The organism is Priestia abyssalis (assembly GCF_002019595.1).
In the GTDB taxonomy this organism is placed as follows: domain Bacteria; phylum Bacillota; class Bacilli; order Bacillales; family Bacillaceae_H; genus Bacillus_BA; species Bacillus_BA abyssalis.
In genome coordinates this window covers 3607907-4530652 of the sequence record NZ_KV917369.1, presented here as the reverse complement: position 1 = coordinate 4530652, position 922746 = coordinate 3607907, and the positions used below count along the sequence as shown (strand labels likewise).

Below are 922746 nucleotides of genomic sequence, written 5' to 3'. Positions count from 1 at the left end.
TTTGGACAGGTCGCTGCTGGAGAGTTTGTGAGTAAAAATGAGATGTTCCAGCAAAGCCTGGTTCATAATTTGAAGTATCTTGGTTTTATTTGGGTTTTAGGAATTTCAATCATTGGATTGCCTGTCGTATTGGTGTTATTGTTTTTAAAAGGGATGATGATTGGGTTTACAGTTGGGTTTCTAGTCAATCAAATGCAGCTTCATGGTTTCTTGCTTTCATTTGTTTCCGTATTGCCGCAAAATGTTTTTTTAATTCCAGCGTTCATTATTTTATCGACGATCTCTATTTCATTTTCGCTCAAAGTCATTCGTCAGCAGTTTGTAAAAGGAGTTCATGAACCTATATCCTCAGCTTTTTTGCGTTACAGCTTGTCTACCGTATGGATGACTTTGTTTGTCATGGCAGCTTCAGGTTTTGAAGCCTATATGTCCCCGTATTTAATGAAATCGATTTTAACTTTTATTAATAAGTAATAATTATTATAAAATAATCTATATTACTTCTAGATTATAATGATTTTATTTTGACACTTTCTCTACATCTGCTATAATAAAGTGAACATTCACTTGGCAAGTTTTTGATGCATAGAATATACTAAAGAAGACAATTCGACACGCTGTCGCATTGTTCGTATTTATTTGCTGACTTTGGATAATAATTGAATTTATCGATTTTTTATGGGCAGTGTCCTCCGCTTTGCAGGGGACTTACTGCCCGTTAGAGTGCTATGTATATAATGAAGTAAATGGCGAGGGAGGGGATTTTTTAATGGAAAGTCGAATTGAACGAATCAAGCAGCAGTTGCACTCAGCCAGCTATAAGCTTACACCACAAAGGGAGGCGACTGTGAGGGTGCTCCTTGAACATGAAGAGGATCATTTGAGTGCAGAAGATGTGTATCTCCTCGTCAAGGAAAAGTCGCCGGAAATTGGATTAGCGACTGTTTATCGTACGCTTGAACTACTGACGGAATTGAAAATCGTCGACAAAATTAATTTCGGTGACGGTGTATCCCGATACGATCTAAGGCAGGAAGGTGCTGCTCACTTTCATCATCATCTTGTGTGTATTGAGTGTGGAGCAGTTGATGAAATCCAAGAAGATTTACTCGAAGATGTAGAGGAAATCGTTGAACGTCAATGGAATTTTAAAATTAAAGATCATCGCCTGACATTTCATGGTATCTGTTATCGCTGCCAGGAAAAACAGAAGGATGATGAACAATGAAATTGGGGCCTTTTCCAACTAGGAGAAGGTTTTTATTTTAAATAGATGTATAAAACTTGTCCTGCATGGCATATCTTCTAATAGCATACAAATTGGAGGATATGAAAATGAAGGCTTTTATTCAATTGATGTATCAAACATTGAAAGTGTTCATTTTGTTTACGGGATTCACGTTTCTTTTTTACTACGGGATGATGTGGGTTCAGCAAGAGTATCAACAATATCAAAGATACGATGAACCACAAGGGGCAGCCGTTAAAGTAGCGAACATGCAGCCCTTAAACGAGCAGCCAAGCTGGATTGAAAGGTTGTTTCTTTTTTATCATAGCGGGGAGTAGAGGCCAGTGGAACTACATATTAAGGATTTTATGCATTATTTAATAGTGGAGCGCGGATTAGCGAAAAATACGATTGAATCCTATCAACGCGATTTAGTCAAATATGTTCAATATTTAAAGCATGTAGAGCAGCTAAGCGGCGTCAATGATGTGACGAGAGTGAATATTTTATCGTTTTTGAAACATTTACATGAACAAAATAAATCATCTAAAACGATTGCTCGCCATATTGCGTCCATCAGGGCCTTCCATCAATTTTTACTAAGGGAAAAAGCGGCGGAACAGGATCCTTCTGTTCATATTGAAACACCCCAGCTTGAAAGGAAATTGCCCAAAGTACTAAGTGCAGGGGAAGTAGAGGCGCTTTTAAGCATTCCCAATCTCAGTACACCTTTTGGGGTGAGGGATAAAGCGATGCTGGAGCTTTTATATGCAACGGGAATGCGTGTTTCAGAGTTGATGAATTTGAATTTGGATGATGTTCATTTAACGATGGGATTCATTCGCTGTTTTGGAAAAGGGAGTAAGGAGAGAATTGTTCCAATCGGGCGGATGGCTGCGGGAGCGGTGGAGGCTTATTTAACTCAAGCGCGACCGTTGCTGGTAAAAAAGCAAAAGGATGAAACGGCTCTTTTCGTGAATCATCACGGGAATCGTTTGACACGACAGGGTTTTTGGAAAATTTTAAAGAAATTGGCGTTAGAAGCAAAAATTGAGAAAGAATTGACCCCGCACACGCTGAGACATTCTTTTGCCACACATTTATTGGAGAATGGGGCAGATTTGCGTGCAGTACAAGAAATGCTGGGGCATGCGGATATTTCGACTACTCAAATTTATACACATGTTACAAAAACGAGACTTAAAGATGTTTATAATCAATTCCACCCTAGAGCCTAAAAAGACGTCAAGGAATCCACACCTTGGCGTTTTTTTAAGTCATGCCTTTTAGTTTGTCGAGATGGTATTTACCATCTCGACAAACTGCAAAAAAAGTTCTATACTTATGTTGTCAGACTTCTGACCAATTATGAGCAATAAGAAACCGCTTTCAAATAAATGGAAACTCATGGTTTACATGGTTAAATATATATATAAAGGGAAAGTTACAAGTAAGAAAAATTTATAAATGGAGGGAACAAGATGTCTTCACATACATATAAACGAGTATTTCTCATTGTAATGGATTCTGTTGGAATCGGCGAAGCTCCGGACGCAGATAAATATAACGATAAAGGGGCCGATACACTAGGGCATATTGCCGAGCATATGAACGGCTTAAAGATGCCGAACATGGGGAAATTAGGATTGAGCAACATCCGAGAAATTAAAGGGATTGCTAAAGCAGATCAGCCGTTGGGTTATTATACAAAAATGCAAGAGGCATCAGCTGGGAAAGACACGATGACAGGCCATTGGGAAATCATGGGACTTCATATTGATCAGCCTTTTCGTGTGTTTTCAGACGGGTTTCCAGATGAACTAATTCAAGAGCTTGAAGAAAAAACAGGCAGAAAAATTATTGGGAACAAACCTGCTTCCGGTACGGAAATTTTAGATGAACTTGGAAAAGAGCATATAGAAACAGGGGCCCTTATTGTATATACATCTGCGGACTCAGTATTGCAAATTGCGGCTCATGAAGAGATTGTTCCAATCGATGAGCTTTATAAAATTTGTGAAATGGCCCGTGAAATGACTTTAGATGAGAAGTATATGGTAGGGCGTGTTATTGCTCGACCGTTTCTAGGTGAACCGGGCAAGTTCACACGAACAGCGAACCGTCATGATTATGCCCTAAAACCGTTTGGGCGAACTGTAATGAATGAGATGAAGGACGCAGGGCTTGATGTCATTGCAATCGGAAAAATTTCTGATATTTATGATGGGGAAGGTGTGACCCAATCACTTCGAACGAAATCCAATATGGATGGTATGGATAAAATGGCTGATACAGTAAAGATGGATTTTACAGGCTTGAGCTTTGTGAATCTCGTGGATTTTGACGCATTATTTGGCCATCGGCGCGACCCGAAAGGATATGGTGAGGCATTGGAAGAATTCGATGCGCGCTTACCGGAAGTGCTGGATCATTTAAAAGAAGATGATCTATTGATCATCACTGCTGATCATGGGAACGACCCTGTTCACTACGGAACCGATCACACAAGAGAATATGTACCGCTAATTGTTTACAGCCCGCGTATGAAGGGTGGAAAAGAAATACCATTGCGCAGCACATTCGCAGATATCGGCGCAACGATTGCTGATAATTTCAATATCGAAATGCCGAAATACGGAAAAAGCTTTTTAGCTGAACTATCATAAAAGGGAATAGGAGAGTTGAATATGAATCGAGAATTAATTGAAACATCCGCACAATATATTAAAGGGAAATTTTCTTCCACTCCAACAATTGGTCTTATTTTAGGATCGGGACTGGGGGTTCTGGCGGATGAAATTGAAGATGCCATTAAAATTCCATACGAAGAAATTCCTGAATTTCCTGTTTCCACAGTGGAAGGACATGCAGGACAACTTGTTCTTGGTACGATTCATGGTGTAACCGTTGTAGCGATGCAAGGACGCTTTCATTATTATGAAGGCTACAGCATGGATAAAGTGACATTTCCGGTACGTGTCATGAAAGCGATCGGTGTTGAAACATTAATCGTGACCAATGCAGCAGGAGGAGTGAATGAAGCATTCCAGCCGGGAGATTTAATGATTATTTCTGATCATATTAATAATATGGGAAGCAATCCATTGATTGGGCCAAACGATTCTGAACTTGGTGTTCGTTTCCCGGATATGTCCGAAGCCTACTGCAAAGAGCTGAGACAGTTAGCTAAAAATGTTGCCGGAACACTGAATATTTCAGTTCAAGAAGGTGTATATGTAGGAAATACAGGACCTTGCTATGAAACACCGTCAGAAGTCCGTGCACTGCGTGTATTAGGCGGAGATGCAGTTGGTATGTCCACTGTGCCGGAAGTAATTGTTGCCCGCCATTCAGGGTTGAAAGTCTTGGGGATTTCTTGTATTTCCAATATGGCTGCGGGGATTTTGGACCAGCCATTAAATCATGAAGAAGTTATTGAAACGACGGAAAAAGTGAAAAAACAATTTTTATCACTAGTAAAAGGCATTGTAAAAGAATTAGCTTAAATTCTGAATAGAGAAGGTGTTTCATATGAGAATGGTTGATTTAATTGAGAAAAAGCGCGATGGACGAGAGCTTGAGACAGCAGAAATTCAATTCATCGTTCAGGGATTTACAGACGGTTCAATTCCTGATTATCAAATGAGCGCTTTTGGAATGGCAGTTTTTTTCAAGGGATGACAGAAAGAGAACGAGCGGATTTGACAATGGCTATGGTAGAGTCGGGCGATCAAATTGATTTATCCGATATTGAAGGCATTAAAGTGGATAAGCATAGTACAGGGGGCGTTGGCGATACGACGACGCTTGTACTGGCTCCTTTAGTAGCGGCAGTCGGAGTGCCGGTCGCCAAAATGTCCGGCCGCGGACTAGGCCATACAGGCGGAACGATTGATAAATTAGAATCGGTATCGGGTTTCCATGTAGAAATTGATAAACAGCAGTTCATTGATTTAGTGAACAAAAATAAAGTAGCCGTTATTGGACAGACGGGCAATTTAACACCAGCGGATAAAAAACTTTATGCACTTCGTGATGTAACAGCGACAGTCAACAGCATTCCCCTTATTGCAAGTTCTATTATGAGCAAGAAAATTGCCGCTGGAGCTGATGCTATTGTGTTGGACGTTAAGACTGGGGCAGGGGCGTTTATGAAGGATTTAGATGACGCGAAAGAATTGGCTCAGGCGATGGTGAACATCGGTAATAATGTTGGACGTCAAACGATGGCTGTCATTTCTGATATGAGTCAGCCTTTAGGATTTGCCATTGGAAACGCTTTGGAAGTTAAAGAAGCGATTGACACATTAAAGGGGCATGGTCCAAAAGATTTGGAAGAACTTTGCTTAATTCTTGGAAGTCACATGGTATACTTGGCGAAAAAAGCGAACAGCTTAGAAGAAGCTCGTCATATGCTTGAAGGAGTCATTCAAAACGGGAAGGCGCTTGAAACGTTAAAAGTGTTTTTAAGCGCACAGGGCGGTGATGGTTCAGTTGTGGATGATCCATCTAAATTACCGCAAGCAAAATATGTCCTAGATTTAGAAGCGAAAGAAGATGGATATGTTGCAGAAATCGTAGCTGATTCAATTGGGACAGCTGCTATGCTTTTAGGAGCAGGCCGTGCAACGAAAGAATCTGAAATCGACTTGGCCGTAGGACTTGTGCTTAAAAAGAAAATAGGTGACGAAGTGAAAAAAGGTGAGGCGCTTGTCACTATTTACAGCAACCAAGAAAATATTGAAGAGGTAAAGGAAAAAATTTATGAGAGCGTAAAAATTTCTTCAGAAAAAGTAGAAGCACCGCCTCTTGTATATGATAAAATCTCTCACTAACCAAAAAAAGAGAGCCGATAGAATTCTATCGGCTCTCTTTTTTTGGTTAGTGGTATGAAATAAGGTTTATTTGGTAAAAATAGGTTGTATAAAGAATGGAGGGTTATGGAGATGAAGCGATTTTTTTCATTTTCAATCGTGTTAACAGTTCTTTTTTCTTTTCATACAACAGCCGCATTTGCCAAGGAAACATCTACAGCGGAACTAGCTGAGAAGGCCAAATCAGCCGTTTTGATCGAGCGTGATACAGGCACCGTGTTATATGAAAAAAACAGCAACGAAAAGCTTCCACCTGCCAGTATGACTAAGATTATGACGATGATTTTAATTATGGAATCCATCGATGAAGGTAAAATCAAATGGAACGATAAAGTTCGAACAAGTGAATATGCTGCATCGATGGGTGGTTCGCAAATCTTCTTAGAGCCAGGTGAAGAAATGACGGTCGATGAAATGTTAAGAGGCATTGCCATCGGATCTGGAAACGATGCATCTGTCGCAATGGCAGAGCATATTGCAGGCTCGGAAGAAGAGTTTGTAGAGATGATGAACAAAAAGGCAAAAGAGTTAGGGGCGGAAAATACTCAATTCCAAAATCCGACTGGCCTGCCTGTTCCGGAACATTATAGTACAGCCTATGATATGGCCATTATGGCAAAAGAGCTGCTGAAATACGAAAAAATTACGAACTACACAGGTAAATATGAAGATTATCTGCGTGAAGACACAGACAAGAAGTTTTGGCTAGTCAATACAAACCGCCTAGTTAAATTTTACCCCGGTGTAGATGGAGTGAAAACGGGATTTACAAACGAGGCGAAGTACTGCTTAACTGCTACCGCCAAAAAAGGAAATATGAGAGTTATCGCCGTAGTGTTTGGGGCAGATACACCGAAAGATAGGAATGCACAAGTGACCAAGATGCTTGATTATGCGTTCAGCCAGTATCAAACAACCCCTCTTTATAAACGTGATGTAAAAGTTGCTTCTCTCAAAGTGAACAAGGGTGATAAAAAAGAGGTAAATGTCGTGACCTCTGAACCTATTTCCTTGTTAACGAAAAAAGGGACTTCGACAAAAGACATAAAAAAAGACATTAAATTACAAAAGACATTACAGGCCCCTGTTCAAAAAGGACAGGAGATAGGAATGTTGATTATTAAAAAAGACGGAAAAGTTTTAAGTGAATCTCCGCTGGTTGCAGGAGACGAGGTTAAAGAAGCATCCTGGTGGGATTTATTTAAACGCACATTTTCCATGTTTACACAAACATCATAACTAAAGTTGACGAAAAATAACTAGTTTTGTCACAGGGAAGGATTCGAGCGGAAAGCTATCGAAAGACTCTAAAGTGAAACTTTCAAGGGAGGTTTGAACTGTGAGTCTTTCGATAAATTTAGAAGTGAAACATCATGTGTTGCTTGTACGTTTAAGCGGTGAGCTTGATCATCACGCGGCAGATGAATTAAGAACGAAGATTACCAATCTTTTGGATAACGAACCTATTCATCACATTGTGCTAAACCTTCAGGATTTGAGTTTTATGGATAGTTCAGGACTTGGTGTCATTTTAGGAAGATACAAGCAAATCAAAAACAGTGGCGGAGAAATGGTCGTATGTGCGATCTCCCCTTCCGTCCAAAGATTATTTGAAATGTCAGGTTTGTTCAAAATTATTCGCTTAGAACAAACAGAACAAAACGCTTTGGCGACGTTGGGGGTGGCATGATGAAAAATGAAATGCATCTGCAATTTTCGGCGTTAAGCCAAAATGAATCGTTCGCCCGTGTAACAGTAGCGGCATTTGTAACCCAATTGAATCCTACGATGGATGAAGTAACAGAAATTAAAACGGTGGTATCAGAAGCTGTGACGAATGCCATTATTCACGGATATGACAACAATCCCAATGGAACTGTCTACATCTCTGTTTATTTAATTGATGAGGGAACTATTGAAATCGTCATCAAAGATGAAGGGATGGGAATTGAAGATGTCGAGGAAGCAAAGCAGCCGCTTTATACGACAAAGCCTGAATTAGAACGATCCGGAATGGGGTTTACCATTATGGAAAATTTCATGGATGAAATTTCAATTCAATCCTCTGTCTCAAAAGGAACCACGCTTTATTTAAAGAAGCACCTAACAAAAAGTAAAGCTTTATGCAATTAAGGAGATCAGCCTATGGATGTGGAGGTCAAAAACGAACAGAGCCGAGGTTATTTATCCGATTGTGAAGTAAAAGAATTAATAAAAAGAAGTCAGCAGGGAGATCAAGAATCCCGTGACCTTATTGCACAGAAAAACATGCGGCTAGTATGGTCGGTCGTTCAGCGGTTTTTAAATAGAGGGTATGAACCGGATGATTTATTTCAAATCGGTTGCATCGGTCTCTTAAAATCCGTTGACAAGTTTGACTTATCATATGATGTAAAGTTTTCGACGTATGCAGTTCCAATGATTATCGGTGAAATTCAGCGCTTCATCAGGGATGATGGAACGGTGAAAGTGAGTCGTTCTTTAAAGGAACTGAGCAACAAAATTCGTAAGGCAAAGGATGAGCTCTCTAAGACGTTAAATAGAGTACCGACTGTTTTAGAAGTAGCCGAGTATTTAGACATTACACCGGAAGATGTTGTAATGGCTCAAGAAGCTAATCGTGCTCCTACTTCGATTCATGAGACCGTGTATGAAAATGATGGGGATCCCATTACGTTATTAGATCAAATTGCCGACCAGAATGAAGGAAAGTGGTTTGATAAAATGGCGTTAAGGGAAGCCATCGAGGAATTGGACGAGAGAGAGAAACTCATTGTTTACCTGCGATACTATAAAGATCAAACACAATCAGAAGTGGCTTCTAGACTAGGCATCTCACAAGTACAAGTTTCTCGTTTGGAAAAGAAAATCTTACAGCAAATGAAAAACAGAATGGAAGGCTAGCAGGTGACCGAAAAGGGAAAAACAGCCCCTTTTCGGTCACCTGCCACAAAATGGGCCGTCATATAAATCCAGTAACATTAAGGATTTTAATTGACGGTCCATTTTGTGTAAAATCTTCAAAATTAATTGATTTTGAAGGATGGTTCAGCCATCCATGATGATTTGAAATTCATTTTTAGAAGAGTGAAGCGGAAAGCCTGCTTTTTTAGGCTTTCCGCTTCACTTTTTTGTGGTAATTAATGGATGTTTGATTTTTGAATTAGAAAATTTAAGAAATAACATACTACTCATACGAGGAGAACCATTTGCAAGGTGTGATATACGTGGAAAATACAGTTTATTTACGGATGCGTCATCGTGTGCAAGTTAATCCCAATGAGACGGTGAGGTTAGGACAGATTGCTTTAATCATTGCTAGATCTGAAACGAAAGAAAAGCTTCAAAAATTGCTCATTCATCAAGTAACGATGAGTGACCGTAATATCATTGTTGTTGATGTCATGAAGGTTATTGCTCAAATGAAAAAAGAGGATGCTGATCTGGACATCCAAAATATCGGTCCGGCACAAACCATTGTGGAAGTCATGTTTAAAAAGAAAAATTATTCAGGATTCTTTTTTGCGCTTGTATGGTTATTACTCTTTATCGGAGCGGCTCTAGCCATCATGAACTTCCACGAGGATGTAAGTATGAGGCAAGTTCACCAAAAACTATTTTACATGCTGACTGGAGTAAAGGATGAAAAGCCGTTGTTACTGCAAATACCGTACTCGTTCGGATTAGGCTTAGGGATGGTGCTGTTTTTTAACCATCTTTTTCGTAAGCGAATCAATGAGGAACCCAGCCCTTTAGAAGTAGAGATGTTTAATTATCAACAAGATTTAGATCAATATGTCATTATGCATGAAAACAAAGAGAGTATGAAAAACATTGATGAGTCTTAATGTGTTGTTCACCATCTTTATAGGTTTTGCCGGAGGGCTGGCTGTAGGAGCCGGATTTGTTGCTTTTTTGACCGTATTAGGCGTCATTCCAAGACTCATGCAGTTAACAAAGACAATGAAATATGTACAGGGTTATGAATGGGGCGTAATTATGGGAGCCATATGCGGAGGATGGATGAGCCTTCATGGATATGTATTGTATCTCCCTGGATTTATAGCGGTCATCGTCGGGACTGCAAGCGGTATTTTTAATGGAATGCTGGCGGCTGCACTGACAGAAGTAATGAATGTACTGCCGATTTTAGCTAAAAGAATCGGTGTGGCAGAAAAAATAATCGTTTTATTGATGGCTATTGTGTTAGGTAAGGTATTTGGTTCGTTATTCCATTGGATTTATTTTGTCGATCGATAAAATAGAGCGTATGCCAATGGGCGGCTTTGTGGCCCGATAGATTGAGATCATAACGAAGAGTAATGCTATCTATGACAAAGCATGTATTCAAAGTAGATAAAAATCGGAGGGAGTATAGGTGAGCAATCAACAAAAATTAAAGGATAATTATAAAAAAAATATCAAGCCTTATCAGCCGAAGCCTCCTTATTTTATGAATTGTCTAAAAGCGTTTGTCGTAGGGGGGCTCATTTGCGCTTTGGGGCAAGCCATTGAAAATTTTTACTTACATTATTTCGACTATACTAAGGAAGATGTTGGAAATCCAACAGTAGCGACTCTTATCTTGTTTTCAGCCCTTTTGACTGGTTTTGGAGTTTACGATAAGCTCGGTCAGTTCGCCGGGGCGGGTTCTGCTGTTCCAGTAACAGGGTTTGCCAATTCGATGACAAGTGCAGCGATGGAACATCGCAGCGAAGGGCTTGTTCTAGGGGTAGCGACAAACATGTTCAAGTTAGCGGGAAGCGTCATTACATTTGGGGTGGTCGCTGCTTACATCATGGGGATGCTGCGATATGCATTCAAAGCCTTTTTTTAATAGAAGGGAGAATGAATATGCGTCTTGCTGGAAAGCAAACATGGATGTTTGAGAATGACATTTATATTAATGCAACGGGAACAGCCGTGGGCCCTAAGGAGGCGGAAGGTCCTTTAGCGGAATCGTTTGATGTTACCCATACAGATTTACATTGCGGCGAAGACAATTGGGAGCTGGCCGAACGGCTGTTAATGAAAGAAGCCATTGATTCTTGTTTACAAAAAGGGAACTTGAGTTATTCAGATGTTGATTTCTTTTTGGCTGGGGATTTGCTTAATCAAAATGTAACGGCCAATTATGTAGCAAGGCAAAATCGAATCCCGTTTTTATGTATGTTTGGTGCCTGTTCCACTTCAATGGAAACATTGGCTGTAGGGGCTGCTTTAGTAGATGGGGGATTTGCGAGAAAAATAATGGCGGCAACGAGCAGCCATAATGCAACAGCTGAAAGGCAATTCCGTTATCCGACAGAGTATGGGGGACAAAAACCTGACACCGCTACTTTTACCGTGACGGGAGCGGGAGCAGCGCTCGTCTCACAAGAAAAGGGATTAGTAAAAATAACGTCGGCTACTATCGGAAAAGTAGCCGATTATGGAATAGCAGATCCATTTGATATGGGGTCGGCTATGGCTCCTGCAGCTGCTGATACGATACGGCAGCACTTTGTAGACACAAACCGTTCTCCATCGTATTACGATCTTATTGTAACGGGTGATTTATCGGGAGTGGGAAGCCCTATCTTAAAAAAACTGCTCCAAGAAGAGGGATATGATGTCTTTGATGTGCATAACGATTGCGGATTAATGATTTACAGGCCCGATCAAGAAGTTTTTGCAGGAGGGAGCGGATGCGGTTGTTCAGCAGTCGTTACATACGGCTATATTTTAAATGAATTAATAAAGGGCAATTTTAAAAGAGTCTTTGTTGTAGCGACAGGTGCGCTGCTAAGTCCGACCATGATTCAACAGAAAGAAACCATTCCTACTATTGCTCATGGGGTTGTCATTGAGGCGTCGGAGGGAGGCAATTAAATGGAATACGTCATTGCATTTTTAGTTGGAGGAGCGATTTGTGTCATTGGTCAATTGCTATTGGACATCGCTAAACTAACTCCCGCCCATGTAACAAGTTCTTTCGTAGTCGCCGGAGCCGTACTGGATGGCTTTGGGCTTTATGATAAGCTGATTGACTTTGCGGGAGCGGGGGCGACCGTTCCCATTACAAGCTTCGGCCATTCGCTGCTGCACGGAGCGATGGAACAAGCGGAAAAACACGGGTTCATCGGTATTGCAATGGGGATTTTCGAGCTGACGTCAGCAGGCATTGCCTCAGCCATTTTGTTTGCCTTTATTGTTGCTCTGATCTTTAAACCGAAAGGATAAAGAAACATATGGAGAAAAGAAGGGTTATTGTCGTTACAGATGGTGATGAATATGCTGAAAAGACCGTTGAACATGTAGCAAAGCAATATGGAGGCCGATGTATTTCTCAATCGCATGGAAATCCAACGAAATTAACGGGACCGGAAATCGTAAAGCTTATTATGAAAACCCCTTATGATCCCGTATTTGTCATGTTTGATGACAGTGGTTTTTTAGGTGAAGGGGCGGGAGAGCGGGCGTTAAAATATGTCGTCAATCATGAGAAAGTGGATGTGCTGGGCGTGATTGCTGTAGCCTCTAAAACACATCAAAATGAGTGGACAAGGGTGGATGTGAGTATTGACCGTTATGGGGAATTGACAGAATATGGAGTGGACAAAAGCGGTATTGCTGAATTTGAAATAGGCAGAATAAATGGCGACACCGTTTATTGTCTGGATAGTCTGCAAGTGCCGATTGTGGTAGGAATCGGTGATATTGGAAAGATGGCAAGAAAAGATGATATTCAATACGGTTCCCCCATCACAATGAAAGCCGTGGAAGTAATTTTAGAAAGGAGTGGGTACGGTGGCAGAACAAACAAAGCAAAAAACAGCGATTTACACGAAGGTCCATGAAAATGATAAATGGTTTATAGAAAACGGAAGCATGAATATAAGCTTCGATGTAGGTGTACGCAAGCTGCTTATCTTGGATCGTGAAGTGCACATGTACTATGTGACAGGACTTTGTGATAGCAACTACATCATTCAAATTGCCGATCAGCTTGTAGAAGTAAATGACCATGAAACAGAAAAGGCAAAAGCCAAAGCCATTATTGAGAATCGTCTCATTCATCAACAAGTTACTCCGATTGAATATTTAGAAGATGCACTTGATACGATCTTATCAGGGCTGATTGTCGTATTGATTGATGAAGAAGATACAGGTTATCAAGTGGATGTGCGGAGTTATCCGGGACGCGGCCCCGAAGAGCCCGACACGGAAAAAGTAGTTAGAGGGTCACGGGATGGATTTACCGAAAATATTATTATTAATACAGCATTAATGAGAAGGCGTATTCGAGATGGAAACCTTCGTTTTGAAATTATGAAAGTGGGAGAGCGTTCAAAAACAGACGTGGCAGTGGGCTATATAAAAGATATAGCGGATCCGGGATTAGTGGATGTGGTGAAAAAAGAACTTCAAATGATTAAAACGGATGGCCTTACGATGGCGGATAAAACGATTGAAGAGTTTCTTGTGAAACAAGGATACAACCCTTTTCCGCTTGTACGCTATACGGAACGGCCGGATGTGGCAGCCGAGCATCTATTGGAAGGACACGTAGTTATCATAACCGACACGTCTCCAAGCGTTATTATTACGCCGACAACATTATTTCACCATGTTCAACATGCGGAAGAATACCGGCAGTCGCCCGCTGTTGGAACATTTATTCGTTGGGTACGTTATATTGGTATTATGGCTTCTGTTTTTTTACTGCCGTTATGGTTTTTATTCGTGGTAGAACCTTCGTTATTGCCGCCTAACTTACAATTCATTGGACCAAATGAAAAGACAAATATTCCGATGATTGTTCAAATTTTTATGGCGGATATTGGAATTGAATTTTTAAGGCTCGCCGCCATTCATACTCCAACGCCATTATCAACAGCCATGGGCTTAATTGCCGCTGCGTTAATTGGACAAATTGCCATTGATGTAGGCTTGTTCGTTCCAGAAGTTATTTTATATGTGGCGGTTGCGGCGATTGGAAACTTTGCTACTCCGAGCTATGAGCTCAGTGTGGCGAATAAAATGGCACGACTCATATTGCTGTCGGCAGTCGCGGCTTTCCACGCTCCTGGTTTTGTTATTGGGGCAACTTTATATATTTTGCTGCTTGCAAGCACACGTTCATTAAATACACCATATTTATGGCCATTTATTCCTTTTAATCCAAGTGCTTTCAAAGGGATTGTGTTTCGAACTTCTAAGCCGGGAGATAATGTTAGACCAAGTGTTGTCCATCCCCAAAATAAATCAAAACAACCCGTTTAATCAAACGTTAATAAAGTTCTGATGTTCAAAATTTAACGGCAAAAAAAGATTATCCCGCATTAACGGGCAGCGAATCATGACGCAAAACTTCGCCAATCATGATGAAAATGAACAAAACCGTTTATTTTCATGGGAGTAAGACCTCCACTTGAAGATTTGAGAGAAATTGAAAAAGCTAAGCAGGGAATAACTGCCCTAATCTAGCTTTCTCGTGTAAAAGCCCGACAAAAGGAACACAGACTAATATCGCCGCGTCCTGCGGCAACGTGTGAGTGACCTGCATCGTGCAGGCCAAACTAACCATCAGTGGGGATGAAGGTAGGCCCCACTGATGGAAGTTTGCTTTATATTTTGCGTTGCAAGAATGTGGTTGCATGACCTTTATAGATGTGATAAGGTTGTTTTAATTAAGTAAAGTGATCAATTGGCGAGGCAGTTATCAGCTTAAGGGCTGACTAGCTGTCTCTTTGTCTACATTGATAAAATGAATGGTCCATCAGCCGAGCAAAGGGCTGTTCGATTAAGAGTCAATCCGTTAGGGTTACTTCCCGTTAGAGCGGGATAAATAATAAGGGGAATGAGGTAAGGATAATGGTGTTTTTGCATGGAACAAGTAAAGTGAATGAACATGGCCATTTAGAAATTGGGGGAGTGGACACCGTTAAATTAGCCAAGGAATTTGGAACTCCTCTTTATGTATATGATGTTGCGTTAATTCGTGAAAGAGCGCGCCAATTTAAGGATACGTTTGCGCAACATAATATAAAAGCCCAAGTGGCTTATGCAAGTAAAGCTTTTTCCACTATGGCGATGGTACAGCTTGTACACGAAGAAGGACTGTCACTGGATGTTGTATCAGGGGGGGAATTGTATACGGCGCTCGCTGCAGGATTTCCGCGTGAGAAAATTCATTTTCACGGCAACAATAAAAGCAGAGCTGAATTGGAAATGGCCATCGAGGAAAACATAGGCTGCATTGTGGTCGATAATTTTTATGAAATTGAATTATTGAAAGAGCTGGGAGATACACATCGAAAGAAGGTTCCCGTGTTACTGCGTATTACACCGGGAATTGAAGCCCATACGCATGATTATATTTTGACGGGTCAGGAGGATTCAAAGTTTGGATTTGACCTGCAAAACGGACAAGCGGAGCAGGCGGTGCGCGAAACTTATGAAGCGCCCCAATTTAACTTGCTTGGCTTGCATTGTCATATCGGTTCACAAATCTTTGAAACGACCGGTTTTGTCATGGCGACGAAAAAGATTTTTGAAAAGTTAAAAGAATGGAAAGAAAGCATGAAATTCTTCCCTCAGGTACTGAATTTAGGAGGAGGCTTCGGAATTCGATATACAAGTGAAGATGATCCGATTCCTGTAAGCGAGTATGTCAATGTCATCATCGAAGAAGTGAAAAAGCAAACAGAAGAGATGAAAGTGGCTATTCCTGAAATTTGGATTGAGCCGGGCCGTTCTTTAGTGGGAGATGCAGGAACAACGTTGTATGCAATTGGCTCTAGAAAACATGTACCGGACGTGCGTGAATATGTATCGGTAGACGGGGGGATGAATGACAATATTCGCCCTGCTTTGTATCAAGCCAAATATGAGGCAGCTCTTGCAAACCGCATGAAAGATGACATAGATGAGAAAGTCTCAATAGCTGGAAAATGCTGCGAGTCTGGAGACATGTTAATTTGGGATGTATCCTTACCGAAGGCACAGCCGAATGATTTGCTGGCTTTATTTTGTACAGGTGCTTACGGTTATTCTATGGCCAGCCACTATAACCGCATTCCAAAGCCTGCAGTTGTATTTGTAGAAGATGGAGAGGCACAGCTTGTTGTGAAACGTGAAACGTACGAGGATCTGGTTAAAAATGATTTACCCTTTAAATCAAAAGTAAAAAACTAACAAAGAGGGTGATTAAAAAGGGAGAACCCCCTTTTTAATCACCCTCATACATAAATAATGGGGCATGGGTTCTTTGAACCCATGCCCCATTATTTATGATTAGGCAAAAAGTGCACGAATGGCATCTAGTAAGCTATTTAAAAAATTTTGCAGCTTCTCTAAAAAAGTTTGGCCTTCTTCAGATTGTAAAAACGTAGAAATTTTTTCTTTCGTAATGTTTAATTGGTCCTTCACTTGGTTCCAGTCAATATCCATTTCTTTTAGTTTATTGAAGAAGTCCACCAGCGTATCGAGTTCGGCAGCTGTTAGCGTAATGCCGAGTTCCTGTGCCATCCGCTCGATTAAAGCGCGTAAATCAGCTTCTGTTTTGGGTTCATTTTTGGCGATTTCGTCCTTTACTTTCGCCATTAATGCAGCAGCATTTTCAGCCCCGATCGAATCGCCAAGCTGAGCTGTTTTGACCATCTCTTCATTCGCAACTTTTTTAATTTCTTCCGGAATTTTTTCATTGGTCGTTGTCTCATAAGCTTTCATAATCCCTGTTAAAGCGGCAGTACCGGACACTGAAAACGGCGCTGTAATTTGGATTTCAGCATCTTTGACTCCTGCTGTAATCAAGGCGTTTGTGTACATTTCATTTGTTACCCATGTAATATTATTCGTTTGAACGTTTAAGCCCGAATCTTTTGCACCAATTGTAATACTTGCCGATGAAATGGCACGTGAACCAATTTGTGCTTTTGGAATAAATTCTCCAAGGTAGTCATGCTCCTCTTTATTAGATACGGTAATAATTTGAGCATTTTCTGGTACGTTCAGCTCTGCTAATATATCCTCTTTTTGCTGATTTGTTAAATTCTCCCCTAATGTGACAATGACATCGCCTTCTGCTGCATCTGCCAGGCTGACTGAAGGTACAGCCAGCATCATTGTTATCGCCAAAAACATGGCTTGTAATTTTCGTTTCAAAAAAAGACCTCCTTTTAATACATGCAACCATTCATATTATAGTATGCTTTGGTGAAATATGATAGAAAATATGCGGATGACATTATATTAGACGAATGAAGGGAGGGAGAGGTTTCAAAAAGTTGAAAGGAGAAGACAAGGTGAAGATATTGGATTTGTCTCTTGAATTGTAGTAGAATGAATGAAGAATTTTATATTGGAGGTTACATAATGAAAAAAGCAAGCATTGAAATGCAAAATGGCGATAAAATCATGATTGAATTATTTCCAAACGAGGCCCCTGGTACAGTGGCGAACTTCGAAAAATTGGCAAATGAAGGTTTCTATAACGGATTGACGTTCCACCGTGTTATTCCTGGATTTGTATCTCAAGGCGGATGCCCGAGCGGAACAGGAACAGGAGGACCTGGTTACACGATTAAGTGTGAAACTCAAGGAAACCCTCATAAACATACAGCAGGTGCTTTATCAATGGCCCATGCAGGAAAAGATACGGGCGGAAGCCAATTCTTTATCGTCCATGAGCCGCAGCCGCATTTGAACGGTGTACATACAGTATTTGGACAAGTAACAGAAGGAATGGATGCTGTATTGAAAATGAAAAACGGCGATGTAATGAAAGAAGTTAAAGTTTGGGAAGAGTAAAGAAAGGAACGGCTCCGAAAATTCGGGGCCGTTTTTTTAAGGTTGTGTTAAACAATTATGTTGATTTTCGCCTGTTTTTGACTCATTCGTGAAAAAAGGCCATTTTTCACGCTTTCAGTGAACGCTGAAAGAGATGGAAACGAAAAGAAAACGTCGAGAAAATTTATTTTCTCTTTAGTTTTCTCTTCGTTTCCGTCAAATGAGTCAAAAATTAATAGTACTCTTTAACAGAGCTTTTTTAATGAAACGCTTTCATTTTCAGGTTGTCAGAAATTTGTTTTCGGTATAAAATTTCCAATAGGTGCAATCGAATAAATAGAGGTGTATGCTTTTGAATAAAAATAACTGGATTTTATTTTTTATGCTCATTGCAATCAGTGCAATGTGGGGAGTCATTTATTGGGTATATATTGTGTAATAAATGCCCATATGTATTGTATGTTGATAACACATTCTAAATTATGTATCATAAAATACAAATATGACTTTTTGATTAAAAAGATTACGATTTGTTTAAATCTGTCTCACGCATACAGGAAAAGTTAGATCGCGGCGGGTATTGATTCATGGTAAGAAAGTAAATGATAGTTTTCAACAATGAGGGAGAAATATATGCTTATTCGGTATAAGAAAAACTACGAAAAAATTGCAATGGGACTTTTATCGTTCATGCCAACGGAAAAAGACCTTAAAGCATTGCAGCAGACGATGAAGGAATATGAACAAAATGATCGATGGAAGCTTTTTTTATGGAAAGAAGAAGATGACATTATTGGAATTGCCGGAATTGCAATTGTTAGTGATGAAGAAATGGAAATTCAGCATCTTAGTGTTAACCCCTCCCATCGCCAACAAGGGATTGGCAAACAAATGATCAAAGCGCTTCAGTCTCTTCATCCGAACATGACGTTAAAACCAAATGCGTATGTAGCTCCGTTTTTTGTGAAATGTAATATACTTAAAGACGAATAAATAACAAAACACCAGGCAGAAGGAATGGATTATTGCCTGGTGTTTTGTTTATGCTTCAAATTCTTTTTTCGTTCAGCGACGATGGACGTACGATCGCGAAGCTTATGGCGATGCACTAATTCGGTATTCGTTACATCTGAACGACTCCACCACGTCAGCTCTTTTTCTTTGGCTTTTTGCTTGCATAATGTTGTAAGAGAAGGGTCTGAAATAGGTAAAAAAAGGCTTGTGTACTTAGTTTGGTGTTTCATTTCTTCCGTACGTCTATGTAGGGATAATATTAGTGCATCGTAATCAAGTCCAAGCGTTCTGACTTGATCCTCTTCCTCATGCAGAATGCGAAGCGCGCTTTTCATCATCCGATAGGCACCATTATAATTTTCACGCCTTTGATGATATAAAGAGACAGCTACTTGAATGAGTCCAACCCATACGGCTTGACGATTCCCGGGCAATTCTGATTTCCAGTGTTCTTCTAAAATTTCGTGGCATTCAAAATAATCGCGGTCAGAATGGAAATGTACAAGATAATCAATATAGGCTGCAGGGTAATTCATTGGAAAACTCCTTTCTGTTTTGTACTATGAGTTTAACACATACAGCTGGACAACAAGAAAAAAAGTGTTCAGCAGGAAGGCTGAACACTTTTACGTTATATTAAAACCAAGTGCAACCAACAATAATCAATAAGATAAATAGTACAACAATCAATGCAAATCCGTTTCCGTAACCGAAACCTTTGTCACCCATGAATAATTCCTCCTTAAAGTTAGGATATTTCGTTTGCAATGTCATCATATGTTGAAATCATTCAGATGTTTGGGCACATGACCTAATTTTCATATATAATTTCTTATTGGACATGTTCTCATAATGGACTATACTTAAGAAAGCGGAATAGAAAATGTAATGGCAAAATGTTGGTGGGATGATCGTGGAATACAATGTAAAAGTAGACGCATTTGAAGGGCCGTTAGACCTTCTTTTGCATTTAATCAATAGATTTGAGATCGATATTTATGATATACCGGTAGCTCAAATTACCGAACAATATATGGGTTATATCCATACGATGAACGAGCTTCATCTCGATTTAGCGAGCGAGTATTTAGTCATGGCTGCAACGTTACTGGCCATCAAAAGCAAGATGCTGCTGCCTAAGCATGAGGATGAGACGATTGATGATTTAGAACAGTTGGACGGAGCCGAAGATCCGCGTGAAGAACTTATGCAGCGATTGATTGAATATCGAAAATATAAAGAGGCTGCTCAAGAGCTGAAGCAGCTGGAAGAAGAGCGAGGGCAAATTTATACGAAATCGCCGAGTAACCTCAGTCACCTTGCATCAGAGATACAGTTGGAGAACAAAGAGTTGGATGTTACACTATACGACATGTTAAGCGCCTTTCAAAAAATGTTGAAACGGAAACAGATTCAAAAGCCTTTAAAAACTAAGATTACTCGTCAAGAAATTCCGATTGAACAACGGATGGAGGAAATTTTAAGCGAGTTAAAAACATTTCATGGAAAAAAACGTTTCTATGATTTGTTTCCGCATACGGAGCGTGAATATGTTGTCCTCACCTTCTTGGCCGTGTTAGAACTGATGAAGAGCAATCAAATAGCTGTCGAGCAGCAAGATAACTTCGACGAGTTGTACGTTTCGTATTATGAAAGGAATGAAGACGCGTGAATATGACAAACTATAAATCTGTCATTGAGAGTCTGCTGTTTGTAGCAGGGGATGAAGGTTTGTCGCTTGCTCAAATATGCGATGCCTTAGCCATTCAAAAGGAAGAGGCCAAACAGATTATCGGAGAGATGCATAAAGACTTTAAAGAAGAAAATAGAGGAATTGAAATTATAGAAATAGCAGGGACCTATCAACTGGCAACTAAAAAGGAAAATGTAGAATATGTTAAGCGTCTAGTAGATACTCCTTCGACTCAATCTCTCTCTCAGGCTGCGTTAGAAACATTGGCAATCGTAGCGTATCGCCAGCCGATTACAAGAGTAGAAATTGAGGAAGTTAGAGGAGTAAAAACGGAGAGGCCGATCCAAACACTTGTCGCTAAAGCTCTTATTAAAGAAGTGGGAAGGGCAGATGGGGCAGGCCGAGCGATTTTATATGGAACGACAAAAGAATTTTTATCGTATTTTGGCCTGAAAACCATTCAGGAGCTGCCGGTGTTATCCAATCCGCTGGAGACTGAGCCGAATGAACAAGAAGCAGACTTGTTTTTTGAAAAATTCCAAGAAGTGTTTGAGTAAAGAAACTATTATAATCTACCTGAGTTATATGGTAATATTATAAAAAAACAACGATTTTGCGAAAAATTCTCATTTGTTGCAAATGATGGCAGGGGGACGGACAATATGGCAAATATGGTGGTCAAATCACAAATTGAACTTGTAGAACAAAAGCTGGCATCTTCGGTTAAAGAATTGAACCAGTATTTAAATCATGTAACGATTTTAAGTTTAAAAGAAGAAATACAAGGAGAAGAAAGTGATTACGCTCTTTTATTGTCTAACTTGAGAAGACTTGCAGTTTTTTGCGAAGAAGGCTTGGATGCGTGCCGTGTCATTTCTGGAACGGAACCATTCAGGAAGGCAGCAGCGGAACGTACGCTTTATCGTATTTATCATCAATGCATTGAAGAGTTCTATAATCCGAAGCATGATTTGTGGTACGAAGACAGCCGTTCTGCTTACACAGGCCGGAACGCGATTAAATATCGCAAGGCAGCCCCTCAGTCAATTGAAAAGTTGATTTCATCTATGGAAAGTGATTTTCAGCTTATGAGAGAAGAACTGCAATTTTATGAAACGGATTATGTAACGAAGATGACACAGTCCCAATAATATTAAAGAGTCGAGCACGGGCAAAAAGCGCCCATGCTCGACTCTTTAATTATAAACGGTCGGCAAGCTCCCTTACGGGCTTTGCCGACCGTTTATATGAGAATCTTTGTCGGTTAATTCAAGATGTAAGAACAGGAAAACAGAATAAAAAGCTGTAATGATGTTAGAAGATGAAGATGAACTATATGGAAACACTCATATCAGATAAAGCCAATCGTCAAGAGAGAATCGGTAAAACCGAGATTTTTCTTGACGATTTATTTATATATGGATGATTGAACGATGCTTTCACATTTCTTCCCTCCCTGAATAGGATAGTGACGATGAGAGGGGAGGAGGGGCTTTATGGTGAGTATGCCAGAACAAATAAGACAGTATTTGTTTGAGGTAGAAGAGTGGTTAGAGGAAGCAGCGTTGCAGCTATGTGGACGTGAGCTGATAGAAGATGATTCGTTGCTTGAAACGCTGGAGAACTTTAAGAAAGAAGTTCAAAAGCAATTAGAGGCCCATATGTTAGATGAGAAAGTGTTAGAGGAAACAAGCGATCATTTGCATCAATTGAGTGAACGTGTCCAACCGTATTTTGCAGACGAAGAACGGGTAATGGAAAGTGTTCCGATTGGGCAGCATCGACTGCCGCCCCTGCCGTATGCATATAATGCGTTAGAGCCTTACATTGCCCAAGAAATCATGAAATTACATCATACAAAGCACCACCAAAGCTATGTTGATGGTTTAAACAAAGCTGAGAAAATGATGAAGGAAGCAAGAGAAACGAAAAACTATGAGTTAATCAAGCATTGGGAGCGGGAGGCGGCCTTTCATGGGTCCGGTCACTATCTTCATTCTATCTTTTGGGAAATTATGAATCCGAAGGGTGGAGGCAAGCCGTCGGGAGCATTGCTTCAGCAAATTGAAAAAGACTTTGGAACGTATGAACAATTCAAAAAGCATTTTTCCGAGGCGGCCAAAAAAGCGGAAGGTGTAGGCTGGGCTATATTAGTTTGGGCTCCTCGTTCCAGAAGGCTTGAAATTTTGCAGGCTGAACGTCATCAATTAATGACGCAATGGGATACGATTCCCTTGCTTGTATTGGACGTATGGGAACATGCCTATTATTTGCAATATAAAAATGAACGCGGTCAATATGTTGATAACTGGTGGAATATTGTTCATTGGCCGGCTGTGTCAAATAGATTTAACGAAGCAAAAAAAGTGAAGTGGCAGCCATATTAAAAAGTAGCTTTGTTAAAGAATGATGTTGATTTCGATTGTTTTCGTTTCAGTCACAAAAAACAACACTATATTTTAACATAGTCTAAAAATAAAGAAAGAAGCTGGCGGGGAAGCGTAAGCGTTAATGTATGCTTCTCCGCCAGCTGTATTTTGGTTCTTTTTTAAAGGATGCTTATTTTTTGCTTTTGAACTTGCACGTAAATCATGTAAACTAAAGAGATGAGTCAAAAGTATCATATCCTTTGACTTATAGTTTGCTTGTTGAACACGTGGTTTTCTTTCAGAGAAAGAGATTTCATTCATAACCGTTCAAGACAAGCATAAACTTGTACAAACAAGCAAAGGGACGGGATGATATGAATGAAACGAATTAAAAATAAAACATTAACCAAAATAGGCTTGTTTTTAATGGCCGTTCTTCTTAGTTTTCATATATTTGTACCTTCCGCAGCCGCAGGGAGTGTGAGCGCACAAAGTGCCGTTTTAATAGAACAGCACACAGGAAGGGTATTGTATGGAAAAGATGTTCATAAAAAGCTTCGGATTGCGAGCATCACGAAAATTATGACTGCGATTCTGGCGATTGAATCCGGCAAAATGGAGGATTACATAACGGTCAGCAACAGTGCCGTCGGTACGGAGGGATCTTCTCTTTATCTTGTGCCAAACGAAAAAATTAAACTTAAAGATCTTGTGTATGGATTGATGCTTCGATCAGGAAATGACGCGGCTGTCGCGATTGCAGAATATGTAGGCGGAAGCTTGGATGGGTTTGTGTACCTCATGAATCAAAAAGCACGAGAGATTGGTATGGTGAATACGGAGTTTGCCAATCCCCACGGCCTGGATGATCATGAAAATCATTACTCCACCGCATATGATATGGCTATTTTAATGAAATATGCGATGGACAATGAGCAGTTCCAGGAAATTTCTGGGACTAAATTGTATCGTTCCCCTCATCCGGAGGAAGAATGGGACCGTGTATGGAAAAATAAAAATAAATTGCTTACCAGTTTATACCCATATTGTACAGGCGGAAAAACAGGATATACAAAGAGAGCAAAGCGTACGCTTGTTACAACAGCATCAAAGGATGGGATGGATTTAATTGCAGTCACATTGAATGCCCCGAGTGACTGGAATGATCATATTTGGATGTATGAAATGGGTTTTGATAAGTTTGAGCCGACGAAAGTCGTCAAAAAAGGAAAAATCGATGATATTAATGATCCGTATTATGAAAAGAAAGTATATGTGAAGAGAGACTTTGTCTATCCGTTGGAAAAGGACGAAAAGGGTTCAATCAAGATTGAAGCGACTTTGATCAAGCCAAACAAGGAATTATGGAAAGATGAACAAAACATTCCGGATATTGTTGGGCGTCTCGATATTTATCAGGAAGACGAAGAGATTGGAAGGCTGCCCATCTATTATAAAAAAGGCTTAAGCATAGATGAAGATGAATCTTTTTTAGAGAAGATCAAAAATTTATTTCTATTTATTTTAGGAGTGCAATCGAATGGTTAATATCATTTGGATGTTACTGACTCTTATAGGTATCGTATTTGCTGTCGTAAACGATAAGATGGATGAAGTAAACAAAGCCATTTTTCAAGGTGCTTCTGAAGCGGTCACGATCAGTATCGGTTTAATCAGTGTATTGGTATTTTGGCTCGGGATGATGAGCATTGCCCAACAAGCTGGAATTTTAGATAAGCTTGCTGCTTTATTTCGTCCTATTGTGGCGAGGCTGTTTCCTGATATACCAAAAGACCACCCTGCTATAGGTTATATTTTATCGAATATGATCGCAAACATGTTTGGTTTAGGAAATGCCGCCACTCCATTAGGGCTTAAAGCGATGGAACAGCTTCAAAAGCTCAATGGAGACTCGGATGAAGCAAGCCGTTCCATGATCACCTTTCTTGCCATCAATACATCCAGCTTGACCCTTATCCCGACAACCGTCATTGCGATTAGAATTACATACGAGTCAGCAAATCCCGCCGAGATTATCGGGACAACGCTGTTAGCTACCATTTGTTCTGCAATTGGCGCGGTTTTGTTGGACCGTTACTTTTATTATAGAAGGGCAGGGAAAGGGGGAAGACGTTGATGGTCATGATTAATCAAATTTCGCTTTTTCTCATTCCGCTCATTATCGGCGGAATCTTGCTTTATGCAACATGGAAAAAAATTCCCACTTATGAAGCGTTCGTAGAAGGAGGGAAAGAAGGAATTCAGCTTGCATTTTCTCTTATTCCTTTCCTTGTAGGAATGATGGTCGCCATTTCCATCTTCCGAGCTTCAGGAGCTATGGAGTATTTCGTTTCCCTTATAAGCCCGGCTTTGCAGGCAATCGGTATTCCTCCAGAAATTGTTCCTCTCGCTTTGATCAGACCCATTTCAGGGACAGCGGCATTGGGGCTGACAACAGACCTCATTGCTACATATGGACCGGATTCGTTTATCGGACGGCTTGCTTCAACCATGCAAGGAAGCACGGATACGACTTTTTATGTACTGACCGTATACTTCGGAGCAGTCGGAATTAAGAAAATGGGAGATGCCTTAAAAGTGGGCTTGCTTGCCGATGTAGTAGGGTTTGCTGCTTCTATTATAATCGTTACACTTGTCTTTGGATGAATAAGTAAAAATTTTGCTGGAAAGGGCCTTCCCCATAAGTTCATACTTTTGTAAAATTCGGCATGGCCTTTCGGGGCCATGCCGAATTTTATGTCTAGAATGCTTGTTATATTGCAAAACTAATGAAATAGAAAGCTTGTACAATTAACGGCAAACAAGTAAGATGTTACAAGAGGTGAAAACAATATGGAACGATTGCAGAAAGTGATTGCACATGCAGGTGTTGCATCAAGAAGAAAAGCAGAAGAGCTTATTACAGAGGGAAAAGTGAAAGTAAACGGGAAAGTGGTCAAGGAGTTAGGCGTAAAAGTAGGGCCTAATGATCGAGTAGAAGTCAATGGAATTCCTCTTGAGCGACAAGTACCTGTTTATTTCTTATTTTATAAACCGCGCGGTGTCATTTCGAGTGTAAGTGATGAAAGAGGAAGAAAAACGGTTACGGATTATTTTCCGCATGCGGAAGCACGCATTTATCCTGTCGGCCGTTTAGATTACGATACGTCAGGTCTGTTATTGTTAACAAATGACGGCGAGTTTGCCAACCTGCTGATGCACCCGAAACATAAAATTGAAAAAGTATATATTGCCAAAGTAAAAGGCATTCCGTTTCGCGAGAAAATCAAACAGCTTGAGAAGGGGATTCGTCTAGAAGATGGCATGACCGCTCCAGCACGGGTGAAAGTCGTATCGGTCGATAAGCGAAAGCAGACAACCATTGTAGAATTGACTATCCATGAAGGAAGAAACCGTCAAGTACGACGAATGTTTGAAGCCATCGGCCATCCTGTTATGAAATTAAGACGGGAGCGCTATGCTTTCTTGGATTTAAAAGGGCTGAATGCGGGGGAATCTCGTGAATTAACGACTCACGAAGTAAAGCAGCTTTACGTATTAGCGAATTCGGCTCAATAAAGTTCTACCAGCGGCGCTCCTTTTAAAGAGGGGGTCGCCGGTTAGAGCGGTATGGAAAGTTGGTTAAAAAAACCTATATTTCTATAATGCGTCACATAACCTTCATAATCTTTTCAAGGTATTAAAGGTGAAAAATGTTATAATTTATACTGTATTTTCAGAAATATTTTAGAGGAGACTTGCCATGAAAAATCGTCGTTTAGTGATGAGAACGGTTATTTTGGCTGTACTCCTGGCTGCTTTAGGATATACGTTATATGTTCAATTTTTTACAAGTAAAGAAAAAGTGGCAGTAGGGGATACAGCGCCTGACTTCGTATTGTCAGACTTAGAGGGGAATGCCCACCGCTTGTCCGATTACAGAGGAAAAGGGGTATTTTTAAATTTTTGGGGTACATGGTGCAAGCCTTGTGAAAGAGAGATGCCCGCTATGGAAAGACAATATCAAGTTTACAAAGATCAAGGTGTAGAAATTTTGGCTGTAAACGTGGACGAAACGAATATAGCGGTTACAAAATTTGCGGAACGTTATCAATTGACGTTTCCTATCATGATTGATAAAGGTTCACAAGTGTTAAACGCTTACGGGGTTGATCCGTTACCGACGACGTTCTTAATTGATAAAGAAGGAAAGGTCGTAGATGTGTTTCTTGGTGGTTTGAATGAACAGAAAATAAATGAATACATGGAAATGATTAAACCGTAAGGAGTTTTCAGCAATGGAACATGTAAAATGTGAATGCGGGCATGTTAACCCTCATGGTACGGTTTTATGTGAATCATGTGGAAAGCCCGTTAGCGAAGAACAGTCAAAAAAGCTATTGGATATGCGATATGAGGGAAGTGCAAGACGCTCACAAACGTATAACAAAACGATCGTCGATAAGATTTGGAATTTCTTTTCGTCTGTCAAAGTGGGCGTTTGGCTCATTGTGATTACACTAATTGCCTCTGCTCTTGGGACCATTTATCCGCAGGAAATGTACATACCTCCAACAGTCACGCCTGCAGAGTATTATGCAAACCAGTACGGGTGGACCGGAAAATTATATTATGAACTAGGGTTTCATAACTTATACGGTTCATGGTGGTACCTCATTTTGGTCGCTTCCATAGGTATTTCTCTTGTTATATGCAGCTTAGATCGTGTGGTGCCGCTTTATCGCGCCTTGAAAAAGCAGGGGGTGACGCGCCATTCCAACTTTTTAAAGAGACAGCGTTTATTCGGTATCAATACAGAATGGACTGAACCAGACTATGAAACGTTGAAAAATCGGTTAAAACAGCGGCGCTATAAAATTCGTGAAGAAAACGGTAACATTTTAGCCGAAAAAGGCCGATTTTCAAGGTGGGGTCCCTACGTCAACCATATAGGGCTTATTATCTTTTTGGTTGGGGCCATGCTTCGGTTCTTCCCGGGAATGTACGTCGATGAGGTGCTTTGGATTCGCGAAGGGGAAACGAAGGTTATTCCGGGAACAGAAGGACGTTATTATTTAAAGAATGAGGCGTTTATTTTTGAGACATATGATAAGGAGAAAGAGGGAGAAGTATTTGATAATGCGATCAGCCGCGCAGGTGATGGAATGATTGCCAAGAACTATCAATCTAACGTTATGCTGTATGAACGGAAGGGCGAGATCATTCCAGGGGTTGAGCCTGAATTGGAAAAAATAAAAGAACATCAAATCCGTGTCAATGAGCCGCTGAAACATGACCAATACGCCTTATATCAAGTGGATTATAAGCTTGATGAATTAAGTACGATGTCGTTTAAGTTGACGGATAAACAGTCTGGACAGTCATATGGACAGTTGAAAGTCAATTTACATGATCCTCAATTAAAATATGATTTGGGAAATGGCTACCATGTCGAGCTGTTAAGCTATTTTCCTGATTTTTATTTTGATGATGATGGAAATCCGAATACAAAAACGAAAGTTCCGAACAACCCCGCTTTTGTTTTTAAAATGTTCACGCCTGACCGTCCAAAAGGAGAAGTGAGCTTTGTGGCCATTCGCCAAAATTTGGAGCCGCTCGGTGACAATAAATATAAAATGTCGTTTGCGGGAATTGAAACGAAAAATGTGGCTGGTCTCACGGTCCGTAAAGATTTAACATTATGGATTTTAGGAATTGGAGGAGCCATTTTCATGATTGGGGTCATCCAGGGGATGTATTGGAATCATCGACGCGTTTGGGTGCAGCGGGTAGGGCAGGAGCTTTGGATTGCCGGACATACGAACAAAAACTGGTACGGACTCAAAAATGAAATTAGTAACGTCTTGAAAGATACAGCTATTTTAGCCCCTGAAGATCAGGTGGATAAAGAGAAAAAAGTAAGCTAAGAGGAGGAACTGGAAGGTGGACCTGGCTAGTTTAAGCAGCAACCTGTTATATACAGCATTTATTCTATATCTCGTTGCAACGTTCTTCTTCGGAGGAGCCATTCGGGACAAGCGCAGCACAACTAACGTAAACCGTTGGTCAAAGCTTGGTTTTTTAGTGACGATCATCGGGTTTATTGCACAGCTTGGATATTTTATTACGAGGTGGGTAGCATCCGGGCATGCACCTGTCAGTAACTTGTTTGAATTTACGACTTTTTTCGGCATGATGCTTGTCGGAGCGTTTATCATTATTTACTTAATTTATAAAGTGAGCATGCTTGGTTTGTTTACGCTGCCAATTGCCATTTTGGTCATTGCATATGCCAGCATGTTCCCAAGAGATATTTCACCGCTCATTCCAGCTTTACAGAGTGATTGGCTTCACATTCATGTGACGACCGCTGCAGCCGGTGAGTCCATTCTTGCCATTAGCTTTGCAGTGGGATTGATTTACTTGATTAAAGTGCTGGATCAATCAAAAGCAAGTAAAAAGACGTTTTGGCTGGAATTTATTTTATTCTGTCTTATCAGTGTTATCGGCTTCGTCCTTGTGACAACTTCATTTAAAGCGATGGATTATGAAGCCTCGTTTCAATGGGTTGATAAAAATGAACGGCAAGTAGAAGAAACGTACAATATGCCGGCGCTGGTCGGATTACACGAAGGAGAACTTAAAACGCCGGGACGCTTTGAGCCTGTTGTGGACATGCCGGCCGTCATTAATGCTGAAAAGCTGAATACATTAATTTGGTCTTTAGCCAGCGGCCTTATTTTATACGGTGTTTTACGTCTTATTTTAAGAAAGCGAATTGGGGCTGCGCTTCAGCCGCTTGTCAAAAACACAAATTTGGATTTGCTCGATGAAATCGGTTATCGTTCTGTCGCGATTGGCTTTCCTGTCTTTACGTTGGGGGCTCTTATTTTCGCGATGATTTGGGCACAAATAGCGTGGACGCGGTTTTGGGGCTGGGATCCAAAAGAAGTATGGGCACTTATTACTTGGCTATTTTACGCGGCTTTCTTACATTTGCGCCTTTCAAAAGGCTGGCATGGTGAAAAGTCAGCGTGGCTGGCCGTAGTAGGGTTTGCCATCATTATGTTTAACTTGGTGGCGGTCAATCTCGTGATTGCCGGTTTACATTCATACGCATAACAAAGTGGAGATGGGTCTTTCCGTTTATTTCGTTGAGCAGCAGCGATATGGCGAAGGGCCCATTTCTTCTATATAAATTGATTTAGAATATTCGACATGACCAAAGGACGGGCATATCGAATGTATGTATATATTTATGAAGAGGATTTACTTCATACATCATGAATAGATATAGGGAAATTGACAATCAATCTAGATATCAAAAATCATTTTCTGTACACTAGAAGGAGGAGGAATAAATGATGCAAAATGAGATGAAAGTATTAATTGTTGATGATGAAGAGAGAATTAGACGTTTATTGAAAATGTATTTGGAAAGAGAAAACTATGTGATTGAAGAAGCGGAAGATGGAGAGGAAGCGTTGGAAAAAGCTTTAAACAATCACTATGATTTAATTTTGCTTGATTTAATGATGCCTGGTAAAGACGGTATTGAAGTATGTAAAGAATTGCGGGAGAAAAAAGCGACACCAATCATCATGTTAACGGCGAAAGGGGAAGAAATCAATCGGGTTCAAGGTTTTGAGGCCGGAACAGACGACTATATCGTAAAGCCTTTCAGTCCGCGTGAAGTAGTATTGCGGGTGAAAGCTTTGTTAAGAAGGTCTTCTCCTACTACATATTTACAAACCGAACCGAGTGCGAAAGATTTAATTGTATTTCCTCATTTAACGATAGATAATGATGCTCACCGTGTCACAGCTGACGGTCAGGAAGTAAGTTTGACTCCTAAGGAATACGAGCTTTTATGCTTCTTGGCTAAAACGCCTGATAAAGTATATGATCGAGAGCAATTGCTTAGAGAAGTATGGCACTACGATTTCTTCGGAGACTTGCGTACGGTTGATACTCATGTCAAGCGTCTGCGTGAAAAATTGAATCGCGTTTCCCCTGAAGCGGCTAAAATGATTGTCACGGTATGGGGAGTGGGCTATAAATTTGAGGTTGGCAATGAATGATGTTTTGGCGAAGCGTTGTTGTTAAATTATGGTTCACGATTTTATTATTAGTTTCTTTTGTTTTATTTACTTTGACTATTCTGCTACTGGAATTCTTTGAAAACTATCATATAGACGAAGCTGAGAAAGAACTGACAGGAAGGGCAATCAAGATTTCTCATATTTTAGAGCGAACAGATTCTGGAGAAATGGGATTGTCCATTGTCAGTGAACTGATGGATGACTCAAGTCTTGTCATTGTGAGAAATCAAAGCGAAGAACCTGATTTTATGAATGTAGGAGAGAAAGAGAAAGCTGAAATAGCAAATCTTTTCGAGAAAGATAAAACGCTAAAGAGTGTTATTCAAACAGGAAAGAAGGTTCAGAAAAAAACGTATTTTGGCAATGAAGAAGTTGAGGATGCCGATCATTTCATTTATGTAGTGGGTGTGCCTCTATCATTAGAGGGAGAGCAGGGGGCTATTTACTTATACCAATCGCTTTCTTCTATTACCGAACCCTCTAAACATACGACGAAATTCATTTTTCTTGCTGCCGGCGTCGCAATCATTTTGACGACGATTTTTGCCTTCTTCCTTTCAACTCGGATTACAGCACCATTGCGAAAAATGAGACAAGCTGCTTTTGAGGTAGCAAAAGGGAAATTTGATACGAAGGTACCGATTTTAACACATGATGAAATTGGTGAATTGGCAATTGCATTTAATCAAATGGGCCGTCAGCTCAAATATAATATTAATGCCCTCAGCCAAGAGAAAGAGCATTTAGCGAATATTTTAAGCAGTATGGCGGATGGGGTCATTACATTAAGCCGAGATGGTTCTATTTTGATTACAAACCCTCCGGCTGAACGCTTTTTACAGGCGGCAAATTATGAGCAGAATGACAAGCAGCAAAGCGAACTTCCTGTGAAAGTACAGCATTTATTTCAGCAGGTTGTGGCCTCGGAAGAGGAACAGAGCATTGAAATGAACATTCAAGGACGCAGTTGGGTCCTCTTAATGTCTCCTTTATACAATCAAACCACGATTCGAGGAGCCGTTGTGGTGGTCCGTGACATGACAGAAGAACGAAGACTGGATAAGTTACGGAAAGACTTTATCGCCAATGTCTCCCACGAATTGCGTACCCCTATCGCGATGCTTCAAGGGTACAGTGAGGCGATCGTTGATGACATTGCCAGTACAGACGAGGAAAAGAAGGAAATTGCTAAAGTTATTTATGATGAATCCCTTCGTATGGGACGCCTTGTTAATGAACTGCTGGATTTAGCCCGTATGGAAGCAGGGCATATTCAGCTGTATACGACTAATGTCTCCGTTGCTGATTTTTCGGAAAGAATTGTACGGAAATTTCAAGGACTGGCAAAAGAAAAACAAGTGACAGTTGAACTTGAACAGCACATGTTAACGGAAGATGAGGGAGTGTTTGACCCTGATCGGATGGAACAAGTGTTGACTAACTTAATTGATAATGCTATTCGTCATACGCAAGAAGGCGGGCAAGTGTTATTGCAAGTGGGCCGTCATAATGATGAACTGCTGTTCAAAGTCCGGGATAATGGAGCCGGTATTCCAGGGGATGATTTGCCGTTTGTATTTGAACGCTTCTACAAGGCGGACAAAGCGAGGACCCGAGGAAAATCTGGTACTGGTTTGGGGCTGGCCATTGCAAGAAATATTGTTGAAGCGCACGGAGGAACCATTTCTGTACACAGTAAACTTGGAGAAGGAACGACTTTTTCAATTAGTCTTCCATGTGAACTGGACAACATGGTATAAGAATGACTGCTCTGCTCTGCAATGGTGAGAACAATAAAGGAAACTTCCATCAGAGGAGGTCTTCCTGCCTGTTAAAGCGGGATAAATGAATAATTAAGAAGGTTAAGGTGTTTTATGACAAAGCTGAATTTTTTGTCATAAAGCTTAAAAGGGAATCTGGTGGAAGCCCAGAGCTGCCCCCGCAACTGTAATTGTGGACGAAATAAGCGAATACCACTGCATAAAAGAGCTATGCGGGAAGGGCTTAAAGTAGGAAGAAGCAAAAGCCAGTAGACCTGCCTTGCCTTTATATAGTTTCGCCTCTTCGGGGAGCAGGAAGTGGAAACGAAAAAATATGGAGGTGTCCTATTTTTTCGTGGTAAGCTTATCCTCTAAAAAGGATAGGCTTTTTTATTTGTTGATTAAAAGGAGTTAAGCAGTTTGAAAGAGATTAAAGAACCGCATCGTTTATTTATCGCTTATATGGTCAGCGCAGGGTTTGTTACAATCGCTCTATTATTGGGCATCAGCATTGGGGCGATTCATATTCCCATTTTGTCCATCCTTACCGTCCTTGGCGAGTTTTTATTTCAATCATCCATGCCGGCTGAGCATTTGGAACAAATGAGAACATTGATTATCTCCATTCGGCTGCCGCGTGTCCTGTTAAGTTTTTTGGTAGGAGCCGCTCTTGCTGTATCCGGGGCTGCGTTGCAGGGGTTATTAAAAAACCCTCTTGCTGACCCTTATACGCTTGGTGTTTCGTCGGGCGCGTCTCTCGGTGCTGTTATCGTATTGTTTTTTCATCTCCAGCTGCCGGTATTGGCAGGATATACTATGCCGTTTATTAGTGTATCTATGGCATTGCTGACATTAATTTTCATAATTTTTATCTCGACATCTGTCTTAAAAAGGATAACGGCAGAATCGATGATTTTAATTGGCATTATTTTAAGTTCCTTTTTAAGTGCGGTTATTTCACTTCTAATTGCTTTATCGGGAGAAGAGCTGCGCCAAATTGTGAATTGGCTGCTAGGAAGTGTGTCTATGCGCGGCTGGACCTATATAAAATTGTTTTTGCCCTTTTTTACAGCAGGAATGCTAATTCTGTTTTTATACTTAAGAGATTTGAATGTTTTAACATTTGGAGATGAAATAGCCCAGTCTCTCGGAGTAAATGTTTGGAGATCGAAAATCCTCATCTTATTCGGAGCTTCTTTATTGACGGGAGGAGCCGTAGCTGTGTCTGGTACGATCGGTTTTGTTGGATTAGTGGTTCCGCATGTCACTCGGCTTTATTTAGGCTCCAATTACCGTCATCTTTTACCTTTATCTTTTTTGAATGGCGGATCTTTTTTAGTACTGGCTGATTTAATTGCACGAACGATCATTACGCCCCGTGAGCTGCCGATTGGTGTCATTACTGCTCTAGTGGGAGCTCCGGCTTTTGCGGTTTTATTTATCCGTAAATATAGAAACTGATTTGTAACTTTTTATAGAGAAAAAACGACTAAAATAATGAGAGCGGGAGGGAAGGGCGGTGGAAGCGGTCTTTCAGCAGCTTTACGAAAAGTATCATCAAGACCTATTTCAATTTTTATTATATATGGTTCGGAACCGCGAGTTGGCAGAGGACCTTGTACAAGAAGTATATATTCGTGTCTTAAAATCCCACGAACGCTTTGAAGGGAAAAGTCATGAGAAAACTTGGTTGTTCGCCATTGCCAGAAATACAGCCATCGATCATTTTCGGAAACAAAAAAATTGGAAACAAAAAATACTGGATGTGTTTGATTGGAATAAAACTCCTTTAGTAGACAACATGCCATTACCGGAGGAAGTGGCTATGCAAAAGGAAGAAATTCAACGTATGTATGTATGCCTGGAGAAATGTACGGTGGATCAGCGAGCGGTCATCATTTTACGTTATATTCAATCATTATCGATTTCCGAGACGGCACAAGTACTGGGGTGGACAGAAAGTAAAGTAAAAACGACTCAACATCGTGCCATCCAAGTATTAAGGAGAAAGATGGAAAAGTGGTCATCAAGAGAAGGAGGCGGGGATAAACATGAGACAATGGGATAAAAAGCAAATTGAAGAGTTGCTTACCCGCATGCCGAAGCTGCAAGATGGGCGGTCTGCACAAGAAGTATATCGAAATGTACAGCAACGCATAGAGAAAAGTGATGGAAAGCCTAAAAGATTTTGGCTAATGCCCGGATTGGCGTCAGTGGCTGTGGCATTGCTTTTAGTTGTCTTAGCTCTCCCTCTTTTACCTATTCGGGAACAAGAGGTTCCAGTTCCCGGGCAAAATCAACTCACCATGGAAAAAGAAATAAACCCTGCTGTGAAAGAAGAGAAGCTGAATAGGAAAGTATCGATCCAACCCTCTCTTTTAAAGCCCGAAGGCAAAAAGTATATTACGGTGGCAGCACCTGATCGAAATATTCAGTTTGTTGTTCCTCTTACATATATGGTCAAACAGGAAGGTGACACGCTTGTTCAAACTTTGGAGGGAACAGCGGCGGCCATGAATGAGGAAAGACTGGGCCTTTCGAGAAATATCATTCAAGACCTACATGTTAGTGATGATCAAAATAAAGTGACTGTACAAGTGAAAGAAGACCATCCATTTGGGAACGGTTCAGCATCCGAAAACATGTTTATTGATTCCATTGAAGAAACATTTCGCTGGCTCCCATACGATAAGGTAGAATTTACAACGGATGATCATAAAGGGATAAGCTTAGGGAATATGGGCGAATTAGCCGAGCTTCCAATCAACCATTTTTTACGAAAAGCTTATTTGACTTATCAAGCGGATGAAGACTATCCAAAATTGCTTGTTCCGACAGTACAATCCTATGAATCGCTTCAAGCGGCCATGGAAGCGATGAAACGGGGCGATGAAATGTATGAACTTCGTGCTTCTATTCCAACTGATGTAGAGATTAAAGAGATTAAGGGAGATCATTCCCATTTAACTGTGAGATTCTCTGAGAATACGAAGCTCAGCAATGAAGAAAGTGATGTATATATGCTGCATGCTATCATGCTTGCGGCACGTGATTTTGGATACAAATCCGTTCAGTTCGAAGGTGGAATAGCAGAGAAAATAGGAGACATTACTTTGAAAAAGCGGCAGGTAGTTCCCCAGGCGCCGAATGTAGTGACGATACGAGAGAAACATGAATAAAAAGTGGAAAGTCTTTGGAATACTTTCCATTTTTTAGGTCTATAAAATGCGGGAAATGCGTAAAGTATATGTATGTACAAAACATACATAGGAGGAACATAATGGTTGACTTTGTAAGACGCATTTTAGTGGTAGTAATTATGGCATTATGCATCGGCTTGTTATTTGTCAGCGGGAAAATGGCAAAAGCCGAAAGCAAGGAAAGCTGGCAATGGCCTGTAGAAGGAAAAATTACCGATGTATTTGGATCGCGAAATGCACAACATCATGGAATCGATATCGCCGCACAGGTGGGGACGGATGTTGTTTCTGTTAATGAGGGGGTCGTATCGCGTTCCTATTTTTCGGATACATATGGACATGTGATTTTTATTCAACAGACCAACGGTTACGAAACCGTTTATGCTCATTTGCATAAACGGTTTGTTTTTGAAGGAGAAAAAGTACAAGCCCTTCAAAAAATAGGAGAAGTGGGAAATACGGGCCGCTCATCGGGAGCGCATCTGCATTTTGAGGTCCATAAAGATTCTTGGAATATTGATAAAACAAATGCGCTAAACCCGCTTTTAATGTTAGATAAAAAGCGTTTATATACGTATTTGGATGACCAGTATACAGGCCAAGAAGTATTTAATCAGATCGTGCAAGAATTCCCGACTGCAGATAAAGTGGAAAAAATTGTACAAAAAGGAGAAACACTGTGGGCGCTTGCCAATCAATATAAGGTAACAGTCGAACAGCTGAAAGAATGGAACACTTTACATAATGACCAAATTTATGAGGGGCAAATCCTCGTGATTTACTGAGTGAACAAGACGAAAAAGGCATGAATGAAAACATTCATGCCTTTTTCGTCTTGTTTATAGGTCGATTTTGTGGACTTTAACGATTTCTTCTACATTTTGCAACGTTGAGAGAATGGTATCATCAAGCTGCTTGTCGAATGAAAGCATCATAATTGCTTCTCCGCCTTTTTGTTTACGTCCCACTTGCATGGTTGCGATGTTGACATGATGGTCTCCGAGTACTTTACCAACCTTACCGATAACTCCTGGCTGATCGGTGTGAAGGATATAAAGAAGATATCCTTCTGGATAAAAATCAATATCAAATGATTGAATATTGACGATACGAGGGCCATAGCCTTCTACATATGTGCCTGTAATGGTAAACGAACTATGGTCACCCTTGACCGTCACTTCAATAATGTTTGCATATCCTTGTGTTTCATTAGATACTTTTTCACCAAACGTAATGCCTCTTTGTTTGGCAACCATTGAAGCGTTGACTTCATTGACCGGGTGATCGACACGAGTTTTTAAAAAGCCGGCCAACACGCCTCTCGTAATATAGTTTGTTTCTAAGTCAGCGACTGTTCCCGCATATGTTACAGAGATTTCTTGGACCGGTTCTCTCATACATTGGGAAATAATTGATCCCATTCGTTTAGTTAATGTTGTAAACGGGTAAATCTTTTCGAATACTTCTTTTGAGATAGCTGGTAAATTAATAGAAGAGCTGACAGGTTTTCCTTCAAGAAATTGAAGTATTTCAAAAGCTACATCTTCTGCAACATTTAATTGTGCTTCTTTTGTAGAAGCACCAAGATGCGGTGTCGTCACTACTTGTTCAAATTGGAGCAATTTATTATCAACAGGAGGTTCCACTTCAAATACATCAAGAGCAGCCCCTTTTACATGACCGCTTTCTAAATAATGGACAAGCGCTTCTTCGTCAATAATGCCCCCTCTTGCACAGTTAAGCAAGTAGACACCCTTTTTTGTTTTGGCAAGTGTTTCACGATTAAGTAAGCCTTTTGTCTCTTTTGTAAGGGGAGTGTGAACGGTAATGATGTCTGCTGAAACTAATAACTCATCCAATGAGACAGAGCTTACTCCAAGTTTCTCCGCTCTTGTTGCGGTTAGGAAAGGATCGAACACACAAACTTTCATTTCGAATGCCTTTGCCCGTTTCGCGATTTCTGAACCGATACGGCCAAAGCCGATAATTCCAAGCTGTTTATTATACAACTCTGTACCGACGAAAGCAGAACGATTCCATTCCCGTGATTTAACAGAAGTGTTAGCCTGAGGGATGTAGCGAACAAGGCTTGCCATCATAGCAAAAGTATGTTCCGCTGTGGAAATGGTATTGCCGTTTGGTGCGTTGATTACGACGATCCCGCGTTTTGTAGCCGCATCAGTATCAATATTATCGACACCAACGCCGGCCCGTCCAACGATTTTCAAGTTGGTCATTTTAGTTAACAGTTCCTCCGTTACTTGTGTTGCACTTCGAACAAGAAGAGCATCATAAACATGTAACGAACTTTCTACGTCCTTAACTTTTTGTTGAACAACTTCGATACCTTTTGCATTTAGCAATGGAGCTAAACCTTCCCTGCTGATGGCATCAGCAACAAGAATGCGATACATCATAACCTCTCCCTTTTGAGATTTAAATATTTGATAATTTAACATAATTAAAAAATTCTGTCAATTTAATTGTAAAACTTCCCCCATATCAATATTACGTTGAAGTAAAAGGCCGCTCACATAATGAATTTTCATTTACTTTTAATTCGAGATAAGTTATAATGAATCATAATAATATTATATGGTCTATCTTCGGGGCAGGGTGAAATTCCCGACCGGCGGTGATAAACATGATGTTTTAAGCCCGCGAGCGGCCTTTTGGCAGCAGGATTTGGTGAGATTCCAAAGCCGACAGTACAGTCTGGATGGGAGAAGATGGAGGTTCGGACATTCATAAAATGGCAGACATTGAATGTTTATTTGAGCATGCTTCTATTTCTCCCTCATCTATTTTTTAGATGCAGGGAGTTTTTAGTTTCAGGCATGTTTTTGAACCTATCCTCTTTTCGAAGGATGGATCGGGAAAAGGAGAGAGGAATATGAATGGAGTTAACAGTACGAAAAAATTAGTGACGTTAGGGATGCTAAGCAGTATTTCCTATTTGCTGATGATGTTGAACTTTCCGTTACCAGGTCTGCCGCCGTTTTTAAAGATTGATTTTAGTGAAGTACCGGCCCTTATTGCGGCCATTATTTATGGTCCTGTTGCTGGTATTGTTGTAGAGGCAATTAAGAATGTCCTGCACTATTTAATTCAAGGAAGCATGACAGGTGTGCCGGTAGGACAATTGGCTAACTTTGCAGCAGGTCTTTTATATATTCTGCCGGTTGCTTATCTGTTCCGCAAGTTCCGCACGACAAAAGGACTGACTTGGGGACTTGCAGCGGGAACGATTATCATGACTTTGTTGATGAGTGTGACGAATTACTATATATGGCTGCCGGCATACACGTTGTTTTTACAAGCACCGGCTTTATCTGGAGAGGATGCAAGACAATTGATTGTAATGGGCATTCTGCCGTTTAATATGATTAAAGGGATTCTAACAGGAATGATTTTCGCTTTGCTGTTTACAAAGATGAAGAAATGGATTACCCAACAAACAGCATATTGAAGAAAGGCGGAGGCGACTGTTCAGCTCGTGAAGGAAATAGGGATTGAACCATAAGGCGCTTTTTGCCTTATGAGGGCAATCATCATTTCCATAGCGAGCTAGGAGCCGTAGCTAGACAAAGAGAAAGGCGGAGGCGACTGTTCAATGAAGGCCGACTAAGGTCGCCGCGTCCTGCGGCAACGTCGGCATGATTCACATCCTGTGAGCCCAAGGAAATAGGGATTGAACCATAAGGCGCTTTTTGCCTTATGAGGGCAATCATCATTTCCACAGCGAGCTAGGAGCCGCAGCTCCATAAAAAAAGGGTCCTATGAATAGGATCCCTTTTTTATAGTATGATTATTCAAATTTCGTTGCGTCGCCATCGAATGCTTCATCAGCCACTTTAATGGAGTCAGTAGGGCAACCCTCTTGAGCATCCATCATGTCATCTAATAAAACATCAGGAACTTCAACGATTCCTTGGTTATCATCTAAAGTTACGAACGCGATGCCTTCATCGTCGTAATCGTAAATGTCTGGCGCAGCTGCTCCACATGCACCACATGCAATACAAGTTTCTTTGTCAACAATTGTGTACTTTGGCATAACAAGACCTCCCGTAAATTCCCTCATCTAATATTAATATATACCTTTTAGTGAAGTTTGTTCATTATATCTTCGTTACTATTTTAAAACTGTTTTTCCAACATTTCAATAGTAAAGTCACTGATAATGCTTATCAGACAAGGACTTTTCGATATATTGATACCCTTAATTCATCAGAAATAAACATGGAAAAACATACGCGGTACGTCTTTTGGTACAATAAGGTCAATCAGCCATTAGGAGAGAGTGACAAAGATGAACTATTTATCCACAATGATTTTATATGGATTAGAAGCCTTTAAAGGGGAAAGAACCGTCTATGCAGTCTATCATTTGTTAATGGGAAAAAAATCCGCTCAAACGATTCAAGATGGGAAATTGTATTGTCTTTCCCATTTGTTTCAAAGCTTTCCATATTTAAAAAAAGAATCCTTTTCCCAATATGTAAAACAATTGAAAGATCAAAAATATATAATAGAAAAACAGGAAGAAAAAGATAAATGGATCGTGACGGAGGAAGGGAAAACCTATTTGCACGAGCAGTTGCAGCATTTCCCATTATCTCCGTATATAAATGGCTGGAGGTATATGAATATAAGCGGATTATTTTTCATACGCCTGACCCTGCTCGTTCAGACTCTTTCTCATCTAGTTTATAACAAAAGCTATTTTCTTCCTGTATCACAGGACTTGAAAGTACAAAGCTGGTTGAAGCTGTTTCTGAAACGCCAGCATGCATCAAGGAATGAACTGGCCAAGCAATTATTTTCAGAGCTGCATGCATGTTTGGAAAGGTGTCTGCCTAAGGAAGCAGATATCTTTTTGCTTCAATTTTCCGGTTTTCAAAGGGTCGGCCTTACGAAAAAACAAGTAGGAGAAGGGTATGGAATAGATGAGCATCGGGTTCATTATATTCAATTGAGTGTCTTGCACTATTGTTTACAGCAAATAAAGGAAACTCCCTCATCTTATCCATTATTGAACAGTTTGATCCCCGAAGCGGACTCCTCTATTCCCCTAACAGTTTCCACGATGAAAACATGGGGGTTATTAAAACAAGGAAAAATGGTGGACGAGGTGATGGCAATTCGCCGCTTAAAAAGAAGTACGATTGAAGATCACCTTGTTGAACTTGCTTTATTTGTTCCTGGTTTTTCAATTGATGAATATGTACCGGAGCAAATGCAACACCGAATTGTTTCGGCTATAGAGACATTAAAGACAAATAAGCTCAAGGAGATTAAAGAAAATCTTGGTGAAGATGTCACCTATTTTCAAGTTCGCATCGTCATGGCGAAATATTTCAGCTAGAGTTTTCGTGTCCATCTCTATTCATTCTATAAAGTTGGAAGTATAATGAAATAAAAAACATGATGAATATCTATATATGGATGTAGAAAATTCGACATGATCAAAGAACGGCCATGTCAGAATGTATACAGAAAAGCGGTGATAGATTGAGCATCGAAGAAGTTTTAAGACGGAAATTTGGTCATAGCCACTTTCGTTTAGGACAACGTGAAGTTATAGAAACCATTTTACGGGAGGAGCATGTTGTAACGGTTTTGCCGACAGGAACAGGAAAGTCGTTATGTTATCAATTGCCGGCTTATGTGCAGGAGCGGCCTGTTTTAGTTGTCTCCCCTCTTCTTTCACTCATGGAAGATCAAGTACAGCAATTAAAGGCAAGCGGGGAAAAAAGAGTGATTGCGTTGAATAGTTTTTTATCCAGAAACGATAAACAACAAGCGCTGCAGCAGTTAGGGTCTTTCCGGTTCATTTATGTATCACCGGAAATTTTGCAAAATCCTTTTATTATCGAAGCGTTAAAAAAAGCGAACATCGGATTATTTGTAGTGGACGAAGCTCATTGCATTTCACAGTGGGGACATGATTTTCGTCTTGATTATTTACATTTGGGAGATGTATGGGTGTCTTTGGGCAAGCCCACATGTTTAGCACTAACAGCGACCGCTACAGAAGATGTGATTGAAGATATTATTACCCAATTGAAGCTTCCAAATGTTCACAAACTCATTTATTCCGTGGATCGTCCCAATATTGCGCTGCAGATTAAACAGGCTGATGATATTCCACATAAAAAAGAGTTGCTTTTAGAGTATGTAAAGACATTGAAAACACCTGGAATTATTTACTGTTCAAGCAGAATGTGGACAGAAGCGCTGGCCCTGCTTTTAAAGGAAAACGGCATTGAAAATGTTGCTTATTACCATGGCGGGATGGAACCGGATCAGCGCATGCTCATCCAGCATCAGTTTTTGCAAAATCAGCTCGATGTCATATGCTGTACAAGTGCATTTGGGATGGGTATCAATAAGTCCGATATCCGATTTGTCATTCATTTTCATTTACCGACGCAAATGGAAGCCTATTTACAAGAGACTGGACGAGCAGGACGGGATGGGAATGATAGTTTAGCTGTTTTGTTATACAATGAGGCCGATGATGAACTGGCTTATTCATTAATGGAGATGGAACTTCCTCATCCTGACGTCATTAAGGCTGCTTTGATGTATATCCAATTTTTTAAGGAAAAAAAACCGAAAATGATGGAGCTAACTTCCCTGGAAAAGTATCTTTTACAGGCAATCCGCCTGGATGAGGTTCATTGGAGGTTCATCCGTTATCATTTGGAAAAAAACGGCGTGATTAATGGTTCAATGATTAATGCTGATTTTGATGCAGATCAACTTTATCGCATTATTACTCGTGTAGCATTAGACAGGGTGAAAAGAAAGCAAGAGAAGTTTCAGGCGGTTAAGCAAGTGGTCGGGCAAAGCGGATGCCGGCGTGAAAGGATTCTATCCTATTTTAATCAAGAAATGGAGGGCCGGCCGGCCAATTGCTGTGATCAATGTGGAATCGAGCTATCTCATTACCAAAAAACGAAATACGAAAAAAATAAACAGGGATGGGAATTTAAAGGATGGAAGGAGGAACTTGCTTCACTTCTTCGTCAAAGTGAATAAGAAGATATGTTTAACAATCAGAAAGAACTTATAAAAGAGTTAACGGATCGCGAATTATTATTGAATTTATATGTCACACAGGCGATTTTGCTTAGCATCGCCTTTGTCATCGGCGTGTGGAAATATGATTCTTACGCATCTTTTGCAGGGTTGTGGCATTGGAACTCCTCTGATATATGGATTATAGGAGGAATTAGCGGAATTTTAGTGGTGGCTCTTGATTTAGCTTTAATGAAAATGCTGCCGCAGAAATGGTATGACGATGGTGGCATTAACGAACGGATATTTCGGCATCGTTCCCTGCTTCATTTGTTTTTTTTATGCCTGATGATTGCTTTTACCGAAGAGATATTATTCCGAGGAGTGCTGCAAGTCCATTTCGGGCTTTTTTGGGCAAGTGTTATTTTTGCTCTTGTACATGTGCGCTACTTATCGAAAGTATTTTTGCTGGTATCTGTTGTTGTCTTAAGTTTTTTTCTCGGTGTCCTTTTTTCATGGACCGACAATTTGGCTGTCACTGTCACAGCTCATTTTCTCATTGATTTTCTTTTAGCATTACATATTAATAAGGGTTCAAAAAGGAGGACAAAAAGAGCCGAGAAGTTCGAGGAACGATAGACTCGAGGACCGGAGCGCAAGCTCGTCGCTACGAAAGCAGCCTCTTCGCACGAAGAAAAAGTGTTCTTCTTTTTCGAGGATATGACTGCAATACGTGAGGACCGGAGAGGCAGAGTGACAAAGCCTGACTAAAAGCCGCCACGTCCTGTGGCGAACGTCGGATCACCACGTCCTGTGCAAGTAAATTCGACAGCGATTTTTCCCGGACTTTTTGAACATTCCCTATTAAGGGTTCAAGCCAAACAGAATCATAACATCAGAGGTGATGATGGTGGAGCATCGCATGGATCAGCCTGAGTCAGAGCTTTACGATACGTGGTCCAATGAAGACGGAACACAGCTTCCGCCCCGAAGTAAAGCTCGTCAAGAAAAGAAACGGAAAAAGAAAGAAAAATATAAACTGAAATATCCTCTTATTAGTGTATTATCTGTCTTTTTCATCTCATTGCCGGCGGTGGCCTATTTTTCTTATAAGCATTATGTGACAAAGCAGGAGACTTTTTTGATGCTTGAAGAAAAAGAAGAGGTGACCGGCTATGAGGTGGTCGATTTTGCCGAGCCGTCCGATACAACAGCCGTCCCTGAAGAAATAGAGAAGACGGTGGAAGAGAAACAAACGGAATCAAGTGACGTTAAGGAAGGAACGGAGGCGGCCCCAGCTGATGATTTAAATGAAAACACTCCCGTTTCATCAGAAGGGTCACCCAACGAGAAAGCAAACGTTGAAGAAAAGGGTGTGGACGGAGAATATCAAATTATTCAGCATACTGTTCGAGGCAATGACACATTATTTAGCATTGCCATTCAATATTATCATGATGTGAAAGGCACACAGCTTATTCGGGAATGGAATAAATTAGAGAATGGGAAAATCAAGGAAGGACAAGTGCTGAAAATTCCCCTTAAAACAGAGAAACTTCCAAATTAAGTTTAATAAATCCTAAGACAAACTCATATGTTGTACTGTAGATACGGGGGTGAGGGATGTGGACAGCCGGATTCAACAACTGAATGAGTTGACGGATGAAGTGGCCAAGAATATGCTGCAAAGCGTCATCGACAAAAAGAGGAAACTGGATAAGATTAATGAAAAAGAAAAAAAAGTTAGATGGTTGTTGTTAATTTGTTTAGCTCTTATATGCCTGTATATTTTTCTTTCTTTCCAGCAGCTGTCATTGATTACATATCATGCCTTTTTTTCGTTTGTGCTATCGAGTTTTTCCCATTTAGTAATGATACTGATCGTGTTTTCTTTATATTATTACTTGCTGGAAATTAGAAAAAAGAGCGAAAAAACGGAAAAAGAATTTCATGATCTCCGTTGTGAAGTGATTCAAAAAAGCCCGAATTTGTGGGGGGATGAAGAAAAGTGGGAAGCAAGACAGCATGTGTTCAGCATGATGAAAAAAGAATACGGTGTCAACCTTTACTATGAGAATAAGTAAGTGATGACATCCATACATGAAAACCTCTTTCTTTTCATAAACCTGTATAAAGAAAGGGGTTTTTTCTCATGCTCAAAAGACTTTTTCAATTGGTCGGAGGGGCCGTCAGCGGCTATGCTTTCATTCAATGGCTTCCTATCACAAAGCCAATATCAGCGACAAAAATCATTCTGGCGCTTGTCATGGATCCATGGCATTATTTTATTGCCATGGTGGCATTCTTCTTCTCGTTTTTACTTCATTCCATTTTGATTAAGTCTATAGTGGAAGAAACCTACTCGCTTCTAAAAAGGAAAACGGCACGCTTGTGGGAAGCGTTTATTTCTTGCGGCTCTTTAGGAAGCTTTTTCTTTTTGGCGCAGGAAGGTGAGTGGCAAGCGCTGCTTATATTATGTTTTTCCGTTGTTTATGGTATGATTTCAGTAGATTTGAGAAGAAAACATGCTATGGATACACATTATTAGGAGCAGTAAAAAGGAGACAGTATGCAATTTTTTATTTATGTGTTTTTTTTGTTTTTAATTCTTCTTGGGTATATGTTTGCCCAAGCTAAAAAAAACAGGGTAGTGGAACACCATTTTTCTTTTAAGCAATTTCCCTCCTCTTTTAAAGAGATTCGCTTATTCTTTATTTCTGATATCCATCGCCGCCTTATCTCTGAAAAGCTTATTGAGCAAGTGGAGGGAGGCGTTGATTTTGTCATCATCGGCGGAGATATCATGGAAAAAGGGGTCCCATTTGAAAGGGTTCGAGAAAATATACGGACGTTAAAAAAGTTAGGCCCTATCTACTTTGTTTGGGGAAATAACGATTATGAAGTGGATTTTCATCAATTAGACGCTTTGTTATTGGAAGAAAATGTGAAAATATTAGACAATACATCAGCTTTGTTTGAATCCGAAGAGGGGGATATGGTGGAACTTCTTGGAGTGGATGATGTGTCAAAGAAACGGTCTCACCTTCATTTAGCTTTGGCAGACAGCCGGCAAGAAAGTTTTAAGATTCTTATTTCCCATAATCCTTCCGTACATAAAAAGGTGAAAAAAGAAGATGGTATCTCGCTTGTGTTAAGCGGTCATACACACGGAGGGCAAATTCGTTTATTTGGTCTTGGTCCCTATGAAAAGGGAGGGATCAAATCGCTGGAACATACGACTTTGTTTGTGAGTAATGGGTATGGCACCACAGCGGTTCCTCTTCGGCTCGGTGCTCCTGCCGAGGCACATGTCATTGTAATAAACGGCAAACATACATAGACTAGCAAAGATCCTGCAGGATGTAAACTTTTTGTGGCTGTCCCATAAGTTGTAAACAGGCCGCAAAAATGATTTTTTCCTGAAAGGACCCGCCATTGAATCTTTGATTTTACTGGATTCTCATGGCGGGTTCTTTCAGGAGGATGGCTATGGTGTTTTTTATACCTTTTGAGCTATCCTCTTTTACATAAAAGTGGTATTAGCCTATAATTTTTTATAGCGAACAATATGTAATATAGTGCAGTTGGAGGTTACGCATGTCAGGGGAAGGTAAATACAATATTAAGGCGATCTCTAATTTAGTGGGAATTCAACCGGGGACACTTAGGGCCTGGGAAAGACGTTATCAAATATTGAGCCCTGTTCGAAATGAATCAGGGCATCGCTTATATACAGAGCAAGATTTAAAAATAGTAAAATGGCTGGCTGAAAAAGTTGAACAAGGCTTTACAATTAGTCAGGCTGTGTCGCTTCTGGAAAGTGAGACAACAACGATTCAACAGACTGCGGAGGAAGATAGTGCAGATTCTCCTAAAAAAATCAAAGAGGAACTGCTTCGTTTCTTATTATCTTTTCAAGAAGGGAAAGCTCAAGAGCTGCTGAATCAGGCGTTCAGTTTGTATTCTGTTGAAAAGGTCGCCATTGACATTTTAGGTTCTCTGCTTGTAACCATTGGTGATTTGTGGGAAAAGGGAAAGATTACAACTGCGCATGAGCATTATGCCACACAGCTTTTGCACACACGCATTAGCATGATCATGCATTCCCTTCCATCAAATAGCATGCTTCCTAGAGCAATTGCTGTATGCGGTTCTCAAGAAAATCATGAAGGCGGTCTGCTCATTTTCACCTTATTTTTAAGAAGAAAAGGATTTGAAGTCATTTATTTAGGGACAGGTATCGCGGAAGAAGATATTCAGCTTATTGTAGATGAAGTCAAGCCTGGATTTTTATTTATGTCTTGCTCACTTGTAGAAAATGCGGCGAAAACGGTGGAAATCGCGCAACATGTGCAAGAACTTCATCCGGCACTCAAGATCGGGCTGGGTGGGGCGGCTTTCTCCCATAGAGCATTTAAAGACAAGGAAGCGGTCAATCGATTTTTGTTGGGTGACACGAAGGAAAAATGGAATGAATGGCTAAATACTAAATTAAGAGAACTTGGAGGCGAATAGTTGTCTTTTAAAAAAGAAACAGGTAAACTCGTAGTAAATATGAGAACCATATTGCACTTTTTTCATACACTAAAGTATCTAGGTCAGCGCTGATGGTCGCAAGCGGGGAGGGTGAAAAATGAGGCTGGAACGTTTGAATTACAACAAAATTAAAATCTTTTTAACGTTCGATGATTTAACGGAACGAGGATTGACAAAAGAAGATTTATGGAGAAACTCATTTAAGGTGCAGCAGCTTTTTCGAGAAATGATTGAGCAGGCATCTGATGAGCTTGGATTTAAGCCTACCCACTCTTTATCTGTTGAAGTATTCTCCTTGCAAGCCCAGGGAATGGTCGTTATTTTAACGACAAAGAATGAGATAGTAGAAGAGTTAGATGAAGAATATATGGATGATTATATTGAAATGCAGGTTACGTTAGATGAGAGTGCAGATGTGTTCTTTGAGTTTTATTCGTTTGAACATATCATTCAATTGGCTCATCGACTTTCCCCGCTAAGCGTGAGCGGAGGTTCTTTGTATTCCTTCAATCATCGCTTTTACTTATTAATTGATGGCGGTATGGATGACTTTGAAAATATGGAAGACCTCATTGCGCTGCTCGCAGAATATGGGAGCCCTGCGACCATAACGAAATACCGTGTACACGAATACGGCAAGTTGTTGATGGAGTCTAACGCTTTGTCATTTATTAGACAAACATTTCCACTTTGAAAATTAGAGGTCGTACCATCAGTCTCAAATAAATCATAAAAAGGATGTTTTATAAAGGGGGCCTGCTCACTCAATCCTTTGATTTTTCTGGATTTTAGAACAGGTCCTTTCGGGAGGATGACCAAAAAGGTGTTTTTTTATACCTTTTTGGTCATCCTCTTTTCTTTTATTCAAGGCTGTTGTGAAATGCGGACCTCTTGTGCAAATTGTCCTGTGAATATAATGAAATGAACAGGGAAGAGTACAGTCATATATACGAACTGGCTCCCTCTTTTGGTAAACGATTTCAAAAACTTCAGGGGAAGAGAGTAAAACTGAAATTTTTCCTTTGCATAAATTATGGAAAGGTGTATACTATGTCATGAAAGAAGCACCATTCACCATATTAATTGAACGATTTTAGGAGGTTCACAGATGGTAGCCGACAACAATCAAAATCAGCAAAACACACATGAAGAAAAGCACGATGTTTTAAAAGCAACACAAACCGTTATACATAGAGCGTTAGAAAAATTGGGCTATCCAGAGGAAGTCTATGAGTTATTAAAAGAGCCGATTCGCATGATGACGGTAAAAATCCCTGTTCGGATGGACGATGGAGCTGTCAAAATTTTTACCGGATTCAGAGCGCAGCACAACGACGCGGTCGGACCGACAAAAGGTGGCATCCGCTTTCATCCTAACGTAACAGAACGTGAGGTTAAAGCGCTTTCAATATGGATGAGTTTGAAATGCGGCATTGTTGATTTACCGTACGGCGGGGGGAAAGGCGGAATCATATGTGACCCGCGCAATATGTCATTTGGTGAGTTAGAACGCTTGAGCCGTGGATATGTAAGGGCCATCAGCCAAATCGTTGGGCCTACAAAAGACATTCCGGCGCCGGATGTGTTTACGAATTCTCAAATTATGGCGTGGATGATGGATGAATATAGCCATATTGATGAATTTAATTCACCTGGATTCATTACAGGAAAGCCGCTTGTATTAGGCGGATCGCATGGCAGGGAAACAGCTACAGCCAAAGGGGTAACGATTTGTATTCGTGAAGCAGCTAAAAAAAGAGGCATCGAGCTTGAAGGCGCAAGAGTGGTTGTTCAAGGCTTCGGGAACGCAGGCAGCTTCTTAGCTAAATTTATGCATGATGCAGGAGCGAAAGTAGTTGGAATTTCGGATGCCTACGGTGCACTATATGATCCGAATGGTTTAGATATCGACTATCTGCTGGATCGCCGTGACAGCTTTGGTACGGTTACAAAATTATTCAATAACACTATCTCTAATAAAGAGTTATTGGAACTGGATTGTGACATTTTAGTACCTGCTGCCATCGAAAATCAAATTACCGAAGAAAATGCCCATAACATTCGTGCAAGCATTGTTGTCGAAGCGGCCAATGGTCCTACAACATTGGAGGCGACACAAATTTTAACCGAGCGCGGCATTTTACTTGTGCCGGATGTGCTTGCAAGTGCCGGCGGCGTAACGGTTTCTTATTTCGAGTGGGTGCAAAATAACCAAGGTTATTACTGGACGGAAGAAGAAGTGGAAGAAAAATTGGAAAAAGTGATGGTTAAATCTTTTAACAATATTTATGAAACGGCCCAAACGCGTAAAGTGGATATGCGATTGTCCGCTTACATGGTAGGGGTTCGTAAAATGGCGGAAGCATCCAGATTCAGAGGCTGGATCTAATCGTTAACATAATGTAAAGGGGCTGTTCTATAAGTCTCTGATAAATTACAAAAACTGATTTTTACTGAAAGGTCCCGTCACATAATCCCTTTGTTTTACAGGGGTTTCATGACGGGACCTTTCAGGAGGATAACCGAAAAGGGCTGTGTTTTGCCCTTTTCGGTTATCCTCCTTTTTTATTTAAGGATTCTGTTTAATAATAATGCTGATGTTTAGTATTTTGGGGACATTGGCGCAAAATAGTCGTTGTCAGAACCGCTTTTCTCTTTAAATAAATTAACTTACATATTTTTTTCATACGTTATAATACATCAGTAGTTATATTGCTTTGTTCTTCATGACATTTTATTCCGTATCGGAGTGTAATAAAGTGTTATGATAGTAAGGAAAGCGTGTTGTTCGTTTTAAAGGAGTGACATAATTAATGACAGAAGAACAAGTGATTATCGTAGGCGGAGGACCTTGTGGATTGGCCGCCGCCATTGCCTTGAAAAATATTGGAATAGAGGCTCTTGTGATTGAAAAGGGAAATATCGTAAATGCTATTTATCATTATCCGACTCATCAAACCTTTTTTAGTACGAGCGAAAAATTGGAAATTGGAGACGTGGCGTTCATTACAGAAAATAGAAAACCTGTAAGGAATCAAGCGTTATCGTACTACCGCGAAGTAGCAAAACGAAAAAAACTGCGTGTCCATGCGTTTGAGAAAGTGAACAAGGTCGAAAAAAAGGATGATGGACTGTTTGAAATCCATACATCTAAGGGACAGTACAAAGCAACCTTTGTGATTATTGCGACAGGATATTATGATCATCCTAATTATATGAATGTTCCGGGAGAAGATCTGTCGAAAGTTTCTCATTATTTTAAGGAAGCCCATCCTTATTTTGATAAAGATGTTGTGGTGATCGGCGGAAAGAATTCCAGTGTCGATGCGGCACTGGAACTTGTCAAGGCTGGAGCGCGAGTAACGGTGCTATATCGTGGAACCGAGTATTCAGCGAGTATTAAACCGTGGATTTTACCAGAATTTGAAGCTCTTGTACGGACGGGCGTTATCACTATGGAGTTTGCGTCAACAGTAAAAGAAATTACAGAGCATGCGGTAACCTATACAAAAAATGGGGAAGAAAAAACGATTCAAAACGATTTTGTCTTTGCCATGACAGGTTATCATCCCGATCATCAGTTTCTCCGAAAAGTGGGCATTGGGATTGACGAAGAAACTGGAAGGCCGCTTTATAATATTGAAACGATGGAAACGAATGTGGACGGCATTTTTATTGCCGGAGTCATCGCGGCGGGGAATAATGCCAATGAAATTTTTATCGAAAACGGCCGTTTTCACGGTGATATGATTGCTAAAAGAATCCAGTCTTTAATAAATCATCCATAATGCGGGCGAAAGACCCCCTCACTCAGGAGAGGGTCTTTCTAGCGTGCAAACATTTCCTGTAATTGGTTATAATCAGTCGTTACTTCCAATGCCACTAACAGTTTTAATCGCGCCTTCGGGCCATTTAAGCCATTGGAGAAAATGACACCCAATTCTTTTAATTGCTTTCCTCCTCCTTCATATCCATATACATCTTGGACAATGCCGTTGAAGCAGCGAGAAACAAGTACGATTGGAATCCCTTTGTAAATCAATTTTTGAAGAGCAGGCACTGTTTTGGGAGGAAGATTTCCTTGGCCCAATGCTTCAATAACAAGACCATTAAGCGGCATTTTGTCCAAAGCGTTGAATATATGTTCATCCATTCCAGCATACGCTTTTAAAAGCATGACCTGTTTTGAAAGCTGCTGAATCGGGTAGTTGTCACGAACAGTTGGCGTATGATGGAAGAAAACGCCTCGTTTAGTGACGAGTCCGATCGGCCCATATTGGGGACTTTGAAAGGTTGCGACATTACTTGTATGTGTTTTCGTCACGTTTTCGGCGGTATGGATTTCATCGTTCATTACAACGAGAACACCTTTTCCTTTTGCATCTTCACTTGAGGCCACTTTCAAGGCAGATATTAAGTTATATGGACCGTCCGAACCAATTTCATTACTTGAACGCATGGCTCCCGTTAAAACGATAGGGATATCCGTATTAATCGTTAAATCCAGAAAATACGCGGTTTCCTCCAATGTATCTGTGCCATGTGTAATTACGACCCCATCAATGGGAACCTCGTTTATTTTTTCGTTGATTGTGTTCATCAAAATCAACATTTCGTTTTGTGTCATATGGGGCGATGGAAGGTGGAAAACCTGCTCAGCAATGACATTGACCATTCGATTCAGCTGAAGAGGCTTAGAAATCAAAGGGTTAGTAGAATCCGGCTGCACTGCACCTGTTTTCTCGTCTTCTTTCATTGAAATGGTGCCGCCTGTATGAAATAGATAAACTGTTTTCATAAATTCCCTCCGTCATTATGAAATATTCAATAGGGTGCAATTATTTATATAGATTTATACAACAATAACATGATACGATTAGAAAAAAACAAAGGAAATGAGGCGCGATTATGCTGGCAATCATTTCTGCGGGAATCGCCCCCAGTCTTGCGCTGCTGAGTTATTTTTATTTAAAAGATGAATATGAGACAGAACCTATATCCATGGTATTAAAAACATTCATTTTCGGTGCGATGCTCGTGCTTCCGATTATGTTTATCCAATATGTATTAACAGAAGAGAAGGTATGGACGTCTCCGTTTGCGCAGGCGTTTTTCGCGTCCAGTCTACTGGAAGAGTTCTTTAAATGGTTTGTTTTGTTTTTTGCTGTCTACACGCATATGGAATTTGATGAACACTATGATGGGATTGTATATGGAGCGGCTGTATCGCTCGGATTTGCTACGCTCGAAAATATCTTTTACTTGTTTGCCAACGGTTTGCATACGGCTTTTGGAAGGGCTGTTCTCCCTGTCTCAAGTCATGCTCTCTTCGGTGTAATCATGGGCTATTACTTGGGAAAAGGAAAATTTTCAAGTGGAAATGAGAAAAAGAAATGGATTTTGTATTCCCTGACCGTTCCGTTCCTTTTACACGGTGTATATGATTATATTTTAATTAAGACGGACCATTGGACGTTTTTAATGGTCCCTTTCATGGTCTACCTATGGTGGCTTGGGTTACGGAAAGTAAAAAAGGCGAAAAAAATCATCATATAATGCATGAGTTAGGAAAAATATCTCCTTTCTCCTTGTTAAAAGGCTGATTCGAAAGTATGCTTTCGGATCAGCCTTTTTATTTTTAGTTTTATTTGTTAACTCGGGATGGGGCACAGAAAAAATCTTGGTTTTATGTATATAATCGGGTGCCCGATTCCGAGTCAGTGAAAGAAATAGAGGAAAACCCTCCATTTCTTTCACTGACATTGTATAAAATAACAGCCTTTACAAAAAATACTCTTATCATAATGACGAATAGTATAGGGGGTTTATTATATGCGATGGTTTAAAGGACAAAAATGTCTCTATGTACTATGCAGCTTTGTTATAGGCTTTGTTTGTTTCTTTTCTACTCTAGAGGAGAAGCATCATGCTCAAGCTTTTTCCAATCAAGTGATTCAACATGGCGCGGTAGGAGATGATGTCATTGAATTGCAGTCCCGGCTCCAATACATCGGCTTCTATAATGGAAAGATTGACGGTGTGTTTGGATGGAGCACGTACTGGGCCGTCCGAAATTTTCAATATGAATTTGGATTGGATATTGATGGGCTCGTCGGAGAAGACATGAAAAAAAAGCTTGTTGCCAAAACGAAATATAATGAGCAATATGTAAAAAAGCAAATCAATCAAGGAAACAAATTTACTCATTACGGCGGAACCCCACTGGACAAGCAGACTAAACCGACTCCTAAGCAAGGGACAACCGCCAAAACGGATCAAGGGGCAAAGGCACCGGCCGCACCGCCGCCAGCTAAAAAAACAGCTCCACAAGCAAGCGACAAAAAGGCGGAAGCACCGAAAAAGCCGACGGCTGTCAATGTGCCGAACGGATACTCTCAAAATGATTTGCAACTGATGGCAAATGCTGTTCACGGAGAGGCGCGAGGTGAACCTTATATCGGCCAAGTGGCGGTTGCTGCGGTGATTATTAACCGTGTGAATAGTGCATCGTTTCCCAATACTGTAGCCGGAGTCATCTTTGAGCCTGCTGCCTTTACGGCGGTAGCAGACGGGCAAATTTGGCTGACTCCAAATGAAACATCGAAAAAAGCTGTATTAGATGCCTTGAACGGGTGGGATCCAACAGGGCATGCTTTATACTATTTCAATCCTGATACAGCGACAAGTGCGTGGATTTGGTCAAGACCGCAGATTAAACAAATTGGAAAACATATTTTCTGTAAATAAATACAAAGAGGGGTGAAAACGAATGTTGCGAACAATCTTAATTGCTGTTTTAGCAGTAGCAGGAATAGGAGCAGGATACTGGGGATATCAAGAGCACCAGGAAAAAAACGCGGTTCTCCAGCATGCGGAAAACAATTATCAGCGAGCTTTCCATGATTTAGCGTATGAGATGGATTTATTGAATGACAAAATCGGGACGACGCTCGCCATGAATTCTCGTGACCAGCTGTCTCCCGCCCTTGCTGAAGTATGGAGACTTACGTCAGAAGCACACAGCAATGTCGGCCAACTGCCTTTAACATTGCTTCCATTCAATAAAACGGAAGAGTTCTTAGCGAATATGGGAAATTTCAGCTATCGTACAGCTATTCGAGATTTGAGTAAAGAGCCGTTGACGGATCAGGAGTATGATACGTTAAAGTCATTGTATAAAAAGTCAGGCGATATCCAAAATGAATTGAGAAAAGTCCAGCATTTAGTCATTGAAAACAACTTGCGCTGGATGGATGTGGAATTGGCGCTAGCCACAAATGAAAAACAAGCCGATAATACGATTATTGATGGTTTTAAAACGGTAGAGAAGAATGTCGAAAGCTACGCGGAAACAGATTTTGGGCCAACTTTTACAAGTGTTGAAAAACAAAATCGTAATTTCTCGCAGTTGAAAGGCAGAGAAATTAACGAAACCGTAGCGAAAGAAGTAGCTCGTTCATTTCTAAGTTTAAAAGGAAATGAAGATGTTCGCGTGACAGAGAGTGGAGAAGGATCAGATTACGGCTTTTATAGTTTAACGATAAAGAGTCCGGGAGAAAAGCAAGAAACTTATATGGATATTACGAAAAAGGGCGGTTATCCAATATGGGTAATCCAAAATAAAGAAGTAACGAAACAAAATATCAGTTTGAATGAAGCGACGTTAAAAGCACAGAATTTTCTTAAGAAACACCAATTTGAAAGTTTGGAACTGTACGAAAGTGCTCAGTATGATAACACAGGGGTTTTTACATTCGTAGGAACACAAGATGGAGTTCGTATCTACCCGGATTCGGTTAAAATGAAAATATCCCTGGAAGATGGAAAAGTGCTAGGTTTTTCAGCTCGTGATTTTTTGATGGCGCATAAATTGCGTAAAATACCTGAACCGGTTTTGTCGGAAGAAGACGCCAGAAGTAAAATCAATCCTAAAGTGAAAATCATGGAAAATCGCCTTGCGATTGTGACAAATGATTTAAAAGAGGAAGTATTGTGTTACGAGTTTTTAGGTATGATTAACAATGACACATACCGCATTTTTATCAACGCTGAAAATGGTTATGAAGAAAAAGTCGAAAAGCTCCAAAATGCAGAGCAAATTTACGAACAAGTATAGAGAAAAAGAGGATTGCAAGGGGACTTTACTCTTGTAAATCCTCTTTTTTTCTTGGAAAAATTACGGTAAAATAGCAATTGAGAAAATAGTACTAGTAATATGGTTTTAGGGAAAAAGACATAAATGGAAGAAGGGAAAGAATGATCAAAGAAGGGATGCTACTAAGGCTTGAGCCTTTTGCGGAAGAAACGGCAGAAAAGTTTAATTGTAAAGTGGTAGAGCGGGAACCGGATCGCTTGTTCGTCAGTTATCCCATTCATGAAGAAACGGGAAAAACGACGTTTATGTTAGATGGTACTCAACTCAGCGCTTCATTCATCGGAAAAGATAACGTTGTCTATTTTTTTCAATCAGAAATCATCGGCAGGACAAAAAAGACCTTTCCTGTCATTGCTTTGCGTTATCCCGGAGATCATCGTGTGCTTCGTATACAGAGACGACAATACGTGAGGGTGCCTGTTTCTGTGAGCGCAGCCATTCATCCCACTGGGGAGGATTTTAGTCCATTTGTGACAAGAACCGAGGATATAAGTGCCGGTGGTGTAGCTGTTTTTATCAATCAACATATCGAGGTTAAACACAACCAGATCGTAAAAATATGGCTGACGCTCCCCATGCAGTCAAATGAATTTTTTTATTTGGAGCTGCAGGCGAGAGTAGTGAGGGCCGTCAGTCCAGAAGAAGGAAAGCTTGGAAAGTTGTCTTTGCAATTTTTGGATATTAATGATCGCAAGAAAGAACAAGTCACTCGCTTTGTTTTTGAACAGCAGCTGGAATTGAAACGAAAAGGTTTATTATAAGCTTTTATTTTAAAGTCGACTACCTTAAAGTTTAGCATGTTTTTTTGACTCATTCGGGCAACATGCCCATGTTGCCCGAATGAGTCAAAAAATGTGGAAATCGACACCATGGTTTCATAAAGTCTTAGAATAAAACCTATCCTTTCTAAGCATACTGTTTAGTAAATGAAGGGTGAGGTTTGAGTTTAATGAAAAGCATTGAAAGAATTTTAATTAAGTTAGCAATCATGCAGTTTATCTTTTTATTGATTGCACAAAGTGTACTGCTGTACAGCGATTATGGGTCGTATTTTTCTAAGATTATTCAGTATGAAGGAGTTACAAAAAATAATTTTAGTAAAATCATTGAAACATTCGACCAGTAAAACGACGTATGCTAAAATAAAGTCAACTATAAAGTCTATGACAAAAAGACGCAGGATGAAACCTGCTCTTTTTTTCGTCGTAACCAAATTTTTAATGGTGATGTATTACAAGGAGGATTTATGAATAAGCAAATTTCTGTGGCCATTGATGGCCCTGCAGCGGCCGGGAAAAGCACGGTTGCTAAAATCATTGCAGAAAAACTTTCATATATTTATGTAGACACAGGGGCGATGTATCGCGCTCTTACGCATAAAGCGCAGAATCTTGGCATAGATTTACAAAATGAAGAAAAATTACTTCAACTTCTTCAAGAAACAGATTTGCAGCTTAAAACGTCTCAAAAGGGGCAGCTTGTGATCGTCGATGGACAAGATGTAACAGAAGCCATTCGTTCAAGTGAAGTAACGAACGCAGTTTCTATTACGGCAAAACATCGAAAAGTTCGTGAAGATATGGTAGCGCGTCAACGCCGCATTGCTGAAGGAAGAGGAGTAGTGATGGATGGACGGGATATCGGGACGCATGTGCTGCCTAATGCAGAAGTGAAGGTATTTTTGCGTGCATCAGTAGACGAGCGGGCTAAACGTCGCTATGAAGAGAATACAGCAAAAGGGTTCGAGTCCAATTTAGAAATATTAAAACAAGAAATTGCAGCACGAGACAAGCTGGATTCTGAACGTGAAGTGGCTCCGCTGAAAAAGGCAGATGATGCGGTTGAAATTGATACGACATCCTTGAACATTGAACAAGTAGTAGACAAAATTATTTCATTAGTAAACGAGAGGATATAATAAAATGGCTGTTATTTATACGATTGCAAAAAATGTATGTCGTGCTGTTCTTGGTCCCCTTTATCGAATAGAAGTGCATGGAACTGAACATATTCCAAAAGAAGGAGCGGTTCTCCTTTGTTCTAATCACATCAGTAATCTCGATCCCCCGGTTGTGGGGATGTTGTTTCCTAGACCGGTTGCTTTTATGGCGAAAGAGGAACTATTTAAAGCGCCTATTATCAAGCATCTTGTACCCCATTTAAAAGCATTTCCTGTGAAACGCGGAATGAGTGACCGGGACGCTCTTCGAAAAGCACTTGCTATTTTAAAAGAAGGGGAAGTTCTTGGCCTTTTTCCTGAGGGGACAAGAAGTAAAGATGGAACGCTTGGAGAAGGACTTGCAGGAGCTGGCTTTTTTGCGCTTCGTTCTAAGGCCGTCGTGATTCCGTGTGCCATTATCGGCCCATATCAACCATTCAAAAAATTAAAAGTGGTATACGGTCCTCCGTTGGACATGGAAAAATATCGTCAAGAAAAGGTATCGGCAGAGGAAGCTACAGCTGTCATTATGCGGGAAATCGGAAAGATAATCGAAAAATATCAATAGTTTGAAACCTTTTCGCTTGACAAAAGGGGTCTATTTATTAGAAGTTAATAGAAAGAATATTTTTTATACTACTCCTTGGATAAACAGAAAAACCCAGTAGGAAGAAGCATGAAAACATGCTTTATATATACATATTGTATGGGCTAATGAAGGAGGACTAGACAATGGTAGAAGACATGAATCAAGTAGAAGTAAAGACATTGCAAGTCGGGGATGTTGTAAGTGGTGTTGTCACAAAAGTAGAAGACAAACAGGTGCTTGTCGAGCTGGAGGGAAGCAAGTTAGATGGTATTTTACCAATCAGCGAGCTGTCCAGTTTGCATATTGAAAAAGCCGGAGACGCCATCGAAGAAGGGGCGAAAGTCGAAGTAAAAGTTTTGAAAGTAGAAGATGAAGCCCTTATTTTATCCAAGCGTGCCGTTGATGCAGAAAAAGCATGGGAAGATTTAGAAGCGAAGCTAGCTTCAGGAGAAATATTTGAAGCGGAAGTAAAAGACGTAGTCAAAGGCGGCTTAGTAGTGGATATTGGTCTGCGCGGTTTTATTCCTGCGTCGCTTGTTGAAGCGCATTATGTAGAAGATTTTACAGATTATAAAGGGAAGACATTAACCGTTAAAGTTGTAGAGCTTGATCGGGAAAAGAATCGCGTGATTTTATCCCATCGTGCGGTAGTAGAAGAAGAGGCTGCCAATCAAAAGAAACACGTTCTTCAATCGTTAGAAGCGGGACAGGTGCTTGAAGGGACGGTTCAGCGTCTAACTAACTTTGGTGTGTTTGTTGATATTGGCGGAGTCGATGGATTGGTCCACATTTCACAACTTTCCCATACACATGTCAATAAGCCGTCAGATGTAGTAGAAGAAGGGCAGCAAGTAAAAGTTAAAGTGCTATCAGTCGATAAGGAGAATGGACGTATTTCTCTTTCCATTAAAGATACGCTCGAAGGTCCGTGGTTCAATATTTCTTCTACGGTCAAGAAAGGGGACGTTTTAGAGGGAACGGTTCAGCGTCTTGTATCGTTTGGCGCGTTCATCGAAGTGGCACCGGGTGTTGAAGGGCTTGTTCACATTTCCCAAATTGCGAATAAACACATCAATACTCCTCATGAGGTATTAAGTGAGGGAGAGAAGGTAACAGTAAAAGTATTAGATGTAAATCAAGCCGAAAAACGCATCTCATTAAGTATGCGCGAGCTTGAAGAGCAGGAGCCTGAAGTGGATTACAGTGCGTATCAAAAACAAGCTGATTCTGGAGGCTTCCAGCTAGGTGAAATGATTGGAGATCAACTTAAAAAATTGAAATAATGGTGATGTTTCGTGAGTAGAGCACAGCGTAAAATTGATCACATCCATCACGCCATCCAAACAGGACAACATCGTCTGCATGGATTTGAAGACGTGGCATTTATTCATGACGGTCTTCCCGATTGTTCTGTAAACGAAGTTGATTTGCGAACAAAAATCGGCGAACTTACATTAAGTTCGCCGATTTTTGTCAACGCGATGACAGGGGGCGGCGGTCAGGAAACAGAAAGAATTAATCGTTTATTAGCGCAAGTAGCCAGTGAGTGCCAAATTGCAATGGCAGTGGGCTCACAAATGGCTGCAATTAAAGATCCGCTCGAGGCTCCTTCTTATAAAATTGTAAGAAAAGAAAATCGAAAGGGTATAGTATTTGCCAATCTAGGAAGTGAAGCTACTCTTGATCAAGCGGAACGAGCGGTTCATATGCTGGAAGCAAATGCCTTGCAAATCCACCTTAACGTCATTCAAGAGCTGGTGATGCCTGAAGGTGACCGGGACTTTACAGGAGCACTAAAGAGAATTGAGCAAATCAATAAGCATTTGTCGGTTCCTGTTATTGTCAAGGAAGTAGGGTTCGGCATGAGCCGCGAAACGGTTCAAAAGCTGAAAAACGCGGGTGTATCCATCGTGGATGTGGGTGGATATGGCGGTACAAACTTTTCAAAGATTGAAAATGAGCGAAGAGAAAAACAGTTCTCCTTTTTTAATGAATGGGGAATTACTACGGCTTCTTCCCTTGCTGAAGTATGCGCAGTAAATCCGGATCTCCATGTCATTGGATCAGGGGGCATTCAAACGTCAATGGATATTGCCAAGGCTATTGCTTTAGGAGCTTCTTCTGCTGCAATGGCAGGGCGCCTGCTATCAATCCTGCTGGATAGAGGTCAAGAGGCTTTGATTGAAGAAATCGAGATACTGCATAAAGAACTGACGTTTATTATGACGGCGCTTGGAGTAAAGAAGATTGAAGAGCTTAACCGTGCGCCGCTTGTCATTCGTGGTGAAACCTATCACTGGCTCCAGCAGCGCGGGATTGATACGACAGTTTATAGCCGGAGAAAATCCTGATTAGTTTTAGGGAAAGGTTGTTTTCGTAAACATGCTTGCCTCATAAGTTGTCAATAGGCTGCAAAAATGGTTTTTTACTGAAAGGACCTGGTCACTGAATCCTTGATTTTACAGGATTCTCATGACCGGTCCTTTCAGGAGGGTGACTCGAAAGGTCTGCTTTTTAGACCTTTCGAGTCACCCTCTTTTCTTATTTACTGATTGATTTCACGTGCCTCTTCGGGGCTTTGAAGTTTTGTTGCTCCAGGATAATGAAGTCCTTGATCGCGATCAGATTCCACCCGTTTTGATTGTTTAAGCTTTTTTTCTTGACGGTCTTTCCCCATTTCTTTACCCTCCTTTCCCTATTACAGGGAAATTTAACTTTCACCCTATATGTTCATACAAATGTTAATGATTTATACAGCGTAAAGACTAATTTACATGGATTTGATACATAATGAATTAGTGGGAGGTAAAAATATGGAAGGAATCTTTTTTTATTGGTTTGCCTGGATCGGTTGGGCAGCAGTGACTTTTTTAATGGAAAAACGAGTGCTGAGGACTTTTTATGCTTGTGCCCTATTGGTTTGTGTGCTGTTTTCAACAACAACTATACATATAGGGGCTTATGTGTTTAATGGCACTTTTATTTGTTTTCTTTTATTCGGTTTCATTTTTCTTGCTTGGCAAAGAACGTTATTTTCCAGTTATTTATTGCTTTCTTCCTTTATTACAATGATAGCCTATGCTGGCTTTTGCTTGTTTGAACTTTTTGACCCCGTGTGGATTTTCATCGACCGGAAATGGGCTATAGGCTTTCTCTTGTTATATATAGTATGCATGCTTGTAAAAAGCACCCAAGAGCGAATCTTATGCCTAATCCTTGGAATGTGTTACGGAGATCTTTTGTTTTCTGCAATTTTATATGATGTTCACATGTACTATACTATTGGAGCGTTGCCGTTCCTTGATATTGCGGCTATTTCATGTATGCTGCTGTTAGGATGGGCGTTGTTCGTTCAGTTCGCTCTTCATCTGGACTTATATTTATTGAAGTATGCAAGAAGCAGAGGCAGTAAGGTACGGTTATAAAGGAACTTCCGTCGGTGGGGGTTTCCTTTCATCCCTCACCGATGGTTATTTAGGCCTGCAAGAGATGGCTCAGCCCTAGATGGTAAGGGAGATGACACAACAGAATATGAACTTGTTCCATTCTTTCCGAAAGAAAGACATTGTTGTCAACTGCATTTTTTGATAAAATGGTAAGGTTAATGACCCTCTTTTTTTAGAAAGAAGGGTTTTTATTTGTCTCCACCAGTTAACCAATATGTAACTTTATGAAGATGAATGAAAAATGGGAATACAGTTTACATAAGAGAATCACATAAGAAGGAGAGAACGATTATGCCAAAACCAGTTGTGGCGATTGTAGGCCGCCCGAACGTCGGAAAGTCTACAATTTTTAACCGTATTGTTGGAGAAAGAGTATCCATAGTAGAAGACTTGCCAGGGGTGACACGTGACCGGATCTATAGTTCAGGAGAATGGTTGACCCATGATTTTAACATTATCGATACAGGTGGAATTGATATTGGAGATGAGCCGTTTTTGGAACAAATTCGTCAGCAGGCGGAAATTGCGATTGATGAAGCGGATGTTATCATTTTTCTTGTCAACGGAAGAGAAGGGGTTACCTCCGCTGATGAAGAAGTAGCTAAAATATTGTATCGTTCAAAAAAACCGATTGTGTTGGCTGTAAATAAAATTGATAATCCGGAAATGCGGGATATGATTTATGATTTTTATGCTTTAGGATTTGGTGAGCCGATTCCAATTTCGGGTTCACATGGACTTGGAATCGGAGATTTACTGGATGCAGCGGCTGAACATTTTCCGAAACAGGAGGATGACGAATACGATGAAGAAACAATTCGATTTTCTCTCATCGGCCGCCCTAATGTTGGGAAGTCGTCACTTGTAAATGCAATGTTGGGTGAAGAAAGAGTCATTGTCAGTGACATTGCTGGTACGACAAGGGATGCAATTGACTCGACATTCACGAAAGATGGACAAGATTACGTTATTATCGATACAGCCGGTATGCGAAAAAAAGGGAAAGTGTATGAGAGTACCGAAAAATATAGTGTACTTCGTGCTTTAAAAGCGATTGAACGATCCGATGTCGTTCTTGTCGTTCTAAATGCGGAAGAAGGGATTATCGAACAAGATAAACGCATTGCCGGATATGCTCATGAAGCGGGCAAGGCTGTTGTGATCGTTGTCAATAAGTGGGACGCCATAGAAAAAGACGAAAAAACAATGAAAGAGTTTGAACAAAACATCCGTGAACATTTCTTATTCCTTGATTACGCACCGGTCGTGTTTTTATCTGCCAAAACAAAGAAGCGTATTCATACACTGCTTCCGGTAATCAATAAGGCAAGTGAAAACCATGCGTTGCGTGTTCAAACAAATGTAATCAATGATGTGATCATGGATGCGGTGGCGATGAACCCGACTCCTACTCATAACGGCAATCGTTTGAAGATTTATTATACGACTCAAGTAGCGGTTAAACCGCCGACATTTGTCGTGTTTGTAAATGATCCAGAATTGATGCATTTCTCATATGAGCGCTTCTTAGAAAACAGACTTCGTGATGCATTCGGATTTGAAGGTACACCAATTAAGATTTTTGCTCGAACTCGAAAATAACGATAGGGATGTGAGGCGAGATGGAACATATAGCGGTGCTGGGTGCCGGCAGCTGGGGAACGGCTCTGGCGTTTGTATTGGCGGATAACGGTCATGATGTAAGGCTTTGGGGACATCGGCCGGAAGTGGTTCAAGAAATCAATGAACGACATACTAACTTCAAATATTTACCCGATGTTCAGCTGCCAAAAGGCATTAAAGGCTACGAATCTTTAGAAATGGCCATCAAAGACGTTCATATTATCGTGCTTGCCGTCCCGACAAAGGCCATTAGGGAAGTATGCCGCCAAATCAATGAAGTGAGTGATCATCCTCATATTGTTGTTCATGTCAGTAAGGGAATTGAACCTGATACGCTTATGAGAATTACTGAAATGATTGAAGAAGAAATGCTCTCTTCGGTTTTGGAAGACGTTGTGGTCTTATCTGGGCCTAGCCATGCCGAAGAAGTAAGCCGCCGTCAGCCGACGACGGTCACGGTTTCTTCGCAAAACATGAAAGCGGCTGAAAAAGTACAGGATTTATTTATTAATCAACAGTACTTTCGGGTGTACACAAATCCGGATCTGGTCGGTGTAGAGATAGGTGGGGCATTGAAAAACATCATTGCACTTGCTGCGGGTATCACCGATGGCCTCGGATACGGTGATAATGCAAAGGCTGCTTTAATTACAAGAGGGCTTGCAGAAATTGCGAGGGTCGGCAGTGCAATGGGAGCAAATCCGCTCACATTTTCAGGGCTCACGGGTATCGGTGATTTAATTGTAACGTGTACGAGTGTTCACTCTCGAAACTGGAGAGCTGGAAATCTTCTTGGAAAAGGCCATAAGCTGGATGAAGTGCTCGAAAACATGGGAATGGTTGTAGAAGGTGTCAGAACAACAAAAGCAGCATATCAGCTTGCAGAAAAGCTTCAAGTGAAAATGCCTATAACGTCTGTTTTGTATGACGTTTTATTTAATGAAATTCATCCAAAAGACGCGGTGGACAAATTGATGGCACGCGGCAAAACTCATGAAATGGAAGATTTGGTCAACATTTTAGGAGATCGGATGTGCTAGCCAAGACGTGGCGATTGACGTCGAGTTTTTAGACTTGGTTCTTTAGTCTTCGTTCTTTAGTCATTGAAGAAGTCTAAGTGGGAAATGAAGGCCCCCCTCCCCACTGATGGAAGTTTAAAAGCTTTCGTGAGTCTTATTCATGCGAGGAGAGAGCAAGAAGGCGTAAATACGGTGAAAAAACAAGATAAATACGAAAGAATTTATCTAAGCAGGATGCGAAAAAGCGTTGTGGTGCATACGATACAATGTACAACAACATGAGTAGAACTGTTGATGTATGGGATGTTTAGTTGATGCTGAAGCGAAGATGCCCCCTTTGCTTCAGTTTTTTTGATTTTAACATATATAAGGAACATTCCTATGATATAATGATTGTCGGAAAAGGAGATGAGAAGATGTCGCCGGCATTGATGAAAATGTGGATTTCTTTTGGATCCATGGGACTGATGTTTTTTTCAATCATTTTTATTTATTTAAGCCGATTTAAATTGAAAGGTATTTTAAAATTTGTAACCGCTCTTATTGCGTATTCTTGTATGATTGTTGCTGGAATCATCATCTTTTTTGTAGTGTTCAGCGGACCTGTCCAACAATAATTCGCATAAGGTGGGAGTAACAATATGAAAAAATGGATCATGCTTTTTGTCAGCTCCCTTATGATCTTCGTTTTATCGGGTTGTTTATATCCGGATGAAAAGCTAGTGAAAAATCAGGTGGCTTATAAAGATCAGCTAGCAGCTGCGCAAATAGCGGTTAATCAATACCAAGAGAATAACGGCGGCCTACTGCCGATTAAGACAAGAGATATGGATACGCCCATTTATCAAAAATACCCGATTGATTTTAATAAGCTGATTCCAAAATATATGCAAGAGCCTCCAGGAACTGCTTTTGAAAGTGGTGGAGTATTTACATATGTATTGATTGATGTGGAGACGAATCCAACTGTTAAGTTGATTGATTTACGCATAGCTGAACAAATTCGGGACATTAAAATCAGGATCAAAGCGTATAAATATCCTCCGTTTAAAGATATGCTTTCAAAAGGCATTTTTACGATTGATTATAAAAAACTGGGCTACGAAGATGAGCCGTATGTAGTGAGTCCTTTCAGCGGAAAGAATTTACCGTTGGTGATTAACCATGAGGGCGAAGTGTTCGTTGATTATTCTGCTGATTTATACGAAGTTCTTCAAAAGAAGGATTATTCGTATAAGCCGGGAGACGATATTTTACCTATCCTTATGGAAGAATCAGACTTCGCTCCGGCTTATGCTCTTCCGTATACCATCAATCCTAAAAATGGCGAACCAGTCTTTTTAGAAAAATAAGTCATGAACCCCTTCTTGCTGAAATACAATCAGAGAGAAGGGGTTTTTCTTATGATTTCAAACGTTTAACATCATAAATCATGAAATTTTATTCCAGAAGTCATATTTTAATAGGACAACATCATAAACATATAGTGTCCTAATCTATCATGGCAATGGATACTATAATCCCATGAACTCTTAGATCGGAGGGAATCTCGTGGAAAAAGTCGATATTTTTAAAGATATTGCAGAACGAACTGGGGGAGACATATATTTAGGTGTGGTAGGTGCTGTAAGAACAGGTAAATCTACCTTTATAAAAAAGTTTGTAGAGCTTGTGGTATTGCCGAACATTGCTAATGAGGCAGACCGTACAAGAACACAAGATGAATTGCCGCAAAGTGCAGCAGGACGAACTATTATGACAACGGAACCGAAATTTGTTCCGAATCAAGCGGTGAACGTACAAGTTGAAGATGGGTTAGAAGTCAATATTCGTTTGGTAGATTGTGTTGGCTATACTGTTCCAGGGGCAAAAGGGTATGAAGATGAAAATGGACCAAGGATGATTAGTACGCCTTGGTATGAAGAACCAATTCCGTTCCACGAAGCGGCGGAAATAGGCACGAGAAAAGTGATTCAAGAACACTCTACTATCGGTGTTGTCATTACGACAGATGGATCCATCGGTGAAATACCCCGCCAAGATTATGTGGAGGCAGAAGAGCGTGTAATCGCGGAGTTGAAAGAGGTAGGAAAGCCATTTATTATGGTCATTAATACAGTCCATCCTCAGAGTGCCGAAACAGATAAATTACGGGGGACATTAGCGGAAAAATATGATATTCCCGTACTTGCCATGAGTGTAGAGAGCATGCGTGAAAATGATGTGTATAATGTTTTGAGAGAAGCGTTATTTGAGTTCCCTGTATTAGAAGTGAATGTAAACTTACCGAGCTGGGTTATGGTGTTGAAAGACCAGCATTGGCTCAGAGAAAGCTATCAAGAAGCGGTTCAAGAAACGGTAAAAGACATTAAAAGATTACGCGATGTGGATCGCGTGGTCGAGCAATTTGGAGAATATGAATTTATTGATAATGCCCGATTAGCGGGAATGAATATGGGGCAAGGAATCGCGGAGATCGATCTTTATGCGCCAGATGATTTGTATGACCAAATCTTGAAAGAAGTAGTAGGTGTAGAAATTCGAGGCCGGGATCACTTGTTGCAGCTGATGCAGGACTTTGCTCATGCAAAGGCGGAATATGATCAGGTAGCTGATGCGCTTAGAATGGTGAAGCAGACTGGATATGGCGTAGCCGCTCCTTCTCTTGCTGATATGAGTTTGGAAGAACCGGAAATTATTCGTCAAGGTGCACGATTCGGTGTTCGCCTCAAAGCGGTCGCTCCTTCCATTCATATGATAAAAGTGGATGTGGAATCGGAATTTGCTCCGATTATCGGGACTGAGAAACAAAGTGAAGAGCTTGTGCGTTATTTAATGCAAGATTTTGAGGATGATCCGCTTTCTATTTGGAATTCAGATATTTTTGGCCGCTCCTTAAGCTCCATCGTGAGAGAAGGAATACAAGGGAAATTATCCCTTATGCCTGAAAATGCACGCTATAAATTAAAAGAAACGTTAGAGCGCATTATCAATGAAGGATCCGGAGGTTTAATTGCCATCATTTTATAGGAAGACTCCTTTTATAAGGAGTCTTTTTTTTAAGAGGACAGATGAAAAGGGCTGAAAGAAGCCCTTTTCATCTGTCCTACTGAAAGACCCCGTCATGGAAATCCAGTAAGATTAGGATTTTGTGACGGGGTCTTTCAGTGAAAAATCCATTTTTTTGTAAAGTGAACTATCATGTGAAATTGAGATAAATGAAGGAAAAGTTTGTGATTATGAAAAACTTAATGGGTTATAAAAGTAAAGTTTTAAAAAAATTGAAGTTTGTGAAGAAAAAGAAAGGGGAAAAAGTGCGTTAAAAGCGCGGTTTTACGCATATTTCACTTGATATGGGCGAGTGGTTATGTTACTCTTTTATCAGAAATTGATTGATATTAATAGTTTTTCCACTTTTGGATAGGTTTTCCCGTCAAAAGCATTGAATTCTCAGTCGGAATCGTTTATGATAAGGCATGTTAACAAAATCGTATGTATAAGAATGACATGTTTTGTGAAGAAATGAAAGTACGAAGAATTACTAGATTCCCTCTATAAAGGGGTTTCTAGCTATTATAATACGATTTCTCTTTGGGAGGAGGTGAATGGCATGAACAAAACAGATTTAATCAATGCAGTTGCTGAAGCAAGTGAACTTTCAAAAAAGGATGCTACAAAAGCAGTTGATGCTGTTTTTGATACAATTTTAGATGCTTTAAAAGATGGTGATAAGGTACAGCTTATCGGTTTCGGTAACTTCGAAGTACGCGAACGCGCTGCTCGCAAAGGACGTAATCCGCAAACTGGTGACGAAATCGAGATCCCAGCTAGCAAAGTTCCTGCATTCAAACCAGGTAAAGCATTAAAAGACGCTGTAAAATAATCTCTACATAAAATGAATCGGTGTATAATCGATTTTTAAAGAGAGGAGAAAGGTCGCACATTCAGCGGCCTTTCTTTTTTGCCTTTATATAGAGCATGTGCTAGAATTTTTTTGAGTTTAATTCATCATAAGGTTATGACTGGGGGACACGATAATGTCATCTGTAAATAAAGAGCAAATCGAACAAGCAATCAGACTTATATTAGAAGCTGTCGGAGAAGATCCGAATCGCGAAGGTTTATTGGATACACCAAAGCGCGTAGCGAAAATGTATGAGGAAGTTTTTTCAGGATTAAATGAAGATCCAAAAGAACACTTTCAAACCGTATTCGGCGAAGATCATGAAGAACTTGTGCTGGTAAAGGATATTCCTTTTTACTCCATGTGTGAACATCATTTAGTGCCGTTTTACGGAAAAGCCCATGTGGCGTATATTCCAAGAGGCGGCAAAGTAACAGGGTTAAGCAAGCTTGCCCGCGCTGTGGATGTTGTCGCACGCCGACCGCAGCTTCAAGAGAGAATTACATCCACAATTGCTGATTCTATTGTAGAAACATTGGATCCGCATGGTGTAATGGTAGTGGTGGAAGCAGAGCATATGTGCATGACGATGCGCGGGATAAAAAAACCTGGTGCAATGACAGTGACATCTGCAGTAAGGGGTGTGCTCGAAAAGGATCCAGCAGCACGTGCTGAAGTACTTTCTTTTATTAAAGGTTAAGGAGGCGGTTGTAATGGCATCAAACTCAACAAGTGATTTCATTGTAATTAAGGCAATTGAAGACGGAGTGAATGTAATTGGTTTAACGAGGGGTTCTGATACAAGATTTCATCATTCGGAGAAACTGGACAAAGGGGAAGTGATGATTGCTCAATTCACTGAACATACTTCTGCCATCAAGGTAAGGGGGAAAGCCCTTATTCAAACAGCTCATGGAGAAGTGGAGTCAGAGCCTAAAAAATAAAGAAAGCCTTCATCAACGGGGATGAAGGAAAAACCCTATTGATGGAAGTTTCCTTTATGGGATGAGCGGCTCCATAAGAGCGCCCAATGCAGGTTAAGGGCAGAAGAATCTGTGATTCACTGTCCTCCTCCACATGGAGCATGCGGTGATAAGGAATCTTTCTTTAGAGAGCGGAAACCTAGATGAAAGGACCTTGTTTTTTCGTTCAACACCCTTTTCTCTTTCGGAATGAAGGTCATTGCTGCACGTATAAAATTTCAAAAGGCTAGGCTAGAATAGAGAAAATAATAGTTTTTTTGAAACTCAGTTATGTTATAATTGACATTGTCTATTTGCGAGATGCAAATGGGTGTACTGTAAGATGAAAGGGAGACAAGGGTGATGATTGTGCAGAACATCATTGATACGGTAGCTGAAGTAAAAGAGCAGCTGCAACTGGAATTAAATCATCCATATGTGAAACGATTTGTCCATCATCCGATGATAGATGAAGATAAATTATTATACTTATGTTCCTTTCTGCAGCACACTTCAGTGGAAGAGGAACAGTTGAAGGATTACGTCGTTTCTGTTATGCTCGTTCAAATTGGACTTGATACCCATGATTTAGTCTCCATTAAGCCTGTAAAAAACGACCATCAATTGCTGCAAGAAAGACAGCTAACCGTATTGGCTGGGTTGTATTACAGCAGTTTGTACTATTATTATCTTTCCAAAAACGGTTCTCTTCAGTTGATGAATGAAACAGCTTCAGCTATTAAAAACATCAATGTGGAGAAAATGAAATATTATAAGCGGCAATACCATTCCGTAGATGATGTGATGCGCAGTTTGTTTGTAGTGGAAGCGGCGCTCATTGAATCCGTATGCTCCCATTTCAAAGAGGAAGAATGGAAGGTTTTATTAACCCATGCAGCATTCATAAAACGTCTCATTCATGAGAAGATGGCTTATATTAATTACGGAACATCTAAGTTATTTGACCAGTTAAAAAGCTGTTTGTCTATACATACAAATGATGAACATCAAAATGTGATGGAAACGGTAGAGAAGTATATTAACGATTCAAGAAAAATAATAGAACGTTTGAATAGTTCTTTGTATTTTAATAAAGAATTAAAAGTAAATCTTGATGAATTAATAAGGAGTACACGAGACGACTGAAAAAATAGTTGCGGAAGAAGGACGAAGCGATGCAGCAATCAAAAGAAGAACGTGTTCATGGAGTATTTGAAAAAATTTATGACAACTACGATAAAATGAACTCGGTGATCAGTTTTCAACGTCATGTAGCATGGAGAAATGATACCATGAAAAGAATGGACGTTCAAAAAGGGGCAAAAGCCCTTGATGTTTGCTGTGGTACGGCAGATTGGACGATTGCCCTTGCTGATGCTGTTGGAAAAGATGGAGAAGTAACAGGTCTTGACTTCAGTCAAAATATGTTGAAAATCGGTCATCAAAAGGTAGAGGCCCTCAAGCTTCCCAATGTAAAACTCATACATGGAAATGCGATGGAGCTGCCGTTTGCAGATCATACATTTGATTATGTAACCATTGGTTTCGGGCTGCGGAATGTTCCAGATTACATGCAAGTATTACGTGAAATGTATCGGGTGGCAAAGCCGGGAGGCAAAGTCGTTTGCCTTGAGACATCACAGCCTACCTTAATCGGATATCGACAGCTTTATTTGTTATATTTTAAATATTTCATGCCGCTGCTTGGGAAATTGTTGGCCAAAAGCTATAGTGAGTACTCATGGCTTCAAGAGTCAGCGCGTGATTTCCCTGGAAGTAAAGAATTAGCTGATATGTTCCGTCAAGCGGGTTTCAAAAGAGTAGAAGTGAAATCTTATACCGGCGGGGTAGCGGCGATGCATTTAGGATATAAAGAAAACTTCCATCAGTAGGGGTTCTTACTGCCCTGTTAATGCGGGAAAAAGAACGGCATGGTTCAAGTGAGTGTGCCGGATTCCTTTGGATGAATATTAGTCACAATATCGGTATAGTTGGGTGATTATGAAAGGTCATGTATGTTTACGGCCTTTCATCTTTTTATTCGGAACTAAGAATCACTAATGGAGAGCGAATATTAATAATTAAGGTGAATCTAATGAAATTAAAAATGATGTATGGCTTTTTAAATTCGGATATTGCGCTCATTGAGAAAGAGTTGGAACAGACAATCCAAACGGATTACTCGCTGATCAGCCAAACTTCTCTTCACTATTTGCAAGCAGGGGGAAAGCGAATTCGTCCTGTGTTTGTGCTGTTATCGGGGAAATTTGGTCATTATGACATTCAAGTTATTAAAAATGTAGCCGTTGCTTTGGAACTTATTCATATGTCTTCGCTTGTTCATGACGATGTGATAGATGATGCGGACACGAGAAGAGGGAAACCGACGGTTAAGGCCAAATGGGATAATCGCATTGCGATGTATACAGGAGATTACATTTTCGCTCGTTCCTTAGAATTAATGGCCAATATAAACGATGTAAAGGCACACGAAATTTTATCTAAAACGATAGTGGAAGTTTGTCTCGGAGAAATTGAACAAATCAAAGATAAATATAATTTAGATCAAGACCTTCGTACATATTTACGGCGTATCAAGCGAAAAACCGCTCTTCTTATCGCCGTGAGCTGTCAGCTGGGCGCCATTGCTTCTGGAGTACCTGAAGCTGTCCATAAGCGCTTATTCTGGTTCGGATATAATGTAGGGATGGCTTTTCAAATTACGGACGATATTTTGGATTTTACCGCTTCGGCTGCACAGCTTGGCAAGCCGGCCGGAAGCGATTTGCTTCAAGGGAATATTACGCTGCCGGTCCTGTATGCCATAAAAGACCCATCCATTTATGACAGAATTAGTCGGATGTTCGAATCAGACCATCCTGAACAAGAGATAGAGGAAGTCATTGGTCAGATCAAATCATCTGGTGCCATTGAGCAGTCTGCGGCCATAAGTCAGAATTATTTACGAAAAGCCCTGTCGATGCTGGAAGAGCTTCCGTCCAACAAAGCAAAAGATACTTTATACAAAATTGCGAAATTTGTCGGAAATCGTAAATTTTAAATGTATAAGTTGTCAAAATATAAAAACAATGTTAATATTTTTGTTGGACGTGATTGCGCTTCCAATATACATACTTCAGGGGTGGAGAGATAAAATGGAAAGAACATTTCTTATGGTCAAACCAGATGGGGTACAACGCAACGTTGTCGGGGAAATTGTTTCCCGATTTGAAAGAAAGGGCTTTCAATTAGTTGGAGCGAAGTTAATGCAAATTACACCAGAGTTAGCAGAACAGCACTATGGTGAGCATAAAGAAAAGCCGTTTTTCGGTGATCTCGTTAGCTTCATTACATCAGGTCCAGTATTCGCAATGGTATGGCAGGGAGAAAACGTCATTGCAACAGCGCGTCAAATGATGGGGAAAACGCATCCAAAAGAAGCACTTCCAGGCACAATTCGTGGAGATTATGGCTTAACGCTTGATAAGAATGTGATTCACGGTTCAGATGCACCGGAAAGTGCAACTCGTGAGATCGGCCTTTTCTTTAAAGAAGAAGAACTGATCAGCTACGAAAAGCTAATCAATAACTGGATTTATTAAAAAAATCTGTCCCGTATTTAAACGGGACAGATTTTTTTTAAGCCCAGACAGCTCGAATCTGCTGCAGGAGATCTAGAAAAGCTGATAAGGCCGTTCTTTGAACATATTGAACTTTCTCAATCAATGCCTATAAACATTTAAGAAATTTAGGCGATATACTAACAAAGGAAACTTCCATCATTGGGGGTCTTACTGCCCGTTAATAGGGGATAAACTTTAGCTTTGGATATCAAAACCTGCAGGGAGTTTGGAAAATGTCAAATGATTATCAAGAGTTTATTGAAAGAGTCAAAAGAAAAACAGGGATTGATTTATCTCTTTATAAAGAAGCGCAGATGAAAAGACGATTGACATCGTTGTACGAAAAAAAGGTTTCCGGTCGTTTTTGGGTTTCTTTGATGAAATGAACAGAGATTCGAATTTGTTGGCTGAATTTCTAGACAGGATGACGATCAATGTATCGGAATTTTATCGAAATGCGAAAAGATGGGAAGTTTTAGAGAAAAAAATATTGCCTGGTATGGTACGGCAAAAGAGGAAGCTGAAGGTATGGAGTGCGGCTTGCTCCACAGGAGAAGAGCCGTATACGCTGGCTATGATCCTTTCTGCGTTTTATCCTTTATCTCAAATCCAAATTTTAGCTACTGACATCGATGATCATGTTATTCAAAAAGCAAAAATCGGAATGTATGGCGAGAGAGCCTTGCAGGAAGTTCCTCTGCCGATAAAGGATAAATACTTTATAAAACAGGGGATGGTCTACAAGATTCATGATGACATCAAGCGTACGGTCACATTTCGAAAACATAATCTCCTTGCTGACTCGTTCGATCGGGATTTTGACCTTATTGTGTGCCGAAACGTATTAATCTATTTTACTGAAGAGGCTAAGCATTTGCTTTACCAAAAGTTTAGTCAAGCTCTAGCGCCTGAAGGAGTGTTCTTTGTCGGCAGCACGGAGCAAATTTTTAATCCTTCGTCATATGGCTTTGAAACGGAAGATACTTTTTTTTACCGGAAAGTTTAATCCACATAAAGAATGGACCATGGATAAAGAACATCCATGGTCCATTCTTTATGCATAAGCGGGTGACAAGCTCCCTTTCGGGTTCTTGTCACCCGCTTATACGAGAGCCTTTTCAGGTCTATTCAAGATGTAAAGACAGAGAAACACGGATATGATAAGAAAATGCCGGCCTATGTTGAGAGAATAAATGAGATTCATATAAAGCCATTCTAAATACGCTTTTTTATTTTTTTGTCTGTGGTACGGTACCACAGACAAAAAAAGTGTGCTATATTCATACATAAAAGTAAAAACATTCTGATTTAAATGAGTGTGGATTGAATGGAGGATAACGAATGAGATACTTAACAGCAGGGGAATCACATGGCCCCCAACTAACGACGATTTTAGAAGGAATTCCTGCAGGTTTGTCTCTAGTAGCGGAAGATATTAATACAGAACTGGCAAGAAGGCAAAAAGGGCATGGACGAGGAAGACGAATGCAAATCGAAAAAGATACGGTGGAAATTTTAAGCGGTGTACGCCACGGCTATACACTTGGCTCTCCCATTACCCTTGTTGTAGAGAATAATGATTGGAAACATTGGACGAAAATCATGGGAAGTGAGCCCATTGCCGATGACGAGCTGGAAGAAGTAAAGCGCAAGATTTCCCGTCCAAGACCGGGACATGCAGATTTAAACGGAGCCATCAAATATGGCCATCGTGATATGCGAAATGTATTGGAGCGTTCTTCAGCACGTGAAACGACGGTCCGGGTAGCCGCTGGAGCCGTAGCGAAAAAATTGTTGCAGCAACTTGGAATTAAAGTGGCAGGACATGTTTTGGAAATCGGAGGAATTCAAGCTAATAATCCGGTCTACAACTCACTGGAGGAGTTAGAAGTGGTTACAGAAGAATCCCCTGTCAGATGCTTTGATAAAGAAGCTGAACTAAAAATGATGCAAGCCATTGATGACGCAAAGAAAAACGGAGACTCGATTGGAGGAGTTGTAGAAGTTATTGTAGAAGGTATGCCGGTTGGAGTGGGAAGTTATGTGCAGTATGATCGTAAGCTGGATGCTAAAATTGCCGCTGCTGTTATGAGTGTCAATGCATTTAAGGGCGTCGAGTTCGGAATCGGATTTGAAGCCGCTAGACTTCCAGGCAGTCAGGTGCATGATGAAATTTTGTGGAATGAACAAGAGGGATATACAAGAAAAACGAATAATTTGGGCGGTCTTGAAGGCGGAATGAGCAATGGAATGCCGATTGTCGTCCGTGGTGTAATGAAGCCCATTCCTACTCTTTATAAACCGTTAAAGAGTGTGGATATTGAAACGAAAGAAGAATTCGAAGCGAGCATTGAACGATCAGATAGTTGTGCAGTTCCAGCTGCAAGCGTAGTAGCAGAAGCGGTAGTGGCATGGGAAATTGCTAATGCGATTGTCGAGCAATTTGGACAAGACCGTATGGATTTAATTGCGGATAATGTAGAAAAAATGCGCTCATATGCGAGGGAGTTTTAATGAGAACCATTGACATCCACACATCTTCAAAGACGTACCCTTTATTTCTTGGATCTCATATGATGGACGAGCTGCCTCGTGTTATATCGAATGTTCATCCAAATACAACAAAAATTATGGTCATCACGGATGAAGAGGTAAATCGTCTTCATGGAGAAAAGATGATTGACACTTTAGCTGAAACATTCTCGACTTGTCTTTTTGTTGTTCCAAGCGGTGAGAAGGCCAAGTCGTTTGATCAATTTTATCGGTGTCATACATATGCCTTAGAACAACAGCTGGACAGACATTCCTTGATCATTGCTTTTGGAGGAGGAGTCGTCGGTGATTTGGCAGGCTTTGTTGCATCAACATATATGAGGGGAATTCCGTTTATTCAAGTTCCGACGACATTATTGGCACATGATAGTGCTGTAGGCGGCAAGGTTGCTATCAATCATGAGCTTGGAAAAAATATGATTGGGGCTTTCTACCAACCGGAAGCGGTCTTTTATGATACCAGCCTTTTACAATCCCTTCCGCAAAAAGAGTGGCTGTCCGGCTTTGCTGAGGTCGTTAAACATGCATTAATTAGTGAACAAGATTTCTACGAGTGGCTGGTGGAACATATACATTCCATGGATGATTTGAAAGAGGATAAGCTTGCCTATGCCATTGAAAAAGGAATTTTAGTCAAGGCTGGAATTGTGGCGGAAGACGAAACGGAAAAGGGAGTACGCGCTTATTTGAATCTCGGCCATACGCTTGGACATGCGATTGAAGCGGCAATGGGATACGGTAAAATGACGCATGGCGAAGCGGTCGTCATCGGTATGGTGTTCGCCCTGAAGCTGAGTCGACACGTTTATCAGCTTGGTTTTGATCTGGAACGTTTTGGAGATTGGCTAAAGCAGTTGGGGTATGCAACGTCGATTCCGTCCTCTTTAACAGTGGATGAATTGTTGCAAAAGATGAAGAAAGACAAGAAAAATAAGGCTAACAGCATCCAAATGGTATTGTTGAAAGAAGTGGGTGAGCCGACTGTTACTGCAGTGGAAGATGAACTTCTGTGTGCTTTATTGGAAGCTGAGATAAAGTAAAACCATTATTAGCGAGTATTGTCCCTTAATGACGAAAAATGGTCTTTGTTCACTTTATCCTTGACAAATAATGAAAATTCATAATAAAATGAAAATAGTTTAGAATAGTTGAATAATTTATAGTTGAGTTTAGGGTAGATGAGAATGAGAGAGCTGAGAAGAGGTTAGTTGAGTTTATATTTAATTTGTCCATTTACCCAAAGGTACGATATTGCCTTTGGGTTTTTATGTCTTTATCTTTATTTATACCCCTACGGATAAAGACGTTTCATACCTAAAACCTCATTCTTTTCTCGTTCTCCATCCTTAAGGGATATGGAGGAGTGAGTAAAATGAACCATGTACAAAATGTTTCCTCGTTTTTAGAAGATTCTTTTCAATATTTAACAATTCCCATTACAAAAAAAATGTATGTCGATGCCGTCACACCGGTTGAGATGTTTGAACGGTTGAAGGAAGAAGCCGTGTATTTGCTTGAAAGCAATGATGCGGCATCCCCGTGGGCCAACTACTCTTTTATCGGATTAAATCCTTTTCTGTACCTTGACGAAAAGCAAGGAAAGTTCCGATTAAGTGATGCCAATCATCAGCCTGTTTGTGAAAAAGACAGTTTTAAAGATATTTTTGATGAATCTTTGAAGCTCCTAAAGTTGAAACAAGTAGATGTTCCTTTGCCGTTTAAAGGCGGGGCTGTCGGTTATATGGGATATGATGCGGTATCTATGATGGAAAACATTCCCCTTCCATCGAAGAACGACCTTTCCATGAAACGCTTTTATTTTGTTTATTGCGAGACCATCGTTGCATATCACCATCAACAGAAAGAGTTGACGATGATCCACTATGTACGGTTAACCGGACAAGAAACGGAACAGGAAAAGAGAGACGTTTATGAACAAGCCGTACAAAAAATAAATGGCTACATCAAAAGGCTGAGTGATTCGACAGCGAAAGCTGCTCCGCTTATGTTTGAATCAAAACAAGGAGAAGTAGATTTTACAGCTGTTAAATCTACTTATGAAAAAGAAAAGTTTTTACAGGATGTTGATACAATTAAAGATTATATTAGAAGCGGAGATATTTTCCAAGCAGTGTTATCCCAGCGATTTGAGCTGCCTGTCAAAGTATCCGGGTTTGAAATTTACCGTGTATTACGTCTTGTCAATCCATCGCCATATTTATTTTATATTAAAGTGGATGGAGCCGAATTGATCGGCAGTTCTCCGGAAAGGCTCATTCAAATTGAAAACGGCCATCTTGAAATTCATCCGATTGCCGGTACAAGACGAAGAGGGAGAACACAAGAAGAAGAAGAGAAGCTTCAGCAAGATTTACTGCATGATGAAAAAGAGCAGGCAGAACACTATATGCTCGTCGACTTAGCAAGAAACGACATTGGAAGAGTTGCTCAGTATGGGTCGGTGAAGACGCCTGTGTTAATGGAACTCGTCACCTTCTCTCATGTTATGCATCTTATTTCTAAGGTGACAGGACGTTTAGGGGAAAATGTTCATCCAATCGATGCCCTGTTTTCTTCTTTCCCTGCAGGTACCGTTTCGGGTGCTCCCAAAATAAGAGCGATGCAAATTTTAAGTGAACTGGAACCAACAGTAAGGAATGTGTATGCAGGAACGGTTGCGTATTTGGACTTTGATGGAAACATTGATTCTTGTATTGCCATCCGTACTATTTTGTTAAAGGATGAGTGCGCTTATGTTCAGGCGGGAGCCGGTATTGTCGCTGATTCAGTCCCTGAGCTTGAATGGAAAGAAACGCGAAACAAAGCCAGCGCTTTAATCCGTACCATTCAATTAGCTAATCAATTGTACGAAGAGAAGGGGGATCTTTATGTTTCAACATTTGCTTAAAAAGTGTATGAAAGGTGAAACGTTAACTGTTTCTGAAGCAGAACAGCTTATGGATGGAATCATGGAAGGGAAAACGACGCCGGCACAAATCGCCAGCTTGCTTACGCTGTTGACATACAGAGGTGAAACGGTCGAAGAAATTACAGGCTTTGTTCGCGGAATGCGAAAGAAAATGGTGCCGATTAACGTTGATATAGAGAATGTCGTTGATACATGCGGAACAGGTGGGGACGGAGCTTCAACTTTTAATATTTCAACGGCCAGTGCGATTGTCGCCTCGTCTCTTGGAGTGAAAATCACAAAGCACGGCAATCGGGCCGTTTCATCAAAAAGCGGGAGTGCGGATGTCTTAGAACGCCTTGGCATCCCCATTCAAGCGACAAATGAGCAAGCGGTTCGTTCTCTTCATGAAACAGGCATGACGTTCCTATTTGCTCCGATGTACCATCCGGCAATGAAATATGCGGCACAGCCCCGTAAAGAACTCGGTTTCCGGACTGTGTTTAATGCACTTGGGCCGCTTGCCAATCCGGCACGATGCAAGAGACAGGTCATCGGTGTATACTCGTTGGCTTTGGCAGAAAAGTTGGCGCAAACGCTGGTTAAACTGGACGCTGAACATGTCATGCTCGTAGCAGGCAGAGACGGGCTGGATGAAATAAGCGCCTCGGCTGAGACAGACGTGGTAGAAGTAAAGAATGGGAAAATTGTCCAATATGTTATTGAGCCAGACGACTTTGAATTAAAAAGGGGCGATATAGCACATATGGTTGTCCAAAATGCGGAAGAAAGTGCAGAGATGATTTTGCAAGTGCTTCAGAATAAAGGAAATAAAAGCGCGACGAATGCAGTGCTGCTAAATGCGGCAGCGGCCCTTTATGTAGCGGGAAAAGCGGACTCTTTACAGCAAGGCGTTCAATTAGCCCGATATGCACTCGACAGCGGAACGGCGTATCGCCAGCTTTTAGCTTTACGAAATGATGAGGTGGTTCAACATGCTTAATCAAATTATTGAGACAAAAAAAGAAGAAGTGAAACATTTAGTCCTTCCGGAGATGCAAGATGTACCGAAACACTCCTTTTATGAAGCGCTTGCCGCTTCTAAGCGGACCGTCGCACTCATTGCCGAAGTGAAAAAGGCGTCTCCGTCAAAAGGAATTATTCAGCCAAACTTTGACCCGCTTCAAGTTGCACTGCAATATGACCAGGCAGGGGCCGATGCTATTTCCGTTTTAACAGATCAGCAGTATTTTCAGGGAAGCTCGGATTATTTGACTTTGATTAAAAGAAATATCAGGCGTCCCGTATTGCGTAAAGATTTTATTATCGATTCACTTCAAATAGAAGAAAGTGCGAGAATGGGGGCGGATGCCATTCTATTAATTGGAGAAGTGCTAGAACCCGCTCAGCTGCAGGAATTTTACGAAGAGGCGCAAGAGAAAGGGATGGATTGTTTAGTCGAAGTTCACAGTGCTGAAACGCTGGAAGGAATTTTACGCTTATTCCAGCCAAACATCATTGGAGTAAATAATCGTGACTTACGCACATTCCATACAACCATACAACAAACGATTGACATTTCTTCCATTATTCCAAATGGAAGTCTGCTCGTTAGCGAAAGTGGAATTAATCATTACAAAGATATTGTCAGAGTGAAAGAAGCGGGAGCGGCAGCCATTCTTGTCGGCGAGTCATTAATGAGAAAAGAAAATCAAACGGAAGCTGTCATCGAGTTGTTTGGGGAACGTACACATGCAAATCCTTAAATATTGCGGTATGACGTGTGAAGAAGACTACAGGCTCGCATTAAGCAGCAAAGCCACTCATATTGGTTTCATTTTTGCAAAAAGCAGCAAGCGATATGTGGAGGCTGATAAAGTGAACCGATGGGTATCCGAATTTGGAAAGGGCGGTAAAAAGCTTGTTGGGATATTTGTTAATGAAGTGATGAGCGAAGTGCAAAAAGCTGCCTTGCAGGTGCCGCTTGATGTGATTCAGCTTCATGGGGAAGAAAAAGTTGAAGATATTAGAGAATTAAAAATGGGTGGTTCAACTGAAATATGGAAGGCCATTCCTCATGGCAATGAAGCGATTGGACAAATGAAGGAGTACGCTTCTGTCGCCCATGCATTTTTAATTGACAGCAAGGTGAAGGGGCAGTTTGGGGGGACGGGACATACATTTGATTGGGGATTTGTTCCGGTCTATCAAAAGTTTGCTCAGGAAGCGGGTATCCCTTGCATCATAGCTGGCGGCATCGATTCTGAAAATGCATCGAAACTATCGTCTTACAAAATAGATGGAATCGATGTATCGAGCGGAATTGAAACAAAGGGACGGAAAGACAGCGAAAAAATACAAGAGTTAGAAAGGGAGATATTTCATGACATATCAAGTTCCAGATGAATTTGGGAGATTTGGAGAGTTTGGTGGAAAATACGTACCAGAGACGCTCATGTACCCGTTAGAAGAAGTAGAAAAGGCATTGGATCAAGCAATGGCAGATCCTGAGTTTTTGAATGAATACATGCACATCTTAAAAGAGTATTCGGGTCGCCCAACTGCATTAACATATGCAGAAAATATGTCCAAGAAGTTAGGCGGGGCGAAAATTTATTTGAAGCGGGAAGATTTGAATCATACTGGGGCCCATAAAATCAATAATGCAATTGGACAGGCGCTTCTGGCTAAACGGATGGGCAAGACGAAGTTGATTGCAGAGACAGGAGCAGGACAGCACGGTGTCGCAACCGCTACAGTAGCAGCTAAGTTCGGGATGGAATGCAAGGTGTTCATGGGGGAGGAAGATATTGAACGCCAGGCATTGAATGTATTTCGAATGAAGCTGTTAGGAGCTGAAGTTATTCCGGTATATTCGGGAACGAAGACTCTAAAGGATGCAACCAATGAAGCGATTCGTTACTGGGTTCAGCATTGTGAAGATCATTTCTATTTAATTGGTTCAGCGATCGGCCCGCATCCTTATCCGAAGATGGTACGTGATTTCCAAAGAGTGATTGGCCAGGAAGCGAAACAACAGTTTATAAAAGCCGAAGGAACATTGCCATCCGTCGTTGTAGCTTGTGTAGGGGGCGGAAGCAACTCTATTGGAATGTTTTACGATTTTATCAAGGAAGATGTGAAGTTGATTGGAGTGGAAGCCAGCGGAAAAGGTTTGGAAACCAATTTCCACGCTGCTACAATGGCAAAAGGAACAAAGGGAGTCATTCACGGTACAATGACTTATTTACTTCAGGATGAAAATGGTCAAATTACGGAGCCCTATTCTATTTCAGCCGGTCTGGACTATCCTGGAATCGGTCCTGAACATTCGTATTTATCGAGTATTGGCCGAGTGAGCTATGAAGGTGTAACAGATGAAGAAGCGATTGAAGCACTTCAATTGCTTACAAGGGAAGAAGGAATTATCCCGGCAATCGAATCAGCGCATGCTCTTGCAAAGGCGTTTCAATTAGCCGCAAAGCTTTCTGGTGAACAGTCCATTTTAGTATGCTTATCAGGTCGCGGAGATAAAGACGTGCATTCTTTAATTTCATTACTTGAGGGGGAGAAGAAAGATGGCAACGACATTTCAGAAGCGCTTACCGCAGCAAAATAATTTATTTATTCCATTCATTACAGCGGGTGATCCGCATCCGGAGGTGACCGTAGACTTGGCGGTTACATTGCAAAATGCGGGCGCTTCAGTGCTGGAACTGGGAGTCCCTTATTCCGATCCTCTTGCAGATGGACCAGTCATCCAAGAAGCATCGAAACGGGCCCTAAATAATGGGATGTCAATCAAGAAGGCAATGCAGCTTGTGCCCAAAATGCGAAAAAAAGGGTTGCAAATTCCAGTCATCCTCTTTACCTATTTTAATCCTGTGTTACAATTAGGACTAGAACGCTTTTTCACTTTACTGCAAGAGAATGAAATAGATGGAGTGCTTATTCCGGACTTGCCGTATGAAGAAAGTGAAGGAATCCGCCGACTTGCTAATCAATTTGGGGTTGCATACATATCCATGGTGGCTCCTACATCTAAAGATCGTATTCGCAAAATTGCGAAAAGTGCAGAGGGTTTTTTGTATTGTGTCTCTTCATTAGGTGTGACTGGCATGAGATCAGAGCTGCCTGAAGGAATCTCCGATTTTCTTCAAGAAGTTAAATCTGCAGCCAATATTCCAATAGCGGTTGGATTTGGCATTTCTGCATCGGACCAAGTAGAATTGCTCAAGGGTGAATGCGACGGCATCGTGATTGGGAGTGCAATCGTGAATAAGATTGCCGGTTTAGAAACAGCCCTTCTCAATCAGGAGACGAGACAGCAAGCACTTCAAGATTTCGAAGAATATGTATCTTCCATCGTTTCGCCTATTATAACATGCGAGGTGTGACAAGGTTGAAGGTAAAAGAACAATTATTAACATTATCCCCGTACAAGCCGGGAAAGCCGATTGAGGAAGTAAAAAAAGAGTATGGTTTGCAGGAAATCATTAAGTTAGCGTCTAATGAAAATCCGCATGGCTGTTCACCGAATGTGAAGGCTGCCATTGAAGCAGAGCTGGAGAACATGGCTCTATATCCAGACGGTTATGCAGCCGCCTTGCGTGAAAAACTAGCGAAACATCTCAATGTAAATGAAAAACAATTGATTTTTGGAAATGGATCGGATGAAGTCATTCAAGTTCTTTGCCGTGCTCTTCTATCTCCTGATACGAATACGGTGATGGCTGCGCCTACGTTTCCTCAATATCGCCATAATGCAGTGATTGAAGGAGCGGAAATACGTGAAATACCGCTTATTGAAGGCGATCATGATTTAAACGCAATGCTTAAAGCAATCGATGAGCAAACACGTATCGTATGGGTGTGTACGCCAAACAACCCGACTGGTACATATGTAAATGAAAAGACGCTGATTCCATTCTTGGACGCTGTACCCGATTCCGTTCTTGTTGTTCTGGATGAAGCGTATTATGAATATGTAAGTGCAGCCGATTTTCCGGAAAGCACGCCTTTATTGCAAAAATATCCGAACTTAATGATTTTACGAACTTTCTCAAAAGCATACGGCTTAGCTTCGCTTCGCATCGGATACGGTATTGCCAATGAAGAGTTGTTACAAAGAATTGAACCGGCAAGAGAGCCGTTTAATACAAGCAGAATGGCACAAGCTGCTGCGTATGCCGCTTTAGAAGATCAATTTTTTATTGAGCATTGCAAGCAGTTAAATAATGAAGGACTGAAACAGTTTTATGATTTTTGCGATCAGCATCAATTGCACTATTATCCGTCTGAAACCAATTTCATTTTAATTGATTTTGGTCGTCAAGGAGACGAAGTGTTCCAATACTTACTGGAAAGAGGCATTATTGTCCGTTCGGGAAATGCTCTAGGATTTCCGACCTCTGTCCGGATCACAGTTGGTTCAAAGCAGCAAAACGAAAAAATTATTTCATTGCTGGAGCAGTTCGTTCAATAACGAATATGTGAGGTTATAGTGACTGATAGACGCCCGTTCTGCAGGGGTGGCTCAAAAGAGAAAGGATTTCTTTTGGACCACCCCCGTTTCCTATTTTTCTTATTTAAAGATAAGTTGTTTAAAATATGAGGTGCCAGCATGGAAAAGACTGTTTTTATCATTGGCCTAGGTTTAATCGGAGGATCAATCGCACTTGCTATTAAAGCGGAACATCCACAGACGACAATTATGGGATATGATGTCAGCGAAGAACAGATGAAGCTGGCAAAATCACTTAAAGTGGTGGATGCCAGCCCTCTGTCCCTGGAGGACGGCGTAAAGAGTGCGGATTTTATCATTATTGCCGTTCCCGTTACACAGGCTGAGCATGTCCTCAGTGAGTTAGCATCTTTGCCGTTGAAGCATGGAGTGATTGTGACAGATGTGGGCAGTACGAAGAAACAAATTGTTGAAAAAGGTGAATTACTAGCCAAAAAGGGAATTCGCTTCATCGGAGGGCATCCGATGGCAGGATCCCATAAAAGCGGGGTAATAGCTGCCAAAGCCCACTTGTTTGAGAATGCGTTTTACATTTTAACTCCATCGTCCAGCGTGTCAACCGAAGATATGAGTCTATTCACTTCTTTATTAAAGGGAACAAAGGCTCACTTTATTGTGCTGTCAGCTGCAGAGCATGATCAGATTGCAGGAGTGATTAGTCATTTTCCTCATATTATTGCAGCGAGCCTTGTTCATCAAACTGAAAAGTATCAGCAACAATATGAATTGGTAACGAAACTAGCAGCGGGAGGATTTAGGGATATTACCCGGATTGCTTCAAGCAGTCCTGCTATGTGGAGGGACATATTGCTTCATAATAAAGAGGCGCTGCTCTCGATGTTTGAACAATGGTTAGAGGAAATGCACGGGGTTCGTGCTATGATTGAAAAAGGAGATGGAGAGCGGATTTTTGAGTATTTTTCCAAAGCGAAGCAGTTTCGTGACGGCCTTCCGGTAAAAACGAAAGGTGCCATCCCATCTTTTTACGATTTGTATGTCGACGTTCCAGATTATCCTGGTATTATCTCTGAGGTGACAAGACATCTGGCAGAAGAAGAGATTAGTATTACGAATATTCGGATTCTTGAAACGAGAGAAGATATTTATGGGGTCTTGCGCTTAAGCTTTCAAACCGAAGAGGATCGTAAAAAAGCTAAAATATGTTTGGAACTTCATTCCTATGAAACGTTTCTTCCATTTTGATTGACATAGCCGATTGAGTGGGAGATAGATTAAGAAAAATAAAGAATGTTGACTAAAGGATGGTGTTTAATGATGCAGCAACGCACATTGCTTACAAATATTAATGGACTTCAAGGAGAGATTGCCGTTCCGGGAGACAAATCTGTATCCCATCGTGCAGTTATGTTCGGTGCCATTGCAGACGGAAAAACCACAATTCATAATTTTCTTCCTGGTGAAGATTGTTTAAGTACGATTGATTGTTTTCAAAAAATGGGCGTTTCCATCGTGCAAAAAGGCGAGTATGTTGAAGTCGAAGGAAAGGGCATAAGCGGACTGGAAGAACCTTCTGAGATTTTAAATGTCGGTAATTCCGGGACAACGACAAGGCTAATATTAGGGATTTTATCAGGGATTCCATTTCATACGTGCCTAATCGGGGATGATTCCATTGCCAAAAGACCTATGGGGCGCGTGACGGTTCCCTTGCGTTCAATGGGAGCGAAAATTGATGGGCGACAGGATGGGCAGTATACACCTCTTTCTACTAGAGGCGGGGCATTAAAGGGAATCCATTATCATTCTCCTGTGGCAAGCGCACAAGTTAAATCCGCCATTTTGTTAGCTGGATTGAGCGCTGAAGGAAAAACGACTGTGACGGAACCCGAAAAGTCACGTGATCATACTGAACGCATGCTTCAGGCTTTTGGGGTTCAAGTAGATGTAGATGGAAACACCGTCTCCATTGAAGGCGGACAGCAGCTTAAATCGGCAACGATTCATGTCCCGGGTGATATTTCATCGGCTGCCTTTTTTCTAGTGGCGGGAGCTATTGTTCCTAACAGTCGCATCGAGCTGAAAAATGTAGGCCTTAATCCGACGCGTACAGGTATTATCGATGTGTTGAAGGAGATGGGGGCTAATCTGGAGATCAAAAATGAGCAGATCAGAAACGGTGAGCCTGTAGGAGACTTAGTTATCTCGACTTCTCAACTTAAAGGTATCGAAATCAGCGGAGATATTATCCCGCGCTTAATTGATGAAATTCCGGTTATTGCCTTGTTGGCAACTCAAGCGGAAGGAAAGACCATCATTAAAGATGCCGCCGAATTAAAAGTAAAAGAAACAAACCGCATTGATACGGTTGCGACCGAATTGGAAAAGATGGGCGCCCGCATTACTCCGACTGAAGACGGAATGATCATTGAAGGGAGAAGCTCTTTACATGGGGCTGTCGTACATAGCCATGGAGATCATCGCATCGGAATGATGCTGGCTGTTGCAGCTTGTATTGCTAAAGGAGACATGTCCTTGCAAAACGAGCAAGCTATTGCGGTATCGTATCCATCATTCTTTGAGCATATGGAAAACTTAACTATAAAAAAATAACCTAGAAAATGATTCAACAGGATAAAACATTCCGTTGAATCATTTTCTCTGAAAGACCTGTCATGGAAATCCATTGAAACTAAAGGATGAAGTGACGGGTCTTTTTCATAAAAAGCCATTTTTAAATCTATTGGAAAAGTGTGAGACAAGTCTAGTTATTTTGTATGATTACGGTGTACTCAGAGTTAGATAGTTGAATAAATGCGGGTTGTCCTTTATCATAAGGGAACGAAAATGTTTTGCGAAGAGGATGTTCAAAAAGTCCGGGAAAAATGACTGTCGAATTTACTTGTACAGGAAGTACTGATCCGACGTTGGCGATTGACGTGGCGGTTCTTAGTCGGGCGGCGTCAGCTTGTCTCTCCGCTACTCACGTATTAATAACATACGCTCCGTGGCTCGAGACTTCGCTTCCTTGAACTTCTCGGTCCTTTTTGTCCTCCTTTTTGAACATAGGTAAGGGAGATCTAATGATGACGGAATTAGAAAAAGCGATTTCTTATATTGAAAACAATGAAGTGGAAAAGGGGCTTGAACTCCTTCATCAAGCAAAAAAGCTGGCTTCCCCCGAAGAAAAGTTTTTGATTGCTGAAAAACTATACAGCTGGGGGCTCGTTAATGATGCACTGGCAGTTATTGATGAACTATTGGAATTTTTCCCGTTAGAAGGTGAACTGCTCGTTTTAAAGGCAGAAATTTTGATTGATCAAGATGACGAAGAGAAGGCGATTGAGCTTTTAAATGATATTGAGAGTGATGATCCAATTTATGTGCAGTCGTTATTGCTGCTGGCGGATCTATATCAAATGCAGGGGTTGAATGAGGTAAGTGAAAGCAAACTTCTCGAAGCGAAAAAACGTCTGCCTGAGGAGCTTGTGATCGATTTTGGATTGGCGGAGTTTTACTCCAGCATCGGCCAATTCAACAAAGCGGTTCCTTATTATGAATTATTGCTTAAAAAAGGTGAACCATCATTTAATGGAGTAGACCTGCATCAACGTTTAGCGGAGTGTCTATGCGGGTTAGGACAGTTTGAGGAATCCATGCCTCATTTTGATCAAGCATTAAAGAACAAAGTAGAAATCAATACATTGTTTGAGTATGCATTTGCCGCATTGCAAGCAGGATATTACCAAACGGCTATTGAAAAATTCAATGAACTGAAAACAATTGATCCCGAATATCATTCTCTTTATCTACATCTTGCAAAATCTTATGAACACGAGGAAATGATTCAAGAAGCATATGAAACCGTCATAGAAGGAATTTCTCAAGATGAGTTTAATAAAGAATTATTCATGTATAAAGGCAAAATGGCGTTAAAGCTCGGCAAAGAAGAGGAAGCGGAAGATGCATTTAAACAAGCCATTGCCCTTGACCCGGGTTATATAGAAGCAATTTTGACATTGTCCAAGCTGTATTTCAGCAAGGAAAGGTATGAGGACGTCATTGATAATATTCAAACGTCTATGAGCTATAATGAATATGACCCTCATTTTGAATGGGATCTGGCTAAAGCATATCAACAAACCGAACAATATGGGGATGCATTAAAACACTATGAAACAGCATATAATTTATTTAAAGATCAATACGGCTTTTTGGAAGACTACGGTTACTTCTTGTTAGAAGAAGGTCAGCGCGGGAAGGCAAAAGAGATATTCAAGGAGTTGTTGGAAATGGATTCTACTTCAACGGAAATTCAAGACATACTTTTTCAATTAGAAGAATAAACAATAGTTCAAAGGATTTCTTTTCACGTATGTTGAATATGTATTTTTAAAAGATATTAAAAAACAGAGGAGGGAAGTAGAGATGGCCACCCCTGTTTCTGTCAACGAGAAAAAAGAATTTGTTCGCTGGTTTTTAACGAATTATCAATTAAAGCGTCGTGAATGTGTATGGATTTTAAACTATTTAATGAGTCATGACCAATTGATGAAAAAAGTGCATTTCGTTGAGCAAGCGCAATTTTGTCCAAGAGGAATGATTATGTCTACACATTGTGTAGATGACCCGCCGTTTCGTTTTTACAAGGAAAATATCATGACAACAGATGCAGAGAAATCGTTTCATGACATTCGCTTAAACAGAGATGAGGATATTTACATTCAATTGAATTTCCGCTCTTCTTACTTATCTCCTCAATATGTAGCGGTACTGGAAGAGAACCCGTATATGCCCAAAAATATGCAGACAAACGAAAAAGACCGCGTATTGGCAGAAAAGGTGCTTGAGGAATCCATCCTTTCTTTTCAGCGCTCCAAAATCATGGAACTTATTGATGAGGCTTTGGATAATCACGATGAGGAAGAATTTAAGCGGCTGACAGATTATTTGAATAAACATTATCATATGTCATGATTAAGGAGAGGCCTGAAAGGGTCTCTCCTTCTTTTTGGAGGAAATTTGTGGTATGGTACTTACGTACAACTTAAAATGAGGTGGCGCGTATGAAGTGGATGACAAAAGATGTGGATATGTTTTTAAAAGAAAGAGATTATGTTGATACGGCTTTGATTCCGATGATTCCTCTTAATTTCAAAGAGAATGTCAAATCAGCTGCTGCAATGGCTGAGTATATTTCCGCTCTTACGGGGGAGATGGAGCGCCAATTTAAGGGAAGACTTATGCTGCTTCCCCCTTTTGCATATTTACAAAACACGGATGTACAAGACTATAAAAATGAAGTTGTTAAATGGACAGGCCATTTGCGTGATCAAGGGTTCTCCCATGTTTTTCTAATGACAAGCGATAGTGAATGGAGAAAAGTAGAAGAGGAACTGAAAAGTACGCTATTATGGCTGCCTGCCCTTCCGCTGGAAAATTTGGACGACGAATATAAAAGACAAGTTGTTCAAGAGCAGGTGAAGCAGCTTATTCCTTTATTCATTGAAAAATGGCAAGTGTAAAATATTCAGAAATTGTAAATACTTTCATATGAATAAATGTAAAAAAATGATAAAAATAGAAAAATACACATGTTTGCCAAGTTTAAACCAAAGGACTGTATTGACCTTGGATAAATATTGATATATCATGAGGATGTCCTAGTTTTATATGTTCATGGTGTGTCCAGATGGACTCAACTTTTGATAGAGGGGGGAAAAGCATGAGCGAGAAAAAACATCGGGTATCAAGAAGACAATTTTTGAACTATACCCTAACTGGTGTTGGTGGATTCATGGCTGCAGGGATGCTAATGCCGATGGTTCGTTTTGCCTTAGACCCTGTGTTGCGCCCAACAGCAGAACAAGATTTGGTTGCGGTTACACAAGTCAAAGACATCACAAATGAGCCACAACGCTTCGACTTTAAAGTCGATCAGGTTGACGCTTGGTACGAGTCAGAAGAACCGAGATCTGCCTGGGTTTACAAGGATGACAAAGGGGAAATTGTTGCATTATCACCAGTATGTAAACACCTTGGCTGTACGGTGAACTGGAATGGCGACAAGGCTAATCAGAACAAGTTCTACTGTCCTTGCCATGGCGGTCTTTACGAAAAGAACGGTAAAAATGTTCCAGGTACACCACCAATCTCACCACTTGATGTTTATGTGCAAAAAGTAAAAGATGGTACTTTATATTTAGGCAAAGCGAAGCCAAAAGGAGGGGCGTAATTACATGTTAAATAAAATTTATGACTGGGTGGACGAGCGTCTAGATATTACGCCTTTGTGGCGCGATATTGCTGACCATGAAGTACCTGAACACGTTAACCCGGCCCACCATTTTTCGGCATTTGTTTACTGTTTCGGGGGATTAACGTTTTTCGTAACAGTAATTCAAATTTTATCAGGTATGTTCTTAACCATGTATTATGTACCAGATATTAAAAACGCCTGGGAGTCTGTTTATTACTTGCAAAATGAAGTCGCTTTCGGACAAATCGTACGTGGTATGCATCACTGGGGTGCAAGTTTAGTTATCGTTATGATGTTCCTACATACACTTCGCGTGTTTTTCCAAGGTGCATATAAGAAGCCGCGTGAATTAAACTGGGTCGTCGGTGTCCTTATTTTCTTCGTTATGCTAGGTTTAGGTTTCACTGGTTATCTTTTACCTTGGGATATGAAAGCGTTATTTGCAACAAAAGTAGGTTTGCAAATTGCAGAAGCTACACCATTAATCGGTGTGCAAGTGAAAACATTGTTAGCCGGTCATCCGGAAATCGTTGGTGCGCAAACATTGACGCGTTTCTTTGCGATTCATGTCTTCTTCTTGCCGGGTGCATTGCTTGGTTTAATGGGCGCCCACTTCCTAATGATTCGTAAACAAGGTATTTCTGGTCCGCTATAAAATTGAACCATTCTGAAATAGAGAATGATGAACGTAATACTCTACAATAAAAGGAGGGGGAAGAGGAATGCATCGTGGCAAAGGGATGAAATTTGTCGGAGATTCGCGTGTGCCAGTGGAAAGAAAACCGAATATTCCGAAAGACTACTCTGAATATCCTGGGAAGACAGAAGCTTTCTGGCCGAACTTCTTGTTGAAAGAATGGATGGTAGGTGCAGTATTCTTAGTTGGTTACTTATGTTTGACAGTAGCCCATCCATCACCGCTGGAGCGTATCGCTGATCCTACAGATACAGCATATATTCCATTACCAGACTGGTATTTCTTATTCTTGTACCAACTATTAAAATATTCATATGCATCTGGTCCATATAACGTAATCGGCGCATTCATTATGCCTGGTATCGCATTTGGTGCATTGCTGTTGGCTCCGTTCATCGACCGCGGTCCTGAACGCCGTCCTTCTAAGCGCCCGCTTGCGACAGGATTTATGCTTTTGGCAATCGCTTCTATTTTCTACTTAACTTGGGAGTCTGTTGTCAACCATGACTGGGAAGCAGCAAAAGCTCAAGGGAAAATTGTGAAAGAAGTAGCGATCGATAAAGAAGCTGATGGCTATAAAATCATGGAACAGCAAACATGTTTAACATGTCATGGCGAAAACCTTCAAGGAGGACCGGCAGCACCGGCTTTAACGGAAGTTGAGCTTTCAGCGGAAGAAATCGCCAATGTGGCTAAAAATGGTCAAGGAAGCATGCCAGCCGGTATCTTCAAAGGAACGGATGAAGAGCTAAAAACATTATCAGAATTTATTGCGAATGTTGGAAAACAAGAGTAAAGCGTATTCAAACCCTCTGCTTTTATTGGCAGGGGGTTTCGTTTATCCCGCATTAACGGGCAGTAAGACCCCCCTTCAAGGCTTGAGAGAAATCGAAGAACTGCCCGTAAAATCCCGATAAGATCAACTAACCATCAGTGGGAGGAAGGACCCCCCACTGATGGAAGTTTTCTTTATTGTACATTCTACCGTAAAAACCCTGGCAAAGCTGAAAAGAAGAGGGTTAAAGTGATGGATAATGGTGTATAACAATTGGAGAAAGTGAATGTAGACAATCGTTGTGAACGATTTCTTAACGAGTAGATATACCTTTAATAAAGAAAGATATGTGCTGAAAGTGAGGGATATACTTGTATTGGTTGAAATACATATTAATGGATAAGCGCTTTTTAGCTTTTATGCTCATTGTGAACGTATTAGGCACAATATATGGATACATTTGGTATGGGAGTCAGTTGGCTGATACCCCCTTTAAATTTTTGGCTTTTGTTCCGGATAGTCCAACGGCCAGCCTTTTCTTTGTTGTTGTGCTAATCGGATTTTTAGTAAAACGGAATTTCCCTTTATTTGAAGCGTTGGCTATCGTGACGTTATTTAAATACGGCATATGGGCTGTCGTTATGAATTTATTGGTATACGTCGTGACAGGGGTGTTAGACCCTATTGCCTTAATGTTGATTCTTTCTCACCTTGGAATGGCTGTTCAAGGTGTTCTTTATGCTCCGTTTTATAAAATTAAACCCATTCATCTTTTGTTGACAGGGATTTGGACGTTACATAATGATGTAATCGATTATGTCTTTTTTATGATGCCTCGTTATAGTATGCTGGATGATTATATGCCGCAAATTGGTTATTTTACATTTTGGCTTAGTGTTTTCTCCCTTCTTTTGGCTTATTTTTTATGTCTGCATAAAAATGGGCGCACACCTTCCCATTAATTGCCTACAATATAGTAGGCTAATGACATACGAGGTGAGTAGCGGTGGGAAAAACAAAAAAAGACCTGCATCCGTCCATTGCCCAATTTAAAGAGTTTGTCAAAAAGCACCCGAGACTCGTAAAAGAAGTTCGGGCAGAGCGAAAAACATGGCAGGAACTTTATGAGGACTGGTATTTGTTTGGAGAAGAGGATGAAGGCTGGAAGCAGTATCGGGACGCGGAAGAGGAGTCAAAGGAAGAGCAAAAGGAAGAAAAAAATGATTTTTTAACAAAACTCATGCAGTCACTAAAAAAGATGGATATGAATGAAATGCAACATCATATTTCCAATGTCAACTCGGCAATCGCCAACATTCAGCAAGTCATTCAGCAATTCCAGCCAAATAAGCCTTCGGGCGGGGCTGGCCCGTCAGCTCCTCAACATCCATTTGGATTTAGAAAAGATTAGGGCAGGCGGGAGAGTATGCGAAAAAACGTATATGAATATTTACAGTCTAAGCCGAAATTAATCCAGTTCTTGAGAGAACAACCAATCTGGTATCGTAAATTAACAAGAAACCCGGATGATTTGGAACAATTTGAGCTTGCTTCCATGAACTATTTTAAGCAAACAATTCCGCATAAGGTTGAAAAGTTTACAACCTCAGTGGAGATGGCCAATATGATGCTGCACATGTACCAGGCTATGAAAAATCAAGGTTAGCCCATCGTAAATGTTGGGCTGATAAAAAGAATGGAATTAGCAAACACTATGCCTAAAGGAGTGATGGTGTTTGCGTATTGCCGTTTCCATTTGTATTGCAGCACTTCTGACCGGAGGCTGCAACAACGATAAACCAAGACCTGAAACAAAAGTAGATGTTGTGCCTATGAATGTCGTAGAGGCGAGGGAAGAAGCGGTAGAAACGCTGAAAACGTCGTTAAAACGATCCATGGTTGTCCGTCAGCACGTAAAAAGGCGAAGTGTATACGTGGAGTGTATCATCAACGATTTTTCTTTTAGCGCTTCAGAGCAGAACGAACAAGATGGAAAAGGTTATATACAACTCTATGTAGATGGAAAGAAATTAAATGTCGTTTCACAAGCGGCTTTCATCATTAAAAATCTTCCGGCTGGTAAACATACCATTAAGCTGGAATTGATGAAAAATCAAAACGAAAGCTATGGTTTAAGCGAAACATTCGAAGTGAGTGTTTGAAAAAGGAACGGGGAGCAGTCTGAAGGCCGCTCTCCGTTTTTTTAGTGTACAGCAACTCGGTTGATGCGAGATGAATTTTCATCTTGATTTATTTCGTGGTAAAATGAAATAGGAGGTGAAGCATCTTTTATGCTCGCAACATTAGAAATGGTTCAATTGCTTGACGAAGCGGATATGATTGCTCAAATGGTTGTTCAATCAGAAGTCGCGGTTCATTATCGTCAAAGTTTAAATAGATTAAAACAAGATAAGGAAGCCCAAAGGTTGATTTCTCAATTCGTTCATATGAAAGAACGATATGAAGAGGTCCAGCGTTTCGGTAAGTATCATCCTGATTACAATACCGTGACAAAGGGAATCCGTCAGTTAAAACGTGAGGTAGACTTAAATGCGACAGTAGCGTTTTTTAAAAAGGCAGAAAACGAACTGCAAAAGCTGCTCGATGAAATAAGTGTACTAATTGGTAAATCGGTTTCGGAGTATGTTAAAGTACCTACTGGAAATCCATTTTTTGATTCGCTGTCGAGCTGTGGAGGGGGCTGTGGATCAGGTGGAAGCTGTGGATGCAGCACGAAGTAAGAAGGAGAGGCTTTCTTCTTCACTTGAACAAGATGCACTCTTGCTGTTTTTATTGCAGCAGCAAAACATCTTCTTCGGTATGTAAAAGCGCTGACGATAAACCAAAAGAGATAAGATAAAGTTCAACTAATCAGTGGGGGGAGGCCCCCGCTGATTAAAAAAATACTTTATCATGCATGTACATAGAATGGTCATTGCCATACATAAAATGGGTATGCTAGACTGTTATAAAGTGAGATTAAAGGGGAATATTTATGTTTGTGGAACGGCAAGGGTTAATTGTTTATATACATTCTGTAAAGCAAGCAAAAGGATTGAGAAGGTACGGGAATGTCCATTATGTATCAAGGGATTTAAAATATGCAGTATTATATGTGAATATGGATGATGCAGAGGCGGTCATGAAAAAGCTCCAATCCCTTCCTTTTGTAAAAGAGGTCAAGCCTTCTTATAAGCCATATTTAAAAACAGAGTATGAAAATTCTAAACCGGATAAGGCGAAAGAATATGATTATAAATTAGGCATATAAAAGACAAAGGGAACCGATTTATTCGGTTCCCTTTGTCTTTTACTGTCCAGCTGCGGCTCCTAGCTCCTCGAACGCTTCCAGAGCTTGTCGAAGCTGAACAGTCGCCTCCGCCTTTCCTTATTGCATGAAGGGAATGTATCGGTTCATGCGGAGAATTCCGATTAAGTGCTGATAGTAAAGCTCTCGTTCAGCATAAACAGTAGAGGGCTTTACATCAAGGGCAATAATTTTTTTATTTAATTCTTCCGCCAGCTGTTCGAACAGCTCCATTCGTTTGTTGGGTTTTTCGGGCGTGTATGTAATTCCTTCACGGCATATATATAATGGTTGGAAATCTCCTTCAGATGTCGGATGAAGCACGACGACAAATGAAGCAGCTGCCCGCTCTTCTTTTGTTGTGCGGAGCATTATTAAATGAGCGAGGCGGTGTTTATTGCTTTTGGCAAGTTCCAAAAGCTCATATATGTCAGAATAACCTTCTCCAAGCTCAATAAAACGCTGTATCATCAAAAATCCTCCTTCATCAATACATACTTCTCCATAACTCTATCATTGAAAAAGGAAGGAGTAAACAAGAAAAACGGAGGTGACTGTTCAACCTTGAGAGACGTTGGAACTTCTGTCCACGAAACCGCTTTTTGGTTTCATGGACAGAAGTGAAACGGCCGAAAGGTTAGGAGCCGCAGCTGGACAACAAGAAAAGCGAAACTAAAAAAACCCTGCAACCTATTATGGTGCAGGGCCCTTCCAACGTTGATTAACAACACAGCTAGGGGTTGTTAATCAAATTAAGAAGGCAAAGGGAGAGGAGAAACCGGAGGAAGAACTTATGGGGAAACGTAAGTCTTCTCCGCGGTTGGCAACAACATCTGTTTGGGATGTTGTTACTACTAAGTATGACCATTTCAAACGAGCGTATACATCGTCTTGAATTTTTTATTGAGTTTCATGTAAAGATACTATTAAAAACGGAATGAATCTTTGACGAAATTGACGATAAAAAAGATTTTGACTAGTCGAATAAAGGATTTTTATGTTAGGATAGGAAAGAATATGTAGTAAACATATGAGGTAGTGATAAGAATGAGAGTAGTATCAGGAACTTGTAAAGGACGTCCCTTAAAAGCGGTGCCAGGGGTAACGACGCGTCCTACAACAGATAAAGTAAAAGAAGCCATCTTTAATATGATTGGTCCATACTTCGATGGGGGCAAAGGCCTGGATTTGTTCGGAGGAAGCGGAGGTCTGGGAATTGAAGCTTTAAGCCGAGGCTTGGATCATATGATTTTCGTAGATCGTGATGGTAAGGCTATCCAAACGATTAAAACGAATTTAGCCGTTTGCGGGTTTGAAGATCGGGCGGAAGTATATCGCAATGATGCGGAAAGAGCGCTTAAGGCAGTTAAAAAGCGTGAAATGACTTTTGATTTAGTTTTTTTGGATCCGCCATATAAAGCCCAGAAGTTGAAAGCGCTTATTGAGGAGATTGGAGAACAGCAGTTGCTGTCTAAGTTGGGCACGATTGTTGCGGAACACGACAATGATGTAAAACTTCCCGATCAAATCGGAGGCTTTTCAAAGGAAAAGTTTGAAGTTTACGGGATAACAGCCATTTCCATTTATCGATATTCTGAGTAGAAGTGAAAAGGTTTTGTCATAAAAAGGGGGAAGTGACATGGGGAGCATTGCAGTTTGTCCAGGCAGTTTCGATCCGGTTACAAACGGTCATTTAGATATCATTAAGAGGGGTTCAAAGGTATTTGAGACAGTTTATGTTGCGGTGTTGAATAATGCCGTTAAAAATCCTTTATTTACAGTGGAAGAGCGTGTGGAATTATTAAAAGAAGTCACAAAGTCCATTCCGAATGTAAAAGTGGAATCGCATAGCGGATTACTAATGGAGTATGCCAAGAGTAAACAGGCCCACACCATTTTACGTGGATTGCGTGCTGTATCCGATTTCGAATATGAAATGCAAATTACGTCTGCTAATCGTGTCCTTGAAAAAAATATTGAGACGTTATTTATGATGACAAATAATCAGTATTCCTTTTTAAGTTCGAGTATCGTCAAAGAGTTGGCTAAATATGGAGGGGATGTATCAGAATTGGTTCCTCCCATTGTAAGAGAAGCAATGCTGGAAAAATTCAGCTTATAGCCATAGATTAAAAAGCTTGCCGGAATTGAACGGCAAGCTTTTTAATTAGAAAGGTTAATTTGTTTTCCATCTGTTCATCTGTAAGTAAATGTAAAAACATAAGAAGAAAATAGTCAACAATGGACCGTAGCTCAAACAAAGCTTAAGGTAATGGTGCAACAAATCGAATAAATACAACGCAGTGAACGGATCGGTTCCTTCCGGACTTGTGGCAGGCTGTGCTGCAAGTATGTAAGGACTGAGCGGCTTCCACAATAAAAGAGAAAGAATGACGGAAAATAGACCGTGAAAAAGGCGTGCAATAAAAAAAGGTGAGAAACGGATATCTGTCTCAGCTAAAATGCTTGCCACCTGAGCTTGTACAGAAAAGCCGCTGAAAGCTAAAATGAAACTTACAATAGCAATTTGCTGCCACAAGATTGAATCACTCACTTTGCTGGTCATCTGGCTGCCGAGAGTAATCTCAAATATTCCAGAGATGAGCGGCAGGCTTAATTCTTGTGAGAAACCGAACAAAAGTAAAAGGTAGGAAAAAAAATGACTGACTAAAGTCGTAATATCCATAAGGTAAAGCAAACGATTCAATACGGAAAATAAAATGATGAATCCTCCAATCATGAGCAATGTTTGAATGGAAGAGGTTACCGCATCGCCAAGCAGCTTGCCTATTGGCCTATTATCTTTCAGTCGGGTACGGTGCATTTCTTGGAGCGCGGTCTTAAAAGAATGCGGACGTTTATCTCGTTTGTCTGTTCGGTCATTGCTGCCGTGGAACCTCATCAAAAAGCCTACGCAAATGTTGCCTAAGTAATGAGAAAGAGCAAGGAGGATACCGATACTCGGATTTTTGAAGAATCCGACGGCGATAGCGCCGAAAATAAACAATGGATTGGATGAGTTTGTAAACGATACTAAACGTTCCGCTTCAGATGCTGTAATCTGCCCTTCTTGCCGAAGTCTTGCGGTTAGTTTGGCCCCTGCAGGAAAGCCTGAAGCCATTCCCATTGCAAGAACAAAACCACCAGATCCGGGAACCCGGAATAATGGACGCATGAATGGTTCGAGCAATACACCTATAAATCGGACCACGCCAAAGCCAATGAGCATTTCAGAAAAAATAAAAAAAGGCAGTAACGAGGGGAACACAACGGTCCACCACATGTTCAAGCCGCGAAGAGATGCTTCGAATGCTTCTTTCGGATAAATGATCAGTGCGCTCACCAGGATGAAGGCTGAAACTGCAAGGGCAAGCGTTTTAACGAATGACTTATTCAACCATGATTCCTCCTATTCTTTCTTCCATCATGCATTGTTTATAAAAAAATGATAAAATCACAACATAGGTTTGCTCGTACCTCAGTGGAAAGTTTGTACATATATTACTATACGAGTCTAGGGGAGCGATTTAGACCATAAGAATAACATGAGGGAGATATATCGATTTAGAAAATTCGGTATGACCAAAGAGCGGCCGTGTCGAGTTATTAAGTGGAATAGATATATAGGGAGGCATGCGGATTGGATCGCCCGAAAATTGGATTGGCGCTTGGTTCAGGGGGCGCAAGGGGGTTTGCCCATCTTGGGGTTATCAAGGTATTAAAAGAGGCTTCTATTCCTATTGATTACATCGCTGGAAGCAGCATGGGCGCATTGATTGCCGCTTTTTACGGCACTGGTTTGGATATGGAAAGATTATACAAGATTGCCCATGCATTCAAACGGAAATACTATTTAGACTTTACGGTCCCCAAAATGGGATTTATTGCAGGAAACCGGATTAAGGAACTGGTACGGGTATTTACACACGGAAAGAGAATTGAAGAGTTGAATTTGCCCATTGCCATTGTGACGACGGACTTAAAAACGGGAGAGAAGGTAGTGTTTCGTGATGGTCCGGTTGCAGATGCAGTAAGAGCGAGTATTTCCATTCCGGGAATTTTCGTTCCGGAAAAGGTAAATGGCCGCTTATTGGTGGATGGAGGCGTGGTTGATCGGATTCCGGTGTCTGTTGTCAAGGAAATGGGAGCGGACTTCATCATTGGGGTGGATGTTTCCCGTGTGAAGGTTAATGCTGACATTAGTTCGATTTTCGATGTTATTTTACAGAGCTTAGATATTTTACAAGACGAACTCGTGAAGCACCGTGAAATTGTCTCAGATGTCATGATCAGGCCTCACGTGGAAACATTCAGTTCGAGAGCCTTTACCAATATTCAAGAAATCATAGCCATTGGAGAACAGGAAACGCGGAGACAGTTACCGCGAATACAGATGTTGATTGATCAGTGGGAGGAGAACCAAGCCGATGAAATCTAAAATGTATATGGCTGCTTTATCATGCGGATTAATTCTTGCTCTTATCCTTTCTTTCTATCCTTTGCCATATTACATCACAAAGCCGGGCATGGCCCAAGAACTGTCTCCAATCATTGAAGTTGAAAGCGGATATGAGGAAAAGGGGAGCTTGATGCTGACTACAGTCAGAATGGGAAAGGCAACTCCTTTAGCTTATGCTTTGGCACATATACAGGATTTTCAAGAAATTTACTCTGTCGAGGATATCCGCCAAGAAGGAGAAAGTGATGCAGATTATACATACCGCCAATTACACATGATGGAAACGTCTAAGGAATCGGCGATTTTAGTGGCTTATCGACATGCAGGAAAAGAAGTGGTATTCAAAAATCATGGTGTATACGTCATGAGCATCATTCCCGGCATGCCTGCAGAGGAGATATTAAAGGTGGGAGACCGTGTATATAAAGTAGATGGAAAAGAAATGGAGACGAGTGAAGAGTTTGTAGCGTATGTAACAAACAAGAAGGTCGGAGATGCAGTAAACATAGAGTTTGAACGCGATGGAGAACATCAACAAGCTGCTATTACAATTGCTCCTTTCCCCAAAATGAAAGGAAAAGCAGGGTTGGGAATTACATTATTAACAGACCGGGAAATCGTTGTTGAACCGGATATTAAAATAGATACAGAGAAAATCGGCGGACCATCGGCTGGTTTAATGTTTTCTTTGGAAATTTATAATCAGCTCACGAGAGAAGACATAACAAAGGGATACGAAATTGCAGGGACAGGTACAATTGATGATGAAGGGCATGTGGGCCGCATTGGCGGCATTTCCCAAAAGGTGGTAGCGGCTGCTAACTCCGGTGCGGAGATTTTTCTTGCTCCCAATGAAGAAGGTGTCAAAGGTTCGAATTATCATGAAGCTTTAGCTGCAGCAAAAAAAATAGACACTAAGATGAAAATTGTACCAGTCGATACATTTGATGAAGCCGTTCAATATTTAAAAACTTTAAAGCCATAAAAAACGTTATGAAGTTATTCTATAGTTCTCTATGAGTGGATCCCTTGTTTTTAATTGAAATAACCCTTCATCTTCTCCCTTGATTTTAATGGATGTTCATGAAGGGGCCTTTCGAGAGGATGGATCAAAAAGGTTTCTTTTCTCCCCTTTTAACCCATCCTCTCTAATTTATATTTAATCAAAAAAAATGGGAGGAGTGCGATACTCCTGAAATAAAAACTCCGATCGAGCAGGTTCATTTAAAGCGAAACTATAAACATTTGTCGTTTTGATGTCTTGTTCTAATTGAGGGTGATGAAATTTTGATACCGTCGAAACGAGCGGGAGATGAAGCTTCTTTTTTTGCTCCTTTAAATAGACTTGTCCCTTTTTGCTCATTCCTAAAAGACGGATATAAGCTGCAGTTCGCTCTTTAAGGGCTGTTTCCATTTGATTTCTTGTTGTGTGCGTTAATATATGGACGCACATTCTCTGCAGGCGTGTCCACGTGTAACGCTTGTTTTTTATGAGTTGCATGAATTCAGAGAATGTTCGACTCTGCTTAATATAATGAAGAAGGCGGTATTCAATTCCTTCTTCTACTCCATAGATATCTTGCAACTGTTCAGGAGCGATGGAAAGCAGTGTATATTTCAAATAGGGGAAATAATGTTCCCACTGATGATAAAGGCCGTAAGTTGAGGCGTAATCATGCAAATATCTTTCTGTGCTTTCCGGCATATAGCGATTTACAGTTTGAAGGTCGGCATTTTCGGAAAAGAGAGCCTTCCTGATACTCGTTGCGCTTGTCACGGTAGAAGAGGAAAGTGTTTCATCATGATAGTGGGACTCAATCCGTGCAATGGTATAGGGTGACATCGTATAATGATGCTGCATCATAGCCTTTATATAGGCATAGCCTAAAATGTTGTTGGGTTGGGATAAATCAAGAAGCTGTTTGGATTCGCCCACTTTTTTCAATGCGAACGACATCGCTGTTGGATAGCTCATTCCTTGCTTCAAGGCATGTTGAACATGTGAGGATACTTGTTCTTCATGTATTCGGTAGAAATGTTCTGCTTCCAGGAATGTTTGAATATCTCCGTTTTCGCTGCCGAAGCAAAAACTGTCCACATTCAAAGCGGCCAAAATAGACATGGCACCGCTTGCGAATAAATCGGCTTGCTGAGCGGCAAAGGCAAATGGAAGTTCAATGACAAGATCAACTCCTCCTGCAAGAGCCATTTTTGTTCGTGCCCACTTTGACACGAGGGCCGGCTCCCCGCGCTGTAAAAAATGTCCGCTCATGACAGCGACGACACAATCAGCCCCCGTCTTTTTTTTTGATTGCTGGACATGATAAAAATGTCCGTTATGAAAAGGGTTATATTCCACAATGATTCCTACAGCCTGCATCGGTTTCTCCTTTTTGTTTAATAAAAATAAATGTTTTTTGGTAAAATGGTGAAAAACATGTTAAAGTAGTATTTAATGCTTGATATGCACTAATTATAGTGTAAAGAAAAAATATTGACAAATAATCCTGACAAAGCTATAATTACCTTTGTTGCCTAGAGGTGATGAAATTGAAATGGTCTGTGCATCAGTTATATAAGTTACAGCAAAAGGGCTTAAAACTAGATGAGTATGTAGACGTGAGTGATGTAAAAGAAGTAGATCCTCAAATTCGTGAAGTGAAACCTGTTCACGTAACAGGAAGAGCGGATATTAGTTCTGCGAAAGTAACATTTCATTTGAATATTTCCGGTGAGATGATCCTTCCTTGTTCACGGACATTGGTAGATGTTCCATATCCATTCCATGTCGAGACAACAGAAACATTTTTGTTGAAGCCAGTTGAGTATGAACTTGAAGAAGATGTACATTATGTCAAAGGGGAAGTAGTGGACCTTGATCCAATTATAAAGGAACACATCCTCGTTGAAGTCCCAATGCAAGTGTTTAGTGATAATCCACATGTTGAGGGAGCTGCACCGCAATCAGGTCGAGATTGGGAAGTTGTTGCGGAACAAGAAAAGACAAATCAAATTGATCCTCGTTTAGCGGCGCTGCAAGACTTTTTTAAAAAAGACGAAAAGAAATGAAATAGCGAAGAACCGGCGTTACCCGGCCTTCATATAATCAAATCCTGTTAAGGAGGTGGGAATAATGGCTGTACCTTTTAGAAGAACATCTAAAACGAGAAAAAGATTGCGTCGTACGCACTTCAAATTACAAGTTCCTGGTATGGTAGAATGCCCAAGTTGTGGGGAAATGAAACTATCACACCGTATCTGCAAAGCATGCGGAACTTATAAAGGAAAAGAAGTAGTTAGCAAATAATAATTGTTAACCTTCTATAAGCACAGGCTGATAAAGCCTGTGCTTTTCTTTTTGTTTCGGCTTATCCAACTTCATTTTGTTATAGTCCGTCAATCTTTTTGCTAGTTCACGCCTTTCTGTTCTTTCCAACATGGATAAGGCTGTAAAGATTGCGGGATTGAATGTATGAAAAGGATTTTGGAAAGAAAGGAGAGAATTAATCCGTGGAAAGGGGAGGAGAGTATGGCGAAAACAAGTTTTACTGTCCATGAGGAAGGATTGGCCGTTTTCAAAATTTTGCGTCCGGAGTGTAGAAATGCCATTGACTATGATGTAATGGAAAATTTACGTGCAGCGCTTATGAAAGTTAAGGAGGATTCTCGAATTAAACTATTCATGATAACGGGTGAAGGTAATCAAGCGTTTTGCAGCGGGGGCGATTTAAAGGCCTTCCATGAGTTAAAAACGGAAAAAGAAGCCTATGAAATGCTGAGTACGATGGGAACGCTTTTATATGAATTATTAATCTTGCCGAAGCCGACAGTTGCCTTGCTCAATGGGACAGCTATTGGCGGGGGATGTGAAGTGGCAATTGCCTGTGATATCCGCTTAGCTGCAGAGCATAGCAAACTTGGATTTGTGCAAGGGAATTTAGGGATTACAACAGGATGGGGAGGCGGCTCTATTTTAATGGAAAAAATTCTCCCTCAAGACGCGCTTTTTATGCTTTATACAGCTAAACTATTTACAGCTGAAGAAGCGAAGAGGCTCAATTATGTGCAAGCGGTATTTTCTGATGAGCACTTGATGGAACGAGCGGAAAATTATTGTCTTGATATACTTCGTAAGCCTTCAAATGTACTAGTCTCTTATAAACAAGCAATGTTGGAAAAGTGGGAATTGATGAATATGAAAGAACGAATGGAGAAAGAAATCAGGAGATGCGCGATTTTATGGGAAAGTGAGGAACACCATGAAGCGGTAGAAGCGTTTAAGAGCAGGAAATCGTAAGGTCCTTATGGATAATTTTTATCCATGCTAATTTAGTTACATAGTCTATCTTTTCTATCACTTGCATATTTATGTAATAAATCATTATAGGGGGGATAGAAAGATGACTTCTTCTCGTCAAGATGCATGGACACAAGATGAGGATTTATTGTTAGCGGAGGTAGTGCTGCGCCACATTCGTGAAGGGGGTACGCAGCTCGCTGCATTTGAAGAAGTAGGAAAAACGTTGTCACGTACAGCTGCTGCTTGTGGCTTTCGGTGGAATTCCTATGTTCGAAAACAATATAAAGCGGGGATTGAGCTTGCTAAAAAACAGCGCAAAGAATTAAAAGCGCAGTTAACGTTAAAAGAAGTATCGAAAGGTCAAGCGCAAAAGGTGAACTATGGAGAAAATACAGTAGTACATGAATATTTCACTTTAGGGAATATAATCCAGTTTCTGCAAAAATTGGAGCGTAGCCAATACGATTCCGGTAACTTGGTAGAGCAAAATCAAGACTTGCAACAGAAGATTGAGTTTTTGGAGAGTCAAGTGGAGCGTCTGGAAAGAGAAAAAAATATACTTGAAAACAATCTGCTTGTTGTAGAAGATGATTACAAAGCGTTAATAGAGATTATGGATCGTGCTAGAAAAATGGTGGTATTGAATGAGGGGGAAAAAGGAAAAAAGATGAACTTCCAAGTCGACAAAAGCAGTCAGTTGGAAAAAATAGAAAAATAAATCAAAACAGCTGATGGAGATCATCAGCTGTTTTGATTTATTATCCAGCTTCTCTTATGCTTCTGATAATCCTTGCGGATGCCAAATGAGCGGGTTTTCGCCTAAATCACGATCCATATCATATTTAACGGGAACAAACCCCATCTTGTTCCAAAATTCACTGGATTTGACACGGGGGCTCGTTTTAATTGGTAATTGGAACGATTTAGCAAACTCTACTAATGCTTGACCGAATCCTTTTCTTTGATAATTGCTCAGTACCTCCAGTTTCCAAAGCTCTAAGTAGTTTTGAGCGGGATCAAAGTATTTATCATGTTGTTTATCACGTTTATATAAACTCATACGTGCTACTAAACTGTCGCCATAGTAGATACCATAAAAAGGAGAGCTGATTTCGTTTTCGGATAAGTTGGCTTGAAGCTCTTCTAACATGGATAATTCTTGGATGCCGTATTCCTTGAATTTTTTGAATTCTTCTAATGTTTTATAGTTAATTTTCAGCCGTTTGACCTCTGTTGTTACCATGTATATCCCCCCTAAAAAATCCTTTTGTGAAACATATACCCCAATCTATCTTCATTATATAATAAAAATAAAAAAAATTCTGTATAAAATATCGTAAGCGTTTACAGAAGGAGGAGGGATTTTTAGAAAAAATGTAGAAGGTATACCGGGGGATAGGAGAAAAATGTGGAAGGGGATGCCGTTTTGCGAAAAATATTGATTGCGAACCGAGGGGAAATTGCGTTACGAATCATTAAAACGTGCCAAGTATTAGGAATTGAAACGGTTGCCATTTATTCTGATGCAGATGCGAGTATGCCTTATGTAAGAGAGGCGACAAAGGCTGTGCGAATCGGAGAGTCGCCTGTACAGAAGTCATATTTAAAAGGTGATGAGGTTTTAGCAGTAGCTAAAGCAGAAGGGGTAGATGCCATTCATCCGGGGTACGGATTCTTATCGGAGAATAGCGCTTTTGCTAAAGCGGCGGCAGAACAAGGAATTTCGTTTATCGGACCGTCACATGAAATAATCGCTTTGATGGGAGACAAGGTAGCTGCAAGGACAACTATGCAAAAGGCAAATGTTCCGGTTGTTCCTGGAAGTGAAAATGGAGTGGCGAGCGTAGAGGAGGCATGCGAATTCGCTGCATCCATTGGCTATCCGGTTATGTTAAAAGCAAGCGGCGGCGGAGGAGGAATCGGTATGCAACTTTGCTTTAAAGAAGAAGAGTTGAAAAAGGCATACACTTCCACTAAATCACGTGCGAAAGCCTATTTTGGGAATGATGAATTATTTATTGAAAAATATATTGCAAATGCGAGGCATATTGAAGTCCAAATTTTTGGTGATACAAAAGGGAATGTCATTCATTTATTTGAAAGGGATTGCTCTGTCCAGCGCAGAAATCAGAAGGTGATCGAAGAAACACCGTCTCCTTTTTTATCAGAGGAGGTCCGGGAGCAGATTTGCCAAACTGCGGTTGATGCCGCTAAAGCGGTCGGTTACTATAATGCGGGTACAGTGGAGTTCATTGTAGATGAGCAGGAACGATTTTATTTTTTGGAAATGAATACGCGACTGCAGGTGGAACATCCTGTGACAGAAGAAATGACAGGAATTGATTTAGTGAAGTGGCAAATTCTCGTTGCTGACGGCCAACCTTTGCCGTTAAAACAAGAAGAAATCAGACGTCAAAAGCATGCACTTGAATTTCGTATTTATGCGGAGGATCCAGTTACGTTCCTGCCTTCGCCTGGAATCATTAGCTCCATTGAATGGCATGAAGCAGATGGCGTTCGGATCGATAACGGCTATAGCGCTAATACAACTGTGACTCCGTACTATGATCCAATGATTGCGAAAGTCATTGTGAGCGGAAAAAATCGCATGGAAGCTATCAAAACGGCGCAGCAATTTTTTGAACGGTCTTCCATTGAAGGGATTAAAACGAACCTTCCATTGTTTAAACGAGTGTTGCAAGAGGAAGAGTTTAAAGCGGGGAATTATACGACAGCTTATTTGTCTACAGTTTTAACCAAAAATTAATAAAGGAGAGAAAACCGATGAAGGAGATTACAGCAAGTATGGCCGGTACGGTATTGAATATTCTTATAAAGGAAGGAGAGGAAATTACAGCTGGTCAAACAGTGGCAGTATTGGAATCCATGAAAATGGAAATACCAGTCGACAGCACTTTTTCCGGGAAAGTAGGAGAAGTGAAAGTGGCAGTAGGCGATTTTGTGAATGAAGGAGATTCTTTGCTTACAGTTGAATGATCATTTCTGTGGAATAAGGGGGATGGATATGATACATACAAACACGATGCAAGAACAATATAATCAAAAACGAAGAAAAGTAGAAGCTGGAGGGCAGCCCAAATACCACGAGAAGTTAAAAGAGCAAAATAAATTGTTTGTCCGAGATCGATTGGCGCTTTTATTTGATAGTGGAGAGTATGTAGAGGATGGGAAGTTCGCCAATAATATGGCAGATGATTTGCCGGCTGACGGGGTTGTTACAGCAATCGGAAAGATAAATGGGGAAACGGTTTGTGTAATGGCGAATGATTCGACCGTCAAAGCCGGATCGTGGGGAGCGCGGACGGTTGAAAAAATTATCCGCATTCAAGAAACGGCCGAAAAGCTGAAAGTACCGCTTCTTTACTTGGTAGACTCCGCGGGTGCGCGTATTACAGACCAACTTGAGATGTTTCCTAATCGCCGGGGAGCAGGTCGCATCTTTTACAATCAGGTGAAATTATCAGGGGTGATTCCGCAAATTTGCCTTCTCTTCGGGCCATCAGCAGCTGGCGGAGCTTATATTCCGGCATTTTGTGACATTGTAGTAATGGTAGAGGGGAACGCTTCTATGTATTTGGGTTCGCCCCGCATGGCAGAGAAAGTCATTGGTGAAAAGGTAACCCTTGAAGAGATGGGAGGGGCTAGAATGCACTGCAGCGTCAGCGGCTGCGGAGATGTACTTGTGCAGAAAGAAGAAGAGGCGATTGCTGAAGCCCGACGCTATTTGAAATATTTCCCGCAAAACTTCACTGAGCGGCCGAAAGAGTGTGACCCGGTTTTACCCAAAAAAGGGCGGCCTTTAGTGGACATTATCCCTGAGAACCAAAATGTTCCGTTTGATATGTATGAAGCGATTGATTCCCTGATTGATGAGGGGAGCTTTTTTGAAATCAAGAAGCTGTTTGCTTCCGAATTAGTGACAGGGTTAGCGAGAATGAACGGAAAAGCGGTGGGAATTATTGCTAATCAGCCAAAATCGAAAGGCGGCGTGCTTTTCGTGGATTCTGCCGATAAAGGGGCGAAATTCATCCAGCTTTGTGATGCATTCCATATCCCCCTCCTGTTTCTTTCTGATGTACCTGGATTCATGATTGGAACAAAGGTAGAGAGAGCGGGTATTATCCGTCACGGTGCAAAATTGATTGCAGCGATGAGTTCGGCAACCGTCCCCAAAATTTCGGTCATTGTGCGGAAAGCATATGGGGCAGGGCTTTATGCAATGGCTGGCCCGGCATTTGAACCAGACTGCTGCATTGCTCTTCCGACAGCTCAAATTGCGGTGATGGGCCCTGAGGCTGCAGTAAATGCGGTATATTCAAATAAAATCAATGCAATTGAAGATCCAAAAGAGCGCGCAGCGTTTGTACAAGAGAAACAAAAGGAGTATAAGGAACATATCGATATTTATAAATTGGCTTCCGAACTTATTGTAGATGACATTGTTCCCGCAAACGAGCTCCGAGCCGCTCTTATAGACCGTTTACACTATTACGATTCAAAAGAAGTGGTATTCAGTGTTCGAAAACACCCTGTGTATCCAGTGTAATCAAAAGGAATCGCCTTAAATGTTTAGGTTTATGTAAAAGGGACCGTCAGCGAAAAATCGTCGTATTAACGGATTTACGTGATGATCCATTTTGCAAGGGGGTGGCCGAAAAGGGATTATTTCCTCTTTCGGCCACCCCCTTCCTTTATAAACATCATATTTTTTGTTAAAATATTGAGAAGAAATTCGCATCAGAGGTAGAAAAAATGAAAAAAATTGGAATTATTGGCGGGGGATCCGTCGGCTTATTGTTTTCTTCCTATTTAGCGGAATGTTTTGATGTTACCCTCTATACAAGGACGGAAGAGCAAGCAGAAGCAGTGAGACGAGAAGGAGTAATAAGAGTCGTTGGAGAAATGAAACGAGAAACGCCGGTACAGGCACGAACTTTATCCGAAGGAATGGCCAACGAGGATTTGATTATTGTAGCCGTTAAACAATATCATCTTGAGAACATACTATCCATTTTTAAGAATGAAATCAAGGATGATATTCCCGTTTTATTTGTCCAAAATGGGATGGGACATATACATAAAATAGAAAAGTCTGCACATAAACATGTCTTTTTGGGAATTGTAGAGCATGGAGCTTTAAAAACTTCCCTCAATGAAATCCATCATACGGGGGCAGGCGTAACGAACATTGCATGTTATAGAGGAAACAGTTCTTCTATCAATAGATTGTTCGAGAAGCCGATCGAATCGTTTCCTTTTATGCAGCAGAACGACTGGTATGAGATGTTGATCAATAAGTTGATTGTCAACTCGTGCATTAATCCGCTTACGGCCCTTTATAGGGTAACTAACGGACAATTGATTCATAATCCTTTTTATCACGAGAATTTAAAGATAGTGTTTAGTGAAATCATAAAAGCTCTTCGTATAACAGATGGTTCAGCATATTGGGCAAAAGTCATTCACATATGCCGTCAAACTACTTTAAATCGCTCTTCTATGCTTCGGGATATTGAAGAGGGAAGAGAAACGGAAGTGGACGCCATTTTGGGATATGTCCTGCAAGAGGCTGAAACGAGCCTCACAGCGATGCCTTCTGTCCATTTTTTATATAAATCAATAAAGGGCCTGGAAAAAGCGGGAGAGGGGCAATTCAATGGGTAGTGTATTAGCGGGGATTACGGCTACGTTTGTTACGATACCCGTTCTGTCATTTTTGATCAGTTACATGATTTTGCGAAAGGTAACCAAAAATAAAAGAAAATCCTTTCATATTTCAACGGACATTATGACGTTATTTTTAATCTTGTCTGTAAACTACTTGGCTTTGGTCATCTGGGGAGAATCATTTTTATGGCTTATTGCCCTTTTGCTGCTTGTCATCGCTATGATAACAGTATTCCTTCAATGGAAGGTCCAGCAGGATGTTCAACTGAAGAAAGTGGTAAAAGGGTTTTGGCGTATAAGTTTTCTATTGTTTTTTATAGGGCATATTGGATTGACCATTTATGGTTTGGTTTTTCGGATTTATTCTTTGTAAGTCGTGTTACTAGACGGCAGGCAAATCAATATGGATAATGAAGCTATATGTTTTGGCTAATAAGGAAGTGGGGTTGTGCGTTCGGAACCGTATGAATGACTTATTAGTGGAGTCAGGAGTGTGCCGCTGCAAAGGCCAAATTTTAATTAATAAATAGAGTTGAAGAAAGGGAGTTCTTTCATGGAAATCAAGGATATCTCGTTTCCATCGGCAAATCCGCTGCTTGAAGGGTATAAGCGAGGAGAAGATGAGGTAATGTCATTTTTTCATTACAACATCCATGACAAAAAGATGTACCAACAGCGAGCTGACGATTTAGCCCAATTTAGTTATCCACGTGAGGAGCTTGCGGCCTACTTGGCTGCTTATAATGAAAAATATGATGCTGACGAGCGGACAATGAGCAACATCTCCAAGTTAAAAAATCATCGTTCTGTTGTTGTTGTGGGTGGACAGCAGGCGGGTATTTTGACGGGACCTATGTATACTGTCAACAAGGTGTTATCCATCTTGAAATTTGCCAAACAGCAAGAGGAAAAATTAAATGTTCCTGTCATACCTATTTTTTGGATAGCGGGAGAAGATCATGATTTTGCAGAGATTAATCATGTATTCGTAGAAAAAGAAGGAACGCTTGTCAAGCAGGCTGTTCCTCAAAAGGTACTGGAGAAAAAGATGGCCTCGGATATAGTGATTGATAAGCAGACCTGTCAAAAGTGGATTCAGGATGTTTTTCAAACTTTTGGGGAAACAGACCATTCCAAAGAGGTATTGGATTTTACTCTTGAAGGCCTGGAATCTTCGCATACATATGCAGACTTCTTTGCTAAATTGACAATGAAGCTTTTCGCCGGAACGGGCCTCGTTTTGATGGACTCTGCTTCACCCGAGCTTCGTAAAATTGAAGGATCTTTCTTTATGCAGCTGATTGAGGAAAATGAACAGCTCTCCCAAGCAGTTCTTGAGCAGCAGCGCATTGTGGAACAGTTGCACCCGCGTGCTATTCAAGTTGATGAACAAACAGCCCATTTGTTTTATTACGACAATAGTGAACGAATTTTGCTTGAAAGGCGAGCAGGCCGATTTGAGGGCAAAACCAATGAAGTGGTATTAACAAAGGAAGAATTGCTTCATATCGCAAGAACATCACCGGAGCTTTTGAGCAACAACGTAGTAACAAGACCGTTGATGCAGGAGTTTTTACTTCCGACTTTAGCGTTTATTGCGGGACCAGGGGAAGTGGCTTACTGGGCGGAGTTGAAACAGGCATTTGAATTGTTTAGATTTAAAATGCCGCCTATCGTGCCGCGTCTTTCATATGCCATTGTAGAACGCGATGTTCAGCGCAATATAAAAGATTTAGAATTAACGGTTGAGCATGTATTGCGAAAAGGTGTAAAAGAAGAGAAAGAAAAGTGGCTTCAGGAACATGTGAAGTATCCGTACGATGATTATTTTGAAAAGGCCAAACAAGAGCTGGAAACTATTCATCGAACTTTGCGTAATAATGTACTGAGTGAAGACGAAACGTTTAAAGAAGTTCTAGAAAAAAATCGCAATATCTTACAAAACCAATTGAATATTGTTAGAAAAATCGTCGAATCGAAACAGGTGACCAAACATAAAGTGACAATTAAGAAATTTGACGATATTGAACAGGCATTATTACCGATAGGTTCGCCTCAAGAGCGGATATGGAATATTTTTTATTTTCTGAATAAATACGGTGCAGATTTCGTCTCGCGGTTATCGAATCTCGACGTCGAATTCAATCATAATATAAAGGTCGTTTATCCATAGGAAGTCCTGCCTTTTGGCAGGACTTCTTTATATAGAGGGAGAATAGGAAAAAAATAGAAAACAATCAACTTTATTATTAGTAGTTGAATCCTGCATTTTCATCATCCTTTCTTCTCACACAATTCACACATTCCATTCCGCTTATGTCACCATCCAGCTATTCTAATCGGTCAACAAAAAACTGAAAAATAGATGCCTGTAAATGAGAAGCAATTTATGACAAAAAGTCGAGATTCTTTGTAGAAATTGCTGAAAAAATGTTGAAGTTTGATATATAATAAAAAGGCAGTCTATTTTGTTTGATTTACGGAAAAATTGACCGTTAGTATAAAAGCGATTTGCTATCACTCGAAAATGATTATTAACATTAACTATCTATATGGATTCGTGTAGGAGAAAGAAGTAGGTGCCAACATGTTTAAGCATACCACAGTGCTTTTAAAAGAAGCGGCAGAAGGATTGAATATTGGTCCAGATGGGATGTATGTCGATTGCACCCTAGGGGGAGCCGGCCATAGTGAATATATTGTACAAAAGCTCTCCTCAAAGGGGAGATTGATTGCATTTGATCAAGATGAAACAGCAATTGAAAACGCAAAAGTTAAACTAAGTCCCTATATGGAACGAATAACCATCATTAAAAGTAATTTTAAACATTTGAAAGAAAAACTTGCTGAGCATGGAATTGATTACGTAGACGGTGTTTTATTTGACTTGGGAGTTTCTTCTCCTCAATTGGATACCCCTGAAAGAGGATTCAGCTATCATCATGATGCGCCTCTTGACATGCGGATGGATCTTCATGCTCCATTAACGGCTTATGATGTAGTCAACGAATGGCCTTATGAGCAGCTAGTAAGGATTTTCTTTCAATACGGTGAAGAAAAGTTCTCCAAACAAATCGCACGTAAAATCGAAACATACCGGGAACAAAAGCCGATTGAAACAACGCTTGAGCTGGTCGATTTAATAAAAGATGCCATTCCGGCACCAGCAAGACGTACCGGCGGACATCCTGCCAAACGGGTGTTTCAAGCAATACGGATTGCGGTAAATGATGAGTTGCAAGTATTTGAGGATACGCTCGGTCAGGCAATGGAAGTCATTAAACCAGGCGGACGAGTAAGTGTGATCACTTTCCATTCACTCGAAGATCGCATATGTAAAGTGGCTTTTAAGAATGCGAGTACGCCGCCGCCGCTGCCTCCTGGAATTCCAATTATTCCGGATGAATTTAAACCGAAGTTTAAATTGATTACAAGAAAGCCAATTTTACCTTCTGATGAAGAGTTGGAAGAGAACAATCGTGCACGTTCGGCAAAGTTGCGGATTATAGAAAAATTGTAAAAGTATGAGTTCAACAAGGAGGACAAAAAGGACCGAGAAGTTCAAGGAAGCGCCGCTTTGAGCAACGGAGCGTATATTATGAATACGTGAGTAGCGGAAAAGCAAGCTGACGCCGAAATTCGATGGTCATTTTTCCCGGACTTGTTGAACATCATCTAAAAACGGGATAGTCGAAAAGGAGGAGAACTGTATGGGGAACTTAGCATATCAAGTAAGAGAGAAACAAAATGAACAACAAAAACAAGTTCAAAAGGTACGCAAGAAGAAAAAATTTCGCTTTTCCGTAGGAGAAAAAGTGTTATATGCAGGTTTTTTCATCGGGGTGGTTTTCGGTTCGGTTCAAATCGTTTCCAACCAGGTGAGTCTATATGATGTAAATGCAGACATTCAAGCGCTTGAATCTAAAATTAGTTCTCAAGAGCGAGCAAATAATGAACTTAAGCTGCAAGTAGTAGAATTGAGCACATATGAGCGTATTTGGGCAAAAGCAAAAGAGCTTGGATTGGATTTGAACGAAAATAACGTTAAAGTGGTTCAGGATTGAGTGTATGCTGGTAAATAAGAAAAACACAAGTAGAGGAGCAGCAGTATTAATTTTAATATTTGCTACCCTCTTTTTTACATTGACTGCCCGCTTTTTTTACATCCAAGCTACCGGAAAAGCGGAAGGACAGACATTAGCTGCTATTGCCCAAAAAAAACATACGCGGCAAACCGTGATAGAAGGAAAACGGGGATCGATATATGATCGCACGGGAGAGGCCATCGCTCATGATACAGGAGCCTATACCGTTGTAGCGATTTTGGATCCGTCTCAAACGAAAGATCCTAAAAAGCCGCTGCACGTTGCCAATCCTAGCAAAACAGCAAAAAAACTCGCGCCGCTGCTCAATATGGAAGAAAGTAAGCTTGAAGAGTTAATGTCTAAAAAAGGGCGTGTTCAAGTAGAGCTTGGTCCTGGGGGAAGGGATATCAGTAATACAACAAAAAGGAAAATTGAAGAGTTAAAACTTCCAGGCATCACCTTCATTCAAGATTCCAAACGCTTTTATCCAAATGGCGTATTCGCTTCTCACATTATCGGATATGCACAAAAAAATGATGAAGGAAAAACGATAGGGAAAATGGGAGTTGAAGAGCTCTTTAATAAAGAGTTGACAGAAACAGACGGCTATATGAAGTATCAGAGTGCACGAAACGGCTTGAAACTTCCAGATCCAAAAGAGTCGATCGTGCCTCCCAAAGATGGCGATGACGTTTATTTAACAATCGATAAGACGATTCAAACATTTTTAGAAGACGCTATGAACCGGGCAGTCAAGGAGTATAATCCGAAAAAAGTAATAGGGATTGTAGCCAATCCAAAAACAGGAGAAATCTTGGCAATGAGTAATCGGCCAAGTTTTAATCCTAACGTCCGAAATATTAATAACTTCGTAAATGATGCCATTGGCTATCGATTTGAGCCGGGTTCTACAATGAAGATTTTTACTTTAGCTGCTGCTATTGAAGAAGGGGTATATAACGGAAATGAATATTTTAAATCGGGTGCTTATAAAATAGCAGATCGCACAATTAGGGATCATAATAAATCCGGTTGGGGAACAATTACCTTTAATGAGGGGATTCAGCGTTCATCCAATGTAGCGATCGCTATATTAGCAAATGATAAATTAGGCCCGGATCGCTTATTGCAGTACTACAATCGTTTTGGTTTTAACCAGCCAACAGGTATCGATATCCCTGGAGAAACAACTAGTAATATTCTATATCAATATCCAGTAGAAAAAGTTACAACAGCATTTGGGCAAGGCTCGACGTTTACGCCAATCCAACAAGTGCAAGCGGCTACGGCTATCGCGAACAAAGGAAAGATGATGAAGCCTTACGTGATTAAAAAAGTGGTGGATTCAACGACAGGTAAAGCAAAGGTCGAGAAAAAGCCTGAAGTGGCAGGTGAGCCAATTTCACCAGAAACTGCGGATAAAGTACTGGATATTTTAGAAACAGTCGTCACTTCTCCCAATGGCACTGGTAAACCGTATGATATTGAGGGGTACCAAGTAGCCGGAAAAACAGGAACAGCACAAATTCCTAATCCAAAAGGGGGAGGGTATTTGTATGGACACGGCAATAATACGTTTTCTTTTTTAGGAATGGCGCCAAAGGATAATCCCTCTTTAATAGTTTACGTGGCGGTTCAACAACCAAAGCTGACGATGCAAGAAACAGGTTCCGCTCCTGTGTCGCTCATTTTCAATTCCGTCATGAAAAATAGCTTGCAATACTTGAACATTCAACCGGAAGAAGAAAAACCCCCTGTTGTGAAGAAAACAAAATACGGGGTAGAAATGGGATCATATGCAGGGAAATCGACCGAGTCGGCTGCAGCCAGCCTTAAAGAAAAAGGGTTCGTTCCAGTGATTGTCGGAAAAGGAGATAAGGTGGAAGCACAGTCTCCAGCCGCTGCAGAAAGAGTCATGAAAGGTGAGAGAGTATTCTTAAAAACGAATGGAGAAGCTGTCATTCCAGATTTGACGAATTGGTCTTATCGCGATGTTCTGCGTTTAAGTGAGTTTTTATCTCTTGAGCCAAGTGCTTTAGGGACGGGATATGTCGTAAAACAAAATATTGCTTCGGGATCGCCTATAAAAAAAGGGGATTATTTAATCGTTGAATTGAAGTCACCAAAACAATTGATTAAGAATCCGGAAGAGGAAGAAAAAAAGGAAAAGCTAAAGGAAAAAGAAGCGAAGGAGGCAGAAAAACGCCCGCTCGATCAGTAAGTTCTATCTCGATGGGTACAAGCATATATTGGAACGAGCCGTAATGAAGGGGGTTCGGAAAATATGCGTGTCTCAACGGTTACTGTTCGCAAGCGCCTAACGTTCGTTCTGCTTGCTGGGATACTGATTTTTTCTATTATTGATGTCAGACTTGGATATGTTCAATTTGTGCTTGGTGACATGTTAACAGAGAAGGCGAAAGGTTCATGGAGTCGGAATTTACCTTTCGAGCCGGAACGGGGCGAAATATTAGATCGTAACGGAGTGCCGCTTGCTACGAATAAAAGTGCCCCTACAGTGTGGGTTATGCCAAGGCAGATTGAAGATCCGGTTAAGACGGCAGAAAAGCTTGCCGCTATTTTGGATATGCCGAAAGAAAAGGCGTATAAGCATATAACAAAAAAAGTGTCAATCGAGCGTATTCCAGAAGGACGCAAAATTACGAATGAAAAAGCAAATGAGATTCATGCGCTTGGTTTAAAAGGGGTTTACATCGGTGAGGATTCCAAAAGACACTATCCTTTTGGAAGCTATTTATCCCATGTGTTAGGATTTACGGGCATCGATAACCAAGGTTTAATGGGACTAGAAGCCTATTATGATCAGCAGCTAAGCGGTGATAGAGGGTTCGTCAAGCTTTACTCAGATGCGAAAGGCAAGAAAATGCCCGATATTGCTGATGATTATACAGCCCCTGTAGACGGACTCAATTTGCAACTGACGATTGACTCTCGCGTTCAAACGATTGTAGAACGGGAATTGGATATTGCCCAAGCGACGTATAACCCGGATGGAATCATTGCAATTGCGATGAACCCAAACACTGGAGAAATATTGGCGATGTCAAGCCGTCCCGACTTCGATCCTGCTGATTACAAAAACGTCGATCCCATTGTCTATAATCGGAACTTGCCTGTTTGGAGCGCGTATGAGCCCGGATCGACATTTAAAATCATTACGCTTGCTGCCTCTTTAGAAGAAAAAAAGGTTGATTTATTAAAAGATCAATTTTATGATGATGGAGCGGCAGAAGTAGCAGGAGCGAGACTACGCTGCTGGAAAAAGGGAGGACATGGGCACCAAAACTTTTTGGAAGTTGTCCAAAACTCCTGTAACCCCGGTTTCGTTGAACTTGGGGAACGGTTAGGAAAAGATAAGCTTTTTCAATATATTCGTGACTTTGGCTTCGGTCAAAAAACGGGCATCGATTTGCAAGGTGAAGGAAAAGGGATTTTATTCTCATTAGATCGTGTAGGCCCTGTTGAACAAGCGACGACAGCGTTTGGGCAAGGGGTAGCGGTGACACCAATCCAACAAGTGGCGGCGGTTGCGGCAGCGGTCAATGGAGGAACGCTGTATCAGCCTTATATTGCCAAAGAATGGGTAGACCCTATAACCGGTGATGTGATAAGCAAACAAGCACCGATTGCAAAGAAAAAGGTCATTTCGGAAGAAACATCTAAACAAGTCCGCTTCGCACTCGAAAGTGTTGTTGCGCAAGGGTCTGGAAAAGGGGCATTCGTTGATGGCTATCGGGTTGGAGGAAAAACTGGTACCGCTCAAAAGGCGAAAGACGGAAGATATTTAGAAAACAATCATATTGTTTCATTTATTGGGTTTGCTCCTGCCGATAAGCCTGAACTTGTTGTCTATATTGCGGTTGATAACCCGAAGGGGACGGTTCAATTCGGTGGAGTTGTAGCTGCTCCAATAGTTGGGAAAATTATGGAAGACGCTTTGCCTGTTCTTGGAGTAAAGCCGAGGGAAGGACAAATTGAAAAAGAATTAACATGGCTTGATACTCCTCTTGTAAAAGTGCCTGATTTCACAGGTCTTTCCTCAAAGGAATTACAACAGCAATTGTTGAATTTAAAACTCGATCTCAGCGGAAATGGGGAAAAGGTCGTAAGTCAATCACCATCTCCTGGAACAAAAGTAAAAGAAGGTTCCACAATAAGGGTATACATGGGGGAGTCTTAGTCAGAGAATAATAAAGCAAAGGCTTCCACGAATATAGCGGGGTGTCTCTTACAGGACAAAAGTGCCTCTTGCCTTAATGCTAATGTTGTTTTAATATGAAGCTTTAGCTGAGTTAACCGGGCTCTGATGGGAGGAGTCTCGCTTGGAAAAGTGGGTCTTACCGCCTGTTATAGCGGGATAAAGCCTTGGGGGAATTCCCCCGTGGCTTCTTTTTCTGTAAAATGGAGTTTATATATGAATCCACGTAACGAATGGGACATGAGTAAAGAGCGTCTATGTTCCATTCGTTACGCATAAGCGGCCGGCAAGCTCCCTTGCGGGTTCTTGCCGGTCGCTTATAAGAGAGAACCCCGAAAGTCAATTCAAGATGAAAGAACAGAAAAGGAAGTAGGGGAAAAAGACAGTAACATTAAAAAATTAAAGTGGACTCATATAAAGGAAACTTCCATCAGTGGCGGTTTTCTTTCATCCCCTACTGATGGTTAGTCGAGCTTATCGGGCTTTTACGGGCAGTTATCCCCTGCTTAAGCTTCTCCGAGGTAAAGAACGAAGACTAAAAACGCGATGTCAATCTCCACGTCTTCGCTAGCACATCCTGTGCGTCGGAATTGGGGGCCTTACTGCCTGTTAATGCGGGATAAAGTAAACTAGAGAGGATCGATTTAAATATGGATTTACGAACATTATTGTCTTATTTGCACGACTTTACAGCGGTGCCGGAAGAAGATATATCTATTACTTCCATTGAAATGGATTCACGTGAAGTCAAACCGGGTTCTCTTTTTATTTGCGTTGAAGGATATACAGTGGATGGGCATGATTTTGCTGGAATGGCGGTTGAAAAAGGGGCGGTTGCTGTTTTGTCTCAAAAACCGCTTTCACTGGAAGTTCCTGTTATCATTGTTAAAGACACAAAAAGAGCCATGGCGGTATTAGCCGATGCTTTTTATGGCCAACCTACTCATAAGATGCACTTAATTGGGGTAACAGGCACAAACGGAAAAACGACCACGACACATTTGATGGAAAAAGTATTCCAGGCAGCCAACCAGAAGACAGGTTTAATCGGAACGATTCAAATCCGTATCGGCGATCAGACATTTGATGTGAAAAATACGACTCCTGAATCGTTGACGCTGCAAAAAACCTTTTATCAAATGGTAGAAGCAAATGTAGATACGGCTGTAATGGAAGTATCTTCCCATGCCCTTGATTTAGGGAGAGTTCATGGATGTGATTTTGATGTTGCTGTGTTCACAAACCTAACTCAAGACCATCTTGATTATCATCACACAATGGAAGATTATCGCAGAGCCAAAGGTCTGCTGTTCGCTCAGCTTGGCAACAGCTATCATCATCAAAAACCGAAATTTGCCGTATTAAATTCGGATGATGCCTCTACACGGGAATTCATCAAAAATACGGCAGCAACAGTCATTACATATGGAATCGATCAAGAAAGTGATGTTATGGCAAAGAACATTACAATGACGAACTCAGGTACGACTTTTGATTTGGTGACTCCAAATGAAACGAAAAAAGTAAAAATGAAACTAATTGGGAAGTTCAGTGTATATAATGTACTAGCCGCTACTGCCGCATGTTTAGTTTCTGGTATCCCTCTTTCGCTCATTGTCGAAGAAATGGCTCAAATTGAAGGAGTCGCCGGCCGTTTTGAAGTGGTAGACGAAGGGCAGGATTTTACGGTTATCGTTGATTATGCCCATACGCCAGATAGTTTGGAAAATGTCTTAAAAACGGTTAAACAATTTGCAAAAGGAAATATATATGTTATTGTTGGGTGCGGCGGAGACCGCGACCGTACAAAGCGGCCGATTATGGCACAAATTGCGGCAATGTACAGCACGACTGCCATCTTTACATCGGATAACCCGCGCAGTGAAGATCCAAATCAAATCTTAGAAGATATGACGAAAGACTTAAAGGCGGCCAATTACCTTTGCATCGTTGACCGGAAAGAAGCCATTGCACATGCCATAAAAGAAGCAAAAGCGGATGATGTCATTTTAATTGCCGGAAAAGGTCATGAAACGTATCAAATTATCGGAAGTGAAGTGCTGGATTTCGATGATCGTGAAACAGCACGTAATTTAATTAGGGAGCGTAATTCGTAATGCATACAAACAGACAGTTTATTCTTCTTCATATGGAGGGTACCTTTAACAAAGGCCGAAAGGAGGGAATAGTATGCTAGAGCAAGTAATTTTATTTACGATGGCGTTGGCGTTTTTGATTTCCGTCTTGCTTTCCCCTATTTTTATTCCCTTCTTAAGAAGATTAAAATTCGGTCAAAGCATTCGAGAAGAAGGTCCGAAATCCCATCAGAAAAAATCGGGAACACCGACGATGGGAGGAATCATGATTCTTCTTTCCATTATCGTTACTACACTGGTGATGACGAATAAGTATCTGGAACCGACCATTGAAACGTACCTTTTATTATTTGTGACTCTTGGTTTTGGTTTATTAGGATTTTTGGATGATTTTATTAAAGTGGTTTTAAAGCGTAACTTGGGCCTAACATCAAAACAAAAATTTCTTGGGCAAGTACTCATTTCCATCATCTTTTATTTAGTGGCACAGCAACATGAATTTTCAACAGTCGTTTCCATTCCCGGAACGGATTTTTCCATTGACTTGGGTTGGTCCTATGTCATCTTTTTGATTATTTGGCTGGTAGGATTTTCTAACGCCGTCAATTTGACGGATGGATTGGACGGACTTGTTTCGGGGACGAGTGCAGTCGCATTTGGGGCGTTTGCCGTATTGGCATGGAATTATTCACAATTTGATGTCGCCATTTTTTCTGTGGCAGTGGTCGGTGCGGTATTAGGGTTTTTAGTGTTTAATGCCCATCCGGCAAAAGTCTTTATGGGAGACACCGGTTCCCTTGCCTTGGGCGGTGCGATTGCTACAATTGCAGTTTTAATGAAGCTTGAAATTTTACTTATTTTAATTGGCGGTGTCTTCGTTATTGAGACCTTATCTGTTATCATCCAAGTCATTTCATTTAAAACAACAGGAAAACGTGTATTTAAAATGAGCCCGCTTCATCACCATTATGAGTTAAGCGGATGGTCTGAATGGCGAGTGGTCGTTACGTTTTGGGCAGTAGGATTATTATTTGCGATGCTTGGAATTTATGTTGAGGTGTGGATCTAATTGAAAACAGCAAACAGTTATCAAAATAAAAATGTATTGATTTTAGGATTGGCCAAAAGCGGTTCTGCTGCCGCGAAGCTTGTTCATGAATTGGGCGCTAACGTAATCGTGAACGATCAAAAGCCTTATGAAGAAAATGAAGCAGCGAGGGAATTAGAAAAGATCGGAATCAAAGTCGTATGTGGAAGTCACCCGTTAGAATTGCTGGAAGGCATTCATGTCATCATCAAAAATCCCGGAATTCCGTATTCGAATCCATTATTGGCAGCAGCTGCTAAACGCGGGTTGCCCATCATAACAGAAGTGGAGCTTGCTTACCAAATCAGTAAAGCACCTTTTATCGGTATTACGGGGAGTAACGGGAAAACGACGACAACTACCCTGGTCTTTAAAATGTTGGAGGAAAGCAGGAAGAATCCATTAATTGCAGGTAATATTGGCACGGTTGCCTGCGAAGTTGCCCAATCTGCAGAGGCTGACCAAGTGATTGTAACGGAACTGTCTTCTTTTCAGTTAATGGGAATTGAATCGTTTCGGCCTAAAATTGCAGCATTGTTGAATCTTTTTGAAGCGCATTTAGATTACCACGGGACAAAAGAAGAATACGCAAAAGCCAAAGCAAATATCTTCAAAAATCAAACAGAAGATGATTATGCAGTCGTCAACGCAGACGATGAACTCGTAATGAAACTGGCGGGACAATATAAAGGAAAGCTTATTCCATTTTCATCCACCAAGCAGTTATCGGCAGGAGCCTGCGTAAAAAATAACCATGTATGTTTTAATGATGAGCCTATCATGAAGGTGGAAGAAATCGTCCTTCCAGGTAAGCATAATTTAGAAAATATTCTAGCTGCTATTGCGATTGTAAAATTGTATGGGGCTTCAAATGAAGCTATTCATAAAGTACTGACTACTTTTACGGGTGTAAAGCACCGTGTGCAATTTGTTGGAGAAGTGAACGGTCGAAAATTTTATAATGACTCGAAAGCAACCAATATACTCGCCACGAAAGTAGCGCTTTCCGCTTTTTCTCAGCCGCTCATTTTGCTTGCAGGCGGATTGGATCGCGGTAATGAATTCGATGATTTAATATCGTCGCTCAAAGGTGTAAAAGCGGTTATCACCTTTGGACAAACCGCGGAGAAAATTGAAAGAGCAGCACGTGAGGCGGGAATACAATTCGTTAAACGTGTCGATAATGTTGAACAGGCAGTTCCTGCAGCGCATGAATTATCCAAAGCCGGAGACGTCATCTTGTTATCGCCGGCCTGCGCGAGCTGGGATCAATTCAAAACTTTTGAAGAACGTGGTGACATGTTTATTCAAGCGGTGCATAAGCTTAAGTAAGGGCTTGTCTGTTTGAACGAGGAGAGGAGTTAGATAAAGAGTTTGCACATTTTACGTCCAGCATATGTGTCATTCTTTTTCTAACTCTTTTTTCAAACACCCTAATTTATAGAAGCTAGAGGTGGATCACATTGTCGACAAAAAGGTCTGCTCCCGATTTTATCCTTGTATTGCTCACTCTTTCGTTGCTCACAATAGGCCTTATTATGGTTTACAGTGCAAGTGCGGTATGGGCTACATATAAGTTTGACGATTCGTTTTTCTTTGCCAAACGACAAATGTTATTTGCGGGACTCGGGATCATTGCGATGTTTGTTATTATGAATATCGATTATTGGACATGGAGAACATGGGCAAAAGTTATTCTTATTGTTTGTTTTGTATTGCTTGTTCTCGTGTTAATCCCTGGGGTAGGTCTTGTCCGAAACGGATCCCAAAGCTGGATTGGAGTCGGAGCTTTTTCCATCCAACCGTCAGAATTTATGAAATTTGCCATGATTGCATTTCTTGCTAAATTTTTGTCTGAGAATCAGAAAAAAATTACTTCCTTTAAACAAGGTCTTGTACCATCGTTATCCATTGTCTTTTTAGCATTTGGAATTATTATGCTGCAACCGGATCTAGGGACAGGAACGGTGATGGTCGGAACGTGTGTGGTCATGATTTTTGTAGCGGGAGCGCGGGTCAGTCATTTTATGTGGTTTGGAGTGGCGGGAGCGGCGGGATTTGTTGCCCTTGTATTATCTGCTCCATATCGTATAAAGCGAATTACGTCGTTTTTAAATCCGTGGGAAGATCCTTTGGGCAGCGGGTTTCAAATCATTCAATCCTTGTACGCAATCGGACCCGGCGGTTTATTGGGGCTAGGTCTGGGGCAAAGCCGGCAAAAGTTTTTTTATTTACCTGAGCCGCAGACAGATTTCATATTTGCCATTTTGGCAGAAGAGCTGGGCTTTATTGGAGGATCACTTGTTTTGCTGTTGTTTGGCTTATTGCTTTGGAGAGGCGTCAGGATTGCTCTTGGAGCCCCTGATTTATATGGAAGCTTTTTAGCGATTGGGATCATTTCTATGATTGCGATTCAAGTCATGATTAATATCGGGGTTGTCACAGGTCTTATGCCGGTTACGGGAATCACGCTTCCGTTTCTCAGCTACGGCGGATCCTCTTTAACCCTTATGCTGGCAGGTGTCGGGGTGTTATTAAATGTTAGCAGATATGCTCGCTATTAATGGATGAGGCATGTATAATAAAAAGTGATAAAAGAGGTTGTTAGAACTTCTTGGAGAGCAATCAAATAAACTGATCTGAAAAGAACGTTACATTAAAATTTTATGTTGTGTACAAACTCATCCAAACAGATCTTTTCAGGAGGATGTTCCGACAGTCTGCCTTTTAGACTGCCGGAACATCCTCTTTAAATGTAAACAAAATGTAACTTAAAGATGATTGAATGAATATGTATTTGTGATATGATGTGAGAAGTCGAATTGAACGAGGTGGATTATGATGAAAGTTTTAGTAAGCGGCGGCGGTACAGGGGGGCATATTTATCCAGCCCTTGCCCTTATTAATGAAATTAAAAAGTATCATAGAGAAGTAGAGTTTTTATATGTCGGTACGGAAAAAGGCTTGGAAAGTACCATTGTTAAAAGAGCGGATATCCCATTCAAATCGGTTGAAATTTCCGGGTTTAAACGTAAGCTTTCCATGGATAATGTGAAGACTATTATCAACTTTTTGAAAGCGGTCCAAATGAGTAAACAATATATCCGTGAGTTTAAACCTGATATAGTCATCGGAACGGGAGGATATGTATGCGGACCTGTCGTGTATGCGGCTCATAAAATGAAAATTCCTACCATTATCCATGAACAAAACAGCGTACCGGGGTTGACCAATAAATTTTTAAGCAAATATGTTGATAAGGTTGCCATTTGTTTTGAGCAGGCAGCTGCTTATTTTCCGGAGGAAAAGGTCGTTTTAACGGGTAACCCGAGAGCCTCTGAAGTTCTTTACCAAGACGGAAACAGAGGAAAGGAATCGGTTGGTTTGACGAAAGGAAAAAAGGCTGTGCTCATAGTGGGAGGTAGCCGGGGAGCCAAGCCGATTAATGAAGCTTTTTTGGAAATATTGGGAAAAGTTGGCGGGAAAGATTATGAGTTTTTATATATCACAGGAGACGTACATTATGATAAAGTGTTGGAGGAGGTCCGAAAGGTTGGCAACCCTGAGAATGTTATTATTAAACCTTTCGTCCACAACATGCCCGAAGTGTTGGCCGGCGTTGACTTAATTGTAGCCCGAGCAGGAGCGACAACCCTTGCGGAAATTACGGCGCTTGGTCTTCCAAGTATTTTAATTCCGAGCCCGTATGTTACAAATAACCATCAAGAAAAAAATGCTCGAGCACTGAGCGATAAAGATGCGGCTATCCTATGTTTAGAGCAGGAATTGAACGGGGAAGAGCTATTACATAACATCGATCGCATTTTAACCAATTCACAGTTATTGCAAGAAATGAAGCAGGCATCGAAACGCCTGGGAATTCCAGATGCTGCTAATCGTTTATATAAAGTGATGATCGACTTAGTGAAATAAAGTAGCACCTAAGCTAGGCTTTGGTTCATATGATAAAGAAACAACATCAAGAATAACGTACGAACATGTAGGAGGATGTCATGGAAGTTTTAGAGAAGGAATTGTTACAGGCAAGTGTCGGTAAAGTACTAAGAAATGAACCGCTCGCAAACCATACGACAATGAAAATCGGGGGACCGGCTGATTTGTTAGTCGAGCCGAGCAGCCTTGACAACTTGAAGAAGACGATGGCTATCATTACGGCTAATGGGGCAAAATGGCGTGCCATCGGCCGCGGTTCTAATTTATTGGTATCGGATAAAGGAATAGAAGGAGTAGTCGTAAAGCTTGGAAACGGCATCGATCACTTAGAAGTAGACGGAGAAAAGGTGTTAGTCGGCGGAGGATACTCCCTCATTAAACTAGCTACGGTCCTTAGTAAACAAGGATTGTCCGGACTGGAATTTGCCGGAGGCATTCCTGGATCGGTTGGCGGGGCAGTCTATATGAATGCAGGGGCACATGGCTCTGATATGTCATCCATTTTGGAAAGAGCTCTTATTTTATTTGAAGATGGAAGATTGGAATGGCTCACAAATGAGAAGCTTGAATTTTCTTATCGCCACTCCATTTTGCAAACGAAGCGTCCGGGAGTTTGTGTGGAAGCCGAGCTGCATTTGAAAGCGGGAGTGAGGGATGAGATTGTATCATCCATGCAAAAAAATAAAGACTATCGCCGCGAAACACAGCCTTGGAATTATCCATGTGCAGGCAGCATTTTCCGTAACCCTCTCCCGGATTATGCCGGGAACTTAATTGAAAAGGCAGGATTGAAGGGTTATTCAGTGGGAGGAGCGCAAATTAGTAATCAGCATGCCAACTTTATTGTCAATACCGGACAGGCGACAGCTGCGGATGTATTAAATTTAATTGAGCATGTAAAGACAACAATTCGTGAAAAATTTGGTGTAAATATGCAAACGGAAGTTGAAATTGTCGGCCGCTAGTTTAGATGTTCAAGCATTGGGGCGGAAGGATTGCGAAAAGGAAAGGGAATGTTGACTGATCAAAATTTTCTAATCTTGAAAAAATCCTTTCATTGCCTGTTTTTGCCATGTTACTTGTTATGCTATAATGGTCGTATCTAAATATATGGTCACTGACGAACAAACGGCATATTCATGCCGTTTGTCCGTCTAAATGATAAGGGTGAAGGGACTTATGGAAAAAGGAAAAATTATTTTATTAGAAGACCGTTTACCGAAATTGAAAGAACAGAGAAAACAGAAAGTAAATAGAAGGCTTATTTTTTATATCTCACTGTTTTTCATCCTTATTCTGTTGATTATTTACACACAATCATCGCTCAGTAATATTGCTAAGATTCAAGTAGTCGGGAACCGTCACGTACAAGAAAAAGAAATCATTTCCATGAGCGGGCTGTCTACTAATATAAGTTATTGGGATTTCAATGCAAAAGAAGTTGAAGAGAGAATTCAGCGGCATTCAGAAGTAAAAGAAGCGATTGTAAATAAAAAAATTCCTAATACGGTGGAAATCCATATTAAAGAATATGAACGGGTTGCTTATGTAGTGGAAAAGGGCAGGTATTTGCCGATTACTGAGAAGGGGAAGGTACTCAAAGCAGTAAAAGGTAATCCTTTATCGTCTGACGCTCCTCTTCTTATTAATTGGGACAAGCCTGAAGCCATTCAAGAAATGGTCGAAGAGCTGAATAAGCTGCCTAAAAGCATTGTTGGTTCAATTTCCGAAATTCACTATACGCCGGAAGAATCAGATTCCTTGCATGTCAATTTGTATATGAATGATGGAAGAGAAGTCAGTGCAACCATTCGGAATTTTTCAGAGCAAATGATTACTTATCCTTCCATTGTCAGCCAGCTTGACCCTGCAAGGCGGGGAGTAATTTACTTAGATCTGGAAGGACTTCGTTATTTTAGAGACTATGAAGGTATGGGTGCAGAAAAAGAGGAGGAGAAAAATGAGACTGAGAGGTAAATATGTCATCCTGTCACTCGTTTTTCTAGTGTTGGGTTTTATGATTTCATTTTCGTATCAGTTTACGAAAAGAGAGTCGGCCAATCAAATTTCAAGCCGTCAATGGACAAACGAATATCAATATCGGAAGATGCTCATTGAACAGGAACAGCTCAATCGCGAACTGCAAAAAGAACTATTTGAAAAGCAAAAAAAAGTTCGAGAAGTGGAAGAAGAATTTGCCAACGAAGAGAAAATTTTATTTAATCTCGTTGAGGATGTTGAAAAATTGCGTATGTATACAGGGAAAATCGCTGTCAAGGGAAACGGTGTAGAAGTCACGTTAGCCGATGCTTCATACATTCCAACAGAAGAGAACGCCAACAACTATATCGTTCATGAAAGCCATGTATTTAAAGTGGTGAACGAGCTGTACATTTCAGGTGCATCCGCTGTGGCCATTAATGGCCAGCGTTTATCGAAAGATTCTTATATTTCATGTAATGGCCCTGTTATTACTGTCGACGGCAAGCAATTTCCTGCCCCCTTTGTAATCTCGGCCATTGGCAATCCAGATGTTTTGTATCCTGCCTTAAATATTACAGGTGGAGTAAAAGATCAGCTCGTAGAAGATAATATTGTTGTGAAAATGGCCAAGAAAGATGAAATTGTGTTGGAGCCGATTATTCACTCTGAGCAAAATGTGTAGCATCCTTTCTTGGAGGCTAAAAAATGCAGTCGCCTCCGCTTTTCTTGTTGGCCGGAAAAGGGTAAATAAGAAGGAAGGGATTTGTGCTTGACCAGTAAAAAAAAGTTTCAATTCACGTTTATTACAATAGTGATCGGTTTTATGGTGGCAGTCATGTTTCAAACGACAAAGCAGCCTGTCGTCCGCGACACAAGGGATATGTGGCAGCTTCGAGAGGATCTGAAAAGAGAGCAGGAGTTACAGGCAGCCATCTTAAAAGAAATTCGTACGTACGAAGATCAGTTGCGCAATTATGAAGTTGAACAAAATAACAGCAAGAAGGCTGCTCTTCAACAAACCTTGGCAAAGCTGCAAAAAGAGGCGGGACTGACGGAAGTAAAGGGTCCTGGGATCATATTGACCGTTGAGCCTCTTTTCGATGAATCTCTTATTGGACAAGAAGTAAAAAGTGTTTCTCCCGAACTGCTAAAAAGGCTCGTTAACGAACTGAATTCATATGAGGCAGAGAATGTGGCAGTGGCCAACCAGCGTATCATTGCGACATCAGTAATCAGAGACATAAATGGGCGTACAAAAGTGAACGATTACTGGTTAACACAGCTGCCTTTTAAAATTAAAGTCATTGCCAAAGATGCGGAGAAACTGTATAACCGCATGCAAGTTTCCAATGCACCGGATGAGTTTGCTGTTGAGAATTTAAAACTGTCGATTTCACAGCCTTTAAGCGAAGTAACAGTGCCGGCTTACAATGACGCTATCCGCGTTAAAAACATTTTACCTGTAAATTCGAAATAGAAAGGAGAACCAATCGGCATGTGGCTTCCTTTGTTAGGTTTAATGCTCGGCATTGTACTTGGTTTGCTTTCGGAAATTCGCATCCCAGATGAATATACGAACTATTTGTCGATTGCCGTTCTTGCAGCTCTGGACACACTTTTTGGCGGAATCAGGGCTCATTTGCAAAATATTTACGATGAAAAGGTGTTTATTTCCGGTTTTTTCTTTAATATTATTTTAGCTGCAAGTTTAGCTTTTCTCGGTGTACATATTGGTGTAGACTTATACTTAGCAGCCGTTTTTGCCTTTGGCGTTCGTCTATTTCAAAACATTGCAGTCATTAGAAGAATTTTATTGACAAAATGGTCGGAGGCAAAAGAAAAAATCGAAAAAAACTGATTTTAAAAAGGGGAAACTGCTGTAGTTGTTGAATATTTTCATGTAATAGAGAAAATGATTGTTGTTCTTCTATTTAAAAGTATTGGATTGATGTCAAAGGAGGTGCCAAAGAATGAACAGCAATGAAATATATGTAAGTCTTGACATCGGTACATCCAGTGTGAAAGTAATCATTGGTGAGATGAATAATGACTCTTTGAATATAATTGGAGTTGGAAATGTAAAGTCTCAGGGGCTTAAAAAAGGTTCGATTGTTGACATAGATGAAACAGTTCAATCCATCAAAAAAGCTGTAGAGCAAGCAGAGAGAATGGTTGGAATTGATATCAAGCGAGTAGTAGTGGGAGTCAACGGCAATCACGTTCATCTGCAGCACTGTCATGGTGTCGTAGCTGTATCAAGTGAAAACCGTGAAATCAAAAACGAAGATGTGCAGCGTGTATTAGATGCGGCACAAGTAATGTCGATTCCACCAGATCGGGAAGTAATTGATGTGATTCCAACTCAATTTATCGTAGACGGGCTGGAAGGAATTACAGACCCTAGAGGAATGCTCGGTGTCCGCTTGGAAATGGAAGGTACCCTTATTACAGGGTCAAGAACGATTCTACATAACTTTCTACGCTGCGTAGAGCGTGTTGGCTTAGAGATTACAGACATTTGCTTGCAGCCTCTTGCAGCCGGCTCAATTGCCTTATCAAATGATGAAAAAAACTTGGGTGTCGCATTGGTGGATATTGGCGGCGGTTCGACAACCGTAGCGGTATTCAGTGAAGGAAGCTTACAGAATACGGTTGTATTGCCAGTTGGTGGAGAACATATTACAAAAGATTTATCAATTGTATTACGAACATCAACAGAGGACGCTGAAAAGGTAAAAGTAAAACATGGACATGCCTTTTATGATTATGCATCCGAAGAAGAAGTATTTAGTGTTCCCATTATCGGAAGCGACCAACATCAGCAGTTCAACCAGTTAGAAGTCTCGGAAATTATTGAAGCTAGATTGCAAGAAATCTTGGAACTTATCTCTCAGGAAACAAGAAGGTTAGGTTTTAAAGAATTGCCGGGGGGCTATGTACTAACTGGTGGAGTAGTGACTATGCCGGGTGTGCTTGATTTAGCTCAACTCGTCTTAAAGAATAATGTAAGAATTGCCATTCCGGATTACATTGGCGTTAGAGAGCCACAATATACAACGGGTGTCGGCTTAATTAAATTTGCTTATAAAAACGCAAAGATTCAAGGGCGGCAAATCAGTGCCCCGGTTCATCAACCGATAGAAGAAGTGGCTGTTGAGAAAGAAGAAATTCCTCAACAACCGCCAAAACCAAAGCAAAAGAAAAAGGACGAAAATTTTTCGAATAAGATGAAGAAGTTCTTCGGATATTTCTTTGAATAGAGAAGCAAAGTAATTTCGATGAATTAGGAGGAACTATAATGTTGGAGTTTGATACAAGTGTAGACCAATTAGCGACCATAAAAGTTATCGGTGTCGGCGGCGGTGGAAACAACGCCGTTAACCGCATGATTGAGCACGGAGTTCAAGGTGTAGAATTTATCGCTGTCAATACAGATGCACAAGCTCTTAATTTATCAAAAGCAGAGATTAAAATGCAAATCGGTGCTAAATTGACAAGAGGTCTGGGAGCAGGTGCAAACCCGGAAGTAGGTAAAAAGGCAGCGGAAGAAAGTAAAGAACAAATCCAAGAAGCGTTAAAAGGGGCGGACATGGTATTCGTAACAGCCGGAATGGGCGGAGGTACAGGTACTGGTGCAGCTCCGGTTATTGCACAAATTGCACGTGAACTTGGAGCTTTAACAGTTGGGGTTGTTACACGACCTTTCACATTTGAAGGAAGAAAGCGTGCAACACAAGCCGCAGGCGGTATTGCTGCGATGAAAGAAGCGGTTGATACATTAATCGTCATTCCGAATGACCGCTTACTTGAAATCGTCGATAAAAATACTCCGATGCTGGAAGCGTTCCGTGAAGCAGATAACGTATTGCGTCAAGGTGTACAAGGGATTTCAGACTTGATTGCCGTACCTGGTTTAATCAACCTAGATTTCGCGGATGTAAAAACCATTATGTCCAATAAAGGATCTGCTTTAATGGGAATCGGTATTGCAACAGGTGAAAATCGTGCAGCAGAAGCGGCCAAGAAAGCTATTTCCAGTCCATTGCTGGAGACTTCCATTGATGGAGCTCAAGGTGTGTTAATGAACATTACAGGCGGAACGAATTTAAGTTTATATGAGGTGCAAGAAGCGGCTGATATTGTGGCATCTGCTTCGGATCAAGAAGTAAACATGATTTTCGGTTCTGTTATTAATGAGAATTTAAAAGATGAAATTGTTGTTACGGTTATTGCTACAGGCTTTAATGACCAGGATGTTCCATCATTCAAAGGAGCTGCTCGTCCTTCAATGACAACAGCACCAAAGGCACAGCCTCAGCAACCTCAAATACCTAAACGCGAGCCGGTGAAACGTGAAGAACCGGTACAAGATTATGGCCGCCCAACGCAGCAGCCAGAAGAAGCGTTAGATATTCCGACATTTTTACGCAATCGCAATAGAAGACGATAATACGATAAAAAGAAGATGACCCAAAAGGACGAAACCGTCCTTTTGGGTCATCTTCATAAAAGGCCCTGTCATAAAAATCCAGGAGAATCAGGATTTGGTGACGGGGTCTTTTATTTGAAAATCCGTTTATTCCTCATTAATGGACAGCAAGACCCCGCCGATGAAAATTTCCTTTATATAATTCATTAGAGACTTTTAGAGCAGCTCCTTCCGAAAAGTTGTAAGCAGTGTAGTTGGGGAAAATAAGGCATCTTGCCAAAAAAAATACCTAATAAAAACGGGGAATGACAAAACTCGAATAAATACGGCAAAACTTCTACTCGTTTATCAACATGAACTGACAGACTTTAAAATAGGATGTACTATATACTAGATTTTAACAAGGGATTTTTAAAGAATGGAGTGGACTTAAGATTTGTCCATTTACTTAGATCTAATATGGCTGTTGAATGTTGGGTTAGATACAATGCTTTTGTTGTTGTGCAGTGTAGTATTAAAGAGAAATATTAAGTGGTGGAGGCTGATATGTGGCGGGGTTATAGGATCTCTTATTGTTCTTTTTATGTTTACCCCGTGGTCAGAATTCATGCTGCATCCTGTAATAAAATTTATGTTTTCTTTTGTAATGGTATGGGTAACATTTGGATTTCGGCGTCTTCGTTACTTTTTGGAAAATGTGCTTACCTTTTATTTTTCGACGTTCGTTGTAGGAGGGGGGCTTATGGGGCTCCATTTCATGTTTGATGAACAGTATTTAATCTTTGAAGGGACATCTGAGACAATCGGATATGAATATGGGGACCCTGTCAGCTGGTTGTTCATCATCATTTGTTTTCCTGTCTTGTTTTATTTTTCTAAAACAAGGATTGAAGATTTAAAGATGAAAAACATAACATTTGATCAGCTTGTTCCGGTCTGTATATCGATGAATGAAAGACAGTTTTTTTCAGTAAAAGGGCTGATTGATAGTGGAAACCAATTATATGATCCATTAAGTCAAACTCCTGTTGTCATTATTACGGCAGAGGCTATGAAAGATATTGTTCCAACCGAACTAATTGAAGCAACAAAAGATGTTCAGTCCATGACTTTTTATGAACATGTACCGGAAGAATGGCAGTCTAAATTAAGAGTTATTCCGTTTCGAACGGTTGGACATTCTCATCAATTTATGCTTGCTTTTAAACCTGACTCCATGACAATTCAATATAAAGAAGACTTGATCCGTATTCAAAAAGTCCTTATCGGTATTAGCCATACGGCCTTATCACCGGAAAATGCCTATCAATGTATCGTACATCCTAAACTGTTGGTGACGGGAAGCGTTTCATCTGCTTCATGATTATCCTTCGACGTACACAATCCTTAATAATATCATACTCACAAAATTCATAAATAGAAGGGGGATATGTAATGTCTACATATGCTATTCGCTTAAAATTGTTCTGGTATAAATGGTTGATTAAACTAGGGCTTAAAACAGATGAAGTACATTATATCGGAGGGAGCGAAGCTCTGCCGCCTCCTTTGACAAAGGAAGAAGAAGAAGTGCTGCTGAAAAAACTTCCGACAGGAGATCAGGCAACCCGCTCGTTGCTCATTGAAAGAAACTTAAGACTTGTAGTATACATTGCCCGTAAATTTGAAAACACAGGGATCAATATTGAAGATTTAATTAGCATTGGTACAATCGGTCTTATAAAAGCGGTCAATACGTTTAATCCCGAAAAGAAAATTAAGCTTGCTACGTATGCATCGAGATGTATTGAAAATGAAATTTTAATGTATTTGCGCCGTAATAATAAAATACGCTCTGAAGTTTCATTTGATGAGCCATTAAACATAGATTGGGATGGAAATGAATTGCTGTTGTCAGACGTATTGGGTACTGAAGAAGATATTATTACGAAAGATTTAGAGGCCAATGTTGATCGGAAGTTATTATTGAAGGCCCTGCACCAGCTTAACGACCGTGAAAAACAAATCATGGAACTGCGTTTTGGTCTCCAGGGAGGAGAAGAAAAAACGCAAAAGGATGTAGCTGATATGCTTGGAATCTCTCAATCTTATATTTCCCGTCTTGAAAAGCGCATCATCAAGCGACTCAGAAAAGAATTCAACAAAATGGTATAGGGAATCCACGCAACGAAACGGGCATGGGCAAAGAACGCCCATGCCCGTTTCGTTACGCATAAGCGGATGGCAAGCTCCCTTACGGGTTCTTGCCATCCGCTTATATGAGAACCTTTGAAGGTGTATTCAAGAAGGCAAAAACAAAAAGACTTAAAGAGAAGTATAGAGTGAAAGTTAAAAAATTAAGCGTGGTTCATATAAGTGCTTTTTAATTTCAGGGTATGTTAATATTCAGTGTTAATTTTTAACTCATTCGAATGAAAAGAAAACTAAAGATAAAATAATTTTTTTGTTAATTGTCTTGATTTTGAACAATAAACGAATGTTTTTAAGCCGTTTCATATCCATGAAACGGCTGTTAAGAAGAGGGGAGGGCTAGAAGCCCTCCCCTCTTCTTAACAATAGTCAGAATTGTTAAAGTGCATATTTTTTCCTGCCAGGGAGATACTGAACTCTGAACATCATCTCCTGTTAGGAGGGAAAGAATTGACAAGAAACAAAGTAGAAATTTGTGGCGTAGATACTTCAAAACTCCCTGTACTAAAGAATGATGAAATGCGTCTGTTGTTTAGACAAATGCAAAGCGGCGATCCCACGGCGAGAGAAAAACTTGTAAGTGGAAACTTAAGACTAGTATTAAGTGTAATACAACGCTTTAACAACCGCGGAGAATTCGTGGATGATTTGTTTCAAGTAGGTTGTATTGGACTAATGAAATCTATTGATAATTTTGATTTAAGCCAAAATGTAAAGTTCTCTACGTATGCAGTGCCTATGATTATTGGAGAAATCAGGCGATATTTAAGGGATAATAATCCCATCCGTGTATCCCGTTCTCTTCGTGATATTGCTTACAAAGCGCTGCAAGTGAGAGAGAAATTAATGAGTGAAACATCAAAAGAGCCAACTGCAGAAGAAATTTCGAGGGTACTGGATGTCCCTCACGAAGAGATTGTCTTTGCTTTGGATGCCATTCAAGATCCGGTTTCTCTATTTGAACCCATTTACAATGACGGAGGAGATCCGATTTATGTGATGGATCAATTAAGTGACGAACGGAACCGTGACTCTAATTGGATAGAGGAAATTGCGCTGAAGGAAGGCATGAGGCGTTTAAATGAACGTGAAAAATTAATCTTGCGTAAGCGTTTTTTCCAGGGGAAAACACAAATGGAAGTGGCCGAAGAAATCGGCATTTCCCAAGCGCAAGTGTCAAGGCTGGAGAAAGCCGCTATTAAGCAGATGAACAAGAATATCCAAAGTTAAAAAAACTTTTCCCCTTTGGGGAAAAGTTTTTTTACTGAGGAGGGGAGAGCGCCCTCCTCAGTAAGAAAAAGAAAAAGAATAAAGAGCAAATTTCTCATGAAGAGGAGGAGAGGAAAATATATATGTAGAGAGGAATGATGGAGAGGGGAGAATAGTATGATCAAGATTTCGGAGTTTCAGACGAAAGATGTCGTTAATGTGGCAGATGGGCGAAAGCTGGGGAATGTTGCCGATATTGATATTAACTTAAATACGGGAAAAATCGAGGCTGTTGTCATTCAACATATGGGAAGAGTGCTTGGTTTTTTTGGGAAAGATGATGATATTGTCATCCCGTGGCGAAATATCGTTAAAATAGGAACGGATGTTATTCTTGTGAGATATAAAGAAACAGCTGAATATGAAGATGAATAATTTATTTTTTGCAAACAGTTTTAATCAATATATGGTACAATAAGTGCAAGTAATGGAGAACACAAAAGGGAAGTGCACAATTTGAGGAATTTGGAGCCTTTTCAATTTCAACATGTCGAATCCCTGCTTTTTTTGCGTCCGTGGATGGAATTAAGCGACAAACTAGTAGTAGGTTTTACGACAAAAAACGGAGGATTCAGCAAAGAGGATTACGAAACGCTGAATTTAGGTTTGCACGTTCAAGATAAGCCGTCAACAGTAGTTGCCAATCGGCAAACAGTGGCTGATCAGCTAAAGATGCCTCTTTCAAAATGGGTATGTGCAGAGCAAGTACATAAAAACCTTATCGTAAAGGTCACAGAAGCAGATTCAGAAAAAGGGGTATACGATTATAAAGAAGGAGTTCCGCAAACGGACGGTATTTATACAAACAGAAAAGGGCTTCTTCTTACTTTATGCTTTGCTGATTGTGTTCCGCTCTATTTTCTTGCTCCGAAGCATGGCATGATTGGATTGGCCCATGCAGGCTGGAAGGGTACAGTTGAAGACATCGGAGGAGAAATGATTAAGAGGTGGACCGAAGAAGGCATTCCGTTGAATGACATTTATGCAGCCATTGGTCCGGCGATTGAAGGTTGTTGTTATATTGTGGATGACCGGGTCATCGATCTAGTCAAAAATGTACTGGGTGCTGACAATGGTGGTTCTCCTTTTTATACAGTTGTAAGTGAGGGTCAGTATTCACTCGATTTAAAAGAGGTAAATAAACATCTTTTGCAAAAAGCTGGAGTTCAAGAAGATCATTTGTTGGTATCAGATTTATGTACGAGCTGCAGAGAAGATGTCTTTTTTTCTCACCGTCGTGATGGAGGGAAAACTGGACGAATGTTAAGTTTTATTGGTTACAGGGAGGATTGAATTTATAGTGACAGTTCAAGACAATCTAGAACAAATCCAAGAACAGATTAAGGAAGCTTGTTTGCGGACCAATCGCAATCCTCAGGACATTCATATTGTAGCGGTAACGAAGTATGTATCCATTGAAAGGGCACAAGAAGCGGTCAAGGCAGGTATCAAGCATGTAGGCGAAAATCGTGATCAGGGATTTTCCGCCAAATACGATGCCATCGGTGACCGTGCTCAGTGGCACTTTATCGGGACGCTGCAATCACGAAAAGTAAAAAACATCATTGATAAAGTCGACTATATCCATTCATTGGACCGTCTTTCACTGGCGAAGGAAATTCATGGTCGTGCAGATGGGACGGTCAAGTGCTTTGTTCAAGTCAATGCTTCTGCCGAGGAGTCCAAACATGGTTTAAGTACGGAAGAGGTTATCTCTTTCATTAAGGAGCTTGAACCTTACTCTAATATTGAAGTAGTCGGCTTAATGACAATGGCCCCATTTACGGAAGATGAAGAGCTGATCCGGCTTTGTTTTAGAACCCTAAAAAAACTTCAACACGATGTACAAGCTTTAAATCTTACGTATGCACCTTGTACTGAACTTTCTATGGGCATGTCAAACGATTTTGAGATTGCAGTTGAAGAAGGCGCAACTTTTATTCGATTAGGAACGATTCTTGTGGGAAAAGAATTTTAAGGAGGCACCTTATTATGGGGTTGAAAAATAAATTTAAGACTTTCTTTGCCATGGACGATGAACAGGAGTACGAAGAAGAGGAACTGCCGATGAGGGAAGAGGAAACCGAGCCGCTCAAACAGCAAAAAACGTCAAAGGGGCAAAATGTGATTAGTTTGCAAAGCGTTCAAAAATCAACGAAAATGGTATTGTGCGAGCCGAGAGTATATGCAGAAGCACAGGAAATTACCGATCATTTAAAATCAAAAAAAGCGGTTGTAGTGAATTTGCATCGCGTCTCTCATGATCAAGCCGTTCGAATCATCGATTTCTTGACTGGTACCGTATATGCGTTGGGCGGAGATGCTCAAAAAATTGGTCCGAACATTTTCTTATGCACTCCTGATACGGTAGAAGTTTCAGGAAATATTTCGGATATTTTAACCGAGACCGAACAGACGATAAAGAGGTGGTAACCTTTTATGGGAACAGTAGCAGTTATATTAGTCAACTTGATTGAACTTTACTCATGGGCACTCATTATTTACATTTTAATGTCATGGGTACCGAATGTAAGAGAATCCAGATTCGGACAAATGCTGGCGAACATTTGTGAACCTTATTTAGAGCCCTTTCGAAAAATCATCCCTCCTTTAGCGATGATCGATTTTTCACCTATCGTAGCAATTTTCGTGCTGCGTTTTGCAAAAGAGGGCGTATACGCTTTATTTCATATGTTAAATCTTATTTAACGTAAAGTATGTATTCAAAAAGGAGGATATTCTCCTAAACTTTTTGAATAACCTGGCAAAGGAATCTCAACGGTTCCTTTTTTAGCTGGCAAAAGGATGAATACGGAGAGATCTTATGAGTATTTACCAGCATTTCCGTAAAGAAGAGCATGAGTTCATTGATGCTGTTCTGGAGTGGAAAGAAGATGTATTAACACAATATGCCCCGAAGCTGACGGACTTTCTTGATCCTCGCGAGCAGCAAATCATAGAAAGCATTGTTGGAAAGGAAGGGGACGTAAACGTTCAATTTGCAGGGGGAACGGAACGAAAGCGTGCGCTTTTATATCCTGATTATTATGAACCAGAAGATGAAGATTTCCAACTGGTTTATTATGACCTCATGTATGCGAGCAGGTTTTTATCGATTGAGCATCCTCAAGTATTGGGAGCGATGATGTCCCTTGGTTTAAGACGCTCAAAATTCGGGGATATTTTGGTCAATGGAGACCGGATTCAACTCATCGTCGCCAAAGAAGTGGCGTCATATGTAGAAATGAATTTGCAATCTGTAGGAAAGGCGAAAGTGATGTTAGAAAATATTTCTAAACAAGAGTTAATCCATTCAAAAGAAGAATGGATAGAACACTCCATCACTGTGTCGTCTTTGCGATTGGATGTCGTTCTCTCAAACGTTTATCGCTTATCGAGGCAAAAGGTACAGCCTTTTATTGAGCACGGTCATGTAAAAGTGAATTTTAAAGTGATCGAGCAGTCTTCGTTTGAGTGCAAAGAGGGAGATATTCTCTCTTTAAGAGGACACGGCAGAAGCAGAATCATGTCTATCGATGGAAAGACCAAAAAAGAAAAATGGCGAATTAATGTCGGAATGCAAAAATAAACTGTGTAAAAAGCAGGAAATAGATAAAAAACGTCGAAAATTTATGTTCAGAATTGGAGAATGAGACAACGTGGAGGTGGCTTGAAATGCCTTTAACACCTTTAGATATTCATAATAAGGAATTCAATAAGGGGTTTCGCGGATACGATGAAGACGAAGTAAATGAGTTTTTGGATCAAGTCATTAAAGACTATGAGCAATTAATCCGTGAAAAGAAAGAGCTGGAGACGAAAGTTCATGAATTAACGGAGAAAATCGGCCATTTTACTAATATTGAAGACGCTTTGAATAAATCGATACTGATTGCGCAGGAAGCTGGGGAAGAGGTAAAGCGGAATGCGCAAAAAGAAGCAAAGCTCATCATTAAAGAAGCAGAAAAAAACGCAGACCGCATTATCAATGAATCTTTGTCAAAGTCACGTAAAATCGCCATTGACATTGAAGAATTGAAAAAACAATCCAAAGTTTTCCGTACGAGATTCAAGATGCTTATTGAAGCGCAACTTGAAATGCTTGATAATGATGATTGGGATCATTTAATGGAATACGAAGTGTCTGCTTTTGATCCAAAATTAGAAGATTAAGAATGTTGTCTTGACTTCTTAATAAAAACTGTCATATAATTTTATCACGATTTCTTTGGAGTAAGTGTTCAAAAGTGGCGGATAAGTTCGACAGCGATTTTTCCCGGATTTTTTGAACAACCGAATATGATGATTGTAACGAGGAAAGGGACAGTAATTTCTTCAGTTGTTTTATTATAAGCGAATCGAGGACGGTGGGAGCTCGGTATAAAACGAAGAAATGAACATCGCCCTGGAGTTCCTTGTCGAACTAACAGTAGACAACGGCGTTTCATTCGCGTTAAGAATGTTAAAGAGGACTTTGCCTTATTGGTTATACATAAAGTCTACAAGGGTGGTACCGCGGGAGACCTTCTCGTCCCTTTTTGGGATGAGAAGGTCTTTTTTTATTTGTCTAGCTGCGCACGCTACATCCTACGGTCATTTCATTTCTTCCTGCAGAGTCAAAAAGCGACTCCTTCTCAGAAGTTACAATGTCCTATGGATGGCGAGGGTTACAGCGTTGGTCACAGGACGTGACCGTTCTTAGCTGGAACTGGGCTTGCTCCGCTTTTCTAATCATAAAAAATGGAGGTTCAAACATGGAATACAAAGACACATTACTCATGCCGCAAACGGAATTTCCGATGCGCGGAAACTTGCCGAAGCGCGAACCAGATATGCAGCAAAAATGGGAAGAAATGAATATTTATGAAAAAGTGCAAGAACGTACAAAAGGACGTCCTTTCTTCATTTTGCATGACGGCCCTCCGTATGCAAACGGTGATATTCATATGGGGCATGCCCTCAATAAAATTTTAAAAGATTTTATCGTCCGCTATAAATCAATGGCTGGTTTTTGCTCACCTTATGTGCCGGGCTGGGATACACACGGACTGCCAATTGAAACGGCACTGACTAAAAATAAAAAAGTGAACCGCAAAGAAATGAGCGTTGCAGAGTTCCGTAAATTATGTGAAGAATATGCATGGGAACAAATTGACCGTCAGCGCGAGCAATTTAAACGCTTAGGGGTCCGGGGTGACTGGGATAATCCATATGTTACACTGAAGCCTGAATATGAAGCGCAGCAAATTAAAGTGTTTGGTGAAATGGCGAAAAAAGGCTATATTTACAAAGGCTTAAAACCGGTTTACTGGTCTCCTTCTAGTGAATCTGCCTTAGCGGAAGCGGAGATTGAATATTACGATAAAAAATCACCTTCTATTTATGTAGCGTTCCCTGTAAAAGACGGAAAAGGTGTATTGAACAATGATGAGCAAATCGTCATCTGGACAACAACACCGTGGACAATGCCTGCTAACCTCGGTATTTCTGTACATCCAGACCTTGAATACAGTGTAGTTGCGGCGAATGGCGGAAAATACGTAATTGCGTCCGAATTATTAGAGTCTGTAGCAAAAGCGGTTGAATGGGAGACACATGAAGTTGTTCGTACTGTTAAAGGTGCAGAATTGGAACATGTTGTAGCGAAGCATCCTTTATATGAGCGCGATTCTCTTGTTATGCTTGGCGATCACGTAACGACAGATGCTGGTACGGGGTGTGTTCATACAGCTCCTGGTCACGGGGAAGATGACTTTATCATCGGACAAAAATACGGCTTAGATGTATTGTGTCCAGTTGATGAAAAAGGCTATATGACAAAAGAAGCTGGTGAATTTGCAGGTCTGTTCTATGATGAAGCAAATAAACCGATTACACAAAAACTTCAAGAAGCGGGTGCTCTTTTAAAATTAACATTCATTACGCACTCTTATCCGCATGACTGGCGTACAAAGAAGCCGACGATTTTCCGTGCAACAGCACAATGGTTCGCTTCTATTAAAGATTTCCGTCAAGATTTATTAAAAGCGATTGAAGAAACAGAGTGGGTGCCTGCATGGGGAGAAACTCGTCTGTACAACATGGTTCGTGACCGCGGTGATTGGTGTATTTCCCGTCAGCGTGCATGGGGTGTGCCAATTCCGGTGTTTTACGGTGAAGATGGAGAGCCAATCATTACGGATGAAACAATTGAACATGTATCGAATCTATTTAGAGAACATGGGTCAAATGTATGGTTTGAGCGTGAAGCAAAAGAATTATTGCCGGAAGGATTTACACATCCATCCAGCCCAAGCGGACGTTTCACAAAAGAAACAGACATTATGGACGTTTGGTTCGACTCTGGTTCTTCACATCAAGCTGTTTTGGAAGAGCGTGAAGACTTACAGCGTCCAGCGGATCTTTATTTAGAAGGTTCTGACCAATATCGCGGATGGTTTAACTCTTCTTTATCAACAGGTGTAGCGGTGACAGGCAAAGCCCCTTATAAAGGCGTATTAAGCCATGGCTTCGCGTTGGACGGAGAAGGCCGTAAAATGAGTAAATCGTTAGGAAACGTTGTTGTTCCTGCCAAAGTCATGGATCAACTTGGTGCCGATATTTTGCGTTTATGGGTAGCGTCGGTTGACTATCAAGCAGATGTACGTGTATCTGATAACATTTTAAAACAAGTAGCAGAAGTATACCGTAAAATTCGCAATACGTTCCGCTTCTTGCTTGGTAACTTGGCTGACTTTAATCCTGACACGGATGCGATTGCTTACGACAATCTGCGTGAAGTGGACCGTTACATGTTTGTAAAATTGAACAAATTGGTGGCGAAAGTAAGAAAATCATATGACACCTATGACTTTGCAGCAATTTACCATGCAGTCAATAACTTCTGTACGATTGATTTAAGTGCTTTCTATCTCGACTTTGCAAAAGATGTTCTTTACATCGAGGCATCGAATCATCATGAACGCCGCAGCATCCAAACGGTTCTTTATGATACTTTGATCGCTTTAACGAAACTTGTTGCACCAATTTTAGCGCATACAGCTGACGAGGTATGGGCGCATATCCCAAATGCAAAAGAAAAGAGTGTACAGCTTGTTGATATGCCGGAAACTCGTGACATGGCAGATGCAGCAGAACTTGAAGAGAAGTGGGATGCGTTCATGGCCCTTCGAGACGACGTCTTAAAGGCGCTTGAAACAGCTCGTAACGAAAAAGTGATTGGTAAATCGTTAACGGCAAAACTTGTGCTTTATCCAAATTCGGAAACGAAAGCATTGCTTGACTCTATTCAAGAAAATGTAAAACAGCTGTTTATCGTTTCTGGTCTGGAGATTGCAGGTGTGAAAGAGGACGCACCTGCCAACGCTCAAGTATTTGAACGTACAGCGATTGTCGTTGAAAAAGCAGAAGGGGAAACGTGTGACCGTTGCTGGGTCGTTACATCGACTGTCGGTGAAGATTCCGATCATCCGACGTTATGTACGCGTTGTGCAGATGTAGTAAAACAAAATTACGCTGAATAATCTAATCATAAAAGAAATGAAGCGCCGGAAAATCCAGGATTTTCCCGGCGCTTTTTTGATTGGGGTTTTTGGTACTCTAAAGCGGGATAACCATAACGAATTGGATATGAGAAATAAGAGATATGCTGTCATTGAACATATCCCTTAGAAATATTACAGTAAATTGGCAATTGCCATCGTTTAAACGGTTCTTGACAATAGGTAAAAGTTGTGAGTCAAAGATGAACCGAAGACGGATAAAATATAGATACTATTTTGAAGCAAGTAAGATTCCCAACCTGAATAGTTCTTTGTATAACCCATTTCAAAGGAGGCAGGATTATGCAGCATCATCCCTATTCAAGTATTAAAGTCGAGCTGGAAATGATGAGAAGAGAATTGGAGTCTTCTTTACAAAAGTACGAAACAGGAAATAATCAGTACGTACAAGAGAAACGTGAAAACTTAGTACAATATATAAAAGAAGATTTGGATGATGTGGAGAGAGCGCTGCTGAAAATTGATATCGGGGTATTTGGGATTGACGAACTGACAGGTGAGCCAATTCCATTAAAAAAATTGAAAGTGCTTCCGACTGCCAGAACAGAAAAAGACATATACTTTATCCATTAACGGCTGATTACTGAAACAATCCCTTTAAATCGAACGGGTATTTGTGCTAAAATGCATTAGGACATAGTCGTTCATTTCATATGAGGGGGAACTAGCGTGCTTTATTATTTAATTGCTGTTTTTGTTATCGCCCTTGATCAAGTAACCAAGTGGATGGTTGTGAAGCAAATGGAGATTGGCGAAAGCATCGAAATCATCCCTAACTTTCTTTATATTACTTCGCATCGCAATCGAGGAGCTGCCTGGGGAATTTTACAAGGGCAAATGTGGTTTTTTTATATTATCACGGCGATTGTCATCATCGCACTCGTTTTTTACATTCAACGGTTGAAACGAGAAGAGAGAATGCTTGGAATTGCATTAGGTCTCATGCTTGGCGGGGCCATCGGAAATTTTATCGATCGGGTTTGGCGTAAAGAAGTAGTCGACTTTATCAATACATACATTTTTACGTATGATTTTCCAATCTTTAATGTAGCCGATTCTGCCTTAGTGATTGGAGTAGGACTGATTTTTGTCTTAACTTTATTTGAAGGAAAAACAACAAAGGAGAACACTTAATGGAAGTAATTGAATTAACCATTAATGAGCAATATCAATCTGAGCGCCTTGACAAAGTGCTATCGACTATCAATTCGGAGTGGTCAAGAACGCAGGTTCAACAATGGATTAAAGATGAAGTGGTAAAAGTGAACGGAGCAGCAGTCAAAGGAAATTATAAATGTAAAGCTGCTGATCATGTAGTCATTGAAATTCCAGAGCCGGAAGCCTTGGATGTGTTGCCGGAAGAGATGAATTTAGACATTTATTATGAAGATCAAGATGTATTGGTCGTAAACAAGCCGAGAGGAATGGTTGTTCACCCGGCGCCTGGTCATTTGACGGGAACATTAGTGAATGGATTAATGGCCCATTGTACCGATTTATCTGGCATTAATGGCGTATTAAGACCGGGGATTGTCCACCGCATCGACAAAGATACATCGGGTTTATTAATGGTTGCCAAAAATGATATGGCTCATGAGTCACTTGTTAATCAGCTTGTCAATAAAACGGTGACGAGACGTTACAAGGCCATCGTGCATGGTGTGATTGCCCATGATCATGGAACCATTGATGCGCCGATCGGCCGTGACCGCCATGATCGTCAAAGCATGACAGTGACGGATGAAAACAGTAAAGAAGCTGTGACCCATTTTACCGTATTGAAACGTTTTAAAGATTTTACACTAGTTGAATGCCAATTAGAAACAGGACGTACGCATCAGATACGCGTTCACATGAAATATATTGGCTATCCCCTTGCCGGAGATCCTAAATACGGCCCGAAAAAAACACTGCCTATTAATGGACAAGCACTTCATGCCGGCATCTTAGGCTTTGTTCATCCACGCACCGGAGAGTATCAAGAGTTTGAAGCACCGTTGCCGCAAGAATTTCAAGAGATGCTTGAGCTATTAGAAAAAAGAAGTTGACACTCAATTAGAATCATGTAATAATGTGTTTAGTTAAATAAATGAACCTTTAAGAACAGTCCCGTGAGGCTGAGAAGGAAACGGTTAGTATATACGGAGGAGTATATACATTTGCAGGATAACTGTGCCCTCTCGCCTTTAAGGTGAGAGGGCTTTTTGATAGCCGAAGATAAGAACATAACAAGCAAAAAGAGGTGATGGCCATGAACTTAAAAGCAATGGTATTAGACGAACAAGCTGTTCGACGTGCATTAACACGTATCGCACACGAAATTATTGAGCGCAATAAAGGAATCGAAAATTGTGTGCTGGTTGGAATCAAAACGCGAGGCATTTATTTAGCGAAGCGATTGGCCGAGCGAATCGAACAGATTGAAGGGAAATCGATTGCCGTAGGCGAATTGGACATCACATTGTATCGGGATGATTTGACGAAAGTGACGAATAATGAAGAGCCGCTTGTAAAAGGTTCTGATATTCCAGTCGACATCAATAATAAAAAAGTGATTTTAGTTGATGATGTATTATATACGGGACGAACAGTTCGGGCAGCGCTTGATGCGTTGATGGATATCGGCAGACCGGGACAAATTCAGTTAGCCGTATTAGTAGACCGGGGGCACCGTGAATTACCGGTTCGTGCAGACTACGTCGGCAAAAATATTCCGACGGCGAGCAGTGAAAAAATAGTTGTCCAATTAGCAGAAGTGGATAAAACAGATCAAGTCAGCATTTATGAAAAAGAATAGAGAATCCTTTTAAAGGTGGTCCTGTGAGGCTGCAAAAGGAACGAAGCGGATGTCCGCTGCACTTATCTTGGAAGATGAAGTGCAGGGTCAGCCTGCTTGCGTTACCCTCTTTGTGCACTCATAGGCATAAAGAGGTTTTTTTATGGCTAAAAAAATCATGGAGAGGGGAAGCTACAGTGAATACAAACAAAAACATCGTCTTAGACGTCTTAGATAAACCGAAATCGACTCAATGGCTTATACTAAGCTTGCAGCATTTGTTTGCCATGTTTGGAGCAACAATTCTTGTTCCATACTTAACAAAACTGGATCCGGCCATCGCTTTGATTGCGAGCGGACTTGGAACATTGGCTTTCCTTTTGATTACGAAAGGAAGGGTGCCGGCTTATCTGGGTTCGTCATTCGCGTTCATCGCGCCGATTTTAGCGGCACAAGCATCCGGAGGACCGGGTGCGGCAATGATGGGAAGCTTTTTATCGGGTCTTGTTTATGGAATTATGGCTTTAATGATTAAAAAAACGGGAAGCAGCTGGTTAATGAAATTGCTTCCTCCGATTGTAGTAGGACCTATTATCATCGTTATCGGTCTTAGCCTGGCCAATGTAGCGGTAGGAATGGCCATGAACGATGCAGACGGAAATTATAGTACAGCGCATTTGTTGACAGCACTTGTAACATTAGGAATTGTGATTGTATGCTCCATCTACTTTAAAGGATTTATTGGATTAATTCCGGTTCTAATCGGAATTGTCGGCGGAAGCGTATTTGCCTACACACAAGGCATCATGGATTTATCGAAAGTGAAAGAAGCGGCATGGTTTGAAGTACCGAACTTTTATATACCTTTCGTCTCATACACACCTGAATGGTCTTGGAATATTGTACTGATTATGGTGCCGGTTGCGGTTGTGACATTATCAGAGCATATCGGACACTTGCTTGTACTCAATAAAATCGTGGATCGTGACTATATGGAAAACCCAGGGTTGCATCGTACGGTTTTAGGGGATGGGGTAGCGACGATGATTGCAGCGCTAATTGGAGGCCCGCCAAATACGACTTACGGTGAAAACATCGGCGTGTTAGCCATTACAAAAGTATTCAGCGTGTTCGTCATCGGAGGGGCTGCAGTGATTGCCATAACATTCGGCTTCATCGGCAAAATTACCGCACTCATCTCCAGCGTACCATCAGCAGTGATGGGCGGTGTCTCCATCCTGCTATTCGGAATCATCGCTTCTTCAGGATTACGCATGATGATTGAATCAAATAGTGATTTAGGAGATAAACGAAATCTGATCATCTCTTCGGTTATCCTTGTACTGGGAGTAGGAGGAGCAGCCATTCATATCTCTGATCAGCTTGAAATTCATGGAATGGCATTGGCAGCGATTGTGGGAGTCATTTTAAACTTAGTGCTTCCTCAGGAGAAAGCAAAGGAAATCAAAGCAGTTGAAACCATTCAGCCAAAAACATATGTATCATAAGAAATACCTTTTAACGAAGTCCCGAGAGGCTTGGAAAGGCGGCGAAAAGCGAGCTTGCATGTAAATATTCAGCATGCTCAGCTTTGTCAAACCCTTTCCGGTCCTGGAAAGGGTTTTTTCATGGTAAAAATTCAAAAGGGGGAACGAAAATGAATCACTTACTAACCGTTTCATCATTAACAGTAGATGAAATTATCCAATTATTAAATCAAGCGGAACATTATCGACAAGGGCGGATGATATGGGAGCCAAGTGAGAAAATATTTGTTGCCAACTTATTTTTCGAGCCGAGCACAAGAACGAAAAGCAGCTTTGAAATAGCTGAACGAAAACTTGGGTTGGACGTGATTCCTTTTGAAGTATCGACATCGAGTGTACAAAAAGGTGAAACGCTGTATGACACGATCGAAACACTTGCGGCAATAGGAGTAAATGCAGTTGTGATCCGTCATCCTCAAGATGCCTATTATGAAGAATTGTTGGGGAAGGTATCCATTCCAATTCTTAATGCAGGGGACGGGTGCGGTCAGCATCCCACTCAATGTTTGCTGGATCTGATGACGATCCGCCAAGAGTATGGAACTTTTAAAGGACTAAAAGTGGCAATCGTCGGAGATGTGCGTCACAGCCGGGTGGCTCGTTCTAACGCAGAAATGCTGACAAAGCTTGGTGCAGAGGTGTATTTATCCGGTCCGAAAGAATGGCATGATGAAACGCTCACTTTTGGAACATATGTCGATATCGATGAAGCTGTCCGTGAAGCTGATGTAGTGATGCTGTTAAGAATCCAGTTTGAGCGTCACGGCGAGCAATCAGAGGCAGCTGATAACTATCACTCACGATACGGATTAACGGTTGAGCGTGAAAAGCAAATGAAACCAGGCAGTATTATTCTTCATCCGGCTCCTGTTAATAGAGGAGTAGAAATAGCAGATGAATTAGTCGAGTGTGAGCGCTCGAGAATTTTCAAGCAAATGGAAAATGGTGTTTACGTTCGCATGGCTGTATTGGCAAGAGCACTACATACAAATGAAAGGGGAATGGACAATGGCAATTTTAATCAAAAATGGCATGTGGCTCAATAAACAAGGGGAACTTGAAAAAGTAGATATTAAATTAGCAGGTAAGGAAATATCAGAAATTGGTTCAAACTTATCCGCAAGCGAGTCAGATGAAATAATTGATGCAGCAGGGAAGTTCATTGCTCCTGGATTTATCGATGTGCATGTCCACTTAAGAGAGCCGGGCGGGGAACATAAAGAAACAATTGAAACAGGTACACTGGCGGCGGCAAAAGGCGGTTTTACGACACTCGCAGCGATGCCAAATACAAGGCCGGTGCCGGATACGAAAGAACAAATGGAATGGCTGCAAAAAAGAATAGCCGATACCGCTCATGTGCGTGTGCTGCCATATGCGTCCATCACCGTTAGACAAGCGGGGAAAGAACGAACAAATTTTGAACAGCTAAAAGAAGCGGGAGCATTCGCTTTTACGGATGACGGTGTGGGCGTACAATCTTCTGCGATGATGCTCGAAGCGATGAAGGAAGCTTCAAGGCTTGATATGGCGATTGTGGCTCACTGTGAAGATAATGAACTAATTAATAAAGGCTGTGTACATGATGGAGAATTTGCAAAGCAACACGGCGTAAGGGGTATCCCATCCATTTGCGAGTCCCTTCAAATTGCGAGAGATGTCTTGCTGGCCGAAGCGGCAGATTGCCATTATCATGTGTGCCATGTAAGCACGAAAGAATCTGTGCGCGTCATCCGTGATGCGAAAAAAGCAGGCATCCGCGTGACGGCGGAAGTGACACCGCACCACTTATTATTAAGCGAAGACGATATTCCGGGATTGGATCCTAATTTCAAAATGAATCCGCCTTTAAGAGCAAATGAAGATAAACAAGCATTAATTGAAGGGCTATTGGATGGTACGATCGATTTCATCGCGACAGACCATGCCCCTCATACGGCAGAGGAAAAAGCAGAAGGAATGGAACTAGCTCCGTTCGGGATTGTCGGATTGGAAACCGCATTTCCACTCATGTATACAAACTTCGTTCAAAAAGGTGTTTGCAGTCTGGCACAGCTTGTTGAGTGGATGACGATCAAACCTGCCAATACATTCGGGTTATCATCCGGGTCTTTAGAAATGGGAAGTCCTGCTGACATCACTGTTATTGATTTAGATCATGAAGAAAAAATTGATCCAGCAAACTTTGTATCAAAAGGAAAAAACACACCATTTACGAACTGGGCTTGCAAAGGCTGGCCGGTCATGACATTTGTAGATGGAAAATGCGTATGGGAGAAAGGAAGTGTAACGGTATGAAGCGTCAACTCATTTTAGAAGATGGTACCGTATTTGTAGGAAAAGGATTTGGAAGCGACACCGGGTTAACAGGAGAGGTCGTGTTTAATACGGGAATGACAGGCTATCAGGAGATTTTATCAGATCCTTCTTATTGCGGGCAAATCGTGACGTTAACATATCCGTTAATCGGCAACTACGGCATTAACCGCGATGATTTCGAATCAATTGAACCGGCAGTGAACGGTTTGATCGTCAAAGAATATTGCGAGGTTCCATCCAATTTCCGCAGTTCTATGACATTGGATGAGTTTTTAAAACAAAAGAACATTCCGGGATTAGCGGGAATCGATACAAGGAAGCTCACACGGAAAATTCGCGAGTACGGCACGCTGAAAGGAAAAATGTGCAGCATGGACGTAAATGTAGAGGAAGTGGTAGATTCCTTAAAGGCAACAGTTCTTCCTGTAAATCAGGTTCAGCAAGTGTCGACGAAACGGGCATATCCGAGCCCGGGTCGCGGACCTAAAGTTGTGCTGGTCGACTTCGGCATGAAGCACGGCATTTTACGGGAATTAACGGTGCGCAACTGCGACGTGCTCGTTGTTCCTTACAACACAACAGCTGAGGAGATTTTACGCTTGAATCCTGACGGTATCATGTTGAGCAACGGACCTGGGGATCCAAAGGATGTGCCTGAGGCAATCAACATGATTCAAGGAGTATTAGGGAAAGTTCCTTTATTCGGAATTTGCTTAGGTCACCAGCTTTTTGCCCTTGCTTGCGGAGCTGATACAGAAAAAATGAAGTTCGGTCACCGCGGATCGAATCACCCGGTAAAAGAATTAGCGACAAACCGAGTAGCACTGACAGCGCAAAACCATGGCTACACGGTGCGTGAGGAATCATTGGCAGGCACAGGCTTATCTGTTACTCATGTAGCATTAAACGACGGTACGGTAGAAGGATTGAAACATGATACACATGCGGCTTTCACGGTTCAGTATCACCCGGAAGCATCACCAGGACCGGAGGATGCAAACTACTTATTTGATCGCTTTATCGAATTGATGGAAACAAACAAGAAAGTGGGGAATGAGTTATGCCAAAACGCTTAGACATTAAAACCATTTTAGTAATCGGATCAGGACCAATCGTCATTGGACAGGCAGCAGAATTTGATTATGCGGGTACACAAGCGTGTATCGCCTTAAAAGAAGAAGGATATAAGGTCATTCTGGTGAATTCAAACCCTGCGACAATCATGACAGACTCTGAGATTGCAGATAAAGTGTATATCGAGCCGCTTACACCTGAATTTGTCACGTCCATTATTCGTAAAGAGCGTCCGGATGCACTTCTACCGACATTAGGAGGCCAAACGGGCTTGAACCTTGCAGTGGAATTAGCAAAATCAGGCGTACTGGATGAGCTTGGAGTTGAAATTTTAGGAACGAAATTGAGCGCGATTGAACAAGCAGAAGACCGTGATTTGTTCCGCACTTTAATGAATGAATTAAATGAGCCGGTGCCGCCAAGTGCAATTATCCATACATTAGAAGAAGCATACACCTTCGTTGAAGAGATTGGCTATCCGGTTATCGTTCGCCCAGCGTACACGCTTGGAGGAACAGGGGGCGGAATTTGTCAGAATGAAGCGGAATTGATTGAAATTGTAACAAGCGGATTAAAGCATAGTCCTGTGACTCAATGTTTATTGGAAAAAAGCATCGCAGGCTTCAAGGAAATTGAATATGAAGTGATGCGTGACAGCAATGACAGCGCGATTGTCGTATGTAACATGGAAAACATCGATCCGGTTGGAGTTCATACGGGAGACTCAATCGTTGTAGCACCAAGCCAAACGTTAAGTGACCGTGAGTACCAATTATTGCGCAATGCTTCATTAAAAATCATTCGTGCCTTAAAAATCGAAGGTGGCTGTAACGTACAGCTTGCGCTCGATCCATACAGCTTCAACTACTACATTATTGAAGTGAATCCGCGCGTTAGCCGTTCATCTGCGCTTGCATCTAAAGCGACAGGCTATCCGATTGCGAAACTCGCAGCAAAAATTGCGGTAGGATTAACACTTGATGAGATGATGAACCCTGTGACGGGCAAAACATATGCGTCGTTCGAACCGGCATTGGATTATGTAGTTAGCAAAATTCCGCGCTGGCCGTTTGATAAATTCGAAGCAGCTAACCGTAAATTAGGTACGCAAATGAAAGCAACAGGGGAAGTCATGGCAATCGGCCGCACATTGGAAGAATCATTGTTAAAAGCTGTTCGCTCGCTGGAGGCGAAAGTATATCACCTTGAATTAAAAGATGCTGACCAAATTGATAACGGATTACTTGAAAAACGCATTCGAGTGGCTGGAGATGAGCGCTTATTCTACCTAGGAGAAGCATTGAGACGGGGAATTAGCATTCAAACGCTGCATGAATGGAGCAAAATCGATCTTTTCTTCTTAGTGAAAATGGAAAATATCGTGAAGCTTGAAGAATCGTTAAAGCAGGCGGTCGGTGAAGTTGAAGTCTTACAAGAAGCGAAGAAAATGGGCTTCTCGGATAAAACAATCGCTAAGTTATGGAATATGAGTGAACGTGAAGTCTACGATTATCGTAAACAGCATGGTATCGTACCGGTTTATAAGACAGTTGATACATGTGCAGCGGAATTCGAATCAGAAACTCCTTATTTCTACGGCACATATGAAGAGGAAAACGAGTCGATCGTGACGGATAAACAAAGTGTGATTGTCCTAGGATCCGGCCCAATCCGCATCGGTCAGGGCGTCGAGTTCGACTACGCGACGGTTCACAGCGTTTGGGCAATTCGCGAAGCCGGATATGAAGCGATCATCATCAACAACAACCCTGAAACGGTATCAACGGACTTCAGTATTTCTGACAAATTGTACTTCGAGCCGTTAACAGTTGAAGATGTCATGCACATCATCGAACTAGAGAAACCATACGGTGTCGTTGTACAGTTCGGCGGTCAAACAGCGATCAATTTGGCAGAGGAATTGTCAAACCGCGGTGTCCGCATTCTTGGTACATCCCTTGAAAGCCTTGATACAGCGGAAAATCGTGATAAATTCGAGAAAATGCTCGTGGAGCTCGGTGTTCCGCAGCCACTGGGTAAGACGGCTACTTCTGTAGAACAAGCGGTAAAAATTGCTGAAAGCATCGGCTATCCGGTATTAGTGAGACCATCCTATGTATTGGGCGGCCGTGCGATGGAAATCGTCTATAAAACAGAGGAGCTTCTTCACTACATGGAGCATGCCGTAGAAGCGAATCCTGATCATCCGGTTTTAATTGACCGTTATTTAACTGGAAAAGAAATTGAGGTAGACGCGATTTCTGACGGTGAAAACGTGTATATCCCGGGCATCATGGAGCATATCGAGCGTGCGGGGGTTCACTCTGGAGACTCGATTGCAGTCTATCCGCCTCAAACATTATCAAATGACATTAAAGAAAAAATTGTTGATTATACAATTCGTCTTGCAAAAGGCTTAAAAATTGTCGGGTTGTTAAACATCCAGTTTGTCCTTTCTAAAGGTGAAGTATATGTGTTGGAAGTCAACCCACGATCAAGCCGTACAGTGCCGTTCTTAAGCAAAATTACACGAATTCCGATGGCTAATATTGCAACAAAAGTCATCTTAGGAGCAAAACTGCCGGACTTTGGCTATGAAACAGGCATCCATCCAGAAGAAGAAGGCGTGTATGTGAAAGCGCCGGTCTTCTCATTTGCGAAACTAAGAAGAGTGGATATTACATTAGGCCCTGAAATGAAATCTACAGGGGAAGTTATGGGGCAAGATACGACGCTTGAAAAAGCATTATATAAAGCGTTGATCGGTTCCGGCATCTCCATCAAGCCTTACGGTTCAGTTCTTATTACAGTGGCAGATAAAGATAAGGCTGAAGCGATCAAACTTGCAAAACGTTTCAACAATATCGGCTATCACATTTTAGCAACAGAAGGAACAGCAGCCGCGTTTGAAAAAGAGGGTGTTCCGACAAAAGTCGTGAACAAAATTGGAGAAGATGAAGAAAACTTGCTTCAAACTATTCGCAATGGGGAAGCACAGCTTGTCATCAATACCTTAACAAAAGGAAAGCAACCGGCACGAGATGGTTTCAAAATCAGACGTGAAGCAGTAGAAAACGGCATTCCATGCTTAACATCATTAGATACAGCAGTGGCGATTTTACAAGTGCTTGAAACGATGGGCTTCCATACAGCTCCAATGCGTAAAGCTGAAACAACACGTGAGGTGGTGCCTTCATGAAGAAAACAGAATTAATGGAGATTGTCGAGCAAAAAAACATCGCTCGCCATATTTACGAGTTGACCTTAACAGGTCAGCTCGTAAAGCAAATGGAACAGCCTGGACAATTTGTTCATTTGCGTGTAAACGATGATTATCTTCCAACATTAAGACGTCCCATCAGCATTTCTTCGATTGATCGTGAGAAGCAGCAATTCACGATGATTTACCGTGCTGAAGGAGCGGGCACGAAAAAGCTGGCCAATAAGAAGCCGGGTGATACGGTAGACGTGCTAGGTCCTTTAGGAAACGGATTTCCGATAAATGCGGCAGAGAAACATGAAACGGCCTTGCTTGTAGGCGGAGGAATTGGAGTGCCGCCCCTGTATGAGCTGTCTAAACAGTTGAAGGCAAAAGGCGTGAACGTCATTCATGTGTTAGGATTTCAATCAAGCGAAGATGCATTTTATGAAGAGAAGTTTTCAAAATTAGGAGAAACATATATCGCAACAGTTGATGGAACGTCGGGGACAAAAGGCTTTGTGACAGATGTCATCAACCAATATGGCCTTCAGTTCGACACGTTGTTTTCATGCGGGCCAACTCCAATGTTAAAGGCGCTCGAACAGGCGTATCCTCATAAAAAGGTGTATTTATCATTGGAAGAGCGTATGGGATGCGGTATTGGAGCGTGCTTCGCCTGTGTGTGCCGTGTCGATGAAAAAACGCCTGCCTATAAAAAAGTGTGCAGTGACGGACCAGTATTCAAAGCCGGGGAGGTATTATTATGAGTATGTTAGCGATGGAGTTGCCGGGATTATCGTTGAAAAATCCGGTTATGCCGGCATCTGGATGCTTCGGTTTCGGACGAGAGTACGCGCAGTTTTATTCCCTTGATGTACTTGGTGCCATCATGATTAAGGCAACGACACATGAAGCCCGCTTTGGAAATCCTACACCGCGGGTAGCCGAAACGCCTTCAGGCATGCTGAATGCTATCGGGCTGCAAAATCCTGGTTTGAATAAAGTGATGAATGAAGAACTGCCTTGGCTTGGACAATATGATGTGCCGATCATTGCGAATGTAGCAGGTTCATCTGTAGAAGAATATGTAAATGTGACAAAAGAAATCTCAACCATTGAGAATGTGAAAGCTATTGAATTGAACATTTCCTGCCCGAATGTGAAAAAAGGCGGCATTACTTTTGGGGTTGATCCCCAAATTGCGGCGGATTTAACGAAAAAAGTAAAAGAAGTGTCATCGGTTCCTGTATATGTCAAGTTGTCACCGAATGTCTCCAATATCGTCGAGATGGCCAAAGCGATTGAACAAGCGGGTGCGGATGGTTTGACGATGATTAATACATTGCTTGGCATGAGGCTGGATTTAAAAACAGCCAAGCCGATTTTGGCGAATGGGACAGGAGGATTGTCCGGACCTGCCATTAAACCCGTAGCGATTCGAATGATTCATGAAGTCAGTCAGCAAGTCAATATTCCGATTATTGGAATGGGCGGAATTGCGAGTGCAGAAGACGTACTCGAATTTTTCTATGCAGGAGCAAGTGCGGTAGCGGTTGGAACAGCTAACTTTGTTGATCCGTATGTATGCCCAAATATTATTGAAGAATTGCCTCGTGTACTGGAAACATACGGGTATGAACACATTTCAGAGTGCATCGGAAGGAGCTGGAAGCGACGTGAACAAGCCGTTAATCATTGCTCTTGATTTCCCAGGCATTCAAGAAGTCAAAGACTTCTTGAATGAGTTCGAGGGAGAGAAATTGTTTGTTAAAGTCGGAATGGAATTGTTTTACAAAGAGGGACCTGAAATCTTAACGTATTTAAAAGAGCAGCAGCACCAAATTTTCCTTGATTTAAAGCTTCATGATATCCCGAACACAGTGAAAAATGGAATGAAATCACTTGCATCATATGGAGTCGATATGGTCAATGTCCATGCACTTGGGGGAAAAGCGATGATGGAAGCGGCGTTAGAAGGATTGGAAGCGGGAACGCCGTCTGGTCAGAAACGTCCGGCATGTATAGCGGTGACGCAACTTACAAGTACATCGGAAGAGAGTATGCAGCAAGAGCAGCTGATCGCCCACCCGCTGCAGGAAGTCGTCCTTCACTATGCAGCGCTGGCGAAGAAAAGCGGATTGGACGGTGTCGTATGTTCAACGCTTGAGGTCCCGATGATTCGCCAAAGAGTAGGGGAAGAATTTTTGACAGTCACGCCGGGCATCCGTCTTGCCAACCAAGCGGTCGATGACCAGGTGCGGGTGGCGACACCGGAAACAGCGAGAATGAACGGCACGAGTGCCATTGTCGTGGGACGTGCCATTACGGGTGCACAGCAGCCGCTGCAAGCATATAAGCAAGTAAAACAAGAATGGGAAGGTGTGCAAGTATGAAAAAAGAAATTGCTAAACATTTAATTGACATCAAAGCTGTTTGTTTAAGTCCAAATGAACCGTTTACTTGGGCATCAGGCATTAAGTCTCCCATTTATTGCGATAATCGCCTTACGTTGTCTTATCCAGCTGTTAGAAAGGAAATTGCCAAAGGGCTTCAGCATTTAATTCGCACGTATTTTGGGGACGCGGATTTGATTGCGGGGACGGCGACAGCAGGGATCCCGCATGCTGCATGGGTGAGTGAAGCGCTTGAACTGCCGATGTGTTATGTACGAAGCAAGGCGAAAGAGCATGGACGCGGCAACCAAATCGAAGGAAGAGCGGAAAAAGGTCAAAAAGTTGTTGTGGTAGAAGACTTAATTTCTACAGGCGGAAGTGTGATGACAGCGGTAAATGCGCTAAAAGAAGCAGGATGTGAAGTAATTGGCGTCGTCTCTATTTTTACATATGAAATGGAACGGGCAACCGAATTGTTTAAGCAGGAAGGGATTAAAGCTTTTTCACTTACAGACTATTCTTCTTTAATCGAAAAAGCGATCGAGGAAGGCTATATTCAAGAAGAAGACTACACAAAATTGATGAAATGGCGTGAAAATCCGGCATCAGAGGATTGGATGATCTCTTAATAAAAAATACCGCCCGCTTCTAATGAAGCGGGCGGTATTTTTTATTAAGGAATCGGGAAAACCCGATTCCTGGGACACAAAGTTGAGAACCCTACCGTTTCTTAACTTGATGAGCATAAGGTATAGTGCACAAACAATTTAGCAAAGAGAAGCTGTCTTTGTCTTAATTTCTGCGAAGCTGCAATACGATTTCTTCGTCCGGGGTAACATATACCGTTTGCTGATTATCGTAAATGACAAAGCCGGGTTTTGAGCCGCTTGGCTTTTTTACGTGGCGGATTTTCGTGTAATCGACTGGAACGGCGCTTGAGTTTTTCGCTTTGCTAAAGTAGGCAGCTAAATGGGCAGCTTCTAAAATTGTTTCGTCCGAAGGTGTTTGGCTGCGGATGACCACATGAGAGCCGGGAATATCTTTCGTATGAAGCCAAATCTCATCCCTTGCCGCCAACCGGTTTGTCAAATACTCATTTTGTTTATTGTTTTTCCCGACTAAAATCTCAGTGCCGTCGCTTGATTTATACTGTTCCAACACTGGTTTTTGCGGTTTGTTTTTCTTTTGCTGTTTTCCTTTCCGGCTTCGCACATAACCTTCTTCCATAAGTTCTTCACGTATTTCTGCAATGTCTTTAGGTGAAGCGGATTCCATTTGTTGCATAAGTCCATCGAAATAGCTGATTTCTTCTCTCGCTTTTTCGATTTGTTCTTCAACGATTGCCACGGAATTTTTAGCCTTCTGATATTTTTGGAAGTAAGTTTGAGAATTTTGAGACGGAGATTTTTGAGGATCGAGCGAAATGACGATCGTACTTCCGTTTTCATCATAATAATTGATGACCTCAATTTCTTTGTCGCCTTGCTTAATGCTGTGCATGTTGGCGGTGAGCAGCTCGCCGTATAATTGATATTGCTGCGCTTTTTCCGCATCTTTTAATGTTTGCTCCAGTTTTTTTATTTTCTTTTCGTTCTTTTTCTTTTCGGTAGAGATAAACTGCAGCAAATCATTCGCTTGCTGTTTGACACGGTCGCGCTCTGCCTTTCCGTAATAAAAGCGATCGAGCAGTTCACTGATTGAACCGAATATTTGATTTTCTCCCTTTAAATGAGAGAGAGGAATCATATAGAAATAATCTTTTCCTTCGCTTGTAATAAGAGAAGGGGTGAATTGCCGGGCCCTAATGCGAGCCATCGTATCCAAGAACGCTTTAGGCAAAGAGCTGCGGTTGGCAATGCCTGCTTGATGCACCACTTCATTTGCCAAAAGCGGTGACAGTCCTTCAAAGGCTTGAACAAGCTGCCCCGCCAATTTTCCGCTGTTGAAATCCACCTTTTTTAAAACCGTTTCTTCCGTTGCCTCCAAAGGGTTGCTCTTTTTTTGTTCAGGCGGCAGCACATAAGGATGGCCCGGAAGGATAGTACGATGACGGTTCAGGGCCATCGGAATATGTTTAATGCTGTCAATAATGACATTTTTATCTTTATCGATAAGGATGATATTGCTGTGACGTCCCATAATCTCAATGATCAATTGTTTTTCGATAAGGTCGCCGATTTCGTTGCGGCCTTTCGTTTCAATGATTAAAATGCGGTCCAACTCGTGCTGGCTCACTTTTTCAATAATGCTTCCTTCGAGATGCTTGCGTAGAAGCATGCAAAACATTGGCGGTTCGGCCGGATTGCCATATGCTTCATTCGTAAAATGTACCCGTGCATAGCTCGGGTGTGCGGAAATCAATAACTTTCGGTTCACGCCGCTTGTACGAACCTGAAAAATCAACTCGTTTGAAAACGGCTGGTGAATCTTATTGATGCGACCCGTTTCAAGGTTCGTTTTTAATTCTTGCAGCATAGCATATGTAAACATTCCATCAAATGACATATCTTTTCCTTCCTTTCACAGGACAAGGTTGTCCCATAAGCCTTAAACAGACCACAAAAAATATTTTTTACTGAAAGAACCCATCACTGAATCCCCTTGTGAATGGATTTCCATGACAAGGCCTTTCTTCTAAGAAAAGTATAGCATGTTTTAGGACGAGTCTGAATAAGCTTACGATATAGAGAATGAAGGCAAAGGGTGTGGAAAAATGGCATGAAGTGGTATGAACTGAGTGAAAAAGCTGTCTTGCAAATGACAAAAACAACAAAAGAAACGGGGTTATCGACAAAGGAGGCAAAAGAAAAGCAAAAACAGGATGGAATGAATGAACTCGAGGAAGCTGAAAAACAATCAGCTTTACTTTTATTTCTGGAACAATTCAAAGATTTCATGGTGCTTGTCCTGCTCGCGGCAACATTGATTTCAGGATTGCTTGGGGAATACATTGATGCAATTGCCATTATTGCAATTGTTATTATAAACGGGTTTTTAGGTTTCTTCCAGGAAAGGCGGGCTGAAAAGTCACTTGATGCGCTAAAAGAGTTGTCTGCTCCTCAAGTGATGGGGTTAAGAGATGGAGAGTGGATACGGATTCCATCAAAAGAATTGGTAGTAGGGGATATCATTAAGTTTACGAGCGGAGATCGCATTGGGGCAGACATTCGTATTTTAGAAGCAAAAAGTCTGGAAATTGAAGAGTCCGCCTTAACAGGAGAATCGCTTCCAGTTGCAAAGCATACATCCCCGTTGACTGGACAAGAGGTTCCTCTTGGGGATCAAAGCAATATGGCCTTTATGGGAACGCTTGTGACAAGAGGAAACGGGATGGGAATCGTCGTGGGTACAGGTATGAACACTGCCATGGGACAAATTGCCAACCTTTTGCAAAGCGCTGAAACGATGATGACCCCGCTTCAGAGAAAGCTCGAGCAGTTAGGGAAAATTTTGATTGTAGTCGCTTTATTGTTAACGATGCTCGTCGTTGGTATTGGCGTGATTCAAGGACATGCATTATATGAAATGTTTTTAGCGGGTGTATCGTTGGCTGTTGCAGCGATTCCAGAAGGACTTCCGGCGATCGTGACCGTTGCGTTATCTCTTGGCGTACAGCGTATGATTAAGCAAAAGGCAATTGTAAGGAAGCTTCCTGCCGTAGAAACGCTTGGATGTGCGTCAGTCATTTGCTCGGATAAAACGGGCACGATGACACAAAACAAGATGACCGTCACCCATCTCTGGTCAGGAGGAAATACATGGAATGTCAGCGGCACAGGATATCATCCGGAAGGGAAATTTTATGCCAGCAAGAGGGAAGTTCAGCCGGCTCAGTCAAAACCATTACAGCAACTATTGTTATTTGGGGTACTTTGCAATCAAACGGGATTGATCAGACAAAAAGATGACTATGCCATCGATGGCGACCCAACGGAGGCAGCATTGCTTGTAGCTGCCATGAAAGCGGGTTTTGACCGGGCATCCGTTTTGCAGCAATTTGACATCATTCAGGAGTTCCCGTTCGATTCAACTCGAAAAATGATGAGTGTTGTAGTGAAAGATAAAAAAGAGGGTAAACGCTATGTCATAACAAAAGGGGCACCGGATGTTTTAGTGACAAACAGCTCCAAAATTTTATGGGATAATAAGTTGCAGCCTATGTCACCGTCCATGGAAAGCGAGGTCAAAGCGGCGATTGATCAGCTCGCGGGGCAGGCGCTTCGCACAATCGCGATTGCATATCGTCCCCTCATAAACGAGACATTCCATCATGAACATGAGGCAGAGCGGGACCTCGTTCTGATAGGGTTACAGGGCATGATTGACCCGCCAAGACCGGAAGTAAAAGAAGCGGTGAAGGAATGCCGCGATGCCGGTATTAAAACCGTCATGATTACAGGCGATCACGTTATAACAGCCAAAGCGATTGCTTCTCAGCTTGGTATTTTAAAGCCTGGAGGCAAAGTGTTGGATGGCTATACATTATCTAAAATGAGCGTCGATGAACTGGAAGAAGTCGTTGATGATGTATATGTTTATGCACGCGTCTCGCCCGAACATAAATTGAAAATTGTCAAAGCCCTGCAGGCAAAAGGGCATGTTGTGGCTATGACCGGGGATGGAGTGAACGATGCGCCCGCTATTAAAGCGGCTGACATCGGGATTGCGATGGGCATTACCGGAACAGACGTGGCGAAAGAAGCATCCGCACTGGTCTTGCTCGATGATAACTTTGCGACGATTAAGTCGGCCATTAAAGAAGGACGGAACATTTACGAAAATATCCGCAAATTTATTCGCTATTTATTGGCCTCTAACGTAGGAGAGATTTTAGTGATGTTGTTTGCCATGATTTTGGCTTTGCCTCTTCCTCTTGTACCCATTCAGATTTTATGGGTCAACCTAGTGACAGATGGTCTTCCAGCAATGGCATTGGGGCTCGATCAGCCGGAAGAAAACGTGATGAAGCGCAAACCTCGTCATCCAAAAGAAGGTGTATTTGCGAGAGGACTCGGCTGGAAAGTAGTCAGCCGTGGGTTTTTAATCGGAATCGCAACACTGGCAGCGTTTATAATCGTGTATGACAATACGCCGGAAAACCTTGAATATGCCCAAACGATTGCCTTCGCAACGCTTGTCATGGCCCAGTTGATCCACGTGTTCGATTGCCGCAGTGACAAGTCTGTCTTTGACCGGAATCCATTTGAAAATCTCTATTTAGTTGGAGCTGTCATATCGTCTATTTTGCTCATGCTCGTCGTTATTTATTACCCGCCGTTGCAGCCGATTTTCCATACGATGCCAATCATGCCGCGCGAGTGGCTCATCATTCTTGGTATGGCCAGTGTTCCAACTTTTTTACTGGCGGGCTCACTTTTGACAAGAAAATCATCCTGAACTATGATATAATGCAAAAGGTAATAGAACATGCTTCTATTACCTTTTCTTTTGTGAAAGAGGGAGTATACAATTCAGAGATGTCCAGCTTCAGCGCCTAACTTAGCACGGAAAAAGATGATTGCCCTCATAAGGCAAAAAGCGTATACGGGGTCAATCCCTATTTCCTTGGGGCCGCAGGACGCGGCGAGTTTAGTCGGCCTTCTTTGAACAAGGCGCTTGCGCTTTTCTTACTTTCTTTTCGGGAAAATTTTGTGTAAGATATGTACATAGTGGATGTGATAACATGGTTTACAGTATGACAGGCTTTGGCAGAGGAAAAGCGGAGTCTCCTGAGTATACGGTGACGGTTGAAATGAAATCGGTCAATCATCGTTTTTGCGAAATGGTGATTCGGATGCCAAGGCAATTGCTTGAAATGGAAGATAAAATAAAAAAACTCATTCAAACTTACATAGAGCGTGGACGAATCGAGGTTTTTGTTACCATATCAGGTGAAGGCATTGTAAAGAAAAAAGTCCAGATCGACCGCCAGCTGCTGCAGGAATATATCCATCACTTGCAGCAAGCGAAGAATGAATACGGATTGAAAGAGGAAATTCGAGTATATGATGTGTTGACAATGCCGGACGTGCTCGCAACGGTTGAAGAAGAGAGGCAATATTCACCGATATATGACCTTGTTCATCAGGCGTCTGAGCGGGCTGTTGAACAGTTAGTTGAGATGAGACGTTTAGAAGGAGCACAGCTTACCGTCGATGTTCTTGCTCAATTGGAGCATATTAAAAGCGCTCGTAAACAAATTGTTTTATTGGCCCCACAAGTGGTTGAGCAATACCGCCATCGATTGCAAAAACGGTTGGCAGACTTGGCAGGCGGCATAGTAGACGAACAACGATTATTGATAGAGGCTGCCATTTTTGCAGATAAAGCTGATATTAACGAAGAGTTGACAAGAATTGAAAGTCATTTGTCCCAGTTCGTTCAGACGCTTCAGAAAAAAGGAGCAGTTGGGCGAAAGCTGGATTTTCTCGTACAAGAGTTAAACCGTGAAATGAATACGATTGGCTCAAAAGCAAACAATGGGGAGATTGCTCAGTTTGTTGTGGAAATGAAAACCGCTTTGGAACGAATAAAAGAGCAAGTTCAAAATATCGAGTAATGTAAGCGGGGGTTAGGTTACCGTCAAGACGGTTACAATATAACCCATTAGGAGGCTTGTAGATGAGCGGCAAGTTGATTAATATAGGGTTTGGAAATTTTATTTCATCACATCGTATTATTTCTGTCGTCCATCCTGACTCAGCTCCGATTAAGCGTATGGTTCAAGATGCCAAAGAGCGCGGTACATTAATTGATGCAACGTTAGGAAGGAAAACGAGATCGGTTGTGATTATGGATAGCGATCATGTCATTTTGGCTCCTGTCCAGCCGGAAACGGTATCACATCGTATTGCGAATAAAGAGGAATTATTATCAGAAGGGTAGGTCATTTGTACACAATGAGAGAAAGAGGATTATTAATTGTTCTTTCAGGACCGTCAGGCGTAGGGAAAGGGACAGTGCGTAAAGCATTGTTTTCACAAGAAGATACACATTTTGAATACTCCATTTCCGCGACGACTAGACTGCCGCGTGAAGGAGAAGTGAACGGTGTCGACTATTTCTTTAAAAGCCGTGAAGAATTTGAAGCGATGATTAAAGAAAACCGATTGCTTGAATGGGCAGAATATGTAGGAAACTACTACGGGACACCTATCGATTATGTAGAGAAAACATTATCCGAAGGGAAAGATGTTTTCCTTGAGATTGAAGTGCAAGGAGCCATTCAAGTAAAACAGGCCTTTCCAGAGGGATTGTTCATTTTCCTGGCGCCGCCTAGCCTTTCAGAGCTGAAAAGCCGAATTGTGAACCGTGGGACAGAAAGTGAAGACTTAATCAATAATCGCATGAAAGTGGCGAAGGCAGAAATCGACATGATGGATGCTTACGACTATGTCGTTGAAAATGACAAAGTTGAAAATGCCTGCGACCGAATCAAAGCGATCGTCACGGCCGAACATTGCCGCCGCGATCGAGTGTCGGCGCGTTATAAAAGAATGCTGGAGGTAGAATAATTTATGCTTGATCCATCAATTGATTCATTAATGAGAAAACTTGACTCAAAATATACGCTTGTCACAGTGGCGGCAAAACGAGCTCGCCAGCTGCAAGTGCATGATGATTTAATGATTGCAAAGCCGATATCCCATAAATACGTCGGAAAGGCGTTGGAAGAAATCGATGCTGAGCTATTGCATTACAGAAAAGTCAACAAGCAAGATAGCGAAGATGGAGCTTCAGAGGAATAGTCGTTAAAAAAATAACAACCTGCAATAGGTTGTTATTTTTTTCAACATAAATAATGTGACATGAGCAAAGAGCGCTCATGTCACATTATTTACGCCTAAGGATTTGCCGAGCCCTGTCGGGCGGTGGCAAATCCTTAGGTGAGGAAATTTTTGGTTAATTCAAGAGGTAAGAGCAATGAAACCTCAAATTAGCATAAAAAGCGATAGCTGATGTTGAAAAATTAAATCAGGTCTACACATTGGAAGAGGTGGGAGAAGAAATGGTAAAGGGAAAGCGTATTTTGTTGTGTGTAACGGGAGGCATTGCTGTTTATAAAGCCGCGGCTTTGACGAGTAAACTTGTGCAGGCTGGTTTTGAAGTGAAAGTCATGATGACACAATCAGCGAGTGAGTTTGTCACACCACTTACGTTTCAATCGCTTTCAAGAAATCCTGTATACACTGATACGTTTGATGAAAAAAATCCGGCAGTCATTGCCCATATCGATTTGGCGGATTGGGCGGACCTTGTGTTAGTAGCGCCGGCGACTGCCAATATGATTGGTAAACTGGCGAACGGCATCGCTGATGATATGATTTCTACAACACTTCTTGCGACAACAGCCAGAGTTTGGATTGCTCCTGCTATGAATGTACATATGTATGATCATCCTGCGGTAAAACGTAACATTGAAACACTGGCTTCTTTTGGCTATGAGTTTGTCGAGCCTTCAGAGGGATATCTTGCATGCGGATATGTGGGAAAAGGAAGATTAGAAGAACCTGAAAAAATCGTCGAGCTTGTGCACGGCTTTTTTGAAACGTCTAACAATCAGCCTTTAAAAGGAAGAAATATTCTCATCACCGCAGGGCCTACAAGGGAGAAAATTGATCCCGTTCGTTTTATTACGAATCATTCGACGGGGAAAATGGGATATGCGATTGCTGCTGAAGCACAGAGGCTCGGAGCTGAAGTGACGCTCGTGACAGGGCCGACAAACATTTCCTATCCAAAAGGGGTCCGCGTCATCCCCGTTGAAAGTGCCCAGGAGATGTATGACGAAGTGATGAGGCATTATCCTGAAATGGATGTGGTCATAAAATCTGCAGCGGTGGCCGACTATCGTCCAAAGCTGGTGCATGAGCAAAAAATGAAAAAACAACCAGGGGATGCGGTCATTGAGCTTGAACGAACATTGGATATTTTAAAAGCACTGGGTGCGAAAAAAGAACATCAGCTTTTAATCGGATTTGCGGCTGAAACCGAAAAAGTGGAGGAATACGCCAAAAAGAAACTGCGTGAAAAGAATGCGGACATGATTATTGCAAACAACATCCGTGAAAAAGGAGCGGGCTTTGGCGGAGATACGAACATTGTTACCATGTATAAACGAACCGGTGAAGTAAAGGATTTTCCTTTATTATCCAAAGGGGAAGTCGCATATAAGATATTAATTGAAATACAGGATATGTTAGAAGGTTGACAAAAATGAAAATCGCTAGTGTTATTGTCGATGTAGCGGCAAAACAAACCGATCGTACATTTGATTACCTGATTCCTGACAAATGGGAGGACATACTGCAGCAAGGGATGCGTGTCGTGGTTCCTTTTGGGCCGCGTAAAGTCCAAGGATTTGTCGTGAATATAAAAAATCAATCCGAATTTAAAAAACTAAAGCCGATTGCCGACCTCCTTGATCCATATCCGGTATTGACCCAAGAACTGCTTCAAATTGGCCATTGGCTGACAGAAAAAACATTATGTTTTGCTATTTCCGCTTTTCAGGCAATGCTGCCAGCAGCGATGAAAGCGGCGTATGATAAAGAGGTAAAGCTCCTTGGTTCGACTGATTTTCACGCATTGCATGAAGATGTTCAGCCTTATTTGAAACAACGGAGCACTGTAAAATTGAGCGATGTAAAACAAGAACATCTTTCCGCTTTTTACCGGGACATTCAAAAGGGGTATTTAGAAGTCATTTATATTGTGAAAAACCGGGCCAATAAAAAGACGGTCAAAGGAATTAAACCGCTGTATGAGACTTCCAGGCTTCAAAATCTTCTTGAGCAGTTTTCCAAACAAGCTGAAAAGCAAAAACAGGTGGTATCCTTCTTTCTTGAACACCCGGACGAAATCGCATTAAAGGATTTATGCGAACAATTAAACGTCACTCAAGCCCCGGTGAAGGCGCTTGTTCAAAAAGGGGTGCTGATGGAAACCGATATTGAAATGTACCGGAATCCATATGATGATGCGGCGTTTCAACAAACGAGCGCTTTGCCTTTGACGGAAGAACAAGGACAGGCTATCGCGCCTATTTTGCAAACCATTGAAGAAAAGAAGCACGAGGTTTTCTTGATGTACGGCGTAACGGGGAGCGGAAAAACCGAAGTATATCTTCAATCCATCGATCAAGTGTTAAAAGATGGAAAAGAAGCCATTGTACTCGTTCCGGAAATATCCTTGACCCCCCAAATGGTAAAACGATTTAAGGGAAGGTTCGGCTCGAAAGTTGCTGTTCTTCACAGCGGATTATCAGCAGGAGAAAAATACGATGAATGGCGGAAAATCCAGCGAAAAGAAGTTTCGGTTGTGGTGGGGGCGAGGTCAGCGGTGTTTGCCCCGTTTCAAAACTTAGGAATCATCATTATTGATGAAGAGCATGAAACGAGTTATAAGCAAGAAGAGACGCCAAGGTACCATGCACGTGATGTCGCCATTTACCGGGGAGAATACCATGGTTGTCCAGTGGTGCTTGGAAGTGCGACTCCTACCCTTGAATCATTCGCAAGAGCGCAAAAAGGAGTATACCAGCTGCTGACATTAAGCAAAAGAATGAATGAGTCTGCTCTGCCAATTGTCGATATTATTGATATGAGGGAAGAGCTTCGAAGTGGGAATCGTTCCATGTTTTCAGGATTGCTGTTTGAAAAAATACAGGACCGCCTTGAAAAGGGAGAACAAATCGTGCTGCTTCTAAATAAGCGGGGGCATTCCTCTTTCGTCATGTGCCGGGATTGCGGTTTTGTCCATTCATGTCCGCATTGTGAAATATCGCTGACGTATCACCGCTATAATCATTTACTTAAATGCCATTATTGCGGCCACGAACAGAAGGCGGATGTGACTTGTCCTGAATGCAGCAGCGATCATATCCGTTATTTTGGAACAGGTACACAAAAAGTGGAAGAAGAATTGTTGAAATTGCTGCCGCAAGCGCAGGTGATCCGAATGGATGTGGATACAACAGGCCGAAAAGGAGCGCATGAACGGTTACTCAATCAATTTGGAGAACAAAAAGCGCAAATTTTGCTCGGGACGCAAATGATTGCAAAAGGCCTTGATTTTCCGAATGTTACGCTAGTAGGGGTATTGTCTGCTGATACGATGCTTCATCTTCCTGATTTTCGTTCGTCGGAAAAAACGTTTCAGCTTTTGACGCAAGTGAGCGGCCGTGCAGGAAGGCACCATTTGCCCGGAGAAGTGGTCATCCAAACTTATACACCGGAACACTACAGCATTCAGCTGGCTAGCAGGCATGACTATGATGGTTTTTATCAACAGGAAATGATGACTCGCAAACTGCATCAATATCCTCCGTTTTACTATACGGTATTAATTACGGTGTCCCATGAGGAGCTGACAAAAGTAGTTGCTGTTACGGATAAAATCGCGCAATTTTTGCGTCAAAAGCTATCGGACCAGACAATCGTTCTCGGTCCTGTCGCCTCGCCGATTGCGAGGGTAAAAGATAGATATCGATATCAATGCATGATAAAATACAAGCTGGAACCCGAACTGATTCCTGCGCTGAGGTTCATCATAGACCGCTATCAGCAGGAAATCCAGCAAAAATTAACGATTACGATCGACCTGCAGCCTTATTCAATGATGTAATCTAGTTTTAAAGGTTGTTCAAAACGTCCGGGAAAAATGACCGTCGAATTTCCGCGTCAGCTTGCTTTTCCGTTACTCACGTATTAACACGATACGTTCCGTTACTCAAAGCTGCGCTTCCTTGAACTTCTCGGTCCTTTTTGAACACATAGTTTTAAAGGTTGTTAAGTTGGAAAAAATGAATGATAACTTTCAGGAGGATATACATTGGCTAAGCTATCACTCGTTTACTATCCCGATCCGGTATTGGAACAGGAGTGTGAGCGTGTCACAGAATTTGATAATAAATTGGCAAAATTATTGAATGGGATGTACGATTTAATGTTAGAAGCAGACGGAGTCGGCTTGGCGGCTCCCCAAGTAGGAGTGGCGAAACAAGTCGCAATTGTTGATGTGGGCGACCGTAATGGCAAGATAGAATTGATTAATCCTGTCATTTTAGAACAGCGCGGTGAGCAAGTGGGTCCAGAAGGCTGTCTCAGTTTTCCGGACCTTTTTGGTGATGTAGCGCGTGCGCAATATGTGAAAGTGAAGGCGCAAAATCGCCGTGGAAAAGTGTATGTCCTTGAGGCAAAAGGATTTCTTGCACGAGCCATTCAACATGAAATCGATCACCTGCACGGTGTACTGTTTACATCAAAGGTTACACGTTATTACGAAGAAGGAGAATTGGAAGGATAGTGAATGACAACATGTTAAATATCGTATTTATGGGAACGCCTGATTTTTCTGTACCGGTGTTACAAACACTAATTAAGGATGGGTATCATATTTCCGCGGTGGTCACTCAGCCAGACCGGCCTGTGGGACGCAAAAGGGTGATGACCCCGCCGCCTGTAAAAGCAGAGGCGGTAAAACATGGTATTCCCGTACTTCAGCCGGAAAAGATTCGTTTTCAGGAAGAATACGAAAAAGTATTGGCCTACAATCCTGATTTGATTGTAACGGCTGCTTTCGGTCAAATTTTGCCTAAGGAAATTCTAGAGGCACCAAAGTTCGGGTGCATTAACGTCCATGCTTCTTTGTTGCCGGAACTTCGCGGAGGGGCGCCTATCCACTATTCCATTTTACAAGGAAAAGAAAAAACCGGTGTTACCATCATGTATATGGTAGAGAAGCTGGATGCGGGCGATATATTAACGCAAGTGGAAGTGCCAATCGAAGAAAAGGACAATGTTGGAACACTCCATGACAAATTAAGTGCTGCCGGTTCCAGGTTGCTGTCTGAAACAATTCCTTCATTGATTAAAGGAGAGTTAACTCCAATCAAGCAAAATGAGGAAGAAACAACATTCGCTTATAATATTAAACGTGAGCAGGAAAAAATTGATTGGAAGAATACAGGGGAAACAATTTATAATCACATAAGAGGATTAAACCCTTGGCCTGTTGCCTACACGACGCTTAACGGCCAAGTAATGAAAATTTGGCAGGGAGAGAAAGTGGCTTTCACTAAACAAGGCGAACCTGGTACGATCGTTGAGATTCAAGAGGATGGTTTTGTCGTAGCAACGGGAAATGACACGGCCATTAAAGTAACCGAACTGCAGCCGTCAGGAAAAAAACGAATGAGCGGAGAACAATTTTTAAGAGGTACCGCCGTTCAAACAGGCGTACGGTTAGGAGAAAGTGATGAGTAAGTATAACGTAAGGGACATCGCACTGGATATTTTACTGTCCATTGAAAAAAATCAGGCTTTCAGCAATTTATTATTGAATAAAAATATCGAAAAATATAAGCTGACAGGCAAGGATGCAGGATTATTAACGGAAATTGTATATGGAACGATTCAGCGGAAAATGACGCTGGATTACTATTTGCAGCCGTTTTTAAAAAACCCAAAGAAAATGCAAGAGTGGGTTCGCGTATTATTGCGACTATCTGTTTATCAGATGGTATACTTGGACCGTGTTCCAGAACATGCCGTTATTTATGAAGCGGTGGAGATTGCTAAAAAAAGGGGGCATAAAGGGATTGTCTCCATGGTGAATGGGGTACTTCGCAATCTGCAGCGTGAGGGATTGGCGTCATTTGATTCTATCACAGATCCAGTGGAGAAGTTGGCAATCGAAGCAAGTCATCCGTTATGGCTTGTAAAAAGATGGACAGCTCAATACGGGATTGAGAAAGCACGTCATATTTGTGAAACGAACTTGATGCCCCCTAAACAAACGCTTCGCGTGAATACATCAAGGTTTACGATTGATGAGGCGATTGCAAGACTTGCTGAGGAAGGCATCGAAGTGAAAAAAGGATCGGTGGCTCCGGAAGCGCTCGAAGTTCAAAAAGGAAATGCCGCCCATACGAAAGCCTTTAAAGAAGGGATGTTCACGGTTCAAGATGAAAGCTCAATGCTCGTTGCATATGCTGTGGGAGCAACTGAAGGTGACAGGGTACTGGACAGCTGTGCAGCCCCGGGAGGCAAGACGACTCATATTGCCGAGAAGCTTTACCATACCGGCTCTGTCGTATCACTGGACATCCATGATCATAAAGTAAAGCTCATCACCGAACAAGTTGAACGCTTACAGCTCTCGAATGTGACCGCTGTAGCGATGGATAGCCGCAAGGTGAGCGAGCGTTTTGAAAAAGAAAGTTTTGATAGAATACTCGTCGATGCACCTTGTTCAGGTTTTGGCGTCATGAGACGAAAGCCTGATTTAAAATATACAAAAACAGAGCAAGACATTATGCAGCTTGCACGCATTCAGCTGCAAATTCTACAAGCAGTCGAACCTTTGCTGAAGCAAGGCGGGACATTAGTATATAGTACATGTACAATTGATCAAGAAGAAAATAAAGACGTGGTAGATGAGTTTTTAAAGCAGCATCCAGACTTTGAATGGGATGATACGCTTGTAAAACGATTACCCAAATCGGTTTCAACAAAAGTGGAAAATGGACAGCTTCAACTGTTTCCGGATGATTTTCAAACGGACGGATTTTACATCGCGTGTCTACGAAAGAAGGTGCAATAATAGTGGAAAAAACATTAAACAATAAACAGACAGAAGAAACGAAACAAAAACCATCTATTTATTCATACGGACTGGCTGACCTTGAAGAGTGGGTTGTCCAAAACGGTGAAAAAAAATTCCGCGGCAAGCAAATTTATGAGTGGCTTTATAAAAAGAGAGCGACCGCTTTTGAAGAAATGAGCAATTTGTCCAAAAGTCTGCGTGAAAAGCTAGAGGAGCAGTTTGTTTTAACAACATTAAAAACAGCTGTTCAGCAAACGTCAGCCGATGGCACCATGAAATTTTTATTCGAGCTGCATGATGGATATACGATTGAAACAGTCTTAATGCGCCATGAATACGGAAACTCTATCTGTGTAACCACGCAGGTCGGCTGCCGAATCGGTTGTACGTTCTGTGCCTCAACGCTTGGCGGATTGAAGCGTAACCTTGAAGCTGGAGAAATCGTAGCCCAAGTCGTAAAAGTACAAAAGGCTTTGGATGAACAAGGAGAACGAGTGAGTCATGTCGTAATTATGGGAATAGGTGAGCCTTTCGACAATTATGATGCTATGTTACAATTTTTAAAAATCATCAATTCTGATGAAGGATTAAATATTGGAGCTCGTCATATTACGGTATCAACGAGTGGTATTATTCCGAAAATTTATCAGTTTGCCGATGAGCAGCTGCAAATTAATTTTGCGATTTCCTTGCATGCGCCAAATACGGAGCTGCGCTCCCGTTTAATGCCGATTAATCGTGCATATAAACTCCCTGATTTAATGAAAGCAGTAAAGTATTATATCGAAAAGACGGGCAGAAGGATCAGCTTTGAATACGGCTTGTTCGGGGGAGTGAATGACCAAGTCGAGCATGCTGAAGAATTGGCGAAGCTTGTAAAAGGTGTAAAGTGTCATATTAACTTAATCCCGGTTAACTATGTGCCGGAACGAGATTATGTTCGTACACCGAAAGAGCAAATCTTAAAGTTCGAACGTACATTAAAAGACCGCGGAGTGAATGTCACCATTCGCCGTGAACAAGGGCATGACATTGATGCAGCTTGCGGTCAGCTTCGTGCGAAGGAGCGAAAAGAAGAGACGAGGTGATAGCATGGGAGCTGTCTTTATGACAGATCGCGGAAAGGTCCGGCAACACAATGAGGACTCCGGAGGGGTATTTTATAATGGTCACGGCAGCAGGCTTGCTGTTGTAGCTGATGGTATGGGAGGTCATCGTGCGGGTGATGTAGCCAGCACGATGGCTATTAAACAGTTACAGGAATATTGGGAACGAAGCGAACAAATCGGGACTCCTGATGAGGCACAGAAGTGGATGATGGAGCAAGTAAGCAAAATTAATGAAAGATTGTACGAGCACTCCAACCATCATGAGGAGTGTAAGGGAATGGGAACAACGCTGGTGGCCGTTATTTGTACAGACACTTTTTGTACCATTGGACATATTGGAGATAGCAGATGCTATATTTTAAATGAAAATGGATTTTCTCAACTGACAGAGGATCATTCTCTTGTCAATGAATTAGTTCGAAGCGGACAAATTTCAAAAGAAGATGCCGAGCATCATCCGCGAAAGAATATTTTATTACGTGCTCTTGGAACAGCTGAACAAGTTGCCGTTGATGTAAAATCGATTGAAATTGAACAAGGAGATTTCTTACTATTATGCTCCGATGGATTATCAAATAAAGTATCAGATGAAAAATTAAAAGAAATCCTTCTAGCCGATTCCTCTTTGAATGAAAAGGGAGAACGTCTTATTCATTTAGCGAATGAGTTGGGCGGCGAGGATAACATTACAGTCATTATAGTGGACTTTGCGAATGAAAGTGGGTGATAGCGGTGCTAGTTGGCAGACGCTTGAATGACCGCTACAAAGTGTTAAAAGTCATCGGTGGTGGAGGGATGGCAAACGTCTACTTGGCAAGAGACATGATCTTGGACCGTGACGTAGCCATAAAAGTTCTTCGTCTGGATTTCGCAAATGACGAATCGTTTATTAAGCGTTTTCACCGAGAGGCGCAATCGGCGACAAGCATTGCACATCCAAATATCGTCAGTATTTATGATGTCGGTGAACAAGAAGAGATTTATTACATTGTCATGGAATATGTTCCGGGGCAAACATTAAAGCAATACATACAACAGCACGCACCCATTCCGGTTGAAAAAGCGGTAGATATTATGACCCAAATTACATCTGCCATTGCCCATGCCCACCAATTTGGAATCATTCACCGTGATTTGAAGCCTCAAAATATTTTAATTGATGACAATGGGACTGTAAAAGTAACCGATTTTGGAATTGCTGTTGCTCTTAGCTCCACAACCATTACACAAACCAATTCCGTATTGGGATCTGTTCATTATTTATCACCTGAGCAGGCAAGGGGAGGATTGGCGAATAAAAAGTCGGATATTTACTCTTTGGGCATCGTCTTGTTCGAGTTGTTGACAGGAAGGGTCCCTTTCTCAGGGGAGTCAGCTGTCTCGATTGCCTTAAAGCATTTGCAAACAGAAACCCCATCGCCGAAGAGGTGGAATCCATCCATTCCACAGAGTTTGGAAAATGTTGTGTTAAAGGCAACCGCCAAAGATTCTTTTTACCGGTATGATTCGGTAGAGGAGATGCAGAATGCCCTTGAAACATCCATGAATCCAGAGCGTTTGAATGAGAAAAAATTTGAGGTACCTGATGACGAGGAAGCTACAAAGGCCATTCCCGTCATAACGGATGATTACATAGACAGCCCGACGGATGAAACGATCGTGAGGTCCTTTTCAAAGCCGGTAGTGGTTCCTGATGAAGAGCCTGTCCAAAAGGCACAAAAGGCTCCTAAAAAGAAAAAACGCAAAAAGAATAAATGGATGGTGTCTTTACTCATATTATTTTTGGTGCTGGCAGGCGCAGGAGTCATCGCTGTTACCGTTCTGCCATCTTTCTTCTTGCCGAAAGATGTGACCATTCCGAACTTGCGGGATGAAGATTATGAAGAGGCTGTGACAAAGCTTGTTTCCTTGGGCTTTGTTGTCGATGACCCCGTTTTGAAATCGGATGAGGAAATTGAAGAAGGAAAGGTCATACAGACAGTACCTGGTTCTGGTGAGGTTGTAAAAGAAGGCACGGAAGTGAAGATTTACCAAAGTACGGGCAAAGAAAAAATTGCCTTTGAGGACTACACAGGAAAAGATGTGTCAACGGTTAAAAAAATGCTGGAGCAAAAGGGTTATCGCTTTGTAAATACCGTCAATGTGGACAGTGAAGAACCAGCAGGAACGATCATTAATCAAACCCCGATAGAGGGGGCAGAAAATGTTCCTGAGGAAACAGATGTCACTTTTTGGGTGAGTAAAGGTCCGCCTTCGGTTCAATTAAAAGATTTATCCGGATGGACGGAAAAAAGTGTTCGAGATTATGTTTCAGACTACGATATAGTGGTTAAAGTGAAAGAAGAGCATTCAGATACTGACAAAGGGTTTGTCATTAGGCAAGACCCGGCACCTGAAACGACAATCGAAAAAGGCAGTGAATTAACGATTACTCTTTCACTAGGTCCTGAACCAAAGCCGCCTAATAATGTGAACGTAGAGGTCACGATTCCATATGAGCCCGCTGAACCGGGCGTGCCGCAGCAAGTACAGATTTTTGTAGACGATTTAGGCCGTGACTACCCAGTTCCGATTGAGGACTTTACGTTAACAGAAACGATAAAAAGGCAAATTCAATTGATTATTCCCTATAATGAAACAGCTAAGTACAAAATCGTGAGGGATAATCAAGTCATAGAAGAGACAGAGGTACCATATTCACAACAATAGAGTGATACAAGGAGTGAGGTTATGCTTAAAGGCAGAATTATTAAAGCCTTAAGCGGTTTTTATTATGTTTTCAGTGACGGAACTGTTACCCAATGCCGGGGCAGAGGCGTGTTCCGTAAACAAAAAATCAGCCCGTTAGTAGGAGATTATGTTACATTTCAGGCGGAAAATGAGCTGGAAGGTTATATTTTAGACATTGAGGAACGGAAAAATGAGCTTATTCGTCCTCCGATTGCCAATGTCGATCAGGCAGTTCTCGTTTTTTCTGCCATTGAGCCGGAGTTCAGCCCTTTATTGCTGGACCGCTTTTTAGTACTAGTGGAGGCGAATGGCATTAAACCGCTTATTTGTATTTCCAAAATGGATTTGGTGACAGACGATAAAAAAGCGATTATTGAACAATACGCGAAGGATTATCGCGACATTGGCTACGATGTTTTGCTCACTTCAACCATTACAGAAAATGGTGTGGCAGATTTGCTTCCGTATTTAGATGACTGTGTTACCGTTGTAGCCGGTCAATCCGGTGTTGGCAAATCATCGTTGTTAAATGCTTTGAAACCGGAACTTGAACTTAAAACAAACGATATCTCCACTTCTCTTGGAAGGGGGAAACATACGACAAGGCATGTGGAGCTTATTTCGGTCGGAACGGGCCTTGTAGCCGACACACCGGGATTCAGTTCATTGGAGTTTATCAATATTGAACTTGAAGACCTTTCCACTTGTTTCCCAGAGATGGATCGTTTAAGTGAAAACTGTAAGTTTAGGGGATGCCTTCACCTTTCAGAGCCAAAATGCGCAGTAAAGTCAGCGTTGGATGAAGGTAGTATTCCAGCTTATCGATATGATCATTATACAAGCTTTATCGAAGAAATTAAGCAAAGAAAGCCGAGGTATTAAATATGGTGAAGATTGCACCTTCTATTTTAGCCGCTAATTTTTCAAAGTTAGCCGAGGAAATTCAAGAAGTGGATGCAGCGGGGGCGGATTACATTCACGTTGACGTCATGGATGGCCATTTCGTGCCAAATTTAACATTTGGTGCTCTCGCGGTGGAAGCGATTCGTCCAGTTACAACATTACCTTTGGATGTTCATCTGATGATTGAAAATCCAGATAAATATATTCCGGACTTCGCTCGTGCGGGTGCGGACATTATTACGGTGCATGTGGAGGCATGCCCTCATTTGCACCGTACCATTCAATTGATTAAGGAAAATGGAGTTAAAGCCGGTGTCGCTTTGAATCCAGCTACGCCTATCGATCAAGTGAAGCATATTCTAGAGGATTTGGACTTAATTTTATTGATGACGGTTAACCCGGGATTTGGTGGGCAAACGTTCATTCGAAGTGTTTTACCGAAAATTGAACAAATTTCACAACTCATTCAAATTCGTCAACTCTCAATTGATGTGGAGGTAGATGGCGGGATTAATACGGAAACGGCGAGACAATGCGTAGAAGCAGGGGCGAATGTATTAGTCGCTGGATCTGCCATCTATAATCAAGCAAATCGAAAAGCCGCTATTCAAGAGATTCGCGGTACTTATTAAGAGGCGGACTCAATGATTATTAATATTTTAGCTGGGGGACCGCCCGAGCTCTTGCCGTCTTTAACCGATAAAAAGTGGCAAGATAGTGTTTGGATCGGTGTAGACAGAGGCGTGCTAAGGTTGTTGGAGCAGAATATCCAGCCATTTAAAGCATTTGGCGATTTTGATTCCATTACAACAAGCGAGCTATTATGGGTGCAAGACCGCTTACAAGATATAGAAGTATTTCCAGCTGAGAAGGATGAAATAGATTTAGAGCTTGCGTTGAATTGGGCCATTGGGCAACGCCCTTCTCTTATTCGCGTTTTTGGAGCCACTGGCGGAAGAATGGATCACATGTTTGGAGCCGTACAACTTCTTTATAAAGGATTGAGTGCTTGTATATCCATTCAAATGATTGATCGACGAAATGCGGTATCCCTGCATATGCCTGGAAACTATGATATCGAAAGAGATGAGTCTTATCGTTATCTCTCCTTTGTTTCATTTTCACATGAGATACAAGGATTAACCTTAAGGGGAGTTAAATATCCACTTACTAATCATACAATTGAGTGGGGTTCCACGCTTTGTATCAGTAACGAACTTATTCAACAAAGAGGTACTTTTTCATTTGCGAAAGGCATATTAATGATGGTAAGAAGCAATGATTAACTCATTGCTTTAGATGGTACTTCTTTGATAAACAGTGAATATAATATACGGGACGCAAAGAAACGATTTCATGGATATGGAACGTGAAGAGATGGTTAGGAGGGGAAGTATGAAATTTTATACGATTAAACTCCCAAAATTTTTAGGCGGCATTGTACGAGCGATGCTCAATTCTTTCAAAAAAGAATAAAACAGGACGCCTCCCTTTCTGAGGGAGCGTCCTGTTTTTTACCTTGAAAATAAAAGAAGCACCATAAATATGGTGCTTTTCTCATGTATTAAACGCGCTCTACTTTACCAGATTTAAGAGCTCGAGCTGATACATATACACGTTTTGGTTTGCCGTTAACTAAAATACGAACTTTTTGAACGTTAGCACCCCATGTACGCTTCGTAGCGTTCATAGCGTGAGAACGTGCGTTACCTGAACGCGCTTTTTTGCCAGTAATTACACATTTACGTGCCATGCTCAATTTCCCTCCTAACTCAAACGAAACTACTCAACTTCTGTTTCCCAGAAATACTATATTAATTTATCACACGCGATGTCAGATTGCAATAGTTCTTCATAAAAGCTTTCAAGAAATTTTCCTTGACATATAAACTTAAACCATGTTGTATAATAAGAAGTATCAATAATAGGTCAAAAGGCGAATATCCTTTTAAAAAGAATGTACTTATAGTAAAATGTCTGTAGTCTATAAGAAAAGCTGAAACGGCCGAAAGGTTAGGAGTCACAGCCGGACAAGAAAAAAAGGTTTATATAATTTTTGATGCTGCGAAAAAGAAAGGGGTAGAAGTATGTCCATCGAAATGAAAACTCAGTACGGCCAAATCGATATTTCTACAGATGTAATTGCCACTATTGCAGGCGGAGCAGCCATTGACTGCTACGGAATCGTAGGAATGGCTTCTAAAAATCAAATTAAAGATGGAATTACAGAAATCCTTCGAAAAGAAAATTTCACGCGTGGTATTATTGTTCGTCAAGAAAATGACGACGTACATATTGATATGTATATTATTGTAAGTTACGGAACAAAAATATCTGAAATTGCACATAATGTTCAATCTAAAGTAAAGTATACTCTCGAGCAAACAGTTGGTTTAACGGTTGATTCTGTAAACATTTATGTGCAGGGAGTTCGTGTCACGAACGTGTAGTAAGGAGGAAAATGTGTGTCAGTTACAACTTTAGACGGAAAACGCTTTGCAGAGATGGTGATTCAGGGAGCACAGCACTTAACGAACAATGCCAAAATGGTGGATGCACTCAACGTTTTTCCCGTTCCAGACGGTGATACAGGAACAAACATGAACTTATCTATCACTTCTGGTGCAAAAGAAGTGAAAAACAATGTGTCTGGTCATATAGGGAAAGTCGGACAAGCGTTGGCCAAAGGGTTATTAATGGGTGCGCGCGGGAACTCCGGTGTTATTTTGTCACAGCTGTTCCGCGGGTTTGCGAAAGCGATTGAAAACAAAGACGTGATCAACACGGTTGAGTTTGCGCAAGCGCTTGAAGTGGGTGTCGAAACAGCTTATAAAGCAGTGATGAAACCTGTTGAAGGTACCATTTTAACCGTTGCAAAAGATGCTGCGAAAACAGCGACAGCGATTGCCAAAAAGCAATCAGATATCGTTTTGTTCATGGAGGAAGTAGTAGCAGAGGCAAACGCATCTTTAAATCGCACTCCGGATCTTTTACCTGTATTGAAAGAGGTGGGAGTGGTAGATAGCGGAGGCCAGGGCCTTGTTATTATTTATGAGGGGTTTTTAGCTGTGTTAAAAGGTGAAAAGCTTCCCGAAGTATCTGCAACGGCTCCTTCAATGGATGAGCTTGTGAGTGCAGAACACCATAAAAGCGTTCAAAGCCACATGAATACAGAAGATATCGAATTCGGCTATTGTACGGAATTTATGGTTCGTTTTGAAGAAAACAAATTGAAAGATCATCCATTCTCTGAAGAAGCATTCCGTAATGAATTAAGTAAGTGGGGAGACTCGCTGCTTGTTGTGTCTGACGATGAAATCGTAAAAGTGCACATCCATGCCGAACAGCCGGGTGAAGTGCTGAATTTGGGGCAAAAATACGGAAGCTTTATGAAAATTAAAGTGGACAATATGCGTGAACAGCATAGCAGTCTTGTGGCTGAAACGCATGTGCAGATGGCTCCTGTGCAGACTCAGGCTTCAGTAAAGAAGGAAGAGTACGGAATCGTGACGGTGGCGATGGGGGCTGGAATTGGCAAATTATTTAGAAGCATCGGTGCGAAAGCTGTCATTGAAGGCGGCCAAACGATGAACCCAAGCACGGAAGATATCGTTAAAGCCATTGAAGAAGTAAATGCGGAAAAAGTAATTATTTTGCCAAACAACGGCAATATTGTGATGGCAGCACGCCAAGCGGCATCTGTTGTGGGTCAAGAAGTCATCGTTATTCCGTCTAAAACCGTTCCTCAAGGGATGACGGCATTATTGGCGTTTAACCCGGGTGCAGATTTAGCGGAAAATGAAGCAGCTATGAATGAGGCGTTAAGCCATGTGAAAACAGGACAAATCACATATGCTGTACGTGATACAAACATTGATGGTTTAGAGCTTGAAGTAGGGGACTTCATGGGGATTGCAGATGGAAAGATCGTTGTAAAAGATCAAGATAAAATGGAGGCAGCGAAAAAGCTGTTAACCTCTATGATAGATGAAGACGCGGAAATTTTAACGATTCTGCAAGGTGAAGATGTAAGTGATGAAGATACAGCAGTTTTAACTGACTTTGTGGAATCGACATTTGAAGATGTAGAAGTGGAAGTGCATAAAGGTGACCAGCCTTTATATTCCTTCATCTTTGCAATTGAATAAAGCGTACAAAAAACTCTCTATCCTATAGGATAGAGAGTTTTTTTACGAATAGAAAAATATAAGTGGGGAGACATGCTTTTACTATTCGGTGCCTGTTCAGTAATTGATTGCTACTCTTTAGAAAATTTTAAAATATAAAAAAGAAAAGGATTTCAATAAATTCATTATATAATGATGGCACATCAATGAAACGTAGGTTTGTTAAAATTTTTTCTCGATTCCAGAAAGCGTTTCCAGTTTCGGGGAGTCGTAAATGACAAACCGATATTGATGTGGTTTTGAGATGGATGAACAGAGATAAGGGGGATAAGAGAGATCATGGAAATTATGAAAGGAACAGCATTACTCTTACTGGTATTAGGTCTTTTTACGCTTTTTAGCTATAAAGCGCCAAAAGGAATGAAAGCGATGGGGGCACTTGCTAATGCCGCATGTGCAGCCTTTTTAGTAGAAGCCTTTCAAAAATATGTAGGCGGAGATTTAATTGGCATCAAATTTTTAGGTGAAGTCGGTGAAGCGGCAGGAGGCATGGGAGGGGTCGCAGCGGCGGCACTAGTGGCCCTTGCTTTAGGTGTTTCACCCGTATATGCGTTGATGTTAGGTGTTTCATGTGCTGGTTTAGGGTTATTGCCGGGCTTTTTTGCAGGCTATGTAGTCGCATTTTTTGTTAAACAAATTGAAAAAAGAGTTCCAGCAGGTTTAGATTTAATCGTGACGATTTTAATTGCAGCACCACTTGTTCGCCTCATAGCAGTAGGTGTCACACCACTTGTGAATGCAACGCTGTTAAACATCGGCGGTATCATTACAGAAGTGACAAACAGCAGTCCAATTTTAATGGGAATCGTTCTTGGCGGTGTGATAACGGTCGTAGCGACAGCTCCATTAAGTTCTATGGCATTGACGGCAATGCTTGGTTTAACGGGCCTTCCAATGGCTATAGGAGCACTGGCGGTTATGGGCTCGTCATTCATGAACTATGTATTATTTGATCGAATGAAATTTGGAGATCGCCGAACGACCATTGCTGTGGCGATTGAACCATTGACTCAGGCGGATATCATTTCAGCAAATCCGATTCCGGTGTATGTAACCAACTTTATCGGGGGTGCGGCATCAGGTATCATCATCTCCATGTTTGGGTTGATTAACAATGCGACAGGTACGGCAACACCGATTGCGGGACTTGCTGTTATGTACGGATTCAATGATCCGCTGAAAGTAACGATTTGTGCTCTGTTATGTGCAACGGTAAGTGCTGTTATAGGATTTATCGGATCGTTGGTCTTTAAAAATTATAAGATTAAAAGAGTGGAAGAAATTAGAGGAGCAGAACAAACAGCTGCATAATATGTTGTACCGATGTAACGAAAGCGAATTTCTTAAAGTATTCCAGTAAAATGAACCATCAGCGGAGATGGAAAAAATTCCGCTGATGGAAGTTTCATTTTATAGTAGGAAATTGAAGAAAAATCGATTACACTGTTATTTGCTTGTAATTCAAGAACGGGGGAGATATCACCATGAAATATAAATCAGTATTTGATATTATCGGTCCCATTATGATTGGGCCTTCAAGTTCACACACAGCCGGAGCGGCACGAATTGGCAGGGTTGCCAGAACATTGTTTGGAAGGCAGCCCAAAAAAGTAATTGTTTCATTGTACGGATCTTTTGCACAAACGTATAAAGGACATGGGACGGATGTGGCGATTATTGGAGGGATTTTAGATTTTGACACGTATGATACACGCATTCCGTCTTCTCTTGATCTTGCCAAGAAAGCAGGTATCGAGGTCGAGTTCATTGAAGAAGATGCCATCGCTGACCATCCAAATACAGCAAGAATTCGAGTTTCGGATGAAAAAGAGACGATCGAAGTCGTTGGAATTTCGATTGGAGGCGGAAAGATTCAAATTACAGAGCTCAATGGATTCGATTTAAAGCTTTCAGGCATGCATCCTGCTATTCTTGTCGTTCATAATGACCGTTATGGAGCGATTGCGTCGGTGACGAATCTTTTAACTAAGTATTGCATTAATATCGGACATATGGAAGTGTCGCGTAAAGAGAAGGGCGAATTGGCTCTAATGGTCATCGAAACGGACCAAAACATCGATGAAGCGGTTATGGAAGAAATCAAAATGCTTCCAAACATTTCGCAAGTAACAAGAATGGTTGAATAAACAGCTAGGAGGAAAAACATATGTTTCGTAATGTGGCAGAATTGGTAGAGTTGGCAGAACGTAAAAATGTCAAAATTGCTGAAATCATGATTGAGCAAGAGGTAGAGGTAACGGGTCTTTCGAGGGAGCAAATTATCGCGAAGATGGATCAAAACTTAACAGTCATGGAACAGGCGGTTGAACGGGGCTTGAAAGGTGTTCAATCTTTTTCTGGTTTAACGGGCGGAGATGCTGTACTTTTACAAAAATATATTCAAAGCGGAAAATCTTTATCGGGAGATTTAATTTTAGATGCGGTCAGCAAAGCGGTAGCCACAAATGAAGTCAACGCGGCAATGGGGACGATTTGTGCAACGCCGACGGCAGGTTCAGCCGGTGTTGTGCCAGGTACATTATTTGCGGTTAAAAATAAATTAAACCCGACTCGTGAAGAGATGATTCAGTTTTTATTCACATCAGGTGCATTCGGATTTGTGGTCGCCAACAATGCTTCTATTTCAGGAGCTGCAGGAGGCTGTCAAGCAGAAGTCGGATCGGCCAGCGGAATGGCTGCGGCAGCAATTGTGGAGATGGCGGGCGGAACGCCGGCTCAGGCAGCCGAAGCAATGGCCATAACCCTTAAAAATATGTTAGGATTAGTATGTGACCCTGTAGCGGGTTTGGTAGAGGTGCCGTGCGTAAAGCGTAATGCGATGGGAGCAGCTAATGCAATGGTAGCTGCCGATATGGCGCTTGCAGGTATTACAAGCCGAATTCCGTGTGACGAGGTCATTGATGCCATGTTTAAAATCGGCCAAACGATGCCGGTGGCATTAAAAGAAACCGCACAAGGAGGTTTGGCGGCGACACCAACAGGTCGGAAGCTGGAGGCCAAGATCTTTGGTATACCGTTAATGGAAAGTGAATGATATAAAACAAATTTCGGTAACGTCCATAAAAGGGATTGGCGAAGAAACCGCGCAGTCTTTAGAGCAAGCTGGTATCCGTACGGTTTATGATTTGTTGGAATATTTTCCTTTTAGATATGAAGATTATCAATTGAAAGATTTGTCTGAAGTCAAACATGAAGAGAGAGCTACAGTGGAAGGGAAGGTGCATAGTCAGCCTTCTCTCACTTATTTTGGCAAGAAACGTTCAAGGCTGACGTTTCGTTTGCTGGTGGGCCGTTATTTAATTACGGTTATTTGTTTTAATCGCCCTTATTACAAAACAAAGCTGGAGATGGGGCAGACGATTACGGTAACAGGTAAATGGGATCAACATCGTCAAACGATTACCGTTCAGGAATTGCAGTTTACACCGTTTAAGCGCAATCAAGATATTGAACCTGTTTATTCAACGAAAGGCGATTTGACGGTGAAAGGGTTAAGGCGTTTTGTTTCACTTGCCTTAAAACAATATGGGGATGATGTGGGGGATATGCTTCCTCATCCAATAAGGATACGCTATAAGCTGCTGGAAAGAAAAGAGGCTTTGAAGGTGATGCATTTGCCCCAAAACCACGAGCAGTTGAAGCAAGCGCGCCGAAGGTTTGTGTACGAAGAATTTTTATTGTTTCAATTAAAGATGCAGGCGTTACGAAAAATAGAGCGGGAACAAGCACCTGGAATTGAACAGCGGTTTGATGATAAGCGGTTAGGGAAATTTGTTGAAACCCTCCCGTTCCCGCTGACCAATGCCCAAAAACGCGTTTTGGCAGAAATTACGTCTGATATGAAATCCCCACACCGCATGAATCGATTGCTTCAAGGAGATGTAGGATCAGGGAAAACGGTTGTGGCCGCGGTAGCTCTATATGCGTCCATTTTAGCCGGATACCAAGGTGCCCTTATGGTTCCGACTGAGATTTTAGCAGAGCAGCATGTTCAATCACTGCAAAGTATGCTTGGAAAAGCAGGGATAAGAGTTGAATTGTTAACAGGATCTGTCAAAGGGAAGGCACGCCGTTTATTGCTTGAACAAGTGCAGTCCGGTGACGTACAAGTGGTCGTTGGCACACATGCGTTAATACAAGATGAAGTTCACTTTCATAAGCTTGGACTTGTAATTACGGATGAGCAGCATCGCTTTGGAGTAGAACAGCGAAGAGTGCTGCGGGAAAAGGGAGAGAGTCCCGATGTACTATTTATGACAGCTACCCCAATTCCCAGGACGCTCGCGATTACTGTTTTTGGGGAAATGGATGTTTCCATTATTGACGAAATGCCTGCTGGCCGTAAAGTCATTGAGACTTACTGGGTAAAGCATGATATGCTTGAGAGGATTTTGGAATTCATTGATAAAGAGCTTTCGAAGGGAAGACAGGCATACGTTATTTGTCCTTTAATCGAGGAGTCAGAAAAAATCGATGTACAAAATGCGATTGACGTTCATGCGACGTTAACACAACATTATCGTGGTAAATGGCAGATAGGTCTTATGCATGGGCGTCTTTCTCCGGACGAAAAGGAAGCCGTCATGCAGCAATTCAGTGAAAATAAGGTTCAGGTACTTGTGTCTACTACCGTTGTTGAAGTTGGAGTCAACGTTCCAAATGCAACAGTGATGTTAATTTATGATGCGGAACGTTTCGGCTTATCGCAGCTTCACCAATTGCGCGGCCGCGTAGGGCGTGGAAGTGACCAGTCTTATTGTGTGCTCATGGCAGATCCAAAGTCAGAAACAGGAAAAGAACGAATGAAAATCATGACGGAAACCAATGATGGATTTGTTTTATCTGAAAAAGATCTTGAACTGCGCGGACCGGGTGATTTCTTTGGGAGAAAGCAAAGCGGAATGCCTGATTTCAAAGTAGCGGACATGGTTCATGATTATCGTGCTCTGGAAGTTGCACGTGCAGATGCGGTGCAGCTTGTGAATTCGGAATCATTTTGGAATGAAGACCAATATGCTCTGATGCGTTCGTATTTAGCAGAAACAGGAGTTCTTGACGGAGAAAAGTTAGATTGATAATAGGATAGGTATGTCTCTCAGTGGTGAATACAAGTCATAAAAAAAAGCCGGTGGTTGTCCGAGAAGTTCGAAAAGGCCGAAAAATGATTTTTTGACTGAAAGGTCCCATCCGCAAATCCATGATTTTATCGAATGTATATGACGGGGCCTTTCAGGAGGATGATTAAAAAGGTATAAAAATATACCTTTTTAATCATCCTCTTCTTATAAAAATATGGTTGCAAAATGGATTCAATGATTATATACTGCTATTAGTACCTAGTATTAAAAGTTCGGATGGTGAATATGAAACGGAATAAAAAAGAGAGACAACAGCTGTTAAAAGCTACGATTGAAGACAATCCTTTTATTACAGATGAAGAGTTGGCCGAACGGTTTACGGTAAGTGTTCAAACAATTCGATTAGACCGTCTTGAATTATCTATTCCTGAGCTTCGCGAACGCATTAAGCATGTGGCATCAAGGCAGATGGAAACAGAAGTACGCTCTTTGCCTTTAGAAGAAGTCATTGGTGAAGTCATTGATCTTGAATTGGACGAGTCGGCCATTTCCATCTTTGATGTGAAAGAAGAACATGTTTTCAAACGAAACCAAATTGCCCGCGGACATCATTTGTTCGCACAAGCGAATTCGCTGGCAGTTGCTCTTATTAATGATGAGCTGGCTTTAACGGCCGATGCGTCTATCCATTTTCATCGGCAAGTAAGGGTCGGTGAGAGAGTAGTGGCGAAGGCAAAGGTAAAAGGGACCGAAGGAGAAAACGGTAGAACTATTGTTGAAGTAAATAGCTTTGTCGGGCATGAATTGGTGTTTTCGGGACGATTTAAGATGTACCGTTCAAAAAATGTGAAAAAGGATGAGATACAGCATGAAAATCGCAATTGATGCAATGGGAGGCGACAATGCCCCACAAGCTCTTGTTGAAGGTGCAGAGAAAGCGATCGGTCATTTCCCTAACTTACACATTACGCTGATTGGAGACGAAGAGCAAATTCATAAGCACTTGAAATCATCGGAGCGAATCAGCATTATACATACAGATGAGGTCATTGAAGGAACCGATGAACCCGTCCGCGCTGTGCGCAGAAAGAAAAATGCATCGATGGTGCTGACAGCGAACGAGGTCAAGGAAGGCCGTGCTGATGCCTGTATTTCGGCAGGAAACACTGGAGCGTTAATGACGGCAGGCTTGTTTGTTGTCGGTCGAATTGATGGAATCGAACGGCCGGCACTGGCGCCAACCCTGCCCACTTTAGATGGGAAAGGTTTCTTAATGCTTGATGCGGGGGCGAATGTCGATGCCAAGCCCACTCAGTTGCTGCAATATGCGATTATGGGATCGATTTACGCTGAAAAAGTAAGAGGAATTCCCAATCCGCGTGTAGGACTTTTAAACATCGGAACCGAAGATAAAAAAGGAAACGAGTTAACGAGACAAACATTCGAGCTTTTAAAAGAAGCAAATGTAAATTTTATAGGGAATGTTGAATCACGTGAATTATTGAATGGTGCTGCGGACGTGGTGGTAACGGATGGATTTACGGGAAATATGACGTTGAAAACGATTGAAGGCACGGCTTTATCCATTTTTTCCATGCTGAAAGCTGAACTGATGAGCACGTTTAAAAGCAAAATGGCAGCGGCCGTGTTAAAACCGCAACTAAAAGGTTTAAAGGCTAAGATGGATTACAGCGAATACGGAGGAGCCGGTTTGTTTGGTTTGAAAGCACCCGTAATCAAGGCGCACGGTTCATCTGACTCGACAGCTGTTTTCAGTGCTGTGAAACAGGCGGTTAATATGGTCGGAAATCAAGTGCCTGCTACTATAAAAAAAGCGATTGAAGAAACATACACCGAATCCGTGTAAAGGAGCGAAAAAAAGATGGGGAAATTAGCGTTTGTGTTTCCGGGACAAGGTTCCCAAACAGTTGGAATGGGAAAAGAGTTTGCTGACAGCCATGAATGGGCTCAAAACATGTACAATCAGGTGGATGAGGCGCTTGGCTTTAAGTTGACGACAATTATTTTTGAAGGAACACAAGAGGAGTTAACACTTACGTATCATGCACAGCCGGCCCTTTTAGCGACGAGTATGGTCATGTTGCAAGGCTTGAAAACAGCCGGTTTGAATCCTGATTATACAGCGGGGCATAGTTTAGGTGAGTATAGTGCGCTGGTGGCGGCGGGTTCCATTTCTTTTGAAGATGCGGTAAAAGCTGTTTATCAGCGCGGAAGATTTATGGATGAAGCGGTGCCGGCAGGTGAAGGGACAATGGCTGCGATATTAGGGATGGATGCTGGAGCGTTAAAAGAAGTGACGGATGAAATTACAAATGAAGGCGATCCGGTTCAACTGGCGAACATCAATTGCCCTGGTCAAATTGTCATTTCAGGTACTGCTTCCGGTGTTGAGAAGGCTTCTGTTCTTGCTAAGGAAAAAGGAGCGAAGCGCGCGATTCCGTTAGTTGTAAGCGGGCCGTTTCATTCTAGTTTAATGAAACCGGCAGCACAAAAGCTGGATCAAGTGTTAAGCGACATCCACATTGAAGATGCGAAAGTACCTGTCATATCCAATGTGACGGCAGAACCAATGACAGATAAAGAAGAAATTAAACAGCGATTAGTTGAGCAGCTTTATTCACCGGTACGGTGGGAAGAATCCATTCAAACGCTGATGAATGGCGGGGTAGACACATTCATTGAAATTGGACCAGGAAAAGTGCTGGCCGGATTGATAAAAAAAATCAACCGACGCGCGACTGTTTTCTCGGTCTATGATACTCAGTCATTAAACGAAACTATTGCGGCCATAAAGGGGGAAGAGTAATGTTGACGGGAAAAACAGCTCTTGTAACAGGAGCGTCACGTGGAATTGGCAGAGCCATCGCGCTTGAGCTTGGAAGACTTGGAGTAAAGGTAGCAGTCAACTATGCCGGAAGCGAAGCCAAGGCATTAGAAGTAGTAGATGAAATCAAAGCTTTGGGCAGTGATGCCATTGCCATTCAAGCGAATGTATCAGATGCCGATTCTGTTCAGAATATGGTAAAACAGGTAGTTGAAACATTTGGTTCAATGGATATTTTAGTGAATAATGCCGGAATTACACGTGACAACCTATTGATGCGCATGAAAGAAGATGAGTGGGACGACGTTATTTCCACTAACTTAAAAGGTGTGTTCCTTTGTACGAAAGCAGTGACTCGACAAATGATGAAGCAGCGCAGCGGCCGCATTATCAACATTGCTTCAATCGTTGGAGTGAGCGGTAATGCCGGACAGGCCAATTATGTAGCTGCAAAAGCCGGTGTGATCGGGTTAACGAAAACAACAGCGAAAGAGCTGGCAAGCCGTAATATTACCGTTAATGCGGTTGCTCCAGGATTCATTACAACCGATATGACAGATAAACTGCCGGAAGACGTGAGACAAGAAATGTTAAAACAAATTCCGCTTGCAAGTTTCGGGGAGCCGGAAGATATTGCGCATGTTGTGGCATTCTTAGCGTCTGAAGGAAGCCGCTATATGACGGGCCAAACGCTGCATGTTGACGGCGGAATGGTTATGTAATAAAGTTTTCTTGTCGGGACAGCTGTCCTGGTGTTTTAAAAAAGATTCAATTATAATAGCTTGAGGGGAGGTGAAGTACAATGGCAGAAGTGTTAGAGCGTGTAACGAAAATCATCGTTGACCGTCTTGGCGTAGATGCAAGCGAAGTGAAGCTTGAGTCTTCATTCAAAGATGATCTTGGTGCAGATTCCCTTGATGTTGTTGAGCTTGTAATGGAACTTGAAGATGAGTTTGACATGGAAATCTCTGATGAAGATGCAGAAAAAATTGCAACAGTTGGAGATGCTGTTACTTACATACAGAGCAAATAATAAACTGTATATTCAGCTTTAAAGCCCCGTTACCTAACGGGGCTTTCTCTGCTTGTTAACATCCCTGGAGCATTCGGTTTCGTTTGTTGGCAGTATGCTTTAAAGATCCTGTTTAATAAATGCGGCTTGTCTGTGGCAACGGCTAGTTATTATATTTATAGCCCGAGTGCATACTGAAAAAGAAAAAAATCATTTATTTTGTCAACAAACCGTATCTTTTTTTCAAAGTCGTTTTATAATGGAATATGTCAAAGGAAAGCGGAGCTCTTCAGAAACAGTTGCTTAGGATGACGTGAAACAGTCCTACGGTTTAGTTTGTGCAACTGTCTCACTGAAGAAAAGCGTAGCCTTGAAAAGGTAATACTTTTTCAAATTTTTATTGCAGGATGAAAGTGGAGGTACTTATGCCTAAAAATTACATAAGCCGTGAACGGCGTTTAGGTGGGAAAATAAAACAAAATTTCAAGAAATTTCAAGAACGAATCGGTATTACGTTTGATAATGAGTTGTTACTTATTCAAGCTTTTACCCATTCATCCTATGTGAATGAGCATCGCAGAAGACCTTATGAAGATAATGAACGCTTGGAGTTTTTGGGAGATGCTGTATTGGAGCTGACCGTATCCCAATTTTTATTCAAAAAATACCCGACGATGAGTGAAGGAGAACTTACGAAGCTGCGGGCAGCGATCGTATGTGAACCATCACTTGTTACATTTGCTCACGAGTTGTTGTTTGGGCAGCTCGTACTTCTTGGAAAAGGAGAGGAAATGACAGGGGGCAGGGAACGTCCTGCATTATTGGCGGACGTATTTGAAGCGTTTATTGGTGCGCTGTATCTTGATAAAGGTCTGGAGACGGTCAATGAGTTTTTGGCGAAGGTCGTCTTTCCGAAAATTAATGAAGGTGCTTTTTCTCATGTGATGGATTATAAAAGCCAGTTGCAGGAAATGGTTCAAAGAGACGGCGCTGGTCAGTTGGAATATAAAGTCCTGCAAGAAAAAGGTCCTGCCCATAATCGGGAATTTGTATCGCGCGTTTCATTAAACGGCGAAGTAATGGGCACCGGTGTAGGACGCTCTAAAAAAGAAGCGGAACAAAAGGCTGCGCAGGAGGCCATCGGAAAACTAAAATCACTAAATGCTTAAAGAGGATGTTCAAAAAGTCCGGGAAAAATGACCGTCGAATTTACTTGTACAGGAAGTACTGATCCGACGTTCGCCACAGGACGTGGCGGTCTTTAGTCGGGCAGCGTCAGCTTGCTTTTCCGCTACTCACGTATTAAGAGCATACGCTCCGTTGCTCAAAGCGGCGCTTTCTTGAACTTCTTGGTCCTTTTTGTCCTCCTTTTTGAACACATGCTTAAACATAAGGAAGCCGCACTTTTCTTCATCATGGATGAAATAAAGAAAAAGGGCGGTTTCTTTTAGCCTGTTTCAAACAGTCCTTCTTTTGTCTGAAACGACTATATGACAAAGAAGCCTTCATTTGGCGGGAGAGGATAATCCGTTAATGCGGAATAAAGTGAAAATATGAGGGGGAATACATATGTTCCTCAAACGGTTGGACATTGTTGGTTTTAAATCGTTTGCAGAGAAGATTTCAGTTGATTTTGTAGAAGGTGTGACAGCGGTTGTCGGACCAAACGGAAGCGGCAAGAGCAATATTACAGATGCCATTCGCTGGGTACTCGGCGAGCAGTCTGCCAAATCGCTACGTGGCTCCAAGATGGAAGATATTATTTTTGCGGGCAGTGATACCCGTAAGCCGCTTAATATAGCGGAAGTCACCCTGACGCTCGAAAATGAAGACCAGTTTTTGCCGATTGATTATCATGAGGTGAGTGTCACTCGCCGTGTTTATCGATCGGGAGATAGTGAATTTTTCATTAATAAACAACCTTGCCGTTTAAAGGACATTGTGGATTTGTTTATGGATTCGGGTTTGGGGAAAGAAGCTTTCTCTATTATAAGCCAAGGAAAAGTAGAAGAAATATTAAGCAACAAGGCAGAAGATAGGAGAAGTATTTTTGAAGAAGCTGCCGGCGTTCTAAAATATAAAACCAGAAAGCGAAAAGCGGAAATCAAGTTAGTGGAAGCTCAGGAAAACTTAAATCGCGTGATGGATATTTTACATGAAATTGAGGGTCAGTTAGAGCCGCTGCAAATGCAAGCTTCCATTGCAAAAGACTATATAGAAAAAAAGGAGGAGCTTGAAAAAATCGATGTTGCCGTTACTGTTTCTGAAATAGAAGAACTCCATCAAAAATGGGAACGGTTAAAGGGACTTTTAAAAGAGCATCATTCTCTGGAAACTGTACTCTCTAATAAGATTCAAGAACGGGAATTGAAAATCGAAGAACTGCGAGATAAAATCGGAAGCATTGATGAAGATTTGCACCATTTGCAGCAAACGCTGCTATTGGCAAGTGAAGACCTTGAAAAGCTAGAGGGCCGCAAAGAGGTGTTGAAAGAGCGGAAAAAAAATGCTGCCCAAAATAGACAACAATTAGAGCAGTTGATTGGAGAGTACCAACGAAAGTCGGTTGAGTTGACAGAAGTGAAAGAAAGAGAGCATCATCTGCTTGGCAAGTATGAAACAGAAGTTAAAGAGATGAAACAAGCTCTTGCAGAAAAACAATCGCTGTTTGCTACATACAGCGAAAATTTAGAAGAAAAGCTTGAAACATTGAAAAGCGACTATTTTGAATTACTTAATGAGCAAACATCAGCCCGTAATGAAAAGACTTTTTTAGAACAGCAAGTTGCTCAAAACAATGTGAAACAGCAGCGATTGGGAGAGTCTAATCAAAAATTCCTTCAAGAGCGGCAGGAGCTGGCAGAGAAAAAAGAGAAATGGCTTTCAGAATTAACGGCTTGTACAACCGAATTGGAAGGATTCGTCCATTCATTCAAACAAAAACAGAAACAGCTTGAAGAACTCCGGGAGCAATATCGTAAAAAAGAGTCGCTGTTGTACCAAGCTTACCAATATGTTCAACAGACAAAGTCACGAAAAGAAATGCTGGAGGATATGCAAGAAGAATATGCCGGTTATTTTCAAGGAGTAAAAGAAATATTGAAGGCCCGTGAACATCCATTGGAAGGAATTGAAGGAGCGGTAGCAGAGCTTATTCAAGTTCCGAAAGAATATGAAACGGCCATTGAAGTTGCTCTTGGGGCGGCAACGCAGCATGTTGTGGTGAAAGATGAGCAAAGCGCGCGTTCGGCCATCCAGTTCTTAAAACGCCATTCCTACGGCAGAGCAACGTTTTTGCCCTTATCGACGGTGCGGGAGAAACAACTGTCTTCTTCCCATCTTCATTTACTTCAGCAACACGAAGCATTTGTAGGGGTTGCTTCCCGCTTGATTTCATTTGGAACCCAATATCAGCATATCATTGGCAATTTATTAGGAACGGTCGTCCTTGCAAAAGATTTGCAAGGAGCGAATGAGATGGCTAAATATGTTCAACATCGCTATCGTTTTGTCACCCTTGACGGGGATGTAGTCAATCCGGGCGGTTCCATGACGGGAGGAGCGGTTAAACAAAAGACGAACTCCCTATTAGGACGTCAGCGGGAACTAGAACAGATGGGTTCCAAATTGATAGAAATGGAAGAAAAAACGATTCAACTTGAAACTCAAGTGAAGGATATGAAGGGGCAGCTTGAGGAGCTGGAGCTTGGTATTCAAGCTTCCCAAACGGCTGGAGAGCAATTGCGGACAAAACAGCACGAGTTAAAGGGAGAAGTTCGCCAAGTCGAATTGGAAGAAAAAACATTAAATGATCGCCTTGCCTTATACGATCATGAAATGGAAAGCTTTTATTCGGACAGTCAGCGTATGAATGACCGTTTAAAGGAACTGCAGCATACGATTGAAGACAGTACCGCCAAGTTAAGTGATATCGAACGTGAAATAGAAGCGGTTACCGCGCAAAAAAGTGAGCAGCAATTATCGAAGGAAACGGTTCAAAATGAACTGACTGAATTAAAAGTGATTCTTGCAAGCAAGCAGCAAGTGTTGATGAATCAGCGTGAAAAATTTGAGCGTATTGAATTTGAATTGGATCAAACAGAAAAACGGTTAGTGGAAGTGCAAGAAGACTTAGAGCTGCTTACGCATGAAATGAACAATAACGACTCAGGAGAGTCGCAGCTTGAACAAGCAGCGCGGAAAAAGCTTCAAGAAAAAAATGAGTTGACCGAAAAGCTTGCCAACCGCCGTGAAGAGCGCGTCAAAATTCAAGAGCAGGTTGAAATACTTGATAATGATTTAAAAGAGCTAAAAAGACAGCATAAGCAGGTAGCCCAAGCGCTGCAGGATGAAGAAGTCCAGCGGAACCGATTGGAGGTCGAGCTTGATAACCGACTCGAACGATTGAATGCGGAATATCAATTGAGTTTTGAAGCTGCCAAGGAAGCATATACCCTTGACATCAGCCTTGAAGAAGCCTATAAGCGAATGAAGCTGATCAAGCGTGCCATTAATGAACTTGGTAACGTCAATATCGGTGCTATTGATGAATATGAGCGCATCTCAGAACGCTATGAATTTTTAAGCTCTCAGAAAGCGGATTTAGAAGAGGCAAAGGATACACTCTATCAAGTGATTGAAGAAATGGACCAGGAAATGAAGAAACGTTTCTCCCAAACGTTTTACAGCATTAAAGAACAATTTGACTTTGTATTTAAATCGCTGTTTGGCGGCGGGCGGGCAGATTTAATTTTGACAAACCCCCAAGATTTATTGAATACCGGTGTGGATATCGTTGCACAGCCGCCGGGTAAAAAGCTGCAAAATTTAAGTCTTCTTTCAGGAGGAGAGCGTTCATTAACGGCTATCGCATTATTATTTTCCATTTTGAAGGTGCGGCCGGTACCATTTTGTGTACTTGATGAAGTGGAAGCTGCTTTAGATGAAGCGAATGTCCAGCGTTTTTCTAAATATTTGAGGCATTTTAGCCATGAGACGCAATTCATTGTCATTACGCATCGAAAAGGGACAATGGAAGAAGCGGACGTATTATACGGGGTAACGATGCAGGAGTCGGGTGTCTCGAAGCTTGTATCTGTCCGATTTGAAGATTCTAAAGAATATGTTCAGTAAGAAAGGATGAATCATATGAGTTTTTTTAAGCGTTTAAAAGAGAAATTGACACAACAGACAGATTCTGTCACGGAAAAATTTAAAACTGGTCTAGAAAAAACAAGAAACTCGTTTACGGAAAAGGTAAATGATTTAGTAGCCCGTTACCGTAAAGTAGATGAAGAGTTTTTTGAGGAACTGGAAGAAATTCTGATCGGTGCCGACGTAGGTGTCTCAACAGTGATGGAGCTGATTGATGAGCTGAAAATGGAAGTGAAGCGCCGCAATATTCAAGATACGAAAGATGTACAGGTGGTCATTTCTGAGAAACTTGTTGAGCTTTATGAAGCAGGTGAAGAGGGTTTGTCTGAACTGAATATGCAGCAAGATGCATTGACGGTCATTTTATTCGTCGGCGTGAACGGAGTCGGAAAAACAACGACAATCGGCAAGCTTGCCCACAAATTCAAGCAAGAAGGCAAATCCGTTTTAATGGCAGCAGGTGATACATTTCGTGCAGGAGCTATCGAGCAGCTTGAAGTGTGGGGAGAACGGGTTGGAGTTGATGTGGTAAAGCAGTCTGCGGGTTCAGACCCAGCTGCGGTCATGTATGATGCAATCCAAGCAGCGAAGGCCCGTAAAGTGGATATTCTTCTTTGTGATACTGCAGGACGTCTTCAAAATAAAGTGAATTTAATGAAAGAGCTGGAAAAAGTAAAGCGTGTCATTGAACGTGAAGTCCCAGGTGCTCCTCATGAAGTGCTCCTTGTACTTGATGCGACCACTGGCCAAAATGCGATGAGCCAGGCAAAGACATTTTCTGAAGCGACAAATGTATCTGGAATCGTACTAACTAAATTGGACGGTACGGCAAAAGGAGGAATTGTCCTTGCTATTCGCAACGAGCTTCGCCTGCCTGTTAAATTTGTAGGTCTTGGAGAAAAAATGGATGATCTCCAACAATTCGATTCAGAGCAATACGTATACGGGTTATTTGCCAATATGGTAGACGAAGAGGACGTGAAAGAAGTATAGAGGAAACTTATTACATCAGCCGGGGGCCTTCATCCCTCACTGATGGTTAGTTAGGCCCGCACAATGCGGGATAAAGCGAACCTCAAACGGCAAGAAACCAAATGGATATATTTAACAGGTTATGAAGAGAGAGAAGTCTTCCTTCATAACCTGTTAAGAAAAAAACTTGACAAGATAAAAGGAAATAGGTAGACTAGTTACATGTAAAGGTAATTCACTTAACAAGGGGGATGGAAACATGCTTGAGAAAACGACGAGAATGAACTATCTGTATGATTTTTATCAATCGTTGTTAACACCGAAGCAGTCCAGCTATATGTCTCTTTATTATTTAGATGACTATTCTCTTGGTGAAATTGCCGAAGAATATGATGTGAGTCGTCAAGCTGTATATGACAACATCAAACGAACTGAGCAAATGCTTGAGCAATATGAGGAGAAACTGCTGTTATTTCAAAAGTTCGAGGCGCGTCAACGCATTTTGAAGCAGTTAAAGGAAATCTCTCAGGCAGATAAATGTAAAGACGATCAAGTGCTTTCCCTCATTGATTCGCTTGAGAAATTAGAGTAGGGGGCGGCATGAATGGCATTTGAAGGATTAGCCGACCGATTGCAAAGTACGATTCAAAAGTTACGAGGAAAAGGCGCAGTAACGGAAACAGACGTAAAAGAAATGATGCGTGAAGTTCGCCTTGCTTTATTGGAAGCGGATGTTAACTTCAAAGTTGTCAAAGACTTTGTCAAACGTGTCAGTGAGCGTGCTGTTGGGCAGGAAGTATTAAAAAGCTTGACGCCGGCTCAGCAAGTCGTAAAAGTAGTGCAAGAAGAGCTAACGGCACTCATGGGCGGAGAGCAAAGTAAAATTGCTGCTGCTACAAGACCGCCGACTGTTATTATGATGGTTGGTTTACAAGGTGCCGGCAAAACGACAACGACTGGGAAACTCGCGAATCTTTTGCGTAAAAAATATAACCGTAACCCTTTGCTTGTTGCAGCTGACATTTATCGTCCTGCTGCGATTAAGCAACTAGAAACATTAGGGAAACAGCTCAATATGTCTGTGTTTTCCTTGGGCGATCAAGTAAGTCCGGTAGAGATTGCCAAACAAGCTATTGTCCATGCAAAAGAACAGCATCATGATTATGTATTGATTGATACCGCTGGTCGTTTGCATGTTGATGAAAATTTAATGGAGGAGTTGCAGCAAATTAAAGAGCTGACAAACCCACATGAAATTTTCTTAGTCGTGGATGCCATGACCGGACAAGATGCTGTCAATGTAGCTGAAAGTTTTAATGATCAGCTTGGCTTAACAGGCGTTGTCCTGACGAAACTTGACGGAGATACCCGTGGGGGAGCAGCTTTATCGATTCGTTCTGTAACAAACACGCCAATCAAATTTGTAGGTCTTGGTGAAAAATTGGATGCATTAGAGCCATTTCATCCGGAACGTATGGCGTCCCGCATTTTAGGAATGGGCGACGTGCTGACTTTAATTGAAAAGGCACAGGCGTCGGTTGATGAAGAAAAGGCGAAAGAGCTTGAACAAAAGCTTCGAACACTTTCGTTTACGTTTGATGACTTTTTAGAACAATTATCACAGGTTCGAAGTATGGGGCCTCTTGATGAATTGCTTGGTATGTTGCCTGGAGCGAATAAAATCAAGGGACTTAAAAATCTTCAGGTAGATGAGAAACAAATCAACCACGTGGAGGCGATTATTCGCTCCATGACAAAAGAAGAGAAGTTGAATCCTGACATCATCAATGGCAGTCGGAAGAAACGGATTGCAAAAGGAAGCGGGAGACCTGTTCAAGAAGTCAACCGTCTATTGAAGCAGTTTGAAGACATGAAAAAGATGATGAAACAAATGACGAATATGACAAAAGGCAAGAAGAAAGGGTTTAAGTTTCCCTTCATGTCTTAATGTTCGCCTGTTATTTTGATTTTTAGAAACAGTTAATGGAAATTTATCCATTTAAAAAATAAACTGTTAAGAAAAAAACCTTTACAACTAATCAAGGTTTTTGCTATCATATTATCTTGTGTGAAATATATTCGGAGGTGCTTTTTAAAATGGCAGTAAAAATTCGCTTAAAACGTATGGGAGCTAAAAAATCTCCTTTCTATCGTATCGTAGTTGCTGATTCTCGTTCTCCACGTGATGGACGTTTCATCGAAACAGTTGGTACTTACAATCCTGTAGCTCAACCAGCTGAAGTGAAAATCGACGAAGAGTTAGCTCTTAAATGGTTACAAAATGGTGCAAAACCATCTGATACAGTTCGTAACCTTTTCTCTAAAAACGGCATCATGGAAAAATTCCATAACGCTAAATTAGGCAAGTAATCATACTCGGATGAAATCATTAATTGAGACGATTGCAAAGGCCCTCGTTGATTATCCTGATCATGTTCACGTCAGTGAAACAGTGGAAGAGCATAAAGTGACATATGTCCTAACCGTTCATCCCGATGATATGGGAAAAATGATTGGCAAACAAGGTCGCGTTGCAACTGCCATTCGAACGGTTGTCAACTCAGCAGCCTCTCAACATGATAAAAGAGTATACGTCAAAATTGGCGATTGAAAAAGGGAGAGGGAAACCTCCCCTTTTTTTATTATCACAAATTCATTGGACCACATATTGGCATTTTGAAATTTTCTCCACTATACTTGAAGTTATGGGGGGAGAAAAGATGAGATTGCTTCAGAAGGTTATTGTTAAACAAATATTGACGAAAAAAAGCAAGGAAGATCTATATCTTCGTTTTCAACAACAAAAAGAACAGCTGCAAAAAGAAATTGAACAATTGCGGTTTCAAATGAAGAAGATAGAGAAAAATAAAAAATGGTCTTCCTCTTTGCTGGAAGGGCGTTTTGAAAAAGAGCAGGAGAGCCGGCTTGAGAAAATTCGGATTTTAGATTTTCAAATAGATCAATTGGAGATGCTTCCTGTTGGCAGTGAGTTAATGGAAAGAGAAATGGAAGGCGTCGTGGAAGTGACCGTAGGAGACCGCTGGGAAGATGTCAGCCAAACGAAAACCATTCTTATAAAGGATGGAATCATTGTGAATATTCGTTAGAGGTGGATTATAGATGGAAAAATGGTTTAATGTAGGCAAAATCGTCAACACACACGGTGTGCGGGGGGAAGTTCGCGTTATTTCCAAAACCGACTTCGCTGATGAACGCTATATACCAGGAAATAAACTATACATATTCAAAGAACGAGATACGGAGCCTTTGGAGGTTACTGTAGCAAGCCATAGACAGCATAAATCATTCGACTTGTTAACGTTTGAGGGTTATCACAATATCAATGAGGTGGAGCAGTTCAAGGATAGCCTCATAAAAATTCCTGAGAGTCAGTTGGAGGAACTGGAAGAAGGGGAGTTTTACTATCATGAAATTATCGGCTGTTCTGTTGTCACTGAAGAAGGAGAAGCGGTGGGTAAAATCAAAGAGATTTTGTCACCTGGCGCCAACGATGTATGGGTTATCCAGCGAAAGAACGGAAAGGACTTGCTTATCCCATATATCGAACAAGTGGTAAAGGAAATCGATATAGAAAACAAACAAGTGAAAATCCATGTAATGGAAGGGTTATTGGACTGATGAAAATTGATGTACTATCTTTATTTCCTTCAATGTTTGCAGGGGTATTGGGAGAGTCCATTTTAAAAAAAGCGCAAGAAAAGGCGGCGGTGGAATTTAATGTCGTCAATTTCCGTGATTATGCAGATAATAAGCACAAGACAGTCGATGATTATCCTTATGGCGGTGGAGCCGGGATGGTCTTAAAACCGCAGCCCATTTTTGATGCAGTTGCTGATTTAAAAAAGAGCTCTAATGAAGCGAGAGTCATTTTACTTTGTCCTCAAGGAGAGCGATATACGCAGAAGAAAGCGGAAGAGTTGGCAGGAGAAGAACATCTTATTTTTATTTGCGGCCATTACGAAGGATACGACGAACGAATTCGCGAGCATGTAGTAACAGATGAGATATCAATCGGAGATTTCGTATTGACCGGAGGCGAGCTTGGAGCGATGGTCGTGATTGACAGTGTGGTCCGTCTGCTTCCAGATGTGTTGGGCAACAAATCTTCAGCTCTTCATGATTCCCACAGCACAGGCCTGCTCGAGCATCCTCAATACACAAGGCCGGCCGACTTTCGGGGAATGAAGGTGCCGGATATTTTGCTCTCAGGCGATCATAAAAAAGTGGACGAATGGCGAGAGCGGGAATCCTTGAAGCGCACGTTTACACGCCGTCCCGATATGTTGGAGTTGCTAGAACTGAACGATAAACAGCGCAAATGGCTTAAAGAATTCCAAAAAGAGGATGAGTAAAAAAGGTGGTTTTCCACCTTTTTTACTCATCCTCCCGAAAGAACTCGTCATGAAAATTCAATAAAGCCAAAGGATTTCTTTCGGTAAAGCGGGTTTTATTATCTGCTTTATACCAACAAGTAAACTCTATAAAGAGCCAACTCATATAGCGGCATACATAGAAAGAAACTATTAAAAATTTTATTCAGAAATATTGCATCCTGCTTTCGGTTATGATAAGATATTCCTTGTGACTCGGGCAAGATTTCTTCCTGATGTCGGTAAAACGATGTTCCGCTGTAATGACAAAGGTCTACATGAGCATCTGTGGGAGGAGTTGAATTAAACGATGCAACAATTAATTGCAGAAATCACAAAAGAACAATTAAGAACAGACCTTCCTGAGTTCCGTCCTGGTGACACTGTACGTGTACACGTAAAGGTTGTCGAGGGTACTCGCGAACGTATTCAGATCTTTGAAGGTGTTGTGATTAAGCGTCGTGGTGGTGGAATCAGCGAAACATTCACAGTTCGTAAGATTTCTTACGGTGTAGGTGTTGAGCGTACATTCCCAGTTCATACGCCAAAAATTGCGAAGTTAGAAGTAATTCGTCACGGTAAAGTACGTCGTGCGAAACTTTACTACTTACGTGAACTTCGTGGTAAAGCGGCACGTATTAAAGAGATTCGTCGATAATGATAAAAAAGGAGCTTGTTTAACACAAGCTCCTTTTTTCAAATTATAATGAATATAAGTTTAAAAAGTAATTTTCGTTGGTTACAATATAGCTAGACTTCACAATGGTTGGGGGATTAAGAATGGCCCGAGGAAAAAGCGAATTTTTTGAGTGGATTAAAGCAATAGTCATTGCCGTGTTATTGGCGACAGTTATTCGGTATTTTTTATTTGCGCCGATTGTGGTGGATGGCCTGTCGATGATGCCGACATTGCATGATCAAAACCGGATGATTGTAAACAAATTTTCTTATAAAATTGGCGGACCGGAACGCTTTGATATTGTAGTGTTCCATGCCGAGGTAGATAAAGATTACATAAAGCGAGTCATCGGACTCCCTGGCGACCATATTGAGTATAAAAATGATGTGTTGTATATTAACGGAAAAGCGTATGATGAGCCTTATTTAGATGAGTATAAACAACAAGTGATTGATGGGCCGCTTACGGAAGACTTTAAATTAGAGGATATTTCTGGGGGACAAACAACGGTTCCGGAAGGACATCTATTTGTAATGGGGGATAATCGCCGTTATAGTAAAGACAGCCGTCAAATTGGCTTTGTAAATATGCAGGAGGTATTAGGCGAGACTAGCCTTGTATACTGGCCAATTTCAGAAGCGCGTCTTGCGGAATGATGTGGGCTTGGCGACCTTAGTCGGCCTTCTTTGATCGAGGCGCTTGCGCTTTTCTTATTGTCTAGCTCCAGCGCCTAGCTCGCTGTGAAAAAGATGATTGCCCTCGTAAGGCAAAAAGCGCCTTACGGGTCAATCCCTATTTTCTTGGGCCCACAGGATGTGGGTCATGCCGACGTTGCCACAGGACGTGGCGTCTTTAGTCGGCCTTCCTTTTGATCAAGGCGCTTGCGCTTTTCTTGTGTAAAATTAAAGTAGGTGATGTGAAATGACGATCCAATGGTTTCCGGGACATATGGCCAAAGCAAGAAGGCAGGTAACGGAAAAACTTAAATTAATTGATATTGTATATGAACTAGTGGATGCAAGAATCCCGCAATCATCAAGAAACCCAATGATTGACGAGATTATCGCAAACAAACCGAGACTTGTTTTGTTGAACAAAGCGGACAAGGCAGATAAAGAGGCAACGGATAAATGGCTTCAATACTTTAAGTCAAAAGGCATCCCTGCACTGGCTATCAATTCCCAAGAAGGGCAGGGAATGAAAGAAATTGTATCCTCCTCTAAAATCATTTTAAAAGAGAAATTTGAACGCATGCAGGCGAAAGGTATTAAAAATCCTCGTGCGATCCGAGCCATGATTGTAGGGATTCCAAATGCGGGGAAATCAACTTTAATAAATCGATTAGCAAACAAAAACATTGCGAAAACAGGTGATCGCCCAGGGGTTACTCAAGCACAGCAATGGATTAAAGTAGGAAAAGAATTAGAGTTGCTCGATACCCCTGGTATCTTATGGCCGAAGTTTGAGGATGAGCTGGTCGGACTGAAGCTTGCAACGACGGGTGCAATTAAAGATACGATTTTAAATTTGCAAGATGTAGCGGTCTATGCCTTACGCTTTTTGACTGCCCATTACCCGGAAAATTTAAAAAATCGGTATGGTTTAACGGAAATTCCAGATGATATTGTAGAGCTTTTTGATGCAATCGGTTCAAAAAGGGGCTGTATCATGTCAGGAGGCATGATTGATTATGATAAGACGGCTGAGCTCGTATTAAGGGAAATTCGTTCAGAAAAGCTTGGGCGCCTATCATTTGAACATCCGGAAGATTATACAAAAGAAGAGGAGCCAGACGCCTGACGGGCTGAAGGTTTATCTTCACAAAAAGGACCTTTTACGTTAACTTGTTATTAGGACAAGGTGTTAACGGGAGGTCTTTTTTAAGTTGCGTTGAATCTGTCATGCCTTTCTTTTTTGTTTTCTAGTAAGGGCAAAAAAAAAACTCTTCAGGCTTTGCCAGAACAGACCGATATTGATCATAGGAAAGAGTGAAAAAGATGAAAAAATCGATTCAAGAAATTAAGCAGCAATTATTATATGTTGAAACACCGGAAGATCCATTTTTTAAAGAATGTGAACAAGATGAACGGAAGGGTGTACAGAAGCTTATAACCCAAAAGCTTAAATTTTTTGCAGAACAAGATAAATTAAAGCAACAGTTTTATGATATGCAAAAATATGAAGAAGCGCTTTACAATCAAGGCATTGAATATGTGGCCGGAGTGGATGAGGTAGGCAGAGGCCCTTTGGCGGGACCTGTTGTCGCTGCAGCTGTCATTTTACCGAAAGGCTTCTATTTGCCGGGTGTAACAGACTCAAAAAAACTAAGCGAATCAAAACGGGAACAATTTTATGAAATCATTCAGAATGAAGCCGTTTCTGTCGGCATTGGGATTGTGGAAGCAGCAATCATCGATGACATCAACATATATGAGGCGACGAAAAAAGCGATGATGACAGCCCTTACGAACCTTACGATCACTCCTGAACATGTGTTGATTGATGCCATGACACTTCCTATTGCCATTCCTCAACAATCCATCATTAAAGGAGATGCAAAGAGCATTTCTATTGCGGCAAGCTCCATCATTGCCAAAGTCACTCGTGATCGAATGATGAAAGAATTAGCAGAAAAGCATCCGGCATACGGTTTTGAAAAACACATGGGATATGGAACAAAGGTACATTTAGAAGCCATTGAAAAGCTTGGCGTATTGGCGGAACATCGAAAAACGTTCGCGCCAATTAAAAATATGATTCGTTGATTGCATAGCAGGGGGGAGATAGGCGTGAATATGGTAGTTTCTTCGATAGAAAAATTGTTTCATCATACGAACGTCCATCAAGGTAAAATATTAGAGTTTAATCCTGGAGATGTGATTAAGGGAAAAGTGATGAAGCTTTTCCCCCATCAAACAGCTCTTGTTCAATTTAATGGAGTGCCTTTAGTCGCACAGCTCCAAGCGTCTCTTACAGCGAATACAGCCTATTGGTTCGAAGTTCAAACAAAAGTGAACGGAAAATTACAATTAAAAGTTATGACAGGGCTGCAAGGAATGACGGAGCGTGGAGAAATGATGAATTCCCTTTTAAAAGAGCTGCATTTACCTCCTACGAAAATGAATGAAAAGCTCATTGCGTCTTTAATCGAAAAAAATCTTCCTCTGCCAAAAAATCATTTATCTTCCATCTCCAGTTGGTTGTCTTCTGGTACAGATATTGATATAGACATGCAGACGGTGGAGCAAATGATCAAATTAAACCTTCCTTTTACGCAGGAAACGTTTTTGTCGGCCCGGTCGCTGTATGATAGTTCTTCTTTTACAAAGCAGCTACAAATGCTTTTGTCCGTTTTGAAGGAGAACGGGACATTAACGACAGAAGGGGCACAGTTGAAAGAGGTAATTAGCGGCATATTACATCCGGTGCAGGATGAGAAAGGAACATCTGATGAAAAGGCTGCCATAGAACAGCGTGCTCTTTTAAAGGAGGATTCGTCCTTATTGCTAGAGAATCAGGTTAGACAATTGGCCAAGGGGCTTAAATTCATATTCCAGTCTCTTGGCTTGGAGTACGAACGGATGGTAAGTGAGTATTTCAAAAACGATGCCACCGCTTTATCAAAGGGGGATTTTCATACGCTTAAAGCCCTGCTGCTGCAATTTCACCAGCAAAGTTTAGGACAAGAACGAGACCTTGCCGGTCAGCTTATTCACAAAATTACCGGTTATCAATTGTTGGCACGTGAGGATGAACCTGTTACCAGTTTATATATGCAGCTGCCAATAGTATTAGGGAATGAGCCGCGCGATGTTATAATTCAATGGGAAGGGCGTCAAAAAAACACTGGTGGCATTGATCCAAACTATTGCCGTATTCTGTTTTGCTTACAATTGGAATACCTCAATGAGACGATAGTCGATGTCACTGTTCAAAACAGGGTTGTTAATATTGGAATCATCAATGATTTTCCGCAATTACAGATGTTGACGAAAAAGATGGGATCAAAGCTAAAAGAAAATTTGGCCGCCTTGAATTATCATTTATCCGATATAAAAGTAATCGCTTCAGTTCCCAATCAACAAGAACGGCCTTTTCTTTTGAAACGGGCAGCCGTTTATCTCCAGAGCGGCCCGTATGAAGGAGTGGACTTGAAAATATGAACACTAAACAAGAAAGAAAGCAGGCTGTCGCTTTATCTTATGAGTCGTCGACGGACGACGCCCCAAAGGTGCTGGCGAAAGGAAAAGGGTTTGTAGCTGATCAGATTATTGAAAAAGCTCGGGATCATCAAATTCCGATCCAAGAAGATGCGTCACTTGTTGAATTACTAGGGCAGCTGGCAATCAATGAGAAAATACCAGAGGAATTATATCAGGCGGTTGCCGAAATTTTTGCCTTCGTTTACAGGCTAGATCAACAGACAAAACAAAATAAAGTCAATCCAATAGAGAAAGAAGAGATATAGTGTGGTGTTGTTAGGAGCTTTTGTGAATGCTGCGTGCATTATTGGGGGAACGCTTTTAGGAAAATTGTTCAGCCGCATTCCCGAAAAAATGAAAGCGACCGTTATGCATGGTATCGGGCTTGCCGTCACGGTGCTGGGTATACAAATGGGGCTGAAAGCCAATCAGTTTTTAATTGTCATTTTCAGTCTGGTGTTTGGGGCGGTACTCGGTGAATTATGGAAAGTCGAAGATAAGCTGAATCAAGCAGGGGATTGGCTCGAAAGGAAAGTAGGTGCTTCTGAAGAAGGAGGAGTAGCCAAGGGGTTTGTCACGGGAACTTTGATTTTCGTCATTGGGGCCATGGCCATTATCGGTGCATTGGACAGCGGATTGCGCGGTGACCATAAGGTGCTTTATACAAAGTCCATTATTGATGGTTTTACCAGCTTAATATTAACGACAACGCTGGGCATCGGCGTTCTTTTTTCTGCTGTGCCAGTGTTTCTTTATGAAGGGATAATTGCCTTATTTGCAACTCAAATTAACCAATGGATCCCTGAGGCCTTAATAGATGCTTTTATTACAGAGATGACGGCAACAGGAGGGATTATGATTATTTCTATTGGCCTTAATTTACTCGGTATTACAGCTATTCGAGTCGCTAACCTTCTTCCGGGAATTTTGGTTACGGCTTTAATCGTCCCGCTCTTTTATTATTGGAATAGCATCATTCAATTTATTTCAATTTTTTCTTAAAGGAGAGACGGCTTTGATTGTACTGTTTATATCACACGTCACTTCCATTATTTAAATATTATTGGAGACTTTAACAGAATTCTGACTTCAAACGACATTTTTTTTGTTAAATTTCATAATTTTTTGTAGAATGGTAGACAATTAGCTAAGGATTCTTATACAATGAAAACGCAATATATAATTGTGGTTACATATGGTCAGGAGGATGGGAAATGAATATCCATGAGTATCAAGGGAAAGAACTCCTTAGAAAATATGGGGTAGCAGTTCCAAACGGTCGAGTGGCTTTTACAGTAGAAGAAGCAGTAGAAGCGGCAAAGGAACTAGGTTCTGAGGTATGCGTTGTCAAAGCGCAAATTCATGCAGGGGGCCGCGGTAAAGCCGGCGGTGTAAAAGTCGCAAAGAACTTAGAAGAAGTTCAGACATATGCTAACGAAATCTTAGGGAAGACGCTTGTGACTCACCAAACGGGTCCAGAAGGAAAAGAAGTTAAGCGTTTACTTATTGAAGAAGGCTGCGATATTCAAAAAGAATATTACATTGGTTTAGTATTGGATCGTGCCACGTCACGTGTTGTTATGATGGGATCAGAAGAAGGCGGTACAGAGATTGAAGAGGTAGCAGAAAAAACGCCTGAAAAAATCTTCAAAGAAGTCATCGATCCAGTTGTCGGATTACAAGGCTTCCAGGCTCGCAGACTGGCTTTCAATATTAACATTCCAAAAGAATTAGTGGGACAAGCCGTGAAATTCATGATGGGCTTATACCAAGCGTTTGTTGAAAAAGACTGCTCCATTGCAGAAATTAATCCGCTCGTGACAACGGGAGACGGAAAAGTCATGGCGCTTGACGCAAAATTAAACTTTGATTCCAATGCGTTATATCGTCAAAAAGATGTATTGGAATATCGCGATTTAGAAGAAGAAGATCCAAAAGAAATCGAAGCATCCAAATACGATTTAAGCTATATTTCATTAGATGGAAACATCGGTTGTATGGTCAATGGTGCCGGGCTTGCGATGTCTACCATGGACATTATTAAGCATTACGGCGGAGATCCTGCTAACTTCCTTGATGTAGGCGGCGGCGCGACAGCGGAAAAAGTAACAGAAGCGTTTAAAATCATTCTTTCAGACGAAAATGTAAAAGGGATGTTCGTCAACATCTTCGGTGGGATCATGAAGTGTGAGGTGATTGCTCAAGGTGTCGTAGAAGCAACGAAGCAAGTAGGCTTAAACCTACCTTTAGTCGTACGTTTAGAAGGTACGAATGTTGATTTAGGTAAGAAGATTCTAGAAGAGTCTGGCTTAAATATTACAGCAGCAACCTCTATGGCAGACGGTGCTGAAAAAATCGTTTCACTCGTAGGATAAGAAGGGCAGGGGACTATTGATGAGCGTTTTTATTAATAAAGATACGAAAGTTATTGTTCAAGGGATCACTGGTTCAACTGCTTTGTTCCATACAAAGCAAATGCTAGAATACGGTACGAAAATTGTCGGCGGTACTTCACCAGGAAAAGGCGGTACTGAAGTAGAAGGAGTGCCGGTTTTCAATACGGTTGCTGAGGCCGTTGAAAAAACGGGTGCAACGGCTTCTGTTATCTATGTTCCGGCTCCATTTGCCGCAGATGCGATTTTAGAAGCGGTAGACGCGGAGTTGGATTTAGCCATTTGTATTACAGAACATATCCCGGTGTTGGATATGGTAAAAGTGAAACGTTATATGGAAGGGAAAAAGACTCGCCTTGTAGGCCCTAACTGCCCGGGTGTGATTACACCGGAAGAATGTAAAATCGGCATCATGCCAGGTTACATTCATAAGAAAGGCCATGTAGGGGTTGTCTCACGCTCTGGTACGTTAACATATGAAGCCGTTCATCAATTATCAGAAGCGGGCGTTGGTCAATCAACAGCGGTTGGGATCGGGGGAGACCCTGTCAACGGCACCAACTTCATCGATGTATTAAAAGCATTTAACGAAGATGACGAAACCTATGCGGTCATCATGATTGGTGAAATCGGCGGAACAGCCGAAGAAGAAGCGGCTGAATGGGTGAAAGCGAACATGACGAAGCCGGTTGTCGGCTTTATCGGCGGCCAAACAGCCCCTCCAGGAAAACGGATGGGCCATGCGGGCGCGATCATCTCAGGCGGTAAAGGGACAGCTGCTGAAAAAATCAAAACGATGAACGAGTGCGGCATTAAAGTGGCTGAAACACCTTCAGTCATGGGTGAAACATTAATTTCCGTTTTAAAAGAGCAAGGTCTTTACGAAAAATGTAAAACTCATTAATTATAAGATAGGGACATGCCAATCATCTTAAATAGGTGATTGGCATGTCTCTATGCAATAAATCCTTCTTATTTCAATTAGTATCATAGTCCTGATGTTATGATAAGCTTCTATTCAACGTATTCTCTAAGGAAAGTTCTTATCTAAATGAGGAGGTATTCGTTCTATGAATGATGAATTTAAAGCAAAACTGATTCATTTGACGCATTGCAGGGGAGTCGGGTGGAAATCGATTCTGAGACTTCTGCAATCAGATCCTCTTTTACAACACCTCTATTCTTTATCCTCAGACCAACTTCAGCATATTCTCCAACTTCCCACTTATCATTTGAATGAATTCAAAAAGGATTTGCAAACGATTCCCATTCAAGATATCCTAAATAAATATAAAAGAGAACATGTTCATTGTATTTCTTATTTTGACGATGAGTATCCTCCTCTACTAAAAACCATTTATGATCCGCCATGGGTGCTTTATGCGAAAGGAAAAGTAGGTCTGTTAACATATGGAAAGAAAATCAGCGTAGTGGGAACAAGAGATCCGTCCCGATACGGATACAAGTCCTTAGAAAAGGTGCTACAGCCGCTTCTTTCTGAAAGATGGGTAGTCGTAAGCGGTTTAGCTCTTGGAATCGATACAGCCGCCCATAAACTGGCTTTGGAGTCACAGACGAAGACCATTGCGGTATTAGGGAGCGGATTTTATCATATTTATCCGAAGCAAAACGAAGCGCTGGCTGCAGAAATTGGCAATCATCATTTATTAATTTCTGAATATCCTCCTCCCCAAAGGCCAAACCGTTGGGCTTTTCCGATGAGGAACCGTATTATAAGCGGCTTGACGCGCGGTACGATCATTGTACAGGCAAAAGAACGAAGTGGTTCTCTTATCACTGCTGAACAGGCTCTTCAGCAAGGGAGAGAGGTATTCGCCATCCCTGGGCCAGTTTTGGATGAGCGTTCGACCGGTACCAATCGCTTAATCCAACAAGGTGCTAAGCTCGTCTTGACGGCAGAAGACATTTTATCCGAACTTTACGTGCACATGGAGCATGACTGTAACTAAATGGGTTGCCTAATGATTTCATTTAATGATAAGGTAATATACAAATCTACGTAGTAAAACAAAGTGTATAGAAAAAGGATTTTAACTTTATAATGAAGAAAAGATGAAATAAATGGATAATTACTGTATAAGGGGCTTAAAAATCCACCCTAGCAGCGAAACCGTTTTTTGGTAAAAAACCCCCTTTTGGAGGCTTTTTACCAAAAAATATTAATTGTTGTTTGACAAATTGTAGAGGAATATTTAATAATAATGAAGATTTTATTTTACCTCTTGAGGAGGAGCATTGATGTCTGACTACCTAGTAATAGTAGAGTCGCCAGCAAAGGCCAAAACGATTGAGCGATATTTAGGAAAAAAATATAAAGTTAAAGCCTCCATGGGACATGTTCGCGATTTGCCGAAAAGTCAAACGGGGATTGATGTTGAACATGACTACGAACCAAAATATATTACCATTCGGGGAAAAGGTCCTGTTTTAAAGGAATTAAAATCGGCTGCGAAAAAAGCAAAGAAAATTTATCTCGCAGCCGACCCGGATCGTGAAGGGGAAGCCATTGCCTGGCATCTTGCCCATGTATTGGATATTGATATTACATCTGATTGCCGTGTGGTTTTTAACGAAATTACGAAAGATGCCATTAAAGAGTCGTTTAAACATCCACGTGCTATTAACATGGATTTGGTGGATGCTCAGCAAGCCCGCCGCATTTTAGACCGCCTTGTAGGATACAACATTAGCCCGCTTCTGTGGAAAAAGGTTAAAAAAGGTTTGAGTGCAGGGCGCGTTCAATCTGTCGCGGTTCGTATGATCATTGAACGTGAAAACGAAATCAACTCATTTGAACCTGAAGAGTATTGGACAGTGAACGCGACGTTCCAAAAAGACAAGGAGCAGTTTGAAGCTAGTCTGATAGAGTACAATGGTCAAAAAGTAGAGCTTTCCAAAGAAGAAGATGTGAATGCTGTTTTAGCGAACTTGGCTGGCAATGAATTTGAAATTAAGGCAGTAAGCAAAAAGGAACGAAAACGAAATCCGGCCTTGCCGTTTACAACCTCTTCTTTACAGCAGGAAGCGGCAAGAAAGTTAAATTTCCGTGCAAAAAAGACCATGATGATTGCCCAGCAGCTATATGAGGGAATTGACCTTGGCAAAGAAGGAACCGTTGGTTTAATTACATACATGAGAACAGATTCAACACGTATTTCTGAAACAGCGCAAGCCGAAGCTCGCGACTATGTCCTCCAATCGTTTGGTGAGGAATATGCAAATCAGGAAAAGCGGAAAGAAAAGAAAAACGCGAAAGCTCAAGATGCCCATGAAGCAATTCGACCAACGTCTACACAGCGTAAACCGACTGAAATCAAAGAGTTTTTATCTCGAGATCAATATCGCTTGTATAAATTGATTTGGGAGCGCTTTTTAGCAAGTCAAATGGCTCCGGCCATCATGGATACAATGGCTGTTGATTTGGAGAATTCAGGTGTGGTATTCCGTGCTAATGGATCGAAGATAAAATTTCCGGGTTTTATGAAGGTGTACGTAGAGGGAAGCGATGACCAAGTAGAAGAAAAGGAAAATATGCTTCCAGAGATGCAAAAGGGAGAAACCGCTTACTCCAAGGATGTAGAACCAAAACAGCATTTTACACAGCCTCCGCCAAGATATACGGAAGCAAGATTAGTAAAAACGCTTGAGGAATTGGGCATAGGTCGGCCTTCTACATATGCACCTACTTTGGATACGATCCAAAAACGAGGGTATGTGGCATTGGAAAACAAGCGCTTTATTCCGACAGAACTGGGGGAAATTGTACTGGAGCTCATTTTAGAGTTTTTCCCTGAAATCATTGATGTAGAATTCACTGCGAAAATGGAAACAAGTCTTGATAATGTTGAAGATGGTGCAGTACAATGGGTGAAGGTTATCGATGAATTCTATAAAGGGTTCGAAGTAAACCTTAAAAAAGCGGAAGCTGAAATGAAAGAAGTTGAAATCAAAGATGAACCTGCCGGAGAAGACTGCGAAATTTGCGGATCGGAAATGGTTTATAAAATGGGGCGATACGGAAAATTCATGGCGTGTTCAAATTTCCCGGAATGCCGAAATACAAAACCGATTGTCAAGCAAATTGGCGTAGATTGTCCAAAGTGTAACGAAGGAAACATCGTAGAGCGTAAATCGAAAAAGAAACGCACGTTTTACGGCTGTGACCGTTTTCCTGAATGTGATTTCGTTTCTTGGGATAAACCGATTGCGAGAAAGTGTCCGAAATGTGAGCAGTTACTTGTCGAGAAAAAGCAGAAGAATGGGATGCAAGTTGTTTGTACAAACTGTGATTATAAAGAAGAAACTCAAGGTTAGGATACGCGGTGAGCACATATTTGCTCACCTCTTTATATGCCATTATATATAAGCGATCAGAAAGCTCCCTTGCGGGTTCTTCCCGATCGCTTATGAAAAAAACTTTGTGAGCTATTCAAGATGTAAGAACAAAAAATCATGAACAGTATAAAAAGTGATGATGGTAAGAAATTAACATGGATTCATATATACAAAGAGATAAAAAGTTGGAGGATTTTAAATGAGTGAACAAGTAGTCAATGTCATTGGAGCAGGTCTTGCAGGAAGTGAAGCGGCTTGGCAAATCGCGAAGCGCGGTATTAAGGTGCATTTATATGAAATGAGACCTGTTAAGCAAACACCTGCGCATCATACAGACAAATTCGCCGAACTTGTATGCAGTAACTCGCTGCGTGCGAATACATTAACAAATGCGGTAGGCGTGTTGAAAGAAGAGATGCGCCAACTGGATTCCGTCATCATTCGTTCGGCTGACGAGTGTGCGGTTCCGGCCGGAGGAGCTCTTGCGGTTGACCGTCATGAATTTGCAGCTCGAGTGACGGAATCGGTTAAAAATCATCCAAATGTAACGGTTTTTAATGAAGAAATAACGGAAATTCCAGAAGGGCCAACTGTTATTGCAACAGGTCCATTGACTTCAAAAGCGTTGTCAGAGCAGTTGAGAGGCTTAACCGGAGAAGACTATTTATATTTTTACGATGCAGCAGCGCCTATTCTTGAAAAAGAAAGCATTGATATGGATAAGGTATATTTAAAGTCCCGCTATGATAAAGGGGAAGCAGCCTACTTGAATTGCCCGATGACAGAAGAGGAATTTGATCGCTTCTATGAAGCCCTCATCGCAGCGGAAACCGTTCCTTTAAAAGAATTTGAAAAGGAAATCTATTTCGAAGGATGTATGCCGATTGAAGTAATGGCGAGTCGAGGGAAGAAGACCATGTTATTTGGACCGATGAAACCAGTCGGATTAGAGGATCCAAAAACAGGAAAACGTCCTTTTGCGGTTGTGCAGCTTCGCCAAGATGATGCAGCAGGCACTCTTTATAATATCGTTGGTTTTCAAACTCACTTGAAGTGGGGACCACAAAAAGAAGTCATCCGCTTAATACCGGGATTGGAGAATGCGGAAATTGTCCGCTATGGTGTGATGCACCGTAATACATTTATTAATTCGCCCCGTTTACTGAAGCCAACGTATCAGTACCGTGAACGCGACAATTTATTCTTTGCCGGACAAATGACAGGGGTGGAAGGATATGTAGAGTCGGCGGCCAGCGGATTAATGGCCGGAATGAATGCAGCTCGTCTTGTACGAGGAGAGGAATTAGTCGTTCTTCCGCAAGAAACGGCTATAGGAAGCATGGCTCACTATATTACGAACGCTAATCCGGATAATTTCCAGCCGATGAACGCAAATTTCGGGATTTTCAAAGAACTGGATGTTCGTATTAAAAACAAACAGGAACGTTATGCAAAGTATGCTGAACGGGCATTACAGACAATTCAGAATTTTATAAAAAAATAAGAGAAATCATTTGCATGGGCTACTGAATTGTGATAATATTTAGTAGCCTTTGTGAGGTGATGACAATTAAAAATGTTAAAACTTTTTTAAATTCCTTTCTAGAATATTTACAAATAGAAAAAAATTATTCAAAATATACAATTGTGTGTTATGAACAAGATATAAATCTGTTCGTAGAATTCTTAAAAGAAGAAAGCATTGAAGGCATACAAGATGTTACATACTCGGATGTTCGTCTCTTTTTAACGAAGCTTTATAGTATGAACTACTCGAAGCGATCGATTGCAAGAAAAATTTCTTCACTAAGGAGCTTTTACCGTTTTTTACTGCGTGAAAAGCTGGTGAAGGAAAATCCTTTCGCCCTGGTTTCTTCACCAAAAAAAGAACATAAGAACCCGAACTTTCTTTATAAGGAAGAGATGGAGAGACTATTTGAAGCGGCAGATTTATCCACATCGCTTGGACAGCGTGACCAAGCTATTTTAGAGTTATTATATGCAACAGGAATACGTGTCAGCGAATGTGCAAAGATTCACTTGCCAGATATTGACTTTTCTTTACAGGCCATACTTATTTATGGGAAAGGCAATAAACAACGCTATGTCCCATTCGGTACCTATGCCCAAAAAGCTCTCGAGACATATATAGAAGAAGGGCGTAAGGAATTGCTGCAAAAAGCATCTTCTGATTCAAGTACAAAAGCGCTCTTCCTCAATCATCGAGGAGGTCCTTTAACGACACGGGGAATTCGGCTTGTTATCGATCGTTTAGTCAAAAAAGCATCGGAGACAATTCAAATGAGCCCGCACACGTTAAGACATACATTTGCAACGCACTTGTTAAACGAGGGGGCTGATTTGAGAACGGTACAGGAGCTGCTGGGGCATGAGCATTTGTCTACCACTCAAATCTATACTCATGTTACAAAGGACCGATTGCGCACTATTTACATGAATCATCATCCACGTGCCTAAAGTGAAGGAGGAGTTTTATGTCAACTTTTCATGCGACAACGATATTTGCCATTCAGCATAATGGGAAGTGCGCTATGTCCGGGGATGGACAGGTAACGTTTGGAAACGCTGTAGTGATGAAACATACAGCGAAAAAAGTACGTCGTCTTTTTCAAGGAAAAGTGTTAGCGGGATTTGCAGGATCTGTAGCGGATGCCTTTACCTTATTTGAAATGTTTGAAGGTAAACTCGAAGAATATAATGGGAATTTGCAACGTGCTGCTGTAGAGTTAGCTAAAGAATGGCGGAGTGACAAAGTCCTTCGAAAACTGGAAGCGATGCTTATCGTGATGAATGAAGAGCATTTATTGCTCGTATCAGGAACAGGAGAAGTAATCGAACCGGATGACGGTATTTTAGCAATCGGATCGGGAGGCCACTATGCTTTGTCCGCAGGGCGGGCTTTAAAGCAATATGCGGCTGACCATTTATCAGCGAAAGATATCGCAAAGGCGGCATTGGAAATTGCAAGCCAAATTTGTGTGTACACAAACGAACACATTATTGTAGAGGAATTGTAAGGGGGGAGGATTTGCTGTGAAAACGAACTTGACTCCACGACAAATTGTTGAAAAGTTAGATCAGTACATTGTTGGCCAAACAAAAGCGAAAAAAGCGGTTGCGGTTGCGCTTCGTAATCGTTATCGCCGAAGCTTGCTTGCTGAGAACTTAAGAGATGAGGTCGTTCCGAAAAATATCTTGATGATTGGTCCTACAGGGGTAGGAAAAACGGAAATTGCCCGCCGCCTTGCTAAACTAGTCGGCGCTCCTTTCATTAAAGTAGAAGCGACGAAGTTTACGGAAGTCGGATACGTAGGAAGAGATGTTGAATCAATGATTCGGGATTTAGTTGAAACATCAGTCCGCCTCGTAAAAGAAGAGAGGATGCATTCTGTGCGAGACAAGGCGGAAGACAATGCAAATAAGCGTATTGTTGAACTGCTTGTTCCATCTAGCCGAAAACAGCAAAATTTTAAAAATCCGTTTGAAATGTTATTTGGACAAAATCAAACGACCCAACAAACACAAGAATCTACAAGTGAAGAAGCCAATGTTGAAATGAAAAGGAGACAAATGGCTCATCAGCTGGCACTGGGAGAATTAGAAGATCATTACGTTACGATTGAAGTAGAGGAACAGCAGCCTTCTATGTTTGATATGCTGCAAGGTTCGGGTATGGAACAAATGGGCATGAACATTCAAGATGCTTTAGGCAGCTTCATGCCAAAGAAACAAAAAAAGAGAAAAGTGACTGTGAGAGAAGCGCGCAAAATTTTAACGAATGAAGAAGCTCAGAAGCTAATTGATATGGATGAAGTAACGCAAGAAGCAGTGTATCGAGCTGAGCAGTACGGTATGATCTTCATTGATGAAATCGACAAAATTGCACGAAAAAATACACAATCTTCGTCGGCAGATGTATCACGTGAAGGTGTGCAGCGTGATATTTTACCAATTGTAGAGGGATCTACCATTGTAACGAAATATGGCTCGGTAAAAACCGATCACGTGTTGTTTGTGGCAGCGGGAGCTTTCCATTTATCTAAGCCGTCCGATCTTATTCCTGAGTTGCAAGGTCGTTTCCCAATTCGGGTAGAATTAACGAAATTAACTGTAGAAGATTTTATTCGTATTTTAATTGAACCTGATAACGCTCTTCTTAAGCAATATCAGGCATTATTGGAAACAGAAGGTATACAAATTGAATTTTCTGACGATGCTATACGTAAGATTGCCGAAGTGGCTTATCAAGTGAACCAAGATACGGATAATATTGGTGCGCGACGTTTGCATACAATCATGGAGCGTCTGTTAGAAGATTTATCATTTGAAGCGCCTGAGGTCACATTGGAGAAAATCGTCATCACTCCGCAATATGTAGAAGAAAAGCTTGGAACAATAGTAAAAAATAAAGACTTGAGTCAATTTATTTTATAGCGTTCAACTTACATTCGTGATACATAGTTGAACTAATCAGGCTCTTTGAGGCAATTAATCTCTTTATAAAACAGGGAGGCTTTTATTGCCTGCTGGAGCGGGATACAATGAATAATGGAAGAATTTCAGGAGGAACAAAGATGGATTTATTATCTAAAACAAGAAAAATTAATGCGATGCTGCAAAGAGCTGCGGGAAAACCGGTAAACTTTAAAGAAATGGCTGAAACTTTACGTGAAGTCATTGAATCTAACGTATTTGTGGTAAGTCGTCGCGGAAAATTGTTAGGCGTTGCGATCAAACAGCAAATTGAAAATGAGCGTATGAAAAAAATGTTGGAAGATCGTCAATTCCCGGAAGAATATACACAAAACTTATTCAACATTAATGAAACGTCTTCCAACTTGAATGTGGAAAGTGAATATACGGCATTTCCTGTTGAGAATAAGGAGTTATTCCAGTCTGGATTAACGACAATCGTCCCAATTATCGGGGGCGGTGAACGTCTTGGTACATTAATCTTAGCTCGTCTTGACCAAACGTTTGAAGACGATGATTTAATTTTAGCGGAGTATGGCGCAACGGTTGTAGGTATGGAAATTTTGAGAGAAAAGGCTGAAGAAATTGAAGTAGAAGCACGCAGCAAAGCTGTTGTGCAAATGGCGATTAGCTCCCTTTCCTATAGTGAATTAGAAGCAATTGAACATATTTTTGAAGAGTTGAACGGCAATGAAGGATTGCTTGTAGCAAGTAAAATTGCTGATCGTGTGGGTATTACCCGTTCTGTTATCGTAAATGCTCTTCGTAAGCTTGAGAGTGCTGGTGTTATCGAATCGCGTTCTTTAGGAATGAAAGGTACGTATATTAAAGTATTAAATGATAAATTTTTGGTTGAGCTTGCCAAATTAAAATCTAATTAACTAATAGTAAAAAAGGTAATTCTCACAGCTTGAGCAGCTGATGAGAATTACCTTTTTTTTACTCATATTAGTTCAACGAGGCTGTTAATTTTCAGCGCTTTTTACTTGTTTTATACAAAATAGTAATTTTGTATAAATTTAGAGAAAGCTGAAAGAGAAGGAGAAAAAGTTCCTCCAAATGGTGCTTTTTCTTGACGGAAAGTATACAGCGATGTGCTTTTATGCTCTTTTTGAGGTGTCTAATGCCCAAGTGCCTTTCGACAATTTTCTTTAATCGTTTTAAAATAAAAAAAGTTTTATTTCTTGTCAAACAATGATAGACACTGTGCGATATATCACGGTCACCTTAAAAGAATTTGATTATAATGATGGGATTATAATAAAAAAAATGGGGATTTGTTCAATAAGGAAAAAGGACTATTCCTAAAAAAAGCTTGTAAAATTAGTCCTGTGATTTGTAATCATATTGTAAAAAAAGATGAAAACGCATGGACAATTCCATCTATTTTCTTTACAATATGAGGTAATGACAAAAAGTCGAAATTTGTCAAAAATATACCAAAAATGGATATTAATGGGGAGATTTAATTGAAGATTTTTTCCGATACATTCCACACATTGGAACAAGGATTAAACTATGCATCCTTAAAGCAAAAGGCTATTTCCCAAAATATTGCGAATGTTGATACACCAAACTATAAAGCCAAAGATGTATCGTTCAAAAATGTATTTCAGGAAGCTGTACAGCATACATTTGAAGCGAATCGAACGGATTTCAGGCATTACGAATTTAAGTCGTCATCTTCTTCTGGTTTGATTATCAATCAAAAAAAACAATCTTATCAGCATAATGGGAATAGTGTTGATATGGATAGGGAAATGTCCGAATTAGCTCAAAATCAAATTTACTATCAAGCATTGACAGAACGTTTAGGCGGTAAATTTAACTCATTAAAAACAGTCATCCAAGGAGGAAGATAAAGATGTCCATTTTTCATAGTATGAATATTACTTCCTCTGCTTTAACTGCACAGCGATTAAGAATGGATATTGTTTCTTCAAATATGGCCAATGTCGATACGACGAGAGGAAAGCTGGTAAACGGGCAATGGGAACCCTATCGCCGTAAAATGGTGGTGGCTCAGCCAAATGAATCGTTTTCGAGTTCTCTTAGCCATGCCTTAAGCAAGGATTCTCACGCCGTGGGGAATGGAGTAAAAGTCACAAAAGTCGTGGAGGACGAGACGCCATTTAAACTTGTATATAACCCGGAGCATCCAGATGCAGATGATCAAGGGTATGTAAAAATGCCCAATGTCGATCCTTTAAAGGAGATGGTCGATTTAATCAGCTCTACTCGTTCATACGAAGCGAATGTCACCGTACTGAACGCGACAAAGGGGATGCTTATGAAAGCATTGGAAATTGGCAAATAGGAGAGAAGATAGATGATTCAGTCAGTCATTAATAATAGTCAGGCAGCCTCCCTTTCATCATCGATTGTGAAACCGGCAGCTACGGTAAATGAAACAACTCAATCATTTAGTTCCTTTTTAAAACAATCTATCAATGAATTAAATGAATCACAAGCCGCTGCAGATACGGCTACAGAAAAATTGGTGAAAGGCGAGCCGATTGATTTACACCAAGTAATGATTGCATCACAGAAGGCAAGCATCATGCTTCAAACTGCCATCGAAGTTCGAAACAAAGCGGTAGAGGCTTATCAAGAAACGATGAGAATGCAAGTATAATGAATGTTTTTTGCTTTGTTTTACAAAATAGCCTGTGAGCGGTTATTAGATAGAGAAAGAATAACCGGGGGATTACGATGAACGAAAAATTATTAGCTTATAAAGAAAAGACAAAAGAATATTGGAGCAGCCGATCGAAGCGGCAAAAAGGATTGCTAATAGGTGGTCCACTTGCCGTCTTCTTTTTTGCTGCCATCATTACTTATATGCTGTCAAAAGATACGTTTGTTCCTCTTTATAGTAATCTATCACCACAAGAAACCGGCCAAATCAAAGCGGAGTTGGATGGGAGAGGGATAAAATCCCAGTTGTCAGATGATGGAAAGACCATTTCTGTTCCCGAAGAGGTAGTCGATACGCTAAAAGTCGAGCTTGCGGCTGAAGGTATTCCAAAAAGCGGGAGTATCGATTACTCTTTTTTTAGTCAAAATGCCGGATTTGGTATGACGGATAATGAATTCAATGTACTAAAGGTAGACGCCATGCAAACGGAAATTGCAAACCTAATGAAAAACATTGACGGTGTAAACGATGCGAGCGTCATGATTACACTCCCGGAGAAAAGCATTTGGGTAAATGATCAAACCGAAGAGGCATCCGCCTCCATTGTATTAAACACAAAACCGGGATATGAATTTGATGAACAGCAAGTAAAGTCCTTATACCATCTTGTTTCTAAAAGTGTTCCGAACCTGCCTACTGATAATATCGTCATCATGAACCAATACTTTGAGTATTTTGACCTAAAAAGTAAAGAAAATTTTTTCGAGGGTAGTTCTTTTGTCGTTCAACATGAAATGAAGAAAGAAATAGAACGTGACATTCAACGTCAAGTGCAACAAATGCTAGGCACAATGATGGGATATGACAAAGTTGTCGTCTCCGTAACCGCGGATGTTGATTTTACAAAAGAAAATCGGGAAGAAAATATAATAGAGCCTGTTGATAAGGAAAATATGGAAGGGATTGCGGTCAGCGTTGAACGTATTACAGAAACGTATACAGGAGACGGTGCTCAGGCAGCCGGCGGTATTGAGGGAACAGGTGAAAATGATATTTCTAGTTATCAAGAATCGAATGCCGCAGGTTCCGATGGAGATTACGAACGAGTGGAAGAACGTATCAACAATGATGTAAATCGTATTCGAAAAGAAATTGTCGAGAGCCCGTATAAAGTTCGTGACCTAGGTATCCAAGTGATGGTGGAACCGCCAAATCCCGAAAATCCCGATTCGTTATCACAAGAGCGGGTAGATGATATTACTCAAATACTTGGTACGATTGTACGAACGACGGTACAGCAGCCAGAAACAGAAGCACAACTGACAAATGAAGAGATCTCGGATCGTGTTGTGGTATCCGTTCAGCCATTTAACGGCAAACCGCAGACGGAAGAAACAGAAACATCGGAAATCCCGATATGGATGTATGCTATAGGAGCCGGCTTAGTTATCGTCATTCTTGTTTTGCTGTTCCTGTTATTTAGAAGAAAACGCAAGGAAGAGTCAATTGATGAGTACGAAGATACGTTTGTGCCGCTGAAAGACGCTGAGATAGAAGAATTACCTTTAACAGAATCACAGCAACGCCGTCAAAAACTGGAACAGCTGGCAAAAGATCAACCGGAAGAATTCGCCAAACTGTTGCGTACTTGGATTGCTGAGGAGTAAGAGGGGGAAGTCAAATGGGAAAAGCAGATCAGAAAAGAGAGTTGACAGGGAAGCAAAAGGCCGCTGTCTTACTCATCTCACTTGGACCTGATGTGTCAGCACAAGTATATAAGCATCTATCGGAAGAAGAAATTGAACGCTTGACTCTAGAGATTTCAGCGATGAGAAAAGTTGATACAGGTGTAAAAGACTCTATTATGGAAGAGTTCGAGCAAATCACTCTTGCGCAAGACTATATTGCCCAAGGGGGAATTGGCTATGCTAAAACGATTCTTGATAAAGCCCTTGGCTCAGAACAGGCCGCAAGGATTATTAATCGTTTAACCTCTTCGTTACAAGTTTTACCATTTGATTTTGCTCGAAAAGCGGATCCGAAGCAAATATTAAATTTTATTAGAGATGAGCATCCTCAAACGATAGCTTTAATCTTGTCTTATTTAGAGCCCGCGCAGGCAGGACAAATTTTATCGTCTCTTGCCCAAGAACAACAAGCAGATATTGCAAGAAGGATAGCTTTAATGGATAGTACTTCACCTGACGTCATTAATGAAGTAGAACAAATCTTAGAGCGGAAATTATCAGCGACCGTAACTCAGGATTATACAAAAACAGGCGGGGTAGAGTCAGTAGTAGAAGTGCTCAATGGCGTGGATCGAGCAACGGAACGTACCATTTTGGAAGCTTTAGAAATTCAAGATCCAAAATTAGCGGAAGATATTAAGAAAAGAATGTTTGTATTTGAGGATATTGTCACACTCGATAATCGTTCGATTCAACGAGTTATTCGAGATGTAAATAATGAAGATTTATTGTTAAGTCTAAAAGTTGCCAGTGAAGAAGTGAAAGAAATTGTTTTCCGCAATATGTCAACGCGGATGGTCGAAACTTTTAAAGAAGAGATGGAGTTTACGGGTCCTGTGCGCTTAAAAGATGTGGAAGAGGCGCAGTCGAGAATTGTAGGAACGATCCGGAGATTGGAAGAAGTTGGAGAAATCATCATATCTCGAGGTGGAGGAGACGATATTATTGTCTAGTATCATAAAGTCTCAGTTTACTAACAACGACCATTGGAATAGGGGGAAAACCATACAAATTAAACGGTTCGCTTCGGCATCTTCAATTGAGCAAGAAGAAAATCTTCGAGAGAGGTTAGAGCAGGAAGCGGAAAATCTTATTTTGGAAGCTCAGGCGAAAGCGGAAGCTATTGAACAGCAGTCGCAAATGATGCTTTCACAAGCGAAGAGGCAAATTGAACATGATCAGCAGCAGTGGGAGGACGAACGACAAAGAATTGCCTGGGAAGCTAAGCAACAAGGGTATCAGGAAGGGCTTCGCCAAGGTAAACAAGAGGGAATGCAAGCTTATGAAACATTGCTGACTGAAGCAAGAGCAATGATTGAACTCACCAAACAAGATTACTATTCTTATATGGAATCTTCGGAAGAAATCATTTTACACCTCGGTCTTGAAATTGCAGAAAAAATTATAGGACAGCAGCTGGCGCAGGATCCGGAAAAGCTTTTGTCGCTTGTCAGAACTGCACTTAAAGAAGTAAGGGACCATAAGGAGATTCAGTTATTCGTCTCTGTTTCTTCTTATCCGTTCATTCAAGGATATAAAGAAGAGCTGATGGCTTTATTGAATGGCGAAGCAAGTTTATTCATTTACCCGGATGGAGAGCTGGCAGATACGTCCTGTATTATTGAGTCATCATTTGGACGCATTGATGCAAGTGTAGACAGCCAGCTTGATGAAATCAAGAAGCAATTAACAGAACTGCTGAAGGAAGATGTAAATGAAAGTTAAAGAATTGATTAAAGAAGTAAAGCATATTTCTTCTTTTAAGCGTTATGGCAAGGTAACGAGGGTCGTCGGCTTAATGATTGAATCAAAGGGACCTGCTACTTCTATCGGTGATGTGTGCTATATCTACATTGGACATTCGAATTCTCGTAAGCGAATCCAAGCAGAAGTGGTTGGATTTAAAGAAGAGCATGTAATTTTAATGCCATATACATCTGTACGAGATATTTCACCTGGCTGTATGGTAGAAACAACTGCAAAGCCCCTGCAAATTAAAGTGGGGGAAAGACTCATTGGAAAGGTGCTAAACCCCCTCGGAGATCCATTGGATGGAAGCGGGTTGCCACGAGGCTTGACCCCTGTGATAACTGAACAATTCCCTCCCAATCCACTGGAACGTCCCCCTATTGTAGAACCTATTGAAGTAGGTGTGAGGACAATTGATAGCTTATTAACCGTTGGAAACGGGCAGCGCATTGGCATATTTGCAGGAAGCGGCGTGGGGAAAAGTACAATGATGGGGATGATTGCCCGTAATACGAAAGCGGATTTGAACGTTATCGCTTTAATTGGAGAACGCGGGCGTGAGGTACGGGAATTTATTGAACGTGATTTAGGATCTGAAGGTTTAACCCGTTCAATTGTAATTGTCGCGACATCCGATCAGCCTCCGCTGATGAGAATAAAAGGGGCGTATACCGCAACAGCCATTGCGGAGTATTTTCGAGATCAAGGTTTGAATGTCATGTTTATGATGGATTCTGTTACTCGTGTGGCCATGGCTCAGCGTGAAATCGGACTGGCTGTTGGAGAACCGCCGACAACAAAAGGTTATACGCCTTCCGTTTTTGCTATTTTACCAAGCTTATTGGAAAGAACAGGGACGAATCAGCAAGGTTCTATCACAGCATTTTATACAGTGCTTGTGGATGGAGACGATATGAATGAGCCGATTGCAGATACAGTGCGAGGCATTGTGGACGGCCATATCGTGCTTGACCGGAGCTTGGCCAATAAGGGACAGTATCCGGCTATCAATGTGTTAAAAAGTGTTAGTCGTGTCATGAATAATATTGTTTCTTTGGAGCATCGAAAAGCGGCAGAGAAGTTAAGGGATTTATTGTCAACGTATATAGATTCTGAAGATCTCATTAGCATCGGTGCTTATAAACGGGGTTCTTCCCATGAAATAGATGAAGCTATTCACTATTACCCTAAAATCATTTCATTTTTGAAGCAAGGAACCGACCAAAAAATCTCGATTCATGAAAGCATTGAAATGCTCCATACTCTCATTGGGGAAGGTAAATGACCATTATGGCGTATCAATATAAATTCGAACGAGTAATGTCCATCAAGGAAAGCGAAAAAGACCGTTTAATGACAGAATACAATGAAGCTGTGCAGAGCTTTGAAAAAGTAGGGCAGCAACTGTACGAATATTTAAAACAAAAAGAACAATTAATAGATGAACACGCTGTTAAAATGAGAATGGGATTATCCATTACAGACGTGAAACAGTTCCAGCTTTTTATCGACCACCTGGAAAAAATGATTGCTGTATATCAGCAAAAAGTGATGTCGGCCCGTCAAACGATGCAATTGACAGAGTTGAAACTGCGCGATAAAAACATGGAAGTGAAGAAATTTGAAAAAATGAAAGTCAAAGATTTTCGAAGATATAAAGAGACTCAAAAAGAGCTGGAGTCAAAACAAATGGATGAGGTGTCGATCCAGCAATATATGCTTAAGGGGAATTAGGTGAAATTGTGGGTAAAGCACAAGGAATGTTAAAAGAAGAAAAGAAGCACAGTAAGCTGCAAGTGTTTTTCTTTGTGATTTTTATTCCACTCGTCTTTACGGCAGTGATAGTTTATGTTCTGCTAATGCTTTACGGTATGGATGTTAATGAAAAGGTGAAAGAAGCGGTCAAGGACATTCCATTTCTTTCTAAAGAAGAACAGGCAGTGGAAGAACAGAATATACAAAGAAATGAAGATATTACACAATTAGAAACAAGTTTACAAGAAAAAGAGAAGAAAATACATGATATGCAGGACAAACTTAACGAAAAGGATTTAGAGCTGGAGAGTTTGCAAATACAGGTTCAGCGCCTTAACGAACAATTGGCGGAAGCCGATAAGAAAAAAGAGGCAGAACAAACAGAGTTAAAAGAGATTGTGTCGGCATACGAAAAAATGACACCTAAAAAAGCAGCTCTCATTCTCTCGGAATTGGAAGAAGATAAGGCAGTGAGGCTGCTCACGCAATTTAAGTCAGACAAGCTTTCCAGTATATTGGAAAAAATGGACCCGGCTACAGCAGCTCAATATACGGGAATTTTATCTGAACGAACTTCTCAGGATGATTAGCAATTGAAAGGGGGTGAATAAAAATGTATACGGCCGCTATTACAAACAACGGGGTCGATCGAAAGCAATCTATAACGAATTCGGTGGTTAAAAAAGGTGACGAAGTAGAAGAAAAAACGGGGTTCGAGGCCGTTTTAGAAGAAATCAAAATTGAGATGGCAGCCGTACAGCCGACTAATCCCCCTAAAAGTATGTTGCTCACGGATAAGGAGAAGGGGGTGGCAGCGTTTGTAAAAGGTTGGCCGGACCCGGGTGCTGATTTGCCGGTTAAGAATGGACTCATTAAAAAACAAAATAGACTTGATTTTATTAAACTTAATTTGTCTTTAAAAGCATTGCTGACATCGAAAGAGACGACAGAGACCGCTATTTCGGAGGCTTCTAAAGCAGAACAACTTGTAAACAAAGGTGTTAGAGAGAATCACGCCAATTTGAGGCTGCTGACTGCCATGGGAATGGAGCAAGAAGCTTTGCCTAAAACGGGAAACGAACAGGATATGGTGCCTGTAATCAGGCTGGAGCAGCTGCTGCCAATGACGAAAGCAGAACAGTATGCGCTGCATATCGGATCAGCGGGTAAAGGAATAAATGAGGAAGGTTTTCTTCGGGAGTTTCAGCAACTTTTGGGACGCAGTTCATTCATGCAAAACGGTGACCATTCAAAATTAATGATTAAGTTATTTCCCGAACATTTAGGGGCGTTAAGAATTGAGATTGTTAAAAATGAACATGGGATGACTGCTAAAATGATCGCTTCTACGCAACAGGCACAGGAGTTGTTGGAGTCTCAATTATCATTATTGAAACAGGCTTTTACGAATCAGCAAATCCATGTGGACCGAGTGGAAATTCAGCAGCAATTCCAGCCTTTCGAAAAATTCATGAATCACGGCTTCCAAGAGCATGAACAGCCTGGGCAGGAGAGGAACGAAAAACAGATGGCTGAAGATGAACAAGAAGACGAAGAAAACGATTTTTCCATAACCTTTGGGGAAGCGTTATTTAATTTCAATGTTTAGGTGGTTTTTATGTCAACTAAAATAGATCAAAGCCTTTATTTATCAACTTATCAAAATCAAGGGCGTTCGGTTGGTAACAGCAATTTAGGGAAAGACGAATTTTTGAAAATTTTAATGACTCAATTGCAGCACCAAGACCCTACGAATCCAATGGAAGACAAAGATTTTGTTGCTCAAATGGCGACATTTTCTACATTGGAACAAATTACTAATATGGGAAAAGCTTTTGAAGATTTTGTTCAGCTGCAAAAACAGGGAAGTTTAATTGCCTATCAGCAAATGATTGGTAAGGAAGTCAGCTATAGTGTACCTGTTGTGGAAGAAGATGGAACAACAGTCAAAAAGGGCGAGGGAATCATCGAGAATATTCAATATATAGATGGAGAAGTCACTTTTACTTTAAGTGATGGCTCTGTTGTGTTGCCTGAAAATGTTTTTGAAGTCCAAACGACAACGGATGAGAATTTAATGATGCAAGCAAGCCAATTGATTGGTAAGTATATAACATGGATCAATGAGGACGGAGCGGAGCAGGAAGCTGTAGTACAATCGGTTCTGTTCAAAAACGGCAAGTCGATATTTTCTGTAGGCGGCGATGAAGGTGAAGCAAGCGTAACATCCAGTCAGATTGTGAAAATAAGAGCATAGAAAATCAGGAGGTGTGAGCTTGGATAAAAAAATTACTCATAGTCTTTACACACCTGTAACAACTAAACCAGCTTATCCCAAAAGCAAGTTGCTTTACGGTTCATCATTCAAACAGCAATTTGAATTGGCAAAGACTCAGCCAAGAGAGACCGAATTGAAAATCAGCAAACATGCTAAGCAGCGGATGGATGAACGAGATATTCAAATTGAGCAATCTCAATGGAGACAACTTGCACAAAAGGTAGTAGAGGCAAGAAGAATGGGCGTTAATGATTCCCTTGTATTGATGGAAAATGTTGCTTTAATTGTAAGTGCTAAAAATAATACGGTTGTAACAGCCATGAACAGAGAGGAAACCAAATCTCAAATCTTCACAAATATTAATGGGACAATCGTTATTGAATAAGCTGGACCTTATAAGAGGAGGCTTGGGCTGTTGACCGACTGATACAGCCAATAAACGAAGGGGGAAAATAGAATGTTACGATCTATGTATTCGGGAATTAGCGGGATGAAAAATTTCCAAGTAAAGCTTGACGTTATAGGTAATAACATTGCCAATGTCAATACATACGGCTTTAAAAAGGGGAGAACCACTTTTAAAGATATGGTGAGCCAGCAAATTTCAGGGGCTAGTGCACCTGGAAGTGGGAAAGGAGGAGTGAACCCAAAACAAGTAGGTTTAGGTTCGCAAATCGCAACAATTGATACGGTACATACGCAAGGAAGCTTGCAAACGACGGGGAGAATATTGGATTTATCTATTTCTGGAGATGGTTTTTTTGTTTTGGGAAATGGAGTAAACGGAACTGGTACAAATGCTACGATAACCAATCCAGTATTTACTCGAGCGGGAAATTTTTATCTTGACAAAAACGGGGATATAGTAAATGCGGATGGTTATTATTTAATAGGAGAAAGCTATACTCTTTCTGGTACTCCTCCAACTAGCACGCGTTCTAACGGTGTGGGGAAAATAAACATACCAACTTCCGCACAAAGTTTTAGTATTGGTTCAGACGGTACAGTAAATTATGTTGACAGTAATGGTGATTTAAGAACAGCTGGTGTTATTTCGATATCTAATTTCTCTAATAATGATGGTTTAGAGAAAATTGGCCAAAACTTATTTAAAAGCACAGCTAATTCTGGTTCTCCCGATAAAAATAGTGATGGATTAAAACTGGCAGAATTGAATACACCAGGAACAACAGGCGCAGGCACTATTGTAATGGGAACACTGGAAATGTCCAACGTCGATCTTTCAGAAGAGTTTACAGAGATGATTGTGGCACAGCGCGGCTTTCAAGCGAATACGCGTATCATTTCAACCTCAGATCAAATTTTAGAAGAACTGGCTAATTTAAAACGATAGTTTCATAGTTTAAAGGGGGGAGGAGCTTAGAGATAAAATTCTTTCTAAGTTCCTGTAAAGATGATTACATTGACACGCCTTAACGGCAAACCGTTTACACTGAACGCTTTTTATATTGAACAAGTAGAGGCTTTTCCTGATACAACCATTACGCTGACCAGCGGAAAGAAATTTATTGTACGTGAATCGACCGATGATGTTGTCAAACTTGTTACGGTGTTTTATCGAAAGACAAACATGCTTGGTTTTCAAGGAAACATGGAGGGATAATTCTTTGTTTAAAAATAAGCTAGTCAGTATCATGCTTATCATTCTAATGGTTCTCGCACTAGTTGGTGCTGTTGCTGCTATTGTCGTACTTAAACTTACAAACAACAATCAAGTAAAAGAGCCTAGTGCTAAAGAGGTCGTGGAAGCAACAGTCCAAATAGATGAAATTACAACTAACTTGTCAAACGATCAATTTATTCGCATTGCTTTTTCGATTCAAACAGATAGTAAAAAAGCAAAGGAAGAGTTAGAAATGCGAGATTTTCAAGTTCGCGATATTATTGTTAAAGATCTCTCGGATATGAAAGCAGAACAATTTAAAGGAAGACAAGGGCTTAGTGAACTTGAAGAGAGATTGAAGGTAAAAATCAATAAGCTCATGCAAGAAGGGAAAGTTGTAAAAGTATATACAACCTCCAAAATGTTACAGTGACATTGAATGATGCTTTTAGGGGGTGAAATACGATGTCAGATGAAGTATTGTCACAAAGCGAAATTGATGCATTATTGTCAGCTTTGTCAAATGATGAAATGAATACAGAGCAGTTGAAAAGCGAAGAGAAAGAGCGAAGAGTGAAAGTATATGATTTTAAAAGAGCTTTACGGTTTTCGAAAGATCAAATCAGGAGTTTAAATCGAATTCATAAAAATTTTGCACGAATCTTAACAACCTTTTTATCTGCTCGTTTACGTACACTTGTTCAAATTTCGATTGCTTCTATTGATCAAATACCATATGAAGTATTTATTCGTTCTATTCCTCAGATGACGGTTTTAAACATAATTGAAATGGAACCGCTGGAAGGGCGAATTATCATGGAAGTCAATCCAAATGTTGCCTATGCCATCCTTGACCGAATTCTTGGCGGGAAGGGTGACAGCATCAATAATATTGAGAACTTAACAGAAATAGATACAAGGCTGTTAAGTAATTTTTTCTCGCAAACGCTGGATAGCTTTCAACAAGCTTGGAGTGGAATTATCGATATTGAACCATTACTGGTAGATTTTGAGGTAAATCCCCAGTTTCTGCAGATGATTTCACCAAACGAAACCGTTGTGGTTGTTTCTTTAAATATTCAAATTGGTGAAACGACAGGAATGTTCAATATTTGTATTCCACACATGTTGTTAGTACCGATTATTCCTAAACTTTCAGTACATTATTGGATGCAGTCTACCAAAAAGGAACCATTACCTTATGAAATTAAAACGCTGGAAAAGAAAATCCATAGCACCCAGCTGCCGGTTATTGCTGAATTAGGGTCTGTTAATACGTCTATTAAAGAATTTTTAATGCTCAATGTAGGCGATGTGATTAGGCTTGATCAAACCATCGATCAGCCCTTAACCATAAAAGTAGGGGGAGTTCCGAAATTTTTTGCGCAACCGGGGAAAGTAAAGAAAAAACTAGCTGTTCAAATTCTAGAAGATTTTAAAGGGGGGGACAACAATGAGTAACGAAATGCTTTCGCAGGATGAAATTGATGCACTATTAAGAGGAAGCAGTCTTGATAATGAATTATCTTCCGAGGAAAATAAGCTTCCCCCGCTGGCTGACTATTTTTCAGAGATTGAAGAAGATACTCTTGGAGAGATCGGTAATATCTCGTTTGGCAGTTCTGCTACGGCACTTTCAGCATTATTGAATCAAAAAGTAGAGATTACGACACCACATGTTTCACTTATCTTTCATAAAGATTTGGCATCAGAATTTCCGAAGCCTTATGTAGCCATTGAGGTTAAATACACGGAAGGTTTTTCCGGAAGTAATCTTCTTGTTATTAAACAAAGCGATGCAGCTATTATTGCAGACTTGATGTTGGGGGGAGATGGAACAAGCACCTCTGAGCTAATGGATGAGATTCAATTAAGTGCAGTTCAAGAAGCAATGAATCAAATGATGGGCTCTGCAGCCACTTCTATGTCGACTATTTTCAGCAAAAAGGTCGATATTTCTCCGCCGAGCATAGAGTTATTGAATCTTGTAGAAGGTTCAGGAACACATGCTATTCCGTCAGATGATATTTTGGTAAAGAGTTCATTCAGGCTAAAAATTGGAGATTTGATTGATTCAAATATTATGCAATTATTGCAGTTGCCATTTGCGAAAAAACTAGTAGAAGATTTATTAAATCCTAGTGAAAATCCATCCGAACCTAGTTATACTAAAACAGCGAGTGATACAAGGGCATCCCAACAAGAAATACCGGTAATACCCCAACAGTCTTATCAGGAGGTCAAAGAACCTGTACAAGCAGTATCGCAGCAATATGCCAACTATCCACCGGTTAATCAGCCTGCTCAACAATCAATTGGTTCACAGCCTATTAATCAACCGGCCCATTCGGTTGATATACAGCCTGCTTCATTTTCGAGTTTTGAAGATAAACACCTTCTAGAAAAAGAAACAAGAAACTTAGATATGTTGCTTGATATTCCACTTCAAGTAACTGTGGAACTTGGGAGAACAAAACGGACTGTCAAAGAAGTGCTGGAACTTTCATCAGGATCTATTATTGAACTGGACAAGCTGGCGGGTGAACCAGTCGATATTTTACTGAATAATAAACTGATTGCTAAAGGGGAAGTAGTTGTTATTGAAGAAAATTTTGGTGTTCGTGTAACAGATATCGTCAGCCAAAAGGATCGCATTAGTAATTTAAACTGATATGTTTGAGAGAGGAGACATATAAATGTCAAAACGGATTTTAATTGTAGATGATGCAGCATTTATGCGTATGATGATTAAGGATATTTTATCAAAAAATGGTTACGAGGTTGTGGCAGAGGCGGCAGATGGGATGCAAGCCATTGAAAAATATAACGAACATCAACCGGATTTAGTTACCATGGATATTACGATGCCTGAGATGGATGGTATTACAGCTTTAAAGGAAATCAAAAAAATCAACCCAGCGGCTAAAGTTATTATGTGCTCAGCTATGGGACAACAAGCAATGGTTATTGATGCTATTCAAGCAGGAGCTAAAGATTTTATCGTAAAGCCATTCCAAGCAGATCGTGTAATTGAAGCTATTTCAAAAACGCTAGCATAAAGGAACCTTCTATCATTTAGGAGTTCCTTTATTTGGGCTTTTACGGGCAGTTATTCCCCGCTTAGACTTCTTCGATTCTTGAAGTGGGGATTTTACTGCTCGTTAATGCGGGATAAATTAAAAAGAAGAGAGTGACAGACATTTGCGACATCAAATTATTGCATACATCATCCTGTCATTCATTTTAGTGATTGCTCCGCAAACCAAGGTGTTAGCGGAGCAATCGCCGCTATCTGTCAAAGAATGTTTGGAACAACCTGAAAAATGCCAAGATGCAAACAAACAAGAGCCTGATGAGCAAAATTCGGACAACGATCAAGCAGCCAGCATCGTTTCAGCATGGGATTTTGTAAAAATGTTTTTGGCTTTTTTATTTGTTCTTGCTTTGTTATATGCCCTTTTAAAACTATTGAATAAACGCAATCGAGTATTCCAGGCAAATCGCGTTTTTCAAAATTTAGGGGGTATACCTTTAGGAGGGAATCGCTCCATCCAAATTGTAAAAGTAGGAGAACGCATCTTAGTTATCGGTGTAGGGGATTCTGTTCAACTGCTGACAGAAGTAAAGGATGAACAGGAGAAAGAGCGGCTTCTCCAGTCGTTAGATCAAGCAACTGGTTTACAAGATGAATTTAAAGTGATATTGCCAAGTTTGTTTGATAAGAGAAAGAATCGGACAGATGGTGTGCAAGCTGATTTTAGCAGTATGTTAAAAGAGAAGATGAATGAGATCTCCAATCAGAGAAAAAACGCGATGAAGGTATTGGAAAGGAACGACCGAGACAATGAATGAATTTATGGAAATTTTCAGTACGAGTAATCCGGCGAACGTATCCACTTCTGTTAAATTACTTTTATTACTAACCGTTCTTTCTCTTGCTCCCAGCATCTTAATTTTAACGACTTGTTTTACGCGCATCGTCATTGTCTTGTCATTCGTCCGTACCTCGTTAGGTACACAGCAAATGCCTCCAAATCAAGTCATCATTGGTCTTTCTTTATTTTTGACGTTTTTTATCATGGCCCCTGTATTCTCGCAAGTTCATAAGGAAGCACTGGAGCCGCTGTTTGACGAAAAAATCACATTAGAAGAGGCTTATGAAAAAGCGTCTGTTCCAATGAAAGAGTTTATGAGCAAGCAAACAAGGCAAAAGGATTTGGCGCTGTTTTTAGAATATACGAATGCACCGAGACCCGAATCCATTCAGGATATTCCGATGTCGGCACTTGTTCCGGCATTTGCCATCAGTGAAATGAAAACGGCTTTTCAAATTGGATTTATGGTATTTATTCCATTTTTAGTCATCGATATGATTGTAGCGAGCGTTTTAATGTCTATGGGGATGATGATGCTACCCCCTGTAATGATTGCGTTGCCGTTTAAAATATTATTGTTCGTATTGGTAGATGGATGGAATTTAGTCGTGAAATCCTTGTTGTTAAGCTTTCAGTAGGTGAGAGAAATGAGTAGCGAATTTATCATATCATTAGCAGAAAAAGGGATTTATACCATCTTAGTAGTTTGCGGGCCTCTTTTACTATTAGCGCTTGCGGTAGGTCTAATTGTCAGTGTTTTTCAAGCTACGACTCAAATTCAAGAACAAACCCTGGCTTTTGTTCCAAAGATTGTGGCTGTTTTTTTAGGTATTGTATTTTTCGGTCCATGGATGTTAGCGAGAATACTAACGTTTACACATGATATATTGGCTAATCTGCATCATTATATAGGATGACGATGAACGAACTGCTTTCCTATTTTCCTGCTTTTTTACTTATTTTAGTTCGAATCGCATCGTTTTTAGTGACAGTACCTGTATTCTCGTATCGCAACATCCCGACCTCTCATAAAATTGGCTTGTCCGTTTTATTATCGTTCACCCTTGTAACGACAATAGAATTGCCCGTAATAAAAATCGATGATGAATTTATTTTACTCGTATTAAAAGAAAGTATAGTCGGCTTGTCACTTGGTCTCATCGCTTACATTGCAATCATGTGCATTCAAATAGCAGGCGGTCTTATTGACTTTCAAATGGGATTTGCGATGGCAAATGTCATAGACCCTCAAACGGGAGGACAAAGTCCTTTATTCGGACAGTATTTGTATATTCTTTCGTTGTTGTTTCTACTTTCCATTGATGGCCATCACTTGTTAATTCAAGGTATTTATCATAGTTATCAAATTATTAAAATAGATGATTTATCTCTTTCGATGGGGCAGGAACCATTTGTCCAATTTATTGTCAAAACGTTTGCGACCATGTTTTTAACAGCCGTTCAAATGTCTCTTCCAATTGTAGGGTCTATTTTCTTAGTAGATCTGGCATTAGGAATTATGGCACGCACTGTTCCGCAATTAAACATTTTTGTAGTAGGCTTTCCGATTAAAATTATTATTTCATTTGTGCTGCTAATTGTGGTCATGGGAAGCATGTTCATGGTCATTCAGCGCATTTTTGAGCAAATACTTTATGCTATGAGAACGTTAATGAACATTTTGGGAGGATAAGTTTATCCATGTTACGCTTAAATCTGCAATTTTTCGCCGGTGAAAAAACCGAAAAAGCGACTCCGAAAAAACGGCAGGAATCTCGTAAAAAAGGACAAGTAGCTAAAAGTCAGGATGTCAATACGGCACTGGTTCTTCTGCTCATTTTTTTATATTTTGCGTTTGGAGCCAAAACGCTGCTAAAGCAATTTATGGATCTTATCACCCATAGTTATGAACAATATTTGCTGCTTGATTTAACAGAAAAAAATATTGTGTTCATCTTGTTTGACTTGCTTCCTGAAATCGCAGTTGCAATTGGACCTATTATGTTGGTTGCTTTAATAGGTGGAATTGCAACGAATTATATGCAAATCGGTTTTTTATTCTCAACCGAAACATTGAAACCCGATTTGAAAAAAATTAATCCAATCAGCGGAGCGAAACGAATTTTCTCCGTTCGGGCTCTTGTGGAATTATTGAAATCCATTTTAAAAATTACCCTCGTAGGGGCAGTCACATTCGCCATTCTTTGGTTGAACCGGGACGAGGTGCTCTTGCTCGCTCAAAAAGGATTGATGGAAGGCCTCATTGTACTGGCGAAGCTTGTCTTTCAAATGGGGGTGGCAGCATCCATCGTTCTGCTGTTCTTATCGCTTTTAGATTATTTTTATCAAAAATATGACTTTGAAAAGAGTATCAGAATGTCCAAGCAAGACATTAAGGATGAGCATAAAAACATCGAAGGCGATCCGCAAATTAAATCAAAAATTAAGCAAAAGCAACGTGAAATGGCCATGTCCCGCATGATGCAGGAAGTGCCACATGCAGATGTTGTCATCACTAACCCAACACATTATGCCATTGCCCTTAAATATGACGAGGAAAAAATGGATACGCCGTTTGTAGTAGCATGTGGAGTGGATTATATAGCACAAAAGATTAAAGGGATTGCCGGGAACCATGAGATTGTCATGGTAGAAAACCGTCCGCTTGCGAGAGCGTTATATGAACAAACCGATGTCGGAGATCCGATTCCAGAAGAGTTTTTCAAAGCGGTGGCCGAAATTTTGGCCTACGTATACCGAATTAAAAATAAAGTTTGAGAAAGACTTATCGTTTCATTGGCTAATTAGGGCGGATACAGATTCTAAAATCATCTATATACAGCCAATTTTTTTGACAGTAAGGAGAGAACAGTAAATGTCAGCAAGAGATTTTCCTGTTATTTTAGGTGTTGTCCTTATTATTGTTATGCTTGTTATTCCGCTGCCGACATGGCTGCTTAGTTTTTTAATCATGATTAATATCTCTCTTGCTCTTTTAGTATTATTGGTATCTATGAATATGAAAGAACCGCTGGAGCTTTCAGTTTTTCCTTCATTATTGTTAATTTTGACATTATTCCGTTTAGGGTTAAACGTCTCCACAACCCGTTCTATTTTAGGTACTGGTGAAGGCGGAGGGGTCGTCGAGACATTCGGGAATTTTGTTATTGGAGGAAAGCCGCTTGTCGGATTTGTCGTCTTTTTAATTTTAATTATCATTCAATTTATCGTTATTACGAAAGGGGCGGAACGTGTATCAGAAGTAGCGGCACGTTTTACGCTTGATGCAATGCCGGGGAAACAAATGAGCATTGACGCCGATTTGAATGCCGGTATGATTTCCGAACAGCAGGCTATTGAGCGAAGAGAGAAAATTCAGCGTGAGGCCGATTTTTATGGAGCTATGGACGGGGCCAGCAAGTTTGTTAAAGGAGACGCAATTGCAGGGATTATCATTACCATTATCAATATTATCTTTGGAATTATCATCGGAATGGCACAAATGGGCATGTCCATAGGTGAAGCTTCCCAAACATTCATGTTGTTAACAATTGGAGATGGATTAGTGAGTCAAATTCCTGCGCTTATGATATCGACGGCGACCGGGATTATCGTGACGAGGGCTGCCTCAAACGGAAACTTGAGTCAGGATATTACGGGACAATTATTTTCCTTTCCGACGATGTTATATGTGACGGGGGGAACAATTGCTGCCCTGGGTCTAATCACTCCTATTAACGATATTATTACGTTGCCGATTGCCGCTTTACTGGCGGGGGGAGGTTATTTTATTTCTCGTGCACGAATGGCGCCAATCCAGTCGCATGGACCACTTGAAGAAGAAGAATTACAGGCTGATGAGATGAAAAGTCCTGAAAGCGTCGTTAACTTATTAAGTGTGGACCCGATTGAATTCGAATTTGGATATGGTCTTATCCCATTGGCCGATACGAATCAAGGAGGGGATCTTTTAGATCGCATCGTCATGATTCGCCGTCAACTCGCTTTAGAACTCGGAATTGTTATCCCGGTTGTTCGCATACGGGACAATATTCAACTGCAACCAAACGAATATCGGTTGAAAATTAAAGGAAATGAAATGGCTCGAGGCGAGCTGCTTCTCGATCATTATTTGGCGATTAGCCCGGGAATTGAAGATGATTCATTAGACGGAATTGATACGATTGAACCTGCATTTGGTATGCCAGCGAAATGGATCAGTGAATCGGTTAAAGAGCAAGCTGAAATGTTTGGATATACGGTCGTTGATCCGCCTTCTGTTGTATCCACTCATATTACAGAAATCATTAAACTAAATGCCCATGAGCTTCTCGGGCGTCAAGAAACAAAACAGTTAATCGATCACTTAAAAGAATCGTACCCTATTTTGGTGGAAGAAGTGACGCCAAACCCGCTTTCAATCGGGGAGGTTCAGAAGGTATTGGCAAATTTATTAAAAGAAAAAGTATCAATCCGGAATTTACCGGTCATTTTTGAGACGCTTGCCGATTTTGGCAAGATGACGTCAGATACGGATTTGTTAACTGAATACGTTCGTCAAGGGCTTGCCCGTCAGATCACAAATCAATATACGATTGAGGGAGAACCATTAAAAGTAATGACATTGTCAGGGCGAATCGAAAAAGCATTGGCTGAAGGAGTCCAACAGGCAGAACACGGGAACTATCTATCATTAGATCCGCAAACATCTCAGTCTATTATTGAAAACATCGCTCAGCAGGCGGAGCAAATGTCGATGCTTGAACAAGCGCCCATTTTATTATGTTCTCCTGCTGTCCGGATATATGTAAAACAACTGATCGAACGCTATATGCCGCAAGTGCCGGTGTTATCTTATAACGAGTTGGAATCAAATGTTGAAGTACAAAGTGTAGGAGTGGTGAACATCGAATGAAGGTAAAAAAATATATGGCGTCTTCAATGCCTGAAGCCATGAATAAAATCCGAAAAGAGCTGGGCCATGATGCCGTTATTTTAAATTCGAGGGTGGTGCACACAGGGGGAGTATTCGGCTTTTTTCGCAAAAAGAGTATTGAAGTCATTGCTGCCATTGACTCACAGCCTGTCAGCCAAAAGAAAAAGTATCCAACAGAAGGAAAACAGGTTCTACCACCTTTTCCCGCTTCTTCGCCTAACCAAAGTGAGAATATTGTTCAGGAGATTAATGGCTTGAAAAGGATGCTCCAACAGCTGACCATTATGAACCATTCGGTGAATACACAGCTTCCTTCAGCGGTGGAGAGGATTGTCCAAAGATTGAAAGAGCAAGAAGTGAGTGGATCACTCATCGATCAGTTAGTTCCCTCTTTATTGGAGTTCTACTATTTAAATAAAGGGCAAGCAACAGAAAAGAAACTCGTGCACTGGACGAAAGCATGGCTGCTTGAGAAGCTGTCCGTGGTTAAGCCGCTTCAAGGAATTGATTTTGAGAAGAAATACATCAATGTAGTAGGGCCTACGGGAGTAGGAAAAACAACAACACTAGCGAAAATGGCAGCTCAATGTGTTCTCAAACATCAAAAAAAAGTCGCCTTTATCACAACTGATACGTATCGAATTTCTGCTATCGACCAGCTCAAAACGTATGCTAATATTCTAAATGTTCCGATTGAAGTGTGTTACAACAAGGAAGATGTGGAAAAAGCAAAAAATACCTTTGCTCATTTCGATATAATTCTCATTGATACGGCTGGAAGAAATTATCGTCAGCGCCAGTATGTAGATGATTTGATAGAGATGTTTTCCTTTAATGAAGAAATGCAAACCCATCTTGTTCTGTCATTAACAGGTAAAATAAAAGATATGGAGGATGTTTGTGATCAGTTTTCAAGTGTTCCTCTTGATTCTTTTATTTTTACAAAAATGGATGAAACATCCACATATGGTTCCATGCTGAACATGATATTGAAGTATGGGAAAAGTGTTAGTTATATAACAAACGGGCAAAATGTACCGGATGATTTGAAAAAAGCGTCACCAGAACATATCGTGAATTTGATGTTTGGAGAAATGTAAGATGACAATAAAAGATCAGGCTGAATCATTACGCATGCAGCTTCAACATATACAGCAATCGAAAGGGGCAAAGGCCATTTCCGTTTTAAGCGGAAAAGGAGGAGTCGGAAAATCGAATTTTTCGTTAAATTTTTCCTTACAATTATCTCAAAAGGGCTATAGCGTGTTGCTATGTGATATGGATATAGGAATGGGGAATATTGATATTTTAATGGGACTTTCGACACCTTATACACTTGTCGATATGTTTGAAAAACAGCTCTCCATTCATGAAATCGTTCAAAAAGGACCCGGAAATTTATCTTATATTGCGGGAGGTACAGGCATCACATCCATTTTTGAGCTGTCTTCACACAGAGTGGAACGGTTAATTTCTGAATTCAGCACTCTTTTGCAAACATATGATTATGTTATTTTTGATATGGGCGCAGGCATGACAGAAGGGATGATTCAATTTTTACGAGCGGTAAATGAAATTGTCATTGTCACAACACCCGAACCAACTTCTATTACGGATGCATATGCGACGATTAAATTTCTAAGCATAAATGACGTTTTAACAACATATTTGCTCGTCGTTAATAAGACAGATACTCATGCAGATGGTATGTCTGTTTATAATCGCCTAAATCGTGTTATGCAGCAATTTTTAAATAAGAAAGTTTATTTGCTCGGGTTAATACCGGATGATAAAGCAGTGGGCCGTGCGGTTATCAGACAAGTTCCTTTTACGTTATTCGATCCGAAAAGCACTGCAAGCCAAGCACTTGCGGCAATTGCTGATCGATATATATCGAATACATTCAACAGGCTGCCTGAAACAAAACCTTTAAGCTTCATTACAAAATTACGAAAACATTTCCTGGAAAGGTAGGATTCTGTTTTGGTGAAAAAGATAAAAATCCTCGTAGTGGACGATTCGGCGTTTATGCGCAAAGTAATTACGGATTTTTTTAAAGAAGATCCTCGTTTGCAAGTTGTTGGTACAGCGAGAAATGGTCAGGATGCGCTGCTTAAAATAGAAGAAGTTCAGCCGGATGTTATGACGTTAGATGTAGAGATGCCGATCTTGAATGGCCTTGAAACATTGAAACAAATCATGGAAACAAATCCTCTTCCGGTTGTCATGCTGTCCAGTACCACGTACGAGGGGGCATACAATACAGTATTGGCCATGCAATATGGTGCCATTGATTTTATCGCTAAGCCGTCAGGAGCCATCTCTCTTGATTTACATAAAATAAAAGAGCAGTTGATTGAAAAAGTAGTATTGGCTAGTAAAGCGAATTTACGTGCATTTAAAAAGAACGAGTATGATACTTTTGTTCTGAATACTAGTCTAACGTCTATAAAAAACAGTAGAATAGAACTAGAGGCGCCTTGGAAAATAGCTGGAGCAGTTGAAAAACAGGTTAAACGGGTTATATGTATTGGCACATCAACAGGAGGACCAAAGGCTCTTCAAGAGGTATTGTCTCACTTGCCGAGAGGGCTGAATGCCCCTGTCCTAGTGGTTCAGCATATGCCTCCAGGTTTTACAAAATCTTTGGCTAATCGTCTCAATACCTTATCGGATTTAACCGTAAAAGAGGCGGAAGATGGAGAGATTTTACAAAAAGATACCGTATATGTAGCACCGGGCGGCTATCATTTGACTGTAAGGAAAATGGGAACCGCATTAACGGCCCATCTTGATGAAACAGAATCAAGGAAAGGGCACCGTCCATCCGTTGATGTATTATTTGAATCTATCAGCCAATTGAAAGAGTACAAAAAAATTGCCGTTATCTTAACAGGGATGGGAACGGACGGTACAGAAGGCCTCAAAGCTTTAAAATTGGCGGGAAACACGTATGCAATCGCAGAGTCGGAAGAAACATCCATTGTATTTGGAATGCCCAAATCAGCGATTGGGACAAATCTAGTCGATAACATTCAGCCGCTTACATTTATTTCGGGTACAATTTCTCAATATTTACAGACATAATAGGGGGCAAGGCAAAATGGAAATGGCACAATATCTAGAAGTGTTCATTGAAGAAAGTAAAGAGCATCTCCAAAATATTAATGACCAGTTATTAGAGCTCGAGAAGAATCCAGAAGATTTAAATATCGTCAATGAAATCTTTCGTTCTGCCCATACATTAAAAGGAATGTCGGCGACGATGGGTTATGAAGATTTAGCCAATCTAACTCATCAGATGGAAAATGTGCTCGACGGAATTCGAAACAAACGAATTTCTGTAACGACGAAGGCACTTGATATTGTGTTCCAATCGGTAGATGACTTAGAAGCGATGGTGGAGTCCATTGCAAGCGGAGGTGACGGAAAGCGGGATGTAAAGGAAGTCGTCGCTCAACTGAAAATGATTGAGAGCGGTCACGAACCATCTATTTCAGTACCTGCCGTATCCGACGCGAATAGCGATAACAATCAAGAAGAGAAGCTGGAGGGGCAAACGATTGAATACGATGAATTTGAAGCCACCGTCTTAGCACAATCGAAAGAAAAAGGGTTTTCTCCGTATGAAGTAACAGTGACATTGAATGATAATTGTTTATTGAAGGCTGCTCGTGTTTATATGGTATTCGAAGTGATCGAACAAATTGGCGAAGTGATTAAATCCGTTCCAGATACACAACACCTTGAAGAAGAACAGTTCGATTCAGCTTTTACAGTGGTTGTTGTTACCCAAACGGATCGCGAAGAAGTCAAGCAGCGAATTTTAAAAGTTTCCGAGATTGCAAGTGTTGAAATCGAAGATGTGAAGTTGAACGTTTCACAAGCGAAAGAAGCAAACGAACCAGAAAAAGCGGAAGTCATTACTGCCAAGACCACTATATCGGAAGGGGATTCTGGCAAAAAAGAGGCTTCAAAATCTGATCAAGGGGGAAGTTCGAAACAGCATCATGCTCAAAAGACAATTCGCGTTAATATTGAGCGCCTGGATATTTTAATGAATTTGTTTGAAGAGCTCGTCATTGATAGAGGACGTTTAGAGCAAATTTCGAAAGAATTAAATAATAGCGAGCTTGATGAGACGGTTGAAAGAATGTCTCGCATATCAGGAGATTTGCAAAATATCATTTTAAATATGCGAATGGTTCCTGTCGAAACGGTCTTTAATCGTTTTCCTCGTATGGTTCGCCAGCTTGCCAGAGATTTAGGAAAACAAATTAATCTTGAAATCGTCGGGGCGGAAACGGAATTAGACCGAACGGTTATTGATGAAATCGGAGATCCACTTGTTCATTTATTGCGCAATGCAATCGATCATGGAATTGAAACACCTGACGTTCGCCGCAGTCAGGGGAAGAATGAAGAAGGAACCATTCGCCTCAAGGCATATCACAGCGGAAACCATGTCTTTATTGATCTTGAAGATGACGGTGCAGGAATCAGCCGTGAAAAAGTATTGAAGAAAGCGATCCAAAATGGAGTCATCTCCGAGCAGGCTGCAGCCTCTCTTACGAATAAGCAAGTATATGAATTAATTTTTTCATCCGGATTTTCAACAGCTGATAAAATATCAGATGTATCTGGACGCGGTGTAGGATTGGATGTCGTAAAAAATACGATTGAATCTCTTGGAGGATCAGTGTCTATTGATTCCATAGAAGGCAGCGGTTCGATTTTTTCTATTCAGCTTCCGTTAACCCTTTCGATTATTTCAGTCTTGCTGATCGAAGTGGGAGCTGAAAAATATGCGATTCCGCTTTCATCCATAATTGAAACGGCTATTGTGAAAAAAGAAGATATTTTACATGCCCATAATCAAAAGGTAATTGATTTCCGAGGAAAGATTGTACCCTTGGTGCGTTTGAAGGAGATCTTTGATGTTCCAGGTGTTTGTGACGAAGAAGAAGTTTATCATTCGGTTGTCATTGTCCGTAAGGGTGAAAAGATGGCGGGTCTTGTCGTTGATTCGTTCATTGGTCAGCAGGAAGTGGTATTGAAAGCGCTGGGGAACTATTTAAATAGTGTGTTTGCCATTTCAGGAGCAACGATTTTAGGAGATGGACAAGTAGCCCTCATTATTGATTGTAACGCTTTAATTAAATAGAAAAGCGAAAGGAAGAAAAAAGTATGGAGATAAAAGTAATCGTTTTTCAATTGAACGATGAAGAGTATTGTATTCCTGTCAATGAAGTCCGCTCTATTGAAAAGCTTCAGCATATTACACGGGTACCAAGGACCGCTCCTTATGTAAAGGGAGTCATCAACTTAAGGGGTGTTGTTACACCCATCATCGATTTGCGTATCCGTTTTCAATTAGGGCAGATGTCCTATAATGAAAATACCCGTATTATCATTGTTGCCATCGGAGACATGGAAGTAGGGTTAGTGGTGGATGCAGCAAATGACGTGATTGACATAGATTCTACCACGGTCGAACCCCCTCCCGAAGTGGTTGGAGGGATTGAGTCTGACTATCTGAAAGGTGTCATTAAAATTGACCGACGCTTGCTTATTTTGTTGAATTTGCCGCGAGTATTAGAGATGACCGAAGACAAAGAATAATAGATGATAGAAGGGATTAGAATGACGTTATTCCATCCTTTAAATTCAACCCATCTTGATGTGTTGAAAGAAGTAGGGAACATAGGGGCAGGGCATTCGGCTACCGCTCTTTCCCAGCTATTGAATCGGCGAATCGACATGAAAGTACCGGATGTCCAAATTATCAGCTTTAATGATATGATGGATATCGTTGGAGGAATCGAAAACATTGTAGTCAGTATTTTTTTACGGATAACCGGAGATGTGCCAGGCAGCATGTTTGTTTTTCTTCCACTGGAAGAAGCAGGAATGTTCGTTCAACAAATATTAAAAGACGACAGCATCTCTTTTTTAACCCCTCCTTTTTCCGATTTGTCTTTATCGGCATTAGGAGAAATAGGAAATATTTTAGCGGGTTCTTATTTATCGTCTCTTTCTGATTTCACAAAGCTGCAGATGATGCCTTCTGTTCCAAGTCTTTGTATTGATATGGCGGGTGCTGTCATTGGAAATGGCTTAGTGGAAGTCTCCCATTCAAGCGATTCGGCCATTATCATTGATACAGTCATGTATGATGACGACGGTCAGACTCCGGCATTCAAAGGGCATTTTTTGCTCATTCCGGATCCAGACTCGCTCTTTCCCCTATTTTATGCGCTGGGAGTGGCTGATTATGTATAGCGCTCAAGTCGTGAAAGTAGGAATTGCAGAGCTCGATATTGTAAAAGTCCCAAATCTTATTCGGACATCGGGGCTCGGTTCTTGCGTTGGAGCGGTCATATATGATTTGCAAAACGGTCTGGCTGGACTTGTGCATGTCATGCTTCCTGATTCAACTTTAGCCAAAACGGGTATGATAAATGAGGCAAAATACGCAGATACTGCAATCGTTGTTCTTATCGAGCAACTGCTGAAAAAAGGGGCCCAAAGGCGTCATTTAAAGGCTAAAATCGCGGGTGGGGCCCAAATGTTTCAGTTTGCATCATCTAATGATTTAATGAGAATAGGACCGCGAAATGTAGAAGCCGTCAAACATGAACTGAAAAAAAATGGTATTCCTCTCATAGCAGAAGATGTTGGCGGTAATAACGGGCGAACAATCGAGTTTAACCCTGAAACCGGTGTTCTCCAAATACGTACAGTCAACCGTGGAATAATGGAACTATAGTGTGATAAAGAATCGTTTGTTATAATTAAGTAAAGTCCAAGAGACCATTCGTCAGCATGAGGAAGGAGAGAGTTTATGTCACGTATGTCAACGGCTGATGAACAACAATATTGGCAAAACTGGATACACTCGCGTGATTCTCATGCAGGCAATGTGTTAGTACAAACCTATATGCCTCTTGTTCATTATCATGTCCAGCGAATTTCAGTCGGTTTGCCAAAGAATGTAAACCGGGATGATTTAATCAGCCTGGGTTTAGTGGGCTTATATGATGCGTTGGAAAAATTTGATTATGAACGGGAATTAAAATTTGATACATATGCTTCCTTTCGAATACGCGGTGCAATTTTAGATGGATTGCGAAAAGAAGATTGGCTGTCAAGAAGTGCAAGGGAAAAAGCGAAAAAAATTGAAGCTGCTTCTGAAAGGCTGGAGCAAAAGCATCTTCGAACTGTGACGCCGAAAGAAATTGCAGCGGAATTAGGGCTGTCGGAGGAAGAAGTCATTCAAACGATGAATGAAGGCTTCTTTGCAAACGTATTGTCTGTAGAGGAACAGCCCAAAGATTTGGAAGAACAGGAAAATCAATCATTTGCTTTAAAAGATGAAAAGACGCTGACACCTGAAGAAGATGTATTGAGAGAAGAACTTTACCTGGAGCTTCTGAATGGAATTGAGCAGCTGAATGAAAAGGAACAGCTTGTCGTTTCCTTATTTTATAAAGAAGAATTAACGTTCACAGAGATTGGGCAAGTCCTTAGTCTGTCTACTTCCCGCATCTCACAAATTCATTCTAAAGCACTGTTCAAGATGAGAAATATTTTAGGGAAAATTATGTAAGAAAGAATGAGTGTAAGAGCATGGTCGCATGGATACTGATCGTCAGTTTTTTGTTACACGGCTTAGCGTTGTTGTTTATCGTCCTTTTATACATGCGTTTTGTACGTTTAAAGGAAATAGAACAGACCCAATCAGTTATGATGAAGGAAATGGAAGAAGTGATCTCCGCTCATTTAATGGAGATGAAAGAACAAAATGATGAATTTATTCGAAAATTTGAACAGATGAAACAGGATAAGGGGAATGCAAGAAAGAAACAATCTCCTCCCCCGGATATACCGGTATTTGATAAGTTGAGTATCCCGTCAGAGCAAGATTTCCTTGAAATGATGGAGACGGAAACAGCGGATAATGGAAATATCCCAAAGCCGGCCCTCAAGCAAGAAGAGCAAGAAGTTCTGTCCAAATGGGACGGTAGGAAAGACATGACTCCGGAACAAATAAAAAAAATGGCCATTTCTTTGCAAAAAAAAGGTTTAACAATTGAAGAAATCGCTAAACATTTACATAGAGGGAAAACAGAAATTGAATTATTACTCATTTTCAATAAGAATCTGTAATTTTCGCTTGCTTGTGAAATGGGAGTATGCTATATTTGTTCATGGTGTTAATACACACGTTCATGGATTCAGACAACGGTGCTGCCATTACTGGCAGTCTTGCCTGAAAATGATATGAGCGGAGGATACTCAAAACCATTTTAGGAGGAAAAATCATGTCAGTAATTTCAATGAAACAATTGCTTGAAGCAGGTGTTCACTTCGGTCACCAAACACGCCGTTGGAACCCAAAAATGAAAAAATATATTTTCACAGAACGTAACGGTATCTACATCATCGACCTTCAAAAAACTGTGAAAAAAGTAGAAGAAGCATACAGCTTTGTAAAAGAGCTTGCTGCTAACGGCGGTACAATGCTTTTTGTTGGTACAAAAAAACAAGCTCAAGATTCTGTAAAAGAAGAAGCTGAGCGTTCAGGTATGTACTTCGTAAACCAACGCTGGTTAGGTGGTACATTAACAAACTTCGAAACAATTCAAAAGCGTATCAAACGTCTGAAAGACATTGAAAAAATGCAAGAAGACGGAACTTTTGAAGTGTTACCAAAGAAAGAAGTTATTCAACTTAAAAAAGAATTAGAGCGTCTTGAGAAGTTCTTAGGCGGTATTAAAGATATGAAACAACTTCCAGATGCATTATTCATCATCGACCCTCGCAAAGAGCGTATTGCAGTGGCTGAAGCGAAAAAATTACACATTCCTATCGTAGGTATCGTTGATACAAACTGTGATCCGGATGAAATCGACTACGTTATCCCTGCAAACGATGATGCAATCCGCGCTGTTAAACTTTTAACTGGTAAAATTGCTGATGCGATTCTAGAAGCAAAACAAGGTGAAGAAACAGCTGCAGTCGAAACTGAAACAACTACTGCTTAATGAGTGAAAGGTGATAAGAGGGGATAGCCTTTTATCACCTTTTTTTAAGAATGGTTCACCACTTTTTATATACATATTCCACTAAGGAGGAAGAAAAAATGGCAATTACTGCACAAATGGTAAAAGAATTACGTGAAAAAACAGGCGCTGGGATGATGGATTGCAAAAAAGCGTTAACTGAAACTGGCGGAGATATGGAAAAAGCAATTGATTTTCTTCGTGAAAAAGGAATTGCAAAAGCAGCTAAAAAGGCTGATCGCATTGCTGCCGAAGGTTTAGCTGTTATCGAGGTTTCTGGTAACGACGCTGTTATCTTAGAAGTAAACTCTGAAACAGATTTCGTTGCGAAAAACGAAGGTTTCATTCAATTAACAAAAGAATTAGGTGCACATCTTTTAGCTCATAAACCAGCTACAGTTGAAGAAGCGTTACAACAAAAAATGGACAACGGTGCTACTGTTGAAGAACATATCAACAACGCTATCGCTAAAATCGGGGAGAAATTATCTCTTCGCCGCTTTGAAGTTGTTTCAAAAACAGATGCTGATGCATTTGGCGCTTACTTACACATGGGCGGACGTATCGCGGTGTTAACTGTTTTAGAAGGTACAACTGATGAAGCTGCTGCTAAAGATGTGTCTATGCATATCGCAGCAATCAACCCTAAATATGTTTCTCGTGACCAAGTTTCTGCTGAAGAAACAGAGCGCGAACGTGAAGTATTAACTCAACAAGCTCTTAACGAAGGCAAACCTGAAAACATCGTTGCGAAAATGGTTGAAGGCCGCTTAAGCAAGTTCTTCGAAGACGTTTGCTTATTAGACCAATCTTTTGTTAAAAATCCAGATCAAAAAGTTCGTCAATTCGTTGAATCTAAAGGTGCAACTGTTAAAACTTTCATTCGTTACGGAGTAGGCGAAGGTATCGAGAAACGCCAAGACAACTTTGCTGAAGAAGTAATGAGCCAAGTTAAAAAATAAGACTAAAAGTATTTGTTTAAAGAGCATAAAAAGAGTCGGGTAAGTCAACCAGGAGATACGACGGCTATTTTTAGCGGACTTTTTAGACATTTTCTAAAATAGTTTAATAAAACAGGGAACACAATGTATGACCATGTGTTCCCTGTTTTTGAAAAAATGCGTTTTGCATTCATGACGATGGAGGTTTATTCATGAGTAATGCTAAATATCAACGAATTGTTTTAAAGCTAAGCGGAGAAGCGTTGGCAGGAACACAAGGATTTGGAATCAATCCGGAAGTTATTAAATCGATCGCAAAACAAGTGAAAGAAATTCAGGAGCTTGGTGTTGAAGTAGCGGTTGTTGTAGGCGGCGGCAATATTTGGCGTGGTAAAATCGGCAGTGAAATGGGTATGGATCGTGCCACGGCAGATTATATGGGAATGTTGGCGACTGTCATGAATTCATTAGCCCTTCAAGACAGCTTGGAGAATTTCGGGGTTGAATCCCGGGTACAAACATCGATTGAGATGCGCCAAGTAGCAGAACCGTACATAAGACGTAAAGCAATCCGTCATTTGGAGAAAAAACGCGTAGTGATTTTTGCAGCTGGAACAGGAAATCCATATTTCTCAACTGATACAACAGCAGCACTTCGTGCAGCTGAAATCGAAGCAGATGTTATTTTGATGGCTAAAAATAACGTTGACGGTGTTTATAACGCTGATCCGGCTAAAGTACCGGATGCAGTAAAATATGATACTTTATCCTATATTGACGTATTGAAAGAAGGATTGGCCGTTATGGATTCTACCGCTTCTTCATTATGTATGGATAACAACATTCCTTTAATTGTCTTCTCTATTATGGAAGAAGGAAACATCAAACGTGCTGTTTTAGGCGAAAATATCGGAACGATTGTAAGGGGGAAATAATGATGGCAAAGCAAGTATTACAAAGCACAAAGGAAAAAATGGATAAAGCGATCCAAGCATATACTCGCGAATTGGCATCAGTACGTGCAGGGCGTGCAAGTGCATCTTTGCTTGACAAGATAACAGTTGATTATTATGGTGCTCCAACTCCAATTAACCAATTAGCATCTGTTAGTGTGCCGGAAGCACGCTTACTGGTGATTCAACCTTATGATAAATCTCAAGTAAGCGAAGTAGAGAAAGCCATTTTAAAATCTGATTTAGGCTTAAATCCAACAAATGATGGTACAGTGATTCGTATTGCCATTCCGGCTTTGACAGAAGAGCGTCGTCGCGAGCTTGTTAAATTAGTGAAGAAATACTCTGAAGATGCAAAAGTCGCAGTTCGTAACGTTCGCCGTGATGCAAATGATGATCTTAAAAAGCTAGAGAAAAACGGTGAAATTACAGAAGATGATCTTAAAGGTTACAGTGAAGATGTGCAAAAGCTGACAGATGAGCATATTGCGAAAATCGACAGCATTACAAAAGATAAAGAAAAAGAAATCATGGAAGTTTGATTGTTTTCACTGTAAAATATGATGTAAAAGACCCTCTATTGTTTACAGGGGGTTTTTTTGTTAATAATGTAAAGAAGAGAAAAAAGACTAAGAAAGCGGCGGCTTGCGAGAATGTCTTCGTCAGTATGTTCCGTACTTCGGGGAACCCTTTTCTGTAAGATAAGAATTATATGTTTTTTCGGCGAGTCTGGTGTCATAATACAGATGTCGTCGGCTCTCGGGTCTAGCCAATCGCTTCTGAAGGCAAAAAGCTTATCAGCCAGCGCTCGTCTTATGCCAGTCGGCGGGCACTTGCGCTTTTCTTGATTTACGATAGTTGCATAACGGGGGACCTTTAGATGCTAAAAAAATTTCAACGTTGGAAAAAAGAGCAACAAACAGGTGAGAGACCTTTAAGCGACAGAAAGAATGAGTTGCTTAAGTATGAAGTTCCGCAGCATATTGCTATTATTATGGATGGCAATGGACGCTGGGCCCAAAAGCGGTCTTTGCCTCGAATGATAGGGCATCACGAAGGAATGAAAGTGGTTCGCACCATTACGAAGGCGGCCAACAATTTAGGGGTAAAAGTATTAACTTTATATGCGTTTTCCACTGAAAACTGGAAGAGACCTAAAATTGAAGTTGAATTTTTGATGAAACTGCCCGAAGAGTTTCTAGGAACGTTTTTACCTGAGCTAATTGAAGAAAATGTTCAAGTGCGGGTCATGGGACACTTGGAAGATTTACCTCCCCATACACTTCGTGCAGTAGAGAAGGCGATGAATGAAACAAAGCATAATACCGGATTAATCTTGAATTTTGCTTTGAATTACGGAAGTCGTGCCGAGATGGTGGAGGGGATCAAACGTTTGGCAGCTGATTATCAACAAAATCAACTAGAGATCGAGGATATTAATGAGGAATTAATTTCTTCTTATCTAATGAGCAAAGAGCTGCCGGATCCCGACCTTTTAATTCGCACAAGCGGTGAATTAAGGTTGAGCAATTTCATGCTTTGGCAGCTGGCCTATACGGAGTTTTGGTTTACTGATACTTTATGGCCGGATTTTACCGAAGAAGATTTTGTAGAAGCTATAGAAGATTTCCAGCACAGAGGTCGTCGCTTCGGCGGTGTATAAGGAGACTGTTTATTCAAAGCACAGGCCCGGCAATTGATGTTGTGAAGCAGTCCTTCAATGATGGTAATTATTAGAGATGCATAATGAAAAAGACGCTGCATTAAAAGCCTCATTTCTAAATGTATGGTTAGTTGACCTTAACGGGTGGTTGCTCCTCCAGTGCAATGCCGGGGTTGCCACCCGTTGAAGTCAAAGAAAGGAACACTTGAATCAGTAAGCCAATCGGTGCATTGATGACTAGTGGGAGCCAATCGGTTTCTAATGAGCGGTAATCCGTACTGATAAATAGCGGCAGCCGGATTTAGAGCGGAATAAAAGGATGTTGAGCAGAAGATGAAACAACGAATTATTACAGCTGTCATAGCGGCAGCCGTATTTTTACCAATTGTTTTTTACGGTGGTTTACCTTTTACTTTGCTTGTGTATCTCCTTGGTACAGTGGGAGTGCTCGAGCTGTTAAGAATGAAGAAAATTGAATTGTTTTCAGTTCCCAGCTTTTTAAGTATTCTTCTCTTATGGGTATTTTTGATTCCCAGAAGAGCAGATTCTGTTTTGACTATCTTCAGTAACTATAAAGTAGAAATAGCTTTGTTTGCTGTTCTTCTGTTGCTGACATATACAGTACTGATCAAAAATAAGTTTACGTTTGATGATGCAGCCTTTGTCATGTTAGCTACCATTTACGTGGGAATGGGTTTTTACTATTTCATTGAAATACGTGAAAACGGCTTAGCGTATGTGTTTTTTGCTTTGTTTATTATATGGGCAACAGATTCAGGGGCTTATTTTATTGGACGTGCCATGGGGAAAAATAAGCTTTGGCCGGAAATTAGCCCTAATAAAACAGTAGAAGGCTCTGTTGGCGGTGTAGTATGTGCCATTGTAGTGGCTGCTATTTTTCAAGTCATTGCCCCTGTGGAAGATTCCATTGTAAAGCTGCTCATAATAGCAGTTGTCTTATCCGTGTTTGGACAAGTCGGAGATTTAGTCGAATCGGCTTTTAAACGCCATTACGGTGTCAAAGATTCGGGGAACATTCTTCCGGGACATGGGGGGATTTTGGATCGTTTTGACAGCTTATTATTTGTATGGCCGATTTTACATTTCTTAACGATGTTGTAATGCTCGTTGAATGGTAATGGGAGTGAAAGAGATTGAAACATATCGCATTATTGGGTGCAACAGGTTCGATTGGCCAGCAAACACTGGACGTCATCCGTCTGCATCCTGAACGATTTCGGCTTGTATCGATGTCGGTCGGTCGAAACATCGAGGAAGCTAAAAAGATTATTCGGGAGTTCTCCCCTAAAATGGTATCGGTTTTAAAAAAAGAGGATCGGGATGCATTAAAGTTAGAGTTTGGCCATATTAGTTTTGTATATGGTGAAGAAGGACTTATCGAAACGGCTGTCCATCCTGATGCTGAAGTAGTGGTAACTGCAGTTGTTGGAAGTGTAGGATTGATTCCAACTCTTGAAGCGATTCGGCTTGGGAAAACAATTGCTTTGGCAAATAAAGAAACACTCGTTACTGCCGGGCATATTGTCATGGAAGAAGCCGCTAAATACGGTGTTTCCATTTTGCCAGTCGATAGCGAGCACTCAGCTATTTATCAATGTTTGCAAGGAGAAAAAGAGCAAACGATCGAACGCCTTATTTTGACTGCTTCAGGAGGAAGTTTTCGAGATAAACGAAGAGAAGAATTGGAAGGGGTAACCGTTTCTCAGGCATTGAACCATCCGAACTGGTCAATGGGGGCTAAAATTACAATTGATTCGGCTACAATGATGAATAAAGGGTTGGAAGTGATTGAAGCACACTGGCTATTTGATATGCCTTATGAGAAAATTGAGGTGGTATTACATAAGGAAAGTATCATTCATTCGATGGTAGAGTTTCAAGATACGAGCGTTATCGCCCAGCTCGGTACTCCTGATATGAGAGTACCCATTCAATATGCACTTACATATCCAGACCGTATTATGCTTCCACATACCAAACGCTTAAACTTGTGGGAAATAGGGACATTGCATTTTACCAAAATGGATTTTACTCGTTTTCGCTGCTTAGCATTTGCTTTTGAAGCGGGAAAACAAGGGGGAACAATGCCGACCGTTTTAAATGCTGCCAATGAAGAGGCGGTGGCTGCATTTCTAGATGGGAAATTGACTTTCTTACAAATAGAAGATGTATTACAGCAGGCAATGGAAACACATACAACTATTCAAAATCCTTGCTTAGATACGATTAAAGAGGTAGATTCAAAGACAAGAGATTTTGTGAAGTCTCTAATCTCAAAAAGGGGGTAACGCCCGTTGAACACAGTGATTGCTTTTATCGTCATCTTTGGTGCTCTCGTATTTTTCCATGAACTGGGGCATTTAGTCTTCGCTAAACGAGCCGGTATTTTGTGTCGGGAGTTTGCAATTGGATTTGGACCTAAAATTTTCTCGTTCCGCAAAAACGAAACGGTATACACCATTCGGCTTTTACCGCTTGGCGGGTTTGTACGAATGGCGGGCGAAGACCCGGAGATGATAGATGTAAAGCCGGGACAGATGGTAGGGCTCTTGTTTAATGATGAAGGACAAGTAAATAAAGTTATCATTAATCGAAAAGAACAGTACCCGCAAGCAAAAATAATTGAAGTCGAACATGCAGATTTAGAGCATCGAATGTCTATTTCAGGTTATGAAGATGAGGATGAGCGCTTGCAGCGTTTTGAGGTAAGTGGAGAATCTTTCTTCATTATGGATGGCGAAGAATCGCAAATCGCTCCTTATGAGCGTCAATTTGCTTCTAAAACATTGGGTCAGCGTACAATGGCCATTTTTGCAGGGCCTCTTATGAATTTTGTTCTCGCATTTTTCATCTTTTTGGCAATTGGTTTAATGCAAGGTTATACGGTAGATAAACCAGTCATCGGCGAGCTGACAAAAGATGGAGCAGCCATCGAGGCAGGTTTGAAGCAAGGTGATATCGTACAGGCAATTGACGGAGAATCCATCCGTTCATGGAAAGCTGTCGTCGAAACGATTCAAATGCATCCAAATGAAGAATTAACGTTTACCATCATGCGAAATAATGAAACATTTGATATTCCTGTGACTCCTGAAGAAAGAAAAGTGGGAGATCAAACGATCGGGCTGATTGGTGTTTATCCTCCGATGGAAAAGTCGTTTTTCGGGTCGGTGAAAAACGGTGCGCTTGAAACATACATGTGGTCGAAAGAAATTATTGTAGGCTTAGGAAAGTTAATTACCGGACAATTTTCCATCGATATGCTTTCAGGTCCTGTAGGTATTTATGTTTCAACCGAACAGGTAGCCCAATCGGGAATTTACTATTTAATGAAATGGGCAGCCGTCTTAAGCATTAATTTGGGAATCGTGAACCTATTGCCGATTCCGGCACTTGATGGCGGACGTTTAATGTTTTTTGCAGTTGAAGCAGTTCGCGGCAAACCGATTGATCGTCAAAAAGAAGGTATGGTTCACTTCATCGGTTTCGCTTTATTAATGCTCTTGATGCTTGTTGTCACATGGAATGATATCCAACGTTTCTTTTTATAAAGGAAACTTCCATCAGTGAGGGCCTTACTCCCGGTTAAGGCGGGTAAAAAGTTCGTTCAAATGAATCATTGTTTGTATATAAATTGAAAAGGGATATTGGGACTGATTCTTAGACGAGTTTCCCCAATAAAAAGGCTTGCTTTTTTGAGCCTATCATTCAAAATGAAAATAAATCTGTTAACTGATAAAACAGTGTGATAGAGAGACTTTTGGAGAGTTGAAGAGGTGCACATATGAGACAAAGTTCTAATCTAATTCCAACATTGCGTGAAGTACCAGCAGATGCTGAAATTAAAAGCCACCAGTTGTTGCTTCGTGCCGGTTTTATGCGTCAAAATGCGAGCGGCATTTACAGCTTCCTGCCGCTTGGCTATCGAGTTCTTCGTAAAGTGGAACAAATCGTGCGGGAAGAAATGGAGCGCGCGGGATCTGTGGAGTTATTAATGCCTGCCTTACAGCAAGCAGAATTATGGCAAGAGTCAGGACGTTGGTATTCATACGGTCCTGAATTAATGAGAATGAAGGATCGCCACAATCGTGATTTTGCATTAGGCCCGACACATGAGGAAGTCATTACGAGCTTAGTACGTGATGAAGTCAAATCATATAAGCGTCTTCCGTTAAATTTATATCAAATTCAAACAAAATTCCGTGATGAGAAACGTCCTCGTTTTGGATTATTGCGTGGACGTGAATTTATCATGAAGGATGCTTATTCATTTCATGCTTCAAAAGAAAGCTTAGATGACACATACAACAAAATGTATGAAGCGTACAGCCGCATTTTTGAACGCTGCGGGTTAAATTTCCGTGCCGTTATTGCTGATTCAGGAGCAATAGGCGGTAAGGATACACACGAATTTATGGTGCTTTCAGACGTAGGAGAAGATACGATTGCATATTCCGATACATCTTCATATGCAGCAAACATTGAAATGGCAACTGTTACAGCGGTATATGAGAAAGGGAATGAAACTGCTGAAGCATTGGAGAAAGTAGAAACACCGACACAAAAATCAATTGAAGAAGTATCTGCTTTCTTGAATGTAGAAGCGTCAAAATGCATTAAATCGCTTTTATTTAAAGTCGATGATCGATTTGTTCTTGTCCTTGTTCGTGGTGATCATGAAGTGAACGATATTAAAGTGAAAAACTATTTTGAAGCATCCGTTGTTGAACTGGCAAGCGCAGAAGAAACAAAAGAAATAATGGGCTGCGAAGTGGGCTTCTTGGGTCCTGTCTCTGTTTCAGAGAAAGTAGAGATTATTGCCGATAACGCGGTGCAGGCGATGACCAATGCGGTTTCAGGAGCTAACGAAGCTGGATATCATTTTAAAAATGTAAATCCTGAGCGCGACTTCAAAGCTGCTTACACCGACATTCGATTTATTCAAGAAGGGGACCCTTCTCCAGATGGACAAGGTGTAATCAAGTTTGCCAAAGGTATTGAAGTCGGTCACGTATTCAAACTTGGTATAAGATATAGTGAAGCGATGAATGCGACATATTTAGATGAAAACGGCCGTACACAGCCGATGATTATGGGTTGTTACGGGATTGGTGTTTCTCGTACGGTTGCAGCTGTTGCGGAGCAATTTAACGATGAAAATGGTCTTGTGTGGCCGGTTTCTGTAGCTCCTTATCAAGTTCATTTAATTCCGGTTAATATGAAAAATGAAGAACAAAAAGAGCTTGGAGAAAAGCTTTATAATGAATTGCTGGCTAAAGGCTATGAAGTGCTGATGGATGATCGTGCAGAGCGTCCGGGCGTTAAATTTGCTGATTCTGATTTGATTGGTATCCCGGTTCGTGTTACCATTGGAAAACGTGCCGCTGAAGGAATTATCGAATTGAAAGTACGAAGCACAGGAGAATCAATGGAAGTATCTGTTGATGAATTGCTAAATACATTAGCTGCTTTATTAAAATAAAACACAAATTCAAGGTACCCTGTTTTCCTAGGGTACCTTGAATTTGTGTTACAATCAAAGAGGAATTTTTGAAAGGGGGATTCGATGGAAGGTTTAACAAAAGAACAAAAAGAGCGATTTCAGCTCCTGCTTCAGCAGCTTGATTTAACAAGTGATGAGATTGTTCCTTATTTTGAACAAGCGGGGATTGAAAAGCTCGTTATTCATAAAGATCAAAAGCAATGGCATTTCCAATTTATCTTACAGCAAGTCTTGCCTTTTTCCGTTTATGAATTATTTTTAACAAGACTTCGAACTCAATTCTCCCATATTGCCAATGTGTCTTTTTCTATTAAAACACCTGTAAAAGAATGCTCACAGGATGATGTTCAGGCTTATTGGCCGCATTGTGTAGCGGAGCTGGAAGGCATTTCGCCAATGCTGCATGCTTTGTTAAAGGAGCAACTGCCTACTCTTAATGGTGTAAAGCTTCAATTGCAGACAAGAATCGATACAGAGGCACAAGCTCTTAAAAGGAAGTATGGGCAGCTCATTACAGATCAATACAGCGCATATGGATTTCCGGCTTTTCAGCTTGTGACAGAAGTCGTTCATTCAGAGGCAGATTATAATAAATTTGTGGAACGAAAAAAACAGGAAGACCAGGAAAAAGTACTGGCAGCCATTACTGAAATGCAGGCAAAAGAACAGGAAAAAGCGGCAGATGCAGCCGCTGAGCTGTCAGGGCCGCTTACAGTCGGCTATTTAATTAAAGATGAAGCAGTGCGCCTGGATTCCATTTTTGATGAAGAAAAGAAGATTACGATCCAAGGGTATGTATTTGCTTCAGAAACAAGAGAGCTGCGAAGCGGGAGAACTCTCTTAACTTTTAAAATCACCGATTATACGAATTCCATTATGGTGAAGATGTTCTCACGAGATAAAGAAGACATCCCGTTACTGAATGCGGTGAAAAAAGGAATGTGGCTGAAAGTTCGAGGCAGTGTGCAAAATGATACATTTGTCCGTGATCTGGTAATGATCGCCAATGACATTAATGAAGTTAAACCGGAAGGCCGTCAGGATACAGCTCCTGAAGGCGAAAAGCGTGTCGAGCTTCATTTACACACACCCATGAGTCAAATGGATGCAGTGACGCCTGTCAGTAAGCTTGTTGAACAAGCAAAAAAATGGGGGCATCCGGCTATCGCACTGACTGATCATGCGGTAGCTCAATCTTTTCCCGAAGCCTACTCGGCTGCTAAAAAAAACGGGATTAAGATGATATATGGGGTAGAGGCAAATTTAGTTGATGATGGCGTACCGATAGCCTACAACCTGACAAAACGAGAATTAGCGGATGCCACATATGTTGTTTTTGACGTGGAAACGACCGGCCTATCGGCAGTCTATGATACAATCATCGAGCTGGCGGCCGTAAAAGTGAAAGAAGGGGAAATTATTGATCGCTTTGAATCGTTCGCTAATCCCCACCGTCCTTTATCAGCAACCATTATCGAGCTCACTGGCATAACGGATGATATGGTACAGGATGCACCGGAAGTAGAAGAAGTGCTGCGCAAGTTTCACGAGTGGATCGGTGATGATGTGCTCGTAGCCCACAACGCAAGCTTTGATATGGGGTTTTTGAATACAGGTTTCCAAAAATTTGACTTTGGTAAAGCATCCAATCCTGTCATTGATACATTAGAGCTGGCACGTTTTCTATATCCGGAGATGAAAAATCACCGCCTCAACACGTTAGCGAAGAAACTTGATGTGGAATTAACACAGCATCACCGTGCCATATATGATGCGGAAGCAACCGGCTATATACTTGTTAAGATGTTAAAGGAAGCAATGGAAAGAGAGATTTCTTCTCATGACCAGTTAAATGATTACATGGGACAAGGCAACGCTTATCAAAGGGCAAGACCTTATCACGTAACCATCTTAGCTCAAAATGACATCGGTTTGAAAAATCTATTTAAATTGGTCTCGATTTCTCATCTGGAATACTTTTATCGGGTGCCGCGCATACCGAGATCAAAGCTTGAGAAGCATCGTGAAGGGTTGTTGATCGGAACGGCGTGCGACAGGGGCGAAGTGTTTGAGAACATGATGCAAAAGTCAGCGGAAGAGGCAGAAAAAGCCGCGGAGTTTTATGATTATATCGAGGTGCAGCCTCCTTCTAACTATGAACATTTAGTTGAAATGGAGTTTGTTCGTGATCAGAAAGCCTTACAGGAGATTATCTCCAATATCGTAAAGCTCGGAGAAAAAATGGACAAACCGGTTGTGGCCACGGGAAATGTACACTATTTGAATCCGGAAGATAAAATTTACCGCAAAATTTTAGTCAGTTCTCAAGGCGGTGCCAACCCGCTGAATCGTCACAAATTGCCGGATGTTCACTTTCGAACGACGAATGAAATGCTGGAGTGCTTTTCATTCTTAGCAGAAGAAAAAGCAAAAGAGATTGTTGTAACGAATACGCAAAAAGTAGCCGACCTCATCGGAGAAGTTAAACCGATTAAAGATGATTTATATACACCGAAAATTGAAGGTGCAGACGAGGAAATGCGTGAGATGAGCTATGCGATGGCTAGGAGCATTTACGGTGATCCGCTTCCGGAAATTGTAGAAGCCCGGCTTGAAAAAGAGTTAAAAAGCATCATCGGTCACGGGTTTGCCGTTATTTATTTGATTTCCCATAAGCTCGTAAAAAAATCATTGGATGACGGGTATCTTGTTGGTTCACGTGGATCAGTCGGATCGTCATTCGTTGCGACGATGACTGAAATCACAGAGGTCAATCCGCTCCCGCCGCATTACGTCTGTCCACAGTGCAAGCAATCCGAATTCTTTAATGACGGGTCAGTCGGTTCTGGCTTTGACCTGCCTGACAAAGATTGTCCAAACTGTAACGTGAGATATAAAAAAGACGGACATGATATCCCGTTTGAAACGTTCCTTGGATTTAAGGGAGATAAGGTACCGGACATCGATCTCAGTGCGACACGTTCTTAACTGAAAAGGTTAAGCATTAGCATCAGCTAGTAGAACTGCTATTCCGAAGTGTGGAATGATGGAGTAACGCCCTGAAACACACTCACTGAAGCTGCGGCAAGCGATCGCGATATTGCAAACATCAACATCGTTTGAAGCCCGTTAAAGTAGGCTGAAGTTCACCCTAACGTTTAGGACGAGGAAAGGGAGATACAAATCTTCTGTGAATGATAGGTCTGGTGTCTATAAAATTCCTATGGTTAGAATCAGTAGAATGACTGGGACGAACCCTCGACTGACTTTTCGTGAATGTCACGCAGCAGAAATGCTGCGGGGTCCAATGAGGACTTCTGAGTGTGGATGAGTAAGCGTTTGGTTATGAAAATCCATACTGTGTTACAGGCACAGTCAAGCTCAGCGGAATTTAGGGGGAACCTAAGGGAGTATATACAGATAGGAATAGTGGAACGTGTGAAGCTCTCGACATTAGAGGATGTTGCAGTCTAATGACGATGGTATGTGGAAAGGCAAAGTGCTATAACACATTTTACGAGAGTGGCAGTAGTGCCGTAGTACCGTTTACTGGAATGCCTGAGATGACTGAATAACGAATAAGTCGGAGGATAAAACATTTCAGAGGGAAGGGCACAAGTCGTTAACGTCGAAACAAAACCTACAAAAGTCAGATTCGTGTATGACTAAAGAGAAACGAAAACTTCATAAGGAAGTGATTAGTTGGCTGACTTAATGATTCAAAAATTAAGAAACAACGAATACTTCGGCTTACAGTCAACTTTTGATAATCTTTATGAAGAAAGCAAAAAGGGTCGATATTTTAAAAACATTTATGAGCTAATTATTTCTGAAGAAAACATTCAATTAGCCTTTCGAAACTTAAAAAGTAACACTGGCAGTAAAACGAAAGGTACCAACGGACACACAATCAAACATCTTAATAAAATGGATGCCAACAAGCTAATAAGATTAACGAAAAAGAGATTGGAAAACTACATGCCACATGCAGTAAGACGTGTACTTATCCCTAAATCCAACGGAAAAATGCGACCTTTAGGGATTCCAACGATTGAGGACCGATTAATTCAACAAATGTTCTTGCAAGTTTTGGAACCAATTGTTGAAGGGAAATTTCACCCGCAAAGCTATGGGTTTCGACCAAAACGAAGTACCCATGATGCTTTAGCAAGGTGTTATCATATGGTCAATCACAGTCATCAACACTTTGTAGTGGATGTAGACATTAAAGGTTTCTTTGATAACGTTAATCATAAAAAGCTTATGAGGCAGCTATGGACAATTGGAATAAGGGACAAAAAAGTGTTATCGATCATCAAAAAAATGCTAAAGACGGAAGTTGAGGGTGAAGGTATTCCTGTTAAAGGGACTCCTCAAGGCGGCATATTATCCCCATTACTAGCCAATGTTGTCTTAAATGAACTTGACTGGTGGGTGTCAAACCAATGGGAAACAAAGCCGACAAGAGTGCCTTATAAATTGAAACGCAATAAAACGGATGCACTTAAAAAGACAAAATTGAAACCAATGTATCTTGTAAGGTATGCAGATGACTTTAAAATCTTCACAAATTCCTACGACAATGCTAGAAAGATTAAAATAGCAGTAGAGAAGTGGCTCAAAGAAAGACTGGGGCTTGAAATTAGTGAAGAGAAAAGTAAAATCACAAACTTACGAAAAAACGGTACAGACTTTTTAGGAGTTCGATTTAGAGCTGTTCAAAAAGGAAATGCCAAAACAGGTTATATCGTAAACTCAAAGATGGACCCGAAAGCAAAAGAGAAGGTACTAGGCGTTATTCGCCACCAACTCGTTAAGATGAGGAAAAGTCCTACTCCAGAGAAAGTGATGAATTTTAATTCGAACATTCTTGGTTTACACAACTATTACAAAGTCGCAACGAGAATTTCTCAAGAATTTAATGAGATAAGGCATAAAGTTCATCCGAATATAAAATCATTGATGTTTAGAAACGTCTTTGTTCATACAAAGGAAACAAATAATGTCATTGATAAGTTCTATGGAGATTACAATTGTCCAAGATTTAAAAGCAATGGATTACTGGTCTATCCTATTGAAGCAATTCGACATGATATACGAGGTCAAAGAGACCCTAACTTCTCAATTTATAATAAAAAGGATAGGGCATCAATTCATAAAGAAATAAAGCATGTGTCTGTTCGTGAGATTGAAATGTTTCGTAAAGGAATATATAAAGCGAAAAGTGTTTTATATGAAAACAACCGCTTAAGCAAATATGTTGCTCAAAAAGGGTGCTGCGGCATTACAGGGGAACGATTGACTCCTCATAATGCTATATGCCACCATATTAAGCCAACAGCTCAAGGCGGTAATGATGGCTATGATAACTTGATTATTATTAATAAGAAATATCATATGTTCATTCATAATAAAGATCCACTTTCTAATAAAGACTACAAAAAAATGTTAGCCAAGTTTGAAAAGAAAGCATTAAACAAACTAAATAAGCTAAGAACGGAAGTAGGAAATCCAAAACTTAGCTTATAACATTCGACTAAGTTAACGATGGAACGCCGTGTGAGTGTGAAAGCCTCATGCACGGTGTGGAGTGGGGGAAAAGCTGGAGATAGCTTCAAAGGCTTACCTATCACTATATTTCTCGGGGGAATATCAGCCCCGCGCCCACCACTATACAAAGGTTCTGTTCGGAGAGGACAATGTATATCGGGCGGGTACAATCGGTACAGTAGCCGAGAAAACGGCATATGGATATGTAAAGGGATATGCGGGTGATCATAATCTTCACTTACGTGGAGCGGAAGTGGACCGTTTAGTAGCCGGATGTACCGGTGTAAAGAGAACAACCGGGCAGCATCCGGGCGGTATCATTGTTATTCCGGATTATATGGATGTTTTTGATTTTACACCGATTCAATATCCGGCCGATGCGACAGGAGCCGAGTGGAGAACGACGCATTTTGATTTCCATTCGATTCACGATAATGTATTAAAGCTTGATATACTCGGACACGATGATCCGACGGTGATTCGTATGCTGCAAGATTTAAGCGGCATTGACCCGAAAACCATTCCAACGGATGATCCTGAAGTCATGAAAATTTTTAGCGGTACAGAGTCGCTGGGCGTAACGGAAGAACAAATTATGTGTAAAACGGGAACACTTGGGATTCCGGAATTCGGGACACGTTTCGTCCGTCAAATGTTGGAGGATACAAAACCGACGACCTTCTCGGAGCTTGTGCAAATCTCGGGTCTTTCCCATGGAACCGACGTATGGTTAGGGAATGCGCAAGAGCTTATCCATAACGGTACATGTAATCTATCTGAAGTAATCGGATGCCGCGATGACATCATGGTTTATTTGATTTACCAAGGATTGGAACCGTCCCTTGCCTTTAAAATCATGGAGTCAGTGCGTAAAGGAAAAGGATTGAGTCCGGAGTTTGAAGAAGAAATGATCAAAAATGGGGTACCTGCGTGGTACATCGATTCTTGTAAGAAGATTAAGTACATGTTCCCTAAGGCGCATGCCGCTGCGTACGTATTAATGGCCGTAAGGATTGCTTACTTTAAAGTGCATCATCCCCTTCTTTATTATGCGGCGTATTTTACGGTACGTGCAGATGATTTTGATATTGATACAATGGTCAAGGGTTCAAGCCCGATTCGTGCCAAAATTGAAGAGATCAACGCAAAAGGTTTGGATGCTGCACCAAAAGAGAAAAGCTTGCTTACCGTTTTGGAACTCGCTCTTGAGATGTGTGAACGCGGTTTTTCTTTCGGGAAAGTTGATTTATACCGTTCGAGTGCAACGGAATTCATTATTGATGGAAATTCTTTAATCCCGCCGTTTAATTCCATTCCTGGACTCGGAACAAATGCGGCCTTGAACATTGTGAAAGCAAGGGGAGAAGGAGAATTCCTATCGAAGGAAGATTTACAGCAGCGTGGGAAAATCTCCAAGACCATTCTTGAGTATTTAGATAACCATGGATGTCTGGAATCGTTGCCAGACCAGAACCAGCTTTCATTATTCTAATTTGCATAAAAAATGTGATTATGTTATAGTAATGATGGAAATGCTAAGAATGACGAAGACAAAGAGTGGGGAAACCCACTCTTTCCTATTGTTATCATCTAATATGTTTCCCTGCTCATTCGGCAGGGAATTTTTATCAAAAAGACCATTATAGGGTGTCGTTAAAAGGAGGAATACAATGAGCAAGGTCACAGAGATTGTGGAAGGATTAGTGACACCTATTTTAAATGATATGAATTTGGAACTTGTAGACATTGAATACGTAAAAGAAGGGAAAGAATGGTTCTTGCGCGTATTTATTGATTCAGAAAAAGGAATTGATATTGACGAGTGTGCTGCTGTGAGCGAGCGTCTTAGCGAAAAAATGGATGAGCATGATCCGGTTCCGCACAATTACTTTTTAGAGGTATCCTCTCCTGGTGCTGAACGTCCATTAAAGAAAGTATCAGACTTCGAGCGTTCAATTGGCAAAAATGTATACATAAAAACGTATGAACCAATTGATGGAGAAAAAGAATTTGAAGGTGAGCTCACGTCGTTTGATGGGCAAACTATCACCATTACCGTCAAAATTAAAACAAGAAAGAAAACGATTGAAATTCCTTACGAGAAAGTGGCTCACGCACGACTCGCAATCGTTTTTTAAGTTTGACTGAGCAGATTAAGGGGGAATGAATATGAGCAGTGAATTACTAGATGCCCTGGATTTATTGGAAAGAGAAAAAGGCATTGGCAAAGAAGTCATTATTGAAGCAATTGAAGCAGCATTAATTTCTGCTTATAAACGAAACTTTAACCAGGCACAAAACGTGCGTGTAGATTTAAATTTAGAAAAAGGCTCAATGCGTGTGTTTGCCCGTAAAGATGTCGTGGATGAAGTATTTGATCCACGTTTGGAAATTTCCGTGGAAGAAGCACAAAGCATTAATCCGAACTACCAAGTAGACGACGTGGTAGAAATCGAAGTGACACCGAAAGACTTCGGCCGAATTGCAGCTCAAACAGCAAAACAGGTCGTCACTCAGCGTGTACGTGAAGCAGAGCGCGGCGTCATATATTCAGAATTCATCGACCGTGAAGAAGATATTATGACAGGTATTGTACAGCGCCAGGATTCCCGCTTCATTTATGTAAGCTTAGGAAAAATCGAGGCGCTTCTTCCGTTGAACGAGCAAATGCCAAACGAGCAATATAAGCCGCATGATCGTATAAAAGTTTACATTACAAAAGTAGAAAGAACAACAAAGGGTCCGCAAATCTATGTGTCTCGTACACATCCTGGTTTGCTGAAACGTTTGTTCGAAAAAGAAGTACCGGAAATTTATGATGGTACGGTGGAAATCAAGTCTGTTTCCCGTGAAGCTGGAGATCGTTCTAAGATTTCGGTTCATTCTGACTTAGCGGATGTCGATCCGGTAGGGTCTTGTGTCGGTCCTAAAGGTCAGCGTGTGCAGGCTGTTGTAAACGAACTGAAAGGCGAAAAGATTGACATCGTGCGCTGGTCAAAAGACCCGGTGGAATTCGTGGCAAATGCATTAAGTCCTTCCAAAGTGCTGGATGTCATGGTCGATGAGAACGAAAAAGCAACAACGGTCATCGTTCCTGATTATCAACTGTCTTTAGCGATTGGTAAAAAAGGGCAAAATGCTCGTTTAGCCGCTAAGCTAACAGGCTGGAAAATTGACATCAAGAGTGAATCAGAAGCCGAACAAGACGGCATTTATCCAAGAATGTTCGCGGTAAACGGTACACATGACGAAGAAGATAATGCAGAGAACGATACATTCGATGCAATAGAAAACGAAGTCGAATAAGAGGTGAAACCGGGTGAACAATCGTAAAAAAGTACCGATGCGCAAGTGTGTGGCTACACAAGAAATGAAGCCTAAAAAAGAGCTTGTACGAATCGTTCGCTCGAAGGAAGGCGAAGTATCAGTTGATTTAACAGGTAAAAAGTCTGGTCGCGGAGCTTATTTAAGCAAAGATAAAGATGCCATTCTACTTGCGAAAAAGCGCAATACATTAGCTAATCATTTAGATGCAGCGATTAGCGATGAGATTTATGAGGAGCTTTTGGAGCTTGTCGAAAAGGAGAAAAAGGCGGACTCATGAAACAAGAACAATGGCAATCTTTCTTAGGACTAGCAAATCGAGCGCGAAAAGTCATTTCAGGTGAAGAACTGGTCATTAATGACGTTCGGAAACAGAAAGCAAAAGTGGTTTTATTATCATCAGATGCCTCAGCCAATACGATTAAAAAAGTGTCGGACAAATGTTCGTTTTACAAAGTGCCCCTTAAGCATGTACCGGACCGCTATCAACTGGGACAGGCGATTGGCAAAGATGCACGAGTAGTCGTGGCGATTACGGACGAGGGATTTGCGAAGAAGCTGATGACAATGCTCGATTAATTTTTTTGGGGGTGAAAGTATGAGTAAAGTTCGTGTATACGAATATGCAAAAAAACATAATCTTTCAAGTAAAGATGTGATCAATAAATTAAAAGAACATGGTGTAGAAGTGTCTAATCACATGGCAACCATTGAAGGAGATTCTGTACAAAAATTGGATTCATTTTTCTTGAAAAACAATAAGGGCGGGGTATCAGTTTCTTCTGCTCCTGTTATTAAACAAACATTAAAGAGCTATGAAGAAGAAGATGCTCCTGCTGCGGGAGAAGAAAAATTCGGCAAAAAGAAACCGCAGGTAAAAGGACCGGGATCAAACGATAAGAAGCCGTTCAACCGAGGCAACAATAACCGCAATAATAAAAAAGGCAAAAGACCTCAGCAACAAAACACACCATACCAGCCTCAGCCAAGAAAAGAAAGACCGCTTCCAGAGAAAATCACTTTCTCAGAAAGCTTAACGGTGACAGAACTGGCGAAGAAATTAGGAAAAGAGCCGTCTGAGATCATCAAAAAACTTTTCCTTTTAGGTGTCATGGCTACGATCAACCAAGAGCTTGATAAAGATGCCATCGAATTAATCGCAGGCGAGTACGGTGTAGAAGTGGAAGAAGAAATTATCATCAATGAAAAAGAGTTCGAAACGATTGAAATCATTGATGATGAGAAAGATCTTCGCGAGCGTCCGCCGGTTGTAACGATCATGGGTCACGTTGACCATGGTAAAACAACGCTTCTTGATTCAATTCGTAATACAAAAGTAACAGCAGGTGAAGCAGGGGGAATTACCCAGCATATCGGTGCTTATCAAGTAGAAGTAAACGATAAGAAAATTACGTTCTTGGATACACCTGGTCACGCAGCGTTTACGACGATGCGCGCGCGCGGTGCACAAGTAACGGATATCACCATTCTTGTTGTAGCTGCAGATGATGGTGTTATGCCGCAAACAGTTGAGGCTATCAACCATGCTAAAGCAGCTGAAGTACCTCTTATCGTGGCGGTCAACAAAATCGATAAAGAAACAGCTAACCCTGATCGTGTGATGCAAGAATTGACAGAGCACGGCATCGTCGCAGAAGCATGGGGCGGAGATACAATCTTCTGTCCACTGTCCGCTTTAACAGGAGAAGGAATCGATAATTTACTTGAAATGATTCTTCTTGTAAGTGAGGTAGAAGAATATAAAGCAAATCCAAGCCGCCGTGCATTAGGTACGGTTATTGAAGCACAATTGGATAAAGGACGCGGATCTGTTGCTACATTATTGGTTCAAAATGGAACATTGCGTGTTGGTGATCCAATTGTTGTCGGTAATACATTCGGCCGTGTTCGTGCAATGGTCAATGACCTTGGCCGCCGCGTAAAAGAAGCAGGACCTTCTACACCTGTTGAAATTACAGGGTTGAATGAGGTTCCTCTTGCGGGAGATCGTTTCATGGTATTTGAAGATGAGAAAAAGGCTCGCCAAATCGGTGAAGCGCGTGCCCAAAAACAACTGCAAGAACAGCGCGGAGAGAAATCGCGTGTAAGTCTTGAGGACTTGTTCGAAAAAATTAAACAAGGTGAAATGAAAGACTTGAACGTCATCGTAAAAGCGGATGTTCAAGGTTCTGTTGAAGCGTTAGCAGCGTCTTTACGTAAAATTGAGGTAGAAGGCGTAAACGTTAAAATCATTCATACGGGTGTAGGGGCGATTACGGAATCCGATATTATTTTAGCAACGGCTTCAAATGCTATTGTCATCGGCTTCAACGTCCGTCCGGATGTCAATGCAAAACGGACAGCAGAAGCAGAAGAAGTAGATGTTCGTCTTCACCGCATCATCTATAACGTAATCGATGAAATCGAATCAGCGATGAAAGGGATGCTTGATCCTGAATTCGAAGAAAAAGTCATCGGTCAGGTGGAAGTGCGTACAACGTTTAAAGTATCTAAAATTGGTACGATTGCGGGAAGCTATGTAACGGACGGTAAAATTACGCGTGACAGCAGCATTCGCTTAATTCGTGACGGCATCGTTATTTTCGAAGGGGAAGTTGACGCGCTTAAGCGTTTCAAAGATGATGCAAAAGAAGTATCTCAAGGATATGAATGCGGTATTACCCTTAAAAATTTCAATGATATTAAAGAAGGAGACATCATTGAAGCATACGTCATGCAAGAAATCGAACGCAAATGATCGCATATGTTGAATGTGAGTGCCTCATCTACGATGCAGCATCTCTGAAGGAAAAGCGTGCTGTCCTTCAACGCATTATCATGAGATTGAAACAGCGTTATAATATATCTGTTTCGGAATTGGATTACCAAGATACTTGGCAGCGAACCAAGATTGGAATGGTGGCCATCTCATCAACACGCCAATCGACAGAAAAAGAGTTGCAGCAAGCTTTGAGCATGATCGATTCTTTTCCGGAAATTGAGCGTGCAGAGACATCGTTCGAGTGGTTATAAGTGAGGTGATACGGATGAAGATAAGACCAAACAGAGTTGGCGAACAGATGAAAAAAGAATTAGGTGAAATCATCAGTCGCAAAATTAAAGATCCTCGCATTGGCTTTGTTACGGTAACAGACGTACAGGTGACAGGAGATTTACAGCAGGCGAAAGTATTCATCTCGGTTTTAGGTGATGAAGAACAACGCCAAAATACGTTAAAAGGTTTAGCAAAAGCAAAAGGCTTTATTCGATCTGAAATCGGTCAGCGTATTCGTCTTCGTAAAACTCCTGAAATCATCTTTGAATTCGATGAGTCAATCGACTACGGAAACCGCATTGAATCATTGCTTCATGAAATTCAAAAAGAGCAAAACGAAGATCAAGACAATCAGTAACCTATCAATATAAGAAAGATGCTTCAACGTAAAATGAAAACGTTGAAGCGAAAATCTTAAAAACATGATGAACCGCCATCAGAAATCCATTGAATTTCAAGATTTCTGCGGCGGTTCATTTCAGTTAAAGAGATATAAAGGAGAGTTTATCCCGCATTAACGGGCATTAACCTTCCCGCTGATGGAAGATCCCTTTAGTCAATAAGGGTCCAGTAATCGTGAATAACGGATAAATATTAGATGGATGAAGCTGTATAAGAAAAGTACATTAGCAATGATGTGGAAAGACTATAGGTGTGCTCAAAAAGGACATGAAGTTCGAATGTCATTTTCCCCGGATTTTTTGAACAATCTCTATTACATAACATCATGTACAAAAGGAGTGTAACAGTGTGGAAGGCGTATTAGTGCTAAATAAACCAAAAGGGTTGACATCCCACGACTGCGTATTTAAAGTGCGTAAGCTATTAAGAACGAAAAAAGTGGGACATACAGGTACGCTCGATCCTGATGTAACAGGTGTATTACCAATTTGCATTGGGCGGGCGACGAAAATCGTTGAATATTTAACGGCTGCTACGAAAACGTATGAAGGAGAAGTAACACTCGGTTTTTCTACGACAACAGAAGATGCGTCTGGTGAAACGGTAGATGAGAAAGCAGTGTCCGCTCCTATCACTCGAAGTGAAATTTTACAGGTACTCGCCTCTCTTACGGGTACAATCGAGCAAACGCCTCCCATGTATTCGGCCGTAAAAGTGAATGGGAAAAAATTATACGAGTATGCGCGGGCCGGAATCGAAGTGGAGCGTCCAACAAGAACAATTACGATTCATGAGCTGGTACTCCTCGATGACCGCCAGTTGTTTGAGGGAGACACCGTTTCTTTTCGTTTTCGCGTGACAGGGAGTAAAGGGACTTACGTTCGGACACTTGCCGTTATGATTGGAGAGAAATTAGGCTATCCTGCGCATATGTCCGACTTAATCCGTACCGGCTCAGGAGCATTTACATTGGAAGATTGCATAACATTTGAAGAACTAGAGAATTATGTGGAGCAAGAAAAGGTTCAAGACCGCCTTTTATCGATTGAACAGGCACTTAATCATTTGCCGAAACTGCAAATAAATGATAAATTAGCAGAGAAAGTAAAAAATGGAGCGGTACTGCCCGAACCAGCAGATTTTAAAATGGATGAAGGCCCATTTTTAATGATGGATTCGAGCGGAACGTGTTTAGCAATTTATGAAAAGCATCCTCAAAAGGAAGGCTTAATTAAACCAACAAAAGTATTAGCCATTTAACTTGCACTGTTGGAAGAGGAAAGGTGACGGGAATTTTGGTGACGATTGAGATTCAGCATCCACATCATTTCAGCCGGGAAGCAATGGCTCCTTCTGTGATGGCATTGGGGTATTTTGACGGTGTTCATTTAGGGCATCAAGAGGTGATTTTGACAGCGAAAAAATTGGCAGATCAACAAGGTCTTTCGAGTGCCGTCATGACGTTTTCCCCGCATCCTTCCGTCATCCTTGGGAGAGACGTGCAGCGTGTAGACATGATTACTCCGCTGAAAGAAAAACTTAAGCAAATTGAAGAACTGGGAATCGATATTTTATATCTGGTTCATTTTGACAAAGAGTTCGCCGGATTGCTTCCTCAACAATTTGTTGATCAATATATTATCGGTTTAAACGTACAGCATGTTGTAGCTGGGTTTGATTATTCGTACGGTAAACTTGGAAAAGGAACGATGGAGACCCTGCCGTTTCATTCGCGGAATATGTTCACCCAGACAACGGTGGAAAAATTGGCCATTAATGATGAAAAGGTGAGTTCGACTACTATCCGGAAGTGTTTACAAGAAGGAGAAGTAGAGCGGATTCCGTCTTTATTGGGAAGGCATTATACGTTAAAGGGAAAAGTGGTGGACGGGGACAAACGGGGGAGAACGATCGGTTTTCCCACGGCCAATATTGAACCCAGTGACGCCTATCTCATTCCAAGGATTGGGGTATACGCCGTAGAGATGCTCGTTCATGGAAAGTGGTATGAGGGAGTCTGTAATATTGGATACAAACCGACTTTTCACGAGCGTCTTGACAAGCCTACAATTGAAGTTCATCTCTTTTCCTTTGATGAACAAATTTACGGAGAGCCGGTTGTCGTAAAGTGGCATAAAATGCTGCGGACTGAAAAGAAATTCAAAGGGATAGAAGAGTTAGTAGCACAGATTAGTGCAGATAAGCAGGAGGCGATGGCTTATTTTTCATCGCAGCCACGGTCATCATTGTTAAAAAGTGTACGAAATCACTAAAAGACTTGCATTTAGCAGCCAAACATAGTAAGATAACAAATGTATGTTAGATAACCGTTTCTTGGCATGACGATTCACCAACGTCTTGCTAGGTCATCGGGGTTAAAATGAAGGAGGTGAATAGGATGGCTATCACTAAAGAACGTAAAAACGAACTTATCAGCCAGTACAAAACTCATGAGAGCGACACTGGTTCACCAGAGGTTCAAATTGCTGTCCTAACAGAGGAAATCAATAACTTAAACGAGCATTTACGTACTCACAAGAAGGATCATCACTCTCGTCGTGGTCTTTTGAAAATGGTAGGTAAACGTCGTAACTTACTTACTTATTTACGTAATAAAGACGTAACACGTTACCGTGAATTGATCAACAAGCTTGGATTACGTCGATAATTGTAAAAAAGCGGGATTTTTCCCGCTTTTTTAGTATGTAGATTTTACATAATATGAAATAGATTTTCGATTTTGTCCATAATAACAAATAGTTATTTTAGAGTAGATACACATAGTAGAGAGGGGCACTCGTGAATATGGAACACGAAAAACAAGTTTTCTCCATAGAACTAGCAGGCCGTCAACTGACAGTTGAAGTTGGGCAGCTTGCACAACAAGCAAATGGTGCTGCACTAATCCGTTATGGAGATACTGCTGTATTAAGTACAGCAACGGCATCAAAAGAACCAAAAAATTTAGACTTTTTCCCATTAACTGTGAACTATGAAGAAAGATTATATGCGGTAGGGAAAATTCCAGGTGGATTTATTAAACGTGAGGGCCGTCCAAGTGAAAAAGCTATCTTGGCAAGCCGTCTAATCGACCGACCAATCCGTCCGTTATTTGCAGACGGTTTTCGTAATGAAGTTCAAGTCATTAGTATCGTGATGAGTGTTGAACAAAACTGCTCTTCTGAAGTAGCAGCGATGTTTGGCTCGTCCCTTGCCCTTTCGATTTCTGATATTCCATTTGAGGGACCGATTGCTGGTGTCATTGTCGGACGAATCGATAATGAGTTTGTGATCAACCCTTCTGTTGAACAAATGGAAAAAAGCGATATTCACCTTGTTGTAGCGGGTACAAAAGATGCTATTAACATGGTAGAAGCAGGCGCAGATGAAGTACCGGAAGAAGTGATGCTTGAAGCTATCATGTTTGGCCACGAAGAAATCAAGCGATTAATTGCCTTCCAAGAAACGATTGTGGCAGCAGTGGGCAAAGAGAAAACGGATGTGCAATTATATGAGGTCGATAAAGAGCTTGAAGCGCAAATCCGTGAAATGGCAGGATCTGATATTAATGTTGCCGTGCAAGTAGTAGAAAAACATGCTCGTGAAGAAGCTATCACTGCTGTCAAAAAAGCTGTCGTTGAAAAATACGAAACGGAAGAAGCAGACGAAGCTACGTTAAAGCAAGTTAAAGAAATTTTATCTAAATTAGTCAAAGAAGAAGTTCGCCGTTTAATTACCGTTGAAAAAATTCGTCCAGACGGCCGCAAAATCGATCAAATTCGTCCACTTGCATCAGAAGTTGATCTATTGCCGCGGACACACGGATCTGGATTATTCAAACGTGGACAAACCCAAGCACTCAGCATTTGTACACTTGGTGCATTAGGTGATGTGCAAATTTTAGACGGACTTGGGATTGAAGAGTCCAAGCGTTTTATGCACCATTATAATTTCCCTTCATTCAGCGTTGGGGAAACAGGACCAATAAGAGGACCAGGCCGCCGCGAAATTGGTCACGGTGCTTTAGGAGAGCGCGCACTTGAACCAGTTATTCCGTCTGAAAAGGATTTTCCTTATACAGTCCGTCTTGTTTCGGAAGTATTAGAATCAAACGGATCGACATCTCAGGCGAGTATTTGTGCCAGTACATTAGCGATGATGGATGCAGGGGTGCCAATTAAAGCACCAGTGGCAGGAATTGCGATGGGACTTGTAAAATCCGGAGAACATTACACGATTTTAACGGATATTCAAGGGATGGAAGACCATTTAGGTGATATGGACTTTAAAGTAGCTGGAACAGCAAAAGGTGTAACGGCACTTCAAATGGATATTAAAATCGAAGGCTTATCCCGTGAGATTTTAGAAGAAGCCCTGCAGCAGGCAAAAACAGGTCGTATGCATATTTTAGAACATATGTTAACGATTATTAGTGAGCCAAGAACTGAGCTTTCTGCTTATGCGCCAAAAATCTTAACCATGACAATCAACCCTGACAAAATCCGTGATGTTATTGGACCAAGTGGAAAACAAATCAACAAAATCATCGAAGAAACAGGCGTTAAGATTGATATTGAGCAAGATGGTACAATCTTTATTTCTTCAATCAATCAAGAGATGAACCAAAAAGCGAAGAAAATTATTGAAGATATTGTACGTGAAGTCGAAGTCGGCCAAATGTACTTAGGAAAAGTGAAACGAATTGAGAAATTCGGAGCATTCGTGGAACTGTTCAGTGGTAAGGACGGCCTTGTGCATATTTCTGAACTTGCAGAAGAGCGAGTAGGAAAAGTAGAGGATGTTGTCGCCATCGGTGATGAAATTCTTGTTAAAGTAATGGAAATTGATAAACAAGGACGCGTCAACCTATCTCGAAAAGTCGTATTAAAAGAACAAAGAGAGCAAAAAGAGGCTCAACAATAAAGCACTGAAAGGCTGGGTAAATCCCGGCTTTTTTTCGCATATTCAGCTTAACTGCCCTTATATCCTTGTCCGCAGGTCTATGTTCTACCTTGTCCCCTCTATACATATTTTTTAGTATAAGGGGGGAAGCATAAGTGAAGAGAATAACGATTCAACTAGTGGCCTTTAGTGTTGTATTAGTTGTGACATACGGAACGGTTCAAAATCCGTATACGTCTTTTTATATTGATTCTTTAAAAGAAGAAGCACTGCCTGCTGCCAAAGAAATGAATGACCTCTATGAAGAAGTCAAATTAAAAGCAAAAAACTATGAAGTTGCACCTGAAAATGCTAAAGTGGATAAAGTGTGGAAACTTATTCCTGGCTATAACGGATTAAAAGTGGACATTAAGGCTTCATATGAGAATATGAAGCAAACGGGAACATTTGATGAGACCAAGTTGATTTATCAACAAATCTCCCCGTCTGTCCACATACAAGATCTCCCGCCGACTCCGATTTACAGAGGGCATCCGGAAAAGCCCATGGTCTCACTGCTTATTAATGTGGCATGGGGAAATGAATACATCCCGCCCATGTTGGAGACGCTGAAAAAACATCATGTAAAGGCCACGTTCTTCCTTGAAGGGAGATGGGTTAAGAACAATCCTGATGCGGCAAAAATGATTGTCGATGCAGGACATGAAATCGGAAATCATTCCTTTTCGCATCCCAATATGAAAACGTTGAGTGAAAACCAAATAAAACAAGAGCTGGAAAAGACAAATGCCGTGATTCAATCGGTCACGGGGCAGACATGTCAGTGGTTTGCTCCTCCGAGCGGAAGCTATCGCCAGGAAGTAGTCGATCAGGCAGCGCAGATGAAACTGGGGACAATTATGTGGAGCGTTGATACAGTGGACTGGCAGAAGCCTCAGCCAGATGTGCTCATTCAGCGTGTCATGACCAAAATTCATCCTGGAGCCATGGTATTGATGCATCCGACAGAAGCCACATCCAAAGCACTAGATCAATTAATCACACAAATTAAACAAAAAGGATATAGTTTGGGGGATGTATCCGATTTGTTAAGTGAAGAGCGAATCATAAAAAAACAATCCGTTCAAAAAAGATAGGAGGCACTCGCTTGATAAAACGATATACTTGTCAAAATGGTGTAAGAATCGTATTAGAAAATATTCCAACTGTTCGCTCAGTGGCAATAGGCGTTTGGATTGGAACAGGATCCCGCAACGAAACGCCTGAACTCAATGGGGTTTCCCATTTTTTAGAGCATATGTTTTTTAAAGGAACCAAAACAAGATCAGCAAGGGAAATTGCCGAAAGCTTTGATCGCATCGGAGGTCAAGTGAATGCATTTACGTCTAAGGAATATACGTGTTATTATGCGAAAGTACTAGATGAGCATGCCGATCAGGCCCTGGATGTATTAGCTGATATGTTTTTCAACTCCACTTTTGATGAAGAAGAGTTAAAGAAAGAGAAAAATGTCGTATATGAAGAAATTAAAATGTATGAAGATACACCGGATGATATTGTTCACGATTTGTTAAGCAAGGCTGTGTATGAAAAACATCCGCTGGGGTATCCGATTTTAGGCACCGAAGAAACATTGGAAACGTTTAACGGAGACACGCTCCGACAATATATGAATGAAATGTACATACCGGAAAATGTCGTAATCTCTATTGCCGGAAATGTGGACGAAAGCTTTATTAAAAAAGCGGAGCAATATTTTGGAACGTATGAAACAGGTCATGAACCGACTGTATTTGTCACGCCTCAATTCCATGCCAATCATCTTGCACGCAAAAAAGAAACAGAGCAAGCCCATTTATGTCTCGGCTTTAAAGGAATGCAAATCGGTCATAAAGATGTATACAGCTTAATTGTATTGAACAATGTGTTAGGCGGAAGCATGAGCAGCCGATTGTTCCAGGAGGTTCGTGAACAGCGCGGATTGGCTTATTCCGTATTTTCCTATCATTCTGCTTACCGTGATACCGGAATGCTGACCGTTTATGGCGGTACAGGCAGCAATCAGCTGGATATGTTGTATGACACAATCCAGGAAACGCTTTATCAGCTGAAAGATCAAGGGATTACCGAGAAAGAGCTGCATAACAGCAAAGAACAATTAAAAGGGAACTTAATGTTAAGCCTTGAAAGCACAAACAGCCGAATGAGCAGAAATGGGAAGAATGAATTGCTGCTCAGCCAGCACCGTTCATTAGATGAAATTATTGATCTTGTGAACAATGTGACTAAGGAAAGTGTCGATAATCTGGCAAGGGATATTTTTGCAGATACTTTTGCTCTCTCATTGATCAGTCCAAGCGGAGAAATGCCAAAAGGCCTCCAAAAATAATAAACCTACGTAATGAAATGGACATGGGGAAAAGAAAGCCCATGTCTATTTCATTTTTGTTACGCAAAGCGGTCAGGAAGTTCCCATAAGGGCTCTATTCCTGACCGTTTTTATTCGAGAATTTTTGTGAGTTGATGTGAATGGTCGTTTTGTACGAATGAGTTAAAAATTAATGAAAATGAGCATGATTATTTAAAAGTGCCTATAAAATAAATAGTAAGGCCAACCTTTTAAAAAGAAATTTTTCATCAGCAATGGTTTTACCACCTGTCAGAGAGGGATAAAAGCGAAAAAGAGGTGTTTGACTATGCGCTTAAGTGAATTAAGCGGAAAAGAAATTGTAGATGTAAAAAAAGCGGAAAGGCTCGGCGTTCTAGGGCAGACTGATTTAGAAATCAATGAGCAAACGGGACAGATTACGACGTTGATCATTCCGACGGTGAAATGGTTTGGGTTCAAACGTCAAGGAGGCGATATCCGGGTTCCATGGAGCCGCATAAAAAAAATCGGCTCTGATATGATTATTATTGATGTTGAAGAATATATCGAACAGTAAAGGTGTGCCATACGTATTTAATAGACGGCAAAAGTGATTTTTTACTGGCAGGCTCCGGTCACGAAATCCTATGATTTTACTGGATTTTTACGACGGGGTCTTTCAAGAGGGTGACTCCAAAGGACCATATTTGGTCCTTTGGAGTCACCCTCTTTGTTATTTTTCCTGAATGGCTAGTCAACGTTTCACCGATTTTTTCTTTCATACATACAATGTGGAAGTAACAGAGGCAATTGGGCACTTAAGAATATTCACATATATAACAAAAGAAGGTGGATAACAAGATGTTGACGGATATGCACATCGCGGTAATTGGCGGTGATGCCAGACAGCTAGAGGTTATTCGAAAATTAATAGAACTAGATGCCAAAATCTCTCTCGTTGGATTTGACCAACTAGATCACGGTTTTGCTGGAGCCACTAAATATCAAATTCATGAAGTAGATTTCTCGCAAATGGATGCCATCATTCTGCCTGTCCGCGGCACAAACCATGAAGGACAAATTGATACTATTTTTTCGAATGAAAAAGTGTATTTGAAAGAAGAAATGTTAAAGGTCACACCGGCTCATTGTACCATCTTTTCGGGGATTACAAATGATTACTTAAATCAGCTTATTCAGAATACAAACCGGGAGCTTGTTCAATTATTCGAACGAGACGATGTTGCCATTTACAATTCAATCCCGACAGTAGAGGGAACCATTATGCTGGCTATTCAACATACAGATTTTACGATTCACGGCTCAACCGTTGCGATATTAGGATTAGGGAGAGTTGGCATGAGCGTTGCACGTACGTTTGCAGCACTTGGTGCCAAAGTGAAAGTGGGAGCCAGAAAATCGGAACATCTTGCTCGAATTACAGAGATGGGCTTAACGCCGTTTCACTTGTCACAATTAGCCAGTGAAGTTTCCAATACTGATATTTGTATCAACACCATTCCTTATCAAGTACTGACAGCCAGTGTCATTTCCAAGATGCCTTCTCACTCTCTTATTATTGATTTAGCGTCTAAGCCTGGGGGAACCGATTTTCGCTATGCTGAAAAACGGGGAATTAAGGCAATGCTTGCTCCAAGCCTACCGGGTATTGTAGCCCCAAAAACCGCCGGTCAAATTGTGGCAAATATTCTCTGTGAATTATTATATGAGAATTTAGAAAAAAGAAAGGGGAATCAACCATGACGTTAAAAGGAAGACGAATTGGCTTTGGATTGACAGGATCTCATTGTACGTATGCGGAGGTAATGCCAGAAATCGAAAAGCTTGTTGAACTTGGAGCGGAAGTATTGCCTGTTGTTTCTTACACGGTACAAACAACAGATACGCGTTTTGGAAACGGGGAAGATTGGATTAAACGGGTGGAAGAAATTACAGGGAACAAAGTCATCGACAGTATTGTGAAAGCAGAGCCTCTTGGACCGAAAATCCCGCTTGATTGCATGGTCGTTGCCCCAATGACAGGAAATTCATTAAGTAAACTTGCTAACGCCATGAACGAGTCGCCTGTGTTAATGGCTGTAAAAGCCACGATAAGAAATCATAAACCAGCAGTATTAGGGATTTCGACAAATGACGCTCTCGGTTTAAATGGCATAAACATTATGCGCTTAATGGCAGCCAAAAATATTTATTTCATTCCATTTGGGCAAGATGCGCCGGAGCAAAAACCGAATTCTATGGTGGCTCGTATGAGCTTGTTAACCGACACCGTCATGGCTGCTTTAGAAGGAAAACAGCTTCAACCGGTCATTATTGAAAAATTTCGTGATAGCGAAAGCTAAACGAGATTGTTAGAATAGTATATAGTAAACGTCATACATGCCTCCCATGCTGCATCCTTTGTAACGCGGGAGGCTTCCAATGTGTTAAAAGAAAGGGTTTTCTGGTAAAATAAGTATTTGACTTATTCTTGGGAAGCCAGCATTATTTAATAAAGAAATTTTATGAATTCTTCCTTTCTTTAACGCAATAGTATGATAAAATAATTCATATTATTTTAAAAACAAAATAATGCAGAATCAAGATGTTGTTGATTGAAAACGGTTGGAGGGGACTTAAATGACAAAACAATCTGGATTACATGTAGCGGTGGTAGGAGCAACAGGCGCGGTTGGGCAGCAAATGATCGCAACATTAGAGGATCGCAATCTTCCTATTAGTAAATTAACGCTGTTATCTTCAGCGCGTTCGGCGGGGAAAAAGGTGTTATTCAAAGGGGAAGAGGTTACGGTTCAAGAAGCAACACCAGAAAGCTTTGAAGGAGTTCAAATCGCTTTATTCAGCGCAGGAGGAAGCATTTCAAAAGAACTAGCTCCAGAAGCTGTAAAGCGCGGTGCTATTGTGGTAGATAATACAAGTGCGTTCCGTATGGATGAAAATACACCGCTTGTTGTACCAGAGGTCAATGAAGAGGACCTTAAAGCACACAACGGAATTATTGCTAATCCGAACTGCTCAACAATTCAAATGGTGGCAGCGTTAGAGCCGCTTCGCCAATCATTTGGACTGAAGCGAGTAATTGTTTCAACTTATCAAGCTGTGTCAGGAGCGGGTGCAGTAGCAATTAATGAATTAAAAGAACAAGCAAAAGCTATTTTAAACGATGAGCCGTTCACACCGGAAGTATTGCCTGTCAAGAGTGATGAAAAGCATTATCAAATTGCTTTCAACGCCATTCCGCAAATTGATAAATTCCAAGACAATGGTTTTACTTACGAAGAAATGAAAATGATCAACGAAACAAAAAAAATCATGAACATGCCTGAATTGGAAGTGGCAGCGACATGCGTTCGTCTACCTGTTGTAACAGGCCACTCCGAGTCTGTTTATATCGAACTGGAACAAGACGGGGTAACAGTGGATCAAGTGAAACAATTGCTTGCAGAAGCTCCTGGAATTGTTTTACAAGACGATCCGGAAAATCAAGTATATCCGATGCCGGCTGATTGCGTAGGTAAGCGCGATGTATTTGTAGGACGTATTAGAAAAGACCTAAATAAAGATAATGGCTTCCATATGTGGATCGTTTCTGATAACTTATTAAAGGGTGCTGCATGGAACTCTGTGCAGATTGCCGAATCATTAATCAAGCTCGAACTTGTATAATAGTGTGTGTTCAAAAAAGAGGAGAAAAGAGCCGGGAAGTTGCGAGGAACGTTTACTCGAGTACCAGAGAGGCGATTTGCCCAAGACATTTCCCGGTGACTTTTCTTGGATGTTTTGAACCTCCGGTAATAGATAAGGAAGCGGGCTAACGAGGTGTAAGCGAGTATGAAAATCATCGTTCAGAAGTTTGGTGGTACATCAGTTCGTGACGAGAATGGACGTGAGTTGGCCTACAAGCATATTCAAAATGCGCTTAGTGAAGGATATAAGGTCGTTGTTGTCGTCTCAGCTATGGGAAGGAAGGGCGAACCGTATGCGACAGATACGCTTCTTTCACTTGTAGGTGGAAATCAAGCGTTATTGAGCAAACGGGAACTTGACATGCTTATGTCATGCGGAGAATTGATTTCTTCCGTTGTGTTTACGAACCTGTTGAATAGTCATGGAATTCGAGCGGCAGCTTTGAATGGGGCACAGGCCGGCTTTTTAACAAACAGCGATTTCAATAGCGCCAAAATTATCGAGATGAGGTGCGACCGCTTAGTCGAAGAGTTAGAACGCCACGATGTGGTCGTGGTCGCCGGTTTTCAGGGAGCAACAGAACAGGGAGATACGACAACATTAGGGCGAGGCGGGAGTGATACATCCGCTTCAGCGCTTGGAGCGGCTTTGAATGCAGAGTTTATCGATATTTTTACGGATGTTGAGGGAGTCATGACAGCGGATCCGCGTATTGTGGAAGATGCAAGGCCTCTTTCTGTTGTGACATATAATGAAATTTGCAATATGGCTTATCAGGGAGCCAAAGTCATCCATCCTCGTGCAGTGGAGATTGCCATGCAGGCGAAAGTGCCGATTCGCGTGCGTTCCACTTATTCGGAATCGGAAGGAACACTTGTAACATCCCAAGCAAATGCTAAACAAAGAGGCAGTGATGTTCAAGAACGGCTGATTACAGGCATTGCTCATGTATCGGGTGTTACTCAAATTAAAGTGTTTGCCAAAGAAGGGCATTATGATTTGCAGGCTGAAGTGTTTAAAGCGATGGCCAATGAGCAAATCAGCGTAGATTTCATTAACATTTCCCCAAAAGGTGTCGTTTATACGGTTACGAATGATGTAACGGATAAAGCTGTTGGTGTGTTGCGAGAGCTGGGGTATGAACCGGTTGTGACAAGGGAATGTGCGAAAGTATCGACAGTGGGAGCAGGTATGACAGGAATGCCTGGGGTAGCTGCTAAAATTGTAGGGGCCTTATCAGAACAAGGCATTCAAATTTTACAATCTGCTGATAGCCATACAACGATTTGGGTACTAGTAAAAGAAGAAGACTTGAAAAAAGCAGTAAATGCCCTTCACGATGCTTTTGAGCTTTCAAAAGCAGGAAACGAATATTGAAGGAGTGGAAGTATGATTAATTTCGGGAAAGTGTCGACCGCTATGGTTACACCTTTTGATCATAAAGGAAACATTGATTTTGCCAAAACAACAAAACTTGTCAACTATTTAATCGAAAATGGTACGGATTCGTTGGTCGTTGCAGGAACGACAGGTGAATCTCCTACCTTATCAACAGAAGAAAAGTTAGCGTTGTTTCGGCATGTCGTAGAAGCAGCGGATGGCCGTGTACCTGTTGTCGCAGGTACCGGAAGCAACAACACCCATTCTTCTATCGAGCTGACCGAAAAAGCCGAAGAAACAGGTGTAGATGCGATCATGCTCGTTGCGCCATACTATAATAAACCAAATCAAGAGGGGCTTTATCAGCATTTTAAAGCAGTTGCAGAAAGCACCTCCCTCCCAGTCATGCTTTATAACGTTCCTGGCCGTGCAGTTGCCAAAATCGCTGCAGAGACCATTATTAAGCTGTCTAAACTGCCAAATGTGGTAGCTGTTAAAGAAGCAAGCGGCGACCTTGATGCCATGACAGAAATCATCGCCAACACAGATGAGGATTTTGCGTTGTACAGCGGAGATGATGCTCTGACATTGCCTGTATTGGCAATCGGAGGCACAGGGGTTGTATCGGTGGCCTCTCACGTCATTGGAAATGAAATACAGCAAATGATTGCTGATTTTGAGAAGGGTGACGTAGCACAAGCGGCAAAAGCCCATCAAAAATTGCTGCCGATTATGAACGCGATGTTTGCGGCACCTAGTCCTACACCTGTTAAAACGGCTCTTCAGCTGAAAGGGCTCGATGTAGGATCTGTTCGTTTACCGCTTGTTCCGCTATCAGAACAAGAGCGTACGGCTCTAACGAATGTGCTCCAATCTATTTAAATTGATAGAGTAGAGAAATCTTTAGTTTCTTAAACAGAATATCTGAATGCATATAGAAGATGGTTCAAAAGGTTGATATCAACCTTTTGAACCATCTTTTTTTACTGTATAGATAATAATCCCCCGTTTCATGAAACGGGGGATTATTATCTTGTATTCCGAATATTTCATCAGTTATAATGAAAACAAGTGATTTTGAACGGGTGATGTCAGTCTAGGAGGCAAGAATTCATGATGAAAGAGATAGAGAATATTAAAGTATACATACTAGGTGGAGTAGGGGAAATTGGCAAAAATATGTGCGGTATTGAAATAGACGGTGATATTTTTATTGTGGATGCAGGGTTAATGTTTCCAGAAGATGAAATGCTCGGCATTGATGTGGTTATTCCCGATATCAGTTATCTATTAGAACGGAAAGAGCGAGTGAAAGGCATTTTTCTTACTCATGGTCATGAGGATCATATCGGAGGTCTTCCATTTATCGTGAAGCGGCTGGAAGCGCCGATTTATGGGACGAAGCTAACTGTAGCTTTGGCAAAAGAGCAGCTGGCCGAATATGGTATTACAAAAAATGATTTGTTTCGAACGGTCAATCCCTCTGACACAGTAAGTTTTGATGGAGTGGAAGTATCATTTTTTCGAACGAATTACAGCATTCCTGATTCTATCGGAATTTGTATCCGTACCTCAGAGGGGGCAATCGTGCATACGGGAGATTTTAAATTTGACCAAACACCCGTCGGCTCTCAATTAGCGGATATTGGAAAGATGGCTCAGATTGGAAGGGAAGGCGTTCTCTTCTTGTTATCAGATAGCACCAACGCAGAACGTCCGGGTCATTCCAGTTCTGAAGCGATCGTTGGTCAGGAAATATCAGATGTTTTCTATAATGCGACAGGTCGTTTAATTGTAGCTACCCATGCCTCTCATGTTAATCGTATTCAGCAAGTGGTTGCGGCAGCCCAAAATCATGGAAGAAAAATCGCAGTCGTAGGGCGGAATATATGGAGGGTTATTGAGATTGCTGTCAGTCTTGGCCATATGACGGATGCAGAAGATGTTTTTATTCCCGTGCAGGAAATTGGTAAACATCCCAAAAATCAAGTCGCGATATTAACGACAGGCAGTCAGGGCGAACCAATTGCAGCGCTGGCGAGAATGGCTAAGCGTGCGCATAAATTAGTAAACGTTGAAGAAGGAGACACAGTACTGATTGCGGCAACCCCTGTCCCAGGAAATGAAACTTCTTTTTCGAAGACAATCGATTTGTTGTTTCGTGCCGGTGCTAATGTTGTATACAGCAAAAAGGTCGTACAGCATTCGGATCATGCACATCAGGAAGAACTTAAATTTATGTTGAATTTAATGCAGCCAAAATATTTCCTTCCTGTTCATGGGGAATACCGGATGCAAATGGCCCATGCCAAGCTGGCAGAATCTATTGGTATGGATTCTTCTCGTGTGTTTGTAGTAGAGAAAGGCGATGTGATTGAATTTAAGAATGACCAAGCACGATTGGGAGGAAGAGTCACAGCTGGAAACATACTAATTGATGGACTTGGGGTCGGAGATGTAGGAAATATCGTATTGAGGGACCGTCGCCTTCTTTCCCAAGATGGAATTTTAATTGTCGTTGTCACCATTGAGAAAAAGCGCAAACAAATTACGGCTGGCCCTGAAATTATTTCTCGCGGATTTGTATATGTTCGAGAATCGGAAAAGCTGCTGGAAGAAGCCGCTGGCATTGTCGAACAAATATTAAATAAATGTATGCAGGAACAAATGATTGAATGGTCGTCCTTAAAATCAAATATACGTGACAGCCTTAATCAATTTCTGTTTGAGAAAACGAGAAGAAAGCCAATGATTTTACCAATCATCATGGAAATATAAAGAATGGGACATGGGGAAAGAACCCCCATGTCCCATTCTTTATGTGAAAAAATTTTACCGGGGCCTATGAATGGAGAAAAGCTATGGATAGGATAGACAGTCAATATTAAAAATTAAGTGGAGGTTATAGAAAAAGAATTGTCAGGAGTATTATAATCCAAGGGTATCCATGCTAGTGCTTGTTTAGGGTTGATCGGTCTCCGTTTTCCAAAGGAACAGGGAGGTATGAAAATGGAAGCGGAGTTCATACTAACCATATCATTGATAATGGAAAGGGGAAAAAGTATGTTTGAACAACAAAATACTCAGGCAGAGCAAGAGAATCCGGATAAAAAAGAAGCAGATAAAAGCCAAATTGTTGAGAAATTACAGCAGTTAGGGCAGACAAATGTTCCTCAAATGTCGCAAGATTCCAAAATCCATTGTTTGACGATTGTTGGCCAAATTGAAGGGCATATGCAGCTGCCTCCGCAAAATAAGACAACAAAATATGAACACGTTATTCCTCAAATTGTAGCGATTGAGCAAAATCCTAATATTGAGGGGCTGCTTGTCATTTTAAATACGGTTGGCGGTGATGTAGAGGCAGGGTTAGCCATTTCAGAAATGCTCGCTTCTTTATCAAAGCCGACGGTTTCGATTGTACTGGGGGGAGGACATTCTATTGGTGTTCCAATTGCGGTTTCCACCGACTATTCGTTCATTGCAGGAACAGCAACAATGACGATTCACCCTGTACGCTTAACAGGTTTGGTCATCGGGGTTCCTCAAACATTTGAGTATTTGGATAAGATGCAAGAGCGGGTCGTAAAATTTGTTGTAGGGCACTCGAATATCACGGAAGAAAAATTTAAAGAACTCATGTTTTCAAAAGGAAACTTAACGAGAGATATCGGAACAAATGTGGTAGGGGCAGATGCAGTCGAATATGGTTTGATTGATGAAGTCGGAGGCGTGGGAGAAGCTATTCGCAAATTGAATGAACTGATCGAGCAACGAGGACAAATGACAGAAGGGAAGCCATTACTACAATGATTCTTTATACGATGATGCCTGAGGAACTCGTATTTCCAATCGACATGAGTGTATATGATAAGCAAAAGATTGTACAAATGAATGGGGTGTCCGTCGTCGTTTCTGAAAATGCCCAAAAACAGTATGAAGTCGTTCGGTTATTAAGTACAAATCCCCAAGACTTTTTGAATGAGCAATATTGCCCGGGACAAACTTTCCCGATATATTGAATATCCTCTAACGTTCGTCATATGTAATACAAGACAAACTATGTTATAATAATCTATAGACAGTCCAACTACGCAGCCTTGATTGGCTGTTTTTTTGACACTTACGGAAATAGCCTATTATTATCATAAGGCGGCCTCAAAAATGTGTTCATTTTTTGAGGCCGCCTTATGAGTTGAATTTTTCCGGTGTACCTTCAGTTTGTTGGAGTGTTCAGGCAGGTTCAGCCCATACATAACGAGAAAATAAAGAGAAAAGCTTTATCTTCGTAAATTCATTTTTATGGAGTGATTGGAGTGAAAGAATGGCAAAGCAAAAAAAGAGAAGTGAAGCCAAAAAAGAGGAATGGAAACGAATATTGAGCTTTGAATTAACCGGTCTGCTATTGTTTGCTGTTTCTTGTATTGCAATGGCAAATCTCGGAGTCGTTGGCCGTTCGCTCGCTTTGTTTTTCCGCTTGTTTACAGGTGAGTGGTACATGGTGAGCTTAGTTGCTTTACTCATTATATCGGTTTTTATTATTTTTAAGCTGCGGGGGCCAAAGCTTGTCACAAGACAGCTTTTGGGTATTTATATTTTATTTGCGGCTATTTTACTATTAAGTCATGTTAAATTATTTGAAAATTTATCAAGAGACGGTGCTTTTGCTCATCCGTCTGTCATTTTAAATACATGGGATCTGTTTTTATTGGAAGCAAAAGGCCAGTCTGTTCCCCGTGATCTTGGAGGAGGGATGATTGGAGCCGTTTTATTTGCGGCGTTTTATTATTTATTTGATTCACTTGGGACTCAATTTTTTGCATTCATTCTGATGATCATTGGCCTTATCCTTCTGACGGGAAGATCACTTCGGGAAACGCTGTATAAACTGTTAGCCCCTGTTTTTTCGTTCCTCATCAGTGAAACAAAAGAGGGGTTGCTGGATATAAAAGATTGGTTACACAGATGGAAACATCGACCGAAAAAAGCAAAACCGAAACGTAAAAAGAAAGCGCCTGCCCCTTCAAAAGAAGAGGAGGAAGAAGCACCTGAACATGTTCATGAACATATTGAAATGTCAGGACCTCCCATCATTGAGCATTTCGATAAAGGAGAAGAGGAACCTGCTTCTACTCCAGTTTTCCAAAAGCCTGCAGAGGTTGAACCGCCTTCCAAGTCCAAGACAGAAGAACCTTCAGAAGAAGAAAAGCCTCCAGTAATGACATTTGTCGAGGAGGAAAATACAAAATATCAGCTTCCACCGGTAAGTTTGTTAACAATGCCGAAAAAAAGCAATCAGGCAAAAGAGCATAAAAATATTTATGCCAATGCTCAAAAACTGGAGAAAACATTCCAAAGTTTCGGTGTTAAAGCAAAAGTGGCCAAAGTTCATTTGGGTCCCGCTGTAACAAAATATGAAGTGTACCCGGATGTCGGAGTGAAAGTAAGTAAAATTGTCAATTTAAGTGATGATTTAGCATTGGCGCTTGCTGCAAAAGATATTCGGATTGAAGCACCGATTCCTGGTAAATCGGCGGTAGGAATCGAAGTGCCGAATGAGGAAGTTGCGATGGTTTCATTGCGTGAAGTGCTGGAGGCGAAAGAAAACAATCGTCCCGATGCTAAGCTGCTTATCGGTTTCGGACGAGATATTTCGGGTGAAGCCGTTTTAGCGGAATTAAACAAAATGCCGCATTTGCTTGTAGCGGGGGCGACAGGAAGCGGTAAAAGTGTGTGTATTAACGGGATTATCATCAGTTTACTTATGCGTGCAAAACCTCATGAAGTGAAATTGATGATGATTGACCCGAAAATGGTTGAATTGAATATGTACAACGGCATTCCACATTTGCTGGCGCCTGTTGTAACGGACCCGAAAAAAGCGTCCCAAGCGTTGAAGCGGGTTGTAAGCGAGATGGAGAGACGTTATGAGTTATTTTCCCATACAGGTACGCGAAATATCGAGGGATACAATGAATATATTAAGCGGCATAACCAAGAAGAAGAAGCCAAACAGCCGGGCTTGCCTTATATTGTGGTCATTGTGGACGAGTTGGCAGATTTAATGATGGTCGCTTCTTCCGACGTAGAAGATGCCATCACCCGTTTGGCACAAATGGCGCGTGCAGCAGGCATTCATTTAATTATTGCGACACAGCGTCCATCGGTAGACGTTATTACAGGAGTCATTAAAGCGAACATTCCGTCTCGTATTGCCTTTAGTGTATCCTCTCAAACAGATTCACGTACCATTTTGGATATGGGGGGAGCGGAAAAGCTGCTTGGGCGAGGGGATATGCTGTTTCTGCCTGTAGGGGCGTCAAAGCCTGTTCGTGTGCAGGGAGCTTTCCTATCGGACGAAGAGGTGGAAGAAGTGGTAGATTTCGTCATCTCCCAGCAAAAAGCTCAATATCAAGAGGATATGATTCCTAAAGATATGCCAGAATCAGAAGATGATTTTGAGGACGATTTATATGACGAGGCAGTTGAGCTTGTCGTTGAAATGCAAACCGCATCTGTATCGATGCTTCAGCGCCGGTTCCGCATCGGGTATAACAGGGCAGCCAGACTTATTGATGCCATGGAAGTCCGAGGGGTCGTAGGCCCTTATGAAGGAAGTAAACCGCGTTCTGTATTGGTAAGCCAGTCAAATGAAGATGTAGGATCATAGAAGAAAGGAACATGGATTTTATCCATGTTCCTTTCTTCTGCTTATAACAAGCAATCATAAATAAATTATTATTTTAGAAAGTAAAGGCATATCATACGATAAAAATAGAGAAAACGTATCGTTAAATGTGTTATACTAATTGTCACATATTTTCCATATTTTTGATGTACGGACCTATTTTTTAGTGGAAATGAAGAAAAATGATATATTATAAAATCTTTTTTAGAAAAAGAAAACATCTTTTTTACAAAAGTGTAATATTGTTAAGGTTTTTTTAACAAAATGAATATAACCTATTTATTTATGTGTCGAAAAATGATATATTATTTTCGATTAAAAGAACTAGTCACACATCAGAGGTCTGATGACTAAAGTTCATAGTGGGGGAAGGATAATGTCAATTAAAGCAGATAGTCGACATTTGTATTTGCAAGTGATTGACAAAATTAAACAATTAATTGAAGAAGGCGTTTATAAGGAAAAAGAAAAGCTGCCTTCAGAATTTGATTTATCCAAGCAATTGGGGGTAAGTCGTGCGACATTAAGAGAAGCCCTTCGAATTTTAGAAGAAGAAAATGTCGTGATTCGAAGACACGGTGTTGGAACATTTGTGAATACCCGCCCTACTTTTACATCAGGTATCGAGCAATTGAATAGTGTAACACATATGATTGAGCAAGGCGGAAAAGTGCCGGGAACGGTATTTCATTCCTCTCATGTTCAGGGACCTACGGAAGATGATATGCGCCGCTTCCAATGTTCAGAAAATGATGAAATTTTATACGTAGAGCGCGTAAGAACGGCAGATGGAGAGCCGGTTGTATATTGTGTGGATAAAGTACTAAAAAAATATTTACCGGGTCAATTTTCCCATGAAAGAGAATCGTTGCTGGAAACTTTAAACGAACAGTCCGGCAAGTACATTTCTTATGCAGTAGCGCAAATTGAGCCTCTGGGATATCACGAAAGAATCTCTCCTATATTGGAGTGTGAACCGGAAACCGCTTTACTTGTGCTAAAACAAATGCATTATGATCAAAATGATGATCCAATTTTATATTCCTTGAACTATTTTAAAGCAGATAAATTCAGTTTCCATGTGTTGAGAAAAAGGGTTTAATTCTTTTTTTAGAGGGAACTGTCAGAAGATTAACACTTGGAATTGGAAACACTTTTAAGGAGGTGAATGTTACATAAGTAAATAAATGGTTTCATTTTTTTATGATTGTAACACATAATCCAAATATTTCAGGGGGTCTTACGAAATGGTAAAACGTAAAGCGGGTTTAGCGTTATCACTTGTATTAGCGGCAGGGACATTACTCAGCGCATGTGGATCGAGCGAAGAGGGGGCGAAATCCGGAGAGAACAAAGAAGCTGCCGACTTTAAAGTTGGAATGGTTACAGATACAGGCGGCGTAGATGATAAATCATTCAACCAATCTGCTTGGGAAGGTTTAACGAGATTCGGACAAGAAAATAACTTGGAAGAAGGAAAAGGATATAAATACCTCCAATCAGGCGAAGCCGCAGAATATGAGCCAAACTTAACAAAGTTCTCCGATGCCGGCTATAATTTAACATATGGGATCGGTTTCTTATTGGAAGATGCGGTTCAAAAAGTAGCAGAACAAAATAAAGATGCTCATTTTGCGTTAGTGGACAGCTTGTTGATGGATGAAAATTTCCAACCAGTGTTTTTAGATAACGTAACAAACATCACTTTCCGTGAAGAACAAGGTTCATTCCTTGTAGGGGTTGTAGCTGCTAAACACACAAAATCCAACAAAATTGGTTTTATTGGCGGGGTTGATTCTCCGTTAATCAAAAAGTTCGAAAACGGATTTAAAGCAGGGGTAAAAGCAGTGAACCCAGAAGCTGAAGTATTTGTTCAATATGCAGAAAACTTTAATGCACCTGAAAAAGGCGCAACAATTGCATCTGCAATGTATGACAAAGGTGCAGACATCATTTACCATGCTGCCGGAGGTACTGGTAATGGAGTATTCACAGAAGCGAAAAACCGTAAAAAATCAGGTAAAGAAGTATGGGTTATCGGAGTTGACCGTGATCAGCACGAAGAAGGTATGCCAGAAAACGTAACATTAACATCAATGGTTAAACGTGTAGACGTAGCGGTATATGATGTAACAAAACGCGCAATGGAAGGTGACTTCCCAGGCGGAAAAGAAGTTGTATTCGGTCTTGAAGAAGATGGAGTAGGTATTGCTCCGACAACTGAAAATGTCAGTGAAGAAGCGGTGAAATTAGTAGATGAGTGGGAACAAAAAATCTTAAAAGGTGAAGTGAAAGTTCCTGCAACAGACGAAGAGTTCGCAAGTTTCTCAGTTCAATAATAACTGATTGAGGGGAATGGACCTTTCTAGTGATTCGTTGATGTCACAGCGATTTGGTGAAGGGTCCATTTTGTCTGAATGGATAAGAACGTATAGAGTTTGGAGATGGACGGTGCCAGCCCAGCGTTTTTAGGGCATTGTGCTCTTCCTTAGATAATGTATATTGGCCATATTTTATACTAAATGGATAGCTCGCTTGTGTCGGAACCATAATAAGAATAGTTGATTTAGACTGAGCTTATCATATAGTTGAAAGTATAACTTAAGACTCAGCATTTGCTGGGTTTTTCTACTGTTAGAGGCTTTTTTCCTATTTTAGCCAAGTAACCTATGAGGAGTGAGTAGGTTGGAATATGTAATCGAAATGCTGAACATTCGCAAAGAATTTCCTGGAATTGTGGCGAATGACAATATTACTTTGCAAGTAAAAAAAGGTGAGATCCATGCGCTGTTGGGAGAAAACGGTGCGGGGAAATCGACACTAATGAATGTATTATTTGGTCTTTATCAACCTGAGAAAGGCCAAATTAAAGTTAAAGGACAAGAAGTGAAGATTACGGATCCAAATGTCGCCAATCGTTTTGGAATCGGAATGGTGCACCAGCACTTTATGTTAGTGCAAAACTTCACTGTTACAGAGAATATCATTTTAGGAAGTGAACCGACAAAAGGCGGTAAAATTAACATTGCCGAAGCGGCCAAAACGATTGAAGAGCTGTCAAAGCGTTACGGACTGTCGGTTGATCCATATGCTAAAATCGAAGATATTTCGGTTGGAATGCAGCAGCGCGTCGAAATTTTAAAAACGTTGTACCGCGGTGCGGACATTTTAATTTTTGATGAGCCGACTGCTGCTTTAACGCCTCAAGAAATTACAGAGCTCATTCAAATTTTGAAACGCCTAATTGAAGAAGGAAAGTCAATTATTCTTATTACCCATAAATTGAAAGAAATCATGGCGGTTTGCGATCGTTGTACTGTCATCCGAAAGGGTGTAGGAATCGGCACGGTTACAGTAGCTGACACAAATCCGGATGAACTTGCCGCATTGATGGTCGGACGTGAGGTTCATTTCAAAACAGAGAAGTCAGACGCCAGACCAGCAGAAAATGTATTGGTCGTTCAAAACCTCACAGTAGAAGATTCGCGCGGGGTTAAGGCTGTGAATGAATTGAATCTGACCGTTCGTGCAGGAGAGATTGTAGGAATTGCGGGTGTTGACGGAAACGGTCAAACCGAACTAATTGAAGCAATTACGGGATTACGAAAAATAAAATCCGGATCCATTCAATTAAAGGGAGAAGAACTAACAGCGATACCGACAAGAAAAATAACGGAATCGGGTGTTGGGCATATTCCGCAGGATCGACATAAACATGGACTTGTGTTGGATTATACAATCGGAGAGAATATTGCGCTGCAAACCTATTATCAGCAGCCATATGCAAAGTCCGGCATTTTAAATTATAAAAAGATTTATGAGAAAGCCAAAGCGTTAATTAAAGAATTCGACGTTCGTACTCCAAGCGAGTATACACCAGCTCGCGCGTTATCCGGGGGAAATCAGCAAAAAGCAATTATTGCCCGTGAAGTGGACCGCAGTCCGGATCTTCTCATTGCTGCACAACCAACGCGTGGTTTGGATGTAGGGGCTATCGAATTTATTCATTCCAAACTGGTCGAGGAACGCGATAAAGGAAAAGCAGTGCTGCTTGTATCGCTTGAACTGGATGAAGTGATGAATCTAAGCGATCGGATTGCAGTGATTTATGAAGGAAAGATTGTCGATATTGTTGATCCAAAAGAGACGAACGAACAAGAGTTAGGGCTGTTAATGGCTGGGGGAAAGCGTGAGAAAGTTGGTGGCATGTCATGAGTAAGTTTTTAAAAAACGAGCGTATCGTGAATATTACCATTCCTGTTTTAGCGGCAGTTTTAGGTTTGGTTGCAGGGGCAATCATTATGCTTCTTGGCGGATATGATCCTATGATCGGATATGGAGCGCTTTTGGATGGGATGATCGGAAGCTCAAAATCAATCGGAGAAGTCATTCGCGCCATGTCTCCGCTTATTTTAGCCGGTATAGCAGTCGCATTTGCTTTCAAAACGGGTTTGTTCAATATCGGGGTAGAAGGTCAATTGCTTGTGGGCTGGCTTGCTTCCGTGTGGGTAGGTTATGCCCTTGATTTACCGAAAGTCATTCACCTTCCTCTCGCAATTTTAGCGGCTGCTGTGGCAGGAGCGATTTGGGGATTTATTCCGGGCCTATTAAAGGCCCGTTTAAAGGTGCATGAAGTAATTGTAACCATCATGATGAACTATATTGCCTTATATGTGACAAGTGCTGTCATTAAAACCTTTTTATATGCAGGAAATGAAAAGTCATACAACATTAAAGAGTCTGCTTCATTGGCTTCGCCGTTTCTTGCGTCCATCACAGATAACTCGCGTCTTCACCTTGGTATCATTGTAGCGCTTCTTGCGGCTTTCATTATGTGGTTTTTATTAAACAAAACGGCAAAAGGATATGAGCTTCGTGCTGTTGGATTTAACCAGCATGCTTCCCAATATGCGGGTATGAGTGTAGCGCGAAACATTGCGCTATCCATGGCCATTTCAGGAGCATTTGCCGGATTGGCCGGCGCAATGGAGGGGCTTGGTACGTTTCAAAATATGAACAGCCTTTCTGCCTTTACGGGCACGGGCTTTGACGGTATCGCGGTAGCGTTGCTGGGAGGAAATACCGCTGTTGGGATCATTTTAGCATCAGCGTTATTCGGCGGGTTAAAAACAGCGGCCCCGGAAATGAATTTTATGGCAGACGTTCCTTCAGAGCTGATTGATATTGTCATCGCTTTAATTATTTTCTTCGTAGCGTCAAGCTATATTATTCGCTGGTTCTTTAACCGCTTAGGCAAGGAGGGGAAATAGATGAGCGTATTAGATATTTTTGCCACTATTATTCAGGCCACTTTATTAACGGCTGCCCCGCTGGTTTTTACGGCACTTGGCGGTGTATTTAGTGAACGTTCAGGTGTCGTTAACATTGGATTGGAAGGATTAATGTTATTTGGCGCATTTACGAGCATTCTTTCTACTTTAATGTTACAAGATACATTAGGTGCCGTTTCGCCGTGGGTATCCATTCTGGTTGCAGCAGTCGCTTGTGCCATCTTCTCGCTCATTCATGCGGTTGCTAGCATCACCTTAAAAGCAGATCAAACTGTAAGCGGTGTGGCGCTGAACTTTTTAGCTGCGGGTTTATCCGTCTTTTTAATCAAAAAGATTTTTGGGAAAGGCCAAACTGATTTTATTCAATTTCGTATCAATAAAGAGAGCATTCCGGTGTTGTCTGATATTCCGGTAATCGGCAAAATCTTTTTCTCATCAATCCCGCTAACATCGTATATTGCTATTATCGTTGCGTTCGTCGTATGGTACGTCATTTATAAAACGCCGTTTGGCTTACGCCTTCGATCTGTAGGGGAGCATCCGATGGCGGCTGACACCATGGGAATAAATGTGACGAGAATGCGTTATACGGGGGTTATGCTTTCAGGCCTTTTTGCTGGAATAGGGGGAGCGGTATATGCGACATCCATTTCTGGAAACTTTGCGGGCGGTACCATTTCGGGACAAGGTTTCCTTGCGCTTGCAGCTATGATATTCGGTAAATGGCATCCGCTTGGAGCGCTTGGAGCCGCGCTATTCTTTGGACTGGCCCAGTCATTAAGCCTTATCGGTGCACAAATTCCATTATTAAAGGATATTCCGACGATTATCTTAACAATTGCTCCTTACGTGTTAACGATTTTAGCACTGGCAGGATTCGTAGGACGTGCTGAAGCTCCAAAAGCATTGGGAACGCCTTACGAAAAAGGGAAACGTTAAAAACATTCCGCCTTCATGGCGGAATGTTTTTTTTAGGAGTGCATTTACTTTTTTTAACATAAAAAATAATAAAGGAATCTTTTTATTGAATGACGATTGGGATGTTAGCAAGGAAGAGGGTTTAAAAGTTGAAAATGTTTCCATATGTTCGATATAGTATAAGAAAGGTTAAAACTGCTCAAAGTGATGAAAACTAGGAACATGGCTTTAATAATAGTCATTACGACTGTTTTTTGAAAAAGGAGGTTTCCGAATGAAACTGCTAAAAGAAGAAAAGCACGAATTAAACGGTTTGACCGTTCACACCATTCAAACATCCAAATATAAAACAAACACCCTAATTTTAAAGATGAATGCTCCGCTGCGGGAAGATACGGTCACATTAAGGGCCCTGCTTCCGTATGTACTCCAAAGTGCGACTGCTTCATATCCATCAACGACCAAGCTTCGTACATACTTGGACGATTTATACGGGGCGACACTGCAGGTTGATTTAATGAAAAAGGGCGAGTGGCATGATATGACGTTTCGTATCGATGTAGCCAATGAAACATATTTGAAAGATACGACGCCTATTTTAAAGGATGCACTGCTGTTATTGGGAGATATTCTATTAAACCCCGAACTGGAAAACAGTTCCTTTTTGCCGGACATCGTGGAGCAAGAAAAGCGGTCAATGCGTCAGCGTATACAGGCCGTATTCGATGACAAAATGCGCTATTCTAATTTGCGCCTTGTAGAAGAGATGTGCAAGGAAGAACCGTATCATCTTCACGTGAACGGACGCGTAGAGGACATTGAAGCCATTACACCTGCTTCACTTTATGAGTATTACAAAAAAGTACTAGAAGAAGACGCGATTCATCTATATGTGATTGGCGATATTAAACAGGAGGAAGTACTGGAGAACGTTAAGCAAATTTTTGCGTTACCTGCAAAAACAACCCGTCAGCATCGAGGGGAAAATGAGAGCAAAAAGATTGAAAAAGTAAACGAAGTCGCTGAAAAGCAAGATATTAAGCAAGGTAAGCTCAACATCGGTTATCGTACAAATATTGTATACGGTGATCCTGGATACTTTGCGCTGCAAGTGTTTAACGGCATTTTTGGCGGCTTCTCCCACTCCAAGCTGTTCATCAATGTACGTGAAAAGGCAAGTCTCGCTTATTATGCCGCATCGCGGGTAGAGAGCCATAAAGGATTATTAATGGTCATGTCAGGTATTGATGCTAAAAATTACGATCAAGCCGTTCGAATCATCAATGAACAAATGGAGGCCATGAAGCAAGGGGACTTTACCCCGGAAGAGCTTAATCAAACAAAAGCGGTCATTCATAATCAAATTTTAGAGACAATCGATACGGCAAGAGGGCTCGTGGAAGTTTTGTATCATAATGAATTAGCGAATACAGACATTTCAGTGGAAGATTATTTAGAAGGAATTAAAGCTGTCACAAAAGAAGAAGTAATGGCAGCGGCAAAGCAAATCGAGCAAGACACGATTTATTTTTTACGAGGAATGGGCGGTGAAGAATGATGGAAAAAATCCCGTTTTCACAGTTGAAAGAAGATTTGTATCATGAAAAAATGGCAAATGGGCTTGAAGTCTATATTTTGCCGAAGCCGGAATTCAATAAAACATATGCTACCTTCACGACAAAATACGGTTCCATCGATAATCAATTTGTTCCGCTGAACCAAACGGAAATGACGAAAGTACCCGATGGAATCGCTCACTTTTTAGAACATAAATTGTTTGAAAAAGAGGATGGGGATGTGTTTCAACAGTTCAGTAAACAAGGGGCTTCCGCGAACGCGTTCACATCGTTTACAAGAACGGCTTACTTGTTTTCTTCTACGTCCGACTTCGAACGGAATTTTGAGACCTTAATCGATTTTGTGCAAGATCCTTATTTTTCCGATCAAACGGTCGAAAAAGAAAAAGGAATTATTGGGCAAGAGATTACGATGTATGATGACAATGCCGATTGGCGCTTGTACTTTGGCGTTATTCAAAATATGTATCATCATCATCCGGTTAAAATTGATATTGCCGGTACGATTGAGTCAATTTCCCATATTACAAAAGAATGGCTGTATACGTGCTATGAAACGTTCTATCACCCAAGCAACATGCTGCTTTTCGTTGTAGGGCCGGTCGATCCTGAAAAAGTGATGAATCAAGTTCGCGAAAATCAAGCGAAAAAAGATTATCACGATCAACCAGAAATTAAACGTCATTTCGAAGATGAGTCTGAAGGGGTAGCCAAAGCTAAACAAGTTATCCCAATGACGGTTCAGTCTTCAAAATGTCTTGTCGGTGTAAAAGCCAAAAATCCGCAGCGCTCAGGACGTGAGATGCTCGTTCATGAACTGGCAATGAACGTCATGCTGGATCATTTATTCGGCAAAAGCTCCGTGCATTATGAGAATTTGTATCGCGAGGGATTAATCGATGAAACGTTCTCTTATGATTACACGGAAGAAACAGGCTTTGGATTTGCCATCATTGGCGGTGATACGGAAAAACCGGATGAACTGGCCGATCGAATCAAAGGCATCCTTTTGCAAATAAAAGAAAATCCGATGACAGATGAACAGTTGGAGCGAGTTCGTAAGAAGAAAATTGGTTCGTTCCTTCGTTCCTTAAACTCTCCGGAATTTATTGCTAATCAGTTTACACGCTATGCATTCAATGACATGGATTTATTTGATGTAGTGGATGTGCTAGAAACGTTAAAGAAAGAAGATATCGAAAAAGTAACGAATGAATTGATGGACGAAAACAATATGACGGTTTGCCAAGTCGTGCCAAAATAAAAAGACATAAGGAAAAAGCATCCCTTTATGTGATAAAGGGGCTTTTTCTATTTTAGGTACATGTTCAAAAAGGAGCGTTTAGATTGGAAAAGTATGCACTAATTGTAGGAGCGAGCGGAGGAATCGGTTCAGCAGCGGCTAAAAGGCTGGCGATGGACGGATATTCGCTTGTTCTTCATTATAACAGAGGGGTAAAAGAGGTAGTGAAGTTGCAGCAAGAGCTTCCTGAAAAAGATGTAATCTTGATTGAGGCGGATTTGGCACAAGAAGATGGTGCCAAAACTTTATTAAAGCAGCTTGCAGTTCCGATTGATTTAGTTGTATATACGAGCGGAAACAGTTATGTAGGGCTTATAACAGACATGAAAGACGAAGAAGTACAAAAAATGATTCAATTGCATGTGACGAGCCCTTTTCAGCTTGCCAAAGAATTATTGCCGGCAATGATTGAGCGAAAACACGGTAATATGGTCATGATTTCTTCCATTTGGGGGGTGACAGGAGCTTCTTGTGAAGTGTTATATTCAATGGTGAAAGGAGCTCAAAATACATTTGTGAAAGCACTGGCAAAAGAAGTGGCGATGAGCGGTATCCGAGTCAATGCAGTGGCCCCGGGAGCGGTGGGCAGCAAGATGATGGATGAATTTACAGAAGAAGACAAGGCGCTGATTTGTGAAGACATACCAATGGGAAGATTTGGAACATGTGAAGAGATAGCGGATGCGATTGCTTTCTTGGCCTCTGACCAAGCGACCTATATTACAGGACAAATTCTTTCGGTCAATGGCGGTTGGCATACATAAAAAATCCGTAAGCGTGCAAACTAGGATATGAATAAACCTAAAGGAGGGTTCTTCATGTCAGTATTAGAAAATTGGGATTCATGGAAAGACTTTTTGGCGGATCGCCTGCATCACGCACAAAACGATGGAATGAGCAATGATGTCGTTAATAATCTTGCTTATCAAATCGGAGGCTATTTAGCTAACCAAGTAGAAGCAAAAAATCCACAGGAAAAGGTATTGGCGGATCTTTGGAGTGTTGCTTCTAAAGAAGAACAGCAGGCCATTGCGAGCATAATGGTGAAACTCGTTCAAAATAACGGTACAGTACAATAAGAGAGGATTTTGCCTCTCTTTTTCTTGTAGAAAGGCTCCATAACTGATGTTGACTCCTGGCTTACATGAGAATAATCCGTAAGCTGGGAGTTTTTAACGAATTTTTCATGGATGTCCTCCTATATGGATAACTCTTCATAAAAAAACAGGGTTTCCTTCGCTCTTCTACTTTATAAATTATACGAAATCATTTATATTTAATATAAGTAAAAAGGCAATAGGGGATATAACAACCATAAAAAATTAAATGATTGTCCGGGGAGAGAGTTTTATGTCAAAGATTGAGTGGTACTTAGAATATCAAATACAAAAAAACCGACCTGGTCTATTGGGAGATGTTTCTTCTTTATTGGGAATGTTATCCATCAATATCGTCACAATAAACGGGGTAGATGATCAACGACGCGGTTTGCTTTTACGCTGTGATTCGCATGAGCAAATCGAAAGACTTGAATCTATATTGAAGACGATGGATAATATAACTGTCACAAAGTTAAGAGAACCTAAGTTGCGGGATCGATTAGCAGTACGACATGGCCGTTACATACAACGAGATGCCGATGACAAAAAAACATTTCGTTTTGTACGGGATGAATTAGGTTTACTTGTCGATTTTATGGCAGAGCTCTTTAAACAAGAAGGACATAAGCTAATTGGAATTCGAGGGATGCCGCGTGTCGGCAAAACTGAATCGATCGTTGCAGCCAGTGTTTGTGCCAATAAGCGCTGGTTATTTGTATCTTCAACCTTGCTTAAACAAACGATTCGCAGTCAACTCATTGAAGAAGAATATAATGAAAATAATATTTTCATTATGGATGGGATTGTCTCTACGAGGAGAGCCAATGAAAAGCATTGGCAGTTAGTGCGGGAAATTATGCGTGTTCCGGCAACTAAAATTATTGAACATCCAGATATTTTTGTTCAAAATTCGGAGTACTCACTTGATGATTTTGATTACATTATTGAGCTGCGGAGCAATCCAGATGAGGAAATTACATATGAAGCGGTTGAAGGCCCATCCATGTTTTCAGACGGCGGTTTCTCGATGTTTGATTTTTAACATAATTGGAAGGTGTTATCATTGACAGAATTAGGGAAAAGACTGAGAGAAGCTCGAGAACAGCAAAATATGTCGCTGGAGGATTTGCAAAAACTGACGAAAATCCAGAAACGTTATTTAGTGGGAATCGAAGAAGGCAATTATGACTTGATGCCTGGAAAATTTTATGTTCGTGCGTTCATTAAACAATATTGTGAAGCCGTAGGACTGAATCCCGAGGAGATTTTTGAAGAATACAAATCTGATATCCCGGTGACACAGACGGAAGAACTCCCGGAACAATTATCACGTGTCCGAACTCGTAAAGAAACGCCTGTACAAGATTCCAAAGTATTCGATGCTCTTCCGAAAATCCTATTGACAATTGGAGCAATCGGAATTGCTGTACTCATTTGGGTATTCGCCCAAAATAGGGAAATGGCCAAGGAAGAAGTTTCTCCGGAAACGACAGCAGAAGTAGAACAATCCAAAGAAACACCGGTGCCAGAAGAACCGGTAAAAGATGAGGAAGAAAAAACGAATGAGCCGCAAAATGAAGAAGAGGATATAGAGAAACAAGCAGGAACAGAGGATTTGACAGAAGGAACGAACATCCAGAAAATTGTAGAATTGCAAAAGAGTGGTAAGTCAGCTGTTCTCCAACTTCAAAATGCAGATGAATTTCAAGTGGAAATTTCTTCAAAAGGAGAGACGTGGGTCGGAGTAAAAAACGGAAAAGGTAACTCTTTTTATCAGGGCATGTTGAAATCGGGTGAAGCGAAAACGTTTGATTTTACAAAAGAAACAGAAGTTCGTTTCAATATCGGAAATACGCTTGATACTGAGGTGAAAATTAACGGACAAACCGTTCCTTTCCCATCCAACCCGAGCGATCAAGTTCAGCAAATCATCACCATCCAATATTCACCGTCGGATGCCGTTGAAGCAAGTGAGTAATGCACCTCACCTTCTTCGCCATACATGATATTTGCTTGAAGAAGCGATTTGTTCCATTTAGGGTGGCTTGATAGGGAACGATCTTATCGAGTCACCCTGTTTTCTACATTTCATACTGTTTAATGCGATATTGGAGGAATCATAGTGAATTTACCTAACAAGATTACCATTTCAAGAATTTGTTTAATTCCATTATTTTTAATCATTATACTTGCACCTTTTTCTTGGGGAGATTGGCGGATTGGTACCGTATCGATTCCGGTCACGCATCTAGTGGGGGCCCTTATTTTTATCGTTGCTTCCACAACTGATTGGATTGATGGTTATTATGCTCGAAAATATAATATGGTCACGAATCTTGGAAAGTTTCTGGATCCGCTGGCTGACAAATTGCTTGTATCAGCGGCTCTTATTGCTTTAGTAGAACTTCAATTAGCTCCAGCCTGGGCTGCAATCGTTATTATTAGCCGTGAGTTTGCTGTAACGGGTTTACGTTTAGTGCTTGCAGGCGGAGGGGAAGTTGTTGCCGCCAATATGCTTGGTAAAATTAAAACGTGGGCACAGATTGTGGCCATTTCAGCTTTACTGTTACATAATTTGCCGTTTGAGCTTATCCCATTTCCGTTTGCAACTATCGCATTATGGGTTGCGGTTATTTTTACAATTGTATCCGGCTGGGATTATTTTGCGAAAAACAAGAGTGTGTTTGTGAATTCTAAATAAAAAGTGAGATGAAGAACATGAATACGGAGATTATCGCGGTTGGATCTGAATTATTACTGGGCCAAATTGCTAACACGAATGCCCAGTTCCTTTCAAAGCAGCTTGCTGAAATCGGTGTAAACGTCTTTTATCACACAGTAGTTGGGGATAATGCTGAGCGATTGAAAAAAACGATTGAGGTTGCACAGAAAAGGGCTGATTTAATTATTTTTACAGGCGGGCTGGGACCGACGAAGGATGATCTAACAAAAGAAACGATTGCAGCAATGCTTGGCAAGCGATTGGTCATCCATCAGGAGGCACTTGATAGCATCGAGGAGTACTTTCGTAAAACCAACCGGGTGATGACACCGAATAATCGGAAACAGGCGCTTGTGCTGGAAGAGTCAACCATTCTGTTCAATCATCACGGCATGGCTCCCGGAATGGCTCTTAAAATTGGAGATACCCACTATATGCTGCTTCCGGGACCTCCTAAAGAAATGCAGCCAATGTTCCAAACGTTTGGCAGGGATTATATTGCGAAACAGCTTGGAAAGGTAGAACGAATTGAATCACGCGTACTGCGTTTTTTCGGTATCGGGGAATCACAGTTGGAGACAGAAATTGAAGATTTGCTTGACCGTCAAACAAATCCAACGATTGCTCCGCTCGCTGGAGATGGCGAAGTGACGTTGCGCTTGACCGCGAAGCACTCGTCAAAAGAAGAAGCGATTAGTATGCTGGATGAGGTGGAGCGCCAAATTCAGGAACGTGTTCATGAATTTTTCTACGGTTATGAAGAGACTACTTTATATGAGGAAGTTCTTAATCTTTTAAAAGAGAAGGGATTAACGATTGCGAGTGCTGAAAGTTTAACAGGCGGCTTGTTCAGTGAACGTTTAGTCTCTCTTCCCGGTGCAGGAGATATTGTACAGGGGGGGATTATTTGTTATCAAAATGAAGTGAAGCAGCACGTTGTCGGCGTATCTGCTGATACTTTGCAAGATCATGGAGCGGTAAGTCAGCAGTGTGCTAAAGAAATGGCTGAAAATGTCCGACAGCTTTGCCGTTCTAATATTGGCATCAGTTTTACAGGTGTAGCGGGACCGAAAGTACAAGAAGGAAAAGAAGTCGGAACCGTATTCATGGGAATTGCGATTGAAAACGAACCGACAGAAGTGTATCATCTTCAGCTTTCCGGAGGACGCCAGTCCATCCGTACAAGAGCGGTCAAATATGGCTGCTATTACTTGCTTCGATTGTTAAAATGAATTCTAGTGTACTATTTTGTGCTCTCATATATTGGAAATATAGAAAGTAGCCATAAAAACAGCTGTGCAGTTCACTCTGGCACAGCTGTTTTTATGTTCTTTTATCGGCAAAAGTAGAAAATTCTTTTTCCAGTTGCGCTTTAGCGCAACTGGTTTATTCTGTAGGGAGGTAATCCTCCCTACAGAATAAAATCGAACGTTTATTCGTTTTTTACTTGGCAAATGATAAAAAAAAATGTATAGTATTAATAGAAAGTTGCTAGTAAGTTATGCGAAACAAATTTAGCATGTTTCGATTAAATGATATAAAAGAGGTAATATAAATGATAGGAAGTGAAACTTGCAAACCGCAAGTTTATATAAAGGAGGAAAATACGTGAACGATCGTCAAGCCGCATTAGATATGGCATTGAAACAAATCGAAAAACAATTTGGTAAAGGTTCCGTCATGAAGCTCGGGGAACAAACAGAACGAAAAATCTCCACTGTTCCAAGCGGATCGCTAGCTCTTGATGTAGCGTTAGGAGTAGGAGGATATCCACGCGGACGTATTGTTGAAATTTACGGACCTGAAAGTTCGGGTAAAACGACATTTGCCCTTCATGCGATTGCTGAAGTACAGCAAAACGGGGGAACAGCAGCATTCATCGATGCTGAACACGCTCTTGATCCTGTTTATGCTCAAAAACTTGGTGTAAATATCGATGAATTACTTCTTTCCCAGCCGGATACAGGAGAGCAAGCGTTAGAAATTGCTGAAGCTCTTGTACGAAGCGGAGCAGTTGATATTATCGTTGTTGACTCGGTAGCAGCCCTTGTTCCAAAAGCAGAGATTGAAGGAGAGATGGGTGACGCCCATGTAGGTTTACAAGCGCGTCTTATGTCACAGGCTCTTCGTAAACTATCAGGTGCGATCAACAAATCCAAAACGATTGCGGTATTCATCAACCAGATCCGTGAAAAAGTTGGGGTTATGTTTGGAAATCAACTCGTAGTTGCTTAATCAAAATGATTAAGGAGTTTACACTGGGTTTCCCTTGCTAGTGATAGTAAGTTAAAAAACCTTGTGAACCCTATTGCCTAGGGGTGTGGCTGGAAAGCTGCTAACGGTGAAGCCCTCCATAAATGGGTAATACCGTGCCGAGCCTTATAGAGTATAAGGAAGGTGTAGAGACTACCGAAAAGGGCTTAGAAAGCTAACTGAGTAGGGTACGGCAGGAGATAGGCTGCTGCTGGAAGTGCAAGGCTCTCTATTTTAGAGATGAAGAGATAGTCCGTGCTATAGAAATGGTAAATCTATAGATAGTGCCTGAAACAACTCCAGGGGGACGCGCGCTTAAGTTCTATTCGACGATACGTTTAGAAGTGCGCCGCGCCGAACAGTTAAAACAAGGAAATGATATTGTAGGTAATAAAACGAAAGTAAAAGTAGTCAAAAACAAAGTAGCGCCTCCATTCCGTGTAGCGGAAGTGGATATTATGTATGGTGAGGGCGTTTCAAAAGAAGGCGAAATTTTAGACATGGGTACTGAATTGGATATCGTTCAAAAGAGTGGTTCTTGGTATTCCTATAATGAAGAACGCTTAGGCCAGGGGCGCGAAAATGCGAAACAATTCTTGAAAGAGAATCCTGAAGTTCGTCTTGAGGTCGCTATGCAAATTCGTGAACATTACGGCTTAGATCAGGATGTTAAAGCTCCTTTATCAGTCGATGATGAGGACCAAGAGGAATTTGAAATTTAAATTCTAGTAAAGGCACACAACGAGTGTGCCTTTTTTATGGTATTTTCCAAATATTATATAGGAAAATACATGGCCATATATGATATCAGAAAGCGTTATCTTCATGAAAAGTGGCTGAAGTCTTTATTTTTCAGAGCTGACAAAGGCTGACAGGCTTGACAATAAAATTCACCACCTTTACAATTAAATTGTATATTTTCCATTTTTCAAGTATTGAGCATTGCTAAAAGCCTTTGTGTGTATGTTGAAACATGAAACAATATACATGCCGACAATTTTTAAAGTTACTAACCAGTTCATAGCAAGAGGAGGTGATATGATGGAACCTACAACTATCATCTTCATTTTGCTTGCCACGATCGTCGGTGCAGTTGTTGGCTTTTTTGGTCGTAAATCGATTGCGGAAGCTAAAATAGCGGGAGCAAAGTCCGTTGCTGAGCAAATCATTGATGAAGCGAACCGTGAGGCGGACGCCCTAAAGAAAGAAGCCCTGCTTGAAGCGAAAGATGAAATTCATACTATTCGTACAGAGGCGGAACAAGATATTCGTGATCGCAGAATTGAACTTCAAAAACAAGAAAATCGATTAATGCAAAAAGAAGAGAATCTTGACCGTAAGGATGAATCTTTAGATAAGCGAGAAGCGATGTTAGAGAAGAAAGAAGATTCTCTCGCTAGTAGACAACAGCAGATTGAAGAGATGGAAAGCAAAGTGGAAGAGATGGTGCGTAACCAACAAGTGGAGTTGGAGCGTATTTCAGGTTTAACACGAGAGGATGCACGTCAAATTATAATTGAGCGTGTCGAAAATGAACTTTCACATGAGCTTGCTCTAATGGTAAAAGAAACAGAAAACCGTGCAAAAGAAGAAGCGGATAAAAAAGCGAAAGAAATCCTTTCTCTTGCCATTCAGCGTTGTGCAGCTGACCATGTTGCAGAAACGACGGTATCGGTTGTTAACTTACCAAATGATGAAATGAAGGGTCGTATTATCGGCCGTGAAGGACGCAATATTCGTACGTTAGAAACATTGACAGGTATTGACTTAATTATTGACGATACACCAGAAGCCGTTATTCTATCTGGCTTTGATCCTATTCGTCGTGAGACTGCAAGAATCGCTCTTGATAAACTTGTTCAAGACGGACGTATTCACCCTGCTCGAATCGAGGAGATGGTGGAAAAGTCACGTCGAGAAGTGGACGAGTATATTCGCGAAGTGGGTGAACAAACAACCTTCGAAGTTGGTGTTCACGGTCTCCATCCGGATTTAATTAAAATTTTAGGTCGCTTGAAATTTAGAACAAGCTACGGCCAAAACGTGTTAAAGCACTCAATGGAAGTTTCTTTCCTGGCAGGCTTAATGGCAGCTGAGCTTGGCGAAGATGAAGTGCTGGCAAGACGTGCGGGCTTACTGCATGATATTGGAAAAGCGATTGATCATGAGGTAGAAGGAAGCCATGTTGAAATTGGTGTAGAATTAGCAACGAAGTATAAGGAACATCCGGTTGTTATAAATGCCATTGCCTCGCATCATGGTGATACTGAACCAACATCTGTTATTGCGGTTCTTGTAGCTGCGGCTGATGCTTTATCTGCAGCTCGTCCTGGAGCGCGAAGTGAGACGTTAGAAAACTACATTCGCCGCCTTGAAAAACTGGAAGAGATTTCAGAATCATACGAGGGTGTAGAGAAATCGTTTGCGATTCAAGCAGGACGTGAAGTGCGTATCATGGTAAAACCAGATACAATCGATGATTTAGAAGCGCATCGATTAGCACGGGATATCCGTAAACGCATTGAAGAAGAGCTTGATTATCCAGGTCACATTAAAGTAACTGTGATTCGGGAAACAAGAGCAGTCGAATATGCAAAATAATGAACTCTTCAAAACCGTAAGGAACTAAGCTAACCGCTCTTTATGGTAAGAAGAAACAAAAGAGGTCGGGAACGCCAAAACCATTTGTCGTTCTCGACCTCTTTTCGACTGCTTCGCCATCATATGGTACACTATGAGACAATGACAATGAACTAGATTACATAAAAGGGGCTTTATAATGAAAATTCTTTTTGTCGGAGACGTAGTTGGCTCTCCGGGTCGAGAAATGATTGAAACATATTTACCGAAACTAAAGCAAAAGTACTTGCCGTCCATGACCATTGTCAATGGAGAGAATGCAGCAAGCGGAAAAGGAATCACAGAAAAAATTTACCGCCGTTTTCTTGAGCTTGGAGCCAATGTTGTAACGCTCGGTAATCATGCATGGGATAAAAAAGACATTTTTGAATTCGTCGATGATGCTAAACAACTGGTTCGTCCTGCCAATTTCCCGGAAGGAACACCTGGAAAGGGGATTGTATATTTCACTTGCGATAAGCAAGAGGTTGCGGTCATCAATTTGCAAGGCCGTACGTTTATGCCTCCTCTTGATTGCCCATTTAAAAAAGCGGACGAATTGATTGATGAGGCGAAAAAACGGGCTTCCATCATTTTTGTTGATTTCCATGCAGAAGCCACAAGTGAAAAGCAGGCTCTTGGTTGGTATTTAGATGGAAGGGTAACAGCTGTCGTAGGGACACATACACATGTTCAAACAGCCGATAACCGCATTTTGCCGAATGGAACAGCTTATATCTCGGATGTGGGGATGACGGGACCGTATGATGGCATTTTAGGGGTAGATCGCGATGCGGTCATCAAAAGGTTTTTAACGAATCTTCCTGTCCGTTTTGAAGTGACGGAAGGCCGTACGCAGCTCAGCGCGGTCATTATTGATGTTGATAATAAGACGGGAAAAGCGAAAAAAATGGATCGGATTTTAATTAACGATGATTTCCCATTCTTTGAATAAATAGGGCGTTTCTTCTGTAAGGGAACAATACGAGATATAGTTGGTTAAAGTTAGAGAGCGTGAAAAGAATACAGTCAATGAGAGGCAGCCTGGAAGGTTGCCTCTTTTTTACAGACAAGAGCGATTGGCTGAATTTTTTGAAAAAAAAGGAAGGGGAAGCAGGAATACGTTCTAAATATCGTGAATATAGTATCAGTGAAATCAGTTATCCCATTGTTCTAATGAACACTCAGCATACATTGTAAAGAATAAGGAGGAGCTCGGAATGGAAATATTAAAAGTTTCAGCAAAATCTAACCCAAATTCTGTAGCCGGTGCACTTGCAGGGGTACTACGCGAAAGAGGGGCAGCAGAAATTCAAGCGATTGGAGCAGGGGCTTTAAATCAGGCTGTAAAGGCTGTAGCGATTGCCAGAGGGTTTGTGGCACCAAGTGGTGTTGACTTGATTTGTATTCCGGCATTTACGGACATTCAAATAGATGGTGAAGAAAGAACAGCCATTAAGTTAATTGTAGAGCCCCGATAATATAAACCTTCAAGAGAGGACAAGACTGCCGACAATAGTATGCCGCTCTTAGAGGTAGTTATCCTTTTGTGAAGCGATGAAATGATGCGCTGTTAGAAGAAGGATAAATATGGAGGGGAAATGAGGCGTCATGGGAAATCCTTTTTCTTACGGATTTCCCATGGCGTTTTATTTAGTTGAGTGGTTATGCAACTATTTTCTCTTAAAACATCGCGGAAAGGAGAGAGAAACATGAAAGTTTTTGATGCTCATTGTGATGTCCTTATGAAATTATGGATGAATCCAAACCTTTACTTTGAAAGAGACCATCGTCTGCATGTAACGCTTGAATTGTTGGAGAAAACACATGCAAAGGTGCAGTTGTTTGCCATTTATGTTTCTGAGAGCGTACCGTATGATCAGCGCTTTGATGCGGCACTAGAAATGATTGAGCTTTTTTATACTCGTATTTTATCCACCCCGCAAATGAAACTCGTCTGTACAAAGCGAGATATCGATCAGTTGAAAAAAGGGGAAATCGGGGCGATGCTGACGCTTGAAGGATGTGACGCAATCGGCCATAATATTGCTCGCCTGCAAACCTTATTACGCCTCGGAGTATCTTCTGTCGGTTTGACATGGAATTATAGTAATGCGGCAGCCGACGGTATTTTAGAAGAAAGGGGAGCGGGTCTTTCGTCTTTTGGCAAACAAGTCGTACAGGTAAATAATGAAGCGAAAGTGTGGACAGATGTCTCCCATCTATCTGTCAAAGGATTTTGGGATGTCATGGAGACAGCGGATTATCCTATTGCTTCTCACTCCAATGTGTATTCTTTATGCCCCCATCCGCGAAACTTAAAAGATGAGCAAATAAAAGCGCTTATAGACCGAAATGGAATTATGGGCATTACATTCGTTCCGGCATTTTTAACAGAGGGGCAGGAGGCAACAGTTGATGATGTTTTGCGCCATGTCGAATATGTATGCGAGTTAGGCGGCGAACATCATGTCGGATTCGGCTCAGACTTTGATGGAATTGTTGATACGGTAAAGGGATTACATAATTATCAGGGATACGATTTGTTAATCAATAAGCTGTTAAAATATTATTCTGATAAACAAGTAAATAACTTACTTTTCGATAATTTTTATAGAAAAATGCCAAAATAACAAAAAATCCAAAAATATTTATGTTTTCGTCACGAAATAGTTGGAAAGGGTTGCATTTTTACAGGGATAGGTCTAGAATTGTAAGCAATTAGTACATATCCAAACAATGATATAGATTTATATACAATTTTCATTCTAGGATTTGCTTGGAGAAGTGCCACACTAATACTTGTAGATCATCGTATTTAAAGGGGTGTAAGACATGGTAAAACAACTTTCATGGAAAGTTGGCGGACAACAAGGAGAAGGTATTGAAAGTACAGGGGAAATTTTCTCCATCGCATTAAATCGATTAGGATACTATTTATATGGGTATCGCCACTTTTCATCTCGTATTAAAGGTGGTCATACTAACAATAAAATTCGTGTAAGCACGACTCAAGTTCGCTCGATCTCTGACGACCTTGATATATTAGTAGCTTTTGACCAAGAAACCATTGACGTAAATTTCCATGAGCTTCGAGATGGCGGGATTGTCATTGCTGATGCAAAATTCAACCCGACCATTCCTGAAAGCACTACAATTACATTATACTCTGTTCCATTTACAGAGATTGCAACTGAACTAGGAACTTCGTTAATGAAAAACATGGTAGCAGTCGGAGCATCGAGTGCGGTTCTTGATTTAGATGTTGAAGTGTTCCAGGAAATGGTTCAAGAAATTTTTGGTCGAAAAGGCCAGCAAGTAGTAGATAAAAACCTTGAGGCCATTCGTCGCGGTGCCGAATTTGTTAAGCAACAGGTCGGCGACAATGTACAGACGATGAAGCTTGAAAAAGCGGACGGTCAAAAACGTATGTTCATGATCGGTAACGATGCTATCGCGTTAGGAGCAGTTGCGGCAGGGTCACGTTTTATGCCTGCATATCCTATTACTCCTGCGTCAGAGATTATGGAATATTTAATTAAAGAGCTTCCGAAGCTAGGCGGAACTGTTATTCAAACAGAAGATGAGATTGCCGCATGTACGATGGCCATCGGTGCAAACTACGCTGGTGTTCGTGCATTAACAGCATCTGCAGGACCTGGTCTTTCATTAATGATGGAAGCAATCGGTTTAGCTGGGATTACAGAAACGCCTGTCGTTATCATCGATACACAACGCGGAGGTCCAAGTACAGGTCTTCCTACAAAACAAGAACAATCTGACTTGATGGCGATGATTTATGGTACCCATGGTGAGATTCCAAAGATTGTTATGGCGCCAAGTACTGTAGAAGAGGCATTTTATGATACAGTGGAAGCGTTTAATCTTGCAGAGGAATATCAATGTCCGGTTATCCTTTTAACAGATTTACAGCTTTCTTTAGGAAAACAAACGGTAGAGCCGTTAAAATACGATCAAGTAGAAATTCGCCGCGGTAAGCTTGATTTAAACGCTCAATTGCCTGAAATAGAGAATAAAGGGTATTTCAAGCGCTATGAAGTAACAGAAGACGGTGTATCACCACGTGTGGTTCCTGGTATGCCAAATGGTATTCACCATGTAACAGGTGTAGAACATGATGAAACTGGTAAACCGTCTGAGGCGACTTCAAATCGTAGAGCACAGATGGACAAGCGCCTTCGTAAAACAGAAAACATCAACTTCAAAACACCGGTATACAAAGATGCTAAACATGAAGAAGCAGATCTTTTAATCGTCGGTTTTAATTCAACTCGAGGTGCGATTGAAGAGGCAATGGCTCGTTTAGAGAATGATGGCTTGAAAGTAAACCATGCCCATGTTCGTCTTATTCATCCGTTTCCGGCAGATGAAATCTTGCCTCTTGTTCAATCAGCTAAAAAAGTGGCTGTTGTAGAAAACAATGCAACAGGACAGCTTGCAAATATTATGAAAATGAATGTAGGACACGCTGAGAAGATTTCAAAAGTAGTAAAATACGATGGAAATCCGTTCTTACCACATGAAGTTTATACAAAATGCAAGGAGTTGTTCTAAAATGGCAACATTCAAAGATTTTCGTAATAACGTAAAACCAAACTGGTGTCCGGGTTGCGGTGACTTCTCCGTACAAGCAGCGATTCAGCGTGCAGCTGCTAATGTCGGTCTTGAACCGCAAGATTTAGCGGTTATTTCAGGTATCGGCTGTTCTGGGCGTATTTCCGGCTATATCAATTCTTACGGATTTCATGGAATTCATGGGCGTTCTTTACCGATTGCTCAAGGTGTTAAAATGGCAAACCGTGATTTGACAGTTATCGCTTCAGGCGGTGACGGCGACGGCTTTGCAATTGGTATGGGACACACAGTCCATGCCATTCGCCGTAACATCGACATCACGTATATCGTCATGGATAACCAAATCTATGGTTTAACAAAAGGCCAAACCTCTCCGCGGAGTGAGATGGGCTTTAAAACAAAGAGTACGCCGCAAGGATCGATTGAGTCAGCACTTTCCGTTATGGAACTGGCTTTAACGGCTGGTGCGACATTTGTTGCGCAAAGCTTCTCAACAGACCTTAAAGAGTTAACTTCTTTAATTGAACAAGGTATACAACATAAAGGCTTCTCGTTGATTAATGTATTTAGCCCTTGTGTAACATACAATAAAGTAAATACTTATGATTGGTTTAAAGAAAACTTAACAAGCTTAAGTACGATTGAAGGGTACGATCCAAGCAACCGCAACATGGCAATGCAAACTTTAATGGATAAAAACAGCTTAGTAACAGGGCTTATTTACCAAAATAAAGAGCAAAAATCATATCAAGAGCTGGCACATGGTTACAGTGAAACACCTCTTGTGCATGCAGACTTAGATTTACCTGAAGAACAATTCAAAAAATTAGTGGCTGAATTCATGTAACTACTAAAATCCCGGTTTAAGTGAGATGCTTAAGCCGGGATTTTTTAATATCACAATTTATCCCTCGCTTGTCACAACTAGATGATACTTGCGCTTTTCTGATTTTTTTAGGTAGATATCCTAACTTTTAGTACATGATTTGATCGAACAGAATATGATGTAAATAATAATCATCAGGCATATAACAGGTGGGAGAGTGTTGGCGATGAGAGAGCAAATGAAGGCCATCATGAAACATCATCGCGGGTTTGGTGCAAAATTGGAACTGGTTAACCGTCCTTTAATAAAAGAAGATGAGGTATTAGTAAAGGTGAAGGCGACATCCATTTGCGGAACAGATCTCCATATTTATAAGTGGGATGAATGGGCGCAAAGCCGTGTAAAACCGCCTTATATTTTTGGCCATGAATTTGCGGGAGAGATTGTGGATATCGGAAAGAGAGTGACTCATCTTCAAATAGGAGATCATGTATCCGGAGAAACTCACATAGTATGTGGAAGATGCCTTCAATGCTTAAGGGGAGAATATCATGTTTGTCGACAGACGAGCATCCTTGGTGTCGATATGCCAGGGTGTTTTGCGGAATACGTGAAGATACCAACTGGGAATATTTGGAAAAATCCAGTCGATATGCCTTTTGAACTTGCTTCTATTCAAGAGCCGATGGGTAACGCCGCTCATACTGTATTATCAGGAGAGATTGCGGGGAGAACCGTGGCAGTGATGGGGTGTGGTCCCATCGGGTTAATGGCCATTGGAATCGCTTCTGCAACGGGAGCAGCAAAAATATTGGCATTTGATATAAACGAGTACCGATTGAATTTAGCCATGCAAATGGGGGCAACAGCTGTATGTCATGCTGTAAAAGAGAACCCTGTTCAGCAAGCCTTAGAGTGGACGGATGGAAACGGAGTGGATGTCGTTTGTGAAATGTCAGGGAACCCAGCGGCGATCAGGCAAGGACTCAAGATGGTGACCAATGGCGGACGCATATCCATTTTGAGCTTACCTGCGAGGCCAGTCGAAGTGGATATAACGAATGACATCGTGTTTAAAGGAGTGACCATTCAGGGGATTACGGGGAGAAAAATGTTTGTGACTTGGCAGCAGGTATCACAGTTGCTGCAGTCGGGAAATGTTAAAGTAACACCTCTTATTACTCACCGTTTTCCTATTGAAAAATTTGAAGAGGGATTTGACTTAATGATGCAAGGAAACTGCGGGAAAATCATTTTGCATCCGTAGATAAAGGAATTGATAGTTGTTTCATATTTCAAGTTGAATGATGGGCAGAACTACAGCCATTGACTGGTAAAGGAAAGACCTAGGAATATGTTCATAAGTATGCTATGATAATGAATGGTTCAAAGAAAAAGAGAGGGATTTGTCCTCTCTTTTTCTTTGTATATGCAGCTGTCCTAAAAGTTCTGCACAGACCATAGGTATTATTTTTTATTGAAAGGACTGTCACTATGTCCTTGGTTTTACTGGATTTTCATAACGAGTCTTCTTCAGCTAAATTATTAGCTTCAATCTCATATCCGCTTATTGTTTGTTAGGTTAGGAACATATATACTAAAATAATGTGACGAGTTTTTTTATTGTTGAAAGGAGAAGAAACATGAACGAAAAACAACGTTTAGAAAACACACAAGTAAATCCTTCGGACAAAAAATCCGCCAAGGATTATAGCAAATATTTCGAAACGGTTTACATGCCTCCTTCATTAAAGGATGCAAAGAAACGCGGAAAAGAAGAAGTAAAGTACCATAGTGACTTCAAAATTGATGAGCAATTTAGAGGCATGGGAGACGGCCGCAAGTTTTACATCCGCACATATGGCTGTCAGATGAATGAGCATGACACGGAAGTTATGTCGGGAATTTTCATGGCACTTGGCTTTGAGCCGACAGACAGCGTGGAAGATGCCAATGTCATTCTTTTAAATACATGTGCGATCCGTGAAAATGCTGAAAATAAAGTGTTCGGGGAAATTGGACATTTAAAAGCATTAAAAAGAGAAAGACCGGACTTACTTATCGGTGTGTGTGGCTGTATGTCCCAGGAAGAGTCAGTTGTTAACAAAATTTTAAGCAAGCATCAACATGTAGACATGATTTTCGGTACACATAACATTCACCGCTTGCCATATATTTTACAGGAAGCTTATTTATCAAAAGCGATGGTCGTAGAAGTATGGTCTAAAGAAGGGGACGTTATTGAAAACCTGCCGAAAGTGCGTAAAGGAAACATTAAGGCATGGGTGAACATCATGTACGGCTGTGACAAGTTCTGTACGTATTGTATTGTTCCGTATACTCGCGGTAAAGAACGCAGCCGTCGTCCGGAAGAGATTATTCAAGAAGTGCGCCATTTAGCTGCACAAGGCTATCAAGAAATTACGTTATTAGGACAAAACGTAAACGCATATGGAAAAGACTTTGAAGACATCCAGTACGGATTAGGAGACTTAATGGATGAAATCCGTAAAATCGATGTCGCTCGCATTCGTTTCACAACAAGCCATCCGCGTGATTTTGATGATCATTTAATCGAGGTGTTAGCAAAAGGCGGCAACTTAGTTGACCATATTCACTTACCGGTTCAATCAGGAAGCACGGAAATTTTGAAAATTATGGCTCGTAAATATACACGTGAGCAATATTTAGAGCTTGTTCGTAAAGTTAAAGAAGCGATTCCAACTGTTTCATTGACAACAGATATCATTGTTGGCTATCCGAACGAGACAGAAGAACAGTTCGAAGAAACATTATCACTTTATCGTGAAGTTGGCTTCGACAGTGCTTATACTTTCATTTATTCACCGCGTGAAGGTACACCAGCGGCAAAAATGCAAGACAACGTTCCAATGGAAGTGAAAAAAGAACGCCTGCAGCGTTTAAATGCGGTTGTCAATGAACTTTCTGCTCAAAAATTAAAGGAATATGAGGGGAAAGTTGTCGAAGTATTAGTAGAGGGTGAAAGTAAAAATAATCCGGACGTATTAGCTGGTTACACTCGCAAAAGCAAGCTTGTCAACTTTAAAGCACCAAAATCAGCAATCGGTAAACTTGTTAAAGTGAAAATTATCGAAGCGAAAACTTGGTCTTTAAATGGAGAAATGATAGAAGAAGTCGCAGAGGTGAAATAAAAATGGCAGCATATACAAAAGACGAAATTGTACAACGCGCTCGAGAACTTGCAAAAATGATGGCAGCAACGGAAGAAGTAGAATTCTTTAAACGTGCGGAAGCACAGTTGAATGAAAATCAAAAGGTTCGCGAAATGATTGCCAGCATCAAAAGCTTGCAAAAGCAAGCGGTCAATTTCCAACACTATGGAAAAGTAGAGGCGTTAAAGCAAGTGGAAGCGAAAATTGATGCTATTCAAGAAGAATTAGATGAGCTTCCAATCATTCAAGAATTCAAAGAATCCCAAGTTGTAGTCAATGACTTAATGCAATTAATAGCAAGCACGATTTCCAAACAGGTTACAGACCAAATCATTGAATCAACAGGCGGAGATCTTCTTCGCGGTGAGACAGGCTCTAAAGTGCGTTCAACAAACGGAACCAGCTGTCACTAAAGAAAAGCGGAGGAGACTGTTTAATCTTGAGAGGCGTTGGAACTCTGGCTAGGAAACCGTTTTTTGGTTTCATGGACAGAAGTGAAACGACCGAAAGATTAGGAGCTGGAAGGAAGAAAAGCGGAACGAGCAGGATTAACCTGCTCGTTTTTTATGTTTAAGGCTTTTTTAAACAGTGATGCCAAAAGGTGTTACGTAAAAGAACTTTAATTAAATGAATCGGCAAGGAAATCAGTGGTTTTACTGGATTCTTCATGCCGTTTCATTTGATGGCGTATTCAAAAACGGTACGATCCTCACCGTTTTTGGATGCGCCCCTTTTGGAAAAGTGGTCATTCTTGGCACATGCGAGCATACAATGAAGTATAGCGGTTTTTATGTTTTTTTAGTTTTATTAAACAACCGGCAAACTGGCTATAAAACATGCATACAATGAAATGAAGATTGTTTGAGGAGGGTATGTTCGCATGTCAAATTATAGAGAAATTATTACAAAAGCCGTTGTTGGCAAAGGCAGAAAGTTTACGCAGTCGTCTCATACGATTACACCGCCTAATCGACCAACAAGCATTCTTGGCTGCTGGGTCATCAATCATCGTTATCACGCTAAAAAACATGGAAATGCAGTGGAAGTTGAAGGCACATATGATATTAATACATGGTATTCACACAAAGATAATACGAAAACAGAAGTGTGCACAGAGACGGTTTCTTATAAAGATGTCATTAAGCTTCGTTATAAAGATGAAGATGCGGTCAGTGATGATTGTGAAGTGATTGTCCGTGTTTTGCAGCAGCCCAATTGCTTAGAATGCACCATTTCACCTAATGGCAATAAAGTGCTGGTGCAAGTTGAAAGAGAACTGCTATCGGAAATTATTGGTGAGACAAAAGTGTGTGTGGCGGTCAATCCAGATGGTATAGGTGACGACACGGATGATTTTGATGTTGATGATGAGGAATTTGAGGACTTAAATCCCGACTTTATTTTAGGCGATGAAGAATGATTATCAATGACTTAGGCGGCAAACCCCCTTGATATAGAAGGGGGTTTGAAACCGCCTAAGTTTTTCTTATGTATCGGTTGTATTAAAGTTTAGTGTGGAAAATTGACATCATTCTTTAAAGTGAGTCTAACTATTAAAAAAATCTACCCATGAAGAGTAGATGTCTCTCATACTGCCAAGTGAAGCGATCATTATTCTAAGCAAGTTACTTGCACAGCTTGACCGTTTCGTAAATCTATTACTTCTGTAAGTTCATTGAATTGATTTCCGCATCCGATTCTCACTGTAATAGGCCCGGATTCATATTTAATATCTATAAACTGACCATTTGTTAAAATAACAGGGAAAGTATGGCGCGGAAGACCACAAGTGAAAGTCAATGTTTGGCCTAGGAGTCCAAGTTGCTTATTTCCTGTTACCCCATGTTCTGTCAACTCTTTTAAGTCGATAACTTGAAATGCTGAGTGTTTTTCCATTGTGACTGACTTCTCCTCCCATTAATAGGTTACTATTAGTAAATGATTGAGAAAGGAGATGTGTGTCGGCTTTTGTACAAGAACATAAAAAGTTGGTATAATACCATTATCCCGCATCGTGCGGGCCTAACCAACCATCAGTAGGGGATGAACGACCTCCCCCGCTAATGGAAGTTTCCTTTATTATTTCATGATGAAACTGAATGAAATTTACGATAGATAGCATGGAGGATTCACATGGCAGAATATACGCCGATGATACAACAATATTTGACGATAAAGGCAGATTATGAAGATGCCTTTTTATTTTTTCGCCTGGGCGATTTTTACGAAATGTTCTTTGAGGATGCCGTCAAAGCGGCACAGGAATTAGAAATAACGCTGACAAGCCGTGACGGAGGGCGCATTCCGATGTGCGGGGTGCCGTATCATTCCGCTCCAACGTATATTGACCGTTTAATTGAAAAAGGATATAAAGTGGCTATTTGTGAACAAGTGGAAGACCCGAAAAGCGCTAAAGGCGTCGTGAAACGTGAAGTGGTACAAGTCATTTCACCTGGAACCCTCATGGAGCAGGGCGGGTTAGAAGAAAAAGAAAATAATTACCTTTGTTCGGTTACACAGTTTGAAGATGACACATATGGTCTCGCTTTTTCTGATTTATCGACTGGAGAAAACAGCGTTACGTTGATCACGGGAAGCTGGGAGGAAGCCATTGCTGAAATTTATGCAAAAGAAGTAAAAGAAATTGTGGTAGATGCTAACTTTTCAGGTGAACAGCTCCAGAAGTTACGAGAACGCCAAACGATCACGGTGTCGTTCGAACAGCAAACTTCCAATCTTGAAAGCTTTCAATCTTTAATTGAAAATATTCAGCAGGAAAAGCTTGTTCAGACATTCTCTCGTCTCGTTCATTATTTAGTTCGTACCCAAAAGCGTTCATTAGACCATCTGCAGCCTGTGCAGTTTTATCAAATCAACGAATTTATGAAAATTGATTTATTTTCGAAACGAAACTTGGAATTAACGGAAACCATTCGTACAAAAGGCAAAAAGGGTTCGTTACTATGGCTTCTAGATCAAACGGTGACAGCGATGGGAGGACGTTTGTTAAAGCAATGGATTGATCGCCCATTATTGAATCAAGAGCATATTGAAAATCGTTTGAATATGGTAGAAACACTCATGACCCAATTCTTTGAGCGGGAAGAACTGCGTGAGTTGTTAAAAGAGGTGTACGACCTAGAGCGTTTGGCAGGGCGTGTAGCATTTGGAAACGTAAATGCCCGCGATTTAATTCAATTAAAAAAATCGTTGCAAAATATTCCTGGAATCCAGGAAGTAGTGTCTCGCCTTGGGCATCCTTATGCCCGTGAACTGGCCGAGAAGATTGACCGATGCGAGGAATTGGAAGCTTTATTGGAAAAAGGACTAAAGGACAATCCCCCTCTTTCCATCAAAGAAGGAGACATTATTAAAGACGGTTATCATGATCAGCTTGATCAATACCGCGATGCAAGTAAAAACGGTAAATCATGGATTGCTTCTCTTGAACAGCACGAACGTGAAAAGACGGGCATTAAATCGCTGAAAATCGGCTACAATCGCGTGTTCGGCTATTATATTGAGGTGACGAAATCAAACCTTTCTTCACTGCCTGAAGGAATGTATGAGCGTAAGCAAACGCTGGCCAATGCAGAACGTTTCATCACGCCGGAGTTGAAAGAAAAGGAAGCCCTTATACTGGAAGCAGAAGAACAAATCGTTCAACTTGAGTATGATTTGTTTTTGCATATTCGTGAAGAAGTCAAAGCGTTTATCCCTCGTTTGCAGTCACTGGCAAAAATCATAAGTGAACTGGATGTTCTTCAATGCTTCGCGAAAATCAGCGAAGAGCGCCATTATCGAAAGCCGTCATTCTCAGCTGATGGGAACATCGCTATCCGAAACGGACGCCATCCGGTGGTGGAAAAAGTGATGAATTCTCAGGAATACGTACCAAATGATTGCCACATGAACAGTGATCGCTCGATTTTACTGATTACAGGACCGAATATGTCGGGAAAAAGCACGTACATGCGTCAAGTTGCACTGACGGCTGTGTTAGCTCAAATCGGTTGTTTCGTTCCGGCTGATGAAGCGGTATTGCCGATTTTTGATCAAATTTTTACACGTATAGGAGCAGCCGATGATTTAGTGTCCGGTCAGAGTACATTCATGGTTGAAATGATCGAAACGAAAAATGCCGTAACCAATGCGACTCAATCGAGTTTAATTTTGCTCGATGAAATCGGCCGCGGTACATCTACTTATGATGGAATGGCGTTGGCTCAGGCCATTATTGAATATGTGCATGAGCATATTGGCTGTAAAACATTATTTTCTACTCACTATCATGAATTGACTGTCATGGAAGAAGAGCTAGCCAGCATCAAAAATGTTCATGTCAGCGCCGTTGAGAAAAATGGCAAAGTAGTGTTTCTTCATAAAATCAAAGAAGGGGCAGCTGATAAAAGTTACGGAATCCATGTAGCGGAATTGGCTGAACTGCCGACGCCTTTAATTGAACGGGCACGCATCATTTTGGACAAGCTTGAGAAGCAGGATGAAGCCGGAGCTGATTTGGAAGTCAAGTCAGAAGAAATCGTACAAGTTAAGGCCGAGCAAGAGAGTATTCCGCAAGAAGTGGTGGAAGAAAATCAGCTTTCCTTTTTTGATTTCAGTGAGCGTAAGCAGTCCCTGTCAAGGGAGCCGGAGCTGTCTAAAAAAGAAAAGAATGTGCTGCAGCAGTTGAAAGACTGTGACATTTTGGAAATGACGCCGCTTGAAGCGTTAAATAAAATGTATGAATTGCAAAAGTACCTCAAGAAAAAGTCAAAACCACCCGTGATAACGGGTGGTTTGCTCTACGGCTGGAAGCCTTTGTTACTGACCAAACCCTAAAGGGCTACTGAATGGTTCGCCAGTTGTACTACTTCTACTGGCCAGACCTCAAAGGCCTCCTCCTTACTTTCGTTTCTTTTTCTTTACCTCTTCACCTGTAAATGGATCGATGTATTCCATCATACTTAATTGTTCTGCGACTATATCATCTTGTATTTGATTGCGTATATATTCTTCTATCACCTTCTTATTTCTCCCAACGGTATCCACATAATATCCTGTACACCAAAATTTTCGGTTTCCGTATCTATATTTTAAATTTGCGTGACGATCAAAGATCATTAAACTGCTTTTTCCTTTTAAATATCCTACAAATGAAGAGACACTGATCTTAGGCGGAATACTTACCAACATATGTACGTGGTCTTTACACGCTGTTGCTTCGATAATCTCCACACCTTTTCTTTCGCACAAGGTACGTAGTATTTCTCCAATGTCTTTTTTAATTTTCCCATAAATCACTTGTCTTCTATACTTCGGTGCAAATACGATATGATACTTACAATTCCAAGTTGTATGTGCTAAACTATTAGTGTCTTTTTTAGACATAAAAACTCCTCCGTATGCTGATATTTTGGTTGGCGAACCAAAAATATTTTAGCACCACAGGGGAGTTTTTTTAATACCATGCTGTAAGCTTTTTAGAACCCTAGGCCTAGCCTAGGGTTTTCTTTTCGATAATAAACAGGGGAAACGAGAAGGGGGGGAGGTATTCCCTTTCTCGTTTCCCCTGGCGGAATGGACCGCTGCCTTAAATGGATTAAAACCTGTTATTTTTATTTGACGGTCCATTCTACTTCAATAGTTTTTAATGGTCCAAAAACAAAAAGCAACGATTTTTAAGAACAAGACTAAACAAAATGAAGAGGCGGAGGTGGAACGATGGGAAAGATTGTGCAGTTATCCGATGAGTTGTCTAATAAAATCGCGGCTGGAGAGGTGGTTGAGCGCCCTGCTTCGGTTGTGAAAGAACTGCTGGAAAATGCTATTGATGCCAATAGTACGGTTGTAGAAATTGAGCTGGAAGAAGCGGGACTCTCTAAAATCCGCATTGTCGATAATGGCGATGGAATTGAAAACGATGATTGTTTAACGGCGTTTCAGCGGCATGCTACGAGCAAGATTAAAACGGAAAATGATCTGTTTCGTATCCGTACACTAGGCTTTAGGGGAGAGGCACTTCCGAGTATTGCGTCCGTCTCCGTAATTGAACTGAAGACGAGTACAGGGGAAGGTCCAGGAACTTATTTGAAGCTAAAAGGCGGAGAAGTGATTGTGCATGAGCCCACATCAAGCCGAAAAGGGACAGATATGATCGTTAGTCACCTGTTTTATAATACACCTGCCCGGTTGAAATATATGAAAACGGTCAATACGGAGCTTGGAAATGTGACGGATGTGGTCAATCGCATTGCTATGGCTCACCCGGAAGTATCCATAAAATTGACTCATCAAGGAAGACAGTTACTTTATACAAATGGAAGCGGGGATGTCCGTCAAGTAATTGCCGCTATTTATGGAGTGGGTATCGCCAAAAAGATGAAACCCATCCATATTGATTCCCTCGATTATGAGATTGAAGGGTATGTGGCATTGCCGGAAATCACTCGGGCATCTCGAAATTATATGTCGACCATCATTAACGGTCGATACGTGAAAAATTATCCTTTGCTGAAAGCTGTTCAGCAAGGCTATCATACGCTCCTTCCGATAGGACGTTATCCAATTGTCTTTTTGACCATTAAGATGGATCCGCTTTTAGTTGATGTTAACGTTCATCCATCAAAGCTGGAAGTTCGGCTGAGTAAAGAAGCGGAATTGTTTTCTTTAATCGAAGAAAGCGTCCGTGCCGTTTTTAAGCGTCAACAGCTTATCCCGGAAGTCGCCCCGAAGAAGAAAACGGCCCCTGTGCAGGAAGAACAACAACGATTTAATTTTGAGCATGAGCGGAAGCGAGAAGAGGCAAAGATAGAGACACCCGTGTCTTTTCCATCCTTTTTCTCCATGATGCCAAAAGAGGAGATAGAAGAACCGGTTTCCCAAAAAGTGTATGAGGAGCCCGATACTTCGTACGAAAAGTTGCCTATAGGTGAGTTAGACGATGAGAGTGACTCCGTTGAACTGAAGGAGGAGATCTCCTTTGAAGAAGAGATGGAAGAACCGCGAGCAGCCACGATTATCGAGGATGGGGAGAAACAAGAAAGCCGGGTTCCGCCTATGTATCCAATCGGACAAATGCATGGTACGTATATATTGGCTCAAAATGAAAATGGGCTGTACATCGTGGATCAGCATGCAGCCCAGGAGCGCATTAAGTATGAATATTTCCGTGACAAGTTGGCGAATGTGAAGACGGAAGTTCAGGAATTATTGATGCCAATTACATTGGAGTATTCATTGAATGAAGCAATGGTGGTGGAGGAACATAAGGAAGAATTGGCGAAAGTTGGCGTGTTTTTGGAGGATTTCGGCCACAACAGCTATATCGTACGTTCCCATCCGCAGTGGTTTCCAAAAGGAGAAGAACAGGAAATCATCGAAGAAATGATTCAGCAAGTATTGACTATGAAAAAAGTAGATGTATTGAAATTGCGTGAAGAAGCGGCTATTATGATGAGCTGTAAGGCGTCTATTAAGGCAAATCAACATTTACGTACCGATGAAATTTTCGCTTTGTTGGAAACTCTGCGCCAATCAAGTGATCCTTTTACATGTCCGCACGGAAGGCCGATTATCGTTCATTACTCGACTTATGAAATGGAGAAGATGTTCAAACGGGTCATGTAAACAATTACCGCCAAAACCCTTGATATGATAAGGGTTTTGGCGTTTTTATTTATGTTCTGACCACATTCGTCTTATCCTTGCATCTTGAACGCTTCGGAAAAGCTTTTAATGGATTCACGCTGCATGTTATTCGTGACGTGACTGTATTTATTTAAAGTCATCGTGACATCCAGATGTTCGGAAACGATTCCCCTAATTGAAGCATCACCGTAGCGTGTGCATGCCTCAGATCATGGAATCTAATTCTTTTAAGAACGGCAGCAGCATTTGATTGCCGGCATGGAGCAATACATGACATAACTCATGGCCAAAATCCTCCCATTGAAGCTGGGCAGCAAGGCGCCGATCGATAATTAGGCTCTAAAATATTTCTTCATTAGAATCGATTATATCTGTGAATTCATATTGGGGTAAAGTGATTCTAAATGTTGTGCCGTTTGCATCGCTATGTATAATATTTAGATCACCGCGATGTTCAAAAATGATTTTTTTGCAAAAGGGTAAACCGAGCCCCATCCCGTCTTTCTTGGATGACATGAAAGGATCAAAAATACTTTCCCAATTACTCAAAGGTATTCCTTTACCTGTATCGTGAATGTCAATATGAATTAAGTCACCTGCAAGGTTCGTTTCGATGATAATTTTTTTTTCAATCCGTTCTTTAGGAATCGATTCTATTCCATTTTTTATTAGATTGATGATAACTTGGCTGAGATAGGATTTGTTTACATATGCTTTAAGATGATGATAATTTTTTGAGAACTCAATGGTCGTATCGCAATCATGAACGAGTTGTTGCGATAATTCAATAGAGTTTTTAATGATTGTATTCAAGTTTTCCATTTCCAACTCGATTGCTCGATGTTTAATGTATTCTCTGTAATTTGTAGATATTGTATCTAATTGATCAGCAGCTAAATCGATAAACGATAATAAGGATGGATCTTTCTTAATATCTACTTGGTTCGTTACAATCATTTTTGAGTAACCTTTGATAATGGTCGTGCAATTTTTCACTTCATGAACCAAGCTGGCAGCTAAATTTCCGGTATAATCCATTTTCTTTTGCATCTCAGTTATTTGATGCAGCTGAATAGCTTTATAATGATGGAGCCTAACGAATGCAAGCATGATTAGTGTTGAAAAGATAATAACACCTGCACTGCTAATTAAAATACCTGTATCAGGAAAGAAATTCAAAAGGCCAGGAATAAATACAAAAATAGAGCAAAGAGAGAAGGTACTTAAAAATTGACGCAAGTGAAGATTATGGATTCTTTTCGAAACCACGTATACCAAAAATAATAATAAACCGAGACTGCTGATATGTACTTTATATATGAAATTCAAGTTTCCGTAGACGGGGAAGTAAAAATCAAAGGGTGAATGATGAATATCTCTTACCCCTAAGTACTGAATACCGTAATCAGTCCAGCTAATTACATATACGAATGAACTCCAAATTAATAACCCAATCAATCCTGTTTTTGTAAATACCTTTAAAATGGTTTTATTAATCCAACTGTTTTCCTTTAAAGTAGCTTCTTGCTTATGGATAAGAGTATAGATGACGTAAAAAATAGCTGGGACTGCATAAATGGTAGCGGCCCTAAAAAGCTTAAATAAAAATAATGCAATGTTTTCCGAAAAAACGTCCTTTAAGTACAGAATGCTAATATCAATTTGCCAAAAGCTAATTAACGCCATGTAAATAAAAATAGGAAGAGTCATCTTGACCCCTCTATAAAGATGGAATAAACTTAATCCCAGCATAAGGGGAAGGATGCCTATAACAAAAATTAAAAAGGATACAAACATGCAATCAACCCACTTCAATTAATATTTCTTTATATAGGCGCAGGCATTATTGCCGCCTAATCCATGATTGGTAATGGCGACTTCATTGATGTCTCTATAAACTGTTTCCATCACAATGTTCATGTCTTCATAACCAGATTTATCGGTACGGATTGTCGGGGGAATGAAGCCGTAATTAATACTTAGTAAACTTGTAATAACTTGAAGTACCCCTGAAGCTCCGAAAGTGTGCCCAATCATTCCTTTAATAGATGTGAAAGGTACTTCATGCCCAAATAATTCTAGAGAACAAATTCTTTCGATCGAATCATTTGTCTGCAGGCCGAGTGCTTGGCTATTAATATAGTCCGGAATACGGCCTTTTACAGAATGCTTGAGTGCCTCAATCATTTGTCGGCCTGAAGGATCTGACGAATAAATATTGACACCATCATTATTTGAAATGATAGAATCAATTTCGCCTAAAATGGTTGCTTTTCTTTTTAATGCATCAGTTTCCCTCTCCAAAATTACAACTCCTGCTCCTTCGGCAATGGAAAAGCCTTTACTTTGTCTGGAAAAGGGAGCGGCTCCTTCTTCTAAACTTTGGTTCAAAGGGAGTTGACGCATTTTGGCAAAAGCATAAACGGTAGCATTACAAAGAGGAGCATCCACCCCACATACAACAGCAACATCAATGAGTCCATTCTTTAAGTATAGCATAGCTTCTTCCATCGCTTCCAAGCCGGCTGTACATCCTGTCGAAATGGTTCTTACTATTCCTTTTACTCCTATAAAGTGTGCAATAGCCGATGTAATGCTATGGAAGTTAGCGTGGTGTAAAAAAGTAAGGGGTACTTTATGTAATTCTTTTTCATTAGAATGCTGAATACCGGCTCGAAAATCCCCATCGGGTTCATCTCCAATAGAAGTTCCTAGAAAGAAACCCACTCGATTTACATACAAATCGGATTCAATGGATAGATTAGCCTGTGAGATGGCTTCTTTTGCAGCAGCTATTCCTAGAATAGTAGTTCTTGAATATCTTTTAAATTCTCTATTAGTTTCAAATTCTTCAATTCCTTCTGTTACCCTTCCGATAATAGTTGTATTATTGTTATTAAAAAATTCGGAACTTAATTCTAACCCATGTGTTCCTTCTTTTAAGCTTTTTAGAAATTGTTCAGAATCCCCTGAAGTTGGGGCTTTTACCCCGTATCCTGTTGTGACTATTTTATCCATAAATTCTGTTTCTCTCCACAAATAGTTATATTTAGATGCGCTTCCATTTTATAAAATTGAGGACTATTTTTCCATAGGTAAGTAGTGTTTTAGAAATATTAATAGATTATTAGTTATTTTATATATAAATCCACATAAATAATTTAACATGGGCAAAAAGCGCCCATATCATATTATTTACGCATAAGCGGCTGCCAAGCTCCCTTGCGGGTTCTTGCCAGCCGCTTATACGAGAACCTTTGAGAACCTATTCAAGATGCAGAGACCCCAAAATCCTAAAGAGGAATGCCTTTGAATAAAAAAGATTAATAGAATTATAGATATAAAAATAAATATCATTTATATAAATATTTAACTGGTAAAAGCAATGGGGCTGACCCAGAAGGCACATTGCGTACCTTCTGGGTCAGCCCCACAAAGTTTAGGTTAAAATTCATTTCTTTTCCTCGGTAACTCGGCTACCATTACAATTGCTTTAGGCCCGTGGCTTTGCGTCCCTATCTTTCGATAGGTTTGCCGTTATCATAGGATATTTACATTAAAATAAATATATTTATATTTTATCATAGAGATTGTGTAATTAATAGGTATTAAGAATTAGCAATTGATTCTAAAGACCTTGTATAAGAAGGGATTATTTTGGGTGAAACAATAAGGGTTACTTTACATGTATCTTACCAATTCATCATTTTTAGAAAGTATGTCTTTCAAAATGGAATATAACATGGCAGAAGTTTTGCTCCGCCGGGAGATAGTGATTTTTAAGGAAATCCACCTCTTTTATTTAGATTCCATAGTGCGATATTTTTTGTAAGCAATACTATTTTGAATACTTATAAAAAGCAAAAATAAGCCTGCAAGAATTAAAAAGAAAGTGGATATAAGACTTGAATCAGGATAACTTACATATGCGTTAAGAAGGGCCAAAAAGGCCATCAGGATTCCTATAGAAATCCTATAAAGGTATTGGTTATTTTTCATTATAAAGCTCCTTTGTTTATTTTAGCCAGGATGTTTTCTAACCAATGTTTTTTAACTTTTGATACTGAATGATAATTTGATCGAGTTTTGTTGTTGCCTCAATCGTTTTATCATGTTGAAACCCTTTTTCTATCCAAAGCTCCATGAGCTCTTCTTTTAATATATTAATTAACTTTAAGAGTTGTTCTTCGTAGTATGCTTTTAAAAGGGACTCTAATTTAATCGAAAGTTCCCTATATTCCGAACTGCTTGGTCCTTTTTGGACAAAAATTTTGCTTAAATCTATTCTAAGATTAAATATTTGCTGCATTAATAGTTTCATTTTCTCGCCTGGAACTTGTTCATGTGCTATCATCATTCACCTCATCAGGTAGTCGATTTTTATAAATAAAGGTTTTGGAGACATGATGATGTCAGCTGGAGAGTTTTATCCATTGATGGACAAAAAATCTCCATGGATGGAAGAATCTTTATGTAAATTATTTCTAGATATTCCAAAACCTCAACGATAATATCACGTGGATTTTTTTATGGGAACATAGAAAATAAAAGTAAAATAATTTCAAAAAGTCGTACAAAATATTGATATAAGAATTTTTCTTTAACATAATTAAATTATTAGATGTCAGACTTTGCAGATAACCATTTTTTATTTCGAAAGAAGTTTAAACGAGTAAGAAGAATTATATTACAGAAGTAATATTAATGAAAAAAAATATTTTGATAATTGTCCATTTGAGAAAGTTAAGAAGAAGTTAGCAGGGTAGGAATAACGGTTCACATGTACATGGGTGAAAATGAGAAGCGGTTGTAATTAAGCGGAGGCAACTGCAACCGATAAAAAGCCCTTTTCATCGGCTGCAGTCTGTATGTACGTTATTTTCTTTTTCTATCAATGGGGGGCTTACTGCCTGTTAATGCGGGATAAATGAAAATATGTGATAATAGAAAAGGTATGATGATTCTCATCTGTTCATAGGCATACGTCAAATAAGTATAAGACCGAATAAAGGGGCTATCCATTCTCTTAATGGAGGAGGCGTTATGCACCATTACAATTTTTTGATGAACAGGTTGAATAGCTTATTAAAAAATGGGCATGATGAGATGATGGAAACAAAAAAAGAAAGTAGTGTTGCATGTTGGGAGAGAAACAAAAGCTGGTGGTGTTGATTGGTCCAACGGCTGTTGGGAAAACAAAATTAAGCATTGAGCTGGCGAAGGTATTGAATGCAGAAATTATTTCCGGTGATTCCATGCAAATTTATCGGGGAATGAATATTGGTACAGCCAAAATTACGCAAGAAGAAATGGAGGGTGTGCCACATCATTTAATTGATATTAAAAATCCCGATGAATCATTTTCGACAGCTGATTTTCAACAGCTTGTCCGCGAAAAAATAGAAGAAATTGCAGCTAGGGGACGCTTGCCAATGATTGTAGGTGGAACAGGCCTGTACATTCAGTCTGTTATCTATGATTACGAATTTGCTGATCGAGAAAGCGAATCTCTCATCCGTGAGCGGTTAGAACATGAGGCGGAAGAAAAGGGGATGGATGTCCTCTATGAGCAATTGAGGCGAATTGATCCTGTCAGTGCCGAAAAAATACATATTAACAATAAACGCCGTGTCGTTAGAGCGCTTGAAGTATATAAAACAACCGGCAAGCCATTTAGTGAGCATATCGCCTCGCAACAGCAAACCCTTTTATATGATGTGGCGTTGGTAGGGTTAATGATGGAGCGCGGGCAATTGTATGCCCGTATCAACGAACGTGTTGATATTATGATGAAACAAGGATTGTTGGAGGAAGTAAAAGGATTATACGAAGAGGGGATTCGCGACACCCAGTCAATTCAAGCGATTGGGTATAAAGAGCTCTATCAATATTTAGAAAATCGTTTAACATTGGATGAAGCAATCGAACAATTAAAGCAAAATTCCAGGCGTTATGCGAAGCGGCAACTGACGTGGTTTCGCAATAAAATGCCTGTCCAATGGTTTGATGTAAGCGATGGTTTATCAGATGGAAAGTTCCATGAAATTTTTACATACATTGCAGGAAAGATTCGTCTAGAAGCGAATTAGTATGACGATAGAGAAAAAGAGGAGGCCGACCGATGAAACAATCTATTAACATTCAAGACCAATTTTTAAATCAATGTCGTAAGGATAATGTCTATGCAACAGTATTCTTACTTAACGGTTTTCAGTTAAGAGGATTAATTAAAGGATTTGACAATTTCACAGTGCTGTTAGAATCTGAAGGCAAACAGCAGTTAATTTATAAACATGCAATTTCTACATTCGTGCCGACGAAAAATATTACGGTCGAATTAGAATAGAAAGCGGTATAAAAAGGGTCCTGTCCAATGCGCGGGATCCTTTTTTGTGTCCTGGAACATTCTTATACATATCCGCGAATCCCTTTATCATACAATGTAAAGATAACCTATGGTTAAATTCCCCCGTTGATGTAGAAGAGTTCAATAGATTGACTAGTCATCCGCAGCCACTTTCACCTGACGCACAAAAGGATAGTGGAAGAATGAGAGGTGAATGCTTTTGGAACGGCCTATTAGGTTAAAAAATAACGGGCAAATCAATATCGTCCTCAATAATGAAAGTAAAAAGGAAAAAAAGATATCGACGACCATCGTTTCATCTTCAATAAAAAAGGAAGAGTCCGTACAGCATGAAGCCCTCAAGGAAATTGAAAAAGAGTTGAGTACACTCGTTGGACTAGAAGAAATGAAGAAGACGATACGGGAAATTTATGCCTGGCTGTATGTGAATAAAAAGCGTGAAGAGGAAGGGTTGAAAACAGGAAAGCAAGTGTTGCATATGATGTTCAAAGGAAATCCGGGGACTGGAAAAACAACGGTCGCAAGGTTGCTAGGCAAACTGTTTTTTAACATGAATGTCCTCTCAAAAGGCCATTTAATTGAAGCCGAGCGTGCAGACCTGGTGGGCGAATACATTGGCCATACCGCCCAAAAAACGAGAGACCTTATTAAAAAGGCATTAGGAGGCATTTTATTTATCGACGAAGCCTATTCGCTGGCAAGAGGCGGGGAAAAGGATTTCGGCAAAGAAGCGATTGATACACTCGTCAAGCATATGGAGGATAAAGGGAATGAATTTGTTTTAATATTAGCTGGTTACTCAAGGGAAATGGACCAATTTTTATCCTTGAATCCCGGTTTGCAGTCACGGTTTCCCCTTGTTATTGATTTCCCCGATTATACGGTCAATCAGCTGATGGAAATTTCAGAGCTTATGCTAAAAGAGAGAGAGTACACTTTGTCAAAAGAAGCGGAGTGGAAACTACGTGATCATCTTACAACGATTAAAAACCAAATGCCGTTTACATTCAGCAACGGGCGATATATCCGAAACATTATCGAGAAGGGTATTCGGACTCAGGCGATGCGTTTACTCATGAACGAATCGTACAGGAGAGAAGATTTGCTTATCATTAAAAGCATTGATTTAATCTTAGGCGAATCGTCGGGGAAAACGAATTAAAAAGCAGGGACATGTCGAATGGGAAACCTCCATCCGACATGTCCCTGCTTTTTTATAGAAAGTACTGGTGTCTAGCTCCAGCACCTAGCTTAGCACGGGAAAAGATGATTGCCCGCATAAGGCAAAAAGCGTATACGGGGTCAATCCCTATTTCCTTGGGTCCACAGGATGTGGATCATGCTGACGTTGCCGCAGGACGCGGCGTTCTTAGTCGGCCTTCTTTGAACGAGGTGCTTGCGCTTTTCTTTATAGAGAAGTATTTCTTTTATTAACACCGAGTGATTTAATTGGCAGACTCCAACTATACATATACGAGCACATGCGCAGCACCACAATGATGACGCAGAGAGAATACAGTTCAAACGGGGATTTTGCAATTCCTAGTCCTACTGCACCTCCTGCAATAATGGCCCATACAGCATAAATCTCTTCTTTTAACACGGTTGGTTTTCGCCCTGCCAGCAAATCGCGGATGATCCCGCCGCCGCTTCCTGTCAGAACAGCTGCAACAATAGATGCACTTAACGGATGGCCCATTTTAGCAGCGAACAATGCGCCTTGAATAGCAAAAGCGGCCAATCCGATGGCGTCGAAAAAATTCCCCCATTTGTTCCAATGCTTCAATAAATTATGTGGAAATAAAAAGACGGCTGTCATCGATAAAAGGGCAATCTGAAATAACATTCCCTGTTCCCAAAGAGCAGACATTGGTACTCCAAGTAATAAGTTACGAATGGCTCCTCCTCCGAATGCAGTGACAATACCCAATATATATACACCTAAAATGTCATATTCCTCTTCCATCGCAATAATGGCTCCGCTGACAGCAAAAGCAATCGTTCCAATGATGCTCAAAACGTCCCAAGTCATGGCTCATACCCCTTATGTCGAATAATATATGTAAACCATTTCAAATTTTAAAGAGATTATGCATGAATTTCAATCTTTTTTTTCAGGAAAAAAGCCCGCAACACTAAACGTTTCTGGAGAATTCATTTTCTTTTTGGTATGATAGGGATAGTTTGCCACTCTTAATAGTAAAGGAAGGAATTTTATTTGGTCATTGAACTGAAAAAAGAAAAAGAAACAGCCATTTTAGTAGGGTGTCAATTGAATCAGCTTGACGATCTGCGTTTTGAATATTCAATGGATGAACTAGCGTCTTTAACCGAAACGGCCCAGGCAGAAGTGCTTGTCAGGACGTCGCAAAAGCGTGACAGGGTTCATCCTTCTACATATATCGGAAAAGGAAAGGTAGAAGAGCTTATTCAATTGGAAGAAGAACTTGAACCTGACCTCATTATTTTTAATGATGAGCTATCACCGAGTCAGATTCGAAATCTATCGGAGAAATTGGAGGCGCGCATCATCGATCGCACCCAGCTCATACTGGACATTTTTGCACAGCGTGCCCAAACAAGAGAAGGGAAACTTCAAGTAGAGCTGGCTCAGCTGGAGTATTTGTTGCCGCGATTAGTTGGCCAAGGAACAGCGCTTTCACGTCTTGGAGCAGGAATTGGAACGAGAGGGCCGGGTGAAACGAAGCTGGAAAGCGACCGCCGCCATATCCGCCGCCGTGTGGATGAAATCAAAAATCAGTTAAAAACCATTGTGCAGCACCGTGAGCGCTATCGTGAGCGCCGAAAGCGAAATTACACGTTCCAGGTGGCGATTGTGGGATATACGAATGCAGGAAAATCGACGTTGTTTAATCGCTTGACGGCTGCCGGAATCTATGAGGAAGATCAGCTGTTTGCCACTCTTGATCCGACGACGAGAAAATATGTGCTGCCATGCGGCTATCACGTATTGCTGACAGACACGGTCGGTTTTATTCAAGATTTGCCGACCACTCTTGTCGCGGCATTCCGCTCGACTTTAGAAGAAGTAAGAGAAGCGGATTTTATTTTACACGTCGTTGATTCAGGGAATCAAGATTACTTCAATCACGAAAAAACGGTTCACAAGCTTTTGGATGAATTGGAAGTGTCGTCGACTCCAATGCTTACGGTTTACAATAAACAAGATATTCAACATGCCGACTTTGTGCCGACAACGAACCAGTCGATTTCCATGAGCGCGTTAAACAGTATGGATTTAAAGAAACTCGGAATGACGCTTGAACATTATATGAAACAAAATATGAAACGTTACGATTTACTCGTTCCAGCAGATGAGGGAAAATTGCTCGCCGCTTTAAAGGGTGAGACTATTATTGATTTTATTCAATTCAATGAAGAGAAAAATCTGTATATTTGCCAAGGGCATGTCGATGAGAACCATCCCATTTTTTCGCAGCTAAGAGAGTATGATAATTAAAGGAGATAGAACATGTTTGACCAGTTAAAAAACGGGGAAGCCATTGCAGCTGTAGCGAAAGAAGTACAAATACAAATTAAAGGCGTACATGATCAAATTGACGAGGTAATTGAAACCAATCAATTTCGTGTGCTCAAAAGTTTTCAGCAAAACAAGGTAAGCGATTCCCATTTTAATCCTTCCACGGGATACGGATATGATGATGCGGGGCGCGATACTCTTGAGAAGGTGTATGCTGATGTATTTGGAGCAGAGAGCTGCCTTGTTCGCCCCCAAATTATTTCAGGAACACATGCCATCGGAATTTCATTGTTTGGCGTGCTGCGTCCGGGTGATGAATTACTTTATATTACAGGGAAACCATATGACACATTAGAAGAAATTGTAGGGATTCGCGGATCGGGTGTAGGATCGCTTCGTGAGTTCAATATTAGTTACCGTGCAGTGGATTTAACGAACGAAGGACGAGTGGATTATGAGGCTGTAAGAGAAGCCATTCATGAACATACAAAAATGATTGGGATTCAACGTTCAAAGGGATATGGGGTCCGCCCTTCCTATACGGTAGAAGAAATTGCAGACATGATTCAATTCGTTAAATCAATTAAACACGATGTGATTGTATTTGTAGACAACTGCTACGGGGAGTTTGTGGAAATAAAGGAGCCTACTCATGTGGGAGCCGATTTGATGGCTGGCTCGCTTATTAAAAATCCGGGCGGCGGCTTAGCGAAAATCGGTGGATATATAGCGGGGAAGAAAGAGTTAGTGGACGCTTGTTCCTATCGCATGACGACTCCTGGAATTGGAGCTGAAGCAGGGGCTACTCTCTACAGTTTACAAGAAATGTACCAGGGATTTTTCTTGGCTCCCCATGTTGTCGGCCAGGCTCTAAAGGGTGCGGTCTTTACATCAGCCATGCTGGAGAGAATCGGCTTAAATACGGAGCCGAAATGGAATGATAAGCGAACAGACTTAATTCAATCCGTTCAGTTTGATGATCGTGACAAAATGGTCACATTTTGCCAGGCGATTCAATATGCTTCTCCTGTCAATTCACATGTGACGGCATACCCTGCCTATATGCCAGGATATGAAGATGATGTCATTATGGCGGCAGGAACTTTTATTCAAGGAGCCAGTCTTGAACTGACAGCCGACGGGCCTATTCGCCCGCCGTATGTAGCTTATGTTCAAGGAGGATTAACATACGCACATGTAAAAGTCGCCATTTGTTCAGCGATTGATCGTTTAATCGAAAACAGGTTGGTCGGCTTATAAAAAAAATCATATTTCCTATGTATAGAAAAATATGTAAGAAAACATAACATTTTATTGACAGAAAACCTAACATGGAATAAAATGAAAATAAGTTAAGCGAAGGAGGAACAGAGATGGGTGACAATATTAGACGTAATATGCCGTTATTTCCAATCGGTATTGTCATGCAATTAACGGAGTTATCCGCTCGTCAGATTCGCTACTACGAAGAAAATGAGTTGATTGCTCCCGCAAGAACAGAGAGCAACCGGCGCTTGTTTTCTTTCAATGATGTAGATAAACTATTAGAGATTAGAAATTTAATCGAACAAGGCGTAAACTTGGCAGGGATCAGGAAAATATTCCAAGTTAAAGAAGAAGAAGGTAATATTCTTCCGAATGAGCCTATAAAAGAAAATAACAAAGAACTTTCTGATGAAGAATTGCGTAAACTTCTTCGTGCAGAATTGATGCAAGCAGGACGCTTCAACCGCGCCGCTTTAAATCAAGGAGATATCTCTAGATTTTTTCATTAGGATATATGTATGCTTCAAATGGGAGTATACTAATCAATATATTTGAGTTGATTAAGGGGAGGACAAAACGATGGCAAAGTACACGAAAGACGATATTGTAAAAATCGTTCAAGAGGAGAATGTAAAATACATTCGTCTCCAATTTACGGACATTTTAGGTACAATTAAAAACGTAGAAATTCCAGTGAGTCAATTAGAAAAAGCGCTTGATAACAAAATGATGTTTGACGGCTCTTCTATTGAAGGTTTTGTACGTATTGAAGAGTCTGATATGTACTTGTTCCCTGATCTTGATACATTCGTTATTTTCCCTTGGACTTCTGAAAAAGGAAAAGTAGCCCGCTTTATTTGTGATATTTATAATGCGGATGGCACACCGTTTGAAGGGGATCCGCGCAACAACTTAAAACGCATGTTAAAAGAGATGGAAGCGTTAGGGTTCACGGACTTCAACTTAGGGCCTGAGCCGGAGTTCTTCTTGTTCAAGCTGGATGAAAAAGGCGAGCCAACATTGGAATTAAATGATAAAGGCGGTTACTTCGACTTGGCACCGACAGACTTAGGTGAAAACTGCCGTCGTGATATCGTATTAGAGCTTGAAGAAATGGGATTTGAAATCGAAGCGTCCCACCACGAAGTAGCACCTGGGCAACACGAAATCGACTTTAAGTATGCGAATGCATTAAAAGCTTGTGATGATATTCAAACATTCAAGCTTGTTGTTAAAACAATCGCTCGTAAGCACGGCTTGCATGCGACATTCATGCCAAAACCATTGTTCGGTGTAAACGGTTCTGGTATGCACTGCAACTTATCTTTATTCAAGAATGGTGAAAATGCATTTTATGATACAAAAGGCGATTTGGAGTTAAGTGAAACAGCTAAACACTTTATCGCAGGTATTTTAAAACATGCGACGAGCTTTACAGCTGTAACGAACCCGACAGTAAACTCTTATAAACGTTTAGTACCGGGTTATGAGGCTCCTTGTTATGTAGCATGGTCTGCACGTAACCGCAGCCCGTTAATCCGTATCCCGGCTTCCCGTGGATTGAGCACACGCGTTGAAGTGCGCAGTGTCGATCCGGCTGCTAACCCATATTTAGCATTAGCTGTATTATTAGCGGCAGGTCTTGACGGAGTCAAAAATAAATTAGCGGCTCCAAAACCAGTTGACCGCAACATTTATGTAATGACAAAGCCAGAGCGCGAAGCAGCCGGTATCGTTGATTTACCAGCAACTTTAGCAGAGGCATTAGACAACTTAAAATCAAATGAAGTCATTGTCTCTGCATTAGGTCAGCACATTTTTGAACACTTTGTAGAAGCGAAAGAAATCGAGTGGGATATGTTCCGCACACAAGTTCACCCTTGGGAGCGCGAGCAGTACATGTCGATGTATTAATAGCCAAACCCCTTGACACCATTGGTGTTGAGGGGTTTTCTTTATTTTGGTCACGGTCTTATCGTAATAAGCTTCGCTTTGAAATATTGCACGAAATATTAGTATAAAAAATTTTTATTGAAATGCGTTATCCAATTTTATAAGAAATCTTGTTAATAAACAGTTTTTATTTGTAAGAGAATTTGAAAAACCCAAAAGCTGTTATGGTGTAAAAATGAAAAACAACGAAGAAAAATAATTTTCAATATTATTGGTTGTTAAAAGACAACTTTGTTTATTAAAAAAGCATCCCTTATTAGGAATGCAAAGTGTTACTTTAGATTTTGTAGGACTGGGATTAAATTATCGAAATAAGGCTTAATAATAAAATCTTTAGCCCCGTATCTTAAGGCTTCCATAATTAAATGTTTTTGTCCTAATGCAGAACACATAATAACAATTGCGGATGGATTCATCTTTTTAATCTTTTGTAATGCAATCAGTCCATTTGTACCTGGCATGGTGATGTCCAATAAAACAACATCGGGGAAATATAGTTGATATTTCTCGACTGCTTCATTACCATTAGCAGCGTCCGCGATTACCTGGTAACCATTTTGAACTAATATTCTTCCTAACCAAGCTCTCATAAACATAGAATCATCGGCAATAAGTGCAGTTTTGCTCACTCTAAATAAGTCACCTTTCTAATAAAATAGGCAAATTTAGAAAGGAATAATTATTAAAACTATACAAAACCACTTTAACAACAAGTAGTTTTGGCAACCCGGCCACCATGGTAATTGCTATTACTTTAGGTCCGTGGCTTTGCGTCTCTCACTTTCGTGAAATTTGCCCTATGCTTATAATACTATAAATGATGATGAAAAATGTAGAAACCTGTATTGTTTAAGTAAAATAATTAATTAGTTTGGCAATCAAATAATAATTTCATAAGAAATTACAACGATAATCATAGCTCCTTGTTTCGAGATCTTTTAGAGTGACGATAGAGAAACGCTACAATGTTCGGAAAATTGAAATGGTTATCATCCAGTGAAGTGGCATTGGTAAATAAAACTGGGACAAAACAGTGGATTGTTCAAATATGATGCAAGGGGAGTTGTAGTTAAACCAGAGATTGCATAAAACCCCACTTTTTTAGGCAGCTATCAGGCTTCTTCAGAAGCCGAAAGCGTTGATGTATCAACAATTTATAAAAACGTGCATAAAGCGATAAAAACGGCCATTGTGAAACCTCTTGGGAGACACTAGGTTTCACAGTGGCCAATTTCCTGAACAGATGGTTATATTAACTAAATTTGTATATAGTATGCATAATTTTTAGGATGATGGAGAAGTATGCTTTACTTTTCGCATCAATAGATATCCGAAAAAGAGAACAGGGATGTAGACATAGTTTTGATAAAATGCAATTTTTCCATTCCAATCTCTTATGAGATCCCACTCTTGACTATCATCTATAATATTGGACATCACTACAATAATAATCATAAAGAAGATAAGTGGATATTTTTGTTTCACTTTAAACATGTTTTTTGTTAAACGGCTCGCACACCATAAATGCTGAATCACTGCTGGTGCAATCACGAGCACCCAGGTGGAAACAAATATTGTTTCAAGACGTTGGATGGTACTAAACTCTAGATTAGAAGCCATTGTTAAATATGGCCAAATAAGTGTAGTTAATTGCTTTTCGCTATAAAAGATGAAGCACATGAAGGCAGTAAGCAAATATAACAAGGTGGTGGCGGCGTTTCCTAGATAAGCATAACTCTTCGACTTTTGGCCTTCTTTAATAAACGGATAATACACTAAGATCGTTTCAAATCCAGCATAACTAAAAGACATGGATGTTGTAGCATCCCAAAGTTCTTTCATCGTATGAGTAGGAATCAACGAAAGATTTCCAAAGTGAGCATAACCGAGTGTAAAAAACATCGGAAGAATAATGGCAAAAGTAAACATCACTTTAAAGAAACTCATTCCAGCCATGACGCGAAAGCCTCCTGCAATGGTGTAATAAAGGAGGGCCAAAATTAAACACGTTGGAATCCATGTTGGGAGATCAGGAAATATCCATATTTGAAGCAGCCTCACATAATCACGTAAAATGGCTAAACCTGACCATGTAAATTCAATGATAAATAAAGATGTAAATAATCTTCCCAGCCATTTTCCGTAAACAAATTGATGAACTTGTGAGATATCCTGATGTTCATACTTCAACATCCTGAACATAAAAAAGAGGGAAAGGTGAGCCATCAGACCAGCTAATACTATACCAATCCAACTATCATAGCCTGCCTCTTTTACAATCGACCGTTGAAAGAGTAAAATACCTACCCCTACTTGAGAGGAATGAATCAGAAAAAACAACAAAAAAGAGTTCACTTGAAAGCTCGGTTTGACTTGATTTGACATGCTCTCTTAAAATCTCCCTTAAGCTGAGCTAGAATTTTTTATATCATGTAATGATTATTATTATCCTTTTAACGATAAGAACCTATACATAGCCCGCTATTGATTATGTGTTATGGCCCTCCTTTGGCCTCTTTTATTGTTAACGGCAATCTTACACATTGTTACGCTTATTCTTTCAATTAAGGAGAACGAAAAGAGACACGGCAGTATCTTAGGGATTGTTACTTCTGTACTCGCATGGATTCCTTTCCTGGGAATGGTCATGCACATCGCCAGTACAATTGTATTAATGATGGATGCGGCAAAAACCAAAAGTGATGTTCATTTTTTCGATCATGACGATTATCACGATCGTGGTTATAACTATGATTTTGGTGATTCTTCTGGCAGTGATTCAGGGGGAGGAAGTGATTAAAATCCAAAATGGTGCCTGTCACTACTCGGGTTTATTGAATGAACAGACATATGGGAAGTAGTAGGCTTTAAGTTATAGGCTATGATGTTGATTTTCAGTATTTTTTGACTTATTCATGCAAAATAACCATTTTGCAAGCTTTTAGTGGACACTGAAAGTGAATGAAAGGAAAAGTAAATATCCAGAAAATTCATTTTTCTTTTCCTTTCGTCCAAAGGGGTGGATCAAATGAGGTTTGATTTGCCAAGCATTACACGTATGGTCGCATTATGCACTATCTTTCGGGAATTCATTTTTAAAAAAATGTCTATAGTGTAAACGAGATATGTAATAAGTAATCCATATCGTGATAAAACTCCAGTGCCAATTCCATTTTTTATATGTAATCAGTTTAGTATATTTAACAGCAATCACTTCAAAAACAGTAATAAGTGAAATGTGGAAAAAGTAGTATAGAGCTTTTATGAACAAATTTCTTTTTTCAGGATAGTAAAGATTAAAGAGAACAGCTAGTGAGGGATAAACAAAATATTCAAAAGTGAAACTAGATTTATTTGATTTCCTAAATAAAAGTCGATAGGGATATTCAATCAATCCTTTCTCTACTACAAGCAATCCGAAAAACCAAGTTATCACCTGATTAAACAGAAAGGGTACTTGTGCGTGGCGAATTTTATCCTTAGGTACAAATCGAATTAATAATAAAGCGGTAATAATCCAAGAAGAGATTAAAATGGTTTTTTCTGCTTTGTGTGCCAATGTAAAGCACTCCTTCCTACGGTTTAAGCACAATGGATTCTTTAATACGTAATGGTATGACATTGCCAAGTGAAAGTTGAGTTGTCCAATTTAGACCTTTAATCTCTGCCTGAAAAGTGAAAAAATGATATGAAAATATGTACGTTATTAAGATAAGTTGACGTATTTATATATTTGTCGAATAGAGTCGAATTTATGCAAAAAATGGAATATTTACAAAAAGAGAAATGGATAAAAGAAAAAACTTCTTTATTTCATCAGGGAATCTTTTCATGGAAGGTATCTTTGGATTTCAGTGTTAATAGAGCTGATGTTTTAAATCCATCAGCGATATCGCTATATTAAAAAAAGAAGATGAGAAACCATCTTCCTAAAAAATCTTATATATCTATGGAAGGACTTTTACATTTTTCATCTCTCTTCGCCTTCTCGCTTTTTTAGAAATTCCTTTACAAGCTTAAACACCGCTCCAATTGCCATGGCAATGCCTAAAATGATTCCAGATACAGCGACAACCAAGGAAATATACTCAAATAATGAGTAATTGGCCAGTTTTGCCCAATCAATTTTTCCTTTCCAATCCTCAATGACGAGATTCATTCCATAGATTCCTGAGATAACGGTATAAATCGTTAAAATCAGAAGCAGATAATTATTTCGTTTGTCTGCCATTTTCTCTTGATTTTGATAAAGAGTAGACAATGTTTCTTTTACTTCTTTGTAAAGAGAGTTAATATGAAAAACTTCTTTAAAGGCTTGGGAAAATTCCTGACCTTCTGTTCGGGAGCTGATTTCTGAGAAAAGATATTTAGCTGAAAAAACTGAAATAGATTTAATCAGCTTTTCAACATTATCTTGATCTTTTTCAAAATTTAACGTGGAATACTCATATGTTAATTTTAATAAAACAATCTTATAAAAGAAATGAAGCAGTAAATTGTAATAATTTTGCCCAAACCATTCATTACCGATGGCTGTCGCTTTGACACAGGGTGAAAATGTAAGACAGCTGAAAGCATGATCACTTATAGTGTAATACGTTTCAGGCGCCCATCTTTTATGAACGTGCTTATCAACATAATTTTGGATATAATCCATGTTGTGGGCAGAGATGAATAAATGGCCTTCTTTATCGTAGCTGTTAAGCTGGCCTGTGCGAAATAAATTGACATCATCCATTTCGCATTGATTGTCCAATTCCATATAGCCGATGGCATACATTCTTTCATCCACAAAGTAAGGAAGGCTGCCAAAGTACGTGGATTGTTTTTTACCGCGATCCACAAACGGAACAATAAAGGAAAAGAGATGTGAAAAAATATACTTTTGAACGGTTTTAAACGTTTCCCCGCAGCAAATGATATTGGCTGCTCTTTGCTCTGCCAGCTTCGGTTCCAATACCCGGAAGTGATTCATGAAATCCAGCACATCCGAGTAGGATGATTCATCTTTATTTACTTCTGTTCGAATAGTCATGATCCCAATGTCAAAAGGACATAAAATAATATCGACAGAGTGTATGGAAAATGGAATGTCATGATGTTTCGTTTTGAGCACACAACTATGATTGAGGGATTTGGAAAAACGAAGCAGTCCCGGATCGTTTTTGGCTTGTGGGAACAGCATCTGCTCAATATACGGCAAAAAGTACTGGTCAAGGCTTGAATGAGAGACGTGAAATCCATCACCGTAAAAAGCATTCTCCAATTCCTCGTTTTCGAGTGTATAAAAGTGAAATCCTTCGTTTCCAAGCAGCTTTATTAAAGATTGCTTTTCTTTTTTTAGAATAGAAAAGGGAAAGAGAAATTGAGGCATTGCTTTATGGACACGAAGAGGCTGAATGTTTATAGAATGTTTTGTCATTTTTTTACCTCGCCTATATTATTCAATCATCTATCTATCCATCCCCTTTAATTTTGCCATCTAAACCTTTTTGTAAAAGGCTGTTTTCGCAAACTTTGTTGCTATTTAACAAGTAGTGGGGAGTGGTTGATTTCCGCCCCAGGTTGCTCGCTTTCCGCGGGGCGTGCGGTGAGCCTCCTCGGCTTACAGCTTGTGGGGTCTCTGTCCCGCTGCTCCCGTAGGAGTCTCGCACCTTCCGTTCCAACCAACATAAACGGTTATCTTTCAAGAAACCTATCTAAAAACAACAATCTTTTAGAACAGAGCTTTGTAAAAAAAGAGGCAATGGGAAAAGTGGATTTTCCCATTGCCTCTTTTTTTATTGTGCGAATGATAACAGATTATGGCGAGCACTTTCTTAGTGAATAGAACGGTATACGCCAATTACCTTCCCTAAAATGGAAACGTTCTGTAAAATGATTGGTTCCATTGTAGAGTTTTCAGGCTGAAGACGGATATAATGCGGTTCTTTAAAGAACCGTTTAACTGTCGCTTCGTCATCTTCTGTCATAGCAACTACAATGTCTCCATTGTTTGCCGTTTGTTGTTGACGGACAATGACATAATCACCATCCAAAATCCCTGCTTCTATCATACTGTCACCCATGATTTCAAGCATGAAGATATGATCTTCAGGAGCTGCGTATTTATCAGGGAGAGGGAAGTATTCCTCTACATTCTCAACAGCGGTGATAGGCTGGCCAGCGGTGACTTTTCCGATAATCGGCACGTTAATAACATTGGCTTTAGCAATATGGTTGGTTTCATCCGTGTCTAAAATCTCGATAGCACGCGGTTTGGTTGGGTCTCGGCGAATTAATCCTTTGCTTTCCAGACGGGCGAGATGACCGTGGACAGTAGAGCTTGATGCCAACCCGACTGCTTCTCCGATTTCACGCACAGAAGGCGGATAACCTTTTGATTTTACTTCCTCTTTAATGAAACTTAAAATCTCTTGTTGTCGTTTTGATAACTTTGTCATTCTCTCACCTCAAATCAACGACTTTGTTAAGTTCATTATAACATGGATAGATAACAGATACAAACATAAGTTCGAAAATGTGTTGACTAAAAACAAATGTTCGTATTAAAATAAGAACAGACATTCTAATAATGAGGTGATGAAGATGAATAAAACAGTAAAATCCTTTACATATTATGCGATGTTTTTTATGATTTTAGCAGTATTTACATACGCTGTAACATCTTTTGCGAAAGGTCCCGACCTCGAAAGCTATGCAACTATTACAATTAGTGCCGGAGATACGCTTTGGGAATTGGCACACGAATATAAAGAGCAGCACAAGTTATCAGCTGCCGAATTTGTGGAATGGGTAGAGGCGAAAAATAACATTCAATACAAACCGATTGTGCCTGGGGAATTGATCTACGTTCCCATTCTAAAGAAGGATTTTCAAGAGGGGTCGATGTTCGCTAGTAATGATGTTCGCCAGTAATTAGGAAAGCAGTGATATATATTGAAGGCCATCATTTATTGTCGGGTAAGTACGGAAAAAGATACACAAGAAACTTCTCTAACACGTCAAAAGGAAGAACTGCTGCAGCTTGCTGAGCGGTATTCGTTTGAAGTGGTTCATACAATAGAGGAAAAGGCAAGCGGATTTGATGTTGATCGTGACGGGATGATGGAAGTCATTGAAGTAGTCCAGCGGGAACAGATTGACATTCTGCTTGTCCAAGATGAAACAAGACTCGGGCGGGGGCATGCTAAAATTGCTTTATTGCATTTTTTCGTAAAAGAAGGCATTCAAGTATACACGATTAGTCATAATGGAAAGCTTCATCTGTCGGAGTCAGACTCCATGATGCTTGAGATAATTAGTATTGTAGAAGAATATCAGCGCAAGCTGCATAATGCCAAGATTCGCAGAGGGATGAAGCGTGCGGTCGAAAAAGGCTACCGACCTGAAAAAAATTTGAAAAATGTAGGGGAAAATGCAGGGAGAGACCGCAAAGACGTTCCGATAGAAGAAATTATTCGTTTACGTGGCAATGATTTAACGTTCGAAGAAATTGCAGCGACATTAAGGGGCTTTGGATATGATGTTTCAAAAGCAACTGTTCATCGTCGTTATCGAGAGCATATGGAGAAAGAAGACGAATCGCTTGCCTAGATGTCAACGGTTTAGTAAGATGACTACATATATTAAAATGTGTGTTCAAGATGGAGGATAAACAGAGTAGGGAAGTGAAAAGGAGCAAATCTTACGATGTTTATGCGTAACAAGCGCCAAAGCAGACCGCTGCAAAAATTCGGCTATCACTTTCTCCGTACTTTTTGAACAACCTCTTTAAGAACTATTATAAGGAGCTAGTTTCATGTTATCAGCAGAAAAAATTGCACGCATTAATTTTTTATCTAAAAAAGCAAAAGGGGAAGGATTGACAGAGGCAGAAGCGTCTGAGCAGCAAGCTCTTCGTCAGGAGTACTTAAAAGAGTTTCGAAAATCGATGACAAACCACCTTCACTCCATTAAAGTCGTCGATGAAAAAGGAACAGATGTTACTCCGCAAAAGCTTAAAGACAGTAAAAATAAGAAAAATTTACATTAAGTCATTCTGTTATTCCAATATGCATTATATATGAATAGCAAAAAGAGAGTGTGTTAAAAAGATGAAATCCATTCTTTAACACGCTCTCTTTTAATTTTAAGGCGAGTATATTTATACTCTATTCCACAAAAAATGTAAAAGTGGTAGCAATTTTGTGTGAATTGTTGTACAAAATAAGTAATCATTAGTATGATAGTGATTGAAGAACAGCTCTAATACTGAAAGGGTGGAACAAGATGGAACATCGTATTGAAGATTTATCGATTGCAACGATTCGTACTCTATCAATCGACGCAATTGAAAAAGCAAACTCAGGTCATCCAGGAATGCCGATGGGAGCGGCGCCAATGACTTACACATTATGGACACAGTTTATGAACCATAATCCGAAAAATCCAGAATGGTTTAACCGTGACCGTTTTGTATTATCAGCAGGACATGGTTCAGCTTTGTTATACAGCTTATTGCACCTTGCTGGCTATGACGTATCAATGGAAGACCTTAAAAACTTCCGTCAGTGGGGAAGTAAGACACCCGGACATCCGGAGTTCGGCCATACACCTGGGATAGAAGCGACAACAGGTCCATTAGGACAAGGAATTGCCATGGCTGTTGGAATGGCAATGGCAGAGCGCCATTTAGCTGCTACATACAATAAAGAAGAGTTAGAAATTGTGAACCATTTTACATATAGTGTATGCGGTGACGGTGATTTAATGGAAGGTGTTTCAGCAGAAGCGGCTTCATTGGCTGCTCACTTAAAATTAGGCCGTTTAGTTGTATTATACGATTCTAACGATATTTCTTTAGATGGTGAATTAAACCTTGCCTTCTCTGAAAATGTGGAAGAACGTTTCAAAGCGTATGGCTGGCAAGTCATTCGTGTAGAAGACGGCAACAATTTAGAGGAAATCGCCAAAGCACTAGAGGAAGCGCAATCTGATTTAGATCGTCCGACATTAATTGAAGTGAAAACCGTCATTGGTTACGGTTCGCCAAATATGGCCGGTACATCTGATGTTCATGGTGCACCTCTTGGAGCAGATGAGCTGAAGTTGACAAAAGAAGCCTATAAATGGACATTTGAAGAGGATTTCCATGTTCCACAAGAGGTATATGAGCATTTCCGTTCTGTCATTGTGGAAGCTGGAGAAAAGAAAGAGCAGGAATGGAATCAATTATTCGCTCAATATAAAGAGAAATATCCAGAATTAGCCAAGCAATTCGAAATGGCTGCAGCAGGTAAGCTTCCAGAAGGATGGGAGCAGCAATTGCCTTCATATGAAGTAGGTTCAAGCCTTGCATCACGCGCTTCTTCAGGTGAAGCATTGAACGCGGTAGCTAAAGCTGTTCCATTTTTCTTCGGGGGATCTGCGGATTTAGCAGGCTCCAATAAAACGACGATTAAAGGTGCAGAAGACTTCCAGGCGACTAATTACACCGGCCGAAATATCTGGTTTGGCGTTCGTGAATTTGCCATGGGTGCGGCTTTAAATGGCATGGCGTTACACGGCGGCTTAAAAGTATTCGGTGGAACATTCTTCGTATTTTCGGATTACTTGCGCCCAGCGATTCGTCTTGCAGCATTAATGAAGCTTCCGGTGACGTATGTATTCACACATGACAGCATCGCTGTTGGAGAAGACGGTCCAACACATGAGCCGGTTGAACAACTTCCATCTCTTCGCGTAATGCCGGATTTATCTGTCATTCGTCCAGCAGATGGTAACGAGACGGCTGCCGCTTGGCGTTTAGCGGTAGAATCGACAGATAAACCGACTGTTCTTGTCTTAACACGCCAAAATCTTCCAACTTTAGAGGGGACAAAAGAGCGCGCGTATGAAGGCGTATCAAAAGGTGCTTATGTTGTATCGTCTGCTGGTAAAGACCAAGCAGATGTGCTGCTTCTTGCAACAGGCTCTGAAGTAAGCTTAGCGGTGGAAGCACAAAAAGCATTGGCATCGGAAGGAATTCATGCTTCAGTTGTCAGCATGCCTTCATGGGATCGTTTTGAGGCCCAATCGGCAGAATACAAGGAAAGTGTTATCCCGAAATCAGTGAAAAAACGTGTAGCGATTGAAATGGCTTCTACACTTGGCTGGGAACGCTATACTGGTGATGAAGGAACAGTAATCGGCATCGACCGTTTCGGTGCTTCTGCTCCCGGTGAATTAGTGATGAAAGAGTACGGCTTTACAGTAGAAAATGTCGTAACAAATGTTAAACAATTATTAAATCAGTAAGAGTGAAAAGCGAGCCGCGGATTTTTTGCGGCTTGTTTTTTTGTTCTTATTCGACAAAAAGAGTGCTGCATTTTTCCGCGAATAGACAAGCGTTGCATCTCCTCCGTTATACAATGGGGATATAGAATATATAATGGAGGGAAGTCTATGAGGAAATATGATATTTACCTAATAGAAGATGAATTTGCACTTCATTATTTTCAAAAAGAGCATTTAATGTACCGGCTGTTTGCGGAGTATAAAACGTCCGGTGTTGATCGTGATAGATATGTAAAAAAACAAATTGAGTATATAACGAAAAAAATTCCCATCTTACAGCTGCGCTGGATGCTTGAAAAAAGATTAGGGAAAGATCCTAACTGGACGGCTTTATCCGACAAAGAGTATAAATATGAAAAAGAAAATAGTAAGGCAAGGTTAGAATTGGCGGGAGATTTTATATTCATGGAAGCGGAAGGAACAGTGGAAGCAGAAACCGTATTTTTTGAAGTGCTGCGAAAGCTTAACCCTTGTTTTTTGGCTATGAATTATGCTGATCATGTGTATGGATGGCTTAACCCTGTTAAACAGCGAAAATTTTGCATAAAATAAAGAGAAAATCACGTTCACATATTGTATAATGACTTTTGGTTTAGTACACTGTAATGTAGACAACACGAAGGAGGAAGTAGTACTATGTGGCAACTTATTCTAGTCGGTGTTCTAGCATTATTAGCTGGGATCGCACTAGGATTTTTCATCGCTCGTAAGTATATGATGAGCTATTTAAAGAAAAATCCGCCAATTAACGAGCAAATGCTGAAAATGATGATGGTGCAAATGGGAATGAAGCCGTCGCAAAAGAAAATCAATCAAATGATGTCAGCAATGAACAAACAAATGAAATAAAGATTGATATGACACTCTACTAACGGTATAGAGTGTCTTTTATTTTCCCAAGGGAGCAAAGCCCTCCCCAGGAGGGCTTTGCTCCCTTAAAAAAATTGCCATGTTTAATCCAGTAAAAAATGAGAGTTTTGTTGGGCGATTCATTTTATAAAAAACTTTTTCATATATCTTAAGGAGTTGTAACTATTTATCATTTTTTAAAGGATGATTCATTCCGAAAATATTTTGAAAATTAATTAAATTCATGCGGTTAATTGTAAGAGGTGAGTTAATAACATGAGCATTTTTAAAGATTTATGGTGGTTTTTTAAATTGGAGAAAAGGGCGTATATTGCTGGAGTCGGCTTGTTGTTGATTGTAGCATTATTGGAGCTCATTCCGCCAAAGGCAGTGGGTTATGTCGTGGATGGAATACAGAACGGCACCTTGACCCTATCGAAGCTCTGGAAAGTGCTGCTTTTTCTGAGTATAGGGGCTCTCTTGACATACACAGCCCGTTACATATGGCGTATCATGATTTTTGGGGCCTCCGTCCGTTTAGCGAGAAAACTTCGTAATCAGTTATTTGAGCATTTTACAAAGATGTCGCCTTCTTTTTACCAGCGTAAGCGTGTAGGAGACCTGATGGCACATGCGACTAATGATTTGCAGGCCGTTCAGCAAACAGCAGGGGCAGGTGTGTTAACCCTGATTGATTCCATTATTACAGGAGGATTTGTACTGCTGACGATGGGGATTACAATCAGTTGGAAATTGACACTTATCAGTTTGATTCCGATGCCGTTCATGGCTCTTTCAACGACCTATTACGGGAAAATTCTACATAAACGATTCCATAAAGCACAGGAAGCTTTTTCTGTCTTAAATAATAAAGTACAGGAAAATATCAGCGGGATTAAAGTCATTAAAACATTTGGGGAAGAGTCTAATGAAATAGAGGATTTTAATAACCAATCGAGAGACATTGTCACGAAAAATATCGCGGTAGCAAAAGTTGACTCCCTATTTGACCCTACTATTTCCCTTATTGTTGGGCTTTCCTTTTTCCTGTCTCTCGCATTTGGGTCCAGAATGGTCATTCAAAATGCAATGACTCTGGGAGATTTAATTTCGTTTACAACATACTTAGGCTTGCTTATCTGGCCGATGCTTGCTTTTGGCTGGTTGTTTAACATACTGGAGCGGGGAAGGGCTTCATATGACCGAGTTTCTTCTTTATTGGCGGAACAGCCGGACGTTGTCGAACAACAGGGAGCCATTGAAAGTTCTCCAAAAGGTAGTCTTGATGTAACCATTCAGTCATTTGGTTACACCGAACAGCAAATGGTGTTAAAGAATATTTCTTTTCATTTAGAAAAAGGAAGAACGATGGGGATCATCGGAAAAACGGGCTCAGGAAAAACAACACTATTGAAATTGCTTGTGCGGGAATTTGGAGGATATAGGGGAGAAATCCTTATAGCTGGACGTTTGATTGAGGAATACTCTTTTAATGCCCTTCGCTCATCAATCGGCTATGTGCCGCAAGAACATTTTTTATTTTCCGCTACCATTGCTGATAATATTGCCTTCGCTTTCCCGAAAGCCACATATGAGAACATCCGCAAAGCAGCTGAGACAGCTCAAATCCATCATGATATTCAAGAGTTTCCTTATCAATACGAAACGATGGTAGGGGAAAAGGGAGTGTCGTTATCAGGTGGACAAAAGCAGCGTGTTTCTATTGCCCGGGCTATATTGTTAGATCCTGAACTTCTTATTTTGGACGATTCGTTGTCTGCAGTCGATGCGAAAACAGAAGAGGCCATTTTACAATCGCTGAAGAAAAATCGACAAGGAAAAACAACAATTATTACTTCCCATCGTCTGAGTGCCATCCAACACGCCGACTTGATTATTGTCCTGAATGAAGGTGAAATCGTTCAAAGCGGGACACATAATGAATTAATGGAGAAGGAAGGTTGGTATCACGATATGTATGTTCGTCAGCAGCTCGAAAACCAAGTGGAGCTTGGAGGATAAATAATGAAAGATACGATTTCGAAAGAAGAGCAAAAATATGTATTGAAAAGGCTGCTCGAATTTGCCAAACCTTATCGGAGACCGTTTTTTCTTGCTTTCTTGCTGCTCTTGGCTGCGACCGTTGCCGACCTTTTAGGTCCCATTCTTATTAAGGTTTTTATTGATGACTATTTGACACCAAAAAAACTCGATGCTCCGCCCCTTATTTTATTGGGGGCTGCTTATTTAGGACTGCATATTTTAAAGGTCGTGGTCCAATATTTTCAGCATGTAAAATTTAATGAAATCGCGCTCCACATTATTCAAGACATTCGTGTAGATATCTTCTCAAAAGTGCAAAGAATGCCGATGAAATATTTTGATGAAACACCGGTAGGGAGCATTGTTTCGAGAGTTACAAATGATACAGAAACAATTAAAGAGATGTTTGTGGATGTAGCCGCTTCTTTTGTGCAAAACAGTTTCTTTTTGGTCGGTATTTTCATCGCCATGTTTTATTTGAACGTAAAACTGGCCATGTTTTGTTTACTGCTACTTCCTATCCTATATGGGTTGATGAAAATGTACCGCCATTTCAGTGCCATTTTTTATTACCGGATGCGTGAAAAACTTAGTCAATTGAATACAAAGCTGAATGAGTCGCTGCAAGGGATGAATATGATTCAAGTATTTCGCCAAGAAAAGCGTCTAATCCGGGAATTTGCGGCCATCAACGAAGAACATTATATGGCAGGATTGAAAAATATTAAGCTGGATGGTTTGCTGCTTCGTCCTGCGGTCGACCTGATCTATATATTCGCTTTAATGCTCGTTCTTGGCTTTTTTGGTTTTTCATCTCAAACAAGTCCCATTGAAATCGGTGTTCTCTATGCATTTGTTAACTATTTGGAACGGTTTTTTGAACCGGTCAATCAAATGATGATGCGTTTATCCATTTATCAGCAAGCAATCGTCTCAGCATCACGCGTTTTTGATTTATTGGATGAAGTAGAAACAGGTTTTGTTGGAGGGAAAAATGCCCCTGACTGTATTCATCGGGGTACGATCGCATTTAAAAACGTCACATTTTCCTATGATGGACAGCGGGATATTTTAAAAAATATTTCCTTTGAGGTAAAGGAAGGAGAGACGCTTGCTCTTGTGGGACATACGGGCAGCGGGAAGAGCTCAATCATCAATTTGCTGCTTCGGTTTTATCCGATTAAAGCGGGGGACATATTAATTGATGGCCATTCTATTTCGAGGATAACCAATGAAGAAATTCGCAGGAAAATCGGATTGGTGCTGCAAGATCCTTTTTTATTTGCCCGAACCTTAAAGGAAAACATCATTATGCATGATCAAACGATTCGGCAAGATGAGGTAGAAAAGTCAGCACAGCTTGTGCAAGCCCATTCATTCATTGAATCGCTTCCTAACAAATACGAAGAATATGCGGCAGAACGGGGAGCGAATTTTTCAAGCGGCCAGCGTCAATTAATTGCTTTTTCGCGAACCATTGTCCGAAGCCCTAAAATTTTAGTGCTGGATGAGGCGACAGCGCATATTGATACAGAAACGGAAGAAGCTATTCAAACAGCGATGGAGCGAATGAGAGAAGGAAGAACGACGATTATCATCGCTCATCGCCTATCCACCATTCAAAATGCCCACCAAATTATCGTTCTTCATAAAGGAGAAGTAGCAGAAAGGGGAACTCATCAAGAATTGCTGGAGAAACAAGGTTTGTATTATAAAATGTATTTGCTGCAAAATGGAACGGCAAGAACATAGAGAGGGTCAATAGAAAAACACAGCCTTCTCATTTTATGGAGAAGCTGTGTTTTTACGTAAGTATCGTTCATTATATAAGTTCAAAAGAGTATCTAACTCCTGGCTATGGCGAATAGTCTGACTGGAACTAAAACCGTTCAGTTGAACAATTCGGATGAGTTCTTCTCTTTTCTTTTCGATTTGCTGCAAAATCTCATGTTTGGACACAAACTCGATTCCCTTCTTTACTGGCTAACTTTTTCCTAATTATACAAGATAATGGTACTTATTAAAAGATTTTTCAATTCATGATCATATAAAAAGGGTAATGAGACTAAAAAAGTTTCAAACATTGTTAACACTTTTTTTGCAGATGGCCCTCGTTTCTGTCGTATATTTGGTAGAATAGAAGTTGGAATGTTAAAAAGGGGTGCGATTATGACTGACATTAACATATTTTTAGCTTTTGGCGCCGGTTTTCTTTCCTTTATTTCTCCATGTTGCCTGCCGTTATACCCTGCTTTTCTATCTTATATAACCGGTGTATCCGTCAGTGAAATTAAAGAAGAGAATGCCATGCTGCAACGAAAAAGTTTATTACATACTTTATTTTTTTTAATCGGTTTCTCTTTAATTTTTATTGCCATTGGATTTGGTACATCTTTTATTGGAAAGTGGTTCATGAACTACCAGGACCTTCTTCGTCAAGTAGGGGCCATCTTCATTATTTTCTTCGGGCTGGTTATCATCGGTGTTTTCCAACCGTCCTTTTTAATGAAAGATAAAAAGCTTTCGTTTACAAATAAACCTTCAGGCTATATCGGATCATCGGTCATCGGGATGGCTTTTGCTGCAGGCTGGACTCCTTGTACCGGTCCGATTTTAGTTTCTGTTATTGCTTTGGCAGCAACGAATCCTGGGTCAGGGGTTTTATACATGACAGCTTATTCTTTAGGATTTGCCATCCCGTTTTTCCTGCTGTCCTTCTTCATTGGAAAAATGAGCTGGATAAAAAAACACAATACTGCGATAGTAAAATTTGGAGGGTATTTGATGATTGCTATGGGAATCATCCTGTACTTTGATTGGATGACTAAAATTATTGTTTATACAAGCAGTGTATTCGGCGGGTTTACGGGTTTTTAATCATGCGAGAATTGTCAAATTATTTTTATTGAAAAAAAACCATTATACTGATAAATTGGAAATAGTTTCTTGTGATAAAAGTCCCGTTTGCAAAATAGAAAATGGTATAAATGGATTGTTTATATAAGGGTTGTTGTGAAATGGGGGAAAAAAATGGCAACAGTGGTAATCGTCGACGATGCCAAGTTTATGAGAAAAACATTAACAAGCATTTTACAAAACGCGCAATATGAAGTGATCGGAGAAGCGGAAAATGGCCAAGAAGCCGTTGAGCTTTACCGCTCTTTAAAACCAGATTTAATGACAATGGATATTACGATGCCTCAAATGAGTGGGATTGAGGCAGTCAAGAAAATAAAGGAAGAGTTTCCAGATGCGAAAATCGTGATGTGTTCTGCCATCGGCCAGCAAAAAATGGTTGTCGAATCCATTGAAGCAGGCGCGAAAGACTTCATTGTGAAGCCTTTTGATGAAATTCGTGTTCTTGATGCAATAAAAAGGGTGTTGGGGTAAAAATGGCATTGACCTCGAACATGTAATAAGCGGATAATGCCATGAAACGAATCGTCATGAAGAGCCTGTGAAAGAGATGCGCTCTAGTGGCGATTTTTTGTTTGATTGTTTGTACAAATAATGAATACGAGGATTTAAAGAAAGTCTAAGAAAAAGAATGACGATTTCATTTGAAAAAGGTAGCGTATGAAGAACGGTCAATGTTAAAATGGGAAGCAATGGTTAATAATCTTATGTTTTGAGGTGTCTTTATTGAAAGAAATTTTATTAATCTTATTACTGCAATTAATCTATGTTCCCATTTTAACGTTAAGGACTATTTTTCTTGTTAAAGGGATGAGCATGTATGCATCTGTTTTCGGCTTTTTAGAAGCGTTGATTTATGTATTTGGGCTATCTCTCGTTTTTTCCGGTGACCAAAGCACACTGGCAATGGTTGTCTACGCTGTAGGATTTGGATTAGGTATCATCATTGGCAGCTATGTTGAAAATCGTTTAGCTATCGGGTATACAACTTTAACGGTTAATTTAATGAACAAAAACGAGGACTTAATCAACCGTCTTCGCCAAGAAGGATTTGGAGTTACAGTGTTTCAGGGAGAAGGAAGGGACAGCGCGCGTTATAAACTTGACATTTTAGCAAAGCGGAATCGTGAACCGGAGCTTTGGGCTCTTATCGAACAATATGAACCTCGTGCCTTTATTATTTCCTATGAACCAAGAAGATTTAAAGGTGGTTTCCTGCTTAATTCTTTAAAGAGAACAAAACCAAAGCAAAAACGTGATGTAAAACCATCGTAATTGAGTTGCCGGCATTTTCTTTTTAAATAGTTTCTACTATAATTAAAACGAGTGTATTTTTGCGCAAAGGAAGGATTAACGTGATTGTTGTATCATCCTTAGTTGCCGTATTTATGGCATCATTAGCATTGTTTGTGAGAATGAAAGCCGCTTCTAAGCCGACAAATGCGAAAAAAATCGTCCTCCCGCCCATTTTCATGAGCACCGGCGCCCTTATGTTTGTATTTCCGGTTTTTCGTGTTACAATGGCGGAGTTTTTAGAAGCGCTGCTGCTTGGTATGTTTTTTTCTATCTTTTTAATTAAAACATCTAAATTTGAAATAAAAGAAGGTGCCATTTATTTAAAGCGTTCTAAAGCATTTGCTTTTATTTTAATAGGATTACTGCTGATTCGCATCGCTTTGAAGACTTATTTAAGTTCAACCATTGATGTAGGCGAATTAAGCGGAATGTTCTGGATTCTGGCATTTGGGATGATTGTCCCATGGCGCATTGCCATGTATATAAACTATAAAAAGCTTCATCGTGAAATGAATCGTGACCCGATTCACCCGATTATGTAAAAAACGGTCCCATCAAAGTTTTTGATGGGGCCGTTTTTTAATCGAATAAATGACGGTAGGGGGAAACATCGATTTGTTGCTCTTTTAACGTCTTAAGTAAAAATTTATGATCGCGTTTCGGTGTAGCAATAATATACCCTCTTACAATTAAATCTTCTGTAATAGCACGTGCTTTTTCTTTTAGTGCGAGCTCCCCGATTTTACCAGCGATTTTTTGGCGGGCTACATCCCGAAATAGTTCAGGGACCGGTTTAACAAGATCTTCTAAAAGAGCTTTTTCAGGTGCTGCCCATAAATGTTTCGTTTCCTTTAAATAATGGTCCTGCCAATCTAGTTCTGACATTCCATCATTTTTAGGTAACCGCTTTAAAAATTTCCGGAACATAAAAAAGCCGCCGATTGCAAACATAGAAATTAAAAAAATTACCCAAAACAAAATAAACCATAAAAACCAGCCGTCCAGCATTTTTTCACCTCTATACATGGTCTTTCATATTATCCATTAATCTATTTTTATTCTACACAAAGGTACCAGCAAATAAAAGAGAAAAAGAGAATGAATCACCAGGTATGAAAAACATACCCGGTGATTCATTCTCTTGAAAGGACCTGTCATGAAAATTCAGTGAAATTAAGGATTCAGTGGTCCTTTAGTAAGACATTATAATTGATTCGGGACAGCCTGCTGCGAAAATAAATTGTTAAACAACACTATTAATTAAGTGAGAAAAGTTTATCGGTTTTCAGTAAGGGTATTGTACGTATAACTTACTATCTTTCTTAAGGAGGAGTTATTTTATTATGACTAGTAAACAGTATCCCAATGATTTACCGGCACAAGAACAGGATCATCAACCGGGGATTGAACAAGAAATGAGGCCGCTTCCGAAAACGAATAATGCTGACTATGAAGGCAGTGGAAAACTGCAAGGAAGAACAGCGATTATTACTGGGGGAGACAGCGGAATTGGCCGTGCAGTCGCTATTGCCTACGCCAAGGAAGGGGCGGACGTGGCGATTGTATATTTGAGTGAGAGCAGTGATGCACAAGAAACGAAACAGCTTGTGGAAGAACAAGGAGTGCGCTGTCTTTTGCTGGAAGGGGATATAGGAGATGAATCATTTTGTAAACAGGTGGTTCAAGAAACGGTAGAAAAGCTTGGCGGACTTGATATTTTGGTCAATAATGCCGGGGAACAGCATCCACAGGAAAGTATTTTAGATATTAGCACCGAACAGTTGGAGAAAACATTCCGAACGAATATATTCTCCATGTTCCATCTAACGAAAGAGGCTTTACCGCATTTGAAAGAAGGAAGTGCCATCATTAATACGGCATCCATTACAGCATATGCAGGTCATAAAACGCTGTTAGATTATTCGGCGACAAAAGGAGCCATTACAACCTTTACGCGCTCACTTTCCCTGCAACTTGCTGATAAAGGGATTAGGGTAAATGGTGTAGCCCCAGGACCGATTTGGACACCGCTCATTCCTTCTACGTTTACGGCAGAACACGTGAGCAAGTTTGGACAAGATACTCCTATGCAGCGTCCCGGACAGCCGAAAGAGTTGGCGCCGGCTTATGTATACCTGGCATCCAACGCTGATTCCTCCTATGTATCGGGACAAATTCTTCACGTTAACGGCGGGAAAATAGTAAACGGGTAGTGAAAGTGCTGCCTATAAGTCTGCAATAGACCGTAAAAACTAATTTTTAATGGGTGCTGATATGTAAATCTTGAGTTTACTGGATCCCCAAGCAGGGACCTTTTCACGAGGATGACCCAAAAAGGCTGATTTTTGCTTTTTTGGGTCATTCTCATCATCCTCATCATCCTCTTCCTCTTTTCTTAAGCTGTGATAAAATCAAGGGGACAGCATGAGAAATGGAGGTCCAGAATGTTTTCATATATTGCCATATTCGGATTTTTAGGATTTATCGTATATGCGAGCAGCTTTGCATATGCAATTCTACAAAGAACAGGGGAACGAAAAAAGCCAGGAGTGCGCATGGTCATTAGTTTGATTATTATGTTGGCTGGCTTTATCGGTTTGCAGCTTACCTCTTAATAGTGGCTGGCCCCTAACTTCTGAACATACCGCAAAGATTAATTGTTTACTGAAAGACCCCGTCACTGAATCCGTGATTGTACCGGATGTTCATGACGGGGTTTTTAGTCATCCTCTTTGTTATTCTTTCGTTTTGTTTACGATAAATAGTGGTTTTCGCTATGATTGTAAGAGATATTTGGAGAAGGGTTTTGACAAGTAGCGCCATTTCTCATATAGTAGAACCTTAAGGGGAACGTATGTGTGTATTGTGATAGACCCTCTAGTTAAAATGATTATAAAGAAAGAAGGTGACAAAAATGAGGTATCACACGCATGTGGCTACATCGATAGCTGGCGGCGCTGCAGTAGCAGCCGCAACGGATGTACCGTTTACGATTACATATGTGCTTGGGGTTGCCTTGGGAAGCCTTATCCCTGATATTGATGAACCGAGTTCATATATTGGAAGAAGGACGTTCGGTTTATCGAAACTCATAAAACAGGCGTTTGGACATAGAGGATTTACTCATTCTTTACTTGCATGGATTGGTTTTTCTTTTTTGTATAAAGCATATCCGAATCCATTCGTCCTAGGGATGAGCATGGGTTATATCTTTCATATTGTCGGGGACTTTTTCTCGCGAAAAGGAGTACCATTATTGTCCCCCCTGTCTAAAAAACGCTTTAAATCTCCGCTCACTTATGAAACCGGGAGTTTTTCGGAGACGGTCATTTTTTACGCATCCATTTTTGCCAGCATTTATTTAGTCTATTCTAAAGAGTTGCTTTAATAAAGATTCTTTTCTTAAAGAATGTTGGGACGTGAGACTAGCGAATGTTTCAATTTTCACGCTGCAGCTTAATTCCTTTCGGTAAAATCGTGTTGAATGAAACAATTGTAAGCATCGTCCAGTTTTATAAGTAAACAGAAGACTGGAGAGATGTTCGTGGAGATAACGTTTGTGCGCCACGGTCCATCGTGTTGTAAAAGTCAAGGACACTGCAGTGCAAAGCAATTCAAAGAATGGGTTAAAAGTTATGATCGAATGGGTATCCTGCAAGAGCCTGTTGTACCGCTTGATACCATTCGTAAATGCCAGGAGTCCCCGGTTATCATCACAAGTTCGCTTGTACGCGCTATAGAGTCTACACGCTTGCTTTTATCAGGAATTGAAAAAAAGACAATTCAATCCAAAATGTTTCGGGAAGCCGAACTGCCTATGATAGAGGGAATACCTTCATTCATTCGCTTGCAGCCGCATAGTTGGACGGTTTTGTTTCGTTTTCTTTGGATGGCCGGGTATGGAGGGAAGAATGAAACTTTTCGCCAGGCAAGAAGGAGAGCTGAAAAAGCAAGCGACACATTGATGGAATACGCCAGAATACATGGGAAAGTGGTAGTAGTCGGGCATGGTATTTTTAATATGATGGTAGCAAAGGAGCTTATTAAAAAAGGGTGGCAAGGGGAATATCCACCGAGCTGGATCCATTTTTGTTGCACGACATATGTTCAGCCAGAAGAAAATCATTATCCCCTTCTCAATGGAAAGGGGCAGTGAAAAAATGGGACACGGTCACATCCGTGTCCCAACTGTATTTAGTAGGGGGGAAACTGCCTAATTTAACCGGGACGAATTCCTATTTTTGCACAGTTCGAATAGTGTATTCTGTACTGACAAACGGAAGGAGCCAACATAATGAGAAATGGTTATCAAGGCTGGATGAATCCTTATTATGGTCAAAGCCCATGCGGGTGTGGGCATTATGTCCATATGCAGGGAATGGGAATGCCTTATATGCCGCATCATGGCGGCTATTATGGAATGCAAATGCCTTATATGAATATGCCGTCGATGATGCAAGGCCAGCCGATGATGCAAGGCCAGCCGATGATGCAAGGCCAGCCGATGATGCAAGGCCAGCCGATGATGCAAGGCCAGCCGATGATGCAAGGCCAGCCGATGATGCAAGGTCAGCCGATGATGCAAGGTCAGCCGATGATGGATGATGACATGATGGACGATATGGACATGATGATGCAAGGCCAGCCAATGAACATGATGCCGAATATGATAAACCGCCGCCACATGCTCTAATATAATAAAGGTGACTCAAAAAGCATATGATCTCTGCTTTTTGAGTCTTTTTTTGATATTAGAGTAACTGGCTGAACATGTAAAGAGAAACTGCATGCTCACGGAGAGATAGCGGTGAGACAAGCATAAAAGCAGCAGGGGGGCATTCTTCTATGAAGGCTAGGGTATGAATACTATATAGAGAGACTTGCATCGCCTATTCCCGTTTTGTACAATGGGACAATGAATAATCGACATGTTAAGAGGAGGAGTAACTAATGAAAAAGTGGTTATTATGGCTGACGATGCTTGGGATTATCCAATTTTCGAATACTCCTCATTTGGTCGTATCCGATCCTTCAACATGGATCAATAAGCCGCAATATGAAGAGGGTGTAACTCTTGCCTTTTTACTGGACAAGGAAAGTGTCTTTTATTTTCCGTGGATGAATGTTGTCCAAAAAGATTTCATTCTCCATAAGCTGGGACATGTCGTTTTTTTTTCATTACTGACGATTTTTATGTTGATGAATATGAAAGAGACAAAAATGCGCTATGTCAATGCGTGGTTATGGACGACGTTTTTTGCTTTTACCGATGAAGTACACCAGTTTTTTGTGGTGGGAAGAAGCGGGCGATTTGTGGATGTGCTGCTTGATTCAGCCGTAAGTTTAACTTGTCTGATGGGTCTTTTTGTTTTCTTTACATGGAAAAAACGAAGGACAACATCGGAAACGATTTCGCTTCAGACGTTCTTTAAAAAAAGTTAAACGGGTGAAACAAATATTTTGAGAACGAAGAATCCAATGATTATAATAAAGTGAAGCTTCATTCAGTGGGGATTTGACTGCCAGTTAATGAAGTATAAAATTATAATCTGATAAACGGAGGGAAAACGATGAATCAAATTAAAGAAGAACAACAATATCGTGAGCAAATCGCTCAAGGTGAGTTAACAGTAGGTATTTTCACGACAACTTGGTGTCCGGATTGCAAGCGTCTGGATATGTTCATCGATGAAATCGTAGCTGAACATAAAGATAAACAATGGTTTAAAATTGACCGTGATGAGTTTCCGGAGATTTCCGAAGAGCAAAATGTCATGGGAATTCCATCTTTACTAGTATTCAAGAATGGTGAAAAGCTGGCTCATTTACATAGTGCAAATGCCAAAACAGCAGATGCGGTAAGAGAGTTTTTAAAACAGGTATAAGCAAAAATGATTGAGATCTTCTTTAGGAAACTTAAGGAAGGTCTTTTTTTGTTGGAAGGCTTTATTAAACAAAGGTGTTGACTTTCAGCTGTATTTAAGACAAAAGGCATGACCTAAAATCCGATTGAATATTTTAACAAAACGAGATTTAATGAATATAGTAAACGTTTGTTAGGGGAGAGGGCATTGTTTTTTATTTTATTGACGCTCATTTTAACGGTGATGATAATCGGCCTGATGGTACTGTCGACCAATATGGCGGCGGCAAAAAGAAGCCGGATTTTGACTGCGGCCCTGATTGTGATTGTACGCCGGACTGCAATCCTTAAGGAGATGTGACAATGAAGTAAACAGTGTTGGATGTATTGACATTACAATTCATGCCTTGCCATCGGCCAAGGGATGTTTATTGTCACAACATCCCTTTATGTGGTGCGGGAGATTCAATTATTCATATAAAAAGGCAGAGAAGATTGTTCAGAAGAGTAGGTCAAAAGGATGAAAAAAAATCCTTTTGACCTCTTTTTTTAACCTTTTAAACTTTTTTTCGAAGGATTGTATCTTCGGCTGTAATGAACAGAAAAGCCAATTATAAGCGGTACAAATAAAATGGTAGGCAGAAACCATAACAGCATATTTTGACTTTCAATGTCCAATAAACGGGGAGCACCGAATACTAAAAAAGCCGTAACGGTCGAGATGCAGCAAGTGAACATGCCGCTGAAATGCTCAAACAGCCAATGCATCTTACGAACGGGAGGCCGGAACCAGTACATCAGCTGGGTCAAAGCCACGAAGATTCCGATTAGGGGGAAGTATGTAATAAGGGCCAAGCCGTTAATCAAACCATAAAGAGAAATTCCTGCTCCCGAACATAATAATAACAAGGAAACGAATAAATCAAGCGGGTGGCGGTGACGTTCCGTTCGCTTTTTATGACGCAGGACACGTATGCCGTAATACGAAGAAGCGGCGCTTAATAAAGCGATAAAAATAAGAAACCATGAAAAGGAAATACGTTCAGGAGCGGGATTAGCGTCAAAGAAAATACGGTATATCCCCATATAAAAAGCAGAAAAAGAGACAAGAGCCATCGCCCATACGTAAACCCAACCGGATTGATTATGAAGTTTTCCCCCTTTTTTCGTGATAATAGGAATCCATAAAAGAAATAATGCGGCAAAACCAGCTGCAATATGAAGCACACGGAAGATGTTAAATGATAAATCCAATAGCTTTCCTCCCTTTTTTTACAAGGCTATTATAGCAGTTAAAAGTTAAAAAATGGTTAATGTTATGTAAAAATATTCATTTAACATTATTTCTTACGAGAAAGGCGGGAAGGTTGCTGTCGACTAATGCCATATAACAAATAGCATAGGGTGAAGAAAAGATTTGCAATCTGCCCCTTGTGCGCTATACTAATATGGTGAAATTGAATAGCTTGGCAATGAGGTCCTAACGAATGGAACCATTCTTAGGTTAAAAGGGAAGATTGGTGAAAATCCAACGCGGTCCCGCCACTGTGATCATTTATATCGCACCATATGCCACTGTCAGTCGAGGCTGATGGGAAGGGGAGCGAGGAAAAGGTGTAAGTCAGGAGACCTGCCTTGTTGTAGTAATCTGTAAAGCCTTCGAGGAAAGGGAGCAGGTATGCGGAGAGTCGTGCTTGGACTTATTGGGAGTCATTATACATATCGGGCGATGATCGCAACTGCTTTGCTTTTTTGAAAGCAAGGTTTTTTTATTTTAGAGGAGGGATTCATCTTGTTGAAACAGATGAGATTATTCATGCTGTTTGTAGCTCTGACGGTGTTTTTAGGAGCATGCGGTCCAGCGACAGAGAAGAGTGAAACGAAACAGGGACAAGAAACGAAACAGACAGAAGTGAACAGCGAGCAAGGCTTTCCGGTAACGATGAAAGATGCACGTGGTGAGGATATCACGATTGAAGAAAAGCCGAAGAAAATTGTATCACTTATACCGAGTAATACAGAAGTGTTGTTTGAATTAGGGTTGAACGATGAAATCGTAGGGGTCTCAAATTATGACAATTACCCGAAAGAGGCATTAGAAAAAGAAAAAGTGGGGGATATGGCCGTCAATGTGGAGAAAGTCGTTTCCCTCCAGCCTGATGTCGTATTTGCTCATGGATCGGCGATGGGAAGTTCTCCTGATGCATTTAAGCAACTGGAGGATGCAGGAGTTAAAGTGTTTGTTATTGAAGATGCTACTTCATTTGAACAAGTATACAATTCCATCACCACGATGGGAGCCTTGACAGGAAAGCAAGTAGAGGCGGAAAAAATGGTTGATGATATGAAAGCTGAAGTTGCTGAAATTGCGGAAAAAGCAAGTACCATCGAAGAAAAAGACCGAAAAGTCGTATGGGTTGAGGTTTCGGGAGAACCTGAGATTTATACGACAGGAAAAGGCACATTCATGGATGAAATGTTGACGATGATCGGCGCGAAAAATGCGGCGGGCAGTGAAACGGGATGGGTGATGATGTCAGAAGAAAAAGCGGTTCAATTAAATCCCGATGTCATCGTAACAACATACGGATATTACGATAAAGAGGCAGCGCAAAAAGTATTAAAACGCCCTGCATGGCAAAATGTCACAGCTGTGAAAGAGAAAAAGGTCGTGGATGTCGACTCCGATAAAGTCACTCGTTCCGGTCCGCGTTTAACAGAAGGATTGCAAGAGTTGGCGAAAGCCGTTTATCCAGAGGTGTACAATTAAGAAGCAACGGGGACAGCTTTCTCCTTTTATGAGCGAAGGGCTGTCCCCTTTTTCTACTGTTTCCGTTTTGGAAAGCTCTGACGTTCTTGTGATGAAAACATCATCATTGTACTATACATACAGCTCCGGCGTATTAGGAGATGGAGTAAGATGGGTGGATACTTATTACAACCGGTATGTGCATAAAGACTATGATTCTGAGGAACCGAAAAAGGAATTTACCGAATTTTTAAAAAGAAAAGAATTCAAAATAGAGGACATAGTTGGACTTATGACGGCTGTTCCATTGTATCGCCGTATCATTTTAACATGGCATGAAGATGATACGATCATAACATCTGTCGTTACGGCGGGGGTAGGAAATGCGGTTGATATTACGAGAAAACAGAATTTCGGGAATCCAATCCAGTCAGGAACAATCAACATGTTTTTCTTTATAGAAGGTACGCTGACCGAATCTGCTTTTTTGCAAACATTCATCAGTGCTACAGAGGCAAAGGCAAAAGCGCTTATGGAGCTTGGTGTCAAAGATCCGCATACACATACGAGTGCAACCGGCACATCCACTGACAGCATCTGTGTTGCTGCAAGTCAAAAGGGTCCTATGCATACATATGGCGGTTCGATTACACCACTGGGCAGAGCGGTGGCACAATTGGTTTATACAAGCTTGTGGAAGGCGTTAGGGGAAAGGTGAGGAAAACATGGAAGGTTTGGCTTTAATCATATTGACTCGAATCGTATCGATTACACTCGCTCTATTATTCGATCACCTATTGGGGGATCCGCATCATTGGCCTCATCCCGTTCGATGGTTCGGCCGATGGATTTCCTGGATGGATCAGCGATTGAATAAAGGGAAAAAGAAGAAAGTGAAAGGATCTTTACTTGTTATAAGCATGGCATTCTGGACAATAGGGGTGGCAGGAGCGCTTGTTTATGCTAACTATCAGCTTCATTTGTTTATTGGTATTTTAATAGAAGCTATATTAATTTATACAACAATTGCTCCAAGGTCTCTTGCTGAAGCAGCGATGAATGTAGCACGCCCGCTGGCTTTGGAAGATATGGAGACGGCACGAAAAGAAGTGGGAATGATCGTTGGCCGTGACACAGATCGCTTGACTCAACAGGAAATCGCAAGGGCAGCTGTCGAGACGGTAGCCGAGAATACGAGCGACGGGGTAACGGCACCTCTCTTTTTTGCGTTTATAGGCGGGGGCCCGCTTGCTTTATTTTATCGGGCAATCAATACATGTGATTCAATGGTAGGATATAAAAACGAACGATATGGAGAATTTGGCTATTTCAGTGCCAAATGCGATGATGTCTTGAATTATATACCAAGCCGGATGACTGCCCTCGTTATGGCTATGATGAACGTCATCAGAAGCCCCTTTTCCCTTACTCGTGTTTTTTCCATCATCAGACGTGATGCCCGGAAACACCCGAGCCCTAACAGCGGATATGGGGAAAGTGCCATGGCTGCTTTATTGGGAATCCAATTAGGAGGAACAAATACCTATCAAGGCATAGCTTCTCATCGTCCAAGAATCGGCGACCCGGTTAATGAGGTGTCAACCGGGACGATTGAGCAGTCTATTGAAATCATGAGACGCACCGTTTATGGGTTTGTGTTCTTTTTTGTTAGTTTAGGAGGTGTTATTATTGCTGCCCTCACATGGAGCTAATCCGCATGCATTACTGCAGCAATTGAAAGTAAGCGAGAAGGAGAGCTTGCTGGATTTTAGTGTAAATATTAATCCGCTTGGTACACCTGAGTCGATTGTTCGATCATGGCCGGAATGGAAAGAATCTGCATTTGCTTATCCATCTGTCAGAGCGGAATCGTTAACGAACGGGCTTGCGTCCCGATTGTTTGTTGAGCCGGATGAAATACTTGTGACAAATGGAGCGGCTGAAGCATTCTTTCTCATTGCAAGCTCGTTAGCAGGTAAAAAATCGGCAATTGTTGAACCGACATTTGTCGAGTATCGCCAGGCGTGTGAAGCGTTCGGGTGCCAGGTGATGTCGGTTCCGTTAGAGGAGAAAGAAGGATGGAAATGGTCTTTGAGCTTACTACTTGATGCCATTCCGCTAGTTGATGCATTATGGGTTTGCCATCCGAACAATCCGACGGGTGTCATGTATCCGAAAGAGCAATGGGAGTTATTGTTGGAGAAAGCAAAGATTTACAATACGACAATTATTGTTGATGAAGCATTTATTGATTTTGCTTATGAACCGATTGACTTTATCCCTTATCTGAAGCAGGGCTATCCCGTTATTCTTGTCAGATCGATGACGAAAATGTTTCATATTGCAGGTATTCGTCTTGGGTATGTAATTGCTTCTTCTTCGCTCATTGCATCATTGGCGAAGCGGCAGCCCCCGTGGAGTGTCAATGGTGTTGCCCAGCAAATCGGTCTGGCTTGTTTGGAGGAGTCATCTTTTGTTCGGCATACCGTTCAGTTTGTGCAAAAGGAGCGGCAGTGGCTAAAAAATGAGCTTGAGTTATTGGGGTTGAAAACGTCTCCTTCAGCGGCTAACTTCTTGCTCTGTTCGATACCAAAAGGCTGGCAATCCCGTGAATGGCTCACGAATTTGGCGAACGAAGGGATAATCGTGCGCCACACGGAAAACTTCCGTGGGTTGGATGGCCGCTTTATGCGAATCGCAGTCAGAACGAGAAAAGAAAACGAACAACTGCTGCGGGTCATTAGAAAAGCGGAGGCGACTGTTCAGCACGCGAAGGAAATAGGGATTGATCCATAAGGCGCTTTTTGCCTTATGAGAGCAATCGTCTTTTCCACAGCGAGCTAGGAGCCGCAGCTGGACACAAGAAAAGCGGAGCGAGCTCGTCCACACCCATAGGGCATTTATAGCTTCTGACAGAGAAACCGCTTTTTGGTTTCGGCGGAAGAGGCGAAATGACCGTAGGGTGTAGCTTGCGCAGCTGGACAAAGAAGAAAAGCGGAGGCGACTGTTCAATCTTGAAATGCAGTTGGACAAAAAGAAAAGAGGTGGCCAATCATGCTCATATTTGTTAGCGGTGGGGTACGGAGCCGGAAATCGACGATAGCGGAACATATGGTGGAGAAGTTAAAGAAAGGCCATTCAAGATGTATGTATATCGCAACGGGAAACATTACAGATGAAGAAATGAAAGAGCGCGTGAAACTTCATCAAGAAGAAAGGGAAAAATCCATCGTCCAGTGGGAGACGATGGAGATTCGGAGAGATTTGCAAGGAGAGGTCTCTTTCTTTCGCAAAGAAGACATTGTCCTGCTCGATTGTGCAACGAACTGGATGGCGAACGAACTATTTGCTTCCTATGATGGCTGGGAAGACACGGATTTCCAGCGAGAGATAATCGAAAATATGAAGGAAGCGGTTAAGGAAATTAATGAACGAGCAAGTCATCTCGTTATTGTTTCAAATGAGTTATTTGAAGGCGGAACACTTTATGGTGCGACATTTGTATATATGAAGCTGCTTGGAAGCTTTCATCAATGGCTTGTTCAAGAAGCGGATATTGCCATTGCGGCAGAGGCGGGAGCTATCGTCATGAAAAAAGGTGTATGGCAGAATGGGTGAGAATGAAAATGAAGGAATGGGTAAACACAGCAAGGATGGCGCTTCAGTTTTATACGATTTTCCCTGCGGCAAAAACGGTCGATTGGACAAGCAAAAGGGCGGCACGGACGCTCTTATGGCTTCCTGTTATCGGACTTGGAATAGCGGGATTTCTCTTTTTCTTTTTGCTTGTTTTTGAGAGTATATTTTCCTCGACGGCGGTTCTGGCTTTATGTATTGTATTGGTGGGAATCGGGTTGACGGGCGGGCTGCACCTTGACGGCTGGATGGATGTGAGTGATGCCTATTTTTCCAGACGTGAAAAAGAGAAGAAGCTGGAAATTTTGAGTGATCCTCATATCGGTTCCTTTGCCGTGCTGTCGCTTTTGTTTTTATTGAGCATACGATGGGCGGCGATTTATGAGCTTCTTTTGTTGGAAAGAATCTCTTGGTATACGATTGCTTTCATTTTAGTAATGCCCCGTATGATGGCAGGGCGGCTTTTAATGACGGAACAAACTGCAAAAGAAAAAGGACTGGCCTCTTACTTTCAACAAGGCGTCACTTCTTCACTAAAGAAAAGATATATGGCACAAAGCACATTATTTGTTGTCTTCTTTTTGATGATGGCCGAAAATAACATCATTGTACTATCCCTTCTTCTAGCAATGGGGATTTTTTATATTCTTTATCGCCATTTTATTCACAAGCAATTTGGCGGTATGACAGGAGATACAGTTGGGGCTGCAATTGAGGGGGGAGAAACATGGCTTTGGATGAGCAGTTGGTTATTACATGTATTCGTCACGGGGTAACCGAGGGGAATGAGAGGAAGGCTTATATCGGTTGGACGGATCAGCCCTTAGCCGAACAAGGGAAAGTCCAGTTGATGAATTGCCGGGAATATTATCCCCATTCTCCAGACTTGGTTGTTGGGAGTGATTTGCAGCGTTGTCGGGAAACCGCGGCCATTTTGTATCCAAACATACCGTATATTCCAATGAAAGAATGGCGGGAATTGCATTTTGGTGAATGGGAAGGGAAGACGCATGATGAGCTTCAAGAGCGGAGCACGTATCAGTCATGGTTAAATGACCCTTTTCAAATTCCCGTTGAAAATGGAGAACGATTTGACGAGTTTTCTGAACGAATTTGGCAGGCGTGGGACCTTTCGGTTGCCAAGCTGCTCGCGTGTAACGGTAAACATCTTGTCATCGTCAGTCATGGCGGTGTGTTAAAACGGTTGGCATCCGCTTTTTCGGCTGAGAAAAAGCAGTTTTGGGACTGGCATTTTTCTCCCGGTGAAGGAGGACAATGGATTCATACAATTCAAACGGCAAGGAGCAAAAAGCAATGCATTTCGTATTTGGCGGTGCCTTTAATGGAAAACGAAAATGGGTGAAGGATACATATAAAGAGCAAGGTGTCATATGGATATCCGCCTACGAACAGGCGGAAATTCCAAAAAGCGTGGAAGCAGGCAGAGTGACGGTATTTGAAGGAGTGGAAGTGTGGGTAAGAGAACTCATTGTTAAAGGATTTACGGTGAAAGAAGCATCTGCATTTTTGGAACAAGCCATTTCACGATGGGACAAACAGTGCGACCGGTTAGTGCTCATTGGAACAGAAATTGGAAAAGGAATTGTTCCGATGGAGGAAGAAGATAGAATGTGGCGTGATGCATGCGGATATGTGTATCAGCTTATCGTAAAAAAAGCGGATAGAGTCGATCAAATTTGGTATGGTATTCCGACTCGGCTGAAGGGAGAAGAAAGAAGATGAACATTTATACAAGAACAGGAGATAAAGGTAAAACGAGTTTAATCGGAGGGCGAGTCGATAAGGACGACCTTCGTGTAGAAGCGTATGGAACAATCGATGAGCTGAACAGCTTTGTCGGACAGGCGATTTACAAGCTGGAAGAAGAAGCGTTTCAAGATTTGCAGGAAGAACTGGTGAACATACAGCATGAGTTGTTTGACTGCGGAAGCGATCTCGCTTTTGCTAAACAAGGTCATCCGTATAAAGTGAATGAAAAGATGATTAGTCAGCTCGAAAGCCGAATTGATGTGTACATGAATGAGGCACCGCCGATTGAGCGCTTTATTTTACCGGGAGGGACACCTGCAGCTACGACGCTGCATATTTGCCGAACCATTGCCCGTCGTGCTGAACGTCTTGTTGTGACGGTTCAAAAAACGCATCCAATCAATGAAGCGGTCATGCAATATTTAAACCGCCTGTCTGATTATTTCTTTGCAGCGGCCAGAGTGGCGAATGCAAGAGCGAATGTGAAAGATGTCGAGTATGTCCGCAGCGCGAAAGTATTCCGTTCGAATACAAAAGGTGAAAACAAAAATGCGTGATGTGTTGTTTCTTCCTTTGGGTGAAAAGGAAGAGCTTGTCATTGCTGCTGATAATATCGGGGCAATTGGGGAAAAAGAGTGTGATAATGTATCCGTTTCGTATAAAGAGGTTGCCTATTACAGTTTGCGGGTTGCGATGATGGAAATACTCTCAATCGGTGCGCATCCGCTATCTGTTACGATATCGGACTTTAACGGAGAGTCTGCATGGCATCTTTATGAGCAAGGGATTGAATCTGTGTGCCATGAGTTGGGCTTGGAACCTATAACGATTGTTGGCAGCAGCGAAACGAATTTTTCATTGATGCAATCAGCAGTAGGTTTTACGCTGATTGGCAAAGTGAAAAAAGAAGAAAAAAGGATGGCACGAACGCCGAGGAATGCAAGCTTTGCCGTGATAGGGAGCCCTCTTGTTGGCGAGGAAGTGCTGGAACAGTCAGAAAAGATTCTTCCCTTATCTTTATTCCGAAAGCTGTTGAGTGAAGAAGGGGTTTATGAACTGATTCCTGTCGGTTCAAAAGGAATCGGGCATGAGCTTCATGTGTTAAGGCAATTAAATGGGCATGATTTTTCTCTGGGAAGTGTGGACCTTCCTCTGGACAAATCGGCGGGACCTGCTACGTGCGTAGTTATTTCCTACAAGGTGGAAAGGGAATCGGTAATTCGAGAGTTGTGCGGAGAACTTTTTCAACCATTGGCTAAAAAAGAAAAACTTAGCTCAAATAGAAAAGAAAATTGAATTGGCCTGTAGTGACCGTCTCATAAGTTCTAAACAGGCTGAAAAAATGATTTTTCCTGAAAGGACCCGTCACTGAATCCTTGATTTTACTGGATTCTTGTGACGGGTCCTTTACATTTGTTGCAAAATAGAATGTAAGTCATGTTTGAGCAACTGAACCTCTTCGCTTGTTAAAAAAATGGGCCATCCATCATTGATGGTCACCATCATGCCTTCATTTCCGCTTTGCTGTTCGATTCGACGATAAAGGGAGGTCACTTTTTGTTTGGATAGAGCGGATTCGGTCGGCACATGCTTCACTTCTGTAATCATAAACTCATCAGCGGCTGTATCAAGATTTCCACACAAAATAGATCCTTGCACATTATCTCCTCCTTTTTCTCTGAATCAGAAAGTATAAAATTAGCAACATTCGTGTCTAGTTCCAGCGCCTCCCCCTCGAGGTCACAAGTGTGGTTAGTTGCGGCTCCTAGGGACTCGAGGTCATAAGCCAATTCCTTACAGAAGGAAAGAACTCCTTCTTCCAGGCATCGTCTTATGCTTGTCGGGGGTGACCAAGGCGCTTACGCTTTTCTTATTATATTCTCGATTTTTGTCAAAAATATGTTTCGAAATCCGAAAGAAAATGATTGTAAAAACAAAGGGTCACCCACTATAATCAAAGATAGTGTCAGTTTGAAGGTAAAGGAGAGAGAATAGATTGCAGCAAAATCAAAAAACAGGAATATTTTATGCAAGCGGAGCTTATTTAATGTGGGGCTTTTTACCGCTTTATTGGAAACTGCTGGATCAAATACCATCTGGAGAAATTTTGGCGCATCGCGTATTTTGGTCATTTATCTTTATGCTTATCTTATTGGGAGCAGGAAGACGAACCGGAGAGTCTGTCCAAGTATTGAAAACGTTCATCCGTTCACCGAAAGCGTTCTTTTCACTCGCGGCCGCTTCACTGCTTATTAGCGTAAACTGGTTTGTTTACATATGGGCGGTCAATCACGGGCATGTCATTGAAGCAAGTCTTGGATACTACATCAATCCATTAGTAAGCATTTTGCTCGGAATTGCGGTACTGAAGGAAAAATTGAATTCATGGCAAGTCATTTCTGTGGTATTGGCCGCTGCCGGAGTGTTGTTTTTAACTTTTCAGTATGGGGAGTTTCCGTGGGTGTCTCTTACGCTCGCTTTCAGTTTCGGCTTGTACGGATTAGTTAAAAAAATGATCCCGATGGATGCAACGATCGGGTTGACGTTTGAAACACTCATGGTGACGCCGCTTGCTTTTGTCTATATCGTGCTTTTATTTGTAAAAGGAGAATCCAGTTTTTTGGCTGTATCGTTGGTGGATCATGTTTTATTGATTGGTGCTGGTGTGGCGACGGCTTTTCCGCTTTTATATTTTGCGAAAGGGGCTAAACTCATTCCGCTATATATGGTTGGCTTTTTGCAATACATTGCTCCGACCATTAGTCTTATCCTAGGGATATTTGTTTTCCGTGAACATTTTTCGAAAGTGCATATGGTCGCTTTTTCATTCATTTGGACCGGGTCACTCATCTTTTCATTGGCAAAGACAAAATTTATGCTGAACCATCAGCCGAAATTCAGAAAAAACCGATCGATTGGCGCGTAATCAGAGAAACGGTTGTCTGACTTGATTTGAAATGAAAGAAAAGTTGTGTTTAGGAAGCTGGCTCAAAAGCATGTATTTTAAGCATTTGAGCCGGATTCTTTGTTTTGTTCATTCCTATCTTCATCTGTAGGAGGGTCTTTCCACTTTGCTACTTTTCTTTTTATTTGTTCGTCGAGTTTTTTCATATCCTTTTTCCCGATTGTAAATGCATACAGAATTAATAAAATGGTAACGATTTGAAACAAGCTGGTTGATTTAGTGTGGGCATAATCTAAAATGCCAAGCAGTACGAGCCAGCCGTCGCTCAAAAGAAGCAAAATGATAAAGACGAAGCTTAAACGGTTCAATTGAAACCAATATCGAATAAGCAAAAAACAAGTGATGAATAAGGAAAAGAAAACCTCTCCCAAAATTAAAAACAGCCACTTCTGCTGTAAAATTGACTCAACCATCATTTTCTCCTTTCTAAGTATATATCCTGCTTATTTTACCATTAATCTAATTCCATTGAGCTCTGTTTCTATGAATCTATATTAATATTTTAATGGTATTATGATTTCTCAGTCTTTTTACGCCTTTTTGTTTTCCGTCTTGAGTAATCTGAAAAAGGTTCTCTTAAGCGGCTGCCAACGGCAGCCGCTTAAGAGAAAATCAAGAGACATGAGCTTCTGCTCATGTCTCTTGATTTTCTCATGAAATTTTAATGTAGTTCACAGAGAAATTTAAGATTAACCTTTTATAATGAAACCACATCAGCCAATAACAGAAGGAGCATATCCTTAAAGATGGGACATGATGAAGAACATAGGTTGCTCAATTCGTACACATTCCATCAACAGATTGTGCGAAAGGATTGTGAATTCCTGTATAGTGTTTACAAACATCGTAAAACACAGCTTATGTAATAAGATAGCCGGCAAGGCTGTTTGTTCAACACGACACCTTAAACCATTTAACCTAAACGGATGCTTAAAGGAACAGGAGAAGTGGAGAAAAGTCTAGAATCAAAATTCATTGTAAATCACTAGGGAGGGATCGATCATGATGTGGCTTCGTTTTGTACCACTTGCTTTTTTCTCGATAACTGCCCTATCATTGGCGGTTTTTCAATCCATCGAGATTACGCAAGCGTTTATCGATATGTTCTTTCACAGAGAATCCTGATTGTCAAATGAAATTTCAAGTGAGCATGATGTGTTCATGAAAAACTGACAAAGTAACGCCAAGCTTAAATGGAGATGCTTTCTGTATTGGGTATGGTACAGATTGTCTTTTCCTGCGAAATAGACCTTTCCGTTTAAAGTTCGTTATTCCGTGGACGACTTTTTGGGAAGGTCTATTTCGTATTATAAATGATTTGCCATGGTGCTCTGCACCATGGCAAATCATTTACATCTTAAGACGGAATCTTTTTGTTTATACCAGATGATAAATCTGATAAGTAATGAAAAAAATTGAAGGAGGATAGAAGCGGTTTTTTGGCCTGAAGTAAGCTTCCTGCGGATAGATAAGGAATTTGATTCTGTTTGTACATAAGAATAAGATGGGGAGAGGAGACTTGTCCACGGATAGGGGGAACATATGATGACAAAAATTTTATTAATTGAAGATGAGAAAAATTTGGCTCGTTTTATTGAATTGGAGCTGAAATATGAAGGGTATGAAGTGTCAGTCTCTTACGATGGACGAAGCGGTTTAGAGCTTGCATTGGGAGAAGAATGGGACTTGATTTTGCTCGATATTATGCTTCCCCAATTGAATGGGATTGAAGTGTGCCGTCGTATTCGAGCTATAAAGACGACTCCCATCATGATGCTGACGGCTCGCGATAGTGTAATGGATCGCGTATCCGGACTTGACAGCGGAGCGGACGATTATTTATCAAAACCTTTTGCCATTGAAGAACTGCTGGCGCGTATACGTGCACTTTTTCGAAGATTACCTTCTTTCTCATCGACACCGAATCCGGTTTTAGTGTTCAAGGATATTCGTTTGGAAGTAGAAGCGCGGGTTGCTAAAAAAGGGGATGAATTATTGAACTTAACAAAGCGAGAGTATGACTTACTGCTCACTTTCATGGAAAATGCGAATGTGGTCTTAACGCGGGAAGTATTGTTAAACAAAGTGTGGGGATATGAGAGCGAAGTGGAAACGAACGTGGTGGATGTGTACGTTCGCTATTTGCGAAATAAAATAGATACGCCAGGAGAGGAAAGTTACATAGAAACGGTGAGAGGCACGGGATATGTGATGAGACAATGAGAGTTTTTCGAAATGCATCGCTAAAGTGGAAATTTATGATTGTATCTTCTGTTATTATTTTTGTTTCTTTTTTCTTATTTACTTTTTTACAATATCATATCGTGTACAAATGGATGTTCAATCAAGAAGAAAAGATGGTCGAAAAGACGTTAGAAGAGCTTGTTGCCTTTTATGATGAAAAGGGCGCAAACTTATCAAAGGAATCTATTCAAAGCAGTCGTTCGTTAATTGAGGCATTGAATGAAAAATATCAAAGAATTACAGTTATGGGAGCGGATGAGGAAATTGTGGTCGACGTTTCCAATGGCGTATCTTCCGCTTTTGATATGAGAGGGAAAGCGGATGGGCATATGGAACGCGAGCACTATCAGGCAGGGGGCAGTCATGCCATCATCATGAGAGCCCCTGTAACAATCGAAGGAAAAAAAGGAACCATCCAAGTAATCCGCCAACTGGAGCGGTTTGATCAGATTACACATGCTTTTTTTATTGTTATGACATTTTTCGGAGTGAGTGCCGTTGTTATAAGCAGTTTATTGGGGTGGCTTATTTCAAAACGGTTTCTTGCCCCGATAAAAGAACTGACCGAAATGATGAAAAATATCAAAAGAAAAGGATTTCAACAGCGAATGGAAAAAATGGATTCACAAGATGAGTTAGCGGAACTTACCCATATGTTCAATGGAATGATGGATGAGATTGAAGGGGCCTTTGAACAGCAAAAGCAATTTGTCGAGGATGCATCTCATGAGTTCCGCACCCCCATTGCGGTGTTAGAAGGGCACCTTCGGCTTTTAAAAAGGTGGGGGAAACAAGATCCGGTTATTTTAGAAGAATCTCTGGATGCGGCCCTTTATGAAACGAATCGTTTAAAGCATCTAGTTCTTGAATTGTTGGAGTTGTCCAGAGCAGAAAACATTCGTACAGCGGCAGAAGAAGAAATTATAGAAGTGGATCCAATCGTGGAAAAAATCGTAAAAAATGTAGCGGCTGTCCATCCTGATTTTTCAATTGTGTTCCAGTCAAAAGCGGATTCTTCTAGTGTGAAAATAACAGAACACCATCTCAGTCAGCTTCTTATGATTGTATTGGATAATGCTATCAAATATTCTGTAACTGAAAAACGGATTGAAGTGGACATACAAGGAAATGGTAACCGTGTTGATGTGGAAGTGAAAGATTGGGGAATGGGCATTCCGGCAATTGAAGAAGAAAAAGTATTTCAACGTTTTTACCGAGTCGATAAAGCCCGAAGCAGGGAAAAAGGCGGAAATGGTTTAGGGCTGTCCATTGCAAGAAAAATCGTGGAAAAATATAACGGCCATATCGATTTGAAAGGGCATGAAGGAAAGGGAACGATTGTGACTCTCTCTTTTCCTGCCTGTAAAGTATTAACCTGAAGAGTTCTTTTGCAAATACGATTTTTTTATTGCGGGCGGTACGACGCTGCTCATTAGCTTTGTATTGTTTTTGATCATCATCTTCATATTTGGTAAAAGTTCGAAAAAATGAAAAGAGGTTCCGAGACATAATACATGGTCCCGGAATCTCTATTTTTTAAGTTTTAACGGCGGTAGAAAAACTGTTCCTTTCTTAAAGGGTGCAGCCGATACAACGTATTGAGCAAGGAAATCTCACTTCAATCATGATGATTGGTGAAGGCAGCTTGTTTTGCCATTTTCAGCAATGCGTCAAGTGATTACAGAACGTTAAAATTTGCGGGTATTAAAGTGAGCATTTAATTGACCTTTTAGCATTTTTTCGCGTACTTCTTTCGTTTTCAATTTTTTGTCCTGTTTTGCAAGCTCTGAGCGGATTTCATGGGTTTGAATTCCTTCTTCAATTTTATCGGCAATTTCCATTAGACGTTCTACATCGGAAAAGGAGTATTTGCGTATACCGGTAGTAGTCCGTTCAGGAAAAATGAGTTTTCGTTTTTCGTAGTAACGAATTTGGCGCTCTGACAGTCCTGTCAATTCTTTGACGATTCCGATAGACATCACTTTTTTGTCGCGATAGGAGAAATCATTGTCGGCCACCTGTGTTCACCTCTTCTACTCTTTTCCTTAATTATAAAGAAAATCATGGATAACGAGATTAATCGTGTTATAAAGGCTGACACAATTAATGCGATCTAGTTGGAATTTAATGTGAGGAAATGTCACATTTGTAGTGAAAAATGAAAAGGAGAGTGATAAATTGAATCTAATAAAGACGAAGGAGACGTGGAAATATGGAAGCTTCGAAAATCGATGTATCACAAATGTGGGAGTTAGCTAAACAAATTGTAGAGTTAGATGTGTTAAGAGATGAAAAGTGGGAGCATTTAAATCAGCTTGCGGGAGGGAATGCACATGAACTGCTAAGGAAGGTGCAAAATAGTTAAGAGCGTTCATTTTATAATGGACGCTCTTTTTTCATGCTGGATTAAAAACGCGTAAATCCATTTTTTGTTGATGTCTCATCTTACTTAGGAGCGAGCAGCCGACTGTTCTTCTAATTGTCTAAGTTGTTCCTTAATTTCGAGATGGTTCAAATTTTCCCCAATGAGCACAAGGTTCTTTGGAAGTTTCATCATTTCTTTCATATAAATCGGCATGCCGTAAGAGTACTGGAACATATATAAGTCATTGGAATGGGTAAAGGTCAAATAGCCTTTCATGCGATAAATCGTGTCCGGCATGTGGCGAAGCCAATTTTCAAATAATTCTAAATCAAAAGGTTGTTGTTGTTCATATACAAATGTTTTTAAATGAAGATGGTGATCGACATGCGCTTGCTCATGGTCTGTTTTTTTACCCATGGATCGTTTTTTTACCGTCTCGAGTGAGATGCGGGCATAGGTCGTTAATACGCAAGCAGCATGAGGGTTGATTGACTGAATTTCATAGGAAAGCGATGCCTGTTCAGACGGCGATAATGTGTCTACCTTATTAATTAACACGATGTCTGCATGGCGAACTTGTTCAACGAGCAGCTTTTGCAGCTGAATGTTCAGGTTTTTGCGATCTTTCCAGCGGTTTGCATCAACTAATGTCAAGATGCCTTTCATATCGATTTGATCAGCAAATGCAGGAGACATGCAAGCGTCCAGTACCTCTACAGGATGGGCAACGCCTGTTGTTTCAATATAAATGGCATCAAGTTCATACTCCTGCAGCATAGAGTGGATTTGTGTTTCGAGCTGTCCTTGAATCGTACAGCATACACACCCGTTCAACAATTCTTTAAGCGGTGTGCCGCCTGGAACGGCATGAGAATCGATGGACACTTGTCCCAGTTCGTTCATGACGACCGCAATCCGGCGGTTTTGTTCTTTTTCCTGTGTGAGGAGCTGTTGTAATAAGGTCGTTTTACCGCTCCCCAGGAAGCCTGATAAAATATAAATCTCTACTTTTTTCATATCGTTAATTCCTGCCTTTTTTATGTAAATGATTCTTATGGTTGTTTCATTATGAGAATCTGTACATTTTTTATTATAACAATGTCACAATAAATGTGAAGTAAACTGTAATTATATTGATTTATCTCGATTGAGCAGACAGTACAATCGGATGAATGAAGTCTCACCTTATGTGTTTTTAATAAAAGTTTGAAAAGAAAGAAAAATGGGAGGATTGTGATAAAATAGAAGCAAGAACATTAAGGGAGAGGATACAAGTATGAGAATATTAGTATTAGGTGCAGGGGGAGTCGGCGGATATTTTGGCGGACGCCTATTGGAAAAGGGAGAAGACGTAACATTTTTAGTTCGCGAAAAACGGCGCGAGCAATTAAACGAGACAGGCTTGGTCATTCATAGTATTCATGGAGATATGACGCTCCAGCCTAAAATGATCGTTGCCGGCGAATCGGCAGAACCGTTTGATCTTATCCTTGTTTCCACAAAAGCTTATCATTTACAGTCAGCCACCCAAGATTTGAGCCCGTATGTCGGGAAACAAACCGCTATTTTGCCATTGTTGAATGGAATGAAACATGTGGAAGTTCTTCAAGAGGCATTTGGACAAGAAAAAGTGCTGGGCGGCTTATGTTTTATCGAGACAACGTTAAATGAAAGGGGAGAAATTGTGCAAACGAGCCCGATTCATGAAGTGGTATTTGGTGAGTTTTCTGGTGAACAGACAGAACGCATTACATATATAAACGAAGCTTTTCAGCAAACAAAAGCTAGTTTTCGTTTAAGCGGGCAAATTTTGCAGGATATGTGGCAAAAATATTTGTTTATCACGACATTGTCAGGCGTCACAACATTGATGAGAGCACCGATTGGTCCTATTCGTGAAGTGGAAAATGGCCGAGCATTCATTGAGTCGTTATGCCAAGAAGCAGCGGCTATTATGAGAGCGGAAAAGGCACCCCTCCATGAGGAAATCGTGCAAAAGCATATGAACACGATGGAGAAGATGACATATGAAATGAAGTCATCGATGCAGCGGGATATGGAGAAAGGATATCAGGTTGAAGGGGATCATTTGCAAGGTTATTTACTGTCGCTTGCCCGTAAGCATGGTATACATACACCGCTTTTGGGAGTGGTGTATCAAAATCTGAAAATCTATGAAGCAATGATGGCGCGTTAGAGTGTGAGGGTAAGATGGATAAAAGAGTAATTGATCTTGCAGAAATGGGAATTTTGGACAATGTGTTTCACAAAAGGAATATGCATCAGCTAAGTCAGCAGGGAGGGATCGTTTTTCTATTCGACCGTTTCGGAGAGCTGCTTTACATTGAATGTGTAACAAGCAGGCTGGAAGCTTCTATTTATAAGTATCAGAAAGAAATGGAGTTCATTGGGATGATTCATTTAGAAGGTAGTGCCTCAAGTCTTGAAGCAATCAAAACGATGCTTACGCAAGCATATTACCCCAAAGCGAGCCATTCTCATCCAGTCATTCAAACCGTTCACAGCGGCTGCGTTGTAAGGGTCCCATCTGATGGGACAGACGGGAACGAAAAAGACATGTTAACGATTGAAGAGGAAGTTGTACATCGGATTTATGCACCTTTCATGGACAGTGATAGGGCGGCGCATAAGCTCAATATATCGGTGGATACACTCTTCTTCTATTGTCAGCATTTAATTTACAGCGGCTATTCATTCCGTAAGGATTTGCATAGAAGATACGTCTTCTTAGAAGAAGACCTGGATCTTTTGGAAGTGTTCATCAATTTACTTGAGCGAGAAGTCCCGTTGAAACGAGCGGCTAAAGAAGCGGTGAAGTTAACCAATAAATTTGGAGTGAAAGAAGCATTGCGGTTATCGAAGTTTAGTCCAGGCCACGCCCACTGAAGGAAGCAGGAATCTGCTTCTTTCAATTCAATCTGTTCCATCCGAGATGGGATGGATTTTTTTAGTTTAATCTCCCAATCGCTTCTACTTTTCTTCTTGGCTAGCTGCGGCTCCTAGCTCAGCACGGGAAAAGATGATTGCTCTCATAAGGCAAAAGGCGCCTTATGGATCAATCCCTATTTCCTTGGGCTCACAGGAAGTGAGTCATGCCGACGTTGCCGCAGGAAGCGGCGACCTTAGTTGGCTTTCTTTGAACAGTCGCCTCCGCTTTTCTTGATTAAATAAGTTCATTAATGAGGCGGGGAAGGAGAGCGATCGATAACACACAGATGGAGCTGATAACATGGTGCATTTCCAGAATGGCAATAATAAACAACATGATGGAAATATAAAGCTGCAACCCTTTTAAAAGCCATGGTTTTTGTTCGAAAAGCAAATCGCTTAAGACAAAGAGTCCGAAGATGAACAAGTTGGCTCCAATTATGATAGGAAATGGGAGAGTACTTACGTTTAATTGGAAGAAGACAAGCAGGCCGAGCAATAATAATGCTGCTGTTTTCATGGTTGAAATGATAAATCGTTTTTTCACATTTACACCTTCATTTTTAAGTCGTTGGTACACGTTTTTATTGAGTGATGATGACTTAAATGGACAAAAACAAGTCCGTTTAAGTCATCATTACGAAAGACTCTGTCGCCATCACCATTAATACTAGGGGATGTTTTGGAGGGTGCCTTTCGTTAAAAATCCATTTTGCTGGAAAATTAGAAACGTATCGGTTATTTTTTATTCGTTAATGGCATGTATTTGCAGTTAGTTTACCTTATTTTATATGAAAAATATTTTGTTCCAAAAGGTTTTCCTCACAAACTTAACAACAATTTTACATTTTCATTCCCAGAGAGTGACTGTCTTTAGTATTTTATATGTATGAATGAGCTGTCCTATAATCGGAATATGAAGACGATATCGAAGGACGGCATGCAGAGCGAAAAAGAAAAGCGCTCTGCATGAAGATTATATACGTTTCGCTAAATGCATACAATGCCTTTTGGGGCTATTTAAAAATGAGAAAACGCTTAGAGATTGAAAGGGAGAGGCGAGCATATATATGGAGATAGCATGAAGGGGCATCCAGGGGAGGGGAAGGACAGTGATTAATGTCTTATTTTTTGGCGATCCGGGAATTGATGATGCAGCCGCACTAATGTATGCTTTATCCCATCCAAACATCAATCTTGTCGGAGTGGTGGCGGGATACGGAAATGTCGATCAAGAAACTGCAGAGAAAAATACGGCTTATTTATTGAAGTTAGCAAACCGGGAAGATATCCCTTTAATAGGGGGGGCGAAAGGGCCTTTTTCGGGTGAGTTTGTGGAGTATTATCCTGAAATTCACGGGCCGAAAGGGCTGGGACCCATCAGTCCGCCACCGAATATAAAAGGTGAATATTTGAATTTTGATAAAGTGTTTGAAGTGATAGAGCAGTATGGGGATGATTTGATTATCGTAGATGTAGGACGGTCCACCAGCCTGGCGATTGCTTTTTTACTTGCCGGCAAAGAAGCGATGAACAAGGTGCAAGAATATTACATTATGGGAGGCGCGTTTCTCGTCCCGGGAAATGTGACGGAGTTGGCTGAAGCGAACTTTCATGGTGACCCAATTGCTTCCAGTCTCGTGATAGAACAAGCCCGCAATGTCAGCCTCTTTCCTTTAAATGTGACGAACAAGGCGATTGTAACGCGCGAGGTAATGAACTGGATTACAAAGGAGAGCCAAAATCCCTTCAGGAATGTATTGAAAAGTATTTTTGACTATTATTCAAATGCCTACGCAAAGCTGGTGCCTGGCATTAACGGAAGTCCGTTTCATGATGTGTTCGTATTAAGTGCGCTTGCCAACGAGGGAATGGTTCAATATTTACAGCGCAAAGTAGATATTAATATTGGTGGAGAAGCAAAAGGAGTGAGTGTCGCCGATTTTCGTCCTTCACTTTCTCCGCAAGATCCAAGACGGTTGGCAAAAATCGCAGTGGAGTTTGATTATGAACGATTCCTTCAAGATTTTATTAAAACAATGATAAGCAAAGGGAAGCCTTGATAACGCTTACAATCATCCATCTTGATGCCTGAAATAATCATTTGACTGGGTGAAAGCAGGGTGATATAGTTATATTAAGTGTTTGCTTCGTATATAAATTTGAATGTTACGTAGTCGTTTTCATGAAGTGATGAAGCAATTCTCACCTTGGACGTACTGGTTAGATTGAATTTATGTAAGTAGTAACATGTTATATTTTTTCATGTTTTTAGGAGGTTTATCTACTATGCAAGGTAAAGTAAAATGGTTTAATGGTGAAAAAGGTTTCGGTTTCATTTCTGTTGAAGGCGGAGACGATGTATTCGTACACTTCACAGCTATCCAAGGTGAAGGCTTCAAAACTTTAGAAGAAGGTCAAGACGTTTCTTTCGACATCGTTGAAGGTAACCGTGGACCTCAAGCAGCTAACGTTGTAAAATTATAATCAGACGAATAGAACATAATTCGAGCAGTCCAGACGATGGACTGCTTTTTCATTATTCAAAAGAGGATAGGGGTAAAGTATGAGTGAGACATTATTATTGATTGACGGTTTTAATTTACTGAGCCGCTGCTATTTTGCAACAGCTTACGGGCGGGATGAAGAAAGTCTTGCTAAAAACAGCACGGGATTATACATAAATGGACTGCGCGTCATGATGACGAAAATGGTTTCGTTCGTGGGTCTATATCAGCCGACCCATCTTGTTGTTGCATGGGACGTAAAGCGAAATGAAACGAATCGAAAAAGTCTGTTTGAGGGTTATAAAGAAACAAGAGCCGAATTACCGGCTCCACTTATCCAACAGTATGAAACGCTGACAACTGTGCTTGATGAACTGGGAGTTGCGCAAATGTCATTGGAAGGCCATGAAGCGGACGACATCATTGGGGCATTGGCTAAAAAATGGAGTAAGGAAAAAGAAAAGCCTTGCTTTATTTACAGCAATGACCGTGATTTGTTTCAATTGTTGGATGAATACGTGTCACAAATTGTTGCGGTGAAAAGTCAGGGAGATACGATTTATTCATTGAAGAATTTCCGTGATGAATTTGGAATCGAGCCGTCCCAGTGGATTGATGTAAAAGCGCTATTAGGTGATAAGTCGGACAATGTGCCGGGTGTTGCCGGAGTGGGAGATAAAGCAGCCATTCCTCTCATTCAGCAATACGGTTCTGTTGAAGAGCTTTATAACCAGTTAGAAGGGTTGGATCCTGTTTTCAAACGTTATAAGAAAAAACTGCAAGCCGGAGAAGAAATGGCCAAGCTTAGCAAGGTACTTGTAACGATAGAGACAGGGATGCCCGAAATACAAGAGCTTCCAATCGAAAAGATTCAGTTTTCTTACGAACAAGATATTTGGCAACAGCAGTGCAAACAGTTAGAATTAAACATTAAGATTATGTAATTTTCTTTTCTTCAAAAGGAGGGTAATGGCATGCAGCCAATTAATAAAGATGCTGTTCAAAAAAGATTGGAGAGCTTTTTTCAACAAACGGTATATGTCCATCTAGAAACAACAAACGGTGCATATGCGGCACATTTTAACGACCAGATTATCAATGTAGGTGCGTTCATTCGCAATGCGGCCGTAAACGTCAAGCAAGGAAAAATTACGGGTGAAGGTCCGTTTCGCGTTGGATTGGAACTGGAACTTGGATGGGTATATGCCGAAGGATTGACCGATTGGGAACTGGACGATAAAGGGCGCCTTTTGCTTGCAGGACATAATCGGGATGGCCAATTGGCCGTTGCTTTGCAAATAAGTGAAAAGCCGTTTGTATAAGAAAGGAGAATGATGATATGGAAATGAAAGGTCATATACTTGTTGTATTCCCTCATCCGGATGATGAAGCATTCGGTGTGGCTGGTACGGTCGCATTGGCTCGGAAAATCGGAACACCCGTTACATACGTGTGCGGGACATTGGGAGAAATGGGCCGCAATATGGGCCGCCCTTTGTTTGCCAATCGTGAAACATTGCCGCAAATTCGTAAGAATGAGTTGGAGGAAGTTGCTCGTGTACTTGACATCCAAGATTTGCGCATGCTCGGATTGCGGGATAAAACGCTGGAATTTCTAGACGAAGAAGAGTTCGCAGGCAAAATTAAAGCGATCATAGATGATGTGAAACCTACATACATTATTACGCATTACCCCGGTTATGCTGTTCATCCTGATCATAACGCGACAGGCGCGGCCGTTGTTCGTGCTGTTTCGAAGATGAAGGAAAGCGAACGCCCTGTCGTGCTGGCGCACGCGTTTTCCAATGGCTGCCGTGAAGTGTTGGGAGAACCCGATGTCGTGATTTCTATCGATGAAGTAAAAGACACGAAAATTGCTGCCTTGCAAGCGCATCGCTCTCAAATCGAGGGGATGATCGGCAGCATCAAAACAGAAGATTTATTGAACAGTCCGTTTGTAACAAGGCTTTTAGAAAAGGAAGAGTTTTGGACATATCGCTTTAAGTAATGAGAGGAATGAACAGATAGTATGAAAAAGCAACGAGTGTTATTCATCGGAGCAGGACGAATGGCAGAAGCCATTGCTGCAGGTCTGATGAAAACGGGGAGTTCCAAAATTGAAGAAATCATTATGTCGAATCAGCGTGATGACCAAAGGTTGAAACGCTTAAAGCAAAAGCTTGGTGTCACGACGACACATAACTGGCGCTTTGAAGTAGCAAATTCGGATGTGATCGTATTGGCTGCACCGCCTGTGGCCCATCAAGAGCTGCTTGCGGAGCTTTCAGGTTTTTTGACCGGGCAGTTTGTGGTCACAATCGCGGCTGGCATGGGTCCGTCTTTTCTTGAAGAGTCGTTGCCGCTGCATACCCCGGTGGCCTGGATTATGCCAAACACTGCAGCGACGATTGGACAATCTATTTCCCTTTATGCAATGGGAACATCGGCAACGGATGAACATAAAAAAGTATTGCATATGCTTTTAAAGGGCATGGGAGAATCACAAGAATGTACGGAAGAAGAAATCCATCATCTAACGGCCATTACAGGAAGCGCGCCGGCCTTCTTTTATCAATTTACTGAACATTTAATTGAGGCGGCCAAAGGGTATGGAGTGGAAGAAAAAGTCGCTTCTGATCTAGTCGTTCAAATGCTGTACGGATCTGCCTTGATGCTGAAAAAAGAAAAGCAGCCGGCAGCATTGCGGGAGCAAGTGACGACTCCAGGCGGTGCGACGGCGGAAGGCTTAAAGGTATTTGCCGAAAATCAGTTTGGCAGCATTGTGCAAAAAGCGGTTGAAGCAACCAATAAAAAGGCTCTTGGAAAATAAGAAGCCATTGAGGGCAACCTTTAACGTCTTTGAGAAGAAAAACGAATATATAGTGTATATAGAAGTACTTGCATATATTCCAGATTGCTGCTTTACTATAAAGATTGAAAAAAGGATGCTCTTAATACATAAAAGAGCGTCCTTTTTTCTTTGGGCTATTGGGGAAACGTACATAATAAATATACCCCGGCATACAAAAGTTAAACCATTCTCTATAAAGAAATTTTTTGAAATTGAAAGATAAATAGTTACATATTTCTGTTATAGTAGTAAGAGAGAAATTAAATGTAACGAAGGTGAAGAGGATGGAATTTTTCCAGGTGCTTTTGCCGATTTTCGGGATTTTCGCCCTCGGATTTATCGGACAAAAGAAGATTGGATTTGAAACGAAAACCATTTCAACGATGGCACTTTATTTAATGTCACCGGTACTTGTGTTCCGAACGTTTTATACGACGCAATTTGATTTGAATTATTTGTATATGACCATGTACACGTTTGCGCTTTGTTTTGTCATTATTATAATTGTGTATGTGATTGCATTTGTCCGGAAGTATTCGACCGTTGAAACATGCGGCATGATTCTAGCTTCCGCTTTTATGAACAACGGCAACTATGGAACGCCGGTCGTACTTTTGTTGTTTGGAGCGGCAGGATTGGATTATGCGATTGTATTGATGGTCATTCAATCGCTTGTGATGTGTACAGTAGGAGTGTATTATGCAGCAAAAGGCAGTCCGGAGGGGAATGGAGTACGATCCGCCATTCGTGCCGTCCAGCGTATGCCAATGGTGTATGGTGCTCTTCTCGGGGTTGTGTTCCAATTGTTCCATCTGCCCCTTGGCAGTTCTGTCCAGCAGGCTGTTGATTTAGTAGCGGACGCGGCCATTCCAACCATTATGATTGTGCTCGGAATGCAGCTTGCCAAAATCTCGATCGGCAATTTGGCGAAAGACAAAATATCGTTGTCGCTGCTTTTAAGGCTTGCGGTTTCTCCCATGATTGCGTACGTGTTGACATTATTTTTGCCAGTAGACGATATGATGAAGCAAATCATGATTATTATGGCGGCTATGCCGACAGCGGCAAATACGACAATGTATGCTTTGCAGTTCAATACAGAGCCAGATTTTGTTTCAAGTGCCACCCTTATCAGCACATCGCTGAGCTTGGCGACATTGCCTGTCATTTTTATGATTGTGCTTTAGGAAAAGCGGAGCAAGCTCGTTCGCATCCATAGGGTATTGGAACTCCTGACAAAGAAGCGCTTTTTGCTTCTGTAGGAAGGAGTGAAATGACCGTAGGATTGTAGCTTGCGCAGCTGGACAATAAAGAAAAGTGGAGGCGACTGTTCAGCTCGTGAGGGAAATAGGGATTGATTCATAAGGCGTTTTTTGCCTTATGAGAGCAATCATCTTTTCCCGTGCGGAGCTAGGAGCCGCAGCTGGACATGAAGAAAAGTGGAGGCGACTGTTCAGCTCGTGAGGGAAATAGGGATTGATTCATAAGGCGTTTTTTGCCTTATGAGAGCAATCATCTTTTCCCGTGCGGAGCTAGGAGCCGCAGCTGGACAATGAAGAAAAGTAGAGTTAATAAACCTTAAATACATAATCAAAATGTTTTTTGTTGAAAAGACCCGTCATGGAATCCTTCATTTTACTGGATTCTTATGACGGGTCCTTTCTTTTTTATTGCTGCACATGTAAACTCCGGTATAAAAAGGCGGCAAATTGGGCACGCGTCGTAGAGCTGTTCGGTTTAAACGTCCCATCAGTATAGCCGATGGCTACATGGTTAGAGGCAATGGCATCCACGTATTTTTTAGCCCAGAAAGAAGTTGGGATGTCCTTGAATTCTTTCGGTGAGGAGGCTTGCAATTGAAAGGCAAGCGTAAAGATTTTGGCCATTTGCGCACGCGTCAGTTCTTTTTCGGGATGGAACCTTTCTCCTTTTTGGAAAATGCCCATTTGCGTCAATTTGGCGATTGCATAATAGGCTTCATGCGTGTTGGGAACGTCCTTAAATCCAGGGTCCAACGGCATGGATTTATCCAAAATAATGGAACCGACAAGCATGCTGGCAGCATCAGCTCTTGTAATCGCATCGTTCGGAGCATATATGCCCGAATCGCTGCTTTTCAGGATGTCCTTATAAGCAAGATAATGAATTTCTTTGGCGGCCCAAAATTCATTCGGTACATCTTTAAAGAAGGCCGAAATGTTAGATTGCCTCAAAAATTCAGATGCCATGAACCCGTATCCATCCAGGGAAGGGTGAATATCTTTGACGTTCGGCAAGTAAGCAGCAGGATATGTATCAAATAAGTTTTCAAATGAAATATAATCTGTCCCATTTTTCCCTGACGTTAGCATGAGTGCATTGTTAATAAGAGAGTTTATCATGCGAAGGGTGCGTTCCTGCTCGGGGTTCTCCAAGTGGGGAAACGGATAGTAATACCCGAGCACATACACCTTCGCATATGGATTCATCACCAAAATATGCTGCAAGATGGTGCTCACATTTTCTGTCACTTGTTTGATAAGCGCAGGAACCTTGCCTGGATCAATGGTCACTTTTTCGTTTTCATAATCAAAGTTCGCTTCCCGTAAAAAATCATTTGCTCCGACATGGATGGTAATCATATCAGCATTTGTGATGGCTTCTTGAATGGTTGACGATTTTCCCTTTTTGTTCGTTTCGATATCATGCAGTAAATCACTGGACGTATAGCCGGAAACAGCAAATTCTTTCGTAAACGCGCCGAGATGGCCTTTTTTATCCAGGTAATCAGCGACAAAATCAGCGTAACCTTTATCCCATTGCCGGTATGGTGTCTGTCCGGCCGTCAGTGAATCACCCAGTGCCACATAATGAATGCCTTCTTTTGTACTGGCTGAAGCCGGGGACAATCCTCCGAGTACAAGAATGAATACCAGTAACATTTGACCCCATCTTCTTATATTTTTGTTCACTTTTTTATCCCCTCTCATTGTAAAGCTGTCTTTTTCTATGTTCCATCCCACTATGACAAAAATCTTTTTCGAACGTCAGGACTTGGAACCATGCACTCGTCTTTTTGGCCGAACCATTTATAGCGATTTTTCGCAATCAGGTCATATGCTATATCGCGTATCGGCTTAGGGATGAGGATAAGTACATATAACAATGGCCAGAACCCCTTTAATTCGCGGGCAATTTTTAGGGCAGCAGTTGACTTCATGTAGACGCGATTTTCTTTTACATAGACCATGCTATTGAATGTATCGGTTGGAAGTTCCCATTTTATAAGTAAATTTTGCCCGGGTTTCGATTGCAAGGAGGCGAATGAAAAATGCGCTTTCGGATCTCGCTTTATAATAAATTGAACGGCTCCGTCGCAAAAATTGCAAACACCGTCAAATAGGATAATTCGCTCTATTGGCTTCCTCCTCCAATCTAGGGAATTTTTTCACAATTCAATGATATCACATGTTGATTTTTATGGTGTAATGTATTTTTCCCTTAAATACCCAGTTGTATAATAATGAAAATAAAATGAGTTAATTTGGATACACTAATGATTACGGAGGTGGACGTGATGAAGGAAGAGTTATCTAATGCAGAAAGTGGAAGAGAACTATCAATGGATACGCCGCTCAATCCCGATTTTTCAATGAACTTTCAAGCAAAAAGCGAAAATCCATATGCAGCCCAGAGCTATTCTCCGGGAGGTTCAGTGGAGGAACACCATATGTTAGAGGAAGCCAACCAAATGATATCAGCGAAAGAATTGGGCCAGCAAAACAATAATTTCTAACTGAAAAAACCCGTCATGAAAATCCGATAAAACCAAGGGATTATGTGACGGGGCCTTTCAGTAAAATCAGTTTTTGTGGTCTATTAGAGATTTCTAGATGAGTTACTTTACGCTTTTTCATCTGCCGGTATTCGAATGTAAAAAGCAGGGCCGTCTTTTTCATTTGTTACCCAAATGTCGGCTTCGTGGAAAGAGACAATCCGTTTGACGATGCTAAGGCCGATGCCGAATTCTCCTTTGCTGCCTTTGGAAAATGGCTCGAATAGCCTGTCCAGTACGGCTCGTTCAATATGCGGTCCGTCGTTCCACACCTTCAACAGGATGAATGGTCGTTGTTGAAAGGTAGTCCTGTCAATGAAAATCCCAATGCGTGAGGCGGCATAACGCAATTGGTTTTCAAGCAGATTGTCAATGACGATATCCCACTGATCTTCATCTCCTTCAATGATGGCCGGAGAGAACATCGTGTGTATATCCCATTCAAGTTCAAGGCGTGTACCTCGGAAGCGGTCTGCTGCTTTGCAAACGAGCGTCATTAAATCAATCTTATTTCTGACCGGCTTTCGAGTTGATAAGTAATCGAGCTTTGTCATGTATAGGAGATTCTTGATTTTTTTTTCGAGTCGCTCCGCTTCGGCTTCAATTACTTTTACAGTCCCCAGTAAGTCCCCTTTAGGATAGATGCCGTCGTTGATTGATTGAGCGTAGCTGCGGATCACCATGACAGGTGTTTTTAAATCATGGGAGATATTTTGCAGAAGCGCTTGCTGTGCTTCGTCTTTGCGTACTAGTTTTTCCCGCATTTGTTCAATGGTAAGTCCTAGCTTTCCAATTTCATCGTTTCGATTAACCGATACAGACTCATGCCAATCTTGCTGTGCGATTTTTCGAACATGCTGTTCAAGCGTGACAAGTGGGCGCGTCAAGTATTTGGCAAGCCAGATGGAAGGAATCCAGCTGAATAAAAATACAATCGTCATAATAAGCAAAAGCTGTTTAAAGAGCGTATACACTAAATCATTGCGATAAGAATCCGATGTGTAAGAAAGCAAAAAAGCAGGCTGTCCGTTTACAGAAGCTTTTCGAATGACATAAAAGAATGTGCTTTCCCCTAAATCTTCCGAGTATCTTTCTACCACTTTCTTTTGATTGGCTGCGAGAATTTGGGTTTCTCTCAAAAATTCGGCTGGAAGAGAGCCGGAAATAAGCGAATAGCTCGAATATACAGGGAGAAGAAGATGATCAACTGTCCGACTATCAAAGGATGATGACTCATTAAGACCGAAAAATCTTTCCTCTGCTCGTCCCGAAAGAGCGTATTCCATTAAAGTGAGCTGCTCATTTTCGATTTTGGTGTAAATATCATCCGTAAAAAAGTTTCGGAGCGTGGTTGGAAATAATACGACCAATAATAAGGAAATAACCAGTAAGATACCTGAAATCACCAACCATATTTGCAGGGCTAATGGTTTGTTTTTCATAATTTTGTCATCCTGTATCCATAGCCGTAAATCGTTTCAACACGTAAATCCGGCAGTTTTTTACGCAGTCTCCTTACAAGATCGTCCACAACCCGGTCTGTACCATAGTAATCTTCTCCCCATATATGATTTAAAAGTTGTTCTCTTGAAAAAGCCTGGCCTTGATTTTGGGCTAATGTGACTAATAAGTCGAATTCCTTTGAAGTCAAATCGAGGCTTTTCCCATTCTTATAAACAAGGCGGACATTAAGATCAATTGTATACGGGGCTAACGGCAAAAGATTCGATTGTTGAGCCTGACTTCCATAAATGCGGCCAAGCAGCTTTTGAACACGAATGACAAGTTCGCGGGGAAGAAAAGGCTTGGCTAAATAATCATCGCTTCCCATTTCAAGGCCAAGAATGCGGTCAATATCTGCATCTCTTGCTGAAATGAAGATGACGGGAACATTAGGTGACGCCGCTTTTATTTCTCGAATTAACTGATAACCATCAATGTCTGGCAGCATAATATCCAATATCCATAGATGGGGCGGCGGTGAAATGAATTTCTGTGCGTCTTCCCCGGTGGAAAAGAATTTCACCGTCCATCCTTCCTTTTTCAAATAGGAAGCTAACACATGATTCAAGTTCTCCTCATCTTCCACAAGGTAAATCGTAAATGACATAATCCTCACTCCTATATATAATTGAACCCTCGAGGACGAAGATGTTCAGTTAAAACTTCTCAACCATCATTATATATGAATACATACAGAATTTTTAACTTTTATGATTGATTTCTCTTCTCTTTCAGCTCTTCTGTCTCGTGGCTGTTACATAATTCCTAAATAGTCTGCAAAAATTATTTTTTTGAAAGGACCCGTCATCAAATCCTTGATTTTACTGGATTCTCCTAACGGGTCTTTTCAAGAGGATGCATCAAAAGGTATGATTCATACCTTTTGATGCATCCTCTTTGACAATTTCCCATAATCTTCTCATTTTTATCCCAAACTTATGATTTACAGTAAAACCATCAATAAACGAGACAAAAAAGGTGGTTATGAACATGGAGATGAATGAAAAAATAGATGTAAAAGAAAATGAACAAACGAGAACGAAACGAAAATCGAAAGTATGGCTTTCTTCTTTGAGCGGGGCAGTTTTTGGAAGTATCCTTACCCTCTATGCCGGTTCTTCGCTCGGGGTGATCCATATCGCTTCCCAACCGCAAACAGAGAACGCGGCAGCAGCCGCAAGCAAGGAATCATCGAAGGGGGAAGTTCAAATTCAGCAAACATCATCCCCATCAGGCGGCATGATCGACACCATTGAACAAGTGTCCCCTGCTGTCGTCGGAGTTGTCAATTATCAACAAGCCTCCAATTTTTATTCAAATGATCAGCAGCAAACAGAAAGCGGGACAGGATCCGGCGTCATTTTTAAAAAGTCCGGTGGCCGTGCTTATATCGTCACAAATAATCATGTGGTGGAAGGGGCCGATAAGGTAGAAATTTCTCTTATAAGCGGAGAAAAGGTTCCCGCAAAAATTGTAGGGGTAGATTCACTGACAGATTTGGCCGTTTTGGAGATAGAAAGCAAGTATGCAACGAAGGTGGCGAATTTTGGAGATTCATCGAAGCTTCGACCGGGTGAACAAGTAGCGGCGATTGGAAATCCACTTGGACTGCAATTTTCCCGAACGGTTACTCAGGGCATCATAAGCGGAACGGAACGAACGATTTCTGTCTCTACTTCACAAGGTGAATGGGATTTGAATGTTATTCAAACAGATGCGGCCATTAATCCGGGAAACAGCGGTGGTGCCTTAATTAATAGTGCGGGACAAGTCGTGGGAATTAATAGCTTGAAAATTTCGCAAAGTGGAGTAGAAGGGCTCGGGTTTGCCATTCCGAGCAATGACGTTGTTCCGATTGTCAATGATTTAATGGAAGGCGGGGAAGTGAAGCGTCCGTACATTGGGGTAGGACTTCAAAATATCAATGAGCTTCCGGACTATGTTTTAAACGATCAGCTGCGTTTGCCCCAAGAAGTGCATCAAGGTGTGGTTATCACGGCAGTGGAGCCTTTTTCTCCTGGAGCAGAAGCAGGATTGAAAGAAAAAGATGTCATCGTGTCGATAGATGGAACGAAAGTGAACAACATAGGTGAACTAAGGAAATATCTTTATACGAAAACATCGATGGGAAAAAGTGTGGAAATGAAGCTTTACCGTGATGGACAGCAACGGACCGTTTCTTTGAAAATGAGGGAGAAAGGAATAAACCAATAGAAGTAGTATAGAAAATTGGATTGAGACAGCCTTTTGGAAAATAAAAAGCTCCCAAGATATATAATTATCAAGGGAGCTTTTTTTACCAGAAAAATGCAGCAGCCAATGCAATACCTACAATGGCTCCTAGTGCAACGCCATATGCTGCACCAAAGCCTCCGTATCCATAAAAGCCATAGCCAAAGCCCGTGCGTCGCAGCGGCTGAATAAATACTTTATTTCTTGTCACTCGGGCAATTCGCCCGTGGTGAACGTTCCCGAATCGGTCGTTTATCCGAACGACACGGCCTTGATAGCGGCAGCAAAGATTATAATAGTTTCCAACAGACATGATTTGGACCTCCTTTTCTTTAACACAATATGAAAGGAGAGACCAAGCTGTATGGACGAGTGTCATATATTTCAGCGAATACAGCGAAATACGCGAAAACCTAATGATGATTGGAATTTTTCCGTTAATCGCTCATGTGCATCAAGGAGGTCGTAAACAGTTGAAGGAATGCGGGCCGATAAATCAAATTCCGTACCAAAGTCGACCGGTTGATCATCTTGTTCCATCACGTGTTCATGTCCGCTTGTCACAATGGAAAAACCTGCTTGTTCCCACCGTTCCATCCACTGCTTTTCGGTGAGCATGGATTGAAAACGATAAAAATCAGTGAGGAGATGTTCATCCTGTTCGGATAAATGCGGCTCTTTTATCATTTCAATGGCCAATGCAACTCCGCCTTTTTTAAGGACTCGACAGCATTCTTTCAAGGAGCGGGAAAGATCGGTAAAAGCGGCGACTGATTCGAACAATACGATATCGAATGTTTCATCGGAAAATGAAAGCTGTTCGGCATGGCCGACTTGAGCTTTTAACGGTAAATTCATTCGCTTAAAACGCTTATTCGCTTTTTGAACCATCGTTTCATTTAGATCACATGCGCTCACCTTACAGCCATACTCCCAGAAAAGATAAGCGGCGGTTTGCCCTGTGCCGCAGCCAATATCCAGTATAGTAGTCACATTTGTGATGTCCTCTTTCACTAACACCTCCTTTGTCAAATGAAGTCCTCCTGGATGAGCACCGCCAACTCCTAATAACGCCAGCATGTCTGTATATTGAAGATTCATATACATCACCTCATATTCATGTATATGACAGTGGATGGTGAATGAGTCGAAAACGAACAAAGAGCGTTGCCGAAACAACGCTCTTTGTTCGTTTTCGACTGCACTTTCTTATCCCTCATTAACGGGCAGTAAGACCCCTGCTTCAAAATTTGGCGTAATCGCGGAAGTTTAAGTCGGGGATAACTGCCCGTAAAAGCCCGATAAGTCAACTAACCATCGGTGGAGGATGAAGGAAAATCCCCAACGATAGAAGTTTCCTTTATAGAATGTGCAGTCCATGTTGTTGAATCTTATTCGTGATTTGGTCGTGCGTCACTTGGTTCTCATCATATTCAATCTTTACTTCGCCGTCTTCTATATCCACAAATGCTCTCTCGATACCGTCCATTCGCACTAGAATGGATTCCAATGTTTGAATGGCTTGGTCCTTTGTGGCTTCTTTTATGTGAATCGTTGTATCTGCCATTTGTTTCTCATCCTTTCGGCTTGTTCGTTGTAGTTGGAATTTGAAGAAATAGACTTCTCCTGTTGTATATATCCCCCCCAGCAGCCAAAATATGCGGGTAGTTCAATGGAAGTGGTAATACGAGAAAAAGATCGTGTTAAGAAAGCATGGCAGCCATGTTTTCTTCGACATCGCCAATCAGTTTTAAATTGAACGTTTCTTGCAGCACTTGCATCACACTTGATAGGAGTTTTCTTTATCATTCAACTGCCATTTAAAAACTGGTATGATAAGTACATATGAATAAAAAGAGGGAACGAAATGAAAATTATCGGCATCGTACTTGCTGGAGGCATGTCGAGAAGATTCGGCCGACCAAAGGCGTTTGTTGTGTATAAAGAAAAATATTTTTATGAGTGGGCAAAGGAAGTGCTGAGGTCCAATACCGATGAGCTGGTCATTGTTAGTCACCCTGATTTGAAGAAGGAATTTGAACGGAACGGAGAGGAACACATTGAAGAGGATGCAGCCCCATTTCAAGGGAAAGGGCCTTTAGCCGGCATTTATACAGTAATGAAGGCATATGAAGGGGAATGGTATGGGGTACTTCCTTGTGATACTCCGAAAATGACTCCCCTTATCATAAAAAAAATGAAAGACTTTATAACAGAAGATGTGGAAGCGGTTGTTCCGATTATTAATGGAAAGTACCAACCGTTAATCGCCATGTACCATAAGCGGACCGAGTCCATCATCGGGGAACGGCTCGCTGAGGGGGATTACAGAGTAAGCTCGCTGCTGGATCGCTGTCGTGTTCGCTGGGTGACGGAGAAAGAGCTTGAAGTTGATGGAGAAGAGTTTGAAAACATTAATGATGAAACCGCATTTCAATCGTTGCTGGATGATGGGGAGAGGTGACATGTTTTTTCTATGGCTTTTTCTAAAGGGTTGTTTCCTTTACAATTAACATAAGCCTAATTGAATGGTTCTTTCTCTGGTCATAGTTTTCAGAGGCGCTATGATTGAAAATTCTAATTAGAGTATGGTACAATTTATTCCACTGATGCGGAAAAGAAAATTTCGTTATAGATCATGGATAAGTACAAAAGGGGCTCTTAATGAATTAAGGGCCTTTTGTGATGTTCATCGTAATTACTGATAAACCCCCATGAAAAAGGGGAGTATAAGATAATCCTGAATGGGGAGAGACAGTCATGAACAGTTTAACTTACGATCAACTGCAGCGTCCGCTGCGCGATTTGCGTATTTCTGTGACAGATCGCTGCAATTTCCGCTGTACATACTGTATGCCGGCGGAGATTTTTGACCAGGACTATGCCTTCATGTCGAGGGACCAACTACTTACATTTGAAGAAATTGAACGGTTAGCATCTATTTTTGCCAATCTTGGCGTGAAGAAAATTCGCTTAACAGGGGGAGAACCCTTAATGCGCAGAGATTTGCCCGTTTTAATTAAAAAGTTAATGGCTATTGACGGGATTGAAGACATTGGTTTAACGACAAACGGTGTTTATTTAGTGAAGTACTCAGCAGCTTTAAAAGCAGCGGGGTTACAACGGGTGAATGTCAGTCTTGATGCGATGGATGATGAGTTATTTAAGAAAATTAACGGCCGGGGTGTCAGCACGAAAGCGGTACTGGACGGGATAGATGCCGCCCTTAAAGCCGGTCTTGCCGTAAAAGTGAATATGGTTGTGAAAAAAGGAATGAATGATCAAGAAATCATTCCAATGGTTTCTTATTTCAAAGAAAAAGGCATTATTTTAAGGTTTATTGAATTCATGGATGTTGGCAGCACGAACGGCTGGAATTTTGAACAAGTCGTCTCCAAAAAAGAAATATATGAGAAGATTCATGCAGTGTACCCCCTTGAACCAGTAGACCCCAATTATTTTGGTGAAGTAGCCAAGCTTTACCGCTATAAGGGAACAAATACAGAAGTCGGATTTATTACGTCTGTCTCAGAATCATTTTGTTCAAGCTGTACAAGGGCACGCATTTCAGCAGAGGGTAAGCTGTACACATGCTTGTTTGCGACAAAAGGCTTTGATTTAAAAACGCTTGTACGTTCAGAGGCAACGGATGAAGAGATCAGCAAAACGGTGACAGAAATATGGAATAATCGAAAAGATCGTTATTCCGATGAACGGACCGAAGAAACGGCCAAAAACCGTGAGCGAATTGAAATGTCTTACATTGGCGGTTAACTATATAGATCGATGTAGAAAATTTGACATGACCAAAGAACGGCCATGTCAAATTTTCTAGACCTAAGCGGCTGTCCGATAAGTCTCTGATAAATAACGAAAACTGATTTTTACTGAAAGGCCCTGTCACATAATCCCTTGGCTTTACTGGGTTTTCATGGCAGGGTCTTCCAGGAGGATGACTTAAAAGGTATGCTTTTTATGCCTTTTGAGTCAGTCTCTTTTTAAGAAGGAATACACTACTTCAATTACATATCATTTTATATAATGAAGGAAGGGCATCAGTGTGAACGATCGATATTCCAGACAGGAACTCTTTTCACCAATTGGAAAAGAGGGACAGAAAAACATAGCGGACAAGCATGTCCTTATTGTCGGTGCGGGAGCATTGGGAACAGCCGGTGCGGAAGGGCTTGTACGGGCAGGAGTCGGCAAACTGACAATCGTGGACCGTGATTATGTCGAATGGAGCAATCTCCAACGCCAGCAGCTTTACGATGAAGAGGATGCCAATAAGAAAATGCCAAAAGCAGTTGCAGCGAAAGTCCGCTTGGTCAACGTGAATTCAAATGTGAAAATTGAAGCGCATGTCATGGATGGAACCGCAGCGAAGTTGGAACCGCTTTTACATGATGTTCATCTCATTTTAGATGCGACGGATAATTTTGATACAAGAATGGTCATCAATGATCTGTCCCAAAAGCATGATATTCCATGGATTTACGGGGCTTGTGTTGGCAGTTTCGGGATGAGTTACACTATTATTCCACAGAAAACGCCTTGTCTGCATTGTTTGCTGGAGCATGTCCCGATTGGCGGAATGACGTGTGACACAGCTGGCATCATCAGCCCCGCTGTTCAAATGGTTGTGGCGTATCAGTTATCTGAAGCACTGAAACTATTGGTGGAAGATGAAGAGGCGTTAAGGCAAACGCTTGTATCCTTTGATTTATGGAAAAACCAATATACAGCCATAAAGGTGGGAAAGGTGAAAAAAGAGACATGCCTTTCTTGCGGAAGCGACCGGACATATCCGTTTCTTGCGTTTGAGAATCAAACAAAAACAGAGGTGCTGTGCGGACGGGATACGGTACAGATTCGCCCGTCGAAACCGGTGCAGTACGATTTGAAGAAATTAGCCGGACAGCTGAGGCATGAAGGCATCGTAGAACAAAACCCCTACCTTCTGTCATTGACGCTTGAGACTTCGAGATTGGTCATTTTTCGGGATGGGCGTGTGTTCGTCCACGGAACGAAAGATATTGATGCGGCTAAAACGCTATACTACCGATACTTAGGTTGAATACATAGATGGTGAAAAATATAGAAAAAGAAGCATTGGAGTGAGAGAGATGGTAGAAAGAAGAAAGCCGATTGCTGTAGCTGAAGCAGTAGAGCATGTGATGAACTTCGCGAAAGAAGGAACGCTCGAGTGGGTTAAGCTCGAGGATAGTTATGGGCGTTTTTTAGGGGGAGATTTGACAGCCGATCACGATGTACCCCCGTTTGACCGCTCTCCGTACGATGGATTTGCCATTCGATCAGAAGATACCGTACATGCCAACCTCGAAAATCCGGTAGAATTTGAAGTTGTAGGCCATATAGGGGCGGGTACTGTATTCAACGGAACAGTCGGTCCCTTTCAAGCGGTGCGCATTATGACAGGGGCACAAATTCCAAGCGGAAGCGATGCGGTTGTCATGCTTGAAATCACTCAAGAAAGAGAAGAAAATGGCCGAAACTACATGTCCCTGAAACGGGTCGTAAAATGCGGTGAAAATTTGTCTCTTAAAGGAGAAGATGTAAAAGAAGGGGAAACGTTAGTTCCAAAAGGGACAAGGATTAACCCGGGAACAATGGCGCTGCTTGCGACATTTGGCTACGCTCATGTACCAGTAGCCAAAAAGCCAATTATTGGCGTGCTGGCGACCGGAACGGAACTGCTTGAAGTTCATGAGCCGCTTGAGCCTGGTAAAATTCGCAACAGCAACGCATATATGATTCTTTCTCAAATTGCCCGGTCAGGAGCTGCTTCCAAATATATCGGTAAAGTCACAGATGACTTTGAAGAGAGTTTTGCATCTGTTGAAATCGCACTTCAAGAGGTAGATATACTCATTACAACAGGGGGCGTATCTGTAGGGGATTATGACTATTTGCCGGCAATTTATGAGCGGTTGGGGGCAAATGTGCTGTTCAATAAAGTGGCCATGAGGCCGGGAAGTGTAACGACTGTTGCTGAGTTGAACGGAAAATTGCTATTTGGATTGTCAGGAAATCCATCTGCTTGTTATGTTGGGTTCGAGCTATTCGTTCGCCCGATTGTCCGTTCATTTTTATTTTCATCGAAGCCTCATTTAAAAATGGTAGAAGCCGATTTGGGGGCTGATTTTCCAAAGCCGAACCCCTTTACAAGATTTGTCCGAAGCAAGCTGTTCTATGAAGGAGGGAAGGTATTGGTTGTACCGTCAGGACTTGATAAATCAAATGTCGTCTCGTCTTTGGCTGATGCCAACGCGCTAATGGTACTGCCCGGCGGGACCAGAGGATACGAAAAGGGGATGAAGGTAAAAGCATTATTGCTGGAAGACCAGTTGGGATGTGAGTGGCCTTGGGGAGAAAACCTTCCATTTTCCAGATCGTAGGGTATCAAAATAGCGGTAAAACAACGCTTGCAGCGAAGCTCATCAAGAGGTTCACACAGGAAGGGCAGCGGGTCGCGACGATTAAACATCATGGCCATGGCGGAATGCCCGCTGCAGGTGATGAACAAAAGGATACGTTTTGTCATAGAGAAGCGGGAGCCCTGATTACAGGTGTGGAAGGAGCAGGCATGCTCCAAATTCATGCGAGAAAAGAAGAGTGGACTTTAAATGATATAATCCGCCTATACGAAGCGTTTTCGATGGATGTGATTTTAATAGAAGGCTATAAACAAGCCGAATATGAAAAAGTGGTCCTTATTCGCTCAGAGGAAGACCTTTCGCTGCTTCGCACATTAAAGAATATCATTTGCGTAATCAGCTGGGTCCCCCTTTCTCCTGAGATAAGTGAAGTGTATCCGACATTTCATATAAAAGATGAGAAAACTTATGTAGAATGGCTCATAGAAAGGATGGGAAAAAGCTGTGGATAAACCATTATTTGAAGTAATCGGCCAGCCAATCGATGTGCAGGAAGTCATTGACAAGGTGGTAAGAAGGGAAGCGGGAGCGGTCACGACGTTTATTGGGACCGTCAGAGAATTTACAAAAGGAAAGCGAACGTTGTATTTAGAGTATCAAGCATACGAAGCGATGGCAGTTAAAATGCTCGCCAAAATCGGAGCGGAAATTCAAGAGAAATGGCCGGATGCGAAGACGGCTATCACGCATCGGACCGGAAGATTGGACATCTCTGATGTCGCGGTTGTCATTGCCGTTTCCACTCCGCACCGAAAAGATGCGTACGATGCGAATGAATATGCCATTGAGCGCATTAAGCAAATTGTACCGATTTGGAAAAAAGAGCATTGGGAAGACGGAGACATGTGGATTGGTGATCAACTAGAGGAAACACCATATCCAACAGGGAAACCGGAAATGGAGGAGAACAAATGATTACTGTGTTATTATTTGCCCATCTTCAAGAACAATTCGGAACAGAGAAAATTATTGTTCATGAGACGGAATTAACAGTTGGAGAGCTGAAAGAAAGGTTAAAAGCAGAATACAACTGGGGTGATGGCCAGCAGGTAATGGTCGCCATCAATGAAGAGTATGCAGTGGACGAAGATATCATCAAGACAGAAGATGCGGTAGCATTGATTCCGCCGGTAAGCGGGGGATAATCTATTGCCTTAAGAAAATATTTCAATAGGGATTCGCATCTGTTCCATAAGTATTAAACAGACGGCAAAGGCTATTGTTTACTGAAAGGACCTGTCATGAAAATCCAGTAAAACCGATGATTTAATGACGAGCCCTTTCAGTAGGATGACCCGAAAGGTATGTGTACCTTTCGGGTCATCCTACTCGTCCAAAAAGTACGATAGCACTCGAGTGTAGAGTGATTAGGCTGCCAGTTTTTCAGACTCTCGGATGTCCACTGTTGTTTTAATTTTATAGTTTTTAAAGAAAAGAGAACCAAGAAAACCAGCGATGGCGCTTACTGCTGCACACAACAGAGCACATATAGTCACTTTTACTGGATCGTTAAAGCCGTACATAACAGCCAATCCAGCAATTGGTGTAGCTGTCCCCGGTGCATTATTAATTAAGCCGAACATGGAGATAATGACACCGGACGCTGCTCCCCCGATAAAGTTTGTGACATAAATCGGGATAGGGTTAGCGGAAATAATATCGGCTTGTGTAAGTGGTTCAATCGCAACAGCAATCGTTGTACGGCGATCACCGAATTTCATGCGGTCGAATAAGACGTAGTTCATAAAGGATGAACCCATAACAGCCAGGGCGCCTATTGCCATCGGAAGCCCTGTTAGGCCGAGCATTGCTGTAAGAGCCATAGAGCTTAGCGGCGCTGTGGCAACGACTGTTATCACCCCGCCAAGGACAATACCCATAATAATTGGGTTGCTGTTTGTTGTTTCAGTAATAATTCCCCCGATATTTAACAATGTCGCATCGACAACGGGCTTAATGCCGACACCAATTAAACGTACAAGAGGCGCCGCAAACAAAATGGTTACAATTAAATCTAATCCTGCAGGTACTCTTTTTTCAATTTGTTTAACAAGAAAAGCGACAATATAACCTGCAAAAAAGCCCGGTAATAACCCTAAGCCAGCGCAAGATACACCAAGCATCAGTGCATATACAGGCGAAACGCCCAGCGCAAGCGCCACTAATGCTGCGGCTGCTACGCCGCCCATGCTTCCGGCTGCTTCACCAACTTCACCTAAAAAGGAGATACCAATCAAATCTCCGCCTACAAATTTTTGAAAAGCTTCTACAAGAAAGGCTGCACAAGCGGCATTCGCCAGTGCCCCCATCGCTTTCATCCCTTTAGGTGCTTTATAGCTGAAAAATGTAAACAAGCTTAAGACCAATAAAAGTAAGGCGGTTCCCTTTATAATTTCCATGATGAATGCTCTCCTTTTGCTTATAATCAGTTTTCAACCAAAAAAGTGCGCACTATTTTGGAATGTTCGGATTTACACCTCTCGTTAAAAAACGGCACATGTGCTTTTAGGAAAAAGAAGAGGAATATGTTGATTATTATAGTACGAAAATTAGATATTTTAATATTTTTTATTTTATTAAAATTATCTGATAGTTTAAAATCGCACATTATCAACTTTTTTGGATTAAATGTTCGTTATTTGTGTTTGGTGTTTAAAGTGGAAAGGCAGCCGAAATATCATTTCGGCTGCCTTTAAGGCAATGGTATATGTAGTTAAATCATTTTTTACGTTCCTGCTTACTTACCTGTATGCGTTTCCATTTCTTCGACTGGAACGAAATAATGATTTTTTCGATAGACCAATGCTTCCATAGTGGCTAAAAGTTCCCCGTTACTTTCAACGCGGATTTTGTACCAGGCTGTTCGATGGTTTCGCTTCTCTTCTTCAGCTGTCGCTCTTAGAAGTGATCCTTTCATGCCGGGTGCCATAAAATTCATCGTTGTAGAAAGCCCTACGGACGTTTTCCCGTAAGAGTTGCTTGCAGCTGCGAACACATAATCAGCGAGTGAAAAGAGAATCGCTCCATGAACGGTTCCATGAGAATTCAGCATATGCTCTTTTACCTCAAGTTCGGCTGTAGCAGTTCCCTCGCCGATTTCAATCAATTTCATGCCAAGGAATTGGGCAAAAGGTTCTTGCTCAAGTATTTTAAAAATTTGTCTGTGGTACGTTCGATGAATGTCTTTTTCACTAGGATAGTTTTTCATAAAAATCCCCCTCTTATTTTCCGAAATTTTAGATAATTACTCCTGCATATTTATTATAGCGAAGAGTGCGATACAAATAAAGGAAAGAGGAGAACCCGTCATAAGAATCCAGTAAAATTAAGGATTCAGTGACGGGTCCTTTTAATAAAAATAATTTTGTGATCTGTTTAGAACTTATGATACAGCCACTCTTTCATGAAGAAGATTTTGTTTTTGAAGGTAACGTCTTGTAGCCGTTTTCCTCTTCGATAAGCTGTTTGTTGTTTTTTTCAAGCGGGGCCGTTTTGTGATAGCGTCCGAGTATATGGCTCATGACTAAGATGGCTATTATCGAATATGCGACTTTTTCTAAACCGACGATAAAAAATGCTGAACCGACAATGACCACATCTGTTGCCATCAAAGTTTTGCCGGGATTGATACCATAATGTTTATCTAGGTAAACACACAACATGTTGATACCTCCAAGCGAAGAACCGCAGCGGAATAAAAGAATAAGTCCAAACCCAATCAAGGCGCCTCCAGCCAGTGAGCTGATGAGAGGAAAAGGGATAGTGAATACAAAGAAATAATCGAGCATTTCCGACATGACGGAAAGAATTGTAACGCTAATAAAGCTTTTAATGGTAAAGGGAAGTCCAAGCTGAATAATAGCCAAAAAGTAAAATGGGATATTGAGGAAGAAAAATAAAGTACCGAATGATAGGGGCGTAATATGTTGAAGAATCATTCCCATCCCTGCTGTTCCGCCGATGACGAGCTCTACGGAAGTAAGCATTTTAATGCCCGATGCGACGAGAAAGCATCCGAGCACAATTAGTAAGGCTTGTTTTTTCATAAGGTCGCTCCTTTTTGTGTTTTTTTATTCGCATTTTTTTATAAATATGAATATCAATCTGTAAAACTATTATTCTATCCGAAATTTCACATAATATTATTAAATAACAATTCGGCTTTTTTTTCAACATTTTGTTGTTATTTAATGATAATAATGGATAAATGAGCGTCTATCAATTAATTTATCAGGTTTCTTGATATATTATTTTTTGATTTTTAAATAATTTTCAAATGAATAAAAAATGATTATCTTCTATAGGTATTCCATTGAGAATCTTCATGATTGATAATCCTGCTTACGTCTAAAAGATTTTGCTTGGCCGGTCTTTGTTCATGTCGAATGTTCTAAATCAATCTAAATTGCTGATTAAATTGAAAGTGTTCAATTATTTTATTACATGAGGCTTATATATATGGGAAATGAAAAAGGAAAACAGAAAGCAATCTTTAATTATTAAATGAGGAAGACCAAAATGTGAATGGAGAGGAAAATATGAGCTGGAATGAAAATGCATTTACGAAAAAGCTTAACTTGATCTATCCGATCATTCAAGCTGGGATGGCCGGAGGGATTACCACACCGGAACTGATTGCTGCCGTTTCAAATTATGGGGCGCTCGGGTCGATCGGCGCAGGTTATATGACAGCGAGTGAGATGTCGAAAGCCATTCGTGATACAAAACAAATAACAAATAACCCATTTAATGTAAATGTGTTTGTTCCGTCTGTTGAGGCTACGACTTTAAAAGATGAATATTATCAAAAAGCTTTGGAAGTATTAAAACCGTATTTTGAAAAATTAAAAGTAGAAGAAGAACCTGTTATAAAGAATTATTCGTCCATTTTTGATAATCAAATCGACGCAATACTTGAAGAGGGAGCGGCTGTTTGTTCCTTTACCTTTGGAGCTCCGGGGCGTGAAGTCGTTTCGCGTTTGAAGGAAAAAGGCGTCATACTTATTGGAACGGCTACAACGGCTGCGGAAGCAATTGTGCTGGAGGAAAGCGGGATGGATGCGATAGTGGTACAAGGAAGCGAAGCGGGAGGACATCGCGGGAATTTTCCGGATACGAAAGAAGAAGTGAGTGTGGGAACGATGGCGTTAGTTCCACAAATTGTGGATTGTGTCACCATTCCGGTCATTGCAGCCGGCGGGATCATGGATGGCCGAGGTATTAAGGCGGCTATGGCTATCGGGGCACAGGGAGTCCAGCTTGGAACCGTTTTTTTGGCGACAGAGGAAAGCGGGGCTCATCCTGTGTATAAAGAAAAAATCATTAGCAGTGATGAACAAAGTACGATGATGACGAAAGCATTTTCAGGAAAGTATGCTCGCGGTATTCGCAATACGTTTATGGAGGAAATGGAGAAACAAATCGAAAATATTTTACCTTATCCGATGCAGCATGATCTTACAAGTGTGATGAGAAAACAAGCTGCAGCCTGCCAAGATCCGAATTATATGTCTCTTTGGGCAGGGCAGGGAGTGGGAATGGTCAAACAATCACAAACCGCAACGCAAGTAATGGATGAGTTGATCAGAAAAATATATACAAGAGCGAAACGGTAAGAGAAGGCTGATTTATTTTTCATTTTGCACGAATGAATCAAAAATGGTGAAATCAACATCGTTATTTAACCGAGTCAAAATATAAAGGAAACTTCCATTAGCGGCTGTTTTATAAGTCTTGAACAGGTCGTAAAAATATTTTTTTCTGAAAGGACCCGCCACTAAATCCTTGATGCTGCTGGATTCTCATGACGGGTCCTTTCAGGAAGATGAGCCAAAAGATATGCTTTGCATATCTTTTGGCTCATCTTCTTTATTAAAAAATAAAGTTTGCCATCAATACGATAATAGGCAGTGTAATGAGTGTGCGTTGAATAAAGATAATAATCAATTCAAGGAATGATACAGGGATTTTTGATCCAAGCAGCAAGCCTCCGACCTCTGACATATAAATTAATTGAGTAACGGATACGCAAGCAATGATGAAGCGTGTCATATCATTTTCAATTTCCATTCCGATGACGGAAGGCAAGAACATATCAGCGAAGCCGATTACCATCGTTTGGGCAGCTTGAGCGGCTTCCGGCACTTGAAGCAGCGTTAAAATAGGAATGAAAGGAGCTCCAAGCCATTGGAAGACGGGTGTATATTCAGCAACCATTAATGCAAGCGTGCCAAGCGCCATAACAATTGGTACAACCCCTAGCCATAAATCCAGGACATTTTGAAATCCTTCTTTAAAAAAGGCATCGATGCTTTTTCCATTTCTCGCCGTTTCAACAGCTTGCCTTATACCCCAGCGAAACGGGGTGTAACCAGCCGGGATCGCTTCATCTAATGAAGGATTTTCGGCGTGTTCGTAAAATGTATCCGGTTTGCGCGACAGCGGCGGGATGCGCGGTGAAATGACTGCTGCAGCCAAGCCTGCCAATACAATTGTCAAATAATAAGGTAAAATAAGGTGTTCAAGCTTCATTTGGGCTAAAATGACAATGCTGAATGTAATCGATACAACGGAAAAGGTTGTCCCGATTACAGCTGCTTCACGTTTTGTATAATAGCCTTCTTCATACTGTTTACTTGTAAGCAGCACTCCGACGGTGCCGTCTCCTAACCATGATGCCAAACAGTCGATGGAAGATCTTCCAGGCAGCGTAAAAATCGGTCGCATAAATTTAATAAATAAGGCACCGCAAAATTCCAGAAGGCCAAAATTCATTAAAAGTGGCAGAAGAAGCCCGGCAAACAAAAATACGGAAAATAAAACTGGTATTAAGTCGTTCAGCAATAAGCCTCCGGTATTTTCTGACCAAATCATTTCAGGCCCGCTTTGTAATAATGCAATCACGGCAAAAACAGCTCCAAGTATGCGTGCCGCTGCCCAAATTGGAGAAACATGAAAAAGTGTTTGGATGTACCCTTTTTTTTGAACGAATGCAGGATTAGATATCTTTATCAAAAGGGTTGCTATCGCTGACAGGACCATGAGGATGGTCATAATGGTTGGCAATGAGCTGCCTAACACGTTTTGGACAATCTTGGCCATCATCGCTACCGGAATGGTTAATTCAGCTTTATACGTAACGGGAACGATGAATAAAAAAATTCCGATGAATGACGGAATGAGGAATTTTAAATAATCTTGCATAGAATATGCTGCTGTTTTTAGTTGTTGTTTTTCCATGTGCAGTGTTTCACCTCGAATGTATATTCTTGTTGGAAGAGAATGTATAAGTCTATTTGTTTTGTAAACTCTTACATTAAAAAATCATTTTTAAAACCAACTATTTTTCTATAATAGTATTTAAAAATCCCCGTATACAATACAAATTGAGTGGGAATTAAGGGGATACTTGCTTGTTCAAATACGTGGCATATATTAATTAAATAAATGCATGTTTAAAATCGAACATAAATAAAAATAACATATAAACGTATAAATTTAAAATAAAATTTTTGGATATGCAAAATATTTTTTTGGAAAATCATTTTTACTGATAGGCTACTACTTAGTATAATATCCTTCCCAATTTATTCATCCGATTGAATGTTAAACGTTCATCGTTCATTTTTTGATTTACAAGCTTGGAACGGTAATATGAATGGAAAGAAAAATAATTTAATAAATCCTTGTTCTAAATGAAAGACTATTAAAAAGGTTTATTAATCTATATTTAGTGTTATCTATTAATATAGAAGAAACAAGGCATACAAGATGAAATAAGAATGAATTTGCAGTATATTAGAAGGGATAGAATGATAAATCACGTATACTTATTAAATACAGTGCTGGAACTATTGATGAAAACCAGATACGTTATGACCTCAGATAAACCATATATTGAAGTGGTTGATTACTCTGATGCTGATATGAAACAAAAGACTGGATGAAGGGAAAGGGATGGTGACAATGGGAGAGAAAAGAAGTTCGAGCGGTTTTTTAGTTAAACAACGTGCTTTTTTAAAACTGTATATGATTACGATGACTGAACAAGAAAGATTATATGGATTAAAATTATTGGACGTTTTGCGAGATGAATTTCGCCCATATGGTTTTCGCCCAAATCATTCGGAAGTATATAAAGCTCTGCATGATTTAATAGAAGACGGAATTTTAAAGCAAGTCAAAAAGAAAAAAGAGGGAATGAAATTCCAAGAGGTAGTCTATTATAAATTTACCGATGGGGGCTATGAAAAAGCGCAGCGTTATAAACAGCAATTGAAAGTGGAATTGGAGCGATGTGAGGCGATGCTGAAGAAAGCGATTCGAGATAATTTCAGTCCGATACATAAATAATACATCATGGGCTAGTAGACCCCATGACACATTATTTATAACTTTAATTGGATAAAGACTCCCAATGTTTTAAATATACATACGGATTAATCGCTTCCCAGTTGGAATATTTCCTCGAAATTATGTACAGCGTTTCTCCAGCCTTTACATAATGGATACTGCCTACAGTGGACGTATTGTCATGTGAATGATGGTAATTCAATCCACATAAACATAAATAAGGGGAATAGGTAAAAAACACCGATTCCCTTTATTTACGTAAGTAGCCTGACGTTCTTCTGCCAACTGCTTATACGGAGACCTGATGAGTTAAGCGGAGATACATAAGCAAAAAGGCTATTAATAAAATAAAAACGCTAGTATTGTTAAGAGATTGAATAGAACTCTTTTATAGACAAAAACGGAAATAACATGAATCAGAGATCAGGCATTAGTTAAAAGATTTTTAAACAGCGGCGCTTTTCGAAGGTGAAAAAGAATGGAAGCAGATAGAACGGCTACGAGTATGTCCAACGGTAAATATAGAAGTATCCATGACCATATAAGCCGATAATTAAAACCTTCAGGTGCTTCGGTCCATAGTTGGAATGCAGCATACATATAATTTGTTCCAATCATATAATTGGTAAGAAGACCCAATAAACTAGCAAACATATAAGTAAGGAATGTAGGAACTTCCTGGCGTTCAATAACTTTTCCAGTAATATAGGCCACCAAGATAAATGACAGCACAAATCCAAAGGTAGAATTAAGGGAAGCATCAATTCCTCCTTTAAACTCAGCGAAAATGGGGGCGCCTGCCAAACCGATCAGGACGTAAAGATGCATTGTAATCATTCCTAACTTACTGCCGAGCATGCCACCCGCCAAAATGGCAAGTAACAGCTGCAACGTTACAGGAATTCCGCCAATTTTCAAATACGGGGTAATATTTGCGCTAATCCCCATTAATCCAATAAATAACAAACAGACCGTCCATAAGTATGTATTTTTATTTAGCATGAATGTTTCCTCTCCTCATACAAAAAAGTTAACCGCTTTTTTTAGAAGGGGTTAACCAAATGTATTTTAACAAAATATTACATTAAATGGAAGGGATTATTTTGCATTTCTGTGGGAATAAACAAATAAAGAGGCCCCGTCGTGAAAATCCAGGAAAATTAAATTTTCGCGACGGGGCTTTTATCCTTCATTAATGGGCAGGAAAATCCCACGGATGGGAGTTTCCTCTATAAAAAATGAGGGTCTATTATAGATTGATGAATCAGGTCTACGGCCTGTCTAGCGGCTAATTCCTTTAACCAGCAGATTTTTCAAGCGCTTCGTTCATTTGTTTAAAACGACGCTGAACGGAAATTAAACGATAAGAAAGTCCGCAGGCTCCTGCGGCGAGTCCTGTGATCAGTCCAATCCAATAGCCAAATGCTTCTAAATGGGTGTAGTTGGCCAATAGATATCCAAGCGGAAGTCCAATAACCCAGTAGGAAATGAGCGCCATAAGGAAGGTTACATTGACGTCTTTATATCCACGTAATGCTCCTTGAATAGGCGCCTGCAGCGCATCTGAAAGCTGGAAGAAAATCGCATAAACCAAGAAATGGGAGGTTAAAGCTAATACCTCTGTCTCTGTCGTATACATTCCGGCAATCGGTTCACGCAAATAGAATAAAAAGATGCCGCAAATAAAAGACATGAATACAGCCGTGGAGACGCCTAAACGGCTGTATTGACGGGCATCCTTATAACGTTTCGCTCCGACTTCAAACCCAACGACAATGGTTAAAGCCATTGATATGCTGAGCGGAATCATATATAAAAAGGAAGCGAAATTAATGGCAGCTTGGTGTGATGCGATCGTATTCGTGTCATATGCACTCATAAGAAGAGTTACAGCTGCAAAAATGCTCGTTTCGAAAAAGATGGCAAATCCAATTGGAATACCAATTTTCAGGAGTTCTTTCCAATTTTTCCAGGAAGGAGCATATAGTTTTCGAAAGAGGCGATAAGCAGAAAAGGGATTCATCCGGATTGTAATAAAAAGCGTAATCCCGAAAATGACCCAATAGGTGATAGCTGTTGCCACACCTGCACCCACGCCTCCAAGGGAAGGGAACCCAAATTTACCAAAAATGAGCACATAGTTAAATGCAACATTAATTGGTAACGATAAAAGAGTGATGACCATGGTGACTCTTGTTTTTCCAAGAGCATCTACAAAATTACGGAGAACCGTATAAATGAACAGAGGAATGATTCCAATCGCCAATGCCAGCAAGTATTGCTTAGCAATTCTTCGCACTTCCGATTCTAAATTCATATTCATTAAAATGGATTCTAAAAAGAGAACGCCAATTCCTAACACAAAAAGTGCCATCAAAATTGATACATAAAGAGCTTGAGTAACAGAGAAGGGCACTTTCTCCTTTTCATTAGCTCCAACAAGCTGAGCAACAAGCGGTGTGACGGCCATTAGAATGCCGCTTAACCCTGTAAAAACCGGAACCCACAAATTGGCTCCGATTGCCACACCCGCGAGGTCATTGGCACTTACACGCCCAGACATCATCGTATCAAAAAAGTTCATTGAAAACATGGCAAATTGCGTTATCAATATAGGGAATAAAATCGCCGCGAATTGTTTGATCTTCTCCTTTGTTGAAAATGTTTGATTCATATTAAAACCTCAACTTTTCCATTCTTTTTAACAAAAGAATTATAACATGAATCGATATAAATCCACATAAAGAATGGGGCATGAGCAAAAAACACTCATGCCCCATTCTTTATGCATAAGCGGCTGCCAAGCTTCCTTACGGGTTCTTGTCAGCCGCCTATTGAGAACCTTTGTGAACTTATTCGAGATGAAAGAACAGAAAAGCACGGATTGGGTAAGGATCTATAATAAATATTAGGAAAATAAGTAAGGTTTATGATAGAAAAGGAAAACGAAAAAATATTCGACTCTGAAAAAAATAGGAAAGATGATATGATAAAGACAAAAATGGAGTGAAACGACATGGATTTGCAGTTGAAGGGAAAAAAAGTATTGATCACAGGAGGGTCAAAAGGAATCGGGAAAGGAATAGCCCAAGCTTTTTTGGCTGAAGGAGCCATTGTTTCCATTGCAGCTCGAGGCAGGGAAGCATTGGAATCGGCACAATCAGAACTGGGAGAGGTATCGATTTATGAAACTGATTTAATGAAGGAAGAAGAACGAAAACGTTTGTTTCATACATATATAGAAGAAAACGGACATATTGATATCCTTATTAATAATGCAGGGGGAAGCAATGGCAGTTCTGCAGCGGAAACGGAGATGGAATTATTTTATAAAGCAATGGAACTTAATTATTTTTCTGCTGTTCATTTGAGTAAGATGGCTGTAAATGAAATGAAGAGACGCGGATGCGGAAGCATCGTGAATATCACCTCCATTTTTGGGCGCGAAAGCGGAGGGAAAGTGACTTATAACAATGCAAAGGCAGCGCTCATCAGCTTTACGAAATCATTGGCGGACGAAGTTATTTCACAGGGGATTCGAGTCAACAGCGTGGCGCCGGGAAGTATTTTGCATCCTACCGGTAACTGGCAGAAAAGGTTGGACGAACATCCTGAAAAAATCAAACAGTTTGTACAAAATGAGATTCCGGCGGGGCGCTTTGGAACCGTGGAAGAAATCGCGAATGTGGTAGTTTTTTTGGCCTCCGAAAGAGCTTCATGGGTCGTAGGAGCGAGCATCAATATAGACGGCGGCCAGTCACGTATGAATTTTTAAAAAAAAGAATGACTCAAAAGGTATAAAAAGTATGCCTTTTGAGTCATTTTCCTGAAAGGCCCGTTATGAAAATCTACTAAAGCCAAGGGGATATACAACGGGGCTTTTCAGGAAAAATCAGTTTTTGTGCTTTATTAGGGACTTATGGGACAGCCATCTTTTTTTTGTTTGTATTACCTTTCTGTATAGGCTTTAAATCGTAAAGAGAATAGTAGTTAGTATTTACAAATAGAATTTAAGAATTATAATAGAATCAGATGATATTGATAATCAATATCAGTTATGTAGAGGTCGAAAGTTTAGAGAGGACGATACATTATGCCAACAAAACCATGGAAAGTGCTGACAACGGCTGCTTTAGCTTCATCACTGCTTTTAGCAAGTGCTTGCTCAAATGAGAAAGCAACCAAAAAAGAAGAAACGAAAACAGAAGAGGCAAAAGCGGAGAAGAGCAATGTGGCTGTTCCCGTGAGCGATTATACATTTGATACGGCCGGCAATATGTTTGCTTACGCAGAATTTGAACTTTCAGGTGAGCCGTTAGTCGAAGGTTTAGGACTAGACTTAGATGTTCTCGATGTACGCAAGCTTGATCAACCGGCGAAATTCGACTATACGGCAGGCGTTGAATCATATGAGTATTCGGAAGAAGGAATGTATGAAGTAACAGAAAAATCGGGCCTTGGACTGCACCTGATCCACGGTCCTGCAGTAGCCGAACTGGCTAAAAAAGGTGAAAAAGATGCACCAACTGTCTTAGGTGAACGTTTTTATGAACTGGCAGACAGTGTAGGATACCCGAAAGACGAGCTATTTTTAAACATGTACCCGACGCTGATCGAGTACACATCAGGGGATCCACATTATACGCAAAAAGTCGATACAGGAATCTACGCGAAAAATGACGATGATTCGTATGTTCCGATGTATCAGGTCGATTTTAAGACATTGCGCTGGGACCGAAGCAAGATGGAAAAAACACTTAATCCATCCGCGTATGGAGCAACTTTCTTGAAACAAGCGCTTTGGGCTGGGGATTTCTTAGGAGGACTACATAAAGTGGACAGCGATGAGGAACTTGAAGTGTCATCTTCTAAAGATGATGATGACGAAAATATTGCTTTAGGAGTAAGTTCGGCTGATGGTATGCAAGGTGCTATTTTGACAGAGCAAATTTGGAATAAGCTCAATTATATTCGAAACGGCTTATTTTACGATGTAAATGGGAAGAAGCTGACAGCTGGAACTGGCAGCAAATATGATCCGAAGAACGGTTTTGTCTATTTACCGCATAAAATCGAAGTGGTGGAAGACGGAAATGAGGAAGCACCGAATGCGAAGCAGCTAACTGTAAAAGATGCGCGAAGCGTTTTGCAAGATCAGTGGCTTGTGTTATGGCCTGCATCTGAATTTTACGGCATGACGGATCAACGGCCTGAAAATAAGGCACAAAACCCGGCCTTTTTAGCGGTCTTTGACGGAAAACCGTTTCGGAGTGCTCCAAAAGAAAATGTAGACAGTACAACGGATAATGATGTAACATCTTCCGATCCGTATTCGGTCAACCGTGATGTATTGCTGCAAGTATTTAAAAACATCGACGAGATGCACTTTAATGAAGAAACAGGTGCGTTTGTAAACGAAAATGACGGAGCGGCACAGGGAGATTATGTGGATACATTCCAAGCAGGATATACGACGGAAGCACTTCGTTTATTCCAGCGTGCAATTGATGGCCTTCCGGTCGGCTACGCAAGCGGTGAGGCGGCAGAAGGGTTAGGAACGGCAGAAGGAAAACGTGCGTTGGAGATGATCCAAAAGCAAGCGGATTTCGTTTTAAAGGAATTGAAGCGTGAAGACGGTCTTGTTGCGAACGGTTACACAATTGGAAAAGGGAAAGATGAAAGCGAACCGACTTTGAATGCTCAATTAGGAGCCATCCGCGGGTTAACAGCCGCCTTTTTAGCGACAAAAGATACGAAATATCGAGATGCGGCACGTGAGTTTTATCAAACAATGGATGAAAAAATGTTAGATAAAGAAACGAATATCTATTACACAAGTAAAGATAAAATGGCCTATAATCCGATGACAGCAGGAGCGTTGTCTGCGGTGTTCCGAATTGGCCTCAATAACTTATATAATACTGATGCCGATGACAGAGCGTTGTCTGCGCTTGATCGGGAAACCATCATTTCTCGTTACACGGTGTTTTATGATACCGTCATCGATGGTCCATCATTAGAGGAAGGAATGCAGGCAAGCGAGTTTTGGGATACAGGAGATGCTTATATGGAAGGGGATAAGTCTGGGAATACCGATAAAGACCATGTTCCTCAAGTCCAAGCTGGCCATGGAGAAAATGGAATTGCTCCTGTATTAGTAGAGGTTGAGGTAAAGAAACAGTAAAGAAGGAATCGATATGAGCTGGAAGCGATGGATACAACTAAGTGTATTATCAGCAGCGGTTTTTACCGCTGCAAGCTGTCAGCATGAACAGGCGGTCACGAGCAAAGAAGTTGTTCGTGACTATTCTGTTCATAGCGACAATATGATTTTAAATGAAACAGGTGATACGTTATACGTTGCCAATATGGATATCAATACCGTATCGATTGTGGATGCCAAGACCAAAAAAGTGCTGGAGGAAATACCGGTTGGAAAAGAGCCGAGGCAGCTCGCCTTGAGTCCGGACGGAGAGAGTCTATACGTATCATGCTTATACGACAATCGGGTCGATATCATTTCAACAAAAAAGAAAAAAGTCATTGACTCTATTAAGACAGGCATTCAACCTTATGGGCTTGTGACGAGTCAAAACGGTGATACGCTGTATGTCGCCAATTATCAAACGGGCACGCTATCAGTTATTGATCCCGCTACAGGAAAAGCCAAAAAAGAGATAACTATCGGCGACCGGCCAAGAATCGTTGCCATTACAAAAGATGGAAAGAAGCTGTATGTTCCTCATTATTTAGATGGAGCTATCAGTGTCGTTGATACAGAGAAAGAAGAAGTAGTCAAAAGCATTACGTTAGCCCCGTCACCAGATAAGGCAGACCGCAAAAAAAGCCAAGGTGTGCCGAATACTGTTGAACAATTTGTCATCTCACCTGATGGAAAAAAAGCATTTGTTCCACATTTATTAACAAATATCGATACGCCTATCCAGTTTGAAGAGACGATTTTCCCGGCAGTATCAGTTATTGACCTAGAAAAAGATGAAGAGATTGTCGAGGAACGAAAAGAACTATTTGATGAAATTAACGTTCTTGATGTAAAAAATGAAACGATCATTGTATCTAATCCATATGATGTCATATTCCAGCCAGACGGAAGCAAAGCGTATGTGGTCATGTCCGGAAGTGAGGACCTTGTCGTTTTTGACTTGACTCGCGGCGGAAATGCGACACAAATTCTTCGCCGCATCAAGGGAGATAACCCACGCGGCATCGAAATGTCAAAAGATGGAGCGACTCTTTTTGTCCATAACGCGATGAGCCACGATTTGGCCGTTATTCAAACTGGAGGGGAAAGCCCTTACGCCCGTGCGAAAATGACAGGTCAACCGGTCAAGCTGATTGAAAAGGATTCTTTGCCAAAAGACGTTCGTGAAGGGAAAACGATGTTTTATAGCGCGAACAGTGATGAATTTGCGACGAGTATGACAGGGAACAATTGGATGAGCTGTGCTTCCTGTCACAGCGATGGTGATATGAACCGTCTGACGTTCATGACGGCAAAGGGACCGCGCAATGTTCCAAGCAATGTTGTGACAACGGAAACGGGCCTATTCATGTGGGATGGTACGCGAAACGATTTTACTGATTACATCCATACAGTCCAGGGAGAAATGGGAGGGATGATGGAAATTGATCCATCTAAGCCGATCCCTAAGGACGTTCAGCATATGTATAATAACATTTTTGCCTTTTTGCAAGATCCCGGGTCCTTTCCGCCTCCAAAAAGTCCTTATCGGGATGAAAAGGGAAATCTGACAGACACGGCCCGAAAAGGGGAAGAGCTTTTTAATGGAAAAGGAAATTGCTTAAGCTGCCACGGCGGTGAATTTTTCACTGACAGCGTCAAGGCGGTGAATGAAAAAGGCGAGTTAACAGAATCCAATACCAACTTTCTTCATGACATTGGTACAAAAAATGTTTTGGACGTTCCTTCAGATGGAGATGCCCGCGGCCAGTTTCAAAATAAGCGAGGCGGCCAAAAATTTGACACCCCAACATTGAGAGGTGTGTGGGCAACGAGTCCATATTTGCATGATGGAAGTGCAAAAACTATTGAAGAAGCCATCAATCGTCATGGAAACAATAGTAGTCCCGCTCTTTCCCAAGGAGAAACAGCAGCTATCGCTGAATATGTCAAATCAATAGAATAATCATAAAAGATACGGAATAACATGAAAAGAGCCTTACTATCTTGACTATCTTACTACATTAAACGATATAGGACCCAATATGCTGGACAACACGCCATCGACAATCTCTGGACTGTCGATGGCGTGTTATTTGATTAAGACGGAAAGCTTCGCACCATAATACTACGATACTAACCAGAAAAGGTTTCAGTTGTTTTTATTAATAGTTCTTAAGTTGTGTTCCTTATGACGCTTTCATGTCATGAGTTGACAAGTCCCAAAAAAGTCCGTATGATTTTATATTAAGTTCAAGTAAATGCCGTGTAAATTTCGTCTTTACAAATTTAAAAGAAGCGTGTAAGATGAGAAACCGAGCGACTCGAATAAGGAACTTACAAAATAATTGACATTTAAAATGAACGAGTTAAAATGTAACAGGACGCGATGTATACTCTCTTACGACTTTTGATGTAAGGGAGATTCTATTTTTTAGCTTATAAAATATAAATGAAAAACAGTTTGTAAAGGAGAGAGCTATCAACGTTCATCTCATAAAAGGAATCTTTCATCAGCCAAGTCCTGCCTGTCAAAGCGGGATAAAAATTTCTAATAGCTTTTAAGACATATAGAAATGTTTTTAGTAGCAAGAGGGGTGAATATATTGAATAAGGTATTAACAACTTCTAAAAATGTGTTGAACAAACCATTCGGATTGTTTTTCATCATTGTGTTAGTCTTTTGGATGAAATCTTATGCGATTTATTTGAATGAATTTACATTAGGCATCGATAACAAGATGCAAGAATTCTTATTATTTATCAACCCGATTAGTTCGACTGTGTTTTTCTTCGCTTTTGCTTTACTGTTTAAAGGAAAGGCAAGGAATCGGGCGTTTTTAACGATTCACTTTATTTTGTCGTTTATTTCTTTTGCCAATATCGTGTATTATCGTTTCTTTAATGACTTTATTACGGTTCCGGTATTGATGCAGACACAAAATTTCGGTCAGTTGGGCGGCAGTGCGATGGCATTGATCAAGCCTTCTGATGTACTGTATTTCTTGGATTTCATTTTATTGGCTGTGTTTGTTCTGTTTAAAGTAATTAAGCCGCAGGAAAAGTTATCTCGTAAAGCTATCACAACGGTATTTATGTCGGCCGTGCTGCTTTTCACGACGAACTTGGCCCTTGCAGAGTCAGATCGTCCACAATTATTAACGCGTACGTTTGACCGCAACTATTTAGTGAAATATTTAGGGATTCATAACTTTACGATTTATGATATCATCCAAAGTTCGAAGTCTTCGGCACAGCGTGCGTTGGCAGACAGCAGTGATATTACAGAAGTTCAAAACTATACAAGTGCGACTTATGCAAAACCAAATGAAAAGTACTTTGGGGCTGCAAAAAACATGAACGTCATTTACATTTCTTTGGAATCACTGCAAACCTTTATGATGGATTATAAATTAAATGGCCAAGAAGTTATGCCGTTCTTAAATTCATTAACACGTGATTCAAATACGTTATATTTCGATAACTTTTTCCATCAGACAGCACAAGGCAAAACGTCTGATGCCGAGTTTATGATGGAAAACTCGCTGTTCCCATTGCCGCAAGGCGCTGTGTTCACAACGAAAGCAACGAACACATATCAAGGCCTTCCGTCTATTTTAAAAAGCAACGGATTTAAATATACAGCGGCTCTTCACGGTAACTACAAAACATTCTGGAACCGTGAAGAAATGTATAAAACACTTGGTTATGATATGTTCTACGATGCAACATATTACAACATGACACAGGAAAATACGTTAAATTACGGGTTAGAAGATAAGCCGTTCTTTAAAGAATCTATTCCTTACTTGAAAGATATGCCGCAGCCGTTCTATACGAAATTTATTACGTTAACAAATCACTTTCCATATCCGTTGGATGAGGAAGACCAAACAATCGAACCGGCAGCAACAGGTGATAAATCTGTTGACCAATACTTCCAAACGGCTCGTTATTTAGATGAATCATTGAAACAATTCTTTGATGAATTAAAGGCATCTGGTTTGTATGACAATACGATGATTGTAATGTATGGTGACCATTACGGTATTTCTGAAAACCATCAGCCTGCTATGGGCAAAATTTTAGGGAAAGAAATTACGCCGTATGAGCAAACACAATTACAGCGTGTACCATTATTCATCCACGTTCCTGGCGGTAAAATTGACGGCGGCGTGAACCACACATACGGTGGTCAAGTAGATGTTCGCCCGACTGTGTTGCATTTGCTTGGAATTGATACGAAGAACTATATTGAATTCGGTTCTGATTTATTATCACCTGAACATCATCAAATCGTGCCATTCCGAAACGGTGACTTTGTAACAGCCGAATTTACGGAAGTGGACGGTAAATTATATAAGAACCCGACTGGTGAATTAGTGGAAGATCCAACTGTAGCAAAACAGTACAGCGATGCAGTGAAGAAAGAGCTTGAGCTTTCGGATAAAGTCGTTTATGGTGACTTACTGCGCTTCCATGAAGTAGAAGGTTTCACACCAGTTAAACGTTCAACATTAGATTACTCAAAAGCCAAGCATTATAATCAATAAAACAGAGAGTGCCCTGATAATTCGGGGCATTCTTTTTTGCAAGAATGATTAACCTATCATCGTTCTTTTTGGAAACGAAATTCGAGGTATGAAAGGGAGCAGCCGCAGCCGGCCTGCTGCTTGTGAATTCAGATGAAGGGATAACAGCGGTCAGTGTCATGCTAACAATTGTATCGCTCATTAGCATAAGTGTGATAGTTGGAACTCATACTATGAAAAGGGTGTAAAGTTGATCAAGACGGGTAATAAAATAATAAATTTTTTTTAATTGCCTATTCACATACATTAGGGGGGTATGGTAATATGAAATTAAGGAGGAATGAATATGGAAAACGAACTGAATGAAAGTTGCTGCCACTTACCAGATTCCGAACGTAAAAGTCATCATTCCGAGAAAACGAAGAAGAACCTGGTTACCCGTTTGAACCGAATCGAAGGGCAGATTAGAGGAGTAAAAGGGCTGATTGAAAAAGATACTTATTGTGATGATGTCATCACGCAAATTTCAGCTATACAATCTGCTTTAAATAGTGTAGCAAAAATACTGTTTGAAGGCCACTTAAAAAGCTGTGTCGTGGAACGGATTCAAGAAGGTGAAATGGAAGTTGTCGACGAACTGCTCGTGACGATGCAACGCATGATGAAAAAATAAGGTCATTTGAATAAACTCCTGTATACAGATAGTTCATTCAAATGACTCAACTCAGCAAAACGCCCTGAGTTGAGAAAATCAAAATCATAAAGGAGAGAATATAAATGGAAAATGTAACATTAACAGTTCAAGGGATGTCTTGCGGTCATTGTGTGAAAGCTATTGAAGGAAGCGTAGGAGAATTAAATGGCGTGAGTAAAGTAGCTGTCCATTTGTCGGAAGGAAAAGTGGATGTCGAATTTGACAAAAGCAAAGTATCACTGGAGCAAATTAAGGAAATGATCGATGATCAAGGCTATGATGTAGTATAAAAGGGGCTCTCCCTTTTACACTACATCATGAAATGGCCGATCACGTATAATGGAGCCGATGCAGTGTTAGACGTGATGGCCCATTTTATGAAACATATGAAGGGATACGTTGACAGAGCAATAAAGAAGCTCTTTTATTTTTTTAAAAATATATACCCCTTATAGGTATAGGAGGAATTGGGATGAGTGAGAATATGAAAGAAGCCAATCTCCAGATTGCGGGCATGACATGTGCCGCTTGTGCGAATCGCATCGAGAAAGGGCTCAAAAAAATGGAAGGTGTAGAGGATGCCAATGTTAATTTTGCATTGGAGAAATCTACGATTAAATACAACCCTGATATCGTAAAGATTGAGGATTTTCAGCAAAAGGTTCGAAACTTAGGATATGACATTATAAATGAAAAAGCAGAATTCAATATTACGGGCATGACATGCGCCGCTTGTGCAACCCGCATTGAAAAAGGGCTGAATAAGCTAGAGGGCGTCACAAAGGCAACGGTTAATTTGGCGCTTGAAAGTGCGACGGTCGAATATGATCCTGGTACAGTAAGCATTCAAGATATGATTGCACGTGTCGAAAAGCTTGGTTATGGGGCCAGTGTAAAAAGCGAGAAACAAGAAGACGTAGCAGAACTGCGGGCAAGAGAACTCGAAAATCAAAAAGGAAAATTCATCTTTTCCTTGATTTTATCTGTTCCGCTATTATGGGCGATGGTCAGCCACTTCAATTTTACCTCTTTCATTTGGCTTCCTGATATGTTCATGAATCCATGGGTCCAATTCGCTTTGGCTACACCTGTTCAATTCATGATCGGAAAACAGTTTTATGTAGGGGCATATAAAGCGCTTCGCAATAAAAGTGCCAACATGGATGTACTTGTTGCGCTCGGTACATCGGCGGCTTATTTCTACAGCCTCTATCTCTCCATTGCATCGATTGGTTCTGGTGCACATATGGTCGAGTTGTATTTCGAAACGAGTGCGGTTTTAATTACACTCATCATCCTTGGAAAACTGTTTGAAGCAAAAGCAAAAGGCCGTTCATCAGAAGCCATCAAAAAGCTCATGGGCTTGCAGGCGAAAACGGCAACTGTCGTCCGGGATGGCAAAGAAATGGAAATGCCGTTAGAAGAAGTGGTGACAGGAGACATCATATACGTAAAACCCGGAGAAAAAGTGCCGGTAGATGGTGAAATTATCGAAGGGCGCTCTGCATTGGATGAATCGATGCTGACAGGAGAAAGCGTTCCGGTCGATAAAACGGTCGGTGATGCGGTTATTGGCGCAACCATCAACAAGAATGGCTTCTTAAAAATAAAAGCAACAAAAGTAGGACGCGACACCGCATTGGCGCAAATCATTAAAGTAGTGGAAGAAGCGCAAGGGTCGAAAGCGCCGATCCAGCGTTTAGCCGATCAGATTTCGGGTATTTTCGTCCCGATTGTCGTGGGGATTGCTGTGGTGACATTCCTTGTTTGGTTTTTCATTGTTGATCCAGGAAACTTTGCCGAAGCGTTAGAAAAGTTAATTGCGGTACTTGTGATTGCATGCCCTTGTGCATTGGGCCTTGCGACACCTACCTCCATCATGGCGGGTTCGGGACGTTCCGCGGAATTCGGGATTTTATTCAAAGGCGGAGAGCATTTGGAAACGACACACAATATTACGACAGTCGTTTTAGATAAAACAGGAACCGTTACAAACGGTGAACCTGTTTTAACAGATGTAGCAGTCGCTTCCCGCGTGGACGAGAGAGAATTTTTACAGCTTGTCGGAACGGCGGAAAAACAATCAGAGCATCCATTAGCGGAAGCAATTACAGCAGGTATTCGTGAAAAAGGAATCGAGTTGACGGAAGCGGCAGCATTTGAGGCTATTCCTGGATATGGGATTAAAGCAATCGTAAATGGAAAAGAATTATTAATTGGTACACGGAAATTGATGAAGCAATATGATGTGGCCATTGACTCTGCGCTAAAAGCAATGGAGGAAATGGAACAGAACGGTAAAACGGCCATGCTTGTTGCCATCGACTATGTATATGCCGGAACGGTCGCAGTAGCCGATACCGTCAAAGATACGTCCAAAGAAGCGGTAAGACGATTGAAAGAAATGGGTCTTGAGGTTGTCATGATGACAGGGGACAATCAACGAACAGCTGAAGCAATTGCAAAACAAGTTGATATCGATTTTGTCATCGCTGAAGTACTGCCGGAAGGAAAAGCGAATGTCGTGAAAAAACTGCAGGAGGAAGGAAAGAAAGTAGCGATGGTTGGTGACGGTATCAATGATGCACCGGCATTAGCAGTAGCGGATATTGGAATGGCCATTGGTACAGGTACAGACGTAGCGATGGAAGCAGCAGACATTACTCTTATGCGCGGTGATTTAATGAGCATTGCCGATGCGATTTTCATGAGTAAAAAGACGATTGCGAACATTAAACAAAACTTATTTTGGGCTTTTGCTTACAATGCGCTCGGCATTCCGGTAGCAGCGCTCGGATTTTTGGCTCCATGGCTGGCGGGAGCGGCAATGGCATTCAGTTCCGTTTCGGTTGTGCTTAATGCCTTGCGTTTACAAAGAGTGAAATTATAAGACGAGGGATAGTCCCTCTTCTATGAAAGGGGAGAAAATGATGAAAAAGTGGGCGATTTCAGCGGTTGTTTATTTATTCATAGTGATAGTCGGATATAATGTGTATGTCAATTGGGCAGGTAAGGAAGCAGTACCTGCTCATGAGCAGGGGGCTGCCTATAACGGAGATAAAGTCGATACACATGAAGAAGAACCTCATGAGCAAGGCGGGCACGGGGCAGCACATGATGATCAACATGGAGACCATGGCGGGCATGGGACGGCAGAAAGTGAAGTAATCGCAAACATTGATGTTTCAAATAAAGAGATGAACATTTCCTTGCAGGATCAGCAAGGGAATGCAGTAGAAGAGCTCGAAGTGAACCATGAAAAACTGCTTCATTTAATCGTGGTAGATGATCACTTAGAGACATATGTCCACTTGCATCCGGAACAAATTGGACCAGGGGAGTTTAAAATCAATCATTCATTGCCGGACGGTTCTTATAAAGCGTTTATCGATATCAAGCCGAAAAGCTTATCATATGCTGTCACTCCCATTTCATTTGCCATTGGTGACCAGGAGAAGGAGCATGCACATCCGCAGCTGACGGCTGATGCCGTTTTCGAACAAAAGGTAGACGATTACAAAGTGACATTAAATTTATCTGAGCTGAAAGCAGGCCAAGATGTGACATTGACATTTGATTTGCATGGAAAACAACCTGAGCCATATTTAGGAGCACAGGGTCATGTCGTCATTTTGGATGAAAGCGGTGAAAAGTATCTTCATGTGCACCCGGCAAATAACAAAGACACCATTTTTGAAACTAGTTTTGACGAACCGGGACTTTATAAAATTTGGGCCGAGTTCAAACAAGACGGAGCCGTTAGAGCATTTCCGTTTGTGGTAGAGGTACAATGACAATGAAACAGCTGAATCATCCTTTTACGAAACAGCTGTTTCTTTGCAACGGCAAAAGCTGCAGCCGAAACGGGGCAGAAGACGTGACGAAAGCCATTCGCGATGAAATCCGCCAGGTGAACGCCGAACATGACATTCACACGACAAAGACATTGTGTAACGGAAAGTGCCAGGAAGGACCGATTGTCATCGTGTATCCGGAGGGTATCTGGTATGGAGGGATGACGGAAGAAGGAGGCAGGAAGCTGATTGAGAGGATAATAGGAAAAACTGAACAGTAACCTTAGGTGGCCTCAAAACTAATGAAAATGTTTTGAGGCTATTTTTGTCATCGATTGTTAAACAAGGGGATGATTACAGGCGTACTGACATGTACCATTCTAGAGCAAGCAGGTCTTCGAAATCCTAAACAATGAAACTGAATGAATGGAATATATTTCATTCTTTTCACCGGTTAAAAATGGGAAGAACGACACGTTTTTTTCTTCACATGACATGATAGATTTACAAAGTAATAGTGATTTGTTTGAGGGGGCTCATTTGTTGAAAAAAGCGTTTGTATTCTTATCTACCGTCGCGCTGACGGCTTCTCTGCTTATTCATCCTGCGAGTGGAAAAGCGGCGACTGCATTTACCGACGTATCCACATATAAAGAAGAAATTGGATACTTGACGAATCAAAATATTATAAAAGGATATCCAGATGGTACATTTAAGCCTGACCAGCCCATTAAGCGTCTTCAGGCAGTACAGATGATTTTGCGGGAAATGGGGCTTGGTGATACGAATGCATCCAATCCGAACTTTAAAGATGTACAGCCTGGTGATTACGGCTATACGGACATTGCAACAGCCGTTGATCTCGGAATCATTTCAGGAAAGCCGGATGGCACGTTCGATCCATGGGGAACGTTAACGCGTGCCCAGATGGCCAAGATTTTGGTCAATGCCTACGACCTGGGCGGTATCTATCCTTATGGCTTTAAGGATGTTGCCCCGGATTCCTGGGCGTTTGAATTTATTAGCCCATTAGCTGCCAATAACATTACAACCGGATACGGAGATGGTACGTTTAAGCCGAATCTGCCATTATCCCGTGCCCATTTTTCCGTGTTTATGGCACGGTTATTGAACCCTGATTTCCGTCCCGATAATCCGCTGGCAGCAGATTCCATGCTTGAAGGGTTGTTCGATTTAAAAATTCAGGACACTGACATTCATCCCGACGAGCCAATTATTTATGTGCTCGATTCCATCGACAATCAAGTTGTGGCCCTAAACTATGAAACGTATGAAATGGCGGCCGTTCCTTTGAAGCTGCCGGCGGAGCGAATGACATACAGAAATGGAAAAATCTATGTTGCATTATTGAAAGGACAGCACAGCTATACGTGGTGGACAGAGGACCAAGAAGGGGCCATCGCAATCATTGATGCGAATCAAATGAAACTGGAAAATCAATTTAATATTGATTTAGATCCGTTTGATATTGCAGCTGACGGAAAAGGCCATGTATTTGTCACGTCAGGATCGGGACAGCACACGAACATGCATAGTTACAATGAAGCAACGGGGGAAAAGCTGGGGGAAAGAAGATTATATATGCAAAGTTTTATGCAAATGCATCCTTCTTTAAATCGTATTTACACAATCGACACAAATGTGTCACCGCGGGACATGGAGTTATTTCAATTCGATGAAAACGGGCAGTTTACGTCATCATATGATTCCCCTTATCATGGAGACTATGATCTAGGCAAAGATTTGACGATTTCTCCTGATGGAAAATATATCTTCAACAGTGCAGGGAATGTTTTCCGCGCCACATTAATTAAAGATTCGGATATGAGTTATGTGGGCAAACTGGACAAAGCGTATAAGGCTATTGCATTTGATTTGGAAAAGGGCGAATTTTATACATCCAATAATCGTGATTATATTACCGCATACGATTATACGACATTCAAGCCGAAGTACCAGCTTGAAACATATGGAAAACCGGATTACATGTTTTATCAGAACAACAAGCTCCTTGTTTTCTCGACCATCCAAATGGAAGGTTCTAATGTACCTTATGTCGGTTTAGAGACAATCGAGTTTGAGACGGAGTGAACAAAAAACGAGGAACTCCTGTTGTTCCTCATTTTTTATGCTAGAAGTAGAGAAAAAACTTTCTTTTTCATGGGGTGTCCAAAACGAGTATCTTTGCTCGTTTTGGACACCCCATTTTTTAGTTCATATGATTTGTTTTTAAGGTGAAAAATAAGAACACGAAGGAAAATGAAAGGATTTGAATAATTTTGATCACTTTTGAAAGAAAATGATTGATTTTTGGAAAGGGTTACATTATGATATGAGTACAGAGAATCATTAAGGAGGTGAAAGTGATGTTAACACCTGAACGACATCGCTTAATCCTTGATTTATTAAAACAGCAAGAGATTGTTAAAATACAAGAGTTAACAGATATCACAAACTCCTCCGAATCAACGATTAGACGAGATTTGATTCAATTGGAGCAATCTAAATTCCTGAAACGTGTTCACGGAGGGGCAGCAAGGCTTCAAGGGAAATTATCAGAGCCGAGCATTATTGAAAAATCCTCCAAAAACCTTCAGGAGAAAATGGAAATCGCAGAATTTGCTGCAAGTTTTGTAGAAGACGGCGATTGTATTTATTTAGATGCAGGGACAACCGTGTATCAGATGATTCCATATTTAATTCAAAAAGAAATCGTCGTTGTAACAAATGGTCTTCATTATCTTGATTCTTTATTGGAACACGGAATTAAAACATATTTAGTCGGCGGAGAAATCAAATATAAAACAAAGGCGATGATAGGGAGGGGAGCTCTCATCAGTCTTGAAAACTACCGCTTTGACAAATGTTTTATGGGTGTAAACGGCATTCATATAACATATGGATATACGACTCCAGATCCGGAAGAGGCATTAATTAAACAAACAGCGATTCGATTATCCCGTGAAGCATATGTGCTGGCAGATCAATCGAAATTTAATGAGATCTCATTTGCGAAAATTGTCGATTTAAATGAAGCTACAATTTTGACAAGTAAGACAGAGGCAGACATCTTGAAATCTTTCGAGACAGAAACATCAATAAAGGTTGTGACACAATGATTTATACAATGACATTAAATCCATCTATCGATTATATTGTGGAACTTGATTCTTTTGAATTAGGCGGACTGAATAAGATTGGAAAAGAAGCGAAGTTTCCAGGAGGAAAAGGAATTAACGTTTCCCAAGTCCTTCATAGATTGGGAACAAGCAGCAAGGCATTAGGGTTTGTCGGCGGTTTTACAGGAAAATACATTTCCGATTCTTTAAAAGAGAAAGGAATTTCCGCTGATTTCGTTCCTGTTCAAGGAGACACTCGAATTAACATTAAATTAAAGACAGGACAAGAAACAGAAATTAATGGGCAGGGTCCCGCGATAAGCACAGAAGAGCTATCCCGTTTAATGCAAATGGTGGAAAAGCTGACTTCTGAAGATCTTCTTGTTTTAGCAGGGAGCATTCCGAAATCCGTTCCAGCCTCTATTTATGAAACGATGGCGAAAATTGCCGAAAAGAGAGAGGTAAAAGTGGTCGTAGATGCGACAGGAGAGGTACTTATGAACGTACTTCCACATCGTCCATTTCTCATCAAGCCGAACCATCATGAATTGGGAGAATTATTTGGGGTAACAATTGAAACGGTAGAAGAGGCAGTCCCTTATGGAAAACGTCTCGTTGAAATGGGGGCGCAGCACGTTATCGTATCCCTTGCAGGAGAAGGGGCCCTTTTATTCAGCAAAGAAACTTCACTCTATGCAAATGTCCCGAAAGGAACGGTCAAAAATTCGGTTGGAGCGGGAGATTCTGTGGTAGGTGGATTCCTAAGTTCATATGTGAAAACAGGCGATGTGAAAGAATCCTTTAAATATGGAGTGGCATCAGGAAGTGCAACTGCATTTTCACTTGAGTTATGTACAAAAGAGCAAGTAGAGGAACTGCTTCCACAAATTGAGCTTGCAGAAGTGTAAGGGGGAGAAATTATGAGAATTACAGAGCTTTTAAAGAAAGATACCATCATTTTAAACCTATCTTCTTCTTCAAAAGAAGCGGTAATTGATGAGTTAGTAAATAAATTAGATCAAGCCGGCAAATTGGCTGATAGAGAAGAATTCAAAAAAGCCATCTTAGCGCGTGAAGCACAAAGCACGACAGGAATCGGCGAAGGAATTGCCATTCCGCATGCGAAAACAAAGGCTGTTCAAACACCGGCGCTTGCGTTCGGGCGTTCGAAGACGGGTGTCGATTATGAATCATTAGACGGCCAGCCAAGTCATCTGTTTTTCATGATTGCAGCCCCTGAAGGAGCAAATAATGCCCATCTTGAAACGTTATCACGTCTTTCAACTTTATTAATGGATTCTTCTTTCAGAGAGAAGCTTTTGGCAGTTGAAACAGAAGAAGATGTATTGGCATTAATCGATAGTCAAGACAAAGGTGATGAAGAGGAAGAAGCGGCTGTTGAACAAAAGGAAGAAAAAAGCACGAAAGGAAAAGTGCTGGCAGTTACGGCTTGTCCAACAGGAATTGCTCATACGTATATGGCAGCAGATGCGTTAAAAGCCAAAGCGAAAGAAATGGGTGTGGATATTAAAGTCGAAACAAACGGTTCAACAGGCGTTAAAAACGCTTTAACGGCTGAGGATATCGAGAATGCTTCTACGATTATTGTTGCTGCTGATAAGCAGGTAGAAATGGAGCGCTTTAAAGGGAAGCATGTAATCCAAGTTCCGGTTGCAGATGGAATCCGCAAATCAAAAGAATTGATTGATCGCGCGGTAAAACAAGATGCTCCGATCTACCAGGGGTCAGAATCAGGCGGCCAGTCTTCAGGGCAGGAAAAAGAAAAGCGTTCAGGCTTTTACAAACATTTAATGAATGGTGTTTCCAATATGCTTCCGTTCGTTGTCGGCGGGGGGATTTTAATCGCCATTTCCTTCATGTTCGGTATTAAAGCATTCGATCCAAATGATCCATCATATCATCCGATTGCTGAAGCGTTAATGACTATTGGCGGTACGAATGCATTCGGATTAATGATTCCAGTGCTGGCAGGATTTATTGCAATGAGTATTGCAGATCGTCCGGGATTTGCACCAGGTATGGTCGGCGGATTTATGGCCGCAACAGGCGGAGCGGGATTCTTAGGCGGGCTAATCGCCGGTTTCCTTGCGGGTTATCTTGTAGTAGGATTGAAAAAAGTATTCAGCGGTCTTCCGCAATCATTTGAAGGAATTAAGCCGGTTCTTCTTTATCCGTTATTCGGTATTTTATTAACAGGTTTAATCATGTTGTTCATCGTTATTGATCCGGTTAAAGCGTTAAACGAAGGATTAACTTCATGGTTAAAAGGAATGGGTACAGGAAACTTAGTACTGTTAGGGTTAATCCTTGGCGGAATGATGTCTATCGACATGGGAGGACCAATCAACAAAGCGGCCTTTACATTCGGTATCGCGATGATCGATGCAGGCAATTTCGCTCCGCATGCGGCAATTATGGCCGGCGGTATGGTTCCTCCATTAGGGTTGGCGATTGCGACGACATTGTTCAAAAACAAGTTTACGAAAGCTGAAAAAGAGGCAGGAAAAACGTGTTACATTATGGGTGCATCGTTTATTACAGAAGGAGCGATTCCTTTTGCAGCGGCAGATCCAGGGCGTGTGATTCCAGCTACGGTTATCGGTTCAGCTGTAGCGGGTGCTTTAACGATGGTATTCGGAATTGGACTTCCGGCTCCTCATGGTGGATTATTCGTTATTCCGGTTGTAGATGGAAATCCGTTTTTATACGTTCTAGCTATCTTAATTGGTGCAATCGTAACGGCTCTTATAGTAGGCGTATTGAAAAAGCCAGTAAATGAATAAAGGGATTAAACAGCCCGTTGTCGGTGCAAGACCGACAACGGGCTGTTTCGTTTTGTTTGAAGGCGGATATTGTTAGCGTAATATAGAGAAAATGAGGAAAGGATTTCGGATGGATCCTGGAAAAGAAATCAAATCATAAACAATGGCGACTGTGAAAGTCGCCATTGTTTATGTGAAGCTTCAGCCTATCCGAATATAGATCGGATGAACTTTCAATTAGTGCAGGCGTCCGGTGCCGCCTAATTTTTGTTCTGCCATTTGAACTAAACGTTTCGTGATTTCGCCACCGACAGAACCATTGGCGCGTGATGTCGTGTCAGGCCCAAGCTGCACTCCAAACTCACGAGCGATTTCATACTTCATTTGTTGAAGAGCTGCTTCTGCACTTGATACTAATACTTCATTGCTGTTATTGCTTCTGCTTATGTTACGATTTACCATGTATGGCACCTCCTAGGTGATTTAATTATATTGTTTTGCCTATTTTATAAAATATACTTGGTAATAATAGGTAAATAAAAACGTGCTTGATTATGTTTTCAACCAACGATTTCCGTTTTAGCTTTAGCAGTGCTGATGAGGGAGAAGACAAATTGACCAGTTTGGCAGTGATTGTTTCATTCCTTGTCGGTTGAGCTTGAATTTTGTTAGGAATGATGACTTGAAATGGAGTAGATTGATAAACATAAAACATCCTTAGAACCAAAGGGTCTAAGGATGTTTTAATGTCCAGAAACGGTTGTTATGCAAGCTAAAATGTATAGAATATGCTCTGTTTTTTTGCATTATGAGTAAAGCTAAACCTGATAGATTACCTCTCTGTTATATCATCTTTCCAATCAAAGTTCTCTATAAAGTTTACGAATGCTTTCACAACATTCCATTCCAGCGATTCCTTATGATAATACATCCACGTTCTTCGCAATATCGGCTCCCCTTTTTGATCAGTTAAGGCGACTTTATGCAAACCTTCAATTTCGTTAAGGATTCTGCTCGATAAGATACCGTAGCCGAGACCGTTTATCACCATTTCCTTGCAAGTATCAACTTGGTCGACTTCTATACTAATAAAGGGGGGTTCTACATAGTTTTCAGTCCACCAATTATCAATTAATGACTTTAATAAGTAGTCGCCTCTATATTCGATTCTAGGAAGGCGGGGGAGCTCAGCGATATTGATTTCATCCTTTGACGCAATACAGATGGTTTCTTCAAATAACCGGTGCTTCGTTAATCCTCTCCAGCCATAATCTCCCCGAACGAAGCTGATATGAACATCCTTATTGTGGATCAGGTGAGTTACATCTTTGCTCCATCCTGTAATTACTTTGAACTCCACATGAGGATACTTCATTTTAAATAGTTTCAAAACATAAGGAAGTTCATAATTGGCAAAAAAATTCGATACTCCTAGTTTCAATGTCCCTACAACCTCATTGCCTACGTTATTGCTCATGTTGAAGACCGTCTCTTTTATTTTTTGATAATGGGCAAGGGCCTCTTCTGCACAGTGGACAAGATATTCTCCTTGGGGGGTAAAATGAATGCCTCTGCTTTCACGGGTTACAATTTGAACACCCAGCTCTTCTTGCATATGCTTTAAACGATTTGTTAGGGCTGGCTGCGTAATATACAAAAGCCGTGCTGCCTTCGTTAAATTTTTTTGAGTATAGAGAACCTTCAGTATTTCCCAATCACGATAATCCATTATTTCACCCAATCTAAGCCATATAAAAGTTTTTTATAGGTAATTATAATTTTTTAGCATTTTATTTATTTCAATTATTGCATTACTCTTAGTCATAGGCAATCAATAATTACTCAATTAAATGATGCGATAAAAATAGTGGAATAAAACACAAGCTTGGAGGCATTGTGAATGATAGTACAGAAAAATCAACAAAATCCATGGGAGAACTTTCATGGTCCAAACCTTGGCTATGTGATTGAACAATATGAGCGGTACATGAATGGTGCAGACGCTGTTGATCCAGCATTGAAAGAGCTTTTTATTCAATGGGGCTCACCTTTGACTTCGGAAACAAATTACACGCAAGAAGCCGTTAACTATGTGTCTGTTAACCCAGACCATTCGGTAAATATCGAAAAAGTGCTGAAAGTGGTAAAGCTGCTGGACAACATTCGTTCACATGGACATTTAGCGGCCAATATGAATCCATTAGAAGCGAAAGCACAAGAGCAGCACTTGTTTAATCCAGAAAAATACGGGTTAAGTGAGGATGATTTGAAAGCGATTTCGGCTAAGACGGTGTGGGAGGATGCACCAGAAGGCGTTCAAACGGCATTGGATGCTGTGAACCGATTAAAGGGTGTTTATGCTTCCTCTTTAGCTTACGAGTTTGACCACGTTCATCATATGGAAGAGCGAACTTGGTTAACTCAGATGGTGGAGACGGGTGCTCTGCATCGTTCATTATCAAAAGAAGAGCGCACAAGCCTTTTGAAAAGGCTGACAGAAGTCGAAGGCTTTGAACAATTTTTGCATAAAACCTTTGTCGGCCAAAAAAGATTCTCCATTGAAGGAGTAGACATGCTTGTACCGATGCTGGATGAAGCAGTTCGTGAAAGTGCCGAAGACGGAGCACGTAATATCGTGATTGGAATGGCGCACCGTGGACGCTTAAGTGTCTTAGCGCATGTGTTAGAAAAACCATACAGCCAGATGTTTGCTGAGTTTCAGCACTCTTCGGCCAAGCAGCAAGGCCCGTCGGAAGATTTATTTAACGTGAGTGAGGGCTGGACTGGAGATGTGAAATATCATTTAGGTAGAAATCGCTTTATAGAAGGGGCCGAGAGCGTTCGTACGCGCATTACTTTAGCGAATAATCCGAGTCATTTGGAATTCGTCGATCCAGTTGTCGAAGGGTTTGCAAGAGCGGCTCAGGAGGAACGACATAAAGCTGGTTATCCCGAGCAGGATACTTCGAAAGCATTTGCGATTTTGGTCCATGGCGATGCAGCGTTCCCTGGTCAGGGAATTGTATCAGAAACCTTGAATTTAGGGGGATTAAAAGGATATCAAACAGGAGGTACCCTCCATATCATTGCAAATAACATGGTCGGCTTTACGACAGACAGCCATGATTCCCGTTCAACGAGATATGCGAGTGACCTGGCGAAAGGGTTTGAGATTCCGATTGTTCATGTGAATGCAGACGATCCAGAAGCTTGCATTAAAGCCGTACACCTTGCGTATCAATACCGGGCTCGCTTCCAAAAAGATTTTTTGATTGACTTGGTCGGCTACCGACGCTTCGGTCATAATGAAATGGATGACCCAGCCGTCACCCAGCCGCAAGTCTACAAAAAAATCGCAAATCATCCAACTGTAAGAGCATTGTATGCTGATCAATTACAAGCAAAAGGAATCATCAGTCAAGAGGAAACAGAACAAATCAGCCGCAGTGTGCAAGAAACATTACAGGCTGAATATGCTCAAGTTTCAGAGAAGAAAAAGGATGGGCCTGCCGCAGAAGCAGAGGTGCCGATGGTCATCGCCAAAGGCATTCCAGTGATGGAAACAGGCGTTTCACTTGATACCCTTCGCGAATTAAACCGTGATTTACTGAAGTGGCCGGAAGGATTTCATGTATATCCAAAATTAAAACGCATTTTGGAGCGCCGTGAAAATGCCTTGGAGGAAAACGGTAAAGTAGAATGGGCGGTAGCAGAAGCATTGGCATTTGCCACTATGTTAAAAGAAGGCACGCCGATTCGTCTGACAGGGCAAGATTCAGAGCGCGGAACGTTTGCCCAGCGGCACATTGTACTGCATGATACGGAAACGAACGAGACCTTTTCACCGCTGCATCGTCTGCCGCAAGCCCGCGCTTCGTTTGCCGTTCATAATAGTCCGCTGTCAGAGGCAGCTGTTGTCGGTTTTGAATACGGCTATAATGTCTTCGCTCCTGAAACATTCGTGATGTGGGAAGCGCAATACGGAGACTTCGCCAATACGGCACAGCCTCTTTTCGATCAATTTGTTTCAGCAGCAAGAGCGAAATGGGGGCAAAAGTCAGGGCTTGTTCTCCTGCTGCCTCATGGGTATGAAGGGCAAGGACCAGAGCACTCCAGTGCCCGCCCGGAACGCTTTTTACAGCTGGCGGCGGAAAACAACTGGACGGTCGCGAACGTAACGAGTGCCGCTCAATATTTTCATATTTTACGTCGTCAAGCCGCCATTTTGGGAACAGAGTTTGTTCGTCCATTGGTCATGATGACACCGAAAAGTTTGCTGCGCCATCCTTTAGTCTCTTCTTCAGGCACAGAATTGAGTGAAGGACATTTCCAAACCGCAGTGGAACAGCCGGGACTTGGAAAAGAAACAGGTAAAGTGAAGAGATTAGTGTTAACTACAGGAAAAATGGCCATCGATTTGGCAGTGGAAATTGAATCAAGTCAAGAAAAACGAAATCTGGATGAGGTGCATATCGTTCGTATCGAACAATTGTATCCATTTCCTAAGGAAAAAGTGGAAGCTATTTTGCAGCGTTACCCGAACTTAGAGGAAATCGTATGGGTACAGGAAGAACCGAAAAATATGGGAGCCTGGCATTATATCGCTCCTACTCTTTATGAACTGGCATCTGACAGCTTGAAAGTAGGCTATATAGGACGTCCGGATCGCTCCAGCCCTTCAGGCGGCGACCCGCATGTTCATAAGAGAGAACAAGAACGCATTGTCCACCAAGCGTTGTACGACATTCAGGCATCAACACAGCAAAAACAAGAAGAAGTATTGCTCAAGAACTAACCACTGAACCAGAAGCAAAATACTTAGTAAAAAAACGAGTGTAATAGAACGTTTCATAAAACCAGGGAGGATATCCAACATGATTGAAATTAAAGTACCAGAGCTCGCAGAATCCATTTCAGAAGGAACCGTCTTACAATGGCTCATTAATGTAGGGGACAAAGTGAACAAAGGAGAAAGTGTAGTTGAACTAGAAACCGATAAAGTGAATATTGAAGTGAATACAGACTACACAGGTGTGGTAACGCAAGTATTAAAAGAACCGGGCGATACAGTAGAGGTAGGCGATGTCATTGCCATTTTAGAAGAGAATGTGGCAGAAGGCGCCGCTCCGGTTGTTCCAGCAGCCGCTCCAGAAACACCGAAAGAAGAAGCGGCCCCTGCTCCAGCAGTATCGGAAGTTTCAAAAGCAGCACGTCCAATCGCTTCACCGGCTGCAAGAAAACTGGCAAGAGAACGTGGAATTGATTTGAACGAAGTAAACAGCAGCGATCCGCTTGGCAGAATACGCCCGCATGATGTGAAAGCACATACACAGGCACCTGTTGTTAAAGAACAACCAAAAGCGGAAAAAGTTCAGCCAACGCCTAGCCCTATCCAAGTCCAAGCTGATCCTGATAAACCGGTAGAGCGTGTGAAAATGTCCCGCCGCCGTCAAACGATCGCCAAACGCCTGGTAGAGGTTCAGCATACAGCGGCGATGTTGACAACATTCAATGAAGTTGATATGACAGCTGTGATGAACTTACGTAAAAAACGAAAAGATGCATTTTTTGAAAAACATGATGTTCGTCTTGGATTCATGTCTTTCTTTACAAAAGCTGTAGTAGCAGCTTTAAAACAATTCCCGCTTTTAAATGCCGAAATTCAAGGGGATGAGCTGGTAGTTAAGAAATTTTATGATATCGGAATTGCAGTAGCAGCGCCAGAGGGATTAGTTGTGCCGGTTGTCCGTGATGCGAATCAGAAGAGCTTCGCTGATATTGAGCGGGAAATCAGTAACCTCGGCAAAAAAGCACGTGACAATGCCCTGACATTAAAAGAACTGCAAGGCGGAACATTCACCATTACAAACGGAGGGGTATTCGGTTCCTTAATGTCGACACCGATCTTAAACAGCCCTCAAGTGGGAATTCTCGGTATGCATAAGATTCAAACAAGACCGGTAGCCATCGATGCAGAACGAATGGAAAACCGCCCAATGATGTATATTGCTCTGTCGTACGATCACCGCATTGTCGATGGAAAAGAAGCAGTTAGCTTCCTGGCTACAGTAAAAGAGCTGTTGGAAGATCCAGAATCTTTATTATTAGAAGGATAAGAGATTGATTTAGAAAATTTGGCCTGGCCAAAGAGCAGCCATGTCAAATTTTCTAGACCTAAGCGGCTGACATCCCTCTTGCGGGGGTGGCGCCATCCGCATAGGTGAACCTTTGTGGGCAGATTCAAGTGGTCTGGATGACCGATTGTGAATACCTTTTGATGGAATAAAACATGTCGAGTTATTAAGTGGAATATATAGATAACAGATTGTGAACGTCTCTCGATAGGGTGAAGATGTATCGAGTCATTAAGTAACATTATATATGGAAATGATTTCCCTGTAAGAAGTGTTCTAGATTCTTACCGGGGAGGCATAGAGAATATGGACAAAATAAGCTCCTCCCATCTGATTGGGAGGAGCTTATTATTCTTCCATAAAGAAGGTTTTTCGCTCTGCGGTAATCCATTGTTCCAAATCATCTTGGCTGCGCCGCACAAGCCGATTTACTAATACATCATGCCATATATAATCCTCTAATAAGTAAATATGAACAGGGTCATCTGTGTAAAAGGCCATACTGCGTTCTTCTAATGAAGGGCCGTAAATCATTTCTTTCGCATCAATGGACAGAATAAACCAGTGCTCACTAGAAGGGGTTTCGGTAAAGTTCGTAATGCGATGAACGTCTACATGTTCAATGGGATTTTCAACATGAAGCGTGATGCCTTGCACTTTGACCCGAGCAGCCGTTTGCTCCAAATCCTCCTTCAACGCATCGTACATATCATCCCACATCGAAATAACAACACGCTTTTCGGCTTTTTTGAGTAATGCCTGACAGTAGCTAATAATCGTTTCACGATCCTTTAATGTCATCACACGATTGCCGGGCTTGTTCTCGGTTATTTCAAGATGCTTTAACGATTCACTTATCGCTTTATAATTAGATTCCCAATTTGATTGAGCCTTTTGTAGAAAGACATCAACAGGCAGCGGAGAATATTGAGCGCTATCATCTATTTCTTCTTTTAAGACAATTCCTTTTTCAACCAAACTGTTTAACACATCATAAATTCGTGCACGTGGAACTCCAGAATCCTTGCTAACTTGATAGGCCGTAACCGTTCCTTGTTTAACGAGAGAAACATAAGCTTTAGCTTCGTATTCGTTAAACTCTAGTTTTTTTAGCTGTTGTACCAAATTTTCCACTTTTCTTCCTCCCATAATCAACTATTCCTATCATACCAAATTTATAATGACTATTTACAATAATAAATATTTTAGGTACTATTTCAGTAGTTACTAAGAGAGAGGTTGATTATATGCTATTTGATTTAGATCCATCGTTATTAATTATTTTAATTATCTTTGGTTTTTTAGCAGCATTTATCGATTCCGTTGTTGGAGGCGGCGGGTTGATTGCCTTGCCAGCCTTGCTATTTACAGGCCTGACGCCAGCAGCAGCTGTTGCAACGAATAAACTGGCAGGGACAATAGGCTCTTTAACGAGTACGATTATGTTTTATCGTTCGGGCAAGCTTGATTTAACATCCGTTTATAAATTATTTCCACTCGTCTTTATTGGCTCGATGATTGGTGCGTGGACGGTCCATTTGATGAATCCTGAAGTCCTAAAGCCACTAATGCTTGTGATGCTTGCGGCTGTTGCAATTTATACGATTTTTAAGAAAGATTGGGGCAGTATTTCAACCTATAAAAAATTATCCATTCGCCATTTTATTATTTTTATGATTTTAATCTTTGCTATTGGTTTCTATGATGGATTTCTAGGTCCGGGAACAGGTTCATTTTTAATGTTTGCCTTTTTAATGATTGGATTTGATTTTTTAAAGGCGGCAGGGAATGCGAAGTTTTTAAACTTTGGCAGTAATATTGCTGCACTGTTAATGTTCATGTATTTAGGACAAATCAATTATGCCTATGGTTTACCAATGGGACTTGCACAAATAGCCGGTGCCATTTGCGGTTCAAAATTTGCCATTAAACAAGGAAGCGGCTATGTCCGTGTGCTGTTTATCGCAGTCACTTTTTTATTGTTGGCAAAAAATACTTATGATTATCTCCATTGATAAACACAAAAACTCCTTAGATTCATAGAGCCTAAGGAGTTTTTAATTGCTGAAGTTCATCCTTTTCTTTCTAATCATCAACCTTTTTAGGCAAAAGACTTTATTTTTATATTAAATCCAAATATAATTAAAACCAAAAGTAATCGGTTACCTTAAAAAGAATGGTTGTTTATTTATATTGTAAAAATCCAATAGGTATTGAGAGTGGGTTTAAAATGAAAATAACGATTTATGATGTAGCTAAAAAGGCTGGTGTTTCAACGGCGACTGTTTCTAAAATCATTAATAATACAGGCTCTATCAGTGAAAAAACGAAGCTGAAAGTTCAAAAAGTAATGGACGAATTACAATATCAGCCAAGCATGATTGCTTCTGCATTAAAAGGGAAAAGTACGTATACGATTGGATTACTCATTCCTGATCTTTCCAATCCAATATTTGCCGGATACGCCAAATATATAGAAGAGCGTGGGCAAGAACTAGGTTTTAGTGTAATGATGTGTAATACAGATGCCGATCCAGATAAAGAGCTTAAATATATATCGCTTTTAAAACAAAAACAAGTTGATGGAATAATCGTAGCGGCTAGATTTAAAAACATTAAACTTTTAAGAGAGTTAATTAAAGAAAAGTTCCCGCTTGCACTTATTGCACAAGATTTACCAGCTCTCCCCATCGACAGTGTTACAGTTGATGACTATTTAGGCGGTTATCAGGTGACGGAATACTTACTATCATTAGGTCATAGAAACATAGGAGTGGTTGCCGAGGGAGATAGAAGCAGCCAAGGTCGTATAAAAGGGTACCGTCAAGCGTTAATTGACGCAGGGGTAAAAACGGATGGAAATTTGATAGTGGTGTGTGATCAGTCCACAAGGGAATGCGCTAGAATAAACGCGGGACGATTACTCGATTTAGAGAAGCGTCCAACCGCTATTTTTGGCTGCAATGATTTGTTGGCAATTGGTGTTATGCAAGCTTCACAGGAACGTGGTTTAACGATTCCAAACGATTTATCCGTGATTGGATTTGACAATACGGAGTTATCCGAAGTTGTAGTTCCTCCCTTAACAACTGTACAACAGCCGCTTAGAGATATTGGTCATCATGTGGTAGATTTGTTAACTCAAAAAATTGAAGGAAAAAGTAAAACGACACATCGGGTAGTTCTGTTGCCGGACCTTGTTATTCGTCAATCAACTGCGCAGATAGAAAGTGTGAAAAACTAAATAGAAAATGGAATGAAAAAGAAGATGACTCAAAGGATTTTATTGCGAATCCGAGTCATCTTTTTTTATCCTGCATCAACAGGAAGTAAGACCCCACTGATGAAAGTTTCCGTTATGTTGAAATAGGTATTACTGGGGTGTAGAGAAAATATTGACCTTTCTAAATCATATAACACATGACCAATCCTATAAGAAAGGGAAACCAAAAAAATGAAATTAAAATATTTTCTGAATTCACTATTGAAAACGCTTCAATAATAATATAAACTCTTTTTAAGAGGTAATCGGTTACTTTATATCCATAAAAAATTACCTAAGTTAGGTGGTGTATTTACAATCACTTCAGTAGTTTTCTATATAGTATAAGGCTAATATTAATGATAAAACCTGTAATGTCACTTAAGATTCTTAATTAATCGGTTACCTAAAGGTGATGAGGTTGTGTGGTCTAAAAAATCAAAATCTATGAGGATGGGAGATACATATGAAATTCTCTATTTGCAGTTGGACTTTTGGAAATGCACCAATTGAAGAGGTCATGAAATTTGTAGCGAAAACCGGTTATGATGCCATTGAAATTCGTGCAGCAGTGGACCGCTATAATTGGACTGAACTATTACAGCTTTCTAAAGATTTATCCTTGGAAATCGGGGGATTGACTGGTGATACAGGATGGCCGAATGAGGAACAGGATTTAGCGAATCGAAATCCTCTTAATAGAAGAAAAGCTGTTGATTATTTCAAGCGGCAAATTGAAGCAGTAAAGCTAGTAGAAGGCAGATATATTGTCGTATGTCCTTCGGCTGTAGGAAAAACAGCACTGATGGGAAATCCAGGGGAAGATTGGAAGTGGGCGATGGAGTCCGTTCACCAATTAACCGATTTAGCAAGCGCATTGGATGTAACTCTTGTCATTGAACCTTTAAACCGTTACGAAAGTTGTATCGTAAATAGCGCCGAAGACGCTTTGCGATTTGTTCAAGAGGTGAATCATCCGAAGGTTAAGACACTGTTGGATACGTATCACATGAATATTGAAGATCAAGATATGGAAGCGCCATTTGAAAAATTGAAAGATCATCTAGAGATTATTCATGTTGCTGACAGCAATCGTCAAGCCTTGGGAAGAGGGCATATTAACTTTGAAAAAGTCGTTTCTGGTATTAAGAAATCCGGCTTTAATAAAACGATTGTTGTGGAGTGCTCTGCTCCGGGGGCCAATCCATTCCAAGCAGATAAAGGTCCTTTAGCAATGAAATCGATTAACACATATGCAGTTGAATCTCTTGCGTATCTAAAGAGGTCTTTTGAAGAAGTAGTTTCAAAGTAAAAGCGCAGCCTGCTTAATAAAGAAAAAATAAAATCATTGAGAGTAGGAAACTGTATGAGGGGGGATTTTTTATGAAAAAGATATTGAGTATTCCTTTCATTTTGCTTATTAGTTTCATCGCATTAGTTGGATGTGGAAGCAAAGAAACAGGATCGCAAGACGGCAATACCGGTTCGAATAGTGGAGAATTAGAAGTTGGGGTTATTTTAAAAGCGCTAAACAGTGATTACTGGAAATTCGTCGAAGCAGGTGCAAAAGCAGCCGGAGAGGAATATGGAGTGAAGGTGAATGTCCTTGGTCCGCCAGCTGAAACGCAGTTCATGGAACAAGTATCGATGATGGAAGATCAACTTACTCAAGGTGTAGATGCGCTTCTTGTAGCTCCAAGTCAGCCTGCTTCAGCAATGCCTGTTTTTGAACAAGCGAAAGCTTCAAATATTCCTGTCCTATTGCTTGATACGGACGCTGACTTTGAAGACAAAGTATCGTTTATTGGAACAGGTAATTATGACGCTGGCCGTTTAGGTGGAGAGTTTATTGCGAAGCAAGTGAAAAAAGGCGACACGGTAGCCATTATTCGCGGGGCAAAAGGAGATAACACTCACGATGACCGTACAAAGGGAGCGGAGGAAGTGTTAAAGGAGAAAGGAATTAAAGTGGTTGTTCAGCCTGCTGACTCCGACCGTGCGAAAGCCGCAAATGTAATGGAAAATATTTTGACAGCTCACCCGGATGTCACAGCTGTATATGCGACTAGTGAAGAAATGGCTCTAGGTGCATTGCGTACAGTTCAGGATAAAAATAAAGATGTTTTAGTCATTGGTTTTGATGGAACGCCTGAAGGTTTAGAATCGATTAAAAACGGTGGTTTAACTGCTACTGTTGCCCAAGATCCTTATATGATTGGCTATTTAGGTGTGGAGTCTGCTTATAAGAATACCAAAGGCGAGAAAGTTGAAAAACGTATCGATTCAGGAGCAGAGGTCATCACAAAAGAAACAGTCGAAGAGAAAATGGCTAAATTAAACGAATATTTAGGGAAACAGTAAATGGAAAGCATTTTGCAGATTTATCTCGCTATCAAAGGGGGAATCCCTGCTGATAACCTAAGGAATTTAAAAAACTTTTGTTCTAAATTATTTATGAAATTAACGACCCTTTTCTTTCAAAAGGAGGAAGGAATTCAGATTTAGGATAGGGTCAATCGTAAAATTACAATTTTATTTATAAACATAAAAAGTCTTTAGAATCTATATGGATCTAAGGACTTTTTGATTGCGGGGAACTAATTTTATATATTCCACTTAATAACTCGACACATCTTCATTCAATCGAGAGGCATCACAATCGGTGACTCGGACAACTTGAATTTGCTCTCAAGGGCTTTGAAAATTTGGTATAGCCATTCTTTGGTCATGTCGAACTTTTTAAATCGATCTATATAGATAAACTAACTTTCGATAGAAGCCATCCGCGTGCTGGAAAAACAAAAATTCACTAATAACAAGTGAAGTGTATTTATAAACTGTTTGAATTAATGATATAATATTACATTTCGTTCAGAAAGAAATTTCCGTTATTGCATTGACAACATTATGCATCCTGCTTAAAATTGAAAATGATTATCACCATCAAGTAGGAGGGAATAACACTTTGTTTAATGGAATAAAAAGTCGAAATATTTTAATAACAACCGTATTTATTTTAATTTTATCAACGCTATTACTTGGTTGTACAAATGCCAGCGATGATGATTCAGCATCAAAGGGCGATCATGACAACATGCTTACGATCGCTTGGCCGAGGGATGTAGGCGAAATGAATCCGCATGTTTATAATCCTTCACAATTATTTGCTCAGTCGATGGTGTATGAACCATTAGTAAGCTACCAGGATGGGGGCGAGCTAAAACCGCATCTAGCCGAGTCATGGGAAATCTCTGAAGACGGCAAAGTATATACGTTTCATCTACGGCAAGATGTGAAATTTTCTGACGGAACAAGCTTTAATGCAGAAATTGTGAAAAAAAACTTTGATACGATTTTGAAGAATGTTGAACTACATAGTTGGTTAGGTTTCTTAACGAAAATAGAACAAACGGATGTAATCGACGAAAATACGTTTCAACTGACATTAACCGAACCATATTATCCAACGATTCAGGAGTTAGCTGTTGTTCGACCAGTTCGTTTCTTGGGTGAAGCTGGATTCCCTGAAGATGGGGATACCTCAAAAGGTGTCGTTGAAGCGGTCGGTACAGGTCCATGGATGTTGGAAGAGTATAAAGCTGATGAATATGCTATTTACAAGCGTAATGAAAATTATTGGGGTGAGCTTCCAAAAGAAGAAAAAATCAAAGTGAAAATCATTCCTGATGCGGAAACGAGAGTACTTGCGTTTGAAAAAGGCGAGCTGGATTTGATTTACGGAGAAGGTGTCATTAGTTTAGATGCTTTCAAGCAATTAGAGTCTACTGGTAACTATGAAACTAGCATTTCGGAACCAGTCGCAACGAGACAACTTGTTATCAATTCAAAGAAAGAACAGCTTTCCGATGAACGCGTACGTCAAGCGTTACATTATGGTTTTAATAAAGAAGCAATGGTTGAAGGGATCACGTCTGGGTACGAAGAAAAAGCAGATCATATTTTACCGACAAATTTCCCTTACACGAAAGACATTGATGTTAATGTCATTGATTACGATGTAGAAAAAGCGAATTCGTTATTAGATGAAGCTGGATGGACGCTTTCTGAAGGGAAAACGGTTCGTGAAAAAGATGGACAGCCACTTGAAGTCGAGCTAATGTATGATTCAGCAGAATCGATTCAAAAAGCAATGGCAGAAACGCTCCAATCTGAGTGGGCAGCCATTGGTGTTAAATTAAACATTGTTGGGGTTGAACTAACAGAGCAAATTCAACGATTTAAAGCAAATGAATTTGACATTAATTTCTTTAGTAACTATGGTGCTCCTTATGATCCTCATACGTTCTTAAACATTGTTGCATCAGAAGGGTTTGGATTTAATGAGGCAATCTCAGCATATCCGAACAAAGACCAATTACTAAAACAAATAGCCGAGGTCCCTCAAACAACAGATGAGGAACAACGTCAACAGCTTTACTCGTCTATTTTGAAATCAATCCAAGACCAGGGAGCAATTGTTCCTATTTCTTATATTAAGAAAACAGCGATTTATCAAAAAGATGTTACGAATTTTACTTTCCCTGCTAATCGTGACGAACATCCATTCACAGGAATTAGCATCGAGTAGTAAGTAGCGGGAGGCTTTTATGGGCACCTATATATTGAAACGAATGATATCTATTATTCCGGTTTTTCTTTTGGCAACATTACTTACGACTGGAATGATTCACCTTTCACCGGTGGACCCGGCTGAGGCTTATTTAGCAGCTGCCCATATTCAACCGACAGATGAGATTTTGGCTCAGAAAAGACAAGAATTTGGTTTAGATCAACCATTCTTCATCCAATATGTAAACTCTATTATGAAGATATGCCAACTTGATTTTGGCATATCTTATGTTTCGAATAAACCAGTTTGGGATGAGGTTACATACCGAATCCCAGCGACCATTCAGTTGGCTCTAGGGAGTATCGTAATAGCGGTGCTCGTCAGTATCCCTCTAGGCTTTCTTGCTGGAGTAAAGAAAAATAGTGTAATCGACCACTTTAGCCGTATTCTCTCTTTTTTAGGGGCATCGATTCCCTCTTTTTGGCTGGGCTATATCTTGATTTTCTTCTTTTCTGTTAAACTTGACCTTTTTCCTGTTGAAGGAATTGGGACATGGCAACATCTTGTTCTACCTTCCGTTACACTGGCTCTTCCCTTAATTGCCATTTATACAAGATTGTTGCGTGCGAGTGTTCTGGAAAATTTACAAGAGCCGTATGTGTTATTTGCGCGGATAAGGGGATTGGAAGAAAAAACCATTATGACCAAGCATGTCTTACGGATTGCCATTTCCCCAATGATAACTGGACTTGGAATGAACCTTGGAAAACTGCTGACTGGAACGATTATCGTTGAAGCGGTTTTTTCTTGGCCAGGGTTTGGTCGTTATTTTATTGAAGCTATTTTTAATCGTGATATACCTGTCATTCAATGCTACGTACTGATTGCAGCTATTTTATTTATCGTTAGCAACTTACTTGTTGATCTTATTCAAATGTACATTGACCCGCGCATTTCCAGGAAAGAAGGATACCAGCAATGATAAAAAGGTTACGTAAACTATTTAGAAGTCAAAAAGTCATTCCAATATGTTCGTTCATATTAGGTCTTCTTTTTATCATCGCGGTATTTGCTCCCTGGATAGCGCCAAATGATCCGGTTGCTGTTAATTTAGCTTATAAACTGCAGCCTCCATCCTGGGAATTTCCATTAGGAACCGACCATTTAGGAAGATGTAACTTGTCACGCATTTTATATGGAGCACGCGTTTCATTAGGATTTGCCATGCTTATTTTCATTTCATCTTTAGCCATTGGTTTAATCGTTGGAACCTTTTCAGGGTATAAAGGCGGCTGGGTTGACCATGTTTTGATGAGATTTTGCGATGGGGTTATGGCTTTCCCGAGTCTTATCCTCATTCTTGGACTGGTTGGTATATTCGGACCTGGACTTCCGCAAGTCATCTTAGCGCTGATGCTTGTGCAATGGGTCTACTACGCGAGAATGTTCCGAGGAATGGTACTTAGTCTGAAAGAACAGAACTTTATTGCAGCTGCGAAAATAAGCGGTTCTTCTCAATGGAAGATTATCAAAAATCATATTGTCCCAAATGTGCTTCCTCCACTTGTCGTAATGGGTACATTAGAAATGGGCTGGGCCATCATGGATATATCTGCCATGTCGTTTCTTGGATTAGGAGTACAACCCCCAACACCTGAATGGGGAGCGATGATTCACGAAGGAAAATCGTATATTCGGACGAATCCAGAATTAATGCTTTATCCAGGATTGATCATTATGCTTGTTATTGTGACATTCAATTTATTGGGCGAAGCGTTATCAGAACGTTACGGTGTCAAACGTCGATTTTAAAAAGGAATGAGAATGTTGGGAACAGAACAGTCAAATGTGTTAGAAGTTAGAGATTTACATGTACAGGTAAAAACAAATACTGGTGCTGATACCCTCGTTCAAGATGTAAATTTTGAATTAAAGCGTGGGAGGGTACTTGGTCTTGTTGGAGAAAGTGGATGCGGTAAAACCGTTACAAGTATGTCCATTCTTCAGCTTTTTGATCGGAAAACGACAACGATTGAAGGTAGCATTACATTACAAGGACGGGAATTAAACGGTTTAGCAGATAAAGAAATGCGTAAAATTCGCGGCAAGGATATAGCCTTTATTATGCAAAATCCGATGAATGCTTTTACGCCTGTTTTTACGATTGGCCATCAATTTATTGAAACCATTCGCTCGCATACAGAGTGGAATAAAAAACAAGCAACGGAGCTTGCTGTTGAGGCGATGCAACATGTTAATTTACCAGACCCTGTTAAACTTTTAAACTACTATCCTTTTCAATTGAGTGGCGGTATGCTTCAACGGGTGATGATCGCTATGGCAGCATGCTTGCATCCGGCCGTTATTATTGCCGATGAACCAACAACCGCACTTGACGTAAATAATCAGAAGAAAGTGCTGCACCACTTAGATAAAATTCGCTCCGAATATGGTTCAGCCATTTTATTAATATCCCATGATCTCGGAGTCATTTCCGAAATGGCAGATGAAGTAGCCGTTATGCAGAATGGCAGAATAGTAGAAAAAGCGAATGTGTTTCAACTATTTGATGAGCCGCAGCATGAGTATACGAAGAAACTATTAAATGCGCGAACAATACTACATTTAGATGAATCTATCATTCATTTGGCTTGACTAATAAGAGGTGAAAAAATGAGTTTATTACAGGTAAATGATGTAACTCATAGCTACGGATCTCGAACGTTTTTCAACTGGAAAGACCGTTCTCCAAAAGTACTTTCCGGTATTTCCCTCTCTATTGAGGAAGGAACATGCCTAGGAATGCTTGGTACGAGCGGAGCCGGTAAAAGTACTTTAGGAAAAGTGATTCTTGGTTTGGAACGTCCCCAATATGGACAAGTTCTGTTTCAAGGGCATGATATTTATACTGCAGATAAGCTTACCCGCCAAAAAATCCGCCGTGACCTTCAAGTTGTCTTTCAGGATTCATATTCATCGGTTAACCCTCGAATGACAGCTGAACGTATTATTGCAGAGCCGCTGGAAAACTATGAAAAGTTGACAGTACTTGAACAAAAACGAACCGTTGTTGAATTATTGGAAAGGGTAGGGCTAAGTGAAGAGGATTTAAAAAAATACCCGCATCAATTCAGCGGTGGCCAATTGCAGAGAATTAATATTGCAAGAGCAATCTCACTCAAGCCCAAACTGATCGTCTTAGACGAATCTGTAAGCAGTCTAGATATGGTTAATCAAACCCTTATTTTAGAACTACTCAGGGAGCTGAAAGAAGACTTCGGGTTATCTTATCTCTTTATTACACATGATATTAAAGCTGCCTATACGATTAGTGATACATTAGGTGTACTAGAAAAAGGGGAACTAGTCGAACTTTACGAGTCAAAAAATCAGTTTTTTACTTCAGAACATCCTGTAGTAAAAAAGATGAGGGGTTCTATGCTTGCTGAGCACCCGCGTTTTCGTACGATTGGAACAAGGGTTAGCCATACTTAATTTAAAAGTAGTTACAGTTGCTCCGCATTAACGGGCCAATAAGACCTCCACCTCCGACGCACAGGATGTGCTAGCGAAGACGTGGAGATTGACGTCGAGTTTTTAGTCTTCGTTCTTTAGAATCATTGGAGAAGTTTAAGTCGGGGATAACTGCCCGTAAAAGCCCGATAAGATCAACTAACCATCAGTGGGAGATGAAAGAACCCTCACTGTTGAAAGTTTCCTTTATTCGAAGGCCTCGATTTCATTTACATAATCGGGGCTATTATTTTTATCTTAAAATTATAGAAAGGAGGTCTATCGGATGAATCATCGTGCGTATCTTGCTTTGGCGATTCCTCTAACGCTCTCAACCATGACGACGCCCTTATTAGGTGCTGTGGATACAGCCGTTGTCGGACAACTTCCCGATCCAGCTTATATTGGAGGCGTTGCAGTAGGGACCCTTATTTTTAATACTTTGTATTGGGTCTTCGGCTTTTTGCGGGTCAGCACATCTGCTTTTGCCGCACAAGCCAATGGGGCAAGCGACCCAGCTCAAGGAGTACTTGCTTTATCTCGTCCATTTTTATTGGCTGTAATTGTAGGTATGTGTTTTATTCTCTTACAATGGCCGATTGAATATGCAGCTCTCAAATTGATTGCTCCTGCTTCCGATGTAAGTCAGTTTGCAGTAGAATATTTTCGCATTCGAATATGGGGAGCACCCTTTACATTGATGAACTATGTTATTCTTGGCTGGTTAATGGGGATGGCTAAGATTAAACAATCTTTATGTTTACAAGTGTTAATGAATGTTTTAAATATGACTTTGGCCATTCTTTTTGTCCATGTCTTTTCTTTTGCTGTAAAAGGGGTCGCTGCGGCCACTTTGATTGCTGAGATTACAGCCTTCTTATTAGGGTTGTTTATTGTTTGGAAGGCATCACCGTTTGAATGGAAAATACCATCTATTCAAGCACTTATAGATACACAGTCTATGAAAAAGATGTTTAACGTTAACAAGGATTTGTTTATTCGAACGATTTGTTTATTAGTTGTTATTAATATGTTTACAGCAAAAGGTGCTTCGTTTGGTACAGAATTTCTAGCTGCCAACGCTGTATTATTTCAAATTCATTACATAATGGCTTATTTCTTTGATGGGTTCGCCAACGCCTCTAGTATTCTCGTCGGCAAGGCGGTAGGATCAAATGACAAAGAATTATATAAAAAAACGTTTACGTTATCAAGGCAATGGTCGGTGATCACTGCTTTTACCGTAGCTTGCGTATATGGATTATTTCAAGAACAAATTATTGGACTTTTTACAAAGTTACCTAGTGTTATCGAGCTTTCAACCAAATATGGAACATGGCTCATCATCTATCCGTTTGCTGCTTGTTTTGGCCTTGTCATTTACGGTGTCTTTACAGGAGCAACTGAAATTGCTCCGGTTCGAAACTCTATGATTTACGCAATGATTATTTATATCATTATACAAATCACAGTAACCCCTATCTGGCATAATCATGGTCTATGGCTTGCTTTTATCGTCTATACTATAGGGCGATCTGGATTCCTCGTCATGTATACTCCTAAATTAAATAAAAAACTGTTACAACTAAACGAAGGAATCTGAAAATTCCCTGACGAGAGAAAACACCGTTCAAGTACGAACGGTGTTTTAGTGTTAAAAGGGACTATGGAGAGTGAAATCGGTTAAAAATGGGATATATGAATTGGCATAAATCAATAAAGTTGATCCATACATACGAAACTTTTTGCTGTTGTCATTCGTATGAATAAATACAGGTTATGATTGGAATGTTGAAGAAAAATTCTTCCATAAAATACAAAAAGATAGAAAATATGATAACATTCTTTTATCAACAAAAATCGGAGTGAATGATAGATGAAAATTATTCGAAGCTTATTTCTATTCATGTTCAGCGGCCTTGTCGGTTTTGTTTCCATGCCCATTTCATTCTTTTGGCTGAATATCCCTTTTATCCAGTCGGTTCTAATCGGCATCGGAATTCCGGCTGTAACAGTCTTTTGGATGGGTGGACGTTTTTTATGGAAACGCATGAGGAATGTTGATCCATATAGGGAAGAACTGGCTTATGTAAAGTATCAACTGAAAGAAGCCAACAAAAAAGTGGCAGCAATTGGGGCATGCCGGTACAAAGTGCGATCTCTTACAGCCTGGATGAAAATCGCCAAGCTTCACAAGCTTGCAAAAGGAATTATTAAAGTTGTCGAAGAAGAGCCCGTCAGATACCGGGAAGTACAAGCCTTCTTTACACAGCATTTGCCCGCAACCGTCACGCTTGTCGACCGTTATACGTTTTTATTGAAACAGCCGGTCAGAAGCATTGAGTTAAAAGAGTCGCTTCGTGAAGCAGAGCTTTTACTCGATGAAATGGCAGAAAGCTCTCGGCAAGTGCTGCTCGATTCATTATCAAACGATATGATGAGCCTTGAGGTCGAACGGAAAATGTTGAAACAATCTTTTGAATATCAACCATCCGACTCGGCAGATTTGCCTGAGAATACGAATCAATAGGAAAAATAGAGGGAGAGAACATAGATGAGTGAACCCAAAAAAGATTATTTGGATGAACTGTTGGTAGATCCTTTCGCCAATACATCAACGCCGTCTTTCGCAGAGGAGGCTGCTCCAAAACCGAAAACGACATTTGAAATATTAACACCCGAGCATCGGGAAAAAGCGCGAAAAGTTGCCGAGCAAATCGATTATAAAAACCAGCAAGCCATTTTGCAGTACGGAGTGGCTGCCCAATCGGAGCTTTCCCAGTTTTCGCATTCCGTTTTGAATCATATTCAAAAGAAAGACACGGGACCCGTCGGAGAGGCCATTACGGAACTGATGCTGAAAATCAATCAAGTGAATCCCGAAGATTTCACGAAAAAACGAAAAGGTGTCGTTGGCCGCTTGTTTTCTTCTTTATCAAAGCCGATACATGGGATGTTTTCGAAATATCAAAGCATCAATGTCGAAATTGATAAAATCGCCGATAAGCTGGAAGGTGCCCGTCAAATGCTTATGCGCGATCTAATTATGCTTGATAACTTGTTTGAAAAAAATAAGCAGTTTTACGATGCGCTCAATATTTATATTGCAGCAGCCGAATACAAGTTAGAGTCTTTACAAAACGAAACACTGCCGACTCTGCAGCAAAAGGCTTCCAATACCAATGATTATTTGGCCATTCAGGAAGTGAATGATATCAATCATTTTATCAATCGTCTTGAAAAGCGGGTGCATGACTTGCAATTGAGCCGTCAAATCGCCATTCAAAGCGCTCCGCAAATTCGTCTCATTCAAGAAGTAAACCAGACGCTTGTGGAGAAAGTCCAAAGTTCTATTTTAACGGCCATTCCTTTATGGAAAAATCAAGTGGTCATCGCATTGACGCTGCTTAGACAGAAAACGGCGATGGAAGCACAGCGCCAAGTGTCCAAGACGACGAATGATTTGTTGACGAGAAATTCCGAACTGCTGAAACAAAACACGATCGATGTCGCAAAAGAAAATGAGCGGGGCATTGTCGATATCGAGACATTAAAGCGTACACAGGAGAACTTATTGAGTACGCTTGAAGAGGTACTGCAAATTCAGCAAGATGGACGGATAAAGCGGCAGGAAGCGGAACGTGAGCTTGCCGATATGGAGCAGGACTTAAAAACGAAATTACTCAATATCAATCCGCGTAATTAGTTTGATGGGGGAAATTCCCCCATCAAACTAATTATCCATAAGGAAGGGACCCATAACCAAAATGGGCCCCTTTTTTATGTGAAAAACTTTTTATTTTAACATGGATAAAATATAGCTAAACAGGAAGACGCTAAAGGGTTCTAGTGCAAGCAGATAATAGAATGCGATGAAGGACAAGCGTCAAAATCGATCAAACAAGCAATATACGTGAAAAGATCACCCGAACATGGTTACAATGAAAAGGGGAGGAATGATAAATGAATAACGTTATTGAAACATTGCTGCATCATCGTTCGATTCGAAAATATGAAGATAAGCCGCTCACACAGGAGGAAATACGCACGATTGTAGAATCGGCACAAGCTGCTTCTACTTCAAGCTATATTCAAGCCTATTCCATTATTGGTGTGAAGGATAAACAAAAGAAGAAAAAGCTCGCTGAACTCGCAGGAAATCAGCCTTATGTGGAAACGAACGGACATTTATTCATTTTTTGTGCCGATTTGTTTCGCCATGAAGTACTGGCGGAAATGGAAGGGAAAGATATTAAGGCTTCTATTGAAAGCACAGAAAAATTCATGGTTGCTGTCATTGATGCAGCGCTCGCCGCTCAAAATGCCGCCGTTGCAGCAGAATCAATGGGTCTTGGGATTTGCTATATTGGGGGCCTTCGGAACAATCTGGAAGAAGTATCAAAGCTATTGAATACCCCTGAACGGGTTGTACCGTTGTTTGGTATGACGGTCGGTCATCCTCTTCATGAATCGGGGAAAAAACCGAGGCTGCCATTTGAGCATGTGTATCATGAAGATGAATATAATCAAGACACACAGCGCCTCCATGAAGAACTTAAACAGTATAATCAAACGATTCAGGAATACTATCTAGAGCGAACTGGTGGAGAACGAAGTGATACGTGGACAGGGCAAATGGCGAACATGCTTTCAAATCCTACAAGAATGTATATGAAAGAGTTTGTTGAAAAACAAGGATTGAATAAAAAATAAATGAGAATAATAGGCCGTTTATGCTATCCGAAGAAAACAAGGATTTCGCATGCGGCCTATTGTGTTTCATTTCTATAGATGCGTTTTAATGAAAAAAAGGAGGGGTATGCTTGAGGGAATAATGCCGCTTGCATACATGGAGTTCTTTTCGTTTATTGATGGAAGCGAAAAACACATCGTTGAGGGAGAAAATGTGTTGTGTGTGGAGCTGCTGCATGACCCAGGATCGATCCAGTTGGAGAAACTCCAATACTTCCTCGTAAATGACACCTTCTACAACAAGGGGAAAAGCTGCTTCTACACCCTTTTTCGGGATTTGTAAATCTTCAATTTTTACATTTGTTTTCTCCGGCTTCTTCACAATCGAAAGCTTCCCGTTTCCTTCAATGATAGCAAGCTGGATGTCTTTTATGTCAAATATTTCTTTTTCACGAAGCAATCCCAACATATTATCAATGGAATATTGGATTTTCTTTAAATTATCCGGAAGAAACATCCCGTTTTCCATGACAATAGTCGGTTCAAACGTAACCATTTTTTCGATTTTTCGATGTTTGATTTTGCTCTTTGCAATTGTTTTTTGCAAAAAGGCAATTAAAATCATGGCCACAATGGTAGGTATGTGCTCAATCTTTGGATCAGCAATGTCCGCTCCTACAACGGCTCCCATTGTCAAAATGGCCAAAAAATCAAAAACAGGTAGTTCCCCGACAGAACGTTTCCCCATGTACAATGTTAAAAATAGAAGTAAGGGCAAAATCGTGACAATTCTGCCGGCAACAAGGAAAAGGTCTTTGATGAGCTCCATTTTTGAACATCCTCCTTCATTACCCCATTTTAGTATGAGTCAGGAAACTGTGAAGTATGTTTCCTTTTATTTATCAACATAAAATGCGTCAGCTATCGCAAAACTAAAACTGATTCGTTATTAAAATTTGAAGGAGGGGTATTATGGCTTTATTGCACAAATTAGTTTTAACAGCAGGTGCTCTTTCAATGATTGCACTAACTGGATGTAACAACGATAATGCAGCCGATGATCGAAATGGGATTAATAACAATACACGCGATGTCAGCTACGTGAATGACAACGATAATGTAGTGAATGATAATAATCGATACATTCGGGACAATAACGGCAGAAACGGAGTAGACGGTTCTTTACGGAATGTCCGAAATGTGAATGATAATGATATGGGATTAAACAATCCGCTCCGCAACGTTGGAAATGAAAATGATAGAAATGGCGAGGAGCCATTGATGAACGTAGCGGATGAGGCTGCGGATAGAGTGGCTGACTTACAAGGAGTACAAAGAGCGAGTGTGATTGTAACTGAGCGTAACGCTTATGTGGCAGCCCAGCTTGACGATAATGCTGAAGGAAAATTAACACGTCAGATGGAAAATAACATTGCGAATGCGGTCAGAAAAACGGATGCCGATATTCAAAATGTGTATGTTTCAACAAATCCTGACTTTATCGACCGAATGGATAACTATGTAAATGACATCGGTGAAGGAAGACCAGTTGGGGGATTATTCGACGAATTTACAGAAGTCGTACGTCGTGTCTTTCCGAATGCACGATAATAAATGAAGAGAATGATTCAAAGGTATAAAAAACATACCTTTGAATCATTCTCCTGAAAGGACCCGTCATGGAAATCCAGTAAAATCAAGGATTGAGTGACGGGTCCTTTCAGTGAAAAGTAATTTCTGTGATATGTTTAGGACCTATGGGACACCAACTTCATGAAATGGTCTTTTCTATTAATAGTTTGAACTATAATGAATGAACGAAAAAAGGTACCATATTCAAAATATGCTTGAAAAGTAAAAGGGGGAATAATATAATCACAGTGAATTTTGTTACAATCATGATAAAAAATGAGAAAAAGAATGGAACGTCCATGTTATAGACAATGCTTGGGAAGGAAGAAAAATGGATAACCAACAGATTTTAGACGTTATAAAAAAAGAGCTCGTCGTTGCATTGGGGTGTACTGAGCCTGTAGCAATTGCGCTTGCGGCGGCTACAGCAAAACAACAAGTATCGGGTCCTGTAACGAATATCCACGTAATTGCTAGCGGGAATATTATTAAAAATGCAAAAGCAGTCGGTATACCAGGGATGAAAGCGAGAGGAATCGATTTTGCAGCGGCGCTTGGTGCATTAGTTGGGAACCCCAAAAAGCAGCTTGAAGTACTCGAAGGAGTAACAGAAGAAGATGAACAACAAGCTTTGAAGCACGTGCAAAACGGCAAAGTGTCTGTTTCTATTGCTGACAATCCGAAAAAGCTTTACATTGAAGTCATCATCAAAACGGACAGAGAATCATCACGTGTCGTGATTGCTGACAATCATAACGATATTGTTCTCATTGAAAAAGACGGAAAATCTATTTTTCAAGGCGGTTGTGAAAACATTTATTTTCACTCCAATAAGCAAGCTCTTAAGGAGTTAACGATTGATCGTATATATGAATTTGTAACGACCATCGATATTAAAGAATTGGATATTGTGAAAAGAAGCATTCAACTCAATAAAACCATCGGATTGGAAGGGTTGGAACAGGAATATGGTTTGCAAGTAGGAAAAACAATTAAAGAAAACGTCAAAAAAGGTTTCCTGGCTGATGATCTCGCTACAAGGGCCATGTCTCTTGCAGCGGCAGGCTCAGATGCAAGAATGGCCGGTTCGCCGCTTCCGGTTATGGCTAATACTGGGAGCGGAAATCAAGGGATTGCGGTAACATTGCCAGTTGTAGCGGTAGGCGAAAAGCTCGGGGTGGACGAGAAGCTGTTAATACGTGCTGTTGCCCTTAGCCACCTTGTTACCATTCATATTAAATCGAAATTTGGCAGATTGTCCGCTCTTTGCGGTGTAACCGTTGCGGGAATGGGAGCTAGTGCTGCCATCACCTACTTGCTTGGAGGCGAACTCCATCAAATTAAAGCAGCCATTCAAAATACGATTGGAAACGTGTCGGGTATGGTTTGTGACGGGGCAAAGGCAGGATGTGCGATGAAGGTTTCGACTTGTTCGAATGTCGCCGTCCAATCCGCGTTACTTGCAGTAAGCAATCATGAAATCTCATCAACAGACGGATTCATCCATGATGATGTAGAGAAAACGATTGATAGCTTCTGCCGTTTGGGTAATGAAGGAACAAAGCAAACAGATGAATTGCTGCTTCAATTGATGTTGGAGAAATAAAAAGCGGAACGAGCCAAATTACAGCTAAGAACGGTCACGTCCTGTGACCAACGCTGTAATCTTCGCTATCCATGGCTCTCCTTCATAGGGCATTGCAGTTCCTGACAAAGAAGTGTTTTTTGATTCTTTTCGAATAGAGGGGGATACTTCCGTAAGATTAAAAAATTCATGTATAAACGCATCAACGGTCCCCTTTTTCGGAAAAGCTATAGCTTATAAAGGAGGGGCATCATGAAGAAAACAGAAACGCCGCAAACAGAGGATATGACACAGGTGCTTGAAATCATCAATGCAAAAGGCGATATGGGCGAGCTTCAGGAAATCGCCCATTATGGTGAAAAAATGACATGTAATGATGAACTGTTTTATAAAGAGCTTCGTACCATTGTAGAGGATGGGGCTAGAGATGATGACTAGTCTAACCGAGGTATTTGAGCATGCCGGGAACCATTCCTGTATGCTTTTTTTATTGGAAAAAGCAAATCAGTAGACGTTATAGGCAGAGAATATGTAAAATGATGGTAGATTAGAGAGGAAACGGGGGAGAAAATAAGATGGATAAACGATATCCAATCGGCTCATTTCAAATGCCGAAAGAAAAAAATAACAGACAATTTCAAAGTTTTATCGCAGACATTAACGAGCTTCCGGAAAAGCTGCGTGAGGCTGTACAAGGGTTGACAGAAGAACAGATAGACAGCTCTTATCGCGAGGGAGGATGGACGATTCGGCAGGTCGTGCATCATTTAGCGGATGCACATATGAATGCCTTCATTCGCACAAAGCTTGCATTGACAGAAGACACGCCGACAATTAATCCATTTGAAGAAAATGAGTGGGCAGTAACAGAGGAAGCGAAGGAAGCACCTGTTGAATTATCGCTTTCTTTATTGGATGGTTTGCAGAAACGCTGGGCTTTTTTGCTTGAACGGTTGGAGGAGCAAGACGTCAATAAAACGGTTTACCATCCCGGATTGGAAAAAGAACTGGATGTCTATACATTGGCAGCACTGTATGCATGGCATGGTAAGCACCACACAGCACATATTGTGAACGCTGAATAAGAGAATGACCCAAAAGGCCCGTATTTTGCCCTTTTGGGTCATTCTTTTTGTTAAAGTATTATTGTTCACTATCATTATTTCCATCAGAATCAATCATGATTTCTTGCGGCAGTCGATGTGATGCGCTTCGAACTTTCCGGGGAACATAATCAATGGAATCCGAGGAATAAACCGTAACGATTACACTGCCTGGATACGATTTAGCCCGAATCAGAATGGGCTGATTATACTCGTTTTTGAACCGAAAATCAGGACCATACCAGCTTACCGTTGCATCGCGTCCTGAAGGAACGTAAGGAACACGTCTGCTGTGGGAGTAACGCTGAACGATTTTTATGCCGGCATTGTCGATAGCATTAAACAGGGTAGACGAAACTTGACAAATGCCACCTCCAACTCCCTCTGATAATTCTCCCCTGACAATAATAGGAGCACGCATATATCCCTTGTCTTCTGTTCGCTTGCCGACCACTTCATTAAATGAAAAAGTCTCTCCGGGAAAAACCACGTGGTTATTGATAGCTTCTGCAGCAAGTGAAATATTATGGGAGCGTTTTTTATTATAGGCATTAAAATAAGTTACATATTGACCAATCCGTTTAGTTCGAATGTGCGCCAGCAGTTCCCCGTCGACTTTCGGATAAATGTCAATCGTCGGAACTTCCAATCTGGATGGCCCCTTACTGAAAAAGTAGGTATAAAACCTCTCTTGAAATCCCTGTTTATAAAGTTTATATCCCACTTTTCCGGCAATGATTTGTCCATGGCCATTGATGGTTGCATCGACAGGTTTTTTGTATACTTGTCGGTCGAGCGTTTTAATGAATTGATTGTATTTATTTTCATCTACCATTGGCACCCCGACTAAAGGAATGGTATAGTCATCGCGATTGATGACAGCGATTGTTTCTCCTTGATTGGTCAATGATAAAGTGTCAGACAGATTTATTTGTTGAGTGAATAGTAAAATTCCAGTAATCCATATGAGCTTCATGACAACACATACCTCCAAGACTTAGTATGGATAGAAAGATCTTATTTCATGTGGCTAGTACAGAGAAAAGCGTCTGCAAAGGACGTTCTAAAATGGGGAGAGTGTTGTCTGGTAAAACGGGATAAACTATGTAAATCCACATAATTTTTTAAGGATGGACCATATGAGTAGAAATCAAACAAAAATAAAGCGACGGGTAATGATACTGTTATTGGGTATTTTACCCATCATGCCGGTTCAGGTGAAAGATTCAGTGTCTGCACAAGCATCGAGTGATTATGCCGATTTGAAGAATCACATCAATGAAGTGTTAGCGGATGAACGTCTGAGAGGTGCGATAAGTGCTGTAAGTGTGCGCGATGCAGACAGCGGGAACGTGGTGTTCGAACAGTTTGGACAGGTACGATTGAAAATTGCTTCTAACATGAAGCTTTTGACAGGAGCCGCTGCCCTCGAGGTGCTTGGTCCCGATTATACATTTAAAACCGAGCTGCTCACAGACGGTAAAGTAAAAGGAAATACGCTTCGAGGAAATCTTTATTTAAAAGGAAAAGGCGATTCGACACTCTCCCCTGAAGATTTCGACGAGTTAGCCAAAGGGTTGAAGAAATTAGGGATAAAGAAGGTAGCCGGAAATCTTGCAGCAGACGACACCTGGTATGACGATGTAAGGCTGTCGGAAGATGTTGTCTGGAACGATGAGTCCTATTATTACGGCGCTCCGATATCCGCTTTGACGGTTTCTCCAAACAAGGATTATGATGCAGGAAGTGTCATAATAGAAGTACATCCTACGAAACCGGGAGAACATGCAAAAGTTACATTGACGCCAGAAACGGATGTGGTAAACATCGTTAATGACGCAACAACCGTTCAAAAAGATGGGGCCCGTGACATCACCGTTACGCGTAAGCATGGAACGAATACAATTCTTGTCCAAGGAACTATTCCGGATGGGGCTAAAAGGACATGTGAATGGATTGCGGTAAGAGAACCATCGATCTATGCGCTTGATCTATTCAGAGGTGCTTTAAAAAGAGAAGGGATTCGTATAAAAGAAAAGGATGATACATACAAAGCCGCTCCAGAAAACGCGTCTGTTCTTCTTACCAAGGAATCACCGCCGCTCTCTCACATTTTTGTTCCGTATATGAAATTAAGCAACAATGTTATTGCTGAAATGCTTGTGAAAGAAATGGGAAGAGTTGTTCATGGAGAAGGAAGCTGGGAAAAAGGGCTGGAGGTCGTTCAAAGTTATTTGCAAACAATTGGAGTGAACACTGATGCACTGTACCTTCGGGATGGCTCAGGAATTTCTCATGTTAGCAACGTACCAGCAAGCGAACTTTCTAAATTGCTTGCAGAAGTCCGAAAAGAAGATTGGTATCCCGTACTTTTACAATCCCTTCCTGTTGCCGGAGCAAGTGAACGTCTCATCGGCGGCACACTCCGCAAGCGCATGAAAGAGACGGCTGCGGCAGGAAACGTAAAAGCTAAAACAGGCACCATCACAGGAGCTACGTCGCTTGCAGGCTATGTGACCACAAAGGGGGGACAAGAGCTCGCATTTGCCGTTGTCTTAAATAATTTTGGGAGCGAGACTGTAAAAGACATTGAAGATCGGATAGCCGTTATTTTAGCGGAGTATAATGTACATAAATAAATGAAGCATGGACATTCTTTGTCCATGCTTCATTTATTTAAAGGCCATGACGGATTTCTTTGGAACGAAAAAGAGAGAGAACTGAAGATAGCGTCTAAATATAACAAAGTAATTGAGAGTTTAATGAAATTGTAATAAAATTTTAACAAAAAATAGTTTTCAAAATTATGAAAATAATGGTAGAATTGTTTTTGGAAGCGGTTCCAAATACAAGTTGATTAGGAGTGGGGATATGCAAAACGTAAGTACAAAAGGAATGGAATTAAGTCCTAGATTAGTAGAGTTTTTAAACGGCGTGAAAAAACTGTACATAAATGGAGAATGGGTAGACTCTATTTCCGGTAAGACGTTTGAAACAGTTAACCCTGCAACTGGTGAAAAGTTAGCGGACGTAGCGGAAGCTGGTCCGGAAGATATTGATTTGGCCGTAAAAGCAGCACGAGAAGCGTTTGATCATGGACCATGGTCAAGAATGGGAACGGCAAAGAAAAGCCGCCTTATTTATAAATTAGCAGATTTGATGGAAGAACATAAACTTGAATTAGCACAGCTTGAAACTTTAGATAACGGAAAACCGATTCGTGAAACATCCAATGCCGATGTTCCGCTGGCAATTGAGCATTTCCGCTATTTTGCCGGTTGGTCCACTAAAATTGTTGGACAAACCATTCCGGTTCAAGGAAACTATTTTAACTATACTCGCCATGAAGCAATCGGTGTCGTGGCGCAAATTATCCCATGGAACTTCCCGCTATTAATGGCAGCGTGGAAATTGGGCGCGGCTCTTGCGACAGGTTGTACAATCGTCTTGAAGCCGGCTGAACAAACGCCGCTTTCCGCTTTATATTTAGCGCAATTGATGGAGGAAGCAGGATTCCCAAAAGGTGTTATCAATGTTGTGCCGGGTTACGGAAAAACGGCTGGTGCGCCGCTTGTTGATCATCCGCTAGTCGATAAAGTAGCTTTTACTGGGTCGACGGCTGTTGGTAAGTATATTATGAGACAGGCGAGCGAATCGTTAAAACGCGTGACGCTTGAACTTGGAGGTAAATCACCGAATATCATTTTACCGGATGCAGACCTATCGAAAGCCGTACCGGGTGCATTAATGGGAATCATGTTCAACCAAGGGCAAGTATGCTGCGCAGGAAGCCGTTTATATGTTCAAAAGAGCATGTACGATAATGTGGTAGCAGATTTAGTCTCTTTGACAAAAACAATCAATCAAGGAAACGGTTTATTAGAAAATACGACAATGGGGCCATTAATTTCAGCTGAACAGCAAAAACGCGTGAAAAGCTATATCGATAAGGGTGTGGAAGAAGGCGCTGAAGTGTTGGCCGGAGGTACGATTCCGTATGACCAAGGATACTTCGTTGCTCCAACGGTATTTGCCGATGTAAATCACTCTATGACGATCGCGAAAGAAGAGATTTTCGGTCCGGTTGTAGCGGCCATGCCGTTTGATGATTTAGATGATCTTGTTAAAAAAGCTAATGATTCTGATTACGGTTTAGCAGCGGGTGTTTGGACGCAGGATATCAAAAAGGCCCATTACCTTGCACACAAAATCAAAGCGGGTACGGTCTGGGTGAACTGCTATAACGCATTTGACGCGGCAAGTCCGTTCGGTGGTTACAAGCAATCTGGTATCGGCCGTGAAATGGGAAGCTATGCTTTGGAAAACTATACAGAAGTGAAGAGTGTTTGGGTGAGCATGGACTAAGTTCTTTCTTTAAAAGTGTGTGTTCAAAAAGAAGAGACGTGTATAATGAAACGTATAGCAGCGTTTCAAGCACGTCTTTTTCTTTTGAGAATTAAAAACAATGAAAGGGGCCGAGGGATGACTATAACAAAGCCAAACCAGATTGTTTTACCTTTTACACCGGAACATTTAAAGATTTTGCTGCATGAAGTATGTGACGACCAAAATGAATTCACGCATCAGCAGCTTGTATACTGGTGTGAGAAATATGCCCTTTATAGTCAGGAATATATGTTGGATGAAAAAAAATGGCAGCAAGGTCTTCTCGATGAATCAGAAAAGGAAGAGGCAAAAGCTTTTGGCATTGCAGAAGACATAACAAGGCAGTGGTATGCTTATATGATGAAGCAATGCTCTTCTAAGGAATTCAATGTCGAGAGCGTTTCGTATTTGGAAATGCCCAAAGGGTTATTCGTTAAATGGTTGAACGATTTATACATAAGTTGATAGAAAAGGATGTTAGTCTTCATTCCTTATTTCGGTACGGGTTTGCAATAAAAATATGATAGAAATGAAGAAAATGTCTTAAACAAAAAACGAGCTCCTTATGATAAGGAGTTCGTTTTTTGTTTAAAGATAAGATTGTTAAATGGATATTTTCTTCAGTTAACAAATCTGGAAGTGATAGTCAATCTTCTTTTTGTTCATCCATGTTTATCCAATCCACTTTGCTGAATAGTGGATCTTTAGACCATTCGATTGGCATGTCAGCATTTGTAATCAAGCAATCAATTGAAGAAAATGAACCTATTTGGAAAAGCGCCTTTTGATTAATTTTAGAAGCATCAGCTACCACAAATACTTGTTTTGATCTCTTCATCATAATAGAAGATGCACTTGCTTCATCAACATCGAAATCATAAATTCCTTCTTGTCTAATACTGCCGCATGAAATAAAGACCTTATCAAAATAAAAATCTTCTAGCAGTTTATTGGTTAAAGTCCCGCTGATGGAACGCTGAAGAGGATTTGAATTCCCCCCAATCACAACTACTTGACCATCAAACAGGTGATTTTCTAACCTATCATTTAATATTTCTGCTGCTGCTAACGAATTAGTGACAATGGTGACATTTTTAACTTTTTTTAAAGATCTCGCAATATGAAGGGTTGTTGTACCTACATCAAGTGCAATGAAGTCTCCATCCATAATAAAGGTTGAGGCTGCCTCCCCTATTAATTGCTTTTGGTCGTGATGAATCCCGATTTTTTTATTGAAGTGCGGCTCTTTCATCAGCTGAAAGTAATGAATAGCTCCCCCATGGATTCTTCGTAATTTTTTGTTTTTCTCAAGCACTGTTAAATCTTTTCGAATCGTTTCAGGCGTTACCCTTAATTTTGAGGCTAATTCAATTACTCCAATTTTATTTTTGATTTCAAGTTCTTTGATTATCACTTTATACCTTTCTGAAGCTGAAGTCTTCTCCATCTCTTTATCCCCTGTAAATTCTTCATTTTTGTTTCGGTCTATTAATTCTAATAATAAAAAATAAGTATAAATAAGAATTAACAAAAATATTATTTTTTTGTAAATTAAGCAAAAGCTGATGACAACAATTTTTTTTAAACCCATATTTCATATCATTTTATCAACAAAAGACTCTAGCTGCTTACTTTGTTTAAGAAGAAATTAGTGGGGATTTAATTCTTAATTTTGTTTTCTTTACTTTTCTTTTATCTAAGATTAATAATCTATCAACATTTCTATCTTATGATGAAGTAGGAAATTGTAGAGAAAGTGCCAGCAACACACAGGTTTACAGCGTTGAAGTATTACCAGAAAAAGCTAGAAGAAAATGGGAGGTTTTTTTATGAGTAATCAAGATTCGCACAAAGGATTGGACAGACGGAGCTTTATCAAAATAGGAGGAATGAGTACACTTGCATTAACACTTGGATCTACCGGGATTCCAGTAGATTTATTCAGCAGTACAGCTCATGCCGAAAAAAACGACGATGTAAAGCTTCAATTTAATCCAGATGGAAAATTCAAAATTGTACAGTTTAACGATACACAAGATGATGAGCGTATTGACCGCCGGACTGTGGAGCTTATGGAGAAAGTGCTTGATGCAGAGAAGCCTGACTTTGTTGTGCTGAACGGGGACAATATTTCCGGTGGCTGTGATACACCTATGGAGATGAGACAAGCTATTAACAATGTTGCCCAGCCGATGGAACAGAGGGGGATAAAGTGGGCTGTTACTTTTGGAAATCATGATGAAGATTCCACGCCAAACAGCGGTCTTGACGAAGAAGATATGCTTCGAATCTATATGTCTTATAAATACAATGAAAACAGGCCTGGAGTAAAAGGTATTACAGGAACAGGTAATATGAATTTGCTTATTAAGGATTCCAAGGGCAAAAAAGCGGCGTTCAACCTCTGGCTGCTTGACAGCGGAAGGTATGCGCCGCAAACCATTGCCGGCCAAGATTTCAAAGGATATCCGACGTGGGATTGGCTTCGTTTTAATCAGGTAAGCTGGTATTATGAGACCTCCAAGAAGTTGGAGAAACAATGGGGATATAAAGTTCCTTCACTCGTGTTCATTCACATCCCTCTTTGGGAGCATAGATTTATGTGGTACGCAAGCGTAGATCAGAGAACAGATGCCAACCATGCCATTGCTGTGAAAAAGCACAATATTGTAGGAGAAAGAAATGAAGAAGAGTGTATGGGGCCGGTTAACAGTGGTTTGTTTTCGGCGATGCTGGAGAGAGGCGATGTCAAGGGAGTCTTTTGTGGCCATGACCACATAAATACCTATATGGGTAATTATTATGGGATATTACTTGGCTATGCCGGCAATACTGGATTCGGCACCTATGGTCTTCCGGGAGCTGAAAGGAATAGGCTGCGGGGCGCCAGAGTATTCAATCTAGATGAAAATCAAGATGGCGTTCTTACAGAAACCCACATGGTTTTCGCTAAGGATTATGGTATCGACTTGACAGCGAACGACCAGAGTATGGATCCTTTACCAATAGAAGAAAACAAGAAGAAGGAAAGATAATCAAAAGGAGGGAGCACTATGCTTCAAAATATCGGCATACCTGGGTTAATCCTGATTTTAGTCATAGCCCTCATCATATTTGGTCCATCTAAGCTGCCTGAAATTGGACGTGCTTTTGGCAGTACACTAAGAGAATTTAAAAACTCCGCTAAGGATTTAATGTCAGACGAGAAAGAAGAAAAGACGCAATCCAAGTAATGTTGAAGAAGATGTAAGCAATAAGCTTGCATCTTCCTCTTGCTTTTTAGTAAAGGAGGAGTTGTATGACTAATCAAGAAATGCTTTTGGTAGAACACCTTGGGGAACTCAGGAAACGGTTAATCTATACGTTGATCACCTTTATCTTGTTTTTACTTGGATCATTTATTTTTGTGCAGGAAATTTACGCATGGCTTATTCGGGATCTCGACCATCATTTAGCTGTATTGGGACCAAGTGAAATTCTCTGGGTGTATTTTATGATTTCAGGCGTAATCGCGATTGCTCTTACTATTCCCGTTGCGGCCTATCAAACGTGGCTATTTGTAAAACCGGCGCTTTCTGAAAAGGAACGAAAAACGACCCTATCTTACATTCCTGGGTTGTTTATTCTTTTTATTGCCGGGTTATCATTCGGTTATTTCGTCGTGTACCCGACCGTTCTTAGTTTTTTACTGTCCTTGTCTGAAGGACAATTTGAAACGATGTTTACGTCTGAAAAATATTTTAAATTCATGATTAACTTGACGTTGCCGTTTGGATTTTTATTCGAAATTCCGCTGGTCGTCATGTTTCTCACTTCTCTTGGCGTTATTAATCCTATGATTCTTTCAAAAGCGCGAAAGGTATCTTACTTTTTGCTTATCGTTGTGTCTATTTTAATTACACCGCCTGATTTGATATCTGATATATTAGTTATCGTACCGCTTTTGATTTTATACGAATTTAGCGTTACATTGTCCAAAGTTGTATACCGAAAAAAACTAAAAAAGCAATCCGATAATGTGATTAAAATGAAGAAAACGTCTTAAACAAAAACGAGCTCCTTATGAAAAGGAGTTCGTTTTTGTCTAAAAATAAGAAAGTTTAAAATTAAGAGATGTCCAGGCTAAAAAAAATCGGGCAGCAGCGCTACTATCTAATGTGAAGTGGATGAGATCACGGAAGTAACGAAGCTATTAAAAGTCTCAAATAGTTTACATTGAAAGGACGGTTCATTGACTCCATTGATTTTACTGGATCTTTATGACAGATTCTTTCATCCTTTGAGTCGTGTTTCTTCTACTATAATGTAAGCGTAAACAAACTGACTTGGTGAAGGGATGAAAAGGAAATCATTTCTTCGTCCTAATACTTTGAACTCATTGTAAATATGGTAAATAGAGGATAAGATGATTTAGGTAGAAAAGAAAGGACGTGGGAGAATGAAACAGAAATTTGGGCTTCTGATAATCTTAGCCGCCGTAACCGGTCTGCTTTATAGATGCAGTTCAGAACAAACAGCAGACACGAATAATAGTAGAAAGAAAGAAGAAAGTGTGGAGGATGAGAACAAAGAAGCAGCTGTTCCAAATGCCCCGCGAACGATAGAGGAAACGGTGAAACAGCAGCCAGGGAAGCTGGTCGACAAGCTCCTCGCTGATTACGAAGGGGAAAAAAACAGCGACTATGATTCGTATATGGAAGAAACGTTTCAACCGGAAATGGAAAAAACGGTGGCAGCATACATAAAAGATCATCCAAATGCATCTGCTGAAGACATCTATGATTATTTAGTATCGATGCTTGGAAGCGGAGCATATAAGAAAACAAGCGAAAATATGACAGGCTTTAAAGTGCAGTTTGAGGAGCCGCAGTTTCCAGAAGGAGAAGATAAGATAACGTCAGAAGGAAAGCAAGTGCAGAAAAAACAAAATGCCGTCATTTTGGTGGATGCGAGCGGAAGTATGAAGGGGCAGGTTACAGGCGGAGAAAAAATGGCGCTTGCGAAGGAAGCGGTTGCTGAATTTGCGGGTGAACTTTCAGAAGACGCAAATGTCGCATTAGCAGTTTACGGCCATGTTGGCAGCAACAAGGAAAGCGACAAGGAAAAATCATGCGGCAAGATTGAAACGGTATATGACTTGTCGCCCTTTAATGAAGGGGCATTCCAGCAAGCCCTTCTTCAGTTCGAGGCAACTGGATGGACACCATTGGGGGCGGGCATCGAACATGCGCGAACGTTACTTGAGCCGTTTCAAAATGAGAAGTATGCGAATACCGTCTACATAGTCAGTGACGGTATCGAAACATGTGGAGGAGATCCGGCAGCGGCAGCAAAAACGTTGGCGGAATCGAACATCAAGGCTAAAGTCAACATTATTGGATTTGATGTCGATGATGAAGGGCAAACGCAGCTAAAACAAGTGGCGGAAGCAGGCGGCGGCGAATATGCGACGGTCCGTTCAAAAGAAGAGCTGAAAGAAACCATTTTAAAGAAATGGCGTCCATCGATGGGAACGTTAGCCTGGATTCATACCGAAAAAGTCAATCCGTGGGACCACTTAACCGAAATGAAATGTTTTGATGAAGATTATGATCTATTTAATCAAGTAAGTTATCGGGAACGTGACCGGTTAAGTGCTGCTATTTCGTATTTGCGCAATGAAGAATTGATTGATCAGGAAAAGGCAGAGGAAGCCTCAAAAATAAAAGACGAAATGTATGAGTTGAGACGCCAGTATTCGAGTGATTTGCGAGAGACGAAATTCGCGGAAATGCAAGCGGAAATCGACCGAATCAGCCAAAAGGTTGATGAATGGAAAGCGCAACGGGAGCAGTAAGAGCGAAAGAATGAACATCTTTAAAAAAGTATAAGAATCATTCGTTTGGCAAAAAGTACGTAAGAAGGAGGGTTATGTATGCCAAACAATGATCGTGATTTTCGTGAAGTATCTCCCCATTTTGATGGAACAAAAGAGGGCGCTATTAATGATTTGACCTCAAGTGGAGGAGAGATGATGGGGGTCCGAGTAGACTCAGATCCATTAAGCCCGCACCAAGTTAAAAATCCATTTCATCTCACGCCGAAAGCCGATTCCGACATGAAGGAATTTCAAACGATCATGGAAGGGGAAAAGCCCTCTATATAGATCGATGTAGAACATTCGGCATGACCAAAGAACGGTCATGCCGAATGTTCTAGACCTATGCGGCTGCCACCCCCCCTTACGGAGTTGGCGCCATCCGCATAGGTAAATCCTTGAGGGCCAATCAAGCTGCCTGAATAATCGATTGTGACTGCCTCTCGTGGGAGGAGGATGTGTCGAATTATTAAGTGAAATATATAAATAAAAAGGTTGTCTCGAAAAAGGAACGAATCTCTTTTCGAGACAACCTTTCTTTATTGATATTGTTCAAGTACCGAGAAAAATTCTTTGACGTATCGATAAAACACTTTTTCTGATGGAGCCAGATCCCGTTTTTGGGGTATGATGATGCCAACTGTGCGATTGACTTGCGGTATTTCAATGGGAATTTTCACCGTGAAGCGAGGGGTTCTTTCGTAAAAGGTGCTTTCCGGCAAAAGCGTGACGCCCATTCCAGCTGAAACAAGACCTTTAATGGCATCCAAATCTTCACCTTCTGACGAAATGTTTGGTGTGAACCCCGCTTGTTTGCAGGCGTCGATTACAATTTTGTGAAGAATGAATCCTTCAGGAAACAAGACGAACGCGTCATTTCTTAAATCGTTGAGGCGGATGCTTTTTCGGTCCGCAAGCGGATGACTAGCCGGGATTAAAGCCGAAATGTTTTCAGTGAACAAAATATGCCCTTCGATGTCATCATCATTCGTGGGAACAGGTCCAAGAAAGGCCAAATCAATATCCCGGCTTTTGACGGCATCAATTAAAAACTTGTAAGAGCCTTGGCGCAACTGAAATGCCACATTCGGGTATTTATCTTTAAACCCGGAAATGACCGTTGGCAGTAGATGGCTGGCAAGACTTGTCGGAAAGCCGATTTTAATCGTTCCTCGCTCCGGATTCAAATATTCGTCGATTTGCTGTTTTGCATAGTCAATCGCTTTCAAAGCGGTTTCGGTATGAGTTAAAAAAAGTTTGCCGATTGGCGTTAGTTTGACGTTCCGCCCTTCCCGTTCAAATAAATCCACTCCAAGTTCTGCTTCTAGATTGGCAATTTGCCGGCTTATGGCTGACTGGGCTACGTGAAGATGGGCTGCTGCATCAGACACGTGTTCCCGTCTAGCCACTTCTATAAAATAGCGCAATTGACGTAATTCCATTCAGCTCCTCCATTCGCTTATCTCAATTTGAGATGGTTTTTATCTAAATTATATATTGTTTATATTAATTTTTAAATATAGAATAAGTTCATGTGATCTACATCGGATTGAAAATACAGAAAATTAATCTAATTGAAAATAAATAGAAATCGAAACGGGGGAGAAATGATGAAATATAACCAATTACCAAAAGCGCAAGGTCTCTACCGTCCTGAGTTTGAACACGATGCATGTGGAATCGGACTGTATGCACATTTAAATGGCCATGCATCTCATGATATCGTCAAAAAAGGACTTCATATGTTGGATCAACTAGAACATCGCGGCGGACAAGGGAGCGATCCTGAAACAAGCGACGGTGTTGGAATCATGGTTCAAATCCCTCATGGTTTTTTCAAAAAAGTATGCAGTGAGATGAACTTGCCAGAGCAAGGACGCTACGGTGTTGGGATGATTTTCTTTTCACAAAATGCCGAAGAACGCGAGCAATATGAGCGTGAAATAAATCGCCTTATTGAACAAGAGGGTCAAACGCTTCTTGGCTGGAGAACTGTTCCGGTAGACGGCGAGCATATCGGACCTACAGGTAAGAAAACGCAACCGTTTGTCCGCCAAGTATTTATTGGTGCAAGCGATGACCTTACAGAACAATTAGTATTTGAACGCAAATTATATATCATTCGTAAACAAGCTGAAAAATTCGGAGCTGCCAACGGAACAGGCTTTTACTTTGCAAGCTTATCAAGCAGCACGATTGTATATAAAGGATTAATGACTCCATCGAAAGTATCCAGCTTTTATATTGACTTGCAAGACGAGGATTTTGAATCAGGCTTTTCGCTTGTCCATTCTCGTTTCAGTACAAACACATTCCCAAGCTGGGAGCGCGCGCATCCAAACCGTTATTTAATCCATAATGGCGAGATTAACACGATTCGCGGCAATATCAACTGGATGAAAGCACGTGAACAACAGTTTGTTTCAGAGGTATTTGGTGATGACCTTGAAAAAGTGTTACCTCTTCTTGATACAGATGGCAGTGACTCTTCCATCCTGGACAATGCGTTTGAGTTTTTCACATTAGCAGGACGTACACCGGCACATACAGCCATGATGCTGATTCCTGAGCCATGGGCAAAAGATGAAAACATGGATGATACGAAAAAAGCATTTTATGAATATCATAGCACATTAATGGAGCCGTGGGATGGTCCAACGGCGGTCGTTTTCACGGACGGCAAACAAATTGGAGCCATTTTAGACCGCAATGGTCTTCGTCCAGCCCGTTATTATGTGACAAAAGATGACTACCTCATTTTATCATCTGAAGTAGGCGTTGTGGACGTTGATCCGGAAAATGTATTATACAAAGATCGTTTAAGTCCGGGTAAAATGCTGTTGCTCAACCTTGAAGAAGGCCGCATCATCTCAGACCGTGAGATTAAAGAGCAAATGGCTGAAGCGAAGCCTTACCGCGAGTGGCTAAATGACCAGCTTCTAACGGTTAATGAACTGCCGGAAGCAGAAGTTAGCGAGAAAATCAGTGATCTAGTAAAGCTTCAAAAAGCATTTGGCTATACGTATGAAGAAGTATCCAAAAACATTATCCCGATGGTAACAGAAGGAAAAGATCCGCTTGGTTCAATGGGTCTTGATACACCATTAGCTGTATTATCAGACCGAGCTCATCTTTTATATAACTATTTTAAACAATCATTCGCTCAAGTAACGAATCCTCCGATTGATGCGATTCGTGAAGAAGTAGTAACATCGACCATGTCATTTCTCGGTGCGGAAGGAAACATCCTTCACCCGACTGAAACAGCATGCCGACGCATTCAATTAAAAACGCCTTTCATCTCAAATGAAGAGCTTGCACGTATTAAAGCGAATAACTATCCGGAGTTCAAGAGCCGTACATTACCGATTTTGTTTACTGAAAATTTAGAACAGTCTGTGGGAAGTCTTTTGAAGTCAGTAGATGAAGCTATCGCAGAGGGTGTGTCACTTTTTGTTCTATCTGATAGAGGAGTGGATCGTGAGCATATCGCAATTCCATCATTGCTGGCAGGCAGCGCAGTACATCAACATTTACTTCGCCAAGGAACACGTACAAAAGTGAGTCTGATCATTGAATCCGGTGAAGCAAGAGAAGTTCATCACTTTGCTGTCTTACTTGGATATGGTGTCGATGCGATTAACCCTTATTTAGCGTACGCGACAGTGGAACATGCGGTTGCAGAAGGTGTCATTGCTGATTCATACGAAGAAGCTGTGGCTAAGTTCAATCAAACGGCAGCAGAAGGTGTCGTAAAAGTTATGTCGAAAATCGGGATTTCAACCGTTCAAAGTTACCGCGGCGCACAAATCTTTGAAGCGGTCGGTATCGGTAATGATGTCATCGAACGTTATTTCGAAGGCACGGCTTCCCAGCTTGGCGGCATCGGTTTGGATGTCATTGAACAGGAAGCGAAATTGCGTCACGAAGCAGCCTTTAACGGCAACTATGAAGATAACACATTAGAAGCTGGAAGTGAGCTTCAATGGAGACGCAATGGTGAACACCATGCATTTAACCCGCATACGATTCATACATTGCAGCGCGCTTGCCGTGAAGGGAATTATGAGCTATTCAAAAAGTATTCCAAAATGGCAGACGAAGAGCAGTTAACATTTATTCGTAATGCCTTTACTTTTAATGAAAGCAGAACACCAATTTCAATTGACGAAGTCGAGTCGGTAGAATCGATCGTTCGCCGCTTTAAAACTGGCGCGATGTCATTCGGTTCATTAAGTAAAGAAGCGCATGAAACATTGGCAATTGCGATGAACCGTTTAGGCGGAAGAAGCAACAGCGGGGAAGGCGGAGAGGATGCAAGCCGTTTCGTACCTGATGCAAATGGAGATCTTCGCCGAAGTGCGATTAAACAAGTAGCGTCCGGCCGTTTCGGAGTAAACATCAACTACCTCGTAAATGCTGATGAACTGCAAATCAAAATGGCGCAGGGAGCAAAACCTGGTGAAGGTGGCCAGCTTCCAGGAAATAAAGTATATCCATGGGTTGCGGAAGTTCGCGGTTCAACACCTGGTGTTGGCTTAATTTCACCGCCGCCGCATCATGATATCTACTCGATTGAAGACTTGGCACAATTGATTCATGACTTAAAAAATGCAAATCCGAAAGCTCGCATCAGCGTAAAGCTTGTATCGAAAGCGGGCGTTGGTACGATTGCAGCCGGTGTGGCAAAAGGTGCGGCTGATGTTATTGTCATCAGCGGTTACGACGGCGGTACAGGTGCATCGCCAAAAACGAGTATTAAGCACACTGGATTACCATGGGAGCTTGGTTTAGCTGAAGCACATCAAACATTAATGCTAAACGAATTACGTGACCGTGTTGTATTAGAGACAGATGGGAAGTTAATGACAGGCCGCGATGTGGTAATGGCTGCATTGCTTGGTGCAGAAGAGTTTGGTTTTGCAACGGCTCCGCTTGTTGTTATGGGTTGTATCATGATGCGTGCTTGCCACTTGGATACTTGCCCGGTTGGTGTCGCAACACAAAATCCAGAGTTACGCGCTAAATTCTTAGGTACGGCTGACCATGTCGTCAACTTTATGACATATATCGCACAAGAAGTACGCGAACTGATGGCACAATTAGGCTTTAGAACAGTGGAGGAAATGGTTGGAAGAACAGATATGTTAACGGTAAGTGAGCGCACAAAAGCACACTGGAAAGCAAAACATTTAGATTTATCTAAATTGTTATACCAAGCAGAAGGTGCTCGTACATTCAGCCGTCCGCAAAATCATAAGCTTGATCAATCACTTGATGTGACGGAAATCCTTCCGCAAGTCACTCCGGCATTAGAAAGTAAACAGCGAGTTGATCTTGACTTCAACGTGAAAAACATTCACCGTGTTGTCGGAACGATGGTCGGCAGTGAAGTGGCACAAAGATACGGTGCAAAAGGGTTGCCTGAAGATACAATCAATCTTCGTTTCACGGGTTCAGCGGGTCAAAGCTTTGGTGCTTTTATTCCGAAAGGTATGACGATGCACCTTGAGGGAGATGCGAATGATTATCTTGGTAAAGGCTTATCAGGCGGTAAAATTATCGTCCGTGCTCCTCAAAATATTTCGTTTGCACCCGAAGATAATGTTATTACGGGTAACGTAGCATTTATCGGAGCAACAGCCGGTGAAGCTTATATTCAGGGCAGTGCGGGTGAACGTTTCTGTGTACGTAACAGTGGTGTCCATGCGGTTGTAGAAGGAATCGGCGACCATGGATGTGAATACATGACGGGCGGACGTGTCGTTGTGTTGGGGAATGTCGGTAAAAACTTCGCGGCTGGAATGTCAGGTGGAATCGCGTATGTTCTGGCTGATGATCAAGATGCATTCCAAGCATTATGCAACCAAGAAATGGTGGAGTTTGAAACGCTTACTGATATAGTTGAGGTCAGAGAAGTAATGGAAATGATCATCAAACATGAGAAATACACAGGCAGTTCAAAAGCTGCGTATGTACTTGCTAACTGGCATGATTTAATGGCCAAATTCGTGAAAGTTATTCCAAAAGACTATAAACGAATGATGAATCGCATCCAAGAGCAAAAAGAAGCTGGATTAACGGACGACCAAGCGATTATGAGTGCGTTTGAAGCGAACGTTAAGCAGGAGAAACAACAAAAACAAACCTTTGCTGCATCAAAAAAACAAGAGGCAGTCGCACAATAAAAGGAGGAGGAGACTATGGGAAAAGCAACAGGATTTATGGAATATACACGTGAAGAGGCAATTGAACGGGACCCTCTTGAGCGTTTAAACGATTGGAAAGAACACTCGGCTCCTTTCTCCGATGAAGCATTGCAAAGACAAGGTGCCCGATGTATGGATTGTGGAACACCGTTTTGCCATATGGGTACTGAAATAAATGGTTTAACATCAGGATGTCCGATTGAAAACTTGATTCCTGAGTGGAATGACTTAGTTTATCGCGGAAGATGGAAAGAAGCGTTAGAACGTCTTTTGAAAACCAATAACTTCCCAGAATTCACAGGGCGCGTTTGTCCGGCGCCTTGTGAAGGATCCTGTACCGTATCAATTTATGATCCGGCTGTTGCGATTAAAAGCATCGAGCACACGATCATTGAAAAAGGCTTCCAAGAAGGCTGGATTACACCGCGTATTCCAAAAGTACGCACAGGAAAAAAAGTGGCGATTGTTGGTTCAGGTCCTGCAGGTCTTGCCGCAGCTGACCAATTAAATCAAGCCGGCCACAGTGTAACGGTTTTTGAGCGTGCTGATCGCATCGGCGGATTGATGATGTACGGAATTCCGAATGTGAAGCTGGAAAAAGAAGTGATTGAGCGTCGTATACGTCTGCTTGAAGAAGAAGGCGTCACATTCATCACAAATACAGAAATTGGTAAGGATATTTACGCTTCTGAGCTGCAAGCTGATTTTGATTCTGTCGTTCTTTGCACGGGTGCGCAAAAGCAGCGTGATCTTGTAATGGAAGGCCGCGAATTAGAAGGTATTCACTTTGCGATGGATTATTTGACAAAAGCAACAAAAAGCTTACTTGATTCCAATTTTCAAGACGGCCAGTTTATCAATGCAGCAGGAAAAGATGTCATCGTAATTGGCGGCGGTGATACAGGGGCTGACTGTATCGCAACGGCGCTTCGCCAAAACTGCAACAGCGTTGTGCAGTTCGGTAAGCATCCTGTTTTGCCGAATGATCGTTCACTAGACAATCCATGGCCACAGTACCCGCTTACGTTTGCGCTTGATTACGCCCACGAAGAAGCAAAAACAAAATTTGGTTCTGATGTACGTGAATATTTAATCCAAACGAAAAAAATCGTAGGCGATGAGAACGGACATGTAAAAGAGCTTCATACGATTGGCATGGAAAAAGTCGTAGAAAACGGCAAGTATGTGTTTAAAGAAGTTCCAGGAACAGAAAAAGTATGGCCGGCACAGCTTGTGTTGATTGCCATCGGTTTTGAAGGAACAGATCAGCCGCTTCTTCAGCAATTCGGTGTAGAAGCAGAAAACCGCAGAGTAAAAGCGGCATACGGCGAATACAAAACAAATGTTGATGGCGTATTTGCTGCAGGGGATGCAAGAAGGGGACAAAGTTTGATCGTTTGGGCAATCAATGAAGGTCGTGAAGTTGCCCGTGAAGTCGATCGCTATTTGATGGGGAGCTCGAATTTACCATAATGTTATATCGATCTTTGTAAGTTATACAAGGTAGAAGAACAGGGAGAAAACCACGGAGATGTTAGAGAATCGAATGGGGTTTATATAGTAAGAAAAAAGCCAAAAATCCATAAATGGATTTTTGGCTTTTTTCTGCTGTTCATACAAATATATAGTTGCTTCCTATGAAGAAAAACCCTATCGGTCTATGTTTTTAGATTTCTTTTTCTCTGCTCGCTGCAAGACTGTAAAGGCCAAATAACCAAAACAAAATCCATCGGTAAGTGATGTAACGAGGCTGAACCATATATTCCATTCTAGCTTTAATGCTACGGCGAATGAGAGTGAACCGCCAGCCGCTCCTGTCAGCACAGAAGCCTTCATTGTTTTTGTCCGATTCATTGTTCCATCCTTCTTTTTTGACATGAGGCTTTACGTACTATGGATTCCCCTGTCTGAACATACGATTATGAATATGATAAGTTTCATCAAGAGTGAATAGAACAAAAGAAAAGCGATTCTTGATTGAATCGCTTTTTATACTTTCGCTTGAATAATCTCGCGGTCAAGGACGCGATAGCCTTTTTTCTCCAGCAGGTAAGTAAGCGTCGTTACATCTTGAGGAGGAGTCGTTAACGGGATGGTAACGCCGATACGGCGGAACAAGCGTGTGCCGTTATCTAACGTAATGAGCCCTTCAATATTATAGTGCTTTAAAATATCGGTAATATGGTAAAGAGAACTCTTCGTGTGGGAGGCAGCAATCGTAAAGTGAATCCCGCCGGTTTTGACGCCTAAAGCATCTTCAAGCACTTCCATCACTGCATTATGGGTAAGAATCCCTTTTAAGCGCCGCTCTTCATCGACAACGGCTAAAAACGGAAGCCTTTTAATAGTAAAAAGCGCTTTGACGAACGAAGAGTTCTCTGTAATAACCGCATCGGTATCCATGGTGATCTCTTGAACGGACGCACCAGGAGAACCGTTTTGTTCATATATGTATTCCTTCGCATCAATTTTATAAACCAATCCTAAAAACACGTCGTCTTTAAGGACAGGTACACAGCGATAGCCCGTTTCCCGCAAAAAATCGATGGCCTCTTGAATCGTCATATCATCACGACAGTATTTCACTTTTGCTTTAGGGACATATAATGATCGTACTCTCATCGTCACACTCTCCTTCTATTGAAAATATATGACGGGAGAAGGGAAAGATGTTTGCTGTTTGAAAGAATTTGTTCAGGCTGTTTTAAGGAAAACAGATTATAAATAGATTATTTTTTGTTTTTATATTACAAAAATCCGGTTTAATTTAAGTGAAAATGGGGAAGTTATCGAACAAGAGGAAGGAAGCTGGTTTTCAAAGGTTCATTAGTCACAACTGCTTACTTTGCTGTGAATAGAAGGGCAGATGTAAAAAGAAGTTGCTGTAAAGACCAGTAACCATTAACTACTTATGGAACCCTCTCAGTACATAGAAGGTTTTTAAACGCACTATACAAGGAGGAAGCCAATGAAACAACCAAAGGAATCATTACATAATCATTTAGCAGTAAAAATCGGAGATAGGATCAAATGGGAGAGAGAGGTATTTAAACAGCGGCAAAAAGAAATCGTTGCATTAACAGGGGAAGTAATCAAAATTAATGAGAATTCAGTTATTGTCAAACTGTTAGATCCAGCTCTTACGAAATTATTAAGAATTGAGAGTGATCTTACGAATGTGCGTCATAATCGATATAATATTTTACCGTCATAAAACAGCCTGGTTATTGAACCAGGCTGTTTTATCGTGAGTGAGATAAGAAATTCATGAAATATACGCTTCTAATAGACGATTTTTCCGTCAGGGATGTTGGCGAGATTTCCCCTCTATCTCCCGCTTCGCCCTGATAAAGGCGACAAATTGCTGTGTTTCTTCTTGGGAGAGCGGAGTTCCATCGACAGCCAATGTAAATGTAGATGATTCCGTTAATTCGAGTTGTTTGGTGGACTCTCTTTTATCCCTCTGGGAGGGGAAGGTTGAATGGTCGACTCTGCCGAGCAAGTAATCAATGGATGTTTCAAATAAATCAGCCATTAGTTTGATTGCTTCCAATGAAGGCCGACGGTAACCTGATTCGTATCCTGCATAGGTGCTCTTTGCGATTCCAAGCTGATCAGCTGCATCTTGCAGGGACCAATCTTTACTCTTTCTTAATGTAGTTAATCTACTTAAAATCATCTTTCTACGCTCCTTTATCTAAATTTATTATATCATCTTCCTTTCATGAAATGTACGCGAAATGAATAATATTTTACTTGATTTCTCAATATATCATTACTATAATTACTTTGAGTGTACGCGAAAAGCGTATTATAGATGAATTCTTCTTAATTTTTAAACAATTATACTTATTGTCACTTTAGGATGAGGACAAGCTATTTTTAAAGGAGGGGAAGATATGAAAAAGTTATTATTGTTAACGACTGGCGGAACGATTGTTTCAGTACAAGGGGAAAATGGGCTGGTTCCTGGAGCAAAGACGGAAGAGCTTTTAAGTCATTTATCAGGATTAAATCAAAGCTACGAGATTGATCATATAGCTTTGATGAACATTGACAGCACGAATATGCAACCGGAATATTGGGTGAAAATGGCAGAAGCCATCTATGAAAATTACAATGACTATGACGGGTTTGTGATCACTCATGGAACAGATACGATGGCCTACACTTCAGCAGCTCTCTCTTATATGCTGCAAGATGTGGACAAGCCAATTATTGTGACAGGCTCTCAAATTCCAATCTCATACACGAAAACGGATGCAAGAAAAAATGTATCCGATGCCATTCGTTTTGCTTGCGAAGGCGTAGGGGGAGTATATGTTGTGTTTGATGGCAGGGTCATTCAAGGAACAAGAGCTATTAAGCTAAGAACAAAAAGCTATGATGCGTTCGAAAGTATTAACTACCCATATATTGCCTTTATCAAGGAAACTGCAATTGAGTATACTAATGAAATCCATGTACCAAAACAGAAGGAAGTCAAACTGAACACCGCTCTTTGCACAGATGTGTTTCTAATGAAGCTACACCCGGGGATCAAACCGGAAATATTTGATGCTTTAAAGAACGTATATAAAGGCATTGTTATAGAAAGCTATGGAAGCGGCGGGATTCCGTTTCAAGGAAGAGACATTTTGGCTAAATTGAATGAAATGACAGAATGCGGAATTTCAGTCGTTATTACGACACAATGCTTAGAAGAAGGCGAAGATATTAGTATTTATGAAGTAGGACGAAAAGTGGACCAAAGCGTCATCATTCGTTCCAGAAATATGAACACAGAAGCCATCGTCCCTAAATTAATGTGGGTGTTGGGTCAGACACAGAACCCTCAAGACGTCAAAACAATGATGGAAACACCAATTGCAGATGATATAACATTTTATAGCTATGAGGAAAGCAGGTAGAACATAGTGGAAAATACAATGGCATACCGACTTGAAAAGGATTTTCTTGGAGAAAAGGAAATCCCGGCAGATGTGTATTACGGAGTCCAAACTTTAAGGGCTGTAGAGAATTTTCCTATAACAGGATACAGAGTCCATGGAGAAATGATTAAAGCTTTGGCAATGGTTAAAAAGGCGGCCGCACTTGCCAATATGGATGTTAAGCGTCTGTATGAAGGATTAGGTGAGGCAATTGTTCAGGCAGCAGATGAAGTGATTGAAGGAAAATGGCACGAGTACTTTATCGTTGATCCCATCCAAGGCGGCGCGGGTACTTCAATGAACATGAATGCAAACGAAGTTATTGCCAATCGTGCGCTCGAGTTGCTTGGTCATAACAAAGGTGACTATGGCAAGCTAAGTCCAAACAGCCATGTGAACATGTCGCAATCAACAAACGATGTATTCCCGACAGCCATTCATATTTCTACACTTAATCTGTTAGAGAAGCTGTTAGATACGATGCAATATATGCTGGATACTTTTAAGCAAAAAGCACAGCAGTTTGACCATGTCATTAAGATGGGGCGCACTCATCTTCAGGATGCGGTACCCATTCGCCTCGGACAAGAGTTTGAAGCTTACAGCCGTGCCGTAGAACGGGATATGAAGCGCATTGGTCAAACACGCGAACATTTATATGAAATCAACATGGGTGCAACGGCAGTGGGAACAGGGTTAAATGCCGACCCTCGCTATATTCAAAATGTTGTTGCGCATCTTGCGGACATTAGCGGATTGCCGCTTGTGGGAGCTGATCATCTTGTGGATGCCACACAAAATACGGATGCCTATACGGAAGTATCAGCGGCATTGAAAGTGTGTATGATTAACATGTCAAAAATCGCGAATGACCTGCGTTTAATGGCATCAGGCCCTCGTGCAGGACTTGGAGAAATCGCATTGCCAGCGCGTCAACCTGGTTCTTCCATTATGCCTGGAAAGGTCAATCCTGTCATGCCGGAGCTCATTAATCAAGTGGCATTCCAAGTAATCGGGAACGATCATACGATTTGCCTGGCGTCAGAAGCAGGCCAGCTTGAGTTAAATGTAATGGAGCCCGTACTTGTCTTTAACTTACTTCAATCCATCAGCATTATGAATAATGCTTTCCGCAGCTTTACAGAGTATTGTTTGGCAGGCATTGAAGCGAATGAAGACAGGCTTAAAGAATACGTCGAAAAAAGCGTAGGCATCATTACGGCGGTTAATCCGCATCTCGGGTATGAGGTCGTGTCACGTATTGCACGCGAAGCCATCTTAAAAGGTAAATCGGTACGTGAGCTTTGTCTCCAGTATGACGTGTTGACAGAGGAAGAGCTTGACTTAATTTTAAATCCATATGAAATGACAAACCCTGGTATTGCCGGGAGTGCTCTTTTTGATCGCAAATAAATGGGAAGTCAAGTTTGGATTTTGAGGAGTGGTGAAAAGCCTATCAAGACGTAAAGCATTGATAGGCTCACAGATGCATACGAACGATTATGTTGCCCAATAAAAAAGAGTAGCTTGAGTGTTTGCAACAGGGTTGGATAAGGGAATTTTTTACAGGATTATAAGGGGAGAAATATAGTCTGTTTTTTACCAAATATTTGAAAGCGTTTTAGTTTGTTTATTTCAAGGGGGAATTGGGTTGAAAAATGTACGCTTGCCGTCCATGTTAGAAATTGTTTGCGTTCTCGGTTTGTTTTTGGCAATTGTCTTTTCGTTCACGGCGTTTTTTAACTTGCCGATACAACTTGCTTTGTTTATTTCGTGGTTTCTTGTTATATTGCTTGGAGTAAGGTTGGGGTATGGTTATCCAGATCTGCAAGAGATGATCACGAAGGGGATTTCAAAAGGCCTTGAGGCCATATTAATTCTAATCGCGGTTGGTGCTCTTATTGGGACATGGATTGCCGGCGGTGTTGTGCCAACACTTATTTATTATGGTTTGGAATTTATACATCCAAGCATTTTCTTGCTTGCAACACTTGCTATCTGCTCTATTACATCTGTGGCAACTGGTACGTCATGGGGAACAGTTGGGACAGCGGGAATTGCGATGATGGCAATCGGGGAAGGTCTTGGACTTCCACTTCCGCTTGTGGCGGGAGCCGTTCTTTCTGGTGCTTATTTTGGAGATAAACTATCACCATTATCTGATAGTACCGTGCTTGCAGCGTCCATGTCGAAAGTCGATGTAATTGCGCATGTACGCGCTATGTTGTATTTATCTCTTCCTGCATTTATTATTACCGGAATTCTTTTCACCATCGCAGGATTTGTGTACGGCGGAAAAAATGTCGATTTGGACAAGGTCGATTTTCTAAAGTCTTCATTACTTGACATGTTTGATATTCAAATTTGGATGCTGGTGCCTGCTGTGTTTGTTATTGTTCTACTTGCGTTGAAAAAGCCTTCCATGCCGACGATTACCGCTGGTGCCCTCCTTGGTGCTATTTGGGCTTCTTTGTTCCAGGGGATGAGTTTTGTTGATGCCATTGGTACTGCTTACGTTGGCTTTTCTGCTGATACGGGTATCGATTTTATGGACAAGCTCTTGAATCGCGGAGGAGTTGAAGGAATGCTCGGATCTGTCATGGTCATTATTTTCGGTCTGGGATTTGGCGGTCTACTAGAGCAGCTAGGCGTATTAAAAGTGATTGTTTCCAAGTTTCAGCATAAACTGACATCCGCAGGAAACGTAACCTTTTCCACGCTGATTGTGGCATTTTTAGCAAACGTATTTGGCTGCGCCATGTATGTATCATTAATTTTAACGCCTAAAATTATGGAAGAAAGCTATGACAAATTGCGAATTGACCGAAGAGTGCTGTCTCGGAATTCAGAGGTCGGCGGTACGATGACTTCGGGGATGGTACCATGGTCCGACAACGGTATTTTTATGGCAGGAATTCTAGGTGTATCTACATTATCTTATTTACCATTTATGTGGCTAAGTTTTGTTTCTCTTGGTATTGCTTTAATTTACGGATATACAGGAAAATGCATTTGGTATACAGGGGAAGTTAAAACGGAGCAACAAGCGCTGCATAAGCATGCTAATTAATTGAACACTGCATCATCAATGAAAATACAATGGACTTTCTTTATTCTTTTAATGGTTGATTTTAAATAATCAATATTTTGGAGCGGAGGAATTCCTTCGCTCTAATCCTGTATTTAAATGTATTCGGAGGTATTTAGCTATGATTAATAAAAACATCATTCGCACTTTACTTGTGCAAACCCCGTCCACTCCCGGAAATCTTGGAAAGGTAGCGACGGCAATCGGTCTTGCCGGGGGAGATATCGGAGAGATTGAAACTGTACATGTAGGGGCCAATTATACGAAGCGCAACATTACAGTACAAGTGGAGAATGAAGCAAAGCTCGAAGTATTATTGGACGCCATTCGCGAACTTGGAGGGGGCATTCTTCTACATACAGTTTCAGATGATGTTCTTCGTGCGCATGAAGGCGGCAAAATTCAGATGAAAAGCAAGATGCCGATTCAAACTCTTGCTGATTTGAGACGTGTCTACACGCCAGGTGTGGCAAACGTTTGCCGCGTGATTGAGAAGGAGCCGGAGAAAGCGAAAATTTATACGAACATCAGCAATACGGTTGCCATCGTCACGGACGGAACAGCGATTTTAGGACTCGGAGACATTGGCCCGGTTGCGGGAATGCCTGTAATGGAGGGGAAAGCTGCCCTTTTCGATCAGTTAGCCGGCATCAATGGCATTCCCATTCTTTTAGATACGAAAGATCCGGATAAAATCGTCCAGACAGTGAAGCATATTTCGCCTGGCTTTGGCGGGATCCTGTTAGAAGATATTGGTTCACCGCATTGTTTTGAAGTAGAAGAGCGATTGAAGAGGGATTTAGACATTCCGGTTATGCATGATGATCAGCACGGTACGGCTGTGGTTACCCTCGCCGCGGCGATTTCAGCTTGTAAAAGTGCTGGTGTAGATTTAGAAAAAGCGACAGTGGGACAAATTGGTCTTGGGGCAGCCGGCTTGGCAATCTGCCGTATGTTCATGGCCTTTGGCGTAAAGAATGTTTTCGGAGCGGACAAGTCTCCGGAAGCGAAAGAAAGATTGAAGGGCTATGGAGGAAATCCGGTTGAAAGCCTTGAAGAGTTGATGGAACAATCGGATATTGTCATCGCTACTACCGGTGTTCCAGGACTTATTAAAAAAGAGTGGGTGCGTCAAGGGCAAATTATTCTCGCTTTATCTAATCCGAAACCGGAAATTGAGCCGGAAGAGGCATTAGAAGCAGGAGCTGCTTATGCAGCGGACGGCCGCTCCGTGAACAATGTTCTTGGTTTTCCTGGCATTTTCCGCGGTGTGCTGAATGCCGGAGCTCGTGACATTACCCATGAAATGCTGGTTGCTGCAGCAGAAGCCATCGCGGCGGAAACAAAACCGGGTGATTTGGTTCCGCATCCGCTGGATCCAAAAGTCCATGAAATGGTAGCCGATGCGGTGGAAAGGGCAGCTTTTGCGTCCGATAAGAGCCCACAAGAAGTGCTGGGAAGGTAGTCTGCTGGACAGTAAAGCTTGTAAGGATGAATAAATGGGAAAAATACAAATATCAGCTGTAATTGTCAATCATTACTGTCTAACAAAGCTAAAATGAAAATGGAGTGAAGGTTTGCAGGCTCCTTCACCCCATGTCTGAAAGAATCACCCTGCTTTTTCAGGAGACATACCTGAAGAAGCAGGGTCTTTTTTGGGCATTGAAAATAATACAGCTGTCACAATAATCAAGAAGCTTCCGATGATTTGATAAAGCCCGAATGGCTCAAGCAGCCATGTTACAGAGACAATTGCTGCTATTAGCGGTTCAACGCTTGATAAAATACTAACTTCTGTTGGGCTTAAAAATTTCAGGCTTTCCACGAATAGGAAAAACGGTACACATGCCCAGAAAAGAGTAAGAAGGACAACGAGAATCAGCAAAAAGGAATCCCATTCCAGCATTTTCTCATAACTTTTCCATGAAGGTTGAATGAAGAACAGTAAAGCCCCGGCATCCAGTATTCCCCAGCCGCTGACAACAGAAGATTTCAAGCCTTTCAGACGAGAAGAGTAATCATATGTATTATACAATTTTTTGATAGGCAGTTAACTCAGTTATTTTCTATTTTTCCCCCTTTTGTTTCAAAAGTCCAAACCATTCTTTTGTGAATTCATATCATAAGAGCAAAGGGACAAATCATCAGTTCCTTTCCATTTTTAAAAGGGGAGTTGATATGAATGTCAGGAGGAAATAATAGCAGTTTTGCGTTAATCGTCGTATTGTTTATTTTATTAATCATCATCGGAGCAAGTGCTTTAGGCGGATACGGTTACTAATTAAAGAATGACCAAGAAATACAAAAAGGATATGTGCGGAGTATTTTTAATTCAATACTTTGTTCACTATCATTGGCTGCAACATTTGGTTGCAGCTGTATCTTTACTGACATTCATGGTGAGTGCGATAAAAGCCAAATCCTTTCCGCGATCGCTTGGAATCCTGATGCTGGGAACAGGAGTGACCCTTGAATTCAATAAAGATACAGGTTTGTAAGGCATCAGTCAAGGAATTTTATTGATTCTTTCACTTTATTTGCTAAATAAAAACTTTGTGCCGCCAGTATGTTTTGATATTCCACCAGAGCATACTGGCGGCATTTTTTGTACGTAAATAGCTATTGCCCCCCATTACGACTCCAGCTCGCTCCATTTGTTCACATTCGAGACAGGTGTATAGTTGCTTAATTTCTCCAATAAAGCGGCAGGATCGCTTTCACAAATGAGCAGCGGTGCATGGGAAGGGTGGATGAATCCGGCCTTTACCCCATTATTGACCATTTGCATGATTGGATCATAATAGCCGTCCACGTTCAGCAGGCCAATTGGCTTCCGATGAATGCCAATTGCTCCCCAGCTCACGACTTCGAACACTTCCTCCAATGTTCCGAATCCGCCTGGAAGAGCGATGAAGGCATCTGACAGTTCGCCCATTTTCCCCTTTCGCTCATGCATATCCATCACTTCATGAAGTTCGGTCAATTCGGTATGGACGATTTCACCGCGAAACAATCCCTTTGGCATGACGCCGATCGCGCATCCGCCATGCTGTAACACGGTGTTGGCCACACGTCCCATCAATCCCATTTTGGAGCCTCCGTACACTAAATCATAGCCGCCTTTTACAAGCTCGTTCCCGAGTGCTTCCGCCATTTGCGCAAATTCAGGGCTTACTCCAGGATTTGATCCTGCAAATACACATATTCGTTTGATCATCTTTGTATCCCCCTTATCTCTTCTCCTAAACGAATGGTATGATTTCATTTTACCGCATTCCGTTAATAATTAGGCTTTGGATGAACATGTTCTAAAAGACTTTTTTGAACGAATAAAGCAAAAATGTTAAAAATCCACATCGTTCTTTAACATAACTTAATAATTAGAGAAAACTTTCATGTTACCTCTAATTTTTTGAAATAACTCATCTTTCGTTTGCGGTATGGTACTGCTTGACGACAGAAGATTTTCTTGTATGAGAAATTGAAAGGTTTCCAAGACCCACGGTTTATCTAAATGGGCTTTCTTGATGAACTCATCTTGCTCAAAAACGGTGACAGGGTTTCCTTGACATAGTATTTCGCCGTCATGCATCACGATAATTTCATCAGCCCACCCGTAAGCGAGATTCACATCATGGGTAGATAAAATAATGGTTTTTTCCTGTTTTTGTATGTGGTCTAATACGTTCATGATTTGTTTAGAAAAATAAGAATCGAGTCCTGCTGTCGGTTCATCAAGAATAATAACTTCGGGGTCCATTGCTAATACCCCTGCAATAGCGACCCGTTTTTTTTGGCCCAAGCTTAGAAAATGAGTGGGTTTATCTTTAAATGTTGCCGTTTCTGTCTGTTCCATGGCCCATTCCACTTTACGTAGAACCTCTTCCTTTGATAATCCTAAATTTTGCGGACCAAATGAAATATCCTGGAGGACATTGGCTGAAAATAATTGAGAGTCTGGATCTTGAAAAACGATTCCCACCTGCTTGCGCAGTGAAAGCAGCGATTTTCGGTCATATGCCAATTCTTTTCCTTTAAAGCGAATAGTTCCGCTTGTTGGCTGCAAGATCCCGTTTAAGTGTAAAAATAACGTAGATTTTCCAGCGCCATTATTGCCTAACAAGGCTATTTTCTTTCCTTGTTTAATGGTAAGAGAGAGGTTTTTTAAAGCGATGGAACCATCGGCATAACAATGCGATAAGTGTTTAATGTCAAAAAGACTGGGCTGCATCTACAAACTTCCTCCAAACTGTATATATATGATGATCATTCCTGTAAATATTCCTGTAATGACGAACCAATTGACAGGCGAGAAGCGGTAAGATTGATCGAAAAACAAAATGTCATCTTCATAACATCTGGAATTCATGGCAATCGATAATTGCGCAGTGCGTTGAAACACTTTTAAAAATAGCATAGAAATCAGTAATCCAAGAGATTTTATTCCTTGTCGAATGGTTATATACCCGAGCCGGGAAGACTGTGCTTGATAAATGTTCACTGATTCTTCCAGGAATACGAAAATGAATCGGTATGTTAAGGAGATCAACTCGATCAATAATGACGGCAGTTTTAGTTTTCGCAATACATCAAGAATGGCTGTTAAAGGTGTTGTTAACGTTAAAAAGTATAAACAGCTTATGCTGCTTAGCACTACGAAGACAAGATTTACAGCTTGGTTTAGACTTTCTTTGCTTATATAAATCTGCCAATTGCCTATATGCGCAGACCAAATAACATTCGGAATGACAGCAGGTCTGTCGGTGAAAGAAATCAGGACGGTGACGATTCCAGAAAGTAGAAAAAAACCAGGCAATACAAGCAATTTCATATAGTATGAAATTGGAATTCTTGCTATTAAAACAATAAAAGCACTCATCACTATGAACGTGATGAGTGATACTAAGGAGTCTTTGGCAAGTAAAACGAACAACAGCAAGCAAAGAGATAGTGTCATCTTTTCCGCTGGATGAACGTTTTGCAGCCTATTGAAATAAGCGTATTTATCGATCAGCAGCATGGGACTGGGACACCTTTTTATTTTTTTCTTCAACCTGCTGATTCTTTCCTCTCATGAAGCCAATAAAATATCCGATAAATCCGGCGCCGATTGCTGCTTGCAAAGCAAATAACAAGCTTTCAATTTCCCCGCTCGGAGGCTCCCAAAGAGCCTGAAACCACGGCTGATAGTCAGGGGCAATTTCCCCGATTGCTTCTTCCGCTTGCCCATCAGCTCCCCCAAACTCCGCTCCTTTCTGGATGAAGAGAGGAACAATGGCAAGGATGATGACAATGAAAAGTAGTATCATATTCTTCTTCATATCAACGCCCCTCCTTAGCTAAGACACGCAGCAGTTTTAATTCTTTTATATTATATTTTGTTAACATATTCATAATAATGACTGTTAATAATCCTTCACTAATGGCCAAAGGAATTTGTGTAAAGGCAAAAATGCCGGAGAATTTAGCAAAAGAAGCCATTATGCCGCCAGTTTCAGCAGGGAAGGCTAAAGCCAGCTGGAAAGATGTCACCACATAAGTGCCCAAATCACCTAAAGCAGCGGCTAAAAAAACGGCAACAGAGAAGGACAGCCCCACTTTGGTTGCGCCTTTATAAACAAGATAAGCAATGATAGGGCCGGCAACCGCCATTGAAAAAGCGTTTGCTCCTAAAGTGGTTAATCCCCCGTGAGCAAGCAATAGTGATTGAAAAAGGAGAACGATAAATCCAACAACGCTCATTGCAGTCGGGCCGAAAAGAACGGTCCCTAACCCAACGCCGGTAGGGTGTGAACAACTTCCGGTAACAGAAGGGATTTTCAGTGCAGATAATACAAAAGCAAATGCCCCGGATAGACCGAGCATCATTTTTAATTCGGGGTGTTCTTTCACTTTCTTTTTGATCGAGCGCAGTCCTATGATTAAAGAGGGCAAGGTAATCCCCCACCAAAATAAGGCCCATTCAATCGGTAAAAAACCTTCCATGATATGCATGGCGAATGCTTGTTTAGGGATATAGAGCAATAGAACTGCAAAATAAATGATGATGAAGATTTTTTTCATTTTTATTCCTTTCATGTCGTTTCCTCCTTAAATGATATAATCTATGAAAATGGCTGCTTGTTCATGCTTCATTTGCCGTTCTATCACCTCCGAATGTATTCCCAACGCGAATGACAATGCTTTATTTGTAAGTCAGCCTTTTTGGGTAGGACGTTTCCTGCAATCATACAGCGGCTTCCATCACCAAAAAATAAAAAGCACTTCTCTCCGAAAGAAAGAAGTGCTTGACTTAACCGTAGTAAGTAACCAGATGAAGGGTTTGCTGTCCCATTTATCTGCCTGATTAGTGCAAACACTTTCCCATCCGCGTGGGTCAAAACAGTGTTATTCTTTATGGCAGGTCTCCTGGCTTTGGATCATCGTCTTATCGTATCCTTCCCATCATTAAGACAGTGGATTAACTATGGCGATAAGACTCTTCATTACAGTGGCGGGACCGCATCGGAGTTGCACCGATTTCCCTTTTAAGCTAAATGGTCGAATCAACACATTTGGCACCATAAAGTCCGGTATGTAGTTTTTATATACCAGAATATTCTAACATGAAGATGTCATCCAATCTATAAAAATGTGTAAAACATTTCTCAGCGTTCTTTTCCTTTTGATGTTCTATCCTTTAAAGCAAGAGTTGAAGAGTTTATCAAGAATACGGATGGCAATCCTTCAATATTTCCCGCGAAAAGGAGATTGAGGCATTAAAACGGATGAAAGAGTAGAAAGAGCCCGAAACCGGCGAAAAAGCATGCGGTTTTCGGGCTTTCTTTATCCAATCATTCCGCTTTTTACGATAACGACAACAAACAGGCTCAATCCAAAGCTGATAAAGACATTTTTGCTGAACTTCATCATCAATAAGCAAACCGCGCTGGCAAATAGGTATAGCGGTTCAAGTACGAGTGAGCCGTCTTTTAAAAATAATGACTCAAAAATGAGAGCGGCAAAGATGCCGAGAGGAATGAATGAGAGCCCGTTTTTTAAACGCTCTGAGAATAAATGGTCGGGAAGGCGCAAAAAGGCCCGCCTTGAGAAGTAAGTAACGACTGCCATACCGAGATAGAGAAGGAACATGTTCATGCTGTCACCTCTTTTCTTTGTTCAGACGTCGTTTCTTTTGCTGTTTCGTTATTGAAAAAATAACCGATAACAAAAGCGATGACCCCTGCCGCTAGAAGGTGCAGCCCGTAAGGCAACACAAATGCCAGCAATACAGCGGCAGTCCCGCATAATACAAACACCATTATTCGCAAAAGGGATGTAAATTGAAAATAGACCAATGAAAGAAACAGGGCGGTGAAGCTGAATCCTAATCCCAATTTTCCTGGGTCCGGAATGAGGCTTTGCGTTAATGTTCCAAGCCATGTGCCGCCTACCCATGTTGCGTACAATGTCAGGCTGACTGCGATAATATACGATTTTGTTGGACGGTGATGGCGAAAATGATTCATAGTAATGGCATATTGCTCATCAATTAGGAAAAAAGCCATTATGGCAGAAAACTTCTTCGAAAAAGGTTGATAGTATGGGGACATGGAGAGTCCCATCAATAAATGGCGCGAGTTGACAAAAAAGGTAACGAGTATAATCGTCCACATTCCTGTCTGGTCTGTTAAAAGGGATAAGGCGGTGAATTGGGCTGAACCGGCGAACACGATGAGCGACATGCCGACGCTTTCCAAGATGGATAATCCGGTTTGCACGGCAAGCATTCCAAAAATTCCACCAAACAAAATAAAGCTGAATGCAATCGGAAGTGCATCAAGGAAGCCTCTTTTCCAGTCATTTTGTTTCATGTTTCTCTTCTCCTTTAGACGTTATTGATTTAACTACTATGAAAGTAAGCAAAAAAAATTATTTATTGATTAAACTGCTTTCCTGTTACAACTCGATATAAATCAGGGCGGCTGCGCCAAAGAGTGTCGAGCTTTTCCGCTCCAAATTCTCTCGTGATTTCCTCAATCATGATGTCGTGGCGGATATATTCCGTTGCGACAAGGACCAAAGCCGGGTTCTTCGTTTTGACCGCCCACGGCATCGCATCATCAGTAAAGTTCGCAATGACCACTTCTTCTCCGTCACGTGCTGCAATCGTTAAGTGGCCGCCAATACGTTCTTGGACGACTTCAGGGGGCATATAGTTGTGATGGAACGTATGGCCGAGCGTTTCGTTTGCTGCCCCAAATACAATGGAAAAAACGGGAATTCCCCGGTTGACGGCCTGTTCTGTCGAGCTCTTTAAAAGAGATACTTGAGGCTCCCAAACAGACAGCCAAAGCTCTTTTTTTGCTTCTTTCATGATGTGGATCATCTCTTGCAGGACTTGATCGTGTCCATCGATATGGACGATGACATCGATGTCAGGCTTGCATTCTAATGACTGCAAAGTTGTTTCTAAATAATGGACGGTTTCTGAGAAGCTTTTTTGCATTCTCGCCAGCATATCTTTCGCCGGAACAGGGGCGTATTTGACCGGATCGGACGGTACGATGTATGTTGCGCCTTTATCAATCAGCTTGCCCAGTACTTCATAAATCATCGAACGGGGTACACCGGAACGTTTGCTGACTTCGTATCCTGTAATGGGAGAATGCTGAAGCAATGTCACGTATGCTTTACTTTCGTATTGAGAAAAGCCTAATTTTTGCAGGTAGGGATATAGTTCTTCGCTCATGATGGTCTCCTTTAGTAGTAGTTAGTTTCATTACCACTAATATTAAATTCAGAAAATTCTAATGTCAATCCTTTCCCTATATATTTAAGAAGAAAATTTGGCCAAATAAAAACCTGGAGAGCATGTGCTTCTCCAGGTTTTTATTTTAAGTCGGCTAAATAATACATTAACTCTTAACGTAAGGGTTATTCTCCTCGTCGCTTCCCGATTTCTTGGATTAAAATATGGTTTTCGATGGCACTTTTTGACATGTTTTTATATTGAAAAGGTTGCAGTTCGACAGAGTTCTTTTCTTGACTCTCATCAGATATGACGATATAGTCGCAAATAATTTTTTCAACTTGTTTATTAGACAAGGATTGATGAGAAAAGTGAATGTCAGTTAAAAGTACTTTCAACATGGTTATTCTCCTTTTTAAATGAACTTCTTGATGTTTCCGCTATTAATAAGCTGTTTTGGTTCCACACTTACTGGCTTCTTTTTCGTCACATCTGATTAACTTAATTAGGATAAAAAAAGACCATACAAAAGAGAAACTCTTTTTATGGTCTAGTTTACAGAAAAACAGAATTATTCACCAAAAGTCGTTTCTCCCAAAACGCTTACGAGGTTAGCTGTCGGATTAGGACTCTAGGAATAGCCCTTCCTTTTTCAAGGATTCACCCCATTCATAAAACGAGTGGTTCCCCCGCTCTTCATAAAAAGACTCAGCGATTTAAGACTTTATAATATTTTTGCTACTTATGATATATTAAGGCGATAATAAAGGTTTGTAAATAAGAAATAGTTGAATTCATAAAAAAAATTCTTAAAAGATATTTTAGAAAATTGATCACGTATGTTTCTCTTTTTTTATATGGGGTATACACACAACAAGAGGTGATCAAAAGTGAAGGAACAAACAGTGGAACGTCTTCCGCTTTTATTTTCCCTTTTGGGGCAACTGTTGGAAGAAAGAAATGCAGATGATGAAAAACTTTTAAAGATGACGGAATTATGTCATTTGCTGAAAGAGGATGTACAACTAGGTGAACGGACAACCCAGGTCGTGGCAGATATCGGCGAATTGGGACAAGAAGCGCTCGAACTAGAAGCAAACGAGCAGGAAGCGTTTATCCAAGCAAATGAAGAGCACTTAACCGAGTATTATGCTCACCTCAAACAAGTGATAGAACAATAAGAAAAATAAAAGAAAAGAGGAGGAATTTCTTATGAGACAAGCTATGCGATTAAAACCGATGATTTTAGCGGGGGCAGGTGCTTCAGCATTTTTATGGCTTTCCTCAAAAGAAAACAGGGTAAAGGCCAAGGATATGTTCAATCATTGGAAACAGAAATGGACAGGTTCGAAAACTGCGAGTAAGTTTGAATCTTTCCCATTAGAGAAGGCAGGCCATCCTGATCCTTATGATATCGAAGATAATAAAATGGTCAGTGAAGGCGCAATGTATGCCGTTCAATATTATAATGAGGAAAAAGAGAAGTGATCATCATCAATTAACGAAGAGGGCGGCTCAAAAGATATGCTTTTCATATCTTTTGAGCCGCCCTCTTGATAGGAACCGGCATGAAAATCCAGTGAAATCGAGGATTCAGTAAAAAATTATTTTTGTGGTCTGTTTAAAACTTATGAAACAGCCACTTGATGAAGAAGGGTGTTTACTTTACATACGCAAGCAGCTTAAGCTTGAACGAACGTAATTACCATGTAGATGGCTACTCCCCACATGAATAAGGCCGACACTTTGTTCAGGACATAAAGCATTTTCCCCGATTGATCAAGTCTGCTTGTCATTTTTCCCGCGAAGGCTAAGCTAAAAAACCAAAGCCAAGAAACAACAATGCAGGAAGCCGTGAAGACAACTTTTTCGATACCGCTGTATTGAAGAGAGCTCGTTCCAATCACTCCTACTGTATCCAAAATTGCATGCGGATTGAGCAAGGAAACGGATAGGGCAAATACGATTTGCTTTTTGGCGGAAAGCGGAGAAAACTCCTCATTTTTGGCAGGGCTTGGAGTGTTTTTCCATGAAACCCATCCCATATACAGCAAAAAGATGATACCAAAAATAAGCAGCATCGCTTTCAGCCAGGCGAACTGCAGCACAATGACCGAAACCCCTGTAATCGCAAGCAAAATCAAAGTTGTATCACATAAACAAGCGGTGAGGATAACTGGCAAGGCGTTGTAATAATGCTTTTGAAGGGCCCCTTGATTGAATACAAATACGTTTTGAACCCCGAGAGGCAGAATGAGGCCAAGGGCCAATAAAAAACCATGTGTAAGGGCAAGAATCATATTTTCACTCCTAAATCGGATAACTTCAATGAAAAGTATAGGCGATTCACTCTTACATGTCCTCAACCAATTGGTTTGTTTTTAACCCAACCAAGTTTTACAATAAAGAGCAATAAGACATTGGGAGGATACGATACAGATGGATTGGAGACCGGATCGCGGCTTAAAGGTGCCTTTATACTTGCAAATTAAACAGCATATCCAAATGAAAATAGAAAATGGGGAATGGACGGCCGGAACGAAAATTCCGACACAGAGGCAGCTTGCTCATATGTTTCACGTGAATCGAAGCACCATCATTTTAGCCTTAGAAGAACTGATAGCTGACGGTTTGATTGAAGGAAAGGCTGGTAAAGGAACGAGAGTCATCAACAACTCTTGGTCTTTAATGGGCAGCCAGGCTCCTCCAGACTGGAACAAATATGTAAAGTCTGGAATGTTTGTCCCGAATGCGCCTATTATTCAAGACATTAATCAAACGGAGTTTGTTCCTGAAATCATTAGGCTTGGAACAGGTGAGTTAGCTCTGGATTTGTTTCCGAAAGAAAAAATGAAGGCCATTTTAAATCGTCTCGCTATGAATGTTGAATCGATGGGATATGAAGAGCCTAAAGGATCCTTATTTCTTCGCAAGCAGTTAGCGGATCATCTGCATTCTAAAGGAATCGAGACATCATCTTCGAGCATTTTAATCACTTCTGGTTCCTTACAGGCTTTACAGCTTATTTCAATCGGAATTTTGCATCCTGGTTCTATTGTTCTGCATGAAGCACCATCTTATTTGCGTTCGCTTCAATTATTTCAATCTGCAGGTATGCGGTTAAAGGGGGTTCCGCTTGATGGAGATGGGATAGAAGTGAAAACGTTAAAAGAACGTCATTCTATCAACAAGTCTACCATTTTATACACGATTCCCACTTTTCATAATCCAACAGGGACGACCATGCCTGAAAAGAGGCGCTTGGAGCTGATGGAATTTGCCGAAAAAAAACAGCTTCCAATCATTGAAGACGATGCATACGGTGAATTATGGTTCGATTCTCCTCCGCCTAAACCATTAAAAGGTATGGATAAAGGCGGCCTTGTTCTATATTTAGGGAGTTTTTCTAAATCGTTAAGTCCTGGTTTAAGAATCGGCTGGGTAGTCGGTCCCGAGTCTGTCATTAACCGATTGGCCGATATAAAAATGCAAATCGATTACGGATCGAGTTCCCTTTCCCAAATGGCAGCGGCAGAATGGCTTGCCAGCGGTCTTTATGATGAGTATCTTCATTTTATAAGAAGCGAATTAAGAAAAAGGAGAAGACTAGCTTTGCAAGTCCTTGATGCATATATGTCAAAAATTGCGGAATGGACGATTCCTTCAGGCGGGTTTTATATTTGGATACGCATTCTTCCAGAAATTTCAATGCAAAAGTTATTCGAATGTGCCAAAAAAGCAGGAGTTTTGATTAACCCGGGAAGTCTATACGATCCATCTGCAAATCAATTCATTAGGCTTTCCTATTCCTATGCAAAGGAAGGGGAGCTGGAAGAGGGGATTGTAAGGCTGTCAAAATTGATTAACACATTGCAAAAAGGGTAGTTCATAATACGAAAACTAGAGAGTTCTTTTTTGTAAAAATGATCATTAAAAGCAGACTAAGGTCATCTTTACAAAGGGGATTTTTAGAAAACGATAAAACCGATATGAAGATGTAAAATAGCCCAAACTAAAAAGGCAAGACGCTGCTTACATAGCAGTGCCTTGCTTTCTGAATGGCTACAATTGAATTCTTTCGTACAAGGAAATTCTTGAAGAAGGAGGTAAATAGCTCTCTAAAAAATCACATCAAATTTAAGGCGTGTTCTGATGCTGTTCGAACACTTGTCTTACCTTGGGTACGACATAATGGCTGCCGCCGCGATTTTCCACGTGGTCGATCATCATCGCAATAAGGAGGTTTGGGTTGTTGGTATCAACAGCTACAAACCACCCTTTTTCTTCTCCCTTTTCTCCTTGTGTCTGTTTCAGTTCAGATGTCCCTGTTTTACCGGCAAGGCGCATTCCTGTAATTTTGGCCTCATGGGCTGTTCCGTTCGGATCTTCGATGATACCGATTAAACCGTTCTGAACAATTTGAGCTGTTTGTGGTGTCATCGCTTGTTTCTTCCAAATCTCACGTTCTGTATTTTCCTCTTTTATCAATCTTGGAGCGACGATATCTCCTTCATTGACAATGGATGAATATACGAGTGCTAAATGAAGGGGGTTCATTTGAATTTCGCCTTGACCGTAAGCGGAATTGGCCAATAAGATTTCAGATTCGATTTGGCCGCTATTGGAGATTTGGGATTTGGCAAATGGATAGTCAAGAGGAATACCTTCCCCAAATCCGAATGTTTGAACGCCTTTTTGAAATTTATCAATCCCAAGTTCAACGGCCGTTCTGGCGAAATAAATATTATCAGACGTTACAAGAGCATTATGCAGATTTACAGTAGGCAAACTTCCGACACGGTTGACGTAAAAACCGCCCCAGCTACTGTCTTTTTGCCACTTACCGCTAATTGGAATGGAAGTTTCCGGGGTGACGACATGATTGTCTAAAATAAGCCCTGCAGTGATCAGTTTAAAGGTTGAACCAGGTGAAAAGGTTTTCGTAAAACGGTTTAACAGCGGCTGATTTGGATTGTTCGCCAATGATTGGTATGTATTCGTATCGATGCCGAATGAAAAATCGTTTGGGTTAAAAGACGGTGAACTGACCAATCCAAGAACGTCTCCGTTTGCCGGATGGATCGCTGCTGCTGTACCGACCTCATTTTGGAGCTGTTCATAAAGGATGCGCTGTGTAAGGCTGTCGATTGTAAGCTGCATGTCTTGTCCATTGACGGCTTCTTTTTTTGCGATTTCTTTAACCGTGTTTCCTTCCGAGTCGCTAATATAAATAACGGCTCCGTCACGGGCCCTTAAGTCAGATTCGTATAAGCCTTCCAGTCCGATATGGCCAATGACCGATTGTGCGGTATACCCCCCATCTTTATGTTTATCCAATAAATCAGCAGTAATCGGGGCTACGTAACCGACTAAATGGGCACATGCTTCTTGGCATGGATACACGCGGGCGGGAATGTCGCTTACCTGAACCCCGGGGTATTGCAGTGCAGATTTGATGATCGTTTCATCACGAAGGCTGACCGTTTTGACCGGTACGAGCAAATCTTCTTTAACCCATGAGGCCCCGAGTTTTTTTTCGATGGTTTGGACAGATATATTCAGCAACTTGCTCAGCTTTTGCTTCGTATCGGCTGCTTTTTCGCCGAGTTTTCCGGGGACAATACCGATTTGCGCTGCAGTCCCGTTTTGGGCAAGAAAGTTTCCTCTGCGGTCCAAAATTTCTCCGCGGACCCCTTTTAATATGCTCACTTTTACTTTGTCATCTTCTTTTAAATCGGGAAAGACCATGCCGTGATTCCACTCGATAAACCAGTTTTTCTTATCTTGTTGTTTTTCTTTCACCCATGTTACTTCTTGTGTAAAATCAACTGGCCCAGCCATTGTCTCCATTTTTAAATCAAACGACAGCGGAAGCATTCCGTCTTTTTCTTTCAAGTCTTCTTTCAGCTTCAAAACATCAACCTTAAGATTTTTTACCTCAATTCCTTCATAAATCTTTTTATATCGTTCCGTAAATTCTTTTTTTGATATGTCTTTTTTAGCTTGTGCGGACAAATACTCATACATGGCGGAAAAATCTTGTTTGTTCCATAGATTCGCATATTCATTGAAACGTTCCTGTGCTTTTTCTTCATTTGAGCACCCTGATAGTGCTGTCAGCAAAAAGAGAGCGAATAACATCCACTTCCACGTTTTTTTCATATCCTCTTTCCTTTCTCACGATTGGTATAATATTCCTCATTCTCTATCATTGTAAGAAAGAGATAGTTGGAAAGCAAAGGTTTTATAACTTAAGAGAAGACTAGACCGAAGAGAACGAGACTGTCATAAAATGGACTATTTCTAATGTTTTAAGAAGGAACAGGACTTTGTGTTCGGGCAGTTCGATGTGGAAAATATAAAAACAATTAAATCCACAAAAAAGCAATGAAAACAAACTCTTAACATCACGTTAAAATTACTTTACATGAAATTAATATCTCCTTAATAATGTGGATTTATATTGAATTTGTAAATATCTTTTCTCGAAAAGGGGTAAAAACCATGAAAAACCACATTAAAAAGTCATTGCTTGTTTTATCAAGTGTTGCAGTATTAGCGGCTTGCGGCCAAGAGTCCAGCAACGAGGCAACTGCCAAAAATGGTGATTCTACTAAACTATCAGGAGAATTAACGGTTTACACAGCGATTGAAGAAGAGTTGATTCCAAAATATTTGGAAACATTTGAAGAAAAATATCCGGATGTAGATTTGAACATTGTACGTGATTCTACAGGAGTGATTACAGCGAAGCTATTGGCTGAAGGAAAAAACACAGAAGCAGATGTAGTATGGGGCACGGCGGCATCAAGTTTATTAGCATTAGAGAGTAAAGATATGATTGAAGGATATACACCGGAAGGCAGCGATAAAATACTGGCTCCATACAAAGACAGCGAGCAGCCTGAAAAATGGACAGGGAATACTGCTTTTATGACAGGAATTGTGATTAATAAAGAGGAGTTGAGAAAGCTGGGTCTGGACGTTCCGAAAACATACGAAGATCTATTAAAACCTGAATACAAAGGCCTTATCGTGATGCCTCATCCGGCTTCATCAGGAACAGGGTTTTTAACGGTATCAGCTTGGCTGCAAATGATGAACGAAGAAAAAGGCTGGGATTTCATGACGAAACTTCATGAAAATATTGGTACATATACTCACTCCGGTTCAAAACCGGCGAAATTAGCAGCGGCTGGTGAGTACCCAATCGGTATCTCACTAGTGTATAGCGGAGTGCAGCAAAAACAAGAAGGCGCACCGGTCGAAGTGGTATTGCCGGAAGAAGGGCTTGGCTGGGAAGTGGAAGCAAACGCTTTGATCAAAAAGGAGGACCATGAAAGCGACGAGCTGGCAAAAGCATTCTTGGATTGGGCCTTAACAGATGAAGTGATGAAGAAGTATTACGATGCGAACGGCTTTTCCACAATGGAAAATAATTTCGAAAAACCTGAAGGATTCCCTGAAGGTGTCGGAGAGAAAATGTACAAAGATAATGACTTGAAATGGGCCGCGGAAAATCGCGATTCCATCCTTGAAAAATGGGAACAAAACTACGGAAGTAAAGCAGAACCGAAAGAATAAATCTAAAGCCGATGGGGCGTAAAAGGTCTCTCCCCTCGGCCTGCCTCATCTTTTATTTTTATATCATTCCAAAAGGGGTTTTTACATTGAATAACAGCTATTTAACAATTGACGGAATTCATAAGGAGTTTGGTTCATTTACGGCGCTAAACGGCGTTTCCATCAATATTAAGAAAAATGAGTTTGTCTGCCTTCTCGGGCCGAGCGGCTGCGGGAAAACGACTCTTTTGCGCATTATTGCAGGACTCGAAGCACCGACGGCAGGAAGCATTATCATCAATGGAAAAGATATGACTAATATGCCCCCGGCCAAGCGAAATTTCGGCATCGTGTTTCAGTCATACGCCTTATTTCCGAATTTGACGGCTTTACAAAACATTGAATATGGATTGAAAGCGAGAAAAACGCCTAAAAAAGAAGTGAAGGAAAGAACGTTGGAAGCACTGGCTCTTGTTGATTTACTGCATGTAAAAGATAAATATCCTGCGCAGTTGTCAGGCGGTCAGCAGCAGCGGGTTGCGTTAGCGAGAGCCATTGCGTTATCACCTGATTTTTTGCTGCTTGATGAGCCGTTGTCGGCCCTTGATGCGAAAGTAAGAGAAAAACTGCGAAAGGAAATCCGTTCAATTCAGGAAAAGCTGAAAATTACCACCATCATGGTGACACATGACCAAGATGAAGCATTGACGATGGCAGACAAGATCGTCGTCATGAACAATGCGGAAGTGATGCAAATCGGGGCGCCGCAAGAGGTGTATCATAACCCGGCGAATCCGTTTGTCGCTGATTTTATCGGGTCGATCAACTTCTGGAAAGAAAATAAGAAGAGTTCAAATGGGGATAAAATGTTTGCCATCCGTCCAGAGCATATTCGCATTTCGGAGAAAGAGGGCATGCTTGCAGAAGTAGTAGATGTGGAATTCCGTGGTCCTTTTTACCGTTTGCAATTTAAAGTAAAAGATCCATCCTCACACCTTTATGAGCAAATCATTAAAGTGGATGTTTCCACGCATGAGGTGAACCACTTGCAGCTGAACAAAGGGATGGATATCCATATCACGCTGCCGGCAGAACGAACTCTTTCCTATAAAGAACAGGTGGTCAGTTAACATGGAAATCGTCAGTAAAATCAATAAGATTCAAAAAATGTCCAAAAGAGCAAGCGATTATGCGGGAAAAGAAGAATGCCTTCAGCGCGGGCTCATCATTTTCATGGTTTTATCGTTCTTGGCTGTTTTGATCTTGCCATTAGCTACGTTATTTGCGAAGGCCTTTCAAAATGAAGACGGGGCATTTATCGGTTTCGATAATTTCGTACAGTATTTTGACACATCGTCGTTAATGCAGTCATTCCAAAATACGCTGTTCGTCGCTTCGATGACAACCGCCATTTCCGTGACACTCGCTTTTGCGTACGCGTATTGCCTCGTGAGAACGAATATAAAAGGAAAAATCTTTTTTCGATATACGGCACTGCTCCCTTTATTTGCGCCGACGATGATGCATGGAATTGCCCTTATGTATTTGTTTGGAAATCAGGGTCTTATTACGAAAGGATTTTTCGGAGTTGTACCGGGAGTTGAAATTGATTTATATGGCCCTGTCGGCATCATTATTGCTGAAGTTGTCTATACGTTTCCACAGGCATTTTTAATCATGCTTGTAGCATTAAATGGTTCAGATAATCGCTTGTACGAAGCAGCTAACACATTGGGGGTTGGCAAAGCAAAACAATTTATGACCATTACCCTTTCCAGCGTAAAATACGGTTTGATCAGCTCGGTGTTCGTCGTATTCTCTCTTAGCTTCACCGATTACGGAGCACCGAAAGTAGTTGGAGGTCAATATAACGTTTTGGCAACCGATGTGTACAAACAAGTAATCGGCCAGCAAAAAATGGAGATGGGAGCAACGGTCGGCTTGATTTTAATGTTGCCTGCATTCATCGCGTTTATCGTCGATCAAATGACGCAGCGAAAACAGGTAAGCCATATTTCATCCAAATCCGTACCTTATCAAGTCCGCACAAACCGTAACCGGGATACGTTATCATTCGTGTTTTGTTCCATCATTTCCGCTTGCATGCTCATCTTGTTTGCGGCAGTCGTGCTGGCGGCGAGTGTGAAAGTGTGGCCGTATGATATGAGCTTTACATTGAAACATTTCGAGTTGAAAAGCTATACGGGAGACGGGATGACAGCGTATAAAAATAGTTTAATAGCGGCTGCTTTAACAGCGGTATTCGGAACAATTGCAACGTTTGTATACGCATATGCCATTGGAAAAATCAGGCTTATGGCAGGCGTGAGGAAGCTGGGTCACTTATTATCGATTATTCCGCTTGCAGTACCGGGATTGGTCATTGGCTTAAGTTATGTTTTCTTTTTCAGCCAGCCGGAAATTAGTGTGTTCGGCTGGGAGATTTCTAATCCGTTCAACGCTTTATACGGAACGATTGCGCTCATCGTAATCGCTAATATTCTTCATTTTTACTCTGTTGCGTATGTCACGGCGACGACGGCATTAAAGAAGCTGGACCGCGAGTTTGAGCTTGTATCAGAATCAATGGGCGTTCCGTTTTATAAAACGTTTTTTAAAATTACGTTACCGATGTGCTTACCGGCTGTATTGGAGATGGCCATGTACTTTTTTGTTAACGCGATGGTGACCGTATCAGCCGTCATTTTTCTTTACACAGCCGATTTTAAATTGGCAGCCGTTTCGATCGTGAACATGGATGATGCCGGCAACTTAGCATCGGCAGCTGCGATGAGTGTATTAATAATCCTTACAAATATTGTGGTTAGAGTGTTATATGAAATGGCAACGAAGATGATTCGCCAAAAAAATATGAAATGGCAAACTAAATAGATCGAGCTAGAACATTCGACATGACCAAAGAACGGCCATGCCGAATGTTCTAGCCCTAAGCGGCTGACGTCCCCCTTGCGGGGTTGGCGCCATCCGCTTAGGTGAACCTTTGAGGGGCTATTCGAGTTGTCTGGATGACCGATTATGAAAGTCTCTCGATGTGATGAAGATGTGTCGAGTTATTAAGTGGAATGTATATAAAGAAAACAGATAAAGAAAGGAAAGAAGAAAATGAGAAAAATAGATGCAGTTGTGTTTGATTGGGCAGGAACGATGATTGATTATGGATGTTTTGCACCGCTTGAAGCATTTTTGGAGATTTTCCGTAAACGTGGTGTCAACATTACGGTGGATGAAGCGCGAGAACCGATGGGAATGTTGAAAATCGAACATATTCGTACACTTTGTGAGATGCCTCGTATTCGACAGGAATGGATGAATGTACATGGAGCAGAGCCTGCCGAAGAAGATGTGGTGAACATGAACAATGACTTCGAATCCATTTTATTCGGTATTTTACCTGATTTTACAACGCCGATTCCTGGTGCTGTTGAACTTGCAGCACGCTTAAGAGAAAGAGGCATTAAAGTAGGTTCGACTACGGGCTACACGAAAGAAATGATGGAGATTATCATTCCGAAAGCAAAGGAAAAAGGCTACTCACCAGATTGCTATTTCACGGCAGATGATGTGAAAGCAGGACGCCCATATCCATGGATGTGCTACCGCAACGCGATGGAGCTTGATGTTTATCCGATGAACCGCATGCTAAAAGTCGGCGATACGGTAACGGACATGAAAGAAGGGAAAAATGCCGGCATGTGGACGGTGGGCGTCATTTTAGGAAGCAGCGAACTTGCTCTTTCTGAAGAAGAAGTGCAGCAAATGGATGAAACAGTATTAACGCAAAAAATGGAAATTGTGCGCCAACGCCTAATGGAGGCGGGGGCAGACTTTGTCATCGACCGCATTTCTGATCTTGATCAAGTGATTCATCAAATAGAAGAGAAATAGATTGATAAGGAGAATCATCATGAAAAATCCATACTTGCTTTTAACACCAGGTCCATTATCTACAACCCATTCCGTACGTCAGGCGATGCTGCGTGACTGGTGCACATGGGATGATGAATACAATCAACTTGTCCAGGAAATACGCAACCGTCTTGTGAAATTGGCGACAAAACAGAAAGATTTATATACCACAGTCTTGATGCAGGGAAGCGGGAGTTTTTCCGTAGAAGCGACGATCGGGACCGCCATCCCGAGACAAGGGGCGAAACTGCTTATCGCAGTTAATGGTGCCTATGGCCAGCGAATTAGTGAAATGAGTGAAACTTTAGGGATCGAAACAATCGTTGTTTCCGCAGATGAGCGTGAGCCCATTCAGCCTGAGGTGATTGAGCGCAGTCTTCAGGAAGATGAAGCTATTACTCATGTGGCTATCGTTCACTGTGAAACGACAACCGGCATGCTTAACCCGATCGAAGACGTATGCCGTATCGCCAAGCAGTACGATAAAGTGACGATTGTTGACGCGATGAGCAGCTTCGGTGGTATTCCAATGGATGTTCATGAGCTGCAAATCGATTTTCTCATCAGCAGTGCGAATAAATGCATTCAGGGCGTACCGGGTTTTGGTTTTGTCATTGCCAAACGCGATGAGCTCGCTAAATGTAAAGGACATGCCCGTTCACTTTCACTGGATTTATATGATCAGCACGAAACGATGGAACAGCATAAGGGGAAGTGGAGATTCACATCTCCGACACATGTTGTAAGAGCGTTTTATCAGGCACTGCTGGAGCTTGAGGCAGAAGGTGGTATTGAGGCACGCTTTCACCGATACGAACAAAATCAAAAGCGATTGGTTGACGGAATGGAAGAGATGGGTTTTCAAGCCCTTCTAGATCAAAATCAACAGTCACCAATCATTACATCATTTCTTTATCCGGATGATTCGACATTTACGTTCCAAGACTTTTATCAATCTCTTAAAAAATACGGTTTTGTCATTTATCCCGGTAAAATTTCTCAAGTCGATACGTTCCGGATCGGAAATATAGGTGAAGTGTATATAGAAGATATTGAAAGATTGTTGCAAGCTATTAAATTAACCATTCAATTAAAAGGAGAAACAACGGTATGAAAGTATTTTGTTTAGGCGGAGCAGGAAAAATTTGTCGTGAGGCGATTTTGGATTTAGTTCAATATTCAAGTTTCGAACGAATTACGGTAGCTGATTTTAACGAAGAGGAAGGAAGAAAAGTCGTCGAATGGCTTAATGATCCGCGCGTCGATTTTGTGCAAGTCAATGTGTTCAATCATGAAGAAACGGTAGAAAAAATGCGCGGTTATGACATCGTCATGGATGGAACAACTATTACGTTGAACGGGCTATCAACTGCATGCATTGCAGCAGCGGGATGCCATGGCATAAATTTAAATGGATTCGGTGAAGAAGATCGTTCCCATGATGTATTTGTTCAAAATGGAAAGACATGCTTGCCAGGCTTTGGGATGACACCCGGATTGACTCAAATGATGGCCATGCATGCAGCCAATCAATTGGATACGGTACAGTCGGTGCGGGTAAGCCATGGTTCTTTCCGACCAATCGCCTTTTCAAAATCAATTACGGAAACGACCACATATGAATATGATCCACAGTTGCCGACGCGCGTTATATATGAAAACGGGGAGTTCATTCAAGTGCCGCCGTTTGCCCGCCCGAGAGAGATTCAGCTGCCGGAGCCTTACGGAAAAACGGTTCAATACATCATTCCCCACTCTGAAACGAAGACATTAGCAAAGGTATTAAAGGATAAAAATGTAAATCTCATCGAAGTTCGCGGGACTTGGCCGAAAGAAAACATGGAGCTTGTGAAAGCACTATATAATTACGGTTTTTTACAAAATAAAAAAATTCGAATGAACGGCCAGGAGCTGGGGATTTTAGATTGCATCAGTGAGTATTTATATCAATCTGAAAAAGGCAATAAAACAGAATTATACGGCTATGCGCTTCATGTAGAAGTAACAGGCATGAAAGGCGGAAAATATTATCAATATACGTTAACACATACACATCCTGCTTCTGACGGTACAATTGAAGGATGGGAAGGCTTACGTGCTTATACGCGAAATGTTGGAATTCCAATGGCAATTGCTGCAGAGCTGATTGCAAAAGGAATTGTTGAAAAGAAAGGTGTCATCATTCCGGAAGAGGCATTTCTTGAGCCGGGTATTATTTTTAAAGAATTAGAAAAACGTGGTATATTTGTACATGAAGAAGTGAAAGAAATCGAATCTGCAGATTATGCCATTCTGGCTTAATATAGGGAGTAAGATACATGTCTTTATTAGCAGAAGAAAGAAAAAAGCGGATCATAGAACTGATTGAACAGCAAGGCAAAGTCAGGGTGAATGACTTAGCCCATGATTTTGATGTATCAACCGAGACAATTCGCCGCTATTTGGAAGAGCTGGAAAATGAAAAAAAATTGAAAAAAGTATACGGCGGTGCGGTGAAGGTCGAACCGGAAACCGCGGAACCATCTATGTTTGAACGTGAAATTTTGAGAATAGATGAGAAAAAGCAAATTGCTTTAAAGGCAGCTTCGTTCATTGAGGAAGGGGATGTCGTTTTCGTTGATGAAGGCAGCACCACCCTGCAGATGGTCCCAACGTTCATGGACATATCGGATGTGACCATCATTACGAATTCTTTTCCTTTTGCTGCGAGATTAATGGCACAGGAAAATAAGCAGCTTTTTAAAGGCGAACTTATTTTTCTTGGGGGCCATGTCCGAAGCAAACATTTCCGCGCTTCCGGTTCATTGGCGGAAAAAATGGCAAAAGAATTTTACACCAATAAAGCCTTTATCTCGGTAGATGGGATCCATCTAGAATCAGGCATCACCAGCTATGATTTAGAGAAATGCATGCTGTCGAAAATTTTCATTAAAAATGCAGAAAAAACGTTTGTGTTGGCCGATCAATCAAAAATTGGAGTGAAGGCGAATTATAAAATCGATTCATTGAAAAATATTGATCACATCATATCCGACAGTACCGCTCCAGAAGGTTGGAGCGAGGCTGAGGGAAAATGGATGAATGGTTAACTTAACTCAGCCGGGGTGTTTTGAAGGACTTTTCTACACGAAACGAAGATATCCAACAAGCCTCTATTACATGATAAAAACGGATTTTTAATGATATGCCCTGTCAAGAGACCCGTTTGTTTTACTGGGTTTTCATGACGGGGTTTTTCTAGAGACTGCCTATGGGCTCGATAGTTATTTTGTCAGCTTAAAATCTCTATGTCAGATTTCTTCACAATCAACTGGAGACGCACCATAAAATTAGGCTATAGTATACATAACGACAAACAGGTACATTCCCCATAAAGAAAAGGGATCTTTAAAAAAAAATATCATTGAAAGCGTTTTCAAATTTGGTAAAATATGATAAAATAAGGAAAATAATCAGGATATGGTGAGCAGAATAACTCATTTTTGGAGAATGGAAGTGTATAATGGAAGTTTTTCACGGATGGGTCAAATGACGCAATGGAATCAAACGTTATAAGGATGTGCCGTTGGCAAAAAATTTACGCAGGAGGGGTTAAGAATGGGAGAAAAAAACTTGAAAGATCAATATTCCTTTCTTGAGAAGCAAGTGAACGATTACATGCAGAGCCTGTTGGTAAAGACGCCAGAGCAGGTCATACATTATTTTGAAAAACGCTTAAAAACATATAGGGCTATGTTAGAGAAGCAGGAGGTTTATCCTGAAAGTATCATTCTATACGTACAGCACTTGATTAGCGAACATTCTTTACACCTGAAAAGAGTCGAGCAGTATATGAAATATCAAAAAGAGAATGCTTTATACTCTATATAGCACAATAGTCAGAAGCAGCCTTAAACATGGGGTTGCTTTTTTTGTGTGCCAGGTATGTTCATCAAATAGACGGTGAAAGTCCGTTATGGGCGTTGGGATATGCGAACCGTTAGAGGTGTCCATGGTGACATGAAATCAGAAGGAAACCCTCGGCAAATCCTCGGTCTTGAGGTACACGAATCACCTCTGAGGTTTCTATTTCAAGATGAGTTTACGAAACGAAACAAAACAAAGTACAAAATATCCCCGGGTGAAAATGGATAAAAATATATTGTTCCCTTTTCAAAAGTAGTATATAATTTAGTATAAATTGCCGTAAACAACGGATGATACGTATTTGCAAATTTCATAAAGCTTACAATTTCCTTATATAGAGAGGTGGAGGGACTGGCCCTGTGAAACCTCAGCAACCCCTGGTCATTTTGATTGGGAAGGTGCTAATTCCTGCGCGGCATAGCGCAAGATAAGGAGATGGACGGTATCCCAATATTACAAAGCCATCTCTTTTCATGATAAAGAGATGGCTTTTTTATTTCGTTCACTTTATGAACTTGTAGTAGAGGAGGAAAAAAGAATGAATCTGCAAGAGAAGTATGAAGGTGAAAAAATAGTAAAGGACCTTTTTCTAGGGGCAAGTATTCATGAAGTAGAATTCGAGATTTCCGCAGGTCATGCGAAGCTGGTTTTCTGGCCTGAAAATAAAAAGATAGAAGCGCAGGATGGAGTATATTTATACATACCATCGATCGTCCAGCTCAATGAATCATCTTTAAAGGAGAAAGGGATCGAAAAGGCGGATATTCCTATGCTTCAAACTTATCAAATATTGATTGATGTCATCCAGCAAAAAGTAGTAGAGGCAGAACTTGGAGAACGTTCGCCTCACCTTATCTTAACTTTTGAATCAGGGAACGTAGTATTCATAAAAGGTTATCATGACAGTAATGCAAGCTGGGAAGCGGGAAGGTGCGGTAAGAAACAGCAACCCATTATAGCCGCTCAGCCCGCAGGTGTATTGCATATTTATGAGGGCGCTTTTGAGCTGGCAGGAGCAGGCAGCTAACAAAATCGGACTTTGTGACAAGAAAAGCACTTCGCGCGAATGAGCTAAGTTTTTAACATGCAGGATACATTTGAAAGAAAATCTAAATAGACAGGATTTATATACATGCTACTTAATAGCTCGACACATCTTCATTAAATCGAGAAACATCACAATCGGTGACCCAGACAACTTGAATTTGCTCTCAAGAGTTTAGAAAATTTGGCATAGCCGTTCTATGGTCATGTCGAATTTTCTAAATCGATCTATATAGTTCTAAAATTTTTTTGCTAGACTATTATTTATTATATATGATAGCATGATAAACAAAACTGAATATCATCATGCAAGATGGTGCTAAAGCCGTTTGGGCCTTTAGTTTAAATGGGAAGTCCGGTGAAAATCCGGCACGGTTCCGCCACTGTAAATGGGGAGAGACTTTGCAAGATGTCACTGTTTCGAATGGAAATGGGAAGACGCAAAGAATCATTGATCCGCAAGTCAGGAGACCTGCCATGTTGCAGATGCCATAAACCTACGAGAATAGGGGGGTATCACGTTGGGAACGCAAGTATTCAAGATGGAGACTGCCATGCTGGCTCTTAATCTTGTTAATGGACTCATATTTGCAGTTATTCTTTCGTGTACAAAAGCACCCTTAGGCAAAGGGTGCTTTTCTTTTGCACAAAAACGGGAGCTCCCAGATATTTACTTACATATTTATGCTTGTCCTAAAAAAGAAGATGATTGAAATAAATAGAAGAGGTGAACGTCATGACAACTTGGAATTTAACGGGCACGAAACATCATGTCCTAATTTGTAACGGATCAAGCTGTATGCGAAAAGGCGGCGAAGAAGTAACTCAAGCGATTAGGGATGAAATCAAACGATTGAATCTCGACGACCGCATTCATACGACAAGAACGCGATGCAATGGAAGATGCAAAGATGCTTGTATCGTCATCGCCTATCCGGAAGGAACATGGTATAAAGCATCGACACCTGAGGAGGGAAGAAGAATTATCTCTCAACATCTCGCTGGTGGAAATACGATAGAGGACGCGGTTATTTACGAATTTGGGGATGAAGGTATGGTGGCAGCTTCCCGTGAAGGCTTCCATGAAGGAATCTCAAAATTGGAGAAGGCGGGAAAGTGAACAAGTGATGATGGAAATCATAAAAGGAGGATTATAAGATGGCTGGAAAATTACTTGTCATCGGCTTTGGCCCCGGAAGCTTTGAGCATATAACGAAAAGGGCCCAGGAAGCGATTCAAGAGAGCGATTGCGTCATTGGATACAAAACATACGTGGAATTAATTCAGAATTTGCTTTCAAATCAGGAAATTATCAGTACAGGAATGTCGGAAGAGGTTACTCGCGCGCAGGCGGCTGTTCGCTTGGCGGAAGAAGGGAAAAAAGTGGCCGTCATTTCGAGCGGGGATGCCGGTGTATACGGTATGGCAGGCCTGGTGTATGAAGTGCTCGTCGAGAAAGGCTGGGTAGAAGAAACAGGTGTGGAAGTGGAAGTCATTCCAGGAGTATCCGCAATTAACTCCTGTGCGGCCTTGCTGGGAGCACCTGTCATGCATGATGCGTGTACCATCAGCTTAAGTGATCATTTAACACCGTGGGACTTAATTGCCAAGCGCATTGAAGCGGCGGCACAGGCAGATTTCGTTATCGCCCTTTATAACCCGAAAAGCGGACGCAGGACGAGACAGATTGTAGAAGCACAGAAAATTTTGCTTAAATATCGTGCGCCGGACACACCGGTTGGGCTTGTCAAAAGTGCCTATCGCGAAAAACAGCATGTCGTCATGACTACGTTAAAAGAGATGCTTAATCATGATATCGGGATGCTGACAACGGTAATGATTGGAAATTCCTCTACTTTTTTATACGGAAGCAAGATGATCACACCAAGGGGATACCAGCGGAAGTACACGTTAAACGCAGATGTACAGCCATTGAAGCCGCACGAACGCTTGCGGCGGGAAAATGAACCGTGGGCCTTGCATGAAGGAAAAGAAGAGGAAACGCCTCTTGCTCTTGCCATGGAAGCATTACAAACCGTAAAAGCAGAAAAAGCGGCGGCATTAGAAAACGCCGTGGCTGCGCCTGTTTACAATCCGGTCGAATCGATTTTTGAGCTGGCTGTCAGTCCGGGGGTTGCGAATAAAAAGTTCACTCCGCAGCAACTGATCGCTTTGGCTGAAGTGACTGGAGAAAAAGGGACGATGGAGTATACTCCTCATCACCAAATCCTTCTTCGGATTCCGACGGCAAATCCTGAGGAGATTACACAAAAGTTAAGAAGTGTCAATTTGTCATTATCGCCGATTGGGGACGTACTTGTTGTGAAAGCATGCGATTTTTGTGACGGTGAAAAGAGTGACTCTATCCCTTATGCAGAAGAAATACAAAAGAAGTTGGGTGGAATCGATCTTCCGAAAGAGCTGATGCTTGGCTTTAATGGGTGCGGAATGGCCTGTTACGGCGCGGTGAAAGAAGACATCGGCATTGTCTTCCGAAAAGGGAAGTTCGATTTGTTTTTGGGAGCGAAAACCGTCGGAAGAACGGCGCATGCCGGCCAGCCTGTTGTGGAAGGGATTGAACCGGAAAATATCGTGAAGGTCATTGAAAATATCGTGAATGAGTATAAGGAGAAAGGGCATCCGAACGAGAGATTTTATAAATTTTTCAAGCGTGTCCGCGAGGTGCAAGGGTTCAAGCATCGGGATATTACACCTGTGATCGAGGTAGAGCCGGCACCATGCGGAGAGTAATCTATCGATCCAGACAATTTGACATGGCTAAAGAGCAGCCATGTTAAATTGTCTGGACCTAAGCGGATGGCACCCCCCTTGCGGGGTTGGCGCATCCGCTTAGGTAGATCTTTGAGGGAGGATTCAAGGTGTTGAAACCCCAACACGCTAAAGAAGAGCTCGGCCAGGGTTGATGTTAAAAGTTAACGTGGAGTTATATAGATAAAACGAGGAGGAAAAGTAATGAAAGCAGTGTTAATGGTAGGTCACGGAAGTCGTGATGCAGAGGGGAACGAGCAGGTCCGGCAATTTATTGAAAACTTAAAGCTGCAGTTGAATTCGTCGCTTTTAGTGGAAACCTGTTTTCTTGAATTCGAATCGCCAAACGTGAACCAGGGAATTGACGCTTGTGTTCAACAAGGGGCGAGCCATGTAGTCGTCATTCCGATCATGCTATTGCCGGCGGGGCATTCAAAAATCCATATTCCGGGTGCCATCGATGAGGCGAAGGAAAAGTATCCGCATGTCCAGTTTACATACGGAAGACCAATTGGAATCCACGAGGAAACATTGGAAATTTGTCAAGCGCGGTTGGAAGAAATCGGAGAGAATATCCATGAACCTGATCCGGATACGGCTATCGTATTTCTTGGACGGGGCGGAAGCGATCCAGACGCCAATAGTGATTTATATAAAATTACCCGCCTTTTATGGGAAAAACTTAATTATAAAATCATCGAGCCGGCCTTTATGGGCGTGACTGACCCGCTTGTCCGTGAAGGGGTCGAACGTTGTATCAAGCTTGGGGCGAAAAAAATCATCATTCTTCCTTACTTTTTGTTCACGGGAATTTTAATTAATCGCCTTGAAGATGTGGTTAAAGAACTGGAGCAGACATATCCGGAGCATGAGTTTAAGTTGGCAGGGTATTTCGGTTTCCATCCGGGACTTCAAACGGTGTTAAAGGATCGCATTGATGAAGCTCTTCAAGGAGAAGTGAAAATGAATTGCGATACATGTCAATATCGCATCAATGCGATGGAGTTCATCGATCATCACCATCATCATGACCATGACCATGATCACGGCCATGGCCATCATCACCACCATCATGATCACGATCACCACCATGATCACCACCATGATCATTCACATGGGAACGAGGTGCAGAAATTAAAATGATTTTGTTTTTGGCGGGTACGAGTGATGCAAGAGCTCTGGCGGTGGAAATCAGCCAGGCCGGCTTCGATTTATTAACAACGGTAGTGACAGAGAACGCGGCAAATGAGATGAGACAGCAAGGCTTGAAGGTGCATGTCGGCCGATTGACCGACCAGGATATTACTAGTTTCATTGAACGATATCAAGTAAAAGTCGTCATTGATGCAAGCCATCCCTTCGCGGAGGAGGCAAGCAAAAATGCGATAAAAGGGGCACAGCAGGCAAACGTCCCGTACATTCGCTACGAACGGGAGTCCCAGCAATTCGAAAATACAGGAGTTACGATGGTTGACAACTATGAAGAGGCGGCAGAAGCAGCAGCCGAAAAAAAAGGTGTCATCATGCTCACAACCGGGAGTAAAACATTGCACATCTTTTCCGAAAAGCTGCTTCATTTACCAGGCACGAAAGTGATTGCCCGTATGCTGCCAAGAAAAGATAACATGGAAAAATGTGAACAGCTCGGCTTTCCACAAAAAAACATTGTCGCTATCCAGGGACCTTTCACAAAAGAGTTTGATATGGCGCTATACAAACAATACGGCGTGACCGTCATGATTACAAAAGAAAGCGGCAAGGTGGGCTCCGTAGACGAAAAGCTAGAAGCGGCAAAGGAGCTAGGGATTGAAACCATTGTCATCAAGCGTCCGAAAATCGAATATGGAACAGCGTATTCAAACTTTACTGACGTCATTGCGCATTTACATAAGATCATATCGATCTAGAAATGTCGATATGGTCAAAGAGCAAAGATGCCGACATTTCACCTTTGAGGGCGAATTCAGGATGTCTAGGTAACCGTGGTGAACACGTCCCAATTAGATCGAGAAGCGTCGAATTATCAAGTAGAACTTATATAAAAACTGGAGGGAAAAGAATGGATTTTCGTACAGAATTTAAACCATTAACGGTACAACCGCAGGAGATTGAAGGAAGAAGCTTTGAAATGATTGATGAGGAAATCGGGGAACACCCATTTACTGCCGGACAATATCCGGTTGTGCAGCGTGTCATTCATGCATCAGCTGATTTTGAACTCGGGCGCAGCCTTGTTTTTCACCCTGACGCGATTCGCTCAGGGATTGAAGCGATTCGCAGCGGCAAAAAGGTCGTAGCGGATGTACAAATGGTTCAAGTCGGTATCAGCAAGCAGCGAATTGAAAAATACGGCGGGGAAATCAAGGTATACATTTCAGATCCCGACGTCATGGAAGAAGCAAAACGTCTCAACACAACAAGAGCCATTATTTCAATGAGAAAAGCAATCAAGGAAGCGGATGGCGGGATTTTTGCCATTGGGAATGCCCCGACTGCGCTGCTTGAACTAATCCGTTTGATTAAGGAAGGGGAAGCAAAACCGGGACTTGTTATCGGCTTGCCGGTTGGCTTCGTTTCAGCTGCTGAATCGAAAGAGGAACTGGCGAAATTGGATGTCCCATTCATTACAAACATCGGGAGAAAAGGTGGAAGTACCGTGACAGTTGCGGCATTAAATGCTCTTTCCATTCTTGCGGAGAAGGCGGAAGTCAACGATGAAAGCAGAGCCGAAAGATAAGAAGTCATTACGGCAAGGGTATACGACAGGTTCTTGTGCAACGGCAGCGACAAAAGCGGCGCTTACCGCATTAATTACGGGTGAGCCGCAAATGGAAGCAACCATTTATCTTCCCGTCGGCAAGTTTGCCACCTTTCAAATGGATAGCTGTGAGTTCACCGGGGACATAGCCGAGACAGGAACCATTAAAGATGCAGGCGATGATCCAGATGCGACCCATAAAGCATTAATCAAGGCAACTGTCACATGGTCGGATGATGAGGGGATTACGATTGACGGCGGTGTTGGTGTTGGCCGCGTAACGAAAGAGGGACTTCCGGTTCCTGTCGGGGAAGCGGCCATCAACCCTGTTCCAAGGAAGATGATTTACGAAACGGCAAAAGAAGTGCTGAAGGAATTCAAAATCCATAAAGGAATCAAGGTGGTCATTTCCGTACCGGATGGAGAGGAAATTGCCAAAAAGACATTGAACGGGCGTCTTGGCATTATTGGCGGCATTTCCATTTTGGGTACAAGGGGAATTGTCGTCCCGTTCTCCACCTCCGCCTATAAAGCGAGTATCGTACAGGCGATCAGTGTAGCGAAAGCGGGTGGCTGCGACCATGTCGTGATTACGACAGGCGGGCGCAGCGAAAAATTTGGCATGCAGCAATACCCAGATCTTCCTGAAGAAGCGTTTATTGAAATGGGAGACTTTGTTGGCTTTACATTGAAAGAGTGCAAGCGGCAAGGGATGAAGAAAGTATCAATGGTTGGCATGATGGGGAAATTTTCAAAAGTTGCACAAGGTGTCATGATGGTCCACTCGAAAAGCGCGCCGGTTGATTTCTCGTTTCTTGCTAATGTCGCACGAAGCGCCGGTGTCGAAGGAGAGCTGCTGCAACAAGTGCTTGATGCGAATACGGCATCCCAAGTCGGTGATTTAATGGTGGCAAATGATTATAAGAAATTTTTCCAAATTCTTTGCGATAATTGCTGCCTGAACGGTTTAAATGAAATAAAGGGCGGCCTTGAATTGGAAACAACCCTCTATACGCTAAAAGGGGCATTGTTAGGAAAGGCGGAACGAAATGGCTGAAACGATTAAGATGATTGGAATCGGGGATGAAGGAAAACAGAGCCTGCTCCCCCTGTATGAAAAATGGATTGAAGAGAGTGAGATGTTAGTAGGAGGAGAGCGGCAGCTAGCTTTTTTTCCTGACTACAAAGGTGAAAAAGTGGTGATCAAGGGAGGGCTGTCGTCTCTTGTGGAGCGTCTCCAACAGGAAGAAAAGCAAGTGGTCATCCTCGCATCGGGAGATCCCCTGTTTTATGGAATCGGCGGCTATTTATCAAAAAAAATGAAGGTCGACATCTATCCGTACGTAAGCTCGATTCAGCTTGCTTTTGCGAGAATGAAAGAGAGCTGGCAGGACGCTTATTTCACGAGTGTTCACGGACGGAGCATAAGGGGGCTGGCACAGCGTATTGACGGGAAATCGAAGGTAGCGCTCCTGACAGACGGAGAAAACACCCCTGCTAAAATAGCAGACTATTTATTGTCGTTTCAGTTTACAGAGTATAAGGCGTTTGTGGCGGAGAATCTTGGAGGGGAAGATGAGCGGTGCGGCTGGTACGACTTGCATGAAATGGCCGAAGCAGAATTTTCTCCGTTGAATGTCGTCATTTTGAAGAAGATGGAGGAAGGGCCGTCATGGCCCCTTGGTATTGATGATCAGGAGTTTTATCAGCGCAAACCGGACAAAGGGCTGATTACCAAAAAGGAAATCCGTACATTAAGCGTCAGTGCTCTTCAGTTAAAAGAAAATAGTATTATATGGGATATTGGTACTTGTACGGGATCTGTAGCGATAGAAGCAGCAAAAATTGCCCGTGAAGGAGCCGTTTATGCGATTGAAAAAAATGAGCAGGACCTCGAGAATGCCCAGCAAAATATGGTGAAGTTCCGGGTCGATGCCACACTCGTACACGGGAAAGCGCCTGACGGCTTAGCTGAGTTTCCGGAACCTGATGCCATCTTTATTGGTGGAACAGCTGGAGGGATGGAACAGATTTTGGATATTTGCTGTTCAAAGCTAAAGACAGACGGTCGAATCGTCTTAAATGCCGTCACAATTGAAAACCTTGTGCAGGCAGTCGAAGCGTTTAAGGCAAGGGAATTTGAAACGGACATCACGCTCGCGCAAATCTCAAGAAGCAAGCCGATTTTGAATTTAACAAGATTTGATGCCTTAAATCCTATTTACATCATTACGGCAGAACGAAAGAAGGTAGATTAAGATGATCGGAACATTATATGGGTTAGGGGTAGGACCGGGAGACCCGGAACTGATTACAGTCAAAGCATTTCGTAAGCTGAAGGAATCACCGGTTATTGCCTATCCGAAAAAAAGAAAAGGCAGTAAAAGCTATGCCCACCGCATTATTGATGTGTATGTAAAACCGGGAGAAAAAGAAATGCTCGGCCTTGTATTCCCAATGACAAAGGATCCGGTTATTTTGGAGCGTGAATGGACGAAAACGGTAGAAGCTGTCTGGGAGCAGCTGAAGGAAGGCAAGGATGTGGCTTTCGTAACAGAAGGAGACCCGCTTTTATACAGCACGTTCATTCATATGATGAACTTGATGAAGGAGCTTCATCCGGAAGTAGAAATTAAGACAGTTCCGGGCATTTCATCTATCAATGGAGCTGCGTCAAGGCTTGGCATCGCTCTCGCGGAAGGGGATGACCATGTTGCGATCATTCCGGCACGGGATGATTATGAAGCGATGAAAAAAGTGATTCAAGAAAATGATTGTGTCGTGTTCATTAAAGTGGCGAAAGTGATCGATCTCATGCTTGAGGTTTTACGGGAACTTGATTTGTTGGATAAGGCTTCTGTCGTTACGAAAGTAACATCTGATGAGGAAATCATTTGGGATGTTCGCGAGTTGGATAACGTGGAGCTCGAATATTTAACGTTAATGGTGGTGAGAAAATGATGAAAGTAACAATTATCGGAGCAGGTCCCGGCGATCCGGATTTAATTACGGTAAAAGGTTTGACGCTTCTTCAAGAAGCGGATGTTGTGATGTATGCCGATTCTCTCGTGAGCGAGGATTTGGTAAAAAAAGCGAAACCAGAAGCGGAAGTGGTGAAAACAGCTGGCATGCATCTGGAAGAAATGGTCGCATTGATGGTAGATCGTGTGCGTCAAGGAAAAAAAGTCGTGCGTGTCCATACGGGTGACCCGGCCGTTTACGGTGCAATCATGGAGCAAATCGTCTTGTTAAAGGAGGCAGGAATCGGCGTCGATATTATTCCGGGTGTAAGTTCTGTGTTTGCTTCGGCAGCAGCTCTTGGTGCTGAATTAACGATCCCGGATTTGACCCAGACCGTCATTTTAACAAGGGCAGAAGGGCGCACCCCTGTTCCGGAAACCGAAAAGCTGAAAGATTTGGCGAAACATCATTGCACGATTGCGTTATTTTTGAGCGCAACATTAACAAAGAAGGTCGTCAAGGAGTTCCTTGATGCCGGCTGGAGCAAAGATACACCGGTGGCCGTCGTGTATAAAGCAACATGGCCTGACCAAAAGATTTTGCGTACTACACTTGAACATTTAGACGCAGACATGCACAAAAATGGGATGAGAAAACAGGCGATGATTTTAGCGGGATGGGCATTGGATGAACACATTCATGAAAAAGACTATCGTTCTAAGCTTTACGATAAGGAATTTACACATGGCTTCAGACGGGGTGTGAAATCATGACAATCTTGTTGGAAGAAGGAATCAATCCGCCATTAAAGCAGCAAGGTACATACGCGATTGTAGCGATTACAAAGCACGGAGTGGAGCTAGCGCGCAATTTGAGCACATCCTTTGAGAACGCCGACCTTTACTATATGAAAAAGTTCGAAAAAGGTGATGAAGAGGAACAGAACATCCAAATGTTCGAAGGCAGCGTACGTCTTTTGCTGCCGTCTCTTTTTCAATCGTATAAAGGAATCATCATGATTATCTCACTTGGAGCGGTCGTCAGGATGATCGCTCCTCTTTTAAAAGATAAAAAAACCGATCCGGGTGTTGTCGTGATTGACGATAAAGGCGAACATGTGATCAGCGTTCTTTCCGGCCACTTAGGCGGAGCTAATGAACTGACAAGGGAAGTGGCGGCTACACTTGGGGCGCGCCCGATCATCACGACAGCTTCCGATGTGCAAAAAACGATTCCGGTTGACTTATTCGGAAAGCGTTTCGGCTGGGTATGGGATTCGGCGGAAAAGCTGACGCCTGTTAGTGCTTCTGTCGTAAACGAAGAACATGTAGCCGTCATCCAGGAATCGGGTGAAAAGGAATGGTGGGACTATGACCGACCGCTGCCTGACAATATCAAGACGTATACGTCCATTGAAGAAGCCTTGCAGGTTAAACCTGATGCCGCTCTTGTCATTACACACCGACAATTAACAGAAGAAGAACAGCCCATTTTGGCAAATGGAGTGCTGTACCGTCCGAAAGTGATTGTGCTTGGAATGGGCTGCAACCGCGGAACATCCAGTGATGAAATCGAGTCGGTCATAAAGGAAACGCTCGATGAATTGCGTTTTTCCATCAAAAGCGTAAAAGCCATCAGTACAATTGACTTGAAGAAGGACGAAGAGGGATTGATCGAGACGGCAAAGAAATACGGCTGGGAGTTTTCGTATTATTCGCCGGAACAGTTAAATTCCATTGAAATCGAACAGCCTTCTGATACAGTCTATAAATTTACGGGGGCCTACGGGGTAAGCGAGCCGGCAGCAAAGCTGTACAGTGGTGCAAGAACGCTTGAGCTTGTGAAAAAGAAATCAGGCAATGTCACGATTTCTGTAGCGGTCATTCCGCATGAGAGGGGGAAATAAGATGAGCGTACGACGAATCGTTATGGCCGGAACGGGGAGCGGAGTCGGAAAAACGACGCTGACAATCGGCTTAATGTCCGCGTTAAAGAAAAAAGGATATACGGTCCAGGGATTCAAATGCGGCCCGGATTATATCGATCCGTCTTACCATACGGCTGTGACCGGAAGAGCTTCTCGCAACTTGGACAGTTGGATGCTGCAAGAAGAAATCGTCCAGGAGATTCTGGTACGAGGCAGCGAAGGAGCCGACCTTTCCATCATTGAAGGGGTGATGGGATTTTTCGATGGGAAAAATCCCAAAACGAATGAAGGCAGCACTGCCCATATTAGCATGATTACAAAGAGTCCTGTACTGCTTGTTGTCAATTGTGCGAGCATGGCACGAAGCGCTGCGGCCATTGTCAAAGGGTTTCAATGTTTTGCAGAAGGTCCCCGAATCGTTGGCGTGATTGCTAATCGTGTCGGGAGCGAAGGGCATTTTAAAATCGTGAAAACGGCGATTGAACAAGAATGCGGCATTCCCGTCATCGGCTATTTAAAGCGGGACATGGAACTAGAAATTCCCGAGCGGCATCTTGGCTTGATTCCTTCCATCGAAAGAGGGGAGCTTGACTCGTTTTTTGACCAGCTAGGGGAGCTGGTCCTGGAAACGGTCGACGTTGATAAACTGATGGAGCTTTCGCAGGCTGAACCGCTGGCGGTAGACAAACCAACTTCTTTATTCGAAAAAAGAGCGGAGCCAACCGTTCGAATCGCAGTCGCCAAGGATTCGGCCTTTAACTTTTATTATCCAGAAAATCTTGAAATGCTCGAAGCAAATGGAGCGGAAATCGTGTATTTTTCCCCGTTGGCGGGAGAAGCACTTCCTGAACGCATTGACGGTCTTTATCTTGGCGGCGGCTTTCCGGAAGAATTTGCCGAAAAGCTCGCAAACGAAACAACCGTTAAACAATCCCTTCGCGCAGCCATTGAAAATGGGCTGCCTACCCTCGCAGAATGCGGCGGCTTCATGTATTTAACGGATGAGATTGAGGCAAATGACGGGCAGCGGTTTGAAATGGTTGGAATTATCCCGGGCAAAGTGAAGATGCAAAAGAAGCTTGCCGCTCTTGGCTACAGGGAAATTAGCGGCAAAAATGGAAACTTTCTGTTACCGGAAGGAAAACAGGCGAGAGGTCATGAATTTCATTACTCCACCTTCCATTCCGACGAGAAAAATATTCCGTATGCCTACGAAACGAAGGGAATGCGCGGTGTGAAGCCGGAAGGGTATGTGAAGGGCAATTTGGTTGCCGGCTATACCCATTTTCATTTTGCTTCCTGTCCGGAGATGGTGGCAGCGTGGATGATAAAATGCAAGGAGAGAAAAATAGATGCCTAAAGCACTTCCCCTCATGATTCAAGGAACGCACTCCGACGCAGGGAAAAGCGTATTGGTTACCGCTTTTTGCCGGATTTTTGCCCAGGATGGCTACCGCACTGCTCCGTTTAAATCACAAAATATGGCACTTAATTCTTACATTACGATTGATGGAAAAGAAATCGGACGTGCCCAGGGCGTACAGGCAGAAGCGGCCGGTGTCATAGCGACGACCGATATGAATCCGATTTTAATTAAGCCAAGCCGAGAAAATGACGCACAAATCGTCGTACATGGAAAACCGTATCAAAACATGAATGCGATGGATTATCGAAAAGATTTTTTTAAGCGGGGATTGAAATTGATTGAAGAGGCACTTGACTCTTTATCTCATACATATGAACGAATCGTCATTGAAGGAGCCGGGAGTCCGGCTGAAGTAAATTTAAATGATCGCGAGCTTGTGAACATGCGTGTGGCAAGAATCGCCAATGCTCCTGTCGTCTTGGTCGGAGACATCGAAAAAGGCGGTGTTTTTGCCAGTTTAGTCGGAACGCTCCAGCTTCTTTCGGAGGAAGACCGTGAACGTGTCATCGGTGTGATTATCAATAAATTCCGAGGAGATGTGAAGCTGTTAGAGCCAGGGCTGACGTGGTTTGAAGAGTATACAGGAAAACCGGTGCTCGGTGTTATTCCCCATTTGCAAGATTTAAATATCGAAGCAGAAGATTCGGTCATTTTAGATTCCTATAAACCGGATGAAGATAAGACGAAAGACATTGATATTGCCGTGATTCGCTACCCGAAAATTTCAAACTTTACGGATGTGGACCCATTTTTTGCAGAGCCCGACTGCCATGTGCGATTCGTGACGAAACCGGAGCAATTGAAACAGCCGGATCTCGTCATTTTGCCTGGCAGCAAAAATACGATTGAAGATTTGCTGTTTTTAAAGAAAAGCGGGCTTGCTGAAAAACTGCATTTACTAAATGAAAAAGGCAAAACCAGCATTGTTGGCATTTGCGGTGGATATCAAATGCTCGGCCTCTCCATTTCAGACCCCGATGGAATCGAGTCACCGCATTCATATGAGACCGGATTGGGCTTCCTTTCTTTACGAACGGCGATGACGACGGAAAAAACAACGGTCTTATCGGAAGGAACGCTGACTTTCGAACAAACAGCCATTCATGTGAAAGGCTATGAAATTCATATGGGGCAGTCCGTGTTTGAAGAAGAGTGCGATTCATTCATTGAAACAAAAAATGGCAGTGAAGGTTGCAAAAGTCCGGATGAACGGATACTGGGGACTTATTTTCACGGATTATTCCATAACGATTTGTTTAGAGAACGACTGTTAAATAAGATTCGGAAACAAAAAGGATTAGAGGAAATAACGGGACGTGTTTCGTTTAATCAATTGAGGGAAGAGGCGTTTGACCGGTTGGCCGATCATGTGAGAAAACATGTTAAATTAGATATAATTTATGATGAAATCGAAAGGTTTTATCAAGGAGGAGAGAAGTATGACGAAAACATTGCGATCCATAATGATTCCGGCACTTAACCATCAAACAGGCGAGCAAACGGCGCGATATATCGATACGTTAACGAAACCGCCAGGAAGCCTTGGGCGCTTGGAAGAGCTGGCGATTGAACTGGCCAAAATGACAGGGGATGCGTTTCCGAAAGTAACAAGACCGGGAGTGATCGTGTTTGCAGCTGACCATGGGGTGACGGCCGAAGGAGTTTCCGCTTTTCCGCAGGAAGTGACCGGTCAAATGGTTTATAACTTTTTAAATGGCGGTGCCGCCATTAATGTGTTCAGCCGACAAATCGATGCACATTTGCAAATTGTTGATATTGGTGTTGCTTCTGACATTGAAGGAGAAGGACTTATCAGTCGAAAAGTTCGATATGGAACCGCTAATTTCAGCAAAGAAGAGGCTATATCGAGAGACGAAGCAATCCAGGCGATTGAAATCGGATACGAGCAGGGAGAAGAGATGATTCGAAAAGGGGCAAAATGTCTCATTCTTGGTGAGATGGGGATTGGAAACACGACGACAAGCAGTGCCATATTAGCGGCCATTACCGGAAAAAACGTGGGTGATCTTATCGGAAGAGGAACGGGAATTTCTTCAGAGAAATTGCTTCATAAACAACAAATTATTGAAAAAGCTCTCCATGATCGTAAACCGGATGTCGGTGATCCAATTGATATCCTTTCAAAATTAGGGGGACTTGAAATTGCGGGAATGGCCGGCGCGATGCTGGCGGCAGCGAGTCATCGAATCCCGATTCTTGTGGACGGATTCATTTGTACAACCGCAGCAGTATTAGCGAAAATGATTTCAAATGCGGCGGCGGACTATATGATTGTCGGCCATAAATCGGTTGAACCCGGCCATGAAGCGGCCATTCAATGGTTAGGGAAAGAACCACTCCTTGATTTAGGCTTACGATTGGGAGAAGGAAGCGGAGCGGCTGTTGCCTTTCCGATTTTACAATCTGCGACGTTAATGCTCCGTGAAATGGCGACCTTTGAATCAGCCGGTATCTCGGATGAAGCATAAGAAAAGCGCAAGCGCCAAAAGAGATTATATACAGTTAGATGCGAGAGGCGGGGAATAAATGAATAAGGGAAAGGTGTTTCTTGTGGGAGCTGGTCCGGGAGATGCAAAGCTGATTACGGTGTACGGAATGGAATGTATTCAAAAAGCTGATGTCATTGCCTATGATCGGCTCGTAAATAAGGAATTGCTCAATTATGCAAAAAAAGATGCAGAGCTCATTTACTGCGGAAAGCTTCCTGGCAAGCATGAGCTCATTCAGGAGCAAATTCATGAACTGCTAGTGGAAAAAGCGCTGCAAGGAAAAGTTGTTACAAGACTAAAGGGCGGAGATCCGTGCGTGTTTGGCCGGGGGGGCGAAGAAGCGGAAGTGCTTGCGAATGAAGGCATTCCGTATGAAATTGTCCCAGGAGTTACATCGGGAATCGCCGCACCCGCATATGCCGGCATTCCGGTTACCCATCGTGATTATGCGTCCTCTTTTACGATTGTGACAGGACATGGACGCGAAGAAAAAGGGCAAGACCACGTTAACTGGGAGGCACTTGCAAAAGGAAGCGATACAATTGTTTTTTATATGGGAATCGGTAATTTGCATCACATTTGCAAGATGCTTATCGAGCATGGGAAAGCAAGAGACACAAAAGCGGCTGTCATTGAATGGGGAACGACGAGCCGCCAGCGTACAGTCATTGGCACGTTGACAACAATTGAAGAAGAAGTGAAAAAGCATAACATCGGCCATCCCGCCATCATTCTTGTGGGAGAAGTGGTACGGATGCGGGAGAAAATTAGCTGGTTTGAAGAAAACGAGCATCTATCTTCTATTCGAACATAAGAAAATGGCTGCTCAAAATCATCAATTTGGAAGAAAGGGAGAGACAGTATGACAGTTGTGGAAGCATTAAAAAAACGAAGAGCAATCAGGAATTACGAACCGCGGGAAGTAGAGCGGGAAAAAATCGAGAAGCTGTTAGAGGCTGCAGTGTGGGCACCGAACGACCGCATGAGAGAGCCGTGGAGTTTTTATGTCATGCAGGGAGAAGCGAAACGGAACTATGAACAGCTGTCGGAACAATACTTGCAAGAGCGCTTCCCGACTAAGCCGAATTTAGTCGAAAGCTCATTGAAAGTCGTAAAAAATACACCAGTGGTGATGGTCGTTACAGCTGACATCGTACCAGGCGATGAAGAAGCGTCAGAAGACAATGAGTATGCCGTATGCTGTGCGATTCATTCAATGTGGCTCGCCGCCAGGGAGCTTGGTCTCGGTTTTGTATGGAGAACAAGAGGAGTGGGCCTTGTTCGTGACGGTCGATTATGGGAGTTTATTGGTTCCCCTGAAAATAAAAAAATTATTGGAACGGTGTTTATCGGCTATCCAGATGGGGAGTCTGGGGAAAACGCCAAAGCTCCAAAACGCACGCCGTTTGCAGAAAAAACAACATGGCTGTAAGAAGGGAATGAGGAGAGTGGATAAAAAGAAAGGACTCTTACTCGTCTACACAGGTGATGGGAAAGGAAAAACGACAGCTGCACTGGGCTTGGCTTTAAGGGCAACGGGACGGGGAAAAAAAGTATTGATCATCCAATTCATCAAATCCCCCGATCGTACATACGGTGAAAAAATCATGTTCGATAAAATAGGTGTGGAAATTCATCAAACAGGAGTCGGGTTCACTTGGACAAAAACACCTCAAGAACATCGGGAAGCATTGCGAAAAGCCTGGTTGTTCACAAAAGAGAAAATCACATCCGGACACTATGATGTGGTGATTTTAGATGAATTAAACAATGCGTTGGCGATTGATAAATTTCCAATCGATGATGTGCTTCCATTTAACGAAGTACTCGATGTTATTCAGAATCGACCGCGAGCCATGCACATAGTTGTGACAGGGCGTTCGGCAAAGCAGGAAATAAAAGCATGTGCCGATTTGGTAACGGAGATGAACCCGGTCAAACATTATTATAATGAAGGAATTCCAGCCGTAAAAGGGATTGAATTTTAAGGTGATGGGATGAACGAACGGGAGAAAGCCAAAAGCTAAAATACAAAAGAGAACTTCACTTTTTACTAGTCGATAGTAGAAAGGAAAGTTCTCTTTTTATGTGGTGACCGCGTTTATACACATTGGAAGACGTTATGCTCCTTTAAAATGTTTTTTAGTTTAAACATGATCGTGTTGTATGCTTCGTGCTTGTAACTGTGCAGGAGAGCGTTTTTTAAATTGTAGGCTTTAAAGAAAAAATCGATTTGCTTTTCGGCATAGCGTACGATTTGTTCTTTATAAAACAATTTTTTCTGCTCAATTCTCTGGCGGATGTCGTCTGTTAAAGAAAAAATGAATTGGAGAATGGAAGACTCCATGTTGCCGCAATATTCAGCTACTGTCATAAAGTATACCTCCTTCATTTGTCAAGAATGTTGATGTAATCTTTACATTATCTTTACATTATTTTAATACATTCTTTACAAAAATCAACCATTCCGACAAAAGTAGTCAAAAAAAGATAGAACGCTAGTAAATTAGGTTTGCGTTTTTGGAACGGTTATTTTATGAACTCGTACTACAACCATGTCATAGTCTTTATACAGCCTTCAGAATATCCAACTTAATAAATGTATTCAATAATAATTAAAAGCTGAAGGTCGATTAACCTTCAGCTTTCCTAAAATAGGCACCTTAACATTGGCTGGATTTATTCATCTCAGTATCTTAATAATAATAAAAAACAGGGGGATGGGCGTAATAGAAATATTGAGGATTTACGTGATGATGTAGATGGGCCTGATGCCAGTATTTTTGAAGAAAATCCTGAAATGGATGAAAAGGGATAGTGGAATATCCGCCAATTTGGATTGGATAGCCTCCAGTTATAACAGGGGATGTATACCTCATTTTGCCACCTTCTTATCTTAATTTAATACACTATATGTCTTGCGATTTATTGAAGTGTTTATCTATATCATTGTAAAAAGTCTTGACATTTTCTTCACGATCCCTGTACTTCCCGTACTGTTTAAGTGGAACATTCTATAAAAAAACGAAAAAATGAAGGGAAATAAAAGATAACATACTGGGGTTTATTTAATCAATCAAACCACGCTTCTTTTAATCTCTTAATCCCTTCCTCGATTTGGGCGATGGGAATTTGGCTGAACCCGAGCAGAAGCAGCGGTTTTTCCTCTGTTTCAGGAAACAGCCGGTATTTGTCGATGGAATAGACATGGACGCCAAACTTCTCTGCTTTTTCGATCAGTTCTTTTTCGGTGAGAAGGGTATCCATTTTAATCAATAAATGCAGGCCGGCTTTATCCCCAATGATTTCTACATTTTCACCAAAATACCCAATCAACGAATCGACTAGAAGGCGATGTTTCTTTTGGTATAGGAGCCTCATTCTCCGAACATGCCGGTCCCATTCTCCGTCTTTCATAAAGAAATAAAGCGTGTACTGAATAACTCTCGGGACAGTCGAGATGTAAGCTTCAAACAGAGCATCGTGCGTTTGAACGAGACGCTGCGGCAAGACAATATAGCTAATTCGAAGCGAAGGAAGCAGCATTTTTGAGAATGTCCCCAAATAAATGATTGCTTCATGCTGGTCTAGTTCTTTCAAGGCGGGAATCGGTTTTCCTTCGTAACGAAATTCACCGTCATAATCGTCTTCGATAATATATCCATTTGTTTCTTCAGCCCATTGCAATAGTTCAAGGCGCCGGTTGAAGGGCATGACCATCCCTTGTGGATATTGATGGGAAGGAGTCACATAAACAATATTTGCCCTGCTGGTTCTTAGATGTTTGATAGAAAGACCGTCCTTATCAAGGGAAATAGGTGTAACACGGAAACCGTGGTTTTCAAACACATAGCGGGCGCGGTCATAGCCGGGATTTTCAATTGCAAAATGATCATAATTCTTAAACACAGTTTCACATAATAAATTGAGTGAATGCTGGGTGCCTGAAGTGATGATGATTTGTTCCGGCGAGCAATCAACCCCTCGTGCCTGATATAAATAGGCTGCGATTTCCTTCCGCAGCAAATATTCCCCTTTATGGTGACCGTAAGATGTCAATTCCTTCATTTCCTGTTTGTACGCCTGGTTGCTGTATTTTTTCCATAGATTCATAGGAAACGCACTCATATCGACGCTTCCATATTCAAAATCAATGAGATCAGGAGAGGGATTAGAACATGATGTTTCATGCAGGCTAGGCGAGGGAGGCGTTTTTTGCTGGATGATGTCCAAATCCAGCTCATTTACGTACATCCCGCTTTTCGGTTTGCTGACAATATATCCTTCTGCAAGCAGCTGCTGATAAGCGGTTTCGACCGTATTGCGGCTTATATGCAAATGATGGGCAAGATTGCGGATGGAAGGAAGCCTGATCCCAGTGTGTAAGGTTCCATTCATAATATCCCGCTTTATATGTTCATAGAGCTGAACGTATAAAGGATCGGGGTGTTGTTTGTCCAATGCTGGAGACAAAATATGCATGTAATCCTCCTTCTGACCCTATTTGAAAGATAAAAACTGTCACTTTTCGAAAGGTCAAAATGTTCTTACAATAATCATAACAAAATGACCGAAAGGGGTAAATACAGTGAAAGCAATGAGAAGAAGCATGAAAGAGTGTAAGGATTCGCAAAAAATCAATGAGTTTTTATCTTCTGCAAAAGTGGGGTGTCTAGGATTATGCGACGGGAACCTTCCCTATGTCATTCCATTGAATTTTGCCTGGGCAAACGAAGCTATCTATTTTCATGGTGCAGCCGCAGGGAGAAAATATGAAGTGATGAGAGCGAATGAACACGTTTGTTTTACCGTGAGTGAAGAACTTGGAACGATTGCCGACCCGGTTCCGGCCAATGTCGGTACCGCTTATTTCAGCGTCATGCTGTTTGGAAAGGTAAAGCTTGTCGAGGATTTAAGCGAAGCGACAGAAGCGTTGCAGCATTTATTGGATAAACATGTTCCTGGTTATTTTCAATCGCCATTGTCAATAAAGCATGTGGAAACATACCGCTCATCGATGGGCAGTAAAACCGCGGTTTTTAAGATTGAAGTGGAAGGGTTGACGGCTAAAGAAGATCCGGTTAATGAAGAGATGGCGTTTTACCCGGGGAGAACCATTATGGATGATGTAAAGGGGAGGAAGTAATGGTTAATGAAGCTCAGACTTGTTCACAGTCTGAGCTCTTGGTTTTTAATTCCTAATGATTTCATCAGCTTTATACGGTAAATGAAATGAATAGGATGGAATGGGCAAAGACCAAAAAATATATAAATGCTCTTATACCACCTCCTGTAGAATGCGATTCGAGGAGTTTTTTATGTTCCAGAGTTAGAATTTCATGATTTAAAGAAAAAGAGAGAACACTTATCGAAATAAACATATAACGGAATGTTTGTTAAATGACAAACAAAAATGAAATATGTTTGATTTTATATAAACGATATAATAAAATGTTTGTTATAAACCAAACGTAATAAGGAAGTGTTTGTGTCATGCGAATTTCAGATTTGTTTTGGAACGCATCGCTGGAAGAGCTTAAGCGAGGATATATTGAAGAGGAAAATGATTATACGTGCTTGCTTTGCGGTGAAAAAATCGAAAAAGGGATCATTTACCCTGAACGCGGCGTTCTCTATGAAGCCAAAAGGTATATGAGTATTCATATCGAGAATAGCCATCAATCGGTGTTTGAATACTTAATTGAGCTGGATAAAAAATTAACGGGTCTTACCGATCATCAAAGCCGACTTCTCCGTCTTTTTTATCAAGGAAAAAGCGATTCAGAAATTCAACAGGAAATGGGGATTGGCAGTGCTTCCACCATTCGAAATCATCGTTTTGTCTTAAAGGAGAAGGAACGGCAGGCAAAGATGTTTTTGACGATGATGGAACTTTTAAAGGAAAAGGATCAACATGCGCCGGCTCTTGTAGCCCCTCATAAAACAGCAAGAATGGTAGATGAACGGTATCACGTCACACAGGAAGAAAAAGAAGGAGTCGTCAAGAAGTATTTTCCGCGAGGCAGTGACGGTCCGTTAAAAGCCTTTCCGCCAAAGGAAAAGCACAGGCTGGTCGTTCTAAGGGAAATCGTACAGCGCCTAACAAGCGGGCGGATGTACGGAGAAAAGGAAATCAATGAGGTACTGCAAGCCGTTTATCATGATTATGTTTTGTTAAGAAGATATTTAATTGAGTACGGTTTTTTGGATCGAAAGCCTGATGGAAGCGAGTACTGGCTGAAGAAATAATATATAAATCGATTTAGAAGATTCAGCATGACAAAAGAACGATCATGCCAAATCTTCTAGACCTACGCGGCTGACACCGCCCTTGCAGGGTTGGCGCCATCGCATAGGTCGACCTTTGAGGGTGTATTCAAGTGGTCCGGGTAACCGATTGTGAATGCTTCTTGATGGAATGAAGATGTGTCAATTTATTAAATAGAATGTATATATAGAAAGGGGAAACAAACGATGGATCGTAAGAAGGAATTAAAGCAGCTTTACAAGGAAACAAAGACGGAAGCGGGGGTTTACCAAATTAAAAACATTCAAAACGGGAAAATTTTCGTTGGAAGCACAAGGAATTTGAAGACGTTAAGCGGAAAGCGGTTTGAGTTGGAAGTAGGGACGAATACAAACAAAATGCTCCAAAGTGAGTGGAAGGAATTCGGAAAAGAAGCCTTTGTTTTTGAAGTGTTAGAGGTTTTAAAGGAGAAAGAGGCCGGATATTTTGATGCAAAAAGTGAGTTGAAAAAGCTTGAAGAAGCATGGCTGGATAAACTTCAACCATATGGAAAGAGCGGATACAATCGGGAGAAACCCGCTGAAAAGGGGAAATAAAAGTTGGAAGCAATACAAGGTATAAATGACAAAAATCTGAATTCACAAGGTCAGGGAATGGGAAACAAACCGATATGTTCGTCTTATCGATTAAGACGGCTGGTTGTTTAACATCAAATCAGCGCTAAACTCTAATATAGCTAAAAAATTTTTATCTCGCCCGTATCTTTTTCTCCCTTACAGACGTTATAAGGGCAAGAGAGGTTCAAAAGGAGTGAACAGAATGATTGCCAGAAGAAGCTTTTCTGCCAATGAATGTGTAGAGTCAGATGATGAAAAAAGTCGGTTAAATGAGTTATATCCGAGTCTTCAAAAATACTCCCGTTTTCTTGCTCAAAACAAATGGGACGCGGAGGACCTTGTACAGGAAGCTTTCGTGAAGGCTCTCCAGTATTATCGTCCATCCGAAATAAGCGCAGCACTCTTGAATAAGATTGCTTACCATCACTGGATTGACATTATTAGAAAAAGAAAGCATGAAACTATCGGAGTTCTTGAGGATGTATTAGAAAGAGAACATGCATCCATTCCAGATGGGCTGTTGGATACTGTGGAGCTATTGATGAACAATTTAACTCCAAAACAAGCCGTCATTTTTGCGCTGAAAGAAGCATTCGGCTATCAAACGAGGGAAATTGCCGATTTATTAGAAACTACAGAAATGGCGGTCAAATCCTCACTTCACAGGGCAAAAAAACGATTCGAAAAGGAAACCCCGCTTCAAGTGGTGGATTCTTACTGGAGTGGAGAGGATAGGGAGCTGCTGCATGATCTGTTTTATATATCTCTTCAAGCCGAGGATCCGGCTATATTAATTGATAGCATATCAAAAATACCTTCACTGGCAGAAGTTCCTAAGCTGGCTAAACAAAAATATTCTGCTTTACCTCTTAACCTTTCCTGCATGGCAGCTTAAAAAGGGAGGAAGTTTAATGGCTACAATTCCATATGTAATTGAACAATCAAACCGGGGCGAACGCTCATATGATATTTATTCCCGTCTTTTGAAAGATCGTATTATCATTATCGGAGATGAAATTAACGATCAGTTGGCAAATAGTGTAATAGCCCAATTATTGTTCTTGGAAGCTGACAATCCTGAAAAGGACATTTCCCTTTACATCAATAGTCCAGGCGGATCTACAACGGCAGGATTTGCAATTTTTGATACGATGAAACATATTAAGCCGGAGATTAGTACGATTTGCATGGGGGTGGCGGCATCATTTGGAGCCATGCTGCTCCTCGCGGGAACAAAGGGAAAGAGATTTGCTCTTCCCAACAGTGAAATCATGATTCATCAGCCGCTTGGAGGAGCCAGGGGCCAGGCGACGGAAATTGAAATCTCGGCCCGGAGAATCTTGAAGCTGCGGCGCCATATTAATGAGATTATCGCCGAACATACAGGCCAGCCTGTTGAAAAAGTGGCAAAGGATACAGATCGCGATTACTTTATGAGTGCAGAAGAGGCAGTCGAATATGGAATCATCGACAAAGTCATTAACAAAAGAAACCTATAGTATATACGAACGAATAGAAAGGTGATAGGTTTATTCCTGTCACCTTTTGATTTTTAATGTTGGATAATAGATATTTATGCACTCACTGTTCCATAGACAACGATGTTCGAGGTCGGGCAGCTTTAAACCATTGAAAGCAAAATACCCAGATCAGGATGAGGTCAATGGCATCGCCCCCGTAGTACATAAGCATTCCTGCAATTTCAGCCTGTGCTGCGGGCACGTCGTCAGGGGGATGGGCATAGATGTACTTGGAAAGGATTCCGTGGCCCGCCAAGGAAATGACCAACACGATTGCCCGGTAGATGAAGCTGAACCGATGGGGTGTCGGATCAATATAAATCATGGACAAAGTGAAGAGATAACCTGCTAAGAATACATGGATGTGTATGACTATGTGCAGAAGGGCGTTCTGCTGCATCGCCGCGTACAAGTCGGTTGTGTAGAGAATCCATAACCCTCCAACATTGAGGAAAGACGTGACGATGGGATGAGTCAATATGCCCATCGGCCAGCTTTTCAGCACGCGTGAAAGACGTCGCGCCCAAAGTGTGCTAAGTGTTCGTAAGAGGAGAGTTATCGGGGCGGCGAGAATAGTAAAGAGTGGTGCGAGCATCCCAAGAAGCAAGTGACCCATCATATGCGCCGTGAAATCAACATGGGAACGTTCTGCCAGGGGACCGGCCACAGCAGCGGCAGCACAAACCACCCCGAAAACCCAGAAGGTATAACGGTAGAGCGGCCATCTTCTGTGTCGACGATTGGATAGAGCCGCAGCAAAAATATAAACAATTAATGCCAGTAAAAATGGTAATGCCAAGATAAGGTCAAAGGAAACACCGCTGCCGTGATGAAGGTGATTATTGTTCATTTATGGCAGCTCCTCCTGTTTGTTGTGAGTGGCGTCGTGTACGTATAGTAAGAACGATACCGGCTGCAAGCATGGCAGCAGCAAGGATGTTCCATATTAAATCGTAGGGAAGAATATCCACATTATAGCGAATCTGGTGTATCCGCATCAGCTTATGCTGAATAATCCCGTCGTATAACTGGAATCCACCTCCTCCGATCAGTATACCTCCCCACCATCTTGCAGGCCACCAGGCGTTCCGGCGGTTAAGGTCCGCCAGCATAAAGGATGATCCAATTGTCGCAAACCAACTAAAGGCGTGGAATAGGCCATCCGAGACGAGTCCCATATCCGTTGTGGATTTATCATAAAAGTGATGCCAGTGCAGCAGTTGATGAAAAAGGGTTTCATCTATAAAGGCAACGAAACCAAGCCCGAACAAGATGCCTGCCCATAAGTTGCGGGACGAGTAGGCAGATCGAGCCGTATAGCTTAAATATTTCGTTTCAGCAGCCATTAGGATTCTCCATTCCTTCATATTTTTCTCCGTATTTCTTTCCCTAGCTTACCCGATACTAATAGGTTATAAACGGGGAACCCCTTACGAATTTAGCATTCTTAAGGAAAATAAAAGATCGGTAATGATATAAATATCAGGTGTGGGAAATTTGAAAGTTCAAAAAATATCTTGTAAAGAGAAAATTTCTATGCTAGATTATTAACTAATCAATCACTAATTAAGCTTCATGAAATGGAAGCGCTTTAATTAGTGAACTTGTATCTTTAGTTAACAAGCTGAATAACCGTCATTTCTTTTAATACGTGTTACTGATTCGATCAGGCATGAGTGAAAGAGTGAAATGTCGATTGCGAAAAGGTGTTGTTGTCCTTTTTGCAATCGTATTATTTCATTTTTTGCTCATGCCTTTTTTGATTGTAAAAAAGAAAGCGCTTTAAAAGAGAGGTATGTATTCAGTCGTTTGTTAATTATTGCATAACAGAAATATAGGAGGTTATTTTATGTTTAAACAGCTTTTTGGCATATTACAAAAAGTCGGAAAAGCCTTAATGCTTCCGGTTGCGATTTTGCCGGCAGCGGGAATTTTACTAGGAGTGGGGACAGCTCTTCAAAATCCCACTTTATTGGCAGCTATTCCTTTCCTTGAAGCAGGGTGGATTCAGCTCGTATCCAACGTTTTGTCACAAGCAGGCGATATCATCTTTGGTAACTTATCGCTGTTGTTTGCAGTGGGGGTTGCCGTTGGTTTAGCTGGTGGTGATGGGGTTGCGGGGATTGCTGCTATCGTAGGTTATTTGATCATGAACAAAACGATGAGCACGATTTTAATCGCAACAGGCCAGTTAGATCCAGCTCAGGTTGGGACAAACCCGGCATTTGCAAGTATACTGGGAATTCCGACTTTAGCGACAGGAGTCTTTGGGGGTATCATTATTGGTATATTGGCAGCATCAATGTACAATCGCTATTTCAATATTGAATTGCCATCATACTTAGGATTCTTTGCAGGTAAACGTTTTGTGCCGATTATTACAGGTGTATCGGCCATTATCATCGGTGTTATCATGATTTTTGTTTGGCCGCCGGTTCAACATGGATTAAATGCATTCTCAAAAAATATGATTGACGCTAATCCTACCATGTCAGCCTTTATATTTGGAGTCGTTGAGCGTTCATTAATTCCATTCGGACTTCATCACATTTTCTATTCACCATTCTGGTTTGAATTTGGAGAGTATGTAAATAAAGCTGGTGAAGTCATTCGAGGCGATCAAAAAATCTTCTTTGCCCAACTGAAAGACGGTGTAGAGTTAACAGCCGGTACATTTATGACGGGGAAATTTGCGTTTATGATGTTCGGTCTACCGGCAGCTGCATTAGCCATGTATCATGAAGCGCGTCCTGAGCATAAAAAGTATGTAGCGGGAATTATGGGGTCAGCTGCATTAACATCATTTTTAACAGGTATTACGGAGCCGATTGAGTTCACATTTTTATTCGTGGCCCCAATCTTATTTGCCATCCATGCCGTATTCGCAGGGTTATCATTTATGATCATGCAAATTTTAAATGTCAAAATCGGCATGACGTTTTCGGGAGGGGTTATAGATTACGTCTTATTCGGTGTCATGCAAAACAGGACAGATTGGTGGTTAGTCATTCCAGTCGGTTTAGTACTTTCCGTGATTTATTACTTCGGTTTCCGTTTTGCCATTCGCAAGTTTGATTTGAAAACACCTGGACGTGAAGATCAGAAAGCTGAAACAGAAACAAGCAACGGCGAAACAAACGAACTGCCGTATCATATATTGGAAGCGCTTGGCGGACAAGAAAATATCGCCCATCTAGATGCGTGTATTACACGTTTAAGAGTATCCGTAAACGATGTCAAACATGTCGATAAAGAACGATTGAAAAATCTCGGTGCCGCTGGTGTGTTGGAGATAGGAAATAATATCCAAGCTATCTTTGGTCCTAAATCTGATCAATTAAAAGAACAAATTAAAAGAATCATTGATAAAGATTTGAGTTCCAAAAAGACAAGCTAAAAAAGAGTTCTAACGCAGAACTCTTATAGAGATTCTCATCATAAAAACAGATTTTTAACGAACGGCCCTGTCACGAAACCGTTGATTTTACTGAGGTTTCATGACGGGGCCGACCTCCTTTGTAAAACTCGTAGGGTGGAATGACGTCATCCAGGTTAAAACTGAATTGAAATTTCAACTTTGAAAATATATATTGAATGGTGAAATTTAGGTTTTTGAATCAGGAGTAGAGTCAAAGATACATAAATACTATATGACATACGGGAATATGGTCGTCTCTTATATTTTTTTCTTTTAGGGAATTTTATATATAGCAGATTAAATCGGAGGTATTTCTTATGGAAATAAGTCATGATCATATTAAATTAACATCGAGTGAACTATCGGCATTATTTGGTTCGTATTTGAATAATACATTGGCCAGTTGTATCACTTCTTACTTTTTAGAGCATGTAGAAGATCCGGATGTGAAATCCAGCCTGGAATATGCGTTAAAATTAGCCAAAGCACAGACTGCTATGATCACGGATATTTATAAGACTGAAGGACATCCTATTCCGGTCGGATTTACCGAACAAGATGTAAATGTAAAAGCTCCAAGGCTTTTTAGTGATGAATTCATGTTGTATTACGTTCAAGGTTTGGGTGCGGTCGGATTAAACACTCATAGTGTAGCTCTTCCAACCTCAACCCGCCATGACATTCGCGAATTTTACACATCTTGTTTGCAATCATCCGCTCAGTTGTTTAACCGTTCAACAAATGTATTGCTGGAAAAAGGGCTGTATATTCGTCCTCCCTACATTCCGTATCCAGAGCAGCCAGAGTTTGTTCATAAGCAGCACTTTTTAGCGGGATGGATGGGAGAACAACGAGCCCTCACATGCATTGAAATCTCCTTTTTGTTTACGAATTTATACCGAAATGCACTAGAAATCTCTATGCTGACGGGATTTTCTCAAGTGGCAAAATCAAAAGCCGTTCGCCAATACATGACAAGAGGGGCAGAGGTAGTCCGGCATCATAGTGACGTTTTCAGTAAGTTTTTAGAGGAAAGTAACGTGCCAGCGCCCGTTTCGTGGGGAATAATCCCGACAGCATCTCAAGAACCTGTGTTTTCCGATAAACTAATGATGTTTCAGGCAGCAGCATTGAATGCTGCGGGGGTCGGTTACTACGGGGCCAGTATGGGGGGGAGTCCAAGAAGAGACTTGGCAGCTGCTTATGGCCGCTTAATCATTGAGATTGGAGAATTAGCAGCAGACGGGGCAAATATTATGATTGAAAATGGTTGGCTGGAAAGGGCTCCTTCGGCTCCTGATCGAAGAGATTTAGCAAGGGGTTAAAATGGGATATTGTATATGCAAAAAGAACATGACTCTAGAGTACTGTACAAAAGTGTAGAGGTTAATTGAAACCTAACAGTGGCTATGTGCGTATATAGTAATGCTGTCATTTATGGATGACGGTATGGTCCAGCTTATATACTAAAACGTACTTTGTTGTAAAAGGAGAAGAACATTCAATTGAATCATTGACTGAAAAAGTGGTTATTTTTAGTCTACATTGTCGTCATATTAGAGAACTATTATTCAACATTATTGATGGACCCAAAGACGCCGCCCAGAATGCAAACAGCTCAAGCAAATGTTCATTCTGCAGGAGCGATGATGGGTTTACGGTAGCACTAATTAAATAAATCATCCTGAAAATTAAGGTTTGAGAATGGAACAGTATTTAATATGAGGAATGAAAAAGGTGAAAGAAACACAAAACAATGTGCTTCCTTCACCTTTTACCTTTTTAATAGGAAGCATTTCTATATAAAGGATGCTGCTGATTATGCACAGCTTCCAATATATCTTCTGCGATAGCCAGGGCAGCCTGTGTGCGGTGGATAGAATGGATACTTCGTTTCATGTTTTCTAAGACTTGGTCATTTTCTAGTAAATAAGAAGAAAAACGGTATATATCGTTCAGTCCACGGGCAATCAAGGCCCCATTTTGGCGTTCGAAGTATACGGCGTTTCCTTTTTCTTGTCCGGGAGTCGGCTTATATAAAATAACGGGAAGAGCGACAGCTGCCGCTTCTGTTAAAGTAATGCCTCCGGGTTTTGTAATCATGAAAGAGGCGAGGTGAAACCACTCATCGACGCGATCTACATAACCGAATACAAGCAGCTGACCAGGAAAGCGAACGGCCAATGATTCCAGGTCAGCTTTCAGTTTATCGTTTTTTCCGCAAATGACCACTAATTGACAGTCATTTTCCGTTAGGAGTGTTTCACATATTTTATCCATGTTTTTTAATACACCGAAAGCCCCCGCCATAAGGAGAATCCGCTTTTTATGGGGATTTAAACCATATTTTTGAAATAATTCCGACGAGATGACAGGTTGTTCAAAAGAAGGACGGATGGGAATGCCTGAGACTTTTACATTTGAAGGAGATATTCCGAGATGGCAGACCGCCTCCTTCATCGATTCAGTCGCAACAAAGTATCGATCGATTTCCGGAGATATCCATATTTTATGTAAACAATAATCGGTAATAATACTGAAAGTGGGAATGAAGCTCCCGGTTCGGCGGCGAAGTTCAGGAACGGCTAGTACAGGAAATGTATTAACAATGATATCAGGCTGTTCAGTGTCGACTAAATGGGTAAGACGTTTCCTTCCTAAATTTGCAAACCATTTAGCGATTTTTTTGTCATAAACTTTTGAAATTCCATGGTAAAAAAAAGAGTAAATTGGCTTGCCTACAGGTGTATAGCTTTTTAAATAGACGTTTTCAGAGATGGGAGTAAGCGTGGGATACGACTCAGCATAAATGCTCGAAATAATTACATCCGCTTGACTGCATTGAATGAATTGATCTTTTAATACGCTGGCGACCTGCATATGGCCGTTGCCATAAGCCGCCGTCAAAATCAAAATCTTTGGACGTTTTTTCATAAAGACCAACCTCACACTCGTAAATTATCTTGTTCGCTCTAATTTTAGCATGAGATAATGGTAAAGTTTGTAAGGGTTATGTAAAGATATCGTAAAGAGGAGGGAGGTGAATATGGATTGTTTATTTTTTATAGCCGGGTATGGAGAATAAGAAAGACAAACAGCCAAGCCTTTTGAAAAAGGGTTGGCCGTTTATCATGAACTTTTTAAAAGTATGGAGCCAACAGACCTTTAGGATCTACTGTCTACGTTGGTGAGTGAAAAAAAGTTTCCCTAAGATGACAGGCCAACTGGATTTTTAAGGAATCTTCAGGATCGTCCAAACTCACGTTTAATAACTTTTCAATTTTCTTTAATCGTTGATAGAGTGTATTAATATGTACATGGATTTGTTTTGCTGTTTCAGCTGCCGACTTATTATTTTTAATATAAATAAGAAGAGTTTTTTCTAAATCGTTATTTTCTCCTTTTTCAGTCTGTAATGGAGCAAATACTTCACTCAAAAATTTTTCGATATCATCAGAAGGCTGTTGTAAAAATAAACGATTTACTCCTATCTCTCCATAAGAGAAGAGTCCCGATTTGTTGCGGCTTTTTAGATAGGAGAGTGACTGATTTGCTTCTTCATAACTTTTTGCGATATTCTCAATACCTTTATACATAGTTCCTATCCCTGTACGTAAAGGTACGCCGCTATTGTCTTTCCATTCTTTTATTATTGCATGATACTTCGCAATAATAGTAGATAAAGAAGCTGGATCACATAAAGAAATGAGTATGATCACCTTATTGTGAAAACCATAAATAAGCAGACTGAATTGTTGCAGCCTTTTTTTTATCTGCGAGACTAAACGATGAATACTCATTTCCAATGACTGCAAATCGTTATATATTGTCATTTCAAATACAGTCACGAATAGAAAGGAATTCAGATTTAGATTAAATTCCTTTCCTTTATCTAAACATCCTTCCGGATCCGTATTTTGTAATAGCTCATTAAAAAACTCATGTGTCTTCGTATAGTAAAGCTCTGTCATAGTTAATTTTTTTACTAACTCCAGGGCCAGAACTGCACTGCCTTGTTCAATCGTAATTCGATCAAGCTGAGAAAGTGATTCAGAAGCAGGCACTACGAAGCATCCTAAAAAAATAGCTCCGTTGACAATAGGGTATAAGTAATAACATTCTTTCTTTCCGGCAGAAACATCAACGTACACCGGTTTTCGTCTTTTTAAAAATATTCTTTCCATTTCATCAGGGCTAAAGGCAGGAAACCGATTTGCATGTTTTGGATACCATGTATTTTCTGATAGATTAAAATATGAAATGGATTTACCAATCATCCGATTTAACTCTAAAACGATGGTTTCTGCGCCTTTATGTTGCAGGGAAAGCTGAGTTAACGTTTCATGGACGTCATTTCTCCTCGAAAGAAACAGATTTTTTTCCTTCAATTGTTCACTTAACTCAGTCACTTCATCTAATCTTACTTTCACTTCTGAATAAAGCTGGGCATTTTGAATGGCTACAGCTGCTTGGGAAGCAAAACCATTTAACAAATTTAAATGATAATCAGTTAATTTTTTATCTTTAGACCGTTGGTGTACGATCATGACCCCCAACCTCTTTTTTCCGATCGAAACAGGTACGCACATAGCAGATTTTGGGCTGTTAAAAGGGTGGGCGGCAGAGAGAATATGATGATAATTCTCTTTTGATACATGGTACTTGCTCATTGCCTCAAAAACTTCTTCTTCTGAATGATAAATTCTTGGTTTGCCATCCTCAAATACTTTCCCTGTTATCGATTCTCCAATTTGAACTTTAAACAGTGAAAGACGGTCATTAAAACCAACAAACGCTTTTGGAAGGAGTCTGTCTATAACAGGATCATATAACTGCAAAAAACCTGAATTTGCAGCTGGTATCACTTTTAAAGCATTCGTAACAATTTTTTTTAATACTTCATCTAAAACAAGGGATGAAGTGATGGAGCGAATTCCTTCGATCAGATTCTCCAATTCTAAGTCTTTTGTTTGGATGATTTTTTGCTGATATGAAAGCTTGTAAAGAAGATTTAAAAGCTCGAGCTCTTCATCTCTCATAAAATAGTCTTTCTCTGCGATAGCAATAATCACTTCATAGTCTTCCAAGTAACAAAAAGAAAGATATACGTAATGATTTTGCTGAATGGTTGTAAATGTCGGACTTTGAGGGATGGGAGGAGGAGAAATTTCTTCAATTTTTCTTTGGCTATTTACAACGTAATAATTTTCCCCCTGTGGGTTTCGAATCCAAACTTGAAAAGGAGTCTTTTTTAAATTTTTCCCCAAATAAGAAAGTATTAATTGTTCATTTTCCACTATGTCCACAACTCCTATGTAAAAACATACATTTAATTAAAGTTTAATAGGTAGAAACCTACATTGCAATAAATAGACAGAATTTTTATAATAATCGATAAATACATCAAGTGAGGCTAGTCTTTTAAAAATTCTGTCTTAATTGAAAAAAGAATAATGAAGGGGTGATGGGCAATGAAGATGATTCACTTTTTATCTGTACTTCCTTTTATTGGAATGCTTGGCTTTTTGCCATTGGTGAATCGAGTGGAACCATATGTGCTGGGAATGCCGTTTATCATGTTCTGGGTTGTTTTATGGGTCATTCTAACCTCTGTAACAATGGCGATTGTTTTTAAATTCGATCCGGCGAATCAGGAGGGTGATATAGAATGAATGCGTCACTTTTCGTCATATTTGGCTTTTTATTGCTAGTAATCTATCTCGGAATTCGGGCTAAAAAGGGGAAAGATATGGACCTCGAGCAATGGACGGTCGGGGGCCGTGGGTTTGGGACCATCTTTGTGTTTCTTTTAATGGCAGGTGAATCCTATACCACTTTTACATTCCTCGGTGCGAGCTCCTGGGCATACGGCAAAGGGGGACCGGCCCTTTATATCATCGCTTATTTGAGCCTTATCTATTGCTTGTTCTATTGGTTTTATCCAAGCGTGTGGAAGTATGCAAAAGAGCATAAATTAGTGTCCCAGTCTGACTTTTTTGCAAGTAAGTACAAGAGTCCATATTTAGGTGTTCTTGCAGCTCTGATTGGAGTCATTTCGATGATTCCTTACATTGTTCTTCAGTTAAAGGGATTAGGAATTATCGTTTCTGAAGCCTCCTATGGTTTGATTTCTCCTACTGTTGCCATTTGGATCGGGGTTGTGGCAGTTACAGCCTATGTGATGATTTCTGGTATACACGGATCCGCGTGGACAGCCGTAATCAAGGATATTATGATTTTTGGTATTGTCATATTTATCGGGATTTATATTCCGTTTCATTACTATGGCGGCATAGAGCCGATGTTTAGAGAAATTCAAGCAGCGAATCCTGATTTTCTTACGCTGCCTGACCAGGGGCTGGGTATTTCATGGTTTGTGTCTACCGTTATTATGACATGTGTCGGCGCTTTAATGTGGCCGCATCTGTTTGTGGCGACTTATTCGGCATCAAGCGCAAAAGCTATTCGCCAAAATGCCATTATTACCCCGCTTTATACCATTATGTTACTGTTCATCTTTTTTGTTGGTTTTGCTGCCATCGGGCAAGTGCCCGGATTAACAGGCACGGATACTGACCTTGCATTGCTGCGCCTTTCCATGCAAACTTTTGATCCTTGGTTTGTAGGAATGATTGGAGCCGCTGGCTTATTGACCGCTTTAGTTCCGGGATCAATGTTATTAATGACTGCATCAGCAACTTTGGCAAAGAACGTATATAAAGTGTTCACCCCATCAGCTACAGACAAACAAGTGTCAAGTTTTGCGAAAGCTTTAGTTCCTATTATATCGCTTATTTGTGTTTACTTTACGTTTAATGGAGGAAATTCCATTGTTACGCTGCTCTTAATGGCTTACAGTTTTGTCACCCAATTGTTCCCGGCGGTCGTTCTTAGCCTTCCGAAACATAATTTTGTTACAAAGCAGGGGGCTGCTGCAGGAATGCTAAGCGGCGTAATCACCGTTGCGTACATGACGCTTACTAATGCTACAATAGGTACTTTATTCTCCTCGCTGCCACAAGTGTTGAAAGATTTGAATATTGGGATTGTCGCTTTAATTGTAAACGTTTTCTTTATGGTGATTGTAAGCTTGTTTACTAAAAATTCACTTATACCTTTCGATGTTAAAGATTCTCAGGCAACGAAATCATGAAAAAATAGGAGTGAACATTTGTTATGGTAGAAAAATTGTTTACAAGATTACAAGAATTATATCCAGAGTTAGTCGCATTTCGGAGAGACCTTCACATGTATCCCGAACTTTCATTTCATGAGAAGGACACGCCTAGAAAAGTTGCTGACTTTTTAACTGGCTTAGGATTGGAAGTCCGGACAGGTGTCGGCGGCAGAGGGGTCGTTGGTTTCCTAAGAGGGGGGAAACCGGGAAAGACAGTGGCGTTCCGTGCTGATTTTGATGCGCTGCCCATTCAAGATGAAAAGGACGTGGATTATAAGTCTCGTATTCCCGGGGTTATGCATGCTTGCGGTCATGATATTCATACGGCAGCCTTACTTGGAGTGGCAAAGGTATTGAGTGAAGTAAAGGATCAGCTGGAAGGAAATGTTGTTTTTATTCACCAATTTGCTGAAGAAGTGATTCCGGGAGGAGCCAAGCCGATGATTGAAGACGGCTGCCTCGACGGAGTGGATGTGATTTATGGAGCTCACGTCGCTTCCCATCTTCCGTTTGGAACGGTTGGTGTAGGTGAAGGGTATTTAATGGCAGCTGGTGATACATTTGAAATAGACATATTTGGAAAAGGAGGTCATGGGGCTACACCGAATTTAACGGTAGATCCTCTTGTAGTAGGAAGCCAGCTCCTGCTGAATTTGCAGCAAATCGTAAGCAGGCGCGTTGATCCGCTTAAACCTGCGGTTGTGACAGTTGGTTCGTTTTATGGAGGAGAGGCTTATAATGTCATCCCTGATAAAGCTAAAATGAAAGGGACAGTTCGAACCTTTGACGAAGATATTCGAGATTTGATTGAAGAAGCTATTGGACAAATAGCGGCATCCACCTGTGAAAGTGCAGGTGCTTCAGTAAAGTATAGATATGAAAGGGGTTACCCGGCTGTTTGGAACCATCCAGAAGAAACAAGAAGGATTGAAGCACTGGCAAAAAATCTTCTTGGAGCTGAAAATGTCCAACATGCCACTCCTCATATGGGAATGGAGGATTTCGCCTACTATTTACAGAAGGTGCCGGGAACCTTTTTCTGGGTAGGGGGGGAAAACCCTGAAATGGGTGAAGCATATCCGCATCACCACCCGAAGTTTGATGTGGATGAACGATCTATATTAACCATTGGACAATTATTTGTTTCATCTTTTTTGAGTTACATATCAGGCGATGCTGCTAAACCCGAACGAATTCAAGAAGAAACGAGTGCATGAAGAATAAGGAGGGAGCCAAATTATGGAGAGAGTTTTAGAGAGCGCCTATAATTTGAAAGAAAGAATAAAAGAATCATTAAGAGACTTAACTGGATTGGTTGGTGTATCTGGATCAGAACAAGAAGTGGTTAAATATTTGAAGGAAAAACTGACTCCGTATGCAGATGAAGTGAAGGTGGATCGCAATGGAAATGTCATAGCGATTAAACATGGCTCTGCACCAGGCCCCAAGCTAATGATTTCGGCGCATTCCGATGAAGTTGGTTTTTGTGTCAAAAATATTTTGCCGAATGGTTTTATCATATTTGATAAAGTAGGCGGGGTTTCTGACCAGTTATTGCTGGGGAGAAAAGTTTGGGTAACGACTAAAAAAATACCAGGGATTATCGGGATAAAAGCCGGGCACATGCAAACGCCTGAAGAAAGCAGAAAAGTGAAAACGACTCGTGAATGTTACATCGATGTAGGCCTTTCATCTAGACAAGAAGTAGAAAATCTGGGAATTAGGATTGGCGATCCAATCGTTTTCCAGAGTGATTTTATGGAAATGGCTAATAAAGATCTTGTCTCAACAAAATCAGTAGATAATCGAATTCATTGTGCCATTTTAATTGAATTATTTAAGGAAATACAAGATTTAAAGTTTGCAGGAACTTTATATGGGGTGATAACCGTTCAGGAAGAAGTGGGGCTTCGCGGGGCAGTTACAGCTGGAAATGCGATAGAACCTGACTATGCAATCGTTTTGGATACAATACCGGCTGGAGATACACCGGATATCGATACGGAAAAATCACTTCCTGTTTACCTTGGAAGAGGCCCTGCTTGCCCTATTGCAGATAGTGTTAGCGGAACAATGATATTTAACTACATTCATCCGAAAGTAAGAGAAATGATTGAAGAACAGTCGAAAAAAGCGAATGTCCCATTACAAACTCTTACATTAATCGGAGACTTCTATACAACGGATGCTGCTAGCTTAGCTTTAACCAATAAAGGTGTACCGGTAGGAATCGTATCAACACCGCGCAGATACTCCCACTCTCCAGTAGAATTAGTGAATTTAAATGATGCAGAAGGTGTTTTAAAGATTGTAAAAGGGATCGTTCTCGATAATGGGAAAAAGGATTTAAGCTTTATATAAGGGAAACTTCCATCAGTAGAGTTTTCGTTTATTCACAACTTGAAATGCTTCCATTACGCTAAGTTGTAAAGTGGGGTCTGATGCCTGTTAAATATGGTCAAAAAGGAAGCTGAAAAAAGAGCGGGGGTGTTTTCCTCCGTTCTTTTTCGTTTTGTACAGATGATTCTAGTACCAAAGATATAATTTTGTCCAGCCCATAAGCAAAAGAGGACCGAGCGGCATAAAATGTACGGAAACGTTTACAAACGATGTGGGAGGTGGCATCATGAGATTTTTATCTGTTTTCACAAGCCTTTTGCTGATCCTCGGCGGGCTTAACTGGTTGTTTATGGCATTGGGCTTTAACCTGGTAACTCAGGTATTTGCATCTGTTCCATCTCTTATTAACCTTGTATACTGGCTTATTGGTTTATCTGCAATCTATCAGCTGTATGAGCGTTATTTGAGGGGACGATAATGATTTAACTCCCATTTTATTTGGGAAAGTGCCTGGGAAACCCGGCACTTTCTTGCCGTTTTTTAGACATTTCCCCAAAAATCGGGTAGATTAAAAATGAGATTTACGGGTACATACATTCTAGACCACTTTTTTAAGGAGTGAAGCACAATGGCAGTAAAAGAACTGGCGCTGCATGAGAAATTGGAAGTTCACGAAGTATTGATTTTTAAGACAGCGTGCGCAACAAAATCAAAGGCCATGCTGGAGCTGGCAGAAGACAAGAAATTGAAAAAAATGCTGGAAGAAGACATACGTTTATCAGCGAAGGCTATTAAAGAGTTGAGGGTCCATTTTGCATAAAAAGATAGACGTAGCCTGAGCCAATTAGTCAAACGTAATATAAATCGCCATTTTTTCGACTAAGTAGAGTATAATTTAAAGGGAAAAAACTCCTTTAGAAAAACTCAATAATAAGACAAAAGATGGTTGCTCCCCTCTTGAGTATATTGGTAAAATTTTACTTGATTAAAGAAAAGGCAAATTTGATGATAACATTGTGTTAAGAATATGTCAGAAGAGTGTGTTCAACGCTATTTTGTAAACGTTTTCTCCGTTGTCTTTTTTTAAGTAGGGAGGGGTAAAATTGTTTAAAAAGAGATTAATAGCTCTTACAGCAGCATCCGCTTTCATGTTGCCGGTCGCGGCTCCGAGTGTTCTGCAGCCGAGTGTACTGGCGGCTTATTCTCCAGTTATACAGGGGGCACATAACGTGATTGTAACGAAATTTGATGGAAAAGACGGGAACTGGCTGACAACGAAAAATCCCGCCCAATATGCAGCGGCAACTGTATTCGGCAATGCAGGATTGGCTCCCTATAAATGGGGAAGCGCTGAAGCTGGAACCGGCTGGCATCACTTATACAAGCCTGCAGAAGTGACGGGAGTACAAGTGAATGGAATGTTTGAAGATGCCAAGTTTGTGATTCGTGTACCTGATGATTGGAACGGAAAACTCGTCGTAGCAGGAATTCCCGCTACAAGAAATGAAACAGCCACCGATTTATTATTCAGCGATTTTGTGCTGGCTAAAGGGTTTGCCTATGCAGCAATCGATAAAGGAACACAAGGAGAGATCGATCCGAATGATCCTTTGGCGAAAGTGAAGAATGCACTTGTGTCAGAAGAAGACAGCTTAATGGAATGGAATGAACGGTTCAGGCAGGTGACAAGGGCAGCACAGAAGTATCTTGTCGAAAATTATAAGGGGCAGCTTATTCAAGCAAAGGATAAGAAAAATCATGCAAGCCATCTTGTAAACAAAAAACATCCGGTACCTACATATGCCATGGGAATCTCCAATGGCGGCTACGTTGTTCGTTATGCATTGGAACATGACGGTCCTGAGAAAACGGGAGAACCTGCTTTATTCGATGGAGGAGTGGACTGGGAAGGAGTTTTGTGGAGGGCGAATGAACCGAACTTGATCAGCTCTTTGACCCCTATTGTCAACAATGCCGAAAAAGCGCTTTACGGAAATGCTGACGAGAAGCGAAAAGCCATAGAGAAAATGTACAGAGCCGGGCTGCCGAAAGGGTCTGAACAGCTCTGGAGTTATCACGATCAAGTGTATTGGTTTGTATCGTTAAATATTTATCGCGATGAGTTTGACCCTAAGGCTCCGCGCCGTATCGGCTGGCGTGATTATTTAAACTTTACGGCTGAAGGGATTCGTGACCGTACGTATGATTCCATATTTAAGAATTATGATTATTTCAAACGCCCTGACAGTGTGAGAAAAAATGTCGGACAGATTGAAAATACGGGGGACATCAATGTTCCGCTCATTAGTATCACAGGCTCATGGGATGCCTTGATTTTCCCTTCTGTTCATGCTGATCCATATAAAGAGCTCGTGAAGAAGGCGGGGAAAGGCCATTTGCACCGCCTTTATACGATTGAAAAAGGTAATCATGTTGACAGCCTTGTATGGGATAAGGGTACAGATGCCAATCAAGAGCTCCAGCCGCTGCTTCCATATGCGCATCAAGCCTTTGAGTTGCTGATCGAGTGGGTGGAACAGGGCAAAAAAGCTCCAGAAAGCAAAAAAGTAGGTGTACCGGAAATCAATACGAACGTCATTGATTTGAAAACAGGAAAAGAAATTGCAGCGAAACCGATCAGCGAGAGCTGACATCGAAATTTGTATCATATAGAATGAACGATAGTCTGGCCTTGTGCAGTTACAAAACTGCACAAGGCCAGACTTTTTTTATTTCAGCATAAGAAAGCATTCCCACTTTTGACCTATGCCAGTACATGATCTAAAAGAAAATGAATTCACGGAAGGGCAACTAGCTTCCCTTATGTCCCAGATTTAGAGACTGCTGGCAAGGTGTTAGGAATAGAACCCGCTTTTACTTATAATTTTCATGTTTACGATGAATTGCGTATAATGAGATTGCGGAATGGTTACATAGATTTAAATGAATGAGGGGTAAAGGAAGTGTCATCACTCTATTTATGTAATTTTTGTATAAGTAATTAATTTATTAAAGGTGAAATGTTATGATAACTGGTCTTATGAAGTCTTGGACAATATGGATGAAGATTGGGATAATTTTAGTCGGAGTATTCTTACTATCATGGTTGGGGCCTAATGAAATTGGGCTTACTGATTTGCTTATTTCATTAAGGAAAGAGGAAGAAACCGGAAACGCGTTAATGCTGGCTGTTTTTTTATTAGTGTCGTTAAATACAGTTTTAGCCTTGTTTCATTATATTGGTGCACTGCTGTTAGGAGATGAAATCGGTGATCGTTTAAACCGTCCATGGTTAAAAATTATCATTCCTCTTATTATCATCCCTCTCGTCTATATCGTGATAAATGCTTATTATTCTTTAACATACTCATTTAGCAGCTATTCCTTGTTATTGTTGCTGGCAATCTTATTATTGCAAGCTTTTGGGCAGGATAGGCTAAAGCCAATTATTAAAACCATTATTTGTTCTCAATTAATCTTTGGAATTGAATGGCTGAATGAGATTCCTTCTTTGTCTAAATACGGGTTTGGCCAAGGAACGATTTCAAAGGAAGTAAAAGATATAGCCGTTCAAATGGGGTTTGAGCAATCTTTGACTTTGTATAGTTTAACATTGTGTTTAATTTTTGTTATTAACGCTGTTATTTTAGCTGTGTATTTTTCATTGGCTGAACAAAAGTGGAGGATCACACAAGAGCTTCATTATGCGCAGTTAGAAGCAATGCAGTCAAGATCAGGACGAGAAGCACTATATCTAGTTCATGATTTAAAAACGCCTATTACAGCCATTGAGGGATTAAATTCCTTAATTAGTTTGAAAGTGGACGATTCTAAAATTAAAGAGTATTGTCAAAAGATTTCATCATCGATTCATTCCGTCAGCGAGATGATTTCGGAAATTTTATATGATGACAAAAAACATTGGTGCCGTATAAAAGATTTAGTTGGATACGTGAAAGCAAGCAGACTGAGCGGGACAAACCTTAATCTGGAAATAGACTTTCAGGCAGATCCTGAAATTAAAATTTTAATTAATAAAATCCGAATGACAAGGGCATTAGTGAATTTAATTGATAATGCTTACGATGCAGTGAATGAAATGGAAGATGGCAAGATTTTGCTCAGGATAAAAACTTGCGAAAATGAACTTTGGCTGGGTGTATCAGATAATGGGAAAGGGATTGCACCTAAAGAGCAGGAGAAAATATGGAAAGCTGGGTTTAGTACAAAATCTCATCCAGGGATGGGGTTAGCTTTCGTACAACAAGTTGCTATGGGGCATGGTGCATCTGTAGAAATCGACAGCAAGCTTAGACAAGGGACAACCATTTGGATGAAACTAGCTGAGAGGAGTGTGTCAAGATGAACATTTTAGTTATTGATGATGATGCATCAATCCAATATATGCTTAGTGAAATTTGTGAATTTGCCGGCTGGAATGTAAATACTGCTAACAATGGCAAAGAAGGATTAAATGTGTTTGCGGAAAAAGGAGCAGATGTTGTGTTAGTGGATTATCATATGCCAGAAATGGATGGAATAAAAACAGTCCGTGAGCTTCGCAACCGTAATGCTGATGTTCCAATTCTTGTATTAACAGTCGATGAACGGCAAGAAATTGCTGATCGTTTTCTTGAAGAGGGTGCAACAGATTTTGCATTAAAGCCCGTAAAGGCGCCTGATATTATTTCAAGAATTCAGCTGCATGCCCGCCTTGCAACATTAACTCGGTCAGTTTCGCAGCAAACATCTATTGAAGAAGATGTATTTGTAACAAAGGGAATTAGTAAGAGAACACTTTATCATATCAGCGATTTTTTACAATCTAATCGTGAATCTTTTTCTGTTGATACCATTTCTAAAGAAGTTGGTTTAGCTTATCCGACCGTCTATCGTTATATTATGCATTTACTTGATGAAGGAAAAGTGGAAATGATTGTGAGTTATCAGAAAATGGGAAGACCGAAAAATTTATATCAATGGATCGCTGATTAAAGAACTGCCTTAATGCTGTTGTTTAAAAACACTCAAAGTGTTAATTTTATTACAGTTTATCGATTTCATATGGAATGTTACACATTATATGGCGTAAACGAAAAGGATAGATAAAAGCAGATATAATCAGCTTTATCTATCCTTTTTGCAATATCTATGGAGTATAAGGCTGGTTAAACCATCTTCCGCAATAGGGCGCACTTCTTAAGAAGGTGTTTTGTCTTATTGGGCCATATAATTAAACAAAATCTTTAAAGAAAATTGGATATTTATTTTAAATATAGATGAGATTGTGAAGGGTTGTACTTAAACGGATCTGGAGAATAGTTAAATAACGAAGGAGATATAATAAGGTAAATGATTCTGTTGGGGCAAGGAGGGATTAATATAATATGTCTTTGAAAAATCAGTGGTTACTTAATAGTGCAATGATATTACTCTCATGGCTAACATTGCCTTTGTTAGGTAGGCGGACAATAAAGAGATTTCTCCCTTCCTCTATCCTTGCGATACTATTATGTTTTATTGATGTTCCAATTGGTAAAAAGCGCAGATGGTGGTCTTTTTATAATAAACCGCGGTCCTTTATTCAAAATGAATTTCCTTTTCTCCTAGGTCCCATGTTGGCTGTGTCTTTGTGGACATTAAACTGGACATATGGAAATTTTAAAAAGTTTATTATATTAAATGCCTTGTTCGAAGCAACTTTTGTATCTCCAATTACGCAATTATTTACAAAATTGAAACTTTATAAATTAGTTAAATTAAACGAATTTCAATTCTTTTTATATTTCTTTTACAAAGCTTTTTTCTTATACGGCTTTCAATACCTTTTTGAAAAATACAAAAAAACTAATGCTTTTTAAACTAAAGAGGGCAAGAGTTTAATAACGAGGATTGCTGAGGCAATCCCTTTTTTATTGAGCTGACTGCAGGCACAGCAACAATTGTTAGTAATGATGGAAATAAAATTTAAAGATATTTTCATGTTTTTTAACGTAATTTTATTTAAGAAGGGATTCAAGAAATCAACATTGAATTACTTGTTGAGAGTAGGTGAAAAGGGAGTGGAAAAGTCTATGATTAGTAAAGTCGGTCAAATTATGTTGTATGTAAATAACCAAGATGAGGCCGTGGATTTTTGGACAGAAAAGGTAGGATTTAGTGTAATTTCTGAAGAAAATAACAGTCAAGGAATGAGATGGATTGAAATTGCTCCAACAAAGGGCGCACATACAAGCATCATTCTGCACAATAAAGAATTCGTTGCTAAAATGTCACCTGGATTAAATCTTGGTACACCTTCTTTAATGTTTTTTTCAGAAAATCTCGATGAATTACGTAGCGACTTATCAAATAAAAACATCAAAGTCGGAGAAATTGTAAATATGCCTTCGGGCAGAGTATTTAACTTTGCAGATAATGAAGAAAATTACTTTGCTGTAATGGAAAAAAGTAAATTGAAATAGATAGAATGACGATTAACTGTTGCTTATCGTACCTTTTGTCGAAATGAAAACTGGACCAATATTCATTTTAGGCGGCTGACTGAAATAGTCGGGCGCCTTTTGAGCTACGGAGTAGTGTTAGTTCAATAAAAATAAGCTGATTTGCATCCGTGTTTCTATTTTCTTTATTCCATTATAGTGCGCTATAAAGTAACTAAAGCCTAATTTCTTAGTTAAACGAGAAAATGGGCTTTTTTATATTCCAATTCCCCTATTATTGTAAATCTGTATTTATCACCCTGCTCCTATTTTTGTTTATTTAACAAAAATTCTCAATAGATCAAATCTCTTTTTGAAACTTTGATAGACTAACTAAGCTTATCATAAAACTGCATATCACCTTAAGAGAATACACTTCTGATAACTTTGGTTCAGTAGAAATAATAAAAGATCGATCAAGAGAAAGTCCCATACTGAAAAAATCTAGTAAGGGTAAAGAGGAATTTGTATTAGAAGACATCGTTATTAAATTAGAGAATTAAAGTACAACACTGAGAGGACTGGATTATTACAAAGGACCGTTATTTTAGTTTTGATAAATCAATTACTTTTACTAGTCCATGCTTTTTCCAGCTCAGGAATTTTTGCTTGGTATCCCAAACATGCCTTTGATTGGACATACGCTGTTTGTGATACAAGTATTAGCGGACATACAAGACTTTTTTTCTTTTTTTTCTGTATTTTTATATTTTCTGATAATATAAAATTATTTTTACAACAAATAAGATCATTTACAATCTATATGTTTGCATTGAGCGCCAATTATTTTTAGCAATAAGAAGTATTCATTTTGAGTTTGAGAGATTGATTGCACGAAAGTTTATTGTTATGAGTGCTAAACGCATGTGAGAAGTAAATGGACTAAGAAGGGCACTTTTCGCTGATGATGGACAAGTTCTATCTATTAACCTAGTTCTGGCGGGTACCTCCGATGTGATCAGCATACACACGAAAGACTTTTTGGGCTACAACAATGTAAGCGTTTTCTTAATATTCGATCATGGATTGAATAACATACGTGGCCATCATCGTATTAGGCGTAGATGGATCGAATGAATAATTTGTCTAATAAAATAAAAACCATGCAATTATTTTGTAAACTTAAACGATTGTTGTATGGTTTACTATTTAACTATCTTTAGGGGGACTTTATTATGCAAGCAATTGTAAAAAATGATGTTCAGCAATCAAAACAACCCAGGAAAAAGCATCCGCCTGGACTGTATATGCTGTTCGCGACTGAGGCATGGGAGCGTTTCAGCTATTATGGAATGAGAGCCATTCTAGTTCTCTACTTAACAGCAACTGCTGTAAACGGCGGACTTGGAGTCGACAAAACTACGGCTATGAGTATTTACGGATTCTTTACTGGTGCCGTCTATATTACGCCAATGATCGGCGGATACTTATCTGACCGTTTCCTTGGCAGAAGGTTGGCCGTCACCATCGGCGGTATTTTAATGGCACTTGGTAATTTCTCATTATTTGCAAGCCAAACCACAACTGCTTTATACATTGGTCTTGGTTTATTGATTATCGGGAATGGCTTCTTTAAACCAAATATCTCAACACTTGTTGGTGACCTTTACAGTGATAATGACCCTCGTCGTGATGGGGCATTTACCATCTTCTATATGGGTATTAACGTTGGTGCCTTCTTTGCACCATTAGTAGTTGGGCTTATGAGCTATAAATACGGGTTCTTAACAGCAGCAATCGGTATGATTGTCGGACAGTTAATTTTTAACTTATTAGGTGACCGCTATTTAGGTGATATCGGTAAAGAGCCTACTGGTAAACCGGAAGTTACAGCTGGTCAAAAATCAACTGCACCGTTAACGAAAAGAGAACAAAAACGTACAACGGCTATCGTTATTTTGGCAGTCTTCGTTATTGCGTTCTGGGCCGCTTTCGAGCAGGCAGGAAGTTCATTGACATTGTACGCTAATGACCAAATTGATCGCAATGTATTTGGTTTTGAGGTTCCAACTGCCTGGTTCCAATCATTGAATCCATTATTCATCGTGATTTTAGCGCCAATTATGTCTGCTTTATGGTACAAGCTTGGCAGCTCAAAACGCGGTGATTTAAAAACTCCAACGAAGATGGCTCTTGGTTTAGTCACTGTTGGGTTAGGTTTCTTAGTACTGCTTCCTGCCGTTATGTACACGGGAAACGATACAGCGTTGAAAGCAAATATTTTGTTCATGATTGTCACGTATTTCCTTCATACATTGGCTGAATTAATGATTTCACCAGTTGGTTTATCGATGGTAAGTAAGATTGCTCCAATTAAACTTGCTTCCCTCTTAATGGGTGTATGGCTGGCAAGTTCGGCTGTTGCCAACATGGTAGCCGGCCAATTAGCTGCATATACGCAGTCTTTAGGTTATCTGGAAATTTTCAGTGTAATCGGTTTTGTGACGATCGGTTTAGGTATTGTATTATTGCTTCTTTCAAAACCGGTAGCAAAGCTGATGGAATAATAAGAAAAGGGAGGATGGGTCAAAAGGGTGAAAAGAAACCCTTTTAACCCATCCTCCTTAAAGGCCCCGTCATGAAAACCCAGTAAAACCAAGGGATTTTTTGACGGTGCCTTTAAGGAAAAAACAGCTTTGTGATTTATTAGAGGCTTATGGGAGATCTTCTTTTTATTTATGGTAAAAAAATGAAAGAATCGATTCCAACTGGTGTAAGAGGGGTTTTTGCAACAGCCCAAACTTGAGAAAATCGATTCTCTTGTGAAACACAATGAGCTTTTTTAAGGATATACCATGAATTACTAAGAAATCCATCCAACTTGTTCACACTCATAAAGCAGTAATTTTTTCAACTTTATTTCATATGTGCAATAAATAAAATATACAAATCCAGTTAACATAGACCTGCTTCTTAACATTGAAAAAGCAGGTGTTGTAATTTATTTTAAATTACTGTACATTTAGAATTATGAAATGAATATACAAGATCTTTCCACTAGGGGTGCCTTGTGCTGAGAGGGATGTTCGCATCTCGACCCTTAGAACCTGATCTAGTTCATACTAGCGTAGGGAAGTGGTTTGTTATGATAAGCCTATTAATTGTTATTTATAGGGATAAATGTATCATGGCCACTCTCATACTTTGAAGAGTGGTCTTTTTTATGGACAAAAATAGGTGATGGAGAATGGAGTCTGGCTGTAATAGGCGATCTTAAATTAGGGAGAGTGGGAAAATGAAATTTTCAGAAGTCATTCGTAAAGAAGCAAATCACATTTGGGAAGCTAATTTTCAGCATCCGTTTATTCAAGAATTGCGTGATGGAACATTGCCTTTAGAGAAATTCAAATATTATGTGATGCAAGATTCATATTATTTAAGCCACTTTGCGAAGGTACAAGCATTAGCAGCTGCAAAGGCGACAGATCCTAAATTAACAGAGCAAATGGCTGTTCATACTCAAAATACAGTCAAGGCAGAAGGTTCATTGCATGAAAATTTCATGAAAGAATTAGGCATTACAGAAGAGGATAAAAAACAATTTCAACCAGCTCCGAGCGCTTATGCTTATACGTCTCATTTGTATCGTGCAGCTTTTGAAGGGCATGTAGGTGATATTATTGCCGCCTTATTGCCATGCTATTGGATCTATTACGAAATTGGCCATCTATTAAAAGGGGCAACACCTGGAGTAGGAATTTATCAACAATGGATTAACGCTTATCATAGTGAATGGTTTGAGACACTTGTGAAGGAACAAATCAACAATATAGATGAAATTGCAGCGCGTGATACAGAAGAAGGGCGCGAGCGCATGAAGAAGCATTTTATCATTAGCAGCGAGTATGAGTATGCATTTTGGCAAATGGCTTATTCCTTAGAAAAATGGCCGGCATCCAACCAATACAGTCCTCTGATTCACATTCCCAAACCTTTATTTGTTCTTTAGGCAATAGTTCTTTATTTTTTTACGATAATACATGACAACATCACTACTCCTTTCATCTATTATACCTTAACAAGCAAAAGACCATTAGTAATCTTCCTATTCTGTTAAATTGCTATTGGTTTTGTTAATCTGTTATAATGAAGGTAATTATTTTTGTTCGGTATAGGATGGATGGCAGAACTGTCTTAAAAAGAAGGTTTCGTCTTGAAATATTATGTTTGGGCAAGGGTAGTAATATAATTGTGGAGTATTCCACAACAGGAGGAAATATTATGACACAAGGTACAGTAAAATGGTTTAATGCAGACAAAGGTTTCGGTTTTATCGAAAGTGAAGGCGGAGAAGATGTATTCGTACATTTCAGTGCTATTCAAGGCGAAGGGTTCAAATCATTAGATGAAGGTCAAAAAGTTACTTTTGATCTTGAACAAGGTCAACGTGGAGCACAAGCTGCTAACGTTCGCAAAGCATAATTTAAAGGAATTAAAATAAGACTCCCAGATGTGGAGTCTTATTTTATAATTATTACTTTTAGTTATCAAAGTTGGTCTTATTAACCATTCATATAATCCTAATGCCACTTAGGATATTAACTTTGCGAACCACACGTTTGACTTTTATGCTTATACAGATATAAAAGCAGGAGAAGAAATACTAATCAACTATAACGGCGATGTTGATGATAAAGACCCACGATGGTTTAATAAGGACGAAATGGATAATGGCAAAGATGAAACTCATTGTAGGTAAAGGGGATAGCCTAATGAATAAAGATAAACTTTTAAAAAAGTTTCAGAGTGCCAGTCGACGTAATTTTTTTTCAATAGAAGTTCCTACGGCTACTAAAGAAGACGGAAATAAGATTGAAGAATTGGTTGCGGAATTAGAAAGGGAAGGAAAAATCAAATTAAGAGAGTGCGTACAACGAGAATACTCCGTTTATTTACATGGAATCATTAAGTATGCATCCGAATAATCAGGTGCTTTTTTATAGGGGCCAAACATATGAAGATCTCCGATTTGTTCAGTTATTTGCTCCGTTTGAATAAGAAAGTGTAGACTGACATAGTTATACTTCTTTTAAATCCGTTTAAAATACGGATTTTTTTATTTAAGGAGTGATTTTTAAGTTGTTCCTTGGAGGGATATTATGACTTTTATTTATTTTCTGATTCTGTTTGCCGTTCATATAATTATCGACTTAGTTTTGCGGAAAAAACTTAAAATAAAGATTCAAAAGGGGTTTTTTAGATCCTTTAAAAAACAAAATAAAATTTTTCTGATTATTGAGATAACAATAATAATTTCTTTTTTTATAAGTATTTTCTTTGTTATTCCCTCTGATTTTTTATCATTTTCACTATTTATCTTTTTCTTTATCATATGGACATTACGCGGATTAGAGGAATGGATATTTAAGCGACAAGAAAAGGAATACTATCATTCATGGGTAGGAGCGTCTTTATTTTTATTCAGTTCTATAATCATTTTTTGGGGAGAATTCTAGTTCCTCAATCGACTTTTATGTAACGTAATAAATATTTATTTGATAAACAAGTAGGGATAGGGGTAAATGAAAAAGAATTTTTCATTAATAGTTAAAAAAATATATTGATTAAATCATATGTATACGTTTACAATGATAATAAGTTATTAGTGAATTTAGAAAATATAAATAAAGAGGTTGCAGCATGCCAAAAGAGTTCGACAGAAGAATTGGACGCCAAGCCATCATGTACGCGTTTGCGGAAGAAGAGGAAGAGGTTTTATTAACAAGCGAGCTAACGCGAATGAATTGGCGTCATGGAAAAGGAAAAGTCGGTTCAATGGAGCTGCAAAAAATTGTGGCGGCCATTGAGACGTCTGCAAAAAGACAGGGGTTAGTCGACCCGGATATTTATCGTGAAATGCATGCGTTGTATCACGCAATTATCGAAGCGATGCACGGAGTAACACGCGGCCAAGTGGAACTTGGCGGTATGTTGAGGACAGCAGGGCTTCGCTTTGCGATTGTTCGAGGCAAGCCATTTGAAAATGAGAAAGAAGGCGAATGGATGGCTGTCGCCGTGTATGGAACAATTGGAGCACCGGTTCGGGGATTTGAGCACGAAGCGGTGGGTTTAGGAATTAACCATATTTAAATGAAGAAAAAAGCCTATAGTTATTAGTGAAATAGGGGGCTGTATTGACGACGGGACACGTCTGTCAATATGGCCTCCTTTTTGTTTGCCAAAAAAAGTGAGGAGTGTTGGAAATGGTTGTATTAACGGGTCAGTCTTTAACAATTGAAGAGGCAAAAAAAGTGTTATATGGAGATACATTTGTTACCGCCTCAGCTGATAGTGTAAAGAAAGTGGAAAAAAGTCGGGAAGCGGTTGAGAAGATCGTCATGCAAAAAAAAGTCGTCTATGGTATTACAACTGGTTTTGGAAAGTTCAGCGATGTGTTGATTGATGCAGAAGATGTAGAGGAACTGCAGTGGAACTTGATTCATTCCCATGCATGCGGAGTAGGAGAACCGTTTCCTGAAGTCGTGTCAAGAGCCATGGTTCTTCTCCGTGCCAATGCGTTATTAAAAGGATTTTCCGGTGTTCGTCCTGTCGTCATTGAACGTTTACTTGAGTTGTTAAATGCACATATCCATCCAATCATCCCTCAGCAAGGCTCTCTTGGAGCGAGCGGGGATTTAGCGCCGCTCTCTCATTTGGCGCTTGTGCTAATGGGAGAGGGTGAAGTGTTCTATAAGGGAGAGCGAATGGAAGCCATCACAGCTTTATCAAAAGAAGGCATCGTGCCGCTTACATTGAAAGCGAAAGAGGGGTTGGCGTTAATTAATGGTACGCAAGCGATGACGGCGATGGGTCTCGTCAATTATATTGAAGCCGAGCAGCTGGCCCATCAAACAGAGGCGATTGCTTCATTAACTTTAGAAGGGTTGCGCGGTATTGAAGATGCCTTTGATGCGGATGTGCACCATGCACGCGGATATCGTCAGCAATTGGAAGTAGCGGAACGAATTCGCCGAATGATCAATGGCAGCCAGCTCATCACCCGACAAGGAGACCTGCGGGTACAGGATGCCTATTCCCTCCGCTGCATCCCGCAAGTACACGGAGCATCATGGCAGGCGCTTGATTATGTGAAAGAGAAGCTTGAGATTGAAATGAATGCGGCTACAGATAATCCGCTTATTTTCGATGACGGTGAAAAGGTTATTTCAGGGGGTAATTTCCATGGACAGCCGATTGCATTGGCGATGGATTTCATGAAAATTGCCGTAGCTGAGCTTGCAAATATATCAGAGCGCCGTATTGAGCGTCTCGTCAATCCACAGCTGAATGATTTGCCGCCATTTTTAAGTCCGGAACCAGGGCTACAGTCGGGAGCGATGATTATGCAATATTGTGCGGCTTCGCTCGTTTCTGAAAACAAAACACTCGCGCATCCAGCAAGCGTGGATTCCATCCCGTCTTCAGCAAACCAGGAAGACCATGTAAGCATGGGGACAATTGGGTCCCGTCATGCCCATCAAATTATTCAAAACGTCCGCCGAGTATTGGCTATTGAACTCATTTGTGCCTTGCAGGCTGTTGAATATCGAGGAGTTGAAAAGATGGCTCCGTTTACAAAAGGGCTTTACACGGAAGCAAGAAAGCTCATTCCGAGCATTACGAAAGACCGTGTGTTCTCAAAGGATATTGAAGCAGCAGCGACCTGGCTATATGAAATCGATTGGAGTTCATTTGTTCACAAGAGCTTACCTGCCAATCAATATTAAGGGATAAAGGAAAATTCTATAAACAAGGATTAGTCACTCCGGAGCATCGTATGCTCCGGGGGCTGATTCGCAAAACGTTAGAAATCTAAAACTCTTACAAATAATCAAAGACCAAATGAAGCTGATATCTTATCTGTTCCTCTAAAGAGACCCGAAATAAGCCCAATAAAAGGACTTTACAGATGGTTGAAAAGTGCGGTCACCAACAATTTATTTATCCCTCAGTTCAAGATATCCGTACAATGTACCGTCATTTATTTACTCGTTCAGTGAGAAAACTCAAACCGTTATAGAGCAACTATGCATTTGTATACAAATATTCAATTTATCTTACATAGATAGTCATAAATAGCGGGATTTAAGTTTTTTAACTGAAACATAATTGGAAGCGTTTTCCTGATCGTTTCTCTATATATTTCAGTTTTATCCTGCATCGTGCGGGCCTAACTAACCATCAATGGGGGATGAAGGAAAACCCCACTGATGGAAGTTTCCTTTATAGATTTTGCAGAACATTCAAGGGGGGAGTTTTTATGGAAGGTTTTGTTAATGGATTAAATGCAGTGTTATGGAGTGCTCCTGTCATTTATACGTTATTAGGTGTTGGACTATTTTTTTCAATTTCAACACGTTTTGTGCAGGTCAGACAGATTAGGGAAATGTTGAGGATCATGTTTCAAGGAAAGAGTTCTGAAGCAGGGGTTTCATCTTTCCAAGCTTTATCAATAGCACTTTCGGGGCGAGTAGGAACTGGAAATATCGCCGGTGTAGCCACCGCCATTTTTTTTGGTGGTCCAGGCGCTGTTTTTTGGATGTGGGTCATAGCTTTTATTGGTGCATCCAGCGCTTATGTCGAATCTACGCTTGCACAGATATATAAAGTAAAACAGGATGGGCAATTTCGCGGTGGACCGGCTTATTATATTGAAAAGGGAATTGGTTGGAAATGGTTTGCGGTTACGTTTGCGTTTGCCATGCTTGTTGCACTTGCAGCGCTGATGCCGGGAGTTCAATCAAATTCGATTGCGATAGGTATCCATACTGCATTTGGGATTGATAAGAACATAACTGGAATCGTTATCGGTCTTTTATTAGCTGCTATAATATTTGGCGGGGTCAAAAGGATCGCCGCTGCTGCTACAATCATCGTTCCGTTTATGGCTTTAGGTTATATCCTGTTGGCTCTTGTTATCATAGTCATGAATATTACAGCAGTCCCGGCGATTTTTTCTCTTATTCTTAGAAGCGCTTTTGCCATCGATTCGATGTTTGGCGGAATGATCGGAATGGCGATTTTATGGGGAGTAAAACGTGGCCTCTATTCCAATGAAGCAGGTCAAGGAACGGGGGCGCATCCTGCGGCAGCCGCTGAAGTATCACATCCAGCGCAACAAGGATTAGTTCAAGCCTTTTCTGTTTATGTTGATACATTATTTGTGTGCTCTGCGACAGCATTTATGATCCTATTTACCGGGATGTACAACACAGAAACAGCGGATGGCACTCGTCTGGTAAATAACTTACCAGATATTGAAGTGGGTCCTGGTTTTACTCAAGCCGCTATTGACAGTGTGTTCCCTGGATTTGGTGCGGGATTTGTGGCTGTTGCTTTATTTTTTTTCGCTTTTACGACGATTATGGCTTACTACTATATAGCTGAAACAAATATCGCTTACTTAACCCGTGGTAAAGATAACAAGTGGGCAATATTAGTATTAAAATTTGTTGTTATAGCGGCATCTATCTATGGAGCTGCTAATGAAGCCACCTTAGCATGGGCATTAGGAGATGCCGGTTTAGGGATTACGGTATGGCTAAATATAATTGCAATTTTAATACTTGCCAAACCGGCATTGATTACTTTGAAAGACTATGAAAAACAGAAACAGCAAGGAATATTAGATCCTGTTTTTGACCCTAAAGCATTAGGAATTAAGAATGCCGATTACTGGGAGGAAGAATACAAAAGAGATAAGGAGTGCCCTTCATTAGAGAGAAAAGTTGAATAGTATATATCCAAGTTCCACTGTAAAAAGAATCATATAGTAAAATCAAGTTGAATAATTACTAATTCGAGTATGTAGCCAATTATGATAATATCCCTGATTAATATTACACCTATAAATTTGTAATGGAAATTATAAAAAAAATCAATAGAAACAAAATATATTGATATAATTTATAAATAAATCATTAATTTATAATAAAATTTTTAGAATTTTCATTATAAAATGAAAACAATTCAATTGGGAGGTATGAATAAAACGGTAACAAATGATAGCAGGGAAAAGGGGGATATTTATGTCATTGGCTACAGAAAAAGAGAGTGTTACGGAAATAGTGACGGATGCGAAACGGAAAACTCGCAAGGGTGTATTTTGGCCGGCTTTTCTCATTGTAGGAGGAGGGGCAGTTCTTGGAATCGTTAACAATAAACTGTTGACGGATATTTCCATGAATGGGTTTATAGCATCTTTGCGTGGACTTGGATGGTTGTATCAAATCATATCCATTGTGGCGTTAATACTTGTAATTATGGTGACGTTTTCAAAGGTAGGTAATGTCCGTTTGGGGGGAGAAAATGCTCGACCTAAATACAAGTTTTCTGTTTGGTTTGCGATGGCATTAACTGGTGGAATCGCAACAGGAGTCATAACATATGGAGTGAATGAACCAATTATTTACTATGGCAGCATCTATGGTGAAATGGAGAAAACCGGCGTGGAACCTGGTACGCCTCTCGCAGCCATTTATGCAATGGGACGCAGTTTTTACAATTGGTCGTTCATCCCGTACGCAATGTATTCGTTGAGCGGTTTAGTCGTTGCGTATATGTATTTTAATCGTGAGAAATCATTGTCTGTAACAGCAACGTTAACTCCATTGTTTGGGGATAAAGTAACGAAGGGAGTCTGGGCTAGCATAATCGACACATTGTCTGTGTTGGCTATCGCGCTCGGTTTGGCGTCTTCGCTAGGAGCAGGACTGTCACTGGTCGGGTCAGGAATCGAGGCGATATATGGCATTCCCCAAGGACCAGTCATGTGGCTCGGGCTGACCTTTGTCATTACGGCAACGTTTACTTTATCCAGCTTAAAAGGATTGGATAAGGGGATTCGCTGGCTGTCAGATATCAATGTAAAAGTCTTTTATATCCTTCTTTTTGCCCTCATTATTTTAGGACCAACGTTATTTAGCTTACGCACATCCACTGCTGGTTTAGCTTACTGGCTGCAGAACTTCTGGGGATGGGGACTTGATCCAGGTGATATAGGCGGAGAGCCCCTAGTGATGTGGTGGACATTGTATGATTGGGCGATTTGGATTGCTTATGCACCGCTAATGGGTATTTTTCTTGCTGTTATCTCACACGGCCGCACGATTCGTGAGTTTATGATCGTCAACTGGATTTTACCTTCTGTATTCAGCATTATTTGGTTTGGTGTTTGGGGTGGAACGGCCTTACATTGGCAACAGAACAATGTTGTTGATTTAGTGACAACCATTAAAGAAAGTGGAGCAGTGGCAGGTTTATGGGCATTTCTGGCCAATATGCCTTTAGGTTCAGTTATTATACCCATTGTGATGATTACATTGATTCTTTCCTTTGCGACGGCGGCTGATTCAATGGTTCGCACCATTGCTACGATGTGTACTGTAAACATTCGACACGACGAAGAGCCGGCAAACTGGAAAAAGCTTCTTTGGGCATTATCTATTGGAACCATTGCGTTTGTTATGGTAGCCTATGCAGGTGGAGCGCAAGGGGTTGACGGTGTTAAGTATCTAGCAGCACTTGGCGGCTCAGCCGTTCTGTTTGTTTTCGTATTGCAAGTCGTGTCTGCGATTAAAATGTTTTTCATTGATAAAGTAGAAAAGTGATGGGCGTAAGGGAAAGGGGCAGAAACATATGCAGGCCAACGATATAAAAAAAGTTATTCTCGGTGATCGGATCACTCTTGAAGAATTTATCGCTGTTGCACGTTTTGGTGCCATAGTGGAATTTTCTGATGGCTACCGTCAACGGGTAGAAGGTTCTAGGCAGCTCGTTGAAAAGTGGATAAAAGAAGGAAAGGTAATGTACGGAGTCAATACTGGTTTTGGCGCTCTTTCCACAGAGTTGATATCCCTGGAAAAAACGGCTGAATTACAAAGGAATATCCTTCTATCTCATGCTACGTCAGTAGGAGAACCGTTAGCCGAAGAAGAAGTACGAGCTACGATACTCATGGTTCTGCAAAACTTGGGACAAGGTTATTCAGGGGTTCGGCTCGAAATTTTGGAAATGTATCGACAGTTTTTAAATCTCGGCCTCACTCCTTTTGCTCCCCGGGAAGGTTCTGTCGGTTATTTATGTACGGAAGCCCATATGGCGCTTGTACTGATTGGTGAAGGGATGGCGTATGTAAACGGAGAGCTCTTGCCCGCGAAAGAAGCTTTGCTGCGTGTGGGAATGGAGCCGATTGTGCTTGCCGCTAAGGAAGGGTTGGCGCTTATTAGCGGAACAACAAGCCCGACAGGCATTGGAGCATTAGCATTGTATGATATGTTAAAGGCGGCTAAGATCGCCGATATTATCGGAGCCATGACTCTAGAAGTCTTAAAAGGAACCACGCGTGCTTTTGACGATCGGCTCATGAGTGTTCGTCCTCATGAAGATCAAAGAAATACCGCGTATAACATTCGGAAAATGTTAAGCGACTCTATGATTGCCAAGGAATCTGTGGATTATCGATTACAAGATGCATTGTCTTTGCGTGCCATCCCCCAGCTGCACGGAGCCGCAAAGAAAACGCTGCAGGATGCATTGGAAACGATTGAAATGGAGATGAATGCATGTTCTGATAATCCTATTTTATGGCCAGATGAGGAAGACGCTGGAGCAATATCGGGATGTAATTGTGATTCGTCGTATGTGGGAATCGAGTTAGATTCCGCTTGTATTGCTTCCACAGCCATTGCTAAGATGTCGGAAAGGCGGAATAATCGCCTTATCAATGGTCAGCTTTCCGGCTATCCGTCTTTTCTCATCCATAAAGCGGGGCTCAACTCTGGACTAATGATCCCACAGTACACACAAGCGGGGCTCTTAAATGATATGAAAATATTATCCCATCCGGCCACGGTGGATAGCATCCCGACCTGCGCTGACCAGGAAGATTATGTAGCAATGGGATACAATGCGGCTAAAAAAGCGCGTGAGGTGGCTAGTAAACTTGAATATGTATTAGCGATTGAATTGTTATCAATATATTGTGCCCATCAGTTCATGGAAAGCAATTTATTGCCTGGTTCTGCCTCAAGGGCTGTTTTAACCCAAATTGCCCGCTCTGTGCCAAAAATGGAGGAAGATATTTACCTTTATCCTCATTTACAAACGTTAAAGGAGATCATCCATTCTGGTGAAATCATCGATCTTGTAGAAGATACAATTGGAAAACTGCTTTAGGAGTCCTATTCAGCTGTTCTAAATAGTCATGTGTAAGCTCTAATGGATTTTGGACAACTTTACCTGCTGGTGAGGTTGTCCTTTTTTACTCATATACATGGTTTTAATTCATGTGACATCGGACAGTCAAATTCATCTGAATATGATGAAAGAGAGTCGTATAAACGAGCGGCAGCATCATAGAATAAAGCTTTTAAATTGCAAAGATGGACTGATACTTATTGAGGTAATCGTTAGACTGCAGGGTTAAAGCGTTGATTCAACCTTTCTAGACTCAGCTATACATCATACGTCCTCATTTGCTATGATGAAAGAAAAATGCAAGAGGAGAAGGTGTCACATCATGGAAATCCATTTGATAGCCAAGGACGGGTTAGAGGCTCAGGGAATACAGTGGGTGATAGAGTCGCAGTTTACCGGAGTCCGACTGATTGTGCGGGAGACAATGGAGGAATTTAAAAACGGTATAGAGAAGCAGCGGCCTGACCTCGTTATTTTGAATATGGACGGATGGAAGGAGGAAACTGCAAGATTTGGTGAATGGATGCAGCAGCACGGCATCCGCTGGATAGGTATTTCATCTGAGCGAATCTTTCAAACCGCTTATCGTGCGCTCCGTTTTCGTGCGGAAGATGTGTTATTTCGTCCGTTTTCTCCGACAGACTTAATTAAGCGTATCCAACAGCTGCGTTATCAATTGCGTAATGATCGGCGTTACTTTGCCAACAAGATAACGGAAGAAACGGATTCATTTAACATCGATTATCCCGACCTTTTCTTAACAGAACGGAAATACGACAGTCCAATAACAATGGTCGCATTTTTAACTCCTCATTCAGAAACGCTTCCTGTCGTATACGATGAACTACAACGTTATTCTTTTACTGGGAAGAATCGTATCTTTGCTTTATCTGATTTTATTTTATGTGTGCAGGAAACAAAGGAGACTGATGTATTTCAAGAGGAATACCATGCATTTCTTGCACGCTGGAAAGAGAAGATAGATGAACCTCTTGCCATTGTGATTAAAGCGGCATCTTCAGGCGATTCCTTAAATAGAACATATCAGCAAACACGCCAATTAATGAGTCGAATTTTTTTCGAGGGATATGATATTATTTTGGCGGAAAATGAACAAATGTCTCCTCAAGAAATGGACCCATTCCTCACTCCTTTGGAACAGCGTCAATGGATTGAAATGCTTGAAAAAAGAGATGCAAAAGCTATCCGGGGTTGGGTGGAACGTGAATTTCTAACTTTTCAGCAGCCATATCCAGATTCCGAAATCGTCCGCATTCGTCTTACGAGTGTGCTTGCACAAATCCGCCGTTATATGAAATCATACAATATCCAAACGGCTTCTTGGGAGGCGACTTACCATAGCGTGTTTCAGACAATTGTACATAAGCCGGTCATCTATGAAATTGTCCAAGAACTGCTGGAGTTTACATCCGGTTTGCTCCTGCAGAATCATGAGCAATTACAGAAAGGATCACGAAGCCTGGTCGAAAAAGCAAGGGAGTTGATCGAGTCCAATTATTGGGATTCCCAGTGGAATTTAGCGGCATGCGCGGATACACTTCGTATCAATAAAAGCACTCTCAGCCGTCGCTTCGCAGCAGAAGCCGGACAGTCGTTTCGCAATACGCTCCATCAAGTGCGCATTAGAGAGGCTAAGCGTCTGTTGCAGGAAACAGATTTATCATTGGAAGAAGTTGCACGATTAACGGGATATTCTCACCAAACCTATTTTAATGCTAAATTCAAACAGATTGAAGCATGTACTCCATCAGCTTATCGATCGGGATTATAAAAAGGCGGTTCAGTTTATACTGAATCGTCTTTTATTTTATTACAAATAGAAGTAGTTTGAGATTATTTATAAAAATAAAAACAGCAAAAAGAATTGTTGAAATAAATAATAAAAAAATCACTAAATTATAAATAAATTATCAGAATTTTTATCATAGAATGAATATAACAAAACATAGGAGGTAGAAATAAATGAAGACGATTACAGAAAATAAAGTAGTACAATATCGAGGAACAGATTTACATACAAAAGGGTGGCAGCAAGAGGCAGTGCTTCGCATGTTAATGAACAACTTAGACCCAGATGTGGCAGAACATCCAGAGGAACTGGTTGTATACGGCGGAATTGGGAAAGCAGCACGTAACTGGGATTGCTTTGATTCAATTGTTCAATCATTAAAAGAGTTGGAAGACGATGAAACGTTGCTTGTTCAATCAGGAAAACCAGTCGTTATTTTTAAAACTCATACGGATGCACCACGCGTACTGCTTGCGAATTCGAACATTGTACCGGCATATGCGAACTGGGATACATTCCATGAACTCGATAAAAAGGGATTAATGATGTATGGCCAAATGACCGCTGGAAGCTGGATTTACATTGGCTCTCAAGGAATCGTACAGGGGACATACGAAACATTTGCGGAGCTCGCGAAGCAGCATTTCAATGGTACATTAAGAGGTACGATTACTGTAACAGCGGGCCTTGGCGGTATGGGTGGAGCACAGCCGCTTGCGGTTACGATGAACGGAGGTGTCTGCATCGGAATTGATGTCGATGAAACGAGAATTGACCGACGAATCGAAACTCGCTATACAGATGTAAAAACGGATTCATTAGGCGAAGCGATTCGTTTGGCGGAAGAAGCAAAGAAAGAAGGAAAGGCATTATCAATTGGTTTACTGGGCAATGCCGCTGAAATCTTGCCGGAAATGATTGCGCGCAACTTTATCCCGGATGTATTGACAGATCAAACATCGGCGCACGATCCATTAAACGGATACACACCTTCAGGTTTGACATTTGAAGAAGCGTCAGAATTGCGACAATCCAACCCTGAAGAGTACGTGAAACGCTCGAAAGCTTCGATGGCAACGCATGTCAAAGCGATGCTTGAGATGATGGAAAAAGGAGCGGTGACGTTTGACTACGGTAATAATATCCGCCAGGTTGCAAAAGATGAAGGCGTAGAAAATGCCTTCGACTTCCCGGGGTTCGTTCCAGCCTATATCCGCCCGCAATTCTGTGAAGGAAAAGGGCCTTTCCGCTGGGTGGCATTGTCAGGGGATCCTGAAGATATTTATAAAACAGATCAGGCGATTTTACGCGAATTTGCTGATAATGAGCATTTATGCAATTGGATTCGTATGGCACAGGAGAAAATTCAATTCCAAGGCCTGCCTTCCCGTATTTGCTGGCTGGGCTATGGAGAGCGTGCACGCTTCGGAAAAATCTTGAATGATATGGTGGCGAGCGGAGAATTAAAAGCACCGATCGTGATTGGACGCGACCACTTGGATTCCGGTTCTGTTGCTTCACCAAATCGTGAAACAGAAGCGATGAAAGACGGATCAGATGTAGTGGCAGACTGGCCGATTTTAAATGCGATGGTGAATGCAGTTGGCGGCGCTACTTGGGTATCTGTCCATCACGGCGGCGGCGTTGGAATGGGTTACTCCTTACATGCAGGGGTGGTCATTGTGGCAGACGGCACGAAAGAAGCAGCAGCGCGCATTGAACGCGTATTGACAACAGATCCGGGCATGGGTGTAGTGCGTCATGCTGATGCTGGATATGAGCTGGCAAAGAAAACAGCACGTGAAAAAGGGATTAACATCCCAATGCTAAATAAGGGGAATGATCAGTAATGGCAAAACCGATTTGGATTAAACATGCAGCCCAGTTAGCTACACTTGCTTCCGAAGTAAAAGGTCCTCGTTCGAAAGAGGCTATGTCGGAACTTGGTTTAATTGAAGACGGCAGTTTGTGGATCGAGGATGGCCTTATCCAAGCGGTCGGTACGACCAAAGAAATAGAGGAACGTTATGCCGAAAAATTGCATACAGCAGACGTTGTAGATGCCTCTAATCATTTAGTCACGCCTGGACTTGTCGATCCTCATACGCATGTTGTATATGGCGGAAGCCGCGAGCGTGAGTTTGAAATGCGTCTTGAAGGCGCAACATATATGGATATTATGAACGCGGGTGGAGGGATTCATGCGACCACCCGCATGACACGAGAAGCCACGGAAGAAGAGTTAATTGAACAAACAACACGGCGCCTCGATTCGTTTCTCTCCCATGGGGTTACGACAGTGGAGGGCAAAAGCGGTTACGGTATGAATCTGGAAACCGAATTGAAACAATTGCGTGTCATGAAGAAATTACAGGAAACGCATATGATTGACATTGTTCCTACTTTTATGGGCGCCCATGCGGTACCGCCGGAATATAAAGGAAAAGAAGATGAGTTTGTTGATCATTTAATTAATGACATGCTGCCGGTAGTGGCTGAGGAAAAATTAGCGGAGTTTAATGATGTTTTTTGTGAAAAGGGTGTGTTTACGCCTGAACAATCGGAGCAGGTGTTGGAAGCAGGGAAACGCTTCGGGCTGATTCCCAAAATCCATGCCGATGAAATTGAGCCATACGGCGGAGCGGAATTGGCCGCGAAAATAGGAGCCATTTCAGCCGAACATTTATTAAAAGCATCAGACGAAGGCATACATGCTATGGCAAAAGCGGGAACGATCGCCTGCTTATTGCCAGCCACAGCGCTCTATTTACGTGAAGAAGCGGCGGCTGGGAGAAAGATGATCGATGCAGGGGTAGCTGTAGCGATTTCGACCGACTGCAACCCTGGGTCATCACCCACGACTTCGATGCCGCTCGTTATGAATCTAGCTTGTATTTCGATGAGACTTACTCCAGCGGAAGCATTAACCGCAGCAACGTATAATGCGGCCTGCGCCGTTAACCGTCAGGGAAAAGTAGGGTCGCTGGAAGTAGGAAAACAAGCAGATATCGTCTTGTGGAATATAAAAAATTATCAAGAATTACAATATTTATTCGGGGTGAATCACGTTAAGTCTGTATGGAAAAAAGGTGTACAGGTGGTGTTTTGAGATGAGGGAACAGTGGCTAAATGTACCTGAATGGTCCTGGAACCGATTAAAAGATGAGTCGGATTTTGTCCATCATTGGGTCCAACCATTAAACGAAGTAGAAGGCACGCCGAATCTCATTCTTTACGGAGCACCGATTTCCAGATCTTCTATTAGTGTGTCGGGAGCTTCCTTGTATCCATCAGAATTTCGGCGGATGTGGAAAAGCTTCGCCACCTACAACTTGGATGAGAAGGTCGATTTGTCGTCATTCCAAGTGGCAGATGCAGGAGATGTAGCGATGCACACGACCGATATTCTTTTGTCGCATCAGCGCATTCAAGAGACAACAGCGTATCTTGCAGAGCGCTATTCCCACTCTGTAACGTGCATGATTGGCGGTGACCATTCCACAACGGCCTGTGCGGTTCGGGGAATTAAAGAAGTTTGTAAGGAAGAGACGATTGGAATTCTGCAGCTTGATACACACCTTGACGTTCGGGATCCAGCCGAACTAGGGCCAGCAAACGGAACACCGATCCGGCAATTGATTGATGGCCATATTGTCAAAGGAGAGGATGTCATCAATATTGGTTTACATGGCTATTTTAACGCTAAGCCGCTTATTGATTATGCGGAGAAACATAACATTCAAATGGTCACGTTAAAACAAGCGCGCAGGCAGGGGCTTATCCAAACGGTCCAGGAAGCGCTTGAACGGCTGTCCGCAAAAGTGGACCGCGTTTATGTCACAGTTGATATGGATGTACTTGATATTTCCGTTGCGCCGGGTGTACCGGCGTCCACTCCCGGCGGCATGACAGCAACAGAGCTGTTTGATGTATTGCTGGAAATCGGACAGCATCCAATCGTTCGACATATTGATTTTGTTTGTCTGGATCCTAGCAAAGATTCTGGGGTCGCTGAGACAGTCAAGACTGGGGTGTATGCATGGCTGCAATTTATTACTGGTTGTGTTTTGCAGAATAAATAAAGTTACACTTCACTCAGAAGGCGCCTTACATGGCCCATAGTTCTATTAGAAAGGCATGTTGCTATACTGGAGTAAGGTTATATTCATCTAGCGAATAATATGTTAATAAAAAGGGGTTGGATATCTAAAAAAAAGATGTCCAACCTCTTTTTTGATCAGTAAGAAACGTTATGTAAGTTAAAAACACATCAGTTATACACAAAAGGAGGCGTTTTATGTGGGACCTAATTTATACAGCCCATCTCTATAATCATCATCAAGGAAAAGGCAGAAAATGAAAGGAATCTAGTTGAAATAGAGAATGTATGTTCTGTTTTTGGGGAATACATGGTATAATAGATTTAATACAATAGATTCGTAACCTTTAAGGTCGGCTGGTAACCCCTGCTTTAAAAAGCGGAAAGGGGGTGACGGTGACGTCTATGATGTCAATGAAAGATGCCATCGAATTAATGCTCGGCTTCGGCATGCTTATCATCGCCATTTTGGGATTTAACCAAAAAAAATAGACCTCCCTTGAAGAAACGCTAAATCCGAAAGGAAAGGTCTATCTGTGTATATGAGGCCGATTCCCGTGGGGACCGACTATTGTATGGCCGTAGATGTTGGCAGCATCTGCGGTCTTTTTTAGTGTATTCATGTCTATACTACTATAATACCATAAATGATTCATAAAATAAACTTGGTTTGTCAAATTGAGATGTATAAGGAGGGACGATAGCCATGAATCAAATGTACCCTCAAAATAAGAGATTCTCAATTTCTTTCATCTAAATCCATTGTAAAATCGCCTTCATGCTTAAATTGACCAACTGGATAACCTAAATTCATCATAAATTAAATTGACAAAGTTTACCGAAGTTGGTAATCTGTTATCATTAAATCGTAATGATTACGATTAAAGATAAAGCGAGGTGAATCAGATGAAAGACAAATTTAAATTATTGCTTTCTCTAAAGTTACTTGAGTGTGAGATACAAGAATTAACCATCTATTCAAAAGAGTGTCGTGAGTGTTTTGAGCTTCTCAGAAATAGGTTAGATTACCTTTGCCAATTTATAACTTGTGAAGAAAACGTAAACCAATGGAGTGTGTGGGGGGGACATCAAGAAATAAAGGAGTATTCCGACAGATTGAGAGAAGCATCCGTGAAGGCACTATGTGATATGGAGAAATATCAATCTGTTTGCACCTATAACAATGAATTAGATATAAGTGATTATATCAACATGCTGTCAAATTCCGTTAAACAGGAGCTTGAACAGTTGTGTATCAATAACCATTCCAGGGTGCTTTTTATTGGATCAGGTGCATTTCCAACTTCAGCACTTACCATCGCCAAAGAAACAGGAGCTGAGGTAATGGGTTTGGATATTGATATTGAAGCAGTAAATCTTGCAAAGAAGGTAGCCAAAGTTTCTGGGTTAGAATCAATGGTTGATTTTTCTAGTGAAGGTTTAGATGAACTAGCTTTTGTTAAAGAAGCTACACATATTATTATCGCTTCACTTGTCAAAAATAAGCTCGAGGTCTTAGACGGTTTAAAGGAAAGTATCAACACAAATGCTAAAGTCATTTTAAGATATGGAAATGGCTTAAAGTCCATTTTCAATTATCCCTTAGAGAAAGATCTATCAGCAGAGTGGAAACAACATAAAATCAGTCAAAGCAAAAACATCTACGACACCATTGTTTTGGAGAAGTCTAGATTACTTATTTAATATTACCCAACTACATATAATCGGTGTTTTCTAGTATTAAGCGCAAAAAAGGAATGTGATGTTAAAATGAACAGTTCTAATCATTCGAGTATGGGTAAAAATTTATTTCGTGATTTGCCTTTTGGTAATACATTGATTGTCGGTGCAGGTCCAGCTGCCATACATGTTGCCGTTAGTGTTTCCCGCAAGTGGAGTAATAATATAGGGTTGCTGAACAGAAAAGGTTCTCACACAGTTAGGCTTAGAGAAGAACTTGAAAAGAATCATGATCTTCTCGTTTCAAAGGTACAAGGTGAAAAGTATAGCTGCCTTTGTGGGGAGGCTAAATTAGATTACTTCTATGAAGGTTACGATGCCATCGATGATATTTGGCAAACCATTATCATATGTACACCGAGCGACAGTTATAGGGATGTAATTAATGCTTTAAACGTAGATTCATTGAAGAAGGTGAAGACAATTATTTTAATTTCACCAAGTATTGGATCTAATCTTCTTGTTACTAGTCAGCTTAAGAGTTCAAAAGACAGAATTGACGTGGTCAGTTTATCTACCTATTTCGCTGCTACAAAATTTGAACCAAAAAATCCAAGCATCTTGTCAGTTTTCACGAAAGCTTTAAAAAAGCGTATCTATATTGCCTCTAGCCAAAGCAACAGCGATGCTATTTGGGATGTTAAACGTTTTATTGAAAGTCTTGGTATACAATGCACAGTAGTTAGTAATGCGATTGAGGCTGAAAGTAAGAACATTACAACTTATGTACATCCACCTTTCTTTATCAATGAATTCTCATTAAATGAAATACTTAGCTCGGGGGGATCAAAAAAGTCTATGTATAAAATCTATCCAGAAGGGCCCATTACTCAACACTCGATAAGAGCAATGGTTTTACTGTGGAAGGAAGTTTCTGCGCTCACTCAATATTTTGGCGCCAACCCCCTTAACCTTCTAAAGTTTTTAAATGATGACAATTATCCTGTTCATGACATTACGCTTTCTCGTGAAGATATTGAGAACTTTATTGAGTTAGGGGAAATTCAACAGGAGTACCTTCTATATATAAGATACACATCCATTCTTATTGATCCTTTCTCCAAACCAGATGATAACGGAAAGTACTTCGATTTCTCTTCCGTTCCTTACAAGCAAGTTTATAAAGACAAAAATGGAAAGTGGGTACTTCCGAGAATTCCTTTTGAAGATTATAAAAAAATGAAACTTATTTATGGTTTAGCGCAAAAAGTGGATATTCCGATGCCGCAAACATTGGACTTAATCAATCACTTTGAGAGAAGATTAAATGAATTTATAAAAGAGAAGGGTGAAGACTCATTTTATCCAGAGGTTTTCGTTGATACTACACAGAGTGACGTAGATGCCATATTTAATGAAATGGGGAGGGGAAAATGAAAAACGGTGTTATTCTTGCCATTTTATCTTCCCTTATTTTTAGTATTATGAATGCGCTTGTAAAGGCGGTTAGTTTGTCCATCCCTTCGGCAGAAGTGGTGTTTTTTAGAAGCATAATCGGGACTGTCATCATCTATTTTATGATGAGACAGAGTAAAGTGGCATTCTCGACAAAAGGAGTTCCTATGCTTGCAGTCCGTGGTGTCCTTGGTGCTCTATACCTGCTTGCCTACTTTTATACGATTTCTAAAATACCGCTTGCTGATGCAAGTATACTGGCCCATTTATCACCCTTTTTCGCCATTATTCTCTCGACTCTATTTCTAAAGGAAAGAATGTCTCAAAAAGTGCTTTTTTTGCTTCCTCTTGTTATTTTAGGCGCCATTTTGCTTGTCAAACCATTTAATTATTCTACGTATTCTATATATGCATTCATAGGCATTCTTAGTGCGTTATTTGCTGCAGGTGCAGCGACGTCAATACGCTATTTAAGTAAAAAGCATCACTCGTACGAAATTGTCTTTTATTTCCTGGCGACAGCTGCTCTCGTATCAATTCCCCTTATGTGGAATAATTTCGTAATCCCCACACCATTGGAACTTTTCTTTCTTGTATGTATAGGAGTGGTATCATTGCTGGGCCAAATATTCCTAACGAAAGCTTTTACCCATGAAAATGTCATTGTCGTAGAAATAACTCGGTATATTGGAATAGTCTTTAATGCCATGTGGGGATTTTTATTCTGGCTAGAAGTGCCTGATATGCTAACGATTCTAGGAGGAGCTTGCATTATTACTGCTTGCATATCTTTATCGAGGAAGAAGCAAAGCTCTATTGAGAGAAAAGTGAGATTAGCGAAATAGTAATACAAAGAGCAGCCCTAACAATAGGCAACTATACAATGATAGGCACTTTATCCATGAAGGGTCATAAACGAGACCGCTTATTGCCGTCTTTCCCCCATTTACTTAGTATAAAGGAATTAATTTTTAGAATTATCTAAATTTTAATCAGTTTAAAGCAGGGGATTTTTTCTCTTTGGAAAATTACTATACTGAGGAGGGAAACTTTGATTAAAATGAAGCAAACCGAATCAGATCAAACAAAAATTGATGGGACAGTAGAAAAGACAGAGAGCTCAGAATATCGAAAGGAAGGGGATAGTGGAATGGTTGTGAGAGAACTAACACTGCAGCAGCTGGCTGAAGGACTTCCTAGAACTCTGTTAAGTGCCTCAGATAAAGATTTGGAGGATTTTCAAAAAATCATGCACGAATCTTTGAAGTTAAGAGAAGGACATAAACATCTGCAGAAAATGATTCAAGACTTTTCAAGGAAAAATGTGATTACCTCTTGAGTATAAATATCCAAGCATGTTCCTTAATGGATGAGAAGGCAGGAGAATGCGTCTTATTTTTACTCAATCATATAGACCGTAAATTGAATGATTTGTATAATCAAAAAGCTCCTCATGAAAGGGGCTTTTTACATACTTTTATTATGAAAAGAAACCGGGCGATTTGCCGGTTTTATTTTTTGGTATATTTAAAATTAAATTTCAAATATATAATATTATTGTTGAAATTTAATTTCAAAAAATCTATAATGAGGATGTAATGAAGCAAACTTTTTACAACAAGATAATTGGAGGGTACATCAATGGACCAAAAACTTACGTTATTGACGACAGAATCTCGTAATGATCAAACGATGCATATAGACACGGCGGATACAACGGAAATTTTAAGAATCATGAATGAAGAAGACCAAAAAATTGCTTTAGCTGTTCAACAAGTACTTCCAGATGTGGAAGTGGCCATTCAATTTGCTTATGAGTCATTAAAAAATGGAGGGCGCCTCATTTACATCGGCGCTGGTACGAGCGGAAGATTGGGTGTATTGGATGCAGTTGAATGCCCGCCGACTTTTAGTACGGCTCCTGATATGGTTCAAGGTATTATGGCTGGAGGAGAGAAGGCGTTTGTGAAAGCGGTTGAAGGTGCCGAAGATAAAGAAGAACTTGGTGCACAAGACTTAAAAGACATTCATCTTACAGTGAATGATACAGTGATTGGAATAGCGGCAAGCGGCCGCACGCCGTATGTAACGGGTGCGCTTCAATATGCCCGCAGTGTTGGGGCAAAAGCGGTCGCATTGTCTTGCAATAAAAATTCTTTAATCAGTCAGGCTGCTGACCACAGCATCGAAATAGTTGTTGGCCCGGAAGTTCTAACAGGGTCTACAAGGCTAAAAGCAGCAACTGCCCACAAAATGATCTTGAATATGATTTCCACAACAACGATGATTCATCTCGGGAAAGCATATGAAAATCTAATGGTTGATGTACATGTGAGTAACTATAAGTTAAAGGAACGCGCCATTAACATCATCTGCAAAATCACGGGAGTCCCATATGATCAAGCAAAAGATACGCTGGAAACAGCAAACAACGAAGTAAAGGCGGCCATTGTGATGTTGGAAGCCGACACGGGATACGAAGCCGCTAAGGAACTCCTTGAGCAGGCAAATGGATATGTAAGGAAAGCAGTTGAACTTAGTAAAAAGTAAAGGAGAAGAAGGATGGCAACAGGTGGATTAAATATGATCAAAAATATGCTTCCGCAGCTTCCCACATCTGAGAGGAAAATTGCAGAGTACATTTTAAAACATCCGCATGACGTCGTAAACAGCACCGCAGGAGAGTTAGGGGCATTAGCCAATGCCAGCAGTGCAGCAGTCATTCGGCTTTGTAAATCACTCGGGGTAAAAGGGTTCCAGGAATTGAAAGTAAGGGTTGCCGGAGATTTGGTGAAACCTGCCGAACAGGGGTATCGGGATATAGAGCCTGATGAATCAATACAATCCATTGTCCAAAAGACAACGAGCAACAGTATTCAGAGCTTGAGCGATACGGCCGAAATCATCAATTACGAGGAGCTTGAGCGTGCTGTAACAGCCATCCTTAAAGCAAATAATGTGCATCTGTTCGGAATAGGCGCTTCACATATTATTGCGATGGATGCCCAGCAAAAGTTTCTTCGGATCAATAAAGGTTCAACCGCTTTTACAGATGCTCATCTTGCAGCGACATTAATTGCGAATGCCAATCAAGATGATGTAGTATTCGGTATTTCCTTTTCAGGAGAAACACCGGAAGTGATCAAGGTCCTTTCATTGGCAAAAGAACGCGGTGTAAAGACTATCTCTTTAACGAAATACGGGCAATCTACCGTGTCTTCCTTAGCAGATATTCGTCTTTATACGTCTTATTCAACTGAAGCGCCGTTTCGAAGCGCGGCTACGTCTTCCCGTCTTGCCCAGCTCTATGTCATTGATATTTTGTTCTTATGCATGGCAACGAAACACTATGAGGAGACGGTTGCTTATATAGACAAGACGAGGGAAGCGATACAGTTCTTAAAAGAAAGCAAGTAACCCGCAAACGTATGCGGCTATCCAGGTGAGCCGGGCTTCCTATAGCATTTTCTAAAAGCGTTTTCAAACCGTATTATTTTCAAACTTTAAATAGAAAAGAGGGGGAACTGAAATGTCTGGGGAAAATCATATTTTAGCCAAAAAAATATTAGAACAGCTTGGCGGGGCGCAAAACATTGCAGCTTATACGCATTGTATGACCCGTCTGCGTGTAACACCGAAAGATGGGAACATGGTTAATAAACAAGCAATCAAAAAGATTGACGGCGTTTTAGGGCTGGTTGAAGAAGAGACGTTACAAATCATCCTGGGACCAGGCAAAGTGAATAAAGTGTCAGAAGAGTTTGACCAATTATTACAGGCTTCAGGGGACGTTAATTTAGAAGAGCTTGCTGCACAGAAAAAATCAGAGTTAAAAGCAAAGAATGCCACTCCATTTAAGTTATTTTTGCGCCAAATTGCAAGTATCTTTATCCCGCTTATTCCTGCTCTTGTTGCGTCAGGGTTGATTACGGGGATTACAAAGGCGGTTGTTCAAGCGGGTTGGCTGCCGGCAGAATCACAACTTGCCACCATCTTAACGGTTATTGGCGGAGGCTTGTTTGCCTATCTTGGCATTTTAGTCGGAATCAATGCTGCGAAGGAGTTTGGCGGTTCTCCAGCTTTAGGTGGATTGGCTGGTATTTTGATTATTAACCCGGCTGTTGCCGGCATAAGCCTTTTTGGTGAAGAATTATTGCCGGGACGAGGCGGTCTAATCGGCGTCTTATTTGCGGCTATTTTCATCGCGATGGTGGAAAAGCGTGTTCGCCGTTTTGTACCGCAGTCACTTGATATTATCATTACGCCAACGATCGCTTTACTCATTACAGGGGTTGTCACTTATCTTGTATTTATGCCAATCGGCGGATTTATTTCAGATGGAATTACAAAAGGTTTGCTGTCCATTTTAGATTTGGGAGGCGTCGTGGCAGGCTTTGTATTGGGGGCAGCTTTCCTGCCTCTTGTTGTAACGGGGCTGCACCAAGGTTTAACTCCGGTTCATCTTGAATTGATCAACTCAATCGGTGACGATCCGCTTCTTCCGATTTTAGCAATGGGCGGTGCGGGCCAAGTTGGTGCAGCATTTGCCATTTACATGAAAACGAAGAAAGCACGTTTAAAACGAGCCATTGGCGGTGCACTTCCTTCAGGACTGCTTGGAATTGGCGAACCGCTAATTTTCGGTGTTACCCTGCCTCTTGGCCGCCCGTTTTTAACGGCATGCCTCGGAGCAGGAATCGGCGGTGCGTTTCAAGCTTACTTTAAAATCGCCACGGTTGCGGTTGGTGTTTCCGGATTGCCGTTGACCTTCCTTGTTCATACCCAGCAAATTCTTTTATACTTGGCGGGTTTACTGATTGCGTATATAGCAGGGTTTATCTTTACGTATTTATTTGGGTTTAAAGATGAGATGGCGGGTGAATTTGAATGATCGGAATCTCCTTTTATTTAAATGATCCTCTGGCTGAACAACGAATTATTGAAGCGAGCCTAAAAGGTGTGAAGCGGGCATTTACCTCGCTTCACATTCCTGAAGAAACAGGCGACCTGGCAAGCTGTGCCAAAAAATTGCTGGAAACGGCAAAGCATCATGGAGTGGAAGTGTACGCAGATGTTTCGATGAAGACCCCGGGGCATTTAGGTATTGAAAAATTGGAAGACTTAACTTCTCTAGGTGTTGTGGGAGTTCGGCTGGATGACTTTTTTGATTACGATATGATTATTAACTTGTCAAAACAATTTCACATTGCCCTTAACGCAAGTATTATTTTAGAAGACGATTTGAAAAGGCTGCTTGCCAGCGGCATTGATTGCGAAAGGATAATCGCATGGCATAATTTTTACCCGCGTTGTGAAACCGGGTTGGATGAGCTTTTTTTTCTTGATCAAACAGCTTTATTCAAGCGTTTTAATATTCCAGTCTGTGCATATGTCCCGGGAAGAGGAGAGAAAAGGGGACCCATTTTTGCCGGCCTTCCGACTCTGGAATGCCACCGTGATATAGATTCCTTTGCAGCGGCAGTTGAACTGTATCGTTACGGTATGACAGATGTGTATATCGGTGATCCCGACCCTGGAGAGGGGCTTTTGGAGCAATTGGTCAAATATGATGCGGATAAGATTCTTCCAATCCGCATTCAATCCTCTATCTTGCAAGAAGGAGAGTATCGTCCTCGTCCCGATTTTGCACCAGATGTGCTCCGTTTAATGGATACAAGAAGCACGGAGTCTGTAGCGCCGAGCAACACGGTTGAACGTCTGCATGGAACAATTACGATGGACAATGACCTTTACGGGCGTTATCGCGGTGAAGTGCAAATCGCTTTAAGGGATCTTCCAGCTGACGAACGGGTCAATGTCATCGGCCAGGTCATTCCAGAGGATGTGCAGCTTCTGTCGCTTATTCAGCCTGGTCAGAGATTGGAATTTAAGAGTGTGAGACAATAGCCGCTCTCAGAATACAAGGAAAAAACGAGTGCTTGGTCACTTTAGAACAAGGAATACCTGCGTAACCTGTATAGAAAGCTTATCTATACAGGTTTTTTGTTTATCCCGTTCTAACAGGCAGTATGGCCGCCACCACAAAGCTGAGAGGAAGCAAAGAGGCCTGGGTGGGGATGAACGAAAACCCCCACTGATGAAAACTTTCTTTATAATAAATGATTGATTAGGAGCTCCATTTCATAAGAACAACGAAGCTATGGGTTAGCTGTTAAGTGGCTTTGAAGTCATGCATAAGGTGAAAAAAGGCTGGAGGAGCTTGACCAAAATCAAAAGGAATTTATCCATTAACCTTCAAATTAGCTTCATATGTAAATCGAACCTTAACTAGCTTTCACTGAAAATATAAAAAGTAGTATAGACTATTTTGAATGCGTTTTCAAAAAAGTGATATACAACTTTTTTACACGATGATAAAATAAACAATGATTCTAGAACTGAAATTAACTAAAGGAGGATGTAAAATGATTTTCACGATAAAAGAACTGATGGAGGGATACAAAAATAAACGATTTTCTCCTACGGAAATAACAAAATGGTATATAGATAGAATAAAAAAGCTAGATCCGCAGATCCATTCTTATATTACCATAACGGAAGAAAAGGCTTTCCATCAGGCAGAAAAGGCAGAAAAAAAAATAAACTCTGGAGAAGTAAGGGGCTTGTTAGGAGTACCTATTTCGTATAAAGATTCAATTGATACGAAGGGTGTCTTAACAACCAGCGGCTCAATAATTGATGAGAAGCGGATCCCAAGTGAAAATGCTGAAGTTGTTACAAGGCTTGAGCAAGAGGGCAGCATTTTACTCGGCAAAAATAATATGTATGAATATGCATTTGGCATCACCTCCGAGAATCCTTATTTTGGTGATATCGTTAACCCGTGGAATCGAAATAAGACTGCTGGTGGATCGAGTGGTGGTTCAGCAGCTGCTGTAGCAGCAAATCTCTGCTTAGGTTCTATTGGCACAGATACTGCTGGATCAATTCGTGTACCGGCAGCTTGTTGTGGTGTTGTAGGCCTAAAACCTACTTACAACTTAGTTAGCATGAAGGGGATGACGCCTTTATCATGGACTCTTGATCACGCAGGACCGATTGCAGGTAATATTGAGGATACAGCGATCATAATGGAGGTCCTTACAGGTATCTCTTATACTAAGGCCTGTTTGAATGAACTGGCAGGTATGCGAATCGGTCTGCCGACACATTATTTCAATGAAAATATGGATAATGAAGTTAAGAGAATGTATGAAAAAGCCATTCAGTATATGACCGATTTAGGAGCTGTCATAGTAGAAGTAGACACGTCTTTTTTAACAGATGTAGTTAGTCTTGCGAGAACACTCGGGACCTCTGAAGTTGGGGTTGTTCACAAAGAACGTATTCAGTCTGCTATTCATCTTTACAGTGAAAGGGCACAAAAAACATTTGAAAAAAGTCGGCTTATTTCTGCTTTTGAGTATATAAACGCCTTGCAAAAACGAGAGGAATGGACTCGTAGGGTATCAGAAATCTTTTTGGAAGTTGATGTAATGATCACCCCGACAACACCTACTGTCACAGCTGATGTACAGACAGAAGAAGTAACAATTGAGGAACAAACTGAATCCCTAGGTGATTGTATGGTTCGTTTCACCAGTCTTTTTAACATCACAGGACATCCGACGTTATCAGTGCCTTTAGGCCTTACAGAACATGGAGTTCCGCTTGGATTGCAGTTAATCGCAGATCACTATAGAGAAGACCTCTTATTTCGTGCCGGATATGCATATGAGCAATATGCTTTAACAAGTTTTTACTCAAAGAGGCACCTTAAAGTGCAATAGGCAATTAATAAATTCAATTAAACTATTGTTAAGAAACATGAGGAATCTAAATTATTAGAATATTTATTATTGACAGAAATTTTATGTGCTGTTAAGATAGTGGCTATAAGGAATACGTATTCACTATGATTTATCTTCTCAATATAAGATTTGAAATGAATAATGTAATAAATGTTAGAAACCTTTATGATGAATTGAATGCGGATTCATAAAGGGGTTGATGATCTCACAAGTGGTAGCTGCAGATATACAACAGCAGAATCTTATTAGTTTTTTGAAAATGCAACACACTTATTTAAAATCTTATTCATAAGGGGCGTGATGGTAAAAAAGAATGGTTGTTAAGACAGACGAAAGTATAAATTGCTCGAATAGTTAGTACGGATGGAATGATTTTACACACTTCAGTTAGTAGTTATAAGGAATACGTATTTACTATGATTTATCTTCTCAACATAAGTTTTGAAATGAATAATTGTAATGGCAACAGAAATCTTTATGATGTATTGCATCCGCATTCAATTGAATGCGGATGCAATTAAATGAATGCGCTTTCTTGGAAAGATATAATGCTCTTTCAAATGGTAGTTGCAGATATAGGACAAGAAAGGTTTGTTGAGAAATGCAATATCCCTATTCAAAATGATATCAGTGAGGAGCATGATGATGAAAAAAAGAAATTCCTTTCGTTTGATCACGGTGTTGGTGTTAATATTGTCTCTGTTAATCGCTGGCTGTAGCAGTTCTAAGTCAGGTAGTACCTCAGAAGATGGGGGCTTGGAAGGAAAGACGGTCAAAGTACTATTGTCAGCTGGAGGTGTTGGTCAGTTCAATGCATGGAAAGCGAGAAGTGAGGCGTTTACAAAAAAGACAGGAATTAAAGTCGAGTTTATTGAAACACCATATGAAAATCTATTAGAAGACATCACTTCTGACGGTATTGCATCTGGCGGTGCTTATGATTTGGTTGTGCACCTTGATACAATGGGTCCTTCTATTACACCGTTTTTGGAGCCGCTCGATGAATATGTAAAGCGTGATCATTTCAATACTGATCGCTGGCCATCGGCTTTACTGGATCTATCAACATTTGATGATAAACTTTACAGTCTGCCTGTTAGGGGACACGTACAAATGCTATTTTATCGAAAAGATATTTTTGACAAGTTAGGTCTATCTGTCCCGACAACTTGGGAAGAGCTTGAGACAGTTAGTAAAGAAATTACGAATAAAACCGACCTTTATGGTATCGTTCCTTATTACGGAGCAGGAAATAATGGGCAGAATTTGCCTATATGGGCTTCTTACTTGTGGAGCAACGGCGGCGATATTTTTGATGATGAAATGAAGCCTATTTTTAACAGCCCAGAAGGAATTGAAGCTACGCAACGCTATTTAGATTTTCTTGTAACAGACAAAGTAGCACCACCTGGCTCTGTCACGTTTGGCGAACAAGACTCCAGAACTTTCTTTAAGCAAGGAAAAGCAGCCATGTGGCTTGGCTGGTGGTGGGTATACTCTGAGTTTAATGATAAAGAAGCTTCTGCAGAAGATGTTGCTGGAAATGTTCAATTCGCCTCTGTACCTGGATGGGAGGGAAAAGGAAGCCAGGCGAACGTAGCTACATTCCCTCTGGCGATGATGAAAGGATCAAAAAATAAAGATGCGGCTTGGGAAGTACTTAAATGGATTGCGGAGCCTGAGGAAGAGCTTGACATTGTTCTAAAAACAGTGAAAAAAGAGAGTCCATCAGCTGAGCAGTCAACTGTTATCACGCAAACAGAGAACTTGAGAAACGAAGAGTTAAATGAATTGACAGATGGTTTTTATAATGTAGCGGCTGATAACTTTGAAAATGCAAAAACTCTGCCAAACATTAAAGAGTGGCCTCGCATAGCGGATATTATTAGTGGAGCTATTTCAAAGATGGCTACAGGTGAGCCTGTAGAACCAGCATTAAATGATGCAGCTAAACGAGTAGAGAAGCTCTTAGACAAAGCTGGTTACTACGAGTAATTAGCAAGTATTGATTTTGCCTTACTGCCTTGGGAAGAAAGTTAAATTTTTCTCCCAAGGCATATAGGATATGAAAAAAAATACTAACAAGGTAATGCCGATGAACCAATCGATCTTAATTAACCATTTTGTCTGTTAAAAGGATCGTATTTTGCTCTGAACATGGTAGGGGGAAGCTAAAATGAACCAAAAGCTCTTTAAATATGTATTATTAGCCCCGGCTTTTATTCTTATTGCTGCCACGACCTTTTATCCTTTAATGAGGTCATTCTGGATCAGTTTACATGAATGGGATTTAAAAACGTCTGCTGAAATGGGTCCTTTTATTGGACTAGATAATTATATCCGTGCTTTTTCAGATTCACAGTTTTGGCACAGCGTAGGGGTGACGCTGATTTTTGCCACTAGTACAGTGGTACTCACATTAACATTAAGTATTATTGTAGCTCTTTTATTAAGTAAGGATAAAAAATATCTTTCTTACTTACGCGCTGTACTTATCATTCCATTTGCAATGAGTCCGGCACTTATCGGGTTTTCCTGGAGATTTATGTTAAATTCAGATTATGGATTGTTTGACAAAATCATAGGCTTCCTCATTCCGCCACTTTCTGATGTTGTATGGCTGGGAACTAGCACTACCGCTATGATGGCCCTCATCTCTGTTGTGGTTTGGATTTGGCTGCCTTTTATGAGTCTGATGTTTATAAGTGGACTTATGGGTATGCCAGGCGAGGTGTTTGAAGCAGCTAAAATGGATGGAGCGACTCCTTTAAAAACACTGTTCCATATTACTCTACCGATGCTAAAGCCAATTATCCTCATCGCCTCTATTTTGATGACGATGTTCACACTCAAGGCGTTTGATCCAGTTGTTACGATGACGCGTGGAGGACCTGGAGATTCAACGGAAGTGTTAAACTTTTTCATTTATAAAACAGGATTCCGCTATTTCGATATGGGTTATTCCTCTGCATTGGGCTACATTTTAGCTCTTATCACAATCGTGTTTGTTGTTATTTATATGAGAAGATTGGTGAAGGGAGATGATTGGAACTAATGAGTCAGACAGCGACATTAACCGAAAAGAAAAAAATTAACTCTAAACAAATCACCTCTAAAAAAAACAGCTCTAAAAAAATCACGTCAGTTTTAGAAGCTCTATGTGTCATTCTTGTTGTCATATTCTTGTTTCTTCCGATTTTTTGGATAGTTTTAACAGCCTTTAAACCAGAAGCCGAAGTCTATACCACCAGTATCTTTTTTCAAGCAACGTTAGATAATTTTAGAGCGGTCTTTGGATCAGCCTTTAATTTAGGCAAATACTATTCAAATAGTTTAATTGTTGTTATAGTAACGCTTCTTATTACTATTCCAGTTAGTATTTTAGCTTCTTATAGTCTTTCGCGTTTTCAAATGCCAGGCAAACAACTATTCATGTTTGCAATATTGGCTACTCAGTTCATCCCGCTAATCGTGAACGTGATTCCCTTTTTCACCATGTTTCGTGACTGGGGAATTTTAGATACAACGCTTGCATTAATTATCGTTAACCTTGGTCACACGATTCCTTATGCCATTTGGTTGACAAAGGGGTTCATTGATCGAATTCCAATTGATATGGAAGAAGCAGCTGCGATTGACGGTGCTAATAAGTTCCAAGTACTGTGGCATATTCTTCTACCACTTGCAAAGCCTGGTATCATTACTGCAACTGTTTTTTGTTTTGTCATTACCTGGAATGAATTCATGTTCTCACTTGTGTTAACTCAGCGGGAAGCGGTTACCTTGCCTGTAGCATTGTCGTTCTTTAATGGGGAAGAAGGGGTTTTATGGAATGAAATGGCAGCAGCTGGAGTTATATTTGTTCTTCCAACTGTAATCTTTATGTTGCTCGTGCGCAAACAGTTCATTCTCGGCATGACTTCCGGCGGTGTGAAGTAAGATCTTTATCATTTGTGACTTATATGAAAAATATTTAGAATATTTAATATTGACAGAATAATATTTTGTAAGTAAAATATTAAATATAAAGAATACGTATTCATTATGATTTTTCTTCCCAAAATCAGTTTTGAAATTTATGATGCGATAAGCATCATAAATCTTTATCACAAATTGAATGCGCATTCAAACAAAAGGATATGTTTTATAAAGGGGGACTAGTCACTGATTCACTAACTAGATAAAATTTTATAAAAATAATGACTCTATACGAAAAAGGATGGTTATTATGCTAGAAACAAAAACCGATTCAGCTGAAGTAATTGTGAAAGAAAAAAAGGCAGATTCCAAAAAAATGACTAAATTGGATCAAAAATCAACAAACTTTATTTTCTATGCTGATGCTGACGATGTTAATATGCTCGATACAAAAGATGATTATGACTACATTAATATAGAAGAAACGAGTCAAAAGAAACAAAGGATGAATGGATTTAGCCCTGAATACAATAATATCGTTGATTACATTGTCAAAATTACGCGTCAGATTTGGAAGGAGAAAGACATCGGACTTATTTACGATACGTATAGCACCAGTATTACTGTTCATAAAGGGTTGATTAATAGTCATGGGGTTAACGAAGTCATTTCGGGTACGCTGCAAACATTGCATGCTTTTCCCGATCGGAAAGGGTTGGGATGGAGTGTAATTTGGTCCGGGGATGATGAATCAGGCTTTTTCACTTCTCATCGAGGGCGTTCAGTTGCAACCAATCTGGGGGACAGTTTATATGGTCCAGCTACTGGAAAAAAAGTGATGTTCAGAACAAGCGCTGATTGTATGATTTTAAATAATAAAATATATGAAGAGTGGCTCGTGATGGATACTTATCATCTTGTCCAGCAGCTCGGGCTGGATCCGGTCGAGGTCGCTAAGAAGATGGCTAAAAGCACGCAGAAGCTTGCGCCTTCTATTCAATTTGGTTTTAAAGAGACGGCAGAAACCGGGCTTCCTCCAAAAATCTTTATTCCGTCTTCTGATGAATTTGAAATAGGGGAGTTTATGCAGCTTGTATTCAATCGAATTTGGGCTCGCCGTTCCTTTAATTTTGTTCGGGAATTTTATGAGGAAAACGCGGTCGTCCATTATGTTTGCAACAAGGATGTTATTGGGATAAATGAGATTCAAGGAATGTTTATTAGTCTCTTTGCCTCTGTTCCGAATGCGAAGGTGATTCTTGAACGGGTAACTTGTAATAGACGCGGATCTGACAGTGACTGGGATGTAGCCGTCCGCTGGAGACTTCAAGGAATACACGAGGGATCAGGATACTTTGGCGCTCCTAGCGGAAAAGCCATTGATATCGCTGGAATCAGTCATTATAAAATTCGCAATGAAAAAATTTCAGAAGAATGGCTGTTATTTGATGGAATGGAAGTGCTGCGCCAAATACATTTGCCTGATGAGCACGAATTAGAACAGGATGGTAAGGCTGTAAGTGAAGATGGGAATTTTACTGGCGTTTCATGATTAAGAAGATGAGCGGCTGTGATGCAGCCGTCTCTTTACTAAATAATATGATATATGATTTTAGGAGGAAATAAGATGGATTACATGAAGAAAGCAGAAGTAGTTGAACAGACTTCTTCAAATGAAGTAGAACAGACGGTAAAGTCTATTATTGCAACTGTAAAAGCAGACGGTGATGCTGCCGTACAGGAATACGAAAAAAAATTCGGTAATTCTGATCGTCCGGTGCGGATTAGTGAAGAAGAAATTGAACATTGCATGAGAACACTTCCTGAAGAGGTAAAAGTGCTGATCGATCGTGTCGTAGACAGAGTATCCGAGTTTGCTAAAGCACAGTTAAATTGTTTATCTCCGTTTGAAAAAGATTTTGGCGAAGGTATTACAATGGGCCACAGAATCATACCAATTGAAAAGATAGGTGCTTATGTACCGGGAGGAAGATTTCCCTTATTATCATCAGGGCCTATGGTCGTTGCTCCAGCCAAGGTAGCCGGAGCGAAACAAATTGTTGCCTGCAGCCCTGCCAATTATGAAGGCGGTATCCATCCAGCCGTTTTATATGGATTGATTCGTTCAGGTGCTACAGATATTTTTGCTATTGGAGGTGCGCAGGCAATTGCTGCAATGGCATATGGAACTGAATCCATTCCTGAAGTAGATGTTATTGCGGGACCAGGAAACCGGTTTGTAGCAGAAGCAAAACGTCAAGTATTTGGAAAAGTAGGTATTGATCTCATTGCTGGACCGAGTGAGGTAATGATCTTTGCAGATGATTCGGCATCGCCAAGGAAAATTGCTGCTGATTTACTTGCTCAAGCAGAACATGATCCGTACGCACGTGCCATTCTTGTTACAACATCTCGTACGGTTGCCGAGGATACTATACAAGAAGTGGAAAGTTTCTTGAAGTCTTTCTCACCTTCTTCTCCTGCACACGAATCATGGGAAAAAAGAGGAGAAGTTATTTACGCAGATTCGTTACAAGAAGGACTGGATATTTGCAACGATTATGCTATTGAACATCTGCACTTGCACATTAAAAATAGCTACGAATTGATGGATAAACTTTATAATTATGGTTCATTGTTCATTGGTCAAGACAGTTCTGTTGTTTTCTCTGACAAAGTCTCTGGAACCAATCATACACTACCAACTCAAAAAGCCGCAAGGTATACGGGTGGACTATGGGTAGGCAGTTATGTAAAGGTTTTGACACATCAGGAGATTACAGGCCAGGGAGTTCAATTTCTAGCATCTCATGCGGAAGATCAATCAGAAATTGAAGGACTGGAAGGTCATAAATTATCTGCAACAGTTAGATTAACATAAGGCATAAAGATGGGATTTGGCTGTTTTTTGTAAGGATACTGTACTTTATAGAAATTTATGAATCCGCATTCAAAGATATAATTCCAGTTAGGTTAAATATGATAAGCTGAACAAACACCTATCATATGGCAAAAAAGCTGAAGTCTCTTAATTTATTTGTCATTGGTGCAAAAGCAAGTGAAAATCTTATTTCTAAACCACTATGGCACACTCTTATAATTTTTAATTAGGGATGCTTGTTAACCTATTTGCTACATTCCGAGTGCTGACATTTACTGTAGGGCAATTGGCATCAAAACGCGGATTTTATACGTTAAGAGAATTATTCGAAAAAACATTTATTTTGGTCTATGAATCTATACCCAAAACGAAGGTTTATGGAGTAAAATATCCCTAGCATAGAAAATTAGGGTTTTATCCTTCAAAAAATATCTTAGAGTATATTATCCGTGTTTTCGTTTTTACTCCGTGTAGAAAGAATGACATGTAATCAAGGTATATCTTATAACGAATGGGCTGTTGATGTAAGAGGAAGACTACAAGACATAAGAGAACACAGACTGACATCGTGCGGGCCTAGCTAACCATCAGTGGAGGATGAAGGAAAATCTCCACTGATGGAAGTTTCCTTTTGGGCATCAGCCATTTAAATGTTGTTAGAAAAAATGAAAGTGATTTCATTGGGTGAATTACCCATATTATCACCTTTCTGGCCATTAAAGACGGAAGAGGTGGGAATGAAAGGGTGGAATATGTGAGTCAAATTAATAATCGAAAAGAGATCATTTTATTCTTTATTATCAGCTTGTTGTTCTTTGTCACCATTACGGCATTTGATCCGTTTATCTCCTCTTATGCTAAAGATCTTGGATTTGATTCAGTCGTAATTGGCAGTATCATCGGAATTTCAGGAATTGTTGCTTTGTTTACCCGACTTCCATTGGGAGTATGTTCAGATATGTTGCATAAACGAAGATTATTTATCCAAATCGGGTTGCTTATTACTATGGTAATGTGGACGCTAGCCTTCTTGGTACCGAATGCCACAACATTATATCTTGGGAAAATTTCAGACGGGTTAACTGGTTCTACATGGGTCATTTACAACGTTATGTTTGCCTCTTATTTTGGTGTAAGAGAAGCTGCGAAAGCTGTAGCTATATTAGGTGTTGCATCGCCGCTTGGCTCCATACTTGGAACAACAATTGGTGGATTAGTGGCCAATAGCTATGGCTATCGGTATAGTTTTTTAGTAGCTGTTATCGCTGCCCTTATTGCGCTTATTTTAACCTTTTTTACGAAAGATTTAAGTGTTAAAGATATCAAAGTAAAATACGATAAGAAAATACTTGTGGAGCAAATGGCAGATAAAAAAATATGGGTCATTTCTCTTTTGGCAACAATTACACTCATGGTTACAATTGGGACAAGGGATACGTTTACTCCTTTAATTGCAACAGATTTAGGTGCAAATCCTCTAATGATTGGGATGTTAGCAAACACACACCTGATTATATATGGGTTAGCAGCAGCATTATGTGGAGTGCTTTTTTATAAAAAGCTTGGTATGGTGAATACAGCGATTTTTGGGGTGCTTTTACAAGGAATTATTGTTATCTTAATTCCTTATGCTGAAAATTTAACGATGCTTTTTCTTTTACAAGCAATTCAAGGTTTTGGGTACGGTTTAAGTTTTACAGTTTTTACTTCCTGGGCTGTTGAAAATATACCTGAGATTAAACAATCTACGAGAATGGGACTGTTCCAAAGTTTATATTCTGCCGGAATGTTTTTGGGTCCAGTCCTTATAGGGATTATAATTGAAGCGTTTTCAAGAACAACAGGCTTTCTTATTATCGGAGCTTTATCTATTATGTCTGCTATAATTATTAAATTTTCTATTAAACCTGCAAAAGAGGGCTTTCCTAATGAAGAAAGTAACGATAAAGAAGTTATGAAGGAAGTTATGTTCGGAAAAAATTAACTTTATTTCTATATTTTTAAATTTAAAGTAAATTGAGAAGAAAGCGAAAGAGCCATCTAAGCGGCTACAAGGCAGTTTTCCCCGAATGAAGACTTACTGCACGACGCTCAGCCGCTGATTTTTGAAAGGGGGAGGTCAAATAGTGAATGTAGAAACACTGTTTTCACTAAAACAAAAAGTCATGGTTGTAACAGGTGCCAGTAAAGGGATTGGAAAGTCGTTATCAATCTTGTTGGCGAAACAAGGTGCCCACGTTGTGTTAATAGGAAGAAATGAAAAAGAGTTGACGGATGTACAGGAAGAGATCCAGCGAATAACAAATGGGCGGCAAAAAGTGATGTCCTTGTCAATTGATTTGACAAAAATTGAAGAGATTCCACATGCCGTAAATAACATTATTCAGGAAATGGGTACAATTGATGTTTTAATTAATAATGCAGGTGTGAACATTCCGAAAAAAGCAGAAGATGTCACGGTGGAAGATTGGGATGCCGTATTGGATATTAATTTAAAAAGCGTCTTCTTTCTCAGCCGAACAGTCGGTACCCATATGAAGGAGCAGAAAAAAGGGAAAATTATCAATATGTCGTCACAGATGGCGTTCGTTGGCTATTATCTTCGCAGTGCCTATTGTGCAAGCAAAGGCGGCTTAACCCAGCTTACAAAAGCTCTTGCGATTGAATGGGCAAAGGATAATGTATTGGTAAATGCTATTGCACCTACTTTTATTGAAACACCTTTTACTGAAAGAATGTTTCAAGATGAAGTGTTTAAGAAAGACGTATTATCTCGTATTCCGGTAGGACGTTTAGCAAAAGAAGAAGATTTATTTGGTGCCGTCGTCTACCTTGCATCCGATGCATCTAATATGGTCACGGGCCAAACCATTGTAGTCGATGGAGGATGGACCGTTTGGTAAGTCATTCATCAAATCATTTTTCAATTTGAATGTATACTTAATTATTGGTTCAATAAAATGAATCCGCATTCAAAAAATGGAGGGGTAAATATGTTACAAACCATTAGTCCATTAAGTACACAAACAATCGTTTCTCATGATTTTAGAATGCCCAAAAATCTTCGCTTTGGTGTTGGAGCTTTCAATGAGCTGCCAAAAGTGTTAGAAGATCTAAAAGCACAAAAAGTAGCGATTATCAGTGACAAAGGGTTAGAAAAAGCAGGCTTAGTAGATAAAACGATCCAATTATGCAAAACACTTCCAATTGAAACGATCTCTTTCTCTGATCTTGCAGGAGAGCCTACTTTTACGTTATTAGAAAATGTTTATTGGCAAATGAGAAAGGAAAATTGTGATACCGTTATCGGAATAGGTGGAGGAAGTGCATTAGATGTAGCTAAAACAGTGGCGGCATTGTTAGGTAAAGATGAGATTCAGCCTTATTTAAGCGGACAGCAAACGATTGAATCCCGTACAATCTCTCTTATTTTAATTCCAACCACATCTGGTACAGGATCAGAAGTAACGATGAATGCCATTTTTGGAGATGAAGAGCAAGAGCTAAAACGTGGGCTTATTAGCACAACATTTTTACCAGATTTGGCGATTATCGATCCTCTTTTAACCATATCATGTCCAAAACGCGTTACAGCAGCCTCAGGTGTGGATGCTTTTACACATGCGATTGAATCATATGTAGCGGTAAGAGCAACACCTTTAACGAAAATGTATGCTGAAAAGGCCATGAAGTTATTTCCGCTTTCCATCGCTCGTGCAGTACATTGCGGCTCCGATGTGGAAGCAAGAACAAATATGAGCTGGGTCAGTGTGTTAGCAGGGGTATCTCTGGCAAACGCTGGAGTCGGTGCAGTCCATGCATTAGCTTATCCGCTTGGAGGAAAATATCATATCGAACATGGTGTGGCAAATGCTCTTCTTATGCCGTATGTCTTTGCAGTAACAGGAACGTCGTGCACGAAAGAGATGGTAGAAGTGGCTTCCTTCTTGCAGTTGGGAGACTATGAGAATCAACCACATGACGCACAAGACGCGGTCGTTCAATACTTATTTAGCTTATTAGCGAAATTAAACCTTCCAACTAGGTTAAAAGAGCTTGGAGTAGAAGAAGATTCTCTACCAGAAATGGCGGAACAAGTGATGTCTATCCATCGTTTGCTGTCAAATACGCCATACAGCTTACGCGAAGAAGAGGTATTATCCATTTATCAAAACGCATATCACGGTGTATTAAAAAAATCATGATCAAACTCGTTTCCTCAGAAAACATCGTAATGAATGCTGAAGAAGCGGTTATGGCTAGTGAAGAAAAAAATTGTTCTAGTAAATAATAAGTAAAATAAATAATTTACAAATTTTGAAAATTATGATAAGTTTAAAACCAGGAATAATGAATGCGCATTCAAAAATGTGTATTCATTCAAATGAAAAATTGAATCCGCATTCAAAAATAGGAGGAAGAAAAATGAAAGCATTAGAAATTAGTGAAAAAATGAAAAAACGTATTATTCGCAAGGAAGATTTAGTAGCTGATAAAACAGCGTTTATTGATGCTCGTACTCCAGGTTCTGACAAAAAAGATAACTACACGATCATTGGGCCGGGTGTATCAGAAAGCAGCAAACGTTTTATCAACTTAAAAGAGGCACACGGATTCAATATCGGTGCAGCAGCAATGCCGAATGGATGCGTAAACTCGCTTCACTCGCATGAGACAGCAGAAGTATTTCTTGTTTCGAAAGGTACATGGTCTTTCGTATGGGGAGTAGATGGGAAAGATGGCGAAGCTGTTTTAACAGAAGGCGATGTGATTTCCTTACCTACACAAATGTTCCGCGGCTTTAAAAATATCGGCAGCGATGATGGATTTTTACTTTGTATCTTAGGAGAAGATAATCCTGGAAAAGTGATTTGGGGACCTAAAGTGTTGGAAGATGCAAAAGGACACGGTTTAGTATTACTGGAAGATGGCCGTCTAATCGATACATTAGATGGGATGGAAATTCCTGAAGACGGTAAAGTAATCGAGCCAATTTCTGATGAAGAGCTTGCACAAATGCGTAAAGTAAGTGTTGAAGAGATGGAAGCACGCGTTTTCCGTTTTAAAGATCGCAAACCTTTTGAAGGAGCTTATCTTGATTCAAATCTCCCGGGCGGTGGCAAAAAGAGCTACGGAATTATCGGAGATGGAATGGCAGCGGTTGATCGCCCAGCGCTGGTGAACAATCCGCATAGCTTCTGCCTTGAATTAGTTGAAGCAGAGCCGGGCAACGGCTTTAAGTCCCATAAGCAAGATGTTCCGCAAGTATTAATGGTTCATCGAGGACAATGGAAAGTAGCTTGGAAAGGTGAAGGTGGAGAAGAAGGTGAAGTGGTATTAAAGGAAAGAGATATCATGTCTGTCCCAACAGATGTGTACCGAAGCATTGAATGCACAGGAGAAGAAACGGGCTTCTTACACATTGTCAGTGGCGGTGATGAGCGCGTAGTAGTAGAATGGTCTAAAGAAGTAGTAGAAGCTGTTGGAAAATAAGCTCCCGCTATTGTCCATGGGCATTTGAACAAGGCAGGGGAGACTCTGCCTTTTCATCTACTACATGAATGATAAGGAGAAATGATAAAAAGATGAGAGTTAGCGCGTATGATGTAGCCAAAAAAGCAGGAGTATCACAATCAACCGTGTCACGGGTACTAAATAATTATCCGTTTATTAAGGAAGGAACGAGAAAGAAAGTATTAGCAGCCATTGAAGAGCTTGGTTTTACGAGAGATGAGATTGCTAGAGGATTGGCGCAAAAGCGAACCAACACAATTGGTTTAATTGTCGGGGATATTGTCAATCCGTTTTTTGCCGAATCAACGGGTGTGATTATGAAGAAAGCCTCTGAAATAGGATATGATGTTGTGATTTGCAACACGAACCATCAAGACCGCCTTTTGGAAAAATCGATTCAAACATTAATTGGAAAACGCGTAGACGGAATGATTATTGCATCCACGAATAAGGAAAACAAACAACTCGAAGAACTATATCTTTCGAAATTTCCAGTTGTTCTCTACAATGCAGCCTTGGATAGTGATAATGCGAACTATGTGATTGTAGACAATGAAAAAGGTGCCTATCTTGCCACAGAACATTTAATTAAGCTCGGACATCGTAAAATCGCTTTTATCGCTGGTCCGTCCATCTTTTACTCAATGGTGCAGAGGATGAACGGATATAAACGAGCGTTACAAAGCTTCAATCTTCCATATGATGAACGATTCGTCTATCAGGATGAGTTTTCATACGAAAAAGTATTTGAGTTTACAACCAATACCCTTCTGCAGGGTGATCGGCCAACAAGCTTTTTCGCTATTTCCGACCAAACGGCTCTAGCTGCTTTAGATGCTGTGACAAAGCTTAATCTTCGAGTTCCCGAAGATATATCTATTATTGGCTTTGATGATATAAACGTTGCTTCCAATCACTATATTGGGTTGACGACCATTGCCCAACATAAAGAGAAAATGGCAGCTCTTGCTTTAGAAAAGCTCATTGGCCTGATTCAAAATGAAGATGAACAGAGTGCCCCTATTCAAATTGTGTTAGAGCCGGAATTAATGATTCGAAAAACAACAGGACCCGTATCAAATAGCTAATGGAGGAAAAGGGAAATGACCCAAATACCCTTACTGCTGCTGCCAGGTACATTGTGTGATACACAAATGTGGGAATATCAAATAACTGAACTGGGTGATATAGCAGCTTGTGCCGTGATGAAACTAGAACAAGATTCAATACAAGGGATGGCGCGTTCTGTGTTGGAACAAGCACCGGAGAAGTTTGCATTAGCCGGCTTTTCAATGGGAGGAATTGTTGCAATTGAAGTGATGCGTCAAGCTCCGGATCGTGTACTGAAGCTTGCGCTGATGGATACGAATCCGAATCCTCCAAGAGAAGAACAAATGAATGGATGGAAAACATTTATCCAAATGGCTCGCGACGGCCAATTTTCTGATATTACACCGAAGCATCTCCTTCCGAACATGATTCATCCTGACTGTTACGATCATAAGGAGATCGTTTCGGCTATTATCGAAATGGCTGAAAACGTCGGCAAGGAGACGATGATTCAGCAAATGACAGCATTAATGAACCGGCCCGACGGACGTGAAGTATTGCCGGGTATCACTTGCCCGACTCTTCTTTTAACGGGGCGCCAAGATGTTCTTTGTACGGTGGACATGCATGAAAAGATGCAGGAAATGATCCAAAACTCACAGCTTGCCATTATCGAAAACAGCGGACATATGACAACGTTGGAACAGCCTGAAGAAGTGTCTAGAGCTCTGCGTAAATGGTTAGTAGAAAACTGATCTTGAAAAATCAAGTTCTCAATTTCGAGAAGCCGTGATGGAAAAGTTTACGAAACAGGGAGAATGGTAAGTTACAAATTTGATAGAAAAAGAGGTATTCGTCATGGGAAAATCATTAAAAGAGAAAATTCAAAACCGTGAAAAAGCGGCAGGTGTGTTTCTTGGTATCTATTCACCGGCAATTGTCGAAATGTTCGGATATGCAGGCTTTGATTTTATTGTCATTGATGATGAGCATGGAGCCTTCAGTTACAGTGAGCTTGAAAGCATGATTCGCGCTGCGGAATTAGTGAATTTGACGCCGATTGTCCGTGTATCTTATGATCCGGCAAGTATTCAAAAAGCATTGGACCGAGGGGCAAAAGGCATTCAAGTTCCGATGGTCAATACAAAAGAAGACGCCGTTCAAGCCGTAAAAAGGGCAAAGTTCCCTCCTTTAGGCGAGAGAGGAGCAGCTTTCTCCCACCGTGCGGCGAGGTATGGCAAAGATTCGAGCGGGGCATTTTTTGAATCATCCAACGAAGATATTCTAGTCATTGCCCACATTGAAACACCGACAGCAGTCGAAAATTTTGAAGAGATTATGAGTGTAAAGGGAATGGATATGGCCTTTTTAGGTTCAACCGATTTATCCGTGAACATGGGTTATCCGGATGGTCCCCATCATCAAGAAGTACAAGAGGCCATTTCTCTTGTTTATGAGAAAGCAGAAAAATTAAATGTTCCGGTTGGAACGGTAGCGGGCAATCAAAAAGTAATGTGCGAGGCGTTTGAAAAAGGGGCTGTATACGTAGGAATAGTTGGAACAGCCATGATGTCTTCTGCTTTTTCCTCCTTTGTTCAAGCAGCTGAACCATACACAAAAAAATAGAAACCCTCAACTAATTACATGTCAAGAAAAGCAGCAGGCAAATTCACTGCTATCATGTCTTGTTCTCAATCAATACGGGTAACGAATACGAGTAATAACGTGCAAAGGGGAAGTTCATGGTGACAGTTGATACTGAATTAAAAAAAGAAGAGCCGAAAAATAAATCTCAACAAAATAAACCGAAACAAAGGAAAGTTTACTATGGTAATAGTGATGAAGTACACATGGTCGGTTTTAGCGATTATAACGAGTTCCATCAACCAAAAAAAAGAAAGCAAAGCATGAACGGATTTGATAATGATTATGTCGATTTCGTTGACTACATTATGAAAATTACACATCGCATTTGGGAAGAGAAAGGAATCGGTGTTATTTATCAAACGTACCATAACGATGTGACGATGCATTGCGGAAGTGTGAATTTACAAGGAATCAATTCCGTTGTGTCTAACACGCTGCAAACTCTCCATGCTTTTCCGGATCGCCGGCTCATCGGAGAAAATGTCATTTGGTCCGGAGATGACAAAGAAGGTTTCTTATCGTCCCATCGCATTTTATCAACGGCTACGAATTTAGGAGACAGTTCGTTCGGTCCTGCGACAAGTAAAAAAGTGTCGTTTCGAACGGTCGTTGATTGCTTTTGCCACTCCAATCGTGTTGTAGAGGAATGGCTTGTGCGTGATAACCTGCACATTGTCAAGCAACTGGGCTTTGACCCTATCGAGCTGGCGAAAAAAATGGCCGCCAGTCAAGTGAAACAAGACGAAACATTCCAAACAAGTTTCGGGTTAAGTGAAACAATGAACGGTCAATTGGTCCCTCAGGTGTATGTTTCCAATTCAGCAAACTTTGATGTGGGTGAGTTCGTACTCGAACTATGCAATAAAATCTATGAATGGCGCTTATTCAATCACGTGAAGGATTTTTACGCTGATCATGCAGTCGTTCATTACATTTGTGATAAAGATCTGGTTGGCTATCAACAAATACAGGGCATGTTCATTAGTTTATTCGCTTCGTTCCCGAATGCGCGTTTTATTGTCGATCGTGTAACTTGCAACAAACGATTCTCCGAGCAAGAGTGGGATGTGGCTGTTAGATGGCGTCTTGCCGGGCTTCATGAAGGAATCGGCTATTTTGGATCGCCTAGCGGAAAGCCGGTAGAAATTCTCGGCATCAATCATTTGCGTATTCGCGGCGAAAAAGTAGTGGAAGAGTGGGTAACATTTGACGGGCTGGATGTATTAAAGCAAATTTATGCAGGTACAGATTCAGGAAATAATTCCTCGGAGGAATAACGACTATATATCCATACTGTAAAATTGAATGCGGATTCAAATTGTCTGCATAACCATTTATAGAATGAAAATGGAGGATTTAATATGTTAAATACAAGCCAAGCCGTAAAAAAGAAACTATTTATTAATGGTGAATGGGTAGAAGGAAAAGAATATAAAAGTATTGCATCTCCGTATTCCGGAGAAGTGATCGGTGAAGTTCCTGTTGCAACAAAAGAAGAAGTATTACAAGCGATTCAAGCGGCCTATGATGCTAGAAGCAAGATGGCGAAATTGCCGGCCCACGAGCGCTCCAACATTTTAGAAAAACTTGCTCAATTATTGGAAGAGCACAAAGAAGAAGCAGCACGCATTATTGCCGAGGAAGCCGCAAAACCATTAGTATTTGCAAGAGCTGAAGTGGCACGAAGCATTGAAACATACAAGTTTGCCGCAGAAGAAGCAAAGCGCATTCACGGTGAAACCATCCCCCTTGATGCAGCGGCAGGAGGCGTGAACCGCTTAGGCTACACCGTCCGTGAGCCGATCGGAGTTATCGGCGCGATTACACCGTTTAATTTCCCGATGAATTTAATGGCGCATAAAGTCGGACCGGCTATTGCAACAGGTAATACGATTGTATTAAAACCGGCTACCCAAACACCTTTCTCTTCTTTATTTATCGCTGAATTATTAGAAGAAGCAGGTCTTCCAAAAGGAGCCTTGAACGTAATTACAGGAAGCGGGGGTACGATTGGAGACCTTATCGTCACTGATGATCGTATCAGCATGGTGACCTTTACAGGAAGCCCGAGTGTCGGAATCGCGATTAAAAATAAAGCCGGTTTAAAACGTGTTACATTGGAACTTGGTTCAAACTCAGCTGTAATTGTTGATGACAATGTGAACATTGATAAAATCATTTCCCGCTGTGTCACAGGCGCCTTCTCCTTCCAGGGGCAAGTATGTATTTCCTTGCAGCGTGTGTACGTACATGAGAATGTGTATGATGAGTTTGTCGAGAAATTTGTCAAAGCAACAAAAGTGCTAAGAATCGGGGCTCCGCTAGATGAAAACACAGACATTTCCGCTTTAATCTCTCCAAAAGATGTAGAGCGCTCTCTTTCATGGATTGAAGAAGCAAAACAAGGAGGAGCCATTGTCACTGCAGGTGGTACAGCAGAAGGAAATGTCTTGCTGCCGACTGTTCTTCTAAATGTAGACAAATCGCTGAAGGTTTCTTGTCAGGAAGTATTTGCTCCAATTGTGATGATTAATAAAATTTACCATGTAGATGAAGCAATCGAACTAGTCAACGATTCCCGCTATGGTTTACAAGCAGGTATCTATACTGAAAGTGTAAGCACAGCGCTTCGTGCCGCTGATGAGCTGCATGTAGGCGGCGTCATGATTAATGATGTCCCGACATTCCGAGTTGACCAAATGCCTTACGGCGGTGTAAAAGAAAGTGGTACCGGTCGCGAAGGAATTAAATACGCAGTAGAGGAAATGACTGAGATGAAGCTTGTCGTATGGAATAAAAATTAATGATGTGCTGAATTGGAATTATGTGCATAATATATTGTCTTAATGGTTAGGGCGCAAGAAATCTAACAAGTTGGGTCACCTTTCTTTTCTAAAAAAAGAGAGATGAGACCAACTTGTTAGGAGGGAGAGTTTTGAAGAAAAAACAAGTTAATGCGGTGGAGGTTGCCCGATTAGCCGGTGTTTCACAGTCAACGGTATCACGGGTGTTCGCTCCTGGACCGAATGTGTCCGAGAAGGCGCGCCGCCGGGTATTGGAAGCAGCTGACGAGTTAGGATATCGTCCCAATGCGTTAGCAAGGGGATTGATTATGAATAAAACGAACATGATTGGTCTGGTGATGAGAAATATTCACAATCCGTTCTATCCAGAAATTTTGGATAAATTCACAAAAGGCTTACGGGAAAGAGGCTATCATATTCTTTTTGTTCATACGGAAAATGACGAGATTGAACAGGATGAAATATCGCAATTCCTTGAATACAATGTAGAAGGTGTAATTGTGACGGATGCTTTATTATCTTCAAATGTCGTCTCACATCTTTTAGAAAACCACATACCCGTTATCTTATTTAACCGGTATATTAAAGATTCTTCGTGTCATTTTGTTTGCTGTGATAACTATTCTGCGGGCAAGAAGATTGGTGAATATTTATTGAAACAAGGCCATAAGCGATTTGCGTACATCGCGGGTCATAAGAATACATCGACGAGCCGCGACCGTGAAATTGGGTTTCGTGAAATTCTTGGCCAACAACGAATTGAGCCTATCATCGAGATAGGCGATTACACCTATGAAGGCGGATATCAAATAGCTTTACGATTACTGAAAAATGATAATCGACCGGAGGCTATCTTTTGTGCAAATGATATTATGGCACTAGGAGCAATTGATGCGGCTAAATCATTGGGGGTATCAATCCCTGAAGATGTGTCGGTTATAGGATTTGATGATATAGCAATGGCTTCTTGGCCTCTATATTCTTTGACGACGTGGCAGCAACCAGTGGATGAAATGATAGAAGTGACGATCAACACGTTATTACGGGTGATTGATGGAGAAGAGGAGAGTTCTGTTTCTACATTCCTTTCTGGAACATTAATTGAAAGGCATTCTGCATCTCTTTCAAAAAGTTGATATCAGAAAGTGCCCAGCTTTATTTTAATAGATAAGACAAAGCGAAGTATTTGACTCATAGAGCCAACTCAAAAATAAACTTTTGAGTTGGCTTTTGTTCTTTTATCCTGCGTTAAAGGACAGGAAAACTCCTATTGATGCATGTTTCCTTTATAATAGTATTTATAACGAATAGGAATTAATGGAATGTCAAGGAATGTTGAGACCTAGTTAAGACAAAGAGAGAAAAGTTACGAGGGGAGATGAATAATGGATATTCAAGTATATACACTCAATGCTTTTACAAAAGGAAATGAAGGGGGCAATCTTGCCGGCGTCGTTTTAGATGCGGATGGTTTAGGTATGGACCATATGCAGCGAATTGCGAAGGAAGTGGGGTTTTCAGAAACGGCGTTCATTCAACCATCGAAGAAGGCGGACTTCCTTGTTCGTTTTTTTACTCCGACGGATGAGGTGCCGATATGCGGGCATGCGACATTGGCGGCTTTTCATGTCATGCTTTCCGAAAATATGATTGAGCCCGGGATGTATACACAAGAAACGAAAGCAGGCATATTAGAAGTAGAGGTAAAAGAAGATGGTTCCGTGTTTTTGGCACAAAACCTGCCGAAGTTTGAGGCCGAGTTAAATCGTGAACAAATTGCCTGCTCTTTAAATATCGACATAGTGGACCTTAATCCTGATATGCCTGTGCAAATTGTCTCCACTGGATTGCCTGATGTGATGGTGCCGGTTCGGTCGCTTGATGTGCTGGAAGCAATTAACCCCAATTTCGATCAGATTTCCGATATCAGCAAGCAATATGAAGCAGTGGGGTATCATGTGTTTTATGCAGGTACTGACATAGATCCTATCGCTTATTGCCGGAATTTTGCTCCGCTGTACGGAATTTTGGAAGAAAGTGCGACAGGTTCGTCGACGGGCGCATTGAGCTGTTATTTATACCGATATGGAAAAGTGAAGGCTCATCAAGCTCAAGAGCTGCAATTTGAACAAGGGCATACGATGGGGGCTGCCTCTGAACTGAAGGCATACTTGCTTGTTAACGAGCACCGGGAAATAACAAAAATCAGTGTAGGGGGTTCCTGTTCTGTTATCGAATCACGAATCGTCTATCTATAATTTTCCTAGTTATACGTATTTTGTTTCTAATTATAGAAGAGATTATCTTGACATCAAAAAATAAGAAAGCGTAAGATGAAAGTTCATGATTCATTTATCACAAATCAAAGGGGGCAATATTTTGCCGGACTTTTTAACATTAGGTATTCAGCGAGAATGGAATGACGCCCTAAGAAAAAATGGGATTGCCGAACCAACACCCATTCAAGAGAAAACAATTCCGGTCGTGCTTGAAGGGCAAGATGTGATTGCCCAGGCACAAACAGGGACAGGAAAGACGCTGGCTTTCGTTTTGCCGATGCTCGAGCGCATCAATTGTGACGTACCGCATGTGCAGGCGCTGGTCGTCACACCGACACGAGAGCTCGCTCTTCAAATTACGGAAGAAGTGAACAAGCTTCTTATAAATAGGAATGACCTGAACGTATTGGCGGTTTACGGCGGACAAGACGTGGAACAGCAAATTAAAAAACTACAAGGACATGTACATATGATTATCGGAACACCGGGACGGCTCCTTGACCATCTACGCCGGGAAACGATCGATCTTTCATCCGTATCGATGCTCGTCCTTGATGAAGCGGATCAAATGCTTCATATCGGATTTTTGGGAGAAGTGGAAGACATCATCCGCCAAACATCAGCCAATCGCCAAACGATGCTGTTTTCGGCGACGATGCCGGATGAAATCCGTTCTCTTGCCCGCAGGCATATGAACGACCCTCGTGATATACAAGTACAAGGCAGCCAAATGATCGTCAAAGATATTAAACAAATTTTTATTGAAACGACAGATCGGGCCAAGCAAGAAGCATTGCGGCATATGCTCGATTTATACCGCCCGTTTTTGGCCATCATTTTTTGCCGGACAAAGCGGAGGGTAAGTAAGCTGAACGAACAGTTGAAAGCGCTCGGATATAATACGGATGAACTGCATGGCGATTTGTCACAGTCAAAGCGTGAGCGGGTCATGAAACGTTTTCGCGATGCGGAAATCCAGTTTTTGATTGCAACGGATGTGGCGGCGCGCGGGTTGGATGTGGAAGGTGTCACACATGTGTTCAATTATGACATTCCTGAGGATATGGAGAGCTACATTCACCGAATCGGCCGAACGGGACGAGCTGGCGGAAAAGGTATGGCTGTCACGTTTGCAGCACCGAAAGACCGTGCTTATTTGCAGATGATTGAAAAGGGGACGAAAGGGGCCATCAAACGCAAGGAAGTGGAAGGTATTCCTAAACCGAAGGATCATGGCCGCTCAGAAAACCAGGAGAAAGAAGGCAAAACTTCCACTCCAAAGCGGGGCTATAAAAAAAGAACGGGGTCAATGTCCAGTTCATCGGGATACGGCCGTTCCTCAAAAGGAAAGCAAAGTTTGCGGTCCAATCAAGGCCGGTCGAAACGAAATAAATAGTTATATCTGAAAAGCATTTTATCCGTTTTTAGCGTGAAAAAAAATGAGAGTTTGATACAAAAAGGAGACAGCTATGTCAGCATTTTTAACGACAATGAAACCATTTTTACAGGAAGCATGGAAGAAATCCGGTTTTGAGCAGGTGACACCGATTCAAGAAAAAGCGATTCCGCTTATGCTGGAAGGAAAAGATGTAATGGCCGAATCGCCGACGGGAACCGGGAAGACGATTACGTATTTACTGCCGCTATTAGAGAAAATCGATCCGAAAAAACAGAACACGCAGGCAGTCATCATTGCCCCATCACGTGAATTGGTCATGCAAATTTTACAAGTGATTCAAACATGGTCGCAAGGAAGCGGCATCACGAATACGTCTTTGATTGGCGGAGCGAATATGCAAAGGCAGCTCGATAAATTGAAAAAGTCGCCGCATGTAGTGGTCGGAACGCCTGGGCGGATTCAGGAATTAATTACAATGAAGAAGCTGAAGATGCATCAAGTGAAGACGATCGCGCTTGACGAAGGAGATCAGCTTCTTGTGCCAGAGCATTTACAGACCGTCAAAAACATCGTGAAAGCAACGATGGCAGACCGCCAAATCGTCCTGTTTTCGGCGACGCTTCCGGCTCAGACTGAAAACATTGCGAAAGAATTTATGAATGACCCGGAAACGGTGAAAATCACGGCAGATGACATGCCGCCATCAAAGGTGGAGCATCTTTATTTCGTTTGTGAACAACGAGAAAAGCTCGAGATTTTGCGACGATTGCTGCATGTGGATTCTTTCAAGGCGTTGGCATTCATTAGAGATATTGCCAACTTGACTGTATATAAAGAAAAGCTTGAGTATAAAGGAATTGCTCCAGGCGTGCTTCATGGTGAATCAAAAAAAGAAGAACGGGCAGCGGCGCTGAAAAACTTCCGCACCGGAAAGTCACCGCTGTTATTCGCGACAGATGTGGCTGCAAGGGGATTGGATATTCAAGGATTGACCCATGTCATCCACGTCGATTTTCCAAAAGATGTGAAGCAATATGTTCACCGCTCAGGACGGACCGGACGGCAGGGAGCAGAAGGGACGGTTATTTCGATTGTAACAGAGCGGGAAGAGCGCGTATTAAAACAATTTGCCCGTGAATTAGGGATTACTGTTCAGAAAAAGGTGTTGTACTTAGGGAAAATCGTGGGTGAAGCAGAACAAGCAGATCTAAAGAAAACGCAAAAACAGAATCGCCCCAAAAAAACGTTTAAAAAGAAGCGTGTATAAGAAAAACACGATTAAGCGTCATGGAAACGACTTAAAGGTTTCCTGATGCTTTTTCCTTTTTTAGAGAGTGTGAAAAGACAAAAATCGTTTGCATAGATACATTTTGTTTTCCTATTCCGGAAAAACGGAAATTTCCGGAAAATCGGAATAATAGAATAGATAAATTCCGAAAAAGCGGAAAAATGCAAAAGTGCGGTAGAAGAATGTTTACAAGAAAAAAGGAAATCTCCATTTTTATGTATATTTGTGAACAAAATATGTCTGAAATAATAAAGTTGGCATGGATATTGCATTTATAAATAGGCAGGACAAGCAGTTTTAGTGGAAGCGGAGCAGATGTCTATCTTATTTTTAGAAAAATTTGAAAACGCTTCCCTGTTTTTGGTGCACCTTGGGAGGGGCGAACCAAAAACAGTCACACATCGAAGAGGGGGATATTTGTGGAGTTTATTGTGATACTTTTGGCGTTAGGTCTTTTAATGTTCGTTGCATACCGGGGCTTTTCCGTTATTTTATTTGCCCCGATATGTGCATTGTTTGCTGTATTATTAACAGAACCAAGTTTTGTTCTTCCGTTCTTTTCTAATATTTTCATGGAAAAAATGGTTGGATTCATTAAACTGTATTTTCCTGTTTTCTTGCTGGGGGCCATTTTTGGCAAGGTCGTTGAAATGTCCGGTTTAGCGGAAACGATTGCCAAAACGATCGTTCAATTAGTAGGGGCGAAACGAGCAATTTTGGCTATTGTCATCATGGGAGCCATTTTAACATACAGCGGTGTCAGTTTATTCGTTGTCGTGTTCGCGATTTATCCGTTTGCTGCTAAGTTATTCCAAGAAGCGAATATTCCGAAGCGCCTCATACCCGGCACGATTGCATTGGGTGCATTCACGTTTACGATGGATGCACTGCCTGGTACACCGCAAATTCAAAACGTAATTCCAACGACATTTTTTAAAACAGATATTTATGCTGCCCCAATTCTTGGGATTACGGGTGCGATTTTCGTCTTGATTTTGGGAATGTTATATTTGGAATCACGCCGTAAAAAAGCGGAAGCGGCCGGTGAAGGCTATTATGGTTTTGATGGGAGAGAAACGGCAGCGGCTGCAGAAGCAATTGCAGAAGCAGATGTACCGCAGCCATCGGTTGAATTGTCACCCACCATATCTCGAAAAATTCTGGCGTTCGTTCCGCTTATCCTTGTAGGGGTGATGAATAAATTTTTTACCATCTCACTTCCGAACTGGTATCCGAATGGATTCGATTTTGCCGCAATCGGTCTAGAATCTTTCGGGAAAGTGGAACTATCTTCTGTTTTAGCCATTTGGTCTGTTGAAATGGCGCTTGTGACAGGAATTATCGCCACCCTTCTTTTTGACTGGAACAAAGTAAAAATAAATTTCCAGGCAGGTTTGAATGCAAGCATTAGCGGAGCTTTACTGGCCGCGATGAACACAGGAGCCGAATATGGATTTGGAGGCGTCATTTCTTCTTTACCAGGGTTCGGTGTCATCAGTAAAGGCATTTCAGAAACCTTTACAAATCCGCTGGTCAACGGAGCGGTGACAACAACGACTCTTGCAGGGGTAACCGGGTCCGCTTCGGGCGGCATGGGTATTGCGTTAAGCGCCATGTCAGAAAAATATTTGGAAGCCATCGAAAAGTACAATATTCCGCCTGAAGTCATGCACCGTGTTATTTCCATGGCTTCCGGAGGGATGGACACGCTGCCGCATAACGGCGCGGTCATTACGCTGTTGGCCGTAACGGGTTTAACCCACCGTCAGGCATATCGTGATATTTTTGCGATTACAATTATTAAAACATTAGCTGTTTTCTTTATTATTACTATTTACACGTTTACAGGCATTGCATAACCAAGAAAATCCGGGACAACCATTTGTCCCGGATTTTTTCGTTTAAGGAATGTTAAGAAATCCCGTTTTTATAAAAAAGAGCGGAATATACAAAATCAGTGGTCAAAGTACTCTTTTTTCTACAGCCCATATGATAAAGAAAAGTGACTCTTCACTTGCTTTACGTCCCGTTAGAACGGGGAAATCAATCATTTAGGGAGTTTAAAGCGATGCGGAATGAAACGAGTGCAGTTCAACTGGTTCAATCTTTTTTACCGTCTTTGGCGGAGCTGATGGTAACCGAAAATCCAGCGCAAAGTGTTTGTGTCTTGGAAGCCGATTTTGATGGAGACGGTTTGACAGAAATTGCCGCTGTTTACAGATGGCTTGGGGAGAGCTACCTTCTTATGCTGAAATACGATGTTCATTCGTGGCGGATTGCTGCTAATATAAAAAGAAAAGCGGATGATGTGACCCATTTTCAAATTGCTTCCATTACAGGGCGAAACCGAAATAACCTTGTCGTCGGCTGGCAAGGGGATACGGTTCGTTCAACGTTGGCGGTTTATGAATGGACACGGGACGGGTTAAAAAATATTGTGAAAGACGAACTTTATTTTCACAAGATGCATGTGGAGGACATGATAAGCCGAACAGGGCGTGACGGAAAACAGGAAATCGCCTTATGGGTTCATGATACGGCAGACGCCTATGATGTATGTATATACAAATGGAGCAGAGGAAAAATGGTTCCGGCTTTTGATGTGTATCCTGCTTATTTTCAAAAGGTTGCTCTCCATTATCAACAAAAGGTTCAAGAGCTTCCGTATGCCTCTTTTTACTGGTACTATTTAGCTGATGCACAATTCAAGGCAGGAAAGCCGGACAAAGCGTTCAAATCTATTCAACGCGCCATCCGGCTTCACCATTTCCATCCGTCCAAAGAAAAGCTCCTATCGTTAAAGCGGCGTATTGAGTCCGTCTTCGTTATGAGGGATACTTTTCTTTATCCTGCATCCACCAAAAGCAAAGATGGCATCAAATGGGGGTATATCAATCAACAAGGTCAATTTATGATTTCGCCGCAATATGACGATGCACAGGACTTTCAAGAGAATGGATTAGCAATTGTACAATTGGGTGGATTATATGGGTTAATCAATCGCTTCGGCCAGTATGAAATAAAACCGAAATATGAAACGATTCTTCCTTTTAACGAAAAGCGAGCCATCGTTATCGATGAAAGCGGATTTCATGTCATCAATGAGAACGGTAGGAAGCTGACGCAAGAGGCCTACAGTTTCATCGCGTCATATAAAGAAGGAAGAGCGCTGTTTTCTGAAACAGGGACACAAGGAAAAACGTCATACGGTTTTTTGGATTTGGCAGGAAAAGAAGTGATCCCGCCGCATTATGAGGAAGCCAACGATTTTCATGATGGAAAAGCAGTCGTGAAGCTGGACGAAAGCAGTTATGCGCTCATTGACAAAGACGGGAATAAACTTCAAACATATGCTTACGCGTTTGTTGGCAATTTGAGCGATGGATTGATGGCCTTTCAAAGGAAATTGAATGAAAAATACGGCTACATGGATGAAAAGGGAGATGTAGTGATTTCACCGCAATACGGAGGGGCACAACCTTTTCGGGAAGGAAGAGCGGTTGTCAATTTATCCGAAGATTACGAGAATCGATATGGATTGATTGACCTCCAAGGAACTTTTGTTGTTCCGCCTAAGTATAACGATATCAACTTGCTCGGAGAAAATCGAGCAGCGATAGGAAAACCATTGGATGAATCAAGACCGTTTTTCGGGTCGGTTTACGCTATTGCTAATACAGACGGAGTGTTTCTCGCCGATTTCACTTACAGGGGAGTGTCTTCGTATGAGAAAGGATATGCCTCCGCTTACGATGATGAACATACCTTTTTCATCGATAAAAGCGGGAAAATTTCTCAGCGTTTTCCAATCGTACCGGGAAGCGGGTCGTTGTCGTTTATCGGTGATGCCATAAAAGCATTGGTGGATCAGCGGTTGTCGTATTACGACATGTCCGGCAAGTTAATCTACAAACAAAATACGATGATTCCCCTCAATGAACAATATGAAGTAAGAGAGTTCAAGTTTAAACCGAACAAAGACTATCTCGTTTATTATCCGCAAGTAGAAGGGATATTGCTGAAGGTCGTTCAAGAACGTGTCAATAAAAAACTGAAAGAGCTGTCAGGTGTGAAGAAAATTGATCCGAACATGCAGCTTGACTCTTCTTATACCGGTGACTTTTCCATTACTTTCTTTCAAAAAAAGTTGCTCGTGCTGGAGTTATACGGCTATGATTACCCGTTTGGAGCGGCGCATGGCATGCCTTCCCGCGTTTATCCCCATATCAGTTTAACGAACGGGAGATTTTATGAATTAAAAGATTTATTCAAACGAGACAGTAATTATGTTAAGGTGCTCAGTGGTTACATCGCCAATCAAATCAAGACGGACCCCCAATATTCTTATATATTCCCTGACAGTTATAAAGGAATAAAACCCGATCAGCCGTTTTATGTGACGGAAAATACCCTTCATATTTATTTCACTCCTTACGAGATTGCACCATATGCTGCCGGTTTTCCGACATTCGACATCCCGTTTACGGACATCATGGACATCGTTGAGGTAAACGGCGAGTTTTGGCAAGCATTTCACTATACGAATCCACCTAAATAATGGGGTATGGGCTTCTGTCCATATCCCATTATTTGCATAGCAAAACGGGTTAGCGAGTAACACTCCTTTACTAAAACAGCCATGTGTTTTGTGCTATTATGAAAAGAACAGCATCCTAGAAAAGGAAACTGGGGGAGAAAGCAATCATGGACAAGTTACCATATGAGTGGCTGGAAGAAATCATCAATGTCGCAGCCGAATGGATTGTAGTCGTCGATCGAGAAGGTTTCATCCAATATATGAATCAAGCATATTGCGATTTTTTACAGACGACCATAGAAGAAGTATATAAAAAAGATGTAAGAGATGTGATTGAGAATACGAGAATGCATATCGTGCTAAAAACAGGACAGGCTGAGGTTGCCTCCATTCAATCGATAAACGGAAGTGAAATGATTGCCAACCGCTACCCGCTCTATGTAAAGGATGAGATGGTCGGCGCAGTGGGTACGGTCATGTTCCGCAATTCTCGGGACTGGCTCGATTATTCGCAAAAAGTCCAGCCTTTACTCGAAGAACTCACCTATTATAAGAAGAAATTTCAAAAGGAATTAAGAAGCAAATATCGTTTTGATGACCTGATCGGTCAAACCGCCGCGTTTTTAGAAGCGAAAAGGCTGGCGGAGCGGGTGTCAGGCAGTCAATCGTCGGTATTGATATTGGGAGAATCGGGAACGGGGAAAGAACTGTTTGCCCATGCTATTCACCACGCGAGTCCCCGCGGGCAGTTTCCGCTTGTGCGAGTCAATTGCGCCTCCATTCCGGAGCATTTGCTTGAGTCAGAAATGTTCGGATACGAGGAGGGAGCCTTTACAGGAGCAAAGCGCGGAGGGAAAAAGGGAAAATTCGAGCTCGCTCACCGCGGCACACTTTTTCTTGATGAAATTGGAGATATGCCGCTTCCGATGCAAAGCAAGCTCCTTCGGGTACTGCAAGAAAAAGAAATTGAAAGAATAGGCGGACGCGCCCCGGTTCCAATCGATGTTCGTGTCATCGCGGCCACACATCGGAATTTGGAGAAAATGGTGGAAGAGGGGACCTTCAGGCAAGATTTATATTATCGTTTAAACGTGATGAAAATCGAAATTCCGCCGCTTCGAGAGCGGAGGGGAGATATTATGCCGCTTGCTTTGATGTTATTGAAAAAGCTTGGGCGCAAGTTTCACCGCGAAGGCATCGGGCTTTCCTCGGAAGTTGAGAACCGCTTGCTTCATCATATGTGGCCGGGAAACATTCGCGAACTTGAAAACGTGTTGGAGCGAGCGGTGAATGTATTGGATGGCACGATGATTCGCATTCCCCATTTGCCCTTATATTTACAAGATGAACCACTTACTAAGGTCGAGTGCTCTCAAGGCAAGGAACAGGAGAAAGCGAAGAATGTATTATTGCCTTCGATTCGTCCATTGAAAGACGTATTGGCACAAGCCGAGAAAGAAGCGATCATCCAAGCGTTAAAAGCGGCAAACGGAAATAAACTCGAAGCCGCTAAAATGCTCGGAATCGGCAAAACCAGCTTTTATGACAAGTTGAAGCTTTACACATCAAGCGATTTCCCCGCTGGATATTAGTTGAGCTTATCGGATTCTTATGTTCTCTTTGTTCCGCATTTTGAATAAGTCTGCAGCGGTTCTCATATTAGAGGCCGGCAAGAACACGTCAGTGAACTTGCCGGCCTCTATGCATGTTGACTCTTTTCATGCCGGTTTCAAGATAAACCGTTCTTTTTCGCTTTACGTATACTTCCAACAAGCCATAATAAGCAAGGGATCCCAATCATATTGACAGGCAGCAAAAAATAATTACTATACTCTTCCATATAAAATCTCGTATAGGTAATATTCGGATACAACAAGGCATGCACGAATCCGAGAGCTGCTACCACCCAAATCACCTTGCGCCAATCTTTCAATTTAAGCCATTGAGCGGTTCCATAGCTTGCTATAAAAAGGTATAGCGATAATTTAATAAATACACTTAAAATCCACACTAAAATGGCAATAATTTGAAGGTTTTGGATAAACCCCATGACAGAGATATAGCTGACTGCGTCAAAAGCAGGGGCCCTTAGTTTAGCTGCTACCTCAGGTCCGAAAATCATCAGTACACTCAATGTAGCCATACTTACCAAGAATGAGGATAAGGCTACTCCCCAAATGGCTTTAGATAATGCTTGTGTTGGTTCAGCCATGAATGATACAAACATCATAACCATGACAGATTCCCCTAAATAAAGCACCGGGGTTAAAGTACCTTTTAAGATCGGACCTAACCCGGAATCTGCAAGTACGGGCAAAACTTTGTCAACATCCATATTTGGAATAGACAAGATGGTTAGTAGGGTGACCATGAGAATAACCATAATCCCGAAAACTTCACTGCATCGTCCAATTCCTTCAATTCCTCCACTGTAGGTTACATAAATCATGAGCGTTACCATTGTTAAAAGCACCAGCCATGGCGGTGTGGAAGAAAACAATAGGGTAATCGTAAAGTCTCCAAACCCTCTGAGGATAATCCCAATTACTGAGTACCATTGAATAAGATAGATGATCACAATTATACTTCCGAGCCACTTCCCTAGAAGGGTTTGACTGAATTCAATTAATGTTTGGTTCGGATATAGAAGGCTCGCTTTAGTGGCAATAAAAACAATCAGGATTCCGACCAGGCTGGCGATTAAATAAGAAATCCAGGCATCTTGTTTTGCGGCAGCGATTGTCGGACTTATCGTAGATAACAGCAGATTTCCTGTTTCAAACGTAAACATCATCCAAAAAATTTGTAACCCTGAGATTTTCATTTTTTAATCTCGCTTTCTTCATACAATAAGGATGGACCAGTCAATCCAATCCGTTCAATTGTCAAGTGTACTTTCACGGAAACATCCGCTTTGGAAAACGTTTCGTCCCAATTTTTCTTTAATGACTTCCAGTTGGATGGATCTTTTTTATGGATGGCTTCACCAAATCCGAAGATATCTAATCCGTATTCTTCTTGTACTTTTTTAATTGTTTGAAGGACTTGCTTTTTCGCTTGCTTTTCAAGAGCATGCTGCAGAAATTCAACATTTTTCGTTTGCACGAGGTCTAAATTCGAGTTGTTTTCAAAGAGAGCACCTTGTCCAGTAAGTATAACGGTAAATTTGATTGGATGATCTTTGCTTATCTTCGGTACAATTTTGCTCCCCATTTTCGTTAACAGCAAGCTGGCATTACCGTCCTTTATAGGAACCGCTATCGTCTGCTTTTTCAAAACTCCCATTATCCAAAGCAGTACTCGATTCTCATCCATGTTTAAAAATCCACGCAATTTAAGATTATCATCAAAAATAGCTGCTCCTGCCAATTGAAACGATGTGTTAGAGGAGTCTCCTTGTCCCGAATCCTCTTTATTTTGAAAAGGGCCAATCTCGATTGCAGGCAGCGTTGGATGCATTCCTTCACTGTTTGCGGCGACGAGAAAATTTACAAAGGAAGTACCGGCTCTTCCTCCAAATTGTTCAAGTTCTTTTAACGCCGCTCCAGCAGGAATTTTTTCTAATGGGTGGGTTAGATTAAGCATTTCTAGTGCTGTTCCCCCTTTGACAACAAATGCATCGAATCGAAGACTAACGTTAGGATCCCTCATACTGGCGTCAAGTTCATTTTTTATTCCGCGTTTCGCAAATTCTTCACCCCAAAAAGCGATACGCCGCTGCCCGAAAAAAGCTTGTCTGGAAAGCTTTGTTTGCATATTTTGTACTGCATCCCTTACATTTTGTCCAGTTGCTGACACCGTTAAATAACCCTTTGTTGAACTTCCTCCGCCGTTACTTTCAGATGGCATGCCGGATGGTATAACCATTTGACCGCTAATTTGAACTTTATCTTTATCAGAGGCGTCCCATCCTGTTGCCAGCCAAACGGCTCGATCATTCAGTTCCTTGCGATCCCAGCAGCCCGATGTAAAAAGCAGGGAGGAGCATATGACAAAACAAATAATACGCCGTTGCTTCATTTGTCTTTCTCCCTTCATTTGGAACCAGGTTTTTGTCCCTTTGGAATTCGTTTTTTATTCCAACTGGAAAAGAATACTGGGCGATAGTTGAATGCCCATCTAGGTGCTCTGATAACTATATCCTTTAAATTCCCTGGAATTTGGGGAGCAACCGGACTGAAATAAGGAACGCCGAATGAACGAAGATTGACAAGATGAATAGTAAGGGCAATAAAACCGACTACAATACCGTAAAAGCCGAGTGCTCCTGCCAATAACAGCATGGCAAAGCGGATCAGCCGAAAAGCCGTTCCGAAATTGTAGCGGGGAATGGCGAACGATGCAATTCCAGTCGTTGCGACCACAATTACCATTGGGGCAGAGACAATGCCGGCCTGGACAGCAGCTTGGCCGATCACGAGCGCTCCAACAATACTAACTGCAGAACCGACCGGTTTTGGTAACCGAATGCCGGCTTCGCGCAACCCCTCAAACATAAATTCCATAATCAGTGCTTCAATGATAGCCGGAAAAGGAACGGTTTCCCGTGCTGCGATAACACTGACGAGGAGACCTGTTGGAATGAGCTGCGGGTGATAGGTGGTAAGGGCAACATAAATAGAAGGGAGAAATTGGGAAATATTTAATAAAATAAACCGAATAAACCGAATAAAGGTAGTGTATATAGGCCGTTCATAGTAATCCTCCACGGCTTGCAGCCCGCTCCAAAATGTCATCGGAATAATTAAGGCAAATGGAGTGTTATCTACCATAATGGCGATTTTGCCTTCCAGTAAGTTTGCCGCTACAACATCCGGCCTTTCCGTATTTTGAATTTGCGGGAATGGAGAAAAAGGAACATCCTCAATAAACTCTTCGAGATACTCTGACTCTAGTATTCCGTCAATTTGAATACGATTGATTCTTGTCCGTACTTCTGCCAAAAGAGAGTCAGGGGCAATCCCTTCAATATACGCAATCGCTATATCAGTCTGTGAAAGTTCACCAACTGTGAAGGCTTCTAATTTAAGTCTCGTGCTCCTGATTCTTCTGCGCAGAAGGGTCGTGTTCGTCCGCAAACATTCTGTAAATCCATCCCTTGGCCCACGAATGGTCACTTCAGAAGCTGCTTCTTCGACACCCCGTTTTTCGAATCCTTTCAGGTCGGCAATTAATGCTGTTGTTTCTCCATCGACCAAAATCGCGACATTTGCTTTTAATACATCATCTACCAATTCACTTATTTTCAAAACGGTCTTGACTTGAGCGGTGGCGACAAGCTGCCGTCCGAGAGCTTGCCCCATTGTACGAACGTGATCTGGAAGTCCTTCAAACATCATTGGTTTTAACACGAGTTCATCAAGGGCTTTTGTATCAACTAAACCATCCACATAGACCAATAGTACTTTCGTTTCGCTGTTTAACTGAATGGGGCGAATGACAAAGTCGGAACAGTTTTTAAAAACTGCCTTTAAAATCTGTTCGTTTGTTGTGATGTCTGGACTCACGACATCCTCCTTATGATAAGAAGGCAAAGAACCTGTTTTTTTTAATTGATGCAACATTTTTCGTTTTCGGAATTGGTTCATAGCTGCGGTAGGCCTCCCTTGCTTGCCTATGTATATTTTCCCCAATAAGGATGACGTATACATAATCAAGTCTCATATCGGTGAAGGGGCTATTAGCGGAAGATTGGATTTCTGAATATGTGTATTGACGTAATAATTCCATAATGGTAGACTACAACTAGAAATTAAATTAATTTGTTCAATAAACAAATTAATTAATATTAGAAGATTGACCGAGCATGATGTACTTTCGAAATTGGTTCTGATATATCCTTTAGAAGAAGGAATGACAAGAGTACGGAAGGTCAATCTAAGAAAAAGATAGTATGAAAAAAGATGAAAGTAATAAAGGAAACTACCATTAGTGGGGTTTTACTGCCCGTTAATGCGGGATAAAACATAAGGCTCTTGGTTGTTTTTAGATAGGTTTCTTGAAAGATAAGCGTTTAAGGTTGGTTGGAGCGGAAGGTGCGAGACTCCTGCTTAGAGCAGCGGGACAGGTGAGACCCCACAGGCGGTAAGCCGAGGAGGCTCACCGCACGCCCCGCGGAAAGCGAGCAACCTGGAGCGGAAATCAACCACTCTCCACTACTTGTTAAACAGCAACAAAGTTTGCGAAAACAGCCAAACATCAAGATTGAAGGACAAAAGTTTCTTATGAGTTTTTAAAGGATTTATTTTAGTATAGGACGATGAAATTCGCTAATCAGCTTAGAAATAGGAGGAATTCGAATGTTATATCCACAAAATAATCTAAAAAGAGAACTGATGGAGTTGAATGGGCTATGGAATTTTAAACTTCATGATGATCAGGGCGACTGCAATGAAGTCCCTTTGAAGAAACTTGAAGATACAATCTTAATGTCGGTGCCTGCAAGCTATAATGATTTATCAGAAAATCCAAAAGTGAAAAACCATGTCGGAAAGGTTTGGTATGAACGAGAGTTTTACATTCCGGAGCATTGGAATGGAAAACGAATCGTTCTGAGATTTGGAAGTGTTACCCATTACGGAAAAGTGTGGATTAACGGGCAATATGTGATGGAACATGCCGGGGGATACACTCCTTTTGAAGAGGATATATCTCCTTATGTAAGCTTTGATAAAAAGAACAGAGTAACGGTTATGGTAGATAATATACTGGATTTTACGACAACCCCTATAGGAAAAATGGAAGGGAAAAACTTAGATTATTATTTTGACTTTTTCAATTACAGCGGCATCCACAGACCTGTAAAAATTTATACGACTGCCAAGGACTATATTCAAGATATTACCATCGTGACAGACTTAAAACAAGAAAAGGGAATCGTACACTACGATATTGAAGCCAGTGGTCCGCAGACCGTGAAAGTAAGCGTCGTGGATGAAGAAGGCCAAGTTGTAGCTAGTTCCTCTTCTGGGGTTAGAGGAAGCATTGAAATCAAAAATCCAACGTTATGGCAGCCGGGTAACGCGTACCTTTATACTCTTCTCGTGGAGTTAATAAATCCTGACGGAACAGTAGTGGATATTTATGAAGAAGAATTCGGAATTCGTACGGTTGAAGTAAGAGGAAAAGATTTTCTTATTAATGGAAAGCCGTTCTATTTCAAAGGGTTTGGCAAACATGAAGACACCGAGTTAAATGGAAGAGGTTTTAATGAAGTAGCCAATATTAAAGATTTTAGTCTAATGAAATGGATTGGCGCCAACTCTTTCCGAACGGCCCATTACCCCTACTCAGAAGAAATCATGCGGCAAGCTGATAGAGAAGGGATTGTGGTCATTGATGAAACGGCTGCTGTAGGGCTGCACATCAATTTACTGGGAGCGATTATGGGTGGTGCAGATAAGCGTACGACTTGGGAACAGGTTCAAACTCACGAAAGCCATGCACAGGCGATTAGAGAATTAATCAAGAGAGATAAGAACCATCCTTGTGTGGTAATGTGGAGCATTGCAAACGAACCGGCCGGTGATGAAGAAGGTGCGTATGAGTATTTTAAACCGCTTGTGGATTTAACAAAAGAGCTCGATTCCACAAGACCTGTTACAATCGTAAGTTTCCAAACCGCGACACCAAAACGTGATTTAATTTACTCCTTAATTGATGTATTCTGCTTGAATCGTTATTATGGTTGGTACACTCAATCAGGAGATTTAAAGGCAGCTGAAGAAGCATTAAGAAGTGAGTTAACAGAGTGGTGGGAGACAGATCAAAAACCAATCATTATAACAGAATTCGGTGCAGATACGATGCATGGTATGACATCTACTGTCCCTGTAATGTGGACAGAGGAGTTCCAAGTTGAGTTTCTAAAAATGTACCATAAAGTATTTGATGAGCTTGATCATGTTATTGGAGAGCATGTGTGGAACTTTGCTGACTTTGCAACAAAAGAGGGCATCATTCGTGTTGGCGGGAATAAAAAAGGTGTGTTTACGAGAGATAGAAAACCGAAGAAAGCGGCTTATTTATTACATGAAAGATACAATCAACTGCCAGATTTTATTGATATAAACAAATGATATGAAAAGCCTCTTTAAAGAATAGTAAAGAATGGGAGAAGTGAAATGAATATGTCCAAACAACAAATCGGGGTTATTGGCTTAGCGGTAATGGGCAAAAACTTGGCTTTAAATATTGAAAGCAGGGGGTATTCTGTTGCGGTATTCAATCGTTCATATGAAAAAACGGAAGCGTTTTTGAAAAATGAAGCAGAAGGAAAAAATTTTGTTGGCGCAAAAACGATTGAAGAGTTTGTAAACTCGTTAGAAAAGCCCCGTAAAATTCTTTTAATGGTACAAGCGGGTGCGGCCACTGATGCAACAATTCATTCATTAAAACCTTATCTTGAAAAAGACGACATTTTAATTGATGGCGGGAATACATTTTTCCAAGATACAATCCGCCGTAATAGGGAATTGGAACAAACGGGTATTCACTTTATTGGAACAGGAGTTTCGGGCGGTGAAGAAGGGGCGCTGAAAGGTCCTTCCATTATGCCTGGCGGACAAAAAGAGGCATATGAACTGGTCGAGCCGATCTTAAAAGCCATTTCAGCAAAAGTAGAAGGTGATGCATGCTGCACATATATCGGGCCTAATGGTGCCGGGCATTATGTAAAAATGGTTCATAACGGCATTGAATATGGGGATATGCAATTAATTTGCGAGGCTTATTTTATCCTGAAGAATGTACTTGGTTTACGTGCAGACGAGCTGCATGAAGTATTTTCGGAGTGGAACAAAGGTGAATTAGACAGCTATCTTATTGAGATTACGGCTGACATCTTTACAAAAGTAGATGAAGAAACGGGGAAACCGCTTGTTGATGTAATTTTAGATACTGCCGGTCAAAAAGGGACAGGCAAATGGACAAGCCAAAATGCGTTAGATTTAGGCGTTCCGCTTCCTATTATTACAGAATCTGTTTTTGCTCGTTTTATCTCCGCGATGAAAGACGAGCGTGTCAAGGCAAGCAAATTATTAAAGGGACCGAAAGCAGAAGCATATAAAGGGAATAAAGGAGAATTAATTGAAGCTGTACGCAAAGCTTTATATTTAAGTAAAATTGTTTCATATGCCCAAGGCTTTGCTCAAATGCGTGCAGCATCGGAAGAATACGATTGGAATCTTCGTTACGGTGATATCGCCATGATTTTCCGCGGAGGGTGTATCATTCGTGCACAATTCCTGCAAAAAATTAAAGATGCTTACGACCGTGACCCTAATCTGGCCAATCTCTTATTGGACCCGTACTTTAACGAAATTGCCGAAAATTATCAGTCTGCATTGCGCCAAGTGCTTACAGTAGCAATTGAGAATGGTATTCCTGTACCATCATTCGCAAGCGCCATCGCCTATTATGACAGCTATCGTACGGAAACATTACCGGCAAACCTGTTGCAAGCTCAACGCGATTACTTTGGTGCCCATACTTATCAGCGCATTGATAAAGAGGGTGTTTTCCATACAAAATGGCTGTAATATAAGTGTCTAGCCAGTGAAAAGTTGATTTTTGGCTCATTCCAATGGCATGAAAAGAAAGCGTCCGAGAAAATGAATGTTCTCGGACGCTTTTTCATGCCGTTCGCTTTTAACCTCATTGTTTAACAAAGCCAATATAATAGAAGTAACCCCCGCTTCACGTACAGAAGCGGGGGTCTTATTAATCATAAAGTACTTTCAACCTCTCGCTTCAAAGAGCGGCCTTTGTACCATCGTTTTCCTTACTCAGATTTAAATAATCATCCTCTATATTTAAACGTAATGCTGGAATGTCTAAAAAGTTCTTGATTGCTAGTGCACATGCTCCCATTACACACGCTTGCTTTCCAAGGTCTGATATCACTAATTCTCGATAGTGGCTAATGGTAGAAGTCAGATGGGACTTAATGATCTCTTCTGCATTCGGGTACAACTTCAATAGCTCGCTATTAAGAACTAAAATTTCAGGGTTATATAGATTAATGATATTATTTAAACCGATAGATAGGTATTTAATAAATTGTTCCATTTGTTTACAGATTATAGGCTCCTGTTCAATCATCCAATTTCGTATATCCGTATAGGTTATATCATGTTTATGATGTTCTTCGGCCAGCTCTTTAAAAAAGCTGGCTTCAGATGAATAGAGTTCCCAACAGCCGTGATTGCCGCAATTACAAGGCTTTCCATCAGGCACAATAATCATATGCCCCATTTCTCCTGCATACCCATGATATCCTTTAAGAAGTTCTCCCTCATTCATAATGCCGAGCCCAACACCCGAGTACATGCTGACACATAACAAATTGTCACTATGATGATGCTTGTACACTTTTTCAGCAAATGAACACAGGTTAGCATTATTTTCAATATATACATTTATGTCTATTTTGGCTTCCAGGTCAGCTTTTAGATTTTTATTATGCCATTGATGTCGAGGAACGAAATAAATAGTTTCGTCTTTATTTACAATTCCATGAATTCCAATTACTAGACCCACGATACCGTAACGAGAGTCGGAATATTTATTTTGGTATGCTTGTATATGCTCGATTAATAAATGAAGAATGACATCATAATCAGGGGTTTCCAGCCGAATGGTTTCTGAATAGATAGGATGACCCAGTAAATCAGACAACGTAAATCGAATATGTTGATAGTCCAGATCGATTCCTAATGCATATCCGGCTTTGCGATTAAGAGAAAGCATAATGGGTCTTCTGCCAACACTATTATGTTCCTGCTGTGTTTCAACTATTAGTTCTTCATCTAATAGATCGGACACTTGGGCAGAAATGGTGGCTCTTGTTAATTCAATCATTTTTGATAGGTCTGCTCTTGAAATCATGCCTTGCTCAACAATTTTTTCTATAATTAAACTTCTATTTATTTTTTTTATGTAAGCAGCATCACCAGTAACCATATATATCTCCTTCGTATTGAAATAATTAGTATATATTAACAAACCGTTTTTTCCATCTACATAACAGTGAGGTGTTGGAAATATTTTCTTTTCATAAGCGACAAGCGATTAGCATGAGTTGGGGAATGTATGATTTCATTATACCGTTTTTTTCTATATCTTTTCTATTTGTCTTCAAATAAAACTTACCATGTATCCTAATGAATAGGAAGACTGCATGTTCATTTTTGCCGGGTGAGAGATTTTTCGACATTGTATGCACAGATTCATAAAGCTATATATTGACGAAAAACAGTGTAAGTGATATTCTACTGTTAGATAATTAATTCGTTCACTAAACAAATTAATTATCGAAGAGTTGGAAAAAGGAATGACATTTCATTTGCAGGATTAAGGCATTCATTTAATCAAAGATTTTTGAAAAGGATTACAACAAATAAATATGTAAAAAGGCTATAGAACATTGAAAATATGCTTCATCGTTGAAGGAAATAAAGAATGTTAATCAACGATGATTGGGATGTAAATAAATAGAAAAGTCCATAATAACAATTGGATAAATCAGGAGGGGAAGCCGATGAAGGCTTTTTTAGATAAGAATTTTCTTTTAAATAACGTCACTGCGGAAAAACTATATCATCATACAATGAAAGAACTGCCTATTTTTGATTATCACTGTCATTTGAGTCCAAAAGAAATATGGGAAAATCAATCATTTGAAAACATCACACAGTTATGGCTGGCAGGTGATCACTACAAATGGCGTGCCATGCGTATCCATGGCGTTCGTGAAGAGCTCATTACAGGTGAATCAAGTGATTGGGAGAAATTTGAAGCGTGGGCAGAAACCGTTCCTCACTTATTCGGAAACCCTTTATATCATTGGACACATATGGAGCTCAAAACGTTCTTCGGGATTGATAAGTTATTATCGTCTGAAACAGCCCGCGAAATTTGGGAAGAATGTAATGAAAAGCTGCAAACAGCAGATTTTAAGCCGCGACGGTTTATTGAACGATCCAATGTTCAATTCGTCGGGACAACAGATGATCCAACGGATGGGCTTGAATATCATAAATTATTGCAGGATGACCCGACATTTAATGTAGGGATCGCCCCGACATTTCGTCCGGATGGTGCCTTATTTATCGAGAAACCAGCCTTTCAAAATTGGCTGAAAAAATTAGAAGACGTTTCAAATGTAAAGATTGATTCTTTTGATGGATTACTTGAAGCATTACAACAAAGAGTGGATTTTTTCACGGAACAGGGCTGTTGTGCTTCTGACCACGATATTCCGCAGATGGTCTTTAAGGAGATCTCAAAAGATGACGTAGAAAGGATTTTTGAAAAACGTTTGAATAATGAAGAGCTTACAAGTGATGAGATGATTGGTTATCGTTCCTATCTTCTTGTTGAATTAGGAAAAATGTACGCAGAAAAGCAATGGGTCATGCAATTGCATATGGGGGCAATAAGAAATAATAATACTCGGTTACAAAGTTTAATTGGCGCTGATGCTGGAGTTGATTCAATTGGTGACAACCTTCTTGCTGAAGGATTATCTCGTTTCTTAGATGCGTTAGATCAAACTAGTTCTTTACCAAGAACCATTCTTTATAACCTAAACCCTCGAGACAATTATGTATTGGGAACCATGATTGGAAACTTCTTTGAAGAAGGGATACCAGGTAAGGTGCAATTTGGTTCCGGCTGGTGGTTCAATGATCAATATGACGGCATGGTTAGACAAATGACGGATTTAGCTAACTTGGGTGTTCTTAGTCACTTTATTGGAATGACGACAGATTCACGCAGCCTCCTCTCTTATGTCCGACATGAGTATTTCCGAAGAATTGTATGCAACATCATTGGTGAGTGGGTTGAAGAAGGAAAAGCGCCTAATGATGAACGGATTCTTGAACAAATGATCCGAAATATTGGATTTAATAATGCAAAAAGATATTTTTTAGAACGTTAAGATATCTAGAAAAAAGGAGTGAAGTTCGTTCATGGGTATTCTCCAAGATTTATTAAAAGATATTCCATTACCGAAGATGGCAAAAGTCAAACAGCATTTTGACGATACAAAAGTGGAAAATCTAGAACAAGTGTTAAAAGAAAAACTGCAACAAAATCATATTCAACAAAAAGTGAAGCCAGGTATGGAAATTGCTATCGCAGTGGGAAGCCGGGGCATGGATCGCCTTGTGGACATCACTGCGACAACAGTGCAATATTTAAAAGATTTAGGCGCAACGCCTTTTATCGTACCGAGTATGGGAAGTCATGGCGGCGCTACGGCTGAAGGGCAGCGTGAAGTATTGGCACACCTTGGGGTTACGGAAGAAAGTGTGAAAGCTGAAATTCGCTCATCCATGGAAGTGGTGAAGCTTGGGGAATTACCGAACGGCTTGCCTGTATACATTGACAAATATGCTTCAAAGGCCGATGGAATCGTTGTGATCAATCGAATCAAACCGCATACCGCATTTCGAGGAGCTGTTGAGAGCGGTATCATGAAGATGATCAGCATCGGTTTAGGTAAACAAAAGGGTGCTGAGGCATGCCATCAATTAGGTTTTAAGTATATGGCGGAAAATGTACCGGCCATGGCTAAGATGATGATGGAAAAAACACCGATTTTATTCGGGGTAGCTACTCTTGAAAATGCCTTTGATAAAGTGGCAAGAGTTGAGGTGCTTGCAGCAGAAGAAGTCGAAGAAAAAGAACCGGGGCTTCAGGCGTTAGCAAAACAGTTGTTGCCCAAGCTTTTCTTTGAGCAGCTGGATGTCCTTGTCATTGATCAAATCGGTAAAAATATTAGCGGTGATGGAATGGATCCAAATATTACGGGGCGTTATCCAACACCATATGCCCATGGAGGACCGGATGTCAACAAGATGGTCGTCCTGGATTTAACCCACGAAACAGAGGGAAATGCTAACGGTGTGGGAACAGCTGATTTTACGACGCAACGTCTTGTCGACAAAATGGATTTAGAATTTACTTATGCAAACGGTTTAACATCAACAGTTTGTGCACCGACAAAAATAGCCACAACCTTACCCAACGATAAAGAGGCCATTCAAGCGGCGATTAAAACATGCAATATTTTGGATTTTACAAAAGTAAAGATGGTTCGGATTAAAAATACGTTGGAAATAAGTGAAATCGAAGTGTCTGAAGCCTTGCTTGAACATGTACAACAACACCCGCAATTAGACCAGAGTTCAAATCTTTTTGACCTTCCTTTTAACGAAAAGGGAAACTTGTCGTAAAGAAAATAGGATAGAGAAGCTCAGGCGTCAACCATTAGTCATGACTTTCATGCGAACGGCTTAACTTGCCGCTTGAGCCAAACGGTATCATATTTGTTTACTTCATTAAAGCAATTACTATGAGGGGGAAGAAAAATGGGGAATTTATTTGATTTAACTGGTAAAACAGCTGTTGCAATCGGCGGAAATAGCGTATTGGGTTCATCCATTTCGAAGGGATTAGCAGCACATGGGGCAAAAGTAGCCATTGTTGGCCGAAATCTCGAAAAAGCAGAGCAGGTTGTGAAAGAAATTGAAGCAGATGGAGGAACAGCAAAGGCGTTCCAAGCGGATGTTAGTTCACGCGAATCAGTAGAAAATGTGGTGAAAGAAATTGAAGAATGGGCAGGAGGGTTTGATATTCTTCTCAATGCACCTGGTAAAAATAGTGCAACACCGTTCTTTGATCTTGATATGGATGAATGGGATGACATTATGGACGTTAACTTAAAAGGACTTGTTGTAACTACCCAAATTTTCGCTAAGAAAATGATCGAGAAAGGCATAAAGGGCAGCATTATTAACATTTCGTCTGTTTCTTCCACTACTCCGCTATCAAAAGTATTTACGTATTCAGTATCGAAAGCGGGGGTCAACAGCATGACCCAATTTTTGGCACGTGAGTTTGCACCACACGGCATTCGTGTAAATGCCATCATTCCCGGTTTTTTCCCGGCAGAACAAAATCGCAAAATTTTAAGTGAAGAACGAATCCAGTCGATTATGAATCACACACCGATGAAACGTTTTGGTGATGCAGAAGAATTACAAGGGGCAGCTGTTTGGCTTTCATCAGACAAAGCTTCAAGTTTTGTAACCGGAGCCCTTATTCGAGTAGACGGCGGTTTTGGAAGCATGACCATTTAACCTTATTGACTCAGGACGTTATGTTCTTTTCATCATGGCATATGAATATACTAGAACGATGTTCCAATGATTCTAGTTTAGAGAGATTACATGTTACTTCTTAGGAGAGGAGAAAGGACAATGATTAATGAGAAATATAGGAATTTAACGTCTATTCTCCAAGAGATGAAATCGGTTGTTGTAGCATTTTCCGGGGGAGTGGATAGTACATTCTTATTAAAAGCAGCCGTAGATACATTAGGTGCGGACCAAGTCCTGGCCGTCACAGCGGACTCTGAAACATATCCTTCCAGTGAGCTTGAAGAAGCAAAAGAATTAGCTGGAAGAATTGGAGTCAATCACCATGTGATCGAAACGTCCGAATTAGCCATCCCGGGTTACACGGATAATAATAAAAACCGATGCTATTTTTGTAAAAGCAGTTTATTCGAGCATTTAATACCCGTTATGGAAGAAAAGGGGTTTCAGAATGTCATCTATGGGGTGATTGCTGATGACTTAAATGAATATCGCCCTGGAATCCAAGCGGCGAAGGAAAGAGGCGTACGGGGTCCGCTGCAAGAAGCGAATTTATTTAAACAAGAAATAAGAGAGCTTTCCCGGAAATTTGATTTGCCGACATGGGATAAACCTTCATTTGCTTGTCTATCTTCAAGAATTGCCTACGGCGAAAAAATTACACAAGAAAAGCTCACAAAAGTTGAAAAGGCAGAAGCTTACTTGAAATCCTTGAATATTCGTCAAGTCCGGGTTCGAACCCATCAGGAAATTGCCAGAATAGAAGTGGAACCAAATGATATGAGAATAGTCTTGGAAAATCATGAAGACATTACAAGAGAACTGCAAAGTTTGGGCTATCAATATATTACATTAGATTTAATTGGTTATAAGAGCGGCAGCATGAATAAAGTTCTTTCTTGAACGGCTCCCGCGTACTTGCTAAAACTTGGTGAATTGAACTACCCCCACTTAATTTTCTGACGAAAATTTGAAGTCGGGGATTCCTGCGAACACCAGTGTATCCACCAGTTATTAAGCAGGCTCTACCCGTAGTCCCTACGGTGAACACTTTTTAGAATCTTGTACGTTGAACTCACCACACGTTCTACTCTGCTTGGTTTTTCGCTACTTCGATACGGAGGGGCGACTGAACGTTGAAGATTTTACGTGACAGACGATTTTCCTGTCACAACCTTATATCTTCAGTTTTCAAAGAACAATCTGTACAGGAATATTATACCATAAGAACAAGTGTTTCGCTACGCAAAAAGGCGATTCGTCTCCCACTTATTTTTGGGCTACGCCCAGCACAAAATGGAAGTGGGAGTCTTCTCGCCTAAAATGATAAAAGAAACTTTCTGAAAACATCCACCTATCATTATTTTATAAAGAAAAGGAAGATGCAGCATGTCACGACAGTTTGTCATAGGACTTGATATCGGAACAACGAGTGTAAAGGCCGTTGTTTTTAATATATATGGAAAAGTAATAGCTGAAATTGAGAAAATGATTACATCCTATTACCCGCAGCAAGGGTGGGTCGAACAAAATCCGATTGAGATTGAGCAATCCGCTGTCCAAGCTGTTAAAGATGCAGTTGACCAAGCGGGAATTCAAAACAATGAATTGTTAACGATTGGATTCTCTTCTGCTATGCATTCGCTTATTTGTGTAAATGCCAAAGGCGAACCTTTATCGCAAGCACTTATTTGGGCTGATGGCAGAAGCAGCGGACAAGCAGAAAGGTTAATGCAAGAGGAAGGGATCAAGCTGTATTCGAAAACGGGAATGCCTATTCACCCTATGTCTCCATTCGTTAAATTGCTATGGATGAAAGAAGTAGAATACGAGCCGTATCTTAAAGCAAACTATTTTATGTCCATTAAGGAGTTTTTAATCCAAGAGTGGTTTGGACAAAGGGTCATTGATTATTCCATGGCTTCAGCAACGGGATTATTTAATGCAAAAACGCTCCAATGGGATGAAGAAATACTGGAACTTGTAAAAATAAACAAGGAACAGCTGTCGAAAATCGTTCCGCCAACAGAGTGCTTAACAGGGATAAAAAATGATGTCGCTGAAAAAATGGGCATCTCAAGTGAAATACCATTTGTCATAGGAGCTGCGGACGGTCAATTAGCTAACCTGGGAATAGGAGCGATTTCTCCAGGTGAAGTCGCTGTAACGGTAGGAACAAGCGGGGCCATCAGACAATTTACAAAAGGGTTTCAAATAAGTGATAAACATGAAACGTTCTGTTACGCATTTACGGAAGAATACTCTATTATTGGGGGACCAACAAATAATGGAGGCATTGCATTGCAATGGTTGAAAGAGCTTTTAAACGATCAAGGCAACTTCGATGAATTCACTGCAGAAGCAAAACGGGTTGCGCCCGGGGCAGAAGGGATACTATTTCTTCCATATATTAATGGTGAAAGAGCTCCTCTATGGAATCAACAGGCAAAAGGGAATTTCTATGGACTATCTGTTACCCATAAAAAAGAACATTTTATACGTGCCGTGTTAGAAGGAATTACGTTTAATCTCTATCAAATAGGTAAATCATTGGAAAACCTGGCAGGAGCACCTCAAAAAATTTATGTGAATGGCGGATTGTCAAGATCTCCATTATGGCTTCAAATTTTAGCTGATGTTTTTGGCAAGGAAGTTTATGTTTCAGAGAGCCATCATAGTGCTGCATGGGGAGCTGCCTGGACGGCTTTAGTAGCAATCGGCAAGGTAGATTCTTTTGAAGACATTAAAAAGAACATACCGATGGGACAAGCCATCAGACCGAATGAGAAAAATCACGAAATTTATTCAACTGTATATGCAAAATATGAAAAGCTAGCAAAGGATTTATCTGTGTATTTTTGAATGCTTCTTAACAAACAATAATGAGATAGCGGTATTGATAAATCGGAAAATTATTTAGTAAGGTGAGGGAGACAGATGATGGAAGAGATTTTAGAGCAAGTCCAAAAAGGCACTTTAAGCGTGGCAGAAGCAAAAAAACAATTGGCTACGTATGAGAATTTGGGGTTTGCTAAAGTCGATCATCACCGAAAGAAACGTCAAGGTTTTCCGGAGATCGTATATGGTGAAGGGAAAACGGCAGAACAAATCATTTCCATTATTAAAGCACTAAGAGTGAAGAACAATCAGGTGCTTGTCACACGTATTTCAGCAGAAAAGGCAGAAAATGTCCTAAGAGAATGTCCTGAATTTACGTATCATAAAACAGCGCAAATATTATGTTGGAAGGATGACACCAAGGTTAAAAATCGCTTTCAAGGATATATTGCAGTTGTTTGCGCAGGAACATCTGATTTACGAGTGGCGGAAGAAGCAGCGGTTACAGCGGAAACACTAGGCTGCGAGGTTCGGCGTATTTATGATGTGGGTGTGGCCGGAATTCATCGCTTACTAGATAATATCGAAGAAATTCAAGGTGCCACTGTCTCTGTTGTTGTAGCTGGAATGGAAGGGGCTCTTCCGAGTGTGGTTGGCGGACTTGTTTCCAATCCGATTATTGCTGTTCCGACGAGCATTGGGTATGGGGCAAGTTTTAACGGTTTATCAGCGTTGCTTACGATGTTAAACTCATGTGCTTCCGGTATCAGCGTTGTAAATATTGATAATGGATTTGGAGCTGCATACAACGCTGTATTAATCCATCATTTAGCACAAGGGGGCTGGGGAAAATGAAAACACTTTACTTTGATTGTTTTTCGGGTATTAGCGGTGATATGGTCATTGGAGCCCTTCTTGATGCAGGGGCAGATCCAACTGTATTAGAAAACGAATTGAAAAAGCTTCATATCGATGAAGAATATGAATTGAAATGGAAAAAAGTTGTGAAAAACGGCATCACGAGTACAAAGTTTGATGTGTTGTTAACAAAAAACAGCCATCATCATGAGCATGACCACCATCATGAGCACAGCCATCATCATGAGCATGACCACCATCATGAGCACAGCCATCACCATGAGCATGACCACCATCATGAGCACAGCCATCATCATGAGCATGACCACCATCATGAGCACAGCCATCATCGTGAGCATGATCACCATCATGAGCATAGTCATCACCATGACCATCATCATCGGACTTATCAAGATATTGTAAAGATGATTGAAGCAGCAGGTTTTTCAGATCAAGTGAAGGGTACGGCATTGAAAATTTTTAAAAGAATTGGAGAGGCAGAAGGGCATATTCACGGTATTCCGTTAGAAAAAGTTCATTTTCATGAAGTTGGAGCAGTTGATTCTATTATTGATATTGTCGGAGCTGCCATTTTAATTCATCAACTAGAAATAAATGTCATGAAGTCCTCGCCAGTTGCCGTGGGCACAGGGAGAATTCATATTGATCATGGTATCTATCCGGTGCCCGCACCTGCCACGCTTGAAATTTTAAAAGGAGTACCTATTCAACAAAGTGATATTAAGGCTGAACTGGCAACCCCAACCGGAGCCGCTATTGTGTCAGTATTGGCAGAAGAATTTTGCACAATTCCTTCTATGAAAATAAAGTCAATAGGTTATGGTGCTGGAACAAAAAGCTTCAAAAACCATCCGAATGTGCTTCGTGTCATTATTGGAGAATAAGTATCGTGGATATGGAAGCAGAAGGCGATTCATCTCCCGGCTCATTGGAGATCGCTCTTCTTAGCCCTGGTTACTCATCTAATGAAGATAAACAATGAGAGGAGTGTGCAAGGTGGTTTCTCATTTTCCTCCTAATCATGAACATATGGATGATCAGATGGTCAAAATGGAAGTGAACCTTGATGATGTATCAGGAGAATGGCTTGGGTACGTAATGGATTTACTTTTCGAATCGGGAGCAAATGATGTATTTTATACTCCTATTTATATGAAAAAAAACAGACCGGGAATTTTACTTCAGCTCCTTTGTCCCCGTAAAGATCTGGACAAGATGAAAGAAATATTGTTTAAAGAAACAACGACACTGGGTGTACGGTATTATCCGTTAACGGTCCATCGATTGGAAAGAAGATTTAGAAAGGTATCAACTGAATGGGGCACGGTGACGGTAAAGGAAGGGATTTATCATGGGCAAGTCGTGCAAAGGGCACCAGAATTTGAAGATTGTAAAAACATCGCTCGATGCCATGAAGTCCCTTTGAAAAAGGTGTATGAACAGGTGTGGAAGGAATTGAATGGCGAGAATTAAACTTTTCCACTAGCAAGGGATATTCCTTCCCTGCTGATAGATCCAGCCGAGGATTCTTTCTTTCAAAACTTCTCCGAACTATACTATGTTTTGAAAGGGGGATCTTACTACCTGTTAACAAGGACAATAGCATTCTTAGTGTAATAGGAGGAAGGCTCAGATGAGAATAGGTATTATGAACATAGAAACGGGACATTCAATTGTGAATCATTTAACATACGATATTCTTAGTCCATTAATCCATCATCATGAAGTTTACGGCATTGAACTTACCTCGAATAAAGAGAAGGTAGAGGTAAAACGATTTGGCGAGGAAGATTTAGTTGGCTGGAGAGAGTATGGACGAGTTTTATTACGTTGTTCTTTCGCAAAGGAACCATTAGCTGCTCGTATATTTTCGAATTTTGATGCAGTGGTGGTAATGGGCGGAAACAGCGCTTATCACCATTTTCAAAAAATAACGACAGACGAAACAGGGACGAAATTTTTGTTTATTCCAGTCTCCATTTATAACGATATTCATGACTCACAAACATCTCTTGGATATGATTCAGCACTCAATGCTGTTATAGAGGCCGTTTTTAAGATTGAAGATACGATTCAGTCATTAAAATACGATCAACTTCGGCTCTTTGGCATTCAATTACCTGGCAAGCATCGAAATGCTCTAATGGAAGATGTTGCACTGGCGGTAAGAGGAGATGTAATCCCGAATTATTGGGATGTTGAAACTGCCGATTATTTCTCGCAGTTGCTGAAAGAAAAAGTAGCATCAGGGCAAACATACTCGTTTTTCATTTTCGATGAACGATTTGATTCACAAATGATTGAAGAAAAATTACGTCCTTTTTTCATGGATTTTACCTGGCAAACAACGAAAATTGATGAAGCACAGTGCATGGGGATGAAACCAACAGCCGTTGATAGAATTTTAGCGAAGAAAATAGCTAAGGAAGTGATTAGCTGGGTTGAGTTTAATAAAGATGCTGGTAAGCTATTGCTTCAAAATAATAAGGCAGTCTTTCAAAATCAAACAAAACTTAGCAATATATTAACCAATTAATTGAGGAGCGTCATAAATGAAGACATTACTAAATGAAACGCAATTGGATCAACTAGCAATTAATACTATTCGAACATTGTCCATTGATGGAATTGAAAAAGCGAACTCCGGCCATCCGGGAATGCCAATGGGGACTGCTCCAATGGCTTATACTCTCTGGGCAAAGGAAATGAATCATAATCCAAGCAATCCTGGATGGTTTAATCGAGACCGCTTTGTTTTATCCGCGGGTCATGGCTCCATGCTGTTATATAGCTTGCTGCACTTATTCGGCTATGATGTTACGATGGAAGATTTAAAAAATTTCCGCCAGTGGGGAAGCAGGACACCTGGCCATCCTGAATTTGGTCACACACCTGGAGTGGAAGCGACGACAGGTCCATTAGGACAAGGGATTGCGATGGCTGTGGGAATGGCAATGGCAGAAAGACATTTGGCAGCAACATACAATAAAGAAAAGTATAACATTGTCGATCACTATACCTATAGTATTTGCGGCGATGGAGATTTAATGGAAGGTGTTTCTGCTGAAGCAGCATCACTCGCAGGTCACCTTAAGCTTGGACGTTTGATTGTGTTGTACGATTCAAATGATATTTCATTGGATGGAGACTTGCATTTATCGTTTTCAGAAAGTGTAGAAGACCGATTTAAAGCTTATGGCTGGCAAGTGATTCGCGTTGAAGATGGAAACGATACAGATGCCATTCAAAAAGCATTACAAGAAGCAAAAGCAGACTTGAATCGTCCTACACTAATTGAAGTGAAAACAGTCATCGGCTATGGTTCTCCTAATAAGTCCGGTAAGTCTGATTCACATGGGGCACCGCTTGGACATGAAGAAACTAAATTGACGAAAGCAGCGTACGGTTGGCAGTATGAAGAATCATTTTATGTACCGGAAGAAGCAGAGGAACATTTTAAACAATATTCAGCATTAGGGCAACAAAAAGAGCAAGCTTGGAATGAGCTGTTTGCAGCTTACAAGAGTATGTATCCAGAATTGGCCAAGCAATTTGAAGCTGCTTTGGCAGGAGAACTTCCTGAAAGCTGGGAAGAAGCTTTACCAGCCTTTCAAGAAGGCGAATCGTTAGCAACACGAGCTTCATCAGGAAAAACCCTTAATGCGGCTGCGAAAGTGATTCCACAATTAATTGGGGGTTCCGCGGATTTAGCGGGATCTAATAAGACGCTTCTTACATTTGAAAAAAATTACGGTTTAGACGGTTATGAATCTCGTAATATTTGGTTTGGGGTACGGGAATTTGCAATGGGAGCAGCCATTAACGGAATGGCTCTTCATGGAGGAGTAAAAGTATTCGGGGCTACGTTCTTCGTTTTCTCTGACTATTTGCGTCCTGCTATTCGTTTGGCTGCGCTAATGAAGCTGCCTGTTACGTATGTTTTTACACATGACAGCATTGCGGTAGGAGAAGATGGGCCTACACATGAACCAGTCGAACAATTAGCATCTTTACGCGTAATGCCCGGCTTATCTGTAATCCGTCCTGCTGATGCAAATGAAACAGTTGCCGCCTGGCGATTGGCTCTTGAAAGTACGGATACACCTACAGCGCTTGTTTTGACTCGTCAAGACTTACCTACATTGAATGTAGAGAAGCAAGCCGTTTATGAAGGTGTTAAAAAGGGTGCTTATATTGTGTCAAAAGCAAAAGGAGAGGTCAGCGGTTTACTGCTTGCATCCGGGTCGGAAGTATCCTTAGCAATCGCTGCTCAAAAAGAACTTGAAACAGAAGGAATGTTTGTTTCGGTTGTCAGCATGCCAAGCTGGGATCGTTTCGAAAAACAATCAGTCGAATATAAAGAAAGCATCTTATCTCAAAATGTAAAAGCCCGTCTTGCGATTGAAATGGGCTCTTCACTCGGCTGGAGAGAGTACATTGGGGATGCTGGAAAAGTAATCGCAGTCAATCAATTCGGAGCATCTGCGCCAGCCGGCAAACTGCTTGAGGAATATGGTTTTACTGTTCAAAATGTGGTGAAGAAATTTAAAAAAGTTTATTACGCTACTAATTGATGTTGAAATTCCCGATAAGGGAGCAGCAACTTCTTAGCTAAAAACAGAATACTATCCGAAAGATAATGAAAATGAACCGTCATGGAAAATCCATTAAAATGAAGGATTGCTTGACGGTTCGTTCATTTTAAAAACAAGATAGCCTTCATTTTTAGATCCAAGTTTCTAGTTCATATCAGGGGTGATTTGGATGGTCGTTTGGGAAGGGAACATTAAGGAGTATGATCAGTCAGGGAATTATATAGGTACGTATAAAGCGTTGATTAAAAAAGAAGGGGATTTATTATTTAAAATGACGGTATATTTTGACACCATTTATACAGACAGTACAAGAGAAACAAATTATAATTTAAAAGGAAACCAGCTGTATAGTTCAAGTTTACAAGTGCTTAAACAAAGATTTAGCACTTCCATTCAGTCAAAAAGCAAATCCAAAGCAATATGGAAAAAGAGATTTTTAGATGATTAATTATGTTTTGACACATAAGATTACGAATTCTAACATCTGACTTATCCATTCATTCCTCATGCAGCTTGGTGTTATATATGAACAAAATCGGGTGACTACTTTAAAAATCTTTATCATCACCTTAGAAGAGAAAGGAAGGGTATATGGTTAAGGTAATTATTTCGAGGCTAGGCGAGGCAATGATCGCTCTTTTTATCGGGAGCATTCTTTGTTTTGCTTTTATTCGGATGGTACCAGGCGACCCTGCAACCGCCATGTATGGAGATCAGTTTCAAAAAATGGGACGAGCAGATCAAATTCGTATTGCTCAAAATCTTGGTTTGAATGAACCTCTCTATACCCAGTATGTAAAGTGGCTCCTAAATGTGCTGCAAGGAGAATGGGGACGGTCATATATGACGGGTGAAGAAGTAAAAATCGTGATTGCTCATGCTGTTCAGCCAACAGTTGTGCTCGTGCTATCTTCTTCCATCATTATTCTTGTATTCTCTCTTTTCTTTGGAATGGTTTCCGGCCTTCGACGCTACTCATTTTTTGATCACGCTGTGACCATTGTTAGTTTTGTATTAATGTCACTTCCGTCTTTCTGGTTTGCACTCATGCTTATGTTGTTCTTCTCTGTCCATCTAGGAATATTGCCAACATCAGGTATCGGTAAAGAAGGCACGGGTGATTGGTTGAAACATCTCATTATGCCCTCGCTCGTTCTCGCGTTGTCCCATGCTGGCTATTACATCCGTATACTGCGCAATCATATTGCTGTTATAAAAGAAAAAGAATTCATTTGGGCATTGCAAGCACGTGGTATTTCAGAAAGAACGATTCTTTGGAAGCATATATTTCCGAATGCTTCACTTCCATTTCTCTCCTATATGGGAATGTCCCTTTCTCTTACACTCGCAGGGTCTGTCGTCATTGAGACATTGTTTTCGTGGCCGGGTCTTGGGAGGCTTTCGTTAAAATCAGCACTGGCCCACGATTATCCTGTTTTGATGGCCGCAATCATGCTAAGTATGAGTGTTGTCATTATCGGGAGCTTAGTGATTGACCTTATCTGCGCATGGGTTGATCCAAGAATGAGGAGACATCTGTTAGAGGGGGAAAGCAGATGAGAAGAAAACGCAATTGGTGGATGAATGGCATCGTATGTTATCTTTTTTTATTGCTTGTTGGGACTGTGTCAGCACCGGTTCTTACACCATATGATCCCCAGGCAGTAGAGTTAACAACGATTCTGCAGCCGCCAAATAGTGTTCATTTATTTGGAACAGATGAACTTGGGCGCGATGTACTAACACGTTTGCTATACGGTGGACGTGTATCGCTGGCTGTTGGAACCGCCGCCATGATCATTGCCATTGTAATCGGTGTTAGCTATGGAGCCGTTAGTGGATTTGCAGGCGGTATGATTGATCGTGTCATGATGAGAATACTTGATGCATTGATCAGCATTCCGAGCTTATTGCTCATGATTGGAATTCAAGTATTATTTCCAGCAAGTTGGATAACAGTTGTTCTTATTATCGGCATGACAAGCTGGATGCCGATTGCCCGCTTAATTCGTACAGAAATTCTTTCGTTAAAAGGAGAGGTTTTTGTCCAAGCTGCTTCTGTTGTCGGGGCTTCCTCGTTTCAACTTTTACGCCGGCATTTATTGCCGCAATGTTTGCCGACATTAATAGTCATGTCTGTTAGCGGCGTGAGTCATGCTATTTTATCAGAAGCAACATTGAGCTTTTTGGGGATTGGTATTCCACCTCATGAGCCATCATGGGGAAATATGTTAATTGGAGCGCAAAATTATCTATTATCTGGCGCATGGTGGATTGCTGTGTTTCCAGGTCTGTTGATTACATGTACCGCATTGGCTATCACGTTTCTTGGTGACGTACTGCAAGACCGATTTGCCCTGCCGCAGTTAAAGAAAGGAGGGAGAGGATGGAGCAAGATGTATTAACGGTTAAAAACCTTTCCGTGCTTCTTCAGACAGACAAAGGGGAAAAGCCGCTTTTAGCGGATGTTTCATTTAGTGTACCAAGAGGAGAAATTGTAGCGATTATTGGTGAAAGCGGTTCGGGAAAAAGTATGACCGCAAAAGCAATGTTAGATTTACTGCCACAAGGCCTCGCTATATCATCCGGCAATATTCAATTTTTACATGAGAACGTGCTCTCTATGAGCAAAAGGCAAAAGCGTTATTATCGTGGAACGCAGGTTGGGTTTGTTTTTCAAGATACATACGGAACCTTCGATGCATTAAAAACGATTGGACAGCATTTTAGCGAATTGTTTTCCGCACATACCAAAGTTTCAAAGCGTGAAGCAAAAGAGCGAGCCATTCGTTTACTGGATCGTATGCAACTGCCAAATCCGGAGCGTGTGTATGAAGCATACCCATATGAAATTTCAGGTGGAATGAGACAGCGTGTTCAGCTTGCGTTAGCGTTGGTGCTTGAACCGCTACTGTTAATTGCTGATGAACCTACAACGGCATTAGATTTGCGGATTCAGGCTGACGTCCTCCAATTAATCAAAGATTGGAGCGTACAGACAGGCGGGAGTGTTCTCTTTATTACGCACGATCTTGGGGTAGTGGCAGAAATAGCCGATTCTGTTATGGTCATGAAAGATGGAGCCATTGTCGAGTCTGCATCTGTGACGAAACTATTTGACCAGCCTGTTCATGAGCACACGAAGCAATTGCTGCACCATTATCAAGAGCTGACCAATATGAAGGAACAGATGCATTCACCTCACAGCGAGCCGATTGTAACTGTCGAACATATCAGTAAAGCGTATGTCAAAAATAAATGGTTTCGTAAACAATCGATACACGCAGTGAATGATGTGAGTTTTCACATTCAAAAAGGAGAAATTGTGGGATTGATTGGTGAAAGCGGCAGTGGAAAAAGCACACTTTCCCGTTTGTTGCTGCAATTAGAGGCATGTGAGCATGGGAAAGTCATCTGGCATGGTACAGCCCCATTTCGAAGAGGTGTCCAATGGGTACATCAAGATCCGCTTGCGTCATTCGATCCTCGCTGGAATGTGGGGGAAATTATCGGAGAAGGTTTGGATTATTGGAAAGATAAAAACGAAAACAAACCACAGCTAGTCAAAGAAGTATTACGAAAAGTCGGTCTGCCTGAAACCGTCTTGTCTCACTACCCGCATGAACTTTCTGGAGGAATGAGACAACGGGCAGCACTTGCAAGGGCTCTTTTGCTGAAACCGGAACTTCTTATTTTAGATGAACCGTTTGCCAGTTTAGATATGAGTTCGCAAGCAAGAATGCTCTCCCTTTTGCAACAAATAAATGAAACAGAACAAACCGCCATTTTATTCATTTCTCACGATATTCGCGCAGCAATGGCACTATGTCACCGCATTCTCGTATTGGAAAAAGGAGAAAAGGTCGAAGAAGCAAGAGCGCATGAGCTGTCTGCTTCGGAAAATCTCTATACAAAACGTTTATTCTCGTCGATGCTTGCTCTCCATCCGAGAGATCGATTACAAAAACAAAACAAGAAAGAGGAGAGGGAATATGCGTATCAACAAAGCTAAAGCAATATTCATCCTAACAATCATCGCAAGTATATTGATCATGTCTGGATGCAGTCAAGACAAGACAGAACCAACATCTTCTGTGACAACAAAGCAGCTTGTCTATGGAACAGAGAAAGAAGTGGAGCGAGTGAATCCGATATTAGATGAAAGTCAAGAAATTGATAGTCTCCTATATCGCGGACTCACAAAGCCGACAGAAACAAACGAAATCGCTCCAGATCTTGCGACAGAGTGGACGATTTCATCTGACCAGCTCACGTATACGTTCAAGCTAAGGGATAATGCACAGTGGGAAGATGGAAAACCTGTCACGGCCGAGGATGTCAAATTTACCTTAGACAAAATTAGAGATTCACATACAAACTCGTCGATTGCCGGAGATTTCACCGAAATTAAATCAGTTGAGGTTATGAAAGAAAACGAAGTGCAAATTACACTGCATCACCATTTTCCGCCATTGCTTGGTAAATTAAAGATTGGTATTATGCCAAAACATCTTTTACAAAATCAAGATATAAATGAAACAGATCTTAATCAGCATCCAGTCAGCAATGGGCCGTTTAAGCTGAAAGAATGGACCAATGATCATACGATTACGCTTGTACGAAACGATAAGTATTATGGACCGAAACCAAAGCTTGATGAAGTCGTCTTTAAGCCTGTACCGGATGCCAATACACGTGTATTACAATTAAAAACAGGCGAAATTGACCTTGCTCTCATGGAGCCTAATCAAATGGCAACCATAAAAGAAGACGACCAATTTAAGATGTATACAATCCCGACAGCTGATTATCGTGCGGTCATGTACAATTTTAACAATTCTTTATTTGAAGATGCGAGAGTTCGTCAAGCCATGAACTTTGCGATTGATCGTGACGCCATCGTAAAAGGTGTACTGTTCGATAAAGGAACAGCTGCGTACGGTCCATTGCAAAAAGCATGGGCGAATGCCCCGCAAAAAGAGTGGTATGCGTATGAGCCGGAAAAAGCCAAAGCTTTGTTAGGGGAAGCAGGGTGGAAGAAAGGTAAAGATGGTGTACTTGTAAAAGACGGCATTCGTTTTGAGTTTGAGCTTGTTTCACCTATTACGGACCCTTTGCGAGTGGCGCTTGCAAATGTTGTAGCTGAACAACTGAAACCACTTGGCATTTTGGCTGTTCCTAAGCCAAAGGATTGGAATGCCATTAAATTCGATCAAGAAGATGCTTTTTTAATTGGATGGGGCAGCGAATTTGATCCAGATGATCACACTTATCGTGTTTTCCACAGCAGCCAAATTGGGGATGGACTTTATAATCTCGGTGCATATCGTAACCCGGAAATAGATGAGCTGTTGATGCAAGCACGCACGACAGATGATCAAGCAAAACGAAAAGTGCTTTATGAGGAATTTCAGCAGGAATTAGCCGTAGACCCAGCCTTCAACTTTCTTGTATATTTGGATACTTTATATGGCGTCAATAGCAAAGTGACCGGCATTGGCAACCGGACATTAGGCCACCATGGATTTGGAGTTTTATGGAATATTGAAGAGTGGGATAAAAAATAAGGCTGGCAGCCGCTTAGGTGCAGAAAAAGACGACTGAATCGCAATGGATTCCGTCGTCTTTTTCTACTGTTGTTGTCAGCTTCTTTTTAAAATTAACTGTATCAAGTCGATATTGTTATCAATGATATTCAGTCTTTCACGAGAAATAGCCGTCCACTCTGTATTTTGATTGATAGCTGCAAAAATATGAGTAGCATTAAACGTATATTTGTTATAGAGTTCTTTAATAACATAACTTATGCGAATGTTACCATTTGCTTTCTTCCTAATTTTTTCAATATCTTCTTTTAACCAAATAGGGGCATTCAAGATGGCTTTTTCAACTAAAATTGCATATTCTTTTTCCCTATTCACCATGTTTTCTCTCCCTTTATATTTAAATGGTTTTTGTTAGGCTCTATTCTCAAAGATTGTGACTTTTGCTTTTGGATCATGTTGAGAATCGATTTATCAAGCAAGATTTTGATTTTGTTTTTTAGTTCTTTCTTTTAATTCAGCGACAATTTTGCTGTATAAGTCGTCAGTCAAATTGTAGAAGAAAAATAAGACTACCAATCCGATAATGTTAAGAATAGCAGGTGCAAGGAACATTAATCCTTTGAGGCCCAGTAAAGTTTCGGCAGATTGCTGTACATTTGGAATATATCCTATCAGGCCAAGTGCAATACCTGGAATGAAACCAGCGAGCGCCTGTGCCAGTTTTCGGAAGAAACTGTATGAAGAATAGACGACTCCTTCAGTCCGTTCACCTGATTTCCATTCATGATAGTCAACTGCATCGGCAATCATGACCCACGGAAGGCCAAGGGCAAATGCCAGTGCAAAGCTGCCAATCGAATAGATGATCAAGAATGATGTTACACTTGTCGGCATGATAAAGTTGATGATATCTGCCATGATTCCAATGACGAGTCCAAGCATAAATGTATTCTTTTTCCCGATTCTTTTTACAAACACAGGAATAAAATATGAACCAAGGATTGCCAGTCCAATACTTAAGAATGTAAGTAAGGCCATTAGGCTTGCATTATTTAAGTTATACTCCAAGTAGTACAACTGAACCGCAGTACGAAGATTGGTTGCAGCAATCATGAACAGTGCGGCTAAACAGAGTACAATAAGCGGTCGGTTTGATAACAATGATTTAAAGAGTTGTGAAAGCGGAACCTTTTCTTTTTTCGGCTCTCTAATAATATTTTCAGTAGTATTACGATAGCAAATATAGTGGAAAACCATACCGAGTATCGACATAACGGAGATGGCAACGATATATCCGACTTCTTGGTTGTCAAATTGTAAAACGATTGGGATAACGGCTACCCCGGAAATGAGAAGAGCTGTTTGGCTGCCAATCGCTCTAAATGATCCAAGAGACGCACGGTCCACCGGATCTTGTGTCATCGCAGCAGATAGAGAGCCATAAGGAATGTTAACGAATGAGTAGGCCAGTCCAAAGGCCATATAAGTTGCAAACGCATACACAATTTTGCCGGTGTCCGAAATATCTGGAGCCAAAAACGATATGACCGTCATAATTGCCAATGGAATGGTCCCCCATAAAATGAACGGCCGGAACTTTCCACGCTTTGAAATGTTCGTTCGTGAGTCGACAAAGGCCCCGACACTTGCATCAGCAAATGCATCAAAGATCTTGGAGATTAAAAACACTAAACCTGCCCAATAAGCTGAGATTCCTAAAATATCTGTGTAAAATTTAAGAAGATACAATTGTCCCATATCAAACATGAGACCGTTTCCAACATCACCCAAACCGTATGACATTTTCTCTTTTAGACTTAGTTTTTTAGAACCATTGACTGGTGTGGCTGCATTTTCTAATGCCGGTACTCCCATAAAAATTCCTCACTTTCTTTACCATTAAACCTTGTTAGTATTGTCATGTGTAACCCTTTTCAAAAATATGCAAAAGAGGTGAAGCCTATAAAATTGAAACAAGCAGTAATCAGATTAGAAACAACTTTATTTGTTTGTTCACTAAACTAATTATATGTAAATGTAGAATAACACCGACCGTCACATTTCGTCAATTAAAAATCTAAAAAGACCTTCAAAATTTTGAAGGCCTTTCTCTAAAAAAGATTATGGGTAGGGTTTATAAAAAGAAGAGAGTTAAGAAAACTCCGCCATTCCTTGAAGAGTTTTTTTCAGTTATGTTCTTTATTTATGTTTAAGGATTGGTTCTCATTCCCTCTATGATACGTCTGCTTTGTAAATAATCCTGTTCCCGTTCTTGTTCAACTTTTAAGCGCTGATCCAATTTTCGGCTATATTCAGCATAGCCCATTCCATGAGACTGAAACATGGCTTTTTCCATTTCCGACGTGTACGTTAAATCGAGAGTATTAATGAACAATCAAATCCTTTCTAAATGTAGTATCTTATTCATCCTAACATTTGGAAAAGGAAGGATGCAAAGCTGCTCTCTCCCTCTATTTGAGGATAATAAGGGTTCTGAACGGTTCTTCTTCACGGAGATTAAGTATATGCCAAATCCCTACCGTTTCCTTTCTTTTCCTTTAATATTCGCGAAAGACTGTTTAATTTTAGGAGGATTTTTGGTTCGTTTGACTGAAAGGAAAGAGGCTTTTGGACCGATGGAATGACAGTGGCGGAAAACCAATTTCTTTCTCTAACCGTAGATTGAGAGAAAGGAAACATTTTCCTTGCGTTTCATCCGTTTTTTTGGACAAGTTGTGGTTTAGCCCTAAAAAAATGCGGGAAAGAACTAACCAACAACGCTAGAAATAATGAAAAGCTAAAAGGAGAGAAGAAAAATGACAACATCAAACACAACGACAACAACTACGACAACAAATCATACTGATACAATCGGGACAACAAACGTGACAAAGGGAACAGCGGTACCTGTGAATACAAACACGATAAACCATACAACGGCACCGGAAGCACCACAGCAAATGCGATCCACACAAGTGACCGCAGCAGATGAAAACAACAGCAAATTATTAAAAGGAATTATCCTCGGGGGAATGATCGGCGGCGCTCTGACGTTATTAGACTCTGCGACACGCAATCAAGTGAAGGGGAAAGCTGTAAATTTAAAAGATTGTTCAAAAGATATGTTCGTTCAAGTGAAAGAAAACCCGGGTGAAGTGAAGGACCAGATGGTTTCCCAATTTAAAAGTGCAGCGGATACACTCAAACAAGCCATTAGCGATGCTCAAAATTTGTACGAGCGTGTGAATGAAGATATTTTTGGAAAAGTAAATAAAGTAATGGATGCTTCCAATGAGGCAATGTCCGCCGCCAGCGGAATGAAAAGCGAGCTGGCAGATATCGGATCCAAAGTGAAAGAGGCGGGAACTGAACTAACGGATACAGTCAATTTAGACAAAATAAGTTCGGCAACTAGTGATACCGATACAAGTACAGATTCAAACACAGATTCTAATCCTAAATCATCTAGAACAGGAACGGCTTATTCATCAACCTCAAACTCGGGAAGCTCCAAAAAAGAGACCGTTTCCAGTACAAAATAAATAGGTATACACAAATAACGGATATGGGCAATGCGCCCATATCCGTTATTTGCGTGTAAAGCCTTCTTCTTTCATATACTCTTCGGCCTCTTTATAAGATTCGAACGCAGCTTCGAGGTTTAAGCCGGAATATACATTCCATAGCTCGTCTTCATGTACAAGAATCAATACATGATCATCCGGACCGATCCAGCGTTCTTCTTGTTCATCACCAATAATTGCTTGTTCCGCTGTCGTTTTTTCAGGTGCACCTGTCTCATTAGAAAGATAACGGATAGAACCTGTGATCAAAGAACGAAGATCCTCTGCGGAGTAATCGCGGATGTTGACCATTCCTTTATCATCTGTCGCCGCTGCCGGAAGCTGACCGGCGTATACGAATCCATTTCCGTTCGGATGTAAATGGTATACGACCGTCTTTTTATCCATGACACTGTCCGGATAATGGAAGTTCACTCGGCCAAGCGAGACATCTTTACGTTGCAGCTGCGGGAAAGATTCGATAATTTCTAATTTTTCTTCAAAAGTTAGCATGAAATTCCTCTATTCTATTAGGTTATTGGCATTTGTAAATTATAGCACATTCTTTCTGGCTATTCATAAAGCTATACCGATCGATTTGGAATATTTAACATGGCTAAAGAGCAGCTATCCTTCTTCTTTTTACTTAATCCTTCAAAAATTTTTTAAACCTCTTCTGAATTGTCCGTTGATCTCCGTATAGTATAATTTGGTCGCCTTCCTGTAAAACCGTCTCATATAAATTTTTTCGAATGGCCCTTTCTCCTCTGGCAATTAAAAGAACGTGAATATCCTCATCATGACGAAGCATCTCTTTTAAAGGCCGATACTTATATTTAAAATCTTCTGGAACGATGAGCTTTGTAACCGTATCAGAGTCTGAATAGTATAAAGCATCTTGAATAGGAAGTTCCGAAAAGGAAAACTGATCTTTTATTTCCTGTTTCATTTTAGCGGTCAGTTTTTGCTTGATGAATGGGGTTTTTAAGATCAAAAGCAAGAAAGCTAATAAGCTGCCTATGACAGCAAGTGTCGGAATTCGAAAGTCGTCGGACAGAATATTACTGATAGATGAAATCATAACAGCTAATGAAAAAGCACCAAATAAAATGAGAAATTCGCTAATCTTTCTTCTAACGGGATGGTCAATGATTAACTTTGATTCGTCAGTTGTAAAACCGGTACCCGTCAACATAGAAATGGCTTGATATCTGGCGATTTCGGATTTTAAGCCTGTCAGCTGCAAAAGGGAGGATGATATTTCAATAACAAGTTTTACGATGATTAAATAGATGAAAATAAACAGTAGTCCCATAGAAAATCTCCTTTCATGATAAGTATGATGGAAGGTATACGGTTTAGTTGATGCATTTGTACAGATATAATTAAGTACCCGGCTTGACCATTTTGTATGTATGCCAAAATCAACCATAGGTTAAACCTTATAAAGGAAACTTCCATGAGTGGGAGTTTTACTGCTCATTAATATGGGATAAAAAATAAGAAAAAGCGAGGAAACCCTCGCTTTTTCTTATCAAATGATTGTGCAATGATTACGGCGAAACAGCTTTATCTCTCGACGTCGGAATGGTAGAGGTGGATTCTTTATGGTAAAGAGCGTTAATTTCTCCCCCCAATACAAGGGCGAATCCCGTTAAAAAAAACCAAAGCATGAGAATGATGACTCCTCCCAAACTTCCGTATGTAGCCGAATAGTTTCCGAATTGACTGACATAAAAAGAAAAACCTAATGAAATAAACTGCCAGATAATAGTAGCAGTTACAGCTCCTGGAATCACATGTTTAAAAGGATAATGTTTATTTGGAGCAAGGCGGTATAACACGGCTAGTATCACAATCATCACGGCAATCGCGATTAACCAGCGCAGAACTTTTAACAGTAATGCTGTTTTACCTGGCAAAGGAATAAAGAACTCGATTGTATTCAAAAGGACGTTTCCGAAAACCGGTAAAACTAAAGCAATGATAAACGTGACAATCAAGCCGACTGTCAAGCCGATGGACACCAGTCTTGCTTTAATGAACGATCGCGTTTCTTCTACATCAAATGCTACGTTCATTGCGTGCATAAAGGCATTCATCCCACTGGAAGCCGACCAGAGAGTACCTAGAATCCCGATGGTCAAAAGCCCTTCGTTTGGCTGGCTGACAATGGAGACGACCGTTTCATCAAACACCCTGGCTGTTTCTGACGGCATTACTTCTTGCATGAACGAAATCGCTTTTTGTGGATCGATCGATAGATAGGGTACGATGGAAAGCAGTAAAATCAATATAGGGAAGATAGAAAGCATATAATAATAGGCTTGTTCGGCGGCCAGGCCCGTTGCCCTGTCGTCCTTTATTTCTTCTTTTAGTTTCTTTCCGAATGAAATCCATTTTTCCATTAAACAATCAACTCCTTAGTAGATACTTGTTCTTGTACATTTTATATACATTCCACTTAATAACTCGACACGTTTTCATTTTATGGAGAGATATTCACAATCGGCGGTCTAGATAACTCGAATCCGCTCTCAAAGGTTCACCTATGCGGATGGCGTTAACTCTGCAAGGGGGGTGACAGCCGCTTAAGTCTAGAAAATTTGGCATGGCCGCTCTTTGGTCATGTCGAATTTTTTAAATCGATTTATATAGTCTATTCCCCGTTTTTTTTTTAAGTTAACCCTCTGTTTTCGGAAAAAGTAGAAATGATATGGTGAAAAATACCTTGTTTTACATTTGGAAAGAGAGGGAAAAAGGGAAGAAAAATAATAATAGAGAAATAGAGACTAGAAAAAGGGGCAGACATCATGATAAGAAAAACATTTACCGCAATCATTGTAATTGGTTTATGTTGTATAAATGCACAAGCAGTCTGGGCGGTAAAAGAAGAACAACAGCAAGTCATACTCATTTCCTTTGACGGGATGCGAAATGACTTAACGAAGAAATATGTCAATGAGGGAAAATTACCCCATATTCAGAAGGTCATGCAGAGTGGCGTGACAGCGGAATATTCCACGACCATTTCTCCTTCGCTTACGGCACCTTCGCATGCGGCGATTGCAACGGGAACGACACCATCTAAAACCGGTATCGTCAGCAATCAATGGCATGAAGCAGGAACTTCTTTAGGCAATCTAAAAGATGCCTTCCATGCTGAACTCGGAGTTAGTCCGCTCTGGATTGAAGCGAGAAAACAAGGGAAAAAGACAGCGACGGTAGCATTCGCCGGAGCGAATCCGAAAGTTGAAAAACAGGGAGACTATTCTATTTACTACGGGGATACATGGTCAGAGAGCCGTTTGGAAACATTGGCTTTTCAAAAAGCGAAGGGTTGGAATCAAGTCCCTGATAGCTTCAGTCCCTTAAAGGAGGCTTCCTTTTCAATTAAATTGGAAAAAGTGAAAAATCACGTCATTCATGTACTGGCATTAGATACAGAGGATGACGGCCATGTTCATTATGATACATTTATTTTTTCTGAAGACAAAACGATAGACAAGAAGGATGAAAGGGCAAGAGGAACGAATTGGGGTTCCTTGAACCTGAAAGTAAAAGAGAATCAGACGGCTGGATTTTCATTTAAGTTCAAAAAGCTGGATGAGAATGTAAATGAAGCGAAGATGTATCGTACTGCGGTCACCTCTGGTGTCATCGATGGACCGGAAGGATTTTCAAAAGATATAAAAGAAAGATTTGGTTTTTTTCCTGTTCAAGATGATACGAAAGCCATTAAGAAGGGGTGGATTACAAGAAAAGAATATGAAGACATTAGCACACGTTTTGTGAAATGGGTGACGGATGTCTCCCTCTATATAAAACAAACATACAATCCAGACTTGCTAATGTTTTATGCTCCGCAAATTGACCATGAACAGCATGAATATTTGCTGGCGGATCCAAGGCAGCCAGGATATTCACCAGAGAAATCTAAACAATATATGCAATATGTTGAATGGTCATATAAACTGGCCGATCAAGTGGTCGGTCAGACGCTGGATTCTCTTGGTCCAAACGAAAGTTTGCTGATTGTATCTGATCACGGTATGGAACCGGCGCACTCGCTGATTCAGCCAAATAAAGTATTGAAGGATGCGGGTTTGTTGGTGCTAGATAAGAACGGGAAAATCAACCATGAAAAAACGAAAGCATATGCGGTAGCAAGCGGTTCGGCCGCCCATGTTTACATTAATTTAAACAAAAGAGAAAAGGGAGGGAGCGTAACCGAGCAAGAATACAAAGCGATTGAGTCCCAGGTAATGGAACTCTTTAAAGAAGAAAAAGTCGAATTGCCCAACAGCAAAGAGGTCATCCAATATAACATAGATCAAATAATCAACAGTGTGAAACAAGATGGACTGGATATTTCATTCCTTCAAGAAAGGACGAAAGAAATATACGGGGCATTCATTCATAAGGATATTCATCCATATGGAAAGGTGATTAATACAAGTGGCACAGATAAAAAGAAAGTAGGCCATTCCCATTCAGGCGACATTTTATTAATGGCCGCACCCGGTTATGTGATGGGAAGCGGCTTCTCCAGTTTAGTGAAACCGGCAGAAGAGCTGGGAACGCATGGCGGCGACCCGAAGCGAAAAGAATTGCGTCCTATATTTATGGCGACAGGACATCAAATAGCTGAAGAAAGAACCATTCCGCCGGTGTCCAATCTGGATGTCGCCCCGACGGTCTATAAACTGCTTGGGTTGGAGCTCCCTTCTTTTGTCGAAGGAAAACCAATTGAAGAAGTATTTGAATAGAAAGGATCTGGCGGCTGAGCAATGGAGGAATGAAGCCTCAGAATGCAACGCCCTGTTGTAACGGCTGCATTTGTATGACCTATACTTTGAAGTTTCTGAAAAGGAGTCAAGTCCATTTCATGGAACATGATGAAATGGAACTTGACTTCTTTTTGGTGTTGTAACTATAATGTCTACGTCTAAAGTCTACGTATAAACAAAGATAGATGGCTTTTGGCTTCTCCGGCCTTGTTTGTCAACGGCAATCCGTTTGGAGGAAAATTTTTTAAAAAATTCCAAAACGTGGTGGAAGAAGCGGCAGAGGAGGAATAAGTGAGATATGAATAAACCGTTGCTGATCGGCTGGCTGGCAGCGTTGACCGCTACGCTTGGAAGTTTGTTTTTTAGTGAAGGAATGGGATTTATTCCTTGTACACTTTGCTGGTACCAGCGAATTTTGATGTATCCATTAGCCATTTTGCTCGGTTTGGCTTTTTATCGAAACGATCGGGAAGCTTACAAAAATGTGCTCCCTTTTTCAATTTTCGGGATGCTGCTTTCAGGCTACCATTACGGGCTGCAAAAGATTTCTTTCCTGCAGAAATTTGAAATGTGTACGAGTGGAATTCCTTGTTCAGGGGAATATATCAATTGGCTTGGCTTTATAACGATTCCGCTGCTAGCCTTTACGGGTTTTACCGTCATTACAATATGTATGCTTTTCCTGCGTAAAAGTAATCAAGATTGAAAGTGAAACAGTTGAGAGGTGCGTATTTCTGTCGAATGACGGGAAGCGCACTTTTTTATGGAATAAGTTACCTGATTACTAGAGTTCTTGTCATCATTAGTACGGCTGAAAATATACTAGTCATATAGCAGATTAGGCAGAAAGGAAGAGATGATAGGGCATGAAAAAGCGTTCCTGGAATCGAGGCGATGTTTTCGTACTAGCTGTTCTCTTTTATTTTCTTGGCATGTTGACTTCTTTTCTCTTCTATCTTTTTCTCCTTCTTCAAGCACCAGAGCTTTTGCCTGCGAAAAAGGACTTCCATAAAGATTACAGCCGTCTCTATACATTAGGGTTGAACGAACATGCAGCTGCCCTTCCGGATGAAAAGCAGAAAGAACAATTCCCCTCTCATATTTTGACCCAGCGGTCGCACTCGTTGGATAAGGAAATATGGGAAACGACAACCGTCATTCGCAGTGCCCTTTATCAGTTTGTCGTCAAAAGAGGTTATATGCCCCGACATCTATCAGAACTTATGGAAGCTTTCCCTGAAAATTATCTCACTCAATTGCCCAATGATCCGATTACGTTATCGAACGATGTTGTTCACACATTTACTGGTACAGGAGGATGGGTATACAATCCTGCTTCTGTTTCCGGACAAAAGGGGATGGAATGGAAAAAAATCGTCGAGCAATCATTGGTGCCAAATGTACATTTGATTTCTTCGATTGAATTTTATCCTTTAGAAATTCTTATTATAAAAGAGCGGAATGAACTACGGCTTGTTTCAGGACCATATACGCTGAATACATATGAAGTGGGACTGGGAGAAAAAAACAGCACTCCGGAAGGGCGTTTTGCCGTTCAAAAGAAGGTAATGAATCCGAATAAATGGAAAGGGCCGCTGCAGCAAAATCCGTTTGGGAGCAGGGGGATGGAATTATCCGAATACGCGATCCATGGAACGAATGATTCGACAAGTATCGGAAAGAATGTATCAAAAGGATGCATCCGAATGCATAATGAAGATATTGCAGAATTGTACGCAATGGTTCCGATTTATACGCCCGTTGAAATCCTGATGGGGGATAACGGAAAAGTTAAAGAAATGCCAAAAAAGGCAGACAAAATCTTTCCAAACGGTGAAAACGAACAAGTGAGAAACAAACAATTATATGAACAAGATGATCAGCTGAAAGAGGAGGACCCAGATCAGACATATATGTGGAAAGGATAGGAATAAATCCGTGATAAAATAAAAAACGAAAACGTATAAACGCTTTCGTTAAGGTGTGTATATTGAAATGGTAAAATAAAAAAGATCATTATTTAATCATAATAAATTTAATCAATCAATATAATTTTATCATAAATTTATTTTATTGTCAAATAGTTTCCTCGGCAATAATCCGTTCTATGGATGAAGCATCTAGCGGGGAGAGGTTACCTAATCAGACGGGAGTGACACAATGAGCATTTCAGATCAGGAGAGACAAAACGAACAACAGCGTGTGAATCAAGTGGTAAAAGAGATTGATCAGCGAATGGAACGACTCGGTGAAAATGCCAGCACCCTTAAAGGGGATGTTGTGGACATTCGTAAACATTTCTGGAGCGGTGTAACAGTCAATGTAGATAATGCGGATGAAGCGGCAGAAACATATGTGAGCATCAAGCAGCAGGCGGAATTGCTGTCAGAAAGAGAGCGGAGCTACCGGCAAGCCAATCAACAGCTTCAGGCGTTGGAAAAACTGAAATGGTCCCCTTATTTCGGGCGAATCGATTTCACTGAAGACGGGGAAGAGAATACAGAGGTCATTTATATTGGTACTTCTTCTTTATTGGATGTACATGATGAACAGTTTCTTGTCTACGATTGGCGGGCGCCGATATCAAGTTTGTATTATGATTATTCGCCGGGCCGTGCAGCATACGATACGCCTGAAGGTTCCATTTCGGGTGAGATGGAGCTAAAACGCCAGTACATCATTCGGAAAGGCTGTATCCGAAGTTTGTTTGATACCGGCGTGACGATTGGAGATGAGCTCCTTCAGGAGGTGCTTGGAAAACAGGCAAATAATCAGATGAAGAGTATTGTCGGAACGATTCAGAAGGAGCAAAATGAAATTATTCGAAACGAACGAAGTCGTCTTCTTATTGTTCAGGGAGCTGCCGGGAGTGGGAAAACGTCTGCTGCCCTTCAACGGGTCGCTTATTTGCTTTACCGATACCGCGGAACGCTGAAGGCGGAAAACGTCGTGCTTTTTTCGCCTAATCCGATGTTCAACAGCTATGTGTCGACTGTTCTGCCTGAATTAGGGGAAGAAAACATGCAGCAAACCACATTCCAAGCCTATTTAGAGCATCGTCTAGGTCAAACATTTCATCTGGAGGACCCTTTCACCCAAATGGAATATGTCTTGACCGCAATGAGTGACCCCGGGTATAAAGCCCGTATTGAAGGAATCCGCTTTAAAGCTGGCATTAAATATATGGAAGTCATGGATTCATATGCGGAGTTTCTCGGTCATGAAGCACTGATATTTAAGGATATCGTATTCCGCAAGAAAGTATTAGTGTCAGGAGAGAAGATCAAAGAACGGTTTTATGGTTTGGATGCTTCTTTATCGATTCCAAACCGTCTGGCCATGGTGACAGAATGGCTGCTTGGCGAGCTGAAAATTCGGGAGAAGGCCGAACGCGATGAGCCTTGGGTGGAAGATGAGGCGCAGCTCATGAGCAAAGAAGACTATTTGCGTGCCTATAAGCAGTTGACGCGAAAGCGACGTTTTACAGAAAATACGTTTGATGATTTTCGACAAGAGCAGGAATTACTTGCGACCATGATTGTCCAAAAGCGCTTCAAGCCGCTGCGCCGTCGAATTAAGGAGCTTCGGTTTATCAATCTGCCGGCAGTTTACGGTCAGCTGTTTGCAAAAACCAATTATTTTTCATCCTTTTTTACACGAATTAGACGGCCGGATCATTGGGAGACGATTTGCTTGCAAACGTTAGAAAAGCTGGAAGAAGGCGAGTTATTTTATGAAGATGCTACTCCATATCTTTATTTAAAGGAAAAGATAGAGGGACGCTTGACCAACACATCTGTCAAGCATGTATTTGTTGATGAAGCACAGGATTATTCGCCATTTCAATTTGCTTTCATGAAACAGTTGTTTCCCTATAGCAGGTGGACCGTGCTCGGAGATTTGAATCAGGGAATTTTTGCGCATGCCGACAATGATGGTCTCGATCATCTGTTTTCCTTATATGAGTCAGAGAAAAAAGAGATGATGGTGCTCAATCGCAGCTATCGTTCAACGAAACAGATTGTTGAATTCACCCGCCAGTTTATCAGTGGAGGAAATAAAATCGAGCCTTTCAACCGGAAGGGGGAGAAGCCGGTTGTCACAGAGGTGGTCGATAAACGGGATCTTCACTGTAAGATCGTCGAGCGTATCCGTCAATTAAAAACATCCGGTCATGAAACGATTGCCGTTATATGTAAAACAGCCCAAGAGTCTCGGACAGCTTATGAAGCGATGAAGGAAGATCTATCCCTTCGTCTCATTCGAAAAGAAACGACTTCTTTTGAGCGGGATATTTCAATCCTTCCTTCGTATTTAGCAAAAGGAATCGAATTTGACGCCGTCATCATTTATGATGCCTCGTATGACCGGTACAGCAGAGAAAATGAACGCAAGTTATTTTATACAGCCTGTACAAGAGCGATGCATGAACTGCAACTGTATTTTATAGGAGAAAAAAGTCCGTTTGTGGCAGCGGCGGCACCGGGTACATATGCCGTGGAGGAAAACGATGTAAAATAGTGCCGCAAAACAAAAAGGCGAAAAGATGGATTTGTAATCATCTCTTTGCCTTTTTCTTCAAGCGAGGATATTCAGAAGAGGAAAAAAAAATTTAGTCGGCACGAAAGGTCTCCCATTATTATTTGAGCCGATAATCTTTCGTGATGACATCAAAGCAATCCGTACAGTAATTTTGCCCTTTTTCTTTTTCTTGAAGATCCTTTGGAAGTTTGCAAATGGCGCATCTGATTTTCATATGTATGTCTCCTCATGCATGATAGTGATTGTAACAATTAGTATATCTACATAATGTTCATTTTATTCACTTTTTTGTGAATTTCGTGTTTAGGATAAGGGGAAATAAAGGAAACTTCCATCAGTAGGAGGCTCTTATCTCCTACTGATGGTTAGTTGATCTTATCGGGCTTTTACGAGCAGTTATCCCCACTTAAACTGCTTCAATATTTTTTAAGTCTTGAAGTTGGGGTCTTACTGCCCGTTAATGCGGGATAAAAATCGCAGGCCGCATTATATTTTTACATCAGACAAGCAACACTAAAGGAGAAATTTGAAAATCAGCTAAAGGAGATGAACAATTATGACTCATCCTAAAAACGAGCCATCAAAAGAAGTGGACCAATCGAAGGTCATAGACGACAAAGTGGCAGATCTTCGCGCCCGCAATTTTGAAGACAAACACATCCGCAAAGTCACCCAAAGCGGAGCAAATGGGCAATAATAGAAATAAGACCTGGCAAAGTATCATGCCAGGTCTTTTTCAATCTTTAGTATTGTCTTCACCAACTAATGTCTCTCCAATTTTAGGTTTGGCTGCCAGTTCAGTTCTATTTGTACCCCAATCGAAGCCAGGTTCAGTCGTGCCTGTTGACATTAAAGGCTGTTCAACACCGGTAGTGTCTGAAGTATTTGCCGTTTTTTTTCTGTTATTTTGTTCCATACGATTTCCCCTTTATCTGTAAAATCTCTCATATTATCTGATCTTTACATTTTTTCTATACAATGTCAGGACTTTGCTGTTAGAAAAGAAGTTGCTAAAAGAAGAGGTATAACAGAATAAAGAAACATAAAAATAGGAAGAAGAGAAGCATTGGCGAAGCGGCATTTGTGGTAAAATATAGAAAAGTTTTGCGAGTTGAATGGCATGTGACTGGAGATGAGGAGATGGGGGAAAACATTCAACCCAATAAAATGAAAGAGCGGTCCATCCAGCTTGGCTATGTAGCGGGGCTGTCGCTGGTTCTGGCGGCCATCATTTATTTTTTTGCTGCCAATTGGGCCGGGTTTGATAAGTGGGAGAAAATTGGCCTCAGCATTGGTTTGCTTTTATTGTTTTACGGAAGTTCTTTTATATTGGCAAAGGTTTTTCAACGTCGGCCGTTTGTAAGCGAGCTGTTTTTATTTGCCGGCTGCATTACGTTTGGGGTCGGTGTGGCTTTACTCGGGCAAATCTATAATTCTCATGCAGATAGCTTTATGCTGTTTGCAGTGTGGGCGATTCCGGCTTTGTTGTTTTCATTTATAACGAACTATCAGCCGTTTTACATTTTGACATATGGACTTATCCATTTAAGCGCATGGTTGTTTTTATTTCCGTCATCAAGCTTCCACATGGCGGATGAGTATTGGTATAGAAGTTTCTTTTTAGGTGTTGCTTTCGTGAACATCCTTTTATTTGGGTTAATTGAAAAAAAGGTGTTCCGTTCAAGGCCTCTCTCCTTTTTGACATTAATCGTCTTTCATGCGATGATGCTCGTTTTATCAGCGGGAGAATGGTTTGACTTTTTTTCATCCATCATGAGCGTCGTTTACATCGCGGTACTCGCCTTCTGGTTTTGGTACGATTTAAAAACAGGCGGACAAAAAGCATCGACTCTTCTGTTAGGAATGGCAATGACGGTGTTTTTGATCATTAAATTCATCACCTTCCTCATTTTTGTCGGATCTGAATATGTCTTTTTGTTAACGTTCTTCTTTCCGATTATGTTGGTCGGAGCGGCTGTGTGGGTTTTAAGTAAGTGGGGAGGCCGCTTAAAAGGGAATTCATGGATCAAACGAATATTCATTGGGGTGATAGCAGGCATTGGATCTGTAATGGGATCCAGTTCGATAGCGGGAATCTTGTTTCTCATCATTGGGGAAGTCCCGTTTTATGTGATGATGATATTGGCGGTCTTCACACTCATCATACCGGCCGTCATCAAACCAAAATGGGATGCCGTCATACGCCACACGCTTCTATTGACAGGGTATTTGATCGGAATTCCGTCCGCGGTTTTTTCCCATATTGTCTTTTCTATTCTGTTTATAGGTGTATTGGGAGCCGTCTTTTTCCTTTATTCAAGTAAAAGCATGAGATACGTAACTTATTTTGCGGCCATGATGACTTTGTTTTCTTCCTTATTGGAGGAAGGGATGACAATAGAAGGAACAACCTTTCTTCTGCTAATATTGAATGTCGTCTTATTCGCCACCGGTCGCTTCTCTCAAGCGGAATGGGGAATCGCCGTCTATCATAACAGCTGTGTGTACGGCTTTCTCGCTTTTTTTGTCCTGACGTTTTTACATGAAAATGCCCCTGTCGTTTATTATACAGTGAATGCTCTTTACTTTGTTTTGACAACGTTTGTCTTATTTTATGCATTAAAGAGGCAACGGTCGTTCGAATACCGTGTCGGGTTGGTGTTTTGGTTCGCTTATGTCGTGTATAAATATTATGATTTGCTTTGGAGTTTGCTGCACAAATCGATTACGTTCTTGCTCATCGGTTTCCTTCTGTTGTCGGTTACGAAATGGTACGATCGTTTTCTGGCTAGCGAGCATACGACGGTTAGTTTTGTCCGCAGGAAATGGCTTCCTGTCCTGGCGGTGATTGTTCTTCAGCTTACCATCATCGGTGTTCAAGTCGGAAAAAGCGAAACGCTTCTTGCGGAGGCGGAGTCAATTCGGCTTGAATTGCAGCCTGTCGACCCAAGATCATTACTGCAAGGGGACTATGTCATCCTTCGGTACTCGATTTCTTCCTTAGATCTGAAACCGGAACCGAATATGAATGAAAAAGTGTCTGTCGGTTTGGTGCAGAATGAAAATGGGGTTTATGAATATAGCGGGTCATTCGTGAAAGGAAGAGCCGAAGAAGCATCTCCAGCTAAAGCGGATGTCTGGATCACCGGCCGCTATAAAGGGGACGGTCAAATTGAATACGGAATTGAAAATTATTTCGTGAGCGAAGGGACCGGACGGGAGGTTGAAGAAAAGGCCAAATACGCGAATGTAAAAGTATCCAAAAGCGGAGATGCAATTTTATTATCACTGGAATAAAAAGGGAACGGACGCCTGTCCGTTCCCTTTTTATTTTTATTTTTATTTGTAAAGATATTGTAAATATTTAATAGAACAATGCCGATAATAGATTTAGAGGATGTCAAATAATAAGGTGCAGAAAATTCAATAGATAAGTTAATTGAATTTTCCGAATTTTTACATTATGATATTTCTTGTTCATCCAGAAAATATGCAATAAAAGGGGAAAGGTATATGTTCAAAACGATGTCCATTAAAAAGAGACTGATTCTCTTATCTGCTTGTCTATTAATCATACCAAGTCTTTTAATAGGGTACATAGGATATGACAGCGCTAAAACAGAACTTGAACGCAAAGTTTTGTCCAGCTCTAAAGAAAATATTCAATTGATTGACGGCCTGATCAGTCGTACGATTCAGCCTAAAATGAGGGATGTCGGTTATTTTGCATCCAAAATTCAAGAGCATGATGTAGCTGACCTTAATGAGTTTGCTGATATTTATACCTTATTTGAACAATATGAAGTATTAAACGAAGAAGTAATGAACGTTTTTACGGGAACAAGCGATGGAAAAATGTTTGTATATCCGCATTTTGAATTACCGGAAGGATTCGATCCCCGTGAACGTGATTGGTATAAAGAGGCTTGGAACAGTCCGAATGCAGTCATTTCAAAGCCGTATAAAGACACGGGTACAGGAAAAATGGTTGTAACCATTTCAAAAAAATTAAAAGATAATTCGGGTGTAGTCGGCCTTGACATTGACTTGGATACGCTGAATACATCGATTCTCAGTGTGAAAATCGGCCGGGAGGGCTATCCGTTTATCGTCAACCCAAATAATGAATATATTATCCATCCGAAAGAAGAATTGGGGGCCGTGGCAAAAGAATCATGGGCGGGCAAAATTCAGCAATCGCCTCAAGGCACGTTGGATTATAAGCTTGGAAATGATATGAAACAGCTTACATATATTACAAATAAAGCAACAGGATGGAAAATTGCCGGTACGATATACAAGTCTGAAATTTCAAAGGATGCACAGCCTATTTTAAACCGTACTCTCATGGTGATCATCATTGCCCTGGTCATCGGTTCAGCTTTGACGTATTTTATCATCCGAAGAATTGTCCGCCCGATTCGCCGGTTAACGGAAAATGCTGTGAGCATCGCAGAGGGGAACTTGAATGTGGATATTCATCAGGAGGAAATCAAAGAAATTGGGTTGTTATCCGCTGCTTTTCGAACGATGACTGATTCATTAAAGACATTGATTCATTCTATTCATGAACGATCTGATTTATTGGCGGCTTCCTCTGAAGAATTATCGGCAACGACCGAGCAATCGACAGCGGCTACAGAGCAAATTGCGAGAATGATGCAAGAGCTGGCGAGCGGGACAGATGTGCAAACGGCTAAAGTAGAAAAAAGCGAGGAAGCTATTGAGAAGATGAAAGAAGGAATCGAGGAGATTGCAATCAAATCGACTGAGACATCCGTTGTGACCCAGCAAGCAAATGAGAGTGTGAATGCAGGAAACAAGGCCATTGATGCGGCTGTGACCCAAATGAATACGATCGATGATACGATAAAAGATTTATCAACGGTCATCCAGCATTTAAACGAGCGCTCTAAACAAATTGAACAAATTACGACTGTCATCGATAATATTGCAGGCCAGACGAATTTGCTTGCACTAAATGCAGCGATTGAAGCAGCAAGGGCCGGTGAACATGGAAAAGGCTTTGCCGTTGTAGCGGATGAGGTGCGCAAATTGGCCGAGCAATCCCAGCAGTCTGCCAATGAAATCAAATCTCTCATCGTGGCCATCAATCAGGATATGACGAACATCGTAGGGTCGATGGACAAAGGAATCGGCGAGGTACAAAAAGGGATCGACGTCGTCAATATGGCGGGAAGCTCTTTTGAAGACATTCAATCATACATGGAAAAGGTTGAGCAAGATGTGCACGCCACATCGCTCACGACCGGCAACTTGGCTGTTAGTGTGAGTCATGTAATGGAAGCGTTTGAAGGAATCACAGCGGTGACTAGTGAAGCGGCATCAAGCATTCAAAATGTATCCGCTGCGACACAAGAACAATTGTCGTCCATGGAAGAAGTACAAGCTTCGGCTGAATCTCTTTCTTATATAGCAGAAGAACTGCAAGATATGGTGAAGCGCTTTAAACTTTAAGAAACATACATGATTTAACACTCGCACCCCGGGATAAAAATTTATTTTCCTCGGGGTTTTCCCTTTTGTCCAATTACCTATACTGAATTAAGTCTAGCGAAAGTAAGGTTTAGGTGCACTTTTGAGGTGGTTCCAGCTTGTATAAGAAGCTGTTTGGAATTTGCTTTAAAGCTTGCACTGCAGGACAGAATCTTAGAAATGAAGCGAAAAGACTTCTAACTGTAGGAACGACGGGGAGAGCCAGAGAAAGGTTAAACTCCTTTCTAATTGACAATATTTATTACTGCTACCTATAATATATCTATTGTTGGTACGGACTATCGTTTTATTCGTTAGGGATTACGGTTCCTGGCAATGACGTTTATTTAATGAAACTTAAATTTGCGAAGCGGGTGATTCAAATATGAAGCAAAAAAAACGTCCTCGCGTTACCTTACAACAAGTAGCCGAGCATGCAGGTGTATCCCGTGCGACCGCCTCGCTAATTGTTCGCAACAGTCCGAAAATTTCAGAAGAAACACGGCAAAAGGTTTTAGCTTCTATGCGAGAATTAGGGTATGTATATGATCGTGTCGCTGCTAATCTACGGTCACAGCGTTCGTCCACTGTAGGATTAATTATTACAGATATAGCAAATCCTTTTTATTCAGAATTATTGATCGGTGTTCATCATGCGTTAGAAAAAGAAGGATATACAGTGGTTTTAGGAACTACCTTTGATTCTGATACGAAGCAAGATCGACTTCTTTCAACAATGCTGGAACATAGAGTTGGCGGAGTCATTCTTTGCCCTGTCTCGGAGAGTTCAAAGGAAACGATTGATCGAATCAAGCAAATGGATATTCCAACAGTTCTTGCGGTTAGAGAACTACCGGGCGTAAACTGTGATTATGTTGGTATTGACTATAAAGTTGGCACGCAAATGGCTGTCAATCATTTAATCCAAAAGGGGCATCAAAGGATTGCCTTTCTAGGCGGGTCCTCTGAATCTTCTGCTTGGAAAGAGCGGAAGGAAGGGTATTGCACGGCTCTGCAAGAATCTGGATTAGAAGTAGATGAGTCCTTGATAGTGGAAAGCACAGTCACAAGAGAGGGAGGATCAGCTGCGGTAAAGAAGGTTCTTCATCTTTCCGAGCCACCTACTGCTGCATTTTGTTTTAACGATTTAGTCGCATTTGGTGTTATGCAGGGATTAAAAGGTGCTGGATTAACTCCAAAGCAAACCATGGCTATAGTTGGGTTTGACAATGTTCTCGAGGCAGCACTCTCTAACCCTCCATTAACTACTGTCTCATCATTTGCACGAGTTATTGGCAACCATGCAGCGGATCTTTTGCACCAGCGTATGGAGAACTTTGGACGAGAACAGCAGCGTATCATTCTGCAACCTGAACTTGTTGTTAGAGAATCTACATAAATATGGCAGGAAGAGGAAAAAGTTTTTAAAGAAAGATCTGTTTAGCTTTAATGCTTTAGGACGACAAAATAGCCAAGGCTTTTATAAAAAATTCTTGGCTATTTTGGTATGCCTATTGTCATCTTCTAAAATATCTTTAATTTCAATGAGGTTCGTAAATATCCCAGGCTACTTTTAGCGATTCAATAATATAATCAGCTGCTTTTTCAACATCAAGGTAATCTGTTTTAACTTTTGAATGATGAAGTGAGTATATTTAGATGAATAATATCAAGTTATGTTAACAACGTCTATAGAGTTAAGATTTTATTAAAATATTGAGAATATTTCAATAAGGGGTATTGCTAATCTAAAAAATTTGTTATAAGATAATGACAACGTTTTCAATAGGTAGTCCTTAGTTCTGATATTTGGAAGTAAATTCAAATCATTATTTTGTTAAAGAATAGAGGTGAGAAAATAAAGGGATGGTTACCTTCTGGTAGGCGATTCACAAAGATATGGTATTAGACCATGACAAAATGTCGCTGTCAAGTCAATAATGACGAGATGAAAAGAGGCGAGATTTTTGATTCGTAGTATGTCATGTAATTGTTATTACCCTTACTAGCTGTAAAGAAGGGTAAATAATTTTTTAAATTTTATTAGATCGATCTAATAAATTGTATTTTTCAATATGATCGTTCAAATCAGGTATCAGAGGCTAATGCTGATTTTACTCTCATCTATACGTATTTTCCTACTATATCTACGCCATAGTTAAACTAAGAGGTAGATTATTAGTTTAATACTTAATTAGATCGATCTAACAGATAATACTTAAAATGGTAAAGAATTTTCTATTTCTTAAACAGGCGGCTTAAATGTTGGAAAGGAAAATAAAAGTTGTGTTTTTAGGACTTCTAGATATCATGCGAATAGAAAAATATCATTCCAGCTATATATGTGATTATTTATTCGTATTAGAGACGATCAATCAGATCATCGAGAAGTTGAGCTGTTTAAGCTCCATCTTATAGTGATGTCATGGCTACATAAAAGAGATCACAATTAATAAATTGCTCTAAAAATGTATTCTAAAGAGATAACCTCATGGAATACGCCCACATGTAAATACTAAATGGTTACTAATAGTATTGAGAAGAGTTGGTGATAAAGGTGATAAAAACGAGTGTAAAAAAAGCACAGCCTTATATTAATGGGGAATGGATTTCTTCTGAACGTGAAATTGTTTTGATTAAAAGTCCTTACTCAGGAGAAGTAATTGGCGAGCAAGTCTTAGCAACACAAGAAGATGTTGAGAAGGCTTTGGCATCAGCCTATGCGGCTAAAAAGGACATCGCTCGAATACCTGCTCATCAAAGAGCGAAAATTTTAAAACGAGCAGCTATATTACTAGAACAAGAGAAAGAAAGATTCGCTAAGTTGATTTCTCTTGAACTAGGAAAGCCGTTAAAGAATACGCTGGATGAAGTTTCGCGTTCCATCGAAACCTTAGAGCTGTCAGGTGAAGAGGCGAAACGACTAATGGGAGAAACATTGCCTGGTGATGCCTCTGAAAGAGGAACAAAGGCCATTGCGGCCACTTTCCGTGTACCGGTTGGTGTGGTGGCAGCCGTTACACCGTTTAACGCTCCGCTCAACCTTGTGTGTCATAAAGTGGGTCCGGCATTTGCAGCTGGTAATAGCGTAATCTTAAAGCCGGCACCTCAAACAGCGTTGATCGCGACTGAACTGCTAAAGCTATTACTAGAGGCTGGCCTTCCTAAAAACACTGTCAATATGGTGCTTGGCGGGGTGGAAGTCGGACAGCAAATTGTAAAAGATGATCGAATTAATGTGATTTCCTTTACCGGCGGGGTAGTGGCAGCCAGGAATATATGCGGATTAGCAAAAATGAAAAAAGTGCTTCTTGAATTAGGTGGAAACGCTTCTACGATCGTCCATGAAGACGCGGATTTAAAGCGTGCTGCCGCTATATGCGCGAGAACAGGATTCAGTAATTCAGGGCAAAGCTGTATTTCTGTCCAAAGAATTTATGTGCATCAATCCATTGTTCAGGCGTTTACAGACTTGTTAAAAGAAGCGGTATTAAAGCTTCAAATCGGAGATCCTTTATTGCTGGATACGGATGTTGGCTGTTTAGTCGATACAAATGCAGCGAAACGGGTGATGGAGTGGATTGATGAATCCGTTCAGTTAGGTGCGACTGTGGTATGCGGCGGCAAACAGCATGGTGCAACAGTAGAACCGACCGTTCTATTGAATCCTCCTAAGCACAGCAAAGTCGTTTGTCAAGAAGTGTTTGGACCGATTGTGAGTATCATTCCGTATGAAACGATTGAAGAAGCAATTGAAGAAACAAACGATTCTTCCTTCGGGCTTCAAGCCGGACTTTTTACGAATCAAATGGATTTAGCTTACAAAGTAGCCCACTCACTGGAAGTCGGCGGCGTAGTCATTAATGGAACTTCGAATTTCAGACTGGATCACTGGCCATACGGCGGCGTGAAGAACAGCGGAATTGGGCGTGAAGGTCCTCGCTATGCAATTGAGGATATGACTGAAACAAAAATGATCGTATTGCAGCTTCCTGTTACGGAATAAAAGAATGATAAATATGGAAACAAAAGAGCTTAAAGAGGGTGAATAGCAGCGAATGATGCTGACAATGCCTTACTTACACCCTCTTATTTTCAAGAATTTAGAGAATAGGTGAATGGACCGGTGGTGAAGAAGATGCTGGGATTATATTTGAACAAACCAGGTGATATAGAATTAAAAGAGCTTCCATCTTCATCTTCTCTGAAAGAGGATGAAGTGAAAGTAAAATTGATTTATGGCGGAATCTGCGGATCGGATATTGGGGTTTATAAAGGGAAAATTCCACATGCCTCTTATCCCGTCCTTCCTGGCCATGAATTGTTAGGAACGATTATGGAGACAGGAAAAAACGTTAAATATGAGGTTGGAACGAAAATTGTCGTGCAGCCGAATTCGTTTTGTGGTGAATGTGATTTATGTGTAAAAGGCAAGACCAATATTTGCCGTTATAAGCAATCGCTAGGTGTCAATGCAGATGGCGGATTTTCAGAGGAGTTTATGATTTCATCGAAGTATATATTGCCGATTCCTGATGACATGCCGGATGAAAGAGCGGTGTTAATTGAACCGTTTGCGGTGATCGTTCATGCTTTTAAAAAGGTTGAGATTACAAAAGGTACTTCTGTTGCCATTATTGGCTGTGGTACGGAAGGGATGCTGGCAATTGCATTGGCCACTTATTTAGGAGCTGATGTAACAGCTATTGATATTAGCCGTGAGAAGTTGGAGAAGGCAAAGCTTTTCGGAGATATCAAAACCGCACATCCGGAAGACATTCAAGATGAAACGTTTGAGGTTGTCATCGAAGCAGCCGGGGTTAGACAGTCAGTGGAACAGGCGATGGAAATAGCGGGACCTGGCGGCTCTATCGTGTTAGTTGGACTGACACCGGAAGCCAATTTCCCTGCCGTGAGAGTGGTTAGGAATGAATTGACGGTATATGGAACAATTATTTATAACTTTCCATCGGATTTCTCGCAGACTTTGGAGTATTTAAAACAGGATGATTTTTATGTGGAACCCATCATTTCAGAGATCATCCCTTTTAAAGAGTATGAACGTGCTTATGAAATGGCCGTTTCAGGGAAATATGGAAAAATTATTTTGAACTTTAAGGAGGAGCAAAACTAATGAGCAATCTTATTTCCCATCAATTAGTCAAATATTTAGAAGATAGAGGAATCGAACATATCTTTGGTCTTTGCGGACATACAAATATTGCTGTGTTAACAGCTCTAGAAAGCAGCTCCATCAAATTTGTAAATGTTAGACACGAACAAATTGCTGCCCATATGGCGGATGGATATGCAAGGGCAAAAAAACAAACTTCTGTAGTGTTAAGTCACTTAGGTCCTGGTTTAACCAATGCGGCGACAGGAGTGGCTAATGCTGCATTAGATTCTATTCCAATGGTGGTTATTGCGGGTGATATTCCAACACATTATTACGGTAAACATCCCCATCAGGAAGTCAACTTGCATGCGGATGCTTCCCAATATGAAATTTATCGTCCATTTGTGAAACGTGCATGGCGTGTAGATCGCCCGGATTTATTTCCAGAAATTCTTGAAAAGGCTTTCCAGCTAGCTGAAAGTGGAAACCCTGGTCCGGTTTTAGTATCAGTACCGATGGATATCTTCTCTAAAGAAGTGGACGTATCTTTATTTGAACGATTGCAACATAACACAAAAACCCTTCAAAAACCATCCATTGATGATGTGACGGCTAAGAATATTATTCAAACGTTAATCAATGCTAAAAACCCTGTATTCTATGTTGGAGGAGGAATCATGCTGGCAGACGCGGCACAAGAGCTAAAGGAATTGGTCGACCACTTAAATATTCCAGTTGCTCATTCTCTGATGGGGAAAGGCGCCGTTTCTGATGATCATCCACTTACATTAGGAATGACAGGATTTTGGGGAACAAAGTTTATTAATGATAAATGTAAAGAAGCGGACTATATTTTCGCATTAGGCACTCGTTTTGCCGAAGCGGACAGCAGTTCATGGGAATCAGAATATACCTTTAATTTCCCACCTACGAAATTGATTCAAATTGACATCGATCCAAGTGAAATCGGCCGGAATTATCCAGTCGAAATTGGGGCAGTAGCGGATTTAAAACAAGCGTTAACCGTTCTGAACCGTGTGGCCAAAGAATTAGTACCAGAAGGATTACAAAATGAGGAGCTTAGACAAGAAATTGCTGCTTACCGAGAAGAATTCAAAAACAGCAATCAAAAATTTATTACAGACAATTCCTTCCCAATGCAGCCTCAGCGCATTTTAGAAGAAGTCCGCGAAGTCCTTCCGAAAGATGCGTACATTACAACAGATGTAGGCTGGAATAAAAATGGAGTAGGACAGCAGTTTCCAATTTATGAAGCAGGCAGTATTTTAACACCGGGCGGTTTCGCCACAATGGGGTTTGGCGCTCCAGCGGCCTTAGGAGCGAAAATTGCGCAGCCGGATAAAGTGGTCGTTTCGTTGGTAGGAGACGGCGGTTTTGGACAAAATCCAGCCTTACTTGCCACAGCGGCTGAAGAAAATATCCCGGTTGTGTGGATCATCATGAACAATTATGCGTTCGGTACGATTGCAGGATTGCAAAAAGCCCATTACGGCACAACTCTTGGTACGTTGTTTGAAAAAGACGGAAAACCTTATTCGCCTGATTATGCAGCGATCGCAAAAGCTTATGGCGTGGAAGGAATTAAAATTGAATCGGCGGAAGAGTTTAAGCTGGCTTTACAACGGGCCATCGAGTCCAATAAGCCAGTTGTCATTGATGTAGCCATGTTAAACAACCCGGTACCAACTGCTGGACACTGGAACATCATGGATATTTATTCTCCAGGTAAGAAGGTTCACCACGTAGCTGTTGAAGCCTAAGGGGAAATGTTATATAGAGATTTTACAGATATTTTTTTACTGATCGAAAAATCAGGATTTTAGGGGATGGGAAACTTATGTGTATAATGAAGAGTGGCAGATATAAACAATTTGAAAACGGACTTCCAGCCATTCCAATTTTCTATTTAGAACACCTAAGCTTCTTAAAGTATTTAATTTTAAGGAGGAATGGCAATGGGTTATCCATTAAGGAAAGAAGAGGATAAGGTGCCTAATCCATCGAAACAAAGGAAACGATCGCGTGCCCGGTTTATGATTCTTTCCCTTTTATTTATAGGAACGGCTATTAATTATCTCGATCGTACAAATATGGCAGTAGCAGCGTCTGCTATTCAAAGTGATTTAAGTTTAGATCCAGCTATGATGGGGCTTTTATTGTCAGCTTTTGGCTGGACCTATGCGTTCATGCAAATTCCTGGCGGCTGGTTTTTAGACCGCTTTGGACCTAGACTAGTATATGGAATTTCCCTCATATTATTTTCTCTGTGTACCCTTTTTCAAGGGTTTGCCAAAAACTTTGGCACGTTGTTCGGACTGCGTCTAGGACTGGGATTTGCTGAAGCACCTGCTTTTCCGAGCAACAGCCGTGTAGTGGCAGCATGGTTTCCGCAGAAAGAACGCGCGCTTGCTACCGGAGTTTATACAGCAGGTGAATATGTTGGTTTAGCATTGGCTACTCCCTTTTTATTTTGGCTTTTATCATCGTTTGGGTGGCACTCTATCTTTATCGTGACGGGAATCATCGGGTTAGTCTTCGGTTTAGTTTGGTTTAAGCTTTATCGTGATCCAAAGGACAGTAAGTATATTAATAAGGAAGAAATGGATTATATTCGGGAAGGCGGCGGACTTGCTGATAGTGCAGGTGAAGTACATAAAATTAGTTGGTCACAGGCACGCCATCTTTTTAAATATCGGCAATTTTGGGGGATTTATATCGGGCAGTTTGCCATCTCCTCTACTCTTTACTTCTTTCTAACATGGTTTCCGACGTATCTTGTTCAGGAAAAAGGGATTACATTATTAAAAGCAGGTTTTGTCGGCTCTATCCCGTACATTGCAGCAGGTATTGGTGTACTTGTAGGTGGATACTGGTCTGATAAGATGGTACAGCGCGGGGTATCTGTCGGTGTTGCACGCAAGACGCCTATCATTATCGGATTATTGGTTGCTTGTTCGATTGTCTTGGCCAATTATACATCTTCAACTAGTTTGGTCATTACGATTATGTCGGTGGCATTTTTTGCACAAGGGATGTCCGCTATTACTTGGACCCTCGTTTCTGATATTGCTCCAAAGGAACTAGTCGGTTTAGCCGGCGGTGTCTTTAACTTTGCAGCCAATTTAGCGGCAATTGTTACACCGATTGTAATCGGTTTCATTGTAAGTGCAACTAATTCTTTTAATGGAGCACTTGTTTTCGTAAGTGTAATTGCGTTCATGGGAGCATTGTCCTATATTTTCATTGTAGGTGAAATTAAACGAATTGAACTGTCAGATAATTAAAAATTATTACTATATAGATAAATTAGAGGGGGAGAGCCATTCTATTATGAAAATTTACAAGATAAAAAGCCGATTTTCTTATTCTAAGGAAATCAGCTTTTTATCTTGTAAATCCTAAAGAGTTAATCGCAAAAATACTTTCAAATAGAGTAGAGAATATAAGTATGAAATAGAGATATGTTAAGAGATCAGTTTATATTTAAAGTAAACAAGGAAAACGTATCTATCTTGCATTACAGGGTAAAGAAGAGAGGGATAACTTTTCTATAAATTGAATCGATCTAATTAATTTTTTAAAAATGTAAGTGAATATTTTCATGTGGTTAGATCGATCTAAAAAAGTTATATAGTATGCGTTGTTAGTTGCCGTGAATTAATAGTGAAGAAGAGCAAAGTATAACGTAATAAACATAGAAGTCGCACTTAGAAGAAATAAAGGTAGAAAGTGTTGCAGAACATACTGAATAATTTACACATCATGCTTAATGTATATTGCTTGTTAAATAGCCTCTTGGTTTCATTAAATAAAGTTGGCTTTACGCTTCCTCATAATCAGTTTTTTGAAAGCGCTATCTAAAGACGTTCCGAGAATTTATTTTAATACGCTGAGAGGCCGCAATCTTATAAGTCATTTTATTAACTTTAAATTATTCTATCTCATGCGAAGGATCATCATTAAAACTTACGGTTATATTTTCTACTTATTTTTCAGTAGGGATTTGTGTGAATGTTTACATAGTTTTATGAGATTTTATTAACCTTTTGGATAATTAATTTTTTGTATATTCCTATATTTTAGATATTTTTCTTTATCATTTGTAATTTATGGAATTACCGATAACGTTTTTTTTTACTTAATCACCAAAATAATGCGATGAAAAGGAGGTGAGGAACTTTATATTGTTTGTTTCTTAAAAATAATAATGCGGGGTGTATTAAATGAAAAAGGTAATCAGTTTTTGCATGATAATTTGTATGATGTTGCTTAGTGCATGCTCTGGTCAAACTTCAGGATCAGGTGAAGATGGTTCTAAAAAAGCAAAAGTTATGAAGCTGGCTGTTGCGACTTCGAAAGATCGATCGCTTACACAGGGACTATATAGATTTGGTGAAATCGTAGAGAAAGAAACGAATGGTTCAATCAAAGTAGAAGTTTATCCTGATGGACAATTAGGAGGAGACCGAGTTGTGTTTGAAGGATTAAAAATAGGTTCTATTCAAGGGACCACAATGTCCACTGGACCTATTGCATCATTTGCCGAGCGTTTCACTGCTTTGGATTTGCCTTATTTATTTAAGAATGAAGAAATTGCTTACGAAGTGTTGGATGGAGATATTGGAAAAGAATTGCTAAAAGATTTAGATAGTCAAGAAGTCGTTGGCTTAAATTATTGGGAAAATGGATTTAGACATCTTACGAATAATAAAAAAGAAGTGAAAACGCTCGAGGATATGAAAGGTCTAAAAGTTAGAACATTAGAAAATGAACTTCATGTTGATGTGTGGAAAGAATTGGGTGCTAATCCTACCCCAATGCCATATACAGAATTATTTACAGCGTTAGAGCAGCACGTTGTAGATGGACAAGAGAACCCGGCAGGAAATGTCACAACAGGAAACTTTTATGAAGTTCAAAAGTATTTAACAAAAACGAAGCATATTTATAATGCCAGCGTGTTTATGATCAGTAAAAAGTTTTGGGACACTCTTTCTGATGAAGAAAAAGAGATTGTGACAAAAGCAGCAGAAGAAGCTAAAAACTATCAACGGGAATTAAATCAGAAGGAAAGCGCAGAAGCCTTTGATCTTCTCAAAGAGAAAGGCATGACGATTACGGAATTAACCCCTGAAGAGGAACAAAAGTTTTTGGAGAAAGTGCAGCCAGTATACAAAAAATACTCATCACAAATTGGAGAAGAATTCGTTAACAAGTTATTAGAATCAGTTAAATAGTCTAAAAGATAAAAAGTCTTAAGGAGGGACTTGTCTCCTTAAGACTTCTCCATAAAAAATTTTAACACTTGATTTAAACAGGGGGACTATCAATGGTGAAAATACTTTCGTTTTTCGATAAGATCATGAATGCAATGCTAGCCCTATGCTTAACAGGTATGTCTATTATTGTTTTAGGAAATGTTATTTTACGCTATGTTTTCCACTCAGGACTTGCATGGTCTGAAGAGGTGGCTCGATTTCTGTTTATTTGGATGGTTTTTCTCGGAGCAATTGGTGCTTTAAAAGATAATCAGCATTTAGGAGTCGATTTACTAGTTGAGAAATTGCCTTTAAAAGTGAGAAAGATAGTCTTTGCTGTTAGCAATGTGTTGGTTCTCTATGTATTATGGTTAATTCTTGATGGAAGCTGGAAGCTAACTGTAAGTAGTATCGGAAGTACAGCACCTGCAACAGGGTTATCGTTATCTATTATTTATGCTGTAGGAATTGTGACGAGTCTTGGAATGGCGATCCTTGTACTAGTTAATAGTTATCGTCTAGTATTTCAAAAGGATTTGATAGAAGATTTACATAATAACGAGGAATTGGAAGAAACAAGTGGTTCATTCCATATTAAGACACATGCGGCTGGGGAGGGAAAATAGATGGCGTTAGCTCTTTTTGTAGGTTCACTCATTAGTATAATGGCACTTGGAGTTCCCATTGCTTTGGCCCTTTTACTAAGTAGTGTTTTGTTGATGTTTCATCTTGATATCTTTGACAGTCAGATTGTTGCTCAATATCTTATTAATGGCGCAGATAGCTTTGCTCTGCTGGCAGTACCTTTTTTTATTCTTGCAGGTGAATTGATGAACGCCGGTGGTATTTCTAATCGAATTATTAATTTTGCTATGGCAATTGTGGGACATATTCGAGGTGGAATGGGTTATGTGGCGATTATGGCTAGTGTTCTTTTTGCTGGTTTATCAGGTTCTGCAGTAGCCGATACTGCAGCTCTCGGAGCCATTTTAATTCCCATGATGGTTAAGTCTGGGTATGAACGTAATCGGTCCACCGGTCTTATTGCAGCAGGAGGGATTATCGCACCGGTTATTCCTCCAAGTATTCCTATGATCATTTTTGGAGTAACAAGCGGTGTATCCATTACGGCATTATTTACAGCTGGAATTGTTCCAGGTCTTCTTATAGCTGTCGGTCTAGTGATAGCCTGGTCAATTGTAGTAAGAAAAGATAAAGTAGAGGTTCTTCCTCGTAAAACTGTGAAGGAAATGTTTACAGCAACTCGTCAAGCGATATGGGCTCTTTTTTTACCTGTTATTATTATTGGAGGGCTTCGCGGCGGCATTTTTACTCCGACTGAAGCAGGCGTAGTAGCTGCAGCCTATGCTCTGTTTGTCGGGTTAGTTATCTACAGGGAGTTAAAAATACAAGAATTGTACAAGGTCGTAGTGGCAGCTGCTAAAACAACGAGTATCGTCATGTTTCTTGTTGCAGCAGCGATGGTATCGGCCTGGTTAATTTCTGTTGCTAACATTCCCGCTGTCGTAACGGACATTCTTCAACCATTTATTGATAACAGATTATTGCTCTTACTTATGATTAACGTGTTAGTATTACTGGTTGGTATGATGATGGACTTAACACCTGCCATCTTAATTCTTACTCCTGTTTTGATGCCAATTATCACTCAGGCCGGAATTGACCCAGTGTACTTTGGGGTACTGTTTGTTCTTAATCTTTCTATTGGATTATTGACTCCTCCTGTTGGTACCGTATTAAATGTAGCGAGCAGTGTGGGAAAAATTGATATACCATCTATTTTGAAAGGGATATGGCCCTTTTTATTGGTTGAAATTCTTGTGTTGATCTTATTGATTTTATTTCCTTCTATTGTTCTTGTACCTCTGCAATGGTGGATGTGAATTTATATAGATTATAAGTTTTAGGAAATTAGCCCGATTGCTTGATTTCGTGAGTGTAAACCCGCCCAAGAACAGGCATTTAATAGCTTTCTGGCAAAATATCAAAAAACGCTCTCCATCTTACAAAAAAAGGTGAAATGGAGGGTGATTACTCTATTTCTTCTTTTTTAGATTCTGACCGTTTCTCGTCAATCTGAAAAAAGCCTTCGTTCAACTAAACGAAGGCTTTTTTGTATTCGGTATGTTGGCTCAGTGACGGGCTGCCAAACCGTTATTTTTTGATACCGGCTGCTGCAGAGGAGCCTAGGCTTGTCAAAAGTGTTAATTGAGTCGCCATATACTCCGGTGTATATACCATGCCGCTTTCGAGCCAATACATAATCACTAAATAAGAGGAAGAAGTAAAGCTGCTTAAAATATCTTTTGGAACGATCAATTGTTGATCGTCCGGCTGAAGTTTTAAGCGGCGTGTTGGAAAAAGTTACTCCTTTAATTAATGAGAAAATTCTATCATAATAGAAATCTCAGTAATAGAATTAATAGGAGGTTTCAGCTTTGAAAAAGATTATTTCCGTTTTCATCGCTTTTCTTGTATTCATGCCGCTTCAATCGGCAAGCGCGGCTACCCAGCATACCGTTAAGTGGGGAGACACGATGTGGAAAATCGCCGCGAGATATCAAGTGGGCGTTTCAGAAATTTTAAGCAGCAACCCGCAAATCAAAAATCCGGACATGATTTACCCGGGGCAAACGATCAACGTTCCTGATTTAGGAGAAATCAAGCAGTTTGAGCAACAAGTCGTTCAGTTGACCAACCAGGAAAGAGCGAAGTACGGTTTAAAACCGCTTGTGTCAGATTGGGAGCTTGCAAGAGTTGCACGCTTCAAATCAGATGATATGCGAGACAAAAACTATTTTTCTCATACGAGTCCTACATACGGTTCACCGTTTGATATGATCAAGAATTTCGGAATCACATATCGCAGTGCGGGAGAAAATATCGCAGCCGGCCAAAAAACACCGGAAGAAGTCGTTCAAGCGTGGATGAACAGCTCCGGTCACCGCGCCAATATTTTAAACAAAGATTTCACTCACATTGGCGTAGGTTACTCTAAAGGCGGCAGCTACGGAGTGTACTGGACGCAAATGTTTATGTCGAAGTAATAGAAAAGCGGAGGCGACTGTTCAGCTCGTGAAGGAAAAAGGGATGGACCCATAAGGCGCTTTTTGCCTTATGAGGGCAAGCATCTTTTCCACAGCGAGCTAGGAGCCGCAGCTGGACAACAAAGGAACGAAGCCTAAGAGCGCAACGTCCTGTTGCAACGGCTTCATTTGCACATCCGTGTGCTTCAAGCTCCGGCGACTGTTCAGCTCGTGAAGGAAAAAGGGATTGATCCATAAGGCGCTTTTTGTTGGCCGAAGGGAAAGAACCGCCAAGGAAACCTAATAACCTAGGATTCCTTGGCGGTTTTTTATCTATTTTATCTTTTCGTGACATAAGTTGTAGAAAAACGTCGATATTTTCTGATATCTTAAAAAGCTTAACTACGTTAATATTAAAAGTATAAATAATAGGTATGCTGGGTGGCTTTTTGAGTCTGATCCTTCCAATAGCGAAACAGGGGAAAGACTCCATGAAAGTAAAAACAAATAAAAAAGATGGACAGCGAATGAGCAAGTAAACAATATAATGACATACATATTTTAAGTTGAATAACACACATGATTTCTGTATTTCTATCGGCTACCTTGAGGAAAAGACAATCTATCGATTCATTAAACATCATAACTCAACTAGATTCGGCGGAGGGATATGCGTGAGTATAAGTTTTGAAGTAAAGCTGATTAATAATTATTCTATATTAGAAGATGAAGTTTTAGTAGAATTGGCCCGCAATGGGGATGGCGAGTCATCGAATTTTTTAATCAACAAATACCGGAATTTTGTCCGTGCCAAGGCAAGAACCTATTTTTTAATTGGTGCGGATAAAGAAGATATTGTTCAAGAGGGAATGATTGGCTTGTATAAAGCCATTCGTGACTTCAGAGGGGACAAGCAGGCCTCTTTTAAGGCTTTTGCTGAACTTTGTATCACCAGACAGCTGATAACAGCGATCAAAACGGCTACGCGCCAAAAGCATATTCCTCTAAACTCGTATGTTTCTTTGGACAAGCCCATTTACGATGAAGAATCAGGCTATACGCTTATGGATGTGATATCCGGGGCAAATATGATGAATCCGGAAGCATTAGTCATTAATAAGGAGAAAGCTGATGATATAGCACGGAAACTGGCAGAAATGCTTAGTAGTTTAGAAAGAAGAGTATTGGCCTTATATATGGAGGGCCAATCGTATCTGGAAATCTCTGAAGAACTAAATATGCAAGTAAAGTCAATTGATAATGCCCTTCAGCGGGTAAAAAGAAAAATGGAACGATATGTGAAGAAAGAAAAGGTTATCGTATAACTTCATAGTATATACGAATAGGAGCAAAAGAGCCGAGGGGATTCCCTCTGCTCTTTTATTGTGCCAATGAAGCAGGATAGTGAAAGAGGTTACATGTTAAAACGATGAAAGAAAGGAGTTCTGGAATGAAGAAGATTAACATTTGGTCATTTTTCTTTTCAATAATTTGCATTTTATTATTTTTTATAGTTTCTGTTTCAGGGCCAATTGATTATTCCATTATGGGTACACACCCTTTAAATCTGGTCTTATATATTACATTGATAACTTTTGTTTTAGGGGTATTAGGTTTTTCGGATATTCAGGATTGGAAAGGTATGGCGAGGAGTGTAACTACTATAATTCTTACTTTGGGGTTATCCGCGTTTTTGACTTTCGTTATATTATTTGGAAACTTATTAAGCTAACGGGATGCTTGAGTTTAAGAATGAGGATTGATGCGGCAGCTATTTTTACCATGTTTTCAACTCTATTAGAAATTCCCTTTTCTTCAAAAAATTTTTCGTCTGCATAATCAAAAACTATGGAACTTCCTGATGGGACTTTGGCAAATAAATTATCTATCAGGTTTGAATTTTCTTCTTTAGTTAAATAATAAGAAACCCCTCATTTGGAAAAAGGATGGTTATTATTAAAGCATTCATTGTAAAGCTAACATCTATGATAGTGAAACAAAAGATTGACCGTCAATTGGCGGTCAATCTTTTGTGATGCCTTATGTATTTTATAGTAAGGCGAGGTCAGGGGGCTAGTTCTACAAGCGATAAACAAATATCAACGCGATCGTTTAACAGCGCCTTAATCGAAAAATGTTTTCTTTTTGTTTAGAAACCTTGATTTAGCTTATTATACGGCTAGATTGCCTGAAATAAAGATCACACTAATACATATCTAATCAAAAAAAGTAAATTCATAGTTGACAGGTGGGAAAAATCAGAATAATATGTTAGTAACAAAAATAACAATAAGAAAATATTTCCAGGATAAATAATGAGCTGATTGGATCAACCAAAGGCTCATACTCTAATAAAGGGTATGGGCTTTTTTATTTATCCCGTGGAGGGAGATTCCTAATCATGTTATTTCTTATTAGCAAGTGTAGTCCACATTGTCTTCATAACGGTCTTGCTGTATTTGTATAAACAAGTAATCTATAGAAGTGAAGGAAAATTTTTTGTTATTAAACCAAGTATTCCTATGTGATTTAAATAAATGAAGGTAGGCGAATAATATGGCAATTGTAGATCAGGAGAAAGTGGACTATATTTTAACGCTTTTAAAGAATATTGAATATGGTTCTGTGTTAATTACTATACATGACGGGCAAATCACGCAAATTGATCATACAGAGAAAAATCGTTTTGCAATTACTAAGAAGCCGGTAGATAAAAAATGAATAGCTTAAAGAAGCTATTTAAATCCGATTTTTTAATAAAAGTCCATGAATTCTTTGTGAAAAGACAAAGTTCTTAAAGTTATAGAATCTAAAATGTCGAGGGAGAAACAAAATATTATATGTAACTAGAGCTGATCAGACGACTGAAGGCTGCTTACCTTTTTAAAAGGAGAGCAGCCTTTTTTATTATCATTTTTTAATGGGAACTAAAAAGTCGCTCTATTGAAAAATGATACAAAAGTAATGGTGGAAGCAGGGTAAAGGTGAATGAAGGCATGAACTGGTGCTAAGTTGGAGTGAATAGTTTAAGGGGGTGAGCAGCATGTGTTGCTGTTGTTCTGAAATCGTCGGTCAATAACAAATAAAAGGAGGAGCAAAGATGAGTGTTTCAATCGAGTCGCTTAACCGATCATTTTTTAAATCACAGCAAGAAATTCAAGCATTAAAGAATGTTAACTTACAAATAAAACAAGGAGAATTCATCACCGTCATTGGTCCAAGTGGATGCGGCAAGAGTACACTACTGAAAATCATTGCCGGTCTCGATCTTCATTTCGAGGGGAAGGTGAAAATCGGCCAAGAGGAATTAAAAGGTCCGGGAATTAAACAAGGCTTTATCTTTCAAGAACACCGGCTTTTCCCGTGGCTGACGGCCGAAAAAAATATCGCTGCCGATTTGTCGCTCAAAAAGCCGGAAGTACGCAAAAAAGTAGATGAACTAATTGAGATTGTAAGACTAAAAGGGTTTGAGAAAGCCTATCCCCGTGAATTGTCCGGTGGAATGTCCCAAAGGGTCGCGATTGCAAGGGCTCTGTTGAGAGATCCGGAAGTATTGCTCCTTGATGAGCCGTTCGGTGCATTGGATGCCTTTACGCGAACCCATTTGCAAGATGTGCTGCTTGATATTTGGCAAAAGAAAGGAACGACGATGATTCTTGTCACACATGATTTAGATGAATCGATTTACTTGGCCAATCGTGTGGTCATCATGAGCCCAAGGCCTGGAAGGGTAAGTAAAACGATTACGGTTGATTTACCTTATCCCCGCAAAAAGGCGAATCGTTCATTCCAGGAGCTAAGACAACAAGTATTAAGGGAATTTGAGACAGTCGATGAGCTCCATTTAATAGAGGGATCAGGAATATAAAGAATTTAACATGAACAAAAAACACCCATGTTAAATTCTTTACGCCTAAGCGGCTGCCAATCCCCTTACGGGTCCTTGTCCGCCGCTTTTACGAAGGATTTTCAAGATGAGAGAACAGAAAGGCGTGAATAGAAGAAGAGCCGGTAACAGAGGTTAAAAAGTTGATATGCAGAAAGGGGATATACGCACAATGAAAAAAATAGTGATCACAGGATTTATACTCATGTTTCTCTTATTAGCGGGGTGCTCTGCAAGCGAAACAAGCAAGAAAGAAGCTAACGCAAGTGAAGAAAAAGTGACGATCAATATTGGGATTCAACAAAGCTTGGGCCCGCTCCTTATCGCACAAAAACAGGGATGGTTTGAAGAAGCTTTTGCCAAGGTAGGAGCTGAAGTAAAATGGACGGAATTTCAAAGCGGGCCTCCTCATTTTGAAGCGATGGCCTCTGATCGTTTGGATTTTGGGCAAGTAGGAAATTCACCGGTCGTGGCCGCTCAGGCAGCCGATATCCCTTTTAAAGAAATTTCGAACTCGAGTGACGGGTTAAAGGCAAATGCCATTTTGGTGCAAAAAAACAGCTCGATTAGAAGTTTAAAAGATTTAAAAGGGAAAAAAATTGCAGTAGCAAAAGGAAGCAGCGGGTTTAACTTATTGTACCGTGCATTAGATAAAGCCGGCTTGAATCCGGATAAGGATGTCCAAATTATTCAGTTGCAGCCGGATGAAGCCCAGCCTGCATTTGAAACAGGGTCTGTCAATGCGTGGTCCATTTGGGAACCGTTCATTACGTTTCAAAAAGTTGAGCATGATGCAAGAGTGCTAGAAGATGGGGAATCATTAAACGTCTATTCACCTGGTTTTACGATTGTCAGAACGAAGTTTGCGAATGAACATCCCGAGTTGGTTGTCGAGTTTTTGAAAGTATATGAAAAAGCTCGTATATGGCAGGAAGAAAATCTTGATGAAGCCATTAACATTTATGCAGAAGCGAAAAAGATTGATCCAGAGGTTGTCAGACAAGTGCTCGAAAACAACCCGGCGCTTAATAAACCGATTAGTGAGAAAATCATCAATGCTCAGCAAGAAACAGCCGACTTCCAGTATTCCATGGAAGCCATTAAACAAAAAATTGATGCATCAAAGGTAGTCGATAATACGTACATCGAAAAGGCATTACAAGAGCTGGAAAAATAGAGCAATAAATGAGGTGACTGGAGATGAATAAAATAAAGGCTATTTCTCCTTCGGCCGGATCAGTGGTAGGAGTGGGGAAAACATTTCTCAGGAAAAGGACGAGGAGAATTTCTTTAGAAAAGCAACTGAAAGTCGTGCTGCGAGGTTTAATTGTTCCAGTTGCTATACTCGCTGTATGGCAGCTAATCGGTACACTGGGATTTGTTTCAAGAACGATTTTACCTACTCCGGGTGCAATCCTTCAATCGTTTATCGAGCTGATTGTGACAGGGGAGCTATGGGGGCACTTGGAAATCAGCATTTGGCGGGCTGCCCTTGGATTTGTGCTTGGAGCGGGTTTAGGACTTTTACTAGGAACTCTCGTAGGTTTTTCCAATAAGACGGAGCAATTGATGGATCCTTCTTTGCAAATGCTGCGTACCGTTCCGCATCTGGCTGTGGCGCCGCTTTTTATTTTATGGTTCGGGTTTGGGGAAGTATCCAAAATCCTGCTTATTGCAAAAGGAGCGTTTTTCCCGATATATGTCAATGCATTTCTCGGGATAAGAGGTGTCGATTCCAAATTATTTGATGTCACGCGTGTACTGGAGTTCAGCCGTTTTAAATTGGTCACAAAACTTATTTTACCGGCAGCGCTGCCTAATATTCTTCTCGGAGTTCGCCTTTCTCTTGGAGTTGCCTGGCTGGGCCTCGTTGTAGCCGAGTTAATGGGCTCAAGTGAAGGGATCGGCTATATGATTATGGATGCAAGGCAGTTTTCAAATACAGAAATCGTCTTTGTCGGAATTATCATTTTTGCAGCCGTCGGAAAATTGACTGATTCACTCGTCCGTCTTTTAGAATCGAGATTATTAAAGTGGCGTGATAACTTTAACGGTGAAAATGGGGCCTCTTAAAAAGAGAGAGCAGGCAATAGGTTCTGTGTTTAATCCGAGTAAAATGATTGGAAAACTTTTAAAAAGGAGAGATTAAAATGGCTAACATTGTGATTATTTCAGGAAGCCCTTCCCCCATCTCAAGATCATCGTCCGTCGCAACTTTTGTAGGGGAACTATTAGAAAGGGCAGGAAATCAGCTTCGCCACATCAAGGTTCGTGATTTGCCGGCGGAAGATTTATTGTATGCAAAATTTGATAGTCCTGCCATCCAACAGGCCAAAACGCTTGTGGCAGGTGCGGATGCAGTAGTCGTGGTGAGCCCCGTTTATAAGGCGAGCTATACAGGGATATTCAAAACATTTTTTGATTTACTCCCTGAAAAAGCCCTTTCCGGTAAAACGATTCTTCCGATTGCCAATGGAGGGACAACTGCTCATCTTTTATCGCTTGAATACACATTTAAACCTTTATTTTCTGTATTGGGAGCAACCGATATTGTGGATGGGGTGTTTATCATCGATTCGCAAGTTCAATATTCGGAGACAGAGCTAACGTTTCTTTCGGATGAAGTGGAACAACGGTTACGGGCAAATGTGCAGGAGCTGGTCAGCAGATTAAATAAACAGCCAAAAGCATCTATATAGATTGATTTAGAAAATCCGACACGACTAAAGAATGGCCATGCCAAATTTTCTAACCTTTGAGGGCAAATTCGAGTTGTCTCAATGACCGACTGTGAATGCCCATCGATGGAATGAAGATGTGTCGAGTGATTAAGTGGAATGTATATATAGGATAAGGAGAGGATTTAGAATGGAAGTTTTATGGTTTATACCTTCCCATGGTGACGGACGTTATTTAGGAACGACAAAAGGGGGACGCACAGCTGATTATTCTTACTTCCGTCAAGTTGCGCAAGCTGCAGACCGGCTCGGTTATACGGGGGTATTGATTCCAACAGGGAGGTCTTGCGAAGATCCGTGGATGTTAGCTGCTTCGCTCATACCTGAAACGGAACGCCTAAAATTTCTTGTGGCTGTTCGCCCAGGATTAATGGTGCCTTCTGTCGCGGCAAGAATGGCGGCCACGCTTGACCGCATTTCAAACGGGCGTCTCCTCATCAATGTCGTAGCGGGAGGGGATCCGGTAGAACTGGCAGGTGACGGGGTGTTTCTTAAACACGATGAACGTTACGAAGCGACTGATGAATTTTTAACCATCTGGCGTTCCTTATTGGAAGGAAAAGACGTTGATTTCAAAGGAAAGCATTTGCAGATAGAAGGCGGGCAGTTATTATTTCCTCCTGTACAGCAACCCCATCCGCCGATTTACTTTGGCGGCTCATCACCAGCGGGGCAGGCAGTGGCGGCAAAACATACCGATGTTTATCTTACATGGGGAGAGCCGCCGGCACAAGTGGAACAAAAGATTAAAGAAGTGCGCCGCCTGGCTGAACTTGAAGGAAGAACGGTTCGTTTTGGTATTCGGCTGCATGTCATTGTAAGGGAAACGGAACATGAGGCATGGGAAGCAGCCGACCGCCTCATTCAACACTTAGATAAGGATACCATTGAAGCCGCTCAGCGTACATTTGCCCGGATGGATTCCGTAGGCCAGAAACGAATGGTGCAATTGCATGGCAGCGGCAGAGAAGCGCTGGAGATCAGCCCCAATTTATGGGCAGGTATTGGTTTAGTGCGCGGCGGAGCAGGTACCGCGCTTGTCGGAGATCCACATCAGGTTGCACAGAGAATGAAAGAATATGCTGATTTAGGAATTGAAACATTCGTGTTGTCGGGATATCCCCATTTGGAAGAAGCATATCAGGTGGCTGACCTTCTCTTCCCATTGCTGCCGTTAAAGGCCGACTCTCAATCTAATCAACAGCGTACAAGAGGGCAATTGCAGGGTGAAATTGTCGCAAATAGTTATTTTCCTGAGAAAGTTAAACCATAAAAGAAGAGAAACTTCCTCATTAATAAATTAATTAGCAAAGGATATATAAGAAAAATGACGTTCATTTATTTGAATTAACTTTAAGTGATTTAGAAGAATATAATACAAAATCATAGTTGACAGGTAGGAAAACTTTGTTTATTATTATAAATAACAGAAAACTCATTCATTTTAAAGAACTTTCATTACAGCATCATTTATGAAAAGGAAAATAGGACAGCTGATCAGACCACTGAAGGCACCTTACTCGCAATTTCTTGGGGTAGGTGTCTTTTTTATTAAAGAAAAACCTTTTTTAACTAAATTTCATTCAACAAAGGGCATAGGGGGACAAATATGAAAAAGCTAATTGTTTTAGCATTTGTAGGTTTTTTAGCACAACTCATTGACGGGGCATTGGGGATGGCTTACGGCGTTACCTCATCATCACTTTTACTGGCATTTGGCATTGCACCGGCAGTGGCTTCTGCTTCTGTCCATCTTTCTGAAGTGGTGACAACCGCTGCTTCGGGAGTATCTCACATTAAATTTGGAAACGTCGATAAAAAAATGGTATATCGTCTCATTATTCCGGGATCGATCGGCGCTTTCACAGGTGCTTGCTTCTTAAGCAATTTGCCTGGTGATATTGTTAAGCCATATGTTTCAGCGTTTCTATTGCTTCTTGGTTTTTATGTTCTTTTTCGTTTCCTATTCAAATTTCAGTCAAATGAAGAAAAGGAATCAAAGCCATTATCAGTAAAACAATCCATTCCTTTAGGGTTAATTGCCGGCTTCGCGGATGCGACAGGCGGAGGCGGTTGGGGACCAATCGCGACCCCTGTACTTTTATCCAAAAAAGGAATGACAGCACGTAAAGTCGTTGGAACAGTTGACACGAGCGAGTTTGCTATTGCCGTTTCTGCCACTGTCGGCTTTATCCTTTCATTAGGGTGGGAAACGGTGAACTGGCTTTGGGTTGGAGCATTAATGCTCGGGGGAATTTTTGCGGCACCAATCGCGGCATGGCTCGTTCGCAAAGTTCCAGCGCAGCTGATGGGGATTCTAGTTGGAGGTTTTATCATTTTAGTTAATGCACGTACGATTTTAACTACATGGGTAACAAACGAATCATCTTATCCCGTTATATATGGTTTCATTTTGCTGGGGTGGGGGGCGGCCATTTTGTTTGGCATCCGTAAGATGAAAGCGGACCAAACACTTGAAAAAGAAATGGTCATCAGCTAGCAACAAAGGAAGAATAAAAAACGTCGTGAGAAATCCCGGGATTCCTCACGACGTTTTTTATTATGTCTCATAAATAATGTTTCCTGTCTTAGAAGTATCATAATCTCCTAAAGAGTGGACTTCTGACTGAAACTGACGAGAAGATAAAATTCCTTTCACCGTGCTTATGAGCTGTTCGGATTCGGAGTTTTTGAGAATAACCAGATCGTATTGTTCTGTCATTAATGGAACAAAATCGATTCCGACGATTTTAGCGGCTTTTTCAATTCCCACTCCTGTATCTGCCATTCCAGTAGAGACAGCAGAAGCCACACTTAAATGGTTCGTCTCTTCATGCTCATATCCTTGAATGTTCTTAGAAGAAATGTTGTTGATTCTAAGTTGTTCATCCAAAAGAATTCGTGCCCCTGATCCTTTCTCTCTATTGATGATTTTCACATTTTCCCTGTTTAAATCCGCCCAGGAGGTAATATTTAAAGGGTTTCCTTTTTTGACGTAAAAGCCTGCTTTTCTTGAAAGAAGGTTGATTAAAATAAAAGGATGGCCGACCAAAATCTTTTTTATATAGGGTAAATTATATTCGCCTGTATCCCCGTCAAACAGATGCAAGCTAACGATATCGCACTCTCCATTGTACATGGAAATGAGGCTGTTTAAACTTCCTGTAAAAGATCTTAATGGCTTATAGGATGAATTTTTCTCAATGTGTTTACCTAGAATATCTAACACTAGGTCTTGTCCGCTAATAACAATGTTTGAGGAACCCTTTGTTTCGTTTCTATGAGGATCAACTACAGGGGCCGACATTGCAGTATTCTGATTCGTTTTATGGCTATTTATATAAATGTCCAAGTCTTTTGCATCTATTCTCATCTGTCTTCCTACACGGAATGCAGGTATTTTCCCTTTTTTCACAAGGTCATAAAGAGTTAATTTTGAAACTTTTAAGAGCTGTGATACCTCTTCAATCGTATAGGAAAGTTCCTTTGGCATTTTCATCCCTCCATCTTTCATTTTAACTTAGGGCCTGTTAAAAAGTATATTGTAAATAAAAAATGACGAATGTGATATTTCTTCTATTCATTTTAGTTATAACTAATTATAATTAGTTATAACTAATTATAATTTGATAGAAAGGAAAAAGGTGATGAAAAAACGATATCTTTTATGTCTCTTGATGATGGTGTTATTACTAATAGTGTCTGGATGTTCAACCAACGAACAAACTAAACAAATAGAAGAGCAGAAGCAAAACGTTTCTGAAAAGAAAGTGGAATTGACCGTTTCAGCAGCCGCAAGTTTACAAGATGCGTTAAATGATATTAAAGGAAGCTTTGAGAAGGAACATCCCAATGTGAAAGTAAACTATAACTTTGGAGCTTCAGGGGCACTTCAACAACAAATTTCTCAGGGAGCACCTGTCGATCTCTTTTTCTCTGCCGCTGAGGATAAATTTGATCAATTGGTGCAAGAAGGACTAATCGAAAAGACAAAAGGAACAGATTTAGTTGGAAATGACCTCGTGTTAGTCGTACCAAACGATTCTAATAAAGGAATCAAAGCATTCGGAGATCTTACCAAAACAGATAAAATTTCCATCGGTACCCCGGAGGCTGTACCTGCAGGGCAATATGCGAAGGAAACGTTAGAAAATTTGAATGTCTGGAAAGCGATTGAAGGAAAAATGGTATACGCCAAGGATGTTCGGCAAGTACTTACATATGTAGAGACAAACAATGTTGATGCAGGAATGGTTTATAAAACAGATGCAATGATTTCTCCAAAGGTTAAAATTGCAGCAACCGCAGAGGAAAATACCCACGCACCTATCATTTATCCTTTAGGTGTGATTAAGAACAGTACCCATCCTAAAGAAGCCCAACTATTCTACGAGTATCTTCAAAACGAAACATCTATGAAGGCTTTAGAGAAGTATGGATTTAAAGGGATAAATTAATATACAATGGCAGCGGATTTTTGGTCGCCAGTCAGGCTGTCCGTTGAGATAGCGTTGGTTGCTGGGGTATGGGTATTAATCTTAGGGTTATTTTTGGGGAGGATCATGGCTAACAGGAAGTTCAAAGGAAAAGCCTTCGTTGAAACGCTTTTTCTTTTACCGTTAGTATTGCCGCCTTCTGTTGTAGGGTTCTTGTTAATTGTGATATTTGGAAGAAATAGTCCCATAGGGCAATTAATCGAAAAGGTATTCGAACAACCTGTTATGTTTACGTGGTGGGCTGCTGTTATTGCCGCTGCTGTTGTTGCTTTTCCTCTTATGTACCAATCTGCTAAGTCAGGGTTTGAAGCGGTTGATAAGGATATTGAGGGTGCAGCTCGTGTAGATGGAGCAAATGAATTGAAAGTATTTACGATGATTTCGGTTCCTCTTGCACTAAAAGCCATTATCTCGGGTGCAATATTGAGCTTTGCAAGAGCATTAGGCGAGTTTGGAGCGACTTTAATGTTCGCTGGAAACATTCCGGGGAAAACCCAAACCATTCCGACAGCTATATATATAGCCATTGACTCAGGCAATATGGAATTGGCCTGGTTATGGGTAATGAGTATGATTGGTATTTCATTTTTAATGTTAATATGCGTTCACCTGATAAAATCTTGATGACAGACAAATAAATGTTCTTTTTATAGAGGCATTCCTTTCATGAGGGATGCTTTTTTCTTGAACGAACTTGGCAGTGGCAATATCTGCTGGATTTTGGTGATAACATTTGGTTGCACTCATAATCTTTTTTTGGTAATATCGTTTCATAGCTAACGATTATGAAAACTTAAGGGAGGGGATCATTATTCATTCATTTAATGAAGAAGGGGAATTGCTTCCTGAAGAGAAGGATACAATTAACCTTTTGACAAAACTCCCATTAGAGTCCCTTAATCTGGATGCCATTGCTGTTGTGACCAACATTTATAGAATTGCACAAGGATTAAGAAATAAGATGGAGCGGGAAGTTCTATCGGAGTATGGGCTGTCTTGGACCTCTTTTTCCTTACTTTATGATTTATGGATATGGAATTCAGTTGAAACAAAGAAACTGGCAAAGTCCGCCGGGGTCACCAAAGCTACAGTAAGTAATATTACCAATACATTAGAGCGAAAAGAACTCTGTTATAGAAAAGTGGACAATAGGGATAGACGGATTACCTATGTGACGATAACGGATAAAGGTAAGAAAATAATGGAAGAGCTATATCCCCAATTTCATAAAGGTGAAGTGGAGATTGTTTCGAGTTTAACTGTAAATGAGCAAAAAAATGTATCTGAATTACTGAGAAGGATCATTAGAGAGAATGACTTTTGATTATGAGCAAGTAAATAGGAAAAAAGCGATGACAGGAAATCGAGTAGTGATTATCTCCCTGTAAACAGAGAGTCGATGGCTGGTGTGAATCGACACAAAGATAACACGAATTACAATCCTGGAGCTTTCTTTGCGAACTAACAAGCAGCAAAGAACGGACGAACCGTTAAATCGTCGAGTGGAAGAATCATATTCTTCAATAAGGGTGGTACCGCGTGCAAAAACCACGTCCCTTTTTTGGGATGTGGTTTTTTATATTGATTTTTTGGAGGAATGAAGATGAGTAAACTAGTGGAACAATTAACAGATGAACAATCAACCGAGCTAAAAAGACAAATGAGCATTTACAGTCAGGGTGTCCAAGACATTATTCCCATCGAAGAGTTAGAAGAAAAAGTAGCAAAATCCATTATCGAAAATCGGCCTTTGAAAATTAAATTAGGCTTAGATCCATCTGCACCGGATGTGCATCTCGGTCATACCGTCGTTTTGAACAAAATTAGACAGTTTCAAGACAATGGCCATACGATTCAACTGATTATTGGGGATTTCACCGGAAAAATTGGAGATCCAACGGGTAAATCAGTCGCCAGAAAACAATTAACAGATGAAGAAGTGAAGCATAATGCGAAGACGTACTTTGAACAATTTGGAAAGATTGTTGATATGGAAAAAGTGGAACTCCATTACAATTCCATCTGGTTATCGAAATTAAATTTTGAGGATGTTATCCAATTGGCTGGAAAAATAACGGTTGCAAGGCTATTGGAAAGGGATGATTTCGAAGAGCGGATTGCTTTTGGAAAGCCGATTTCTCTGCACGAATTCTTTTACCCTCTGATGCAGGGGTATGATTCAGTTCAATTGGAATGTGATATTGAACTCGGAGGAACAGACCAGCACTTCAATATTTTGATGGGGCGGCATTTTCAAGAGAAGTTTGGAAAAGAAAAACAGGTAGCGATACTCATGCCTCTATTAGAGGGACTTGATGGTGTAGAAAAAATGTCAAAATCGAAGAAAAACTACATTGGCATTGATGAGAGCCCGCAGGAAATGTACGGGAAAGCCATGTCCATCCCGGATGAGTTAATGAATAAATACTTTGAATTGGTAACAGATTTACCGTCTGAACAGATTCAAACAATAAAAGAAGAACTAAAAGCAGGTACATTGCATCCGAGAGATGCGAAAATGCTGCTCGGTAAGACCATTGTGAGAATGTACCATGGAGAAGATTTGGCTGAACAAGCGGAACAGCATTTTATTTCCGTCTTCCAGCAAGGGTTAATCCCTGATGAAATTCCAGTGGTGAAGTGGGAAGGAAAAACTGAAATAAATGTGATCGACTTACTCGTTGAGTTAAACATGTTGAACTCCAAAAGTGAAGCCCGCAGAATGATTGAAAATAGAGGCGTCAGAATAAATGGAGAGAAAATAGAAGACCCTCAATTACCAATTTCGATTGTCGACGATTTAACTATACAAGTTGGCAAGCGTAAGTTTGTTAAAGTTAAGATTTAACTAGTATGATGAACGTAAAATATCCTTAGATCCAAAGGTTCTAAGGATATTTTGATGGCCAGTAACGAATAGTGTATGACCATATACTTTATATCATATCAATATGGGTAATTTTCCAATGTTCATTCTTAATAAGCGCTTCCAAATTTTCTTTATCTTCTTTCTTGAAATAATCGATAATTTGCTTATGTTGTTCATTCATTTCTTCTAATACAGCAAAAAGTTTTTCTTCGTCTTTGCTTAAATATATCTGTCTAACAAAGCTGTTTTGTAAAGAAGCGAGAAGCTCTCTTACTGTATCATTGTTACATTTATCAATATATACCTTATGGAACTCATTTTGATATGTTTGATAATCCGGGTAATTTTTTTCTGAAATGGAAAGGTCAATTTTTTTGACTAACTCTTCCATTCGTTCAATATCACTTTCCGTCATATACGCCATGGATAGTGTGGCTGCCAGGGCATCCAGCACACCTACAACTTGAAAAACATCGAGCTTTTTCTTCGTATCAATTTCTTTAACGATAAATCCCTTTCGAGGAAAATATTCAAGTAAATTTTCTGAAGCTAATTGTATCAATGCTTCTCTGACAGGGGTTCTGCTTACTTCTAATTTCTCGCTTAACGCTGCTTCATTTATCTTATGATTGGGAAGCAATGTTCCATTCTGAATTTCTTGGGCGATATGATGATATACATGATCTTTTAATGATTGGTATTTCTGTCTGATAATACTTCCCCCTAACTTAAATGTTGCTATGTTTCATTATACAATATACAATATAAAATTGAAAATTCTTGCATTTTTATATTAGTAGTTTCTCGATTCTTCCATGTCTCCAATGCTTTTAAATATACTACTCTATGTTCATATGTAGTAAATCCATACATAGAAATTCAGTTTAGACGAATGGAAAGAATGAGGGAGAAGGGGAGCATTATAGTTTTATAGTATGTTGATGATTATAAATAACTAGACCGTTTAAGCTTCATAAGAGTAAATAAAAGATTGAAAAAGTGGAAAGTCCAGTGTATTATGATTCAATACGATAAATATTTCTGACTATTCCGTACATTATACAATATATTATATAATGCGAAATGTGTTCAGTTATTAGTTATCTTTATGAAGTATCTTCGTATCTTCATAGAAAGAAGTATTACCAAGCATAGGCAAGGGAGGAGATTAATCATTATACAATATACAATATACAATATATTGTATAAATTGAAATATTGCTGACAAAGCAATGAACATTTGAGAGGAGAGAAACATGAAGGAGCAAAACTATAAAGATATGAAAGATGGAACAAAAGCCGTATGGGCAGGGGAAAAAGAATCTCTCGCTTACAATGCAACCCAAGTTCCTGTGGTGCTTAGTGTCGCCTACAATTATGATGACGTAGATGAGTGGCAGGAAGTGGCCCTTGGAAATAAACCGGGCCATATTTACAATCGCATGACCAATCCTACTGTTCAGGCTCTGGAGGAAAAAGTAAGAATCCTCGAGGGAGCTGAAGCGGCTGTTGGTTTCTCATCGGGAATGGCCGCCATCAGCAGCACCCTCTATACGTTTTTAAGACCGGGAGACCGGGTTGTCTCGGTTAAAGATACATACGGGGGAACGAATAAAATCTTTACCGAATTCCTGCCGAATCTTGATGTAGATGTGCAATTATGCAATACAGGAAATCATGAAGAAATGGAAGCTGAAGTGAATAAAGGGTGTAAGGTGTTATATTTGGAGTCTCCTACCAACCCTACGATGAAGATTACGAATATTGAAAGAATGGTCAAAGCCGGAAAAGCAGCGGGAGCATTGGTGATCATCGACAATACGTTTGCTACTCCTATTAATCAAAATCCGATTCAACTAGGAGTGGATATTGTCATTCATAGTGCCACTAAATTTTTAAGCGGACATGCTGATGCGTTAGGCGGTATGGTATGCGGCTCCCAAGAACTGATGACCAAAGTCTATCATTACCGGGAAATCAATGGAGCAACGATGGATCCGTGGTCGGCCTATCTTATTTTAAGAGGAATGAAAACGTTAAAGCTTCGAGTACGCCAGCAAGAAAAGAGTGCAATGGAAATCGCTAAGTATTTGCAAAAACAAAAGCATGTGGAAGCCGTTTATTATCCTGGATTAGAAACGCATCCACATCATGATATCGCCAAGAAACAGATGAAAGGTTTCGGTGGAATATTAAGTTTCGTATTAAAGGACGAGATGGATGCCATAAAGATTTTATTGCCAAAATTGCAATATGCCAATAAAGCTGGAAATCTTGGAGCGGTTGAAACGATCTATGGTCCCGCAAGAACGACCAGCCATGTCGAATGTACACTTGAAGAACGAAAAGCTCTTGGCATTCCGGAAGGCTTGGTTCGGATCTCCGTAGGTATCGAGGATACGGAAGATCTTCTTGCTGATTTAGAACAAGCTTTTGCCCATTTGGAATCACAACTGCCAGTTACGGGCAACCGCAAATAAAGATATTACTAAATAAAGGGGGAGACTAGATGCTGGAAGCAAATAGTACCGATCAAAATCAATTGAAGCGTTCAATGAAAAGCAGGCATTTGTTCATGATTTCGCTGGGCGGTGTCATTGGAACGGGTCTTTTCTTAAGCTCAGGTTATACGATTAATCAGGCGGGTCCGGGCGGAACGATTCTTGCTTATTTGGTTGGCGGGCTGATTATGTACCTTGTCATGCTCTGTCTTGGCGAATTAACGGTTGCTATGCCGGTAACCGGCTCGTTTCAAACATATGCGACGAGATATGTGGGGCCTGCCACCGGCTTTACCATTGGCTGGCTGTATTGGTTTTGCTGGGTGGTGGCGGTAGGCTCGGAATTTACCGCATCCGGCCTATTGATGATGAGATGGTTTCCTGATACTTCCGTCTGGATGTGGAGCGCACTCTTCGCGATTATCATTTTTCTGCTGAACACCTTTTCTGTCAAATTTTTCGCGGAAACCGAGTTTTGGTTTGCCGGCATTAAAGTCATTACGATTATTTTGTTTATCATTTTAGGCGGTGCAGCGATGTTTGGCCTCATCCCTATGAACGGTCATGCAGCTGCTCCGATGTTTTCTAATTTTACCGGGGAAGGAGGCCTTTTTCCGAATGGATTCCTTCCCATCATCATCACCATGATTTCCGTCAATTTTGCTTTTTCAGGAACAGAGCTCATCGGCATTACGGCAGGTGAAAGCGAAAACCCGGAAAGGGACATTCCACGAACGATTCGAAATGTCATTTGGCGAACGATGTTTTTCTTTGTTGGGGCCATATTTGTCCTATCTGGATTAATTTCCTGGAAAGAAGCGGGAGTCATTGAAAGTCCGTTCGTTATGGTTTTTGATAGCATAGGAATCCCATATGCTGCGGATATCATGAACTTTGTTATTATTACGGCTTTGCTGTCCGTAGCCAATTCCGGTCTGTATGCATCTACCCGCATGTTATGGTCTTTGTCAAATGAAAAGATGATCAGTCCTCTCTTAGGTAAGGTAACGCCAAACGGAGTTCCGTTCAATGCTTTGATTGTCAGTATGCTCGTAGCCTGTTTGTCATTATTGTCTAGTGTAATCGCACCTGATACGGTTTATGTAGTGCTTGTGGGCATATCCGGCTTTGCCGTCGTTGCAGTATGGATGGGAATTGCTTTATCGCAGTATATGTTCCGGAAACATTTTCTTAAAGAGGGCGGGGATATTAGAGATTTGAAATTCCGCACACCACTTTATCCTTATGTGCCCATCACCGCTTTTGGGTTATGTTTCGCTTCTTGCGTGGGCCTTGCTTTCGACCCGAGCCAGCGGATCGTGCTGTATTGTGGGATCCCGTTCATTGCTTTATGCTATCTCTTCTACTATGTAAAAAATCGGGGAAATAAGAATCAGCTTGATTCTCACGGTCAATCCAATCCATCCATTGAGAATATTAAATAGTGACAGAAATCTACTAAATTTAAATATACTGCTGATACTAGCAGGTCTAGTGCAAAAGCGGAGGGACTACGATGAATCCTATTGAAAACATATTACAGCAATTCCCGTTGATGATTTTGGATGGTGCAATGGCGACTGAGCTTGAGCGTCAAGGTTGTGATTTGAACGACAGCCTTTGGTCGGCAACGATACTCATGGAAAATCCGGAGCTTATTAAACGGGTACATATGGATTATTTTACAGCGGGTGCTGACTGTGCGATTACGGCCAGTTACCAGGCCACTGTCGAAGGCTTTGCACGAAGAGGTCTGAACGAGGCGGAAGCGCTGCGTCTTATAGAGACATCTGTTCAGATAGCCGTCACAGCACGTGATGAATTTTGGGGAGGATTAGAAAATAGGTCAAACCGGCCGAAGCCTCTAGTAGCCGGTTCAGTCGGACCGTACGGGGCATTCCTCGCTGACGGCTCCGAATATCGAGGAGGTTACACGTTGACTAAAGAGGAGCTGATGGATTTCCACAGGCCCCGTATGAAAGCATTGATTGATGCCGGCGCCGATATTCTGGCGTGCGAAACCATCCCATGCCTGCTGGAAGCGAAGGCTATTGCCAGATTGCTAGAAGAGTTCCCCGGAACCTATGCGTGGATCAGTTTCAGTGCGAAAGACGGGATGCATATTAGCGACGGCACCCCGGTGGCAGACTGTGCAGAATGGCTGAATCAGCATGAACAGGTTGCTGCGGCAGGCATAAACTGCACACCGCCAGAGCATATTCATTCACTGATCAAAGAAATGCAAAGCCATACCGTAAAACCCATCATTGTCTATCCGAATTCAGGAGAGCAGTACGATGCAGTCACGAAAACTTGGAAGGGAGCCTCATCCAAAAACACATACGGCGATAATGCCCATCAATGGTATGAATGCGGCGCCCGCTTGATTGGCGGATGCTGCAAGACAAAGCCAGAGGACATAAAGGGCATTGCTGCTTGGGTAAGAAGATAATAAAAAGGGGCATTGTACTAGACACTTACTTCTTTTCCATCTGATTAGAATGCAGTATCAGATGGGAAAGAAGCTGACAAGTCTTTAACAGTAGGAGAGTTTAAACAATTAATGAATGAGCATTTTCTCAAATTGGCGTCTCTCAATCAAATGATGCCCTCCTTCACCAGCCACCATTACCATGCAGAGGGCAAATGATAATCCAAATATACTCCAAGAAATTAATGAGCAACATCCTAAATATCTTCAAAAGTAAAGACTTTGGTGTTTTAAAAAGTTCGGGTTAATTTAACCTGGACTTTTATTTTTTTGCTATGTTAAACAATGTTTGGTTTTCTTATTTAACTGGCAGGCTAGAAACTGGTATTAAACTGAGGGAGTTCAATAAGGAAATTCTCAATGCTAAATTGCTTTAGACAAAAAGAGAGGGGACTTCCCTGTATGCTTTTAATTGAAAATCTAATTAATTTGAGAAAACAGTAGGGCATGCTATAATTTTAAAAAAATACAAAATATGGATATTTATTAATGTTGTGGGGGGGAAAGAGTGAATATTATACTGCTCGGTATATTGTTTACCATCCTATGGGCATCTGGAGCGGTCTCTGTGAAATTTGGCTTGCTGTCATCGCCACCGTTAACTATGGGGACCATCCGTTTTCTTTTAGCAGGTTGTTTACTATTGTTATATATTTACTTGTTTAGAAAAGGAAAATATCCGATGCCCCAAAAACGAGAGTGGAAGCCATTAATTTTATTAGGTTTATTTAATACTTCGTTGTATCTCGGCTGTGGATTTTGGGCGTTGCAAACGGTCTCATCTGGCTTTTTTAATTTAGCTGTCGTTGTCAATCCGTTTCTGGTTGCACTTTTTTCTTCGATTTTCGCGAAACGCTTGATTCAACAGAAAGAATGGATAGGAATGATTGTTTCGACAATCGGATTAGTGATTGCAACATATCCCTTACTCCAAAACAGTCATTCCACATTAAGCGGGATTTTCTTGCTAATGATTGGTATGGTATCCATGGCAATCGGCAGTGTATATTTCCAAAAAGAAAAATTGCAGTTGCCTAGTTTGGTCATTAATGCGTGGCAAGTTCTATTTGGCGGGATTATTTTAATTGTACCCTCTATGATGTTAGAAACGGGTAAACCCTTTGTATTTGATATGAATTTGGTCATATATCTGGTGTGGTCTGTCTTAGGTGTTTCAATCTTTGCTATGATTCTTTGGTTTTATTTACTTAAACAAGATGCAGTTAAGGCAAATATTTGGCTGTTTTTAACGCCTATTGCAGGATACGTCTTATCTTCTATCTTATTGGGGGAAGAGATTACAAATTATGATGTCGTTGCTTCTCTTTTTGTGTTTACTGGATTGTATTTATCGGGTAATTTTCGACCTAACAACTTGACTAAACCTCCATTAGAGAAAAAGCTTGAAGCATAAGAGTATAAGGAAAAGCAAAAGCGTGATAGATCAAATCTAATATGGATTCTTTATTTAACGAGACCTCTCGTATTATGAGGTTAACCAGTTTAGTTGAAGAAGAGGCCTGCAGGAAGAACTCATAAATGGGTTCTTTTTCTTTTGATGAAATACCAATATTAACGTTTAACAGAGCCAATTTTTTAATGGGCATTCCTAAAATGCATATCTAGATATGCATTATTTCAATTTTTTTAATAGTTAGATTCGAGTTAAGATAAATGAAAGAAATTTTACGTCGGACGATGCGAAAAATACTGGGAAGAACAAATTAACTTTTTAACGGCAACAGAGGAATGGAAGCAGGCTTGAAAAACAAGGGTGGCAGGATGGCTATATGAATTCTGTTGGTTCTAAAGGTGAGAGAGAAGAATATCATCATTAACGAGGAGACATATATGGGCAGGATTGAAACAAAAGCTAAATCAGTAATGGCTGATGTTTTCAAAAAACATCATCTAGTAGTAGAAATCATTTGACTAACTATTTTAATGATAAAAGAGGAGAGTTAAAGATGAATATCGTAAACCAATTTCAAGAAATCCCAACAACTTGTATATCTGACGCCATGCAAGGTCTTAATAATTTAGATGGGGTTATTAAACCATTAAAAGACGAATATAAAATGGCGGGGCGTGCCTTTACTGTGAAAATGCCTGTAGGTGATAACCTAGTCTTTTTAAAAGCGATTAGAGAGGCAAAACCGGGAGATGTCCTGGTTGTGGATGCAAAAGGAGATACATACCGTGCTATTGCAGGTGACTTTATTGTAGGGATGGCCCAGACGTTAGGCATTAAAGGAATGGTGGTGGATGGTGTGATCCGCGATATTGAAGGAATTAAACAATTGAACTTCCCGGTTTTTTGCAAAGGGACAACAATAGCAGCGAGCGGAAAAGCGGGACAAGGGGAACTGAACGTGCCCATCTCCTGCGGAGGAGCCACTATTCATCCAGGCGATATGATTATCGGTGATGCGGATGGTGTTGTCGTTGTTCCGCAGGCAATAGAACAAGAGGTTTTAGATAAGTCCGCACAAAAACTGGAATTCGATCTAAAAAGAGCTGAAAAGGTTTCTGGAAATCGAGAAGAAATCATCAAATATCTAGACGATTTTCTTTCAAACTAAAAGCGTTTCGTCGGAAACATATACAAACAAAAAATGATATTCCCCATATAAAATCGACATATTTAATGGCCGCAAAGGTCTGTAAATAATTTACGGACGTCCAATTATTTACAGAAAGTAACGGAGGTTAGTGAAATAAAGGATCCAACGGTTATAATTAAGGATGCAGCTTTATTAAAAAATTGTATGAAAAAGGATGCGTATCATGCCAATTAATTCTTTTGAAAACTATCCTATGAGCTGGAAGCCATCCATTGATAAAACTGAAAAGCCTGTTTATCAAGCGCTCGCACGGCAATTGGAACAGGATATACTAAACGGAGTTTTGCTGCCTGGAACAAAACTTCCTCCACAACGAGAACTGGCTGATTATTTGGATTTAAATCTGAGTACCATTTCAAAAGCGTTTAAAGTGTGTGAGTTAAAGGGCTTGTTAAGTGCAACTGTTGGAAGCGGGACATTTGTATCGTATGATGCGTTATCGAATGCGTATTTACTTGAAGACACAAAGCCGAAGCACTTAATTGAAATGGGAGCAACACTACCCGATAATGCTTCTTACGAGCCGCTGCTGCTCCAACTGAAAAGTATGCTGCAAGAGACAGATTATGAAAAATGGTTTGGTTATGGTCGAGCAGGCGAAAGCCTTTGGCAAAAGGATGCAGCTGTAAAGCTAATTCGAAGAGGCGGGTTTGAAACAACAGTTGATCACATTTTATTTGCAAATGGGGGTCAAAATGCGATTGCTGCCACACTGGCGAGTCTTTGTCAGCCTGGGGATCGCATTGGTGTTGATCAGCATACGTACCCTGGTTTAAAAACTGTTGCAGCGATGCTTAGTGTGCAAATCGTACCGATAAAATCAGAAAACTATGAAATGAGTCCAACTGCCTTTGAATATGCGTGTAAAAATGACAATATTAAAGGCATTTACTTAATCCCAGATTATCATAATCCGACAGCTTCCTTTATGTCTGTCGAGAATCGAAAAATAATTGCAGCAATTGCCAAAAAGTATAATCAGTTCGTTATTGAAGATGCGACGTATCATCTCCTGGACAAAAAACCACTCCCAGCAGTCGCATCATTTGCACCAGAACAGGTTATCTATATTGCAAGTTTATCTAAATCATTAGCACCAGGCTTGCGACTAGCCTATGTAGCAGTGCCGAGTCAATTCAAGGAGCCAATTTCAAAGGCACTTTATAACTTAAATATAACAGTGTCCCCATTATTAGCAGAACTGACAGCACGTATGATTGTATCGAATCAATTTGACATCTTAATTGAAAGTCATCAGGAACAAATCATTCGCAGAAACCAAGTCGTAAATCGATATTTGGGTGACTATACGTGTTTAGGTGTTGAAACAGGCATCTTTCGGTGGCTGCTATTACCAGGCAAGATTACAGGTGCTGAATTTGAAAGATTAGCTGCACAGCAAGGAGTGCAAGTGTATGCGGCTGAACGTTTTGTAGTTGGAAATAGTTGTCCAGAGCGGGCTGTAAGGGTTGCTGTCTGTGCACCAGAAACACTCGAAGAACTGGAGCAAGGATTGATGATCCTTAAACGCTTACTAAACGATCTTATCTAATATTGTTCGCCATACAATTATAATATTGTATGGTTTTTTTGTGCGTGTTATGATGATTCAAATCTAGCTGGAAGATTATAAGAAATAGGATTAGCTTTCTAGAAAGGGAGGTTAGATTATGTTACAAAAAGATAATGTAAAAGCATTAAATGTTCAATCAGCTTGGTTACAAAGCTATATTAGTTCTTCAGAAAAACAACAACAATTATATAAAAGAACATTAATCGTTGTTGTCATGTCCCAAATTTTTGGGGGAGCAGGACTTGCAGCAGGAATAACAGTGGGGGCACTTCTAGCCCAAGACATGTTAGGTACAGATAGTGTAACGGGACTTCCTACGGCATTATTTACTTTAGGGTCAGCAGGGGCTGCACTGCTTGTAGGGCGACTTTCTCAGAGATATGGACGTCGTTCTGGACTTGCGGCAGGATTTTTGGCTGGAGGTATCGGTGCCATTGGGGTAGTCATTTCAGCATTAATAAATAGCATTCTACTTTTATTTATTTCACTGCTTATCTATGGGGCTGGATCAGCAACAAACTTACAAGCACGTTACGCGGGAACTGACTTGGCAAACCGGGAACAAAGGGCAAAGGCTATTAGTATGGCTATGGTGTCCACCACATTCGGTGCTGTTGCAGGACCAAACCTGGTGGATGTAATGGGTGAGTTTGCGATATCCATAGGAATTCCTGCTTTAGCCGGTCCATTTATATTAGCTGCCGCGGCTTATATACTTGCTGGTTTGGTTCTATTCATTTTACTTCGCCCTGACCCCTTTATTGTTGCAAAAGCCATATCAGATGCGGGGAGAACAACCGGTCATTTACTTTCAGAGGAAAATTCTAATTTGTTATCGATAAACAAGCGAGGTATTTTCGCAGGAGCTGCAGTAATGGTTCTAACTCAATTTGTGATGACGGCAATTATGACGATGACACCCATACATATGGGACATCATGGACATGATTTAAAAGAAGTGGGGCTTGTCATTGGATTTCACATAGGTGCTATGTTCTTGCCTTCTTTAGTAACTGGTTTTCTTGTTGATAAAATTGGCCGTGCTGTTATGGCCATTGCTTCTGCTATTACGCTGATTGCTTCTGGCATTCTAGCTTCTATGGGACCTGCTGATTCGATGGTCGTACTCATTACAGCGCTTGCTTTACTTGGACTTGGCTGGAATTTTGGTTTGATTAGCGGCACAGCCATCCTTGTAGATGCAACTTCACCATCTACTCGGGCTAAGACGCAGGGTTCTGTGGATGTTTGGATTGCTTTGTCAGGAGCATTAGGAGGAGGCTTATCTGGAATGGTTGTCGCACATTCTAGTTATGCAGCCCTTTCAATTGCCGGTGCTATGCTTTCATTACTGCTTATTCCAATTGTTATTTGGGCCGGTATCCACGAACAGAGTAAGGTCAAATGAAATAACTGGAAATTCAAGATGTTATTAAATATATTCCACTTAATAACTCGACACATCTTCATTCAATCGAGAGGCATCACAATCGATGATCCAGACAACTTGAATTCGCCCTCAAGGGTTCACCTATGCGGATGGCGCCAACCCCGCAAGGGGGGGGGCAGCCGCTTAGGTCTAGAAAATTTGGCATGGCCGTTCTTTGGTCATGTCGAATTTTCTAAATCGATCTATATAGAGTAAAGGCAGCTATTAAACTTTTAAAATAATGGTTAAACGTAATCCATTACAAAAAATAAAAAAGGGGATGTTTATAAATGGAAAATAAATTTGCTAAGAGAACTCATTTAGCAAAATCTTCTGAGACACGTGAAATATTGAAAGTAACAGAAAGACCAGAAGTCATCTCTTTTGCGGGAGGACTGCCAGCTCCAGAGTTGTTTCCAGTAGAAGCTCTTAAGGATGCATGCAATGCTGTATTGAATGAAGAAGGTGCGGCTTCTCTTCAATATAGTACGACTGAAGGATATATTCCTTTAAGAGAAGCTATTTGTCAAAGGATGAAAGTTATTGGAATCAACTCTACTATTGAAGATGTTCTTATCACATCAGGATCTCAGCAAGCAATCGACCTTACCGGAAGATTATTTATCGATGAGGGAGATACGATTATTTGTGAAAGCCCAACCTATCTTGCAGCCATTAATGCATTCAAGTCATACAATGCCAAATTTGTTGAAGTAGCTATGGATGAGGATGGAATGGTGATGGAAGAGCTGGAGAAAAAGCTGCAAGAGCATCCTCACACAAAATTTATCTATACGATCCCAGATTTCCAAAACCCTACAGGTCGCACATTAAAACTTGAAAGACGAAAAAGAATGATTGAGCTTGCTAATCAATATGATGTGCTGATTGTAGAGGATAATCCCTATGGAGCTGTAAGATTTGCTGGAGAGGAACTTCCGCCTGTGAAACATTTTGACACAGAGAGCAGAGTCATTTATATAAGCACTTTCTCTAAGATTTTTACTCCCGGTCTTCGACTTGGATGGATTTGTGCAGACAAATCTTTCATTGAAAAGTACGTTGCTTTTAAGCAAACAGCTGACTTGCATACTGACAGCTTTGCTCAAAGAATTACAGCAAAGTATATGGAACTTTACGATATTGAAGAGCACATTAATAAAATCAAAGCTGTTTATAAAGAAAGATGCACAGCTATGCTATCTTGTATTGAAGAATTTTTTCCAAAGAATTTGTCTTACAGTAAGCCGGAAGGAGGATTATTTATTTGGGTTGAGCTTCCTGAGGGTGTTGATTCAACGCATATATTTACAGAGTGCTTGAAAAACAATGTTGCTTGTGTTCCTGGTGTGCCATTTTTTCCAAATGGTACACAAAAAAATGCGTTACGTTTAAATTACTCAAATATGTCTGAAGAGAAAATTATTGAAGGTATGAAGCGTATGGGAGAAGTATTACATCGTGAATTAGAAAAAGAAACAACTCTTTTATGATTATAGAAGTTTAATTGTTACATATTGAATATAAGAAAAAGATATGAAATAATTTTATTAGTTATAGGAGGGATTTACATGACATTACTTTCAGAGATTCTTGAATACAATAAACAATTCGTTGAACATAAGGAATATGAGAAATATGAAACAACTAAGTTTCCTAATAAAAAAATGGTGATTCTTACATGTATGGATACTCGGCTTGTTGAATTATTGCCGCAAGCGATGAACATTAAAAATGGTGATGTAAAGCTTATCAAAAATGCAGGAGCGATCGTTTCACACCCATTTGGAAGTGTGATGCGAAGTATATTAGTTGCGGTTTATGAGCTTGGAGCAAAGGAAGTTGCCATCGTTGGACATCATGGTTGCGGGATGAAAGGGTTAGAACCTGATTCTTTCTTGGAAAAATGTGAACAAGCTGGATTAGATAAAGAAATCATCAACACTTTAACTAACGCAGGTATTGATATCAAAAGTTGGTTAACCGGATTTCAGACCGTTGAAGAAAGCGTCGAACAAAGCGTTAAGATGGTCAAAGATCATCCGATGTTCCCGCAGGATATTAGTGTTCATGGGCTTGTCATCTGCCCGGAAACAGGAAAATTAGATATAGTAGTAGACGGATATGAGTGCTAATTAGTTGAAGGCAACATCTTTCTTCATATTGTTGTTATCTGGCTCATAATACCAATAAAGCTAAAAGGCGCGTGAAATTTATAGAATTTAGTCTTACCCCTGTTAAGTAGACAGTTATAAAAAAGCCTGAGCAGCCAGTGTGTTTCGGTACTCTACCGGAGCACACTGGTTTAGTTTTTTCTGGAATCACTCATGATTATAAAACCAAATATAATCTTCAATGGCTTGGTGAAGTTCATGTTCTGTTTGGCATGAAGTAAAGTACGAATTCTCTGTTTTGAGATGCGAAAAGAACGATTCGATGCAGGCATTATCCAGGCAATTTCCTTTACGAGAGTGGCTGCCTTTCAAACCGATTGTTTCGAGTCGTTGATTGTAGGATTTAGATGTATATTGGAACCCTTGATCGGAGTGGAGAGTAGCTCACTGCATATCTCTTTGTGCGGTCAGATTTTCCGAGGTCTACAGCACCTCAATAGTATATCGATACTTGGAGGACTTTCATAATATCAAGGTTTCATTGGGTTTGCCTAACATATTACGGTTAGTGATATCAAAAATTCTTTATACACTTTTCTTCATTATGATGTCCCTAAGTTTGATAGATTTCCTGTACCAGAACCATTATAAGAAGTGTGGTATCTGCCTTTTAGAATTTATTAATCTATAAAATAGCCATATTAAAAAGGATATAATGGTAATATTTTACTGTTTATGTTACTATTCTATTATCGTACGCTACACAAAGGGAAATTTCGGGAGGGATTTTAATGGGGATATTGGATGGACTTATGGGAAACGCCTCTGAAGTAAATATTGCAGATGTTCGAAAAGAATTTGCTCAGGTTCTTGCTCCAGAAGAGAATATTGAAAAAGCATACAAGTTAATTCGTGACATGTTTATTTTTACGAATAAACGCCTCATTTTAATTGACAAACAGGGTTTAACGGGGAAAAAATCAGAGGTTCATTCTCTGCCTTACCGAAATATCACGCATTTTAGCATTGAGACTGCAGGGAGTTTCGATTTAGATGCCGAATTAAAAATTTGGATTTCAGGAAGTTCTACGCCAATCCAAAAGCAATTCAATAAAAGTCTCAACATTTATGAGGTTCAAAGTGTGTTGGCGGCCTATGTACTAAAATAAAAGTACCAAATGCAAAAAGTCCTTCTCATTCTAGAGGGGCTTTTTATTTGGAAAAAAGGAATGAGTTTACGATTCGATGTTTCTGCTATTATAGAAAGCATGCTTAAAACGGAGAAATCTCATCATCTGTGGTGCTGAGAAATGCAGCTCTGATGTGTAACACATTTGTTAGTTATCTATCTATAAAAAGGAACGGGGGATCCGTTCCTTAAAAAATTCGCACATATTTATGATACGCTTTGGCGAGCTATCTGTAACGGCAATTTTTCACTTAGACCAAGCGTCTGTGCTGTTGAAGTATGAATTTCGCGGATAAGCTCTGGGTTTTCCACTAGGGACACGCCATAAGAAGGAATCATTTCTTTTATTTTCGGTTCCCACTCCTTCATATGCTGCGGGAAGCATTTCTCTAATACCTCGAGCATAACGTGCACGGCAGTTGAAGCACCTGGAGAAGCGCCGAGCAATGCAGCGATTGAGCCATCAGCGGCATTGATAACTTCCGTGCCAAATTGAAGCGTTCCTTTGCCGGCAGCAGTATCTTTAATCACTTGTACACGTTGACCCGCTACCACGATATCCCAATCTTCGCTTTTTGCGTGCGGAATAAACTCTCGTAACTCTTCGATACGCTGTTCTTTCGATAACATCACTTGCTCGATTAGGTATTTTGTCAATGGAACGTTTTTTGCACCTGCCGCCACCATCGTTACGAGATTATTCGGTTTTATGGAACTTAATAAATCCATATTGGAACCCGTTTTTAAGAATTTTGGCGAGAAGCCGGCAAACGGTCCAAAGAGCAATGATTTTTTGTTATCGATAAATCGTGTGTCAAGATGCGGAACAGACATTGGAGGAGCACCCACCTTAGCTTTGCCGTATACTTTGGCATGATGCTGCGCTGCAATCTCTGGATTGTTACATACTAGGAATAGTCCGCTTACCGGGAATCCTCCAATATGTTTGCTCTCAGGAACACCGGTTTTTTGCAGTAAAGGAAGGCTTCCGCCACCGCCGCCGATGAAGACAAATTTTGCCTTATGGTATTTGACTTTACCGCTATCAATATCATGCACTTTCACTTCCCATGAACCGTCTTTAGTCTGCTTAATGTCCTCAACACTATGCTTATAGTTCATCTCGACGTTTTCACTCTTTAAGTGATCAAACAACATACGTGTTAAAGCACCAAAATTGACATCCGTTCCAGAGTCAATTTTGGTTGCCGCCATCGGTTCTTTCGATGTACGGCCATTCATAATAACCGGAATCCATTCCTTTAGTTTTTCCGGGTCATCGGAAAATTCCATACCTTGGAATAGGGGATTGTTTGACAGTGCCTCAAAACGTTTTTTCAGAAACGTTACATTTTTTTCCCCTTGTACGAAACTCATATGAGGCAATGGCATGATAAAGTCCTGCGGATGACGTATCAGATTTCTGTTTACAAGATAAGACCAAAACTGCGTTGAAACCTGAAACTGTTCATTAATGTTGATCGCTTTGCTAATATCTATGGATCCGTCTGGTTTTTCGACGGTGTAGTTAAGCTCGCACAGTGCCGCATGCCCCGTTCCTGCATTATTCCATTCGTTAGAGCTTTCCTCTCCTGCATTTGCGAGCTTTTCAAACACTGTAATTTTCCAGTCCGGTACTAATTCTTTTAACAGTGTCCCCAAAGTCGCACTCATGATTCCGGCACCAATTAAAATAACGTCTGTTCTAGTTTGTTTGTTGCTCATTTTTCCCACCCTTTCTACCCTTTCTCTGTCAGGATCATACGATTTGATAAACAATATTCTTGGATATTTTTGTAAGCGTTTTCTTATTTTCGTCTCTCTTGTATCTTTGTAAATTATTTTATCAGATAACGTTCAGTAAGGATGAATTCTAGGATGAAATGAGGAAAAATTACGATGAACCAGATTATTTTACGATAAAATCAGATTATTCTTACCTTAAAACAGAAGAAATCTTCAAGCGTCCTTTGTTATTATGAATGCTTTTACGATCATTCTGCATGGGATTAATAATAACCGATTCCTTTATTGTAAACACACGACCCCACTGCACATGCTGAACTTCTAGCTATCCGTCAGGTTTGTCGCACTTTTGGTACATCTGACCTTTCCGACTGTGAACTATACGCAAGCGGAGAGCCTTGCCCGATGTGTTTAAGCGCCATTTACTGGACAAATCTTAGAAATGTTTATTATTGCTATACTGCACAAGAGGAAGAAGAAATTGGGTTAGGAACGAAATACGTTTATCAGCAAATCGCTCTTCCAAAGGAACAACGAGACATTAAATTAATAAAGCTGGATAAAAACCTCTCAGAAAAGAATCCTTTTGCTTTTTGGAAAGAAATGAATAAGTAAATTACATTTTTAACGGAACGTGTTTTCCATGAGAAAAAGCCAAAGAATATAAATTTCACTCCTCAGGTAAAAAGAGCAGAGGCAACAACAATATTAGAATAGAGGCGGACGCGGTAAGTAAACTCATTGAGAAAGATGCGAATATCAACGCACAGGACTCAAAAGGACGGACTGCCACTATGATTGTAGCCTATAATAATGTAGAAACCGTAAAAGTACTCATCAAGGCAGGGACGGATGTGAACATTCCAGACAATGATAATGTGACTCGGTTACAACACGCACGTGAGAAAGGTTTTAGTTCACCTATGCGGATGGCGCCAACCCTGTAGGGGGGGCAGCCGCTTAGGTCTAGAAAATTGGGCATAGCCGTTCTTTGGTCATGTCGAATTTTCTAAATCGATCCATATAAAACTAGAAATAGAATATTGTACGATAATAGAATTCTATGATAATGTTTAGTTGAAAAAGGAGGAGGAAAGAATTGAAAAATCAGCTAAAGATATACATATTATTTTTTGTTATGGCCATTGCTTCTACTTTTTTCAGTATAAATGCAGAGGCGAATAGTGAATTAACCAAAACGGTTAATCATCATCTTTATGGTACCAATTTCTCAATGGCTCTTCGTGATTTAGATACTGGAGAACTTGTCTATGAGTACTATGGGAACAACGGTATTAAACCTGCTTCAACTTTAAAACTATTAACTGCTGCAACAGCTTTAGAAGTTTTAGGGGAAGATTATTATTTCTCAACACAAATGTTAATGGATGGAAAGATTCAGAACGGGGTTTTAAACGGGAACATTTATCTTCGTGGAGAAGGTGATCCTACTTTACAAGTAAAAGACTTTGTTACCTTTAGCAATACATTAAAGCAAAAAGGGATTAAACAAATAAATGGGAACATTTATGGGGATGAAACTTGGTTTACAGGAGACCGTTTATCACCGGGTATTTTAGCTAAAGATGAAACCTATTACTACGCTGCTCCAATTTCAGCCTTAACTACTTCACCAGACAATGATTATGACGTGAGTACAGTCATTGTTACAGCTAAAGCTTCAAGAACAGGTTCTGCACCAAGCATTTCGGTACAACCAAATCTAAGCGGACTAAGACTGATTAATAACGCCAAAACAGTTAAAGCTGGAAGTAGCAATACCTTAAGAATTGAAAGGAAATATCGTACAAATCAAATTATCATTTCTGGTAACTTGCCGCAAGGAAGCTCTAAAAAAGAATGGGTAACAATGTTTAACCCTACATTAAGTACACTCACTTCATTTAAAAATACGCTTGCTGCACAAGGCATTAAATTCGCCAATGGCTCTAAAGTAGATTATGCAACGGTGCCAGGCGATGCAGTATCTTTAGGTACAAAACGCTCCAAAACATTAAAAGAATTAATGCCAAGCTTTTTAAAGTTAAGTAATAACGGGATTGCTGATATATTAGTAAAAACGATGGGCAAAAGAGTTTATAATGCGGGAGATTGGGAACATGGGCTAAAAGTAGTAAGAGAACATGGCCAATCAATCGGATTAGACATGAACCAATGGAAATTCGAAGATGGTTCAGGGATTTCTCATTCAAATAGAGTGAACGCTATTCAACAAACGTTATTCCTTGTAAAACAACCACAGGAACCATCCTATCGTACATTTTTAACTAGCTTGCCTTTAGGTGGCCAAAGAGACCGTTTAATAGGTGGAACGTTGCGAAATCGCTTTACAGAGACTGTCTATAAAAATCGTGTAATGGCCAAAACAGGTAGCCTGGATGGCGTTTCGACTCTTGCAGGCTATGTGCGTGCTAATAGCGGGAAATGGTATGCTTTTAGTATTTTAGTAGAACACAATAGTTCAAGCTATATTACACAAATTGACACTGTTATGAAAAAAATGATTACAATTTATTAAGGCGAAGAGCTCAAGATTCTATAGAAAGAATGTTGAGCTTTTTGTTTGTTTTTATGTCAAAAGATTTAACAATTCGTATGAAATTTGGTTACATGAGCGCTTCATCAATCGACCATCAATGTTTGAACTCGCTTAAGCGCACTGAGGAGCGCATAAAATCCTGCATTTTTCGTGCCCAAAAAACAAGAACCATTTCATGAAGAAACGGTTCCCTAAACGATATGTCGTACAGTTAAAGAAACTGGTACGGCTACCAATGATAGCTTATTCAGAAAAATGGATTTTATTTATCTATGATCTTTAATTAACGCCCCCGTTCAAGAAGGTTGTTTTATCATAGCATTAACCGAAAATACATTTTGGTTATTTTTTGTTCTGTTTGAATGCTTTAAATGACAAAACAATAGTTGCTAATATAATAGGTCCCGCAAAGATTATCGGCTGAAGTTTATCCGGTATATCTGGTAGTTTTATGTCAGAAAAAAGAAGCTCTAAGAAAACAAAAGTTATAAATGCGGTAATAAAACCCCTAAAAAAAGAAATAAGTTTTCTATCCTTGAACCAATTTGTTAATCCAAATAAAACACTTTTAGGTAGATAGATTAAATACAGAATAAAAACAGTGGATTATGCTGATATTTGAGTATGGTTCCTTTTCTTAGGCAGTGCAGGAGAAGGAACAGTGACTTGTCTGCAAAATGAAATACCAAGAAGTTAGAAGGGCAGCTAAATTCTTTTCAATTTTAGGAAATTATTATCAATATTGCTAAAGTCTTAAGTTCGATTATTACTATGTTTTGTAGTGCACCTTGGCAAAAATGAAAATAAATAAAGAATTTTAATAATGAAACTGTAGATTTTATAAGGTTTACAGAGTTGGCATAAATTTTGCATGTAAAGATTTATATACAACTAATAGGAAGAAATAAAAACGACAACATTTCAGATTACTAAAGTTAGGAGGCGTAATAATAATGAACTATTCATCTAAACTAGTAAAAGTAAATAAAGATCCAGGGCATGGCTCACACATCACCCCTGTTTATATGACTTCAACATTTGTTTTTGATAATGCAGAAGTAGGAGCACAACGCTTCGCAGGAGAAGATCCAGGATTTATGTATTCACGCCTGGGAAATCCAAATGTAAGAGAACTGGAAGAGAAGGCAGCGATATTGGAATTTGGTGAAGGTTGTTTGGCTTTTTCATCTGGTATGGCTGCCATAACTGGTTGCCTTTTGGGTGTTTTGCAGGCAGGAGATCACGTTGTTGCACACTCAGCGTTGTATGGGGCGACGCACGCGTTTCTAACCAAAACGGTAAAGAAGTTTGGAATTGATGTAACATTTGTACCGTTTAAGACAGGGGATGAGCTTGAACCACACATTACAGATAAAACGAAAGTAGTCTACTTTGAAACCCCTTCGAATCCTACGCTTTCCTTAGTGGATATGAAGAGTGTAGCGGCGATCGCTAAGCAAAAGGGTATCTTGACTATTGTTGATAATACGTTTTTATCTCCATATTTACAAAATCCTATTCTATGCGGCATTGATATTGTCGTCCACAGTGCAACAAAATATTTGTCGGGTCATGGATATCTTATTGGCGGACTAGTGATTTCCAGCAAGAAAATTATTGATCCGATGAGAAAAGAAGTGCAGAAGACTATGGGAGCAAATTTAGCCCCTATGGATGCCTGGCTTCTCTGTCAAGGGATACGTACATTGCATATTCGCATGGATCGCTCACAAGAAAATGCACAAATTTTGGCTGAACGCTTGGAAAAACATAAGGCTATAGAGAAGGTTTATTTTCCAGGACTAGCAAGTTTTGAAGATAAAAATATCATGGAGAAACAAATGAAAGGTCCTGGAGCAATGATTTCTTTTGTCTTAAAGGGGGGATATGAAACAGGTGTTAAACTTATGAATTCTGTAAAACTGAGTACTTTAGCAGTTTCCCTGGGTGATGTAGGCACATTAATTCAACATCCAGCATCGATGACACATGCGATCATCCCTAGAGAAGAAAGAGAACAAGCAGGTCTCTATGATGGACTCGTTCGTTTTTCGGTTGGAATTGAAGATGTAGAAGATATATGGGAGGATCTTGAAATGGCATTAGGATAACGGTGAGGCTTCAGGAGTTTGTTGAGTGTTAAGGTTAAATATGATTCGGAAAAATCTAACTAGATAAAGAGGGTGTATAAAATGCTAAACCCATTAGCATTAGAATTAAATCATGTCATTGAAGAACGGAATAAAACAATATATGAGATGTTGTCAACATTAGGAAAATCCTTGTATTTCCCAAAAGGGATAGTCAGCCAAGCTGGAGAGGCAAGGGGGAAAGCAGACCGATTCAACGCAACAATCGGAATGGCTTCAGAAGGCGGACAACCTATTTATATAGATGTAATTCATAAAAACCTCTCCTCATTTGATCCGAAAGACCTGTATCCGTATGCTCCACCTGCGGGAAAACCGAAGCTGCGTGAGGTTTGGAAGAAAAAGCTTCTAAAAGATAATCCTTCACTTGAAGGAAAGGAATTTGGTACCCCGATTGTGACGAATGGGCTGACCCATGGCTTGAGTATCGTATCCGACCTGTTTGTGGAAAAAGGTGATTCGATTATACTGCCGGATAAGTATTGGGATAACTATCATATACTTTTCAACGTCCGCCACGACTGTGGGACCGTGACCTATCCTTTATTTACGAAAGCAAACAAATTTAATGTAGAAGGTATGCTGGAGGCCCTTTTATCCTGCAAAAATGGTAAAGCGATTCTTGTACTTAATTTTCCGCATAATCCTACCGGGTATACTCCTACGGAGAAAGAGGCAGAAGGAATTCTTAATGCCATCAAGCAGGCAGCGGATCTTGGGATTAATATTGTTGCTGTTATGGACGATGCTTATTTTGGATTATATTATGAAGATTCAATCAAGGAATCTATATTCGCTCGTTTAGTAGGATTACACCCGCGTGTCCTCCCAATTAAAATTGATGGGGCAACGAAAGAAGAGTATGCTTGGGGTTTTCGTGTTGGGTTTCTCACATTTGGAATTCAGGATCCTCTGGTTTTAGAAGCGTTGGAGAAAAAGACGATGGGCTCCATTCGAAGTACCATTTCATGCAGTCCGCACCTTTCCCAAACAATCATTTTGGATGCCTTGTTACATCCTGAATTTGAAATACAGCGCAAGGAGAGAAATAAAGTAATGGAAGACAGGGCCAAGCGAGTCAAAGAGATCTTAGCGGACGGAAAATATGTGGATGAATTTGAACCTTATCCATTCAACTCAGGATATTTCGTATGCCTTCGCATAAAGCATTCCGATGCTGAAACACTAAGGATCCACTTGCTCAATCAGTACGGAGTGGGTACCATCTCCCTTGCTAAGACAGACCTTCGGATTGCATTTTCCTGTGTTGAATTAATGGATTTAGACCGCCTTTTTGAACTTATCTATCAGTCTTGTAAAGAATTGAATCCATGCTATATAAAGCAATGATATTTCAGAAGGTTTTCCATCAATCTTTTCTTTCATTATCGTAAGCCAGAACGATACAATCTAAAAGTTTGATTATTTTACCCAAGATTGCAAATTAAATTTGCAATCTTTTTTCGTTTCTATGGAGAATATTTCTAATAATTAGAAATATTTTTTCGAATTTGGGAACCGAAAAGCATTACGGAACGGTAGGGTTTCACTATATTCTTCGCGGAAATGGGAATTTCTTAACTCGTTCGATAGTAGGAATGTTGAATTAACAAGGATTTAATTTTGGCACAACTCTTGCATAATAATATAACGAAAAGGAGGAGGTGGAGTCCATTTGAAAGTATAGATATATTTTTCTGAATATTAAAATTATACAGAAAAGTGAAACTAGTAATTTGCAAATCATCCATTCTTTTGAAAATTTTAGGGGGGAATTATTTATGAAAAAGAGTTTTATCAGTATCGCTTTCTCGATACTCGTAGCATTTGTATTATCTGCATGCGGAAATGCCGAAAATCAGGCAGCAAGTCAATCAAGCAAACAGGCAGATGAGAGTAAGGATTTGCTAGAGCAAATTAAATCGAGTGGGACTATTAAAATTGGAACAGAAGGAACCTTTGCACCTTTTAGTTACCATGATTCTTCAGGGAAGTTAACCGGTTTTGATGTTGAAATCGCGGAAGAAGTAGCAAAGAGACTTGGTGTAAAACCAGAATTCATTGAAACCCAATGGGACGGTATGTTCGCAGGACTGGATTCAAAGCGGTTCGATATTATTGCCAATAATGTAGGAATTACTCCTGACCGCCAGGAAAAATACGATTTTTCAGTGCCGTATATTCTGTCAAAACCTTTCTTAATTGTTCACAAGGACAATAATACGATTAAATCATTTGAAGATTTGAAAGGAAAAAAATCAGCTCAGACATTAACTAGTAACTATAAAGATATAGCAGCATCTTATGGTGCTGAGATTGTTGGAGTAGAAGGTTTTAATCAATCCATTGATTTATTACTTTCAAAACGTGCGGATGCGGTTGTAAATGACGGACTATCCTACCTAGATTTCAAAAAGCAAAAACCTGATGCACCGATCAAATCTGTAGCAGAACTTGATGATCCGGCAAAAATGGGAATCATGATGGGAAAAGGGAATGAAGAATTGGTAGAGGCTGTAAATAAAGCGCTTTCCGACATGATGAAGGATGGAAAATATTTAAGTATTTCACAAAAATACTTTGGAAAAGATGTTTCAAAATAGGGAGGGTTCTACATGTTTGCTGATGAAAGAATGGACCGAATTGCTGACATCATTGTAAATTCTTTTTTCCCGATGTTAAAAGCTGGGGTTGCGTTTACAGTTCCCTTGACATTAGTATCCTTTTTACTGGGACTCCTCCTTGCTTTACTTACGGCATTAGCCCGAATCTCAGGAATTAAACTTCTAGACGGTATTGCAAGATTTTATGTGTGGGTGGTTAGAGGAACACCGCTGCTTGTTCAGTTGTTTATCATTTTCTATGGTCTTCCGAGTATAGGCATCACGATTAGCCCCCTTCCTTCAGCGATTATCGGTTTTACGATTAGTGTTGGCGCCTATAATTCAGAGATTATTCGTGCGGCCATACTCTCTATTCCCAAAGGTCAATGGGAGGCAGCTTATTCTATTGGGATGAGCTATCCGCAGGCATTAAAAAGAATTATTCTTCCTCAGGCAACAAGGGTATCTGTCCCGCCTTTGTCAAACAGTTTTATTAGCTTGGTAAAGGATACATCGTTGGCCGCTACCATTACGGTGACTGAAATGTTTAGAGTTGCTCAGCAAATTACTGCAACAACCTATGAACCATTGGTACTCTATTGTCTAGCAGGGTTTATTTATTTGATTTTCAGTACCGTTCTTTCTAACGCTCAAGGACGTATGGAAAAACGACTTGATCGTTATGTGGTGGGCTAACTTGATAGGAGGAAATATACATGATTGAAATAAAGAACCTGCATAAACAATTTGGACAAACAGAGGTTTTAAAAGGAATCGATCTAAAAATTGAGGAAGGCAATACAGTTTGTATTATTGGGCCATCGGGTTCAGGGAAAACAACCTTGTTACGTTGTCTGAATTTATTAGAAACGCCTACAAAAGGGACGATTAAGCTTGGAAAATTTTCTTTGGATTTTCAGGAAAAAAAACCAGTTCCAAAAGATCAAGTGATTAAGTTTCGTCAACAAACAGGTATGGTTTTCCAAGGTTACAATTTGTTCCCTCATATGACTGCACTTGAAAATGTTATGGAAGGTCTTGTTTACGTTCGTAAACAAGACAAGGAAGCCTCTCGTACGAAGGCTCTTCAATTGCTGGAAAAGGTAGGATTATCGGAACGGGCAAACCACTATCCATCCCAGCTATCCGGTGGACAACAGCAGCGTGTAGGAATCGCACGGGCGATGGCAATGGAACCTGAAGTCCTTCTTTTTGATGAACCTACTTCCGCGTTAGATCCTGAGTTAGTAGGTGAGGTTCTAAAGGTTATGAAGGAACTTGCAAAAGAAGGAATGACCATGGTTGTAGTGACACATGAAATGAATTTCGCGCGTGAAGCAGCGGATAAAATAGTATTCATTGATAAAGGTGTAATCGTTGAAGAAGGAACACCTCAACAAATTTTTGAACATACAGGGAATGAGCGAACATTACAATTTCTAAATAAACTTTGTTCATAGGTAAGGGCTTAAGATTGCAAATCACATTTGCAATCTTTTTTTGAATAATTAAAAAATATTTTCAAACTTGGGAATAGAAAAACAGTACGGAGAGGCAGATTTACACTATATTCATAGTGGAAATGATAAATTCCCATCTTATTCGGAAGTAGGAAGGTTGAATTAATAATGATTTTATTTTGCCACAATACTTACGTTAATAAAATCGAAAGGGGAGGAAAGGAACATTCTTAGGAATATTTTTAATTGTTCAAGTATGCGTATAATCCTAATTATGCGAAACATTAAATTTTTATGATGAAAGAGGTTGGGTACATTTTAAAGAGCACCCAACCTCTTTTTGTTAATAAAGTTCATGTTATTCTAATGTCTTGATGTAAATTAAATATTCTAACTTATTTTACTCTCATCTATAGCATGTTGCCAACTTGGGTAGTAATGCAAAGCACTCCGCATTAAATCAGGATAAAGTTGTTTTACCTCTTTTTTTCGTAGAGATTTACCCTCGTTCTGTAACTTCTGAATCTGAGTCATGACTTCCTTTGATGTTTTATTTGGGATTCCTCCTGTTTTATTAATAAGGTATCAATAGTCAATCTATTTTGAATTCTATACAAATCCCCCCAGACCTTGTTCTGGAGGGGGTTCTTATTAACCTAACAGTGGTTAGAGGAAGTAAATACATATGGTTTATTTAACATTAGTACCCGTGAGTTCTTGATCTGGATCGACTACACTTTCATCCATATATATTACCTCCCAAAGATGACCGTCTATATCCTGAAAACTCCATCCATACATAAACCCTTGGTCAATAGGATCATTGGAAGCCTTTCCGCCAGCTGCTAAAGCCTTATTTACAATCTTATCAACTTTTTCCTTACTCTCAGCAGATAATGCCACAATAACTTCTGTACTTTTTGTTGCATCAGAAATTTCTTTTTTGGTAAAAGTTTGAAAAAAATCTTCAACCAACAACATGACAAATATATTCTCGCTGATAACCATACATGTTGCATTTTCATTGGTAAATTGGGCGTTAAATTCAAAACCTACCTTAGAAAAAAAGTCTATGGATTTATTTAAATCTTTAACTGGTAAATTAACAAAAATTTTATCTGCTCGAACTCCCATAATATCTCCCTTCACTTTACTATTTTTTTGTCTCGCTACATAATATTCACTAAAATATTCCATATTCCTTCCTGAAAAAGTTAGTGATCTATTTTGCCTCGTTAATTGAAGAAAAAATGATGAATATCATATACATGTGAGGTTTACATAACCATTCTTCTTCGTAATCAAAAAACGCCTTATACGCGAATATAAGATGCTTAAAACCCATTTCAATGTTTAAATCACCATAACGCAAATTAGGAGAAATCAAAAAATCCTTACCTTAGGTTTAATTAGTTTCCATAACCAGGATTTTTTTATGATAAATATAACTATTTTTTTACATATAGGAAAAATAAAATTTGAATCACTTTAATTTATTTTCCACAATTTGTAATTTATTTGTAATTGAAAACAAGTAATATAAACATATTGATTAATTGATAACATTTTAGAAAGGAGAAAACGATATGATTCTAAAAGAATTAATAGAAAAGCGCTTCATTACAATTAGTTATTATAAAGATGGATCGTTACAAAAATGTACAGGGCATATTTTTAGACTTAATCTAGATGAACAAATCGTCTTTTTAAAAGACTCGCACCAGAAAATAGTATCCATCCGTTTGTCTAGAATTATGGAGGTTTATTAGCTGCCTTTTTTGCAAATAACACGAATACTGAAATATATAAATTTACTGAATTAGTAAATATAGATTTTATTCACATCCAGTTAACATAACACTGGTTTTTGGCGATCAAACAGCCCGTGAATACTACTAAATTCACAGACTGTAACTCACCATTAAATAACTGTTTTGTTATATTTGATAAATATGTAATTGAAAATCACTGTTTTATGAATTTGTAGGTATAAAAGAGTGATAGATTGGGAATTATGTAGATAAACAAGTAAATAGAGGAAAAATAATGAATAGGAAAAATGCATAAACGAAAGACATAACAAGGGATAGGCGAATGGGGGAATTTTCGGTCTGTCCCTTGTTTATTGTATTTCATTTACAGCAGCATCTGCCGGTGAGCAGATGTTTTTTTGTAATGTATCAGTTTTATCTAAGTGAATGACGAAATATATAAGAAACTGCGCGATTCTTTCCATCAAGTGCACTTATAAACATTATAACGTTATAATTTTTTTATAAAACATTATAACGTTATATTTACTTCGGTCGTTTTCTATGATATTCTACAGATGTGAAAAGGAAATACCAATGATGAATGGCGAATGTAAGCGCGTTCCGAAGGGATCATGGAAAAGGGTGAAATGAATGAAGGAACGGTTTGTATTGCGTAATGTAAAGCGCGTGAATGAAGAAGAAATGGATATCGTAATTGAAAACGGTAAAATTGCCGAGATAACAAAGGCCGGGAGTGGGCGTGGACAGCAAGTATTCGATTACTCGGGTGTATATGTATCAAGCGGCTGGATTGATTTACATGTCCATGCATATCCTGATTTTGATCCGTATGGAGATGAAATCGATGAAATAGGAGTAAAACAAGGTGTAACGACCATTGTAGATGCGGGAAGCTGCGGGGCAGACAGAATTGCTGATCTGGTTGCGAGCAGAGAACGGGCCAAAACGAACTTGTTTGCCTTTTTGAACATTTCCCGAATTGGCTTAAAAAGAGTGGATGAATTATCAAATTTAGAATGGATTGATAAAGAGAAGGTTGTACAGGCGTTCAATGAGTATAAAGAGGCAATTGTTGGATTGAAGGCGCGAATTAGTAAGAGTGTTGTCCGCGACAGCGGCATTGAACCGTTGCGTATCGCCCGGGCACTTTCTAGTGAAACATCACTTCCTTTAATGGTGCATATCGGTTCCGGGCCGCCAAATATCGAAGAGGTCATTCCACTCCTGGAAAAAAGAGATGTGATTACCCATTACCTCAATGGGAAGCAAAACAATCTTTTCGATGCAAACGGAAATCCGCTTCAAGTGCTTAAGGATGCTATTGGGCGGGGTGTACATTTGGATGTAGGCCATGGCACTGCAAGCTTTTCATTTAAGGTTGCAGAGGCAGCGAAACGACATCACATCGGTTTAGATACCATCAGTACAGACATCTACCGCGGGAATCGATTAAATGGTCCAGTATACAGCATGGCGAATGTCCTTACAAAATTCCTTTATTTAGGATATTCGCTTGAAGAGGTAATCGCAGCGGTCACGACACATGCAGCAGACTGGCTTAAAAAACCGGAACTTGGCCGAATAGAGGTCGGGGATGTTGCGAATTTAACTCTATTTACAGTTCAAAACAATCCGATTACACTCATTGATTCTGAAGGGGACAAGCGTATATCGGAAAGAAGGATAGAAGCAAAAGGAGTGGTTGCAAGTGGCGAATTCATTGAATGCTAAATATGGACTTAAACGTGTCATTAATGCAAGCGGCCGAATGAGTATTCTAGGTGTGTCAGCTCCCACGGACACAGTGATGGATGCAATGAAACACGGCGGGCAAAATTATGTAGAAATTGCCGATTTAGTGGATAAAGCCGGTGATTATGTAGCACGTATTCTCGGTTCAGAGGCAGCCATTGTCGTGAACTCTGCATCAAGCGGCATCGCCCTCTCGGTTGCGGCGCTTGTGACAAAAGGGAATCGCCGCAAGAGTGAACGCCTTCATCAAGAACTAATTTCTCAAAATGAAATTATCATGCTGAAAGGTCACAACGTACAATACGGAGCACCGGTTGAAACGATGGTCTATTTGGGCGGCGGCAAGCTTGTTGAAGTTGGATATGCCAATGAAGGCCGAGCAGAACATATTGAAGATGCGATTTCTGAAAGCACGGCAGCCATTCTTTATGTGAAGTCACACCATGCAGTCCAAAAAAATATGATTTCCGTTGAGGAAGCATGGGAGATTGCCAAGCGTAATGGCGTGCCGCTTATCGTGGATGCTGCGGCGGAAGAAGATATTCAGAAGTATGTGAAATACTCGGATCTTGCGATTTACAGCGGTTCGAAGGCGATTGAAGGACCGACTTCCGGAATCGTGGGCGGAAAGCGACAATACATTGAATGGCTGAAGGTGCAATTGTATTGTATCGGAAGAAGCATGAAAGTCGGCAAAGAAACGACATTCGGTCTGCTTCAAGCACTTGATGAATACGGCGTAAAAGAAGATAAAAGCGAACAAGAAAAAGAAACCTTGCAAGCGTTGATGCCGCTGAAGGATATTGAAGGCGTCAATGTGACGATTGTACAGGACGAAGCGGGCCGAGCTATATTCCGTGCACGCATTCAAATTGATCCAGAGCAGGCAAATACAACCGCAAAAGATGTTGTCACGGGACTGCGCGAAGGGGAAATTGCCATCTACACACGTGATTACGGTGTGAGACAAGGCTATTTCGATATCGACCCGCGCCCGCTTCAAGGTGATGATATCCATGTCATTGAAGCAAAAATACGCGAATTAGTAGAAGGGGGAAAATAAGATGTCAAACATTACAAAACGTTTTTACAAGGACCGTGTTGCCTTAAATGTACTAGCCAATAGTGTAGAAAATGCTAAAGAGGTATTTGAAGCGGCGGAAGGTCATGTGTTAGTCGGTGTTCTTTCAAAAGACTATCCAACGGTAGAAGAAGCCGTAGCGGCGATGAAAGAATACGGCAAGGAGATCGATGAGGCGGTATCGATTGGACTAGGTGCGGGTGACAATCGTCAAGCTGCTGTAGTAGCAGAGATTGCGAAACACTACCCGGGCAGCCATATTAACCAAGTATTTCCCGCTGTTGGCGCAACACGTGCCAACCTTGGCGAAAAAGATAGCTGGATCAATAGCCTGGTGTCTCCGACAGGGCGCGTTGGGTATGTGAATATCTCAACAGGCCCAGTAAGCGCTGCAGGAGAAGAGCATGCAATTGTACCTATTAAAACGGCGATTGCGCTTGTACGCGATATGGGCGGTAATGCATTAAAATACTTCCCGATGCAAGGGTTAACTCGTGAAGACGAATTCCGTGCAGTTGCACAAGCATGCGGGGAAGAAGGATTTGCGTTAGAGCCAACTGGCGGAATTGACAAGGAGAATTTCGAAGCAATCTTACGTATTTCTTTAGAAGCCAACGTGCCGCAAGTCATTCCTCATGTGTATTCATCGATTATTGATAAAGAAACTGGAAAAACGAATGTCGAGGATGTACGCGAATTACTTGAAACGATGAAGAAATTGGTTGATCAACATGGCTAAACGAATCGCTGCTTTTGGAGAGGTCATGATGCGCTTGCAAGTGCCGGGATATGAACTCTTGTCACAAGCCGGCACATTAAATTATTCTTTCTCCGGGACCGGAGTGAATGTTACCGCAGCTCTAGCACGCTTTGGGCATGCGGGGCATCTCGTGTCCACATTACCGGCTAATGCAGTTGGCGATGCGGCAGTAGCGTATCTTCGAAAACTGGGTGTTACACAATCATTCATTAGCCGAGCCGGGAATTACGTTGGAATGTACTTTTTAGAAAATGGGTTTGGTGCGCGGCCTAGTCGCGTTACCTATTCCAATCGACTAGAAAGCAGCTTCAATACAGCCCCTGATGGAACGTATGATTTTGAAGACATTGCCCAAAAAATCGATGTTGTCCATTTTTGCGGGATTACACTTGCAATGAATGACTCTGTCCGTCATCATATGAAAACATTTGCAAAAGCTGTCAAAGCGTCGGGCGGCACGGTTGTCTTCGATTGCAACTACCGTCCGACGCTCTGGGGTGAAGCCGGGTATGAAAAAGCGAAACCCCATTATGAAGAAATGCTGCATCTGGCGGATATTGTCATGATGAACGAAAAAGACGCCATGTTCGTCCTTGGCATGAAAACAGAGAAAGAAGAACGTCAAGAGCAGCTCATGGAGCTCATTCCAGCCGTTGCGAAAAAATACAATATCTCTGTTATAGCAGGTACGCATCGTTCAATCAATGGTAATAATACGCACTCATTGCAAGGCTTTATATTTAAAAGTGAAACATTCACATTTTCAAAGGCCCTTACGTTTTCTGTCTATGATAGAATAGGTGCTGGAGATGCCTATACGAGTGGTATCGTACATGGTGAGATGGAAGGGTTTTCACCGGAGAAAACCGTTGCGTTTGCTGCAACAGCAGGAATGCTTGCGCATACGGTTGTCGGCGATACCCCAATGTCATCGGAGAATGATGTACTCCGTGCGATGACAGAATCAGTGGGCGATGTAGAAAGGTAGTGGATGTAACAGTGAACGTATCTCGAAAAAAAGGACCATTATATTTACAAATAAAGAAGGCTTTAAAGGATCGGATTTTACACGGCATGTATCCCATCGGGTCGAATATACCTTCAGAACCACAATTGGAACAGGAATTTGATGTCAGCAAAATTACCGTCCGCAATGCCATCAAAGAACTTGTTCAAGAAGGATATCTTGAAAAGAAAAGCGGCAAAGGGACGAAGGTTATTCGAAATACTTCTGTCTCAAAACTTTCCAAAGGGAAGCGTTTTACAGAAGTATTAGTAGAAGAAGGGCATAAAATCCAAAAACAATTGTTGCAGGCAGAAGTTATATGCAATCAAGAGGGGACAGAACCATATCGATTATTCGGAGAACATAGTTTCCGAATAGAACGTCTTTATCGCCTTGATGGTATGCCTTATATTCATTACACGCATTATTTAGATGCGGCATGTATGAAAGGGATAGAGCTATCGGATATAAGTGTACAATCTTTGTATGATTTGATCGAGGAACAAGACATTTCTTTAGAAAAATTTCGAGATGGGTTTGCTGTTGCGATTGCTCCTTCTCATGTAGAGAAGATGTTGCGTGTGAAAGAGAGAACACCTTTATTAAAAAGATCGCGCTATTCCTATGATGAAATGGGGAATGTGATCGAATACAGTGAAGGGTACTATAACACAGAAATGCAGCAATATATTGTCAATTACGATGTATAAGGGCCTGCGGGAAAATGGTGAAACTCCTTTTCTCGCAGAGGTTTTGAAAGCGTTTACCTCAAGGGGAGAAGGGGGATTTGAATATGGATATGTATTTATTAATGGTTACATTGTTAGCGATTGTGATAGTTATTTTAGGAGTAGCGTGGTGGAAATGGCATGCGTTTATTAGTTTAACTGTTGCAAGTTTGTTTTTGGCCGTTATGTCCGGGTTATCAATGGATAAAATCGTTATTGCCTATGAAACCGGAGTTGGAAGTGTTTTAGGTCATTTAGTCGGAATTTTGGCACTAGGTACAATTTTAGGAAAATTAATGTCGGATTCCGGTGCCGGAATGCAAGTAGCAGATTTTTTCATTCGGTTCTTTGGTGTAAAGAGATTGCCATGGGCTATGTTATTCGCAGGCTTTATTATTGGAATCCCAGTATTTTTTGACGTAGGAATTGTCATTTTATTACCTCTAGTCATTTCAATTTATAAAACAACGAAACAAAACATTTTATTAATCGCATTACCTGTCATTGCTGGATTATCAATTGTACACGGTCTTGTTCCCCCGCATCCAGGGGCAATGACTGCAATCGGCATTTATAATGCCGATATAGGGAAAGTACTGATCTACTCGCTCATCATTGCGCTGCCTGCAGCCATTATTGCAGGTCCATTGTTTGCGCATTGGGTGCATAAACGCGTGATTCCTGAAGGAGAGCCAGAGTTAATCCGTGTCAATACAGCATCAAAGAAATTACCTGGCACAGGCATTTCATTCTTCATTATCTTATTACCTGTTATCCTGATGATACTATCGGTTGTTGCACCGTACATGTCACTGCCTGATGCATTAGTGAAATTCTTCACATTTATTGGAAGTCCTGTAATGGCACTTCTCATTGCTTGTTTTGTAGCATTTTACTGCCTGGGAATTCGTCAAGGTATGGATAAAAATATTATTAAGAAGTTAACGGACGAATGCTTACTGCCAGTTAGCTCCATCATTTTAATCATCGGAGCCGGCGGCGGCTTTAAGCAAATCCTTATTGAGAGCGGTGTAGGTAATTCTATCGCTCAAATGTCTGAGCAAGTATCCTTATCTCCAATTGTTTTAGCATTTATGGTAGCGGGATTAATTCGAATTGCGACAGGTTCAGCAACGGTCGCGCTAACAACAGCGGCAGGCATCGTTTCGCCAATCATTGAGCATATGTCAGGTGTGAACTTGGAATTGCTTGTAATCGCGACAGGTGCAGGATCGCTCATGTTCTCACACGTAAATGATGCCGGTTTCTGGCTAGTAAAAGAATACTTGGGGTTAACTGTAAAAGAAACATTCAAAACATGGACGGTATTGGAGACATTGCTTTCATTTATCGCTTTTGGCTTTGCTTTACTGTTTGATATGTTCATTTAAAATAAAAATTTTTACACATTTGCAGATGCTTTAATCGTATATGAAAACTACTTATTTTGATTCAAAATAAGTAGTTTTTTATATTAGTAATGCTACGGTAAAAGAGTAAGTAGGAGGAATTAACATGACTTGGTTAAAAGATATCATTGGAACTGAAAAGGCGATCATTGCCATGTGCCATTTATTGCCGCTGCCGGGTGATCCTTATTTTAACAAAGAAAAGGGGATGGATTATGTTGTGGAAATGGCAAGAAAAGATCTGCAGGCTCTTCAGGAGGGCGGCGTGGATGCCATCATGTTTTCAAACGAGTTTAGTTTGCCGTATCTGACAGATGTAAAAACGGAAACGGTTGCTGCGATGGCTCGTATTATCGGGGAGTTAATGGCAGATATCAAGGTGCCATTCGGTGTAAATGTATTATGGGATGCCAAAAAATCACTGGATTTAGCTGCAGCTACGGGAGCGAAGTTTGTAAGGGAAATTTTCACGGGTGTATATGCAAGTGATTTTGGAACGTGGGATACAAATGTCGGTGAAACCATTAGACATCAGTACAGAATCGGTGCAGAACATGTAAAATTGCTGTTCAACATCGTACCAGAAGCCGCCAAATACTTAGCTGATCGGGACATTGAAAGCATTGCTAAGTCAACTGTATTTAATAACAGGCCGGATGCTTTATGTGTTTCCGGATTAACAGCGGGATCACAAACCGATGTCCAGTTATTAGGACGTGTAAAAGAGGCCGTTCCGGAAACGGTTGTCTTGGCGAACACAGGTGTAAGATTAAATAATCTTGAAGAGCAATTATCCATCGCTGATGGGGCAGTCGTTGGAACGACGTTTAAATTTGATGGGAAATTTGACAATCATGTGGATGTTAGACGAGTGAAAGAGTTTATGGATAAAGTGAAGGCCTTTCGAAATCATCTTTAACTTTAAAGAAGGCCAAATATTAATAGAGTATGGATTGGAGAACAGGGGAAAAGAATTTTCCTCTTTTATGATAAACACTATTTTTGTAATGTTTTGACATCTTTTGTAGAAAGGGTTTTCATTTTGTCCCATATTGCTCATAATATTTTTTGGTGTCTCCTATACATGCTGTGAAGAAGGAGAAAAATCATCTTTTAATTGGGGGAAATTTTTTATGTGGGTAATCACTGTCTATTCAAAAGAAAACACGACAATGTTTGAATTTGATACGGAAAAAGAAGCAAGAGAAGCTTTTGAGAACATTCAAGGCTGTAAGATTCTTTCAGAGGTTATTTACTTTAATGATCACCGTTTTGCTTTAGCTACTGTTTAAGAGGTCATAGGAATCAATTGGTTACTTAGTGTAATTTTGGGCCAAAATGTTCTAATTAGAGACGAAAAAAATTCAATGAGGTGAAGAGAAAAAGTGTCGACGGTAATCCATGCAGCAGGTCGAATAGAAGGTTTAATAGAGTGTATTGTCAAAAAAAGAAAAGAATTGATTGATTTAGGGAAAAGGTACGGGCTATTAGATGAAAAAACCATTCGTTGTAGTCAAGATCTTGACGAACTCATAAATTTACATATAAAAGTTCATTCAAGTTCAACTAACACGCTTTTAGATAATGAAACTGATATATCTAGAATGAGGCACTCCTATGATCATTATAAGGTTAGTAATCTTAAATATGGGGAAAAAGCTGCTGCAATTGCAATAAGTAGCCTTCATTTCTTTTCTGCCCAAGTGGTTACTAATTTCCGCTCAGCGGCTCTTGGGGTTCGGACTGCTTTGTCTCTAATTAGTAATAGCTTCGCTGCAGGGTTTGCCGTCCTTCAAGTTTATCGCTGATTAGGCAAGAATATCCTTTTCAACGTACACGATCATTCGTCCTGGAGGACTTTTAAATGAACCGGGTACAGGAAAAGTGCCGGCCGCCCAGAATTTAGGGAGAGCCTCCATCCCGGGTGAAGATGAGCTCGCACGATTCTAGCTGTTTTAAATGAAGAGCACACGTTTAACCGTTCTTTTCATCTTATTTCAGGTGAAACGCTGATTTCCGATGCACTAAAAATGATATAAAAGTATGGCTGTTCAGCTTAGCCGTGGCAACAGTTCCACAACAAGTTGTTCTTCAATCGCGGATCAAATAATATTCCTTGTTAAGGATATGTAATCAGGTGTATACATAATGATCATCCCACTTTGGTATCGAAGGGGGATGATCATCTTTGCATAAAGTATACCTGCCTCTTTAAAAGACAGTTGTTAATCTCATGAGAGGTCACATAGAAAATGTAAAATTTTTTATTTTTTAATGTACTGTCTTTTTTAAGAAACTTAATCTTTCTTTGGAGTTGTCCGCTGTTATGATGTCAACGCCGCTATCAATCCTTTGTTGAATATGTTCTCCTTTAATGGCTTTGTATGCTTGTTCAACGCTTAAATATCCCATATCATAAGGATTCTGCGATAAAGTAGCATCTATCTTTCCTGAATCAACAGATTCTACAATTTCCGTAAGACCGTCTGTCCCGATGACAGGGATGTTTAACCTTTTTTTCTCTATTGTTTTTAATGCCTCTAGAGCTAATCGATCGGTAGTGGCAACTACCCCTTTAAGGTTTGGATAATGATGTAAAACGCTCTCCATTACTGGTATTGGATTCCCGAAATGGTCATACCCTAATTGTTCTACAACAATCTCTATTCCAATCTCCTCTAAAACTTCTTTTGCACTATTTTTTCGATCAATCATGATTCCATCATCTACTCTTCCATGAATGATGGCTACTTGATCTCCTGGCTGCAGCATAGAACCCAATAGCATACCTGCTGTTTTACCCAATGTTATGTTATCGGTCCCTATAAAAGCGGTTTGGTACTTCCATTCAGCACCCGAGGTCGTAAGAATAATAGGAATATTTTTTTTAGTGTATTCCATCAATATTGGATAGGCAACGGACGGGTGAGTAGGAGCTGTGATTAGTGCGTCAGGAGACTGATGCAATACTTTTTTTAACAGATCAGGTTGATTAGTGATAGGGTATAGTGAAGAAGGAGCCATGACTTGACCATCTATGTCAAAATCTTCGAATGCTTTTTGGGCTCCTGACTTGAAACTTTTCCAATATTCTATATCCAGTCTTTGGACAACGGCAATCACTTTAGGCTTGTCAGCTTCTTTAAGAAGCCAGAATACGATACTTACCGAAACTATAAGGAAAACTGTGAAAACTAATGAAATAACCCATCTATTTTTCAATATCCATCCCATCTTCCTTGTCTTATTCTTCTTAATTATACTTTATCCTGTAGAGATTGTGTCATCATTCATCGATCAGCACATAAGGAGGCTCCAAGCAGCGAAAGGGGAGGAGGGGATATGTCATATTCATAGAAAAAAGCCTGATCCTAATAGAATCTAGGCTTTAAAATAGATTTTTGTGAATAAGACGAAATCTGAGTCTATCGCAGGTTAGGATTATATACTATATATTCTACTTAATAACGCGACACATCCTCATTCCGTCGAGGGGCATTCACCATTGGACATCCAGGCAACTTGAATAGACTCTCAAGGGTTCGCCGATGAGGATGACGCCAACCCCGCAAGGGGAGCGACAGCCGCTTAGGTCTAGAATATTCGTCATGACCGTTCTTTGGTCATGACGAATATTCTAAATCGATCTATATTAGAGCAGGTTGTTCTTTTTCCGTTAATGTCAATAAACGTTTTTTCACGTCTTCAGCATTCACAAGTTTTTGGGCCACACCTGTCTCCATTGCAGCGCTGGCAACCGCTGCTGCGACATGGGCCGCTACTCGTCGGTCAAATGGATCTGGGATGACATAATCGGCATGAAGGTCTTCATCCGAGATTAAGCCGGCAATGGCATAAACGGCTGCCAACTTCATTTCTTCATTGATTTCTTTTGCATGAACGTCTAAAGCGCCTCGGAAAATGCCAGGGAATGCCAACACGTTATTTACCTGATTCGGGAAGTCCGAGCGTCCTGTCCCAATGACCAGTGCTCCGGCTTCTTTTGCATCTTCCGGCATGATTTCTGGTACTGGATTAGCCATTGCAAAAATAATAGGGTTTTCATTCATCGAACGAACCATGTCTTTTGTTACGGCACCTGCAGCTGATACACCAACAAATACATCTGCTCCGGCAAGAGCATCGGCTAATGTCCCTTGTTTTTGTTCTTTATTGGTGATGCGGGCCATTTCTTCTTTAAATGGATTCATGCCGACAGGGCGTCCTTCATAGATGATTCCTTTTGTATCACATAAAATCACATCTTTTACACCCATATGAAGCAAGAGCTTCACAATCGCCACACCGGCCGCTCCAGCACCATTTGCCACGACGCGAATATCTTCGAGTTTCTTGTCAGCAAGCTTCAGAGCGTTAATTAACCCTGCAGCAGTTACAATCGCTGTCCCATGTTGATCATCATGGAAAACGGGAATCTCACATTCTTTTCGTAAGCGATTCTCAATTTCAAAGCATTGCGGTGCTGCGATGTCTTCCAGGTTTATCCCGCCGAAAGTAGGGGACATTAGTTTGACGACTTCGACAATTTTATCCGGGTCTGTCGTATCGAGGCAAATAGGGAACGCATCGACGTCTGCAAATGACTTGAATAACAATGCTTTTCCTTCCATAACCGGCATGGCAGCTTTCGGTCCAATGTTTCCAAGGCCCAATACAGCTGTTCCGTCTGAAACGACAGCGACTAGATTTCCTTTTATCGTGTAATCATATACTTTGCTTTCGTCTTCATGAATGTCCAGGCAGGGTTCTGCAACACCTGGTGAATAAGCAAGACTTAAATCATTTGCATCGCGTACGGCGACTTTTGAGTGGACACCTAGTTTTCCTCGATTTTCTTTGTGCATTTTTAATGCTTCTTCACGTAAATTAGACATATCGTATCTCTTCCTTTTATGTATTAGAATTTTTTATCTTTTTCCGAAAAAATACCCCCACTCCGAGGGATAGACAAGGAGCAGACCACTAGTAAGTGGGGGCAGTTCAAAGCGTGTCCACTGAAAAGGTGTAAAGCTTATATCTGGATGAAGGGACTTTTCGTTATGCTTGATCGCTTCCGAAGAAATTACGGAATGCTTGAATCGTTGTATCACGGTTTAATGCCGCAATTGATGTCGTTAACGGAATCCCTTTCGGACAAGACTGCACACAGTTTTGCGAGTTCCCGCAATTGGCTAGGCCGCCGTCTCCCATAATCGTCTCCAAGCGCTCTCCTTTATGCATTGCGCCTGTTGGATGAGCATTAAACAGACGAACTTGTGATAATGGGGCTGGTCCGATAAAGTCGGATTTACTATTGACGTTCGGACAAGATTCCAGGCAGACCCCGCACGTCATACATTTTGACAACTCATAAGCCCATTGGCGTTTGCGTTCAGGCATACGCGGTCCCGGTCCAAGATCATACGTGCCGTCGATTGGAACCCATGCTTTCACGCGTTTTAACGCATCAAACATGCGGCTTCTGTCAACTTGCAAGTCACGAACGACCGGGAATGTTTTCATCGGCTGAAGGCGAATCGGCTGTTCCAATTGATCGACAAGCGCTGTACAGGACTGGCGCGGCTTGCCGTTGATCACCATCGAACAGGCTCCGCATACTTCCTCTAAGCAGTTCATGTCCCATGTGATCGGTGTCGTTTGGTTGCCTCTTGCATCAACAGGGTTGCGTCGAATTTCCATGAGCGCCGAAATGACGTTCATGTTTGGACGATAAGGGATTTCAAATTCTTGTTCATAAGAAGAACCTTCCGGTCCATCTTGACGAGTGATGATGAACTTTACCGTTTTTTGTGCACTCATAGTCGTACTCATGGCTTAACGAACCCCCTCTTCTTTTTTCTCCGTTGCGGCTTTCTTTTCATCTTTTTTCTTTGTATAGTCACGCTTACGAGGCTTGATCAACGACACATCCACTTCTTCGTAATGGAAAGCTGGTGCCGCTTTTTCTCCGGCAAAGCTTGCCATCGTTGTCTTTAAGAACTCCTCATCATTACGATCCGGGAATTCCGGCTTGTAGTGGGCGCCGCGGCTCTCGTTCCGGTTGTAAGCACCCAATGTCACGACACGTGAAAGTTCAAGCATGTTTTTCAATTGGCGGGTGAAGGTAGCCCCCTGGTTGCTCCATTTTGCTGTATCGTTAATATTGATGCGGTCGAAACGTTCCATCAGCTCTTGGATTTTTTCATCCGTCTTCAATAACTTATCGTTATAGCGAACAACGGTTACATTATCGGTCATCCACTCTCCAAGCTCTTTATGAAGAACGTAGGCATTTTCATTGCCATCTAACGACATGATTTGATTCCATTTTTCCTGTTCTTGCTGTACATGGCGTTCGAACAAGCTGGACGGAAGCGCATCAGCGCTCTTTTCTAATCCATTAATATATCGAACGGCATTCGGCCCCGCTACCATACCGCCGTAAATGGCCGATAGTAAAGAGTTCGCTCCTAAACGGTTCGCTCCGTGCTGCGAGTAATCACATTCACCGGCAGCGAAAAGCCCCGGAATGTTTGTCATTTGATCATAATCTACCCATAGACCGCCCATTGAATAGTGGACCGCAGGGAAGATTTTCATTGGAACTTTGCGCGGATCATCACCCATGAATTTTTCATAGATTTCAATGATTCCGCCAAGCTTGATGTCAAGCTCCTTCGGATCTTTATGGGAAAGATCCAGGTAAACCATGTTTTCACCGTTGATACCTAGTTTTTGAGCGACACAAACGTCGAAGATCTCACGTGTCGCAATATCACGCGGTACTAAGTTTCCGTATGCTGGATATTTTTCTTCTAAGAAATACCAAGGTTTTCCATCTTTATACGTCCAAACGCGGCCGCCTTCTCCACGAGCCGATTCACTCATTAAGCGAAGCTTATCATCTCCAGGGATCGCTGTCGGGTGAATTTGAATGAACTCACCGTTCGCATAATAAACCCCTTGCTGATACACGATCGATGCAGCTGAACCCGTATTGATGACAGAGTTAGTAGACTTACCGAAAATGATACCAGGTCCTCCGGTAGCCATGATAACCGCATCTGCCGGGAACGATTGGATTTCCATCGTTTGCAGGTTTTGGGCCATGATTCCGCGACAGGTACCGTCGTCATCTAAAATAACCCCTAAAAATTCCCATCCTTCATACTTCGTTACAAGCCCCGCTACTTCATGACGGCGAACTTGTTCATCCAACGCATAAAGCAACTGTTGTCCAGTTGTTGCTCCGGCGAATGCGGTACGGTGATGCTGTGTTCCACCAAAGCGGCGGAAATCAAGCAATCCTTCCGGCGTACGGTTAAACATAACCCCCATCCGGTCTAATAAGTGAATAATGCCAGGCGCTGCTTCACACATCGCTTTGACCGGAGGCTGGTTTGCCAAGAAGTCACCGCCGTACACCGTATCATCAAAGTGTTCCCAAGGAGAATCTCCTTCCCCTTTTGTATTGACCGCACCGTTAATACCGCCTTGCGCACAGACCGAGTGAGATCGTTTTACCGGAACAAGTGAAAATAAATCCGCTTGCTTTCCTGCCTCTGCAATTTTAATCGTGGCCATCAGGCCTGCTAAACCGCCGCCAACGACGATAATTCTCCCTTTACTCATCGTAACCCCGCTCCTTTACAACTATCAGATTATGCAAACGCCAAAATAGCACGAACACCGACGAACGCCAATGCTACGAAGATTCCTAATGTCACATACGTTGAAATGCGTTGAGAACGAGGAGTGACTGTCAGTCCCCAGCTTACGCCGAACGTCCATAAACCATTCGCAAAATGGAAGACGGTGGATAAAATTCCGACAATATAGAACGCTAACATGGCAGGATTATCGACGATATTCGCCATCATTTCATAGTTGACTTCTGCTCCGAAGAATACTTGAATTCTCGTTTCCCATACGTGCCAGGCGATAAAAATCAGAGTGACTACCCCTGAAACACGCTGAAGCAGGAACATCCAGTTTCGGAAATAGCCATAATTGCTCACGTTATTCTTCGCCGTGAAGGCAATATACAGTCCGTAAATAGCATGAAATAAAATCGGTAAGAAAATAATGAATGTCTCTAATGCGTAGCGAAAAGGCAAGCTCTCCATGAAATGGGAAGCATTATTAAACGCCTCAGGTCCTCTTGTCGCAAAATGGTTCACCACTAAGTGCTGGATCAGGAAAATCCCTACCGGAATGACACCTAACAATGAATGCAGTCTGCGATTGAAAAACTCCTTGTTTGCTGCCATACATTAAACCCCCTTTTGATAGATACATGTTTTGATCGTGAATTATAGCTAATTCCTTCGCAGTTAAAGTTTTTCTATACGTACTATCATATGGTTGACAAATGATAATGTCTAATTTATTATTTGCATAGTTTTCATGCGTCTCAGTTATGTATAGGTCGATTTAGAAGATTGGACATGACCAAAGAGCGGCCATGGCCAATCTTCTAGGCCTAAGCGGATGACACCCCCCTTGCGGGCACATTCAAGGGGGCTGAATAATGACTGTCATGCTTTTTAATGGAATAAAGATGTGTCGAGTTATTAAAAAAAATATAGAACCAAGAGGTGAATAGTAAATGGAATGGCAGCAATTCGAATACTTCCAAGTCGTTGCTCGTATGCAGCACATCACACGCGCCGCGGAAACTTTATCTATTTCCCAGCCGGCTCTAAGTCGTTCCATTGCTAGATTAGAGGAAGAATTAGGGGTCCCATTATTTGAACGTCAAGGACGTACAATTAGATTAAATCATTATGGCGAATTATTTTTGAAACGGGTGGACCGCATCATGAAAGAATTTCAAGAAGGGAAGCAGGAGATTCAGGACTTGCTTGATCCGGGATATGGAGAAGTATCTTTTGGGTTTATGCCTACTCTCGGCACCTATCTGATTCCTAACTTGATCAGCTCTTTTCAGGTTGATTATCCAAATGTCAACTTTCGCTTCAAGCAAAATGCAAATGATTCACTTCTGGCACAACTAGAATCAGGTGAGATTGATTTCTGCCTTGTTTCTTCAATAGAAGATAACCCGCAGGTTCAATGGATTGAATTGTGGAGTGAAGAATTATTTATTATCGTTCCCTCCCATCACCGCTTGGCCCATTATGAAAGCGTTACGCTGCAAGAGATTGCAGATGAACCGTTCGTTCTTTTAGAAAAAGGAAATGGGCTTCGGGGAATTACGGATCAATTGTTTCATGAGGCGGGAATAAGTCCAAAAGTAACATTTGAGGGGGCGGAGGTACACACGATTGTTGCGTTTGTTACCGCTGGACTTGGCGTCACACTCATACCGGATTTTAAAGGAATCGATTGGGATAAAATATCCCGGATTCGCGTACAGTCACCGAATTGCCAGCGAGTCATCGGGCTGGCTTGGTTGGAGGGAAGATACCTATCACCATCAGCCAAACGGTTCCAGCAATTTATCATCAATTATTTTGCGAAATGATTACAGGGGAGACCTGTATCTGGAGTTCGTTATTCAGCTAACCTTAACAACAATCTGAAAATGGACCGTCTATTGGCGGGCCATTTTCAGATTGTCGAGAAAGTGCTTATATATAAAGGAAACTTCTATCAGTGAAGGGCCAGAAATCTTATCTATCAAAAGCAAAGATTTAACGTCACCCACTGTAAAAAGTGAAATTTGGATTCCAGTTTTGAAACAGTAAATAAGGTATTAGGTATATACGCTGAGTTATTTCGGCAACTCTTTTTCACTTTCTGTTCTTAATATGAATGATTGAACTTAAAGTAACGGGGGCATTCCTTTAAGAAGGGATGCTTTTTTATTGAAACAAGCGGAGCTCAATAAGAAAAGCATTTATAATTAATATATATAAATCGATTTAGAAAATTCGACATGACGAAAGAACGGCCATGTCAAATTTTCTAGACCTAAGCGGCTGACACCCGCCTTAAGGGGTTGGTGCCACCCGTATAGGCAAGCCCTTGAGGGACAATTCAAGTTGTCTGGATGACTAATTGTGGCATCCTTCGATGAGAGGAAGATATGTCGAGTTATTAAGTAGAATGTATATAGATACCTTGAATTTACTACATTTACAATATTAAATAGTCCTTAGTAGCTTGTTGTTCTTAAAACTTTTATGTAATTTCAACAGGGGGTTACCGAATAATGGTGACACCTCATTCTACTTTGGAGATATATAATTTGAGGTATTTTAAAAACTCTCTGGCTACTAAAGAAAAATGTTTTTTCTTTGACCGTAACCATCCGAAGGATCGATGGTTGGATTCAAAATTTATTAATGGTATGGGGATAATTTCTCCACTTTTTACATAATGGTCATCTTTTAGTGCTATATCTATCAAAAAACCCATTGCTAATCCTTCCGAAACGGCTTTTTTGATGACTTCGGTATTGTTAGAAGCAAATAAAATATTCATCGGTCCGTATTTATTCATATATATAGAAATGGAATCTTTCCATATTTCCCCATCATACATCACTACCGTTTCATTGATCAGCTCCTCAGGAGATATATGGTCACTGAATGCGAATGGAGAATGTTTGCTGACACATACCATGATTTTCCCTTCTAATAAGGTTTCGAAAACCAGCTCTTCATGTGCACTCCAATCGATTTCATCAAGCATGGCTAATCCGATGTCAATCTTCCCTTGGATAACATCTTCAATAATATTTGGTGACTTTTTTTCGGTTATGACAATACGGCAGTTAGGATAGTCTTTTTTAAAGTTTGCTAGCGTTTTGAGTAATATTGGCATGAATAAGCTGGGGCTGGCCGATATATTTAATTCTCCGTTTATTAACGATGTTTGCTCTTGTGCTTCTTCTTGTATTTCTTCAAGCTTCACGACAATTTCATACGCTTTTTTAATAATGTTTTTACCCTCTGCTGTTGGCAGGGCGCCCAACCGTGAACGTGTAAACAATTGAATGCTTAATTCTTGTTCTAAACTGGTAATTGCCTTACTAATGGTAGATTGGGAAACATGAAGATTTTGTGCAGCCATGGAAATAGAACGTGTTTTAGCTACTTCAACAATATATTTTAATTGTTCTAGATGCACATCGTTCCCTCCTTTGTATGAATTTAGTTCAAGTATATATGATATATAGCTATTTTACTTTATTTTCAACCATATTTAAAATAAATTTAAGAATATTAAAACTATTCAAATAAAAACAGGATAATTGAAAACGTTTTCTAAAGCGGTGAGAAAATGTTTTGGAAAGGAGTAAAGTATGCATGAAACAGTACAAATCGAGAATATTGAACATTTAAGGGAGAGGCTGCGTCAGTTCATTTATAACGAATTGCTACCGTTTGAAAGAGAACACGAAATTAACTCAGAAAAAGAGATTCGGATAGAACAGATTAAATGGGTCAGAAAGCGATCGAAGGAGCTTGGGTTTTATGGCATCAATCTTCCTAAGGAGGCAGGGGGACAATCACTTAGCCTGAAGGGACTATGTATCTTAAAGGAGGAACTGGCAAAATCAGGGGCGGCATTATGGGGGCATGTATTAGGTGAAATAGGCGGACCTTTGCGTATTGGCCAGATGTTAAAAATATTTACTTCGGATCAAATAACAAGGTATGTAATGCCAGTGATTAATGCAGAAGCGGGCTGTTGTTTTGCGTTGTCAGAACCCGGAGCAGGATCAGATGCTCATGCCATTCAAACGACGGCAGTACGAGACGGTGATGACTACATTTTACATGGTAAAAAGCATTTTATTAGTGCAGCCCCTTATGCAGATTGGGCCATTGTTATTGCTAAAGAGATCGTTGAGGAAGGCGCTGAAAGAGTTACTGCTTTTATTGTGGAGAAAAAATCGCAGGGAAGACCAGGTTTTGAATTGGGAAAAATTCAAGTGCCGATTTCCGGAGAACGGAGCACGGCGGAGCTTATCTTTAATCAATGCCGAGTCCCAGCTGCTAATATTCTCGGTCAACCAGGCAAAGGGTTGATGCTGGGACTGAGCAGAATAAATGAAAATCGGGCCTCTTGGGGGGCTACCTACCTTGGTGTGGCACAACGGCTTTTAGATTTATCTATCGATTATGCCAAGCAGAGGGTCCAGTTCGGCCGACCAATTGGAGAATTTCAAGCAATTCAACATATGATAGCGGAGATGGCGACTGAAATATACGCTGCACGTTGCATGCTCTACGATGTAATCGAAAAAATCGATCATGGTGAAGAGGTGAGAGGGGCTTCATCCATGGTAAAACTGTATTCCTCTGAGGTTGCTAATCGAGTTGCCGACAAGGCTGTTCAAATCTTTGGCGGGCAAGGGTTAATGAAAGGACATCCTGTCGAGAAAATGTACAGAGACGTACGGATGTTTAGAATTTTGACCGGTTCATCTGAAATTCAGAAAAACATGATTGCCAAAGAATTGTTGGAAAAATAAAGGTGATAGATTCGACTGAATATTAAAAAGCATGATTTTCGTATATTACTAGGGAGAGGAATTTTTCATGGATAATTTAACCTATCAGGCTTTTCTGTTCAATAGTATAAACAAATTTGATTTCCAGCCGGCACTTACTTGTGTAGAAACAAATGAAACCATCACCTATAAGGAATTACGGGATAAGGTGGAAACGGCAGCCAACCAGTTAATTCGGCGTGGCGTACAACTCGGAACCCATGTTGCGATTCTAATTCCAAATAGCATTGAAAATGTCATATATAATCTTGCTGTAAGTCGATGCGGGGCAACCGTTATTCCATTAAATGATAAGCTGGGCGTTAGAGAGATTGATTTTATCTTGAGAGATGCCGAGCCCCAAGTGATTATTATGGCAACCCAAAAACATGTAGAGTCTGTGCTTGATTATCAAAAAGAGGTAGATAAAAAAAAGGTAACTGTTATTGGTCTTCCAGGCTTCGGTGTTGAATATCCGGAAGAATTCTATTCTTTCGATTTGGATGATAAAAAAGGCAGCATGGCATTCCCTGTTGCCTCAATGGATGATTTAGCAACCATATCGTATACCGGTGGTACAACAGGAACACCAAAAGGGGTAATGCATTCTCAGCAAGGCTTTGGAGCCTCACTCATGGCTTCATGTATAGAATATCCGTACGATGATCAAGACAAGGTACTACTTTGTACACCTCTTATTCATGCTGCAGGTGTATTGCTACAGCGGTCATTAGTATCCGGCTGCCATGTCTATATTATGAAGGCGTTTCATCCGGAAGTGTTTTTGCAGACTGTTCAAGCAGCGCGGATTACAAGTACTTTTGTTGTTCCAACTATTATTTACCGCTTAATTGATGAGGCCAAGAAAAAAAGCTACGACGTGAGTTCATTGCGCAACATTAATTATGGTTCATCCCCGATCTCTACAGAACGTCTAAAAGAAGCATTTACGATCTTTGGTCCTATTTTAAGGCAGCAGTATGGGATGACAGAATGCAGTATTTTAATTGCTAGACTCACAAAAAGTGATCATCTCTGGGCGCACGAGAACGATCCTGACGTGTTAAAGAGCTGCGGAAAACCATGCATGCTGACCCAAATTCGCTTGGTTGATAATAATGGCTATGACGTGGAACCATTGCAGTCGGGAGAAATTGCTGTCAAAACCCCTTCTGTCTCTGTCGGTTATTACAAAAGACCCGACCTTACCGAAGAGGCATATCGTGACGGTTGGTTTTATACGGGAGATATTGGCAAACTGGATAAGCATGGTTTTCTTCATATTATCGAACGTAAAAAGGATATGATTATTTCTGGCGGATTCAATGTATATCCGGCTGAAGTGGAAAGAGTTATCAACAAGCACCCTGCAGTAGCGATGAGCGCATGCATTGGTATACCACATGCTGGTTGGGGAGAAGCGGTCTGTATATTTGTAGTACTTCGTGAGGGTGAAACCTGCTCGAAGGAGGAGTTGATTGAATTCTGTAAAGAACGAACCTCTGTCTACATGGTCCCAAAAGAGATCTATTTTGAAACGTCATTACCGCTAACAATGGTAGGAAAGATTGACAAGAAAGAGCTGAAAAAACCTTTCTGGGAAGGGACAGCACGTCTGGTAAATTAGTAAAACTTCAACAGGGGGAGGACATCGATACTTCAAAAAGGAGCGAATGGAATGCAAGTATATGCGACCAATAAAAAGCGTAAAACCACTATTATCCTTCTTTTGTTTATCGGAATGACATTAAGTTACATTGATAAAGCGTCCATTAACGTAGCAATTATTCCGATTCAGAAAGACCTGCAGCTTAACTCTTTTGAGTCAGGACTGGTATTAAGTATCTTCTTTTTCAGCTACGCCCTCATGCACCCATTAGGAGGGTGGCTTACAGATAAGTACGGTTCACGGAAAGTATTAGTCTTCTCCATCCTAACTTTTTCGCTTTTTACAGCTTTTACGAGCTTTGCTTGGTCATTTGCATCACTACTTTTGTTTCGTTTCCTGTTTGGAGTCGGGGAAGGAAGTGTTTTTCCTGCCAGTGTACGATCGATTTCCGATAACTTTCCTGAAAATGAAAGAGGGAGAGCAAGTTCGTTCTTTTTATCTGCACAAACGTTCGGTGGTGCGATAGGTTCCGTTACGATAGGGGTTTTGGTGGTTTCCCTTGGATGGAGATCAATGTTTATTAGCATTGGTATTATAGGTGTTTTGATAGCATGGGCTTTTTGGATTTATCTGAAACCCCCAGAAGATAAGCAAATAAATAACGAGAAACAAAATCAAAAGAAAGTTCCTTATAAAATGTTATTTAAAACCAATAATTTTTGGAGGATATTCTTTACTAAATTTTTTTCTAATATCGTCAATTGGGGTATGATTTCCTGGATGCCTTCTTATTGGGTAAGTAAAGGTTTGGAATTGTTATCAGTAAGTGCCTTGATGGCCATACCGTACGTTGCCTCCTTTCTCATGTTTAATGTAAGCGGCTTGATTTTGGATAAATATATGGTTGGAAGAGAGAAATACCTGGCAGTAACAGGATTAATATCTTCCAGTGTCTTTCTATATTTGATGTTTAATGCAACATCTGTTTCCCTTGGAATTGTTTATATGACCTTTAATGCTATTTCAATCGCGTTTATCGGAACATCACTATATACAATGATCATTAAGTACTCAGGCAAGGAATTAACGGGTTCTGTGACAGGGTTTGTTTCTTTTGGAGGGCAAATTGCCGGGGGGATCTCTCCAATGGTCATTGGGTTTGTTCTTACTACCTTCAACGGCTCTTATACTGCTGCTTCCTGGTTTTTAATCGTTGCTGCATTGGCAGGGGCAATTACAGCACTAACAATTAAAAATAATCTCAAAGAAATAAAAGAGAATGTGCTTATTGAGCAATCTTTTAACTAAAATGGAAAAAAGGGGGGGACTATATGCAGTCCATTACAAAGAATGAAATGGAAGTTTTTCCGCCGAATACAGAAGATATCGTGACAAAGGATAATTGGTTTATTTCTAAAAAAAACTTGCAAAAATATTGTCATAGTGGTGAACTAAGCCCCATCCGTATTATCTGGAGAGGAAACCAAAAGCCCACCTCATTATCATATGCTAAAGATCCATTAGACTTAGCAAAAATAAACGTTAATAATGCTGAAAGTGTATTAACGTATCTTGAAAGAACGAACACAGATGCTTTTTTAGTGATGCATAAAGGAGAAATTTTGTACGAGAACTATTTTAACGGATATAAATCGTATCAGCCGCATGCATTGAACTCTGCTACAAAATCATTTGTCGGCTTGATTGTTAGTTTGCTTGCTAATGAAGGATTATTGGATTTACATCAAAAAGCTTCCTTCTACATTCCTGAATTAAAAGGAACAGGACTTGGTGATGGAACTGTTCAGCATTTGCTTGATATGCAAGTTCCTGTGAAATATATGGAAGTTGACACGCCAATGGGGATTGGCCGCGGGACACCGATTTTCATTGTATCCGGTTCCATGCCAAAACCTGATAACTATACTGGGCCAGAAAACCTATATGAATTTATGATATCAAGCGAGAAAGATAAACTACCTGGTACTGTTTTTAAGTATGAAAATAGTCAAACAGAAACATTAGGATGGATTGTTAAACGGTTGACAGGAAAAAACTTAGCAGAATTAATTCAAGATTTCATCTGGTCTAAATTGGGGGTAGAAGAAAACGCCTTGATACACTTGGATCAAATCGGTACGGATATAGCCAGCGGCGGTATGCGGGCTACATTGCGTGATTTGGCACGATTTGGCGAAATGATGCGCAACAATGGTTACTACAATGGCTGTCAAATCATTCCAGAGTATATAATTAGGGAAATTCAAAAAGGTGGGAACCGAAAATATCTTGCGGAAAGTGCCTATCATTATCTTTCAGGATTCTCCTATCATAATAAGTGGTGGGTTAGCCATGATCGATACGGAGGATATTCAGCTCGAGGGAAGTTTGACCAACGAATACACATTGCACCAAAAGCTGACACAGTCATTGTAAAATTATCCTCCTATTATTCTCCTGATTCAGAAGGAATAGATGCGTTTCAAGCGATAATAGAGTACTTAGTAAAGCAGTAACATTAAGCTGGGAAAAACTTTAGCTTTACATGTATAATCTAAACGTGCCATCACATAAAAAGGCTAGAGAAAGGGTTACTATTTATGGAAGCTTTAAATAAATGGAAAGAAGAAGCTGGTAATAGTGTGAAATTTGCACAGCAGCATTTAGCGAATGAAAGAACGTATTTAGCTTGGATACGGACTAGTGTGTCTATTGTGGGAGTGGGGTTTTTGACCACTTCTTTGCATTTTACGATTAAAATTAGCTTCAATCATTATATTAATAACGTTGCGATATTCCTGGGAATATTTGCCTGTATTGTTGGCTTTATAATAGGAGTATTGGCTACTCTTCAATATTCAAGGAAAAGGAAAGAAATCCAGAATGGTATATTTAATCCATCTAATCATTGTATTTTCTTTATTTCTTCCCTGTTTTCCATCTTAATTCTCATTATTTTTATGTATCTTTCTTTCTTGTTATTTATGTAGGCTATTAAGTAACAAGCAACCAGCGACAATTCATATTTTCGTTTTTCTCCATTATCCTCCTGTTTAATCATTTCCTTTTAGCAACATGGAGCAAGATATGGGAAACTTCCATAAGTGGGATTTATTCACAGTTAATACAGAATAAAAGAGAGTGCCCCAAAAGCGATATTTTTGGGGCACTCTCTTTTACTCAGTCGGTTCAACTTCTAACCACGTTTGCGACCATTTTTCAATTTCTTTCATAATGGGTTCTAAGGCTAAGCCCTTCTCGGTTAGAGAATATTCTATACGTACCGGTGTTTCAGGGAAAACCTCACGTTTAACGATTTCTTGATTTTCAAGTTCTTTTAGCCGTTCTGACAGGACTCTTCCGCTAATTCCCATGGAAGATTCCAAGGTGCCGAATCGTTTTGGTCCTGTGAGCAACTGGTAAATAACCAGTCCCGTCCAGCGCTGGCTCAATATGTTTATCGCTTTTTCGAAGCGTGGACAAATTAGCGATTGATTCATTGTTTATCACCCCTGCACGTTCATGATACCATATTATAAATAACATTATAAATCATAACGAATGTATTTGACAAAAGTAAATATCGAAAATATAATTACTTACATAAAGTAACTAACATTTAAAATAAAAACAATCTTTATATATATCTCATTTGACACAGCTTCATTCGAACGAGGGATATTCACCATCGGCTATTCAAACCACTTGGTTTCTCCCTCAAAGGTTAGAAAATTAGACATGGCCGTTGTTTAGCCATAGCGGATTTTCTAAATCAATCTATATAGTTGGAGGATGACAATATGACTTTTCATGAAAAACCGAATATGTTTGTTAGTCAGGTGCATTTAAACGTTCAAGATTTGCAGCGTTCACTTGACTTTTATCAAAATATCATTGGTTTTAAAATATTAGAACAAGCAGAAAGAAAAGCAGCATTAACGGCGGATGGCAAAACGCCTCTTGTCATCATAGAACAGTCGGAACATGTGATTCCGAAACAAAGGCGTACAACAGGTCTTTATCATTATGCGTTGTTATTGCCAACCCGTGCCGATTTAGCAAAATTCATCTTGCACATGATCAAAACGCAATACCCGCTTCAAGGCGGTTCAGATCATCTTGTGAGTGAGGCGCTCTATTTAGCCGATCCTGACGGAAACGGCATTGAAATTTATTGTGATCGTCCTTCTTCTTCATGGAAGTGGAGTGGAGACGAAGTGGTGATGGCGACTGAGCCGATGGATGTGGAGAGCATTGTTAAGGAAGATGATGGAAAGCCGTGGGAGAGTCTTCCTGCTGGCACCATTATGGGGCATATCCATTTACATGTAGCCGAATTCAAAAAAATAGAAGAATTTTATTGTCATGGTCTTGGCTTTGAGATTGTTTGCCGATACGGCGGTCAAGCGCTGTTTATCTCGACGGGTGGCTATCATCATCATATCGGACTTAATACGTGGAATGGAATCGGGGCTCCGGCTCCTGTAAAGAATAGTGTTGGAATGAGCTCCTATACGGTTGTTTTTCCTAATGAAGAGGCGCGTAAAGAAGCAGTTGCTCGAATCAGCACGTTGGGAGCAATGATAACAGAGGAACAGGGCAGTTTGTTCACACAAGATCCTTCAGGGAACAAAATTGAATTGAGAGTCTAGGTAAGGCTGACTGTATCTTTATATTGAGACATAAATAGGTGGTTGTAATATGAATCTTGAAGCGGATGTTTGTATTGTTGGTGCTGGACCTGGAGGAGCTCTTTTAGCGTATTTACTTGCTGCAAACAATCTTTCAACGATTGTTCTCGAGCGCCATAAAGGGATTGATAAGGAATTCCGCGGCGAACATTTGAATCAAGAGGGAGAAGCCGTTTTACGAGCTTATGGTCTCTATGAACAAGTGGAACGAGAAGGGCTTTTATTAATGGAACGTGTGGAATATTGGCATCATGGCCAAGCGTTTAAGGCGGTGATTCCTGCAGATGGAGAACGGCATGTTGGAATTCATATTCCACAAAGGAATCTATTAAGTGTGCTGCTTCGTGCCGCTGATGTTTTCCCTCATTACAAGTTGATGATGGGAACGAAAGTGACAGGGGTGGTGACCAATGAGAGCGGTATGGTTACCGGCGTGAAGGCGAAAAAGGGAAATGAGGAAGTGTCGATCAAGAGCACGATAGTGGTTGGTGCTGATGGACGATTTTCCACGATTCGAAAATTAGCCGGCATTCCGGTTTCCATCATTAAACACGGTTACGATTTGCTATGGGCCAAAATTCCGACCCCAGCTGAATGGAAACCGACGATTAGACAGGCTTTGGTGAATGGCAAGCAATTTGCTTTATTTACCCAAGCCGGCGGATATGTTCAAATCGGCTGGAACATCGAGGAGGGATCGTATCCTGTCTTAAAAAAGCAATCTTTTGAACCGTTTATCCGACAGGTGGCGGAGGCTTTTCCGGAATTGAGCGAAAGTGTCCATCATCATATCCGGTCGTGGGGTGATTTTGTTTTATTAAACGTCCATAGCTCTAAATGCGAAACATGGGTGAAGGATGGGCTTGTGCTTATGGGAGATGCGGCCCATACAATGAGTCCAACCGGTGCGTTTGGGATTAATGCCAGCTTGGCCGATGCGCAAGTGTTGAGTGAAGTAATCATCGAAGCTCTTAATCAAAGGGACGTAAGTGTGAGTCAATTGAAAGAGTTTGAACAGCTGCGCCGGAAAGAGGTAGAAGCCCTGCAAGAACAGCAGCTAATTAAAGAAGCAGCTTTTAAAGATCATTTCGCTGTTCTAACCAGGTAATTGGAACGGTCTTATATTATCAAATATGGGTAGGGGGAACAAAGATGGAAAAATTACTGGTAAAATCAAATATTCTATCCGTATTAGAAGATAAAATACAGATTATCAAAACGGGCGAGGGTGCGGTTTATCTAGTCGGACCGATTAAATTACCAGTGAATTTATATGGGGAAACTGTTGAATTTAAGTGGTACAGCTGGTTGAAAGCTGATGAGATCGTAGAAGATTACGAGGAAGTGATTGATCGATTATCATCGGCTCACTTGGCCGATTACCAACAATCCAGTGTTCTTGTATACGGTGATTTTGAATATGGGGAGGATGCATTAATTCGAATGCATTCAATCTGTCATACGGGAGATATATTTGGAAGTAAGCGTTGTGACTGCGGCTATCAGCTTAGACAGTCGATGAAAATGATTGTCGAGCACGGTACCGGCGCATTATTTTATTTGGCAAACCATGAAGGTCGAGGCATCGGCTTATTCAGCAAGGCAATGGCTTATATCCTGCAAGAAAATGGTTATGATACAGTGGAAGCGAATGAAGCTCTCGGCTTTGTGGATGACTCGAGGAATTATGAGGAAGCCATTACTGTACTAAAAGCATTGCGTGCCAAGCCGGTCACACTCATTACGAATAACCCGAAAAAATTGGAGGCCCTAAGGATAGCAGGTTTGCCAGTCTCAGGAAGAACTCCATTATGGGGAGATGTTTCCGAGTACAACGAACACTACTTGCAGACAAAAGTGAAAAAGTCAGGTCACCTAGTCTAGCTGAAAGGACCCGTCATGAAAATCCAGTGAAATCAAGGATTTAGTGACGGGTCCTTTCAGTAAATAAATCATTTTTGCAGCTTATTTAGTTATTGTCAGATAGACCGATTGGGATACAAAGCGGGGTTTGATCGACAGGGTTTTCAACGATACAACAATCCAATCCAAATACGTCTCTGATCATTTCCTTTGTAAAGACCATTTCAGGCGGACCTTCCTTATAGATTCTTCCGTTGGCAATACTAATTAGATGGTCAGCGTATTTGGCCGCCTGGTTTAAATCATGTAAAACCATGACAATTGTGCGTCCATACATTACATTTAAATCACGTAATAGCTCCAATATTTCAATTTGATGTGCTAAATCCAAATATGTGGTCGGTTCATCCAGCAGCAAAAGATCCGTCTCCTGTGCTAAAGCCATGGAAATCCACGCTCTCTGTCTTTGCCCTCCAGATAATGCATCTAACGTACGATCAGCCAAATCCTCCATTTTTGTTGCACATAAGGCTCTGTTTACAATTGCATGATCTTCAGGAGACTGTCTTGAAAACAACCCCTTATGCGGATGTCTTCCGTAATAGCATAATTCCTTTACGGTTATATCTTCCGGAGCTTCCGGAGATTGAGGCAGGATAGCGAGCTTCTTTGCTACTTCTTTGGACGATTGACGATGAATAGCCTTTCCATCCAAATAAATGGTTCCTTTTTGAGGTATCAGTAATCTTGCTAGAGAGCGCAAAATGGTCGACTTACCACAACCATTAGAACCAATAATAATACTAATTTTGCCTTCTGGAATTTCTAAATCAATATTATCAATAATTTGAACAGATTCATATGAGAGAGAAAGTTGTTTTGCCGATAATGTTGTCATAGTCTCTGACCTTCCCTATTATTTTTTTCGTTCACGACGCAGTAAATATAAAAAATATGGGGCTCCTATCACAGCTGTGACGATTCCAGCCGGTATTTCAATCGGAGGAAATAGTCCTCTTCCCAGGGTGTCCGCAAGGAGTAGAAAGATAGAGCCAAAGACGGCTGAAACAGGAAGTAGAAATTTATACTTGGATCCGACTATTTTTCGGGCGATATGGGGAGCGATTAAACCAATAAATCCAATCGATCCGATGACAGCCACACATAATCCAATTAAGACAACGGAAATACCTAGCAGTACATATCTTACTTGCTTCGATTTTTCACCGAGGCTGATGGCTATATCGTCCCCGAGATTTAATATGTCGAGTTTGGAAGTTAATATAAATAATAAGGAACCAAAAAATAAACAGGGAAGCAGGATCCATACTTGATCCCATCCTCTTGCCCATAAGCTGCCTGTTAACCACATTAGCGTGCTGTTCACATCATCCGGAAATTTAATCATAAAGTATTCAATTCCAGCCTGACATATTGCGCCTAATGCAATCCCCACAAGAGCGAGTGTATTTGGTTGGGCTTCCTTCTTGCGGGCAAATATCATTAATACTACTGCTATAATAGCTGCCCCGATAAAAGCGGAAATGGGCAATACAGCTACCGGAGATTTTGGAAATGAAACGATTATAATTACAGCTGCCAACCCAGCCCCTTTCGTAACCCCGATTACATCGGGAGAAGCCAAGGGATTTCTGAGAATTCCCTGTAAAACAGCTCCTGCCATTGCCAATCCAGCCCCGGCAACTAAAGCGATGAGAATGCGGGGTATCCGATATTGCTGAAGGATAAATACGTGATTTGGCGTTCCATTTCCTAATAAATCTTTTGCGATATCAAGCGGTGGAATGTAAATAGCGCCAATCCCAAGGCTCACAACCGACAGAATCAGCATTATTATAATAAGTAGAAAGAGAACAAGATAAGGGTGTGCTTTTGTTTTAAATAAAAATCTCTCTTTTACCATCATTGTTTAACCTTCCTCCCTTGTTTAGCCAGATACAGGAAGAAGGGTGCTCCTATCATAGCTGTGACAATTCCTACTGGTGACTCAAAGGGATATGCAATGAAGCGGGAAAGAATATCTGCATAAACTAAAAGCAAGGCTCCAAATAATGCAGAAAACGGAATGATTCTGCGATAATCTCCTCCTACTAGCTTTCGGACAATATGGGGAATAATCAATCCGACAAAGCCTACCGGTCCTGCAACGGCAACAGAGGATCCTGCCAAAATAATGACCAGTACTCCGGCAATCATTCGGATTCGATGGACTTTTTGTCCAAGTCCTTGCGCTATACTTTCTCCGAGAACAAGTATAGAAATAGATCGGGAGAATAGGATGGCAAGAATCAATCCTGCAAGAGACCAGGGAAGAATCAAGTTAACATGCGCCCAACCTTTCCCACCAATAGCTCCCACTAACCAGTAAAGTGCATCTTTGGCCTGTTCATTGAAGATAATCATGCCTTGAGTTAAAGAAGATAGGAAAAAGTGAACAGCCATCCCAGCCAATGCCAGCTTCACATGTGTCATTCCCCCCTCGGAAGCGAAAGAGTAAACAACTATTCCTCCTAATGCAGCTCCGATAAAAGCAAAATACACGAGAGAAGCAGAGGATAGGCTTGGAAAGAAGACAAAAGATGATACGACAATGAGTGATGCACCCGCATTCACACCAAACACTTGTGGAGAGGCTAAGGAATTCTTCGTAATAGCCTGCATTAAAGCACCGGCAACTGCCAAATTAGCCCCGACCAATACGCCAATGACAGCGCGAGGCAAGCGGAGAGTTCTGACAATGACTTGTTCTTTAGATTGATCCCATTGAAAAATAGACTTAAAAACAGTTGCTGTATTGATATCGGCCGTTCCTACAGAAATACTTAGGGCCACCCCTAAGATCAACAAAATCGTCCCGATAATAGCCGTGGCATAAACCTTCATTGTATATCTAACTACTGTTTCATTCACTATACAACACACTTTCTAACAAAATTTCAAAAGAAAAGTAAGAATGAGAGCATCCTTACTTTTCTATATATATTCCACTTAATAACTCCACACGCTTCATTCCATTGAAAGGTATTCACAATAGGTCATCCAGACAACTTGAATCGATCTATATTGAGCAGTCGCCTTCGCTTTTCTTATTGTCCAGCTGCGGCTCCTAATCTTTCGGTCGTTTCACTTCTGCCATGGAAACCAAAAAGCGGTTTCCTTGTCTGAAGCTCCAACGCCTCTCAAGATTGAGCAGTCGCCTTCGCTTTTCTTATTCGCCAAGTATTTTTAATGTATCTTTGGCCATGAGTTCTGCGGATACCACACCACGAAATCTTGTCCATAAATCGCGATCGACGCTATAAATCTGTCCATTTTTGACCGCCTTTAAATTGTTCCAAAGCGGGTTATTTTTCCACTCGTCCGTAAGCAGTTTACCGTCATTATTTGCTAAAAGAAGAACGTCCGGATCAATTTCTACAAGTTGTTCTAAGTTCATTTCAGCATAAGGTTCTTCTTGTTGAATCGCATTTTTTAATCCAAGGTGTTCGAGTAATTCCCCATCATACGAGGAGGAAGTGTGAGCCTGGAAGGAAGTATCGCGTACAACAGCAGGTAAAATCGTCATATTAGAATCAAGGTTAAAGGTTGCTTTAATCTCTTCGATCGTTTGTTCATGCTCAGCCAATCGTTTTGATGCATCGCTTTCTTTGCCTACTGCATCCGCAATTGTTTTAAATGCATCAAGATTTTCCTGGTATGTAGATTCTCGGCTCTTTAATACGATAGTAGGAGCAATTTGTTGTAAATCTTCATAAATCCCTTTATGGCGCTCCAAATCTGCAATGATTAAGTCTGGCTGTAAAGAACTAATAATCTCTAGATTAGGCTGCTCTCGTGTTCCCGCGGAAGTATACTCAATTTCTTTCCCTACAAGCTTTTTGATCATCTCTTTTTTGTTGTCATCGGCAATTCCGATAGGTTGCATTCCTACTGCATTTAAAGAATCGACAAAAGATAATTCAAGAGTCACAATTTTTTGAGGGGTAGCTGGGATTTCTGTTTCTCCCATTTCATGCTTAATGATTCTTGCTTCCTGGTTTTTTGTTTCAGCGGAAGTCTCTGTTTTTTCAGACTCTGCCGTTTTTTGCGAGGCATTGCATCCCGTTAGCAGCATCACGATCGTTAATAGCGTCACTAACACTGCTCCGCTGATGCTTCTTCTCTTAGTAAGTTCCATCATGTTTTCTTACATCCTTTCTAGCTTTAAATCCATGTGGTTTTTTCATGATAATGATTATCATTTTTATCGAACGAAAGGTCAATATTAAAAACTTTTTGTAACTAAAGAAAATAAAATTTATATAGATCGATTTAGAAAATTCGTATGACCAAAGAGCGGCCATGCCAGGTTTTCTAAACCGTTGAGGGTAGATTCAAGGTGCCTGAATCATCGATGATGACTTTCTATGGTAAAATGAACATGTCGAATGATCTGGGAGTTTCCTTTTGATAGGAGAGTGACATATTGAATATACATGCAGAAAATTTCGGTCATTTATCCGAATATGACAATATTTTGGTAGTGGATAAGAATGGAATCATTATCTTTTATGATTTGGCAGACTTAAATGTTTTGAAAGAACTTGGTCAAAGACCTGAAGAGTTTATGGGAAAGCACATCACCAAATTTTATAAAAACTTGACCGATGAAAACAGTACATTGATAAATGTTTTAAAAAGCGGGACGGCTTTATGCAATGTACAGCAGGAGCTGGTCACCAAAACAGGGAACGTCATGGTATCCAAAAATTCTTCATACCCGATTATAGAAAATGGCAAAGTAATCGGGGCCATCGAATTTTCCAAACATTACTTCACGAAAGAAAATATTCAATCACTTGATAAGTACGCGGGCCATCAACTTTATCGAAAGAACAATACGATCTATACGATTGACAATATCATCACTGGGAATTCCAAAATGAAAGCGATTAAACATAAAATCGAAAAGGTTTCCAAGACAAACTCTACCGTCTTAATCTTTGGAAAAACGGGCACAGGAAAAGAAGTTGTCGCGCAGGCTATTCATAATTTGAGTGATCGGTACGATAAACCGTTTATTTCATTGAATTGTGGCGCGATTCCTGCAAGCTTGTTGGAAAGTACGTTGTTTGGAACGATGAAAGGAAGTTTTACAGGCTCGGAAGATATGCCGGGCCTATTCGAACAAGCAGACGGCGGTACCTTATTTTTAGATGAAATCAATTCTTTGGATATCAGTCTGCAAGTAAAACTTCTGAAAGCCATTGAGGAAAAAACGATTCGAAGAATAGGCGGGAAGAAAAACATTAGTTTAAATATAAGGGTGATTTCAGCGACCAATGAAGACCCGGACATCCTGCTTGCAGAGAAAAGGTTAAGGGAGGATCTGTTTTATCGATTGGGCGTTGTACAGATGGATTTACCAAGCTTAACGGAGAGAAAGGAAGATATCGAGGTACTCCTTGAATACTATATCAATTTTTATAACAACAATATGAATATAACCATTGAAGGAGTCCATGAGGAGGTCCTTGCATGCTTTCAAAGGTATGATTGGCCGGGAAATATAAGAGAGCTCAAGAACGCAGTTGAAACCGCCTATAACCATGCTGATACGAGTCAAATCACCATGGATGATATTCCAGCAAGAATCCGTAAATATAGCGGCACTTCCACCACTCAGCTGAAGGAGATGAACATAACGTCCTTAAAAGAGGCTGTAGATGGATATGAAAAAGACATTATCGTCAGTAAATTCAAAGCGACGAACGGAAAAATAGCGGAAACGGCAAGGCAGCTGGGGATTTCAAAGCAGTTATTAAAATATAAAATGGACAAGTACAAACTAAGGTAAAAATTTTTTTACGAAAGAGGGGGAAAAATTTCCCCCTCTTTTATTATGTTTGATGGCAGATTCAGCCTATTTTACATGTAAAAAAGATAATGATGAAATAAATAATAGAGAAAATAAACGCCATAGAAGCGTGGAATTTCAAGCCTTTATTGAACATAAGGCCGTGTAATAGGAGCATAAATAGAGGGAAAGATTAAAAAAGTTGGCACATAAATTGCATAAAAGTAGGGAAAGAGTTACTTCTTTAAATTGATATAGGTGGTGTGCAAATGATGGTTAGTAAATGTTGGAGAAAAATGGAAGGGGTTTCATAAGAAGAATTTTAGAGAAAAGGTGTGAAGAATGAGTATGAACAAAAGTTTACGTGACAGCCTTATGTTGGGTTTTGCTCTATTTGCCATCTTTTTTGGCGCTGGTAACTTAATTTTTCCTCCGTCTATCGGACATATTTCAGGGACGAATTGGATTTCAGCACTAATTGGATTTTCAATCACAGGAATTGTACTGCCGTTGTTGGCGGTTATCGCCATATTAAATGCAGGCGGGAAATTTGAAGAGCTGACAAGACCGATTAGCCCTTGGTTTTATAAAGTCTTTAACCTTTTGCTTATGGTTGGAGTTGGGATGTTTGTTACGATTCCAAGAATGGCAGCAACCACGCATGAGCTGGGTGTTGGTGCTCTATTCCCTCAAGTCCCTTCAATCGTTACGATTGTCATCTTTTTTGGGATAAGCTTTTATTTTGCAATGGATAAATCGAACGTCATTGATAAAATTGGAAAAATACTTACACCGTTTTTAGTTGTCATTCTTTTATTTATCGTTGGAAAAGGAATTTTTGATCCGATTGGAACACCAGTAGCAACAGATCTTGCAACTCCATTTTCAAATGCGTTTATTAACGCCTATCAGACAGGTGACGTGATCACTGGGATCTTCTGTGCTCCTATTTTTATAGCAGCGATCATAAGCCATGGCTATAAAGGTGCGGCTATGAAAAAAGTGGCCGTCTCCGGAACATTAATAGCAGGTCTTGGCTTATTAATCGTATACGGCGGTTTGCTGTATCTTGGGGCAGCGGGCAGCGGGATGTTTCCTAAGGATATTGAGAGCACAGCACTTGTTATTGAAATCATTGAACGTCTATTAGGCAGCTCTGGTTCCGTTTTATTAGCCGTTGTGATTGCATTAGCTTGTTTAACTTCTGCGATCGGGGTCATCGCGGTTATCGCCGATTTTCTGAATGGCCTTACAAAAGAAAAATTAAGTTATCGCGCTTGGGTACTAATTATTTGTTTAGCAGGAGCAGCCATGGGTTCATTAGGGGTCGATAAAATTGTCAACTATACGATACCGATATTTTTAGCGCTATATCCGGTAGCAATCGTATTAGTGTTGATAGGGTTATTCCGCAAATTTATTCCGAACCCGGGAGCTTACAGAGGTGCCATCCTATTAACATTTATTATCAGTTTATTTGAAACATTGGGAACCATCGGTTTGGAAATTCCTGTTATAAACAATCTGATTTCGATGCTTCCATTCAGTTCAAATGGGTTTTCATGGCTGGTGCCGGCCATCATCGGTTTTATAGCAGGAGCACTTATGTATAAAACCGTTTCCGGGAAACAAGATCAAGCCCCAACATTAAATCCTATTGAAAATGATTGATGGTTAGAAAGTGCATCAAAAAAAGGATGAAGGAGAGAGAGAGATGAGTAAAACAGAAAGAAAAATTTTCTTTAATGGACGAATTTTTACATCCAATCCAAAACAGCCGTATGCTAGCGCCATGGTGGTAAGTGATGGACGGATAGAGTGGGTTGGGGAACAAGCCCACATCGAAGGCATGGCTGGTGAAAGCGTGGATCTTCAAGGCCGCCGGGTGCTTCCAGGAATCATCGATGCTCACTTGCACCCGCTGTATTTGGCTAAGGCAGCGAAGCAAATCGCTTGTACACCGCCGCTTGTTCAGTCCATTGAAGAAATGATAATAGAACTTCAAAAGCAATATGAGTCCCAAACTTCTAATGAGTGGATAGAAGGCTGGGGATATGATGAAGGAAAATTAACGGAAGGAAGAGCACCTACAAGATGGGATTTAGATCAGGCTTCTGCAAACGCTCCAATCGTTGTTACGCGCACATGCGGTCATATTGTGTCTGTGAACAGCAAGGCATTGGAAATGGCCGGTATAACGAAAGATACACCGAATCCAAAAGGAGGTCAGATAGACAAGGATGAAAATGGCGAACCAACGGGTATTTTGCGTGAAAGTGCGAGACATTTAGTGTTAGATGTGATGCCGAGTCCAACGCTTGAAGAAAATTCTGCCGTTCTTGCTGAACTAAGCCCGAATCTGTTTGCCCATGGCATTACGGCGATTACAGATCTTATGGCATTAAGTAAACCAATTGACTATTTAGATATGTATAATGAGGCGCGAGGAAAAGGACTGAAGCAGCGCACTGTTTTGTATTATATGTGGGAAGACTTGCAAAAGCAAAATCGATTAGATGAGCATACAACAAATCGGGAAAATCCGATTCATATCGGGGGTATTAAGCTTTTCTCCGATGGCAGCGTGTCAGGAAGAACGGCATGGGTGAGCCCGCCATTTTTAGGGGATGATGAAAACTGCGGCATCGCCACAACCTCGAAGGAAGAGCTGCTAGCGGCAGCTGAAGCAGCGGAGCAAAGCGGCGTTCAATTAGTTGTGCATGCTATGGGTGAACAAGCGATTGATTTAATCGTCAATACGTTTTACGGAAGAAAGGGCTGGCTCTCTGATGGACCATCCATCCGAATCGAGCATGCTGCGATGCCGACAACACAAGCACTCAAGCGTGCTGCTGAAACAGGAATTGCCTTCGTGCCGCAGCCGATCTTTTTATACGCGGAAATCGAGAGTTACCTTAACAACTTAGGTGTCAATCGAACAAAGACAACGTATCCGGTTAAATCAATGCTTGATGCAGGAATCAAGGTGGCGTTTTCTTCTGATGCCCCTGCAACAGCATGGGCCGATCCAGTTGACCCGTTCGTTAGTATAAAGGCGGCTGTTACACGCAGGGCGTATGATGGAACCGATACAGGCCAAGAACAGCGGGTAGATGTGCCTACTGTCATTACCCTTTATACTCGGGCGGCGCAGGAAATCACACGAATTCCTCTTGTTGGCCAACTTGCACCAGAGTACCATGCCGACTTTATTGTATTAAATCAAGACATTCTTGAGATAAGCCCCGAGAATATTGATGAAGTGTATGTAGAAGAAACCTATATGGGAGGCGAACTGGTCTATCAAAGGGACGTGTTAATAAAAAATTAAAAGAAGAAGGAGGTACACCTTTAACCATATAAAATGTGCCGTTTATTTTGATAAATGACAGAAGACTACTGATTTCACTGAAACTATTAATCTATGCTGCGGCAACGTCTGCGTGATCCGCATCGTACGGGTCTAACTAACCATCGGTGGGGGATGAAGAAAAACCCCGACCGATGGAAGTTTCCTTTATTTTCAAAAGCTAAGTATTCATATTTTAGGAGGTATGAATTATGTCTACCATAACGTTCAATTCTGCAATTGAGAGCATTAAGAAAGAAGTGATTGAGTGGAGACGTCATCTCCATCAAAACCCTGAATTATCTTTCCATGAAGAAAAGACCTCACAGTTTGTCTACGATACACTTTTATCATTTGGAAATCTCGAAGTCACACGTCCTACAAAATATAGTGTAATGGCTCGCCTTGTCGGGGCACAGCCGGGTAAAACGTTGGGAATCCGCGCGGATATGGATGCGCTGCCTATTCAGGAAGAGAATACGTTCGAGTTCGTATCGAAAACTCCAGGCGTTATGCATGCATGCGGACATGACGGTCATACGGCTGTTCTGCTCGGAACGGCAAAAGTTCTTTCTGGCATGAAGGAGCAAATTAAAGGGGAAGTACGTTTCTTTTTTCAGCACGCAGAAGAGTATTTTCCAGGGGGAGCACAAGAAATGGTGGATGCCGGTGTTATGGAAGGGGTTGACTATGTTATCGGAGCCCATCTGATGTCAGATCTTGAAATCGGGAAAGTTGGAGTTACTTATGGCCCAATGATGGCAGCGCCTGATGGCTTCTTTATCACGATTAAAGGAAAAGGCGGTCACGGTTCCGCGCCTCATCAAACGATTGACAGCATCGCAATTGGCGCCCAGGTCGTCACGAACCTTCAGCATATTGTTGCCCGCAATACAGATCCTCTTGATAACTTAGTTGTTTCGATCGGAAAGTTTGTGGCAGGAGAAGCAGCGAATGTCATTGCCGACTCTGTCGAAATAAATGGGACAGTTCGCCATTTTGACTTAAAATTCCGTGAATCCGTGCCAATCCTTATGGAAAGAATCGTGAAAGGAATTACGGAAGCGCATGGCGCATCATATGAGTTTAACTATTTAACTGGATACCGTCCAGTCATTAACGATGATGAAGTGACGAAAGTGATTGAAGAAACGGTCCGCGAAGTGTATGGAGATGAAACGTTAGTCTACGAGAAGCCAAAAATGGGGGCCGAGGATTTCTCAGCATTTCAACAAAAGGCTCCAAGTACTTATTTTATTATCGGGGCCAGGAACGAAGAGAAGGGGATTATCTATCCGCACCATCATCCCCGCTTTGACATTGATGAGGATGCGATGGAATATGGAGTGAATATTTTTGTAAATGCGGCATTTAAATTCCTGGTATAAGAGCTCTATTGGACAGAATGAAAACAGAGGCAGAGATTTCCCTTAAATAAATATCTGATTAAAATTCTGATTATTTAAAATAAACATGCTTTTTATATTAAATGAAGAAAAGGGTGAAGGGAATATGGGGATGAAAGTGAATTCGGCTGCGGCTCAGGCTCCGGAGTATAGTGTTAAGAAAAAGAGGCAATGGAAAATGCCTCATGTGTATGTTGTTTTATTCATCATGATGATACTGGGGGTTATTTTAACCTATATCGTGCCAAGCGGATCTTATCAAAGAGAGGCAACACCAAGCGGTGCCCAAATTGTGGTTCCAGGTACATTTGAATTTACGACAGATGTTAAGATAAGCTTTTTTGATTTTTTCGCTGCGATACCTAATGGACTTGTCCAAGCTGGACCTATCATTTTTGGGGGACTTATGATGGGGGGACTTGTCGCTGTATTGGAGCAGACTGGCTTGCTTCCAATCGGCATGCGAAAAATTACTGTGCCGTTAAAGTCAAAAACGATTTTGCTTATTCCAATATTGATGATCCCAATCGCCATCTTTACCAATATTACCGGCGCGTTGGAAATGGCTTTAATTTATATCCCGATTATTGTCCCTTTGACAGTAAGAATGGGCTTCGATCGTTTTACGGGGGTAGCGCTCGTTCTTATTAGCAGTACGGCAGGATTCTCTACTGCCATCACAGCGCCGGCTACTGTCGGACTTGCCCAGCAGATTACCGAATTGCCTTTATATTCGGGTGCTCTGTATAGAGCTATTATTTTTGTGGTCCTTACTTCAATTGGAATTTTGTTCGTGTGGCGGTATGCAAGAAAAGTACAACAAAACCCTGAATACAGTTATGTGTACGGAGATGGAATCGATCAGCAATTTTTGAGTAATGAAGCAGACAATAAGTTTGTAAAAGCAACGGTGCGTCAAAAATGGGCATTTGTCGTTTTAGGGCTTGGCTTTGTTGTGATGTTATATGGCTTATTGGTATGGAAATGGTATTTTATTGAACTAGGCGGATGGTATGCGTTTTTAGGAATTGCGGTTGGCTTGATTTGCGGGATGACTCCAAGTAAAGTGGCCGAAGTGTTTCATGAAGGATTTAAATCAATGCTGCTTGGTGCACTTTTAATCGGAATTGCAAGGTCCATTTCGATTATTCTTGAAAGCGGCCAAATTTTGGATACAATTGTTTATGGGATTACCGAAGTGGTAGGAGCAATGCCCAGTCAATTGACGGCTGTCGTGATGTTGATCTTTCAAGGATTATTTAATTTCTTAGTCGGTTCGGGAAGCGGACAGGCGATGATTACAATGCCGGTTATGAGCGGATTGGCGGATATACTTGGAGTTACTCGCCAAACAGCTGTTTTAGCCTTCCAATTTGGCGATGGATTTACCAATATGATCTATCCGACAGGAGCGATTTTGGCATTTTTATCCATTGCCCATATCCCTTATGGCAAATGGCTTCGTTTTTTCATCCCGCTATTCACTACCTGGTTAATACTTTGTGCTATCTTTATAGTCATTGCCCAATTTATGAATTGGGGAGCCGGGCTGCAATAAGCTATACAGCTCGATTTAGAAAATCCGGCATGAACGATTGTGAATGTCCCTCAATCGAATGAAGGTGTGTCAAGTTATTAAAAGGAACAGGGTTATCGTAAATAGGAGGGGCTTTCATGACAAAGACAATTTACACGAACGGAAGGATTCATACGCTGGATGCAAACGATCCATTGGTTGAAACGGTAGTAGTCGAGAACGGAAGAATTATCGATATTGGATTGCATGATGACATGATGCTGCAATGGAGCAGAGCAGGGACGAAGATCATTGATTTGCAAGGGAAAATGGTGACTCCTGGCCTGATTGACAGTCATCTTCATCTTTCAGGTGTTGCTTTCCATTTTTTAGACCTCGATTTGACGGGTGTAAAATCAAAAAAAGAAATGCTTGATAAGATTAGACAAAAAGCGAATACGCTATCCCCCGGAAAGTGGCTCGTCGGGATGGGCTGGGACGAAAATCTCTTTGATGACGGTACGATTCCGACGATTGATGAGTTAGACCATGTTGCACCTCATTGCCCGGTGTTTCTAAAAAGAATTTGTCACCACGCCTTTTTAGTAAACAGCAAGGCTCTCGAATGGTGCAACTATCATTCTTCCATCGAAGTTCCGATGGGAGGGACGGTCGTTCTTGATCTGAATACGAAAAAACCGACGGGATTGCTTCTTGAATCGGCTTCCCGACTCATTACGAAGCATATACCGGAGAAAACGTATGATGAACTGAAACATGGACTGGAACAGGCCATGAAGTTTGCCGTGAAACGGGGATTAACAAGTATCCATACGAATGATCCCAGCTATTTAGGCGGTCTTGATCAAACGTACAAAATGTATGATGAACTAATCAATCATGAACAAAAGGGGCTGCGATGCAATCTGTTAATTGATTATCCGTATCTCGAACAATTGAAGGAAAGAGGGATGTATGCAGGATACGGAAATGAAAAATTGCAAATCGGGGCAATCAAAATTTTCGCCGATGGAGCCTTCGGCAGAAGAACTGCGTTGCTGTCAGAGTCCTACCATGATGCGCCGGGGCAGTTTGGAGAGGCGATGCATGATCAAGCTGCTCTTTTTCAGATGATGAAAGAGGCGAGAGACCATTTGATGCCAATTGCTGTACATACTATCGGTGATCAAGCGTTAGAAAATGTCCTCGACATACTCGATCAACTTCCGAAAGCAAACTATCGTGACCGATTAATCCATGTTTCGCTCGTCCGTGAAGAACTGGTGCGACGGTTAGCCGATCCGAGCCGGATTGCTGACATTCAGCCAAGGTTTATCGTTGGTGATTATCCATGGGTTAAAGAAAGACTTGGGGAGACAAGGGAACAGCATTTATATGCATGGAAGACGTTGCTTTCTTCCGGTGTGTTATGTGCCGGCGGCTCGGATGCACCGGTAGAGCCGGTTGACCCATTACTTGGTATCCATGCCGCTGTCACTCGGAGGGCTCCACGGCAGTCTCATGAAGGCTGGAACGAAAAAGAAAAATTATCGATGCTTGAGGCCCTTAAATTGTTTACGGTCGGCGGTGCCTATGCCACAAACGAAGAACATAAAAAAGGGACGCTATCAAGAGGCAAGCTGGCGGATATGACGGTGTATTCGAACGATCTTTTTTCAATGGAAGACCCGGATGAACTATTGCATACAAAAATTGAAATGACCATTATCGATGGTGAAGTGCAAGCGGTATAAGTACGTTAATTTTCATATGAATCCCACATCTTTAAAATAAAAAACACCCGCTTGATTCGCTCACTAATATGCTAATCAAGCGGGGTTTTTTTGTTCATTTTATGGTGTGCACTGCCGTATATCTTATTGGGACTTCTTTGTTTTCGCCAGACCTTGTTTGATGACTTCACCATATTCTGCAGCAAGATTGTCGATGATTCTTTGGACAGGCAGGATTTCTCTGACTTCGTGGACTCTTGCACCGGCAAAAACAAGACCATTTTCCACATCGCCAGCAACAGATTTCAGCAAAGAGTCAAGTGTACAAAAACGGTAGGAACAATTTTTAAGGCAATCCAGACATTTTTTTATTTTCAATTTGTCTGATCTGCTAATTATATCAGTAAAGTTATTGGCAATGGCCCTTCCTTGTAAGCCAACAGTCGTTTTGACAAGAAGGGTATCTTCTTTACCGACATCAATATATTTTTGCTTAAAAGCCAAAGGAGCATCACACTCCTTACTTGCTACAAATCTTGTTCCTATTTGCACCCCGAAGGCCCCATTTCAAGAGCTTTCGCAATATCTCCTCCCGTCATAATTCCGCCTGCGGCAATGACAGGAATCGAAACAGCTTCTACTACTTCCGGCAGAATATCAAATAAAGGCCTGTCTGTTCCAAGATGCCCGCCTGCTTCAAAGCCTTCAACTACAACAGCAGCAGCCCCGAGCCGCTAGGAAATTCTAGCCAGCTTTGCAGAGGAAACGATTGAAATAACCGGAATACCAGCCTGTCTTTCCCATCCATACATATCCCTTGAAATGCCTGCACCAGAAATAATAAAATCAACTTTTTCTTCAAGGGCTGCTTTCATTTTTTCAGCAAAATCATTCATGGCAAACAGCACATTTACACCAATAAAGCCTGATTCTTTCACAAGGCTTTTTGCCTTTCTGATATGACCGCGCATTTCATCAACGGAAATACCGGTACCGGAAATGATTCCAATACCTCCCTTATTTGCCACCGCGGAAGCGAGTCCGCTCAGTGAAATCCCAACGCCCATTCCTCCTTGCATAATCGGAACTTTCGACGCAATGTGACCTATTTTTAGTTGTGGAAAGTTCAATTCAATCCCTCGTTTCAAATAATGATAGTAATGGAACTTTCCTGCATTTTATCACTCCATTTTTAGATTGTATGTGATTTTTATCATCTGGTCATATAAGTGGGTTATTAAGTATTGTAAGAGATAAAAAATAGGGCGTCTGTCAAAATGAAGCTAAGTTCATAAATAAGTTATCTATGCCTATGCTGCAAACGAAGAACACAAAAAGGGAACGATATGAAGAGGAAAGCTGGAGGATATGACAGTCTATTCGAACGGTCTTTTTTCGATAGAAGGTAAGTAATCTATAATTCCACATTTTTTGATGTAAAATGGGAGAATTTTGGTATATTATAAGTATGTTTAAAATTGCAACAGAGGGTGATGGAATGAAAGTCATGGCAATTGCCCCTTATGATGGCTTGAAAGAGTTAATGATCAGCTTGGGGAAAAATGATGATTTTGAATTGCAAGTTGAAGTTGGAGATTTGCAAAATGGGGTTGTTCTCGCTAAAAATGCAGTAAATAATGGGGCGGACATTATCATTAGCCGGGGAGGGACTGCGGAGCTTATTCAAAAGGAAGTTCCCATTCCTGTCATTGAAATTGAAGTGTCTGGCTACGATATGCTGCGTGTCTTGACGCTTGTGAAGGATTATCCGGGGAAAACAGCGATTGTAGGCTTTGCTCCCATATCAGAAGGAGCTGCTACAATTTGTGAAATACTAGATATTGATATTTCTTCATTTAAAGTTGCCCAGGAAGAGGAAGTTGAACCGACTTTAGCGGATTTACAAAAAGAAGGCTACCAGATGATCATCGGGGATGTCATTACGGTGAAAAAAGCAGAAAAGCTAGGATTGAATGGTATTTTGCTGACTTCTGGAAAAGAGAGCGTTTTAAAGTCTTTTCAAAATGCTAAAAAGATGCACTATTTCTTCTCTGCTTTAAAAAATAAGTATTTAATTTCTCACAATATCCTCCAAGAAGAAAAAGAAGGAATTATTGTTTATAATCAAACGTTTCAATCGATCTTTTCAAACCCTTATTTCAACGAAAAAATAAACAAAACATTTGAAGATAACATTCATATAAAAGATGCTGTAAATGAGGTTTTACATAAAGGAATATTTAAGACGTTTTTTAACGAGGAAAATCTTTTTTGGAAGGTAACAGGCTCTCCGCTTCAAAAGGATGATTCACGATTAGTTGTGTTCCGTATTCAAACATGTAAATCGAATGAAACACACCATATGCAGGGAATTTCCATCGTTTCTTCTTCAACCGAAAATAGTTCATTGAATATCGTTAATGGCATGATGACAAAAAATGAAAAAATGAAGAGTGTATTAGAAACGGCCGAAGCCTATCGTGATAGAGAAGCACCTGTTTGGATTAGCGGCGAGGAAGGGACGGGAAAAGAAAAATTAGTCCATTTCATTCACTTTAGTGGTGTCAAACGTTCCTATCCACTTCTTGTCATGGACTGTGAAGCAATATCGGAAGCTCAATGGGCCGATTTATTACATGCGGAACAAAAGGAAAATCTACTGTCTTATAATGAAACAGGAACGGTTTTTTTCAAAAACATTGATTGTTTAAACATCTCTATTCAAAAGAAGTTGATGGATTATTTATCTAAATCTTCACTCAGATGTCGTTTTATCTCTTCTTCACGTGAAGACATTCAAGTCCTTATAAAAAAAGGGTTGTTTAATCAAGACTTATATTACTTATTGGCGCGATTAACGTTGCATCTTCCGTCATTGTTCGAGAGAAAAGAAGATATAGAAAGTTTAGCTCTCCTATTTATTAATGAGTTTAATACAAAATATGGAAAACAAATTGTGGGTATTCGAAATGATGCGAGAAAAGACCTGGAAAACTTCGAATGGACCGGGAACATTAATCAGTTAAAGCAGGTTATGGAGGAAAGCATTTTGTTGGCAGACGGCCCTTATCTTGAGAAGGATGATGTTAAAAAAGTATTAAAAATGAAACGTCCTCGTGCTGAAAAAGGAGACGTTGATTTAACGGGTACGTTAGAAGAAATCGAACAGCGAATCATAAGAAAAGTATGGGAAGAAGAAGGAATGAATCACACCAGGACGGCTGAACGACTAGGTATAAATCGTACCACTCTCTGGCGCAAATTAAAATAAGCGCCTTTTTTAATTTTTCTTTATGCTCAAATAATAGAGTTTAGATTAAATATACTATAATAATAGTAGACTATTTAGTACAGTATGTTTCAATTTTATTATTTTTTTTCACATAATATCAAAGTAAACAATACTAATTCTATATAGTTTAATATGTATAATATATGGTAGGAGGTGTAGTTACGATGAGAGTTCAAGAGGTCTTGCTAGATGAAGATAATAAGAGATACATACTAATAGATGGAGATGGAATGCCGGTAATTGAGGCAATTAGGTACTTAAAGTATTTAGATTCCGTAGGTAGAAGTTGGTATGTCAACACTAAACTAGACAAATTTTTTAAGGTGTTCAAGTTTATAATCAATTGGACTCACATAACCAAGTGTTCCATGAATTCGAATGTGATTAAACCAGTGAACATAGTCATGTAATTCCCTTGTTAATTCTTCTAAACTATCAAAATGTTGACCTTTCATAAACTCTGTTTTAATGATTTTAAACGTTGCTTCAGCGACGGCGTTGTCATATGGGCAGCCCTTCATGCTTAAAGATCGTTGAATGTTAAACGTCTCTAACGCATCGTCCATTAGCTTATTTTTAAACTCATTCCCGCGATCCGTATGGAAAAGCTGAATGTTACGGAGATCACCCTTGATGGAGGCGAAGGCACGATAGACGAGTAACGCATCTTTGTTCAGACCTGCGCTGTAACCCACGATTTCCCGATTAAAGAGATCGACAAATACACATACGTAATGCCATTTTTGTTTGACTCTTACGTACGTCAAATCGCTGACGATCGCTGTCATCTCTTCTTCTTGGTCGAACTTGCGGTTTAGTTCATTCTTCTGTTCGGATTCATTACAGGATTTCGCATGTGGTTTAAATTGAGCTATGGTGTAAGTAGACACAAGGCCCTGTTCTTGCATAATGCGCCCAATTCTCCGTCTAGAAACGATGCGCCCACGCTTTTTTAATTCGACTTTGATTTTGCGTGTTCCATAATTTTGACGACTCGCTTGGAAAATATCGATGACATCTGAGGTCACGTCATCCACTGCTGCTCTTTCTTTAGATTCATAATAGTAGGTGCTTCTAGGCAGTTGTAGGACTTTGCACATTGCTGATATCGAGTATTTATGTTGATTATTCTTGATCACGTTTACTTTCGTCCTAGTATCAGCGCGGCTTGCTTTAAAATATCGTTCTCCATTTGAAGTTGCTTAATTTCTTTTCGGAGTTTATTTAATTCCCGTTCTTCAGGGGACAGATTATCTTTTTCTTTGAACGATCCGGAAGCCTGACTTTGATTCACCCACTTATCTAATGAAGAAGGTGTTAAGTCATATTCCCGGATGATTTCCTTTCTTGGCTTTCCGCTAAGATAAAGTTGAACCATCTGCTCTTTAAACTCAGGTGTAAATATTCTTCTGGTTTTTTTCGTCATAGTAGATTCTCCCCTGCAGTATTTACTGTATTCTACTTGACCTTAACTTTTCTGTCCAACTCAGTGTAGCCTATTCAGATCACAAACTAACAGCAATAGATAACCCATATGGTTCTTGTAGAGCTCGACTAGAAGGTGATTGTCCCTATGCGGAAGAACCTCCTTGTTTGACATGTAATGGTGGTAGCCCTTGTAAAGACTTAGCGGTTGGTCTTTCTGAAATGGATATAGCCAAGTATGATATTCATATTGAATCTACAAAGAGAATGATTTCTGTTGCGAAAGAATATGGTAGAGATGAAATTGCACAAAAGAACAAAAAAAACCTAGACAGATTATTAAACATTTACAATACTATTAAATCAGGTAATATTGTGTTCGGTCGATTGGATAGAGTAAAACGAAAGCAAGGTGTTTTTAATGCCTAGATATGACCGAAAAGAGCATCTTAAAGAGATCCATTCAAAGAGGAAAGCATTGACAACCGAAAAGGTTAAACAAGCTATTAAAAAGCTAATGAAGTCAAACAATGCTATAAACTTTAATAGCGTTGCGATTGAGGCAGGAGTCAGTAAGGCAACATTATACAATAATAAGGACATAAGAGAACAAATCAGTACCTTAAGATCAACCACTCCCCTTGCCTATAACAAACAGCAAGCAAAATTCGATTTAAATGATAATAATAAAGACGCAGTAATAGATTCCTTGAGACGAAGAATAAAAAAACTTGAGGAAGAAAATAAAGAATTACGAAATAATTTAAAAGTTGCATACTCTGATTATTATAAAAATGTATAAAAACATCAAACACTCGCACTAAAAACTCCATATTCTCTAAGGTGGAGGCTTTTCTTATGCTACTATCAGGGCAGGTTACTTTAAGTGAAAGAATTCACAAAAGGTAGGAGGCACATATTTCTTCACAACTTTATGGGGATATATGGAGGATATGCAAAAAGGTGCGCCCTAACTGAGTGCACCTTTTGTTTTTATGAATTGTATATTTCTCTATTTAAATTCACAATATCCCTATGTGAAAATTCAACTTCCTTTTTTTCTGCAAGGAGTTCTGCAAATCTTTCCATCACCTTGTCCCGTAGTAATGGTGCGTTTTCTTTATTTGCCTTTTTCAACGCTTTCGTGAGTTCATCTTTTGTTAGCTCTGTGCAGTATGCGGGAGTTCCTGGCTGTTGTCTCCAAGAGTCACTTAAAGAACCACTATCTACTGCGTCGAAGCCTAGCTCGTTTACTACGTCCATGACTACTTGTTTTTGTGTTTGATCATTACCAGCAACTGCCATCGCAATTCGTCCAATAGTTTCTTCGGATGTTCCTTCATTTTCTAAAGTATAGGCTAATATGTTGTTGAAAGCTTTAATGATAGGTCGGACTAATTGATTGGAAACCCAAACACTTTCAACCATCCCGTTCTCGATTTCTTCAATTTTGCCGTCTCTATAAGGGTAATAATTTGAAGTATCTACAATGATCACTTCCTCCCCGACTTGATCGATAATGTTCTTAATACTTGGAAGTGCTTTTAGAGGGAGAGAAATAATAAGAACTTCAATATTTGTAATTGCATCCTCTACATGAACGGGTGTTCCATCAAACTCTTTTCCTTCTAAACGTTCAATTCCTCGTGCATCTGCAATTTTGACATTATGCCCATTCTTAACTAATTTTTTAGAAATAATTGACCCAATTGGTCCCGCACCTATAATTCCAAATCTCATTTTTGTTCCTCCAAAAGAATTTGTTATAAAAGAATTAATCTGCATAAAGTTACACAATAATATGGTTTATCAAACTTAAACATATATTCATTAGATATTAAAAACGTATTGAGTATTTTTGTTACATATACTAGAATAAAACCATTTCTCTTCTTGTTGAAGTAGGCAATAAATATTGACTTAGTACATTTTTTTGTACTTAGTATATGGCATCGCCTATACCCAGACGTTGGAAATATTAATAACATGTTTAAAATGTATTAGCCATCAAGTAATAAACTCTAGCATTGAATATAAATGCTTGCTGACATGGAGGAGGTTTAACCATTGTTAGACTCGTCTTTTTTGTTAAAGGGTTAGTTTGAGACAAGTAGATTGCTGTCTGCTAATTTAGACTATTTAGTAAATTATCTAATGTTTTGTGATTATACTTCCATAAATAGTAGTAGCAACGATAGTGAGAATAGTAGAAGATAATATGGATTATGTAAAAAGGCAATACCATATAAGGTATTGCCTTTTTACATTTGAGTTGGATTAGTGAGTAACATGATGAGGGAAGCAATTAGAAGTATAATACTTTGATTAGAAAAGATTTGCCTCCATTTGCTTTAGCAACCTTCTTAAAAGCATTCTCTCGTCCAAAGTAATATCTGATAATAGCCTATCTTGTTGATTTCTCCATTTTTCATTTACAGGGGCTTCAAGGTTTCTGCCGGCGTCGGTAAGAAATATCCTGGTAATTCTTTTATCGGTGCAATCTTTTCTTCGTATAATTAGTCCTTTCTTCTCAAGAGCTTTAACCATATTAGTAACTGTGGGAGCCTCACAATTTAATTTGTTACAAAGTTCAACTTGAGTTAAGCCATCTTCTCTCCATAGTTTACATAAAAGGTTATCTTGTCCAACATGCAAGTTAAGATCATGTAGTAAATGATTGTAATTTCTTCTTGTCTGTGACGAAATTTTGTCTAAAAGCTCTCTTATGTCATCATTTAACATATATAACTCCCCGTCTAAAATTATTAGTGACCTAACTATAACTTTGAGTGTATATTAAGTCAATTTAGGGGTCAAAACCCAATTAATCGTTTGTACTTTTTGCCTGTTCACCATACTCTTTACCAAAAGCCTCCATCATATCTAGAACAGGAATTAATTTCATGCCTTTTTCTGTAAGTGAATACTCTACTTTAGGAGGAACTACAGGAAAGACTTCACGTGTAATGACACCATCGTTTTCTAATTCTCTTAGTTGCTTAGTGAGGGAACCTTGTGATAGATCCCCCAGAAAATTCTTGATGTCGGAATAACGGCGTGTAGTTCCTTTTAAGTACCAAAGAATAAAATACTTCCATCGGCCAGATAAGACATTCTGAGTAAATGCTATTGCGTACATATCTTCTTTTTCATCTATAAACTCTCTTTGAAAACCATCTTTACAAACCTTCAAAATGTTTCACTCCTGTCTATTAGTACAAAAATATGTACTATATCCATTTATATTGCCCTCTTTTCAACTACTCATCATGACTTTATGATTGTCATATAAACCAAAGCAAATAATTACTAGTTAATTATCGAAAGACTAATATCATCATTATTTTTTGGTTTTATAGTTAGCAAGCTAACTAATTGTAACATAGAAAGGAGGTTTAGATCAGTGAATATAGAAAATTCAGGACTAAAATTATCGATTTTAGACTTTGTTCATATTTATAAAGAAAATAATGCTAGAAAAAGCCTTCAAAATACAACAGAAATGATTCAATTAGCGGACCGTTTAGGATTCACCAGGTATTGGTTCACTGAGCACCACAATACACCTACTTTGATGAGTACCTCACCTGATATGTTAAGTATGCATGCAGCTGCACATACCAAAAACATTCGTGTAGGTTCTGGTGGGGTAATGTTACCAAATCACAGTCCTTTGAAAGTGGTGGAGAACTTCACTCTTTTAGAAGGATTATATCCAGGTCGAGTTGATCTTGGTATAGGTAGGGCCTCTGGAACTGATGGCTGGACTATGTGGGCTTTGCTGAGGTCCAAAGAATTATTAGGAGTAAATGATTTTCCCGAGCAGTTAGACAACTTGCTTTCCTTTTTTGACCGTAACTTCAAAATTACTCATCCTTTTAGTAACATAAATCCCCCTGGGGACAAAACGATGGTACCTGATATGTATATGTTAGGTTCTAGCGAAGGTGGATTACAGTTTGCACTCGAAAAAGGCTTAGGATTTGTATTTGCTGCACATCTGGCACCACAATTAGCTGTTCCGATGTTAAGAACTTACAATTCTAACTTTAAACCTTCGTCTTATTTAAGTGAACCGAAAAGTATGTTGGCGACTATTGTTATCACAGCCGAAACTGAAGAAGAGGCTAAGTATATTGCAGGACCAGTAGAATTACTTTGGGCACGGATGAGTACAGGTTCAAAAAACCTTACATTTCCTACAACAGAGGAAGCCAAAAATCACAAATATACTCTAGAAGAAGAAAGAGCCAAGGAAAGAAATAAAGAACGCTTTATTATTGGTAGTGTAGTAAACGTCGCTGTCCAACTTACTCAGATTGCGAAGGCGAGTTTAGTTAATGAAATTATTATTGCTGATTTTTATCCAGATCAAGAAAGTCGAAAAAGAGGACATGAATTATTGGCAAAGGAACTAGGGTTAATGCAGGGAAATTAAAGAACGCGGTATGTAAAAAGGAGAATTCAGTAGTGATTGAAAGAAAACTTAAACTTGGTGGTATCATCGACGGAGTTGGTTGGAGCTATTTTGGATGGCGGCATCCTGATATACCTGCAAACGCCAGCGAAAAGATTGATTTCTATGTTGAAAAAGCAATCCAGCTTGAGAATGCGAAGTTTGATACGATTTTTTTAGCTGACGTCAGTCATATTGGACCGGGCATGATACCACATTATCTTAGCATGTTTGAAGGGATATCTATTTTGTCTGCATTGAGTATGGTAACTCATTCTATAGGATTAACTGCTACAATAGCTACTTCATATGCTGATCCATTTACAGTTGCAAGACAGATAGCTTCGCTGGATAAGATTAGTAATGGTCGAGCCGGATGGAATGCTATCACTTCTAATCCTGGGGGTTTAGCAAATTATAGCCGTACTCATTTAAGTAAATCTGACCTTTATCCACTAAAAGAAGAATTTTTGGAAATTGTTGAAGGTCTTTGGGATTCGTATGAAGATGATGCATTTATACGTGATAAAAAAAGTGGAGTATTTTTTGACCCAAGTAAAATGCATTCATTAAATTATACAGGCAATTACTTTTCAGTAGATGGACCTTTAAATATTAGTCGTTCTAGACAAGGTAGACCAGTAATCTCTCAAGCTGGGACATCTTCAGCTTTTATGGATGTAGCTGCTAGGCATGCTGAAGTCATCATGGTGCCTGGAGATAATTTTGATTATCTAAAGGGATTTACTGTTGAGCTGAAAAGAAGAGTGGAAAATCAAGGGCGTTCACCAAATGACCTACTGATAATGCCTTCTCATAGCCCAATAGTTGGTAAAACAGAAAAAGAAGCACTAGAAAAATTGAGAGAAATAGAGTCATTAATGCCTATTGGTCATAGACTACCAAGGCCTCAATTGTTGGGATCGGCGGAGCATGTGGCAGAGAAAATAGAACATTGGTATAGAGCAGGGGTAATGGATATCTTACTAATTAGACAAGATTACCCAGCGGGATTTGAGGACTTTATTAAGTTAGTTGCCCCAATATTACAAGAAAAAGGCATATTCAAAAAGGAATATGAAGCTAACACACTCCGAGGAAACTTAGAGCTACCTTACCCTGAGAATAGCTATAAAGAATAACAAAAATTAAACCAGACAACAGAAGGAGAATTTAACAACATGAAAAGTAACCGAATTACAAATCTACTAGGTATAAAATATCCCGTTATTTCAGCTGCAATGACATGGGTCACTTCAGCAGAGTTTGTTGCAGCAGTATCAAATGCAGGTGGAATGGGTGTATTGGGGCCAAATGCAGGTCAAAAAGAAAAAGCGAGTAGCGCAGAAGATATGGCAGACCGATTAACAAAAGAAATTCGTAAAGTGAAAGAATTAACGAACAAACCATTTGCAGTCAATTATATTTTTCCAATGGGTGGTGCTTCAGAAGATCCATTTACTAATGCTGTTTTTGAAGTATTGGTTAAAGAGAATGTAAAGAATGTTATAGCAATTGGACATGGGGTCGTAGAACGTGAACTGAAACGACTTAAAGAACATAACATCAATGTCATTTACAGAGATTTAAGTCCTACTGTAGAAAAACTTGTAGAAGCAGAAAAAACAGGTGTAGATGCACTTATTGTTACGGGTTATGAAGCTGGTGGCCATATGAGTGATTTTAAAATTAGTACTCTTTCTCTTGTACCACAAGTAACATCACTTGTAAAAATCCCCGTAATTGCTGCTGGAGGGATTATAGATGGTCGTGGAGCGAAAGCTGCTTTTTCCATGGGAGCAGAAGGTGTATACATGGGTACTAGATTTATTGCGACTTTCGAAAATCCGGCAAGTATAGAAACAAAAAAGGCAATTGTTAATGTAAAGAGCGAGGAGTTTATTGAATTTAAATCAGGTGCGGGACATTTGAGAACGATACCGACAGAAGCTGGTAAAAAGGCTCTAGAATTAATCAATCAAGGCAAACCTCAGGAAGCATATAAATATTATGGAGAAGGATTCAAAATAGGGATGCTAGACGGAGACCTTGTAAATGGTACCGTAAGTGTATCTGAGTCAGCTGGAGGTATTAAGCAAATTCTAACATGCCAAGAAATAATAGAAGAAATCGTTCAATCAATAGGATGAAGTTTTTAATAAAATTTTAATGGAATTTAGGAGGAAAAGGGAAATGGGAAGATTAGATAATAAAGTAGCAATTATTACAGGGGCTGGTGCCGGTCAAGGGGAGGCAGAAGCATATTTATTTGCTAAAGAAGGAGCAAAGGTTATTGCAACGGACATTCAGTATGAAAGTGTACAAGCTGTTGTGGAACGTATAAATGAGAAATACCCAGGAAGTGCTACTGCTTTGAAGCAAGACGTGTCATCAGAGGAGGACTGGGAAAAGGTTGTAAAGACAAGCATCGAACTTTATGGGAAAGTTGATATTTTAGTTAATAATGCAGGAATTGCAGCTATTAAGCCTTTTAATGAAACTACAGTTGAATATTGGACTTTAGCACAAAATATCAATGCATGGAGTCAGTTTGTAGGAATTAAAACAATTGTACCTTATATGAAAGAAAACAGGGGTGGTTCAATTGTAAATATTGGTTCAATGGCAAGTGAGCGCCATTCAGCTGGTGGCTTCAATGCTTATACAGCAAGTAAAGGTGCCATTAAATCTTTAACTCGTGCAGCTGCAGTAGAGTTTGCCCCTGATCAAATTCGAATTAATTTAATTCAACCAGGACCGATACTAACTAATATTGTTTCAAATACATTGAGTGAAAAACAAATTGAAGAAAGAGCGCAAGAAATTCCAATAAAAAGATTAGGGGTTTCCGAAGAAATAGCTAATGTGGCATTATTTTTAGCAAGTGACGATGCTTCTTATATAACAGGTGCTGATCATATAGTTGATGGCGGTTTATCTGTTAAGTAACAGCACTAAATAAATGAGACCACCATTAAATGGTGAAACTTTATAACCAAGTTAAATTTAGACATATCAAGAAGATAGAAAAGTTTTTTATTTTTCAAATTTCATTTTATAAATGGCCCAGGAGGATTTAATAATGAATAATAGAATATGCGAAATATTAAATATAGAAAAACCGATTATTCAGGGACCAATGTCTTGGATCACAAATGCAGAATTTGTTGCAGCAGTAAGTAATGCAGGTGGATTAGGATTTCTAGGACCGAATGCCGGTCAGGCTGATGTAACTAGTTCCCCCGAAGTAACTGCCGAAAGAATGAGAACTGAAATACAAAAAACAAAGGCTTTAACGAATAAACCATTTGGTACGACCTTAATTGTAAGTGGTGATTTAACTTACACATGGCCAATTCTAGAAGTAGTTATAGAGGAAAAGGTTCCAGTTGTCCTTATAAATGGTATATTAGATGAGAAAATTTTTAAGCCACTGAAAGAAAACAATATTAAGATTGTTTTTAGACCAGGTACCCCTACTATTGATAATGCAAAAGCCGCTGAAGAATTTGGTGTGGATGTTTATGTAGCAACTGGATTTGATGAAGGTGGTACCGTTCCAGAACGAGTGATTGGGACATTTTCGATTATTCCAATGATTGTCGATGCTATAAATATTCCTGTTATGGCAGCTGGGGGGATTGGGGATGTCAGAGGTGTACGTGCAGCATTTGCTTTAGGCGCTGAAGGTGTGTTTGCTGGTAGTGTCTTTATTCCAACAAAAGAAAATCCAGCAGCAGAAAACGTGAAACAAATGATTGTTGATGCTACAGCAGAAGATTTACTAATGTTCCGTACATTACCAGCTTACTATCGGTCTTTACCTACTAAATTATCGAAAAAGCTAGTAGGAATGGATGAAAATGGTGCCAGTCGTGAAGATATAGCAAAAGCAATGGGAGGAGCAGGTGGTATACGTATCGGTATGCTTGAGGGTAACAAAGTGGATGGCTATATTACTGTCGGCACAGGAATTACCCCAATTAAAGAGATTAGAACTGTAAAGGAAGTGATTGATGACTTAATGCAAGATTTTAATTGAAATTGCTATACTAACAACTGTTAATCGGATTAATCAGAATCAAATTAAAGAGACATTTGACTGTACTGTATAATTCTGTTGTTGCTAAGAAGAGACGAGATTAAAGTAGCAGCAACTATTTTAGAAAACGGTAAGATTGATGTTCAGTATGAGCATCCAGTTCCATCATAAAAATCACCAGATTAGGCTGTTTTTATGATGGAGAAACGAAGTAGTGGACTTCTCTCGGTCACTATTTGAGTGAGAATATCCCGAGAGATGATGTACATGCAATTCAACTTAATAAGAGAGCTGTTAAAACTGAATAATATGTGAAGAAATACACTTAAGTTACCGGGGGCTTTCCTTATATAAAAGGGAAGCCTTTTTCTTATGTCGCTATCATGACAGCATTCCTGTAATAAATGAAATTTTTAATATTGTTTTGGTCATATAATTGAAAACCATGAAAAATAAAGGAATCAGCTGCTATCAGGTGGCTGATTTTTATGTAAAGCGTAACTTATAATAAAAGATCTAAAAAAGGTGGGATTGTGAAGAAATGTACTTAAAGAAACGGGTGCGTTTGTTAAATAAAGGGGCCATACATATTAGACATATATAATATGTATGGCCCCTTATTTTATCTATGTTATTTTAAATTTAGTCTTGATAATTTTAATTCAGATAGATACGATTGTTTAATTTTACAACAATTTAATTATTTTTTGTGTTTTTTTAAAATTTTTAGAAAATAAACTGTTGATAAAATAAACATATTATTCTATAATCTTAATTGTAAGCGCTTTTTGAAAATAAACGTTGCAAAAATAAACGAAGTAATAAAACTGAATTTTATTTTTATTAAGGGGGAAATACAAGTGGATTTAAAAGGAATTATCCCTGCAATGCTAACACCGTTAACAAAAGAGCAAACGGTGAATGTAGCAGTAATACGCCAGTTGACCAATCATCTTATTGAATCAGGAGTTCACGGCATTTTTGCTTTAGGAACCAACGGTGAATTTCATTTATTTAATACAGAAGAAAAAGTGAAAATTGCCCAGACCATTATTGATGAAGCGAATGGAAAAGTACCGGTCATTATCGGTGCGGGTGGAAATAGTACAGAAGAAGTCATCGAACTGTCCAAACATATGGAACAGATCGGTGCCGATGCGCTCTCCATTATTACACCTTACTTTGTGGCACCAACACAAGAAGAAGTCATTGTTCACTTTGAAAAAATAGCGGAAGCAACATCGCTTCCAGTTCTTCTTTATAATATCCCTTCAAAAACCGGCATGAGCCTCGAAGCTGAAACGGTTGCCAGATTAGCAAAAGTTCCAAATATTAAAGGAATTAAAGATAGCAGCGGTAACTTCGACAATATTCAGCGGTATATTGATGTCACAAAAGAAGAAGACTTCTCGGTTTTTGCAGGAACGGACTCCTTAATTCTCCAGACTTTATTAGCGGGTGGAGCAGGAGCGGTAGCAGCGACTGCCAATATGATTCCTGATATAGTGGTATCCATTTATAATAACTGGCTGGATGGAAATATCGAACAGGCACAAAGAGCCCAGGAGAAATTACAGCCTCTTCGCGACACATTCAAATACGGAACACTCCCTGCGGCATTGAAGAAAGCAGTGGAACTTTCCGGTATTCCCGTCGGTCCTCCTAAACTTCCAGTATCAGAATTATCAGGTGATGCACTTGAGGAAGTAATGAAAATGGTTGCAGGCTACAAAAAGGAAAACGTACATTAAGCGATTAACAAGCATTCAAGGTTAACTAATATAGCATAAGAGGTGAAGGAGTATGCAACATTTATACCGGTTTCAAACTGCAGACCATATTATCGCGGGGCAAAATTCGATCAAGTCATTAGCAGACCATCTTCATTTAATCGGAACAAACGTGAAATCCGTTTTAATTCTTACACAGCCGTCCAGTAAAAGGGCAGGTTTTGTAGATGATATTGTTGCTCAATTATCCGATAAAGGGATTAAAGCGGATGTTAATATGGATATTCTTCCTGAACCGACTATCGGAAATATTGAAGAGGTATTTCAAAGCATTGCCAATGAACCGTATGATCTCCTAATTGGGATGGGCGGGGGAAGCGTTCTTGATACAACGAAGATTTTCTCTGTTTTAAAAACAAATGACAGCAATATTAGAGACCTGCTGGGGACAGATTTAGTTCAAAAACCCGGAATTCCGACGATTTTGATTCCGACAACTTCAGGGACAGGATCTGAGGTGACCCCAAATGCGATTGTCACTTTACCTGAAGAAGAATTAAAGATTGGAATCGTAAGCAAGTACTTGCTGCCGAAAATGGTGTTTATTGATCCAGTTTTAACACTAGGGTTGCCGCGGCCGATTACAGCTGCTACAGGAATGGATGCATTTACCCATTCATTGGAATCGTTTATTTCAAATAAAGCGAATCCAATCAGTGATATGTTTGCATTAGAATCGATTCGTTTAATTTCGTCTAGTATTATAGAAGCCTACCAAAATGGTTCTTCTGTAGAAGCCAGAGAAAAAATGCTTATAGGTTCGATGTATGGAGGAATGGCATTAACAAGTGCAGGTACAGCCGCGGTTCATGCCCTAGCTTATCCATTAGGAGGAAGATTTAAAATTACTCACGGCGTTGCGAATTCGATGTTATTGCCTCATGTGATGGAGTTTAATATGGATGCGATTACCGATCGTCTATTCCAAGTCGCGGAACCAATGGGAATCAAAATTGAAGGCCTCTCTACAGAAGAAGTTGCTCAAAAAGTCGTAGAGCGTATCGTTGAATGGACAAATATCTTAGAAATCCCGCAAAACTTGAAGGAATATGGTGTCAAAGAAGAAGACCTGCCAGAATTAGCTGTAGCAGCTTCACAAGTTACGCGTTTGTTAAATAATAACCCTAAAGAGTTAAGTTTAGAAGATATGGAAGCAATCTATCGTAAACTACTTGTCTAGAATAAAGGTGATGGAGATTTATGAGAATATCAATTATTTCAGATGATTTGACAGGTGCAAGTGATTGCGGCGGCCAGTTAGTTCGTTATGGTTTAGATGTATCAGTGGTTTTGCAGCGCAATGAAAATGGTTTGCCGAAGAAAGGTGCTGTTATTTTCAATACTGACAGCCGCTCCGTGTCGGAAGAAGAGGCCTATCAGCGAGTAAGAAAGATTAGTGAATGGATCAAAAATGAAACATTTGATGTGGTATACAAAAAGATTGATTCTACGATGAGAGGAAATATTGGGCAGGAAATCAATGCCATGTACGATGTTTTTCAACCGGATTTTGTGTTTATAGCACCCGCTTATCCAAGAAATGGGCGTAAAATCGTTAACGGAATTCATTTTCTCAATCAAAAGCAATTGCATGAAACCGAAGTGGCAAATGACCCTAAAACTCCCGTAAATGATTCTCTTATTACACGCTTGATCCAAACTCAAGCAAAAAGAGAAGTCGGGCATCTCTCTTATAAAGATCTCGCACAAGGGTACGAATGGGTTGTTAACCAATTGATAGCCTTTAAAAAACAAAACATCTCTTATGTGACCGTTGATTCGGTGGATGAATCAGATTTGGAGCGTCTTGTTCAATTTATAAAAAAGACAGAATCTTCTGTCGTCTGGGTTGGGTCAGCTGGATTGATGAATTATTTACCGAAAGTTTACGGCTTGAAGCAACTTAAAATAGAGGTTACGGTCCCTAAAAATGAAAAGCCTGTGCTGCTGGTGATAGGAAGCGTCAGTGAAATAGGGAGAGAGCAGTTAAACGAAGTATTGTTGACTTCTAATGTTGTTGGCTTAGAAATGCAATCAACGAACGTCATTTTGGATGATGCTTCAAAAGAAAATGAGTTAAACCGATTAAGGCAAGAAGCAAAAATAGCCTTTCAAAAAGGAAAGAATGTCGCGTTGTTTTCTTCAAAAACGGTAGAACAAACACAGAAAGCAGGAAGGGATCAAGGATATAACGCTATTCAAATCAGTAATCTCATTTCAAACGTGTTAGGCGAGTTGGCTGCAGACCTAACTAATCAATGTAATATAAAAAGCCTTTTTCTTACAGGTGGCGACACTGCCCATCAAGTACTTCACCACTTACAAGTGAATGAATTTCATTTAATTGGTGAAGTAGAGCCTGGAATCCCAATCGGACGGCTAAGTAATGATAGGGACACCTTAGCCGTAACAAAAGCAGGAAGCTTTGGGACAAAGCTAGCCATGGTGAAAGCCATCCATAAACTTCAAGGTAAAGACGGTACGGCATCTTTTTTACAAAATTCCACTAAAATCGGTTAAGTAATCCAAGAAGGATTTGGAACAAGGCCCACGAGACATTTAAAAAGGAGGATTATCATGAAGCCTGTGATCGGAATTACATTGGGGGATGGAGCAGGAGTTGGTCCTGAGGTGATCGTCAAAGCACTAGGACATCCATCCGTCTATGACATTTGCCGTCCCATTGTCATTGGGGATTCTAAACTACTAAAGAGAGCGATAGACATCACGCAGACAAAAGTCACTCTCCATAAAGCTGGACAAGTAAAGGAAGGAAGGTTTACTTTTGGTGTAATCGATTGCCTGGATTTGGACCTGTTACCGGGAGATCTTCCTTTTGGAGAAATCTCTCCTTTAGCAGGCGACGCAGCTTTTCAATTTCTTAAAAAAGCGGTAGATTTGGCTAAAAACAGGGAATTACAAGCTATTTGCACAGCCCCGCTCAACAAGGAAGCATTACATAAGGGAGGACACACCTATCCTGGCCATACGGAAATTTTAGCCGAACTGACCGATACGGAAGATTACTCTATGATGCTATCTTCTCCAAAACTAAAGGTGATTCATCTTACGACACATGTAGGATTAATAAAAGCGATTGAATCCATTACACCGGAACGGACATATAAAGTGATTCAGCTTGCTCACGAGACCCTGAGCCGGGCCGGTTATGACAATCCGCGAATTGCGGTTTGCGGAATTAATCCTCATGCCGGAGAAAATGGTCTCTTTGGTGAAGGGGAAGAAGAAGAAAAGTTAATTCCAGGCATACAAAAAGCCGCATCAGAAGGCATGAACGTTAGCGGCCCCTATCCTGCAGATACCTTATTTTTCCGTGCAGTTCGGGGGGACTTTGATATAGTAGTTGCCTGCTATCATGATCAAGGCCATGTTCCGATTAAAGTATTGGGATTGGAAGAAGGGGTTAATATTACTGTCGGTTTAAAAGGCGGAGTCATTCGCACTTCCGTAGACCATGGTACCGCATTTGATATCGCCGGAAAAAACATCGCGGATGAGAGAAGCATGCTCGCTGCCATTCAAGCAGGTGCAGATTTATCTCCAAAACAAGTCGTCAAGTAAGGTCGTATCAAATTCGTTATACACAGGGGATTAAGGTTATATGACTATTGAACAACCATTTAAAGTTGCTGAGAAACAGGGGTTCATAAAGTTTTTCAGCACTTTAAATGAACGGTTGTGAAGATTGGCTTTTGCATTTGTAATGAAAATAGTCAATGATGGGAGAGGGAGAAATGAAGGGAATGTCAGTCGCTAAACAAGAAGAGACGGTTGTAAAACAAGAGGCACCCATTGATCGTCCAGAGGGTGCCCCGATTCCTAAAGATTTCTGGGGTTATGTGAAGGGATTTGGTCCTGGTATTGTTGTCGTGTTAACTTGGCTGGGAGCTGGAGATCTTGTAGATGCATCCGTTGCGGGTGCAAACTATGGATATACATTGATGTGGGCGTTGGCGGCAGCACTGCTTGTTCGTTTTGCCTTAGTGAATACGATAGCCAAATTTCAACTGTTTAATCCAAGTCGATATAGCATCGTTCAGGCTTATGGGCAGCTTCATCCTTATTATCCGGGCGTTTTAGGAAGCGGTTCCATTTTATACGGTTATGTTAGCGCTTCCTACTGTTTATCAGGGGCTTCTTATGCACTATATCATGTCACGGGTATCGGCACCCCGATTATATGGGCACTGTTCAATATCCTTCTTGCGTTGTTAATTACTGGACGTTCTGTTTACAAACAAGTAGAGATGGTTCAAAAGGTTATTTTGGCAGTAATGACAGTATGTTTAGTCGGAATTGCATTTATGACAGGTTTTCAGCCTACAGAAGCAATTAAAGGTGTTTTCATGTTCGAGTTGCCAGAAAAGCAAGGTGCTTTTGATTCTATTATTGTCGTTGTATCATTAATAGGCGCTGTTGGAGGGTCGATTGCTAACCTGCTTTATCCGGAGTGGATGAAACAAAAAGGATATATCAACCCTGAACATCGAAAAGTACAAAAATACGACCTCCTCTTTGCTACTGTTATGATGATCATTCTTAATTTGGCAGTGTGGATCATCGGGGCTGAAATTCTGAATCCACGTGGATTGACAGTAAGTAGCGTAGAGGATCTTGGTAATATTTTAGGTCAAGTTTTAGGGCGCCCTGGTGAAATTGTTATCTATCTGGCGGTATGGGCTGCGACTTTCAGTACATTTATTGGAGGAACCGATGGATATATACGTTTAGCCTTTGATGGTTTCTATACCTCTTCACCAAGAAGAAAAGAGAAGTATGAAGGCAGCTATAGAAAAGATCCAGCTTTTAAAATTCTTTACTTTATCATGTTAGTGATGCCAATTGTTTGGATATTCCCTGGGATGCCAGGATTTGTACAGTTGACGGTTTTTGCGAACGCTGCTTTAGTATTCTTCTTGCCGGTTATCTCGATTGGTTTACTAATCATCATTAATAAAAAGAGCATTTACGGAGATCGTGCACATAGTATCTTTGATTCTATTATTGTCGGTATTCTGTCACTCTTCGCGTTATGGAGTGTCTATCATATTGCAGAATCTTTCTTGAAATCTTTCATTGCTGGTTAAATAGGGAGGAAGTTTAATGAATCATACATCTACTGTATATGATGGGAAATTAAAGCAAGCCAAAAATGATGTTCAGCGGGTGGAGGCATACATCTCATCTAATTATGTGCAAAACCATGCGGCCAATCTATTGCCATTAGATAACGGTGACTTATTATGTGTTTGGTTTGCCGGTACACAAGAAGGCATGTCAGATATCCACATTTATATATCAAGACTAAATAAAGGTGAAACGGAATGGAGCAAAGCGGAAAAAATTTCAAATGATCCCGCTCGTTCTGAACAAAATCCGATTTTATTTAACGCTCCAGATGGTAAGCTCTGGCTGTTATATACAGCTCAAAAATCAGGAAATCAAGATACTGCCATCATTAGATATCGTATATCAGAAGATAACGGGTATACGTGGGGGCCTATTGAAACCTTATTTGACACACCAGGGACTTTTATTAGACAACCAATCATTGTGCTAGATAATGGGGAATGGCTATTGCCAATTTGGTACTGCTACACGTCTCCAGGACAGAAATGGACAGGAGATAAAGATGTAAGCGCTGTAAAAATTTCAAAAGATCAAGGGAAAACATGGGAAGAATATGAAGTGCCTAATAGTTTAGGGTGCGTTCATATGAATATTGAAAAATTACATGATGGAACCCTTTTAGCATTATTCCGCAGCCGCTGGGCTGACTATATTTATAGAAGTTATTCTTATGATAGTGGAAGAACATGGAGTGAACCGCAAGCTACTGAGCTGCCAAACAATAACTCTTCTATCCAATTCACGAAACTAAACAATGGCCATTTAGCATTAGTGTTCAATAATATGAATGCTGACAATTGTACAGAACGCAGAACTTCATTATACGATGAAATCGAGGATGAAGAAGATGATCAAATGGTTTCTTCTTATACAGACAGCGAAGAGGAAACCGGAAGCAGAACAGCATTCTGGGGTGCGCCTCGAGCACCGATGACGATTGCGATTTCAGAGGATAACGGAAGAACATGGCCTTATGTTAAAAATCTTGAAGTAGGCGATGGATATGCGATGACCAATAATTCGAAGGATAAGCTAAATAGAGAATATTCTTATCCAACGATCAAACAAACTTCAGATGGAAATATCCATATTGCATTTACCTACTTTAGGCAAGCCATTAAGTATGTAAGCATTTCAGAAGAATGGGTGAAAAATTAATCGCTTTACATTTATATAGATCGATGTAGAAAATTGGGCAGATTCAAGTGGTCTGGATGACCGATTGTGAATATCTTCGATGGAATAAAACGTGTCGAGTTATTAAGTGGAATATATAGTAAGAAAGCAACCTAGATGAATGATAGGTTGCTTTCAACTATTTGTCCTAAAAAGCAAAAAAATAAAAAGGTGTTGTAAAGCGATGACGTTAAAGCAAGAGGAGCAATTGTCAACTAAAACATTACTGTTCTTCTTTGTCCCATTAGGTGTATCTGCAAGCCTTGTCGCGTTATCACACATTATTATCAATAGCACTTTAGCAAGAGCGGAGAATTCAGAACTTGTCATTGCCAGCTATGCGATTGCGATGAGTTTATTTGCCATTACAGAGCGCCTTGGTGTCATACTTCGGCAAACATGTTCGGCTTTAGTGCGGGATAAAGAGTCCGTTAAATTGATGACGCATTTTTCCTTTTACATTGTGATTAGTTTGTTATTCGTATCTTCGGCAATAGCATATACTCCAGTTGGAGATTTTATTTTTTCAACGTTATATGGTGTTAAACACGATATGATACAACAAATAAAGGAAATTTATCGAGTCCTTATTTTTGTAACCGTATTTTCAGCGCTGCGTTGTTTCTGCCAAGGAATCATCATTTTTAATCGCCAGACAAAGTGGTTGACTATTGGCATGTGTATACGATTGATTTTCATGTATGTACTGTCTTTGTATCTTATTCAATCGGGCAGTGTTGCAGGAAGAACAGGAGCTTATATTTTTTTAAGCGGGATGATTATTGAATGTGCGATCAATGCCATTGAAGCTCGTTCTCTTGTTCGAAAAATGCCGGAAATCAGTAAACAGAAAATAAAATCAAAGGCTCAAATTTTTCGATTCTACAGTCCTCTCATGTTATCTTCCCTCATTATTGTAACAGTTGGCCCAGCGATTAATATTTTTTTAGGCAAGACTGAAGAGACAGAACTGGCCATTGCCAGTTATGCGATTGCATTAAGTGTCACTCAATTAGTTTTAAGTTCTTTTTCCTATATCCATCAAATTGTCATCAATTTTTATGATCAACATGAAGCACAAGTAAGGAGATTTTCGTTTATTATTAGCTGTGTTCCATTTATGATCATTGGGGTATTCTGCTATTCCTCATTTGGTCCATTTTTTATGGAGCACGTTATGGGAATAAATAATCGATTATTGGCTGCTAGTTTAGATGTCTTAAAAATATTTTTGTTAATGGCCCTCGTCTTTCCATTTATTGATTTTTTTAACGGGCTGTTGATGCTCTATAAGCAAACAAAAATAACCATTATTTCTCAATCCGTCAATTTATTCATCACAGTGAATGTTCTTTTGGTTGGTGTTAAAATGGTTCCACATTGGAATGGAACACTTGGTGCTCTTGCGCAATCAATGGGGTTATTAGGAGAGTTGATTGTTGTCGGTAGTATCATCTATTCGCATAAACATTTTAAAGATAAAATTAGCCCTCTGCCTTTGAAAAAAGTAAGAAGACACGGGTAAAAGAGACTGAAAGTATGAGATGTGGAGGATAATGAGTGCTATTCAGAGGGATAATAACCCAAAAATATGCTTGACAGTAAATTTTAACCGGAGTAAGATTACTTTCAGAAAATGTTTTATATCGTGATCGCTTAATCCTTAAAAGGAGCGGGGGAACCAAATTTTGTACTGGTGACAGTACTAGGGGTGAATCCTTCTAATGAATGAAGGTAGGGTTACTCTCATGACCCGAATCCGACAGCTAACCTCGTAAGCGTGTTGAGGGATTGTCATTTTTTAGTGTAATGGACACGTTTATTTTGTGATGTCTAAAACACGAGAAGAGATCCTCTTCTCGTGTTTTTTATTGGGAAAATATATAGATCCGCATAAATAATTTAACATGGGCAAAAAGCGCCCATGTCATATTATTTACGCATAAGCGGATGACACCCCCCTTTTCGAGGTTGGCGCCATCCGCTTAGGTGAACCCTTGAGAGCAAACTGCAAGCTGTCTGGGCAGCTAATTGTGATGCCTCTTGATTGTATAAAGATGTATCGAGCTATTAAGTGGAATGTATATAGAAAGGAGGGGCTGTTTTATTCATAGAAATTTAGGCAAATAAATGATTCAATGACACTAAAATTTGAGCAGTTGGGTGATGTACTGCTTCTTTTCATACGGTGAAAATAGTGGTTTACCTGTTTCGGGAAACAGGTAAATGGAAAATGAATTTTTTTTCTAATATGAAGCCGTTTCGCTGAATCTTTTGAAGGAGCAGGGGAAGGATGATAACAAACAGTTTTACATATGAACAAAATAAAAATGGATGTAATATCATCACTGTTCAATCCATTTTTAATTACAGGATGTTGAAAGGAAATCGTTATGTTGCTTTTTAATAAAGAACGCCATAATAAAATCATAAAGTTGCATCCGGCACATATTCTTCTTCTTGGTTTCTTGGGATTAATCTTTATGGGAACCTGCTTGCTGATGATTCCATTTGCTACTCGGGATCGGCATCATCTGAGCTTCATTGACGCCCTGTTTGAAGCTACTTCTGCAGTTTGTGTAACAGGATTGGCCGTTGTTGACACCGGGACCACGTTTACGTTGTTCGGGCAAATTGTGTTACTCGCTCTTATTCAAATTGGGGGATGGGGATTCATGACCAGCGGGATTCTCATGTTTATTATCTTAGGGAAAAAAATCGGATTAAAACACCGATTATTGCTTCAAGAATCCATCAATTCTTTTTCCTTACAAGGGGTCATCAAATTAGTACTGCGCATTATTATGATTACGTTAATTGTGGAAGCCATTGGAGCATTGGTTCTAACGATTCGCTGGTCACAAGAGATGGGGTGGGGCAAGGCTGCGTATTACGGAATATTTCATTCCATCTCTGCTTTTAACAATGCAGGATTCGGATTAGAGCCCGATAATTTGAGCAAGTGGGTAGGGGATCCGACGGTAAATATTATCATTACGATGCTCTTCATGCTGGGAGGAATCGGATTTTTTGTCATCGCGGAAGTTTTTGAAAAAAGGAGTATAAAAAAGTTTTCTCTCCACACCAAAATCGTGCTGCTCTTTACCTTGCTTATTAACGTGGTAAGTACACTGGTCATTTTTGCATTAGAGTTTAATAATCCTGCTACGTTAGGAAATTTAAATATGGCAGATAAGTGGTGGGCTGCGTATTTCCAAGGAGTCGTCCCCCGTACAGCTGGCTTTAACACCATTGATATAGCCCAACTAACATTGAGTTCTCAAGTTTATATGATCGCAATAATGTTTATCGGGGCATCATCAGGTTCTACAGGCGGGGGCATCAAAGTGACTACTTTTGCTTTACTGCTCTTTGCCCTTTGGTCAGTATTGACCAATAAAGAGGATGTGAATATTTTTAAACGAAGAATTCCATCACCACTTGTTTATCGGGCCTTATCGATTGCTCTTTCAGGGATCCTTTTTATTTTTTTGATCTTCTTTTTACTCACTATAACGGAAAGAGGAGCGGATATGTCTAAAATATTGTTTGAAACGGTCTCTGCTTTCGCGACTGTTGGATTAAGTGCCGGTTTTACCGGGGAACTAAGCCCTATGGGACGCATTCTCATTACCATTATGATGTTCATCGGCAGGGTAGGACCTCTCACGATGGCTTTTGCACTTGCGATTCACTCAAACAATAAAGCGAAAATTCGTTATGCAGAAGAAAAAATCCTAATTGGATAAACTATAAATATCAGTTATAAAGGTTATTATACAGTAAAAGAGTAGATTGATGACGGTGCATGTTATCACCATTCATAAACAAATACCCCCCTTGGGCCCAAGGGGGGTATTTGTTTATGAAAGAAGAGCGGATTTACAAAACCTTAACATTGGATTAATGTGGGGTTAATATTGTCTGATTATGATTAAACCGTAATAAACAGTAATAAACATTAAAGATTCCACATTAAAAGGAGGCACTTTTTATGAAATGCACATTCAAGAAGAACTGTTACAAGTCTATTCAAGCGGCAGTGCTAGGGATGAGTGTACTGGGATTAGCTGCTTGTGGAACTGCTAAAGAGGAGGCTGCTCCAGTTGTTAAGGATCCAAGTTCGTTAACACTAAAAGAAATTGAAACAAAGGCAAAAGAAGAGGGAACGATTAATAGTGTCGGTATGCCTGATTCATGGGCTAACTGGGGAGAAACGTGGAATGAAGTAACGAAAAAATATACATTGGAACACACTGATACCGATTTATCCAGTGCCGAAGAGATTGCCAAAATGGAATCTGAAGGAGAGAATGCAACAGCTGATATCGGTGATGTAGGGGTTTCCTTTGGGCCAATCGCGGAACAAAAAGAATTAACGCTCGCCTATAAAACTTCCTATTGGGACGAGGTACCTGACTGGGCAAAAGATGATAACGGGGATTGGGTTGTCGGCTACCAAGGAACGATTGCATTTTTAACTAATAAAGAATTAGTAGCTAACCCTCCAAAATCTTGGGATGACATATTAAAAGGGGATTATAAAGTAACAGTTGGAGACGTTCAGCGTGGTGCACAGAATCAAATGGCCGTTCTTGCTGCCGCTATCGCTTACGGCGGTGATGAAACAAACCTTAAGCCGGGAATTGACTATTTTGCTAAGCTTGCGAAACAAGGCCGCCTTAGCTTAACGGATGCCAAGCCCGCTAACATTGAAAAAGGGGAAGTGGAAGTTGCCCTTGTTTGGGATTTTAACGCCCTTGGTTACGCTGACCAAATCAACCGTGATCAATTTGATGTATCGATTCCAAGTGAAGGTTCAGTCGTCAGCGGCTATGCAACGATTATTAACAAATATGCGAAGCATCCGCATGCAGCGATGGCAACGAGAGAATATATCCTGAGCGATGAAGGTCAAATTAACTTGGCTAAAGGATTTGCCCGTCCAATTCGCGATGTAGAACTACCGAAAGAAGTATCTGAAAAAATGGTTCCAGAAGAACAGTACGAAAATGCACAGCCAGTTGAAGATTACAAAGCTTGGGAAGAAACGGCTAAATCGTTACCGCAGCTTTGGCAAGAAGAGGTGTTAGTCCATGTCAAATAAAGTAATAGCAATTGTTGTTGATGGTATGAGATATGATAAAGCGTGTGAGGCTCTCGGATTTATTCAACATCTAGTTGAAACAAATCAGGCGGCGCTTTACAAAGTAAAGTCGGAACTCCCAAGTCTTTCCCGTCCGTTATATGAAGTGTTATTAACGGGAACACCGGCATCGGTGAATGGAATTACGTCCAATCAAGCCGTTCGCTTATCAACTGAGAAAAGTCTCTTTCATCTTACGAAGGAAAATGGCTTAAGAAACGGAACGGTATCGTATTACTGGGTAAGCGAACTTTATAATCGTGCGCCATTCCATTTTATTGAAGATCGTGAGCAAGAAGATGAGTCTAAGCCGATTCAATATGGAAAATTTTATTGGGATGATGACTATCCAGACAGCCATGTGTTAATGGATGCAGAAGCTTTACGCAGAAAGCATGACCCGCACTTTTTATATATTCATCCGATGGGTGTTGATGTAAAAGGAGAGATCTTTGGGTCGGAATCGAAAGAATATCGTGAGCAAATCTTAAAAATGGGAAGCTTATTGGCACAACTTTTGCCAATTTGGATCAAAGAAGGTTACCACATTTTAATTACATCAGATCACGGCATGAGTGAAACTGGCAACCATGGCGGCATAACGGATGGTGAGCGTGATGTACCGCTCTTTATCATTAGTCCAAAAGTTGAGCCTGGCGTTTACAGTGAAGTGGTTCCGCAATTAGCGTTTGCACCGCTCGTTTGTGAACTTTTAAATATTGAGCTGTCCGATAAAATGATTCCATATCAATTGCCAGGTCTGAAAGGGAAAATTACCCTTTAAAAAGGATATCCTATTCAACACTAAAATGAAGGTTCACTGGAATTGGTTTAACAATGGTTAAACCAATTCCCAAATTGTTAGAGAACATAGAGGAGCGAGAAGTCTTGCGAAAAATAAAAAAACAAAAAATTTACTTATTAGCTCTTTTACTGCCATTTATGATGTTTGTGATTGGATTTGAAATAGGGCCATTAGCGGCAATGATTAAAAATAGTTTTTATGCAGACGATGGAATTCAAGTTACGATTAGTCAATATATAACGATATTTAAAAGTAAATTTTACTTGCAAGCCATTCAAAATAGCCTTGTCATTTCCTTATTTTCTGCTGTAACTTCTGTAATTATAGCAGTCATTGCAGCCTATTCGTTTACAAAGTTCTCACAAAAAATACAAAACCGCCTATTGATGATTGCCAATATGACGTCGAACTTTGAGGGGATTCCCCTTTCATTTTCATATATTATTTTACTCGGAAACAATGGATTGTTTACATTGCTTTTTTCTAAGATTGGTTGGGATGTATTTGCCGATTTTAATTTATATTCGTGGACAGGCCTCATTCTTGTTTATGTTTATTTTCAAATTCCGCTTGCTGTTATGCTCATCTATCCGTCTTATCAAGGAATTAAGAAACAATGGAAAGAAGCCTCTTCATTATTAGGAGGATCCACATTCTCATTTTGGCTTCACATCGGGATTCCAGTTCTTTTACCTAGTATTATAGGCACATTCAGTATTTTGTTTGCGAATGCGATGGGAGCTTACGCTACAGCCTATGCATTGGTCGGCAGCAACTATAACTTATTGTCATTGCAAATTGCATCTTTAGTTGCCAGTGACGTTGCATTAAAGCCTCAGCTGGGCAGTGCGATGGGAGTACTTCTAGCAGCGACCATGATAGGGGCGATGTGGTTTAATGAACGAATGATGCGTCGCATTAGGAGGGATTTACGATGAAATCTTCAATGGCTTTTCATAAAGTGGTTGTTGGATTATTAGTTATTTACTTATTAATTCCGCTTGTAGGAACCTTTTTATTCTCGATTGCCGGTAAATGGGACCATACGATTTTACCTGAGAGTTATACAATGAAATGGTATATTGAATTATTTCAAGATGAACGGTTTTATGATGCTTTTCAACGAACGCTATTTTTAATTGTCATGTCTGTCGGTCTTAGCGTTATTATTATGCTTCCGACTATCTTTATCATCACGGTATATTTCAGTAAATGGGAAGGATTGCTTCAAGCAGCAGCGATGCTTCCTTATGGAATTCCGCCCATTGTTGGAGCTGTTGGATTAATCAAGGTATATTCAGATGGGCCGATTCAAATTGCCGGAACACCTTGGATTTTAATTGGTGCCTATTTCATAACCATTTTGCCATTTATGTATCAAGGTATTCGTAACAGTCTTCGTACGGTAAATGCTGTGCAGCTTGTTGATGCAGCTGAATTACTAGGTGCCACAAAGGTCCAGGCTTTTCGCACAGTGGTGTTCCCCAATATTATATCTGGTATTTTAGTGTCTACCTTATTATCAGTCGCTCTTATATTTAGTGAGTTTGCTTATGCCAATTTGCTTGTCGGGGGCCGATTTGAAACCATTCAAATTTATCTTGCCGACAAACTAAACAGCAGCGGTCACTTAACAAGTGCAATTGTTATTACGTATTATTCCATGATTTTATTGTTAACGGGGGCTGTATTAAAACTTACGTTTAGAGGCGAAAAAAAACCTGTCGCGTCAAATAAGAAGCGAATTCTTTCATTTTTGAAAAAACAATACGATCATAAAAATACTGCTTTAGAAGGTGAAAAATAATGAGTTATGTAACCATCGATCAAGTGACTAAGGGGTATGAAAATCAAGTCGTTTTAAATAACATTTCAATAACATTAAAAAAAGGAGAATTTGCGACACTTCTTGGGCAAAGCGGATGCGGAAAAAGTACATTATTACGTTCCATTGCGGGGCTTGAAAGCGTTGATGCAGGAAGCATCTTCATTGATGGAAAAGATATTACTCATTTGTCACCGCGTCAGCGTGAAGTCGGTATGGTATTTCAATCTTATGCGCTTTTCCCGAATATGAGTGTTTTTGATAATATTGCGTACGGCCTTAAAATGAAGAAGGTAAAAAATATTAAATCAAGAGTAAAAAAAATGATTGAGATGGTTGATTTAATAGGAAAAGAAGAGTCTTATCCCCATCAATTATCCGGCGGACAGCAGCAGAGGGTCGCTCTTGCCCGTGCGCTTGTCATGGAGCCGAAAGTACTGCTGTTGGATGAGCCGTTAAGCGCATTGGATGCTAAAATTAGAAAAAGTTTGCAAAAAGAATTAAAGAGAATACAGAAAGAATTAGATATTACAACGATTTTTGTTACTCATGATCAGGAAGAAGCCATGACCATGTCTGATCGAATTTTTATCATGAATAAAGGGCAAGTGGTGCAATCCGGTTCTCCAGCAGAAATCTATACTTCTCCAGCCAATACATTTGTTGCAAAGTTTATTGGGAATTATAATGTTTGTAGTATGGAAGATTTCCGTAAACTCGTTCGTAGTACAGAATTAAAAGGGAATGAAGTCGCCATTCGTCCTGAAGTATTACGATTAGTTTCTGTTGGTGAAGATCATATCGATTTACAAGAGAACTGGGGAATTAAAGGGTTTATTAAAGATGTTACCATGACAGGAAATGTTTTAAGATATGAAGTAGAAACAGAGGAATCCGTTTTCCATGTAGACTATCTTCACCACCGCGGGAAAATGTTTGAACAAGGAACACGTGTTCAAATTCTTGTACCGAAAAAAGAATGCATTATTTTATAAATAAGGGGGGGGGGAATGTATGTCTGTCTTGCCAGAAGAAAGAAAAAATGAAATTTTAAAAGAACTGAACAAAACGGGAAAAGTGAAAGTCGTGGAATTAGTGGATCAGTTTAATGTGTCAGAGGAAACGATTCGACGGGATTTAATGATATTAGAAGAAAAAGGACTTTTAAAGAGGGTTTACGGTGGAGCGATTAAAACGGTCTTTCAGTTTGAGGAGCCTCCCTTCACACAGCGGACAACCGTGAACCAAGAAGCGAAAATCAAGGTGGGGAAAAAGGCAGTGGAACTCATTTCAAATGGAGATGTGATTGCCATTGATGTCGGCACAACGATGCTTGAATTTGCACAGTGTATCGAAAATAAAAAAGACATTACGATTTTAACCAATTCTCTTCCTGTGTCGTCTGTATTGACTGAATCGCTCAATCAAAATAAGTTTGCAGGACAAATTCTATTGTTGGGCGGACAAATCGATCCAAAGCAGCAATCCATAAGCGGCGGTCTCACGGAGCAAATGTTAAATCAATTTAATATTGATAAAGCATTCATTTCAGCCGGCGGTGTTTCGATTGAAAATGGGGTCAGTAATTATCACCTGCATGAAACATTGGTTTCCCGCAAGATGATCGAGGTATCAAAGCAAGTGATCATGCTGACGGATTACTCTAAAATGGGTGTTGATACTTTTTGTAAAGTTTGCCCTTTAGAAAAAGTCGATGCGATTGTTTGCGATCAACCATTTCCAGAGGCATGGAAGGATCATCCGAATTTAAAGGAAATCGATTGGATCCAAGCGTAGCCATAAAAAGGGCATATAGAGACGAAAGAGAGGATTCTCTCTCTTTTTTGGTCCGTATTGATAACAGATAAAAAAAACTAGAAAGAAAATGTAATAGATTGAATGAGAAGAGGAGCGATAGAATATGAGTTTTATTGCAATAGATTTAGATGGAACATTATTGAACGATCAGAATGAAATTAGTGAAGAAAATATAAAGGCGATTCAGTACGCCGGGGATAGAGGCTTTGAAGTCGTGATTTCAACGGGACGCGCTTATTTTGACGTTCACACCATTTGTGAAAAAGCCGGGCTTTCCCTGTTTGTAATCGGGACAAATGGATCTACCATTCATTCAAAAAATGGAGAGTGTATTTCTTCAATTACGCTAACTAAAAATCGTGTCGAATCTATTCTTCAATGGTTAGATGACCGGAATTATTATTATGAAGTGTTTACTGATAAAGCTATTTATACTCTTAAAAAAACAAAAGAACAATTCTACAATGAGATTCAAAGTTTGAAAAATGCAGATTTAGATGCAGATACGAAAGAACTAGTTGAAGTAGCGGAAAGGCAATTTGATCAGGTTGGGTATGTTTTAGTTGACAGCTATCATGATATTTTAAAACAGGAAGAGGAATTTTATAATATTTTAGCATGTTCGTTTGATAAACAGAAATTAAAGGAAGCATGGAATCAATTTGAAAAATTTGATGAGCTGCAGGTTGTGTCATCTGCTGATCATAACATTGAAATGACTAGTAAAAGCGCTTCGAAAGGAATGGCCCTTGAAAAGTTGGCGTTCTTGCTGAATAGATCGTTGGATCAGGCAATGGCAATCGGGGACAGCAACAATGATTTATCCATGCTCAAGAAAGTTGGATACAGTGTAGCGATGGGAAATGCGAAAGATGACATAAAAGCTGTTTGCACAACGACAACCCTTAAAAATGATGAAAATGGGGTAGCTCATGCAATTTATCGATATATGGAGAACTTCGCGGTTCAAAAATAAGTATCGATGCCAAAGGAGAGAACAATGAAATGGCATGGATCTATATCATCATGGCAGGACTTTTGGAAATTATCTGGGTGATTGGTCTTAAATATTCACATGGATTTACTAAAATGATACCAAGTATAATAACAATTATTATCATAATCTTCAGTTTCTTTTTGCTTTCAAAGGCGTTGCATTCAATTCCCTTAGGAACTGGTTACGCCATTTTTACTGGATTGGGAACGGTTGGAACAGTAGTGATTGGGATGCTCTTTTGGGGAGAGCCCATTAATCTACTGAAAGTGTTTTTTGTGGCTTTAATGATAGCGGGAATCATTGGAATAAAAATGAGTCCAGCCCAATCTGAACATCAAAGACAATGAAACGAGTTACACAAGGTTAGGGGATGATTCAATGGATTGGTTTTTCCTTTTGATTGCCGGCTTTGCCGAGGTTGGCAGTGTGATAAGCCTGAAACATGCAGATGGGTTTAAAAAATGGCTTCCCTCTGTCGCCTGTCTATTTTTTGGAAGTGTAAGCTTTTATTTTCTTTCGCTATCATTAACGTCTCTCCCAGTGGGAACCGCCTATGCAATATGGACCGGTATCGGCTCTGTCGGAAGTGTTTTAGCAGGAATAATGTTCTTTCATGAACCTAGAAGCTTAAGGTCCATTCTATTAATTATGTGTATTTTGACAGGGGCAGTAGGGATTAAACTGACTTCCGGACATTAAACCCAAGTGGTGACAAGGAATCGGAGGCAAATCTCAAACGGTGTACGAAGAATCTAGAATCAAACAAACACCCCATTTCTACGAAGGGAATGGGGTGTTTATGTTTTTAGGTTTCAAAAAAGTTACATACAGGATTAGAGGAACATTAATTAGCATCCTCTTGTTCGGTAAGATAAATCGCAACGAGTTGATCGAGCTTTTGCAGTTCTTTTTTCTCCGAACATGTTTGATCTGTTTTTAATGATAAAAGGGCACTTTCAACCAAAAATTTTCGGGGAGTTTTTGAATGAAGCAGCTCATTTTGAACAAAGTCCAGCAGCTCATTGTATTTTGACTGTTTCTTGCTATCGATTAGAGTTTTTTTCAACGCCAATACAGCATGAGAAAGCTTTTGATGAAAAGCATGGTCGCTGTTTGTACACTCAGGCAGCCAACTGTCTAAAAGTTCAGGTTGAATCAATTGATCACCTGTTTCCGCCACTTCCTCAACCATTTTCACCACACGCTCCACACTGTAACGGACCACTTCGTAAATGTCGGCAGCTGTTTCGTGTGCCAAGGCATTGTATTTAAGGTTATGGTTCAAAATTCCCATAAACATGATCGCGCAATCTAATAAATAGGGTTTTTTACTGTCTCCGAAAATGTCTATGAACCGTCCGAATGTCCAGCGAATGATCCTCATTTGTCCCCGTTTTATGAATTCTTTAAGATCTTCATCTTTTGAAAAATATACTTCCTCAAAAAGAGAGATTAACTTATTTGTTCGATTTGTCTTCATTTGTAGTTCAACTTGCTTAATGAAGATTTCAATATTAGAGGGATCCTGGCCCATGAGCAGTTCATTCCGTTCCTTTTCCATCTTCCCGTATATCGTTTTAAAAAGAGCGATTAATAATTCATTTTTAGATGGAAAATAATTATAAAATGTTCCTTTAGAAATTCCGCTATAGTCCAAAATATCCTGAATGGATGTAGCTTGAAAACCTTTCTCAATAAATAATTGATGAGCCATTTTTATAACATGCTGTTTCCTATCGTTCATATAATCACCTTTATTTCCGATTAGACTACCTGTATAAAAAATATATTACATTATTTTTTCAGTTTACACAAACCCAGTAAATTAGGGAGATTTTTGAATTGATTTTTTTGAACCGATGGTATATGATATGGTTTGTGTGAAACATCAGTATAAAATAATGAACTGCAAGTATAGAGGAGGAACACGATGGAACATACGATAAAAAAGGCTGACGCTCCACCGTACGGGATTCTTTCCGTCTTAATGATTGGAGCTTTTATTGCGCTTTTAAATAATACATTATTAAATATCGCACTGCCGTCCATTATGACAGACTTGGATGTTGGAGCATCGACTGTGCAGTGGCTGACGACAGGTTTTATGTTGGTGAACGGGGTTTTGATTCCAACTACCGCATTTTTAATTCAAAAATATTCTGTACGTCACTTATTCTTGGCGGCCATGGGCTTATTTACGCTTGGAACCATTTTGGCGGGAATTGCCCATGTCTTTCCTATTTTATTGGCAGGGCGGATGATCCAAGCGTCAGGGTCGGCAATCATGATGCCGTTATTAATGAACGTTATGTTAGTGAGCTTCCCGGTGGAAAAAAGGGGAGCCGCAATGGGAGTATTCGGTTTAATTATGATGGGGGCACCCGCAATTGGACCTACTTTATCAGGCTGGTTAATTGAACACTATGACTGGAGAATGCTTTTCCACTTTGTCACTCCAATCGCTGTTCTTGTCCTGCTAATGGGTATTTTCATGCTGAAAGATAAGAAAGAGAAAGTGGATATTCATCTTGATCTATTTTCGGTTCTTTTATCAAGCGTTGGTTTTGGCGGGTTGTTATATGGATTCAGTTCTGCCGGCAGCAAAGGCTGGGACAGTCCGCAAGTCTATATGACCATCATCGTTGGAGCCATCTCATTGGTTTGGTTTATTTTACGTCAAGTAAAGCAAGAGAAACCGATGCTGAACTTTAAAATTTTTAAATATCCAATGTACGCCTTATCGGCAACCATTTCGATGGTTGTAACGATGGCCATGTTTTCGGGGATGCTGCTTACACCAATCTATGTGCAGACGATTCGAGGCATTTCGCCTCTCGATGCCGGTTTAATGATGCTGCCAGGGGCGATTGTAATGGCCGTCATGTCACCAATTACCGGTAGATTATTTGATAAATTTGGCGGCCGTGTTTTAGCAATCATTGGCTTAACACTTACAACCATAACCAGTTACTATTTCAGCAAATTATCAATGGATACCACTTATACTCACTTAATTCTCCTATACTCTGTACGGATGTTGGGGATGTCCATGGTCATGATGCCGGTTTCGACAAATGGCTTAAATCAATTGCCAGCGCGCTATTATCCGCACGGTACGGCGATGAATAATACATTGCAGCAAGTATCCGGCGCGATTGGTACGGCATTGTTGGTCACGATCATGTCCAACCGTACAGAAACTTACGGAAAAGAATTAGCGGCAGATGCCATGAAGAACATGACAGGACAGCCGACACCTGAGGCGCTGGCTGCCATGAAACAGCAAATTGCGATGCAAGCAATGCTGGAAGGAATCAATTTTGCATTTTTTGTGACGGTCTTTATTGCCGGTCTTGCCCTTGTTCTTGCTTTCTTTATTAAACGAGCAAAACAAGCCGAAGACATTATAGAAGAAAAACCGTCTGAGAAAAAGATTGTTAATAAACTGGCGGAGAATTAACGAGTAAAGGCTAATGAAACATTAAAAACTATACAAGAAAACAGAGAAAGCAGCCTTATTCATCCTTTTAGGAATGACAAGGCTGCTTTCTCTATATATTATGAATTTCTACCCATGTTCAGATTTTAAAAATCCTTGGTAGCAAAACCGATTCCGTCTCCCATAGAAACTTCATTCTAAAAAGTAATAATTATCCCCCTTACTCCTTTAAATCTAAAACGTTTCTAAATGAAACCATGCTTTTGCCATTCGGGAATACGATTAGGCAGATAGCCGTGTTGCAAGACTAGCCATCTTAAAAGAAGCGCAGTAAAAAGGACAAAAAATGAAGAGAGAAATATTTTCCGCACTAACGCAGGAAGAGAAACGTCTTAAACTTCATGACGTTTCTCTTCCCCTATTTGTTGTGAAATAGAAGCGGGGGATTTGTGTTAATGGGGAGGAAGAGATTTAGAATATCATGCAGGAGTCTGTTCGAAAGAATTTTAACCCTAACATCGAACAACCCTGCTTCTTTATGACACGATGGTCTTGTTCCACGACATTGTTGAGATATCTAACTTGCCTTATTTGTATGCCTTCAAGCATATGTTTCCTCCATATTATAAATCCAAGATAAGACAGCCAGTCGTTGCTCTTGAAACGCATGTTAATATGACATTACCTTCTTTTTTCTCGATGTCAGAGAGAAATAAGTCCCTGTGGTCTACTTCTCCTTCCAATACGTCTATTTGGCAGCTTCCGCATCCACCAATTTTACAAGAATACGGTGCTTGAATATTATGTTTTAACAGTGTTTCTAGTAAACTTTTCCCCTCTGGTACATCAAGTACTTGATTGCTTTTATTTAGCTTTACTTGGAAAGCTTGCATGGGACCAAATTCAGGAGGACTAAATAGTTCAAAGTGGATGCTTTTTTCGGGATAACCGTATGCTTTTGCAGCCATTACGGTTGCCATCATCTCTGGAGGAATTGCAGGACGTATTTCCTTTCCGGCATGGGTTGCCTTTTCTGCTTTATGGCTAACGTTTATTTATGCTCCAATGGCTCATTGGGTATGGGGTGGAGGCTGGCTGTTTACGATGGGGGAACTTGATTTTGCTGGCGGGACTGTTGTCCACATTCTTTCAGGTGTTAGTGCTCTTACAGCTGCAGTGGTGATCGGTCCTAGATTTGAACATTTAAAGAAAGATCATGCGCCACACAATATCGTTCTTTTCCTAATTGGTGCAGCCACTCTTTGGTTTGGTTGGTTTGGGTTTAATGCTGGAAGCGCTCTTGGTGCTAATGGTGTAACAGCACTTGCTTTTGCCAATACTCAAGTCGCTGCAGCTGCAGGTGGTTTGGGCTGGCTTTTAATAGAATGGAAGATACGTAAACATCCAACATTAGTTGGAGCAGCGACAGGGGCGATAGCTGGTCTCGTTGGAATTACTCCTGCAGCAGGATTTGTTACTATCCCTTCGGCTTTAATTATCGGGGTAGCTTCTGCTCCCATTTGTTATTTTGCCATACATTTTGTTAAGCAACGCTTTAAATATGATGATACATTAGATGCTTTCGGTGTCCATGGTATTGGCGGTATATGGGGGGCCATTGCCACTGGTATTTTTGCAACAAAAGATGTAAATCCAGCTGGGAATAATGGTTTACTTTATGGCAATTTAGAGCAACTTCTACATCAATGTGTGGGGGTAGCTACAGCTATTATCTTAGCAACAGCAGGAACCTTTATTATTTTAAAAGTTATCAGTTTATTTACGCCGTTACGTGTAAGCAGAGAAGATGAGCTCATGGGACTAGATTTAAGTTTTCATGAAGAGCCAGCATATAATGCCGAAATTCAATCAGTGGATTTAAGCATGGGTTCAATGCAGGCCAAGGGAGCTTCTAATAACTAATTAGAAAATAAGCTTATCTTCTAAATGAATAATTTAACAAAATGTTAACGACTAATATGGTGAAAAAGAAGTGTTGATAGGCCAACGAATCAATGTAAGAGTAAAAAATCATTTAAAGGAAGAATAAACAAGAATTACTTGAAGATAAAAAACTATATAGATCGATTTAGAAAATTCGATATGACCAAAGGACGGTCATGTCAAACTTTCTAGACCTAAGCGGATGTCCCCCCTTGCGGGGTTGGTGCCATCCGCTTAGGTGAACCCTTGAGGAATAATTCAAGTTGTCTAGATAACCGATTGCGGTGCCCGACGATGAGAGGAAGATGTGTCGAGTTATTAAGTGAAATATATAAATAAATTAAAAACGTATAGAAAGACGTCTTTAATTTATAAAGCTAGCTTAATGTAGCTAGCTTTGTTTATATTTTTAAATTCATTTTCAAAAAAATTAGTTAAGTGAAGCGGGCAATAAAACAAAGACAAAACCAGATTTATCTACCCTAGAAAGGAGAGAGTTAGAGAGATGGCTTTCATACAAAATGAACTAACACTATAAAAATAGAGTTTTCAAAGGCTCAACATTTATATAAATTAGTTTGGCGTTGGCACTTTTATGCCGTCTTGATTTTTACACCTGTTCTTCTCATACTGGCTATCACAGGTGGTACATATTTATTTAAGTCGCAGCTTGAACATCATGATGATCAACAAGAGCATCATTAAATGGCTGGGTTTGTTAAAGTTAACGAAAATTTAAATTTTTAATAGTAGGTTATGTAAAAAACACATAGCTAGTGCCAGTGTAGATAGGGAGGAAATGAACAATGAGACATGTTTTTGATAAGATGTTTAATTGTGAAAAAGAGCTAACACTTTCTGTTATTGGCGGTAAGTGGAAACTAGTTATTTTATGGTATTTAGGAAAAGAGGGTACGAAAAGATTTGGTGAATTGAAGTCTCTCATACCAGGTATTACCCATAGAATGCTTGTTAACCAATTACGGGAACTGGAAGAAGATCTTATTGTTTATCGTAAAGTCTATCCGGTTGTTCCACCAAAGGTGGAATATTCACTAACGAAACAAGGAGAAAGTCTAATGCCGATTCTCGAGTCGATGTATGAATGGGGTAAAAACTATAAGGAATCGATCACAGAAAAACAGGTAGAAAGAATCGAATCAATTAAGTAAAACAAGGAGTGAAAATGACCACCTTTTTCTATAAATATGTGGTCGTTAATTAAAGGAGCCTACATACTCATGACTTTCCTTTCTATATTAATGTAAGTTTACATTGGATGAAATAATCATAGATAAGTAATAGAGAATGGCCTTTTTGCTTTTCTCCTGAACCAAGGGGGGTGTTCAGTTTTTTCCTATACCAATCGTTTATCACAAGTTCACACGGCTTTTATTGGCATTAAGAACCCTCCACTGATGGAGGGTTCATCTTATTTTATTAATTCAACTGTCTGATGCAGCTCTTTTATAATTTCGGCTAAATATTGAGTCGTTTGCATGATTGCCATGCTCCCTCTTATACAAGAGTTTCTTGTTTAATTAATTTTTGCATTTGTGCAGCGATTGCCTTTTTATCTTCCTGGCCTGTAATCCCGCCGCCTACAATGACCAGATCAGGCTGTGATTGTACCACTTCTGGAAGTGTATCTAACTTGATACCGCCTGCGACTGCCGTTTTTGCCTTTTTTACGACACGTTTAATCGTTTGAAGCTGTTCAAAAGGACTTTCTCCAGCTGCTTGAAGATCATAGCCTGTGTGTACGCAAATATAATCTACACCAAGTTCATCAACTTCTCTTGCACGCTGTTCAAGGTCTTTTACATTAATCATATCGACAAGGATTTGTGCCCCTCGTTTTTTAGCTTCTTCCACTGCACCCTTAATCGTTGCATCATCAGTTGCTCCGAGTACAGTAATAATATCAGCACCAGCTTCGGATGCCTTCATCACTTCATATGCACCTGCATCCATAATTTTTAAGTCAGCTAACACCTGTAAAGAAGGAAACGCTTCTTTCATTTCTTTTACAGCTCGAAGCCCTTCATTAATGACAACCGGTGTACCAATTTCCACAATGTCAACGTGCTCCTGTACCTCGTTTACGACTTCTTTTGCCTCTGGAATGTTTACAAGATCTAATGCTAATTGAAGCTTCATCCCTTCCTCACTCCTCATTTTAATTTTTTGGATTGTTGTAACTTCATTCTAGGTTAGATTTTTCAAAAAAATAAGTACGCACTTTCAAAACATATAGTCACTAAAAGTATACTATCAGAAGAAGTAGTCTAATTTTTGACAATGAATAATAAGTCTTTGTTGGATTAATAGCACCAATACATCCATGTTATAGACTCTTGCTAACTCTTTTTTAGATAGCCGGCGCCCCCCTCCAAAAAATTCGTTATTTCTGAGCAAATGCTGTTTATTACTGTTTAAAAAGGAAATAAAATCAATATTTCGCGAACATTTAGGGGAGATATGGTTTAAAATTCTGTGTCACATCTTGTGACAAAATAGTTTTTAAATTTAGATTTTTGAAAATATAATTAGCCATCGACAATATTTACCATGTTTTTTAAAAGGGAGTGGGATGCAGAGTTATGGAGCAAAAAAAAATCGTCATCATTGGAGCTGGTGTTGTTGGATGCAGTACTGCCTATTATTTAAGCAGAATGGGGCAACGAAACATTACGGTTATTGAACAGGGACCCCTATTTGAAACAGGGGGATCAACCTCTCATGCCCCAGGGCTTGTGTTTCAACTTAGTTTTTCAAAAGTATTGACTGCCCTAGCTTCTCAAACCGTGGAAGCCTTTAAGGAGTTAAGCGCTGACGGACAACCTTCTTTCTATTCGGTAGGAAGTCTAGAAGTTGCGAATACGCCTGAGCGTTTAGAAGATTTGAAACGAAAAGCAGGAATAGGAGCGTCGTGGGGAATGGAGGCAGTGCTGCTTTCACCAGAAGAATGTGCTCAAAAGTGCTCGCTAATTAATCCAGATAACATTTACGGAGGATTGTACGTACCGTCAGATGGAATTGCCAAACCGCTTCGCGCTGTTGACAAAATGGCACACTTTGCAAAATCCCGTGGTACCGAGTTTTACGGCCACACAGAAGTAACCGGGATTAATATTGTAGACGGCCAAGTAAAGGCAGTTGAAACAAGTGCTGGAAGATTTGAAGCTGACCTGATCATTTGCTGTGCCGGATTCTGGGGACCTCGTATTGGTGAAATGGCAGGCGTGACCATTCCTCTTCAACCAATGGCACATCAATATGTGTTTACGAATGATTTACAAGAACTAACTGATGAAACAGAAGAAGTAACAACGCCGCTTATCCGCGATCAAGATAATTCTATATATTTCCGTCAAGTGTTTAATAGTTTAGGGATTGGTTCTTATCAGCATCGCCCATTGCCTGTCGAAGTTAGTGAAATTACCAAGTATGGCGAAACGAAAGAAATGCCATCTGTAAAGCCATTTACACCTGAGGACTTCGAAAAAACATGGCAAGATGCTCTTGAACTTATTCCGGCATTAAAACAAGCAGGTATCAAAAAGGGGATAAATGGTATTTTCTCCTTTACACCTGATGGTATGCCGCTGCTAGGAGAATCCCAAAAAGTACGTGGATTTTGGGTAGCAGAAGCGATATGGGTCACACATTCTGCCGGTGTTGGGAAGGCAATGGCTGAATGGATTGTGAATGGAGCGCCAAACCTTGATTTGGAGTTGTGTGATATTAATCGTTTCGACACATACGCACAAAGTCCAGCTTATTATAAAAAGCGTTCCATTGAACAGTATGAAAAAGTATACGATATTCACCATCCGTTTATGCCGCCGGAAACATCGCGAGATATGCGCGTGAGCCCATATTATATACGTCAAAAAACATTAGGAGCTTATTTTAACGAAAAATCGGGCTGGGAGCAGCCTCAGTGGTATGAAGCAAATGATTCGCTTGTTGCGATGTATGAAAGAAGCATCCTGAAGCGTGAAGGCTGGGCAGCTCAGCATTGGTCACTAATTATTGAGGCTGAACAGTTGCATACACAGCAATATGCGGGCCTTTATGATGTGACGGCTGCCAAAAAGCGGCTCGAGATCAGCGGTGAAGGGGCACTTGAATTTTTGCAAAAATTAACAACTAGTAATATCGATATTCCAGTTGGACATGTAACGAATACATTGATGCTGCATGAATTAGCTGGAATAAAAGATGAGATAAGAGTGATTCGCACAGCAGTTTCCACCTTCTTTATTCTTTGCACGGGAGCCGTTGAAGCGAGTTGGATCAAAAAACAATTGCCACCATCCAGCCGGGTCGTGATTAAAGACTTAACAGCAGGAATGTGCGGCCTAGGTGTAATAGGCCCTAAGGCAAACGAAATTATGCAATCTCTTGCTTCTGAGACCTTTACATTAGGGCAAGCAAAAGAACTGTTTATCGGGAATGTTCCGGTTCTAGCTGTTTATGATTCCTATGCTGGCGTGGAAAGGTGGGAGTTATTTACGACTTTCGATCAGGGGTTGCAACTATGGGATGTTCTATTCGAAGCAGGACGTCCATATCAGCTCATTGCTGCAGGGGACCGTGCCCTTGAAAATCTTCGAATTGAATCGCTTTCGTTAAGAAACGGTAAAGACTTCTGGAGTGAGCATGATCCTTATGAAGCAGGATTGGGGCATATGGTCGACCTTACTAAACCAGCTTTCATTGGAAAAGAAGCATTGCACGACCGTAAGGAGAAGGGACCTCAACTATCGTTAGCCACATTAGTACTGGAGGATCCATCAATAGTTGTAATGGGGTATGAACCAGTGTTTGATGAAGGCAAAACCGTTGGCTTTGTGACAAGTGCCGGTTATGCATACAGCCTGGGAAAAGGAATTGTATTTGCATGGTTACTACCTGAAGCTTTAAAGGAAGGTGATGTATTAAGTATTGAATATTTTGGACAACGGTATAAAGCGAAAATCATGACTCAATCTGTCGTAGTTTCTCAATAACGGAAAAACAGGAGGGAAAGATATGTCCAACCATTATGATGTCATTATCATCGGTTTAGGAGCAATGGGCAGTACAGCTGCCTATCAATTAGCGAAGAGAGGTCAACGGGTGCTTGGACTTGAACAATTTGGTCCTGCACATAACCAAGGGTCAAGTCATGGCGGTTCACGAATCATTCGACAATCTTATTTTGAAGATCCTGCTTATGTTCCCTTATTGCTTCGTGCATATGAATTATGGGATGAGATTGAGAGAGAAAGCGGAGAAGAAATTTTGACGGTTACAGGAGGATTAATGATGGGGCCTCCAGATAGCTTAACTGTATCCGGCAGTATTGAAAGTTCAAAACAGTGGAATCTCGCTTACGAGGTGTTGGAGGCGAATGATATTCGCAGACGCTTCCCGGTTTTTAACCCATCTCCTAACACAATAGCACTATATGAAGAAAAGGCTGGGTTCGTCAGACCAGAACTAAGTGTGTATACCCATCTTCTTCAAGCAGAGAAGCATGGTGCTGAACTTCGATTTTTTGAAGCTGTTCAATCATGGGAAGCGCATCCTTCTGGTGAAGGTGTACGCGTTGTGACAGCTAATGGAACATATGAAGCCGGGAAAATCATTATTTCGGCAGGAGCCTGGGCACCCCAGTTATTAAGAGAACTAGGTGTAAACTTACAAGTGGAACGCCATATTCAAATGTTCTTTGAGCCGACAGGAGGAATAGAGCCTTTCCGTGTTGGCAAGCAACCAATTTATATATGGGAAGCAGATGATTATGTGCAATTATATGGTTTTCCTTCTTTCGGATTAGGCCCCGAAGGAGCAAAAGTCGCTTTCTTCCGTAAGGGGAAACCATGCACACCAGAAACCATTGACCGGAACGTGTATGACGATGAAGTAGAATTGATTAGAGAATATCTTGCCCAAGGTCTTCCACAGTTAAACGGTCGCTTTTTACAAGGAAAAACATGTATGTACACGAACACACCTGATGAGCACTTTGTCATTTCTACACACCCGAATCACCCGCAAGTGGCTGTTGCAGCCGGGTTTTCGGGACATGGATTCAAGTTTGCAAGTGTTGTAGGAGAGATTTTAGCAGATTTAGTGATTGATGGACAAACCAATCACCCAATCAATTTATTCCGTCCGCAGCGTTTTGTGTATCAGTAAATTTTTACGTAACCCGCTCACAAATACCCTATTTGAATGTTTCCAAGAGAATAAAGGAGGAAAGAGAGATGGTAATGGATCAGACGGTAGTAAGTGATAAAGGGAAATTAAAGGCTACATTAAAAGGAGAGTTGTATACATCTCCGGTCGTCTTTGAATTAGAAAAAGAACATATTTTCGATAAATCATGGGTGTTCGTTGGCTTCGAATATGAGGTAGCAGAGCCGGGACGTTATATCACAACAAAGGTGCAGAACGAAAATATCTTAATTGTTAGAGGGAAAGATAATGTGCTGCGTGCCTTCTTAAATGCATGCCGCCATCGTGGAGCCACACTTTGCAGTGATCCTTGCGGCAAAACGGGATTGATCCGCTGCCCATACCATTCTTGGAGTTATGGTCTTGATGGTTCCTTGCTTGGAGTTCCAAATACAAGTGAGTGCCGTGAAGAGTTAGTTAACAATGAAAACTACAGCTTAGAGCCGGTGCACCTTCAAATATGGCATGGAATGATTTGGCTGAACCTATCGGAAAATCCACTACCAGTTGAACAACAATTAGACACGCAAATATTTGATCGTTTTGGCGAGCTTGCTACATTTAGTCGATATCAAATTCAACATTTAAAAGTAGCTCATCGTAAGGAATACGAGGTGGCGGCAAACTGGAAACTCATCGTGGAAAATTTCCAAGAATGTTATCATTGCTCTGCTATTCATCCTGAGTTAACGGCAACTCTTCCTGAGTTCCGTTCAGGTATCGGCACGCAAAATTCAACCGGTGGAGGAGCAAAGTTTAATGATGAGCTGGAAGCTTTCTCATTAAGCGGCAAAGGCAATCGCCCAAAGTTAAAAGGCTTACTTCCAGAAGATGATCGTTTATATTATGGTATAACCATTCTTCCACTCGTATTCATTAATTTAACACCGGATCATGTCATTATTCATCGTATCCTTCCGATTAGTCCGGAGAAATCCAAAGTTATTTGTGAATGGTTATTTGATCCGGAGGAAATGGAAAAACCAGATTTTAATTCAGCAGATGCCGTTGAATTATTCCATCGTGTGAATATGCAAGATTTTGAAGCGTGCGAGTGGTGTCAAGAAAACATGGGATCAAGAGCATACAAAAATGGCGGAATTTTAGTACCAATCGAACAACATGTTTCAAAATTCTACAATTATGTTTTAGAGTCAATAGGCATGAAGGGCGAATAATCAATCTGGTTTGACACGTTGTACGCTATAGCTGGGCTAAGCTATACGTGTCAAACCTCTTTTAAAAGTTAATTTCTTTAATACAAGAGAGGAGAGTGAACATGGAACAAAAATCTAGATTAGCAGAGCCTATTATTCGTGTTACCAATGTGTCAAAAGTGTTCGGACGTCAAAAGGAACAAGCGCTTGAACTGCGAAGGTCAGGACAAGGTAAGTATATGGTCGAACAAGAAACAAAAACAACGGTCGCCATATTTGATGCTAATTTTGAAGTGAAAAAGGGAGAAACCTTTGTGTTAATCGGACTGTCTGGCAGCGGAAAATCAACACTGCTTAGATGCTTAAATGGGCTTGTTGAACCAACGGAAGGCATGGTGTTTCTGGAAAATGACGATATTGCACACATGGCTAGTAGACAGCTTCAACAAGTACGGCGAAATAAAATCGGTATGGTCTTCCAAAATGTTGGACTCTTACCAAACCGAAACGTGATTGATAATGTTACGTTTGGTTTAGAAATCCAAGGTGTGCCTGCAAATATAAGAGAGAAAAAAGGGAAAGATGCGCTTGAACTGGTGGGATTGAATGGTCAGGCATATAAGCGAATTTATGAATTGTCAGGAGGAATGCAACAGCGTGTCGGCTTAGCAAGAGCACTTGCCTCCAATCAAGAAATCCTACTAATGGATGAGCCTTTCTCAGCTCTAGACCCACTTATTCGCCGTGATATGCAAAAGTTGTTTCTCGATATTCAAGGCGAGATACAGAAAACCGTTATTTTTGTGACACATGATCTAGATGAGGCACTCACTTTAGGGCATCGTGCAGCAGTAATGAGGGATGGAGAAATTGTACAGCTTGGAACGGCTGAAGATATTTTGAGCCAGCCTGCAACGGATTATGTAAAACAGCTTGTACAGGATGTTGATTACAGCAAAATTCGCTTGGCAAAGAGTGCTATGATACCAGTTGAAATTTTTGCATATGAAAATGAATCGCCGCAAGTGGTGTTACGGAGAATGAAAACGAACGAACTATCCAGCGTTTTCGTTCTAGATAAACAGCACCATTTATTAGGCTTTTTAGACATTCATAAAGTAGCAGAACTAGTTGATTTTCATAAACAAAATTTAATAGGAAAAGTGGATGGTCAAATACAGTGCGTTCATCCGGATGTTCCTTTAAGAGAAACTCTCCCACTATTTATAAACAATGACTTTCCAGTAGCGGTTGTTGATCATCAAAACCGTTTAGAAGGAATGATTACACAAAATACACTGATTGCGAGTTTAACAGAGCAAATAAAAGCGGCAGAGGAGAAAGGTTTTGAATCTTATCAAATGGAGGTGGGACAAATATGACAACGGCTTCCTCAATCATACCTCGTATTCCTCTAGATGAATGGGCTAATTCTTTCGTAGATTATATGACAGACAGTTTTTCCGGTGTATTTAATGTCATCAATGACATCATGACAAATGTAATTGGAGCGCTTGAATGGCTATTAACGACCCCTTCTCCGCTAGTAATGGTAATGATTCTTGTAGCGCTTGCCTGGTGGTTAACGGAGTGGAAAATAGCAGCTTTCACAACTTTAGGTTTGCTTCTCATTATAAGCTTAAATTTATGGGAAGCATCCATGCTCACATTGTCTCTCGTTTTAGCCTCCACCATGATTTCTCTTCTCTTTGGTGTTCCGTTAGGTATTCTATCTTATCGTTTTGACAGGGTGAGAGCAGTTGTCAGTCCTGCCCTTGATATTATGCAAACCATGCCTGCCTTCGTTTATTTAATACCGGCTGTTCTTCTGTTTGGATTAGGGAACGTAACAGCTCTTATTGCCACTTGTATTTTTGCGATGCCTCCGGCTGTACGTTTAACATTATTAGGTCTTCAACAAGTTCCTGAAACGACTTTGGAGGCAGCTGAAGCATTTGGAGCAACAGAATGGCAAAAGTTAATCAAAGTGCAGTTACCGTTGGCTTTGCCGATGATTATGTCCGGTGTAAATCAAGTCATTATGCTTTCTCTTTCTATGGTCGTTATTTCATCAATGGTCGGCGCAGGAGGTTTAGGAGCAGAGGTACTAAGAAGTATTAGTATGCTGGATGTTGGTTTAGGTTTTATCGGCGGTATTGCAGTTGTCATTATCGCGATTATTTTAGATCGAATGACACACCTTGCTGCTCAGAAAAAAAGGAGTGCTCAATCCGTGAGATAAGAGGAGCTATGATTGGCGCGCCGGTGGATGCCTGATTTACCGCTAGGATATCTGCAGGAAAACTTATATATGTTTTGGCATAAGCCGTCATGTTAATTGGTTTCAACATGACTATATAAGGAGCGATAGGGAAACAACCCCCTTTTTCAAAGATAACGGGTGAGGTTCTGCTAATCAGGAAAATAAATCAGATTGGAGTGGAGGTACAATGAAGCAAACAAGAAACTTTTTTATTACGATTATAGCCATATTAGTGATGATGTTTGTAACAGCCTGTGGCAGTAATAGCGTAACAAGTGGTAAAGAAACAAATACAGTACAAAAAGAAGGGGGAGAGAAAGGAAAGGAAATTACTATTGGATACATACCATGGGATGAAGATGTAGCTGTCACTTTTTTGTGGAAAGCGTTGTTAGAAGAGAAAGGATATAAGGTGAAAGCTATTCAAGCGGATGTTGCACCCATCTTCTCTGGAGTGGCTCAAGGAAATATTGATCTATTTTTAGATGTTTGGATGCCTTCTACACACGCCTCGTATATGGATAAGTTTGGTGATGATTTAGAAATACTGGGAACGTGGTATGATCAAGCGGATAATGGACTGGCAGTACCTGATTATATGGATGTTCAATCAATAGAAGATTTAAAGAATCATAAGGATAAATTAAAAGGAAAAATCATTGGGATTGAACCGGGAGCTGGTTTAATGCGTCTTAGCAGAGAAGCAATTCCTGGTTATGGATTAAATGATTGGACTTTAGTTGAAAGCAGTACACCGGCTATGTTGGCAGAACTGGATAAAGCTGTATCGAATAAAGAATCAATTGTTGTCACATTGTGGCGTCCACATTGGGCTTTCGAAAAATATAATCTGCGTTATTTAGAAGATCCTAAAAAACTTATGAATCCAAACGGGGCCGAAGAGCTTCAAGCGATCAGCCGTAAAGAATTCTCAACAGATTATCCTGAAGTCGCTAAATGGCTTGGAAAATTTAAGATCAGTTCAGATCAGTTAGCAAAGCTAGAATCTGAGATTAATAACGCCAAAAATGAAGCAGAAGGCGTAAAAAAATGGATTTCTGAGAATAGTAGTGTGACAAAAGTCTGGGTGGAGTAATAGCTGAATGATTGTATAAGTGTATTCCAAATAGATAGTAGAAAAACATATTAGAGGGATGGGGTTATGAAGTTAAGAGAACAAATGCCAGAGTTAACAGGTGCAACTGCCTGGATTAATGGGGAAATAACAAAAGAACAATTGGTTGGAGAAAAGGCAACATTACTTCATTTCTGGTCTGTAAGCTGCTATTTATGTAAAAAAGCCATGCCGGACATAAATGAATTACGCGATGAATACACAAATCACTTAAATGTTGTAGTAGTTCATATGTCCCGTTCAGAAGACGATTTGGATTTAAATGTAGTTGAAGCAATGGCAATAGAACATGATGTTATACAGCCTATTTTCGTAGACAGTGAACATAAATTAGCGAATATATTTGAAAATAAGTACGTTCCAGCTTATTACGTATTTGATAAAGAAGGAAAACTGCGACACTTCCAAGCCGGAAGGAGTGGTATACAAAAGCTTTGTAAACATATTGAGCGTGTATTAAATGAAAATAATCAAAAGTTAATTAAAGGGACGACAAGCTAGAATTTTTAAGAATCTAAGGTGTTTGTATATCTTATTACAGAGACCCTTAATTTTTTACCCCAAGCGAATTAAGGAATCGACAAGCAGCTAAGTACGTTACACGAAACTTAGCTGCCTGCTGATTTTAGAGTATCTTTCGTTTTGACAGTGAATGAAAAACAGCTTATCTAGTGGTCGTTCAACAATTGATAAGCTCTTTTTTATAATTGGATCATCATCTTTATAAAAATAAACCTTTATAACGAGAGGTAGATGAAATCAATTGGAGAAATTACGAAAGCCTCTAATGGTGATATCAGGAAGTTATGTCCTTGTTTTTTATTTAGTGATTTTACTATGGTCAGGGACTTCATTAGGAGCAGGAATAGTGGCAATTATGGGGCCTTTGTTAGCACTTATCTTCATAGGAGCAGCTATTTGCAGAATAGAGGAAAAAGAGGAAAAAAGATTTTGGGTGCTTATCTTTATTGGATATTCTAGTTATTTTATTGGAGAGTTAATATGGCGGTATCATTCATCTTATTTAAAAATAGACTACCAATTTCCTGGATGGGCTAATTTTTTTTATAACATGTTTGTAATTTTATATAGTATTGCTGTTTTTTATAAAGTGTATACCAAAGAAAGAAGATACCATGCTGTTCAATTATTCTTTGATTCCTTTATCATTATGACCGTGTTAATAACTATAACCTGGATTTATCTCTTAAGTCCATTATTACATCATTCCCAAACCTCTATTTTTCGTTCCATTATTTTGTTAAGACAATACAATATAAACGAAGGTTGCAGAGGATGAGGTCATTGGTCGGAATGGAGCTCGTATCGAATTTAAATTGGGGCATGTTGGCCATTCTTTGGATATGGATTTTTCTTCGGAACAAACGGGATTGTACAGTAAAGTTCGAACATATTATGTTGCTTGTTTTTGCGCTTGTTATATTATTTAAGTCTCTCTATAAAATGCTACATAGTTATTCGTTTTAGAGAGTTAGAGTGATAATAAAAACCACCTTACGGGGAGATAAAAAAGCATCTGCTCGCCGGCAGATGCTAATTTTTTGACGAGTTTCTTCCTAATTATACAGATTTACTTTTGTGTTCCTTCTTCATATTCCTTGCCAAGTTAATAAAATTGGACTTTTACGAACGGCTAAAATGACATCCCTAATAAAAAAGATATAATCTTTCATGAATGCGTAAAGCAGGGTGAACCTTGCTGCATACTCCCAAACATTTTTTCTTTCAAATCATGTAACTTAAAACAATACAACATAACTTTCTATTTATTTACAATAATTGCAATGGGCATTGGGATGTTGTTGCCCAATTTTTGTTAGCTTAAAACTCATCTCTAAAGCTTAAACATACTACATGTTTAAGTTTTAGAAAAATGAATACATAAATTTACGTAAGGACCTCTGACACAATTAATATGTAATAAAAAGAAACAATTTAAAATGAATTTATAAATAGTAGTTTCGAGGAAGACATATTGTTAGTTATATTTCCTAGGAGGGAAACATATGGGGTATCATACTTGTGAAAAGATGTTTAACTGTGAAAAAGAGTTAACACTTTCTATTATCAGTGGAAAGTGGAAGTTACCCATTTTATGGTGTCTGGGCAAAGAGGGAACGAAACGATTCAGTGAACTGAAGTCTGTCGTCCCGGATATTACCTCAAGAATGCTTACTAATCAGTTGCGAGAACTGGAAAGAGACTTCATTGTTGAGCGTAAAGTCTACCCTGTTGTTCCACCCAAAGTGGAATACTCACTTACTGAAAAAGGAAAGACTTTAATACCGATTCTTGATTCTATGTACGAATGGGGAAAAAACTATATGGAGGCTACTATGAAACAACGATTAGAAAAAATTGAATTTATCGAGTAGAAAAAACACTCTTTCCATTAAGGGATTAACATAATAATTTTTAGTCCGTTTTATTTTAATATCTTAATCCTTGCTGAGAAAATAAAGAGCATGTTATGGCTAATTAACTTCGTCCAAAGGGTTTCTCAAAAGGATTTTACTTTGAAAAGGCTCCGGATTCTTATTAAATCCAGAGCTTTTTTTCTAAGGATCATTGTCCTAATTATGATTGTATTATATTAAATTATTATGCTGTTTCAAACTGTATTAGTCTTTGCTTTAAGAAACCACCAACGACCTTTAATCTTTTTATTCCTTGCTTATTACGTGAAAATTATTCTATCGTAGTTTTATAGATTGCTTGCTGCTTCATCTAAGAATGTACAAGAGTTTCTTCTTCTATTCAAGATTGGCATGCCTGCCAAACATCGTATTGGAGTCTAATCCCTCTTTCGTCATACATCTCAATATCACAGCATCGAACAATAATAAAAGGGTTTGTTCAAATAGTGAAGCCATCGGTTGTATGGTCTTATACTGGATCATTTCCTTATCTTTAGGCGAACCCGGGAGTTTAACGACGATATCTGCTAGTTTCCCTATGGTTGATTCAGGGGAAATGGTTACAACAGCTAGAGTTGCGCCTATATCTTTAGCTTTTTGAGCCATAGATACTAAGCTTTTTGTTTCTCCTGAACCAGATGCAATAATTAAGATGTCATCCTTCTCCAGGTTAGGAGTGACCGTTTCACCCACTACATAGGGATCTAAACCCATGTGCATCATCCGCATCGCAAAAGACTTGGCCATAAATCCAGATCGCCCTGCACCAGCCACAAAGATCTTTTTCGATTCAAGGATGCTGTTGACTAGTTTTTCAGTTTCCTCATCTTTTATTAATTCAGTTGTCTGATACAGCTCTTTTATAATTTCGGCTAAATATTGAGTCGTTTGCATGATTGCCATGCTCCCTCTTATACAAGAGTTTCTTGTTTAATTAATTTTTGCATTTGTGCAGCGACTGCCTTTTTATCTTCCTGGCCTGTAATCCCGCCGCCTACAATGACCAGATCAGGCTGTGATTGTACCACTTCTGGAAGTGTATCTAACTTGATACCGCCTGCGACTGCCGTTTTTGCCTTTTTTACGACACGTTTAATCGTTTGAAGCTGTTCAAAAGGACTTTCTCCAGCTGCTTGAAGATCATAGCCTGTGTGTACGCAAATATAATCTACACCAAGTTCATCAACTTCTCTTGCACGCTGTTCAAGGTCTTTTACATTAATCATATCGACAAGGATTTGTGCCCCTCGTTTTTTAGCTTCTTCCACTGCACCCTTAATCGTTGCATCATCAGTTGCTCCGAGTACAGTAATAATATCTGCTCCAGCTTCCGATGCCTTCATTACTTCATATGCACCTGCATCCATGATTTTCAAGTCAGCCAACACCTGTAAAGAAGGAAATGCTTCTTTAATTTCCTTTACAGCTCTAAGTCCTTCATTAATGACAACCGGTGTACCAATTTCCACAATGTCAACGTGCTCCTGTACCTCGTTTACGACTTCCTTTGCCTCTGGAATATTGACAAGATCTAATGCTAATTGAAGTTTCATAAATCATTCACTCCTCATTTAAATTTTATGATTTTGTTTCTTACAACTTCATTCTAGATTCAAATTTCAGAAAAAGGAAGTACGCACTTTCATCGCATATAGTGTTAAAAAGTATACTGTTGTGAAAAACAGATAAATAAAAAGTTAATTAGTATAAATGAACCTTAAAAAACCACATGCAACAATCTTTGGAAAAGTCGCTGCATGTGGTTTTTGGTTATCTTATAGCTTAACTTATGCTGTTTTTTCTATTCGACCGATTCCTTTCTTTCTCCCTGGCTTTTCACGTTAGTTTCCATGTAGTTTCTTCCCCATTCATACATTGATTCGAGAATTGGCATTAGGCTTTTTCCTTGTTCTGTCAGTGAGTATTCTACTTTAGGCGGTACAACGGGATAGACTTCACGATGAATAATAAGGTCCTCTTCTAGTTCTCTCAATTGGTTGACAAGCATTCTTTGAGTGATACCTGGTATGAGAGCCTTTAGCTCGTTAAATCGCTTTGTTCCCTCTTTACCTAAATGCCATAAGATTAACATTTTCCATTTACCACCAATAATAGCAAGTGTCAATTCTTTTTCACAGTTAAACGTCTTATTACAAAGATGCCCCATTTGTTTCCCTCCGTTCTTAGTACAACAACAGTATACTTTTAGATACTATATAAAAATAAAGTGCGTACTTACGAATGAATATTATAAACACTATACTTAGTTCTATACAAGTGATAAAGAACACAGGAGGGGATGGAATGAACAATTTAACTATTTCAAATGATGGGAGCGCTCTTGATACGTTAAAGAAGCTGGAATTGGATTCTATGACCTTTGTATTGTTTGGAGCAACAGGGGATTTGGCAAAGAGAAAAATTTTCCCCGCGTTATATAAGTTATTTCTTGATGACAAGATGCCTAACTCATTTTCAATTATTGGCTTAGGAAGAAGGGAATGGTCTGACTATACTTTTCAAATTCATGTTGAACAATCAATTCAAACATTCTCCAGGCATTCAATTCATGATTCTTCTAAGATGGAAAAGTTTCTTGACGCATTTCGATATTGTTCCCTGGATGTAGCGGAGCGTGAAGGATATAAAAGGTTACTTGAAACTATTGAAAGACGTGAAGAGCAGTTAGGCATCCCTGAAAACCGCATGTTTTATTTATCTGTTGCACCCGAGTTTGTGGATGTTATTGCGTCAAATATTAAGGAAGGCGGGATCATTCCTCAAACAGGATGGAAGCGACTCATTATAGAAAAACCATTCGGACATGATTTGAAGTCTGCTTTAGAGTTAAATGAAAAATTAAGCCAGACATTTGAAGAAGAGGAGATCTATCGCATTGATCACTATCTCGGCAAGCCGATGGTCCAAAACCTTGAAGCATTAGAATTCGCTAATCCCGTGCTTCAAGCGTTATGGAATAATCAGCACATTGCTAATGTGCAAATCACGGCCAGTGAGACGGTTGGAGTAGAAGGGAGAGCCGGTTATTATGACCAGGCAGGGGCCATACGGGATATGTTTCAAAATCATTTGCTGCAGCTTTTGATGATGACTGCCATGCATCTTCCCAAAAAAATCAGTGCCAATGAAATCAGCAGTGAGAAAAGAAAAGTTATGGAGTTTCTGCGGCCACTGCGAAAAGAACAGGTGGCGATAAATGTTATTCGCGGCCAATATGGCCCAGGAGAAATACATGGAGAGCCGGTTGTTGGATATAAGGAAGAGCCTGGAGTGAATGCTTCCTCAACAAATGATACGTTCATTGCAGCTCGTTTATGGATTGATGATGCTTTTTGGAGTGGAGTACCTTTCTATATCCGTACGGGAAAAAGAATGAAGAAAAAACTGACACGTATTGTGATTGAGTTCAAAAATCCGTTAAAAGATTTGTATAAATCTCAGCAAGAAGAGGTAACTGCTCCTAACCTTCTAATCATTCAAATTAATCCGAACGAAAGCATTTCTTTGCAGTTAAATATGAAAAATCCATTAACAAATCAAATCGAGCCTGTTCATGTAGATTTTTCAGCCAGTCCGGAGGATGTACCGGAAGCGTATGAGCTCTTGTTGTTCGATGCTTTGCGCGGCGACTCAACGTTCTTTGCGCATTGGAAGGAAGTTGAATTATCGTGGAAATGGGTACAGCCAGTGCTCGAGGCGTTTGAAGAAAATCTCCTTCCGATTCATCCTTATCGTTCAGGGGCAGTGGGTCCAGATGCTTCCCAACGATTGCTGCAGGAGGACGGCTTTAATTGGTGGGAGTCCTAAGCTTCTGTATAGGCTGGATGTTCGCCGGGTAAAAGCTGGTTTACAAATAACCATAGACGCTTCGTAGAAAAAAGACGAGAGGCAAAAAGAAAACAGATTGCTATAAAACTGCTTATAGGAGGAGATCGACATGAAGGTGGGATTAATTGGTTTAGGAAAAATGGGATTAAACCTTGGTAAAAATTTAATGGATTACAAGCACGAAGTAGTAGCATTTGATTCAAATCCCCATGCGGTCGAAGAAATGGAGAAATATGGAGCTAAGGGTACTTCCAGTTTGTTGGAACTTGTTCAATCATTAGAGCAGCCAAGAGTCCTTTGGTTAATGGTTCCTCATACAGTTGTTGATTCAATGATTAATGAACTTACGCCGTTTTTAAATAGTGGGGACATCGTCATTGAAGCCGGGAATTCTCACTATAAGGAATCCATTGACCGGTACAACCGGTTAAAGAAATATGGTATCAGCTTTATGGATGTTGGAACGTCCGGCGGGATGGAAGGTGCTCGTAACGGAGCTTGTTACATGATTGGAGGGGATCTTGAATCCTGTAATGTCGTAGAATCTATATTCCGCGACACTGCAGTAGAAAACGGATATTTATATGCAGGAAAAGCAGGGAGCGGTCACTTTTTAAAAATGGTCCATAATGGGATTGAATACGGGATGATGGCTGCCATTGGTGAAGGGTTTGAGGTATTAGAGAAAAGCGAATTTGATTATGACTATGAAAAAGTGGCGAGAGTATGGAACCATGGATCGGTGATTCGTTCATGGCTCATGGAGTTAACTGAGCGTGTCTTTTCTAAAGATACAAAATTAGAAGAAATCAAAGGGATTATGCATTCTTCCGGTGAAGGAAAATGGACGGTTGAAACAGCTCTGGATTTACAAACAGCCACACCTGTTATTGCCTTGTCCTTATTGATGCGTTACCGTTCCTTAGAAAACGATACCTTTACAGGGAAAGTAGTAGCTGCTTTGCGTAATGAATTTGGGGGGCATGCTGTAGAGAAAAATGAGAATACAGTAAAAGTTTGAGGAGAAAAATGATTTGAAAAATTTGTATATAAGCAGTAGAGAGACTATTTTTAAGTAGAAGGTCCTATATAAATATTTAAATGAAAGGGAGAAGGTTTCATGGCCATTTCTTTTGATTACTCGAAGGCATTACCGTTTATGAAAAAGAGCGAAATCAATCATCTAAGTGAATTTGTAAAAACAGCTCACAATATGCTGCACGAAAAAAAAGGAGCAGGATCTGATTTTCTCGGGTGGGTTGATTGGCCCGTTCACTATGACAAAGACGAATTTTTAAGAGTTAAGGAGGCTGCTGCAAGAATTCGCAATCAGTCAGATGCTCTTATTGTGATTGGTATCGGCGGTTCTTATTTAGGAGCCAGAGCGGCAATTGATGCCTTGTCCCATAGCTTTCATAATCAAATGAACGGCACAACACAAATTTACTTTGCCGGCCAAAATATCAGTTCCACTTATATTAGTCATTTATTAGACCTATTAAAGGATAAAGATATCTCCATTAACGTCATCTCTAAATCGGGAACAACGACGGAGCCGGCCATTGTTTTCCGTATTTTCCGTGATTATATGGAGAAAAAGTATGGGAAAGAGGAGGCAAGAAAACGGATTTATGCTACCACTGATCAAGCGAAGGGAGCATTAAAACAACTTGCTGATAAAGAAGGATATGAAACCTTTGTGATTCCAGATGATGTGGGCGGAAGATATTCTGTTCTGACAGCTGTTGGTCTCTTACCTATTGCTGCAGCTGGACTGAACATTGACCGAATGATGGAAGGTGCAGTAGAGGCTTACCATAAGTACAATGATCCAAATCTTTTAACCAATGAGTGTTATCAGTATGCCGCTGTACGCAATGCCCTTTACCGTAAAGGAAAAGGCATCGAGTTGCTTGTTAACTATGAACCATCTCTTCATTATGTATCTGAATGGTGGAAGCAGCTATTTGGAGAAAGTGAAGGGAAGGATCAGAAAGGTCTCTTTCCTGCATCGGTCGATTTCACAACTGATTTACATTCCATGGGCCAATATGTGCAAGAGGGTCGCCGCAATTTGATAGAAACGGTGCTGCAGGTTAGAAAACCTCTTATTGAGCTAACGATTCAAGAGGATCCAGAAAATATCGACGGATTAAACTTCTTGGCCGGTAAAACCATGGACGAAGTCAATAAAAAGGCATTTGAGGGGACAGTATTGGCCCATATAGACGGGGGAGTCCCCAACTTACTTGTTGAGCTGGATGAAATAAATGAATATACCTTTGGTGAGGTGGTTTATTTCTTTGAAAAGGCTTGTGCTATCAGCGGACACCTGTTAGGTGTAAATCCGTTTGATCAGCCGGGAGTAGAGGCTTATAAGAAAAATATGTTTGCCTTACTTGGCAAGCCTGGCTTTGAAGATGAAAAGGCTATTCTTATGAAACGATTATCGAATTAAATAGTGTGTTATCTCCAGCTTTCAATGAGACTTACTTTGCGGATTCAGAGTAAATTGTCTTCTGAGAAAAATTGAAAGATTTATTGGGTTATACCGGGCAGGTCTTAAGATTATTTTTAATGAATGATGAGACTTTAACATTTATCCATCGAAATCAAATTGGGTATACATATTGTTTAAGATGGGTTTAAACAAAGGCTTAATTGGTAGAAAAAGGCGTACAAAGCAAAATAGAGCGAATAACATAGTCCGAAAATATGATGCTAGTGCAAAAAACTTTAAATTTTTGCACTAGCACCGAAAGTTATATATTTCAGATCTGTTTGGATGGGAGTGAAAATTAGTGACGGAAAATGCTCTTTTCTATCGGTATAAAAAGGTGATGACTATAAGGGCAGTAACAGAAATAACCGGTTTATCTGAAAGGCAAGTACGCTATTACGAAGAGAAAAAACTTGTTTTTCCAGAACGTACAAGGTCAGGGATTCGTAAATACTCTTTTTTCGATATTGAGCTAATAATAGATATTGCTGAAAAAATAAAAGAGGGACTTCAAATCGAGGATATTCGCATTAGACTCATGAAACATAAAAATCAAGTAGAGCAGCCGAAAACAATTCTGCATTAATTCAATAAGAAAAGGTTGCTCTCATGAAATGATTAGCTAAATTAAAAACTTAATCTTTATTCATAGGGGAAGAGAAGAAAGGGGAAGACTATGAAGCTAAGAGTCAATATCAGCTGCGTACGATACAATCCTTTGACGAATTTGCCAAACAAGTGGAACATTATATGAGAACAACTGAAGAATTTGGAGCAGATTTTATCATATTCCCGGAAATTGTCCGAATGGCGAAGGCGAAGGGGGCTGGTATCATTTTCTGTCCGTCTTGTACCGATGACCGTCATGGGTTCCATCGTGTCCGCTACACTAGCCACGCGAGGGCAATAGAAAATCAAGTTTATGTTGTCACTACCGGTACAGTTGGTTCTCTTCCTACAGTTGACTTTATGCGGGGCAATTTTGGACAGGCAGCGGTGATTACACCAAACGATGTTCCATTCCCTCCCAGCGGTGTTCTAGTAGAAGGGGAAATCAATCAACATATGATTGTAACGGCTGATTTGGATCTAGAGCTATTGTATCAGGTTCGTGAAAGTGGTTCTGTCACCACATGGCGTGATCGTCGAACCGATCTTTATCCGGATTGGGAGATAAAAAAGAGTTCGCTCTACAGGTATAAGATGGACCAAATTGAAACCCCTTGGCGCTTAAGGAGTTTCAATTTGGTCCTTTTTTCGGACACTCTTGATGAATCAACATGTTCGGCTTCTCAGGAAGTCTGAAAGCTGTATAAAAAAGTCGGGTTTTTGAACTAGCAAAGTCTATACGATAAAGTACATAGAGCAACCTGGAGTTTTGGGTTTGACGTTATCATTCAAAGCTCTGTTTATGATGTATTTAAAGAAAAGCTGCTAGCTAAAGTAAAAGAGATAAAAGTAGGCCAAGGGTTAAATAGTGACACTTGGATGGGACCATGTGCGAGTGAAGGCCAATTAAATAGGGTATTGGATTATATTGAAAAAGGAAGAGCGGAAGGCGCAGTGCTTTTATATGGCGGCATGAAAAAGTCTAGTTCTCTTTCACATGAACAAGGTCAAGCAGCAATCGAATTTTTCACCAATATTAAAACAGTATTTGTGAAAGGATAAAAATAGCAAGAGGGGTCAAAAGGAAATAAAGAAATCCTTTTGGCCCCTCTTGTTGTAGAGCCTAAACCTGTCATGTGAACCAATCAAAAAATAAAGTGAGCCACAATTACAATGATAGGAAGAGCAATTAATGTGCGAATCAAGAAGACCAGCACCAAATCTTTAAAACTAATTGGAAGCTTAGAACCTAGTATCAAGCCGCCAACTTCTGACATATAAATCAATTGGGATACGGATAAACACCCGATAACGAAACGTGTCATTTCGCTTTCAATCCCGCTGCTTAAGATGGCAGGAAGAAACATGTCCGCAAATCCGACCAAGATGGATACGGAAGCCTCTGAAGCTTCTGGTATTTGCATTAAAGTCAGTAACGGAACAAATGGTGCTCCAATCCATTCGAAGAACGGTGTATACTCAGCTACTACTAAAGAGAGGGTACCGATGGCCATGACGACAGGAATGACCCCGAGCCACATATCGATAACATTTTGGATTCCTCCCTTTATAACAGAGGCTGCATGACTATTTTTCTGTGCTTGTTCAACAGCTTTTACTACGCCCCATTTAAACGGTGTAGTATTTGCAGGGATGCTGGTTTCCTTTTCCATGTCAATTTCCTTGCAATACGTGTCTTTCTTTCTAGAGAGTGGAGGAATGCGAGGCATTACAATCGCCAATACGATTCCTGCACCTGCAACGGTAAGATAATATGGTAAAAACATATGCTCCAGTCCTAGCTCAGTAATGACAACAAGCGAAAAAGTAATAGAAACGACCGAAAAGGTAGTACTAATGACAGCGGCTTCCCGTTCCGTGTAATAACCATCTTCATACTGCTTATTCGTAAGGAACACACCAATGGTACCATCACCAATCCATGAAGCAAGGCAGTCCATAGATGAACGTCCCGGCAATGTAAAGATCGGCCTCATAATTTTTGCAAATAATGAACCGCATAGGTCGAGCAGTCCAAAGTCAAGAAGAAGGGGCAAAAGCAACCCTGCAAACAAAAACGTCGTTAATAAAACGGGAATCAATCCTGTTAACAAAAAACCGCCCGTATTTTCTGACCAAATGGCTTCCGGCCCTACTTGAAAGAAAGCCATTATGGCAAATACAAAACCGATGGCGCGGGCTAAGAAAAATGGAGTACTTACATTAAATAAATTAGACCAAAAACGGGAGTTTACTAGAAATGCTGGTTTCACGAGCTTGATTAAGCTGCTCCCTAAAAAGGTAATTCCCATGATGACAATCGCAACAGCAGGTATGTATTTTTCTAAAACCCCGCCTAATCCTTGCGCCATTATGGCAACAGGAACGGTTGTCCCGTTTTCGTATGGAACAGGAATCATAAAAATTAATACTCCGATTAGAGATGGAATGATGAATCTTAAATAGTCAGCCAATGAATATGTCTGAGCTTGTTCCTTTTCTACTTTCTTTACAGATAATCCACTCATCTATATCCCTCCTAATTTATTATTTATCCCACCTTAACGGGCAGTAAAACTCCCACTTCAAGATTCGAGCGAAGCCAAGAAGATAAGTGGGAGATAACGGCCCTTAAAGATCCGATAAGTCTCGCTAACCATCAGTGGGGGATGAAGAAAACCCCCACTGATGGCAGTCTCACTTTATACAACTTAGTGTTATTTCGTCGCCTGTAATTTGAAAGCGCTTCCGCATTGTTGTAAGGTAACTAAGATGTAGAGGTTTGAATGATTCTCTCATAATGATCATATTCAATGAATCAATCACGCAGTTTCTGAGCCAAAATGCATAGGCTAAATTTCTTCGAATTTAATGGCTTAAGGGAAGGGCGGCTTCTTATCCAATTGGATGATAGGCGGTAAATAGCCAAGCTTTTAAAAAAGCACTTGGCTACTTTTATCCGCTTGATTCACTTTGTTAAAAGTCAATCATATCAAAGCAGCTTGTCCCCGAATAATGAACTCATTAAGGCAACAGCGACACTAGCTGTTTTATTACGCTCATCTAATATTGGATTGATCTCTACAAACTCTGCAGATGTAATGATATTAGCTTCAAAAAGCATCTCCATAGCAAGGTGGCTTTCCCGATAACTAATACCTCCCACAACAGGTGTCCCTACTCCGGGTGCATCATCTGGATCAAGTCCATCTAAGTCAAGCGATAAATGTACACTATCTGTACGCTCTTTCAAATAAGCAATCGTTTCTTCCATTACTTTCGTCATACCTAATCGGTCAATTTCGTGCATGGTGTATACTTTAATACCTTTTTCCTTGATCAATTCTTTCTCGCCTTCATCTAAGGAGCGGGCACCAATAATGACGATGTTCTCGGGTTTTACTTTTGGAGTATAGCCTCCAATATTGGTTAGAGCAGGATGGCCGATTCCCAAGCTTACAGCTAAAGGCATACCATGTATATTTCCGGAAGGTGATGTTTCGGCTGTATTTAAATCACCATGGGCGTCATACCAAATAACTCCTAAACTATCAGAGTGTTTTGCTGCACCGGCTAATGTTCCAATCGCGACACTGTGATCTCCTCCTAGAACTAAAGGAAATTGATTTAAGCGAACGATTTCATCTACTTTTTGGCTTAATTTTTCAGTAGCGTCTGCTACGGCTTTTAAATTTTTCAAGTTAGTATCTGTATCAGTTTGCGCTCTTTCTCTAATCTCGACTTTTATGTCTCCTTCGTCATGTACTGTGTAACCAAGGTTTTCGAGTCTTTCGCTTACACCCGCATATCGAATAGCGCTTGGCCCCATATCTACCCCTCTTCTAGTTTGACCAAGGTCCATTGGAATGCCGATAATTGAAATGTCTTTTATCATGATTAAATCTCCCCCATCCATTTTTTCTCTCCCTAGTTTAAGGGTAAAAGGGCAAATGACTCAACTCGACATTTTTTTTAATATTTATACAATTCCAATTAATTGGGAGATTTAGTATAAAAAACACTTTTTGTGATGGGTCTAAAACTTATAGGACTGCTCTTTATTTCATCGAATATATCCTTTTGTGCAAAAAAAATTTGCTTTAAATATATCGAAAAATAGATAGTGCAAAATATTGTGGCATGAAATAAAGCTTGAAATTGATAAAAGAGCAAAAAAAATTGGCGAATATCAATAATTTAACTCTAGAAAGCCCGGATTTTCCAAGAAGTTAACGTTGGCATAGAAATTGCATAGTAAATTGGTGAAGATTTAAATATTCCAGGAGGTATATACAAATGTCTTTACCATACATTCATGAACCATTTACTGATTTTATGAAAGAAGAAAGCCAAAAAGCATTTCAAGAAGCTTTAGTCTATGTCAACTCACAGCTTGGGAAAGAGTATCCGCTTGTTATCGGGGGAGAGCGCATTACGACTGATAAAAAGAGTGTGTCGATTAATCCTGCTAATAAAGAAGAAATTGTCGGTACAGTTGCAATGGCTGATGAAGAGTTAGCAGAAAAAGCAATGCAATCAGCTTTAGGAGCCTTTGAAACTTGGAAAAAATGGGACCCGCAGCATCGTGCAAACATCTTGTTCCGTGCCGCTGCTATTCTTCGCCGCCGCAAGCATGAATTTTCCGCCTACCTTGTAAAAGAAGCAGGCAAGCCATGGAAGGAAGCGGATGCAGATACTGCTGAAGCGATTGACTTTTTAGAGTACTACGCTCATCAAATGGTGAGGTTAGCGCCAGGTGTTCCCGTTAACAGCCGGCAGGGGGAAATCAACACATATACTTATATCCCGCTTGGAGTAGGCATTATTCTTTCTCCATTTAACTTCCCGTTAGCCATCATGGCTGGAACAACGGTAGCGGCCATTGTTTCTGGAAATACTGTCATTCTTAAACCTGCGGATTCGACACCGGTTATTGCGGCTAAGTTTGTGGAGTTAATGGAGGAAGCAGGACTTCCGGAAGGTGTTTTAAACTATGTTCAGGGAGTCGGTGCTGAAATTGGTGAATATCTGGTCGATCATCCGAAAACTCGTTTTATCTCGTTCACAGGTTCACGTGCAGTAGGATGCCGCATCTATGAGCGTGCATCAAAAGTGAATCCGGGACAAATTTGGTTAAAGCGTGTCATTGCAGAAATGGGCGGTAAAGATACCGTTGTCGTTGATAAGGACGCAGATTTAGATTTAGCTGTCTCATCGATCGTTTACTCTGCATTCGGTTTCTCTGGTCAGAAGTGTTCCGCTGGTTCCCGTGCGGTTGTCCATGAGGATGTGTATGACGAAGTGCTTGAAAGAGCAGTAGCATTGACGAAAACATTGACGCTTGGCAATCCTGAAGATGTGAATACGTACATGGGTCCTGTTATTGACGAAAGAGCTTATAACAAGATTATGGGCTATATCGAAATCGGCAAACAAGAGGGTAAGCTAATGACAGGCGGTGAAGGGGATGACTCCAAAGGATATTTTATTCAACCTACTATTTTTGCGGATGTAGATGAAAAGGCCCGTTTAATGCAGGAAGAAATTTTCGGCCCGGTTGTTGCTTTTTGTAAAGCGCGCGACTTTGATCATATGATGGATATTGCCAACAATACCGAGTACGGTCTTACAGGGGCATTACTTTCTAATAATCGTGAACATATTGAACGTGCCCGTGAAGAGTTCCATGTCGGAAATCTTTACTTCAACCGCGGATGCACAGGTGCCATCGTCGGATATCAGCCGTTTGGAGGGTTTAACATGTCCGGCACAGATTCAAAAGCAGGCAGCCCTGACTATTTGCTTCTTCACATGCAAGCAAAAACGACATCTGAAACACTTTAACTGCAACGAAAGACAACAAGGAATATATGTTGAAATTTAACGATTTATGGGAGGCCATATCATGTCTACGACAAAGGTTTTAGAGCAATTATCCGAAGAACAGCAACAAGAAAAAGAGTCCTTGAATTTATTCCTTTCTACACAAACCGTCATAAGAGAGGCTTTAGAAAAATTGGAGTATTCAAATGAATTGTTTGAATTATTAAAAGAACCGATTCGCATGCTGACAGTCCGCATACCTGTCAAAATGGACGATGGTTCAGTCAAAATATTTACCGGTTTTCGTTCCCAACATAACGATGCGGTTGGTCCTACAAAAGGAGGCGTCCGCTTCCATCCAGAAGTGAATGAAGAAGAGGTAAAAGCCTTGTCCATTTGGATGAGTTTAAAGTGCGGCATTGCCGATCTTCCTTATGGCGGGGGAAAAGGCGGCATTATTTGCGACCCAAGGAACATGTCATTTGGAGAATTGGAAAGGTTAAGCCGCGGGTATGTTCGTGCCATCAGCCAAATTGTGGGCCCTACAAAAGATATTCCGGCACCGGATGTATATACGAATTCTCAAATTATGGCGTGGATGATGGATGAGTACAGCCGCCTTCGAGAATTCGATTCTCCTGGATTCATTACGGGTAAACCGCTTGTTTTAGGAGGTTCGCAAGGTCGTGAAACAGCGACAGCACGAGGTGTTACCATTTGCATTGAAGAAGCGGTAAAGAAAAAAGGCATTGACTTACAAGGGGCCCGCATCATCGTTCAAGGTTTTGGGAATGCGGGAAGCTTTTTAGCAAAATTCATGCATGATGCAGGAGCGAAAGTGATCGGGATTTCAGATGCACATGGTGCCCTTTATGATCCGGAAGGGCTTGATATCGATTATTTACTTGATAAACGCGATAGTTTCGGCACCGTCACGAATTTATTTACGAATGTCATATCGAATCAAGAATTACTCGAAAAAGAATGTGACATTTTAGTGCCGGCTGCTATTTCCAACCAGATTACGGTGCAAAATGCCCATCATATCAAAGCTTCGATTGTGGTGGAGGCAGCAAATGGGCCAACCACCCTTGAAGCAACCAAAATTTTAGATGAACGAGGAGTCCTCCTTGTGCCGGATATCCTGGCAAGTGCAGGCGGTGTGACGGTTTCTTACTTTGAATGGGTTCAAAACAACCAGGGATATTATTGGTCAGAAGAAGAGGTGGCTGACAAACTGCGAAAAGTAATGGTCGATTCCTTTGAAACGATTTATCAAACCTCACAGGCCCATGAAGTGGATATGCGCTTAGCGGCCTATATGGTTGGAATAAGAAAAATTGCTGAAGCTTCCCGTTTCCGCGGATGGGTATAAAGCGAAATTTTCATCAGTGGAATCTTATAGTTTGCAAGAGCGGGATAAAGTGTAAGGGAAACAATCAATCTGTTAAAAAATAATTTTTTATTTGGAGGAATGTTTTCGTGTGGGTCATCACTGTCCATTCAAAGAGCAACATTCAAATGTTTGAGTTCGATACTGAAAAAGAAGCAAAAGACGCTTTCAAGGACATTCGCGGTTATAAAATCCTTACCGAAGTGATTTACTTTAATGATCATTCTTTAGTGGAAGCATAAGCATTTGGAACCATCTACAGTTGATGCGGTAGATGGTTCCTTTTTAAAATAGAGGAATCACGGCCAAGGTAATGTTAAAAACTTAAATTGTATTTATCTGTATAGAAATCCTTGGTTTTGCTGGATTTGTATAACGGGACCTTTCAGAAGGATGAGTCAAAAGGGTGGCTTTTTACCCTTTTGGCTCATCCTCTATTGTCCTAGTTATCCATTAAATCCTCACAGTACTCCCGGATTAGTTTGGAGGACTTCGTTTGGCTGATATCGAGATCTTGTGCAACTTTTCTGGATGATTTATAGGTTTGGTAAGATTTTCTGATTAAGATACGCTTCGTTTCGTCAATTGCTTTATCAAGTGAAGTAGGGAGTGCGAGCTGGGTGACTTGTCCGACATTATCGGTGATGATATCCGGCAAGTCGGCCACTTGGATGACGGAATCGCTAATGACGACTAATCGTTCAATCAAATTCTCAAGCTGACGAACATTGCCCGGCCATGAATAATGGATTAAGATATTCAGGCACTCTTCGGAGATGACTTTGTTTTCATGGTACTTTTGATTGAATTTATTCAAAAAGTTATATGTGAGCGGAATGATATCTTCTTTGCGTTCACGAAGCGGCGGCAGGTGAATGTCAATCACATTCAGCCTGTAGAATAAATCTTCCCGAAAGCGTTTGTCATTGACCATTTTAATTAAATCTTGGTTCGTTGCGGCAACGATCCGGATATCCACTTTTTTCATTTCACTGCCTCCAACAGGAATGAACTGTTTATCCTGGATGACTTGTAAGAGCTTTGCCTGCAGAGCGAGCGGCATTTCTCCGATTTCATCCAGAAAAACAGTGCCGCCGTCCGCTGCTTCAATCAATCCTGGTTTTCCAGTTTTATTTGCTCCGGTAAATGCCCCTTTTGAGTAGCCGAACAGTTCAGATTCGAGCAGCTCTTCCGGAATGGCCGCACAGTTAATCGTAAGGAACGGGCCGCTTTTCCGTTTGCTGATCCGGTGGATGAAATGGGCAAGCACCCCTTTTCCTGTTCCAGATTCCCCTTGAATTAAAATCGTTGAATCAGTTGGCGCTACTTTTTCGCAGAACGTCAAGATTCGGTTGATTTTTCCGCTGTTCGTTACAATCCGGTCCGTTTCCCCATCTTCTTGAGTGGTTTTTGACTCATCGTTTGTTTCCTTTGCTTTCAGCATTCGATAAGTCTGTGATTCAGTTGATGTGATCACGACGAGTTCGATTTCACCCTCGTCATTTAAGAGGGGGATTGCGCACGTCATTAGTTCAGCTCCGATATAAGTCTGCTGCTTCATGTAGCAAGGCTTTTTTCTTTTATACACTTCCGGCACGATGGACGGTTTCCAATAGCCTTTTTCAAACAAATCAACATTGTATTTGCCGATGACATCAGTCGGCTTCAAGCCGTAATGGCGCTCACATGCCTGGTTCACATAAAGAATTCGCTGCTCGCCGTCGAGGACAAAAATTTCATCTGACGAATGATCAAGAATTTTTAAAAGAGCTTCCAGCGTCATTTCAATATTGCCTGTTGCATTAGGACTTTTCATAGAGTGACCCTCTCTTTTTAAAAGGTAGTGAGTTAATTTTGAATAATGTTTAATCAAAATTGAGTTAATTATAACTCATTTTGAAAGCGTTTTTAAATAAAATTCTAAATTTTTAGTGTATTATAACTATTTTTAAGAGTTGGCACGCCAATTGCATGTATATAAAAGTGACAGGCTGCAAAGCAAGCATGTTAGGAATGGATGAAACCATTTTAGCAAAGCGAGATGTCAGAAATTCAGACGGTTAGGGAGGAGTAAAATGGCAAAACAGCATGAGGTTTTTGACATGACCATTATCGGGGGTGGCCCGCATGGCTAAATACACAATAGTGGACCAGGATACATGCATCGCTTGCGGGGCATGTGGAGCAACAGCACCGGAAATTTTTGATTACAACGATGAAGGAATTGCTTTTGCGATTCTTGATGACAACCAAGGTTTAACAGAAGTACCGGATGAACTAGAAGAAGATTTAGAAGATGCTTTAGAAGGTTGTCCGACAGATTCCATAAAAGTGGCTGATGCACCTTTTACTTGTAAATCCGTTCAAATGGCATAGTTGGGTAAGCATCCGGCACATTCAATAAATAAAAAAGATATTTTTTGAAAATTTTGGCCTTTCCAACAAATATTTGTGAATTATCGATGGAGGAGAATGAACTATGGCTTATAATAAAGTAGAAAATGCATCTAATCGAACATTTGAAAGAACATTGACATATGACAAATATACAGATCCGAAAGTGCTTGAGAAAGAAATGGATCTAGTATTCTCTAAATCTTGGCAGCTGGTAGGACATGTCAGCCAGCTGGAAAAAGCAGGCGCTTTTTTTACAACGGAAGTTGCAGGCGAGCCCATTATCGTGACTCGAGGGCAAGATGAAGTGATTCGCGCTTTTTATAACGTTTGTCCACATCGTGCGACAAAGCTTGAAAAAAGTGAGTCAGGCAAGAAGAAAATTTTACAATGCGGCTATCATGGCTGGACATTCAAAATGGATGGGAAATTAAACAAAGCACCCAACTTTAGAGGCGAAGATGCAGCCTGTGTAAAAGATGCTTGTTTACGTTCAGTGCGGATGGAAATCTTGGAATCTCTCATTTTTGTCAACTTGGATGATAACGCGAAGCCGCTTTGCGAATCTTACGGTGATTTCTTTGATCGTTTGAGCAAATTTCCGTTTTTAAGTGAGTTGAAAAGAACAAACCAAACATCACGGGTGATTAAAGCGAACTGGAAAGCGTTTATTGACAACTATTTAGAGTGTGACCACTGCCATGTCGCTCATCCAGGCTTCGTTTCAGCACTTAATATGGATGATTATCAAATCATTACATGTGAAAACTATTCACTTCAAGGCACAATTGTTAAACAAGATAAAGGGTATGGAACAGTCGATTTAAATCAGGCAGAAATGCAAGGCGGATCCTTCTTCTGGCTGTGGCCAAACTTAATGCTGACCATTTATCCTGGTCCTGGCAATATGGCGACGATTCAATTAGTACCGATTGATCATGAAACAACGTTGATTCTTTACACTTATTATTTCCGTGACGAGAATTTGACTCAGGAAGAAAAAGACTTAGTTGCATTTGCTGAACAAGTGCGCCAGGAAGATGTGGAACTTGTGGAATTAGAGCAAATTGGTTTCCGCTCTCGTGCATTTAACAAGGGAGTCTATTCGTCTTCAGAAAAAGCAATTGTACAATTTCATGAAATGGTATTGGAGGCCCTCAATGAGTAAATTAGTGAATGAAGTAAACGTGACGAAGCAGTTTTTAATGATCAATGGCGAAAAAGTAGAAACAGAAAAATATGCCCCGTTATATTCTCCTTATTCCGGGGAAGAAATCGCTCAAATTGCGATGGCGGATAAAGAGCAGGTTGTGCGGGCAATAGACGCTGCCCATGAAGCACGAGGTATCATGGCAAAAATGCCGGCATATCAACGGGCAGAAATTTTAGAAAAAGTGGTAGCATTATTAAAAGAAAAAGCAGATGAAGCGGCAGAAATTATTACCCGTGAATCAGCCAAGCCAATCATGTTTGCGAAAGCAGAAGTGGCGAGAACGATTGAAACGTATAAATTTTCGGCTGAAGAAGCAAAAAGAATTCACGGAGAAACGATTCCTTTCGATGCCGCTGTTGGCGGGGGCGGTCGAATCGGCTACACGTTAAGAGAGCCGATTGGGGTCATTGGGGCGATTACCCCGTTTAACTTCCCGATGAATCTTGTCGCCCATAAAGTTGGACCGGCCATCGCGGCCGGCAATACGATTGTGTTGAAGCCAGCGTCGCAAACACCATTGTCTGCTCTTTTTATCGCGGAACTTTTTGAAGAAGCAGGTCTCCCGGCAGGTGTATTAAATGTGGTGACAGGTCCAGGAGGCACGGTCGGGGAAGCCATTGTGGAAGACGACCGCGTAAGCATGGTTACATTCACAGGAAGTCCGGGCGTCGGCATCGGCATCCGGAACAAGGCAGGCTTGAAAAAGACGACGCTTGAACTCGGTTCAAATTCGGCTTTAATCATCGACAAAGATATTGATATCGATCAAATCATTGACCGCTGCATTATGGGCGCTTTCTCCAATCAGGGGCAAGTCTGTATTTCCCTGCAGCGGGTGTATGCACATGAGGATGTGTATGAAGAATTTGTTGCGAAATTCACTGAAGCCGCGAAGAAGCTGAAAATTGGCGACCCGTTTGATCCGGACACATATATTTCCGCATTGATTTCAAAACGGGAAACAGAACGTGTAATCGACTGGATCGACGAAACGAAAAACAGCCATGCAACACTCGCAGCAGGCGGCAAACTGCAAAACGGCATTCTTGAACCAACCATTATTACAGATGCCGACCATTCGTTAAAGGTGTCCTGCCAGGAAGCATTCGCTCCGGTTGTCGTTGTCAATAAAGTGAGCTCCATCGAAGAAGCCGTTGAGCAGGTGAATGATTCCCGCTTTGGATTGCAGGCAGGTATTTACACAAACAATGTGAAAAATGCGTTATACGCTTCACGAGAGTTGCACGTGGGCGGGGTCATCATTAATGACGTGCCGACATATCGTGTAGACCAAATGCCATACGGCGGGGTGAAAGAAAGCGGGACAGGCCGTGAAGGAATTAAATATGCAGTGGAAGAAATGACTGAAATGAAATTGGTCGTTTGGAATCAAAGCTGAAAATGAGGGGATTATGATGAAAGTATTTAAAATAGCGGTTATCGCCGGAGACGGCATCGGCCCCGAAGTCATTAATGAAGGGGTTAACGTATTAAAGAAAGTGGCGGAACTGGATGCAGGTTTCCGATTTGATTTCACATACTTTCCATGGGGATGCGAGTTTTATGCGAAAAACGGAAAGATGATGGATGATGATGGAATGGAACAGCTGAAAGAATTTGATGCGATCTATTTAGGGGCAGTCGGGTTTCCCGGCGTCCCTGACCACATTTCGTTGTGGGATTTATTGTTAAAAATTCGCAAAAGCTTTGATCAGTATGTAAATATCCGTCCTGTGAAGCTGTTAAAAGGAGCTCATTTGCCGCTTGTAGATGTGAAACGTGAAGACATTGATATGCTGTTCATCCGCGAAAATAGTGAAGGCGAATATTCCGGAGCAGGGGACTGGCTGTTTAAGGGCCAAGAACATGAGGTCGTTTTGCAAAACAGTGTATTTTCACGAAAAGGCACAGAGCGAATCATCCGCTATGCCTTTGAAATCGCCAAAAAAGAAGGGAAATCGCTGACAAGCATTTCGAAAGCGAACGCCCTGAACTACTCGATGGTTTTCTGGGATCAAGTATTTGAAGAAGTAAGTGCAGAATATCCGGAAGTCAAAACGGCTTCTTATCTCGTTGATGCGGCAGCAATGTTGATGATTAAAGATCCGAAACGCTTTGAAGTCGTCGTGACCTCGAACTTATTCGGCGATATTTTAACGGATTTGGGAGCGGCACTCGCCGGCGGCATCGGTCTTGCTGCTGGAGCCAATATTAATCCTGAAAGAAACTTCCCGTCAATGTTTGAGCCGATTCACGGATCGGCTCCCGACATCGCAGGCAAAGGAATCGGGAATCCGCTCGCATCCATTTGGTCGGCCAGCCAAATGCTGGACTTCTTTGGTTATGAAGCGCATGGAAAAGTCGTGCTTCAGGCAATCGAGCAACTTCTGCTGGAGAAACAAGTGCTGACGCCTGATATGAATGGAACGGCTTCTACTTCGGAAGTAGGGGACCGGGTGACGGATATGATCGCAACCATCATGTCATCCAAAAGCGCACCAATCCAATAAGGAACAGGTATGTATAATGGAAAGAAACATTTTTTCAATAGACTTGATTCATTCGTCCTCAGAATTCATTCGTCCTCAGAATTCATTCAAGGACGAATGAATCATATGCCTCACCTCTGCTTTTCACCCGAAAAAGGAAAACGCTTACAATAATGAATTTGAAGAATGTTGACTTTATTTCATAAGGAGTGATTGGATGAATAGCAAGAAAACCGTATTCCATTTCTCATTGGCAATTAGTTTAGTCTTAATCAGTGTCGGAATATTCGCGCCAAAACAGTTGGATAGTTTTTCCAACTCAGCTCTTAGTTTTATCTATAATAATTTAGGCTGGTTTATTTTAGGCTGTGTTTTTCTCTTCTTTGCTTTTTGTATGCATATTGGATTGTCGAAGTTTGGGCATATAAGGTTAGGTGATGATGACGATCGCCCTGAATTTAAAACGAGTACGTGGATTGCTATGCTTTTCAGTGCTTCTATCGGCATTAGTCTTGTGTTTTGGGGAGTTGCAGAACCTGTCTCTTACTATATTGATCCTCCGTTTGGAGAGGGATCTTCTGAACAATCGGCAAAACTGGCTATGCAATTTGTCTACCTGCACTGGGGAGTTTCGGCGTGGGCATGCTATGCAGTTGTCGGAGTTTCTTTAGCATTCTTCCAATTTAGAAAAAAATTACCCGCATCGTTAAGTTCCGTTTTTTACCCATTAGTAGGGGATAAAATTAAAGGTTCCTTCGGTAAATTTATTGATATCATTGTTATCCTTTCCATCGTTATTGGGATTGCTACGTCTTTAGGCTTTGGTACTTTACAAGTCAACAGTGGAATGAATTATCTTTGGGGGATTCCGTTAGGGTTTAATAGTCAAGTGATTATCATTACGATCGTAACGGTGCTCTATCTTGCCTCAACCGTTTCAGGACTGCAAGGCGGTATGAAACTCTTATCCAACCTGAATATGCTTTTAGCTTTTCTTCTATTAGCTTTTATGCTTATACTTGGACCAACCCAATCCATCTTAAAAATCTTTTTTCAAGGAATCGGGGATTATGCCCAAAATTTTATCGGTATGTCGTTCCGAACGGAGCCATATAGTGATGGATCATGGATCGCAAGCTGGACACTATTCTATTTTGGCTGGTGGATTGCTTGGGCGCCGCTTGTAGGAAGCTTTGTTGCGAGGATTTCGAAAGGAAGAACCATTAGAGAATTTATGATGGGGGCTATCTTCATACCTGTTCTTGGTGCTTTTTTGTGGTTTGCCGTTATGGGAGGTTCAGCCATCGACCTTATCCAAAACCATGGCAAAACAGCCATCGCAACTGCTGTATCAACGGATGTAACATCTGCTCTATTCAAGTTTTTTGAGTACTTCCCTATGAGTGTATTTTTAAGTATTTTAGCCATGGTACTCGTGCTTATTTTCTTTATTACATCTGCGGATTCAGCCATTTTTGTACTAGGTATGATCAGCGAAAATGGTAATCCGAATCCTACTCATACGACCAAAGTGATTTGGGGTGTCGTCATTGCTGCGGTCTCCGCTGTATTAATCATGACTGGCGGGTTGTCAGGCTTACAGTCAGCGCTTGTCGCAACATCCATACCATTATCCATATTAATGCTATTTATGTGTTATTCCACGTATAAAGGCCTTCAAGGGGAGCTGCGTCTCTCTACGGAAACAAGTAATAAAGATATGGAAGAAAAAACGATAACATCTGAAAAGAAGGCGTTATAAATAAAGAGGTGATGACAAATCACCGCATAATAGTTATTTTGCTGCATTTGAAAAGCCTTGGATTATATGAAATCCGAGGCTTTTTTGGTTGCTTGGAAGAGACTTTATGTTAACTGGATTTATATCTAATATACATATGAAAGTGACCAAGTTTTTGCCATGACTGGGATGAATTTTGGGGCTTACGCCGAGTACACATGTTTACCTGAATACGGGAAAGTGGCATTCAAGTAAAGTTGGATAATGCTATTTCCTGAGTCCTCGTTCAGCAAAATGAATTGTTGGGCTTTTTAGTTGTAAGAAGATCGATTATAGCTACGCCCAATCAAATCAAAAAAAGAATCATATGCTAATGTAACTATGAGAAAAAGAAGGGACAAGAGTACAGCCTATAACAAGTGAAATGCAGAAAATGAAGTAAAGGGATTGAGGTCTCTTCAGACTAATTGACCCCGATTTTCAGACGGAAAAGGAATTGTAAAATCTATTATCAGAATAGGCTTGATATATAAATAGCATCTAAAATTAATACCTCCTTTTTCAAATAGAATTCTTTTTTACTTAAATTCCAAACTTTTTCTTGTAGAGATTGGAGGTTTTTACAGTGCCATGTCCATCCTTTCAAATCTCCACTTTTCCTAGTGGGGATTCGGGTCCATTTCCCATCACCTCTGCAGATTTTAATGGAGACGGGATTATGGATCTCGCGGTCGTGAACATTAGTTCTGATAGTATCTCAATTTTTTTAGGTAATGGTTCAGGTGGGTTTGCTCTAGCTCCAGGCAGTCCTTTTTCTAGTGGAGGTTCGGGTCCACATGCCATCACCTCTGCAGATTTTAACGGAGACGGGATTATGGATCTCGCGGTCGTGAACATTGGTTCCGATAGTGTCTTAGTTTTTTTAGGTAACGGCTCAGGCGGGTTTGCTCCAACGCCAGGCAGTCCTTTTTTGAGTGGAGGTTTGCTCCCAGCTTCCATCACCTCGGCAGATTTTAATGGAGACGGGATTATGGATCTCGCGGTTGCGAACCAAGGATCCAATAATGTCTCCGTTTTTTTAGGTAATGGTTCAGGTGGGTTTGCTCCAGCGCCAGGCAGTCCTTTTTCTAGTGGAGGTTCAAGTCCTTTTTTCATCACCTCGGCAGATTTTAATGGAGACGGGATCATGGATCTCGCGGTTGCGAACCGAGGATCCAATAATGTCTCGGTTTTTTTAGGTAATGGTTCAGGCGGGTTTGCTCCAGCGCCAGGCAGTCCTTTTTCTAGTGGAGGTGTGCGTCCAATGTCCATCACGGCTGCAGATTTTAATGGGGACGGGACGATGGATCTTGCCGTCGTGAACTTTAATTCCGATGATGTCTCGGTTTTTTTAGGTGATGGTTCAGGAGCGTTTACTCCAGCTGCAGGCAGTCCTTTTTCTAGTGGAGGTTCGGGTCCTAGTTCCATCACGGCTGCAGATTTTAATGGAGACGGGACGATGGATCTTGCCGTCGTGAACTTTAATTCCGATGATGTCTCGTTTTTTTTAGGTAATGGTTCAGGCGGGTTTACTCCAGTGCCAGGCAGTCCTTTTTCCAGTGGAGGTTCGAATCCTGTTTCCATCATCTCTGCAGATTTTAATGGAGACGGAAGATTTGATCTTGCAATTGCAAATTTTGGTTCAAGTACTATTTCGATCTTAATTAATACCTGTGTTACGGTTGGGAGGAGAAGTTTAGAGTGTATCCTTGTGCAAAAGGTCTACGATTGGGTAGTCCTTACGAACCGGGATCGCAATAAAGTTCCCATTCCGGCAGAATGCTTTACACTCATTGAAAACTGCCGCAGTGGAGGCGGCCTTGTAACAGCCACTTGTGCAGAAGTGGAAGGAACTCGTCGTTGTGATGTCCTGCCTGGCTCACGACCAGCTCCTAATGTACCAGGTGGCCAAATTGTCACCATTGCTTTCCATGTCCGAATTCGTATTGAATTTTTCTGTGATGGCGTTCCACTCTGCAATTTTGAAGTACCGGTTAACTTTGTAGATGAAGTGATTCTCTGTTTCCCCGAGGGCACTAGAATCGTCTGTAACATCTTTGACGTAAACTGTACGGTATTAATGGATCAAATGTTAGGAAATATGCTCTTGCTTGAGGTCGTCATGTGTCAAGACGTTCAAGTGAAAGCAGAAGTTAAGCTGGAAGTGGAAGCGAAGTTCTGTGGACCGCGCCAGCCAATCCCGATTGAAGATCAGCCTTTTGAATGCCTGTTCCCTACCTTCCCAGAGCAATGTCCGGCGATCTTCCCGGTCCCCGTCCCGGTTCCTAACACTAGATTTCTTTTTATATCCAATCGTAATGATAATACTATAGCCATTTTTGATATTTCCACTCCTACGAGTCCTGTACTTGTAAGGGAGTTTGGTGAGGTAGATTTTCCAGGCGTTTTCAATGGTCCTACCGCATTAGCGATTACAGGTACCACTCTGTATGCCGCAAATCAAGGCGATGATTCTGTAGCCATTTTTGATATTTCCGCTCCTGTAGATCCTGTACATGTAGGGCAGGTTAGTACAGGATTAAGTGAGCCTACCGGATTGGCGATTACACGTAATACTCTTTATATCGCAGATCAAGGCGATGCCAGTGGTGTGGCAATTTACGATATTTCTCTTCCTAACGATCCTGTATTTGAGAGGAAGTTTACTGGAGAGGAGTTTTCAGGAGCTTTAAATAGTCCTACCGCATTAGCGATTACAGGTAACACTCTGTATGTATCAAATCAATTCAATGACAATGTAGACATTTTTGATATTTCCGCTCCTAACGATCCTATACGTGTAGGGCAGGTTAATGAAGGAAATTTAAGTGGGCCTACCGGGTTGACGACTACAGGTACCACTCTGTACGCAGCCAATTTTAACGATAGTACGATAGAAATTTATGATATTTCCCTTCCTCCAAATCCTATACGTGTGAGGGATTTTGGTGCAGAGGATTTAAGTGGCCCTGAGAGATTGGCGATTACAGGTACCACTCTGTATGCAACCAATTTTAACGATAGTACGGTAGAAATTTATGATATTTCCCTTCCTCCAAATCCTATACGTGTGAGGGATTTCGGTGCGGGAGTTTTAAATGGTCCTTTCGGATTGGCTATTTTACGGTAGGAGGCTAGAGAGGTCTTTTCCAACAAAGGCAACACGATCGACACGATTCTCGTTGGGTTTCGCCTACTGGCGTGTCGATTGACGATCTGTCGCGCGTGAATGCTGTGGATTTAATATAAATACAAAAAAGATTGCTCCATGCTGATACTGGAACAATCTTTTTTATGACGTTATATACATTAAATGATACTTATTAAGTAGCTACTACTTTTGTTTTGACTGTTTAAAGATCTATTTTAAAGTATGTTGAAATTGGTTTTGATTATAAACAGATTTTACACAGTTTGTCCTATAGATATTAAGGTAACAAACAAAATACAATTTATGCCTATATCAAACGCAACATAATAGTTATTATGTTGTATTGAAAAAGCCTTGACTTTCATAGAAATCGAGGCTTTTTTTGTTGATAAGAATGATTATGTTAACTGAAAATAAATATAACATGCACTTGCTTTTCATTATTTTCTGAGCATGTCCAAGTTTTATAGTTTTTTGCATTAGAAACGGACTTGTGGTTTTCATTTCCGTTAATGTAAATGACCTCTGTTTAGATTAGGTGATATTGCTTTGTCAATTGTTGAACTCTTTAAAGGGTTGATCCATAAATTATTAAAAAGGAAATAAAAGTAAAAGAGGTTAGGGAGCATGAATGATTTGAGGGAAAATTATAAAAATGTGAAACCGGTTCAGCAATCGCCTGGCCTTTGGTTTTACTATCCTGATCTGTGGTACCACGAGAAAAGTCAGCTGTATGCTTGGTATAAATCTAGCAGGGGAATATGGTGGATGTTGGACGGTAAGCTACAGAAAATGATTCCTTACTCAGCAGACCGTTTCTATGGTAAAACTCCACCTATTGAGGAAATGTATCAAGGCCAACATAATGTAAGTGAAGAATGGAAAGAAACCTTGGTTACGGATATAGGGCCGATAAAAGTTATTGAAGAGGCCGTTCAAACGGACTCTAGTCTTAATATGGAACAAAATGTTCAAAATTCTAGCAAGAGTGATACTAAACTGTTAATGAAGAGCTTTTTTCTCTCAGTCTTTATCAGCATTATATGTTCAAATCTAATATGGAAAATTGTACGTTTCATTTTTAAATAGAACTTGTATTTAACTGTTCTATCTAAATGCAACATAATGGTTATTATGTTGTGTTGAAAAAGCCTTGGATTCATAGAATTCGAGGTTTTTTTCAAGAAGCGTTTGGCTGATTTAGCATCTCTCGTTTTACTAAGGAAAAAATCAATGGTATTTCCATCCCAATCGACGGCACGATATAGGTACATCCATTGTCCTTTTACTTTGATGTACGTTAAGAGATTCATGGCAATATTGAAGTGTTTGCACCGAGCCATTTTTAATATGGACTAGCATCCAAATTTAAATTTCCTCGCATATTCGTCTATACTCATGCGCTCCTTTTTTCATAGATTAATATATATGATAGGAGGTGTTTAGCATGAGTGAGTTAAAATACCCCATTACACAACAGTATATTTCGGATAAATGGAATCAACGTCCCGGGGGCTCTCGCATCCCAAGATATGTAGTTGCTCATGATACAGGCAACCCAGGCTCGACAGCCAGACAAAACTTCGCTTACTTTAATTCCAGGCAGTTAAGTGCTTCGGCACACGTCTTTATAGATGATAAAGAAATTCTTGTTATTATTCCCTTAACAGAGAAGGCCTATCACGTCCGGTCTAATGTGTCTGATGCAAATGATTGGGCTATAGGGGTAGAGCTTTGCTATGGAGGAGCAATTAACTTTCAGGAAGCGTACAAACGATACGTTTGGTTTTTAGCTTATTTATGTCAATTTTACAATTGGAATCCAATGCTTCAAATTAAAGGGCATTACCAGTTAGACCCAGCGAGAAGAAAGGATCCTGTCAGTGCATTGGTGCCTAACGGAAAAACGTGGGAAGTGCTCCTGAAAGATGTTAATAATGAGTTGAAAGGAGTTTCCGTCTCTCCAACTCCTGTTATTATTCATCAAATGGGTGATCAGGGAGAGCCTATAGTCAAATTACAACAGGATTTAAAAGAATTAGGTTTTTACAATGATGCGATTGATGGAATATTTGGTCCCAAAACAAAGGATGCGGTTTTTAACTTTGAACAATCGGTAAACCTACCCGCGGATGGCATCTTTGGCTCAAAAGCGGCAGGAGCTTTGCAAGCAGCCCTTGAGAAAAAGAGAGCGGATGGTATATTACGTCGCGGTGGTCGAGGGAAAGAAGTCGAGCTTCTGCAACATGACCTCGTTGCTTTAGGATATGATACGGGCGGAATCGATGGGATATTCGGTCCAGCAACTGAAAATGCAGTTCGCCAGTTTCAGCAAAAGCAGAAAATCACGATCGATGGTGTGGTTGGGCCAGCAACTAGAAAGGCGCTTGATCAGGCGGTTACAGATAAAGCCAAGGAAAACCCAGCTCCAGTTCCTGATGTTCCAGGTCCGGTTCCGGCTTATCAGTATCGTGTCCAAATCGGAGTCTTCAGGGATAGACAAAACGCAGAAAATCTTTGGGTACGTGCCAGACAAGCAGGATTTGATGCAGCTATTATCGCTGAGCCGATTGCTGCCGTTCCAACAGTACAAGACTTATCAATTGTAGGTTCCTCTGTATTATCAGCCGACCAATTGGACCAATTCGTAAAAAGAGTCAACCCTGATGCCCCGTTATTAGGAAAATATTATATCGATTTCGGAAAACTCTATGGCATCAGAGGAGATGTTGCATTTGCCCAAGCCCTTCTTGAAACGGATTACCTGCATTTTACCGGCATCGTCAAAAGAAGCCAGAATAATTTTGCCGGATTAGGAGCAACTGATCCTAATAACACAGGTGCAAGTTTTAAAACTGAGAGAGAGGGCGTACTTGCCCATTTGCAGCATTTGTTCGCATATGCCACGAACATTAATTTACCTCCAGGTGAACCTCTGATCGATCCTCGATTCAAATTCGTTAAACGCGGAAGCGCCAAAACATGGGAAGCGCTCAACGGGAAGTGGGCAGTTCCAGGAAATGATTATGGAGAAACGATTCTAAGAATATACGATGATATGAAAAAGAGAGCGGGAATTTAGTTGCTTTTTTGGTGGCTGGATTCCTGCTCTAAACATATTCAGCGACGGCATCTTCGGCAGTAATAATTTCCTGCGTCTCTTCACTTTGATTTTGGACGTAACCTCTTTTACTATATAAGATCCATTTATCATCAAAACAGATTTCAAAATGTGTAAATAAAGTTTTTTAAGCACCTAAAACAAAAGTAGGGGCTACTTTGGTAAGTATAATGGACTTTTGGCTGAAGGGTGATTTTCTGGGAAGGAATCAATAGGTTATTAGCCTATAGCAATAAGATAAAAAGAACATACAGTATGGATATAGAGAGAATGGCTGGAAATAGGGATGAACAAGCATCTTTATATTTTGAATATTTTTCAAACCTAATCCTCCATCATTCGGTGATATTGAAGAAAGAACTATTTATAGTACCAGTGTCTAAATAATGAACAAATGTAATGTATACCATCACTTTCGATAGCCTCTGCCAAAACGGAGAAAACCTCCCTACCAGCCTATTGATGATTTCTTAGTATTTAAACGAGTTTTTGTAGCTGTTTTTAAGTAAATCTATCGGCCTTTGTCTAGTTAAACTATTAAAAGTACTAGAAGAACAGCCTCTTTTTAGTTGAATAACATAGAGAGGAGTAGGGTTTATAGTGAAGGAGCCCCTTTTTTTACAACCGGTATTTCAAGAACGCATTTGGGGTGGGGCAAAATTAAGAGAGAAATATAATTATGAAATTCCATCTGATTTAACAGGTGAATGCTGGGCAATTTCTGCCCATCCTAATGGACAGAGTATTATCCGCTCTGGAGAGTATAAAGGATTAACACTTGAAGAGCTGTGGGACAATTACCGAGAGTTATTCGGAAACTATGACAGTGAACGATTTCCTTTGTTAACAAAAATTTTAGATGCAAATGATGATTTATCGGTTCAAGTTCATCCGGATGATGATTATGCCAGTAAATATGAAAATGGTGAATTGGGTAAATCAGAATGCTGGTATGTCATTGATTGTGAGAAAAATGCTGAAATCATTATCGGCCATCATGCACAAACGAAAGAAAGCTTCATTGAAAAGATTAATAATGGACAATGGAATCAGCTGTTGCGCCGTATAAAAATTAAACCGGGAGATTTTTTTTATATTCCGAGTGGAACCCTTCATGCAATCTGTAAAGGAACACTTATATTGGAAACACAACAAAGTTCTGACACCACATATCGTGTTTATGATTACAATCGCTTCGATCAAAATGGAAACTTGCGCGAGCTGCATTTAGAAAAAGCAAGCGATGTTACAACGGTACCTTATAAAGAAAATAATATTAAACCGATTATTCGTAAAATGGGCAAATCGACAATGACAACCTTTGTGGAAGAAAAATATTTTACTGTCTGCAAATGGGACGTTCACAATCAGTTAGAAATGAAACAACATCAATATTTCATGCTTGTGAGTGTAATCGAGGGTGAAGGAATTCTAAGAACAGAACAACAACAATACACCATTCATAAAGGCGATCATTTTATTTTACCGTATAATATAGATTGCTTTTCTGTCGTAGGAGATGTTCAGATTATCGCTTCACATCCATCGTTAAGCAAAAGGGAACAAATGGGCGAATGACATAGAAAACGAAGGCGAACAATTATGAAGTCTGGTGCAAAACCATGGAATGGTAGCAGCAAGATATATTATTTCTTCACAAATAATATATGAGAGGGAGCACACGCAGGCGCGTACCAAAGGGGTGCGCTTTTTTTCGTGAAAAAACACTTCTCTAATTTCTTTATTATTAGGTCAAACGCCTAATTTAAGAAAAAGTAGTCATTGCACCATACGATATTCTGTGCAAATGCATATTATATAAGGATTATTTAGGACAGAAACAGCATGAGTCTACAAAATAAGAAAGAATATCGAGGTGTTTGACATTGAAAGTCGTAATTATGGCAGGGGGGCAGGGGACCCGTTTTTGGCCTTGGAGTGTAAAAGATAAACCAAAACAGTTTTTGTCTTTAATGTCTGAAGAAACGATGCTGCAGCAAACCTATAACCGGTTTCTTAAATGGCTTCCGCCCGAAAAAATATTCATTGTAACATCAGAAGATTATGTTTCTCTAGTCAAAGAACAGATACATTCTATCAATGACAATCAAATCATAATAGAACCTTTGCAAAGAGATACAGGGCCTTGTATTGCATTAACAGCTTTACATTTTTTAAGAAATGATGATGATGAAGTTTTTGCAGCTGTCCCCGCAGATCATTATATTCCTGAGGATGCTTCTCTTCCCGAAATATTTGGGCTGGCAGAGAAGACAGCTGAGACAGATCTTGCCATTGTGACACTGGGGATTAAACCAACCCGGCCGGAAACGGGGTACGGTTATATACAAGCTGATATGAATGGGAAACAAAACCATCGAGTGCTGCCGGTAAAAGCTTTTATCGAAAAGCCGTGTAAGGAAAAGGCTGAAAAACTATTCAAAAATGACCATGTATTTTGGAATAGCGGCATTTTTATATGGAAACCATCAACGATTGCTTATTATATGGAAAAATTTCAGCCCGAAATATGGGAACCGTTAAAAAGGTATGGAACAGTCTCGATGTATCAATACTCACTTCTTCCTAAAATCTCGGTGGATTATGCCATATTAGAAAAAGCTGAGAACATCTACACAATCCCCGTTAATCTTGAATGGGATGATGTAGGAACCTGGGGTGCATGGGACCGCCTCCATGAAAAAACAGACGAAGATAATCTTCTTCAAGGGGATATCCATCTGTTGTCTACCAAAAATTGCATTATTAAATCCGAAAATCGAAAAGCAGTGGTAATCGGAGTGGAAGATTTAATCATTGCCTCCACTGAAGAAGGGCTGCTAGTCTGTCATAAATCACAAGAACACAAAATTAAACAAATTCTTAAGGATATTTCAAATAAAGAGGAGTGAACATCTTCCAATTTATTGTTTGAGAATTCTGCTGAAGGTGGAGACAAAATGGAAAGTCATATCCTGGGAGAAGTATTATGAGGATAGGAATAAATTTAGTCCAGATGTGGCCCGGTAAAATCGGGGGAATGGAACAATATCTTAGAAGTTTGATTGAATATGCTTCAAGGTTTAGTCATTACGAAATTTATCTCTTTTTAAATGAATATAGTTATAACGAGTTTCAGCTCAATAATAAATATGTAAAAAAGATTCTTATGAACCTAAAAGAAAATCGAATAAGTATAGATACACAATTCCATAACTGGATTAGTAAATTAAACATTCGTTTATGGTTCTGTCCTTTATTTACACTAATGCCTAAAAACGTAAATATTCCATCTGTTGTGCTAATCCCCGATATTCAACATGAATTCTTTCCCCAATTTTTTAGTCCTGAAGATTTGCAGTGGAGAAAAAGCAATATAAGACATGCAGCAAAAGCAGCTGCTGTTATCCTCACTATCTCTAACTTCTCAAGGAACACGATAATAGAGAAATATAAAATACGTGAAGATAAAGTAGTTGCAATATATGGAGATGCACCGAAAGAATTTAGGTCAAATAATACTGAAACAGTAAAAGCGGAAGTCATAAAAAAATATCATTTGCCAAGGGAGTACGGTTTGTATCCAGCAAATACATGGCCTCATAAAAATCACCTGAATTTGCTTAAAACACTTGTGATGTTAAGGGATCAATACAATGTAAAAATAAACTTGGTTTTTACGGGGTATAAGCAGGCACACACAAAGAATTATGAGGAGATTCAACGATTTCTATTGGAAAAAGGGGTAAGCAGTCAGGTGAAATTTTTAGGGTATGTCCAGCAAGAGGAGATGCCATATCTTTATTTGAACTCAAAATTCCTCGTATACCCTTCACTTTTCGAAGGGTTTGGAATTCCGTTGGTCGAAGCAATGAGAACAAATACCCCAATTATATGCTCGAATGCCGCCAGTATTCCCGAAGTTGTGGGGGATAGTGCGTTAATCTTTAACCCTCATGATCCTAAAGATATCGCCATAAAGATGTTAGAGGTTTTAAAACCTGAAACAAGCCAAACTTTAATAACAAAAGGAAAAGAACAAGCCAAAAAATTTTCATGGAAAAAAAGTGCGAAAGAAACGTTAGAAGTATTTCGCCAGTTAATCGAAAACAAGTAGTAGAGTCTGTAATTAAGTAGTTATTTCTAAAGCTTAAGATGATAGTTTATTTTTGTACTGCTAGTAAATAGCTGAACAAACAGTCGGTGCCAGAGTTGGGTGAATAGTTTTATTTTACAGCGCTTATTACAATTTTATTAATCTAAGAATACAATCATAGGAATAATGTTCTGTCTTATAATCTTGCTAAAGAGTTTGTATGTTCTTGAAAAAACCGCTAACTAAAAGCGTTAGCGGTTGTAGAATAGGAGAGGATTCTTATAACCTTTCGCGATTTTCAATATACCAGTTTATCGTTTTCCTCAAGCCGGTAATGAAATCTGTTGCTGCTTTAAATCCAAATCTCTGTTCTGCCAGCCGAGTATCCAGTTTTCTCCGCGGCTGGCCATCAGGCTTACTTTCATCCCAAACAATTTTCCCTTTAAAACCAGTCAATTGTTTAATGATTTGGGCTAATTCCTTAATCGTTATTTCATAACCAGATCCAATGTTGACAGGAGAAGAATTATTATATTTCTCTGTTGCGAGAATAATTCCTTCGGCAGCATCCTCAACATAAATAAATTCTCTCGTTGCATTGCCAGTTCCCCATAAGGTGATAATTGTATCTCCTTTATCTTTTGCTTCAATGCACTTTCTAATAATGGCTGGAATAACATGGGAGGTTTCTAAGTCAAAGTTATCACCCGGACCGTACAAATTAACAGGCAACAAAAAGATGGAATTAAACCCATATTGTTGACGGTAGGCTTGCGATTGAACGAGCATCATCTTTTTGGCCAGACCGTATGGGGCGTTTGTTTCCTCCGGATATCCATCCCAAAGATCACTTTCTTTAAATGGCACGGGGGCAAACTTTGGGTAAGAACAAACCGTACCAATAGCTACAAACTTTTCAACTCCTAATAAACGGGTTTGTTCTATTAATTGCGCTCCCATCATTAAATTATCATAAAAAAAGGTGCCCGGATTTTGCTTGTTCGCGCCAATCCCGCCAACGACCGCAGCTAAATGAATAACAATGTCAGGTTTGTACTCTTCTAACATTTTGACTATATTTCTTTCCTTCCTAAGATCATACTCTTTACTTCTTGGGACAAAAATATCGTGGCAGCCGCGTGCTTTCAAATTATTCACAACATGCTTCCCCAAAAAACCTGAACCTCCTGTGACAACAATTCGTTTTTCTAATAAGTTCATAACTTCTCTCCTCATTCTAAATTAGGTGACTCGTTAAAATTCTGATTGATCCATTTTCGAACATATATCGTCCCTTTTTCAAATCCCTTAAAAAATTCGTATTCCTCTTCCGACAGAGGAACAATATCCGTTACTTTATAAATCTGTCTCTCCATATCACTACTAAAGCTTGTATTACAGACTAATTCAACATTATTGATAGACTGATGTGAGTACACAGGAAGCTGCAGTATAAAAGGTCCTTTATCGATGTGTGTTCGGTGAATCAAACGACCGTTTAAAAAACAGCTGCAAGATAACCTCTGAAAGTTTTCCTGAGTTCCTTTTACAAGTAATGTATGCAGCGGCTTTTTTTGATGAGTTCGTATAGAGGCATGAAGGCGGTGAGGTGCCCACGAATCCCTGGACAGATTGGTTTTTTTGATCTTGGGACTGTTTTCAAAGATAGAGGAGGATTTAAACAAAGTTAAGTACCAAAATGCTCCCTTATTCCGATAATTTTTTAAAAAGAGATTAAGCCAGGAAGGGGAAACCGTACCAAAATGTTTCTTACTTGTTTTAATGATTTCTGGAAATCCAACATCGACAAATTTTGATCCTGTCTTGCTTTCACGATACAATCTTGCATTAGCAAGATAATGATTTTTTATGATTCCCATTTCATACCCATTTTTGGCGATTCGAATCCATAAATCGTAATCCATGCAAAAATCTAATGTCTCATCTATCCCGCCAAGTTGATCCAATACTTTTTTGCGAAGGAATACAGCAGGCTGACAAATGGGACAACTGGAAAACAGCTTTTTTAAACGGACAGGTTTTGCTACATATGGTGTCATCATCTCATTGTTTTCATTTGTAATATATGCATTACCGTATGCCATTGACCAATTTGAATGTGTATTAAAAGCTTTAACAGCATGACTTACCGCCCTGGGCAAATAAGTATCATCAGAATTAAGCCATCCGATAATCTCACCCTTTGCCATTCTTAAACCTTTATTGATGGCATGGGATTGCCCGTTATCAGGTTCAGATACAAAGCGAAATCGTGAGTCCCGCTTGCTGTATTCCTGCAAAATCTGTAAGGTTTCATCCGTCGAACCCCCATCTACTACAATATGTTCTAAATTCGCGTAATCCTGTGTCAATACGCTTTCAATCGTTTCTCGAATAAATCTTCCCTGGTTAAAAGATGGGGTAATAACACTAACTAAAGGCAAGGTTTGATTAACCATTATATAGCCTCCTTATGGTGCAGAAAAATAAGCTTATAAAAACACAAAAGGCTGAAAGGGGATAAGTAAAAGTATATAATGCCGAACGTTAGACACTAATTATACGAAGATCTCATATTCATATATATGTATGTAACTAACGATCATAAAATCCCAAATAACGGTCATTTAACCTTCCTTTAGTATATTAGTTAAAAGGGGATAGGGGCAGTATGTGGGAAGATTCGTTAGGTTATTGAAAAAAGGATGCTTTATAATGATATCCTGATTCATAACCAAATTCAGTGTAGGTTTGTACTTTCATTAAAAGATGGTTCAATCTATTTGTCATCTGTTTTATTTCAGACTGTCATGTATAACCATACAATAGTTGTCCTAGGCATTGTCGAAATGGTGCAACTTTTGTAGGCAAGGGGTGTGAAGACTTGTGTTAACAGTAGGATTGGACTTGCGGGTTCTTAACAATAAATATCGGACTGGAGTAGGGAGATATGCATATAAGTTAACTCAGGAATTATTAAAATATACGTCTGAAAAATATATACCAATCACGAATTTTAAAGATGAAAACATAAGATATAATGGTCGTTTAAAATCAGATATCTTTAACCTTTCTCGAAGTAATATAGAACAAGGGAACAAACTCCTATCCTTAATAGGGGATGCTGAAAACATAGATGTTTTATTTTCACCTTATTACCCCATTCCTCAAAGCAGAAATTTTAAAGGGGTTATTTGTATTAACGATTTAATCCCGTTAAAATACCCTGAATTTTTTAATGATTATAATGTACATTCGTTTTTTAACACAAAAATTAGAAAAGTTGCCCGGAATGTTGATCATATTATTACGCCGTCAAATTCTACTAAAAATGATATTTTAAATTATTTTAGAAATATAAATGAAAATAAAATATCCGTTATACCCTTAGCCTCTTTTTTATCTAAAGAAGTTAATTACAAGGATGAATCGAAAATACTTAACAAATTTAAAGTAAATAAGCCTTATATGTTATCGGTTTGCACGATTGAACCAAGAAAAAATTTAGCAAGAACAATTAAAGCGTATCAAGCTTTTAGAAAAAAATATAAGGAACCAATACAATTAGTTCTTGTAGGCAGTTTGGGATGGAAATATAGTGACATATTAGACCAAATAAATAACTGTGAATTTAAAGAAGATGTTATTATGACAGGCTTTATAAGTGATAAAGAAGTAGTCGTGTTATATCAAAATGCCGAATTGTTTGTATACGCATCTATATATGAAGGTTTTGGATTACCGGTCATTGAAGCAATGAGCTGTGGAGTACCTGTTGTGACTTCAAATGTATCATCTTTACCGGAAGTGGGTGGAGACAGCGTTGTATATTGTAATCCATTAGAAGTTGAATCGATCGCTTTGGCAATTGAAAAAATTCTCTTTTCCCCATCACTTAAGAAAGAGTTACAAATGAAAGGATTTAGGAGAGCAAAAACATTTTCTTGGGAAAACACCGCAAGAAAAACTAGAGAGGTGTTTATTAATCTATGATTATGTACGTCAGGGAGTCTACAGGGGTAATCAAGAAAAAGCATAAATAATATCATCAAAAACAGGGCATTTATCCTGTCATTTTTTTCATATGTGCATATTATATGCTGTGTCTAAAGAAATAAACGGAGATGGTCATATGAAAAAAGCATTGATTACCGGTATAACAGGGCAGGATGGATCTTATTTAGCAGAATTATTATTAAGCAAAGGTTACAAAGTGTACGGACTTAAAAGAAGAACTGCTACCCCTAACTTTGAAAATATCAAACATTTACTGGATCAAATCGAGCTAGTACCTGGTGATCTATTAGATTTGTCCTCATTAATCAACGCCGTAAAAATCTCAGAACCAGATGAAGTTTATAATCTTGCTGCTCAATCATTTGTCGGTGATTCATGGGCACAATCGATTTATACAGGTCAAGCGACAGCATTAGGTGTTGCCAATATGTTGGAAGCTGTTCGATTAGTAAAACCATCCGCTCGTTTTTACCAAGCTTCAAGCAGTGAAATGTTTGGAAGAGTGATGGAAACCCCTCAAACAGAAAAAACACCTTTTTACCCACGCAGTCCATATGGTGTTGCTAAAGTATATGGTCATTGGATTACGGTCAACTATCGCGAGAGTTATGAAATGTTTACTTGCTCAGGAATACTATTCAACCATGAGTCACCAAGGAGAGGTTTAGAGTTTGTAACACGCAAAATAACGGATGCCGTAGCTAAAATAAAACTTGGATTACAGCATGAACTGCGTTTAGGAAATTTAGATGCAAAACGTGACTGGGGATTCGCAGGTGATTATGTAAAAGCAATGTGGCTCATGTTACAGCAAGAAAATCCAGATGATTATGTAATTGCAACAGGTGAAACACATACAGTAAAGGAATTTGTTGAAATTGCATTTCAACATGTAGGGCTTGACTGGCAAAATTATGTGATTCAAGATGAAAAATTTATGCGCCCTGCAGAAGTTGATTTATTGCTAGGTAGCCCTAGAAAAGCGAAAGATAAATTAGGATGGGAACCAGAGGTTTCGTTTGAACAATTAGTGAAAACGATGGTAGATCATGATTTAGAAAAAAATCGTGTGATACCATGAGAGCGTTAGTAACAGGGGTTACAGGTTTTGTCGGTCATTATTTAAAAGAACAATTAATCATTGAAGGTGTAGAGGTTTTTGGAACTTCACGAAAAGAGAATCCATGTAAGGGAACTTATCAACTAGATTTACTAGACAAGGATAAAATTATTAATTTATTAAAAGAAGTAAACCCTACCCATATATTTCATCTGGCAGGAATGAGCAATGTAAGGGATTCATGGTCGCATGTTTCAAAAACCATTGAGGTCAATACCATTGGGACTGTCAATTTACTGGAGGCAATTAACAAAATTGACAATGGCATAAGAGTGATTACGATTGGTTCTTCAGAAGAGTATGGGAAGGTCAATGATATAACCAAAAAAATATCTGAGGAAACCTTCATAAATCCCACAAGTCCTTACGGTTTGAGCAAGGCAGCCGTAAGTATGTTGGTAAAGCAGTATCACAAAGGGTATGGCTTAGATGTTATTCATATAAGGCCCTTTACTCATATTGGCCCGGGGCAAAAACTAGGTTTTGTTACATCCGATTTTGCTTATCAAATCGCCTTAATTAATAAAGGGAAAACAAACAATCATGATATGAAAGTTGGAAATCTGGAAGCGATTAGAGATTTTACAGATGTAAGGGATATTGTTAAAGCGTATTCCTTGATTGCTTTAAATGGCAAGGCGGGAGAAGTTTATAATGTTTGCTCGGGAGAAGGTACAAAAATCCAAGAAATACTCGATATGCTGCTCTCTTTTTCAGATAAAGAAATAAACATAGAAACTGATCCGGAAAGAATGAGACCGTCTGAAGTTCCGTATTTTGTAGGTGATTATTCAAAGTTAGAGCAATTAACCAATTGGAAACCTATTTTATCCCTTAATCAGTCTTTAGAAGATATATATCATTCTTGGTTAACAACCTTGTAACCATTATCAAAATTATTTTTATTAGCTACGACGAATAAACAATGTCATCTCCTATCCAGGGAACTCTTAATAATCAAATGAAACAGTGATTCAAAAAGCTACTAATCGTTACTGCAAAAAATGAACGAAGTACCATGCTCACCAAAATAGTCATGTTTGATTACGTGCTAAACAACAGTTTTTTAGGGAGGTAAAAAATGATCAAAATTGCCATGGTGATCCCAAACTGGGGAAAGGAGTGTGGTATTGCAGACTATACAAAACAGCTTATTGAAAATATGAATGAGAGATTAGTAGCAGTTAGTGTAATTTCTCAAATAGATAAATCATTTGTGGAATTTGTAAAAAGTAACAAAGTTGATATTGTACATTTCCAGTATGAATACTCTATGTATGATACCAACTCTTTAAAAAGTGTTATGAATATATTAGTCAATTTAAAAATTCCTATTGTAACAACTTTTCACTCTCTTTCCAATAGAATGAAATTACAACATGATATCATTTCTTTTTACAGCTCAAGTATTATTGTACACTCCGACCATTTTAAGCAACTGTGCATTAATCATGGATTTCCTGAGAAAAAGCTAATTGTTATTCCTATGGGATGCCATCCATTTCCACTAGAAACAACTACTTTAAATGAAAACCTAATTGATATTAAAGGCCGTCCTTGTATCGGTTTCTTTGGATTTCCGTTTCCTAACAAAGGTATATCACCTTTAATTGACGCCATAAATGAACTTAAGGCAAGTTTTCCAGAGATAACGGGTTATTTCTTCGCCCACCTACCTAACTCTATTGACAAACATCACCCAGCTGTAACTTATCAAAAGGAATTAGAAACAAAGATTGCACAATATGCCCATTTGAAATGGTATCAAGAATATCTGCCTGTTTCAACGCTTGTTAAGTTGCTGAATAAAATGGATGTTAATGTGCTCCCTTATACTACGTATCAAGGTAATGGTATATCTTCAGCGGCTAAATTACTTCTTATGGCTGGAAAGCCTATTGTTGTGACAGATTCCATTCACTTTTCAGATTTATCCGATGAAGTGTATAAAATTCCCAGAGCAGATGTTAGGTCAATTGCAAATGGAATTCGAGAGGTTCTATTAAATAAAGGCTTACAAGAGAGACTGTTTGTGAAGACAAACCTTTTTGTGAAAAGAAACAGTTGGAAGAAGATTGCCAACCGTTATTATTCTTACTACAAAAAAATTATGATTCTATACAAAAAGTTATAACAACATGAAACAATAAAATATTTTAGTTTTATGGACAAAGTTACAACAATATTAGTAAAAAATATTTTCAAATTAAATTGACTGGATAGAAAAGGAATGATTCAGATTGAAAATATCGATTATAGGTCCGACTTTCGATGCTTCCGGATATGCTCAGGCATTGCGATCAATTGCTTTTGGACTTCTCGACAAAGGTTTCACTATCCGTATTATTCCCCAGGATTGGAGTCAATTAGGCTGCGATCTGCCTGCTCTCCAGAAAATGCGGCTGCAGAAGCTTTGTGGAAAAGAAGTTTTGTCAGAAGGCCCGATTCTACATTTATGCATTGCTGAGGGCTTTCACCCTATCCCAGGAAGATTCAACATTGGTATGACCATGCTGGAATGTGATCGCATTCCGCAACATTGGGTGAAAAAATGCAATCAAATGGACCAGGTATGGGTTCCGTCAACTTTTAATCGTGCAACATTTATAAGAAGCGGTGTGAAGCAAGATAAAATAAGAGTTGTTCCCATTGGCGTAGATATCGGGCATTTTCATCCAAAAACAGCTGAATTACATGTTCCGGACATTAAGGACCGGTTTGTGTTTCTTTCCAATTTTGAATGGGTTCCACGTAAAGGCTATGATCTTTTACTAAAAGCTTTCTTAGATGAGTTTTCTCAGTCTGATCAAGTTGTTCTAGTAATTAAGAGTTATGATGGCAGTTGTTTTGATCCGACTGGTCAAAAAATTAACGATAGTATAAAGGATATTATTAAGAAAATGGATAAAAAACAACCCCCATTGATTAAGCTTATTCCCTATGGACTAAGCTCACGACAAATGCCTTCTTTTTATTCGCTTGGAAACTGCTATATCATCCCGACACGTGGAGAAGGCTGGAATCTTCCAGCTTTAGAAGCGATGGCAAGTGGCTTACCGGTAATTACAACAAATTGGTCAGCTCATCTTGATTTTGTTAATCATGAGAATGGTTATTTAATTGAAATAGAACGTCTTGAACCAATTCCTAGTTTTGGAATTCCAAATGATAGAATCTATAAGGGTTCCCAGTGGGCTGTACCCTCTTATACCGATATCCGTAAATGGATGCGCTATGTGTATGAACATCCTCATGATGTTGAAAAGAAAGGAAAGATAGCCAGAGAGCATGTTGAACGACATTGGAGTATCGATCATATAATTGAAAAAGTTATTTCAACACTGCGTTATTAGGAGGTGCAGAAAGAGGAGTGAAGAGAACAGTTGGCATGGTAATACCCACTTGGGGAAATGAATGCGGGATAGCGGAGTACACTAAAGATCTAATTTACTCTGTGAATGACGGTTCAGTGAAATTTCGTATATTAAATTCTATTCACGATAATTTTGCCTCAATGGTAGTAAAAAACAAAATTGATATTGTTCATTTTCAGCATGAGTATTCTCTATATCCTATAGACCTTTTAAATAAAGTGATGAGAGATTTAAAATTTTTAAGGATTCCGATTATCACTACTCTGCATACATGGTCTCAAAAATCTGATTTGACGATGCATAATAAAACGATAGCTCGGAAAAGTACGAAAATTATTGTCCATTCTGATAAAATGAAGGAATTATGTATTCAAGGGGGATTCCCTCCTGAAAAGATGATGGTTATTCCTATGGGATGTAGAACCTACCCGCTGCAACCCATGGAAAAAATAAGGGAAGAAAATCATATTGATGGACACCCTGCCATAGGGTTCTTAGGTTTCCCGTTCCCTCATAAAGGAATTGACAGCCTAATTGATGCTCTCAAACAATTAAAAATAACCTTTCCTAATCTAAAAGGTTACTTCCTGTCTCATTACCCCAACTACCTTAATGAACATCATCCATACTATCCTTTTCTCCAGAAATTAAAGTCCGAGTTTTCAAGGAAAAGTCATTTGATATGGATCAAGGATTATCTTCCTGACACGCAGATTGTAAATTTCCTGCATGGAATGGACGTCAATATATTACCTTACAAAAATCACCACCAACAGGGGACATCTGCGGCTGTGAAAATGTTATTAGCAGCAAAGAGACCAATCATAACGACAGATTATTTGTATTTTGCTGACTTAAACGAAGAGGTGTATAAGATAACAGGGGATAATGTAGATGAAATTATCAAAGCTCTCCATAAAACTTTATTGAATAAAGAACTCCAAGAGAGATTGATTAAAAAAGGAAATTCATTTCTTCAAACCAGAAGTTGGGAGGAAATTGGTAAATTGTATGAAGATCTTTATGAACAATTTGTACCGTCATCATACAATAAAATAGGATTTAGAAAGGATTAGTTATTAAGATAAATGTAGGGAATCAACTCTCTACACTTTGTAATAAGCTAAAAGCAATCAAACTGGCGTATATTATTTTTCTGAAATTATTGTTGGCCAAAGGATTAAAAAACAATTTGGATTTAAGCTTATATCAATATAAGTCTTATATAATTAATTGTTAAAAAGCTAAATCAGAGTTGATTTTTTAGTTCTTCACAATATATTATATAAAATTTCTTAACACATTATAAGTGAATGACTTTTTTCCAAGATTCCGATGACACTCTATAGTATTTATTAAAGCAAAGAGTCTAATAAATAAGATTTAACAAGAATAGTTTTATAAAATTATTAGTTAAGGAGTGCAAATAAGTATGGCTTCTAAGTCTAAGGTATCAGCCATGTACATTGTGAGAAATGAAGAGGAGTTTCTCCCATATTCAATTCGTTCAATTTATGATGCTGTAGACGAAATCATCGTTGTAGACAATGCATCAACGGATCGAACAGTAGAAATTGCTCAGTCCTTTGATAAAACAAAATTAATCTATTGTGAGGAGCGAGGGGATTTTGCCAAATTGAGAAATTTGGCTTTAGAGGCTGCTACAGGAGAATGGCTGTTGAAAATTGATGCAGATGAAGTTTTCTACCCTGATCTAATCACGGCCATGCCAAAGCTCATTTCTAATAAAAAAATTGACGTTTATACATGTTGGTTTTATCATTTGATGGGCGACTTTTGGCATATGCAGAATACGTGTGACTATGATGTAAGATACTACCGACCGTTTTTATTTCGAAACCATTCTGGTTTGCGTTGGGAACAAAAAGTTCATGAAATGTTGAAAGGAGTAGGACCTAATAGTGTTGACTCCCGCTTACACTACGTTCATTATGGGTACACGAAAAAACCAGCCTTAATCAAAGAAAAATTTGAATATTATGCAACTATTGAAGGGCTTCCAGATACTGTTTCACATATACCAGCAGAACGAATACTGGAGGGAAGACAAGTTGTACCATTCAACAAATTGCACCCTCCGGTCATTAAGGATTATGTCAATAGCATAAGAAGATGAAATGCGGTTAATATTATTTAAGGACTGGAATACGAAAAAATCTTTTAAGATTCATTCGTGGAATTTGAATTATTATAAATGGTCTAAAACCTAAAGGATAATCCTTACCTATTATTGAATAGCGTCCCCCTGCTAAATTCAGGGGGAATCTAATTTTAAAGAGTGGTCTATTCATTTGTGCTTTTGGAGCTGTAAAAGTATATTTATAAAAATTTCTTAAACACATTAGCTTATGTATGGAGGTTTTTAAAATAAATATATTTTTTCTTAATTAGGCTATGAAGGCATTCGATAAAGGTGGTATCATAACAGTTATTGCATAAGCTGATATTGACTTGAGAATGATGCTTTTGTAAAATATTTTAATATTCATTTAACGAATATTGGCTTGTACATAAGAATGATAGACGACTCTTTTGTGTGGCTTTTAGGAAGCTTGCACCAAGCATAATAGCTACTTTTAACAATGTATAACCTGGCACATCTTCATAAGATGAAACTCATTTTGGCGCCAGAAACCGGAAAATGAATGGGAAAGGTTACTCCTGTTCTCCGCTGAAGATACCATGTGCTTTTTTAGATGGCTTATTTCTCCTCCAATTCTTGGTGCGGCTTGCGCAACTAGAGGACTTTTTAGTTTTCAGGCTTTTTGTATCCAGATCTTAAAAATCGTTTCCATGCTTTCTGAGAGTATTATAGGAGAGATTTAATTCTCTCGATACTTAGGCAACGGGTTTGTCCTCCTTAACCATAATTTTGTAATCTTGATCAAATGTTAGTTTATTCATTTGGGTACTTAGAATCACAAAGTTAAGCTTTATTATAATTTCCCCGCTCTCAGTGTCCATTATTTAAACCAATGTCAAGGGTCCGAGTGTTATGAGTATATTAGGATACTCTTTCTTTTGTTAATATCAGAAAGTAGATCGATAAGAAAAGATAATTATGGTAGTGTTGTACTATCTTTATTAAAGGGAGCACTAGAATAATCGTTATGGAATAACATGTAGGTATTGGACAGAATCTCCATATGGAAAAAGACAAAGTATTTAGAATAAAATAGACCATTTTTTACTAGTAATCGATTGTATGTGTAATCAAGTATGATATAGAATTCAATATTACCACACTACCATATTTGTAAAACTTCTAAACTTTACAAATTAGAAAAACAACCTTTGACTAAAAATCTAATTTCTCCTTCTAGGCAGTATGTTTTATAGTAATATATTTTCAACATTCGAGTAGCTGTAAATATTTTTTTGCAATGTTTTTCCACTGATTTTCATTTACATAATCCACTTGTTTTTGATTGATTGGTAGTTGATCTATAGAGTGAAGGAGTTCTATTAATTCTGTTTCAGACTTTACCTTTAACACAACATTGTCAGGTATTTCCTTAAACCAACCTACATCATTGACGATTACTGGTCTTAATGTTGATAATGCTAATGTTACGGCTGATGAATGAACTTTAGCCTCTATTTCTGGATACCATAGCACAATCGCATCAGAGGCAGCTAGCTGGGTTAACAGTTGGTCCTGTGACAACCATTTGTGAATTTTAATAAGATGCTCACCATTTATCTGGCAACTATGGGTGGAATCGATTACTAAAAATTGATAGCCTAGCTTTGCTGCAGTATTGGAAATCAAATGATAATTTGTTCTTCCTAAACCTAACGTAGATATAATGGTCCCTTTATAACCAAATTGTTTTTTTAACTGTTCTTTTTCTTCAAGAATAGGAGCAGGTATACCAAATGGAAGATGGTGAGTCCCCGCAACTTTATAATGAGATACAGTATGCTTAACAAGCTCATATGGGAATAATGGTCCAATACAAGAGTCGTGAAAAGTAACAATGACTTGTATTCCTTTATGTTTGCAATATTCAAAAATCCTCCGTAAATTTTTATCATTAAAAATTCCATTTTGGTACTGGACAATAATTAATTCAATTTTTCTTCGTTCTAGCTCTTCAAACATTAATGAAAAATCGAAATCTCCTGTATAACACCAGGCACCTGCGCTAAAACATCGAATAACATATGAGGGATCTTGATTTGCTTCCTTAATGATGACTCCTTTCTGTTCGGGTCTTATAGTATCTATTCTATTACCAAATATGGTGACAGAGTGTCCCAACTTTTTTAGAGCATGAAACAGGAACATATTGTACTCAGCAATTCCACATTTTAATCCGTAGGAACTAAATAAACCAATATTCATAACCCCACCTTACTTTCCATGTTCATCTTTAATAACATATTTATGTTTACATTAACAAGACGATACAGAATATTTTCAACTAATTTATAACTTGGACTTTTATCACACACCTTATTATCACTTGTAGCATATTTTTATATGAAGAATTTGTTTGAGAAAGAGAAGGTTAGGGATTTATACCGTTAATAAAAGTTTCCATAATGACTTCATTAGTAACTCCCTCTTATAAGTCCGAAAAATTAATAAAAAATGCTCCAAACATTGAAATAAATCTTTTTTTCAGTGATTTTTATACAACTAACACCTGATGGATAGGATAATTTTTACAGAAGTTCCGACAGAATTATAAATTAATACATGTACAGAAAATAGATTGAATTTAAAATTAATCGTTAAATGTATTTGTTTTGTAAATAAGTGATTGTTTGCACCTATATATTTTTTGACAATTACATTCTGCGAAAAACTTTTTTTGGAGGTATTAAATGAGTAGAATAAATCAGGATACTTTTTTTGGAATTTTTGGAAATGGACACTTTCGTTATGTTTACGGGATGATGGGACCAAACGATCTAGAGCCAATATTAGCGTTCTCAAGAACCTTCTATCCAAAAGTTGTAGTTGAAATAGGAATTTCTCACGGTGGTACAGCAAAATGCATCTTAGAGAATAGTCCTTGGATTGAAAGATATATAGGCATAGATGTAGTTCCTAACTACAAAACTTCGTTATCTATCCAACAAGCAGAAGTACCTGAGATAGCAGGAGCAGCTGTGAAAAATGATCCTAGAGTAGAACTTATAATAAAACCTAATGGTTCAAGGGATTTAAACGCTACTGAGCTCCCTATAGCAGATTTAATATTGATTGATGGGGACCATTCTTCAGAAGGAGTATTGAACGATACTCATTTAGCACGAAAAATTATACGTAAAGGCGGGATTATTTGTTGGCATGACTATGGAAATTCAGCTGTGCCAGGTGTAAAAGAAGTAATTGATAATTTAAATATAAAAGAAGGTAATCATATTTGTCACATTGAAAACAGCTTAATATGTTTTCAGATTTGTAGAGAGGGACGGTAGTTCAAATTTAAAGTCTCTGGTTACACCGAAAATGGAGTATACCAACTTCAGAAACTAAAGGGGACAAAAGAATATATTTTGATTAAATTTGGGATCTATATGGATAACGAGTCTCCTCTTCAAATTAGAAATAAAATTTATTATAGACTATCTATATTTTAAAAAGGAAGGGTATAAATGATTGGATTGATACTAACTACCTATAATCAGTTGGAAGACACAAAACAAGCAATAGAGAGTCTTGAACAAACAACGCAAATTCCTTATAGCCTTGTAATTGTAGATAATGCTTCTAATGATGAAACCGTATCTTACATTCGTAAAAAAGGGTATCCAATTATTGGAAATGAACAACAAATATGCTTATCTGCAGCATTGAATCAAGGTTTAAGATATTTTCTTTCTAACCCAGCCATGCAATATATTGGTTGGATTCATAATGACATGAGATTTTATTCGAATTGGTTGGAACGATTAATTAATCTTCTAAAAACTAATTATAAAATTGGGAAACTAGCCCCTACTAGTCTTAATCAATTTGGACCCGATGATTCAGTATTTGCAGAACAATTTATGGAACAGAACAAAAACTTACTCCATCCGGGAAATGCGTGTCCTTGGATTATTCCTAGAATAGTTATTGAAAAAGTAGGTTTATTTGATGAACGATTTATCAAATGCGGAGGTTACGAAGATTGGGATTATAATAATCGGATTCTTGAGCAAGGCTATGATGTCATGATAACAAAAGAAAGTGCTGTCTGGCATCCATCCATGGGAACAAGAAAAAATCACGATGAGTTGGAATCAGCACGTAAGAATGCTCATGTTTATTTTCAGAAATGGGGTACTTATAATGCTAAAGTTTAAAGGTGCTAGAACTTTATAGGGTAGATGAACATGTCCAGATTATGCTTTAGGTATTTATGAAATTTCTTTAACTTGTCTAATAACTAATGTCAAGAAAAAAATTGAATAGCCCATAACATTATTATCTAAAGGTGAGTTTGCATTCTTATGAAATAATGTAAATATCTCGCATAGGGGCCACCTTCATGAAATATCTTCTAGGGTCAACGATATATGCTATATCATTACGTTTACGGTAATGGCTAGAGAAGAAAGGACTCACAATGGAACGATTGAGCAATTCTACAAATAAAATATATGTTCTAATAGTTAATTAAAAAGGAGTAACAATCTTACCTAATGCACTGTACTGCAACTTTTAATTCAACTTAGATAAAATTTTCTACTGGTTGCGTCCATTCAAAAGGATAAATTTTGAATGTATTTGAGACAAAAAATGTTACCTCTTTCTCTTTACGAACGACTTTGAAGGAACTTTTAATATGATAAAGCACGATTCAAATTGTTTAAATAGATACTAGAAAAGGGTATCCTATTGAGACCCAAACAAGGGGAGATAATATGAATATTATAAATAGAGAAATTTTCTTTAAAATTTTTGGAAGTGGTGCAATTAAGGGTGAGCGATCTATTTATACTGGTTCAGATGTTGAACCATTAATAGCCTTTTCACGAACTTTTCATCCTAAAACAGTTATTGAAATAGGTATTCAACGCGGAGCTACAGCAAAGTGTCTTCTTGATAATAGTCCATGGATTGAAAAATATATAGGTATAGACGTAACACCAGATTATAACACTCCATTATCTATTCAACAACAAGAAGTACCCCAAATAGCTGGAGAATGTGTCAAGGATGATTCTCGAGTTGAACTAATTATAAAACCCAATGGTTCGAGGGATTTAACTTCAGCCGATTTAACCGCAGCAGATTTAATATTTATTGATGGTGACCATTCTTTAAATGGTGTTTTGTTAGATACCCAGTTAGCGCGACAAGTAATACGAAAAGGGGGTATTATTTGTTGGCACGATTACGGAAATGAACTTGTACCCAGCGTGTCAGAAGCAATTGATAGCTTGAATGAAAAAGAAAATGATCAAATTTGTTTAATAGAAAATGGCTATTTATGTTTTCAATTTTGTAGGGAAGGTCGATAATATCTATATTTTCACAATATTATTCAGTTTGTGTTAACTATATAAGTTGAATTAAAGGATTACGTTAACTCTCCGCCAAGGTATAATAATGATACTGATGAACGAACGGAGAGGAAATCAATGACTCATTCACGACAACATGAACTGGAAACCCTGCTTGCAGCCATGAAAACAACCAAAGATAAACGAATGTATGAACGTTATCAAGCCGTCTATTTCTATTTACAAGGTTATTCTAAAAAAGAAATCACGACCATGATCGGACGTTCTAAAAAAACCATCTACAATTATGTGAATGCGTACGAAGAAAAAGGGTTAGAGGGCTTAATCATGGGACAATCACCCGGTGCCCCTCGTAAATTAACATCCGAACAAGAACGAGAATTAGCTCAAGTCATTACTACTCAACTTCCTGTTGATGTTGGCTTTGCAGCTAAACATAATTGGACGCTAAAAATCATCGCAGCATTGATTAAAAGAGAATGGAATCAAACCTATACTCTTCGTGGTGTTTCTCGACTTTTACACGATTTAGGTCTTAATTATATGAAACCCACCTATACACTGGCAAAGGCAGATCCAATGAAACAAAAAGAGTTTGTCGAGGAGACGTTCCCTGCTTATAAAAAAACTCTTAAATGAGAAGATTGATCATCTTCTTTTTCAAGATGAGTCCATGATTCGAGACACCAAGCCCTTCAGTATCATGGTTTTTAAAAGAGAAACAGCGAATCATTCCTACTTACGGAAAACACCAAGGTGTCAAACTGATTGGCACACTCAACTACGAAACGGGAGAGGTGTTTTGTGTAGAAGAAAAACGGTACGATGCCGAAGCATTTCTCCGTTTTCTTCAAAAGGTTCTAGAGCGCTATCCAACTGGAAAAATTGTCATGATTCTGGATAATGCATTCATCATGCGAAACTGATTGAACCTTTTTTACGTGAAAACCAACATCATTTAGAATTAGTGTTTTTACCTCCTTACAGTCCTGAACTAAATCTAATTGAAGGACTGTGGAAATGGCTCAAAATAGATATCATTCATAATGTATTTTATTCTTCTGTCAAAGAGATTCGAAGAAATGTGCAAGCTTTTATTCGCGAGCTGGACGACACGCCTGAAAAAGTCATTGAACGTTTGTGTATCCGATTGTAAAAGATAAATTCAACTTATATATCCTAATTCCTTTTTGTGCTTTTTAGAGGAGCAGTGAGATGCCGCCTAAAGCCGTTTTTTGATATCCCTTTTTATAGCAAAATCCCATTTAGTTTAAATTTTAGATTTTAATAAGTCAATACGTTGAAGGGAGAGGATATAAATTGGATTATAAATAACTCCAAAACTATTTTCTTAACACCTCCTGTGTATTTTTACAATCTGTACGGGCACATCCTTTCTTGACTACATTGTGAGAACTTAACCAAGATGTACACATAAAAGCTATACTAATTCTAAAGTCTAATGAGTTATTACACTAGAACTCTAAAAAGTTTAAATAAGCGCTGGAAATAATCGGTGCCTGGTATATTAGAAGGATTAATTAAACAATATATAACAAAGTGGTGGGAGAGTTATGTTAAAAAAAATTATTTCTTCGCAAGCAATAGATTCTATTTTATCAGCCTATGGAGGTGTAAAGGATAGGCCTTTAAATGTTTTACAGTATAATAAAAAATTACTGGTAAGCTCAGAGTCGGGAGGCCAGCAAAATACCATAGATGGATTATATGAAGTGGATATAAGAAAAGAGACTGCTAAACTAGTACGTCTAGGGGACTTTGGGGGAATAAAAAAATATAAAGACGGTTATGTAGTCTTGGATCGAAGTAAAAATCAGTTATTATTCTTAGACTCCCATTTGAATAAATCCCTAGAATTCCCTATCGATGCAAACTTTAATAATGATCTCCATGGAGTGGATATATCTAATGACGGGCTTATATATATCGTATCTACTATTAACAATACAGTTATTATTTTGAATAAGGATACAATGAAAAAAGAAGGTGAACTAGTTTTCTCTGATCAAAACATTGTAGATAATCATCATATAAATGATATTTGTATTACAGATGACAGCATATTTTTGTCCATGTTTTCATTTTCCGGAGGTTGGCGAGGTAAAAATTATGAATTATGGGATGGAGGAATTATTAGGTTTGATCGCAAAAGCTTGGAGCCGATGGAAATTATCATACAAAATTTAAAAGCTCCTCATAGTGTTCTCATTTCTAATCAAGATTTGTACTATTGTGATTCTTTAAATCTGAATGTATCGAAGGTAAACCTGCATTCAAAAGTAAGTACTTTAGTTGCACAATTTTATGGATTTACTCGAGGTTTATTTCTGGATAATAACATACTAATCGTTGGTCAAAGCCGCATGAGACACTTACAGAGGACAAATGATAAATTTAGTAATATTTCTATGGATACTGGCATCCATATTTACGATCTTGATTTAAAGGTAAGCAAATTTATTAAATTGCCTGTTGAGAATGTGTATTCTGTTGTACCAATGGACTAAGTATCTAGTCTATTTTCAAAGTAAATTAACGTTTATCTTTTAAATTGATAATTTGTAAATTTTCACACCCAAATCCACCTATAAGGTGTGTGTCAAAAAAAGATGTCCGTAAAATGAAATATTTAATCAATTTTTTAAAAGGTAATAAAACATTGAGTATTTAAAAACCAAAATTAAATCAAATGGTGGTAAATTGAATCAGCTTCAATTAACAGGAGATAGACGTGAACAGTATCTTGAAAAGGCAAAAACAGTCCCCTCCCTTACTATTTCAAAATGGAGAATTTATTACATTGAATTATATGGCAATGACTAATATTTTTAACTTTTATACATGTCTCTGGTTAAATGGTAAGATTTTTGACTCGTTCGTGCGAAATGCTTTTCTTCGCACGCTTTCAGCCAAAGTCTGAAAGGGACGGATGAAACAGGAACTGCCGGGAAAATTCATTTTATCGGCAGTTCCTGTTTCATCCATTGATTCAAAAATCAATACAATTGAAAGGGCTTAAACATAAAGTCGAAATTTCAAATCAATTTTATATAGTCTCAAACGGTGCTCTTATGAGAGAACCATCATTCGATACATATCAATTATGAACAAGAAGAAAAGTTTCTCTTGCAGCTTTTGGTGACCTGTGCATTAAATTTATAAAAACTTCAAAAGGAAACGTCATGGCGTTCTATTTTGAAAGGATTTTTCGCGCTCCACTGTTTCTTTAATCTCATTTATCACACTCATCTTCCATTTATGAAAAAACTTCTTTTTGCTTTATTGTATTATCTTCATTTGTAATGCTTCATTTATCTTAAAGCCACTGCTTCCATAGTACCGTATAAAAACGCTATTTTCTATCCATAGTTTTTTTCGTAAATTTGACCTCTAATACTGAAGTCTGTATCTTCGAAATGCCTGGGGGAAGAGCATCCAGGATGTGTATCTCCTAACAAATACCTCACATTTTTAATTCATTCTTCATAAGCTGAAAACAGGGTTAAAATTTTTTCAAGTGTATTGTTATTCTTTGTTAAATTGATCTTAATAAGTAAGAACCTAGAAAGGTGCGACTTTAATGAAAAATATATTCACAAATATCTACAGGAAAAACATATGGGGAAGTGCTGAGTCGGTGTCAGGTCCGGGCTCATCCATTTCACAAACCAGGTTACTGATTCAGGAGTTACCAAAATTAATAAAACACCTTGAGATAAAAGCACTTGTAGATGCACCTTGTGGAGATCTTAATTGGATGAAGGAAATATACCAAGAAATAGAATTATATATTGGTCTTGATATTGTTCAGGAAATAATTGAAAGAAATAAAAAAGAATATTCAGCTGGTAACACAAAGTTTTTTCATTTGGACATTACAAAAGATCACTTACCTACAGGTGACTTGATTCTTTGTCGAGATTGTCTTGTGCACTTATCTTTTTCAGATATTCGTTTAGCATTAAATAATTTTAAAGAAAGCCAATCCAAGTATTTATTAACAACGACATTCACTAACCAAATACGTAATACTAATGTAAGGACGGGCGGTTGGCGTCCTCTTAATTTAGAAATTGAGCCATTCAATTTTCCAAAACCCATCTTGGTGATCAATGAGAATTGTACAGAAGGAAAGAGGACATATATGGATAAATCATTAGCTTTATGGGATTTAGATACAATTAATTATTAAAAATGTTTAAGAATCTATTCTTTCAGCAAAAACAAAGCCGCTGTCTGACTTTCATTCCCTTTATAATGACTTGCACTTAAACAATAATCCACCATTTCAATATTACCCTTCAGTGTATGATTTCCATAGTGATAGATAAAAATGTCATTTAATGTACCATTCCGGCTACAGAATCTATTAGTTAAATAAAATGATAGTTTTAAGAAGCCTTCTCAAGTTCTTACCCTCCATCCAAATAGATAGAGGGTCTTTTGATTTTAAAAATCTATATTAAACTTTTTAAAATACCAATCATCATTATATTTTCGTTTCTGAAAATAGGCTTCTCTTTGCATTTGAACACCGTCTTGAAGCACCAGTTTCTCAATATCACTTGCTTTTCGACGTCTAATCAGCTTTCTGCATTTTTGTATACGGGCAGCGTTAAAATGTGAAAAGGCCATTCTTAAAAGATTATAATAATAGTCATCATAGGGAATTTTATAAGGATGAGATTTTCTAAATAGGTGTAATATTTTTACATTGGGCTGAACATGACAATCATAACCAAAAAGCCATAGCTTGATGGAAAGCTCTACATCTTCATGTCCCCACGTTTTAAAACCGGTCTCGAATCCGCCAACATCTTCGAAAACGGTTCTTTTAATGGCAAAGCATCCTCCGGGTAACACAGCTGTTTCAAATAGCTCGTTTTGTTCAGGATTCCATTGGATCCTAAGGTTTGGCATTAAGGTTTGGCCGAACCCCACATTTTCAGAGTCCCCTATCGCTCCAATAGCAGGTGTTACGGCATCTGTTTTTCCGGAAAGCAACGGTTGCAATAAATGATCAATCCACCAATCCTCGAACTCTAAATGGGCATCACAAAAAATGAGGTAATCTCCTGATGCGTTCTCAGCTCCTACATTTCTTGCGTTTGCAGCACCGACTCCGATTGTATGGATAAGTTTGACTCGTTTCTTTTGAGGATACGTTTGAAGAAAATCACAGCAATTGTCGGCTGATTTGTCGTTTACCACGATTGCTTCAAATGGATAGGCGGTTTTTACGGAAAATAATGAATCAAGGGTGGTTCTTACATTTCCCCCTTCATTTTTAACGGGGAAGATAATCGAAATAATGGGCTTAGCCGTCATGAAAAATGTCACTCCTTTTCAGTGGATTCTCCTAATATTTATATGATGGTTACCGAAAAGAGAACCGAATGAAATAAAGGAACCTTCAATCAATGAAGATTTTACCCTGTACGTTAGGGAATTAATAAATGTTAATTCAAACATTGCAACTCTTGGACTGGTTTTCGAAAGAGTGACGCTTGCCTGCAGCCTAAAAAAGTTCCTTATCCGTTTTTATAAAAGAGGAAAGTGGTTGCCCAGCCATTGGTTCAATACCATGATTACAATATTTAAGATGAAAAAATAATTATAATTATATTTAACATCAAAACTTATTTTTTGATATATAATGGATATGTAAAAAAATACATATTTATACATCAGGAGGCAAATCGTATCATGGAGGAAATTAACCTTCTTCATTTCATGAGCAAACTTTTGGATGAATACCAGATCTTATACGGCAAGATGGACTTCACTTTTAAGAAAACAGATCATACATTTACCATCACGGATGTAAGTCCTACTATAGTTGAATTGGTAAAGCTAACAAAATCCAATATAGTCGGAAAAAGTTTAGATCAACTTGTGAGTAATGCAGAAATAAAAAAGAAATTAAACCAGCTTTTTGAAAAAGCCTGGTGTGGGGAAGAATCTTTTTGTTATTGCATCCCTCCTAAAAACAAAGAAATTTTTTTATTAATCATTCTAAAACCTGTAATGAAAGAAGGGGAGAGGGCGATAGGGGAAGGCGGATGCTTTCCTTTAAGCCAAGAAGAGTTTCAAAAACACAACATAGCCGACTTTGAGAGGTGTATCTCGCTAAATGGTTTTAATGATTAATTTTAGTTCATTTATTTATCCATGTAAATGATGAAGTGGAACGGATTATACATAAGCTGGAACGGGAAAAATTGTTCATAGACTAAATAATAAGTTGCATCCATATATATGAATGCAACTCGAAGGTTTAATAGTTGATACCGGTTTTGATGCTGGTTAGTGCTTATCTGGTCCACACTGTGACTGAATTATAAGGACTCTCATGTAACAAAACGGACACAATGGATTATCATGCGTTAAACCCGTTTAGTTATTATACATTTGGTTACACTCCTAGTACAATCAGACAGCTTATACGCATTAAAAAGTAAGGAGTTGTTTAACATTACTGATGAATTTGAAGGGAGGGGAGTAGGGTGAGAATTTATGTTTATAAAGTGAATAGGAAATTTATGAGTCAATAATAAAGCTAAAACTCGATCAACAAACGTTTTTTCTTCCAATATAAACCAAAAGTCCCTTGAATAGTTACATAAAATGAACTACAATTCAGATTGTATGAAAATATAAAATGTCTGTCTGGCGGTAGAAATCAATAATTAATCTTTGTCTTTTAGTTCATTAGTTGCCTTGCGAAGCTTACGGATAATTTCAATGACAAGCTCCAGCTCTGGTTCTGAAATTTTTTTGCCATCGAGTAATAAATCATACTTTTTATTAAGTTCCTTAGAAGAAAGGTCGAGGTTTTTTACAAAACTGATTTCTTCGGGAGTATGGTTATTCCCATTAAAAAAATGGCTCACATTCACATTGTAAACATCAGCAATTTTCTGCAGTAATGATAAGGAAGGCTCGTATAATCCTCTTTCTATTTTTGACAAGTTACTGTAATCGTAATTAATCTTCTTTGCCAATTCCTTCAATGTATCTCCATTTTTCTTTCTAATTTCTTTGATTTTAAAATATTTCATCTACAGCCCCCTTCTCTACATTAATTTTTCCCTGTAAATTTTATTTTAATCGTAAAAGTAGGAATTTTCGCTTTTAATTATGCAATTGGTAAAATGAGAAAAAATCTTCACGATGGTAAAATTAATTGGTATGGTATACCAGTTAATGACATATATAATAACAAGACCGAATGTTTAGATTTTCAATGAAAATATGATTCTACATCGGAAGTTTGAATGGTTTGAATTTTATCTAAAGAAAGAGAATATGAATTTTTGGACACGATCCATAATACTGGAAAACAAGCAGCATTTGGCTGCTGCCAATCCTGCTTTTTCCATTCACCAGATTCATAGTATTTTACATAACGCCCTATTTTTTCCATCATTACTTTAGAGGAGTAAATTGATTTTTGTATTTCTACAAAAAAGGGTTGGTTTTTCCATATCATAAAGATGTCCGGCTGCATAAATTCTGACCCATATCTCGGTTCCACCAAAAAAACACTTGGTTTTTCATGTTTGCATATATCTATATAAAAGTCTGCTATAGCTAAATAATGTCTAATTTTTTGAGAGCTCGTTTTTATTAATGATGGATTAGGAAAATAGACATATGGAGTATATTCTATGTTCGCCGTTATATACCCTTCACGTCTTAATCTCTTCAACACATAATTAGCTGAGGTGATGGGATTTTTAAGTTTTTGAAAAAATAATGATGCGACCTGATCTCGAGAAAGACAACGAAACAGAGTCAATGTTTTTATTATACTCTTATCTCTCGGTGTAAGCATATAGACATCCCCTTTTGAAAAACCGTTATATTCAAAACAGCTCTAAAGATGCTTTTGCACAGGTGTTTAAACAACGGAAACAAAAGTAAGATCTGCTTTTGCAACTTTTATCCCTCATTAATGAATGGGCAGTAAGACCCTCACTTCAAAACTTGGCGTAATCGTGGAAGTTTAAGTAGGGATAACTACCCGTAAAAGCCTGAATAAAAGAACACAGACTAACACCGCCGCGTCCTGCGGCAACATCTGTGTGACCCGCATCGTGCGGGCCTAACTAACCATTGGTGGAGGAGGAAGGAAGCCCCCACTGATGGAAGTTTCCTTTATAATTACATATGTTTCAAAGAATTGGGATATACATATTAATCTAAACTTTGTCTTGTCACCTGTTAAACGAGAAGGTTTTGGCATAAAAAACTTTTGAAAATATAGATTTGCATTGGTTATATAAGCAAAAAAGAATAGTTGGTAAATAAAACCAATTAATTGCATATATATTAAATATAAGATCTTAATCCTTTTCTTGTTGTAGTCTCCTAAAAAATAATTCGTTGAAGTTACGGGATGTTTAACTGATGGAAAAACAAAAATATAATCTGAATTCCATAAGACATCGAGGAGGATACTAATGAAAAAAAATTATTATCGTGTTTATCTGTACTTTACTGAGGGTCATCGTATAGAAATTCAAGTCCAAGCTAACAGCTCTTCAGAGATTGCTGCCTTTCTAATCAAAAAAAAGGGAGAACACCAAAGTTTTCTAACATATAATGTAAGTTCAGACAGACATCTTGTAAAAAGAATAGTAGATCTTAATAAAGTTTTATATTTTGACATTAAGAAAGCCTACGAGTTTGAATATAATTCTGATGATAAAAAAAGGCGTTTTCACCCTTTACCTCTAGATAACGAGATATTAATTAAAAAATAGGGCCTTTGTTTGAAAACCCGTTTATATTCAAAATGGATTTTCAAATGCTTTAACACAGGTGTTTAAATAACGAGAACAAAAGTAATGCCTGCTTTTGTAATTATATATGTATGTTTTAAAGGCTTGGGCTATACATAGCAATCTAAACTCAATGCTGCCTGAAGGCTGTCGAGAAACCTCGATAGCTTTTTTTATTTTTATTGAAGTAAAGGGGGTTCGTAAACGACAATGAATTTCTTTTGATTAGAGGGAGACTTAATGGACTTTAATGTTTTATATAACTTGTGTTTAACTGTTGCATTGAGTTAGCCGCCTGTTTTTATCTCGGAAAGAAAACGAAGTATAAGCTTTGCAGAATGTCTTGCCTGCCAAGGAAATGTAAAAATAATATAACTGCAAATCCAACCTGTATAGTAATACAGGTGGATTTGCGATTATATTGAATGTATTAGTGTCTTTCATTTTAGTTCTGGGGTTCAGAATAGACAGGAGATTGTCGGAAAAGTGTATTTAAATGCAGACGATACCTCTTTTTTATTGTCACCCCACCAATTGTATGAATAAGGAAGTTACCTTCTTTCCCTTCATTTCGAAGCATTTGACTACTGGAGTTTTACTTGCAAGCGAAACAATAAGATGCCCGACCTCGGGATAGTTATTGTAGGCAATATCCCCAGCAGACGGATAGGCTTTACCTGTCGGATGGGAATGATAAATACCAATCAAACATTCATCCCTTTTGTCGATGAGCTCAAATACACGGCGGATTTGTTCCAAGTCCATAGAGAAAGAAACAGGACTTCGGTTTATGTTTTCCATTGGCCAAACGGTTTTGGCTATTCCATTTTTTCCAGAGAGGAGTCCGCAGGCTTCAAGAGGGAATTCCCTCTTGCAATGGCCGATCATCTTTTGCCAAGTACTTTCAGATATTAAAAAAGTGCGAAATCGTGAGCTGGGATTAGCTCTTTTTCCCGCAGCATCCTTTTGTTCGTACTGGCTGTGACTGTGCAATGGGACGAAGTGGAGTACTTTTTTGCTGTTGAAGGGAAGGGCCTTTTAACAATTTATTTTTAGTATTCATTCCTAATTTGTTTCTAACTTTTCTAAAAAGCTTACCAGAAGCCATTTTATCATCTCTCCCTTATGCAGATATATCACATGTATATGATTTCTTGTAGGATATGGTAACGTTATTGGGTAAAAATGGGCCCCTCAAATAAAAAAGATGAATAAATAAACCTTTATTACTGTTTAAATGGGTTGATGGGGGACAGGTTGCCTTCTTGAGGAGTACGGTGATAGCGGAAAACTGGATGATCCACTTCCTTTTTTTCATTGATGGTAACTTTGTTGTTAATCTGCTCTAGAGTGGCCTTATAATTTCGTTCTTTTTTCTTTGAGCGCTTTATTTCTTCTTTTAGTTGATTAGATTCCTGTGTAAGTTTTGCAATCAATTTCTGATCAGCTTGAATTTTTGCATCTTTGTCTTCTAGATTCTGCTTAAGTTGAGTAGTTTCTTTTTGCTCTTCCGTCAAATACTCTAATTCCTTTTTTATTTGATTTAATTCTTTTTGAAGAGTTGCAATCAATTTTTGTTCGGCTTGAATTTTTGTATCCTTGTCTTCTAAATTCTGTTTAAGTTGAGCTGCTTCTTTTTGCTCTTCCTTCAAAGACCCTATTTCTTTTTTTAATTGTTCCGCTTCTTTTGTGAGATTTGTAATTAACTCTTGATCACCTTGAATTTTTGCATTTTTTTGCTCAAGATCCTGCATAAGCTTTGCTATTATCTTTTGTTCCTCGTTCAATTTGTTTTTCAACTCTTCTTTCAATGTATCTTTCATATCTTCCATTTCTCGCATAAACTCTACCATTTTTTCCCTATATTTCAACTCTTCTTCTTTTCTGATATTGTCTAAGTATCTTTTAAACATGTCGAATCTCCTTTTTAAAATGATTAAATAATAGGTGCCTTTATCGGCTTATATTTTTCCTTCTTTTTCCTTGGCTCTAAGCTTTATAATATCCTGCTTGATTTGATTGAAAATCTCCTCGTATTGCCTCTCGATCTTTCTTGAGTTATCTAATTCGGCCTGCAGATGATTCAAATTGGTATACAATTGTTCCCAATTCTTCCGATATTTTATTTCTTCATGATGATAGTGATCTATCTTTTTATCCAATTGTTCCATGGCCAGCACATATTTCTTCTCATAATCTTTCATTTGGGCGGTTCGCTGTTCCAACTGCTGGCGAAAATACTTTCCAGTTTTTTTGAGAGACTCTTTAAATTTTCCCTTAAGATCCACTAAATCTGTTTCATATTTTTTTTGGATTTCTTTATGGCTCTCAATACTATCTTCCAGTTGTTGGATGGTAAGACTGGTTTGCTGCTCTTTTTCTAAAGAGAATCGGACCGTCTTCTCGAGTTTCTGGATGGTGAGCCCGTCTTGCTGCTCTTTTTCCGAAGAGAGTTGGATCTTGTTCTCCAGCTCTTGGATGGTAAGTCGAGCTTGCTGCTCTTTTTCTAAAGAGTGCTGGATCTTGTTCTCTAGCTCTTGGATGGTAAGCTGAGCTTTCCGTTCTTTTTCCAAAGAATGTTGGATTTTCTCCTCCAACTCTTGGGTAGTAAGACTGGCTTGTTGCTCTTTTTCCAAAGAGTACTGGATTTTCTCCTCCAGTTGTTGGATTGTAAGCTTGTGTTGTTGTTCTTTTTCCAAGGAGTACTGGATTTTGTCCTTCAACTCTAGGATGGTAAGAGCGCCTTGCTGCTCTTTTTCCAAAGAGAGTTGAATTTTCTCCTCTAACTCTTGGATAGTAAGACTGACTTGCTGTTCTTTTTCCGAGGAGTACTGGATTTTGTTCTCCAGCTCTTGGATGGTGAGTCCGTTTTGCTGTTCTTTTTCTAAGAACTGCTGGATTTTCTCCTTAAGGAGTTCGTTTCTCTCTAGAAGTTGTAATTCTTTGTTTTGGTAATTTACTATCTTTTCATGCTGCCTCTCCAGTTCCTTTTGTATCCTCATTTGTCTTTCTTGAAGTGTATTGATTTTTTCATTCTTTTGCTCTAGAGCACTAATGTATACTATTTCATTTTGTCGATAATGCAAGATTGCTTGTTCCAGGGATCTGATTCTTTCCATAGCAGCCTTCTCTATAGTGGGTCTGTTTTTACTGATATTCATCATTGATCCCCCACCTCTTGATATTATCCTCGCTTTTATCCACCTCTTTTATAGACATATGTCATGATTTAGGAAGTGTGCATAACAAATAGGAAAATTTCTCTTCCGCTTTCTTTACTTTACCAACGACTGACACGTTTCTTAGAGTGAAATCATAAACTGAACATATGCCCATTTTAGAAAAACTAAACACAAAAGGGGGAAAAGAAATGGATGTGAAAATTGAGTTTGCAGGCCAAGAAAAAGGGACGATACCATATGCGTCATTACCCGTTTTTCGCCTCCTATTCAATGAATGCGGATTTCAAGTCCGCTGGGATGAGGAAAACCGGAAAATCCACTTATATCCCGGATTATCCGGTAAAATCATTTTCATTGCTCAGAATGATAATTCCTATCCCCATGCATTCAGAAAAGGCAAGCTCGAATGGGAAATGTTAGAGCATATCCAACATTTGCTCGCAGGCAGTGGAGCAGAAGTCGTTTTACAGAAAAATTCTGCAGCAATAGGGCAGGGGGATTTGCGTTTAAAGTTGTCCGTTTTAGAAATCCCATCTATAAAAAAACCTGTCATGGATGTGTCCCATGATTTAAAAGCAAACAATCAAAAATGGTTAACACTGCTCCAAGATGAATGCAGGAAAGCAGGGATCCAATTTAGTTCCAATGTGGATGTCTCTGAAATCTCACCTCATTTGACGGTACAATTCAAATACCCACAAAAGGGTGATTCTGTATTTTGGAGCAAGTTTAAGGAAAACTCCGCCATTATGCTTGTAATGGGGATACTGGCCCGCTTACAGGGGAACCATCCCTTATCAGTGCTATCTTACCTTCCTTTTGAACACCTTCCTATTTGGGGGAAGGACTTAACAAAGGCCCAGCAGACTAGCGCAACACCAGCCCAGACAACAAAGAGTGTCCCAAAGAACCGGGAATCTGCTGTGAAAATGCTGAGGGAAGAAAAACTAAGAAAAGAAAAGCAACGAGAAGAGAAAACAAAAGAAGAAAAGCGAACAGAAGCGGAGATTTTTTTCGATTATCAAGTCCTTTTGGATAAAAATAACAGCGAGAAGGTTATGGTATTAGGGAATTTGCATATTAAAAATACAGGGACAGAAGTTTTGCGTAATCCTTCCATTTGCTTACGTTTAACGCCGGCAGAGAGCATTAAAATCTCAGGGCAGATTCTGCCGCCGAATGTGGCAAATGTCCGAGGGGTAATGAATGATGAAGGAGTAAAAGGATGGAAGTATATGAATGATGAGTGGCTTGACGAAGCTCAAGAAAAGGGAGAGACCTGGATTTGTCCTATACAGCAGCTAAATATTCCCCCACGGCAGATAGAGTCTTTCCAAAATTTCCAAATAAGTATACTTAAGCCTGAAGAACATAAAAATATGAAAATTGAAGCATTCGTCTTCTTCAGGGAGCAGGGACTGGAATGCGCAGCAAACAACCAGATTGCCCTTTCCTTTTAAAGAAGACGAGGTACCCCTTAAAATGGACGCTAAAGGAACCCATTTAGCCAGCGTTATTTTAAGGGGAGAAGTTATGTAAACGAATAGATGATAAACCGTAAAGTTGGAAAAGGGGAATATACTTCCTGCAAATTTGAACTCATTATAGACATGCTTGTATGTAGCTAACTGCTCCTGTTGTCTTGATGCCTTACTGTATGTTTATCCTATAAAACCATCGATTCCAGGCATAATAAAAAAAACCGGGCGAAGCTTTCTTCTCCGGTTTTTTGAATTTATTTTTCTATTTGAAAGCATTTTTTTATGGAGCAGGAGTAGTAGGGATGTCAGGGAAACGATCGCAATCTCCGGCTTCCACTTCTAAACCAGGGTTAGCTGCTTCTGTGAGAGCAATAGTAACAGACATAGTTGGACTTGTGATCATTAGCATTGCTGTATCGGAAGCGACACCACCGACGTCAGCATCTCTTAAGCTTAGAGAGAAGCTAGCATTTTCCGGTGCCCCGCCAGCCGGTGTGATAACACCAAGACCTGTAACATCTAATCCATTTACAACTGCTGCTCCACCTACAGTAATAGTGCTACATGTTGGCTCTTCAAATTGAGTAGCTGTAAATGTAAAGCTTTGATCACCTGGTGCATCAGGAGTAGGAGTAGGTAAAGGAGTCGCGCCTGTATCATCATAGTCCACTTCTAAGCGGCTGTTTTCAGGATTACATGAATCACAGATGAAAGCAAGGAGATCGAGTTGTCCTGCTGTAATACCACCAAAACCATCTTCGACTACAGAAATCGTAGCTTCACCACTGAAGTCAGCTGCAGCCTGGCATTCGCAGTTCACTGGAGGGAAGAACGTCGGACATTGTGGCGGGAATGTAGGGAACGGACAATCAAACGGCGGTTGCTCGATTGGAATAGGCTGGCGCGGTCCGCAGAACTTAGCTTGGACTTCGAGTATGACGTCTGCTGTGACTCGAATTTCTTTACACATTACGACTTCAAGAAGAAGCATATTCCCTAACATTTGAGCATCTAATACATCGCAATTTACTTGATTAATTATAGGCACGATTCTAGTCCCTTCTGGGGCACAGAGAATAACTTCATCCAGAAAGCTAACCGGTATGTCAAAGCCACAGAGTATAGTAGGTTCTACGGTACAGGTGAATTCAACGCGTACAGTGGCAAAGAAGGCGACAGTAACAATTACGCCGCCTGGTACGCTAGGAGCCGGCCGTCTTTCATCCGAGATAGTAAAATCGGTATCTACAATTGAACAAGTAGCTCTGACAATTCCTCCTCTAGCGCGGCAGGCTTCAATTTCCGCAAAGCAGGCTGCCGGAATAGGGACTTTGTTACGATCGCGGTTAGTAAGGATAACCCAGTCGTAAACCTTGGTAACGTCAATACATTCAGGCCCAATGAGATTTGGCACTAGTTGTTGGCCCTGAATCGGTTTGATGTTCTTTTTCATTTAAACATCTTTCCTTTCCAATTATATTTTGATGTCGATATATCATATGGAACGGCTTGTAGGTCGGTGCGTTCTTCCAAAAAAATAGGCTCGTAATAATCAATGCAAAAACATCTGAAACGCTAACCCATCCCGTGTCTATAGAACGTTTTATGTAAAATAACGTTTTCTGTCATTACCTGAGAAGTTTAAAGTAGGCCTTGATCAAGACTGCAGGGGACTGATTTGGAACAAAGAGTTATGTTAAGATAGAAGAGGATGAATGGATTGTAGCGGCTGTGTACAGCACAATTGGAGCACCGGTTCGGGGAGATAAACATCAAATGCTAGGCTAGGCAGTAATTATATTTGAATAAAGAGGCATTTAGAAAAAAGGAGTCCATGTTGACACATATACCTATCCGTCAACACGGACTCCTTTTTACTTACAAGATTGCGTCGTATTGAAAAACGCCGGTTCTTGGACATCAACATCTATTGTGTTTTCTGTTTTACACATTGTTTCGTCAGACTCATAGCTTAGTATAAATGGTATTAAGCTGTTTGAAATCACAACGATCATCAACCTTTTAGTATTCAATCCGAGTTGTGTATCAGTGACATTTTGCTGTTGCGCGTACTAAACCTTATAACATGGCCGAGAGAAGGGATAGCATCGTTTTTCATTTTTCTAAAGAACCAGGGTAAGTGGATGCGGATACCAAAAGAAAGCGATTCCAAAAAACTGAAATAAAATAGACATCATCCCGATAACAGCCACAAGGCACTCGGATTGGGTATACAGTGCCTTTTTAGCGGAAGCGAATCGATCATGTGTTTCTGAACTAACTTATACTAAAGTAAACGTTCTTTCTTTCCATTCTGCATCCTTATAGGCTTTTGCAATTCCCGACTGACCGATACTTGCTTTCTTTACTTCCTTCACTTTAACGGATACATCAGTCGGAGAGGCTAGGGGAAAAGGGCTTAATGATACCTGCTTTGAGTCGATCCACTCTGCGATGATTTTTTGTCCGCCTGTAAATGAAAAAATTTCTGGAAATCCATCTTTAAACCATGGGAATTCTTCCGCCTTTGGAGTCCCGGGTTCTTGCATGCACAAATATAAAGAGAGGTCATCACAAAATTGCACCATTAGAAAATGAAATTTCAATAGTTCTTCTTTCTGCGTTTCCAAGAAATCCAATTGTTCCATTAAATGCTGCTGTCTGGCTTTTTCCTGTTTGGAGAATTCAATGGCGGCAGGTTCCTTCGCTCCAGCCAAGAAGGAATGGTAATGCAGACTGCACAGCAATCCGGCATAAGGGGACTGCTGTTCCACTTCATCAATTCCTTTTTTATAAAAGGTAAGCTTAGGGGTCAAAGGAAAGTCGATAAAGGAATAGGGCCGCTTGACCTTATCATTCCAAAAAGGAGTTTCATCCAAATCAATCCAGGCACGATCATGTTGATCGATGGCATAAATCACTTCATTCCATCGTTCCGTTCCTTCCATATAAGCAGGATTCCAGTTCCGGGAGATGTCCCCGGAAAGCAGGCCGTGATGGTGCTGCGGAATCATGACCCAATCATGTTCTCTCTCATAAATGATCAAGCTATCACCCCATTTTCTACGATATTTTACATGGTTTCTTCTACTATATTTCATCTATTTACAAAGAGGCAAGCTATATAGATCAATTTAGAAAATTCGAGTAGTCTAAAAAACCGATTGTGAATGTCCCTCGATCGAATGAATGTGTGTCGAGTTATTAAGTGGAATATACATAAATAAACAGCCAGACAATAAAGTGCGCTTTCCATCATTCGCTGGATAGATGTAAAGCGGCTTTTTTCCTTTTGTTGTGGTCATCGTTTTACCGGATTCGTAAAAATAGACGGTTTAAACGATGAAAATTTTAAAAAAATGATGAGAGGTAACCTGACAAAGAAGGAGATCTTATAGGAAATCGTTAGTATGATGATATCAAGTACATAAGAGAAGGGAAAGATGAATATGAAAATGTTTATGAATACGTTAGAAAAGAATATCTCATGTATGTTTGAAGCCATGTATCTCTACACATTATTCTTTCTTGTGGAATTACAAACTACAGCCGGGAGCTTCTTGAAAACAAAATAGAGTTTCATGTAATAACTCCCCTTGAATAAGCTTATGATGAACATTCCTCGATTGTTTACAATTCCTTACTTTATTTCTCCATTATCTACCCATTGCCCCAGGCACATCTTTTATGTTAAACCCCTCATCTTAGAATAGCTCACAGTGACTGCATTTAGTATTTTACATTGAAAAATCCCTGGATGAATCCAGGGATTTTTGATAGGTTGAAATCACTGTTATATGAAATAGATCTGTATAAAGTATTCCTTTCAATCAATATCCTGGCAAGGCTGCGAAAATAGACCGGCAGCTATAAAATGTCCCTCCATTTGAAAGAGGACATTTATTCGGTAACCGTTACTTCAATCGGCTCAGCTACAAGATGCCATTCCTTCCCGAGCATTTGGAATGTATGCATCGCAAACACATTTACCGTTCCAGGCTCAATTGCTTCAATGGTATTGCCGTCGATTTTAACCTTCGTTTCTCCGTTGTTTACGAAGAGGGTCGTCGCAATATTTTCCTTTTTACCCTCACGATAATTTACAAAGGATTTGACCTGAATCACTGCCGATTTTCCGACTTTCAGATTCACTTTTTTGTTTGGGATCTCCAGACGGATCGGCGCATCCGTCAGCCACTGAGTGTAGTCTGTGATCGGTCCGACAACACCGGCCTGCAAGGCTTGTCCAAATGGATTCTCGTCTCTGAACGTCCAATGCATATTGAGGAATCCGCGCTGGCGCATGTACTGGATGAATTCAGGGTATAGACTGCCATAACTTGCGTTCAGCGTCGCGTTCATGCTGGCGCCGTACTGCATCATTTGCTGGGCCTTTTTCAGTCTGCCGTCTAATTCGGAAGGGATGCCTGCCGAGTAAAGATAACCAGTGCCAACTTCACGGTTGAGACTGCGAACGTTTCGAATATGGTTGGAATTAAAGCTTTGAATGACTACGTGATCAACCATTCCAGCTTGCTCAATTTCCTGCATCACTTGCTTCTCGATACCGTCCGCTTTCAGCTCGACAAGCAGGACCACATCTTTCCCCTTAAACTCATTCAAAAACTCTTCAAAGGCAGGGACCTTTTCACCTTGGAATTCAGGACTAAACTTACTGCCGGCATCCAATGCACGAATCTGTTCCATCGTCAATTCCTTTACCTTGCCCGTGCCGTTCGTTGTTCTGTCGACAGTGGTGTCATGCATAATCACCAGTTTGCCGTCCTTAGTCATTTGAACATCGGTTTCAATCATATCGGCTCCCAATTCATAAGCCTTGCGATAGGAAGCCATCGTATTTTCAGGCGCAAGTGAAGGAACACCGCGATGTGCCGCAACGATTGGTCGCTGAACAATCGTATTCTCCGGATATTGCCCTAAAGCATCAATGGAGGCTTGAGGTTTCTCTGTCAAGATGCCATCCACTCCAAGATGAATGAGCGCATGGGCGGCTTGTACATCCTCTGCACCGCTTCCCCAGACCGAAATTGCTCGGCTATGTAAATAATGGATCACATCAGGATTTAGATTCTTTTGAGGAATGACCGCAACCATTGCATTGCTGTCATGAATGTCACGCACGAAAGCAGCCATATCATTCTTATTAAAGGATGACTTGTTGTGAAGAAGGGCGCCGCGAGCCGTTTTAATAAAACTGCGCATTTCTTTCACGATGGCAGGATTGCTGGATAAAATCTGGAAATCACGTGTCTGTGTTTCTTTCAAAATATTCGCGAGACCTTCAATATCTGTATGTTCTTCCACCTGAATAACCGGAATGAATTTGCCCTTTAGGTTTTCTAAAGCTGTTTCAATAGGAGCCCCGTCAACGGTCCATTCTCCCTGTCCGTTCCGCTTCGCCTGCAGGATAACGGAAGATACGCCTTCCTGCGCAGCGGCTTGTGAAATGATCGTAGGCGGGTTTACGATATTCGTTTTTGCTTCTTTCGGAAGAAAAGCGTTCGTTTTCGCTAAAGGCGGAAGCGCATTCGGATATGCATTCACCTTTACATTATCGAATTGAACAGTCGCACCGTTCGCTTGAAAGCCAACATCTCCGCTTGTCCATTTCCCGGCTTGATCCGTATCAACCACAAGTTCCCCGTCGATGAACTGCTGGACACGATTGCCGCTTGCAATCACTTTAATATGGTACGTTTTATTGAAAGCTATATTTTCTGGATAAAAATTCGTTTCCGGTACGACCCACTGATTGTTTTCATTCCGAATGGCGAACTCCAGCCCATTCAGCGCCGTCGTTCCTCTGCGCATGGCAAATTGATAATACGGATAAGAATTTGGCTGTACACGATACATCAATGAAGCCCACCGGCTGTCTTCCACCGCGCTTTGAAACGTCATATCCGCTTCGAAAACATAATTCCCTGGTTGATTTTCTAAAGGAATGACTACTCTGGCAGGAGCAGAAGAGGAGGGAGAAGATAATACAAGCTTGCCGTCCACAACCTTGCCATCCCCTTGTACGAGTTTCCAGCCAGCAGGCAGCCCGCCGTTGGCAATTTGGTCAAAGTTCTCCTCTGTGAGAACTTGTTCTGCAGCGTGAACCTTAAGTGAACTGTCAGCAGGAGCTGCCCACATACTTCCCAAAATACTTGCCGACACTAAAACAGCTGCAACCTTTTTTGAATTTCCCCTAAATTTCGCTATCATTGCTAGTCTCCTTTTTTATTTAGTAGAAACATTGTGACTGATCGTGAGGTGTTCTTATAGATAAACAAGAAGAAATACATATGTTTCCTATGAAAATATTACGCAATGAAGGTAAATGCGGAATGAATGTTTTGCAAAGATATTGTAAAAATATTGTAAAAATGGAATAGAGGGATAAGAAGTAAGGGGAGCGGGTGTGGGGTAATACATCTGCATTCGCTAATGAGAAAAACTGTTTATTACGGGAAGGGCTGAAGCAGCAACGGCGTAAGGTATGGGGAGTTAAGTTACAGAATAACTCAAAGGGAAAGGGCTTCGAGATTTTTCACAACAATCAGTCGGACCTAAATATTGGGTTGATATATGAAATTGGAAACCCTTGAATTCTATGACGTTCAAGGGATTTTGACTCATCAGTGTAGAGTAAATTGATTTTTAGTGGAGTTAAACCTTAATAATTTTTTTTGTGAAACTATGTCTTTCTACCCCCTTAAAAAAGGGAGGCATTACGAATAGTAGTAAAGTACTTTATTGATGAAAGGTGATTGGTCATCTTATGGAAAAAACGACTGCTTTTTTAGAAGGAACAGCTGAATATGGTAAAAGGCATATGACTTATCGGATTCCTTCTAGTCTGACAAAAGTTGGAGAGCTAAGTGATTTACAGTTACGACAATTAAAACAGCCTGATCCTCTTTTTTTCGATTGTAGGGAGATTGATTTTGATGAGCAATATTTAACCCTTTATTACCAGATTGAAGAAGGGTTTATGCCTCTATCAAAGGCGAGGGAACAATCTATATTATCGAAATTGGCTATTGCTGAAAACCTATTGAATTTTAAAGAATTGATGGACAGTAGATACGTAACATTTATGTATCCGGAGAATATCTATTTCAGGTCATTGCAAGAGGTAAAGCTGATATATCGAGGTCTTAGGGGACTAACCAATCCATCAGATGGGAATTATCTTTATCATATCCAATGTCTGATTGTTTATATATTTACTAAACATTCGTTCCATAGTGTAAAACAAAAAGGTTTATATAGTATTTATAAGAATACGAGTGAATTTTTAAGACATATCATTGATGCTAAAACATTTGAAGATCTACATACTGCTATTGTTCATGAGCGTGAACGAGTAAAAGAGCAGTATATACGGGAAACTGATCATAAAACGAAAGCCTATGGACTCCGAAAAAAATTCGTAGTTTTAGGGGGGATTGCACTTTTAGCCTTTATTATTTTAGTATCTGTGGGCCCTTTTGCCATTAACCATTCACCGAATGAAGAGGAGGTTAAGGCGGAAGAACAAGATTTAAAGCTGGTTAGAAAAGCTTTAAGAGAAAACGAACAATTATTGAATCTTTATAGGCTTTATTATAAAAAATCCCACGAGGAAATCATTGAAAACTTAGAAAATGAAAAAAACCTTTCTGAAGAAGAAAAGCAGCTATTGAAAGAGGCGTATATTGCCACAAAGCGTTATTCTAAGGCAATTAGCGTTTCATCAGAAGAAAGGATACTCAACTATCTTATAAAAAATGATCCGGCTGGAATTGAAACGTTAAAGGCCGATTCACCGAACGTGAGATTTGAGCAAGCTTACTTTCGGAAAGATTGGGATCAGGTGATTGGTTTAAGATCCAAAGCAACCATGGATGAACGCAGACAAACGATTGTAGTGGATGCTTATTTGTCTCGAAACCAAGTAGCACAAGCTTATAATTTTGCAAAGGAATATCTTAACACCCCTCTGATGATTAAATCAAAGCAAAAAGCCTATAAAATAGTTCAAGGCTATTCCATGAATCCAATTGAGAAGCAGAAGAGGTTGCGCTTAATTCAAGAAGAGGTAGCAAAGTTACAACAATCGCAGCAGTAACTGTAAATAATTTTGACATCAGTGATATATAACAGGATTGTTAATAAAAAATAGTTGTTGAATGTAATAAATAATCTGTTAAAAGTTAACCAATCCGTCTAAACTCTAAAAAGACCTGCATTTTACTTGGAATGCAGGTCTTTTCGTTTGATTTAAAGGATAATAATCTCTACTTTATTTTCACTATATTAATCGTTAATTGAAAAATAACAAAACACCGCCCTATCGTATTGGCTATCGAAAGTTTACAAATAATTAAAAAGTTTATATTTATTTAACAATTCTTTACACTGCCTTTATTAACTTTCTTTTATTAATTACATATAATCCTAGTTGTGAGTTCATTAAAACCATTTTAGGGGGCTAATAATCGATGGATCGTCGTTTGTTTTTAACTTATGTAGGAAGCGGTACTGCGGCATTAGTTGCAGCATCATCCGGGCTCGGCGCGTTAACAGGGAATGCTATGACAGCCAACCATTTAATGAATGGTCAGCCGAAAGGCCAGGGAAAGCGGCTTACAGCACCGTTCAAGCCGGTTGATCGCACATGGGAGAATGAGTTAGTGTTACCTAAAGGATATAAATATAACATCATTGCTTCTTATGGAGATGTCATTAACTCAAAAGGTGAAAAATTCGGGGATGCAGCGGACCTCACTGTTTACTTCCCTATTGATAGTTTAAAAGGCGGAAACAACTCAGAGGAAGGATTAATCTGGGTTAACCATGAATTCCCGGAACCAGGTAACTATATGAAGATGTTAGGGATTAACGAAGCTACTTTTAAAAAAGAAGATCTTTCTAACTATCCCGAGCTGCTGAAAATGGAAAAAGAAGCAGTTGGCGGCTCCGTAATTCGTGTCAAAAAAGAAAAAGGCGAATGGAAATTGGTGAAAGACGATACATATAACCGCCGTGTCGATGGGACAACCCCTATTGAATTAACAGGTCCTGCAAAAGGAAGTAAATATGTCAATGGAGCTACAACAGTTTATGGCTCGCTTGGAAACTGCAGCGGCGGGCGTACTCTATGGAATACTGCTTTATCCTGTGAGGAAAACACGGAATATGGAGACGATTATGGCTGGCCTGACTTCAATGATCATCATTACGGCTGGGTGGTTGAAGTCGATCCTTTTAATCCGAACAGACCTGTTCGTAAACATACGGCACTTGGACGCTTTGCACATGAAAATGCAGCAATGGGCTTAACAAAAGACGGCAGAGTGGTCGTTTACATGGGTGACGATAAAGGTGATGCATGTTTCTACAAATTCATCAGTGAGAAGAAATTCAATCCAACCAACCGCGAAGCAAACTTCGATATTTTAGAAAGCGGAACATTATATGCGGCGAATCTTGGAAAACAAAAATGGGTTGCACTCGATCGTAACACTAATTCCACTCTACAAGCCCAATTCGCTGACCAAGCTGATGTCTTAACGAATGCACGTGCAGCAGCCCTAGCTGTAGGAGGAACTAAATTAGACCGTCCAGAAGATGTGGAAATCCATCCGCATGACGGAACTGTCTTTTTAGCGTTAACAAATAACACAGGTCACGGAAACTTCCATGGTCAAATTATACGGTTTGCCCCTGCGAATGGTGACCATGCCAGTGAAGCATTTACGTTTGAAGTATTCATTGCCGGGGGACAGCAAAGCGGCATTACTTGCCCTGATAACCTTCACTTTGACAGCAAAGGAAACCTTTGGGTTGTAGAAGACTTCGGTGCAACGGAAACGAATCAGTATGCAGCTTATAAAAACTGTGGTGTATTCATGATTCCGACGGATGGCAAAAGCTATGGTGTCCCACACCAATTTGCATCAGGTCCAAAGGGCTGTGAAGTCACCGGTCCATGGCTAACGCCTGATGAGCGTACGCTATTCTTGGATGTGCAGCATCCGGATACGTGGAATCCATATCCTGGACAAAGTTTCGGACGTTCTTGTTTAGTAGCTGTACAAGGTGGAAGCTTCGGGAAATAATAACCGTTAAGCAGAGGGAAGACGTATTAGACTTAGGTCATGCAGCAAAATAGGAATTGTAAATCGTGAAGTTAAAAACTAAAATTCTATCAATCCTCTTTATAAAAGAAAGGTGTAAACGGGGAATCTCGTTTGCACTTTTCCATATTTCGTATGGGAGGAGCATCACAGATGATGTTTGCTTGTACAAAACACGTTAAGGAAGCTTTACAGACGATGTATCTTCCACACGTTCACGTTATCTCGAACCAAGATCCAGTAAGTGAAAGTGTCAGATGCCATATTTGCGGTCATAAAGCTCATTATAAATTGTTCAATTATCTTCCTCAAAAAAAGCTGGGTTTGAAAAAGGTTATATAATAGGAGGTCAAGTAGAATGTTACAAAATATAGGAATTCCTGGTTTGATTTTAATACTGGTCATTGCTTTGATTATCTTTGGACCTTCCAAGCTGCCGGAAGTCGGACGGGCTTTTGGACGCACATTAACTGAATTCAAGAGTGCGGCCAAAGGGTTAGTGTCGGATGAAGAGAAAGAGGAAGCGAAAAAACCTGAATTAACGGCTGTTGAAAAGAAGCAGGAGAAATCGGCCGTTTCATAATGATAGATAGACGAGGAATGGTGTCTATTTCGCTCTTATTGCTGTATCCATCCTCATCACACCACTCGATTTCATATCAGATGACAATGAAACTAAAATAATTAATAATACGGATTTTATCAGTGAAAAAGTGAAGTGGCTATATGTTGAAAATTTAACATATAGCTACTTCACTTTTTTCGTTAAACAGCTATTGATTAGATTAAGTTTTCCACTTCTCTTATCCAAGTATTTTTACGCCAGAACGACCAAGAATGATTTTTATGTCAGATATTATTGTTTGAAAATATTAGGATACAGCATATAATCATTTTATGTTTTAAACAAAAGTGTTTATTTGATTGTTTTATGAACAAAATTTTATATAATAAACATTTTTGTTTAAAAATATATATACAAAACTGTTCAAATATGTTTATAATATACTTGCTACATATTTAAATATTCAGAAAAAATCGAGAGTCGTAGAAAAGAAGGTTTATTGTTTTATGAGACGTCTGGCAGAGCGCCCGGCAAATGTTTGGTTGTATTAAAAAATCTATTAAAATAAAAAACTTATAAAAAGGAGTTTGATTAATATGACAACAGTAACGAAAATTTCTCCATTTAAAAATGAGCCATTTACAGACTTTACCCGTGAAGAAAATAAAACGGACATGCAAGCTGCGCTTGCAAAGGTAAAAAAAGAGTTAGGCAGGGAGTATCCTTTGTACATTGGTGCTGAAAAGATCGTTACGGAAGATCGAACGGTCTCTATTAATCCAGGAAATAAAGACGAAGTCGTCGGCCGTGTGAGCAAAGGAACGCAAGTTTTGGCAGAACAAGCAATGCAACAAGCTTTACAAGCATTTGAGTCTTGGAAGAAAGTTTCTCCTGTTGAACGCGCGGAGTATTTGTTCAAAGCAGCGGATTTAATGCGTCAACGAAAACACGAGTTTTCTGCTTGGCTTGTTTATGAATCAGGAAAGAACTGGGCTGAGGCTGATGCCGATACAGCAGAAGCCATTGATTTTATGGAATTCTACGCACGAGAAATGATTCGTCTGAGTGAGACGTCTATTCATCAGCCGCTTACGAAAATGGAAGGCGAAGACAATCAAATTACGTATATTCCGCTTGGAGTAGGGATTGTCATTTCTCCTTTTAACTTCCCATTAGCCATTATGGCTGGAACAACTGTAGCAGCGATTGTGTCAGGAAATACAGTCATCCTTAAGCCGGCAGACTCCACACCGGTGATTGCAGCTAAATTTGTTGAATTAATGGAAGAAGTGGGGCTGCCATCTGGTGTACTCAATTTCATTCCAGGGGATGGAATTGAGGTTGGTGAATACCTTGTTGAACATCCGAAAACTCGCTTTATATCGTTTACAGGTTCCCGTGAAGTAGGATGCCGTATTTATGACCGTGCATCAAAAGTGCATCCTGGACAAATTTGGTTGAAGCGTGTCATTGCTGAAATGGGCGGGAAAGACGGCGTCGTAGTCGATGAAACAGCCGACTTAGATGCAGCTGCTGCGGCTATTGTTGCTTCTGCTTTCGGTTTCCAGGGTCAAAAATGTTCAGCTGGTTCAAGAGCTGTTATCGTGGAATCTGTTTATGACGAAGTGGTGGCAAAAGTAACGGAATTAACGAAAGACTTACGAGTAGGACTGCCGGAAGAAAATGCTCCAGTCGGCCCGGTCATTGATCAAAGAGCGATGGAGAAGATTTTATCATACATTGAAATCGGCAAAGAAGAAGGGACACTGCTGACAGGCGGGTCAAGAGCCGACGGAAACGGATTTTATATTGAACCTACTGTTTTTGCAGATGTTGATCCGAAAGCCCGCATTATGCAAGAAGAAATTTTTGGCCCTGTCCTCGCTTTAGCAAAAGCAGCGGATTGGAAAGAGGCTATTGAGATTTATAATGATACAGAATACGGCTTAACAGGTGCCTATTTCTCTCAAGACGAAGAGCGAATCGCTTATGCGCTGGAGACCATGCATTGCGGAAACCTCTATATCAATAAAAAATGTACAGGTGCATTAGTGGGCGTTCATCCATTTGGCGGATTCAACATGTCTGGCACGGACTCGAAAGCCGGCGGTTATGATTATTTATTATTGTTCACGCAGGCAAAACTAACTTCTCGGAAAATGAAATAAGGTAAACATACTAAGATTAGTAGCACAGACCACGGCCATGGTCTGTGCTACTATTTTTTTATAGTAGAAGTGAAGAATAGGTCGACCCATCCTCAGGACCTTGAGTTCGTATTTTAAACTGGCCTACTTCACTTCCCTTATAAGAATCAGTTTCAGTATGTTGGATCCTGGAGATCGTGTATAAGAAAAGGGAATCGATAAGGTGATGTGAACGCTTCTACCGTAAAGTTAGGAGGAATGGATATGCCAAGTGTAATAGCTTTTGATGTTAGTATGGGGAAAAGTTATATGGTCATCTATAACGCTGACCGAGTTTGCATCTTTGAAGGAGAAATGCTTCATAAACGCTCCTTTTTTGAAAGACTATATAATCAAATCAAGGCCCTAATCCAAAAAGACGCACAGGCCCCTGATATCGTATTTGAGGCCACAGGTGTGTATTCTCGCCAACTAGAACGATTTTTCACGGAGTACGGCTTTCCGTATTGTTTACTTAATCCTTTGGAATCTAAGCTTCAAACAGCTTCCATGCGCATGCACAAAACAGACAAAAGCGACGCTCATCGTCTAGCCCAGACGCACTTTACGGCTACACGGCGCATCAAAAAGCCGCAGGAAGCTTATTATGACCAAATGCGTGCTCTTTCTCGCTACTATAAAGAACTGGATGAAGAACTGAGCCTGATTCGCAGCCGCATACACACGCTTCTGCAACTTACTTTTCCGGAAATGGAGTCCTTGTTTACCCAAAAATCAGAGTTGTTTTTGAATATTCTACAGTTGTTCCCACATCCTGATTGTGTGAGACACTTGTCTAAAACGGTGGTCCGTAATCGACTACTCACGAATACAGAGAAAAAACTAGCTCCTAAAACGGCAGAGAAAAAAGCCCTGCAACTGTTGGAAGCTGCACAAGACTCTTATCCGGCCGTAGACGCTGAGGATGTTCGCTGTGATCAATTAAGAGTCTATGCCAAGCGTCATTTAGCGATTTTAAGACAGCGTGAAGCGTTGATTAAGCAGATGGCCGAGCTTTCAAAAGAACGGAAAGACTATCAGGTGCTCATCAGTTTTCCCGGGATTGGCCCGAATACGGCTGTGAGGTTAATTGGAGAGATAGGAGATCTGACGCGTTTTGACAACCATAAACAGCTGAATGCCTATGCTGGAATTGACATCAGGCGCTTCCAGTCGGGAACCTTGTTTTATAAAGATAAAATCAACAAGCGCGGCAACAGTTATTTACGCAAAATACTCTATTTCACCATTCAAAACATGATCCGTCAGCGACGCTTTGGAGGCAATCATATTGTGGATTATTATGACAAATTAAAAACGCAACCTTATAACAAACGTCATAAAGTTGCGTCCATCGCCTGTGTGAATAAGTTGTTGAAGTCCCTCTTCCACCTTATTACACACGATCTGCATTACGATTACCAGTTGGCCGCTGGTAAGTAATGTTGAAACGATTATATCACATACATCCCTGGCTAAAAAAAAAAGAAATAGCTGGGCTTATTAGCTGTGCCTAAAAATCCCCTTTTAAAAAGAAATCATAGAACTTACTAACAGTACTTTAATTTTTTAAAATCCCTTGACTAATCGTAAGAAGAGGATGGGTCAAAAGGGGAAAAAGAAACCCTTTTGACCCATCCTTTTTTATAAAACAATCAATGTTCATTTAGAGAAGAATGTAAAAGGTACGTGAATACGTCTTAATATATACTCCTTAAACCCCTTAGATGACATTGCTTCTTACTCTTCAATATTATCTGCAGCAAGACTCCTTAAGAAGAAAGTTTCAAATGTAAAGTATGTTGAATAAGAGAGTCCTCGTTAGGGTATAAAGATAACAAGTTTTGAAAATTATCAGATAATTCACAAATTTGTCAAATCATTCTTGAAAATCATCTTTATAAGTTAACTGAATTATTTTATTATTTAGACGAACGAACCTTTTATCATTTTCCCTACCCCAAATTCCATGAAAAGGAGGATTAATATGTCACGAAAACTGAGCAAATATAGAAAGTCTTTTGAAGAGCTAGTACAAGAAAACAAGCAAGAGTTAATTAATGATAAACAAGAGATGGAAAAAATTGAAAATCGTATCGAAAAACGCCATGAAATTAAAAGGCTTGCTTAACATTTAATGACTTTCATGGAAAAGAGGGTGACTCCCCCCTGGCTAATTAGCCAGGGGGAGTCACCCTCTTTGCTTTTGATTAACTCACATTCGTTGCATTTGACTTCAAAGCCGTATCTCTTTCATTAGAGTAAGCATGTTTGCCAGGGACTAATGCGAGGGCGACAGCCGCGATTAAACCAGGAATGGCAAATGCGATGAAATTTAAGTGAATCGGTAAAGTAACGGATAAAAGGAATCCTCCCAAAAGCGGTCCAAGCATACCGCCAATCCTGCCGATGCCAGATGCCATACCTAAAGCTGTCGATCTGATATATGGAGGATAATACTGGGATACATAGGCTTGTACAATATTTTGCGCCCCGATTGTAGCAGCACCTGCAATGGCTACTAATAGATAAATCACAAACGTATTCCCGCCAAAACCAAGCAGGGTCAGGGCAATTGCACCAGAAGCATACATCGGAACAAGCATTTTTTTAGAACCGTATTTGTCACAAAGCCGCCCGATTATAAGGGTACCTATAATGGCACCGCTTTGAAGGACAATGAGGAAAGCTAAGCTTGAATTCAGTCCATATCCTGCTTCGATCATCAATTTAGGAAGCCAAGTATTCAAACCATATACCATCAATAAGCAGCTGAAAAAGGCAATCCAAAACATGACAGTGCTTACGGCGCGGTTATCGTTAAATAAGCCAACAATAGGCACCTTTGTTTCCGGTGCTTTTAGTTCCACAATCTCATCATTTTTGTTAAAAGCCACTTCAGGATTCACTTTGGAAAGAGTAGCGATTAATTCTTCTTTTTTTCCTGTTCTGATAAGGTGACTCGCTGTTTCTGGTAATTGCTTATACATTAAAGGCAGAAATAGTAAGGGCAGCCCTGCAAACCAAAAAATGGACTCCCAGCCGAATGCCGGCATCAAAAAGATTCCTAATGAAGGGGCAAGAATTCCCCCGACTGAATAACCGCATAACACAATGGATACGATCATACTTCTCATGGATTTAGGTGAATAATCCGTCAACAGGGCGATGACGTTTGGCATAATACCTCCAAGCCCTAAACCTGCTAAAAAGCGAAATGTAGAGAAAAGCGTTGGAGTTTCGGCAAAGCCGCATAGAAATGTAAATAAGCTAAAAAATATTAATGTAATCGCAATGACGTTTTTCCTTCCAATACGGTCAGCCAGTGTCCCGAAAAAGATGGCACCGAACATCATGCCAAATAGTCCATAGCTTCCCATTGCTCCCGCTTCAACCGCGGTAAGGTTCCATTTATCGATCAAGACCGGCACAGCAGTTCCGTAGACAACCAGATCATATCCATCAAAAGCAATAATCAGAAAACTCCATATGAGCAGCCTTAAATGAAAGCGGTTAAATTTACTGTCAGCAATAACCTCTGTCGTATTAATGTAAGCCAAATTGTCTCCCCCTTAATTTAAATTCAATACGGAAAAATGATAACGCTTACTTAAATATCAAGAAAAAAAGAGCTTTCTACTGAACATCACCCCTTCGTTTATATAAATAGTTAATTTTGTTCTCTATTAGTGATTATAAAGGGGTGTTTTTAAATATTCAACAAAAAAATTTAAGTGTTGTAATTTTTCTGACTAATCAGAAGGGAGAAAAGCGAGGATTCCTTAATGAAGGCTTTCATGTTCTGGTTTAACAAAAAGGGAAAGACAACATAAAAAGCGGGGCTTCCCCCGCTTTGTTTATTTCCCTCTAATATATTATTTTTCATTCACGTCGGGTCTATACCCAAAACTTCCAGATATCTCTTTGCTTATGTTTAGTAGATATTTGCTGAGGTCCTCATGTTCATCGTGAGGTATTAACTCGGAAAAGCCCACGATGGTAACGGCACCGAGGAGCTTCTTTTTGTAATTAAATACAGGGAAAGAAACTGAAGATACGGATGAAACGAGAGGTTCCCTGGCAAAGGAAATTTCTTTCTGACGAATCGCTTTACATTCTTCTTCAAGGTCGTTCATTTTTTCTGGAGGAATCTGCTTTAATTCTTTCTCTCGCCATTCATGAATCATTTTCTCATCCATGAAAGCCATAAAAACTTTTCCTGTTGCGGAAAGAAGAGGAAGAAAAGTTCCCATTTGAGCCCCTATATTATATCCACGGTTTGCGTTAAACTCTTTGACTATCATTGGTCCAGCAGGAGTCCAGCTGGAATATAAAACGGTACTCAAACTTCTTTCATTGATTTCTTGGAGATAAGGAATGATCCGTTCAACGACATTTTCCTGATCTGCAGCAGCCATTCCATATTCAATTAGTTTACTCCCTAATACATAAGATCCGGATTCCTTATCACGATAAAGAATTCCTAATTGAGTGAATGTATTAAGGTATTTATACAGATTACTTTTTGTAATTTGGGTTAAGTCATGAATATCGGAAAATTTCAGCGGCCTCCCTTGTTTGGCAATTAAATCCACGATCCCCATGCCGATTTGTAATGATTGAATGGTTGTTCCTTTTTTTACGACTTCCATAAAATCCTCCTATATTAAAACGTTAAAATTCTCTCTTAACATCTCACAACAATATTAGCGGGGCAGTGCCTCATGATCTTGTTGTAAAGAGTGTAATGTTGAAATACAGCGATTTGATTAAATGTTTTCTTGAGCCCCCTTGATAGATGACAGCGTACAAAATTCTATATGAACAGCTAAAATGAGACAAAAAAAATGACAATAACTAAATTATAACATTAGAAGGAATGAACCTCAGAAAGAAAAAGGGCGATTTTAATTTTCTGAAATTTTTCTCACTAAAATATTGACAATTTAAAATAAATAAATTAAGTTTATTATATAAATAGAGAACAAAGTTATCTAAAAAGATAATTTTGATTTCTTTTTAAATTATGAGGTGATGGAATGAAAAAGTTTTTAGTGCTGATTGAAAGAAAGCCTTCTTTTACAGGTGATCTAATCCAAGGTCATCGTGAATTTCTGCAAAATTTAAGAGAAACTCAAACGTTAATGACAGCGGGAGGGTTTGGAGATCAAACTGGGGGAGCCTATGTTCTTCAAGCGGCTTCTTTGGAAGGGGCAAGAAATATTGTAGAGAAAGATCCAATGAACCAGGAAAATGAAGCCGTTTACACCATTAAAGAATGGAATGCAAACTAACTATAAATTTTTTTAAAAGAAGGGGAGTTTACTCATGAAATTAATTACATTTAGCCGTGAAGGTATTACACAACGTATTGGAGCTATCATCAATGAAGAGGTTATCGATTTACATGTTGCCTATAAGTCTTTGCTTACATCAGAAGGAAAAATTCGCGCTCAACAAATTGCGGATGCATTTGTTCCTGCAGATATGACTGGATTTTTACAAGGTGGAAAAGAAAGTTTGGAGCTTGCTAAAAAAGCCATTGAATATGCCTTAGAAAATAAAACAGATAATGGCTTTAGACTTGTATATGACCTTAATGAAGTAAAAGTGGAAGCAGCTGTTCCATCACCTGGAAAGATCATCTGTGTTGGTCACAATTATCGTGAACATATTTTGGAAATGAAACGAGAGCTTCCGCCATATCCGGTTGTATTCGCCAAATTTGCCAATACGGTCATAGGGCCGCAAGATGATATTCCATTTTATCCAATTTCAGAACAGCTTGATTATGAAGCGGAGTTTACATTTGTTATTGGTAAACGTGCAAGAAATGTATCCCAAGAAGACGCTCTTGATTATGTAGCTGGATATACCATTGTGAATGATGTGACGTATCGTGATCTTCAACGCCGCACCATTGAGTGGCTCCAAGGAAAAACAGTTGATGGAAGTGCACCGATGGGTCCGTGGTTAGTAACGTCCGATGAACTTCAAGACCCTGCTGGACTAGAAGTCGTTCTGACTGTAAATGGTGAAGAGCGCCAACGTTCTAATACGGCCAATCTAGTATTCTCTGTTCAGTACTTAGTTGAATTCTTATCCAGCTTAATGACGCTGGAGCCAGGAGATGTCATTTTAACTGGAACACCAGGAGGAGTCGGAGTAGCACGCGATCCGCAAGTCTTCTTAAAAGACGGGGACGTGGTCAAAATTGAAATCGATAAAATTGGCACTCTTGAAAACCGCGTAACGAGTGTCAAAGAAGTAGTAGAGGTGAAATAATGATGAATGCCTTAAACGTTAAAGATTCCGTTAAATCCGTTCAACAGTCGCTTGATCAAGTGATTCAAAAAGCAGAAGGGCTTTCCGACGATGTACTTCGTTGGAACCCTGCGGAAGAAGAATGGTCTGTTATGCAAATTCTTTGTCATCTTGTAGAAGCGGTTCCTTATTGGCTTGATGAAATTGAACAGCTTCTAGAGACTCCGGGTAAAGAGTGGGGACGCGGCTTGCAGCATGAAGGCCGTTTAGCTGCTGTGAATAAAAGTAAGGTTGACAGCACTTCTTTATCCGATGTTTTAAACGAATTGAAAGCGCTAAAACCACAGGTAGAACAAACGCTTAATAAATTAAATAAAGAAAATTTAGCGATGGAGGCACCGAGCCGCAATCCTCGTTTCGGTACAAAGCCCATCTCCTTTATCGTGGATCATTTACTTGTTGAACATACGAGTAAGCATTTAGGACAAATCGAGCGCAACCTATCGAAGGTCAATAAGTAATCGAACAGGAGGAATGGAGAATGGCTGAAAAAATGGATTTTTTTAAAAGTAAAATAGTCCAGGACTTTACAAGAGATATTCGGCAATACAATCTCGGGCCGCTTTGGGAGGCAATTCCAGAATTGATGCATCATCAGCCTGAGCCGCATGCACAGGCATACCTTTGGAAGTGGGATTTACTCGAGAAAAAATTAGGAGAGGCGGCGCAAATTTTTACTCCTGAGCGTGGTGGTGAACGAAGAGCCATTTATCTTCAAAACCCTGGTTTAGACTATCGTCAACCATGGGGATGGGCTTCTACTTCGCAAACGCTTTACGCAGCAGTGCAGCTGCTTCAACCGGGGGAAACAGCACCATCTCATCGTCATACACAAAATGCACTTCGTTTTATTACACATGGTGAAGGCGCTTACTCCATTGTGGAGGGTGAACGCATTTTCATGGAAGAAGGGGATTTTGTTATTACTCCAAAAAACCTCTGGCATGGTCACGGACATGAAGGGACTGAGCCGATGATTTGGATGGACGTTCTTGATATCCCGACCATTTATATGATGGGTGGTACGTTCTTCGAGCCATATCCTGAAAGAATCGAACAACCGAGAGTACCAGATAACTATTCTGCACAACGCTATGAAGGCGGTATGGTTCGTCCGATTTCTGACCGTCATCCTAAGGTGGCACCGCTTGGCGCTTACAAATGGAATCAAACATTAAAGGCCATTGAGGGATTATCTCGCTTTGAACCAGACCCATACGATGGTTATGCAGTCGAATTTATTAATCCATCAAATGGACAAACAGCGAACCCGAATATCGGAGCATGGATTCAGAAGCTGCCGAAAGGGTTCCATTCAAAAGCTCATCGTCATACACATTCGACAATTTATCAAGTATTTAAAGGTTCAGGGTACAGCATTATTAACGGTGTTCGTTTTGACTGGTCAAAAGGTGATTACTTTATTATTCCAAATTGGGCAGTACATGAGCACATAGCGTTAGAAGATACGTTCTTCTTCTCGGTAAATGACTTACCGATTATGGAAAAATTCGACCTTGAGAAAGAGCAGCCATATGAAACTAACAATGGCTATCAGGAAACAAAAGAAGAATTTAAACCTGTACTAGTATGAGTATATTCGAGCAAGAGGTATAAGTATTATTTGATAAGGGGGACGACATAATGGTTAATCAAGAAAAAGAAGTGCTTGTCATTGGTGGAGGAATCGGAGGAGTAGCAGCAGCTCTTGCATCCGCTGAAGCGGGCCATAAAACAAAAATTTTAGAACAAGCCCCTCAATTCGGTGAAATCGGAGCAGGTATTCAAATGGGGCCAAATGCGATGGCGGTTCTAGATCGATTCGGCGTAGCTGATGAAATCGCCAAAGTTGCCGTGTTCCCAAAAAGACTTGTTTTAAAAGATGTTTATACGGCAAAGGAATTAGCTGTATTAGATTTAGGGAATGAATTTAAGGCAAAATATGGTTTCCCTTATATTGTGTTGCACCGTTCAGATTTGCATCGCGTGCTAGTAGAAGCAGCTGAGAAAAATCCACTCATTAGTCTTGTCAATGATCAAATCATTGACACGGTTGAGGAAGATGCATCAGGTGTAACGGTAACCAATCAAAGAGGCGAACAATTTACAGGAAAAGCCGTAATTGGCGCAGACGGCCTTTGGTCCAAAACTCGCAAGTATTTTGCCGATGACGAAGCTATCTGTTCTCATTATGTAGCCTATCGCGGAACGGTGCCAATTGAAGAAATCAGCTCTGATGCAGCTATGGATGACGTGATTATGTGGATCGGCCCTAATCTTCATGTGGTACAATACCCCGTTCGTAAAGGCGAATTGTATAACCAAGTAGTGGTGTTCAAAAGTCAAAATTACAAGCCTGATTCAAATGACTGGGGAACACCGGAAGAAATGGATCAAGTGTTTGAAGGGTGTCACCCGCTTGTTGAGAATGCTCTATCCTTCATTCAACGCCAAATTCGTTGGCCAATGTATGACAGATTACCAATCGATAACTGGACAAAAGGCAACTTCACACTTCTTGGAGACGCTGCCCATCCAATGCTTCAATACTTGGCGCAAGGCGGTTGTCAGGCATTAGAGGATGCTTCTTACTTAGCTGATATGCTAAAAATTCATGGTGAAAATTTTGAACAAGCATTCCTGGCTTACCAAGAAGAGCGCATTCCGCGCACCGCCAAAGTACAAAAAAGTGCCCGTACATGGGGAGAAATTATCCATGCGGAAGATCCAGTCTCTATTTTGCTGCGTGATACTCTTCTAGAGCAAACAGAGGCAAAAGAATTCGAGATGATCGATTGGTTGTACGGATATAAAAAACTGCCAGCTGGAAAGGTAAGCAAATAACTATATAGATCGATTTAGAAAAGTTGAGGGACAATTCAGGTTATCCGGATGACCGATTGTCGTATCCTTCGATGAAAGCAAGATGTGTCGAGTTATTAAATGAAACATAAGAGAAAGTCCCAAGGAATAAGTTTAACCTTGGGACTTAATTGATGTTACATTCATTATTTTATTGCATTTAATAATAAGTAAGGTGTGAGCGTGTCTATATACGTTTGTTTCACGTAAGCTGTCTGTTATTCAGTCGTTGCAATTAGCCTCTTTTCTACAGTAAAATAGATGTGGAATCGATTTCAGTTGACGGTGGAGTGATGAACAAATGCCTACAATATCAGATGTAGCCAAATTATCAGGGTTGTCAAAAACAACCGTTTCGCGTGTGATAAATAACCATTCATATGTTTCAAAAGAGAAGAAAGAGCTCGTAATGAAAGCAATGAAAGAACTTAACTATACGCCAAATCCTTCTGCAAGAAGGCTAAGAGGTAACTTAACTACAATACTAGGTGTTATTGTGCCTAGAATTGTCAATCCATTCTTTTCGTCTTTAGTGAATGCCATTGAACAGGCTGCCTATAAAAAGGGATACCAAGTATTGATTTGCCAAAGCAATGAAGATAAAGCGAAAGAATTGGCATTTTTAAATTTATTAAAAACAAAGCAAGTAGATGGAGTGATTATGACTTCAATTGAAAATGATTGGGACGTGATAGAATCATATAGAGAATACGGTTCTATTTTGTTATGCAATGATTATGTCAATCAAGCAGTTGTTCCAATGATTCGTTTAGATCAAACGAAAGGGGCATACTTGGGGGCTAAGCATTTGATTGAAAGGGGCCATCTAAAAATTGCTTACTGCACAGGCGGATTGTTTGATGAGCAAGGGAAAGGTAAGGATCGTAATCAAGGCTTTCAAAAAGCATTACATGAAGCGGGAATTAAAATCAATCCGAAATGGATTTTTATAGATCAGCATACGATTGAAGATGGCAAACAGGTTATCAAGCAAATTCTAGAGATGGATGATCGTCCAACCGCTATTTTTACTGGCAGCGATGAAGTTGCGGGCGGAATTATGATTGGAGCAAAAGAGCGGGGGTTAACCATTCCTGATGACCTTGCAATCATTGGGTTTGATGATCAGCCAATTGCCGAAATATTAGATCCTAAACTAACGACCATTCGCCAGCCTGTCGATCAGATGGGGGAAAAATCTGTAGAAGTGATTATTGAAATGCTGGATAACCCTGAAATGGAGATAAAAAGTTACGAGCTGCCGATCGAATTGATCGTCCGGCAATCAACATAATATATAGATCGATTTAGAAAATTTGGCATGACCAAAGAACGGCCATGCCAAATTTTCTAGACCTAAGCGGCTGACACCCCCCTTGCGGGGTTGGCGCCATCCGCATAGGTGAACCCTTGAGAGCAGATTCAAGTTGCCCGAGCTAACGATTGTGATGCCTTTGGATTGGATGAAGATGTGTGGCGTTATTAAGTGTAATGTATATAAATGGTAAATGAGTTATTTATAATGTGAGAATTTGATAAGTAAGCGTTGACAGAATAGAAAAGCCAAAAGTATAATAAAAAACAGGAACCGGTTCCATTTCTAATAGATTATTAAACTTATATTTTTTTACTTCTTTATGGAACCGATACCATATAGTTTTTAAGTGCTTTACGCATCTGTTACATATAAATAGGTGAATAAATAGTTATTTTACTTTTGGAAATGGAATGATTATTTTTTGCTCACCTATGAAACCGATACCACTTGTAAGTAGCAGACGTAATGATCTAGCAAGGTAGTTTAAATGTATACATAGTTGGAGGGGACAACATGGAGAAAAAGTGGTGGCAAAGAGAAGTTATTTATCAAATTTATCCTAAAAGTTTTTATGATTCGAATAATGATGGAATAGGCGATATAAAAGGGATTACCCAAAAGCTGGATTACTTGCAGTCTCTAGGGATTACGATGGTGTGGATTTGTCCGATCTATCAATCGCCAATGGCTGATAACGGGTATGATATCTCAGATTATTATCAGTTAAACCCGGAGTTCGGAGAGATGAAAGATTTGGATGAGCTAATTGAAAAGGCAAAAGAAAAAGGCATTAAAATGGTTCTTGATCTTGTCATCAATCACACATCCGATGAACATCCTTGGTTCCAGGATCTATTAAATAATCCTGAGATCAGCCCATATAGGGATTATTATGTTTTGAAGTCTGAGAAAGATGGCCAGCCTCCTACCAATTGGCGCTCTGTTTTCGGAGGCAGTGTATGGGAGCCTTTGGAGAATACAAATGAATATTACTTCCACTCTTTTCACAAAAAGCAGCCAGACCTGAATTGGGAAAACAAAAAAGTCCGGGAAGATTTATATAAAATGGTCAATTACTGGCTTGATAAGGGAATCGCCGGATTTAGAGTGGATGCCATAACGTTTATTAAAAAAGACCAAAACTACGATAACATTCCGGCTGACGGAGTGGACGGCCTTGGAAAATGTACAAAGAAGACTCGTAATCAACCGGGCATTGCCGAATTCCTGCATGAGTTAAATGATGAGACATTTGCCAAGTATGATTGTGTCACCATTGGAGAAGCTCCCGGTGTACCTTATGAGCAATACGGTGATTATATCGGGGACAATGGATACTTCTCCATGATTTTTGATTTTAGATATGCAGACCTTGATGTAGCTTCCGGCAGTGAATGGTTTAAGAGGGTCGATTGGAATGTGGTAGATTTAAAAAAATTAATCTTCACCAGTCAAATGGAAATCCAAAAAGTGGGCTGGGGAGCAAACTTTTTAGAAAATCATGATCAGAACCGATCCATAAGCAAGTATATAAAAGAAGAAGAGAATCGAAACTTCTATTCTGTGACAATGCTGGGAGCGATGTTTTTTTATCTTCGTGGAACGCCTTTTATCTATCAAGGCCAAGAAATTGGAATGACTAATTTTAAGAGGAAAAGTATTGAAGAGTTTGACGATATTTCAAGTATTGATCAATACTATCGTTCCATGAACGAAGGCTTTAGTGCGGAAGAAGCATTACACTTTATCAATTTGCGCAGCCGGGATAATTCAAGAACACCCTTTCATTGGAGTGATCAAGAATATGGCGGATTCTCAGAAGTTAAGCCTTGGTTAGGGGTGAACGAGAATTACAAAATCATTAATGCGGAACAACAAGAACAGGATCCAGATTCTATCTTGAATTTTTATAAAAAAATTATTCAAGTGAGGCAAACAAGTGAGGCAAGTGAATGCTTAATTTATGGAGAGATTGAGCCTATTTTAGAAGAACATTCAACGATTATTGCGTATAAGCGTAAATTGAATTCAGAAGAAGTGGTTTGTTATTTTAATTTTTCACCTGAAAGTCAACCGGTCGAATTAGATACGAAATATGATGTGTTATTAAACAACTACAAAGAAGAAAAAGAAGCGATTTCTGAACAAAGATATTCTTTAAAACCATATCAAGCACTAATACTCCTAAAGAGAGGAGCGAAACATCATGAGTGAAAATAAGTACGAACGTATAGGAAAAGAAATTATTAATGTCATTGGCCAGGATAATATCGAATCATATGTTCATTGTGCAACAAGGTTACGGTTTTCCGTTAAAGACCGCAGTAAAATTGATGATGAGGCCATTGAAAAGATAGACGAAGTCAAAGGCGTATTTTATAACGCTGGCCAATATCAGGTTATTTTAGGTACCGGGACGGTAAATAAAGTATACGCCGCTTTGCGGGGAAATCAACCTGAACAGGAGAATGATCAGCCAAAGAAGGAAGCAAACTCCGCTGCGAAAGAAAAGGGAATTAGAAGGGCTGTCAGAACGCTGGCAGATATTTTTATTCCGATTATCCCTATCATCGCAGCGACAGGTTTATTTCTAGGGCTAAAAGGTGTGTTGTTTAGTGATGCATTTTTGGGCTTAATGGATATGAGTCCCAATGATGTTCCTGAAAATCTGAAGACACTTATATCTGTACTGACGGATACAGCTTTTGCCTTTTTACCTGCATTAATTTGCTGGTCTGCCTTCAGGAATTTTGGCGGGATGCCGATCATTGGTTTTGTCCTTGGGCTAATGCTTGTTTCACCTGCTCTTCCGAATGCGTATGCGGTAGCAGACATCAACAGCGGAGTCAAACCGCTCATGGTGTTCGATTTCATTCCGGTTGTCGGTTATCAAGGTAAAGTTTTAACCGCACTGGTAGTTGGGATTCTTGGAGCGAAACTTGAGAAAAGGCTGCGGGCTGTCATGCCAAATGCATTAGACCTGATCTTTACTCCTTTCTTTGTTTTATTAACGATGATGGTTGCTGGTTTGCTTGTCATTGGACCTTTATTGCACTTTGTAGAAGCGGGACTCGTAACAGTGATTACCGGACTCATCAGTGCGCCTTTAGGGATTGGGGGTTTGTTCATTGGGTTTTTATACCCGTTAGCCGTTATGACAGGAATGCATCATTTATTTATTGCGATTGAAACGACCTTGCTTGCCAATACGGGCTTTAACCCATTGATTACGTTATGTGCGATGTACGGGTTTGCGAATGCGGGTACATGTTTGGGGATTACAATAAAAGCGAATAAAAGAACGGTAAAGGTGACAGGTATGAGTGCCGCTCTTACACAATTACTCGGTGTTAGTGAGCCGGCCTTATTTGGTGTCGTAATGAGGTACAGCATGAAACCGCTTTATGTGATGATTGCGTGTTCCGCTGTTGGAGGTGCCATTTTATCCTTATTAAATATTAAAGCGAATTCATATGGTTTAGCTGTCGTTCTTTCTCCATTAATGTACATTTATGAGTGGAACCAGCTGGTTGTTTATATGGTGGTTTCCATTCTGATTTTTGTTGCTGCATTTATCATCACTTATTTATTTGCAGTGCCAAAAGAAGTGATGGTTGAGGATAAAGACCAGAAATTGAGCAATGTTAGTTAAAGCTTCTATGGAGCCTCAAAGGCTGTGAATACAACATGTTGGTATTCTTATTTTTTACACCTGTATGGTATCGATACCATACAGATATTCAAAGAGAGTTAAAGAGATGAATAGTTCATACAATGGGGAGGAAAGAAACATGGCATTAAAAATCAAAAGAAATCCACTGGCGGCAGGTGTGTTATCCGCTTCGCTTCTTTTCACATCAGCTTGCGGAAGTGATAACGGGTCTGGAGAAAAAAACAGCGGCAGTAACGGTGATCAAGTAGTGGTGGATATCTTTCAGGGGAAAGTTGAAATTGCAGATCAGTTAAAAGCGTTAACAGATCAATATACAAAAGAACACCCGAATGTGACATTCAATCTCCAAACAGTAGGCGGCGGTGCTGATGGTGCCTCAGCATTAAAAGCTCAATTTGCTTCCGGAAATGCTCCTGATATCTTTACGATTCAAGGATATCAAGATGCGCAAACATGGAAGGATAAATTAGAAGATTTATCGGATCAGCCATGGATCAAGGATGCGTATGAAAGCTCATTAAAGGCAACGACAATGGACGGTAAAGTTTATGGACAGCCTGTCAGTCTTGAGGGCTACGGCTTTGCTTACAATAAAGCGCTATTTAAAAAAGCCGGTATTACGGAGCCTCCAAAAACGTTCTCTGAATTAGAAGAAGCGGCGAAAAAACTGAAAGCTGCTGGTATTACTCCATTCTCTATAGGCTACGGTGAGTGGTGGGTATTGGGGAACCATGGACTTAATATTCCATTTGCTGCACAAGAGAACCCAGATGAGTTCATTCAAGGTTTAAATGAAGGTACAGCTAAAATAGAAGGCAATGAACAGTTTGAACAATATTTGAAACTGTTGGATTTAACGATTAAATATGGAAATAAAAATTCATTAACGACAGACTATAATACGCAGGTGACCTTATTTGCGACAGGTGAGGCTGCGATGATTCAACAAGGAAACTGGATCCAGCCAATGCTTGATAAAATTACCCCAAACATGGAGGTAGGTATTCTTCCGATGCCGCTTAGTGATGATCTGGCTGTTGCGGATAAATTAGGGGTTGATGTACCAAGTAACTGGGTTGTTTACAACGGAGCGCCGGAAGCTGACAAAAAAGCGGCAAAAGATTTCTTGAACTGGATGGTTACGTCTGAAGAAGGAAAGAAAGCACTTGTTGAAGAGTTCAAATATATTCCAGCTTTTAAAACAATTGAAGCAAAAGGGATTGGACCATTAGGTGAAGAGCTCGTTAAATATTCTAAGGAGGGGAAAACCTTCTCTTGGCAGTTTATGAAATACCCGGATGGTGCAGGACAGGAGTTTGGTGCAACTCTTCAAAAATATGTGGATGGACAAGTATCCAAAGAAGAAGCGTTGAAAGCACTCGATGGCAGCTGGGCAAAATTGAAAAAATAATCTCATTCGCAAGCTTTAGGCTCTTCCTTGAAAAGGGAGGGTCTTCCTTTGGTAAAATCATAGGCTATCTTTTTAGAGGTATGCTTTTTTATTTGCAAAACGAAATGATTTTGATTATCATTAAAAAGAAAATTTATTATGAGGTGATAGTATGAAACCAAATTTACACCCACATTATGAGAAAGTTGTATTTATGGACGTAAACAGCGGTTATAAGTTTTTAACTGGATCTACAAAAAAATCGAATGAAACCATTGTCTGGGAAGACGGAAATACGTATCCATTAATTAAAGTAGAGGTTAGCTCTGATACACACCCGTTTTATACAGGAAAGCAGAAATTTGCAGATACAGGTGGAAGAGTGGACCGATTCCTTCAAAAATACAATATGAAAGAAAAGAAATAATTCATTCACTTCATATTAGAGTTAACTCTTTGTTTGTAATCTAGGCAGTCGAGGAAGAGAGTCAATATAGTCTTTTAACATAAAAAAGTCCAACTTGTAAATCGTAATCATTTCGTTTATATAAGGTATTTAGGAGGCAAACATACGTGGCGAAGAAATCTAAAGTTGTAAAAGAGCTCAAGAGACAAAAAATAGTGGAGCAATATGCAGATTTAAGAAGAGAATTAAAAGAAAAAGGGGATTATGCTGCATTAAGTAAGCTTCCTCGTGATTCAGCACCCTCTAGGCTTCATAATCGTTGCCAAGTTACCGGAAGACCTAGAGGGTATTTAAGAAAGTTTAAGATGTCTCGTATTGCTTTTCGTGAATTGGCACATAAGGGGCAAATCCCAGGGGTTAAAAAATCTAGCTGGTAAGCAGTGAAATGACAGGAGCATCGTGAGTGTAAATGAATGAGAAAATGATGGAGATTTTTGCGAGGAATATTGTGGCTTCTCTTCCAAGAAATAAAAGAAAGCTGTACCAGTTTATTGAAGGAATTGAAGATAGTTTAGCACAACAATCCGAAACGAAGGAGCAATTTTTGATCCTTCTCAAAGAGCAATTACCCTACGATCAGGCAGCCAGTTGCTTTAACATGTCGTTAGATGAAACCGTTAGATTGATGCATGAAATTGAAGATGAAATAAACGAAAAACTAGAAAGAAAAATAAAGAATTATAAGTGGATTGACTACACAGAACAAGTACATGGTAATCAAATTGAGACAATTAAGAACATACAGTATGTCCTTGTTTTATCATAGATTATAAGGGTTGATTTCTCTATCAGAAATCAATCCTTATTTTCGTTCTGAATAGTTCCATGATTTTAATAGAGCTCTGATTCATGTCCATGACCAAGATTTCTTACCGGAAGATGTCAATCCTTGGGAGGCTGAAGCTGCAATATGCTGGGAAGTAAATGCAAAATACCTTGTTAGATTTTCTTACATGTGTAATGACAAAAGATAACAATTTTGTTTATGATGAATGCAAGAACTAGAAGCAGCAGGTGAGTAAGTGTGAATTCTTCTTTTAAAAAGCAGTTGTCACAGCTATATAATGAGGTTAATCAAGAGATTTATAGTGCGGGAGTTAGTAAGCAAAAAATTGACATCGTAGATAACCGGATTGTCATTTTTGCCCAGACGAAGCGCTCGCCTTTAATTTCAGTATTAAGTGAAAGGTATCCTGAGTTGACCTTATCTGTCGATGGGGCTTTAGCCGTAGAATATAAACGTCGATTAAAAGAAAAATTGGAGAAGCAGTTTGGGGTGAAGGTCACCACTATATTTAAGGATTATGATCCTGCAAGTGAGCACGCTTGTACAGTCGTTTATCTAGAACAATCGCTTAGTATGTAATTGATATGATGATTGTTGGAGAAATGTTGATTTATCATCTTTTCTTCACAAACTTGTTTTAACTATCCAGGAGCTTAAATTTCGTCATACGTCATTTAGGAGCCGTAGATATAGGAGGGAACCCCTTCTATTTCTGCGGCTTTTTTTATACAGCAAATTAAGGGGGAGTAGAGATGAATTCAAAAGTATTTTCGTTAGGGTTTCAGCACGTTATGGCTATGTATGCGGGAGCGATTCTTGTTCCATTGCTTGTCGGGAGGGCATTAAACCTTACTCCGGAGCAATTGGCTTACTTAGTTGCCATTGATTTATTAACTTGCGGAATAGCTACTTTACTGCAGGCATGGAAAAACAAATATTTTGGTATTGGGCTGCCCGTTGTTTTAGGTGCTTCGTTTGTTGCCCTCTCGCCAATGATCGCTATCGGATCGCAATATGGCATTCCGGCCATTTACGGATCCATTATCGCAGCAGGACTCTTCATTTTTTTGTTTGCCCGCTATCTTGGGAAACTCGTAAAATTCTTTCCGCCTGTTGTCACGGGAACTGTTGTCACAATCATTGGGCTATCGTTAATACCATCCGGAATTCGAAATATGGCAGGGGGAGCCGGGAAGCCGGACTTCGGAAGTTTAGATAATTTGATGTTATCGATGGGGGTCATCGCTGTTATTCTCCTTATTAATCGTTTCTTTAAGGGGTATATCCGTTCTCTTTCCGTGCTATTGGGAATGATTGCGGGTACAGCAGCAGCGGCCATGATGGGGAAAGTCCATTTTCATGAGGTTGCAGAAGCTTCGTGGTTCCGTATTCCGCAACCGTTCTATTTCGGTGTTCCATCCTTTGAGATCGGTCCGATACTGACAATGTTAATTGTAGGGTTAGTCATTGTTGTTGAATCGACCGGTGTGTTTTTTACCTTAGGAAAAATTTGTGATCGTCCTGTTACACAAGATGATCTCACTAGGGGATATCGAGCGGAAGGATTGGCTATTACTTTAGGAGGCATCTTTAATGCTTTTCCCTACAACACCTTTGCCCAAAATGTAGGGCTGGTTCAACTATCTCAAAATAAATCACCGAAAGTTGTCGTTGCAGCAGGCAGTATCCTCGTTTTTCTTGGCTTAGTTCCTAAAATTGCGGCTCTTGCTACCATTATTCCTGCGCCCGTGCTTGGCGGTGCTACAGTTGTATTGTTTGGTATGGTCGTGTCTTCAGGAATTAAAATGCTGGGTTCAGTCGATTTCAGCAATCAACATAATGCACTTATTGTAGCTTGCTCGATCTCATTGGGATTGGGAGCCACCGTCGTACCCGAGTTATTTAGTCAATTGCCTTCAGCAATCAAAATCATCGTTAGCGATGGAGTCATTACCGGAAGCTTAACGGCTATCTTTATGAATCTATTTTTTAACTTCCGGACAGTTTTAGCACCTGCTCCAGCATCCCTAAAGAATGAGGAAGCTGACGCAGCACATGTTTCATAAAAAAATAAAGGAGTTACGATCTATGGTTACTGTAAATACTTTAAATGAAATTTCGTTATCTGAGTTTGTAGAAACATTAAAAGACATATTTGAACACTCTCCCTGGGTCATCCAAAGGGCAGGGGAGTTTCGTCCTTTTGTTTCCCGTGAAGCCCTTTATGAAAAGATGGTCGCTGTTGTCCAAGCAGCGAGTGAGGAAGAAAAGCTGAACTTAATTCAGGCCCATCCTCATTTAGGGACACGAAAACCAATGACTTCATTTTCCGTGAGTGAACAAAAGGGTGCAGGATTAAATCAGCTCTCAGAAGCAGAATATGAGCTTTTGCTTGAAATGAATAAAGAGTATGTTCAACGATTTGGATTTCCCTTTATTTTAGCTGTTCGCGGAAAAAACAAAGATGAAATCCTTCAAGCAATGAATGAACGATTAAAAAACTCAAAAGAACAAGAGTTTAACCAGGCCTTATCAGAAATCTATCAAATTGTTCGATTTAGAATAGAAGATCAAATTATATAAAAAGGATGTTGATTAGATGAAAGGACTTACTACACATATATTGGACTTAACGCATGGCCGCCCTGCTTCAGAAGTAAACATTGAGCTCTATCGTTGGGAAGGATCAACAAGACATTTGTTAAACACTGCATCAACTAATTCGGATGGACGGTTAGATTCTCCCGTTCTTGATTTCCATGACATGCAGTCAGGAGAGTATGAACTGCTGTTTTATATTGGGGATTATTTTAGAAAAAAGGGGATACAGCTGTCGGATCCCGCTTTTCTTGACAAGGTATCCGTGCGAATCGGTATTGATAATTCGTCATCACACTATCATGTGCCGCTGCTCATTTCACCATGGGGCTATCAGGTCTATCGGGGAAGTTAAAACTCTAATGAATGGTTCAGCTGGTAACTGATAATAAATAATAGATTGAGAGGAATGAAAAATCATGAGCTTAGAAGCTTTAAATAAACAAGTAAAACGCGATCTTTCTTATCTTGGATTCGGCGGAGCGGACTGGGTGCGTCCGACCCGCCACCCTGAAGGGCATGTTTACGACGTTATCATCATTGGCGGTGGTCAAAGCGGTTTAGGCGCAGCCTTCGGTCTTTTGCGTGAGCGGGTATCCAATATCCTTGTTATCGACGAAAACAAGGAAGGATTAGAAGGGCCGTGGGAAACCTATGCCCGCATGGTGACGCTAAGAACGCCCAAATATTTGACTTCCGTCGACCTTGGAGTTCCTTCTTTAACCTTCCGCTCATGGTGGGAAACGCAGTTCGGGCCGGAAGGCTGGGAAGAGGTCGTGAAGATTCCAAGAGGCGACTGGATGAATTATCTGCGCTGGTATCGGAAAGTTCTTAATCTTCCTGTTATCAATGAGGTAAAGCTAAAGCTTATTGAGCCATTGGAAGAAAGGGTTCATCGATTGCATATCGAAGGAGTGGGAGCGCCTTCGAGTGCATTACTGGCGCGCAAGGTTATTCTTGCTACTGGCATTCAGGGCGGCGGCGAATGGCATGTGCCGCCTATGATTTCCGAAAAATTACCTCGTCATCTCTATGCCCATACTTCTGAAGTGATTAATTTTGCGGCACTTAAAGGTAAAAAGGTAGCGGTTTTGGGCGGCGGAGCTTCTGCCTTTGATAATGCCAATTTCGCACTATCAGAAGGGGTCGCCGAGGCACATGTATTTGTCCGCCGCAAAGAGATGCCGCGTATTAACCCAATCCGCCAGATGGAGGGTTCCGGCATGATCGAGCGTTTCCATAGCTTATCTGACGCTGATAAATATGCGGCTATCGCTCATTTCTTTAAACTCAATCAGCCGCCGACTAATGATACCTTCGAACGCGCAGCATCATGGCCCGGTTTCAATCTGCACTTTGGCGCGCCGTGGCTCGATGTGGAAGCAAAAGGTGAGGGTGCGGTAGTCACTACGCCGCAAGGGACATTTACGTTTGATTTCCTGATTATCAGCACCGGCCTTGTGACCGATCCGGCTTTGCGTCCTGAGTTGAAGCTTGTCGAAAGCCATATTGCTCGCTGGAGCGATCGTTATAAAGCACCAACGGAGATAGCTAACGATATGCTCGATGCCCACCCTTACCTCAGCCCCGGCTTTGCTTTCACAAGCCGAGATGAAAAGGCCAAAAAGCGTCTGCATGGACTTTTTGCTTTTAATTATTCTGCTTTAATCAGCTGCGGTATTTCGGCCTCTGCACTCTCAGGTATGAGATTTGGTGTACCTAAGCTCGTGTCAGCGGTAGCAGACCAACTTTTCCTTGATGATCGCGAAGAGATTCTAAAAAACTATTTTTCTTATAATGAAGTTGAATTCGTTGGTGAATGGACGAAGAAGAGGACTGTTGAAGCTTAATCCGCATACGAGTGTTGGAAGATAGAGGAGTCATCACGAATTTTACACGGAACGGTATAGGGAATTTGATTTCTGAATATTAGAACAAATAAGCAGGCCCACTTAATTTCTGGCCTGCTTATTTGTATATTAAAAAATATGCATAATTAGGGAGGACAATCGAATTGAATTTGAGACTGCGGATATAACAGGCTTAATTTTTAGTGTGTTGGATTTTGCAGGAGGTGGTTGGGAATAGTTTGATTATTTGTGTCCCCAAGCTTAAACAACTTTCTCTCTATGGAAAACAAAGACAATAATATTAACATCATTATTAATTACTTTTATTACTCCTATTTAATTTTTCTCTTATCATGTTAGTATTAAATTATTGTAGGGAGAATGAGCAGCGAATTTTGAAAGGGGATACATCGTTTGAATGCAAAATATCTAGATTTACTGGCCCAAAAATATAATAGTGAAGAAAAAGTGGTAACGGAAATTATTAATCTTGAAGCGATCCTTAATCTGCCTAAGGGGACAGAGCATTTTGTCAGTGATTTACATGGGGAGTATCAAGCCTTTCAACATGTATTGAGAAATGGATCGGGGAAGGTAAGAGAGAAAATTGAAGACATCTATAATAAGGTATTAACTGAAAAAGAAATTAAAGAATTTGCAACATTAGTTTATTATCCTGAGGAAAAACTTCAGTTAATTAAAAATAATTTTGACAATGAAAAAGAATTACACCAATGGTACACAGTAATCATTGAGCGTATGATTAAGCTGATTTCTTATGCCTCTTCCAAATATACACGTTCGAAATTACGGAAAGCATTGCCTAGTCAGTTTGTTTATATTATTGAGGAGCTGCTGTACAAAACGGATGAATTCACGAATTTTAAGGAACCTTATTATTCAAAAATTGTTCAGCAAATTATTTCCCTCGGACAAGCTGATAAGCTCATTATAGGTCTCGCCTATACGACTCAGAGATTGGTTGTTGACCATTTACATGTCGTGGGGGATATTTATGATCGCGGTCCCGAGCCTGATAAAATTATAGAAGCTCTTATCAATTATCATTCTGTCGATATTCAGTGGGGAAATCATGATGTCCTATGGATAGGTGCTTTTGCAGGTTCGAAGGTTTGTCTCGCAAATATTATTCGGATCTGTGCCCGCTATAATAATTTGGATATTATTGAAGATGTGTATGGCATCAATCTTAGACCACTTCTTAATTTAGCGGAGAAATACTATGGAGACAACCCAGCCTTTAGGCCGAAAATCCAATCAGATGATAAAATTTCTAAGGAAGAACAACTGCAAATTACAAAAATTCATCAAGCGATTGCGATGATTCAGTTCAAGCTTGAAAGCCCTATTATAAAAAGACGACCGAACTTTAATATGTCAGAAAGACTTTTGCTTGAGAAAATTGATTATGACAAGAACGAAATAACCATACATGGGAAAACGTACCCACTAGAAAATAGCTGCTTCGCAACGGTAAATCCTGAGCAGCCCGATCAATTGCTAGAGGAAGAAAAACAAGTTATAGACAAGCTGTTATTTTCGGTTCAGCACTCGGAAAAGCTTGCCAGACATATGAATTTTCTGATGAAAAAAGGCAGTCTTTATTTGAAATATAACGGGAACCTATTAATACATGGCTGTATTCCTTTAGATGAAGAAGGAAATATGGAAAAGATGGTCATTGAAAATAAAACTTATGCAGGTCGTGATCTGCTTGATATTTTTGAACATTATTTACGACATGCTTTTACACATCCAGAAGAGACAGATGATCTTGCCACAGATATGGCGTGGTATTTATGGACAGGAGAATATTCATCACTCTTTGGGAAAAGAGCAATGACAACCTTTGAGAGGTACTTTATTAAGGATAAGGAAATCCATAAAGAGAGAAAGAACCCATACTACCATTTACGTGAAAATGAGGAAATTTGCCGCAAAATCCTAGCTGAATTTGATCTTAATCCTGATCAAGGTCATATTATAAATGGTCATACACCTGTTAAAGAAATTGATGGAGAAAATCCAGTTAAGGCAAATGGGAAGATGATTGTCATCGATGGAGGTTTTTCTAAAGCTTATCAATCCACAACAGGTATAGCTGGATACACTTTACTGTATAATTCCTACGGCATGCAGCTGGTCGCCCATAAACATTTTAATTCAAAAGAAGATGTTCTATGTAACGGAACAGATGTTTTATCAGTAAAAAGATTGGTGGATAAAGAACTAGAGAGAAAAAAGGTTAGAGAAACGAATGTTGGTGAGGAATTATTGCAGGAAATCTCTATTTTAAATAGTCTGAGGGAATATCGATATGTGAATTAAGGGGAACTTTTGGGTCTGGTGATTTAAATCAATTGAACTGAAGCGTATCATAAGTAAATGAGGTTTTTCCTTCATTAATAGAGAACTTAAGGATGGAACCTAAAACTTTGCACAATTAACAAGCTCACTATTGCGGTATTTTTCAGTGGAGGGAATCTTTTGAAGTGGATGATAAAAACCATCCACTCCTTTTTTTACCTTATAAATTTACAATTATTTCTCAAATATCGTACCCTTTTTAAAGTTTGAATCTTTAAATGCAAACTTCGTTAGAAGAATATAGGCAATACCTGCCACAAAAACGCCTATAATCCATCCCAGTTCCACTTTTATAAAGGCGGCGCCGGCACCGATCAGCATGGCAATGATCGCGCATGGATTAAACCCGGCAAATGGGCCGTCTTCATTGTACAAATCTGCAACATGTACTTTTTGCTTTCTTAATATGTAATATTCAACCAATAGAATAGAAACGATTGGACCTAAAAAGGCAGAATAGATAAGAATGAACATATTAAGACCTTTTGCTGAAGAATCCTGTACAAGCACCCAAGGAAATGAGCAGAGAGCAAGCAGCCCGGTTATCGTAACAGCCGTTTTATATTTCATTTTTGTCAGCAATGTAATCACATAGGTCGGTGGAATGATGTTGGCAACCATGTTTACTGCAACCGCACCTATCACAATAAATGCCGATACGCCTACTGTAATGTAAGGATTATCTACTACTACTGCAAACGCCTTTACAGGATTAGAGATCCCGGTTGTAGAAGCAAGCATGGCACCGATCGTAAGAACAAAGCCGTACGCTATCAAAATAGGAGAAAAGTATAAAAAACCGCGTTTTGCATCGCTGATGCCAGGTTTGAGCTCTCTTGAATAGTCCGCTGCACTTAAAAAGATCGCCGCATAATTTCCTAAAAACACCATGACGAACGCAAAGAACGGCAAGCCCCATGAGCCTTCTGCATGAACCCATTTTTCTGCAATAACCTCTCTATAGGACGTTAGAAGAATGCCAAATACATAGACAAGTGCCAGCATAATTACAATGGATGCGAGTATCTCCACCCATTTAATCGCATGGAAGCCGTACAGCGAAAGTATAATTTGCACCAACTGGATCACTACAAAACAAATGACTATGTTATCAAAGGATCCCCCCATAATCACCTTCACAATTTCATTTAAGGCAGTAGCCCCTATCCAGCTTTGAAAACCATACCAAATAACAGCTGGGATACCGCGCAAAAGTGAGGATATGATGGAGCCTTTCATCCCGAAAGACATTCTGAGCTGTACCACATATGGTACCCCTGTTCTGTATCCAAGTCTGTCATTTAAAGCAAAAAAAGCTGAAATGATACCAATTGCTAAAGCGGCTGCGACAAATGTTTGAAAGATGTTTAATGTTGCAGTTCCCGCTACAACCAGGCTGGCCCCAAGCGTCATATTGCCTAAATTAACACCGTCTCCAATCCACATAAACATATAGGATATCGGACCTACTGTTCTATCCTCTTTGGACTTTGGCTTTAATGATTCATCTACACCCGCAGTATGATGGATCAGCGTCTCGTCTATAGCTTGCCTTGCTAGATTTGTAGACATTGTATATTCCACTCCTTTTTCTCATTGTTTACCGTAAAGCTGAAAGATAGTTGTCAACTGCAGCAAAAATACTATGAATATTGAATAGAAAAAATTTCATTTTAACTAGATTATCTGTCATTAAATTTGACATCCGGTGTCAATAAAACTAACATGTGTAAATTTTATACGATTTTTTTAGAGGAGTCATTAGAAGAAGTGTGAATTTTTCGATATTTATTTGTGCTTTTTGTCTAAAAATGTTGATGATATCTAAGGGGGCGTACAACCAAGGTGTGTATAGGTTGATTCGAAAAGAGGGGAATAGCGGAATTTATTTTTACTATTACATCAAAATCTGCATACTTGGATTTTTTAAAAGGAAAAAGCCAAACACTCCTCGTGGAAGCGCTTGGCTTTTCTTTGTTCAAATCTCTTTATTTTTAAGTGAGCTGGCTGTTTCCTTGAAGTAAAGCTTTAATTCGAAAAGCGAGACGCAATCGCAGTGTCTCGTCTGGTTCTTTTAAACTTCTGCCAATAATCTCCTGGCATTTTTCTAAACGGTAGATCACCGTATTGCGATGTACATATAAACGATTTGCTGTTTCAGACAGCTGACAATGTGTTTCTAAGTAAACGGACAAAGTATGGAGCAATACTTGATGATCTTTTTTTGGTTGATTGGCAAAAGCCTGAAAAGTATCTGTATAAAACTTTTTCAATTGATCATAAGGAATCATCCGCAAAATCTCTGGCACTTCTTTTGGTTGGTAAAATTCAACAAATCCTTTTTTTCCTGATAAATTTCCATAATATAGAGTGTCTGTTGCTTCCTTATACGACACAGGAACATGAATCAGTTGCTGTGCATAATTGCTAATGCCAAATGAAAGATCCTTTTTGAAGTATGTTGAAATCTTCGTTTGTAGTTTTCTTAAAAATGAAACGAACGATTCGTCATTTTCTTTCCATCCTTCTTTCAGCGGCATTAGTAAAATGTAAGAATGATCCATTGCGAAAAAATGGACTGTTTGGTGAAAACGCCGCAGTTCTGACTCGATGGTATCGCAAATCACTTCCTGCTCTGACTGGTATTGTACAAACGAAATGTTTTTGTCTTGATCATCTATTTTGCCAACTGCACAAACATATCGTTGCTCGTTTAATAACCCGAACTCTTTGCCGCGGCTGATTACTTCTTCGGCGGTAGTAAATGTACCATTAATAAAGTTAGTAAAAAACTCATTTTGAATACGCCTTGCATTTTGGTTTAATGCATTTTCTTTCATCAGTTCAAACGCAATGACATTCGATGCTTGTTTAATGGTTAAAATGGTTGAACGGTCTGATAAAGGTATAAATCCGAATATACACAGGTAGCTGCACTGTTTGTGTGTGTAAATAGGGAAAAGGGTAATGGTCTCTCGGGTTTCATTTAATAATGATAATGCAGACATTGTTGTTCCTGGAAAATGAAAGTGATGTCCGCTTGCGATTAGAGCTTCCAAGCTTTCGAAAAGGGGGGGATTTTGAGAAAATCCTGTATCTGGTTGCAGATGGTGATTCAGCAATACAACGGGAAAGTGAACAAGAGAAGAAAGACTTTCAAGAATTTTATGTATCCCTTTTCCGCTCATAATCTGATTGGTGAATTGTTGATGTGCTTGCATCGCATTATGCAGCTCATTCGTACGTATATCAAGAATGTAACTTAGCGACTTATTGACAAGGTCGCCCAATGAAGTGTGGGCAGGGAGTTCCAAGAGTGGAAAGTTAAGTTCGTTTGCGAGCGATATAGCTGCTTCAGGCATTACTTGTAAAAACCGTTTTGTTTTAATTCCTAATCCTGAACAGCCTTGTTTCTCCATTTCTTTAATGAGCTGCAATAATGAATCGAGGTCATCCTTGAAATGAAAAGCTGTTGTTATGAGCAATTCATCTCGCTTTAAAAAATGAATGATGTCAGGAGCATCCATCATATTCACTGTATTCACTTCACGCTCAACACCTTGTTCCCCTGCGAGCAAGGTAGTTCCTTTAAACACGGGAAGATCCAATAATTCATTTAATCGCATTTTATTTCTTTCCCCTTTCGCAGGATATTTGCAAGTTTTCTATTTTTTAAATTGAATTTTGGTTACTATAAACAATGAATCTGCTAAATGTTTTACATTTATGTCAATGATTTTAGCAGGTGTTTATTTTAAAATCAATTTATATTACAAACTATGTCATTAAATATAACGAGAAATATTGAAAGATGGATGTAAGAGCAGGGGGGATAAATTTGAATAGAAGTGAGAAAAAGTCACCTGCCTTATTCGAGCAAATTGAAGAGATGGTAGAGTGGTTAGCTTCTTTTGGAAAAAACGAAAATAATGGAGTTACACGTCCATTGTATTCGCAAGATTGGCAGTTCGCTCAACAAGCGCTTAAAGAGCGGATGGAAGAGGCAGGACTTCATGCTTATTACGATGATGTGGGAAATTTATTTGGCAGATTAACAGGAAAACAAGAAAAGGCTCCTACTATTTTAACTGGATCACATATTGATACGGTTGTAAATGGCGGGAAATATGACGGTGCATACGGTGTAATTGCCGGGCTAATCGCTGTACAATATTTATATGAACATTTTGGGTTACCTGAAAAAAATATAGAGGTTGTTTCTTTATGCGAAGAAGAAGGAAGCCGCTTTCCTATGACATATTGGGGATCGGGCAGTATTACCGGGATTAAATCATTTGAAGATGTTCAAAATCTAAAGGATTCAAGCGGTATATCTTTTGTAGAAGCGATGAGGCAAGCGGGGTTTGGTCAGGGGAATTATCCGCAGCCACAGCGAAATGACCTTGATTGTTTTATCGAACTGCATATAGAGCAAGGAGAAGTATTGGAAAGAGAAAGAACATCGATTGGGGTTGTCAGCCATATTGTCGGACAGAGAAGATATAACGTCACAGTGATTGGTGAAAGCAACCATGCGGGTACAACGCCAATGGGCTGGCGTAAAGATGCAATGTATGCAGCGACCGAACTTATTCAAGTGCTCATACAGAAAGCGAAAGAAACCTCTCCTGATTTGGTTGCTACCGTAGGACAAATAGCTCTTGAGCCGAATGTTTCAAATGTTATTCCTGGTAAGGCGACATTTAGCATGGATATTCGCCATAGTGATGAAAAGATTCTTTTCCAATTTTGCGACGATATATTCAAGGAATTTGGATTGATTGCAAACAGGCACGACACTCAGTTGAGTATCCATAATTGGATGAATGAAAAACCGATAGAAATGTCCGAAGAGCTAAATCGAATTTCAGAATCGATTTTAAAGAACGAATCGGTTTCTTATAAAAAGATGACAAGCGGCGCGGGTCATGATTCCCAAATTTTTGCCCCGTTTTGTCCAACGGCTTTATTGTTTGTACCAAGTCATAAAGGAATTAGCCATTCGCCATATGAGTTTACAAGAACGGAAGATTTAGAAAAAGGCATTCAATTACTAATAAAAGTTTTATATGATTTAGCGTATTGAGGAGGAAAAAGTGATGAAAGTTTTTCAAGAAATAAATTCGCCATTACGAACGATTATGACTCCGGGGCCTGTAGAAGTTGACCCAAGAGTATTGCGTGCCATGAGTACTCCGATTCTTGGTCAGTTTGATCCAGCTTTTACGAATATGATGAATGAAACAATGGAAATGCTTCGTCAAGTATTCCAAACAAAAAATCAATGGGCATTTCCAGTTGACGGAACATCCAGGGCAGGTATTGAAGCGGTGTTATGCAGTGTAATAGAGCCGGGAGATAAAGTATTAATACCTATATTTGGGAGATTCGGACATTTGTTAACAGAAATTGCCGAGCGTAATGGGGCTGAAATCCACAATATCGAATGTGAGTGGGGGACAGTTTTTGATCAACAAGTCATTATAGATGAAATGAAAAGAGTAAAGCCGAAAGTGCTTGCGATCGTGCACGGTGAAACATCGACTGGTTGTATGCAGCCGTTAGATATGATTGGACCTGCTTGCAGGGAGCTTGATGTGTTATGTATTGTGGATGCAGTGGCAACAATCGGCGGAACGGAAGTAAAAGTCGATGAATGGCAGCTTGATGCTGTGATCGGCGGAACGCAAAAATGCTTGTCTGTTCCTTCCGGTATGGCTCCGATTACGTATAATGACCGCGTCGAACAAGTGCTTTCTGTTCGGAAAAAAGTAGAAAAAGGGGTTGCGACAGAGCAAGATAAAGTAGACGTTCAGCAGCCGATCCGCAGTAACTACTTTGATTTAAGTCAGCTGCAAGATTATTGGGGGCCAAGACGTTTAAATCACCACACGGAAGCAACATCGATGCTTTATGCATTGCGTGAAGGAGTACGCATTGTTCTGCAAGAAGGACTAAATGAGCGATTTGCAAGACATCGTTTCCATGAAAAAGCTCTCATGGAAGGGATTAAAGCGATGGGCTTAACATTATTTAATGATGTCCCTTGGAAGCTGCCGATGGTCACATGTGTGAATATTCCGGCTGGAGTCGATGGTGACTCCGTAAGAATGATGCTGCTTCAACAGTTTGGAATCGAGATTGCCAGTTCATTTGGGCCTCTTCACGGAAAGATCTGGAGAATTGGATCGATGGGATACAGCTGCCGAAAAGAAAATATTTTATTTGTGTTGGCAGCTCTTGAGGCAGTACTAATTCGTCACGATGCATCAATTGAAGTTGGGAAAGGTTTACAAGCTGCACTTGATGTATATGAATCTTCAAATTTAGTAGTAAATTAGTCATCCTCCTGAAAGGCCTCGTCATGGAAATCCGGTAAAATCAAGGGGTTTCAGGACGAGGTCTTTCAGTAAAAAAAGCATTTTTGGTGTGTAATTTGAGACTTATGAGACAACCTTTGAACGAGCTGTCTCTGTACAACAGCTCAGTTTTTTCGAACGATAGAAGGAGAATTTATGACACAGTTATTGAAAACGGAACAATGGCTTGCGGGATTACAATGGCTTTTTTTTCTATTCACAAATACTGTTGTAATACCTATTACTGTAGGGGCGGCCTTTCAACTTCCTCAAGATAAAATGATTTCTTTAATCCAATTTTCTTTCTTTTTTACTGGATTAGCCTGTATTTTACAAGCGTTGTTAGGACATAAACGGTCGATAATGGAAGGGCAGTCCGGGCTATGGTGGGGAGTCATTTTAAGTTTGTGCTACTCAGCTCCTGCACAAGGGATGTCATTAACGACACTTGGCGGGAGTTTAGCTGTTGGGATTATGATCTCTGGGATTGTTACGATGTTTATCGGCATTAGCGGTCTTTCACAATACCTTTCGAAGCTATTTAACAATGGTGTTATGGCTGTCTTTATGTTTTTGCTGGGGTGCAGATTAAATACGATTTTTCTAAAAGGAATGCTTGGAATTCCCTTTGGAGACCATTCAGAAACAGCTTCCATAGATATACCTGTGTTTCTATTGTCTAGTGTTGTAACCATCTTTATCATTATTTTCAGTATTAAAGCAGCTCCTGCATTCAGCAAGTATTCCATGTTAATCGGGATTATCGGAGGCTGGATTTTGTTTGAGCTAATGCTCGATAAAAGAGAAACGATGGACTTTTCTGCGAAGATGGACATGGAGCTGTTTCCTCTTGGAGAACCGAGTTTTGATATTGGTATTATTGTCACAGCCGTTATTGCCGGGCTCATTAACACTTCGAATACGTTCGGAGCGATAAAAGGGACGGATGATCTCTATCGAAAAACAGCTGCGCCAAATCAATATAAACAATCATTTGCGATAAGTGGATTGTTCGTCATGATTTCTGGAGTATTTGGGATGGTTCCTTACGCTCCTTATGTATCTTCAATCGGATTTCTTAGTCAAACAAAAATACTGGAGAGGTTACCTTTTATCATCGGGGGTGGAATGTTCATGGTGATGGGCATGATTCCGGCTGTGAGTAATTTAATGGCCAAACTCCCTTTGAGTGTCGGCAGTGCGGTTTTACTTGTAGCTTATTTAAGGTTGCTGCACACATCACTGCAGTATTTTTCTCAAATTCCATTAAATACTCCAAATATTTATCGTCTAGCGATCCCTTTATTTGTCGGAATTATTTTCATAACATTTCCTTCATCCTACTTCGCAACCGTGCCGAGTATTTTGCGGCCGTTGTTTAGTAATGGATTGTTAGTTGGGATATTATTATCATTAGTATTAGAAAATATAAAACTCAATTTTTTAACAACGAAAACTGAACAAGGTCGTTTGAATAAAATGGTTAAAGCAGAGAAATGATTTTTTTGGAATTTTCTATCTGCAGTAATGAATATTTGCTAAATTCATATGTGGGAGGAAGTAAAGATGGATGATAAATGGAATGCTTTTGTCGATCAAGATCTTGCTATTCAGCCGACAGGAACAGGACGATTAAACGGGTTAACATTTGCGGCGAAAGATGTATTTGCGATTGAAGGGTATACAAGCGGAGCCGGGAATCCTGATTGGCTCCTGACACACGGTCCATCAGCGAAACACGCGCCGGCGATTGAGCGTCTTTTAAAGCAAGGGGCAAAATTAACGGGGACAACACATACAGATGAATTAATGTACAGCTTAAATGGTGAGAATTATCATTACGGAACACCTGTTAATCCAAAAGCGCCTGCTCGTATTCCAGGCGGTTCTTCAAGCGGTTCAGCTGTTGCGGTTTCGGCAGGATTAGTTGACTTTGCATTAGGAACAGATACAGGGGGATCTGTACGGATTCCTTCTTCTTATTGCGGTATATATGGATTTCGCCCAACACATGGTGTTGTTTCAACTGAAGGAGTGATTCCATTGGCCGGAAGTTTTGATACGGTAGGCTGGATGGCGAGGGATGCGGGATTGCTGCTGGAGGTTGGCCAACTTCTTATTGATGATCAAAGCGCAAAAGGTGAATTTACCAATGCTTTTTTTGGACAAGATGCGTGGGCAATGTTGGATCAAGAATATAAAGATGCTTTATCGACTATTGTTCCTTCTATTGAGGAGATGGTTGATTGCACTGAATGGGTTAATGTTGCAAAAGAGGGTTTAGCAGAGTGGTCAAGTTCTTTTCGAATCATCCAAGGATCCGAGATTTGGGCGGAACATCGTGAGTGGATAGAAAAAGAGAAACCAGTATTTGGTCCCGGGATCGCTGAAAGATTCCAGTGGACGAGTACATTGAAAAAGAGTGATGTTTTGCCTCGGTTGGAATTAAGGGAAGAAATTCGCCAATCAATGTCATCGCTTTTAAGTGATAATGGGTTGCTGGTCATTCCAACAGCTCCAGGGCCAGCGCCATTGCTGAATTTACATGGAGATAAGGCGGAACAATATCGTGCCAAAACCATGCAGCTTTCGTGTATTGCCGGTTTAGCGGGGTTGCCTCAAGTTACGCTTCCTTTAACAGAGGTAAATGGACTTCCGATCGGCTTATCCTTCATCGCAAATCACCATCAAGACTTAAAATTATTACGGTGGGTCATTCAGTTTTCGGAATACAGAACGATTTAGAAAATTCGGCATGGTCAAAGAACGGCCATACCGAATTTTCTAGACCTAAGCGGCTGACCCCCCTTTCGGAGTTGGTGCCATCCGCATAAGTGAACCTTTGAGGAATAATTCATATTATACGGATGATCGGTTGCAGTGCCCGTTGATGAGAGGGAAATATCTCGAGTTATTAAGTGAAATATGTATATATAAGTTTAATAAATAGTTTGTAAGAGGCAGGGGATGTGTATATGAAGCTGGCAACCATAAAAGTGGAAGGTCATGAGATTGCTGCTATTGTTAATGGAGAAAAAGCAGTTTCGATTAAATCCATAAAAGAGGAAGAAGGAAAAGATTGGGATATAGATCTTTTTAGTATTTTGCAAAAAAATCAACTGGAAGATATAAACAACTGGTATACAGAGGGGGGAGAAGACCGCTTTCATCAATCCCCTCACATTTTAGTAAAAGATCTCTCGTTTGCGCCTTTATATCGTACCCCGGGAAAAATTTGGGGTGTTGGTATGAACTATATGGAAAAAGCGATCGAATTGTCAGGGAAGCCTCCGGAAGAGGATCCGGTCATTTTTATGAAACCAGACACCAGTCTAATTGGAACGGAAGAAATGATTAAACTGCCGCTTAAATTCGGACAAGTTACAGCGGAAGCTGAGCTGGGGGTTATTATCGGGCAAACATGCAAAGATGTACCAGTAGAAGATGCAGCTAATGTTGTGGCTGGCTTTACCACGACGATGGATATGACAGCCAAGGATATTCATGCCAAAAACCCTCGTTTTTTGCAGCGCTCTAAAAGTTTTGATACATTCTTTAGTTTTGGGCCTTATTTTCTTACCGTCGATGAATTCCCAACCATTAAAGATGTGAGCGTAGAGACTGTTCTAAATGGTAAAGTTCATCACCGTAATGTTGTAGCGAATATGATGTTTCAACCGTGGTGGATTGTCTCCTTCTTTTCGCAAATTATGACATTGCATCCGGGGGACGTCATTATGACTGGGACACCAGGATCTGTCATCATTCGGGAAGGGGATATCGTAGAATGTCGTATTCCTGGATTTAAGCCATTGCAAAACAGCGTAGGAAATGGATAAATGATAAATTTGCATAAATAAAAAACCAAGCATACATGCTTGGTTTTTTATTTATGCACTATTAACATCTGTGGTATATTATATAACATTTTATTTTTGGGTTAAGGTATATTTTTAGTTAAAATCGACAAGAAAATAATAAAAATTTCATATATCCTCTAATGATTTATATAAAAGCTTCGTTTAAACTTTAATCAATGTAACAATATATAACATTATATGTTATATAAAGTGCGAGCTAAATAAAAAGGGGGGAGAGAAGTTTTACACAAAATGAAATGTTTGTATAAGAAAATAGCAGACTATTAGGAGGAGTTTAAAATGGAGCTTAAAAAAAGTTCAGCGGGTCCGGTAAAAGTATATCAAGAACCTCAATTACCGAAGAGTAAGTTTACAATGCCTCATATCTATGTCATTTTGTTTATATTTATAGCACTTGCATCGATTACAACTTATATTATTCCGGCTGGTGTATTCGAGAGAATTCCCGGTCCGGAAGGCAGAACGACAATTGACCCCGATTCCTATCGGCAAGTGGAAGCGACACCTGTCACGTTTACCGGATTTATGACGGCTATTCCCAAGGGTTTGGTAGCTGCCGGCGAGGTTGTTTTCTTTACATTTATTATTGGTGGAATATTTGCAGTTATACGAAAAACGGGATTAATCGAAATAGGCGTCGATAAGTTAACGAAAAAATTTGCAAATAAAAGTATCGTGGTAATTCCTGTGCTTATGTTTGTATTTGCTGTTATATGTAGTTTGATAGGTACTCAAGAGTTAAGCCTTGTATATGTCCCTGTAATTCTTCCTTTAATGATTGCGTTGGGATACGATTCCGTAGTAGCGGTTTCAGTCGCTTTAGTAGCTACTACAGCAGGATTCATGACGGGGTTTCTTAATCCTATCAATACAGGTTTAGGGCAAAAAATATCTGGACTCCCGGTTTTTTCAGGAATAGAGCTTAGAATTATTGCTTTTGTAGTATTTGTTTTAGCAGGAGTTATTTATATTATCCGTTATGCTCAAAAGGTAAAAAAGAATCCTAAAGCTAGTTTGGTATATGAAGAAGATGCGCACAAAAGAGCTGTCTACTTAAATAAATCTCAGGCGAAAAAAAGTCAACTGACAATCAGGCAAAGGGCAGCTTCGTTTGTATTATTAGGCTTTTTTGTTTTATTAGTATATGGCGTTATAAGTAAAGGGTGGTTTATGCTTGAAATGGCAGGTCTTTTCATTATTATGGGCATTGCCATCGGGCTAATTGTTGGTTTAAAATTGACAGAAATATGCGAAGGATTTAACGAAGGTTTTCGCGAGGTACTGGTTGGCGCAATGATTGTAGGTGTAGCGAGAGCGGTTGCTATAGTTATGGAAGAAGGAAAAGTAATGGATACCATTGTACATAGTTTAGGTGGTTTAGTAGGCGAATTTCCAGCAGTGTTCAGCGCTATCGGAATGTTTATAGTGCAGATGCTATTTAACTTTCTTATTCCATCTGGGAGTGGCCAAGCCTTAGTAACCATGCCGATCATGGCACCTCTATCTGATTTAATTGGAGTAACTAGACAAACAGCAGTCTTGGCCTATCAATTTGGGGATGGAATAGGAAATATACTATTTCCTACATCCGGTTACTTTATGGCTACCCTCGCATTAGCAGGAGTTGCTTGGCAAAAATGGGTACGATTCTACTTGCCGTTGTTTTCCATCTGGTTTTTGCTTGTTCTGGTATTTCTAGTTATAGCTCAGTTAACCCAATGGAACGGTTAACATTGAAGCACGAAATGTCAGTATAATTCTAACTATATAGACAGCATTCGTTATTGTAATAACTAGTTTTTATTGAGGCAGTTGTTTTCTTCTTTCTTAGAAACCAACTGTTTTTTATTTTAGATGTTTTTGTTAGATGCTGGTGCTTGTGAAGAGTTAAAAGTATTTATCTAATGTGAGTTCTGTTTTTTTGTTTACAATACACAAACAAAAAACAAAAAATTCACAATTTTTCTAATGAATTATAAATGGAAATCATATAAAATGTCATTAAATGTTATATTTTATTACATAAAAAGTTATGTTTATTAGTGTTATTCAATCTATAAAAATGGATAAGAAGAGCGCTTTTAATTGCAACATACGCTTTATTTATAAGGAGGAGAGGGAATGGAACGTTTAGATGTCATTATTAAGAATGGAAAGGTAGTGCTTTCTACAGGTGTAATCGAAACTGACATCGGTATTAAAGATGGGAAAATTGCCGTTATTAAAAAAGAAATAACAAATGAAGCCGATTTGACATGGGACGCTGAAAATCAATATGTTTTTCCGGGCATGATTGATGTACATGTGCACTTTAGTGAACCGGGGAGAGAGCACTGGGAAGGGTTTCATACAGGTTCGATGATGATGGCAGCAGGAGGATGCACAACGTATTTTGATATGCCATTAAACGGAATTCCTTCAACTGTCAATCAAGATGCCCTTAATGAAAAGGCGAGGTTAGGAAATGAAAAGTCATTTGTTGACTTCAGCTTATGGGGCGGGCTTGTACCGGGAAATGAAAAGGACTTAGAACCTCTTGCTGGGTCGGGTGTGATCGGCTTTAAAGCGTTTCTCTCCACAACAGGAAACAAGGAATTTGAAGCGGTTGATGACATAACATTGCTAAACGGGATGAAAATGATCGCTAAACTGGGTAAAGTTTTAGCGCTTCATTCAGAAAGTGCGGCAATCACAAACTGGTTAAAAGAAGAGAAAGAAAAGGAAGGTAAATGCGGTGCCGATGATTATTTAGAATCACGTCCGATTATGGCTGAAGTTGAGGCGGTAGAACGCGCCATTTACTATGCGGAACTTACTGGATGTCCCCTTCACTTTGTGCACATAAGCTCGGCCAAAGCAATAGAAAAAATCGAAGAGGCAAAACAAAGAGGAATGAATATAACAGTTGAAACTTGTCCGCACTATTTATTATTCAACCATGAGCATCTGAGGGAATTGGGTACTATCGCTAAGTGCGCTCCGCCTTTGCGCGAAAAAGCAGAGCAGCAAAAACTAATTTCTTTATTGATTGATCATAAATTTGATATGATTTCTTCAGATCATTCCCCATGCCCTTATGATTTAAAAGATCCTAAAGTTCATAATCTGTTTCAAGCATGGGGCGGGATTAGCGGAGGACAATTTTCATTGCTTTCGATGATTGAACTTGCTGTAAAGTATGATATACCATTTGAGGCAGTAGCAAAATGGACAGCATTAGCGCCGGCAGAAAGGTTTGGACTTTCAGATCGAAAGGGGAAAATTGCTGAAGGGGCAGACGCTGATTTAGCCATTGTGACATTAGAAGAACCTCATGTAGTTACCGAAGAAAACTATTATGCCCAACATAAACAAAGTTTGTATATAGGCCATACTTTCCCATGTAAAATCACTGGGACTTTCAATAGGGGAAAATTAGTATTTAAAGATGATAAAATAGTAGCCCAAAAGCCTGGCGGCGGGTGGATAAAACCTCAAGAGTATGCGGCAATTAAATAAGTTTAAGGGCTCTGGTACAAACGATTTAAAATTTCTGCACCAGAGCCCTTATTTTAGGAAAATCGGTTCTTTTTCCAGGAACTCTTTATATGAAATAGCCATCCTTTTCTCCTCCTTTATAACTTCATTCCCATTCGGCTTTTATACCTTTTTATGAGAGTTTGGCAGTCCACGCTGACAACTCCTTGCAGTGGATAGAGCTTTTCTACTTCCATTTCCTGATTGTCTGCGAAAATGCCATGCATATGTAATTTGCTTGGCCCTGTCATGTGATAAAAGCTCGTGACGGAATGTTCGTTGGCAAGTTGCTCGGCCACTGTTTCCAAATATTTCGGTTCTACTTCCACGCTAAAAAAAGCAGATACATGAATACCGATTTTGATGGGATTAATAACGGTCGTGAATTTTTCGATGACACCTTTTTCCGTTAAGTTGTTAATTCGCATCTGCACTGATGCAAATTCCCACTGATTTTTTAGCTGACAAATTCGGACGAGTGAAAGTATTGGTATTTGATTACATATTATTTGGAGTAGCAACCTATTTAAGCGGAACAGCGACCACATTTGTCATGTTTTTAATGATGCGCGTTTTAAGGGGATTAGGAGAAGGGACGTATTTTGCGTTTATATCATGATCTTTTGTTCATCAAAAAGAATTACGAATCAGGGGAGGAAAACGTGCTATGAAGGAAGCAATCGTAGGAACAAAATCGATGGTCGTCAGTCCGCATTATTTAGCATCTGCAGCTGGAAATGCCATTTTACGAAAAGGAGGGAACGCTTTTGACGCTGCCGTAGCGGTGAGTGCCTGCTTAGCTGTTGTCTATCCTCATATGACAGGACTTGGAGGAGACTCTTTTTGGCTGATGTATAAAAAGAGTGATGGAAAAGTACGTGCCTATAATGGAAGCGGACGATCAGGCCATCGAGTAACGCGTGAAAAGTTCAGTGGCCAAACGTCCATTCCTACCCGCGGAATCCAAAGTGTGATTACGGTTCCGGGGATGGTTGACAGTTGGGATGCGGTATTGAAGGAGTATGGAAGGCTGTCATTAGCCGATGTACTGGAACCTGCCATACAGTATGCCTCTTTTGGGTTTCCTTTTTCAAAAGATCAATATGTAAACACGCTGCATAATATGAAATTATTTGAGGAACAGCCCGACACAGCGTCCATTTTTCTGCTGCAAGACCGTGCCCCTCGGATCAACGAAAAATTTGTCCAGACGCATTTGGCTGCTACATTAAAGGAGATTGCCGAAAAAGGCCGGGATCACTTTTATAAAGGAGGAATGGCTAAACGGATTGTATCGAGTCTTCAAGAAAAAGGCGGATTGCTGGAAATGGAGGATTTCGCTGATCACTATGGATCGTGGGTTGAGCCTTTATCATCCTCCTACCGTGGATATACTCTGTTTCAAGTACCGCCTAATTCGCAGGGATTTGTCGGATTAATGGCCTTAAATATATTAGAAAATTATGACTTAAGTACCATTTGTCATGGTTCTTATGAATATTATCACATATTGATAGAATCGTTAAAAAGAAGTTTCCAGGACCGGAATCAATTCTTAACAGACCCTGATTTTTCTTCAATCCCTTTAGAGAAATTGTTAAGCAAGACATATGCAAAAGAAATGGCAGAATCCATCAATCTTCATAAAGCAAATGATGTAATGACGCAGCCTATCGGGAATGACACTGCCCATGCCGCGGTGGTGGATGAAGAGGGGAATGCTGTATCGTTCATTCAAAGTCTTTATTTTGAATTTGGATCGGGTGTAGTAGCAGGAGATACAGGCATTCTCATGCAAAACCGTGGTTCTTTCTTTTCGCTTGACCCATCGCATGTTAACTGTTTGGAACCGAGAAAAAGAACTTTTCATACTCTTATGCCTGCCATGGCATGCAAGAACGGAAAGCCTTTCATCATATACGGTACACAAGGGGGGGAAGGGCAGCCGCAAACACAAACGGTCATGATTACACGAATGATTGACTATAATATGAATCCTCAGAAGGCGATTAATGAGCCAAGATTTGTATGGGGAAGAACATGGGGAGAGGCAACACAGGAGCTGAAGATAGAAAGCCGAATTGATCCGGAAGTGGCAAAAGCACTGGAGGCAGCAGGCCATATCGTGAAAAAAGTCAACGAGGTCGACAAAGTCATGGGCCATGCTAATGCCATTCTAATTGATGATCAAGGCTTTCTGCACGGCGGAGTGGATCCTCGGAGCGATGGAGCTGCCATTGGCTGGTAACGTGAAAATAAAAAACGCTATTCTTTTTGTGTATGGAGCAGAAAGAATAGCGTTTTTTCTATGAGTCTATCAAATTCAGTTAAGTATATTTTTATTGCTATAGGACGTATTTTAAAGTTCATGACAATTTAAATTTTGGGTAAATTTTCATATTTTTCTCTTTTTATATTGACTTTGATAATCATTATCAATTATTCTGTTTGATGTAATCTGATATTGAAAATCATTATCAAATATTAAATTGAACATATCAGAATGACAAAATAACATAATAATGTTGATTTTCAAAAAAAAGGAGTGCTGAATTATGCAAGCAACCGTTCAAACTCGTTCAGGAAACGAAGCCTTATTATCCATGCAAGAAAAAAGGGAATCAAATGCAAGATCCTATCCGAGAAGATTGCCGCTTGCCATTCAAAGAGCAGAAGGCATTTATGTAACAGATATGGATGGAAAGCAATATATCGATTGTTTAGCAGGAGCAGGCACATTGGCGTTAGGTCACAATCATGCCATTGTCCGCGAAGCCATTGAAGGAGTTCTACAATCCTACATCCCTTTACATACACTTGATTTGACTACACCTGTCAAAGAAGCATTTATTGATGAGGTGTTTGCATCTTTACCGCCGTCATTTGCCGAAAAAGCAAAAATCCATTTTTGCGGCCCAACAGGCGCTGATGCAGTAGAAGCTGCCTTAAAGCTGGTGAAAACGGCAACCGGCAATCGATCCATTCTTTCTTTCCAAGGGGGATATCACGGTTCCACCCATGGTACATTGAGTATTACCGGAACACTGGGGCCAAAAAAGAATATTCACGCACTTGTACCGGATGCTCATTTCCTTCCGTATCCATATGAATACCGCTGCCCATTTGGTGTAGGGAAAGAGGGGCATCGCATTGGAACTACATATATTGAGAACTTATTAGATGATCCAGAAGGCGGAATTGTCAAGCCGGCCGGCATCGTCGTAGAAGTGGTACAAGGTGAAGGAGGTTCTATTCCGGCCCCGATCGAGTGGTTAAAAGAACTTCGCCGCATTACGAAAGAACGCGACATTCCACTGATTATCGATGAAGTACAAACAGGCATCGGCCGCACAGGAAAAATGTTTGCGTTCGAGCATGCCGGCATTGAGCCCGATGTTCTTGTGCTATCAAAAGCAATAGGAGGAAGCCTGCCGCTGTCGGTTGTTGTTTACGATCGCCGCCTTGATCAATGGGAACCTGGAACGCACATCGGGACTTTCCGAGGAAACCAAATGGCGATGGCTGCCGGCCAAGCAACGTTACGTTTTGTAAAGGAAAACCATTTGCCGGAACACGCAAATGAAATGGGGACATACGTGATGACTCAGTTAAAAGGGATTCAAAAGCAAGTGTCTTCAATCGGAGAGGTAAGAGGCAGGGGACTTATGATTGGTGTTGAAATCATTAATCCAACGAAACAGCCAAACCAACTGGGAAGCTATCCTGCCTATTCTGAACTAGCGAAAAAAATTCAACAGGAATGCTTTAATCGCGGAGTCATTTTAGAGGTTGGCGGGCGTTTTGGCACGGTCATTCGTTTACTTCCGCCGCTCATTATTTCAAAAGAACAAATCGATGAGGTGCTGCAGCGCTTCCAGGAAGCGATCATAAGTGCTGAGTCTCAATTGGGATTACGGTAGAAGGTGATGGAATTGAACATGAACTTTGCACAATGGTTTCTACATGCCAGCGATAAAAGCGAAAATATGTACCACACACTTATGAATCAAGCTGTCGGGTTAGTTGCTGACCAAACAATGAGGGCCAATCAGCCTTTTTCGGGAGCCTCGCGTCAAGAGATTGAAGCAGCGGTGAAAGAAATGATCACCATCCCGGCTGCGGGGCAGAAGGTTGATGCTGTGATGGAAGAGATTCAAAACGTCATCGTGAGAAATTCTTTATGGATTTCTCACCCTTCTGCCATGGCACATCTCCATTGTCCGCCGCTGCTTCCGTCTATTGCCGCTGAAGTGATCATTAATGCGCTCAACCAATCGATGGATTCATGGGATCAAAGCCCTGCTGCCACTTATGTTGAAGCGGAATTAATCAAGCTTTTTACGGAGCATATCGGTTATTCGCAGGAAGCGGACGGTGCCTTTACGAGCGGCGGCACACAATCCAATTATATGGGGGTGCTGCTTGCCCGAAACAAAGCATGCCAAACGAACTTCGCGGTTCGCGTCCAAGAGGAAGGACTTCCAGCCGAGGCGAGAAAATTACGAATTCTTTGTTCTGAGCACGCCCATTTTACCGTCCAAAAATCAGCGGCTCAGCTTGGATTGGGAACGAATGCCGTTATCAAAGTGGCGACAAATGATAAAAATCAATTTTGTGTAGAGGATGCAAAAGCAAAAATCGAACAGCTAAGACAACAAGGACTTCTTCCTTTTATGGTTGTGGCAACCGCGGGAACCACCGATTTTGGAAGCATCGATAGTTTAAGCGATATAGCGGAGCTGGCAGCCAAGGAGCAATTATGGTTCCACATTGATGCCGCCTACGGAGGAGCTTTATTGTTTTCGCATCAATATAGCGGTCTAATTCGTGACCTACACTTAGCTGATTCCATCACAATTGATTTTCATAAGCTTTATTATCAAACAATCAGCTGCGGTGCCTTTTTTGTCAAGCATAAACAGGATTTTCAGCAAATTTCCTACTATGCCGATTATTTGAATCCTGAAGAAGATCAGGAAGACGGCATTATAAATCTAGTGGAAAAAAGCGTCCAAACAACGAAACGGTTTGATGCTTTGAAACTATTGATGACTTTTAAATTGATGGGAAGCGATTTGTTTGGAGAGATGGTGGATTATACGATCAATCTGGCAAAAGAAACGGCGAAGCTGCTAAAAAATGAAGCGTGCTTTGAGGTGCTGAATGAGCCTGAGCTCAATGCCGTATTGTTTCGCTACTTGCCGTCAGATCATCGGGAAGACCAGTCATATGTGGATGAAATCAATCTTGAGCTTCAGCGCTCTTTCTATCAAAGCGGTGAACTGATTATGGCCAAAACGAAGCAAGCCGGCAAAGTGTATTTGAAGTTTACAATGCTCAATCCTCTCAATACGATAGGCAATATGAAAACACATATAGAGCAAATGAAGCGAGCTGGGGAAAAAATAGAGAAAGAACAAGGAGAGGTCCGGTATGAATATTCCGTTCATTACTAATCATCTTACCATGCAAAATTTGATCAATTGTTATGTGAAAGAAACAGGGGAAGGCGAGTGGAAGCTTGCTGATGAAGTCTCTGTTCCATTAGAAGATGAAAGCATCAAACAAGTGTTGGTCATTTCATTTGAACAGCAGTCTGTCACATTATACATTCCGGTTCGATATAAATCGGTGACAGAACGTCATTTGTTTTCACCGGTTATGTATTATCAAATCAAGAACGATGAAGCGAAAGAGCTTGATTACGTTACATTAATGGCATTCATGCAAAAAGAATTCTCCCTCACATCCGATAAGCCTGTACAGGCCGATGAGCTTATGCTTCGAACGATCTTAAGCTATCAAAATATGAAAGGAATCATTGCAGAGAGAAGCAATGATTTGGAAGAATGCTATCAAACGGAAAAAACGTTTCTTCAATCAGAGCAGTCCTTGTTAATCGGACATCAAGTCCATCCGACGCCGAAAAGCCGTCAAGGAATCGATGAAGATGAAGAGCATATTTTTGCGCCGGAGAGAAAAGGGGCTTTCCAGCTCCATTATTTCCGGGCTGTACATGATATTGTCGAGGAAGATTCGATTTTGTCCCAAAACGCTTCCATGTTGATAAAGGAAGAATTAAAGAAAGATCCATTCGTTACGCAAGCATTTAAAGAAAAGTATTGCCAGGAAGATGACTTTTCACTCATCCCCGTTCATCCGCTGCAAGCACGAAAATTGTTAGGACGGGAGGATGTGTGTGAACTCATTCAATCAGGAAAACTCGATTATTTAGGCCCGAGCGGAAGAAAGTTTTATCCGACCTCTTCTGTTCGGACAGTGTATCATCCAGAAGCTGGCTTTATGTACAAGTTTTCGATTCCTGTGAAAATTACCAATTCGCTGCGTATCAATAAGCGAAAAGAGCTTGATCGCGGAGTAGAAGTGAGCCGCTTGCTTCAAGGCGAGCTTTCTGGAAAGTTTGAAGAAACTCATCCTTCATTCCGCATAATTGAAGATCCTGCTTATATTACGTTGAAGCTTGATATAGAAGAAACGGGATTTGAAGTCGTCATCCGTGAAAATCCATTTAAAGAAGGGAACGATTCACGGACAACATTGCTTGCGGCGCTTTGCCAGGACCATATTACAGGAGAGGCTTCTCACTTAGCGAACATCATTCATGATATAGCAGAAAGAGAAAAGATTTCACTTGCTCGGGCAAGCGAGCAATGGTTTTCACGTTATTTAAGCGTAAGCTTGCGACCGTTGTACTGGCTGTATGCTGCATATGGTATCGCGCTTGAAGCCCATCAGCAAAATTCCATTATCCAACTTGATGAACAAGGATATCCTGATACCTTTTATTATCGTGACAATCAAGGCTATTATTTTATGGAATCAAAGGCTGAAGCTTTAAAACAGCTCGTTCCGACTTTGAATGAAAAAAGTGACACGATATGTTCTGACGCGATTGCAGAAGAGCGTTTCCGATATTATGTCTTTTTCAATCATTTATTCGGCTTGATCAACGCCTTTGGTGTCAATGGGCTGGTCGATGAACACCGGTTACTGTCCATGATGAGAGAGGAACTGGCTGACTTTAAAAAGCAGTTAGGCGACCATACGAACCTGCTAAACTCTTTGTTAGATGAAGAAAAGCTACCATGCAAAGCCAATTTACTGACGCGGGTGCACGATATGGATGAGCTTGTCGGGTCTCTTGAAACTCAATCGGTATATGTTCATGTTACGAATCCTCTGGCTGTGGCGGCAGGTGAACTGCATGAAGTCTAAAACCTTTGTTCAACAGCAATATCCGTTTGAACGGTATGATGCCGTAATCAAAAAGACGATTTCATTTCGCCGCGTAAGCATGGAAGGAGATTTAGAGCGGCTTCATTCATGGATGCAAGAGGAGCATGTAATTCCCTTTTGGAAGTTAAATATTTCATGGGAACAGTATACAGCCCATTTACAGAAATTTTTGCAGGATGATCATCAAACACTCTTGATCGGTGAACTTGATGGGGTGCCCATGAGCTATTGGGAGTCATATTGGGTGAGCGGCGATATTATCGGGAACTATTATGAGTTTGATGAATACGACCAGGGGATTCACCTGCTGATCGGCCCGAGAGAGTTTTTAGGAAAAGGGCTCATATATCCGTTGTTGATGACCATTTTGCATAAAAAATTTCAAGTAATGGAAACACAAAAAATTGTCGCAGAACCTGATATAAGAAACGAAAAAATGATTCATGTGTTTAAAAAATGCGGCTTTCAACCTGTCAAGGAGGTCGAGTTGCCCGATAAAACAGGTTTACTAATGATATGTGAACGGAAAGGGTTTGAAAGAAGGTGGACAGATTGGCAAACGAACAAATTTTAGACGTCATTGGAGTAGGAATCGGTCCGTTTAATCTCGGATTGGCAGCATTACTTGAAAAAACGGACTGCCATTCATTGTTTTTTGATAAAAAATCCCGCTTTGATTGGCACCCGGGTATGCTGCTGGAAGGAACGACACTGCAAGTGCCCTTCATGGCAGATACAGTGACAATGGTTGATCCGACGAGCCGTTTCAGCTTTTTGAATTATTTGCATGAGCAAAAGCGGCTGTACCATTTCTACTTTTTTGAGAAATTTCATATCCCGCGTACAGAATACAATCATTATTGTCAATGGGTAGCAGAACAACTGCCGCAGCTTCAGTTTGAGTGCGAAGTAAAAAATATTGAAAAAACAGAAGATGGCCATTTTCGCGTTACCGTTTTTTCCGCTGGCGAAAACGAGCAAAAAACGTATTACGCCAAACATGTGGTAATAGGAGTTGGAACGAGGCCATACGTTCCTGAAAAATTTCAATCCGTTCTCGGTGATCGCGTTTTTCATTCTTCTCAGTATATGAACAAGCGGGAAAATACCTTGAAAGCAAATTCGGTTACCGTGATCGGTTCCGGACAGAGTGCAGCTGAAATTTTCTATGATTTATTGTCCAAACAGCCTGATCACGATTATCAATTGTCGTGGTACACAAGATCCAAGGGTTTTTATCCAATGGAATATTCGAAGCTTGGGCTCGAGCATTTCTCGCCTGATTATACCCGTTATTTCTATCACTTGCCGAAAGAAAAGAAGAAACACGCTTTAAACAATCAGGCTCTGTTATACAAAGGAATCAGTTTTGATACGATTGGCGATATTTATGATTTATTGTATGAGCGGACTGTCGGAAACAAAGAACCGGACGTTCATCTGCAGGCATTAACCGAGATGGCGTCCATCGAAGAATCGAATAACGGCTATCTTTTATCACTTTACCAGCATGAACAGGAAGAGCATAAACAGATGGAAAGCGATGCGGTCATTTTGGCGACCGGTTACCATCCTTATATCCCGGATTGCCTAAATGGAATAAAGGAGATAGTTGAGTGGGATGAAGATGGTCAGCTTGTCATTCAAGAAGATTATAAAGTGAAATTAAACACGGAAGCTCAACATCATTTATTTGTTCAAAACGGGGAGCTTCATACGCACGGTGTAGGGGCGCCTGATTTAGGACTTGGGGCATTTCGGAACGCGACCATTATTAACCAGATAGCCGGAAAAGAAGTGTATCAAACATACAAAAACAACGTATTTCAACAGTTCGGGCTGTAGGAGAAGGAAATGACGAAGGGCGAAAAGGGATTTATATATAGTTGCTTGCTCGTTACATTGATCTCGGAAATGCTGTTATCGCCCTTTTATCCACAGCTATTTTCCGATTACTTTCAGATGGATGGGGTGCAAGCAACAAGCCTCTTCATTGTTTGCTGCCGTCTTGTTGTCATTGTATTGACACCAGTATGGGCTGTGCTCGCCCAAAGGTGGGACCTGAAAAAGATCGTTCCGTCTGCCCTCATCATAATGGGGATTTGTAAAGCTGTTCTTCCGATGGTTGATACGTTTTCACAATTTTTAATGACTTCGCTTGTTTTACTAGTTTTTCAGAGCAGTATTTATTTGTTGTACCCAGTCCTGGTTGCCACAAGCAAGAATGAGGGAGAAAAGGTCAAAGTAACTACCTTCTACTTATGTTTGTTTCATGGGAGTGTCATCATCTCAGGTCTTGCAGGGAGTTATGCCATTGCGCAAGAGATGCCATTAAATAGCTATTACATGTTTGCAGGAGCAGATCTCATTCTTGCCCTATTAAGCTTCTTCATGTTCTCGAAAAATAATGCGATTTCAAGAGCTACAGAGTTTAGGAAAAAAGGAGAATCGTTCAAGCGTACAAAAATGTCCGGGGAGTTCCTTCTTTATCTCCTCATCGTGTTTCTTTTTTTCATAGGGCATCATGCAATCAGACCTTACTTTACGGTATTTCTTGAAAATAGCTATTCCATTACAACACAGGTGTCCAGCTTGCTTTATGTCATGCCGAGCATGACGGCGGTTGTCCTGCAGCTATTGCTCCCTAAGCGGTATTTTCATTCGCATATAAAAATTATCCTGCTTGGTGTAATGGCTGTCACTGGATGTTTGCTGTTCATACAAGTACTCACACAACATATTTGGTTATTTAGCTTTATTCGCCTTCTTTACGGAGCATGCTTTTTTATTGGCTTGGCAGCGATCGATATTTTTTTCTTTCAAACGAGCATTGGAAAGAGATCGCCGCTTTCGTACAGTCTTGTTTCGTCCGTACAAAATATCGCTTTGTTATTTGCGCCGATGACCGCTTTGATGATGGTTGAGCGCACGGGTTTTCAAGGCCCATTTTTGCTGGGCGGGTTACTTTTGATCGGAGCGGCTGTATGCATGAGCTTATATTTTATTACTATTTTCAAACCATCATATCAATTGAAAAAGGAAGTGGACCATCATGAAAATTTGTGAAACACCTCTACATATGTTAACAGAAAAAGCCTGGCAGGAAACAGACCGGCAGCTTTTAGCGAAAATGCTTCAAGAGTTTATGTATGAAGAAATTATTGCACCGGCACTGCTTTCGGAAGAAGGGGGCGTTCACTCGTATGAATGGCGTGATCAAAAGGGAACAGTATATCGCTTTAAAGCAAAGCCCCGTTTATTTGACAGCTTTCAAGTGTTGGAGGAGAGCATTGACGTCATATTAATAGAAGAAACTGATATCCCGTTGTCTCTCACTCTTTTATTAAGCATTCAAGAAGAAGGCAAGATGACTAGTTCAACAGCAGGCCACTTAGTGAAGGAATATTTGCATACACTTGTAGCAGATACCCATTTGAAGGAAAAAGCCAAATCCTCCGATCAATTAACGGAACTTGACTATGCAGAGCTGGAGGGGGAAATGACGGGACACCCGTGGATTACCTATAACAAAGGCCGAATCGGTTTTGGATATGATGATTATGTGCAGTATGCACCCGAACAAAAAAAGAAGGTGAACTTATCCTGGATTGCCGTCCATCGAAATCTCGGCACATTTCATTCCATTGATGGCTTGGCGTATGAACAGGTCATCGGCCAAGAATTGGGGGAAGAGAAACGCGATCGCTTTGGAAAAAGGCTTCAGGCGCTTGGAGTATCGGAAACAGATTACTATTTCATGCCAATTCATGAATGGCAATGGAATAACATGATTGTCTCCATGTTTGCTGCAGAGATTGCCAAAAAAGAAATCATTCCATTGGGAGAAGGAGAAGATGATTATCTTCCGCAGCAATCGATTCGCACATTCGTCAATGTCACGAATAAAGAGAAATATCATGTCAAGCTGCCGATGAGTATCTTAAACACGCTTGTGTACAGAGGGCTGCCAGGGGAAAGAACGGTCATCGCACCTGAAGTAACGGCATTTATGAAAAACATCCTTGAAAACGATCCGTTTTTAAAAGAAGAATGCCGCCTTGGGCTGTTGGGAGAAGTAGCAACGATGAATGTCAATCACCGTACATTCCATCAACTAAAAGGTGCTCCTTATCAATACTTGGAAATGCTTGGTGTCGTATGGAGGGAAAGTGTTTATCAAGAGCTTCAAGAAGGGGAGCATGCAATCACATTGGCGGCACTTCTTTATGTAGATCATGAAGGAACTCCGTTTGTATCAAAGCTCATTGAAAAATCAGGGTTGACGGTAGAGCAGTGGGTTCATAAATTGACGAACGCCGTTTTACCTCCATTGCTTCATTGTTTATATCAATATGGTACCGTCTTTTCACCGCATGGCCAAAATACGGTGCTTGTCCTAAAAGATTACACACCTGAACGCATTATTATGAAGGACTTTGTGGATGATGTAAACATTAGCGATCAGCAGCTGCCGGAGCTGGCTGAATTGTCTGCTGAGTTGAAAAAGGTGTTGCGCAGCGAGCCGCCTGAAGGATTAACGCAGTTTATTTTCACTGGATTATTCATTTGCCACTTCCGTTATTTAAGCAGCATTTTAGAAGAGAACGAACAGTTTTCTGAGAAACGCTTCTGGAGCATTGTTCGTAAGGAAATTCTTTCATATCAAGAAAGATTTCCAGAGTTACAAGAACGATTCGAGCTGTTCAGTTTATTGCGCCCGACTTTCACGAAGTTGACGCTTAACCGAAACCGCATGTTTGATTATGGCTATGAAGACGGAGATGACCGTCCGCATGCGAGCGAGCATGGAAAAGTGGCGAATGCCCTTTATGAAGTAGCAGTTCAAACAACTATTTAATAGGAAGAAAAAAGGATTCGAAAGAGAATGGACTAAAATGGTAAAAAGAAGTCTTTTTGAGTCATCTTTCTGAAAGGCCGTGCCATGAAACTTTAGTAAGGCCAATGGCAACAAAAAAAGAAAGTATCACCCATCTCAATTTTGTTAATAATAACAAAAGAGGAGGTGTGATACGATGGCACAAGATGTTCTTTGTGAAGTGAATAACTGTAAATTTTGGGGCTCTGGAAACAAATGCAATGCAGATGCAATTTATGTAGTCAGCCATAAAGGCAAGCAGGCATCCAATAGTGAAGAAACAGATTGCAAAACATTTGCACCAGAGATTTAATTTTCTTTAGGGCAACCATCACGTTGGTTGCCCTTTATTAATCATAGTATTGATAATAAATATCATTTTCATTCAGATTTGTAAATTTTTTTATTTTTTCTATGCACTTTCGAAAAAGGGATGGAATAAAAAATTTGTATTTCCGCTTTTTGATGGCAAAACAGACAGGAATATGTATAGCCACCTTCGATTTTTTTTACATGAGGAATGATAAGACCATTTATCCCTTCCTTCACATGTTTGGGGCACACTGTTAGCACGCTATCTCCCTCTTTTCTTATGTTTTTATATATGTATATGAAATAATGGAAACAATCATTTTCTAATTTTTTAATTTTAAAATTTTAGAAAATGATAAAATAAATGCCATTTTAATTGACTTAATTAGGCATCTATTTCACCACTATATGGCGCCAATTGGCAGGATGTTTATGCGATGTTTCCATGGCTTCTTATTTTTATTCCTCTCACATTTTTGGCAGCCAGTACTGTTAGTGTTAAAGAATTAGGAGACGATGTTGCTACACGGACAGCATTTTTACCGCTCGATATTCCTGACGGCGTATTTACGGCTGGAATCGAGGCGCCATTTTTTATTTACTTATTATATAGAAATCGAAATAAGTAATGTTATTACAAGAGGCCTTGCTAGGGCAGGTTGAAAGGCTTTTTATTATGAAAACTTTACTTATCGGTAAAAAAATCAAGATTTATAGTAGGGATGATAAAAATGAGCACTATTATAAATTAGAAAAAGACGTTGAAGGAATCGGTTATTGTGGAAATTGCCCGATTAAAAACAAACAGAAAAGAAGTGGGGCTTAATGCAGTGAACAAGATGAGGCAAAATCACTTCATGAAAAGGGTGCAGCAGATACTCTAAAAAAGAGCTTCTTTTGTGCGTGGATCGGGAAGTATAAAAAATGTAAAAAATAAAGATATATATAATTAGGAAGAAACACGTTAAAAAAGAAGCATTTTGGAGAGAACAAAAGAGCATGAGTAAAGAACACCCAAAAGGATGTTCTTTACTCGTGCTCTCCTTATATCACCTCAACTGGAAGCTTGTTTTTCCAGAATATATGGGTCATTGCTGCTTTTGCCTCTTTCTCATCCAGGCCATGAATTTCAAGTTTGAATGTTTGGGAGCTAAGTACAGTATAGGTTAAACCGAGGATACTTTTGGCGTCTATGTTTTGGGTATCTGTTCTAATCACCACACTTGACTGGAACTTGTTAGCTGTTTCGCTGATTTCTAAAACTGCATTGACTAAAGCTTTATTAAACGGCATATCAATATCAACCCTTTCTTAAAGTGTCGTAAATGTTCCATAAATCAACTTACAAGGCTCCAGATCGAAATTGCAATTCTATCTTTTTGTAGCTTATCTACTCAACTCAGTGGAATGCAGATAAAATATGATTTTGATAATGAGAAAAATAAAACCGGCAGTATGTTTAATTGAAAATGTACTTTAGTTACTCTAAGTAAAACTTCAAACGCCCGCTAAAGTCAAAGAATGGTCGTTCAAATAAATAACTTCGGAAAGAATTTTGTAACCCTGGATATATCTGAAAGCTTCTGGATAGGCTACACTGAGTTGGACAGAAAAGATAAGGTCAAGTAGAATACAGGAAATACTACAGGGGAGAATCTACTATGACGAAAAAAGCTCGACGAACATTTACAGCTGAATTTAAGGAACAAATCGTGCAGCTCTATCTTAATGGAAAACCAAGAAAGGACATCATCCGGGAGTATGATTTGACACCCTCGTCATTGGACAAGTGGGTGAATCAAAGCCAGACATCTGGATCGTTCAAAGAAAAAGAGAACCTATCCCCTGAGCAACAGGAATTGAACCGACTTCGCAAAGAAATTAAGCAGCTTCAAATGGAGAACGATATTTTAAAGCAAGCCGCGCTGATACTAGGACGAAAGTAAATGTGATCAGGAACAATCAACATAAATACTCGATATCAGCAATGTGCAAAGTCCTACAACTGCCTAGAAGCACCTACTATTATGAATCTAGGGAAAGAGCAGCCGTAGATGACGTGACCTCAGATGTCATTGATATTTTCCAAGCGAGTCGTCAAAATTATGGAACACGCAAAATCAAAGTTGAATTAAAAAAGCGTGGGCGCATCGTTTCTAGACGAAGAATTGGACGCATTATGCAAGAACAGGGCCTTGTTTCTACTTACACCATAGCTCAATTTAAACCACATGCGAAATCCTGTAACGAATCCGAACAGAAGAACGAACTAAACCGCGAGTTCAACCAAGAAGAAGAGATGACAGCGCTCGTAAGTGATTTAACGTACGTAAGAGTCAAACAAAAATGGCATTACGTATGTGTATTTGTCGATCTCTTTAATCGGGAAATCGTGGGTTACAGCGCAGGTCCGAACAAAGATGCGTTACTCGTCTATCGTGCCTTCGCCTCCATCAAGGGTGATCTCCGTAACATTCAGCTTTTCCATACGGATCGTGGGAATGAGTTTAAAAATAAGCTAATGGACGATGCGTTAGAGACGTTTAACATTCAACGATCATTAAGCATGAAGGGCTGCCCCTATGACAACGCTGTGGCTGAAGCAACGTTTAAAATCATCAAAACAGAGTTTGTGAAAGGTCAACATTTTGAGAGTTTAGAAGAATTAACAAGAGAACTACATGACTATGTCCACTGGTTTAATCACATCCGAATTCATGGGACACTTGGTTATGTAAGTCCAATTAATTATAAACTTGAACACCTTAAAAAATCTGTCTAGTTTAGTGTTGACATACCACTTCTCTCGCTTCTTTTTCTGTGTTGAACTCAAATATTTTAATGTTGTTTTCCTTTGAATAGGCAGTAATAATCCACATGAATAATTCCTCCCACTAAAAATAACTTGTTATTCAAATGAGTCTTTTCGAATGAATGAGTCAAAAATGGTGAAAATCAACAAGAAGTTTAATAGAACTGATATTAAGACCAACCATTTTATTTGGTTATCGAAATCTCAATATTTATCTTCTAGTTGAGTGGTAATACCATTATGTAAACCCGTCTAAAGATGTTTGAAAGGAGAAAGGCCTATCATTAATCAGAACCATTGTTTAAGTGCGGTAATATTTATGTTCCGGACGCCCGACAATTCCGTATTCATACGTTAATGTGCACTCATTAATTGAAACCAAATATTCTAAATATCTTCTGGCTGTCGTTCTTGAAGCACCTATCTTTTTTCCCATTTCTCCTGCTGTAATGCCGCCTTTTAAATCTTCTATAATTTCTTTTATTTTTTGTAAGGTTACCGGATCAACCCCTGAGAGTGAGTTTTTCGGATGTACATCCATTCCTTTCAAGCTTCCAAAATAGATATCAATTAATGATCGGTCTGCACTGCTATCTCTATTCAATTGTTGATTATTTTTTTTGCAATGTTCAATGGTATCAACAAACTTTTCCAGTTTTACAGGTTTAATCAAATAATTACACATTTTATTTCCATCGGCTGTACTCATAATAATATCAACATTTGGAAAGCAAACTTGAATCTTTGGCAATAATTCCGCTCCGAGTTCGTCCGGCATATGAATATCTAATAGAAGCAAATCAATTGGCTCTTTTTTCAGAAGGTCCATTGTTTCTTTTGCGTTCAGTGCTTTCCCTACGATTTTTACGTTTTTCATGCGTGATAAAAACTGTTCTTGAGCTTGGGCTATCCGAAAATCATCTTCTGCAATAGCAACTTTTAACACGTGTATTCCTCTCCATTTCATGTTTTAGGAAGATAAAGTACAAAGATAGACCTCTCTTTTTGAAAAGCGCTTTGTTGACCTTTTTTTGTTTAGTTTAACTAAAATTCAATCAATCTTAACTATAGACTAATTCATAGTTTCTCTTGGTATGAACATACCCATCCAAAATGGTTCTTGCTGTACGTACGACCTTGATAGCACTAATGTGTCCCGCAAGTAAATCTACTTTGGTTTGCATGATACCCGCGGGATGGGCTAAACGGAGAATTTCTTGATGAACGGTTACAATATCTGATAGAATCGTATCCTTTAAGAAAGCGCCGGCAGTGGTACAAATCGCACCTGTAATAGCAAGGGCCTGATGCGGTTTTTGCATGGACATCATTCTGATGACAAGATCCATATCGGAAGCCTTTCTTTCGATTCCTGTCATATCAACGTAGTCCATAGGCGAAGCAACAATTGTCATTTTTGGAACAGCAGGAGATTTTTTTGTTGCGTCTGCTCTATTGACAAACCCACACATTTCGGCTGCTATAGATCTTATTTCTTCTAGTTCTTGCAGTTTTTCCTGAGAATATTCATGCGGCAATTCATTTCCGATAAGACCGATATCTTGGGCTTTCACAAAGACCAGTGGGTTTGCAACATCAATAATAGAGATAGGTATGGAGCCTTTGGATGTTTGGATTATGTCGATAGGGTTTCCAGTCGGGAAGAGCTTTCCGGTTACTGCTCCTTCTGCGCGGGTGAAAGAAAGGTAAATAGGCGACCCTGTTCCGGGAACACCGGGAATGAAACAACTGCCTTCCGTTTTCACTTGTCCATTTTCCACTTCCACTTCCGCTATAATGACTTTTTGAGTATTGCTATTAAATATTTTTACAGTTGTGATGGGTTCTTGTGCCGGCACTAAGCCTTGCTCAATGGCATAAGGTCCTACTGCTGATGAGATGTTGCCGCAATTTCCTTTAAAATCGACTAGCTGATTCTCAATACTTATTTGCGCAAACGTATATTCCACATCAATGCCTTCTAAATCAGATTTTTTAATAATAGCTGCTTTACTCGTTAATGAGTTTGCTCCACCGAGCCCGTCAATTTGTCTGCGGTCCGGACTTCCCATGATATCCAATAAAAAATCTTCCCAAAGTAAACGATCCGTTGGCATATGCTCAAAATTGAGAAACACGCCTTTGCTTGTACCGCCTCGCATAATAACTACTGGAACTTTCATCCCGTTAACCACCTTTTCTACATTTTTATTCTAAAAAGTACCGGTGCTTTTGAAAATATAGTATGATAGAGTTAGTCATAAGTAAAATAGATAATTTATTTGGAAATCCAATAAAAAAACTTATAATCTAACTAAGGGGGAGTTATAAAGGGTGGACGAAAAAGATTGGATTGCTGTAAAAGTCCTATATGAAGAAAGGAACATTAGCCGCGCAGCAGAACGTTTATATATTTCTCAACCGGCATTAACTTATAGACTTAAAAATTTAGAGAAAGAGTTTGGAACCAGCCTATTTTTTAAGATAAAAGGGGGAATCGAGTTTACTTCTGAAGGGATTTATTTAGCGAATTACTCGGAGGAAATGATAAGAAAACTGCAAAAAACAAAAGATTATATGCTGAACATGCAAAAAGAAGTGAGAGGTACGCTTAGACTAGGGGTCTCAAGCAACTTCGCCCAGTATAAGCTGCCTGAAATATTGAAAGGGTTTTCAACACAATACCCTCATGTACAGTTTAATGTGAATACAGGCTGGAGTACGGATATCATGAACCTTCTTGATTCCTCCAGTGTACAATTAGGAATATTGCGTGGGAATTACGAGTGGTATGGAATTAAATCTTTGCTGAATAAAGAAAGACTATGTTTGATTTCTAAAAAGGAAGTAGACATGGACAGTTTACCTGAATTGCCATTTATTAATTATAAAACGGATAGCTCATTAAAGAATTTAATCAATGATTGGTGGCATGATCGATTTTCAGACCCTCCCATGGTAACGATGGAAACAGACAGGCAAGAGACGTGCAAAGAGATGGTCAAAAATGATTTAGGTTTTGCGATTTTACCTGAAATATGCCTGCAGCCTTCCGATAATCTATATACATATGGCTTGTCCTATAAAAATGGAGAACCTGTATTTAGAAATACATGGCTGATGTATAATCAAGATTCCTTGCAACTATCCATTGTTAAAAACTTTATTGATTTCTTGAATGAAAATGCGGACAATAAATGAAACAAGCATACATTTATGTACAAAAAAAGACGATGGAAGTTTTTCCGCTTCTATCGTCTTTTTATAATCAAGCATAATATGCTTGATTATAAATTTTTTTTTCAAAAAACACAAAAAAATATATATTTTACTTATCTATCTATGTGTAATAATCTTAAAACAGAAAATATGACAAAAAGAGAGGGGGAAAGCCAAAAATAATATATCTGAATATTCAATCTGATTCACATTTATTTGTAAGCGGTTTCTGATATTAGGGGGAGGGATTAGTATTCTTACTTTCTTAGGAATTTCAATGGTAGTAGTTTTTACATATTTAATTATGTCAAAACGTTTATCTCCAATTAATGCTCTAACGATAGTCCCAATCATTTTCGCGTTAATTGGGGGATTTGGGGCTGACCTTGGTGACATGATGCTCGAAGGACTAAAGGTTGTAGCACCTTCAGCAGCTTTGTTACTATTTGCTATCCTATTTTTCGGTGTTTTAATAGATGCAGGGCTGTTCGACCCGCTTATTAAAAAAATGTTGGGTATCGTTAAAGGGGACCCGGTTAAAATAACGATTGGAACAGCCATATTAGCATCGACTGTCGCTTTAGATGGTGATGGAACAACTACTCATATGATTACCATCTCAGCTATGTTACCACTTTATTTACGATTAGGTATGAATCCGCTTGTCCTGGCCATCATTTCTTTGCTTTCTTTGAGCATTATGAGCGGTATGACTCCTTGGGGAGGGCCGGCCACAAGAGCTATAACATCTTTAGGCCTCGATGCAAGCGAATTCTTTATCCCGCTTTTACCGACAATGCTCGGTGGACTCTTATGTGTTCTTTTTACAGCTTATGTTCTCGGGAAGAAGGAGCGGGAAAGAGTCGGTGTGATTGACATTGATTATACACAAAAGGATACAGTCGTATCACATCTTACTGAAGCAGCTGCAACTTATGATCTGTCAGAGAGCCT

Annotated in this window: 835 protein-coding genes, 24 pseudogenes, 11 riboswitches and 2 other annotated features (2 of these 872 only partly in view); of the genes and pseudogenes, 718 read left to right on the top strand and 141 right to left on the bottom strand. The window is 40.4% G+C overall.

What is annotated here, in order from left to right; genetic code table 11:
* The 19 genes and pseudogenes from spoIIM to lysA form a co-directional block, all read left to right on the top strand.
* On the top strand, positions 1-474 hold the 3' portion of the coding sequence (gene spoIIM, locus BK575_RS21620) for a stage II sporulation protein M (protein ID WP_078413665.1). 165 nt of this gene lie to the left of the window's left edge; only the last 474 of its 639 coding nucleotides appear in the window; its start codon lies beyond the left edge, outside the window; the stop codon is at positions 472-474.
* Positions 475-769: 295 nt separating this feature from the next.
* Positions 770-1228, top strand: coding sequence for a ferric iron uptake transcriptional regulator (gene fur, locus BK575_RS21615; RefSeq protein ID WP_078413664.1), 459 nt, complete (start codon positions 770-772; stop codon positions 1226-1228).
* A 107-nt stretch (positions 1229-1335) separates the two neighbouring features.
* On the top strand, positions 1336-1566 hold the full coding sequence (locus BK575_RS21610; protein WP_078413663.1) for a DUF4227 family protein: 231 nt from the start codon (positions 1336-1338) through the stop codon (positions 1564-1566).
* A gap of 6 nt (positions 1567-1572) precedes the next feature.
* Positions 1573-2466, top strand: coding sequence for a site-specific tyrosine recombinase XerD (gene xerD / locus BK575_RS21605; protein WP_078413662.1), 894 nt, complete (start codon positions 1573-1575; stop codon positions 2464-2466).
* Between the two features lie 243 nt (positions 2467-2709).
* Positions 2710-3894 carry a phosphopentomutase gene (gene deoB, locus BK575_RS21600; protein ID WP_078413661.1) on the top strand — a complete coding sequence of 395 codons (1185 nt, stop codon included), beginning with the start codon at positions 2710-2712 and terminating at the stop codon, positions 3892-3894.
* A gap of 21 nt (positions 3895-3915) precedes the next feature.
* Positions 3916-4734 carry a purine-nucleoside phosphorylase gene (locus BK575_RS21595; RefSeq protein ID WP_078413660.1) on the top strand — a complete coding sequence of 273 codons (819 nt, stop codon included), beginning with the start codon at positions 3916-3918 and terminating at the stop codon, positions 4732-4734.
* Positions 4735-4759: 25 nt separating this feature from the next.
* Positions 4760-6063: pseudogene (locus BK575_RS21590) on the top strand (pyrimidine-nucleoside phosphorylase).
* A 111-nt stretch (positions 6064-6174) separates the two neighbouring features.
* Positions 6175-7341 (top strand): D-alanyl-D-alanine carboxypeptidase family protein, encoded by a 1167-nt coding sequence (locus BK575_RS21585; RefSeq protein ID WP_078413659.1) that lies wholly within the window; start codon positions 6175-6177, stop codon positions 7339-7341.
* 100 nt (positions 7342-7441) lie between these two features.
* Complete coding sequence (spoIIAA, locus tag BK575_RS21580) at positions 7442-7792, top strand: anti-sigma F factor antagonist (protein ID WP_078413658.1); 351 nt, start codon at positions 7442-7444, stop codon at positions 7790-7792.
* Positions 7792-8235 carry an anti-sigma F factor gene (spoIIAB, locus tag BK575_RS21575; protein ID WP_078413657.1) on the top strand — a complete coding sequence of 148 codons (444 nt, stop codon included), beginning with the start codon at positions 7792-7794 and terminating at the stop codon, positions 8233-8235. Before spoIIAA ends, spoIIAB begins: the two co-directional genes overlap by 1 nt.
* Positions 8236-8247: 12 nt before the next feature.
* Positions 8248-9006, top strand: coding sequence for an RNA polymerase sporulation sigma factor SigF (sigF, locus tag BK575_RS21570; protein ID WP_078413656.1), 759 nt, complete (start codon positions 8248-8250; stop codon positions 9004-9006).
* A 323-nt stretch (positions 9007-9329) separates the two neighbouring features.
* Positions 9330-9950: a stage V sporulation protein AA gene (locus BK575_RS21565; RefSeq protein WP_078414913.1), complete on the top strand. Its 621-nt coding sequence runs from the start codon at positions 9330-9332 to the stop codon at positions 9948-9950.
* Positions 9940-10362, top strand: a complete 423-nt coding sequence (locus tag BK575_RS21560) for a stage V sporulation protein AB (RefSeq protein ID WP_078413655.1) — start codon at positions 9940-9942, stop codon at positions 10360-10362. The genes BK575_RS21565 and BK575_RS21560 overlap by 11 nt, the downstream gene beginning before the upstream one ends.
* A 118-nt stretch (positions 10363-10480) precedes the next feature.
* Positions 10481-10939 carry a stage V sporulation protein AC gene (spoVAC, locus tag BK575_RS21555; protein WP_078413654.1) on the top strand — a complete coding sequence of 153 codons (459 nt, stop codon included), beginning with the start codon at positions 10481-10483 and terminating at the stop codon, positions 10937-10939.
* 17 nt (positions 10940-10956) lie between these two features.
* On the top strand, positions 10957-11973 hold the full coding sequence (gene spoVAD, locus BK575_RS21550; RefSeq protein WP_078413653.1) for a stage V sporulation protein AD: 1017 nt from the start codon (positions 10957-10959) through the stop codon (positions 11971-11973).
* A complete protein-coding gene (gene spoVAE, locus BK575_RS21545) occupies positions 11974-12324 on the top strand; it encodes a stage V sporulation protein AE (protein ID WP_028394765.1) in 351 nt (116 codons plus the stop codon).
* 8 nt (positions 12325-12332) lie between these two features.
* On the top strand, positions 12333-12941 hold the full coding sequence (locus BK575_RS21540) for a stage V sporulation protein SpoVABEA (protein WP_078413652.1): 609 nt from the start codon (positions 12333-12335) through the stop codon (positions 12939-12941).
* On the top strand, positions 12922-14367 hold the full coding sequence (locus tag BK575_RS21535) for a spore germination protein (protein ID WP_407984388.1): 1446 nt from the start codon (positions 12922-12924) through the stop codon (positions 14365-14367). The genes BK575_RS21540 and BK575_RS21535 overlap by 20 nt, the downstream gene beginning before the upstream one ends.
* 594 nt (positions 14368-14961) lie before the next feature.
* Positions 14962-16281, top strand: coding sequence for a diaminopimelate decarboxylase (gene lysA / locus BK575_RS21530; RefSeq protein WP_078414911.1), 1320 nt, complete (start codon positions 14962-14964; stop codon positions 16279-16281).
* 99 nt (positions 16282-16380) lie between these two features.
* Here lysA and BK575_RS21525 read toward each other — a convergent pair whose 3' ends face one another.
* Positions 16381-17250: a DUF1002 domain-containing protein gene (locus tag BK575_RS21525; protein WP_078413651.1), complete on the bottom strand. Its 870-nt coding sequence runs from the start codon at positions 17248-17250 to the stop codon at positions 16381-16383.
* A gap of 210 nt (positions 17251-17460) precedes the next feature.
* Here BK575_RS21525 and BK575_RS21520 point away from each other — a divergent pair, with 210 nt between their 5' ends.
* Together BK575_RS21520 and BK575_RS21515 are read left to right on the top strand one after the other, a co-directional pair.
* Positions 17461-17895, top strand: coding sequence for a peptidylprolyl isomerase (locus BK575_RS21520; RefSeq protein WP_078413650.1), 435 nt, complete (start codon positions 17461-17463; stop codon positions 17893-17895).
* A 612-nt stretch (positions 17896-18507) separates the two neighbouring features.
* The gene (locus BK575_RS21515) at positions 18508-18867 is read left to right on the top strand and encodes a GNAT family N-acetyltransferase (protein ID WP_078413649.1); all 360 of its coding nucleotides are present in this window, start codon (positions 18508-18510) and stop codon (positions 18865-18867) included.
* A 29-nt stretch (positions 18868-18896) separates the two neighbouring features.
* Here BK575_RS21515 and BK575_RS21510 read toward each other — a convergent pair whose 3' ends face one another.
* Together BK575_RS21510 and BK575_RS21505 are read right to left on the bottom strand one after the other, a co-directional pair.
* Positions 18897-19424 carry a DUF309 domain-containing protein gene (locus tag BK575_RS21510; RefSeq protein WP_078413648.1) on the bottom strand — a complete coding sequence of 176 codons (528 nt, stop codon included), beginning with the start codon at positions 19422-19424 and terminating at the stop codon, positions 18897-18899.
* A 100-nt stretch (positions 19425-19524) separates the two neighbouring features.
* Positions 19525-19617, bottom strand: a complete 93-nt coding sequence (locus BK575_RS21505; RefSeq protein ID WP_078413647.1) for a YjcZ family sporulation protein — start codon at positions 19615-19617, stop codon at positions 19525-19527.
* A 184-nt stretch (positions 19618-19801) separates the two neighbouring features.
* Here BK575_RS21505 and BK575_RS21500 point away from each other — a divergent pair, with 184 nt between their 5' ends.
* The 17 genes from BK575_RS21500 to BK575_RS21420 all read left to right on the top strand — a co-directional run bounded on the left by BK575_RS21500 (position 19802) and on the right by BK575_RS21420 (position 36797).
* On the top strand, positions 19802-20560 hold the full coding sequence (locus tag BK575_RS21500) for a segregation/condensation protein A (RefSeq protein ID WP_078413646.1): 759 nt from the start codon (positions 19802-19804) through the stop codon (positions 20558-20560).
* Complete coding sequence (gene scpB, locus BK575_RS21495) at positions 20557-21138, top strand: SMC-Scp complex subunit ScpB (RefSeq protein ID WP_078413645.1); 582 nt, start codon at positions 20557-20559, stop codon at positions 21136-21138. Before BK575_RS21500 ends, scpB begins: the two co-directional genes overlap by 4 nt.
* Positions 21139-21243: 105 nt before the next feature.
* Positions 21244-21732, top strand: a complete 489-nt coding sequence (locus BK575_RS21490; RefSeq protein ID WP_078413644.1) for a DUF3907 family protein — start codon at positions 21244-21246, stop codon at positions 21730-21732.
* Between the two features lie 348 nt (positions 21733-22080).
* Entirely contained in the window at positions 22081-22968 is an 888-nt protein-coding gene (locus BK575_RS21485) for a superoxide dismutase (RefSeq protein WP_078414910.1), read from the top strand.
* Between the two features lie 360 nt (positions 22969-23328).
* Complete coding sequence (locus tag BK575_RS21480; protein WP_078413643.1) at positions 23329-24498, top strand: D-alanyl-D-alanine carboxypeptidase family protein; 1170 nt, start codon at positions 23329-23331, stop codon at positions 24496-24498.
* Positions 24491-25087 (top strand): nucleoside recognition domain-containing protein, encoded by a 597-nt coding sequence (locus tag BK575_RS21475; protein ID WP_028394752.1) that lies wholly within the window; start codon positions 24491-24493, stop codon positions 25085-25087. Before BK575_RS21480 ends, BK575_RS21475 begins: the two co-directional genes overlap by 8 nt.
* Positions 25087-25617 carry a spore maturation protein gene (locus BK575_RS21470; RefSeq protein WP_078413642.1) on the top strand — a complete coding sequence of 177 codons (531 nt, stop codon included), beginning with the start codon at positions 25087-25089 and terminating at the stop codon, positions 25615-25617. The genes BK575_RS21475 and BK575_RS21470 overlap by 1 nt, the downstream gene beginning before the upstream one ends.
* Before the next feature lie 186 nt (positions 25618-25803).
* Positions 25804-26529, top strand: coding sequence for a pseudouridine synthase (locus BK575_RS21465; RefSeq protein ID WP_078413641.1), 726 nt, complete (start codon positions 25804-25806; stop codon positions 26527-26529).
* Between the two features lie 184 nt (positions 26530-26713).
* Positions 26714-27235: a thiol-disulfide oxidoreductase ResA gene (gene resA, locus BK575_RS21460; RefSeq protein ID WP_078413640.1), complete on the top strand. Its 522-nt coding sequence runs from the start codon at positions 26714-26716 to the stop codon at positions 27233-27235.
* Positions 27236-27248: 13 nt separating this feature from the next.
* A complete protein-coding gene (gene resB, locus BK575_RS21455; RefSeq protein WP_078413639.1) occupies positions 27249-28877 on the top strand; it encodes a cytochrome c biogenesis protein ResB in 1629 nt (542 codons plus the stop codon).
* 22 nt (positions 28878-28899) lie between these two features.
* A complete protein-coding gene (gene ccsB, locus BK575_RS21450; protein ID WP_078414909.1) occupies positions 28900-30072 on the top strand; it encodes a c-type cytochrome biogenesis protein CcsB in 1173 nt (390 codons plus the stop codon).
* Between the two features lie 242 nt (positions 30073-30314).
* On the top strand, positions 30315-31031 hold the full coding sequence (locus BK575_RS21445) for a response regulator transcription factor (protein ID WP_078414908.1): 717 nt from the start codon (positions 30315-30317) through the stop codon (positions 31029-31031).
* Positions 31028-32812 (top strand): ATP-binding protein, encoded by a 1785-nt coding sequence (locus BK575_RS21440; protein ID WP_139368086.1) that lies wholly within the window; start codon positions 31028-31030, stop codon positions 32810-32812. Before BK575_RS21445 ends, BK575_RS21440 begins: the two co-directional genes overlap by 4 nt.
* Before the next feature lie 88 nt (positions 32813-32900).
* Positions 32901-33109, top strand: a riboswitch (cobalamin riboswitch).
* Positions 33110-33274: 165 nt separating this feature from the next.
* Complete coding sequence (locus tag BK575_RS21435) at positions 33275-34273, top strand: FecCD family ABC transporter permease (RefSeq protein ID WP_078414906.1); 999 nt, start codon at positions 33275-33277, stop codon at positions 34271-34273.
* A 58-nt stretch (positions 34274-34331) separates the two neighbouring features.
* Positions 34332-34880 carry an RNA polymerase sigma factor SigX gene (sigX, locus tag BK575_RS21430; RefSeq protein WP_078413638.1) on the top strand — a complete coding sequence of 183 codons (549 nt, stop codon included), beginning with the start codon at positions 34332-34334 and terminating at the stop codon, positions 34878-34880.
* Positions 34864-35991, top strand: coding sequence for a GerMN domain-containing protein (locus BK575_RS21425; protein WP_078413637.1), 1128 nt, complete (start codon positions 34864-34866; stop codon positions 35989-35991). The genes sigX and BK575_RS21425 overlap by 17 nt, the downstream gene beginning before the upstream one ends.
* 101 nt (positions 35992-36092) lie before the next feature.
* Complete coding sequence (locus tag BK575_RS21420; RefSeq protein ID WP_078413636.1) at positions 36093-36797, top strand: peptidoglycan DD-metalloendopeptidase family protein; 705 nt, start codon at positions 36093-36095, stop codon at positions 36795-36797.
* Between the two features lie 54 nt (positions 36798-36851).
* Here BK575_RS21420 and serA read toward each other — a convergent pair whose 3' ends face one another.
* Positions 36852-38426 carry a phosphoglycerate dehydrogenase gene (gene serA / locus BK575_RS21415; protein ID WP_078413635.1) on the bottom strand — a complete coding sequence of 525 codons (1575 nt, stop codon included), beginning with the start codon at positions 38424-38426 and terminating at the stop codon, positions 36852-36854.
* Positions 38427-38610: 184 nt separating this feature from the next.
* Positions 38611-38747: riboswitch (FMN riboswitch) on the top strand.
* A 158-nt stretch (positions 38748-38905) separates the two neighbouring features.
* On the opposite strand from serA, the gene BK575_RS21410 reads away from it, so the two are divergent.
* The gene (locus tag BK575_RS21410) at positions 38906-39481 is read left to right on the top strand and encodes an ECF transporter S component (RefSeq protein ID WP_078413634.1); all 576 of its coding nucleotides are present in this window, start codon (positions 38906-38908) and stop codon (positions 39479-39481) included.
* A 339-nt stretch (positions 39482-39820) separates the two neighbouring features.
* Here BK575_RS21410 and BK575_RS21405 read toward each other — a convergent pair whose 3' ends face one another.
* Positions 39821-40069, bottom strand: coding sequence for a ferredoxin (locus BK575_RS21405; RefSeq protein ID WP_028394738.1), 249 nt, complete (start codon positions 40067-40069; stop codon positions 39821-39823).
* Between the two features lie 255 nt (positions 40070-40324).
* Here BK575_RS21405 and BK575_RS21400 point away from each other — a divergent pair, with 255 nt between their 5' ends.
* From BK575_RS21400 to BK575_RS21350, 11 genes are all read left to right on the top strand, one after another.
* Complete coding sequence (locus BK575_RS21400; RefSeq protein WP_078413633.1) at positions 40325-41380, top strand: YpbB family protein; 1056 nt, start codon at positions 40325-40327, stop codon at positions 41378-41380.
* A 146-nt stretch (positions 41381-41526) separates the two neighbouring features.
* Complete coding sequence (locus BK575_RS21395) at positions 41527-43059, top strand: RecQ family ATP-dependent DNA helicase (RefSeq protein WP_078413632.1); 1533 nt, start codon at positions 41527-41529, stop codon at positions 43057-43059.
* A gap of 6 nt (positions 43060-43065) precedes the next feature.
* Entirely contained in the window at positions 43066-43677 is a 612-nt protein-coding gene (locus BK575_RS21390) for a CPBP family intramembrane glutamic endopeptidase (protein ID WP_078413631.1), read from the top strand.
* A gap of 283 nt (positions 43678-43960) precedes the next feature.
* On the top strand, positions 43961-44605 hold the full coding sequence (locus BK575_RS21385) for a LysM peptidoglycan-binding domain-containing protein (protein WP_169907930.1): 645 nt from the start codon (positions 43961-43963) through the stop codon (positions 44603-44605).
* A 58-nt stretch (positions 44606-44663) separates the two neighbouring features.
* Entirely contained in the window at positions 44664-45122 is a 459-nt protein-coding gene (locus BK575_RS21380) for a DUF2663 family protein (RefSeq protein ID WP_078413629.1), read from the top strand.
* Positions 45123-45190: 68 nt separating this feature from the next.
* The gene (locus BK575_RS21375) at positions 45191-45586 is read left to right on the top strand and encodes a hypothetical protein (protein WP_078413628.1); all 396 of its coding nucleotides are present in this window, start codon (positions 45191-45193) and stop codon (positions 45584-45586) included.
* Positions 45587-45607: 21 nt separating this feature from the next.
* Positions 45608-46378 carry a metallophosphoesterase gene (locus BK575_RS21370; protein ID WP_078413627.1) on the top strand — a complete coding sequence of 257 codons (771 nt, stop codon included), beginning with the start codon at positions 45608-45610 and terminating at the stop codon, positions 46376-46378.
* A gap of 257 nt (positions 46379-46635) precedes the next feature.
* Positions 46636-47553 carry a MerR family transcriptional regulator gene (locus tag BK575_RS21365; RefSeq protein ID WP_078413626.1) on the top strand — a complete coding sequence of 306 codons (918 nt, stop codon included), beginning with the start codon at positions 46636-46638 and terminating at the stop codon, positions 47551-47553.
* Between the two features lie 118 nt (positions 47554-47671).
* The gene (locus BK575_RS21360) at positions 47672-48268 is read left to right on the top strand and encodes a genetic competence negative regulator (RefSeq protein WP_078413625.1); all 597 of its coding nucleotides are present in this window, start codon (positions 47672-47674) and stop codon (positions 48266-48268) included.
* Positions 48269-48682: 414 nt separating this feature from the next.
* Positions 48683-49963: a Glu/Leu/Phe/Val family dehydrogenase gene (locus tag BK575_RS21355; protein WP_078413624.1), complete on the top strand. Its 1281-nt coding sequence runs from the start codon at positions 48683-48685 to the stop codon at positions 49961-49963.
* 424 nt (positions 49964-50387) lie between these two features.
* The gene (locus BK575_RS21350; RefSeq protein WP_078413623.1) at positions 50388-51362 is read left to right on the top strand and encodes a YpdA family putative bacillithiol disulfide reductase; all 975 of its coding nucleotides are present in this window, start codon (positions 50388-50390) and stop codon (positions 51360-51362) included.
* Positions 51363-51400: 38 nt separating this feature from the next.
* Here BK575_RS21350 and BK575_RS21345 read toward each other — a convergent pair whose 3' ends face one another.
* On the bottom strand, positions 51401-52372 hold the full coding sequence (locus tag BK575_RS21345; protein WP_078413622.1) for an asparaginase: 972 nt from the start codon (positions 52370-52372) through the stop codon (positions 51401-51403).
* Positions 52373-52482: 110 nt separating this feature from the next.
* Here BK575_RS21345 and prsW point away from each other — a divergent pair, with 110 nt between their 5' ends.
* The 9 genes from prsW (at position 52483) to fni (ending at position 60608) form a co-directional block, all read left to right on the top strand.
* Positions 52483-53130, top strand: coding sequence for a glutamic-type intramembrane protease PrsW (gene prsW / locus BK575_RS21340; protein ID WP_078413621.1), 648 nt, complete (start codon positions 52483-52485; stop codon positions 53128-53130).
* A 276-nt stretch (positions 53131-53406) separates the two neighbouring features.
* The gene (gene sleB / locus BK575_RS21335; protein ID WP_078413620.1) at positions 53407-54321 is read left to right on the top strand and encodes a spore cortex-lytic enzyme; all 915 of its coding nucleotides are present in this window, start codon (positions 53407-53409) and stop codon (positions 54319-54321) included.
* A gap of 22 nt (positions 54322-54343) precedes the next feature.
* Positions 54344-55690 (top strand): germination protein YpeB, encoded by a 1347-nt coding sequence (gene ypeB / locus BK575_RS21330; RefSeq protein WP_078413619.1) that lies wholly within the window; start codon positions 54344-54346, stop codon positions 55688-55690.
* A gap of 140 nt (positions 55691-55830) precedes the next feature.
* Entirely contained in the window at positions 55831-56490 is a 660-nt protein-coding gene (locus BK575_RS21325; protein ID WP_078413618.1) for a flagellar brake protein, read from the top strand.
* A gap of 188 nt (positions 56491-56678) precedes the next feature.
* Positions 56679-56855: a YpfB family protein gene (locus BK575_RS28195; RefSeq protein ID WP_169908037.1), complete on the top strand. Its 177-nt coding sequence runs from the start codon at positions 56679-56681 to the stop codon at positions 56853-56855.
* Positions 56856-56975: 120 nt separating this feature from the next.
* Positions 56976-57647 (top strand): (d)CMP kinase, encoded by a 672-nt coding sequence (cmk, locus tag BK575_RS21320; RefSeq protein ID WP_078413617.1) that lies wholly within the window; start codon positions 56976-56978, stop codon positions 57645-57647.
* A 4-nt stretch (positions 57648-57651) separates the two neighbouring features.
* Positions 57652-58236, top strand: a complete 585-nt coding sequence (locus BK575_RS21315; protein ID WP_078413616.1) for a lysophospholipid acyltransferase family protein — start codon at positions 57652-57654, stop codon at positions 58234-58236.
* 164 nt (positions 58237-58400) lie between these two features.
* A complete protein-coding gene (rpsA, locus tag BK575_RS21310; protein ID WP_078413615.1) occupies positions 58401-59540 on the top strand; it encodes a 30S ribosomal protein S1 in 1140 nt (379 codons plus the stop codon).
* Positions 59541-59552: 12 nt separating this feature from the next.
* Entirely contained in the window at positions 59553-60608 is a 1056-nt protein-coding gene (gene fni / locus BK575_RS21305; RefSeq protein ID WP_078413614.1) for a type 2 isopentenyl-diphosphate Delta-isomerase, read from the top strand.
* 194 nt (positions 60609-60802) lie between these two features.
* Here fni and BK575_RS21300 read toward each other — a convergent pair whose 3' ends face one another.
* Positions 60803-60934, bottom strand: coding sequence for a YpzI family protein (locus BK575_RS21300; protein ID WP_078413613.1), 132 nt, complete (start codon positions 60932-60934; stop codon positions 60803-60805).
* Between the two features lie 136 nt (positions 60935-61070).
* Here BK575_RS21300 and BK575_RS21295 point away from each other — a divergent pair, with 136 nt between their 5' ends.
* The 37 genes and pseudogenes from BK575_RS21295 (at position 61071) to BK575_RS21115 (ending at position 94779) form a co-directional block, all read left to right on the top strand.
* A complete protein-coding gene (locus BK575_RS21295; protein ID WP_078413612.1) occupies positions 61071-61682 on the top strand; it encodes a YphA family membrane protein in 612 nt (203 codons plus the stop codon).
* Positions 61683-61994: 312 nt separating this feature from the next.
* Positions 61995-63305, top strand: a complete 1311-nt coding sequence (gene der, locus BK575_RS21290) for a ribosome biogenesis GTPase Der (protein WP_078413611.1) — start codon at positions 61995-61997, stop codon at positions 63303-63305.
* A gap of 20 nt (positions 63306-63325) precedes the next feature.
* Positions 63326-64366: an NAD(P)H-dependent glycerol-3-phosphate dehydrogenase gene (locus tag BK575_RS21285; protein WP_078413610.1), complete on the top strand. Its 1041-nt coding sequence runs from the start codon at positions 63326-63328 to the stop codon at positions 64364-64366.
* A gap of 395 nt (positions 64367-64761) precedes the next feature.
* The gene (locus BK575_RS21280) at positions 64762-64962 is read left to right on the top strand and encodes a DUF2768 domain-containing protein (RefSeq protein WP_078413609.1); all 201 of its coding nucleotides are present in this window, start codon (positions 64762-64764) and stop codon (positions 64960-64962) included.
* A gap of 24 nt (positions 64963-64986) precedes the next feature.
* The gene (locus BK575_RS21275) at positions 64987-65697 is read left to right on the top strand and encodes a hypothetical protein (RefSeq protein ID WP_078413608.1); all 711 of its coding nucleotides are present in this window, start codon (positions 64987-64989) and stop codon (positions 65695-65697) included.
* A gap of 199 nt (positions 65698-65896) precedes the next feature.
* Complete coding sequence (spoIVA, locus tag BK575_RS21270; protein ID WP_078413607.1) at positions 65897-67375, top strand: stage IV sporulation protein A; 1479 nt, start codon at positions 65897-65899, stop codon at positions 67373-67375.
* Positions 67376-67955: 580 nt separating this feature from the next.
* Positions 67956-68228, top strand: a complete 273-nt coding sequence (locus BK575_RS21265; RefSeq protein WP_034328581.1) for an HU family DNA-binding protein — start codon at positions 67956-67958, stop codon at positions 68226-68228.
* Between the two features lie 154 nt (positions 68229-68382).
* The gene (gene folE / locus BK575_RS21260) at positions 68383-68949 is read left to right on the top strand and encodes a GTP cyclohydrolase I FolE (RefSeq protein WP_078413606.1); all 567 of its coding nucleotides are present in this window, start codon (positions 68383-68385) and stop codon (positions 68947-68949) included.
* A 13-nt stretch (positions 68950-68962) separates the two neighbouring features.
* Positions 68963-69193: a trp RNA-binding attenuation protein MtrB gene (mtrB, locus tag BK575_RS21255; protein WP_078413582.1), complete on the top strand. Its 231-nt coding sequence runs from the start codon at positions 68963-68965 to the stop codon at positions 69191-69193.
* Positions 69194-69574: 381 nt separating this feature from the next.
* Positions 69575-70357, top strand: a complete 783-nt coding sequence (locus BK575_RS21250; protein ID WP_078413580.1) for a heptaprenyl diphosphate synthase component 1 — start codon at positions 69575-69577, stop codon at positions 70355-70357.
* A 29-nt stretch (positions 70358-70386) separates the two neighbouring features.
* A complete protein-coding gene (locus BK575_RS21245) occupies positions 70387-71103 on the top strand; it encodes a demethylmenaquinone methyltransferase (RefSeq protein WP_078413578.1) in 717 nt (238 codons plus the stop codon).
* A 203-nt stretch (positions 71104-71306) separates the two neighbouring features.
* The gene (hepT, locus tag BK575_RS21240; RefSeq protein ID WP_078413564.1) at positions 71307-72272 is read left to right on the top strand and encodes a heptaprenyl diphosphate synthase component II; all 966 of its coding nucleotides are present in this window, start codon (positions 71307-71309) and stop codon (positions 72270-72272) included.
* Between the two features lie 94 nt (positions 72273-72366).
* Positions 72367-72813 (top strand): nucleoside-diphosphate kinase, encoded by a 447-nt coding sequence (gene ndk / locus BK575_RS21235; protein ID WP_078413562.1) that lies wholly within the window; start codon positions 72367-72369, stop codon positions 72811-72813.
* A gap of 254 nt (positions 72814-73067) precedes the next feature.
* Positions 73068-73840, top strand: a pseudogene (locus BK575_RS21230) (CheR family methyltransferase).
* A gap of 335 nt (positions 73841-74175) precedes the next feature.
* Positions 74176-75348 carry a chorismate synthase gene (gene aroC / locus BK575_RS21225; RefSeq protein WP_078413560.1) on the top strand — a complete coding sequence of 391 codons (1173 nt, stop codon included), beginning with the start codon at positions 74176-74178 and terminating at the stop codon, positions 75346-75348.
* Positions 75348-76427: a 3-dehydroquinate synthase gene (gene aroB / locus BK575_RS21220; RefSeq protein ID WP_078413558.1), complete on the top strand. Its 1080-nt coding sequence runs from the start codon at positions 75348-75350 to the stop codon at positions 76425-76427. Before aroC ends, aroB begins: the two co-directional genes overlap by 1 nt.
* Positions 76428-76759: 332 nt before the next feature.
* A complete protein-coding gene (trpE, locus tag BK575_RS21215; RefSeq protein WP_078413556.1) occupies positions 76760-78295 on the top strand; it encodes an anthranilate synthase component I in 1536 nt (511 codons plus the stop codon).
* Complete coding sequence (gene trpD / locus BK575_RS21210; protein WP_078413554.1) at positions 78276-79298, top strand: anthranilate phosphoribosyltransferase; 1023 nt, start codon at positions 78276-78278, stop codon at positions 79296-79298. The genes trpE and trpD overlap by 20 nt, the downstream gene beginning before the upstream one ends.
* Positions 79291-80061 carry an indole-3-glycerol phosphate synthase TrpC gene (trpC, locus tag BK575_RS21205; RefSeq protein WP_078413552.1) on the top strand — a complete coding sequence of 257 codons (771 nt, stop codon included), beginning with the start codon at positions 79291-79293 and terminating at the stop codon, positions 80059-80061. The genes trpD and trpC overlap by 8 nt, the downstream gene beginning before the upstream one ends.
* A complete protein-coding gene (locus BK575_RS21200) occupies positions 80048-80701 on the top strand; it encodes a phosphoribosylanthranilate isomerase (RefSeq protein WP_078413550.1) in 654 nt (217 codons plus the stop codon). Before trpC ends, BK575_RS21200 begins: the two co-directional genes overlap by 14 nt.
* Positions 80679-81914 carry a tryptophan synthase subunit beta gene (gene trpB, locus BK575_RS21195; RefSeq protein WP_078413537.1) on the top strand — a complete coding sequence of 412 codons (1236 nt, stop codon included), beginning with the start codon at positions 80679-80681 and terminating at the stop codon, positions 81912-81914. Before BK575_RS21200 ends, trpB begins: the two co-directional genes overlap by 23 nt.
* Entirely contained in the window at positions 81874-82692 is an 819-nt protein-coding gene (gene trpA, locus BK575_RS21190; protein ID WP_078413535.1) for a tryptophan synthase subunit alpha, read from the top strand. Before trpB ends, trpA begins: the two co-directional genes overlap by 41 nt.
* Before the next feature lie 5 nt (positions 82693-82697).
* Positions 82698-83780 carry a histidinol-phosphate transaminase gene (gene hisC, locus BK575_RS21185; RefSeq protein ID WP_078413533.1) on the top strand — a complete coding sequence of 361 codons (1083 nt, stop codon included), beginning with the start codon at positions 82698-82700 and terminating at the stop codon, positions 83778-83780.
* Positions 83781-83918: 138 nt separating this feature from the next.
* On the top strand, positions 83919-85022 hold the full coding sequence (locus BK575_RS21180; RefSeq protein ID WP_078413531.1) for a prephenate dehydrogenase: 1104 nt from the start codon (positions 83919-83921) through the stop codon (positions 85020-85022).
* 72 nt (positions 85023-85094) lie between these two features.
* Complete coding sequence (gene aroA / locus BK575_RS21175; protein ID WP_078414905.1) at positions 85095-86390, top strand: 3-phosphoshikimate 1-carboxyvinyltransferase; 1296 nt, start codon at positions 85095-85097, stop codon at positions 86388-86390.
* Positions 86391-86863: 473 nt separating this feature from the next.
* The gene (locus BK575_RS21170; RefSeq protein WP_078413529.1) at positions 86864-88123 is read left to right on the top strand and encodes a tetratricopeptide repeat protein; all 1260 of its coding nucleotides are present in this window, start codon (positions 86864-86866) and stop codon (positions 88121-88123) included.
* An 82-nt stretch (positions 88124-88205) separates the two neighbouring features.
* Positions 88206-88754, top strand: a complete 549-nt coding sequence (locus tag BK575_RS21165) for a ReoY family proteolytic degradation factor (RefSeq protein ID WP_028394690.1) — start codon at positions 88206-88208, stop codon at positions 88752-88754.
* Positions 88755-88843: 89 nt separating this feature from the next.
* Positions 88844-89302 carry a YpiF family protein gene (locus BK575_RS21160; protein ID WP_078413527.1) on the top strand — a complete coding sequence of 153 codons (459 nt, stop codon included), beginning with the start codon at positions 88844-88846 and terminating at the stop codon, positions 89300-89302.
* Between the two features lie 200 nt (positions 89303-89502).
* Entirely contained in the window at positions 89503-90012 is a 510-nt protein-coding gene (locus tag BK575_RS21155) for a ubiquinol-cytochrome c reductase iron-sulfur subunit (protein WP_078413517.1), read from the top strand.
* 4 nt (positions 90013-90016) lie between these two features.
* Positions 90017-90691 carry a menaquinol-cytochrome c reductase cytochrome b subunit gene (gene qcrB / locus BK575_RS21150; RefSeq protein ID WP_028394687.1) on the top strand — a complete coding sequence of 225 codons (675 nt, stop codon included), beginning with the start codon at positions 90017-90019 and terminating at the stop codon, positions 90689-90691.
* 67 nt (positions 90692-90758) lie between these two features.
* On the top strand, positions 90759-91529 hold the full coding sequence (locus BK575_RS21145; protein WP_078413515.1) for a menaquinol-cytochrome c reductase cytochrome b/c subunit: 771 nt from the start codon (positions 90759-90761) through the stop codon (positions 91527-91529).
* A gap of 374 nt (positions 91530-91903) precedes the next feature.
* Entirely contained in the window at positions 91904-92470 is a 567-nt protein-coding gene (lhaT, locus tag BK575_RS21140; protein WP_139368168.1) for a lipoprotein heptaprenylglyceryl N-acetyltransferase LhaT, read from the top strand.
* 44 nt (positions 92471-92514) lie between these two features.
* Positions 92515-92919 carry a YlbD family protein gene (ylbD, locus tag BK575_RS21135; protein ID WP_078413511.1) on the top strand — a complete coding sequence of 135 codons (405 nt, stop codon included), beginning with the start codon at positions 92515-92517 and terminating at the stop codon, positions 92917-92919.
* Between the two features lie 15 nt (positions 92920-92934).
* Positions 92935-93174, top strand: coding sequence for a YlbE-like family protein (locus BK575_RS21130; RefSeq protein ID WP_028394683.1), 240 nt, complete (start codon positions 92935-92937; stop codon positions 93172-93174).
* A 70-nt stretch (positions 93175-93244) separates the two neighbouring features.
* Positions 93245-93670 (top strand): hypothetical protein, encoded by a 426-nt coding sequence (locus BK575_RS21125; RefSeq protein ID WP_078413509.1) that lies wholly within the window; start codon positions 93245-93247, stop codon positions 93668-93670.
* A 129-nt stretch (positions 93671-93799) separates the two neighbouring features.
* A complete protein-coding gene (locus tag BK575_RS21120) occupies positions 93800-94249 on the top strand; it encodes a YlbF/YmcA family competence regulator (protein WP_078413507.1) in 450 nt (149 codons plus the stop codon).
* 254 nt (positions 94250-94503) lie between these two features.
* On the top strand, positions 94504-94779 hold the full coding sequence (locus BK575_RS21115; protein ID WP_078413505.1) for a YlbG family protein: 276 nt from the start codon (positions 94504-94506) through the stop codon (positions 94777-94779).
* A 117-nt stretch (positions 94780-94896) separates the two neighbouring features.
* On the opposite strand, the gene BK575_RS21110 is transcribed toward BK575_RS21115, so the two are convergent.
* Positions 94897-95286: a DUF7147 family protein gene (locus BK575_RS21110; RefSeq protein WP_078413503.1), complete on the bottom strand. Its 390-nt coding sequence runs from the start codon at positions 95284-95286 to the stop codon at positions 94897-94899.
* A gap of 576 nt (positions 95287-95862) precedes the next feature.
* Here BK575_RS21110 and rsmD point away from each other — a divergent pair.
* Together rsmD and coaD are read left to right on the top strand one after the other, a co-directional pair.
* Positions 95863-96417, top strand: a complete 555-nt coding sequence (gene rsmD / locus BK575_RS21105) for a 16S rRNA (guanine(966)-N(2))-methyltransferase RsmD (protein WP_078413501.1) — start codon at positions 95863-95865, stop codon at positions 96415-96417.
* Positions 96418-96454: 37 nt separating this feature from the next.
* Positions 96455-96937, top strand: coding sequence for a pantetheine-phosphate adenylyltransferase (coaD, locus tag BK575_RS21100; protein WP_078413499.1), 483 nt, complete (start codon positions 96455-96457; stop codon positions 96935-96937).
* A 54-nt stretch (positions 96938-96991) separates the two neighbouring features.
* Here coaD and ylbJ read toward each other — a convergent pair whose 3' ends face one another.
* Entirely contained in the window at positions 96992-98212 is a 1221-nt protein-coding gene (ylbJ, locus tag BK575_RS21095) for a sporulation integral membrane protein YlbJ (protein WP_078413497.1), read from the bottom strand.
* Between the two features lie 243 nt (positions 98213-98455).
* On the opposite strand from ylbJ, the gene BK575_RS21090 reads away from it, so the two are divergent.
* Both BK575_RS21090 and BK575_RS21085 read left to right on the top strand, forming a co-directional pair.
* Positions 98456-99253, top strand: coding sequence for a patatin-like phospholipase family protein (locus tag BK575_RS21090; protein WP_078413495.1), 798 nt, complete (start codon positions 98456-98458; stop codon positions 99251-99253).
* Complete coding sequence (locus BK575_RS21085) at positions 99243-100259, top strand: SepM family pheromone-processing serine protease (RefSeq protein WP_078413493.1); 1017 nt, start codon at positions 99243-99245, stop codon at positions 100257-100259. The genes BK575_RS21090 and BK575_RS21085 overlap by 11 nt, the downstream gene beginning before the upstream one ends.
* A 174-nt stretch (positions 100260-100433) precedes the next feature.
* On the opposite strand, the gene BK575_RS21080 is transcribed toward BK575_RS21085, so the two are convergent.
* Positions 100434-101654, bottom strand: coding sequence for a nucleotidyltransferase (locus BK575_RS21080; protein WP_078413491.1), 1221 nt, complete (start codon positions 101652-101654; stop codon positions 100434-100436).
* A gap of 170 nt (positions 101655-101824) precedes the next feature.
* Here BK575_RS21080 and BK575_RS21075 point away from each other — a divergent pair, with 170 nt between their 5' ends.
* The 4 genes from BK575_RS21075 to BK575_RS21060 all read left to right on the top strand — a co-directional run bounded on the left by BK575_RS21075 (position 101825) and on the right by BK575_RS21060 (position 104292).
* Positions 101825-102343 (top strand): YceD family protein, encoded by a 519-nt coding sequence (locus BK575_RS21075; RefSeq protein WP_078413489.1) that lies wholly within the window; start codon positions 101825-101827, stop codon positions 102341-102343.
* A 64-nt stretch (positions 102344-102407) separates the two neighbouring features.
* The gene (gene rpmF / locus BK575_RS21070) at positions 102408-102581 is read left to right on the top strand and encodes a 50S ribosomal protein L32 (protein WP_028394671.1); all 174 of its coding nucleotides are present in this window, start codon (positions 102408-102410) and stop codon (positions 102579-102581) included.
* A 222-nt stretch (positions 102582-102803) separates the two neighbouring features.
* Positions 102804-103571, top strand: coding sequence for an enoyl-CoA hydratase/isomerase family protein (locus tag BK575_RS21065; RefSeq protein WP_078413487.1), 768 nt, complete (start codon positions 102804-102806; stop codon positions 103569-103571).
* 103 nt (positions 103572-103674) lie between these two features.
* Positions 103675-104292 (top strand): RsfA family transcriptional regulator, encoded by a 618-nt coding sequence (locus tag BK575_RS21060; protein ID WP_078413485.1) that lies wholly within the window; start codon positions 103675-103677, stop codon positions 104290-104292.
* A gap of 54 nt (positions 104293-104346) precedes the next feature.
* On the opposite strand, the gene BK575_RS21055 is transcribed toward BK575_RS21060, so the two are convergent.
* A complete protein-coding gene (locus BK575_RS21055) occupies positions 104347-104817 on the bottom strand; it encodes an N-acetyltransferase (RefSeq protein WP_078413483.1) in 471 nt (156 codons plus the stop codon).
* A 183-nt stretch (positions 104818-105000) separates the two neighbouring features.
* On the opposite strand from BK575_RS21055, the gene BK575_RS21050 reads away from it, so the two are divergent.
* The 46 genes from BK575_RS21050 to pyrE all read left to right on the top strand — a co-directional run bounded on the left by BK575_RS21050 (position 105001) and on the right by pyrE (position 156076).
* Positions 105001-106341: an acetyl-CoA carboxylase biotin carboxylase subunit gene (locus BK575_RS21050; protein WP_078414904.1), complete on the top strand. Its 1341-nt coding sequence runs from the start codon at positions 105001-105003 to the stop codon at positions 106339-106341.
* Between the two features lie 17 nt (positions 106342-106358).
* Positions 106359-106571 carry a biotin/lipoyl-containing protein gene (locus tag BK575_RS21045; RefSeq protein WP_078413481.1) on the top strand — a complete coding sequence of 71 codons (213 nt, stop codon included), beginning with the start codon at positions 106359-106361 and terminating at the stop codon, positions 106569-106571.
* A 28-nt stretch (positions 106572-106599) separates the two neighbouring features.
* Entirely contained in the window at positions 106600-108141 is a 1542-nt protein-coding gene (locus tag BK575_RS21040) for an acyl-CoA carboxylase subunit beta (protein ID WP_078413479.1), read from the top strand.
* 206 nt (positions 108142-108347) lie between these two features.
* Positions 108348-109259, top strand: a complete 912-nt coding sequence (locus BK575_RS21035; protein WP_078413477.1) for a 2-dehydropantoate 2-reductase — start codon at positions 108348-108350, stop codon at positions 109257-109259.
* Positions 109252-109635, top strand: coding sequence for a DUF3397 domain-containing protein (locus BK575_RS21030; protein WP_078413475.1), 384 nt, complete (start codon positions 109252-109254; stop codon positions 109633-109635). The genes BK575_RS21035 and BK575_RS21030 overlap by 8 nt, the downstream gene beginning before the upstream one ends.
* A gap of 180 nt (positions 109636-109815) precedes the next feature.
* Positions 109816-111435, top strand: a complete 1620-nt coding sequence (bshC, locus tag BK575_RS21025; protein WP_078413473.1) for a bacillithiol biosynthesis cysteine-adding enzyme BshC — start codon at positions 109816-109818, stop codon at positions 111433-111435.
* A 414-nt stretch (positions 111436-111849) separates the two neighbouring features.
* A complete protein-coding gene (gene rsmH / locus BK575_RS21020) occupies positions 111850-112782 on the top strand; it encodes a 16S rRNA (cytosine(1402)-N(4))-methyltransferase RsmH (protein ID WP_078413471.1) in 933 nt (310 codons plus the stop codon).
* Between the two features lie 190 nt (positions 112783-112972).
* On the top strand, positions 112973-113326 hold the full coding sequence (gene ftsL, locus BK575_RS21015; RefSeq protein WP_078413469.1) for a cell division protein FtsL: 354 nt from the start codon (positions 112973-112975) through the stop codon (positions 113324-113326).
* 4 nt (positions 113327-113330) lie between these two features.
* On the top strand, positions 113331-115568 hold the full coding sequence (locus tag BK575_RS21010) for a penicillin-binding protein (protein ID WP_078413467.1): 2238 nt from the start codon (positions 113331-113333) through the stop codon (positions 115566-115568).
* Positions 115569-115631: 63 nt separating this feature from the next.
* Entirely contained in the window at positions 115632-117548 is a 1917-nt protein-coding gene (locus BK575_RS21005; RefSeq protein WP_078413465.1) for a stage V sporulation protein D, read from the top strand.
* Between the two features lie 668 nt (positions 117549-118216).
* Entirely contained in the window at positions 118217-119683 is a 1467-nt protein-coding gene (locus BK575_RS21000) for a UDP-N-acetylmuramoyl-L-alanyl-D-glutamate--2,6-diaminopimelate ligase (RefSeq protein WP_078413463.1), read from the top strand.
* 73 nt (positions 119684-119756) lie between these two features.
* Positions 119757-120731: a phospho-N-acetylmuramoyl-pentapeptide-transferase gene (gene mraY, locus BK575_RS20995; RefSeq protein WP_078413461.1), complete on the top strand. Its 975-nt coding sequence runs from the start codon at positions 119757-119759 to the stop codon at positions 120729-120731.
* The gene (gene murD, locus BK575_RS20990) at positions 120732-122081 is read left to right on the top strand and encodes a UDP-N-acetylmuramoyl-L-alanine--D-glutamate ligase (RefSeq protein WP_078413459.1); all 1350 of its coding nucleotides are present in this window, start codon (positions 120732-120734) and stop codon (positions 122079-122081) included.
* A 131-nt stretch (positions 122082-122212) separates the two neighbouring features.
* Positions 122213-123313 (top strand): stage V sporulation protein E, encoded by a 1101-nt coding sequence (spoVE, locus tag BK575_RS20985; RefSeq protein WP_078413457.1) that lies wholly within the window; start codon positions 122213-122215, stop codon positions 123311-123313.
* A gap of 277 nt (positions 123314-123590) precedes the next feature.
* Complete coding sequence (murG, locus tag BK575_RS20980; RefSeq protein ID WP_078413455.1) at positions 123591-124682, top strand: undecaprenyldiphospho-muramoylpentapeptide beta-N-acetylglucosaminyltransferase; 1092 nt, start codon at positions 123591-123593, stop codon at positions 124680-124682.
* 80 nt (positions 124683-124762) lie between these two features.
* The gene (gene murB / locus BK575_RS20975; protein ID WP_078413453.1) at positions 124763-125668 is read left to right on the top strand and encodes a UDP-N-acetylmuramate dehydrogenase; all 906 of its coding nucleotides are present in this window, start codon (positions 124763-124765) and stop codon (positions 125666-125668) included.
* A 214-nt stretch (positions 125669-125882) separates the two neighbouring features.
* Positions 125883-126680, top strand: coding sequence for a cell division protein FtsQ/DivIB (locus BK575_RS20970; RefSeq protein WP_078413451.1), 798 nt, complete (start codon positions 125883-125885; stop codon positions 126678-126680).
* Positions 126664-127368 carry a DUF881 domain-containing protein gene (locus BK575_RS20965; protein WP_078413449.1) on the top strand — a complete coding sequence of 235 codons (705 nt, stop codon included), beginning with the start codon at positions 126664-126666 and terminating at the stop codon, positions 127366-127368. The genes BK575_RS20970 and BK575_RS20965 overlap by 17 nt, the downstream gene beginning before the upstream one ends.
* 87 nt (positions 127369-127455) lie before the next feature.
* A complete protein-coding gene (locus BK575_RS20960) occupies positions 127456-128163 on the top strand; it encodes a DUF881 domain-containing protein (protein ID WP_235867429.1) in 708 nt (235 codons plus the stop codon).
* Between the two features lie 18 nt (positions 128164-128181).
* The gene (locus BK575_RS20955; protein ID WP_028394647.1) at positions 128182-128544 is read left to right on the top strand and encodes a small basic family protein; all 363 of its coding nucleotides are present in this window, start codon (positions 128182-128184) and stop codon (positions 128542-128544) included.
* Between the two features lie 112 nt (positions 128545-128656).
* Positions 128657-129946 carry a cell division protein FtsA gene (ftsA, locus tag BK575_RS20950; RefSeq protein ID WP_078413447.1) on the top strand — a complete coding sequence of 430 codons (1290 nt, stop codon included), beginning with the start codon at positions 128657-128659 and terminating at the stop codon, positions 129944-129946.
* Between the two features lie 38 nt (positions 129947-129984).
* Positions 129985-131136 (top strand): cell division protein FtsZ, encoded by a 1152-nt coding sequence (ftsZ, locus tag BK575_RS20945; protein ID WP_028394645.1) that lies wholly within the window; start codon positions 129985-129987, stop codon positions 131134-131136.
* Between the two features lie 415 nt (positions 131137-131551).
* Positions 131552-132478, top strand: a complete 927-nt coding sequence (gene spoIIGA, locus BK575_RS20940) for a sigma-E processing peptidase SpoIIGA (RefSeq protein WP_078413444.1) — start codon at positions 131552-131554, stop codon at positions 132476-132478.
* A 71-nt stretch (positions 132479-132549) separates the two neighbouring features.
* Positions 132550-133269: an RNA polymerase sporulation sigma factor SigE gene (gene sigE, locus BK575_RS20935; RefSeq protein WP_028394643.1), complete on the top strand. Its 720-nt coding sequence runs from the start codon at positions 132550-132552 to the stop codon at positions 133267-133269.
* A gap of 444 nt (positions 133270-133713) precedes the next feature.
* Complete coding sequence (sigG, locus tag BK575_RS20930; RefSeq protein ID WP_204524914.1) at positions 133714-134535, top strand: RNA polymerase sporulation sigma factor SigG; 822 nt, start codon at positions 133714-133716, stop codon at positions 134533-134535.
* Positions 134536-134691: 156 nt separating this feature from the next.
* Positions 134692-134949 (top strand): YlmC/YmxH family sporulation protein, encoded by a 258-nt coding sequence (locus tag BK575_RS20925; protein ID WP_078413440.1) that lies wholly within the window; start codon positions 134692-134694, stop codon positions 134947-134949.
* Positions 134950-135093: 144 nt separating this feature from the next.
* Positions 135094-135867, top strand: a complete 774-nt coding sequence (pgeF, locus tag BK575_RS20920; RefSeq protein WP_078414902.1) for a peptidoglycan editing factor PgeF — start codon at positions 135094-135096, stop codon at positions 135865-135867.
* Positions 135868-135874: 7 nt separating this feature from the next.
* Positions 135875-136552 (top strand): YggS family pyridoxal phosphate-dependent enzyme, encoded by a 678-nt coding sequence (locus tag BK575_RS20915; RefSeq protein ID WP_078413438.1) that lies wholly within the window; start codon positions 135875-135877, stop codon positions 136550-136552.
* A gap of 14 nt (positions 136553-136566) precedes the next feature.
* Positions 136567-137007: a cell division protein SepF gene (locus BK575_RS20910; RefSeq protein ID WP_078413436.1), complete on the top strand. Its 441-nt coding sequence runs from the start codon at positions 136567-136569 to the stop codon at positions 137005-137007.
* A gap of 6 nt (positions 137008-137013) precedes the next feature.
* Positions 137014-137283 carry a YggT family protein gene (locus tag BK575_RS20905; protein ID WP_078413423.1) on the top strand — a complete coding sequence of 90 codons (270 nt, stop codon included), beginning with the start codon at positions 137014-137016 and terminating at the stop codon, positions 137281-137283.
* Positions 137284-137398: 115 nt separating this feature from the next.
* On the top strand, positions 137399-138163 hold the full coding sequence (locus tag BK575_RS20900; RefSeq protein WP_078413421.1) for a YlmH family RNA-binding protein: 765 nt from the start codon (positions 137399-137401) through the stop codon (positions 138161-138163).
* A gap of 86 nt (positions 138164-138249) precedes the next feature.
* Positions 138250-138747: a DivIVA domain-containing protein gene (locus tag BK575_RS20895; protein WP_078413419.1), complete on the top strand. Its 498-nt coding sequence runs from the start codon at positions 138250-138252 to the stop codon at positions 138745-138747.
* Positions 138748-138879: 132 nt separating this feature from the next.
* Positions 138880-139113 (top strand) — a binding site (T-box leader).
* A 215-nt stretch (positions 139114-139328) separates the two neighbouring features.
* Positions 139329-142097, top strand: a complete 2769-nt coding sequence (gene ileS, locus BK575_RS20890; protein ID WP_078413417.1) for an isoleucine--tRNA ligase — start codon at positions 139329-139331, stop codon at positions 142095-142097.
* Positions 142098-142418: 321 nt separating this feature from the next.
* Positions 142419-142709 (top strand): TraR/DksA family transcriptional regulator, encoded by a 291-nt coding sequence (locus tag BK575_RS20885; protein ID WP_078413415.1) that lies wholly within the window; start codon positions 142419-142421, stop codon positions 142707-142709.
* 96 nt (positions 142710-142805) lie between these two features.
* Complete coding sequence (lspA, locus tag BK575_RS20880; RefSeq protein ID WP_078413413.1) at positions 142806-143270, top strand: signal peptidase II; 465 nt, start codon at positions 142806-142808, stop codon at positions 143268-143270.
* A complete protein-coding gene (locus tag BK575_RS20875; protein WP_078413411.1) occupies positions 143270-144184 on the top strand; it encodes an RluA family pseudouridine synthase in 915 nt (304 codons plus the stop codon). The genes lspA and BK575_RS20875 overlap by 1 nt, the downstream gene beginning before the upstream one ends.
* Before the next feature lie 203 nt (positions 144185-144387).
* On the top strand, positions 144388-144933 hold the full coding sequence (pyrR, locus tag BK575_RS20870; RefSeq protein ID WP_078413409.1) for a bifunctional pyr operon transcriptional regulator/uracil phosphoribosyltransferase PyrR: 546 nt from the start codon (positions 144388-144390) through the stop codon (positions 144931-144933).
* Positions 144934-145109: 176 nt separating this feature from the next.
* Positions 145110-146420, top strand: coding sequence for a solute carrier family 23 protein (locus BK575_RS20865; protein ID WP_235867428.1), 1311 nt, complete (start codon positions 145110-145112; stop codon positions 146418-146420).
* 149 nt (positions 146421-146569) lie between these two features.
* Positions 146570-147505 (top strand): aspartate carbamoyltransferase catalytic subunit, encoded by a 936-nt coding sequence (locus tag BK575_RS20860; protein WP_078413407.1) that lies wholly within the window; start codon positions 146570-146572, stop codon positions 147503-147505.
* Complete coding sequence (locus BK575_RS20855; RefSeq protein ID WP_078413405.1) at positions 147468-148757, top strand: dihydroorotase; 1290 nt, start codon at positions 147468-147470, stop codon at positions 148755-148757. The genes BK575_RS20860 and BK575_RS20855 overlap by 38 nt, the downstream gene beginning before the upstream one ends.
* On the top strand, positions 148754-149854 hold the full coding sequence (locus BK575_RS20850) for a carbamoyl phosphate synthase small subunit (protein ID WP_078413403.1): 1101 nt from the start codon (positions 148754-148756) through the stop codon (positions 149852-149854). The genes BK575_RS20855 and BK575_RS20850 overlap by 4 nt, the downstream gene beginning before the upstream one ends.
* Positions 149839-153051, top strand: coding sequence for a carbamoyl-phosphate synthase large subunit (gene carB, locus BK575_RS20845; RefSeq protein WP_078413401.1), 3213 nt, complete (start codon positions 149839-149841; stop codon positions 153049-153051). The genes BK575_RS20850 and carB overlap by 16 nt, the downstream gene beginning before the upstream one ends.
* Positions 153048-153821, top strand: a complete 774-nt coding sequence (locus BK575_RS20840; protein ID WP_078413399.1) for a dihydroorotate dehydrogenase electron transfer subunit — start codon at positions 153048-153050, stop codon at positions 153819-153821. Before carB ends, BK575_RS20840 begins: the two co-directional genes overlap by 4 nt.
* Positions 153818-154759: a dihydroorotate dehydrogenase gene (locus BK575_RS20835; protein WP_078413397.1), complete on the top strand. Its 942-nt coding sequence runs from the start codon at positions 153818-153820 to the stop codon at positions 154757-154759. The genes BK575_RS20840 and BK575_RS20835 overlap by 4 nt, the downstream gene beginning before the upstream one ends.
* Entirely contained in the window at positions 154689-155447 is a 759-nt protein-coding gene (gene pyrF, locus BK575_RS20830; protein WP_407984358.1) for an orotidine-5'-phosphate decarboxylase, read from the top strand. The genes BK575_RS20835 and pyrF overlap by 71 nt, the downstream gene beginning before the upstream one ends.
* Complete coding sequence (pyrE, locus tag BK575_RS20825) at positions 155444-156076, top strand: orotate phosphoribosyltransferase (protein WP_078413393.1); 633 nt, start codon at positions 155444-155446, stop codon at positions 156074-156076. Before pyrF ends, pyrE begins: the two co-directional genes overlap by 4 nt.
* A gap of 163 nt (positions 156077-156239) precedes the next feature.
* Here pyrE and BK575_RS20820 read toward each other — a convergent pair whose 3' ends face one another.
* A complete protein-coding gene (locus BK575_RS20820; RefSeq protein WP_078413391.1) occupies positions 156240-157952 on the bottom strand; it encodes an Rqc2 family fibronectin-binding protein in 1713 nt (570 codons plus the stop codon).
* Between the two features lie 213 nt (positions 157953-158165).
* Here BK575_RS20820 and BK575_RS20815 point away from each other — a divergent pair, with 213 nt between their 5' ends.
* The 17 genes from BK575_RS20815 (at position 158166) to spoVM (ending at position 176272) form a co-directional block, all read left to right on the top strand.
* Positions 158166-160844 carry a calcium-translocating P-type ATPase, SERCA-type gene (locus BK575_RS20815; protein WP_078414900.1) on the top strand — a complete coding sequence of 893 codons (2679 nt, stop codon included), beginning with the start codon at positions 158166-158168 and terminating at the stop codon, positions 160842-160844.
* A gap of 286 nt (positions 160845-161130) precedes the next feature.
* A complete protein-coding gene (locus BK575_RS20810; RefSeq protein ID WP_078413389.1) occupies positions 161131-162006 on the top strand; it encodes a YicC/YloC family endoribonuclease in 876 nt (291 codons plus the stop codon).
* 62 nt (positions 162007-162068) lie between these two features.
* Positions 162069-162332: a DUF370 domain-containing protein gene (locus BK575_RS20805; protein ID WP_028394614.1), complete on the top strand. Its 264-nt coding sequence runs from the start codon at positions 162069-162071 to the stop codon at positions 162330-162332.
* 14 nt (positions 162333-162346) lie between these two features.
* Positions 162347-162961, top strand: a complete 615-nt coding sequence (gmk, locus tag BK575_RS20800; protein ID WP_078413387.1) for a guanylate kinase — start codon at positions 162347-162349, stop codon at positions 162959-162961.
* A gap of 3 nt (positions 162962-162964) precedes the next feature.
* Entirely contained in the window at positions 162965-163195 is a 231-nt protein-coding gene (gene rpoZ / locus BK575_RS20795; protein WP_078413385.1) for a DNA-directed RNA polymerase subunit omega, read from the top strand.
* 260 nt (positions 163196-163455) lie between these two features.
* Positions 163456-164658 (top strand): bifunctional phosphopantothenoylcysteine decarboxylase/phosphopantothenate--cysteine ligase CoaBC, encoded by a 1203-nt coding sequence (gene coaBC, locus BK575_RS20790; protein WP_078413383.1) that lies wholly within the window; start codon positions 163456-163458, stop codon positions 164656-164658.
* A 5-nt stretch (positions 164659-164663) separates the two neighbouring features.
* Positions 164664-167072: a primosomal protein N' gene (priA, locus tag BK575_RS20785; RefSeq protein ID WP_078413381.1), complete on the top strand. Its 2409-nt coding sequence runs from the start codon at positions 164664-164666 to the stop codon at positions 167070-167072.
* A 207-nt stretch (positions 167073-167279) separates the two neighbouring features.
* Positions 167280-167753, top strand: coding sequence for a peptide deformylase (def, locus tag BK575_RS20780; RefSeq protein ID WP_028394609.1), 474 nt, complete (start codon positions 167280-167282; stop codon positions 167751-167753).
* Positions 167754-167764: 11 nt separating this feature from the next.
* The gene (gene fmt / locus BK575_RS20775) at positions 167765-168712 is read left to right on the top strand and encodes a methionyl-tRNA formyltransferase (RefSeq protein ID WP_078414899.1); all 948 of its coding nucleotides are present in this window, start codon (positions 167765-167767) and stop codon (positions 168710-168712) included.
* Entirely contained in the window at positions 168705-170051 is a 1347-nt protein-coding gene (gene rsmB, locus BK575_RS20770) for a 16S rRNA (cytosine(967)-C(5))-methyltransferase RsmB (RefSeq protein ID WP_078413379.1), read from the top strand. The genes fmt and rsmB overlap by 8 nt, the downstream gene beginning before the upstream one ends.
* A 2-nt stretch (positions 170052-170053) precedes the next feature.
* Entirely contained in the window at positions 170054-171142 is a 1089-nt protein-coding gene (rlmN, locus tag BK575_RS20765; protein ID WP_078413377.1) for a dual-specificity RNA methyltransferase RlmN, read from the top strand.
* 4 nt (positions 171143-171146) lie between these two features.
* Positions 171147-171890: a Stp1/IreP family PP2C-type Ser/Thr phosphatase gene (locus tag BK575_RS20760; RefSeq protein WP_078413375.1), complete on the top strand. Its 744-nt coding sequence runs from the start codon at positions 171147-171149 to the stop codon at positions 171888-171890.
* 5 nt (positions 171891-171895) lie between these two features.
* Positions 171896-173872 (top strand): Stk1 family PASTA domain-containing Ser/Thr kinase, encoded by a 1977-nt coding sequence (gene pknB / locus BK575_RS20755; protein WP_078413373.1) that lies wholly within the window; start codon positions 171896-171898, stop codon positions 173870-173872.
* 21 nt (positions 173873-173893) lie between these two features.
* Positions 173894-174775, top strand: a complete 882-nt coding sequence (rsgA, locus tag BK575_RS20750; RefSeq protein WP_078413371.1) for a ribosome small subunit-dependent GTPase A — start codon at positions 173894-173896, stop codon at positions 174773-174775.
* A gap of 2 nt (positions 174776-174777) precedes the next feature.
* Positions 174778-175428 (top strand): ribulose-phosphate 3-epimerase, encoded by a 651-nt coding sequence (gene rpe / locus BK575_RS20745; RefSeq protein ID WP_078413369.1) that lies wholly within the window; start codon positions 174778-174780, stop codon positions 175426-175428.
* A gap of 12 nt (positions 175429-175440) precedes the next feature.
* A complete protein-coding gene (locus BK575_RS20740) occupies positions 175441-176082 on the top strand; it encodes a thiamine diphosphokinase (protein WP_078413367.1) in 642 nt (213 codons plus the stop codon).
* Positions 176083-176191: 109 nt separating this feature from the next.
* On the top strand, positions 176192-176272 hold the full coding sequence (spoVM, locus tag BK575_RS20735) for a stage V sporulation protein SpoVM (protein ID WP_034328571.1): 81 nt from the start codon (positions 176192-176194) through the stop codon (positions 176270-176272).
* 88 nt (positions 176273-176360) lie between these two features.
* Here spoVM and rpmB read toward each other — a convergent pair whose 3' ends face one another.
* A complete protein-coding gene (gene rpmB / locus BK575_RS20730) occupies positions 176361-176549 on the bottom strand; it encodes a 50S ribosomal protein L28 (RefSeq protein ID WP_028394600.1) in 189 nt (62 codons plus the stop codon).
* Between the two features lie 334 nt (positions 176550-176883).
* On the opposite strand from rpmB, the gene BK575_RS20725 reads away from it, so the two are divergent.
* The 130 genes and pseudogenes from BK575_RS20725 (at position 176884) to BK575_RS20070 (ending at position 312525) form a co-directional block, all read left to right on the top strand.
* Positions 176884-177246, top strand: a complete 363-nt coding sequence (locus tag BK575_RS20725) for an Asp23/Gls24 family envelope stress response protein (RefSeq protein WP_078413365.1) — start codon at positions 176884-176886, stop codon at positions 177244-177246.
* 15 nt (positions 177247-177261) lie between these two features.
* Positions 177262-178944 carry a DAK2 domain-containing protein gene (locus tag BK575_RS20720; RefSeq protein ID WP_078413363.1) on the top strand — a complete coding sequence of 561 codons (1683 nt, stop codon included), beginning with the start codon at positions 177262-177264 and terminating at the stop codon, positions 178942-178944.
* 318 nt (positions 178945-179262) lie between these two features.
* Positions 179263-180294: a PTS sugar transporter subunit IIC gene (locus BK575_RS20715; RefSeq protein WP_078413361.1), complete on the top strand. Its 1032-nt coding sequence runs from the start codon at positions 179263-179265 to the stop codon at positions 180292-180294.
* Positions 180295-180467: 173 nt separating this feature from the next.
* Entirely contained in the window at positions 180468-181130 is a 663-nt protein-coding gene (gene sdaAB / locus BK575_RS20710; RefSeq protein WP_078413359.1) for an L-serine ammonia-lyase, iron-sulfur-dependent subunit beta, read from the top strand.
* Positions 181131-181150: 20 nt separating this feature from the next.
* Entirely contained in the window at positions 181151-182038 is an 888-nt protein-coding gene (sdaAA, locus tag BK575_RS20705) for an L-serine ammonia-lyase, iron-sulfur-dependent, subunit alpha (protein ID WP_078413357.1), read from the top strand.
* Complete coding sequence (gene recG, locus BK575_RS20700) at positions 182031-184079, top strand: ATP-dependent DNA helicase RecG (protein ID WP_078413354.1); 2049 nt, start codon at positions 182031-182033, stop codon at positions 184077-184079. The genes sdaAA and recG overlap by 8 nt, the downstream gene beginning before the upstream one ends.
* 288 nt (positions 184080-184367) lie before the next feature.
* A complete protein-coding gene (gene fapR / locus BK575_RS20695; RefSeq protein WP_078413352.1) occupies positions 184368-184967 on the top strand; it encodes a transcription factor FapR in 600 nt (199 codons plus the stop codon).
* The gene (gene plsX / locus BK575_RS20690) at positions 184951-185949 is read left to right on the top strand and encodes a phosphate acyltransferase PlsX (RefSeq protein ID WP_078413350.1); all 999 of its coding nucleotides are present in this window, start codon (positions 184951-184953) and stop codon (positions 185947-185949) included. Before fapR ends, plsX begins: the two co-directional genes overlap by 17 nt.
* A gap of 15 nt (positions 185950-185964) precedes the next feature.
* Positions 185965-186909 carry an ACP S-malonyltransferase gene (gene fabD, locus BK575_RS20685; RefSeq protein ID WP_078413348.1) on the top strand — a complete coding sequence of 315 codons (945 nt, stop codon included), beginning with the start codon at positions 185965-185967 and terminating at the stop codon, positions 186907-186909.
* Complete coding sequence (fabG, locus tag BK575_RS20680) at positions 186909-187649, top strand: 3-oxoacyl-[acyl-carrier-protein] reductase (RefSeq protein ID WP_078413346.1); 741 nt, start codon at positions 186909-186911, stop codon at positions 187647-187649. Before fabD ends, fabG begins: the two co-directional genes overlap by 1 nt.
* A gap of 80 nt (positions 187650-187729) precedes the next feature.
* Positions 187730-187960 (top strand): acyl carrier protein, encoded by a 231-nt coding sequence (gene acpP, locus BK575_RS20675; RefSeq protein WP_028394589.1) that lies wholly within the window; start codon positions 187730-187732, stop codon positions 187958-187960.
* Between the two features lie 404 nt (positions 187961-188364).
* The gene (gene rnc / locus BK575_RS20670) at positions 188365-189108 is read left to right on the top strand and encodes a ribonuclease III (RefSeq protein ID WP_078413344.1); all 744 of its coding nucleotides are present in this window, start codon (positions 188365-188367) and stop codon (positions 189106-189108) included.
* A gap of 400 nt (positions 189109-189508) precedes the next feature.
* Positions 189509-193072 (top strand): chromosome segregation protein SMC, encoded by a 3564-nt coding sequence (gene smc / locus BK575_RS20665; RefSeq protein WP_078413342.1) that lies wholly within the window; start codon positions 189509-189511, stop codon positions 193070-193072.
* A 15-nt stretch (positions 193073-193087) separates the two neighbouring features.
* A complete protein-coding gene (gene ftsY, locus BK575_RS20660) occupies positions 193088-194086 on the top strand; it encodes a signal recognition particle-docking protein FtsY (RefSeq protein WP_078413340.1) in 999 nt (332 codons plus the stop codon).
* A gap of 238 nt (positions 194087-194324) precedes the next feature.
* A complete protein-coding gene (locus tag BK575_RS20655) occupies positions 194325-194657 on the top strand; it encodes a putative DNA-binding protein (RefSeq protein ID WP_078413338.1) in 333 nt (110 codons plus the stop codon).
* A 12-nt stretch (positions 194658-194669) separates the two neighbouring features.
* Entirely contained in the window at positions 194670-196013 is a 1344-nt protein-coding gene (gene ffh / locus BK575_RS20650) for a signal recognition particle protein (protein WP_078413336.1), read from the top strand.
* A 149-nt stretch (positions 196014-196162) separates the two neighbouring features.
* Positions 196163-196435 carry a 30S ribosomal protein S16 gene (rpsP, locus tag BK575_RS20645; RefSeq protein WP_078413334.1) on the top strand — a complete coding sequence of 91 codons (273 nt, stop codon included), beginning with the start codon at positions 196163-196165 and terminating at the stop codon, positions 196433-196435.
* A 10-nt stretch (positions 196436-196445) separates the two neighbouring features.
* Positions 196446-196676: a KH domain-containing protein gene (locus tag BK575_RS20640; RefSeq protein ID WP_078413332.1), complete on the top strand. Its 231-nt coding sequence runs from the start codon at positions 196446-196448 to the stop codon at positions 196674-196676.
* A 109-nt stretch (positions 196677-196785) separates the two neighbouring features.
* Positions 196786-197172, top strand: coding sequence for a YlqD family protein (locus tag BK575_RS20635; protein ID WP_078414898.1), 387 nt, complete (start codon positions 196786-196788; stop codon positions 197170-197172).
* Positions 197173-197185: 13 nt separating this feature from the next.
* Positions 197186-197704 (top strand): ribosome maturation factor RimM, encoded by a 519-nt coding sequence (gene rimM, locus BK575_RS20630; RefSeq protein ID WP_078413330.1) that lies wholly within the window; start codon positions 197186-197188, stop codon positions 197702-197704.
* Positions 197704-198438 (top strand): tRNA (guanosine(37)-N1)-methyltransferase TrmD, encoded by a 735-nt coding sequence (trmD, locus tag BK575_RS20625; RefSeq protein ID WP_078413328.1) that lies wholly within the window; start codon positions 197704-197706, stop codon positions 198436-198438. Before rimM ends, trmD begins: the two co-directional genes overlap by 1 nt.
* A 328-nt stretch (positions 198439-198766) precedes the next feature.
* Positions 198767-199114, top strand: coding sequence for a 50S ribosomal protein L19 (rplS, locus tag BK575_RS20620; RefSeq protein ID WP_028394577.1), 348 nt, complete (start codon positions 198767-198769; stop codon positions 199112-199114).
* A 122-nt stretch (positions 199115-199236) separates the two neighbouring features.
* Complete coding sequence (lepB, locus tag BK575_RS20615; RefSeq protein WP_078413326.1) at positions 199237-199791, top strand: signal peptidase I; 555 nt, start codon at positions 199237-199239, stop codon at positions 199789-199791.
* 265 nt (positions 199792-200056) lie between these two features.
* Complete coding sequence (gene ylqF / locus BK575_RS20610) at positions 200057-200935, top strand: ribosome biogenesis GTPase YlqF (protein WP_078413314.1); 879 nt, start codon at positions 200057-200059, stop codon at positions 200933-200935.
* Positions 200936-201132: 197 nt separating this feature from the next.
* Positions 201133-201900 (top strand): ribonuclease HII, encoded by a 768-nt coding sequence (locus tag BK575_RS20605; RefSeq protein WP_078413312.1) that lies wholly within the window; start codon positions 201133-201135, stop codon positions 201898-201900.
* Between the two features lie 24 nt (positions 201901-201924).
* On the top strand, positions 201925-203298 hold the full coding sequence (locus BK575_RS20600; protein ID WP_078413310.1) for a hypothetical protein: 1374 nt from the start codon (positions 201925-201927) through the stop codon (positions 203296-203298).
* On the top strand, positions 203295-203603 hold the full coding sequence (locus tag BK575_RS20595) for an EscU/YscU/HrcU family type III secretion system export apparatus switch protein (RefSeq protein ID WP_078413308.1): 309 nt from the start codon (positions 203295-203297) through the stop codon (positions 203601-203603). Before BK575_RS20600 ends, BK575_RS20595 begins: the two co-directional genes overlap by 4 nt.
* A gap of 1 nt (position 203604) precedes the next feature.
* Positions 203605-204339: a DUF554 domain-containing protein gene (locus BK575_RS20590; RefSeq protein WP_078413306.1), complete on the top strand. Its 735-nt coding sequence runs from the start codon at positions 203605-203607 to the stop codon at positions 204337-204339.
* A gap of 212 nt (positions 204340-204551) precedes the next feature.
* A complete protein-coding gene (sucC, locus tag BK575_RS20585; RefSeq protein ID WP_078413304.1) occupies positions 204552-205712 on the top strand; it encodes an ADP-forming succinate--CoA ligase subunit beta in 1161 nt (386 codons plus the stop codon).
* 19 nt (positions 205713-205731) lie between these two features.
* Positions 205732-206634, top strand: coding sequence for a succinate--CoA ligase subunit alpha (sucD, locus tag BK575_RS20580; RefSeq protein ID WP_078413302.1), 903 nt, complete (start codon positions 205732-205734; stop codon positions 206632-206634).
* 166 nt (positions 206635-206800) lie between these two features.
* Positions 206801-207700 (top strand): DNA-processing protein DprA, encoded by a 900-nt coding sequence (dprA, locus tag BK575_RS20575; protein WP_078413300.1) that lies wholly within the window; start codon positions 206801-206803, stop codon positions 207698-207700.
* Positions 207701-207989: 289 nt separating this feature from the next.
* Positions 207990-210065: a type I DNA topoisomerase gene (topA, locus tag BK575_RS20570; protein WP_078413298.1), complete on the top strand. Its 2076-nt coding sequence runs from the start codon at positions 207990-207992 to the stop codon at positions 210063-210065.
* Between the two features lie 220 nt (positions 210066-210285).
* Entirely contained in the window at positions 210286-211590 is a 1305-nt protein-coding gene (gene trmFO, locus BK575_RS20565; protein ID WP_078413296.1) for an FADH(2)-oxidizing methylenetetrahydrofolate--tRNA-(uracil(54)-C(5))-methyltransferase TrmFO, read from the top strand.
* Positions 211591-211655: 65 nt separating this feature from the next.
* Positions 211656-212564, top strand: a complete 909-nt coding sequence (gene xerC / locus BK575_RS20560) for a tyrosine recombinase XerC (protein ID WP_078414897.1) — start codon at positions 211656-211658, stop codon at positions 212562-212564.
* Between the two features lie 17 nt (positions 212565-212581).
* Entirely contained in the window at positions 212582-213124 is a 543-nt protein-coding gene (hslV, locus tag BK575_RS20555) for an ATP-dependent protease subunit HslV (protein ID WP_028394564.1), read from the top strand.
* Between the two features lie 16 nt (positions 213125-213140).
* On the top strand, positions 213141-214541 hold the full coding sequence (gene hslU, locus BK575_RS20550) for an HslU--HslV peptidase ATPase subunit (protein ID WP_078413294.1): 1401 nt from the start codon (positions 213141-213143) through the stop codon (positions 214539-214541).
* Positions 214542-214681: 140 nt separating this feature from the next.
* Entirely contained in the window at positions 214682-215461 is a 780-nt protein-coding gene (gene codY, locus BK575_RS20545; protein ID WP_078413292.1) for a GTP-sensing pleiotropic transcriptional regulator CodY, read from the top strand.
* 588 nt (positions 215462-216049) lie between these two features.
* Positions 216050-216442, top strand: coding sequence for a flagellar basal body rod protein FlgB (gene flgB, locus BK575_RS20540; protein ID WP_078413290.1), 393 nt, complete (start codon positions 216050-216052; stop codon positions 216440-216442).
* Between the two features lie 2 nt (positions 216443-216444).
* A complete protein-coding gene (flgC, locus tag BK575_RS20535; RefSeq protein WP_078413288.1) occupies positions 216445-216897 on the top strand; it encodes a flagellar basal body rod protein FlgC in 453 nt (150 codons plus the stop codon).
* Positions 216898-216909: 12 nt separating this feature from the next.
* Entirely contained in the window at positions 216910-217215 is a 306-nt protein-coding gene (gene fliE, locus BK575_RS20530) for a flagellar hook-basal body complex protein FliE (protein WP_078413286.1), read from the top strand.
* 77 nt (positions 217216-217292) lie between these two features.
* Positions 217293-218885, top strand: coding sequence for a flagellar basal-body MS-ring/collar protein FliF (gene fliF / locus BK575_RS20525; RefSeq protein ID WP_078413284.1), 1593 nt, complete (start codon positions 217293-217295; stop codon positions 218883-218885).
* Positions 218886-218899: 14 nt separating this feature from the next.
* Positions 218900-219919 carry a flagellar motor switch protein FliG gene (gene fliG, locus BK575_RS20520; RefSeq protein ID WP_078413282.1) on the top strand — a complete coding sequence of 340 codons (1020 nt, stop codon included), beginning with the start codon at positions 218900-218902 and terminating at the stop codon, positions 219917-219919.
* Entirely contained in the window at positions 219912-220691 is a 780-nt protein-coding gene (gene fliH, locus BK575_RS20515; RefSeq protein ID WP_169907927.1) for a flagellar assembly protein FliH, read from the top strand. Before fliG ends, fliH begins: the two co-directional genes overlap by 8 nt.
* Positions 220681-222000 (top strand): flagellar protein export ATPase FliI, encoded by a 1320-nt coding sequence (gene fliI / locus BK575_RS20510; RefSeq protein WP_078413278.1) that lies wholly within the window; start codon positions 220681-220683, stop codon positions 221998-222000. Before fliH ends, fliI begins: the two co-directional genes overlap by 11 nt.
* On the top strand, positions 221997-222449 hold the full coding sequence (gene fliJ / locus BK575_RS20505) for a flagellar export protein FliJ (RefSeq protein ID WP_139368083.1): 453 nt from the start codon (positions 221997-221999) through the stop codon (positions 222447-222449). The genes fliI and fliJ overlap by 4 nt, the downstream gene beginning before the upstream one ends.
* Positions 222450-222457: 8 nt before the next feature.
* Positions 222458-223060 (top strand): MotE family protein, encoded by a 603-nt coding sequence (locus BK575_RS20500; protein WP_078413276.1) that lies wholly within the window; start codon positions 222458-222460, stop codon positions 223058-223060.
* Between the two features lie 23 nt (positions 223061-223083).
* The gene (locus BK575_RS20495) at positions 223084-224079 is read left to right on the top strand and encodes a flagellar hook-length control protein FliK (protein ID WP_078413274.1); all 996 of its coding nucleotides are present in this window, start codon (positions 223084-223086) and stop codon (positions 224077-224079) included.
* A gap of 9 nt (positions 224080-224088) precedes the next feature.
* Positions 224089-224727 carry a flagellar hook assembly protein FlgD gene (gene flgD / locus BK575_RS20490; protein ID WP_078413272.1) on the top strand — a complete coding sequence of 213 codons (639 nt, stop codon included), beginning with the start codon at positions 224089-224091 and terminating at the stop codon, positions 224725-224727.
* Between the two features lie 13 nt (positions 224728-224740).
* Complete coding sequence (locus BK575_RS20485) at positions 224741-225133, top strand: TIGR02530 family flagellar biosynthesis protein (RefSeq protein ID WP_407984357.1); 393 nt, start codon at positions 224741-224743, stop codon at positions 225131-225133.
* A gap of 72 nt (positions 225134-225205) precedes the next feature.
* Positions 225206-226102 (top strand): flagellar basal body rod protein FlgG, encoded by an 897-nt coding sequence (gene flgG, locus BK575_RS20480; protein WP_078413268.1) that lies wholly within the window; start codon positions 225206-225208, stop codon positions 226100-226102.
* A 60-nt stretch (positions 226103-226162) separates the two neighbouring features.
* On the top strand, positions 226163-226372 hold the full coding sequence (locus BK575_RS20475; protein WP_078413266.1) for a flagellar FlbD family protein: 210 nt from the start codon (positions 226163-226165) through the stop codon (positions 226370-226372).
* 4 nt (positions 226373-226376) lie between these two features.
* Positions 226377-226805 (top strand): flagellar basal body-associated protein FliL, encoded by a 429-nt coding sequence (gene fliL, locus BK575_RS20470; protein ID WP_139368082.1) that lies wholly within the window; start codon positions 226377-226379, stop codon positions 226803-226805.
* 32 nt (positions 226806-226837) lie between these two features.
* Entirely contained in the window at positions 226838-227833 is a 996-nt protein-coding gene (gene fliM, locus BK575_RS20465; protein WP_078413264.1) for a flagellar motor switch protein FliM, read from the top strand.
* Positions 227826-229043 (top strand): flagellar motor switch phosphatase FliY, encoded by a 1218-nt coding sequence (gene fliY / locus BK575_RS20460; RefSeq protein ID WP_078413262.1) that lies wholly within the window; start codon positions 227826-227828, stop codon positions 229041-229043. The genes fliM and fliY overlap by 8 nt, the downstream gene beginning before the upstream one ends.
* 25 nt (positions 229044-229068) lie before the next feature.
* Positions 229069-229431: a response regulator gene (locus BK575_RS20455; protein ID WP_078413260.1), complete on the top strand. Its 363-nt coding sequence runs from the start codon at positions 229069-229071 to the stop codon at positions 229429-229431.
* A gap of 142 nt (positions 229432-229573) precedes the next feature.
* A complete protein-coding gene (locus BK575_RS20450; protein WP_078413258.1) occupies positions 229574-230224 on the top strand; it encodes a flagellar biosynthetic protein FliO in 651 nt (216 codons plus the stop codon).
* Positions 230217-230885 carry a flagellar type III secretion system pore protein FliP gene (gene fliP / locus BK575_RS20445; protein ID WP_078413256.1) on the top strand — a complete coding sequence of 223 codons (669 nt, stop codon included), beginning with the start codon at positions 230217-230219 and terminating at the stop codon, positions 230883-230885. The genes BK575_RS20450 and fliP overlap by 8 nt, the downstream gene beginning before the upstream one ends.
* Positions 230886-230894: 9 nt before the next feature.
* Positions 230895-231164 (top strand): flagellar biosynthesis protein FliQ, encoded by a 270-nt coding sequence (gene fliQ, locus BK575_RS20440; RefSeq protein WP_078413254.1) that lies wholly within the window; start codon positions 230895-230897, stop codon positions 231162-231164.
* Positions 231165-231166: 2 nt separating this feature from the next.
* The gene (fliR, locus tag BK575_RS20435; RefSeq protein WP_078413252.1) at positions 231167-231940 is read left to right on the top strand and encodes a flagellar biosynthetic protein FliR; all 774 of its coding nucleotides are present in this window, start codon (positions 231167-231169) and stop codon (positions 231938-231940) included.
* Positions 231941-231948: 8 nt separating this feature from the next.
* On the top strand, positions 231949-233025 hold the full coding sequence (gene flhB, locus BK575_RS20430) for a flagellar biosynthesis protein FlhB (protein WP_078413250.1): 1077 nt from the start codon (positions 231949-231951) through the stop codon (positions 233023-233025).
* A gap of 97 nt (positions 233026-233122) precedes the next feature.
* Positions 233123-235162 carry a flagellar biosynthesis protein FlhA gene (gene flhA, locus BK575_RS20425; protein ID WP_078413248.1) on the top strand — a complete coding sequence of 680 codons (2040 nt, stop codon included), beginning with the start codon at positions 233123-233125 and terminating at the stop codon, positions 235160-235162.
* Positions 235159-236283 carry a flagellar biosynthesis protein FlhF gene (flhF, locus tag BK575_RS20420; protein ID WP_078413246.1) on the top strand — a complete coding sequence of 375 codons (1125 nt, stop codon included), beginning with the start codon at positions 235159-235161 and terminating at the stop codon, positions 236281-236283. The genes flhA and flhF overlap by 4 nt, the downstream gene beginning before the upstream one ends.
* Position 236284: 1 nt before the next feature.
* Positions 236285-237157, top strand: coding sequence for a MinD/ParA family protein (locus BK575_RS20415; RefSeq protein WP_235867427.1), 873 nt, complete (start codon positions 236285-236287; stop codon positions 237155-237157).
* Positions 237158-237169: 12 nt separating this feature from the next.
* Positions 237170-238270, top strand: coding sequence for a protein-glutamate methylesterase/protein-glutamine glutaminase (locus BK575_RS20410; RefSeq protein WP_078414893.1), 1101 nt, complete (start codon positions 237170-237172; stop codon positions 238268-238270).
* A gap of 16 nt (positions 238271-238286) precedes the next feature.
* Complete coding sequence (locus tag BK575_RS20405) at positions 238287-240347, top strand: chemotaxis protein CheA (protein WP_078413244.1); 2061 nt, start codon at positions 238287-238289, stop codon at positions 240345-240347.
* Between the two features lie 23 nt (positions 240348-240370).
* The gene (locus tag BK575_RS20400) at positions 240371-240805 is read left to right on the top strand and encodes a chemotaxis protein CheW (RefSeq protein WP_078413242.1); all 435 of its coding nucleotides are present in this window, start codon (positions 240371-240373) and stop codon (positions 240803-240805) included.
* 21 nt (positions 240806-240826) lie between these two features.
* Positions 240827-241465 carry a chemotaxis protein CheC gene (locus tag BK575_RS20395; protein ID WP_078413240.1) on the top strand — a complete coding sequence of 213 codons (639 nt, stop codon included), beginning with the start codon at positions 240827-240829 and terminating at the stop codon, positions 241463-241465.
* Entirely contained in the window at positions 241458-241952 is a 495-nt protein-coding gene (locus tag BK575_RS20390) for a chemotaxis protein CheD (protein WP_078413238.1), read from the top strand. Before BK575_RS20395 ends, BK575_RS20390 begins: the two co-directional genes overlap by 8 nt.
* A 75-nt stretch (positions 241953-242027) precedes the next feature.
* Entirely contained in the window at positions 242028-242792 is a 765-nt protein-coding gene (locus tag BK575_RS20385) for a FliA/WhiG family RNA polymerase sigma factor (protein ID WP_078413236.1), read from the top strand.
* A 20-nt stretch (positions 242793-242812) separates the two neighbouring features.
* Entirely contained in the window at positions 242813-243352 is a 540-nt protein-coding gene (locus BK575_RS20380) for a hypothetical protein (RefSeq protein ID WP_078413234.1), read from the top strand.
* Positions 243353-243507: 155 nt separating this feature from the next.
* Positions 243508-244230 carry a 30S ribosomal protein S2 gene (gene rpsB / locus BK575_RS20375; protein WP_028394528.1) on the top strand — a complete coding sequence of 241 codons (723 nt, stop codon included), beginning with the start codon at positions 243508-243510 and terminating at the stop codon, positions 244228-244230.
* A 98-nt stretch (positions 244231-244328) separates the two neighbouring features.
* Complete coding sequence (gene tsf / locus BK575_RS20370; RefSeq protein WP_078413232.1) at positions 244329-245210, top strand: translation elongation factor Ts; 882 nt, start codon at positions 244329-244331, stop codon at positions 245208-245210.
* A 191-nt stretch (positions 245211-245401) separates the two neighbouring features.
* On the top strand, positions 245402-246124 hold the full coding sequence (gene pyrH / locus BK575_RS20365; protein WP_078413230.1) for a UMP kinase: 723 nt from the start codon (positions 245402-245404) through the stop codon (positions 246122-246124).
* A 2-nt stretch (positions 246125-246126) separates the two neighbouring features.
* The gene (frr, locus tag BK575_RS20360; protein ID WP_078413228.1) at positions 246127-246684 is read left to right on the top strand and encodes a ribosome recycling factor; all 558 of its coding nucleotides are present in this window, start codon (positions 246127-246129) and stop codon (positions 246682-246684) included.
* Between the two features lie 338 nt (positions 246685-247022).
* Positions 247023-247805 carry an isoprenyl transferase gene (locus BK575_RS20355; protein ID WP_078413226.1) on the top strand — a complete coding sequence of 261 codons (783 nt, stop codon included), beginning with the start codon at positions 247023-247025 and terminating at the stop codon, positions 247803-247805.
* A gap of 333 nt (positions 247806-248138) precedes the next feature.
* On the top strand, positions 248139-248927 hold the full coding sequence (locus BK575_RS20350; RefSeq protein WP_078413224.1) for a phosphatidate cytidylyltransferase: 789 nt from the start codon (positions 248139-248141) through the stop codon (positions 248925-248927).
* Positions 248928-248959: 32 nt separating this feature from the next.
* The gene (gene dxr, locus BK575_RS20345; protein WP_078413222.1) at positions 248960-250114 is read left to right on the top strand and encodes a 1-deoxy-D-xylulose-5-phosphate reductoisomerase; all 1155 of its coding nucleotides are present in this window, start codon (positions 248960-248962) and stop codon (positions 250112-250114) included.
* 6 nt (positions 250115-250120) lie between these two features.
* The gene (rseP, locus tag BK575_RS20340; protein ID WP_078413220.1) at positions 250121-251377 is read left to right on the top strand and encodes an RIP metalloprotease RseP; all 1257 of its coding nucleotides are present in this window, start codon (positions 250121-250123) and stop codon (positions 251375-251377) included.
* A gap of 233 nt (positions 251378-251610) precedes the next feature.
* Positions 251611-253308, top strand: a complete 1698-nt coding sequence (locus BK575_RS20335; protein ID WP_078413218.1) for a proline--tRNA ligase — start codon at positions 251611-251613, stop codon at positions 253306-253308.
* Positions 253309-253392: 84 nt separating this feature from the next.
* Positions 253393-256302 (top strand): annotated as a pseudogene (locus BK575_RS20330) (PolC-type DNA polymerase III); the annotation flags it as partial.
* Between the two features lie 729 nt (positions 256303-257031).
* Positions 257032-258858, top strand: coding sequence for a group II intron reverse transcriptase/maturase (ltrA, locus tag BK575_RS20320; RefSeq protein ID WP_078413214.1), 1827 nt, complete (start codon positions 257032-257034; stop codon positions 258856-258858).
* Between the two features lie 97 nt (positions 258859-258955).
* Positions 258956-260371 (top strand): annotated as a pseudogene (locus BK575_RS20315) (PolC-type DNA polymerase III); the annotation flags it as partial.
* Positions 260372-260549: 178 nt separating this feature from the next.
* On the top strand, positions 260550-261017 hold the full coding sequence (rimP, locus tag BK575_RS20310; RefSeq protein WP_078413210.1) for a ribosome maturation factor RimP: 468 nt from the start codon (positions 260550-260552) through the stop codon (positions 261015-261017).
* 31 nt (positions 261018-261048) lie between these two features.
* Complete coding sequence (nusA, locus tag BK575_RS20305) at positions 261049-262185, top strand: transcription termination factor NusA (protein WP_078413208.1); 1137 nt, start codon at positions 261049-261051, stop codon at positions 262183-262185.
* A 13-nt stretch (positions 262186-262198) separates the two neighbouring features.
* Entirely contained in the window at positions 262199-262483 is a 285-nt protein-coding gene (gene rnpM / locus BK575_RS20300; protein WP_078413206.1) for an RNase P modulator RnpM, read from the top strand.
* Positions 262480-262782, top strand: a complete 303-nt coding sequence (locus BK575_RS20295) for a YlxQ family RNA-binding protein (protein WP_078413204.1) — start codon at positions 262480-262482, stop codon at positions 262780-262782. Before rnpM ends, BK575_RS20295 begins: the two co-directional genes overlap by 4 nt.
* A gap of 19 nt (positions 262783-262801) precedes the next feature.
* Complete coding sequence (gene infB / locus BK575_RS20290; RefSeq protein ID WP_078413202.1) at positions 262802-264961, top strand: translation initiation factor IF-2; 2160 nt, start codon at positions 262802-262804, stop codon at positions 264959-264961.
* The gene (locus BK575_RS20285; protein ID WP_078413200.1) at positions 264958-265236 is read left to right on the top strand and encodes a DUF503 domain-containing protein; all 279 of its coding nucleotides are present in this window, start codon (positions 264958-264960) and stop codon (positions 265234-265236) included. Before infB ends, BK575_RS20285 begins: the two co-directional genes overlap by 4 nt.
* Positions 265237-265250: 14 nt before the next feature.
* Entirely contained in the window at positions 265251-265616 is a 366-nt protein-coding gene (rbfA, locus tag BK575_RS20280; protein ID WP_078413198.1) for a 30S ribosome-binding factor RbfA, read from the top strand.
* Positions 265617-266008: 392 nt separating this feature from the next.
* The gene (gene truB / locus BK575_RS20275; RefSeq protein WP_078413196.1) at positions 266009-266920 is read left to right on the top strand and encodes a tRNA pseudouridine(55) synthase TruB; all 912 of its coding nucleotides are present in this window, start codon (positions 266009-266011) and stop codon (positions 266918-266920) included.
* 35 nt (positions 266921-266955) lie between these two features.
* Complete coding sequence (gene ribF / locus BK575_RS20270) at positions 266956-267933, top strand: bifunctional riboflavin kinase/FAD synthetase (RefSeq protein WP_078414892.1); 978 nt, start codon at positions 266956-266958, stop codon at positions 267931-267933.
* A gap of 125 nt (positions 267934-268058) precedes the next feature.
* Positions 268059-268328, top strand: coding sequence for a 30S ribosomal protein S15 (gene rpsO / locus BK575_RS20265; RefSeq protein WP_028394509.1), 270 nt, complete (start codon positions 268059-268061; stop codon positions 268326-268328).
* A 137-nt stretch (positions 268329-268465) separates the two neighbouring features.
* On the top strand, positions 268466-270583 hold the full coding sequence (gene pnp, locus BK575_RS20260; protein ID WP_078413194.1) for a polyribonucleotide nucleotidyltransferase: 2118 nt from the start codon (positions 268466-268468) through the stop codon (positions 270581-270583).
* 134 nt (positions 270584-270717) lie between these two features.
* Positions 270718-271698: a polysaccharide deacetylase family protein gene (locus BK575_RS20255; protein ID WP_078413192.1), complete on the top strand. Its 981-nt coding sequence runs from the start codon at positions 270718-270720 to the stop codon at positions 271696-271698.
* A gap of 11 nt (positions 271699-271709) precedes the next feature.
* Positions 271710-272951, top strand: coding sequence for a M16 family metallopeptidase (locus BK575_RS20250; RefSeq protein WP_078413190.1), 1242 nt, complete (start codon positions 271710-271712; stop codon positions 272949-272951).
* Positions 272952-273258: 307 nt separating this feature from the next.
* On the top strand, positions 273259-273507 hold the full coding sequence (locus tag BK575_RS20245; protein ID WP_078413188.1) for a YlmC/YmxH family sporulation protein: 249 nt from the start codon (positions 273259-273261) through the stop codon (positions 273505-273507).
* Positions 273508-273791: 284 nt separating this feature from the next.
* The gene (gene dpaA / locus BK575_RS20240; protein WP_078413186.1) at positions 273792-274694 is read left to right on the top strand and encodes a dipicolinic acid synthetase subunit A; all 903 of its coding nucleotides are present in this window, start codon (positions 273792-273794) and stop codon (positions 274692-274694) included.
* Positions 274691-275293, top strand: a complete 603-nt coding sequence (locus BK575_RS20235; RefSeq protein WP_078413184.1) for a dipicolinate synthase subunit B — start codon at positions 274691-274693, stop codon at positions 275291-275293. Before dpaA ends, BK575_RS20235 begins: the two co-directional genes overlap by 4 nt.
* A gap of 277 nt (positions 275294-275570) precedes the next feature.
* The gene (asd, locus tag BK575_RS20230; RefSeq protein WP_078413182.1) at positions 275571-276617 is read left to right on the top strand and encodes an aspartate-semialdehyde dehydrogenase; all 1047 of its coding nucleotides are present in this window, start codon (positions 275571-275573) and stop codon (positions 276615-276617) included.
* A gap of 165 nt (positions 276618-276782) precedes the next feature.
* Entirely contained in the window at positions 276783-278015 is a 1233-nt protein-coding gene (dapG, locus tag BK575_RS20225; RefSeq protein ID WP_078413180.1) for an aspartate kinase, read from the top strand.
* Between the two features lie 12 nt (positions 278016-278027).
* Positions 278028-278900, top strand: a complete 873-nt coding sequence (gene dapA / locus BK575_RS20220) for a 4-hydroxy-tetrahydrodipicolinate synthase (RefSeq protein WP_078413178.1) — start codon at positions 278028-278030, stop codon at positions 278898-278900.
* A gap of 231 nt (positions 278901-279131) precedes the next feature.
* Positions 279132-280796: a ribonuclease J gene (locus BK575_RS20215; RefSeq protein WP_078413176.1), complete on the top strand. Its 1665-nt coding sequence runs from the start codon at positions 279132-279134 to the stop codon at positions 280794-280796.
* Positions 280797-281081: 285 nt separating this feature from the next.
* Positions 281082-281831, top strand: a complete 750-nt coding sequence (locus BK575_RS20210) for a ClpP family protease (RefSeq protein ID WP_078414891.1) — start codon at positions 281082-281084, stop codon at positions 281829-281831.
* A complete protein-coding gene (locus BK575_RS20205) occupies positions 281828-282040 on the top strand; it encodes a YlzJ-like family protein (protein WP_078413174.1) in 213 nt (70 codons plus the stop codon). The genes BK575_RS20210 and BK575_RS20205 overlap by 4 nt, the downstream gene beginning before the upstream one ends.
* Before the next feature lie 302 nt (positions 282041-282342).
* Positions 282343-284688 carry a DNA translocase FtsK gene (locus BK575_RS20200; RefSeq protein ID WP_078413172.1) on the top strand — a complete coding sequence of 782 codons (2346 nt, stop codon included), beginning with the start codon at positions 282343-282345 and terminating at the stop codon, positions 284686-284688.
* Positions 284689-285082: 394 nt separating this feature from the next.
* Positions 285083-285808 (top strand): GntR family transcriptional regulator, encoded by a 726-nt coding sequence (locus BK575_RS20195; RefSeq protein WP_078413170.1) that lies wholly within the window; start codon positions 285083-285085, stop codon positions 285806-285808.
* 145 nt (positions 285809-285953) lie between these two features.
* Positions 285954-287045: a BMP family lipoprotein gene (locus BK575_RS20190; RefSeq protein WP_078413168.1), complete on the top strand. Its 1092-nt coding sequence runs from the start codon at positions 285954-285956 to the stop codon at positions 287043-287045.
* A 346-nt stretch (positions 287046-287391) separates the two neighbouring features.
* Positions 287392-288921: an ABC transporter ATP-binding protein gene (locus BK575_RS20185; RefSeq protein WP_078413166.1), complete on the top strand. Its 1530-nt coding sequence runs from the start codon at positions 287392-287394 to the stop codon at positions 288919-288921.
* On the top strand, positions 288918-289976 hold the full coding sequence (locus tag BK575_RS20180; protein ID WP_078413164.1) for an ABC transporter permease: 1059 nt from the start codon (positions 288918-288920) through the stop codon (positions 289974-289976). The genes BK575_RS20185 and BK575_RS20180 overlap by 4 nt, the downstream gene beginning before the upstream one ends.
* A complete protein-coding gene (locus BK575_RS20175) occupies positions 289977-290936 on the top strand; it encodes an ABC transporter permease (RefSeq protein WP_078413163.1) in 960 nt (319 codons plus the stop codon). It begins immediately after the preceding gene.
* Positions 290937-291189: 253 nt separating this feature from the next.
* Entirely contained in the window at positions 291190-292473 is a 1284-nt protein-coding gene (yfmF, locus tag BK575_RS20170) for an EF-P 5-aminopentanol modification-associated protein YfmF (RefSeq protein WP_078413161.1), read from the top strand.
* The gene (gene yfmH, locus BK575_RS20165; protein WP_078413159.1) at positions 292473-293756 is read left to right on the top strand and encodes an EF-P 5-aminopentanol modification-associated protein YfmH; all 1284 of its coding nucleotides are present in this window, start codon (positions 292473-292475) and stop codon (positions 293754-293756) included. The genes yfmF and yfmH overlap by 1 nt, the downstream gene beginning before the upstream one ends.
* An 83-nt stretch (positions 293757-293839) precedes the next feature.
* A complete protein-coding gene (gene ymfI / locus BK575_RS20160) occupies positions 293840-294559 on the top strand; it encodes an elongation factor P 5-aminopentanone reductase (RefSeq protein WP_078413157.1) in 720 nt (239 codons plus the stop codon).
* Between the two features lie 54 nt (positions 294560-294613).
* On the top strand, positions 294614-294874 hold the full coding sequence (locus tag BK575_RS20155; RefSeq protein WP_078413155.1) for a DUF3243 domain-containing protein: 261 nt from the start codon (positions 294614-294616) through the stop codon (positions 294872-294874).
* A gap of 271 nt (positions 294875-295145) precedes the next feature.
* Positions 295146-295937 (top strand): DUF3388 domain-containing protein, encoded by a 792-nt coding sequence (locus BK575_RS20150; RefSeq protein ID WP_078413153.1) that lies wholly within the window; start codon positions 295146-295148, stop codon positions 295935-295937.
* Positions 295938-295949: 12 nt separating this feature from the next.
* Complete coding sequence (locus BK575_RS20145) at positions 295950-296873, top strand: helix-turn-helix domain-containing protein (protein WP_328589524.1); 924 nt, start codon at positions 295950-295952, stop codon at positions 296871-296873.
* Between the two features lie 144 nt (positions 296874-297017).
* Entirely contained in the window at positions 297018-297596 is a 579-nt protein-coding gene (gene pgsA, locus BK575_RS20140; protein ID WP_078413149.1) for a CDP-diacylglycerol--glycerol-3-phosphate 3-phosphatidyltransferase, read from the top strand.
* A 17-nt stretch (positions 297597-297613) separates the two neighbouring features.
* The gene (locus BK575_RS20135; RefSeq protein WP_078413147.1) at positions 297614-298849 is read left to right on the top strand and encodes a competence/damage-inducible protein A; all 1236 of its coding nucleotides are present in this window, start codon (positions 297614-297616) and stop codon (positions 298847-298849) included.
* 376 nt (positions 298850-299225) lie between these two features.
* Positions 299226-299834, top strand: a pseudogene (gene recA / locus BK575_RS20130) (recombinase RecA); the annotation flags it as partial.
* 320 nt (positions 299835-300154) lie between these two features.
* The gene (locus tag BK575_RS20125; protein WP_407984356.1) at positions 300155-300592 is read left to right on the top strand and encodes a recombinase RecA family protein; all 438 of its coding nucleotides are present in this window, start codon (positions 300155-300157) and stop codon (positions 300590-300592) included.
* A gap of 319 nt (positions 300593-300911) precedes the next feature.
* Positions 300912-302471, top strand: coding sequence for a ribonuclease Y (rny, locus tag BK575_RS20120; RefSeq protein ID WP_078413143.1), 1560 nt, complete (start codon positions 300912-300914; stop codon positions 302469-302471).
* A 178-nt stretch (positions 302472-302649) separates the two neighbouring features.
* The gene (locus BK575_RS20115) at positions 302650-303444 is read left to right on the top strand and encodes a TIGR00282 family metallophosphoesterase (protein ID WP_078413141.1); all 795 of its coding nucleotides are present in this window, start codon (positions 302650-302652) and stop codon (positions 303442-303444) included.
* Between the two features lie 265 nt (positions 303445-303709).
* Complete coding sequence (gene spoVS / locus BK575_RS20110) at positions 303710-303970, top strand: stage V sporulation protein SpoVS (protein ID WP_003181955.1); 261 nt, start codon at positions 303710-303712, stop codon at positions 303968-303970.
* A 231-nt stretch (positions 303971-304201) separates the two neighbouring features.
* Positions 304202-305122, top strand: coding sequence for a dipeptidase (locus BK575_RS20105; protein WP_078413139.1), 921 nt, complete (start codon positions 304202-304204; stop codon positions 305120-305122).
* A 202-nt stretch (positions 305123-305324) separates the two neighbouring features.
* Positions 305325-307064: a 2-oxoacid:acceptor oxidoreductase subunit alpha gene (locus BK575_RS20100; protein ID WP_078413137.1), complete on the top strand. Its 1740-nt coding sequence runs from the start codon at positions 305325-305327 to the stop codon at positions 307062-307064.
* A gap of 1 nt (position 307065) precedes the next feature.
* Positions 307066-307932, top strand: coding sequence for a 2-oxoacid:ferredoxin oxidoreductase subunit beta (locus BK575_RS20095; RefSeq protein ID WP_078413135.1), 867 nt, complete (start codon positions 307066-307068; stop codon positions 307930-307932).
* A 205-nt stretch (positions 307933-308137) separates the two neighbouring features.
* Entirely contained in the window at positions 308138-309178 is a 1041-nt protein-coding gene (gene tdh, locus BK575_RS20090; protein WP_078414890.1) for an L-threonine 3-dehydrogenase, read from the top strand.
* 376 nt (positions 309179-309554) lie between these two features.
* Positions 309555-311084 (top strand): tRNA (N6-isopentenyl adenosine(37)-C2)-methylthiotransferase MiaB, encoded by a 1530-nt coding sequence (gene miaB, locus BK575_RS20085; protein ID WP_078413133.1) that lies wholly within the window; start codon positions 309555-309557, stop codon positions 311082-311084.
* Positions 311085-311086: 2 nt separating this feature from the next.
* On the top strand, positions 311087-311518 hold the full coding sequence (locus BK575_RS20080) for a YlbF/YmcA family competence regulator (protein ID WP_078413131.1): 432 nt from the start codon (positions 311087-311089) through the stop codon (positions 311516-311518).
* A gap of 467 nt (positions 311519-311985) precedes the next feature.
* Positions 311986-312525: an outer spore coat protein CotE gene (locus BK575_RS20070; RefSeq protein ID WP_078413127.1), complete on the top strand. Its 540-nt coding sequence runs from the start codon at positions 311986-311988 to the stop codon at positions 312523-312525.
* A 191-nt stretch (positions 312526-312716) separates the two neighbouring features.
* Here the strand turns inward: BK575_RS20070 and BK575_RS20065 are convergent, their stop codons facing one another.
* Positions 312717-313001 (bottom strand): hypothetical protein, encoded by a 285-nt coding sequence (locus BK575_RS20065; protein ID WP_078413125.1) that lies wholly within the window; start codon positions 312999-313001, stop codon positions 312717-312719.
* A gap of 237 nt (positions 313002-313238) precedes the next feature.
* Here BK575_RS20065 and mutS point away from each other — a divergent pair, with 237 nt between their 5' ends.
* Positions 313239-315944, top strand: coding sequence for a DNA mismatch repair protein MutS (gene mutS, locus BK575_RS20060; RefSeq protein WP_078413123.1), 2706 nt, complete (start codon positions 313239-313241; stop codon positions 315942-315944).
* A 63-nt stretch (positions 315945-316007) separates the two neighbouring features.
* Here mutS and tnpA read toward each other — a convergent pair whose 3' ends face one another.
* Positions 316008-316493 carry an IS200/IS605 family transposase gene (gene tnpA / locus BK575_RS20055; RefSeq protein WP_078409725.1) on the bottom strand — a complete coding sequence of 162 codons (486 nt, stop codon included), beginning with the start codon at positions 316491-316493 and terminating at the stop codon, positions 316008-316010.
* A 333-nt stretch (positions 316494-316826) separates the two neighbouring features.
* Between tnpA and mutL the strand changes: the two genes are divergently transcribed.
* Positions 316827-318731 carry a DNA mismatch repair endonuclease MutL gene (mutL, locus tag BK575_RS20050; RefSeq protein WP_078413121.1) on the top strand — a complete coding sequence of 635 codons (1905 nt, stop codon included), beginning with the start codon at positions 316827-316829 and terminating at the stop codon, positions 318729-318731.
* Between the two features lie 258 nt (positions 318732-318989).
* On the opposite strand, the pseudogene BK575_RS29525 reads toward mutL, so the two are convergent.
* From BK575_RS29525 to BK575_RS20030, 5 genes and pseudogenes are all read right to left on the bottom strand, one after another.
* A pseudogene (locus tag BK575_RS29525) lies at positions 318990-319091 on the bottom strand (ImmA/IrrE family metallo-endopeptidase); the annotation flags it as partial.
* Entirely contained in the window at positions 319092-320462 is a 1371-nt protein-coding gene (locus BK575_RS20045; RefSeq protein ID WP_169907925.1) for a sensor histidine kinase, read from the bottom strand.
* A 105-nt stretch (positions 320463-320567) separates the two neighbouring features.
* Entirely contained in the window at positions 320568-321770 is a 1203-nt protein-coding gene (locus BK575_RS20040) for a beta-ketoacyl-[acyl-carrier-protein] synthase family protein (protein WP_078413117.1), read from the bottom strand.
* A 445-nt stretch (positions 321771-322215) separates the two neighbouring features.
* Positions 322216-322298: riboswitch (cyclic di-GMP riboswitch) on the bottom strand.
* A 252-nt stretch (positions 322299-322550) separates the two neighbouring features.
* Positions 322551-322751 carry a hypothetical protein gene (locus BK575_RS20035; protein WP_078413115.1) on the bottom strand — a complete coding sequence of 67 codons (201 nt, stop codon included), beginning with the start codon at positions 322749-322751 and terminating at the stop codon, positions 322551-322553.
* A 37-nt stretch (positions 322752-322788) separates the two neighbouring features.
* Positions 322789-323109: an aspartyl-phosphate phosphatase Spo0E family protein gene (locus tag BK575_RS20030; protein WP_078413113.1), complete on the bottom strand. Its 321-nt coding sequence runs from the start codon at positions 323107-323109 to the stop codon at positions 322789-322791.
* A 784-nt stretch (positions 323110-323893) separates the two neighbouring features.
* Here BK575_RS20030 and miaA point away from each other — a divergent pair.
* The 3 genes from miaA to spoVK all read left to right on the top strand — a co-directional run bounded on the left by miaA (position 323894) and on the right by spoVK (position 326281).
* On the top strand, positions 323894-324841 hold the full coding sequence (gene miaA, locus BK575_RS20025) for a tRNA (adenosine(37)-N6)-dimethylallyltransferase MiaA (protein ID WP_078414889.1): 948 nt from the start codon (positions 323894-323896) through the stop codon (positions 324839-324841).
* Positions 324842-324873: 32 nt separating this feature from the next.
* Positions 324874-325098, top strand: coding sequence for an RNA chaperone Hfq (gene hfq / locus BK575_RS20020; protein ID WP_028394464.1), 225 nt, complete (start codon positions 324874-324876; stop codon positions 325096-325098).
* Between the two features lie 220 nt (positions 325099-325318).
* Positions 325319-326281 (top strand): stage V sporulation protein K, encoded by a 963-nt coding sequence (spoVK, locus tag BK575_RS20015; protein ID WP_078413111.1) that lies wholly within the window; start codon positions 325319-325321, stop codon positions 326279-326281.
* A gap of 246 nt (positions 326282-326527) precedes the next feature.
* Here the strand turns inward: spoVK and BK575_RS20005 are convergent, their stop codons facing one another.
* Positions 326528-327151, bottom strand: coding sequence for a trimeric intracellular cation channel family protein (locus BK575_RS20005; RefSeq protein ID WP_078413107.1), 624 nt, complete (start codon positions 327149-327151; stop codon positions 326528-326530).
* A gap of 186 nt (positions 327152-327337) precedes the next feature.
* Here BK575_RS20005 and hflX point away from each other — a divergent pair, with 186 nt between their 5' ends.
* The 4 genes from hflX (at position 327338) to glnA (ending at position 331801) form a co-directional block, all read left to right on the top strand.
* Positions 327338-328600 carry a GTPase HflX gene (hflX, locus tag BK575_RS20000; protein ID WP_235867425.1) on the top strand — a complete coding sequence of 421 codons (1263 nt, stop codon included), beginning with the start codon at positions 327338-327340 and terminating at the stop codon, positions 328598-328600.
* Positions 328601-328612: 12 nt separating this feature from the next.
* Positions 328613-329881 carry a methionine gamma-lyase family protein gene (locus BK575_RS19995; RefSeq protein ID WP_078413105.1) on the top strand — a complete coding sequence of 423 codons (1269 nt, stop codon included), beginning with the start codon at positions 328613-328615 and terminating at the stop codon, positions 329879-329881.
* A 113-nt stretch (positions 329882-329994) separates the two neighbouring features.
* Positions 329995-330396, top strand: a complete 402-nt coding sequence (locus BK575_RS19990; RefSeq protein ID WP_028394459.1) for a MerR family transcriptional regulator — start codon at positions 329995-329997, stop codon at positions 330394-330396.
* Positions 330397-330466: 70 nt separating this feature from the next.
* Positions 330467-331801 (top strand): type I glutamate--ammonia ligase, encoded by a 1335-nt coding sequence (gene glnA, locus BK575_RS19985; protein WP_078413103.1) that lies wholly within the window; start codon positions 330467-330469, stop codon positions 331799-331801.
* Positions 331802-332112: 311 nt separating this feature from the next.
* Here the strand turns inward: glnA and BK575_RS19980 are convergent, their stop codons facing one another.
* Together BK575_RS19980 and BK575_RS19975 are read right to left on the bottom strand one after the other, a co-directional pair.
* A complete protein-coding gene (locus tag BK575_RS19980) occupies positions 332113-332469 on the bottom strand; it encodes a response regulator (protein ID WP_078413101.1) in 357 nt (118 codons plus the stop codon).
* An 89-nt stretch (positions 332470-332558) separates the two neighbouring features.
* Positions 332559-332647, bottom strand: a riboswitch (cyclic di-GMP riboswitch).
* A gap of 477 nt (positions 332648-333124) precedes the next feature.
* Positions 333125-334225, bottom strand: coding sequence for a GerAB/ArcD/ProY family transporter (locus BK575_RS19975; RefSeq protein WP_078413099.1), 1101 nt, complete (start codon positions 334223-334225; stop codon positions 333125-333127).
* 112 nt (positions 334226-334337) lie between these two features.
* On the opposite strand from BK575_RS19975, the gene BK575_RS19970 reads away from it, so the two are divergent.
* Positions 334338-334640, top strand: coding sequence for a hypothetical protein (locus tag BK575_RS19970; RefSeq protein WP_078413097.1), 303 nt, complete (start codon positions 334338-334340; stop codon positions 334638-334640).
* A gap of 267 nt (positions 334641-334907) precedes the next feature.
* On the opposite strand, the gene BK575_RS19965 is transcribed toward BK575_RS19970, so the two are convergent.
* The 3 genes from BK575_RS19965 to lexA form a co-directional block, all read right to left on the bottom strand.
* Entirely contained in the window at positions 334908-335399 is a 492-nt protein-coding gene (locus tag BK575_RS19965; protein WP_078413095.1) for a CBO0543 family protein, read from the bottom strand.
* 411 nt (positions 335400-335810) lie between these two features.
* Positions 335811-337262 (bottom strand): magnesium transporter CorA family protein, encoded by a 1452-nt coding sequence (locus tag BK575_RS19960; protein ID WP_078413093.1) that lies wholly within the window; start codon positions 337260-337262, stop codon positions 335811-335813.
* A gap of 397 nt (positions 337263-337659) precedes the next feature.
* A complete protein-coding gene (gene lexA, locus BK575_RS19955; protein ID WP_078413091.1) occupies positions 337660-338283 on the bottom strand; it encodes a transcriptional repressor LexA in 624 nt (207 codons plus the stop codon).
* Positions 338284-338428: 145 nt separating this feature from the next.
* On the opposite strand from lexA, the gene yneA reads away from it, so the two are divergent.
* The 8 genes from yneA to BK575_RS19915 all read left to right on the top strand — a co-directional run bounded on the left by yneA (position 338429) and on the right by BK575_RS19915 (position 346801).
* The gene (yneA, locus tag BK575_RS19950; RefSeq protein ID WP_169907923.1) at positions 338429-338758 is read left to right on the top strand and encodes a cell division suppressor protein YneA; all 330 of its coding nucleotides are present in this window, start codon (positions 338429-338431) and stop codon (positions 338756-338758) included.
* Between the two features lie 21 nt (positions 338759-338779).
* Complete coding sequence (locus BK575_RS19945; protein WP_078413087.1) at positions 338780-339436, top strand: YneB family resolvase-like protein; 657 nt, start codon at positions 338780-338782, stop codon at positions 339434-339436.
* 205 nt (positions 339437-339641) lie between these two features.
* The gene (locus tag BK575_RS19940) at positions 339642-339875 is read left to right on the top strand and encodes a DUF896 domain-containing protein (protein WP_078413085.1); all 234 of its coding nucleotides are present in this window, start codon (positions 339642-339644) and stop codon (positions 339873-339875) included.
* Between the two features lie 236 nt (positions 339876-340111).
* A complete protein-coding gene (gene tkt, locus BK575_RS19935) occupies positions 340112-342118 on the top strand; it encodes a transketolase (protein ID WP_078413082.1) in 2007 nt (668 codons plus the stop codon).
* A 147-nt stretch (positions 342119-342265) separates the two neighbouring features.
* Positions 342266-342709: a sporulation inhibitor of replication protein SirA gene (gene sirA, locus BK575_RS19930; protein WP_078413080.1), complete on the top strand. Its 444-nt coding sequence runs from the start codon at positions 342266-342268 to the stop codon at positions 342707-342709.
* A gap of 84 nt (positions 342710-342793) precedes the next feature.
* On the top strand, positions 342794-343006 hold the full coding sequence (locus BK575_RS19925) for a YneF family protein (protein ID WP_078413078.1): 213 nt from the start codon (positions 342794-342796) through the stop codon (positions 343004-343006).
* A gap of 276 nt (positions 343007-343282) precedes the next feature.
* Positions 343283-345028, top strand: coding sequence for an ABC transporter ATP-binding protein (locus BK575_RS19920; RefSeq protein WP_078413076.1), 1746 nt, complete (start codon positions 343283-343285; stop codon positions 345026-345028).
* Positions 345029-345031: 3 nt separating this feature from the next.
* Entirely contained in the window at positions 345032-346801 is a 1770-nt protein-coding gene (locus BK575_RS19915; protein ID WP_204524875.1) for an ABC transporter ATP-binding protein, read from the top strand.
* 33 nt (positions 346802-346834) lie between these two features.
* On the opposite strand, the gene BK575_RS19910 is transcribed toward BK575_RS19915, so the two are convergent.
* Positions 346835-347008 (bottom strand): aspartyl-phosphate phosphatase Spo0E family protein, encoded by a 174-nt coding sequence (locus tag BK575_RS19910; protein ID WP_078413072.1) that lies wholly within the window; start codon positions 347006-347008, stop codon positions 346835-346837.
* A gap of 210 nt (positions 347009-347218) precedes the next feature.
* Here BK575_RS19910 and BK575_RS19905 point away from each other — a divergent pair, with 210 nt between their 5' ends.
* From BK575_RS19905 to BK575_RS19890, 4 genes are all read left to right on the top strand, one after another.
* Positions 347219-347926, top strand: coding sequence for a cytochrome c biogenesis CcdA family protein (locus BK575_RS19905; RefSeq protein WP_078413070.1), 708 nt, complete (start codon positions 347219-347221; stop codon positions 347924-347926).
* Positions 347927-348079: 153 nt separating this feature from the next.
* Positions 348080-348439, top strand: a complete 360-nt coding sequence (locus tag BK575_RS19900) for a response regulator (RefSeq protein WP_078413068.1) — start codon at positions 348080-348082, stop codon at positions 348437-348439.
* Between the two features lie 252 nt (positions 348440-348691).
* On the top strand, positions 348692-349240 hold the full coding sequence (locus BK575_RS19895; RefSeq protein WP_078413057.1) for a DUF2179 domain-containing protein: 549 nt from the start codon (positions 348692-348694) through the stop codon (positions 349238-349240).
* 80 nt (positions 349241-349320) lie between these two features.
* On the top strand, positions 349321-349803 hold the full coding sequence (locus BK575_RS19890) for a CcdC family protein (protein WP_078413055.1): 483 nt from the start codon (positions 349321-349323) through the stop codon (positions 349801-349803).
* A gap of 37 nt (positions 349804-349840) precedes the next feature.
* On the opposite strand, the gene BK575_RS19885 is transcribed toward BK575_RS19890, so the two are convergent.
* Entirely contained in the window at positions 349841-350269 is a 429-nt protein-coding gene (locus BK575_RS19885; RefSeq protein WP_078413053.1) for a DUF2621 domain-containing protein, read from the bottom strand.
* Between the two features lie 335 nt (positions 350270-350604).
* Between BK575_RS19885 and BK575_RS19880 the strand changes: the two genes are divergently transcribed.
* The 8 genes from BK575_RS19880 to BK575_RS28775 all read left to right on the top strand — a co-directional run bounded on the left by BK575_RS19880 (position 350605) and on the right by BK575_RS28775 (position 355485).
* Positions 350605-351474 carry an SDR family oxidoreductase gene (locus BK575_RS19880; RefSeq protein WP_078413051.1) on the top strand — a complete coding sequence of 290 codons (870 nt, stop codon included), beginning with the start codon at positions 350605-350607 and terminating at the stop codon, positions 351472-351474.
* A 231-nt stretch (positions 351475-351705) separates the two neighbouring features.
* Positions 351706-351876 carry a hypothetical protein gene (locus tag BK575_RS28780; protein ID WP_169907921.1) on the top strand — a complete coding sequence of 57 codons (171 nt, stop codon included), beginning with the start codon at positions 351706-351708 and terminating at the stop codon, positions 351874-351876.
* 299 nt (positions 351877-352175) lie between these two features.
* On the top strand, positions 352176-352649 hold the full coding sequence (locus BK575_RS19875; protein ID WP_078413049.1) for a metal-dependent hydrolase: 474 nt from the start codon (positions 352176-352178) through the stop codon (positions 352647-352649).
* A 156-nt stretch (positions 352650-352805) separates the two neighbouring features.
* Entirely contained in the window at positions 352806-353417 is a 612-nt protein-coding gene (locus BK575_RS19870; protein ID WP_169907919.1) for a histidine phosphatase family protein, read from the top strand.
* A 138-nt stretch (positions 353418-353555) separates the two neighbouring features.
* The gene (locus tag BK575_RS28185) at positions 353556-353954 is read left to right on the top strand and encodes a hypothetical protein (RefSeq protein WP_139368081.1); all 399 of its coding nucleotides are present in this window, start codon (positions 353556-353558) and stop codon (positions 353952-353954) included.
* A gap of 257 nt (positions 353955-354211) precedes the next feature.
* Positions 354212-354703: a VanZ family protein gene (locus BK575_RS19860; protein WP_078413045.1), complete on the top strand. Its 492-nt coding sequence runs from the start codon at positions 354212-354214 to the stop codon at positions 354701-354703.
* A gap of 128 nt (positions 354704-354831) precedes the next feature.
* Positions 354832-355146, top strand: a complete 315-nt coding sequence (locus tag BK575_RS19855; RefSeq protein WP_078413043.1) for a thioredoxin family protein — start codon at positions 354832-354834, stop codon at positions 355144-355146.
* A gap of 186 nt (positions 355147-355332) precedes the next feature.
* Entirely contained in the window at positions 355333-355485 is a 153-nt protein-coding gene (locus tag BK575_RS28775; RefSeq protein ID WP_169907917.1) for a hypothetical protein, read from the top strand.
* Positions 355486-355673: 188 nt separating this feature from the next.
* Here BK575_RS28775 and BK575_RS19850 read toward each other — a convergent pair whose 3' ends face one another.
* Entirely contained in the window at positions 355674-356378 is a 705-nt protein-coding gene (locus tag BK575_RS19850) for a DUF2306 domain-containing protein (RefSeq protein WP_078413041.1), read from the bottom strand.
* Between the two features lie 204 nt (positions 356379-356582).
* A riboswitch (cobalamin riboswitch) is annotated at positions 356583-356776 on the top strand.
* Positions 356777-356928: 152 nt separating this feature from the next.
* On the opposite strand from BK575_RS19850, the gene BK575_RS19845 reads away from it, so the two are divergent.
* The 10 genes from BK575_RS19845 to BK575_RS19800 all read left to right on the top strand — a co-directional run bounded on the left by BK575_RS19845 (position 356929) and on the right by BK575_RS19800 (position 364575).
* Positions 356929-357894, top strand: a complete 966-nt coding sequence (locus tag BK575_RS19845; RefSeq protein WP_078414887.1) for an ABC transporter substrate-binding protein — start codon at positions 356929-356931, stop codon at positions 357892-357894.
* Between the two features lie 28 nt (positions 357895-357922).
* A complete protein-coding gene (locus tag BK575_RS19840; RefSeq protein ID WP_235867424.1) occupies positions 357923-358591 on the top strand; it encodes an adenosylcobinamide amidohydrolase in 669 nt (222 codons plus the stop codon).
* A gap of 7 nt (positions 358592-358598) precedes the next feature.
* A complete protein-coding gene (gene cbiB / locus BK575_RS19835; RefSeq protein WP_078413039.1) occupies positions 358599-359585 on the top strand; it encodes an adenosylcobinamide-phosphate synthase CbiB in 987 nt (328 codons plus the stop codon).
* Positions 359563-360669, top strand: a complete 1107-nt coding sequence (gene cobD / locus BK575_RS19830) for a threonine-phosphate decarboxylase CobD (RefSeq protein WP_235867423.1) — start codon at positions 359563-359565, stop codon at positions 360667-360669. Before cbiB ends, cobD begins: the two co-directional genes overlap by 23 nt.
* 258 nt (positions 360670-360927) lie before the next feature.
* On the top strand, positions 360928-361491 hold the full coding sequence (locus BK575_RS19825; RefSeq protein WP_078413038.1) for a bifunctional adenosylcobinamide kinase/adenosylcobinamide-phosphate guanylyltransferase: 564 nt from the start codon (positions 360928-360930) through the stop codon (positions 361489-361491).
* Between the two features lie 8 nt (positions 361492-361499).
* Complete coding sequence (gene cobS / locus BK575_RS19820) at positions 361500-362285, top strand: adenosylcobinamide-GDP ribazoletransferase (RefSeq protein ID WP_078414884.1); 786 nt, start codon at positions 361500-361502, stop codon at positions 362283-362285.
* On the top strand, positions 362237-362872 hold the full coding sequence (locus BK575_RS19815) for a histidine phosphatase family protein (RefSeq protein WP_078413036.1): 636 nt from the start codon (positions 362237-362239) through the stop codon (positions 362870-362872). The genes cobS and BK575_RS19815 overlap by 49 nt, the downstream gene beginning before the upstream one ends.
* Positions 362824-363252: a bifunctional adenosylcobinamide kinase/adenosylcobinamide-phosphate guanylyltransferase gene (locus tag BK575_RS19810; protein ID WP_078413034.1), complete on the top strand. Its 429-nt coding sequence runs from the start codon at positions 362824-362826 to the stop codon at positions 363250-363252. Before BK575_RS19815 ends, BK575_RS19810 begins: the two co-directional genes overlap by 49 nt.
* A complete protein-coding gene (locus BK575_RS19805) occupies positions 363249-363836 on the top strand; it encodes a cob(I)yrinic acid a,c-diamide adenosyltransferase (RefSeq protein WP_078413032.1) in 588 nt (195 codons plus the stop codon). The genes BK575_RS19810 and BK575_RS19805 overlap by 4 nt, the downstream gene beginning before the upstream one ends.
* Positions 363829-364575, top strand: coding sequence for a hypothetical protein (locus BK575_RS19800; protein WP_078413030.1), 747 nt, complete (start codon positions 363829-363831; stop codon positions 364573-364575). Before BK575_RS19805 ends, BK575_RS19800 begins: the two co-directional genes overlap by 8 nt.
* Positions 364576-364686: 111 nt before the next feature.
* Here BK575_RS19800 and BK575_RS19795 read toward each other — a convergent pair whose 3' ends face one another.
* Positions 364687-364938, bottom strand: coding sequence for a hypothetical protein (locus BK575_RS19795; protein WP_078413028.1), 252 nt, complete (start codon positions 364936-364938; stop codon positions 364687-364689).
* Between the two features lie 388 nt (positions 364939-365326).
* Between BK575_RS19795 and rarD the strand changes: the two genes are divergently transcribed.
* The gene (gene rarD / locus BK575_RS19790) at positions 365327-366205 is read left to right on the top strand and encodes an EamA family transporter RarD (RefSeq protein ID WP_078414883.1); all 879 of its coding nucleotides are present in this window, start codon (positions 365327-365329) and stop codon (positions 366203-366205) included.
* Between the two features lie 77 nt (positions 366206-366282).
* Here the strand turns inward: rarD and BK575_RS19785 are convergent, their stop codons facing one another.
* Complete coding sequence (locus tag BK575_RS19785; RefSeq protein WP_139368080.1) at positions 366283-366660, bottom strand: hypothetical protein; 378 nt, start codon at positions 366658-366660, stop codon at positions 366283-366285.
* A 586-nt stretch (positions 366661-367246) separates the two neighbouring features.
* On the opposite strand from BK575_RS19785, the gene BK575_RS29435 reads away from it, so the two are divergent.
* The 3 genes from BK575_RS29435 to BK575_RS19775 all read left to right on the top strand — a co-directional run bounded on the left by BK575_RS29435 (position 367247) and on the right by BK575_RS19775 (position 369867).
* A complete protein-coding gene (locus BK575_RS29435) occupies positions 367247-367369 on the top strand; it encodes a hypothetical protein (protein WP_268877746.1) in 123 nt (40 codons plus the stop codon).
* 420 nt (positions 367370-367789) lie between these two features.
* A complete protein-coding gene (locus BK575_RS19780) occupies positions 367790-368467 on the top strand; it encodes a response regulator transcription factor (protein ID WP_078413024.1) in 678 nt (225 codons plus the stop codon).
* Positions 368468-368502: 35 nt separating this feature from the next.
* Positions 368503-369867 (top strand): HAMP domain-containing sensor histidine kinase, encoded by a 1365-nt coding sequence (locus tag BK575_RS19775; protein ID WP_169907915.1) that lies wholly within the window; start codon positions 368503-368505, stop codon positions 369865-369867.
* Positions 369868-370176: 309 nt separating this feature from the next.
* On the opposite strand, the gene BK575_RS19770 is transcribed toward BK575_RS19775, so the two are convergent.
* On the bottom strand, positions 370177-370467 hold the full coding sequence (locus BK575_RS19770; protein WP_051395346.1) for a MerR family transcriptional regulator: 291 nt from the start codon (positions 370465-370467) through the stop codon (positions 370177-370179).
* A 233-nt stretch (positions 370468-370700) separates the two neighbouring features.
* Here BK575_RS19770 and BK575_RS28770 point away from each other — a divergent pair, with 233 nt between their 5' ends.
* Positions 370701-370853 carry a hypothetical protein gene (locus BK575_RS28770; protein WP_169907913.1) on the top strand — a complete coding sequence of 51 codons (153 nt, stop codon included), beginning with the start codon at positions 370701-370703 and terminating at the stop codon, positions 370851-370853.
* 84 nt (positions 370854-370937) lie between these two features.
* Here the strand turns inward: BK575_RS28770 and BK575_RS19765 are convergent, their stop codons facing one another.
* Entirely contained in the window at positions 370938-371870 is a 933-nt protein-coding gene (locus BK575_RS19765) for a CobW family GTP-binding protein (protein WP_078413010.1), read from the bottom strand.
* 259 nt (positions 371871-372129) lie between these two features.
* Between BK575_RS19765 and panE the strand changes: the two genes are divergently transcribed.
* Positions 372130-373050: a 2-dehydropantoate 2-reductase gene (gene panE / locus BK575_RS19760; RefSeq protein ID WP_078413008.1), complete on the top strand. Its 921-nt coding sequence runs from the start codon at positions 372130-372132 to the stop codon at positions 373048-373050.
* Between the two features lie 14 nt (positions 373051-373064).
* On the top strand, positions 373065-373760 hold the full coding sequence (locus BK575_RS19755; RefSeq protein WP_078413006.1) for a hypothetical protein: 696 nt from the start codon (positions 373065-373067) through the stop codon (positions 373758-373760).
* A 277-nt stretch (positions 373761-374037) separates the two neighbouring features.
* Here BK575_RS19755 and BK575_RS19750 read toward each other — a convergent pair whose 3' ends face one another.
* A complete protein-coding gene (locus BK575_RS19750) occupies positions 374038-374349 on the bottom strand; it encodes a hypothetical protein (protein ID WP_235867422.1) in 312 nt (103 codons plus the stop codon).
* A 565-nt stretch (positions 374350-374914) separates the two neighbouring features.
* Between BK575_RS19750 and BK575_RS19745 the strand changes: the two genes are divergently transcribed.
* The 7 genes from BK575_RS19745 to BK575_RS19710 all read left to right on the top strand — a co-directional run bounded on the left by BK575_RS19745 (position 374915) and on the right by BK575_RS19710 (position 380347).
* Positions 374915-375865, top strand: a complete 951-nt coding sequence (locus BK575_RS19745) for a nucleoside hydrolase (protein ID WP_078413004.1) — start codon at positions 374915-374917, stop codon at positions 375863-375865.
* Between the two features lie 226 nt (positions 375866-376091).
* Positions 376092-376289, top strand: coding sequence for a cold-shock protein CspD (gene cspD / locus BK575_RS19740; RefSeq protein WP_028394394.1), 198 nt, complete (start codon positions 376092-376094; stop codon positions 376287-376289).
* Between the two features lie 79 nt (positions 376290-376368).
* Complete coding sequence (locus BK575_RS19735; protein WP_078413002.1) at positions 376369-377253, top strand: 5'-3' exonuclease; 885 nt, start codon at positions 376369-376371, stop codon at positions 377251-377253.
* 30 nt (positions 377254-377283) lie between these two features.
* Positions 377284-377631 carry a YojF family protein gene (locus tag BK575_RS19730; protein WP_078413000.1) on the top strand — a complete coding sequence of 116 codons (348 nt, stop codon included), beginning with the start codon at positions 377284-377286 and terminating at the stop codon, positions 377629-377631.
* A 23-nt stretch (positions 377632-377654) separates the two neighbouring features.
* A complete protein-coding gene (bshB2, locus tag BK575_RS19725) occupies positions 377655-378317 on the top strand; it encodes a bacillithiol biosynthesis deacetylase BshB2 (RefSeq protein WP_078414881.1) in 663 nt (220 codons plus the stop codon).
* A 21-nt stretch (positions 378318-378338) separates the two neighbouring features.
* The gene (proC, locus tag BK575_RS19720) at positions 378339-379139 is read left to right on the top strand and encodes a pyrroline-5-carboxylate reductase (RefSeq protein ID WP_078412998.1); all 801 of its coding nucleotides are present in this window, start codon (positions 378339-378341) and stop codon (positions 379137-379139) included.
* Between the two features lie 305 nt (positions 379140-379444).
* Positions 379445-380347: an AEC family transporter gene (locus BK575_RS19710; RefSeq protein WP_078412994.1), complete on the top strand. Its 903-nt coding sequence runs from the start codon at positions 379445-379447 to the stop codon at positions 380345-380347.
* A gap of 480 nt (positions 380348-380827) precedes the next feature.
* Here the strand turns inward: BK575_RS19710 and BK575_RS19705 are convergent, their stop codons facing one another.
* Both BK575_RS19705 and BK575_RS19700 read right to left on the bottom strand, forming a co-directional pair.
* Positions 380828-382111, bottom strand: coding sequence for an S-layer homology domain-containing protein (locus tag BK575_RS19705; RefSeq protein WP_169907912.1), 1284 nt, complete (start codon positions 382109-382111; stop codon positions 380828-380830).
* 50 nt (positions 382112-382161) lie between these two features.
* Positions 382162-382557 carry a thiol-disulfide oxidoreductase DCC family protein gene (locus BK575_RS19700; protein WP_078412990.1) on the bottom strand — a complete coding sequence of 132 codons (396 nt, stop codon included), beginning with the start codon at positions 382555-382557 and terminating at the stop codon, positions 382162-382164.
* Positions 382558-382716: 159 nt separating this feature from the next.
* Here BK575_RS19700 and BK575_RS19695 point away from each other — a divergent pair, with 159 nt between their 5' ends.
* Positions 382717-382935: a hypothetical protein gene (locus BK575_RS19695; protein WP_078412988.1), complete on the top strand. Its 219-nt coding sequence runs from the start codon at positions 382717-382719 to the stop codon at positions 382933-382935.
* A 107-nt stretch (positions 382936-383042) separates the two neighbouring features.
* Here BK575_RS19695 and BK575_RS19690 read toward each other — a convergent pair whose 3' ends face one another.
* Entirely contained in the window at positions 383043-384416 is a 1374-nt protein-coding gene (locus BK575_RS19690) for a sensor histidine kinase (protein ID WP_078412986.1), read from the bottom strand.
* Positions 384413-385084 carry a response regulator transcription factor gene (locus tag BK575_RS19685; protein WP_078412984.1) on the bottom strand — a complete coding sequence of 224 codons (672 nt, stop codon included), beginning with the start codon at positions 385082-385084 and terminating at the stop codon, positions 384413-384415. Before BK575_RS19685 ends, BK575_RS19690 begins: the two co-directional genes overlap by 4 nt.
* Positions 385085-385467: 383 nt before the next feature.
* Here BK575_RS19685 and BK575_RS19680 point away from each other — a divergent pair, with 383 nt between their 5' ends.
* Positions 385468-386691, top strand: a complete 1224-nt coding sequence (locus BK575_RS19680) for a S1C family serine protease (RefSeq protein WP_139368079.1) — start codon at positions 385468-385470, stop codon at positions 386689-386691.
* A gap of 82 nt (positions 386692-386773) precedes the next feature.
* On the opposite strand, the gene BK575_RS19675 is transcribed toward BK575_RS19680, so the two are convergent.
* The 3 genes from BK575_RS19675 to BK575_RS19665 form a co-directional block, all read right to left on the bottom strand.
* The gene (locus BK575_RS19675; RefSeq protein ID WP_078412982.1) at positions 386774-387022 is read right to left on the bottom strand and encodes a hypothetical protein; all 249 of its coding nucleotides are present in this window, start codon (positions 387020-387022) and stop codon (positions 386774-386776) included.
* A 71-nt stretch (positions 387023-387093) separates the two neighbouring features.
* Positions 387094-387810: a class I SAM-dependent methyltransferase gene (locus BK575_RS19670; protein ID WP_169907909.1), complete on the bottom strand. Its 717-nt coding sequence runs from the start codon at positions 387808-387810 to the stop codon at positions 387094-387096.
* Between the two features lie 259 nt (positions 387811-388069).
* Entirely contained in the window at positions 388070-388276 is a 207-nt protein-coding gene (locus BK575_RS19665; protein ID WP_078412978.1) for a heavy-metal-associated domain-containing protein, read from the bottom strand.
* A 300-nt stretch (positions 388277-388576) separates the two neighbouring features.
* Between BK575_RS19665 and BK575_RS19660 the strand changes: the two genes are divergently transcribed.
* The 7 genes from BK575_RS19660 (at position 388577) to moaD (ending at position 394312) form a co-directional block, all read left to right on the top strand.
* Positions 388577-389173: a molybdenum cofactor guanylyltransferase gene (locus BK575_RS19660; RefSeq protein ID WP_078412976.1), complete on the top strand. Its 597-nt coding sequence runs from the start codon at positions 388577-388579 to the stop codon at positions 389171-389173.
* 296 nt (positions 389174-389469) lie between these two features.
* Positions 389470-390483 (top strand): GTP 3',8-cyclase MoaA, encoded by a 1014-nt coding sequence (moaA, locus tag BK575_RS19655; protein ID WP_078412974.1) that lies wholly within the window; start codon positions 389470-389472, stop codon positions 390481-390483.
* Positions 390484-390769: 286 nt separating this feature from the next.
* The gene (locus BK575_RS19650; protein ID WP_078412967.1) at positions 390770-391786 is read left to right on the top strand and encodes a thiazole biosynthesis adenylyltransferase ThiF; all 1017 of its coding nucleotides are present in this window, start codon (positions 390770-390772) and stop codon (positions 391784-391786) included.
* Between the two features lie 49 nt (positions 391787-391835).
* On the top strand, positions 391836-393128 hold the full coding sequence (locus BK575_RS19645; protein WP_078412965.1) for a molybdopterin molybdotransferase MoeA: 1293 nt from the start codon (positions 391836-391838) through the stop codon (positions 393126-393128).
* Positions 393089-393619, top strand: a complete 531-nt coding sequence (gene mobB, locus BK575_RS19640) for a molybdopterin-guanine dinucleotide biosynthesis protein B (RefSeq protein WP_078412963.1) — start codon at positions 393089-393091, stop codon at positions 393617-393619. Before BK575_RS19645 ends, mobB begins: the two co-directional genes overlap by 40 nt.
* Complete coding sequence (locus BK575_RS19635) at positions 393612-394082, top strand: molybdenum cofactor biosynthesis protein MoaE (RefSeq protein ID WP_078412961.1); 471 nt, start codon at positions 393612-393614, stop codon at positions 394080-394082. Before mobB ends, BK575_RS19635 begins: the two co-directional genes overlap by 8 nt.
* Complete coding sequence (gene moaD, locus BK575_RS19630) at positions 394079-394312, top strand: molybdopterin converting factor subunit 1 (protein ID WP_078412959.1); 234 nt, start codon at positions 394079-394081, stop codon at positions 394310-394312. The genes BK575_RS19635 and moaD overlap by 4 nt, the downstream gene beginning before the upstream one ends.
* A 222-nt stretch (positions 394313-394534) precedes the next feature.
* Here the strand turns inward: moaD and BK575_RS19625 are convergent, their stop codons facing one another.
* From BK575_RS19625 to BK575_RS19615, 3 genes are all read right to left on the bottom strand, one after another.
* On the bottom strand, positions 394535-395566 hold the full coding sequence (locus BK575_RS19625; protein ID WP_078412957.1) for a PTS sugar transporter subunit IIC: 1032 nt from the start codon (positions 395564-395566) through the stop codon (positions 394535-394537).
* A 338-nt stretch (positions 395567-395904) separates the two neighbouring features.
* Positions 395905-396375 carry a hotdog fold thioesterase gene (locus BK575_RS19620; protein WP_078412955.1) on the bottom strand — a complete coding sequence of 157 codons (471 nt, stop codon included), beginning with the start codon at positions 396373-396375 and terminating at the stop codon, positions 395905-395907.
* A 193-nt stretch (positions 396376-396568) separates the two neighbouring features.
* On the bottom strand, positions 396569-397213 hold the full coding sequence (locus BK575_RS19615; RefSeq protein ID WP_078412953.1) for a YitT family protein: 645 nt from the start codon (positions 397211-397213) through the stop codon (positions 396569-396571).
* 492 nt (positions 397214-397705) lie between these two features.
* Between BK575_RS19615 and BK575_RS19610 the strand changes: the two genes are divergently transcribed.
* The gene (locus tag BK575_RS19610) at positions 397706-398782 is read left to right on the top strand and encodes an NAD(P)H-dependent flavin oxidoreductase (protein ID WP_078414879.1); all 1077 of its coding nucleotides are present in this window, start codon (positions 397706-397708) and stop codon (positions 398780-398782) included.
* A 256-nt stretch (positions 398783-399038) separates the two neighbouring features.
* On the opposite strand, the gene BK575_RS19605 is transcribed toward BK575_RS19610, so the two are convergent.
* Positions 399039-400406 carry a YjiH family protein gene (locus tag BK575_RS19605; protein WP_078412951.1) on the bottom strand — a complete coding sequence of 456 codons (1368 nt, stop codon included), beginning with the start codon at positions 400404-400406 and terminating at the stop codon, positions 399039-399041.
* Positions 400407-401132: 726 nt separating this feature from the next.
* Between BK575_RS19605 and BK575_RS19600 the strand changes: the two genes are divergently transcribed.
* Positions 401133-401519, top strand: a complete 387-nt coding sequence (locus BK575_RS19600) for a helix-turn-helix transcriptional regulator (protein WP_028394366.1) — start codon at positions 401133-401135, stop codon at positions 401517-401519.
* A 423-nt stretch (positions 401520-401942) separates the two neighbouring features.
* Here BK575_RS19600 and BK575_RS19595 read toward each other — a convergent pair whose 3' ends face one another.
* Positions 401943-402521, bottom strand: a complete 579-nt coding sequence (locus BK575_RS19595; RefSeq protein WP_078412949.1) for a biotin transporter BioY — start codon at positions 402519-402521, stop codon at positions 401943-401945.
* Positions 402522-402816: 295 nt separating this feature from the next.
* The gene (locus BK575_RS19590) at positions 402817-404193 is read right to left on the bottom strand and encodes an MATE family efflux transporter (protein ID WP_078412947.1); all 1377 of its coding nucleotides are present in this window, start codon (positions 404191-404193) and stop codon (positions 402817-402819) included.
* Between the two features lie 342 nt (positions 404194-404535).
* Between BK575_RS19590 and BK575_RS19585 the strand changes: the two genes are divergently transcribed.
* From BK575_RS19585 to BK575_RS19525, 13 genes are all read left to right on the top strand, one after another.
* Positions 404536-405294, top strand: coding sequence for an SDR family NAD(P)-dependent oxidoreductase (locus BK575_RS19585; RefSeq protein ID WP_078412945.1), 759 nt, complete (start codon positions 404536-404538; stop codon positions 405292-405294).
* 318 nt (positions 405295-405612) lie between these two features.
* Positions 405613-407703, top strand: a complete 2091-nt coding sequence (locus BK575_RS19580; protein ID WP_078412943.1) for a hypothetical protein — start codon at positions 405613-405615, stop codon at positions 407701-407703.
* Positions 407704-407716: 13 nt separating this feature from the next.
* Positions 407717-409687 carry a beta-propeller fold lactonase family protein gene (locus tag BK575_RS19575; protein WP_078412941.1) on the top strand — a complete coding sequence of 657 codons (1971 nt, stop codon included), beginning with the start codon at positions 407717-407719 and terminating at the stop codon, positions 409685-409687.
* 610 nt (positions 409688-410297) lie between these two features.
* Positions 410298-412274 (top strand): lipoteichoic acid synthase, encoded by a 1977-nt coding sequence (locus tag BK575_RS19570; RefSeq protein ID WP_078412928.1) that lies wholly within the window; start codon positions 410298-410300, stop codon positions 412272-412274.
* Positions 412275-412599: 325 nt separating this feature from the next.
* Positions 412600-412926 carry a metal-sensitive transcriptional regulator gene (locus BK575_RS19565; RefSeq protein ID WP_078412926.1) on the top strand — a complete coding sequence of 109 codons (327 nt, stop codon included), beginning with the start codon at positions 412600-412602 and terminating at the stop codon, positions 412924-412926.
* Between the two features lie 104 nt (positions 412927-413030).
* Complete coding sequence (gene copZ, locus BK575_RS19560; protein WP_078412924.1) at positions 413031-413237, top strand: copper chaperone CopZ; 207 nt, start codon at positions 413031-413033, stop codon at positions 413235-413237.
* Between the two features lie 182 nt (positions 413238-413419).
* A complete protein-coding gene (locus tag BK575_RS19555; RefSeq protein ID WP_078412923.1) occupies positions 413420-415837 on the top strand; it encodes a heavy metal translocating P-type ATPase in 2418 nt (805 codons plus the stop codon).
* 37 nt (positions 415838-415874) lie between these two features.
* The gene (locus tag BK575_RS19550; RefSeq protein ID WP_235867421.1) at positions 415875-416741 is read left to right on the top strand and encodes a hypothetical protein; all 867 of its coding nucleotides are present in this window, start codon (positions 415875-415877) and stop codon (positions 416739-416741) included.
* Positions 416742-416743: 2 nt separating this feature from the next.
* Entirely contained in the window at positions 416744-417022 is a 279-nt protein-coding gene (locus BK575_RS19545; protein ID WP_169907907.1) for a (2Fe-2S) ferredoxin domain-containing protein, read from the top strand.
* 262 nt (positions 417023-417284) lie between these two features.
* Complete coding sequence (locus tag BK575_RS19540; protein ID WP_169907905.1) at positions 417285-418853, top strand: S-layer homology domain-containing protein; 1569 nt, start codon at positions 417285-417287, stop codon at positions 418851-418853.
* A gap of 275 nt (positions 418854-419128) precedes the next feature.
* Entirely contained in the window at positions 419129-419881 is a 753-nt protein-coding gene (locus BK575_RS19535; protein WP_078412915.1) for a DeoR/GlpR family DNA-binding transcription regulator, read from the top strand.
* The gene (pfkB, locus tag BK575_RS19530; protein WP_078412913.1) at positions 419878-420789 is read left to right on the top strand and encodes a 1-phosphofructokinase; all 912 of its coding nucleotides are present in this window, start codon (positions 419878-419880) and stop codon (positions 420787-420789) included. Before BK575_RS19535 ends, pfkB begins: the two co-directional genes overlap by 4 nt.
* Positions 420790-420801: 12 nt before the next feature.
* The gene (locus tag BK575_RS19525) at positions 420802-422685 is read left to right on the top strand and encodes a PTS fructose transporter subunit IIABC (protein ID WP_078412911.1); all 1884 of its coding nucleotides are present in this window, start codon (positions 420802-420804) and stop codon (positions 422683-422685) included.
* A gap of 216 nt (positions 422686-422901) precedes the next feature.
* On the opposite strand, the gene BK575_RS19520 is transcribed toward BK575_RS19525, so the two are convergent.
* Together BK575_RS19520 and BK575_RS19515 are read right to left on the bottom strand one after the other, a co-directional pair.
* A complete protein-coding gene (locus BK575_RS19520; protein ID WP_169907903.1) occupies positions 422902-423126 on the bottom strand; it encodes a small, acid-soluble spore protein, alpha/beta type in 225 nt (74 codons plus the stop codon).
* 370 nt (positions 423127-423496) lie between these two features.
* Positions 423497-424393: a LysR family transcriptional regulator gene (locus tag BK575_RS19515; RefSeq protein WP_078412909.1), complete on the bottom strand. Its 897-nt coding sequence runs from the start codon at positions 424391-424393 to the stop codon at positions 423497-423499.
* Between the two features lie 171 nt (positions 424394-424564).
* Between BK575_RS19515 and BK575_RS19510 the strand changes: the two genes are divergently transcribed.
* Together BK575_RS19510 and odhB are read left to right on the top strand one after the other, a co-directional pair.
* Entirely contained in the window at positions 424565-427459 is a 2895-nt protein-coding gene (locus BK575_RS19510; RefSeq protein WP_078412907.1) for a 2-oxoglutarate dehydrogenase E1 component, read from the top strand.
* 79 nt (positions 427460-427538) lie between these two features.
* Entirely contained in the window at positions 427539-428780 is a 1242-nt protein-coding gene (odhB, locus tag BK575_RS19505; protein ID WP_078412905.1) for a 2-oxoglutarate dehydrogenase complex dihydrolipoyllysine-residue succinyltransferase, read from the top strand.
* 366 nt (positions 428781-429146) lie between these two features.
* On the opposite strand, the gene BK575_RS19500 is transcribed toward odhB, so the two are convergent.
* Positions 429147-429932: a TrmB family transcriptional regulator gene (locus tag BK575_RS19500; protein WP_078414877.1), complete on the bottom strand. Its 786-nt coding sequence runs from the start codon at positions 429930-429932 to the stop codon at positions 429147-429149.
* 113 nt (positions 429933-430045) lie between these two features.
* Here BK575_RS19500 and BK575_RS19495 point away from each other — a divergent pair, with 113 nt between their 5' ends.
* The 13 genes from BK575_RS19495 to nfsA all read left to right on the top strand — a co-directional run bounded on the left by BK575_RS19495 (position 430046) and on the right by nfsA (position 444856).
* Complete coding sequence (locus BK575_RS19495; protein ID WP_078412903.1) at positions 430046-430813, top strand: TSUP family transporter; 768 nt, start codon at positions 430046-430048, stop codon at positions 430811-430813.
* Between the two features lie 215 nt (positions 430814-431028).
* On the top strand, positions 431029-432042 hold the full coding sequence (locus tag BK575_RS19490) for a LacI family DNA-binding transcriptional regulator (protein ID WP_078412901.1): 1014 nt from the start codon (positions 431029-431031) through the stop codon (positions 432040-432042).
* A 484-nt stretch (positions 432043-432526) separates the two neighbouring features.
* Entirely contained in the window at positions 432527-433372 is an 846-nt protein-coding gene (locus BK575_RS19485; RefSeq protein ID WP_078412899.1) for a sugar phosphate isomerase/epimerase family protein, read from the top strand.
* Between the two features lie 71 nt (positions 433373-433443).
* Entirely contained in the window at positions 433444-434421 is a 978-nt protein-coding gene (locus tag BK575_RS19480) for a sugar ABC transporter substrate-binding protein (RefSeq protein WP_078412897.1), read from the top strand.
* Between the two features lie 604 nt (positions 434422-435025).
* Complete coding sequence (gene nikA, locus BK575_RS19475; RefSeq protein WP_078412895.1) at positions 435026-436648, top strand: nickel ABC transporter substrate-binding protein; 1623 nt, start codon at positions 435026-435028, stop codon at positions 436646-436648.
* A 19-nt stretch (positions 436649-436667) separates the two neighbouring features.
* On the top strand, positions 436668-437612 hold the full coding sequence (nikB, locus tag BK575_RS19470) for a nickel ABC transporter permease subunit NikB (RefSeq protein ID WP_078412892.1): 945 nt from the start codon (positions 436668-436670) through the stop codon (positions 437610-437612).
* Positions 437609-438442 (top strand): nickel ABC transporter permease subunit NikC, encoded by an 834-nt coding sequence (gene nikC / locus BK575_RS19465; protein ID WP_078412890.1) that lies wholly within the window; start codon positions 437609-437611, stop codon positions 438440-438442. Before nikB ends, nikC begins: the two co-directional genes overlap by 4 nt.
* A gap of 15 nt (positions 438443-438457) precedes the next feature.
* Complete coding sequence (gene nikD, locus BK575_RS19460) at positions 438458-439285, top strand: nickel import ATP-binding protein NikD (RefSeq protein ID WP_078414876.1); 828 nt, start codon at positions 438458-438460, stop codon at positions 439283-439285.
* 18 nt (positions 439286-439303) lie between these two features.
* The gene (nikE, locus tag BK575_RS19455) at positions 439304-440125 is read left to right on the top strand and encodes a nickel import ATP-binding protein NikE (RefSeq protein ID WP_078412888.1); all 822 of its coding nucleotides are present in this window, start codon (positions 439304-439306) and stop codon (positions 440123-440125) included.
* A 304-nt stretch (positions 440126-440429) separates the two neighbouring features.
* Entirely contained in the window at positions 440430-441746 is a 1317-nt protein-coding gene (locus tag BK575_RS19450; RefSeq protein WP_078412885.1) for an MATE family efflux transporter, read from the top strand.
* A 273-nt stretch (positions 441747-442019) separates the two neighbouring features.
* On the top strand, positions 442020-442673 hold the full coding sequence (locus tag BK575_RS19445) for a 5-bromo-4-chloroindolyl phosphate hydrolysis family protein (protein ID WP_078412883.1): 654 nt from the start codon (positions 442020-442022) through the stop codon (positions 442671-442673).
* A gap of 24 nt (positions 442674-442697) precedes the next feature.
* Positions 442698-443849: a toxic anion resistance protein gene (locus BK575_RS19440; RefSeq protein WP_078412881.1), complete on the top strand. Its 1152-nt coding sequence runs from the start codon at positions 442698-442700 to the stop codon at positions 443847-443849.
* A gap of 257 nt (positions 443850-444106) precedes the next feature.
* A complete protein-coding gene (gene nfsA, locus BK575_RS19435) occupies positions 444107-444856 on the top strand; it encodes an oxygen-insensitive NADPH nitroreductase (protein WP_078412879.1) in 750 nt (249 codons plus the stop codon).
* Positions 444857-444941: 85 nt separating this feature from the next.
* Here the strand turns inward: nfsA and BK575_RS19430 are convergent, their stop codons facing one another.
* A complete protein-coding gene (locus BK575_RS19430; protein ID WP_078412876.1) occupies positions 444942-445664 on the bottom strand; it encodes a DUF421 domain-containing protein in 723 nt (240 codons plus the stop codon).
* A 143-nt stretch (positions 445665-445807) separates the two neighbouring features.
* On the opposite strand from BK575_RS19430, the gene BK575_RS19425 reads away from it, so the two are divergent.
* The 4 genes from BK575_RS19425 (at position 445808) to BK575_RS19410 (ending at position 449137) form a co-directional block, all read left to right on the top strand.
* Complete coding sequence (locus BK575_RS19425; RefSeq protein ID WP_078412874.1) at positions 445808-446446, top strand: YhcN/YlaJ family sporulation lipoprotein; 639 nt, start codon at positions 445808-445810, stop codon at positions 446444-446446.
* A gap of 352 nt (positions 446447-446798) precedes the next feature.
* On the top strand, positions 446799-448073 hold the full coding sequence (locus BK575_RS19420) for an L-cysteine desulfidase family protein (protein WP_078412872.1): 1275 nt from the start codon (positions 446799-446801) through the stop codon (positions 448071-448073).
* Positions 448074-448304: 231 nt separating this feature from the next.
* Positions 448305-448490 carry a hypothetical protein gene (locus tag BK575_RS19415; RefSeq protein ID WP_078412870.1) on the top strand — a complete coding sequence of 62 codons (186 nt, stop codon included), beginning with the start codon at positions 448305-448307 and terminating at the stop codon, positions 448488-448490.
* Between the two features lie 137 nt (positions 448491-448627).
* Positions 448628-449137, top strand: a complete 510-nt coding sequence (locus BK575_RS19410; RefSeq protein ID WP_078412868.1) for a YfiT family bacillithiol transferase — start codon at positions 448628-448630, stop codon at positions 449135-449137.
* 58 nt (positions 449138-449195) lie between these two features.
* On the opposite strand, the gene BK575_RS19405 is transcribed toward BK575_RS19410, so the two are convergent.
* Positions 449196-450131, bottom strand: coding sequence for a VanW family protein (locus tag BK575_RS19405; protein WP_078412866.1), 936 nt, complete (start codon positions 450129-450131; stop codon positions 449196-449198).
* A 163-nt stretch (positions 450132-450294) separates the two neighbouring features.
* On the opposite strand from BK575_RS19405, the gene dacB (BK575_RS19400) reads away from it, so the two are divergent.
* The 3 genes from dacB (BK575_RS19400) to BK575_RS19390 all read left to right on the top strand — a co-directional run bounded on the left by dacB (BK575_RS19400) (position 450295) and on the right by BK575_RS19390 (position 454006).
* The gene (gene dacB, locus BK575_RS19400; RefSeq protein ID WP_078412864.1) at positions 450295-451794 is read left to right on the top strand and encodes a D-alanyl-D-alanine carboxypeptidase/D-alanyl-D-alanine endopeptidase; all 1500 of its coding nucleotides are present in this window, start codon (positions 450295-450297) and stop codon (positions 451792-451794) included.
* A 256-nt stretch (positions 451795-452050) separates the two neighbouring features.
* Positions 452051-453520, top strand: coding sequence for an aldehyde dehydrogenase family protein (locus tag BK575_RS19395; protein ID WP_407984387.1), 1470 nt, complete (start codon positions 452051-452053; stop codon positions 453518-453520).
* Positions 453521-453637: 117 nt separating this feature from the next.
* On the top strand, positions 453638-454006 hold the full coding sequence (locus tag BK575_RS19390) for a hypothetical protein (protein ID WP_139368076.1): 369 nt from the start codon (positions 453638-453640) through the stop codon (positions 454004-454006).
* A 181-nt stretch (positions 454007-454187) separates the two neighbouring features.
* Here the strand turns inward: BK575_RS19390 and BK575_RS19385 are convergent, their stop codons facing one another.
* On the bottom strand, positions 454188-455132 hold the full coding sequence (locus BK575_RS19385) for a DeoR/GlpR family DNA-binding transcription regulator (RefSeq protein ID WP_235867420.1): 945 nt from the start codon (positions 455130-455132) through the stop codon (positions 454188-454190).
* A gap of 238 nt (positions 455133-455370) precedes the next feature.
* Between BK575_RS19385 and BK575_RS19380 the strand changes: the two genes are divergently transcribed.
* The 5 genes from BK575_RS19380 (at position 455371) to BK575_RS19360 (ending at position 459686) form a co-directional block, all read left to right on the top strand.
* Entirely contained in the window at positions 455371-456576 is a 1206-nt protein-coding gene (locus tag BK575_RS19380) for a metallophosphoesterase family protein (protein ID WP_078412858.1), read from the top strand.
* An 18-nt stretch (positions 456577-456594) separates the two neighbouring features.
* A complete protein-coding gene (locus BK575_RS19375; protein ID WP_078412856.1) occupies positions 456595-456774 on the top strand; it encodes a twin-arginine translocase TatA/TatE family subunit in 180 nt (59 codons plus the stop codon).
* Positions 456775-456839: 65 nt separating this feature from the next.
* Positions 456840-457586 carry a twin-arginine translocase subunit TatC gene (tatC, locus tag BK575_RS19370; protein ID WP_078412854.1) on the top strand — a complete coding sequence of 249 codons (747 nt, stop codon included), beginning with the start codon at positions 456840-456842 and terminating at the stop codon, positions 457584-457586.
* A gap of 393 nt (positions 457587-457979) precedes the next feature.
* Complete coding sequence (locus BK575_RS19365) at positions 457980-459377, top strand: vWA domain-containing protein (RefSeq protein WP_078412852.1); 1398 nt, start codon at positions 457980-457982, stop codon at positions 459375-459377.
* Between the two features lie 78 nt (positions 459378-459455).
* Positions 459456-459686, top strand: a complete 231-nt coding sequence (locus tag BK575_RS19360) for a hypothetical protein (RefSeq protein ID WP_078412850.1) — start codon at positions 459456-459458, stop codon at positions 459684-459686.
* A 251-nt stretch (positions 459687-459937) separates the two neighbouring features.
* Here BK575_RS19360 and BK575_RS19355 read toward each other — a convergent pair whose 3' ends face one another.
* Positions 459938-460840 carry a LysR family transcriptional regulator gene (locus tag BK575_RS19355; protein ID WP_078412848.1) on the bottom strand — a complete coding sequence of 301 codons (903 nt, stop codon included), beginning with the start codon at positions 460838-460840 and terminating at the stop codon, positions 459938-459940.
* A gap of 168 nt (positions 460841-461008) precedes the next feature.
* Between BK575_RS19355 and gltB the strand changes: the two genes are divergently transcribed.
* Complete coding sequence (gene gltB, locus BK575_RS19350; protein WP_078412846.1) at positions 461009-465586, top strand: glutamate synthase large subunit; 4578 nt, start codon at positions 461009-461011, stop codon at positions 465584-465586.
* Positions 465587-465601: 15 nt separating this feature from the next.
* A complete protein-coding gene (gltD, locus tag BK575_RS19345) occupies positions 465602-467080 on the top strand; it encodes a glutamate synthase small subunit (RefSeq protein ID WP_078412843.1) in 1479 nt (492 codons plus the stop codon).
* Between the two features lie 177 nt (positions 467081-467257).
* Here gltD and BK575_RS19340 read toward each other — a convergent pair whose 3' ends face one another.
* Positions 467258-467461, bottom strand: a complete 204-nt coding sequence (locus BK575_RS19340; RefSeq protein ID WP_078412841.1) for a hypothetical protein — start codon at positions 467459-467461, stop codon at positions 467258-467260.
* Positions 467462-467596: 135 nt separating this feature from the next.
* Positions 467597-468229, bottom strand: a complete 633-nt coding sequence (locus tag BK575_RS19335; RefSeq protein ID WP_078412839.1) for a CBS domain-containing protein — start codon at positions 468227-468229, stop codon at positions 467597-467599.
* A 346-nt stretch (positions 468230-468575) separates the two neighbouring features.
* Here BK575_RS19335 and BK575_RS19330 point away from each other — a divergent pair, with 346 nt between their 5' ends.
* On the top strand, positions 468576-468821 hold the full coding sequence (locus tag BK575_RS19330; protein ID WP_078412836.1) for a DUF2187 family protein: 246 nt from the start codon (positions 468576-468578) through the stop codon (positions 468819-468821).
* Positions 468822-468908: 87 nt separating this feature from the next.
* Here the strand turns inward: BK575_RS19330 and BK575_RS19325 are convergent, their stop codons facing one another.
* A complete protein-coding gene (locus tag BK575_RS19325; RefSeq protein ID WP_078412834.1) occupies positions 468909-469286 on the bottom strand; it encodes a helix-turn-helix domain-containing protein in 378 nt (125 codons plus the stop codon).
* Between the two features lie 220 nt (positions 469287-469506).
* Between BK575_RS19325 and BK575_RS19320 the strand changes: the two genes are divergently transcribed.
* The 4 genes from BK575_RS19320 to BK575_RS19305 all read left to right on the top strand — a co-directional run bounded on the left by BK575_RS19320 (position 469507) and on the right by BK575_RS19305 (position 475091).
* Positions 469507-470517 (top strand): asparaginase, encoded by a 1011-nt coding sequence (locus BK575_RS19320; protein WP_078412832.1) that lies wholly within the window; start codon positions 469507-469509, stop codon positions 470515-470517.
* 18 nt (positions 470518-470535) lie between these two features.
* Positions 470536-471951, top strand: coding sequence for an aspartate ammonia-lyase (aspA, locus tag BK575_RS19315; RefSeq protein ID WP_078414874.1), 1416 nt, complete (start codon positions 470536-470538; stop codon positions 471949-471951).
* Positions 471952-472189: 238 nt separating this feature from the next.
* Positions 472190-473608, top strand: a complete 1419-nt coding sequence (gene nhaC / locus BK575_RS19310) for a Na+/H+ antiporter NhaC (protein WP_078412830.1) — start codon at positions 472190-472192, stop codon at positions 473606-473608.
* A gap of 139 nt (positions 473609-473747) precedes the next feature.
* On the top strand, positions 473748-475091 hold the full coding sequence (locus BK575_RS19305) for an NAD-dependent malic enzyme (RefSeq protein ID WP_078412828.1): 1344 nt from the start codon (positions 473748-473750) through the stop codon (positions 475089-475091).
* Positions 475092-475235: 144 nt separating this feature from the next.
* Here the strand turns inward: BK575_RS19305 and BK575_RS19300 are convergent, their stop codons facing one another.
* On the bottom strand, positions 475236-475661 hold the full coding sequence (locus tag BK575_RS19300) for a DMT family transporter (RefSeq protein WP_169907901.1): 426 nt from the start codon (positions 475659-475661) through the stop codon (positions 475236-475238).
* Positions 475662-475808: 147 nt separating this feature from the next.
* Between BK575_RS19300 and BK575_RS19295 the strand changes: the two genes are divergently transcribed.
* Positions 475809-475907, top strand: coding sequence for a YjcZ family sporulation protein (locus BK575_RS19295; protein WP_078412824.1), 99 nt, complete (start codon positions 475809-475811; stop codon positions 475905-475907).
* Between the two features lie 7 nt (positions 475908-475914).
* Positions 475915-476124, top strand: a complete 210-nt coding sequence (locus tag BK575_RS19290; protein ID WP_078412822.1) for a hypothetical protein — start codon at positions 475915-475917, stop codon at positions 476122-476124.
* Between the two features lie 134 nt (positions 476125-476258).
* On the opposite strand, the gene BK575_RS19285 is transcribed toward BK575_RS19290, so the two are convergent.
* From BK575_RS19285 to BK575_RS19245, 9 genes are all read right to left on the bottom strand, one after another.
* Positions 476259-476840 carry an LOG family protein gene (locus BK575_RS19285; protein ID WP_078414873.1) on the bottom strand — a complete coding sequence of 194 codons (582 nt, stop codon included), beginning with the start codon at positions 476838-476840 and terminating at the stop codon, positions 476259-476261.
* 159 nt (positions 476841-476999) lie between these two features.
* Positions 477000-477857, bottom strand: a complete 858-nt coding sequence (locus BK575_RS19280) for an energy-coupling factor ABC transporter ATP-binding protein (protein ID WP_078412820.1) — start codon at positions 477855-477857, stop codon at positions 477000-477002.
* Complete coding sequence (gene cbiQ / locus BK575_RS19275; protein WP_078412818.1) at positions 477858-478646, bottom strand: cobalt ECF transporter T component CbiQ; 789 nt, start codon at positions 478644-478646, stop codon at positions 477858-477860. It abuts the gene before it with no gap.
* Positions 478630-478947 (bottom strand): energy-coupling factor ABC transporter substrate-binding protein, encoded by a 318-nt coding sequence (locus tag BK575_RS19270; RefSeq protein WP_078412816.1) that lies wholly within the window; start codon positions 478945-478947, stop codon positions 478630-478632. Before BK575_RS19270 ends, cbiQ begins: the two co-directional genes overlap by 17 nt.
* A 1-nt stretch (position 478948) precedes the next feature.
* A complete protein-coding gene (locus tag BK575_RS19265) occupies positions 478949-479689 on the bottom strand; it encodes an energy-coupling factor ABC transporter permease (RefSeq protein ID WP_078414872.1) in 741 nt (246 codons plus the stop codon).
* Positions 479690-480007: 318 nt separating this feature from the next.
* Positions 480008-480206, bottom strand: a riboswitch (cobalamin riboswitch).
* A 245-nt stretch (positions 480207-480451) separates the two neighbouring features.
* Positions 480452-480763, bottom strand: coding sequence for an AzlD domain-containing protein (locus tag BK575_RS19260; protein WP_078412814.1), 312 nt, complete (start codon positions 480761-480763; stop codon positions 480452-480454).
* A complete protein-coding gene (locus tag BK575_RS19255) occupies positions 480760-481479 on the bottom strand; it encodes an AzlC family ABC transporter permease (RefSeq protein WP_078412812.1) in 720 nt (239 codons plus the stop codon). Before BK575_RS19255 ends, BK575_RS19260 begins: the two co-directional genes overlap by 4 nt.
* Before the next feature lie 62 nt (positions 481480-481541).
* Positions 481542-482357, bottom strand: a complete 816-nt coding sequence (locus BK575_RS19250; protein ID WP_078412811.1) for a TrmB family transcriptional regulator — start codon at positions 482355-482357, stop codon at positions 481542-481544.
* A 185-nt stretch (positions 482358-482542) separates the two neighbouring features.
* The gene (locus tag BK575_RS19245) at positions 482543-482758 is read right to left on the bottom strand and encodes a hypothetical protein (protein WP_078412809.1); all 216 of its coding nucleotides are present in this window, start codon (positions 482756-482758) and stop codon (positions 482543-482545) included.
* A 185-nt stretch (positions 482759-482943) separates the two neighbouring features.
* Positions 482944-483081: riboswitch (cyclic di-AMP (ydaO/yuaA leader) on the bottom strand.
* Positions 483082-483247: 166 nt separating this feature from the next.
* On the opposite strand from BK575_RS19245, the gene BK575_RS19240 reads away from it, so the two are divergent.
* Entirely contained in the window at positions 483248-483538 is a 291-nt protein-coding gene (locus BK575_RS19240) for a hypothetical protein (protein ID WP_078412808.1), read from the top strand.
* A gap of 187 nt (positions 483539-483725) precedes the next feature.
* Positions 483726-483845 (top strand): annotated as a pseudogene (locus BK575_RS29640) (hypothetical protein); the annotation flags it as partial.
* A gap of 194 nt (positions 483846-484039) precedes the next feature.
* On the opposite strand, the gene BK575_RS19230 reads toward BK575_RS29640, so the two are convergent.
* Positions 484040-484657 (bottom strand): LysE/ArgO family amino acid transporter, encoded by a 618-nt coding sequence (locus BK575_RS19230; protein ID WP_078412805.1) that lies wholly within the window; start codon positions 484655-484657, stop codon positions 484040-484042.
* Positions 484658-484796: 139 nt separating this feature from the next.
* Here BK575_RS19230 and pdxR (BK575_RS19225) point away from each other — a divergent pair, with 139 nt between their 5' ends.
* A complete protein-coding gene (gene pdxR, locus BK575_RS19225) occupies positions 484797-486242 on the top strand; it encodes a MocR-like pyridoxine biosynthesis transcription factor PdxR (RefSeq protein WP_078412803.1) in 1446 nt (481 codons plus the stop codon).
* 252 nt (positions 486243-486494) lie between these two features.
* Here the strand turns inward: pdxR (BK575_RS19225) and BK575_RS19220 are convergent, their stop codons facing one another.
* The gene (locus tag BK575_RS19220) at positions 486495-488519 is read right to left on the bottom strand and encodes a penicillin-binding transpeptidase domain-containing protein (RefSeq protein ID WP_078412801.1); all 2025 of its coding nucleotides are present in this window, start codon (positions 488517-488519) and stop codon (positions 486495-486497) included.
* A 342-nt stretch (positions 488520-488861) separates the two neighbouring features.
* Here BK575_RS19220 and BK575_RS19215 point away from each other — a divergent pair, with 342 nt between their 5' ends.
* The 26 genes from BK575_RS19215 (at position 488862) to cobO (ending at position 515136) form a co-directional block, all read left to right on the top strand.
* On the top strand, positions 488862-489941 hold the full coding sequence (locus BK575_RS19215) for a putative 2-aminoethylphosphonate ABC transporter substrate-binding protein (protein WP_078412799.1): 1080 nt from the start codon (positions 488862-488864) through the stop codon (positions 489939-489941).
* Between the two features lie 86 nt (positions 489942-490027).
* Positions 490028-491050 (top strand): putative 2-aminoethylphosphonate ABC transporter ATP-binding protein, encoded by a 1023-nt coding sequence (locus tag BK575_RS19210; protein WP_328589523.1) that lies wholly within the window; start codon positions 490028-490030, stop codon positions 491048-491050.
* 1 nt (position 491051) lies between these two features.
* Positions 491052-492812 (top strand): putative 2-aminoethylphosphonate ABC transporter permease subunit, encoded by a 1761-nt coding sequence (locus tag BK575_RS19205; RefSeq protein WP_078412795.1) that lies wholly within the window; start codon positions 491052-491054, stop codon positions 492810-492812.
* A 231-nt stretch (positions 492813-493043) separates the two neighbouring features.
* Positions 493044-493826 (top strand): phosphonoacetaldehyde hydrolase, encoded by a 783-nt coding sequence (phnX, locus tag BK575_RS19200; protein ID WP_078412793.1) that lies wholly within the window; start codon positions 493044-493046, stop codon positions 493824-493826.
* A gap of 19 nt (positions 493827-493845) precedes the next feature.
* Entirely contained in the window at positions 493846-494961 is a 1116-nt protein-coding gene (gene phnW, locus BK575_RS19195) for a 2-aminoethylphosphonate--pyruvate transaminase (RefSeq protein ID WP_407984355.1), read from the top strand.
* Entirely contained in the window at positions 494958-496148 is a 1191-nt protein-coding gene (locus BK575_RS19190; RefSeq protein ID WP_078412791.1) for a saccharopine dehydrogenase family protein, read from the top strand. Before phnW ends, BK575_RS19190 begins: the two co-directional genes overlap by 4 nt.
* 17 nt (positions 496149-496165) lie before the next feature.
* Complete coding sequence (locus tag BK575_RS19185) at positions 496166-496936, top strand: DeoR/GlpR family DNA-binding transcription regulator (RefSeq protein WP_078412788.1); 771 nt, start codon at positions 496166-496168, stop codon at positions 496934-496936.
* Positions 496937-497444: 508 nt separating this feature from the next.
* Complete coding sequence (locus BK575_RS19180; RefSeq protein ID WP_078412786.1) at positions 497445-497717, top strand: hypothetical protein; 273 nt, start codon at positions 497445-497447, stop codon at positions 497715-497717.
* Positions 497718-498080: 363 nt separating this feature from the next.
* Positions 498081-498187: riboswitch (SAM riboswitch) on the top strand.
* Between the two features lie 104 nt (positions 498188-498291).
* Entirely contained in the window at positions 498292-498780 is a 489-nt protein-coding gene (locus tag BK575_RS28175; protein ID WP_139368075.1) for a hypothetical protein, read from the top strand.
* Positions 498781-499094: 314 nt separating this feature from the next.
* Positions 499095-499291, top strand: a riboswitch (cobalamin riboswitch).
* A 27-nt stretch (positions 499292-499318) separates the two neighbouring features.
* The gene (locus tag BK575_RS19175; RefSeq protein ID WP_078412784.1) at positions 499319-499510 is read left to right on the top strand and encodes a hypothetical protein; all 192 of its coding nucleotides are present in this window, start codon (positions 499319-499321) and stop codon (positions 499508-499510) included.
* A gap of 23 nt (positions 499511-499533) precedes the next feature.
* The gene (locus tag BK575_RS19170) at positions 499534-499917 is read left to right on the top strand and encodes a (2Fe-2S) ferredoxin domain-containing protein (RefSeq protein WP_078412782.1); all 384 of its coding nucleotides are present in this window, start codon (positions 499534-499536) and stop codon (positions 499915-499917) included.
* Positions 499918-499955: 38 nt separating this feature from the next.
* Positions 499956-501548 carry a precorrin-3B C(17)-methyltransferase gene (gene cobJ / locus BK575_RS19165; protein WP_078412780.1) on the top strand — a complete coding sequence of 531 codons (1593 nt, stop codon included), beginning with the start codon at positions 499956-499958 and terminating at the stop codon, positions 501546-501548.
* 222 nt (positions 501549-501770) lie between these two features.
* Positions 501771-502709: a sirohydrochlorin chelatase gene (locus BK575_RS19160; protein WP_078412770.1), complete on the top strand. Its 939-nt coding sequence runs from the start codon at positions 501771-501773 to the stop codon at positions 502707-502709.
* The gene (gene cobK, locus BK575_RS19155; protein ID WP_078412761.1) at positions 502706-503473 is read left to right on the top strand and encodes a precorrin-6A reductase; all 768 of its coding nucleotides are present in this window, start codon (positions 502706-502708) and stop codon (positions 503471-503473) included. The genes BK575_RS19160 and cobK overlap by 4 nt, the downstream gene beginning before the upstream one ends.
* A 152-nt stretch (positions 503474-503625) precedes the next feature.
* Positions 503626-504303: a precorrin-8X methylmutase gene (locus BK575_RS19150; RefSeq protein ID WP_078412758.1), complete on the top strand. Its 678-nt coding sequence runs from the start codon at positions 503626-503628 to the stop codon at positions 504301-504303.
* A complete protein-coding gene (locus tag BK575_RS19145; RefSeq protein ID WP_078412756.1) occupies positions 504281-505381 on the top strand; it encodes a cobalt-precorrin-5B (C(1))-methyltransferase in 1101 nt (366 codons plus the stop codon). Before BK575_RS19150 ends, BK575_RS19145 begins: the two co-directional genes overlap by 23 nt.
* Positions 505374-506582, top strand: coding sequence for a precorrin-6y C5,15-methyltransferase (decarboxylating) subunit CbiE (gene cbiE / locus BK575_RS19140; RefSeq protein WP_078412754.1), 1209 nt, complete (start codon positions 505374-505376; stop codon positions 506580-506582). Before BK575_RS19145 ends, cbiE begins: the two co-directional genes overlap by 8 nt.
* 1 nt (position 506583) lies before the next feature.
* Positions 506584-507285: a precorrin-2 C(20)-methyltransferase gene (cobI, locus tag BK575_RS19135; protein ID WP_078412752.1), complete on the top strand. Its 702-nt coding sequence runs from the start codon at positions 506584-506586 to the stop codon at positions 507283-507285.
* Entirely contained in the window at positions 507285-508058 is a 774-nt protein-coding gene (cobM, locus tag BK575_RS19130; RefSeq protein WP_078414870.1) for a precorrin-4 C(11)-methyltransferase, read from the top strand. Before cobI ends, cobM begins: the two co-directional genes overlap by 1 nt.
* A complete protein-coding gene (locus BK575_RS19125; RefSeq protein WP_078412750.1) occupies positions 508055-509191 on the top strand; it encodes a cobalt-precorrin 5A hydrolase in 1137 nt (378 codons plus the stop codon). Before cobM ends, BK575_RS19125 begins: the two co-directional genes overlap by 4 nt.
* Before the next feature lies 1 nt (position 509192).
* A complete protein-coding gene (locus BK575_RS19120) occupies positions 509193-510572 on the top strand; it encodes a cobyrinate a,c-diamide synthase (RefSeq protein WP_078412748.1) in 1380 nt (459 codons plus the stop codon).
* Positions 510565-512118: a cobyric acid synthase gene (locus BK575_RS19115; RefSeq protein WP_078412746.1), complete on the top strand. Its 1554-nt coding sequence runs from the start codon at positions 510565-510567 to the stop codon at positions 512116-512118. The genes BK575_RS19120 and BK575_RS19115 overlap by 8 nt, the downstream gene beginning before the upstream one ends.
* On the top strand, positions 512078-513127 hold the full coding sequence (gene cobT / locus BK575_RS19110; protein WP_078412744.1) for a nicotinate-nucleotide--dimethylbenzimidazole phosphoribosyltransferase: 1050 nt from the start codon (positions 512078-512080) through the stop codon (positions 513125-513127). The genes BK575_RS19115 and cobT overlap by 41 nt, the downstream gene beginning before the upstream one ends.
* Positions 513128-513185: 58 nt before the next feature.
* Positions 513186-513962, top strand: coding sequence for a uroporphyrinogen-III C-methyltransferase (gene cobA, locus BK575_RS19105; RefSeq protein ID WP_078412742.1), 777 nt, complete (start codon positions 513186-513188; stop codon positions 513960-513962).
* A gap of 48 nt (positions 513963-514010) precedes the next feature.
* The gene (locus BK575_RS19100) at positions 514011-514580 is read left to right on the top strand and encodes a nitroreductase family protein (RefSeq protein WP_078412740.1); all 570 of its coding nucleotides are present in this window, start codon (positions 514011-514013) and stop codon (positions 514578-514580) included.
* A 7-nt stretch (positions 514581-514587) separates the two neighbouring features.
* Positions 514588-515136 (top strand): cob(I)yrinic acid a,c-diamide adenosyltransferase, encoded by a 549-nt coding sequence (gene cobO, locus BK575_RS19095; protein WP_235867419.1) that lies wholly within the window; start codon positions 514588-514590, stop codon positions 515134-515136.
* 113 nt (positions 515137-515249) lie between these two features.
* Here the strand turns inward: cobO and BK575_RS19090 are convergent, their stop codons facing one another.
* Complete coding sequence (locus tag BK575_RS19090; RefSeq protein WP_078412736.1) at positions 515250-515522, bottom strand: hypothetical protein; 273 nt, start codon at positions 515520-515522, stop codon at positions 515250-515252.
* A 698-nt stretch (positions 515523-516220) separates the two neighbouring features.
* A complete protein-coding gene (pdxR, locus tag BK575_RS19085; protein WP_078412734.1) occupies positions 516221-517630 on the bottom strand; it encodes a MocR-like pyridoxine biosynthesis transcription factor PdxR in 1410 nt (469 codons plus the stop codon).
* Positions 517631-517745: 115 nt separating this feature from the next.
* On the opposite strand from pdxR (BK575_RS19085), the gene BK575_RS19080 reads away from it, so the two are divergent.
* From BK575_RS19080 to clpP, 5 genes are all read left to right on the top strand, one after another.
* On the top strand, positions 517746-518294 hold the full coding sequence (locus BK575_RS19080) for a pyridoxamine 5'-phosphate oxidase family protein (RefSeq protein WP_078414869.1): 549 nt from the start codon (positions 517746-517748) through the stop codon (positions 518292-518294).
* A gap of 347 nt (positions 518295-518641) precedes the next feature.
* Positions 518642-519397, top strand: coding sequence for a DUF2087 domain-containing protein (locus BK575_RS19075; RefSeq protein ID WP_078412732.1), 756 nt, complete (start codon positions 518642-518644; stop codon positions 519395-519397).
* A 225-nt stretch (positions 519398-519622) separates the two neighbouring features.
* Positions 519623-519991 (top strand): GIY-YIG nuclease family protein, encoded by a 369-nt coding sequence (locus BK575_RS19070; protein WP_078412730.1) that lies wholly within the window; start codon positions 519623-519625, stop codon positions 519989-519991.
* 223 nt (positions 519992-520214) lie between these two features.
* Positions 520215-520907, top strand: coding sequence for a sigma-70 family RNA polymerase sigma factor (locus BK575_RS19065; RefSeq protein WP_078412728.1), 693 nt, complete (start codon positions 520215-520217; stop codon positions 520905-520907).
* A 16-nt stretch (positions 520908-520923) separates the two neighbouring features.
* Positions 520924-521511 (top strand): ATP-dependent Clp endopeptidase proteolytic subunit ClpP, encoded by a 588-nt coding sequence (gene clpP, locus BK575_RS19060; RefSeq protein ID WP_078412726.1) that lies wholly within the window; start codon positions 520924-520926, stop codon positions 521509-521511.
* An 82-nt stretch (positions 521512-521593) separates the two neighbouring features.
* On the opposite strand, the gene BK575_RS19055 is transcribed toward clpP, so the two are convergent.
* Positions 521594-522382: a cytochrome c oxidase assembly protein gene (locus BK575_RS19055; RefSeq protein ID WP_078412724.1), complete on the bottom strand. Its 789-nt coding sequence runs from the start codon at positions 522380-522382 to the stop codon at positions 521594-521596.
* On the bottom strand, positions 522372-522878 hold the full coding sequence (locus tag BK575_RS19050) for a DUF2243 domain-containing protein (protein ID WP_078414868.1): 507 nt from the start codon (positions 522876-522878) through the stop codon (positions 522372-522374). Before BK575_RS19050 ends, BK575_RS19055 begins: the two co-directional genes overlap by 11 nt.
* 503 nt (positions 522879-523381) lie before the next feature.
* Here BK575_RS19050 and ptsG point away from each other — a divergent pair.
* Positions 523382-524899: pseudogene (ptsG, locus tag BK575_RS19045) on the top strand (glucose-specific PTS transporter subunit IIBC); the annotation flags it as partial.
* A gap of 368 nt (positions 524900-525267) precedes the next feature.
* Positions 525268-526275, top strand: a complete 1008-nt coding sequence (locus tag BK575_RS19040) for a DUF3231 family protein (RefSeq protein ID WP_078412722.1) — start codon at positions 525268-525270, stop codon at positions 526273-526275.
* Positions 526276-526732: 457 nt separating this feature from the next.
* On the opposite strand, the gene BK575_RS19035 is transcribed toward BK575_RS19040, so the two are convergent.
* Positions 526733-527884, bottom strand: a complete 1152-nt coding sequence (locus BK575_RS19035) for an MGDG synthase family glycosyltransferase (protein WP_078412720.1) — start codon at positions 527882-527884, stop codon at positions 526733-526735.
* A gap of 245 nt (positions 527885-528129) precedes the next feature.
* Entirely contained in the window at positions 528130-530247 is a 2118-nt protein-coding gene (locus tag BK575_RS19030; protein ID WP_078412718.1) for a helix-turn-helix domain-containing protein, read from the bottom strand.
* A gap of 174 nt (positions 530248-530421) precedes the next feature.
* Between BK575_RS19030 and BK575_RS19025 the strand changes: the two genes are divergently transcribed.
* The 58 genes and pseudogenes from BK575_RS19025 (at position 530422) to BK575_RS18750 (ending at position 599910) form a co-directional block, all read left to right on the top strand.
* Entirely contained in the window at positions 530422-530622 is a 201-nt protein-coding gene (locus BK575_RS19025; protein ID WP_078412716.1) for a DUF3311 domain-containing protein, read from the top strand.
* Positions 530619-532103: a sodium:solute symporter family protein gene (locus tag BK575_RS19020; protein WP_078412705.1), complete on the top strand. Its 1485-nt coding sequence runs from the start codon at positions 530619-530621 to the stop codon at positions 532101-532103. Before BK575_RS19025 ends, BK575_RS19020 begins: the two co-directional genes overlap by 4 nt.
* Positions 532104-532126: 23 nt before the next feature.
* Positions 532127-533344, top strand: coding sequence for an amidohydrolase (locus BK575_RS19015; protein WP_078412704.1), 1218 nt, complete (start codon positions 532127-532129; stop codon positions 533342-533344).
* A gap of 22 nt (positions 533345-533366) precedes the next feature.
* Positions 533367-534488: a M42 family metallopeptidase gene (locus tag BK575_RS19010; protein ID WP_235867418.1), complete on the top strand. Its 1122-nt coding sequence runs from the start codon at positions 533367-533369 to the stop codon at positions 534486-534488.
* A gap of 265 nt (positions 534489-534753) precedes the next feature.
* Positions 534754-534945 (top strand): DUF378 domain-containing protein, encoded by a 192-nt coding sequence (locus tag BK575_RS19005; RefSeq protein WP_078412702.1) that lies wholly within the window; start codon positions 534754-534756, stop codon positions 534943-534945.
* A gap of 150 nt (positions 534946-535095) precedes the next feature.
* Positions 535096-535287: a spore coat protein gene (locus BK575_RS19000; RefSeq protein ID WP_078412700.1), complete on the top strand. Its 192-nt coding sequence runs from the start codon at positions 535096-535098 to the stop codon at positions 535285-535287.
* 328 nt (positions 535288-535615) lie between these two features.
* Complete coding sequence (locus BK575_RS18995) at positions 535616-537118, top strand: tannase/feruloyl esterase family alpha/beta hydrolase (protein WP_139368163.1); 1503 nt, start codon at positions 535616-535618, stop codon at positions 537116-537118.
* A gap of 410 nt (positions 537119-537528) precedes the next feature.
* The gene (locus BK575_RS18990; protein WP_078414865.1) at positions 537529-538833 is read left to right on the top strand and encodes a sensor histidine kinase; all 1305 of its coding nucleotides are present in this window, start codon (positions 537529-537531) and stop codon (positions 538831-538833) included.
* Positions 538830-539462, top strand: coding sequence for a response regulator (locus tag BK575_RS18985; RefSeq protein ID WP_078412698.1), 633 nt, complete (start codon positions 538830-538832; stop codon positions 539460-539462). The genes BK575_RS18990 and BK575_RS18985 overlap by 4 nt, the downstream gene beginning before the upstream one ends.
* A 392-nt stretch (positions 539463-539854) precedes the next feature.
* A complete protein-coding gene (locus BK575_RS18980) occupies positions 539855-540328 on the top strand; it encodes a hypothetical protein (protein WP_078412685.1) in 474 nt (157 codons plus the stop codon).
* A gap of 213 nt (positions 540329-540541) precedes the next feature.
* Positions 540542-540931 carry a VOC family protein gene (locus tag BK575_RS18975; protein WP_078414864.1) on the top strand — a complete coding sequence of 130 codons (390 nt, stop codon included), beginning with the start codon at positions 540542-540544 and terminating at the stop codon, positions 540929-540931.
* 1193 nt (positions 540932-542124) lie between these two features.
* Positions 542125-543456 (top strand): peptide MFS transporter, encoded by a 1332-nt coding sequence (locus tag BK575_RS18970; RefSeq protein WP_078412683.1) that lies wholly within the window; start codon positions 542125-542127, stop codon positions 543454-543456.
* A 482-nt stretch (positions 543457-543938) separates the two neighbouring features.
* Positions 543939-544040, top strand: a riboswitch (TPP riboswitch).
* Positions 544041-544184: 144 nt separating this feature from the next.
* Positions 544185-544868 (top strand): annotated as a pseudogene (gene tenA / locus BK575_RS18965) (thiaminase II); the annotation flags it as partial.
* Between the two features lie 302 nt (positions 544869-545170).
* Positions 545171-545371, top strand: a complete 201-nt coding sequence (locus BK575_RS18960; protein ID WP_078412679.1) for a cold-shock protein — start codon at positions 545171-545173, stop codon at positions 545369-545371.
* Positions 545372-545447: 76 nt separating this feature from the next.
* Positions 545448-545648, top strand: a pseudogene (locus BK575_RS29185) (SET domain-containing protein-lysine N-methyltransferase); the annotation flags it as partial.
* Positions 545620-545874 carry a hypothetical protein gene (locus BK575_RS18950; RefSeq protein ID WP_139368074.1) on the top strand — a complete coding sequence of 85 codons (255 nt, stop codon included), beginning with the start codon at positions 545620-545622 and terminating at the stop codon, positions 545872-545874. The pseudogene BK575_RS29185 and the gene BK575_RS18950, both read left to right, overlap by 29 nt.
* Positions 545875-546048: 174 nt before the next feature.
* Positions 546049-546405 (top strand): DUF4181 domain-containing protein, encoded by a 357-nt coding sequence (locus BK575_RS29635; protein ID WP_078412674.1) that lies wholly within the window; start codon positions 546049-546051, stop codon positions 546403-546405.
* A 184-nt stretch (positions 546406-546589) separates the two neighbouring features.
* Positions 546590-547039 carry a hut operon transcriptional regulator HutP gene (hutP, locus tag BK575_RS18940; protein ID WP_078412672.1) on the top strand — a complete coding sequence of 150 codons (450 nt, stop codon included), beginning with the start codon at positions 546590-546592 and terminating at the stop codon, positions 547037-547039.
* A gap of 113 nt (positions 547040-547152) precedes the next feature.
* Positions 547153-548676 (top strand): histidine ammonia-lyase, encoded by a 1524-nt coding sequence (gene hutH / locus BK575_RS18935; protein ID WP_078412670.1) that lies wholly within the window; start codon positions 547153-547155, stop codon positions 548674-548676.
* A gap of 533 nt (positions 548677-549209) precedes the next feature.
* Positions 549210-550685, top strand: a complete 1476-nt coding sequence (locus tag BK575_RS18930) for an alanine/glycine:cation symporter family protein (protein ID WP_078412668.1) — start codon at positions 549210-549212, stop codon at positions 550683-550685.
* A 292-nt stretch (positions 550686-550977) separates the two neighbouring features.
* The gene (locus tag BK575_RS18925; protein WP_078412666.1) at positions 550978-552558 is read left to right on the top strand and encodes a BCCT family transporter; all 1581 of its coding nucleotides are present in this window, start codon (positions 550978-550980) and stop codon (positions 552556-552558) included.
* 28 nt (positions 552559-552586) lie between these two features.
* Positions 552587-554125, top strand: coding sequence for an HAL/PAL/TAL family ammonia-lyase (locus tag BK575_RS18920; protein WP_078412664.1), 1539 nt, complete (start codon positions 552587-552589; stop codon positions 554123-554125).
* Positions 554126-554468: 343 nt separating this feature from the next.
* The gene (locus BK575_RS18915) at positions 554469-555938 is read left to right on the top strand and encodes a response regulator transcription factor (RefSeq protein WP_078412662.1); all 1470 of its coding nucleotides are present in this window, start codon (positions 554469-554471) and stop codon (positions 555936-555938) included.
* 191 nt (positions 555939-556129) lie between these two features.
* Positions 556130-557806 carry a urocanate hydratase gene (gene hutU / locus BK575_RS18910; RefSeq protein WP_078412660.1) on the top strand — a complete coding sequence of 559 codons (1677 nt, stop codon included), beginning with the start codon at positions 556130-556132 and terminating at the stop codon, positions 557804-557806.
* Positions 557806-559065: an imidazolonepropionase gene (gene hutI / locus BK575_RS18905; RefSeq protein ID WP_078412658.1), complete on the top strand. Its 1260-nt coding sequence runs from the start codon at positions 557806-557808 to the stop codon at positions 559063-559065. Before hutU ends, hutI begins: the two co-directional genes overlap by 1 nt.
* 1 nt (position 559066) lies before the next feature.
* On the top strand, positions 559067-560038 hold the full coding sequence (locus BK575_RS18900; RefSeq protein ID WP_078412656.1) for an agmatinase family protein: 972 nt from the start codon (positions 559067-559069) through the stop codon (positions 560036-560038).
* A 422-nt stretch (positions 560039-560460) separates the two neighbouring features.
* Complete coding sequence (locus BK575_RS28170; RefSeq protein ID WP_407984386.1) at positions 560461-560547, top strand: putative holin-like toxin; 87 nt, start codon at positions 560461-560463, stop codon at positions 560545-560547.
* 414 nt (positions 560548-560961) lie between these two features.
* Positions 560962-561759, top strand: a complete 798-nt coding sequence (locus BK575_RS18895) for a nicotianamine synthase family protein (RefSeq protein ID WP_078412654.1) — start codon at positions 560962-560964, stop codon at positions 561757-561759.
* Between the two features lie 66 nt (positions 561760-561825).
* A complete protein-coding gene (locus BK575_RS18890) occupies positions 561826-563172 on the top strand; it encodes an opine metallophore biosynthesis dehydrogenase (RefSeq protein WP_235867417.1) in 1347 nt (448 codons plus the stop codon).
* Positions 563169-564035 (top strand): DMT family transporter, encoded by an 867-nt coding sequence (locus BK575_RS18885; RefSeq protein WP_078412652.1) that lies wholly within the window; start codon positions 563169-563171, stop codon positions 564033-564035. Before BK575_RS18890 ends, BK575_RS18885 begins: the two co-directional genes overlap by 4 nt.
* A 206-nt stretch (positions 564036-564241) precedes the next feature.
* Positions 564242-564529 (top strand): hypothetical protein, encoded by a 288-nt coding sequence (locus BK575_RS18880; protein ID WP_078412650.1) that lies wholly within the window; start codon positions 564242-564244, stop codon positions 564527-564529.
* A gap of 302 nt (positions 564530-564831) precedes the next feature.
* Positions 564832-565740, top strand: a complete 909-nt coding sequence (gene murQ / locus BK575_RS18875) for an N-acetylmuramic acid 6-phosphate etherase (RefSeq protein ID WP_078412648.1) — start codon at positions 564832-564834, stop codon at positions 565738-565740.
* Between the two features lie 12 nt (positions 565741-565752).
* Positions 565753-566607, top strand: a complete 855-nt coding sequence (locus BK575_RS18870; RefSeq protein WP_078412646.1) for a MurR/RpiR family transcriptional regulator — start codon at positions 565753-565755, stop codon at positions 566605-566607.
* Between the two features lie 112 nt (positions 566608-566719).
* Positions 566720-568081: a PTS transporter subunit EIIC gene (locus BK575_RS18865; protein WP_078412644.1), complete on the top strand. Its 1362-nt coding sequence runs from the start codon at positions 566720-566722 to the stop codon at positions 568079-568081.
* Positions 568078-569097, top strand: coding sequence for a MupG family TIM beta-alpha barrel fold protein (locus tag BK575_RS18860; protein ID WP_078412642.1), 1020 nt, complete (start codon positions 568078-568080; stop codon positions 569095-569097). The genes BK575_RS18865 and BK575_RS18860 overlap by 4 nt, the downstream gene beginning before the upstream one ends.
* 518 nt (positions 569098-569615) lie before the next feature.
* Positions 569616-570980 carry an amidase gene (locus tag BK575_RS18855; RefSeq protein WP_169907898.1) on the top strand — a complete coding sequence of 455 codons (1365 nt, stop codon included), beginning with the start codon at positions 569616-569618 and terminating at the stop codon, positions 570978-570980.
* Between the two features lie 542 nt (positions 570981-571522).
* Positions 571523-571720 carry a hypothetical protein gene (locus BK575_RS28765; protein WP_169907896.1) on the top strand — a complete coding sequence of 66 codons (198 nt, stop codon included), beginning with the start codon at positions 571523-571525 and terminating at the stop codon, positions 571718-571720.
* A 37-nt stretch (positions 571721-571757) separates the two neighbouring features.
* Positions 571758-572996, top strand: a complete 1239-nt coding sequence (locus BK575_RS18850; RefSeq protein WP_235867416.1) for an ABC transporter substrate-binding protein — start codon at positions 571758-571760, stop codon at positions 572994-572996.
* Positions 572997-573177: 181 nt separating this feature from the next.
* On the top strand, positions 573178-574056 hold the full coding sequence (locus tag BK575_RS18845) for a carbohydrate ABC transporter permease (RefSeq protein WP_078412624.1): 879 nt from the start codon (positions 573178-573180) through the stop codon (positions 574054-574056).
* Positions 574056-574940, top strand: a complete 885-nt coding sequence (locus tag BK575_RS18840; RefSeq protein ID WP_078412622.1) for a carbohydrate ABC transporter permease — start codon at positions 574056-574058, stop codon at positions 574938-574940. Before BK575_RS18845 ends, BK575_RS18840 begins: the two co-directional genes overlap by 1 nt.
* A gap of 289 nt (positions 574941-575229) precedes the next feature.
* Entirely contained in the window at positions 575230-576471 is a 1242-nt protein-coding gene (locus BK575_RS18835; RefSeq protein ID WP_078412620.1) for an ester cyclase, read from the top strand.
* Positions 576472-576546: 75 nt separating this feature from the next.
* Positions 576547-577800, top strand: coding sequence for a histidinol dehydrogenase (gene hisD / locus BK575_RS18830; protein ID WP_078412618.1), 1254 nt, complete (start codon positions 576547-576549; stop codon positions 577798-577800).
* A gap of 754 nt (positions 577801-578554) precedes the next feature.
* Positions 578555-579784, top strand: a complete 1230-nt coding sequence (locus BK575_RS18825; RefSeq protein WP_078414862.1) for an MFS transporter — start codon at positions 578555-578557, stop codon at positions 579782-579784.
* A 142-nt stretch (positions 579785-579926) separates the two neighbouring features.
* Positions 579927-580703: an SDR family NAD(P)-dependent oxidoreductase gene (locus BK575_RS18820; protein WP_078412616.1), complete on the top strand. Its 777-nt coding sequence runs from the start codon at positions 579927-579929 to the stop codon at positions 580701-580703.
* Positions 580704-580793: 90 nt separating this feature from the next.
* Entirely contained in the window at positions 580794-582005 is a 1212-nt protein-coding gene (locus BK575_RS18815; RefSeq protein WP_078412614.1) for an iron-containing alcohol dehydrogenase, read from the top strand.
* Positions 582006-582225: 220 nt separating this feature from the next.
* Entirely contained in the window at positions 582226-583293 is a 1068-nt protein-coding gene (locus BK575_RS18810) for a cupin domain-containing protein (protein WP_169907893.1), read from the top strand.
* A gap of 92 nt (positions 583294-583385) precedes the next feature.
* Positions 583386-584402 carry a LacI family DNA-binding transcriptional regulator gene (locus BK575_RS18805; RefSeq protein ID WP_078412610.1) on the top strand — a complete coding sequence of 339 codons (1017 nt, stop codon included), beginning with the start codon at positions 583386-583388 and terminating at the stop codon, positions 584400-584402.
* 15 nt (positions 584403-584417) lie between these two features.
* On the top strand, positions 584418-585119 hold the full coding sequence (locus BK575_RS18800) for an alpha/beta fold hydrolase (protein ID WP_078412608.1): 702 nt from the start codon (positions 584418-584420) through the stop codon (positions 585117-585119).
* A gap of 103 nt (positions 585120-585222) precedes the next feature.
* A complete protein-coding gene (locus tag BK575_RS18795; RefSeq protein WP_078412606.1) occupies positions 585223-585990 on the top strand; it encodes an HpcH/HpaI aldolase family protein in 768 nt (255 codons plus the stop codon).
* 116 nt (positions 585991-586106) lie between these two features.
* Positions 586107-587288 (top strand): ester cyclase, encoded by a 1182-nt coding sequence (locus tag BK575_RS18790; RefSeq protein WP_078412604.1) that lies wholly within the window; start codon positions 586107-586109, stop codon positions 587286-587288.
* A gap of 84 nt (positions 587289-587372) precedes the next feature.
* Positions 587373-588815: an aldehyde dehydrogenase family protein gene (locus tag BK575_RS18785; RefSeq protein ID WP_078412602.1), complete on the top strand. Its 1443-nt coding sequence runs from the start codon at positions 587373-587375 to the stop codon at positions 588813-588815.
* A gap of 131 nt (positions 588816-588946) precedes the next feature.
* Positions 588947-589951 (top strand): LacI family DNA-binding transcriptional regulator, encoded by a 1005-nt coding sequence (locus BK575_RS18780; protein ID WP_078412600.1) that lies wholly within the window; start codon positions 588947-588949, stop codon positions 589949-589951.
* A gap of 249 nt (positions 589952-590200) precedes the next feature.
* The gene (locus tag BK575_RS18775; RefSeq protein ID WP_078412598.1) at positions 590201-591073 is read left to right on the top strand and encodes a PhzF family phenazine biosynthesis protein; all 873 of its coding nucleotides are present in this window, start codon (positions 590201-590203) and stop codon (positions 591071-591073) included.
* Positions 591074-591158: 85 nt separating this feature from the next.
* Positions 591159-592490: a DEAD/DEAH box helicase gene (locus tag BK575_RS18770; protein ID WP_078412585.1), complete on the top strand. Its 1332-nt coding sequence runs from the start codon at positions 591159-591161 to the stop codon at positions 592488-592490.
* A 73-nt stretch (positions 592491-592563) separates the two neighbouring features.
* Positions 592564-593760 carry a DEAD/DEAH box helicase gene (locus BK575_RS18765; protein WP_078412583.1) on the top strand — a complete coding sequence of 399 codons (1197 nt, stop codon included), beginning with the start codon at positions 592564-592566 and terminating at the stop codon, positions 593758-593760.
* 440 nt (positions 593761-594200) lie between these two features.
* Complete coding sequence (locus tag BK575_RS18760) at positions 594201-595640, top strand: GntP family permease (protein ID WP_078412581.1); 1440 nt, start codon at positions 594201-594203, stop codon at positions 595638-595640.
* A 209-nt stretch (positions 595641-595849) separates the two neighbouring features.
* On the top strand, positions 595850-598339 hold the full coding sequence (locus BK575_RS18755) for a WG repeat-containing protein (RefSeq protein WP_078412579.1): 2490 nt from the start codon (positions 595850-595852) through the stop codon (positions 598337-598339).
* 146 nt (positions 598340-598485) lie between these two features.
* Positions 598486-599910 carry a sigma-54 interaction domain-containing protein gene (locus tag BK575_RS18750; protein ID WP_078412578.1) on the top strand — a complete coding sequence of 475 codons (1425 nt, stop codon included), beginning with the start codon at positions 598486-598488 and terminating at the stop codon, positions 599908-599910.
* 137 nt (positions 599911-600047) lie between these two features.
* Here the strand turns inward: BK575_RS18750 and BK575_RS18745 are convergent, their stop codons facing one another.
* The 3 genes from BK575_RS18745 to BK575_RS18735 are packed head-to-tail and all read right to left on the bottom strand — an operon-like array spanning position 600048 to position 603906.
* Entirely contained in the window at positions 600048-601142 is a 1095-nt protein-coding gene (locus tag BK575_RS18745; RefSeq protein WP_078412577.1) for a GerAB/ArcD/ProY family transporter, read from the bottom strand.
* Positions 601139-602338 (bottom strand): Ger(x)C family spore germination protein, encoded by a 1200-nt coding sequence (locus BK575_RS18740; protein WP_078412576.1) that lies wholly within the window; start codon positions 602336-602338, stop codon positions 601139-601141. Before BK575_RS18740 ends, BK575_RS18745 begins: the two co-directional genes overlap by 4 nt.
* A 14-nt stretch (positions 602339-602352) precedes the next feature.
* A complete protein-coding gene (locus BK575_RS18735) occupies positions 602353-603906 on the bottom strand; it encodes a spore germination protein (protein ID WP_078412575.1) in 1554 nt (517 codons plus the stop codon).
* Positions 603907-604617: 711 nt separating this feature from the next.
* On the opposite strand from BK575_RS18735, the gene uidA reads away from it, so the two are divergent.
* Both uidA and gndA read left to right on the top strand, forming a co-directional pair.
* Positions 604618-606396, top strand: a complete 1779-nt coding sequence (gene uidA, locus BK575_RS18730) for a beta-glucuronidase (protein WP_078412573.1) — start codon at positions 604618-604620, stop codon at positions 606394-606396.
* A gap of 51 nt (positions 606397-606447) precedes the next feature.
* Positions 606448-607857: an NADP-dependent phosphogluconate dehydrogenase gene (gndA, locus tag BK575_RS18725; RefSeq protein WP_078414861.1), complete on the top strand. Its 1410-nt coding sequence runs from the start codon at positions 606448-606450 to the stop codon at positions 607855-607857.
* Positions 607858-607893: 36 nt separating this feature from the next.
* On the opposite strand, the gene BK575_RS28760 is transcribed toward gndA, so the two are convergent.
* Both BK575_RS28760 and BK575_RS18720 read right to left on the bottom strand, forming a co-directional pair.
* Positions 607894-608046 carry a hypothetical protein gene (locus tag BK575_RS28760; protein ID WP_169907891.1) on the bottom strand — a complete coding sequence of 51 codons (153 nt, stop codon included), beginning with the start codon at positions 608044-608046 and terminating at the stop codon, positions 607894-607896.
* 22 nt (positions 608047-608068) lie between these two features.
* Positions 608069-609280, bottom strand: coding sequence for an ROK family protein (locus BK575_RS18720; protein ID WP_078412572.1), 1212 nt, complete (start codon positions 609278-609280; stop codon positions 608069-608071).
* 577 nt (positions 609281-609857) lie between these two features.
* Here BK575_RS18720 and uxaC point away from each other — a divergent pair.
* The 15 genes from uxaC to BK575_RS18645 all read left to right on the top strand — a co-directional run bounded on the left by uxaC (position 609858) and on the right by BK575_RS18645 (position 627364).
* Positions 609858-611261, top strand: a complete 1404-nt coding sequence (gene uxaC, locus BK575_RS18715; RefSeq protein WP_078412570.1) for a glucuronate isomerase — start codon at positions 609858-609860, stop codon at positions 611259-611261.
* 31 nt (positions 611262-611292) lie between these two features.
* On the top strand, positions 611293-612561 hold the full coding sequence (locus tag BK575_RS18710) for a nickel pincer cofactor-dependent isomerase, group 22 (RefSeq protein WP_078412568.1): 1269 nt from the start codon (positions 611293-611295) through the stop codon (positions 612559-612561).
* A 135-nt stretch (positions 612562-612696) separates the two neighbouring features.
* Positions 612697-613467 (top strand): SDR family oxidoreductase, encoded by a 771-nt coding sequence (locus BK575_RS18705; protein ID WP_078412565.1) that lies wholly within the window; start codon positions 612697-612699, stop codon positions 613465-613467.
* A 120-nt stretch (positions 613468-613587) separates the two neighbouring features.
* Positions 613588-614388 (top strand): ATP-dependent sacrificial sulfur transferase LarE, encoded by an 801-nt coding sequence (gene larE / locus BK575_RS18700; RefSeq protein WP_078412563.1) that lies wholly within the window; start codon positions 613588-613590, stop codon positions 614386-614388.
* A 486-nt stretch (positions 614389-614874) separates the two neighbouring features.
* A complete protein-coding gene (locus BK575_RS18695; RefSeq protein ID WP_078412560.1) occupies positions 614875-616347 on the top strand; it encodes a gluconokinase in 1473 nt (490 codons plus the stop codon).
* 75 nt (positions 616348-616422) lie between these two features.
* Positions 616423-617178: a nickel pincer cofactor biosynthesis protein LarB gene (gene larB / locus BK575_RS18690; RefSeq protein ID WP_139368070.1), complete on the top strand. Its 756-nt coding sequence runs from the start codon at positions 616423-616425 to the stop codon at positions 617176-617178.
* Positions 617175-618086, top strand: a complete 912-nt coding sequence (gene larC, locus BK575_RS29430) for a nickel pincer cofactor biosynthesis protein LarC (protein WP_078412558.1) — start codon at positions 617175-617177, stop codon at positions 618084-618086. Before larB ends, larC begins: the two co-directional genes overlap by 4 nt.
* A 112-nt stretch (positions 618087-618198) precedes the next feature.
* Entirely contained in the window at positions 618199-618675 is a 477-nt protein-coding gene (larC2, locus tag BK575_RS29425; protein WP_078412556.1) for a nickel pincer cofactor biosynthesis protein LarC2, read from the top strand.
* A 160-nt stretch (positions 618676-618835) separates the two neighbouring features.
* Positions 618836-619738: a 6-phosphofructokinase gene (locus BK575_RS18675; protein WP_078412554.1), complete on the top strand. Its 903-nt coding sequence runs from the start codon at positions 618836-618838 to the stop codon at positions 619736-619738.
* Between the two features lie 16 nt (positions 619739-619754).
* Positions 619755-621776: a transketolase gene (gene tkt, locus BK575_RS18670; RefSeq protein WP_078412552.1), complete on the top strand. Its 2022-nt coding sequence runs from the start codon at positions 619755-619757 to the stop codon at positions 621774-621776.
* 190 nt (positions 621777-621966) lie between these two features.
* The gene (locus tag BK575_RS18665) at positions 621967-622245 is read left to right on the top strand and encodes a hypothetical protein (RefSeq protein WP_078412550.1); all 279 of its coding nucleotides are present in this window, start codon (positions 621967-621969) and stop codon (positions 622243-622245) included.
* Between the two features lie 143 nt (positions 622246-622388).
* The gene (locus BK575_RS18660) at positions 622389-623357 is read left to right on the top strand and encodes an ABC transporter permease (RefSeq protein ID WP_078412548.1); all 969 of its coding nucleotides are present in this window, start codon (positions 622389-622391) and stop codon (positions 623355-623357) included.
* The gene (locus BK575_RS18655) at positions 623354-624202 is read left to right on the top strand and encodes an ABC transporter permease (RefSeq protein WP_078412546.1); all 849 of its coding nucleotides are present in this window, start codon (positions 623354-623356) and stop codon (positions 624200-624202) included. The genes BK575_RS18660 and BK575_RS18655 overlap by 4 nt, the downstream gene beginning before the upstream one ends.
* Positions 624184-625809 (top strand): nickel ABC transporter ATP-binding protein NikE, encoded by a 1626-nt coding sequence (gene nikE, locus BK575_RS18650; RefSeq protein WP_078412544.1) that lies wholly within the window; start codon positions 624184-624186, stop codon positions 625807-625809. Before BK575_RS18655 ends, nikE (BK575_RS18650) begins: the two co-directional genes overlap by 19 nt.
* Positions 625790-627364, top strand: coding sequence for an ABC transporter substrate-binding protein (locus BK575_RS18645; RefSeq protein WP_078412542.1), 1575 nt, complete (start codon positions 625790-625792; stop codon positions 627362-627364). Before nikE (BK575_RS18650) ends, BK575_RS18645 begins: the two co-directional genes overlap by 20 nt.
* Before the next feature lie 75 nt (positions 627365-627439).
* Here the strand turns inward: BK575_RS18645 and BK575_RS18640 are convergent, their stop codons facing one another.
* The 3 genes from BK575_RS18640 to BK575_RS18630 all read right to left on the bottom strand — a co-directional run bounded on the left by BK575_RS18640 (position 627440) and on the right by BK575_RS18630 (position 629738).
* Positions 627440-627721 carry a hypothetical protein gene (locus tag BK575_RS18640; protein WP_078412540.1) on the bottom strand — a complete coding sequence of 94 codons (282 nt, stop codon included), beginning with the start codon at positions 627719-627721 and terminating at the stop codon, positions 627440-627442.
* 93 nt (positions 627722-627814) lie between these two features.
* Positions 627815-629218, bottom strand: coding sequence for a glycoside-pentoside-hexuronide (GPH):cation symporter (locus tag BK575_RS18635; protein WP_078412538.1), 1404 nt, complete (start codon positions 629216-629218; stop codon positions 627815-627817).
* A gap of 334 nt (positions 629219-629552) precedes the next feature.
* Positions 629553-629738, bottom strand: coding sequence for a hypothetical protein (locus BK575_RS18630; protein WP_078412536.1), 186 nt, complete (start codon positions 629736-629738; stop codon positions 629553-629555).
* Between the two features lie 421 nt (positions 629739-630159).
* On the opposite strand from BK575_RS18630, the gene BK575_RS28880 reads away from it, so the two are divergent.
* Positions 630160-630885, top strand: a complete 726-nt coding sequence (locus BK575_RS28880; RefSeq protein WP_204524873.1) for a hypothetical protein — start codon at positions 630160-630162, stop codon at positions 630883-630885.
* 45 nt (positions 630886-630930) lie between these two features.
* Here BK575_RS28880 and BK575_RS18620 read toward each other — a convergent pair whose 3' ends face one another.
* The 3 genes from BK575_RS18620 to BK575_RS18610 all read right to left on the bottom strand — a co-directional run bounded on the left by BK575_RS18620 (position 630931) and on the right by BK575_RS18610 (position 633314).
* Positions 630931-631419: a hypothetical protein gene (locus BK575_RS18620; protein ID WP_078412534.1), complete on the bottom strand. Its 489-nt coding sequence runs from the start codon at positions 631417-631419 to the stop codon at positions 630931-630933.
* Between the two features lie 133 nt (positions 631420-631552).
* Positions 631553-632221 carry a TrkA C-terminal domain-containing protein gene (locus BK575_RS18615; protein WP_078412532.1) on the bottom strand — a complete coding sequence of 223 codons (669 nt, stop codon included), beginning with the start codon at positions 632219-632221 and terminating at the stop codon, positions 631553-631555.
* A gap of 238 nt (positions 632222-632459) precedes the next feature.
* Entirely contained in the window at positions 632460-633314 is an 855-nt protein-coding gene (locus BK575_RS18610) for a YihY/virulence factor BrkB family protein (protein WP_078412531.1), read from the bottom strand.
* Between the two features lie 405 nt (positions 633315-633719).
* Here BK575_RS18610 and BK575_RS18605 point away from each other — a divergent pair, with 405 nt between their 5' ends.
* From BK575_RS18605 to BK575_RS28755, 5 genes are all read left to right on the top strand, one after another.
* Positions 633720-635675: a nucleotide pyrophosphatase/phosphodiesterase family protein gene (locus BK575_RS18605; RefSeq protein WP_139368069.1), complete on the top strand. Its 1956-nt coding sequence runs from the start codon at positions 633720-633722 to the stop codon at positions 635673-635675.
* Between the two features lie 319 nt (positions 635676-635994).
* Entirely contained in the window at positions 635995-636402 is a 408-nt protein-coding gene (locus tag BK575_RS18600) for a disulfide oxidoreductase (protein WP_078412529.1), read from the top strand.
* Positions 636403-636562: 160 nt separating this feature from the next.
* On the top strand, positions 636563-637624 hold the full coding sequence (locus BK575_RS18595) for a L,D-transpeptidase (protein ID WP_078412527.1): 1062 nt from the start codon (positions 636563-636565) through the stop codon (positions 637622-637624).
* Positions 637625-637856: 232 nt separating this feature from the next.
* A complete protein-coding gene (gene helD, locus BK575_RS18590) occupies positions 637857-640217 on the top strand; it encodes an RNA polymerase recycling motor HelD (RefSeq protein WP_078412525.1) in 2361 nt (786 codons plus the stop codon).
* Positions 640218-640794: 577 nt separating this feature from the next.
* Positions 640795-640935: a hypothetical protein gene (locus BK575_RS28755; protein ID WP_169907889.1), complete on the top strand. Its 141-nt coding sequence runs from the start codon at positions 640795-640797 to the stop codon at positions 640933-640935.
* A gap of 39 nt (positions 640936-640974) precedes the next feature.
* On the opposite strand, the gene BK575_RS18585 is transcribed toward BK575_RS28755, so the two are convergent.
* Complete coding sequence (locus tag BK575_RS18585) at positions 640975-641154, bottom strand: hypothetical protein (RefSeq protein WP_078412523.1); 180 nt, start codon at positions 641152-641154, stop codon at positions 640975-640977.
* Positions 641155-641378: 224 nt separating this feature from the next.
* Here BK575_RS18585 and BK575_RS18580 point away from each other — a divergent pair, with 224 nt between their 5' ends.
* The 10 genes from BK575_RS18580 to BK575_RS18530 all read left to right on the top strand — a co-directional run bounded on the left by BK575_RS18580 (position 641379) and on the right by BK575_RS18530 (position 658033).
* Entirely contained in the window at positions 641379-643535 is a 2157-nt protein-coding gene (locus BK575_RS18580; RefSeq protein WP_078412521.1) for a GDYXXLXY domain-containing protein, read from the top strand.
* A 216-nt stretch (positions 643536-643751) separates the two neighbouring features.
* Complete coding sequence (locus tag BK575_RS18575; RefSeq protein ID WP_078412519.1) at positions 643752-645716, top strand: methyl-accepting chemotaxis protein; 1965 nt, start codon at positions 643752-643754, stop codon at positions 645714-645716.
* A 403-nt stretch (positions 645717-646119) separates the two neighbouring features.
* A complete protein-coding gene (locus BK575_RS18570; protein WP_078412517.1) occupies positions 646120-647133 on the top strand; it encodes a LacI family DNA-binding transcriptional regulator in 1014 nt (337 codons plus the stop codon).
* Positions 647134-648291: 1158 nt separating this feature from the next.
* A complete protein-coding gene (locus BK575_RS18560; protein WP_078412515.1) occupies positions 648292-649740 on the top strand; it encodes an aldehyde dehydrogenase family protein in 1449 nt (482 codons plus the stop codon).
* A 120-nt stretch (positions 649741-649860) separates the two neighbouring features.
* Positions 649861-650868: a zinc-dependent alcohol dehydrogenase gene (locus tag BK575_RS18555; protein WP_328589522.1), complete on the top strand. Its 1008-nt coding sequence runs from the start codon at positions 649861-649863 to the stop codon at positions 650866-650868.
* Positions 650868-652631, top strand: a complete 1764-nt coding sequence (locus tag BK575_RS18550) for a thiamine pyrophosphate-binding protein (RefSeq protein WP_078412513.1) — start codon at positions 650868-650870, stop codon at positions 652629-652631. Before BK575_RS18555 ends, BK575_RS18550 begins: the two co-directional genes overlap by 1 nt.
* A 195-nt stretch (positions 652632-652826) precedes the next feature.
* Positions 652827-654155, top strand: a complete 1329-nt coding sequence (locus BK575_RS18545) for an MFS transporter (RefSeq protein WP_078412511.1) — start codon at positions 652827-652829, stop codon at positions 654153-654155.
* Between the two features lie 939 nt (positions 654156-655094).
* A complete protein-coding gene (locus tag BK575_RS18540; RefSeq protein ID WP_078412509.1) occupies positions 655095-656108 on the top strand; it encodes a TRAP transporter substrate-binding protein in 1014 nt (337 codons plus the stop codon).
* A 92-nt stretch (positions 656109-656200) separates the two neighbouring features.
* Complete coding sequence (locus BK575_RS18535; RefSeq protein ID WP_078412507.1) at positions 656201-656755, top strand: TRAP transporter small permease; 555 nt, start codon at positions 656201-656203, stop codon at positions 656753-656755.
* Positions 656756-658033 carry a TRAP transporter large permease gene (locus BK575_RS18530; RefSeq protein ID WP_078412505.1) on the top strand — a complete coding sequence of 426 codons (1278 nt, stop codon included), beginning with the start codon at positions 656756-656758 and terminating at the stop codon, positions 658031-658033.
* A gap of 271 nt (positions 658034-658304) precedes the next feature.
* Here the strand turns inward: BK575_RS18530 and BK575_RS28750 are convergent, their stop codons facing one another.
* Positions 658305-658469: a TetR-like C-terminal domain-containing protein gene (locus BK575_RS28750; protein ID WP_169907887.1), complete on the bottom strand. Its 165-nt coding sequence runs from the start codon at positions 658467-658469 to the stop codon at positions 658305-658307.
* 161 nt (positions 658470-658630) lie between these two features.
* Here BK575_RS28750 and safA point away from each other — a divergent pair, with 161 nt between their 5' ends.
* The 3 genes from safA (at position 658631) to BK575_RS18510 (ending at position 660908) form a co-directional block, all read left to right on the top strand.
* Complete coding sequence (gene safA, locus BK575_RS18525; protein ID WP_078414858.1) at positions 658631-659197, top strand: SafA/ExsA family spore coat assembly protein; 567 nt, start codon at positions 658631-658633, stop codon at positions 659195-659197.
* A 653-nt stretch (positions 659198-659850) separates the two neighbouring features.
* Positions 659851-660501, top strand: a complete 651-nt coding sequence (sigH, locus tag BK575_RS18515) for an RNA polymerase sporulation sigma factor SigH (RefSeq protein ID WP_078412500.1) — start codon at positions 659851-659853, stop codon at positions 660499-660501.
* Between the two features lie 125 nt (positions 660502-660626).
* Complete coding sequence (locus BK575_RS18510; protein WP_078412498.1) at positions 660627-660908, top strand: hypothetical protein; 282 nt, start codon at positions 660627-660629, stop codon at positions 660906-660908.
* 28 nt (positions 660909-660936) lie between these two features.
* On the opposite strand, the pseudogene BK575_RS29175 reads toward BK575_RS18510, so the two are convergent.
* A pseudogene (locus BK575_RS29175) lies at positions 660937-661107 on the bottom strand (class I SAM-dependent methyltransferase); the annotation flags it as partial.
* Between the two features lie 625 nt (positions 661108-661732).
* Here BK575_RS29175 and BK575_RS18500 point away from each other — a divergent pair.
* The 8 genes and pseudogenes from BK575_RS18500 to BK575_RS18465 all read left to right on the top strand — a co-directional run bounded on the left by BK575_RS18500 (position 661733) and on the right by BK575_RS18465 (position 668300).
* On the top strand, positions 661733-661897 hold the full coding sequence (locus BK575_RS18500; RefSeq protein ID WP_078412496.1) for a YezD family protein: 165 nt from the start codon (positions 661733-661735) through the stop codon (positions 661895-661897).
* A gap of 379 nt (positions 661898-662276) precedes the next feature.
* The gene (locus tag BK575_RS18495; RefSeq protein WP_078412494.1) at positions 662277-663044 is read left to right on the top strand and encodes an ABC transporter ATP-binding protein; all 768 of its coding nucleotides are present in this window, start codon (positions 662277-662279) and stop codon (positions 663042-663044) included.
* Positions 663045-663234: 190 nt separating this feature from the next.
* A complete protein-coding gene (locus BK575_RS18490; protein WP_078412492.1) occupies positions 663235-664239 on the top strand; it encodes an aliphatic sulfonate ABC transporter substrate-binding protein in 1005 nt (334 codons plus the stop codon).
* Between the two features lie 155 nt (positions 664240-664394).
* Positions 664395-665135: pseudogene (locus BK575_RS18485) on the top strand (ABC transporter permease); the annotation flags it as partial.
* A gap of 77 nt (positions 665136-665212) precedes the next feature.
* On the top strand, positions 665213-665761 hold the full coding sequence (gene ssuE / locus BK575_RS18480; protein ID WP_078412488.1) for an NADPH-dependent FMN reductase: 549 nt from the start codon (positions 665213-665215) through the stop codon (positions 665759-665761).
* Positions 665762-665930: 169 nt separating this feature from the next.
* On the top strand, positions 665931-667073 hold the full coding sequence (ssuD, locus tag BK575_RS18475) for an FMNH2-dependent alkanesulfonate monooxygenase (RefSeq protein WP_078412486.1): 1143 nt from the start codon (positions 665931-665933) through the stop codon (positions 667071-667073).
* A 41-nt stretch (positions 667074-667114) separates the two neighbouring features.
* Positions 667115-667189: a Fur-regulated basic protein FbpA gene (gene fbpA / locus BK575_RS18470; protein WP_078414857.1), complete on the top strand. Its 75-nt coding sequence runs from the start codon at positions 667115-667117 to the stop codon at positions 667187-667189.
* A gap of 220 nt (positions 667190-667409) precedes the next feature.
* Positions 667410-668300, top strand: coding sequence for a sulfite exporter TauE/SafE family protein (locus BK575_RS18465; RefSeq protein ID WP_078412484.1), 891 nt, complete (start codon positions 667410-667412; stop codon positions 668298-668300).
* Between the two features lie 60 nt (positions 668301-668360).
* Here the strand turns inward: BK575_RS18465 and BK575_RS18460 are convergent, their stop codons facing one another.
* Positions 668361-669293, bottom strand: coding sequence for a substrate-binding domain-containing protein (locus tag BK575_RS18460; RefSeq protein ID WP_078412482.1), 933 nt, complete (start codon positions 669291-669293; stop codon positions 668361-668363).
* 154 nt (positions 669294-669447) lie between these two features.
* Here BK575_RS18460 and modA point away from each other — a divergent pair, with 154 nt between their 5' ends.
* From modA to tyrS, 4 genes are all read left to right on the top strand, one after another.
* Positions 669448-670257 (top strand): molybdate ABC transporter substrate-binding protein, encoded by an 810-nt coding sequence (modA, locus tag BK575_RS18455; protein ID WP_078412480.1) that lies wholly within the window; start codon positions 669448-669450, stop codon positions 670255-670257.
* Between the two features lie 6 nt (positions 670258-670263).
* On the top strand, positions 670264-670920 hold the full coding sequence (gene modB, locus BK575_RS18450; protein ID WP_078412478.1) for a molybdate ABC transporter permease subunit: 657 nt from the start codon (positions 670264-670266) through the stop codon (positions 670918-670920).
* Positions 670921-671107: 187 nt separating this feature from the next.
* Positions 671108-671620, top strand: coding sequence for a MarR family transcriptional regulator (locus tag BK575_RS18445; protein ID WP_078412476.1), 513 nt, complete (start codon positions 671108-671110; stop codon positions 671618-671620).
* 19 nt (positions 671621-671639) lie between these two features.
* Positions 671640-671857, top strand: a binding site (T-box leader).
* Positions 671858-671899: 42 nt separating this feature from the next.
* Positions 671900-673144: a tyrosine--tRNA ligase gene (gene tyrS / locus BK575_RS18440; protein ID WP_078412474.1), complete on the top strand. Its 1245-nt coding sequence runs from the start codon at positions 671900-671902 to the stop codon at positions 673142-673144.
* Positions 673145-673232: 88 nt separating this feature from the next.
* Here the strand turns inward: tyrS and BK575_RS18435 are convergent, their stop codons facing one another.
* The gene (locus tag BK575_RS18435; protein WP_268877764.1) at positions 673233-673877 is read right to left on the bottom strand and encodes a GntR family transcriptional regulator; all 645 of its coding nucleotides are present in this window, start codon (positions 673875-673877) and stop codon (positions 673233-673235) included.
* 544 nt (positions 673878-674421) lie between these two features.
* On the opposite strand from BK575_RS18435, the gene BK575_RS18430 reads away from it, so the two are divergent.
* From BK575_RS18430 to BK575_RS18390, 9 genes are all read left to right on the top strand, one after another.
* Positions 674422-675645, top strand: a complete 1224-nt coding sequence (locus BK575_RS18430) for a cystathionine gamma-synthase family protein (RefSeq protein ID WP_078412470.1) — start codon at positions 674422-674424, stop codon at positions 675643-675645.
* Positions 675646-675674: 29 nt separating this feature from the next.
* Positions 675675-677111, top strand: coding sequence for an amino acid permease (locus BK575_RS18425; RefSeq protein WP_078412457.1), 1437 nt, complete (start codon positions 675675-675677; stop codon positions 677109-677111).
* Between the two features lie 71 nt (positions 677112-677182).
* Positions 677183-678118 (top strand): homocysteine S-methyltransferase, encoded by a 936-nt coding sequence (mmuM, locus tag BK575_RS18420; RefSeq protein WP_078412455.1) that lies wholly within the window; start codon positions 677183-677185, stop codon positions 678116-678118.
* 547 nt (positions 678119-678665) lie between these two features.
* Entirely contained in the window at positions 678666-679571 is a 906-nt protein-coding gene (locus BK575_RS18415; RefSeq protein WP_078412453.1) for a DMT family transporter, read from the top strand.
* Between the two features lie 553 nt (positions 679572-680124).
* Positions 680125-680739, top strand: a complete 615-nt coding sequence (locus tag BK575_RS18410) for an RraA family protein (RefSeq protein ID WP_078412451.1) — start codon at positions 680125-680127, stop codon at positions 680737-680739.
* A gap of 205 nt (positions 680740-680944) precedes the next feature.
* A complete protein-coding gene (locus tag BK575_RS18405; RefSeq protein ID WP_078412449.1) occupies positions 680945-682333 on the top strand; it encodes an aminotransferase-like domain-containing protein in 1389 nt (462 codons plus the stop codon).
* Between the two features lie 118 nt (positions 682334-682451).
* Positions 682452-683762 carry an MFS transporter gene (locus tag BK575_RS18400; protein ID WP_078412447.1) on the top strand — a complete coding sequence of 437 codons (1311 nt, stop codon included), beginning with the start codon at positions 682452-682454 and terminating at the stop codon, positions 683760-683762.
* A 311-nt stretch (positions 683763-684073) separates the two neighbouring features.
* Entirely contained in the window at positions 684074-685276 is a 1203-nt protein-coding gene (locus tag BK575_RS18395) for an aminotransferase-like domain-containing protein (protein WP_078412445.1), read from the top strand.
* Between the two features lie 78 nt (positions 685277-685354).
* Positions 685355-685918 carry a beta-class carbonic anhydrase gene (locus BK575_RS18390; RefSeq protein ID WP_078412443.1) on the top strand — a complete coding sequence of 188 codons (564 nt, stop codon included), beginning with the start codon at positions 685355-685357 and terminating at the stop codon, positions 685916-685918.
* Between the two features lie 186 nt (positions 685919-686104).
* Here BK575_RS18390 and BK575_RS18385 read toward each other — a convergent pair.
* Positions 686105-686332: pseudogene (locus BK575_RS18385) on the bottom strand (IS3 family transposase); the annotation flags it as partial.
* 356 nt (positions 686333-686688) lie between these two features.
* Here BK575_RS18385 and BK575_RS18380 point away from each other — a divergent pair.
* The gene (locus BK575_RS18380) at positions 686689-687066 is read left to right on the top strand and encodes a PH domain-containing protein (protein ID WP_078412439.1); all 378 of its coding nucleotides are present in this window, start codon (positions 686689-686691) and stop codon (positions 687064-687066) included.
* 227 nt (positions 687067-687293) lie between these two features.
* On the opposite strand, the gene BK575_RS18375 is transcribed toward BK575_RS18380, so the two are convergent.
* On the bottom strand, positions 687294-688811 hold the full coding sequence (locus BK575_RS18375; protein ID WP_078412437.1) for a malate:quinone oxidoreductase: 1518 nt from the start codon (positions 688809-688811) through the stop codon (positions 687294-687296).
* Between the two features lie 330 nt (positions 688812-689141).
* On the opposite strand from BK575_RS18375, the pseudogene BK575_RS29165 reads away from it, so the two are divergent.
* The 8 genes and pseudogenes from BK575_RS29165 to BK575_RS18340 form a co-directional block, all read left to right on the top strand.
* Positions 689142-689447, top strand: a pseudogene (locus BK575_RS29165) (nucleoside deaminase); the annotation flags it as partial.
* A gap of 92 nt (positions 689448-689539) precedes the next feature.
* Positions 689540-689779, top strand: coding sequence for an ankyrin repeat domain-containing protein (locus BK575_RS28155; protein ID WP_139368161.1), 240 nt, complete (start codon positions 689540-689542; stop codon positions 689777-689779).
* Positions 689780-689931: 152 nt separating this feature from the next.
* On the top strand, positions 689932-691371 hold the full coding sequence (gene dacB, locus BK575_RS18365) for a D-alanyl-D-alanine carboxypeptidase/D-alanyl-D-alanine endopeptidase (RefSeq protein WP_078412435.1): 1440 nt from the start codon (positions 689932-689934) through the stop codon (positions 691369-691371).
* Between the two features lie 974 nt (positions 691372-692345).
* Complete coding sequence (locus BK575_RS18360; protein WP_078412433.1) at positions 692346-693503, top strand: trans-sulfuration enzyme family protein; 1158 nt, start codon at positions 692346-692348, stop codon at positions 693501-693503.
* 81 nt (positions 693504-693584) lie between these two features.
* Positions 693585-694892, top strand: coding sequence for an aminotransferase class I/II-fold pyridoxal phosphate-dependent enzyme (locus BK575_RS18355; RefSeq protein ID WP_078412431.1), 1308 nt, complete (start codon positions 693585-693587; stop codon positions 694890-694892).
* A gap of 431 nt (positions 694893-695323) precedes the next feature.
* The gene (locus BK575_RS18350; protein ID WP_078412429.1) at positions 695324-696145 is read left to right on the top strand and encodes an amino acid ABC transporter substrate-binding protein; all 822 of its coding nucleotides are present in this window, start codon (positions 695324-695326) and stop codon (positions 696143-696145) included.
* A gap of 12 nt (positions 696146-696157) precedes the next feature.
* Complete coding sequence (locus BK575_RS18345; protein ID WP_078412427.1) at positions 696158-696841, top strand: amino acid ABC transporter permease; 684 nt, start codon at positions 696158-696160, stop codon at positions 696839-696841.
* Between the two features lie 20 nt (positions 696842-696861).
* Entirely contained in the window at positions 696862-697605 is a 744-nt protein-coding gene (locus BK575_RS18340) for an amino acid ABC transporter ATP-binding protein (RefSeq protein ID WP_078412425.1), read from the top strand.
* Between the two features lie 690 nt (positions 697606-698295).
* Here the strand turns inward: BK575_RS18340 and BK575_RS18335 are convergent.
* On the bottom strand, positions 698296-698739 hold the full coding sequence (locus BK575_RS18335; RefSeq protein ID WP_078414856.1) for a VOC family protein: 444 nt from the start codon (positions 698737-698739) through the stop codon (positions 698296-698298).
* 452 nt (positions 698740-699191) lie between these two features.
* On the opposite strand from BK575_RS18335, the gene BK575_RS18330 reads away from it, so the two are divergent.
* The 11 genes and pseudogenes from BK575_RS18330 to BK575_RS29160 form a co-directional block, all read left to right on the top strand.
* Entirely contained in the window at positions 699192-699374 is a 183-nt protein-coding gene (locus BK575_RS18330; RefSeq protein ID WP_078412423.1) for a YolD-like family protein, read from the top strand.
* Between the two features lie 636 nt (positions 699375-700010).
* Positions 700011-701111: an amidohydrolase/deacetylase family metallohydrolase gene (locus BK575_RS18325; RefSeq protein WP_078412421.1), complete on the top strand. Its 1101-nt coding sequence runs from the start codon at positions 700011-700013 to the stop codon at positions 701109-701111.
* Positions 701089-702195 (top strand): DgaE family pyridoxal phosphate-dependent ammonia lyase, encoded by a 1107-nt coding sequence (locus BK575_RS18320; RefSeq protein WP_078412419.1) that lies wholly within the window; start codon positions 701089-701091, stop codon positions 702193-702195. The genes BK575_RS18325 and BK575_RS18320 overlap by 23 nt, the downstream gene beginning before the upstream one ends.
* 1 nt (position 702196) lies before the next feature.
* Entirely contained in the window at positions 702197-702952 is a 756-nt protein-coding gene (gene dagF / locus BK575_RS18315) for a 2-dehydro-3-deoxy-phosphogluconate aldolase (RefSeq protein ID WP_078412417.1), read from the top strand.
* Positions 702945-703961 (top strand): sugar kinase, encoded by a 1017-nt coding sequence (locus tag BK575_RS18310; protein ID WP_078412415.1) that lies wholly within the window; start codon positions 702945-702947, stop codon positions 703959-703961. Before dagF ends, BK575_RS18310 begins: the two co-directional genes overlap by 8 nt.
* Complete coding sequence (locus tag BK575_RS18305; RefSeq protein ID WP_204524872.1) at positions 703961-704689, top strand: GntR family transcriptional regulator; 729 nt, start codon at positions 703961-703963, stop codon at positions 704687-704689. The genes BK575_RS18310 and BK575_RS18305 overlap by 1 nt, the downstream gene beginning before the upstream one ends.
* 83 nt (positions 704690-704772) lie before the next feature.
* Positions 704773-706098 carry a GntP family permease gene (locus tag BK575_RS18300; RefSeq protein WP_078412411.1) on the top strand — a complete coding sequence of 442 codons (1326 nt, stop codon included), beginning with the start codon at positions 704773-704775 and terminating at the stop codon, positions 706096-706098.
* 124 nt (positions 706099-706222) lie between these two features.
* On the top strand, positions 706223-707035 hold the full coding sequence (locus BK575_RS18295) for a BtpA/SgcQ family protein (protein WP_078412409.1): 813 nt from the start codon (positions 706223-706225) through the stop codon (positions 707033-707035).
* Between the two features lie 214 nt (positions 707036-707249).
* Positions 707250-707408 (top strand): hypothetical protein, encoded by a 159-nt coding sequence (locus tag BK575_RS28745; protein WP_169907885.1) that lies wholly within the window; start codon positions 707250-707252, stop codon positions 707406-707408.
* 93 nt (positions 707409-707501) lie between these two features.
* Positions 707502-707924 carry an aspartyl-phosphate phosphatase Spo0E family protein gene (locus BK575_RS18290; RefSeq protein WP_078412407.1) on the top strand — a complete coding sequence of 141 codons (423 nt, stop codon included), beginning with the start codon at positions 707502-707504 and terminating at the stop codon, positions 707922-707924.
* Between the two features lie 25 nt (positions 707925-707949).
* Positions 707950-708155, top strand: a pseudogene (locus BK575_RS29160) (SDR family oxidoreductase); the annotation flags it as partial.
* 232 nt (positions 708156-708387) lie between these two features.
* Here BK575_RS29160 and BK575_RS18285 read toward each other — a convergent pair.
* From BK575_RS18285 to BK575_RS18265, 5 genes are all read right to left on the bottom strand, one after another.
* On the bottom strand, positions 708388-709338 hold the full coding sequence (locus BK575_RS18285; RefSeq protein WP_169907881.1) for a sugar ABC transporter substrate-binding protein: 951 nt from the start codon (positions 709336-709338) through the stop codon (positions 708388-708390).
* A gap of 425 nt (positions 709339-709763) precedes the next feature.
* The gene (locus tag BK575_RS18280; RefSeq protein ID WP_078412403.1) at positions 709764-711011 is read right to left on the bottom strand and encodes an NADP-dependent malic enzyme; all 1248 of its coding nucleotides are present in this window, start codon (positions 711009-711011) and stop codon (positions 709764-709766) included.
* 163 nt (positions 711012-711174) lie between these two features.
* A complete protein-coding gene (gene sdhB, locus BK575_RS18275; protein ID WP_078414855.1) occupies positions 711175-711936 on the bottom strand; it encodes a succinate dehydrogenase iron-sulfur subunit in 762 nt (253 codons plus the stop codon).
* A gap of 15 nt (positions 711937-711951) precedes the next feature.
* Positions 711952-713748, bottom strand: coding sequence for a succinate dehydrogenase flavoprotein subunit (gene sdhA, locus BK575_RS18270; protein WP_078412401.1), 1797 nt, complete (start codon positions 713746-713748; stop codon positions 711952-711954).
* Positions 713749-713777: 29 nt separating this feature from the next.
* Complete coding sequence (locus BK575_RS18265; RefSeq protein WP_078412399.1) at positions 713778-714386, bottom strand: succinate dehydrogenase cytochrome b558 subunit; 609 nt, start codon at positions 714384-714386, stop codon at positions 713778-713780.
* Between the two features lie 338 nt (positions 714387-714724).
* Between BK575_RS18265 and BK575_RS18260 the strand changes: the two genes are divergently transcribed.
* Both BK575_RS18260 and BK575_RS29155 read left to right on the top strand, forming a co-directional pair.
* Positions 714725-715603 carry a LysR family transcriptional regulator gene (locus BK575_RS18260; protein ID WP_078412397.1) on the top strand — a complete coding sequence of 293 codons (879 nt, stop codon included), beginning with the start codon at positions 714725-714727 and terminating at the stop codon, positions 715601-715603.
* Positions 715604-715736: 133 nt separating this feature from the next.
* Positions 715737-715826 (top strand): annotated as a pseudogene (locus tag BK575_RS29155) (AraC family transcriptional regulator); the annotation flags it as partial.
* Between the two features lie 478 nt (positions 715827-716304).
* Here BK575_RS29155 and BK575_RS18255 read toward each other — a convergent pair.
* Positions 716305-717213, bottom strand: a complete 909-nt coding sequence (locus tag BK575_RS18255; RefSeq protein WP_078412395.1) for a LysR family transcriptional regulator — start codon at positions 717211-717213, stop codon at positions 716305-716307.
* 175 nt (positions 717214-717388) lie between these two features.
* Here BK575_RS18255 and BK575_RS18250 point away from each other — a divergent pair, with 175 nt between their 5' ends.
* The 5 genes from BK575_RS18250 to BK575_RS18230 all read left to right on the top strand — a co-directional run bounded on the left by BK575_RS18250 (position 717389) and on the right by BK575_RS18230 (position 723181).
* Complete coding sequence (locus BK575_RS18250; protein WP_078412393.1) at positions 717389-718564, top strand: acyl-CoA dehydrogenase family protein; 1176 nt, start codon at positions 717389-717391, stop codon at positions 718562-718564.
* A gap of 67 nt (positions 718565-718631) precedes the next feature.
* Positions 718632-720209 carry a class I adenylate-forming enzyme family protein gene (locus BK575_RS18245; RefSeq protein WP_078412391.1) on the top strand — a complete coding sequence of 526 codons (1578 nt, stop codon included), beginning with the start codon at positions 718632-718634 and terminating at the stop codon, positions 720207-720209.
* A 51-nt stretch (positions 720210-720260) separates the two neighbouring features.
* The gene (locus tag BK575_RS18240) at positions 720261-721499 is read left to right on the top strand and encodes an MFS transporter (protein WP_078412389.1); all 1239 of its coding nucleotides are present in this window, start codon (positions 720261-720263) and stop codon (positions 721497-721499) included.
* A gap of 23 nt (positions 721500-721522) precedes the next feature.
* Complete coding sequence (locus BK575_RS18235) at positions 721523-722707, top strand: serine hydrolase domain-containing protein (protein WP_078412387.1); 1185 nt, start codon at positions 721523-721525, stop codon at positions 722705-722707.
* Positions 722708-722791: 84 nt separating this feature from the next.
* On the top strand, positions 722792-723181 hold the full coding sequence (locus BK575_RS18230; RefSeq protein WP_078412385.1) for a YidH family protein: 390 nt from the start codon (positions 722792-722794) through the stop codon (positions 723179-723181).
* A 186-nt stretch (positions 723182-723367) separates the two neighbouring features.
* Here BK575_RS18230 and BK575_RS18225 read toward each other — a convergent pair whose 3' ends face one another.
* On the bottom strand, positions 723368-723691 hold the full coding sequence (locus BK575_RS18225; protein ID WP_078412383.1) for a winged helix-turn-helix transcriptional regulator: 324 nt from the start codon (positions 723689-723691) through the stop codon (positions 723368-723370).
* Positions 723692-723991: 300 nt separating this feature from the next.
* Here BK575_RS18225 and BK575_RS18220 point away from each other — a divergent pair, with 300 nt between their 5' ends.
* From BK575_RS18220 to BK575_RS18210, 3 genes are read left to right on the top strand one after another with little or no spacing between them, the layout of a single operon-like run.
* Positions 723992-724843, top strand: a complete 852-nt coding sequence (locus tag BK575_RS18220) for a VOC family protein (RefSeq protein WP_078412381.1) — start codon at positions 723992-723994, stop codon at positions 724841-724843.
* A 49-nt stretch (positions 724844-724892) separates the two neighbouring features.
* Entirely contained in the window at positions 724893-725990 is a 1098-nt protein-coding gene (locus BK575_RS18215) for an FAD-dependent monooxygenase (RefSeq protein WP_078412379.1), read from the top strand.
* 44 nt (positions 725991-726034) lie between these two features.
* On the top strand, positions 726035-726766 hold the full coding sequence (locus tag BK575_RS18210) for a GTP cyclohydrolase II (protein ID WP_078412377.1): 732 nt from the start codon (positions 726035-726037) through the stop codon (positions 726764-726766).
* A gap of 85 nt (positions 726767-726851) precedes the next feature.
* Here BK575_RS18210 and BK575_RS18205 read toward each other — a convergent pair whose 3' ends face one another.
* The 4 genes from BK575_RS18205 to BK575_RS18190 all read right to left on the bottom strand — a co-directional run bounded on the left by BK575_RS18205 (position 726852) and on the right by BK575_RS18190 (position 730946).
* Entirely contained in the window at positions 726852-727643 is a 792-nt protein-coding gene (locus BK575_RS18205; protein ID WP_078412375.1) for an ABC transporter ATP-binding protein, read from the bottom strand.
* Positions 727644-727661: 18 nt separating this feature from the next.
* Positions 727662-728669, bottom strand: coding sequence for a FecCD family ABC transporter permease (locus BK575_RS18200; RefSeq protein ID WP_078414854.1), 1008 nt, complete (start codon positions 728667-728669; stop codon positions 727662-727664).
* Positions 728669-729649 carry a FecCD family ABC transporter permease gene (locus BK575_RS18195; RefSeq protein ID WP_078414853.1) on the bottom strand — a complete coding sequence of 327 codons (981 nt, stop codon included), beginning with the start codon at positions 729647-729649 and terminating at the stop codon, positions 728669-728671. Before BK575_RS18195 ends, BK575_RS18200 begins: the two co-directional genes overlap by 1 nt.
* A gap of 325 nt (positions 729650-729974) precedes the next feature.
* Positions 729975-730946 carry an ABC transporter substrate-binding protein gene (locus BK575_RS18190; RefSeq protein WP_078412373.1) on the bottom strand — a complete coding sequence of 324 codons (972 nt, stop codon included), beginning with the start codon at positions 730944-730946 and terminating at the stop codon, positions 729975-729977.
* 285 nt (positions 730947-731231) lie between these two features.
* Between BK575_RS18190 and BK575_RS18185 the strand changes: the two genes are divergently transcribed.
* The 6 genes from BK575_RS18185 (at position 731232) to BK575_RS18160 (ending at position 740627) form a co-directional block, all read left to right on the top strand.
* A complete protein-coding gene (locus tag BK575_RS18185) occupies positions 731232-732602 on the top strand; it encodes a sigma-54 interaction domain-containing protein (RefSeq protein ID WP_078412371.1) in 1371 nt (456 codons plus the stop codon).
* A 342-nt stretch (positions 732603-732944) separates the two neighbouring features.
* Complete coding sequence (brnQ, locus tag BK575_RS18180) at positions 732945-734273, top strand: branched-chain amino acid transport system II carrier protein (protein ID WP_235867413.1); 1329 nt, start codon at positions 732945-732947, stop codon at positions 734271-734273.
* A 43-nt stretch (positions 734274-734316) separates the two neighbouring features.
* Entirely contained in the window at positions 734317-735933 is a 1617-nt protein-coding gene (locus BK575_RS18175; RefSeq protein WP_078412369.1) for an amidohydrolase, read from the top strand.
* 230 nt (positions 735934-736163) lie between these two features.
* A complete protein-coding gene (locus BK575_RS18170; RefSeq protein WP_078412367.1) occupies positions 736164-737339 on the top strand; it encodes a M20 family metallopeptidase in 1176 nt (391 codons plus the stop codon).
* Positions 737340-737463: 124 nt separating this feature from the next.
* Positions 737464-738915: a YfcC family protein gene (locus BK575_RS18165; RefSeq protein ID WP_169907879.1), complete on the top strand. Its 1452-nt coding sequence runs from the start codon at positions 737464-737466 to the stop codon at positions 738913-738915.
* 116 nt (positions 738916-739031) lie between these two features.
* The gene (locus tag BK575_RS18160) at positions 739032-740627 is read left to right on the top strand and encodes an amidohydrolase (protein ID WP_078412363.1); all 1596 of its coding nucleotides are present in this window, start codon (positions 739032-739034) and stop codon (positions 740625-740627) included.
* Between the two features lie 123 nt (positions 740628-740750).
* Here BK575_RS18160 and BK575_RS18155 read toward each other — a convergent pair.
* Positions 740751-741754: pseudogene (locus tag BK575_RS18155) on the bottom strand (NAD(P)H-dependent flavin oxidoreductase).
* 350 nt (positions 741755-742104) lie between these two features.
* Between BK575_RS18155 and BK575_RS18150 the strand changes: the two are divergent.
* The gene (locus tag BK575_RS18150; RefSeq protein ID WP_078414851.1) at positions 742105-743877 is read left to right on the top strand and encodes a sigma-54-dependent Fis family transcriptional regulator; all 1773 of its coding nucleotides are present in this window, start codon (positions 742105-742107) and stop codon (positions 743875-743877) included.
* 326 nt (positions 743878-744203) lie between these two features.
* On the opposite strand, the gene BK575_RS18145 is transcribed toward BK575_RS18150, so the two are convergent.
* A protein-coding gene (locus BK575_RS18145) for an IS3 family transposase (RefSeq protein ID WP_139367995.1) occupies positions 744204-745324 on the bottom strand; the annotation gives its coding sequence in 2 pieces (ribosomal slippage) (positions 744204-745075 and positions 745075-745324; 1122 coding nt in all).
* Between the two features lie 167 nt (positions 745325-745491).
* Here BK575_RS18145 and BK575_RS18140 point away from each other — a divergent pair.
* Positions 745492-745752, top strand: coding sequence for a transposase (locus BK575_RS18140; RefSeq protein ID WP_078412361.1), 261 nt, complete (start codon positions 745492-745494; stop codon positions 745750-745752).
* Positions 745745-746125 (top strand): DUF6262 family protein, encoded by a 381-nt coding sequence (locus BK575_RS18135; protein ID WP_078412359.1) that lies wholly within the window; start codon positions 745745-745747, stop codon positions 746123-746125. The genes BK575_RS18140 and BK575_RS18135 overlap by 8 nt, the downstream gene beginning before the upstream one ends.
* 191 nt (positions 746126-746316) lie before the next feature.
* Here the strand turns inward: BK575_RS18135 and BK575_RS18130 are convergent, their stop codons facing one another.
* The 3 genes from BK575_RS18130 to BK575_RS18120 all read right to left on the bottom strand — a co-directional run bounded on the left by BK575_RS18130 (position 746317) and on the right by BK575_RS18120 (position 748519).
* The gene (locus tag BK575_RS18130) at positions 746317-747063 is read right to left on the bottom strand and encodes an NADPH-dependent F420 reductase (protein WP_078412357.1); all 747 of its coding nucleotides are present in this window, start codon (positions 747061-747063) and stop codon (positions 746317-746319) included.
* Positions 747064-747648: 585 nt separating this feature from the next.
* Entirely contained in the window at positions 747649-748065 is a 417-nt protein-coding gene (locus BK575_RS18125; RefSeq protein WP_078412355.1) for a MarR family winged helix-turn-helix transcriptional regulator, read from the bottom strand.
* 82 nt (positions 748066-748147) lie between these two features.
* Positions 748148-748519 (bottom strand): winged helix-turn-helix transcriptional regulator, encoded by a 372-nt coding sequence (locus BK575_RS18120; RefSeq protein WP_078412353.1) that lies wholly within the window; start codon positions 748517-748519, stop codon positions 748148-748150.
* Positions 748520-748726: 207 nt separating this feature from the next.
* On the opposite strand from BK575_RS18120, the gene BK575_RS18115 reads away from it, so the two are divergent.
* The 22 genes from BK575_RS18115 (at position 748727) to BK575_RS18010 (ending at position 773228) form a co-directional block, all read left to right on the top strand.
* Positions 748727-749761 (top strand): LLM class flavin-dependent oxidoreductase, encoded by a 1035-nt coding sequence (locus BK575_RS18115; RefSeq protein ID WP_078412351.1) that lies wholly within the window; start codon positions 748727-748729, stop codon positions 749759-749761.
* 32 nt (positions 749762-749793) lie between these two features.
* Positions 749794-750921: an NtaA/DmoA family FMN-dependent monooxygenase gene (locus tag BK575_RS18110; RefSeq protein ID WP_078412349.1), complete on the top strand. Its 1128-nt coding sequence runs from the start codon at positions 749794-749796 to the stop codon at positions 750919-750921.
* A gap of 39 nt (positions 750922-750960) precedes the next feature.
* A complete protein-coding gene (locus BK575_RS18105; protein ID WP_078412347.1) occupies positions 750961-751929 on the top strand; it encodes an NAD(P)H-dependent flavin oxidoreductase in 969 nt (322 codons plus the stop codon).
* A 43-nt stretch (positions 751930-751972) separates the two neighbouring features.
* Positions 751973-752728, top strand: coding sequence for an SDR family NAD(P)-dependent oxidoreductase (locus BK575_RS18100; RefSeq protein ID WP_078412345.1), 756 nt, complete (start codon positions 751973-751975; stop codon positions 752726-752728).
* Positions 752729-752861: 133 nt separating this feature from the next.
* Entirely contained in the window at positions 752862-753821 is a 960-nt protein-coding gene (locus BK575_RS18095) for an NAD(P)H-dependent flavin oxidoreductase (protein WP_078412343.1), read from the top strand.
* An 860-nt stretch (positions 753822-754681) separates the two neighbouring features.
* Positions 754682-755572: a 4-hydroxy-tetrahydrodipicolinate synthase gene (gene dapA, locus BK575_RS18090; protein ID WP_078412341.1), complete on the top strand. Its 891-nt coding sequence runs from the start codon at positions 754682-754684 to the stop codon at positions 755570-755572.
* Between the two features lie 52 nt (positions 755573-755624).
* Complete coding sequence (locus tag BK575_RS18085; protein ID WP_078412339.1) at positions 755625-756791, top strand: iron-containing alcohol dehydrogenase; 1167 nt, start codon at positions 755625-755627, stop codon at positions 756789-756791.
* A gap of 20 nt (positions 756792-756811) precedes the next feature.
* Positions 756812-758131, top strand: coding sequence for a four-carbon acid sugar kinase family protein (locus tag BK575_RS18080; RefSeq protein WP_078412337.1), 1320 nt, complete (start codon positions 756812-756814; stop codon positions 758129-758131).
* A 57-nt stretch (positions 758132-758188) separates the two neighbouring features.
* Positions 758189-759193, top strand: coding sequence for a 4-hydroxythreonine-4-phosphate dehydrogenase PdxA (gene pdxA, locus BK575_RS18075; protein WP_078412335.1), 1005 nt, complete (start codon positions 758189-758191; stop codon positions 759191-759193).
* 173 nt (positions 759194-759366) lie between these two features.
* The gene (locus BK575_RS18070; protein WP_169907877.1) at positions 759367-760719 is read left to right on the top strand and encodes an Nramp family divalent metal transporter; all 1353 of its coding nucleotides are present in this window, start codon (positions 759367-759369) and stop codon (positions 760717-760719) included.
* 16 nt (positions 760720-760735) lie between these two features.
* A complete protein-coding gene (locus BK575_RS18065; protein WP_078412331.1) occupies positions 760736-761920 on the top strand; it encodes a sialidase family protein in 1185 nt (394 codons plus the stop codon).
* Between the two features lie 202 nt (positions 761921-762122).
* A complete protein-coding gene (locus BK575_RS18060) occupies positions 762123-763463 on the top strand; it encodes a multi antimicrobial extrusion protein MatE (RefSeq protein WP_235867412.1) in 1341 nt (446 codons plus the stop codon).
* A 118-nt stretch (positions 763464-763581) separates the two neighbouring features.
* A riboswitch (cyclic di-AMP (ydaO/yuaA leader) is annotated at positions 763582-763733 on the top strand.
* Between the two features lie 598 nt (positions 763734-764331).
* Positions 764332-765687, top strand: a complete 1356-nt coding sequence (locus BK575_RS18055; protein WP_078412329.1) for a TrkH family potassium uptake protein — start codon at positions 764332-764334, stop codon at positions 765685-765687.
* A gap of 245 nt (positions 765688-765932) precedes the next feature.
* On the top strand, positions 765933-767045 hold the full coding sequence (locus tag BK575_RS18050; protein ID WP_078412327.1) for an ABC transporter substrate-binding protein: 1113 nt from the start codon (positions 765933-765935) through the stop codon (positions 767043-767045).
* Positions 767035-767868, top strand: a complete 834-nt coding sequence (locus BK575_RS18045) for an alkaline phosphatase family protein (RefSeq protein WP_078412325.1) — start codon at positions 767035-767037, stop codon at positions 767866-767868. The genes BK575_RS18050 and BK575_RS18045 overlap by 11 nt, the downstream gene beginning before the upstream one ends.
* Before the next feature lie 104 nt (positions 767869-767972).
* Positions 767973-768827, top strand: a complete 855-nt coding sequence (locus BK575_RS18040) for an ABC transporter permease (RefSeq protein ID WP_078412323.1) — start codon at positions 767973-767975, stop codon at positions 768825-768827.
* Positions 768824-769696, top strand: coding sequence for an ABC transporter permease (locus tag BK575_RS18035; protein ID WP_078412321.1), 873 nt, complete (start codon positions 768824-768826; stop codon positions 769694-769696). The genes BK575_RS18040 and BK575_RS18035 overlap by 4 nt, the downstream gene beginning before the upstream one ends.
* The gene (locus BK575_RS18030) at positions 769696-770709 is read left to right on the top strand and encodes an ABC transporter ATP-binding protein (RefSeq protein WP_078412319.1); all 1014 of its coding nucleotides are present in this window, start codon (positions 769696-769698) and stop codon (positions 770707-770709) included. Before BK575_RS18035 ends, BK575_RS18030 begins: the two co-directional genes overlap by 1 nt.
* A 19-nt stretch (positions 770710-770728) precedes the next feature.
* Positions 770729-771511: a DeoR/GlpR family DNA-binding transcription regulator gene (locus BK575_RS18025; RefSeq protein WP_078412317.1), complete on the top strand. Its 783-nt coding sequence runs from the start codon at positions 770729-770731 to the stop codon at positions 771509-771511.
* Positions 771512-771635: 124 nt separating this feature from the next.
* Positions 771636-772508 carry a Cof-type HAD-IIB family hydrolase gene (locus tag BK575_RS18020; RefSeq protein ID WP_078412315.1) on the top strand — a complete coding sequence of 291 codons (873 nt, stop codon included), beginning with the start codon at positions 771636-771638 and terminating at the stop codon, positions 772506-772508.
* A gap of 29 nt (positions 772509-772537) precedes the next feature.
* On the top strand, positions 772538-772876 hold the full coding sequence (locus BK575_RS18015) for a DMT family transporter (RefSeq protein WP_078412303.1): 339 nt from the start codon (positions 772538-772540) through the stop codon (positions 772874-772876).
* Positions 772877-772907: 31 nt separating this feature from the next.
* A complete protein-coding gene (locus BK575_RS18010) occupies positions 772908-773228 on the top strand; it encodes a DMT family transporter (protein WP_078412301.1) in 321 nt (106 codons plus the stop codon).
* 145 nt (positions 773229-773373) lie between these two features.
* Here the strand turns inward: BK575_RS18010 and BK575_RS18005 are convergent, their stop codons facing one another.
* A complete protein-coding gene (locus BK575_RS18005; RefSeq protein WP_078412299.1) occupies positions 773374-774273 on the bottom strand; it encodes a TetR/AcrR family transcriptional regulator in 900 nt (299 codons plus the stop codon).
* A 186-nt stretch (positions 774274-774459) separates the two neighbouring features.
* Here BK575_RS18005 and BK575_RS18000 point away from each other — a divergent pair, with 186 nt between their 5' ends.
* Positions 774460-775989 (top strand): DHA2 family efflux MFS transporter permease subunit, encoded by a 1530-nt coding sequence (locus BK575_RS18000; protein ID WP_078412297.1) that lies wholly within the window; start codon positions 774460-774462, stop codon positions 775987-775989.
* A gap of 471 nt (positions 775990-776460) precedes the next feature.
* Here BK575_RS18000 and BK575_RS17995 read toward each other — a convergent pair.
* Together BK575_RS17995 and BK575_RS17990 are read right to left on the bottom strand one after the other, a co-directional pair.
* Positions 776461-776583, bottom strand: a pseudogene (locus BK575_RS17995) (IS6 family transposase); the annotation flags it as partial.
* A gap of 8 nt (positions 776584-776591) precedes the next feature.
* Complete coding sequence (locus tag BK575_RS17990) at positions 776592-776936, bottom strand: 2Fe-2S iron-sulfur cluster-binding protein (RefSeq protein ID WP_235867411.1); 345 nt, start codon at positions 776934-776936, stop codon at positions 776592-776594.
* Here BK575_RS17990 and BK575_RS17985 point away from each other — a divergent pair.
* The 3 genes from BK575_RS17985 to BK575_RS17975 all read left to right on the top strand — a co-directional run bounded on the left by BK575_RS17985 (position 776935) and on the right by BK575_RS17975 (position 779084).
* Positions 776935-777891 (top strand): ammonium transporter, encoded by a 957-nt coding sequence (locus tag BK575_RS17985; protein WP_328589556.1) that lies wholly within the window; start codon positions 776935-776937, stop codon positions 777889-777891. The two genes, BK575_RS17990 and BK575_RS17985, sit on opposite strands and share 2 nt — an antisense overlap.
* Positions 777892-778446: 555 nt before the next feature.
* Entirely contained in the window at positions 778447-778617 is a 171-nt protein-coding gene (locus BK575_RS29420) for a PepSY domain-containing protein (RefSeq protein ID WP_078412295.1), read from the top strand.
* 101 nt (positions 778618-778718) lie between these two features.
* Positions 778719-779084, top strand: a complete 366-nt coding sequence (locus BK575_RS17975; protein ID WP_078412293.1) for a winged helix-turn-helix transcriptional regulator — start codon at positions 778719-778721, stop codon at positions 779082-779084.
* 346 nt (positions 779085-779430) lie between these two features.
* On the opposite strand, the gene hxlA (BK575_RS17970) is transcribed toward BK575_RS17975, so the two are convergent.
* A complete protein-coding gene (gene hxlA, locus BK575_RS17970; RefSeq protein WP_078412291.1) occupies positions 779431-780072 on the bottom strand; it encodes a 3-hexulose-6-phosphate synthase in 642 nt (213 codons plus the stop codon).
* Positions 780073-780515: 443 nt separating this feature from the next.
* On the opposite strand from hxlA (BK575_RS17970), the gene BK575_RS17965 reads away from it, so the two are divergent.
* The 9 genes from BK575_RS17965 (at position 780516) to BK575_RS17920 (ending at position 791094) form a co-directional block, all read left to right on the top strand.
* Positions 780516-782930 (top strand): GcvT family protein, encoded by a 2415-nt coding sequence (locus tag BK575_RS17965; RefSeq protein ID WP_078412289.1) that lies wholly within the window; start codon positions 780516-780518, stop codon positions 782928-782930.
* A gap of 22 nt (positions 782931-782952) precedes the next feature.
* Entirely contained in the window at positions 782953-784104 is a 1152-nt protein-coding gene (solA, locus tag BK575_RS17960) for an N-methyl-L-tryptophan oxidase (RefSeq protein ID WP_078412287.1), read from the top strand.
* Positions 784105-784172: 68 nt separating this feature from the next.
* Positions 784173-785321, top strand: coding sequence for an aromatic ring-hydroxylating oxygenase subunit alpha (locus BK575_RS17955; protein ID WP_078412285.1), 1149 nt, complete (start codon positions 784173-784175; stop codon positions 785319-785321).
* A 101-nt stretch (positions 785322-785422) separates the two neighbouring features.
* Positions 785423-786682 carry a quaternary amine ABC transporter ATP-binding protein gene (locus BK575_RS17950; RefSeq protein ID WP_078412283.1) on the top strand — a complete coding sequence of 420 codons (1260 nt, stop codon included), beginning with the start codon at positions 785423-785425 and terminating at the stop codon, positions 786680-786682.
* Positions 786679-787542 carry an ABC transporter permease gene (locus BK575_RS17945; protein ID WP_078412281.1) on the top strand — a complete coding sequence of 288 codons (864 nt, stop codon included), beginning with the start codon at positions 786679-786681 and terminating at the stop codon, positions 787540-787542. The genes BK575_RS17950 and BK575_RS17945 overlap by 4 nt, the downstream gene beginning before the upstream one ends.
* Positions 787543-787750: 208 nt before the next feature.
* A complete protein-coding gene (locus BK575_RS17940) occupies positions 787751-788659 on the top strand; it encodes a glycine betaine ABC transporter substrate-binding protein (RefSeq protein ID WP_078412279.1) in 909 nt (302 codons plus the stop codon).
* Between the two features lie 66 nt (positions 788660-788725).
* A complete protein-coding gene (locus BK575_RS17935; RefSeq protein ID WP_078412277.1) occupies positions 788726-789199 on the top strand; it encodes a TlpA family protein disulfide reductase in 474 nt (157 codons plus the stop codon).
* Between the two features lie 262 nt (positions 789200-789461).
* Positions 789462-789998, top strand: coding sequence for a hypothetical protein (locus BK575_RS17930; RefSeq protein WP_139368068.1), 537 nt, complete (start codon positions 789462-789464; stop codon positions 789996-789998).
* 727 nt (positions 789999-790725) lie between these two features.
* Positions 790726-791094: a winged helix-turn-helix transcriptional regulator gene (locus BK575_RS17920; protein WP_078412271.1), complete on the top strand. Its 369-nt coding sequence runs from the start codon at positions 790726-790728 to the stop codon at positions 791092-791094.
* 378 nt (positions 791095-791472) lie between these two features.
* Here BK575_RS17920 and hxlB read toward each other — a convergent pair whose 3' ends face one another.
* From hxlB to BK575_RS17905, 3 genes are all read right to left on the bottom strand, one after another.
* The gene (gene hxlB / locus BK575_RS17915; protein ID WP_078414849.1) at positions 791473-792030 is read right to left on the bottom strand and encodes a 6-phospho-3-hexuloisomerase; all 558 of its coding nucleotides are present in this window, start codon (positions 792028-792030) and stop codon (positions 791473-791475) included.
* A gap of 17 nt (positions 792031-792047) precedes the next feature.
* The gene (gene hxlA / locus BK575_RS17910; protein WP_078412269.1) at positions 792048-792689 is read right to left on the bottom strand and encodes a 3-hexulose-6-phosphate synthase; all 642 of its coding nucleotides are present in this window, start codon (positions 792687-792689) and stop codon (positions 792048-792050) included.
* A 248-nt stretch (positions 792690-792937) separates the two neighbouring features.
* Complete coding sequence (locus BK575_RS17905; protein WP_078412267.1) at positions 792938-793303, bottom strand: winged helix-turn-helix transcriptional regulator; 366 nt, start codon at positions 793301-793303, stop codon at positions 792938-792940.
* A gap of 197 nt (positions 793304-793500) precedes the next feature.
* Between BK575_RS17905 and zwf the strand changes: the two genes are divergently transcribed.
* From zwf to BK575_RS17875, 6 genes and pseudogenes are all read left to right on the top strand, one after another.
* The gene (gene zwf, locus BK575_RS17900) at positions 793501-794964 is read left to right on the top strand and encodes a glucose-6-phosphate dehydrogenase (RefSeq protein WP_078414848.1); all 1464 of its coding nucleotides are present in this window, start codon (positions 793501-793503) and stop codon (positions 794962-794964) included.
* Between the two features lie 130 nt (positions 794965-795094).
* The gene (gene gnd / locus BK575_RS17895) at positions 795095-796006 is read left to right on the top strand and encodes a phosphogluconate dehydrogenase (NAD(+)-dependent, decarboxylating) (RefSeq protein WP_078412265.1); all 912 of its coding nucleotides are present in this window, start codon (positions 795095-795097) and stop codon (positions 796004-796006) included.
* 99 nt (positions 796007-796105) lie between these two features.
* The gene (locus BK575_RS17890; protein WP_078412263.1) at positions 796106-797443 is read left to right on the top strand and encodes a glucose-6-phosphate isomerase; all 1338 of its coding nucleotides are present in this window, start codon (positions 796106-796108) and stop codon (positions 797441-797443) included.
* A gap of 343 nt (positions 797444-797786) precedes the next feature.
* Positions 797787-798071, top strand: coding sequence for a MerR family transcriptional regulator (locus tag BK575_RS17885; protein WP_407984354.1), 285 nt, complete (start codon positions 797787-797789; stop codon positions 798069-798071).
* A 62-nt stretch (positions 798072-798133) separates the two neighbouring features.
* A pseudogene (locus tag BK575_RS17880) lies at positions 798134-798658 on the top strand (nitrilase-related carbon-nitrogen hydrolase); the annotation flags it as partial.
* Between the two features lie 216 nt (positions 798659-798874).
* Positions 798875-799156: pseudogene (locus tag BK575_RS17875) on the top strand (aldehyde dehydrogenase family protein); the annotation flags it as partial.
* 83 nt (positions 799157-799239) lie between these two features.
* Here the strand turns inward: BK575_RS17875 and BK575_RS17870 are convergent.
* Together BK575_RS17870 and rocF are read right to left on the bottom strand one after the other, a co-directional pair.
* Entirely contained in the window at positions 799240-800622 is a 1383-nt protein-coding gene (locus BK575_RS17870; protein ID WP_078412259.1) for a YjiH family protein, read from the bottom strand.
* 464 nt (positions 800623-801086) lie between these two features.
* On the bottom strand, positions 801087-801989 hold the full coding sequence (gene rocF / locus BK575_RS17860; RefSeq protein WP_078414845.1) for an arginase: 903 nt from the start codon (positions 801987-801989) through the stop codon (positions 801087-801089).
* Between the two features lie 401 nt (positions 801990-802390).
* On the opposite strand from rocF, the gene pruA (BK575_RS17855) reads away from it, so the two are divergent.
* The 3 genes from pruA (BK575_RS17855) (at position 802391) to BK575_RS28740 (ending at position 805552) form a co-directional block, all read left to right on the top strand.
* Entirely contained in the window at positions 802391-803938 is a 1548-nt protein-coding gene (gene pruA / locus BK575_RS17855; RefSeq protein WP_078412257.1) for an L-glutamate gamma-semialdehyde dehydrogenase, read from the top strand.
* Positions 803939-803999: 61 nt separating this feature from the next.
* Positions 804000-805292: a Glu/Leu/Phe/Val family dehydrogenase gene (locus BK575_RS17850; protein ID WP_078412255.1), complete on the top strand. Its 1293-nt coding sequence runs from the start codon at positions 804000-804002 to the stop codon at positions 805290-805292.
* 107 nt (positions 805293-805399) lie between these two features.
* Complete coding sequence (locus BK575_RS28740; protein WP_169907875.1) at positions 805400-805552, top strand: hypothetical protein; 153 nt, start codon at positions 805400-805402, stop codon at positions 805550-805552.
* Between the two features lie 200 nt (positions 805553-805752).
* Here BK575_RS28740 and BK575_RS17845 read toward each other — a convergent pair whose 3' ends face one another.
* Positions 805753-807126, bottom strand: coding sequence for a sigma-54 interaction domain-containing protein (locus BK575_RS17845; protein ID WP_078412253.1), 1374 nt, complete (start codon positions 807124-807126; stop codon positions 805753-805755).
* Positions 807127-807437: 311 nt separating this feature from the next.
* On the opposite strand from BK575_RS17845, the gene BK575_RS17840 reads away from it, so the two are divergent.
* From BK575_RS17840 to BK575_RS28735, 7 genes are all read left to right on the top strand, one after another.
* A complete protein-coding gene (locus BK575_RS17840) occupies positions 807438-807686 on the top strand; it encodes a ferredoxin (protein WP_078412251.1) in 249 nt (82 codons plus the stop codon).
* A 103-nt stretch (positions 807687-807789) separates the two neighbouring features.
* The gene (locus tag BK575_RS17835) at positions 807790-808872 is read left to right on the top strand and encodes an aromatic ring-hydroxylating oxygenase subunit alpha (RefSeq protein ID WP_078412249.1); all 1083 of its coding nucleotides are present in this window, start codon (positions 807790-807792) and stop codon (positions 808870-808872) included.
* Positions 808865-810316 carry an aldehyde dehydrogenase family protein gene (locus BK575_RS17830; protein WP_078412247.1) on the top strand — a complete coding sequence of 484 codons (1452 nt, stop codon included), beginning with the start codon at positions 808865-808867 and terminating at the stop codon, positions 810314-810316. Before BK575_RS17835 ends, BK575_RS17830 begins: the two co-directional genes overlap by 8 nt.
* Before the next feature lie 16 nt (positions 810317-810332).
* The gene (locus BK575_RS17825) at positions 810333-811427 is read left to right on the top strand and encodes a tartrate dehydrogenase (RefSeq protein WP_078412245.1); all 1095 of its coding nucleotides are present in this window, start codon (positions 810333-810335) and stop codon (positions 811425-811427) included.
* 196 nt (positions 811428-811623) lie between these two features.
* Positions 811624-813168 carry a BCCT family transporter gene (locus BK575_RS17820; protein WP_078412243.1) on the top strand — a complete coding sequence of 515 codons (1545 nt, stop codon included), beginning with the start codon at positions 811624-811626 and terminating at the stop codon, positions 813166-813168.
* 604 nt (positions 813169-813772) lie between these two features.
* Entirely contained in the window at positions 813773-816316 is a 2544-nt protein-coding gene (locus BK575_RS17815) for a BMQ_0737 family morphogenetic spore coat protein (RefSeq protein ID WP_268877745.1), read from the top strand.
* A 648-nt stretch (positions 816317-816964) separates the two neighbouring features.
* The gene (locus BK575_RS28735; protein ID WP_169907457.1) at positions 816965-817426 is read left to right on the top strand and encodes a hypothetical protein; all 462 of its coding nucleotides are present in this window, start codon (positions 816965-816967) and stop codon (positions 817424-817426) included.
* Between the two features lie 85 nt (positions 817427-817511).
* On the opposite strand, the pseudogene BK575_RS17810 reads toward BK575_RS28735, so the two are convergent.
* Positions 817512-817638 (bottom strand): annotated as a pseudogene (locus tag BK575_RS17810) (DDE-type integrase/transposase/recombinase); the annotation flags it as partial.
* Positions 817639-817784: 146 nt separating this feature from the next.
* Here BK575_RS17810 and BK575_RS17805 point away from each other — a divergent pair.
* The 4 genes from BK575_RS17805 to BK575_RS17790 all read left to right on the top strand — a co-directional run bounded on the left by BK575_RS17805 (position 817785) and on the right by BK575_RS17790 (position 823575).
* Positions 817785-819419, top strand: coding sequence for a peptidoglycan-binding protein (locus tag BK575_RS17805; RefSeq protein WP_078412239.1), 1635 nt, complete (start codon positions 817785-817787; stop codon positions 819417-819419).
* Between the two features lie 636 nt (positions 819420-820055).
* Positions 820056-821036: a mannose-6-phosphate isomerase, class I gene (gene manA / locus BK575_RS17800; protein WP_078412237.1), complete on the top strand. Its 981-nt coding sequence runs from the start codon at positions 820056-820058 to the stop codon at positions 821034-821036.
* Positions 821037-821344: 308 nt separating this feature from the next.
* Positions 821345-822370: a mannose-1-phosphate guanylyltransferase gene (locus BK575_RS17795; protein WP_078412235.1), complete on the top strand. Its 1026-nt coding sequence runs from the start codon at positions 821345-821347 to the stop codon at positions 822368-822370.
* A 77-nt stretch (positions 822371-822447) separates the two neighbouring features.
* Positions 822448-823575, top strand: a complete 1128-nt coding sequence (locus BK575_RS17790; protein ID WP_078412233.1) for a glycosyltransferase family 4 protein — start codon at positions 822448-822450, stop codon at positions 823573-823575.
* Between the two features lie 258 nt (positions 823576-823833).
* On the opposite strand, the gene BK575_RS17785 is transcribed toward BK575_RS17790, so the two are convergent.
* Positions 823834-824775 carry a GDP-L-fucose synthase family protein gene (locus tag BK575_RS17785; RefSeq protein ID WP_078412231.1) on the bottom strand — a complete coding sequence of 314 codons (942 nt, stop codon included), beginning with the start codon at positions 824773-824775 and terminating at the stop codon, positions 823834-823836.
* An 11-nt stretch (positions 824776-824786) separates the two neighbouring features.
* The gene (locus BK575_RS17780) at positions 824787-826013 is read right to left on the bottom strand and encodes a glycosyltransferase family 2 protein (protein ID WP_078412229.1); all 1227 of its coding nucleotides are present in this window, start codon (positions 826011-826013) and stop codon (positions 824787-824789) included.
* A 427-nt stretch (positions 826014-826440) separates the two neighbouring features.
* Here BK575_RS17780 and BK575_RS17775 point away from each other — a divergent pair, with 427 nt between their 5' ends.
* The 7 genes from BK575_RS17775 to BK575_RS17745 all read left to right on the top strand — a co-directional run bounded on the left by BK575_RS17775 (position 826441) and on the right by BK575_RS17745 (position 834202).
* Positions 826441-827547, top strand: coding sequence for a glycosyltransferase family 4 protein (locus BK575_RS17775; RefSeq protein ID WP_078412227.1), 1107 nt, complete (start codon positions 826441-826443; stop codon positions 827545-827547).
* 139 nt (positions 827548-827686) lie between these two features.
* Positions 827687-828652, top strand: coding sequence for a GDP-mannose 4,6-dehydratase (gene gmd, locus BK575_RS17770; RefSeq protein ID WP_078412225.1), 966 nt, complete (start codon positions 827687-827689; stop codon positions 828650-828652).
* A complete protein-coding gene (locus BK575_RS17765; protein WP_078412223.1) occupies positions 828649-829575 on the top strand; it encodes a GDP-mannose 4,6-dehydratase in 927 nt (308 codons plus the stop codon). The genes gmd and BK575_RS17765 overlap by 4 nt, the downstream gene beginning before the upstream one ends.
* Positions 829576-829772: 197 nt before the next feature.
* On the top strand, positions 829773-830825 hold the full coding sequence (locus BK575_RS17760) for a glycosyltransferase (RefSeq protein WP_078412221.1): 1053 nt from the start codon (positions 829773-829775) through the stop codon (positions 830823-830825).
* A 106-nt stretch (positions 830826-830931) separates the two neighbouring features.
* Positions 830932-832044 carry a glycosyltransferase family 4 protein gene (locus BK575_RS17755; RefSeq protein ID WP_078412219.1) on the top strand — a complete coding sequence of 371 codons (1113 nt, stop codon included), beginning with the start codon at positions 830932-830934 and terminating at the stop codon, positions 832042-832044.
* A 17-nt stretch (positions 832045-832061) separates the two neighbouring features.
* Positions 832062-833141, top strand: coding sequence for a glycosyltransferase (locus BK575_RS17750; RefSeq protein ID WP_078412217.1), 1080 nt, complete (start codon positions 832062-832064; stop codon positions 833139-833141).
* A 356-nt stretch (positions 833142-833497) separates the two neighbouring features.
* A complete protein-coding gene (locus BK575_RS17745; RefSeq protein ID WP_078412215.1) occupies positions 833498-834202 on the top strand; it encodes a glycosyltransferase family 2 protein in 705 nt (234 codons plus the stop codon).
* 1233 nt (positions 834203-835435) lie between these two features.
* Here the strand turns inward: BK575_RS17745 and BK575_RS17740 are convergent.
* Positions 835436-836434, bottom strand: a complete 999-nt coding sequence (locus BK575_RS17740) for a glycosyltransferase family protein (RefSeq protein WP_078412213.1) — start codon at positions 836432-836434, stop codon at positions 835436-835438.
* 485 nt (positions 836435-836919) lie between these two features.
* On the opposite strand from BK575_RS17740, the gene BK575_RS17735 reads away from it, so the two are divergent.
* The 6 genes and pseudogenes from BK575_RS17735 to BK575_RS17705 all read left to right on the top strand — a co-directional run bounded on the left by BK575_RS17735 (position 836920) and on the right by BK575_RS17705 (position 843766).
* Entirely contained in the window at positions 836920-837519 is a 600-nt protein-coding gene (locus tag BK575_RS17735; RefSeq protein ID WP_078412211.1) for a class I SAM-dependent methyltransferase, read from the top strand.
* Between the two features lie 177 nt (positions 837520-837696).
* Positions 837697-838389 carry a glycosyltransferase family 2 protein gene (locus tag BK575_RS17730; RefSeq protein ID WP_078412209.1) on the top strand — a complete coding sequence of 231 codons (693 nt, stop codon included), beginning with the start codon at positions 837697-837699 and terminating at the stop codon, positions 838387-838389.
* 561 nt (positions 838390-838950) lie between these two features.
* A complete protein-coding gene (locus tag BK575_RS17725; protein ID WP_078412207.1) occupies positions 838951-839550 on the top strand; it encodes a class I SAM-dependent methyltransferase in 600 nt (199 codons plus the stop codon).
* Positions 839551-839670: 120 nt separating this feature from the next.
* Positions 839671-840709 (top strand): annotated as a pseudogene (locus BK575_RS17720) (IS630 family transposase).
* Positions 840710-841127: 418 nt separating this feature from the next.
* The gene (locus BK575_RS17715; RefSeq protein ID WP_078412205.1) at positions 841128-842081 is read left to right on the top strand and encodes a DUF4915 domain-containing protein; all 954 of its coding nucleotides are present in this window, start codon (positions 841128-841130) and stop codon (positions 842079-842081) included.
* A gap of 1073 nt (positions 842082-843154) precedes the next feature.
* A complete protein-coding gene (locus tag BK575_RS17705) occupies positions 843155-843766 on the top strand; it encodes a class I SAM-dependent methyltransferase (protein ID WP_078412201.1) in 612 nt (203 codons plus the stop codon).
* Between the two features lie 257 nt (positions 843767-844023).
* On the opposite strand, the gene BK575_RS17700 is transcribed toward BK575_RS17705, so the two are convergent.
* On the bottom strand, positions 844024-844902 hold the full coding sequence (locus BK575_RS17700; protein WP_078412199.1) for a glycosyltransferase family 2 protein: 879 nt from the start codon (positions 844900-844902) through the stop codon (positions 844024-844026).
* Positions 844903-845280: 378 nt separating this feature from the next.
* On the opposite strand from BK575_RS17700, the gene BK575_RS17695 reads away from it, so the two are divergent.
* Entirely contained in the window at positions 845281-845724 is a 444-nt protein-coding gene (locus BK575_RS17695; RefSeq protein ID WP_078412197.1) for a PAS domain-containing protein, read from the top strand.
* 539 nt (positions 845725-846263) lie between these two features.
* On the opposite strand, the gene BK575_RS17690 is transcribed toward BK575_RS17695, so the two are convergent.
* The gene (locus tag BK575_RS17690) at positions 846264-846635 is read right to left on the bottom strand and encodes a helix-turn-helix domain-containing protein (protein WP_078412195.1); all 372 of its coding nucleotides are present in this window, start codon (positions 846633-846635) and stop codon (positions 846264-846266) included.
* Positions 846636-846817: 182 nt separating this feature from the next.
* A complete protein-coding gene (locus BK575_RS17685) occupies positions 846818-847411 on the bottom strand; it encodes a replication-relaxation family protein (protein ID WP_078412193.1) in 594 nt (197 codons plus the stop codon).
* A gap of 628 nt (positions 847412-848039) precedes the next feature.
* On the opposite strand from BK575_RS17685, the gene BK575_RS17680 reads away from it, so the two are divergent.
* On the top strand, positions 848040-848342 hold the full coding sequence (locus BK575_RS17680) for a hypothetical protein (protein ID WP_078412191.1): 303 nt from the start codon (positions 848040-848042) through the stop codon (positions 848340-848342).
* 540 nt (positions 848343-848882) lie between these two features.
* Here the strand turns inward: BK575_RS17680 and BK575_RS17675 are convergent.
* The 3 genes from BK575_RS17675 to BK575_RS17665 all read right to left on the bottom strand — a co-directional run bounded on the left by BK575_RS17675 (position 848883) and on the right by BK575_RS17665 (position 851524).
* Positions 848883-849353 (bottom strand): M67 family metallopeptidase, encoded by a 471-nt coding sequence (locus BK575_RS17675; RefSeq protein WP_268877744.1) that lies wholly within the window; start codon positions 849351-849353, stop codon positions 848883-848885.
* Positions 849354-849586: 233 nt separating this feature from the next.
* The gene (locus tag BK575_RS17670) at positions 849587-850273 is read right to left on the bottom strand and encodes a hypothetical protein (protein ID WP_078412189.1); all 687 of its coding nucleotides are present in this window, start codon (positions 850271-850273) and stop codon (positions 849587-849589) included.
* A gap of 48 nt (positions 850274-850321) precedes the next feature.
* Positions 850322-851524 (bottom strand): coiled-coil domain-containing protein, encoded by a 1203-nt coding sequence (locus tag BK575_RS17665; RefSeq protein WP_078412175.1) that lies wholly within the window; start codon positions 851522-851524, stop codon positions 850322-850324.
* 206 nt (positions 851525-851730) lie between these two features.
* Between BK575_RS17665 and BK575_RS17660 the strand changes: the two genes are divergently transcribed.
* Positions 851731-853002, top strand: a complete 1272-nt coding sequence (locus BK575_RS17660; RefSeq protein WP_078412173.1) for a peptide chain release factor family protein — start codon at positions 851731-851733, stop codon at positions 853000-853002.
* A gap of 301 nt (positions 853003-853303) precedes the next feature.
* Here BK575_RS17660 and BK575_RS17655 read toward each other — a convergent pair whose 3' ends face one another.
* The 3 genes from BK575_RS17655 to BK575_RS17645 all read right to left on the bottom strand — a co-directional run bounded on the left by BK575_RS17655 (position 853304) and on the right by BK575_RS17645 (position 859254).
* Positions 853304-854476 (bottom strand): BMQ_0737 family morphogenetic spore coat protein, encoded by a 1173-nt coding sequence (locus BK575_RS17655; RefSeq protein WP_078412171.1) that lies wholly within the window; start codon positions 854474-854476, stop codon positions 853304-853306.
* 829 nt (positions 854477-855305) lie between these two features.
* Positions 855306-856070, bottom strand: coding sequence for a DUF3891 family protein (locus BK575_RS17650; protein ID WP_169907872.1), 765 nt, complete (start codon positions 856068-856070; stop codon positions 855306-855308).
* Between the two features lie 853 nt (positions 856071-856923).
* Entirely contained in the window at positions 856924-859254 is a 2331-nt protein-coding gene (locus BK575_RS17645) for a glycerophosphodiester phosphodiesterase family protein (protein ID WP_078412167.1), read from the bottom strand.
* Positions 859255-859810: 556 nt separating this feature from the next.
* Between BK575_RS17645 and BK575_RS17635 the strand changes: the two genes are divergently transcribed.
* The 6 genes from BK575_RS17635 to BK575_RS17605 all read left to right on the top strand — a co-directional run bounded on the left by BK575_RS17635 (position 859811) and on the right by BK575_RS17605 (position 868035).
* Positions 859811-861142, top strand: a complete 1332-nt coding sequence (locus BK575_RS17635; protein WP_078412163.1) for a type VII secretion protein EssB/YukC — start codon at positions 859811-859813, stop codon at positions 861140-861142.
* 373 nt (positions 861143-861515) lie between these two features.
* Positions 861516-863135, top strand: coding sequence for a PhoX family protein (locus BK575_RS17630; RefSeq protein ID WP_078412161.1), 1620 nt, complete (start codon positions 861516-861518; stop codon positions 863133-863135).
* 376 nt (positions 863136-863511) lie between these two features.
* Positions 863512-863736, top strand: coding sequence for a twin-arginine translocase TatA/TatE family subunit (gene tatA, locus BK575_RS17620; protein WP_028398357.1), 225 nt, complete (start codon positions 863512-863514; stop codon positions 863734-863736).
* Between the two features lie 578 nt (positions 863737-864314).
* Complete coding sequence (pruA, locus tag BK575_RS17615; RefSeq protein ID WP_078412157.1) at positions 864315-865886, top strand: L-glutamate gamma-semialdehyde dehydrogenase; 1572 nt, start codon at positions 864315-864317, stop codon at positions 865884-865886.
* A 243-nt stretch (positions 865887-866129) separates the two neighbouring features.
* Positions 866130-867347, top strand: coding sequence for an IS110 family RNA-guided transposase (locus BK575_RS17610; RefSeq protein WP_078412155.1), 1218 nt, complete (start codon positions 866130-866132; stop codon positions 867345-867347).
* A 544-nt stretch (positions 867348-867891) separates the two neighbouring features.
* Positions 867892-868035, top strand: a complete 144-nt coding sequence (locus BK575_RS17605) for an FbpB family small basic protein (RefSeq protein WP_078412153.1) — start codon at positions 867892-867894, stop codon at positions 868033-868035.
* A gap of 79 nt (positions 868036-868114) precedes the next feature.
* Here the strand turns inward: BK575_RS17605 and BK575_RS17600 are convergent, their stop codons facing one another.
* Both BK575_RS17600 and BK575_RS17595 read right to left on the bottom strand, forming a co-directional pair.
* Positions 868115-869464, bottom strand: a complete 1350-nt coding sequence (locus BK575_RS17600) for an MFS transporter (protein WP_078412151.1) — start codon at positions 869462-869464, stop codon at positions 868115-868117.
* Between the two features lie 315 nt (positions 869465-869779).
* Positions 869780-870556 carry an IclR family transcriptional regulator gene (locus BK575_RS17595; RefSeq protein WP_078412149.1) on the bottom strand — a complete coding sequence of 259 codons (777 nt, stop codon included), beginning with the start codon at positions 870554-870556 and terminating at the stop codon, positions 869780-869782.
* 387 nt (positions 870557-870943) lie between these two features.
* Here BK575_RS17595 and BK575_RS17590 point away from each other — a divergent pair, with 387 nt between their 5' ends.
* From BK575_RS17590 to fbp, 18 genes are all read left to right on the top strand, one after another.
* Positions 870944-871198 (top strand): YciI family protein, encoded by a 255-nt coding sequence (locus tag BK575_RS17590; protein WP_078412147.1) that lies wholly within the window; start codon positions 870944-870946, stop codon positions 871196-871198.
* Positions 871199-871232: 34 nt separating this feature from the next.
* On the top strand, positions 871233-872189 hold the full coding sequence (locus BK575_RS17585) for a fumarylacetoacetate hydrolase family protein (RefSeq protein ID WP_078412145.1): 957 nt from the start codon (positions 871233-871235) through the stop codon (positions 872187-872189).
* A complete protein-coding gene (locus BK575_RS17580) occupies positions 872189-872689 on the top strand; it encodes a DinB family protein (RefSeq protein ID WP_328589519.1) in 501 nt (166 codons plus the stop codon). Before BK575_RS17585 ends, BK575_RS17580 begins: the two co-directional genes overlap by 1 nt.
* Positions 872690-872709: 20 nt before the next feature.
* Positions 872710-873822 (top strand): cupin domain-containing protein, encoded by a 1113-nt coding sequence (locus tag BK575_RS17575; RefSeq protein ID WP_078412141.1) that lies wholly within the window; start codon positions 872710-872712, stop codon positions 873820-873822.
* Positions 873823-873872: 50 nt separating this feature from the next.
* Positions 873873-875072 carry an FAD-dependent monooxygenase gene (locus tag BK575_RS17570; protein WP_078412139.1) on the top strand — a complete coding sequence of 400 codons (1200 nt, stop codon included), beginning with the start codon at positions 873873-873875 and terminating at the stop codon, positions 875070-875072.
* Between the two features lie 319 nt (positions 875073-875391).
* On the top strand, positions 875392-876384 hold the full coding sequence (locus BK575_RS17565; protein ID WP_078412137.1) for a LacI family DNA-binding transcriptional regulator: 993 nt from the start codon (positions 875392-875394) through the stop codon (positions 876382-876384).
* 537 nt (positions 876385-876921) lie between these two features.
* Positions 876922-878622 carry a glycoside hydrolase family 13 protein gene (locus BK575_RS17560; RefSeq protein WP_078412135.1) on the top strand — a complete coding sequence of 567 codons (1701 nt, stop codon included), beginning with the start codon at positions 876922-876924 and terminating at the stop codon, positions 878620-878622.
* Entirely contained in the window at positions 878615-880060 is a 1446-nt protein-coding gene (locus BK575_RS17555) for a PTS transporter subunit EIIC (protein ID WP_078412133.1), read from the top strand. The genes BK575_RS17560 and BK575_RS17555 overlap by 8 nt, the downstream gene beginning before the upstream one ends.
* Positions 880061-880199: 139 nt before the next feature.
* The gene (locus tag BK575_RS17550; RefSeq protein WP_078412131.1) at positions 880200-881492 is read left to right on the top strand and encodes an ABC transporter substrate-binding protein; all 1293 of its coding nucleotides are present in this window, start codon (positions 880200-880202) and stop codon (positions 881490-881492) included.
* Positions 881493-881643: 151 nt separating this feature from the next.
* Positions 881644-881898 (top strand): type B 50S ribosomal protein L31, encoded by a 255-nt coding sequence (locus tag BK575_RS17545; RefSeq protein WP_078412129.1) that lies wholly within the window; start codon positions 881644-881646, stop codon positions 881896-881898.
* Positions 881899-882044: 146 nt separating this feature from the next.
* Positions 882045-882314: a 30S ribosomal protein S14 gene (gene rpsN, locus BK575_RS17540; protein WP_078412127.1), complete on the top strand. Its 270-nt coding sequence runs from the start codon at positions 882045-882047 to the stop codon at positions 882312-882314.
* A 32-nt stretch (positions 882315-882346) separates the two neighbouring features.
* Entirely contained in the window at positions 882347-882703 is a 357-nt protein-coding gene (locus tag BK575_RS17535) for a hypothetical protein (protein WP_078412125.1), read from the top strand.
* Between the two features lie 258 nt (positions 882704-882961).
* A complete protein-coding gene (locus BK575_RS17530; RefSeq protein ID WP_078412123.1) occupies positions 882962-883303 on the top strand; it encodes a Na-translocating system protein MpsC family protein in 342 nt (113 codons plus the stop codon).
* A gap of 173 nt (positions 883304-883476) precedes the next feature.
* Complete coding sequence (locus BK575_RS17525) at positions 883477-884790, top strand: nucleobase:cation symporter-2 family protein (RefSeq protein WP_078412121.1); 1314 nt, start codon at positions 883477-883479, stop codon at positions 884788-884790.
* Between the two features lie 22 nt (positions 884791-884812).
* Positions 884813-885307: a 2-oxo-4-hydroxy-4-carboxy-5-ureidoimidazoline decarboxylase gene (gene uraD, locus BK575_RS17520; RefSeq protein ID WP_078412119.1), complete on the top strand. Its 495-nt coding sequence runs from the start codon at positions 884813-884815 to the stop codon at positions 885305-885307.
* A gap of 16 nt (positions 885308-885323) precedes the next feature.
* Positions 885324-885677: a hydroxyisourate hydrolase gene (gene uraH / locus BK575_RS17515; protein WP_078412117.1), complete on the top strand. Its 354-nt coding sequence runs from the start codon at positions 885324-885326 to the stop codon at positions 885675-885677.
* A 64-nt stretch (positions 885678-885741) separates the two neighbouring features.
* Positions 885742-887172, top strand: coding sequence for an NAD(P)-binding domain-containing protein (locus BK575_RS17510; protein WP_078412115.1), 1431 nt, complete (start codon positions 885742-885744; stop codon positions 887170-887172).
* Positions 887173-887586: 414 nt separating this feature from the next.
* Positions 887587-889521 (top strand): fructose-1,6-bisphosphatase, encoded by a 1935-nt coding sequence (gene fbp / locus BK575_RS17505; protein ID WP_078412113.1) that lies wholly within the window; start codon positions 887587-887589, stop codon positions 889519-889521.
* A 213-nt stretch (positions 889522-889734) separates the two neighbouring features.
* Here fbp and BK575_RS17500 read toward each other — a convergent pair whose 3' ends face one another.
* Positions 889735-891132, bottom strand: a complete 1398-nt coding sequence (locus tag BK575_RS17500) for an NCS1 family transporter (protein WP_078412100.1) — start codon at positions 891130-891132, stop codon at positions 889735-889737.
* Between the two features lie 422 nt (positions 891133-891554).
* On the bottom strand, positions 891555-893186 hold the full coding sequence (locus tag BK575_RS17495; RefSeq protein ID WP_078412098.1) for a PucR family transcriptional regulator: 1632 nt from the start codon (positions 893184-893186) through the stop codon (positions 891555-891557).
* A gap of 212 nt (positions 893187-893398) precedes the next feature.
* Between BK575_RS17495 and allC the strand changes: the two genes are divergently transcribed.
* The 7 genes from allC (at position 893399) to BK575_RS17460 (ending at position 903298) form a co-directional block, all read left to right on the top strand.
* Positions 893399-894646 (top strand): allantoate deiminase, encoded by a 1248-nt coding sequence (gene allC, locus BK575_RS17490; protein WP_235867408.1) that lies wholly within the window; start codon positions 893399-893401, stop codon positions 894644-894646.
* 13 nt (positions 894647-894659) lie between these two features.
* On the top strand, positions 894660-895901 hold the full coding sequence (locus BK575_RS17485) for a pyridoxal-phosphate-dependent aminotransferase family protein (protein WP_078412094.1): 1242 nt from the start codon (positions 894660-894662) through the stop codon (positions 895899-895901).
* A gap of 174 nt (positions 895902-896075) precedes the next feature.
* Positions 896076-897419 carry a uracil/xanthine transporter gene (locus BK575_RS17480; RefSeq protein ID WP_078412092.1) on the top strand — a complete coding sequence of 448 codons (1344 nt, stop codon included), beginning with the start codon at positions 896076-896078 and terminating at the stop codon, positions 897417-897419.
* A 66-nt stretch (positions 897420-897485) separates the two neighbouring features.
* On the top strand, positions 897486-898664 hold the full coding sequence (locus tag BK575_RS17475; RefSeq protein WP_078412090.1) for an amidase: 1179 nt from the start codon (positions 897486-897488) through the stop codon (positions 898662-898664).
* Positions 898665-898894: 230 nt separating this feature from the next.
* Entirely contained in the window at positions 898895-899758 is an 864-nt protein-coding gene (locus BK575_RS17470; protein WP_078412088.1) for a fumarylacetoacetate hydrolase family protein, read from the top strand.
* Between the two features lie 321 nt (positions 899759-900079).
* On the top strand, positions 900080-901531 hold the full coding sequence (locus BK575_RS17465) for a YfcC family protein (RefSeq protein WP_078412086.1): 1452 nt from the start codon (positions 900080-900082) through the stop codon (positions 901529-901531).
* 390 nt (positions 901532-901921) lie between these two features.
* On the top strand, positions 901922-903298 hold the full coding sequence (locus BK575_RS17460) for an allantoinase (RefSeq protein WP_078412084.1): 1377 nt from the start codon (positions 901922-901924) through the stop codon (positions 903296-903298).
* A 116-nt stretch (positions 903299-903414) separates the two neighbouring features.
* On the opposite strand, the pseudogene BK575_RS17455 reads toward BK575_RS17460, so the two are convergent.
* A pseudogene (locus BK575_RS17455) lies at positions 903415-903753 on the bottom strand (Lrp/AsnC family transcriptional regulator); the annotation flags it as partial.
* Here BK575_RS17455 and BK575_RS28145 point away from each other — a divergent pair.
* The 12 genes and pseudogenes from BK575_RS28145 to BK575_RS17395 all read left to right on the top strand — a co-directional run bounded on the left by BK575_RS28145 (position 903753) and on the right by BK575_RS17395 (position 916587).
* On the top strand, positions 903753-903935 hold the full coding sequence (locus BK575_RS28145) for an MFS transporter (protein WP_139368065.1): 183 nt from the start codon (positions 903753-903755) through the stop codon (positions 903933-903935). The pseudogene BK575_RS17455 and the gene BK575_RS28145 sit on opposite strands and share 1 nt — an antisense overlap.
* A 48-nt stretch (positions 903936-903983) precedes the next feature.
* The gene (ggt, locus tag BK575_RS17450) at positions 903984-905564 is read left to right on the top strand and encodes a gamma-glutamyltransferase (RefSeq protein ID WP_078412080.1); all 1581 of its coding nucleotides are present in this window, start codon (positions 903984-903986) and stop codon (positions 905562-905564) included.
* A 307-nt stretch (positions 905565-905871) separates the two neighbouring features.
* The gene (locus tag BK575_RS17445; RefSeq protein WP_078412078.1) at positions 905872-907236 is read left to right on the top strand and encodes an aspartate aminotransferase family protein; all 1365 of its coding nucleotides are present in this window, start codon (positions 905872-905874) and stop codon (positions 907234-907236) included.
* Positions 907237-907242: 6 nt separating this feature from the next.
* Entirely contained in the window at positions 907243-908772 is a 1530-nt protein-coding gene (locus tag BK575_RS17440; RefSeq protein WP_078412076.1) for a pyridoxal phosphate-dependent decarboxylase family protein, read from the top strand.
* Positions 908750-910552 carry an IucA/IucC family protein gene (locus BK575_RS17435; RefSeq protein ID WP_078412074.1) on the top strand — a complete coding sequence of 601 codons (1803 nt, stop codon included), beginning with the start codon at positions 908750-908752 and terminating at the stop codon, positions 910550-910552. The genes BK575_RS17440 and BK575_RS17435 overlap by 23 nt, the downstream gene beginning before the upstream one ends.
* Complete coding sequence (locus tag BK575_RS17430) at positions 910542-911147, top strand: GNAT family N-acetyltransferase (RefSeq protein ID WP_078412072.1); 606 nt, start codon at positions 910542-910544, stop codon at positions 911145-911147. Before BK575_RS17435 ends, BK575_RS17430 begins: the two co-directional genes overlap by 11 nt.
* Positions 911126-912418: a lysine N(6)-hydroxylase/L-ornithine N(5)-oxygenase family protein gene (locus BK575_RS17425; RefSeq protein ID WP_169907870.1), complete on the top strand. Its 1293-nt coding sequence runs from the start codon at positions 911126-911128 to the stop codon at positions 912416-912418. The genes BK575_RS17430 and BK575_RS17425 overlap by 22 nt, the downstream gene beginning before the upstream one ends.
* A 9-nt stretch (positions 912419-912427) precedes the next feature.
* Positions 912428-913639, top strand: coding sequence for an MFS transporter (locus BK575_RS17420; protein WP_078412068.1), 1212 nt, complete (start codon positions 912428-912430; stop codon positions 913637-913639).
* The gene (locus tag BK575_RS17415; protein ID WP_078412066.1) at positions 913626-915431 is read left to right on the top strand and encodes an IucA/IucC family protein; all 1806 of its coding nucleotides are present in this window, start codon (positions 913626-913628) and stop codon (positions 915429-915431) included. Before BK575_RS17420 ends, BK575_RS17415 begins: the two co-directional genes overlap by 14 nt.
* 175 nt (positions 915432-915606) lie before the next feature.
* Positions 915607-915762, top strand: a complete 156-nt coding sequence (locus BK575_RS17410; protein WP_078412064.1) for a DUF1540 domain-containing protein — start codon at positions 915607-915609, stop codon at positions 915760-915762.
* 403 nt (positions 915763-916165) lie between these two features.
* Positions 916166-916390 (top strand): annotated as a pseudogene (locus tag BK575_RS17400) (iron ABC transporter permease); the annotation flags it as partial.
* The gene (locus tag BK575_RS17395) at positions 916390-916587 is read left to right on the top strand and encodes a hypothetical protein (protein ID WP_078412060.1); all 198 of its coding nucleotides are present in this window, start codon (positions 916390-916392) and stop codon (positions 916585-916587) included. The pseudogene BK575_RS17400 and the gene BK575_RS17395, both read left to right, overlap by 1 nt.
* Before the next feature lie 218 nt (positions 916588-916805).
* Here BK575_RS17395 and BK575_RS17390 read toward each other — a convergent pair whose 3' ends face one another.
* Positions 916806-917054, bottom strand: coding sequence for an HPr family phosphocarrier protein (locus tag BK575_RS17390; RefSeq protein ID WP_078412058.1), 249 nt, complete (start codon positions 917052-917054; stop codon positions 916806-916808).
* A 368-nt stretch (positions 917055-917422) separates the two neighbouring features.
* On the opposite strand from BK575_RS17390, the gene BK575_RS17385 reads away from it, so the two are divergent.
* Positions 917423-918543 (top strand): IS3 family transposase gene (locus BK575_RS17385; RefSeq protein ID WP_139368028.1). Its coding sequence is split into 2 segments (ribosomal slippage): positions 917423-917672 and positions 917672-918543, totalling 1122 coding nucleotides; the frame shifts between segments, so codons are not numbered across the junction.
* 331 nt (positions 918544-918874) lie between these two features.
* Here BK575_RS17385 and BK575_RS17380 read toward each other — a convergent pair.
* Positions 918875-919519 (bottom strand): response regulator transcription factor, encoded by a 645-nt coding sequence (locus BK575_RS17380; RefSeq protein WP_078412056.1) that lies wholly within the window; start codon positions 919517-919519, stop codon positions 918875-918877.
* Positions 919520-919634: 115 nt separating this feature from the next.
* On the bottom strand, positions 919635-920756 hold the full coding sequence (locus BK575_RS17375) for a 2-methylaconitate cis-trans isomerase PrpF family protein (RefSeq protein WP_078412054.1): 1122 nt from the start codon (positions 920754-920756) through the stop codon (positions 919635-919637).
* 151 nt (positions 920757-920907) lie between these two features.
* On the opposite strand from BK575_RS17375, the gene BK575_RS17370 reads away from it, so the two are divergent.
* Positions 920908-921774 carry a LysR family transcriptional regulator gene (locus tag BK575_RS17370; protein WP_078412052.1) on the top strand — a complete coding sequence of 289 codons (867 nt, stop codon included), beginning with the start codon at positions 920908-920910 and terminating at the stop codon, positions 921772-921774.
* 271 nt (positions 921775-922045) lie between these two features.
* Positions 922046-922746 carry the 5' portion of a CitMHS family transporter gene (locus tag BK575_RS17365; RefSeq protein ID WP_078412050.1) on the top strand. Its footprint extends 622 nt past the window's final position, so only the first 701 of its 1323 coding nucleotides appear in the window; it begins with the start codon at positions 922046-922048; its stop codon lies off the right edge, out of view.

Bases quoted from the DNA above. Each gene is read 5' to 3' on its own strand.
- BK575_RS19855 (WP_078413043.1), top strand. From the start codon at position 354,832: ATGAATCAAATTAAAGAAGAACAACAATATCGTGAGCAAATCGCTCAA.
- dapG (WP_078413180.1), top strand. From the start codon at position 276,783: ATGAAAATCATCGTTCAGAAGTTTGGTGGTACATCAGTTCGTGACGAG.
- nfsA (WP_078412879.1), top strand. From the start codon at position 444,107: ATGAATAACGTTATTGAAACATTGCTGCATCATCGTTCGATTCGAAAA.
- BK575_RS19395 (WP_407984387.1), top strand. From the start codon at position 452,051: ATGGAATTAAGTCCTAGATTAGTAGAGTTTTTAAACGGCGTGAAAAAA.
- BK575_RS18835 (WP_078412620.1), top strand. From the start codon at position 575,230: ATGCTAGAAACAAAAACCGATTCAGCTGAAGTAATTGTGAAAGAAAAA.
- spoVM (WP_034328571.1), top strand. From the start codon at position 176,192: ATGAAATTTTATACGATTAAACTCCCAAAATTTTTAGGCGGCATTGTA.
- BK575_RS21040 (WP_078413479.1), top strand. From the start codon at position 106,600: ATGATACATACAAACACGATGCAAGAACAATATAATCAAAAACGAAGA.
- BK575_RS20390 (WP_078413238.1), top strand. From the start codon at position 241,458: ATGTATAGCGCTCAAGTCGTGAAAGTAGGAATTGCAGAGCTCGATATT.
- trpB (WP_078413537.1), top strand. From the start codon at position 80,679: ATGACATATCAAGTTCCAGATGAATTTGGGAGATTTGGAGAGTTTGGT.
- BK575_RS17535 (WP_078412125.1), top strand. From the start codon at position 882,347: ATGAATGAGAAAATGATGGAGATTTTTGCGAGGAATATTGTGGCTTCT.
- BK575_RS18165 (WP_169907879.1), top strand. From the start codon at position 737,464: ATGGGGATGAAAGTGAATTCGGCTGCGGCTCAGGCTCCGGAGTATAGT.
- sdhB (WP_078414855.1), bottom strand. From the start codon at position 711,936: ATGAGTGCACAAAAAACGGTAAAGTTCATCATCACTCGTCAAGATGGA.
- BK575_RS19325 (WP_078412834.1), bottom strand. From the start codon at position 469,286: ATGATTTTAAGTAGATTAACTACATTAAGAAAGAGTAAAGATTGGTCC.
- BK575_RS18135 (WP_078412359.1), top strand. From the start codon at position 745,745: ATGCCTAGATATGACCGAAAAGAGCATCTTAAAGAGATCCATTCAAAG.
- BK575_RS17700 (WP_078412199.1), bottom strand. From the start codon at position 844,902: ATGACGGCTAAGCCCATTATTTCGATTATCTTCCCCGTTAAAAATGAA.
- uraD (WP_078412119.1), top strand. From the start codon at position 884,813: ATGGTTACTGTAAATACTTTAAATGAAATTTCGTTATCTGAGTTTGTA.
- modB (WP_078412478.1), top strand. From the start codon at position 670,264: ATGGCAGCGGATTTTTGGTCGCCAGTCAGGCTGTCCGTTGAGATAGCG.
- BK575_RS19180 (WP_078412786.1), top strand. From the start codon at position 497,445: ATGGGAGAAAAAAACTTGAAAGATCAATATTCCTTTCTTGAGAAGCAA.
- fliP (WP_078413256.1), top strand. From the start codon at position 230,217: ATGAATGAATTTATGGAAATTTTCAGTACGAGTAATCCGGCGAACGTA.
- tdh (WP_078414890.1), top strand. From the start codon at position 308,138: ATGAGAGAGCAAATGAAGGCCATCATGAAACATCATCGCGGGTTTGGT.
- BK575_RS28170 (WP_407984386.1), top strand. From the start codon at position 560,461: ATGATGTCAATGAAAGATGCCATCGAATTAATGCTCGGCTTCGGCATG.
- fur (WP_078413664.1), top strand. From the start codon at position 770: ATGGAAAGTCGAATTGAACGAATCAAGCAGCAGTTGCACTCAGCCAGC.
- BK575_RS19270 (WP_078412816.1), bottom strand. From the start codon at position 478,947: ATGAAGAAGAATATGATACTACTTTTCATTGTCATCATCCTTGCCATT.
- BK575_RS21425 (WP_078413637.1), top strand. From the start codon at position 34,864: ATGAGACAATGGGATAAAAAGCAAATTGAAGAGTTGCTTACCCGCATG.
- BK575_RS18980 (WP_078412685.1), top strand. From the start codon at position 539,855: ATGTCTTTGAAAAATCAGTGGTTACTTAATAGTGCAATGATATTACTC.
- BK575_RS19265 (WP_078414872.1), bottom strand. From the start codon at position 479,689: ATGAAAAAAATCTTCATCATCATTTATTTTGCAGTTCTATTGCTCTAT.
- hutP (WP_078412672.1), top strand. From the start codon at position 546,590: ATGCCAAAAGAGTTCGACAGAAGAATTGGACGCCAAGCCATCATGTAC.
- codY (WP_078413292.1), top strand. From the start codon at position 214,682: ATGGATTTATTATCTAAAACAAGAAAAATTAATGCGATGCTGCAAAGA.
- cobM (WP_078414870.1), top strand. From the start codon at position 507,285: ATGAAAGTAACAATTATCGGAGCAGGTCCCGGCGATCCGGATTTAATT.
- BK575_RS21120 (WP_078413507.1), top strand. From the start codon at position 93,800: ATGCTCGCAACATTAGAAATGGTTCAATTGCTTGACGAAGCGGATATG.
- BK575_RS18790 (WP_078412604.1), top strand. From the start codon at position 586,107: ATGGTGACAGTTGATACTGAATTAAAAAAAGAAGAGCCGAAAAATAAA.
- BK575_RS18745 (WP_078412577.1), bottom strand. From the start codon at position 601,142: ATGAAAATCTCAGGGTTACAAATTTTTTGGATGATGTTTACGTTTGAA.
- BK575_RS18405 (WP_078412449.1), top strand. From the start codon at position 680,945: ATGCCAATTAATTCTTTTGAAAACTATCCTATGAGCTGGAAGCCATCC.
- pdxR (WP_078412734.1), bottom strand. From the start codon at position 517,630: ATGCATATTTTGTCTCCAGCATTGGACAAACAACACCCCGATCCTTTA.
- rimM (WP_078413330.1), top strand. From the start codon at position 197,186: ATGGAAAAATGGTTTAATGTAGGCAAAATCGTCAACACACACGGTGTG.
- BK575_RS19545 (WP_169907907.1), top strand. From the start codon at position 416,744: ATGAAACAGCTGAATCATCCTTTTACGAAACAGCTGTTTCTTTGCAAC.
- BK575_RS19520 (WP_169907903.1), bottom strand. From the start codon at position 423,126: ATGGTAAATCGTAACATAAGCAGAAGCAATAACAGCAATGAAGTATTA.
- BK575_RS18845 (WP_078412624.1), top strand. From the start codon at position 573,178: ATGAACCAAAAGCTCTTTAAATATGTATTATTAGCCCCGGCTTTTATT.
- flgD (WP_078413272.1), top strand. From the start codon at position 224,089: ATGTCAACTAAAATAGATCAAAGCCTTTATTTATCAACTTATCAAAAT.
- BK575_RS19620 (WP_078412955.1), bottom strand. From the start codon at position 396,375: ATGAAAAACTATCCTAGTGAAAAAGACATTCATCGAACGTACCACAGA.
- trpC (WP_078413552.1), top strand. From the start codon at position 79,291: ATGCTTAATCAAATTATTGAGACAAAAAAAGAAGAAGTGAAACATTTA.
- BK575_RS19425 (WP_078412874.1), top strand. From the start codon at position 445,808: ATGGCTTTATTGCACAAATTAGTTTTAACAGCAGGTGCTCTTTCAATG.
- BK575_RS19015 (WP_078412704.1), top strand. From the start codon at position 532,127: ATGGTAGAAAAATTGTTTACAAGATTACAAGAATTATATCCAGAGTTA.
- BK575_RS19595 (WP_078412949.1), bottom strand. From the start codon at position 402,521: ATGCTAAATAAAAATACATACTTATGGACGGTCTGTTTGTTATTTATT.
- panE (WP_078413008.1), top strand. From the start codon at position 372,130: ATGAGAATATTAGTATTAGGTGCAGGGGGAGTCGGCGGATATTTTGGC.
- BK575_RS18615 (WP_078412532.1), bottom strand. From the start codon at position 632,221: ATGGGACTACTGTTTATTTTCATCTATTTAATCATCGTAAAACTTGTT.
- BK575_RS19670 (WP_169907909.1), bottom strand. From the start codon at position 387,810: ATGAATCTTCAATATACAGACATGCTGGCGTTATTAGGAGTTGGCGGT.
- BK575_RS19515 (WP_078412909.1), bottom strand. From the start codon at position 424,393: ATGGATTATCGTGATTGGGAAATACTGAAGGTTCTCTATACTCAAAAA.
- BK575_RS21610 (WP_078413663.1), top strand. From the start codon at position 1,336: ATGAAGGCTTTTATTCAATTGATGTATCAAACATTGAAAGTGTTCATT.
- BK575_RS19080 (WP_078414869.1), top strand. From the start codon at position 517,746: ATGAGAAGAAGCATGAAAGAGTGTAAGGATTCGCAAAAAATCAATGAG.
- BK575_RS18495 (WP_078412494.1), top strand. From the start codon at position 662,277: ATGAGTGTTTCAATCGAGTCGCTTAACCGATCATTTTTTAAATCACAG.
- BK575_RS17760 (WP_078412221.1), top strand. From the start codon at position 829,773: ATGATCAAAATTGCCATGGTGATCCCAAACTGGGGAAAGGAGTGTGGT.
- cobS (WP_078414884.1), top strand. From the start codon at position 361,500: ATGAAGGAATGGGTAAACACAGCAAGGATGGCGCTTCAGTTTTATACG.
- ffh (WP_078413336.1), top strand. From the start codon at position 194,670: ATGGCATTTGAAGGATTAGCCGACCGATTGCAAAGTACGATTCAAAAG.
- BK575_RS17780 (WP_078412229.1), bottom strand. From the start codon at position 826,013: ATGGTTAATCAAACCTTGCCTTTAGTTAGTGTTATTACCCCATCTTTT.
- hxlA (WP_078412291.1), bottom strand. From the start codon at position 780,072: ATGAAGCTTCAATTAGCATTAGATCTTGTAAACATTCCAGAGGCAAAA.
- rpe (WP_078413369.1), top strand. From the start codon at position 174,778: ATGGTGAAGATTGCACCTTCTATTTTAGCCGCTAATTTTTCAAAGTTA.
- BK575_RS17390 (WP_078412058.1), bottom strand. From the start codon at position 917,054: ATGCCGTTTAATAAAGCTTTAGTCAATGCAGTTTTAGAAATCAGCGAA.
- BK575_RS17610 (WP_078412155.1), top strand. From the start codon at position 866,130: ATGCCAAGTGTAATAGCTTTTGATGTTAGTATGGGGAAAAGTTATATG.
- BK575_RS20840 (WP_078413399.1), top strand. From the start codon at position 153,048: ATGAAGAAAACAGAATTAATGGAGATTGTCGAGCAAAAAAACATCGCT.
- ftsZ (WP_028394645.1), top strand. From the start codon at position 129,985: ATGTTGGAGTTTGATACAAGTGTAGACCAATTAGCGACCATAAAAGTT.
- BK575_RS19125 (WP_078412750.1), top strand. From the start codon at position 508,055: ATGACAATCTTGTTGGAAGAAGGAATCAATCCGCCATTAAAGCAGCAA.
- BK575_RS20810 (WP_078413389.1), top strand. From the start codon at position 161,131: ATGGTTTACAGTATGACAGGCTTTGGCAGAGGAAAAGCGGAGTCTCCT.
- sucD (WP_078413302.1), top strand. From the start codon at position 205,732: ATGAGCGTTTTTATTAATAAAGATACGAAAGTTATTGTTCAAGGGATC.
- BK575_RS18325 (WP_078412421.1), top strand. From the start codon at position 700,011: ATGAAGGAACGGTTTGTATTGCGTAATGTAAAGCGCGTGAATGAAGAA.
- ndk (WP_078413562.1), top strand. From the start codon at position 72,367: ATGGAAAGAACATTTCTTATGGTCAAACCAGATGGGGTACAACGCAAC.
- BK575_RS19885 (WP_078413053.1), bottom strand. From the start codon at position 350,269: ATGCTGGACGGCTGGTTTTTATGGTTTATTTTGTTTTGGGTAATTTTT.
- BK575_RS20655 (WP_078413338.1), top strand. From the start codon at position 194,325: ATGCTTGAGAAAACGACGAGAATGAACTATCTGTATGATTTTTATCAA.
- rpoZ (WP_078413385.1), top strand. From the start codon at position 162,965: ATGCTTGATCCATCAATTGATTCATTAATGAGAAAACTTGACTCAAAA.
- BK575_RS21245 (WP_078413578.1), top strand. From the start codon at position 70,387: ATGCAGCAATCAAAAGAAGAACGTGTTCATGGAGTATTTGAAAAAATT.
- BK575_RS17735 (WP_078412211.1), top strand. From the start codon at position 836,920: ATGAGTAGAATAAATCAGGATACTTTTTTTGGAATTTTTGGAAATGGA.
- glnA (WP_078413103.1), top strand. From the start codon at position 330,467: ATGGCAAAGTACACGAAAGACGATATTGTAAAAATCGTTCAAGAGGAG.
- cobA (WP_078412742.1), top strand. From the start codon at position 513,186: ATGAATAAGGGAAAGGTGTTTCTTGTGGGAGCTGGTCCGGGAGATGCA.
- cbiB (WP_078413039.1), top strand. From the start codon at position 358,599: ATGGAAGGTTTGGCTTTAATCATATTGACTCGAATCGTATCGATTACA.
- BK575_RS21365 (WP_078413626.1), top strand. From the start codon at position 46,636: ATGTCAGGGGAAGGTAAATACAATATTAAGGCGATCTCTAATTTAGTG.
- BK575_RS17730 (WP_078412209.1), top strand. From the start codon at position 837,697: ATGATTGGATTGATACTAACTACCTATAATCAGTTGGAAGACACAAAA.
- BK575_RS19915 (WP_204524875.1), top strand. From the start codon at position 345,032: ATGAAAGATACGATTTCGAAAGAAGAGCAAAAATATGTATTGAAAAGG.
- BK575_RS20895 (WP_078413419.1), top strand. From the start codon at position 138,250: ATGCCTTTAACACCTTTAGATATTCATAATAAGGAATTCAATAAGGGG.
- BK575_RS18705 (WP_078412565.1), top strand. From the start codon at position 612,697: ATGGGGAATTTATTTGATTTAACTGGTAAAACAGCTGTTGCAATCGGC.
- BK575_RS19905 (WP_078413070.1), top strand. From the start codon at position 347,219: ATGACTGACATTAACATATTTTTAGCTTTTGGCGCCGGTTTTCTTTCC.
- pyrF (WP_407984358.1), top strand. From the start codon at position 154,689: ATGAACACATTTCAGAGTGCATCGGAAGGAGCTGGAAGCGACGTGAAC.
- pgeF (WP_078414902.1), top strand. From the start codon at position 135,094: ATGGAATTAAGCGACAAACTAGTAGTAGGTTTTACGACAAAAAACGGA.
- BK575_RS21000 (WP_078413463.1), top strand. From the start codon at position 118,217: ATGGATTTACGAACATTATTGTCTTATTTGCACGACTTTACAGCGGTG.
- BK575_RS18150 (WP_078414851.1), top strand. From the start codon at position 742,105: ATGAAAGTCATGGCAATTGCCCCTTATGATGGCTTGAAAGAGTTAATG.
- BK575_RS18330 (WP_078412423.1), top strand. From the start codon at position 699,192: ATGATTCTAAAAGAATTAATAGAAAAGCGCTTCATTACAATTAGTTAT.
- BK575_RS18900 (WP_078412656.1), top strand. From the start codon at position 559,067: ATGAGGGAACAGTGGCTAAATGTACCTGAATGGTCCTGGAACCGATTA.
- BK575_RS21420 (WP_078413636.1), top strand. From the start codon at position 36,093: ATGGTTGACTTTGTAAGACGCATTTTAGTGGTAGTAATTATGGCATTA.
- BK575_RS19570 (WP_078412928.1), top strand. From the start codon at position 410,298: ATGTTTTTAGTAGCAAGAGGGGTGAATATATTGAATAAGGTATTAACA.
- BK575_RS28175 (WP_139368075.1), top strand. From the start codon at position 498,292: ATGAATCTGCAAGAGAAGTATGAAGGTGAAAAAATAGTAAAGGACCTT.
- BK575_RS18600 (WP_078412529.1), top strand. From the start codon at position 635,995: ATGAATAAACCGTTGCTGATCGGCTGGCTGGCAGCGTTGACCGCTACG.
- BK575_RS21055 (WP_078413483.1), bottom strand. From the start codon at position 104,817: ATGGTAACAACAGAGGTCAAACGGCTGAAAATTAACTATAAAACATTA.
- hutI (WP_078412658.1), top strand. From the start codon at position 557,806: ATGGCAAAACCGATTTGGATTAAACATGCAGCCCAGTTAGCTACACTT.
- ftsL (WP_078413469.1), top strand. From the start codon at position 112,973: ATGGGGAACTTAGCATATCAAGTAAGAGAGAAACAAAATGAACAACAA.
- uidA (WP_078412573.1), top strand. From the start codon at position 604,618: ATGTTATATCCACAAAATAATCTAAAAAGAGAACTGATGGAGTTGAAT.
- topA (WP_078413298.1), top strand. From the start codon at position 207,990: ATGTCTGACTACCTAGTAATAGTAGAGTCGCCAGCAAAGGCCAAAACG.
- BK575_RS17845 (WP_078412253.1), bottom strand. From the start codon at position 807,126: ATGAAAAGTCCTAATGCAACAGGCAATATTGAAATGACGCTGGAAGCT.
- BK575_RS18490 (WP_078412492.1), top strand. From the start codon at position 663,235: ATGAAAAAAATAGTGATCACAGGATTTATACTCATGTTTCTCTTATTA.
- BK575_RS18130 (WP_078412357.1), bottom strand. From the start codon at position 747,063: ATGAGATTTGGAATTATAGGTGCGGGACCAATTGGGTCAATTATTTCT.
- larE (WP_078412563.1), top strand. From the start codon at position 613,588: ATGATTAATGAGAAATATAGGAATTTAACGTCTATTCTCCAAGAGATG.
- BK575_RS21080 (WP_078413491.1), bottom strand. From the start codon at position 101,654: ATGCAGGCTGTAGGAATCATTGTGGAATATAACCCTTTTCATAACGGA.
- BK575_RS19365 (WP_078412852.1), top strand. From the start codon at position 457,980: ATGAAACAGAAATTTGGGCTTCTGATAATCTTAGCCGCCGTAACCGGT.
- BK575_RS19555 (WP_078412923.1), top strand. From the start codon at position 413,420: ATGAGTGAGAATATGAAAGAAGCCAATCTCCAGATTGCGGGCATGACA.
- BK575_RS19190 (WP_078412791.1), top strand. From the start codon at position 494,958: ATGAAAGTATTTTGTTTAGGCGGAGCAGGAAAAATTTGTCGTGAGGCG.
- BK575_RS20965 (WP_078413449.1), top strand. From the start codon at position 126,664: ATGAGACTGAGAGGTAAATATGTCATCCTGTCACTCGTTTTTCTAGTG.
- BK575_RS18045 (WP_078412325.1), top strand. From the start codon at position 767,035: ATGTCAAATAAAGTAATAGCAATTGTTGTTGATGGTATGAGATATGAT.
- BK575_RS17560 (WP_078412135.1), top strand. From the start codon at position 876,922: ATGGAGAAAAAGTGGTGGCAAAGAGAAGTTATTTATCAAATTTATCCT.
- BK575_RS18205 (WP_078412375.1), bottom strand. From the start codon at position 727,643: ATGACAACATTATCGGCAAAACAACTTTCTCTCTCATATGAATCTGTT.
- BK575_RS21300 (WP_078413613.1), bottom strand. From the start codon at position 60,934: ATGGGGAAAGACCGTCAAGAAAAAAAGCTTAAACAATCAAAACGGGTG.
- hfq (WP_028394464.1), top strand. From the start codon at position 324,874: ATGAAACAATCTATTAACATTCAAGACCAATTTTTAAATCAATGTCGT.
- yfmF (WP_078413161.1), top strand. From the start codon at position 291,190: ATGAAACTGCTAAAAGAAGAAAAGCACGAATTAAACGGTTTGACCGTT.
- BK575_RS18750 (WP_078412578.1), top strand. From the start codon at position 598,486: ATGGACAAGTTACCATATGAGTGGCTGGAAGAAATCATCAATGTCGCA.
- BK575_RS18575 (WP_078412519.1), top strand. From the start codon at position 643,752: ATGTTCAAAACGATGTCCATTAAAAAGAGACTGATTCTCTTATCTGCT.
- BK575_RS18020 (WP_078412315.1), top strand. From the start codon at position 771,636: ATGAGTTTTATTGCAATAGATTTAGATGGAACATTATTGAACGATCAG.
- BK575_RS19940 (WP_078413085.1), top strand. From the start codon at position 339,642: ATGTTATCAGCAGAAAAAATTGCACGCATTAATTTTTTATCTAAAAAA.
- BK575_RS21370 (WP_078413627.1), top strand. From the start codon at position 45,608: ATGCAATTTTTTATTTATGTGTTTTTTTTGTTTTTAATTCTTCTTGGG.
- BK575_RS17590 (WP_078412147.1), top strand. From the start codon at position 870,944: ATGAAAAAGTTTTTAGTGCTGATTGAAAGAAAGCCTTCTTTTACAGGT.
- BK575_RS21010 (WP_078413467.1), top strand. From the start codon at position 113,331: ATGCTGGTAAATAAGAAAAACACAAGTAGAGGAGCAGCAGTATTAATT.
- BK575_RS21170 (WP_078413529.1), top strand. From the start codon at position 86,864: ATGACGGAATTAGAAAAAGCGATTTCTTATATTGAAAACAATGAAGTG.
- BK575_RS17465 (WP_078412086.1), top strand. From the start codon at position 900,080: ATGGAGCTTAAAAAAAGTTCAGCGGGTCCGGTAAAAGTATATCAAGAA.
- BK575_RS19330 (WP_078412836.1), top strand. From the start codon at position 468,576: ATGAAACAACCAAAGGAATCATTACATAATCATTTAGCAGTAAAAATC.
- dapA (WP_078413178.1), top strand. From the start codon at position 278,028: ATGATTAATTTCGGGAAAGTGTCGACCGCTATGGTTACACCTTTTGAT.
- BK575_RS19775 (WP_169907915.1), top strand. From the start codon at position 368,503: ATGATTGTATCTTCTGTTATTATTTTTGTTTCTTTTTTCTTATTTACT.
- fliJ (WP_139368083.1), top strand. From the start codon at position 221,997: ATGACCATTATGGCGTATCAATATAAATTCGAACGAGTAATGTCCATC.
- rpsB (WP_028394528.1), top strand. From the start codon at position 243,508: ATGTCAGTAATTTCAATGAAACAATTGCTTGAAGCAGGTGTTCACTTC.
- ftsY (WP_078413340.1), top strand. From the start codon at position 193,088: ATGAGTTTTTTTAAGCGTTTAAAAGAGAAATTGACACAACAGACAGAT.
- BK575_RS19305 (WP_078412828.1), top strand. From the start codon at position 473,748: ATGATTAATAAAAACATCATTCGCACTTTACTTGTGCAAACCCCGTCC.
- frr (WP_078413228.1), top strand. From the start codon at position 246,127: ATGGCAAAGCAAGTATTACAAAGCACAAAGGAAAAAATGGATAAAGCG.
- BK575_RS17500 (WP_078412100.1), bottom strand. From the start codon at position 891,132: ATGTCTACAAATCTAGCAAGGCAAGCTATAGACGAGACGCTGATCCAT.
- fabD (WP_078413348.1), top strand. From the start codon at position 185,965: ATGGGGAAATTAGCGTTTGTGTTTCCGGGACAAGGTTCCCAAACAGTT.
- BK575_RS21435 (WP_078414906.1), top strand. From the start codon at position 33,275: ATGGTCAGCGCAGGGTTTGTTACAATCGCTCTATTATTGGGCATCAGC.
- dprA (WP_078413300.1), top strand. From the start codon at position 206,801: ATGAATGATGAATTTAAAGCAAAACTGATTCATTTGACGCATTGCAGG.
- tyrS (WP_078412474.1), top strand. From the start codon at position 671,900: ATGAGTAAACTAGTGGAACAATTAACAGATGAACAATCAACCGAGCTA.
- BK575_RS18295 (WP_078412409.1), top strand. From the start codon at position 706,223: ATGACTTGGTTAAAAGATATCATTGGAACTGAAAAGGCGATCATTGCC.
- moaA (WP_078412974.1), top strand. From the start codon at position 389,470: ATGAACAGTTTAACTTACGATCAACTGCAGCGTCCGCTGCGCGATTTG.
- BK575_RS18300 (WP_078412411.1), top strand. From the start codon at position 704,773: ATGGATATGTATTTATTAATGGTTACATTGTTAGCGATTGTGATAGTT.
- BK575_RS19615 (WP_078412953.1), bottom strand. From the start codon at position 397,213: ATGAAAAAACAAGCCTTACTAATTGTGCTCGGATGCTTTCTCGTCGCA.
- BK575_RS20215 (WP_078413176.1), top strand. From the start codon at position 279,132: ATGATGAAAGAGATAGAGAATATTAAAGTATACATACTAGGTGGAGTA.
- BK575_RS19390 (WP_139368076.1), top strand. From the start codon at position 453,638: ATGACTATAACAAAGCCAAACCAGATTGTTTTACCTTTTACACCGGAA.
- rsmH (WP_078413471.1), top strand. From the start codon at position 111,850: ATGTTTAAGCATACCACAGTGCTTTTAAAAGAAGCGGCAGAAGGATTG.
- safA (WP_078414858.1), top strand. From the start codon at position 658,631: ATGCCGCTTCAATCGGCAAGCGCGGCTACCCAGCATACCGTTAAGTGG.
- BK575_RS17890 (WP_078412263.1), top strand. From the start codon at position 796,106: ATGGCCATTTCTTTTGATTACTCGAAGGCATTACCGTTTATGAAAAAG.
- lhaT (WP_139368168.1), top strand. From the start codon at position 91,904: ATGGATAAGCGCTTTTTAGCTTTTATGCTCATTGTGAACGTATTAGGC.
- BK575_RS18340 (WP_078412425.1), top strand. From the start codon at position 696,862: ATGATTGAAATAAAGAACCTGCATAAACAATTTGGACAAACAGAGGTT.
- BK575_RS21390 (WP_078413631.1), top strand. From the start codon at position 43,066: ATGTTTAACAATCAGAAAGAACTTATAAAAGAGTTAACGGATCGCGAA.
- BK575_RS20200 (WP_078413172.1), top strand. From the start codon at position 282,343: ATGGCAAAGCAAAAAAAGAGAAGTGAAGCCAAAAAAGAGGAATGGAAA.
- BK575_RS19070 (WP_078412730.1), top strand. From the start codon at position 519,623: ATGGATCGTAAGAAGGAATTAAAGCAGCTTTACAAGGAAACAAAGACG.
- uxaC (WP_078412570.1), top strand. From the start codon at position 609,858: ATGAAGGCTTTTTTAGATAAGAATTTTCTTTTAAATAACGTCACTGCG.
- BK575_RS18895 (WP_078412654.1), top strand. From the start codon at position 560,962: ATGAAAGACAAATTTAAATTATTGCTTTCTCTAAAGTTACTTGAGTGT.
- BK575_RS18785 (WP_078412602.1), top strand. From the start codon at position 587,373: ATGTTAAATACAAGCCAAGCCGTAAAAAAGAAACTATTTATTAATGGT.
- BK575_RS20455 (WP_078413260.1), top strand. From the start codon at position 229,069: ATGTCAAAACGGATTTTAATTGTAGATGATGCAGCATTTATGCGTATG.
- moaD (WP_078412959.1), top strand. From the start codon at position 394,079: ATGATTACTGTGTTATTATTTGCCCATCTTCAAGAACAATTCGGAACA.
- rsmD (WP_078413501.1), top strand. From the start codon at position 95,863: ATGAGAGTAGTATCAGGAACTTGTAAAGGACGTCCCTTAAAAGCGGTG.
- BK575_RS17470 (WP_078412088.1), top strand. From the start codon at position 898,895: ATGAAGCTGGCAACCATAAAAGTGGAAGGTCATGAGATTGCTGCTATT.
- BK575_RS18215 (WP_078412379.1), top strand. From the start codon at position 724,893: ATGAATCTTGAAGCGGATGTTTGTATTGTTGGTGCTGGACCTGGAGGA.
- BK575_RS18380 (WP_078412439.1), top strand. From the start codon at position 686,689: ATGGGGATATTGGATGGACTTATGGGAAACGCCTCTGAAGTAAATATT.
- BK575_RS17630 (WP_078412161.1), top strand. From the start codon at position 861,516: ATGGATCGTCGTTTGTTTTTAACTTATGTAGGAAGCGGTACTGCGGCA.
- BK575_RS21360 (WP_078413625.1), top strand. From the start codon at position 47,672: ATGAGGCTGGAACGTTTGAATTACAACAAAATTAAAATCTTTTTAACG.
- BK575_RS17580 (WP_328589519.1), top strand. From the start codon at position 872,189: ATGATGAATGCCTTAAACGTTAAAGATTCCGTTAAATCCGTTCAACAG.
- BK575_RS18645 (WP_078412542.1), top strand. From the start codon at position 625,790: ATGCGTATCAACAAAGCTAAAGCAATATTCATCCTAACAATCATCGCA.
- BK575_RS19510 (WP_078412907.1), top strand. From the start codon at position 424,565: ATGATAGTACAGAAAAATCAACAAAATCCATGGGAGAACTTTCATGGT.
- BK575_RS17920 (WP_078412271.1), top strand. From the start codon at position 790,726: ATGGGGTATCATACTTGTGAAAAGATGTTTAACTGTGAAAAAGAGTTA.
- BK575_RS19975 (WP_078413099.1), bottom strand. From the start codon at position 334,225: ATGTCAAATCAAGTCAAACCGAGCTTTCAAGTGAACTCTTTTTTGTTG.
- BK575_RS18720 (WP_078412572.1), bottom strand. From the start codon at position 609,280: ATGGTTACTGGTGATGCTGCTTACATAAAAAAAATAAATAGAAGTTTA.
- BK575_RS28755 (WP_169907889.1), top strand. From the start codon at position 640,795: ATGACTCATCCTAAAAACGAGCCATCAAAAGAAGTGGACCAATCGAAG.
- BK575_RS19525 (WP_078412911.1), top strand. From the start codon at position 420,802: ATGAGAATTACAGAGCTTTTAAAGAAAGATACCATCATTTTAAACCTA.
- BK575_RS20350 (WP_078413224.1), top strand. From the start codon at position 248,139: ATGAAACAACGAATTATTACAGCTGTCATAGCGGCAGCCGTATTTTTA.
- BK575_RS20725 (WP_078413365.1), top strand. From the start codon at position 176,884: ATGTCCATCGAAATGAAAACTCAGTACGGCCAAATCGATATTTCTACA.
- BK575_RS19685 (WP_078412984.1), bottom strand. From the start codon at position 385,084: ATGTCATTTACGATTTACCTTGTGGAAGATGAGGAGAACTTGAATCAT.
- phnW (WP_407984355.1), top strand. From the start codon at position 493,846: ATGAAAAATCCATACTTGCTTTTAACACCAGGTCCATTATCTACAACC.
- BK575_RS19420 (WP_078412872.1), top strand. From the start codon at position 446,799: ATGGATAACCAACAGATTTTAGACGTTATAAAAAAAGAGCTCGTCGTT.
- BK575_RS20850 (WP_078413403.1), top strand. From the start codon at position 148,754: ATGAAGCGTCAACTCATTTTAGAAGATGGTACCGTATTTGTAGGAAAA.
- BK575_RS20070 (WP_078413127.1), top strand. From the start codon at position 311,986: ATGTCAAATTATAGAGAAATTATTACAAAAGCCGTTGTTGGCAAAGGC.
- rocF (WP_078414845.1), bottom strand. From the start codon at position 801,989: ATGATAAAAGACATTTCAATTATCGGCATTCCAATGGACCTTGGTCAA.
- BK575_RS18950 (WP_139368074.1), top strand. From the start codon at position 545,620: ATGGCAAAGATGAAACTCATTGTAGGTAAAGGGGATAGCCTAATGAAT.
- BK575_RS17680 (WP_078412191.1), top strand. From the start codon at position 848,040: ATGAAAAAAAATTATTATCGTGTTTATCTGTACTTTACTGAGGGTCAT.
- BK575_RS17690 (WP_078412195.1), bottom strand. From the start codon at position 846,635: ATGAAATATTTTAAAATCAAAGAAATTAGAAAGAAAAATGGAGATACA.
- BK575_RS21325 (WP_078413618.1), top strand. From the start codon at position 55,831: ATGATCAAAGAAGGGATGCTACTAAGGCTTGAGCCTTTTGCGGAAGAA.
- BK575_RS18065 (WP_078412331.1), top strand. From the start codon at position 760,736: ATGAATCATACATCTACTGTATATGATGGGAAATTAAAGCAAGCCAAA.
- BK575_RS17785 (WP_078412231.1), bottom strand. From the start codon at position 824,775: ATGAACTTATTAGAAAAACGAATTGTTGTCACAGGAGGTTCAGGTTTT.
- BK575_RS21180 (WP_078413531.1), top strand. From the start codon at position 83,919: ATGGAAAAGACTGTTTTTATCATTGGCCTAGGTTTAATCGGAGGATCA.
- ylqF (WP_078413314.1), top strand. From the start codon at position 200,057: ATGACGATCCAATGGTTTCCGGGACATATGGCCAAAGCAAGAAGGCAG.
- copZ (WP_078412924.1), top strand. From the start codon at position 413,031: ATGGAAAATGTAACATTAACAGTTCAAGGGATGTCTTGCGGTCATTGT.
- BK575_RS19405 (WP_078412866.1), bottom strand. From the start codon at position 450,131: ATGAAGCTCATATGGATTACTGGAATTTTACTATTCACTCAACAAATA.
- BK575_RS20855 (WP_078413405.1), top strand. From the start codon at position 147,468: ATGGCAATTTTAATCAAAAATGGCATGTGGCTCAATAAACAAGGGGAA.
- tkt (WP_078412552.1), top strand. From the start codon at position 619,755: ATGAAGACATTACTAAATGAAACGCAATTGGATCAACTAGCAATTAAT.
- BK575_RS20245 (WP_078413188.1), top strand. From the start codon at position 273,259: ATGCGCTTAAGTGAATTAAGCGGAAAAGAAATTGTAGATGTAAAAAAA.
- BK575_RS20150 (WP_078413153.1), top strand. From the start codon at position 295,146: ATGTCAAAGATTGAGTGGTACTTAGAATATCAAATACAAAAAAACCGA.
- BK575_RS21130 (WP_028394683.1), top strand. From the start codon at position 92,935: ATGCGAAAAAACGTATATGAATATTTACAGTCTAAGCCGAAATTAATC.
- BK575_RS21475 (WP_028394752.1), top strand. From the start codon at position 24,491: ATGGTTAATATCATTTGGATGTTACTGACTCTTATAGGTATCGTATTT.
- BK575_RS18055 (WP_078412329.1), top strand. From the start codon at position 764,332: ATGTTGCTTTTTAATAAAGAACGCCATAATAAAATCATAAAGTTGCAT.
- BK575_RS17575 (WP_078412141.1), top strand. From the start codon at position 872,710: ATGGCTGAAAAAATGGATTTTTTTAAAAGTAAAATAGTCCAGGACTTT.
- BK575_RS28735 (WP_169907457.1), top strand. From the start codon at position 816,965: ATGAATGATTTGAGGGAAAATTATAAAAATGTGAAACCGGTTCAGCAA.
- BK575_RS20100 (WP_078413137.1), top strand. From the start codon at position 305,325: ATGGTAAAACAACTTTCATGGAAAGTTGGCGGACAACAAGGAGAAGGT.
- BK575_RS17550 (WP_078412131.1), top strand. From the start codon at position 880,200: ATGGCATTAAAAATCAAAAGAAATCCACTGGCGGCAGGTGTGTTATCC.
- BK575_RS18915 (WP_078412662.1), top strand. From the start codon at position 554,469: ATGGAAATCCATTTGATAGCCAAGGACGGGTTAGAGGCTCAGGGAATA.
- murQ (WP_078412648.1), top strand. From the start codon at position 564,832: ATGGACCAAAAACTTACGTTATTGACGACAGAATCTCGTAATGATCAA.
- BK575_RS19800 (WP_078413030.1), top strand. From the start codon at position 363,829: ATGCGTGATGTGTTGTTTCTTCCTTTGGGTGAAAAGGAAGAGCTTGTC.
- BK575_RS19430 (WP_078412876.1), bottom strand. From the start codon at position 445,664: ATGGAGCTCATCAAAGACCTTTTCCTTGTTGCCGGCAGAATTGTCACG.
- BK575_RS19665 (WP_078412978.1), bottom strand. From the start codon at position 388,276: ATGGCAGATACAACGATTCACATAAAAGAAGCCACAAAGGACCAAGCC.
- BK575_RS20035 (WP_078413115.1), bottom strand. From the start codon at position 322,751: ATGAAAAATAACCAATACCTTTATAGGATTTCTATAGGAATCCTGATG.
- BK575_RS19485 (WP_078412899.1), top strand. From the start codon at position 432,527: ATGAAATTCTCTATTTGCAGTTGGACTTTTGGAAATGCACCAATTGAA.
- BK575_RS18235 (WP_078412387.1), top strand. From the start codon at position 721,523: ATGCAGTCCATTACAAAGAATGAAATGGAAGTTTTTCCGCCGAATACA.
- BK575_RS21385 (WP_169907930.1), top strand. From the start codon at position 43,961: ATGGATCAGCCTGAGTCAGAGCTTTACGATACGTGGTCCAATGAAGAC.
- BK575_RS21275 (WP_078413608.1), top strand. From the start codon at position 64,987: ATGAAAAAATGGATCATGCTTTTTGTCAGCTCCCTTATGATCTTCGTT.
- uraH (WP_078412117.1), top strand. From the start codon at position 885,324: ATGAAAGGACTTACTACACATATATTGGACTTAACGCATGGCCGCCCT.
- BK575_RS19295 (WP_078412824.1), top strand. From the start codon at position 475,809: ATGTCAGGAGGAAATAATAGCAGTTTTGCGTTAATCGTCGTATTGTTT.
- folE (WP_078413606.1), top strand. From the start codon at position 68,383: ATGTCATCTGTAAATAAAGAGCAAATCGAACAAGCAATCAGACTTATA.
- BK575_RS18060 (WP_235867412.1), top strand. From the start codon at position 762,123: ATGACGTTAAAGCAAGAGGAGCAATTGTCAACTAAAACATTACTGTTC.
- hslV (WP_028394564.1), top strand. From the start codon at position 212,582: ATGTCAACTTTTCATGCGACAACGATATTTGCCATTCAGCATAATGGG.
- BK575_RS17945 (WP_078412281.1), top strand. From the start codon at position 786,679: ATGACAACGGCTTCCTCAATCATACCTCGTATTCCTCTAGATGAATGG.
- larC (WP_078412558.1), top strand. From the start codon at position 617,175: ATGAAAACACTTTACTTTGATTGTTTTTCGGGTATTAGCGGTGATATG.
- cobK (WP_078412761.1), top strand. From the start codon at position 502,706: ATGATTTTGTTTTTGGCGGGTACGAGTGATGCAAGAGCTCTGGCGGTG.
- BK575_RS28760 (WP_169907891.1), bottom strand. From the start codon at position 608,046: ATGATTAATAAGACCCCCGCTTCTGTACGTGAAGCGGGGGTTACTTCT.
- BK575_RS20640 (WP_078413332.1), top strand. From the start codon at position 196,446: ATGAAATCATTAATTGAGACGATTGCAAAGGCCCTCGTTGATTATCCT.
- BK575_RS18390 (WP_078412443.1), top strand. From the start codon at position 685,355: ATGACATTACTTTCAGAGATTCTTGAATACAATAAACAATTCGTTGAA.
- BK575_RS18805 (WP_078412610.1), top strand. From the start codon at position 583,386: ATGAGAGTTAGCGCGTATGATGTAGCCAAAAAAGCAGGAGTATCACAA.
- BK575_RS20970 (WP_078413451.1), top strand. From the start codon at position 125,883: ATGGAAAAAGGAAAAATTATTTTATTAGAAGACCGTTTACCGAAATTG.
- BK575_RS20135 (WP_078413147.1), top strand. From the start codon at position 297,614: ATGAATACGGAGATTATCGCGGTTGGATCTGAATTATTACTGGGCCAA.
- BK575_RS18770 (WP_078412585.1), top strand. From the start codon at position 591,159: ATGATTCATTTATCACAAATCAAAGGGGGCAATATTTTGCCGGACTTT.
- BK575_RS19995 (WP_078413105.1), top strand. From the start codon at position 328,613: ATGTTTGACCAGTTAAAAAACGGGGAAGCCATTGCAGCTGTAGCGAAA.
- BK575_RS18430 (WP_078412470.1), top strand. From the start codon at position 674,422: ATGAAGGAGCAAAACTATAAAGATATGAAAGATGGAACAAAAGCCGTA.
- rny (WP_078413143.1), top strand. From the start codon at position 300,912: ATGGAACCTACAACTATCATCTTCATTTTGCTTGCCACGATCGTCGGT.
- BK575_RS18545 (WP_078412511.1), top strand. From the start codon at position 652,827: ATGGGTTATCCATTAAGGAAAGAAGAGGATAAGGTGCCTAATCCATCG.
- BK575_RS20395 (WP_078413240.1), top strand. From the start codon at position 240,827: ATGACGTTATTCCATCCTTTAAATTCAACCCATCTTGATGTGTTGAAA.
- cspD (WP_028394394.1), top strand. From the start codon at position 376,092: ATGCAAGGTAAAGTAAAATGGTTTAATGGTGAAAAAGGTTTCGGTTTC.
- BK575_RS18530 (WP_078412505.1), top strand. From the start codon at position 656,756: ATGGCGTTAGCTCTTTTTGTAGGTTCACTCATTAGTATAATGGCACTT.
- BK575_RS18010 (WP_078412301.1), top strand. From the start codon at position 772,908: ATGGATTGGTTTTTCCTTTTGATTGCCGGCTTTGCCGAGGTTGGCAGT.
- rplS (WP_028394577.1), top strand. From the start codon at position 198,767: ATGCAACAATTAATTGCAGAAATCACAAAAGAACAATTAAGAACAGAC.
- BK575_RS20860 (WP_078413407.1), top strand. From the start codon at position 146,570: ATGAATCACTTACTAACCGTTTCATCATTAACAGTAGATGAAATTATC.
- BK575_RS21285 (WP_078413610.1), top strand. From the start codon at position 63,326: ATGGAACATATAGCGGTGCTGGGTGCCGGCAGCTGGGGAACGGCTCTG.
- odhB (WP_078412905.1), top strand. From the start codon at position 427,539: ATGATTGAAATTAAAGTACCAGAGCTCGCAGAATCCATTTCAGAAGGA.
- gltB (WP_078412846.1), top strand. From the start codon at position 461,009: ATGAAATATAACCAATTACCAAAAGCGCAAGGTCTCTACCGTCCTGAG.
- rimP (WP_078413210.1), top strand. From the start codon at position 260,550: ATGAGCAAGGTCACAGAGATTGTGGAAGGATTAGTGACACCTATTTTA.
- BK575_RS21315 (WP_078413616.1), top strand. From the start codon at position 57,652: ATGGCTGTTATTTATACGATTGCAAAAAATGTATGTCGTGCTGTTCTT.
- BK575_RS21085 (WP_078413493.1), top strand. From the start codon at position 99,243: ATGAAATCTAAAATGTATATGGCTGCTTTATCATGCGGATTAATTCTT.
- BK575_RS21515 (WP_078413649.1), top strand. From the start codon at position 18,508: ATGCTTATTCGGTATAAGAAAAACTACGAAAAAATTGCAATGGGACTT.
- pnp (WP_078413194.1), top strand. From the start codon at position 268,466: ATGGAACACGAAAAACAAGTTTTCTCCATAGAACTAGCAGGCCGTCAA.
- BK575_RS19000 (WP_078412700.1), top strand. From the start codon at position 535,096: ATGGCAGTAAAAGAACTGGCGCTGCATGAGAAATTGGAAGTTCACGAA.
- BK575_RS19480 (WP_078412897.1), top strand. From the start codon at position 433,444: ATGAAAAAGATATTGAGTATTCCTTTCATTTTGCTTATTAGTTTCATC.
- tsf (WP_078413232.1), top strand. From the start codon at position 244,329: ATGGCAATTACTGCACAAATGGTAAAAGAATTACGTGAAAAAACAGGC.
- BK575_RS19145 (WP_078412756.1), top strand. From the start codon at position 504,281: ATGAAAGCAGAGCCGAAAGATAAGAAGTCATTACGGCAAGGGTATACG.
- BK575_RS18160 (WP_078412363.1), top strand. From the start codon at position 739,032: ATGACAAAGACAATTTACACGAACGGAAGGATTCATACGCTGGATGCA.
- BK575_RS17705 (WP_078412201.1), top strand. From the start codon at position 843,155: ATGAAAAATATATTCACAAATATCTACAGGAAAAACATATGGGGAAGT.
- BK575_RS21200 (WP_078413550.1), top strand. From the start codon at position 80,048: ATGCAAATCCTTAAATATTGCGGTATGACGTGTGAAGAAGACTACAGG.
- BK575_RS18175 (WP_078412369.1), top strand. From the start codon at position 734,317: ATGAGTAAAACAGAAAGAAAAATTTTCTTTAATGGACGAATTTTTACA.
- BK575_RS20900 (WP_078413421.1), top strand. From the start codon at position 137,399: ATGAGTATTTACCAGCATTTCCGTAAAGAAGAGCATGAGTTCATTGAT.
- flhB (WP_078413250.1), top strand. From the start codon at position 231,949: ATGTTACGCTTAAATCTGCAATTTTTCGCCGGTGAAAAAACCGAAAAA.
- BK575_RS20155 (WP_078413155.1), top strand. From the start codon at position 294,614: ATGTCAGTATTAGAAAATTGGGATTCATGGAAAGACTTTTTGGCGGAT.
- BK575_RS18740 (WP_078412576.1), bottom strand. From the start codon at position 602,338: ATGAAGCAACGGCGTATTATTTGTTTTGTCATATGCTCCTCCCTGCTT.
- BK575_RS17790 (WP_078412233.1), top strand. From the start codon at position 822,448: ATGAGGATAGGAATAAATTTAGTCCAGATGTGGCCCGGTAAAATCGGG.
- BK575_RS19785 (WP_139368080.1), bottom strand. From the start codon at position 366,660: ATGATGGTTGAGTCAATTTTACAGCAGAAGTGGCTGTTTTTAATTTTG.
- BK575_RS18400 (WP_078412447.1), top strand. From the start codon at position 682,452: ATGTTACAAAAAGATAATGTAAAAGCATTAAATGTTCAATCAGCTTGG.
- BK575_RS20635 (WP_078414898.1), top strand. From the start codon at position 196,786: ATGAGATTGCTTCAGAAGGTTATTGTTAAACAAATATTGACGAAAAAA.
- dagF (WP_078412417.1), top strand. From the start codon at position 702,197: ATGTCAAACATTACAAAACGTTTTTACAAGGACCGTGTTGCCTTAAAT.
- BK575_RS19735 (WP_078413002.1), top strand. From the start codon at position 376,369: ATGAGTGAGACATTATTATTGATTGACGGTTTTAATTTACTGAGCCGC.
- BK575_RS19320 (WP_078412832.1), top strand. From the start codon at position 469,507: ATGAAAAAGTTATTATTGTTAACGACTGGCGGAACGATTGTTTCAGTA.
- BK575_RS28145 (WP_139368065.1), top strand. From the start codon at position 903,753: ATGCAAATTCCCACTGATTTTTTAGCTGACAAATTCGGACGAGTGAAA.
- BK575_RS18995 (WP_139368163.1), top strand. From the start codon at position 535,616: ATGTTGCCGGTCGCGGCTCCGAGTGTTCTGCAGCCGAGTGTACTGGCG.
- spoVS (WP_003181955.1), top strand. From the start codon at position 303,710: ATGGAAATATTAAAAGTTTCAGCAAAATCTAACCCAAATTCTGTAGCC.
- nusA (WP_078413208.1), top strand. From the start codon at position 261,049: ATGAGCAGTGAATTACTAGATGCCCTGGATTTATTGGAAAGAGAAAAA.
- BK575_RS21400 (WP_078413633.1), top strand. From the start codon at position 40,325: ATGAACTATTTATCCACAATGATTTTATATGGATTAGAAGCCTTTAAA.
- carB (WP_078413401.1), top strand. From the start codon at position 149,839: ATGCCAAAACGCTTAGACATTAAAACCATTTTAGTAATCGGATCAGGA.
- BK575_RS17435 (WP_078412074.1), top strand. From the start codon at position 908,750: ATGAATATTCCGTTCATTACTAATCATCTTACCATGCAAAATTTGATC.
- yfmH (WP_078413159.1), top strand. From the start codon at position 292,473: ATGGAAAAAATCCCGTTTTCACAGTTGAAAGAAGATTTGTATCATGAA.
- BK575_RS17665 (WP_078412175.1), bottom strand. From the start codon at position 851,524: ATGATGAATATCAGTAAAAACAGACCCACTATAGAGAAGGCTGCTATG.
- BK575_RS19185 (WP_078412788.1), top strand. From the start codon at position 496,166: ATGTCTTTATTAGCAGAAGAAAGAAAAAAGCGGATCATAGAACTGATT.
- rpsP (WP_078413334.1), top strand. From the start codon at position 196,163: ATGGCAGTAAAAATTCGCTTAAAACGTATGGGAGCTAAAAAATCTCCT.
- BK575_RS20180 (WP_078413164.1), top strand. From the start codon at position 288,918: ATGAGTAAGTTTTTAAAAAACGAGCGTATCGTGAATATTACCATTCCT.
- ssuD (WP_078412486.1), top strand. From the start codon at position 665,931: ATGGAAGTTTTATGGTTTATACCTTCCCATGGTGACGGACGTTATTTA.
- BK575_RS19410 (WP_078412868.1), top strand. From the start codon at position 448,628: ATGGATAAACGATATCCAATCGGCTCATTTCAAATGCCGAAAGAAAAA.
- BK575_RS18735 (WP_078412575.1), bottom strand. From the start codon at position 603,906: ATGAACCAATTCCGAAAACGAAAAATGTTGCATCAATTAAAAAAAACA.
- BK575_RS21350 (WP_078413623.1), top strand. From the start codon at position 50,388: ATGACAGAAGAACAAGTGATTATCGTAGGCGGAGGACCTTGTGGATTG.
- BK575_RS18710 (WP_078412568.1), top strand. From the start codon at position 611,293: ATGGGTATTCTCCAAGATTTATTAAAAGATATTCCATTACCGAAGATG.
- BK575_RS18095 (WP_078412343.1), top strand. From the start codon at position 752,862: ATGAATAATAGAATATGCGAAATATTAAATATAGAAAAACCGATTATT.
- BK575_RS19780 (WP_078413024.1), top strand. From the start codon at position 367,790: ATGACAAAAATTTTATTAATTGAAGATGAGAAAAATTTGGCTCGTTTT.
- BK575_RS17745 (WP_078412215.1), top strand. From the start codon at position 833,498: ATGGCTTCTAAGTCTAAGGTATCAGCCATGTACATTGTGAGAAATGAA.
- BK575_RS19770 (WP_051395346.1), bottom strand. From the start codon at position 370,467: ATGTCTATCGGAATCGTCAAAGAATTGACAGGACTGTCAGAGCGCCAA.
- BK575_RS19690 (WP_078412986.1), bottom strand. From the start codon at position 384,416: ATGAAAAACAAACCATTAGCCCTGCAAATATGGTTGGTGATTTCAGGT.
- BK575_RS21585 (WP_078413659.1), top strand. From the start codon at position 6,175: ATGAAGCGATTTTTTTCATTTTCAATCGTGTTAACAGTTCTTTTTTCT.
- BK575_RS18225 (WP_078412383.1), bottom strand. From the start codon at position 723,691: ATGAATCAATCGCTAATTTGTCCACGCTTCGAAAAAGCGATAAACATA.
- BK575_RS19375 (WP_078412856.1), top strand. From the start codon at position 456,595: ATGCTTCAAAATATCGGCATACCTGGGTTAATCCTGATTTTAGTCATA.
- BK575_RS19215 (WP_078412799.1), top strand. From the start codon at position 488,862: ATGAAAAACCACATTAAAAAGTCATTGCTTGTTTTATCAAGTGTTGCA.
- BK575_RS18245 (WP_078412391.1), top strand. From the start codon at position 718,632: ATGGATAATTTAACCTATCAGGCTTTTCTGTTCAATAGTATAAACAAA.
- sirA (WP_078413080.1), top strand. From the start codon at position 342,266: ATGAGGAAATATGATATTTACCTAATAGAAGATGAATTTGCACTTCAT.
- BK575_RS20335 (WP_078413218.1), top strand. From the start codon at position 251,611: ATGAGACAAAGTTCTAATCTAATTCCAACATTGCGTGAAGTACCAGCA.
- BK575_RS18240 (WP_078412389.1), top strand. From the start codon at position 720,261: ATGCAAGTATATGCGACCAATAAAAAGCGTAAAACCACTATTATCCTT.
- BK575_RS28745 (WP_169907885.1), top strand. From the start codon at position 707,250: ATGTGGGTAATCACTGTCTATTCAAAAGAAAACACGACAATGTTTGAA.
- BK575_RS18085 (WP_078412339.1), top strand. From the start codon at position 755,625: ATGCAACATTTATACCGGTTTCAAACTGCAGACCATATTATCGCGGGG.
- BK575_RS18360 (WP_078412433.1), top strand. From the start codon at position 692,346: ATGAACTATTCATCTAAACTAGTAAAAGTAAATAAAGATCCAGGGCAT.
- mraY (WP_078413461.1), top strand. From the start codon at position 119,757: ATGCTAGAGCAAGTAATTTTATTTACGATGGCGTTGGCGTTTTTGATT.
- BK575_RS19810 (WP_078413034.1), top strand. From the start codon at position 362,824: ATGCATTTCGTATTTGGCGGTGCCTTTAATGGAAAACGAAAATGGGTG.
- BK575_RS17485 (WP_078412094.1), top strand. From the start codon at position 894,660: ATGAAAGTTTTTCAAGAAATAAATTCGCCATTACGAACGATTATGACT.
- BK575_RS17430 (WP_078412072.1), top strand. From the start codon at position 910,542: ATGAAGTCTAAAACCTTTGTTCAACAGCAATATCCGTTTGAACGGTAT.
- BK575_RS19675 (WP_078412982.1), bottom strand. From the start codon at position 387,022: ATGTCTGTTGGAAACTATTATAATCTTTGCTGCCGCTATCAAGGCCGT.
- BK575_RS19990 (WP_028394459.1), top strand. From the start codon at position 329,995: ATGGGTGACAATATTAGACGTAATATGCCGTTATTTCCAATCGGTATT.
- BK575_RS20295 (WP_078413204.1), top strand. From the start codon at position 262,480: ATGAAACAAGAACAATGGCAATCTTTCTTAGGACTAGCAAATCGAGCG.
- hutU (WP_078412660.1), top strand. From the start codon at position 556,130: ATGAAGACGATTACAGAAAATAAAGTAGTACAATATCGAGGAACAGAT.
- BK575_RS21035 (WP_078413477.1), top strand. From the start codon at position 108,348: ATGAAAAAAATTGGAATTATTGGCGGGGGATCCGTCGGCTTATTGTTT.
- BK575_RS19415 (WP_078412870.1), top strand. From the start codon at position 448,305: ATGAAGAAAACAGAAACGCCGCAAACAGAGGATATGACACAGGTGCTT.
- BK575_RS19580 (WP_078412943.1), top strand. From the start codon at position 405,613: ATGCCAACAAAACCATGGAAAGTGCTGACAACGGCTGCTTTAGCTTCA.
- BK575_RS18005 (WP_078412299.1), bottom strand. From the start codon at position 774,273: ATGAACGATAGGAAACAGCATGTTATAAAAATGGCTCATCAATTATTT.
- BK575_RS19550 (WP_235867421.1), top strand. From the start codon at position 415,875: ATGATGAAAAAGTGGGCGATTTCAGCGGTTGTTTATTTATTCATAGTG.
- BK575_RS18105 (WP_078412347.1), top strand. From the start codon at position 750,961: ATGAAAAGTAACCGAATTACAAATCTACTAGGTATAAAATATCCCGTT.
- BK575_RS18610 (WP_078412531.1), bottom strand. From the start codon at position 633,314: ATGGAAAAATGGATTTCATTCGGAAAGAAACTAAAAGAAGAAATAAAG.
- trmFO (WP_078413296.1), top strand. From the start codon at position 210,286: ATGAGTGAACAAGTAGTCAATGTCATTGGAGCAGGTCTTGCAGGAAGT.
- BK575_RS19920 (WP_078413076.1), top strand. From the start codon at position 343,283: ATGAGCATTTTTAAAGATTTATGGTGGTTTTTTAAATTGGAGAAAAGG.
- BK575_RS19255 (WP_078412812.1), bottom strand. From the start codon at position 481,479: ATGAAACAAAATGACTGGAAAAGAGGCTTCCTTGATGCACTTCCGATT.
- BK575_RS28195 (WP_169908037.1), top strand. From the start codon at position 56,679: ATGAAAAGCATTGAAAGAATTTTAATTAAGTTAGCAATCATGCAGTTT.
- solA (WP_078412287.1), top strand. From the start codon at position 782,953: ATGTCCAACCATTATGATGTCATTATCATCGGTTTAGGAGCAATGGGC.
- BK575_RS17660 (WP_078412173.1), top strand. From the start codon at position 851,731: ATGGATGTGAAAATTGAGTTTGCAGGCCAAGAAAAAGGGACGATACCA.
- pdxR (WP_078412803.1), top strand. From the start codon at position 484,797: ATGGATTGGAGACCGGATCGCGGCTTAAAGGTGCCTTTATACTTGCAA.
- BK575_RS21060 (WP_078413485.1), top strand. From the start codon at position 103,675: ATGACTTCTTCTCGTCAAGATGCATGGACACAAGATGAGGATTTATTG.
- BK575_RS18970 (WP_078412683.1), top strand. From the start codon at position 542,125: ATGCAAGCAATTGTAAAAAATGATGTTCAGCAATCAAAACAACCCAGG.
- BK575_RS21480 (WP_078413643.1), top strand. From the start codon at position 23,329: ATGAAACGAATTAAAAATAAAACATTAACCAAAATAGGCTTGTTTTTA.
- rsgA (WP_078413371.1), top strand. From the start codon at position 173,894: ATGCTTAAAGGCAGAATTATTAAAGCCTTAAGCGGTTTTTATTATGTT.
- BK575_RS19075 (WP_078412732.1), top strand. From the start codon at position 518,642: ATGCGAATTTCAGATTTGTTTTGGAACGCATCGCTGGAAGAGCTTAAG.
- cbiE (WP_078412754.1), top strand. From the start codon at position 505,374: ATGGCTGAAACGATTAAGATGATTGGAATCGGGGATGAAGGAAAACAG.
- yneA (WP_169907923.1), top strand. From the start codon at position 338,429: ATGAATAAAACAGTAAAATCCTTTACATATTATGCGATGTTTTTTATG.
- tatA (WP_028398357.1), top strand. From the start codon at position 863,512: ATGTTACAAAATATAGGAATTCCTGGTTTGATTTTAATACTGGTCATT.
- BK575_RS19280 (WP_078412820.1), bottom strand. From the start codon at position 477,857: ATGCAGCCCAGTCTTTTTGACATTAAACACTTATCGCATTGTTATGCC.
- hxlB (WP_078414849.1), bottom strand. From the start codon at position 792,030: ATGCAAACGACTCAATATTTAGCCGAAATTATAAAAGAGCTGTATCAG.
- BK575_RS19020 (WP_078412705.1), top strand. From the start codon at position 530,619: ATGAATGCGTCACTTTTCGTCATATTTGGCTTTTTATTGCTAGTAATC.
- BK575_RS17765 (WP_078412223.1), top strand. From the start codon at position 828,649: ATGAGAGCGTTAGTAACAGGGGTTACAGGTTTTGTCGGTCATTATTTA.
- BK575_RS18620 (WP_078412534.1), bottom strand. From the start codon at position 631,419: ATGCTAACTTTTGAAGAAAAATTAGAAATTATCGAATCTTTCCCGCAG.
- BK575_RS17395 (WP_078412060.1), top strand. From the start codon at position 916,390: ATGTTATTACAAGAGGCCTTGCTAGGGCAGGTTGAAAGGCTTTTTATT.
- BK575_RS18080 (WP_078412337.1), top strand. From the start codon at position 756,812: ATGAGAATATCAATTATTTCAGATGATTTGACAGGTGCAAGTGATTGC.
- BK575_RS18335 (WP_078414856.1), bottom strand. From the start codon at position 698,739: ATGGGAGTTCGAGCAGATAAAATTTTTGTTAATTTACCAGTTAAAGAT.
- BK575_RS17950 (WP_078412283.1), top strand. From the start codon at position 785,423: ATGGAACAAAAATCTAGATTAGCAGAGCCTATTATTCGTGTTACCAAT.
- BK575_RS17545 (WP_078412129.1), top strand. From the start codon at position 881,644: ATGAAACCAAATTTACACCCACATTATGAGAAAGTTGTATTTATGGAC.
- flhF (WP_078413246.1), top strand. From the start codon at position 235,159: ATGAAGGTAAAAAAATATATGGCGTCTTCAATGCCTGAAGCCATGAAT.
- cobI (WP_078412752.1), top strand. From the start codon at position 506,584: ATGATCGGAACATTATATGGGTTAGGGGTAGGACCGGGAGACCCGGAA.
- BK575_RS20820 (WP_078413391.1), bottom strand. From the start codon at position 157,952: ATGTCATTTGATGGAATGTTTACATATGCTATGCTGCAAGAATTAAAA.
- BK575_RS21110 (WP_078413503.1), bottom strand. From the start codon at position 95,286: ATGATACAGCGTTTTATTGAGCTTGGAGAAGGTTATTCTGACATATAT.
- pyrR (WP_078413409.1), top strand. From the start codon at position 144,388: ATGAACTTAAAAGCAATGGTATTAGACGAACAAGCTGTTCGACGTGCA.
- BK575_RS19100 (WP_078412740.1), top strand. From the start codon at position 514,011: ATGACAGTTGTGGAAGCATTAAAAAAACGAAGAGCAATCAGGAATTAC.
- trmD (WP_078413328.1), top strand. From the start codon at position 197,704: ATGAAAATTGATGTACTATCTTTATTTCCTTCAATGTTTGCAGGGGTA.
- BK575_RS19335 (WP_078412839.1), bottom strand. From the start codon at position 468,229: ATGAGAGTACGATCATTATATGTCCCTAAAGCAAAAGTGAAATACTGT.
- BK575_RS17805 (WP_078412239.1), top strand. From the start codon at position 817,785: ATGAGTGAGTTAAAATACCCCATTACACAACAGTATATTTCGGATAAA.
- BK575_RS19845 (WP_078414887.1), top strand. From the start codon at position 356,929: ATGAGATTATTCATGCTGTTTGTAGCTCTGACGGTGTTTTTAGGAGCA.
- lexA (WP_078413091.1), bottom strand. From the start codon at position 338,283: ATGACAAAGTTATCAAAACGACAACAAGAGATTTTAAGTTTCATTAAA.
- BK575_RS17595 (WP_078412149.1), bottom strand. From the start codon at position 870,556: ATGGAAGTCGTAAAAAAAGGAACAACCATTCAATCATTACAAATCGGC.
- resB (WP_078413639.1), top strand. From the start codon at position 27,249: ATGGAACATGTAAAATGTGAATGCGGGCATGTTAACCCTCATGGTACG.
- BK575_RS20205 (WP_078413174.1), top strand. From the start codon at position 281,828: ATGATTCTTTATACGATGATGCCTGAGGAACTCGTATTTCCAATCGAC.
- BK575_RS17670 (WP_078412189.1), bottom strand. From the start codon at position 850,273: ATGTTTAAAAGATACTTAGACAATATCAGAAAAGAAGAAGAGTTGAAA.
- dacB (WP_078412864.1), top strand. From the start codon at position 450,295: ATGAGTAGAAATCAAACAAAAATAAAGCGACGGGTAATGATACTGTTA.
- BK575_RS18810 (WP_169907893.1), top strand. From the start codon at position 582,226: ATGAAAGCATTAGAAATTAGTGAAAAAATGAAAAAACGTATTATTCGC.
- BK575_RS19055 (WP_078412724.1), bottom strand. From the start codon at position 522,382: ATGAACAATAATCACCTTCATCACGGCAGCGGTGTTTCCTTTGACCTT.
- BK575_RS19050 (WP_078414868.1), bottom strand. From the start codon at position 522,878: ATGGCTGCTGAAACGAAATATTTAAGCTATACGGCTCGATCTGCCTAC.
- BK575_RS19900 (WP_078413068.1), top strand. From the start codon at position 348,080: ATGGCAACAGTGGTAATCGTCGACGATGCCAAGTTTATGAGAAAAACA.
- BK575_RS18015 (WP_078412303.1), top strand. From the start codon at position 772,538: ATGGCATGGATCTATATCATCATGGCAGGACTTTTGGAAATTATCTGG.
- BK575_RS20005 (WP_078413107.1), bottom strand. From the start codon at position 327,151: ATGACTTGGGACGTTTTGAGCATCATTGGAACGATTGCTTTTGCTGTC.
- resA (WP_078413640.1), top strand. From the start codon at position 26,714: ATGAAAAATCGTCGTTTAGTGATGAGAACGGTTATTTTGGCTGTACTC.
- BK575_RS20190 (WP_078413168.1), top strand. From the start codon at position 285,954: ATGGTAAAACGTAAAGCGGGTTTAGCGTTATCACTTGTATTAGCGGCA.
- BK575_RS18550 (WP_078412513.1), top strand. From the start codon at position 650,868: ATGAGCAATCTTATTTCCCATCAATTAGTCAAATATTTAGAAGATAGA.
- BK575_RS20040 (WP_078413117.1), bottom strand. From the start codon at position 321,770: ATGGATAAAATAGTCACAACAGGATACGGGGTAAAAGCCCCAACTTCA.
- hxlA (WP_078412269.1), bottom strand. From the start codon at position 792,689: ATGAAACTTCAATTAGCATTAGATCTTGTCAATATTCCAGAGGCAAAG.
- ileS (WP_078413417.1), top strand. From the start codon at position 139,329: ATGGAATACAAAGACACATTACTCATGCCGCAAACGGAATTTCCGATG.
- rpsO (WP_028394509.1), top strand. From the start codon at position 268,059: ATGGCTATCACTAAAGAACGTAAAAACGAACTTATCAGCCAGTACAAA.
- BK575_RS20405 (WP_078413244.1), top strand. From the start codon at position 238,287: ATGGAAATGGCACAATATCTAGAAGTGTTCATTGAAGAAAGTAAAGAG.
- BK575_RS18535 (WP_078412507.1), top strand. From the start codon at position 656,201: ATGGTGAAAATACTTTCGTTTTTCGATAAGATCATGAATGCAATGCTA.
- BK575_RS18855 (WP_169907898.1), top strand. From the start codon at position 569,616: ATGATTTTCACGATAAAAGAACTGATGGAGGGATACAAAAATAAACGA.
- BK575_RS18190 (WP_078412373.1), bottom strand. From the start codon at position 730,946: ATGATGGAACTTACTAAGAGAAGAAGCATCAGCGGAGCAGTGTTAGTG.
- BK575_RS20400 (WP_078413242.1), top strand. From the start codon at position 240,371: ATGGAGATAAAAGTAATCGTTTTTCAATTGAACGATGAAGAGTATTGT.
- BK575_RS18025 (WP_078412317.1), top strand. From the start codon at position 770,729: ATGTCTGTCTTGCCAGAAGAAAGAAAAAATGAAATTTTAAAAGAACTG.
- BK575_RS21405 (WP_028394738.1), bottom strand. From the start codon at position 40,069: ATGCCAAAGTACACAATTGTTGACAAAGAAACTTGTATTGCATGTGGT.
- BK575_RS19600 (WP_028394366.1), top strand. From the start codon at position 401,133: ATGGGAGAGAAAAGAAGTTCGAGCGGTTTTTTAGTTAAACAACGTGCT.
- BK575_RS17635 (WP_078412163.1), top strand. From the start codon at position 859,811: ATGGAAAAAACGACTGCTTTTTTAGAAGGAACAGCTGAATATGGTAAA.
- BK575_RS18050 (WP_078412327.1), top strand. From the start codon at position 765,933: ATGAAATGCACATTCAAGAAGAACTGTTACAAGTCTATTCAAGCGGCA.
- BK575_RS21490 (WP_078413644.1), top strand. From the start codon at position 21,244: ATGGCAAATATGGTGGTCAAATCACAAATTGAACTTGTAGAACAAAAG.
- BK575_RS18355 (WP_078412431.1), top strand. From the start codon at position 693,585: ATGCTAAACCCATTAGCATTAGAATTAAATCATGTCATTGAAGAACGG.
- deoB (WP_078413661.1), top strand. From the start codon at position 2,710: ATGTCTTCACATACATATAAACGAGTATTTCTCATTGTAATGGATTCT.
- fliY (WP_078413262.1), top strand. From the start codon at position 227,826: ATGAGTAACGAAATGCTTTCGCAGGATGAAATTGATGCACTATTAAGA.
- BK575_RS19875 (WP_078413049.1), top strand. From the start codon at position 352,176: ATGAGGTATCACACGCATGTGGCTACATCGATAGCTGGCGGCGCTGCA.
- BK575_RS18925 (WP_078412666.1), top strand. From the start codon at position 550,978: ATGTCATTGGCTACAGAAAAAGAGAGTGTTACGGAAATAGTGACGGAT.
- BK575_RS19205 (WP_078412795.1), top strand. From the start codon at position 491,052: ATGGAAATCGTCAGTAAAATCAATAAGATTCAAAAAATGTCCAAAAGA.
- BK575_RS29635 (WP_078412674.1), top strand. From the start codon at position 546,049: ATGACTTTTATTTATTTTCTGATTCTGTTTGCCGTTCATATAATTATC.
- fmt (WP_078414899.1), top strand. From the start codon at position 167,765: ATGTTAAATATCGTATTTATGGGAACGCCTGATTTTTCTGTACCGGTG.
- BK575_RS20835 (WP_078413397.1), top strand. From the start codon at position 153,818: ATGAGTATGTTAGCGATGGAGTTGCCGGGATTATCGTTGAAAAATCCG.
- pruA (WP_078412157.1), top strand. From the start codon at position 864,315: ATGACAACAGTAACGAAAATTTCTCCATTTAAAAATGAGCCATTTACA.
- BK575_RS19440 (WP_078412881.1), top strand. From the start codon at position 442,698: ATGAGTGAACCCAAAAAAGATTATTTGGATGAACTGTTGGTAGATCCT.
- hutH (WP_078412670.1), top strand. From the start codon at position 547,153: ATGGTTGTATTAACGGGTCAGTCTTTAACAATTGAAGAGGCAAAAAAA.
- hepT (WP_078413564.1), top strand. From the start codon at position 71,307: ATGAAATTAAAAATGATGTATGGCTTTTTAAATTCGGATATTGCGCTC.
- BK575_RS18125 (WP_078412355.1), bottom strand. From the start codon at position 748,065: ATGTTAAATGATGACATAAGAGAGCTTTTAGACAAAATTTCGTCACAG.
- BK575_RS19450 (WP_078412885.1), top strand. From the start codon at position 440,430: ATGAATCATCGTGCGTATCTTGCTTTGGCGATTCCTCTAACGCTCTCA.
- fabG (WP_078413346.1), top strand. From the start codon at position 186,909: ATGTTGACGGGAAAAACAGCTCTTGTAACAGGAGCGTCACGTGGAATT.
- BK575_RS19490 (WP_078412901.1), top strand. From the start codon at position 431,029: ATGAAAATAACGATTTATGATGTAGCTAAAAAGGCTGGTGTTTCAACG.
- cobT (WP_078412744.1), top strand. From the start codon at position 512,078: ATGACGAAAACATTGCGATCCATAATGATTCCGGCACTTAACCATCAA.
- BK575_RS19340 (WP_078412841.1), bottom strand. From the start codon at position 467,461: ATGAATCGGACAAAAACAATGAAGGCTTCTGTGCTGACAGGAGCGGCT.
- gmd (WP_078412225.1), top strand. From the start codon at position 827,687: ATGAAAAAAGCATTGATTACCGGTATAACAGGGCAGGATGGATCTTAT.
- BK575_RS21540 (WP_078413652.1), top strand. From the start codon at position 12,333: ATGGAGAAAAGAAGGGTTATTGTCGTTACAGATGGTGATGAATATGCT.
- BK575_RS18665 (WP_078412550.1), top strand. From the start codon at position 621,967: ATGGTCGTTTGGGAAGGGAACATTAAGGAGTATGATCAGTCAGGGAAT.
- BK575_RS18840 (WP_078412622.1), top strand. From the start codon at position 574,056: ATGAGTCAGACAGCGACATTAACCGAAAAGAAAAAAATTAACTCTAAA.
- BK575_RS17475 (WP_078412090.1), top strand. From the start codon at position 897,486: ATGGATGATAAATGGAATGCTTTTGTCGATCAAGATCTTGCTATTCAG.
- BK575_RS17685 (WP_078412193.1), bottom strand. From the start codon at position 847,411: ATGCTTACACCGAGAGATAAGAGTATAATAAAAACATTGACTCTGTTT.
- flgG (WP_078413268.1), top strand. From the start codon at position 225,206: ATGTTACGATCTATGTATTCGGGAATTAGCGGGATGAAAAATTTCCAA.
- BK575_RS17820 (WP_078412243.1), top strand. From the start codon at position 811,624: ATGAATAGCAAGAAAACCGTATTCCATTTCTCATTGGCAATTAGTTTA.
- BK575_RS19065 (WP_078412728.1), top strand. From the start codon at position 520,215: ATGATTGCCAGAAGAAGCTTTTCTGCCAATGAATGTGTAGAGTCAGAT.
- BK575_RS17850 (WP_078412255.1), top strand. From the start codon at position 804,000: ATGTCTACGACAAAGGTTTTAGAGCAATTATCCGAAGAACAGCAACAA.
- BK575_RS18765 (WP_078412583.1), top strand. From the start codon at position 592,564: ATGTCAGCATTTTTAACGACAATGAAACCATTTTTACAGGAAGCATGG.
- BK575_RS17605 (WP_078412153.1), top strand. From the start codon at position 867,892: ATGTCACGAAAACTGAGCAAATATAGAAAGTCTTTTGAAGAGCTAGTA.
- BK575_RS28770 (WP_169907913.1), top strand. From the start codon at position 370,701: ATGGAAGCTTCGAAAATCGATGTATCACAAATGTGGGAGTTAGCTAAA.
- BK575_RS20080 (WP_078413131.1), top strand. From the start codon at position 311,087: ATGGCAGCATATACAAAAGACGAAATTGTACAACGCGCTCGAGAACTT.
- BK575_RS17645 (WP_078412167.1), bottom strand. From the start codon at position 859,254: ATGATAGCGAAATTTAGGGGAAATTCAAAAAAGGTTGCAGCTGTTTTA.
- fliR (WP_078413252.1), top strand. From the start codon at position 231,167: ATGAACGAACTGCTTTCCTATTTTCCTGCTTTTTTACTTATTTTAGTT.
- BK575_RS20030 (WP_078413113.1), bottom strand. From the start codon at position 323,109: ATGATGATAGCACATGAACAAGTTCCAGGCGAGAAAATGAAACTATTA.
- BK575_RS19645 (WP_078412965.1), top strand. From the start codon at position 391,836: ATGGTAGAAAGAAGAAAGCCGATTGCTGTAGCTGAAGCAGTAGAGCAT.
- BK575_RS19765 (WP_078413010.1), bottom strand. From the start codon at position 371,870: ATGAAAAAAGTAGAGATTTATATTTTATCAGGCTTCCTGGGGAGCGGT.
- BK575_RS21165 (WP_028394690.1), top strand. From the start codon at position 88,206: ATGGCCACCCCTGTTTCTGTCAACGAGAAAAAAGAATTTGTTCGCTGG.
- BK575_RS17480 (WP_078412092.1), top strand. From the start codon at position 896,076: ATGACACAGTTATTGAAAACGGAACAATGGCTTGCGGGATTACAATGG.
- gltD (WP_078412843.1), top strand. From the start codon at position 465,602: ATGGGAAAAGCAACAGGATTTATGGAATATACACGTGAAGAGGCAATT.
- ssuE (WP_078412488.1), top strand. From the start codon at position 665,213: ATGGCTAACATTGTGATTATTTCAGGAAGCCCTTCCCCCATCTCAAGA.
- proC (WP_078412998.1), top strand. From the start codon at position 378,339: ATGAAAAAGCAACGAGTGTTATTCATCGGAGCAGGACGAATGGCAGAA.
- pdxA (WP_078412335.1), top strand. From the start codon at position 758,189: ATGAAGCCTGTGATCGGAATTACATTGGGGGATGGAGCAGGAGTTGGT.
- BK575_RS19605 (WP_078412951.1), bottom strand. From the start codon at position 400,406: ATGGAAAAACAACAACTAAAAACAGCAGCATATTCTATGCAAGATTAT.
- murG (WP_078413455.1), top strand. From the start codon at position 123,591: ATGAAAGTTTTAGTAAGCGGCGGCGGTACAGGGGGGCATATTTATCCA.
- BK575_RS21045 (WP_078413481.1), top strand. From the start codon at position 106,359: ATGAAGGAGATTACAGCAAGTATGGCCGGTACGGTATTGAATATTCTT.
- BK575_RS18100 (WP_078412345.1), top strand. From the start codon at position 751,973: ATGGGAAGATTAGATAATAAAGTAGCAATTATTACAGGGGCTGGTGCC.
- BK575_RS17460 (WP_078412084.1), top strand. From the start codon at position 901,922: ATGGAACGTTTAGATGTCATTATTAAGAATGGAAAGGTAGTGCTTTCT.
- BK575_RS20285 (WP_078413200.1), top strand. From the start codon at position 264,958: ATGATCGCATATGTTGAATGTGAGTGCCTCATCTACGATGCAGCATCT.
- sucC (WP_078413304.1), top strand. From the start codon at position 204,552: ATGAATATCCATGAGTATCAAGGGAAAGAACTCCTTAGAAAATATGGG.
- mmuM (WP_078412455.1), top strand. From the start codon at position 677,183: ATGAATCCTATTGAAAACATATTACAGCAATTCCCGTTGATGATTTTG.
- rsmB (WP_078413379.1), top strand. From the start codon at position 168,705: ATGAGTAAGTATAACGTAAGGGACATCGCACTGGATATTTTACTGTCC.
- infB (WP_078413202.1), top strand. From the start codon at position 262,802: ATGAGTAAAGTTCGTGTATACGAATATGCAAAAAAACATAATCTTTCA.
- acpP (WP_028394589.1), top strand. From the start codon at position 187,730: ATGGCAGAAGTGTTAGAGCGTGTAACGAAAATCATCGTTGACCGTCTT.
- sigF (WP_078413656.1), top strand. From the start codon at position 8,248: ATGGATGTGGAGGTCAAAAACGAACAGAGCCGAGGTTATTTATCCGAT.
- mutS (WP_078413123.1), top strand. From the start codon at position 313,239: ATGGCAGAATATACGCCGATGATACAACAATATTTGACGATAAAGGCA.
- BK575_RS21160 (WP_078413527.1), top strand. From the start codon at position 88,844: ATGAAGTGGATGACAAAAGATGTGGATATGTTTTTAAAAGAAAGAGAT.
- BK575_RS19290 (WP_078412822.1), top strand. From the start codon at position 475,915: ATGACCAAGAAATACAAAAAGGATATGTGCGGAGTATTTTTAATTCAA.
- BK575_RS17955 (WP_078412285.1), top strand. From the start codon at position 784,173: ATGGTAATGGATCAGACGGTAGTAAGTGATAAAGGGAAATTAAAGGCT.
- BK575_RS18985 (WP_078412698.1), top strand. From the start codon at position 538,830: ATGAACATTTTAGTTATTGATGATGATGCATCAATCCAATATATGCTT.
- ggt (WP_078412080.1), top strand. From the start codon at position 903,984: ATGAAGGAAGCAATCGTAGGAACAAAATCGATGGTCGTCAGTCCGCAT.
- BK575_RS18350 (WP_078412429.1), top strand. From the start codon at position 695,324: ATGAAAAAGAGTTTTATCAGTATCGCTTTCTCGATACTCGTAGCATTT.
- pruA (WP_078412257.1), top strand. From the start codon at position 802,391: ATGTCTTTACCATACATTCATGAACCATTTACTGATTTTATGAAAGAA.
- BK575_RS17565 (WP_078412137.1), top strand. From the start codon at position 875,392: ATGCCTACAATATCAGATGTAGCCAAATTATCAGGGTTGTCAAAAACA.
- BK575_RS18660 (WP_078412548.1), top strand. From the start codon at position 622,389: ATGGTTAAGGTAATTATTTCGAGGCTAGGCGAGGCAATGATCGCTCTT.
- BK575_RS19040 (WP_078412722.1), top strand. From the start codon at position 525,268: ATGGAAATAAGTCATGATCATATTAAATTAACATCGAGTGAACTATCG.
- BK575_RS17975 (WP_078412293.1), top strand. From the start codon at position 778,719: ATGAGACATGTTTTTGATAAGATGTTTAATTGTGAAAAAGAGCTAACA.
- ypeB (WP_078413619.1), top strand. From the start codon at position 54,344: ATGTTGCGAACAATCTTAATTGCTGTTTTAGCAGTAGCAGGAATAGGA.
- fliE (WP_078413286.1), top strand. From the start codon at position 216,910: ATGATTCAGTCAGTCATTAATAATAGTCAGGCAGCCTCCCTTTCATCA.
- cbiQ (WP_078412818.1), bottom strand. From the start codon at position 478,646: ATGCTGCTGATCGATAAATACGCTTATTTCAATAGGCTGCAAAACGTT.
- BK575_RS20380 (WP_078413234.1), top strand. From the start codon at position 242,813: ATGGTCGCATGGATACTGATCGTCAGTTTTTTGTTACACGGCTTAGCG.
- lepB (WP_078413326.1), top strand. From the start codon at position 199,237: ATGGCCCGAGGAAAAAGCGAATTTTTTGAGTGGATTAAAGCAATAGTC.
- BK575_RS19090 (WP_078412736.1), bottom strand. From the start codon at position 515,522: ATGACAGTAGCTGAATATTGCGGCAACATGGAGTCTTCCATTCTCCAA.
- cobJ (WP_078412780.1), top strand. From the start codon at position 499,956: ATGGCTGGAAAATTACTTGTCATCGGCTTTGGCCCCGGAAGCTTTGAG.
- spoVAD (WP_078413653.1), top strand. From the start codon at position 10,957: ATGCGTCTTGCTGGAAAGCAAACATGGATGTTTGAGAATGACATTTAT.
- BK575_RS20235 (WP_078413184.1), top strand. From the start codon at position 274,691: ATGACGTTAAAAGGAAGACGAATTGGCTTTGGATTGACAGGATCTCAT.
- rpmF (WP_028394671.1), top strand. From the start codon at position 102,408: ATGGCTGTACCTTTTAGAAGAACATCTAAAACGAGAAAAAGATTGCGT.
- nikE (WP_078412888.1), top strand. From the start codon at position 439,304: ATGAGTTTATTACAGGTAAATGATGTAACTCATAGCTACGGATCTCGA.
- BK575_RS19445 (WP_078412883.1), top strand. From the start codon at position 442,020: ATGAAAATTATTCGAAGCTTATTTCTATTCATGTTCAGCGGCCTTGTC.
- BK575_RS19970 (WP_078413097.1), top strand. From the start codon at position 334,338: ATGGCCCTCCTTTGGCCTCTTTTATTGTTAACGGCAATCTTACACATT.
- BK575_RS19880 (WP_078413051.1), top strand. From the start codon at position 350,605: ATGACTAGTAAACAGTATCCCAATGATTTACCGGCACAAGAACAGGAT.
- BK575_RS20475 (WP_078413266.1), top strand. From the start codon at position 226,163: ATGATTACATTGACACGCCTTAACGGCAAACCGTTTACACTGAACGCT.
- pyrH (WP_078413230.1), top strand. From the start codon at position 245,402: ATGAGTAATGCTAAATATCAACGAATTGTTTTAAAGCTAAGCGGAGAA.
- BK575_RS19385 (WP_235867420.1), bottom strand. From the start codon at position 455,132: ATGGGTTTAAAAAAAATTGTTGTCATCAGCTTTTGCTTAATTTACAAA.
- BK575_RS19025 (WP_078412716.1), top strand. From the start codon at position 530,422: ATGAAGATGATTCACTTTTTATCTGTACTTCCTTTTATTGGAATGCTT.
- BK575_RS18465 (WP_078412484.1), top strand. From the start codon at position 667,410: ATGAAAAAGCTAATTGTTTTAGCATTTGTAGGTTTTTTAGCACAACTC.
- sdhA (WP_078412401.1), bottom strand. From the start codon at position 713,748: ATGAGTAAAGGGAGAATTATCGTCGTTGGCGGCGGTTTAGCAGGCCTG.
- BK575_RS20065 (WP_078413125.1), bottom strand. From the start codon at position 313,001: ATGGAAAAACACTCAGCATTTCAAGTTATCGACTTAAAAGAGTTGACA.
- BK575_RS19230 (WP_078412805.1), bottom strand. From the start codon at position 484,657: ATGATTCTTGCCCTTACACATGGTTTTTTATTGGCCCTTGGCCTCATT.
- BK575_RS19860 (WP_078413045.1), top strand. From the start codon at position 354,212: ATGAAAAAGTGGTTATTATGGCTGACGATGCTTGGGATTATCCAATTT.
- BK575_RS21410 (WP_078413634.1), top strand. From the start codon at position 38,906: ATGAATGGAGTTAACAGTACGAAAAAATTAGTGACGTTAGGGATGCTA.
- aroB (WP_078413558.1), top strand. From the start codon at position 75,348: ATGAGAACCATTGACATCCACACATCTTCAAAGACGTACCCTTTATTT.
- BK575_RS19160 (WP_078412770.1), top strand. From the start codon at position 501,771: ATGAAAGCAGTGTTAATGGTAGGTCACGGAAGTCGTGATGCAGAGGGG.
- BK575_RS18570 (WP_078412517.1), top strand. From the start codon at position 646,120: ATGAAGCAAAAAAAACGTCCTCGCGTTACCTTACAACAAGTAGCCGAG.
- BK575_RS17495 (WP_078412098.1), bottom strand. From the start codon at position 893,186: ATGCGATTAAATGAATTATTGGATCTTCCCGTGTTTAAAGGAACTACC.
- aroA (WP_078414905.1), top strand. From the start codon at position 85,095: ATGCAGCAACGCACATTGCTTACAAATATTAATGGACTTCAAGGAGAG.
- fliI (WP_078413278.1), top strand. From the start codon at position 220,681: ATGAAAGTTAAAGAATTGATTAAAGAAGTAAAGCATATTTCTTCTTTT.
- BK575_RS18345 (WP_078412427.1), top strand. From the start codon at position 696,158: ATGTTTGCTGATGAAAGAATGGACCGAATTGCTGACATCATTGTAAAT.
- BK575_RS18230 (WP_078412385.1), top strand. From the start codon at position 722,792: ATGGAAGCTTTAAATAAATGGAAAGAAGAAGCTGGTAATAGTGTGAAA.
- BK575_RS18540 (WP_078412509.1), top strand. From the start codon at position 655,095: ATGAAAAAGGTAATCAGTTTTTGCATGATAATTTGTATGATGTTGCTT.
- BK575_RS17585 (WP_078412145.1), top strand. From the start codon at position 871,233: ATGAAATTAATTACATTTAGCCGTGAAGGTATTACACAACGTATTGGA.
- trpA (WP_078413535.1), top strand. From the start codon at position 81,874: ATGGCAACGACATTTCAGAAGCGCTTACCGCAGCAAAATAATTTATTT.
- BK575_RS18870 (WP_078412646.1), top strand. From the start codon at position 565,753: ATGGCAACAGGTGGATTAAATATGATCAAAAATATGCTTCCGCAGCTT.
- BK575_RS19960 (WP_078413093.1), bottom strand. From the start codon at position 337,262: ATGACAAAACATTCTATAAACATTCAGCCTCTTCGTGTCCATAAAGCA.
- BK575_RS21065 (WP_078413487.1), top strand. From the start codon at position 102,804: ATGGCGAAAACAAGTTTTACTGTCCATGAGGAAGGATTGGCCGTTTTC.
- BK575_RS18280 (WP_078412403.1), bottom strand. From the start codon at position 711,011: ATGTCTAATTTACGTGAAGAAGCATTAAAAATGCACAAAGAAAATCGA.
- BK575_RS19660 (WP_078412976.1), top strand. From the start codon at position 388,577: ATGAAAATTATCGGCATCGTACTTGCTGGAGGCATGTCGAGAAGATTC.
- BK575_RS18580 (WP_078412521.1), top strand. From the start codon at position 641,379: ATGGGGGAAAACATTCAACCCAATAAAATGAAAGAGCGGTCCATCCAG.
- BK575_RS17570 (WP_078412139.1), top strand. From the start codon at position 873,873: ATGGTTAATCAAGAAAAAGAAGTGCTTGTCATTGGTGGAGGAATCGGA.
- nikB (WP_078412892.1), top strand. From the start codon at position 436,668: ATGGGCACCTATATATTGAAACGAATGATATCTATTATTCCGGTTTTT.
- plsX (WP_078413350.1), top strand. From the start codon at position 184,951: ATGAAAATCGCAATTGATGCAATGGGAGGCGACAATGCCCCACAAGCT.
- BK575_RS21155 (WP_078413517.1), top strand. From the start codon at position 89,503: ATGAGCGAGAAAAAACATCGGGTATCAAGAAGACAATTTTTGAACTAT.
- BK575_RS18890 (WP_235867417.1), top strand. From the start codon at position 561,826: ATGAACAGTTCTAATCATTCGAGTATGGGTAAAAATTTATTTCGTGAT.
- BK575_RS18920 (WP_078412664.1), top strand. From the start codon at position 552,587: ATGCAGGCCAACGATATAAAAAAAGTTATTCTCGGTGATCGGATCACT.
- BK575_RS18250 (WP_078412393.1), top strand. From the start codon at position 717,389: ATGCATGAAACAGTACAAATCGAGAATATTGAACATTTAAGGGAGAGG.
- pyrE (WP_078413393.1), top strand. From the start codon at position 155,444: ATGAAAAAAGAAATTGCTAAACATTTAATTGACATCAAAGCTGTTTGT.
- pfkB (WP_078412913.1), top strand. From the start codon at position 419,878: ATGATTTATACAATGACATTAAATCCATCTATCGATTATATTGTGGAA.
- BK575_RS18260 (WP_078412397.1), top strand. From the start codon at position 714,725: ATGGAATGGCAGCAATTCGAATACTTCCAAGTCGTTGCTCGTATGCAG.
- BK575_RS17840 (WP_078412251.1), top strand. From the start codon at position 807,438: ATGGCTAAATACACAATAGTGGACCAGGATACATGCATCGCTTGCGGG.
- spoIIAB (WP_078413657.1), top strand. From the start codon at position 7,792: ATGAAAAATGAAATGCATCTGCAATTTTCGGCGTTAAGCCAAAATGAA.
- brnQ (WP_235867413.1), top strand. From the start codon at position 732,945: ATGAGTATGAACAAAAGTTTACGTGACAGCCTTATGTTGGGTTTTGCT.
- dpaA (WP_078413186.1), top strand. From the start codon at position 273,792: ATGTTGACGGATATGCACATCGCGGTAATTGGCGGTGATGCCAGACAG.
- flgC (WP_078413288.1), top strand. From the start codon at position 216,445: ATGTCCATTTTTCATAGTATGAATATTACTTCCTCTGCTTTAACTGCA.
- BK575_RS18635 (WP_078412538.1), bottom strand. From the start codon at position 629,218: ATGGGAGTACCGGCATTAGAAAATGCAGCCACACCAGTCAATGGTTCT.
- BK575_RS19120 (WP_078412748.1), top strand. From the start codon at position 509,193: ATGAGCGTACGACGAATCGTTATGGCCGGAACGGGGAGCGGAGTCGGA.
- BK575_RS19170 (WP_078412782.1), top strand. From the start codon at position 499,534: ATGACAACTTGGAATTTAACGGGCACGAAACATCATGTCCTAATTTGT.
- BK575_RS18035 (WP_078412321.1), top strand. From the start codon at position 768,824: ATGAAATCTTCAATGGCTTTTCATAAAGTGGTTGTTGGATTATTAGTT.
- BK575_RS18585 (WP_078412523.1), bottom strand. From the start codon at position 641,154: ATGGAACAAAATAACAGAAAAAAAACGGCAAATACTTCAGACACTACC.
- BK575_RS19815 (WP_078413036.1), top strand. From the start codon at position 362,237: ATGGCTTTGGATGAGCAGTTGGTTATTACATGTATTCGTCACGGGGTA.
- BK575_RS17375 (WP_078412054.1), bottom strand. From the start codon at position 920,756: ATGAAAGTTCCAGTAGTTATTATGCGAGGCGGTACAAGCAAAGGCGTG.
- BK575_RS18800 (WP_078412608.1), top strand. From the start codon at position 584,418: ATGACCCAAATACCCTTACTGCTGCTGCCAGGTACATTGTGTGATACA.
- BK575_RS19010 (WP_235867418.1), top strand. From the start codon at position 533,367: ATGGAGAGAGTTTTAGAGAGCGCCTATAATTTGAAAGAAAGAATAAAA.
- BK575_RS19625 (WP_078412957.1), bottom strand. From the start codon at position 395,566: ATGGAAATTATAAAGGGAACCGCCTTACTTTTATTGGTCTTAAGCTTG.
- larB (WP_139368070.1), top strand. From the start codon at position 616,423: ATGATGGAAGAGATTTTAGAGCAAGTCCAAAAAGGCACTTTAAGCGTG.
- mutL (WP_078413121.1), top strand. From the start codon at position 316,827: ATGGGAAAGATTGTGCAGTTATCCGATGAGTTGTCTAATAAAATCGCG.
- BK575_RS21250 (WP_078413580.1), top strand. From the start codon at position 69,575: ATGATTGTGCAGAACATCATTGATACGGTAGCTGAAGTAAAAGAGCAG.
- BK575_RS18210 (WP_078412377.1), top strand. From the start codon at position 726,035: ATGGAAAAATTACTGGTAAAATCAAATATTCTATCCGTATTAGAAGAT.
- BK575_RS20115 (WP_078413141.1), top strand. From the start codon at position 302,650: ATGAAAATTCTTTTTGTCGGAGACGTAGTTGGCTCTCCGGGTCGAGAA.
- fliQ (WP_078413254.1), top strand. From the start codon at position 230,895: ATGAGTAGCGAATTTATCATATCATTAGCAGAAAAAGGGATTTATACC.
- smc (WP_078413342.1), top strand. From the start codon at position 189,509: ATGTTCCTCAAACGGTTGGACATTGTTGGTTTTAAATCGTTTGCAGAG.
- sigE (WP_028394643.1), top strand. From the start codon at position 132,550: ATGTCTACATATGCTATTCGCTTAAAATTGTTCTGGTATAAATGGTTG.
- BK575_RS21030 (WP_078413475.1), top strand. From the start codon at position 109,252: ATGGGTAGTGTATTAGCGGGGATTACGGCTACGTTTGTTACGATACCC.
- BK575_RS19730 (WP_078413000.1), top strand. From the start codon at position 377,284: ATGCAGCCAATTAATAAAGATGCTGTTCAAAAAAGATTGGAGAGCTTT.
- fliM (WP_078413264.1), top strand. From the start codon at position 226,838: ATGTCAGATGAAGTATTGTCACAAAGCGAAATTGATGCATTATTGTCA.
- BK575_RS17935 (WP_078412277.1), top strand. From the start codon at position 788,726: ATGAAGTTAAGAGAACAAATGCCAGAGTTAACAGGTGCAACTGCCTGG.
- phnX (WP_078412793.1), top strand. From the start codon at position 493,044: ATGAGAAAAATAGATGCAGTTGTGTTTGATTGGGCAGGAACGATGATT.
- BK575_RS20175 (WP_078413163.1), top strand. From the start codon at position 289,977: ATGAGCGTATTAGATATTTTTGCCACTATTATTCAGGCCACTTTATTA.
- BK575_RS18500 (WP_078412496.1), top strand. From the start codon at position 661,733: ATGGCAATTGTAGATCAGGAGAAAGTGGACTATATTTTAACGCTTTTA.
- BK575_RS17965 (WP_078412289.1), top strand. From the start codon at position 780,516: ATGGAGCAAAAAAAAATCGTCATCATTGGAGCTGGTGTTGTTGGATGC.
- BK575_RS18885 (WP_078412652.1), top strand. From the start codon at position 563,169: ATGAAAAACGGTGTTATTCTTGCCATTTTATCTTCCCTTATTTTTAGT.
- BK575_RS21440 (WP_139368086.1), top strand. From the start codon at position 31,028: ATGATGTTTTGGCGAAGCGTTGTTGTTAAATTATGGTTCACGATTTTA.
- BK575_RS17510 (WP_078412115.1), top strand. From the start codon at position 885,742: ATGAGCTTAGAAGCTTTAAATAAACAAGTAAAACGCGATCTTTCTTAT.
- modA (WP_078412480.1), top strand. From the start codon at position 669,448: ATGAAAAAACGATATCTTTTATGTCTCTTGATGATGGTGTTATTACTA.
- BK575_RS19565 (WP_078412926.1), top strand. From the start codon at position 412,600: ATGGAAAACGAACTGAATGAAAGTTGCTGCCACTTACCAGATTCCGAA.
- BK575_RS20955 (WP_028394647.1), top strand. From the start codon at position 128,182: ATGTGGCTTCCTTTGTTAGGTTTAATGCTCGGCATTGTACTTGGTTTG.
- BK575_RS20605 (WP_078413312.1), top strand. From the start codon at position 201,133: ATGAAAAAATCGATTCAAGAAATTAAGCAGCAATTATTATATGTTGAA.
- BK575_RS17990 (WP_235867411.1), bottom strand. From the start codon at position 776,936: ATGGCTGCAAAAGCATACGGTTATCCCGAAAAAAGCATCCACTTTGAA.
- BK575_RS18930 (WP_078412668.1), top strand. From the start codon at position 549,210: ATGGAAGGTTTTGTTAATGGATTAAATGCAGTGTTATGGAGTGCTCCT.
- BK575_RS18640 (WP_078412540.1), bottom strand. From the start codon at position 627,721: ATGGTGAATAGGGAAAAAGAATATGCAATTTTAGTTGAAAAAGCCATC.
- fliG (WP_078413282.1), top strand. From the start codon at position 218,900: ATGGGAAAAGCAGATCAGAAAAGAGAGTTGACAGGGAAGCAAAAGGCC.
- BK575_RS19840 (WP_235867424.1), top strand. From the start codon at position 357,923: ATGAGCGAAGGGCTGTCCCCTTTTTCTACTGTTTCCGTTTTGGAAAGC.
- BK575_RS17555 (WP_078412133.1), top strand. From the start codon at position 878,615: ATGAGTGAAAATAAGTACGAACGTATAGGAAAAGAAATTATTAATGTC.
- clpP (WP_078412726.1), top strand. From the start codon at position 520,924: ATGGCTACAATTCCATATGTAATTGAACAATCAAACCGGGGCGAACGC.
- BK575_RS18265 (WP_078412399.1), bottom strand. From the start codon at position 714,386: ATGGCAGCAAACAAGGAGTTTTTCAATCGCAGACTGCATTCATTGTTA.
- BK575_RS19150 (WP_078412758.1), top strand. From the start codon at position 503,626: ATGGATTTTCGTACAGAATTTAAACCATTAACGGTACAACCGCAGGAG.
- BK575_RS18460 (WP_078412482.1), bottom strand. From the start codon at position 669,293: ATGCCAAAGGAACTTTCCTATACGATTGAAGAGGTATCACAGCTCTTA.
- BK575_RS20105 (WP_078413139.1), top strand. From the start codon at position 304,202: ATGAAAGTTTTTGATGCTCATTGTGATGTCCTTATGAAATTATGGATG.
- murB (WP_078413453.1), top strand. From the start codon at position 124,763: ATGGAAGTTTTAGAGAAGGAATTGTTACAGGCAAGTGTCGGTAAAGTA.
- BK575_RS19805 (WP_078413032.1), top strand. From the start codon at position 363,249: ATGAACATTTATACAAGAACAGGAGATAAAGGTAAAACGAGTTTAATC.
- BK575_RS17835 (WP_078412249.1), top strand. From the start codon at position 807,790: ATGGCTTATAATAAAGTAGAAAATGCATCTAATCGAACATTTGAAAGA.
- BK575_RS18775 (WP_078412598.1), top strand. From the start codon at position 590,201: ATGGATATTCAAGTATATACACTCAATGCTTTTACAAAAGGAAATGAA.
- BK575_RS20045 (WP_169907925.1), bottom strand. From the start codon at position 320,462: ATGACTCTTCCTATTTTTATTTACATGGCGTTAATTAGCTTTTGGCAA.
- BK575_RS18975 (WP_078414864.1), top strand. From the start codon at position 540,542: ATGATTAGTAAAGTCGGTCAAATTATGTTGTATGTAAATAACCAAGAT.
- BK575_RS20210 (WP_078414891.1), top strand. From the start codon at position 281,082: ATGTTTGAACAACAAAATACTCAGGCAGAGCAAGAGAATCCGGATAAA.
- BK575_RS17655 (WP_078412171.1), bottom strand. From the start codon at position 854,476: ATGAAAAAGAACATCAAACCGATTCAGGGCCAACAACTAGTGCCAAAT.
- BK575_RS18755 (WP_078412579.1), top strand. From the start codon at position 595,850: ATGCGGAATGAAACGAGTGCAGTTCAACTGGTTCAATCTTTTTTACCG.
- BK575_RS20885 (WP_078413415.1), top strand. From the start codon at position 142,419: ATGCAGCATCATCCCTATTCAAGTATTAAAGTCGAGCTGGAAATGATG.
- BK575_RS21445 (WP_078414908.1), top strand. From the start codon at position 30,315: ATGCAAAATGAGATGAAAGTATTAATTGTTGATGATGAAGAGAGAATT.
- BK575_RS19005 (WP_078412702.1), top strand. From the start codon at position 534,754: ATGAGATTTTTATCTGTTTTCACAAGCCTTTTGCTGATCCTCGGCGGG.
- BK575_RS17410 (WP_078412064.1), top strand. From the start codon at position 915,607: ATGGCACAAGATGTTCTTTGTGAAGTGAATAACTGTAAATTTTGGGGC.
- BK575_RS18000 (WP_078412297.1), top strand. From the start codon at position 774,460: ATGGAACATACGATAAAAAAGGCTGACGCTCCACCGTACGGGATTCTT.
- sdaAB (WP_078413359.1), top strand. From the start codon at position 180,468: ATGAAATATAAATCAGTATTTGATATTATCGGTCCCATTATGATTGGG.
- miaB (WP_078413133.1), top strand. From the start codon at position 309,555: ATGAACGAAAAACAACGTTTAGAAAACACACAAGTAAATCCTTCGGAC.
- BK575_RS18675 (WP_078412554.1), top strand. From the start codon at position 618,836: ATGAGAATAGGTATTATGAACATAGAAACGGGACATTCAATTGTGAAT.
- BK575_RS19495 (WP_078412903.1), top strand. From the start codon at position 430,046: ATGCTATTTGATTTAGATCCATCGTTATTAATTATTTTAATTATCTTT.
- BK575_RS17830 (WP_078412247.1), top strand. From the start codon at position 808,865: ATGAGTAAATTAGTGAATGAAGTAAACGTGACGAAGCAGTTTTTAATG.
- cmk (WP_078413617.1), top strand. From the start codon at position 56,976: ATGAATAAGCAAATTTCTGTGGCCATTGATGGCCCTGCAGCGGCCGGG.
- BK575_RS19245 (WP_078412809.1), bottom strand. From the start codon at position 482,758: ATGTTGAAAGTACTTTTAACTGACATTCACTTTTCTCATCAATCCTTG.
- BK575_RS17870 (WP_078412259.1), bottom strand. From the start codon at position 800,622: ATGAGTGGATTATCTGTAAAGAAAGTAGAAAAGGAACAAGCTCAGACA.
- BK575_RS19260 (WP_078412814.1), bottom strand. From the start codon at position 480,763: ATGAACATGTTCCTTCTCTATCTCGGTATGGCAGTCGTTACTTACTTC.
- BK575_RS17905 (WP_078412267.1), bottom strand. From the start codon at position 793,303: ATGGGGCATCTTTGTAATAAGACGTTTAACTGTGAAAAAGAATTGACA.
- BK575_RS18655 (WP_078412546.1), top strand. From the start codon at position 623,354: ATGAGAAGAAAACGCAATTGGTGGATGAATGGCATCGTATGTTATCTT.
- BK575_RS17415 (WP_078412066.1), top strand. From the start codon at position 913,626: ATGAAAATTTGTGAAACACCTCTACATATGTTAACAGAAAAAGCCTGG.
- BK575_RS21345 (WP_078413622.1), bottom strand. From the start codon at position 52,372: ATGAAAACAGTTTATCTATTTCATACAGGCGGCACCATTTCAATGAAA.
- BK575_RS28880 (WP_204524873.1), top strand. From the start codon at position 630,160: ATGACAACATCAAACACAACGACAACAACTACGACAACAAATCATACT.
- BK575_RS20715 (WP_078413361.1), top strand. From the start codon at position 179,263: ATGGAAATTATGAAAGGAACAGCATTACTCTTACTGGTATTAGGTCTT.
- BK575_RS21265 (WP_034328581.1), top strand. From the start codon at position 67,956: ATGAACAAAACAGATTTAATCAATGCAGTTGCTGAAGCAAGTGAACTT.
- rbfA (WP_078413198.1), top strand. From the start codon at position 265,251: ATGAAGATAAGACCAAACAGAGTTGGCGAACAGATGAAAAAAGAATTA.
- BK575_RS20355 (WP_078413226.1), top strand. From the start codon at position 247,023: ATGCTAAAAAAATTTCAACGTTGGAAAAAAGAGCAACAAACAGGTGAG.
- BK575_RS20905 (WP_078413423.1), top strand. From the start codon at position 137,014: ATGGGAACAGTAGCAGTTATATTAGTCAACTTGATTGAACTTTACTCA.
- BK575_RS19590 (WP_078412947.1), bottom strand. From the start codon at position 404,193: ATGAATCAAACATTTTCAACAAAGGAGAAGATCAAACAATTCGCGGCG.
- BK575_RS19220 (WP_078412801.1), bottom strand. From the start codon at position 488,519: ATGAAAAAAACGTGGAAGTGGATGTTATTCGCTCTCTTTTTGCTGACA.
- BK575_RS18310 (WP_078412415.1), top strand. From the start codon at position 702,945: ATGGCTAAACGAATCGCTGCTTTTGGAGAGGTCATGATGCGCTTGCAA.
- BK575_RS18170 (WP_078412367.1), top strand. From the start codon at position 736,164: ATGTCTACCATAACGTTCAATTCTGCAATTGAGAGCATTAAGAAAGAA.
- BK575_RS20875 (WP_078413411.1), top strand. From the start codon at position 143,270: ATGGAAGTAATTGAATTAACCATTAATGAGCAATATCAATCTGAGCGC.
- rnc (WP_078413344.1), top strand. From the start codon at position 188,365: ATGCCTAAAAATTACATAAGCCGTGAACGGCGTTTAGGTGGGAAAATA.
- tnpA (WP_078409725.1), bottom strand. From the start codon at position 316,493: ATGTCTAAAAAAGACACTAATAGTTTAGCACATACAACTTGGAATTGT.
- BK575_RS18865 (WP_078412644.1), top strand. From the start codon at position 566,720: ATGTCTGGGGAAAATCATATTTTAGCCAAAAAAATATTAGAACAGCTT.
- BK575_RS18605 (WP_139368069.1), top strand. From the start codon at position 633,720: ATGATAAGAAAAACATTTACCGCAATCATTGTAATTGGTTTATGTTGT.
- prsW (WP_078413621.1), top strand. From the start codon at position 52,483: ATGCTGGCAATCATTTCTGCGGGAATCGCCCCCAGTCTTGCGCTGCTG.
- BK575_RS19250 (WP_078412811.1), bottom strand. From the start codon at position 482,357: ATGAGCGAAGAACTATATCCCTACCTGCAAAAATTAGGCTTTTCTCAA.
- BK575_RS20910 (WP_078413436.1), top strand. From the start codon at position 136,567: ATGGGGTTGAAAAATAAATTTAAGACTTTCTTTGCCATGGACGATGAA.
- BK575_RS28765 (WP_169907896.1), top strand. From the start codon at position 571,523: ATGAATGCGCTTTCTTGGAAAGATATAATGCTCTTTCAAATGGTAGTT.
- BK575_RS21005 (WP_078413465.1), top strand. From the start codon at position 115,632: ATGCGTGTCTCAACGGTTACTGTTCGCAAGCGCCTAACGTTCGTTCTG.
- BK575_RS20925 (WP_078413440.1), top strand. From the start codon at position 134,692: ATGATCAAGATTTCGGAGTTTCAGACGAAAGATGTCGTTAATGTGGCA.
- tkt (WP_078413082.1), top strand. From the start codon at position 340,112: ATGGAACATCGTATTGAAGATTTATCGATTGCAACGATTCGTACTCTA.
- BK575_RS21280 (WP_078413609.1), top strand. From the start codon at position 64,762: ATGTCGCCGGCATTGATGAAAATGTGGATTTCTTTTGGATCCATGGGA.
- gmk (WP_078413387.1), top strand. From the start codon at position 162,347: ATGAGAGAAAGAGGATTATTAATTGTTCTTTCAGGACCGTCAGGCGTA.
- BK575_RS19115 (WP_078412746.1), top strand. From the start codon at position 510,565: ATGCCTAAAGCACTTCCCCTCATGATTCAAGGAACGCACTCCGACGCA.
- BK575_RS21355 (WP_078413624.1), top strand. From the start codon at position 48,683: ATGGTAGCCGACAACAATCAAAATCAGCAAAACACACATGAAGAAAAG.
- tatC (WP_078412854.1), top strand. From the start codon at position 456,840: ATGACTAATCAAGAAATGCTTTTGGTAGAACACCTTGGGGAACTCAGG.
- fliF (WP_078413284.1), top strand. From the start codon at position 217,293: ATGAACGAAAAATTATTAGCTTATAAAGAAAAGACAAAAGAATATTGG.
- trpE (WP_078413556.1), top strand. From the start codon at position 76,760: ATGAACCATGTACAAAATGTTTCCTCGTTTTTAGAAGATTCTTTTCAA.
- BK575_RS20195 (WP_078413170.1), top strand. From the start codon at position 285,083: ATGTCAATTAAAGCAGATAGTCGACATTTGTATTTGCAAGTGATTGAC.
- BK575_RS19380 (WP_078412858.1), top strand. From the start codon at position 455,371: ATGAGTAATCAAGATTCGCACAAAGGATTGGACAGACGGAGCTTTATC.
- BK575_RS17940 (WP_078412279.1), top strand. From the start codon at position 787,751: ATGAAGCAAACAAGAAACTTTTTTATTACGATTATAGCCATATTAGTG.
- BK575_RS18595 (WP_078412527.1), top strand. From the start codon at position 636,563: ATGAAAAAGCGTTCCTGGAATCGAGGCGATGTTTTCGTACTAGCTGTT.
- BK575_RS20595 (WP_078413308.1), top strand. From the start codon at position 203,295: ATGAACACTAAACAAGAAAGAAAGCAGGCTGTCGCTTTATCTTATGAG.
- BK575_RS20095 (WP_078413135.1), top strand. From the start codon at position 307,066: ATGGCAACATTCAAAGATTTTCGTAATAACGTAAAACCAAACTGGTGT.
- BK575_RS19755 (WP_078413006.1), top strand. From the start codon at position 373,065: ATGGATAAAAGAGTAATTGATCTTGCAGAAATGGGAATTTTGGACAAT.
- trpD (WP_078413554.1), top strand. From the start codon at position 78,276: ATGTTTCAACATTTGCTTAAAAAGTGTATGAAAGGTGAAACGTTAACT.
- BK575_RS19610 (WP_078414879.1), top strand. From the start codon at position 397,706: ATGAGCTGGAATGAAAATGCATTTACGAAAAAGCTTAACTTGATCTAT.
- BK575_RS18195 (WP_078414853.1), bottom strand. From the start codon at position 729,649: ATGAAGGTTTATGCCACGGCTATTATCGGGACGATTTTGTTGATCTTA.
- BK575_RS18795 (WP_078412606.1), top strand. From the start codon at position 585,223: ATGGGAAAATCATTAAAAGAGAAAATTCAAAACCGTGAAAAAGCGGCA.
- BK575_RS19825 (WP_078413038.1), top strand. From the start codon at position 360,928: ATGCTCATATTTGTTAGCGGTGGGGTACGGAGCCGGAAATCGACGATA.
- BK575_RS20760 (WP_078413375.1), top strand. From the start codon at position 171,147: ATGGGAGCTGTCTTTATGACAGATCGCGGAAAGGTCCGGCAACACAAT.
- BK575_RS20815 (WP_078414900.1), top strand. From the start codon at position 158,166: ATGAAGTGGTATGAACTGAGTGAAAAAGCTGTCTTGCAAATGACAAAA.
- BK575_RS18030 (WP_078412319.1), top strand. From the start codon at position 769,696: ATGAGTTATGTAACCATCGATCAAGTGACTAAGGGGTATGAAAATCAA.
- coaD (WP_078413499.1), top strand. From the start codon at position 96,455: ATGGGGAGCATTGCAGTTTGTCCAGGCAGTTTCGATCCGGTTACAAAC.
- mtrB (WP_078413582.1), top strand. From the start codon at position 68,963: ATGGCATCAAACTCAACAAGTGATTTCATTGTAATTAAGGCAATTGAA.
- BK575_RS18395 (WP_078412445.1), top strand. From the start codon at position 684,074: ATGGAAAATAAATTTGCTAAGAGAACTCATTTAGCAAAATCTTCTGAG.
- BK575_RS18425 (WP_078412457.1), top strand. From the start codon at position 675,675: ATGCTGGAAGCAAATAGTACCGATCAAAATCAATTGAAGCGTTCAATG.
- BK575_RS19695 (WP_078412988.1), top strand. From the start codon at position 382,717: ATGAAGGAAGAGTTATCTAATGCAGAAAGTGGAAGAGAACTATCAATG.
- serA (WP_078413635.1), bottom strand. From the start codon at position 38,426: ATGTATCGCATTCTTGTTGCTGATGCCATCAGCAGGGAAGGTTTAGCT.
- rpmB (WP_028394600.1), bottom strand. From the start codon at position 176,549: ATGGCACGTAAATGTGTAATTACTGGCAAAAAAGCGCGTTCAGGTAAC.
- der (WP_078413611.1), top strand. From the start codon at position 61,995: ATGCCAAAACCAGTTGTGGCGATTGTAGGCCGCCCGAACGTCGGAAAG.
- BK575_RS17740 (WP_078412213.1), bottom strand. From the start codon at position 836,434: ATGAATATTGGTTTATTTAGTTCCTACGGATTAAAATGTGGAATTGCT.
- aspA (WP_078414874.1), top strand. From the start codon at position 470,536: ATGGCATACCGACTTGAAAAGGATTTTCTTGGAGAAAAGGAAATCCCG.
- BK575_RS21505 (WP_078413647.1), bottom strand. From the start codon at position 19,617: ATGGGTGACAAAGGTTTCGGTTACGGAAACGGATTTGCATTGATTGTT.
- coaBC (WP_078413383.1), top strand. From the start codon at position 163,456: ATGGTAAAGGGAAAGCGTATTTTGTTGTGTGTAACGGGAGGCATTGCT.
- BK575_RS17725 (WP_078412207.1), top strand. From the start codon at position 838,951: ATGAATATTATAAATAGAGAAATTTTCTTTAAAATTTTTGGAAGTGGT.
- aroC (WP_078413560.1), top strand. From the start codon at position 74,176: ATGAGATACTTAACAGCAGGGGAATCACATGGCCCCCAACTAACGACG.
- BK575_RS17420 (WP_078412068.1), top strand. From the start codon at position 912,428: ATGACGAAGGGCGAAAAGGGATTTATATATAGTTGCTTGCTCGTTACA.
- ftsA (WP_078413447.1), top strand. From the start codon at position 128,657: ATGAACAGCAATGAAATATATGTAAGTCTTGACATCGGTACATCCAGT.
- BK575_RS20740 (WP_078413367.1), top strand. From the start codon at position 175,441: ATGATTATTAATATTTTAGCTGGGGGACCGCCCGAGCTCTTGCCGTCT.
- BK575_RS20385 (WP_078413236.1), top strand. From the start codon at position 242,028: ATGTCACGTATGTCAACGGCTGATGAACAACAATATTGGCAAAACTGG.
- nikE (WP_078412544.1), top strand. From the start codon at position 624,184: ATGGAGCAAGATGTATTAACGGTTAAAAACCTTTCCGTGCTTCTTCAG.
- BK575_RS17525 (WP_078412121.1), top strand. From the start codon at position 883,477: ATGAATTCAAAAGTATTTTCGTTAGGGTTTCAGCACGTTATGGCTATG.
- gnd (WP_078412265.1), top strand. From the start codon at position 795,095: ATGAAGGTGGGATTAATTGGTTTAGGAAAAATGGGATTAAACCTTGGT.
- BK575_RS18375 (WP_078412437.1), bottom strand. From the start codon at position 688,811: ATGAGCAACAAACAAACTAGAACAGACGTTATTTTAATTGGTGCCGGA.
- sleB (WP_078413620.1), top strand. From the start codon at position 53,407: ATGCGATGGTTTAAAGGACAAAAATGTCTCTATGTACTATGCAGCTTT.
- BK575_RS17440 (WP_078412076.1), top strand. From the start codon at position 907,243: ATGGAATTGAACATGAACTTTGCACAATGGTTTCTACATGCCAGCGAT.
- BK575_RS21560 (WP_078413655.1), top strand. From the start codon at position 9,940: ATGAGTCTTAATGTGTTGTTCACCATCTTTATAGGTTTTGCCGGAGGG.
- BK575_RS19680 (WP_139368079.1), top strand. From the start codon at position 385,468: ATGGAGATGAATGAAAAAATAGATGTAAAAGAAAATGAACAAACGAGA.
- BK575_RS17445 (WP_078412078.1), top strand. From the start codon at position 905,872: ATGCAAGCAACCGTTCAAACTCGTTCAGGAAACGAAGCCTTATTATCC.
- priA (WP_078413381.1), top strand. From the start codon at position 164,664: ATGAAAATCGCTAGTGTTATTGTCGATGTAGCGGCAAAACAAACCGAT.
- BK575_RS17825 (WP_078412245.1), top strand. From the start codon at position 810,333: ATGAAAGTATTTAAAATAGCGGTTATCGCCGGAGACGGCATCGGCCCC.
- BK575_RS18960 (WP_078412679.1), top strand. From the start codon at position 545,171: ATGACACAAGGTACAGTAAAATGGTTTAATGCAGACAAAGGTTTCGGT.
- asd (WP_078413182.1), top strand. From the start codon at position 275,571: ATGACAAAACAATCTGGATTACATGTAGCGGTGGTAGGAGCAACAGGC.
- BK575_RS19585 (WP_078412945.1), top strand. From the start codon at position 404,536: ATGGATTTGCAGTTGAAGGGAAAAAAAGTATTGATCACAGGAGGGTCA.
- BK575_RS19360 (WP_078412850.1), top strand. From the start codon at position 459,456: ATGCCAAACAATGATCGTGATTTTCGTGAAGTATCTCCCCATTTTGAT.
- BK575_RS17695 (WP_078412197.1), top strand. From the start codon at position 845,281: ATGGAGGAAATTAACCTTCTTCATTTCATGAGCAAACTTTTGGATGAA.
- BK575_RS29435 (WP_268877746.1), top strand. From the start codon at position 367,247: ATGATGTGGCTTCGTTTTGTACCACTTGCTTTTTTCTCGATAACTGCC.
- BK575_RS20415 (WP_235867427.1), top strand. From the start codon at position 236,285: ATGACAATAAAAGATCAGGCTGAATCATTACGCATGCAGCTTCAACAT.
- BK575_RS21375 (WP_078413628.1), top strand. From the start codon at position 45,191: ATGCTCAAAAGACTTTTTCAATTGGTCGGAGGGGCCGTCAGCGGCTAT.
- BK575_RS21510 (WP_078413648.1), bottom strand. From the start codon at position 19,424: ATGAATTACCCTGCAGCCTATATTGATTATCTTGTACATTTCCATTCT.
- flhA (WP_078413248.1), top strand. From the start codon at position 233,123: ATGTCAGCAAGAGATTTTCCTGTTATTTTAGGTGTTGTCCTTATTATT.
- BK575_RS18510 (WP_078412498.1), top strand. From the start codon at position 660,627: ATGAAGAAGATTAACATTTGGTCATTTTTCTTTTCAATAATTTGCATT.
- helD (WP_078412525.1), top strand. From the start codon at position 637,857: ATGAGCATTTCAGATCAGGAGAGACAAAACGAACAACAGCGTGTGAAT.
- hisD (WP_078412618.1), top strand. From the start codon at position 576,547: ATGGATTACATGAAGAAAGCAGAAGTAGTTGAACAGACTTCTTCAAAT.
- BK575_RS20495 (WP_078413274.1), top strand. From the start codon at position 223,084: ATGTATACGGCCGCTATTACAAACAACGGGGTCGATCGAAAGCAATCT.
- BK575_RS19535 (WP_078412915.1), top strand. From the start codon at position 419,129: ATGTTAACACCTGAACGACATCGCTTAATCCTTGATTTATTAAAACAG.
- BK575_RS18860 (WP_078412642.1), top strand. From the start codon at position 568,078: ATGATCGGAATCTCCTTTTATTTAAATGATCCTCTGGCTGAACAACGA.
- BK575_RS21295 (WP_078413612.1), top strand. From the start codon at position 61,071: ATGGAAGGAATCTTTTTTTATTGGTTTGCCTGGATCGGTTGGGCAGCA.
- BK575_RS21520 (WP_078413650.1), top strand. From the start codon at position 17,461: ATGAAAAAAGCAAGCATTGAAATGCAAAATGGCGATAAAATCATGATT.
- sdaAA (WP_078413357.1), top strand. From the start codon at position 181,151: ATGTTTCGTAATGTGGCAGAATTGGTAGAGTTGGCAGAACGTAAAAAT.
- BK575_RS18410 (WP_078412451.1), top strand. From the start codon at position 680,125: ATGAATATCGTAAACCAATTTCAAGAAATCCCAACAACTTGTATATCT.
- BK575_RS28780 (WP_169907921.1), top strand. From the start codon at position 351,706: ATGTTTTCATATATTGCCATATTCGGATTTTTAGGATTTATCGTATAT.
- BK575_RS19925 (WP_078413078.1), top strand. From the start codon at position 342,794: ATGTGGCAACTTATTCTAGTCGGTGTTCTAGCATTATTAGCTGGGATC.
- BK575_RS18070 (WP_169907877.1), top strand. From the start codon at position 759,367: ATGAAGGGAATGTCAGTCGCTAAACAAGAAGAGACGGTTGTAAAACAA.
- BK575_RS19035 (WP_078412720.1), bottom strand. From the start codon at position 527,884: ATGAAAAAACGTCCAAAGATTTTGATTTTGACGGCGGCTTATGGCAAC.
- BK575_RS28185 (WP_139368081.1), top strand. From the start codon at position 353,556: ATGAGAAATGGTTATCAAGGCTGGATGAATCCTTATTATGGTCAAAGC.
- BK575_RS21470 (WP_078413642.1), top strand. From the start codon at position 25,087: ATGGTCATGATTAATCAAATTTCGCTTTTTCTCATTCCGCTCATTATC.
- rpsA (WP_078413615.1), top strand. From the start codon at position 58,401: ATGGTAGAAGACATGAATCAAGTAGAAGTAAAGACATTGCAAGTCGGG.
- BK575_RS21145 (WP_078413515.1), top strand. From the start codon at position 90,759: ATGCATCGTGGCAAAGGGATGAAATTTGTCGGAGATTCGCGTGTGCCA.
- spoVAE (WP_028394765.1), top strand. From the start codon at position 11,974: ATGGAATACGTCATTGCATTTTTAGTTGGAGGAGCGATTTGTGTCATT.
- BK575_RS18815 (WP_078412614.1), top strand. From the start codon at position 580,794: ATGTTACAAACCATTAGTCCATTAAGTACACAAACAATCGTTTCTCAT.
- rarD (WP_078414883.1), top strand. From the start codon at position 365,327: ATGTGGGGCTTTTTACCGCTTTATTGGAAACTGCTGGATCAAATACCA.
- BK575_RS17715 (WP_078412205.1), top strand. From the start codon at position 841,128: ATGTTAAAAAAAATTATTTCTTCGCAAGCAATAGATTCTATTTTATCA.
- BK575_RS18990 (WP_078414865.1), top strand. From the start codon at position 537,529: ATGAAGATTGGGATAATTTTAGTCGGAGTATTCTTACTATCATGGTTG.
- nikC (WP_078412890.1), top strand. From the start codon at position 437,609: ATGATAAAAAGGTTACGTAAACTATTTAGAAGTCAAAAAGTCATTCCA.
- BK575_RS20805 (WP_028394614.1), top strand. From the start codon at position 162,069: ATGAGCGGCAAGTTGATTAATATAGGGTTTGGAAATTTTATTTCATCA.
- BK575_RS19355 (WP_078412848.1), bottom strand. From the start codon at position 460,840: ATGGAATTACGTCAATTGCGCTATTTTATAGAAGTGGCTAGACGGGAA.
- BK575_RS18200 (WP_078414854.1), bottom strand. From the start codon at position 728,669: ATGGTAAAAGAGAGATTTTTATTTAAAACAAAAGCACACCCTTATCTT.
- BK575_RS19575 (WP_078412941.1), top strand. From the start codon at position 407,717: ATGAGCTGGAAGCGATGGATACAACTAAGTGTATTATCAGCAGCGGTT.
- gndA (WP_078414861.1), top strand. From the start codon at position 606,448: ATGTCCAAACAACAAATCGGGGTTATTGGCTTAGCGGTAATGGGCAAA.
- bshB2 (WP_078414881.1), top strand. From the start codon at position 377,655: ATGAAAGGTCATATACTTGTTGTATTCCCTCATCCGGATGATGAAGCA.
- fapR (WP_078413352.1), top strand. From the start codon at position 184,368: ATGAAACGGAATAAAAAAGAGAGACAACAGCTGTTAAAAGCTACGATT.
- BK575_RS18695 (WP_078412560.1), top strand. From the start codon at position 614,875: ATGTCACGACAGTTTGTCATAGGACTTGATATCGGAACAACGAGTGTA.
- cobO (WP_235867419.1), top strand. From the start codon at position 514,588: ATGAGGAGAGTGGATAAAAAGAAAGGACTCTTACTCGTCTACACAGGT.
- BK575_RS21595 (WP_078413660.1), top strand. From the start codon at position 3,916: ATGAATCGAGAATTAATTGAAACATCCGCACAATATATTAAAGGGAAA.
- BK575_RS19710 (WP_078412994.1), top strand. From the start codon at position 379,445: ATGGAATTTTTCCAGGTGCTTTTGCCGATTTTCGGGATTTTCGCCCTC.
- qcrB (WP_028394687.1), top strand. From the start codon at position 90,017: ATGTTAAATAAAATTTATGACTGGGTGGACGAGCGTCTAGATATTACG.
- BK575_RS21465 (WP_078413641.1), top strand. From the start codon at position 25,804: ATGGAACGATTGCAGAAAGTGATTGCACATGCAGGTGTTGCATCAAGA.
- BK575_RS18220 (WP_078412381.1), top strand. From the start codon at position 723,992: ATGACTTTTCATGAAAAACCGAATATGTTTGTTAGTCAGGTGCATTTA.
- bshC (WP_078413473.1), top strand. From the start codon at position 109,816: ATGGAAATCAAGGATATCTCGTTTCCATCGGCAAATCCGCTGCTTGAA.
- BK575_RS21115 (WP_078413505.1), top strand. From the start codon at position 94,504: ATGTTTGTGGAACGGCAAGGGTTAATTGTTTATATACATTCTGTAAAG.